The sequence below is a fragment of the Wolbachia endosymbiont (group B) of Rhopobota naevana genome, from assembly GCF_947250615.1.
GTDB lineage: Bacteria > Pseudomonadota > Alphaproteobacteria > Rickettsiales > Anaplasmataceae > Wolbachia.
In genome coordinates this window covers 345024-1267769 of record NZ_OX366333.1, presented here as the reverse complement: position 1 = coordinate 1267769, position 922746 = coordinate 345024, and the positions used below count along the sequence as shown (strand labels likewise).

778 protein-coding genes, 8 tRNA genes, 1 other RNA gene, 69 pseudogenes and 1 riboswitch (1 of these 857 cut by a window edge) are annotated in these 922746 nt (G+C 34.4%); of the genes and pseudogenes, 373 read left to right on the top strand and 483 right to left on the bottom strand.

Annotated elements, in window-relative coordinates; genetic code table 11:
• Nucleotides 1-238, bottom strand: partial view of a class I SAM-dependent methyltransferase gene (locus tag OOL01_RS06065; RefSeq protein WP_264686580.1) — the start only. Its footprint begins 791 nt before the window's first position; 238 of the gene's 1029 nt are visible here — the first part of the coding sequence; the start codon lies at nt 236-238; its stop codon lies beyond the left edge, outside the window.
• Nucleotides 239-333: 95 nt separating this feature from the next.
• On the opposite strand from OOL01_RS06065, the gene OOL01_RS06060 reads away from it, so the two are divergent.
• Entirely contained in the window at nt 334-705 is a 372-nt protein-coding gene (locus OOL01_RS06060; protein ID WP_264336858.1) for a hypothetical protein, read from the top strand.
• Nucleotides 706-987 carry a DUF2610 domain-containing protein gene (locus OOL01_RS06055; protein ID WP_264686579.1) on the top strand — a complete coding sequence of 94 codons (282 nt, stop codon included), beginning with the start codon at nt 706-708 and terminating at the stop codon, nt 985-987.
• On the opposite strand, the gene dapD is transcribed toward OOL01_RS06055, so the two are convergent.
• Nucleotides 988-1830 (bottom strand): 2,3,4,5-tetrahydropyridine-2,6-dicarboxylate N-succinyltransferase, encoded by an 843-nt coding sequence (dapD, locus tag OOL01_RS06050; protein WP_010406915.1) that lies wholly within the window; start codon nt 1828-1830, stop codon nt 988-990. It lies immediately after the preceding gene.
• 38 nt (nt 1831-1868) lie between these two features.
• On the opposite strand from dapD, the gene OOL01_RS06045 reads away from it, so the two are divergent.
• Both OOL01_RS06045 and sdhA read left to right on the top strand, forming a co-directional pair.
• Entirely contained in the window at nt 1869-2279 is a 411-nt protein-coding gene (locus OOL01_RS06045) for a zinc-ribbon domain-containing protein (protein WP_010406912.1), read from the top strand.
• A gap of 208 nt (nt 2280-2487) precedes the next feature.
• Entirely contained in the window at nt 2488-4287 is a 1800-nt protein-coding gene (gene sdhA, locus OOL01_RS06040; protein ID WP_264683083.1) for a succinate dehydrogenase flavoprotein subunit, read from the top strand.
• On the opposite strand, the gene OOL01_RS06035 is transcribed toward sdhA, so the two are convergent.
• From OOL01_RS06035 to rpmE, 9 genes are all read right to left on the bottom strand, one after another.
• Entirely contained in the window at nt 4259-6595 is a 2337-nt protein-coding gene (locus OOL01_RS06035) for an ankyrin repeat domain-containing protein (protein ID WP_264686578.1), read from the bottom strand. The genes sdhA and OOL01_RS06035 overlap by 29 nt on opposite strands.
• A 243-nt stretch (nt 6596-6838) precedes the next feature.
• A complete protein-coding gene (gene gmk, locus OOL01_RS06030) occupies nt 6839-7447 on the bottom strand; it encodes a guanylate kinase (protein WP_010406904.1) in 609 nt (202 codons plus the stop codon).
• Between the two features lie 35 nt (nt 7448-7482).
• Entirely contained in the window at nt 7483-9249 is a 1767-nt protein-coding gene (locus tag OOL01_RS06025; RefSeq protein WP_264687261.1) for a pentapeptide repeat-containing protein, read from the bottom strand.
• Nucleotides 9233-10207 (bottom strand): ankyrin repeat domain-containing protein, encoded by a 975-nt coding sequence (locus OOL01_RS06020; protein WP_264686577.1) that lies wholly within the window; start codon nt 10205-10207, stop codon nt 9233-9235. Before OOL01_RS06020 ends, OOL01_RS06025 begins: the two co-directional genes overlap by 17 nt.
• A gap of 661 nt (nt 10208-10868) precedes the next feature.
• Nucleotides 10869-11756: an aspartate carbamoyltransferase catalytic subunit gene (locus OOL01_RS06015; protein WP_264686576.1), complete on the bottom strand. Its 888-nt coding sequence runs from the start codon at nt 11754-11756 to the stop codon at nt 10869-10871.
• Nucleotides 11757-11836: 80 nt separating this feature from the next.
• Entirely contained in the window at nt 11837-12853 is a 1017-nt protein-coding gene (locus OOL01_RS06010) for a Fe(3+) ABC transporter substrate-binding protein (protein WP_007302093.1), read from the bottom strand.
• A 123-nt stretch (nt 12854-12976) separates the two neighbouring features.
• Entirely contained in the window at nt 12977-14128 is a 1152-nt protein-coding gene (locus tag OOL01_RS06005) for a hypothetical protein (RefSeq protein WP_264686575.1), read from the bottom strand.
• An 83-nt stretch (nt 14129-14211) separates the two neighbouring features.
• Entirely contained in the window at nt 14212-14997 is a 786-nt protein-coding gene (locus OOL01_RS06000) for an NAD kinase (protein WP_064085640.1), read from the bottom strand.
• A gap of 21 nt (nt 14998-15018) precedes the next feature.
• Entirely contained in the window at nt 15019-15231 is a 213-nt protein-coding gene (gene rpmE / locus OOL01_RS05995) for a 50S ribosomal protein L31 (protein ID WP_264686574.1), read from the bottom strand.
• Between the two features lie 125 nt (nt 15232-15356).
• On the opposite strand from rpmE, the gene fabD reads away from it, so the two are divergent.
• Together fabD and OOL01_RS05985 are read left to right on the top strand one after the other, a co-directional pair.
• Nucleotides 15357-16325 (top strand): ACP S-malonyltransferase, encoded by a 969-nt coding sequence (gene fabD, locus OOL01_RS05990; RefSeq protein WP_264687260.1) that lies wholly within the window; start codon nt 15357-15359, stop codon nt 16323-16325.
• Between the two features lie 51 nt (nt 16326-16376).
• Nucleotides 16377-17123, top strand: coding sequence for a hypothetical protein (locus OOL01_RS05985; protein ID WP_007302088.1), 747 nt, complete (start codon nt 16377-16379; stop codon nt 17121-17123).
• Here the strand turns inward: OOL01_RS05985 and gpmI are convergent.
• On the bottom strand, nt 17118-18626 hold the full coding sequence (gene gpmI / locus OOL01_RS05980) for a 2,3-bisphosphoglycerate-independent phosphoglycerate mutase (RefSeq protein ID WP_264686573.1): 1509 nt from the start codon (nt 18624-18626) through the stop codon (nt 17118-17120). The genes OOL01_RS05985 and gpmI overlap by 6 nt on opposite strands.
• 195 nt (nt 18627-18821) lie before the next feature.
• Here gpmI and OOL01_RS05975 point away from each other — a divergent pair, with 195 nt between their 5' ends.
• Nucleotides 18822-19556 carry a leucine-rich repeat domain-containing protein gene (locus OOL01_RS05975; RefSeq protein WP_264686572.1) on the top strand — a complete coding sequence of 245 codons (735 nt, stop codon included), beginning with the start codon at nt 18822-18824 and terminating at the stop codon, nt 19554-19556.
• A gap of 87 nt (nt 19557-19643) precedes the next feature.
• On the opposite strand, the gene OOL01_RS05970 is transcribed toward OOL01_RS05975, so the two are convergent.
• A tRNA-Asn gene (locus tag OOL01_RS05970) sits at nt 19644-19715 on the bottom strand.
• A gap of 476 nt (nt 19716-20191) precedes the next feature.
• Nucleotides 20192-21712, bottom strand: a complete 1521-nt coding sequence (purH, locus tag OOL01_RS05965) for a bifunctional phosphoribosylaminoimidazolecarboxamide formyltransferase/IMP cyclohydrolase (protein WP_006013536.1) — start codon at nt 21710-21712, stop codon at nt 20192-20194.
• A gap of 152 nt (nt 21713-21864) precedes the next feature.
• On the opposite strand from purH, the pseudogene OOL01_RS08555 reads away from it, so the two are divergent.
• Nucleotides 21865-22020 (top strand): annotated as a pseudogene (locus tag OOL01_RS08555) (WPE palindromic element domain-containing protein); the annotation flags it as partial.
• Between the two features lie 87 nt (nt 22021-22107).
• Here OOL01_RS08555 and fmt read toward each other — a convergent pair.
• The 7 genes from fmt to OOL01_RS05925 all read right to left on the bottom strand — a co-directional run bounded on the left by fmt (nt 22108) and on the right by OOL01_RS05925 (nt 26365).
• Nucleotides 22108-23007, bottom strand: coding sequence for a methionyl-tRNA formyltransferase (gene fmt / locus OOL01_RS05955; protein ID WP_064085375.1), 900 nt, complete (start codon nt 23005-23007; stop codon nt 22108-22110).
• Between the two features lie 12 nt (nt 23008-23019).
• Nucleotides 23020-23376: a 50S ribosomal protein L20 gene (rplT, locus tag OOL01_RS05950; RefSeq protein ID WP_063630562.1), complete on the bottom strand. Its 357-nt coding sequence runs from the start codon at nt 23374-23376 to the stop codon at nt 23020-23022.
• A gap of 21 nt (nt 23377-23397) precedes the next feature.
• Nucleotides 23398-23604, bottom strand: coding sequence for a 50S ribosomal protein L35 (gene rpmI / locus OOL01_RS05945; RefSeq protein WP_010402777.1), 207 nt, complete (start codon nt 23602-23604; stop codon nt 23398-23400).
• Between the two features lie 98 nt (nt 23605-23702).
• Nucleotides 23703-24146 (bottom strand): PAS domain-containing protein, encoded by a 444-nt coding sequence (locus tag OOL01_RS05940; RefSeq protein ID WP_063630563.1) that lies wholly within the window; start codon nt 24144-24146, stop codon nt 23703-23705.
• 211 nt (nt 24147-24357) lie between these two features.
• On the bottom strand, nt 24358-25119 hold the full coding sequence (locus OOL01_RS05935; RefSeq protein ID WP_264686571.1) for a hypothetical protein: 762 nt from the start codon (nt 25117-25119) through the stop codon (nt 24358-24360).
• Nucleotides 25120-25408: 289 nt separating this feature from the next.
• Complete coding sequence (locus OOL01_RS05930) at nt 25409-26164, bottom strand: hypothetical protein (RefSeq protein ID WP_264686570.1); 756 nt, start codon at nt 26162-26164, stop codon at nt 25409-25411.
• Nucleotides 26165-26209: 45 nt separating this feature from the next.
• Nucleotides 26210-26365 carry a hypothetical protein gene (locus tag OOL01_RS05925; RefSeq protein ID WP_264686569.1) on the bottom strand — a complete coding sequence of 52 codons (156 nt, stop codon included), beginning with the start codon at nt 26363-26365 and terminating at the stop codon, nt 26210-26212.
• Between the two features lie 218 nt (nt 26366-26583).
• On the opposite strand from OOL01_RS05925, the gene alaS reads away from it, so the two are divergent.
• Nucleotides 26584-29157: an alanine--tRNA ligase gene (alaS, locus tag OOL01_RS05920; protein WP_264686568.1), complete on the top strand. Its 2574-nt coding sequence runs from the start codon at nt 26584-26586 to the stop codon at nt 29155-29157.
• Between the two features lie 297 nt (nt 29158-29454).
• Here the strand turns inward: alaS and nth are convergent, their stop codons facing one another.
• The 3 genes and pseudogenes from nth to OOL01_RS05905 all read right to left on the bottom strand — a co-directional run.
• Nucleotides 29455-30093: an endonuclease III gene (gene nth, locus OOL01_RS05915; RefSeq protein WP_108784611.1), complete on the bottom strand. Its 639-nt coding sequence runs from the start codon at nt 30091-30093 to the stop codon at nt 29455-29457.
• A 21-nt stretch (nt 30094-30114) separates the two neighbouring features.
• Nucleotides 30115-30486, bottom strand: a pseudogene (locus tag OOL01_RS05910) (molecular chaperone DnaJ); the annotation flags it as partial.
• Nucleotides 30487-30528: 42 nt separating this feature from the next.
• A pseudogene (locus OOL01_RS05905) lies at nt 30529-31271 on the bottom strand (IS5 family transposase); the annotation flags it as partial.
• A gap of 189 nt (nt 31272-31460) precedes the next feature.
• Between OOL01_RS05905 and OOL01_RS05900 the strand changes: the two are divergent.
• The 5 genes from OOL01_RS05900 to trpS all read left to right on the top strand — a co-directional run bounded on the left by OOL01_RS05900 (nt 31461) and on the right by trpS (nt 36343).
• Nucleotides 31461-33260, top strand: coding sequence for a peptidylprolyl isomerase (locus OOL01_RS05900; protein WP_264686566.1), 1800 nt, complete (start codon nt 31461-31463; stop codon nt 33258-33260).
• Nucleotides 33261-33394: 134 nt separating this feature from the next.
• Nucleotides 33395-33709, top strand: a complete 315-nt coding sequence (rpsP, locus tag OOL01_RS05895; RefSeq protein ID WP_006015540.1) for a 30S ribosomal protein S16 — start codon at nt 33395-33397, stop codon at nt 33707-33709.
• A gap of 10 nt (nt 33710-33719) precedes the next feature.
• A complete protein-coding gene (locus OOL01_RS05890) occupies nt 33720-34706 on the top strand; it encodes a polyprenyl synthetase family protein (protein ID WP_264375699.1) in 987 nt (328 codons plus the stop codon).
• A 62-nt stretch (nt 34707-34768) separates the two neighbouring features.
• Entirely contained in the window at nt 34769-35329 is a 561-nt protein-coding gene (locus OOL01_RS05885; protein ID WP_010402249.1) for a nucleotide exchange factor GrpE, read from the top strand.
• A gap of 15 nt (nt 35330-35344) precedes the next feature.
• Entirely contained in the window at nt 35345-36343 is a 999-nt protein-coding gene (gene trpS / locus OOL01_RS05880; RefSeq protein WP_264686565.1) for a tryptophan--tRNA ligase, read from the top strand.
• Nucleotides 36344-36350: 7 nt separating this feature from the next.
• Here trpS and OOL01_RS05875 read toward each other — a convergent pair whose 3' ends face one another.
• A complete protein-coding gene (locus OOL01_RS05875; protein ID WP_264686564.1) occupies nt 36351-36773 on the bottom strand; it encodes a hypothetical protein in 423 nt (140 codons plus the stop codon).
• A 301-nt stretch (nt 36774-37074) separates the two neighbouring features.
• Complete coding sequence (locus tag OOL01_RS05870; protein WP_264686563.1) at nt 37075-37719, bottom strand: hypothetical protein; 645 nt, start codon at nt 37717-37719, stop codon at nt 37075-37077.
• A gap of 392 nt (nt 37720-38111) precedes the next feature.
• Between OOL01_RS05870 and OOL01_RS05865 the strand changes: the two genes are divergently transcribed.
• Nucleotides 38112-40787 (top strand): 2-oxoglutarate dehydrogenase E1 component, encoded by a 2676-nt coding sequence (locus OOL01_RS05865; RefSeq protein ID WP_264375695.1) that lies wholly within the window; start codon nt 38112-38114, stop codon nt 40785-40787.
• Nucleotides 40788-40939: 152 nt separating this feature from the next.
• Complete coding sequence (locus tag OOL01_RS05860; protein WP_264375694.1) at nt 40940-41233, top strand: hypothetical protein; 294 nt, start codon at nt 40940-40942, stop codon at nt 41231-41233.
• Between the two features lie 222 nt (nt 41234-41455).
• On the opposite strand, the gene OOL01_RS05855 is transcribed toward OOL01_RS05860, so the two are convergent.
• From OOL01_RS05855 to OOL01_RS05845, 3 genes are all read right to left on the bottom strand, one after another.
• Nucleotides 41456-42049: a TIGR02217 family protein gene (locus OOL01_RS05855; protein WP_010405410.1), complete on the bottom strand. Its 594-nt coding sequence runs from the start codon at nt 42047-42049 to the stop codon at nt 41456-41458.
• A 53-nt stretch (nt 42050-42102) separates the two neighbouring features.
• Nucleotides 42103-43623, bottom strand: a complete 1521-nt coding sequence (locus OOL01_RS05850) for an OTU family ubiquitin thioesterase (protein WP_264686562.1) — start codon at nt 43621-43623, stop codon at nt 42103-42105.
• Nucleotides 43624-43814: 191 nt separating this feature from the next.
• Nucleotides 43815-44555, bottom strand: a complete 741-nt coding sequence (locus OOL01_RS05845) for a DsbA family protein (protein WP_264375692.1) — start codon at nt 44553-44555, stop codon at nt 43815-43817.
• Between the two features lie 394 nt (nt 44556-44949).
• Here OOL01_RS05845 and OOL01_RS05840 point away from each other — a divergent pair, with 394 nt between their 5' ends.
• The 3 genes and pseudogenes from OOL01_RS05840 to OOL01_RS05830 form a co-directional block, all read left to right on the top strand.
• Entirely contained in the window at nt 44950-46833 is a 1884-nt protein-coding gene (locus tag OOL01_RS05840) for a DUF3857 domain-containing protein (RefSeq protein WP_264686561.1), read from the top strand.
• A 47-nt stretch (nt 46834-46880) separates the two neighbouring features.
• The gene (locus OOL01_RS05835; RefSeq protein ID WP_264686560.1) at nt 46881-48368 is read left to right on the top strand and encodes a UbiD family decarboxylase; all 1488 of its coding nucleotides are present in this window, start codon (nt 46881-46883) and stop codon (nt 48366-48368) included.
• Nucleotides 48369-48408: 40 nt separating this feature from the next.
• Nucleotides 48409-48786 (top strand): annotated as a pseudogene (locus OOL01_RS05830) (phospholipase D-like domain-containing protein); the annotation flags it as partial.
• 80 nt (nt 48787-48866) lie between these two features.
• Here the strand turns inward: OOL01_RS05830 and ltrA (OOL01_RS05825) are convergent.
• Nucleotides 48867-50111: a group II intron reverse transcriptase/maturase gene (ltrA, locus tag OOL01_RS05825; RefSeq protein ID WP_007302363.1), complete on the bottom strand. Its 1245-nt coding sequence runs from the start codon at nt 50109-50111 to the stop codon at nt 48867-48869.
• A 52-nt stretch (nt 50112-50163) separates the two neighbouring features.
• Complete coding sequence (locus OOL01_RS05820; protein WP_019078704.1) at nt 50164-50304, bottom strand: hypothetical protein; 141 nt, start codon at nt 50302-50304, stop codon at nt 50164-50166.
• Nucleotides 50305-50634: 330 nt separating this feature from the next.
• Here OOL01_RS05820 and OOL01_RS05815 point away from each other — a divergent pair.
• Nucleotides 50635-50784: pseudogene (locus OOL01_RS05815) on the top strand (phospholipase D family protein); the annotation flags it as partial.
• Nucleotides 50785-50868: 84 nt separating this feature from the next.
• Entirely contained in the window at nt 50869-51411 is a 543-nt protein-coding gene (locus OOL01_RS05810; RefSeq protein ID WP_064085547.1) for a hypothetical protein, read from the top strand.
• A gap of 214 nt (nt 51412-51625) precedes the next feature.
• On the opposite strand, the gene lgt is transcribed toward OOL01_RS05810, so the two are convergent.
• From lgt to OOL01_RS05785, 5 genes are all read right to left on the bottom strand, one after another.
• Nucleotides 51626-52417, bottom strand: a complete 792-nt coding sequence (lgt, locus tag OOL01_RS05805; RefSeq protein WP_010402205.1) for a prolipoprotein diacylglyceryl transferase — start codon at nt 52415-52417, stop codon at nt 51626-51628.
• Between the two features lie 6 nt (nt 52418-52423).
• Complete coding sequence (smpB, locus tag OOL01_RS05800) at nt 52424-52873, bottom strand: SsrA-binding protein SmpB (RefSeq protein ID WP_007301946.1); 450 nt, start codon at nt 52871-52873, stop codon at nt 52424-52426.
• Nucleotides 52874-52961: 88 nt separating this feature from the next.
• Complete coding sequence (locus OOL01_RS05795) at nt 52962-53321, bottom strand: ankyrin repeat domain-containing protein (protein ID WP_264686559.1); 360 nt, start codon at nt 53319-53321, stop codon at nt 52962-52964.
• Nucleotides 53302-53496, bottom strand: coding sequence for an ankyrin repeat domain-containing protein (locus OOL01_RS05790; RefSeq protein WP_264686558.1), 195 nt, complete (start codon nt 53494-53496; stop codon nt 53302-53304). Before OOL01_RS05790 ends, OOL01_RS05795 begins: the two co-directional genes overlap by 20 nt.
• 18 nt (nt 53497-53514) lie before the next feature.
• On the bottom strand, nt 53515-53877 hold the full coding sequence (locus OOL01_RS05785) for an ankyrin repeat domain-containing protein (protein ID WP_264686557.1): 363 nt from the start codon (nt 53875-53877) through the stop codon (nt 53515-53517).
• A 103-nt stretch (nt 53878-53980) separates the two neighbouring features.
• Here OOL01_RS05785 and OOL01_RS05780 point away from each other — a divergent pair, with 103 nt between their 5' ends.
• Nucleotides 53981-54502, top strand: a complete 522-nt coding sequence (locus tag OOL01_RS05780) for a Na+/H+ antiporter subunit E (protein WP_006015458.1) — start codon at nt 53981-53983, stop codon at nt 54500-54502.
• Here the strand turns inward: OOL01_RS05780 and OOL01_RS05775 are convergent.
• Nucleotides 54495-54911, bottom strand: a complete 417-nt coding sequence (locus OOL01_RS05775; protein ID WP_007301944.1) for a hypothetical protein — start codon at nt 54909-54911, stop codon at nt 54495-54497. The two genes, OOL01_RS05780 and OOL01_RS05775, sit on opposite strands and share 8 nt — an antisense overlap.
• Nucleotides 54912-55177: 266 nt before the next feature.
• Here OOL01_RS05775 and purN point away from each other — a divergent pair, with 266 nt between their 5' ends.
• Nucleotides 55178-55744 carry a phosphoribosylglycinamide formyltransferase gene (purN, locus tag OOL01_RS05770; protein WP_264686556.1) on the top strand — a complete coding sequence of 189 codons (567 nt, stop codon included), beginning with the start codon at nt 55178-55180 and terminating at the stop codon, nt 55742-55744.
• On the opposite strand, the gene OOL01_RS05765 is transcribed toward purN, so the two are convergent.
• The 4 genes from OOL01_RS05765 to ribF are packed head-to-tail and all read right to left on the bottom strand — an operon-like array spanning nt 55738 to nt 59785.
• Entirely contained in the window at nt 55738-57060 is a 1323-nt protein-coding gene (locus tag OOL01_RS05765; protein WP_139686396.1) for a M16 family metallopeptidase, read from the bottom strand. The genes purN and OOL01_RS05765 overlap by 7 nt on opposite strands.
• Entirely contained in the window at nt 57047-58375 is a 1329-nt protein-coding gene (locus tag OOL01_RS05760; RefSeq protein ID WP_264687259.1) for a M16 family metallopeptidase, read from the bottom strand. The genes OOL01_RS05765 and OOL01_RS05760 overlap by 14 nt, the downstream gene beginning before the upstream one ends.
• 4 nt (nt 58376-58379) lie before the next feature.
• Complete coding sequence (gene lspA, locus OOL01_RS05755; protein ID WP_007301940.1) at nt 58380-58856, bottom strand: signal peptidase II; 477 nt, start codon at nt 58854-58856, stop codon at nt 58380-58382.
• Entirely contained in the window at nt 58853-59785 is a 933-nt protein-coding gene (ribF, locus tag OOL01_RS05750; RefSeq protein ID WP_064085258.1) for a riboflavin biosynthesis protein RibF, read from the bottom strand. The genes lspA and ribF overlap by 4 nt, the downstream gene beginning before the upstream one ends.
• A gap of 68 nt (nt 59786-59853) precedes the next feature.
• Here ribF and OOL01_RS05745 point away from each other — a divergent pair, with 68 nt between their 5' ends.
• From OOL01_RS05745 to OOL01_RS05735, 3 genes are all read left to right on the top strand, one after another.
• On the top strand, nt 59854-60225 hold the full coding sequence (locus tag OOL01_RS05745) for a glutaredoxin (protein ID WP_006015443.1): 372 nt from the start codon (nt 59854-59856) through the stop codon (nt 60223-60225).
• A gap of 95 nt (nt 60226-60320) precedes the next feature.
• Nucleotides 60321-61193 (top strand): hypothetical protein, encoded by an 873-nt coding sequence (locus tag OOL01_RS05740; RefSeq protein ID WP_007301937.1) that lies wholly within the window; start codon nt 60321-60323, stop codon nt 61191-61193.
• 201 nt (nt 61194-61394) lie between these two features.
• A complete protein-coding gene (locus OOL01_RS05735; RefSeq protein ID WP_264686555.1) occupies nt 61395-62633 on the top strand; it encodes an IS256 family transposase in 1239 nt (412 codons plus the stop codon).
• A 142-nt stretch (nt 62634-62775) separates the two neighbouring features.
• Here the strand turns inward: OOL01_RS05735 and secA are convergent, their stop codons facing one another.
• Entirely contained in the window at nt 62776-65427 is a 2652-nt protein-coding gene (gene secA / locus OOL01_RS05730; protein WP_010405317.1) for a preprotein translocase subunit SecA, read from the bottom strand.
• A 225-nt stretch (nt 65428-65652) separates the two neighbouring features.
• Here secA and OOL01_RS05725 point away from each other — a divergent pair, with 225 nt between their 5' ends.
• The 4 genes from OOL01_RS05725 to OOL01_RS05710 all read left to right on the top strand — a co-directional run bounded on the left by OOL01_RS05725 (nt 65653) and on the right by OOL01_RS05710 (nt 70517).
• Nucleotides 65653-66675: a hypothetical protein gene (locus OOL01_RS05725; RefSeq protein WP_264686554.1), complete on the top strand. Its 1023-nt coding sequence runs from the start codon at nt 65653-65655 to the stop codon at nt 66673-66675.
• Between the two features lie 172 nt (nt 66676-66847).
• Nucleotides 66848-67492 (top strand): hypothetical protein, encoded by a 645-nt coding sequence (locus tag OOL01_RS05720; protein WP_264686553.1) that lies wholly within the window; start codon nt 66848-66850, stop codon nt 67490-67492.
• Nucleotides 67493-67752: 260 nt separating this feature from the next.
• Nucleotides 67753-68913, top strand: coding sequence for a porin (locus OOL01_RS05715; protein WP_264375900.1), 1161 nt, complete (start codon nt 67753-67755; stop codon nt 68911-68913).
• Nucleotides 68914-69176: 263 nt separating this feature from the next.
• Nucleotides 69177-70517, top strand: coding sequence for a DNA recombination protein RmuC (locus tag OOL01_RS05710; RefSeq protein ID WP_064085792.1), 1341 nt, complete (start codon nt 69177-69179; stop codon nt 70515-70517).
• A 32-nt stretch (nt 70518-70549) separates the two neighbouring features.
• On the opposite strand, the gene OOL01_RS05705 is transcribed toward OOL01_RS05710, so the two are convergent.
• On the bottom strand, nt 70550-71656 hold the full coding sequence (locus OOL01_RS05705; protein WP_010405178.1) for a D-alanyl-D-alanine carboxypeptidase family protein: 1107 nt from the start codon (nt 71654-71656) through the stop codon (nt 70550-70552).
• A gap of 649 nt (nt 71657-72305) precedes the next feature.
• Here OOL01_RS05705 and radC point away from each other — a divergent pair.
• Nucleotides 72306-72986 (top strand): RadC family protein, encoded by a 681-nt coding sequence (radC, locus tag OOL01_RS05700; protein WP_264375899.1) that lies wholly within the window; start codon nt 72306-72308, stop codon nt 72984-72986.
• 337 nt (nt 72987-73323) lie between these two features.
• On the opposite strand, the gene OOL01_RS05695 is transcribed toward radC, so the two are convergent.
• Entirely contained in the window at nt 73324-74556 is a 1233-nt protein-coding gene (locus OOL01_RS05695) for a hypothetical protein (protein ID WP_264686552.1), read from the bottom strand.
• A 155-nt stretch (nt 74557-74711) separates the two neighbouring features.
• Between OOL01_RS05695 and OOL01_RS05690 the strand changes: the two genes are divergently transcribed.
• Nucleotides 74712-76784 carry a heme lyase CcmF/NrfE family subunit gene (locus OOL01_RS05690; protein WP_458694684.1) on the top strand — a complete coding sequence of 691 codons (2073 nt, stop codon included), beginning with the start codon at nt 74712-74714 and terminating at the stop codon, nt 76782-76784.
• A gap of 41 nt (nt 76785-76825) precedes the next feature.
• Here the strand turns inward: OOL01_RS05690 and OOL01_RS05685 are convergent, their stop codons facing one another.
• Nucleotides 76826-79366 carry an ankyrin repeat domain-containing protein gene (locus tag OOL01_RS05685; protein WP_264686550.1) on the bottom strand — a complete coding sequence of 847 codons (2541 nt, stop codon included), beginning with the start codon at nt 79364-79366 and terminating at the stop codon, nt 76826-76828.
• Between the two features lie 113 nt (nt 79367-79479).
• Here OOL01_RS05685 and mutS point away from each other — a divergent pair, with 113 nt between their 5' ends.
• Entirely contained in the window at nt 79480-81990 is a 2511-nt protein-coding gene (gene mutS, locus OOL01_RS05680) for a DNA mismatch repair protein MutS (protein WP_264686549.1), read from the top strand.
• Nucleotides 81991-82051: 61 nt separating this feature from the next.
• On the opposite strand, the gene OOL01_RS05675 is transcribed toward mutS, so the two are convergent.
• On the bottom strand, nt 82052-82465 hold the full coding sequence (locus OOL01_RS05675) for a hypothetical protein (RefSeq protein ID WP_264686548.1): 414 nt from the start codon (nt 82463-82465) through the stop codon (nt 82052-82054).
• Nucleotides 82466-82637: 172 nt separating this feature from the next.
• Here OOL01_RS05675 and OOL01_RS05670 point away from each other — a divergent pair, with 172 nt between their 5' ends.
• Together OOL01_RS05670 and ltrA (OOL01_RS05665) are read left to right on the top strand one after the other, a co-directional pair.
• Nucleotides 82638-82778, top strand: a complete 141-nt coding sequence (locus OOL01_RS05670; protein ID WP_019078704.1) for a hypothetical protein — start codon at nt 82638-82640, stop codon at nt 82776-82778.
• Nucleotides 82779-82830: 52 nt separating this feature from the next.
• Nucleotides 82831-83937 (top strand): annotated as a pseudogene (gene ltrA / locus OOL01_RS05665) (group II intron reverse transcriptase/maturase); the annotation flags it as partial.
• A 13-nt stretch (nt 83938-83950) separates the two neighbouring features.
• On the opposite strand, the gene OOL01_RS08550 reads toward ltrA (OOL01_RS05665), so the two are convergent.
• Nucleotides 83951-85276 (bottom strand): ankyrin repeat domain-containing protein, encoded by a 1326-nt coding sequence (locus OOL01_RS08550; RefSeq protein ID WP_264686547.1) that lies wholly within the window; start codon nt 85274-85276, stop codon nt 83951-83953.
• A gap of 133 nt (nt 85277-85409) precedes the next feature.
• Between OOL01_RS08550 and aspS the strand changes: the two genes are divergently transcribed.
• Nucleotides 85410-87212, top strand: a complete 1803-nt coding sequence (gene aspS, locus OOL01_RS05655) for an aspartate--tRNA ligase (protein ID WP_264686546.1) — start codon at nt 85410-85412, stop codon at nt 87210-87212.
• Nucleotides 87213-87247: 35 nt separating this feature from the next.
• A complete protein-coding gene (locus tag OOL01_RS05650) occupies nt 87248-88510 on the top strand; it encodes an MFS transporter (RefSeq protein WP_064085500.1) in 1263 nt (420 codons plus the stop codon).
• Between the two features lie 7 nt (nt 88511-88517).
• Here OOL01_RS05650 and OOL01_RS05645 read toward each other — a convergent pair whose 3' ends face one another.
• Complete coding sequence (locus OOL01_RS05645; RefSeq protein WP_264687258.1) at nt 88518-89441, bottom strand: RluA family pseudouridine synthase; 924 nt, start codon at nt 89439-89441, stop codon at nt 88518-88520.
• A gap of 108 nt (nt 89442-89549) precedes the next feature.
• The gene (locus tag OOL01_RS05640) at nt 89550-91907 is read right to left on the bottom strand and encodes an ankyrin repeat domain-containing protein (RefSeq protein WP_264686545.1); all 2358 of its coding nucleotides are present in this window, start codon (nt 91905-91907) and stop codon (nt 89550-89552) included.
• 173 nt (nt 91908-92080) lie between these two features.
• Between OOL01_RS05640 and OOL01_RS05635 the strand changes: the two genes are divergently transcribed.
• Complete coding sequence (locus tag OOL01_RS05635; RefSeq protein ID WP_264686544.1) at nt 92081-93367, top strand: Na+/H+ antiporter NhaC family protein; 1287 nt, start codon at nt 92081-92083, stop codon at nt 93365-93367.
• A 174-nt stretch (nt 93368-93541) separates the two neighbouring features.
• On the opposite strand, the gene prfB is transcribed toward OOL01_RS05635, so the two are convergent.
• Nucleotides 93542-94643 (bottom strand): peptide chain release factor 2 gene (gene prfB, locus OOL01_RS05630; protein WP_250119949.1). Its coding sequence is split into 2 segments (ribosomal slippage): nt 93542-94576 and nt 94578-94643, totalling 1101 coding nucleotides; the frame shifts between segments, so codons are not numbered across the junction.
• Nucleotides 94644-94798: 155 nt separating this feature from the next.
• On the opposite strand from prfB, the gene mgtE reads away from it, so the two are divergent.
• From mgtE to OOL01_RS05600, 6 genes are all read left to right on the top strand, one after another.
• A complete protein-coding gene (gene mgtE, locus OOL01_RS05625; protein ID WP_064085731.1) occupies nt 94799-96169 on the top strand; it encodes a magnesium transporter in 1371 nt (456 codons plus the stop codon).
• Nucleotides 96170-96658: 489 nt separating this feature from the next.
• Nucleotides 96659-99910 carry an ankyrin repeat domain-containing protein gene (locus OOL01_RS05620; RefSeq protein ID WP_264686543.1) on the top strand — a complete coding sequence of 1084 codons (3252 nt, stop codon included), beginning with the start codon at nt 96659-96661 and terminating at the stop codon, nt 99908-99910.
• A 406-nt stretch (nt 99911-100316) separates the two neighbouring features.
• Nucleotides 100317-102044, top strand: coding sequence for an ankyrin repeat domain-containing protein (locus OOL01_RS05615; RefSeq protein ID WP_264686542.1), 1728 nt, complete (start codon nt 100317-100319; stop codon nt 102042-102044).
• Nucleotides 102045-102425: 381 nt separating this feature from the next.
• A complete protein-coding gene (locus OOL01_RS05610) occupies nt 102426-103664 on the top strand; it encodes a hypothetical protein (RefSeq protein WP_264686541.1) in 1239 nt (412 codons plus the stop codon).
• Nucleotides 103665-103767: 103 nt separating this feature from the next.
• Nucleotides 103768-104007: a hypothetical protein gene (locus OOL01_RS05605; RefSeq protein WP_264686540.1), complete on the top strand. Its 240-nt coding sequence runs from the start codon at nt 103768-103770 to the stop codon at nt 104005-104007.
• 11 nt (nt 104008-104018) lie between these two features.
• Nucleotides 104019-117128, top strand: a complete 13110-nt coding sequence (locus OOL01_RS05600) for an ankyrin repeat domain-containing protein (protein WP_264686539.1) — start codon at nt 104019-104021, stop codon at nt 117126-117128.
• Here the strand turns inward: OOL01_RS05600 and OOL01_RS05595 are convergent.
• Entirely contained in the window at nt 117112-118008 is an 897-nt protein-coding gene (locus tag OOL01_RS05595) for an Rpn family recombination-promoting nuclease/putative transposase (RefSeq protein WP_264376226.1), read from the bottom strand. The two genes, OOL01_RS05600 and OOL01_RS05595, sit on opposite strands and share 17 nt — an antisense overlap.
• Before the next feature lie 364 nt (nt 118009-118372).
• Between OOL01_RS05595 and wmk (OOL01_RS05590) the strand changes: the two genes are divergently transcribed.
• From wmk (OOL01_RS05590) to wmk (OOL01_RS05560), 7 genes are all read left to right on the top strand, one after another.
• Nucleotides 118373-119302, top strand: coding sequence for a WO male-killing family protein Wmk (wmk, locus tag OOL01_RS05590; RefSeq protein ID WP_264376225.1), 930 nt, complete (start codon nt 118373-118375; stop codon nt 119300-119302).
• Between the two features lie 171 nt (nt 119303-119473).
• Entirely contained in the window at nt 119474-120139 is a 666-nt protein-coding gene (locus tag OOL01_RS05585) for a JAB domain-containing protein (RefSeq protein ID WP_264376224.1), read from the top strand.
• A gap of 170 nt (nt 120140-120309) precedes the next feature.
• On the top strand, nt 120310-121497 hold the full coding sequence (locus OOL01_RS05580) for a hypothetical protein (protein ID WP_264376223.1): 1188 nt from the start codon (nt 120310-120312) through the stop codon (nt 121495-121497).
• A gap of 379 nt (nt 121498-121876) precedes the next feature.
• Nucleotides 121877-122026, top strand: a complete 150-nt coding sequence (locus OOL01_RS05575) for a hypothetical protein (protein ID WP_264686538.1) — start codon at nt 121877-121879, stop codon at nt 122024-122026.
• 43 nt (nt 122027-122069) lie between these two features.
• Nucleotides 122070-123341 carry a group II intron reverse transcriptase/maturase gene (gene ltrA, locus OOL01_RS05570; RefSeq protein WP_264686537.1) on the top strand — a complete coding sequence of 424 codons (1272 nt, stop codon included), beginning with the start codon at nt 122070-122072 and terminating at the stop codon, nt 123339-123341.
• A 117-nt stretch (nt 123342-123458) separates the two neighbouring features.
• Nucleotides 123459-124367: a WO male-killing family protein Wmk gene (gene wmk / locus OOL01_RS05565; protein ID WP_264374906.1), complete on the top strand. Its 909-nt coding sequence runs from the start codon at nt 123459-123461 to the stop codon at nt 124365-124367.
• 89 nt (nt 124368-124456) lie between these two features.
• Entirely contained in the window at nt 124457-125392 is a 936-nt protein-coding gene (wmk, locus tag OOL01_RS05560; protein WP_264686536.1) for a WO male-killing family protein Wmk, read from the top strand.
• A gap of 95 nt (nt 125393-125487) precedes the next feature.
• Here the strand turns inward: wmk (OOL01_RS05560) and OOL01_RS05555 are convergent, their stop codons facing one another.
• The 3 genes from OOL01_RS05555 to OOL01_RS05545 form a co-directional block, all read right to left on the bottom strand.
• The gene (locus OOL01_RS05555; RefSeq protein WP_264376222.1) at nt 125488-126402 is read right to left on the bottom strand and encodes a patatin-like phospholipase family protein; all 915 of its coding nucleotides are present in this window, start codon (nt 126400-126402) and stop codon (nt 125488-125490) included.
• A 14-nt stretch (nt 126403-126416) separates the two neighbouring features.
• On the bottom strand, nt 126417-126638 hold the full coding sequence (locus tag OOL01_RS05550; RefSeq protein ID WP_214303297.1) for a hypothetical protein: 222 nt from the start codon (nt 126636-126638) through the stop codon (nt 126417-126419).
• Nucleotides 126639-126705: 67 nt separating this feature from the next.
• Nucleotides 126706-127251 (bottom strand): ankyrin repeat domain-containing protein, encoded by a 546-nt coding sequence (locus tag OOL01_RS05545; protein WP_214303457.1) that lies wholly within the window; start codon nt 127249-127251, stop codon nt 126706-126708.
• Between the two features lie 327 nt (nt 127252-127578).
• On the opposite strand from OOL01_RS05545, the gene OOL01_RS05540 reads away from it, so the two are divergent.
• Complete coding sequence (locus OOL01_RS05540) at nt 127579-128601, top strand: IS110 family RNA-guided transposase (protein WP_070357039.1); 1023 nt, start codon at nt 127579-127581, stop codon at nt 128599-128601.
• 150 nt (nt 128602-128751) lie between these two features.
• Here the strand turns inward: OOL01_RS05540 and OOL01_RS05535 are convergent, their stop codons facing one another.
• The 10 genes and pseudogenes from OOL01_RS05535 to OOL01_RS05485 form a co-directional block, all read right to left on the bottom strand.
• A complete protein-coding gene (locus OOL01_RS05535) occupies nt 128752-129762 on the bottom strand; it encodes a phage late control D family protein (RefSeq protein WP_264686535.1) in 1011 nt (336 codons plus the stop codon).
• Nucleotides 129759-129968, bottom strand: coding sequence for a tail protein X (locus OOL01_RS05530; RefSeq protein ID WP_343327296.1), 210 nt, complete (start codon nt 129966-129968; stop codon nt 129759-129761). The genes OOL01_RS05535 and OOL01_RS05530 overlap by 4 nt, the downstream gene beginning before the upstream one ends.
• Nucleotides 129965-130312, bottom strand: coding sequence for a phage tail protein (locus OOL01_RS05525; RefSeq protein WP_264686534.1), 348 nt, complete (start codon nt 130310-130312; stop codon nt 129965-129967). The genes OOL01_RS05530 and OOL01_RS05525 overlap by 4 nt, the downstream gene beginning before the upstream one ends.
• Nucleotides 130312-132602: pseudogene (locus tag OOL01_RS05515) on the bottom strand (phage tail tape measure protein). Before OOL01_RS05515 ends, OOL01_RS05525 begins: the two are co-directional and overlap by 1 nt.
• A gap of 109 nt (nt 132603-132711) precedes the next feature.
• The gene (locus OOL01_RS05510; RefSeq protein WP_010405430.1) at nt 132712-132969 is read right to left on the bottom strand and encodes a phage tail assembly protein; all 258 of its coding nucleotides are present in this window, start codon (nt 132967-132969) and stop codon (nt 132712-132714) included.
• 83 nt (nt 132970-133052) lie between these two features.
• Nucleotides 133053-133334 (bottom strand): type II toxin-antitoxin system RelE family toxin, encoded by a 282-nt coding sequence (locus OOL01_RS05505; RefSeq protein ID WP_264686532.1) that lies wholly within the window; start codon nt 133332-133334, stop codon nt 133053-133055.
• Nucleotides 133318-133518: a hypothetical protein gene (locus OOL01_RS05500; protein ID WP_264686531.1), complete on the bottom strand. Its 201-nt coding sequence runs from the start codon at nt 133516-133518 to the stop codon at nt 133318-133320. The genes OOL01_RS05505 and OOL01_RS05500 overlap by 17 nt, the downstream gene beginning before the upstream one ends.
• Nucleotides 133519-133579: 61 nt before the next feature.
• The gene (locus OOL01_RS05495) at nt 133580-134086 is read right to left on the bottom strand and encodes a phage major tail tube protein (RefSeq protein ID WP_264686530.1); all 507 of its coding nucleotides are present in this window, start codon (nt 134084-134086) and stop codon (nt 133580-133582) included.
• Nucleotides 134087-134101: 15 nt separating this feature from the next.
• A pseudogene (locus OOL01_RS05490) lies at nt 134102-134968 on the bottom strand (phage tail sheath family protein); the annotation flags it as partial.
• Nucleotides 134967-136292 (bottom strand): IS4 family transposase, encoded by a 1326-nt coding sequence (locus OOL01_RS05485; RefSeq protein WP_264686529.1) that lies wholly within the window; start codon nt 136290-136292, stop codon nt 134967-134969. The pseudogene OOL01_RS05490 and the gene OOL01_RS05485, both read right to left, overlap by 2 nt.
• Before the next feature lie 100 nt (nt 136293-136392).
• Here OOL01_RS05485 and OOL01_RS05480 point away from each other — a divergent pair.
• The 7 genes and pseudogenes from OOL01_RS05480 to OOL01_RS05450 form a co-directional block, all read left to right on the top strand.
• Nucleotides 136393-136737 (top strand): annotated as a pseudogene (locus OOL01_RS05480) (baseplate assembly protein); the annotation flags it as partial.
• A gap of 256 nt (nt 136738-136993) precedes the next feature.
• Entirely contained in the window at nt 136994-138160 is a 1167-nt protein-coding gene (locus OOL01_RS05475; protein ID WP_264686528.1) for a phage tail protein, read from the top strand.
• Nucleotides 138161-138328: 168 nt separating this feature from the next.
• Complete coding sequence (locus OOL01_RS05470) at nt 138329-139024, top strand: ankyrin repeat domain-containing protein (protein WP_250120146.1); 696 nt, start codon at nt 138329-138331, stop codon at nt 139022-139024.
• Nucleotides 139025-139062: 38 nt separating this feature from the next.
• Entirely contained in the window at nt 139063-139527 is a 465-nt protein-coding gene (locus OOL01_RS05465) for an ankyrin repeat domain-containing protein (protein ID WP_264686527.1), read from the top strand.
• A 12-nt stretch (nt 139528-139539) separates the two neighbouring features.
• Nucleotides 139540-139971, top strand: a complete 432-nt coding sequence (locus OOL01_RS05460; RefSeq protein WP_250120144.1) for a DUF2924 domain-containing protein — start codon at nt 139540-139542, stop codon at nt 139969-139971.
• Between the two features lie 2 nt (nt 139972-139973).
• Complete coding sequence (locus OOL01_RS05455) at nt 139974-141464, top strand: recombinase family protein (protein WP_264686526.1); 1491 nt, start codon at nt 139974-139976, stop codon at nt 141462-141464.
• Nucleotides 141465-141530: 66 nt separating this feature from the next.
• Complete coding sequence (locus OOL01_RS05450) at nt 141531-142844, top strand: hypothetical protein (RefSeq protein ID WP_264686525.1); 1314 nt, start codon at nt 141531-141533, stop codon at nt 142842-142844.
• Nucleotides 142845-142957: 113 nt separating this feature from the next.
• Here the strand turns inward: OOL01_RS05450 and OOL01_RS05445 are convergent, their stop codons facing one another.
• The 5 genes from OOL01_RS05445 to OOL01_RS05425 form a co-directional block, all read right to left on the bottom strand.
• Nucleotides 142958-145042: an ankyrin repeat domain-containing protein gene (locus OOL01_RS05445; RefSeq protein ID WP_264686523.1), complete on the bottom strand. Its 2085-nt coding sequence runs from the start codon at nt 145040-145042 to the stop codon at nt 142958-142960.
• 81 nt (nt 145043-145123) lie between these two features.
• The gene (locus OOL01_RS05440) at nt 145124-147784 is read right to left on the bottom strand and encodes an ankyrin repeat domain-containing protein (RefSeq protein WP_264686522.1); all 2661 of its coding nucleotides are present in this window, start codon (nt 147782-147784) and stop codon (nt 145124-145126) included.
• 724 nt (nt 147785-148508) lie between these two features.
• A complete protein-coding gene (locus OOL01_RS05435) occupies nt 148509-151916 on the bottom strand; it encodes a cytoplasmic incompatibility factor CifB (protein ID WP_264686521.1) in 3408 nt (1135 codons plus the stop codon).
• A 13-nt stretch (nt 151917-151929) separates the two neighbouring features.
• Nucleotides 151930-153369, bottom strand: a complete 1440-nt coding sequence (locus OOL01_RS05430; RefSeq protein ID WP_264686520.1) for a cytoplasmic incompatibility factor CifA — start codon at nt 153367-153369, stop codon at nt 151930-151932.
• Nucleotides 153370-153632: 263 nt separating this feature from the next.
• On the bottom strand, nt 153633-154538 hold the full coding sequence (locus tag OOL01_RS05425; protein ID WP_264686519.1) for an Rpn family recombination-promoting nuclease/putative transposase: 906 nt from the start codon (nt 154536-154538) through the stop codon (nt 153633-153635).
• Between the two features lie 199 nt (nt 154539-154737).
• Between OOL01_RS05425 and mutL (OOL01_RS05420) the strand changes: the two genes are divergently transcribed.
• The 6 genes and pseudogenes from mutL (OOL01_RS05420) to wmk (OOL01_RS05390) all read left to right on the top strand — a co-directional run bounded on the left by mutL (OOL01_RS05420) (nt 154738) and on the right by wmk (OOL01_RS05390) (nt 161666).
• Nucleotides 154738-156600, top strand: a complete 1863-nt coding sequence (mutL, locus tag OOL01_RS05420; RefSeq protein ID WP_264686518.1) for a DNA mismatch repair endonuclease MutL — start codon at nt 154738-154740, stop codon at nt 156598-156600.
• A 68-nt stretch (nt 156601-156668) separates the two neighbouring features.
• Complete coding sequence (gene wmk, locus OOL01_RS05415) at nt 156669-157604, top strand: WO male-killing family protein Wmk (RefSeq protein WP_264686517.1); 936 nt, start codon at nt 156669-156671, stop codon at nt 157602-157604.
• A gap of 170 nt (nt 157605-157774) precedes the next feature.
• Nucleotides 157775-158431: pseudogene (locus OOL01_RS05410) on the top strand (JAB domain-containing protein).
• Nucleotides 158432-158532: 101 nt separating this feature from the next.
• Nucleotides 158533-159720 (top strand): hypothetical protein, encoded by a 1188-nt coding sequence (locus OOL01_RS05400; protein WP_264686514.1) that lies wholly within the window; start codon nt 158533-158535, stop codon nt 159718-159720.
• Between the two features lie 85 nt (nt 159721-159805).
• Nucleotides 159806-160723, top strand: coding sequence for a WO male-killing family protein Wmk (gene wmk / locus OOL01_RS05395; RefSeq protein ID WP_141456911.1), 918 nt, complete (start codon nt 159806-159808; stop codon nt 160721-160723).
• 49 nt (nt 160724-160772) lie between these two features.
• Entirely contained in the window at nt 160773-161666 is an 894-nt protein-coding gene (gene wmk, locus OOL01_RS05390) for a WO male-killing family protein Wmk (protein ID WP_141456913.1), read from the top strand.
• A 92-nt stretch (nt 161667-161758) separates the two neighbouring features.
• Here the strand turns inward: wmk (OOL01_RS05390) and OOL01_RS05385 are convergent, their stop codons facing one another.
• Nucleotides 161759-162676 (bottom strand): patatin-like phospholipase family protein, encoded by a 918-nt coding sequence (locus OOL01_RS05385; protein WP_264374795.1) that lies wholly within the window; start codon nt 162674-162676, stop codon nt 161759-161761.
• On the opposite strand from OOL01_RS05385, the gene OOL01_RS05380 reads away from it, so the two are divergent.
• Nucleotides 162675-163196: a phospholipase D family nuclease gene (locus tag OOL01_RS05380; RefSeq protein ID WP_264374794.1), complete on the top strand. Its 522-nt coding sequence runs from the start codon at nt 162675-162677 to the stop codon at nt 163194-163196. The genes OOL01_RS05385 and OOL01_RS05380 overlap by 2 nt on opposite strands.
• Here the strand turns inward: OOL01_RS05380 and OOL01_RS05375 are convergent, their stop codons facing one another.
• The 16 genes from OOL01_RS05375 to OOL01_RS05300 form a co-directional block, all read right to left on the bottom strand.
• A complete protein-coding gene (locus tag OOL01_RS05375) occupies nt 163197-163406 on the bottom strand; it encodes a hypothetical protein (RefSeq protein ID WP_264374793.1) in 210 nt (69 codons plus the stop codon).
• Between the two features lie 67 nt (nt 163407-163473).
• A complete protein-coding gene (locus OOL01_RS05370) occupies nt 163474-164004 on the bottom strand; it encodes an ankyrin repeat domain-containing protein (RefSeq protein WP_230609188.1) in 531 nt (176 codons plus the stop codon).
• 33 nt (nt 164005-164037) lie between these two features.
• Nucleotides 164038-164988, bottom strand: coding sequence for a contractile injection system protein, VgrG/Pvc8 family (locus OOL01_RS05365; protein ID WP_264374792.1), 951 nt, complete (start codon nt 164986-164988; stop codon nt 164038-164040).
• Nucleotides 164989-165198, bottom strand: coding sequence for a tail protein X (locus OOL01_RS05360; protein ID WP_064085527.1), 210 nt, complete (start codon nt 165196-165198; stop codon nt 164989-164991).
• The gene (locus OOL01_RS05355; protein WP_230609191.1) at nt 165195-165542 is read right to left on the bottom strand and encodes a phage tail protein; all 348 of its coding nucleotides are present in this window, start codon (nt 165540-165542) and stop codon (nt 165195-165197) included. Before OOL01_RS05355 ends, OOL01_RS05360 begins: the two co-directional genes overlap by 4 nt.
• A gap of 29 nt (nt 165543-165571) precedes the next feature.
• Nucleotides 165572-167869 (bottom strand): phage tail tape measure protein, encoded by a 2298-nt coding sequence (locus tag OOL01_RS05350; protein WP_264377281.1) that lies wholly within the window; start codon nt 167867-167869, stop codon nt 165572-165574.
• A gap of 109 nt (nt 167870-167978) precedes the next feature.
• Nucleotides 167979-168236 carry a phage tail assembly protein gene (locus OOL01_RS05345; protein ID WP_264374790.1) on the bottom strand — a complete coding sequence of 86 codons (258 nt, stop codon included), beginning with the start codon at nt 168234-168236 and terminating at the stop codon, nt 167979-167981.
• 121 nt (nt 168237-168357) lie between these two features.
• A complete protein-coding gene (locus OOL01_RS05340; RefSeq protein WP_264686513.1) occupies nt 168358-169221 on the bottom strand; it encodes an Rpn family recombination-promoting nuclease/putative transposase in 864 nt (287 codons plus the stop codon).
• Nucleotides 169222-169308: 87 nt separating this feature from the next.
• Complete coding sequence (locus OOL01_RS05335) at nt 169309-169815, bottom strand: phage major tail tube protein (RefSeq protein ID WP_264686512.1); 507 nt, start codon at nt 169813-169815, stop codon at nt 169309-169311.
• Nucleotides 169816-169826: 11 nt separating this feature from the next.
• Complete coding sequence (locus tag OOL01_RS05330) at nt 169827-170978, bottom strand: phage tail sheath subtilisin-like domain-containing protein (protein WP_264686511.1); 1152 nt, start codon at nt 170976-170978, stop codon at nt 169827-169829.
• A gap of 15 nt (nt 170979-170993) precedes the next feature.
• Nucleotides 170994-171551: a hypothetical protein gene (locus OOL01_RS05325; RefSeq protein WP_264330657.1), complete on the bottom strand. Its 558-nt coding sequence runs from the start codon at nt 171549-171551 to the stop codon at nt 170994-170996.
• Between the two features lie 6 nt (nt 171552-171557).
• The gene (locus tag OOL01_RS05320; protein WP_264686510.1) at nt 171558-172991 is read right to left on the bottom strand and encodes a hypothetical protein; all 1434 of its coding nucleotides are present in this window, start codon (nt 172989-172991) and stop codon (nt 171558-171560) included.
• Nucleotides 172988-173182 carry a hypothetical protein gene (locus tag OOL01_RS05315; protein ID WP_264686509.1) on the bottom strand — a complete coding sequence of 65 codons (195 nt, stop codon included), beginning with the start codon at nt 173180-173182 and terminating at the stop codon, nt 172988-172990. Before OOL01_RS05315 ends, OOL01_RS05320 begins: the two co-directional genes overlap by 4 nt.
• A 4-nt stretch (nt 173183-173186) precedes the next feature.
• Nucleotides 173187-174371 (bottom strand): hypothetical protein, encoded by a 1185-nt coding sequence (locus OOL01_RS05310; RefSeq protein ID WP_264686508.1) that lies wholly within the window; start codon nt 174369-174371, stop codon nt 173187-173189.
• A gap of 14 nt (nt 174372-174385) precedes the next feature.
• Nucleotides 174386-176323: a DUF4815 domain-containing protein gene (locus OOL01_RS05305; protein ID WP_264686507.1), complete on the bottom strand. Its 1938-nt coding sequence runs from the start codon at nt 176321-176323 to the stop codon at nt 174386-174388.
• A gap of 15 nt (nt 176324-176338) precedes the next feature.
• Nucleotides 176339-177022, bottom strand: a complete 684-nt coding sequence (locus OOL01_RS05300) for a hypothetical protein (RefSeq protein ID WP_047759123.1) — start codon at nt 177020-177022, stop codon at nt 176339-176341.
• A 251-nt stretch (nt 177023-177273) separates the two neighbouring features.
• Between OOL01_RS05300 and OOL01_RS05295 the strand changes: the two genes are divergently transcribed.
• From OOL01_RS05295 to OOL01_RS05255, 9 genes are all read left to right on the top strand, one after another.
• Nucleotides 177274-177762, top strand: a complete 489-nt coding sequence (locus tag OOL01_RS05295) for a sigma-70 family RNA polymerase sigma factor (RefSeq protein ID WP_230609203.1) — start codon at nt 177274-177276, stop codon at nt 177760-177762.
• 52 nt (nt 177763-177814) lie between these two features.
• The gene (locus tag OOL01_RS05290) at nt 177815-178627 is read left to right on the top strand and encodes an ATP-binding protein (RefSeq protein ID WP_264686506.1); all 813 of its coding nucleotides are present in this window, start codon (nt 177815-177817) and stop codon (nt 178625-178627) included.
• Nucleotides 178628-178650: 23 nt separating this feature from the next.
• Nucleotides 178651-179457, top strand: coding sequence for an AAA family ATPase (locus OOL01_RS05285; protein WP_017532025.1), 807 nt, complete (start codon nt 178651-178653; stop codon nt 179455-179457).
• Nucleotides 179458-179490: 33 nt separating this feature from the next.
• Nucleotides 179491-179982, top strand: a complete 492-nt coding sequence (locus tag OOL01_RS05280; RefSeq protein ID WP_264686505.1) for a hypothetical protein — start codon at nt 179491-179493, stop codon at nt 179980-179982.
• 162 nt (nt 179983-180144) lie between these two features.
• Nucleotides 180145-181137, top strand: a complete 993-nt coding sequence (locus OOL01_RS05275; protein ID WP_264686504.1) for a helicase RepA family protein — start codon at nt 180145-180147, stop codon at nt 181135-181137.
• 35 nt (nt 181138-181172) lie between these two features.
• Entirely contained in the window at nt 181173-183272 is a 2100-nt protein-coding gene (locus tag OOL01_RS05270; RefSeq protein WP_264686503.1) for an AAA family ATPase, read from the top strand.
• A 1514-nt stretch (nt 183273-184786) separates the two neighbouring features.
• The gene (locus tag OOL01_RS05265) at nt 184787-184909 is read left to right on the top strand and encodes a hypothetical protein (protein ID WP_264686502.1); all 123 of its coding nucleotides are present in this window, start codon (nt 184787-184789) and stop codon (nt 184907-184909) included.
• A 43-nt stretch (nt 184910-184952) separates the two neighbouring features.
• Nucleotides 184953-186314, top strand: a complete 1362-nt coding sequence (gene ltrA, locus OOL01_RS05260; RefSeq protein WP_264686501.1) for a group II intron reverse transcriptase/maturase — start codon at nt 184953-184955, stop codon at nt 186312-186314.
• A gap of 141 nt (nt 186315-186455) precedes the next feature.
• Nucleotides 186456-187307, top strand: a complete 852-nt coding sequence (locus OOL01_RS05255) for a BRO-N domain-containing protein (protein ID WP_264686500.1) — start codon at nt 186456-186458, stop codon at nt 187305-187307.
• Between the two features lie 542 nt (nt 187308-187849).
• Here the strand turns inward: OOL01_RS05255 and OOL01_RS05250 are convergent.
• Both OOL01_RS05250 and OOL01_RS05245 read right to left on the bottom strand, forming a co-directional pair.
• A complete protein-coding gene (locus OOL01_RS05250) occupies nt 187850-188956 on the bottom strand; it encodes a hypothetical protein (RefSeq protein ID WP_264686498.1) in 1107 nt (368 codons plus the stop codon).
• A complete protein-coding gene (locus OOL01_RS05245) occupies nt 188922-190154 on the bottom strand; it encodes a hypothetical protein (RefSeq protein ID WP_230609158.1) in 1233 nt (410 codons plus the stop codon). Before OOL01_RS05245 ends, OOL01_RS05250 begins: the two co-directional genes overlap by 35 nt.
• A 209-nt stretch (nt 190155-190363) precedes the next feature.
• Here OOL01_RS05245 and OOL01_RS05240 point away from each other — a divergent pair, with 209 nt between their 5' ends.
• The 24 genes and pseudogenes from OOL01_RS05240 to OOL01_RS05125 all read left to right on the top strand — a co-directional run bounded on the left by OOL01_RS05240 (nt 190364) and on the right by OOL01_RS05125 (nt 208719).
• The gene (locus OOL01_RS05240) at nt 190364-190828 is read left to right on the top strand and encodes a crossover junction endodeoxyribonuclease RuvC (RefSeq protein WP_264687256.1); all 465 of its coding nucleotides are present in this window, start codon (nt 190364-190366) and stop codon (nt 190826-190828) included.
• Between the two features lie 102 nt (nt 190829-190930).
• Nucleotides 190931-192154 (top strand): DNA modification methylase, encoded by a 1224-nt coding sequence (locus OOL01_RS05235; RefSeq protein ID WP_264686497.1) that lies wholly within the window; start codon nt 190931-190933, stop codon nt 192152-192154.
• 14 nt (nt 192155-192168) lie between these two features.
• Nucleotides 192169-192648, top strand: a complete 480-nt coding sequence (locus OOL01_RS05230; protein ID WP_264686496.1) for a hypothetical protein — start codon at nt 192169-192171, stop codon at nt 192646-192648.
• 3 nt (nt 192649-192651) lie between these two features.
• Nucleotides 192652-194127 (top strand): ankyrin repeat domain-containing protein, encoded by a 1476-nt coding sequence (locus OOL01_RS05225; protein ID WP_264686495.1) that lies wholly within the window; start codon nt 192652-192654, stop codon nt 194125-194127.
• Entirely contained in the window at nt 194124-195959 is a 1836-nt protein-coding gene (locus OOL01_RS05220) for a phage terminase large subunit family protein (protein WP_264686494.1), read from the top strand. Before OOL01_RS05225 ends, OOL01_RS05220 begins: the two co-directional genes overlap by 4 nt.
• Nucleotides 195949-196173 carry a gpW family protein gene (locus OOL01_RS05215; RefSeq protein ID WP_264686493.1) on the top strand — a complete coding sequence of 75 codons (225 nt, stop codon included), beginning with the start codon at nt 195949-195951 and terminating at the stop codon, nt 196171-196173. Before OOL01_RS05220 ends, OOL01_RS05215 begins: the two co-directional genes overlap by 11 nt.
• A pseudogene (locus OOL01_RS05210) lies at nt 196170-196874 on the top strand (glycoside hydrolase family 25 protein). The gene OOL01_RS05215 and the pseudogene OOL01_RS05210 overlap by 4 nt, the downstream one beginning before the upstream one ends.
• Nucleotides 196871-198278, top strand: a pseudogene (locus tag OOL01_RS05205) (phage portal protein). The pseudogenes OOL01_RS05210 and OOL01_RS05205 overlap by 4 nt, the downstream one beginning before the upstream one ends.
• A 23-nt stretch (nt 198279-198301) precedes the next feature.
• A complete protein-coding gene (locus OOL01_RS05200; RefSeq protein ID WP_264686492.1) occupies nt 198302-199336 on the top strand; it encodes a S49 family peptidase in 1035 nt (344 codons plus the stop codon).
• 76 nt (nt 199337-199412) lie between these two features.
• A complete protein-coding gene (locus tag OOL01_RS05195; protein ID WP_264686491.1) occupies nt 199413-199787 on the top strand; it encodes a head decoration protein in 375 nt (124 codons plus the stop codon).
• 32 nt (nt 199788-199819) lie between these two features.
• The gene (locus tag OOL01_RS05190) at nt 199820-200824 is read left to right on the top strand and encodes a major capsid protein (RefSeq protein WP_264686490.1); all 1005 of its coding nucleotides are present in this window, start codon (nt 199820-199822) and stop codon (nt 200822-200824) included.
• An 88-nt stretch (nt 200825-200912) separates the two neighbouring features.
• Nucleotides 200913-201233 (top strand): head-tail joining protein, encoded by a 321-nt coding sequence (locus OOL01_RS05185; protein WP_264686489.1) that lies wholly within the window; start codon nt 200913-200915, stop codon nt 201231-201233.
• A complete protein-coding gene (locus OOL01_RS05180) occupies nt 201226-201738 on the top strand; it encodes a phage tail protein (protein ID WP_264686488.1) in 513 nt (170 codons plus the stop codon). Before OOL01_RS05185 ends, OOL01_RS05180 begins: the two co-directional genes overlap by 8 nt.
• Nucleotides 201735-202208 carry a hypothetical protein gene (locus OOL01_RS05175; RefSeq protein WP_264686487.1) on the top strand — a complete coding sequence of 158 codons (474 nt, stop codon included), beginning with the start codon at nt 201735-201737 and terminating at the stop codon, nt 202206-202208. Before OOL01_RS05180 ends, OOL01_RS05175 begins: the two co-directional genes overlap by 4 nt.
• On the top strand, nt 202195-202659 hold the full coding sequence (locus OOL01_RS05170; RefSeq protein ID WP_264686486.1) for a phage baseplate assembly protein V: 465 nt from the start codon (nt 202195-202197) through the stop codon (nt 202657-202659). Before OOL01_RS05175 ends, OOL01_RS05170 begins: the two co-directional genes overlap by 14 nt.
• A gap of 7 nt (nt 202660-202666) precedes the next feature.
• The gene (locus OOL01_RS05165; RefSeq protein ID WP_253308982.1) at nt 202667-202921 is read left to right on the top strand and encodes a PAAR domain-containing protein; all 255 of its coding nucleotides are present in this window, start codon (nt 202667-202669) and stop codon (nt 202919-202921) included.
• A gap of 5 nt (nt 202922-202926) precedes the next feature.
• Nucleotides 202927-203262: a GPW/gp25 family protein gene (locus OOL01_RS05160; protein ID WP_264686485.1), complete on the top strand. Its 336-nt coding sequence runs from the start codon at nt 202927-202929 to the stop codon at nt 203260-203262.
• 2 nt (nt 203263-203264) lie between these two features.
• A complete protein-coding gene (locus tag OOL01_RS05155) occupies nt 203265-204041 on the top strand; it encodes a baseplate assembly protein (protein ID WP_264686484.1) in 777 nt (258 codons plus the stop codon).
• On the top strand, nt 204041-205201 hold the full coding sequence (locus OOL01_RS05150) for a phage tail protein (protein ID WP_264686482.1): 1161 nt from the start codon (nt 204041-204043) through the stop codon (nt 205199-205201). The genes OOL01_RS05155 and OOL01_RS05150 overlap by 1 nt, the downstream gene beginning before the upstream one ends.
• Before the next feature lie 167 nt (nt 205202-205368).
• The gene (locus OOL01_RS05145; protein WP_264686481.1) at nt 205369-206091 is read left to right on the top strand and encodes an ankyrin repeat domain-containing protein; all 723 of its coding nucleotides are present in this window, start codon (nt 205369-205371) and stop codon (nt 206089-206091) included.
• 41 nt (nt 206092-206132) lie between these two features.
• Nucleotides 206133-206606 carry an ankyrin repeat domain-containing protein gene (locus OOL01_RS05140; protein WP_264686480.1) on the top strand — a complete coding sequence of 158 codons (474 nt, stop codon included), beginning with the start codon at nt 206133-206135 and terminating at the stop codon, nt 206604-206606.
• A 4-nt stretch (nt 206607-206610) separates the two neighbouring features.
• The gene (locus OOL01_RS05135) at nt 206611-207042 is read left to right on the top strand and encodes a DUF2924 domain-containing protein (RefSeq protein ID WP_264686479.1); all 432 of its coding nucleotides are present in this window, start codon (nt 206611-206613) and stop codon (nt 207040-207042) included.
• Nucleotides 207043-207044: 2 nt separating this feature from the next.
• Nucleotides 207045-208529: a recombinase family protein gene (locus OOL01_RS05130; RefSeq protein ID WP_264686478.1), complete on the top strand. Its 1485-nt coding sequence runs from the start codon at nt 207045-207047 to the stop codon at nt 208527-208529.
• 58 nt (nt 208530-208587) lie between these two features.
• Nucleotides 208588-208719, top strand: coding sequence for a hypothetical protein (locus OOL01_RS05125; RefSeq protein WP_264686477.1), 132 nt, complete (start codon nt 208588-208590; stop codon nt 208717-208719).
• An 18-nt stretch (nt 208720-208737) separates the two neighbouring features.
• On the opposite strand, the gene OOL01_RS05120 is transcribed toward OOL01_RS05125, so the two are convergent.
• The gene (locus tag OOL01_RS05120) at nt 208738-210708 is read right to left on the bottom strand and encodes an ankyrin repeat domain-containing protein (protein ID WP_264686476.1); all 1971 of its coding nucleotides are present in this window, start codon (nt 210706-210708) and stop codon (nt 208738-208740) included.
• Between the two features lie 482 nt (nt 210709-211190).
• Between OOL01_RS05120 and OOL01_RS05115 the strand changes: the two genes are divergently transcribed.
• Nucleotides 211191-213305 carry an ankyrin repeat domain-containing protein gene (locus OOL01_RS05115; RefSeq protein ID WP_264686475.1) on the top strand — a complete coding sequence of 705 codons (2115 nt, stop codon included), beginning with the start codon at nt 211191-211193 and terminating at the stop codon, nt 213303-213305.
• A gap of 70 nt (nt 213306-213375) precedes the next feature.
• On the opposite strand, the pseudogene OOL01_RS05110 reads toward OOL01_RS05115, so the two are convergent.
• Nucleotides 213376-214203: pseudogene (locus OOL01_RS05110) on the bottom strand (IS630 family transposase).
• 212 nt (nt 214204-214415) lie between these two features.
• Here OOL01_RS05110 and OOL01_RS05105 point away from each other — a divergent pair.
• The 6 genes and pseudogenes from OOL01_RS05105 to OOL01_RS08620 all read left to right on the top strand — a co-directional run bounded on the left by OOL01_RS05105 (nt 214416) and on the right by OOL01_RS08620 (nt 219890).
• A pseudogene (locus OOL01_RS05105) lies at nt 214416-215253 on the top strand (reverse transcriptase N-terminal domain-containing protein).
• Between the two features lie 318 nt (nt 215254-215571).
• Nucleotides 215572-215712: a hypothetical protein gene (locus OOL01_RS05095; RefSeq protein ID WP_019078704.1), complete on the top strand. Its 141-nt coding sequence runs from the start codon at nt 215572-215574 to the stop codon at nt 215710-215712.
• Between the two features lie 52 nt (nt 215713-215764).
• Complete coding sequence (gene ltrA, locus OOL01_RS05090) at nt 215765-217009, top strand: group II intron reverse transcriptase/maturase (protein WP_007302363.1); 1245 nt, start codon at nt 215765-215767, stop codon at nt 217007-217009.
• Between the two features lie 113 nt (nt 217010-217122).
• Nucleotides 217123-217737 (top strand): group II intron maturase-specific domain-containing protein, encoded by a 615-nt coding sequence (locus tag OOL01_RS05085; RefSeq protein WP_264687255.1) that lies wholly within the window; start codon nt 217123-217125, stop codon nt 217735-217737.
• Between the two features lie 454 nt (nt 217738-218191).
• Nucleotides 218192-218920 carry an ankyrin repeat domain-containing protein gene (locus OOL01_RS05080; protein ID WP_264686472.1) on the top strand — a complete coding sequence of 243 codons (729 nt, stop codon included), beginning with the start codon at nt 218192-218194 and terminating at the stop codon, nt 218918-218920.
• A gap of 74 nt (nt 218921-218994) precedes the next feature.
• Nucleotides 218995-219890: pseudogene (locus OOL01_RS08620) on the top strand (IS5 family transposase).
• On the opposite strand, the gene OOL01_RS05060 reads toward OOL01_RS08620, so the two are convergent.
• The gene (locus tag OOL01_RS05060; RefSeq protein WP_264686470.1) at nt 219887-221125 is read right to left on the bottom strand and encodes an IS256 family transposase; all 1239 of its coding nucleotides are present in this window, start codon (nt 221123-221125) and stop codon (nt 219887-219889) included. The pseudogene OOL01_RS08620 and the gene OOL01_RS05060 overlap by 4 nt on opposite strands.
• Nucleotides 221126-221436: 311 nt before the next feature.
• Here OOL01_RS05060 and OOL01_RS05055 point away from each other — a divergent pair, with 311 nt between their 5' ends.
• Nucleotides 221437-222663: a CCA tRNA nucleotidyltransferase gene (locus OOL01_RS05055; RefSeq protein WP_264686469.1), complete on the top strand. Its 1227-nt coding sequence runs from the start codon at nt 221437-221439 to the stop codon at nt 222661-222663.
• On the opposite strand, the gene OOL01_RS05050 is transcribed toward OOL01_RS05055, so the two are convergent.
• From OOL01_RS05050 to OOL01_RS05020, 7 genes and pseudogenes are all read right to left on the bottom strand, one after another.
• Nucleotides 222647-223639, bottom strand: coding sequence for a hypothetical protein (locus tag OOL01_RS05050; RefSeq protein WP_264686468.1), 993 nt, complete (start codon nt 223637-223639; stop codon nt 222647-222649). The two genes, OOL01_RS05055 and OOL01_RS05050, sit on opposite strands and share 17 nt — an antisense overlap.
• Nucleotides 223640-223822: 183 nt before the next feature.
• Nucleotides 223823-224965, bottom strand: a complete 1143-nt coding sequence (locus tag OOL01_RS05045) for a coiled-coil domain-containing protein (protein ID WP_264686467.1) — start codon at nt 224963-224965, stop codon at nt 223823-223825.
• Nucleotides 224966-225066: 101 nt separating this feature from the next.
• Complete coding sequence (locus tag OOL01_RS05040; RefSeq protein WP_264374754.1) at nt 225067-225600, bottom strand: HK97 family phage prohead protease; 534 nt, start codon at nt 225598-225600, stop codon at nt 225067-225069.
• 175 nt (nt 225601-225775) lie between these two features.
• A complete protein-coding gene (locus tag OOL01_RS05035; protein WP_264375851.1) occupies nt 225776-225994 on the bottom strand; it encodes a hypothetical protein in 219 nt (72 codons plus the stop codon).
• A gap of 394 nt (nt 225995-226388) precedes the next feature.
• Nucleotides 226389-227508, bottom strand: a pseudogene (locus OOL01_RS05030) (IS256 family transposase).
• A 56-nt stretch (nt 227509-227564) separates the two neighbouring features.
• A pseudogene (gene tnpA / locus OOL01_RS08615) lies at nt 227565-227958 on the bottom strand (IS200/IS605 family transposase).
• Nucleotides 227959-228016: 58 nt separating this feature from the next.
• Complete coding sequence (locus OOL01_RS05020) at nt 228017-228934, bottom strand: Rpn family recombination-promoting nuclease/putative transposase (protein ID WP_264687254.1); 918 nt, start codon at nt 228932-228934, stop codon at nt 228017-228019.
• Nucleotides 228935-229390: 456 nt separating this feature from the next.
• Here OOL01_RS05020 and ltrA (OOL01_RS05015) point away from each other — a divergent pair, with 456 nt between their 5' ends.
• The 8 genes and pseudogenes from ltrA (OOL01_RS05015) (at nt 229391) to OOL01_RS04980 (ending at nt 235971) form a co-directional block, all read left to right on the top strand.
• Nucleotides 229391-230734 (top strand): group II intron reverse transcriptase/maturase, encoded by a 1344-nt coding sequence (ltrA, locus tag OOL01_RS05015; RefSeq protein WP_007302360.1) that lies wholly within the window; start codon nt 229391-229393, stop codon nt 230732-230734.
• Nucleotides 230735-230811: 77 nt separating this feature from the next.
• A complete protein-coding gene (locus OOL01_RS05010) occupies nt 230812-230949 on the top strand; it encodes a hypothetical protein (RefSeq protein WP_264686465.1) in 138 nt (45 codons plus the stop codon).
• Between the two features lie 104 nt (nt 230950-231053).
• Entirely contained in the window at nt 231054-231599 is a 546-nt protein-coding gene (locus tag OOL01_RS05005; RefSeq protein WP_264686464.1) for a helix-turn-helix domain-containing protein, read from the top strand.
• 1 nt (nt 231600) lies between these two features.
• Nucleotides 231601-231966, top strand: coding sequence for a transcriptional regulator (locus OOL01_RS05000; RefSeq protein WP_319803547.1), 366 nt, complete (start codon nt 231601-231603; stop codon nt 231964-231966).
• Nucleotides 231967-232266: 300 nt separating this feature from the next.
• Nucleotides 232267-232894, top strand: a pseudogene (locus OOL01_RS04995) (IS6 family transposase).
• Between the two features lie 111 nt (nt 232895-233005).
• Nucleotides 233006-233284: pseudogene (locus OOL01_RS04990) on the top strand (TomO hydrophobic C-terminal domain-containing protein); the annotation flags it as partial.
• A 104-nt stretch (nt 233285-233388) separates the two neighbouring features.
• Nucleotides 233389-234708, top strand: a complete 1320-nt coding sequence (locus tag OOL01_RS04985; protein WP_264686463.1) for a dihydroorotase — start codon at nt 233389-233391, stop codon at nt 234706-234708.
• An 84-nt stretch (nt 234709-234792) separates the two neighbouring features.
• The gene (locus OOL01_RS04980; RefSeq protein ID WP_029237687.1) at nt 234793-235971 is read left to right on the top strand and encodes a ribonuclease D; all 1179 of its coding nucleotides are present in this window, start codon (nt 234793-234795) and stop codon (nt 235969-235971) included.
• A 283-nt stretch (nt 235972-236254) separates the two neighbouring features.
• Here OOL01_RS04980 and coaE read toward each other — a convergent pair whose 3' ends face one another.
• Nucleotides 236255-236833: a dephospho-CoA kinase gene (gene coaE, locus OOL01_RS04975; RefSeq protein WP_264686462.1), complete on the bottom strand. Its 579-nt coding sequence runs from the start codon at nt 236831-236833 to the stop codon at nt 236255-236257.
• Between the two features lie 135 nt (nt 236834-236968).
• Between coaE and OOL01_RS04970 the strand changes: the two genes are divergently transcribed.
• The 4 genes from OOL01_RS04970 (at nt 236969) to metG (ending at nt 241267) form a co-directional block, all read left to right on the top strand.
• The gene (locus tag OOL01_RS04970) at nt 236969-238372 is read left to right on the top strand and encodes an NAD(P)H-dependent flavin oxidoreductase (protein ID WP_264686461.1); all 1404 of its coding nucleotides are present in this window, start codon (nt 236969-236971) and stop codon (nt 238370-238372) included.
• Between the two features lie 81 nt (nt 238373-238453).
• The gene (locus tag OOL01_RS04965) at nt 238454-238600 is read left to right on the top strand and encodes a hypothetical protein (protein ID WP_264686460.1); all 147 of its coding nucleotides are present in this window, start codon (nt 238454-238456) and stop codon (nt 238598-238600) included.
• 303 nt (nt 238601-238903) lie between these two features.
• Entirely contained in the window at nt 238904-239347 is a 444-nt protein-coding gene (locus OOL01_RS04960) for a DUF1129 domain-containing protein (RefSeq protein WP_264686459.1), read from the top strand.
• Between the two features lie 390 nt (nt 239348-239737).
• Nucleotides 239738-241267, top strand: coding sequence for a methionine--tRNA ligase (gene metG, locus OOL01_RS04950; protein WP_264686457.1), 1530 nt, complete (start codon nt 239738-239740; stop codon nt 241265-241267).
• A 143-nt stretch (nt 241268-241410) separates the two neighbouring features.
• Here the strand turns inward: metG and OOL01_RS04945 are convergent.
• Nucleotides 241411-242038: pseudogene (locus OOL01_RS04945) on the bottom strand (IS6 family transposase).
• A 46-nt stretch (nt 242039-242084) separates the two neighbouring features.
• Complete coding sequence (gene ubiH / locus OOL01_RS04940; protein ID WP_264686456.1) at nt 242085-243254, bottom strand: 2-octaprenyl-6-methoxyphenyl hydroxylase; 1170 nt, start codon at nt 243252-243254, stop codon at nt 242085-242087.
• A 161-nt stretch (nt 243255-243415) separates the two neighbouring features.
• Between ubiH (OOL01_RS04940) and OOL01_RS04935 the strand changes: the two genes are divergently transcribed.
• Nucleotides 243416-244051: a hypothetical protein gene (locus OOL01_RS04935; protein WP_264686455.1), complete on the top strand. Its 636-nt coding sequence runs from the start codon at nt 243416-243418 to the stop codon at nt 244049-244051.
• A gap of 41 nt (nt 244052-244092) precedes the next feature.
• Here the strand turns inward: OOL01_RS04935 and OOL01_RS04930 are convergent.
• A pseudogene (locus OOL01_RS04930) lies at nt 244093-245212 on the bottom strand (IS256 family transposase).
• A gap of 79 nt (nt 245213-245291) precedes the next feature.
• Entirely contained in the window at nt 245292-245669 is a 378-nt protein-coding gene (locus OOL01_RS04925) for a TraR/DksA family transcriptional regulator (protein ID WP_007302671.1), read from the bottom strand.
• Nucleotides 245670-245777: 108 nt separating this feature from the next.
• On the opposite strand from OOL01_RS04925, the gene OOL01_RS04920 reads away from it, so the two are divergent.
• Complete coding sequence (locus OOL01_RS04920; protein ID WP_264686454.1) at nt 245778-246425, top strand: heme exporter protein CcmB; 648 nt, start codon at nt 245778-245780, stop codon at nt 246423-246425.
• Between the two features lie 76 nt (nt 246426-246501).
• A pseudogene (locus OOL01_RS04915) lies at nt 246502-247322 on the top strand (IS630 family transposase).
• Between the two features lie 190 nt (nt 247323-247512).
• On the opposite strand, the gene OOL01_RS04910 reads toward OOL01_RS04915, so the two are convergent.
• Nucleotides 247513-248223, bottom strand: a complete 711-nt coding sequence (locus OOL01_RS04910; RefSeq protein WP_139686912.1) for a class II aldolase/adducin family protein — start codon at nt 248221-248223, stop codon at nt 247513-247515.
• Between the two features lie 235 nt (nt 248224-248458).
• On the opposite strand from OOL01_RS04910, the gene OOL01_RS04905 reads away from it, so the two are divergent.
• The gene (locus OOL01_RS04905; protein ID WP_264686453.1) at nt 248459-249043 is read left to right on the top strand and encodes an AAA family ATPase; all 585 of its coding nucleotides are present in this window, start codon (nt 248459-248461) and stop codon (nt 249041-249043) included.
• Here OOL01_RS04905 and tsaB read toward each other — a convergent pair.
• The 3 genes from tsaB to ubiG form a co-directional block, all read right to left on the bottom strand.
• Nucleotides 249013-249618, bottom strand: coding sequence for a tRNA (adenosine(37)-N6)-threonylcarbamoyltransferase complex dimerization subunit type 1 TsaB (gene tsaB, locus OOL01_RS04900; RefSeq protein WP_007302675.1), 606 nt, complete (start codon nt 249616-249618; stop codon nt 249013-249015). The genes OOL01_RS04905 and tsaB overlap by 31 nt on opposite strands.
• The gene (locus OOL01_RS04895; RefSeq protein WP_064085278.1) at nt 249618-250748 is read right to left on the bottom strand and encodes a cation:dicarboxylate symporter family transporter; all 1131 of its coding nucleotides are present in this window, start codon (nt 250746-250748) and stop codon (nt 249618-249620) included. The genes tsaB and OOL01_RS04895 overlap by 1 nt, the downstream gene beginning before the upstream one ends.
• Nucleotides 250749-250855: 107 nt before the next feature.
• Entirely contained in the window at nt 250856-252022 is a 1167-nt protein-coding gene (gene ubiG / locus OOL01_RS04890) for a bifunctional 2-polyprenyl-6-hydroxyphenol methylase/3-demethylubiquinol 3-O-methyltransferase UbiG (RefSeq protein WP_264686452.1), read from the bottom strand.
• Nucleotides 252023-252167: 145 nt separating this feature from the next.
• Between ubiG and dnaG the strand changes: the two genes are divergently transcribed.
• From dnaG to OOL01_RS04850, 8 genes and pseudogenes are all read left to right on the top strand, one after another.
• Complete coding sequence (gene dnaG / locus OOL01_RS04885) at nt 252168-253901, top strand: DNA primase (protein WP_264686451.1); 1734 nt, start codon at nt 252168-252170, stop codon at nt 253899-253901.
• 98 nt (nt 253902-253999) lie between these two features.
• Nucleotides 254000-255298, top strand: a complete 1299-nt coding sequence (locus tag OOL01_RS04880) for a Na+/H+ antiporter NhaC family protein (RefSeq protein WP_264686450.1) — start codon at nt 254000-254002, stop codon at nt 255296-255298.
• A gap of 135 nt (nt 255299-255433) precedes the next feature.
• Nucleotides 255434-255715 (top strand): annotated as a pseudogene (locus tag OOL01_RS04875) (DnaJ domain-containing protein); the annotation flags it as partial.
• 109 nt (nt 255716-255824) lie between these two features.
• Complete coding sequence (locus OOL01_RS04870) at nt 255825-256412, top strand: hypothetical protein (RefSeq protein WP_264686449.1); 588 nt, start codon at nt 255825-255827, stop codon at nt 256410-256412.
• 42 nt (nt 256413-256454) lie between these two features.
• Nucleotides 256455-257210: an ankyrin repeat domain-containing protein gene (locus tag OOL01_RS04865; RefSeq protein WP_264686448.1), complete on the top strand. Its 756-nt coding sequence runs from the start codon at nt 256455-256457 to the stop codon at nt 257208-257210.
• A 237-nt stretch (nt 257211-257447) separates the two neighbouring features.
• Nucleotides 257448-257795 (top strand): ferredoxin family 2Fe-2S iron-sulfur cluster binding protein, encoded by a 348-nt coding sequence (locus OOL01_RS04860; RefSeq protein ID WP_006013713.1) that lies wholly within the window; start codon nt 257448-257450, stop codon nt 257793-257795.
• Nucleotides 257796-257802: 7 nt separating this feature from the next.
• Nucleotides 257803-258816: a hypothetical protein gene (locus tag OOL01_RS04855; RefSeq protein ID WP_064085306.1), complete on the top strand. Its 1014-nt coding sequence runs from the start codon at nt 257803-257805 to the stop codon at nt 258814-258816.
• On the top strand, nt 258800-259201 hold the full coding sequence (locus OOL01_RS04850) for a cytochrome c-type biogenesis protein (RefSeq protein ID WP_010401557.1): 402 nt from the start codon (nt 258800-258802) through the stop codon (nt 259199-259201). Before OOL01_RS04855 ends, OOL01_RS04850 begins: the two co-directional genes overlap by 17 nt.
• Nucleotides 259202-259260: 59 nt before the next feature.
• On the opposite strand, the gene OOL01_RS04845 is transcribed toward OOL01_RS04850, so the two are convergent.
• Nucleotides 259261-262530, bottom strand: coding sequence for a UvrD-helicase domain-containing protein (locus tag OOL01_RS04845; RefSeq protein WP_264686447.1), 3270 nt, complete (start codon nt 262528-262530; stop codon nt 259261-259263).
• 74 nt (nt 262531-262604) lie between these two features.
• Here OOL01_RS04845 and OOL01_RS04840 point away from each other — a divergent pair, with 74 nt between their 5' ends.
• From OOL01_RS04840 to holA, 5 genes are all read left to right on the top strand, one after another.
• Nucleotides 262605-263471, top strand: coding sequence for a 4-(cytidine 5'-diphospho)-2-C-methyl-D-erythritol kinase (locus OOL01_RS04840; protein WP_264686446.1), 867 nt, complete (start codon nt 262605-262607; stop codon nt 263469-263471).
• Between the two features lie 3 nt (nt 263472-263474).
• A complete protein-coding gene (locus OOL01_RS04835; protein ID WP_017532635.1) occupies nt 263475-263822 on the top strand; it encodes an Mth938-like domain-containing protein in 348 nt (115 codons plus the stop codon).
• Nucleotides 263816-264625, top strand: a complete 810-nt coding sequence (locus OOL01_RS04830; RefSeq protein WP_007302687.1) for a metal ABC transporter permease — start codon at nt 263816-263818, stop codon at nt 264623-264625. The genes OOL01_RS04835 and OOL01_RS04830 overlap by 7 nt, the downstream gene beginning before the upstream one ends.
• 114 nt (nt 264626-264739) lie before the next feature.
• Nucleotides 264740-264922 carry a hypothetical protein gene (locus OOL01_RS04825; protein ID WP_015588477.1) on the top strand — a complete coding sequence of 61 codons (183 nt, stop codon included), beginning with the start codon at nt 264740-264742 and terminating at the stop codon, nt 264920-264922.
• Nucleotides 264923-264927: 5 nt separating this feature from the next.
• Complete coding sequence (gene holA / locus OOL01_RS04820; RefSeq protein WP_007302689.1) at nt 264928-265947, top strand: DNA polymerase III subunit delta; 1020 nt, start codon at nt 264928-264930, stop codon at nt 265945-265947.
• Nucleotides 265948-266154: 207 nt separating this feature from the next.
• Here holA and gltX read toward each other — a convergent pair whose 3' ends face one another.
• Complete coding sequence (gene gltX, locus OOL01_RS04815) at nt 266155-267504, bottom strand: glutamate--tRNA ligase (RefSeq protein WP_064085301.1); 1350 nt, start codon at nt 267502-267504, stop codon at nt 266155-266157.
• Nucleotides 267505-267726: 222 nt separating this feature from the next.
• Here gltX and typA point away from each other — a divergent pair, with 222 nt between their 5' ends.
• A complete protein-coding gene (gene typA, locus OOL01_RS04810) occupies nt 267727-269556 on the top strand; it encodes a translational GTPase TypA (RefSeq protein ID WP_007302691.1) in 1830 nt (609 codons plus the stop codon).
• 136 nt (nt 269557-269692) lie between these two features.
• On the opposite strand, the gene OOL01_RS04805 is transcribed toward typA, so the two are convergent.
• Nucleotides 269693-270931 (bottom strand): IS256 family transposase, encoded by a 1239-nt coding sequence (locus OOL01_RS04805; RefSeq protein ID WP_264686429.1) that lies wholly within the window; start codon nt 270929-270931, stop codon nt 269693-269695.
• 223 nt (nt 270932-271154) lie between these two features.
• Nucleotides 271155-272327: a 2-oxoglutarate dehydrogenase complex dihydrolipoyllysine-residue succinyltransferase gene (gene odhB / locus OOL01_RS04800; protein WP_264686445.1), complete on the bottom strand. Its 1173-nt coding sequence runs from the start codon at nt 272325-272327 to the stop codon at nt 271155-271157.
• Between the two features lie 151 nt (nt 272328-272478).
• Here odhB and OOL01_RS04795 point away from each other — a divergent pair, with 151 nt between their 5' ends.
• The 3 genes from OOL01_RS04795 (at nt 272479) to OOL01_RS04785 (ending at nt 275663) form a co-directional block, all read left to right on the top strand.
• Nucleotides 272479-274116, top strand: coding sequence for a hypothetical protein (locus OOL01_RS04795; RefSeq protein ID WP_264686444.1), 1638 nt, complete (start codon nt 272479-272481; stop codon nt 274114-274116).
• Nucleotides 274117-274351: 235 nt separating this feature from the next.
• Nucleotides 274352-275047, top strand: a complete 696-nt coding sequence (gene uppS, locus OOL01_RS04790) for a polyprenyl diphosphate synthase (RefSeq protein ID WP_063630495.1) — start codon at nt 274352-274354, stop codon at nt 275045-275047.
• A complete protein-coding gene (locus OOL01_RS04785) occupies nt 275037-275663 on the top strand; it encodes a phosphatidate cytidylyltransferase (RefSeq protein ID WP_063630497.1) in 627 nt (208 codons plus the stop codon). The genes uppS and OOL01_RS04785 overlap by 11 nt, the downstream gene beginning before the upstream one ends.
• A 14-nt stretch (nt 275664-275677) precedes the next feature.
• Here the strand turns inward: OOL01_RS04785 and OOL01_RS04780 are convergent, their stop codons facing one another.
• Entirely contained in the window at nt 275678-275887 is a 210-nt protein-coding gene (locus OOL01_RS04780) for a zinc-finger domain-containing protein (RefSeq protein WP_006013766.1), read from the bottom strand.
• Nucleotides 275888-275958: 71 nt separating this feature from the next.
• Nucleotides 275959-276465, bottom strand: coding sequence for a pantetheine-phosphate adenylyltransferase (coaD, locus tag OOL01_RS04775; RefSeq protein WP_063630499.1), 507 nt, complete (start codon nt 276463-276465; stop codon nt 275959-275961).
• Between the two features lie 74 nt (nt 276466-276539).
• Between coaD and OOL01_RS04770 the strand changes: the two genes are divergently transcribed.
• Nucleotides 276540-276612: transfer RNA gene (locus OOL01_RS04770), tRNA-Phe, on the top strand.
• A 60-nt stretch (nt 276613-276672) separates the two neighbouring features.
• The gene (locus OOL01_RS04765) at nt 276673-277602 is read left to right on the top strand and encodes a gamma-glutamyl-gamma-aminobutyrate hydrolase family protein (protein ID WP_264686443.1); all 930 of its coding nucleotides are present in this window, start codon (nt 276673-276675) and stop codon (nt 277600-277602) included.
• A gap of 231 nt (nt 277603-277833) precedes the next feature.
• Here the strand turns inward: OOL01_RS04765 and ubiH (OOL01_RS04760) are convergent, their stop codons facing one another.
• Complete coding sequence (gene ubiH / locus OOL01_RS04760) at nt 277834-278991, bottom strand: 2-octaprenyl-6-methoxyphenyl hydroxylase (protein ID WP_264686442.1); 1158 nt, start codon at nt 278989-278991, stop codon at nt 277834-277836.
• A gap of 161 nt (nt 278992-279152) precedes the next feature.
• Here ubiH (OOL01_RS04760) and OOL01_RS04755 point away from each other — a divergent pair, with 161 nt between their 5' ends.
• The 5 genes and pseudogenes from OOL01_RS04755 (at nt 279153) to OOL01_RS04735 (ending at nt 283460) form a co-directional block, all read left to right on the top strand.
• Complete coding sequence (locus tag OOL01_RS04755; protein WP_264686441.1) at nt 279153-279542, top strand: hypothetical protein; 390 nt, start codon at nt 279153-279155, stop codon at nt 279540-279542.
• A 46-nt stretch (nt 279543-279588) separates the two neighbouring features.
• Nucleotides 279589-280216 (top strand): annotated as a pseudogene (locus OOL01_RS04750) (IS6 family transposase).
• 146 nt (nt 280217-280362) lie between these two features.
• Nucleotides 280363-280962 (top strand): peroxiredoxin, encoded by a 600-nt coding sequence (locus OOL01_RS04745; protein WP_264686440.1) that lies wholly within the window; start codon nt 280363-280365, stop codon nt 280960-280962.
• Nucleotides 280949-281896, top strand: coding sequence for a thioredoxin-disulfide reductase (gene trxB / locus OOL01_RS04740; RefSeq protein ID WP_264686439.1), 948 nt, complete (start codon nt 280949-280951; stop codon nt 281894-281896). The genes OOL01_RS04745 and trxB overlap by 14 nt, the downstream gene beginning before the upstream one ends.
• Before the next feature lie 91 nt (nt 281897-281987).
• Entirely contained in the window at nt 281988-283460 is a 1473-nt protein-coding gene (locus tag OOL01_RS04735) for a TomO hydrophobic C-terminal domain-containing protein (RefSeq protein WP_264686438.1), read from the top strand.
• Between the two features lie 142 nt (nt 283461-283602).
• Here the strand turns inward: OOL01_RS04735 and ubiB are convergent, their stop codons facing one another.
• Together ubiB and OOL01_RS04725 are read right to left on the bottom strand one after the other, a co-directional pair.
• Nucleotides 283603-285024: a 2-polyprenylphenol 6-hydroxylase gene (gene ubiB, locus OOL01_RS04730; protein ID WP_264686437.1), complete on the bottom strand. Its 1422-nt coding sequence runs from the start codon at nt 285022-285024 to the stop codon at nt 283603-283605.
• Nucleotides 285021-285752 carry a metal ABC transporter ATP-binding protein gene (locus OOL01_RS04725; protein WP_264686436.1) on the bottom strand — a complete coding sequence of 244 codons (732 nt, stop codon included), beginning with the start codon at nt 285750-285752 and terminating at the stop codon, nt 285021-285023. The genes ubiB and OOL01_RS04725 overlap by 4 nt, the downstream gene beginning before the upstream one ends.
• On the opposite strand from OOL01_RS04725, the gene OOL01_RS04720 reads away from it, so the two are divergent.
• A complete protein-coding gene (locus OOL01_RS04720; protein WP_264686435.1) occupies nt 285744-286619 on the top strand; it encodes a zinc ABC transporter substrate-binding protein in 876 nt (291 codons plus the stop codon). The genes OOL01_RS04725 and OOL01_RS04720 overlap by 9 nt on opposite strands.
• A gap of 549 nt (nt 286620-287168) precedes the next feature.
• Here the strand turns inward: OOL01_RS04720 and rpmG are convergent.
• Nucleotides 287169-287369, bottom strand: coding sequence for a 50S ribosomal protein L33 (rpmG, locus tag OOL01_RS04715; RefSeq protein ID WP_264686434.1), 201 nt, complete (start codon nt 287367-287369; stop codon nt 287169-287171).
• Between the two features lie 149 nt (nt 287370-287518).
• Here rpmG and OOL01_RS04710 point away from each other — a divergent pair, with 149 nt between their 5' ends.
• From OOL01_RS04710 to OOL01_RS04690, 5 genes are all read left to right on the top strand, one after another.
• Complete coding sequence (locus OOL01_RS04710) at nt 287519-289276, top strand: Rne/Rng family ribonuclease (protein ID WP_264686433.1); 1758 nt, start codon at nt 287519-287521, stop codon at nt 289274-289276.
• Nucleotides 289277-289349: 73 nt separating this feature from the next.
• The gene (dnaK, locus tag OOL01_RS04705) at nt 289350-291272 is read left to right on the top strand and encodes a molecular chaperone DnaK (RefSeq protein WP_264686432.1); all 1923 of its coding nucleotides are present in this window, start codon (nt 289350-289352) and stop codon (nt 291270-291272) included.
• A 72-nt stretch (nt 291273-291344) separates the two neighbouring features.
• Nucleotides 291345-291629, top strand: a complete 285-nt coding sequence (locus OOL01_RS04700; protein ID WP_039950480.1) for a BolA family protein — start codon at nt 291345-291347, stop codon at nt 291627-291629.
• 7 nt (nt 291630-291636) lie between these two features.
• Complete coding sequence (gene metC / locus OOL01_RS04695; RefSeq protein WP_264686431.1) at nt 291637-292869, top strand: cystathionine beta-lyase; 1233 nt, start codon at nt 291637-291639, stop codon at nt 292867-292869.
• Nucleotides 292838-294400 carry a Mur ligase family protein gene (locus OOL01_RS04690; protein WP_264687252.1) on the top strand — a complete coding sequence of 521 codons (1563 nt, stop codon included), beginning with the start codon at nt 292838-292840 and terminating at the stop codon, nt 294398-294400. Before metC ends, OOL01_RS04690 begins: the two co-directional genes overlap by 32 nt.
• Nucleotides 294401-294767: 367 nt before the next feature.
• Here OOL01_RS04690 and miaA read toward each other — a convergent pair whose 3' ends face one another.
• Nucleotides 294768-295652: a tRNA (adenosine(37)-N6)-dimethylallyltransferase MiaA gene (gene miaA, locus OOL01_RS04685; protein WP_010407423.1), complete on the bottom strand. Its 885-nt coding sequence runs from the start codon at nt 295650-295652 to the stop codon at nt 294768-294770.
• Nucleotides 295653-295727: 75 nt separating this feature from the next.
• Here miaA and OOL01_RS04680 point away from each other — a divergent pair, with 75 nt between their 5' ends.
• The 4 genes from OOL01_RS04680 to OOL01_RS04665 all read left to right on the top strand — a co-directional run bounded on the left by OOL01_RS04680 (nt 295728) and on the right by OOL01_RS04665 (nt 297827).
• Nucleotides 295728-296198 carry a hypothetical protein gene (locus OOL01_RS04680; protein WP_264686430.1) on the top strand — a complete coding sequence of 157 codons (471 nt, stop codon included), beginning with the start codon at nt 295728-295730 and terminating at the stop codon, nt 296196-296198.
• Between the two features lie 127 nt (nt 296199-296325).
• Nucleotides 296326-296985: a JAB domain-containing protein gene (locus OOL01_RS04675; protein WP_012673223.1), complete on the top strand. Its 660-nt coding sequence runs from the start codon at nt 296326-296328 to the stop codon at nt 296983-296985.
• Between the two features lie 103 nt (nt 296986-297088).
• Nucleotides 297089-297421: a helix-turn-helix domain-containing protein gene (locus OOL01_RS04670; protein ID WP_041582615.1), complete on the top strand. Its 333-nt coding sequence runs from the start codon at nt 297089-297091 to the stop codon at nt 297419-297421.
• 34 nt (nt 297422-297455) lie between these two features.
• Nucleotides 297456-297827, top strand: coding sequence for a helix-turn-helix domain-containing protein (locus OOL01_RS04665; protein WP_041582616.1), 372 nt, complete (start codon nt 297456-297458; stop codon nt 297825-297827).
• Between the two features lie 37 nt (nt 297828-297864).
• On the opposite strand, the gene OOL01_RS04660 is transcribed toward OOL01_RS04665, so the two are convergent.
• Both OOL01_RS04660 and topA read right to left on the bottom strand, forming a co-directional pair.
• Entirely contained in the window at nt 297865-299103 is a 1239-nt protein-coding gene (locus OOL01_RS04660; RefSeq protein ID WP_264686429.1) for an IS256 family transposase, read from the bottom strand.
• Between the two features lie 276 nt (nt 299104-299379).
• Complete coding sequence (gene topA, locus OOL01_RS04655; RefSeq protein WP_010404951.1) at nt 299380-301830, bottom strand: type I DNA topoisomerase; 2451 nt, start codon at nt 301828-301830, stop codon at nt 299380-299382.
• Between the two features lie 735 nt (nt 301831-302565).
• On the opposite strand from topA, the gene OOL01_RS04650 reads away from it, so the two are divergent.
• Both OOL01_RS04650 and radA read left to right on the top strand, forming a co-directional pair.
• Nucleotides 302566-303837: an MFS transporter gene (locus tag OOL01_RS04650; protein WP_264686428.1), complete on the top strand. Its 1272-nt coding sequence runs from the start codon at nt 302566-302568 to the stop codon at nt 303835-303837.
• Nucleotides 303838-303903: 66 nt separating this feature from the next.
• Nucleotides 303904-305247, top strand: a complete 1344-nt coding sequence (radA, locus tag OOL01_RS04645) for a DNA repair protein RadA (RefSeq protein WP_052264751.1) — start codon at nt 303904-303906, stop codon at nt 305245-305247.
• Between the two features lie 784 nt (nt 305248-306031).
• Here the strand turns inward: radA and ftsY are convergent.
• A complete protein-coding gene (gene ftsY / locus OOL01_RS04640) occupies nt 306032-306943 on the bottom strand; it encodes a signal recognition particle-docking protein FtsY (protein ID WP_264375488.1) in 912 nt (303 codons plus the stop codon).
• A 177-nt stretch (nt 306944-307120) separates the two neighbouring features.
• Between ftsY and iscU the strand changes: the two genes are divergently transcribed.
• The 4 genes from iscU to OOL01_RS04620 are packed head-to-tail and all read left to right on the top strand — an operon-like array spanning nt 307121 to nt 310226.
• On the top strand, nt 307121-307504 hold the full coding sequence (iscU, locus tag OOL01_RS04635; protein WP_007302620.1) for a Fe-S cluster assembly scaffold IscU: 384 nt from the start codon (nt 307121-307123) through the stop codon (nt 307502-307504).
• 5 nt (nt 307505-307509) lie between these two features.
• Nucleotides 307510-307896 (top strand): HesB/IscA family protein, encoded by a 387-nt coding sequence (locus OOL01_RS04630; protein WP_006012614.1) that lies wholly within the window; start codon nt 307510-307512, stop codon nt 307894-307896.
• Nucleotides 307889-308347 carry an iron-sulfur cluster co-chaperone HscB C-terminal domain-containing protein gene (locus OOL01_RS04625; RefSeq protein WP_006012616.1) on the top strand — a complete coding sequence of 153 codons (459 nt, stop codon included), beginning with the start codon at nt 307889-307891 and terminating at the stop codon, nt 308345-308347. Before OOL01_RS04630 ends, OOL01_RS04625 begins: the two co-directional genes overlap by 8 nt.
• Entirely contained in the window at nt 308325-310226 is a 1902-nt protein-coding gene (locus OOL01_RS04620; RefSeq protein WP_264686427.1) for an Hsp70 family protein, read from the top strand. Before OOL01_RS04625 ends, OOL01_RS04620 begins: the two co-directional genes overlap by 23 nt.
• A 3-nt stretch (nt 310227-310229) precedes the next feature.
• Here the strand turns inward: OOL01_RS04620 and lepB are convergent, their stop codons facing one another.
• Complete coding sequence (lepB, locus tag OOL01_RS04615) at nt 310230-311015, bottom strand: signal peptidase I (protein ID WP_264686426.1); 786 nt, start codon at nt 311013-311015, stop codon at nt 310230-310232.
• 199 nt (nt 311016-311214) lie between these two features.
• On the opposite strand from lepB, the gene OOL01_RS04610 reads away from it, so the two are divergent.
• Entirely contained in the window at nt 311215-311571 is a 357-nt protein-coding gene (locus OOL01_RS04610) for a TrbC/VirB2 family protein (RefSeq protein WP_007302624.1), read from the top strand.
• Between the two features lie 2 nt (nt 311572-311573).
• Here the strand turns inward: OOL01_RS04610 and OOL01_RS04605 are convergent, their stop codons facing one another.
• Nucleotides 311574-312572, bottom strand: a complete 999-nt coding sequence (locus OOL01_RS04605) for a pyruvate dehydrogenase complex E1 component subunit beta (RefSeq protein ID WP_264375491.1) — start codon at nt 312570-312572, stop codon at nt 311574-311576.
• A gap of 60 nt (nt 312573-312632) precedes the next feature.
• Complete coding sequence (locus OOL01_RS04600) at nt 312633-313964, bottom strand: ankyrin repeat domain-containing protein (protein WP_264682195.1); 1332 nt, start codon at nt 313962-313964, stop codon at nt 312633-312635.
• A gap of 325 nt (nt 313965-314289) precedes the next feature.
• Here OOL01_RS04600 and uvrA point away from each other — a divergent pair, with 325 nt between their 5' ends.
• Nucleotides 314290-317103, top strand: coding sequence for an excinuclease ABC subunit UvrA (gene uvrA / locus OOL01_RS04595; RefSeq protein WP_264686425.1), 2814 nt, complete (start codon nt 314290-314292; stop codon nt 317101-317103).
• A gap of 51 nt (nt 317104-317154) precedes the next feature.
• A complete protein-coding gene (locus OOL01_RS04590) occupies nt 317155-317859 on the top strand; it encodes a ComF family protein (RefSeq protein ID WP_264686424.1) in 705 nt (234 codons plus the stop codon).
• Between the two features lie 115 nt (nt 317860-317974).
• On the opposite strand, the pseudogene OOL01_RS04585 reads toward OOL01_RS04590, so the two are convergent.
• A pseudogene (locus tag OOL01_RS04585) lies at nt 317975-318256 on the bottom strand (transposase); the annotation flags it as partial.
• Between the two features lie 482 nt (nt 318257-318738).
• Here OOL01_RS04585 and OOL01_RS04580 point away from each other — a divergent pair.
• From OOL01_RS04580 to OOL01_RS04560, 5 genes and pseudogenes are all read left to right on the top strand, one after another.
• On the top strand, nt 318739-319698 hold the full coding sequence (locus OOL01_RS04580; RefSeq protein ID WP_264686423.1) for an ankyrin repeat domain-containing protein: 960 nt from the start codon (nt 318739-318741) through the stop codon (nt 319696-319698).
• Between the two features lie 305 nt (nt 319699-320003).
• A complete protein-coding gene (locus OOL01_RS04575; RefSeq protein WP_264686422.1) occupies nt 320004-321320 on the top strand; it encodes an AAA family ATPase in 1317 nt (438 codons plus the stop codon).
• A gap of 511 nt (nt 321321-321831) precedes the next feature.
• Nucleotides 321832-325026, top strand: a complete 3195-nt coding sequence (locus tag OOL01_RS04570) for a glycoside hydrolase/phage tail family protein (RefSeq protein WP_264686421.1) — start codon at nt 321832-321834, stop codon at nt 325024-325026.
• A gap of 88 nt (nt 325027-325114) precedes the next feature.
• Nucleotides 325115-326278: pseudogene (locus OOL01_RS04565) on the top strand (hypothetical protein).
• A 180-nt stretch (nt 326279-326458) separates the two neighbouring features.
• Nucleotides 326459-327064, top strand: a pseudogene (locus OOL01_RS04560) (hypothetical protein); the annotation flags it as partial.
• 81 nt (nt 327065-327145) lie between these two features.
• Here the strand turns inward: OOL01_RS04560 and ltrA (OOL01_RS04555) are convergent.
• Nucleotides 327146-328390 carry a group II intron reverse transcriptase/maturase gene (gene ltrA / locus OOL01_RS04555; RefSeq protein ID WP_007302363.1) on the bottom strand — a complete coding sequence of 415 codons (1245 nt, stop codon included), beginning with the start codon at nt 328388-328390 and terminating at the stop codon, nt 327146-327148.
• Nucleotides 328391-328442: 52 nt separating this feature from the next.
• Nucleotides 328443-328583, bottom strand: a complete 141-nt coding sequence (locus tag OOL01_RS04550; RefSeq protein ID WP_019078704.1) for a hypothetical protein — start codon at nt 328581-328583, stop codon at nt 328443-328445.
• Nucleotides 328584-328978: 395 nt separating this feature from the next.
• Between OOL01_RS04550 and OOL01_RS04545 the strand changes: the two genes are divergently transcribed.
• Nucleotides 328979-329455 carry a hypothetical protein gene (locus OOL01_RS04545; RefSeq protein ID WP_264686418.1) on the top strand — a complete coding sequence of 159 codons (477 nt, stop codon included), beginning with the start codon at nt 328979-328981 and terminating at the stop codon, nt 329453-329455.
• 91 nt (nt 329456-329546) lie between these two features.
• Entirely contained in the window at nt 329547-330374 is an 828-nt protein-coding gene (locus OOL01_RS04540) for a hypothetical protein (protein ID WP_264686417.1), read from the top strand.
• 81 nt (nt 330375-330455) lie between these two features.
• Here OOL01_RS04540 and dnaQ read toward each other — a convergent pair whose 3' ends face one another.
• From dnaQ to rpsD, 7 genes are all read right to left on the bottom strand, one after another.
• Nucleotides 330456-331115: a DNA polymerase III subunit epsilon gene (gene dnaQ, locus OOL01_RS04535; protein WP_372436136.1), complete on the bottom strand. Its 660-nt coding sequence runs from the start codon at nt 331113-331115 to the stop codon at nt 330456-330458.
• 831 nt (nt 331116-331946) lie between these two features.
• Nucleotides 331947-332810, bottom strand: a complete 864-nt coding sequence (lipA, locus tag OOL01_RS04530) for a lipoyl synthase (RefSeq protein WP_264686416.1) — start codon at nt 332808-332810, stop codon at nt 331947-331949.
• On the bottom strand, nt 332803-333117 hold the full coding sequence (gene rpmB / locus OOL01_RS04525; RefSeq protein ID WP_007302640.1) for a 50S ribosomal protein L28: 315 nt from the start codon (nt 333115-333117) through the stop codon (nt 332803-332805). Before rpmB ends, lipA begins: the two co-directional genes overlap by 8 nt.
• A gap of 54 nt (nt 333118-333171) precedes the next feature.
• On the bottom strand, nt 333172-333495 hold the full coding sequence (locus OOL01_RS04520) for a DUF721 domain-containing protein (RefSeq protein WP_006012687.1): 324 nt from the start codon (nt 333493-333495) through the stop codon (nt 333172-333174).
• Nucleotides 333496-333762: 267 nt separating this feature from the next.
• Nucleotides 333763-333957, bottom strand: coding sequence for a Fe-S cluster assembly protein IscX (gene iscX / locus OOL01_RS04515; protein ID WP_007302643.1), 195 nt, complete (start codon nt 333955-333957; stop codon nt 333763-333765).
• Nucleotides 333958-333977: 20 nt separating this feature from the next.
• A tRNA-Leu gene (locus OOL01_RS04510) sits at nt 333978-334064 on the bottom strand.
• Between the two features lie 10 nt (nt 334065-334074).
• Nucleotides 334075-334689 carry a 30S ribosomal protein S4 gene (gene rpsD / locus OOL01_RS04505; RefSeq protein ID WP_006012690.1) on the bottom strand — a complete coding sequence of 205 codons (615 nt, stop codon included), beginning with the start codon at nt 334687-334689 and terminating at the stop codon, nt 334075-334077.
• A gap of 113 nt (nt 334690-334802) precedes the next feature.
• On the opposite strand from rpsD, the gene tkt reads away from it, so the two are divergent.
• Nucleotides 334803-336767, top strand: a complete 1965-nt coding sequence (gene tkt, locus OOL01_RS04500; protein ID WP_264686415.1) for a transketolase — start codon at nt 334803-334805, stop codon at nt 336765-336767.
• Nucleotides 336768-337113: 346 nt separating this feature from the next.
• Here tkt and OOL01_RS04495 read toward each other — a convergent pair whose 3' ends face one another.
• Nucleotides 337114-339039 carry an AAA family ATPase gene (locus OOL01_RS04495; protein WP_264686414.1) on the bottom strand — a complete coding sequence of 642 codons (1926 nt, stop codon included), beginning with the start codon at nt 339037-339039 and terminating at the stop codon, nt 337114-337116.
• Between the two features lie 286 nt (nt 339040-339325).
• On the opposite strand from OOL01_RS04495, the gene OOL01_RS04490 reads away from it, so the two are divergent.
• Together OOL01_RS04490 and gatC are read left to right on the top strand one after the other, a co-directional pair.
• Nucleotides 339326-340246: a ribose-phosphate diphosphokinase gene (locus tag OOL01_RS04490; protein WP_264686413.1), complete on the top strand. Its 921-nt coding sequence runs from the start codon at nt 339326-339328 to the stop codon at nt 340244-340246.
• Nucleotides 340236-340589, top strand: a complete 354-nt coding sequence (gene gatC, locus OOL01_RS04485) for an Asp-tRNA(Asn)/Glu-tRNA(Gln) amidotransferase subunit GatC (protein WP_010401704.1) — start codon at nt 340236-340238, stop codon at nt 340587-340589. The genes OOL01_RS04490 and gatC overlap by 11 nt, the downstream gene beginning before the upstream one ends.
• Before the next feature lie 38 nt (nt 340590-340627).
• Here the strand turns inward: gatC and OOL01_RS04480 are convergent, their stop codons facing one another.
• The 6 genes from OOL01_RS04480 to OOL01_RS04455 form a co-directional block, all read right to left on the bottom strand.
• Nucleotides 340628-341884 carry a Tol-Pal system protein TolB gene (locus tag OOL01_RS04480; RefSeq protein WP_064085826.1) on the bottom strand — a complete coding sequence of 419 codons (1257 nt, stop codon included), beginning with the start codon at nt 341882-341884 and terminating at the stop codon, nt 340628-340630.
• Nucleotides 341885-342330: 446 nt separating this feature from the next.
• On the bottom strand, nt 342331-343965 hold the full coding sequence (locus OOL01_RS04475; protein ID WP_264686412.1) for a ribonuclease J: 1635 nt from the start codon (nt 343963-343965) through the stop codon (nt 342331-342333).
• Nucleotides 343966-344134: 169 nt separating this feature from the next.
• Entirely contained in the window at nt 344135-345253 is a 1119-nt protein-coding gene (gene dnaJ, locus OOL01_RS04470) for a molecular chaperone DnaJ (protein ID WP_264686411.1), read from the bottom strand.
• 82 nt (nt 345254-345335) lie between these two features.
• Nucleotides 345336-345413 (bottom strand) — tRNA-Arg (locus OOL01_RS04465).
• A 262-nt stretch (nt 345414-345675) separates the two neighbouring features.
• Nucleotides 345676-345984 (bottom strand): hypothetical protein, encoded by a 309-nt coding sequence (locus OOL01_RS04460; RefSeq protein WP_264686410.1) that lies wholly within the window; start codon nt 345982-345984, stop codon nt 345676-345678.
• A 281-nt stretch (nt 345985-346265) separates the two neighbouring features.
• Nucleotides 346266-349352 (bottom strand): phosphoribosylformylglycinamidine synthase subunit PurL, encoded by a 3087-nt coding sequence (locus tag OOL01_RS04455; RefSeq protein ID WP_264686409.1) that lies wholly within the window; start codon nt 349350-349352, stop codon nt 346266-346268.
• A 108-nt stretch (nt 349353-349460) separates the two neighbouring features.
• Between OOL01_RS04455 and OOL01_RS04450 the strand changes: the two genes are divergently transcribed.
• The 4 genes and pseudogenes from OOL01_RS04450 to OOL01_RS04435 form a co-directional block, all read left to right on the top strand.
• Nucleotides 349461-352379, top strand: a complete 2919-nt coding sequence (locus tag OOL01_RS04450; protein WP_264686408.1) for a PD-(D/E)XK nuclease family protein — start codon at nt 349461-349463, stop codon at nt 352377-352379.
• Between the two features lie 215 nt (nt 352380-352594).
• Complete coding sequence (locus tag OOL01_RS04445; RefSeq protein WP_264686407.1) at nt 352595-354001, top strand: ankyrin repeat domain-containing protein; 1407 nt, start codon at nt 352595-352597, stop codon at nt 353999-354001.
• 191 nt (nt 354002-354192) lie between these two features.
• On the top strand, nt 354193-355581 hold the full coding sequence (gene fumC, locus OOL01_RS04440) for a class II fumarate hydratase (protein ID WP_010401666.1): 1389 nt from the start codon (nt 354193-354195) through the stop codon (nt 355579-355581).
• Nucleotides 355582-355663: 82 nt separating this feature from the next.
• Nucleotides 355664-356184, top strand: a pseudogene (locus tag OOL01_RS04435) (IS6 family transposase); the annotation flags it as partial.
• A gap of 16 nt (nt 356185-356200) precedes the next feature.
• On the opposite strand, the gene OOL01_RS04430 reads toward OOL01_RS04435, so the two are convergent.
• The 3 genes and pseudogenes from OOL01_RS04430 to OOL01_RS04420 all read right to left on the bottom strand — a co-directional run.
• A complete protein-coding gene (locus tag OOL01_RS04430; RefSeq protein ID WP_264686406.1) occupies nt 356201-356455 on the bottom strand; it encodes a transposase family protein in 255 nt (84 codons plus the stop codon).
• Nucleotides 356456-356674: 219 nt separating this feature from the next.
• A pseudogene (locus tag OOL01_RS04425) lies at nt 356675-357984 on the bottom strand (IS110 family RNA-guided transposase).
• A gap of 237 nt (nt 357985-358221) precedes the next feature.
• Nucleotides 358222-358632 (bottom strand): annotated as a pseudogene (locus OOL01_RS04420) (helix-turn-helix domain-containing protein); the annotation flags it as partial.
• 171 nt (nt 358633-358803) lie between these two features.
• Here OOL01_RS04420 and OOL01_RS04415 point away from each other — a divergent pair.
• The 3 genes and pseudogenes from OOL01_RS04415 (at nt 358804) to OOL01_RS04405 (ending at nt 360283) form a co-directional block, all read left to right on the top strand.
• The gene (locus OOL01_RS04415; RefSeq protein ID WP_264686405.1) at nt 358804-358965 is read left to right on the top strand and encodes a hypothetical protein; all 162 of its coding nucleotides are present in this window, start codon (nt 358804-358806) and stop codon (nt 358963-358965) included.
• A gap of 122 nt (nt 358966-359087) precedes the next feature.
• Nucleotides 359088-359401, top strand: a pseudogene (locus tag OOL01_RS04410) (transposase); the annotation flags it as partial.
• 61 nt (nt 359402-359462) lie between these two features.
• A pseudogene (locus OOL01_RS04405) lies at nt 359463-360283 on the top strand (IS630 family transposase).
• Between the two features lie 29 nt (nt 360284-360312).
• Here the strand turns inward: OOL01_RS04405 and OOL01_RS04400 are convergent.
• The 3 genes and pseudogenes from OOL01_RS04400 to OOL01_RS04390 form a co-directional block, all read right to left on the bottom strand.
• Nucleotides 360313-360496 (bottom strand): annotated as a pseudogene (locus tag OOL01_RS04400) (IS630-like element ISWpi11 family transposase); the annotation flags it as partial.
• A gap of 319 nt (nt 360497-360815) precedes the next feature.
• On the bottom strand, nt 360816-361484 hold the full coding sequence (locus OOL01_RS04395; RefSeq protein ID WP_012481726.1) for a septal ring lytic transglycosylase RlpA family protein: 669 nt from the start codon (nt 361482-361484) through the stop codon (nt 360816-360818).
• Between the two features lie 163 nt (nt 361485-361647).
• A pseudogene (locus tag OOL01_RS04390) lies at nt 361648-362275 on the bottom strand (IS6 family transposase).
• A gap of 52 nt (nt 362276-362327) precedes the next feature.
• Here OOL01_RS04390 and OOL01_RS04385 point away from each other — a divergent pair.
• Nucleotides 362328-363116, top strand: a pseudogene (locus OOL01_RS04385) (Mur ligase domain-containing protein); the annotation flags it as partial.
• Between the two features lie 424 nt (nt 363117-363540).
• Here OOL01_RS04385 and OOL01_RS04380 read toward each other — a convergent pair.
• A complete protein-coding gene (locus OOL01_RS04380) occupies nt 363541-364497 on the bottom strand; it encodes an MFS transporter (protein ID WP_406718286.1) in 957 nt (318 codons plus the stop codon).
• A gap of 221 nt (nt 364498-364718) precedes the next feature.
• On the opposite strand from OOL01_RS04380, the gene OOL01_RS04375 reads away from it, so the two are divergent.
• Nucleotides 364719-365276, top strand: a complete 558-nt coding sequence (locus OOL01_RS04375) for an acetyltransferase (RefSeq protein ID WP_264686402.1) — start codon at nt 364719-364721, stop codon at nt 365274-365276.
• A 254-nt stretch (nt 365277-365530) separates the two neighbouring features.
• The gene (locus OOL01_RS04370) at nt 365531-366460 is read left to right on the top strand and encodes an AEC family transporter (RefSeq protein WP_064125222.1); all 930 of its coding nucleotides are present in this window, start codon (nt 365531-365533) and stop codon (nt 366458-366460) included.
• A 362-nt stretch (nt 366461-366822) separates the two neighbouring features.
• Here the strand turns inward: OOL01_RS04370 and OOL01_RS04365 are convergent, their stop codons facing one another.
• The 3 genes from OOL01_RS04365 to prfA form a co-directional block, all read right to left on the bottom strand.
• The gene (locus OOL01_RS04365; RefSeq protein WP_264686401.1) at nt 366823-367008 is read right to left on the bottom strand and encodes a hypothetical protein; all 186 of its coding nucleotides are present in this window, start codon (nt 367006-367008) and stop codon (nt 366823-366825) included.
• Nucleotides 367002-367265 (bottom strand): hypothetical protein, encoded by a 264-nt coding sequence (locus tag OOL01_RS04360; RefSeq protein ID WP_264375588.1) that lies wholly within the window; start codon nt 367263-367265, stop codon nt 367002-367004. The genes OOL01_RS04365 and OOL01_RS04360 overlap by 7 nt, the downstream gene beginning before the upstream one ends.
• A 118-nt stretch (nt 367266-367383) precedes the next feature.
• The gene (prfA, locus tag OOL01_RS04355) at nt 367384-368475 is read right to left on the bottom strand and encodes a peptide chain release factor 1 (protein WP_010401258.1); all 1092 of its coding nucleotides are present in this window, start codon (nt 368473-368475) and stop codon (nt 367384-367386) included.
• A 110-nt stretch (nt 368476-368585) separates the two neighbouring features.
• Between prfA and yihA the strand changes: the two genes are divergently transcribed.
• Both yihA and argB read left to right on the top strand, forming a co-directional pair.
• Complete coding sequence (gene yihA / locus OOL01_RS04350) at nt 368586-369182, top strand: ribosome biogenesis GTP-binding protein YihA/YsxC (RefSeq protein ID WP_369800778.1); 597 nt, start codon at nt 368586-368588, stop codon at nt 369180-369182.
• 4 nt (nt 369183-369186) lie between these two features.
• A complete protein-coding gene (argB, locus tag OOL01_RS04345; protein ID WP_040754531.1) occupies nt 369187-370095 on the top strand; it encodes an acetylglutamate kinase in 909 nt (302 codons plus the stop codon).
• 326 nt (nt 370096-370421) lie between these two features.
• On the opposite strand, the gene OOL01_RS04340 is transcribed toward argB, so the two are convergent.
• On the bottom strand, nt 370422-371954 hold the full coding sequence (locus OOL01_RS04340; protein WP_264686400.1) for a hypothetical protein: 1533 nt from the start codon (nt 371952-371954) through the stop codon (nt 370422-370424).
• 179 nt (nt 371955-372133) lie between these two features.
• On the opposite strand from OOL01_RS04340, the gene OOL01_RS04335 reads away from it, so the two are divergent.
• From OOL01_RS04335 to OOL01_RS04320, 4 genes are all read left to right on the top strand, one after another.
• A complete protein-coding gene (locus OOL01_RS04335; protein ID WP_264686399.1) occupies nt 372134-373411 on the top strand; it encodes an adenylosuccinate synthase in 1278 nt (425 codons plus the stop codon).
• A 158-nt stretch (nt 373412-373569) separates the two neighbouring features.
• Nucleotides 373570-375495: a hypothetical protein gene (locus tag OOL01_RS04330; RefSeq protein WP_264686398.1), complete on the top strand. Its 1926-nt coding sequence runs from the start codon at nt 373570-373572 to the stop codon at nt 375493-375495.
• Between the two features lie 275 nt (nt 375496-375770).
• Nucleotides 375771-376034, top strand: a complete 264-nt coding sequence (gene infA, locus OOL01_RS04325) for a translation initiation factor IF-1 (RefSeq protein ID WP_052264695.1) — start codon at nt 375771-375773, stop codon at nt 376032-376034.
• Nucleotides 376012-376602, top strand: a complete 591-nt coding sequence (locus tag OOL01_RS04320; RefSeq protein ID WP_264686397.1) for a Maf family nucleotide pyrophosphatase — start codon at nt 376012-376014, stop codon at nt 376600-376602. Before infA ends, OOL01_RS04320 begins: the two co-directional genes overlap by 23 nt.
• On the opposite strand, the gene OOL01_RS04315 is transcribed toward OOL01_RS04320, so the two are convergent.
• Both OOL01_RS04315 and OOL01_RS04310 read right to left on the bottom strand, forming a co-directional pair.
• On the bottom strand, nt 376589-378856 hold the full coding sequence (locus OOL01_RS04315) for a hypothetical protein (RefSeq protein ID WP_264686396.1): 2268 nt from the start codon (nt 378854-378856) through the stop codon (nt 376589-376591). The two genes, OOL01_RS04320 and OOL01_RS04315, sit on opposite strands and share 14 nt — an antisense overlap.
• 380 nt (nt 378857-379236) lie before the next feature.
• A complete protein-coding gene (locus OOL01_RS04310; RefSeq protein ID WP_264687251.1) occupies nt 379237-380574 on the bottom strand; it encodes an alanine:cation symporter family protein in 1338 nt (445 codons plus the stop codon).
• Between the two features lie 387 nt (nt 380575-380961).
• Here OOL01_RS04310 and OOL01_RS04305 point away from each other — a divergent pair, with 387 nt between their 5' ends.
• Both OOL01_RS04305 and OOL01_RS04300 read left to right on the top strand, forming a co-directional pair.
• Nucleotides 380962-381189 (top strand): hypothetical protein, encoded by a 228-nt coding sequence (locus OOL01_RS04305; RefSeq protein WP_064085506.1) that lies wholly within the window; start codon nt 380962-380964, stop codon nt 381187-381189.
• A gap of 75 nt (nt 381190-381264) precedes the next feature.
• Nucleotides 381265-382155: a hypothetical protein gene (locus OOL01_RS04300; protein WP_264687238.1), complete on the top strand. Its 891-nt coding sequence runs from the start codon at nt 381265-381267 to the stop codon at nt 382153-382155.
• 144 nt (nt 382156-382299) lie between these two features.
• On the opposite strand, the gene OOL01_RS04295 is transcribed toward OOL01_RS04300, so the two are convergent.
• The 3 genes from OOL01_RS04295 to OOL01_RS04285 all read right to left on the bottom strand — a co-directional run bounded on the left by OOL01_RS04295 (nt 382300) and on the right by OOL01_RS04285 (nt 385129).
• Nucleotides 382300-382803: a protein-disulfide reductase DsbD domain-containing protein gene (locus OOL01_RS04295; protein ID WP_264376423.1), complete on the bottom strand. Its 504-nt coding sequence runs from the start codon at nt 382801-382803 to the stop codon at nt 382300-382302.
• A 287-nt stretch (nt 382804-383090) separates the two neighbouring features.
• Complete coding sequence (gene groL, locus OOL01_RS04290; RefSeq protein ID WP_264687237.1) at nt 383091-384749, bottom strand: chaperonin GroEL; 1659 nt, start codon at nt 384747-384749, stop codon at nt 383091-383093.
• Nucleotides 384750-384838: 89 nt separating this feature from the next.
• Nucleotides 384839-385129 carry a co-chaperone GroES gene (locus OOL01_RS04285; RefSeq protein WP_264687236.1) on the bottom strand — a complete coding sequence of 97 codons (291 nt, stop codon included), beginning with the start codon at nt 385127-385129 and terminating at the stop codon, nt 384839-384841.
• Between the two features lie 112 nt (nt 385130-385241).
• On the opposite strand from OOL01_RS04285, the gene ygfZ reads away from it, so the two are divergent.
• The 3 genes and pseudogenes from ygfZ (at nt 385242) to tnpA (OOL01_RS08610) (ending at nt 387733) form a co-directional block, all read left to right on the top strand.
• Nucleotides 385242-386096, top strand: coding sequence for a CAF17-like 4Fe-4S cluster assembly/insertion protein YgfZ (ygfZ, locus tag OOL01_RS04280; protein WP_264687235.1), 855 nt, complete (start codon nt 385242-385244; stop codon nt 386094-386096).
• A 129-nt stretch (nt 386097-386225) separates the two neighbouring features.
• Complete coding sequence (locus OOL01_RS04275) at nt 386226-386933, top strand: hypothetical protein (protein ID WP_264687234.1); 708 nt, start codon at nt 386226-386228, stop codon at nt 386931-386933.
• Nucleotides 386934-387313: 380 nt separating this feature from the next.
• Nucleotides 387314-387733 (top strand): annotated as a pseudogene (gene tnpA, locus OOL01_RS08610) (IS200/IS605 family transposase).
• Between the two features lie 649 nt (nt 387734-388382).
• Here the strand turns inward: tnpA (OOL01_RS08610) and OOL01_RS04265 are convergent.
• Together OOL01_RS04265 and OOL01_RS04260 are read right to left on the bottom strand one after the other, a co-directional pair.
• Entirely contained in the window at nt 388383-388595 is a 213-nt protein-coding gene (locus tag OOL01_RS04265) for an ankyrin repeat domain-containing protein (protein ID WP_264687233.1), read from the bottom strand.
• Between the two features lie 131 nt (nt 388596-388726).
• Complete coding sequence (locus OOL01_RS04260; protein ID WP_264687232.1) at nt 388727-389716, bottom strand: ribonucleotide-diphosphate reductase subunit beta; 990 nt, start codon at nt 389714-389716, stop codon at nt 388727-388729.
• A 129-nt stretch (nt 389717-389845) separates the two neighbouring features.
• On the opposite strand from OOL01_RS04260, the gene OOL01_RS04255 reads away from it, so the two are divergent.
• Nucleotides 389846-390184, top strand: coding sequence for an outer membrane protein assembly factor BamE (locus OOL01_RS04255; protein ID WP_139686562.1), 339 nt, complete (start codon nt 389846-389848; stop codon nt 390182-390184).
• A 52-nt stretch (nt 390185-390236) separates the two neighbouring features.
• Here OOL01_RS04255 and OOL01_RS04250 read toward each other — a convergent pair whose 3' ends face one another.
• The gene (locus tag OOL01_RS04250) at nt 390237-390764 is read right to left on the bottom strand and encodes a hypothetical protein (RefSeq protein WP_010401890.1); all 528 of its coding nucleotides are present in this window, start codon (nt 390762-390764) and stop codon (nt 390237-390239) included.
• Nucleotides 390765-390960: 196 nt separating this feature from the next.
• Between OOL01_RS04250 and recO the strand changes: the two genes are divergently transcribed.
• Complete coding sequence (recO, locus tag OOL01_RS04245; protein WP_264687231.1) at nt 390961-391689, top strand: DNA repair protein RecO; 729 nt, start codon at nt 390961-390963, stop codon at nt 391687-391689.
• A 22-nt stretch (nt 391690-391711) separates the two neighbouring features.
• Here the strand turns inward: recO and OOL01_RS04240 are convergent, their stop codons facing one another.
• Genes OOL01_RS04240 through clpB form a run of 4 tightly spaced genes read right to left on the bottom strand, consistent with a single transcriptional unit; the run spans nt 391712 to nt 400615 of the window.
• A complete protein-coding gene (locus OOL01_RS04240; protein ID WP_010401888.1) occupies nt 391712-393088 on the bottom strand; it encodes a PleD family two-component system response regulator in 1377 nt (458 codons plus the stop codon).
• Nucleotides 393060-393350 carry a Sec-independent protein translocase subunit TatB gene (gene tatB / locus OOL01_RS04235; RefSeq protein WP_264687230.1) on the bottom strand — a complete coding sequence of 97 codons (291 nt, stop codon included), beginning with the start codon at nt 393348-393350 and terminating at the stop codon, nt 393060-393062. The genes OOL01_RS04240 and tatB overlap by 29 nt, the downstream gene beginning before the upstream one ends.
• Before the next feature lie 5 nt (nt 393351-393355).
• Complete coding sequence (locus OOL01_RS04230) at nt 393356-398026, bottom strand: NAD-glutamate dehydrogenase (RefSeq protein WP_264687229.1); 4671 nt, start codon at nt 398024-398026, stop codon at nt 393356-393358.
• 27 nt (nt 398027-398053) lie between these two features.
• A complete protein-coding gene (gene clpB, locus OOL01_RS04225; protein WP_264687228.1) occupies nt 398054-400615 on the bottom strand; it encodes an ATP-dependent chaperone ClpB in 2562 nt (853 codons plus the stop codon).
• 527 nt (nt 400616-401142) lie between these two features.
• Between clpB and OOL01_RS04220 the strand changes: the two genes are divergently transcribed.
• Nucleotides 401143-402381 carry an IS256 family transposase gene (locus OOL01_RS04220; protein ID WP_264686429.1) on the top strand — a complete coding sequence of 413 codons (1239 nt, stop codon included), beginning with the start codon at nt 401143-401145 and terminating at the stop codon, nt 402379-402381.
• Here OOL01_RS04220 and OOL01_RS04215 read toward each other — a convergent pair.
• The 7 genes and pseudogenes from OOL01_RS04215 to gap form a co-directional block, all read right to left on the bottom strand.
• Nucleotides 402326-402993 (bottom strand): annotated as a pseudogene (locus OOL01_RS04215) (IS6 family transposase). The gene OOL01_RS04220 and the pseudogene OOL01_RS04215 overlap by 56 nt on opposite strands.
• Nucleotides 402994-403135: 142 nt before the next feature.
• Nucleotides 403136-404320 (bottom strand): hypothetical protein, encoded by a 1185-nt coding sequence (locus OOL01_RS04210; RefSeq protein WP_264687227.1) that lies wholly within the window; start codon nt 404318-404320, stop codon nt 403136-403138.
• A 273-nt stretch (nt 404321-404593) separates the two neighbouring features.
• On the bottom strand, nt 404594-404923 hold the full coding sequence (locus OOL01_RS04205; RefSeq protein ID WP_264687226.1) for a hypothetical protein: 330 nt from the start codon (nt 404921-404923) through the stop codon (nt 404594-404596).
• Between the two features lie 57 nt (nt 404924-404980).
• Nucleotides 404981-405133: pseudogene (locus OOL01_RS08540) on the bottom strand (IS630-like element ISWpi11 family transposase); the annotation flags it as partial.
• A 188-nt stretch (nt 405134-405321) separates the two neighbouring features.
• Nucleotides 405322-406758 (bottom strand): WD_0033/WD_0034 family tandem repeat-containing protein, encoded by a 1437-nt coding sequence (locus tag OOL01_RS04200; RefSeq protein WP_264687225.1) that lies wholly within the window; start codon nt 406756-406758, stop codon nt 405322-405324.
• Nucleotides 406759-406913: 155 nt separating this feature from the next.
• Nucleotides 406914-407672 (bottom strand): twin-arginine translocase subunit TatC, encoded by a 759-nt coding sequence (gene tatC, locus OOL01_RS04195; protein ID WP_010401503.1) that lies wholly within the window; start codon nt 407670-407672, stop codon nt 406914-406916.
• Nucleotides 407673-407675: 3 nt separating this feature from the next.
• The gene (gene gap, locus OOL01_RS04190) at nt 407676-408647 is read right to left on the bottom strand and encodes a type I glyceraldehyde-3-phosphate dehydrogenase (protein WP_019236363.1); all 972 of its coding nucleotides are present in this window, start codon (nt 408645-408647) and stop codon (nt 407676-407678) included.
• Nucleotides 408648-408798: 151 nt separating this feature from the next.
• Here gap and OOL01_RS04185 point away from each other — a divergent pair, with 151 nt between their 5' ends.
• Entirely contained in the window at nt 408799-409128 is a 330-nt protein-coding gene (locus OOL01_RS04185) for a hypothetical protein (protein ID WP_064085722.1), read from the top strand.
• Nucleotides 409129-409351: 223 nt separating this feature from the next.
• Here OOL01_RS04185 and OOL01_RS04180 read toward each other — a convergent pair.
• From OOL01_RS04180 to OOL01_RS04135, 10 genes and pseudogenes are all read right to left on the bottom strand, one after another.
• Nucleotides 409352-409841: pseudogene (locus OOL01_RS04180) on the bottom strand (transposase).
• A 27-nt stretch (nt 409842-409868) separates the two neighbouring features.
• Nucleotides 409869-411023: an ankyrin repeat domain-containing protein gene (locus OOL01_RS04175; protein ID WP_264687224.1), complete on the bottom strand. Its 1155-nt coding sequence runs from the start codon at nt 411021-411023 to the stop codon at nt 409869-409871.
• A gap of 177 nt (nt 411024-411200) precedes the next feature.
• Nucleotides 411201-412481, bottom strand: a complete 1281-nt coding sequence (gene ispG / locus OOL01_RS04170; RefSeq protein ID WP_264687223.1) for a flavodoxin-dependent (E)-4-hydroxy-3-methylbut-2-enyl-diphosphate synthase — start codon at nt 412479-412481, stop codon at nt 411201-411203.
• A 16-nt stretch (nt 412482-412497) separates the two neighbouring features.
• Nucleotides 412498-413124 (bottom strand): TRP75-related protein, encoded by a 627-nt coding sequence (locus OOL01_RS04165; RefSeq protein WP_264687222.1) that lies wholly within the window; start codon nt 413122-413124, stop codon nt 412498-412500.
• A gap of 176 nt (nt 413125-413300) precedes the next feature.
• The gene (locus OOL01_RS04160; RefSeq protein ID WP_264687221.1) at nt 413301-413846 is read right to left on the bottom strand and encodes a hypothetical protein; all 546 of its coding nucleotides are present in this window, start codon (nt 413844-413846) and stop codon (nt 413301-413303) included.
• Between the two features lie 127 nt (nt 413847-413973).
• A complete protein-coding gene (locus OOL01_RS04155) occupies nt 413974-416082 on the bottom strand; it encodes an FtsK/SpoIIIE family DNA translocase (protein ID WP_264687220.1) in 2109 nt (702 codons plus the stop codon).
• A complete protein-coding gene (locus OOL01_RS04150; protein ID WP_010401649.1) occupies nt 416083-416361 on the bottom strand; it encodes a YggT family protein in 279 nt (92 codons plus the stop codon).
• A 183-nt stretch (nt 416362-416544) separates the two neighbouring features.
• Nucleotides 416545-417172: pseudogene (locus tag OOL01_RS04145) on the bottom strand (IS6 family transposase).
• Nucleotides 417173-417238: 66 nt separating this feature from the next.
• Entirely contained in the window at nt 417239-417856 is a 618-nt protein-coding gene (locus OOL01_RS04140) for an RDD family protein (protein ID WP_264687219.1), read from the bottom strand.
• A gap of 22 nt (nt 417857-417878) precedes the next feature.
• Nucleotides 417879-417961: transfer RNA gene (locus OOL01_RS04135), tRNA-Leu, on the bottom strand.
• Between the two features lie 102 nt (nt 417962-418063).
• Here OOL01_RS04135 and OOL01_RS04130 point away from each other — a divergent pair.
• Complete coding sequence (locus OOL01_RS04130; protein WP_139686507.1) at nt 418064-419506, top strand: replicative DNA helicase; 1443 nt, start codon at nt 418064-418066, stop codon at nt 419504-419506.
• A gap of 347 nt (nt 419507-419853) precedes the next feature.
• The gene (locus OOL01_RS04125) at nt 419854-421350 is read left to right on the top strand and encodes a proton-conducting transporter transmembrane domain-containing protein (RefSeq protein WP_264687250.1); all 1497 of its coding nucleotides are present in this window, start codon (nt 419854-419856) and stop codon (nt 421348-421350) included.
• 6 nt (nt 421351-421356) lie between these two features.
• Here the strand turns inward: OOL01_RS04125 and OOL01_RS04120 are convergent, their stop codons facing one another.
• The 7 genes from OOL01_RS04120 to OOL01_RS04090 all read right to left on the bottom strand — a co-directional run bounded on the left by OOL01_RS04120 (nt 421357) and on the right by OOL01_RS04090 (nt 428078).
• The gene (locus tag OOL01_RS04120; protein WP_139686506.1) at nt 421357-422016 is read right to left on the bottom strand and encodes a VirB8/TrbF family protein; all 660 of its coding nucleotides are present in this window, start codon (nt 422014-422016) and stop codon (nt 421357-421359) included.
• Nucleotides 422017-422060: 44 nt separating this feature from the next.
• Nucleotides 422061-422855 carry a hypothetical protein gene (locus OOL01_RS04115; protein ID WP_264337251.1) on the bottom strand — a complete coding sequence of 265 codons (795 nt, stop codon included), beginning with the start codon at nt 422853-422855 and terminating at the stop codon, nt 422061-422063.
• 36 nt (nt 422856-422891) lie between these two features.
• The gene (locus OOL01_RS04110) at nt 422892-423743 is read right to left on the bottom strand and encodes a DNA polymerase III subunit delta' (protein WP_211908312.1); all 852 of its coding nucleotides are present in this window, start codon (nt 423741-423743) and stop codon (nt 422892-422894) included.
• A gap of 17 nt (nt 423744-423760) precedes the next feature.
• A complete protein-coding gene (locus OOL01_RS04105) occupies nt 423761-424348 on the bottom strand; it encodes an L-threonylcarbamoyladenylate synthase (protein WP_006013379.1) in 588 nt (195 codons plus the stop codon).
• Nucleotides 424349-424396: 48 nt separating this feature from the next.
• A complete protein-coding gene (locus OOL01_RS04100; protein ID WP_264687218.1) occupies nt 424397-425305 on the bottom strand; it encodes a recombinase zinc ribbon domain-containing protein in 909 nt (302 codons plus the stop codon).
• A 77-nt stretch (nt 425306-425382) separates the two neighbouring features.
• A complete protein-coding gene (gene ltrA, locus OOL01_RS04095; RefSeq protein WP_007302360.1) occupies nt 425383-426726 on the bottom strand; it encodes a group II intron reverse transcriptase/maturase in 1344 nt (447 codons plus the stop codon).
• A gap of 437 nt (nt 426727-427163) precedes the next feature.
• Nucleotides 427164-428078: a recombinase family protein gene (locus OOL01_RS04090; protein WP_264687217.1), complete on the bottom strand. Its 915-nt coding sequence runs from the start codon at nt 428076-428078 to the stop codon at nt 427164-427166.
• A 342-nt stretch (nt 428079-428420) separates the two neighbouring features.
• On the opposite strand from OOL01_RS04090, the gene OOL01_RS04085 reads away from it, so the two are divergent.
• From OOL01_RS04085 to OOL01_RS04075, 3 genes are all read left to right on the top strand, one after another.
• Entirely contained in the window at nt 428421-429617 is a 1197-nt protein-coding gene (locus tag OOL01_RS04085) for a hypothetical protein (RefSeq protein WP_264686690.1), read from the top strand.
• A complete protein-coding gene (locus tag OOL01_RS04080) occupies nt 429583-430692 on the top strand; it encodes a hypothetical protein (RefSeq protein WP_141457035.1) in 1110 nt (369 codons plus the stop codon). The genes OOL01_RS04085 and OOL01_RS04080 overlap by 35 nt, the downstream gene beginning before the upstream one ends.
• Before the next feature lie 102 nt (nt 430693-430794).
• On the top strand, nt 430795-432033 hold the full coding sequence (locus OOL01_RS04075) for an IS256 family transposase (RefSeq protein ID WP_264686429.1): 1239 nt from the start codon (nt 430795-430797) through the stop codon (nt 432031-432033).
• On the opposite strand, the gene OOL01_RS04070 is transcribed toward OOL01_RS04075, so the two are convergent.
• The 8 genes from OOL01_RS04070 to OOL01_RS04035 form a co-directional block, all read right to left on the bottom strand.
• Nucleotides 432030-432941: a P44/Msp2 family outer membrane protein gene (locus OOL01_RS04070; RefSeq protein ID WP_264687216.1), complete on the bottom strand. Its 912-nt coding sequence runs from the start codon at nt 432939-432941 to the stop codon at nt 432030-432032. The two genes, OOL01_RS04075 and OOL01_RS04070, sit on opposite strands and share 4 nt — an antisense overlap.
• Before the next feature lie 100 nt (nt 432942-433041).
• A complete protein-coding gene (locus OOL01_RS04065; RefSeq protein WP_264687215.1) occupies nt 433042-435060 on the bottom strand; it encodes a type IV secretory system conjugative DNA transfer family protein in 2019 nt (672 codons plus the stop codon).
• Nucleotides 435061-435090: 30 nt separating this feature from the next.
• The gene (gene virB11, locus OOL01_RS04060; protein ID WP_149168821.1) at nt 435091-436083 is read right to left on the bottom strand and encodes a P-type DNA transfer ATPase VirB11; all 993 of its coding nucleotides are present in this window, start codon (nt 436081-436083) and stop codon (nt 435091-435093) included.
• Between the two features lies 1 nt (nt 436084).
• Nucleotides 436085-437596: a TrbI/VirB10 family protein gene (locus OOL01_RS04055; protein WP_264687214.1), complete on the bottom strand. Its 1512-nt coding sequence runs from the start codon at nt 437594-437596 to the stop codon at nt 436085-436087.
• A gap of 16 nt (nt 437597-437612) precedes the next feature.
• Nucleotides 437613-438404: a P-type conjugative transfer protein VirB9 gene (gene virB9, locus OOL01_RS04050; protein ID WP_264687249.1), complete on the bottom strand. Its 792-nt coding sequence runs from the start codon at nt 438402-438404 to the stop codon at nt 437613-437615.
• Nucleotides 438391-439071 (bottom strand): VirB8 family type IV secretion system protein, encoded by a 681-nt coding sequence (locus OOL01_RS04045; RefSeq protein ID WP_264687213.1) that lies wholly within the window; start codon nt 439069-439071, stop codon nt 438391-438393. Before OOL01_RS04045 ends, virB9 begins: the two co-directional genes overlap by 14 nt.
• A 72-nt stretch (nt 439072-439143) precedes the next feature.
• A complete protein-coding gene (locus OOL01_RS04040; protein ID WP_264687212.1) occupies nt 439144-440229 on the bottom strand; it encodes a GTP cyclohydrolase II in 1086 nt (361 codons plus the stop codon).
• Nucleotides 440230-440249: 20 nt separating this feature from the next.
• Nucleotides 440250-440337: transfer RNA gene (locus OOL01_RS04035), tRNA-Leu, on the bottom strand.
• A 190-nt stretch (nt 440338-440527) separates the two neighbouring features.
• On the opposite strand from OOL01_RS04035, the gene OOL01_RS04030 reads away from it, so the two are divergent.
• Nucleotides 440528-441763, top strand: a complete 1236-nt coding sequence (locus tag OOL01_RS04030; protein WP_264687211.1) for a metallophosphoesterase family protein — start codon at nt 440528-440530, stop codon at nt 441761-441763.
• A 15-nt stretch (nt 441764-441778) separates the two neighbouring features.
• Nucleotides 441779-442119, top strand: a pseudogene (locus OOL01_RS04025) (transposase); the annotation flags it as partial.
• A gap of 155 nt (nt 442120-442274) precedes the next feature.
• Here the strand turns inward: OOL01_RS04025 and dcd are convergent.
• Nucleotides 442275-442832: a dCTP deaminase gene (dcd, locus tag OOL01_RS04020; protein ID WP_006012513.1), complete on the bottom strand. Its 558-nt coding sequence runs from the start codon at nt 442830-442832 to the stop codon at nt 442275-442277.
• Nucleotides 442833-442903: 71 nt separating this feature from the next.
• Nucleotides 442904-444361 (bottom strand): TrkH family potassium uptake protein, encoded by a 1458-nt coding sequence (locus tag OOL01_RS04015; protein ID WP_264687210.1) that lies wholly within the window; start codon nt 444359-444361, stop codon nt 442904-442906.
• 124 nt (nt 444362-444485) lie between these two features.
• On the opposite strand from OOL01_RS04015, the gene OOL01_RS04010 reads away from it, so the two are divergent.
• Nucleotides 444486-445781 carry a hypothetical protein gene (locus OOL01_RS04010; RefSeq protein WP_264687209.1) on the top strand — a complete coding sequence of 432 codons (1296 nt, stop codon included), beginning with the start codon at nt 444486-444488 and terminating at the stop codon, nt 445779-445781.
• A 123-nt stretch (nt 445782-445904) separates the two neighbouring features.
• Here OOL01_RS04010 and OOL01_RS08535 read toward each other — a convergent pair.
• The 6 genes and pseudogenes from OOL01_RS08535 to OOL01_RS04000 form a co-directional block, all read right to left on the bottom strand.
• Nucleotides 445905-446361, bottom strand: a pseudogene (locus OOL01_RS08535) (transposase).
• Nucleotides 446362-446380: 19 nt separating this feature from the next.
• Complete coding sequence (locus tag OOL01_RS08530; RefSeq protein ID WP_010401598.1) at nt 446381-446518, bottom strand: hypothetical protein; 138 nt, start codon at nt 446516-446518, stop codon at nt 446381-446383.
• A 54-nt stretch (nt 446519-446572) separates the two neighbouring features.
• A complete protein-coding gene (locus OOL01_RS08525; RefSeq protein WP_264375244.1) occupies nt 446573-446647 on the bottom strand; it encodes a hypothetical protein in 75 nt (24 codons plus the stop codon).
• Nucleotides 446635-446820: a transposase gene (locus OOL01_RS08520; protein ID WP_406718747.1), complete on the bottom strand. Its 186-nt coding sequence runs from the start codon at nt 446818-446820 to the stop codon at nt 446635-446637. Before OOL01_RS08520 ends, OOL01_RS08525 begins: the two co-directional genes overlap by 13 nt.
• 56 nt (nt 446821-446876) lie before the next feature.
• The gene (locus OOL01_RS08515) at nt 446877-447047 is read right to left on the bottom strand and encodes a hypothetical protein (protein WP_010401597.1); all 171 of its coding nucleotides are present in this window, start codon (nt 447045-447047) and stop codon (nt 446877-446879) included.
• 435 nt (nt 447048-447482) lie between these two features.
• Complete coding sequence (locus OOL01_RS04000; protein WP_264687208.1) at nt 447483-449258, bottom strand: hypothetical protein; 1776 nt, start codon at nt 449256-449258, stop codon at nt 447483-447485.
• 436 nt (nt 449259-449694) lie between these two features.
• On the opposite strand from OOL01_RS04000, the gene OOL01_RS03995 reads away from it, so the two are divergent.
• Nucleotides 449695-450126 carry a hypothetical protein gene (locus OOL01_RS03995; protein ID WP_064085636.1) on the top strand — a complete coding sequence of 144 codons (432 nt, stop codon included), beginning with the start codon at nt 449695-449697 and terminating at the stop codon, nt 450124-450126.
• 347 nt (nt 450127-450473) lie between these two features.
• Nucleotides 450474-451097: a heme ABC exporter ATP-binding protein CcmA gene (ccmA, locus tag OOL01_RS03990; protein ID WP_064085635.1), complete on the top strand. Its 624-nt coding sequence runs from the start codon at nt 450474-450476 to the stop codon at nt 451095-451097.
• Nucleotides 451098-451159: 62 nt separating this feature from the next.
• Here ccmA and argS read toward each other — a convergent pair whose 3' ends face one another.
• The 5 genes from argS to ubiE form a co-directional block, all read right to left on the bottom strand.
• Nucleotides 451160-452866, bottom strand: a complete 1707-nt coding sequence (argS, locus tag OOL01_RS03985) for an arginine--tRNA ligase (RefSeq protein WP_264687207.1) — start codon at nt 452864-452866, stop codon at nt 451160-451162.
• Nucleotides 452867-453007: 141 nt separating this feature from the next.
• Nucleotides 453008-454303: a hypothetical protein gene (locus OOL01_RS03980; protein ID WP_264687206.1), complete on the bottom strand. Its 1296-nt coding sequence runs from the start codon at nt 454301-454303 to the stop codon at nt 453008-453010.
• 87 nt (nt 454304-454390) lie between these two features.
• A complete protein-coding gene (locus OOL01_RS03975) occupies nt 454391-454963 on the bottom strand; it encodes a hypothetical protein (RefSeq protein WP_264687205.1) in 573 nt (190 codons plus the stop codon).
• Between the two features lie 651 nt (nt 454964-455614).
• Complete coding sequence (locus tag OOL01_RS03970) at nt 455615-457312, bottom strand: ABC transporter ATP-binding protein (protein ID WP_264687204.1); 1698 nt, start codon at nt 457310-457312, stop codon at nt 455615-455617.
• 182 nt (nt 457313-457494) lie between these two features.
• A complete protein-coding gene (gene ubiE, locus OOL01_RS03965; RefSeq protein WP_264687203.1) occupies nt 457495-458193 on the bottom strand; it encodes a bifunctional demethylmenaquinone methyltransferase/2-methoxy-6-polyprenyl-1,4-benzoquinol methylase UbiE in 699 nt (232 codons plus the stop codon).
• Between the two features lie 149 nt (nt 458194-458342).
• Here ubiE and OOL01_RS03960 point away from each other — a divergent pair, with 149 nt between their 5' ends.
• The 4 genes from OOL01_RS03960 to OOL01_RS03945 all read left to right on the top strand — a co-directional run bounded on the left by OOL01_RS03960 (nt 458343) and on the right by OOL01_RS03945 (nt 461739).
• Nucleotides 458343-459497 (top strand): Bcr/CflA family efflux MFS transporter, encoded by a 1155-nt coding sequence (locus OOL01_RS03960; protein WP_264687202.1) that lies wholly within the window; start codon nt 458343-458345, stop codon nt 459495-459497.
• 78 nt (nt 459498-459575) lie between these two features.
• Nucleotides 459576-460658, top strand: a complete 1083-nt coding sequence (locus OOL01_RS03955; protein ID WP_264687201.1) for an ankyrin repeat domain-containing protein — start codon at nt 459576-459578, stop codon at nt 460656-460658.
• Nucleotides 460659-460669: 11 nt separating this feature from the next.
• Nucleotides 460670-461548: an ankyrin repeat domain-containing protein gene (locus OOL01_RS03950; protein WP_264687200.1), complete on the top strand. Its 879-nt coding sequence runs from the start codon at nt 460670-460672 to the stop codon at nt 461546-461548.
• 29 nt (nt 461549-461577) lie between these two features.
• Nucleotides 461578-461739, top strand: a complete 162-nt coding sequence (locus OOL01_RS03945) for a hypothetical protein (RefSeq protein ID WP_264687199.1) — start codon at nt 461578-461580, stop codon at nt 461737-461739.
• Between the two features lie 429 nt (nt 461740-462168).
• On the opposite strand, the gene OOL01_RS03940 is transcribed toward OOL01_RS03945, so the two are convergent.
• The 8 genes from OOL01_RS03940 to pgsA all read right to left on the bottom strand — a co-directional run bounded on the left by OOL01_RS03940 (nt 462169) and on the right by pgsA (nt 468281).
• Entirely contained in the window at nt 462169-462849 is a 681-nt protein-coding gene (locus tag OOL01_RS03940; RefSeq protein WP_319803546.1) for a thiamine diphosphokinase, read from the bottom strand.
• Nucleotides 462821-463105 carry a SemiSWEET family sugar transporter gene (locus OOL01_RS03935; protein ID WP_017532519.1) on the bottom strand — a complete coding sequence of 95 codons (285 nt, stop codon included), beginning with the start codon at nt 463103-463105 and terminating at the stop codon, nt 462821-462823. The genes OOL01_RS03940 and OOL01_RS03935 overlap by 29 nt, the downstream gene beginning before the upstream one ends.
• A riboswitch (TPP riboswitch) is annotated at nt 463094-463196 on the bottom strand. Its footprint overlaps the gene before it by 12 nt.
• 76 nt (nt 463197-463272) lie before the next feature.
• Nucleotides 463273-464142 (bottom strand): SPFH domain-containing protein, encoded by an 870-nt coding sequence (locus OOL01_RS03930; protein WP_264687197.1) that lies wholly within the window; start codon nt 464140-464142, stop codon nt 463273-463275.
• Nucleotides 464126-465184: a M23 family metallopeptidase gene (locus tag OOL01_RS03925; protein WP_264375469.1), complete on the bottom strand. Its 1059-nt coding sequence runs from the start codon at nt 465182-465184 to the stop codon at nt 464126-464128. The genes OOL01_RS03930 and OOL01_RS03925 overlap by 17 nt, the downstream gene beginning before the upstream one ends.
• Nucleotides 465181-465921 carry a YebC/PmpR family DNA-binding transcriptional regulator gene (locus OOL01_RS03920; protein ID WP_264687196.1) on the bottom strand — a complete coding sequence of 247 codons (741 nt, stop codon included), beginning with the start codon at nt 465919-465921 and terminating at the stop codon, nt 465181-465183. The genes OOL01_RS03925 and OOL01_RS03920 overlap by 4 nt, the downstream gene beginning before the upstream one ends.
• Before the next feature lie 7 nt (nt 465922-465928).
• On the bottom strand, nt 465929-466615 hold the full coding sequence (gene bamD / locus OOL01_RS03915; RefSeq protein ID WP_010404795.1) for an outer membrane protein assembly factor BamD: 687 nt from the start codon (nt 466613-466615) through the stop codon (nt 465929-465931).
• Nucleotides 466616-466682: 67 nt separating this feature from the next.
• Complete coding sequence (locus OOL01_RS03910; RefSeq protein WP_007302576.1) at nt 466683-467639, bottom strand: hypothetical protein; 957 nt, start codon at nt 467637-467639, stop codon at nt 466683-466685.
• A 99-nt stretch (nt 467640-467738) separates the two neighbouring features.
• Nucleotides 467739-468281, bottom strand: coding sequence for a CDP-diacylglycerol--glycerol-3-phosphate 3-phosphatidyltransferase (gene pgsA / locus OOL01_RS03905; RefSeq protein ID WP_006012406.1), 543 nt, complete (start codon nt 468279-468281; stop codon nt 467739-467741).
• 121 nt (nt 468282-468402) lie between these two features.
• On the opposite strand from pgsA, the gene OOL01_RS03900 reads away from it, so the two are divergent.
• Genes OOL01_RS03900 through grxD form a run of 3 tightly spaced genes read left to right on the top strand, consistent with a single transcriptional unit; the run spans nt 468403 to nt 470334 of the window.
• Nucleotides 468403-469722: a malic enzyme-like NAD(P)-binding protein gene (locus OOL01_RS03900; RefSeq protein WP_264687195.1), complete on the top strand. Its 1320-nt coding sequence runs from the start codon at nt 468403-468405 to the stop codon at nt 469720-469722.
• A 38-nt stretch (nt 469723-469760) separates the two neighbouring features.
• Complete coding sequence (locus OOL01_RS03895; RefSeq protein WP_006012412.1) at nt 469761-469979, top strand: BolA/IbaG family iron-sulfur metabolism protein; 219 nt, start codon at nt 469761-469763, stop codon at nt 469977-469979.
• Between the two features lie 16 nt (nt 469980-469995).
• Nucleotides 469996-470334 carry a Grx4 family monothiol glutaredoxin gene (gene grxD / locus OOL01_RS03890; RefSeq protein ID WP_264687194.1) on the top strand — a complete coding sequence of 113 codons (339 nt, stop codon included), beginning with the start codon at nt 469996-469998 and terminating at the stop codon, nt 470332-470334.
• 57 nt (nt 470335-470391) lie between these two features.
• Here grxD and OOL01_RS03885 read toward each other — a convergent pair whose 3' ends face one another.
• Nucleotides 470392-471363 carry an ankyrin repeat domain-containing protein gene (locus OOL01_RS03885; RefSeq protein WP_264687193.1) on the bottom strand — a complete coding sequence of 324 codons (972 nt, stop codon included), beginning with the start codon at nt 471361-471363 and terminating at the stop codon, nt 470392-470394.
• On the opposite strand from OOL01_RS03885, the pseudogene OOL01_RS03880 reads away from it, so the two are divergent.
• A pseudogene (locus OOL01_RS03880) lies at nt 471344-471963 on the top strand (IS256 family transposase); the annotation flags it as partial. The gene OOL01_RS03885 and the pseudogene OOL01_RS03880 overlap by 20 nt on opposite strands.
• Before the next feature lie 77 nt (nt 471964-472040).
• Here the strand turns inward: OOL01_RS03880 and ligA are convergent.
• Complete coding sequence (gene ligA / locus OOL01_RS03875) at nt 472041-473996, bottom strand: NAD-dependent DNA ligase LigA (RefSeq protein ID WP_264687192.1); 1956 nt, start codon at nt 473994-473996, stop codon at nt 472041-472043.
• Nucleotides 473997-474150: 154 nt separating this feature from the next.
• Here ligA and OOL01_RS03870 point away from each other — a divergent pair, with 154 nt between their 5' ends.
• Together OOL01_RS03870 and OOL01_RS03865 are read left to right on the top strand one after the other, a co-directional pair.
• Nucleotides 474151-474879 carry a hypothetical protein gene (locus OOL01_RS03870; protein ID WP_264687191.1) on the top strand — a complete coding sequence of 243 codons (729 nt, stop codon included), beginning with the start codon at nt 474151-474153 and terminating at the stop codon, nt 474877-474879.
• A gap of 260 nt (nt 474880-475139) precedes the next feature.
• A pseudogene (locus OOL01_RS03865) lies at nt 475140-476259 on the top strand (IS256 family transposase).
• A gap of 158 nt (nt 476260-476417) precedes the next feature.
• Here the strand turns inward: OOL01_RS03865 and OOL01_RS03860 are convergent.
• Genes OOL01_RS03860 through secG form a run of 4 tightly spaced genes read right to left on the bottom strand, consistent with a single transcriptional unit; the run spans nt 476418 to nt 479103 of the window.
• Entirely contained in the window at nt 476418-476825 is a 408-nt protein-coding gene (locus OOL01_RS03860) for a nucleoside deaminase (RefSeq protein ID WP_264687190.1), read from the bottom strand.
• 17 nt (nt 476826-476842) lie between these two features.
• Entirely contained in the window at nt 476843-477136 is a 294-nt protein-coding gene (locus OOL01_RS03855; RefSeq protein ID WP_007302591.1) for a hypothetical protein, read from the bottom strand.
• Nucleotides 477137-477175: 39 nt separating this feature from the next.
• Nucleotides 477176-478783, bottom strand: coding sequence for a CTP synthase (locus tag OOL01_RS03850; RefSeq protein WP_127464150.1), 1608 nt, complete (start codon nt 478781-478783; stop codon nt 477176-477178).
• Nucleotides 478783-479103 carry a preprotein translocase subunit SecG gene (gene secG / locus OOL01_RS03845; RefSeq protein WP_214303352.1) on the bottom strand — a complete coding sequence of 107 codons (321 nt, stop codon included), beginning with the start codon at nt 479101-479103 and terminating at the stop codon, nt 478783-478785. The genes OOL01_RS03850 and secG overlap by 1 nt, the downstream gene beginning before the upstream one ends.
• A 116-nt stretch (nt 479104-479219) precedes the next feature.
• Between secG and OOL01_RS03840 the strand changes: the two genes are divergently transcribed.
• Nucleotides 479220-479744, top strand: a complete 525-nt coding sequence (locus OOL01_RS03840) for a gamma carbonic anhydrase family protein (RefSeq protein ID WP_010404888.1) — start codon at nt 479220-479222, stop codon at nt 479742-479744.
• On the opposite strand, the gene OOL01_RS03835 is transcribed toward OOL01_RS03840, so the two are convergent.
• Nucleotides 479734-480759, bottom strand: a complete 1026-nt coding sequence (locus OOL01_RS03835; RefSeq protein ID WP_264687189.1) for a hypothetical protein — start codon at nt 480757-480759, stop codon at nt 479734-479736. The two genes, OOL01_RS03840 and OOL01_RS03835, sit on opposite strands and share 11 nt — an antisense overlap.
• 226 nt (nt 480760-480985) lie before the next feature.
• Complete coding sequence (locus OOL01_RS03830) at nt 480986-481735, bottom strand: hypothetical protein (RefSeq protein ID WP_010407202.1); 750 nt, start codon at nt 481733-481735, stop codon at nt 480986-480988.
• Between the two features lie 213 nt (nt 481736-481948).
• Here OOL01_RS03830 and OOL01_RS08510 point away from each other — a divergent pair.
• A pseudogene (locus OOL01_RS08510) lies at nt 481949-482125 on the top strand (IS481 family transposase); the annotation flags it as partial.
• 232 nt (nt 482126-482357) lie between these two features.
• Here the strand turns inward: OOL01_RS08510 and glmS are convergent.
• The 3 genes from glmS to OOL01_RS03815 all read right to left on the bottom strand — a co-directional run bounded on the left by glmS (nt 482358) and on the right by OOL01_RS03815 (nt 484798).
• Complete coding sequence (glmS, locus tag OOL01_RS03825; protein WP_264687188.1) at nt 482358-484169, bottom strand: glutamine--fructose-6-phosphate transaminase (isomerizing); 1812 nt, start codon at nt 484167-484169, stop codon at nt 482358-482360.
• 8 nt (nt 484170-484177) lie between these two features.
• Nucleotides 484178-484591: a preprotein translocase subunit YajC gene (gene yajC / locus OOL01_RS03820; RefSeq protein WP_006012489.1), complete on the bottom strand. Its 414-nt coding sequence runs from the start codon at nt 484589-484591 to the stop codon at nt 484178-484180.
• Between the two features lie 130 nt (nt 484592-484721).
• Nucleotides 484722-484798, bottom strand: a tRNA-Asp gene (locus tag OOL01_RS03815).
• A 181-nt stretch (nt 484799-484979) separates the two neighbouring features.
• Between OOL01_RS03815 and rpsB the strand changes: the two genes are divergently transcribed.
• The 5 genes from rpsB to OOL01_RS03790 all read left to right on the top strand — a co-directional run bounded on the left by rpsB (nt 484980) and on the right by OOL01_RS03790 (nt 489139).
• Nucleotides 484980-485795 (top strand): 30S ribosomal protein S2, encoded by an 816-nt coding sequence (rpsB, locus tag OOL01_RS03810; protein WP_139686382.1) that lies wholly within the window; start codon nt 484980-484982, stop codon nt 485793-485795.
• On the top strand, nt 485792-486637 hold the full coding sequence (gene tsf / locus OOL01_RS03805; RefSeq protein WP_010407216.1) for a translation elongation factor Ts: 846 nt from the start codon (nt 485792-485794) through the stop codon (nt 486635-486637). Before rpsB ends, tsf begins: the two co-directional genes overlap by 4 nt.
• Nucleotides 486621-487364: a UMP kinase gene (pyrH, locus tag OOL01_RS03800; RefSeq protein ID WP_010407219.1), complete on the top strand. Its 744-nt coding sequence runs from the start codon at nt 486621-486623 to the stop codon at nt 487362-487364. Before tsf ends, pyrH begins: the two co-directional genes overlap by 17 nt.
• A 7-nt stretch (nt 487365-487371) precedes the next feature.
• Nucleotides 487372-487929 carry a ribosome recycling factor gene (gene frr / locus OOL01_RS03795; RefSeq protein WP_017532537.1) on the top strand — a complete coding sequence of 186 codons (558 nt, stop codon included), beginning with the start codon at nt 487372-487374 and terminating at the stop codon, nt 487927-487929.
• Nucleotides 487930-488122: 193 nt separating this feature from the next.
• Nucleotides 488123-489139, top strand: a complete 1017-nt coding sequence (locus tag OOL01_RS03790; RefSeq protein WP_010407224.1) for a substrate-binding domain-containing protein — start codon at nt 488123-488125, stop codon at nt 489137-489139.
• 632 nt (nt 489140-489771) lie between these two features.
• Here the strand turns inward: OOL01_RS03790 and pyrE are convergent.
• Both pyrE and OOL01_RS03780 read right to left on the bottom strand, forming a co-directional pair.
• Nucleotides 489772-490362 carry an orotate phosphoribosyltransferase gene (pyrE, locus tag OOL01_RS03785; protein ID WP_010402118.1) on the bottom strand — a complete coding sequence of 197 codons (591 nt, stop codon included), beginning with the start codon at nt 490360-490362 and terminating at the stop codon, nt 489772-489774.
• Nucleotides 490359-491543 carry a dicarboxylate/amino acid:cation symporter gene (locus OOL01_RS03780; RefSeq protein WP_010402120.1) on the bottom strand — a complete coding sequence of 395 codons (1185 nt, stop codon included), beginning with the start codon at nt 491541-491543 and terminating at the stop codon, nt 490359-490361. The genes pyrE and OOL01_RS03780 overlap by 4 nt, the downstream gene beginning before the upstream one ends.
• 188 nt (nt 491544-491731) lie before the next feature.
• Here OOL01_RS03780 and OOL01_RS03775 point away from each other — a divergent pair, with 188 nt between their 5' ends.
• Nucleotides 491732-492136, top strand: coding sequence for a hypothetical protein (locus tag OOL01_RS03775; protein ID WP_264687187.1), 405 nt, complete (start codon nt 491732-491734; stop codon nt 492134-492136).
• A gap of 82 nt (nt 492137-492218) precedes the next feature.
• On the opposite strand, the gene murB is transcribed toward OOL01_RS03775, so the two are convergent.
• The gene (gene murB / locus OOL01_RS03770) at nt 492219-493103 is read right to left on the bottom strand and encodes a UDP-N-acetylmuramate dehydrogenase (protein ID WP_012481841.1); all 885 of its coding nucleotides are present in this window, start codon (nt 493101-493103) and stop codon (nt 492219-492221) included.
• Nucleotides 493094-493972: a hydroxymethylbilane synthase gene (gene hemC, locus OOL01_RS03765; protein WP_064085264.1), complete on the bottom strand. Its 879-nt coding sequence runs from the start codon at nt 493970-493972 to the stop codon at nt 493094-493096. The genes murB and hemC overlap by 10 nt, the downstream gene beginning before the upstream one ends.
• Nucleotides 493973-494091: 119 nt before the next feature.
• On the opposite strand from hemC, the gene OOL01_RS03760 reads away from it, so the two are divergent.
• Both OOL01_RS03760 and secD read left to right on the top strand, forming a co-directional pair.
• Nucleotides 494092-494466 carry a hypothetical protein gene (locus OOL01_RS03760; protein WP_264374926.1) on the top strand — a complete coding sequence of 125 codons (375 nt, stop codon included), beginning with the start codon at nt 494092-494094 and terminating at the stop codon, nt 494464-494466.
• A gap of 72 nt (nt 494467-494538) precedes the next feature.
• Nucleotides 494539-496053, top strand: a complete 1515-nt coding sequence (gene secD, locus OOL01_RS03755; protein WP_010405309.1) for a protein translocase subunit SecD — start codon at nt 494539-494541, stop codon at nt 496051-496053.
• A 279-nt stretch (nt 496054-496332) separates the two neighbouring features.
• Here the strand turns inward: secD and OOL01_RS03750 are convergent, their stop codons facing one another.
• The 3 genes from OOL01_RS03750 to OOL01_RS03740 all read right to left on the bottom strand — a co-directional run bounded on the left by OOL01_RS03750 (nt 496333) and on the right by OOL01_RS03740 (nt 499307).
• The gene (locus OOL01_RS03750) at nt 496333-497247 is read right to left on the bottom strand and encodes an outer membrane protein (RefSeq protein WP_010402131.1); all 915 of its coding nucleotides are present in this window, start codon (nt 497245-497247) and stop codon (nt 496333-496335) included.
• Nucleotides 497248-497306: 59 nt separating this feature from the next.
• Nucleotides 497307-498533 (bottom strand): tRNA (N(6)-L-threonylcarbamoyladenosine(37)-C(2))-methylthiotransferase MtaB, encoded by a 1227-nt coding sequence (gene mtaB, locus OOL01_RS03745; RefSeq protein WP_010402133.1) that lies wholly within the window; start codon nt 498531-498533, stop codon nt 497307-497309.
• 219 nt (nt 498534-498752) lie between these two features.
• Nucleotides 498753-499307: a hypothetical protein gene (locus tag OOL01_RS03740; protein ID WP_264687186.1), complete on the bottom strand. Its 555-nt coding sequence runs from the start codon at nt 499305-499307 to the stop codon at nt 498753-498755.
• 363 nt (nt 499308-499670) lie between these two features.
• Between OOL01_RS03740 and OOL01_RS03735 the strand changes: the two genes are divergently transcribed.
• Complete coding sequence (locus tag OOL01_RS03735) at nt 499671-499919, top strand: hypothetical protein (RefSeq protein ID WP_007301923.1); 249 nt, start codon at nt 499671-499673, stop codon at nt 499917-499919.
• A 372-nt stretch (nt 499920-500291) separates the two neighbouring features.
• Here OOL01_RS03735 and OOL01_RS03730 read toward each other — a convergent pair whose 3' ends face one another.
• A complete protein-coding gene (locus OOL01_RS03730; RefSeq protein ID WP_264687185.1) occupies nt 500292-501236 on the bottom strand; it encodes a hypothetical protein in 945 nt (314 codons plus the stop codon).
• Between the two features lie 144 nt (nt 501237-501380).
• Between OOL01_RS03730 and recG the strand changes: the two genes are divergently transcribed.
• Nucleotides 501381-503420: an ATP-dependent DNA helicase RecG gene (gene recG, locus OOL01_RS03725; protein WP_264687184.1), complete on the top strand. Its 2040-nt coding sequence runs from the start codon at nt 501381-501383 to the stop codon at nt 503418-503420.
• Nucleotides 503421-503749: 329 nt separating this feature from the next.
• The gene (locus OOL01_RS03720; protein WP_010402151.1) at nt 503750-503944 is read left to right on the top strand and encodes a hypothetical protein; all 195 of its coding nucleotides are present in this window, start codon (nt 503750-503752) and stop codon (nt 503942-503944) included.
• Nucleotides 503945-504156: 212 nt separating this feature from the next.
• Here the strand turns inward: OOL01_RS03720 and ykgO are convergent, their stop codons facing one another.
• Together ykgO and OOL01_RS03710 are read right to left on the bottom strand one after the other, a co-directional pair.
• Nucleotides 504157-504285, bottom strand: coding sequence for a type B 50S ribosomal protein L36 (gene ykgO, locus OOL01_RS03715; protein ID WP_006015378.1), 129 nt, complete (start codon nt 504283-504285; stop codon nt 504157-504159).
• Between the two features lie 69 nt (nt 504286-504354).
• Nucleotides 504355-505173: a pyruvate, water dikinase regulatory protein gene (locus tag OOL01_RS03710; protein ID WP_010402159.1), complete on the bottom strand. Its 819-nt coding sequence runs from the start codon at nt 505171-505173 to the stop codon at nt 504355-504357.
• A 142-nt stretch (nt 505174-505315) separates the two neighbouring features.
• Here OOL01_RS03710 and ccmC point away from each other — a divergent pair, with 142 nt between their 5' ends.
• The 5 genes from ccmC to OOL01_RS03685 all read left to right on the top strand — a co-directional run bounded on the left by ccmC (nt 505316) and on the right by OOL01_RS03685 (nt 511868).
• Complete coding sequence (gene ccmC / locus OOL01_RS03705; protein WP_264687183.1) at nt 505316-506026, top strand: heme ABC transporter permease CcmC; 711 nt, start codon at nt 505316-505318, stop codon at nt 506024-506026.
• Nucleotides 506027-506365: 339 nt separating this feature from the next.
• Entirely contained in the window at nt 506366-506962 is a 597-nt protein-coding gene (locus OOL01_RS03700) for a hypothetical protein (protein ID WP_241653902.1), read from the top strand.
• Nucleotides 506963-507526: 564 nt separating this feature from the next.
• Nucleotides 507527-509002: a type II secretion system protein GspD gene (locus tag OOL01_RS03695; RefSeq protein WP_264687182.1), complete on the top strand. Its 1476-nt coding sequence runs from the start codon at nt 507527-507529 to the stop codon at nt 509000-509002.
• A 227-nt stretch (nt 509003-509229) separates the two neighbouring features.
• Nucleotides 509230-510792 (top strand): glutamine-hydrolyzing GMP synthase, encoded by a 1563-nt coding sequence (gene guaA / locus OOL01_RS03690; RefSeq protein ID WP_264687181.1) that lies wholly within the window; start codon nt 509230-509232, stop codon nt 510790-510792.
• A 272-nt stretch (nt 510793-511064) separates the two neighbouring features.
• Nucleotides 511065-511868 (top strand): ankyrin repeat domain-containing protein, encoded by an 804-nt coding sequence (locus tag OOL01_RS03685; RefSeq protein ID WP_264687180.1) that lies wholly within the window; start codon nt 511065-511067, stop codon nt 511866-511868.
• A gap of 232 nt (nt 511869-512100) precedes the next feature.
• Here the strand turns inward: OOL01_RS03685 and OOL01_RS03680 are convergent, their stop codons facing one another.
• Complete coding sequence (locus OOL01_RS03680; RefSeq protein WP_029237607.1) at nt 512101-512793, bottom strand: TerC family protein; 693 nt, start codon at nt 512791-512793, stop codon at nt 512101-512103.
• Nucleotides 512794-513075: 282 nt separating this feature from the next.
• On the opposite strand from OOL01_RS03680, the gene OOL01_RS03675 reads away from it, so the two are divergent.
• The 3 genes from OOL01_RS03675 to lepA all read left to right on the top strand — a co-directional run bounded on the left by OOL01_RS03675 (nt 513076) and on the right by lepA (nt 517426).
• A complete protein-coding gene (locus OOL01_RS03675) occupies nt 513076-514452 on the top strand; it encodes a malonyl-CoA decarboxylase (RefSeq protein ID WP_264687179.1) in 1377 nt (458 codons plus the stop codon).
• A 277-nt stretch (nt 514453-514729) separates the two neighbouring features.
• Nucleotides 514730-515548, top strand: a complete 819-nt coding sequence (locus tag OOL01_RS03670; RefSeq protein WP_264687178.1) for a hypothetical protein — start codon at nt 514730-514732, stop codon at nt 515546-515548.
• 81 nt (nt 515549-515629) lie between these two features.
• Nucleotides 515630-517426: a translation elongation factor 4 gene (lepA, locus tag OOL01_RS03665; RefSeq protein ID WP_264687177.1), complete on the top strand. Its 1797-nt coding sequence runs from the start codon at nt 515630-515632 to the stop codon at nt 517424-517426.
• A 152-nt stretch (nt 517427-517578) separates the two neighbouring features.
• Here lepA and OOL01_RS03660 read toward each other — a convergent pair whose 3' ends face one another.
• Entirely contained in the window at nt 517579-518817 is a 1239-nt protein-coding gene (locus OOL01_RS03660) for an IS256 family transposase (RefSeq protein WP_264686429.1), read from the bottom strand.
• A 375-nt stretch (nt 518818-519192) separates the two neighbouring features.
• On the opposite strand from OOL01_RS03660, the pseudogene OOL01_RS03655 reads away from it, so the two are divergent.
• Nucleotides 519193-519529, top strand: a pseudogene (locus OOL01_RS03655) (integrase core domain-containing protein); the annotation flags it as partial.
• A 77-nt stretch (nt 519530-519606) separates the two neighbouring features.
• On the opposite strand, the gene OOL01_RS03650 reads toward OOL01_RS03655, so the two are convergent.
• From OOL01_RS03650 to ltrA (OOL01_RS03605), 10 genes are all read right to left on the bottom strand, one after another.
• Nucleotides 519607-523449: a hypothetical protein gene (locus OOL01_RS03650; RefSeq protein WP_264687176.1), complete on the bottom strand. Its 3843-nt coding sequence runs from the start codon at nt 523447-523449 to the stop codon at nt 519607-519609.
• Nucleotides 523421-523579 carry a hypothetical protein gene (locus OOL01_RS03645; protein ID WP_264687276.1) on the bottom strand — a complete coding sequence of 53 codons (159 nt, stop codon included), beginning with the start codon at nt 523577-523579 and terminating at the stop codon, nt 523421-523423. The genes OOL01_RS03650 and OOL01_RS03645 overlap by 29 nt, the downstream gene beginning before the upstream one ends.
• Nucleotides 523576-524310, bottom strand: coding sequence for a group II intron maturase-specific domain-containing protein (locus OOL01_RS03640; protein ID WP_264686754.1), 735 nt, complete (start codon nt 524308-524310; stop codon nt 523576-523578). Before OOL01_RS03640 ends, OOL01_RS03645 begins: the two co-directional genes overlap by 4 nt.
• 53 nt (nt 524311-524363) lie before the next feature.
• Nucleotides 524364-525611 carry a group II intron reverse transcriptase/maturase gene (gene ltrA / locus OOL01_RS03635; RefSeq protein ID WP_264687175.1) on the bottom strand — a complete coding sequence of 416 codons (1248 nt, stop codon included), beginning with the start codon at nt 525609-525611 and terminating at the stop codon, nt 524364-524366.
• Nucleotides 525612-525654: 43 nt separating this feature from the next.
• A complete protein-coding gene (locus OOL01_RS03630; RefSeq protein WP_264686538.1) occupies nt 525655-525804 on the bottom strand; it encodes a hypothetical protein in 150 nt (49 codons plus the stop codon).
• 379 nt (nt 525805-526183) lie between these two features.
• Entirely contained in the window at nt 526184-527371 is a 1188-nt protein-coding gene (locus tag OOL01_RS03625; protein ID WP_264687174.1) for a hypothetical protein, read from the bottom strand.
• A 170-nt stretch (nt 527372-527541) separates the two neighbouring features.
• A complete protein-coding gene (locus tag OOL01_RS03620; RefSeq protein ID WP_262986252.1) occupies nt 527542-528207 on the bottom strand; it encodes a JAB domain-containing protein in 666 nt (221 codons plus the stop codon).
• A 171-nt stretch (nt 528208-528378) separates the two neighbouring features.
• A complete protein-coding gene (gene wmk / locus OOL01_RS03615; RefSeq protein ID WP_264687173.1) occupies nt 528379-529338 on the bottom strand; it encodes a WO male-killing family protein Wmk in 960 nt (319 codons plus the stop codon).
• A gap of 284 nt (nt 529339-529622) precedes the next feature.
• Entirely contained in the window at nt 529623-529760 is a 138-nt protein-coding gene (locus OOL01_RS03610; protein ID WP_264687172.1) for a hypothetical protein, read from the bottom strand.
• Between the two features lie 77 nt (nt 529761-529837).
• Nucleotides 529838-531181: a group II intron reverse transcriptase/maturase gene (gene ltrA / locus OOL01_RS03605; protein ID WP_007302360.1), complete on the bottom strand. Its 1344-nt coding sequence runs from the start codon at nt 531179-531181 to the stop codon at nt 529838-529840.
• A gap of 456 nt (nt 531182-531637) precedes the next feature.
• On the opposite strand from ltrA (OOL01_RS03605), the gene OOL01_RS03600 reads away from it, so the two are divergent.
• The 4 genes from OOL01_RS03600 to OOL01_RS03585 all read left to right on the top strand — a co-directional run bounded on the left by OOL01_RS03600 (nt 531638) and on the right by OOL01_RS03585 (nt 537768).
• Complete coding sequence (locus OOL01_RS03600; protein ID WP_264687248.1) at nt 531638-532531, top strand: Rpn family recombination-promoting nuclease/putative transposase; 894 nt, start codon at nt 531638-531640, stop codon at nt 532529-532531.
• A 12-nt stretch (nt 532532-532543) separates the two neighbouring features.
• Nucleotides 532544-533131: a pyrimidine dimer DNA glycosylase/endonuclease V gene (locus OOL01_RS03595; RefSeq protein WP_264687171.1), complete on the top strand. Its 588-nt coding sequence runs from the start codon at nt 532544-532546 to the stop codon at nt 533129-533131.
• Between the two features lie 194 nt (nt 533132-533325).
• The gene (locus tag OOL01_RS03590; RefSeq protein WP_264687170.1) at nt 533326-534771 is read left to right on the top strand and encodes a cytoplasmic incompatibility factor CifA; all 1446 of its coding nucleotides are present in this window, start codon (nt 533326-533328) and stop codon (nt 534769-534771) included.
• Between the two features lie 54 nt (nt 534772-534825).
• Nucleotides 534826-537768: a cytoplasmic incompatibility factor CifB gene (locus OOL01_RS03585; RefSeq protein ID WP_319803545.1), complete on the top strand. Its 2943-nt coding sequence runs from the start codon at nt 534826-534828 to the stop codon at nt 537766-537768.
• Here the strand turns inward: OOL01_RS03585 and OOL01_RS03580 are convergent.
• Together OOL01_RS03580 and OOL01_RS03575 are read right to left on the bottom strand one after the other, a co-directional pair.
• Nucleotides 537691-540324: a hypothetical protein gene (locus OOL01_RS03580; protein ID WP_264687169.1), complete on the bottom strand. Its 2634-nt coding sequence runs from the start codon at nt 540322-540324 to the stop codon at nt 537691-537693. The two genes, OOL01_RS03585 and OOL01_RS03580, sit on opposite strands and share 78 nt — an antisense overlap.
• A 101-nt stretch (nt 540325-540425) precedes the next feature.
• A complete protein-coding gene (locus tag OOL01_RS03575) occupies nt 540426-541664 on the bottom strand; it encodes a hypothetical protein (protein WP_264687168.1) in 1239 nt (412 codons plus the stop codon).
• 915 nt (nt 541665-542579) lie between these two features.
• Here OOL01_RS03575 and OOL01_RS03570 point away from each other — a divergent pair.
• Nucleotides 542580-544520: an ankyrin repeat domain-containing protein gene (locus tag OOL01_RS03570; protein WP_264687167.1), complete on the top strand. Its 1941-nt coding sequence runs from the start codon at nt 542580-542582 to the stop codon at nt 544518-544520.
• A 91-nt stretch (nt 544521-544611) separates the two neighbouring features.
• The gene (locus tag OOL01_RS03565) at nt 544612-545850 is read left to right on the top strand and encodes an IS256 family transposase (protein WP_264686555.1); all 1239 of its coding nucleotides are present in this window, start codon (nt 544612-544614) and stop codon (nt 545848-545850) included.
• Nucleotides 545851-545997: 147 nt separating this feature from the next.
• On the opposite strand, the pseudogene OOL01_RS03560 reads toward OOL01_RS03565, so the two are convergent.
• A pseudogene (locus OOL01_RS03560) lies at nt 545998-546624 on the bottom strand (recombinase zinc ribbon domain-containing protein); the annotation flags it as partial.
• Nucleotides 546625-546691: 67 nt separating this feature from the next.
• Between OOL01_RS03560 and OOL01_RS03555 the strand changes: the two are divergent.
• Nucleotides 546692-547319 (top strand): annotated as a pseudogene (locus OOL01_RS03555) (IS6 family transposase).
• A gap of 212 nt (nt 547320-547531) precedes the next feature.
• Here the strand turns inward: OOL01_RS03555 and OOL01_RS03550 are convergent.
• The 11 genes and pseudogenes from OOL01_RS03550 to OOL01_RS03500 form a co-directional block, all read right to left on the bottom strand.
• A complete protein-coding gene (locus tag OOL01_RS03550) occupies nt 547532-547960 on the bottom strand; it encodes a ClpXP protease specificity-enhancing factor SspB (RefSeq protein ID WP_007302665.1) in 429 nt (142 codons plus the stop codon).
• A 16-nt stretch (nt 547961-547976) separates the two neighbouring features.
• Nucleotides 547977-548312: a transfer-messenger RNA gene (ssrA, locus tag OOL01_RS03545) on the bottom strand.
• 448 nt (nt 548313-548760) lie between these two features.
• Nucleotides 548761-549774 carry an Obg family GTPase CgtA gene (cgtA, locus tag OOL01_RS03540; protein ID WP_264687166.1) on the bottom strand — a complete coding sequence of 338 codons (1014 nt, stop codon included), beginning with the start codon at nt 549772-549774 and terminating at the stop codon, nt 548761-548763.
• Nucleotides 549762-551036, bottom strand: a complete 1275-nt coding sequence (gene eno, locus OOL01_RS03535; RefSeq protein ID WP_264337087.1) for a phosphopyruvate hydratase — start codon at nt 551034-551036, stop codon at nt 549762-549764. The genes cgtA and eno overlap by 13 nt, the downstream gene beginning before the upstream one ends.
• Nucleotides 551033-551335, bottom strand: a complete 303-nt coding sequence (locus OOL01_RS03530) for a WPE palindromic element domain-containing protein (protein ID WP_264687165.1) — start codon at nt 551333-551335, stop codon at nt 551033-551035. Before OOL01_RS03530 ends, eno begins: the two co-directional genes overlap by 4 nt.
• 21 nt (nt 551336-551356) lie before the next feature.
• Nucleotides 551357-552355 carry a recombinase zinc beta ribbon domain-containing protein gene (locus OOL01_RS03525; RefSeq protein ID WP_264687164.1) on the bottom strand — a complete coding sequence of 333 codons (999 nt, stop codon included), beginning with the start codon at nt 552353-552355 and terminating at the stop codon, nt 551357-551359.
• A 9-nt stretch (nt 552356-552364) separates the two neighbouring features.
• Nucleotides 552365-552976 carry an SURF1 family protein gene (locus OOL01_RS03520; RefSeq protein WP_052264983.1) on the bottom strand — a complete coding sequence of 204 codons (612 nt, stop codon included), beginning with the start codon at nt 552974-552976 and terminating at the stop codon, nt 552365-552367.
• 1 nt (nt 552977) lies between these two features.
• Complete coding sequence (bfr, locus tag OOL01_RS03515; RefSeq protein ID WP_007302660.1) at nt 552978-553454, bottom strand: bacterioferritin; 477 nt, start codon at nt 553452-553454, stop codon at nt 552978-552980.
• A gap of 53 nt (nt 553455-553507) precedes the next feature.
• Nucleotides 553508-553981, bottom strand: coding sequence for an RDD family protein (locus OOL01_RS03510; protein ID WP_064085312.1), 474 nt, complete (start codon nt 553979-553981; stop codon nt 553508-553510).
• A complete protein-coding gene (locus tag OOL01_RS03505) occupies nt 553981-554622 on the bottom strand; it encodes an HAD family hydrolase (RefSeq protein ID WP_264687163.1) in 642 nt (213 codons plus the stop codon). The genes OOL01_RS03510 and OOL01_RS03505 overlap by 1 nt, the downstream gene beginning before the upstream one ends.
• A 167-nt stretch (nt 554623-554789) precedes the next feature.
• Nucleotides 554790-555417 (bottom strand): annotated as a pseudogene (locus OOL01_RS03500) (IS6 family transposase).
• A 291-nt stretch (nt 555418-555708) separates the two neighbouring features.
• Between OOL01_RS03500 and OOL01_RS03495 the strand changes: the two are divergent.
• On the top strand, nt 555709-556485 hold the full coding sequence (locus OOL01_RS03495) for an enoyl-ACP reductase FabI (protein ID WP_010406361.1): 777 nt from the start codon (nt 555709-555711) through the stop codon (nt 556483-556485).
• Nucleotides 556486-556880: 395 nt separating this feature from the next.
• Here the strand turns inward: OOL01_RS03495 and OOL01_RS03490 are convergent, their stop codons facing one another.
• Nucleotides 556881-558062 carry a hypothetical protein gene (locus tag OOL01_RS03490; RefSeq protein ID WP_264687162.1) on the bottom strand — a complete coding sequence of 394 codons (1182 nt, stop codon included), beginning with the start codon at nt 558060-558062 and terminating at the stop codon, nt 556881-556883.
• Between the two features lie 118 nt (nt 558063-558180).
• Between OOL01_RS03490 and ychF the strand changes: the two genes are divergently transcribed.
• A complete protein-coding gene (gene ychF, locus OOL01_RS03485; RefSeq protein ID WP_006013808.1) occupies nt 558181-559275 on the top strand; it encodes a redox-regulated ATPase YchF in 1095 nt (364 codons plus the stop codon).
• A gap of 7 nt (nt 559276-559282) precedes the next feature.
• Here the strand turns inward: ychF and OOL01_RS03480 are convergent, their stop codons facing one another.
• The 3 genes from OOL01_RS03480 to glpX form a co-directional block, all read right to left on the bottom strand.
• Nucleotides 559283-559648, bottom strand: coding sequence for a hypothetical protein (locus OOL01_RS03480; RefSeq protein ID WP_264687161.1), 366 nt, complete (start codon nt 559646-559648; stop codon nt 559283-559285).
• Nucleotides 559645-560712: a hypothetical protein gene (locus OOL01_RS03475; RefSeq protein WP_264687160.1), complete on the bottom strand. Its 1068-nt coding sequence runs from the start codon at nt 560710-560712 to the stop codon at nt 559645-559647. Before OOL01_RS03475 ends, OOL01_RS03480 begins: the two co-directional genes overlap by 4 nt.
• A gap of 143 nt (nt 560713-560855) precedes the next feature.
• Nucleotides 560856-561779 (bottom strand): class II fructose-bisphosphatase, encoded by a 924-nt coding sequence (glpX, locus tag OOL01_RS03470; RefSeq protein WP_264376888.1) that lies wholly within the window; start codon nt 561777-561779, stop codon nt 560856-560858.
• A gap of 119 nt (nt 561780-561898) precedes the next feature.
• Between glpX and OOL01_RS03465 the strand changes: the two genes are divergently transcribed.
• Nucleotides 561899-563740, top strand: coding sequence for an ankyrin repeat domain-containing protein (locus OOL01_RS03465; protein WP_264687159.1), 1842 nt, complete (start codon nt 561899-561901; stop codon nt 563738-563740).
• Nucleotides 563741-563806: 66 nt separating this feature from the next.
• On the opposite strand, the gene OOL01_RS03460 is transcribed toward OOL01_RS03465, so the two are convergent.
• Nucleotides 563807-563880: transfer RNA gene (locus tag OOL01_RS03460), tRNA-Arg, on the bottom strand.
• A 151-nt stretch (nt 563881-564031) separates the two neighbouring features.
• Between OOL01_RS03460 and OOL01_RS03455 the strand changes: the two genes are divergently transcribed.
• The 6 genes from OOL01_RS03455 (at nt 564032) to OOL01_RS08505 (ending at nt 568397) form a co-directional block, all read left to right on the top strand.
• Nucleotides 564032-564769, top strand: coding sequence for an ABC transporter ATP-binding protein (locus tag OOL01_RS03455; protein WP_007302769.1), 738 nt, complete (start codon nt 564032-564034; stop codon nt 564767-564769).
• A gap of 140 nt (nt 564770-564909) precedes the next feature.
• Entirely contained in the window at nt 564910-565077 is a 168-nt protein-coding gene (tatA, locus tag OOL01_RS03450; protein ID WP_006013840.1) for a twin-arginine translocase TatA, read from the top strand.
• 126 nt (nt 565078-565203) lie between these two features.
• On the top strand, nt 565204-565857 hold the full coding sequence (locus tag OOL01_RS03445; protein ID WP_007302768.1) for an exopolysaccharide biosynthesis protein: 654 nt from the start codon (nt 565204-565206) through the stop codon (nt 565855-565857).
• A gap of 114 nt (nt 565858-565971) precedes the next feature.
• Nucleotides 565972-566628 carry an exopolysaccharide biosynthesis protein gene (locus OOL01_RS03440; protein WP_264687158.1) on the top strand — a complete coding sequence of 219 codons (657 nt, stop codon included), beginning with the start codon at nt 565972-565974 and terminating at the stop codon, nt 566626-566628.
• Nucleotides 566621-568015, top strand: coding sequence for a cysteine--tRNA ligase (gene cysS, locus OOL01_RS03435; RefSeq protein WP_264687157.1), 1395 nt, complete (start codon nt 566621-566623; stop codon nt 568013-568015). Before OOL01_RS03440 ends, cysS begins: the two co-directional genes overlap by 8 nt.
• Nucleotides 567984-568397 (top strand): YqaA family protein, encoded by a 414-nt coding sequence (locus OOL01_RS08505; RefSeq protein WP_012481730.1) that lies wholly within the window; start codon nt 567984-567986, stop codon nt 568395-568397. The genes cysS and OOL01_RS08505 overlap by 32 nt, the downstream gene beginning before the upstream one ends.
• 30 nt (nt 568398-568427) lie before the next feature.
• Here the strand turns inward: OOL01_RS08505 and OOL01_RS03430 are convergent, their stop codons facing one another.
• The 7 genes from OOL01_RS03430 to hemJ form a co-directional block, all read right to left on the bottom strand.
• Nucleotides 568428-571364: a DUF3971 domain-containing protein gene (locus tag OOL01_RS03430; RefSeq protein WP_264687156.1), complete on the bottom strand. Its 2937-nt coding sequence runs from the start codon at nt 571362-571364 to the stop codon at nt 568428-568430.
• Complete coding sequence (rnhA, locus tag OOL01_RS03425; protein ID WP_264687155.1) at nt 571357-571794, bottom strand: ribonuclease HI; 438 nt, start codon at nt 571792-571794, stop codon at nt 571357-571359. The genes OOL01_RS03430 and rnhA (OOL01_RS03425) overlap by 8 nt, the downstream gene beginning before the upstream one ends.
• Nucleotides 571795-571969: 175 nt before the next feature.
• Nucleotides 571970-572857, bottom strand: a complete 888-nt coding sequence (locus tag OOL01_RS03420; RefSeq protein ID WP_264687154.1) for a heme o synthase — start codon at nt 572855-572857, stop codon at nt 571970-571972.
• 1 nt (nt 572858) lies between these two features.
• Nucleotides 572859-574409, bottom strand: coding sequence for a cytochrome c oxidase subunit I (gene ctaD, locus OOL01_RS03415; RefSeq protein WP_264687153.1), 1551 nt, complete (start codon nt 574407-574409; stop codon nt 572859-572861).
• 15 nt (nt 574410-574424) lie between these two features.
• The gene (gene coxB, locus OOL01_RS03410) at nt 574425-575189 is read right to left on the bottom strand and encodes a cytochrome c oxidase subunit II (protein ID WP_264687152.1); all 765 of its coding nucleotides are present in this window, start codon (nt 575187-575189) and stop codon (nt 574425-574427) included.
• Nucleotides 575190-575745: 556 nt separating this feature from the next.
• Complete coding sequence (locus OOL01_RS03405; RefSeq protein WP_264687151.1) at nt 575746-577257, bottom strand: HlyD family type I secretion periplasmic adaptor subunit; 1512 nt, start codon at nt 577255-577257, stop codon at nt 575746-575748.
• Between the two features lie 154 nt (nt 577258-577411).
• Entirely contained in the window at nt 577412-577840 is a 429-nt protein-coding gene (gene hemJ / locus OOL01_RS03400) for a protoporphyrinogen oxidase HemJ (RefSeq protein ID WP_264687150.1), read from the bottom strand.
• A gap of 65 nt (nt 577841-577905) precedes the next feature.
• Here hemJ and pdhA point away from each other — a divergent pair, with 65 nt between their 5' ends.
• Nucleotides 577906-578886, top strand: coding sequence for a pyruvate dehydrogenase (acetyl-transferring) E1 component subunit alpha (gene pdhA, locus OOL01_RS03395; RefSeq protein WP_264687149.1), 981 nt, complete (start codon nt 577906-577908; stop codon nt 578884-578886).
• Between the two features lie 205 nt (nt 578887-579091).
• A complete protein-coding gene (gene gatB / locus OOL01_RS03390) occupies nt 579092-580522 on the top strand; it encodes an Asp-tRNA(Asn)/Glu-tRNA(Gln) amidotransferase subunit GatB (RefSeq protein ID WP_264687148.1) in 1431 nt (476 codons plus the stop codon).
• Nucleotides 580523-580735: 213 nt separating this feature from the next.
• Here the strand turns inward: gatB and OOL01_RS03385 are convergent, their stop codons facing one another.
• The 4 genes from OOL01_RS03385 to OOL01_RS03370 form a co-directional block, all read right to left on the bottom strand.
• Nucleotides 580736-581656: a tyrosine-type recombinase/integrase gene (locus OOL01_RS03385; protein ID WP_264687147.1), complete on the bottom strand. Its 921-nt coding sequence runs from the start codon at nt 581654-581656 to the stop codon at nt 580736-580738.
• Nucleotides 581657-581658: 2 nt separating this feature from the next.
• On the bottom strand, nt 581659-583038 hold the full coding sequence (gene lpdA / locus OOL01_RS03380) for a dihydrolipoyl dehydrogenase (RefSeq protein WP_264687146.1): 1380 nt from the start codon (nt 583036-583038) through the stop codon (nt 581659-581661).
• A complete protein-coding gene (locus OOL01_RS03375) occupies nt 583031-584140 on the bottom strand; it encodes an outer membrane protein assembly factor BamB family protein (protein WP_264687145.1) in 1110 nt (369 codons plus the stop codon). The genes lpdA and OOL01_RS03375 overlap by 8 nt, the downstream gene beginning before the upstream one ends.
• Before the next feature lie 84 nt (nt 584141-584224).
• The gene (locus OOL01_RS03370; protein ID WP_160141980.1) at nt 584225-584401 is read right to left on the bottom strand and encodes a hypothetical protein; all 177 of its coding nucleotides are present in this window, start codon (nt 584399-584401) and stop codon (nt 584225-584227) included.
• Between the two features lie 62 nt (nt 584402-584463).
• Here OOL01_RS03370 and OOL01_RS03360 point away from each other — a divergent pair, with 62 nt between their 5' ends.
• Nucleotides 584464-585756 carry a cbb3-type cytochrome c oxidase subunit I gene (locus OOL01_RS03360; protein WP_458694740.1) on the top strand — a complete coding sequence of 431 codons (1293 nt, stop codon included), beginning with the start codon at nt 584464-584466 and terminating at the stop codon, nt 585754-585756.
• Nucleotides 585757-585868: 112 nt separating this feature from the next.
• On the opposite strand, the gene OOL01_RS03355 is transcribed toward OOL01_RS03360, so the two are convergent.
• Nucleotides 585869-586528, bottom strand: coding sequence for a hypothetical protein (locus OOL01_RS03355; protein WP_264687144.1), 660 nt, complete (start codon nt 586526-586528; stop codon nt 585869-585871).
• Between the two features lie 157 nt (nt 586529-586685).
• Here OOL01_RS03355 and OOL01_RS03350 point away from each other — a divergent pair, with 157 nt between their 5' ends.
• The 13 genes from OOL01_RS03350 (at nt 586686) to OOL01_RS03290 (ending at nt 601675) form a co-directional block, all read left to right on the top strand.
• Nucleotides 586686-589250, top strand: a complete 2565-nt coding sequence (locus OOL01_RS03350) for a valine--tRNA ligase (protein WP_264687143.1) — start codon at nt 586686-586688, stop codon at nt 589248-589250.
• Between the two features lie 41 nt (nt 589251-589291).
• Nucleotides 589292-591388, top strand: a complete 2097-nt coding sequence (locus tag OOL01_RS03345) for a coiled-coil domain-containing protein (protein ID WP_264687142.1) — start codon at nt 589292-589294, stop codon at nt 591386-591388.
• 137 nt (nt 591389-591525) lie between these two features.
• Nucleotides 591526-592692, top strand: coding sequence for a hypothetical protein (locus tag OOL01_RS03340; RefSeq protein ID WP_406718701.1), 1167 nt, complete (start codon nt 591526-591528; stop codon nt 592690-592692).
• Nucleotides 592693-592735: 43 nt separating this feature from the next.
• Nucleotides 592736-593416 carry an orotidine-5'-phosphate decarboxylase gene (gene pyrF, locus OOL01_RS03335; RefSeq protein ID WP_017532286.1) on the top strand — a complete coding sequence of 227 codons (681 nt, stop codon included), beginning with the start codon at nt 592736-592738 and terminating at the stop codon, nt 593414-593416.
• 891 nt (nt 593417-594307) lie between these two features.
• Entirely contained in the window at nt 594308-595471 is a 1164-nt protein-coding gene (locus OOL01_RS03330; protein WP_264687140.1) for a phage major capsid protein, read from the top strand.
• Nucleotides 595472-595545: 74 nt separating this feature from the next.
• Nucleotides 595546-596133, top strand: a complete 588-nt coding sequence (locus tag OOL01_RS03325; RefSeq protein ID WP_264687139.1) for a hypothetical protein — start codon at nt 595546-595548, stop codon at nt 596131-596133.
• 131 nt (nt 596134-596264) lie between these two features.
• The gene (locus OOL01_RS03320; RefSeq protein WP_264687138.1) at nt 596265-597005 is read left to right on the top strand and encodes a hypothetical protein; all 741 of its coding nucleotides are present in this window, start codon (nt 596265-596267) and stop codon (nt 597003-597005) included.
• Between the two features lie 28 nt (nt 597006-597033).
• A complete protein-coding gene (locus OOL01_RS03315; RefSeq protein WP_264687137.1) occupies nt 597034-597498 on the top strand; it encodes a hypothetical protein in 465 nt (154 codons plus the stop codon).
• 141 nt (nt 597499-597639) lie between these two features.
• On the top strand, nt 597640-597837 hold the full coding sequence (locus OOL01_RS03310) for a hypothetical protein (protein ID WP_149168885.1): 198 nt from the start codon (nt 597640-597642) through the stop codon (nt 597835-597837).
• 322 nt (nt 597838-598159) lie between these two features.
• Nucleotides 598160-598987 (top strand): hypothetical protein, encoded by an 828-nt coding sequence (locus tag OOL01_RS03305; RefSeq protein ID WP_264687136.1) that lies wholly within the window; start codon nt 598160-598162, stop codon nt 598985-598987.
• A 215-nt stretch (nt 598988-599202) separates the two neighbouring features.
• Nucleotides 599203-599997, top strand: coding sequence for a 4-hydroxy-tetrahydrodipicolinate reductase (gene dapB, locus OOL01_RS03300; protein WP_264374698.1), 795 nt, complete (start codon nt 599203-599205; stop codon nt 599995-599997).
• Nucleotides 599994-600752, top strand: coding sequence for a phosphate ABC transporter ATP-binding protein PstB (pstB, locus tag OOL01_RS03295; protein WP_010401422.1), 759 nt, complete (start codon nt 599994-599996; stop codon nt 600750-600752). Before dapB ends, pstB begins: the two co-directional genes overlap by 4 nt.
• Before the next feature lie 68 nt (nt 600753-600820).
• Complete coding sequence (locus OOL01_RS03290) at nt 600821-601675, top strand: ankyrin repeat domain-containing protein (protein WP_264687135.1); 855 nt, start codon at nt 600821-600823, stop codon at nt 601673-601675.
• Nucleotides 601676-601973: 298 nt separating this feature from the next.
• On the opposite strand, the gene dxr is transcribed toward OOL01_RS03290, so the two are convergent.
• Together dxr and OOL01_RS03280 are read right to left on the bottom strand one after the other, a co-directional pair.
• A complete protein-coding gene (gene dxr, locus OOL01_RS03285; RefSeq protein WP_264687134.1) occupies nt 601974-603149 on the bottom strand; it encodes a 1-deoxy-D-xylulose-5-phosphate reductoisomerase in 1176 nt (391 codons plus the stop codon).
• A 27-nt stretch (nt 603150-603176) separates the two neighbouring features.
• A complete protein-coding gene (locus OOL01_RS03280; RefSeq protein ID WP_010406678.1) occupies nt 603177-603671 on the bottom strand; it encodes a hypothetical protein in 495 nt (164 codons plus the stop codon).
• A gap of 319 nt (nt 603672-603990) precedes the next feature.
• On the opposite strand from OOL01_RS03280, the gene OOL01_RS03275 reads away from it, so the two are divergent.
• From OOL01_RS03275 to OOL01_RS03265, 3 genes are all read left to right on the top strand, one after another.
• A complete protein-coding gene (locus OOL01_RS03275; protein WP_264687133.1) occupies nt 603991-605568 on the top strand; it encodes a WH2 domain-containing protein in 1578 nt (525 codons plus the stop codon).
• A 74-nt stretch (nt 605569-605642) separates the two neighbouring features.
• Entirely contained in the window at nt 605643-606902 is a 1260-nt protein-coding gene (proS, locus tag OOL01_RS03270) for a proline--tRNA ligase (protein WP_010401164.1), read from the top strand.
• A complete protein-coding gene (locus OOL01_RS03265) occupies nt 606899-607270 on the top strand; it encodes a holo-[acyl-carrier-protein] synthase (protein WP_264687132.1) in 372 nt (123 codons plus the stop codon). Before proS ends, OOL01_RS03265 begins: the two co-directional genes overlap by 4 nt.
• A gap of 52 nt (nt 607271-607322) precedes the next feature.
• Here OOL01_RS03265 and OOL01_RS03260 read toward each other — a convergent pair whose 3' ends face one another.
• From OOL01_RS03260 to OOL01_RS03240, 5 genes are all read right to left on the bottom strand, one after another.
• Nucleotides 607323-608057, bottom strand: a complete 735-nt coding sequence (locus OOL01_RS03260; protein ID WP_264687131.1) for a hypothetical protein — start codon at nt 608055-608057, stop codon at nt 607323-607325.
• Nucleotides 608058-608115: 58 nt separating this feature from the next.
• Nucleotides 608116-608505 carry a phage tail tube protein gene (locus OOL01_RS03255; protein WP_007302803.1) on the bottom strand — a complete coding sequence of 130 codons (390 nt, stop codon included), beginning with the start codon at nt 608503-608505 and terminating at the stop codon, nt 608116-608118.
• Complete coding sequence (locus tag OOL01_RS03250; protein WP_264687246.1) at nt 608480-608881, bottom strand: DUF3168 domain-containing protein; 402 nt, start codon at nt 608879-608881, stop codon at nt 608480-608482. Before OOL01_RS03250 ends, OOL01_RS03255 begins: the two co-directional genes overlap by 26 nt.
• A 510-nt stretch (nt 608882-609391) precedes the next feature.
• Nucleotides 609392-609913, bottom strand: a complete 522-nt coding sequence (locus OOL01_RS03245; RefSeq protein ID WP_264687130.1) for a head-tail connector protein — start codon at nt 609911-609913, stop codon at nt 609392-609394.
• Nucleotides 609914-610015: 102 nt separating this feature from the next.
• On the bottom strand, nt 610016-610309 hold the full coding sequence (locus tag OOL01_RS03240) for a hypothetical protein (RefSeq protein WP_139686435.1): 294 nt from the start codon (nt 610307-610309) through the stop codon (nt 610016-610018).
• A gap of 632 nt (nt 610310-610941) precedes the next feature.
• On the opposite strand from OOL01_RS03240, the gene dut reads away from it, so the two are divergent.
• Nucleotides 610942-611403: a dUTP diphosphatase gene (dut, locus tag OOL01_RS03235; RefSeq protein WP_264687129.1), complete on the top strand. Its 462-nt coding sequence runs from the start codon at nt 610942-610944 to the stop codon at nt 611401-611403.
• Between the two features lie 102 nt (nt 611404-611505).
• On the opposite strand, the gene OOL01_RS03230 is transcribed toward dut, so the two are convergent.
• Nucleotides 611506-611700, bottom strand: coding sequence for a hypothetical protein (locus OOL01_RS03230; protein ID WP_039833188.1), 195 nt, complete (start codon nt 611698-611700; stop codon nt 611506-611508).
• On the opposite strand from OOL01_RS03230, the gene OOL01_RS03225 reads away from it, so the two are divergent.
• Nucleotides 611699-612109 carry a hypothetical protein gene (locus OOL01_RS03225; RefSeq protein ID WP_264687128.1) on the top strand — a complete coding sequence of 137 codons (411 nt, stop codon included), beginning with the start codon at nt 611699-611701 and terminating at the stop codon, nt 612107-612109. The genes OOL01_RS03230 and OOL01_RS03225 overlap by 2 nt on opposite strands.
• Before the next feature lie 371 nt (nt 612110-612480).
• Here OOL01_RS03225 and nusB read toward each other — a convergent pair whose 3' ends face one another.
• Genes nusB through yidC form a run of 3 tightly spaced genes read right to left on the bottom strand, consistent with a single transcriptional unit; the run spans nt 612481 to nt 615078 of the window.
• The gene (gene nusB / locus OOL01_RS03220) at nt 612481-612963 is read right to left on the bottom strand and encodes a transcription antitermination factor NusB (protein ID WP_064085381.1); all 483 of its coding nucleotides are present in this window, start codon (nt 612961-612963) and stop codon (nt 612481-612483) included.
• Entirely contained in the window at nt 612963-613391 is a 429-nt protein-coding gene (locus tag OOL01_RS03215; protein ID WP_007302797.1) for a 6,7-dimethyl-8-ribityllumazine synthase, read from the bottom strand. Before OOL01_RS03215 ends, nusB begins: the two co-directional genes overlap by 1 nt.
• Nucleotides 613369-615078, bottom strand: coding sequence for a membrane protein insertase YidC (gene yidC / locus OOL01_RS03210; protein ID WP_007302796.1), 1710 nt, complete (start codon nt 615076-615078; stop codon nt 613369-613371). Before yidC ends, OOL01_RS03215 begins: the two co-directional genes overlap by 23 nt.
• Nucleotides 615079-615191: 113 nt before the next feature.
• Here yidC and OOL01_RS03205 point away from each other — a divergent pair, with 113 nt between their 5' ends.
• Complete coding sequence (locus tag OOL01_RS03205; protein ID WP_010401102.1) at nt 615192-615716, top strand: TIGR02281 family clan AA aspartic protease; 525 nt, start codon at nt 615192-615194, stop codon at nt 615714-615716.
• Nucleotides 615717-615721: 5 nt separating this feature from the next.
• On the opposite strand, the gene secF is transcribed toward OOL01_RS03205, so the two are convergent.
• Nucleotides 615722-616597: a protein translocase subunit SecF gene (gene secF / locus OOL01_RS03200; RefSeq protein ID WP_010401100.1), complete on the bottom strand. Its 876-nt coding sequence runs from the start codon at nt 616595-616597 to the stop codon at nt 615722-615724.
• 157 nt (nt 616598-616754) lie between these two features.
• Nucleotides 616755-618137: a chromosomal replication initiator protein DnaA gene (gene dnaA / locus OOL01_RS03195; protein WP_012481713.1), complete on the bottom strand. Its 1383-nt coding sequence runs from the start codon at nt 618135-618137 to the stop codon at nt 616755-616757.
• Nucleotides 618138-618463: 326 nt separating this feature from the next.
• On the opposite strand from dnaA, the gene OOL01_RS03190 reads away from it, so the two are divergent.
• On the top strand, nt 618464-619201 hold the full coding sequence (locus OOL01_RS03190) for a type I glutamate--ammonia ligase (RefSeq protein WP_264687127.1): 738 nt from the start codon (nt 618464-618466) through the stop codon (nt 619199-619201).
• A 3-nt stretch (nt 619202-619204) separates the two neighbouring features.
• On the opposite strand, the gene OOL01_RS03185 is transcribed toward OOL01_RS03190, so the two are convergent.
• Nucleotides 619205-619855 carry a hypothetical protein gene (locus OOL01_RS03185; protein WP_063631240.1) on the bottom strand — a complete coding sequence of 217 codons (651 nt, stop codon included), beginning with the start codon at nt 619853-619855 and terminating at the stop codon, nt 619205-619207.
• Between the two features lie 161 nt (nt 619856-620016).
• Here OOL01_RS03185 and OOL01_RS03180 point away from each other — a divergent pair, with 161 nt between their 5' ends.
• The 5 genes from OOL01_RS03180 (at nt 620017) to ubiA (ending at nt 628306) form a co-directional block, all read left to right on the top strand.
• Nucleotides 620017-623091, top strand: coding sequence for an efflux RND transporter permease subunit (locus OOL01_RS03180; protein WP_264687126.1), 3075 nt, complete (start codon nt 620017-620019; stop codon nt 623089-623091).
• Between the two features lie 87 nt (nt 623092-623178).
• A complete protein-coding gene (gene nusA / locus OOL01_RS03175) occupies nt 623179-624732 on the top strand; it encodes a transcription termination factor NusA (RefSeq protein ID WP_264687125.1) in 1554 nt (517 codons plus the stop codon).
• 7 nt (nt 624733-624739) lie between these two features.
• Nucleotides 624740-627061 (top strand): translation initiation factor IF-2, encoded by a 2322-nt coding sequence (gene infB, locus OOL01_RS03170; RefSeq protein WP_264687124.1) that lies wholly within the window; start codon nt 624740-624742, stop codon nt 627059-627061.
• 9 nt (nt 627062-627070) lie between these two features.
• Nucleotides 627071-627421: a ribosome-binding factor A gene (locus OOL01_RS03165; RefSeq protein WP_017532600.1), complete on the top strand. Its 351-nt coding sequence runs from the start codon at nt 627071-627073 to the stop codon at nt 627419-627421.
• 3 nt (nt 627422-627424) lie between these two features.
• Nucleotides 627425-628306, top strand: coding sequence for a 4-hydroxybenzoate octaprenyltransferase (gene ubiA / locus OOL01_RS03160; RefSeq protein WP_264687123.1), 882 nt, complete (start codon nt 627425-627427; stop codon nt 628304-628306).
• On the opposite strand, the gene OOL01_RS03155 is transcribed toward ubiA, so the two are convergent.
• On the bottom strand, nt 628299-629324 hold the full coding sequence (locus tag OOL01_RS03155) for an ankyrin repeat domain-containing protein (RefSeq protein ID WP_264687122.1): 1026 nt from the start codon (nt 629322-629324) through the stop codon (nt 628299-628301). The two genes, ubiA and OOL01_RS03155, sit on opposite strands and share 8 nt — an antisense overlap.
• Before the next feature lie 813 nt (nt 629325-630137).
• Between OOL01_RS03155 and OOL01_RS03150 the strand changes: the two genes are divergently transcribed.
• Nucleotides 630138-632069, top strand: a complete 1932-nt coding sequence (locus tag OOL01_RS03150) for an ankyrin repeat domain-containing protein (RefSeq protein ID WP_264687121.1) — start codon at nt 630138-630140, stop codon at nt 632067-632069.
• 165 nt (nt 632070-632234) lie between these two features.
• Here OOL01_RS03150 and OOL01_RS03145 read toward each other — a convergent pair whose 3' ends face one another.
• From OOL01_RS03145 to OOL01_RS03025, 25 genes are all read right to left on the bottom strand, one after another.
• Nucleotides 632235-632360, bottom strand: a complete 126-nt coding sequence (locus OOL01_RS03145; protein WP_010405125.1) for a hypothetical protein — start codon at nt 632358-632360, stop codon at nt 632235-632237.
• A 131-nt stretch (nt 632361-632491) separates the two neighbouring features.
• Nucleotides 632492-633979, bottom strand: coding sequence for a recombinase family protein (locus OOL01_RS03140; RefSeq protein ID WP_264687120.1), 1488 nt, complete (start codon nt 633977-633979; stop codon nt 632492-632494).
• 2 nt (nt 633980-633981) lie between these two features.
• Nucleotides 633982-634404, bottom strand: coding sequence for a DUF2924 domain-containing protein (locus OOL01_RS03135; protein ID WP_264687119.1), 423 nt, complete (start codon nt 634402-634404; stop codon nt 633982-633984).
• Between the two features lie 17 nt (nt 634405-634421).
• Nucleotides 634422-634991 (bottom strand): ankyrin repeat domain-containing protein, encoded by a 570-nt coding sequence (locus tag OOL01_RS03130; protein ID WP_264687118.1) that lies wholly within the window; start codon nt 634989-634991, stop codon nt 634422-634424.
• Complete coding sequence (locus OOL01_RS03125; protein WP_264687117.1) at nt 634992-635699, bottom strand: ankyrin repeat domain-containing protein; 708 nt, start codon at nt 635697-635699, stop codon at nt 634992-634994. It lies immediately after the preceding gene.
• Nucleotides 635700-635867: 168 nt separating this feature from the next.
• Nucleotides 635868-637028: a phage tail protein gene (locus OOL01_RS03120; protein ID WP_019236411.1), complete on the bottom strand. Its 1161-nt coding sequence runs from the start codon at nt 637026-637028 to the stop codon at nt 635868-635870.
• Entirely contained in the window at nt 637028-637813 is a 786-nt protein-coding gene (locus tag OOL01_RS03115) for a baseplate assembly protein (RefSeq protein ID WP_019236412.1), read from the bottom strand. Before OOL01_RS03115 ends, OOL01_RS03120 begins: the two co-directional genes overlap by 1 nt.
• Nucleotides 637814-637815: 2 nt before the next feature.
• Nucleotides 637816-638151, bottom strand: coding sequence for a GPW/gp25 family protein (locus OOL01_RS03110; RefSeq protein ID WP_264687116.1), 336 nt, complete (start codon nt 638149-638151; stop codon nt 637816-637818).
• Between the two features lie 7 nt (nt 638152-638158).
• Complete coding sequence (locus OOL01_RS03105) at nt 638159-639190, bottom strand: PDDEXK nuclease domain-containing protein (protein WP_264376895.1); 1032 nt, start codon at nt 639188-639190, stop codon at nt 638159-638161.
• A 35-nt stretch (nt 639191-639225) separates the two neighbouring features.
• Nucleotides 639226-639480, bottom strand: coding sequence for a PAAR domain-containing protein (locus OOL01_RS03100; RefSeq protein WP_019236415.1), 255 nt, complete (start codon nt 639478-639480; stop codon nt 639226-639228).
• On the bottom strand, nt 639481-639945 hold the full coding sequence (locus tag OOL01_RS03095) for a phage baseplate assembly protein V (protein ID WP_019236416.1): 465 nt from the start codon (nt 639943-639945) through the stop codon (nt 639481-639483).
• Nucleotides 639932-640414, bottom strand: a complete 483-nt coding sequence (locus OOL01_RS03090; RefSeq protein WP_019236417.1) for a hypothetical protein — start codon at nt 640412-640414, stop codon at nt 639932-639934. The genes OOL01_RS03095 and OOL01_RS03090 overlap by 14 nt, the downstream gene beginning before the upstream one ends.
• 9 nt (nt 640415-640423) lie before the next feature.
• A complete protein-coding gene (locus OOL01_RS03085; protein ID WP_019236418.1) occupies nt 640424-640915 on the bottom strand; it encodes a phage tail protein in 492 nt (163 codons plus the stop codon).
• 1 nt (nt 640916) lies between these two features.
• The gene (locus OOL01_RS03080) at nt 640917-641222 is read right to left on the bottom strand and encodes a head-tail joining protein (protein ID WP_019236419.1); all 306 of its coding nucleotides are present in this window, start codon (nt 641220-641222) and stop codon (nt 640917-640919) included.
• Nucleotides 641223-641307: 85 nt separating this feature from the next.
• Nucleotides 641308-642312, bottom strand: a complete 1005-nt coding sequence (locus OOL01_RS03075; protein ID WP_026097201.1) for a major capsid protein — start codon at nt 642310-642312, stop codon at nt 641308-641310.
• A gap of 36 nt (nt 642313-642348) precedes the next feature.
• Nucleotides 642349-642720: a head decoration protein gene (locus tag OOL01_RS03070; protein ID WP_262986461.1), complete on the bottom strand. Its 372-nt coding sequence runs from the start codon at nt 642718-642720 to the stop codon at nt 642349-642351.
• Between the two features lie 46 nt (nt 642721-642766).
• Entirely contained in the window at nt 642767-643846 is a 1080-nt protein-coding gene (locus OOL01_RS03065; RefSeq protein ID WP_264687030.1) for a S49 family peptidase, read from the bottom strand.
• A 14-nt stretch (nt 643847-643860) separates the two neighbouring features.
• Nucleotides 643861-645270: a phage portal protein gene (locus OOL01_RS03060; protein ID WP_264687115.1), complete on the bottom strand. Its 1410-nt coding sequence runs from the start codon at nt 645268-645270 to the stop codon at nt 643861-643863.
• Nucleotides 645264-645977, bottom strand: a complete 714-nt coding sequence (locus OOL01_RS03055) for a glycoside hydrolase family 25 protein (RefSeq protein ID WP_264687114.1) — start codon at nt 645975-645977, stop codon at nt 645264-645266. Before OOL01_RS03055 ends, OOL01_RS03060 begins: the two co-directional genes overlap by 7 nt.
• Entirely contained in the window at nt 645974-646198 is a 225-nt protein-coding gene (locus OOL01_RS03050; RefSeq protein WP_264376977.1) for a gpW family protein, read from the bottom strand. The genes OOL01_RS03055 and OOL01_RS03050 overlap by 4 nt, the downstream gene beginning before the upstream one ends.
• Nucleotides 646191-648023, bottom strand: a complete 1833-nt coding sequence (locus OOL01_RS03045) for a phage terminase large subunit family protein (protein ID WP_264687113.1) — start codon at nt 648021-648023, stop codon at nt 646191-646193. Before OOL01_RS03045 ends, OOL01_RS03050 begins: the two co-directional genes overlap by 8 nt.
• Nucleotides 648020-649498 carry an ankyrin repeat domain-containing protein gene (locus OOL01_RS03040; RefSeq protein WP_264687112.1) on the bottom strand — a complete coding sequence of 493 codons (1479 nt, stop codon included), beginning with the start codon at nt 649496-649498 and terminating at the stop codon, nt 648020-648022. Before OOL01_RS03040 ends, OOL01_RS03045 begins: the two co-directional genes overlap by 4 nt.
• An 18-nt stretch (nt 649499-649516) precedes the next feature.
• Nucleotides 649517-649999 (bottom strand): hypothetical protein, encoded by a 483-nt coding sequence (locus tag OOL01_RS03035; protein ID WP_264687111.1) that lies wholly within the window; start codon nt 649997-649999, stop codon nt 649517-649519.
• Nucleotides 650000-650014: 15 nt separating this feature from the next.
• Entirely contained in the window at nt 650015-651229 is a 1215-nt protein-coding gene (locus tag OOL01_RS03030; RefSeq protein ID WP_264687110.1) for a DNA modification methylase, read from the bottom strand.
• Nucleotides 651230-651331: 102 nt separating this feature from the next.
• Complete coding sequence (locus tag OOL01_RS03025) at nt 651332-651796, bottom strand: crossover junction endodeoxyribonuclease RuvC (RefSeq protein ID WP_264687109.1); 465 nt, start codon at nt 651794-651796, stop codon at nt 651332-651334.
• A gap of 133 nt (nt 651797-651929) precedes the next feature.
• Here OOL01_RS03025 and OOL01_RS03020 point away from each other — a divergent pair, with 133 nt between their 5' ends.
• Nucleotides 651930-652379, top strand: coding sequence for a hypothetical protein (locus OOL01_RS03020; protein WP_264374875.1), 450 nt, complete (start codon nt 651930-651932; stop codon nt 652377-652379).
• A gap of 966 nt (nt 652380-653345) precedes the next feature.
• On the opposite strand, the gene OOL01_RS03015 is transcribed toward OOL01_RS03020, so the two are convergent.
• The 7 genes from OOL01_RS03015 to OOL01_RS02985 form a co-directional block, all read right to left on the bottom strand.
• Nucleotides 653346-655016 carry a hypothetical protein gene (locus tag OOL01_RS03015; RefSeq protein WP_264687108.1) on the bottom strand — a complete coding sequence of 557 codons (1671 nt, stop codon included), beginning with the start codon at nt 655014-655016 and terminating at the stop codon, nt 653346-653348.
• 148 nt (nt 655017-655164) lie between these two features.
• Nucleotides 655165-657255 carry an AAA family ATPase gene (locus OOL01_RS03010; RefSeq protein WP_264687107.1) on the bottom strand — a complete coding sequence of 697 codons (2091 nt, stop codon included), beginning with the start codon at nt 657253-657255 and terminating at the stop codon, nt 655165-655167.
• A 35-nt stretch (nt 657256-657290) separates the two neighbouring features.
• A complete protein-coding gene (locus tag OOL01_RS03005; protein WP_264687106.1) occupies nt 657291-658475 on the bottom strand; it encodes a helicase RepA family protein in 1185 nt (394 codons plus the stop codon).
• Nucleotides 658472-658963, bottom strand: coding sequence for a hypothetical protein (locus OOL01_RS03000; RefSeq protein ID WP_264374871.1), 492 nt, complete (start codon nt 658961-658963; stop codon nt 658472-658474). The genes OOL01_RS03005 and OOL01_RS03000 overlap by 4 nt, the downstream gene beginning before the upstream one ends.
• A 31-nt stretch (nt 658964-658994) precedes the next feature.
• The gene (locus OOL01_RS02995) at nt 658995-659801 is read right to left on the bottom strand and encodes an AAA family ATPase (protein WP_264687105.1); all 807 of its coding nucleotides are present in this window, start codon (nt 659799-659801) and stop codon (nt 658995-658997) included.
• 23 nt (nt 659802-659824) lie between these two features.
• The gene (locus OOL01_RS02990) at nt 659825-660631 is read right to left on the bottom strand and encodes an ATP-binding protein (RefSeq protein ID WP_264687104.1); all 807 of its coding nucleotides are present in this window, start codon (nt 660629-660631) and stop codon (nt 659825-659827) included.
• A 76-nt stretch (nt 660632-660707) separates the two neighbouring features.
• Nucleotides 660708-661199 carry a sigma-70 RNA polymerase sigma factor region 4 domain-containing protein gene (locus tag OOL01_RS02985; RefSeq protein ID WP_264374869.1) on the bottom strand — a complete coding sequence of 164 codons (492 nt, stop codon included), beginning with the start codon at nt 661197-661199 and terminating at the stop codon, nt 660708-660710.
• A gap of 441 nt (nt 661200-661640) precedes the next feature.
• Between OOL01_RS02985 and OOL01_RS02980 the strand changes: the two genes are divergently transcribed.
• From OOL01_RS02980 to OOL01_RS02910, 15 genes are all read left to right on the top strand, one after another.
• The gene (locus OOL01_RS02980) at nt 661641-662324 is read left to right on the top strand and encodes a hypothetical protein (protein WP_264374868.1); all 684 of its coding nucleotides are present in this window, start codon (nt 661641-661643) and stop codon (nt 662322-662324) included.
• A 16-nt stretch (nt 662325-662340) separates the two neighbouring features.
• Nucleotides 662341-664275, top strand: coding sequence for a DUF4815 domain-containing protein (locus OOL01_RS02975; RefSeq protein WP_264687103.1), 1935 nt, complete (start codon nt 662341-662343; stop codon nt 664273-664275).
• An 11-nt stretch (nt 664276-664286) separates the two neighbouring features.
• The gene (locus OOL01_RS02970; RefSeq protein WP_264687102.1) at nt 664287-665474 is read left to right on the top strand and encodes a hypothetical protein; all 1188 of its coding nucleotides are present in this window, start codon (nt 664287-664289) and stop codon (nt 665472-665474) included.
• Between the two features lie 7 nt (nt 665475-665481).
• A complete protein-coding gene (locus tag OOL01_RS02965; protein WP_264687101.1) occupies nt 665482-665685 on the top strand; it encodes a hypothetical protein in 204 nt (67 codons plus the stop codon).
• On the top strand, nt 665672-667066 hold the full coding sequence (locus tag OOL01_RS02960) for a hypothetical protein (RefSeq protein ID WP_264687100.1): 1395 nt from the start codon (nt 665672-665674) through the stop codon (nt 667064-667066). Before OOL01_RS02965 ends, OOL01_RS02960 begins: the two co-directional genes overlap by 14 nt.
• 15 nt (nt 667067-667081) lie before the next feature.
• Complete coding sequence (locus OOL01_RS02955; protein ID WP_264687099.1) at nt 667082-667636, top strand: hypothetical protein; 555 nt, start codon at nt 667082-667084, stop codon at nt 667634-667636.
• 33 nt (nt 667637-667669) lie between these two features.
• Nucleotides 667670-668854, top strand: coding sequence for a phage tail sheath subtilisin-like domain-containing protein (locus OOL01_RS02950; RefSeq protein ID WP_264687098.1), 1185 nt, complete (start codon nt 667670-667672; stop codon nt 668852-668854).
• 28 nt (nt 668855-668882) lie between these two features.
• Nucleotides 668883-669389 carry a phage major tail tube protein gene (locus tag OOL01_RS02945; protein ID WP_264687097.1) on the top strand — a complete coding sequence of 169 codons (507 nt, stop codon included), beginning with the start codon at nt 668883-668885 and terminating at the stop codon, nt 669387-669389.
• 46 nt (nt 669390-669435) lie between these two features.
• Nucleotides 669436-669693 carry a phage tail assembly protein gene (locus OOL01_RS02940; protein WP_264686007.1) on the top strand — a complete coding sequence of 86 codons (258 nt, stop codon included), beginning with the start codon at nt 669436-669438 and terminating at the stop codon, nt 669691-669693.
• Between the two features lie 109 nt (nt 669694-669802).
• Nucleotides 669803-672118: a phage tail tape measure protein gene (locus tag OOL01_RS02935; protein ID WP_264687096.1), complete on the top strand. Its 2316-nt coding sequence runs from the start codon at nt 669803-669805 to the stop codon at nt 672116-672118.
• A gap of 1 nt (nt 672119) precedes the next feature.
• A complete protein-coding gene (locus OOL01_RS02930; RefSeq protein ID WP_208571688.1) occupies nt 672120-672467 on the top strand; it encodes a phage tail protein in 348 nt (115 codons plus the stop codon).
• Nucleotides 672464-672673 carry a tail protein X gene (locus OOL01_RS02925; RefSeq protein WP_208571687.1) on the top strand — a complete coding sequence of 70 codons (210 nt, stop codon included), beginning with the start codon at nt 672464-672466 and terminating at the stop codon, nt 672671-672673. Before OOL01_RS02930 ends, OOL01_RS02925 begins: the two co-directional genes overlap by 4 nt.
• Nucleotides 672674-673624 (top strand): contractile injection system protein, VgrG/Pvc8 family, encoded by a 951-nt coding sequence (locus tag OOL01_RS02920; protein ID WP_264686006.1) that lies wholly within the window; start codon nt 672674-672676, stop codon nt 673622-673624.
• Nucleotides 673625-673636: 12 nt separating this feature from the next.
• On the top strand, nt 673637-674173 hold the full coding sequence (locus OOL01_RS02915) for an ankyrin repeat domain-containing protein (protein WP_143688911.1): 537 nt from the start codon (nt 673637-673639) through the stop codon (nt 674171-674173).
• A 214-nt stretch (nt 674174-674387) separates the two neighbouring features.
• Nucleotides 674388-674609 (top strand): hypothetical protein, encoded by a 222-nt coding sequence (locus OOL01_RS02910; RefSeq protein ID WP_143688910.1) that lies wholly within the window; start codon nt 674388-674390, stop codon nt 674607-674609.
• Here the strand turns inward: OOL01_RS02910 and OOL01_RS02905 are convergent, their stop codons facing one another.
• Nucleotides 674610-675131: a phospholipase D family nuclease gene (locus OOL01_RS02905; protein WP_406718671.1), complete on the bottom strand. Its 522-nt coding sequence runs from the start codon at nt 675129-675131 to the stop codon at nt 674610-674612.
• Here OOL01_RS02905 and OOL01_RS02900 point away from each other — a divergent pair.
• The gene (locus OOL01_RS02900; RefSeq protein WP_264686004.1) at nt 675130-676047 is read left to right on the top strand and encodes a patatin-like phospholipase family protein; all 918 of its coding nucleotides are present in this window, start codon (nt 675130-675132) and stop codon (nt 676045-676047) included. The two genes, OOL01_RS02905 and OOL01_RS02900, sit on opposite strands and share 2 nt — an antisense overlap.
• Nucleotides 676048-676142: 95 nt before the next feature.
• Here the strand turns inward: OOL01_RS02900 and wmk (OOL01_RS02895) are convergent, their stop codons facing one another.
• The 15 genes from wmk (OOL01_RS02895) to ltrA (OOL01_RS02825) all read right to left on the bottom strand — a co-directional run bounded on the left by wmk (OOL01_RS02895) (nt 676143) and on the right by ltrA (OOL01_RS02825) (nt 690538).
• Nucleotides 676143-677078 carry a WO male-killing family protein Wmk gene (gene wmk / locus OOL01_RS02895; protein WP_264687095.1) on the bottom strand — a complete coding sequence of 312 codons (936 nt, stop codon included), beginning with the start codon at nt 677076-677078 and terminating at the stop codon, nt 676143-676145.
• 89 nt (nt 677079-677167) lie between these two features.
• Entirely contained in the window at nt 677168-678076 is a 909-nt protein-coding gene (gene wmk, locus OOL01_RS02890; RefSeq protein ID WP_264686003.1) for a WO male-killing family protein Wmk, read from the bottom strand.
• A 117-nt stretch (nt 678077-678193) separates the two neighbouring features.
• The gene (gene ltrA / locus OOL01_RS02885; protein WP_264686537.1) at nt 678194-679465 is read right to left on the bottom strand and encodes a group II intron reverse transcriptase/maturase; all 1272 of its coding nucleotides are present in this window, start codon (nt 679463-679465) and stop codon (nt 678194-678196) included.
• A gap of 43 nt (nt 679466-679508) precedes the next feature.
• Nucleotides 679509-679658, bottom strand: coding sequence for a hypothetical protein (locus tag OOL01_RS02880; protein WP_264686538.1), 150 nt, complete (start codon nt 679656-679658; stop codon nt 679509-679511).
• A gap of 379 nt (nt 679659-680037) precedes the next feature.
• The gene (locus OOL01_RS02875) at nt 680038-681228 is read right to left on the bottom strand and encodes a hypothetical protein (RefSeq protein WP_264687094.1); all 1191 of its coding nucleotides are present in this window, start codon (nt 681226-681228) and stop codon (nt 680038-680040) included.
• 87 nt (nt 681229-681315) lie between these two features.
• Nucleotides 681316-681909 carry a reverse transcriptase domain-containing protein gene (locus OOL01_RS02870; RefSeq protein ID WP_264687093.1) on the bottom strand — a complete coding sequence of 198 codons (594 nt, stop codon included), beginning with the start codon at nt 681907-681909 and terminating at the stop codon, nt 681316-681318.
• 53 nt (nt 681910-681962) lie between these two features.
• Complete coding sequence (ltrA, locus tag OOL01_RS02865; RefSeq protein ID WP_007302363.1) at nt 681963-683207, bottom strand: group II intron reverse transcriptase/maturase; 1245 nt, start codon at nt 683205-683207, stop codon at nt 681963-681965.
• A 52-nt stretch (nt 683208-683259) separates the two neighbouring features.
• Nucleotides 683260-683400, bottom strand: coding sequence for a hypothetical protein (locus tag OOL01_RS02860; protein ID WP_019078704.1), 141 nt, complete (start codon nt 683398-683400; stop codon nt 683260-683262).
• Between the two features lie 318 nt (nt 683401-683718).
• Complete coding sequence (locus OOL01_RS02855) at nt 683719-684486, bottom strand: reverse transcriptase domain-containing protein (RefSeq protein WP_264687092.1); 768 nt, start codon at nt 684484-684486, stop codon at nt 683719-683721.
• Complete coding sequence (locus OOL01_RS02850; RefSeq protein ID WP_264687091.1) at nt 684471-684986, bottom strand: hypothetical protein; 516 nt, start codon at nt 684984-684986, stop codon at nt 684471-684473. The genes OOL01_RS02855 and OOL01_RS02850 overlap by 16 nt, the downstream gene beginning before the upstream one ends.
• A 170-nt stretch (nt 684987-685156) precedes the next feature.
• On the bottom strand, nt 685157-685831 hold the full coding sequence (locus OOL01_RS02845; protein WP_264687090.1) for a JAB domain-containing protein: 675 nt from the start codon (nt 685829-685831) through the stop codon (nt 685157-685159).
• A gap of 170 nt (nt 685832-686001) precedes the next feature.
• Nucleotides 686002-686940, bottom strand: a complete 939-nt coding sequence (gene wmk / locus OOL01_RS02840; RefSeq protein WP_264686001.1) for a WO male-killing family protein Wmk — start codon at nt 686938-686940, stop codon at nt 686002-686004.
• 68 nt (nt 686941-687008) lie between these two features.
• Nucleotides 687009-688799, bottom strand: a complete 1791-nt coding sequence (gene mutL / locus OOL01_RS02835) for a DNA mismatch repair endonuclease MutL (RefSeq protein ID WP_264686000.1) — start codon at nt 688797-688799, stop codon at nt 687009-687011.
• Between the two features lie 195 nt (nt 688800-688994).
• On the bottom strand, nt 688995-689117 hold the full coding sequence (locus OOL01_RS02830) for a hypothetical protein (protein WP_264687089.1): 123 nt from the start codon (nt 689115-689117) through the stop codon (nt 688995-688997).
• A gap of 77 nt (nt 689118-689194) precedes the next feature.
• Nucleotides 689195-690538 (bottom strand): group II intron reverse transcriptase/maturase, encoded by a 1344-nt coding sequence (ltrA, locus tag OOL01_RS02825; protein ID WP_007302360.1) that lies wholly within the window; start codon nt 690536-690538, stop codon nt 689195-689197.
• Nucleotides 690539-690994: 456 nt separating this feature from the next.
• Between ltrA (OOL01_RS02825) and OOL01_RS02820 the strand changes: the two genes are divergently transcribed.
• From OOL01_RS02820 to OOL01_RS02795, 6 genes are all read left to right on the top strand, one after another.
• Complete coding sequence (locus OOL01_RS02820; RefSeq protein ID WP_264687245.1) at nt 690995-691909, top strand: Rpn family recombination-promoting nuclease/putative transposase; 915 nt, start codon at nt 690995-690997, stop codon at nt 691907-691909.
• Between the two features lie 272 nt (nt 691910-692181).
• On the top strand, nt 692182-693549 hold the full coding sequence (locus OOL01_RS02815; protein ID WP_264686016.1) for a hypothetical protein: 1368 nt from the start codon (nt 692182-692184) through the stop codon (nt 693547-693549).
• A gap of 9 nt (nt 693550-693558) precedes the next feature.
• Complete coding sequence (locus OOL01_RS02810) at nt 693559-695778, top strand: hypothetical protein (RefSeq protein WP_264687088.1); 2220 nt, start codon at nt 693559-693561, stop codon at nt 695776-695778.
• Nucleotides 695779-696354: 576 nt separating this feature from the next.
• Entirely contained in the window at nt 696355-697692 is a 1338-nt protein-coding gene (locus tag OOL01_RS02805; protein ID WP_096097233.1) for a hypothetical protein, read from the top strand.
• Between the two features lie 7 nt (nt 697693-697699).
• Entirely contained in the window at nt 697700-699898 is a 2199-nt protein-coding gene (locus OOL01_RS02800) for a hypothetical protein (RefSeq protein WP_264687087.1), read from the top strand.
• 649 nt (nt 699899-700547) lie between these two features.
• The gene (locus OOL01_RS02795; RefSeq protein WP_264687086.1) at nt 700548-702494 is read left to right on the top strand and encodes an ankyrin repeat domain-containing protein; all 1947 of its coding nucleotides are present in this window, start codon (nt 700548-700550) and stop codon (nt 702492-702494) included.
• Between the two features lie 466 nt (nt 702495-702960).
• Here OOL01_RS02795 and OOL01_RS02790 read toward each other — a convergent pair whose 3' ends face one another.
• The 23 genes from OOL01_RS02790 to OOL01_RS02680 form a co-directional block, all read right to left on the bottom strand.
• Nucleotides 702961-704442: a recombinase family protein gene (locus tag OOL01_RS02790; RefSeq protein WP_264687085.1), complete on the bottom strand. Its 1482-nt coding sequence runs from the start codon at nt 704440-704442 to the stop codon at nt 702961-702963.
• Between the two features lie 9 nt (nt 704443-704451).
• Nucleotides 704452-704883 carry a DUF2924 domain-containing protein gene (locus OOL01_RS02785; RefSeq protein WP_264687084.1) on the bottom strand — a complete coding sequence of 144 codons (432 nt, stop codon included), beginning with the start codon at nt 704881-704883 and terminating at the stop codon, nt 704452-704454.
• Nucleotides 704884-704887: 4 nt separating this feature from the next.
• Nucleotides 704888-705337 (bottom strand): ankyrin repeat domain-containing protein, encoded by a 450-nt coding sequence (locus OOL01_RS02780; protein WP_007302882.1) that lies wholly within the window; start codon nt 705335-705337, stop codon nt 704888-704890.
• 25 nt (nt 705338-705362) lie between these two features.
• Nucleotides 705363-706067: an ankyrin repeat domain-containing protein gene (locus tag OOL01_RS02775; protein WP_264687083.1), complete on the bottom strand. Its 705-nt coding sequence runs from the start codon at nt 706065-706067 to the stop codon at nt 705363-705365.
• Nucleotides 706068-706234: 167 nt separating this feature from the next.
• On the bottom strand, nt 706235-707401 hold the full coding sequence (locus OOL01_RS02770; protein ID WP_264687082.1) for a phage tail protein: 1167 nt from the start codon (nt 707399-707401) through the stop codon (nt 706235-706237).
• A gap of 263 nt (nt 707402-707664) precedes the next feature.
• Nucleotides 707665-708456 carry a baseplate assembly protein gene (locus tag OOL01_RS02765; RefSeq protein ID WP_264336600.1) on the bottom strand — a complete coding sequence of 264 codons (792 nt, stop codon included), beginning with the start codon at nt 708454-708456 and terminating at the stop codon, nt 707665-707667.
• A 2-nt stretch (nt 708457-708458) separates the two neighbouring features.
• Nucleotides 708459-708794 carry a GPW/gp25 family protein gene (locus tag OOL01_RS02760; RefSeq protein ID WP_012481796.1) on the bottom strand — a complete coding sequence of 112 codons (336 nt, stop codon included), beginning with the start codon at nt 708792-708794 and terminating at the stop codon, nt 708459-708461.
• A 2-nt stretch (nt 708795-708796) separates the two neighbouring features.
• Nucleotides 708797-709051, bottom strand: a complete 255-nt coding sequence (locus OOL01_RS02755; protein ID WP_012481797.1) for a PAAR domain-containing protein — start codon at nt 709049-709051, stop codon at nt 708797-708799.
• The gene (locus OOL01_RS02750) at nt 709048-709512 is read right to left on the bottom strand and encodes a phage baseplate assembly protein V (protein ID WP_019078830.1); all 465 of its coding nucleotides are present in this window, start codon (nt 709510-709512) and stop codon (nt 709048-709050) included. Before OOL01_RS02750 ends, OOL01_RS02755 begins: the two co-directional genes overlap by 4 nt.
• Complete coding sequence (locus OOL01_RS02745; RefSeq protein WP_264687081.1) at nt 709499-709972, bottom strand: hypothetical protein; 474 nt, start codon at nt 709970-709972, stop codon at nt 709499-709501. The genes OOL01_RS02750 and OOL01_RS02745 overlap by 14 nt, the downstream gene beginning before the upstream one ends.
• The gene (locus tag OOL01_RS02740) at nt 709969-710466 is read right to left on the bottom strand and encodes a phage tail protein (RefSeq protein WP_007302931.1); all 498 of its coding nucleotides are present in this window, start codon (nt 710464-710466) and stop codon (nt 709969-709971) included. The genes OOL01_RS02745 and OOL01_RS02740 overlap by 4 nt, the downstream gene beginning before the upstream one ends.
• A complete protein-coding gene (locus OOL01_RS02735) occupies nt 710456-710818 on the bottom strand; it encodes a head-tail joining protein (RefSeq protein WP_264687080.1) in 363 nt (120 codons plus the stop codon). The genes OOL01_RS02740 and OOL01_RS02735 overlap by 11 nt, the downstream gene beginning before the upstream one ends.
• Nucleotides 710776-711780 (bottom strand): major capsid protein, encoded by a 1005-nt coding sequence (locus tag OOL01_RS02730; RefSeq protein WP_264336794.1) that lies wholly within the window; start codon nt 711778-711780, stop codon nt 710776-710778. Before OOL01_RS02730 ends, OOL01_RS02735 begins: the two co-directional genes overlap by 43 nt.
• A 43-nt stretch (nt 711781-711823) precedes the next feature.
• A complete protein-coding gene (locus OOL01_RS02725) occupies nt 711824-712192 on the bottom strand; it encodes a head decoration protein (protein WP_019078841.1) in 369 nt (122 codons plus the stop codon).
• 141 nt (nt 712193-712333) lie between these two features.
• Nucleotides 712334-713380, bottom strand: a complete 1047-nt coding sequence (locus OOL01_RS02720) for a S49 family peptidase (protein ID WP_012481770.1) — start codon at nt 713378-713380, stop codon at nt 712334-712336.
• The gene (locus OOL01_RS02715; protein WP_264687079.1) at nt 713380-714798 is read right to left on the bottom strand and encodes a phage portal protein; all 1419 of its coding nucleotides are present in this window, start codon (nt 714796-714798) and stop codon (nt 713380-713382) included. The genes OOL01_RS02720 and OOL01_RS02715 overlap by 1 nt, the downstream gene beginning before the upstream one ends.
• Nucleotides 714795-715499, bottom strand: coding sequence for a glycoside hydrolase family 25 protein (locus OOL01_RS02710; protein ID WP_264687078.1), 705 nt, complete (start codon nt 715497-715499; stop codon nt 714795-714797). Before OOL01_RS02710 ends, OOL01_RS02715 begins: the two co-directional genes overlap by 4 nt.
• Complete coding sequence (locus OOL01_RS02705; protein WP_264687077.1) at nt 715496-715720, bottom strand: gpW family protein; 225 nt, start codon at nt 715718-715720, stop codon at nt 715496-715498. Before OOL01_RS02705 ends, OOL01_RS02710 begins: the two co-directional genes overlap by 4 nt.
• Entirely contained in the window at nt 715713-717539 is a 1827-nt protein-coding gene (locus OOL01_RS02700) for a phage terminase large subunit family protein (RefSeq protein WP_264687076.1), read from the bottom strand. The genes OOL01_RS02705 and OOL01_RS02700 overlap by 8 nt, the downstream gene beginning before the upstream one ends.
• Entirely contained in the window at nt 717536-719014 is a 1479-nt protein-coding gene (locus tag OOL01_RS02695) for an ankyrin repeat domain-containing protein (RefSeq protein ID WP_264687075.1), read from the bottom strand. Before OOL01_RS02695 ends, OOL01_RS02700 begins: the two co-directional genes overlap by 4 nt.
• A gap of 7 nt (nt 719015-719021) precedes the next feature.
• Nucleotides 719022-719498, bottom strand: coding sequence for a hypothetical protein (locus OOL01_RS02690; RefSeq protein ID WP_264687074.1), 477 nt, complete (start codon nt 719496-719498; stop codon nt 719022-719024).
• A gap of 7 nt (nt 719499-719505) precedes the next feature.
• Entirely contained in the window at nt 719506-720717 is a 1212-nt protein-coding gene (locus OOL01_RS02685) for a DNA modification methylase (protein WP_264687073.1), read from the bottom strand.
• Nucleotides 720718-720820: 103 nt separating this feature from the next.
• Complete coding sequence (locus OOL01_RS02680; RefSeq protein WP_264687072.1) at nt 720821-721276, bottom strand: crossover junction endodeoxyribonuclease RuvC; 456 nt, start codon at nt 721274-721276, stop codon at nt 720821-720823.
• A gap of 133 nt (nt 721277-721409) precedes the next feature.
• Here OOL01_RS02680 and OOL01_RS02675 point away from each other — a divergent pair, with 133 nt between their 5' ends.
• A complete protein-coding gene (locus OOL01_RS02675) occupies nt 721410-721859 on the top strand; it encodes a hypothetical protein (RefSeq protein ID WP_264687071.1) in 450 nt (149 codons plus the stop codon).
• A 962-nt stretch (nt 721860-722821) separates the two neighbouring features.
• Here OOL01_RS02675 and OOL01_RS02670 read toward each other — a convergent pair.
• The 7 genes from OOL01_RS02670 to OOL01_RS02640 all read right to left on the bottom strand — a co-directional run bounded on the left by OOL01_RS02670 (nt 722822) and on the right by OOL01_RS02640 (nt 730712).
• Nucleotides 722822-724492: a hypothetical protein gene (locus tag OOL01_RS02670; RefSeq protein WP_264687070.1), complete on the bottom strand. Its 1671-nt coding sequence runs from the start codon at nt 724490-724492 to the stop codon at nt 722822-722824.
• Nucleotides 724493-724641: 149 nt separating this feature from the next.
• Nucleotides 724642-726735, bottom strand: coding sequence for an AAA family ATPase (locus OOL01_RS02665; RefSeq protein WP_264687069.1), 2094 nt, complete (start codon nt 726733-726735; stop codon nt 724642-724644).
• A 42-nt stretch (nt 726736-726777) separates the two neighbouring features.
• Complete coding sequence (locus OOL01_RS02660; protein ID WP_264687068.1) at nt 726778-727965, bottom strand: helicase RepA family protein; 1188 nt, start codon at nt 727963-727965, stop codon at nt 726778-726780.
• A complete protein-coding gene (locus tag OOL01_RS02655) occupies nt 727962-728465 on the bottom strand; it encodes a hypothetical protein (RefSeq protein WP_264687067.1) in 504 nt (167 codons plus the stop codon). Before OOL01_RS02655 ends, OOL01_RS02660 begins: the two co-directional genes overlap by 4 nt.
• Before the next feature lie 31 nt (nt 728466-728496).
• Nucleotides 728497-729303: a helicase RepA family protein gene (locus OOL01_RS02650; RefSeq protein WP_264687066.1), complete on the bottom strand. Its 807-nt coding sequence runs from the start codon at nt 729301-729303 to the stop codon at nt 728497-728499.
• A gap of 23 nt (nt 729304-729326) precedes the next feature.
• A complete protein-coding gene (locus tag OOL01_RS02645; RefSeq protein WP_264687065.1) occupies nt 729327-730136 on the bottom strand; it encodes an ATP-binding protein in 810 nt (269 codons plus the stop codon).
• 84 nt (nt 730137-730220) lie between these two features.
• Nucleotides 730221-730712, bottom strand: coding sequence for a sigma-70 RNA polymerase sigma factor region 4 domain-containing protein (locus OOL01_RS02640; RefSeq protein ID WP_264687064.1), 492 nt, complete (start codon nt 730710-730712; stop codon nt 730221-730223).
• A gap of 441 nt (nt 730713-731153) precedes the next feature.
• Between OOL01_RS02640 and OOL01_RS02635 the strand changes: the two genes are divergently transcribed.
• The 16 genes from OOL01_RS02635 to OOL01_RS02560 all read left to right on the top strand — a co-directional run bounded on the left by OOL01_RS02635 (nt 731154) and on the right by OOL01_RS02560 (nt 744893).
• Nucleotides 731154-731837 (top strand): hypothetical protein, encoded by a 684-nt coding sequence (locus tag OOL01_RS02635; protein WP_264687063.1) that lies wholly within the window; start codon nt 731154-731156, stop codon nt 731835-731837.
• A gap of 16 nt (nt 731838-731853) precedes the next feature.
• Nucleotides 731854-733782 carry a DUF4815 domain-containing protein gene (locus OOL01_RS02630; RefSeq protein WP_264687062.1) on the top strand — a complete coding sequence of 643 codons (1929 nt, stop codon included), beginning with the start codon at nt 731854-731856 and terminating at the stop codon, nt 733780-733782.
• A 5-nt stretch (nt 733783-733787) separates the two neighbouring features.
• Nucleotides 733788-734984, top strand: a complete 1197-nt coding sequence (locus OOL01_RS02625; protein ID WP_006015576.1) for a hypothetical protein — start codon at nt 733788-733790, stop codon at nt 734982-734984.
• Between the two features lie 4 nt (nt 734985-734988).
• The gene (locus tag OOL01_RS02620; RefSeq protein WP_006015580.1) at nt 734989-735183 is read left to right on the top strand and encodes a hypothetical protein; all 195 of its coding nucleotides are present in this window, start codon (nt 734989-734991) and stop codon (nt 735181-735183) included.
• Nucleotides 735180-736613, top strand: coding sequence for a hypothetical protein (locus OOL01_RS02615; protein ID WP_264687061.1), 1434 nt, complete (start codon nt 735180-735182; stop codon nt 736611-736613). The genes OOL01_RS02620 and OOL01_RS02615 overlap by 4 nt, the downstream gene beginning before the upstream one ends.
• Nucleotides 736614-736619: 6 nt before the next feature.
• On the top strand, nt 736620-737171 hold the full coding sequence (locus OOL01_RS02610) for a hypothetical protein (protein ID WP_019236444.1): 552 nt from the start codon (nt 736620-736622) through the stop codon (nt 737169-737171).
• Nucleotides 737164-738342 (top strand): phage tail sheath subtilisin-like domain-containing protein, encoded by a 1179-nt coding sequence (locus tag OOL01_RS02605; RefSeq protein WP_264687060.1) that lies wholly within the window; start codon nt 737164-737166, stop codon nt 738340-738342. The genes OOL01_RS02610 and OOL01_RS02605 overlap by 8 nt, the downstream gene beginning before the upstream one ends.
• A 14-nt stretch (nt 738343-738356) precedes the next feature.
• Nucleotides 738357-738863 (top strand): phage major tail tube protein, encoded by a 507-nt coding sequence (locus OOL01_RS02600; protein WP_019236446.1) that lies wholly within the window; start codon nt 738357-738359, stop codon nt 738861-738863.
• An 88-nt stretch (nt 738864-738951) separates the two neighbouring features.
• On the top strand, nt 738952-739206 hold the full coding sequence (locus OOL01_RS02595) for a phage tail assembly protein (protein ID WP_019236447.1): 255 nt from the start codon (nt 738952-738954) through the stop codon (nt 739204-739206).
• Nucleotides 739207-739321: 115 nt separating this feature from the next.
• Nucleotides 739322-741586, top strand: coding sequence for a phage tail tape measure protein (locus OOL01_RS02590; protein WP_019236448.1), 2265 nt, complete (start codon nt 739322-739324; stop codon nt 741584-741586).
• The gene (locus tag OOL01_RS02585) at nt 741586-741942 is read left to right on the top strand and encodes a phage tail protein (protein ID WP_019236449.1); all 357 of its coding nucleotides are present in this window, start codon (nt 741586-741588) and stop codon (nt 741940-741942) included. The genes OOL01_RS02590 and OOL01_RS02585 overlap by 1 nt, the downstream gene beginning before the upstream one ends.
• Entirely contained in the window at nt 741939-742148 is a 210-nt protein-coding gene (locus tag OOL01_RS02580; protein ID WP_019236450.1) for a tail protein X, read from the top strand. Before OOL01_RS02585 ends, OOL01_RS02580 begins: the two co-directional genes overlap by 4 nt.
• Nucleotides 742149-743084: a phage late control D family protein gene (locus OOL01_RS02575; RefSeq protein ID WP_019236451.1), complete on the top strand. Its 936-nt coding sequence runs from the start codon at nt 742149-742151 to the stop codon at nt 743082-743084. It begins immediately after the preceding gene.
• 52 nt (nt 743085-743136) lie between these two features.
• Nucleotides 743137-743649 carry an ankyrin repeat domain-containing protein gene (locus OOL01_RS02570; RefSeq protein ID WP_019236452.1) on the top strand — a complete coding sequence of 171 codons (513 nt, stop codon included), beginning with the start codon at nt 743137-743139 and terminating at the stop codon, nt 743647-743649.
• An 84-nt stretch (nt 743650-743733) separates the two neighbouring features.
• On the top strand, nt 743734-743955 hold the full coding sequence (locus OOL01_RS02565; RefSeq protein WP_019236453.1) for a hypothetical protein: 222 nt from the start codon (nt 743734-743736) through the stop codon (nt 743953-743955).
• 8 nt (nt 743956-743963) lie between these two features.
• Nucleotides 743964-744893, top strand: a complete 930-nt coding sequence (locus tag OOL01_RS02560; protein ID WP_264687059.1) for a patatin-like phospholipase family protein — start codon at nt 743964-743966, stop codon at nt 744891-744893.
• 95 nt (nt 744894-744988) lie between these two features.
• Here OOL01_RS02560 and wmk (OOL01_RS02555) read toward each other — a convergent pair whose 3' ends face one another.
• The 7 genes and pseudogenes from wmk (OOL01_RS02555) to rnhA (OOL01_RS02525) form a co-directional block, all read right to left on the bottom strand.
• Entirely contained in the window at nt 744989-745903 is a 915-nt protein-coding gene (wmk, locus tag OOL01_RS02555) for a WO male-killing family protein Wmk (protein WP_405197082.1), read from the bottom strand.
• A gap of 38 nt (nt 745904-745941) precedes the next feature.
• Nucleotides 745942-746862, bottom strand: coding sequence for a WO male-killing family protein Wmk (gene wmk / locus OOL01_RS02550; RefSeq protein WP_019236456.1), 921 nt, complete (start codon nt 746860-746862; stop codon nt 745942-745944).
• Nucleotides 746863-746958: 96 nt separating this feature from the next.
• A complete protein-coding gene (locus OOL01_RS02545; RefSeq protein WP_264336147.1) occupies nt 746959-748161 on the bottom strand; it encodes a hypothetical protein in 1203 nt (400 codons plus the stop codon).
• Between the two features lie 98 nt (nt 748162-748259).
• The gene (locus OOL01_RS02540) at nt 748260-748916 is read right to left on the bottom strand and encodes a JAB domain-containing protein (protein WP_264336146.1); all 657 of its coding nucleotides are present in this window, start codon (nt 748914-748916) and stop codon (nt 748260-748262) included.
• A 170-nt stretch (nt 748917-749086) separates the two neighbouring features.
• Complete coding sequence (gene wmk / locus OOL01_RS02535; protein ID WP_264685428.1) at nt 749087-750025, bottom strand: WO male-killing family protein Wmk; 939 nt, start codon at nt 750023-750025, stop codon at nt 749087-749089.
• Between the two features lie 68 nt (nt 750026-750093).
• Nucleotides 750094-751965, bottom strand: coding sequence for a DNA mismatch repair endonuclease MutL (gene mutL, locus OOL01_RS02530; protein ID WP_264685427.1), 1872 nt, complete (start codon nt 751963-751965; stop codon nt 750094-750096).
• A gap of 80 nt (nt 751966-752045) precedes the next feature.
• Nucleotides 752046-752492, bottom strand: a pseudogene (rnhA, locus tag OOL01_RS02525) (ribonuclease HI); the annotation flags it as partial.
• 409 nt (nt 752493-752901) lie between these two features.
• Here rnhA (OOL01_RS02525) and OOL01_RS02520 point away from each other — a divergent pair.
• From OOL01_RS02520 to OOL01_RS02510, 3 genes are all read left to right on the top strand, one after another.
• A complete protein-coding gene (locus OOL01_RS02520; RefSeq protein ID WP_019236486.1) occupies nt 752902-753825 on the top strand; it encodes an Rpn family recombination-promoting nuclease/putative transposase in 924 nt (307 codons plus the stop codon).
• A gap of 583 nt (nt 753826-754408) precedes the next feature.
• Nucleotides 754409-757684, top strand: a complete 3276-nt coding sequence (locus OOL01_RS02515) for an OTU domain-containing protein (protein ID WP_264685426.1) — start codon at nt 754409-754411, stop codon at nt 757682-757684.
• A 911-nt stretch (nt 757685-758595) separates the two neighbouring features.
• Nucleotides 758596-759414, top strand: coding sequence for a hypothetical protein (locus OOL01_RS02510; RefSeq protein WP_019236487.1), 819 nt, complete (start codon nt 758596-758598; stop codon nt 759412-759414).
• 244 nt (nt 759415-759658) lie between these two features.
• Here the strand turns inward: OOL01_RS02510 and OOL01_RS02505 are convergent, their stop codons facing one another.
• Nucleotides 759659-760165 carry a DUF1543 domain-containing protein gene (locus OOL01_RS02505; RefSeq protein WP_019236488.1) on the bottom strand — a complete coding sequence of 169 codons (507 nt, stop codon included), beginning with the start codon at nt 760163-760165 and terminating at the stop codon, nt 759659-759661.
• Nucleotides 760166-760776: 611 nt separating this feature from the next.
• Between OOL01_RS02505 and OOL01_RS02500 the strand changes: the two genes are divergently transcribed.
• Both OOL01_RS02500 and OOL01_RS02495 read left to right on the top strand, forming a co-directional pair.
• Complete coding sequence (locus OOL01_RS02500) at nt 760777-760953, top strand: hypothetical protein (protein ID WP_264687058.1); 177 nt, start codon at nt 760777-760779, stop codon at nt 760951-760953.
• Nucleotides 760954-760962: 9 nt separating this feature from the next.
• On the top strand, nt 760963-762141 hold the full coding sequence (locus OOL01_RS02495) for a hypothetical protein (protein ID WP_264687057.1): 1179 nt from the start codon (nt 760963-760965) through the stop codon (nt 762139-762141).
• 64 nt (nt 762142-762205) lie between these two features.
• On the opposite strand, the pseudogene OOL01_RS02490 reads toward OOL01_RS02495, so the two are convergent.
• The 24 genes and pseudogenes from OOL01_RS02490 to OOL01_RS02375 all read right to left on the bottom strand — a co-directional run bounded on the left by OOL01_RS02490 (nt 762206) and on the right by OOL01_RS02375 (nt 782334).
• A pseudogene (locus OOL01_RS02490) lies at nt 762206-763365 on the bottom strand (IS256 family transposase).
• 473 nt (nt 763366-763838) lie between these two features.
• A complete protein-coding gene (locus OOL01_RS02485; RefSeq protein WP_264377332.1) occupies nt 763839-765302 on the bottom strand; it encodes a recombinase family protein in 1464 nt (487 codons plus the stop codon).
• Nucleotides 765296-765730 carry a DUF2924 domain-containing protein gene (locus OOL01_RS02480; protein ID WP_264685592.1) on the bottom strand — a complete coding sequence of 145 codons (435 nt, stop codon included), beginning with the start codon at nt 765728-765730 and terminating at the stop codon, nt 765296-765298. The genes OOL01_RS02485 and OOL01_RS02480 overlap by 7 nt, the downstream gene beginning before the upstream one ends.
• Nucleotides 765731-765734: 4 nt before the next feature.
• Nucleotides 765735-766208, bottom strand: coding sequence for an ankyrin repeat domain-containing protein (locus OOL01_RS02475; protein ID WP_019236494.1), 474 nt, complete (start codon nt 766206-766208; stop codon nt 765735-765737).
• Nucleotides 766209-766239: 31 nt separating this feature from the next.
• Nucleotides 766240-766944 (bottom strand): ankyrin repeat domain-containing protein, encoded by a 705-nt coding sequence (locus tag OOL01_RS02470; RefSeq protein ID WP_019236495.1) that lies wholly within the window; start codon nt 766942-766944, stop codon nt 766240-766242.
• A gap of 167 nt (nt 766945-767111) precedes the next feature.
• Nucleotides 767112-768272, bottom strand: a complete 1161-nt coding sequence (locus tag OOL01_RS02465) for a phage tail protein (RefSeq protein ID WP_019236496.1) — start codon at nt 768270-768272, stop codon at nt 767112-767114.
• Nucleotides 768272-769072, bottom strand: coding sequence for a baseplate assembly protein (locus OOL01_RS02460; protein WP_019236497.1), 801 nt, complete (start codon nt 769070-769072; stop codon nt 768272-768274). The genes OOL01_RS02465 and OOL01_RS02460 overlap by 1 nt, the downstream gene beginning before the upstream one ends.
• A gap of 2 nt (nt 769073-769074) precedes the next feature.
• On the bottom strand, nt 769075-769410 hold the full coding sequence (locus OOL01_RS02455) for a GPW/gp25 family protein (RefSeq protein WP_264377328.1): 336 nt from the start codon (nt 769408-769410) through the stop codon (nt 769075-769077).
• Nucleotides 769407-769661, bottom strand: coding sequence for a PAAR domain-containing protein (locus OOL01_RS02450; RefSeq protein WP_015587734.1), 255 nt, complete (start codon nt 769659-769661; stop codon nt 769407-769409). Before OOL01_RS02450 ends, OOL01_RS02455 begins: the two co-directional genes overlap by 4 nt.
• 3 nt (nt 769662-769664) lie before the next feature.
• Nucleotides 769665-770129, bottom strand: a complete 465-nt coding sequence (locus OOL01_RS02445; protein ID WP_264377327.1) for a phage baseplate assembly protein V — start codon at nt 770127-770129, stop codon at nt 769665-769667.
• Complete coding sequence (locus OOL01_RS02440; protein WP_264377326.1) at nt 770116-770598, bottom strand: hypothetical protein; 483 nt, start codon at nt 770596-770598, stop codon at nt 770116-770118. The genes OOL01_RS02445 and OOL01_RS02440 overlap by 14 nt, the downstream gene beginning before the upstream one ends.
• A 9-nt stretch (nt 770599-770607) precedes the next feature.
• Nucleotides 770608-771099 carry a phage tail protein gene (locus tag OOL01_RS02435; RefSeq protein ID WP_264377325.1) on the bottom strand — a complete coding sequence of 164 codons (492 nt, stop codon included), beginning with the start codon at nt 771097-771099 and terminating at the stop codon, nt 770608-770610.
• A 1-nt stretch (nt 771100) separates the two neighbouring features.
• Nucleotides 771101-771406 carry a head-tail joining protein gene (locus OOL01_RS02430; protein WP_019237012.1) on the bottom strand — a complete coding sequence of 102 codons (306 nt, stop codon included), beginning with the start codon at nt 771404-771406 and terminating at the stop codon, nt 771101-771103.
• A gap of 96 nt (nt 771407-771502) precedes the next feature.
• Nucleotides 771503-772507 (bottom strand): major capsid protein, encoded by a 1005-nt coding sequence (locus tag OOL01_RS02425; RefSeq protein WP_264687056.1) that lies wholly within the window; start codon nt 772505-772507, stop codon nt 771503-771505.
• 24 nt (nt 772508-772531) lie between these two features.
• Nucleotides 772532-772922: pseudogene (locus OOL01_RS02420) on the bottom strand (head decoration protein).
• 75 nt (nt 772923-772997) lie between these two features.
• Nucleotides 772998-774059 carry a S49 family peptidase gene (locus OOL01_RS02415; RefSeq protein ID WP_264685423.1) on the bottom strand — a complete coding sequence of 354 codons (1062 nt, stop codon included), beginning with the start codon at nt 774057-774059 and terminating at the stop codon, nt 772998-773000.
• 14 nt (nt 774060-774073) lie between these two features.
• Entirely contained in the window at nt 774074-775480 is a 1407-nt protein-coding gene (locus OOL01_RS02410; protein WP_264687055.1) for a phage portal protein, read from the bottom strand.
• Nucleotides 775480-776511, bottom strand: coding sequence for a PDDEXK nuclease domain-containing protein (locus OOL01_RS02405; protein WP_096097252.1), 1032 nt, complete (start codon nt 776509-776511; stop codon nt 775480-775482). The genes OOL01_RS02410 and OOL01_RS02405 overlap by 1 nt, the downstream gene beginning before the upstream one ends.
• Nucleotides 776512-776537: 26 nt before the next feature.
• Nucleotides 776538-776762 carry a gpW family head-tail joining protein gene (locus OOL01_RS02400; RefSeq protein WP_007302777.1) on the bottom strand — a complete coding sequence of 75 codons (225 nt, stop codon included), beginning with the start codon at nt 776760-776762 and terminating at the stop codon, nt 776538-776540.
• Nucleotides 776755-778581: a phage terminase large subunit family protein gene (locus OOL01_RS02395; protein ID WP_264687054.1), complete on the bottom strand. Its 1827-nt coding sequence runs from the start codon at nt 778579-778581 to the stop codon at nt 776755-776757. Before OOL01_RS02395 ends, OOL01_RS02400 begins: the two co-directional genes overlap by 8 nt.
• Nucleotides 778578-780051, bottom strand: a pseudogene (locus tag OOL01_RS02390) (ankyrin repeat domain-containing protein). Before OOL01_RS02390 ends, OOL01_RS02395 begins: the two are co-directional and overlap by 4 nt.
• Nucleotides 780052-780054: 3 nt before the next feature.
• Nucleotides 780055-780534, bottom strand: coding sequence for a hypothetical protein (locus OOL01_RS02385; RefSeq protein WP_019236285.1), 480 nt, complete (start codon nt 780532-780534; stop codon nt 780055-780057).
• A gap of 15 nt (nt 780535-780549) precedes the next feature.
• Nucleotides 780550-781770: a DNA modification methylase gene (locus OOL01_RS02380; protein ID WP_264377320.1), complete on the bottom strand. Its 1221-nt coding sequence runs from the start codon at nt 781768-781770 to the stop codon at nt 780550-780552.
• 114 nt (nt 781771-781884) lie between these two features.
• Nucleotides 781885-782334 (bottom strand): crossover junction endodeoxyribonuclease RuvC, encoded by a 450-nt coding sequence (locus OOL01_RS02375; protein WP_026097221.1) that lies wholly within the window; start codon nt 782332-782334, stop codon nt 781885-781887.
• Nucleotides 782335-782575: 241 nt separating this feature from the next.
• On the opposite strand from OOL01_RS02375, the gene OOL01_RS08605 reads away from it, so the two are divergent.
• From OOL01_RS08605 to OOL01_RS02300, 14 genes and pseudogenes are all read left to right on the top strand, one after another.
• Nucleotides 782576-782857 (top strand): hypothetical protein, encoded by a 282-nt coding sequence (locus OOL01_RS08605; RefSeq protein ID WP_264376396.1) that lies wholly within the window; start codon nt 782576-782578, stop codon nt 782855-782857.
• A pseudogene (rhuM, locus tag OOL01_RS08600) lies at nt 782799-783168 on the top strand (RhuM family protein). The gene OOL01_RS08605 and the pseudogene rhuM overlap by 59 nt, the downstream one beginning before the upstream one ends.
• A gap of 16 nt (nt 783169-783184) precedes the next feature.
• Nucleotides 783185-783430, top strand: coding sequence for a virulence RhuM family protein (locus OOL01_RS08595; protein WP_264376393.1), 246 nt, complete (start codon nt 783185-783187; stop codon nt 783428-783430).
• Nucleotides 783417-783569 (top strand): hypothetical protein, encoded by a 153-nt coding sequence (locus tag OOL01_RS08590; protein ID WP_264376392.1) that lies wholly within the window; start codon nt 783417-783419, stop codon nt 783567-783569. Before OOL01_RS08595 ends, OOL01_RS08590 begins: the two co-directional genes overlap by 14 nt.
• A gap of 2258 nt (nt 783570-785827) precedes the next feature.
• Nucleotides 785828-787942, top strand: coding sequence for an AAA family ATPase (locus OOL01_RS02345; protein ID WP_019236567.1), 2115 nt, complete (start codon nt 785828-785830; stop codon nt 787940-787942).
• Nucleotides 787943-788484: 542 nt separating this feature from the next.
• The gene (locus OOL01_RS02340) at nt 788485-789234 is read left to right on the top strand and encodes an NTP transferase domain-containing protein (protein ID WP_026097219.1); all 750 of its coding nucleotides are present in this window, start codon (nt 788485-788487) and stop codon (nt 789232-789234) included.
• A 125-nt stretch (nt 789235-789359) separates the two neighbouring features.
• Nucleotides 789360-790313: an NAD-dependent epimerase/dehydratase family protein gene (locus OOL01_RS02335; RefSeq protein WP_264376250.1), complete on the top strand. Its 954-nt coding sequence runs from the start codon at nt 789360-789362 to the stop codon at nt 790311-790313.
• Entirely contained in the window at nt 790270-792597 is a 2328-nt protein-coding gene (locus OOL01_RS02330; RefSeq protein ID WP_264687053.1) for a glycosyltransferase, read from the top strand. The genes OOL01_RS02335 and OOL01_RS02330 overlap by 44 nt, the downstream gene beginning before the upstream one ends.
• Entirely contained in the window at nt 792558-794234 is a 1677-nt protein-coding gene (locus tag OOL01_RS02325; RefSeq protein WP_026097218.1) for a WG repeat-containing protein, read from the top strand. Before OOL01_RS02330 ends, OOL01_RS02325 begins: the two co-directional genes overlap by 40 nt.
• A gap of 4 nt (nt 794235-794238) precedes the next feature.
• A complete protein-coding gene (locus tag OOL01_RS02320; protein WP_026097217.1) occupies nt 794239-795228 on the top strand; it encodes a phytanoyl-CoA dioxygenase family protein in 990 nt (329 codons plus the stop codon).
• Complete coding sequence (locus tag OOL01_RS02315; protein WP_264687052.1) at nt 795229-797004, top strand: ABC transporter ATP-binding protein; 1776 nt, start codon at nt 795229-795231, stop codon at nt 797002-797004.
• A gap of 1 nt (nt 797005) precedes the next feature.
• Nucleotides 797006-798055, top strand: a complete 1050-nt coding sequence (locus tag OOL01_RS02310) for a threonine aldolase family protein (protein ID WP_026097216.1) — start codon at nt 797006-797008, stop codon at nt 798053-798055.
• The gene (locus OOL01_RS02305) at nt 798052-799104 is read left to right on the top strand and encodes a threonine aldolase family protein (RefSeq protein ID WP_264687051.1); all 1053 of its coding nucleotides are present in this window, start codon (nt 798052-798054) and stop codon (nt 799102-799104) included. The genes OOL01_RS02310 and OOL01_RS02305 overlap by 4 nt, the downstream gene beginning before the upstream one ends.
• Before the next feature lie 127 nt (nt 799105-799231).
• Entirely contained in the window at nt 799232-800377 is a 1146-nt protein-coding gene (locus tag OOL01_RS02300; RefSeq protein WP_264686281.1) for an MFS transporter, read from the top strand.
• A 17-nt stretch (nt 800378-800394) separates the two neighbouring features.
• Here OOL01_RS02300 and OOL01_RS02295 read toward each other — a convergent pair whose 3' ends face one another.
• From OOL01_RS02295 to ltrA (OOL01_RS02255), 9 genes are all read right to left on the bottom strand, one after another.
• Entirely contained in the window at nt 800395-801702 is a 1308-nt protein-coding gene (locus OOL01_RS02295) for a UDP-glucose dehydrogenase family protein (RefSeq protein ID WP_250120253.1), read from the bottom strand.
• A gap of 47 nt (nt 801703-801749) precedes the next feature.
• Nucleotides 801750-802649, bottom strand: coding sequence for a DMT family transporter (locus OOL01_RS02290; protein ID WP_019236555.1), 900 nt, complete (start codon nt 802647-802649; stop codon nt 801750-801752).
• 456 nt (nt 802650-803105) lie between these two features.
• Nucleotides 803106-803999 carry a WO male-killing family protein Wmk gene (wmk, locus tag OOL01_RS02285; protein ID WP_264687050.1) on the bottom strand — a complete coding sequence of 298 codons (894 nt, stop codon included), beginning with the start codon at nt 803997-803999 and terminating at the stop codon, nt 803106-803108.
• A gap of 49 nt (nt 804000-804048) precedes the next feature.
• Entirely contained in the window at nt 804049-804954 is a 906-nt protein-coding gene (gene wmk / locus OOL01_RS02280) for a WO male-killing family protein Wmk (protein ID WP_019236554.1), read from the bottom strand.
• 79 nt (nt 804955-805033) lie between these two features.
• Nucleotides 805034-806197 carry a hypothetical protein gene (locus OOL01_RS02275; RefSeq protein WP_264687049.1) on the bottom strand — a complete coding sequence of 388 codons (1164 nt, stop codon included), beginning with the start codon at nt 806195-806197 and terminating at the stop codon, nt 805034-805036.
• Nucleotides 806198-806296: 99 nt separating this feature from the next.
• A complete protein-coding gene (locus tag OOL01_RS02270) occupies nt 806297-806953 on the bottom strand; it encodes a JAB domain-containing protein (protein WP_264687048.1) in 657 nt (218 codons plus the stop codon).
• Between the two features lie 169 nt (nt 806954-807122).
• Nucleotides 807123-808034: a WO male-killing family protein Wmk gene (wmk, locus tag OOL01_RS02265; RefSeq protein ID WP_038537028.1), complete on the bottom strand. Its 912-nt coding sequence runs from the start codon at nt 808032-808034 to the stop codon at nt 807123-807125.
• Between the two features lie 87 nt (nt 808035-808121).
• On the bottom strand, nt 808122-808244 hold the full coding sequence (locus tag OOL01_RS02260) for a hypothetical protein (RefSeq protein ID WP_264687047.1): 123 nt from the start codon (nt 808242-808244) through the stop codon (nt 808122-808124).
• A gap of 77 nt (nt 808245-808321) precedes the next feature.
• Entirely contained in the window at nt 808322-809665 is a 1344-nt protein-coding gene (gene ltrA / locus OOL01_RS02255) for a group II intron reverse transcriptase/maturase (protein WP_007302360.1), read from the bottom strand.
• Between the two features lie 456 nt (nt 809666-810121).
• On the opposite strand from ltrA (OOL01_RS02255), the gene OOL01_RS02250 reads away from it, so the two are divergent.
• The 4 genes from OOL01_RS02250 to OOL01_RS02235 all read left to right on the top strand — a co-directional run bounded on the left by OOL01_RS02250 (nt 810122) and on the right by OOL01_RS02235 (nt 820747).
• Nucleotides 810122-811027 (top strand): Rpn family recombination-promoting nuclease/putative transposase, encoded by a 906-nt coding sequence (locus tag OOL01_RS02250; RefSeq protein WP_264687244.1) that lies wholly within the window; start codon nt 810122-810124, stop codon nt 811025-811027.
• Nucleotides 811028-811134: 107 nt separating this feature from the next.
• Entirely contained in the window at nt 811135-812607 is a 1473-nt protein-coding gene (locus OOL01_RS02245) for a cytoplasmic incompatibility factor CifA (protein WP_264687046.1), read from the top strand.
• Between the two features lie 53 nt (nt 812608-812660).
• On the top strand, nt 812661-816095 hold the full coding sequence (locus OOL01_RS02240; protein WP_319803544.1) for a cytoplasmic incompatibility factor CifB: 3435 nt from the start codon (nt 812661-812663) through the stop codon (nt 816093-816095).
• 617 nt (nt 816096-816712) lie between these two features.
• Nucleotides 816713-820747, top strand: a complete 4035-nt coding sequence (locus OOL01_RS02235) for an ankyrin repeat domain-containing protein (protein WP_406718761.1) — start codon at nt 816713-816715, stop codon at nt 820745-820747.
• 255 nt (nt 820748-821002) lie between these two features.
• On the opposite strand, the gene OOL01_RS02230 is transcribed toward OOL01_RS02235, so the two are convergent.
• The 25 genes and pseudogenes from OOL01_RS02230 to OOL01_RS02110 all read right to left on the bottom strand — a co-directional run.
• A complete protein-coding gene (locus OOL01_RS02230; protein ID WP_264687044.1) occupies nt 821003-821551 on the bottom strand; it encodes a hypothetical protein in 549 nt (182 codons plus the stop codon).
• A gap of 24 nt (nt 821552-821575) precedes the next feature.
• Complete coding sequence (locus tag OOL01_RS02225) at nt 821576-822589, bottom strand: IS110 family RNA-guided transposase (RefSeq protein ID WP_226079700.1); 1014 nt, start codon at nt 822587-822589, stop codon at nt 821576-821578.
• 303 nt (nt 822590-822892) lie between these two features.
• Complete coding sequence (locus tag OOL01_RS02220) at nt 822893-824371, bottom strand: recombinase family protein (protein WP_264687043.1); 1479 nt, start codon at nt 824369-824371, stop codon at nt 822893-822895.
• On the bottom strand, nt 824365-824799 hold the full coding sequence (locus OOL01_RS02215) for a DUF2924 domain-containing protein (protein WP_264687042.1): 435 nt from the start codon (nt 824797-824799) through the stop codon (nt 824365-824367). Before OOL01_RS02215 ends, OOL01_RS02220 begins: the two co-directional genes overlap by 7 nt.
• 4 nt (nt 824800-824803) lie before the next feature.
• On the bottom strand, nt 824804-825268 hold the full coding sequence (locus OOL01_RS02210) for an ankyrin repeat domain-containing protein (protein ID WP_264687041.1): 465 nt from the start codon (nt 825266-825268) through the stop codon (nt 824804-824806).
• A gap of 38 nt (nt 825269-825306) precedes the next feature.
• Entirely contained in the window at nt 825307-826020 is a 714-nt protein-coding gene (locus tag OOL01_RS02205; protein WP_264687040.1) for an ankyrin repeat domain-containing protein, read from the bottom strand.
• Nucleotides 826021-826187: 167 nt separating this feature from the next.
• A complete protein-coding gene (locus tag OOL01_RS02200; RefSeq protein ID WP_264687039.1) occupies nt 826188-827348 on the bottom strand; it encodes a phage tail protein in 1161 nt (386 codons plus the stop codon).
• A complete protein-coding gene (locus tag OOL01_RS02195; RefSeq protein WP_264687038.1) occupies nt 827348-828148 on the bottom strand; it encodes a baseplate assembly protein in 801 nt (266 codons plus the stop codon). The genes OOL01_RS02200 and OOL01_RS02195 overlap by 1 nt, the downstream gene beginning before the upstream one ends.
• A gap of 2 nt (nt 828149-828150) precedes the next feature.
• The gene (locus tag OOL01_RS02190) at nt 828151-828486 is read right to left on the bottom strand and encodes a GPW/gp25 family protein (protein ID WP_264687037.1); all 336 of its coding nucleotides are present in this window, start codon (nt 828484-828486) and stop codon (nt 828151-828153) included.
• 2 nt (nt 828487-828488) lie between these two features.
• A complete protein-coding gene (locus tag OOL01_RS02185; protein ID WP_264375431.1) occupies nt 828489-828743 on the bottom strand; it encodes a PAAR domain-containing protein in 255 nt (84 codons plus the stop codon).
• Nucleotides 828740-829204, bottom strand: a complete 465-nt coding sequence (locus OOL01_RS02180) for a phage baseplate assembly protein V (RefSeq protein WP_264687036.1) — start codon at nt 829202-829204, stop codon at nt 828740-828742. The genes OOL01_RS02185 and OOL01_RS02180 overlap by 4 nt, the downstream gene beginning before the upstream one ends.
• Nucleotides 829191-829667, bottom strand: a complete 477-nt coding sequence (locus OOL01_RS02175) for a hypothetical protein (protein WP_264687035.1) — start codon at nt 829665-829667, stop codon at nt 829191-829193. Before OOL01_RS02175 ends, OOL01_RS02180 begins: the two co-directional genes overlap by 14 nt.
• Complete coding sequence (locus OOL01_RS02170; protein WP_264687034.1) at nt 829664-830164, bottom strand: phage tail protein; 501 nt, start codon at nt 830162-830164, stop codon at nt 829664-829666. The genes OOL01_RS02175 and OOL01_RS02170 overlap by 4 nt, the downstream gene beginning before the upstream one ends.
• 1 nt (nt 830165) lies before the next feature.
• Complete coding sequence (locus tag OOL01_RS02165; RefSeq protein WP_264687033.1) at nt 830166-830468, bottom strand: head-tail joining protein; 303 nt, start codon at nt 830466-830468, stop codon at nt 830166-830168.
• Nucleotides 830469-830474: 6 nt separating this feature from the next.
• A complete protein-coding gene (locus tag OOL01_RS02160) occupies nt 830475-830870 on the bottom strand; it encodes a VOC family protein (RefSeq protein WP_264687032.1) in 396 nt (131 codons plus the stop codon).
• 52 nt (nt 830871-830922) lie between these two features.
• Nucleotides 830923-831924, bottom strand: a complete 1002-nt coding sequence (locus OOL01_RS02155) for a major capsid protein (protein ID WP_264687031.1) — start codon at nt 831922-831924, stop codon at nt 830923-830925.
• Between the two features lie 36 nt (nt 831925-831960).
• Entirely contained in the window at nt 831961-832332 is a 372-nt protein-coding gene (locus OOL01_RS02150; protein WP_262986461.1) for a head decoration protein, read from the bottom strand.
• A gap of 46 nt (nt 832333-832378) precedes the next feature.
• A complete protein-coding gene (locus OOL01_RS02145) occupies nt 832379-833458 on the bottom strand; it encodes a S49 family peptidase (RefSeq protein ID WP_264687030.1) in 1080 nt (359 codons plus the stop codon).
• Between the two features lie 14 nt (nt 833459-833472).
• Nucleotides 833473-834878: pseudogene (locus OOL01_RS02140) on the bottom strand (phage portal protein).
• Entirely contained in the window at nt 834879-835103 is a 225-nt protein-coding gene (locus tag OOL01_RS02135) for a gpW family protein (RefSeq protein ID WP_264687029.1), read from the bottom strand.
• The gene (locus OOL01_RS02130; RefSeq protein WP_264687028.1) at nt 835093-836937 is read right to left on the bottom strand and encodes a phage terminase large subunit family protein; all 1845 of its coding nucleotides are present in this window, start codon (nt 836935-836937) and stop codon (nt 835093-835095) included. The genes OOL01_RS02135 and OOL01_RS02130 overlap by 11 nt, the downstream gene beginning before the upstream one ends.
• Nucleotides 836934-838403 (bottom strand): ankyrin repeat domain-containing protein, encoded by a 1470-nt coding sequence (locus tag OOL01_RS02125; protein ID WP_264687027.1) that lies wholly within the window; start codon nt 838401-838403, stop codon nt 836934-836936. Before OOL01_RS02125 ends, OOL01_RS02130 begins: the two co-directional genes overlap by 4 nt.
• Before the next feature lie 19 nt (nt 838404-838422).
• Nucleotides 838423-838899: a hypothetical protein gene (locus OOL01_RS02120; RefSeq protein ID WP_264687026.1), complete on the bottom strand. Its 477-nt coding sequence runs from the start codon at nt 838897-838899 to the stop codon at nt 838423-838425.
• 168 nt (nt 838900-839067) lie between these two features.
• Nucleotides 839068-840879: a hypothetical protein gene (locus tag OOL01_RS02115; RefSeq protein WP_264687025.1), complete on the bottom strand. Its 1812-nt coding sequence runs from the start codon at nt 840877-840879 to the stop codon at nt 839068-839070.
• Nucleotides 840880-841180: 301 nt separating this feature from the next.
• Nucleotides 841181-841396, bottom strand: a pseudogene (locus OOL01_RS02110) (IS110 family transposase); the annotation flags it as partial.
• A 221-nt stretch (nt 841397-841617) separates the two neighbouring features.
• Between OOL01_RS02110 and OOL01_RS02105 the strand changes: the two are divergent.
• On the top strand, nt 841618-842640 hold the full coding sequence (locus OOL01_RS02105) for an IS110 family RNA-guided transposase (protein ID WP_070357039.1): 1023 nt from the start codon (nt 841618-841620) through the stop codon (nt 842638-842640).
• 240 nt (nt 842641-842880) lie between these two features.
• Here OOL01_RS02105 and OOL01_RS02100 read toward each other — a convergent pair.
• From OOL01_RS02100 to OOL01_RS02065, 8 genes and pseudogenes are all read right to left on the bottom strand, one after another.
• Nucleotides 842881-843639, bottom strand: a pseudogene (locus tag OOL01_RS02100) (IS110 family RNA-guided transposase); the annotation flags it as partial.
• A 230-nt stretch (nt 843640-843869) separates the two neighbouring features.
• Nucleotides 843870-845090 carry a DNA modification methylase gene (locus OOL01_RS02095; protein WP_264687024.1) on the bottom strand — a complete coding sequence of 407 codons (1221 nt, stop codon included), beginning with the start codon at nt 845088-845090 and terminating at the stop codon, nt 843870-843872.
• 103 nt (nt 845091-845193) lie between these two features.
• The gene (locus tag OOL01_RS02090) at nt 845194-845670 is read right to left on the bottom strand and encodes a RuvC family protein (RefSeq protein ID WP_262986406.1); all 477 of its coding nucleotides are present in this window, start codon (nt 845668-845670) and stop codon (nt 845194-845196) included.
• 724 nt (nt 845671-846394) lie between these two features.
• A complete protein-coding gene (locus tag OOL01_RS02085) occupies nt 846395-846607 on the bottom strand; it encodes a BRO-N domain-containing protein (protein ID WP_264376217.1) in 213 nt (70 codons plus the stop codon).
• Between the two features lie 68 nt (nt 846608-846675).
• Nucleotides 846676-848094: an AAA family ATPase gene (locus OOL01_RS02080; protein ID WP_264687023.1), complete on the bottom strand. Its 1419-nt coding sequence runs from the start codon at nt 848092-848094 to the stop codon at nt 846676-846678.
• 493 nt (nt 848095-848587) lie between these two features.
• Nucleotides 848588-849401, bottom strand: a pseudogene (tnpC, locus tag OOL01_RS02075) (IS66 family transposase); the annotation flags it as partial.
• A 29-nt stretch (nt 849402-849430) separates the two neighbouring features.
• A pseudogene (locus OOL01_RS02070) lies at nt 849431-850267 on the bottom strand (IS630 family transposase).
• Between the two features lie 62 nt (nt 850268-850329).
• A pseudogene (locus OOL01_RS02065) lies at nt 850330-851133 on the bottom strand (IS4 family transposase); the annotation flags it as partial.
• An 80-nt stretch (nt 851134-851213) separates the two neighbouring features.
• On the opposite strand from OOL01_RS02065, the pseudogene OOL01_RS02060 reads away from it, so the two are divergent.
• Nucleotides 851214-852072: pseudogene (locus tag OOL01_RS02060) on the top strand (IS256 family transposase); the annotation flags it as partial.
• Between the two features lie 192 nt (nt 852073-852264).
• On the opposite strand, the gene OOL01_RS02055 reads toward OOL01_RS02060, so the two are convergent.
• Nucleotides 852265-854499 (bottom strand): coiled-coil domain-containing protein, encoded by a 2235-nt coding sequence (locus OOL01_RS02055; RefSeq protein ID WP_264687022.1) that lies wholly within the window; start codon nt 854497-854499, stop codon nt 852265-852267.
• Between the two features lie 785 nt (nt 854500-855284).
• On the opposite strand from OOL01_RS02055, the gene OOL01_RS02050 reads away from it, so the two are divergent.
• The 3 genes from OOL01_RS02050 to OOL01_RS02040 all read left to right on the top strand — a co-directional run bounded on the left by OOL01_RS02050 (nt 855285) and on the right by OOL01_RS02040 (nt 867148).
• Nucleotides 855285-856568, top strand: coding sequence for a hypothetical protein (locus tag OOL01_RS02050; protein ID WP_264687021.1), 1284 nt, complete (start codon nt 855285-855287; stop codon nt 856566-856568).
• Between the two features lie 22 nt (nt 856569-856590).
• A complete protein-coding gene (locus OOL01_RS02045; RefSeq protein WP_264687020.1) occupies nt 856591-856860 on the top strand; it encodes a hypothetical protein in 270 nt (89 codons plus the stop codon).
• 157 nt (nt 856861-857017) lie between these two features.
• Nucleotides 857018-867148: an ankyrin repeat domain-containing protein gene (locus tag OOL01_RS02040; protein ID WP_264687019.1), complete on the top strand. Its 10131-nt coding sequence runs from the start codon at nt 857018-857020 to the stop codon at nt 867146-867148.
• Between the two features lie 337 nt (nt 867149-867485).
• On the opposite strand, the gene OOL01_RS02035 is transcribed toward OOL01_RS02040, so the two are convergent.
• The gene (locus OOL01_RS02035; protein WP_264687018.1) at nt 867486-868412 is read right to left on the bottom strand and encodes an Rpn family recombination-promoting nuclease/putative transposase; all 927 of its coding nucleotides are present in this window, start codon (nt 868410-868412) and stop codon (nt 867486-867488) included.
• 213 nt (nt 868413-868625) lie between these two features.
• Entirely contained in the window at nt 868626-869306 is a 681-nt protein-coding gene (locus tag OOL01_RS02030) for an IS6 family transposase (protein ID WP_264376282.1), read from the bottom strand.
• Between the two features lie 704 nt (nt 869307-870010).
• On the opposite strand from OOL01_RS02030, the gene OOL01_RS02025 reads away from it, so the two are divergent.
• The 3 genes from OOL01_RS02025 (at nt 870011) to OOL01_RS02015 (ending at nt 872253) form a co-directional block, all read left to right on the top strand.
• Complete coding sequence (locus tag OOL01_RS02025; RefSeq protein ID WP_264687017.1) at nt 870011-870373, top strand: hypothetical protein; 363 nt, start codon at nt 870011-870013, stop codon at nt 870371-870373.
• Nucleotides 870374-870441: 68 nt separating this feature from the next.
• On the top strand, nt 870442-871122 hold the full coding sequence (locus tag OOL01_RS02020) for an IS6 family transposase (protein ID WP_264376282.1): 681 nt from the start codon (nt 870442-870444) through the stop codon (nt 871120-871122).
• Nucleotides 871123-871335: 213 nt separating this feature from the next.
• On the top strand, nt 871336-872253 hold the full coding sequence (locus OOL01_RS02015; protein ID WP_264376284.1) for an Rpn family recombination-promoting nuclease/putative transposase: 918 nt from the start codon (nt 871336-871338) through the stop codon (nt 872251-872253).
• A gap of 337 nt (nt 872254-872590) precedes the next feature.
• Here OOL01_RS02015 and OOL01_RS02010 read toward each other — a convergent pair whose 3' ends face one another.
• Both OOL01_RS02010 and mutL (OOL01_RS02005) read right to left on the bottom strand, forming a co-directional pair.
• Nucleotides 872591-876427, bottom strand: coding sequence for an ankyrin repeat domain-containing protein (locus tag OOL01_RS02010; RefSeq protein ID WP_264687016.1), 3837 nt, complete (start codon nt 876425-876427; stop codon nt 872591-872593).
• Nucleotides 876402-877019 (bottom strand): annotated as a pseudogene (mutL, locus tag OOL01_RS02005) (DNA mismatch repair endonuclease MutL); the annotation flags it as partial. The pseudogene mutL (OOL01_RS02005) and the gene OOL01_RS02010, both read right to left, overlap by 26 nt.
• A gap of 199 nt (nt 877020-877218) precedes the next feature.
• On the opposite strand from mutL (OOL01_RS02005), the gene OOL01_RS02000 reads away from it, so the two are divergent.
• The 3 genes from OOL01_RS02000 (at nt 877219) to OOL01_RS01990 (ending at nt 884926) form a co-directional block, all read left to right on the top strand.
• Nucleotides 877219-878094 (top strand): Rpn family recombination-promoting nuclease/putative transposase, encoded by an 876-nt coding sequence (locus OOL01_RS02000; protein WP_264687015.1) that lies wholly within the window; start codon nt 877219-877221, stop codon nt 878092-878094.
• A gap of 580 nt (nt 878095-878674) precedes the next feature.
• Entirely contained in the window at nt 878675-881896 is a 3222-nt protein-coding gene (locus OOL01_RS01995) for an OTU domain-containing protein (RefSeq protein WP_264687014.1), read from the top strand.
• A gap of 1089 nt (nt 881897-882985) precedes the next feature.
• Complete coding sequence (locus tag OOL01_RS01990) at nt 882986-884926, top strand: ankyrin repeat domain-containing protein (protein WP_264687013.1); 1941 nt, start codon at nt 882986-882988, stop codon at nt 884924-884926.
• Nucleotides 884927-885090: 164 nt separating this feature from the next.
• On the opposite strand, the gene OOL01_RS01985 is transcribed toward OOL01_RS01990, so the two are convergent.
• The 6 genes and pseudogenes from OOL01_RS01985 to OOL01_RS01960 all read right to left on the bottom strand — a co-directional run.
• Nucleotides 885091-885216, bottom strand: coding sequence for a hypothetical protein (locus OOL01_RS01985; protein ID WP_264687012.1), 126 nt, complete (start codon nt 885214-885216; stop codon nt 885091-885093).
• Nucleotides 885217-885350: 134 nt separating this feature from the next.
• Entirely contained in the window at nt 885351-886838 is a 1488-nt protein-coding gene (locus OOL01_RS01980) for a recombinase family protein (RefSeq protein ID WP_264687011.1), read from the bottom strand.
• Between the two features lie 10 nt (nt 886839-886848).
• Nucleotides 886849-887279: pseudogene (locus OOL01_RS01975) on the bottom strand (DUF2924 domain-containing protein).
• A gap of 4 nt (nt 887280-887283) precedes the next feature.
• The gene (locus OOL01_RS01970) at nt 887284-887754 is read right to left on the bottom strand and encodes an ankyrin repeat domain-containing protein (RefSeq protein WP_264687010.1); all 471 of its coding nucleotides are present in this window, start codon (nt 887752-887754) and stop codon (nt 887284-887286) included.
• A 33-nt stretch (nt 887755-887787) separates the two neighbouring features.
• Nucleotides 887788-888045 (bottom strand): annotated as a pseudogene (locus OOL01_RS01965) (ankyrin repeat domain-containing protein); the annotation flags it as partial.
• A gap of 20 nt (nt 888046-888065) precedes the next feature.
• A pseudogene (locus OOL01_RS01960) lies at nt 888066-888279 on the bottom strand (transposase); the annotation flags it as partial.
• A gap of 121 nt (nt 888280-888400) precedes the next feature.
• On the opposite strand from OOL01_RS01960, the pseudogene OOL01_RS01955 reads away from it, so the two are divergent.
• A pseudogene (locus tag OOL01_RS01955) lies at nt 888401-888954 on the top strand (IS256 family transposase); the annotation flags it as partial.
• Nucleotides 888955-889043: 89 nt separating this feature from the next.
• Here the strand turns inward: OOL01_RS01955 and OOL01_RS01950 are convergent.
• From OOL01_RS01950 to OOL01_RS08480, 11 genes and pseudogenes are all read right to left on the bottom strand, one after another.
• Nucleotides 889044-891776 (bottom strand): TomO hydrophobic C-terminal domain-containing protein, encoded by a 2733-nt coding sequence (locus tag OOL01_RS01950; protein WP_264687009.1) that lies wholly within the window; start codon nt 891774-891776, stop codon nt 889044-889046.
• A 484-nt stretch (nt 891777-892260) separates the two neighbouring features.
• The gene (locus tag OOL01_RS01945; protein WP_264687008.1) at nt 892261-894444 is read right to left on the bottom strand and encodes a hypothetical protein; all 2184 of its coding nucleotides are present in this window, start codon (nt 894442-894444) and stop codon (nt 892261-892263) included.
• A 9-nt stretch (nt 894445-894453) separates the two neighbouring features.
• Complete coding sequence (locus OOL01_RS01940; protein WP_264687007.1) at nt 894454-895836, bottom strand: hypothetical protein; 1383 nt, start codon at nt 895834-895836, stop codon at nt 894454-894456.
• Between the two features lie 109 nt (nt 895837-895945).
• Nucleotides 895946-896104, bottom strand: a pseudogene (locus OOL01_RS01935) (Rpn family recombination-promoting nuclease/putative transposase); the annotation flags it as partial.
• A gap of 23 nt (nt 896105-896127) precedes the next feature.
• Entirely contained in the window at nt 896128-896637 is a 510-nt protein-coding gene (locus OOL01_RS01930; protein ID WP_264687006.1) for a pyrimidine dimer DNA glycosylase/endonuclease V, read from the bottom strand.
• A pseudogene (locus OOL01_RS01925) lies at nt 896638-896988 on the bottom strand (nuclease/transposase family protein); the annotation flags it as partial.
• Nucleotides 896989-897083: 95 nt separating this feature from the next.
• The gene (locus tag OOL01_RS01920; RefSeq protein WP_264687004.1) at nt 897084-897938 is read right to left on the bottom strand and encodes a group II intron maturase-specific domain-containing protein; all 855 of its coding nucleotides are present in this window, start codon (nt 897936-897938) and stop codon (nt 897084-897086) included.
• 53 nt (nt 897939-897991) lie between these two features.
• Nucleotides 897992-899236: a group II intron reverse transcriptase/maturase gene (gene ltrA / locus OOL01_RS01915; protein WP_007302363.1), complete on the bottom strand. Its 1245-nt coding sequence runs from the start codon at nt 899234-899236 to the stop codon at nt 897992-897994.
• A gap of 52 nt (nt 899237-899288) precedes the next feature.
• Nucleotides 899289-899429, bottom strand: a complete 141-nt coding sequence (locus OOL01_RS01910) for a hypothetical protein (RefSeq protein ID WP_019078704.1) — start codon at nt 899427-899429, stop codon at nt 899289-899291.
• A gap of 318 nt (nt 899430-899747) precedes the next feature.
• Nucleotides 899748-900599, bottom strand: a complete 852-nt coding sequence (locus OOL01_RS01905) for a reverse transcriptase domain-containing protein (RefSeq protein ID WP_264686753.1) — start codon at nt 900597-900599, stop codon at nt 899748-899750.
• Between the two features lie 633 nt (nt 900600-901232).
• Nucleotides 901233-901475 (bottom strand): annotated as a pseudogene (locus OOL01_RS08480) (PD-(D/E)XK nuclease family transposase); the annotation flags it as partial.
• Between the two features lie 456 nt (nt 901476-901931).
• On the opposite strand from OOL01_RS08480, the gene ltrA (OOL01_RS01895) reads away from it, so the two are divergent.
• The 9 genes from ltrA (OOL01_RS01895) to wmk (OOL01_RS01855) all read left to right on the top strand — a co-directional run bounded on the left by ltrA (OOL01_RS01895) (nt 901932) and on the right by wmk (OOL01_RS01855) (nt 912512).
• Complete coding sequence (ltrA, locus tag OOL01_RS01895) at nt 901932-903275, top strand: group II intron reverse transcriptase/maturase (RefSeq protein ID WP_007302360.1); 1344 nt, start codon at nt 901932-901934, stop codon at nt 903273-903275.
• A gap of 429 nt (nt 903276-903704) precedes the next feature.
• Entirely contained in the window at nt 903705-905555 is a 1851-nt protein-coding gene (gene mutL, locus OOL01_RS01890) for a DNA mismatch repair endonuclease MutL (protein ID WP_264687002.1), read from the top strand.
• A 68-nt stretch (nt 905556-905623) separates the two neighbouring features.
• Nucleotides 905624-906562 carry a WO male-killing family protein Wmk gene (gene wmk / locus OOL01_RS01885; RefSeq protein WP_264687001.1) on the top strand — a complete coding sequence of 313 codons (939 nt, stop codon included), beginning with the start codon at nt 905624-905626 and terminating at the stop codon, nt 906560-906562.
• Nucleotides 906563-906733: 171 nt separating this feature from the next.
• The gene (locus OOL01_RS01880; RefSeq protein ID WP_019236578.1) at nt 906734-907393 is read left to right on the top strand and encodes a JAB domain-containing protein; all 660 of its coding nucleotides are present in this window, start codon (nt 906734-906736) and stop codon (nt 907391-907393) included.
• A gap of 102 nt (nt 907394-907495) precedes the next feature.
• The gene (locus OOL01_RS01875; protein WP_264687000.1) at nt 907496-908653 is read left to right on the top strand and encodes a hypothetical protein; all 1158 of its coding nucleotides are present in this window, start codon (nt 907496-907498) and stop codon (nt 908651-908653) included.
• A gap of 372 nt (nt 908654-909025) precedes the next feature.
• Nucleotides 909026-909175: a hypothetical protein gene (locus tag OOL01_RS01870; RefSeq protein ID WP_264686538.1), complete on the top strand. Its 150-nt coding sequence runs from the start codon at nt 909026-909028 to the stop codon at nt 909173-909175.
• A gap of 43 nt (nt 909176-909218) precedes the next feature.
• On the top strand, nt 909219-910490 hold the full coding sequence (gene ltrA, locus OOL01_RS01865; protein WP_264686537.1) for a group II intron reverse transcriptase/maturase: 1272 nt from the start codon (nt 909219-909221) through the stop codon (nt 910488-910490).
• Between the two features lie 103 nt (nt 910491-910593).
• The gene (gene wmk, locus OOL01_RS01860) at nt 910594-911520 is read left to right on the top strand and encodes a WO male-killing family protein Wmk (RefSeq protein WP_264685706.1); all 927 of its coding nucleotides are present in this window, start codon (nt 910594-910596) and stop codon (nt 911518-911520) included.
• A gap of 5 nt (nt 911521-911525) precedes the next feature.
• Entirely contained in the window at nt 911526-912512 is a 987-nt protein-coding gene (gene wmk, locus OOL01_RS01855) for a WO male-killing family protein Wmk (RefSeq protein ID WP_264685705.1), read from the top strand.
• A gap of 54 nt (nt 912513-912566) precedes the next feature.
• On the opposite strand, the gene OOL01_RS01850 is transcribed toward wmk (OOL01_RS01855), so the two are convergent.
• The gene (locus OOL01_RS01850) at nt 912567-913487 is read right to left on the bottom strand and encodes a patatin-like phospholipase family protein (protein WP_264686999.1); all 921 of its coding nucleotides are present in this window, start codon (nt 913485-913487) and stop codon (nt 912567-912569) included.
• Here OOL01_RS01850 and OOL01_RS01845 point away from each other — a divergent pair.
• A complete protein-coding gene (locus OOL01_RS01845) occupies nt 913486-914007 on the top strand; it encodes a phospholipase D family nuclease (protein ID WP_264686998.1) in 522 nt (173 codons plus the stop codon). The two genes, OOL01_RS01850 and OOL01_RS01845, sit on opposite strands and share 2 nt — an antisense overlap.
• Here the strand turns inward: OOL01_RS01845 and OOL01_RS01840 are convergent, their stop codons facing one another.
• The 12 genes from OOL01_RS01840 to OOL01_RS01785 form a co-directional block, all read right to left on the bottom strand.
• Nucleotides 914008-914226 carry a hypothetical protein gene (locus OOL01_RS01840; protein WP_264686997.1) on the bottom strand — a complete coding sequence of 73 codons (219 nt, stop codon included), beginning with the start codon at nt 914224-914226 and terminating at the stop codon, nt 914008-914010.
• Nucleotides 914227-914293: 67 nt separating this feature from the next.
• Nucleotides 914294-914827, bottom strand: a complete 534-nt coding sequence (locus OOL01_RS01835) for an ankyrin repeat domain-containing protein (protein WP_264686996.1) — start codon at nt 914825-914827, stop codon at nt 914294-914296.
• Between the two features lie 52 nt (nt 914828-914879).
• Nucleotides 914880-915824, bottom strand: coding sequence for a contractile injection system protein, VgrG/Pvc8 family (locus OOL01_RS01830; RefSeq protein WP_264686995.1), 945 nt, complete (start codon nt 915822-915824; stop codon nt 914880-914882).
• Nucleotides 915825-916034, bottom strand: coding sequence for a tail protein X (locus tag OOL01_RS01825; RefSeq protein ID WP_010081876.1), 210 nt, complete (start codon nt 916032-916034; stop codon nt 915825-915827). It abuts the gene before it with no gap.
• Nucleotides 916031-916378 carry a phage tail protein gene (locus tag OOL01_RS01820; RefSeq protein ID WP_264686994.1) on the bottom strand — a complete coding sequence of 116 codons (348 nt, stop codon included), beginning with the start codon at nt 916376-916378 and terminating at the stop codon, nt 916031-916033. Before OOL01_RS01820 ends, OOL01_RS01825 begins: the two co-directional genes overlap by 4 nt.
• The gene (locus tag OOL01_RS01815) at nt 916378-918651 is read right to left on the bottom strand and encodes a phage tail tape measure protein (protein WP_264686993.1); all 2274 of its coding nucleotides are present in this window, start codon (nt 918649-918651) and stop codon (nt 916378-916380) included. The genes OOL01_RS01820 and OOL01_RS01815 overlap by 1 nt, the downstream gene beginning before the upstream one ends.
• Before the next feature lie 109 nt (nt 918652-918760).
• Complete coding sequence (locus OOL01_RS01810; protein ID WP_264686992.1) at nt 918761-919018, bottom strand: phage tail assembly protein; 258 nt, start codon at nt 919016-919018, stop codon at nt 918761-918763.
• 88 nt (nt 919019-919106) lie between these two features.
• The gene (locus tag OOL01_RS01805; protein WP_264686991.1) at nt 919107-919613 is read right to left on the bottom strand and encodes a phage major tail tube protein; all 507 of its coding nucleotides are present in this window, start codon (nt 919611-919613) and stop codon (nt 919107-919109) included.
• A gap of 15 nt (nt 919614-919628) precedes the next feature.
• Nucleotides 919629-920813 (bottom strand): phage tail sheath subtilisin-like domain-containing protein, encoded by a 1185-nt coding sequence (locus tag OOL01_RS01800; protein WP_264686990.1) that lies wholly within the window; start codon nt 920811-920813, stop codon nt 919629-919631.
• Nucleotides 920806-921357, bottom strand: coding sequence for a hypothetical protein (locus OOL01_RS01795; protein ID WP_264686989.1), 552 nt, complete (start codon nt 921355-921357; stop codon nt 920806-920808). Before OOL01_RS01795 ends, OOL01_RS01800 begins: the two co-directional genes overlap by 8 nt.
• Nucleotides 921358-921363: 6 nt before the next feature.
• Nucleotides 921364-922545: a hypothetical protein gene (locus OOL01_RS01790; protein ID WP_264686988.1), complete on the bottom strand. Its 1182-nt coding sequence runs from the start codon at nt 922543-922545 to the stop codon at nt 921364-921366.
• On the bottom strand, nt 922542-922742 hold the full coding sequence (locus OOL01_RS01785) for a hypothetical protein (protein ID WP_264686987.1): 201 nt from the start codon (nt 922740-922742) through the stop codon (nt 922542-922544). Before OOL01_RS01785 ends, OOL01_RS01790 begins: the two co-directional genes overlap by 4 nt.
• Nucleotides 922743-922746: the final 4 nt, after the last annotated feature.

The window sequence follows — 922746 nt, the reverse complement described above, 5'->3', positions numbered from 1 at the left end:
CTAGAGAAAATTTTGATGGCTTTCCTAATTTTTCCCATGTATTCATTATCCACACTGCAATTGTTTCACCAAATAGCTGACTAATTTCAGGTGCAGTAATGAAGTCACCATCTTTGCCAAGTGGTAATTTATTCATGTAATAGCCGTACTCTTTATGATATAGAGCAGCATTCATAAAATTACTGATGGATATTGATCCTTGGCTTTTATCAATTAATTCGTGTATATAAGTAAGCATATTATTAATAAATGTTTAACTATAGCGTGCCATACTATAAAATAGTGGAGTATTTATATATATAATATAAGTTTAAAGGCGATAGTGCTTTGGTTATGAATAGTCAAGATACGGATTATGTTACCCTTATACCTCAAGATGATGGTGTTGAATATAAATTTGAAGAAGTTGTCAATTTTGTAGAAAATAAGGTTGTAGGTGCTGATGGATTAACTTTAGCGGAGGTATTTCAAGCATTAGTTAAAATGCTGAATGGTGACCTAGAGTTAGTAAAAAAAGTGTTAGCATATGCTAATATTATGGTAAAGCATGGAATGAGGTTAGCAAAAGAGTCACAGCTAAGCAGAGCCGATGTTCGTCGAGCTTTAGAAGGCAAAGAAAGTGTGTTTAATAGGCAAGATTTTATCAAAAAACCACCTCTTGTATCTTCTATAAAATCGGTTAAAAAGAAAAGTAGAGGTCTTTAAATGGCTGAGTCTATAAAAAAATTTACTGTACAGTGTGATTTCAAAGGACAGAATGCACCTTTTGCAGTATATATAGGAAATCCAAAGGGTGATACTCATCCAATTCACCATCAAGATTCATGGCTTGCAAAGGAGCGTGGAGGAAACATTCCTAATAAAGTTAAAGAAAGTTTGCAAAAATTATACAAGCTGTCTCAAGAAAACGGGATCTCTTTTCCAGAATTATGCGCATATGCTATTACTGTAGTTAGTAATAATGATAAAAAAAATGACTGCAAGTAGTTAGGTTCTCAATATTTCATTTATAGAAGTTTTTGATCTCGTCTTCTCGTCCACTTTTTTTACTATAACTGCACAATAGGTTGAAATGTTATTTTTAGGTGGAGTAGATCCTGGTACAACTACAGAGTAAGGTGGTACTTCACCATAAAATACCTTGCTTGTTTCTCTGTCAATAATTTTTGTTGATGCTCCAATAAACACACCCATGCCAAGGACTGATCCTTCTCTTATTATAACACCTTCGGCTACCTCACTACGCGCTCCAATGAAGCAATTATCTTCTATAATGACTGGAGAAGCTTGAATGGGCTCAAGAACTCCGCCTATTCCCACTCCACCGGAAATATGGCAGTTTTTCCCTATTTGTGCACAACTACCAACTGTTGACCAAGTGTCTATCATTGTGCCAGAATCAATGTATGCACCAACGTTGATAAAGCTTGGCATTAGAACAACATTTTTACCTATGTAAGCAGATTGGCGGACAAAACACCCAGGAACTGCTCTAATTTTTGAATGGTAAAATTTTTCTTCATTCCATTCACTAAACTTACTACCGATTTTGTCAAACCAGCAATTGGTGTTGTCTATTATTTTGCTTTCCTCAGTGAGGAAATGTAATAATATTGACTGCTTTATCCACTTATGTACTATCCATTCTCCACTTGATAGCTTTTCTGCTACTCTAATTTTACCACTGTCAAGTAACTCAATTACCTCTTTGATTATTAATCTTGCTTCGTGTTTTAGATTATAGTCATTAAGTTTTTCTTTATCTTTCCAAATATTTTCTATCTCATCTTGTAATTTTTTAGTTGCAAATTTTTCATTTATTATATACATATTGATATCAAATTTATATTATTTTATACGTAAGCACTATGAAAATACAATGTCATAATTGTACTAAAACTTACTTAGTATCTCGTGGGCAAATAGGTGAATCTGGAAGAAAAGTGAAATGTACAAACTGCAATCACATGTGGCATGAGTATCTAAAAGAAATGTCAAGTGAATTGTGCCCTGCTGGTATACAAGAAAAAAAAGCTAACTGGAGGCAAAGTTTAACTCTAGCTTTTGCAACAGTTGCAGGGTTATGCGTTATAATTGTTGGTGGTATCTTTCCAGGAGAGGTAAGTAAGATATATAAAGCAGTTAGTGCATATAAAGATTCAATAAGCCATAAATTAGGATACAAAAAAGTGCAAACGGAAAATTCAAGTGCGAGAGAACTTGTTGTAAATGAGTTTTATCAAGATTACCTTTTTCTATCTAATTTTAGATCTAATTAAATAGGCATAAGTCATCAATGTTATGCAAATAACTACACTTATTCCTTTATGATAGTGTCATTCCAATTTCAGCTACTTTCATGACGCCCTATGATTGTTATTACATCGTTTACTATAGATTTGTTTCAGAAGCTTACATCCAGAAAACTTGTATAGATTTTTTCTACTTCTGTGATATTATAAGCCTGTGATGATAAAATAAGTGGATATGGATAAGTCAGCGTATGAAATCATAGAGCATGAGTATGATGTGGTGATAGTAGGTGCAGGTGGAGCAGGGCTTAGAGCAACACTTGGAATGGCTGCAACTAATTTTTCAGTTGCCTGCATTTCTAAAATTTTCCCTACACGAAGTCATACAGTTGCAGCGCAAGGAGGAATTAGTGCAGCTTTGAGTAATATTGCTGAAGATGACTGGCGCTGGCATGCATATGATACAATAAAAGGTTCAGACTGGCTTGGCGATCAAGATGCAATAGAGTATATGTGTAAAAATGCTGCCAAAGCTGTGATTGAACTTGAAAATTTTGGTGTACCCTTTTCTCGTACGGAAGATGGAAAAATATATCAGCGTGCCTTTGGTGGAATGACAACTCACTTTGGTAAAGGAAAATCGGCTCAGCGTACTTGTGCAGCAGCAGATAAAACTGGGCATGCAATTCTTCATACTCTATATCAGCAATGTCTTAAATTTAACGCTGAATTTTTTGTCGAATATTTTGTAATCGATTTGATTATGGACAAAGGGACATGCTGTGGGGTGATAGCTTGGTCGCTGTGTGATGGTACGTTGCATAGATTTCGTGCACATTCTGTGGTAATAGCAACAGGTGGTTATGGACGTGTTTATTTTTCTGCAACAAGTGCACACACCTGCACAGGTGATGGTAATGGCATGGTGGTAAGAGCTGGGTTGCCACTTGAAGATATGGAGTTTGTGCAATTTCATCCAACAGGAATATATGGCTCAGGGTGCTTGATGACGGAAGGATGCCGCGGTGAAGGTGGGTACCTCGTTAATTCTCAGGGTGAGAAGTTTATGGAACGTTATGCGCCAAAGGCAAAAGATTTGGCTTCTCGTGATGTAGTAAGTCGAGCAATGACAATTGAAATTAGAGAGGGAAGGGGAGTTGGGCCAAAGAAAGATCACATGTACTTGAATATAGCTCATCTTGATCCGGAAGTAATAAAGCTCAGATTGCCAGGTATTAGTGAAACAGCAAAGACCTTTGCAGGAGTTGATGTTACTAAAGATCCGATACCTGTTATTCCAACTGTTCACTACAACATGGGCGGTATTCCAACCAACTATCATGGAGAAGTGATAACACTGAAGGAAGGTAAGGAAGAAGTAGTGGATGGATTGTTTGCAATTGGAGAAGCGGCATGTGTTTCTGTACATGGTGCAAATCGACTTGGCTCTAACTCGCTTCTTGATCTTGTGGTTTTTGGTAGAGCTGCCGCGCTTAGGGCAAAAGAAAAATTGAAACCTGATACACCACATAAAAAATTGCATTCAGACTGCACAGACTTGATAGTAGATAGATTTAATAAAATGCGATTTGCTTCTGGAGAGTTCAAAGTAGCAAAAATACGAAGTGAAATGCAGCACACTATGCAGAAATATGCATCGGTATTCCGTGTTGCTGAAGTTTTAGAGGAAGGTAAAAAAGCTATAAAAGAAGTAGCAAAAATGATGCCTAACATTGCAGTTGAAGATCGCAGTATGATATGGAATAGTGATTTGGTTGAAGCGCTGGAGCTTGCCAATATGATTCCACAAGCAGTTATTACCATGGAATGCGCAGCTAATCGCGAGGAAAGCAGGGGTGCTCATGCTCGTGAAGATTTTCCCGAGCGTGATGATAAAAATTGGATGAAACATACTATGGCATGGCTTAAAGAAGAGAAAAGCCAAGTCAGTGTAGAAATTGACTATAAAAAAGTTGCTGAAAAAACTCTGAGCGATGAGATTGATTTCATCGCCCCGGAAAAGAGAATTTATTAGTTAACCCATCTGGTTTATTTATAAATTGACGTAGTATTGATACATAGTTCATTTGAGTAGCTGGGCTTTCTTTATGCTCCGATTGATTTGACGATCTTTGTACTTCTTGCTCTGCTGAGTTGTTAGCTAAATTTTGTTGTTCAGTAATATTTTCAGGTTGTTTTGCAGCTAGGTGATCATCTTTACGGCTTTGCTTATCGTTGGTTAATTCCTTAACAGACTTCCTAATGCCGCTAAGTTCCAAAGTGAATATCAGACACACCACTCCTGTTATAGCTATGATGGGTAACGCTGCTCCAATTGCAATTTGTCCTTGGAAGCAAGAAAGTGTTACCATTGTAATAATAGTAGTTGCTACTGTGATTGCTAACAATACACTAGCTCTCCTGCCCGGATCAATGCATTTCCATGCAGCTTTTAGGCCATCTCCTGTTTTGTGTAGAATATGCTGACATTTTTTTGAAAAAGTTCTAACGTTATATTTTTTTTCAAGTTTTTTCCTTAGTTCTTTAGCTTTTACCTTTCCTTCTTGTGGAGTTTTTGAGTAATTTTCTAAATTACGTAAAGTGCAATAATATTTTTCAGTATGAAATTCTCGATCTTTTAGTTTCAGAGAACGGGAATCAGCACCTATTTCTAGCAGCTTTGCACAAAACTTTGTTGTATTGTCGTACTTTTTCCCTAGATCAAAAATTGTTTTCATTTGCGAAAGGTGGTTGCCTTTTTCTGCTTTTTTTGTTAGTGATACTTGTAGCGGTGTTTGTCCTTCTTCGTTAATGGCCTTTATGGCCTTACCCAACTGATCTTCAGATATTTCTTTTTCTTTTACTAAACTGGAAATCAACTCCAAACATGCAACCTTTTGTTCTCCTTTTAGCGAAGCAATGTGATGCAGAATATTATTACCCTCTTTATCTTGAGCAGTGATATCAGCGCCATTTTGGAGAAATAACTCTAAGGCTTTATATCTATTTGTTTTTTCAAATTTTTTATCTGTACATGATCGATTCTCATTTTTTTCTTTTATATGCTGGAATAACTGATGTAGAGGTGTTTGTTTTGCTGTATTTTCAGCATTTATAGCTTTTTTAAACTGTGCTTTAAGATACTCTTTTTCTTCCTCCTTACTTACATTTAATATTATATTTGAAAATTCAAACTTTCGTTTTTGCTTTAATTCTAAAACTATTAGATGTAAAGCATTATTACCATCTGTATCTTTCAGGCTAATATCTGCCCCTTTTTGCAATAACTCTTCAAAACGTTCTTTATCATTATCTTTAATTGCTAAATGTAGTTGATAATTATCATTACTATCTGGAGTATTTATGGTATGGGCTATAACTTCTTCAACTTTTGTTTTTATTTCTGGTTTTCGCTCAGCCAATTTTTCTAAAAATTTAAGATAGTATTCATTTTGCTTTTTAGATAATTTTTCTAAATCCTCTGTAGGTAAGCTTAGCTTGGCTCTATACTTTAACAATTTTACAAGAAACTTAAGTGTGTTATCGTTATCTTGGATTGTGTGAGAATCATGTTTCCCTTTTTTTATCTTGTTAATTAGTGCTACCTGAAAAGGAGTCTTTCCTTCTTGATTTTCACTATCAACAAGTTGTACTAAATTTTTCTCGTTAGCTATTTTTATCAAGGTATCTAGAAACTTAAGCTTTTGTTTCTTTTTGAGCGATGCAATAAGGTGTAAAATATTATTTCCTTTTTCATCTGTTATGTCACTGACATTTGTGCAATCTTTTAGGTATTTTCTAAATTTCCTGTTGTTTCCATTTTGGATTGCATTTAGTAATTGAACGTCATTATCAGAATCCGATATTCCGTTTATTCCATCTTCAAAATCGCTATCAGAATCTGATATTCCGTTTATTTCATCTTCAAAATCGCTACCGTAGCCACTGTCTTGTTCGCTGTGCCTACTAAAACAACTTTTAGTGACTTCAGAAATTACTTGTTTTTTTGTTTCATTTGATATTCTTTTCGATCGTTCTATTACTTCACCTAGCACTGGAAGGAAACATTGGACATAATATCTGTGATATTTTTCCTGTTCTCTAAGCGATTCTTCTAATTTAGTTAATACTTCAGGACTAGCGCCTTCCTTAAATAACCTTTTACATTCCTTGAGTGTTCCATCTCGACTTCCTGGTTTTTCATGCTGATTTTTTTCTTTTTTTACCTTTCTCTCTATAATATTATACAATTGCTTGTCTTTTTTATCTTGTTTTTCATTTTTGTTTATATGTTTATCTAGTTTGTTTGCATTAGTAACTGATACACTTAGATCTATACTCATATTAAAACCTCAATATTAAAAGCTATTTGGCGTTAACGAATTGTATTAAACTTTTAAATTGAGCTAGATGTTATCGAAATATAGGTGAAAAGGCAGAAAACTAGTTTCTATTAGAAAATCTATTGTCATAGTCAAATCCCCACTTTAGCACTTGTCTACTATTTTAACTATTTTATCTTAAAAAATAATAAATGTGGCTAAACTGTGAAGCATGAGTGCTCTGAAAGAGACAAACCAATGTTTTTATAGATCTTTCAAACTTGATTTTTCTTCTAATTTTTTAAGCATTCCTTTACTTAGTATTGATTTTATCTCTTCTACGCTTTTATCAAGATCATCATTAATTATTACGTAATCATATTTATTACTTTTACTTATCTCTTTTTGCGCTTCGGCTAATCTACGCTCTATTTCAATTTCATCATCACTATTACGCCTTTGTAGACGCAGTCTAAGCTCTTCCATTGAGGGAGGTAGTATAAAAACACTTACAACTTTTTCTCTTAAGATTTCAAACAAATGAAATGCTCCTTGCCAATCTATATTCAGTAAAACACTTATTCCACTGCTCAGGTTTTGTTCTATAAAATCTTTTGGTATACCGTAAAAATTCTCAAAAACTTTGGCATATTCAAGCATTTGACCAGCCTTACATAGTTCGTGAAACTTTTCTTCAGTAACGAAAAAATAGTCTTTTCCGTTTACTTCACCGGGACGAGGTTTGCGTGTAGTCATAGAAACAGACATAACTAAATCAGTTGATTGCTCAAGTAATTTTTCTGATATAGTAGTTTTTCCAGCTCCAGAAGGAGAGGATAGAATCAGTAGTATGCCCTCATTTTTTACGGTCATTTTTCTTTATTTAACAAGTACATTATAGAGCTTTTTTAAGACTTTGTATTTTTTGAATCAAAGTTTAAAAGACTAGAGCCCTCTAAATTAGAATTTGATAAATTGGCATCAATAAGAGAGGAATTATCAAAGACAGTATAACGTAAATCGGCTTTTTCAAGATTTGCCTTATTCAAATTAACGTTTACAAACTTTGCTCTACTTAATATTGAATTAGAAAAATTAGCATTTTTTAAATTCATATCCTTAAACTCAAAGTAAGAATAATTTACATCAAATTTTTTGCCCTGCGATATTTTCTCTTGCAGATCTTTAATTGAAGTTATGGCATTCTCTAGATTTGTAATTTTTGTCTGTCCTTGATTGTCAATCAAAATTGAATTATCAAATTTGCAATCTGTTAAATGAATATCAGCAATTGAACTTTTATATATGCTTGAAGAGAGGAAAGAGACATCACTCACTGTTGAATTACTCAAATTGCTAAGAAAAAAACTAGTCTTTCTAAAGGCATTATCATAAAACACGGAGGATTTGAAATCACTTTCAATAAAGTTTGAATTAGTGACTTTTGACTTAGACCAGCTCGAATTATCAGCTAATAATTTGAAGAATATTGAATTTTCTATCTCACTCGAATCCATATTATGGTGGGAAAGAGTACTATTATAAATTTGAGAGTCTTTAATTTTTGTCTTATACATTGAAGTTGTGGAAAGATCTGAATCTTCTATTTTTGCAGAGGTAAACAATGAATGGTCAAAGAACGAACCATTCATGTCAGAATTCACAACTTTAGTATTATGAAACTTTCCGTGACAAATGTTAGCATCATAGGCGTTAACTTTATACAATTCACTAAAACTAAAATCAATATTAGATAAGTCAGCATCCTGAAGGTCTGCTTCGAAAACATATGCATGTTTTATCTTGGAACCATTTAGTATAGATTTAATGAAGTTTGAATTATCCCCTTTCACATAGGAAATTTGTGAATTTCTTAAATTGGCTTTTTCGAAATTACTGTTGACTATAATGGAAGAATTAAAATAGGCGTTTGAAAGATTGCTACCTGTAAAATCCGATTTTTTTATTTCTGCACCATATATGTTAGCATTTTTTAATGAAGAAAATTGTACCTTGAGCTTATGTGCATCCACTCCAAAGAAACTTGCGTTGTCGAAATTATTTTTCTGCATAACAGTGTCGTTTATTTCACTATCACTAAAATTGATGTAGCTGGCACTTGAGTTTGATAAATTGGAGAAATTCATTTTTACATTCAAAAACTTGGTATGCAAACCAATTATATTACGCATACTTACTTTGTTGAGATTAGAATTGATAAAATCAGCATAACTGATATTAGACTGATCAAATATGATATCTGTTAAATTTGTAGAAGCAAATTTTGAAAAACTTAAATTTGTGCCTTTTATTTTAACGCCATGTAAATTAGCATTGGAAAAATTGGCACCACGTAAATCAACATCGATAAAAGACACATCTGATAAATCGGTGTTAGAAAAATCGGCACCAATTAAACTTACTCCATCAAAAATAGATTTGCTTAAATACAATTGACTAAAATTAGCACCATTTAAATTAGGACCAAAACCTTTCTTAAAATCTTGTGGTATGCTGGCTTTATTACACTGTACTAAAAATTTAGCAAAATCTTTTGTATTGTAAGATACGTATTTTACATCATGCAGAGCGCTTAAAAAATCATTGATTGCATCATCTCCATAGCATAAATGACCAACTAAAATTAATATCAAAAGTCTAATTATCTTTTGCATCACACGTGTTTTCTTTTGTTTTTATAGCAAAGTTATACATCTCTGAGTTTTCTTGATTGTTTATTTCTTTATCCTCTAAAAGGTATGGCATCATTTCGGCAATTGCGTTTATTATGTTGATCTGATTCCTTTCGATTGCTATTTCAATAGGGGACTTAAAATTATTATCAACTACTCTAGGATCAGCACCTTGTAATAAGAGAAAGCGAACTGTGTCTATTTGACCTTGTTTCACTGCATAAATTAGAGGAGTATCACCCAATTTATTTCTAAATCTTAGTATTTCTTGAATTGTTAATCCAATTTTTTCTAGCTTATTTATTACTCCTCTTAGACAAATTAAGTTGCCCTTCTTGATGCAGTAAAAAAATTGCTTACTGTAATCATCAGTAAATATAGTTTTAGGAAGGTGCTCATTTAGGCTATCATATTGTCTTTTATATATAGACTTGCTTTTATGTTTTTTTATTTCTTTGTTTAGCTTTGTCCATTTTTCGCTTTCTTCATTTTCTTTGTTCACAGGTGTTATATTGTCAGGCTGTTCTTCTTTCTTTTTCTCTGTTAATTGGCTTGTTGAAAGTTCGGTGTCTTTTTTGCTAATCTCCTCTTCAGGCTGTAGGTTTGTTTGATTATTGTGACTGATTTTCTTCTCTTCAGGTTCTTCTTTTTTTTCTTCTGATAAAGGACTTGTTAGAGCTTTGGTATCTTTTATATTAGTCTCCTCTTCAGACTGTAGGTTTGTTTGATTACTTGAAGGTACTTCTTTATTGATTACATTTGTTGGGTCTGTGATTTCTTTGAGTTCGCTCAGAAGCGGAGAAGTTTTTTCAGCATCAGTGTTGCTTTTCGATACGTCTTCTTGATTTATACTGCTTTCATTTTTATTTTCTTCAGGCTGTTCTGCAGCAAGCAGGTTAGATATAACAATTAATAGTATGAAGAATGCTTTATATTTCATAAACATTGCAAATATAGGCTTAATTAAAATGATACTATAATCAAATGATTAATCTACAGTAAAAAGTGCTTTAGTTATTGTACAAGTATGATTATGTAAAAATTTATTTTTCTCTTTTATCTAGGTTTTATCTGAAATTGTCATTCGAGTAGCTGACATACAACTGTACGGACATTAAAGAAATCAGTATACAGCTGTATGAACATTGTGGTAATTTGCGTACTAAACAATGTCATCCCAGTGCTCCGACACTGGGATCCATTTTCCATCATCATTAGAAACGTTATATTTTAGCATAACTTTTAACTCACAAATTTAACTGGATGCCAGTACTGGCTACTTTTATGACATCTATCATTTTATGTTTATAGTATTTTTTGCAAATAAACGTTCGTAGTTGTAAATTAAATGCAAAAAAATACTTGACACATTTGGTAAGTTGATTATTTTCAGTAAAAATGAGGGTATTTTAGAGCTCGAAATCCACCTTATTCAAGTCTGCAGACTTTTCAATTAATTTCTCAATAAAAAATATAGCACAGTCTACTTCAGTGCGTACACGTACGCTTAATTTCTGTCATAAGGTGTGTTATATTTTTCTAAATCTTTTCTTTATAGGAGGGTCATTATGTCTAAAATTCCTTAAACATTAATTTTTAACTTAAACATTTATTAAATAGTGCAGTACTGCCTTACGCGTTGCTAATCCAAACTTTACTTGCTGTAAAATAACACAATCTGCTATATCATTGCTAATTTCGATACCTCTATTTGTTGGTCCTGGGTGCATAACAATTGCATCTGGTTTTGCGTGCGATAGTTTTTGTGCATCAAGTCCATACAAGTGAAAATATTCTTTTTCTGAATAATTATTATTCATGCGCTCTTTTTGCAACCTTAAAAGCATAATTACGTCAGCATCCTTTATACCTTCAGTTAGTGAGTAGTGAAGTGAATCTACTTCAGAAAAATGTTTACACATCAAAGCTGGTGGTGCAACTAAGCTTATTTTTGCTCCAAACATTTTTAGCAATCTTATATTTGATCTTGCAACTCTACTGTGCAAAATATCTCCACATATCACAATTTTGAGGTTTTTTATTTGCTTTTTATGACTGATAATTACGAGATAATCTGCAAGAGCTTGAGTTGGGTGTTCACTGCTTCCATCGCCTGCGTTGATTAGCGAGCAGTTGACATGCTTTGCCAATGTATTAATAATACCACTACTTTTATGCCTGATTATCATATAGTCAGGATTCATTGCATTTAGTGTTTTTATCATATCTTTTAGATCTTCCCCTTTGTTAATAGAAGAAGATTTTATTGGTAAAGTTATAACATTTGCTCCAAGGCTTTTTGCTGCTATTTCAAAAGATGCGAGCGTACGTGTTGAATCTTCAAAGAATAGGTTTATGACTATTTTATTTTTCAGAACATGACTATTTTCAACTTTTTCTTCAAGGTATTGGTTGGCTAATTTAGTTATATTTTCTACATCACCGATTGTGAGGTCTGAGATATTTAATAAATTCCTTCTCTTGTCCATAGCTCCTTTTTTGAGCTTATTCTACTTTCTTAATTTCAATTACACAACTGTAAAGTAAAGTAGAAGGAAGCTATAAAATTTTATTTCCACTTACATTCATCTGCTATCATAACAGCCTCAAAGAGATGCTTCTCAAGCTCACTTATAGGCAGAGTACTTTGTAGGTAATTTCCCCAAGATTTTAACACATCAGAAGTTTCAATACCTTCAACAATAGGATATTCTTGATTTTTTTTAGCATATAGCTCTTGAGCCTGTTTGCTTACAAAAAACTCCAATAAAGCTATGGCATTTTCTCTGTGTTTTGCGTTTTTTGTTACTGCTGCACCACTAATATTCACCATTACACCATCACTCGGAAAGAAAGCTCCTAACTTTTCTGTGATATTCTTTTTATTTTCTGATGAAAGGATTCTTGCAAAGTAGTAGCTATTTACTATTGCAACATTGCCTTCACCAGCGGCTACAGCATAAATTTGATCTGTGTCACCACCGCTTGGTTTTCTTGCCATGTTGCTTACAATTCCACTCACCCATTCTTTTGTTTTTTCAAAACCATTTTTTGCAATCATAAAAGCGATCAATGATCGGTTATATGGACTTGTGGAAGAGCGTACTAATATTTTCCCTTTCCATTTTTCATTCGCTAAATCTTCATAGGTACTTAATTCCTTAGGATCTACTGATTCTTTATTGTAAACCAATATTCTAGCTCTTTTTGTGAGACCAAACCAATAATCTTCATTATCTCTAAATTTTGCAGGTATGGCATTTTTTAGAGTCTCTGAATCCACTTGAGATAAGAGCCCTCTTTTTTTGGCTAAAATCAAATTCACTGCATCTGCAGTTAAAAACAAATCAGCTTCACCACCATTTTCCATGCGTGAAAGCAATTGGGAATAATCGTCAATGATATAACGTACCTTGATGCCAGTGGTTTTTGTAAAATCATCAAACAAACTATGTACTAATTCTTCTTTACGTGATGAATAAACGTTTACTACTTGTGAATCATCAATTCCGCTATTTTTATATAAAAAATTAACGACTATCAATAAAGCCGCTACTAAAGATATAAATATTAAACCTTTTTTCATAAACAAACCCCTTCCTTGTCATCATCTCAAGCTATCAAAATAGCAAGGTCTTAGCAAGTGTAAATCTTCAAAACGTTGTAGTTACAGTACTGGAATAGCGATAAAAAGAAGTACGAGCCAGATTTAATTAATAATATAAGTAATATCTGGATGGCCACATCGTTCAGCAACTACTTGTAACAATTTTGAACTAATCTTTTCTTGACTGCTTTTTACAGTTTTAATAGCTGTTTCATTAGGATTTTCACTATTAGCATCTTTTGTATCTAATAACAAGTAATCTTTAAAATCAGTTTTGCTCCAATGATGAATTGTGCAAGCTAAAGTGAAAAGCAGTAGAGTGCCTGAAATTGCAACGATTGGCCAGTAAATAGTAGGATTTGTGTATGAACTTACTATGTTGCTCAAACCACCTGTTGAATAAAGTGCTAAAGGGAAGGTTATGTTTCCAGTAATAAGAACTGTTCCTAAGATAGGAAGCCATATTCTATCATTGATTAATGAATTTACTTTACTCTTGTAATAGATTGGCTGGCCTGTAAGTTCTACGATGTTCGGATTACTTTTTGCTTTTTCTGGAAGAGAGTGAAACGTAAAGTAAACACGATTACCGTTGCTATATTTTAATACCAAAGATTTGATGCATTCCTCGTCTTTTGAAAGTGTATTTGATATCTCATCTAAAACTTCTTGAGTATCTCTTTTTGTGATCTTGTGCTCCTTAGTACGTACTGCTTGCATAAATTCCCACATAATTCCCAAGGCTAAACAAGACGCTAATACTCCGCCAAATATAGTAACAGGATTTATGCTGCCGATGAATCCAATGAATTCTCTTTGCTTCACAGCTAAAACGATTGACGTAATACAACATGCCGTAATAAGACCTACGAAAGGCATTGTAACTTTCTTCTTTTGCATCGTATATTTTACTTTCTGTAAAAATCTGTTTGTTTTTTTATTATCTCCAAGCAAAGAATTTTCAGAGCCGTCTGTTTGATATGATGGTAGAGGAGAAGATGATCTGCTAGCTGATACACTATCTGAACTCTTTTTTGAAGATTTTGTATTTGGCTCTATGGATGCATAAATAGTTTCTGTATTTGCAACATTCGATTCTTTTTGCCTTTCTTCATCAGAACTTGATTCGCTAGCCGAATTTGTTTGTAACGCTGTGTTTCTAGGTGCTGGTGTTGGTGAAGTTGCTGCACTATTTTCACTCACCGTTGTATGAGAAACCAGTGTGACGTTATCTTTATTTCCTGATCCAGGCATATTCGCTCCAAAATTAATTACAATGTTATGTTGATTACGCTATAGTTATTAAGATATAGTGAATACTAATTTAAGAATAAATATTAGTATAAGAACTGCTGATCAAAGATCCTTTCATTCAAAGGGCAATCTTTGTCAAAAAGTAGAGTGACTGTATTTTCGTGATCTTTCTGTATTTTTACCTGCGATATGTCGTGAAATTCCTTGTAATCTGATACTACAAGTGCTGGACGATTTTCCACGTCGTTGATATCAATTTGCACTATTGTATCATTTGAGATTAACGCTCCATTCCAACGCCTTGGGTAGTAGCTATTGATGGAAGTCAGTGCAAGTAAATTTGAATTAAGTGGTAAGATTGGCCCACCGGCAGAGAAGTTATATGCAGTGCTACCTGTTGGGGTAGACAATATAATTCCATCTCCTCTGAATTTTTCTACTTTTAGCTTATCATTAATGGTAATATTCATCTCCACTATTTGATTTGCATTTCTAAAGACATACACTTCATTTACTGCGATGTAATGGTGTTTTTTGCCACTTATGTCTGTGGCTTCCATTTTTAGTAAAGTTAGCTGAGTAGGAACTGCATGTTCTATATGATCAATTAGATCTTCAAAGCATTTATTCATCAAAAATCCGACGTTACCGGTATTTATTCCATACACATGTATATCTTTATTTCCTATGACGTAGTTGTGTAGGGTGCGTAGCATAAAACCATCGCCACCAACAACTATCAGCAGATCAACTTCATGCTTACCTGCTTCTGCTATATTGATAAAATTGAGTTTCTGTAGTAGTTTAGATACTTCCTGAGGCTTGGGTAGCGAAGAAGCAATATAGCCTACATTTTTATATTTATACATGTTAAATAAAGAGGGGAGGAACTAAAAAAGACTCCCGTATTTATCATTAAACTTAGCTATTTTACTATTCTTCTCCCCTGAACCGCTTGTCAAACTTCCAGTCCATGCAGGATGAGTAAGAGGATCTCTATCAAGCTTTATTCTTTGACCTTCTTTTCCATAAGTGGAATAAGTTTCAAACTCTTGACCATCTGTCATAACTATAGTAACTTTGTGATAATCGATTTCTGCCATTGTTCTTACAAATTTCTTACCAGCTAAGATTTTAGTGAATCTGGTTCATTTGGTCAATCATTATTGTGAAATATTGACAAAAAATAAATAAAGTAGTATTCTCAATGAAGAATGAAAAATTTTTTATGATTTTTGCTTTTCCTGGTCAGGGCTCCCAATTTGTAGGAATGGGAAAGAGTTTATATGATGAATTTTCAGTTGCAAGGAACGTATTTGATGAAGTAGATGACATATTGGGTAGAAGGCTGTCTCATTTGATTTTCAATGGCCCTATTGAGAAATTAACCATCACGGAAAACGCTCAGCCAGCTATAATGGCGGTGTCAATTGCAACGCTACGTGTTATGAAGCACGTATTTGGTGAATCTCTTTACAGCGTTCAGTATGTTTGTGGGCATTCAGTTGGCGAGTATACAGCGCTGTGTGCTGCAGGGGCATTGACGCTTGAGTCTGCGGTCAAATTGCTAAAAGTTCGTAGCGAAGCAATGCATGAAGCTTCACTAAAATGCAAAGGTGGAATGTTTGCTCTACTTGGAGCAGAAATAAGTGAAGTAGAAGGTATATTAAAATCAGCTCAAATTGATTGTGAAATTGCAAACGATAATGGTGGTGGGCAGGTAGTGGTGAGTGGTACTGCAGAGGCTCTTGAGGTCTTACCTGATTTATTCAAAAACTCAAGTGTCAAGAAAATGATAAAATTACAAGTTAGTGGGCCTTTTCACTCATCTTTTATGAAACCTGCTGATGAAAAACTTCTGGAATTTTTAAAAAGCATCAACATAACTCGCCCTTCGATTCCTTTTGTATCAAACGTTACAGCTAAGGAAGAAAGTGATCCAGAGATCATAAGAGCTTTGCTCGCTAAGCAAGTTGTAAGTAGAGTAAGATGGAGAGAGATGGTTTTATATATGATAAGCCATGGCACTAATAAGTTTGTTGAAGTTGGCCCTAACAAAGTTTTATCTAATCTAGTTAAAAGAATTGACCAATCTATCAGTGTGAAAAATATAGATAGTATTGGTGATATTAATAGCTTCTTTGATGAATCATTAATGTTGACAGCAAAAAATTTAAAAATAAAAGCTTATAACTAACATAAAGTAAAATTTGTACTATTTTTTGCTTTGATTATTGATAGCAGCGGAATGTCAAACATCGACACTAAAGAATATGATCTAGCGTTGGGTGATACCACGGTTAAGCTTTTTATTAAAAGTAGCGATACAAGTGGGATCAATTTTATTAATGTGCATCAAAATGAAGTAACTTCAAAAGGGGCTGGTGAGCATATACTCCAGCAGTTTGGTGGAAGAATGCTATACATTACTCATGGTGATGGTACTCCGCGTAATGTAGAATTTTACTTAAATGGTGAGCGGTATGAATTCGATCCCAATCGCATGTTTGATGATGTAGGTGCAGAAGCTAGCTTAAGAGAGTTTGGCAGTGTTTCAGAAGATGCTTTGAGAGCTGTTAGAAACTTTGCAGAAAGAATTTTAGATTTTTTACTTCCTGGTCAAGATCACGTTATCGCTCTGCACAATAACTACAATTCTCCCAGCTACTCATTCAAGAGCTATTTTTCTCCACCACTTTCTCATGATGTGCTAAAGATTTCTCCAGAAGTGTGTCCGGAAAGTGGAACGGGTGAGTTTTTCTATACGACAGTTGAAGATTGGTTCGATGCTTTAAAACAGAAAGAAATTTTTAATATAGTATTGCAAAATAACAAAGCAGTTGAAGATGATGGTTCTTTATCTGTATATGTAGGGAAGAATAATATTCGGTACTCTAATGTGGAAGCTGAGCATGATCATTTAGAGCAGCAAATAGATATGCTATCTTCTATACACAGTGTTTTATTTCCTCAACCCTTAACAATAGAGTTATAGCAACATGGAACGCACTAACGAACTACCTGTCATCTCGTTTGGCTTTTTGAGCCCAAGTAGCTGTAAAATAGTAGGAGCAATATCAGATAATTTTCCATCTCTTAGTTTTAAATTGTCACAAGATATAATAAATGGCACTTTATTTAAAGTGTGAGGTGTGTGAGGTGTATTATTTTCTTCATCGAACATACATTCCACATTACCATGGTCTGCTGTAACAATGAGTGCAGTATTACCCACTTCTTTGACAACGCTGAGTACTTTTGCAAGGCAATCATCTACAGCGAGCACAGCTTGCTCGGCTGCTTTTATATTACCTGTGTGTCCCACCATATCAGGGTTAGCGTAGTTTACAACTATCAGCGCAAATTCTTGAGAATGAATTTTTTTTACAAGCTCTTCTGTGAGCTCAAAGGCTGACATTTCAGGCTGCAGGTCATAAGTTTTAACTTTTGGTGAAGGAATGAGTATTCTTTCTTCACCAGAAAAAGGTTCTTCTCTTCCACAATTAAAAAAGAAAGTCACATGCGCATATTTCTCAGTTTCTGCAATGCGCAGTTGCCGTAATTTATTGTCTTCTATTATCTGTCCCAAAGTGTTGGCAAAAGATTCAGGAGGAAAGAGATAAGGGATTTTTAAGTTCGCTTTATATTGCATCATACTTAAAATTGAAGAGAATTTTGCCACTTCAGTATAGCCTGCTTTACCAAGACAAATACTTGCCAATTGTATCATTCGATCAGCACGAAAGTTAGCCAATAGCAATCCATCTTCTGGTTTTATACCTTGATAATCTCCTATTATTGCGGGCCTGATAAATTCATCGGTTATATTATTTTGGTAATTTTCATCAATAAGCGATACTGCATCATCATAACGAGGCGCCTTTGCAAATGCGATGGCTTCATAAGCTTCAATTGTTCTTTCCCACCTATTATCACGGTCCATAGCATAATAACGCCCAGAGACAGTGGCGATTCTTATATCATTTTCCTTTATGCTTTCTGTAAATTCTTGAATGCATCTTTTCCCTGAATTTAGCAGTGTGTCTCTGCCATCTAAAAATGCGTGTATTACAACTTTAATTCCGCGCTGTGATATCTTGTTTGCTAAAGCTGAAATGTGCTTTTGATGCGAATGAACACCGCCATCTGATATCAATCCCATTATATGGCATATGCCATTCTTACTTTTTAGATCATTAATAAAATTCTGTAGATTTGCATTATTTTCTATCGTTTCGATTGCTTGATTAATACGCTGAAGGCTTTGCATTACCACTCTACCGCTACCAATATTCATGTGACCAACTTCTGAATTGCCTATTTGGCCTTCTGGTAATCCAACATCAGTTCCACAGGCAGATAAACTGCACTTTGGATAATTAGAGCTAATATGTTGCCAACAAGGTGGATTTGAATTGCTAATAGCATTGTATTTACTATTTTCTATTCCATTACCCCAGCCATCTAGTATACATAAAACGACTGATTTAAAGTTCATATAAAAGTTAACATCGAAACCCTCAATGGTACCAAAAACAAACTCTTCTCACAACTTTTGTGTTAAAATAAGAGATAGAAAAAGCTGCTTGGAGGCAATGGTATATGAAGTTTTTCATAAAATATTTTATCAAAGTGATTGACAGTTGCTGAAGTGTTTACTAAAACACTTGCATAGCTTTAATAGTGAGGTCAAATGAGTTATAGTCAATATGTAAAGGATAATACTTTAGCAACATCAGGTGCTATAATTAATGTTGATAGATTAGTAAACTTTTTAAAAAACAATACAAACATTACAAGACTTATTTTACGATGTTCAAAAATTAATTATGAGGTTATAAAAGAATTAGCTCAGCTTTCTCATCTTACTTCACTTGATCTAAGTTGCAGTTATGTTGGTACAGAAGGTGCAAAGATTTTAGCAAGCGGGAATCTTATAAATCTTACTTCGCTTGATTTAGGAGGAAACGAAATTGGTGATGAAGGTGTAGAGGCTTTAGCCAGTGGAAATCTTACAAGTCTTACTGAGCTTAAATTATATGATAATAAAATTAGCGATAGGGGGGCAAAAGCTTTAGCAAGTGGAAACCTTCAAAAGCTTACTTTACTGAGTTTAGGATGGAATGAAATCAGTAATGAAGGTGCAGAGGCTTTAGCAAGTGGAAATCTTAAAAATCTTATTACACTTAAAGTATATGATAACAGCATTAATTACAGAGATGTACAGACTTTGGCGAGTGGAAATTTGGTGCGTCTTACTTCGCTCATTTACAATTATTGCAGTATTGATGAAACATTGCCAAAAAATGTCCTTCCTCAATTAAAAAGGAAATGTAATAAAAGAAAAATAGGAGAGGAGCCAGATAGCAAGCTAAGTGAAGCGCAGACATCTTTGCATTTTGACAGTAAAGGCCTTAAAACTATATAACTTCACACGTTTTGTCTGTTTAAGAGACAAAAAAAAGGTAGTGAATTTTGTGCTAAAAGTGAAATGTACAGATTGTATAAAATAGTGCTCCCCGGGCCGGATTCGAACCAGCGACCAATTGGTTAACAGCCAACTGCTCTACCACTGAGCTACCGAGGAATAAACTGCTTTCAACTTATCACATTGAACGCCGATTGTAAACGATTTTTATGTAGACTTTAGACCTAGATATCATTCCAGTGCATGGAGCTGTAATCCAGTTTTTCTTACCAACAAAAACTTAGAATAACTTTTGTTCTTAAAAAATTTCTAGATTCCAGACTCATGTTTCAATGTTAAACAAGGTACAATAGAATTGAGTAGGGTAATTTCTAGGGAATTATTATATTCTAGAAAAAGTAAAATGTCATCCAGATAGACTAATGTACAAGGTAAGCTGAATGTCTATAAGGAAAAACAGCAAGGCATTTTAAGATTTGCTATAAATCGCATCAGGAGCTCAAGAGTACAGCTTACAATTACAGATAGGTATAGTTGAGTTTAAAGTAACTACATAAATTTACTACAATTTTCATACCTATAAGCTGCTATGCAACAAAGCCCTGTGTGGGTATAATTTTGACAGGATACAAAGCTTAATGGAGAAAGTTACGAACATCAGTGAAAAACATGGCAATTTTATTCTCATTTGCAGCTGCTATCACGTCTTGATCTTTCAATGAGCCACCTGGCTGAATTATAGCTGTAATTCCATGCTTTGCACTTTCTACTATACTATCTGGAAATGGAAAAAATGCATCTGAAGCAAGCGCTGCGCCTTTACATTTTTCACCTGCTTTTTTTACTGCAATATTCACACTATCTATTCTGCTTGTTTGTCCTGCACCGATGCCAATAGCACAACCGTCTTTTGCTATTACTATTGCATTGGATTTTACATGTTTACATATTTTCCAAGCAAAAATAAGATCTTCCTTCTCTTTTTTTGTTGTAGTGCATTCTGTCACTCGGTTTATTTCTTCTACTTTTACTGTATGGTTATTATTTTCTTGCACTAAGAACCCGCCAACAACATTTTTGATTTGATATTTTGCATTTTGCTGAAGAGATTGATGAATAATCACTCTTAAATTTTTCTTTTTTTGTAAAATTTTTAGTGCCTCATTGTTTACCGATGGTGCTATCACCACTTCCAAAAATATCTCGTTTAATTTCTCTGCTAGCTTTAAATCTATCTCCCGATTGAAAGCAACTATTCCACCAAAACTGCTTATTTCATCACATGATAGAGCTTTTTCATATGCTTTTAAAGCACTATCACTAACAGCAGCGCCACATGGATTATTGTGCTTTATTATCACTGCTGCAGGTTCTTGAAACTCAGAAATTATGTTAAGTGCAGACTCTATGTCGACTATATTATTATAGCTCAACTCTTTTCCATGTATTTTCTCCAGTGGATACTTGCTAAATTGATTGCTATAAAATGCAGCTTTTTGATGAGGATTTTCACCATATCTGAGTCCTTGTGCTTTACATCCATATAAAGTAAAAAACTCTGGTAACTCATTGCTTTTACCCTGTGATAAAAACCAATTGTAAATATTAGAATCATACTGTGCAGTCAGAGCAAATGCTTTAGTTGCTAGATGTTTTCTATATTCTAATGTTGTCTGATTGTTATTTTTGATCATCTCAGCTTTCAGTGTTTCGTAATCTTGAATGCTAGAAATCACTGAAGTGAAATGAAAGTTTTTTGCTGTAGCTCTAATTAATGCTACTCCACCTATATCTATTTGTTCTATGATTTGCTTCTCACTTGAGTTGCTATTAACCGTTTTCCAAAATGGATATAAGTTAGTTATAAGCAGATCTATCGGCTTAATTTCTAGATTCTGCATTTCCTTTTCGTGCCTTTTTCGATCACAGAGTATTCCTCCATGAATTTTAGGATGTAAAGTTTTCACTCTGCCATCTAGTATTTCTGGAAATTGTGTGTAATCTGAAACTTCTTGCGTTTTTATTCCCGCACCTGATAGCACTTTATAAGTATTCCCTGTTGAGAGAATTTCTATTTGTTGCTGCATCAAAAACGATGCAAGTTCAATTATATTTGTCTTATCGTATACTGATATTAAAGCTCTTTTAATTTTCATATGGAAGGTTTCTTAAGATTATATCTAAGAAAAGAAAATTTGTCTATATATAGCTACTACGTCATACCACTGCGGTATCTCGTTGTAGATTCCGCTAACAAGCACATAGCTGTACGAACATTGTGATACAAGAGACCAAGAAAGATGTCATCCCAGTCCCCAGACACTGGGATCCAGAAAACTTCACTTTAAATGAGCACACCAGGTGGCTGTACAATAGAAACTGGATTCCAGTGTCAAGCACTGGAATGACACCATCTACTACTCAAATTACCTGCAAATTGCAATGTTCGTACACCAAAACGCGGTATCTTGTTGTAGATTCCGCTAACAAGCAGCGGAATACCAAATTGTAGAAGTTGCTTTAGCTCTCCTCACCCTCCTTTCAAAGTAGTCTATTCTATAAATTTTTTTGTTAAACTTGATTTTAAGCCACGAACAAAGTCTTTAATATCGCAAGGATTTCTTCCTTCCATTTGTACAACTTTAGGAATTAAAGTACCACCTTTTAAACTTATATGCATATTATCATTAATGATCTCACCTTGTCCTGAAGTGAAGGCTTCAAATTCAGCATCAAGTATCTTGATACGTTTATTCTCTACCTTAATGAATGCTTTTGGATAAAATGCTTTAACCTTTCTATAAGCAATTTCACAGGCGTCACTTGCGTAAATTTTATAGTCTTTTACTTTGTCAGCATAGCACGCATCGTTATCGCTCTGTTTTAAGGGAACTTGCTTTTCAATTTCGTTTAGTACTTTCAGCAGTAAATCACTACCTAATTCAGACAATTTATCATACAACGTCTTATAATTATCGCTTTTTTCAATAAGAAATTTTTTCTGTTTTAAAATAGGGCCAGAATCTAATCCTTCATCTAGCTGCATAATGCTAACTCCGGTTTCTTGATCTCCGGCTAAAATTGTGTGCTGTATCGGAGCTGCACCGCGCCACCTAGGCAGCAATGATGGATGAATATTAATACAACCATATTTGGGAATATTTAAAATTTCTTTTGGAAGTATCAATCCATACGCAGCAACAACTGCAACGTCTGGCTTAAAATTTCCAAACTTTTCTTGCTCTATCGAAGATTTTAAAGAGGCAGGAGTACATACCTCTATGTCACTTTTTTCAGCAACGATGTGTACTGGGGATTTTGTTAACCTCTGCCCACGTCCAGAAGGTTTTGGAGCTTTGGTATATACTGCTACTATTTCACTCTGTAATTTCAATAGTAAGTTTAACGCACCAACAGCAAACTCCGGTGACCCCATGAAAATAATTCTCATGGTGTTTTTGCTTTAAGCTAACTTACTATTTACAATTTCTATTAATTTAGCAAAATCATCCTTATGATTAACAGCCATCTCAGCAAGAATTTTCCTATTTAAATCAATTTCAGCAAGTTTAAGACCATGCATAAATCTACCGTAAGTAAGTCCATGTTCTCTTACTGCTGCATTAATACGTATTATCCACAAACCACGAAAATCACGTTTACAGGTTCTTCTGTCTCTGTAAGCATATTGGAGTGCTTTTTCAACTCTTTGTAATGCAATTCTATAACAATTTTTTGCCCGTCCTCTATAACCCTTTGCTAGTTTCAATATTTTTTTATGACGAGCATGAGTAGTGACTCCACGTTTTACTCGAGCCATTTTTATTTTACCTCCATTTTGTTAAATACCATAAGGCATATAAAGCTTAACTATACGCGAGTCAGATTTACTAAGAATCGTCGTACCACGCTGATTACGAATATTAGATTTACTTCTCTTTACCATACCATGTCTTTTACCTGACTGAGTAGAGATGACTTTACCCTTAGCTGTAAGGTGAAAGCGCTTTTTGACAGAAGATTTGGTTTTTAATTTTATTTTCGTCATATTCTAAACAAATTTACAAACACCACTATTTAGTTCTTTATTAGTAATTAAGTATGAGTATAGATAACTTTATTAAAAAATCAAATTAAAATTGTATTTTAAAGCAGCTTGAATGTAATCACACCCAGTATATGTGTTATACCTTCTTTATCTCCAATTGGCAACAATACTTGCCTCATTTTAACACTTTCACTTTCTTCCTCTTCGTTAATTGAGCATTTACTCTCTATTACAGTCTCAAGTTTATCAATAACTGCATCTATTTTATATAGCCGCAAAAATGGTGCATCAATTGCATATTTATTATCGATGTACATCTTTTTTTCAAAACCATAAAATTCAATAGCTTTTTCTCCTGCATTTTCACAAATATAACCTCGATCTTTAACTTCAATGATAAAACAATGCTGCCATGACTCCATGATTTCTGCAGTGTCTATTTCATGTCTTTCTGGCCATTCTCTCTCTGATCCTTTTATATCACTCCAATGTTGAGTAACTATATTCACTATTCTTCTTTCTTTGCCTGCATAATTTTCCATTCGAAATTCCACATATAAAACACAGATATGAGGTAAATTTATCGTGAATGTATTGATTTTTTCTTACTAAAGGATGTAGATTATTGAAAATTCTCATCCTGTTTACACAACAGGTAATGATAAATTAAGTATAATAATTAGAGCATAAAAATTATTAAATGAGGAAACTGTAAAAAAATAATAAAAAAATTCTATTTTTGCAATATTTTGGCTAACGAATAGAATTAGTTCCACTTTCTAAAGTTATTGCACTTAATAAATAACTAGATGGAGTTTCTTCCTTAGCACTACTATGGCTTTTATTTTTTCTATTATAAAACCAACATTTAAATGGTACAGCTGCTGCGATAGCTGCTACCAAAGCTACTGCTACTGCTAACATACCTACTGTGAACACTATATTATTTTTCTCGTTTGAAGGTGTTTCCAATAATTTAAACCCTCTCAAGTTTGTATCATGAATCATAGGATTACCCAAAATATTCGTCGTATTTTGAACACTTTCTATATTTTGCATTGTAATTCCATTGCTAGCGTTTGATTTTTTCATTTCTTCCATTACTTGTTTTAAGTTTGGTAGTTCTGTTGTTGTATTTTCAATATCACCAGCTTCCAGCTTTTGCAAGTTCTCATTACTCAAAAACTCTTTGAGATACTTTTCATAAAACTCTTTGGCATTATATCTTTTATAACTTCGTATTTTCCCACTCTTGAGATCAGAAACAATATCATCAATCATCACTTTTGGATTTTCTGCATGCACTATTTCTCCTTCAGCAACAAGAATACGATAAGATGTATCGTCAAGCATACATACATACTTAAGTTTTAAATCACCTCCTCCCAATAGAAAATATATTGTTCTGTTTTGTTCTACATCTCGCAATTCTGATTCAATACTAATCCATCTATTCCTTTTTTCTTTATTGATTGATCTTTTTTTTCCTACAGTATTTTTAAATCTTCTTGACATATATGACCCCCAAGCTGACCAATATTTCCTTATGTATAAAAGATAAATTATTTAAGTCCACATCTTTTCACTAAGATTTTTATATTTTTATTATACTAAATAATACATATATTAATATCTGAATTTCTCATTGCAATTTATTATACCTTAGTAAAAACGATATAAAATTAGAGAAAGAGTTATAAAATTTTTTGTAAGACAGGAAAATTTCTTCTCCTTTGGTTTCAGAGCATATAAGTGCTGTAAGAGCTAAGTTGATGGCACTGTTGTGCCATCAAACTCTGGAATCTTACTCGACACTAATCTGAGAAGATAGATGTGCTACCGATGTAGCATTGCTGAGCAAAGATTCTATTTCTGATGTAGATCCGGAATGCTCAAGTTGAGCTTGTTCAGGAAGGTTTTTCATCGCTTTTTCAACATCGTAGCTACCTTCCCTATTTTTTCTATGCCATACAAAGTATCCTAATCCTGCAAAAGCTACTGCTAGCACTCCACCCAATATACCACCAGCAATCCCTGCTATTCCTATATACTGTCCTCCATTTATTTCGGGTAATTTAGGCCCTTCCACATCTGTGCTATTAAATATAGAATGATCTAACACTTCTTGTGAATTACTATCAAAACGGGAAACACTACTTATATCTTCAGGAGTAATTCCATAACTAGCATTTGATTCTTCTATTTCATTTATTACGTCATTAATCTCTTTAGTAGTTACTTTGCTTGATGCAAAATCGAATTCTTGTTTTGTTAAAGAAGCTGATTCGATAGTTACATCTTCCTGCATCTGATAATCAATTTCTTCAGTAGTAGATTCTCTCAATTGGCTATTTTCATCAGTTCTTTCTTTTAGCTTTTTTGAACTATCCTTACCCAATTCATCTACAAGGTTTTTTAGATATATTTTCTTAAATTCTCTATAATTATATTCTTTACCTTTTTCTATTTCTCCACTCTTAAGACCTAAAATAATTCCATCTATTGTCGATTCACGAATTGCTTGAGGAATGTCTATTGAATTTACTATTCCTGTAACCAAGCCTATCTCAGCTGCTCTAGAAGATATAGAGAGGTCTTTTACTGTTCAATTCTCTCCTTTAATTAAAAATTCTACTCTTCTGTTTTGTTTTATACTTTCCAAGTCAGATACAATTCTAATTGTTGGACCATCCATCTCCTGCTTATTTGTTGTTTCTCTCTTTCGCATGCTATTCTTAGTGTTTTGGAATTTTTTTGGCATTTCACACTCCTTAAATGAATTAATAAAAGTATTATTTGAATTAACAAATACTTCTCTATGTTAGTGGATAAAATATTTAAACCTATATCTTTTTATTAAAATTTTTATGTAAAAGTTACCTTTATTATACTAAGTAATGTATATATTAATATTTAGATTGATAAATTGATTTTACTTCTGTTACAACTTATTATGCATAGATAACCTCAGTAAAAACGATGAAGCTAAACGAAATTAGAGAAAGATTTATAAAATTTTTTGTAAATAATAATCATGAGCAAGTTCCTTCTTCTCCTTTGATTCCAGAGCATGATCCAACACTCATGTTTACAAATGCTGGTATGGTACAGTTCAAAAACATCTTTACCGGCACGCAAAAAACTGAAATGAAACGTGCCGTCTCAAGTCAAAAGTGTCTCAGAGCAGGTGGTAAACACAATGATCTTGAAAATGTTGGCTATACATCTCGGCATCACACATTTTTTGAAATGCTCGGAAATTTTAGCTTTGGTGATTACTTTAAAGAAACTGCGATAGAATTTGCGTGGAAATTTATTACTGAAGAATTGTCTCTTGATAAAAACAGACTATCCATAACTGTTTACCACACTGATGATGAAGCATATGAAATTTGGCGTAAGATAAGTGGCTTTTCAGATGATAAAATCATAAGAATTACAACAGATGATAACTTTTGGAGCATGGGCAATACTGGTCCATGTGGCCCATGTTCTGAAATCTTTTACGATCATGGAAATTCCGCTTTACATGAAGACGACAGAATTGTTGAAATTTGGAACCTGGTGTTCATGGAATTTAATAAAGATGAAGAAGGTAATTTACAAAAATTACCAAAAAAATGCATCGATACCGGAATGGGCCTTGAAAGAATAGCAGCTGTTATGCAGAACGTTCATGATAACTATGATATTGACCTATTTTCTGCTCTGGTAAGTAAATCGCAAGAGTACTGTGGAAATACGGAAAATAAAGTAGCTCATAAGATTATCGCAGATCACCTTCGTGCAGCTGCACTTCTCATCGCAGAAGGAGTGCTTCCTGGAAATGAAGGAAGAAATTATGTACTACGCAGATTGATCAGGAGAGCAGTACGTTATATCCACCTACTTGGATATAATGATTCTCTATTGAACCTTGTTTTTCCTGCACTCATAGATGGCACAAGTTTGGCTTATATGGGAGATGCTTATCCAGAGCTAATCAGAGCTAAAAGCTTAATAGAAACAACGTTAAAATCAGAGGAAGAAAACTTTAAAGACACTTTAATGAAAGGCATTAATCTCTTGGACAAATTCACTGCAGATTTAAAATCAGGTGACACTCTATCTGGAGAATCAGCATTCAAACTATATGACACTTATGGATTTCCTTTGGATATCACACTTGATATTTTGAAAGAAAGGAAAATAAATTTTGACCAAAAAGGTTTTGATAATGCAATGAAAGAGCAAAAAGAAAGAGCACGTGCTAATTGGACTGGATCTGGTGAAAAATCTGTTGAACAAGTATGGTTTAATTTAATCGATCAGTTTGGCAAAACGGAATTTGTTGGTTATGAACGTGATGAAGTAAAGGATGCAACAGTACTCGCAATAATTTCCTCTAAAAATGAAGTAATTGATTCTGCAAAAGAAGGAGAAAAGATAACTATTATACTTGATAAAACACCTTTTTATGGAGAGTCAGGTGGACAAGTGGGAGATATTGGAAATCTTATACAGTCTGATGGAAGTATGGTAACAGTCGAAAATACCAACAAGATTAATGACTTGTATTTGCACAGGTGCGTCGGCTCAATTTGTAAAGGTAACACAGTTACAGCTAGTATTAATAAAAAAAGAAGACAAGACTTAAGAAGAAATCATTCAGCTACACATCTTCTACACTTTGCACTCAGAAAAATCTTAGGTGATCACGTTACTCAAAAAGGTTCTCTAGTCGCACCAAATAGACTAAGATTTGACTTTAGTCACAATAAGCCAGTCACTCAGGATCAGCTGTCTTCAGTAGAAGATATAGTAAACTCTCTAATCAGAGAAAATCTTTCTACGTCCACAAAAGTTCAAGGTATGGATGAGGCAATAGACGAAGGAGCGATGGCCTTATTTGGTGAAAAATATGGTGATAATGTTAGGGTTGTAAAAATTGGAGATTCAAAAGAATTATGTGGTGGTACACACGTGGAGCGTACCGGAGAAATTGGTTTGTTTAAGATAGCAGCAGAATGTTCCGTTGCATCTCGAGTAAGAAGAATTGAAGCTTTAACCGGTCAAGAAGCAATTAATTATGTACGCAATAACGAAATTAGCTTAAAAAAAGTTGCAGAATGCGTAAAAGCACCAGTAAATGAAATAATAAGTCGACTCAGTATTTTAAGCCAGGAGCGCAAAGAATTTGAAGTCAAAATAAAAAATCTTTATAAAAAGCTTATCAGTGTAGAAACTGTAAAAAGTACCGAAATAAATGGAATAAATTTCGTAAGCCACACTTTCAATAACGTTCCAGGAAGTATAATAAGGGAATTTGCTCTACAGCAACAAAAACCGAAAACTGTAATAGCCTTCATGGTAACAGAAAAGGATAAAACAGTTTTGATTGTCAAAGTAAGTAAAGATTTAACTAATAAGATCAATGCAAAAGAGCTAGTATCTACTGTAACCAGAAGGGATTGCGGTGGAAATGCCGAACTTGCCCAAACAGGCTGTGATAACAATAAAATAGATGATGCCATTACAGCAATCCATAGCAAAATAACAGCTTGCAAAAACTAATACACCCTACTACCTCGGTATCTTTTAACCGTGAACGGAATCGTCAAGGTATTATGCAAATAGGGGTAGAGAAGACTTAACTGTCAAATGAGCATATCAGGTAATAAGAACTGGATTACAGCTCCATGCTCTGGAATGACATCATTTTATTCATCAAAGTAGCAGCTTTATAACGGCAGTGCACAGAGGCGTCATCAAGTAGCCCTTCATTGTCATCCCAGTGTCAGCTACTCGGATGACACCATCATAGAGATCAGCTACTTGGATGATAAAAGTAAGAAATATCGAAGTGTTGTGCTAGACTTTATACCTCTTACATTCAAACTCACATAAATCATGAATTATGCATGTTTCACACGAAGGTTTTTGCGCTTTGCAAACATATCTACCATGCAAAACTAGCCAATGATGAGCATAAAGTAGGTATTTTTTTGGCACTACATTCAAAAGAGACTGCTCTGTTTTAAGTACATCTTTTTCTTTCACAAGCCCAACTCTATTGCTCACTCTAAAAACGTGAGTATCAACTGCCAATGTTGGAATACCAAGCCCTGAATTTAAGAACACATTAGCGCTCTTTCTCCCAACCCCTGGTAAAGATACCAAATCATCGAAATTAGTAGGCACTTTGCTATTGTACCTCTCAATCAATATTTTACTGAGCCCGATTATATTTTTTGCTTTGGAATTATATAAACCAATACTGCTTATGCATTTTCTCAGCTCACTTTGCCCAAGATTCAACATTTTTTCTGGCGTATCAGCGATACTAAATAGCTCCTTTGTAATTTTATTAACACTTATATCGGTCGTCCGCGCTGACAGAACTATTGCAACTAATAATGTAAAATGATTGGTATAATTTAGCTCTATTTTTGGCGCAGGATTTGACTGTTGAAATTTTTCAAATATTAATTCTACTTTTTTTGAGTCCATGCATAGAGCTAAAAGCTTATACTATACTGTTTGCTGTGCAAATTCAATTGCTTGAGGATTAGATAGTCCTTCAATATTAACATCAGACATATCAGTTTTTACCTCATCAAAATTCCTCTCAGCAAATTCGCTTGCCACTTTTTCAAAATACTTTCTAACAAGAGGCATAATTATCGGCATTAATAGCCTTCGTGGATCATACCGTCCTAACAGATCAGTCTCCTTTTGCACTCTATCTCTTGGATCTTCCTCAAGTAAATCTTTCATGTGTTTTTCAGTGTATATTTCACAACCTTTTGAAAATGTAGGACTAAATATCTCAGTAGCTAGCAGTGCTAACAATGACAAAGTACCAAATATTGTCACATCAACATAAAGACTATTAGAAATAAACCCTCTATCATCAAAGAACCTGTTCATAATCTTTTGAGGAGGAAAGAAGTAAAAGCAAATTTGTAGGCTAGTATTAAGTTTACGCTCGCAATTTTTCCAAAGTCGCCTACATTTTTCCAACCAGGCAAAAGAAGATCTCTCAACAACCCATCTTTTTGGCAATACAGCAAAGGTGCTTCACCTCAACAGTTGCACCAATAGTTACTTTCATCTGTGTTGCAAAATTTTCTCCAGTGTAGCCTGCATCAACCAGTATGTTTTTAACTTCAGAGAGACTTTCTTTAGCATTTTTAACCATTGTCAAAGCACTGCTACGATCAGTTATTTCTGCCGTTGTTATATGAATTGCGTGTGTCAAACCTTGTGTATCAACTGCGATATGACGCTTTATTACTGAAATTTTCTTGCCAGCATCATAACCTTTTTCTTCAGCAGTATCGGTATTTTTTACACTTTGGGCATCAATGATGCAGAAGCTTGTTTTGGTATTCCGACCACTGTTCTCTCCAACCAATTTTTTTTAAGACAATTTCTAGAACATTTTCTCTATCTTCATTCGTTTTTTTACTCCATTTCTTGAAGTAATCGTAAAAATTTCGCCATCTTGGAAACTCTTTTGGAAGCATTCGCCATTGACAGCCACTTTTTAGTACATAAAGCACACCACAAAATAACTCATATAAACCTAATCTTCTTGGCTTTGTTTTCTTTCGCACGCTTTCTAAAATTAGTCTAATCTTTTCGAATTTTTCACAACTTATGTCACTTGGATATGTATTCCTCATACTTTGCCTCATGTCAACTATACCTCATCTTACCATATTCAGAGATCACTTACAGGCTCTTAGGTTAATATAAGCTTCCACTCAATTTAATACACTACAATATTACATATATTAGCTAATTTGTTAATAGATTTACAAATATTAAATTATTGCTATTCTAAATTTAAGTGTTAGTTAACTGAGTTTACAATGAGTATTAGAAATTTTTTTACCAAGGCAATCGTTCTCCTTTTAGTTTGCTTATTAATCTTTATGGGGATTGGCAATCTTTTATCAAATGATGATGAAAGGAAAGAATTAGCTAAAGTAGGAAAGGAAGTTATAACATCAGATGAATATAAATTACTATATCAAAATTATGAAAAGCAAATTTCTGGATCTGATGTAAGTAAAGAACAAGTAAAAAAGCTGAAATATGATTTACTTAACGCACTTATAGAGCAAAAACTATTGTTTAACCTAATTAGCGAACTTGGATTAAAAGTTGGAGAAGAATCTATCAAAAGCCATATAAAAAATACCAAGTACTTTCAGGACGATAAAGGAGAATTTGACCATAATAAATTCCATCAAACTCTAAATAGCCTGCATATAACAGAAAAGGAATATATAGAAAAACTAGAGAAAATCCTGCCTGCAATGATGTTCATGACTTCGTTATTTAAAGATAATTATCCGGTAACTTTTGGTGAGGGTGTTGATGAGCAGATATACAAAAATCGCTACCAAACTAGAGTAGTTGATATTGTTAAAATAACTGAGGATGCAATTACAGACGTTCCTGAACCAGATGATCAAGCCTTACTTGATTTGTATGAAAGAAATAAGTCCAATTTTTATTACCCTGAGTATCGAACTGCGCAATACATTTCTCTGGATCAAAAATATTTTGAAGATCAAATCAGAATTTCAGATGAAGAGGTTGATAGTATAATAGAACATCAGGAACTTAAAAATCAAAGAGACATATTCAATGTGATATTTCCTACCAAAGAAAAAGCTGAAATAGCAAGAAGAGCACTTGAAGAAAGTAAAGCAAGCTTTGAACAAATAATAGAAGAGTTTAATAAAGTGAAACTCGATGAAACCAGAGTAAATAATATAACTAAGGATTTCTTACCTGAAAATATGAGAGAAAAGGTATTTGCTCTTAAAACAGGTGAAGTAAGTGAAGTTTTAACAAGCAATTTTGGATGGCACGTAATAAAGGTAGAAAGCATACATCAAATCTCTGATGAAGACTTGGTTGATTTAAAAAAAGACATAAGGTCAGTTTTAACCAATCAAAAGTCTTTTGAAAAAGTCAATGATTTCATAAATCAAGTGAATTATAAGATATACAATGGTGCAACGATTGAAGAAATCTCCAATAATTACAATTTACCTATACAAACCATTGGTCCAGTAGATGCTAGTGGAAAAGACCAAAGTGGTAATGAAGTAGGAAATTCCAGTGATTTCATTTCTTTCATTTTTTCACGCGAGAAAGATCAGAAGAGTTATTTTAAGGGTGTTGGAGATACTGTTGTTGGTGTGAAAATCAGTGATATCGTTCCTCCTAAATTACAAAATTTTGAAGAAAGTAGGGAATCAGCCATAAAGCTTTGGCGTAGTGAATTTATAAAAGAAAGAATGTTTAAAATGGGACAAGAAGTAGCAGTTCAATTAAGAGAAAAGACAGATTTGGAAGAAATGCAAGGTATAAAATTGGTTAAAGGCCAGCAAATACAACGCAATGAACAAAACTACCCTTTTTCTTTCATAGAAGAGATTTTCAATATGAAAACAACTAATTCGGTAACAGATCCTATTCAATACAATAATGAAATTATAATAGGAGTTCTAAAAGAAATGCATTCATCAAATGGTAAATTAAACATGCTTGACACCGGAAAACGTGTGATGATATCGCTAAAGGAACAGTTAATTAGCTATCTAAAATCAAAGTATAGAGTAGAAGTTAATCATGCTATGATTGATGATATATAAAAAAGTTTATTATCTTCCTTTTATGAGTGATTGGAGGGGGCTATATTGTATTTTTAGGTAAAAGAGGTACAATTAGTTTGACTTGAGCTGTTTATTGTATTTAAATTGTAATTAATATATGAATAAAGGTTGACATGGCAGTTAAAATAAGGTTAGCAAGGTTTGGGGCAAAGAAACGTCCTTTTTATAGGATAGTTGTAGCCGATTCACGAGCACCAAGAGATGGGCGCTTTATTGAGAGAATAGGACAATATGATCCAATGTTGCCAAAAGACAATAAAAATCGTGTTGTGGTAAAAGCTGATAGATTAAAACATTGGCTAAGTGTAGGAGCGCAAGCAACTGAAAGGGTAATGTGGTTCATTAAAAAAGGCATAGTAGATTTAGAAACAGAATCGAAAAAAATAGAAAAGAAAAAAGTTGAGAAAGTACAAGGGCAAGAAGCATAAGTCCTATTAAATGCTAAACACTGATTTAACAAAAAGTAGTAAATTAGATGATATTGTATCTTCTGATTTATTGGCTATGAATGACTTTATCTTCAAAAATGTCAATGATGAAGGTACTAAGCTTGCTACCGATATTACATCTCATCTTATTAATTCAGGAGGAAAAAAGATAAGGCCTAAGCTCATTTTTATTATGTGTAAAATGCTGAATTACTCTGGAGAGAGTAGGGTCAACATTGCTGCATCGGTAGAATTTATACACAACGCTACTTTACTTCATGATGATGTGCTTGATGAAAGTAAGGCACGCCATGGAGTTGCAACAGCAAATAAAATTTGGGGGAATAAATCAAGCATTTTAGTTGGTGATCTATTATTGACCTTAGCATTTAGATGGCTTATAGAATGTGGGAATTTAAGTGTTCTCTCTATTTTATCTAAGGCATCTAATTTGCTTGTCAAGGGTGAGATAAAGCAGATGACAACGCGTTTTGACCCTAACACAATTAGGAAAAATTATTTTAATATCATTGGAGAAAAAACAGCATCTTTATTTTCTGCATGCTGCGAGGCTGCATCAGTAGTATCTGGAGCCACAAGTGACGAAACAGAGAGGCTAAGGAATTTCGGGTTTAATTTTGGTATGGCATTCCAAATAATTGATGACGTGCTAGATTATACTGCTAATCAAGGCACTTTAGGAAAGCAACTTGGAAAAGATTTCTTTGAAGGTAAAGTTACTTTACCTTCTATTATAGCATATGAAAAAGGCAGCCCATCAGAACAAAAATTCTGGGAGAAATCTTTTTCTTCAGCTAGACACAATTTTGACCAAGCATTACAATATATTAATCATCATAATGCCATTCATGTTTCTATGGAAGAAGCTAAACACTATATTAATATGGCGCAAAGTAATATTGATACTTTTTCTGATTCTCTTTATAAAACTGCTTTGATTGACTTTTTAAATGCAAGCATAGAAAGACAAGGATAGCTAACGCTTGATATTTTTAGATTGATTGTTATATATTTATTAAGTTTGTAAGGGTGAATGATATGTCAGATAGTAATAAAGAGAAAAAAAAGAAATTTGCCGATATGGTCAGTAAACGAAAAGGGGATGATCAAGAAGATCAGCAAACAGGTGATTTAAGTGAAGAGCTTAATATATTAAAAGAACGCGCAGTTCAGCTTGAAGATCATTTACGTCGCGCTGTTGCGGATAATGAAAACGTTAAACGTATAATGCAAAAGCAAATTAGCGATGCAAGTGATTATGCAGTCACAAAATTTGCACGTGATATGATCGACTCTTGTGACAATTTAAAAAAAGCAATGGAAAACTTGAAAGATGATGATCCTATTCATGAAGGAATAAAAGTGGCGCACCAAAAGATTGTGAGTGATCTAAAAAAACATGGAATAGAAGAAATAGATCCAATAGGTAACTCTTTTGACAGCAATTTACATCAAGCTGTTGTGGAAAGAGAAGATAATGAAAAAGAGCCTGGCACTATTGTAGAAGTACTACAAACTGGTTATACAATTAAAAATAGGTTGCTTCGTCCTGCAATGGTTATTCTTTCTAAAAAATCTGCTGATTGCGAAAGTAACTAATAACACACTCAAGGTATGGAAGAAGTTGTCTTCTCAGGTATTCAGCCAAGTGGAGTATTACACTTGGGCAATTATCTTGGTGCAATTAAGCAGTGGATAGGCTTGCAGGATAAATATAAATCTCTTTTTTGTGTTGTTGATCTGCATGCAATCACAGCAAATAAGCTTCCCGCAAATGAATTAAAAAATAATATTTTTAAAGCAGCAGCAACTTATATTGCATGTGGAATAGATCCGGAAAAGTCGATTATTTTCAATCAATCCGCAGTTAGTGGTCATGCAGAATTGGGCTGGCTGCTAGGGTGCTATACACCAATTGGTTGGCTTAATCGTATGACTCAATTTAAAGATAAGGCTGGAAGCGATAGACAAAAAGCTTCTCTTGGGTTATATAGCTACCCAGTACTTATGGCTGCGGATATATTGCTGTATCAAACTAAATATGTTCCTGTTGGCGATGATCAAAAACAGCATTTAGAACTTGCACGTGATATTGCATCAGCTTTTAACAATCATTATAAATGTAGTCATTTCATCATACCTGAAATCTTAACTTTGGATTGCACATCAAGAATAATGAGCTTAAGAGATGGAGCAAGCAAGATGAGCAAATCTGATTCTTCAGAATACTCATGCATTAACCTTGACGATACAGATGACTTGATTGTCAAGAAAATAGAAAAAGCAAAAACAGATTCAATTCTAGGCTTTGATTTTGCTACTTTAAAGTGCCGTCCAGAAGTAAACAATTTGGTAAACATTTATTCAGTGCTTAGTGATTTAAATGTGGAAAAAGTGTGTGAAGAAGTGAATAAACATGATATGAAACACTTTAAAAAAGAGTTAGCTGGCTTAATCATCAGTGTTATATCACCCATACGTGAGAAGTTGAACGGTCTTTTGAAGGATCAGCTCCATTTACATAAAATATTAAAAGAAGGTACAGAAAAAGCAGCAGAGATTGCAAATAACAATATAAAAAAGATCAAGGATATTATAGGGTTTGTTCAATAGGTTACAACTATTTCTTCCCATGGCTTTCAAATCGTGCAGCTATTTTCTTTACACTAACATGAGTGAGAAGAGGTTTTTTACTAACCGGAAGTTTAGAATCGGACTTTGCTGTTATGGGGTTCATTTTAGATCTTTTATTTCCTACCGGAAATGAGTGAGATTGGGAGGCAGTTTTTTGCGATGGTGCAGGATCTTTCTTCATACCGATATCTGCTTGTGTTGCAGGGGTGGCTTTGCTCTTAGCAACTTGATTTTGCTCAAATTTTCCTACTATTGACTTTACTCTACCGTCCTTCTTGCTATTTACTTTTTCTTTTATAATAACCGCTTTTACTTCTGATGCTGCTTTATCAGCAGATTTTTTCAGGATTGGTTTACTTTCAGCTGATTTTTGCGAAGTCACTTCTACTATTATTGGTTTCGTGCTCACTTGTTGATCAACAATATCTAGCCTTTTAGGATTTGACAGTATTTCAGATTTATCTTCTTTAGTTTCTTGCCTAATTTCTTGATTGGTAGCGTTTAGCGCTGGTGGCTCTGGAGCCTGTCTCTTTTTATATCCTCTTCTTGTTCCTGCATTTTTCTTAGGTTTCGTTTTGTGAGTTGGCTCCTTTTTAGCTAACTTTGAGTCTTCCGAATCTTTTGTTGAAGATTTACTGCTTTTCTCTTGATAATTTGATATTTCCTCATGTCCAGACTCTTCACTTAATGAACTTTCATAGCCTGAATCTTCAGGAGATACATTCTTCTATTTCTGGTTTAAAGTGTACCTTTTTTGAGGCAGTAGGAGGTGGCGGAGGTGCTGTTGTTGGCCGTTTTATTCTCTTCATAACTAATTTTCCTACCGGCTGTTTTCCTTCTTGCAGCTTAGGAGTATCTTCCTTCTGCTTTGATGTCGTTTTATTTTCCGTGCTTACTTCGTATGATTTATGTTCTTTATTGCCTTTTCCACTCTGTTTCGAATCTAAAATTTCTTTAAGTCCTTTCTTGAATAGATTAATTGTACTTAAAATATTTGTGTATTCGGCTGCTTTTTCTATAGTGAAACCTGATAATTCATCACCAACAAAATTTTTTATGTCATTATCATTAGTTGGAATATCTTTTCCCAAGATTCTATCTAATATCCCTTTTAATGTTCCAATAAAACCGAGTGGCTTTGTGCTCAAAGGTTCTACATAATTATTCAAGTCGCTATATATAACAAATTTGGCTACATCTTTTGCGTTGTTTGTAAAATTCTTCAGAGCTTGAGATAAATCTTTCAGTGTTTCATCATATTGTTCATTAATTTTTTTTGTATCCTTCAGCTTTATGACTCTTATCAAAGAATTGAGATTTTTATCATAATTGTCACTTTTAAATAGATCACTCATACCAATTACTGTTTATCGTTTACTTAAATATAAATTCAAAGTATTAAGACCGAGTAAATGTTATATGACTTATCCTCTGACTCATAAACGCTTGCGTTCCTTAATGTGCAAAAAATTTCAATAATCTTCAATCAGCAATAGTATAGAAATCCAAAAAACAAGTAGCTAACACTGGAATCTAGGAATTATGATTGGGCACAAGTTGATGAGTATAGTTGTTTTATGTTGAAATACAGCATTTATGGAAAGATTAGATGTCAGTCTAGAATGACACCCTTTCTGGAAAACTCGGATTACAGTGTTTGTATAACTTAATAATTAGAAACTAAAGGAGTTCTTTTTTAAAAAACTTAAGTTATACTTATAAGTATTTGATATCTTTTGTAGTGATTATGCTAAGTCTAAGCTGCCTTTATGGTGATAATGCAGAATTTGTAGAAGAAATGTATAGCCGTTATCTGCAGGGCGATAAATCAATCGGGGAGGATTGGAATAGGATTTTTTCAAGCAATTTAGAAATGAATAAAACGGAAGCCTGCAATGCACAGCACGCAGTCAAGTCGGATGATTCAATTTCTAGCTTAGCAAATTTCTTCAGATCTTACGGTCATTTTTTTGCGGACTTAAATCCATTATCACCGCATGTAAATAAAGAAATAGATTATCAGAAATATTTGAATATCTCTCCAGCGTATGATGCTGAAATATATAGAGATATTTACTGCAAGAACATCGGGTTTGAATTTATGCATATTTCCTCTTATGAGGAAAGAGTGTGGCTGCAGGAGAAAATTGAAAATCAGGTCTATACGCTAAGCCCTCAGGATAAAAAAGAAATACTAAGGCACTTGATTGAATCTGAGATGTTCGAGCAATTTCTCCATATGAAATTTCCTGGATATAAGCGTTTTTCTATCGAAGGTGGGGAGTCAGCCATTGTTGCAATTGAAAGAGTTATTAGTGATTCTGCAGCTTTTGGTATTGAAGAAATAGTTCTTGGTATGGCCCACCGAGGACGGCTTAATGTTCTAACCAAAGTTATGGGGAAAGAATATGCGGCAATGCTGTCTGAATTTCAAGGCAATCTTGCATACCCAAGTGGTCTTGAGGTATCTGGTGATGTCAAATATCACCTTGGTTACTCTTCTGATCGAGCACTTGCTGGTGGTAAAAAAATACACTTAAGTTTATGTCCTAACCCATCTCACCTTGAGGCGGTAAATCCAGTTCTAGCTGGAAGAGTAAGAGCGAAGCAAAATATAAGATCTGTGCTTGGAGTGTCAATTCATGGTGATGCAGCTTTCATCGGGCAGGGAGTGGTTGCTGAAACCCTGACTTTGAGCAACATTGAAGGTTATACAGTAGGTGGTATCGTGCATATTGTTATTAATAACCAAGTTGGTTTTACCGCCAACCCATCCTGCGCACGCTCATCTTTTTATTGCACTGATGTAGCAAAATCAATAGAAGCTCCAATATTTCATGTTAATGGAGATAATCCAGAAGCTGTGAGTTTTGTTGCGAATTTGGCAATGGAGTATGTGCAGAAATTTAAAAAGGATGTGGTGATTGACATAATATGCTACCGCAAATATGGCCATAATGAAGGCGATGAGCCAAATTTTACTCAGCCACTTATGTATAAAGCAATATCAAAGCATAAAACTCCAGGCACGCTGTACGAAGAGAAGCTGACTGCAGAGAAAGTGCTAGGTAGCGATGAAGTAAGTAAATTACGCAGCGAATTTAGAACAAGATTAGATAAAAGCCTTACTGAGTCAACGACTTATACTCCGAAGAAAGCTGACTGGTTTGATGGAGTGTGGTTAAAACTCAGGAGAGCAAAGTTGAACGATTTGAGTGAATATTATACGGACTCTGGTGTTTCACCAGATGAGCTAAAAAAATTAGGTGTACACATAAATAGCAATATTCCAAGTAGTTTTAATCTCAATAATAAAGTCAGAAGAATACTTGATGGCAGAATAGACAGTATAAATTCCGGTAGCAACATAGACTGGGCAACTGCTGAAAGTCTTGCATTCGCGTCATTGCTTAAAGAAGGAATAGGAGTGCGCTTGTCAGGACAAGATTCTGGTCGCGGTACCTTCTCGCACCGTCATTCAAGACTTGTTGATCAAGTAACAGAAGAAACGTTTATTCCACTGAACAACATAAGTGAGAAGCAAGCTCGCTTTGAAGTTATAGATAGCGCACTATCTGAGTATGCTGTGATGGGTTTTGAATATGGATATAGCCTTGATTCTCCTTATTCACTTGTGCTCTGGGAAGGGCAGTTCGGTGATTTTGCAAATGGCGCGCAAATTATGATCGACCAATTTATCTCATCTGCAGAAACAAAGTGGTTGCGGTCAAGTGGTCTAGTTTTACTTTTGCCTCATGGTTATGAAGGGCAGGGGCCTGAGCATAGTTCTGCTCGTATAGAGAGGTTTTTGCAGCTCTGTGCAGAGGATAATATGCAGGTGGTTAATTGCTCTACTCCTGCGAATTATTTTCATGCTTTACGCCGACAAATTAATCGAGATTTTCGTAAGCCTTTAGTGGTGTTTACACCTAAATCACTATTGCGTCATAAAAGCGCAGTTTCTAACCTTTCTGACTTTGAAGGAAAATTTCTTACGGTAATTCCAGAGTGTAGAAAAGGTTTAGTTGCAAGTGATAAAATACGTAAAGTTGTAATATGTAGTGGTAAAGTTTATTACGACATAATTGAAATGCTTGAAGCACAAAAAATAAACGATATAGCAGTAGTGCGTTTAGAACAATTTTATCCATTCCCGGCCGATAAACTAGGCAGTGAACTTGAAAAATATAAGAACGCTGAAATTACATGGTGTCAAGAGGAACCAAAAAATATGGGAGGATGGTTCTTTGTCAACCCATTGATAGAAGAGGTATTGTCTGGCCTCAATGCTCAAGCAAAAAGACCTAAGTGCATTGCAAGACCTGCTGCTGCATCTCCTGCATGTGGTTATGCTAATGTCCATGCTCAACAACAAGCAGAAATTTTGAAGCAAGTTGTGCATGTACAATTGTGCAAACACTAAATGGCAATTGGTCAGGCTCATTAATTGTACCTAGATAACTTATAGCAATAAAAAAATTTCCATATCACAAAGAAGATTTTGGCAAGCAAAACTAGTTTACAGATTCTTAAACTTTATATTCTATAACTAGAATAAATTTTAAGGAGTATTTTATGAGTAATAATAACACTTTTCCATTACAATCCCATGCTATTACAAAAAAAGAAGAGAGACCAAATTCTCGAATAGAACTTAAGGTTGAAAATGACGAGCTTATTGATGTCAAAACAGGTGAATCTACTGGCAAAAATTATGAAGAATGCTTTAAAGTTATGCTAAAGAATAAAGATAATATTACACTTAACCAATACGATAGGCTTGAAGGAGAGTGCAATGATAGTGAATGCCAAGCTTGTATGGATGCATTTAATGCTGCTATAATAACAGTTACCTGGATTGAAACTTAAGACGTAAAGGTAGAGAGGCATTTTTAAGAATAAAATAAATGGAGTCAGAAAAATCAGCGAATATATTTTCGAATATTGTGCTTAATCTGAAATCAATAGTGCTCAATAGAATTTAGACATAGGCTCGTTGAGCCTATGTACACCCAGATAACTTACAGCAACCCTCGATAAATATATGGTTGATTACTGAGGCTTAGCATTGCTTATGGTAGCCCACTTAATTTATTTCACTTCCACTAAGGGAATATTATTCCAGCTGTTGCTGCCATAGTTATCAATAGAAGCGTTTAGGTAATCTGTATCAAATCGTACTGGTACATCAAATTCGAAGCTTGCGGTGATTATTGTACCTTTTGCTGGTGGTTTCATAAATGCTATTTCTCCAGTTGAATAATTCACTGAATATTTTTCTGTCTTTTCACCATCTAGGTAAATTTTTATTGTATCATGCACTGGCTTTTTAATAGTTCGTGTATGCTTGTCTTTTCCACTTATGTAAGTTTTCATCAGTTGAAAGATCGTTTTTTTATCGTCTCCTATGCCAATTTCTTGATTGATAACTGTAAAGTCTGACCAATCCTTAAAACGAAACCCTATTGCTTTACCTTTTCGTGCCTGAAAAAATGTTATGAGTTCTGTTAGCTGCTCGTTTGACCTAACTCCATAAGCTATGTTATACCTGGCACGTGCACGAGACCAATTAATATTGCGCTGCTCACAACCATTATGAGTTGTTACAACGTCAGTCGAAAATTCAGGTCCTCCAGTAGAGCCATAAGATATATTTTCTGGAAATCTAATTTCTGTAAATGACATATGCCCTCCTGTAAAAATAAAATTGAGTTGATATAGATGAAGTAGGAAAGATCTTAAATTTTTGAAGCTGCTTTATCAATCAGGCTATAAATTTTAAATCCCGTTTCTTCTAAAAAAGTAAAGGTGTTGTTTTCTCCTACCTTACCTTTCAGTTCGTTAATGTCTTGATGACTCTGCGTTAACTGATATACACAAACACATGCAATGGCTAAAGCAACTCCAGCAAGACATGCTAAAGGAATTGGTTGAGTAAAAACAGCAGCTATAGCAGATGCTGTGAATGCTATAGCTGTTATTACAGTAGTTATGCTATAAATAGCTTCGCCTCTGTAACTATTGATTAATTTCTTTTGTATTTCCTCTTGTTGTGTTTTTTGCTCGTGCGGATGAGAAATAGTAATTACTGTATCCGTATGAATTGGCTCACTAGCGCTGGTATTAATTCTCTCTTTTTGTGTTTTTTGTTCTTTATGATCTTGCGCAATTGCTGCTTTGCTAGTTCTGATATTATATTGTTCTTCTTGCTTTGGTTGCTCAGAAGCAGGAACTCTGTTACCTACTTCAAGAATTTCTTTACTGGAATTTTTTTTCATATCCTTAGAAGTTTCACTCAAGATCTTTGCTGTATTTTCACAAGTTTTACTGTGTGTTTTTTCTAACATTGCTTCATGATTTTGTGAATTTCTTTCACCAATACTTCTGTTAGCGGCTCTTTCTTTTAGTGGTTTCTGCTCTGATTGATTAGAAATAGGAGTGCTTTTATTCGAAAAAATCGGCTCACTAGTGCTGCTTTTTTGTCGTACTGGTTGCTCAGAAGCAGAAGCTTCTGTAACCTCACCAAAGATTTCTTCATTAGAAACTGATTGATTTTCTGTTATATCAGAAGGGATTTTGCTAAGAAGTGGCACAAAATGCCTCATGTAATTCACTACTCCTACAGTTTTTTTGCTACTATCTATCTCTAGTTGATTGAGATCTATATCTTGTATAAAAACTGCTGGATCATCATCATGTGCTGTAATTTTAGTTCCCGTAACTTTTTGACTACCTTCCTCTATTGAATAAATATAAAGTTCCACTTTGTACTTGTCGCATATCATTCTCCCTTCAATCTCTGGACGACCCCATATAGGTGAAGAATCATTTCTTGTAGCCATATTCTTAATGTTTTTTAAGTACTGACGAAAAGTCTTCTCTTCATCTATTATATTCATTTTAGTTTTTGGATCCTGTATAGGACCATGTGGACCTTCTAGCGCAGCAAAGTAGCCACCAATAGCAGCGTCTTTTATTACTGCTTTATAGGTCCAACTATCTTGTTCACCATGTTGCTCAACATAATCTGCGCAGTCTTTTCTTAATGATTTTGCAGTAAAATAATGACCAGGTTTTATATTTAGCTCATTCAACCCTTGAGCCACAGAGTCAAAAAAGCAATCCCCTGTCTTTATAGCAGCCCCGATTTTTAGTTCTCTAGGATAAGTACTCTTTAAATTATCCAATAAATTACTTGGTTTTTTCTTTTCTTCGATTTGTTGAAAAAGAGCAATTGGTTCTCTGTTGAAATTTTTCATGTTATAACTCCAAAATAATAATTGTATTTTAATAGATTAATCAGCCTAGGAAGGCTAATTACTTAAGGTCGTGCTATGTTGCAAGCAAACATCACCTATTCTTCTTGAACTAATATATAGCATATACATATTGTTACTTAGTATATCTTAACTATACTTAAACTCTCTTATGCTGTCAAGCAGGAAATTTATTAATCTTTTAACCCATTCACTTTTTTGCGTAATATATTCAAATCAGTTTTTCCTACAAAAAGACTATCTCCTATTATCAAAAAAGGTGTACCGCCTACTCCCAACTCCCTTACTAAAAGTTTACTATTGTTTATCATGTGCTCAATTTTGTCTGCATTATTTTTCATAGAGTTATTAAAATCTTCCTCGTTAATCCCTATACTTTTTACTATATCCAATATAGTTTCGTCTGAAAATTCTCCTCTGTGATCTAGTGCAGCATAGTGAAAATCTAAGTACTTTTCTTTATCGATAAAATAAGTTGCTAAAGCACCTTTTGCTGCCTTTAAGGAGTTGTTACCAAGTATTGGAGCATCCCTAAAGATATATTTAATTTTGCCATCATTGATCAACTGTTTTATGTCATTCTTTATTGCCTTACAATAGCCACAAGAATAGTCAAAGAACCCTACAGCTATGACATTGCTATTTTCATTTCCTGAGTAAGGATAAGTGGAGTCGAATATTTCATTTTTATGCTGAGAAATTTTATTTTTGGTTGCATTAGCATAACTATTTTTAGCTGACTCTTCCTGGAGAGCTTTTAGAACTCTATCAAAATTTTTACTGATGTAATTATCCAATCTCTCACCTATATAATCATCATTTAAGTTCTGACTGCGGTGTGAAAGCCAATTGTTTATTACTGGTAAACTTGCTACTGCAAGTATAAAAATCAATAAAAATGGTATCTTAGACATATACTTACTTAAAGAATACAAATATTAAAGAAATGCTCAATGTTAAAACATTTTTATCAAGAAATGCAAACTTTATATATGTTATATCAGAGAATCTGGTGATATTAAGTAACGAAAACTTGTGTAGAATAAGGCATTTGAGAAATTTAAGCAATCCTTACCGCCGCGTATAACAATTGTAACCGCGGCGGTAAAAAAGTTGATTATTTTATAACCGCCGCATATAATGCTGACAAACACGGCGGTGAATTATATGAGCGAACCAATAATTGGTAGAGAGAAAGAAATAGCCATTCTAGAAAATAAGCTTCTTCCCTAATCAGTTGGCTGTTTGTATTGTAGGTGGAATTGTACAAGTCTAGTAAAATAATTTTTCAGTAAATGTGGTGACGTAATGAAATTTCTAAAAACTATCTTTAACTTAGCATTACTAGTATTTTTCATGTCTACTATAGCTGAAGCAAGGTGGAGCAAGTACGAAGATGCTTCTGTTGAGGTTAAGTTTTCTAATGTTAACATTAATGTTAATAGAGATGGTACCTACGAAACGGAAGTAGAACTACAAGCAAAAATACTCAAGGAATCCGGACGTGATAGGTTCTCTCTATACAGTCTTGTTTACAATGATGATAGTGCAGATTTTACTGTTTTAGAGGCTAAAACAACTTACAACGGAGAAGAATATATAGTAACTGAAGACATGATGGAGGATAAACCGCTGGCTAGCCCTAGCAAAGGTTTCGATCAGTTAAGGCAAGTAACCATCTCATTCCCTAAAATAGAAATTGGTACGGAAGTATATTTAAGATATAAGCAAGTTAACAAAAAGGTTCCCGTTGATAATTTTTATGGCTTGAGCTTTTCGTATTATGGGGATTATTTACAAGCAGAAAATACTAAAATCAATTCTGAATTGCCTCTAGAGATTAAAGTTAATGATCCAAGAAGCGTATTAGAGATTGCTGAGGAAAAAAAGGATGGTGTACATTATATAAACATTACCTTAAAGAAAGCAGTTTATGAAAACACAATAAATGAGCCACATAATGGAATATTGAATACAAAACACAACACTTGGGTATCATTGTCGAGCCTATCTAAATGGGATGATTTAGCTAAAAAATTAGCTCCTGGATATCATAGCGTCATTAATCAGCCACTTCCTGCAACTTTTATAGCTATAGCAGAATCTGCTGCCAATAAAAATACTGATGAGGAGAAAATTAATGCAGTCACTTCTTTATTGAATGAAAAAGTTCAATATATGGGAGATTGGCGCACAGTCTCAGGAAAATATTTTCCACGAGATTTAGAGAAAATTGCTGATTCTCAAGTCGGGGATTGCAAAGACTTTTCTGCTAGCACGGCTGCTATTCTGCAAAAACTTGGTTATAAAGTTCAACCTATTTTAGTTATGAGAGGAACTACTAGCACTTCTAATCCTGAAGCATTACCTAATATGGGTAATTTTAATCATGTGATGCTCAAAGTAACAAATAGAGGTGGGAAAATATATTGGATCGATCCAACTAATACCGTCAGTATGGCACAGGGTATTTTTCCAGACATTGCTGATAGGAGTGCTCTAGTACTGGATTCTGAGGAAGCAGATTACATAAAGATTCCTGCTGTACAAGGTGAAAATTCAAAAGTGATATCCCATAGTGAATTAACTATAGAAGATAATGTTGTAAATGAATATGGCCAGCTTACCGTGCAAGGGGAAGCAGCCTTAGGCTTAACAGGTGTTGGATTATATTATTCAGATGAGCAATTAAGAGATTCTGTTTTTCGTATGATTAGTGGAGTATATCTTGATGAAGAAGAAAAGAAGTTCTTAGAATTGCCTGACCTTACCTTGCGTAATGTAGAGGATCTGACAATTAAATATGAGTTCCAGCAAAAAAATAAGATTTTCAAGACAAATCTAGGGCCGGCTTTGAATTTAGGAGATAATTGGCTTAATGATGTTGTCAATACAGCTTCTGACCAAGTGTCAGACCTTTTTATTGGTGTTCCTAAAACTAAGGAAAGCCATATGATAATAAAAGATATCAAAATTAAAAATTGTGAAAATTTGAATTTTGAAATAAATTCTCCTTGGTTATATGTAAATAGGTCGTGTAAATATCAAAATGATGGAACCGAATTTAGCAATTTAATAACCATAAAGAAAAGTTTTATTACCAATGAAGAGTTAAAGACTGCTGAATATAAAAACTTAAAAAGCGAATTGGAGAATAATTTTTCTAGAGCCTCTATAATAATAAGTGAATGAGTTGTGCTGGGAAAAGCACTTCTTAAAAGGCTTAAAATTTTTAAAATATGTACAATAACTTACGCGACTTCATCAGAGCATTAGAAGAAAAAAAAGATCTAATTAGAATTAAAAAAGAAGTTTCAACTATTCTTGAAATGACAGAAATTCATCGTAGGGTTTTGTCAAACAAGGGACCAGCTATCATCTTTGAAAATGTTGTCACAGAAAATGGCAAAAATTCAATTCCCGTTTTAGTGAATTTATTTGGTACTATTGAGAGAATTGCATTCGGACTTGGTATAAATTCTGATGAATTAAGGGATCTGGGTAAACTTCTAGCATTTTTGCGATCACCTGAGCCGCCAAAAACCTTAAAAGATGCTGTGAAAATGTTTCCTCTACTAAAAGTTGTATTGTCGATGCGGAGCAAAGTTGTGAGCAAAGCCCCATGTCAAGAGCTGGTGCTAACTGGGGATAAGGTGGATCTTAGTTTGCTACCTATTCAGACATGCTGGCCAAACGAGCCTGCACCGCTTATCACTTGGCCACTTGTGGTAACAAAAGGACCAACAGCAGACAAGCAAGATAATTTCAATCTTGGAATATATCGTATGCAGGTTGTGAATAAAAAAACGACTCTCATGCGCTGGCTTGCACATCGTGGTGGTGCAGGTCACCATAAACGGTGGAAGGAGAGGGGGCAAAATATGAAGTTTCCTGCGGCTGCTGTGATTGGTAGCGATCCTGCAACGATTATTGCTGCAGTAACTCCGGTGCCGGAGACTTTATCAGAATACCAATTTGCCGGGCTGCTGCGAAAAAAACCACTTGAGCTTGTAAATTGTAAAACTATTCCTCTTCAGGTTCCAGCTCATGCTGAGATCGTTCTGGAAGGATATGTAAGTTTAGATAAGTATAGAGATGAAGGGCCATACGGAGACCATACCGGTTACTATAATGCTGTTGAACAGTTTCCTGAGTTTAACATTACTGCAATTACAATGCGCAAAGATCCAATTTATCTCAGCACTTTCACTGGCAAGCCACCAGATGAACCATCAATTCTTGGTGAAGCACTCAACGAAATTTTTGTGCCGATTCTCACCAATCAGTTTCCGGAGATAGTAGATTTTTATCTGCCTCCAGAAGGTTGTTCATATAGAATAGCGGTAGTGTCGATAAAAAAGGCTTATCCAGGGCATGCAAAAAGAATTATTATGGGCATACTCGCTTTTCTCAAACAGTTCTTATACACCAAATTTATTATAGTTGTTGATTATGATATAAATATACGTGATTGGAAAGAGGTAATGTGGGCAATGTCAACAAGAATGGACCCTGTGCGTGATACAATTACGATAGAGAATGCCCCAATTGATTATTTAGATTTTGCTTCCCCTGAAAGCGGTCTCGGAGGTAAAATAGGGTTTGATGCAACAAACAAACTTCCACCTGAAACCAAACGAGAATGGGGAAGAAAAATTGAAATGAGCGAGGAAATAATAAAGAAAGTTACAGAGAAGTGGGAGGAATATGGGTTGACAGATGATTGAGATATGATGTAGACTACCGCCGTGTATTTAGGTGTGGTTTGTGAGGCTTTTATATCTTTTATTTTTGTCGGCATGTTTTTCTCTGTATTACTATGTGGGTCCTACATTCTCGCCTTGCCCAAAAGCAACAGTTTGCTTCTCACCTGAAGAAGACTGTGCTGTACCGATAATCAGCGAGATAGACCAATCTAAAGAATCTATCTTAGTTCAAGAATATACATTTACTCTTGGAACAGTTGCAAAATCTTTGATTAACGCCAAAGAGCGTGGTGTTGATGTTAAAGTCGTCTTAGATAAATCACAACTCCATTCAAAATATAGTGTCATAAGCGAATTGTTTTCAAATGGAATACCGATTTGGATCGATAATAAGCTAAAAATTGCTCATAATAAGGTAATAATTGTTGATAATCAAAAGGAGAGTAGACCGGCGGAGCTTCCCCACCAGTCTCTCGCAGAACTGCACGGAAACCTCTCGGCTTATACAGCTCCCATTATTTAGCCTTTTGATCCTAACCCAAGTGTCCAATGATAGAAAATACTTGGAGACCTCTTTCTCACTTTTCCTAGAAATTGCTTTGCTAGTCTTCCGTGATCACGAAGTTTCTTATATTTTGTCCTGACCCATCTTATGAGGTATCTCTCTATATTTCTAAGAGATGGATACATCTCTGATTTATAAAACCTGCCATAGTACTGAAACCAGCCTCTGACTATTGGATCTATCTTCTTCGATATTTCCTCTAGTGTGGTCCATGTAATCCGATGTATTCTCCATGACTTTATGGTTTTCTTGATCTTCTTCTTGGCTTTGTTACTAATTGCAGGTAGAAATGAGATGAAATAATTCCTCATCTTATTCTTTGCTACTCTAGGTCTAAAAGTATAACCTAGAAAATCAAAGCTTTGTTTAGGAAATTGTTCTTTTCTATCATCATCCTTACTGTACACAATCTGTGTCTTTTCAGGATGTAACTTCAATTTACACTTAGCCAATCTTTCTTCAATCATTACTTTCATAAATCCTGCCTGTCTTTTAGTTCTGCAGTGCACTATCGCATCATCTACATATCTTTCAAATGGTACTGTTGGATAATTTTGTTTCATCCACATATCAAACGCATGGTGCATAAATATGCTTGAAATGATTGGGCTTATAGAACCTCCTTGCGGAACTCCTTTATCCCTTGTTACCCTACTGCCATCTGCTTGCTGAATGGGGGCTTTCATCCACCTCTCAACATACAGTATGACCCATTTGCAGTCTGTGTGTTTCTTGATAGCCTGCAGTGCTAAATCGTGGTCCAGATTGTCGAAAAATCCAGATATATCAAGATCTACCGTCCAATCATTTTTCCAACATCTCTTCCGTGCTGTGTATACCGCATCCAGCGCAGACTTATTTGGTCTATAACCATATGAATCTTCGTGAAATTTCGGTTCTACTAACGGCTCAAGATACATTGTAGCTGCTGTTTGCGCTATTCTGTCGAATACTGAAGGCACACATAAAATTCTTTGCCCTCCTGTATCTTTTGGTATCGCAACAGCTTTTACCGGCTCTGGAAAATAACTTCCGGATGACATCCGATTCCATAATTTGTATAGATTATCCTTTAGATTTTCTTCAAACTTTGTTATCGAGACCTCATCTACACCTGCTGCACCTTTATTTTTCGATACTTGTTTATAAGCTCTCCAAATAAGTTGCTTCGGTATATCAAAAGACTTTGTTTTATTCATTGACTCCTCCCTTTCGGTTGATAAATAATTAAAACTAAATAACTTAGCCCCTTCACTCCATTTCCATTACAGAAACTTCTTCGCTACTACGAGCTAATCCGCCCCTGTTTTTCGCATCGGTACTCTCATCCTCAGAGATCAGCTCTTTGGACTTCTCCCTTTTCATCGAAACGACAGGTTCCCGTAGTTCCATGCAATAGCCTAAAATAGATTCACGCCACTTTTATGCCGGACGCCACCTACCCAGTAAACAAGCTCCCAGTAGATTCATCCCAGGTTAACGACTACCCCCTGGTTTTGACGTCGTCTCTACGCTTTCGACACTTCATCAGTGGTTCACTTGCGTTCGTCTCTCTATTTCATACATGACACATAATTGTGCCTTTTCCATAACGCTCACTACCTTAGCTCTTTACCAAAGCAGCTTATGGCTGTTTGAAGCCTGCTCTTGCAAACCGGCTCCGAGGGGCCCTCCCTCATCTACTGCACAGCTTCAACACTTTCCGTGTTTCTACGGCGCACAGTCATCACAGGATCGTTTAACCTCAGTAAGACAGCTGAAAAGGGAAACGCTGAAAATTTATTAATTATTGAAAATTATCCTGAATTAGTCCAGCAGTATGTGAAGAACTGGGAAATACGAATGTCACAATCCTATCAATATGCTCCCTAGATACTTGATATCAAAAAAAGTCTTTTTATTGATAGATTTAATTTCTTGTGATATAATAAATTAAAAGGTTTTAAGGGGTAGGTAATGGATTACATAAATGATGCTGCTGATAGTTACGCTGCCATTCATGATTTTTTTCAAAATAATGGTGTTGGAGATTACAAAGTTCAATGCAATTATGGTGGTGTACCGTATGCTACTGACGAATATGTACATTCTGGAGACAAATTTTGGAGCAATAATTTTATAGACTCACATTTTGGAAGGGAAATAAAAATGTATCCTCAAAGTGAGCTTTTAGCTAAAGAGTATGCTGGTAATACACTACCGGTTTCAATATCACTAGACAAGGATCTAATAAAAATAAAAGAATGTCAGAAAAAAACTAAATTTGTAGAACTAGAAGGGGAATCAGGTGATATAGTATATGATAAGCAAAAGCATATAAAGTGCTACACGACAAAGTTATCATATGACGATGTTTCTGTTCATAATAAAAACGAAGTTTCAATACTGAATATTAGATATGATATGCCAAATGATCTGAGATACAGTTTAAACATAGCCTTTACAAAGGTTAATGATAATCAACCAGGTTTTTGGCAAAAATTTAAAAATATGTTTTAATAAAGTAGCTTCTCAATCAGGAACATTCTGGTGGAAAATGAATATCTACTTAGTAATGAATTTGGTCAGTAGCTACTAAGTTTTTCTTATAGCTATACAACGAAGGTTTGCTGGTCTTACATTTATTCTCTGCAAGACAAAAAATTCACATAATTGTACATAGTATGGAATAAATAAACTTCCACTATATTTTTCGATTAAACTTACCTTTTCTCTATTGAACAGATTTCGTATTAAATCTTAAGCTCAACGCACCTAAATATATAAGCATTCCCAGCAAAATCATAGGTATAGAAAGAAATTGTCCCATAGTTAAATTGAACCATAAATAGCCAATTTGATAGTCTGGCTCGCGGAAAAATTCAACCACAAAACGTGCTATTCCATACCACATAACTGCAATACCAGTTGTTGCACCGTAATACAGTTTCACTCTAGTCAAGAAAAACAGTGAATTTGCAACTACAAAAAGTAGCGCTCCTTCAAAAAATGCCTCATAAAGTTGGCTTGGATGGCGCAATAAATTATCACCATTTTCTGGAAATACCATACCCCACGGCATATTTGTAACCCTGCCAAATAACTCTCCATTTATAAAATTACCTATGCGGCCTAGAAGTAAACCTATCGGAACTCCACAAGAAATTAGATCCAGTGTGTAAAATATAGGAATGTTATGTCTTCTACAGGAGATTATTACTGCAAGCAAAACTCCTATAGCACCTCCATGAAATGACATACCTCCTTCCCAGGTCTTTAGTATTTCGATAGGATTGCTTATATAGAGAACTGGATCATATATCAATACGTACCCAAGCCTACCTCCAAGGATAATGCCTATAATAACGGCTGTTAATAACGAATCGTAAAAATTCTTAGTAAATATTTTTTGATTGTCTAGCTTATGTAAATACCAATATGCAAAAACTATACCCAAAACATATGCTAAAGAGTACCAATATATAGAAACAGGACCGATGCTAAAAATAACTGGACTTAAAGACATATTTTACTACAAATTATTCTTAGACAATCTACTTTTCTCACGTTCCCACTCTCTCTGCTTTATGGTTGCTCTCTTATCATAGAGTTTTTTTCCTTTCACAATGGCAATTTTAGTTTTTGCCAACCCTTTATCATTAAAATAGATAGAAAGTGGCACAACAGTTATTCCAGAGGTTTTGATTTGACCAATTAGCTTATTTATCTCTTTTTTATGCAAAAGCAATTTTCGTTCTCTTTTTGGCTTGTGATTCTTTTGGTTTGCAGCTTTATACTCTGCGATATGCATATTGTTTAGCCATATTTCACCTTTTTTTTCAGTAACGTAAGCATCAGAAATGTTTGCTTTTCTTTCCCTTAGTGATTTCACTTCACTACTTAAGAGGATCATACCTGCTTCAAATTCTTCTAAGATAAAGTATTCAAACCTTGCTTTTCTATTTTCTGCAATAACTTCCATATCTAAAGATATCTTTAAGCTTCAATATATTACAGAACTTTTGGTTTAATTCATAACAAAACAATTATCTCAGTAAATGCAAGTTTGGTTAAAAAAGCTCCAATCTTCCTGCAAGTGTAATTTGTTCCACTCTTCCTACTGCCATTTCAGCCCTAGGACTAGCATTACCTGACAAAGAACTTATCACATCTTTGCAGCCCCATTCAATAGCAAAGTGTAAAGGAGCATATCTATTATTGTTCTGTTTACTAACATATGCCCCACTTTCAATTAAAATATCTCTTATACTTTCATGATCGCTAGCAAAATGCAAAGGAGTGCGTCCACAACTATCCCACACATTAACACATGCTCCATGTTCAATCAGAGTTCTTACTATGTTTTCATTATCACTTTCAGCAGCAAAATGCAAGGGAGTGCTTCTATAATTATCCCACGCATCGAACATATGCTCCGTGTTCAATTAGAGCTATTACTATGTTCTCATAGCCACTCTTAGTAGCAAAATGTAGAGGAGTGTGTCCATCATTGTTCTGCGCGTTAACATCTGCTCCACATGCAATTAGAGCTCTTACTACACTTTCATTCCCACCTTCGGCAGCAAGATGTAAAGGTGTATACATACATCATTGTCCCACGCATTAAACATTTGCTCCACTTTCAATTAAAATATCTAATATGCCTTTGTGGTTCCATTCAGCAGCAAAATGTAAAGGAGTGCATCCATCGCTGTCCCATGCATCAACATATGCTCCATATTCAATTAGAGCTATTACTATGTTCTCATAGCCACTCTTAGCAGCAAAATGCAACAATGTAGTTTCTACAGGATCTAGATCACTATGTGTAGTGAATATATGATTGATATTAAATCCACTATCTTCCCACCTCCGTAAATCAATTCTTTCTAATTTTATTTTTATTCGTTCAACTATGTTGTTCTTGCTTAAACCTGAAGTATCATTTATTTCTTCAAGCATTTTTAGAAAATCATCAAGCGTCATAATCTCCACTACTTATTAAAATAACTTGGTTATTATGTTCTTTGACACAAAAATCAAGAACTTTTTATTTTCCTAAAAAATCATTTAAGTTATACTCCAAATCATGAAAGTCAGGCAAAATATTAAGTTTTTTTCTCTATCATTTGTGATTTTGTCTTCTCTATGGATTACATTGTCTGGTTATTTTGAGCCTTTTTTTATTCTCTGTGGAGTATTTTCTTCTGTGTTCACATTGATTATCTTTAAAAGGTTAATTGATGCTGAAAGTGCCCTTAGTCAAATTCTAAATGATAGTGGTAGGCTGTCACTTTATCAGCTTATAAGTTATATACCTTGGCTAATTTACCAAATTATTTTTTCAAGTATTTATGTAACAAAAAAGGTGCTACGATTCAAATCTACAGTTGAGCCAATTGTTATTGTAAGAGAATGCATAGGACATAATGATAAGACCATTGCATTATTTGCTAACTCGGTTACGATTACTCCTGGAACTTTAACTATCAATGTTGAAAAGAAGCAGAAAACATATTTATCTACCATATGTTTGATAGATAAAGATCTTGAAAGTGGCATTTCTGAAATAGAAGGTAAAGTCTTAAAAATGCTACACCTAGTTAAGTAATTGCTTTAAATAAGTTAACAGCGTCTCTGTATTCTCTTCTTAGGCTTTCAAGCATTTCTTTTGGAAGGCTATCAATAACAGTAGAACATAAATAATTGTACAAATCTTCTAGCCTTGATATGTTATTTTTCTTCTTGCTGTTGAATTTGTACGGAAAAATGCCCTCCATAATTTCAATATCAACAACCTTATTTAAAAATGCATTTTCACTTGTTATGCTTATTCTTGTAAGTATAGTATTAATTTCAGGTTCATTACTCGTATAAATATCTGATAATTCTGCCATTTTAATGACGTATAAAGTTACTACTTTTGATAAACAATTATCAGAATATTCACAATTTTTTATTACCTCCCACTGAGTAACCTGAGACTTGCTTGTTTTTGCATTGCTTGGTAATTTATTCATTGAATTTTCTCCATTTAATTCAGTGTAGTAAATTATACTAATACTTTGTTAAATAAATAATAACGCAGCCATAAAAATATGCATTTATTTACCATAAATTATATAATATTCCTAAAATTAAATGTTAAAGTTACTTCAAACTGAATGATTTCTTTAATTCCATGTTATCCAGCAGTGTAAAATATTGCTACACAATAGTATTTATTCTAAAATAAACTTTCCTTTTGAGCTATTTTATTAATATCCATTCTTACGGCTGCACTAAAATGAAAAAGATAAAACTCGGAATACTAATTTCAGGTAGAGGATCAAACATGCAGGCTTTAATAGAAGCATGTCAAGATCAGAATTTCCCTGCTGAAACTGTGTGTGTTATCACAAATAATAGTGAAGCTGGAGGCCTTAAAATAGCAAAGCAAGAAGGAGTTTCAGCGTTTGTTGTTGAAGATAAGCCACTTGATACTGATAAAATTCATGAAATACTTGTTCAACATAAGGTTGATTTAATTTGCCTTGCAGGGTTTATGAGAATTATAAAGGCCAATTTCCTGAATAAATGGCATAACAAAGTTATAAATATTCATCCCTCTTTACTTCCGTCATTTAAGGGCCTAAATGCTCAGGAGCAAGCTCTGAAAGCGGGTGTAAAAATTACAGGATGTACTGTGCATTATGTTACTCCTGAAATTGATGCTGGAGCCATAATCGCTCAAGCTACTGTTCCAGTGTTACCAAATGATGATGTTCACAGTCTCTCAGAGCGCATTCTAGCTGAAGAGCATAAGTGTTATGTAAAAGCAGTAAGATCAATAGTAGAAGGTATTAACTATTGACCTTGAGCGTTTCTTCCAACTTCAACAAAAAATAAATTTTCAGGATTCAGTAAAGAACTTGCCAGCTTGTTTACTTTTTCCAATTGAACATCATTAATGATATTTGCATAATTATTTATATGGTTAATATCACGATCATCTATCTGCATACTATCCAGTAACGTTGCTGTATTCGCATTATTGGATAGAAAAGAGAAGATAAGGTTATTTACTAAACTGGTTTTTGCATCCTTGAATAATTGTTCGTCAATTCCTTCCTCTTTTATTCTGCTAAATGTATCTTTTACTGCTGATATAGCTTTGCTAGCAGTGGAACTATCAGTACTCATAAATCCAGATATAATATTTCCATGCTTATTAGGAACATTACGTGCACTAACACCATAAGTAATACCTAGATTTTGTCTCAACTCTTTCATCAGTATTGAGTTTAGACTCATACCACCAAGCGCATTAATCAAAACACTAGCATTATAGTAATTAGGGTCTTCATATGCTATGCCTTTTTGAGCAAAAAGTATTACACTCTGTGGTATATCCATAAAAACGCTCTTACTTTCTGCAGGCCCAAATTCATTTTTTACAGATACCTTCCTAACTTTCGATCTTTTTGATGGTAACTTAGATAAATATTTATCGAGCAGCGTACTAACTTCTTCTTTTGTTGCACAACCAACAATACTAATAACGATATTATCCTTAGTAAAACTACGCTTTATGTATGTTAAAACATCGTCTCTAGTAATGTTCATTATAGTGTCTAGAGTTCCATATGGATCTCTTGAGTAAGGATGTTTTTTGAACAACAATGTATCTAACTCTTTTGCAGCAATAAAATAAGGGTCTTTTTCAAAATTATTAAAGTTTACTTTGACTTTTTCGAATACTCTATTTAACCCCTCAGGATCAACTTTAGGGCGCATTATAGCATCACTCAGTAGTGAAATTGCATCCTCTAGATTCTCAGATAAAGTGTTTAATGAAACCCTAAATGCTTCTAAACCAGCAGTAAAATTTAAACTAATTCCTTTATCCTCAAGCTTTTTCGCAAAATCTTTGGCATCATTTTTTCCTGCTCCTTCTTGAATTACAAGAGAAGTAAACCAAGCAAGCCCCTGCTTTTCTGCACTTTCATACACACAACCTGCATCTTTGAATGATATATTAAGTGAAACTTTTGGTAGATCATGGTTTTCAACAAATAAAAACTTAAATCCTTTATTAGTAGTAACCTCCTCTATATTTAAGTGACTGCTTGCTTGCAAATTAAAGCCTAGACAGAAAAAAAATAGAAATACATATTTACTTATCTTCATTATTACCTCCTTTTGGTAGCAAACGACCAACTAATTTATTAGTAGAAAAGATAGTGTGAACTTTATTATTTACATCCTCTAGATTGACATCATTAATTTTGCTATATGAAATGTCTATTTCATCAAGTGGAATACCTAGTGCTAGACGTGGTATATAAAACATTGCTATATTAGTTAAATCAGATAGATTATCAAGCTGTGCTGCTTTGTATTTAGACTTTGTACTTTGCAACTCTTCACTTGTTATTCCTTCAGAGTTAAAGTGATTAATAGAATTTTCTAACTCTCTTGCAACAGCATCCAAATTCACCCCGCTTTTTGGAGTTACCCGAATCTCAATGTAACCATTACTAAAAGCTAAGCTATTATAATAAGCAAACACTTCTACTGCTACATTCTTATCTAGAACTAAATCTTTATATAGCTTACTAGACTTGCCATTCCCCAAAACATCAACTGCCAAATCAACAGGAAAAGTTTCACTTATTTGCTCAAATAAAGGAACACTATAGCGAAAGTATAAAACTGGCTCTTTTACTTCAGTGCTTTCTAAAATTACCGATATATCTGCATTATGTATTGAATCTTGGTTCGGATAATGCTTAACTACAGGCTCAGCTTTAATTGCACCATATTTTTCCTTTGCTAATCCCGCTACTTCTTCAAATTCTACATCACCAACAACGAGCAGTATAGCATTACCTGGATGATAATAGTTATCATGAAACCTTGTTATGTCATCTTGATTGTAAGTTTTAATATCGCTCTCCCAACCAATAACAGACCTACCATAGCCATTACGATAAAATGCACTGTTCATTTCCTCCCATAGTAAAGCTTCAGGATTATTATCAAATCTCATCTTTCTTTCTTCTAATACGATATTTTTTTCTCTATCTATTTTGTCTTGAGTAACATCAAAATTGCCCATTCTATCTGCTTCAATTTCCATTGCTAGTGGTAAATCTTTTTTGAGAACTAATTCGTAGTAGCAGGTGTATTCTTTAGTGGTAAAAGCATTAAATTGGGCCCCAATGCTGCCCAAAGTGGATTCTATGTCTTTAAATTTTCCTGTAGTTTCAAACATTAAGTGTTCAAAGTAGTGAGCCAAGCCTGCTTTGCCAATTGGGTCATCCATTCCCCCAACTTTATATATTATTGCATGAAAAACAGCTGGAATTCGGTGATTAGGTACTACATAAACATCCAATCCGTTACTGAGCTTAGCATGCTTTATGATTTCAGCTTCCAAAGAAATCGGACAAATGAAAAAAAACACAGATAGTATAAAAAAACTAAAGAATTTGCGAAGCATTATTTCATTCCTCATTTTGCTTAGAGATAGACCTATCATATATATACCACTTATATAACAATGTACACATTCCACAAACTATAGATAGATCTGCTAAATTAAAGGCTGGCCAATACCAATCATTGATATGAAAATATATGAAGTCATATACAGCTCCCCAATAGATTCTATCAATTACATTTCCGATCGCTCCACCAATCATCAGAGAAAAACTAAGGTAAATTGACTTATCATTAGATTTATATATCAAGTATGCAAGTATACCAATTATTAATATTGAACATGCTGAAAAAAAGAAGCTGCCATGCGGCAGAGTACTACACATTCCAAAGCTAATTCCTGAATTCCAAACTTCAACTAATTTCATAAAACTAGTAATCTCGATTGACTCCCCCTCATCAATCAAAGAGTTTATATACAATTTACTTGTTTGATCGAATGATACTATAATCAATATAATAACTAAACATATCCTTTTCATAAATTTATCTTTAACTGGTAAGCCTTCATTATATCACGATCTATCTGTTTTGTTAACTCGTTAATACTATGGAATTTTTTTTCTGCCCTAATAAATTTTAAAAGTTGTATATCAACCTTAAAATTGTATACATTTTCGTTGAAGTCAAATATATGCATTTCTACTATAGGTTTTTTTAAGTCCTTAAATGTAGGTCTCATACCAATGTTGACTACTCCATATAGCCAACTTGAACTATTTTCAGAAAATGCAACTTTGGCGTAATATGTACCAAACTTAGGTTTTATCATGTAATCTTCTATCGGAATGTTTATGGTTGGAAACCCTATTTCTCTACCTCTACATGCACCTTTTGTTACAATACCAGAAACTTGATAAGACCTACCAAGCAATTTATTAGCAATTTCTATTTCTCCTTTTTGTAAACACTCCCTGATTGAGGAAGAAGAGCAAATTTTTCTATCGATTATCAATGGCTCTAATTTAGTTAAAGAATATTCATACATCTGAGAATATTTTTCTAGAGTTAATATGTTACCCAATCGTTTGTGACCAAAAGTACAACTTTCTCCAACAGTTATATGTTTAGCACCATACTTCTTTACCAAAATCTTACCAATAAAGTCATCGCAGCTAACCTCAGAAAAACCTCTACTAAAATTAATAATATACAAGTAATCTATACCATAGCTGCTGATTAGTTCCTTTTTTTGTTCTTGATCTATTAACCTAAAATTGTTCCTACTAAATAAAACAGTTGATGGGTGAGGCTCAAAAGTTAAAACTGCAGAGGGTAATCCTCTTTCTTGTGCTACATTCTTTAGATTGGAAATTGCAAACTTATGTCCTAAATGAACGCCATCGAAATTTCCGAAAGTTAGTGCCACATTATCTTTTATCCCTTGCTCACAGTTGTAAATAATTTTCATACAATTTGATATTTTATATATATTTTTTATATATAATAGTTGTATTTTATAAACTATGGAGATAAATCGTGAAAAACACTAAAGGAAAAGTTGTAATATATGTGAAGAAGTACTGCCCATTCTGCAAGAAAGCAAAAGAGTTATTGGATGAAAAAGGTGTGAAATACGAAGAAATTGATGTACTTAGAAACTCGGATTTGTTTGACGGTATAAAATCAAAATATAACGTCAGGACAGTTCCACAAATTTTTATTACTGATGAAAATGGTGATTATGTACATCATATTGCTGGATGTGACAAATTGATGGATCTTGAAAAAGAAGGAAAGTTGGATAATATGTTAAATAACAATGAAGATAGCATTAATGCAACAGCTTACACAAGCGGCAGTGATGAACACGAGGGATGTAATATAATACATAATGAAGATTTTATGTGATTTTTTTGTCTTACTGTTGCTGGCATACCCACTTTAAACAATTTTTAATGAATTAAAAATACAATTCATCTAGTGAGTTTTTTTAGTGGGAAAAAATGATAAAAAATATTATAATTGTTAGCAAAAACTTAATTAGTATTGAATTAATTAACAAACAAGATTTAGAGAGTTTCATCAAGATTTTCACAGTGCTTGATAAGCATATAGCAGCTAAAACTCTTTTTACAGAAGAAGTGACAATAGAGTATAAACAACACAATTGCATAGAAGTTGTTGAATTGATAAAAGATACAGGTTTTACATATCATGATGTTGAGAATGTGTTAAATCACCTAAGTAATCATGGAATGAAAGTACCAAGTAGCGTTATAGCAAGCACCCTTTCTTCTTCATACAATCACGCACTTGAGTCTAAGGATGTAGCATTTGCCTGTTCTAAAGGGTTGCCACAATTTTACATCAGGGTAAATAAGAATACCTTTATAATGACTCCTATAAGTGAAGAGAATCTGGAATTGAATTCGCAAAATAGCAAAATGCTTATAGAGTCATTAAAGAGCGAAAAAAGCACTTATGATTGCATAGTGGAAGAAAATATCATCAAAGTTATAGTGCATTCTGAAATACATCAGGCTATAAACTCGATTATAAAATCACTGATAAAGTCTTGCCTTTTAGCAAGAGATGAAGAAGAAAAATTCAAAGAGAAATTGAGACAACTTGCTTTTAAAGATCAAGCTTTCGTTGAGTATTCTAGCATCAAAACCATTCATAGATATCCGAATAACCATCCTCTGAGAAAGCATGAAAGTGTTATTAAAGATATAGAAAATATTTTATGTGATTTCATAATAAATGAGAACAGCGGGTTTGCTATAGAGCGGTTAAATAGACTGGGCTCAGAAGTCTCTCCAAATACTCCAAGAATCATCACTAAAACTATAGATAAGCTTGTTAAGTTTCACTAAAATGTTGTTGGAATGGTTTTAGCCAATGTCTACATATATCTGATTTTTACTGATTGAGTGGAGCAATTGAGCTGCTCTCTGTCATCCCAGCGTTTAACACTGGGATGATTTCGTTGTATGGTATCTTATGGGAATGTTCAAAAAAGTGTGTCAAACCGAGAAATAAAAATAAAATAGAAACAAAAAATAGAGGTTTGATATATGAGTTACAAAATAGAAAATGGAACGACTGGCCTGGTAGATTACAAAGAGCTGGAAGCAAATATACTGTCATCAATAAGGGAAGGTAAACCATTGATGGGGAGAGATGGAGCATTAACACCATTTGTAAAAAGGCTGCTGGAAGCAAGTCTAGAAGGTGAAATAGAGCATCATTTATCCAATGAAAGAGAAGAAAAGAATCGAAGAAACGGAAAGAATGGCAAAACTTTGAAGACGAGTGCAGGTTCATTTGAACTATTGACACCAAGAGATAGAGAGGGAAGTTTCGAACCACAGATAGTGAAAAAAAGGCAAACAAGCTTACATCCAGAACTTGAAACAAAGGTCTTGAACATGTTTGCAAGCGGTGTGGGATACAGGGATATAGCATCCTATGTGGAAGAAATCTATGACCATAAAATATCTGCAGCAGAGATATCTGGAATTACAGATAAATTACTGCCTATAATCAATGAATGGAGGAGTTGTCCCCTACAATCAGTATACCCGATAGTATTTATGGATGGGATGTTTTTTAAGGTCAAAGAGAATGGACATTGCATAAGTAAATGCATGTACAATATATTAGGAATAGACCAAAATGGCAGAAAAGAAGTACTGGGTTTTTACTTAGCAGAAAGTGAGGGAGCTAACTTCTGGCTAGGCGTATTAAATGACTTAAAAGAGAGAGGAGTAGAAGACATTTTGATAGCTTGTGTTGACGGTCTGAAAAGCTTCCCTACAGATATAAATAGCATATTTCCCAATGCTGAGGTACAGTTATGCATTGTGCACCAAATAAGAAATTCACTAAAATACGTATCCAGCAAAGATATAAAAGTTTTTATGAATGATTTGAAAAAAATATACCGTGCTACAAGTAGAGAAATCGCCGAAAATTATTTACTTGAACTGGAGGAAAAATGGGGTGAAAAATATCCTTTAGTCATAAAATCGTGGCAAAACAATTGGGAAAATTTGTCTAGTTATTTTAAGTATTCTGGCCCTGTTAGAAGGCTAATTTATACCACCAATCCAATTGAGGGGTTGCACAGACAAATCAGAAAATTTACTAAAACCAAAGGTTCATTTACCAGTACAAATGCCTTGTACAAATTGGTATATTGTGCTATAAAAAAGATAGAGCAAAAATGGGCTATGGCTTTGCCTAATTGGGCTCTAACTATATCTCAACTTGATATCTTTTTTCCTGATAGGTTAAAAATTGAGTTGAACTAAAAATTCGCTTTGACACACTTTTTTGAACATTCCCTCTACAAACCTTTTGGCCCAATATTAATTCGGCTATTGATTTTGTTTTTTAGTGCTCGGGCAAATCTTACTTCGGTTAGCTATAGCAGCTATAATGTGCTTGCAACAACTAATTCACTACGGCAACTGCACCGTGACAGTGTTTGTATTTTTTTCCAGAGTTACAAGGGCACTTGTCATTTCTTGAAACTTTTGGAAGTCTGCTATTTTTAGTAGAGCGTGACCTATTGCCTATTTCTTGATTGTCTAGCAACTTAAAGTGCGCTAGGCGGTGAATGGTAAGCTCCCCCCACTTTTCAAGCATCGACTCAAACATTAAGAAAGCTTCGCGTTTAAATTCATTCAGTGGGTCTTTTTGCCCCATGGCACGCAAATTTATGCTTTGTCTTAGGCTCTCTAAGACCGAAAGGTGCTCCCTCCATAAATGATCAAGTGTCATGATCATCACTTGTTTCACTATCGTATTCCACAAATCTGTAGTTTGTTGACTATTGAAATATTTTTCTTTCTCAGTAAAAAATTCTTGTATCTTGTCATTTATATAATCCAAGGCTTCTTGTTTATTCAAAAACTCTTCTAGATTAAGCGTTATCCCGTATCTTATGTGGAATTCTTTTGCAATATCTTCAACATAATCTTCGTAATAACCACTTTGTACTATACCTTCTATTATATCCTCATTTACTTCACTATATACTTCAACTAAATCATTGATTTCATTGTTTAAAATATGATTTCTCTGCTTAAAAATAACTTTACGTTGATTGTTGATTACATCATCAAACTTTAGCAAAGACTTCCGCACATCATAATTTCTAACTTCAACTTTCTTCTGTGCTTTTTCAAGTGCTTTATTAATCCATGGATGATGAATAGCCTCGTTGTTCTTTAGTCCCACTTTTTGCAAAAAATTCCTCATTCTATCAGAACCAAATATCCTCATTAAATCATCTTCAAGTGATAGAAAGAACTTAGAAAGTCCAGGGTCACCTTGGCGGCCAGAACGTCCACGTAATTGATCATCTATTCTCCTGCTTTCATGCCTTTCGGTTCCAATAACACATAAGCCACCAGCTTTTATAGCAATTTCCTTATCTTTTTTTACTCTTTTGACTATTTCTTGATATTTTTTTTCTCTTTCATCAGCATTTTTTATTTTCTCGAGCTCTATTTTTGCAATCATTTCAACATTTCCACCAAGCTGAATATCAGTTCCACGTCCTGCCATGTTTGTTGCTATAGTAATGCTGCCTGGTATTCCAGCTTGCGCTATTATATACGCTTCTTGTTCATGATAACGAGCATTCAATACTGAATGCTTAAGAGAATGGCTTTTCAAAAGATCGGAAAGTTTTTCAGAATTTTCAATACTCACAGTGCCAACAAGCACTGGTTGAAGGCGTTTGTGACATTCCGCTATAAACTTCAATACAGCACTAAATTTTTCTTTTTCTGTGCCATAAATTTCATCATCAACATCTATTCTTTTAACAGGCACATTAGTTGGAATTTTTACTACATTTAATCTATATATATCACGAAATTCTTCTGCCTCTGTTGCTGCTGTTCCTGTCATACCAGAAAGTTTGTTGTACATACGAAAGTAGTTCTGAAATGTGACTGATGCTAAAGTTTGACTTTCATGCTGAATTTCAAGATTCTCCTTTGCCTCCAGTGCCTGGTGAAGACCATCAGAATATCTCCTACCTTCCATCATGCGCCCAGTAAACTCATCAATAATTACCACCTTACCGTTTTTCACTATATAATCTTTATCAGCAGTAAACAGCTTATGTGCACGAAGTGCTTGATCTATATAATGAGTCAGTATAATATTGCTAGTATCATAGAGCGAGGAATTTTCAGGAATGAGGTTATACGATTTTAGTAATTCCTCCACTCGTGAAATGCCATTTTCAGTGAGGAACACTGCTCTACTCTTTTCATCGACTTCATAGTCAGAATCAACTAATTTGATTACTATTTTATTGATATGCTTATATATCTGATTATTTTCCTCAAGTGGGCCAGAAATAATGAGCGGAGTACGCGCTTCATCAATCAGTATGGAGTCTACTTCGTCTACTATTGCATAATTGAAGCCTCTCTGAACCATATCTTCTTGAGAAAATTTCATATTATCTCGTAGATAATCAAAGGCAAGTTCATTATTTGTTGAGTATACGATATCTGCGCTATAAGCCTTTTTTCTCTCGTCGTCTGTCAAATTATTTGTAATAAATGCAACAGAAACTCCAAGAGAATTATATAATTTACTCATCCACTCTGTATCTCGTTTTGCAAGATAGTCGTTAACAGTTACGACGTGCACACCTTTTCCTTCTAAAGAATTTAGATATGCGGCTAAAGTTGCGACGAGTGTCTTTCCTTCTCCTGTTTTCATTTCTGATATCATGCCATTATGGAGAACCATGCCACCAATTAGCTGAACGTCGAAATGCCTCATGTTAAGGAATCTTCGTGATGCTTCTCGTACAACCGCAAATGCAGGTACGAGAAGGTCATTTAGTGTTTTTCCATTTTTCAGTTCTTGTTTTAATTCCGCAGTTTTACTAGCAAGATCCTCATCAGATAAGCTCTGCATTTCTTGCTCTAGCGCATTAATCTGCTGAGCAATTTTTCTGAAGGATTTTATTATCTTCTTGTTCGTTGATCCAAATATCCTTTTTATAAAAAAAAGTGACAACGTAAAGATGAAGAATATAAGAATAGTTGTTAAAACTAACGTAGAGTCTGGCATAAACTTAGGTAAAGTTTTATTTAATATGAGATTATATTACTAAACGTAACCTGCGGCAATTAGATTCAGAAAATCTTTATTTACAAACTAAGCAAAAGATTCTTGCAGATGAAATGTAAAAGAGTCTATTTATTTTATTAAATATTATAATTAATAATTAAACTTTCTTAATAAATTATTAAAATAGTGTTAAGCTACATGTATAAAACGGTTAGTGGAGTTACAATGTTAAGCAATATTATAAAAGTAAAATTAGAGGAAAATAGTTGTCCTTTTGAAGAATTAGAAGAATTTTTTGCTTCATTAAAATTTGGTACAAAAGGGTTTAAAGATTCTTCAATAAAATTAGTTTGCCAAGTATTGGAAGATTTCACCTTAATTCTACCAAGAGAGGCAGTACCTAATTCTTTCGCTTTGAAGCTTTTATCTTTGCTTAGTAAGGGAAATGAGCTAGCTTTACCTATTATATTAAAATACCTTTCTTGCAGAACTGTATTTAAAGATTTTGGTCAAAAACTACAGGATAAAGTGGATCAAGATATAAAAGGACAAAACGATTCTAAAATTTCTCAGGAGATTGAGTTATGCAAAAAAGACATTTTAAATCTTCTCAATGGTGGTAAATCAGTATTAGACGTTCAATTGAAGCAGCGGTATAAAAAATACTATTCGTTAATAGATAATGAGATTGAAGAGTTAAAGACTCAAATTTTAAAAGAACTAGAAGATTATATTAGCAATACTAACGTTAATAAAATGTATCGAAGCCTTAATAATAAAAAGAAAAACGAAGAATCATTAAAAGAAGTAGCGTTAGGATCTTGTTCATTGGGTGGAATTTGCGTGTTAATATTTTTTTCACTTGGTTTTTTTATTTTTTTGGCAACAACCATTGACCCACCTGCTCATATGAGTATGTATAAAGTAAAGGTTTTTAGGTGTATAGGAGCTTCACCTTTAGTTTTTGTAGCATTAGCACTAACAGTAGCAGGTGTAGCTTACTTAACAAGTTGTTATCTAAATCATAGTTTTACAAAAGAAATACAAGACTATATAGAGCAACCAATAAAATGTATGGATAAGGCAACTAATAATAAAGAATTAGACAATTTTCCTTCTGACAATTATGAAAAAGTACAACCTTCAGCACCGCTTGAGGAACTACTACCTTCATACGAAGAATCGTGTTACAGTATTTTAGGTTATATTCAACCATCTAATCCAATACAGCAAAATAAGTTGTTGTAGTGAAGGTATAAAGAGAATAAGCAAAATTATATTTGTAATTTTGATTCCTTTATCATGACTTAGAACATGCAGCAACATGACGATTTTTCTATACTTTATCAAGTATATTAATGGGTAAATGAATTTTAATACAATCTTATTATACTTATAAATACGTTATATGTGAGAAGATATGGAAGATTTTATAACTGAAAGAAGGAAAGATGATGCTGTGATATCTGTTTGTCAGGATAATGAGAAAAAGAACGTATTAATCTTGGGACTCAATCAAGCTGCAAGGAATTTATTAAAATGTGAGGGAGAGAATTTACTTAATAAGCCGTTAATCAATATTTTAAGTAAAAGAGCAGCTGAAGATATGAAAAGCTATTTGGAGTATACTGAAGATGGACGCGATTTGCCCGATATATTGCCAAAAGTGATAGGCTTTTCTTTAATCGACGCTAAAGGAGAAGATATAAAAACAAAGGTAAAAGTTTTTCGCACAACTCAATTTACTAATAGCAAGATTAATTATGAGCTATTGATACGTGACATTAGCCTGTTTCATAAGCTAGCAATGTTTAGGGATAAATATCTGATGGGTAAGAAATATAAAAAACACAACTTGTTTGATATACCAGACAATAATTCAACGATTTTGGAGTTATATGTCATATTGAATTTTGCCTTTGAATATCAAATTAATGCAGTTATAGGAATAATAGGCTTCAATAATAAATTTAATGAGATAAACGATGCATTGAGTATGATCACAGAGCATTTTTATAAAAATTGCCGTAGTGATGATTTTCTAGGATTTATTGATGAGAACTAAGGTGCTTTTTATTTTGATTAACTGTGATGCAAAGAACACATCTAAAATAATTAGTCGTATATATTCTACCATTAATAAGCAGTTACTAAAGCGAAAGTTACCAAGTATATCAATTATTTATGGAAATATAATTCAAAAACATAGTGTGAAGAATGCTTAAACGCTTTTGTCATTAATTGGTTTGTAGTATCTAAGTTCTACACAATATAAGAATTGTTTTTTATTTCTATTAAGCTTATATTAAAAATTTAAGCTTAACTATGAGGTTACTGATCAAACTATTTTCATTATTATTCGTGGTAGGGAGTGTCAATGCTAGGGTAATTCTAGATAAGGAGATATTTTATGCAGAACTAGATGGAAAAATAGATTTAAGATTTGGCTACGCTTTCAACAGAGATTCTTTTAGCTCTACAAAAGACAAGACCTCAAGCTATTCAGACCTGCGCTTGCTTTATTTACAGCAAGTTTATCCAAATACTAAAATGGGTTTTGATGTTAAGGCAGGAGTTTCTGGTATTGCAAACTTAAAGGCACTAGACATAGAAAAGTTAGAAATGGAGAAGTGGTATTTTATCATAAAGAATCAGGAGTTTGGATCATTTGAATATGGTAAAGGAAGTTTAGTTAGTCAGAGTATGTTAATTAACACTTCAAAAATTTATACAGCTGCTGGGGGAATAAATGGTCATTGGACAAACTATGCAAATCTGCGCGGTAATGGAAAAAAAGATGATGACCCTGGGTATGATAAGGACAAGGTATTTTGGGTAAAACCCAATGTTTACAGCGACTATAATGGACTAGAGCTGAAGTTAAAACAACCAATGATAAACTATATTTCTCCTGAAATTCATAACTTTCAACTTGGATTCAGTTATGTTCCAGGTAAAAATAATTTACAATATAATAATTTAATAGCCGCTGGTCTTTCCTATAAAAATGCCCTATCAGATGAAATAAATTTTACTACTGCTTTGACTGGTGAATTTGCAAGGGAAAATTTAACTGATTGTACAAACAAAAATTCTAGCGATCTTCAGTGTCATAATCAATTACTACACTGGAATTTTGGTGTGAAACTAAAGCTTTTTGAACTTGATTGCATTTTGTCGTACGGGAATGGTGGTAAATCTGGTGAGAAGCGTAGTCATGAAACAAATAATATGCATTATGTAAATGCAGGTATTGCTTATCATTCTGATTCTCGTAAAGTGAGCTTAACATATTTTAATAGTGTTAGGGATATTGCAGACAAAGGTACAAACGAATTAACATCACAGGCTTTCAGTCTTGAATATCCATTAGCTGTTGGTACTTCATATTACTTTGATATTGTAAGATTTAGTACTAAGGAGCTTGCAGTGGAAGATAATAACTCCGGATATGTGCTTTTGGCCGGATTGAAGCTAAGTTTTTAGTGAAGTAACTGGTATGTAAGTATTGTAATAATGAGAGTAAAATTGAGTTGTTAATATATGTGCTATTTGATATTATAAAAATAACTATTACATAAGATTTTCAATAAAAAGACATTCTGTTACTAATCCAAGTGTAGAAGAAAACGGTTATTAATTAGCAAACCAAGCCCTTCAGTAAGCGCATCTCTTCAGGTGCTCTTTTTTTCTTTTTTATATATAAAAAAATTAGATAGTATTGTGAGTGCGGTTTTTTCTGTGTTCTGATGCTTTTCAATTCTATAGCTTTTGTATTGAATTTCCTTTTTTTACTACTATTTCTCTATATTGTTGTAAGAAAGAACAGAAAATTTAGTGAGAATCTTGAGAAGAATTTACTTAAAGTAGAACATGAACTTCAAGAGGCAAAACAGTCTTTAGTAGATAAAAATAAGGAAATAGTTGATTTGAAAGTGAGGAACGCAGAACTTGAAGTAATTCTTCAAAAAGAGCGTGAAGAAAAGAAAAAGGAAATAGAATTACTAACAAAAGCAGAGGAGAGGCTTACGAACACTTTTAAAGCACTTTCTCTTGATGCTCTTCAGGTAAACAATAATAATTTTCTGAACTTAGCAAAAGAAGTGATCGATAATAAGCTAAAAGAAACAGAAAGTGACTTCAAAAAAAGGCAAGCAACGATCAACGAAGTTATCACTCCAATAAAAGAAAAATTAGAAAAATTCGACAGTGAAATACGTGAGCTAGAGAAAGAGAGGGTAGGGGCCTATGAAGGTTTAAGGGAGCAAATTGGAGCATTAATGAGTCAAACCTCTAACCTTGCTAACGCCCTGAGGAAACCTCACATTAGGGGTAAGTGGGGTGAAATGCAGCTCAAAAGAGTGGTAGAAATGGCGGGAATGGTTGAATATTGCGATTTTTTTACTCAAGCTTCAGTGGTTGATAAAAATGAGGATAATTTGTTACGTCCTGATTTAATAATAAAAATGCCATCAGGAAAGCAAATAATAATAGATGCTAAAGTGCCACTTGATTCTTATATGGATGCTATGTCACAAAATGATTTGCAGATACAAAGGGAAAAGTTGAAGAATCATTCTCTGGCGATAAAAAAACATATAAACGATCTAGGCAGAAAGGAATATTGGAACCAATTTGAAAATACGCCAGAGTTTGTGGTGCTTTTTTTAACAGGAGAAGGGGTTTTCAGCGCAGCACTAGAATGTGAACCAGCTTTGATAGAAATTGGAATAGAAAAAAAAGTAATTATTGCAACACCAATCACTTTAATCGCGCTACTTAGGGCAGTAGCCTATGGATGGAAGCAAGAGATGATAGCTGAAAATGCAAAGAAAATAAGTGAACTAGGCCATATTTTATATGAGCGAATCTGCACAATGGGCGAAAATTTTGATAATTTACGCAGAAGCTTAAAAAGTGCTGTTGATCATTACAATAAAACTGCTGGTTCGCTTGAGGCAAGAGTGTTTCCTGCTGCCCGAGAATTCAATAAGCTTGGTATACATGCAAAAAATAAAGAACTCACTGCTGCAAAAGAGTTGGAATCTTTACCACGCAGTTTACATGCTGAGAGGTTGAAAGTAGATTAGTATTTCAGGTCTCCTTAACTTACATTTGCTGATTAAAACAACTTTCTAAAAATTTTTTTTATATAGCTCAATTTCTGCACATCATTTGCTGCATAAACAGGTATAGTTTGTTGCTCAGTACCAGGTATTTCTACAAAAATTTTGCCCACTTCTTGACCTTTTTTAATTGGTGCGGGTACCATATCTTTATACTCAATACGCACTTTAATTTTATCATGTAATCTGCGGTTATAAGTTATGGTAACATCGTTTGCAACTGTAACGGGCACTTTTTTATCTTTTCCATAAACAATATTTATTTCTTCAACTACGCTATCCTTAGCAAATATTTTCTTGGTGTTAAAATGATTTAAGGAATATTGTATTAGTCTTTTTGCTTCCTCTATTCGCTCTTTCTCGGTGTCCAAACCATTCACGACAGCAAAAATTCTTCTATCGTTCCGTTTTGCAGATGCTATAATGCCATAACCACCAGCACTTGTATGACCTGTCTTTAGACCATCAACTCCAATATCATGGAAAAGTAAAAGATTTTTATTTTTTTGTACAATATCGTTATATGTCAAATATTGTTCAGAGAATAGATCATAGTATTCAGGAAAATCAGTAAAAATCCTTTTTGCCAGTGTTACCAAGTCTTTTGCGCTCATAAAATGGTTTTCATCTGGCCACCCGCTTGAGTTAACAAAATGACTATCATTAAGATTTAAATCTTGTGCAACTTCATTCATTTCAGCAACAAAATTCTCCTCTGATCCTGCAATACCCTCGGCTAGCGCTATGCATGCATCATTACCTGAGGCAATTGTAACTCCTTCAAGTAGTTCTTTTACCGTAACAAATTGACCTTCTTTCAAAAACATAGAAGAGCCTTTCCTTTCCCATGCTTTTCTACTTACTCGAAATTTATCTTCCATTTTTATTATTCCAGCTTTTAGATAATCAAAAGCTACATATAAAGTCATCAATTTGCTCATTGAAGATGGGGCCATTTTTTCCCTGGAATTGTGTTCAAAAATGAACGAGTCTGAAGCTAAATCTAAGACAATTGCTTGCTTTGCTTTGGTTCTAAACTGATATGAGTATGAGTAAAAAGGAAATATAAAAATTAATAGCAAAGTTACTAATTTGCTTAACATATTTATAATTTTAAATTTATAGTGTACTAATTAATAGTATGATTTTGCACGAGCATTTCAATAGATCTCTCGCATAAAACTTCCTTGACAAACTGCGCCAGCCCCCTTATTATGACAATAAGAGTATTTATCCTTGTTTTCGATCCGCGCGGGTTCAACAACAAAAATTCAGTAAAAAACTCAGATATTTATTGGCAAATTACATAGAAATTATAGCGGCTGCATGTCTTTTTTATTTTTTCTACATTCAGCCAAAACGCGCTTATTTTAAGCGTTAGCACATTATTACAGCGCCAATTTACATTATTATAGGGTCAAAACTCGTTACACGGGGATTTTTTTGCCTTTTTTTTCGCTTGGTAAATTTCTTAACATTTACAGCTAAAGCTTCAGGCCAGCACTTGATGCTGGAAATTTTTTGAGCACAAAAGTTATGCTAGGTTTTTGTTGGTAAGAAACCAGTGTCAAGCACTGGGATGACATAGAAGGAGCACTGGGATGACATAGAAGGAGGGAGCAGGAGATGACAAGAGAGGGGCTACTTTCATTTGCTGTCTTCAAAAATTTACAATTATGCTTCATATATTTTATTAAATATTTTACTTAAAAATTCAATTTCTTATTATAAGAGATAAGCAATTCATGAATAATGAAAGATTACAAAAAAGGTCATAGAAAGCGCCTAAGAGAGAGAATTATTTCAGATAACGGACAATCATTACTTGATTATGAGATTTTAGAACACATTTTATATTCAGCATATAGTAGAATTGATGTAAAGCCAGTAGCAAAGAGTTTGATAGAAAATTTTGGTAGTTTAAATAAGGTTTTTAATGCCGATTTAGAAGCACTGCAGAATATCGAAGGAGTTAGTAATGCAGCTATATCTGCTATCTTTTGTGTTAAACAGGCTTTTGTTCGTTCTGCACGAGAAGAAGTAAAGGACCTACCTATAATCAATAATTGGGAAAAATTGCTTGATTATTTAAAAGCAAGTATAGGAAGCCTTAATAAAGAAAATTTTCGCGTTATCTATATGAATAAAAGATATCGTCTAATAGCAGAAGATCTACAAAACTTTGGTACAATAGATCAAACTCCTCTTTATGTTAGAGAGATCATAAAACGCGCTCTTTTGATTGGCTCAACATCGATTGTAATATCCCACAATCACCCAAGTGGAGATATACAGCCTTCAAGTAGCGATATGTTTCTCACCAGACAGCTTGCAGAAGCTTGCAAAAGCATAGGAATAGAATTAATAGATCATATTATTATCACATTTAGTAGCTATTTTAGTTTCAAGGAAAATAGGCTTTTATTAGAGTAGATCTAAAATTGCTTTTGCCATTTTTCTTATTATGGAAGTATAGCTCTTCTTATAATAGTCCGAACGGAGGTAAAAACGTCTTTATAGCTATTATAAGCCAAGAGGCCAGCAGTATGTTATTATGACCTGTTCGGATTATTGTGAGAAGAGCTATAAAGCTATACATGAGGTGGTTGCCAGTGGAACAAAAATTTTCCTTCTGGAAGACAATGTGTGATTTAGATGGCGTAATAGTGGCAAATTGAAAGAAATACATGGTATTTGCCACTATTAGAAATCTCCTGTTTTGATAAGACTTATGAGGTCTTTATTGGTTTTTTGAATTTTGTTGAAGCACTCACATGCTTACTCTAATATTTTGTTCACAGAGCCTAGTTAGCTCAATTTCAACGTTAATTTGTGAAGCTCTGAGTTCTGTTAGGGGATTTTCTGGTTGAATATCTAGCTTATTCTGTATGTTCGGTAAACAAATTAAAGCCGAATCAAAAATTTCATCATACTGCTCTGCTTTATGCACGCAATTGATTATTTCCTTCACATCTTGCGGCGTATCTTTTAATATTGCTCTTATTTGGTTTAGGTTTTGACGAATTTTTTCCTGATATCCAGCAATTCTCTCTTGATATATATCAATCATTTTTTGACATGAGGTGCCTCTAAATGGGTGTTCTGCTTTTTCCTTTATGTAGGAGCTCTGAAAATTTTTGCAATTAAGGACTGCTTCTCTACATTTTTTTATGTCACTAATTATACTGGTTATTGACTTACTTGCTTTCTCATGCTCTTCTTTTTTGATTATACATTCATTCTTTGTTTGGCTCATTTTATCATACAGATTTCTGCATTCTTTATATGATACCAGCGGTTGTAGTATTCCTTCCTCTACACCTTTATTATAAAAATTCTTCAACTCATCGCTTGATAGTATTCGTATAGCATCTTCTCTTTTACCTTGTGATTTAGGATACTTTTTGTTCAGTGAACTAATATAATTTAATAGGAAACTCTTAGTTAAATCTTCCTTTTTAACTTCTGATAATTTTTCTAGTGTTTCTATATATTTCAAAGTTTCCGCAAAAAGCTGCGCACCAGATATAGCAAATCCTGGCAGTGGTTTGCTCTGCGCCTTATAAAAATCGGTTTGTAAAAAATCTTCTGCTTGTTTTTTTATTACTGAAAGTTCATTGAAGGCTTTTTCTGGATTGATTTTTTTTAAAATACTAGTAGCTTTTTTAATCGCTCTTTCTCTCTTTTTATTATCTTGTTTTTCGTTTAAGATTAAGCTTTCAGCTTCAGTAAAAGCATTGCCTTGGGCACTTTTGGCAATATTACAAACAACGTTTTTTACAACTTTTTCAGTTGCTGCATAATCTATTTCCTTTGTAAAGCAATCAATAAATAGCTGCCAAATTTTTTTGTTAACGGACTTACTTGTCTTATGTTCTAAATCTTCTACATCTTTGAATCCTAAAATAGTATAGAGATTTTTTTCAATTATTGGTTCAGCATGTTGTTTTGCCACTTTACCTTTTATATTGAATAGAAATTCACTAATCTTAGTTGTGCCCATAATATTACCTCACAATATTAATGCTATATAATATAAAGTATAAAAGCTTAATGCTTAATTTTTACTTACTATTAATATAATTGAAGATTAACTTTGTTCCTATATTAAAACTTTAACTCCCAATTTATTATTAGTAATATCATTATATGAATCTTATGCCTGAATTTGGGAATATATTGTTATTGGTAGCCTGTTTGTTATCTTTAACGTATTTGTTTCTACCGTTTAGTTCTTACCGATTCGTCTCCTCTGCCATATTTTTTTGTGTGTCAGCATCAATGGCTATTTTGATCTACTGCCACATTAAAAATGATTTCTCACTTGAAAACGTATATTACCACTCACACACAACAAAACCTTTGATCTATAAGATTTGTGGTGTTTGGGGAAATAAAGAAGGGTCTATGTTGCTTTGGACCTTAGTGCTTGTCATGTATTTATTACTAATGGATATTTATATACCTTCTGTCATCCCAGTCTGGGATCCAGAAAGTTTGATTACAAATGAACACACTAGAAAGTTATATAATAAGAACTGGATTCCAGTGTCAAGCACTGGAATGACACCAGAACGAACTAATGGTAGTAAATTAAAAAAAATATCTCTTATCACCCAAGGCTTGATTTGCTTTTGTTTTTTACTGTTCACTTTACTTGAATCCAGCCCCTTCACTAAAATGCCAGGCATTGAAACAGATGGACTGGGTTTTAATCCGATATTGCAGGATATAGGCCTTGCTATTCATCCACCGGTATTATATTTGGGGTACCTTGGATTTAGCGTTCCTTTTTCGCTCTCTATAGCTGGATTAATTTTAAATACTGAAGGAAATGTTTGGGCTAAAATTGTCAGGCCTTGGGTACTTATTTCTTGGTCGCTGCTCACTTTGGGCATCAGCTTGGGTAGCTGGTGGGCATATCGTGAACTCGGTTGGGGTGGATTTTGGTTTTGGGATCCAGTGGAAAACGTTTCTTTGATGCCGTGGCTAATTGCAGTGGCGCTGACACATTTGTTGCTCGTTGTACGAAATTTCAATACTTTAAGGAATTTTACTATTTTACTTACGCTCACAACTTTTATATTGAGTGTGACTGGAACATTTCTAGTCCGCTCAGGAATACTTACCTCAGTGCACACGTTTGCAGATGACCCAAGATATGGACTGTATATATTAGCTCTACTTGGTGTAATTACAGTCAGTAGCTTAGTAATATTTGTAGTGTTTACGAGAAAGAATCACACATCTTTCCAGTATTCGATATTGGAATCTGAAAAGAAATCTGCTACTCAAGTGACAGAGGGTAGAAGATTCTTTTCACGCCTTACGATGATGCTGATGAACAATTTATTATTCATCACTGCCTTTTTCATCGTGTTTGTTGGCACTTTATACCCTACAGTGCTTGAGTATTTAACCGGTGAATTAATTTCAGTTGGAGCACCATATTACAATTCTTTATTTAACTCTATTGCACTAGCTATTCTAGTGCTCACCATGATAGGGCAATACTGCAGTTGGCAGGGAAATAGTCTATTGCCAATATTCCGTGAATATAGATTTTCATTTTGTAGTGCTGCAGCTATTTTGCCGTTTATCTTTCACATGGAGCTAATGATTGTGCTATCAATTACCATCTCCATAGCATTATTAATCTTTGTTTTAGAAGCATATAGTAAAAGAATTTGTTTATTTAAGGTAGCATTTGGTGAATCAATTTTATTAGCAAGAAGAGTTTCTAAGTCCTACTATGCAATGATGCTTGCTCATGCTGGAGTGGCAATTCTAGTGCTTGGTATATCTTATTCAGTTGGTTGGCAGGAGAAAAAAGAAAACTACTTGGGAATAGGAGACAGCATAACAGTCAATAAATTTAAAGTTACTTTACGAAATATTGAGCTAATAAAAGAAAAAAATTTCCATGCAGTGAGGGGTACAATGGATATCAGGAATTTGCTGAATAATAAGATATTAGGTGAAGTAACTCCTGAATATAGATTTTACCTTGCGGAAGGTCAGAAAAATGTTGAAAGCAGTATCTACCACAATTTATTTTCTGATATTTATGTTGTAATTGGAGAGATTGATAAGAGTAAGAGCAAAATTGCAGCTAAAGTGCACTATAAACCTGGAATGTCTATAATCTGGCTTGGATCCTTTCTTATCGCTTTTGGTTCGCTCCTTGCTGCTTTGCCTTCTAGCAAAAAAGTAGTTCCTTCAGTATCATAAAGTTTGCATTTTTTTGCAATTTAAACTTAAGCTAAGCAACACTAACCTTGCTGGCGAATTTTCTCTATGTTCTGTTGTACAATAGGAAATAAAGATATATTTTCTAATGAAGAACTTACATGATATATGGAATCTACTTCCTCAGGCCTTTTAAAATATCCCTGCTTAATAGCGTCGTAGACAGAAGAACTACCAAGCAAGCAGTTCTCACCTAACTCTTCTTTATAATTTTTAAACTTTTCCAATATTTCCTCCTTGTTACTCACTTCTACTATAATTTTTCCTTCATCTTGGACATCAGAATACAATCTAGCATCTACTTTTCCCAAATCAGTATGAAAAGTCAGTACTATATTACCTATAAGGTCAGTATAATTTCTTACCCCACCTTCTGTTAAAATTTCTGTCTCGCTTTCACCGATTGCTATCACGTCTCTTCGAAATTCTGTGCTTTCATCTGTTCCATTTACGATTTTTGCAACCTCGACTATACTATTCTTTGAGTATTTCAAGTAGAAAGTGAAGTTGTCCATTTTTGCCTCTTTTACCTTACCAGTAGTTGCGTTTTTTGCAGCTTCCAAAAACCTTAGAGAGTAATGTATATAGCTTTTACGTGCTTCTTTAAGATTAGCTTTGTGGTCTTTAAACTTCTCTAGTTTATCAATTACAATTATACTACTTAGAGTTTCAAATACTGCACCTCTTTTTACCAAATTACATACTATGCGACTAGCAACTTCTATGTCCCTTTCACCTTGAAAAATCTTTAATTCACTAATTCTTCTTATTACATAATCTGTAAAATTATACCTACTCTCATAAGTATTTTCATATATATTTCCCTCACGAGTAAGATTGAACCTTACCCTAGATTTTATAGCTTCATTTACAACCTGTTCTAGCTGATTTATGTCTTGAACTTCATCTAATTTACAAAAATATTTACCTGGATCTTGCTCATCTAGTAGAAAATCCTCCCCCCATAGATTTACACTTTTGCACAAATACTTTTTTCCATTATAGTCAACTTGTGTTTTTTTACGAAAAGTTCCATAAATAACATCATCAGTTAAAAAGTACTCTTTAATATTAAGGTTGGGATTATTAACTGCAAATTCTATTGGGGTTTTACCTTTTTTATCCTTTATATCAAGATTAGCTCCTTTCCTTAGAAGCAATTTGATAATTGTATCACAATGACCAGAACGAGTAGCATAATGTAAAGGTGTTCTTCCTGTGTCGTCCTTTTCATTAGGATCAGCACCTGAATTCAACAGTAAATCTATGAATTCTCCCGCATTGCTACATTCCATACTTGATAGAATATGCAGTATTGTCAGTTTAGATTCTCCTCTTTTAAGGTTGAGGATGGTTTTTAGATCTTGATTACTTTTATGATCCAGTAAAAATTTTTTAATTTTTTCAACATCGTTCTTATAATCCTTATAAGTAACATGTGGAAAGTCTTTAAAAGTACTTAAGAATTTTTTATTCAACTCCTTCTGACTCTCTGTTAAGTTGGACATGTCAACAAGCCACGTAGATATCAACTTACCAAATGCACCTCTTTCAGCAATATCAGTTAAAGAACAGTCATTGCGAAGTACCAGTGAGTATTTAATCAATTCATATTCATCATCCTCTTGTTGCTGTGTTTCTTCTGCTTTCTTAGAGTGCTTAAAATCATTTTTTATTAATTCAATCAAGAGCTTTAATGTGTTAAAACTTTTATGTCCCAATAAAGGATCTGCTTTGTTTTCAAGTAGAATTCTTGCTATTTCTGAATAGCCATTTCTAATAGCCCAGCATAACGGAGTACGCCCGTATTTATCCGCTATGTCAACAGCAGCTTCCTTTTCTATGATAGCTTTTACTATTTCCACTTGGCAATTTTCAGCAGAAACAGCATGATGTAATGCAGTACTCTCAGCCTGACTTACTGCATCAACATTAGCTCCCGTGTCTAATAGGAGTTCTACTATCTCTTTATTTTCATTGTGAGCAGCACAATGCAAAGGAGTACACCCATTTTGATCTGCTGTATTAACATTAGCCCCGTTTGCTATGAGAACTTTTATTATCTCTGTATAACCAAAGCGAACAGCAGCGTGTAAAGGAGTTATCTTAACTTTACCTACTGCATCAACATTAGCCCCCGTGTCTAATAGGAGTTCTACTATCTCTTTATGTCCATTGTGAGCAGCACAATGCAAAGGAGTACACCCATCTTGATCTGCTGCATTAACATTAGCCCCGTTTGCTATGAGAATCTCTACCACTCCTATACTACCACTTGCAGCAGCAAAGTGTAAAGGATTCCATCCATCTTGATCTGCTGTATTAACATTACCCCCTTTTTTTATTAAAAGCTCTGCTATCTTTACAAGATCATTTCTAGCAGCTATATGTAACAATGTACTTTGATCATCGAATGTATAATTTATGTTAAATCCATTATCTTGCCACTTTTTATACGTGTCTGGATCTTCTTTTTCCAATTCCTCTTTTACCCTTTCGATTATATTGTTCTCATTTAAGTCACTTATTGTCCTTAATATTTTTAACAACCGTTCATATTCCATAATTCTACCTCAAACTATTTGTTTTTGTACTATAGCTAAAAAAAATTATTGATCCATAATAAAATAACCAACACCAGAGTAAGTGGTTTGCTGCTAACATATTTAAAAATGTTATGAACTTAATAAGAGAAAAAAATACCCCTGTAATGGAGCAATATTTAAATTTGAAAGCTCAATACACGGATCATCTATTGTTTTATAGACTGGGCGATTTTTATGAATTGTTTTTCGATGATGCTATTAAAGCTGCGAAATTGCTGAATATAGTGCTAACCAAGAGGGGCAATTCAAATGGGCAAGAAATACCAATGTGTGGAGTGCCAGCACACAGTAGTGAGTCTTACCTGCACAAGCTAATAGATTTAGGATTCAAAGTAGCAATCTGTGACCAATTAGAAACTGCTGATGAAGCAAAAAAGAGGGGCTATAAATCCATAGTAAAACGTGATGTAGTGCGAGTTGTAACTCCAGGTACAATTATAGAAGATTCACTACTGGAGGATAAAAGCAATAATTATCTCGCATCCATAGTTGAACAAAATGACGAATATGCTATTAGTTGGCTTGAATTATCGACGGGAAAATTTTTTCACATTTTAACGAGTTTGAAAGCTCTAGATAGTGATTTATTGCGTATATCACCAAGAGAATTATTAATTTCTGAAAAATTCACTGAGGACGAAAAAATTAGATCGATTTTAAAAAATTATAAAATATCAATTACGCAACACGCACAGAGCTTTTTTGAGTATAGTAAATCTCACAGAACGTTATGCGAGTTTTATAAAATCAGGGAACTTGGGAGTATAGGAAATTTCAGCAAAGTAGAAATCATGGCGTGTGGTGCACTGCTTGAATATGTCAGAGTAACACAAAGGGGCTCCATTCCAAGACTTGAATTCCCAAAAACCTATAAGCAACAAAATTTCATGCTTATTGATGCTTCAGCAAGGAGAAACCTTGAGTTGTTTTCAACTCAATTTGGTGAAAAGAAAGGTTCACTAATTTCAGTTATTGATCACACAGTAACAGCCTCTGGTGGACGCCTGCTCAAACAAATGCTCGCTTCACCCCTTGCTTGCTCTAAGGCAATTAATTTGAGGCTCAGCACCGCTCAATTTTTTGTAAATAATCATGAGCTACGCAGAAAAATACGAGAGATATTATCTAACATTCCAGATATTGAGAGGTCTTTATCGCGCTTAATACTAGGGCGTGGTTCACCAAAGGATATGAACCTATTAAAAATAGGCCTAGGAAAAACTTTAGAGTTGTCTGAGTTTCTGTCTAACTTGCATAATTATTGTTTAAGTGAAAAATCAGAAATTAACTCTCAGATGTCATTCCAGTGCTTGACCAGAGAAAAGGAACCAGTGTCTACTACTCAGGTGATAAGTAGTGACGAAAGTGAACTAAGCACAATACATAAAAGCCTTGGCAATCATAAAGACCTATTTGAACTGTTAAATAGTGCTATACTTGATAATAACCTCAGTTCCGTGAAAGAAGGAGGATTTATTCACTCAAAATATAACTCAGAATTATCTGAGTTATCCTACATATTAAATAATAGTAATAAACTAATAACCAAACTCCGTGAATCTTATCGCGACCTAACTGGTATTGCCGCACTTAAAATATTACATAACAACATACTCGGTTATTACGTTGAAGTGTCGGCAAATCACAAAATAACTTCGGATATATTTATTCATAGACAAAGCTTAGCAAATAGCATGCGCTACACTACTAATGAGTTGAAAGAACTAGAAAATAAAATTCTTACGGCACGTGATGCTGCAATCGGCTTAGAAATGAAAATTTTTAGTGAACTGTGTAGTGAAGTCGCTCAAGAATCTGAAAAAATTGCTCTTGCTGCAAATGCTTTGGCAAAACTTGATATTAGAACCGCGTTTGCAGAGCTTGCAGTGCAAAATAATTACGTAAAACCCATCATTGATGACAGCAAAGAGTTCAATATCTGTAGCGGAAGACATCCAGTGGTTGAAGTTAACGATAAATTCATTGCAAATAGCATCAATTTAGCTGGTATACATCTAATTACTGGTCCTAATATGGCTGGAAAAAGCACTTTCTTGAGGCAAAACGCTCTCATTGCAGTTTTAGCTCATATGGGGTCATTTGTGCCAGCAGAGAGTGCGCATATTGGAGTGATTGACAAGATATTCAGCAGGGTTGGCGCAACGGATAATATAACAGCTGGTTATTCTACCTTCATGGTAGAGATGATCGAAACAGCAACGATAGTAAATCAGGCAACGGACCGTTCCTTGGTGATACTTGATGAAATTGGTAGGGGCACAGGGGTGTATGATGGATTATCTATTGCACAGGCGGTGATTGAACATATTCACAATGTAAATAAGTGCCGCGCCATTTTTGCAACTCATTATCATGAATTAACTAAAGTAGGTGAATACTTAGAAAATGTGAAATGTTTTTGTATGAAAATAAAAGAATGGAACGGAGAGGTTATCTTTCTACATGAAGTAATTGAAGGCATTGCAGATGAGTCATATGGAATACATGTAGCAAAACTTGCTGGTTTTCCTGACTCTGTTTTAAATAGAGCAAGTGAAGTGTTTGAGGAGCTAAAGGCTTGAGGAAAGTAACATTATATTACTCCACAATTATGGAGTTTTAGCAATCTATGGCGCTTTAATTTTAGTCAGCTTTCTGAGTAGCTGAATTAACGTAGCATTGATCTATTGCCACATTGGTCAAGATTCCAATTCCACCACCTACAACTGCACCTACAGCTCCTAATGCTAGTTGAGTACCAATTCCAGCAGAAGACCCAATGATTAATGGAGCAAGAAAATATAATGCTAAAGCGCAAGTTATTGCAGCTACACTTATAACAGCCAGCTTTCTCGGACAAAAATTTTCTGGTGCCTCAGCACTAGATATGAATGATGATTGTGCGCCGTAGAAACACGGAAAGTGTTGAAGCTGTGCAGTAGATGAGGGAGGGCCCCTCGGAGCCGGTTTGCAAGAGCAGGCTTCAAACAGCCATAAGCTGCTTTGGTAAAGAGCTAAGGTAGTGAGCGTTATGGAAAAGGCACAATTATGTGTCATGTATGAAATAGAGAGACGAACGCAAGTGAACCACTGATGAAGTGTCGAAAGCGTAGAGACGACGTCAAAACCAGGGGGTAGTCGTTAACCTGGGATGAATCTACTGGGAGCTTGTTTACTGGGTAGGTGGCGTCCGGCATAAAAGTGGCGTGAATCTATTTTAGGCTATTGCATGGAACTACGGGAACCTGTCGTTTCGATGAAAAGGGAGAAGTCCAAAGAGCTGATCTCTGAGGATGAGAGTACCGATGCGAAAAACAGGGGCGGATTAGCTCGTAGTAGCGAAGAAGTTTCTGTAATGGAAATGGAGTGAAGGGGCTAAGTTATTTAGTTTTAATTATTTATCAACCGAAAGGGAGGAGTCAATGAATAAAACAAAGTCTTTTGATATACCGAAGCAACTTATTTGGAGAGCTTATAAACAAGTATCGAAAAATAAAGGTGCAGCAGGTGTAGATGAGGTCTCGATAACAAAGTTTGAAGAAAATCTAAAGGATAATCTATACAAATTATGGAATCGGATGTCATCCGGAAGTTATTTTCCAGAGCCGGTAAAAGCTGTTGCGATACCAAAAGATACAGGAGGGCAAAGAATTTTATGTGTGCCTTCAGTATTCGACAGAATAGCGCAAACAGCAGCTACAATGTATCTTGAGCCGTTAGTAGAACCGAAATTTCACGAAGATTCATATGGTTATAGACCAAATAAGTCTGCGCTGGATGCGGTATACACAGCACGGAAGAGATGTTGGAAAAATGATTGGACGGTAGATCTTGATATATCTGGATTTTTCGACAATCTGGACCACGATTTAGCACTGCAGGCTATCAAGAAACACACAGACTGCAAATGGGTCATACTGTATGTTGAGAGGTGGATGAAAGCCCCCATTCAGCAAGCAGATGGCAGTAGGGTAACAAGGGATAAAGGAGTTCCGCAAGGAGGTTCTATAAGCCCAATCATTTCAAGCATATTTATGCACCATGCGTTTGATATGTGGATGAAACAAAATTATCCAACAGTACCATTTGAAAGATATGTAGATGATGCGATAGTGCACTGCAGAACTAAAAGACAGGCAGGATTTATGAAAGTAATGATTGAAGAAAGATTGGCTAAGTGTAAATTGAAGTTACATCCTGAAAAGACACAGATTGTGTACAGTAAGGATGATGATAGAAAAGAACAATTTCCTAAACAAAGCTTTGATTTTCTAGGTTATACTTTTAGACCTAGAGTAGCAAAGAATAAGATGAGGAATTATTTCATCTCATTTCTACCTGCAATTAGTAACAAAGCCAAGAAGAAGATCAAGAAAACCATAAAGTCATGGAGAATACATCGGATTACATGGACCACACTAGAGGAAATATCGAAGAAGATAGATCCAATAGTCAGAGGCTGGTTTCAGTACTATGGCAGGTTTTATAAATCAGAGATGTATCCATCTCTTAGAAATATAGAGAGATACCTCATAAGATGGGTCAGGACAAAATATAAGAAACTTCGTGATCACGGAAGACTAGCAAAGCAATTTCTAGGAAAAGTGAGAAAGAGGTCTCCAAGTATTTTCTATCATTGGACACTTGGGTTAGGATCAAAAGGCTAAATAATGGGAGCTGTATAAGCCGAGAGGTTTCCGTGCAGTTCTGCGAGAGACTGGTGGGGAAGCTCCGCCGGTCTACTCTCCTTACTAGATTTTTTCTACTTTCATGATCTAAAAAGCCACTCACTGTTCTCATTATAGGACGGGTAGAGCCGTCACCAGTCAAGTCAATTCTATCTTCCACTATATCATGAAGTTCTTTAACTTGAGCTTTATATTCGTCCCAGTAGACTGATAACTCTTGTTGGTCATTGAGAAGATCTGGTTTATTTGAAGTTGTTAACCAGTGTGAGTCATGTTCCAAAATATATCGAATTGTAGCTTTCCCTATATCTATATGCCCTTCAGTAATTGCATACTTTAAGACACCTTCTGCTTTTTCCCTTCCAACATTAAGATCAGCACCAGCTTTTATCAATAATTCTACTATCTTTGGAGAATTATGAAATATAGCAATATCTAAAGGGACCATCTCATTACAATCTTTAATATTTAAGTTTGCTTTTTGTTCTATTAAATAACTTATAAATTTTAAGGTTTCATCAGATTTTTGATCGTCTATGTCTTTATATTTGTAATATATTCTAATTGCAAAATTCAACGCAGTTTCACCCTTTAAAGCACTACCACCAATAATTAAGTTCTGATAGCTTTTTACCTCTTGATTTATTAAGTTAACATCCGCGCCGTTTTCTATTAAAGCCTTAGCTCCTTTGAAATTGCTTTTTGCAATTTGCAGATGAAGTAAGTAACGACCAAGATGATCAGTTGCATTAGGATTTGCACCTTGTTCAATCAAATACCTTGCAATTTTATCATTAAATTTGTGATCATAAGTTGCAGATTGTAGTGGCTCAGGATTTTGCTGTAACTCATGTTTAGCTATTGATTTATTTATCTCACAGATTGATTTTACTAACCCTAAATTTCTTTTCATAATCGCCTTTTTGACTGCAGCGCTGAAACTTACACCTTGCTCTATTAAATACTTAGCTATTTCTTCATCAACAGCATCACCTAATAAATTTGTACCGCTTTGGGAATTAACGTCAGTAACAACATCTCGAATAATGGAACTATTTTTCTCAAAAATTGACTTTACTTTTTCTGAATCATTTTTGGTAACAGTATCAACAAGATCTTTTATTACAGCATCCACCCTCTTTTTTTTAGCCAACATTTCCTCTAATTCTTCAGAATTCATAAGTATACCTCAACACACACAATCAAAAAAATTATATCCAAATCAGAATTGTTTGTAAAGGATTTTTAGATATTAGCTTGCCCAAAGGTTAATTTATTTTATAATCTTTCTGTATTCTAGAAATTTCAATTAAATGAACTGCTATAAAACTCACGCGTGTAATGAATTAAGGAAGAATGATGTAGAAAAGGAAGTTACTCTCTCTGGGTGGCTGTACCGTAAACGTGACCATGGTAACCTAATCTTTGTTGATTTAAGAGATTTTTATGGAATTACTCAACTGGTATTCAATAATGACAAAGACTTTTTTGATGAAATTTCAAATTTAAAATCAGAAAGTGTGATTACTGTCACAGGAATAGTCAAAGCTAGAACTGAAGACACGGTAAATAGCTCTATTTCCACAGGAGAAATTGAAGTTATAGTTAGTAATTTACAAGTTGAATCGGAAGTTGAGTTCCACTGTGATGAAGAAATAGCAAAAGAAGAAAGGAGTATATTAGCAAGTATCGCCGGTGAGCAAGAATACCCAGAAAACATGAGATTTAAATATCGTTTTCTTGACTTAAGACGTGAAAAAGCCCGTAACAACATTATTCTGCGTTCACAGATCATTTCAGAGCTCAGGAGGCTCATGATAGAGCAAGGATTTTTGGAAATTCAAACTCCAATACTTACTGCCTCTTCTCCTGAAGGTGCACGTGACTACTTAGTGCCAAGCAGACTAAATCCTGGTAAATTCTATGCATTACCACAAGCTCCACAGATTTTTAAGCAGTTGCTTATGGTTTCAGGGTTTGATAAATATTTTCAAATTGCACCTTGTTTTCGTGATGAGGACGCAAGGGCTGACCGTTCTCCTGGGGAGTTTTATCAGCTCGACCTTGAAATGTCTTTTGTGACTCAAGAAGATATATTTCAGGTTATTGAGTCTAGCTTATACAAAGTATTTGCCAAATTTTCTCGCAAGTCTGTCGATAAAGATTTTCCACGCATTACATACAAAGATGCAATGCTCAAATATGGCTCTGATAAGCCAGATTTGCGTAATCCGTTATTAATCAGCGATGTTACGGAAATTTTCTGTGATTCAGAGTTCAATATTTTCAAAAACAATATCGAGCGTGGTATGGTAGTGAGAGCCATTCCTGCTCCTAAAACAGCAGAGGAACCACGCAGCTTCTTTGATAAAAAGATAGAACATGCGCAAAGAGAATTCGGTGCTAAGGGCCTTGGATATATAACGTTTGATAAAGATGGTACTGCGAAAGGCCCGATTGCTAAATTCCTCGATGACAATAGGCTAAACTACATAAGAGAAGTAACGAATGTAGGGCCTGGAGATAGTGTGTTTTTTGCTTCTGACAAAGAGAATGAGGCAGCAATAATTGCAGGGAAAGTGCGTATTCTTTTGGGATCAGAACTAGGTCTTATAGATGACAATATCTTCAAATTCTGTTGGGTGATTGATTTTCCTTACTTTGCGTATGACGATAAAAGTAAAAAAATTGATTTCTTTCATAATCCATTTTCTATGCCACATGGTGGCTTGAAAGATTTAGAAGAAAAGAATCCACTGGATATCCTTGCTTACCAATATGATCTTGTTTGCAATGGAATAGAGCTGTCAAGTGGAGCAATTCGTAATAACAAACTAGATATTATGTACAGAGCTTTTGCCATTGCAGGCTACAGTAAAGAGGAAGTTGATACAAAATTCGGTGCGCTCGTGCGTGCATTTAGGTTTGGAGTGCCACCTCATGGTGGAATAGCACCAGGGGTTGATAGAATGGTTATGCTGCTTGCTGATGAGCCGAACATTCGTGAAGTAATCTGTTTTCCTATGAATCAGCAAGGTGAAGATGTTCTAATGGGTGCTCCTTCTAAAGTAGAGGATAAGCATTTACGTGAGTTGTCTTTAAAGGTTGTTGAATAAAAATTTTTATAGCGGAGTGTGGTAAACTGGAAGTTATGAACAATATTCAAAAAGCAATACTATCAAGCATAATCTGCAATATGATTATATGGTATGAAGTAACTCTGTTTGGAGTTTTAAAGCATATAATAAGCAACGTTTTTTTTCCTTCAGAAAGTGATTATTTAAGCACAATCAAATTTCTTGGCAGTTTTGCAATTGGATTTGGATTTAGACCACTTGGTGCATTTATTTTTGGTTACATTGGAGATAAATACGGCAGAAGGAAAATTTTGCTGACTTCCGTAATATTAGCTTCGATATCATCTACTGCAATTGCGATTATACCAAGCTTTAAAGAAATAGGAATATTTTCTCCTATGCTGCTTCTGCTTTGTAGAATAACACAAGGAATGGCAGCAGGTGGAGAAACAAGTATCAATTCAGCTTTTTTAATAGAGCATTCAAGCGATAAAAAAAATCTAGGCTTTTTAGGTAGCATGAAAGCTTTTAGTGGTGCTCTTGGTTCTATTACATGCTTTGTAATGATAGCTGTTTGCAAAAAGTTTACAGGTGAAAATTATGAAATTTGGGGCTGGAGGTTGCTCTTCTATTTCTGCTCTGTTATGGGTGTAATAGGCTTTTTAATAAGGTACATAATGGAAGAGAGTCTAGCATATAAAACTCATGACCAAAATAAAAGCTTATCTAATTCTCCCTTTTTAGAATTAATCAAGAATTATAAAAGAGCATTTGTGATAGCAATTGGACTTGGCATTGCTCAAAACGCAATTGTTTATTCAGTAATCATGTTTTACAACATATCTGTAAAAGAGCTTATTCTTTCAGATATTGATATTAAAAATGTAGTAAGGATTATGGTTGAAATTACATTTGGGACGTCTGCAGTGCTGTTTGCAATACTGTCTGATAAAGTTGGAAGAAAAAACGTGATCATTCCTACGTTATTAGCTTTAGCTTGTGTCAGTTTGCCGGTACTTTCGCTATTATCAAATGATAACCACTATATTGTAACGCTCACTTTTCTATTAATAAGTGTGCCGATAGGCGCATCTTTTGGAATATATAATTCTCTCGCCTGCGAGTTATTTCCAACAAAAGTTAGATGCACTGGCTTTAGCCTCGCACATAACATATCTGCAGGTATTTTTGGCGGCCTTTCTCCATCGATATGCATGTGGCTTATAGAAAAAACTGAAACAAAACTTGCAGCAGGCATTTATCTTACTATCTGTGCATTAATTAGCCTAATATCTGTACTTCAAATTAAAGCCAAAGATAGAAAAGTTGATTGGTGAAATCGTTTCAGTTGAAAGATAGCACTTCAATAGATTTTTCGATGTGCCTAGGGATAGGAGCAGTAATAGTGATTACTTTATTATTTGGCAATTTTAAAGATAAAGAATGCGAATGAAGGTGGATCTGATTTACTACCCCATCGATAAAAGCTTTTTTGCCACCATATTTACCGTCACCAAGAATAGGGCAATTTATATGAGCTAAATGTGCACGCAACTGATGTGTCCTGCCGGTAATTGGTTGTAATTTTAAATAAGCAACATTATGTTTTAATCTTGATATAATTGAAAAATGCGTAGTGGCATTTTGAGGTGAGTCTTCATCAATAACTACTTTTTCTTGCCCTGAAATATATTTTTTCACCAACGGGTAGTCTATTATTCCATTATCTTTGCTCGGTATACCAGAAGTTAATGCTAGGTAAGTTTTTTTTATCCTCCGTCCTTTAAATTCTTCCATAAGGTATCTTGCAACACTGGCATTGCACGCGAATATTATTACTCCGCTTGTATCTCTATCAAGTCTATGGACAATTTTAAATACTTCCCCTTCTCTTATTTGGTCAAGCAAGTCACTAATGCTAATTTTTACCTTTATACCGCCTTGAACGATTATTCCTGCTGACTTGTTTATAGCTAATATATACTCGTCTTCATATAGTATGTTGTCTCTCAGTAAATTTACTAATTTTTCATTATATTTACGATCAGAATTAGTGTTTTCAATATAATCTAAGTATCTTATCGTTATAGTTTGCCCAGAATTCACTCTATCGCTGGATTTTGCCGTGCAATTATCAACCTTGATTAATCCTTTCCTTAAAGACTTCTCAATTGCAGATTGTTTCAAATTGGGAAAAATTCTTCTAATGTACCTATCGAGCCTAACGTTATTGTCTTCTACTAATATGGTTTTGATACCTTCTGACATCTTACTTATAAAAATTTTATTGTGTAAACTAAAATCTAACATACCTAATGTACTCCTCAGTTTCAGCTACTTGCATCGAGTGCTGCGTGCTGGAATTTAGAGGATTATTTAACTCTTTATAACAGCTTCATATTTTCCTACAGCTGAGTAAAGTGGTAACAATGATAGTTTCTCGATCATAGAGAGGTGAGTATTAGGCTCTTTAGTACTAGGGCCTGGACACGCTTCAGTGTTAGGCCCTGACTTCATACACTCAATGCCGTTAGCTAAAGATGTTACTCTTCCTACATTAACATTTTTAGTGCGATATGACCACCTGTAAGGACTATGTAATATTTGTTCTTTTACTCCATCCATTTCATCTGGACACGCTTTAGTGTTAGTCCCTAACTGCACACATTTAATGCGGTCAGTTATAAGTGCTACTCCTTTTCCATTAAGTTTAGCGTTATACTGTAATTGTTCAATTTGATTAGCTTGATCTCTTATCATACGTTCAAAGCTGATAGATAGATTATGTGATTCTATTTCTCTCAACATATGTGATTCTATGTGTTGCACTGTCATTAATTTTTTGTTTCTGAGTATACTTGATTCTAAGTCAAGCTGTGTAAGTATAGCTATTGCTCTTTGTTCTGCTTCCACTAGAAGATTACTTATACCTTGACGTTCAGCTAAATCTCTTACAGTTTCACCACAGTGATCAGGCAATGAAGTATTTGCGCGATAACATAGTAAGGTCATTACTACTATCCAGTGTCTACGTTCGACAGCATAAGCTAAAGGAGATTGCCCAGAGCTATCCTGTGCATTAACATCTACTCCATATAAAATTAAGATCCTTACTACTTCCGGATGGTTATACTTGGCAGCTTTATGTAAAGCAGTTGATCCTAAATCATCATCTGCATTAGCATTTACTCCAGCTTCTAATAGAGCATGTACCATTAGTGTATCACCATGTCTGGCAGCACAACGTAAAAACTCAGCTCCCATCAATTTCATTACATCCTTCCATATTCCAAGTTGTATCATAGTAGTTACTGCTTCTAGATAATTATATGGACAAATAGAAAGTAATATTTTCTGTGAATCATTCGTCTCAATACTTGCTCCATGGGCTATTAGATAATACATTACTTTTCTATTGCCTTTTGTAGCAGCACAATTAAAAGGAGTCCATCCCCATGCATCCTTATGGTTAACATTTGCTCCATATTTTATTAAGAGCTCTACTGCTTCCACATTACCATTCGTAGCAGCAATATGTAAGGGAGATCGTCCAATTAAATTATCCTCTAGATTAACATCTGCTCCATGTTCTGATATGCACTTTAATAGGTCTTCTAATATTGAAATATCGTTCTTTGTAACAGCCCAATATAGAGGAGTCCATCCAAATACATCTACTATCTCAATATTTTTGTCGATATTCTTGTCGTTTTTTATTATACAATCCACCATTGCTCTATCAACATTTGCAACAGCAATATGTAAAGGAGTAAGTTTAAGCGCCCCATTCTTCTTAACATCTGCTCCATTATTCATTAATAACCTTACTACTTCTTTATGGCCATTCCTGGCAGCTTCATATAAAGCAGTCAAGTTCATCAGATCTTCCACATTAGGATTTACCTTCTTCGTTACTAAGATTTTTATTATTTCTATATCGCCATTTACAGCTGGCTGATATAAAGTAGTCCGTTGAGATGAATCCAACAGATTAACATCTGCCCCTTTTTCTATTAGCTTGCGTGCTACTTCTATGTTCCTATCTTCAACAGCCCAATGTAAAGCAGTCCATTTGAACAACGGACTTGTTGCATTAATATCGACTCCTTCTACTTTAAGCATAGCATTGATTAAATTGTTCAGCTCAAAATCAATAGCTAAATATAATAACGTGTATGAAAAGCGTTCATGCAAACGATCTATTTCAAACCAATAATTTACATTAAACTTATTTTCTTCCCACTCTTTATACACATTTCCACTTTCTTTCTTTAGTCTATTTAGTGTTTCTAGTATCTTTTGTGTATCTAGCATCACTGGTACCTTTTCTGAGATCTTTCGTGCATTTAGCACATCCTCTAGCGCCACTGCTTTTGATTCTTCTGATGTCTCTTGTACACCTAACCTTTTTAGCATTCTTTTTACCATCTGTTGCGCATTTGATACCCTTGACTCCTTTAGTATCTTTTTTACTTCTTCTTTTGTCTGCGGTACATTTACCACCTTTAGTCTCTTTTTTAATGGCTCTTGTGTCTCTTGTACTCTTGTACTCTCGCCTGATACTTCTAATCCATGCGATATCTCTTCTAACATTCTTGATGTTTCTGCTTGCCCTAGTATCTTTACTTCCTTTAATAGCTCTTTTATTCTTTCAATTACATTGTCTTTACTTAAATTTACCTCTTGATCAATTACACCTAATATTAGGTTACACTGTTCATATGTCATTACCATAGCTTTACCTCATACTATAGAGTATTTTTTGATGCTATATATTATGGTAGAATAGTCAACGCATTTTCCATAGCGTAACTTGAGAGTCTAAAAGGACTGTTATTAACTTACAGAAAACCAAGCTTGCCTGAAACCACTTAATTGATTATAATCATAGGTTTTAAGGCAGTAAAATGACAGCTTTTTTTCCTTTGGTTATTTTTTTAATCTTATACCTTGGAAGTGGTGTCTATTTTTCCTTTATTGGAATTGATAATCCGCTTCGCCAAGTTTCACCGGTAATTTGCCTACTACCGGCGCTATTTTTTGCTGTTGCATGCAGTGCAGGTAAAATTCAACGTAACATCGATACTGTCATCGAGGGTATGGGCGATAAAAACACCCTTACTATGTGTTTAACTTTTCTATTTTCTGGAGCATTTTCTGTGGTGACTCAATCAATTGGTAGTGCAGATACTGTTGCTGATTTAATTCTCAATTTCCTTCCAGCAAGATTACTACTGCCTGGAGTATTTTTGGCTTCCGCTTTTATATCAACTGCAATTGGTACGTCTATGGGAGTTGTTGTATTAATGGTACCAATAGCTGTTAACTTAGCAAAAAGTGGGGCTTTTGGTCTTGAAATAGGAACTGCAACTGTAGTTGGAGGTGCCGTATTTGGTGATAATCTTTCAATGATATCTGACACTACTATTGCATCTGTTTCTTCACAGGGGGCCACGATAAAGGATAAACTTAAAGTGAATTCTAAAGTAGCATTTGTTGCCAGCATTATAACGCTTGTCTATCTGGCAATTATGGCAGATAGTACAAAAATTATTCCTACATCAAATTTAGATTATTTATCAGTAATAAAGATTATTCCTTATATTTCTTTAATAATCATGGGGTTATTTGAAGTTACTACTTTAGTAACAATAACTATAAATATAATTGTTGCTAGTGTATTAGGGATGACTTTTTTTGACTATACTATCATTCAACTCTCTCATGACATATATGACGGTTTCAAAAAAGTAAACGAGATAGTGATATTTGCTCTATTTATTGGCGGATTGAGTCATATAATGTACAAGCAGGGTCAAAAGGCATTACACAAACTTATCGATGAAAGCAATATCACAAAAACTAAAGCTGAATTTGTAATAGCGGGCATAGCATCTATGTTTACTGTTTTAGTTGCTAATAATACCATTGCTATTTTATTAAGTGGCGATATTGCAAAAAGGCTCGCGCAAAAGCATAATATTCCGTCATACCGTAGTGCATACTTGTTAGACATTTTTGCTTGCGTTACAAAAGGCATTTTGCCTTATGGTTCCCAGCTGATGCTAGCAGGTAGCATTGCTTCTGTCTCACCTATTTCTTTGTTAACACAAGTTTATTACTGCTTTATTTTAGCAGCAGTTACAGTAGGTGAAATAATCATCAATGGCAGACGTTGCGCGGCTACAACTTAATGTACGAAGATTTCTCTTCATATTACATTTTTGTGCCCATAAGAAATGAGTTGCCATTTTCATCAGCTACTTGGATAATAGATATATTCACAAAATTGTTCCATTTTTCTCAATAGATTTTGATTTTCTTTTCCCCTTATTAGCAGAGCATAAAACTTAGCTTTTTAATAAATCTCATTTTAACTCCAATACACTAACTATGAAACAATCTATATTGCCATCAAAAACGGAATTTATATTGCCAACTTCATGTCCAGTCCTTAAATCCTTTACCATTTGATATGGATGCATAACATACGATCTGATCTGACTGCCCCAACCTATATCGCATTTCTTGCCATATTCTTCGGCCATTTTCTGTTCTTTTTTTTCCAATTCAATTTGATATAAACGTCCTTTAAGTAGTTTAAGTGCTTCATCTTTATTTTTATGTTGAGAACGACCATTTTGGCATTGAGCTACAACGCCTGTTGGAATATGCGTAATACGTACCGCGCTTTCAGTCTTATTTACATGCTGACCACCTGCTCCAGAAGCACGGTAAGTGTCGATCTTTAAATCCTTTTCATCCACAACAATATCTATTGAATCTTCAATCACTGGAGTTACTCCTACACTTGCAAAACTGGTATGACGTTTACCATTTGCATCAAATGGTGATATTCTAACCAATCTATGAACTCCACTTTCGCTTTTTGCCCACCCGTAAGCTTTTTCTCCGATGATCTTTATTGTTGTAGATTTTATACCAACTGCATCACCATCTAATTTTTCTACAACTTCAACTTTAAAATTGTGATAAATTTCTGCCCATCTTGTATACATGCGCATGAGCATCTCAGTCCAATCATTGCTCTCTGTTCCACCAGCTCCTGAGTGGATTTCTAAAAAGCAGTTATTGTTATCTGCTTCACCAGTAAATAAGGATTCTGTCTCTTTAAGTTTGATTAATTTCTCTAGCTTTACTAACTCACCTTTAACTTCAGAAAAAAATTCTTCATCATTCTCATCAATAGCAGATTTCATCAAGCTGATAGCATCGTTGTAATCGCTTTCTAGCTTTGAAAACGATTCTATGTCATGCTTAATTTTAGAGCGTTCTTTTAAAATTTCTTGTGCTTTTTGATTGTCTTGCCACAGATTATCATTCAACGCTTGAGAATCCAGCTCTTCAAGACGCAACTTCAATTTTTCTATGTCAAAGACACCTCCTGATAAGAGAAATACTTTTATTTAAGCCTTGAAAGTATTCAAGGATTTCTGGATGGGTTTTCATTATACTTTAGACTTTAATATATTTATTATCACTAACAATAACAGCAAACAAAATAGAAATTTAACCATATAATAGTTAATTCAAAATAATTTTATTATACTTGAATGTTCAATAAAATCAAGTGTGTATATTTATTAAAAAAATAAGGTAAAGTAATGAATATTAAAACAAGTTCTCATTATGGTTTAGACAAAAAGGCTATTGATGATTTAATAGAGTCTCTCGATAATCAAGAATTAGAGAATGTTCGTAATATTGTAAAAACGATAGATAGCGTTCAGTTAGCTTATTTTTTATCTACTTCGATCAGTGATCACAGGGAGAAATTAGTTAATATCCTCGATCAACATTTGTTAAGTGATGCCTTAGTACATGTAGTACCAGATTTACAAGTAGAGATCATAGAAATATTGGGAATAGAAAATACAGCAAAGTTACTAATGCTTCTTGATATAGAAGACATAGTAGCTATAGTGAAAGATTTAGATAGAAAGTCTATAGAAAATATACTTAACTACTTACCCAATGCAACTCAAAAATTAGTAGAGGAATTGTTATCATACCCAGAAGAAAGTGCAGGAAGGTTGATACATAAAAATATGGTTATAGCTCCATATTATTGGACGATAAATCAGCTAATGGAATTCTTGCGCAACTATAAAAAAATACCAGAAACATTTTATCAAATTTTCATCATTAACTCAAAATTAGAACCCATAGGCATTTTCAACTTAAATAAGGTAATATCTCACTCAGGAGAAACAATAATAAAAGAGATAATGAGTCAAGATATAAAAATAATTAAAACTGGAATGGACCAAGAAGAAGTAGCAAGAATATTTAAAGATTACGCTCTATTATCAGCTCCAGTAGTAAATAAGAATGGTAAAATTATAGGTGTAATCCTTATTGAAGATGTAATCAAAATTGTTCAACAAGAAGCAGAAGAGGATGTGCTTAAAATAAGCGGTGTATCTTCTAAATCTGATATAAATGCCCCTATACATAAAACTATAATTAAAAGACTACCTTGGTTACTGTTTAACCTCTTAGCTGCAACAATATGTTCTATAGTAGTTGGCTTTTTCGATAACGTAATACAAAGTTTTATAGTACTGCCAATAATTATGCCAATCATTGCATCGATGAGCGGAAATGCAGGATCCCAAACAGTAACACTAACTATCCGGGCAATCGCAACAAAATATCTAACTGAGCAAAATGCAAAAAGAATACTGATGAAAGAATTTTTAATAGGTCTTATAAACGGGGTGATCTTATCTACTATTTCATTAGTAGTGTTAGCAATAAGGTTTCACAATGTCAAAGTGGAGATGATTTTTGTGGTCTCCATGATTATGATGTCAATTATTGCAACGTTCATCGGAACTTTCATTCCTATAATGCTTCATCGTTTAAGATCCGATCCTGCTGTTTCGTCTTCAATCTTAACATCAGCAACAACTGATATTCTCTCAGCTCTTATATTTTTTGGTCTAGCCACGATCTTTTTATTAAATAGCTGAATCTTGCTATATAAAAAAATTGCTTTACAAGCTTTACCGTCCACGTTATCATTACTCGTAGATGCATTGAAGAAGAAAAATAACAGTCGATAAAGAAATAAAAGTACATGAAACTGAGCTGCTTTAGTTTTAAAATAAAAACTAAAATAAGATGCTAAAGTATGCAAAAAAATTCTTGCTTTGCTAGATCTTTTTAGCTACAATGCAGTCTAACGTAATGAAAACATGGGGTGTGAGCTAGATGCATTGTATTATGTATATCACTCAGAAAGCAATTCTCGATTTTTTAAGAATATATCTATTTTAGTCAGAAGTCAAAAGAAAAGCACACTGTTACTCAGCAATTAAAGTTACTTAGGATTACCGTAAGGTTTCTACAGCAAATTGGTTTGGTACAGCTGCATAAGAATCAAATGTTGAAATCAATCTTCAGAAAAGAGGTTTACGACAAAACAATCAAAATATGAATATTAAAATATAGGCGGCTTTATGTTAGGTAAAGAAAATATAGGAGAACAAGTAGCAGATAATCAAATGGATTATGTAGATGCTGGATCAGCAATAGTTGATTATGAAAATATATTATCTAGTGAAGAACTTCAGTGTGGACGAAGTCAGGAGAGCCCTAGAGTAACAAGATCTTCATCTATAGGCAGCAGTAGTACATCGACTGATGATGAAGAAATGTTTAGCTGTATAAGCATTACAAGTGATGAAATAGTGAAAAAAGCAACTTTTTTTGTTAAGACTTTTGTTAAAGAATTCGAGGAAAAACTATCTGAATGTTCTAAAGAAGCAAAACCAGGTTCAAAAGTACGTAAAACAGGTAAAGTAGTAGCTAAGGTTGTATCAACTGTGGGTAATTATATTCCACCAAGTGTGGAGAAAGTAGGTACTTCTCAAGTTATGGAGTGTGTGAGTTTTGTTTCTACAAACCAACATAGGAAAAAAGCAAAAATATTTTCTACAATAGTTGCGCCTTCAGAAGGTAACTTAAGAAAGATTTTAATAGAAGCTGGCTTGGAAATTTTTCAAAGTTTTGAGAAGCAATTCACTAAAATTGTGGATACTAATCAGTTGTCTTGTAATAGGGGGATTGAGAAGTTAGCAATGGATACTGTATCCAGAGTAATAAATTACACTACATCTTGCAACGAGAAAGGAGAGCTTCCCGTTTCTCGCATAATTAAAGGTGTTGTTTTAGGTAAATCAAAAAGTGACACACTTGCTAAGCAATATTTATGTAAACCAGCGAAATCTTTAGATTCAGAAGTATTTCAACCTGGGTTTCGAGTACAAGATAAGCAAAGTGGTGAAATTTTGCTAACTTCAGCATTATATGAAAATGTAGGAATAAAAAAAATAGAAGGTAATGCTACTAAGTATTATCAATTGAATGAGCATGAAAAATACGGCTATCGGCTTTCCTTTACGTGGGAATTAGAAGAATGGTGGAAGGTAAGCAAAAAATATATGCCCGCTGACCCACCTAAAGAAGAATATGTGTATATCTTAGATGAGGAAAAAAAGAAAAAGTTAGTTAGTAATATATTGAAAGAGATTAATGGAAACGATCCAGTGAGAAAAAAAGATATAGAAAAACTGAATGAAAGGATCGAGAAATTGCACGTATATAGTGAAAACAAAGATAAAAATATATTTTCCTTTAATTTTGGCCACTTACCAGAATTCTTTATAAAAAGAGAAGTGATGTTAGATGAATTAAAAAAGAAGTTAGACAGTAAAAATCAAGAAGTGGAAATGTTACGAGTGGTCTTAATTAATGGGAAACATGGAACAGGAAAAAGTGAATTGGCTAAGAACTGCGTATATAGTAAGAAGAATGACTGGAAGAAAATTGCATGGATAGATGCTACAACATATAGTACTCTTTCACAATCATTTCGTAATTTAGCTAAAGAATTAGAAATTCCTACAGAAAATGATAATGATATGGATTTTAATGTTGTTCGAGATAGAGAAATAGAATCTATTGTCCAGGATGTATACCAGTATTTTCGAGACGTAAAAAGTCTTTTCATCTTTGATAACACCAGTAAGTATAAGGAGATCGAAAAATTTTTACCATCCTATTTTCCTAATTTGTTTTTTCATGGAGAAAAGCCTTACGTTTTAATTACTTCTCGTAGCAAGAATTGGGAAAAAGAAATAGAAAAGACACAGTTGAATGATGGATTTTCTCTAGGAGAAGCTATAACATTTATTGAAAGGGCCTTAGGGATAAAAGATAAATTAGAGAATCGCTATCTAGTAGAGTTAGCAGAAGCGTTGAATTATCTACCATTAGCTTTGGTGCAAGGAGCAGCATATATAAAACAAGAAAAGATTAGTATTAGCGAATATCTAAAACGCTATAATGAAGCAATACAAAAATCAAATCCTGGTCTTTTGGAAGCATTAGGTATCACCAAAGAATTATTTACAACTTTGAAGCTTAACCTTAATAAAATAAGAAGAGAAAAAAATGTTGGGCAGCAATCGCATGATATTGTATCATATATGGCTTACTTGGATCCCAATCAAATTGATATAGAAGAAATTTTCCTCCAGAAGAAATCAGAAAAAGGTAAGCAACAAGTTTTGGATGCTCTTAATCTACTCAATAAGTTTTCAGTGATTGAGCTAGAGGAGTCAATAGCAAGAGTTCATAAAGGGATACAAAAAACAGTAAGAGTAGAGAAAGAACGAACAGGAATAGAAGAAGAAACTTTAAGAGAAATTATGACATCATTTTGCCTTACGAATCCAAATCACGTTAAGTCTGTTTGGAGTCATGCAAGTAAATATAGTAGATTAGTTAATGAATTTATTGATTCTATTTATGATGGAGGTACTATCTTACATTTGCTAGCCAAAGATGGTAATGAAAAGGTTATTAAGCTGATATTAGAGAAAATATATCCTGATAAATTAAGTAAAGTTATTAATGCTATTGATGAAAAGAATTTTACTTCTTTAGATTATGCTATCATACATGGTCACTTAGGTACTGTTCAGCATCTTGTAAGGAAAGGGGGTGATGTAAATCTAAATAACACAAAAGGTATGAATCCTTTGCACTTTGCTGCCGTATATGGTCACTTAGATATTGCTAAATACCTTGTAGCGCAAGGGGCTATAATAAAATCATTAAACAAAGATAGTATGTGTCCTTTGCACTTTGCTGCTATATATGGTCACTTAGATATTATTAAATACCTTGTAGAGGAAGGAGCTAGTATAAATATAAAGGATAAAAATAACATGCGTCCTTTGCACTTTGCTGTTATATATGGTAGATTGGATATTGTGAAATATCTTGTAGAGAAAAGAGCTAATATAAATCTACGTAGCAAAGAAGGTGAGAGTACTTTGCACTTTGCTGTTATGCATGGTCAGTTAGATATTGTTGAATACCTTATAGAGAAAGGAGCTATTATAGATAGACAAAATGAAAAAAATATGAGTCCTTTGGACTATGTTATTGTATATTCTAACTCAGAAGAAATTATTTATTATCTTGAAGATATGCACTTAGCTCCAGACTTAAAAACACAATCACATAAAAGAAACCTAGAGACATTTGATGAACATACACTACCTAAAAAAAGAAAATTAAAAAATATAAGTGAAGCATTGCAATTTGAAGATAAAAGCACAGTTAACTTAACTCATAGGTCACCTATATCTTCATTTAACAGCGTCTCTGTACAACCTGCAAACAAGGACTTAAGACTATAATTTTACAGTAAGCTATTTAATTTTATGAGGGGAATTTCAAAAAAACAGAGAAATAAAGTAATAAATTGATATAAATTCGCGTAGAACAAGTGGTAGACCAAGATCCCAAAACAAATTCTTCTCTCACTAGCTAATGTTGTTTGCTGGAAATGGTTATATTGTTTAAATTTTTAGCAATATGTAATACTAATTCATTAAAAAATGGAAAAGAAGAATTATGGTAAGAAAAGTTTATGCTTATCTTATAATAAAAGTGCAATAGAAATTTTCCTAAAGAAAGCAAAAATCGCAGAAGTATACAAAAAAAAATATAAGCATTTATAGTACTCAAAAATGTAAGTACAGTAATGTTAAGAACTATTAAGTATTTATGCTGCATAATGTATCTATAGGTTAGAGGTAATTTATGAACAGAAACACACAATCACAGAAAAATATTCAATATAAAATGTTAATAGCGGCTGCTAATTATAAAGCATTTAGGGAAGCTGCTACTGAAGGTAATATTGAAACGTTGAAATTTCTATTGGACAGAGCGAAACTACTAGATTTACAGTGTAAAATGTTGGCAGTTAATGATTATGAAGTATTTAGAGAAGCTGCCGGTAATGATAATGCTGAAGTATTAGAGCTGCTGCTGAATAGAGTAGAATTACCAGAAGAACTACATACAATGTTAGCAGTGAAGAATTATGAAGCATTTAGAGAAGCTGCTGTTGAAAGTAATATTAAAGTATTGGAGCTTCTATTGGACAAAGCAAAATTACTAGATGTAAAGTATAAAATGTTGGCAGCTAATAATTATGAAGCATTTAGAGTAGCTGCTTATGCAGGGCACACTGAAGTACTGAAACTCTTATTGAATAGAACAGAATCATCAAATGTACAGCGTGAAATGTTGGCGGCTAATAATTATGAAGCGTTTAGAGTAGCTGCAGATGATGATGGTGATATTGAAACGTTGGGGTTTCTATTGGACAGAGCGAAACTACTAGATTTACAGTGTGAAATGTTGGCGGCTAATAATTACGAAGCGTTTTGGGAAGCTATCAGTGAAGGTAATATTAAAGTGTCGAAGTTGCTCCTGGATAGAGCAGGATCACTAGAAGAACAACATGCAATGTTAGCAGTGGAGAATTATGAAGCATTTAGGGCAGCTGCTGACAGTGGTAATATTAAAACGTTGGAGTTTCTATTGGATAAAGCGAAATTACTAGATGTACAGAGTAAAATATTGGCAGCTAATAATTATGAAGTATTTAGAGTAGCTGCTACCGGTAATGGTAATATTGAAGTGTTGAAACTACTGCTGGATAGAGTAGAATTGCCAGAAGAACGACATAAAATGTTGGTGGCTAATAATTATGAAGCATTTAGAGAAGCTGCTGCTGAAAGTAATATTAAAGCATTGGAGTTTTTATTGGATAGAGCAGGATTGCCAGAAGAACAATATGCAATGTTGGTGGCTAATGCTTGTCAAGCACTCAGAATAGCTGCCAGTGAAGGTAATATTGAAGTGTTGGAGCTACTATTGGATAAAGCAGGATCTCCAGAAAAACGACATGCAATGTTGGCGGCTAATAATTATGAAGCGTTTAGGGTAAATACTGTTCATGTTGACATTAAAGTATTAGAATTTCTATTAGATAAAGTAGGATCACCAGAAAAACGACATGCAATGTTGGCGGCCAATAATTATGAAGCATTTAGAGAAGCTGCTGCTGAAGTTGATATTGAAGTGTTAGAATTTCTATTAGATAAAGCAGGATCACCAAAAGAACAATATGCAATGTTAGCAGCTTATAATCATAAAATGCTTTCTTCCCATATAATTGAGAGCCATGAATATTCTTCTGAGGAGTTCAAAAGGATGTGTCTTGAAGCTGTGATAAACTATAATAGTAAGGAAATGCTTGATACAGTGCAGTCAAACCTTTTCCCTTCCAGTACCCGTCAAGAAGTAGATGAATCTTATCAAGAGAGAAAGAGAAAATTTGAGGCAATAGAAGATTTATCAAAATCACAGCCAGGACCTTCTGGGTATAAACCACTATCAAGGCATCCTCAAAGAAAAATGTCATGTGTAAATATTGAGCCAGGAAATGGAGAAAGAGAGAAGGTAATGAAATGTTGAGAAAACATTCAAAAAAGTGTGTCAAATCAAAAAATAAATTAATATAAAGAAAAGTTTTTATGTATTGAGTGGTAGACCATGCCATCTCAAGAAAAACACTTCTCACCGACTTTGATTTTGAACGCTGGAAGTGGTTATTTTACTTGAGATCTTAATAATATATTTTGCTAAATTAATACTAGTTTATTTTAGAATAATCACTAAGGTAGACTTATAAAAAACAGAATTAAAAAATGAACAAAAGATCGTATATTAAGACTATTAAGAGCCTTTTACTGAAAACCACTTTAGGTTAGAAAATTTTTCTAAAATAGTAATTGACAGAGTTTTAAAGGTAGAGCAATATTCCTAAAATATATTAAATTTTGTTAGGGGGTAAGTATGGATTACGAAGATGTACAAAAGATATTACTAACGTCTATTAAAGAAGATGATCCTCATAAAGGGCTTAAAGAGTTAGAGATTAAAAGATGGTGTATTGCATATCAGACATTGCTGAATAAATGGGGTAGAACAATAATACCACCCCTTTTTAAGAAAGTTTTAGAAGATGAAACTTGTTGGAAGATAGAAGATGCTTCAGGACAAATTAGACTCAATAGGTATACTTTCGGGGAAAAATTGTTAGCCTTGAAAACTTTGGATGGGCAAAGAAGTCTTATTAGACCCTTTGATCGCTACAAAATAGCCTGCTGGTGTTGTTTTGAGGACGAGATAAGAGCTATTTTTGAAGAATTTAAATTAACATTAGGTGGTAAACCAGTAGAGAGTTTAGTTAAGGGATGTGATAAAGGGGCTTTAATGATCTATTGGTCACATGCTATGAATAACCAAGAACATCAGTTAGAATTAAATAATGAGCATCCATACGTTTACGCTTTTAAATGTGCAATGCTGGAAAAGCATGTTGAAGCTTTGGAATTCTTCTGGAATAAGTTACAGTCAATTGGTTCTGTATCCCCAAAAAGGAAAGAAGATTTATTAATGGAGGTAGCATATAATAAAGGGCGTTTTTCCACTGACGATGTTGGTATGGTTGATTTCTGTCTACGTTACCTTCATGAAGATAAGTATCATGAGTTATTGAAAAGGGATTTTAAACAACATGGGTGTTATTATACTTTAAGTATATTAAGAAGAAACCATTCTTTCGAAAATGCTAGAAAGCTATTTGAACATTTAAAGCCAGAAGATTTATCTCCTGAAGCTTATAGTACATCAATGTTTTCGGCATTAAACTCGCTTGTTTCTGCACCAGATGATAATTTTATCAAATCTGGTAGTGATATGCTTACCTCTATGTGGAATAGTCCTGGCTTTGAGTCTCATAAACAACACTATTTAAATAAGCTAAGCGAACAACTCTCATCAACCAGAGATTTGGTTGCTTCTCTTATTAAGGGAAATAAAGCTGTTAAAATATTATCTGAAATTGTTAACTCCCTTAGCCAAGAGCAAATGTACTCTATTATGGAAGAAGATAAATCAGAATATGAGCTGTTTATGAGAGTTAGAAACACGCAATTGCATCGTGGGGCAGGTGATACTCAGTTACCAAGTTCATCATTAGATGTAGAAACTATACAGCAGAAGGTAAGTGGTGTTAGAGGCGAAGTGTAGAGTTTCTCTTTTGGAAAATTCAGTTACTTGGACTTATAATGAAAGCATGCAAAGAGTTTAAATAAGAGTAAAAATTGTAAAAGGTTAAAATCAGGAGGAGGTTATGGTTGATAACAATCAACAGCAAGAAAAACCACAAGGTTTCGAGTTAATTGAGTTGCTTTTGGGGAAAGTAGATTCTTCAACTTCTAATGCAGTAGATCAATCTTTTGAAGCAAGATATCAGTCGTTGGTTGATCAAATACAATCTTATTTACATTCTAGTGAAAAGCCTGGCTTTTTTCCTCATCGATTTTTAGGTTCTTTTTCCAGTGTATTAGATACTAACTTAATGACAAGTTAGGCATAAAGAAATTGCACTTTCGTTTTGAGGGGGCGAGAACTTTAAAAGTTGTAGCAGAAACAGAATCCAAAATACATGTTTTTATTTTCACTGAAGATATAGAAGCTCAACATTCTAAACAAACAAATACTAAGAATTTCGAATTCACCACAGGTGAGTGGAAGAATGTGATGGGTAGAGATTATACTAAATCAGATGCGCATAAGCTTCAAATTGATGTAATAAAAATTTTAAAAGATAAGTATGAGTTAGTAAAAAGCAAGCCTAAATCAGACAAAGATGTTAAATCAAAGAAGTTATACTTATATCTGAAAAGGGATGGTGTGCTAGAGTATAAAGCTAAGAATGTATATGGTAATGTTAAAACAATCGAGGTTAGTCGTGACCAATTGAAAGGCAAGGTTTTCGATGAAGTCAAGCAGTTTCTAGGTAAGCAAGGTAAAGATCTTAGTGATGATGCCAGGAAGGAGTTATCAAGAATCACGTCAGCAAAAGGATATACCTTAAAGAGTGATGGAGAAGATGAAAAAATAAACATTAAGGTAGAAAGTAAAAAGAAGATTGTAGATCAACCCATCGAGCCTATAGTGAAGTTTCAGGAAGTGACAAAAAGGTTGGGTAAGTCTGTTTATTTAGAAAGTTATATTGAAAAGCTTGCTAACCCAGATGCAGAAATAGATCAAGTTCAGGAAAATCTTAAAGCCATTCTAAATTATATTAAAAAAATTCATACCAATTTAGACTTACAAGCTAATGTTTATGGCATTAAGGCTCGTGAAGCTGATCAACATGGTTTTGTAGCAGGAATATTCGATAATTTTCGATATCGTGATAATACCAAACTCTATTTGGAACAATTTGCTGGAGGGGGTTACGCTGATATTGTTTTGCTTGTTCGTGGGCCTAATCGTGCTGTTGATTCAGTTCCAATTCTTATTGAACTCAAGGCTGGAACTGAAGGACAAATTGATCCAAGTGATGCACTTGAGCAAGCTAAAGATTATATAAAAGGTTTTAGACCAAATAAGATGAGGATTTTAACCAATGCAGATAATGCCATTGCTGTTGGGTTAAATTTAGATGACGCGGAACCGTTTAAAACCGAAGTACAACCTATTAAACAACCACCAGCTCCTTTGATGGAGGAATTTATCGAACTAGTTGGCGAGTGGGATAATCAACAAATTTCTGAGGAAGATTTTAAGCAAGAAATAACGGATTTGTTATCAAGTGAATACCATACTTTTCCAGCAAATAAAGAAACAAAAGATCATTACTATTTCAGTCGAGACATATTAGGTCAATCAATTTTAATCAACAAGATTGGTCAAGATCAAAGTAACATTAAAAAATATATATACTCATATGGTGAGTACCCTCTGGATTGGTCTGGAGGAACGGAGTACACTTTGTCCAAAAGCCCGGTTATGACATTAATATTTGTTCAAGGTAATGAAGGGCAAGAAAACACAGCATTCATTTTTCATATACGAGAGTCCAATACAAAGGAATTCTATGCTGATAAAAAAATTCCAGTGCTGAACATACCTGAAATAGGAGGAGTAGGAAATGTCATAGAAATTAAAATGAGTCTCAAAAAATATGAAATAGGGTTATCTTTTGAAGACCTTTTTGAAATAGAACAGATAAGTAAATATAAACCAAGTGGTGCAGATCAGCCATTTACAGGTAATTTTCTCAAGATACCTAATTCTGATGAATTAAAGGCAAAACTTGATCAAGCAATCACTTCTCAACATGCTTCTGATGGTGAGGGTTCATTGCAAGCGTATAAAGTGTTGCTTACTGAAGTAGCAGATAAGATTTACCCTATTAAAGATTTGATTACTAATGAAGCAAGATTACAAGCTGTTCTTAATGGTTTGCTTAGTAGCTATAGTGATTTAAAGCTACAGGAGACTTCTGCGAAGACTGTAATTATACCTGAATTTCAAGTAGGAGCAGGTGGTCGTGTAGATATGGTAATTCAAGGTATTGGTCCTTCGTCTCAGGGTACTAAAGAATACACTCCTATAGCGCTGGAATTTAAGCTTATAAATAAAAACTTAGATGAAGAAGGAATGAAAAAAGAAGTTGATAAATTAACAAAAGAACAAAATATTAGATATGCTAAAGGGGCGGTACTGAAAGCAATCACAGATAGTGACAAAATGCTTTTCATGGGAGTAGTTGTTAATGTGAAAGCTAAAGATAAAAATTCTTTAATATTAACAAGTGATAAGTTTGTTCCTGCTCTAGTAGTTCATAGTTCTATTGACATAGCTAAGAGAAAACATTTAGAAGGAATACAAGAAGTAACCCAGAGACTCAAAGATATGGGTATACAAGAAGAGAACCTAAGTACATTAGAGTCTGCAACAGCAGAAAAGGATTATCATTACTGGCTTCAACAACACGATATAGCTGATATTGCAAGAATAGAATATGGCTATGGTACTGATGGGGCTAACACATTGTTTGAAGTAGTGGGATCACCGAAGCATATAGCTAATCAATTACAACAGTTTCAGAATAGCGTAGCAACAAGAGGTGAAAAACGGCCATTAACTTTAATTGTTAATTTAGATAATAATCACTGGGTTACGTTAGTCATTTCCCATCAAAATGGGCAATATAATGGATACTATGTAGACTCGTTGGGTAATGATATTCCAGGTAATATTCGTCAAGTTCTAGAACGTGCTCGAATTACCGTTAATGACGTTTCTATTGCTCAACAAACAGATGGTCACAATTGCGGCTTATGGGCATTAGAAAATGCTCACTCCCTAAACCAAATGATAGCAAATGGCTATGATTCCGATTGGGTTAGAGATCTGTTACTATTTAATCGAAATGAAGCATATTTTCAAGAACAAAGAGAAAATATTTCAGATAGATTAAGTATAGATCCACAACGTATAGCTAACTTAGATGAAGCTATACTTGCTGAAACACAAGCAAATAGGAAGAAATTCAACCTAAACAGTTGTGTAAGGTCTGGTGGTAGAAGCAAAAGAAGTGTCAATCCTTGTTTATTTTCAAAGAGTGATGTAGAAAAGTTTAGTAAAGGAAAGGTAGATGAAAATAATGTAGACAAAACTATAATTGATAGTGAAAAGTTCCTAACTTATGTTAAAAATAGTCAAGATGAAGCAAAAAACGCTCAACTAGTAGAGTTTGTTGGAGATAAAAGTATTGAAGGTGATCGTAAGTATTTACTTGATAAGGTTGTTGGAGATCAAGGGTATGAACGCTATGTTCAGAATGAACGTGTTAAGAATTTGCATGGAGATATCTCACAGCAAGCTAGCAGTGCAACAAAAGGCTCAAAATTAAAAGGCAGGTTAATGAATGCTGCTGGTGGGATACAATTAATAAGAGGGATCCATGGTGCTATCGTATCTTGCAAGGAAGGGACAGCTACAGATTGTGGATTAAATCTAGGCGGAATAGGATGGTCTTTTGCATCTCAACCGATTGAAAATGTAATGGTTAAAATTACTCCAAAAGTTGTAGCATCAGCTGAAAAGGTTGTGGGAAAAATTATACCAGGTACTTTAGGTAAACAGACAAAATTTGCTATTCGAGTTGTGGGAGTAAAATTTGGAAGTACAATAGCAAGAGGTACAGCAGGAGCTGTAACTGATGTCTTTGATATTGTTGATATAGGCATGTCAGTAAACAATCTTGTTGATTGTAAAAAAAGAGAGAATAGTGATAATCCATGTGGAGAGAAAGAAATAAGAGATAATATAGCAACTATATCTTTTTCCACTATATCGTTTGTGTCTGGTGTTGCTCTTACAGCACTTGGTATGCCTGGAATCGGCATTGCAGTTGGAGTTGCATTGATGGTAGCTTCCGGAGTTTATAGTGGTGTTAGCAATATCGTGGAGTACGAGAAAAAGTATGATACAACCCATGATGAAAATTGGCGTATTTTTTGGCATACATTTGCTTTTCAACCTGTACCACAAGATGTACAACATCTTGCAGCAAGAAAGGAAATGGTTAATAGTCTAGCTAAAGGAGTTTGGAAAGCTTTAAATAATGACCCTAGTAATGTTGTTGCTTATAGTATTGGTCTTGGAAAAATAAACGGTAATACTCTTCGTCCAGATTATGCAACGATTATGATGAATAGAACAAATGCCAATACAAAAAATCTTTCACGTGTTGTACCTGATTATATCAAAGGTGCTGACAGGATTTGTTTACCACAGATTACTAATCAAGATTATGAAAAAGGTATTAAAAGCTCAGTTAAGTCGGCTGTATACTACTGTGAAAATGCAATGATTATTGACCACGGTGGTAGAGTAAAGATGAAACAGAAAGACAAGACGATTGTTTACGATTTACAAAATGTGGACAGAGGTACCATTGCTGGAAGTAATGTGTGGAACAATAATTTTCTAATTTACTCAGGTACAGAAGGAATAACTGGTGGCAATAATGTAGCAAACAGATTTGTTCTTGTAAATAACCCTAGCTTTTCAGGTAAAATTATTGGTGGAAGCAACTCTACTAATATACTTGATTTAAGCCAGTTAACAAAAGAGAAAGTTATAGGAGTAAATGTTGACTATCGTTTTAAGCCTAGTGCATATGGAAGATTAAAGGTAAAAATAAATAGTCGTTTGTTGATTGATGATTATGTTAGTAATAACCTCTTTAATTACCATTATGTTGGAAGGAAGGACAAGGTAGATAAGATCTTGTGCATGGGTTATTCTGAACACTTTACAGGAACCGATGATCGTGACGTTATCATAGATAGTGGTGGTGGCTCTAACAACAATGAGAAAGATGTAGTTGAAAGTTGCAAAAAAGTAATTATTTCGCCGTATACTAGAGTCAAAGGTAGAAAAAGCAATTATACTTTTTGTGTAAAAACTGCAGACTATAAGGGTAGGGGGTTATATTCAGAAATTGACGTAGATGGAACAGGAACTGTAAGTTTTCCTGAATTTGATTTATTAAGTGATTGTGATCAAATAACTTACTCTAAAAACAGTAATACTTTATCTTTGAAAATAAATTTTGGTCAAAATAATCAATTTACTCTCGATATAAAAAATTACGTTGAGCGAAGCAGTAATAAGCCTTACTTTGTACTAATAGATAAAAATGGTAGTAATATTGTTCCTAAGATTGAAAGATCAGATTCATCAACTATAAAAATCACCTCATTTGAATTACATTCAGAACATTCTCTAAAGGGTTTTAGAGCTGTAGAAAATCATTACAAGAAAATTCTAAATAATCATAAGGGTTATAAAGTCTTGAGCGTTGTTAGAGGTAAAACACAAAGTCAAAATAATAGTGTAGTTTCACACATGGTTTTTGGTTCTTCAGGAGATGATATAATTAACTTCGATCAAGGAACTATGTTTGCTAGGGGAGGAGGAAGTGATGTGTATTTTATTAGCAATGATATAAATAGTAGAGAAGTAAAAATTGATAATAACTCAAGTGATAAAAAACTAGATACACTATTTATGTCGGCAGTTGAGAAAGATTTTTCAATCCAGCAATGTGATCTGTATTTAAAATACAATAATAGTAACATTCGAGTGAAAAACTACTTTCAAGATCCTAATTATAGGCATCTTATAATTATGAACAAAAAAGGAGAAACTTTTATCCCCAATATACAATCAATGTCTTGTTCTCCCTTTTCTTCGGGAAAGGATAAATTAGTTCCTTTTTTACAGGCTACACAAACTCAGAATATGTTTTTATTGCCTAAAGATTTTGAAGATGATCATGTAGTGATAGATTCCCGTCTTGAAGATATTGAGAAATATAAAGATAAGGATGATCTCTTATTAATAAGAGAAAGTGAAAATCCTTTTATCATTAGAATAGAAGGATTCTATACTGATCGAAGTAAATGGGAAAATATTTCTTATTCTTTATGGAATAATAATGACCTTTTCCTATCTTCTGGCTTATTAGAAAATGTTGATAATGTAGTGGAGTATAAGGATAAACTTAGAGGTGATTATGAAAGAATTGTAAAAGAATATATTGAAGACTTTAGTGATTCTACTAGTATCATTCAGCACAATCAAAAATTAGAAAAAAATATCTCTACTTCTGTAGGACAAGATGAGGAACGAATAGGAGTAATGGTACTAAAAAATATTACTCCGGATCAGGTTGAAGTTTCTAGTAGTGGTACAGATCTGATATTTCGTGATAAGAAGTCTAATCATACGATCAACATAAACAATTGGAATAATTCTGAATCTTATAGAATTTCCACATTGGAATTCGATCTGGGTTTAGAACCAATAACAATCCGTAAGTTAGATAGGTTTAGTTTGCCTGAGGTAAGAAAAATACAAGCTTTAATTGATAAAGCTTCAGAAAATTATCAAAATAGAAGTAAATATACCCCTAAAGTAGAAAATGACTTTAAATGTTTAATATCAGTTGACGATTTTGAAAGAGAAAATAGAGATCCAGTACATCAATGTCTTGGTTTTCCTTCACTGCAAGACCGGGTTAGCTTTACAGAAAGTTCCTGTAGTTTAGAACAAATTGAGGAATTAAAAAATAAAACGCCAAGTAGTAATCAGATTTTAACATTGCTTGAAAAGTTAGAAAACAACCTTTTGCTGAATGGCTATGATTCAAACATAATAGATCAGTGCAATAAGTGGATGATCACTTCAGGATTGGGAGTATTGAAACCTTTGGTAAGCACAGCAATTTATGAAGGTAAATGGGATGAAGTTAAAACTCTTCTTGATAAAACTGCTAGAAAAAGTAAAGCTGATGTTGAGTATAAAAACCAGTGTTCAAAGAACTGGACGACTTTGAATCATGCTGTTTATAACGGTAATGTGAAATTAAGCGAAAGTATATTTAAATCATTTTTAGAGAAGAAAGGTGACATTAATGCCTTAACTAGTTGTAACAATGATAATTGGGCGCTTTTACACTATGCTGTTCATTACGGCAATCTTGATATGGTTAGCTTTCTCGTAGATAAGGGTGCTAACGTTGAAATTAGAAGTAAGGAGGGTAAGACACCTCTGTATTTGGCTGTTGAAGAAGCCAAGCAAAACATAATTAATCTTCTTCTTGATAGAGGTGCTGATATTGAGGCTAAAAACAACGATGGTAAAACACCTCTGTACTTAGCCGCTTACAATAATGACTCAGATATAATCGAGCTTCTTTGTAACAGGATCAAGACTAAAAGTAATGATGCATTTAAAATGATAAAACAGGTTGAATTTTTAAAGAAGGAAGTTGTTAACCAAGCAAATATTCCATCTAACGCAAAAAGATTGGTAGAGTTTTGTATAAGTAGTTTAAGAGGTTTGATAAAAAGTACAGCAAAAAAGGTGCTAAAGGATGGTATGCTGCATAATCGTAGTGCTTCGACTATTGAACTTTTGGATGAGGTTTATAATTTTGATGAAAAGTTGTTTGATGGAGCAATTAAGGAAGCTGTAAATGACACATATTCAAGTGTAGGTATAGAAGGAATATTAAAGTTTATAGGCAGTCACAATTATATTGGTCAGTTTATTTCAGGTTACATAGCTGTGTTTGACAAAATACCAGAGAATGATGGTGCAATGTTTAAATTAGCTTACTCTATTAGAGAGACCATGAAAATGCCTAGGGTCAATTCAGAAGAGAAATCTGATCTTGAAAGGCTAAAAAATAAATTACCAGAATCAGTGAGAAATGCAGTATTTTCATCAGAAGTATGTATTAAAAATGTTGAGTATGGAAGGTACTTGTACTCACCTAATAATGATTGTATGTACCACTTAAACAATTGTGACAGGGATAGGCGGTATGTGTTCACTTGGCCTTCAAATGGAAATGGTGATCAATTTAAGTGGAAGGTTGAGCTCAATGGCGATAATGTGTATCTAAAGAATGTTGAGTATGGAAGGTACTTGTATTCACCTAATGATGATTGTATGTACCACTTAAACAATTGTGACAGGGATAGGCGGTATGTATTTACCTGGCCTTCAAAGCTAGGAAACAATGGCAAGTGGAAAGTTGAGCTTGATGGTGGTAATGTGTATCTAAAAAATGTTGAGTATGGAAGGTACTTGTACTCACCTAATAATGATTGTATGTACCACTTAAACAATTGTGACAGGGATAGGCGGTATGTGTTCACTTGGCCTTCAAATAGAAATAATGATCAATTTAAGTGGAAAATTGAAGATTGTGGATCTACTCGCAAGAGACGTAGCATACAAGAATTAAATGGTTATAATCAAACTGTAGTAGACTATCAGTCAATATTGACTGAAGAAAATAGTCAGCAAATAGCAAGTAGAATATCTGCTATAGTTGAAGATGTTGAAAGGCACACCTTTTTAAATCAGTCAAAAAATAAGTTAGATTTAGATATTTATTTAAATAATAGAGGGAGAAGCAATGCTGCGGATTCTATGAGGAGAGATGTATGTAGTGAACTCAATGCAAGTGGGAGAAGAAATATTGTTCTAAGCGGAAACGATGTATGTGCAATTACTTCAGGTTATGAAACACTTGATATTGAAAACTTCCCTATTCAAGAAGTAGTGATTAATGATGATGTCAATGGAAAGAAAAGTTTAAGAAGTACATTAGATTTACATCAGTTGGTGCAACAAGTAGATAGGGATTTGAGTATAAAACCGATACCAACAGTTATTAAAGACAAAAGTGATTTATTAATTAAGTTATCTATATCAGCTACCGGCTTGCAGCAAGATGTAGTAACAGTTAGGCTAAAAGATGCCCTTGTAAATAAGTGGTATAAAAAATTACAAATTATTCTTGATAATGCACCGATGGAAATAGATGATAGTTTAGGTTTAAAGTCTTCGTTCTTTATTTCTGATGAAAAAATTATTGTAGTAACACCTCAAGACATAGAAGAAAAGAATAAATTAGTAATATCTAAAAAAGCAGGGCAGTATACCTATCTTCATGATAAGTACGACTTGATAGTTACCAATGCCTTTAATGCTGATATAGAGGCAAGTGAGTTATGTATTATACGGTTTAAGGATTTCTATAAAGAATCTAAAATGAAAACATTAACTATAAAATTTACTGACAAAGAGATATTATTAAGTAACGAAATGGATAAAATAAATAATTCAGACAGTATTGATAAATTAAATAATGTGAGTTCTATTGTTAATTCACAAGAGAGTTCTATACATTCAGAGGTTCCAAACAGTGGAGACATAAATGCTCAAGGTAAACTTGACAGAACACTGTTGCATCTTGCTTCCGAGGCGGGTGAATTTGATAAGGTGAAACTTCTTCTTGATAGAGGTGCTAATATTGAAGTTCAAGATAAATTTGGGTACACACCAATATTTCTCGCTACTCAGTCAGGTAGGTGGAGTGTAGTAGAACTTCTTCTTAATAGAGGAGCTAATGTTGATGTTCAAGATAAGGAAGGTAAAACACTTTTACACTTTGCTACTCAAAAGGATAATTTGGACATGGTTGAGTTCCTTATTGATAGAAGTGCTAATATTGAAATTAAAGATAATATTGCTTGGACACCGATACTTTATGCTGCTCAGTTAGGTAAATGGGGTGCAGTAAAGCTTCTTATTGGTAACGGTGCTAAATTTAATAATGAAATAACGATTCAAGGAACGCCTTTACATTTTGCTGTGCAAGAGGGTAATTTAGATATGGTCAGATTTCTTCTTGATGAAGGTGTTGATACCGAATCTCAAGACAAAGATAATAAAAAGCCTTTGCATCTTGCTGTTGATGCGAACAGGTTGAGTGTAGTCAAACTCCTTCTTGATAGAGGTGCTAGTGTCAACGTTACGGACATGAATAGCCAAACGCCTTTAGGTTTAGCTACTAAAGGAAATATGATAGAAATTTTGAAGAAGGCGGAGTTGGATCAAGGGTTATTAATTAATGCAAGGGGTGGTAATCTTGATAAAGTAAAAGATCTTATCGCTCAAGGTGCAAATTTAGAGACTAAAGATAATACTCCTCTACATAATGCTTGTAATAATGATCGCTTAAAAGTAGTAGAATATCTTATAGAAAAAGGAGCTAGTTTAAAGGCTAAAAATAAAGATGGTAAAATACCTTTAGAGTTGGCTGAGCAAAAGGGTTACACAGATATAGTAGAAATTTTAAAACAAACACAATTAAATCTGGATAGAGAGTTATTGATTGCTGTAGAAAAAGAAGATCTTGGCAAAGTTAAAGACAATATCAGACGAGGTGCTAATGTTAATGCTCAAAGTAGGCTGGGTTGGGCCTCTGTGTTCTGGGCAATTCAAAAGAATAATTTAAATATAGTTAAACTTCTCGTAAATAACGGTGCTGATATTAATGCCAAAGATAATGAAAGTTGGATGCCTCTTCATTGGGCTGTTCAATTGGGTTCATTAGATGTAGTTAAGTATCTTGTTGAGAGAGGCGCTAATATTAATGCTTTAACTGCTGACGGTAGAACATCTTTAGAATTAGCCGTTCAAAAGAATTGCGTAGATACAATAGAATTTTTGAAAAAAGCACAGTTGGATTTAGACAAAGGATTATTGACTGCAGTGCAAGATGGAGATCTCAATAAAGTTGAAGGCCTTGCAAATCGAGGTGCTAGCTTGGATACTAAAGATAATAATGATTGGATACTCTTACACTTTGCTGCTTCTAGCAACAAGTTCGACATAGTTAAGTTTCTTCTTGATAAGAACGCTAATATCAAAGCTAAAGATGTGTATGGCAATACACCTTTACATGTGGCTGCTCAGTATGATAGTAAGCTTGAAATAGTTGAATTTCTTTTAGATAAAAATGCTAGTGGCATTAATGATGTAAATAATAACGGTTCAACACCTTTACATTTAGCTATACAAGGAAATAAACCAAGTACAGTCAAACTTCTTCTCAATAAAGGTGCTAATATTAACGCTAAAGACAAGGATGGTAAAACACCTTTGGATTTGGCTGTGCAAGAAGGTTATACAGATATAGTACAAATAATAGAACAAGTACAGTCAGATTTAGATAAAGAATTGCTGACTGCAGTACAAAATGGCGATCTCAATAAAGTGAAGAGTCTTATTAGTCGAAATGCTAATGTTAATACTAGAGATAAGTACAGTTGGACACCACTACATTGGGCTGCATACAAAGGTCATTTAGAAGTTGCAGAGTTTTTGGTAAAGAAAGCCGCTGATATTAATGCTGCAGATAAAGGCCCTTATGGTAAAAAGTCTATACATGTTGCTGCTGAGAATAATAGTAAAGATATCATAGAGTTTTTTCTTAGCAAGGGAGTAAGTATTAATGATACTGATAAACAAGGTTACACACCACTGCACTATGCTGCATGGAGAGGACGTTTAGAGGTTGCAAAGTTTTTGATAAAAGAATACGCTGATTCAATATTTAAATACAATAATGGTAGCACTCTTCCATGTAATGCTTCTTTAGGTAATCATTTAGATATAATTAAATGTTCTATAGGTGAGAAAAATATTTTAGAAATCAGAGATAATAGTGGCAGAGTTCCCCTGCACTGTGCTGCTTCCAACGGTAAATTAGATATAGTAAAATATTTTATAGATGAAGAGAAAGTCGATGTTAATATAATAGATAATGGTTACTGGACACCACTACATTGGGCTTCTTGGGGTGGGTATCTAAATATAACAAAGTATCTTGTAGATAAAAGGGCTAATATTAATGCCAAAGACAAGGGTAGTAAAACACCGTTAAATGTTGCTATCGATCAAAAACATAATAATGTTGTAAAATATCTAGAACAAGCACAATTAGATTTGAATAAAGAATTGTTAATCGCAGCAAAAGGTGGTAATCTTAATAAAGTTATAGATCTGATAAGCAAGGGAGCTAATGTTAATGTTAAAGATAACAATGATGATACTCCTCTGCACCTTGCTGTTGGTTATTTAGATGTAGTAAAATACCTTATAAGTAAGGGAGCCAACATTAATGCTAAGTGCAAGGCTGGTAAAACACCGCTAGATATTGCTGCCTATCAAAAACTTAGTGATGTTGTAGAATATTTGAAGCAAACGCAATTAGACTTAGATAAAAAATTGTTGATCGCAGCAAAAGGTGGTGATCTTAATAAGGCTATAGATCTGATAAGCAAGGGAGCTAACGTTAATGATACTGATACACAAGGTCATACACCACTGCACTGGGCTTCTTGGAGTGGTCATTTGGATGTAGTAGAGTACCTTATAGTTAAGGGGGCCAACATTAATGCTAAATGTAATGCTGATGGAACACCGCTAGATATTGCTAGAAGCGAAGGACACAATGATATTGTGGAATATTTAAAAGAAAAACTCAAGGAAGAAAGAGAAAAACCTGTGCAACGCAGACGTCGTCATCACCATGGAGATCATGCTCGTCATCATATTTCAAGAAAACCACTTGCTATAAATCAACCTGAGATAGCAGCAAGTAGTGGCACAAGACCATCTTCATGGATAAATGTATTTGGTTGGATAAGAAGCTCTGTGAGTGGGTTATTAGGTTCTAGAGCTGCTTTACCTGAGAAAACATTCACTCAAAGTTCAATCTCACAAATTAGTCCACCAATCGATGTAAATGGTACAATAATGTTACTTGATTTATTAATTAGAAAAGTTACAGGTCAAAAGTATATTTCTACAGTAGGTCAGTCTATATCCCCACTAGAAGCACAGGGCTATGCATTAAATATTACAAAGGAATTTGAGAAAGTAGTAGAGCAAGCTGGATTAAAAAGTGGTGTATCAATGCATCGATTGAATATTGATTTTGTGGGAATGCACAAAGAGATTACTGGAAAAATCATGGGTGGTAAATTCAATGAAATTTCAGGGATTTTAAAATCGTATGTAGAGAAAGCATGTCCTGATGAAGAAGCTGGTAAATTAAATCCGAAGAAATTTGACAAGTTTATAGCTCAATTTAATAAGGGTCTGCTAAATCAATCAATAGAGCAGATATTACACAACAGAGATGGTAGATTAGAAGTTGATGATGCAAAGCAAATGAGTTTAGAGCCTCAAAGTTATTTAAGTAATGCTTCAGTTCAAGGCCATTTGACTAGGAATAAGGTTAAATTAATTTCTTAATCTCATCTAAAGAAAGGCCCGTAGTTTGTGATACAACGTCAATAGAGATGCCAGCTTTAAGTAAATTTTTTGCAACTTCAATTTTACCTTCAATTTTACCTTTTTGATGGCCGATTTGGATACCTTCTTGTCTACCTTCATGTTTAGCATCATCGAGTTTTTGTTCCAAGATAGCAGCTTCTTTCTGTAAATCCATGACCCTTTCTTCATAAGCTACGAGATCTTTCTCATTCCAATGAAACTTGTCTAATTCATCATATGCTAGCTTTATTATCGGTGACTTTTCTGCTATTTTCCTTAAATCTTCATCAGTTGTTTCTTCTGCATATTTGAAGAAAAATAGCCAACGATCTACTACATTTTCTAGCTGTTCTTCTCTACTCTTAGGAAACTTTGGTAACTCAATGAAAATAAATTGAAAATCTTTTAAGTCATGCTCGTTAGTTTTTTCATCTCTTATGGTATGGCTAGATATATAATCAGGCTTATCAGGAAATAAATTACAATTGGAAATAGCAATAAAGAAAACCTTCTTTAAATCAATGTACTTACCACCTTTATCAGCCTGCCTTGAGTAAGCCTTAGCAGCATATAATTGAGCACGTTTTTCAAAGCCTTTATCACGAGCGAGTTGCATCTCAATCACGTATCTGGCCCCAGTGGAATCTCTGCACAGAACATCAACAATACTCTGCTTATCAGAGGCAATTTCAGGGTCCATAATGGTGCTGAGGAACTCAACATCTTGAATAGCATTGACTCCAGTAAAGCCTAAGATATCATTCAAAAAGTGAATAAGGATATTCTTATTTTTTTCAGTACCGAATATTTTTTTAAATGTTAAGTCTAATTTTGGATCGAGAAACTTCGAAAGAGCCATAGCGCGAGTACCTAAAAAGCATTAATAATTATACACAATTGTGAAGAAATATTCAACGTTTTTATGCCAAAGTCTATTAAAGTTAGCTAAATTTCAAGAGTTGGTAAAAAACTACCTTCATAGATGACCCTAGTACGCACCTTGGACGTCCTTTTATAGATCTTTTTATCAACTCTTCTATAAGGTACATTAAAAGGCCAACAAATGGATTCGTGATTTAGCAGCCTCAAAGATACCTATTTAAAGTGTGAACTTCTTAGCTTGTCACAGCATAGAAGTTTAATATACTACTCTTCAATAAAGATAACAATATGCTAGCAAAACTTCTATATAAAATTTCTAAAATGGCAGGTTACGAAAAAGAATGACCGCTAGCGACCTTGAATCTTTAGATTACAAACTAGGACAGAAAGTAAGAAGTTGTAGGTTAGCAAAAGGATATACTCAAAAAGATTTAGCGGGAAAAATCGGAACAACATATCAGGTAATACTGCAATATGAAAAAGGAACACGCAGAATTTCAATTAAGAAGTTATATGAATTAGCAGAAGCATTATCAACAACTGCTAGAGATCTAGCTTGCGGACAAGAAGTATCAAATAAGCAAAGGTATGAGGGAGAAGAGATAGTAAATCTAGTAAGAAGACATAAAGAGATTAAGGATCAAGAATTACGCGAAACGTTTTATTTATTAACTAAATTCATCCGTATTAGTGAGGAAGAGAGTGGAAAGGCAGTAAAAGTAGAGGTGGCAAAGGGTTTAGTTAAGGAAGGAGTTTCTGCTCATGTTATCTCTCAAACGACCAGTTTATCTATTGATGAATATGATAATGATGAGAAAAAAATTTCCATTCCGTATAAAGTAGGTCAAAGAATAAAAGAATGGAGGTTGAGAAGAGGATACACTCAGGAAGATTTAGCAAGTAAAGTGGGTATAATAAATCAAAGAATATATGAATATGAACAAGGACGAGCTGCTGTTTCACTTGAAATGTTAGATGAAATAGCAAAGGTACTACTAATTAATATTACAGATCTGCTTCCAGAAACAACAGAAAATGAGAATAGTGAAGCAGAGCTATCAAGGTTAATAGAAGAATACAAAAAGATTAAAAGCCAAGAACTACGTTATGTACTAATAAAGTCTCTGCTTGAAATCATACAAGTTTGCAAAGAGAAAGTAAAGAAAATAGAAAAGATAAAAATTGCAAAGAACTTAGTTAAGGAAGGAATTTCTATCAATATTATTTTAAAAACAGTGGGCATCTCTTTAGACGAAATTCAACAAATTTAAAATAAAAAAATCAGTATCTATTAATATCTTTACTTTTTGATGAAAAAATAAGTAAAAAAGATTGAAAAATTGATTTGACTTCACTCGAAAGCTATGGCTCTATGCCAATGCTGACAAAAAAACAGCAGTAAATATATAAAAACATTTTGTTATTAGTGAAGGGTAATTTTTATGAATAATAAGAAAGATCGTAGAGAAGAAATAGAATTCAGAGCATTAGAAAGCAACGGTAAAGCACTACTTGATCGTGAAGTAATAGAAACGTTTCTAAGTGCAGTGCATGACAGGGAAGAAGCTCGAATTATTGCTAGAAAGCTAATAGATAGTTTTGGAATAGGAGGAGTTTTAGGCCAGGAAATAGATGACTTGAAAACTATAGAAGGGATAACTGACTCTACAGTAGCAGTAATTTTATGCCTAAAGGAAGCTTCAAAGAGAGTACCAAGAGAAGAGTTAAAGAAAGGACCTGTAATGGATAACTTGGAAACCATAGTAAAATATTTAAGGGTGAGTATTGGCTATTCAGAGGAGGAAAAGATGAAAATAATATATTTTGATCAAAAGTGCCGTTTAAAGGGGGAAGAAGTGTTTACTGGTACAGTAGATAAGGTACCTTTTTACATAAGAGAAGTAACAAGAAAGGCATTAATAAGAAAAGCGACGTCAATAATAATATCGCATAACCACCCAGAAGGAAGGTTAAAGCCATCTGATGAGGATGAAGCTGTAACTAAAGACTTGGCTAAAGCTTGTCAGACTATAGGGATTAGGTTACTGGATCATATTATCATCACAAGTGTTGGGTATTTTAGCTTTAAAGAGCAAGGACTGTTATAAAGGAGATGTTTGAAGATTTTCATGAGCTGTTTAACTACTTGAATGAAGAAAGTATTTGCAAATGCATTAATTATTGCTTATAATTAATGAAAAAGTATATATTAAGTTAATAATAAAGTAATAAAGTCGGTTGTAGACTTAGTAAAGTATATTTAATAGCGGAGGCTAATATGGTTAATAAAATAATTGTACCTTTTGATGATCAAGAAGGAGGTGTTTACGAATTAAATGTTGATCTTGATAGATTATCAAAGGGTGAAATATCAAATGCGATTATAGGAATTGGTCGTACTAAGGAGCAATCCACCTTTGTAGGCAAAATTAATAAGGCTAAAAAACCTGGAGAAGTGCCCTCCTCTAATAGAGACGTTCAAATCAACTATGGAAAAGGGCTTGATTATATATATGGTACAAAACCTTTAAACGATCAAGCAGAATATTTAAATCCATTTACTTCAGCTTTGAAAAAAATAAAGCCAAGTGCAAGCGAAAGTGAAAAGTTAAGCTGGTTTAAGAGTTCTGTAGTAGAGGCAAAAAGCGTAAATGAATTGCATAAAGCCATAGACCAAGTATTAGCATCTGGAGAAAGGCTAAATGCATGTAATGATGGGGAATGGAGCTTTGCTGAGTATGTAATATTGGGTACACATTTTCATAAATTTGATAAGGCTGATCGTAAAAAGCTAATACGTAAACTAATGCTAAACGGTGCAGAGTTTCATGATACTTTATTGGAGAATAAATTGATAGGTGAAATCTATAATGAGCTACAACCAGAAGTTCAGCCACAGATAGATGAGAGACTAGAAGAACTAGAGAAAGCTGGAGAAAGTGCTGTGCAAGAAGGAGAATTAATAGATGTTGAAATAGATAATACAACATCGTATATAGAATTTTCTGGGGATAGCAAGGTAGAGGTAGCCAAAATACTGAGAGAGTTAGGAAGTAATATTTTAAAAATTGGCAATGATGCAGTTGAGGTTAAAAGTGAGAAGGGAGGTATAAGAAACTATATCGATATGTCAGATGGAAGCTCTATTATATTAGAATTTCCTACAAGCATTGGTAAGCTAGATATTATATTGTACCACGATGTAAAAAAATATGATCAAGTACAAGTCAGAGTAGAAAATAAGGAAATGTGGTCTAAATTACAAGAAAGAGGCGAAGAAATAGGAAAAAATTGTCTTTTTGCTGGAGTAAAACTTAAAGAAGCAGTAGAAAAGGGAAGTTTTATGAGATGTGGCATATGGAATAGCAAGCAGCTTATGAAGGAGGTTGATAGCCCAAGTGAAAAATTGTCTTCATGGGTAGATAAAGTACGTGAAAATAGTAAAGAAACTTTTAGGGGGCTTTAATTCATTTATTTTAAGGTTCCAGAGTCTAGTGTGCCGTAGAGACACAAGGAATGTTCAAGTAAGAGCAAACTAAGTGCAAAAGCTACTCAATAGATGGGGGTGGGCCCCTCGGAGCCGGCTTACAAGAGCAGGCTTCAAACAACCATAAGCTGCTTTGGTAAAAAGCTAAGGTAGTGAGCGTTATGGAAAAGGCGCAAATATGCGTCATGTGTAAAATAGAGAGATGAATGAAAATGAACCACTGATAAAGTGTCGAAAGGAATTGGATGATGTCAAAACCAGGGGTTAGACTTAACCTGGGATAAATCTATCGGGAGCTTGTTTACTGGATAGATGGCGTCCGGCATAGAGGTGGCATGAATCTATTTTGGGCTATTGCGTGGAACTGCGGGAACCTGTCGTTTCGATGATAAGGGAGAAATCCAAGGAGCTGATCTCTGAGGATGAGAGTACCGATGCGGAAAACAGGGGCGGATCAGCTCGTAGTAGTGAAGAAGTTTCTGTAATGGAAATGGAGCGAAGGGGCTGAGTTATTTAGTTTTAATTATTTATCAACCGAAAGGGAGGAGTTAATGAATAAAACAAAGTCTTTTGATATACCGAAGCAACTTATTTGGAGAGCTTATAAACAAGTATCGAGAAATAAGGGTGCTGCTGGTGTAGATGAGGTTTCGATAACAAAGTTTGAGGAAAATCTAAAAGATAATCTATACAAACTATGGAATCGTATGTCATCCGGAAGTTATTTTCCAGAGCCTGTAAAAGCTGTAGCAATACCGAAAGATATGGGAGGAGGACAAAGAATTTTATGTGTTCCTTCTGTATCAGATAGGATAGCGCAAACAGCAGCAACAATGTATCTCGAACCGTTAGTGGAGCCAAAATTCCATGAGGATTCATATGGTTATAGATCGAATAAATCAGCATTGGATGCGGTAGATACAGCGCGTAAGAGATGCTGGAAGTACGATTGGGTGGTAGACCTTGATATATCAGGGTTCTTCGACAATCTGGATCACGACTTAGCACTTCAGGCTATCAAGAAACACACAGACTGCAAATGGGTCATACTATATGTTGAAAGGTGGATGAAATCCCCTATACAACTTGCAGATGGCAGTAAAGTAGTTAGGGATAAAGGAGTTCCGCAAGGAGGTTCAGTTAGCCCAATCATCTCTAATATATTCATGCATCATGTGTTTGATATATGGATGAAAAAGAACTATCCGACGGTACCATTTGAGAGATATGTGGACGATGCGATAGTGCACTGCAGAACAGAGAAACAGACAGGATTTGTGAAAGTAATGATCGAAGAGAGATTGGCTGAGTATAGGTTGAAATTACATCCTAAAAAGACACAGATAGTGTACTGTAAGGATGACAATAGGAGAGATGAATTTCCTAAACAAAGTTTTGATTTTCTGGGTTACACATTCAGACCCAGGTTAGCAAGAAATAAAATAGGGAAGCATTTTGTTTCATTTCTCCCAGCAATTAGCAACAAGGCCAAGAAAAAGATTACTACAACCATAAGATCATGGAAAATGCTACGAAATACGCATATAACATTAGAGGAGATATCAGGAAAAGTAAATCCAATAGTCAGAGGCTGGTATCAGTACTATGGCAAATTTTACAGAACTGAGGTCTACAAATCTCTAAAGAATGTAGAGCGGCATCTAGAAAAGTGGGTCAAAAGGAAATATAAGAGACTCAGGAGTCACGGAAGACTAGCAAGACAATTTCTAGGAAAGGTGAGAGATAGGTCTCCAAATATTTTCTATCATTGGACACTAGGTTTAGGGTCAAAAAGGCTAAATAATGGGAGCTGTATAAGCTGAGAGGTTTATGTACAGTTCTGCGAGAGACTGGTAGGGGAAGTTCCACTGGTCTACTCTCCCCATTATATCTGGAGCCTTTGAGCTATAGTAGAAAATATTATATGTATGGTTCTTTGTATGGAAAAAAGTCTAGACTGTGAGGTAGGGCAAAAAGTAAAAAATTGGAGGTTAGAGAGAGGGTATACTCAGAAGGATTTAGCGGAGAAGGTTGGTGTAAAGTACTGGGCAATACTGCAATATGAAAAAGGGAGTCGTAAAATTCCAATTAAGAAATTATATGCTATAGCAGAAGCATTATCAGTAAATGTTAAAGGTCTAGTTTGTGGAGAGACGCTACCAAATGAAAAAAGATATTTTGAAGATGAAGAAATATTAAATTTAGTAAAGGGTTATAAAGATAAAGAATTAAGCGAGGTATTTTATTTATTAACCAAATTTATTCGTTTGAGTGAGGAAAGAAGCAGAAAAGCGGTAAAAATAGAAGTAGCAAGGGGTTTGATGAAAGTAGGAGTTTCTGCTCATGTTATCTCTCGAACAACTAACTTATCTATTGGTGAGTGTGAGGAGAACAAAATTCCCATTCCATACAAAGTAGGGCAAAGGATAAAAGAGTGGAGATTGATACGAGGATATACACAAAAAGATTTAGCGAATAAAGTTGGCATAACAAATCAAGGAATATACGAGTATGAACAAGGGAGAGCTGCTGTCTCACTTGAAATGTTAGATGAAATAGCAAAGGTATTATCAATCAGTATCATAGATCTACTTCCCGAATCAGATGAGGATAGTGAAGCGGAAGAAAAGCTATCAAAGTTGATAGAAGAATACAAAAAGATTGAGAGTCGGGAATTACGCGATATGCTAATCAAGTCTTTATTTGAAGGTATACATGTTTGTAGAGAAAAGGTCAGAGAGGAAAAGAAGATTGAAGTTGCAAGGAATTTAGTGAAAGAAGGAATTTCTGTTGATATTATCTTGCAAACGACAGGCTTATCAAATTATATGATTGAGGAATTTTTGTGATTTCATAAAAACTTAGCCAATAGTGGATTTTTTTGTGATAGAATATATGTTTGCTTCTGTAGGAAAAACAGCTTTTAGAGGATTTATCTATGATAATTCAGAGCATATTGAGCTACGAGCTGGGGAAAAAAATAGAAGGTTGTAGGATAGTACAAGGGTATACTCAGGCAAAATTAGCAAGCAAAATTGGTTTAACATATAAGGAAATACATAACTTTGAACTAGGGTGCAAGGCTATTACAATCAAAGAATCGTATATAATAGCAGGAGCATTATCAGTTAATGTTATAGATCTACTTCCAGGACCAACAGTACTAAGAGAAAACAGTTGGTATGAAGATGAGGATAAAGAAATAGTCTATCTAACAAAAATACATAGAGAAATTAAGGATCAGGAATTACGCAAGAAGCTGTATCCATTAGTAAGGTTTGTATATATTAGCGAGAAAATTAGCCAAGAAGAAGCGAAAATAGAAGTAGCAAAGAATCTAGTGAAAGAAGGAGTTTCAGTTGATATTATTTCCCAAGTGACTCGCTTATCTACTTATGAATATGATGATATAGAGAAAGAAATTTGTACTGATTCTATACTCTACAAAGTGGGGAAAAGGATAAAAGAGCAGAGATTAATACGGGAATACACTCAGGAGGACTTGGCAAATAAAATCGGTTCAACACCTAAAGAAATACACGACTATGAACGAGGATATACAGACATTCCAATTGAAATATTATATAAGATAGCAAAGACATTATCAGTTAACATTAAAGCTCTTGGACTAACAGAATATGAAAATGAGCCAGTTTTGCGGTTTATAGGTAAATGCGAAAAAATTGAGGATCAAGAATTACTGGATACGGTAGCCAGATCTTTATCTGAAGGAATGCAAACTGGTAAAGAAAAGGTTAAAAAAGCAGAGAAAATCAAGATTGCAAAAGATCTAGTTAAGGAAGGTGTTGCTATTGATATTATTGTGCGAGCAAGTGGCCTAACTGCTGATGAGTTGGGTGAGTGTGAAAATTGAATGTGTTTAAGATATAAGTAAAGTTAGTTAATGATTTAACCAGTAGAATTTGCTAACCAACTTTTTTGGCTCAGTTGAATTTTGCTTGGTATAAATTAAGATATGAAATCGCAAAGTTTATCTATTAATTTCTGGTTGTCCTTTATCATTGCATTTGCCTCTTGCTGAAGAGATTTGATATTTTTGAGTGTAATATTGTCCATCTCAGTCGATGCTACTTTCAATTGCGATTGTATTCTTATGTATTTATCATCTATTACTTGTTCTAGTTGATAATCAACGCAATCCAATCCAGAAGCAAACATCACATTCAGTAGTGGCTTGATCCACCCTATTTTGCCAAATCTCCTTGAGTTAGCATACTTTATACTTCTATTTGTTCCACCAGTACCTATTGATAGCAGTATAATCTCATCATTTGGAAATAACCTTTTACCACTTGCATATGCACAAGCCGCTGGATTATTGGCAAACACTCCGCCATCTATCAACACTCTCTCTGTTTGGCTAATTTTCAGACGTTTTGGTGTGAAGTACGTTGGAGCAGCTGTTGTAGCTCTGAGTGCATCTTTTAACTTAATGTTTTCTTCTTTCCAACTTTTGAAGAAAAATTCACAACTATTGTGAATGTCATAACTGGTGAGTAGTAGATTACTCGCAACATCGGCCATAGTACTTTCACCAAAGTATTTGTTGAGAATAAATTCCATATTTCTATATGAGTACTGAGAACCACTCAGCCAAGAAGCAATTGATTTTCTCCAAAATGATGATTGAAAGATATATGCTCCATACTCTTGGTAAAGTTCAACCAAATCATTGGCAGAGTATTGAAGTTTATTGCTTTTACAAAGTCCAGCAACAATAATCCCACCGGTTGAGGTTCCTGCCATTAAATCAAAAATCTGGGAAATTGGCTTTTTTGTCCTAGATTCAATTTCTGCTAGAATAATGGCAGGTATTATCCCTCTAATGCCACCTCCATCTACAGATAAAATGTACTTTGTCACTGAAAATTTAGTTCTTATTTGTGTTTGTGAATAGCTTCAAGTTCATTGACTTCTTCAGTGAGGTTTTTCACTCTCTCTTCAAGTCGATAAACTGTTTCCATTAGTTCGTGATTTCGTTCTATAAATTGATCATGAATTTGTACTTTTAAATCAAGCTTAGCGAGCCACCAAATTGTTGCTATGGTCTGTATTACCATCGTTACTATTACTGTGATTGGGATTTTTTGCTTTTTCATGTGAAAATATTAACTTGTTATAGATAGTTTTAGAAGTTTATATACAGATTATAGAAAACTTGCAGCTTTAGTGATTTCTTTCTATTGATTTGTATCGATCCTCTGCTTCTGCAAGTAGCTTTATTATTTCTCTGTAAGGTTTATCTTTGTTGTGCCTTGATGCCATTACAGCTATTCTTCTAGGGCTTTTTCCATTGCTATCCTTTATGTTAGGATTCGCTCCTTTTTCTAATAGAAACTCAACGATTTCTAAATAGCCTTGATCTGCAGCAGAATGTAGCGCTGTCCATTTAAATTTATTAGTAGCATTAATATCAATACCATCTTCTACTAAAAACCTTACGATTTCTAAACATCCTTCTCCTGCAACATAACGTAATGATTTTTCACCAATACTTATATTATCTTTTATCAAGGATTTCACAGTTTCCAAGTCACAGTTCTTAGCTGCGATTTCTAATGTGGCGCTGTAACTCTCATCTCCTTTTTTAAACAAGGAAAAATATATAACCACAATACACACCGTTAGCACTATAAGAAAAATTAATCCATCAAATTCTCCTTGACGTATAATTGAATTTTTATGAAAAAGCCTTCTTACATTTCTGCTCATGTAGTACTGCAATAATTATACCCATCTAGAATTAAATAATCATTTGCTTAAGTTTCACTTAAACAGCTTTGCTCACTGTTGCCTCTACTATAGTTTGATATCCCCTTGTATCTTGTCAAAAGCATCTGATGTTTTAAGCTTAAGCATTAGGTGGAGAAGGGAAGAACTTTGAATATCTCCTTAGATATAAAATCTGTGTGGTAGACAAGAGTTCCCTTCTCAAAAGTATAGGCTGAACGGTATCGTAGAAAGACCTAAATGGTTATAATTCTGTATCCACAAGGTTAGCCTTACTTTTCATTTTAATAGTAACGTATGGAGTTATATATGATCAACAACTTTTTGGGTATAGACATATCAAAAGATCGCTTTGATGTTTCTCTTTCATTCATAAGCAACAAAGGAAAACGTGAAACCAGGAAAAGGAGTTTCAAGAATAATGATCATGGGTTTCAAGGTTTACTGAGCTTTCTACAAAAGCATAATGTAGAACAAGTAAAAGCCTGCATGGAAGCTACTGGTTGTTATAGTGAAGCCTTAGCTGAATTTCTACACAATACTGGACATTTTGTGAGTGTTGTTAATCCAGCTTGTATAAGATTTTATGCAAAAAGTAAGCTTATACGACAAAAGAATGATCAGACTGATGCAGAGATAATTGCCGATTATTGCCAAAGACAGGAACCTATTCGTTGGGCACCACCTTCTCCTGAGTTAAAGAAATTAAAGCATCTTTATCGTTGCTCGGCTGCGTTAAAAGATGAATTGACATTAGTAAATAACCACTTAGAAAAAAAAGAGAGACTGCCTAAAGAAGTTGCAAATGCTTGGGAAGACCTTGCAATGAACATAAAACAAAAAATAGAAAGAATAAAAAACTCCTTACGTGAACTATTAAATAAACACAAAGAATTGTTGGAAAATTTTCAACTTCTATTGACCATTCCAGGAATAGGAGAAGAATCAGCAGTAGCTATTTTGGCTGAAGTTCCTAACATAAAAGCTTTCAAGGATGCCAGGCAATTGGCAGCATATGCTGGAGCTATACCACGAAATATAACGTCAGGTACGTCTGTACATGCCAAGCCCAGATTAAGTAAATCCGGTTCACGAACATTATGTAAGGCAATGTACTTTCCTGCCATAGTAGCTAAGAATCATAATCCTACTATTATGACTTTTTGCAAAAGGTTAAAAGAGAAAGGCAAGCATAACATGGCCATTGTGGGAGCTGCAATGCGTAAGTTACTCCATATTGTTTTTGGTGTTTTAAGGTCAAAGAAGGCTTTTGATCCAGATCATATCAAAAACTACAGAGCTAGGAGTTTGGCTGAAAGTTTAGTGCTTTAAAATCAAAAAACGCTCCAATTATGTAAAATAGTATCTTACACAAATTTTGTAACTGGTTAGTGAATATGTTGATAAGTAAATTAATTTTATACGTACAAAAAAGCGGAAATTTACTTATCAACATATTCACTAACTATAATCTGTGTACCGTTACACAAAATGTGAATTGGAAGTATTTTTTAATTTTATGATACAGCTTGAACAATTTTTGTAATTTTTTTGTTGACTTGCAAGACGGTATCTATTATTGAGAATATGTTCTGCCTTGCTAATTATCCATTCACCTTCAATTTCCTGACAAAATCCTGAAAGGCTGATCTTAGCTTCTGCAAATAATTCTGGATTACCAGGAACAGTTACATTTAAGTTTGATGTACTACGTTTTAGTTGTCTTAACTTAGCTGCTGCTGCACTAATTGCTGATTCTGCGGTAGAGTAAAGCGTTTGCAGGGTATAACTTGGACCCTCATTTCCCACTTTCTCTTCTATAGTTTCTCCCTTTTCATAACTGTGCCATTTTGCAATAACAGATCCATATTTGTTACGCACATTAAAATTTACCTCCCAATTTATAACATCTTTAGGTGTAAGTACTGTTGTGCCTAACATCTTTCCAGTTGCTGATCTTGCTTCTCCCTTTGGAATAAAAATTATATATCCTCCTGCTGGTTTTACTAGTGCATCATATTTTTTCCCTAACCCTTCCAAAAAACTCATGTCGCTTTCATCTGCTTGAATGATATGTGGTATAAATATATTTTCAAATCTTTCAGCGACTTTACCTTCATACCCATGCTTTTGTGCTATTTCTTTAATTAAATCTCCTAAGGTAATGTCCTTCCATTCCTTTGATTTTCTTTCCTTTAATGATCCTCTTAAACTTGCAGCATCACATTTTATTCTTAAAGTTTGCGGTGGACTTTGTATTGTAATTTGATTTGCCTTATATACTCCCATAGGCAATAAACCTGTTTCTTTGTATCCGAGAAAAATTTGTAAATTACCCTTAAGTTCTAAAGCGCTAGAGTTATAACTAATATATATCTCAGCTTCGTCACTTGTAGTACCGGATCCATCAGTAACACGTAATAATATTAAACTCTTTTTTAAAACCTCTGTTACTGGGTTATTTTTTGCTACTATATCAAAGTCTGGCGTCATTCATCTAAAATATTTATGACAGATTCTTTCGATATTTTCTGAATTTTAGGAAGCTTAATTCTTAATCCAGCGGGCAAAAAGCTTGCGTATTCTGCAAGGCCTGGATTTTCAAGCAATACTTCCTCCACTGCTCCACTACTGTATCCATAATGTTTCCAGCAAATGTAATCCAACATTTCGTTTTCTTTCGTGTAATAATAAATCACTTACTGTAACTTTTTAACTTCAAAATAAACTCAACTTTTCTCGGTTTTCCATCAGGAAAAAATAATATCTGCTTTTCTTCTACATTAGTAATGACAAAATTTCCAAATATACTTCCTGAATTATCAACTAGAACGTGTGGTTCTTGAGTGTTACGTATATTTTTTAGCTGTTCTAAGCCATTACTCTGATAACGTGAATAAATCACTCCTGTTAAATCAATACATTCAATTCCTGAACCAATGTTTTGTAGCGACGTTTTTTCAATACATTCAATTGTATACCACCTTTCTTCTTTACTGTATCTTAGGCTTGTTGGTTCAAGCTTACATTTTCCAAACAACATTAATGCAACTCTTCAACTATATCAAAAAGTGCTCCACGTGCTTGTTCTCTAAATCTTTCTATTACTGCATCAGCAACGCTGAGCACATCTTCAGACTTAATATTGATATTAAACGTTTGATAGAATGCTTGGTTATATACTTTCGATTCCCTATTTTCACATCTACTTTTCTTGAATGCTTTCTCAACTTCTTCTTGCTCCATAGCTCTTTTTTCTTCTATAACACTTTTAACTTTAAAACTTTCAAAATTGCTTTTGCTATTTTCTGAAAATTGTTTAATAGCACTATTATTTGTCAATGGGTTTCCATTACTGAAAATACTATTTTTAGAAAGCTTATTAACAGAATTTCTATTATTTTCAAATTTTCTAATCGGGCTATTCTCAGCAAATATGCTACTAACTGTATTTCCATCCATGAAAAGGTTTCTCCTATAGGTTTAATGAGTGATTTCCAAAAGCTAGAGAAAAAGTCTTTCACTTTTTGCCAGTTAGTGATAACAAGAGCTGCACCAGTGACAAGACTTGCTACTAAAAGTCCAATCGGGTTACTCATTACAGCAAACGTTATTGCTCTTAGTCCTGTTACTACTGCAGGAAAAACTGTAGCTGATAAAAATGAAAATACTCCAAGTAGGTTTGCTTTCAGACCAAAAATCGTACTTCCTAGCAATGTAAATCCGTATCCTAGTCCTACTGCTGCAATTTTTAAACTTATCAAAGCTGCTAAAGTACTCATGATTGCCGTAGTTAAAGTTGGATGTTTTTCTGCAAAAGAAGCTATACGCTCTGTTATTGTTTTCAAACTTCCAGCTACATAATTTAAAGTAGGTAACATTACTGACCCTAGATTCATTCCAGCTTCAAATACTGCATTTTTAAGTAATTGTAATTTATTAGCTGTAGTATTTGCCCGATTGTTAAATTCGTCCTTCATTGAAGCGTTATATTTTTCTTTATCAGCTAAATGTTCAATAGCTTTCTTGTAAATGTCTAAGCTTCCTACTAAAAGAGCAATGTCATCTTGAAACCCAGCACCAAATAGATTCATAAGAATACCGGCACGCTCTTGATCATCTATTTCTTTTAAAGTTTCAAGAAATTGTAATATTGCCTCTTGAGGATTTTTTTTAATGGTTTATTCAAGCTCTTCTATACTTGTTCCCATCTCATCTAATGCATCATGAAATTCAGGACTTTGCTCTCTTGCAGTCTGTAGTTTACTAAGAAAGTTATTTATAGCAGTTGCTGCTTTTTCAGGTTGTTTACCTAAGCTTATGAACGCACTTGCTAAGCTACTTGCTTGATCAATTTCTAAACCAAACTGTTTAGCATTACCACCAATTCTATTCAGTGTAAGAACCATTTCCTTAGCTTTGGCAGCAGTATTATCTGAAAGATGGTTTATTATGTTACCTACATTTTCCATACCATCAACTTTAATTCCATAGACATTGGATATTTTCGCAATAGCATTACCAGCTTCTTCTGAAGACATGTCAAACGCTGTGGTCATTTTAGCAACTACTGTTGTAAACTTCATAAGATCATCTTTGTCAATACCAAGTTGACCACCACTTGCAGCTATTTGTGCTAATTCTGCAGCTGACAAGGGTATTTCACGAGATAATTTCTTTAATTCTTTAGCAAACTTTGATGCTTCATCTTTAGTGTCATTTTGCACAAATTTTACTACTTTTTTTACATCAGCCATAGCACTTTCAAAATCAATCGCAACCTTGATCGGAGCTGCAAGCGAAAGACCTAGTCCAATAGTCTCTATAATTTGTGACTTAAAATGTGCCTTACTTGCTAAAAAACTTTGGTGACTACGTATTGCAGACCCAAGCTTACCATACTTGCCTTTCAGCGCTTCAATGGACGAGCCAAGTTTATATTGGTCACTTACTAATGACTTAATATTTCTTCCACTTTTTCTTACTTCTTCATTAAATGAATGTAAAGCATCTCTCTTTTTCAAATATGCTTCTTTTGCTTTTGTTGCAGAGGTTTTGGCCTTGTCAAACTCTGCTTTTAAAGTTTTGCTTGGTTTCTCCACCGCTTTCATTTGTTTAGCTAAAGATTTTACTTGATCTTCAAAGCCCTTCCACGACCTCCTGCTGGTCAAAACATCATGACCTAACTGTTTAAACTTTGATACTGACTTTAAAGATGAATCAAGCTTTCTTATATTCTCACCAAGATTAGAGAGTTGACTACTACTTCCCTTTATTACAGTATTAAAACTGCCATCTAAAACTGCTCCGATTTTTATAGATAATGTTGACATTGTACCTTCCTCGCTGCTTTATGCCATAAGATAAATTCATTAATCTCCATATCAAGTATTTGTTCAACCCCGCCTCCTACAACAGAGCTGAACATTAATACTTCTAATCTCAAGTTTTTTGGATAATCGGTGAAAAAAAATCCTTTAATACCTCTTGAATTTTCACATAATCAGCAATATCTAACTCTTCAATTGCTTCTTTTGCAACTGATGTCAAATTAGCAGTCAAAGTTACTTCTTTACTAAGGTCACTACCATTTAAGCGTTCAATTGCAAGATAGTCTCTAACTTTTGGACGTCTAACAGTAAGTTCTGAGACAGAAATTCCATCAACTGTTATTGGGTTATTAAGTGTTATAGCTTGCATGTTCCTCCTTAAAAAGTTAATTAAATAAAAGTCTATATCGGCTTTTACATAACTAATTTCTTTGTATGGTGCTATAAATAGGATTAGCTTTGATAAGAATCTTTTCTGTGTTCAATTGAAGTAATAACTACTGTATGTTCTGGTACATCTATATAATAAAGTATACGATAGGTACTCACCCGTAGACTACGTTGCCCACTTAAGTTGTGCTTTAATGGCTTTCCAAGTCCAATTGGATCAACTGTTAGACGCTCCATTATTGCCTTCTTAATCATTAACTTTACTTTTGCTGGAAGAGCCGGAATGTCTTTCTTTATAACAGATTCTGAATAGCCTATATTGTAAGGCTTAATCCCAGAAGGCATCTTGATGTTTAACCTTCTTTTCTTTATAGCGTTCGTCAGCAATCTTAGATAATTCCATATCTTCGATTTCTTCTTCCATTAATTCAGTTAATAACTTTAAAACGGACTTGTCTTGAGATTGTGCTACACTAACAAGTAAACCAGTTAGCTGCTCTATGGAATTTGTATGAGCTTTAGAATCCATATTAACTATATACCTACAACTTCTTATATTTTAACATTTTTATGTAATTTTGTCAACCATATTAGATCCCTAGAATCGTTTGTAGCAAAGCCATCTGATCAACACCATTTATCTTTCTAATCATATTTTCAGCATCGATTTCTATTAACTCATTACCACCTATAGTAAGTTTATAGTAATGAGCAGCTACAGTACACTTCAGCGTTGCTTTTTCAGCAGGTTTCCAGTTACCAAAATCAAACTCTTTAAAAATGCCTCTTAAATTGATTATTACTGCTTCAATATCATTACTACCACTCCCTTGCATTCCACCTCTGAGTGTCAAAGAAACTGAATTCCCATTTATTAGACCAAATAGCCTAAAGAGTTCTGTATCGTATTCAGAAAAAGTGAAATCTGCTTCAAGCTTTTCCATACCCATATCGATATTTATTGGAATATCCATACCACCAGCTCTGTACTCTTCAGTTTTTATGGTAAGCTTCGGCAAGGTTATTTCATCTATTTTTCCTGCATAACCACGGCCATCAACAAATATGTTAAAATTCTTTAAAATCTTTGGTAGCATTTCTCTTTCTCCTTTTTACAATATTGCGCCACTCACAAGGTGTGACCTAAAAGTAATCTGTTCTGCCGGATACGGTGGTGTAAATTCAAAGTCAAAATATACTTTTCCACTTGCAATGTTTGCCGGTGTATTGAGTTCTGGTGTTGCATAACATTTTCCGCTAATAATCGCTCCTTGGGCTTTTAAATTGGCCAAATAAGAATTCACCCCCTCAATCACATCATCTATGTAAGTTTTGGTAATATTGCGATCAACTGCCCATAGATGAGCTCTAAGTAGACTGTCATTAATAAGGTCTGCAGTCCTTCTCACTGATAAAAAAGCCCATTTTGAGTCATTTGAACATGTTCTATTTCCCCAAAGCCTATAGCCATTTTGATGAATTATCGTTGTTACTTCATTTTCATTCAAGTGGTTTGCTCTACAATTTGTATAACCTAAGCTAAAATCAATAGGCCTGCTTGTTCCAACAATACCATTTATCTCTTTATTTGAAGGTGAGTGCCAAAATCCTTGTTCGCTATCTACTTTCGCTATTAAACCAGCTACAAATGGACTCGATGGCAAGATTTCTTCTTCAATAAATACCTTAACCCATGGATCAACTACGTAAATTCTTGAGCTGCCTACACTTTTTCTCCATTTTATTGCTTCTTCATCATTAGTATTTGGTCCATCTGCAACAATAATTGCTCTTAATTTTTCTGCTATGGAAATTAAAGCACTCACTACTGGATTTACTCCATCTATTTCAGGTAACTGATGAGTAAACTGAGGTGCAATTAATATTCTTGGAGCAATATGAACTATGCTTTCACTACTGAGGAATGCCTCTATCCCTTGATACTCTCCAGTCTCTTTATCAACCATACGCGTCAAGTTAAGAGATTGTGAGCAAATTTAGAGAGGTTAAAGTGGATACTCTAGCCCTTCTACGTTTGTCTTTTAATGAAAATAGCGACCAAGTTATAGTGAGTTTTTTAAGAAATGCTTTTAAACTATTAATTTTGGTTAATACTAAAAATAACTCTCTAACCCGCCTTTTTAGCTCAATAAATGCCTTTGTTAAGCTAAGTTCTGTATTCTTTTTCACTTCTGTGCAACCAACTATGCCGTGAAATATAAGAATTGCGCACAATTTAGCATATAGTTCACATAATACTCTGCATGGCTTTCCTTTTAGCTTATCAAGCCTGATATGGCTTTTATACAATTTAAATAATAACTCAATTTGACACCTTACTCTGTAAATCGTTAATACTTGCTCAGCACTAATTTTATTTTCTGGAACATTAGTTATAAATATTGACCAGTTCAACAATTTTTGATTTCTTTTAGAGGATGTATATCCCTGCGATCTTGCTAATCTATTAGCTTTCCTTCTTCTGGCCATAGACTGTTCTTCAGTTAGTTTCTGACATATAATTCTTACTCTAATTTTTGCTTCTTTTCCTAACAATACCTCGTTTTCTAAAAATAACTTATCCTCTAAACATTCTAATAACTCCATTTTTTGATTTGTTTCTACATCATATATGTTGGTATCGGATTTATAACGACTTATGAAATAAGCTCCTATTTCATTGATTTGTTTAAAAGAACTTGGCACAAAATAACCGAGATCAGATATTAGCAAATCATTGCTTAATATATTACTTAAATGTTTCCTATATCCCTGGTCTGATCTTACCCCCTCCGTTAAATTAAGTTGGTCTATTATCTGATTCATGTAGTCGAAAACTAATTGTAACTTTATTCCAGACTTAGTATTGCTTTCATAGCCACTGTAGCTAGTACCATAACCTTTATACATCTCTTCCATACTGTTAGGTAGAGTAATATAGCTACTGTCCAATAATTTAACACTATTAAATTGCTGTAAGATTTTGCAATCAACTTGCAAGATATTTTTAAAGAGAATCACAGATTCATTATACATCCTTTTCATAAATTCCACTGCTTCTTCAGTAAATCTAAAATCCAAACCTTGTTTTGTTATATCTATCGAGTCCTCGTTTAGTAATTGACACATTGTTTCTACGCTACAATTATCAACTCCTATATTACCCAAGACCATGGCTTTTACGAATGATGAACCTTTTAGCTTTCTCTTTCTTTTTATAAACCTTGTTGTAATTGAGATTTTTTCTGCTTTTTCATTAAAAAATTCTTTGAGCTTTTTTGATAAGCAAGTTATTTTATTCATTGGTTCTCTCACTAAAAGTATATCTGGGAGAACTTATACCTTATTATTCTATCTCTTTCATACCTTTATTTCCTTAACTTGACGCGTATGGTTATCCACAGTGCCAGAAGACCTACTTGAAATTGTAAAAAAGCAGGTTACCAGAGATGATATAAGGGTTTTAACAGATACGATAACAGTAATTGGTTGCAATATTACGGAAATAGATATTCACAGCAGAATGAGTATAAGTCCTATAATATCAAAGGAGGAAATCAAGAAGCAGTTTATTAAGAAGTTTGAAGCAAATAGAAGGCTGGGATGGAATGTTACAAGATCTTGGATAATAGCAAATTTGTTTGTAGAGGGTGTAGAAAACGTAGAATTAATCGAGCCAAGAGAGGATGTTGTGGTTCTGGGGAATGAGTGTGCAGTGCTTGGCTACGTCAAGTTAGATAGGATTTAAAACGTATTTTTTTTGTTTTGTGCCAGTGAGGGGATTGCGTGCAATAAGTGGTTTACTGGATCCAATGTTAGGGAGAGGAAAGTATTGATTTTCTTCCAGAAGTTGTAATTTGTTTTTTAAAGTATGGATAATATGGTCAAATATTAAGGAAAGTGTTTTTGATATTAAGAACATCTTTATTTTTCTGGAATGACCTCTTGCTTACTCATAAGCTACCTAAATAAAGGGAATTAAAGCAACTTGAAAGAAAAGACAAATGAAAAGTTTATTACCGCCAAACGCAACAAAGCAAGAGCAAGCACTGGTTGATGCAACAGATTATAAGGTTGATCCGAGCTGTATCAGAGGATTTAAGTTTAGTCTTAAAGAAGAAACATTGCCTTGGATAATAGAAGAATATGGTTTAGAAGAAATACTGCGCTGGGTAAAAGATAGAAGAAAAGCCGTAATAGAAGGAGTAAAATTTCAAAGACTGAGAGGAACTCCAGCATCACTAAAAATAGCACTAAAATGGGCAAATATAGAAGATATTACAATCATCGAAGAACCACCTGGTAAACACTTCTTTGAATTACAAATAGGAATAAAAGATGTTCCAAATGACTTTTTTGTAGATGCAGTAGTAGAACTTGCAAAACTATCATTACCAGCAAGATCAAGGCTAATGAGGATTTTTAATGACTACTATAACGTTGATAGGTTTATATTAGATGAAAGTATATTCGGCAGCTTATTATCAGACTATTCAGGTAGAAAAGTTGAAAAAAATGGGCCAGTGTTATCGTTTGGAAGAATAAATTTTTTCAGTTCTAGAGGTCCGTTAGTAGAGATTGTAGACAACTATTTAAGAGAGCATTATGAACAAGCATTTAGTAATGACATATATCGATTAGATGTAGCAGTACTTGGAGAAACAGAGGCTCATACAAAGGATTACAAAGGCATCTATGAAAGAGATCATTTGTGGTACAACTTAAAAGCGCTATATCCGCTACCACAGAGCTTATTACCGGCAATTAAGTTTGCGAAAGCGCAAGTTATATTATCGGACAGTTGGAACTTAGGAGAAACAAATGCGTGCTTTCCGGTTGGTAGCATAGAAGAAGAAGGAAATAAATTTGTATTGGGAAACGATAAACTTTCAGGGCAACGTTGGAATTTAAAACACAAGCCAATTTTAGAAAGGTTTAGCGTTACTCACCACTACAAAATAGAAAACTATACAGATCAGAAGATTACAAAATATGGTTTAGCAGAACACAACGTTTACTATAAAAATGATTTGGATTCAGAGCAAAAAGACTCAATACACGAATTAGAAAAGCACATTTTAGTATTTTATCCAGGAGTACTGAAGTGGCACGAACATCGACATTTGCACAGAAGTTGGAAAAATAGTCAAGCAATATGTATAATAAGTTAAATACTTATATTTAGATCCTCATATATTATATTAATAATAGGTAAAAGTGTATGAAATAAAAAGAAAAAGACTTGCTTTCTCATGCTAAAAAGGACATGACTTGAATAGCAGCAGGTAAATATAAGAAATTTGTCTGGCGCTAGAAAAGCTAATTTTGTGAGGTATGAAATGAGTTTTAGCAAGAGTAAGTTTTTTAAAGAAGTATCAAGTAAAGATATTAATAGAAAAAATGAAGAAGGAGAGACGATATTGCACCAAGCAGCGGAAATCTCCGATTACAAAACAGTGAGATTATTAATAAAAAAGGGGGCAGAGGTAAATGCAAGAGATAAAAAGGGTTATACACCACTACACTGTGCAGTATTTGCGAAAAGCTTAGAAAATGTAAAAGTGCTGCTAAGGTCGGGAGCAGAAGTAAATGCCACTCAATATGTCAGTGGATGTACGCCACTCCACTCTGCGTGCAAAGGAGCAGGAGTTGAAATAATAAAAGAGCTAGTAAAGGCCGGAGCTGAGGTTAATCAACTGAATAAATATGGTGCAACACCAATGTATTACATTTGGGAAAGTGAAAAGTATTGTTCATGGAATAGAGAAGAGAATGAAAAGGCGAGTAAATTTCTGAGAGAACAAGGAGGAATAACAAGAAGTAGAGAACTGACATGCTATGGAATAGAGAGGCTAGTGGGAGAAATAGCAGACATGTTGAATGGGAGCTACATGCCGGAGCTAAAAATAATAGAGATAGGAGAAATAAGGAAGAGAGACAAATCGCTAATAAAGGAAGAATGTAAAAATTTAGCAAGCAAGATAATGAGCCAAGTGAACGAAATGATAGATGAGGTAGCGAAAAGGAAGGTTTAAAAGAGGGATTTAAATTTAAAGAAAAGGTGAGGTGGATTATGTTAAAGCTTGGCAAATTTAATAAATCAGCAAAAGAATTATTAGAGAACTCATATAAAAATATTTATGCAAGAGACAGAATAGCTCTGCATTACGCGGTAGACGCAAAAACAGTGAAGTTATTAGTTGAAAAAGGAGCGAATGTGAATGTAGCAGATGCGGAAGGATATACAGCACTGCACCTAGCAGTAACGGAGAAACGTCTAGAAATCGTGAGAGAATTGATAAAATCAGGAGCAGAAGTAAATGCTGAGGAATATGGAAATAAATGCATACCTCTACACCTTGCGTGCATGGTAGGTGAAAAAGAAATAGTGGAGGAGCTAGTAAAAGCAGGAGCAGAAATAGAGCAAGCAGATAAATTTGGAATGACAGGGATGGATTATGCGAAAAACAGCAAAGAGATAACTGAAATATTGAAGAAAGAAACAGACAGAATTGAAAAGTTATTTGAGAAATTATAAAAGGCTAAAAATATGGAGGAAGAAATAGCAAGAAAGGTAAAAGGTTTGGAGAAAAAAACATTGGAAGAGCTGAGGAAAATATGGAAGAAGGTATATGGAGAAGAAGCGCCTAGATACTCAAAGAAATATCTGATACCAAGATTAGCTTATAGAATGCAGGAAAAAGTATATGGAGAAATGTCAAGAAAAGGATTAAAAAGACTAGAGTATCTGGCAGATCGGCTAGAGAAGGGAAAAAGAATAAGTAGCGATAAATTACCAGTAGAAGGGACAGAATTAATACTAGAGAGAGGTGAAGAGACGCATGCGGTAATGGTAACAGATAAGGGTTTAATCTACAGAGAAGAGTTTTATACATCATTGTCAGCAGTAGCTGGAAAAATAATGGGAATGAGTTACAATGGGCCGCTCCTATTTGGTTTGCGTGATCAAAAGGGAAGTTGAAAATGCTGAAAGAGGTGAGATGCGCAATATATACAAGAAAATCAAATGAGGATGGACTAGAACAAAAGTTTAACAGTTTAGATGCGCAACGAGTAGCATGTGAGAAGTACATAAAGAGCAGAGAAGGCTGGGTAGCATCGGCCAAAAGGTATGATGATGGCGGATATTCAGGAAAGAATTTAGAAAGACCAGCGATAAAGGAATTATTTGAAGATGTAAAAAAAGGAGAAGTAGATTGTGTAGTAGTATATACGCTAGATAGATTATCAAGGGAAACAAAAGACAGCATCGAAGTAACATCATTTTTTAGAAGACATAGAGTAAATTTTGTAGCAGTAACGCAGATATTTGACAATAATACGCCAATGGGAAAGTTCGTACAAACAGTGTTATCAGGAGCAGCACAACTAGAAAGAGAAATGATTGTAGAAAGAGTAAAAAATAAAATAGCAACATCAAAAGAGCAAGGGTTATGGATGGGTGGAACTTTGCCATTTGGGTATGATGTGAAAGATAAAGAATTAATAATAAATGAGAAAGAAGCAAAGACAGTGAAGCATATGTTTGAAAGATATTTGGAGCTGAAGTCAATGGCAGAACTGGCAAGGGAGCTAAATAGTCAAGGTTACAGAACGAAAGCAGATACCTTTAAAAAGGCGACGGTGAGAAGAATAATAACAAATCCAATATATGTAGGAAAGATAAGACATTATGAAAACCATTATGAGGGAAAGCATGAAGCAATAATAGAAGAGGAAAAATGGCAAAAAGCACAAGAATTGATAAAGAATCAACCATATAGAAAAGCAAAATATGAGGAAGCACTGCTAAAGGGAATAATCAAGTGCAAGAGCTGCGGTGTAAATATGACACTGACATATACAAAAAAGGAGAATAAGAGATATCGATATTACGTATGCAACAATCATTTAAGGGGAAAAGGTTGTGAATCAGAAAACCGAAATGTAATAGCAGGAGAAGTAGAAAAAGAAGTAATGAGAAAGACAGAGCAGCTATATGAAAAATGGGAAGAAAAAGCAGAAGAGTGGAAAAATTTAAGTTTTGGAAAGCAGAAAGAAGTAGTGAAAAAGTTAATAAAGGGAGTAATGGTAAAAGAAGATGGAATAGAGGTGCATTCTGAGTCAGAGAAGACATTTATAGCAATGAATTTAAAGAAGAAAGGAAATAAATGCACGGTAATGGAACCAGAAGGAAAAACAAATAATGCACTACTGAGAGCAGTGGTAAGAGCTCACCTATGGAAACGGCAGCTAGAGGAAGGAAAATATAGAAGTGTTAAGGAACTCAGTGCCAAAATTAACATAGGTACAAGACGTATACAACAAATTTTAAGATTAAATTATTTAGCTCCGAAGATTAAAGAAGACATAGTAAATGGGAGGCAACCAAGTAATTTGAGGCTAGCTGATTTAAGGGAAATACCGATGCTGTGGAGTGAGCAATTTGAAAGATTTTACAAATTAGCGCCTTAAAAATTGCACAATTAATACTTTCCTAACATAACTCATTTATAAAGACAACAGTAGGAGTATAATAGTATGAGAATAATAAAAAACGCTAATAGAGCAGATATAACTTATGAGTTGACAAGTAATGATGGCAAGTTAACAAATCAAGATAAAGAAAAGCTTTTTAAGCTATTAAAAAAGATAGAAGAGGGTAAAAGTATTAGTGAAAAATTGAAGAAATCTGATTACAACACAAGAAAGATTCTGCTGACAAGAGTAGTTTACAAACATGAAGGTAGAAAAGACGTATTTACACTACTACATTATGCTAAATTTTGTAAGAACAACCAAGCTGTAAAGAATCTTTTAGAAGAAGCCAAAAAACATGGTCTTTTTGAGGAAGTTAATGATAAGAAAATAATCTCAGAATATTTAGGGAGTAATGGAGAACCAATACGTACCCATAGTGCTGTTGAAGATGGTGTAGTAAGAGTAAAAGATCTTTATGATAAAAATAATAAGAAAGTGCTGAATCAAAATATAACAATTCAAGTTGGTGCTAATGCAGAGATATCAACCGACACCAGATCATGTGGAAGTAACGAAGAAGGCAAAAATGCTTCAACAGACAATACTATGGAAGAATCGATGGCTTGTAGTGTATCAAGGAAGGTTAAAGAAGTGATGGATAAGTGTTTTGATATAGAAGGGCAAGAGGAGATAATAAATTTTTATAAAGCTAAAGAAACTGACACTGAGTCATATAAGGATATTAATAAAGATAAAGAAGATTTTCAACTGACATTTGAAAATAATGAGAGAGCTGAAACCGAGGTTCCTCTTCCTAAAGAAAAAATGGTGTCAACACAAAGACTAATACCATTAGATCTGGTATTATTAGACGACGAACGTATAGGTAATTTTAATCCAACAACGATAGAGCGTGCTAAAGAAAAAGCGATGTCAGCAAAAAGGTTGATACCATTAGATCCAGTATTATTAGACAATGAAGATAACGAAAATTTTCACCTGACATTTGAAAACAGCAAAAAAGTCCAAAACTTCTCAATAGAAAATGCTGTGCAAGAGCGCAATATTTCTGATAGCTTTCCTTTTCGAAAATGTTTTAATAGTGATGCTGCAGGCAAAGAAGAAAATCCATCAACAAAAACAATACAGCAAAAACGAGTAATCCTGTCTAGTAGTGCTGGGATAGTGTTATTGGTGGGTAGTGTTGTATTCTATATTATGAAAATACATGTAATAGCCGTAATTGGAGGGATTGTTGGATTAGCGTGTATAGGTTTTGCACTGTATAATTCGTTCAAGCCAAATACCAAACTGGAGAAAGTGGAAGATCCAGCACAGCCTGTCATTGTTCATTCTTATTTGAATACAACATAAAAATGTTATGCTTAAAAACAAATAAGCATCAGGTAAACCTTTAAATAAGATAATTTATTGAGAAAATTACTCAAAATGTTAACTTAATATTACCATGGCTTTCCATTGTAAAATTATGTAACTGACCATCTTACCTTTTGTATACTTTCTTGTATAGGAGAAGATAAAGATACATCACCTAATGAGGAGTTGACGCTAAGTGTTTCAGAAGGTTGACTAAGCTTTCCAGATCTGAAAAAATATCTTTGTTCTATTGCCTTATTGACTGATAACCCTCCTAGCAAGCAATTCCTTCCTAGTTCTTCTTTACAGTTCTTTAAACTTTCCAGCAGACCTTGATCTTTTATTTCTACCCTTATTTGTTCTTTATTTTGCTCGTCAGGGTATAACCTAACTTCTAACTCCCCTTGGCTAGTGTAGAAAGTTAATACTATATCACTATTATCTGCAAAGTCTGTGTAATTCCTTGTGCCATTTCTTGTTATAATTTCTACCTCACTTTTACCGATTTTTATCAAGTCTCTTCCATATTCTATGCTTCCCTGAGTTAGCCCTAAACTCCTTGCTCCATCTGTGATCTTTGCAACATCTATCGTGCTATCCTCTGAATATTCTAAATAAAAAGTAGAGTTATCCATTCTTGCATTTTTTACCCTACCACTAGCTGCACTTTTAACAATTTCCATAAACTCTAGAGTGCGATTGACATATTCTGCATAGGCTTCTTTCATATTGGTTTTATGGTCTTGAAATTCTGATTCCAGTGCCTCAATTACTTTTATGCTACCATTGTTACACAATACTGCTCCTCTTGATACCAATTTACATACTATCTTACTGGCAACTTTAGGATTCTTTTCTAATTCACTAATTCTTTCCATTACACGATCTGTAAAATTATACGTACTTTCATACATATCTTCACCTTGAGAAAATCGTTTAGGAAAATTAAACCTTACTCCAGAGTATATAGCTTTGCTTACAACTTTTTCTAGTAGATCCATATTTTGAGCTTTAGATACTTCACTAGAAAATTCGTTCAGCATTATCTTCTGCCTTGGTATTAAATTACTCCATAAGGTCCTAAACAAACACTCTTTCCTGTCATAATCTAACTCTTTTTGGTCAGCTACTCCTGCTTTCAAAAGTAAGTTTTCTACTTCGGTACCAATTCCAGAATCAAAAAGAATACTTCTTGCACGTCGAAGCACTTTTGACTTTCCTTCTTTACCCCGAATATTTAAAACCACTTTTAGATCTTGATTATTCTTGTGTTTCTCCAAAAAGTCTTTTAGATTTTTAGTAAAGTTACCAATGTAATCCAAATAATTTACAGACGATCTTTCACGTTGATATAATACTTCGTGAATTATATCATGTAATTCTTTGTATAATATCTTCTGACTGTCAGTGAAAAAGCACTTTTCAATATGGTAGTGATGATTATCAATTGCAACTTCTAGTGGGGTCTTCCCTTGTCCATCACGTAAATCGGGTTTAGCGTTGTTCTCTAGAAGCAAATCTACACTTTTACTATCACCAATGTCAGCAGCATAATGCAAAGGTGTTTTCCCTTCATTGTCCCTTATATTAGTATCAACTCCTGCTCTTAGGAGATGAGTTATACTACAAGATCCTGTAGCATAATGTAAAGGTGTCTTACCTCCATCACTCTTTCTATTAGGATCAGCTCCTGCTTTTAAGAGTAAACCCATGGCACAACCATATATGCTACTTACCCAATCCACACTCGATAGTAAATGTAATATTGTCAATCCAGATTCTCCTATTTTTAGGTTAAGAACATATTTTAGATCTGGATGTTTCTCATTTTTTTTTAAAAACTCCGTAAGTCTTGGAATATAACCATTTTTTTCATCAAAAGAAGGTGGATAGACGGTAAGAATGCTTAATAATCCCTTATTTAACTCCTCTTGACTTTCTGTTAAATCAGATGTTTCAACAAACCGTTCATACATTAAATTATCAAGTGAATACTTAAATTCAACAGCACCCACTAAAGAGCGATCATGAAAGAATAAAGGACGATTATAAGCTGAATTTAAATATTCTTTAACCAACTCATACTCATGATCGAATTGCTCTTTCTCTAGCATTTTTGGTAGCCCCTCCAATGTTTCGTTTATCTCTGGATTTGTTTTTCTGTTAAGATTTTGCTCATTGTCTTTAGCTACCATATCCACTCCAATCTATAAACACATGCTATAGTATATAGTACAAACAAATCTAATCAAGCATAATTTTTTTACTAAGATACTCTAAACACTATTTTGAGAAACTACACGTTCAGGATCCTTTAAGACTTGATCGGTTTCAACATTACTAAGTGCCGTATTTGCCTTATATGAACAGTAACACCCTACTGCAAGAAAAGTTAATGCGGCTACAGAAAGTATAATACACACTGCTGAATGAAACATTGTTAAACTTGCACCAACAGCAAATGCTCCAGATAATACAAAAGAAATAGAAGCATAGGTTATTTGCTTTCTACCCTGAGCGCTTGCTGCTGAGAGTTTTTTGCTTCCATTATCTGGATTTGGACCTTTCAAGCTTTGTTGCATTCCATTTAAATTCTCTTCTAATTGCTTTGCATCATCGAGCTTTTTCTGCAAGTCTACAAGCTGAGCTTTTGTTGCGTTAAGTTCATCTCTAAGTTGACTTTTTTCATTAATAAATTGAGTTACCTGATCATTTAATTTACTAACTTCTCCTTCCTTCTCTTTAAGCTGAGCCTTTGTTCTATTGGATTCTTCTCTAAGTTCATTTACTTCACTATTTAGCTTCTCCTTTAATTGACTATTTTCTTCCACCTGGCTAGCTTTTTCTTTTAGTTCAGCGTTTGCTTGCTTAAGCTTTTCTACTTGACTAGTTAGACCATTTTTTTCCTTAAGAAGCACAGCTACTTCCTTAGTTTTACCTTCTAGCTCTTTCTCTTTATTTGCAAACTCTTGCTTCTTTACTTTGAGTTCAATCTGTATCTGCTCCAGCGCTTCATTATTCCTTGCAAGTTTAGCTTCTGTTTCCTTAAGTTTCTCTACTTGTACTTGGCTAATTAGATCACCATTTCCTTGTTTAAGTTGAGCTTTTGTTTCATCAAATTCCTTTTTAAGTTTCTCTGCCAAAAGATTAAATATGTCCTTTGCTCTGTTGTTTGATACTTTCAACTTTTTGATTGCCAAGCTCAAGTATGAAAAATCAAAATAATCTTCATGATTAAGTAAAAGATTAATGGCTTCCAATTTGCTCTTTTCAATAGCAAGGGCTAAAGGCGTACAATTTTCAGAATCTTGAGCGTTAATAAAGCGTTCTTGTTCGAGAAGAAGCTTAAGTGTTTTAGAATTATCACTTAAAATAGCGTAATGTAAAGGTGTACGCCTCTTTCCTATTTCTACCTCTTCCTCAAAGAATTTTATCACTTCTTCTTTGTTTTCTGATTCTGATGATCTTGCCAAATCTAAAACAGTTTTACCCTTACATTCAAGATCAAAGTCAGCGCCTTCCTTCACAAGAAACTTTATCATCTCCAAATTGCCATTACAAACTGCAAAGTGTAAAGGTGTCATACCACCACTATCTTTGGCATCAATGTTAGCACCTTTACCAAGAAGAAACTCTATACCTTCTCGAAAGGGTGCCGTATCATCGTTGCCTGCGCTACTACTAGAAAAATTCAACCAGTTAGGCAACACAGAAAACCACCCATTATTAGTATCTTTTTGAGCTACTTGACCTACATTGCGAGCTATAAAGTGTAAAGGTGTCATATCATTAATATCTTTAACATTAACACTAATTCCATTATTCAAAAAGTCTTGAGCTGTTTCTCTACTATAGCAAGCAGCAAGATACAAAAGACTAGCACCACTAAGTCCAGCTTTTCTGGATGAAACTAGTATTGCTTTGATACACTCTTTATTTTGAACAGACGTCGCTGCATCAAGTATATTACGTATCGTATCAACAATATTGTTATCTTTTAATGTTTTCAAGTATTGAGTAATATGGCTAGTAAAAAGCTGGTTAAATTCCTTTCTTAATGCTATAGTTGAAAAGAATTTATGGCTTACAACTTTTATTCGGTTATCTTTCTCTTTCTCTTTCTCTTTCAATTTATCGGATAAAATGTCAATGTATTTTTGCCCGCCTACAAGCAGTAATAGAGATTTTAGTTCTAAATCTTCTTGATTAAGCAATACATCCTGATACTTTTCTGCGAGCTTGTTATTGGCTGCAATTGCTAGAAGTATTAATTCTCTTTCTAAAAAATTGCAATCACCACCTTCTGTGCCAAGATTATACTTTGACAATATGTTGTCATATATATACTTACGATCAGTCCTTTCGTGCAAATCCAAATTAAGGTATTCTGAACAAAAGGCTTTAAAATTATCACTATTCAGACTAGTTATAAACACATAATATCGATTATCCCTTATAACTTCATTTAATTTTTGATAATCATCACCATTGACTGCTTTGCTTAAAGTGTTTCTCAACTCATTAAGGGTTGTCGTGTAAGAAATATCGAATTCTTCATCAAATTCTTCTGAAGCTTCATCATTATTTTCATCTCTCGCCCTTGGTGTTTGACTATACCCATCACGGGTACAAGATTCTCTCTTTCTGTCATAGCGCTCTCTTTTTTTTGAGTCGGATAATGTACCATATGCAAAAGAAATTTTCTTAAAGGGCAAGAGTTTTTTTTCAAGCTGAACTAGCTGCTCTTCTTCTAACGATGAGAGTGATTCCCCATCTTTTTTTCTTTCCGATAGTTTTCTGTGTTTATCCCGTTCACCAGGTGAAAGAAATCTATCCGGATGATACTCCTTAGACAACCTGTGGTATTCCTGTCTTATCTTATGTTGAGTGGCATCGGGTTTCACTCCTAATACCTCATAGTGGTCACTATCCATCATTCCCCCTAACAACACTGGCCTTCTACTTTTTAAAGTATCTATAATATTACCGTATTAATGGTACGAATTAACCTAGCTTTTGTCAACATGCATAATAAACCTCTAAATTAGAAACATTAATTTATTTTAGAATTATTCAACAAGGAAACATATCAAAAGCTCTGTCAACTTACATTAAAAGTCCGTTCTAATGCAACAAAATATTACACTCTCTAGCATCAACGAAAATTTATTTGTTTACTTTATTCCAAAAATAGAAAAATAGTACGTACCTTCGCGAGAACAATTTAAATAAAAGCTGCGTTGTGAAAATAGAAGCTTAAAATTCTTGCACCGAAGCTAGGTAAGTTAGTTCATATGTGAATTTAGCTGAAGTAGTCTAATATAGCGGATTTTGTGGTATAGTAAAATTATTATAAAGAAAAGTTCGTATGGTACATATGGAAGACCAATACATCCCAAAACGAACAATTCTCACCGCCCTTGGTTTTGACCACTGAAAATGGTCACATCGTTTAAATTTATTAATGCTATATACTACCAAATTAATAGTTGCTCATTTAAGAACCTCCTTCAACTTTACCCAACTCGACACATATACTTTTTGAAACATTGCTGCAAGTAGAAAAAAACAGGTTACCCACCTTAACTTCTTTAAATTTGCTCACAATCTCTACTTGATGCATAAGGTTTTTGTTACACTCCTTTCATCTACCGATTACCTCTACCTACCGCCTTTACCTTTGCTAAGGTCAGAAACACGACTAGCTTCAGGACCTTCTAAACTCGACTGTGGCAGGCCACCAAAATTACTGGAATCACTAACACTAAGCGATATAGGTGCTTCTACTGGTCCACACCCTCCTCCCACTCTGTGATATCCTAATTCTAGATAAGTACGTAGTAATGGATCAATTTGTTCTCTATTTTGAATGTATGCTTGCAATTGCACATCTTGAAATCCCGAATCATTCCTGAATAATTGTGAAATGCTCACTCTGTTCTGAAAGTAATTTCTATCTCTGTTTGGGTGGCCTCTTCCAAGAAAATCACGCATAATATTTACAACATTCTGAACTTGTTCTCCAGGATTTTCATTTAGGACTCTATTAATATCTGTAGCATTTTCTAATGCCCATAAACCACAATTCCAACCATCTGTTTGCTGACGAACAGAAACATTATTAATCCTAATATTATTGCCTAAGTTATTTTGAATGATATCGATAATACCACCTGGAACAGCAGTAGCAGTTGAATCAGCATAGTACCCAACATAGTTCCCATTTTGACGTTCAATCACTAGTGTAACCCAATGAGTATTATTTAAAGTAATGATTAAAGTTAAACGCTGTTGTTCTTCATTTTCCCTAAATTGATTTAATACTCTAACAATGTGCTCGTTACCGTCATTCCTTGCCAAATTAGCTACTTCAAAAGTGTGATTACCTTCAGTACGAAGCTGATATCGCAATCTTCCAGCGTGAGCTATATCAATTTGTTGAAGCCAGTAATCATAATGTCCATTTCTCGTCGCAAATTCTAGTGTAAGTAGATCATTTACTTCTATCCCTTGATTTCTAAGAATATCTCTTATTTGTCTTCTTATCTCTTGTGCTGTAGGAATGGAATTATCACCTCCCCTTATTCTTGACCTTAGTATTTCTAGGAGTTGTTGTATACTACCTTCGAAGGTAATAATAGTAACACATCGATTATCACCTAGATCAAACGGTAAAATCCGATTCCGTCCGGGATTTTCTCGAATATAATTTATTAAATTTTCACGAGTCTGATCTGATAATAGACCCTCTGGTGGATTTTCATCAATAACACTATTAGGCCCTAATAGCCCTCTAGTTCGTCCTGAAGCATGACTGCGGTCAAACCTATGTATATATAGTTCTTGTGGAACAGATATAAGATCTTCTACTCTCTGTGCACCTGCATTAAATACAGCATAAGATAAAACCACCTCATTTCCAGGAGTAATGGGCAAATATCCTCTTTGCTTGTCCATAAGTCTTGTTATTTGCTGTTCTGCATTACGTCGCTCTTGTGCTAATGCTTGTTGAGTATTAGCAAACCCTAATACATATCCAATTGGATGAGTATCTTCTGGATGATTTATTGTAGATCTCAATAATAGAAGACCTAATCTCTGTTCTGTAACTCTTGTACTTACTTCTCCTGCCATTCTTATATCAGGACTATACGTTTGACCTACCTTGTATGCAGTAACCACTTTATCAGGATTGTCACAAACATAAAATATACTGTGCAGTATAGAACGAAATTTGTCATTGTTACTTACATCTATTATTGCATTACCATTCATATTATCTGGCATTAACACTCTAGAAATAGCTCTCAATAATTCTCTATGCTGAGGTATACTTTGCCACCCATCATTCATAACTTGATTCAAAGTATTATGTACATTTTCAGCATTAGGCACTTCTATAAGATTACCATCAAAAGAAGCATACCTAGTTATACGTAGGTAATGATCAGGCGAATTAAATCTATCTAATAGAACATTTAGTCCATATTGATCATTAAGTATGTATGTAACTCTATTCACAGCACCATTATAACCTGGTGGTAGAGCGATGGCTTTTACTGATCGTATATCATGGGGATTTCTAATATCAAGTATAACTATAGGAAAGCCTTGAGCATGGAAGACCATAGTTAAAGCATGTTTTCTTAAATTCTCATTATCATATCTAAATATGTATTTTATTACTCGCAGTCTATTGTTTTGTATTAATACCTGCTCGTGATCAAAAGCACTGTTCCCAAAAGCAAAACCAGTTATACAATCAAGTATTCTGTCACGATTTTCTGCATTTCTTGGTATTTCGATAGGAAAATGTTGAAGCAAGAAATCTATAACATTTTCTCTAATGCTTCCATCTTCTACACACTCAAATAATCTTTGTACTAAAGGAAATCTATTCTGTTGAAGCTCTGCTATGCCAACACTAAAAGGGGCTAGATGTGAATTAAAATTTAATCCAACACAAACAGCATATCCTGATTCAGTATGCACAGGTATAAATGAAGAAGCATGTAATCTTTGAGCGTCACCTCTAGCGCGTTCTAATGTAAACGATGTTCTCCATCCAATATTAATAACGATAGGAATGTTTTCTCTCTCTGCTTGATGGTGTACAAGAAAAGCAACGTACGAATTTACAAGAGATAAGTTAAGGTCAATATCTATTGTGCAAAGATGACTAAAATTCGCTAAAAAACCTAATAAAAACCCATGACTCTCAAACTTTTGATTGCGATTTTGAATATCATTTTCTAATGTGCCTGCGTAATTACGATAGATTCGAGTTATATATCTAAAAATTACTGTGCTATTGTCTTGTAAAGTTCGTACAACTCCACTTCTTAACATTTCCGCAAAGTTATCAATTCTTTGTTGACCTAGTGCAATTTGCACAAAATCGACCAACTTATCAAGCTGTCCATGCTGATTTTGATCGAGGTCCATCCCTTCTATTTCCTTAATTGTTAATTCGTGATCTTCTAAGAGCACTCTAATAAGATTGATTTCAGATGCTGAATATTTGGCAAATCTATCTCCACCTCGAGAATCTTTTTCGCGAATTTCTTCAAATACTACTGCTCCTTTCTCTCCCTGGCTCTTGCCTTTCCCATGCGTACACACTTTGTATTGCTCAAAACTTAGGCCTTCTTCCCTTAAATCCCGATTTTCCCGTCCAATCTCTTGCACTAGAGAATTTTTCTCCCTTTCACTAAATCTTAACCCATCACTATTAGGGACATCAGAGATGCTGTAACACCTGACAACTCGCTTTTTACCAAGGGATTTATTAGTTAAAACTGCAACCTTCAGGTTTCCTGTACTTCTATTCCTACCATCTGTATCAATACCATGATTATCAAAACGAATATAGACTCTCTCATCTGGAGCTAAAATACCTGCGTCATGTGCAGTAGCAAACATACTGAAAAAGAATACAGGAAGGAAACGACCTGTACCCACGTGATACAAGAAAGATGGACATTGATCTAAAAAGGATTCAAACTCTCGTCTAAAACCTTCAAGATTTTTATTGACCAAACTTCTGATAAATCCATCACCATTATTCATATAATATACCTTTCTACTTGCTACGGCGAGAAAAATCACTTACACCAGGGGTTCCAAGAATGGATTTTGGAGCATCACCAGAACCATCATGTCTAATAGAAAGACTAGAATCTTCAGCTTCCACTATGGATATGGACCGTCTTCGATAATCACCGGAACCATCATCTCTAGGAGGTAAAGTTGCTTTTTCTAACTCAGAAAACAATTCTTTTGCGAAATTACCGTAGTCTATATCTTCTTTCATTCCTTCTCTACCACATAATCTAAGGTCTTCTATCATAACTTCTTTGAAGGACTCAAACTTTTCAGGAAAGCAATCCTTGGCAAATAATATTATCTCTAATATTTCTTTTTTTTCATCAGACTTACGACCAGATCGTTCCCAATTAACCACTAACCCTGCAAGTGCATTTTCTATAGGAACTTGGAAGTTAGAAGTATCGACAGCAGCCTCCTTGTGTTTATAAAAGCGATCACATCTCCACATTTCCATAATAAGAGATCTAGCTTGAGCATTAAACTCAGGATTTTCCAACATAACATTTGAAAGTGAGGAAAGAAGAAGTTTATATTCTTCATATGAGAATATTTTCTCTGAATGATCTCCGCCTCCACGTTCTGAAACTCCTTTATAACACCAGCACTGTACTAAATCATGCACTGTATCAAAAAAATACGAATCTATTAATTCAGCAAAAAGGGAATATACTCCTTTATCTTTCTGCGATAATTTCTGCAAAAGAGTATCTTTGTCAGCTACCTTATTTACACAAAAATCTAAAATAGGAGCATCTTTCTCAACAGATTGAACGCGAGACAGAACAAGAATAGTGTCTGTAAGCTTCTTCTCTTTATCTTCTTCTTTTAAATGATTATAAAAATACTCTACTCCTTCACTCCACTTAAGTCTTACAGCACTGTCAAAACCTTCTGCTGCATTACCAGGTTGCCTTAATTCCCCAGATTCCTTATCTATCCAGAAACTTAGTACAGGATCTTCCCTTTTCATCCCATACAAAAGTGAATTTAGTATATATTTATTATCATCTTTTACAGGACGACCATTACCATCAACTGCATTAGATGAAAAACTTCTTTTATAGGAATCAAATTGCTCTTCAAAGAGAGAAGGAATTTTATCTACTACACAGTATCTACAAGCCATATCATATCTGCGAAGCGGATTATCAATTTCTCCTATTTTCTCTTCAGTTAATCTTTGACCTAAAACAGCATTATCTAACCTTGCACCTGACCAACAATTTTCATTTTGGAATATATTGTACAAAAACTGCAGCTTATCACCCTCAAAAGATTTAATATTCTCTATATAGGTCTCCGCCCACCTTTTAATAGCTAACTTCCTCCCAGCAGCAATTTCAGGATCTGTATGTTTTATAATATCTTGTAGATTTTTAAGTAGCGCAGCTTGACGCTTTGTTTCTATTGGCATTTCACCCCCTATAAAAAATATTTACTGCATTATGCAAAAGTTAGAATCAAATATCAACACTAAATTTATCAAGAATAAGAAAAATTTTATGAAAAACATTTTCTATATTTAGATATTATGCGTTTAACTGATACGTAGAATTGGTGAGAAAATCAAACAGGCCATAGCGAGAATAGCGAAAGAGTTAGATATAGGCTCTAGACTAGTGGATAAAGAAATATAATAAGTTAAAAATGGACAGAGCTTTAAGGGAGTTGCAATACTTAGGCTTTTTCTTTAAGTTGTTCAGTTTCATCTATCGAAAGGCCGGTAGACTCAGCTATTAAGTTAACAGATACGCCAGCTTTCAGTAAGTTTTTTGCAACTTCAATTTCCCTTTCTTTTCTGCCTTTTTCGTGACCGATTTGGATGCCTTCTTGTCTACCTTCATGTTTAGCATCATCGAGTTTTTGAGCGAGGACAGCCTGTTCATCACGAATACGCTTGATCTCTTGTTCATATGCAATAAATTCTTTTTCTGACCAATTAAATCTATTCAGCTCTTCATAGGCCTTTTTAATTATTAAATCACTACCTATTATTTTTTCCAGGTCTTCTTCACTTGTTTCATCAGCATACTTAAAAAAATATACCCACTTCTCAACTATATTTGAAAGCTGATCTTCTTTGGTTTTTGGAAATTTAGGTAACTCAATAAATATAAAGTAAAAATCTTTTAGATCATGTTCATTAGTATCTTCATCGCGAATAGTGTGCTTTGATTTGTACTCAGACTTATCAGGAAATAAAATACAGTCTGCTATAGCAATAAAGATAATTTCCTTAAGGTCATGGTATTGATCACCCTTACTAGCTTGTCTTGAGTAAGCTTTAGCAGCGTAGTATTGGGCACGCTTCTCAAAGCCCTTAGTTTTAGCGACCTGCATTTCGACTATCACTTGCAGCCCATTTTCATCTCTACAAAGAACATCAACAATGCTTTGTTTTTTAGAAGCAATATCAGGGTCTTGAATAGTACTTAAAAACTCTATATCCTGTATTGCATTTTTTCCAGCAAAGCCGAGAATATCATTAAGAAAGTGAATAAGGATATCTTTATTTTTTTCAGTGCCAAAGATGCGCTTGAACGATATATCGTTTTTGGGATCGAGAAACTTGGAAAGAGCCATGAGAAAGTAAGATAAAAAGCATTAATAATTATACACAATTGTGAAGAAATATTCAACTAAAATTCAAACCACAGGAGATAACATTTCGGGCTGGGTTTTTACAACTATTTCTGTTTTTAAATTAGTTGAGACATCTAATAGAGAACTTGATTTGCATTGATATTCAAGCTATATCCTGATAAGACTGAGAGTTGGAAATATGGCAATAATTCTTTTAGATACAAAAACAATAAACCGTATAGCAGCGGGTGAAGTAATCGAAAGGCCAGCAAGTGTAGTAAAGGAATTAGTAGAAAATGCAATAGATGCTGGAAGTTCAGAGATAGAGATCAAAATAGAAAGTGGTGGGCGTAATCTTATAACTGTAACAGACGATGGAAGTGGAATAGAAAAGGAAGATTTGGAACTTGCGTTTATGCGCCACGCTACTTCAAAATTAAGCGATAGTGAGTTAATAGAAATCAAGCACCTTGGGTTTAGGGGAGAAGCTTTACCTTCAATTGCAGCAGTAAGCAGAATGAAATTATCGTCTAAGGCAAGTGGAGCAAAGGAAGCATGGTCTATAAGGTATGAGGGAGGAGAAAAAGTAAGAGAGATTACCCCTTGTTCTTTGTTGCAAGGTACATATATTGAAGTTCGTGACTTATTTTTTGCTACACCAAATAGACTAAAGTTTCTAAAAACCGAAAGGGCAGAAACACAAAGTATTGTTGATATTGTGAATAACTTAGCGATGATTAATTATAGTATTGGGTTTACTCTCACTTCTGGTAATAAAAAGCTCTTAAAATATGTTAAGCAAACTTCGCTGTTCAACAGATTATGTGAAATAGAAAAAGAATTTCAAAGCAATTCACTGGAAGTTAAAGAGGAAGAAGAAGGCATCAAACTTAAGGGACACATCTGTAAACCTAATGTCAATCGTGGCAACTCAACTCAGATTTATACGTTTGTTAATGGAAGGCCAATGAAAGACAATCTACTTGTTGGTGCAATTAGGTATGCGTATCACGATTTTATTCCAAACAATAGGTATCCTTTTGCAGTGTTGCATTTAGAAGTACCATATGACCAAGTAGATGTAAATGTGCATCCAAATAAATCGGAAGTAAGATTTCAAAATAAGAGGTTAATATATGAAATAGTGAGAAGAGGGCTAATAAAAGCGTTGTCAATGAGAATAGGTACCTCTTCAGTGAGTGATATTGATGGATCTAGGTGTCAAGGTATTGGAGAAGAACTGGGTGGTTCGCCTTTTGATGTTAGTGAAAGTCAAAGGAATAGTGAGCGTGTTAATAATGGAAAAAGCAGAGAAGTAAAGGGTCAAAAAGAATTTTACGAAAGGAAGCCAAGTCTTTTAGAAAATCGTCTAATGAAAGAATTCAATGCACCAGATGAAAGAAAGCGAAGCTTATCAGGAAGTTTTAAGTATGAAGGTATAGAGAAATCTACACCACAGAAAGGAGTTATGGTTCTAGAAAGAGAGCAAATTGATTTAATAGCGGATCATCCTCTAGGGTATGCACGCTGTCAGGTCTACAATACTTATATTATTGCTGAGGCTAAAGGCAAATTGATTATAGTAGATCAGCACGCAGCTCATGAGAGATTGATATACGAGTGCTTAAAGCAAAAATCAAGCATAAAAAGACAAAAACTTCTTCTTCCTGAAATAGTTGAGATTAAAAACCAAGCTGGAATGGAGATGGTTAAAACTTATAAAGATAAGCTTTTTGAAATGGGTTTTGGTATTGAAATAGAATCAGAAGATAAAGTAAGGGTAAAAGAAATACCTGCAATCTTGGGAACAATAGATATAAAAGAGATGCTAGTTGATATAGTAGATAAGTTAATGGAAATAGAAGATACGCTACCAATAGAGGATAAGGTGAACAAAATATCATCCATAATCGCTTGCCACGGAGCAGGAAGAAAAATGAAATTGGAAGAGATGAATGAGATACTAAGACAAATTGAGAAAACTCCATATTCTGATCACGGAAGACCAACGTATATAGAAATGAAACTAAGTGATATAGAAAAATTGTTTGAAAGGAGATGAGTTCAGTTTGTCAAAAAGGTTGCCAATTAAGTATACGTAACAGCTCTTCTGATTATGGAGTATAAAATTTGAAAAGAGAGAATAAATGCTCTAATTTTTTAGATTACAAAGTAATAGGACAGGAAGTAAGAAATCGTAGATTAACAAAGGGGTATACTCAAAAAGATTTAGCAAAAAAAATCGGAACAACATATCAGGTAATACTGCAATATGAAAAAGGAACACGTAAAATTTCGATTGAAAAATTGTACGCTATAGCAAAGGTGTTATCGGTTGATATTATAGACCTAATTCCTGTATCAAATGAAAAAATCTGTTTTGAAGATGAGGGAGAGAAAATATTAAATCTAGTAAGAGAATATAAAAAGATTAATGATCAGGAATTACGTAGAATGTTTTGTTTACTAACCAAATTTGTTCAAGTTAGTGAGAAAAATAGTAAAAAAACGGAGAGAATAAAAATTGCAAAAGGTCTGGTTAAAGGAGGAGTTTCTGTTGATATTGTTGCAAAAACAATTGGTCTCTCTGCTGATGAATGTGTTGAAGAAAAAACGGGTTCTATATACTGCAAAATAGGGAAAAAGATAAAGGAATGGAGGGCAGTACGGGAATATACTCAGAAGGATTTAGCAGAGAAAATGAGTACAACACGTGACGAAATAAGCAATTATGAGCAAGGAAGAGTTGCTGTTCCACTTGATAAATTATATGCAATAGCAGAAACATTATCGATTAGTATTACAGATCTCCTAATAGAGGAAGATGAAGGTAGTAGAGTGGAAAATGAGCTACCTGATTTGATTAAAGAATACAAAGAAATTGAGAGCCAAGAATTGCGTAATGCATTAATAAAATCTTTGTTTGAAAACCTACAAATTTGTGAGAAGAAAATTAGAGAAGAAGAAAGAATTAAAATTGCAAAGAACTTAGTTAAAAAAGGAATTTCTACCGATATTATTTTGCAAATAACAGGCCTCTCTTTAGGCGAAATTCAACAAGTTTAAAATAAAAAAATCACCATATATTAATATCTTTACCTTTTAATGAAAAAATAAGCAAAAAAGATTTAAAAATTGATTTGACTTCACTCGAAAGCTATGGCTCTATGCCAATGCTGATAAAAAACAGCAGTAAATATCTAAAAAAAGTTTGTTGTTAGTGAAAGGTAAATTATATGAATAAAGGTAAAGAAGAAATCGAATTCAGAATATTAGAAAGCAAAGGCAAAGCACTACTTGATCGTGAAATAATGGAAACATTTCTAAGTGCAGTACATGAAAGGCCACAAGCTCAAGAAATTGCTAAAAATCTGGTGAATAGCTATACAGGAGTAGAAAGGATTTTAGGTCGAGAAATGGATGACCTGAAAGTTATAGAAGGAGTAACTGATTCTGCAGTAGCAATGATTATGTGTGTTAAGGAAACGCTAGAAAGGGTACTGAGAGAAAAGCTCAAGGGAGAACCAATCATGGACTTACAAGGGCTAGTAGAATACTTGAACGTAAGTATAGGTCATGCAGAGAGGGAATGTGTAAAAATACTGTACTTGAATAAAAGGTGCCAATTAATCGGAGAAGAATCCTATATTGGTGAAATGGAAAAAGCACCAGTATAAATAAAGGAAATTACAAGAAAAGCATTAATAAAAAATGCAACATCAATAATAATGTCACATAACCATCCTGGAGGAAGCTTAGAACCTTCAGAAGAAGATCAAGCAGTAACAAAGAGCTTGGCAGCAGCATGTAGTACTGTAAGCGTAAAATTGTTTGACCATATTATCATCACAAGTGGAGGCTATTTCAGCTTTCGAGAAAACGGATTGTTATAGCAGAAAATATTTGCAAATCTACTCACTATAATTTATAATGAGTAATGAGATGTATAAAGTTTATTGTACGCTTAAAAAGTATTTTTAATAGTGAGGATAATATGGGTAATAAAATAATTGTACCTTTTGATGATAAGAAAGGAGGTACTTACGAATTAAACGTTGACCTTGATAAGTTATCAAAAGGTGAGATGTTAAATGCTATTATAGGAATTGGTCATGTTAACCAGCAGTCCACCTTTGTAAGCAAAACCAATAAGGCTAAAAAACCTGGAGAAGTGCCCTTCCCTAATAGAGACGTTCAAATCAACTACGGAAAAGGGCTTGATTACATATATGGCACAAAACCTATAAGTGATCAAGAAGATAAAAATCCATTTACCTCTGCCTTGCAAAAAATAAAGCCAAGTATAAGCGAAAGCGAAAAATTGAGCTGGTTTAAAAGTGCTGTAGTAGAGGCAAAAAACGTAAATGAATTGCACAAAGTTATAGACAAAGTAATAACTTCTGGAGTAAGGCTAAATGCATGTAATGATGGGGAATGGAGTTTTGCAGAATATCTAGTATTAGGTACACATTTTCACAGATTAGAAAAAAGTGATCGAAAAAAGCTAATACGTAAATTAATGCTAAGCGGTGCAGAGTTTCATGATGCTTTACTGCAGAATAAACTGATAGGTGAAATCTATAATGAGCTACAGCCAGAAGTTCAGCCACAGATAGATAAGCAACTAGAAGAGCTAGAGGAAGCTGGCGAAAATGCTGTGCAAGAAGGAGAATTAATAGATGTTGAGATAGATAATACAACATCGTATATAGAATTTTCTGGGAATAGTAAGGTAGAGGTAGCCAAAATACTGGAAGCAAACAGAAAGTTAGGAAGTAATATCTTAAAAATTGGTAATGATGCAGTTGAAGTTAAAAGTGAGAAGGGAGGTATAAGAAACTATACCGATATTTCAGATGGCAGCTCTGTCATGTTAGAATTTCCTACGAGCATTGGTAAGCTAAATATTGTGTTGTACCAAGAGGCAGATCAGGTGCAAGTGAGAGTAGAAAATAAGGAAATGTGGGCTGAGTTACAAAAAAGAGACGAAGAAATAGGAAAAAACTGCCTTTTTGGGGGAGTAAAACTTCAAGAAGCAGTAGAGAAAGGTAATTTCACTAGATGTGGCATATGGAGTGAAAAGTATGCTATAAAAGAGATTAGCAATGATGAAGTATTGTCTCCGTCTTCATGGGTAAATAGGGTATGTGGAGGTAGTAAAGAAACCTTTCGGGAACTTTAATGCGTCTACAGGCAACTTTAAGGTTCCAGAGGTTTTTTTTACCATTATATCTGGAGCCTTTGAGCTATAGTAGAAAATATTATATATGGTTCTTTGCGTGGAAAGAAGTCTAGATTATAAAGTGGGAGAAAAATTAAAAAGTTGGAGGTTAGAGCGAGGGTACACTCAGAAAGATTTAGCAGAGAAAATTGGTGTAAAATACTGGGTGATATTGCAATATGAGAAAGGGAATCGTAGAGTTCCAATTGAAAGGTTGTATGCTATAACTGAGGCACTATCAATCAGTATTACGGATCTTATTCCTGTATCAAAAAGCTGTCTTGAAGATGAAGAAGAAATATTAAATCTAGTAAGAGAATATAAAAAGATTAACGATCAGGAGTTACGTAAGATGTTTTGTTTGCTAACCAAATTTGTCCAAGTTAGTGAGAAAAGTAGTAGAAAATCGGAAAAAATAAAAATTGCAAAGAGTCTGGTTAAAGCAGGAGTTTCTGTTGATATTGTTGCAAAAACAATTGGTCTGTCTGCTGATGAATGTGTTGAAGAAAAAGTTGGTTCTATCTACTACCAAATAGGCAAAAAGATAAAGGAATGGAGACTAGTGAGAGAGTATACTCAAAAGGATTTAGCGGAGAAAATGAGTACAACACGTGACGAAATAAGCAACTATGAACAAGGACGCGTAGCTACTCCACTGGGAAAATTATATGAGATAGCAGAAACATTATCGATTAGTATTACAGATCTACTAACAGAGGAAGATGAAGGTAGTAAAGTGGAAAATGAGCTACCGAATTTGATTAAAGAATACAAAGAAATTGAGAGCCAAGAACTACGTCATGCACTAATAAAATCTTTGTTTGAAGGGATACGTATTTGTGAGGGGAAAGTGAGAGAGATAGAAAGGATTAAAGTTGCAAAGGATCTAGTAAAAGGTGGAATTTCTATTGATACTATTTTGCAAGCGGTAGGTTTATCTATTGATATGGTTTTAGATGGATAGCTCGTAAAAAAATTATAGCAATAAAGTTTTTTTCTTAAATGGAGGATAAATGTTTGTTTCTGCAAGCAATGTTAGTTACGGAATAGGGCAAAGAATAGAAAATTGTAGGTTAATGCGAGGGCATACTCAAATAGGATTAGCAAGTCAAATAGGTTTAACATACCAAGAAGTAAACAGCTATGAAGATGGGTATATTCCTATTCCAATTGAAGTACTATATATAATAGCAAGAGTATTATCAGTTGACGTTGTAGATTTATTACCTGAACCAGTAATAGTAAGGGAAGACAGTTATGAAGACGAGGAAATACTCTATCTAACGAAAATATACGAGAATCAAAAGTTAGGCAAAATAGTACCTTCATTAATCAGGTTTGTTCATATTAGCGAGAAAATCAATCAAGAGGAGGCAAGATTAGAAGTAGCAAAAAATCTAGTTAAAGAAGGAGTTTCAGTTGACATAATTTCCCAAGCAACCGGCTTATCTATTTACGAGTATGATAATACAGAGAGAGAAATCTGCACTGATTCTATATATTACAGAGTAGGGCAAAGAATAAGAGAATGGAGATTGATAAGAAGGTATACTCAAAAAGATTTGGCGGATAAAGTTGGTGTAACACTCAAGGAAATACACGAATATGAAAAAGGATATACTGAAATATCATTTGATAAATTATATGAAATAGCAGGGGAATTATCAGTGAATATTAAAGTTCTGCTGCCTAAAACAAGAGAAAGCAAAAAGCTATTGAGTTTAATGGATGAGTACGGAGAACAAGAATCATTAGTCAAATCTCTATCTGAAGATATGAAAAGTGGCAAGGAAAAAGTTAAAAAAACAGAAAGGATCAAGGTTGCAAAAAATCTAGCAAAGGAAGGTGTTGCTATTGATATTATTGTGCGAGCAAGTGGCCTAACTGCCGATGAGTGTGAAAATTGAATTGTGTTTAAGATATAAGTAAAAATGGTTAATATATTATCTATTCTAAACCCTTATTTAGCTCTGCAGAATTTTTTTGGCATTTCTACGTATCAAGATAAAACATCACAGAATTTATCGACTACTTTTTGATTTTCCTCTATCATTGCATTTGCTTCTTGCTGAAGAGATTTGATATTTTTTGATGTAATATTATCCATGTCAGGTGATGCTATTTTTAGTTGCGATTGTATACGTATATATTTATCAGCTATAACTTGATCAAGTTGGTAATTTACTGCATCTAAACTTGAGGCAAACATTACGTTCAACAGAGGTTTTATCCAACCTATCTTTCCAAATCTCCTTGAATTAGCTATGCTTCTATCTCTTCTTCCAGTACCTATTGATAACAGTAGAATATCATCATTTGGAAATAACCTCTTACCACTTGCATATGCACAAGCCGCTGGATTATTGGCAAACACCCCACCATCCACTAATACTCTTTTTATCTGGTTAATTTTGAGATGTTTTGGCATGAAATAAGTAGGTGCAGCCGTTGCAGCTCTGAGTGCATCTTTCAGCTTAATATTACCTTCTTTCCAGCTTTTAAAGAAAAATGGACGATTATTGTGAATATCATAACTTGTTATCAGTACCTTACTTAATGTGTTTTTTAGAATATCCTCTCCAAAATATTTATCCAGTACAGATTCAATATTTTTATGTGGGTATTGTGCGCAGTTAAACCAAGATAATATTGATCTCCTAAAAAATGAAGACTTAAAAATATATGCTCCGTACTCTTGGTAAAGCTCAACTAAATCATTGGCTGAATATTGGGGATTTCCTCGTTCATCTTTTCTACATAATCCCGCTACAACAATTCCACCGGTTGAAGTACCTGCTATAAGATCAAAGATTTCAGCTATAGTTCTTCTTGTTCTTTTTTCTATTTCTGCTAGTATAATGGCTGGTATGATGCCCCTTATGCCTCCACCGTCAACTGAAAGAATATATTTGGCCATGTTTAGATATTTATTGATTTTTTTGACTTGTTTGCTTTTATCAGGTTGTGTTTCTTGTCCAAGTACTACTGTATGTTTCACTCCTAGAGAAAATTGCACCAACCTAATAATTGATTCCGTGGATCATGCTAAAAAATCCGTGTTGGTTCAGGCATACCAATTTACCTCAAAGCCTATTGCTGAATCCTTAGTTCAAGCTAAAAAGCGTGGAGTTGATGTCATGGTTATTCTCGACGAATCGCAAGTTAGCTCAAAGTATAGTGTTATTAATGAACTGTTTCATCAAAAAATCCCAATATACATAGACTATAAACCTGCAATTTCACACAGTAAAATTATGATTATTGATGAGCAAAAAATCATAACTGGATCTTTCAATTTCTCTGACGCCGCGCAGAAAAAAAACGCTGAGAATCTACTGATTATAACAGGAGACCCTACATTAGTTGAGCAATACATCGAAAACTGGAAGGATCGTCAATCTCAATCTGATCCTTATACACCAAAAGTAGAAGAATAATTACTTTAAATCAGCTTTAAGCTCATCCAATTCCTCAGAAAGATTTTTTACCCTTTCCTCAAGTACTAATACTTTTTCCATTAAACCATATTCAATAAGTTTATCGTGAAATTGTACCCTTGAGTCTAGCTTGGATAACCACCATATGATTGCTACGGTTTGGATTAATATGGTAATAATTACCGTAATTGGGATTTTTTGCTTTTTCATGTGAAAATATTAACTTGTTATGGATAGTTTTAGAAGTTTATATACAGATTATAGAAAACTTACAGCTTTAGTGATTACTTTTTGTTGATTCGTATTGATCCTCTGCTTTAGCAAGTAGCTTTATGATTTTATCGTAATGTTTGTTATTTTTATTGTGTCGCGATTCCACTACAGCCATATTTCTAGGTCTTCTTCCGTCTTGGGCTGTAGCTGTAGGATTTGCTCCTTTGCTTAGTAAAAACTCAACGATTTCCAAATGTCCCTTATCTGCTGCATGGTGCAAAGCTGTCCATCCCATATACCCACCTGTAGCATTTATATTTGCTTTTTCTTTCACTAAAAACTCAACAATTCTTAGACACCCAGAATCAGATGCATGATGTAATGCTGTTAACTTATTAATCTGTACGCTAGTATCTAACAAATTTTCTACTGAGAATTTAACAATCTCTAAGTTACAATTTTCAGATGCAATTTGTAATATTGTTTTATAATTATCTGTAGCTTTTGCTTTCATATAGCAATAAGTAATAATAACACATACTACTGTTACTATAAACCACCAAAAATGTAGCTTATTTCTTGAGTCTCTATTCATATTCAATACCTTTTTCAATATTAAACATTTGTTTTACTGATTTTTTCTTAACGTTGATGCTGATAACATAGTGCGATAACCTGAACCATCTAACATGTGTTCTGCTCTGTCAATTATCCATTCACCGTCTATATCTTGATGAAACCCTAACAAGCTAAGTTTTGCCTCTGCAAATAGTTCTGGATTACCAGGGATAGTGATATCCAATACTGCATTATTTCGCTTTAGTTGTTTTAACTTAGCATTTGCTGCACTTAGTGCTGATTCTACATTAGAGTAAAGCGTTTGTATAGTATAACTTGGACTACCAGAACCAGCTATTTCTGATATAGTTTCACCTTTTTCATAGCTATGCCATTTTGCAATTACTGAGTTGTACCTACTCACGGTAAAGTGAACCTTCCAATTTATTGTGTCTTGAGGTCTAATAGCTATTGTTCCTAAAGCTTTTCCAGTTGCCGACTTTGCTTTGCCTTTTGGAATAAAAAGTATGTATCCGCCAGCTAACTTTGCCATTGCCTCGCGTTCTATTGCTATTTTTGTTAGTAAACTTATATCACTTTCTTCTGTTTGGTTAATATATGGAATCAACACATTTTCAAATTCTTCTGCAACTCTGCACCCATATCCGTGCTTTTCTGCTATTTCCTTAACCAAGCTACCTAGAGTAATTTGATGCCATTCTTTAGATGCTTTCTCCTTTAATGATAGTCTTAAATTTGTTGCATGAGCTTTGATTAGTAGAGTCTTAGGTGGACTTTGTATTGTAACTTCGTTGACTGTATATATGCCCATTGGTAAGACTCCAGTTTCTCTGTAACCTAGAGCGATATTTAATTCATTCGGAACATCTGTGTTTTCATCCCTATAATCAACATGTACTTCAACTACATCATCTATAGTTCCAGATTCATCTGTAAGGCGCAATGATATAACTCTATCTCTAATTGATTCACATTTATCTATTATAAAATCTGGCTGCATTTATTCCCATACTTTTAATTTTGACTTTTGTAGAGGTTTTTCTGTTACAGGCAATTTAATTTTTAGTCCTACCGGTAAAAAACTTCCATGTTCTGCAAGGCCTGGATTTTTAAGCAATACTTCCTCCACTATTCCATCGGTAAATCCATAATGTTTCCAGCAAATCAGATCTAGCATTTCTCCTTCTTTAGTTAAGTAATATATAGTCATCTATAGCTCTTCAAACTCAAACTAAATTCAACTTTTCTTGGTAGTCCATTAGGTAAAAAATACATCTGCTTTTCTTCTAACCTAGTAATTACGAATTGTCCTAAAATATTACCTAGACTATCTACTAAAACATGCGGTTTTTCAGCTTCTTTCATATTCTTTAATTGATTTACTCTGTTGAGAATATTAAGGTAAATAACTCCTTCTATATCTACATTTTCCACTCCTCGACCAATATTTTGTAGTGACGGCATTTTATCGATACATTCAATTACACTCCAACGATTTTCTTTACTATACTTCAAACTTATCGGAGTAAATTTATATGGACCAAGAGATAACACAAATAAAAAATTTTTAAAAACATAGTTGATCAATAAAACGTCTCTACTGTATCAAATAAAACATCACGTGATTTTTCTCTTATCCTTTTTATTACTTCATCTGCAAGACTACGAACATCTTGATTTGGCTCTGCTTTAATGCTGATAGTGTAATTATTAGTGATGTTCTGAGTTTTATTTTGTTCTTTATTTTCAAATTTACTCCTTCCAAAATCTGCAAATATCTTATCATTATCGCTCTCTGTAAACTTTTTCTCCTCAATAAGGCTTTTGATTCTGAAATTATTCTGATTTCTCTTGGAAAATTCTTTAATTATACTGTTACTTAGCAAAGGATTTCCACTGTTGAGAATATTACTCTTTAGGGGACTATGTACTGCTTTTACTTCAGTTTTTCTTTTTTCAAACTCTTTCAGTGGGCTATTCCCTAATACTTTTCCAAATACACTTTCCCCTATCCATGAAAAAGCTTCTTCTATGGGTTTTATTATCGATTTCCAAAAGCTAGAGAAAAAGTCTTTCACCTTTTGCCAGTTAGTGATAACAAGAGCTGCGCCAGTAACAAGTCCAGCAATTAAAAGCCCTATAGGATTACTCATTACAGCAAGCGTTATTGCTCTTAGTCCTGTTACTACTGCAGGAAAAACTGTAGCTGATAAAAATGAAAATACTCCAAGTAGGTTTGCTTTCAGACCAAAAATCGTACTTCCTAGCAATGTAAATCCGTATCCTAGTCCTACTGCTGCAATTTTTAAACTTATCAAAGCTGCTACAGTACCCATGATCGTCGTGGTTAAAGTTGGATATTTTTCTGCAAAAGAAGCTATATGCTCTGTTATTGTTTTCAAACTTCCAGCTACATAATTCAAGGTAGGTAACATTACTGACCCTAGATTCATGCCAGCTTCAACTATTGCATTTTTAAGTAATTGTAATTTATTAGCTGTAGTGTCTGCACGATTTTTGAATTCTTCTTGCAGAGAGCTTCCGTACTTTTCTGTATTAGCCAGTAACTTTATTGCATCCTCATACTTATTAAAACTTCCAGCTAATAATGCAATATCATCTTGATATTCCTGACCGAAAAGTTTCATCAGGATTGTAGAACGCTCCTGATTATCCATTTTCTTTAGAGTTTGAAAAAAGTGAAGTAGTGCTTCTTCTCCGCTTTCACTGATCCTTTGTACCATTTCTTCCGCGGTTATGCCCATTTCTTCTAGTGCTGCTTTGAATTCTTTTCCTTGACCTTCAGCAGTTTGAAGTTTGCTAAGCAGTGCATTTATAGCAGTTGCAGCTTTTGCTGGTTGTTTACCTAAACTAATAAAAGCATTTACTAAGCTGCTTGTTTGTTCAAACTTTAATCCAAACTGCTTTGCAGTACCACCAACTGTTGCTAGAGCTTCAACCATATCTTTTGCTTTAGCAGCAGTGTTATCTGATAAGTGGTTGATTACATTACCAACATGCTCCATTTCACTAACATCAATTCCATAAACGTTAGAAAGTTTAGCTATGGAATCACCTGCTTGCTCTGCAGACATATCAAATGCTGTAGACATTTTTGCTACTGTTTCTGTAAACTTAAAAAGATCTTCTTTCTTGATACCAAGCTGTCCACCGCTTGCAGCTATTTGTGCTAATTCTGCGGCTGATAATGGTATTGTTCTTGACATTTCCTTTAACCCTTCAGCAAATTTAGTTACTTCATCTTTTTTATTATCAAACTTTACTACCTTCTTAACATCAGCCATAGCCGATTCAAAATCAATCGCAACTTTAACTGGAGCTGCAAGCGAAAGACCTAGCCCAATAGTCTCTATAATTTGTGACTTAAAATGTGCTTTACTTGCTAAAAAACTTTGGTGACTACGTATTGCAGACCCAAGCTTACCATACTTACCTTTTAGCACTTCAATAGAAGAACCAAGTTTATATTGATCACTTACTAATGACTTAATATTTCTTCCACTTTTTCTTACTTCTTCATTAAATGAATGTAAAGCATCTCTCTTTTTCAAATATGCTTCTTTTGCTTTTGTTGCAGAAAACTTAGCTTTATCAAACTCAGCTTTTAAAGTTTTGCTTGGTTTCTCTATCGCTTTCATTTGTTTAGCTAAAGATTTTACTTGATCCTCAAAACCTTTCCATGACCTCTTACTAGTCAAAACATCATGACCCAACTGCTTAAACTTTGATACTGATTTTAAAGATGAGTCAAGCTTTCTTATATTCTCACCAAGATGAGTAAGTTGACTACTACTTCCTTTTATTACAGTATTAAAACTGCCATCTAAGACTGCTCCGATTTTTATAGATAACGTTGACATTGTACCTTCCTCGCTGCTTCATGCCATAAGATAAATTCGTTAATTTCCATATCAAGCAAAGGCTCAATTCCACTACCAATAATAGAACTGAGCTCGGTTACTTCTGACCTCAAGTTTTTTGGATAATTGGTGAAAAAAAATCTTTTAATACCTCTTGCACTTTTACATAATCAGCAATATCTAACTCTTCAATCGCTTCTTTTGCAACTGATGTCAAATTGGCAGTCAAAGTTACTTCCTTATTTAGGTCACTACCATTAAGGCGTTCTATTACCAAATAGTCTCTAACTTTTGGACGTCTAACAGTAAGTTCTGAGACAGAAATACCATCAACTGTTATTGGGTTATTAAGTGTTATAGCTTGCATGTTCCTCCTTAAAAAGTTAATTAAATAAAAGTCTATACCGGCTTTTACATAACTAATTTTTTTTATTACAGTTTTTATGTTTGATTGAAGAGATAACCTAATATAAAAGTTGTAGTAGGGATTATTTCCTTTCCACTTGGATTAATTCTTGAACTTCATCGACAGAAAGACCTGTACACTTGACAATAGTGCTAATATCAACATTATTAGTCAACATCGCTTTTGCAACTTCAATCTTTCCTTCTTTTTTGGCATCATCAAGTTTTTGAGCAAGGACAGCCTGTTCATCACGAATACGCTTGGTCTCCTGTTCATATGCTATAAACTCTTTTTCTGACCAGTTAAACCTATTTAGCTCTTCATACGCTTTTTTGATTATTACGTCACTTCCTGTTATCCTTTCCAATTCTTCTTCACTTGTTTCATCAGCGTACTTAAAAAAATACACCCACTTCTCAACTATATTTGAAAGTTGATCTTCTTTGGTTTTGGGAAATTTAGGCAATTCAATAAATACAAAATAAAAATCTTTTAGATCATGTTCATTAGTATCTTCATCGCGAATAGTGTGCTTTGATTTATACTCGGACTTATCAGGAAATAAAATACAATCTGCTATAGCAATAAAGATAATTTCCTTAAGGTTATGGTATTGATCACCTTTATCTGCTTGTCTTGAATAGGCTTTAGCAGCGTAATATTGGGCACGTTTTTCAAAGCCTTTGGTTTTAGCAACCTGCATCTCAATTATCCATTGTACTCCTGTAGAATCTCTACATAGCACATCAACAATACTTTGCTTTTTAGATGCGATATCAGGGTCTTGAATAGTACTTAAAAACTCTATATCCTGTATTGCATTTTTGCCAGTAAAGCTCAAGATATCATTGAGGAAGTGAATGAGAATGTCTTTATTCTTTTCAGTACCAAAGATACGGCGAAATGCTATATCATTTTTAGGGTCAAGAAATTTAGATAAAGCCATAGCAAAAATGTCTAAAAAACATTAACAATTATACAGTATTATCAGTAATTTTTCAATAAAGAAGTGAAAAGGCATCTGTCTATTCCATTAAATCCCTAGAATCGTTTGTAACAAGGCCATCTGATCAACACCATTTATCTTTCTAATCATATTTTCAGCATCGATTTCTATCAGCTCATTACCGCCTATAGTAAGTTTATAGTAATGGGCAGCTACAGTACATTTCAGCGTTGCTTTTTCAGCAGGTTTCCAGCTACCAAAGTCAAATTCTTTGAATATGCCCCTAAGGTTGATTATTACTCCTTCAACATCATTACTTCCACTTCCCTGCATTCCACCACGAAGAGTTAAAGATACAGAGTTTCCATCTATTAAACCAAAGAGTCTAAAGAGCTCAGAGTCATACTCAGCGAAAGTAAAGTCTGCTTCAAGCTTTTCCATGCCCATATCAATATTTATTGGAATATCCATACCACCAGCACGGTACTCTTCTGTTTTTATGGTAAGTTTTGGTAGGGTAATTTCATCTATTTTTCCTGCATAACCACGACCATCAACGAATACGTTAAAATTTCTCAGTATTTTCGGTAACACTTTGCTTTCTCCTAACTTATATTTACAAGATGTGATCTGAATATTATTTGCTCAGCCGGATATGGTGGTGTAAACTCAAAGTCAAAATATACTTTTCCGCTTGCGATGTTTGCTGGTGTGTTTAATTCTGAAGTTGCGTAACATTTTCCGCTGATAATTGCTCCCTTAGCTTTCAAATTTGCAAGATAAGAATTCACCCCCTCAATTACATCATCTATATAAGTTTTGGTAATATTGCGATCAACTGCCCATAGATGAGCTCGAAGTAAACTATCGTTAATTAAATCTGCGGTGCGCCTTACTGATAGAAAAGCCCATTTCGAATCGTTTGAACATGTTCTATTTCCCCAAATCCTATACCCATTTTGGTGAATTATCGTTGTTACCTCATTTTCATTTAAATAATTTGCTCGAGAGCTTCTATCGCCAAGAGTAAAATCAATAGGCCTGCTTGTTCCAACAATACCATTTATCTCTTTATTTGAAGGCGAATGCCAAAATCCTTGCTCACTATCTACTTTCGCTATTAAACCAGCTACAAATGGGCTTGCTGGCAAAATTTCTTCTTTTCCTTCAATAAGTACCTTAACCCACGGATCAACAACATAAACTCTTGAGCTGCCTACACTTTTTCTCCATTTTATTGCTTCTTCATCATTGGTATTTGGTCCATCTGCTACTATTATTGCTCTTAGCTTTTCTGCTATAGGAATTAAAGCGCTAACCACTGGATTTCCAGCATCTCCAGATAATTGATGAGTAAACTGAGGTGCAATTAGTATTCTAGGTAGCACATGAACTATGCTTTCACTGCTTAAGAACGCTTGAGTTCCCTGATATTCTCCAGTTTCTTTGTTAACTCCACCAATGACATTGCTGAGCGTCTCTTCTACTTTCTCCTCAACTCGAATAACTACTACTGTTGCACCAATTTGGGAAAAAATTGCATTAATAGCTGAAGGCAAAGTCCCAGATTGACCAAGTTTTGCTGCTTCTTTTAAGCTTCCTGCTATTAATATTGGTTTATTTAGTGGAAACTTTTGCCCGTCAGCATCAGGTGCAGTACCAATTACTCCAATTACCGATGATTTAGCTGTTCGTACTGTCCTCGCTCCTGAGGTAACCTCGATAACATTTACTCCATGTAGAAACTGTTCTGTCATTTCTTTTTCCCCTTTTCAACTTTCTTGCATTTTTTGTTTACAATCATCTAGCAAAGTTTGCAGCTCTTCCTTACTTTTAGCTTCACCGATTTCCCTTTCAGCTATATCCACCAATTCTTCGCACTTGATTATTGCTTTTTTCGCTCTTTTTGCTTTTTCCTGAATTATTCTTGCCATTTCTACTACTGAAATTCCTCGGACTTTTGCTAATGGCTCTATAATTTCTGCATCTTTTTTGTCTATAGATTCTGGTGCTGCTAAAATGTTCTCTGCGGCTTTTGCTTGTATTTCGTACGACTTAGACTTCTGATGAGAATATCCTGCGTATTGGTGAGTATAGTTATCATAATAAGCATGAAGATTAGAAAGTGCAGAAAACTTCGCATTTTGTAGTAACTCCAATTCAATATCTTCTTGATTCCGCTGAGCAATTTTGCCTCCTTCTGTTAAACAATAGCTTTTTTGCCAATCAAAATCTTCTGGTGCTTCATACCAATCATTTTCAGTTGGCTTGCTTTCAAGTGTTGTTGTTTCTACTTGTTTATCATTTTCAAATCTAATGTAGATAGACATTGTTTGTTACCTCCAAATCTCATACGTGTTAGATAATCCTGGACATTGCCAAGCTTTTAGCGTTCTCTCCACATCTACTTCAAGTCCTGTAGTTAGAACATTGCTACGTATGTTATAAATCCCCCACTGAATAAATTGACCATAGTTGTGTACATAATTTGATGCAAGCATACCTTGACTAACTTGTGTTCTGGAATACAGATAAGATGATGTGTAAAGTAATATTGCAACTGTTTTTCCTGCTGGAATCTCCACATTACCAGATCCGGCTAACTTGCTATCAGAACTCGTGTATTGGTAAACATTTTTCCATACTATTTTTGAAATACTTGATTTATTAGAATTAGTGTTATCAGGAGTTCCCACAAATAATCCTGCTCCCCCATACTCCGTACTCGAATACGATGATCCAACAAATTCCATTGTCTTATTTATGTTCACATTGGTTGTATTTTTTACAAATACTACTCCAAGTGCAGCATACGGATAATAGTATATCTCATCATAACTACCAGAAAAACTTTTTGTGCATAACTCTCCGTAAATAAATGTTCCTTTACTTCCCTCTATAAAACTTAGTTGTCTTGGCCGATAAAAACTAACGTAATCTGTATTGTACGTATGGCTACCTGCTAGTAGTTGTAACATATAGTCAGTTTTTGTTATATCACTACTCCACTTTCCAAGCTCTGTCGTAAAAGTTCCGTGGCCAAAATAATTATTTTTTCTGCCAAGTACACCAAATAAGAAAGGTAATGACCCTGGTTCAACCATATTGCGCTTTCTTATTTCATTTATAAGAGACACTTTTAACTGTTCATCCCGAGTTTTTACCTCATTTATCAGGGATGTTTTTAATTGGTTATCACGAGTTTCTATTTCCCCAATAATTGATGAGCCAGATGGTACATTATTAACAGCACGAAAATCTTCTACTAAACCTTTAAGACCATCTTTATGACTATTACTAATGCTATTTATTGCTGCAATATTGGCATTCTTTCTCGTATCAAGTAGCGATAAATTTGTTGTTCCTTTTTCATCAATTCTCTTTAATAACTGCTTCTCTGATTCAGAGATCACTGCTAAAGAACTAGCTTTTTTATTATCCAGATCAGTTAAGTGTTTTTTTGCACTATCAAGAAGTTCTTTTAGCTTACCATCAGTCATCTGTACAATTTCAGAAACTGCACTTTTGTCGACTATTGATTCCAATGCTTTAGCAAGATATGCTAATTGATCTGGTGTACTGTTTGCTGCTAAATCCTTAAGCCTCTTTTGTAGTGCATCAATTATCTCTTTTACCTCAGTCATCTGCACAATGTCAGCAATAGCTTTTTTATCTGCTATCAATTCCAGCGATTTTGCAAGATATGCCAGTTGATCAGGTGTGCTGTTTGCTGCTAAATCCTTTATCCTTTGGTATATTGCTTCTTTCATTCCCAAAAATTCAAAAAAGTTTCAAATCTAAATCGTTTAAAATTATTTTTTAGTTGATTATGCTCATCTTCTCTTTCGGTAATATCTTCATCTATTTTTTCTATAGCTCTGCGAATACGTACTACATCTTCTACCGCAATATTCTCTGGGTGTGGCAAAGGATATCCGCGCCTCGTTTCATCATTTGGCATTTTCTTACGTTATAACAACCCGCAAGTTTTTTACCTTTGGACGATAGACAACCGTTCCACTTAAAACCAATTTTATCCTTGTCTCATTGGAGTTAAAATTTGATAGTACATGAGTTCTCTCCACCCAATTTTCTCCAATTGGTTTTCCTGATGTTAAATTCACTAACTGCCAATCCACGTTTTTTTGCACATACGCTTTAACATCTGCAGTGCCAGGTATTAGTGCATCATATGTTATGGTAATTTTAGTGTTAGCTCCTGCTGTAATGCTTCTTGTAACATAATCTCCTTTTTCCTCTATATTACCCATAACTAGCTGTAACCCAGGATATAGCACTGGACTTTTCTCTCGCCCTCCTTTTAGGCTTGCTTTTACCGTTAATTCCCCATTTATTCTTTCACGCAGTGCGAGCGGCAAATTATCAGACAAAAAATTTTCTTTTCCTTCTTCATCTGTTAAAATAAATTCCACATTGGTATCAAATGCTACTTTTTCGACGTTCGTCAAAACAATTAAATCTGATACGTTATTTGCAGTAACCTTGCCAAGATCAATAATGTGAGAAACTTCGCTAAATTTTGCAGCCAAAAGCCGAAACGTTAAATCTAAGTTCTGATGTGGAGTCCAGGTGCTTGCATTGCTTGATGACAGTAATACTCCTACTTGATATGGCTGACTTGTTACCCAGCGGCTATTTACTGCATCATATTTGCCAAGTTCTGCTATTTTTACTGCAGTACCTGCATCATCGGTAAGTAAAACTATTGCATATTCTCTGCCAGCTTCACACCAGACAGGAGACCAAGTAATACGTGTTGCTGTGCCATCTATCTTTATATCTTTTGGCTCAATATAACTTTCAGCAATGACAGTCTGCGAGGGCATTCCCAATGTTGTTTCTCTAATCTGCACAACAACACGTTTTTTGCCTTTATTTACAAACCATAGTTCCACGCCTCCTATGTGCCTACTTTTATTTAGAGTAAATGTTTGCGCTAAAGGATCAACTCGTCTTGCTGCGATAACTCTTCTTCTTTCCTCTATGGTAATTGTTTTTTTACCAGTATACGTTGCTTCTCCATAACTTCCTTTATCACCGTAAAACTGTACTAACTTAGTACCTGCTGGAATATTTGCTGGTACTTTCACCTTTCCCTTTAATTTTCCCTGATTGTTAGCTGTTAACATTTGGTTTTCCAGTTTTAAGTTATAGGTTGAATGTTTATTCCGTCAAATTTTATCTCTTTAAGCTTCTCACTTGGCTCAAAACCTTCAATTTCAAAATTCTGTACTGCTTCTCTCATAAATTCAGCTTCGTATGAAGTACTTGACAGCAGCTCTGTTGTTTCTTTAACACTAAATACTCTAGTTACTGGACTTTTCCAATTCGTGGTAACCTCCGTCCAGTGGTCTATATTTTTATTTAGAGTAATTTGTGCCGGAACTGGATCAAAAGCTTGATACGGATTAATTTTTTCTCCTTTAGTCTGTAAACGCTGCTCCAGTACCGGTTCAAGTTCATACGGCAACAAATAAGGTTTTTTGCCTCTTTCAACATCAATAATTTCCACATCTATCGGTAATATCAGTTCCTTATTTACTATTGCTGCAGTTTGAGTAATACCTTGATCACGCATATCATCATCGAAGAACGGATCTACAAATACTCCTTTTTTGGTAGTAGGTTCTCTTGAATTTGCATCACTGCGTAGACGTTCCTCTGCAACCAGCGCATAAAGATCATTTATTCCTTTTTTCATTGCTTCAAGCTCATTCATCGGTACAGCATGAATAGCATTATTCACTATTTTTACCCCTTCTTTTTCTCCGTTTTTCCATGTCTGATGAATGTAGCAGAGCAAAAGTTGTCCGCTAGGTGCTTTAGGCATTGATGGTCGCCAAGGGTGAGCTATACCTTTTATTCTCCTTACTGCTCCTTTGCTATCGATAGTAATTAAATCATAGCGTGGCATTTTCCAGGTGTAATCAATCAGAACCAAGCTGTTATCAACTGCTCCTTTTACTTTACATCCCTCTTCGCTTATATCTTCAGGGCTTATATGAGTGCGGCAGCGATAGGTTATCAGGTAACTACTCCCAGGAGCTGGTTCTTTTCCTGGGAATGACCAATCAACGTTTCCTGCGGTTAGTTTATAATCTACACTATTTTCATAAATAACATTACCTTGTTTAATTTGAATAATTTCAAGTACCGCAGAGTCAGGTATTGGATCAACAGCTCCTGAGTATGAACCATGAGTAACGGTAATGGTTTTCTGAACAGTTATATCTACTTTTTTAATTTCACTTATTGGAAAATCATTAACTTTAAGTTCCATTACTCTTTGGCTATTTGGCTGAAAAGTATGTGGTTCTGATTCAACTGATTTTATATCTGGATCGTCATCAAAAGAAACACGCATACTGTGAGGAAGTTCAATCTCATAGCCATCAACATGAGCTTTACCCTCATTAATCACAAATATTTTTTTTCCTCCTTCTCCCTCTTCCTTTTGCAGGAACATTACTTCAAGACCATTTACGACGTAGGAACCATTTGCCTCTTTGTCATAACGAGCAAGAGCAGTAGTTACTATATTTGCTTGTGGTGGCGGTGAATGTTCTATCAATACTCCATTTTCAATGTTATAAATTGGATAAAATTCTCCATTTACAGAAAAAGGGGAAGAAACACCTTCAGATTGATAACCCCAAATGGTAGAAACTTTAAGTCTTGCTGCTCCTACTTCTTGATAATTACGTGTACCAACAGCAGGATCACGAAGATTTTCGTCCTCAAGTTCTGTAATCGTAGATTCTAGATAATAAACACCGATACGCACTGTGGTACTCAGTGGAATAACAAACTCTTTTGCTTCTACTTTTCTAACTGCTCCACGAAGATAGATTTTTCCTGACTCAAGTGTAACTTTACCAGTTTCCCCATCTATAATACAATTGCTTCCTGTTATAACATCGCCATCACGAAATATTGCATCGCCTATGCCTTTAAGCTTAGAGAGAGCATACTCCTGAGTCTCGTTTAATTCTGCAGACTGTAGACCTCTTCCTGCAAGAAACAAGCTTTTTTCGTATTCTTTGTCAGGATTAAAGCGGTTATAATAGCTATTTAAGGTCATCTTTTTTCTCTTTTTCTAAAATGTCACTACAAACGAAAAAGTTTCCCGGGTTGCTGAAGTCCTAATGAGCGGTACTGTATGCTCTAAAACTAATAAGATCCCTGGGTCTTCTATATCTTGTGGTTCAAAATATCTCTGTCCAGGAGGCAACTTTTCTTTTACCTTTGTACCAACCATAACTCCTAATTCCCGTATAACTTGATTTGCTGCGTCCGTGAAATCGAAAGTAAATTTAAGGTATAAATTATTGGTTGGTACATTTGAGGACCTAAACCTCCCTGTTGGAGTCAAAAGCTCTCCATTCTCATCACCTGTGCAAAAGAGAACTTCATCTGCAGTACGTCTACCAAGCTCATTGAGCAGTTTTTCAGAAGTTATCAGCTCTGGTGGTGTGCTTTCAGTATACTCTATAGTAACTGCACTATTTGCCGTGATAGAGCTATTTTCCGTACGTTTTATTACACCACTACTGCTATCAACTATATAGTCAATACTGGATTTATACACTGTTTGTCCTGTAAAAACCCTTACATCTTTAATAGTGTGGTGATCTAGAGCTATTTCACCCTCAACAAAAACTTTTTCGACCTGATGGCTACTTCCAGAGCTTGAATCACCACTTCCCCAAGCAAGATGTAGAGATTGCTCTTTTATGCTGGCTGCTATTGCTGCTCTTCCTGATTGTGTAAGAATTGACACCTGTGATGAGTTTGAAAGGCTTATATAATATATATTCAGGATTTGAAAAATTTTTGTCCAAAAAAAATGAATTTTTGCCTAATTTTTTGTTGCAGTATTATTTAAAAATCGAACTGTATTATTCTCGAAAAAAAACAATAGAATATCAATAGGTTAAAAATTGCATCTGTATTATTTATTTTTGCTCCTGTCCTACAAAGTGCACCTATAGTTTCTCATCCTTAAAGCATTAATTGTTTTAGGGAAAAGTTATGAAACTAAAAACTGCCATAGTTGTTCAAAATATACGGTATCAAGCTAAGAGATTAAAACTTTTTGAATGCTTTGCTCATGAAACTCATGAAGATCTTGAGCAAGAACTTTTCTGTGAAATTTGGACTTATCTTGATAGATATGATGAAAGTAAAGGTAGCTTTAACACTTTTGTAGCAAGATTAACTGAACGTCGTGCCAATAACTTATTGGAGAAACAACTATGTATGAAGCGCAATATTAATAACTATGTCAATATTGAGAAAACAGAAGCTTTTGAAGATGAAGTAGCGAAACGTACTGATGTAGATTACATGATTTCAACACTACCAAGAAAGATGCAAAAGATATGCGAGCAACTCAAGTACTTTAACTTATATGAAGTTGCTAAGATGAATAACATATCAAGAACTACTTTAAATACTATGGTAAGAAAAATACGTATAAAACTCTCTTCCATCTACTACAAGGGCAAAAAGAAAAATTGAACATAAATTCTACCTTTCCTGAATATATAACATATACCATTGAGGTGAATAAATGACTTTTAAAATTTTAAACAATAATGAAAGATTGAAAACAACTACAGGCATAAAAGTAGTAATTTTTGGTCCTTACGGTATTGGTAAAACCAGCCTCTTAAAGACTATAAGTGAACCAACACTATGTCTTGACTTTGAAGCAGGTCTGCTTGCTGTTCAAGATTGGCAGGGAGATTCAATTAGTGTTCGTACTTGGAGTCAAGCTCGTGATATTGCTTGCCTAATTGGTGGTCCGAACCCTGCACTAAAATCTGATCAGGCGTATAGTCAGAAACACTATGAGCATGTCTGTAGCAAGCACAAAGATCTTCTTTCTGAAGTTTCTAAATACCGATGCATCTTTGTGGATAGTATAACCGTTGCTTCACGTTTATGTCTATTATGGGCAAGGATGCAACCTGAAGCTTTTTCCGATAGATCAGGAAAAGAAGATAAAAGAGCTGCTTATGGGTTGCTTGCTCAAGAGATGATGGCATGGCTCAATCAGTTTCAACACATCAGAGATAAAGACATCATCATAGTTGGCACACTAGGTCAATATCTCGATGACTGTAATCGTTCAACATGGCTGCCTCAATGTGAAGGAGCTAAAACTGCTAGTGAAATTCCTGGGATAGTTGATGAAGTAATTAGCATGGTTGGAATCAAGAAAGATGATGGAACAGAGAAACGTTCATTTGTCTGTCAGACTATTAATAGTTGGGGATATCCAGCTAAAGATCGCAGTGGCTGCTTGAATATGGTTGAAGAACCACATTTGGGTAAATTACTTGCAAAAATTAAAGCCAAAACTTTGGCACCTATTGCTTAATTAAAAATTGGAGAATAATTATTATGGAACAAAGCTTTTTCAATATCGGTCAAAAAATTCCCTTTTTCAGTGTGAAAGAATACTTGAATGATCAATCACCAATACCAGAAGATATAATCTCGCCAAGGATTCTGACAAAAAGAGGTCTATTAGTACTGGGTGGCCCACCTAAGATTGGCAAAAGCGACTTTTTGATCTCTTGGCTTGTTTACATGGCTGCTGGAGTTTCATTTTTGGGTATGACTCCAAGCAAACCTATGAAAATTTTCTATCTGCAAACTGAAATTGAATATGAATATATGAAAGAACGTTTGCAACAACTTCAACTGGATAACGAACTTTTGAATATAGCTGCCAATAACTTAATCATTACACCAAGAGTACAATTATCTTTCAGCAGTGAAGAAATAGATGAAATTAAAAATGTTATTAAAGAGCGTTTTAAACCTGATATTATTGCAATCGATCCTCTTCGCAACATCTTCAACTCAAGTGAATATGGCAATGAAAATGACAATAGCGCTATGCTATTCTTTTTGCAAAAAACGCTTGAAAGACTGAGAAATGTTATCAATCCAGATTCGGGCATAATACTCACTCACCACACAAAAAAATTATCGAAAAAGATGCTGGAAGAAGATCCATTTCAAGGCCTAAGCGGTGCTGGATCTTTACGTGGATTTTATAGCACTGGCATGGTGATGTTTGCTCATGATGAGGAAAGCACTGTCCGTCAAATAGTATTTGAGCTTCGTAATGGTGAACGTGTAGCAAGTAAGCTTGTTGATAAGATAGATGGTCGTTGGAAGCTTGCAGACCAATGGAGTTGATTCCTTTTTTTCACTTAATTTATAGGAGACAATATGTTATCAGATTTTTTAACTGATTTTAATACTGCAAAATTACAAAGTAATTTAATACCAAAAGGTACAATAGTCAAGGTAAAAATGGCAATTAAACCAGGAGGTTATGAAAATTGGTTCACTAAAAGCTACACTACTGGCAGCATCTATTTAAACGTTGAATTTACTGTCACTGAAGGTCCATATGCAAAACGCAAGATTTTTCAAGTAATTGGTATTAAAAGTGGCAAAGCAAGAGTTGAAGGAGAAGATACTTGGGGAGAATCTGGACGTTCTATGCTTAGAAGCATTTTGGAGTCAGCACGAAATATTCATGCACATGAAACTTCAGAGAAAGCGGTTACTGCTAGAAAAATCAACTCTATAGCTGATTTTAACGGGTTAGAGTTTACTGCAAAAGTTGGTATTGAAGCTGATCGGTATGGAGAAAAGAACAAGATTGCTACGGTTATTACTCCAGAACAATCTGAAGTTGATTGGTTGCCATTTTGAAGTACGACGAAGAGAAGCTCTGGATTGCTGTAATTGAGAGAGCTATCAAAGATGCAGCAGTAGAGCTAAAGAAAGAAGCAATTAAATGCAGAGTCTTTTGAAACTGTTTGTGAGCTAGCTAATCTCAGCTCTAAGCGTATGAAAAGTATGTATGGGGGTTTTATGCATAGAAAAGAAATAAAAGGATTATTGATTGATAATATTAAGAAGTGTGTACCTTACCTAATTCCAAACGGTAATTTTTATCGAGAGAGGACTTATGTTGGCAATTTTGATGGGAATACGATTACAGTTAAAATAGTAGGTAAAGAAACTGGAAACTGGCGTAATTTTACTAAAGGAATTAGTGGTGATATTATCGATCTTTGGACTTTAGTTAAAGGTGATATAAATTCCGCTAAGAAGTGGTTAAATACTAAAGAAAACACAACAGAACATAAAATTACATCGTTTTCAGCAAAGCATTACTTAAATGATAAATCACCAATGCCAAAAGATATAATAGGCCCAAGAATTCTAACTCCAAGTGGTCTTTTGGTCATAGGTGGAGCTCCTAAAATAGGAAAGAGTAATTTTCTACTTTCCATGTTGGTACATTTAGCTGCTGGAGTATCATTTCTTGATATGAAGCCTGCAAGGCCACTTAAGATATTCTATCTACAGAATGAAATGGAATATAGAGAGCGCTTACAGAAGCTAAGAATCAGCAAGAAAACCCTTGATGCAGGAACAGAAAACTTAGTTATTACTAAAAAAGTACAGTTAACTTTGAATGTGGAAAAAATAAAGGAAATTATGTCGGAAAATCTCGATGTAAAAACAGTTGATCTTATAGTAATAGACTCTGTTTTTGATTATAGGAGTATGATCTCTTTTCTGCAAAATAGTATTGATGAACTACGCTCTATAACTAATCCTGCTGCTGGAGTAATAGTTACACATTACACCAAAAAAGTGTCAACAACCACGTTAAAAAAGAATCCATTTCAAGCATTGAGTGGTGCTAATGTTTTAAGAAGTTTATATACATCTGGAGTAATGATATTTAGGCCAGAAAGGAATACTCTGCAATTGATGTACGAACTTAAAAACGGCAAACCAATACCAAAAAAATTCATAAACATGGTTAACGGACGCTGGATAGCCACAGCTTAACCAAATTTCTAAACTTTAAATATATTGGAGATTTTATGGATATCTATTGCAATTTTAATACTGCAGCTTCACGAAAAAATGCATCGTTAGTAGAAAAAGAACAGCTTAAAGCTCAGCTTTTGTTAAATATCAGATCATGCCTTTCATATCTATTACCAAGAGGAACTTTTCGTGGTGATAAGTTTTATGTAGGCAATATACAAGGTGATAAAGGCAAGAGTCTAGTAGTAGAATTAAGTGGCAGTGAAGCTGGCCTATGGCATGATTTTGCAACAGGAGAAGGTGGTGATATCATTGATCTTTGGGCAGGAGTACATAGAAAAAGTACGAGAATAGAGTTTCCTGAAGTAATGACTTCTATAGCTCAGTGGCTTGGTCATTTCAAAACTTCAAGTAGTCCAACTGCATATTGGGATTATTACGATGAAAACGGCCAAGCTATTGTTAGAGTATATCGTTATGATGATGATAGTGGAAAGAGATATCTTCCTTTTGATATCAAAAAATCCACCTTTAGTGTACCAGAGATAAGGCCACTATATAATATTCCAGGTATTTTAAAGTCCGATAAAGTTGTTCTGGTTGAGGGAGAAAAATGTGCAGAAGCGCTGATAGAGAAAGGAATAACTGCAACAACAGCAATGTCAGGAGCAAATGCACCTATTGAGAAGACAGATTGGACTCCACTTAAAGGTAAACATGTTATTATTTGGCCAGATAATGATGAACCAGGTAAGAAATACGCTGAAAAATCTGCTATGAAACTTACTTGTCTTGGAGTTGAAGAACTTTGCATTTTGGAAATACCTAAAGATAAACCAAAGGGTTGGGACGCTGCTGATTGCGTGAAAGAAGGTGTAAATGTTGAAGAGTTCATCCTTAGTACAAAAAAGGCTCCTTCAAAAAAATCGTTGAGAATAGATACCAGAGCTTGGGCTAATATTGCTCCAGAAAGAGAATGGATTGTTAAAGATTGGCTTCCTATTGGAAGTGTTACGGCTCTCTACGGTGATGGTGGTATGGGAAAGTCTCTACTTGCTCAACAACTAATGACAGCAGCGAGCACAGGTAAATCTTGGTTGGGAATGGAAATTGAGCAGATGAAGACATATGGTGTATTTTGTGAAGATGATACAGAAGAGCTGTGGCGAAGACAGTGTGCTATAAATAGATTATATCAGTTAGATATGGAATCCTGTGACTTTCATGATAATATTGGCTTTTTATCGAGAGTATGGAAAGATAATCTACTCATGGTATTTGATAACAAAGATATAGGTAAATTAACTCATTGCTTTGAAGAATTACTTGAAGATATTAAATTGTTTCAACCAAAGCTAGTAGTTTTAGATACAGCAGCAGACTTATTTGGTGGCAATGAAAACAATCGCTCTCATGTGAGACAATTTATTCAAAGTTGTTGTGGAAAAATAGTGAAAGTAATAAAAGGAGCTGTATTATTATGTGCTCATCCTTCTGATTCAGGAATAATACGTAAAACAGGTACAGGTGGTTCAACTGCGTGGAATAATACAGTAAGATCTCGTTGGTACTTGTCAAAGCCAGATAAAGCTGATGCTTCTGGTAATGAACGAGTACTTTGCCGTAAGAAGTCAAATTATTCTGCATCTAACGAAGAAAAGATTTCATTTTATTGGCATAACGGTGCGTTTGTACAATCTGATGATACATTAAATTCAGAAAGAATAGTAAGGTCTAGCTATAATACTAAATTGGATTTAGAACGTCTAAGAAGATGTGATATAATTTTAGAGTTAATTGCTAATGAAGCATATAAAGGCGAAACTTACACCGCGGCACACTTTGCTAGGTATTTTGAGGGAAAGCTAGGCCTTGGAAGTGAACGTAGCATCCGTGAAAGGATTAGCCATCTTGCAGCTCTTGGCCACATAAAGTTCTTTAAGGAAGCTCTTGGATATAAAGTATCAAGCACTAAATCAAAGTACGGCTATTTATGTGTTAAAGACATGGAGTTAAAAATTTCTGAAAATCAACATGTGCTGGTAAAGCCAGATTATTATCTTTCACCAAATAACGGAGTAACCTTACCAGTTGAAAATCCAGACGTTTGGGTGATACATAATTCTACAAAACAAGATGGTAAAATAGTATAGTAAGTTGGCAAGTTGGCAAACTGAAGAATCTGCCATTCTACCAACTTAAAATTGATAAAAATATAAGAAAATCAATAGTTTAAAGAAATAGTAAGATGGCAAGATGGCAAAAAGTTGCCAACTAGATAGCATGGGTAAAGTCCTCTTCTATAGCGGGTTTAGGGAAGTTGGCAAGATGGCAAAAATCTATATATATAAATATATACTATGCTATAGTACATAGTATATATCAGTTAAGAGAAGAACTTAACGTTTTTTGATGTCCTTTCATAATTTTGCTTTTTCTATGGAGTTGCAACCTACAATAAAAATATAAAGTAAAGGCAGTGAAAAACAAATGATCCATAATAGCGTTTTAAAAAGATTCTATGACTTCAGGGTACAATTATACCACCAAGACCTAAGTTACTCATGTAGGGTAGCTTAAAACTCGATTACGAGGCATCTTAATACCCCAAACTTTTATTTATTAAAAGAAAACCTACAATTAGTTTATCATGCTTTTTGTTGATTGCAAAGAAAATTTTTTGAACCTAAAGAACAAATGGTTAGTAGACTTTTTGAAACATTATTTTTGCAATAGCTTTACTTCTACCATAAGTTTAACAGAGGCTCTAACCCTCATCTTTTTTTTAACAAACGCATAACGCTGGTCTACTGAGTTTAATAGCTGAACTAAGAATTCAGATCTCCGGATTTTCCGGAATACTCAATAACTTTCAAGTGAGCTGGGTCTAGTTGCTTTAATAAGGCTTTTATGCAAGCGCGATGAAGACTTGAGGTAGAAAAGATTGAAGAAAGCAAAATAAACAGCTTTATATTCTTAATTTTTTTAGATGAGGCAAAAGCTGCATTTTAAAGCTATCTGTAACTTTAGGGTATAACTTTACTAGCCACACTAAAGAACGCTTATAATGCCCTCTAAAACGCATCTTTAGTAAACTTACTAGTAAGTTTAACACATTTTTTACACTTTGCAAAGAAAATTTTTCAAAAAAGATTGAACAACTTATGGTGAGTATAAGGGGTTATGGAGACTATTATGGGAATACAACAATTTTTATCGCAAACCTCTGAGAAATTGATTGCAAAACTCTCAGTAATGAAATCAGCAAATTGTAGATGAAGCTCAAGGAAAAAAGTCTCTAGCTACAGGTGCGCCGTAGAGACATGGAAAGTGTTGAAGCTGCATGATAGATGAGGGTGGGCCCCTCGGAGCCGGTTTACAAGAGCAGGCTTTAAACAACCATAAGCTGCTTTGGTAAAGAGCCAAGGTGGTGAGCGTTATGGAAAAGGTGCAACTATGCATCATGTGTGAAGTAGAGAGATGAACGAAAGTGAACCACTGATGAAGTGTCGAAAATGACAATTAGGAGGCGTCAAAACCAGGGGTTCTGTAGTAACCTGGGATAAGTCTATCAGGAGCTTGTTTACTGGGTAGATGGCGTCCGGCATAGAGGTGGCATGAATCTATTTTAGGCTATTGTGCGGAACTACGGGAACCTGTCGTTTCGATGATAAGGAAGAAATCCAAGGAGCTAAACTCTAAGGATGAGAGTACCGATGCGAAAAACAGGGGCGGATCAGCTCGTAGTAGTGAAGAAGTTTCTGTAATGGGAATGGAGCGAAGGGGCTGAGTTATTTAGTTTTAGTTATTTATCAACCGCAAGGGAGGAGTTAATGAATAAAACAAAGTCTTTTGATATACCAAAGCAACTTATTTGGAGAGCTTATAAACAAGTATCGAGAAATAAGGGTGCTGCTGGTGTAGATGAGGTTTCGATAACAAAATTTGAGGAAAATCTAAAAGATAATCTGTACAAACTATGGAATCGGATGTCATCTGGAAGTTATTTTCCAGAAGCTGTAAAAGCTGTTGCAATACCGAAAGGTACAGGAAGAGGACAAAGAATTTTAGGTGTTCCTTCAGTAATCGACAGGATAGGGCAAACAGTAGCTTCTATGTATCTTGAGCCGCTAGTAGAGCCAAAATTCCACGAAGATTCATATGGTTATAGACCAAATAGATCTGCATTGGATGCGGTAGACACAGCGCGTAAAAGATGCTGGAGGTACGATTGGGTGATAGATCTTGATATATCAGGATTTTTCGACAATTTAGACCACAAGTTGGCATTGCAAGCTATCAAGAAGCACACAGACTGCAAATGGGTCATACTGTATGTTGAAAGATGGATGAAAGCTCCAATTCAGCAAACAGATGGCAGTAAGGTAATCAGGGATAAAGGAGTTCCACAGGGAGGTTCAATAAGCCCGATAATCTCAAACATATTTATGCATCATGTATTTGATGAGTGGATGAGACAAAAGTGCCCAACAATACCATTTGAGAGGTATGTAGATGATGCGATAGTGCACTGTAAGACTCAGAAGCAGGCGGAATTTATGAAGATAGCAATTGAAGAAAGATTGGCTGAGCATAAGCTAAAATTACATCCTGAAAAGACACAAATTGTGTACTGCAAGGATGACAATAGAAAAAGTGAATTTCCTACGCAAAGTTTTGATTTTCTGGGCTACACATATAGACCAAGGTTAGCAAAAAGTAAAATAGGAAAGCATTTTGTTTCATTTCTTCCTGCAATTAGCAACAAAGCCAAGAAAAATATTACTACAACCATAAGGTCATGGAAAATACTACGAAATACACACAAAACATTAGAGGAAATATCAAAGATAGTAAATCCAATAGTCAGAGGCTGGTATCAGTACTATGGCAGGTTTTACAGGAAAGAGATATACAAACCTCTGAGAAACATAGAGCGGCACCTAGAAAAGTGGGTCAGAAGAAAGTACAAGAAACTTCGAACTCATGGAAGACTAGCAAGGCAACTTCTAGGAAAAATGAGAAAGGAAGGGCCAGAAACTTTCTACCACTGGATATTAGGTTTAGGTCAAAAGATGAATAATGGAAGCTGTGTGAGTCGAGAGGTTCATGCACAGTTTTGCGAGGGGCTCGTGGGGAAGTTCCACCGGTCTACTCTCCCCATAGAAGAAGAAACAGAAGCTCGTAAAACTTGATTGCCGCTTAAAATGGAGACAAAGATCAAAATTTACGCCCCCAATTTTATCATACATAAGGGAGACAAAACTTCCACTATTTATTAGTAATAAAAAGCAACTTAGTTTATATTTGCTTTTTAGAATAAACTTATTTTCAATATGATTGACACTTTAACTTTAAAAGAAGGGGATATTGAGACTACTGCATTTGATAATAACAATGTAACTAGAGTATTACACAATGGAGAGTGGTGGTATGTAATAACAGAGGTAATAGCTTTTCTCACAGGTAGTAAGAACCCATCTGATTACCTAAAAAAGATGAAAAGCAGAGATATAGGGCTTTCTGAAGGATGGGGACAATTTGTCACCCCCCTTGAAATTAAAACAAAAGGTGGTAAACAGAATGCTAATTGTACAAATGTTGAGGGGTTATTGCGTATCTTACAGTCTGTTCCTTCCAAAAAGGTTGAGCAGTTTAAACGTTGGCTTGCAAAGGTCGGGTATGAAAGATTACAAGAATATGAAAATCCAGAGCTGGCATTTAAACGAGCCTATGCTGATTATGTTGCAAAAGGATACTCTAAAGAGTGGATACAGAGGAGAATGCAATCCATATCTGTAAGAAATCAACTCACAAAAGAATGGGATAACAGAAAAATATCCGACCATAATAATAAGCATCTTGAAGGCAAGGAATATGCAATATTGACAGATGTGATCTCTCAGGCAACTTTTGGTATCAGGACTAAAGAACATAAAGATCTAAAGGGTCTAAAGAAGCAACCATTAAGGGACCATATGACACCAATTGAGCTAATTTTCAACATGCTTGGCGAACAAGCAACTATTGATGAAGTAAAAATCAAAGATGCACAGGGTTATTATGAGAATTTAGAGGCGGCAAAAGATGGTGGTAAAAATGCTAGTGTAGCAAGAGAGGCATTTGAAAAAGCGCGAGGTGTAAAAGTTGTTTCTTCGGATAATTTTCTCAAGAAGATTAAAGATTGAGGTTTTCACTGTGAGAAGAAAGGAATCAAAACATTCTCTGCTAATTTTAGCCGATTCTACTACAACACTGTTCTTTAAAGCGTTTTAGAGGGTTGTTATAGCGTTATTAGTGATTTGCATAGGGGGGAAGATAGCATCTTTATCAAAAACTCATGTAACCTCTTTAAAATCCAGTAAACAGTTCTTTCCAAAATGGAAACAACTCAGGTGTCTAGAAGTTCCGTTTAGCGGGTTCTTAAAGCTCTTTAATTTCTGAGCTACATTCAAATTATTTTAACTTTTTTTCAGAAAATCCCGGAAAAAGTAGTGAGAAATCCGGTATATATATTATAGAAGGGCATTGAGTGTAGATGTGCTTCAAACACAAAAGCCGGCAAACGAACAGAGTAGAAAAGATTGAAGAAAGCAAAAGAAACGAGATAGGTTTTTGGTGAGTTACGTAATTGAGAATTTATATTTTTTTAAATAAGACAAAAACTGTATTTTAAAGCTAGATGTGACTTTAGGGTAAAATATACTACTTTTACTTCTCGTCAACACAGTTAACGAACTACCACAGTAAAAGGGTTAATACGGTAACCATAATGTTTACGCGATGATCCAGGCCAACCAACTGTTTGAATCACATCATTACGTTCGATGTTTAGTCCTAATTTTTTAGCTAAGGTGGTTTTTATTGTTCTTTGGATTGTGTTTAGTGGTTTTCTGATGTGATGTTCTGGATCTGCTTCTGGATCAAGATTTAGGCGCTTTTCTATTTCAGTTATGCGAAGCAACATGTGTTTTTCAGGAGGTAATTCTTTTTTACAATCATTCAAAAATTGTTCAAATAATACGCGCAAAACTTTCATACATGCTACAGCTTTCTTATTTAGAATCTCTATATTGTTTACGTAAAGTGAGCCCTCTATCAATTGCAACTTTAGTAATTCCTTCTCTTTAGGAGGTTCAATTAGATTAAGTGCAGTATGTAAGATTTGCATTGAAGTATTTGGTATGAACTCTAGTACTCCTCTTTGTGCTGCTTCTTGGAATACTTCAATTAAAGTCTTATGCTGAAAGAAAAGGTCAACCATTTTTACTGTGGGCAAATCAAGAGGTATGTTTGATGGATTTTTTCTTAGTATTATTAATACAGTTGGATTAGCTTTAAGCTTATCTATCGTTAAGAATGTTGGATTGGTGCAAAAATCAAGTATGATTAAACTTACAATCTTACCTTGTCCACCAACATGATAAACTCCACTTTCCACTTTTTGCCACATAAAATTTGTATCACTTAGCTGACCTTCAAACCAATTCATAAATTTCTCTGGGTTTAAATATGCAGATAAGCGGTGAAATCTTTGCTTCTTGTAGGTATTAGGTAAAATATCACGGTTGCAGTTTTCACAAATTATATTATCGCATGCTTCGTTAAAGTCCTCATCAATGAAAATCTCATTGTTACAGTATGGATCAACTATATTTGGCCAATCTAATTTATCTTGTCTACGAGAGCAGATAATGTAAGACCTCTCTTGCATCTTAATTAATTCAAGATCTGACAAATACCTTGCTGCTTTGATGTAATTTTGATTTGGATTAACCCAAGAGCTGCCAGAATTAAGAAGATCAGAGATTTGCTCTTGGCAAGATTGTAAGACCATAAAATTGTTTTATGTATGCTTTAAAATCCTCTCTTTCCCTTTTATTCAGAGGATGTTCAGAGTAGTAAATTGCTATATACTCATCACTTCGCTTGAAAAATAAGCCTATCTTTTTGCCTTGAAATATTACTTTAATCGACTCTATCAATGGCACTATGTCTCCTACAAATGGCTTTAAAACATGCAATTCCGGTGCAATAGGATCATATGGAGCAACAGTCAAAGTGATATTAGTATAGCTGTAATTGAAACGATTTGACTGAAACTTTAACTCAAAAACACGAATATTTGAATCAGATTCATTAATACAAGTTTCTATAAATTTATGCACCTGTTCCGCAAAGTTTTTATCCTGCACATCTACAAAAATACATTCGCAGCCAAAGTAACAACTTGCAATGCTATTTGCTATTTCTATAGCTTGATCGATATTTCTAGCACCAAGATCTACCTGAGTGCCATTTAGTAGAAAATCCAAAATCATCCACTCTGCCTTATGGCCATGAATAACTTTGTTTGAATTTAACAACAAATCTATATCGCTAGCTTTTCGTATTAACACATATAAACGATTCTGATGATAGAAGAAACCTTGTAGTTGATTCTCGAAACTGTCATTTCTCTTAATGTTATCTTCTTTCAGTATTTGTTGTATGATTTCCTCTGAGATAAAGTCCTTAAATGGAGTACTTGGTCGTCTTGGTATTTTTTGTAAGGCAAAAGACATGAAACTCTTTCTTTGTATTTTTTCAAAGTGATAGACAGACTTTAAAAGATTGTAATCTGCATGAAACAGTAGAAACAGCAAAGACTTCTTATCATATTTATTATTATTTTTTACAAGGTAGGATTTCATGAGTTCCGTAGTTAATGCAGATCTTGCAATTTCACTGACAGTAACTTCTAGTTTTGCACGGTCAAAACAGGTAATCAAGTAGTAAGTAACGAGAGAATCGGAATAATTAGCAATCACTTTACGTTTGTATTGTACAGATGTATTATCGTAACTTTCGTCATCAAAGAGTTGAGCATTTAATTTATCTTTAAAGGAGTTTTGAAAAATAATATTTAATTGCTTACCAGAAAGTGAATCTATCCAAGACTGACGTATTTTTGTATTGTGAAAACGATCAAGCAAATGGTTAACAGGGACTTCTAAATCATCTTCCCAAAATTTACGATTTGGATAAATGTTCATAAGAAACTAACCACAGCATAATAGACTATTTAAATAGTTAAGATAGAAATCTGAAAGCCTTGACCAATAATTATGCAAGGGCTGTTTACTGATTTTTAACCAAGTTTTTTCTAAAAAGTTTGCTTAAGAAGAAGATTTTTTGGACAAAAATTTTTCAAATCCTGAATATATATTATATAGCACTCTAGCAAAACAAATTCTGAATATAAATCTCAATCTTAACACTCGACCTCGGCAAGCAAACCGGCTGGGCAATTCTTACAGATGGAGTAATTGAAAGTGGAAGCAAAAGTTTTCATGGTAGCCGTTTTAGCGGAGGTGGAATGTGCTTTTTAAACTTTCGTAATTGGCTCAATTCTTTGAAAGACATTTCTGCAGTGTATTTTGAGGAAGTAAGAAGACATTTAGGAACTGATGCAGCCCATTGCTACGGTGGTTTTCTTGCAGTGCTGTCTGCTTGGTGTGAAGAACATCACGTACCATACCAAGGTGTTAATGTTAAAACTATAAAACGCTTCATAGCAGGTAAAGGCAATGCAAGTAAAAGTGAAGTTATTGAAGCGATACGTGAAAAAAGTTTTTCACCTCAAGATGATAATCAAGCAGATGCTTTAGCTTTGATGTTCTATGTTATGGATTTTAGTAAAGATATTAACATATTAAAAATACCGTAAAAGTGGGTCCTTTCGGCCATACTGGCTGGTTTGGTGGGTTCAATCCCAGACCTTCTTTAGCGTCAGAGATATTTTGAATATTAACTTTTTAATTATTAAGATATGAATTTAGCAATCCACTATTATCCTACTCAAAATCTGGTCGAATATGAGCGTAATCCGCGTAAAAATGACGATGTAGTCAACAGAATGTGTGCTTCAATCAGGGAATTCGGCTTTCGTATACCAATAGTTGCAAAAAGCGATGGAACTGTGGTTGATGGTCATTTAAGACTGAAAGCAGCAAGAAAACTTGGTATAGAAAGTATTCCTGTGGTTTTAAGTGATAATTTAAATGAACCACAAACTAAAGCTTTTCGATTACTGGCAAATCAATCAGCTAATTGGGCAAAGTGGGATGATGAGCTTTTGAAAGTAGAAATTCAAGAGTTAGAAGATTTACAGTTTGATCTTAAAATGACTGGATTTGAATTAGAAAAAGTTCAACATTTCCTTGATGATTTAGATAGTGAAAAAGAAGATTTTTCTGACTTGGTTGGTGATGACAAAAAGGTAGAAATAACAAAACCAGGTGATCTATGGATTTTAGGTGATCATCGAATCTATTGTGGTGATAGCTCTGTAGTTGAATCATATAAAGCGCTGTTAGATGATAAAATGGCAGACATTACTGTTTGTGATCCTCCATATAACGTTGATTATGGTAGCAGTCAAGAAAGAGAGGATAAAAAGATACTAAACGATAATCAAGGTGAAAAGTATGAGCTTTTTCTCTATGATATTTGTACTCATATTTTAGCATATACTAAAGGTGCAATTTACATCTGTGCATCATCATCAGAGTTTTCAACGTTGCAAAAAGCATTTGAGGAAGCGGGAGGAAAATGGTCAAATTTTATCATTTGGGCGAAGAATCACTTTACGCTAGGAAGATCAGATTATCAAAGACAATACGAAGCAATGCTTTATGGATGGAAAAGCGGCAATAAACGTGAGTGGCATGGCGGTAGAAATCAAAGTGATCTATGGTTTTATGATAAGCCAACGCACAATACACTACATCCAACAATGAAGCCAGTAGAGCTAATGGAGAGAGCAATAGTAAACAGCAGCAGATCAGGAGACATAGTACTTGATCCATTTAGCGGCTCTGGAAGTACACTGATTGCATGTGAGAGAACAGGAAGAATCTGTAGAACAATAGAGCTAGATTCAAAATTTGTAGATGTAACCATAAAACGTTGGCAAATATACACAGGTAGGGAGGCAATTCTTTCTGGTACTGGCAAAACTTTTGCACAAATCCAAGAAGAAAAACAGCAATAAAGGGGCAAAAAAAAGTGGAAAAGATCACACAAACGGAATGGGCAAGAGAGATAGGAGTGTCAAAGCAATATGTCTGTTATTTAGTAAAAAAAGGAATAGTTGAGCTGGAGGATGGTTTGATCAATAGAGAACAGGCAAATGAAGCGGTAGCAGCAATAAGAGATCCAAGTCAGCCACTTAGGAGGAAAAATCCAGAAAACGAAAATACAAGTAACCTTTCCACGATGTTGCTAAAAACTAGAATAAAAAATGAAATGGAACGAGGTAAACTGCTTGAGGCGAAAGCTAAGGCTGAGATAGGAGAACTTGTAGCAGTAGAGGAAGTAAAGCGCGATGCATTTAACGTAGCAAGAGTTGTCCGTAATAATTTGCTTAATATTCCAAATAGAGTTTCAGCACTACTTGCATCACTGAGTGACACTGAAAAGATTCATATGGCGCTAACTGAAGAGATTACAAACTCATTACAAGAATTATCTAATATTAAGTTTTAAATAATGTCTGCTAACTTAAGTTTAGAATTAATAAAGTGTCTCATTAATCAGCAAGGAGTGGATGTAAATGTTAGAGGATTAAATGGAAAGACACCGCTACATTATGCAGTAGAAATTAACGAGCTTAGTATGGTTGCGCTCTTACTAAATAGGAAAAATATTAATCCACTGATCACTGATGATGATGGTAAAAGTGCGCTCTCTTGTGCAAGAGAAGAGATATTACAAGCACTAATCAATCACAAATATGGATTGGAGAAAGATAGCTTACTTCATTTAGCTGCGATGTTGAATGAAGCAAATGCTGTAAGGTTTTTACTCAACAAAGGAGTTAATGTTAATGAGCAGAATGCTTTACTACATACACCGTTACATTTAGCGGCAGGAGCTGGGCATGAAGGGATAGTAGAAATTTTAATTAGAGAAGGAAATGCGGATAAAGATGTTCTTGACGTGAGAAATCATGCAGCAATGCATTATGCAGTAAACAACAAGAAGCTAGAAGTAGTAAAATTACTTTCAAATCTTGGTGCGAGTGTCAATATAGCTGGTAGCGGCAGAAATGCAATGAAATTATCTCCTTTGCACGTAGCTATAAGTAGCAGTAATTACGACGAAAGAGACTTATGTTTAGATATTGTAAGATGCTTAATAAATGTTCCTAATGCTGGAGTTAATTTACAAGACTATGAAAATAAAACACCACTACATTACGCTGAAAGACTTAAAACATTAGAAGTATTACTAACCCGAGAGGATATAGATCCTTTGATTAAAGATGATAATGGCAAGACACCATTTTGTTATGCGAAAGAAGAGAACAAATCTGAAATAGTAAAAGCTTTAATAAGTAATAGGTATGGAGTAGAGAAGAACAATTTACTTCACTTAGCAGCAAAAAAAGGATATGGGGAGATTCTAGGGGCGATTTTAAAAGAAGGAGTTGAAGTAGATGTTTTAAACGATCAAGGAGAATCAGCGATATATCTTGCAGCAATAAATAGACATTTTAATATAGTAAAATTACTGCTAAAGAAAAGAGCAGATGCTACAGATGTTTTTCAGTACGCAATAACAACAAATAACGTAAGACTGATAAAGTTATTAAGCAAAGAAAAAGATATAGTTTTATTTGGAAAAAATGACAACTTTCCAACGTTTCATTTATTGAGCAATAAATATTTTGAAGAAAGGAAAATAGCAGACAAAAAAATAAAGAAATATATCAATATCATCTGTGTTTCTATAACAGTATGTGCAATAGCGATAGTGGGAATTTACCCTAACATTATAGCTGCAGTAATGGTGGGAATAGTTGCACTCATAGCTGCAATAGTAATGAGTAATTTAATTCAGAAGTATATAGAAGAAGCGCTTGAAAAGAAAATGTTTATTGAACTTGAAAGTGAGAAAACAAGTAGTCCTAATTTAAGTGATGTTGAAGTATCATCTAATGATGGTGAAGAGCTAGCAATATGATATACGCCACATCTTTTTCTGAAGGTTTAAAACCAGATCCAGAGCTTAAAGTATCAGAGTGGGCGAATGAGTATCGAGTTTTAGCAGCAACTGCAGCATCAGAACCAGGTAAATGGAGAACGGAAAGAACTCCTTATTTAAAAGAAATCATGGATTCACTTTCTCCGTCCTCACCAGCAGAAAAAGTAGTATTCATGAAAGGAGCGCAGATTGGGGGAACAGAAGCAGGAAATAATTGGATTGGCTATATCATCGATCAAACGCCAGGGCCAATGCTAGTTGTGCAGCCAACAGTTGAAATGGGAAAGCGTTGGTCAAAGGGAAGATTTGCGCCGTTAATAGAGAGTACGCCATGTTTAAAGAGTAAAGTAAAAGACCCAAGATCAAGAGATTCAGGGAATACTGTGCAAAGTAAGGAATTTCCAGGTGGAATAGTAGTAATAACCGGAGCAAATAGCAGTGTAGGACTTAGATCTATGCCAGTAAAGTATCTCTTTCTTGATGAGATTGATGCATATCCAGGAGATTCAGGAGGAGAAGGAGATCCAGTACTGCTTAGTATTGCTCGAACTAATACATTTGCACGGAGAAAGATTTTTTTAGTATCAACACCAACGATTCATGGAATAAGCAGAATTGAGAAAGAATTTGAAGCAACAGATAAGAGATATTTTTTTGTACCATGTCCATATTGTAATTACTATCAAGTTCTGAAATGGTCACAAATTAAATGGGAAGATAATGACTCAAGAACAGCACATTATGTCTGCACTGAATGTAGTGGCAAAATAGAAAATCATCAAAAGACAGAGATGCTAGATCGTGGAGAATGGAGACCTACTAATAGAGTAAAAGGTGAGAAAAAAGGATTTCATCTTTCAAGTCTTTATAGTCCAGTTGGGTGGTATAGTTGGCAACAAGCAGTAGAAGATTTTCTCCATGCAAAAGAAAGTGAACAATTACTGAAAGTTTGGATAAATACCACGCTTGGAGAAACTTGGGTAGATAAAGGAGAAGTACCAGATTGGAAGCAATTATTTAACAGGAGAGAATTTTTTCATATTGGCACAGTACCAAAAGGCGAAGTAGTTCTCACAGCAGGAGTAGATGTCCAAAAAGATCGGTTAGAAGTAGAAGTTGTAGCCTGGGGAAAAAGCCGTGAAAGTTGGTCAATAGACTACCGAGTATTTGAAGGAGATACTGGAAGTGGAGAAGTATGGGGAAAACTTTCGGAGCTTCTGAGTCATCATTTTATCGGTGAAAATGGGCTCGAGTATATGATAAGTATGATGGCAGTTGATGCAGGGTATGCAACGCAGGAAGTTTACAACTGGGTGAGAAGTCATCAAGGGTCTGGAAGAGTAATGGCAGTGAAAGGTGTAAATAAAGCTCTAGTGCCACTGAGCAGCCCAAGTAGAGTAGATATAACAGTTGGCGGGCAAAAGCTGAAAAGAGGAATAAAGCTTTGGCCAGTGGGAGTATCGATATTAAAGTCAGAGCTTTTTCAATTACTTAATATTTTAAAAGATGGTGAAGAAACACCGCCAGGATATTGTCATTTTCCGGAGTATGCACCTGAATATTTTAAGCAGCTAACGGCAGAGCAATTAGTCAGCAAAGTGGTAAAAGGATACACCAAACAAGAATGGCAAAAGGTAAGAGAAAGAAATGAAGTACTGGATTGCCGAATTTATGCGAGAGCAGCATCTATTGCGCTTGGAATTGATCGTTGGCCAGAGAGTAAATGGAATAGTTTGAGTGGAAAAATGGAAAGCAAAAAGCCTAAAAAAGTAAGACAGAGTAAGTGGCTTGGTAATCAAAATGTACAGTGAAGGATATTTAACTCAAGTTGAGAAAGCAATTCAAAAACTGCAAAGCGGAGAAAGAGTTGTCTCAATTGCATATGGTGACCATGTGGTGAGATATGCTGAAGTTCAGATAAATGATTTGCTCAGCCTCAGACAACGCATCAAAGGTGAACTAAAGATTACTGGAATGAAGCCTAAACGAAAGATTATTTTTGCAACAAATAAAGGAGTTATATGAGGGAAAATTTTCTGAGAAAAGTTGTAAAAGAGGAATATTCTGAATTTTTAGAGCAATTAAAAATTTTTATAAAACTATGGGAGAATAGAGAGAGTTCAGTAAATGGAATAATAGATTTGTCACATTGGCAAGAAAATGTGGATTTTGAGTTAGCTAAAGAGAGTGGTATAATTGGAGTAATTCATAAGGCAACACAAGGACTAAAATATGTGGATTCAAAGTATGCGAAGAGAAGAAAGAAAGCTGAAGAAGAAGGATTACTCTGGGGAGCATATCATTTTGGCACAGAAGGAAACGGCAAAAATCAAGCTGATCATTTTCTAAAAACGGTAGGCGAAAGCAAAAATACCATACTTGCGCTGGATATTGAATAAAACAAAAGTGGCAAAAATATTACAGTTAAGCAAGCTGAGGAATTTGTAAAGAGAGTTGAAGAAGTAACAGGAAGATTACCCCTAATTTATGGCAGTAGCTATTTTCTTAAGGATTTTGCCACGCCAACTTTGACAAAATGTCCATTATGGATAGCAAGCTGGAGAAAAGAGCTCACATTACCAAAAGGCTGGAATGATTGGATTTTATGGCAATATACTGACGGTAAAACAAGTCCAGAGCCACATGAAGTAGAAGGAATCGGAAAATGTGACAGAAATAAATTTAACGGAACTTTGAAAGAATTAAGAGAATTTTGGTTAGTATGATGCTGAGAAATTTCAAACAACTATTTAGTAAGCCAAAAATCAAAAGTTCAGCCTGGGATGCGTCAGGCTCAGGAAGAAGGGTAATATATTGGCAAGGAGAAGCGGGAAGCATAAATAATTTACTTTCTCAGAGCCTTGGGCACTTACGTAGCCGCTCTCGGGATATGGTAAGAAAAAATCCTTACGCTGCAAATATAATTGATACGATAGTAAGTAACTCTATTGGAACAGGAATAAAACCGCAATCAAAAGCAAGAGATGGAGAATTTCGAAAGAAGGTGCAAGAATTATGGCTAAAATGGACAGATGAAGCAGATAGTAACGGAGTAAGTGATTTTTATGGATTACAAGCTCTAGTATGCAGAAGTATGATAGAGGGAGGAGAATGTTTTGTACGTTTAAGAACGAGAAAGCTGGAAGATGGATTTTCTGTGCCATTACAACTGCAAGTACTAGAATCAGAGCATTTGGACAATAAGAGCAATAAAACACTAGCCAATGGTAATGTAATAAGAAACGGCATTGAGTTTAACAGGCTTGGGCAAAGAGAGGCATATTACTTATTTAGAGAACATCCAGGAGAAGGCTCATTTGGAGAATCAGTGAGAGTGCCAGCAAATGATGTTTTACATATTTATAGACCATTAAGACCTGGGCAAATCAGAGGGGAGCCTTGGCTTTCTAATATACTGCTGAAACTTTATGAGCTTGATCAATACGATGATGCAGAGCTGGTGAGAAAGAATAACTGCAGCAATGTTTGCTGGATTTATTACGAGACTCGATCCAGAAGCAAATATCATGGGAGAAGGTGAAAGTAATGAGCAAGGAGTAGCACTATCAGGTTTAGAGCCAGGAACAATGCAGCTTTTAGACCCAGGAGAGGACATAAAATTTTCAGAGCCATCTGATGTAGGAGGAAGTTATGAAGCATTCATGAGACAGCAACTGAGGGCAATAGCGATTGGTACAGGGATAACATATGAACAGCTAACAGGAGATTTAACAGGTGTTAATTACTCATCAATCAGAGCAGGATTAATAGAGTTTCGTCGTCGATGCGCTATGCTGCAACATAACATTATGGTATTTCAGTTTTGCAGACCAGTATGGAGTAGATGGCTAGAATTAGCAGTGCTTTGTGGAGAACTGAGTATAGATGAAAAAGTAGTAAAAGCAGCGAAAGAAGAAGTAAAATGGATACCACAGGGATTTGATTGGGTGGATCCGCTAAAAGATCAGCAAGCACAGCAGATGGCGGTAAGAAATGGCTTCAAAAGTCGATCAGAAGTAGTATCAGAAATGGGTTACGATGTAGAAGAAATTGATCAAGAAATAGCAGAAGATCAAAAGCGAGCTAATTCTTTTGGACTTTGTTTCGATTGTGACGTTAATGTGCCATAAAATACAATAAGGGGAGGAAAGTGATGTGGATAAATAAACCAATAATGGTAGAGAGAAGAAGTTTTGAACTACTATCATTATATAACAGCAAACAACCTATCTTTAAGAACTTAAAGCATTTTCATATAAACCCAAAAGGAATAGCAATAATACGTATTTATGGAGTTTTGACAAAAAAAACAGAAGCTTTTGATCATATTTTAGATATGACTTCGTATGAAAATATTCATGAAGAGATAGAGAGTGCTTTAGAAGATAAAAGCGTAGAGACGATTCTACTTGACATAGACAGTCCAGGAGGAGAAGTAAACGGTGTCTTTGACCTAGCTGATTTTATTTATGAATCAAGAGTAAAAAAGAGAATTATTGCAATAGCAAATGATGATGCATATTCTGCTGCGTACGCTATAGCCTCTAGCGCTGAAAAGGTATTTGTGAGTAGAACTTCAGGAGTAGGAAGTGTTGGAGTAATAGCAAGTCATATAGATCAAAGTGGATTTGACAAAAAACAGGGAATAAAATACACCACAATTTTTGCTGGTAGTCGGAAGAATGATTTAAATCCGCATGAGCCAATGACGTCTGAAAGTTTAGAAAGCTTACAAAAAGAAATAGACCGACTATATGAAATGTTTGTGCAGCTAATAGCAAGGAACAGAGGTCTTTCAATTGAAAAGATTCGATCAACAGAAGCAGGTCTATATTTTGGCGAGAAAGCAGTAGAAATAGGTCTTGCAGATGGAGTTACAACATTTTTTGAATTTATCAACAATCATAGGAGTGTTAGTATGACAACTAATGAGTTAACTGAGGAAGGCTACGAGAACTGTCGTAGAGAAATTTTAGAGATAATAAGATTATGTAATGTATCAAAGATGCCAGAAAAGATAGGAGAATTTATTGAACAGGGCGTAAGTATTGAGCAAGCCAGGGAAGTTTTAATGGAGTTACTTGCAGAGCAAACGAAGAAGACAGAAATACTAAGTGCAATACCACAGAATTCAGGAGAAGAGTTGATGATGCAGGTAGCGAAAAGTCGTGCGCAATCAAACATTTAAAGTATTTGTATAACCGCCGCGTACAACAACTACAAACATGGCGGTAAACTAAAGGAAAAAAAGGAGAAAAGAAAATATGACATGTATAACTGAACAAAATAATCTGGGTGACTTATTAAAGTATGAGGCATCAAGTCTATATTCAAGAGACCAAATAACTGTAGCGAAAGGTCAAAATATTAAACTTGGTACAGTAGTTGCCAAGAAGACAGATGATGGTTTTATTAGAGTGCTGAACCCCACTGGAACAGACGGCACACAAACAGCAGTAGGAGTAATTACAACCGATATACATAGCAAAGATTCTGATATTAAAGGAGTAATTATTACTCGCAGTGCAATGCTAGCAGATCATGCAGTTGTATGGCCAACAAATATTACTGAAGAGCAGAAAGCTGCAGCAATAAAGCAACTTGAAGCACGAGGGATCATCATTCGCAAGGGAGTTTAACTAAAATTAATAGGAAAAAAGGGAGAGAAAAAATGCAAAATCCATTTACAAATACAGCATTTAGCATGACGGCACTAACAAATGCGATGAATATATTGCCGATAAATTATGGACGAGTTGAAAATTTAAATTTATTTCCAAGTAGGTCAGTAAGATTTAGACATATTACCATAGAAGAGCGAAACGGAGTATTAAGTTTACTACCAACGCAAGTTCCAGGAGCACCAGCAACAGTAGGAAAAAGAGGAAAAAGAAAGGTAAGAACGTTTACGATTCCACATATTCCACATGATGATGTAGTGTTACCAGAGGAAGTACAGGGAATAAGGGCATTTGGATCAGAAAGTGAACTGAAAACGCTGGCAGATGTAATAACTGACCATTTGCAGCTAATGAGAAATAAACATGCAATAACGTTGGAGCATTTGCGTATGGGAGCGCTGAAAGGAATAATTTTAGATGCTGATGGGTCAGAATTATTAAATCTGTACAACGAATTTGAAATCACGCCAAAAGTAGTAAATTTTGCACTAGGAACAGCAACAACAGATGTAAAGCGTAAGTGTATGGAAGTACTCCGGCATATAGAAGATAATCTAAGTGGTGAATATATGACCGGAGTTCATACCTTGGTAAGCCCTGAGTTTTTTGATACACTAACTTCTCATGCTAAAGTAAAAGAAGCATATGAGAGATGGCAAGAAGGAGCAGCACTTCGAAATGATATGAGATCAGGATTTACGTTCTGTGGCATAACGTTTGAGGAATATAGAGGACAAGCAACTGACCCTGAAGGGACGGTAAGAAGATTTATTGAGAAAGATACAGGGCACTGTTTTCCACTAGGAACAGCAAGCACATTTACAACATATTTTGCACCAGCAGATTTTAATGAAACAGTAAATACTCTTGGACAGCCACTATATGCAAAACAAGAGCCAAGGAGGTTTGATAGAGGGACCGATTTACATACACAGTCAAATCCTTTGCCAATGTGCCATAGACCTGGAGTGTTAGTCAAAGTTGCTGCAACATAACAATACCGGTAGAATGAATGTAGTGAGGTATTCTACCAGTATGTTCCTTCTTAGCATACTTATAAACCTTAATACATAAAATGGAGAAATGCAAAAAAATATTAAGAGACTACTAAAAGATTGTTTTGCCCATTTAGGAAAAGTGGCTTTGTATGAATCAAATGATAAGTCATATGTGGTACAAGTACTAAAACAACAGCCAGATAAATTATACGAGATTGGTGAAGGACAATTTGTGGGAGAGATGCTTTTTCTTGAGGTAAACGTTTTTGATGTACTGAAGCCAATGGTGGGAGATATTTTTGTTATTGATGGTCGTAAATATAAAGTGTATTCTCCACCGCTGCGAGATAATTCAGGAATAGTATGGAATATAAAATGTACAGTACTTGGAGAGAAGGATGTTTAACATTGAGGTTAATGAAAATATTGAGAGGATTATTCACAACATTGATGCTAACAAAGCCAAAATAGAATTGGCAGCGGTAAGAGCACTAAACAAAACGGCACTATGGTTAAAAGCGCAAGCAGCTAGGGAAATCAGTGAGGAAAAGAAGATAAAATTAAGTTTGATAAGAAAGAGATTAAGAATTTTTAAGGCGAAAACTAGCAGATTAGAAGTGTTAATTAGAGCAAATCTCTATGACATTAGAGCATCGACAATTGGCAAGATACAAAAAACAAGAAGAGGATCGAAAGTAGGAAAGCATGAGTTTATAGGAGGATTTGCAGCAGTTATGCCAAAAGGAAATAGCGGTATGTTTAAACGTGAAGGAAGGGCAGCATTGCCAATAAAGGAAGTTAAGTTGCCACTAGAACCTGATGCTTCAAGGATAATAGGGAATCTTGTTAATTATGAAGTTGAAGAAGTCTTTACAAAGTTTTTTGAACGTGAATTGAGCTATAAAGGATGAATTTGAAAGATTTACATGATAAAATTTGTACCACGCTGAAGAGAGAAATACCAGCAATTCAAACTTGTGAAATTTATCCATCGATAAGAAAAGAATTAGTAGCGCCAGCGTTATTTGTAGAGCTTGTGAGTTTAGAATCGGGAAAAGATCCTGGAACAGAGGAATTAGCCCTAAAAGCAAGATTTGAAGCGAGAATTGTAGTTGATGGAACAGTCGAGGATTCCTCGTTAGTTGTAAGGTCATTAGCAGCAGAAGTAGCAAGAGTAGTAAATAAAAATACTTGGAATGTGGAAAATGTTTCACCTGCTGAATTTATCTCTGCGGAAGTTGACGGATTTAGGCCAGAGCTAGATGCTTATCTTGTGTGGCTAGTTGAATGGGTTCATGAGGTACACTCGGGTAAATCAGTATGGTCAACTGGCATAATGCCACATGTTATTGAGATAGGTGAAGTGCATGTTAGACCATAGTTTTGCAATTTCAGAGCTGAATAGGAAGCTAGCAAACGTTATTCGTATAGGAATTGTAAAAGAAATAGATTATGAAAAAGTAAAAGTAAGAGTTAAAATAGGAGAAATTTTAACAGATTGGGTGCCATGGATAACGAGCAAAGCAGGAAAAGATAGAGATTGGTGTCCGCCAGATATTGATGAGCAAGTAGTTATACTTTCCCCGCTGGGAGAATTATCTTTAGGAGTAGTACTTCTTGGAATATATCAACAAAAGTACTCTGCACTAGAAAATAAAAAAGAGGTGAGTAGCTTAACATTTCAAGATGGAACAAAGTTGTCATACGATAAAGATAAACATCATTTAGAGATTGAAGTAGTAGACAAAATAACACTGAAGGCTGGAGAATCGAGTATAGAAATGACAAAAAGTGGAATAAAACTGAAAGGAAGTAGAATAGACCTAAATTAAAAAATACATGGGAAAAGCAGTAGTTTGTATAGGAGATTATTGTAGTGGGATACCAGCTCATGTTTGTATGAGTGGAAGCAGCAATGTTTTTGAAAAGGGAAGATCTGTGTGTCGAAAAGGTGATATTGTAACTCTGGGAGAGACGATAGTACAAGGTTCAAACAGAGTACTTGTGAATGGTATTGGTGTAGCGAGAACAGGAGATTTAGTATCGTGTGGTTTTTATGTGATGGGTAATAGCAAAAATGTATTTGTAGGGTAAAAAAGATGCGTGGTATGAGTGCTACTAGTGGAAAGGAATTGGAAGGTTTAGACCATCTTAAACAATCGATAATTGATATATTAACCACTCCAGTAAACAGTAGAATAATGAGGAGAAGTTATGGTTCAAGGCTACTTGAATTAGTTGATAAACCGATAAATAGAGATTTAACACTTGAGATATATGCAGCAACAGCAGAAGCTTTGGAAAAATGGGAAAAAAGGTTTAAATTAGAAAAAGTAAAAGTTGAAGGAGTAAAAGAAGGGAGAGTAACATTGAATTTAGAAGGTGTCTATCTTTCAGAAGGTAAGTTCATAAATATTAATGGAGTAGTTGTTTAAAAATGCAGCAGCTTGAACCACTGAACTTTGAAGAGATTTTTTCTCGGATGAAGGAAGAGTTAGTAAAGCGAGATGCAAGTTTTACAGGATTGGTGGAAAGTGATCCAGCAATGAAGGTATTAGAAGTAGCAGCATGGCGAGAACTTTTGCTTAGAGAAAGAATAAATGAAGCAGTAAAGAGTAACTTACTTAAATTTGCGACAGGAGAAGATCTTGATAATTTGGCTGAGTTTTATGGAGTGGAAAGACAAAAAGAAGAAGAGGACGAACGATTTAGAAAAAGAATTAAAGCAAAGATAGTAGGCTCAAGCACGTGTGGAAGCAAGGAGTATTATAGGTATCATGCACTGTCGGCAGATAGTAGAGTAAAAGATGCATTAGTAGAATCAACTATACCAGGGAAAGTACAAATTTCAATCTTATCAACACAAACTGGCATAGCGTTAGAAGAGCTACTAGAAATTGTAAAAAAGCAGGTTACTAGAGATGATATAAGGGTTTTAACAGATACAGTAACAGTAATTGGTTGCAATATTACGGAAATAGATATTCACAGCAGAATGAGCATAAGTCCTGTAATATCGAAGGAGGAAATCAAGAAACAGTTCATTAAGAAGTTTGAAGCAAATAGAAGGCTGGGATGGAACGTTACAAGATCATGGATAATAGCGAATTTGTTTGTGGAAGGAGTGGAAAACGTAGAATTAATCGAGCCAAAAGAGGATATTGTGATACTAGGGAACGAGTGTGCAAATTTGCGAAAATTAAAGATTGAGTAATGCTATTACCACCAAATGCAACAAAACAGGAAAAAGCGCTAGTAGATGCAACAGATTATAAGGTTGATCCAAGCTGTATTAGAGGATTTAAATTTAGATTGGAAGAAGAAACATTGTCGTGGATAATAGAAGAATATGGTTTAGAAGAGATATTACGCTGGGTAAAAGATAAAAGAAAAGCCATAGTAGAAGGAGTAAAATTTCAAAGACTGCGAGGAACACCTGAATCACTTAAAATAGCACTAAAATGGGCAAATATAGAAGATATTACAATTATCGAAGAACCACCTGGAAAACATTTTTTTGAGCTGCAAATAGGAATAAAAGATGTTCCAAATGACTTTTTTGTAGATGCAGTAGTAGAACTGGCAAAACTATCATTACCTGCAAGATCCAGATTGATGAGAATTTTTAACGATTATTATAATGCGCAGAGATTTATATTGGATGAGAGTTTATTTGGAGATCTTCTTTCTGACTATTCAGGGGTAAAAATAGAAAAAGATGGATCGGTGTTATCGTTTGGAAGAGTAAATTTCTTCAGGTTTAGTGTTACGTCAATTAAGGTTATAGAGAGTTATCTACGCAACCATTATGAACAAACATTTAGTAATGACATATATCGATTAGATGTAGCAGTACTTGGAGAAACAGAAACTCATACAAAAGATTACAAAGGCATCTATGAAAGGAGTCATCAGTGGTACAATTTAAAAGCACTATATCCATTACCACAGAGTTTATTACCAGAAATTAAGTTTGCTAAGGCACAAATAGTATTATCGGACAGTTGGAGGTTAGGAGAAATAAATGCGTGCTTTCCAGTTAGTAGCGTAGAAGAAAGAGGAAATAAATTTGTATTGGGAAGCGATAAACTTTCAGGGCAATATTGGAATTTAAAACACAAGCCAATTTTAGAAAGATTTAGCGTTACTCACAACTATAAAGTAGAAAATTATACAGATCAGAAGGTCAGAAAATATGTTTTAGCAGAACACAACGTTTACTATAAAAATGATTTGGATTCAGAGCAAAAAGACTCAATACACGAATTAGAAAAGCACATTTTAGTATTTTACCTGGGAGTACTGAAATGGCACGAACATCGACATTTGCACAGAAGTTGGAAAAATAGTCAAGTAATATGTCTAATAAGTTAAGTACTTATATTTAGATACTCATATATTATATTAATAATAGGTAAAAGTGTATGAAATAAAAAGAAAAGGACTTGCTTTCTTATGCTAAAAAGGACATGACTTGAATAGCAGCAGGTAAATATAAGAAATTTGTCTGGCGCTAGAAAAGCTAATTTTGTGAGGTAAGTATGAAGTTTAGCAAAGAATCTTTTAGTAAGTTTTTTAAAGAAGTATCAAGTAACGGGTTTAAAAACATTAATAAAAGAAATGAAGAAGGAGAGACGATCTTGCATCAAGCAGTAGAAATCTCCGATTACAAAACAGTGAGATTATTAATAAAAAAAGGGGCAGAGGTTAATGCAAGAGATAAAAATGGTTATACGCCACTACACTGTGCAGTATTTGCGAAAAGCTTAGAAAATGTAAAAGTGCTGCTAAGGTCGGGAGCAGAAGTAAATGCCACTCAATATGTCAGTGGATGTACGCCACTCCACTCTGCATGCAAAATAGGAGGAGTTGAAATAATAAAAGAGCTAGTAAAAGCAGGAGCTGAGGTTAATCAACTGAATAAATATGGTGCAACACCAATGTATTACATTTGGGAAAGTGAAAAGTATCGTCTGTGTGATAGCAAAGAGAGTGAAAGGGCAAGTAAATTTCTGAGAGAAAAAGGAGGAATAACAAAAAGTAGAGAACTGACGTGCTATGGAATAGAGAGGATAGTGGGAGAAATAGCAGACATGTTGAATGGGAGCTATATGCCGGAGCTAAAAATAATAGAGATAGAAGAAATAAGGAAGAGAGACAAGTCGCTAATAAAGAAAGAATGTAAAAATTTAGCAAGCAAGATAATGGGCCAAGTGAACGAAATGATAGATGAGATAGAAAATGTAGTGAGAGGGAAGGCTTAAAAAAGGGATTTAAATTTTTTAAAGAAAAGATGGGGTGGATTATGTTAAAGCTTGGCAAGAAAGAGAAGTCAGCAAAAGAATTATTAGAGAACTCATATAAAAATATTTATGTAAGAGACGAAAAAGGAAGAACAGTTTTGCATTATGTGATAAACGCAAAAACAGTGAAGTTATTAGTCGAAAAAGGAGCGAATGTGAATGCAGCAGATGCAAGAGGATATACAGCACTGCATCTAGCGGTAACCGAGAAACGCCTAGAAACCGTGAGAGAATTAATAAAATCAGGAGGGAATGTAAATGCGGAAGAATATGGAAGTAAATGCACACCGCTGCACCTTGCATGTATGGTAGGTGAAAAAGAAATAGTGGAGGAGCTAGTAAAAGCAGGGGCTGAAATAGAGCAAGCAGATAAATTTGGAATGACAGGGATGGATTATGCGAAAAACAGCAAAGAGATAACTGAAATATTGAAGAAAGAAACAGAAAGAATTGAAAAGTTATTTATGAAAGGCTAAAAATATGGAAGAAGAAATAGAAAAGAAAGTAATGAATTTAGAGAGAAAACCTTTGGGTGAGCTGAGAAAAACGTGGAAGAAGGTATTTGGGGAAGAGGCGCCTAGATACTCAAAGAAATATCTGATACCAAGATTAGCTTATAGAATGCAGGAGGAAGCGTATGGAGAAATGTCAAGAAAAGGATTAAAAAGACTAGAGTATCTGGCAGATCGGCTAGAGAAGGGAAAAAGAATAAGTAGTGACAAACTTCCAGTAGAAGGGACAGAATTAATACTAGAGAGAGGGGAAGAAACGCATGCGGTAATGGTAACAGACAAGGGTTTAATCTACAAAGAAGAGTTTTATACATCATTGTCAGCAGTGGCAGGAAAAATAATGGGAATGAGTTACAACGGCCCTTTATTATTTGGAATGCGTGAAAAAAATGGAAGTTGAAAATGCTAAAAGAAGTAAGATGTGCAATATATACGAGAAAGTCAAATGAGGATGGACTAGAACAAAAGTTTAACAGTCTTGATGCGCAACGAGTAGCATGTGAAAAGTATATAAAGAGCAAAGAAGGCTGGGTAGCATTGGCAAAAAAGTACGATGATGGAGGATATTCAGGAAAAAATTTAGAAAGACCAGCGATAAAGGAATTATTTGAAGATGTCAGAGGAGGAGAGATAGACTGTGTAGTAGTATATACACTAGATAGGTTATCAAGAGAAACAAAAGACAGCATAGAAGTAACGTCATTTTTTAGAAGGCACCGAGTAAATTTTGTAGCAGTAACACAGATATTTGACAATAATACGCCAATGGGAAAGTTTGTACAAACGGTATTGTCAGGAGCAGCACAGCTAGAAAGAGAAATGATCGTAGAAAGGGTAAAAAATAAAATAGCAACATCAAAGGAGCAGGGATTGTGGATGGGGGGAACTTTGCCGCTTGGATATGATGTAAAAGATAAAGAATTAATAATAAATGAAAAAGAAGCAAGGACAGTGAAGCATATATTTGAAAGATATTTGGAGCTAAAATCAATGGCAGAATTGGCAAGGGAGTTAAATAGAGAAGGTTATAGAACAAAATCAGATATCTTTAAAAAAGCAACGGTGAGAAGAATAATAACAAATCCGATATATATGGGAAAGATAAGACATTATGAGAAAGAGTATGAGGGAAAGCATGAAGCAATAATAAAAGAGGAAAAATGGCAAAAAGCGCAGGAATTGATAAAGAATCAACCATATAGAAAGGCGAAATACGAGGAAGCATTGCTAAAGGGAATAATTAAGTGCAAGAGCTGTAATGCAAATATGACGCTGACGTACGCAAAAAAAGAGAATAAAAGGTATAGATATTACGTATGCAATAATCATTTAAGGGGAAAAAGTTGTGAATCAGAAAACCGAAATGTAATAGCAGGAGAAGTAGAAAAAGAAGTAATGAAGAGAGCTGAGCGCCTGTATGAAAATTGGGAAGAAAAAGTGGAAGAGTGGAAAAATTTAAGCTTTGGAAAACAGAAAGAAGCAGTGAAAAAGTTAATAAAAGCAGTATTGGTGAGAGAGGATGGAATAGAGGTGTATTCTGAATCGGAGGAAAAATTTATATCAATAAAGAAGAAAGGAAATAAATGCACAGTAGTAGAGCCAGAGGGGAAAACAAACAATGCATTACTGAAAGCAGTGGTAAGAGCCCATCTGTGGAAACGGCAACTAGAAGAGAGAAAATACGAAAGTGTGAAAGAGCTGAGTGCCAAAATTAATATAGGTACAAGACGTATACAGCAAATTTTGAGATTGAACTATTTAGCACCAAAGATTAAAGAAGACATAGTAAATGGGAGGCAGCCAAGGAGTTTGAAGTTAGCTAACTTGAGGGAAATACCGATGCTGTGGAGTGAGCAATTGGAGAAATTCTACGGTCTTGATTTATAAAAGCAACAGAAAAGGGCCATGCCAAAAGATGTTGAGATTGATATAGAAAAGTAAATCAATGTTACAGAATCAATTATATGAAAATATCAATATAAACAATGAAGATTCTAGCATACTGGATGCAACAGTGGTAGAAAATGATCCAAAATCTATAAATTATAGAAGTTTATATTTAAATAATAATCTTTAACTTTTTTGGCAAATTAATCTACCTAGAAACTTCTCTCCTAGGATCAGAAGTCCTTCTTAACTCTTCACGTTCTGTCCATTTGTTGTTAGACTCGCTTATTACTTCAGGACGAATTAATCCACCAGATCTAGCAAAAACACCTCGGTCTATGGCTTCAATAACTGATAAACCTCCCAATAAGCAATTTTGCCCTATTTTTTCATAATTTTCTATTCCTTCATTGCAATCTTCTATTTCATCGAGTAGAAGTAGGCCTTCTTCACTCACCTCTACTTTTATCCAATTTTCATTTTTCTCATCAGGATATAACCTAACTTCTAATTCTCCTAAACTAGTATAGAAAGTTAATACTATACTGCTACCTTCTGTAAGATCTGTGTAATTCCTTATGCCATCTTCAATTTTAATTTCTACTTCACTTTTACCGATTTTTACTATATTTCTTCCACACTTTACATCTCCATCGGTTAGACCTAAATCCCTTACCCCATCTGTTATCTTTATAATGTCTATTTTACTATCTTTAGAATATTCTAAGTAAAAAACGGAGTTGTCTACTCTTGCATCTTTTAGCTCGCTATTGGTTGCACTTTTTGCGATTTCAATAAATTTATGAGAATTGCTAATATAATCTCTATAAGCTTTTTTTAGGTTAGTTTTATGCTCTTTAAATTCTGATGTCAGTGTGTTAGCATCAACTGTATTACCAAACACTGCCCCTTTTGATACTAATTGACATATTATACTACTAGCAACTTTAGGATTTTTTTCCAACTCACTGATTTTTTTCATCACATAATCGGTAAAAGTGTACTCATTACCTGAAAAGAAATCTTGTGAAAGAGAATAGTTTAATCGTACACCAGACTTTATAGCATCGTTTACAATCTTTTCAAGTTCAACCATGTTTTGAGCATAAAATACCTTATCAAAAAAAGACTTATGCAGCTCTTCCTTCTGCTGTAAAGTTAATTTAACAAGTAGAGTGCTGATCTGTTCTTTCTTTTTGCTAGGATAATCAATATTTACACGATAATCTAATGCTCCCATCTTTAGCAAGATCTTTTTTGCTTCTTTCATACCATCTTCATTGTCCCAACAACCATCAAGATGTGAAAACAATTCTGATTCACCTCTTGCGTTACGAATGTTCAGTACCACTTTTAAATCTAAGTCTCCTTCATGCTTACTTAAAAACTTCTTTAAATTTTTAGTGTAGTCTAAATCAAATCTATCTAAGTTATACAATTCTCTCATCAACTCTTTCTGTTTATCAGTTAAAAAGAACACTTCAATGTCGTAGCGATGATTATTAACTGCTATTTGTTGCGGAGTTCTTCCTTTTCTATCTACTATACTAGGGTTAGCACCTTTAGAGAGAAGAGAGTCTATGCTATATCCATACCCTATAGCAACAGCAAGGTGTAATGGTGTCTTTCCTGCATTATTCTTTATATTAGGATCTGAACCTGCATCTAAAAGTAGATCTATAGCACGATTTCCTAGGGGACAGACCTCATCAATCTTTGCTCCTGCAATCGCATGTAGTACTGTTGACTCAGATGTTCCTCTTTTGAGATTAAGAATTACTTTTAAATCTTTATTATTTTTATTATCATGTAAAAACTTCTTAAGAGATTCAGTATTATCAAATGAGCTATAGTAAGAAGTTAAACATTCTAGGGTTTTGAATAACTCTTCATTTAATTTCTTTTGATTTGGAGTGAGATCATACTCAAGAGCAGACCAAATACAAACCTGTTCTCTTAGTGCAAGTTTGCTATCTATTAAAGATGATGGTTCATTATAGTTTCTAACTGATGGTAAATCTCCTGAGTACCACATATCATTCATCAGTTCATTTAATAAATGCTCTTTAGATGATAAATGTTCTATAATGGATTCATATTCAAAATCAGATGGTTCTGGTTTGGATTTTGGTTTTAGTAGATTGATGATAGATTTTACTATCCCGTTAGATTCACCCATACTTACCCCTTAAGCTAAGATACATAATATATTGTATGCAATATGTAACATTAAATCAACAACCATAATCTTTTTACTACTTATGTTGTTAAGCTTTTGTTAAGTTTTTATGGTGAGTAACAATGGAGTATGTAGATAGGTTAAAAGTTGCTTATGACTCCAAATTTGAGCTAATTTTACTATAAATTAACATGGTTAAGACCTATATTTGATATCACTACTATAAGAGCATGATGGATTATGCTTTAAAGGAGTGCAAAAACTGCTGAAGCTTATACAGTAACCTGCGGAGCCACTTCAGCAGAATAAACAAACACATGCCAGTATTAGTAGAGAATTATTTATAAGTCAACTAACTTTTTCAAAAATATTTTAGCAAGAACATCAGTGTTGTGAAAAAAAGTTCAAAACCTTCCAGCCTTGGTAACTATTTACACAATACATACTTTTAGCTCTTAGCTATCTAAGGAATTCACTGGAGATTGATTACTATAAATGTAATTAAAGCTTTCCATGAAATATGGAAGATAGCATGTACGGATAAAAGTGACGGGGAGATAGATAATACTATTAATAGAATTCGTGATTCATACAATGAAAAGGAAGTTAACACTTCAAGAAATAAGGATAAGAAAGATAAGTCTTTGGAGAAATATAAATTTTATATGAACGCTCTGTATGTTGGAGTTACTCGTGCTGCTAGTAATGTCTACATTATAGATGATAAAAGTAATTTATTGAAAATAATAGAACCAGAGGAAGAAGATAATGTAAATATTGAGCAAGAAAAATCGAGTCCTGAGGAATGGAGAAAGAAGGCACTAGAGTTAATAGAGAAAGGAAACATAGAGCAAGCTGAACGTATAGCAACAAAATTGCAAAAGGAAGGAAAAAGAGAATATGCTGAAGAGGTTACGAATGCGTTGAAAGCTAATAGAGATCATGAAAAGGATCAGGCCTTAGATAAAAACAAGCGTGCAAATTCAGTGTTAGAGAGTGATATAAGTTCTAGGTCTTCACAAAGCTCAGAACATGAAGGAGATGATATTAGCAAACCTCAGAGTAAAGAAAGTAGACATAATAAAAACAAAAAGAAGAAAGCTAAAAAATTTCATCAAGTTCAAGAAGCGAAACCACAGCTTTCTTTAGATGAAAAAGATAGTACTAGTAAGAGTACAAAGACTCAGAATGGAAGGCATAAGCAGGATCTAAATGATAAAAAGGAATCAAAAAGATTAGAAAAGAATACAAAGGAATTATTTTTAGCTTTAAAAAATAAAAATTTGAAAAAGGTTAAAAGATTAATTGAACAAGGAGTTAATGTTTATGCTAGAGATGAAGTAAATTGTACTTCTTTACATTGGGCAGTAGAAAATGGTTATTATGAAGTAGTTAAATCTCTTCTGAGTAATGGAGCTGACGTTCATGCTGTAGCTGGTGTAAATCAGGAAAATTTGACTTCTTTACATACAGCAGCAGGAAATGGTTACGTAGATATAGTTAAACTTCTTCTGGATTATAGAGCTGATGTTAATGCTAAAGATGCTTCAGGTAAGATTCCATTACATAAAGCTGCTGAGAATGGTCATTTAGAGATAGTTAAATACCTAATCGAAGAAAAAAATGTTAATGTTAATGCTAACGATCGGAATGGGCTGACTCCTTTACATCTTGCAGCAGGAAAGGATTATAAGTATGTAGTTGAATTCTTTCTGAAGCATGGGGCAAATGTTGATTATAAAGCTACTGGAAACTATCAAGATTTTACTCCTTTGCATTTTGCAGCACACAGGGGTGCTAGGAATGTAGTTACACTTCTTCTGAATAACAAGGCTGACGTTTATGCTAAGACCGCTGGAAAGTACAAAGAATATACTGCTCTACATTTAGCAACAATATCTGGTTCTGTTGAAACAGTTAAACTTCTTCTGAATTATGGAGTTGATGTTAATGCTAAGTGGATACAAAATGCTACTCCTTTACATATAGCAGCAAAAAAAGGTCACGTTGATGTAGTTAAACTTCTTCTGGATTATAGAGCTGATGTTAATGCTAAGACTGATGAAGGTAACACTCCTTTGTCGTTAGCACTAGAAAATAGCTATTCCAAGATTATTGACCTTCTGCTTGCTGATCCAAATATTAATGTTGGTTGTATAGATCTCAAATCCGTTAAAAATGAAGGAGATAAAAGAAAATGTGTTATAAAAAGAGTTCAAGATGGTGAGCTGTTTAATAAGGTAAAAGAAGCGGCAAATGAAAAGGATACGCGTAAGCTAGATAAATTACTCAAAGAGATAAAAGAGTTACTAGAATCAAAGAAGAAACATGGTTTCAAACCAAGCTTAAACTACTCTCCAGATGGTAATGATGAAAATACGACTATTGAAATTGCCATTAACGCTGGTGGAAAGTTACTGCATCTTTTATATGATTATGCTGAGAAGAATATAGATAAAAACACTAAAATATTTAAAAAACTAAAACGTGCTAAAGAAAATTCTCAATCTAAGGGAGATCTTTGTGATGTTTCTGTTTTAAAACATTCTACTCCAGATCAAGGCTTTGTATTTAGTAATGGTTATGGAGTAATTTGAGGGTATGATAAAATATGAAGAAATTCCATCAAAGGAGAAGTATAGCTCTTTTCATAATAGTCCGAAAAGCTTATAGAAAAGCGGAATCAACAGCATGACGAAAAGATGTGAATAGAGGGATGTTTTTCCTAGCTCTGTTTTTTATAGCAAACCAATAATGCTCAATTTTGTTAAAATCGGGAGAATAAGGCGGTAGATATAAAATTTCTGCGCCAACTCCTTTAGCAAATCTTATTAGACTTATGAAAAGTAGCATTATCAAGGATAACAGTTTGTCCAGGTTTCAAAATCGGTGTCAGAAACTGCTCAAACCATTTATTAAAGATATCCATATTACAGTGGCCTTCAAATGTTAACGGAACAACTATTTTTCTGCCGTTTAAGGCTGCAATCATACTGATTCGTTGAATTTTTTTACCAGATTTTAGAGCATAAAACCTCTGTCCCTTCTGGCAATATCCATAACTCGGTGTTATCAATGCCAGATTCATCTATATAAACTAAGTTTTGAGGTTCTTTTGTTGCTATAATTTTCAAAAATTCAGCGCGTTTTTCTTCGTTTCTTTCTTTGTATCCATATGTCTTTTTTTGCGTGTGAGTCCAATTTTTTTAAGAGCTCGATGGATCGTTGGGATACTAACATTGCTCCAAAGCTTAGCCATTTCCGATACCACCATATTTTTTAGCAAATTCAGTAAATTTATTCCAGTCAGTAATTTTGTGATTATAACCTCCATTTCCAAGTTTTTTTGACTGAAAATCTCCTGTTTCTTTTCTTCTTTGCTGCCACTCCCATAACGTAGTTCTTCCAATTTTAAATCTTGCTGCCACCGTTTCCCTGCTTTCTCCTTCTTCTAGTGCTTCCATTGCTTTTTTTATAACTATATGCTGCTGGCATCCTTACCTTCACTACTATAAAACCTTATTTTACCTCGTTTGGACTATTATGAAAAGAGCTATAACTAAGAAGGTAGCCCACTAAATGCTTCTATGTGGAGGGATTGTTTAAGAAGCTAATGCCTAAAGTAATATTTGGGATATGCAGACGTAAACACTGTAATTTGGAAGGTAAAGTTGTGAATAGTAGTGAATATGTTATGAGCCAACAAAATGTTAAGTATGAATGGAATTTGGCGCAAGCTTGAGAAATCTTCATTTAAGCTACAAAAACGAATTTACCGAGCTTCACAATGTAATGATATCAAGAAGATGCATAATCTTCAGAGGTTATTACTAAAGTCAACAAGTGCAAGAATGCTCGCTGTTAGAAGGGTAACTCAGGATAACAAAGGGAAAAAGACTTCAGGCATTGATGGAAAGTCTAATCTTAATAAAAAGGAAAGATTGCTATTAGCAAATTCCTTAAATATAAGAGAGAAGGCAAAGCCATCAAGACGGGTATGGATCCCAAAATCTGATAGGCCATCGGAGTATCGCCCGCTCGGTATTCCTACAATAGCAGATAGAGCAAAGCAAACACTTGTTAAAATGGCACTAGAACCGGAATGGGAAGCAAAGTTTGAGCCTAACACTTACGGTTTTAGATCTGGTAGATCGTGTCATGATGCAATAGCAGCTATATTTATCGCACTTGGTCAGAAAACAGCATTTATACTAGATGCTGATATTTCCGGATGCTTTGAAACATTCTGTACTGCTTGAAAAACTTAATACCACACCAACTTTAAAGAGAATTATAAAAGGATGGTTGAAAGCAGGCATTATGGAAGATAGAAAGTTCATTCCTACCAAACGTGGCACAATTCAAGGTGGAGCAATTTCTCCATTACTTGCATGTGTAGCACTATATGGACTAGAACAGAATATCAAAGAAGAACTTAAGGAAGAACTTTTCCAATATGCGAAAAAGAAATATAGCAGGGTGTCTCGCAAGCAGGCGCAAAATTCAGTTAGTGTAATTACGTACGCTGATGATTGTGCGCCGTAGAAACACGGAAAGTGTTGAAGCTGTGCAGTAGATGAGGGAGGGCCCCTCGGAGCCGGTTTGCAAGAGCAGGCTTCAAACAGCCATAAGCTGCTTTGGTAAAGAGCTAAGGTAGTGAGCGTTATGGAAAAGGCACAATTATGTGTCATGTATGAAATAGAGAGACGAACGCAAGTGAACCACTGATGAAGTGTCGAAAGCGTAGAGACGACGTCAAAACCAGGGGGTAGTCGTTAACCTGGGATGAATCTACTGGGAGCTTGTTTACTGGGTAGGTGGCGTCCGGCATAAAAGTGGCGTGAATCTATTTTAGGCTATTGCATGGAACTACGGGAACCTGTCGTTTCGATGAAAAGGGAGAAGTCCAAAGAGCTGATCTCTGAGGATGAGAGTACCGATGCGAAAAACAGGGGCGGATTAGCTCGTAGTAGCGAAGAAGTTTCTGTAATGGAAATGGAGTGAAGGGGCTAAGTTATTTAGTTTTAATTATTTATCAACCGAAAGGGAGGAGTCAATGAATAAAACAAAGTCTTTTGATATACCGAAGCAACTTATTTGGAGAGCTTATAAACAAGTATCGAAAAATAAAGGTGCAGCAGGTGTAGATGAGGTCTCGATAACAAAGTTTGAAGAAAATCTAAAGGATAATCTATACAAATTATGGAATCGGATGTCATCCGGAAGTTATTTTCCAGAGCCGGTAAAAGCTGTTGCGATACCAAAAGATACAGGAGGGCAAAGAATTTTATGTGTGCCTTCAGTATTCGACAGAATAGCGCAAACAGCAGCTACAATGTATCTTGAGCCGTTAGTAGAACCGAAATTTCACGAAGATTCATATGGTTATAGACCAAATAAGTCTGCGCTGGATGCGGTATACACAGCACGGAAGAGATGTTGGAAAAATGATTGGACGGTAGATCTTGATATATCTGGATTTTTCGACAATCTGGACCACGATTTAGCACTGCAGGCTATCAAGAAACACACAGACTGCAAATGGGTCATACTGTATGTTGAGAGGTGGATGAAAGCCCCCATTCAGCAAGCAGATGGCAGTAGGGTAACAAGGGATAAAGGAGTTCCGCAAGGAGGTTCTATAAGCCCAATCATTTCAAGCATATTTATGCACCATGCGTTTGATATGTGGATGAAACAAAATTATCCAACAGTACCATTTGAAAGATATGTAGATGATGCGATAGTGCACTGCAGAACTAAAAGACAGGCAGGATTTATGAAAGTAATGATTGAAGAAAGATTGGCTAAGTGTAAATTGAAGTTACATCCTGAAAAGACACAGATTGTGTACAGTAAGGATGATGATAGAAAAGAACAATTTCCTAAACAAAGCTTTGATTTTCTAGGTTATACTTTTAGACCTAGAGTAGCAAAGAATAAGATGAGGAATTATTTCATCTCATTTCTACCTGCAATTAGTAACAAAGCCAAGAAGAAGATCAAGAAAACCATAAAGTCATGGAGAATACATCGGATTACATGGACCACACTAGAGGAAATATCGAAGAAGATAGATCCAATAGTCAGAGGCTGGTTTCAGTACTATGGCAGGTTTTATAAATCAGAGATGTATCCATCTCTTAGAAATATAGAGAGATACCTCATAAGATGGGTCAGGACAAAATATAAGAAACTTCGTGATCACGGAAGACTAGCAAAGCAATTTCTAGGAAAAGTGAGAAAGAGGTCTCCAAGTATTTTCTATCATTGGACACTTGGGTTAGGATCAAAAGGCTAAATAATGGGAGCTGTATAAGCCGAGAGGTTTCCGTGCAGTTCTGCGAGAGACTGGTGGGGAAGCTCCGCCGGTCTACTCTCCTTGTGGTATTACACGAGAGCGAGGAACTTGTGATGAAGGCAAAGGTTCTAACTGAAAAATGGCTAAAACCCGTTGGACTAGAATTAAAGTCATCAAAGACAAGAATTGCACATACACTGAAATCCCTAAATGGGGAAAAGCCAGGATTTGATTTTCTTGGATTTTCAATAAGGCATTATCAAACACGTCAAAATAAGAGAGGTTACAAGTTATTGATTAAACCAAGTCGTAAATCTATAAGTCAACACTTGTTATCTATAAAACATAAGCTTAAAGAGTTGCGAGCAGCGCCACAAGAAACTGTAATAAAAGAACTTAATCCAATAATAAGGGGTTGGAGCCAATATTACATCTCGGTAGTCTCAAGCAAAGTCTTTAATTTATTAGACTACTCTATGCATAACAAACTTTGGAAATGGGCTGTCTATAGACACCATGACAAAAGAAGGTGTTGGGTTAAAAGAAAATACTTTAAAAAGTATGGTAACGACAATTGGAGATATATGGTAAATAACAAATTATATCTTATTAGACATAGGGATCATGCTATTAAACGACATATCAAAGTAAATGGAAATAGATCTCCGTATGATGGAGATTGGCCATATTGGGGAAATCGTTTAAGTAAATTACCAGATCACGAGTAATAAAATTACTGAAGTTACAGCAAGGTAAATGTAATTATTGTTATCTTTGGTTTAGGTTTAACACATGTACATCATCAAGATTGCAATAATAACATGAAAAATCTATCCTTGCTTCATAAGCACTGCCACGATCAATTACATGGAAGTATGTATACCAAATTAGAGAGAAGCCGGATGATGGGAAGTCCGGTTTTGAAGTCAAGTGGGGAGAGGTGACTTTCTCCACTTAGATAACTCACTAGCTGGTTTTGAGTTCTGGAAATGGTTATTTATCTAAATTTTTAGTAGAATGTATTGCTAGGCCAAAGAGATATATAACTCTTTAGTCAAAAACTTAAATAAAATAGCCTGAAGATAAAATATTAAAAGACACATAAAAACTACTTGCATTGCCAATTGTATTGATTAGCATATAATAAAATTTAGGTTTTTATGTGAAATAGAGAGGGATTTTATGCAAGATATAAAGACTAACCCACAAGCAACTAGTTCAGATAGGGAAGAAAAATCTTTTCAGTTTAAAAATAGAATAAGACGTCAATATAACCCTGATGATACTAATATTGCCAAGTTGTTTCTTATGATACGTGAACACAAAACGGGCAATCCTGAGCTAGACAAGACTAATGCAATTAAAGAATTACTTACTCAAGTAGAAAATATTAATGATATAGATCTCAATGATGGTGGTAATACACCACTACATGTTGCTGTAAGCAAAGAACATCAAGACATTGTCGAACTTCTTTTGAATGTGTCTGGTATAGACCAAAACATTAAAAATAATCAAGGTAAAACTCCACTCGATATTGCTAAGCAATCCAATAAGGAAAAGATTATTGAAACTTTAGAAGAACATTTAACAGAATCTTCTAATCAAGCAGAAAGACTTTCTGCGCAAGAAAAGGAAGTGCATGAAAAGCTCAGAAAGTTTGTTGAAGATTTTGTTTTTATTTATGAACGCTCTTTATCAGAGTACTATGAGAGACTAGAAAATCAAATAGGAAAGCCAGGTAAATGGGCTGAGTTTGCTAATAAAATAATGGATATAGGAAAAAGTGGAACAGAAGACATAAAAATAAAGGCCTTTTCTCTTATTGGAATTAAAGTTCTTCAAGAAGCAATATTCAGCATTGGTAGTAGTTATAATAGAGCAGAGCTGGCTTTGTTGCATAGCGAGTAGAGATGGGAGAAAAAAAGGGAGAAAATCTAAAGAAAGTGGTTACTCTATTAAGAAATGAACATTTTGTAGAGTATATGCCACAGAAGATGAAAGTCAGTAATCATAAAGAGTATAATCAATTTTTAGAAAAAAGAGGAAATGTCTTTCATTTTATCGATGAAGCTATAGAAAACTGGTACGAAAGTTCAGAAAAAATTCCTGGAGATTTATAGCGATAAGGTTGTTATTGCAGTACATATAGTTGTTAATCTATTTAGAATAGGCTTAAGGCAAGCAGTTGGATTTATAAAAGGATATTTACAAAGTATAGTGAAGAATCTCCAAGTATTCACAAGCTTCTCGTCAAACTTAATTTGAAATTATGTGACCACAGAACAGATAAAAATGACATAGAGAATATTGAAATTGCTATAGATAGTACTGTAATCCATATTTATAGTAACAGTACTCAACATAACAAAGACAACGCCAAGATAAGGAAGTATAATGGTACAGATCAAATAAGAAAGCTACATGTTGCTTTGGACGAAAACAGCAAAAAGGCAATGGCAATTCGATATACTAATTTTCTTTCACATGATAGCATCTAAAATACTAAAGGAAATGGGTGATATCTATAAGATTAAGTCTCTGCGTGCAGATGGAGCTTATGATACAGATAATTTATATAAGTTGTGCAATCAATACAATTTGAAACCCATCATAAAGCCAAGAAAAAATCTGCAGCAATATAGATTATCTATCAGAAAGAAACAACAACATTAGTATAAGGAAAACTTACAATTTAACCCACTGGAAAAAGAAGACAAGGTATGAAATACGTTCACGTATCGAGAGTTTTTTCCTGAGGCTCAAAAAAACATTTGGATTTAGTTTTAAGAATAAATCTGAGGTAAATCGCTCTCAAGAGGTGCTTTTAAAATGCTATTTGAGGGAATGTTCAAAAAAGTGTGTCAAAGCGAATTTTTAGTTCAACTCAATTTTTAACCTATCAGGAAAAAAGATATCAAGTTGAGATATAGTTAGAGCCCAATTAGGCAAAGCCATAGCCCATTTTTGCTCTATCTTTTTTATAGCACAATATACCAATTTGTACAAGGCATTTGTACTGGTAAATGAACCTTTGGTTTTAGTAAATTTTCTGATTTGTCTGTGCAACCCCTCAATTGGATTGGTGGTATAAATTAGCCTTCTAACAGGGCCAGAATACTTAAAATAACTAGACAAATTTTCCCAATTGTTTTGCCACGATTTTATGACTAAAGGATATTTTTCACCCCATTTTTCCTCCAGTTCAAGTAAATAATTTTCGGCGATTTCTCTACTTGTAGCACGGTATATTTTTTTCAAATCATTCATAAAAACTTTTATATCTTTGCTGGATACGTATTTTAGTGAATTTCTTATTTGGTGCACAATGCATAACTGTACCTCAGCATTGGGAAATACGCTATTTATATCTGTAGGGAAGCTTTTCAGACCGTCAACACAAGCTATCAAAATGTCTTCTACTCCTCTCTCTTTTAAGTCATTTAATACGCCTAGCCAGAAGTTAGCTCCCTCACTTTCTGCTAAGTAAAAACCCAGTACTTCTTTTCTGCCATTTTGGTCTATTCCTAATATATTGTACATGCATTTACTTATGCAATGTCCATTCTCTTTGACCTTAAAAAACATCCCATCCATAAATACTATCGGGTATACTGATTGTAGGGGACAACTCCTCCATTCATTGATTATAGGCAGTAATTTATCTGTAATTCCAGATATCTCTGCTGCAGATATTTTATGGTCATAGATTTCTTCCACATAGGATGCTATATCCCTGTATCCCACACCGCTTGCAAACATGTTCAAGACCTTTGTTTCAAGTTCTGGATGTAAGCTTGTTTGCCTTTTTTTCACTATCTGTGGTTCGAAACTTCCCTCTCTATCTCTTGGTGTCAATAGTTCAAATGAACCTGCACTCGTCTTCAAAGTTTTGCCATTCTTTCCGTTTCTTCGATTCTTTTCTTCTCTTTCATTGGATAAATGATGCTCTATTTCACCTTCTAGACTTGCTTCCAGCAGCCTTTTTACAAATGGTGTTAATGCTCCATCTCTCCCCATCAATGGTTTACCTTCCCTTATTGATGACAGTATATTTGCTTCCAGCTCTTTGTAATCTACCAGGCCAGTCGTTCCATTTTCTATTTTGTAACTCATATATCAAACCTCTATTTTTTGTTTCTATTTTATTTTTATTTCTCGGTTTGACACACTTTTTTGAACATTCCCAGAGAAGGCTACAAAGGTGTCATGCAAGTAGCTCATCCAGCTTTTTTATAATCATCGAAAACATTGTATTTTAACATTACTTTTATACTTATAAGTTTCTAGGCACTGGATTTGTTGTAGACTTACTCTATCACTTTACCCTCTTATTTTACCACTCTCCTGCCTATATATTTTTATATGAGGATTTTTGCAAAAGTTTCGCATTTTTTGTAACATGATTTTCAGTATGTGTAACCTAAATGCAAATTGATCACGAAACTAGTGTAATTATTGAGGCCATAGAGAAATTTGGTGGTGAGGCAAGGCTTGTTGGTGGATGTGTTAGAGATTCAATTTTACAGCGTGACATTCACGACATCGATCTTGCTACTAATCTGCTGCCTAATCAAGCAGTTAAAGCGTTAAAACTCCGTAATATAAAAACTATTCCAACTGGCTTAAAACATGGAACTATTACTGCGATTTTAAATAAAAGATCCTTTGAGATTACAACGCTAAGGCATGATGTAAAGTGTGACGGTAGACATGCGAAGGTAGAATTTACTAATGATTGGCAAGCTGATGCTTCAAGGCGCGACTTTACGTTTAATGCTCTTTATGCAGACAAATATGGCCATATATACGACTACTTTGGTGGCATTCAGGACTTAAAAGCACGAAAGTTAAACTTTATAGGTAACGCTGAAGATAGGATTAAGGAAGACTATCTACGTATTTTAAGAGCGTTTCGTTTTCACGCTAAAATATGCATAGGAGATTTAAGTGATGAAATATTGGATGTGTGCAAAAAGCATTCACACATGATTCAAAACCTCTCTGGAGAGAGAATAAGAGAAGAAATATTTAAACTCTTGGAATGCAATGATCCTGCTCCAACACTTAAGAGCATGCAAAAATCTGATGTTTTACAAAAAATTATTCCAAAAGAAGTAAAATGCGAAATTTTATCTTCACCACTTCTTATCAACACTAAACCTCCTACAAAACCCTCAGCGTATGTCCATACGCCTTTCCTAGATCCCACAATCGATGCACTAACAAAATTAGCGCTGCTTCTTAGGACTGCTGAAGATAGGCTTAATCTTGGAGAATATGTAAGCAAACTTCTACGTCTTTCAAATAAGCAAAAGAAAAAAATATTATTTTTATTATCAAACAATATCAAAACAGAGCTTTCAGAAAAAGAGCAAAAGAAATACATATCTTTATTTGGTAAGGAATTATATTGTGACTTAATGAAGATTTGTGGTATTGAGTCTGGAATAAATGTTGATGAGTATATTTCATTTGCTAAGATGTTTAACATTCCAAAATTTCCTTTATCTGGTGATGATTTAATAACTATAGGTCATCAACCAGGGAAAAGTTTAGGTAGAAACTTGGAATTGCTACGACAACATTGGGAAGACAGCTCCTACACTTTAACAAAGGAGGAGCTGATACTTTATGCTAAGAGCCTACTCTAGTTACTCTCTGAATGTTTGATGAAGTAGTGTGACGCATGGAAGAGTTAGGTGTTAATTCGTATTCTTTTTTAGCTTTATCTGTTAATTCATATTCATTGTTTTCTTTTGAAGTTTGAACGCACATTTTCTGATCTGGAGATAAAAATTTATCTCGTATGCTTGATGCTAGTTGTAATCCTTGAATCTTATCTGAAAAACATTTCATTTCAGCTTCCGTTAACTTCTGCACAACAAATTTTTTGACTGAATCATTATTGCTATTATTTTTGTGAGCTAAAAATTCCATTAAGGAACTTATTATTGCTTGACTATCTTCTTCATTTAAATATAACCCTTTTGCACACTCTTGAACAAAAATTACCTGTTCGATAGAATGCTTTTTACCAACTTTTTCAACAACTGTGTTAACCTTAATTTCTATAATCGCTCTTCCAGATTTCATCAAATTACTTTTCAATAACTCAAGTAATTTATCACTTTCAAATTTACCATCACCTTGATTTGATAAAGATTTTATAGTTTCATCAAGCACGTTATGGCAAAAGTGTTTTCCTTCAAATTCAGGAAAACTTTTTTTCAACTTTGTATTTTGATCAGATAAAAATTTATCGAGACTGTCATTCCCGCGAAGCTTAGATAAAGTATTTGAAAATTTTGACTTCACAGAACCAGAAGTAGAAAAAATACTCTTTGTATCTGCTTTAGTTTTTTTATTAATATCTTCTGGCTTTTTACTAGCGTCTTTTTGCTTGTTTTGTAACTTTTGTTGTTCTTGATTATTTGACAATTGCTGTTGCTCCAACTGCTTTGGCGTGCTTGATAAGCTTCTCTTTAATTGATCTATTTCAGCTAACAGACCTTTATTTTCTTCCTGTAGTTTTGTAATATCAATTTTCGATCGATTTTCTGCTTGCTTATGTTCCTCTTGTAACTGCTTAATCTGCTTCTCTTGCTTTGCAAGTTCTTCTTTTAACATTTCTGTCAGATTCGAATGAGTTTCCTTTAAGCTATCATCTATTCCCGCTGATTCCCACTCTTTACTTTTTTCTAATGCCTGTACTTGTTCTTGTAGACTAGTAATCTTACTTTCTAATTCTTTTTTCTCTGTTTCAGTAGCATTTAGTTTACTAATTGAATCACTTTTGTCTTTCTCTAATTGTTATTTAAGATTCTCTACTTCAGCATCTTTTCCCTTAGCTTGTTCTTTCAATTCATTAATTTCACTTTCTAAATCTTGTTTCTTTTTTTCAATGGTATTTAGATTAGTCTTTTCTTGCTCTAATTGTTGCTGAGCACTTTCCAATTTTTTTCTAAATTCAGCATCTTTTTTCTTAGCTTGCTCTAATTCTGCTTTTTTTTGTTCATTTAATTGCTTTATTTTAGTATCAAATTCGTTTTTTAACTTACTAACTTCATTCTCAAGTTCTGTTTTTTGCACTCGTAGGTTTTCATTCTCTTTCTTCACAGTTTCATTTATATCTTTATTTTCATGAAATGACTTTATTAAATCCTCTTGCTCTTTTATTCTTTTCTCTAGATCAGATATAACTTGCTTTTGTTCGTTATTTTTAGTCTCCATTTCCTTTTTCTCTTGTTCTAATACTTCATTTAATTGCGTTAATCTACCTATTTCCCCATCTTTTTCTTCTACCCTTACTGAGAGCATTTCTATTTTATTTGCAAATTCTTTACTGCGCTCAGTTAATTCTTTCTGCAAACGTAATATCTCTTCAGACTTTTTCTTCAACTGTACTAAAAATTCTTCTCCTCTTTTTCGTGCAACTTTTGCTAATTCTTTATAACTCTCTTTAAGTTTTTTAATTAAGGAGTTTAATTGTTCTTTTTCCTCTTTTAAAAAATCACTCTCTAATTGTAAATTTTCAATATACTCTGCTTGATTATTACAGAGCTCAATGAACACCTCTAGTGCCTGACTTACACCTTCCAGTTGCTCCTTTAATTTTTCATTCTTATCCTCTGTCTCAACAAATTCAGTCTGAATTTCTGTATCTTTAAATGTAGTTTTACCTTCACTAATTATTTTACTTTGGACCTCTTGTGCTACAACTTCAGAAATTTGAACACTTTGATCTACTACTTCGGGAGCATCAGTTTGAACTCCATTATTCACAATAACTTTATTGTGGTGTAGGATATTCTCTGCCCATTTATTCCATCTCCCTGGCAATATTCGTCCGATTGTTTTTAGATATAGCCAAGCAAGCACAGTGGATAAGCTGTATTTTTTTTCCTTTTGTTTAATACTAGGTTCGTAATTAACCTTATTGTTAGCATTTAGCATAAAATTACCTAATTTTTAAAGTATTGAAGTTATATATATTAATATAATTATTAAATAAATAATAATATAAATGTTAAATTGTGTGAAAATTTTTATAGATTTTAAGTAGAAATACACATGTTCGTAAGCACAGAATTTGCTTTTTCTATTGCTCTTGCTAACATTTCTTGTTCATTGTAATGATTCTTCACATTGATTACCTGAGCTGACAAATTTGCAGGGAAAGTGACTAAACTAACTTCCCATAGCTCCACTTGTTTTAACACTCGAGCTCCGCTTTCATGATCAACATCATACTCTATTGGTATATAGCCAATCGAAAGCCCGTTAATAGTTCCAGTTTTGAGCATTAAATATGCTTCCTCTGCTTTTTGAATACCAAAAAGCAAATGTGCAGTTATATATAGGCCAACATCATTTTCGCAAATATCCGTAATATTACCTATAGGCTCGCTCGGATTGTGCTGCCAAAGAAGTTTTATCTGACTTTTATTTAAGTTATTCTTAAATGCTCCTGGTAATATCAGATCATTTTGCTTATCAACTATATTAAAAACGCTCGCATAGCCAGAAAATACTCCGTTTTCTTCTATGCTTTTTATTGACAATGGTGAATAGAGAAATTTCTTATTCATAAGTCCTCCTTGTAAATTATGGTATTGGGTTTGCCAGCGCTCTGAGCCAGCTTAAAATGTTGTATAGATTGTTTTCCTATATCTCAGGATGAGTATAAGGCACTGCAATATAATTCTATTGTATGCAGTGCTTTGAAAATGGGGAAGTACTTTTTTAGTTATAAAATTTGTCATTTTATATATATAAGGGTAGGGTTTGTTGCACATTGGGTTGTTCAACAGCAGCGTTTTCTAGATTTGTAGAAACAGCTTCGTTTGTAGGAGTAATTATTTTTCCTAGAAGGAAGCCAAATCCCAAAGAAACAGCTGCTATAAAACCATTCATTAATGACTCTGTCCATGTTTCTCCCTCGTATTCTTGATAGATTTTAGAATATATCATTATTGGCTTCATTCGGGTTTAAATTTCTTTCCAACTCTTCTGATGTTTTCTCCTCAGCATCTTGGGATTTTGTTGATGAACTTTTCTAATTCTTGTGTGTCCATCAACACCTCACTATTAAAGCTTAAGTACAAATCATACAGCACTATAATTGTTTAGTCAAGGTAAATACTAGTATATTAAGTAAATATTTACTATATTAATATGATTGCTTAAATTCACAACTAATTGTTTGGGGGAATAAAAAGATTGTGTTTTGTAGGTGATTTGCGTAGCGGAAGGTGTTACCCCAGTTTTACAACACTGGGATAACGGTAAAAGTAGCTATATGCTCTGTCCTTGAATATTTTGTTGTTCAGTGGTAGCATTTTCGGGAGTGTTAAATAAACTGTGTCAAATCGCATTTTTAGTTCAACTCGATTTTTAACCTACCAGGAAAAAAGATATCAAGTTGAGAGATAGTTAAAGCCCAATCATGTATAGGCATAGTCCATTTCTCTCCTGCCTTCTTTATAGCACAATATACCTGTTTATGCAAGGCATTTGTGCTGGTAAATGAGCCCTTAGTTTTAGTAAATTTTCTGATCTGTCTATGTAACCCTTCAATAGGATTTGTGGTATAAATTAACTTTCTTACAGGGCCGGAATATTTAAAATAACTAGACAGATTTTCCCAATTATTCTCCCAAAACTAAAGTATATTTTTCTCCCCATTTTTCCTCTAGCTCAAGTAAATAATTCTCGGCTATTTCTCTACTTGATATGTTTTTTTCAAATCATTCATGAAAACTTTTGCTCGATACATATTTCAGTGAATTTCTTATCTTATGTACTATACATTTCTGCATTAGGAAAGACGCTATTTATAGCTGTAGGAAAGCTTTTTAACACAAGCTATCAGAATATCATCTACTCCTCTCTCCTTTAGGTCATTTAGTACTCCCAACCAGAACTTCACTTTCAGCCAAATAAAAACCCAAAACTTCTTTTCTGCCATTTTGCTAATATGTTATACATACATTTGCTTACACAATGCCCGTCCTCCTTGACCTTAAAAAACCATGAACACTATTGGATATACAGATTGCAGCGGACGACTGCGCCATTCGTTGATTACTGGTAGCAATTTGTCAGTAATACTTGATATCTCTGCTGCAGATATTTTATATTTCTTCTACATGCGATGCTATATCCCATGCCACTGGCATATGTACTTAAAACCTTTGCTTCAAGTTCGGTTGTTTGCCTTTTTCTGACTACTTGTGGCTCGAAACTTCCTTCTCTATCTCTTGGTGTCAATAGTTCAAATACTTGTCCGTAAAGTCTTTGAATTTCTTCGGTTGTTTTCTTCGCTTTCAGCCGACAAATGGTTTTCTATCTCGCCTTCCCTCTAGCAGTTTTTTGATAAATGGTGTTAATGCTCCATCTCTTCCTGTCAATGGTCTTCCTTCTCGTATAGATGATAAGATATTTGTTTCTAATTCTTTATAGTCTACCAAACCGGTAGTTGTGTTTGCTTGACTCATTGTCAAACCTCCATTTTTTTATCAATTTATTACTTTACTTCTCGGTTTGACACAGTTTATTTAACACTCCCGCCTTCCTGGATAGATATGTACTCTTGTATAACCTCGTCTGTCAGAACTTACGGCTCAATATCCACGTGCCCAAAGGTGCCTGCCCCAAAATTGCTTACTTAGACTTGCAAAATCTTGCATCAGCAACCTTGAACTTGTTCCTTTCAAAAATTGTACAATTTTACTAACACTTTGCTGTGGTTTATATGATATAAACATATGAATATGATCTACTGCAACTTTGCCTGAGATAATTTGGATCTCATTTTCCATAGTAACCTGCCTTAACAGCTCCCTAACTCTAACAGCAATTTGGCCTATTAGCACCCTTTTGCGATATCATACCAAGTGTACTTTCATATCGTACTTAGAGTGTGCATTATACCCATAACGTCGCATACGCGACTATTGTAACTTGCCCTTCGCCTCAAGGCGGGACAATCCCCGAAGGGGGACACTAAAAAATTTCTTCCTTAAGTTGTGTAATGTCAGCTTGAGGAAGACCAGTAGATTCAGCTATTAAGTCAATAGATACACCAGCTTCAAGTAAATTTTTTGCCACTGCTATTTTAGCCTGTTTTTCGCCCTCTTCCCTACCTTCCGCTTTACCTTTTTTATGGCCGATTTGGATGCCTTTTTGAGTAGCATCATCGAGTTTTTGTTCTAAGATAGCAGCTTCTTTCTGTAAATCCATTACCTTTTCTTCATAAGCTATAAGATCCTTCTCATTCCAATGAAACTTATCTAACTCATCATATGCTAGCTTTATTATTGGTGATTTTTCTGCTATTTTTCTTAAATCTTCATCGGTCGTTTCTTCTGCATATTTGAAGAAAAATAGCCAACGATCTACTACATTTTCTAGCTGCTCTTCTCTACTCTTAGGAAACTTTGGTAACTCAATGAAAATAAATTGAAAATCTTTTAAGTCATGCTCGTTAGTTTTTTCATCTCTTATGGTATGGCTAGATATATAATCAAGCTTATCAGGAAATAAATTACAGTTAGAAATAGCAATAAAGAAAACCTTCTTTAAATCAATGTACTTACCACCTTTATCAGCCTGCCTTGAGTAAGCCTTAGCATCATATAATTGAGCCCGTTTTTCGAAGCCTTTATCACGAGCGAGTTGCATCTCAATCACGTATCTGGCCCCAGTAGAATCTCTGCACAGAACATCGACAATACTCTGCTTATCAGAGGCAATTTCAGGGTCCATAATGGTGCTAAGGAATTCAACTTCTTGTATAGTATTTATTTCAGTAAACCCCAAAATATCATTCAAAAAGTGGATAAGGATATTCTTATTTTTTTCAGTACCAAGTGCGTCCAGAGAAGGCGAGTATTGTTCAGTAGGAAATAGACCTACCAGGATAAAAGTCGGAATCCTGTAGCTTGGGTAGCAGCATAAAGGGAAACCAAAATGTTGAAGCCTACCGACAACATTATCGTAGGATAATGGCGAATTACCAGGCCGTAGCGAAAGCGAATGCACAGATTGCCTCGAAAGGAATATTCTGAAGGTCGAGCCATCTTGGTACTGGCGAAGACAGAATAGACCAGACGAAAAACGAATGAAACGATTGGTCTACTTCAGCGGGGTGTTAGTAACAGCATGGCAATGAGGACATACAAAGCAACTGGAGAAGCCCTCCTCATCCCAAGGAGAAACACCTTGGAGAGGTAGGTTCTATAACTGGAAAACAGGAAGTGAACTGAAGATGAGAGGGTGACGGATGGGTGCGTAGTAGTGAAGAAGTGAGGTAACGCTCATGGAGCAAAGGCACCCTACTAGCAGGGATCTTTTAACAAAAGGAAGGTAAAGGTAAAAATGACAAAAATGCCGATAAAATTACAAGACCTGAGAAGAAAGATATACACCAAAGCGAAGGCAGAACCGGAATGGCGATTCTGGGGAATCCATGTTCATGTCTGTAAAATGGAGACACTGGAGGAAGCTTACAAACTAACGAAGAGGAGTAATGGGGCACCAGGGATTGATGGGGTGACATTCGAATCGATAGAGACAGAGGGCTCAAGAAAGTATCTTCAACGAATAAGACACGAATTAATAACCAAGACCTATAGCCCAAATAGGAACCGGAGAAAGGAAATACCAAAATCTGGAGAAAAATTCAGAACGTTGAACATACCCTGCATCCGGGATAGAATAGTGCAAACAGCACTGAAGCTAATACTTGAACCGATATTCGAATCAGACTTCCAAAAAGGATCATACGGGTATAGACCTAAGCGTAATGCGCATGAAGCAGTACAAAAAGTAACGGAAGCAGCAATCAAAGGCAATACAAAAGTAATTGACGTAGATCTAAAATCCTACTTTGACAGTGTGCGACATCATATTCTGATGGAAAAGATTGCCAAAAGAATAAATGACAAAGAAATCATGCGCATGATTAAGCTAATCCTCAAAATAGGAGGAAAACGAGGAATGGCACAAGGATCACCACTTTCACCACTACTAAGCAATATATACCTAAATGAGGTAGATAAAATGTTGGAGAAAGCAAAAGAGGTGACCAAAGAAGGAAAGTACCAACGTATGGAATATGCCAGATGGGCAGATGATTTGGTGATACTGATCAGAGAATACCCGAAACGGGAATGGCTAGAAAGAGCAGTATACAGAAGGTTGGAAGAAGAATTAGCAAAACTAGAAGTGAGAGTAAATGAAGAAAAGACAAAAGTCATTAACCTAAAGAAAGGAGAAACATTTAGCTTCCTAGGGTTTGATTTTCAAGAGAATATCACAAAACAAGGAAAGTGGAATGTCAGGAAAACACCGCAGATGAAAGCACGAACAAACCTGCTACGCAAGTTGAAGGAAATATTTCGGCGCCATAAATCGCAACCGATAAAAAGAGTGATAAATGACATCAATCCGATATTGAGAGGGTGGGTAAACTACTTTAGGATAGGAAACTCTAGTCGAAAGTTCAGTTACGTAAAACACTGGGTGGAAAAGAAGGTAAGACGCAATTTAATGCGAGCCAGGAAAGCAAAGAAAGGGTTTGGTTGGAAGAAATGGAGTAGCGAATGGATATACAAAACGCTGGGTCTATATTCAGACTACAGAATAAGGTATTACAGACCGAAAGCATCACCAACACAATATGTGATAAACTTTGGTAAAGAACTTGCTAGGAAAGCGTAGTGCGGGAAAACCGCATGCTGCGTTTGACGAGGCGGGAGCTGGAAACGTTAACATGGGAATTTGGATTGAGGCCCAGGATGAAAATAATGGATCAGCCACCAAACCCTAAAGAGGCGCGCCAGTTCTCGACCCTACAAATTTTCTTAAATGTTAAATCAAGCTTAGGATCTAAAAATCTTGAGAGAGCCATAGAAAATCCACTTAAAAAGCATTAATAATTATACACAATTGTGAAGAAATATTCAACTAAAATTCAAACATAGAAAGAAGCATCCCTTTTGTATATCTTTATTTGGTAGTATTAACCTGTATAATATTTATGATAAACATCTCGATAAGGTACCAGATAGCACAAAAAGTAAGGAGCTGGGGGTTAAAACAAAAATATACCCTGAAAAACTTAGCAGAAAAGGCAGGCATAAACTATCATACACTGCTAAGATATGAGCAAGGAACATGTGGCATTCCAACTGAAAAGCTAAAAGTTATAGCAGAGGTGTTATCAATTCCTATTAGAAATCTCTTTCCAAGACAAAAAGTACTAAAAGAAAACAGTTGTTTTGATAAAGCTAAGATCCAGGAAATGTATAATTTCATAGAAAAATACAAAAGAATAGAAGGACGCAAAGCAATTTATGCATTAACCAAATCTATCCGAACTGAGGAAGAAAGTAATATAAAAGCAGCAAGAATAAAAATTGCAAAGGATCTAGTTAAGGTAGGGCTTGATACTGAGATTATCTATCAAGCAACAGGCTTATCAACCGAAGAATATGCTGATAAAGAGAGATACGAGCCAAACAGAGGACAAGAGATAAAAAAGTGGAAGAGGCTATACGCAAGAAGAATTAGCAAAAAAGCTTAATATAGGACCCTCACAGATACATCACTACGAGCAAGGGAGTGTTACGATTTTAAGTGAAAGGTTATGGAAAATAGCAAGAGAATTATCAGTGGATGTTGAAGATTTGATAAAGGAATATAAAGAAAATGATTGCAAAGATGGTGAAGCAGAAAATGAATTATTAAGTTGGGCAAGAGAATATAGAAAAATTGATAATCAAGAATCACTAGATGAACTGAATATATGGGTAGAATTTTTATTGCAAAGAAAGCAAATTTACAAAGAGAAGATTGATAAAGTAGAGGAAATGAAAGTTGCAAATAATTTACTCAAGTTAGGTTTTTCTACTGATGTTATTTCTAAAATAGTAACAACTTCTTTTACATAAAGAATTAATTTTCAATTAGATAAAATAAGCATCTATTAATATCTTAATTTCTTGATGAAAAAATAAGTAAAAAAGATTGAAAAATTGATTTGACTTCACTCGAAAGCTATGGCCTTATGCCAATGCTGATAAAAAACAGCAGTAAATAATTAAAAACAATTTGTTATTAACGAGGAGTATATTTTATGAATAATGGTAAAAAACTTACAGAAGAAATTGAGAGAGTACTACAAAGGGTTCTGTCGCATTTGTAGGGAAGTAGAAAGAAGAATGATATAATTGTCTAAAAAAAAAGCAAAGATGTTTCGTATCAATCAAAAATTGTTGCCATATTTCAAAGGATTTAGCTTTTCAGCGGATGTTATCTGTATACATGAAATGTCGATTCTCTTTGAGCTATCGAGATTTGGAAGAAATGATGAGTATAAGGGGAGCAAAATGCTACGTTACAAAGGTGGGTTATCACCACTGATAGATGAGGCAGTAAGGAAAAGAAAGAAGCAGGTTGGTAGTAGTTGGAGAGACTTACATTAAATTAAACGGTAAATGGGTTTATTTATATACTGTAGACTTCCTCTTGTGTGTTAGTAGAGACAAGTCTGCAGCACTTGCATTCTTTCGTAAAGCCTTCAGGAGTAACTATCTTCCTGAGAAAATTGTAATTGATAAAAGCGGCAGTAATACTGCTGCTCTTGATGATTTGAATGCAGAAATTTCTGAAGATTACAGTTCTTCAAATAAAATATCTAAATAATATTGTTGATAGATTTATCAAAAAACTAATAAAGCCAATGCTTGGGTTTAAAAGCTTCCATTCCGCCAAGATTACCATCACAGGCATAGAAAATATTCGTATGATTCAAAAAAGACGAATTATTAAAATAATGTTTCTACTTTTGAGAATTTTGCTATGTTAATGGCTTCATAACTCCTATAATCCCACCTTTAATGATCTTCTTTCCTATGGTTTATAGATTCGACAGAACCGGAAGGGCAGCTGAATGATACAAGGCAAGGTCTAACTGATGAAGTAACTCAACAGAAACAATCTGAAAGCAAGGATGAAGAGCTAAATGAAAAATTCTTGAAAGCAAAAATTTATAGTAAAAGGCAAGGTAATTATGCTTCTGTTTCTTTTGTATTATCTGGAGCATTTGCTGTTGGTACAAGTCTAACAATGGTTCATTTAGCAATGTGTGTTTCGCTTGCTGTAGCTGCATTAACTTTTCTTGCAGTAGGATGTTACTGTTCTTATAACGCAAATACCGCACTTAATAACGTTGAAATCGAAAATGGTAGTTATAGAATAGCTGCTTGAGTATTAATTTAAATATTCTTTATTGCTAGTTTTATATCATCACTTTAATTTGGTTGTATTTTACTAAAAAAACTTTAGATTTATTTTATAATCGATACTCAAATATGATTTGGAATTTATTGCAGACAGGGCAAAAGGAAGGCTATAAAATTGCGTATACCAATGCTCGTATTATTGACCCGGAAACTAAACTTGATATAAAAGGTTCATTATTGACTGAAGGGGGTAAAATTGTTGATTTTGGCGAATCATTATTTTCAACAAGTGGAGTTGATGAAATAATAGACTGTAAAGGGCTTGTTCTAATGCCAGGCCTTATTGACATTCACGTACATTTTCGTGAACCAGGTCAAGAGCATAAAGAAACTATACATACAGGCAGCAAATCTGCAGCTGCAGGGGGCGTTACAACTGTAGTTTGCCAGCCAAACACTGTTCCAGCGATTGATAGTGTTGTCTTCGCTAAGTATTTGAAATATAGAGCATTTGAAACTTCGCATGTGAATGTTCAATTTTACGCTAAAATCACCACTTCGGAAGAAAAATTAACTGAAATGGCACTCTTAAAGGAAGCAGGTGCAGTTGGGTTCACCGATGATGGTATGCCAGTTATGAATCCAATGATTATGAGACAGGCACTGCTTTATTCAAGTATGCTTGGTGTTCCTATTGCTCAACACGCAGAGGATTTGAATCTATCTGCTGGTGGCGTAATTAACGAGGGTAAGATTTCTGAAGAATTGGGAGTAAAGGGAATCTTGAGTGCATCGGAATCGGTTATGGTAACTCGTGATATACTGCTAATGAAGAACATAGAAAATGTACACTACCATATTTTACATGTCTCTTCAAAAGATTCACTTGATGCTATTAAACGTGCAAAAGATTTGGGATTAAATGTTACGTGTGAAGTAACTCCTCATCACTTTACTTTAACTGAAGATATAGTAAAACAACACGGAGCAATCGCAAAAATGAACCCGCCGCTTCGCACTGAAGAGGATCGTTTAGCTATGATTGAAGGTTTAAAGACAGGTGTGATTGATTGCATTGCAACCGATCATGCTCCGCATGATCTTAGTTCTAAAGATCTGCCACTTGAAAATGCTGCATTTGGTATTATTGGCCTTGAAACAATGCTGCCCCTTTCACTTGAACTATATCATAGTGGACAAATGGGTCTACTTGATGTGCTTGCAAAATTGACATATAAGCCTGCAGATATCATACATATGCCACGTGGCCGCATACAGAAAAACCTTGTAGCGGACTTAATTTTAGTTGATTTGGATCATGAATGGGAAATTAAAGTTGACAACTTTGCTAGTAAATCAAAGAATTCGCCTTTCGGTGGACGCAAAGTGAAAGGGCACGTAGTACGTACCGTTGTGTCTGGCAAAACTGTATATTTACAGAAGAGTTAGTTATTATACAATTGTGCTCTCAATTTCAATCAATTGTAAAGATTTAATATAAGTGGTAAAATATAGCCACTGAATAAAAAATATATGCTAATTAGTACGACATCGGAACTGGAAAATGCATGTAAAGAATTGATGGAAAAAGATCCAAAATTTATAGCAATTGACACGGAGTTCATTAGAAATAATTTAACCTACTACCCAAAATTATCGTTAATTCAAATTTCTTACGGAGAGAAGAGTTTTATTGTAGATGCATTAGTGCCAGAAATTGATTTATCATTCATTAAGAAAATGATGCTAAATCAGGGAATAATCAAAGTGTTTCATAGCTGCCGGCAGGATATAGAATCCTTACTCACTGTGTTTAAATGTGTTCCCACTCCTATTTTTGATACCCAAGTTGCTGCTATGTTTTGCCATTATTATCATGACTTTATTGGTTATTCAAAAGTAGTAGAGCAATATCAAGGAATAGCACTGGATAAAATTAAAGCTAAAAATTCAGACTGGTTAAGGCGTCCATTGTCTGAGGATCAACTAGACTATGCAATAAACGACGTGGTATATCTATATGATCTATACCAAATATTGTGCAATAAACTTGAAGAAAGTAATAGGATGAGTTGGTTTCAAGAAGAGATGGAATTATTGGTTGATATAAATAAGTATTTGCATAGTCCAAAAGATGCATGGAGGAGGATTAAATTTAACTATGAAGCAAATCCGAGGCTAATGTTAGTTGTTAAAGCAGTGAGTGAGTGGCAAGAGACTTTAGCACAACGCTATAACATCAATCGTAATAAAGTAATTAATAATGCTGTAATAATTGGTCTTATTGAAAAAAATGTGGAGCGTATTGACGAGGTTTTAGATGATCTTGAGAGGAACACAAAAAATATAAAAGAGGAAGATTTATTAGAATTTATGAATATTTTCAATGAGAATGAGAAGGAGTTTGTGCAGCAAAATTATACTCTGTCAGATAATTATGATAAATCTGTATTTGATATACTCTCGATTATTTTAGAGAGCAAATGTAAGGAAAATAACATATCAAGAAAGTTAGTTTCATCAAAAGATGAGTTAGCTGGTTCAATATCTGGGCAGATAGATAAACTATTCAAGGGGTGGAGATATGATTTTTTCGGTAAGTCAGTTGAATCATTTTTGAACGCAGGCTCAAGGTTTGAGATTTTAATGGTAAAATCTGCTGATAGTACAGCTAAAATTCGGAGTAATCTGGTGGAGAATAACTGTTGCTAAAGTAACTTAGATTTATCGACAATCGTCATCCCGCTACGTGTTAGTGGCTAAGAGATACCGCGGCGGTATGACGGTTAAGTAGGGTGTCATCCCAAGTGCCCAGACACTGGGATCCAGGAAAATTGATTGTAAACGAGCAAACATTTTCGATAAAATTACCAAAAAGCTAGATCCCAGTGTCAAGCACTGGGATGACAGGAGAGGGAGGCTACTGGGATGACAGCTACCCTGACAACCGTCATCCCGCTGCTTGTTAGCGGCCAAGTGACGGTATGACGTAAAGCTACGTGTTTAGGTTTAATGAATCCACTATTTTTTTTACTTGAGAAAAAACATTTGCGCTGGTATCGATGATGAAATCACTCATTTGCCTTTTTTCTTCAATAGGTAGCTGAATACTGGACATTAGATTCAGCTTTTCTTTATCCATATTACGCTCACTGAGCCTTTGAGCTTGTACAGCGCTATCTGCATGGATAAAAACAATAAAATCGCAATATAAACGGAATCTTGTTTCCAGCAAGAGTGGAATGTCTAGAACTAGAGATTTTCTATCATTTTTTTTCTCCTGAGCAATAAAAATTGCTAATTCACTCTGCACAGCAGAATGCACTAAAGATTGAAATTGCTTCCAATTTTCATCGTAGGCCAAAAAATATTTAGACAATACTGCTCTGTCTATTTCACCATTTACTATCACCCCAGGAAATTTTTCTTCTGCATAACTTATTATGTTTTTGTCCACTTTATAAAGCTGGTGCACGACAGAGTCAGCATCAAACAAAGCGGCACCAAATTCTTTAAAGCAATTGGCTACAAAGCTCTTTCCAACTGCAATCCCACCTGTTAAACCTATGATCATATAGCAAAATTCCTTGTAAAACTATATTTATAGTAGCTGCTATGTCTATTTAAAACTGAATTCATGCGTATCAAAAGAAAAGCTATTATTTTTTTAGCAATTAAGTAAAATAGAGTGAAAAATTAAGAGGAGATTTTGAAAAATAAGATAAAAAAGATATTGATTTCAGGAAAAGAAGTGTGGCCAATCATCGAGGGCGGTAAAGGTATTGCAATTAGTGATGGAAGGTCAAGTGGGGCATTTGCTGCAGCGGATGCTGTTGGTACGTTTTCTGGTGCAAATGCTAAACTTATCGATGACAATGGCGAGCTGGTACCACTAATTTATAAAGGCAAAACAAGAAATGAAAAGCACGAAGAGCTAATTAAATATAGCATTGAGGCTGGAGTTAGTCAAGCAAGAATAGCAAATGAAATATCAAAAGGCCATGGGAGAGTACATATGAATGTACTTTGGGAAATGGGGGCAGCAGAACAAGTGCTTCATGGCATATTAGAAAAAGCAAAAGGCTTAGTTCATGGCATCACTTGCGGTGCTGGTATGCCTTACAGACTCGGAGAAATTGCAGCTAAATATCAAGTTTATTATTACCCTATTATCTCATCAGCACGCGCTTTTAAAGCGTTATGGAAACGTGCTTACCAAAAAATATCTTCTTTTTTACTTGGTGGAGTAGTATACGAGGATCCGTGGCTTGCTGGTGGTCACAATGGACTAAGTAATAGTGAAGATCCGGAATTACTACAGGCTCCATTTGAAAGAGTTGCAGAGCTTAGATCTTTCATGAACGAAGTTGGTCTTGCTGAAACGCCAATTGTTATGGCAGGGGGAGTGTGGCATTTGAAGGATTGGGAACATTGGTTTGACAATTTACAAATCGGACCAATAGCTTTTCAGCTTGGTACTCGTCCACTTTTAACAAAAGAAAGCCCGATTTCTACAGAGTGGAAAAAGAAGTTACTTACTTTAGAAGAAGGTGATGTATTTTTAAACAAATTTAGTCCAACAGGGTTTTACTCATCTGCAGTAAGAAATAACTTCATACGTGAGCTACAGGAGAGGAATTCACGTCAAATAAAATTTTCGGAAAGTGCAAGCGGAGAGTTTAACAATGAATTTGCAATGGGCAGCAGAGGTAGAAAGATTTACCTTACTGCACAAGACAAAGAACTGGCAGATAAGTGGACTCAGGAAGGTTATACAGAGGCAATGAAAACTCCAGATACAACTGTTATTTTTGTGACACCAAGCAAATTTGCGGAGATAAGACAAGATCAAATTAATTGCATGGGATGTTTGAGCCATTGTCTGTTTAGCAATTGGAAAGATCATGGTGACCATTCAACAGGGCGAAAGCCAGATCCACGGAGTTTCTGTATACAAAAGACACTGCAAAACATTGTACATGACGGCAATGTTGAAAATGAACTCATGTTTTCTGGACACAATGTTTACAGATTTAAGCAAGACCCATTTTATGAGAATGGCTACGTACCGACAGTAAAAGAATTGGTGGAAAGGATATTAACTGGGTATTAGGGTATGGTTGAATTGACAAGAAAACGTTACTCTGTTATAATAATTCTTTATTAATTTAATCTTAATTCTGGGGGAATTTTTATGCGTAGTAGTGTTTTAAAAAGGTATGCACTTGCCTATATAAAAGAAAATGGCAGTGACAATGGTGTTCAAGAATTTTTACGTTCTCGTGGTATGCAAAATATTGAGAACTGGAGTGATAAAATTTTTGAAGATGCGTATAAGTAATTTAAGCTCAGTAATCTAACTAATGAGCAGAACAGTACAGAATATGATAGAAGCAATAGGCAACAAACTACAGGCCCTCAAGTCACGCACGTACATATAAACGATAATAGAGGTTTAGATTTTTGGGATTATTTACTACTTAGCAACCTGTTTGGTGGTCGTACTACAGTTATAAATAACCCTGGTTTTGATACTGTTGGCTACCAAAGCAGAGAAGATAAGAAAAAAGACTCAGAAGACAGCAGGAAATTATTAGCTTTAGGGATAGTAGCTGTAGTTGCGTGTGTTGCTTTCCATGCTTTAATGTGTGTTTGGTACAACAGCAGCGAAAAAACGGCTAGAAAGTCAGAAAAAATAGATTATCTAGATAGTCAACTTAAAATGTTCAGAAATATAGAATTTGCAGTTGGTGCAATTTCTTTAGCAGCTTTGATAGGTTGCGCTATTAACCCAGTCTTACCAGTTTGGGGTTTAGTCATTCTTGGCATTAATTCTCTTGTGTGTCTTGCTGGTGGTGTGGCTTTTCATATGAAACATAAGAAAGAGTCAGAAAATATTAAGAAGGCTGAAGAAGCGGTAGATAGCTATCCTGGACAAGGGCGTAGTTGTGGAGGTTATGATTCACCACCACCTCCTTACCCTAATACTGTTTCAAGTGCTCCTTCTTATGATAACACCAGACCTGGTGGGTTGTTTTCTCATTCTAATGCGGAAAAACATTCTGGAAATCATGGATGTAATGTATGAACATTGATTTTAGAAGGTAAATTGTACAGCAAATAGTGTCATTCCAGTGCTTGACACTGGAATCCAGCTTTTTTGTAATTTTATTGAACATGTTGTATAGTCGTTTGTTTACAATTAATTCTTCTGGATCCCAGTGTCTGGGCACTGGGATGACATTTTTGTGTTTGAGGCAAAATCTGCTATAATATTTAACACACTGCTTTCACAGACGAATGTTTGTACAGTTGTGAAGTTATGGACAACAATATCATAGCAACTCAAACGTAAGTTACTCACATTATACCGCTGCAAAACGCAGCGGTATAATGGCTTTTCAGATTGCTTGTACGATAGGATATATATTGATTTTTATTACTAGTGCAGATACGATAAAGCTTTAAACAGTACAAAATGGAGCAATTTGAGAGCTTTTACATCACTACGCCAATATATTACGTAAACGACAAGCCACATATCGGCCACGCATATACTTCCCTTATCTGTGATGTTACAGCTAGATTTATGAAATTAGCTGGAAAGAACGTCAAATTTACCACTGGTACAGATGAACATGGACAGAAAATTGAAAAAGCGGCTAAGGTAAAGGGAATAGAGCCAAAAGAATTTACAGATGAAATAAGTGTTACGTTCAGAAAATTGGCTGAGCTAATGAACTTTGATTATGATGATTTTATTCGCACCACAGAAGAACGTCATGAAAAAGCAGTTATAGCTTTATGGAATAGGCTTGAAGAGAGAGGGCAAATATATCTGGATTCTTACTCAGGTTGGTATTCAGTTCGTGATGAAGCGTTTTATCAGGAATCAGAGTTGATAGATGGCAGAGCACCAACAGGTGCTGAAGTTCAGTGGATAAAAGAAGAGAGCTACTTTTTTCGTTTGTCAAGTTGGCAAAATAAATTACTAGAGTTATACGAAAATCAGCCGAATTTCATCTTTCCTGAGAGCAGAAAAAACGAGGTGGTATCGTTTGTAAAATCAGGACTTACTGACCTTTCGATTTCTCGTACTAGTTTTAATTGGGGAATAAAAGTACCAGGGAATGACAAGCACGTAATTTATGTTTGGATAGATGCGCTCACTAACTATCTCACATCAATAGGCTTTCCTAATATAGAAGATGAGGAATATAAGAAATTTTGGACAAACTTCTTCAACGTTCATGTGATCGGTAAAGACATATTGCGTTTTCACGCTGTATACTGGCCAGCGATCCTCCTTGCAGCAGATTTATCACTGCCAAAGCAAATTGCAGTTCATGGTTGGTGGCTGAACGAGGGGGAAAAAATATCCAAATCCCTTGGTAACGTTATAGATCCAATTGGTCTGGCAGAAGAGTTTGGTGTTGATCAACTACGCTATTTTCTCCTTCGGGAAGCAAGTTTCGGTCAAGATGGTAATTTCAGTAAGAAGAACATGATCAGCCGCATAAACTCAGAGCTGGCAAACAATATAGGCAATTTAGTGCAAAGAACAATTTCATTTCTGCACAAGCAATGCTTTGGAGTTGTACCAGTGGTCGATCGCAATTTGCTTAAAGATGATGAGAGTTTACCAAATTGCAAAGCCATAATTGATCAAGTAATGGATCATCTATCAAAGTATGAATTTAACCAGATTATACTCCTGATTATCAATATCTCTTCCAAGGCCAATGCTTACATAGATAAAAGTGCACCCTGGACACTCAGTAAAACCGATAGAGAGCGCATGGATTTAGTAATCTACAAATTACTTGAATACATTAGAATGATTGGCATTTTGCTGCAGCCAATTGCTCCAAAGTCAGCAAAAATGATACTCGATCAGTTGCAAATTCCAAAAGAACAACGTGATTTAAAATCTCTGTGCAACGCATGTGTAAGCTTAGGCATTACACTGCCTAAACCTACGCCGATTTTTTTGAGGATCGATATTTAAAGAATCCTTAGTAAGCCGTTACAAGACTAGACTGAGTTGGCCGTTCTGTAGTTAGCCTTTTTAATTCAACAGAGTCAAAAAAAAGGTTCTGTCGAATCTATAAACCATAGGAAAGAAGATCATTAAAGGTGGGATTATAGGAGTTATGAAGCCATTAACATAGCAAAATTCTCAAAAGTAGAAACATTATTTTAATAATTCGTCTTTTTTGAATCATACGAATATTTTCTATGCCTGTGATGGTAATCTTGGCGGAATGGAAGCTTTTAAACCCAAGCATTGGCTTTATTAGTTTTTTGATAAATCTATCAACAATATTATTTAGATATTTTATTTGAAGAACTGTAATCTTCAGAAATTTCTGCATTCAAATCATCAAGAGCAGCAGTATTACTGCCGCTTTTATCAATTACAATTTTCTCAGGAAGATAGTTACTCCTGAAGGCTTTACGAAAGAATGCAAGTGCTGCAGACTTGTCTCTACTAACACACAAGAGGAAGTCTACAGTATATAAATAAACCCATTTACCGTTTAATTTAATGTAAGTCTCTCCAACTACTACCAACCTGCTTCTTTCTTTTCCTTACTGCCTCATCTATCAGTGGTGATAACCCACCTTTGTAACGTAGCATTTTGCTCCCCTTATACTCATCATTTCTTCCAAATCTCGATAGCTCAAAGAGAATCGACATTTCATGTATACAGATAACATCCGCTGAAAAGCTAAATCCTTTGAAATATGGCAACAATTTTTGATTGATACGAAACATCTTTGCTTTTTTTTTAGACAATTATATCATTCTTCTTTCTACTTCCCTACAAATGCGACAGAACCAACCCCATAGCGTGACGAATGAAGCGTTTTTTAAGAAAATCTGAATTTTCAACTACCATTAAACCAAGATTGCTCAGAACTTTAACGCAAAGTATTCTGTTGGAAAATATTCTATTTAGTCCATCAGTTGCAAGTGCCATAGTAAAATTATCAAAGTATCTATCACGTGAAATTTTCTTCAATAGATAATTACTGCCAACATCAATGCCAGAGGATTTTGCAGCAGTTATTTGTCTAATAACACTCTCTACATCTCTCATTCCAAGGTTAAGTCCTTGACCTGCAACTGGATGGATTGAATGTGCTGCATCGCCAATAAGCAAAATTCTGCTTTTATGAAGCTTTCTCGCAAAAGTAAAACTCAAAGGGTAAGATTTTCTTTCACCCTCTAATTCAATTTCTCCCAAATAAGAACCAAATCTTTTTTTGAGTTCTATGATAAACTCCTCTTCAGATAAGCTCATCAGCATTTTTGAAATTTCGCATTTTTCTGTCCAAACTATTGAAGAAGTATAGCCACCTTTCATTGGCAAAATTGCAAATGGACCACCAGGAAAAAACCTCTCTACAGCTAAGTTTTGGTGATGTAGTTCATGTTTTACATTAAATACCATGCTATTTTGTTTATAATCAAATTTTATTATTGTTATAGAAAACAACTCTGGCAGCTTAGAGTTTTTACCTTCAGCGCAGATAAATAGCGATGATATCAATTTTTGATCATTATCAAGAGTAACTTCCACGTATCCTTCGTCACAAGCGATTGTTTTATAGAAACGTGGAGAATATATATTGAGTTTATGCAAAAAATTATTATTAATTGCATTCCATATAATAGCGCTCTTGATTACATAACCCATTGGCTCTTCACCAACCATTTTATGGTCATAATGAACAGTAAATGGGCTATCTCCATCTAATATGCATATATCAAGTATTGGTTCAGCTTCATCTTCTAAGAACTGCCAAATTCCTAATTTTTCTAGTATTTTTTTTGACCCTTGAGAAATAGCAAATGCTCGATTATCATCAACTGCACGTGGTAAACTATTTTTCTCAATTACGGCTACAGATACAGAGTCATTACTCAGGCCAATAGCAGTAATAAGACCAATTAGCCCACCACCTGAAATGATTACATCGTAATTCATTTTATTTACCTAAAATTACATTTTATTCGTTTTGAAAATAGTTTAAACAAACTTTGTAGATGCTGGACTTCTTATCACTACCTTAGTATACCTCAGATTAGTAATAAAGTATTAATTATTTCATGCTAAAATAGGTTTTATTTTATTAAAGGAAACAGCTTATGACTACAGATTGCAAAAAAGAATTACTAAATTGCATTAGCAAGTACAGAGAAGAACTTGCAGAAAATAAAGCAGCAATTAGACAAACTTTAACTAGCGATAAAATTAATATAAGCGATTACTTTTATCAGGGTGATAAAATCTGTAACAAAGAGTTGTTTAACATAGGAAGTGAGTGTCAAGATACAAAATATGGTAGTCGACAAGAATATACGTATGATGAGTGGAAGGAAAAAATTGAAAAATCTCACGCTAAAGATTTTCTAGGGATGTTACAAAACGAAGTAAAAAATAAAATATCAAAGAGTCTTGAGGATTATAAACAGTATCATGAAAATGCTACTGAAGCTATAAAAAAAGAATTAGACATAGATTCGAAATTAAAGGCAATACTCAAAGAAAAGCAACAACCAGAAACTGATGAAACTCGAGCATATTATGACGTTATACGAGGTTTATATGAAAATGGAGACATGCACTCTCAACTAAAATGCAATGATCTTGATTGTTTCAATAGAACAATAGAAGATAATCTATCTCAAAAACAATCCGAGCTAGCTGCTATAAAGGATGACTTTTTGGATAATACGCAAAATATTTTTCAACATATTCAAGTTGAAGATAGTATTTTTTAGAGAAATAGGGAGTGTTAAATAAACTGTGTCAAATCGCATTTTTAGTTCAACTCGATTTTTAACCTACCAGGAAAAAAGATATCAAGTTGAGAGATAGTTAAAGCCCAATCATGTATAGGCATAGTCCATTTCTCTCCTGCCTTCTTTATAGCACAATATACCTGTTTATGCAAGGCATTTGTGCTGGTAAATGAGCCCTTAGTTTTAGTAAATTTTCTGATCTGTCTATGTAACCCTTCAATAGGATTTGTGGTATAAATTAACTTTCTTACAGGGCCGGAATATTTAAAATAACTAGACAGATTTTCCCAATTATTCTCCCAAAACTAAAGTATATTTTTCTCCCCATTTTTCCTCTAGCTCAAGTAAATAATTCTCGGCTATTTCTCTACTTGATATGTTTTTTTCAAATCATTCATGAAAACTTTTGCTCGATACATATTTCAGTGAATTTCTTATCTTATGTACTATACATTTCTGCATTAGGAAAGACGCTATTTATAGCTGTAGGAAAGCTTTTTAACACAAGCTATCAGAATATCATCTACTCCTCTCTCCTTTAGGTCATTTAGTACTCCCAACCAGAACTTCACTTTCAGCCAAATAAAAACCCAAAACTTCTTTTCTGCCATTTTGCTAATATGTTATACATACATTTGCTTACACAATGCCCGTCCTCCTTGACCTTAAAAAACCATGAACACTATTGGATATACAGATTGCAGCGGACGACTGCGCCATTCGTTGATTACTGGTAGCAATTTGTCAGTAATACTTGATATCTCTGCTGCAGATATTTTATATTTCTTCTACATGCGATGCTATATCCCATGCCACTGGCATATGTACTTAAAACCTTTGCTTCAAGTTCGGTTGTTTGCCTTTTTCTGACTACTTGTGGCTCGAAACTTCCTTCTCTATCTCTTGGTGTCAATAGTTCAAATACTTGTCCGTAAAGTCTTTGAATTTCTTCGGTTGTTTTCTTCGCTTTCAGCCGACAAATGGTTTTCTATCTCGCCTTCCCTCTAGCAGTTTTTTGATAAATGGTGTTAATGCTCCATCTCTTCCTGTCAATGGTCTTCCTTCTCGTATAGATGATAAGATATTTGTTTCTAATTCTTTATAGTCTACCAAACCGGTAGTTGTGTTTGCTTGACTCATTGTCAAACCTCCATTTTTTTATCAATTTATTACTTTACTTCTCGGTTTGACACAGTTTATTTAACACTCCCGACAAGTTCTAATCATTAATGTTATACACGTTCTTTTCTTTTTCTATTCTCTCTTGTTCTTCAATACAATACATAGCAAGCGGATTAGCTTTAAGTCTTTCGACTCCTATTTCTTCTCCCGTTCCATCGCAGTAACCATAAATGCCTAATTTTATTTTTTCCAACGCCTCCTTAATTTTTTCTTTTCTATCTTTTCGGCGCTTAATTAATTCTCCATTTTCACTATCAGAATAAATACTACTATCTTCTAGATCTTGTTTCTCCAGTTCAGAGAGTATTGATTGTAACTTTAAGCTAAAGTATTCCAGTTGTTTTACGTTCATATATTCTTCATTTTCTGAAGGAACGTAATCTTCCGGTAACTTTATTTTTATTAATTTTTCCATAGCATTATCAATAAAATATATTAAAACTTATATAACTTATAAACACAAAAAATTATACTACCCTCAAAGTAAACACTATAATTTATAATAAACATTTAAAATCCTGGTATGATTAGTTTGGTAAAAAAATTAGTAATAAATGATAATAATCTTGCTTATATAGTATGTATTTTTATTATAATGTTAAGTTTATCTTCATATACACTTGAAAACAACAGTAAACAAGAAGTCATATTAACATTAACATGGATATGTGCTACATTTGTTTTGCAGATCTCTACAAATAATTTATTTACATCTGATTATCATGATGGAATATTAGAGCAAATCTTTTTACAGCCACTCTCTTCTAGGCTGATAGTTGCTTATAAAATCTTCGCTCACTGGTTGTTATTTGGGTTACCGATTTCAGTGATTTCTTTCATGTTCAGCTTTGCAATTCTAGGCAATAATATTGAACATTCAATAGCAGTTGGAGTGTCTTTATTATTTAATACGCTGATAATCATTAATATTTCAGCTACTGGAAATGCATTGATGATTGGTCGAAATAACTTAGCATCAGGAGTGTCGCAAATTCTTGTTTTGCCAATGATAATGCCAACTTTTGTATATTTCAAATTGCTAACTCAATTTGAAAATTTATCCTTGAATATTTATACACTACTAATCACCATCTTAGTTTTTGTCATTTTAATTGTTAACAGCACTATAACTACTCACATAGCATTAAAATTTGCTGTGGAGCAGGATTGAAAAAACTTACTAGTTATAGCCCTTCTCATAATAGTCCAAAAAGAGTAAGATGGATTGATAGTAGTGGAAGGTAAGGATGCCAGTAGCAAATAGTTATGACTTAAGAAAAAAGGTAATGGAAGCATTGGATGAAGGAGAGAGTGGAGAAACTGTTGCCAAGAGATTTAAGATCGGAAAAACAACTTTATATGAGTGGAAGAAAAGACGTGAGAAAACGGGAGATTTTCAATCAAAAAAGCTTGGAAGCGTGGCATAAAATTACCGACTGGAATGCATTTGCCGAATTTGCAAATGAGCAAGGTGGCAAAACTCAGTCAGAGATGCTGGGGCAATATTAGTAGACAAACAATTCATCGAGCACTTAAAAATATAGGATTCACAAGAAAAAAAAGACCTACAGATATAAAGAAAGAAATGAAGAAAAGCGAGCTCAATTTTCAAAGGTTATAGCAACAAAAGAACCTAAAGAATTAGTGTATATAGATGAGTCTGGACACTGAACCTATGGTTATTGCCAGAAAGGACAGCGGTTTTATGCCCTAAAATCTGGGAAGAAAACTCAACGAATTAGCATGGTTGCAGCCTTAAGTGGAAGAAAAATAATTGCTCCGTTAACCTTTGAAGGCCACTGCAATATGGATATCTTTAATAAATGGTTTGAGCAGTTTCTGACACCGATTTTGGAACCTGGACAAACTGTTATCCTTGATAATGCTACTTTTCATAAGTCTAATAAGATTTGCTAAAGGAGTTGGTGCAGAAATTTTATATCTTCCTCCATATTCTCCAGATTTTAACAAAATTGAACATTATTGGTTTGCTATAAAAAACAGAACCAGGAAAAACATTCCTTTATTCAAATCTTTTCGTCATGCTGTCGATTCTTCTTTCTTATGACCTTTTTGGACTATTATGGGAAGGGCTATATTTACTTGTATCTGCTTAGTTAAGGGTGTTAACTTAAGTAGAGATGGAGACATTAGACTTCTTACATGAATTGAAGAGTTACAGCGTGTGAAACCATTATTGGATTTCAGACTGGCTGGTTATGCAAGAAATCTAATATCTATCGAAGAGTCAGAAACTTTTATAACTTACCTTTAATCAACCTAACCCATGCGTGCCAATCTCTCTCACCAAGATTGCTTTCGAAAGACAGAAGATCCTTTACGGCTTTTGAGCAAATTTCTTCACTTGGAATTGACAACTCCCTATTCATTGCTAGCGTCAGGCATTGAGTTTTACAAGCTTGTTCTAAGTGATACGTATAAAACATTGCTTCTTGTATAGTCTGACCACATGTTATAGATCCATGATTGCGCATTAACATCACAAAATTTTCTTTCAAATCAGCTATTAATCTTTTTCCTTCTGTATCATCAAGTGCCAGGGAATTATAATCATGGTAAGATACCTTATTATAAAAGTGCAGCGCCCACTGACTTATTGGGAGTAATCCATCCTTGAGAGAAGAAACTGCTACAATAGAAGGTGTATGTAGATGAAAAATTGCTTGAATATCTTTCCTTGCTTGATAAATGAAGCCATGGATTACATAGCCAGTTTTATTATATTGATATTCTTTGCCTTCAATTATATTCCCATCAAACGATACTTTCATCAATGAACTTTCATCTACTTCATAAAAACGTATACCAAACGGATAAACATAAAATGACTTTTTATCTTCAGAACGTACAGAGAGATGAGTATACGTATGATCATCTAATTTAAGATAAGATAAAATTTGATAGGCGTTAACTAGGTCTCTTTTCAACTCACTATTTGTTAATAACATAGCTCTTGACTAAAATTTTCTAAAGATTTATACGTAAAAAAAAGTTTATTACAAACTAAAAGGTGAACCTACGTTAAAATACTAAGCACTTTTACTTGCCTTAGGTGATTAGAGTTTACATTTCTAGATTACATAGTATTTTAACTATAAAAGCGACTTTTTATGTAATATTTCATATGTTTTAAAGCCTTGTTTTTATGTTATTATAATTGTAGGTTTTAATATTAAAAATAATATGATAAACGTTGACATAAAAAAACAGCTAACAAAATTTTTCATATATATCACTGTTCTTCCAGGAAGTGGTAAACTTTCTACAGCAATAGTATTATCTAGTATGATAAATGCAGTAATTGTAAGTGGACTTGAATATAATCAAACTTCCAAAGAAGCTCGAGATAGAATATATAACGCTACACATGTTATGTTTCAGGCAATAGAAGCCTATCCTATTGACTCAAAAAATTATATATTTGTTGATGAATTAATTAAAAATAATGATTACAACATAAGAATATATAACTCAGTAGTAGAACTTAGTAAAAAAATGAGCACAAAAATCCTCCCTATAGTACTTAGGTGCAATCCATTGATATTACAAGAGCGTACTATATCAAAAAAGCAAAGAAAAAATAGGAAGGTTACTAATATAAATAGTATTAAATTTAGGGAGGAAGATTTATTTGTACCACAAAATGCTATAGAGGTAGAAAATTCAAATATGAGTATAAAAGAAGTAGCAGAAGAAATAGTAAGTCAGATGTACAAACTTGGCCAAATTAATAGTGTTTACGCAATAGGCAACGATTTCATATACTGAGGCTCATTTAAATATAGAGCCTCAACTCCATTTAATTTTTGTTTATTTTTTAGTCTATAACGGACTAATAGCCCTGCATGGCTAGCATCCAACTTTGGTAAACTGCAATCCATATATGTAATGCAGTGCGTTTCAGGCTGGAGTTCACTTACTACAGCAGGATTTGATAGCGGTAACAAATTGAAATCAAATAACTGCGTATAAAACTTTTGATCATCTTCGATTATAGCTTTAATATTTTTTTTGCTATTTGTACAAAGTAGCGATATTGCATATGCTTGAGCTTCCAGGGCACTAACCCCATATAACGGCTTATTTGTAGCAAGATTTATACCTTGTGCAGTTGATATACCAACTCTGATTCCAGTAAAACTTCCTGGTCCAACTATCACTGCTAAATGGTCTATTTTATCGTAGCTGTAATTATGCTTATCAAACAAAGTATTCAGTATTTGAAAAAATGATTCTGCATGGCTATTGTTTGCAGAATTGCGTTCTACAAAACAATTACCATCGTAATCAATTACTGCTATTGAACTACCAGCACCTACAGTATTAATTGCTAGAATGGACATCACTTAAGCTTATCATAGAGCTTTGTAAACATCATAGTGAACGCACCGTTACCCATAACATTTGCTGAAGTTATTATTGGGTCAAACACTATATACAATGCTGTAATTAATGAAAGCATCTCTGGAGAGAATTTAAGATACTTCTCAAGAACAGGCAACATTACCATAATTCCTCCCGCTGGAACTGCAACAATAGCAAATTTAAATAACAGAAAGTAGAGAAGGAAAGTCACATAGTCTGTTGCAGACAATGCACCACCAAAAGTCATTATCATTGATAGTATTATAATAAAAAAGCAATCACCTACTAAATGAAAGCTAGCAGTTATTGGCACAACAGACGATGCTATATCATGCTGCTTTACATTTTTTTTGCTTCCTTCAAGAGTAAGCGGCATAGCTGCATTACTAGACATTGTGCTCATTGCAGTAATAAATGCTGGTATCATATTACCTATACTAGCTATCCAGCTTGTGATCTTGAACGAATTTGCTGCTCCATATAAGAGAAAAACATAAAGGTAAGTTGAAGATGATATAATAATAAAAATTATTGAGTAATCCTTAAATATTATGGGTAAAACCTGATCATGTTCCATTTTTAAAGCAAGACCAAGTACAAACATTGGAATAATTGGCGTCAAAAATGTCTTCAAAATAAAGAGAGTTAAATCTAACATTTTGTTCGAGAGCTCTTTGCTTTTTTTTGGTAATATTGTGGACACTAATATGCTTAATACAAATCCACAAGCAAGGGCATAAAAATTAGAAAGCAATGCAGGTATCCTAAATGACCATAAAGGAACAATTGTTTCTTCATATGTTATATCTTGTATTGAATAAGTGTTTTGTGTGATGAAATGCCCAACAGAATAAGCTATTAAACTTGAAGCTAGATTCGACAAGAAAATCGTTATAATAAGTAACAATATAAACTTTATAGCCGACTGCTTAAGATTGTTAACACTACTAAAGATTAATGCAAAAACAATAAAAGGCATTATAAATAGTAAGATCTCTTTTATACTAAGGCTTATTGAATACAAGAAGGTTTTCACTTCCATTGGAACTAGATGACCAAAAAATACAACCGAAGTGATAACAGCAAGTAAGGTTAGTAATTGTAACATATTCTAATATAGCGATATCCTATGGAAATACATATGATAAATTAGCTGCTAAGTAAAGTAAAACTGCCTAAAATATTTGCATTACCTTCTAGTACTTGAATGAGATTTCAAATTACAACGTTTCCACAAAGTATATAATTAACATCCACACCTTTGGTCAAGTTCCATTCACGCTTTATTACATTATATTCCATACCAGTCATATCTTGTAGTGTTACATTGTTTTCCCTTAGATGATTTGCAATTTCTGATGGCTTGAGAAATTTATTCCAATTATGTGTGCCTTTTGGCAGCCAGTTTAATATGTACTCTGCGCCGACTATTGCAAGACAGAAGGATTTAATAGTTCTATTTATCGTCGATATAAAAATTAGCCCTTCTGGCTTCAACAGCTCTATTGCTTTTTTCATGAAAAACTCTAAATTATCGACATGTTCAACCACTTCCATCAACAAAACCACGTCATACTTCTTGTCATTGCTTAGCTCTTCAATGCTAGTGTGTGTGTATTCTATATTTAACCCTACTTTCTTCGCATGCGACTGTGCCACTTTTATGTTTTCCTCACATACATCTATTCCCGCAACGCTAATACCAATACGCGCCATTGACTCTGACAAAATGCCACCACCACAACCAACATCGAGCAATGATAGTTCTTTTAAATCGCATTTTTTTAATTCTTTTATTTTCTCAACGATGTATGATACTCTCACAGGATTCATCATGTGCAATGGCTTGAACTTGCCATTCTCATCCCACCATTCACCTGCTATTTTAGCGAATTTTGATATTTCATCTTCATTATAAGTTTTTGTGGTTTTTTTCTTGCTAATATTGCTAAGTTTATCAAGGCGTTCTTTATGTCTACTTTCTTTTGAAAATTCTGTTTCGAGGAATTGTTTGACTATGTCTTTTGCTAATCCACTCGCAGTAAACCCTGCACCAAGACACAGTATATTCGCGTTGCCATGCTCGCGAGCTAATTTTGCGATCTCAACACTATTACATAAAGCAGCGTAGATTCCTTCAAAACGATTTGCCACAGTACTCATGCCCAAACCTGTACCGCAAATTAATATTCCATAATTTGCTTTTTTGTTTGTTATATCTTCCACAATTTTGACAGCATAGTCTGGGTAATCTACACTTTTTTGCTTAGCAGTGCAGCCACGATCTATCACTGCATAACCCAGGGTTTCCAGGTAAGGTTTTATCTCCGATTTCAATTCATAACCGGCATGGTCTGAAGCAATTGATATCATATCTGACATATAAGAAATTGCAACTTAAGGATATTTATATGGGTAATTTATTTTGAGCTTTTTGTCAAGCTCTCCTGATCTTTCTGAATAAATTTCGAGTCAGATATGCATAAATTCTATATAATTTTTATCCTACCACTACTCATTCGGTAAAATGGATCATATAGATATTATAAAATCGAAATTATTGTTATCTGACATAGTAGGTAAGAAAGTTAGGTTAATAAAAAGAGGAAATAATTTCGTGGGACTTTGCCCATTTCATAACGAAAAAACTCCATCTTTTTTTGTGAGCGACACTGAAGGATTTTACTACTGTTTTGGTTGCTCAGCTCATGGTGATGTGTTTGAGTTTATTTCACAAACTGAAGGGCTGAACTTTCAAGAAGCATTGGAGAGATTAGCGTCAGTTACAGGTGTTGAGTTACCTGAAAACTCTGATGCTACCGAGGAAAACGACACACTGTTTTCAACGCTAGACTTAGCTGCAAGTTGGTTCGTGCAGAAAAATCGAGGTGTTATGGCTTATTTAAGGCAGCGCAAGATCTCACCTGAAATCATAGATAAATTTAGAATAGGTTATGCGCCAAGCTCTGGTTTAAAAGAATATTTGAACTCCTCTGGTATTAAAGACGAGATTTTGATTGATGTTGGCTTAATAAATAAGAATTCTCGTGATTATTTCTATGATCGGCTGATATTTCCTATACACAACATCACGGGCAAAGTTATTGGTTTTGGCGGACGTGCGCTGAACTCTGAGCAACAGCCGAAGTATTTAAACAGCCCAGAAAGTCAGCTCTTTAAGAAAAGAGAAAATTTATATGGATTAAACTTTGCTTTGAGTGAAATACGCAAAAAACAGCATCTATTTGTTGTTGAAGGATATATGGATGTAATAGCACTACATCAGGCGGGAATTAGCAATACAGTTGCCCCGCTTGGCACTGCGATTTCTGCAGAGCAGATAAAAAATCTATGGAGATTTGCTAAAGAAATCTCCATCTGTATGGATGGCGATAGTGCCGGACGTCGTGCCGCCACCCGAGTTGCGGAATTTGCTCTTCCGATACTCAAGCCTGGGTATACATTGAAGTTTGTAACTTTGCCAAGCAACAAGGACCCATACGATATATGCAATGAACTAGAATATAAGACGGAAGATGTACTATCCGCTTTTAACCGCTCAACAGAACTGCACTCTGAATATTTATGGCATCACATAATTGGTAGCAATTTGCAAAATTATGAAAAATTTGCTCCGGAAAAATATTCAATTCTTGAGCACAAGTTCATGAAATATGTCAATGCTATCGGTAACAGCAGTATTAGAAGGTATTATAGAGATTATTTTTACAATAAGGTCAGTGAATTAAGAAGAAACTTTAAAAAGCTGATTTTTAATAGCAAAGCAACAAAAGGTGAGTATCTTTACAATAAATCTCCAGAGCTAATTGAAGCAGAGCAAAATCAGGCCATAATTTTGCGTATAGCCGTAGAATTTCCTGAAATCTTGAACCGTCCTATATTTTTTGAGCAATTTTCTCATTTCGAATTTACTAATGAGATGAAAAAATTACAACAGTGCGTAATTAATATGGTAACTAATGAGAGCAACTTTAATAAAGAAATTCTGCTACAGGAGTCTAGTGTTATAAAGTTTATATTTGAAAAAACTAGCGTATTAAATAGTCAATTAAGTGAGAAGAGATCGGCAGAAACTGTCTGGAATAACATAGTATTACGGAAAGAATTAAATGTATTACAAGAAGAAAAAATTAAAGCAAGGCTGGGCGGTAATTTTGACTTAGAGGAAAGGCTAATAGAACAAATAAAGCAAATAGAGGATAGTATACAAGAAATGCAAATGGAATTTATTCAAAAGTAGATGGCTTAAGATGTTCAAAATTGGTAGAAAAACAATATATTGATGATTGCTTAAAATAGCTTGTTCTAGTATACTTCCGATTTGTTCAACTACGATAAGTGTTTGCATTTCTTCCTCTCATTATCTTTCTAGCTTTATACCTTGGAAGTGGTATTTATTTTTCTTTTATCGGACTTGGCAATCCTCTTCATCAAATTTCACCGTTAGTTTGCTTATTACCAGCATTATTTTTTGCTGTTCTATTCAATAAAAACAAAATTCAGCATAGTATTGATACACTTATAAAAGGTATGGGTAATAAAACTACTCTTACCGTGTGTTTGATTTTTCTATTTGCTGGAGCATTTTCTACTATTACTGAATCGCTTGGTAGTATAAATGTTATTACTAACTTAACTATTCGCTTTCTTCCAGCACGATTATTACTTCCTGGAATGTTTTTACTTTCTACTTTTATTTCAAGTGCAATCGGCACATCAATCGGAGTTATTGCACTTATAACACCAATAGCTGTTAATTTAGCACAAAATGGAGCTTTTGATTGTGCAGTGGGTGTTGGAGCTGTGATAGGTGGAGCTATGTTTGGCAGCAACCTTTCAATGATATCTGACACTACTATTGCTGCTACTTCTTCACAAGGAGCTTCAGTAAAGGATAAAATAAAACTCACTTTCAAGACAGGATCTGTTACAGGTCTTATAATACTTATTTATCTAGTAATAATTTCAAATAGTACAGAAGTTGTTTCTATCTCAAGTCTGAATTATTTATCCATAGTCAAAATTATCCCTTATATATCTTTAATAATTATGGGTTTATTTGAAATAAACACTCTGGTAACATTAGCTATTAATATGGTTATTGCTGGGATATTAGGAATAGCTTTTTTTGATTATTCTCTTATTGAATATTCTCGTGACATATATAGGGGTTTTTATAAGATGAATGAAGTAATGATATTTATTCTCTTCAGTAGTGGATTAAGCCACTTAATGTACGAATACAGTCAGAAAAAGATAGATAAATTCACCGATGAGGTGAATCTCACAAGAAGTCAAGCTGAACTTATGATTGCGGGAATATCATCTCTGTTTACTATTTTAGTTTCCAGCAATGTTGTTGCTATTTTATTAACTAGTAATATTGCTAAAAGGCTTGCGCAAAGATATAACATTGCACCACACCGTAGTGCGTACTTATTAGAGATATTTACTTCTATCACAAAAAGTATCTTACCTTATGGTTCTCACGTATTACTAGCAAGCAGCATTGCCTCTCTGTCACCTATCATCGTACTAACAAAAGTATATTATTGTTTTGTTTTTGCAGCAGTTGCGATAGGTGAAATAGTTATTAACGGCAGACGTCGTGCGGTTGTAGCTCCTCAATTACCATAAATAACTCTTTAAATTTTCACTCAATTTGTTGATAAATATTATAATATTTGCTAAAATACTTATATAGTACCAATTCTTTTAAAGACATAGTATTACTAATGTTATAAAAAATGTATCAAAATAGTGGAGAAACAAATGCCTGATTATTATGAAATATTAGGAGTAAAAAGAGATGCTACTCACGATGAGATAAAAAAAGCATATCGCAAATTAGCATTGAAGCTTCATCCAGATAAATTGCTTGACGAAGTGAAAGAGCTAGATAGGCTAGAAGGAAAGAAGAAGGACGGAAAGCTACTATCACAGTCGGAAGAAGATCAACGGACTCAACTTGAAGAGAAATTGACAAAGTTCAAGGAAATATCAGTAGCACACGAAGTGTTATCTAACCCAACAACAAGAAGCCAGTACGATAGAGGAAAGTATGAGGATGGGGATTGTAGTGATGAACTGGAGTTGTTGCGGGCAAAACTGATGGAACTGATAAGTAAACTTAAACAAGAAAATAAAAGAATGAAAATTTTTTATGAAATATGAAATATGTAATATGTATTTGTTGAAAAGTCAAAAATTAATCAAAGAGGAATCAGAAAGGGTAATCAAGCGTTTTAAACAAATAGGCAAGATGGGCAAAGCTAAAGAGACTGAAAAATTAACCGAACTCGAATATGTAGACACTATTCCGAAATTGTTGTTAAATATCCAGTCAAATGAGTATGAAGAGTTTTGTGATATAATAAAGAAAGTTACAATTGCTGCTGGTGACATTACATTTCTAGTGCAAATTGCTATTACGTACGATCGTGTGGAATTTTTCGAGCTCTTTGAAGGAAGGATAGAAATATCACTAAATGAAATCTTAAGATATGCTTATGAATACCAATCTGAAAAGTTTTTGGATTATTTTTTTAATGAGTGCTTAGATAAATTAAATATCAACTATAAAGATGAAAAAGGAAATACATCTTTACATCATACATTAAAATGGTTGGATTTGGATAAATCAAAATACCAAGGTTTTGTCAAGTCACTTCTTAGTAAAGGTGCAAGGCTTGATGTTAAAAATAGCAAAGATGAAACTCCATTTGATCTCTTGGTCAATTATGCTACATAATGCTCTCGTAAGAAAAAAATAGAAAGATTAAATAATCTTTCGGTGGTGCTTAGTTGTTGTAAAACTGATGAGCTAAAGAAGCTAGAAGGTACACCTGCATTAAATAAACTAGTAGATATTATTGTTAAATGTAACCATAAAGAAGCTTTAGATCTCCTAGTCGAAAATAACATAAAAATTTCAAGTATTACTTTAGAAAATATCGTGACAAGCGATTGCAATGAAGAGATTTTTGGTTGCTTTTTACATAAAAATAAAATTGACTATCAAGATGAAAGTGGGGATACAGCTCTACATCATGCTTTAAGAAACTTGCACTTCGATAAGTCAATGCTTTGCAAAGTTGAATCACTTGTGAGTGCAGGTGCGAGATTTGATGTTAAAAATGACCAAGGTGAAACTCCGTTTGATCTCTTGGTTGAATATGTTGAGAAGGGGTTTTATGGTCAAGCGTCAAGGTTAAGTTATGCTTGGAAGTTGCTTAACAAATGTGAAAATAAAGATGTACTAAGAGAGCTAAAATATAAAGATGGTACTACTGCATTAGATAAACTAAATGAGCTTCGTATTAAGTGTCGTAATACTTCTATCATAGTTGCTTCTACGTTAGCAGTAGTAGGAGTTGCTTTAGAAGTAGCTATTGCAGTTTACTCAGGAATGTTAGCGTTAGGGATAGGAATTGGAGTTTGTTGTCTTGTTGTTGCTGCAATCATATACCATTGTAATAGTCCTGGAAATTTATTGAAAGATAGCAATGCTGAAGTTGCAATTAATCAAATGGCATTAGTAAAATTATAACTTAAGATCAGAAGAAATGGCAGATCAAGTTTAATAGTGTTAATTCAGTAATATATTTAGTAAAATCTAAAACTAAGAAAATTCTATACTTGCAACTCTGTGAGATGCTGGTGGTATCTATCTTACTTTCTTGATAGGAATATAGATGACAAGAGATAGGCAATGGAATTACAAAGAGTTTGCAAATATTAGTTATTATTTGTAGAATATAGAGAAATTAGTAGAGATTTTAATAGTATGCCATCCGTTACTTTTATTTTACCTGATGGAAGTAAGAAAAGTTATGAAGCTGCAGAGGGAGAAACTCTTCTTAATTTAGCCCATAGAAGTGATCCAGATCTGCTTGAAGGTGCATGTGAAGGTTCTCTTGCTTGCTCTACATGCCATGTGATTGTTGATCCAAAATTTTATGATGTTGTAGAAACACATAATCCTATATCTGATGAGGAAAATGACATGCTGGATCTAGCTTTCGGTTTAACAGAGACATCGAGGCTTGGATGCCAAATAAAAATCACAAAAGATATTGACGGTTTGTGCGTAACCGTGCCCAGAGGTACAAGAAATATATCATTAGATAAATAAGAGGATAATGCGTAAAATTTTTATCTATATTCTCATCTCCTTACCTTTGTTTATTCCTCTAGCGTATAGTGGTTTTTGGTATTTTTCTGCATTTAAGGTAAAAAGTCTTTTAACTGATTACATTAATGACGAAAAAGTTGATATTTCACATGATTTTAAGGGATTTCCTTTTAACCTAGTTTTTCGTGTAACGAATCCAAAATTTTCTAATGAGCAATTAACTGTTTCATCTGAAGCTTTAGTGATAAAAAACAGATTATTTGATAAGTCAGTATATATCTATATACCAAGCAACAAAGTAAACATTGCTGTCCGTAGTGATGAGAAAAAGAATATAAAGTGTCACACACACGTGAGTAGCCACTTTGTTGTTAAACTAAATGATTTACTATCTTCATTAAAATTCAACAGAAATAGCACTGTAATAGACTATATAGATACATTTCGTTACGAAGATTATGGATTAAAATGTGATGTTTTAGAAAATCAGCAAAGTGTTATAACTGAAGTGAATGATAAAAGTAATTACATTCAATTTCACTTTGATAAAGAACTGAATGAAAATACTAAACTAGAATTTGATTTTTATACTTACCGTTATAAACATACTGCAAGTCCTGAAAATTACCTTAGTGTCGACGCTAAATTAGATTATGAATTTGTAAACCATATTTCAGCTTCTAAGATTAATTTCAACATAGAAAAATTTTTGATTGAGAGTAATAACTTTTCTATTGCTGCGAATGGTGGAGTAAGTAATTACAATTTAGTTACATCTTCATTTGAAGATAAAATCAATGTAGCCATATCAAATTATAAAGAATTAATTTCGTTTATGACTAATGATTCAAAGACTGCAGATAAATTGGAAAAATCAATATCTTCCTTATCAGAAAAAATCACTGATAACGACATTCAATTTTCAATAAAGTACGACAATAATGTAGGTTCAGGCTTTATTGGAAAATTATCCACTACTGATTTTATCACTCAATTCACCAAGAATGAGAATAGTAATTAGCTTACTTTTTACATTGATATTCCATTTAAGCATAAATGCTTTTACTTTGGATGATAAACTAAGAGACGAAAGCATGGAAGAGCGAGCAAGTAGCTTATTTGCAGTAATAAAGTGTCCAGTATGCTCTGGTGAATTATTATCCGAATCTGAGTCTCAAGTTGCATATGGTATGCGTAAGACAATTCGCAAGAAGATCAGTGATGGATATACTAACGAGCAAATAGTTTCAGAGTTAAAAAATTCTTATGGAGATTCAATTATCATTGTACCACCTGTAAAATCTAGTACCTACATTTTATGGTTTATTCCTTTTATAATTCTTCTTATTGGATGTTTTCTAATACGAAAATCAGTTCAGAAAATAGATAAAGTAGTAAAAAGATAACTATAGAGTAAAAGTGAGTTTACAACAAATGCAAGTAGCTACTATACGAACATTTGAGTTTAGATCAAAGATTGTAAGGTTAAATCTTCCATCCAAATAACCACGCACTCTACCTGCTTATCTGGGTAGACTTCTTGCACTAAGGTTTTATAGATCAACATTTGCTTTTTTATTTCATTTGATGAGGAAATAGAAACGTTATGGTGTGATTTATAGTCAATTATGATTGCTTTGTCTTCTGTTATACACAGTCTGTCTAGCCGCACTAATACTGGTTTTCCGTCAATTGTTCCACTAAGTGAAATTTCTGATTTGCCCTCCAAGTCGAACAGGTAATCATATTTTTCATTAAAGGTTAATATTTTGCTGTAAATTTCATCCTTATCTTCACTAGTGTTTATGCTATCAATATATTTCCTAACCCAATTTTTTCTCCTGTCTTTCTCTATCTTGGGCATATATTGCAATATACTGTGAATTATTAAGCCTCTTGCATAGCTGTCTGTCGTCCCAATGCTCCTTTTTGTCATTCCAGCATTCTCATCTGTCATCCCAGTGCTTGACACTGGCTTTTTTTCTCCAGGTTCCAGCGTTACGTGCTGCAATGACATTGATAGGTTTGATGGAGGTGAAATCACTGGAACATCAAAATAATCACGTTTTTTATAAATAGAAGGGTAGTTTGCATTCATGCATAGCACTTCAACTTTTTCTTTAAATATCGGCTGTAAGTATAGTTTTTTCCTCTCATATAATGCTCCATATTGAATAACTAGATCATACCAAGAGCCCTTTTGCACTGGCTCTTTGCCTAAAATGTATAACTCATCTTCAGCACGCGTAAGTGCCACGTACAGCAAACGCAAATATTCGTTATAATCCTCTAGTTTTTTCTCTCTTTTTACTTGATTACAATAAGCATTACTATTTTTGCCACACCAAAATGGTGCTTCCGTTGCATCAAACAAAATATTTTCGCTGTTTCTTGGTACTGTATTTGTGTCAACTAAAAACACTATTGGAGCTTGTAGACCTTTTGATTTATGAATTGTCATTATTCGTACAGCATTGAGTTCTGATTGCATATCGTTTTTAATCTCAGGATTATTTTCTTTGATCCACTGAACAAATGCTTGAAGAGATGGGTGCTCAAATTGCAATACGAGGTTCATAAATTCGTCTAGAATCTCGAAGCACTCAAGACCTAGCCTTGCAGCAAATTTCTTTTTACCTGTGCGTAATATATGCGTGAATAATGTAAGAGGGGATTTTGTCTGAGATAAGTTAATCAGATAGTTTAATTCGCTATAAATAACCTCATGATAATCATGAATTTTTTCCCACAATGACTGCTCTTTACGATTATATGCAATATTGAATAAATCGTCCTCAGTAAAGTTAAATAGCGGTGATTTTAAAACATTTGCAAGAGCAAGATCATTTGCCTGGAGGAGCAAAAATTCAGCTAAAGCTATTAAGTCCTGCACAGCTATGTAATCCATAATTCTAAAATAATCTCGGCCTATAACTGGTACATTTACTTTTTTTAGTTCACTTATTATGTAATCAACTAACACATTTCGCTGCCGTACCAAAATCATAATATCCCTTGGTTCTATATGACGATCTTTGGCGACTAAAATCCGCCCTTCGTTTAACCAATTGTGAATTCTTTGGGCTATTGCCTGAGCAAGTAATCGATCTGTTACTACATAATCTTTCCTCTGTATTAAATGAATTTGTAAGGCTTGCTGCTCTTCCTCTTTATACCTTGGCAGTAACGGCCAGATTTCAATGTACCCTTGATCGTTTTCTCTATATGGAATATGTTTTATCTTGTTCTCATTGAAAGATATTTCTTCACGAAAATTGTTAAATATTCTGTCTACAAGCATCAAAACTTCTGGAGTTGAGCGAAATGACTTTTCAAGTTGACATGATAACCAATCTCTGCCACCGGTTTTCGTGTGAAAATATTGCTGCATGTAATTAAATAGATGGGGATTTGCTCCTTGAAATCTGTAAATTGATTGTTTTACATCTCCAACAACGAATAAAGTTCTCTTTTCGTCACCACCGGTAAAAAATTCATTGCAGAGATTTGTTATAATTTTCCATTGACTGATACTATTGTCTTGTGCCTCGTCAACAAGAATGTGGTCTATTTTTTGATCTAGATTAAACAATATCCAATCTTTATAGCCTGGATTGCTAAGGAGATTTGTTGCTAAATTGATGATATCATCATAATCAAGCAGTGCATTCTTTGATTTTTCACTATTATATAGATCAACATATACTTTAAATATACTAAGTAAACTACTGGTTCTTGCGAATATTTGATAAGAATTTATATCCTTTACATGGGTAAACAATGCATTTTGAATGCTTTCTATCATTTGCTCTACGTCTTCAAATTTTTCCAAAGCACCCTTTGTTATAATGGATGATATGCTCTTTTTTTCGTACGATTCTGATTTGAGAAATACTTTAGCTAAGTTCTCTATCTTGTTGTCATCCCAGTGCTTGACACTGGGATCCATATTTCTTTTTTTTTGGATCCCAGTGTCAAGCACTGGGATGACAACATTTGGTACGGACGATTTTGTGCTATTACACCAATCATAAAGTATCGCACTGTAACTCTGATCTCTTTTGCTGCCCTCACTTAATATTTTAGCTAATCTTTTTATCTGCTCAATCGTTTCACTCTGTAAATCGTGAATCTTATCTGGGGCACTTAGTTTATCTTTGATATACCCTAAATTATTTTCTAGAGCTGATCTCTTTATACATAAGGTATAGAGTAAATCACTCAGCTTGTTTTCATCAATTTCAGCTGCAATGATATTTATATCGTCCTGCACAGTTTCATTATGAAGCGTTTTTTCAAATACGATGGAATGCAATTCTTTACATTCGCTCAACGTACGATTTGGAGCGATACCAGCTTCTGTAGGAAAGCTGGAGATTAATTTGTAACAAAAGGCGTGTATAGTTTGAATATTAAGACCAATATTTTCCAGTTCAGAAAAAAGCCTTCTTGCTCTTGTTAAATAATCTTTATTTTCTCTGGTCACACACTGGGCTAATTGTTCTAAATCTGTGACCAATATACCCTCTGGACATATTGCCCACTTACTAAGTGTACTGTAAATGCGATCCTCCATTTCATTTGCTGCAGCATTGGTAAATGTTAAGCAGAGAATATTTCTCTTATTCTCTAATAGAAGTCTTAATACTCTGTCTATTAAGATCTTTGTTTTACCTGTACCAGCTGATGCACTTACCCATACAGAGAAGTTAGGATTTATGGTATTTGATCTCATTAGGAGTGTATAAAGTTTGACTGAAGTGGCATTTCAAGTATAGTAAATAAGATAGTGTTAGTGAAGATATACAGATGGAAAGTTTTTGTGTAAAGGCTCCTGCAAAGATCAATCTTTTTTTACATATTATAAATAGAGAAGAAAGAGGGTATCATTTAATTGAAAGTTTGGTTGTCTTTGCTAAACTTTCTAATTTTTTAGAGATAAAAGTAGGAGAAAAAAACTTTAGATATGATAACTCTACAGTTCAATTTGTAAACTCTGAGTTTAAAATAAATTATCGATATAATACTATAACGAAAGCATTGAGTCTACTGCTTAGGCATGCTCCTGTACGCACTAAAGTCACTGTGAAGGTTGTAAAAAATGTACCAATTGCTGCGGGATTTGGTAGTGGTTCCTCAGATGCTGGAGCTGTGATACGCATGCTGGGAGAGCTTTGGAACATTGATAGGCAAATTTTAAATGATATAGCTTTAAGAGTTGGTGCTGATGTGCCTGCAAGTATAGATAGTAAGCCAGTTTTTGTCAGAGGTGTTGGTGAGGAATTATGCCCCATTAAACAATGCTCTTTACCCACAAGTCTGGTACTTGTGAAACCGAAAAAAAAGTTTTTGAATACATCAGAAGTATTTTCCAAGTATAAAGAGGATTTCTCTCAGCCAATTAAGTGGAGTGATAACACTGAGGAGAATTTGTTAGAGCTTCTTAAAGAGACAAAAAATGACCTGCAAGAAGCAGCAATAAGTCTTGTACCTGAAATTCAGAATGTAATATCAACACTAGAGTCACAAGAAGGCTCTATACTTTCTCGTATGTCAGGTAGTGGTGTAGCGTGTTTTGGAATGTTTGATAGTGAAGAAAATGCAAAAGCTGCAGCGGCAAATATCAAAAAGGAATATCCAGAATGGTGGGTGTGCGACACGGAATTAATAGTTTGATTTATGCCCTTAATTTCCAAGAAGAAAAATCTTATAGATGGTTACAGGGAAGAAAGATTTTGGGTAAATAATCAAGAATATCATGGCTCAATTATAATTTTTCCTGAAAAGGTGATTAAATTGAAAGAAAGTGATATAAATAACAAGGAGTATTTTAAATCTTTTTTAACAGAGGAAATAGAGATTTTGATAATAGGTACTGGTAAGATACGCGATTGTTCAATGAAGTCTTATCTTATGGAGCAAAAGAATTTAAATTTTGAATTTATGACGACGGGTTCTGCATGCAGAACCCATAACGTTTTAATATCTGAAGATAGATTTGTTGTCAGTTATCTGATAGCATGTTAGAGATATTTACACAGAGTTTTTTTATAAACAGTCTAATTGCGGTAATTATGATTAGCCTAGTCACAGGAGCTCTAGGGTCATTTATGATATGGCAAAGGTTATCGTATTTAGGTGATAGTTTGTCCCATTCTTCATTGCTTGGTATTGCACTTGCTTTGATCTTTAATATCAGCCCATCGGTAAGTATAATGCTCATTGCAATTATGTTTGCTATACTACTTTCTCTTAATTTTAATAAATTATACTCTGCTGATACGATATTGAACATAGTTACCAATGTAGTTTTATCATCGAGTTTAATACTTATGTCTTTTCTTCCATCAGGTAATAATAGTATTATTAGCTCACTTTTTGGTGACATATTAATGATTGACCAAAGTAATATAATATCAATTTTTCTAACCTCCGTAATAGTTACTTTGATATTAATATTTAGATGGCGCTATTGGCTGATGATTTCGATTAATCAAGATTTGGCAACAGTTGAGAAAGTACATGTTAATTTTGTTAGGCTAGAATTTTTGATTATACTCGCTATCTTTATTGCAATTTCTGCTCAATTAATAGGAATATTACTCATTGCTGCATTTTTGTTAATACCTGCTGCATCAGCAAGACTCATTTCAAAAACTCCAATGCAAATGATTATTGTTGCAACAGTTTTTTCTGTGATTTCTGGAGTATCAGGTTTGATATTATCTGCAAGTTTTGACTTATTAACTGGACCTGCAATTATACTTATCGCAGCTGTGTATTTAATCATTGCTTATTTTATAAGATTGGTGTTAAGTAGATCGACTTAATTTTGGTCTCGGAAGTTCATAATTCATTAACAAATGAGTGTAACTATCTGAGCGTAAAGTAGTTTTTGCTACGTTGTTTTTATGTGCTAATTGTTAATTTGTGGAGTGAAAGATATGGCCGAAGGATTTTTTTCTAGATATATAGGACAGCCTATAAAAAATTTTTATAATTATGTTACGGGGAAGAAAGAAGTGTCTGATGATATGCAGAATACAGCAAATCAAGAAAGCTCAGAATTGTTGGAAACTGATGTGCAATCAAATGATGTACCACCAAGTAGTGATAATATAATATAGATGGCATGAGAATCACGCCATCTAAAGTTAAAAAATTCCTTGAGAAACCCGATACTTTAAGTGGTGTATTAATTCATGGGAGTGACAATAGTAAGGTCGATATTTTTGTACAGGAAATAATTGCCAACTTGAATGAGTATTCAGTTCAGGTGATGGATTTTGCAGTAGTGAATAAGTCGCCTGGCTTGTTATTTTCCGAGTTGGCAAACATTTCGATGTTTACTAAAAAAAGGTTAGTTAAGCTGATAAATGTCAGTGGAAGTATATCTAAAGAGTTAAGAAACATATTGGATCATAATATAGGCGATCATTATATAGTAATGATAGCAAATGATCTTCCATATAGTTCTACAACTAAAAGTTATATGGAAAGCTCAAAAATTTTCGGTGTCATTACCTGCTATAAGGACAGCGGTAGTAATCTTTGTGATATTATATCAAGTTACTTGAAACAAAATGATATAGAGTGCACAAGTGAGATAATCTACCACTTGCAGTCTTATTTTAATCATAGCAAACTGCCTATATATTCAGAGCTTGAAAAATTAGTTTTATATCTAGGAAAAAGAAAAGATCTTAAACTTGCTGATATAGATCTATGCTTTTCAACCTCCGGCAATGATTATGTTACACTTGATAATCTGTGCTCTGCAATAGTGAGTAAAGACATGGGACAATTCATCAAAATTTCCGATGTATTGATATTACAAGAGAATTTTTCACCGATAGCATTAATCCGTATTATATCAAATTATTTTCTACGGCTAGAAAGCGTTTTGCTGTTAATACAAAATGGAATGAATGAACAAGCTGCAATTGACCAGCTGAGTCCTCCATTGTTCTTCAAACAATTGCAGAGTTTTAAATCTCATTTGAAAAGTTTGCAACTTTCAGAACTTAAGAAGATCTTAGAAAATTTGATGAGCTTGGAAGTGACTTGTAAAAGAACTGACTTGGACCATAAAATGATCTTTCAGCATGAGATTAACTATTGGTGTTATTCGTTCAGCAGAGTAGTAAAATAAGGTAGACGAGAAAAAACAACTAAATGTTGTCATGAAAGTAGCTGACACTGGGATCCAGAAATATGGGATATGTGTAGAAGTTATTTTAAAATACAACGTTTTGGCAAGATTATGGATTCCAGTGTCAAGCACTGGAATGACAGGAGCAGAAACTGGAATGACAAGAAATCTAATATTTTCACATTTCCTGAACAATGCTTATTGGTGTCATTCAAATACATTCGGTGCATTTAAACCTTTTGTATGATTTTCTTCTAACCTTGCAACAATGCTCTCTCTACCGATAAAAATTAATAATTTAGCGAGTTCTGGACCTGTTTCTGTTCCTGTTAAAGCGAGGCGCAACTGCATAAATAGATCTTTTGCCTTTATATCAACTGTCTGTCGAATATTTTTAACCCACTCTGATAATGTGTTTTCATTACAATCACCTTTAGGCAATGAACTTAGCGCTATTTTTATAAACTCTTTATTAAGAACCACAGGCTCTATACCAAATTTGCATGTTTTCCACCATTTGGCCACCTCAGAAAACTTTTCTATATTACTCCTTATAAAATACCAAAACTCTGAGCCAATTTGACTTAAACGATCTTGCACCATTTCAAATGGCATTTGTTGCAGCACTTTGCTATTTAGCTTATACATTTCACTCAAGCTGAATTGTGCAGATGCTGAGCTAAATTTTTTAATATCAAATGAGTTAATTAAAGACTGCATATCAACATGAGCTTCTATCGGATCAGATGTGCCAAGTTTTGCTAAATAGCTAGTTAGCGCCATTGGCTCAATCTCATCTTCTCTTATGGACTTAATATCCAACCCACCTTTCCGTTTCGATATCTTGCTATCATCAAAATGTAGTAGGGGAAGGTGAGCAAATATAGGAATTTTCGCTTTTAATGCTTTAATAATTTGGATCTGAACTGCGGTATTAGTTACATGATCTTCCCCGCGTACAACATGGGTTACATTAAAGTCAACATCATCAACAACAGAAGGTAACATGTATGTATAAATTCCATCTTCTCTTTTTACCACAGGATCGCTAATGTGAATTGTTGCAATATTTATTTCACCTTTAACTTCATCATTCCATTTTACAATTTCGTTTCTATTCAATTTAAATCTGAAATGTGGTTTTCGTCCTTCTTGCTCATAACGAATTTTCTCTTGCTCAGTTAGAAGCAACGCACCTCTATCGTAAACAGGGGGAAGACCTTGTTTTAATTGCAATTTTCGTTTAGTGTCTAATTCTTCTCTTGTTTCATAACATGCATAAATATGACCTTCTTTCATTAACTGTAAGAACACCTCGTTATAGCTCTCAAAACGCTCTGATTGCTTAAAACTTGAATTCCAATTTATGCCAATCCATTTTAGGTCTTCTATGATATTATCTACATATTTGATATCTGAACGCTCAAGATCAGTATCATCAAAACGTAGTAAAAATTTTCCATTTTGATTACGTGTGTACATCCAACAAATGAGTGCAGTGCGTATGTTTCCTACATGTAGGTAGCCAGTTGGGCTTGGAGCGAATCTTGTTAGCATTTAAATGATTACTTTAGTTTATTTTAATTTTATATAAATGTACTGCTAAAGCAAGATTCTTCTTTGTCTTGGTGTTAGTTGCTACAAAGTACAGCGAACATGAAACCTTTTTGTTAGAGTTCCATGATCTGCCTAAAATACTCTGAAAGCACGGCTTTAGTTATTTACTCTAAATATATTATACGTATACTTGTTATTAAATTAAATTTGAAATGATAAGAAATGAGTGAATTTAAATCAATCCGCAATATTGCAATAATTGCACACGTTGACCACGGAAAAACTACTTTACTTGATAACATGTTAAAACAAAGTGGCACGTTTCGTGAGAATCAAGAAGTTCAAGAACGAGTGATGGATAGTGGTGATCAAGAACGTGAACGTGGGATTACAATACTTGCAAAATGTACGTCAATAATGTGGGGTGATGAGAAAATCAATATCATTGATACACCAGGACATGCGGATTTTGGTGGAGAAGTGGAAAGGGTGCTCTGCATGGCAGATGGTGTATTACTACTGGTTGATGCTGCAGAAGGTCCAATGCCACAGACTAAGTTTGTGTTGTCAAAAGCACTAAAGGCAAATTTAAAACCGATTGTGATAATCAATAAGGTTGATCGACCAGACAGCAGAATTGATGAAGTACTAAATGAAATATATGAGTTATTTTTTAACCTTGATGCAACCAACGAGCAACTAGATTTTCCAGTACTCTATGCTTCAGGTAGAAATGGTTGGTGTGCTAAGGAGCTATCTGATGAGAGAAAAGATTTAAGCCCATTATTTTCAACGGTGATAGATTACATAAAACCTTCCGTTTATGATCAAAATGCACCTTTTGCTATGCTAGTTACTTTACTTGAATCTGATAAATTTCTTGGCAGAATATTGACAGGAAAGATTTACCAAGGAATCGCGCAAGTTAACTCAGATCTTAAGGTAATTGATCTTGATGGTCAAGTGGTTGAGCGAGGGAGATTAACTAAGTTACTCTCATTTTCTGGCTTAAAACGCGTTCCAGTAGAGCAAGCTGTAGCTGGTGATATCATTGCCATTGCAGGACTTGAGAAAGCTTCAGTTTCAGACACTATAGCAGCACCAGAAGTTACAACTGCGATCAGCTCAACTCCAGTTGACCCGCCAACAATGGCGATTACTATAAGCGTTAATGACTCACCTTTTGCTGGGCAAGAGGGAACAAAACTTACCTCAACTGTTATAAAAGATCGTTTATATGCAGAAGCAGAAACAAACGTTGCAATTACTGTAACTTTGGCTCCAAGTGGTGAAGCATTTGAAGTAGGTGGACGTGGTGAGTTGCAGCTTGGGGTACTGATTGAAAATATGAGAAGGGAAGGTTTTGAACTTTCAGTTTCACGGCCTCGAGTACTGTTTAAAGAAGAAGATGGCAAAAAACTTGAACCTATAGAGGAAGTAGTAATTGATGTAGATGATGAGTATAGTGGAATCATCATGGAAAAACTTAGCTTTCGAAAAGGTGAAGTAACTGATATGAGACCTTCTGGTAGTGGCAGAACTAGGTTGACATTTTTAGTGCCATCAAGGGGATTAATTGGCTATCAAGGAGAATTTTTAACTGATTCTCGCGGCACTGGTATAATCAACCGTTTATTTCACAGTTATGCTCCACATAAAGGTTCAATTTCCGGAAGGCGTAATGGGGTTTTAATTTCAACAGACAAAGGCGAAGCAGTAGCGTATGCAATTTTCAATCTGCAAGATAGGGGAATTATGTTTGTTAAGCCACAAGATAAGGTATATTGTGGTATGATTGTCGGTCAGCATAGTCGTGACAATGATTTAGAAATAAATGTACTTAAAGGTAAGCAATTAACAAACGTAAGAGCTTCAGGTAGCGATGAAGCTATAAAGCTTACTCCACCAAAAATAATGACACTGGAGGATATGATAGCATATATAGACGATGATGAATTGGTAGAAGTAACTCCAAAATCTATACGTTTGCGTAAGAAGTTCCTCGATCCAAATGAACGTAAACGTGCAGGAAGGGCGAAGAATAAAGAGTAATCAACGTTCCTGATAAAAAGCTGGATGAGCTACTCGGATAACACCATCATAAAGGGAACCAGTGTCAGTTACTTGAGCAGGTACTGGGATGACAAGAGAAGGGGGAATGTTCAAAAAAGTGTGTCAAAGCGAATTTTTAGTTCAACTCAATTTTTAACCTATCAGGAAAAAAGATATCAAGTTGAGATATAGTTAGAGCCCAATTAGGCAAAGCCATAGCCCATTTTTGCTCTATCTTTTTTATAGCACAATATACCAATTTGTACAAGGCATTTGTACTGGTAAATGAACCTTTGGTTTTAGTAAATTTTCTGATTTGTCTGTGCAACCCCTCAATTGGATTGGTGGTATAAATTAGCCTTCTAACAGGGCCAGAATACTTAAAATAACTAGACAAATTTTCCCAATTGTTTTGCCACGATTTTATGACTAAAGGATATTTTTCACCCCATTTTTCCTCCAGTTCAAGTAAATAATTTTCGGCGATTTCTCTACTTGTAGCACGGTATATTTTTTTCAAATCATTCATAAAAACTTTTATATCTTTGCTGGATACGTATTTTAGTGAATTTCTTATTTGGTGCACAATGCATAACTGTACCTCAGCATTGGGAAATACGCTATTTATATCTGTAGGGAAGCTTTTCAGACCGTCAACACAAGCTATCAAAATGTCTTCTACTCCTCTCTCTTTTAAGTCATTTAATACGCCTAGCCAGAAGTTAGCTCCCTCACTTTCTGCTAAGTAAAAACCCAGTACTTCTTTTCTGCCATTTTGGTCTATTCCTAATATATTGTACATGCATTTACTTATGCAATGTCCATTCTCTTTGACCTTAAAAAACATCCCATCCATAAATACTATCGGGTATACTGATTGTAGGGGACGACTCCTCCATTCATTGATTATAGGCAGTAATTTATCTGTAATTCCAGATATCTCTGCTGCAGATATTTTATGGTCATAGATTTCTTCCACATAGGATGCTATATCCCTGTATCCCACACCGCTTGCAAACATGTTCAAGACCTTTGTTTCAAGTTCTGGATGTAAGCTTGTTTGCCTTTTTTTCACTATCTGTGGTTCGAAACTTCCCTCTCTATCTCTTGGTGTCAATAGTTCAAATGAACCTGCACTCGTCTTCAAAGTTTTGCCATTCTTTCCGTTTCTTCGATTCTTTTCTTCTCTTTCATTGGATAAATGATGCTCTATTTCACCTTCTAGACTTGCTTCCAGCAGCCTTTTTACAAATGGTGTTAATGCTCCATCTCTCCCCATCAATGGTTTACCTTCCCTTATTGATGACAGTATATTTGCTTCCAGCTCTTTGTAATCTACCAGGCCAGTCGTTCCATTTTCTATTTTGTAACTCATATATCAAACCTCTATTTTTTGTTTCTATTTTATTTTTATTTCTCGGTTTGACACACTTTTTTGAACATTCCCCTATTTGATTAATAACTTTACTGATATAGGTATGCCTATTTTCAAATTTGCCTCGTAAATTCCTTTCATTACTCCTCCTCATTCCTTGCCATTCAACAAAGCCACCCATCTTGAAAACTTCAGAAAAACTTACTTGTCGCTTTTAACCTGCTTAAATTTCCAAAACCAATCTATTTGGATCTTCTATGTAATTTTTGATTTTCACAAGGAAAGTAACTGCTCCTTTGCCATCAACTATTCTGTGATCGTAAGAGAGGGCAATGTACATCATAGGTCTGATTTCAATTGAGTTACTCACAGCAACTGGTCTATTTTGTATTGAGTGCATGCCAAGTATTCCAGATTGCGGAGGGTTTATTATCGGAGTAGAAAGAAGTGAACCATACACACCACCGTTTGAGATAGTAAATGTTGCACCTTCCATTTCCGATACTTGCAGCTTACCTTCTCGTGCTTTTTTGCCAAGAGCAACTAAAGTTAGTTCAATTTCAGCAAATGACATTTGATCAGCATCACGAATAACTGGTACAACAAGACCTTTGTAAGTGCTAACAGCAACACCTATGTCATAGTAATTTTTATATACAATTTCATCACCTGAAATCTCAGCGTTAATCTCACGAATTTCTTTTAGTGCTTGCACTGCTGCCTTTATAAAAAACGACATGAAACCCAGTTTTATTCCATATTTCTTTTCAAAAGTTTCTTTATACTTTGCCCTCAGATCCATGACGTTTTTCATGTCAATTTCATTGAACGTGGTCAGTATTGCAGCAGTATTTTGCGATGCTTTCAAACGAGCAGCTATTACTTGCCTTATTTTGCTCATTTTCACTCGCTCTTCTCTTCTCTCTCCACTTACTACACTTTTTGGCGATTCATATTGTTTTACCGGAGGTTGTTCAGCTTTACTCATATGGTCTATCACATCCGCTTTAGTTATTCTGCCTCCCATGCCAGTTCCTTTTACATTTTCTGCACTAATTGCATTTTCTTCCATAATTTTACGAGCTGAAGGGGCATCTTTTTTATCAGCGCTTTCGCCTTTATCTTCTTTTTTCACTTCTTCTTTTACTTCTCCTACAGCAAGTTTTGCCAGTAATTGATCAGGGCTAATTACATCATCTTCTTTCACAAAAAATTCAGTTATTTGTCCTGAAGCTTCTGCAGTTAGTTCTAGCGCCGTTTTATCAGTTTCAATTTCAAAGATCAAGTCATCTACTTTTACTGCTTCGCCGATATTTTTCTTTATTTTTACTATACCTTCCGTAACTGATTCACCACCAAGAGTTTTTGGCGTTCTGATTTCTATAATTTTGCTCATAAAATAACTTCTACATAAAACTTTCTATAAATTTATACATGAAAAGAAACATAAATAAACTAATAAATTCATTAGGCCTTTTATCATAATGCTTGATTATTTCCTCCTAATACATGCAAAATTAAAATACTAAGTAAATTGAAATAAGATTATGGATTTTGATAAGGCAGGCAATGCAGAAGACTTATATAACGAAAAACTTCAACTGATATGTAAGACTTATAACAGAGAATTACTATCAAATCAAAGAGTTGTTGATGGCATCAATTCAATGAATTACAGTAAACTTAAAATCTTATGCAAGTATAATAATAAGTTTAGTTACAAAGGTATTGAAGAATTACTATCAGATGAGAGCATTGTTAATCACATCAACGATTACGATGATGAAATGTTTAGGTCCATGCTAAATGATGCACCTGCGGAGCACAATATTCTAGAAATACTAAAAGGTGGGAAGGTTTGCAATATCAACAATGAATTCGAAAGTAGTGATAGTGAGGAGAATGAAGAAGATTATGGATATTATGATTACGAGGAAGATGAAAAAAATGATCCGAATAGCTTCGCTAAAGAAGCACTAGGAAATAAAGGAATTAATGAAAAACATGTTGATGATGTTCAGTTTTGCAACGATGCAGATGTGGGAATACCACTAGAAAATCAAAATGCTATTAGGAATATCCGTTTTATTCAATGGATGATAGTTGAGAGTGATGGTAAGCTTAGTGAGCAAAATGTTACAGAATTACTAAAAGATTCGAGTTCTATTGATCGAATTAACTCTCTTGATGATAAAAAGCTTCAACTTATACTCAAGAGTGATAAGTTTAGTGGTGAAAATATTATAGAGTTATTAGGAAATCAAAGAGTTGTTGAATACCTCTATTTTATTGATTATGAAAAATTTGAACTCATTCATAATAGTGATAAGTTTAATAGTAGCAAGTATGCTAGTAGCAGTCACAAGGTTATAAGGTTGCTAGAAAATCAAGAGCTTGTTAAGCACATCAATTTTATTGATTATGAAAAACTTCAATTCATACTTTGTAATGATAAGTTTCTTCTTAGCGATATTATAATACTACTAAAAAATCAGGAGGTTGTTGAGAATATCATTTCTTTTAACATTGAAAAATTTCGACTCATATTTTATAGTGATAAGCTTAACTGTGTAGATACAATAGAATTACTAGAAAATCAGAAAATTGTTGATTGCATCGATTCGATTGCTCTTAAGAAATTAGAACTCATATTTAATAATGGGAATTTTAGTTTTGAAAATATTATAAAAACACTAAAAGATCAAAAAATTGTTGATTGCATCAATTCAATTGCTCCTGAGAAATTAGAACTCATATTTAATAAGTTTAGTTCTCAAGATATTATAAAAGTACTAGAAGATCAAGATGTTGTTAAGGGCATCAATTCTGTTACCACTAAAGAGCTAAAAGCAATAACAGATAATGTTACTGGTAAGGTATTTGTCAATATATTTAAAAATTTTAAACCTAGCGTAAAGTCGACTTTGAGGCTTGCTATACTCCTGCGTAAAGCTGGTAAAATTACAGATATTAATATCGATTACTTGAACAACAAGGAACGTATTTACGAAGATATAATTAAATATGTTCCCCAAGAGCTGGACATAAATATAGAGTCACTTATACCACTCCCTACATTTAAAAGATATACTGAATGCGAAGAACCTGTGTCAAAATTATATAATTTATCTTTAGAGCAGGTTATTGAGAATATAAATCCAAATAAAAGAGCCAGGTATTCCTAACACCACTAAATTCATTTGTTTATAATAATTTCACTATATCGTAAAACCATCTATATCAGACTATTTTTACTATATTTTCTTGGTAAAATCACTGGCAGCTGACACCGAGGTTGAGAAAATTTTTGTAATATAGACTATCAATGATTTTTCAGTAATAATATAGTTTTAGGTGGATATAGTGAACGTTTCATACAGAGATATAGACATTAAGCTAATTAGAACAGGTTGAATTCAAATGTTGAATCTAGAATCTCTGCCAAAACATCTAGCAATTATTATGGATGGTAATGGTAGGTGGGCAAACAATCAAGGAAGGGTAAAAATTGATGGCTATAGAAAAGGCAGTGAGGTTGCATTTGATATTGCTAAGCATTGCACAGTCCTGGCCATACCTTACTTAACTTTGTATGCATTTTCCATGGAAAATTGGCTCAGATCTGAAAACGAAACAGACTACCTATTTAATTTATTTTACTCCACTTTAACTAATGAAGATAAAATGAAATTCATTTACAATTGTAACATTAAGTTAAATTTTATTGGCAATTTAAGTCTATTGCCCAGTAAAATATTCGATCAAATCAAAAAAGCAGAAGAAGTGACACATAAGAACGATGGTCTATTACTCACTGTTGCAGTTAGTTATGGAGCAAAGCAGGAAATTATACATGCTATCAACAACGTCATAAAAGGAAATATTGATTGCGTATTGGAAGAGGAATTTGAAAAATTTCTGTATACTAAAGATTTGCCAAAATTGGATTTATTAATTCGCACTGGTGGCGAAAAAAGGTTAAGCAATTTTTTATTATGGCAAGCAGCTTATGCTGAATTGTATTTTTGTGATACTTTGTGGCCCGATTTTTCTTGTCAAGATTTGACCAAAGCACTAGAAGATTATACAAAAAGAGAAAAAAAATATGGTAGATAATAACTTTATGGTTAGAATATTGTCCTCAATAGTAATATTACTCATATTTTCTTTTGCTACATATTTCAGTGATTTATCATTTTATCTACTAATTTTTTCAATTGCAGTTTTATCTTCTTTTGAATGGTATAATCTAACTCAGGGCAATAGAATCTTATACATTTTCGCATTACTATTAATCGCACTACCAAATGCCTCGCTAATATGCCTATATAATCTACCACAGGGAAAATATGCATTAGTATGGCTTATCTTAACTATTTGGAGCATCGATATTGCTGCCTATTTTTTCGGCAAAAATTTTGGTAAAACTAGAATTTGTCCAATCATTAGCCCTGGGAAAACTTGGTTAGGACTTTTTGGTGCAGTCTTAGCTGGAATAGTGTGTGCAATTTTTGGCTCAATATTTTTGAGTTTATTTCCAATTTTTTATTCTCCAATAATTGGTTTGATAGTTGCTATTCTAGCCCAACTTGGAGATTTCACTGAGTCACTCATCAAAAGAGTTTACAATGTTAAAGATAGTGGAGGTATTATACCAGGCCATGGAGGAGTACTTGACCGTATGGACAGTTTCATCTTTACTGCCCCCTTTATTGCTATTTACATAAGCTAAAGAATGAAGTGCTATTAACCTTTGGTCCTTTCCTTTTTATTCACTGCTTTCACCTCAACAAATTGAAATTCTTCGGAGTTTACTATTTCACTCATGGGCTTACTGCAATAAGGACAATACATTTCTCCTTCTTTATGTAAATATACTACTGGATGACCAGAACCATCATCATTCTCATCACCACGGCAGCAAACTATTAGATTATTATCCCTCACTTCTGACATACTGCTCCTTTATTTTATAGTATTTTGTACATCGAGCATAACCGCTTTGAAGTGGAGAAAACAACAAATATTTATTCTCCATTTTTTACCCTATTTAGATTAATCAATTCGCTTTGGACACTTTTTGATACAAAATTGCTAACATCTCCTCCTAATCTCGCTATTTCTTTCACAAAAACTGATGAGATAAATTGAGTATCTTCAGATGCAGGAAGAAATATAGTTTCGATTTCAGGAAGGAGTTTATAGTTTACCCAGCTCATTTGAAATTCATAATCAAAATCTGATACTGCTCTGAGCCCCCTGATAATAACAGAAGCATTTTGCTCTTTGGCAAAATTCATTAATAATCCATTGAAAGATATGACATCTGCGTCAATTCCTAGTCCTTTCACTTCATTTTCAGCCATGCTTGTGCGTAGATTTATGTTGAAACTAGTATGTTTGTTAACATTTTCTGCAACACCAATTACTAACTTATCGACTAGCTTACATGCTCTTTTTATTATGTCAAGGTGCCCCAAAGTTATAGGATCAAATGTACCAGGATAAATTCCTATTTTGTTATTAATGTTCATTCTTTGTTTCTATACTTCAAAAACTTTTGATGGACATGATAACGTTTTTTGTCTAAAAATGAAAGTACGTAGTTGGCCTGATAGCTCAGTTGGTAGAGCAAAGGACTGAAAATCCTTGTGTCGCTGGTTCGATTCCTGCTCAGGCCACATTCTTTTTCTTAATGTTCTATAGTATATTATAGTATTAATATAATTATTTAGGAAATAATGTATAAATGTTACAATAGAATATTTAATATACTATTAATTACATTTCTACTATTAAGTAATATCGCTTATAGTGAAAAAGCAAACAAAGAACCATCTGCTTTGACAGCAGAGAATGCAGTAAATTATAATATAATTGTTGGTTTATTGAAAACAGATGAATCTCAAAATATCTATGAGATATTCAATAATTTTGGGGTTAAAACTATATTCATTGACTACGACAAAATAATTAATCTAAAAGAAATCCAAGAAGAGTTTGCAAAACAAGATGAAATATTGGCAAAAAAGCTGATACTAGATCGAATAAAAGTTGAAGTTGCAAAATTTATCAAAAAGCAAAAGATAAACAGAATATTTATTTCAGATAACTTTCATTCAGCTCTTAACCCTTACCGCCAGCTTGTGAATGAAGCAATTGTAAAAATAGTAGATGACAATCCTACAATTCATTTGCTTGCCATATGCGGTGGTTTACAAGACATTATGTATGCAAAAGAAATTGAAGTAACAAATGTTGTTAATGATGAGAAGAATCATTTAAAATCAGCACAAAAAGAGAATATACCTCTTCAGCAGATAAAAATTGTTCCAGGTAGTCGTTTGGAAAAAGTGGTAGCTAGATTTTTACTACCTAATCAAAATGGCTGGTTTTCAACTTATTTTCCGAATGCTCATTCAGGTACAGTAAGTAATACTACAGAGAATAGAAGAAGGCTAGAGCTACTTGGATATAAAATTGCAGCATTTGCAAATGACGGGGTAATAGAAGCTATCGAAGATAAGCATGGTAATATTTACTTTCAAAGTCATCTAGAAGCCCTTGTTGTCAAATCAGATAAAAACTCTCGTTTGTCAAGCCAAAAGGTACGTCAGGTTTCAACACTAGTTGCTATAGCGATTATAAATGATTTTCTTCACCGCGTTTAATGCTAAAATAAGGAAAATCATTTAATGTCATGCCAGTACCCTTTTTCTTGTCATTCCAGTGCGTGACGCTGGAATTCAGTTTTTCATTTCATCAAATTTAGCATAAGCTCAAGTTTGCTTATAAATTTTTCTGGATGCCAGTGTCTGGGCACTGGCATGACATTATGGAATTTGGGCTCCAGTGTCAACTACTCTAATGACACCTGATTATGATGAAAGAAATCTAATGATTTATATAAACCCCATAGCGTGACGAATGAAGCGTTTTTTAAGAAAATCTGAATTTTCAACTACCATTAAACCAAGATTGCTCAGAACTTTAACGCAAAGTATTCTGTTGGAAAATATTCTATTTAGTCCATCAGTTGCAAGTGCCATAGTAAAATTATCAAAGTATCTATCACGTGAAATTTTCTTCAATAGATAATTACTGCCAACATCAATGCCAGAGGATTTTGCAGCAGTTATTTGTCTAATAACACTCTCTACATCTCTCATTCCAAGGTTAAGTCCTTGACCTGCAACTGGATGGATTGAATGTGCTGCATCGCCAATAAGCAAAATTCTGCTTTTATGAAGCTTTCTCGCAAAAGTAAAACTCAAAGGGTAAGATTTTCTTTCACCCTCTAATTCAATTTCTCCCAAATAAGAACCAAATCTTTTTTTGAGTTCTATGATAAACTCCTCTTCAGATAAGCTCATCAGCATTTTTGAAATTTCGCATTTTTCTGTCCAAACTATTGAAGAAGTATAGCCACCTTTCATTGGCAAAATTGCAAATGGACCACCAGGAAAAAACCTCTCTACAGCTAAGTTTTGGTGATGTAGTTCATGTTTTACATTAAATACCATGCTATTTTGTTTATAATCAAATTTTATTATTGTTATAGAAAACAACTCTGGCAGCTTAGAGTTTTTACCTTCAGCGCAGATAAATAGCGATGATATCAATTTTTGATCATTATCAAGAGTAACTTCCACGTATCCTTCGTCACAAGCGATTGTTTTATAGAAACGTGGAGAATATATATTGAGTTTATGCAAAAAATTATTATTAATTGCATTCCATATAATAGCGCTCTTGATTACATAACCCATTGGCTCTTCACCAACCATTTTATGGTCATAATGAACAGTAAATGGGCTATCTCCATCTAATATGCATATATCAAGTATTGGTTCAGCTTCATCTTCTAAGAACTGCCAAATTCCTAATTTTTCTAGTATTTTTTTTGACCCTTGAGAAATAGCAAATGCTCGATTATCATCAACTGCACGTGGTAAACTATTTTTCTCAATTACGGCTACAGATACAGAGTCATTACTCAGGCCAATAGCAGTAATAAGACCAATTAGCCCACCACCTGAAATGATTACATCGTAATTCATTTTATTTACCTAAAATTACATTTTATTCGTTTTGAAAATAGTTTAAACAAACTTTGTAGATGCTGGACTTCTTATCACTACCTTAGTATACCTCAGATTAGTAATAAAGTATTAATTATTTCATGCTAAAATAGGTTTTATTTTATTAAAGGAAACAGCTTATGACTACAGATTGCAAAAAAGAATTACTAAATTGCATTAGCAAGTACAGAGAAGAACTTGCAGAAAATAAAGCAGCAATTAGACAAACTTTAACTAGCGATAAAATTAATATAAGCGATTACTTTTATCAGGGTGATAAAATCTGTAACAAAGAGTTGTTTAACATAGGAAGTGAGTGTCAAGATACAAAATATGGTAGTCGACAAGAATATACGTATGATGAATGGAAGCAAAAAATTGAAAAATCTAAAGCTAACGAGTTGTTAAAAGACAAAAATTTGCAAGAAACGTTAAAAAGCAAAGATTCGCAAGAAGAGTTAAAAGGCAAAATATCAAAGAGTCTTGAGGATTATAAACAGTATCATGAAAAGGTTCTGTCGCATTTGTAGGGAAGTAGAAAGAAGAATGATATAATTGTCTAAAAAAAAAGCAAAGATGTTTCGTATCAATCAAAAATTGTTGCCATATTTCAAAGGATTTAGCTTTTCAGCGGATGTTATCTGTATACATGAAATGTCGATTCTCTTTGAGCTATTGAGATTTGGAAGAAATGATGAGTATAAGGGGAGCAAAATGCTACGTTACAAAGGTGGGTTATCACCACTGATAGATGAGGCAGTAAGGAAAAGAAAGAAGCAGGTTGGTAGTAGTTGGAGAGACTTACATTAAATTAAACGGTAAATGGGTTTATTTATATACTGTAGACTTCCTCTTGTGTGTTAGTAGAGACAAGTCTGCAGCACTTGCATTCTTTCGTAAAGCCTTCAGGAGTAACTATCTTCCTGAGAAAATTGTAATTGATAAAAGCGGCAGTAATACTGCTGCTCTTGATGATTTGAATGCAGAAATTTCTGAAGATTACAGTTCTTCAAATAAAATATCTAAATAATATTGTTGATAGATTTATCAAAAAACTAATAAAGCCAATGCTTGGGTTTAAAAGCTTCCATTCCGCCAAGATTACCATCACAGGCATAGAAAATATTCGTATGATTCAAAAAAGACAAATTATTAAAATAATGTTTCTACTTTTGAGAATTTTGCTATGTTAATGGCTTCATAACTCCTATAATCCCACCTTTAATGATCTTCTTTCCTATGGTTTATAGATTCGACAGAACCGTTTTTATAGGATTGGGGCTAAAGAAAACTTGCATGTAAATGTATCAAGGTATAAAATTATAAATATTAAGAATGAATAGGTTAGTTATGAATCTTGTAACAAAATCCGCTATCGATTTTACTGCTTCGGCTGTTCTTGCTAGTGGAAAAATAGTTGATGATTTTTGTTTAAGTAAACATATAAAGGATAAGTATGCTGTCCTTTTTTTCTATCCACTTGATTTTACTTTTGTCTGTCCAACTGAGTTGATATCATTTAGCAGCAAAATAGAAGATTTTTCAAAACGTAATGTTGAAGTGATAGGAATAAGTATAGATTCAAAATTTTCACACTATAAATGGCGAAACACTCCAGTTAATGATGGTGGTATTGGAGAGGTTAGCTACAATTTAGTGTCTGATATCAAAAAGTCTATATCAAGAGACTATGGGGTCTTATATGATGACTCAATTGCACTAAGAGCAACTTTTGTTATTGATGATAAGTTTGTTGTACGTCATCAATCGATAAATGATTTTCCTTTAGGGCGTAATATCGATGAGTTTATTAGAATTATTGATGCAATAAAACATAATGAAGAGCATGGTGAAGTATGTCCAGCAGGGTGGAAAAAAGGTAAGCCAGCAATGCAGGCAAGCGATGAAGGAGTGGCTGATTATCTAAACTCACACAGTGCAGAATTATAAATTGAGTACAAAAGTTCTTATTATTGGATCTGGAGCAGCGGGTTATGCTGCTGCTATATATGCAGCACGTGCAAATTTAGAGCCAATTGTAGTAACAGGAATGCAACCTGGTGGTCAGCTTACAATTACTACGGATGTTGAAAACTATCCAGGTTTTATTTCTATACAAGGTCCAGAACTCATGGAACAAAAGAGGTTGCATGCAGAGAAGGCGGGAGCAAGAATAATAGACGATGAGATAAAAAGTGTAGAACAACTTGAAGGTTCTGGTGAATATGGATTTAGATCTTGTGGTAATGCTAGTGACTACTATTCGAATGCAATTATAATCGCAGCTGGTGCGCAAGCGAAGTGGCTTGGCCTGGAGAGTGAAAAGAAATTTCAAGGTTACGGAGTTTCGGCATGCGCAACTTGTGATGGTGCATTTTTTAGAAATAAAGTTGTAGCTGTGGTTGGTGGTGGAAATACTGCTGTTGAAGAAGCAATATTTTTAACTCGATTTGCTAAGGAAGTTATACTGATACACAGGCGTGATAAGTTAAGAGCAGAGAAAGTAATGCAAGACAGGCTCTTTAAAAATGATAAGATAAAGGTAATATGGAATCATACCGTAGAGCAGATTCTTGGAGAAGAAAATCCTAAAAAAGTTACTGGCATTACAATTAAATCGACAGACATCAATAAAACCCAGGAATTGAAAGTAGATGGAGTGTTCATTGCAATTGGGCATGCACCAAATACAGGTATTTTTAAGGGCTTTGTTGAAATGGATCAGCAAGGTTATATAATTACGAAACCTGGAACAACTCTAACCAGTAGGGCAGGGGTGTTTGCTGCTGGTGATGTTCAAGATAAGGTATATCGCCAGGCAGTAGTTGCAGCAGGTACAGGGTGCATGGCTGCACTTGATGCAGAAAAATTTTTGGAATCATAATTAGTTCTAAAATTTTTAACTAAATTACTTGCAATTTTCTTTGTTTTTTTTATAATTATGTTAATAAATTATAGATTGAGGAGAATTTAGTATGCTTTCGAGAAGTAATGTAGGTTTTAGAAGAAGTGTTGTTAATGATACAGGATTACGAGCTCAAAATCAAACAACTTCAGGACAATCAACAAAAAAATTATTTAAAGCTATTCAATTTCAAGGCACTGATGATGAAAGAGTAACACCTGAAGAAGCTTTGAATCATTTTCAACAAGCATTGCAAGAAGGTGCGGATGTTAATGCGTTTAATGAAGAAGGCATGACACCTTTGATATCTATAATTTATGATTTATCTGCAGGCTCTGAAACAGAAGAAGAAAAAGAATATCAGAGTATGATTAGGTTACTTCTACTTCACCGAAGCATAGATGTTAATATTCAAAAAAAAGGTGATGGCAATACAGCTTTGCATCTAGCAATGTCCTTTCAACAAAGGAAAGTGTTACAACTCTTACTAAGTCATCCGAGAATAATGATGTATCTACTAAATAAAAGACTTCAAGATCCTGAGGAATGTGCTAAAAAAGATCGTGCTGAGCATTTGATCATAGAAATACAAAAAGCAGAAACAGGAAAACAATTATTGAATGCTCTTTCTAACAGAAATATTGACCGAGCAAAAGAACTATTAAATCAAGAACTCAACCCTAATTGTTGGAAAAGAAATTCAAATGGAGAAATAGAAACACCACTTAGCCTGATTATCAAATCATGTTTACAAGGAATAACAGAAAGTAACGAAGAAGTATTGAGAAAACTTTTAAAACATAAGGAGCTAGATTTTAGTCAAATAAAGCCAATATCAGCTATAGAGCAAAATCTATGGGTGAAGCAAATAATTGAGCAAGTTATGAAAGAGCGATTAACTAATGCTATTAATAGAAAAGATTTGGATGATATAAAAAAATTAGTAGAAGATAATTGCTTTATGAATGATCAAATTGTTATTGAGTTGCTTAAAAGTTTTAATCCTATCAGAGAATATCTAAATGGAAAATTCCCTGCAACTGTGGAACAGTCTTCAGCAAATGTACATAATGTTGCCCCGGAAATAAACGACGATTTGATTGCTCAAGAATTGCAGCAGCTCGAAAACCTTAGAAATGAGCTTGAAAGAACAAAAATTCGACTTACAGAAAAAGAGAAAGAGCTGAATAGGGTTGTAAGTGAAAGAGACACTAACAAAATTTCACAGTTAGAAAGGAATTTTAGGCAAGAGAGATCAGAACTTCAAGCTCAAAATCAAGACTTAAAGAACAAAAACAGAAAACTTTCAGAAGCAAACATTTATAATAGAAGGCAAAGTAACTATGCCTATGCTTCTTTTATGTTATCTGGAGCGTTTGCTGTTGGTGCATGTTTAACAATATCGAATTTAGAAATATGTATTTCACTTGCTGTAGCTGCACTTGTTTTCATTGCAATTGGGTGCTACTGTTCATATAAAGCAAGTACAGTACTGAGTGATGTGACAAGCACTGAGCTTGGTAATGTTATCAGTTTAGGATGAAGTTAAGGTTTTTACTTCTTCTCTAAACTCTACTGAAAGTTTTATACATCCTGAAAATACCTTGATAATTCGAGTGAATGTGAACCTGAGTGGTTTCAAGACTTAAATAGTTGTTGTAAACTTGCTTTTATTATCTTTTAGTTCAAGAAATTAAAAATTTAACGATGAGAATTATAATTACAGACCAAAGTAAAAAGTAGGCTTTTCCATTTGATCTATTTTTCACTTGTAATTTTTTGTCAGCTATTAGGTTTAATTTTTCTATAAGGCTAAATATTCCTTGAATTGTTTTGATGGGATAAGAGCTTTTAATTTTTTCCCTATACCCTATTTTACTTTCATGTTGACTGTTTATCCATGTTTCAACTACTTTCCACATATTGATTTCTGGATAGACTTTCCTACATGTTCCTTCTAATAAAATCATAGTTTTCTGCAGCAATAACAATTGTGTTTGAACTTTCATATCAAAATCACCAGTTATTTTTAGTAGCTGAGTAAGTAATCGAGCAAATGAAATCTTCTGTATAGGCTGTCCAACAATGGGCTCACCTATTGCTCTGCAAGCTGTAACAAAATTTCTATGCTGTGATGGAACATAACCGGCTCTAAAGTGCATTTTTGCAACGTGATCATAATCCCTATTTAAAAAGCCTTTGAGTATCTCTATAACATAATAGCATGTCTCACGATCTATTCTACCCATGATTCCACAATCCAGGGCAATAATATTGTTATTACTATCGATCATTAGATTTCCTGGATGCATATCAGCATGAAAAAAACAATCCCTATACACTTGATTACAAAATGATTCTATAAGATTGATAGCTATTTGCTTGCGGTTATTCAGCTTTTCAACTTCGTATATTGGTATAGCTTCCATCCATTCTAATGTTAAAACCTTTTTTGAAGTTCTACTCCAATCTATTTCAGGTACGTAGAAACCTCTGTCATGTTTAGTATTTTCCTTCAGTTCCGAAGAGTGGGCAGCCTCAAAGCGTAGATCTAACTCTAATCGGCAAATTTCAGCAAAAGTTTTGACTAATTCAACTGGCTTCAGCCTTTTTGATTGTTCACTAAATTTTTCTGCAATTTCTGCAAGCCAAGAAAGCATTTTTATATCCCTTGAGAATGTTTTCTCAATATTTGGCCTCAAAACCTTTACAGCAACTTCCTTACCCTCAATTGTAACTGCTCTATGCACCTGAGAAATTGATGCTGCTGCAATTGGCTTTTCAGAAAAACTTGAAAAAATGTCGCTTAATTTACAATTAAACTCACTTTCTATAGTTTTAACTGCGATTTTATACGAAAATGATGGCAATCTATCACATATCAATAGCAAGTTATTTGTTATGTCCTCATTTAAAATATCAGTGCGTGATGAAATGGATTGCCCAAATTTAATGAACACCGGACCTAATTTTTCAAGAGCACGCTTTAGTTTATGACCTTGTATTTTATTTATTGATTTTTTTGATGGTGGAAGTAAATAAGGTAACACATTGTAGCGTGTTAGCACTGTAGTTATTTGCAGAAGACGTAGAATATTTTGAATCATTTCGCTGCGTAACTGCCAAATATTTCATTTATCTCCATAATTTCATCAGGTTTACCTTGATAATAGATAGTATTATTTATGCAAATTATGTAATCTGAGGATGGTAGAGCAGAGTTAAGGTCATGAGAAGTCATGAGAATCGACACTGATCGTTCTTTTGCGATTTTATTTATAATATCATAAAATTTAGCTCGTGCGTTAATATCCATTGCACTGACTGGTTCATCTAAAATGATCAAATCAGATTCTGAAATTAAACAACGTGCAAGTAGCAGTAGTTGTGTTTGTCCTGCAGAAATTTCTAATACTTGATTCTTTAAAATGTTACCGATGCCAACCAATTCTATCGCTTCTGTAACGATAGATTGATTTTTTTTGAATCTCTTCGAGGAGCTATTGAAAAGGAAAGACTCAACTGTTATTGGCATCAAATTACCAATACTAAAATTTTGTGGCATATAGCTAATTTTTACATTATCGGCAAATAAAATACTGCCAATATAGCCTTTATTTATACCAGCAACTGCTTTCACTAAAGAGGTTTTACCTCCGCCATTTGGACCAAGTATTGTAACTATATCTCCTCTTTCTACTGATATATTGATATTATCAAGAACTTTTTTACTACCATGTGCAAGAGTAAGGTTTTCTATTTTTAGAATGCAGTTATTGACATTACTTAATTTTTTGTCAAAAATTGACTTCTTCTCAATATTTATATGAGACATTTACTGATTTTTTTTCTATTACTTTCACTTACACTATACTACAATAGTGCCTTTTCATCCAATTTAAAAATTGTAGCTACAATCAAACCTATACACTCACTTGTAGCTTCTGTTACAGATGGAATTTCAAAGCCAGAGTTACTAATGTACGAAATAGTGTCTGAACATAACTACATGCTCAGGCCTTCAGATGCAAGTAAATTAGAATCTAGTAATATTATATTTTATATCGATGATTCTTTGGAAACATTTGTTAAAACTTTCGCTAAAGAAAATAAGAAGTTAATACCGCTATCAAGTGCAATCGATCTACTTCCTGCTCGACCACATTCATTTTCTAGTCACATTCAAGATGAAAAAGATTTGCATATTTGGCTGAGTCCTAAAAATGCAAAAAGTATGATACTTTCTATCAGTGCAACATTATCTAATATAGATAAAGAAAATACCTATCGATACAATACTAACGCAGAGGAGGCTATAAGAAAGATAGACCAAGAAGTAGAAAAAATTACGAAAGAATTGGATGAGTTAAAAAATCAAAAATACATAGTTACTCACGATGCTTATCAATATTTCGAAAAATATTTTGATTTAAGTTACCCAAGCGCCATTCTTTCTATAGAAGAGGATTCTTACATAGGTATGAAGAGTTTAATGAAATTAAAAAAGGTAATGAAAGAGGAAAACGTTAAATGTATTGTTTCTCATTCACGAGAGGATAGCATAAAGCCTAATGTCTTTTCTAGTGACGTAAAAATGGTGATTCTTGATCCTATTGGATCAGATGTAGAGCCTGGAAAGGATGCATATCTAGATATAATCAGCAGCATTGCACAAAATTTCAAGTCTTGTTTCACTGAGTAATGAGTTCTTTTATCTATTCAGATAGCATTGCAAACTTAGTGCTTTCTATTCCAATCACAACTATACCGACATTATCTACCAGAAGTATATCATCCCAGTATCAAGTACTGGGATGACACCTTCTACTACGCAAATTACCACAATGTCCGCACGGCTATACACGTGATGCTGGAATTCTTAGCACACCTTTTGATTTATGAAAAATCAGTGTCTGCATTTACTTCTATTTTTTTATCTATTTTATTTTGTCATTTTACTGCTTACTCTGTATTCAAATTACATGAACCTTTTTATATTAGGCAAGCTCAGGTTATTTTTACGTTTATATATTGATCCGATCTAGTCCAATAAACCCTCTAAGGAAAACCCTTAGATTTTTGACCTACTAACGTGTGACACTTTAGGTTTTAGAGCGTTTTCTGTGTTTTATACTTTATGTTTATTAATTGTGTAATGATCAACACTATGAGTTTCACCTTCCCTTCCATTATATCTCTTAGCTCTATTATTAGAGTATAACTTGATTATAAACTATATATAACAATAAACTTACTTTAATTTTTCTTCTTTAAATAATACGTGTCTTCTGACCACTGGGTCATACTTCCTAAACTCGAGCTTTTTGGGAAGGTTCTTAGGATTACGTTTTTTTACACAAAAATAGCCTGTTAGTTTCTCTTCTCCAGTTTTTGTTATTTTAGTTGCAGTGCTAACTAGCTTGACAAGCAAAGAAGCATTTTTTTTCGCCATAATTGTTAGTGATATAATAAACTCTATGCAAGTTTAGAACGCAAAACACTGAAAGTCAACCCAATAATGCAGGTCGCAAAATTCTTGACAATCAATAATATATTAAGTAGTATAAAAAGATTTCAGAATGAAAAGCAGACGGTAAATAAGTGGCGAGTGATGGCAAAAGGTTATTATTGATAGAAAGTACTACCTGTTCTAACGAGGTAAGGGTTGCCCTACTAGTTAATGGTAGGGTTGTAGAGTTTGAACAAGAATTCAAGGAAAAAAGACAATTAAGAGGTAATATATACGTTGCTTATGTAAAGCGTATAGAGCCTGCTTTGCAGGCCGTGTTCATTGAGTATGGAAAAAATAAGCAAGGTTTTTTGTCTTTTTCTGAGATATCTCTAAATTACTTTAATATTCCAGAAAAAGAGAAGGAAATTTTCCCTGACGAAGGCTATTCGAGCGGTGTGGACTGTTCAAATGATAATTGCACAGAAGAAGGCCTGGATTCTACAGCTAGTAATGAATCCAGCAGTGGTTTTGTGAGGGAGGTACCTTTACATAGAAAATATAAGTTACAAGATGTGATTTCAGTAAATCAAAAGTTATTGGTTCAATTAACTAAAGAAGAACGAGGAAATAAAGGAGCTTCATTTACAACATACGTAACTTTGGTCGGTAGATACTGTGTTTTCATGCCCAATTCAATAAGTAGGGGTGGAGTATCTCGCAGAATTGAAGATACCAACGTTAGAAAACAGTTAAAGGATATATTAAATTCAATAAATTTACCAAAAGGCTCAGGTTTAATAGTAAGAACTGTTGGTGCAGGAAAAAGTAAGAAAGAAATTGAGCAAGATTACGATAATTTGACCTTATTATGGCAAAATATCCAGCAAAACTTCTCTTCTTTAAATGTTCCATCATTAATTTACAACGAAGCAGATGTAGTTATGAGATCTGTACGTGACTTTTGTAGTAATGATACAGAAATTATAGTATCTGATAGAGAAGTTTGTGAAGCGGTAAGAAAATACACTAAAAATGTGTTACAAGGAAAATTACGTCCTAGATTATATAAAGGTTCTGTTCCAATCTTTACTTACTATCGAGTCGAAGATCAAATTTCTGAATTATATAGCAATAGAGTAGAATTACCATCTGGTGGGTCTTTGGTGATAACCTTAACTGAGGCATTTGTTTCAATAGACGTAAATTCAGGGAAAATGACAGGAGAAGATAACATAGAAGAAACAGCTTATAGAACTAATATGGAGGCATTATCTGAAATATCAAGGCAAGCGAATCTCAGGGGCTTATCAGGGTTAATAGTTGTTGATTTTATTGACATGTTGAAACTTGAGTATTGCAAAAATGTTGAATTTGCTATCAAGCAGGCGTTTAAAGATGATAGAGCTAAAGTTCAATTTAGCTTTATCAATGACTTTGGTTTAATGGTCTTTTCAAGACAAAGAATTAAACCAAATATACAGGAAATTAATACTACAGAGTGCTTACGCTGTAAAGGTATTGGAAGAGTGAAATCAAACGAAGTGGTTGTTGCATCGATACTAAGGGATTTGCAACATATTGCTAATAAAAATCAAAATAAGTCCTTTGATTTAATAGCACGCAGTGCAGTTATAGCGCACATTTTTAATAATAAGCGTGATATGGTTTCTACAATCGAAAAAGAGTTCAATATTACATTAAATGTTAGTATTGATAATAGTTTAGATGCAGATACATTTATTTTAAAGCAAGGAGACCATATTAATTTTAATGATTATAAGCCATTGCAGAATTCTGGATGTCAAATTGTGAATAGCAGGGATAAAGAGGCTGGTAGTTCAGATAAACTACCGGGCAACTTTTGGTTAACTAAATGGCTTTCGCGCCTTTTGGGCTCTAACAACTAAACGGGACTTGTAATTAACGAGTTTTATACTTATATATTTTACATCAGATAATATTTAAAAGGGAGTATTCATTATGGGAAGAGCGATAGGTATAGATCTTGGAACAACAAATTCTTGTGTTGCAATAATGCAAGGCAAGGATACAAAAGTAATTGAGAATAAAGAAGGAGCAAGAACTACTCCATCTATAGTTGCATTTACTTCATCTGGAGAAAGGTTGATTGGTGCTCCAGCAAAAAGGCAAGCAACTACCAATGCAAGTAATACTTTTTTTGCAACTAAGAGATTGATAGGTCGCCAATATAGCGATCCTGAAATGAAGAATCTAGGTGTACCGTATAAGGTATTTGCAGCAAAAAATGGTGATGCATGGGTTAAAACAACTGATAGTAAAGAATACTCTCCTAGTCAAATTGGTGCATTTATACTACAAAACCTGAAAGAAGCAGCTGAGGCTTATCTTGGGGAAGAAGTAAAGGATGCTGTGATAACAGTGCCGGCGTACTTCAATGATTCTCAACGTCAAGCAACAAAAGATGCAGGAAAAATTGCTGGATTAAATGTCCTCAGAATAATTAACGAACCAACTGCTGCAGCACTTGCTTATGGTCTTGATAAAAAGCACGGACACACAATAGTAGTGTATGATCTTGGTGGTGGTACATTTGATGTTTCAGTTCTTGAAATAGGTGACGGAGTTTTTGAAGTAAAGGCTACAAATGGTGATACTCACCTTGGAGGGGAAGACTTCGATAATGCAGTAGTAAATTATTTACTGGGTGAATTCAAGAAAAGTAATGGCATTGATTTGAAAAACGATCCAATGGCTATGCAAAGAATCAAAGAAGCTGCAGAAAAAGCAAAGGTAGAATTGTCAAGTGCAATGGAAACAGAAATAAATCTACCGTTTGTTACAGCTGATGCAAGTGGCCCAAAACACTTAAATATGAAGCTAACAAGAGCAAAGCTTGAAAGTTTAGTGAATGATTTAATTGAAAGGACTATAATTCCTTGCAAAAAAGCTCTTGAAGATGCTGGTTTGTCTGCTAGTCAAATTGGTGAAGTAGTTCTTGTTGGTGGCATGACTCGTATGCCAAAAGTCATAGAGAAAGTTAAAGAATTCTTTGGCAAAGATCCACATAGAGGAGTTAACCCTGATGAAGTTGTAGCAATTGGGGCTGCAATACAAGCAGGAATTATTCAAGGTGATGTAAGAGATGTGTTACTACTTGACGTAACTCCACTTTCTCTTGGTATTGAAACTCTAGGGGGAGTGTTCACTCCACTTATTGAACGTAATACTACTATTCCCACAAAAAAATCTCAGGTGTTTTCAACTGCAGAAGATAACCAAACAGCCGTTACAATTAAGGTACATCAAGGTGAAAGAAAATTGGCGGTTGATAATAAACTGCTTGGTCAGTTTAGTTTAGAAGGAATACCACCTGCTCCTCGCGGGGTTCCTCAAATTGAGGTGACATTTGATATAGATGCAAATGGAATAGCGCATGTTTCTGCAAAGGATAAAGCTACTGGAAAAGAGCAAAAAATACGTATTCAGTCTTCAGGTGGTTTATCGGAGGATGAAATAAATCGGATGGTGAGAGAAGCTGAGGAAAAAGCACAAGAAGATGAAAAGCGTAAGAAATTTATTGAAGTGAAGAATCAAGCGGATAGTTTAGTTCATTCTATAGAAAAATCTTTGACAGAATATGGTGATAAAATTTCTCCAGAAGATAAATCTGCTATTGAGAATGCAGTTAATGAATTAAAGGAAGTTAGTAAGTCTGATAATATTGATGATGCTGATTCAATACAACAGAAGGTTACTAATCTTTCTCAACTTTCTATGAAGCTTGGAGAAGCTATGTATCAAGCATCTCAGCAAAACAGTGCTGAAAATGGCTTTTCATCAGAAGGAAATCCAAATGATAAGGAAGAAAAAGTAGTAGATTCTGATTATCAAGACATAGATAATAAAGAAGAGAATAAGTAATTCGATTGTCATCCCAGTGCCCAGATACTGTGGGATGACAAGAGGAGCGTATTGTTGCTTAAAGGAACTATTGTGGATATTATTAAGACAATAGAAGAAAAATTACGCGATTCAATAGGTGTAATTGATATTAATATTATCGATGAATCAGCAAAGCATGCAGATCATTATTTTGCTTCTTCTTCGACACTACCTTCACATATCAAATTAGTATTAATATCTAACGACTTTTCTGGAATGAGCTCTTTAAAGAGGCATAAATTGATCTATGAATTATTAAAGAGTGAAATAGAGCGATTACATGCGATTTCTCTTCACTTGTATACGCAAAGCGAATACAATCTAAAAAATAAATAATAAAAATGTGAACGAAGAGTCTTTATTAGTTAAAGCAGGAAGAAAATTTAATGATTATAAAGGGTCGATGAACCCACCAGTTTATCATTCTTCTACTATATTATTTCCTACTTACAAGGACTACTTAAATGCAGCAAATGGAGAAAGTATATACGATGTAATCAATGATGGTGTTGCAAGGGATTACAGTTACAGTAATGTTGGTACGCCTACTGTTCATTATTTTTCAAATGCACTGGCTGAAATTGAGGGTAGGGGACAAGCACTCATCTACCCTTCTGGATTATTTGCACTTACTTTTGCTATTTTGACTTTCACTAAAGCAGGTTCACATGTCCTGATACAAGATAATAGTTATTATAGGCTAAAGAGATTTGCCGAAAATGAGCTACCAAAAAGAGGAGTAGAAGTAACTTTTTATAATCCGACACAGGATATAACTGATTTAGTTCAGAGTAATACTTCACTCATCATGATTGAGACTCCTGGTTCTATAACGTTTGAGATTTCAAATATAGAGCATATAGTAAAAGTTGCTAAAGCACGTGGAATCGTAACCGTTTGTGACAATTCATGGGCCACTCCTTTGTTTTTTAAGCCGCTTGATTATGGAATTGATGTTGCACTATACGCGGTGACAAAGTATCTAGCCGGTCACTCAGATCTAGTGATGGGAGCTATGGTTGCTGAAAGTAAAATTTTTAAATTGCTTTATGAGAGCTATAAAAATTATGGAGTCACCATTCAATCGCATGACTGTTACCTTGCACACAGGGGACTTAGAACACTGCAAACACGCATGAGGAAGCATCAAAGTACAGCAATGCAAGTGGCAAAGTGGCTGGAAAAACATCCAAAAATCAAAAAAGTCTTATACCCCGCACTCTTTTCCTATTCTCAGCATGATTTATGGAAAAGTTATTTCAAAGGGGCAAGTAGCGTATTTAGTATAGTACTCGATAGAGAATATTCATGTGAAGAACTAGGCTGCATGGTTGATCACATGAAAGTTTTCGGCATTGGTGCTTCTTGGGGAGGATGTGACAGTTTGATATTACCAGTAGACCATAGATCTATGTCAAGATCTGTAATGAATTCAGATTATGGTGGAAGTTTTGTGCGAATATTTTGCGGACTAGAAGATCCTGAAGATTTGATTTTTGACTTGAATACTGCATTAATAAGACTGCCATGTTCAAGTGTTAAAGATGATTGTGAGACTGAAAGAGCTACTGCATAACATTGTAAATGCTGACTTTGATATTGAAATCAAAGGCGTCACATGTAATCCTAAGAGAGTTAAAGAAGGTTACCTTTTTGTTTGTGTGTCAGAAAGGAGTAAAGAACACGTAACATGTCTTCCTAATGGATGTGTACACAACTGTGTAGACGTTGTAATACAAGGGGCCAAGAAAGATGTCATCCCAGTGCTCAGACACTGGGATCCAGAAAATTTAATTGTAAACAAGCATACTAGACAATTGTATAATGAAAACTGGATTCCAGTGTCCGCTACTCGAATGACAAGTACTCCAAGTTTTGCAGTGCTTTACCACTCGGACCCTCAAGGAATATACAGTGAAATAGTCAGCAGGTTTTATCAATTCAAACAACCTAAATATGTTGCTGCTGTAACTGGTACGAATGGTAAAACTTCAGTGGTGGAATTTTGTCGCCAGATTTGGCAAGATAATGTAGCGTCTATAGGAACACTGGGAACATGTGTCAATAATAATAGAAAAGATAATAGCCTTACAACGCCAAGTGCAGATGATCTTTATTCCACATTGCGTGACATAAATAATAAGAACGTAGAACACTTAGCATTAGAAGCTTCAAGCCATGGAATCGATCAATACAGAATCCATGGACTCAGGCTCAATGCTGCAGCTTTTACTAATTTTTCTCAAGATCATTTGGACTATCACAAAAGTATCGATGAGTATTTTGAGGCCAAGAAAAGGTTGTTTGATGAGGTATTGCCAAAAGAAAAAACAGCGATTTTAAATGCAGATATAGGCGAATATGGAGAGTTGCTCAACATAGCTGAAAAGCGTGGCAACAAAGTTATAACCTATGGAAAAAAAAACTCTGACATTACTTTATTAAAGCAGATACCCACTGCCAATGGTCAATACCTAACAATTCAAATCGGTGATGAAATTTATAACGCATTTTTTCCGATTTTTGGGCAATTTCAAGCATATAATTTGTTGTGTGCAATCGGTATAGTTATTTCATCTGGTATGGACTATCAAAGAATGTGTATAGATAAACTCGCTTCTCCACCTGGAAGAATGGAAAAAGTGAACACTTTTGCATTTGTCGATTACGCTCATACTCCAAGTGCACTCAAACAAGCTCTGTTGTCTTTAAAATGGCACTTCAATAAAAAGATAGTTCTGGTGTTCGGTTGTGGCGGGAATCGTGATCAAACAAAACGTGCAGAGATGGGTAAAATAGCACAAATGCTTGCAGGTAAAGTTATAGTCACAGATGACAATCCGCGTGATGAAGATCCGGGGAAAATTCGTCACGATATTTTGTTACATTGCCCTGATGCACTGGAGATAGGAGATAGAAAAAAAGCTATAGAGAAAGGTATAAATATAGCACATGATGAAAATATGATTCTGCTAGTTGCAGGAAAAGGACATGAAAGATTCCAAATAATAGAAGGCCAATCCCTTGAATTTAGTGATGTTGAAGTTATTAGAGAGGGCCAAAAATTTGCTACTGCTGTTTTGCTCTCTCCTTCATCCAACGCCTGAATGGCTTTTTTCCTTAAGTCATAACTTTACGCTGCTGGCATTTTTACCTTCTTGTTACACTAAATCACTATCTTATCTTGTTCCTACTATTATGAGAAGAGCTATACAAGGATATGAAAGTGGAGATTGTGGTTACAAGATTAGTGAGAGAATATAGAAAAATTGAGGATGAAATATTGCGTGATATAGTTCATTTAGTGATAAAGGCTCTTACAGGTATAGTAGCGCTTCATAAGTAAGAATATTTTTACAAAGAATTTAATAATCACAATTTAGGCAATGATGAAAGTTCTTTAAGAAAAAAGTTTAATACTATCAAGAAAAGTTTGCATAGGCATAGCAATATAATACATAATAATCAAAATATCTAAAATTCTGTCAATTTATTTGCACAGTCAATCACTTGAGAATTCGGAAATTGATTTTTAAACCAAGTGTACTGGCGTTTTGCATAATGCCTTGTGTTTGTTTGAGCAATCTGTATTGCTTCGTCTAAAGTAATCTCCCCTTTTAAGTATCTTATAATTTCTGGTACTCCATGTGCTTTCATAGCTGGCAAATGTGGAGATGGGTTCATGCTAAGTAGGTTTTTTACTTCATCAATTGCTCCATTTTCAACCATTTCAATAAAACGAGAATTTATTTTTCGGTATATATCCTCACGTTTAGGTAGAATTGTATATACCTTAAAATTATTGAACAAAGGAGGCTGTCTATTTTCTTGCCATACAAAGATTGTCTTGCCAGTTTCAGTGATAACTTCAAGTGCTCTTGAGAGGCGATGTGAGTCATTAATAAATATTTTACCTTGAATCCTTGGATCTTTGCTTAGCACTAATTTGTAGAATTCCTCTTTACTTAAATTTTTCCTAAGTTCATTTACGTTTTCTCTCACTTCCTGGCTTATTTGTGGAATCGATGATAATCCCTTGATTAAGCTGCTAATGTAAAGCCCACTTCCTCCAGTGATGATGGGTATTCGTGAATTTTTCAGCGCGTTGTTAACTTCCCTCTTTAAATCCTCTAGCCATAAACCTACGGAATAATTTTCTCTTGCTGAAACATAACCGTATAGCCTATAAAATTCTTTCTGCTTTGGTGGTTGAGCAGTAATTACGGGAATCTCTTTGTATACCTGCTTTGAGTCACAGTTTATTATGCTAATGTTTTTATACTTTTTTATCAAGTTATCGCATAATTCTGATTTACCTGAGGCTGTAATTCCTGTAATAATTACTATATTATCCTTCATTTATATTAATTTAACTAACCTATGATAGGGTGTAGTAAAAATTTGGATTCTACAATCTAAAATTTGGAGACTTTTATGGCAGAAAATGATAACGATAACTCGTTTACTAAGCGTTTTACAAATAGGACCTCTAATGAGACAAGAGGAGGTTTTTCCAGTAAGTATTCATCTCAAAATACCAAAGAACATGCACTAGGAGCAAAAGGAAAAATTTCTGAATTGGCAAACAAAAAAGCTGAAGCCAAGGAAGCTTTTTCTGAAAGTGGCGGCATAAAGAGTAAAAGCAGAACTATCAACGAAAGATCCTTTGCTGATGCAACAAGAAGAAGTAGATCAGATCTCATATATCTAGTTCGTGGTAAAGATCGAGGAAGATCAGCTTGGCACTATGTATTAGTTGATAAAGATAAAAGAGAAATGTTTCTGGCAAAAAGTAGAACTGGCTCTATAGATGTTGCAGATTATGGAGAGATTTTATATTCAGGATGGGGAGATGATCCACCACAGGAGATAGTCGATAAAATCAATGAGGAGTTCGGATTGTAGTAAATCTGTTGTAAAAGCAACAAGGACAACATTGCAAATTTAGAGTTCAAAAGGGTTATTCCTCGAGAACTACTGCGTCAGAAAGCTGGCGTTGAATTTGTATATAATGTTGACCTTGGAGGTTTTTATGAATAATAGTGAGAGAAAAGAAAAATTGGAAACTCGCATTTTATCAAGTAGAGGCAGGTCTTTACTTGACCATGAGCTACTGGAACGTACTCTATCTGAATGTGAAGAAGGAAGAGAAGTGGCCAAAAAGCTAATAGAGCTCTTTAGTAGTTTAGGAAGGGTAATTAACGCTGACTTTCATGAGCTAAAAAATGTTACAGGAATGAATGATGGAGCAATAGCAAGTATCTTTTGTCTGAAAGAGATTTTCGATAGGATACTGAAAGGTAAGTTAAAAAAGCTGTCGATTCTTGATAACAGAGAAGAGCTACTAAAATACTTTAAAACAGCAATAGGGCAGTCACGAAAGGAAAGCTTGCGAGTAATATACTTAGATCGAAGTGGTCATTTGATATACGAGTATATTCAAGACTGTGGAACTATAGACAGAGTACCTCTATATGTGAGAGAAATAATCAAACAGGGATTACTGATCGATGCATCATCTATTGCAATTTCACATAATCATCCAAGTGGAGATACAGAACCATCAAAGGAGGATGAGGATAACACACTTACATTAGCTGCAACCTGCGAAAATGTAGGAATGAAATTAATAGATCACATAATCGTAACACAGAAGAGCCACTTTAGTTTTTATGATAGTGGTTTATTGTAATCTGTAGACCGGAAGGAAAGTTCTCCAACTTTCCTTCTTTTTTTCTACTTCATAAATTAAAAAATTCAATATAAGCTTGAGCAGCTAAAATTAGTAATGAAAGGTGGAATTAGGCAAAAAAATAAAAGAACTTAGATTATACTGTGGTTTAACACAAACTGAGTTGGGAAAGAAAATAGGCGTTTCGTATAGACAAATACAAAGGTACGAAAATAGTTCAAACCAAATTTTGGCCAGTAGGCTATACGACTTAGCAAAAGCACTATCGATTAATGTGGCTGATTTTTTTACTGATGTGCATGTCGACTCACATGAAACTTATGATGAAGAAATACTAAAATTAGTCAAAGGATATAATGAAATTAAAAGCAAAAGGTTACGTAGCGTAGTTTATATATTGGTAAAATCTTTTTCTCAAAGTTACAATGAGAGTTAGTATTGCTTCAATACCTCAGTTAATATATTAATAAATGATTGTACAAGATGAACAACATCCTATTGATAAACAAATAGGTGAAAGAATAAGGAAGAGAAGGTTAATATGCGGTTTTAGCCAAAGAGACTTAGGAAAAAAGCTCGGAATTTCATTTCAGCATATACAAGGATATGAAACTGGAGAGGTAAGGCTTGTAATTGATAGATTGTATAATTTGGCAGAAGCTTTGTCCGTTGATATGTCATATTTTTTTACCAAAGCTTCTGAAGACTTACACGATAAGGCCTTTTGTAGCGATGTGGGTAGTGAAGAAATATCAAGGCTAGTGAGGGAATACAGGAAAATTAAGGATGAAACGTTGCGTGATATTGTGCATTCAGTGATAAAAGCGCTTGCCAATAAATAATATGGGAATGTTCAAAAAAGTGTGTCAAAGCGAATTTTTAGTTCAACTCAATTTTTAACCTATCAGGAAAAAAGATATCAAGTTGAGATATAGTTAGAGCCCAATTAGGCAAAGCCATAGCCCATTTTTGCTCTATCTTTTTTATAGCACAATATACCAATTTGTACAAGGCATTTGTACTGGTAAATGAACCTTTGGTTTTAGTAAATTTTCTGATTTGTCTGTGCAACCCCTCAATTGGATTGGTGGTATAAATTAGCCTTCTAACAGGGCCAGAATACTTAAAATAACTAGACAAATTTTCCCAATTGTTTTGCCACGATTTTATGACTAAAGGATATTTTTCACCCCATTTTTCCTCCAGTTCAAGTAAATAATTTTCGGCGATTTCTCTACTTGTAGCACGGTATATTTTTTTCAAATCATTCATAAAAACTTTTATATCTTTGCTGGATACGTATTTTAGTGAATTTCTTATTTGGTGCACAATGCATAACTGTACCTCAGCATTGGGAAATACGCTATTTATATCTGTAGGGAAGCTTTTCAGACCGTCAACACAAGCTATCAAAATGTCTTCTACTCCTCTCTCTTTTAAGTCATTTAATACGCCTAGCCAGAAGTTAGCTCCCTCACTTTCTGCTAAGTAAAAACCCAGTACTTCTTTTCTGCCATTTTGGTCTATTCCTAATATATTGTACATGCATTTACTTATGCAATGTCCATTCTCTTTGACCTTAAAAAACATCCCATCCATAAATACTATCGGGTATACTGATTGTAGGGGACGACTCCTCCATTCATTGATTATAGGCAGTAATTTATCTGTAATTCCAGATATCTCTGCTGCAGATATTTTATGGTCATAGATTTCTTCCACATAGGATGCTATATCCCTGTATCCCACACCGCTTGCAAACATGTTCAAGACCTTTGTTTCAAGTTCTGGATGTAAGCTTGTTTGCCTTTTTTTCACTATCTGTGGTTCGAAACTTCCCTCTCTATCTCTTGGTGTCAATAGTTCAAATGAACCTGCACTCGTCTTCAAAGTTTTGCCATTCTTTCCGTTTCTTCGATTCTTTTCTTCTCTTTCATTGGATAAATGATGCTCTATTTCACCTTCTAGACTTGCTTCCAGCAGCCTTTTTACAAATGGTGTTAATGCTCCATCTCTCCCCATCAATGGTTTACCTTCCCTTATTGATGACAGTATATTTGCTTCCAGCTCTTTGTAATCTACCAGGCCAGTCGTTCCATTTTCTATTTTGTAACTCATATATCAAACCTCTATTTTTTGTTTCTATTTTATTTTTATTTCTCGGTTTGACACACTTTTTTGAACATTCCCTTTTGCCAGCAAAGCTTAACTCTGATAGAGACTATTTTCCTGTTAGCACGTCTGCGTCACACGACTGTAGCTGCTAACCAGATGACAACTTTCTCGTTATCTGAATATTTTCTTTCTTGTAATTCAGGCTCTTTTTTTCTCAGTTCCAGCGTGTAGCGCTGGAACAACAATAAAGAACATATAAAGAATGGTTATGCAAGAAGTCTACTTTTTATTCTTAATTAACTCTAAAGCCTTCTTCAGATCTATACTTTCAATATCTGCATTCTTGCCCAAAGCAACGTTTGTTTTACCGCATTTTATATAGAATCCGTACCTACCGTTGCAGATAAAAACTTCTTTTCCCTTTTCATTAAAACCAAGAGATTTTAGCTCTTTGCGTGGGCTGCTCTCAATAATTTGTATAGCTTCGTTTAATTGTGTGTCTAATACCTCCTTAGAGCTTTTTTTAAGAGAAAAGTATCGACCATCATAGAGAATATAGTACCCAAATCGTCCAAGACCTATTTTTACTTCCTTTCCAGTTTCTGGGTGTTCTCCGATTATTTTCGGCAGGGAAAGTAATCGAGTGGCGGTATTTAGATCAATATCATTAACATTTATATCTTTTGGTACAGAAATCTTTTTTTTCTTTTCTGACTCACTATTAAACTCCAGATAAAGTCCAAAAGGACCTTTTTTGATCATTACCTCTTGGCCTGTCACATCATCTATACCCAAACTTTTTGGATATTCTGAATTGTCATTACTGCCCGTAATTTCTTTTGTATGATTGCATGCAGGATAGTTAGAACATCCAAGAAACACACCGGCTTTTCCAAAATTTAATTTCAATATACCACCAGAGCAATTAGGACATTTTTTACCTATTTCTTCCTTTCCTTCCTCTGAGCAAAACCAATTGACTACCAAATCATGAATACCACTAAAAATCTCATCATGTGTCATTTGCTTAACAGAATTTACATGATTAAAAAATGGCACCCAAAAATAGCCTAGTTCTTTTTTCCAATCTGCATGTCCATTTGAGATTGAATCAAGCCTTTCTTCCATTTGTGCTGTAAAGTCATACTCTACACAACGCTGAAAAAAAGTTTCCAAAAATATAGTCACGATCTTACCGCGGCTGCTTGGAATAAATCTTTTGTTATCCAATGAAACATATTCACGATCTTGTAATACCGAAATAATTGTTGCATAAGTTGATGGGCGACCTATACCGACTTCTTCCATTTTTTTTACTATACTCGCTTCACTATAACGAGGTGGCGGTTGAGTAAAATGCTGTTTCGGATCAACAGAAATCAACTTGCACGCTTCCTCTTCCTTCATGGCAGGTAGCAGGCCTTCATTTTCGGCTTCTATGTTATCTTGATAGACTTTATAAAAACCATCAAAGAATATACTTGATCCACTTGCTCGCAGAATCACTTTCTGGTCAATAGAACTAATTTCAACTACCACTTGATCAAGAATCGCCGATTCCATTTGACTTGCAATGGTTCTTTTCCAGATTAAATCGTACAATTTAAATTGCTCTGGCGTTAAGTAATCCTTAATACTACCCGGTGTTCTATTAATATCAGTTGGCCGGATTGCTTCATGTGCTTCTTGAGCATTTTTGACCTTTTTTACATATTTACGAGGAGAATGCGGTAAATATTTATCACCATATAATGACTTAATTGATCCCCTGATTGAGTTTATAGCCTCATCTGCAATATGAAACCCATCTGTACGCATGTAAGTTATCAACCCTACGGTTTCACCACCAATATTGATACCTTCATATAAATTTTGCGCTACTCGCATAACATTTTTCACATTAAAATACAGTTTATTCACTGCATCTTGCTGAAGACTTGAGGTGATAAATGGAGGAAGCGGGTTTCTCTTAACTTGCTTGCGTTCTACTGTGCTTACAGCATACTGCCTTGACTCGATCTCCCTGACTAAGTTCTTTGCCTCTTCTTCATTCTTAATATCAAATTTTTCTAGCTTTTTATTGTCATAGTGGCTTAGCATAGCAAAAAAAGCCTCATCTTTGCTATTTTGCATTTCTGCCTTTATGCTCCAATACTCCTGTGTTATAAACTTACTGATTTCATCCTCTCGTTCGCATATAAGCTTTAATGCAACAGACTGCACTCGCCCTGCAGATTTGCTTCCCGACAATTTTGTCCACAGCAGCGGTGACAAGCTAAATCCAACTAGATAATCCAAAGCTCTGCGTGCTTGCTGTGCACGCACTAAGTCCATATTAATTTCACGTGGATTTTTTATAGCTTCTTGCACTGCTCTTTTTGTTATTTCGTTAAAGACTACTCTATGAATGTTGCTTTCATCATTGATTGCTTTTCTTTCCTTTAGTGCCTCTATCACATTCCAAGCTATTGCTTCCCCTTCTCTGTCTGGATCTGTTGCAAGGTATATATCTGATGTTTTACTAGCTTCCTTGACTAACTCTTTTACATACTTTTCTGCTTTTTCAATAATCTCATACTTCATGGCAAAGTCATTATCAGGATCAACAGAACCATTCTTCGCTGGCAGATCTCTGACGTGGCCAAAGGATGCAGCCACTTTAAATTCTTTACTCAAATATTTACCTATCGTCTTTGCCTTTGCCGGCGACTCAACTATCAATAATGCCATAATTATTAGTACTTAAAGGTAATATGTTGAAATATATAGAATAAAAAGTAAAAAAATATTTTAATGGTCTTCTCAGTTTTTTAAGTGAATTGTTTTAATGTTAGCAAAAAACCTAATGAAAGAGCCTACTTTACAAATTTTCCCAACTCCCTTACCATAAGGATAACGCTATACTATTTATCTTCGTCTGTGGAGATTAAACGACAAAAGCATAACGCAGTTGTCGTCTTATTTTTAATTTTTTGCACTATGTGCATCTTATTTCTTTACAAAACTTCCAGTTTTTTAACCATATAAGCTGAAACGGTCTGTTTAAGACAGGCCAATTTTCAGGATTAGAGCTAGCTAATAGGGGGTTTCTTTTGTCTTTTTTCTACTTGGTAAATTTCTTGATATTTGTAGCTAAAGTAATTTAAGAGAGGTGTCATCCCAGTGCTCCGACACTGGGATCCAGTTAAATTTACGAGTATAAAAGTAATCAACGTTTCTGATGATGGAAAAATGGATCCCAGTGTCGGAGCACTGGGATGACAAGAAAAGGAGTACTGGAATGACAAGAAGGACATTCCACCATGTCATTCCAGCGGATGACCAGATTTTTTTATTTGATCCCAGACTGGCTGGTTATGCAAGTTCCAATTTTAATAATATTTACATATAAGCCATACGCTTGAGTTGCAAAGTTCTAAAAAGCAGCCAAAATAAAAATAAGTAGACATTTACAAATTAAACTAAGTGTACAATCAACAAACAAGAGTATTGATTGCAACAATACTCTGTAGAATCGCAATATGGTATGACCATATGCTCTTTATTGATCTGGTTAATATAATTAGTAGAGAATTTTGTTATGCAAAAGATATCTACTACAGCATATTGCAATTGTTTGGAATTGCAGGACTGGGCGCTATGGTAAGACCACTTGGTGCATTCGTATTTGGTCACATTGGTGATAGGTATGGAAGGAGAATGGCGTTAACGATTGCTATCTTGCTAATATCGATTCCTTCTAGTCTCGTTGCGTTTATTCCAAGTTATAGTAAAATAGGAATAACCTCTACTATGTTGCTTCTTACAATCCATCTGATACAAGGGGTTGCACTTGGCGCTGAGCAAGGAGGTAGCTCTGTTTATCTCATAGAGCATTTACCTAATAAGAAAAAACTAGGAATGTTTTTTGGAATAATAAGTTTTGGTCGCTCTATTGGCATATTGCTCTCTGTGGTTGCAGTGATCATTTGTAAAAAAACCACTGATTTTAACGCTTGGGGTTGGAGGCTGCCGTTTATTTTTTCAGCCATTTTAGGATTAATAAGCGCATATAGTATATATACACTAGGAGAAACTCCAGCGTATGAAAAAAATCGAGAACAAAGAAATTTACCTAATGTACCAATAATAGAGCTTACAAAACGCTATAAAAGAGCCCTGATACTTGCCATTTTAATATCTGTACCTGTTAATGTTGCTGTTGGATTTACCATATTTCTTAGAACAATTGCAAAAGAAATAGTGTCTGTTGAAACTTATGTAACAACGTATGTCAACGAAGTTGTACTCATTATAACCAGTATATTAATGCCGATATCTTCAATAGTGCTTGGAATTTTAGCTGATAAAACAGGAAGAGAACGCACTGCAATCTTATTTATAGTGATAACAATGGTAATATGTTGTCCTATGTTATCTATTGCATATTACTATAAAAGCTACCTAATAATTATGTTGAGTGTGATGGCTCTTTCTATAATCGAGAGGGGTATTAATCCTATAGGGATAGTTACTGCTGAGCTTTTTCCTACTAATGTTAGATTTAGTGGTGTGAGTTTATCACGTAACATTTCTTATGCCCTGCATGGTGGATTTACTCCTATGATATGCACTTGGTTTACTATAATGTTTCCTAAAATAGACTTTGCTGCTGGGCTTTATGTAATTTTTTGCTTATTAGTCAGCTTAGTAGCAATATTGCAAATAAAACCACAAGATAAAAAGTGTGATTGGTAATTTTCTCTATTTAAATTTATTTCACTTATTTAGCTAATTTTTATTACAATTATAATTTTGGCTTTTATGAAAACTGCATACGTATGTCAATTCTGCGGTCATAGCACTGGAAGGTGGGTAGGAAGGTGTATTGCATGTGACAGTTGGGATACGGTTGTCGAAGAAATAGTACTAAAAACAGAAACGAGAAGTACATCTGCACCAATTTCAATAAAAGCGTTATCAGATAGTGAAATTATTACCCCCGATCGTTTTTTAACAGGAATAGAAGAGTTAGATAGAGTTTTTGGTGGAGGTATCGTTCAAGGTGCTAGCATTTTAATTGGTGGTGAACCTGGAATTGGAAAATCTACTCTTTTGCTTAGGATTGCAGCTAATGTTGTACAACTTTCCTCTTTTGAATGTCTTTATGTATCTGGCGAGGAATCTTTAGAGCAAGTGAGCCTCAGAGCAAAGCGTCTTAAGATAAATGAACCTAAAATTAAGCTTTTATCTACAGTATCTTTAACTGATGTAGTAGCAACAATAAGGAAAAATAAAAGTATTAAGTTCTTGATAATTGATTCTATACAAACTATGTATGATAGCAAAGTCACATCAGCACCAGGAACTGTAACTCAAGTCCGTACCTGCGCTCATGAATTGACTGTTCTTGCAAAGCAATATGGTGTTTCTCTCTTAATAGTTGGCCATATAACGAAAGATGGACAAATAGCGGGACCTAAAACCCTGGAGCATATGGTAGATACAGTACTATATTTTGAGGGTGAAAATAGTAATCAATATCGCATTTTACGTACTATTAAAAATAGATTTGGCCCTGCAAATGAAATTGGTGTTTTTGAGATGTCTAAAGCAGGACTCATGCCTGTTGATAATCCATCATCATTATTCTTGACCGTACATGATAGAGAAGTAGTTGGCAGCGCCGTATTTGCAGGAGTTGAAGGCTCAAGACCAATCTTAATGGAAGTGCAAGCATTAATAGCAAGGACTAATATGGCAACTCCAAGAAGAGCAGTAGTTGGTTGGGATATTAATAGATTAGCTATGATAATCGCGGTTCTAAGTGCTCGTTGTAAAATGTTTTTGCATGATAAAGAAGTATACCTAAACATTGCAGGAGGACTCAAAATACAGGAACCATCAGCTGATCTTGCTGTTGCTGCTTCTCTTATTTCAAGTTTAGTAAATTTACCGCTACCAACTTCTTCAATAATCTGCGGTGAGGTTGCACTTTCAGGAGAAATTAGAAATGTTTCGCATGCTGATCTCAGACTAAGGGAAGCACAAAAGTTAGGATTTAAAAAAGCGATTATGCCTAAAAATGGCAATTATTCTTCTCATGATATTGAGATAATTAAGCTTGGTCATATAAAAGAGTTAAAAGAGATCTTCAATCACAGTTAAATATTATCTGCATGAACATTTTGCTTGTGGGAAGGATGTTATCCCAGCTTCCATAATGTCATCTGAGTAGGTGACACTGGCTTCTTTTTTTACTGTTTTTACTGTAATTAAAAATTCATTGGATCTTGATTATATATTTCCTCTGCTATAAGCAATAATTTTTCGCTCTCATCAAAGAGACTTTTTGCTCTAGCTGCTAATTTCTCACTAATTTGTGGTAGACATTGTCATAATATACTCCTTAAATTTTTAAAATATATTTATGTTAGTATACAAGTATCAATATTACATTAATATAATAACTTTTTAAGCATGAGTGACAAGCTGAAGTGGTTTTTAATTACTCAAAAAACAGAAACGTTTCTATTTCCTACACTTTCTAAAACCATAGGTACCAGTTGGTTTTTAGCTAAAGTAAAGGTCAAGTATCTGGAATTCTGGACATAAAATCCTCCTGTATAAAAAAGAGTTAGAAAAAAATGCAGTGCACATACGACAGATATACACTGAAGAATACATTTTTTAATAAGTTTGATTAAAAAGTCTGCAGACTAAAGATAGATTTTGAGCTCTTAAAATATCTCTATTTGTAATTATAATGAGATTGAAAATATGCGGAAGTAATTTTTATACGTTAACGGCTCACCCAACCCACTTGCAATCTGGATCCCAGACTGGGATGACAAGAAAAGGCTACTCAAATAGGAAGTACTGGAATGATACCATCTAAAAACGGCTTCTCATGATAATTAAGCTTGGTCATATGAGAAAATTAAAGAGATCTTCAATCAGATTTAAACAGCGCTTCAGCAAACTCTTTGCCAGTAAATTCCCTCAGGTCTTCTATACTTTCACCAATTCCTATAGCGTGTAATTTCACCTTATAAGCTTCTGCAAGCCCAATCACTACTCCACCTTTGGCAGTACCATCTAGCTTTGTTACAATTAACCCGGTAACACCAACCATTTTACTAAAGGCCTCTAATTGGCTATAAGCATTTTGGCCAGTAGTTGCATCAAGAACTAAAATAACATCATGAGGAGCAGTATCATCCAATTTCTTTATCGTTCTATGTATTTTTGACAGCTCTTGCATGAGATTTACATTGTTTTGTAGCCTTCCCGCTGTATCAATCAAAACAACATCAACGCTATCTTTTATCGCTTGATTTACAGCTCTATATGCCACACTTGCAGAATCGCTACCGTGCTCTCCAGTAACAATAGAGCAATCAGAACGTTCTGCCCAAATATTTAATTGCTCACTCGCAGCAGCTCTGAATGTGTCGCACGCAACAAGCATAACGGATTTTCCTTTTTCCTTATATTTATAGGCAAGTTTACCTATAGTTGTAGTTTTTCCATTACCATTCACTCCGCATACCATTATTATGTGTGGTTTTTTATTCAAAATGAGCGGCTGCACAACAGGGTTTAATATTGTTTCTATTTCGCTCATTAACTGCTGTGTGATAATGTTATGTTCAACTTCTGATTCAAATTTGATACTTGCGAGCTTATCAATAAGCAATCTAGAAGTTTTATGACCTATGTCCATGCTGATCAGCAGCTCTTCCAGATCATCTAAAAGCGACTGATCTAATTTTTTTTTGCCAGAAAAAATATTTTTTACTCCATCACTAAAACGGGAGGAGGTTTTTAATAGTCCTTGATAAAGATTACTTAATAAACTCAAGAAATACTCCTTCTAAAATTACCATATAAAGAATGACATGCACTATATGTATTTGTAAAGTAAATACACTAGTAACCTATATATTTTGTGAGTAAAATGTACCGCTTGCTAGTGTATTTTACTTTAGTTTTTAACCTAAATATGTTATAATGTAAGTAATGGTTTACGGGTAGTTCTATGAGTTATAATGAGAAAATTTTAGATCATTACGAAAATCCAAGGAATGTTGGTTCTCTGGATAAAAATGATCCAAATGTTGGTACTGGTTTAGTTGGTGCACCATCATGCGGAGATGTAATGAAACTGCAAATAAAGGTCAACGATAAAGGTGTTATTGAAGACGCAAAATTTAAAACTTTTGGTTGTGGTTCTGCTATAGCTTCAAGTTCTTTGCTTACAGAAATGATCAAAGGAAAAACTATTGAGAATGTAACAAAGATAAAGAATACTCAAATAGTGGAAGAATTGTCTTTGCCGCCAGTAAAGATACACTGTTCAGTACTTGCTGAGGATGCTATAAAAGCTGCTATTCATGATTATCAAAATAAACAAAAACATTGAGGAATATGAGTGAATTTCAAGGAGTAAATTCTGTTAAAAAACCTATCACTCTAACTGCAAATGCAGTAGAGAGGGTAAGGTTTTTATTGGACAAAAAGAAGCATGCTAACCTTGAAGAAGCAATAGGAATAAGAGTTCTAATTAAGCAAAAAGGATGCTCTGGTTTAAAATATGATATTGAATATGCATATGATGTTCGTCCTTTGGAGTCGGTAATTGAAGAAAGCTGCAGTGATGATCAAAAAGTCAAGGTGCTGATCGATCCAAAATCTATCATGTTTATCCTTGGCTCTGAAATGGATTATGTAGAGGAAAAATTCTCATCAGGTTTTATTTTCAAAAATCCTAATGAGAAAGGAAAATGTGGTTGTGGAGAGAGTTTTCATGTCTAGCAACCATTTCACATTATTTGGAATTGAACCGGCTTTTAACATCAGCTTTGATGAGCTGGAGAAAAAATATATTGAGCTAAGCAAAACTGATATAAATGAAAGAGAGTCCAAAAATATGGAAAATATCAACAAAGCTTATCAGGTACTGAAGTCACCGCTAAAGCGTGCCGAACATTTGTTGGATCTTTTTGACGTACAAAGCAAAAAAGAGCATCTTGATCCTGAAATATTAAATGAATCAATGGAAATAAGAGAATACTTTCTAGACTGCGATGATTTACAATTTGCAAGTAGGATGATTGATGAAAAGGTAAAAGATTGTACTAAAAACCTAATTAATGCTTTTGCTACAAAAAATTTTGATGAAGCTGCTACGCAAGTTTTTAGATTGAGATATTTATATAAGTCATTTGAGGAGATAAAGGAAAATGCGGCCAGTTCAAATTTCTGAACCAAGTTCAAATGAGGTAGTTTTTGGTATAGATCTTGGAACTACTAACTCTTTAATTGCCATGGTAAATAAAGCTGGCAATGTAGAAATATTTAAAGATGAGCAAGGTCGTGAACTATTACCTTCTGTCATTTCATATGAAAAGGATGTACTAAAAGTAGGCTACGATGTTGGCGAAAACGCTATCTGCTCTATAAAACGCTTAATGGGTAAAAGTGTTAAAGACTTGCATAAAGAAGGTATCAATTGTGAAATAGATAACGAAAGTGAAAAAGTTATTAGGGTAAAATGCTCAGAAGAAAAGTATCTCACTCCTATTGAGATCTCTGCTGAGATACTAAAAACTCTATGCAAGAGGGTAAAAAAATTCACAGGGATGAAAGTTAACAAAGCAGTGATTACTGTACCAGCTTATTTTGATGATTCAGCACGTAACGCAACCAAATATGCAGCAAAATTAGCTGGCATAGATGTTCTTCGCCTCATTAATGAACCAACCGCTGCAGCACTTTCTTACTCCATTGGAAAGAACAATAACAGTGGCATATATGCAGTTTATGACCTCGGTGGTGGAACATTTGACATTTCAATATTAAAATTACATCAAGGAGTGTTTCAAGTTCTTGCAGTTGGTGGTGATACTAAACTTGGTGGTGATGATTTTGATCATCTACTTAGTTTAATCGTGCTTGAAAAGTATAGAGAACAGGTAGGTTTAAATAAAAAATGCTCTAGTGTCATCCCAGTGCTCCGACACTGGGATCCAGAAAGTTTGATTGCAAGTGAACACACCAGAAAGTTATATAATAAGAACTGGATTCCAGTGTCAAGCACTGGAATGACACCATCTGATACAACTACCTACAAATTACAACATTCATACACTAAAACTGGTATCTGCAATATACGTGCTATAAAAGAGTACCTAAGTGAAGATACCTCTGGCACTTTTGAATTCAGCATCAATGGTGAATTATTTAAGTGCAAAATTACCAAAGAAGAATTCGAGCAAGCAATCAGTCCTTTGGTTAATAAGACTATAAATATAGTTACTCGTACTATAAGCAACATAGATCTTAAAATCGATGATATAAAAGGGGTAATTTTAGTTGGTGGCGCAACTAGAGTGCCATTAGTGCAAAATTCACTAATCAAACTCTTTGGCAATAAAGTGCTGAATGATGTGGATCCGGACAAAGCAGTTGCCAATGGGGCAGCTTTGCAGGCTCATTATTTAACTTCAAACTCAAAAGATAGGAATATTCTCCTTGATGTGCTGCCTTTATCACTTGGCATAGAAACTATGGGGGGAATAGTTGAAAAAATTATACCAAGAAATACACCACTACCAGTTTCAGAAATAAAAGAGTTTACAACTTACGCTAACGGGCAAACAGCAATGAAAATTCACGTTTGTCAAGGAGAACGTGAAATGATAAAAGATAATAAATCTCTAGCACGATTTGAACTCAAAGGTATACCACAATTGCCTGCAGGTTCTGCAAAAGTTGAAATAGGATTTACAGTTAGCATTGATGGAATATTGACTGTCACTGCAAGAGAAAAAACTACTGGAGTCGAACAGACAGTTGAAATAAATTCAAGCTCTGGCTTAAGTGAAGAAGATATTCAAGATATGGTCAATCAGTCAGTAAGTAACTTTGATGAAGACATGAAGGCTCGTTCCCTTGCAGAGGCTAAAATTAACGGTAACAAGCTCATACATCTAGTTGAAAATGTTTCCACTGAGCAAAAGTTAAAAATTTTACTACAGAACGCAAAAGACGCTTTACAGGAAAATGACTTAGACAACATTAATAATGCTATCTCTGAGTTAGAAAACTCTGCTTTAGAATTATGCGAATCAGCAGACAGATAGAGTTCATAAAACTTTGTGAAGTACCCTGTCAAATCTCAGAGCAATAGGTAACCTAAAATCAAACGGCAACCAATCAACTTTGCCTAATTTAAACGATAAACCAACCATGCTTACGCGCCCAACTATATTTTCAGTTGGTATTAACCCAATTTCAGAAAACCTGCTATCAAAAGAATTATTTCTATTGTCTCCCATAACAAAAAATTGATCATCAGGCACATAATAAACTGGAGTATTGTATGATAACTTATTAGAAAGATTATCTATTAGAATTTCATGCTCCTTGCCGCTCGGGAGTGTTTCGATGTATCTTGCTATATTACGCTTTGACTCATAATCAAAAAAATTTTCAATTTGTCTTCGCTTTACTTTCTGATCATTTAAATATAACTCCCCCTCTATCATTTGCACTTTATCGCCCGGTATTCCTATTACCCGCTTAACAAATCTAATGCTGTCATTTCTTGTAGGCTTGAAAACTATTATATCACCACGCTCCGGAGGGGTATAAAAGATTCTACCGCTAAAGATGTTTGGAGAAAATGGAAAAGAGTGTTTACTATAACCATATGAATATTTACTAGTAAAAATATAATCTCCCTCAAGTAGAGTGCTTTTCATTGAACCAGAAGGAATATGAAATGGCTCAAATAAAAAACTACGTATTGATAGCGCAATTAGTAGCAAAAAAAACAGTGAAGATAAAAACTTTCTCGTTCTTGCTATCCGGTTCTCTCTCAATTCTTTCAATTTTATTTTCTTTGTAAATTTAAGCTTATCATAACACATAAAAGTGGTAATGTGAAATTTTACTCATGGGTGTTATTGCTCTTTTTCGAAAGTCGAAATAAGCTCTCAAGTAATTGACAGTGATTGATAACCAATAGACATCATTTGCTATGCAATATTGTATAAATCACAATGCTAGTTTTACTGAAAATTATACTATTTTAGATATAATTATAATATTTAAACTTAAGGTATAGGGATGAACCCTACAATTAGAAAGGTTTTTTGTATTCTACTTATAGTATTATTTATTTCTTTTTCTCATGTTGGAAGTGCTGCTAACTCTAATGACGATACAACTGCTCAAGTAATATGTAATATTATTGGCTACGTTTGGGGAATAGGTGGACCGCTTATGACCGTAGTGATAATAGGAGCAGCTTTACTTGCAATATTTGGTAGAATGCCGTGGCCTGCTCTTTTCGCCCTCGGTGTATTTTGCGCTGTGTTTTTTGGCGCTAAAACTATTGTCATAAAAGTAATGGGTGGTATAAACTCTACAAATGCCTCTTTTATGGAAGAATGTGGAACGGGAGATAAAAAAAAGAGTCAATAGGACTATTTCTTTCTAAAGCAGACTTGGTGCACAGCTTCAACTATATCTTCCACTTGTGGTAATGCTTTCTTTTCTAGGTTTGCAGCATAAGGTAAGGGGACATCCTTGCCGGTTACCCGTACAACCGGAGCGTCAAGGTAGTCAAATCCTTGTTCCATAACCATGGCTGAGAGTTCTGCTCCTATTCCTGCAAATGGCCAACCCTCTTCTATGCTTACTAATCTATTGGTCTTCTTAATAGAGTTAATAACTGTTTCAGTGTCAAGTGGTCTTAAGGTTCTGAGGTCGATAACTTCAGCTTCTATTCCTTCACTAGAGAGTAAATCTGCTGCATTTAACGCATCCATTAGTTTCAATGAAAAAGCAGTGATAGTTACATCCTTTCCTTCCCGTATAACAGCAGCTTTGCCTATCTCAAGTAGATAATCTTTGTTTGATAGCTCAGAGTCAGGAACTTCATGCTCATGTCCATAAGCGATCTCGTTTTCTAGAAATATTACCGGATTAGGGTCACGAATTGCAGCTTTAAGCAGACCTCTGCAATCGGAGGCAAAGTAAGGTGCTATTACTTTCAACCCTGGAACATGCGAATACCAAGATGCAAAGCACTGAGAATGTTGTGCTGCAACTCTTGCTGCAGCACCATTTGGTCCACGAAATACTATAGGGCATCCAAGTTGTCCACCCGACATATAATTTGTTTTTGCTGCGGAATTCACAATTTGGTCGATAGCCTGCATAGAAAAATTAAAAGTCATAAACTCGACTATTGGCCTCAGTCCAGCAAATGCTGCTCCAACAGCAAGACCAGCAAATCCATGTTCAGTAATGGGTGTATCAACTACCCTATTTTCTCCAAACTCTTTCAGTAATCCTTTCGTTACTTTATAAGCACCATCATACTCTGCAACTTCTTCACCCATGATAAATATATCAGGGTCATTTTGCATTTCTTCTCTGATCGCTGTGCATAAAGCTTCTCTTACACTTAAGATTGCCATTTGTAAACCTGTAGATTTCAACTGAAATAACTATATCAAAATTACCAGGAAGCGCACAAGTTAAGTTTTACAAGCATCATGTTGCATTGAGCATTGAATACTTACTTCTTTTAATTCAGTAGGTTGCGGTGATAGTGCGTATGTAACTCCACCGACTATCAATGAAGACATCACAGAAGTTGCAATCATCAATAGAATTGGTAATTGGAAGGCTATACTAAAGGCAACACCTACTGTCAACATGATTGCAAAGTTTACAGAAGCAATTTTTAAGAAAGACAGTTGTCTTTTTTCTGTTTTTTCTAGTAATACTTTATTTGCTTTGGTTTTGCTTAATTCACTATTAAGTGTTGTATTCTCGTTTTCCAGATCTTTTATTTTTTGCTTTAGTGATTGATTCTCTTTACTGAGCTTATCAACTATTTCTAACCGAGTCTCATGTCCAGCTACGTCACTCTTTGATTTTTCTAGTTCTTTCTCAACATGTTTTAATTCTTTACCTGGCTTTTCTAACTTCCGAATTTGGCTATCTTTCAACTGAACTTGAGTTTGCAGGCTTTCTAAAGTTTGGTTATCAACTTCATTAGCTGCCCCGTCGTAATTTATTTCGGAGTAGGAAGAAGTATCAAACGTAGTTTCAAGTGCTAAACCGTTGTCGTCACTACTAACGCTTTCACCAATAGGAGTCTGTTTACCACTATATGTAACACTTCCTCTTTGTGGTGACTCAAATTTTTCTACCATATTCTTAACACCAGCATGTAAGTATTGCTCACTTACTATACTGTCACTACTTTCGCACGTAACAGGAGCCTGTGCACCACTACGTATGGTATTGTATTGTTTCACAGAATTTATAACATCTGCTGATACATCAGTTTTTTTCTCATGCTTTGTATAAAAATTTTGTTCTGCTTTCTTTAACATTTCCTCTATAGCTTCTTTATTCTCTGTATTACCAACTATCTCTCTTGGAGTCTTATTTTTGCTTTTTAATGAAGGATTGACTCGATTGTCATTTAGTAACCGTTTTACCATGTCTTTATGTCCACAAGAAGCAGCAATATGCAAAGCAGTTAGCCCATCATTTTTAGAGCCATCTTTTACTCGAGCGCTAACACTTGCTTTCTTTTTTAGTAAAAGTTCCACTATTAACATATTGTTGCATGCTGTAGCAAGATGTAACAACGTCCAATCTTCTGCAGCTTCTTCTAAAATTTTTATACTAAATTGATGTTCTTTACTAAAATTTTTACTAAACTTGTTGTACTCTCCTGCATCTTTTCCTTTTAACTCATTCTTTATTCTTTCAAGTAAATTATCTTCATCCAAACCTCCACTTTTACTTACCTCATTTATTATTTCAAAAAACTTCTCCTTCTCTATTGCCACAACCTTTCCCTCTCAATTTATTTTTATCACTGCATAATCTCACAAAAAAGTTAAATTTATCAAAATTCTATATTTTATATAAAATAAAATTTCCTGTTTCCAAAAATTGATAAGCATGTTTTTGATGAGATTGTAGAAAACATACTTTTATGACACCATTTGTTGTACGAACTAACTTGGCGAAAACAGATGTTCATATAGTTGTGTGGCAAAATGTTTTGCACTAGTTATGCTACTTTGTTTTCCATAACAGTTAAAAAAATTAGTAGCAAGTTGTTGTGAGTTTATGTATTTTGAGGCTGTAATGGTCAAAGGTACATGAAGTATGATCAGAGTTAAAGGTGCAAGAGAGCATAATTTGCAGGGTATTGATGTCAATATACCAAAAAATAAGTTAGTTGTTATAACTGGACTAAGTGGTTCTGGTAAGTCTAGCCTTGCATTCGATACGATTTATGCAGAAGGCCAACGCCGATACGTCGAAAGTCTATCGGCTTATGCACGTCAATTTCTTAATATTCAAGATAAACCAGATGTTGAGTCAATCACAGGCCTCTCTCCTGCAATATCAATTAATCAAAAGTCGATCTCAAAAAATCCAAGATCAACTGTTGGAACCGTTACTGAAATTTACGATTATGTACGTTTGATATATGCACGAGTGGGAATACCTTATTCGCCTGTAACTGGGTTGCCAATAACGAAACAGGCTGTATCTCAAATTGTAGATACTATTATAGCATTACCTTTAGAAACTAAAATATATATACTTGCTCCTATTGTGCGTGGCAGAAAAGGAGAGCACTTCAAAGAGATATTGGAAATTAAAAAGCAGGGTTACGTGAGACTAAAAATAGATGGTGAAACATACAATATAGATGACTTGCCTAAACTCGACAAAAACAAGAAACATGATATTTTTGTTATTGCAGATAGAATCTCCATGTCAGATGATATAGGAAATCGACTACCAGGCAGTATAGAATCAGCATTGAGGCTGGGCCATGGCTTAATGTATGCAGAAATAGTGAACTTACCTGATAACCACAATTCCGAGTATAAAAATGGTCAAACTTTAACTTTCTCAGAGAATTTTGCATGTCCTGAGTCTGGCTTTACTCTTGAAGAAATAGAGCCAAGATTGTTTTCTTTTAACAGCCCCTACGGTGCATGCAGTTCATGCAGTGGGCTCGGTAAAAAACTAAGTGTTGATGCAAAGCTAATAGTGCCAGACGAAACGCTCTCGATATCTGAAGGTGCTTTAAAGCCAATTGGATCAATGTTCCGTCAAGTGCATACAAACTATGGATTGCTAAAAAATGCAATTCTATCACTGGCTGAAAATTGCAAATTTAGCCTTGATGTTCCGTGGAAGAATATAGACCAAAAAGTGAAGGATTTAATACTTTTTGGCTCTAGAGAAATGAAATTTCAAGGTTTGGTCAGTATCCTAGAACGCCAGATGGATTACGATGCATCACTTATTGATAGGTATTGTTCTGTTACTGACTGCAAAGAATGTGCTGGCTATAGATTGAGAAAAGAAGCACTTACAGTGAAAATTGACGAAAAACATATAGGTGAAATATCAAGGCTCAGCATCGATGAATCCCTTAAGTGGTTTGGAAATTTATCAGACAAACTTACAGAACAACAAAGGCAAATTTCAAATAAAATATTAAACGAAATAATCAAAAGGCTGACATTTTTAAAGAATGTAGGGCTAAATTACCTTACACTTGACCGTGAATCTAGCACTCTCTCTGGTGGTGAAAGCCAGAGGATCAGGCTTGCTTCGCAAATTGGCTCTGGTTTAACAGGAGTGCTATACGTGCTTGATGAGCCCTCAATTGGCCTTCATCAATGTGATAATGATCGATTAATTACCACACTTAAAAATCTGAGAGACATGGGTAATACTGTGATTGTTGTTGAACATGATGAAGACACAATAATGGCTGCTGATTATGTGATTGATATTGGTCCTGGAGCTGGCGTGAATGGAGGAAAAATCGTTGCAGAAGGAACACCAGATCAGGTACAAAAAAATTCAGAAAGCATAACAGGACAGTATTTAAGTGGAAAGAAGGAAATTTCAATTTCAAAAAGAAGAAAGCAAACAACTCAGTTCATAAAGGTAGTTAATGCTTGTGAGAACAACTTAAAAAATATAAATGTTGAATTTCCTATAGGGAATTTTATTTGTGTTACTGGAATATCAGGAGGAGGGAAATCAAGTTTAGTGATAGAAACATTATATAAATACTCAGCACACAAGATAAATCATTCATCTGCAAGGCATGGTCAATGCGACAAAATAGAAGGCCTTGAGTATATAGATAAAATTATAGAAGTTGATCAATCGCCAATTGGTAGGACCCCAGCATCAAATCCAGCAACATATGTTGGTATGTTTACTAACATCAGAAATTGGTTTGCAGGTCTCCCAGAGTCGAAGGCACGAGGTTACAATATAGGCCGATTTTCATTTAATACCAAGGGAGGAAGATGTGAAGCTTGTAAAGGTGATGGGCATTTAAAGATCGAGATGCATTTCCTACCGGACGTTTATGTGAAATGTGAGCAATGTAGAGGACAGAGGTATAACCGAGAAACATTGGAAGTTACTTACAAGGGAAAATCAATTTCTGATGTGCTTGATATGACAATAGATCAAGCATGTGACTTTTTTGAAAATCTTCCAATGATAAAGGAAAAGTTGATTTCTTTACAGGAAGTAGGGCTTGGCTATATAACGCTTGGACAGTCGTCAACAACGTTGTCCGGGGGTGAAGCACAACGAATAAAGCTGTCTAAGGAACTATCAAAGCGATTTACCGGGAAAACATTGTATATTCTCGATGAGCCAACAACTGGGTTACATTTTGAAGATGTAAATAATTTACTGAAAATACTCCATAGGCTAGTTGATTTAGGAAATACTGTTATAGTTATTGAGCACAATTTACATGTTATAAAAACTGCTGATTACATAATAGATATTGGTCCAGAGGGTGGAGTAAAAGGTGGCGAAGTGGTTGCTGTAGGAACTCCAGAAAAAGTTGCACAGACTCCAAAAAGCGTTACAGGCAAGTATCTTAAAACATATTTATTGGATCAAGTATCGACTATTTCTTAATAATTAGGTTATGAGGAGCATTTTAAAAGGTATACCTAACATATTTAATTCATGAATCTTCTCTTATTAAAAAAAGCTACAGATCTCATATTTCCAAACGTATGCGTAAGTTGTGAACGTATAATTGATAAAAGTTATGATTTATGTAGTGAATGCAATAAAAAAATCAATTTTTTAACTAAGCATTACTGTAATGTTTGTGGTGTAGTAATTCCAGATAACATTGATACATGTGGTAAATGCATCAGTAACCCTTCACCATTTAAAGTATTAAGATCAGTTTTTGCTTATGATGAACATAGCAAAAATATGATTATAAATTTTAAATTTTTTGATAATTTAAATTATGTGAAAGTCTATGCAAAGTGGATGTACAAAGCTAACAAAGACATGTTTCAAAATGCAGAGGTCATAGTTCCCATACCGCTACATAAAATACGCTTATTTAAACGTAAATATAATCAAGCATCATTGCTCGCGAAGGAATTAAGTAAGTTATCTAATTTATCTTATACACCATTTGCAATAAAACGTATTTGTCACACCAAACCTCAAGCTGGTCTTTCACTTAAACAGCGTGAAAAAAATTTGAAAAATACTTTTAAAGTAAGTAACAGCGAAATTATCAAAAACAAAATCGTGATATTGGTTGATGATGTAGTAACAACTGGCGCAACCGCAAGGTCTTGCTCTCAGGAAATTTTAAACTCTGGTATAAGAGAAGTGAGAGTGCTATCGCTTGCAAGAACTGTATGAAAATCAGCTTTAAGGTATAATTTTCATTTTTGAAAACTGTTTAGTGTCTTAGTACTAACTTCTGTATCATTCCTCTTAAAAAAAAGTCTAGTTATAGTGTATACGGAGTCTATAATTATAGCTCTTTTTCTAATAGTTCGAATAGCTGAATATTCTTTCTGGCTAAATTTTTTATAACAAACCAATGGTTTGATTAAAATCAGGAGAATATGGAGGCAGATATATAACTTCAGCACCGACACTTTTAACAAAGTCACTTATTTTCTATGAAAAGTTGCATTATCCAAAATCACCCAGCAAAAAGCTTGAACTAGCTATTAAAAACGTCTGTATCGCAATAGCCTTCAAAAATCATAGGCGCCATAATTTTTCCCTTATTCAAAGCTGCAATCATATTTTTGAATACTCACTGCATTCAGAAAAAAATAGGTACATGCTAGTGTAATAGCACTGGATGTAATAATTGGAACAAGTAAAAAAGCCTCTATTAGTTTTCTTATAGAGCTGGCTGGTTTAATGCTGTTATTATTCAATGATGCAAAATAATTTTCACTAAGGTTGGCCATCCATTTTGCGCCAGATAAGACCCTCTCACTATTTTTTTAGATAAGTTAACTTGTATTTGCTTTCCCATGTTTATAATTATGCTAATAATAAATATGATAAGATCAATATAAATTTTTTACTTCCGTGTTTTTTCTATTGTTGTTTATAATGACTATAGTTACATCACATATTTCTTTCAATTAAATGGATCAGTTATTTATTACAAATCACTGACTTTTTTAATGGATTCTTTTTCTAAATAATTTCCAAAAATGTGTTTACTTTTGTTTGTAATTGTGTAGTAACTGCAACGTAAAGTTATAGGAGGTAAAGATGGATTTTGAAAATCTGAAAAAGATATTAAGTGCAATTGATAAAGATGCAAGTGTAAATAAAGATAATGTAATTAATAAAATAAAAGAGGTATTGCGAAGGGAAGATACAATAGCGTATCAAGAGTGGGAAAATAAAAATTTTAGTATAAATCATACATTCATCCAAAGTGATCCTGATGCCGAATTTACATTATTAATTGCAGCTGCAGCAGCTGGCTGTAAGGATTTAGTGAATGTTTTATTAGATAGGCATGCGGATGTTCATGTAGAAGGTGAAAATAGAGAGACTGCTTTGCATCATGCCGTTTATAGTCGATGTGTAGGTGTAGTAAATGCTCTACTAAAAAAAGGTGCTGATGTTAATGTAAAAGACAGAAGTGGTAGTACTCCTTTGCATTATTCTACTTTAAGTAACCATATAGAGGTAGTAGATGCTCTGTTAGCTGAAGGCGCAAGTGTTCATGTAAAAGATAGAAATGGTAGTACTCCTTTGCATTATGCTGCTAAAAATGGCTATTTAGAGATAGTAGATGCTCTACTAGACAGAGGTGCAGATGTTTATGAAAAAGATAGTTTGCAGAAAACTCCTTTGTATTATGCCATTATAAATCACCAAGAAGATATGGTAGAGAGTATAAAAGGGTTTTTAAAAAATAAAGTAGTTCAAGGTAGTGTAGTTGTTGGTGGCTTAGTTGCCATGTTAGGGAATTTTGTAACATCGACGCTTTTTATAACCGAGACAATGGAAATTACATTAACATCTGTTACGGCAGCAATAGCTGTATCTGCATCAACAGCATTAACATCTGGTTATGCTAAATATCTAATGTCAAAATTCGATAACGAAATAAAAGAAATAAAAGAGCGACAAAACGTAATGGAAGGGAGGCAAAGCTTAACAGAAGGGTGGCAAAGTGTAGATCTACAAAGCATATGTATACATAATGCTCTTTCGTAAATTTTTACTTCCGCACTTCTTTAGTGTTGCTTATAATAACTATAGATTTAGATCTTAATTAGAGGCTTTAATTACCTACTTTAAGTTATTGAATTTCTTATCATAGCATCTATCATTCCAGTACCCTGGAATGAAAGAAAAAGAACACTGAATTAAAAATACAACATACCATCTTATATCTTAATACTGCATAATACCTCGATCATAGATTGATTAAGGATGCCTTAAGTTAGTCTTGCTTTACTATGAAAAGCTTGTACTCTTTAAATGTATTATTTATAAATTAACTGTTTATAAGCTAAAATATGTCTAATAGAGCTAATATAACTTTTTTTATAGCTGGTGCTATTGCTTCCCTTACATTAATTACATCTGGAGTTTTTGCTGTAGCTCCTTACGTTGCAGCTTTAAATATAGCTCCCCCTGTTATTTTTATTTTATTTGCGCTTTCTGCAGTAGTAATTGTGTTTTCATATAAAATGATTAAACAAAATAAAAAATCTCAAGAAAACTCGAAAGCTGAAGTCGAAGAGCCGAATAAAGGGTTAAGGAAAGAAGAAAATAAGCTAACTCCAATTAAAGAAGAATTAGAAGATGGAAAGGATAAAGAAAATAAATACGGGTTTAGTGATCTAGAAGAAAAAGTTCATAGAATTTCAGAGAATTTTGTAACGAAAGATGAAGTGAATGGGTTAAAAAAAGAGGTTAGTGATCTTTCTGCAAGGTTAATTAATAGTCCTGCAACAAAAAATGAAGTAGAAGCAAAGCTGAATATGGAATTTTACGCAAAAGATGAAGAAAGAGGGTGGAATACAACATTTAGTGATATTATATTACCAAATGACATAAAAGAAAAGTTGAGAGGAATTTGTGAGTCAAAAAGCGGAGGATATCTCTTGTACGGTCCACCAGGAACTGGTAAGACTAGTATTAGTAAGGCAATTGCAAATCAAACTAAATCTCTGTTTGCGTTTATGTCTGTTTCTGCGTCTTGCTTGTCTAGTCAAAGGAATATAGATCAAGTTTTTGAGAAAGCAGAGACAAACAGTCCTTGTATGATTTTTATAGATGAGATTGACGGAGTTGGTAAAAAGCGAACTGTTAATGAGGATGCAGGGCCTTTAACTTATTTACTCACTAAATTGGATAAAGAGTTTTTATCCTCAAAAAATATAACGGTGATTGCTGCAACTAATCATAAGGATCATTTAGATACTGCGTTTACTAGGGGTGGTCGTTTGGAGTGTATTGAGGTTCCTGGGCTGGATAAAGAAAGTACACGTAGGGGAATACTAAAAGAATATCTCAAAGAATTAAGCCCTCTAAATATTGAAACTATTGTAAAGAGTACTAATGGTTTTTCACCAGCAAATCTGATTGGTTTAGCCAAGTATATACGAGAGGAGAAAAGTAAAGGCAAAAGCACTCCTATTTTCACTTTATGTGAAAGATTTAAGAAGGAACATAACATTGAAGATAAGAAGAATGAGAAACATAGTAACGGAAAAACTAAAAACAAGGATACAAGGCTATCATCTGGAAGCTTATCTAGAAGTTCATCAGTAAGCTCTTCATTGAGTGATGTATCTTCTCGAGAAAGTAAGTGGCAAATCGAGGAATAAAGAGAATTACTACACAGTCTGGGATGACGCCATGCAAGTCGAATCATGTCATTCCAGTGCTTGACAATAGTTTTTATCCAGAAGGGTCATTGAACTTCTAAAAGGGTGTCATTCCAGTACTGGAATCTAGGAATTTTTTGAGCACGCAAGTTATGCCAAGTTTTTTGTTGGTAAGAAAGGCTGGATCCCAGTACTGGGATGACAGGAAGAGGGCTACTCGGGTGAGATCGAAGGGGCTACTTGCATGACAACAAAGGGGCTTGCTTGCATAACTCAAATTCAAAGAAAAATCATTTAATGTCATTCCAGCGCGTGACGCTGGAATTCAGAAATAAAGAACAATGGATCCCAGTGTCAGCTACTCGGATGACAGGAAAAGGGCTACTCGGATTACATCCTTTTTTTCCTGGATACCAGTCGCATGACACTACTATATAGTAGGTCCCAATTTTATCCCAGTCTGGGATCTTCTTTCAAAAATTCAAAACAATCTATTAAAAAGGAGAATATTATGTCTACAATAATTTTATCATCAATTTTAAGTAAAGCGGGCAGTATTTTTGGGCCAATTGGCCAGATTGCTGGATCAGAACTCGGTGCTCTGCTTGGTGCACAGCTTGATAATGTAATATTTGGTCTTGATGCCGAGCAAAAGATAACGCATGGGGCGAGGCTGAAAAATCTGCAAGTTCAAACCTCAACTTATGGCAAAGCAATTCCAATTATCTATGGCACTGCTCGCATTGCTGGAAACATTATTTGGTCACAGCCAATAAAAGAGGAGGCGATAACCACTCAAAATAAAACAGGAAGAGGTATAAATATTACATATAACTACTATGCAACACTCGCAATTGCAATTTGCAAGGGGAAAGTAGAAAAATTAAATAGAATCTGGGCGGATATAAAATCGCTTAGTTTTGATGAAATAGATTATACTTTTTACCACGGCAGAGAAGACCAAAACCCTGATCCGTTTATGTTATCAATCGAAGGTGAGAAGAATGTACCAGCTTATAGAGGAATATCTTACATAGTCATCAAAAATTTCCCTTTGGCAGACTATAGTAATCGTGTTCCGGTGTTTACATTTGAAGTGCAAACTGCACTGAAGCTCAGTGGATTCTCAGTAGCAGAAAACATTAAAAATATCAATATCATACCAGGTTCAGGGGAGTTTGTGTATGATACGAAAATACAGAAGAAAATTGCACGAGAAAAAATAAGCAGTAGTCAATATATTCCCTATGGACCGGTACAAAGAGTAAATCACAATAATCACACAAAAAAGAGCGATGCTATGCTTTCTTTGGACCAATTGAAGGAAAGTTTACCAAATGTTGAATGGGCATCGGTAGTGGTTAATTGGTTTGCAAGCAGTTTGAATATCAAAGATTGTAAAATATATCCTGCAGTTGAATTTCAAGACGATTCTGCTATAGTGCCTGATGATTGGCAAGTGGGAAATATAACCAGGGATAATGCCCAGCTCATTTCAAAAGATAATCATGGAAATCCAAGATATGGTGGTACAGTTAGCGATGCAGCACTAATAAGATATATAGAAGAGCTGCATAGCAGAGGTTATAAGGTGATGCTCTATCTAATGCTCTTGCTTGACACAAAAAACAAAGAGTGGCGAGGAAAATTGAGCGGTACTCCTCAGGATATAAGTGATTTTTTTGAGAATCAGTATAGCAAATTCATAGAGCATTACACGAGCATTGCCAAACAAACTAAAGTGGAAGGGTTTATTATTGGTTCTGAGTTTGCTCAGCTTACCAGAGTAAAAGATGTAGAGGGTAACTATCCTGCAGTAGCAGAGCTAGTTAAAGTTGCAAAGCAAGTAAAGCTTCAGCTTGGAAAAGAAGTAAACGTAACTTACGCTGCCGATTGGAGTGAGTATCATTCATATGATGGTTGGTATAATATGGATGAACTATGGTCTTCACAGTTCATCGATGTTATTGGCATAGATGCTTACTTTCCACTCACCGATGGCCCAGAACCTCCTTTTGGCTATTCCGCGAAAGATGTAACGGGTGGTTGGAGCAGTGGGGTAGGGTATGATTATTTTTACGATTACTCAAAAAGTGATCCTGAGAAAATAAAGTATAATGACAGCGAATATGCGTGGAAAAATATCGAGAAATGGTGGAGTGAAGTTCATGTAAATCCAGGTGGTAGTAAAACAAAATGGCAACCAAAAATGAAGAAAATATGGTTTACCGAATATGGATTTCCCAGTATGAACGGCTGCACTAATGAGCCCAATGTGTTTGTTGATAAAGGTAGTATAGAGAGTAAATATCCACGATACTCAAACGGAGAGGTGAGCTTTCTTTCGCAGAAAACTGCAATCGAAGGAACATTAAAAAAGTGGCAAAGCTCAGAAATGGTGGAGAAAATGTTCCTCTGGGCGTGGGATGCAAGGCCATTTCCTTATTTCCCCAATTTATGTGACATGTGGGCTGACTGCCATAACTGGCAGACCGGGCACTGGATTCAGGGAAAAATTTCACAACTTAATGTTTCCGATGTTTTGTCTGATCTGTTGCAAAAGGTAGGTCTCAAAGGCGATCAGTTTGATACAAGTGATGTTAAAGGATTACTATCTGGGTATGTAATAAATGATCAGCAACCCGTACGCTCAATTATTAAAATGCTGCGAAGGTGCTATTTTTTTGATGTGGTTGAACAGAACTCAAAACTGAAATTTATTCAAAAGGGCAGGGGAGTGAAAACTGAAATACCAATTGGCGAGATGGTTACCAATAACGTTGCAAAACTTGTTAATATTAGTCAGCTAGATTTAAATAGTAAAGTCAATGTTGTCTATTTTAACCGCAATTTTGGCTATCCAATTGATGTGAAATATGCTGAACTGCCAAAGCAGGGCAATGCTGCAACAGTTGAAATACCTCTCATTATGGAGGAAGGGGAGGCGCAAAATATAGCTGAAGTTTTACTTTATTCTTCGTGGCAAGAGAGAAATGTATACAACTTTAAGCTCCCGATAAAATATGCATGGCTTTTACCAAGTGATGTCATAGCAATTTCAGATGGCGAGAAAAGACATACGATGAGAATTATAAAAACAAAGTTTGAAAGCATGTCCATTCAAGTAATGGGAGTTGGTTATGATCCCTCTATATACAAGCTCTCCTTTCCTTCAACAAGATCACTTATGCTTAAAGAATACCCTCCTTCTCGCGTCAGTAAATCTATCGTGGAAATGATAGATTTACCGCATATTAAAGGTAATATCGCAAGCTTTACTTTAATTGGTGAAGAAGAGAATTGGAAAGGAGCAACGCTCTTTATTTCGTATGATGATAAAGATTATAAGCCTATCGCAAGTGCAAACACACAATCTACTTACGGATATGTTATGGAATCTAGCAATGAGGAAATTGTAGTAGTATTACGCTTTGGCAAGCTGGATGCAACTGCATCAGCACTCGTTGGCAAAGAGATAATAAAATTCCAAAATGCTGAGCTTATAGGTAAAAACAAATATAAGCTTAGTGACCTAATTAGAGAACAAGAGGGTACTAAGAAATATGAACACACCTCAGGTGAAAAATTTATTCTACTTGATGATTCAATAATTTCTTTTGAAGTGCAAAAAGGGAGAAAGTTTTATCTTAAGGCAGTCACTTACGGTGATTCATTAGATAATACGGAAACAAAAATTGTAAACTGAGAGAGCGTAAGTGAAATCTTAATGTCTACTTGCATTTTATTAAAAAATCTACTATATTATAAACATAGCAATATAGTAAGGTAAAATAATGATCGGTAATATAAAAAAATTATCAAATGAAGCGCCAATAATACTAACATGGGTGCCAAGAGTACATGGTGCATCTTTACCAGATGGTAAAAATAGTACCCTGAATTATTTAGAAATAATTAAAAATCATAAATTAAAAAACAAAGAGGAGAGAGACATATATCTGGTTATAAATGGTCCTGGATTTGAAGAAAATCAAATAGATAATTTAAAGCGTGAACTGAAAGAAATTAAAGGAGTGCATGTTGTAGACTTACACCAATATGACTGGAGTGAGATAGATGAAGGATGGAAAATAGATGGTAAAGATATTAGCATAAAGGACTTCTTCAAAAATATGTATAATATGTCGGAGGAGCAAAGGATGTATTTTGCTATTGAAATAGATACTTTTAGATTAATTGCTCTTGCTCTTTCAGAAAAAATGACAGGAGAGAGAGGTGCAATATATATAGACTTTGATTCTTTAAAAGCCATTGACACTCATATAGGGAAGGATATAACAATCCCTGAGGGAATATTGTTAGGGGCTGTATTGGTAATGCCTGACCAGAATAGTGGAAGAATTATTCAAATAGCCTTAAATAATGATCTAGTTGCAATAAATGATTCAAGCGTAGCAGCTGATATTTTATCTGAGTATAAGGATAAAATATTAAGCCAAAAAGAAATGTGCAGTGATATAAAACAACGTTTACCATTGTTAATGGATGAACTATTGGATAAAGATCTTGCGAAGCTGAGAGAAAAGAAAAAAATTACAGAGGAACAAATAGAAATAATTGAGGGAAAGGTAAAAAAAACAACCAAAGAGGTAAACAGATACGTAGATGATCTTGAAAAGAGAGGAATAGTAGCGTTGTATGATACGCAATCACAAAATTTTCAATATCTTAATTCATCATATCTTGGTTGTTCTTCAACAGGTTTTAACTTAGGTCACGTACACATTCAAAAGGTAGTTACTAAAGGACTGATTGGTGAAGAAGTTAGCAGATGTAAGTTATTTACTTTTGGAGGGAACAATGGTAATTATGTTTTTAAGTAAGAGAGCGACCTATCCTGGATGAAGGGAAAAGATCTATACCATGAACGAGTAGATAACAAGCTGGAAGAAGCAAAAATAGACCAGATGGCAATGGAAAAGCTATCGCTTGCATAACAGTTATTAAAGGACTTTCTATATTAAAAATAGAAAGTTCTTTGAAGCAGAGACTGTAAACTAAAACTTATGGTAGGTAGTAAGGAAGCGAGAATTTTTGGAGAATACTTAAATTTTACTTATGCTTTGCTAGAATTTCATTATAATAATATAAGTATATCAATGTGTTGAGGTAAAATAATGATCAGTAATGTAAAAAAATTATCAAATGAAGCGCCAATAATACTAACTTGGGTGCCAAGAGTACATGGTGCATCTTTACCAGATGGTAAAAACAGTGACCTTAATTACTTAGATATAATAAAAAATCATAAATTAATAAATAAAGAAGAGAGGGATATATATTTGATTATCAACGGTCCTGGATTCAAAGAAAATCAAATAGATGATTTAAAATGTGAACTGAAAGGAATTGAAGGAGTACATGTTATAGACTTGCATCAGTATGACTGGAGCGAAATAGATCAAGGATGGAAGATAGATGGTAAAGATACTAGTATCAAAGATTTCTTTAGAGATATGTATAACATGACAGATGAACAAAGAACATACTTTGCTGTTGAAATAGATACTTTTAGATTAGTTGCTCTGGCACTCTTAAAGCAGTTTACAGGACACGAAGGTGGGATATATATAGATTTTGATTCTTTAAAAGCCATTGACTCTCATATAGGGAAGGATATAACAATTCCTGAGGGAATTTTATTAGGGCAAATTACTGCACATGTTAATCAAGAGACCGGCAAAATTATTAAAACGGATTTAAATAATGATCTGATTGCAGTAGGAGAGTAGACCGGCGGAGCTTCCCCACCAGTCTCTCGCAGAACTGCACGGAAACCTCTCGGCTTATACAGCTCCCATTATTTAGCCTTTTGATCCTAACCCAAGTGTCCAATGATAGAAAATACTTGGAGACCTCTTTCTCACTTTTCCTAGAAATTGCTTTGCTAGTCTTCCGTGATCACGAAGTTTCTTATATTTTGTCCTGACCCATCTTATGAGGTATCTCTCTATATTTCTAAGAGATGGATACATCTCTGATTTATAAAACCTGCCATAGTACTGAAACCAGCCTCTGACTATTGGATCTATCTTCTTCGATATTTCCTCTAGTGTGGTCCATGTAATCCGATGTATTCTCCATGACTTTATGGTTTTCTTGATCTTCTTCTTGGCTTTGTTACTAATTGCAGGTAGAAATGAGATGAAATAATTCCTCATCTTATTCTTTGCTACTCTAGGTCTAAAAGTATAACCTAGAAAATCAAAGCTTTGTTTAGGAAATTGTTCTTTTCTATCATCATCCTTACTGTACACAATCTGTGTCTTTTCAGGATGTAACTTCAATTTACACTTAGCCAATCTTTCTTCAATCATTACTTTCATAAATCCTGCCTGTCTTTTAGTTCTGCAGTGCACTATCGCATCATCTACATATCTTTCAAATGGTACTGTTGGATAATTTTGTTTCATCCACATATCAAACGCATGGTGCATAAATATGCTTGAAATGATTGGGCTTATAGAACCTCCTTGCGGAACTCCTTTATCCCTTGTTACCCTACTGCCATCTGCTTGCTGAATGGGGGCTTTCATCCACCTCTCAACATACAGTATGACCCATTTGCAGTCTGTGTGTTTCTTGATAGCCTGCAGTGCTAAATCGTGGTCCAGATTGTCGAAAAATCCAGATATATCAAGATCTACCGTCCAATCATTTTTCCAACATCTCTTCCGTGCTGTGTATACCGCATCCAGCGCAGACTTATTTGGTCTATAACCATATGAATCTTCGTGAAATTTCGGTTCTACTAACGGCTCAAGATACATTGTAGCTGCTGTTTGCGCTATTCTGTCGAATACTGAAGGCACACATAAAATTCTTTGCCCTCCTGTATCTTTTGGTATCGCAACAGCTTTTACCGGCTCTGGAAAATAACTTCCGGATGACATCCGATTCCATAATTTGTATAGATTATCCTTTAGATTTTCTTCAAACTTTGTTATCGAGACCTCATCTACACCTGCTGCACCTTTATTTTTCGATACTTGTTTATAAGCTCTCCAAATAAGTTGCTTCGGTATATCAAAAGACTTTGTTTTATTCATTGACTCCTCCCTTTCGGTTGATAAATAATTAAAACTAAATAACTTAGCCCCTTCACTCCATTTCCATTACAGAAACTTCTTCGCTACTACGAGCTAATCCGCCCCTGTTTTTCGCATCGGTACTCTCATCCTCAGAGATCAGCTCTTTGGACTTCTCCCTTTTCATCGAAACGACAGGTTCCCGTAGTTCCATGCAATAGCCTAAAATAGATTCACGCCACTTTTATGCCGGACGCCACCTACCCAGTAAACAAGCTCCCAGTAGATTCATCCCAGGTTAACGACTACCCCCTGGTTTTGACGTCGTCTCTACGCTTTCGACACTTCATCAGTGGTTCACTTGCGTTCGTCTCTCTATTTCATACATGACACATAATTGTGCCTTTTCCATAACGCTCACTACCTTAGCTCTTTACCAAAGCAGCTTATGGCTGTTTGAAGCCTGCTCTTGCAAACCGGCTCCGAGGGGCCCTCCCTCATCTACTGCACAGCTTCAACACTTTCCGTGTTTCTACGGCGCACAGTTGTCCACATATAGCGATTAATATTTTATCTCAATATAAAAGCGCAATACTGAGTCAAGAAAAAATGTGCTATGAGTTAGCAGAGCGTTTATCTAATTTTGTGAAAAAAGAAAAACTACGGTTTTTTGCTATTTATAAAGGGTTGGGAGAGAAACAGCTGTTAGATGATGAAGCGAAGAAAAAAGGGAAGAGTGTTATAGAGGAATTAGATAAGATAGAGCGCAAAATAGTTGATCTAAGAAATGGTAAGATAAGAGAACTATATGATCCGCTAGTCTGTCATTATTCTAGGTATCGTGAAATAGGTTTAAATTTAGGTCAATTTTATACCGTGGAAGTAGTCCGTAATGGATTGATCGGTCAAGACAAAAGCAAACTAGGGCTATTTTTTTTCGAAAAGAACAATGGCAATTACGTTTGTACAATAAATGGTGACCTATCCTGGACGAAGGGAAAAGATCTATACCATGAACGAGTAGATAACAAGCTGGAAGGAGCAGAAGTAGACAGGGTAGCAATGCGCTTGCATAACAGTTGTTAAAGATAGAAAGTCCTTTAAAGCAAAGGTTCTAAATAATTGACAGTCAATAAAATATAATACTAGTATTAATCTATGTGATAGAGGGAATAATATGGCAAAAAAAATAGTTAATGCATTAAAATCTGAAGTGGAAAAGCTCAAGTATGCTGATTTAAAATCTGTGCCAATAAAATCAGATTGTTGGAACTCTGGTTACAACACATATATTGACCTTGGTAGATCACACAACCTTACTATTAATGAGAAAGAAGTGCCTAATGAGCTTATTGAGAAGCTATATTCAAAACATAAAGATCTCATTTTAGAAGATGAGAATGGAAGAAAGAACTATAGTCCATTTCTTAAGCAAATTTTCATAAAAATATTTGAATATGCTGGTGCAGAAGTTCCGAGTGACTCTATCATGGAAGAATTGATAACTAACTATCATCAAGAAGGGTATAATCATTTTCTGTTTCTTCATATATTAAAGGCTCTTTCTCCATTTGGCTTGCTTGTGTTAGATTCTAGCATAACAATAACTTATAGTATGGATTGCCGTGACTCCAATTGTCTAAAATTTAATTTTAGCATGGATTGTATAAAGGTGTGCAGCAGTGATCTTGTTAATGATATTAAAACACCAGGTTTTTGCAGTTCAGTAGAATTTAAACTAAAATGTAAGGGTCGAAATGTAACATATGAGGATGGTAAAGTGCTTATTAATATTCCGAAAGAGCTGAAAAATTATAAAGCAAGTGGTAGAAGTTTGTGTGACATTACTATTGAGTATTTTCAAGAATTTTTTGGAAATTTGGGATTTAAATTTGAGACAAAAGTGGAACATATTCTAGGTGAACCACTTAAAGTGTTAAAAGATGTAAATACATACCATGATAAGAACTTAAACTTGAACCAACAGTTAAGTAATTCAAGATAAGATATTGAGATTCGCATTTTTAAAGCTAGAAAACACATTCATTGAGAGAATAATTTCGCTACTGAAAGCAAAAAGGCGTTTTTACAATCTTCTATCTACTACTCCCTCATGAACAGATACGTTAATCTCATCTAACTGCTCACTAACTTCTTCATTACTTGGCAAGTGTCCTCTAAGAGATAAGTTACGTACTGCATGCTGACATCGATCCAAAGGAGTTTGTAATCGCTCAACATATACTTTTGCTAGCAACTCAGCGTCAATTAGCGCTCCATGTAACTCCCTACTCTCTAGCGATATACCAAAACGCTCACACAATGCACTTAAAGAAGCCGGTGGTCCAAATTTCTTTCTTGCAAGCGGTAATGTATCTAACACTCTGTCTGAAGAGATTAATTTGGCATTCAGTTTACCAAGTTCCATGTTCAAAAATTTAATGTCAAATCCAGCATTGTGAATTACCAAAGTATCGCTAGATATAAAATTAAGAAATTCAGATGCAATCTCTGAAAATAATGGCTTATCCTTTAGAAATTCTTCGCTGATACCGTGAACTTTAAATGCACCTTTGTCTATGCTCCTTTCTGGGTTGATGTATCGATGGAATACTTTGCCTGTTGGAATATGATTAATTAGTTCTACACACCCTATTTCGATAATTCGATGGCTATTGACATCAAGACCTGTAGTTTCAGTGTCAAGTACTATTTCACGCAGCCCATCTTGTTTGGAAAGTTCTATACTTAACCTACTACTAGGATCTGACTGACTATTGGTAGCTTGTATCGTTTTTTTTCTTTTAGCTACTAATTTTTTTGTAGCACCTTCACCATCTTTTACTCTAGAGTGTCCAGGCGCTTCGGTTATTGAGCTTTTTTTTATACTATCAAGGATAACTTCTTTATCATTTAAGAATTTTTTACCGTTACCTTCTACATAAAGTGAGGTGAGATTTTTGAGTGCTATATCTCCTCCATAGTGGTGGCGCCACACTCCAACAATGTTGTTGTTTTCTACATTTAATAAAGTAAGATTTGGGAGACGTTTGCTGCCAATCAAAAATGCAAAACCTATGTCTCCAATATTGTTATTACTTATTTCAAGTAAAGTAAGGTTTTTTAGATTGCTTTTACCTATATATCCTGCACCTTCAAAACCAAGTTTATTGTTCCTTAGAGTAAGCGAAGTAAGATGTGTAAGTTTACCTAACTCTTTTACATCTTTACTATCAATCTCTACATTTATTAAATTAAGCTCGTTAATATCTTTTTTATTCTTTAGAAAGTTTACTAGATCTCTTACATCAATCTTAGCACTTATATCTGATATTGTTAAAATTTTGTCATGTACATAGTCACTAAAGTTCACCTTACCCTATGTTAATATACTATGTAAATATTTTAGCTGGCATCTCAGTAGCTGTCAATTGCTTATATAAGATCTTAAACAGCTGGTTTAGGTGCTGTAAAATTCATACTTTTTGTGATCAGCTAAGTAAAAAGTTAAGCCCAGGGCAACACACTAAGCTTTCCTGACTTATTGTCCCAAATTTGGGACAATAAAATCGAGATGTCAATTACAGGACTTGAGCCTGTTAAAATCTTCTTCAGCGTGATATGATGAACGGGTTAATGGACTTGATGCAACTACCAAGAAGCCTTTAGAATAAGCAATATATTTATAATGCTCAAACTCTTCTGGAGTAACATATCTATCAATTTTTGCATGCTTTGGAGTTGGTTGCAGATATTGACCAATTGTAATGAAATCAACTTCGGCGCTACGTAAATCATCCATAACCTGAAAGATTTCTTCTTTTGTTTCTCCAAGACCAACCATAAGCCCTGACTTCGTGAAAAGTTTAGGATTAATCTGTTTCACCATCTTTAGCAAATATAGTGAATGAAAATAACGAGCTCTTGGTCTTATTTTTGCATACAGCCTTGGTACTGTTTCGATGTTGTGGTTATAAACATCAGGTGATGCAATAGCTATTGCTTCAAATGCTCCTTTCTTATTTAAAAAATCAGGAGTGAGAATCTCTATTGTTGTTTCCGAAGTTATCTTTCTAATTTCTTCTATACACCTTATAAACTGATTTGCACCACCATCTGGTAAATCGTCACGGTCAACAGAGGTAATGACAACGTGCTTTAAATTTAACTTTTTTATTGCTTTTGCTAAATTTTCTGGTTCATGAGGATCGAGCTTATCAGGAATGCCAGTTGCAACGTTGCAAAACGCACAAGCACGAGTACAAACAGAACCGAGAATCATCACAGTAGCATGACGTTTATTCCAACATTCACCAATATTTGGACACGCAGCTTCTTCGCATACTGTATGTAAGTTATGTAGCTTAACAGTGTTTAAGGTTTCATTGAATACTTTACCAGCTGGAGCTTTTGCTCTGAGCCATGTAGGCTTACTATGCATCTGAAACAGCTAGCTCTACCTCTTGTTTTGCTAAAACTTTCTTTAATCTTCTTTTTATCTTTTGCGCTTCTTTACTTAGTTTAATTGTTTTTGTGTTGAGCAAGAAAGCATCAAGATCACCTTTGTAATCTATAGTTCTTAAAGTTCTTGTCGCTATACGAAAGCTAAACTTTTTTTCTAATATATTACTCGTTAATGTAACCTTATGTAAATTTAAGAGAAAGGTACGCTTTGTTTTACGATTTGAGTGCGATACCTTATTACCAAAAGACTTTTTTCTATTTGTTAATTCACAAATTCTACTCACTTCAATATACCAATTTATCCTATGTAACTAGGTTAACCTTATATAGTTAAATAGTCAACTCCCTTGCTTGATTTTTATACCGTATACTGCTTTATAGCCAAAAAACACTGTAATTTTTTCTATTACAAGAGAAACCATATGCTGCATTTCTAATGCTTTACTGCCATTTGTTACTAACAGATGCAGAACACCAGAATTTACGTTTTGTGCGTATGAGATCTTTTGTGGTTTTGTACATTCTGCTAATTCCTCTCCAACTATACTTTTCCAGTTTAAAATAAGACGTATTTCATTTTTGCTGATCTTATTTTTCATGCATTTTAATGCATAGTTTTCTATTATAGATTTTAATTTCTTTGGCCCGCTATATTTAAACATCTTTCCAGTGCTTAAAATTAAATTATATTACAACTTTCTTATACAAAAAACTAACTTATTGTTTTCATAATCCTCGGCCTCACACATAAAAAGCAGTATTTGTATATCTAGCATTTGCCAGAATTTTGTGTTTCCTACCTTGTAATCATTTTTAATTTTAATTTGTTAAATTATTATGAAGCTAATTAAAATTCGAGTAAAGTATAGTATTTCCAAGAAGATTATCTTTTTACTGTATGCAGTAATTTTCTTATAGCTATCTGTTTTTTAAGATCTTTCTGCAATCCAAGCTGCTTGAATGGCCTCTAATATTTTTTCATTACAATACTTTTCATCATCATCAAACTCTTCTAAATCCAAGACTTTTCTTTTAAGTTCAGTGAATCTAATACTAATTATATCTTCATTTGGAAATTTCTCTTCTAGAGCTTCTGCAATATCTTCTATATCAAGCCATTTCATACTTTTTTAATAAATTAAACTGGTGCCCATGGGGAGACTTGAACTCCCAAGGTCGCAAAACCCACGGATTTTAAGTCCGCTGCGTCTACCGATTCCGCCACACGGGCCTTATGTTGTTTATCTAGAGTAAAATTCTACTACTAAATTGACTTCCATGTCTGCTGAATAGGGGACTTCGGAATATTGAGGCGCTCTCAAATACTTCACTGAAAGTGCTTTGCTGTCTGCCTCTAAATAATCTGGAGCCTTACGTTCTTGTTTTTGTTCAGCCTCTATTAATATAGGAATTTTTGCTGCTCTTTCCCTTATTTTTACTATATCACCAGGCTTCACTCTATAACTTGATATGTTAACCACCTTATCATTAACTGTAACATGTTTATGAGATATAAGCTGTTTTGCCGAGTAAATTGTTGGCACAAAACCAGAGTGATATAAAACAGAACTTAACCTTGATTCTAAGGCACCAATAAAATTATCAGCCGTATAACCCTTTCTTTTGTAGGCATCTAAAAATGTACGTCTAAGCTGCTTACTTGAAATTGCATAGTAGAACTTAAATTTTTTATGTGCAGCAAACTGCTTACCAAAATCAGATAACTTCTTAAATCCAAGAATACCATGCTGACCTGGAGGGTATTTTCTTTTATTGACCGAATCTTTTGCTCTACCCCATAAGTTTACACCAAGCCTGCGACTGATTCTATACTTTCTATTGATAACAGTTGTCATACAAAAATTCTCACAATCTAACTATAAATTATTAATGATTTTAACATTAAGTGTCAACTTGTTTTTGCCACTATGATATAGTATACTTCACTTTTAAGTTTTCCTATTAATACATGAATCATCTACTACTAAAATCCATGGCAAATGCTGTCCGCTTTTTATCAATTGATGCAGTACAAAAAGCAAATTCTGGACATCCAGGTATGCCACTTGGCATGGCAGATGTTGCCACTGTATTATTTGCTAAATATCTAAACCATAACCCTGATGATTCTCAATGGATCAGTAGAGATCGTTTCGTCCTATCAAATGGTCACGGTTCAATGTTGCAATACTCTATATTATATCTGACAGGCTACATTAGTATAGATGAACTAAAAAACTTCAGGCAACTTACATCAAAAACTCCAGGTCACCCAGAATTTGGCTTAACTTCTGGTATAGAAGCAACAACAGGCCCGCTTGGTCAGGGATTTGCCACTGCTGTTGGCATGGCACTTGCTGAATCGATTCTTGAAAAGCAGTTTGAAATCAGTCACTACACTTATGTAATGCTAGGAGATGGTTGTCTTATGGAAGGTATAAGCCATGAAGCAGCGTCCCTTGCTGGGCATCTTAAATTAAATAAGCTGATAGCACTTTTTGACGACAATGACATCTCTATAGACGGCTCTACTAGCCTCTCTTGCTCTGATGATGTAGAAAAGCGTTTTTCAGCGTATGGATGGAATGTTGACAAAATCGATGGGCATGACTTTGATGCTATATCCCTTGCAATAGAGCAGGCGCAAAAGTCTGATAAACCTACACTAATCTGTTGCAAAACTATTATCGGAAAATTTTCGAGCCGTGCTGGCACATCTTCTGCTCATAGTGGTGCCTTTACAGAGGAAGATGTAAAACAGATGAGAGAAAAATTAAATTGGGACTATGAACCATTTCATGTACCAGAAGATGTGAGAAACGCTTGGATAGAAACAGTTAAGAGGGCAAAGCAAAACTATACATCCTTGATCAATAAAGAACTACAAAGAAGACTTGAGAAACGTTTGCCGAATAATATCGAGAGTGATTTGGCTGATCTGAAGAAACAAATATGTAAGCTAATGCCAAACGAAGCTACTCGATCTTCTTTCGGCAGAGTAATGGAACTATTAACTAAGTCTATGCCAGAACTAATTGGTGGCTCTGCTGATCTTACCGGTTCAAATTGTACTAAATATAAGCACATGCAGGCAATAGATAGTAATAATTATAGTGGCTCTTATGTACACTATGGAGTGAGAGAGCACGCTATGGCAGCTTGTATGAATGGTATGGCTCTTCATGGTGGGATTATTCCTTATGGTGGAACTTTTTTAGTGTTTTCCGACTACTGCCGCCCTGCTATACGTCTTTCAGCCTTGATGAAACAGCAGGTTATATATGTAATGACTCATGACTCAATTGGAGTAGGAGAAGATGGTCCAACTCACCAGCCAATAGAGCATTTAGCTTCTCTGAGAGCTATACCAAATCTGTATGTTTTTAGGCCAGCAGATGCAATTGAAACTTTGGAGTGCATTAGCATTGCACTTGAAAAAAAAGAGTCACCTGCACTATTTGCGCTTTCAAGGCAAAATATTAATTACATGCACTCTTATACTGACCAATTGGCCAACCTATCAAAATTTGGTGCATATATACTATGCGAATATTCAGGGAAGCTAGAAGTGACGATATTTGCTACCGGATCTGAAGTTGAAATTGCAGTTGAGGCAAGAGAAAAATTACAGGAAAAAGGTGTAGGTACAAGGGTCATTTCTATGCCGTCTTGGAGGCTTTTTGACGAGCAAAGTGATGAATATAAAGGGGTAATATTAAATAATGATAGTATTAAAGTTGCAATTGAAGCTGGAAGTGAAGTGGGTTGGCATAAATATATAGGTTCAAACGGTATATTTATTGGCATGAAAAATTTTGGAGAATCAGCACCTTATGAAGCTCTTTATAAGCATTTTAATATTAGCGCTGATTATGTAGTAAAATGTGTTTGTGAAAACGCTTTTTATCATTCCACTGCCCATAAAATTACTTAATGAACTCAGCCAGTGCCGTTATTATGATATATATAACAATTTTACAAAAATAATATCATAGAATTCAAGAATTGCTACGTGCTAAAAAAAGCAAAATGCTGTTTATAAGAATAAATGGCAAACACTCAACCAATTTCTATTTGTAAATCAGGTGAAGTCAAACCTATAAAAAATTTGGGAGTGTTCATACGCGTCAAGAAAGGTGGTTTTTTTAAAAATATCTTAAATTTTTGATCAAAAACTACCTCACTCTACACTTCCGCCATTTTCTTCAATTTAAGCTACAGCACCAGCAAGGACTTTTTAACTTGCCAAACAGGTACAGATTTAAAAGCCTAAAAACTATCTAAACAACTACAAGATTAGTAGTTTGATCAATTTCAACATTACTAAGTGTTGTATTTGCCTTATACAAACAGTAACATCCTGCTGCAAGAAAAATTAATGCGGCTACAGCGAGTGAAAGACACATTGCTAAATGAAACATTGTCAAACTTGCACCAACAGCAGATGCTCCAGATAATACAAAAGAAATAGAGGCGTAACTACCTTGCCTTTTACTATTGTTGCTTGCTCCTAAGAATTTTTCATATTTACTATTTAGCTCTTTATTTTTACCTTCAAATTGTTTTTGTAGATCTTTAACTCGATTCTCTAATGTGCTTTCATGTTTCTTGAGTTCGGTTGTTACCATACTCTCTAATTCACTCTTTAGTTGAGTATATTTTTCAGTGATAGTCTTTAGATTATTATTCTTTAATTGAGTGTGTTCTTCAGCACATTGAGTTACTTTAATTAAGTCTTTCCTTACAGAATCTAGGCCCTGTTCTAAGTTACTGCTCATAGAGTCAAGTTCTTCAAATATTTCCTCACGTTCTTCCTGTAGCGCATTAATTTTAATTTGTATATCATTAAGTAATTTAGTCACTTTAGCCAACTGTTGAGTATCTACAACATTTGGACCACTATTTGCAGAGCTATGACTTTCTACATTATTTTCATTATCAACAGGACTATTGAGTGACTCTAGATCATTATTAACTTGCTCACTTTCAGGCCCTTGAGATTTCTTCTTCTTAATTGCCTTAATGAAGTGATTCTTGTTAATAGCGACTTTTCCTTCAGTTGTAGCATTATATATAATATCCCATGCTGTTTTATTTATTAAATATTCTAACTCAGCTCCCGAGAAACCATCAGTTTTATCTGCAAGTTTTCCAGTATCTACTGTAACTTCCAACCCTTCGGTATCTTTGAATTTTTTTATATATAAGTCCAATATATCCTTACGCTGGGTCTTATCTGGTAAAGGAATTTCAATATGATTATAGAGACGGCCTGGCCTAGTAAACGCTGTGTCTAAAACATCTCTACGATTAGTTGCAGCAATTACTGTTACACCTTCTAGTGGGTTGAAACCATCGAGCTCGGTTAAAAACTGATTCACAAGGCTGTCGCATGATTGAGCATGACTAGAACTACCACCGCTACCACGTTTTGTAGCAATACAATCAATTTCATCTATAAAAATTATACAAGGAGCATTTGCTCTTGCCTTTTTAAAAATTTCTCTTACGTACTTTTCACCTTCACCAATATACGATTTCAGAAATTCAGATGCAGAAACACTAATAAACTTTGCATTAGCTTGACATGCAATTGCACGAGCAATTTTGGTTTTACCATTTCCGGGTGGACCATAAAAAAGATAGCCTTTTTCTGGTTTGTAACCTGTCTTTTTAAGTAATTCTTTATTTCTTTCTGGAATAGTACCAAGAATCTTGTTTAGCTCCTTTTTAACGCTTTCTGGAATTATAATATCATCAAGTGTTGTTTTATTTTCCGATTTAGCTGGATCAAAAATTTCTATTGAAGAGTTACTTTGTGTGAATTTATTTATCAAACTATCCATTGTTCTAAAATTTTCTATACCTTTAACATTAACTTTTTTAAGACCAGCTAAAGCTTTTTCTCCTTTATCACCAATGTTGTTCAAAGCTACATCAAGTGAAGTAAGGTTTGTAAGATTACCATTAGCTAAAGCTTCTGCTCCTTCATCACCAATACTGTTCGAACTTAAATTAAGTTGAGTAAGGTTTGCAAGATTACCATTAGCTAAAGCTTCTGCTCCTTCATCATCAATATAACAGTGTTTTAAACTAAGCTTTGTAATATTAGGATTGCTCTGTAAAAATCTTACTAATTCACTTATGTTTATTGTTTTCGAGTGCAAATCAAGAAAGTCGTCTCGAACAAATTGACTAAAATCCATTTCGTTTCTCCATTAAATATATAGATATTTTAGCCTATATTTTAATAATTGTCAAATTTTTAATAAATCTAATGAAAAATTATAGAAAATGCTTAGCATCACAAAAAATTTACTTTATTTTTAAGTAGAAAAATAGTACGTACCTTTGTGAAAACGAGTTGCATGATAAGAAAGCTGGTGAAATGTTTCGAGTAACTTTTTCGTTTCTATGATCCACTTGGCGGCAAGAATAAAGTTTTAATCGTTCCATGGTTTCTGTATAATTTTCAAAACTTAATTGGTATATATGAAGGTAATAATAGGTAGCGCTAGTAAACGATTAGGAGATTCAATAGCAAGTGGGCTAAATGCTCAGCTATTCCCCAATCAGGTGTCAAGATTTGCCGATGGTGAGGTAAATGTAGAAGTAGCAAATGATCTACGTAATCAAGAGGTATATATAGTACAATCTCTTTCTTCCCCTGTAAATGATAACCTTATGGAGCTTCTGCTTACAATTGATGCAGCAAAGAGATCTGGAGCCAAGAGAATAACAGCTATTATTCCTTATTACGGATACAGTAGGCAGGATAGGGTTATTAAAAACAATAATATGCAATCTGCTTTAAGTGCTAAATTAACTGCAAATCTTATTCAAACAGCTGGTGCAAACAGTGTTGCTGCTATTGATTTGCATTCAAGTCAAATTGAAGGTTTTTTTGATATACCAGTTACTAATCTAAGCTGTTTTGAAGTATTTGTTAACTCTATATACAAGGAAAACTTGGCAATAGTTGCGCCTGATGTTGGAGCAATTGGCAGAGCTCGTACTTTTGCAAAGATTTTAGAGGAAAAACACAAGTTGGATAATGATATTGTTGTAGTAGATAAATATAGAGAAAAAGCAGGTACATCTGAGGTAATGAATGTAATCGGAGAAGTTGCAAACAAAAATTGCGTCATTGTTGATGATATAGTTGACTCTGGCGGAACATTATGTAATGCAGCTCTTGCTTTAAAAAACCGAGGAGCAAAGTCTGTAGTTTCGTGCATTACACATGGAATACTTTCAGGAAATGCAGTTGAGAAAATCTCTTCCTCTTCTCTGGATAAATTAGTAATTACGGACACCGTATTTCACAAATTTGAAAAAAATGATAAGATAGAGGTTGTTTCAATTGTAAATATTTTAATTTGCTTTATGCAAGGAGGTAAAAGTGCCAGCTAGATCAACAGAAGATGTTATCACTTCGTTAATAGAATTTGCAAATAAGAGAAAAATAACAATTACTAAGGAAGAAATGCTTAAAACTGCACAGCTTGTGAGGATTAAGTTATCCGATGATGAGATTCAATACTACTCAAAAGAACTGACAATGCTGGATTGGATACATGATACTTTGTTGAAAGTTAATACTGAAGGTGTTTCTCCTATGCGTTATGGAACTATAGATAAGGATGTCCATGTACGCGATGATATTATAAATTCTCAAAACATTAAAGAAGAAATATTATCCAATACAAAATCGGAGCATGGGTATTTCGTAGTACCGAAGGTTATAAACGATTAAGATAAAGCAAGATTTATACCGATTTTATAGATCTACTTTCAAAAATAAGACCAATCTGGTAAAGAAGCATTCGTTGGAGTAAAAACCATTTTTTGATTTTTCTTTACTAAATCTACTAAATATAATTTAGAGTTGCTTGGTGATTCTGCGTTAGTAAAGATAATTTCTCTGCCATTTGGTAGCCATGCCGGAGATTCAATTTTATGTCCCTCTGAAAGCAAGCGCTCTTCTTTGCCATCTGGCTTCATAACTCCTATGTAAAATTTTCCTGACTGAATTTTTGTAAAAGCTATCAGATCTCCTTTTGGCGACCAAACAGGTGTAGCATATCTTCCATTTCCAAAACTAATTCTCTTGGGTTTTTTGCTTTTTTTAGTGAAATCTATGATATATAGTTGCTGACTTCCACTTATATCAGAACTAAAAACCATGTACTTTTGATCTGGAGACAAAGAGGGAGAAGTACTTATAGCTGAACCTTTAGTAATTTTTTTTGTTCGTTTACTACTTAAGTCTAGAGATAATATATTTGTTTCACCACTCAATGAGTGGGAAATAAAAAGAGATTTACCATCAGGAGAAAATCTTGGTGCAGAAATAACTCCTTCAAATGCGCTGATTATTGATTCAGTGTTATCTTTTAAATTTTTTAATATTATATAACTTTTACCATTTGTGTATGAGATATAAACAATACCCTTTCCATTTGGTGAAAATCTTGGTGTTGACACAAATTTCTCACCATTTGTTAAGTACTTTATATTACTTCCATCTTGATTCATCACAGCAATTTTACGGACGGATTTGTAATTGCTATCTTTTTCTTCAGCGATATATGTAATTTTTGTATTGAAATGCCCTTTCTCACCAATCAATCTATCATGTATCACATCTGAAACAAGATGACTAATTTTCCTCCAGTCTTTTGCTAGAAAAACAACCGACTGAGTAAGTAATTCTCTGTTTGTAAAGCTGTCAGATAAACGAAAAGATAGCTCTAAATTTCTGTTTGATACTTCACTTAAACTTACTGTGACTACAGTATCGCTTTTCCAAGACTCAACTTTCGTGTTACGTTTCACATTAAATAAGCCACAATTAGATAGATTTGTTTCAATTACTTTTGTGATGCTTTCACTTAGCTCACTTTCCACTTCTGTCTTGCATGCACATTTAGATACAACAAGATCAATATTACCAATATTGCTTTTTTTTATATCAACATATAAAACAGCTTTTGTGGAATAAGGAATAAATAACGAAATAAATAACACCAGTTGAACGAATAGCTTCATTAGATTTCTTGCATTACCTCCTGTCATCTCAGCAAATAGCTTACTTTTGAAGTTAAACTGCATGACAGTAGAGTAAATCAATTTCTGCAGTACTTGACACTGGAATCCAGAAATTTGACTGCAAGTAAGTGCACTGAGGTGGCAAGCATAAAAGTAGCTGTTTTATTCTAAAATAAACGTCTTTGACAAGGTTGCATGAAAAACTGGATTCCAGTGTCAGAGCACTGGGATGACACTCTACTGGTGGAGATTGCTCTAAAACTACAATGTTTGCCTGGGCGTTGAGATGGCACCCTTCTGGTAGATTCAAATCACAATGTTTGTATAGTTGTGTGATCTGACACTGATTTTTTTTTACGGATTCCAGTATTGCATGCTGAAATAACATCAAAGAATACATTGTTAACTTCTTACTCAAATAATGGTTAATAAAAAGAGGTATATTTCTATACCTGTTCTATTTGGACTTCAATTATAGGTCTTTTTAGTAAATATTCCTTTAAGATACTAAATATTGAACTTTCAATCTTATTTCTTATTTTTTTTATCGGTTGTGGACTAAATGCTGACTCAACCTTCTCTATGATCTTTTGCATAATGGCTGCATCTTCTTGCGCTTCGAAAACACCAGGTGCAAATACTTTTGGCTTAGCGAGCAATTTGTTTTTCTTATTCACAATTGCTGTTACTACAATAACCCCAGCATCTCTCATTCTCTCACGCATCTTTATAACGCTGCATTCTGGATGGCGTAGCAACGTACCATCAATACCAAAGTAGTCAACATCAATTGAACTAACTTTTTCTCCATTCTCCAAATTAACAATATCACCTGGTGCAATCATTATTGCTTTTTTCACACCGCACTCTTTAGCGAACTTTACATGTGCATCCGTATGAATATACTCACCATGAACTGGAATAGCTATCTTAGGTTTTATCAAAGAATACATTTCCCTTAGCTCTGCTTTTACTGGATGTCCGGAAGCATGAACATTCTCTGTTTTTTCAGTAATAACTTCCACTCCCATCTCAATAAAGGCATTGAGCATGTTATGTGCACGAGTTTCATTGCCAGGAATGATTTTTGATGAAAAGATCATGGTATCACCTTGCTGCATTTTAAATGCTTGATGACTCTTATTAGCAAGCCTTGAGGTTGCTGCCAGTGGCTCACCTTGACAACCTGTGCAAAGTAGCACCAGCTTTTCCCTTGGAAAATTTACTGCCTCCTTTGCTTCTAGAAACTCAGGAGAATCAGTTAAATAACCACTATCCTGAGCAACTTTCACTATTCTCCATAAAGATCTGCCAAGTAAAATCACTTTTCTATTTAGTGCTTGTGCAGCTTTAGCGATAGTCTCAATTCGCGCCACATTTGAGGCAAATAGCGATACAGCAATCAATTTTTTAGACCGCTTTATTATATTGTAAATATTATCATAAATTTCACTTTCTGATTCAGGGTCGTGTTTGCTCAGTATGTTTGTTGAATCACAAATTGCTGCAAGTAGATCACCTTTATCGCCAATTTCTTTTAAACGCTCTATATTAGAAATTAATCCAACAACAGGTTTTGGATCAAATTTCCAGTCCCCAGTATGAAGTGCACTACCTGCTTCAGTGCTAATTAATATTGAATTTGCTTCAGGAATTGAATGAGTTACATTTATAAACTCAACGGTAAAAGGACCCAAATTTATGCTGCCATTTATGTCCACCTCTTTCAAAGGTACTATACCTTCCAATCGAAATTCTTTCAATTTTTCTTTGAGAAAGTTAACCGTAAACTTTGTTGTATATATGGGACATTCTAACTCTTCCCACAGATGAGGCACTGCACCACAGTGATCTTCATGTGCATGTGTAATTATTATTCCAAGCAAATCTTTTTTTCTTTGAGCAATAAAATCTACATCAGCGATGAGCAGCTCAACACCTGGCATAGTTTCATCTGCAAAACCGATACCAAGGTCGATCATAATCCACTTGCCTTGATAATGATATAGGCTAACGTTCATCCCAATTCTTCCTACTCCTCCAAGAGGAAGAAATAAAAACTCATTTTTGTTTATGTTCATTAATTTTAAATTATTAAAATGCGAGGATAGCAAAACTTCGACCTTAAATAAAGGAATTTATCACTTTTGCATAACTTAAAAAAATCTTTTCACTAAAAGAGAAGGCTTTCAAATTGGTAAAAAGAATTAAGTGTATACAGCTACCTCTTTATATCATTTAGCAAATTTCTCATTTTTTTTTTACTTTTCCAAAGAATCCTTCAGATTTCTGCTCTACACTTTCATGTTCCTCTTCCTCAAGCGCTTTTAATAGCTCAATCTGCTTTTGGGTTAAATTCTTTGGATTTAAAGTCTCAACTATTACCTGTACGTATAAATCACCACGAGCATGTGAGTTCATATATGGCATACCCTTTTCCCTACAACGTAGTTTGGTACCAGTTTGAGTGCCTTCAGGGACCTTTACTTTTATTTTAGCTCCATCAATTGATTGAATATCGATTTCACCACCAAGTACTGCTAGTGTCATTCTTATAGGCACTTTACAGTGTAAATCTGCTCTATTGCGAGTGAAGATCTGATGAGTAGCTATTTTCACACATACGTATAAATCTCCGCTTTTTCCACCTCTTGCTCCAGCTTCTCCTTTACCACTGACCCTTACTTTAGCTCCTTCTTCTATGCCTTTTGGAATTGAAACGGAGATATTTACTTCATCTCTTTTACGTCCACTTCCACCGCATTTCTTACATTTATTTTGTATTATTTCTCCTTCCCCATAGCATGTAGTACACGTTCTTTCAATGGTAAAAAAGCCCTGTTGAGTTCTAATTTTACCGCTTCCCTGGCATGTGTTGCACTGAACTGGTTTGATTGCTCCTTCGCTACCTGTGCCTTGGCATGTATTACATTTTATATTTGTCACATAATGTATAGGTGCTTGTATTCCTTTAAATGCATCTTCCAAGGTAATTTTAAGGTCGTAGCGCAGATCTGCTCCAGATACTCCTGTTGTACTTCTTTTTGTTCTTGACCTACTTGTACTGCCGCCGAATCCTCCACCAAAAAAATCGTTAAATATATCGCTAAAATCCCCTCCAGCTTGGCTGAAATCAAATCCACCGGAAGCACCATCGTGACCATAACGATCATAACCTGCTCTTTTTTCAGAGTCAGATAGAACTTCATATGCAGCTGTTACTTCTTTAAATTTTTCCTCTGCTTCCTTATTACCAGGGTTTCTGTCAGGATGATATTTTAATGCTAGTTTTTTATATGCTTTTTTTATCTCATCAGTACTAGCATTTCTGCTCACTTCTAGCAGATCATAGTAGTCTTTTTTGTTCATATATAATAGCTCAGTATTTTACCTTTAAAGATAGGTATTACATATATGAATTTCAAGTATGACCTCTATTTCCTATAAAATATGGTGCACCCTGAGCGACTTGAACGCCCGACCTTTTGATCCGTAGTCAAATGCTCTAATCCAACTGAGCTAAGGGTGCTTGCACAAAGCTGACTTTAACAGATTTTATAGCTTATTTCAATTGGTTTAGCTAAAAATAAAACTCTTATCATGTATGAAACCTGTAAGAAATTGTACTAGCTCTCTTAAAGGATAACTTAAGTTAACAGTTTCCAATTACTGTGATTTTAGAACCGCTATCCGAATAAGAGCTTTTCACATTATACTTCCAAGCTGCTAACAAATAGCGGAATGACGGTTATAGTTAAATCTAAACTATTTTGGCTATATCAGAAGACGGGTTATGCAGAAACCTTAAAATACTTCTTGCTTGCCAAGGAGAATAAATACATTCCTACAAACAAGCAGATACTCAATATCGATGCATAGGAAAACTTGAAAATTAAATCTTTAATATATATTGATAAGTATTTACCTGCAGAAATTTTGTATAGTAGTCCAACACAAATAATCGTACTATCAATGACCGATGCTATAATTAAAGTGATGAAATTTGCCATATGAAAATTCAATTTCGACTTTAATTCTTCAAAAACAACTATGCTTGAGAGAAGAGAGATTAAAATTGCAGTATATAGAACCAGTATCATAAAACTAAAATTTTGCAATTTAAAAAGACAGCATATCACTGTACACACTATTAAGCTGTAAGTAGCTTTGCTTCTACCATAAAACTCAACCATTGAGTTTACAACTAAAGTAGCTCCCACAAATAAGGCAGCACATATCATTAATTTATTTGAAGTGTTAAGTAAAGAAAGACTGATAAGCAAGAGTATTGATAAAATGGACATAATCACCTACCCAAATTTAATAATATGCATTTATTTTAATCAGACATTACACATAATGAAAAATTTGTCTAGCGTAATCAAAAGTTATTTAAACTAGTACCTAAGTCTTTCAAATCTATTCTTATAATATCCTTTATATTGAGAGCTTTCTCCTCTGTCACTTTTCCAATACATGAAAAAACTATACCTTTAAACAATTCTTCAAACTTCCGCTGATTTTGCGGGGCAATGGTTACTAATATTCTACTTTGCGATTCAGAAAACATTATTATCTTGTTTATTATGTCTGTATTTTGTGTTTTTCCTATTGGTACTAGTGAAAGATCAATTTCAGCACCAAGGTCTCCTGCAATTAGCGATTTTGCCAAAGCAATAATTAAGCCGCCTAAGTTTGGTGCAATTGCAGAGACAATTATGCCATCTTTTATTGCCTGGTTGTAACGTTCATACAACTTCCTAGCGCTCTTTGCATTAACTTTTGGCACGTTGTTATTATCTATTCCACTATATAACTGATATTCAGATCTACCAAGCTCATCGTAGGTTGTACCAAGCACATATATCAAGTCCCCTGGCATTTTCACATCAAGCGATACCGCATTTTCAATATTGTCTATAACTCCAATTGCTGAAATGAGTAGTGAAGGTGGTGCAGATATCATCACTTTCTCGCCATTTTCGTCATATCCCTTGAAGTCATTGAACATACTGTCTTTTCCGGATATGAATGGCGTTTTAAATGCAGTTGCAAAGTTGTAACAAGCCTCTGCAGATCTCTTTAGTTGCCACAATCTTTCTGGATTATAAGCATCGCACCAGCAAAAATTGTCGAGCAACGCTAGATGATTTATATTTCCTCCTGCAGCTACGTAGTTGCGTATTGCAGTGTCAATCGCACATGCTGCCATGTGATAAGTGTCAATTTCTCCATAACTTGAGCCAAATCCCTGCGATTTTACAACACCTTTGTTTGAAGAAAGGACTGGCCTCGAGACAACAGCTTCACTGCACACTCTTCCCTTGCCTTGCAGTGGTTTCAGTATTGACGATCCTTGAACCTCATGGTCATATTGCACCACTATAAACTCTTTGCTGCGTATGTTTGGTCTGCTTAGCATTTCTTTTAGTGCAAAGGTGTCATTCCAGTGCTTGACACTGGAATCTATCTCAAGCTCAACTCTGCCATCGCACGTATTTTTACATAAAGTTTTAGATTTATTTGCAGACAAAGCCTGCTGGATTCCAGTGTCAAGAACTGGGATAACAGGAGAGAATTCTGGAATGACAGCGTATGGGTTAGATTTTCCAGACCATGGCTTTGTCTGTAAATGCATTTTAGGATTACCATCATGCAGAAATTCAGTTTCGATGTCCATTATTACTGCCCCTGGGGGACATTTAACAACGGCTTTGCCAATTTTGTTGAATTCTCCAATTACACAGACCTCCACATCATGTGTTTTCATGATTTGCTTAAACGCAGGAAGATTTTCTTCTGGCACTGCTAAGGTCATTCTCTCTTGTGATTCTGATATCCATATTTCCCACGGAGCCATACCATCGTTTTTAAGGAGAACCTTGCTCAAATCAACTTCAAATCCGTCTTTTCCCATTTCACCAATGGACGATGATAGACCGCCTGCTCCATTATCCGTTATTGCATTATAAAGACCAAGATCTCTTGCTTTTACGACGGCGTTGGATAATTTTTTTTGTGTTATAGGATCACCAATTTGCACAATTGTTGAAGGGCTGTTTCCCGACAATGCCTCTGAAGAAAAAGTTGCACCGTGAATTCCGTCCCTTCCAACTCTTCCACCAATAATTACGATTTTATCACCGTTTTTGGGTTCTTTTATGTGTGAAGGTGCATTATTTATATTCCGTGGAATAATTCCGATGCTTCCAACAAAAACTAATGGCTTTCCACAGAATCTATCGTCAAAGTATACCGATCCAAGTTGCGTTGGAATACCGGAGCAATTACCAGCAACATTAACACCGTGAATCACTTCTTTCATTATATATTTTGGTGGTAAGATTTTATCAGTACGCTCTTTATCTCTATAAAGTTTGCCTTTTGATTCTTTGGCAAAGCAAAAGTAATAAGTATTCATGATAGGTTCTGCACCTTTGCCAAAACCGACTATATCTCGATTAACTCCAAGCACTCCAGTCATTGCTCCACCGAACGGATCGAGAGCTGAAGGACTATTGTGAGTTTCAACTTTATCTACAATCAAGTAATCGTCATCAAAAATTATTCCTCCTGCGTTGTCGGAGAAAACTGACACGCATATGTTAGAATTTATCTCACGCGTTGCACGCTTAATATAATGAGCATATAGACCATCTTTTATTTCATCAATAGGGGAGCAAAAAATATTGTGTTTACAATGTTCAGACCAAGTCTGTGCCAGAGACTCAAGTTCAATATCATATGGATTTCTACCGAGTTTTTTAAAGTAATCCTTTATAGCTTTCATTGCTGCCAGCGAGAGCCCTAAAGTGCCATTACCATCGATTCCATCTCTGCTGATTTTTTCAAGCTCTTGGTCACTTACATTGAGTTTGACAGATTTTGCTCCATTATTACCTGGTGTCATCCCAGTGCTTGACACTGGAATCCATTCTTTTTTTTCCTGGTCACGCGCTGTAATGACACCAGGTGGGGTATTTGGTTTACTGTAATACTTCCAATGGCAATTGCCGTTTTCTTTATAGACAAGTGTGCAATATTCAGTAATAGGATTGAATTCCTGTTTTATGTCATCTTCGGTTGGAAAACCTCCTTGACTTAGAATCAATTTTGAACTTCTTGCCTTGATAGAAACACTTTCATCAATGTGGCCTTTGCTCATTAGATATTCTCTAACAATTTGTTTTGCCGTGTTTCCTACGTTATCGGTCATGCCAGGTAAAAAGCTTATCTCCAAGCCCCACTTTGCTTGTGATTCTATGAAGTTATATTGAACTTTTTCAAGGTTTTCATTGTAGGAATAATAACGGCAGTCTTGTATGACTTTATTATAAAATAGCCCACAAATTTCTTCATGTAATTTTGATGGTAATTCTTTGCTTATGTAAATCAAGTAAACATTAACTACCCTTCTGCGGCCAACTTGTTCACATTTATTAAAAACTTCTATTCTGATGTTTGCCATGTAATATTGTGAAAGACTTTAATATATCATAGCATAAGAAACTGCGAGCACATTTATATTTTAAATAATTTCTATACAATAAAAGTGTTGTATTAATTGTTACTGTTAGTGGGAAGAGTTTTTACTGTTAATGTGAATGAGTCCCTTTTTGATGTGCTGGTTCAGCACATATTTTCTGAATATGAAAGAGAAAAAATTCCCAAGATAAAGATCATACTTCCCTGCAAGAGGGATGTGATAGCATTGCTGAGTGCATTCAAGAATTACAGAACTATAATTTTGCCAGAGATAGTTTCACTAGAAAACATTGATGAAGAAGATTTAATATTAAATCTTGATAGAGTTAAAGTTATTAACCCGACAAAGAGAACGCTGCTACTCATTCAATTTATATTGGAGTGGAATAAAAAACACAATGATAGTTTTCCAATCGATCTAGTTTACAGTTTGCCGTCATTACTTCAATATACCCAAATAGCGGATTGTTATCAGCTTGATGAGCATTCGAAGAAAATGGAGAATTTCATAAACTTACTTATCAAAACTTGGAGTAACACTTTAAAAAATTTAGGAGTAGTAGATATACTAAAGCATAAGAGTGACTACATAAACAATATGATAGCCTCCCTGAAGAAAGATCAGCATATGATCTTTATTGGAATTGGAAAGGAGGAGATTTATAAGTTGTTGATTAAAGCTGTATACGACCTGCCATTTGGAAAGATAATTTTACCTAATCTGAATTTGAAAATTAAAGAGAAAGATTGGCAATCACTTGATAAAAAACATTATCAATATTGCCTGAAAGATCTGCTCGATTATTTAAGTATAGGCAGAGAGGATGTAAGTTTTCTGCCAGAAGCGTGTTCTGATGTCATTCCAGTGTCCAGACACTCGGATCCAGAAAACTTAACTTTAAATGAGTGCACCAGGTTGCTGTACAATAGAAACTGGATTCCAGTGTCAAGCACTGGAATGACATCATCTACTACTCAAATTACCTGCAAATTACAATGTTCGTACACTAAAAATCAGAGGGCTGTGATGACAGGCAGTCCTGAACTAGATTATGTCTTTGATACAACTGCCGATCTAAGTAAAGTTAGTAATGGATATATTGGCAATATTGAAGTCATCACTTGTGATTCCAGAGAGGAAGAAGCACAGGTGACGTCACTAATTATGGAGAATGAAGGTTATGAAAACGTTTCTTTGTTTGTTTTTGATAAATTACTTGCAGTTCGTATGGTGTGCCCCATATCGAAAAACTATTCTTATGTGACGCTTCTGCTTTATAGTATTGAGATTTTGAACTCAAAATGGAACGGTGTGGCATTGCTTTCTCTTCTTAAACATAGGCTAGTGACTTTTGGTTACGCTCAAGAAGAGTACACTCGTATTTTATCTGAGTTTGAGATAGAAGTATTGCGTAGCTTTGATATAAATGGTCTTAAGGATATTATCAACGCTATTAGTACTTGTAAAAAGCTAAGATATAAAGAAGATATATTAATTATTATCAGTAGATTAGAAACTATATTTAATCTTTTACTTAATCTTATAAATTATCCTATTTCTGATATAGCAGCAGCTCATTTACAGTGTGTTAATGTGCTTTCTAATGTGAATTTTCTAGAGCTAAATGGTGAAATAGGTAATTTTACTCGTGATTTCTTAAATGCATGTGACGGTATAGCAATTGAGTGTTCCTTAGAGTTATATAGTCAAATCCTGATATTATTTTTAAAAAGGAAGTTTTTTTCTCCAGAAAATAACTTTGATAAATTTAGCTTATATCAAAATAAAGTTGTAATACTTGCTGGATTTAATGATATACCAAATTTTCAGAATCCGTTTTTGAGTGCACTGAATAGAGAAAAATTTAACCTTCATTCTGTGCAAGAAGAGCAAGGGTACTTTTTGTATACTTTGCGCAATTTATTTGGTGCCGGCAAGGTTTATATTACGAGGCTAGTGAGTGATAGAAAATCAATTCTATTGCGCCGTTTGGAAGTTCTGTTACAAGAACCAAAATATCCTTATCGCAATTGGCTAAGAATATTAAATACACCTGAGTGCATTGTTCCATGTACTCAGCCTATGCCAAAACCTCAAGCCAAAGTCAGAGAAGAAAAAATGCAAGTGATGTCTTGCAGTGCGGTAGAAAAACTGATTCGTAACCCTTATTCATTTTATGTTGAATACATACTAAACCTTAGACAGTTGAAAGACTTAAATTTTAAGCCATCGATATTGGAGTTTGGCACTATGGTACACAATATTCTTGCAAGATATTTACGCAACGAAAAGTCGCTGATGAGTATTGCACGAGAAATATTCTCGTCTAATCGATTCCACTTTTCAAATATGTGGTGGGTAAGGTTGCAGAGGATAATTCAATCTTTTGTTGAGTTTGATAGGACTGGAAACAATCAAGTTGAGTTGGAGAAGAGCTTTTCCTATCCGATATTTCATATTCCAGCGCGTGACACACAACTGCGCGGATGCTGTACAACTTCCACTAAGAATAAGGGTGTCATCCCAGTGCTTGACTACTTGGATCCAGAAAATTTGATTGCAAATGAACACACCAGACAATTGTGTAATAAGAGCTGGTCAGATACTCGAATGACAGAAGAAATTTTATTGACAGCAAGATGTGATAGAGTTGAGTATCTACCAGGTGGGCAAGTAGCAATTATAGACTATAAACTTGGTTCACCACCTTCCAATGAGGAAGTTATGTCAGGATTTTTCCCGCAATTAATTTTACAAGCTTTAGCAGTGGAATACACAACAAAAAAAGAAGTCTCGGAGCTTGCTTATTGGAAACTTGATTATGATAAAATAAAGGTTATTGCTTTGAAAGATTATAGACAAAAAATGCATGAATTTCAGAATATTCTACCAGATTTCTTATCTAATTATTTAAGAGATACTACTCCCTTCATTGCCTCTCCTTATTTTGATAAATTCCTGAGATTTAACATCTACAAACAACTAGAAAGGATAGGGGAGTGGTTATAAATTATATCTCCTCTCATCCAGATCAAAATAGCTGGTTGTACAGCTGGTTTACTAAGTGCAGTAGGAGAATTACTAGATTGTGATATAGACTCATCTTTGCTAGACTCAAACAACCATAAAAAAACACTAAAAAGTGATTCAATCAATTTTAGCCATTAAAACTTGAATAGTGGCTAAAATAGCTTTAAATTGTATATTTATTTTAGGAGGGGTATATGCCATCACAAAAACAGCTAAATGCGCAGCTAATTGATGCTGCTAAAAAAGGACAGCTAGATTTTGTTCAGCAAGCTATACAGGGTGGAGCAATTATTAATACAATAGATGATGATTATGGGAGAACTGCTTTAATATGGGCTGCTGACAATGGTCAACTAGAGATATTACAATACTTGATAGAAGAGGGAGCAAATGTTAATGCAGAATCTCCGGAAAACATAACTGCTCTAATTCATGCTGCTACCAATGGTCATCTTGAGGTCATACAACTTCTAATAGCAAATGGAGCTAATTTAAATGTGAAACATAAAGGTCAATTCCCTGCTCTAACATTTGCTATTATAAATGGCCATACGGAGGTAGCAAAGCTTCTAACTAGATATCATTTAATAGCTAATCTTGATATGTCAATACCTCGCTTGCCTCTTCCTACTTGCATACCAGAGTTATCATCTTATTGGTATGACTGTAAGGATGAGCTCAATAAAATGAAGGAAGAAGATAGTGAATTATATAATTTTCTTGTAAGTAAGAGAATTAATGAACAGGTAAGAATTTGGACAGAGAGTGAGACAATACGAAATATTTCACAAGATAGATTAAATATAGAATACTCAATCTATGCTAAAGATTTAACAGGTAAAATAGAATTAGTGATATTTTTTCTTAACAACAGGGAAATAATCAATTCTTTATCGCGGTATTATAAGGTAAGAATTCAAACAATTGATCAGGTAAAAAGGCTACTTGATCGTTTCACAAGAGAACATGTAGAGCTTGAAGTAGAAATTGTTCCAGCACAATTAAACTTTAATACTCAAGAGTTACAACCCCCTAAACTAAAAACATTATCATTTGCACAAATGATTAACAATCATGCAGGATTATTTTCAGCTGCCAAAAATGGTCAATTAGAAACAGTAAGATACCTGATAGAAAAACAGAAAGAAGATATTAATTCAACAGATCACTATGGAAGAACTGCTCTAATGTGGGCTGCTGGAAATGGCTATTTAGAGGTAGTACAGTACCTGATAGAAACAGCAAAAGCAAATGTTAATGTGAAAGATGGCTATGAAAACACTGCTCTGAATTATGCTACTAGAAACGGGCATTTAGATGTAAAAGAATATCTGAAAGGTTACATACAAAAAGAACTGCGGAAGAAATACGTCTGCATTGGCGTGAGTGGTGCAATAGGTTATGTTGCAGGTATGACAATATCATGTTCTGCGGGAGCAGCGATTGCAGTTTGTGCAGCATCAGCTACCATTAGTCTAGCGTTAGGTGCAATTTTTGGTTATACAGTTGTAGAAGTAAAAAAAGAGAAAGCAAACACAGGTATAGCTTCTGCGCTTAAAGATGTTTTCACTATTCAAGCTCTAAGTAGAATAGCCTTATAGAGAGTGAAAGTAGGTTTATTGCTGAAGGTTGCATGATTGCCTTAATAACAATAAAAAAATAATAGAAGCAAAAGATATGGCTTGAAAGTTTTCTAAGGTCTTAACTAAAAATGTCTCAACTTGATACTGAAATACAATTTGATTTAACTAATCATATATGTAGGTAATGTCAAACACTAGAATGAGGAAATATGGATAAAAAAGTTAGAATAGAATCAGATAGCTTAGGAGAAGTAAAAGTACCAAGTGAACATTACTGGGGAGCGCAGACTCAGCGTTCTTTGGAAAATTTCAAAATTGGTACAGAGAAAATGCCAGAGCCCCTGATTAAAGCGCTAGCAATAGTAAAACTTGCAGCAGCACGTGTTAACATGAAGCAGGGTAGCATAGATAATAGAGTAGGGGATGCAATCTGCTCAGCTGCAAAGGAAATAATAGACGGTAAATTTAATAATCAATTTCCACTTGTTGTTTGGCAAACCGGGTCTGGGACGCAGACCAATATGAATGTGAATGAAGTGATCAGCAATCGTGCAATAGAAATTTTGGGCGGTGATTTAGGTAGTAAATCTCCAGTGCATCCAAATGATCATGTAAACTGTGGTCAGTCATCAAATGACACTTTTCCAACAGCAATGCATATAGCAGTAGCAGAACAAATAGACCGCTTGCTTATTCCCAATCTTGAAGAATTATATAAAGCGCTAAATAATAAGGTTCATGAATTTAAAGATATAATAAAAGTAGGGCGTACTCATCTGCAAGATGCAACTCCTCTAACACTTGGGCAGGAATTTTCTGGCTATGCAGTTCAGATTAAAAAGGGAATAGAGAGAGTAAAGTCAACTCTAAGCAATGTATATGAACTTGCACAAGGTGGCACTGCAGTTGGCACGGGAATCAATACTAAAAAGGGTTTTGCTGAGGATTTTGCTAAAGAAGTGGCAAAAATCACTAATTTTCCATTTATTTCAGCAAAAAATAAGTTTGAAGCACTAGCAGCAAATGATGCTTTAGTTGAGCTCAGTGGAGCACTCAATACAGTAGCAGTAAGCTTGATGAAAATTGCAAATGATATAAGGTTACTTGGTTCTGGTCCAAGATGTGGAATTGGAGAAATAATGTTACCAGAAAATGAGCCTGGCTCTTCAATCATGCCGGGTAAGGTGAATCCAACTCAATGCGAAGCAGTGACTATGGTATGTGCTCAAGTTATGGGAAATCATGTTGCAGTGACAATTGGTGGCTCAAATGGTCACTTTGAATTGAACGTGTTTAAGCCGGTGATAATTTACAATGTTTTGCAGTCTATAAGACTTTTAGCTGATACAAGTTTAAATTTTGCAGAGAAATGCGTAGTTGATATTAAAGCAAACGAAGAAAGAATAAAGGATTTACTAAATCAGTCGTTAATGCTAGTTACTATATTAAATACGCATATAGGATATGACAATGCAGCAAAAATAGCGAAGCTTGCTTATAAAGAAAATATCACTCTAAAAGAAGCAGCAGCAAAACTTCAACTGCTCACTGAGGAGGAGTTTGAAAGGATAGTGAAACCAGAGGAGATGGTAGGTTAAACTACCACCTTTTTTAGGGTTCTGTCGCATTTGTAGGGAAGTAGAAAGAAGAATGATATAATTGTCTAAAAAAAAAGCAAAGATGTTTCGTATCAATCAAAAATTGTTGCCATATTTCAAAGGATTTAGCTTTTCAGCGGATGTTATCTGTATACATGAAATGTCGATTCTCTTTGAGCTATCGAGATTTGGAAGAAATGATGAGTATAAGGGGAGCAAAATGCTACGTTACAAAGGTGGGTTATCACCACTGATAGATGAGGCAGTAAGGAAAAGAAAGAAGCAGGTTGGTAGTAGTTGGAGAGACTTACATTAAATTAAACGGTAAATGGGTTTATTTATATACTGTAGACTTCCTCTTGTGTGTTAGTAGAGACAAGTCTGCAGCACTTGCATTCTTTCGTAAAGCCTTCAGGAGTAACTATCTTCCTGAGAAAATTGTAATTGATAAAAGCGGCAGTAATACTGCTGCTCTTGATGATTTGAATGCAGAAATTTCTGAAGATTACAGTTCTTCAAATAAAATATCTAAATAATATTGTTGATAGATTTATCAAAAAACTAATAAAGCCAATGCTTGGGTTTAAAAGCTTCCATTCCGCAAAAGACCTGCTGCGAATCAAGCGATAAAAAGAAGGAAAGGAGGGTGACTAAAATGAAGGTTAACTAAAAGGCGTGCTACAATACCAGCAATAATCTCAGGTTGTATTTTTTCTGAAAATTGCGGTAAACATGGGACATAATCTTTTACCTCACGGATCTTATTTTCTACTCTCATTCTAAATGATGCTAATCTTCTATTATGCTCTTTCTGCTCTGGAGTTAATGGCTTTTTACGATACTTTTTATATGGAATTATAACATTGCTTTGCAATTTTTGCCAACCTTGATATCCAGAATCGGCATGTTTTATGCTATCAAGTGGTTTCTTGTTTCCTTATGCGAAAATCACTACACGATATGGCTTTGACACTGATAACATTCTTCCTACTTCTTCGATTCAGTTTTCATGGTGTTGGTTCTTTTTTTCCTGAATATACTTTTTTTACTATCTTCTGGTCTCTGTATTTGCTTCTAAGAAACTTCCCATTAGTTATTCCTGTTGAACTAAGATATAACCGAATTCCTGTGCCTTTTTGATTAAATTTTTTACAACTTTCTCTTTGTAACGTGTTTCATAATAATCTATTCCTCTTTCTACATATTCTTGTCCATACTTCAACATACTATAAAAGATACATGCTAATTTCCTTGCCGTAGCAGTAATCGCTTTTGGTGCACCTAGTCGTTTTTTTAACCTTCTACAATATGCACCTATTCCGCTATTGCTTCTTGATACACAGTGAGCAGCCATTCGAAATGCATTCGCGGCACGATTAATGACTTTACGTGTTCTTGTGCTAAACACTTTTTCCCCTGTAATTTTATTAGCAGGGCTTAGCCCCAACCACGAAGTAAAATGCTTTTCTGATCGCCATTTATTATAGTTAATACCAACTTCCGAAATGATAGTTTGTACAGTTAGTATATCCAATCCAGGAATTTTGGTAAAATCTATACCAGTTACTCGATATAATTCTTCATGCAAAGCAAAGTTTGGTTTACTTTTTCTGTGCTTATTTTTCTCTTCACCTAACTTTTTACTCTCATCAGACTTTATCTCAAATGTTTTATAATATTCTTAAATGCTCCTGTCACATTCTGCTACTTTTTCCTGATAAATATTATATAGCTCAAATTCTTGCTTTAATGTAAATAGGTGTTCTTTTCTATAGTTTCCTGCTAATGCTTTTGCAATAACAGATTTATCACTTTTTATTCGTCCATCTCTTAGTTCAGCCAATTTTTCAGGATTATTCTCACCATCTATTATTGCTTTAATAATTTGCATTCCAGTTACACCAGTTGTATCGCTTATAACTTTATGTAGTTGAATATTCATTTGTGTTAGCGCTTTTTGCATACGCAAAGTATGTGTAGAAGCATTTTCAATTAAATTTTTACGTTGCCGAACATAACTACGCAATACACACATTTGATCATCTGGCCTAAATGACCCTTGGAGTAACCCGTAACTGTGTAGTTGTTGAATCCATTTGCACATCTGATTTTCTCCCAGGTACATTTTTAACATGTTTTGCGTTTACCAGTTTTACTTCAAATCCGTGTGATTCAAGTACTTGAAACAAAGGAATCCAGTACACTCCTGTTGACTCCATGGCTACTGTATTAACTTTACATTTTTTCAACCATTTTGCTATGTTGTAGAGATCTTCCGTAAAGCAGCTAAATTTTTGTATACGTTGTTCATCGCTTCCTTCGGGTACACATACATAATGTACAGCCGAGCCAACATCGATTCCTGCTGCATTAGATCTCTAATTTACTTTTGAACTTTGCCATTTTTAATCTCCATTATATAATAATCCATAATTGAGAAGTGCTTAAGCTTGGGACGGTTGAGTTATACATTCTTCTAATCGAGGTAGCCCAAAAGGCTCAATCAGTGGTTCGACCGTTCCTCCAAAGCCACGCTGTCCTACGGACACTTAAGGCACCATTGCACAGTTCGGCTATAACTGCAAAAAGCTCTTCTCTACAAAATTATACATAAAATTTGCCATACACTCAGCTAGGAAGTTTCTTTTTGGTTTGACAGGTTTTATCTGTCCGGCGCTGTTCTGTAACATCAGCCAAAATCTTCAGTATTTTTTCTGGCGTCATACTTCTATCTTTTGTTATAGTCACTTTTTTGGCGAGTAATGGCTCTATTCTCTTAAGTAACCTACATACATTTGCGTTGTGTACATTGAATAGGCATCCTAAAAATCTATGCGTTATGTAAGTGCGATAGTACAAAATTACGCAAAACAACTTATCTTCCAGAGTTGGTAGTTTTGATCTTCTACCATGACACTTTTTCTGTTTTTCAAGTTTTTCCCATCCAGACCTCACTTTTTCCACCACCTTTTCGAACTCCTCTATAGTTAAACCTGTTATATTACGAAAGTTTCTTGGGTGTTTTTTCATATTATAGTAACTAAAGCTCATTTTTTTCCTTACTTGATCTGCTTATTCTTCTTCTACCTCTCTCACATCATTTTTTCAATCACCTTTTGCAGCAGGTCTTTAGAAGAAACAGATGTACAAGCTTATGCTGCTTCTACTCCAGAATCTACAGAGACAGAAAGTTCTTTTTTTAGTAACTTGTTTAGTATACTTATGAAGCCTTTTTCTTTAATAGGGTCATTTTTTGGTAATTTCTTTTCATGGTTGTTTGGATCTGATGAACCATCAACTGAATCTGATCAAATAATTGCACCAAGTAACTCAGGAGGAGAGGAGCTAACAAACTATCAAGAGGGTGATAATAATATTATATAATAGATTTCTTGCATAACTGGAATGCAAAGAAAAATCAGTTTCAAGTGGCCCGGGAGTGTTAAATAAACTGTGTCAAACCGAGAAGTAAAGTAATAAATTGATAAAAAAATGGAGGTTTGACAATGAGTCAAGCAAACACAACTACCGGTTTGGTAGACTATAAAGAATTAGAAACAAATATCTTATCATCTATACGAGAAGGAAGACCATTGACAGGAAGAGATGGAGCATTAACACCATTTATCAAAAAACTGCTAGAGGGAAGGCGAGATAGAAAACCATTTGTCAGCTGAAAGCGAAGAAAACAACCGAAGAAATTCAAAGACTTTACGGACAAGTATTTGAACTATTGACACCAAGAGATAGAGAAGGAAGTTTCGAGCCACAAGTAGTCAGAAAAAGGCAAACAACCGAACTTGAAGCAAAGGTTTTAAGTATAGCCCTTCTCATAATAGTCCAAAAAGAGTAAGATGGATTGATAGTAGTGGAAGGTAAGGATGCCAGTAGCAAATAGTTATGACTTAAGAAAAAAGGTAATGGAAGCATTGGATGAAGGAGAGAGTGGAGAAACTGTTGCCAAGAGATTTAAGATCGGAAAAACAACTTTATATGAGTGGAAGAAAAGACGTGAGAAAACGGGAGATTTTCAATCAAAAAAGCTTGGAAGCGTGGCATAAAATTACCGACTGGAATGCATTTGCCGAATTTGCAAATGAGCAAGGTGGCAAAACTCAGTCAGAGATGCTGGGGCAATATTAGTAGACAAACAATTCATCGAGCACTTAAAAATATAGGATTCACAAGAAAAAAAAGACCTACAGATATAAAGAAAGAAATGAAGAAAAGCGAGCTCAATTTTCAAAGGTTATAGCAACAAAAGAACCTAAAGAATTAGTGTATATAGATGAGTCTGGACACTGAACCTATGGTTATTGCCAGAAAGGACAGCGGTTTTATGCCCTAAAATCTGGGAAGAAAACTCAACGAATTAGCATGGTTGCAGCCTTAAGTGGAAGAAAAATAATTGCTCCGTTAACCTTTGAAGGCCACTGCAATATGGATATCTTTAATAAATGGTTTGAGCAGTTTCTGACACCGATTTTGGAACCTGGACAAACTGTTATCCTTGATAATGCTACTTTTCATAAGTCTAATAAGATTTGCTAAAGGAGTTGGTGCAGAAATTTTATATCTTCCTCCATATTCTCCAGATTTTAACAAAATTGAACATTATTGGTTTGCTATAAAAAACAGAACCAGGAAAAACATTCCTTTATTCAAATCTTTTCGTCATGCTGTCGATTCTTCTTTCTTATGACCTTTTTGGACTATTATGGGAAGGGCTATAATTTTGTGATTATAACCTCCATTTCCAAGTTTTTTTGACTGAAAATCTCCTGTTTCTTTTCTTCTTTGCTGCCACTCCCATAACGTAGTTCTTCCAATTTTAAATCTTGCTGCCACCGTTTCCCTGCTTTCTCCTTCTTCTAGTGCTTCCATTGCTTTTTTTATAACTATATGCTGCTGGCATCCTTACCTTCACTACTATAAAACCTTATTTTACCTCGTTTGGACTATTATGAAAAGAGCTATACTTCTCGGTTTGACACAGTTTATTTAACACTCCCGAGAAAGATTATGCTATTTTTTTAATGAAATTTCTTGAGTGGTAGATTATTTTTTACAGCTCTAGCTGAGGTAGCTGTCACTACCTGAAATGTAACAAATAAAATACCAATCTTAAATATTGCTATATTTCACGATAGTTTCTCAACTTGACGCACATGCTTTTGGAACATTCTCATTTGTCAAATAGTTTCTGGCATGCTACACAATCTGTAATGCAGGTTTTAACTTACTTTTACGCAATATTGATCATTCTTGAAAAGCAATCTAACATTTTCTATTCCTTGATTACGAAGCTTTGATGCAGCTGATTTAGCTACTTGAGCGTTTACAAAAAATGCTACATATCCCTTACTTTCTGCATTGTTTTGTTTTGGGTGACGTTTCTGCATTTCTTTTTCATATTGCCTTTTGTAATGAGGAGTATTTTGTATCAATTGTTCTGACCTCTTTCTTAAGTACTCGACTTTTACCTTCGCAAGCCCAGACTTATGAAGTCCTAAAACTTGTGCTGCTTTTTCTGACAAGTCTATTATTCTACCTTCAACAAATGGCCCTCTATCATTAACTCTTATAACAAGCTTTCTTCCATTTTCTAAATTAGTAACACGAACAAAGCAGGGTAGGGGCAAGGTCTTATGTGCTGCAGAAATCAAGTGACGATTAAACACTTCACCGTTGGCTGTAATTGTGCCATGATCTTCTATTCCATACCACGATGCTATTCCTACTTCTTCGTAACAGCTACAGTATTTTGGGTGGTAGGTGATACCATTTATTGTATAGCTATTGCCAATTTTATAATGACCTGCAGTGTGATTACACCTATTGCTAAAACTACAACTACTCATCAAAACGAATATTAGACATAGAAAGGCTAGTTTTTTTATCATTGTACTTAGTGAAATGGTTCGATACCATGAGGATTTTAAATTATACTATAATAAATTTAGTAATAAGTAAACGTCTACTGCCAAATATGCACAGCACTAAAAAAGGTTCTGTCGAATCTATAAACCATAGGAAAGAAGATCATTAAAGGTGGGATTATAGGAGTTATGAAGCCATTAACATAGCAAAATTCTCAAAAGTAGAAACATTATTTTAATAATTTGTCTTTTTTGAATCATACGAATATTTTCTATGCCTGTGATGGTAATCTTGGCGGAATGGAAGCTTTTAAACCCAAGCATTGGCTTTATTAGTTTTTTGATAAATCTATCAACAATATTATTTAGATATTTTATTTGAAGAACTGTAATCTTCAGAAATTTCTGCATTCAAATCATCAAGAGCAGCAGTATTACTGCCGCTTTTATCAATTACAATTTTCTCAGGAAGATAGTTACTCCTGAAGGCTTTACGAAAGAATGCAAGTGCTGCAGACTTGTCTCTACTAACACACAAGAGGAAGTCTACAGTATATAAATAAACCCATTTACCGTTTAATTTAATGTAAGTCTTTCCAACTACTACCAACCTGCTTCTTTCTTTTCCTTACTGCCTCATCTATCAGTGGTGATAACCCACCTTTGTAACGTAGCATTTTGCTCCCCTTATACTCATCATTTCTTCCAAATCTCGATAGCTCAAAGAGAATCGACATTTCATGTATACAGATAACATCCGCTGAAAAGCTAAATCCTTTGAAATATGGCAACAATTTTTGATTGATACGAAACATCTTTGCTTTTTTTTTAGACAATTATATCATTCTTCTTTCTACTTCCCTACAAATGCGACAGAACCCTAAAAAAGAAGTAATACATATAATCGGTATAGGTGGAATTGGAATGAGCGCAATTGCTGAAATTCTTCATAATTCCAGTTATAAAATTCAAGGCAGTGATACGCGATCAAACGACAATATAGATAGGTTACAAAAATTAGGTATAGAGGTCTATATTGGTCACGATGCAAGTAGTATTAGACAAGCTCAAATAGTTGTACATTCTTCCGCAATAAAACCTGATAATGTGGAGCTAGTTGCAGCAAGAAATAACAATAAAACAGTTTTGCATAGGTCAGACATGCTGGCTAAAATTATGAAAGGTAAATATGTGATAGCGGTTTCTGGTTCAAGTGGCAAGACAACAACAACAGCTATGATTGCTTCCATTTTTGATCATTCTGGTACTGATGCTACTGTAATTGTGGGAGGAGTATTAAACTCCTATCAGAGTAATTCAAAACTTGGCAAGAGTGACATTTTTTTAATCGAGGCTGATGAGTCTGATGGAACTATGTTAAAAATTCCTGCAAATATTGCTGTTGTAACAAGTATTAATGACGACCATATAGACCATTACGGTACATTTAACGAAATCAAAAATGCATTTTCTCGATTTGTAAACAACGCGGATTTTGCGGTTTTACCTGATTCTGCAAGCGTCAATTATGATGAGAATAATTCTATAACGTTTGGGTTTGGGAATGATAAGATTAGAGCCAGCAACGTCAAACAACACAATAATAGCATAGAATTTGATGTATTGATTAGTATAAACGAAAATAACTGGATTCCATTGTCAACTACTCAAATAGTTGATAGGGATGGGATAAAAGCAGCTCTTGATTCGTCACTTCAATGCTTGAAACGGGACTCTCGTTTCAATGTTGAACAAAATACTATAGAACTCAAGAAGACAATCCCTAGAAAATCTCTACATCCCAAAAAAAGTAAATCGTACTAATGCTATTTGAACGAACTAGCGCAAAAGTAAGCTAAATTTTTTAAGGTACAAAAATAGCAAGAAACAGTTGTTTGAAAAAATTTGGAATTTGATTGGATTGCTGAAATTTGGCTCTCAAACTTTAGACGCATGAGCAAGATAATACTCTTTAACTAATATAGATTAGGTGATTTGGAAGAGATACATCTAGAGCAGCTGGCAAAGTTACAATACATATTACCGCAATAACTAGAAATGAGAAGGATCTATATGGTGATTATAGATTTTTCCAGATCTTGAAAACAATAAATAGACAGTAAATTAGAACTACTGCAAAAAAAACAAGAATAGCTACACTGGTTGCTTGACCATCGTAAACGTAGCTTGTTAAGCCGATAAAAATAGCCATGATAGAAGCTCTAATAAATGAAATTGCAGAAGAAGTTGTGCCTTTCATTTCAGGGAAAATATTTAATGATGCATTGAAAATGACTGCTTGACAAATTCCACAGCCAATACAAAAAATAGCCATAGACAGCGTTACTAAGTAGTAAGCACTGGGCATGATTATACTGAATATTAAAAGTGATAGGGATCCAATAGCAATTACGCCTGTACCGGAAATTACACACCAAATTGCTCCAAGTTTCTTTAAGATCTTACTGGAAAACAGGCTAATAAGTGAGAAGGACCCAACTATTGCACCTTGATGTAGCGCATAAATAGTGCTAGATAAACCAAAAGTCTTCATATACAGAAAAGGTCCACAAGTGATGAATGACATATAAGCCGCAGAAAAAAGGCTCTGTGCCAAAGACAACACCATAAATTTTGAACTTGATAATAATTTTTTATAGTCTTTCATCATTTTTTTTAGACTAAAAATATCACGGTCCTTTTTTGTTTCTGGTAACAGAAAAAGCAGCAAAACCCAAGAGATGAAACAAAGTATTGCAACAGTTGCATAGTTGCCACGCCACCCAACAATTTTGTTGATGAAACTGCCTAATACTGGTGCAATTGCTATGAGAACTGTGAGAATAGAATTCATGATTCCAATAAATTTTACTGCTTCGTTGCCTTTATAGCTGTCTGCAATAATTGCAAACACAACTACAGATGTGCTAACACCAATGCCTTGAATAAAGCGAGAGATTAAAAGCCAAGAAACTGACAGCGCAAAAACACAGCCAACAGCACCGATGAGTAGCAAAGTGTTGCCTATGATCATCATCCTTCTTCTGCCATAGCATTCAGACAATGGACCAAAAAATAACCCTCCTAGTGCAAACGCCTAAAAAATTATAAGCAATAGTTAATTGAATTGTGCCTTCCGGTACGTTAAAATAGCGTACTATATCAGGAAAACTAGGTACAGAAATATCAATTTCAATGAACTTAGCAATTAGAGATAGAATTAATAAAAACGGTAGTAACACTTAAAATCTTTAATTAATGAATAAAAATATCACATTTAAAGCGTTGAAAGAAGAACATTTTTCACTATTATTAAAATGGGTAGAAACACACCATATAAAGAAGTGGTGGGATGCGGATATAAATTGGACACCAGAGTTAATTGAGAAAAAATATAGCAACTACGTTAAAGGATTCAAACGTTTGAAATCTAAGACACAAATTATTGAAAAACCAATGCACGCATTCATTATTAATTGTGATGGAGTTGATATTGGTTATATTCAATATTACAACAAACATGATTTCCCACCTGAACAGGTCTATAACACTTTAGAACTTCCAGAAAGTTGTGCTGCTATAGACTGGTATATCGGAGAGCTGAATTATGTAGGTAAAGGAGTTGGTTCACAAGCTTTGAATATATTTTTAAACAAATTTGTCTTTAAAGTTTATGAGAATGCCTTTGTCGACCCAGGTATAGCAAATGTTTGTGCAATCCGTGTTTACGAAAAAGTTGGCTTTAAAAAAATTATGGAAAGTAATAGTGCGATTTTAATGATTAAGGCAAGAATTCCTGAGAACCATTCAAGATGAGTGTTTTTTCAACAATCTACCTAAATTACTACAAGTGGTTTATAAAAATATACAAGGAGCTTTATACAAACTTAACATAATTTAATCATAAAAATATCATTATTAAGTCCTATATAAGAACAAATTTTGGCACTCAGTGAATCTTTTTTTAACTAACTATGAACTTGATTAATTGGAAAATAAATTTTACTTACTTTTACAATACCTTAAAATCTAATATCACTTTATCAGCAAAGATATCACAATAGGCTAGTATGTTCTTTACTCTTTTCCTCAAAATATTACCTATTTACATTACAATACTTATTGGTTACTTAGCAGGAAGATATCTTAAAATTGATAGAAATACTATATCTCAAATACTCTTTTATATAGCTAATCCAATAGTGATTTTATACGGAGTATCTCATACAGAAGTTAATTTAAAAGTAATTTCTCTGCCGATTTTGATATGGTTTATAGGTAGTACTATGTCCTTATCAGTGTATTATCTTTCTTCTTTTTTATTTAAGGACAACACGAGAAACATATTAGCGTTTAGCTCGGGCAGCACAAGTATGGGTTATTTTGGTCTACCGATTGCCATGGCTTTATTTGATGAAGATTCAGTGTCTGTGTATGTTGTCTGTTACATAGGAATGGCACTATTTGAAAATAGTTTGGGATTTTATATAGCTGCAAATGGTATCTATACTGCAAAAGAATGCGTATTAAAGTTACTCAAACTTCCCTCATTATATGCAATGATTCTAGGTTTCTTTTTAAGTATATATGATATACAAATACCCACTTTTTTGACAGATGTTATGATAAATATCAGAAGTACATTTATCACATTAGGAATGGTGCTGCTTGGAGTAAGTATTGCACAAATTACAAATTTTAAAGTAGATTGGAAGCTTGCCTTGACCACTATTGTAGCAAAGTACATATTCTGGCCGTCATTTGTTTTGGGAATTGTCTTGCTAGACAAGCATGTTACAGGTATATACGATGAAAGCATCTATAAAGCACTGATGTTACTGGCTATTATTCCGATTTCTGGATCCAGTATAATACTTGCTAATATTTTAAATTACCAACCAGATAAAGCTACTTTATTGCTCCTAATTAGTACTGCAGTGGGACTATTTTATGTTCCACTTATAATATCATTATTTTTTACTAAACTTGTCCCTTTTTGATCAAAAATTTAAGCGCTAGCCTATTCACAAAACTTGAATTTAGACTAGACTTCTTGGATAATCATAAAAGAAACTAATCCTTTTTTCCTCTCCTTTCTTATTTTTTTACACAGAATAGGAAGTTATCAATTGATGGAATTTTCGCAATAATGTCAATAGCAGTAAGATTTCCTACACCTTTTAGCAGGTCTATAGTTGAATTTGGATGTTCTATGAGCAGCAACAAATAAATGTAACTAGCCTTTTTCTATATGATGCTATTAACCGAATAGGTATTCGCTTGACATTTCCATATCTTTGTTATCATTAGTAATACTAAAGGGAAAACTAAACTTAATAAGATTTGGAAGCATATTGTTGTTCTATGATTCACGTAATGCTGCTATGCCTTCGTTGCAGACGTTGTCATAAAGTAAATTAAATTCTTTAATATTTGAAAAACTACCACCCCTTAGCGCACTCATTAATATTATTCCACTTTCAACATCAATATCATTAGAAATTAAATCAAGTTTAATAAGATTTGGAAAGTTACCATTCTTTAACATTTAGTGATTGCTATTGAGCCTTCTGCGCCAATAATGCTAGAAGTTAATTTACACTCAGTAATATTTGGAAGATTAATATTCTCTAATGCTTCATTTAAAACTTCTCCGCACTGAGCATCAATATAACAATTAGATAAAGTCAAGCTTGTAATATTTTGCTTTTTCTGTAAAAAGTTTACTAGCTTTTCCATATATACATATAGATTATTTAACTCTAAGGTGTTACTATTAACATATTGATTAAAGTCAACTTCCATGGTTTCTGTAAGTTATAGAGCTGCTAATTATAGCATAAATTTAAATAATTGTCAACCTTATGAACAACTAACTTTACTTCTTTTTAACCTGATACCTATGCTTTGTTTCAAATTTCCATCAAAAAGTAACATTACCCCCTCCAGTCAACCTTTCTGCTTCATTTCGTGAAATCAATGCCTCAATAAATTCATCTAGTTCACCTTCTTTTATAATCTGTTCTAGTCGATGTGAAGTGAGATTAATTCTATGATCTGTTATTCTTGATTGTGGAAAGTTATAAGTTCTTATACGTTCAGAGCGATCTCCAGAACCAATTTGGCTTTTCCTCATTGTTGACCTTTCCATTTCTTTTTTTTGTCTTTCAATTTCGTATAGCCTTGCTCTCAACACTTTGAGCGCTTTAGCCTTATTTTTGTGCTGCGATTTTTCATCTTGCTGTATTACAACTATCCCTGTTGGCAAGTGGGTGACCCTTACTGCGCTGTCAGTTGTATTCACTGATTGCCCTCCAGGACCACTGGATCTATAAACATCTATGCGTAAATCTTTTTCTTCTATTTCAAAGTCAACCTCTTCTACTTCAGGTAATATTGCAACAGTAGCTGCGGAAGTGTGCAATCTTCCTGAGGATTCAGTTTCTGGCACTCTTTGTACTCTGTGCACCCCTGACTCAAATTTCAGTCTTGCAAAAACTTCTGTTCCATTAATGAGTGCAGAAGCTTCCTTATAGCCACCTATACCTGTATTAGAAATACTTATTGGCTCAAACTTCCAATTTCTTCTTTCTGCATATTTTTGATACATACGAAATAACATCGCTGCAAATAATGCTGCTTCTTCTCCGCCTGTGCCTGCTCTAATTTCTAATATTGCATTTCTTGAGTCATCTTCATCTTTGGGTAATAATGCCAACTTTAGTTTTGCTTTTACTTTCGGTAATAGTATCTTTTGCTTCTCAAGAAGTTCTTCTTTTGCTAACTCTTTTATATCACCATCGCTGTTCTCATCTTTCATGATTTCTTCTAAATCTGAAATTTCCTCTTTTAATATATTATATTCATCGATTATCTCGATAATTGGTCTGAGTTCAGAGTATTCCTTTGAAAAACTAACGAATTCTTTTTGACTCAAATTGGTAGGGTTTTCCAGATTTCTCTCTACATCAGAAAACTTTTTTTTTAAGTCTTGTAAATTATTCTCTATATCCATATAGTACAGGTCTAGTTTTCAGCTGTTTAAGTAAGTAATATATACTGAAATAAAAAATTTCTTATATCAAGCAATAACACTATAATTGTCTCGAATATTTCTACCTAAGTATAATGGCAAAACAGATAACATCAATCTGCAGCTTCATATTTGGAGCTTCAGACAAAAAATCATTACCAGATGAGTCGGCTCCAGAGATTGCATTTGCTGGTAGATCAAACGTAGGAAAATCAAGTTTAATCAACTTGCTGATAAACAGCAAAAAAGCTGCAAGAGTTTCTTCTAAACCTGGATGCACTAGACAAATAAATTTTTACTCTATGTACAATGATAAGTTTAGGATTGTCGACCTACCGGGTTATGGCTATTCTTGTGCAAGCAAGGAAGAAGCAGTACAATACTTAAACCTAATTGAGTACTATCTAATTCACAGGAGAAATCTAAAAAGAGTGTTTGTGCTTATAGATAGCAAGGTAGGATTAAAAGAAATAGACAAAGACTTTGTTTATTGGTTAATATGTAATAATATTAACTTTAATATTGTGCTAACAAAAATAGATAAAGTGAATCAGGAAAGTCTAGATGCTATTCTAGAAAATACTCAAAAGTGGGTTAATAATGAACATGTATCAATTCATCAAATAAGCATTCGTGTTAAGCATAAAATCACCAAGGTAAGAGATGAGTTTTTCAAATTTACAAGATAAAAAAATGAAAAGTGATGAATCTTTAAATGGTAAGATGCCATTGAAGGAAAAAACAGAAATATTATTTGAAGTTCTGTCTAACATACCTAAATTTGTAGGCGAAACTTTTATCATCAAATGCAGCAGTGTAATAATCTCAGATGAAACGCTGCTTAGTGCTTTTGCGCATAATGTTGTTCTGTTGAAACAGCTTGGTATAAATCCGGTGGTAGTTCATGACGGAGAATATGAAATTAACTTAGTGTTAAAAATGCTAGGTATGAATGATAAGTTTATAAATGGTGTCAGACTTACAGACAAAAGCACTATGAAAATTATTGAAATGGCACTGTGTGGTTCAATTAATAAAAAAATTGTTCAGCATATAAATTCTGCTGGTGGTTCAGCTATTGGACTATGTGGAAAAGATGGCAACCTCATAAAAGCTGAAAAGATAAGCACTACGCTTAGGGAAAATAGATTAAATAATATTGAAAAAATACTAGACATGGGATTTATCGGTAGACCAACTGAAATCAATCCTGATATATTATTCTTTATTGAAGAATCAGATTCTATACCAGTTATTGCACCTATCGGTTATGGAAAAAATGGAGAAACATATCATATTGATACTGATAGCACTGCAAGTGCAATTGCACTTGCAGTTTACGCATCTAAAATGATAATCTTGAGTGATACAGATGAAGAAATAAACAAAGTTGGCAATGGAAGAGTCTTGATTAAAAATTTAAAAGAATCGATTGATTGTGGAAAAATTAAAGGAGAAAAATTTGTTGAAAGGCTTATGTCATATACTAAAATGGTAGAAGAATGTGCAGGGGTTGTTCACATAGTTGATGGTAGAGTACCTAACATTATACTTGATTTATTTACTGAGAATAATTCAGGTATATCAATAATGGACGATTAATAGCTGTACTGCTTATAACCATATGAACATTGAAAATTTGGGAATAGCTTATGTCAAATTCCTATTCTCTTTTCCAGTTTTTTAGGTTTTTTTTTCTTGCAAGCATAATAGTTTCGTATACATAATGAAAGCAAATGGTATTTTTAGCTTGATAACAGAGGAAAATAAAGAGGGCTTGGGTGTAAACACTCAAATAATGATTTACCTTATGGATACCGCTAGAAAAGTTGACTAAGGTATACAATTCTCTCTGCGTCAAGTTACTCAAGATATCGAATCTACAAACGCTTTGGATTGAGCATACTACGCCTCTGTACACAGTATCTTTAATGCAAATGCCCATGTGATTCCATAGATAATCTCTGTTTTTTTATTTTATCTGTCCATTTATCATTCTCTATATCTTGTTTGTTGGTTGCTCTTTTTTCTTGCTCAACAATTGCCTTATCTATCTTCTGATGAATTGCATCAATTGCATTAATTGCATTTTTTTCTTTGTATACTTCGCTTTTTCCTTCAACAATTAAATTGGTAAAAATATTTACAACAAACTGCACTTGATTATGATTAACCTGACCTTTTATCGAAGAAGGTAAAGAGTTTAATTCCATCAATACTTCTGATGCTGTTTTATCTTGAGTGGAAAGCCCTAAATTATCTGCTACTTCACTTATTAATAACTCTCTGTTTTCTTTATTATCTTCCAATTTAGTATAATCACGCAGTAGATCCATAACTGCAGATACTCTGACTTCAATAATATCATCAACATCTTCACCTCCTAGAGCAACTCCTGATTCCAATAACTTCTCTCTGAGGTTTTTGCTTAAAAGATTAATAAATTCTTCATTTGCATCTGATCCTATGGTTGATATCGTACCATCTAAATAGTTATTTACTTTGATTTGAGTACCTAAGTCATGCTCTATTTGTATTTTTGTCTCATATTTAAATCCTAGTTCTGCACAGAATTTCTGAAAATATTCTTTAATAATGTCAAACAAGCTCTTGCCATTATCTTTATAGTTTTTTAGCTCTTCAGGAATAGTAAGTGATAACTTACCTTCTTTATATATTATACCATTTTTGCTATCTTGAGATTCAAGTGTGAATTCTAATGAGCTGGATAGGTCACATATTTTCTCTTTCGGATTGTTAAGCGTGGTTATAGGCATTGCCATATCAGACTTCACTTTTATGTGGTTGTGATCAGTGCAGTAAATGTTTAGCGCTTTTTTAGGACTATGTGGAATCAAGCTACAACTACTGAGTGCTGCATGAGATTCATTAAATATACCAGCTTCATACCCTGCTTGATTACAATTGGTGACTAGCTCTTCTAAAATAGCATTACTTGGAACTTCTGCCCCAGCGTACCTGAACATTTCCTTGAAAATTTCCTTTGCTAATGCACGGTAATCTTTTTTGGAGAATAGATGATAAGAGTTTCTCCCTGCGTTATAAAATCTCTCAAATTCCTTTCTATATTCATCAATTTTTTTTTCATCAGCAACTGTAGGGCTATTACAATGATTTTCCCAAACTTCAGATAGTCTATCTTGATCAAGCTCCTTAAGTACTGGTTCCATAAAAGCTTTACCTTCTTCAGAGAGGTTATCAAAATTATCACGGTTAAAAATCTCATTTTTATAATCTTTAGCTCCTTCCTTAAATGCAATAATAAAATTTTTATCTATTTCTTTTTCATTAATAATAAAATTCATTCTTTGAAAATCTAAGAACATTGTTTCACCGGAATTCGCTAATTTATTATCTTGATCTGCTCTTAATTTACTAAAATTGAATTCTTTAGCTGTGGCCTTTAATCTAACTACCGGACTCTTCTTTGCCTCTTTCATAATTAACACCTTACTATAAATATGCTGTAAGTTGTACCATATAATGATGAATAATTTTATAATATATAAAAAAGTCGATAGTCTATTTCTTTATTTTAGGGATATAGGAAAGGCGTAGATTTCTCTTTTCATTTGTAGCATGCTGCATTAATATTTACGTATTAATCTAGAAAATAGTGATGAATAATATTGTAATTGTTGGTCTGCAATGGGGTGACGAAGGCAAGGGTAAAATAGTAGATTATCTTTCTGAGAATGCAGATGTAGTTGTGAGATTTCAGGGAGGAAATAATGCAGGGCACACTATAGTAATAGATGATGAGGTTTATAAATTAAATTTACTGCCCTCTGCTGTTTTGAGAGCGGACAAAATATCTATTATAGGAAACGGTGTTGCTCTTGATTCACATGCTCTAGTCTCAGAAATAGAGTCATTGAAAGTTAAAGGAGTGGACGTAAACTATAACAACTTGATGGTATCCGAGAGCTGTCCATTAATACTTAGCGTACATAAGGACAAGGAAAAGCTATTTGAAGATTTAAACGGAAATCACAAAATTGGTACAACAAACAAAGGGATAGGGCCATGTTATGAAGATAAAGTTGGCAGGAGAGCTATACGCCTTTGTGACTTAGAAAACACAGATGAGCTCAATCAAAGAGTGGATGCTCTCCTGAGTTACCATAATGTTATCAGAAAAGGACTTAACTACCAGGTAGTTAAAAAAGAAGAAATATTAAAGGAAATTCAAGAGATTTCAGAAAAAATTCTTTTATATAAAAAACCTGTGTGGAAGATACTAAATGATTTTATGAAAGAAGGTAAGAAAATAATATTTGAAGGCGCTCAAGGCGCATTTTTAGATATCGACCACGGAACTTACCCTTTTGTTACTTCAAGTAATACCGTAGCATCGCAAGCGATAACAGGCTCAGGATTATCCTACAATGCTCACATTATTGGTGTAGCAAAAGCGTATACAACAAGAGTGGGTAATGGTCCATTTCCTACTGAACAAAATAACGAGATTGGAGACAGCTTATTTTCTATAGGTAAGGAACTTGGAACAGTAAGCAATAGAAGAAGGCGCTGCGGATGGTTTGACGCAGTTTTAGTGCGCCAGGCCGTACAACTCTCTGGAGTTTCAAGCATTGTATTAACCAAATTAGATATTCTTGATTCTTTTGATACTATTAAAATAGGCACTGGTTATAAGTATGGCGGAAAAATGTATGATTATTTACCCGCATCACATTCAATACAAAAAGAATTAGAGCCAATATATGAAGAATTTCCTGGTTGGAAAGAGAAAACTCAAGGCAAAAGGTCAGTTAAGGAATTACCTGCAAATTTGATGAAATATGTGAGAAAAATAGAAGAATTAATAGGTGTACCAATTCATCTAATTTCAACTAGTCCCAATAGAGAGGATGTTATTAAGCTTAAAAATCTATGAAAACGTCTTGTTAACTTTTATCTAATAAAAAACGATACTTGTGTGACTTCAAGCAATCTATTATGCAAAGTAGCAGCGTAAACATACAGTGAGCAGTGTGATTTTTCTTAAATACATGTTGATTGTTATAATATAAACATAGTTAAAGGAGGCGTATTATGATTGCAGGTTTGACTAAGGGAGACAAAGCAGTAAGAGCGGAAAAAACAAGTGATCAGCCGAGAGAATTGTCAGTTGCAGAATATGTAGTTAAGTCAATACATGACTTGCAAAAATTGCATAATAGATTATGTTCATCACAGGGCAACAATTGTGTTAATGATAGAGAGAAGTTTGTCCAAGATAGTGATGGGCTTGGTATATTTCAATTTCTCAAAAGCTATATTAATGATGCAGAAAAAAATGAGCCTTCCATTAAGAACCTTACTATAATGAAATTTCTTCGCTCAATTATAGAAGATAGGGAACTGTATAAAAAGTTATGCAGTTTCGATGATTTTCTCGATTGTGAGTTAGAAAATTTGAGAGATAAGATAAGCTTATTAGCGCTTTTGAGAGAAAAGATGGACTTTACTGATATACAAAAAGCTTATGGTAATTGGCGTTTTAGTAATCTAATAGGTGATAATGATTTTAAGCGAATGTATGTGGATGAAGCAGTAAAAGAAAGAGAAAAGCCTGTTAATGAGGACTTTGAGAAAAATATAGGTAAATACATAGAGTTAGTAAAGGAAGGAAAAGAAGTTGCAAGTAGGTATTTTGGAAAATGGAAAGAGGACTTTCAAGTTTACTGTGAAGAAATTGACAATAATAATAAAGTTTTGAATATTAACCTTACTCATTACGACAATAGTGAGCCAACAAAGATTAGTGACGTTTTACAGCAAGAGAAAGATATTAAAGAACTGAATATCTATTGCAATAAAAAACATGAAATACACGCTCATAAAAAAGATAAGAAAAGATATTATGAATTTAAAGAAGGTGCATATTATGAAATGAAAAGCACTTGGGCTGCAAAAGATGGATCAGGAATGTGTACCATGATTATGAATGTGAGTAGCGATGGCATAACTGAAATACTAAAATTTAATGGTGAAGATTTTGTTTCATCGAAGGAGATTCTAGAATTAATAAAGCAAAACGATGAATTATATATTCAAGGTCTCTCCTTATATGATGCTGTAATGGAATCACTAGAAGAGAATAGGGCTACTCCTATTAATCTTTACAATGAATCTATGGTGGCTTATCAAGGTAAGGAACCAGAGGGGAAGTTAGATCATAAAGTTGATGCTGATAATAGCCTTCCTTCTTCTCCTTCTATTAATAGCAATGCATTGGAAGCCAATTTACAGCACACTGAAACTCAACCAGAAATTGCTTCACAACAAATAACTGATTTACAAAACAGTTTTGGAAAAGAAGAGCGAAAAAACACGGAATTGCAAACTGAACTGGCACAAAAAGATGAAAAGTTAGCAAGTGTGTTAGCAGAGTTACAAGAGAAAGCACAAGAACTTAAAAATGTATGTGAAGCAAAAGGAAAGCTAGAGGGTAAGCTAAAAGGTGTTAATACAGAAAAGAAGGAGTTAGAAGACAAATTAAAAGAAGCAGCACACATAATGAAGGAAAAGGAGAAGTATATAAGCAATTTAAAACTTCAAGTGCAAGAGTTGAAAGATGAGCATAAAGCACAACTGGAATCTTATGAACAAGAGATATGCAAACTAGCATGGGAAGTTGAAGAGTTAAGAAGCAAGCTAGAGTGTGAGAATGAATGGGATGATAAAGTTGTAGAAATAGCTGATGGACTGGGAGAAAAAATTCATGCTGATGAACAAAGAAGCCTCAATAATCAATTTTATACTCCAACAAGAAATATTTTTAATGAGACTAATAATGAGTCTTGTGTTCCACTGGAAGAAAAGATGACGTTACTCAGATCTTCAAGCTCTGATGGCGGATATGGTAGTGATAATGGTTTATCTTCTAACATGAGTTCTATTGAACAAAGAAGCTTCAATCATCAATTTTATACTCTAGCAGGAAACGTTTTTAGTGAGCCTGATAGTGCCTCATAAAAGAAGACAGAGTTATCCAGATCTTCAAGTTTTGATAGTGGACTTGATAGCGATGAGGAAAATTGTGATAATGATTTATCTTCTAACATAACTTCTATTGAGAAGGTAGTAGAGAGTAGAAGCGTAGGTAGCTCGCTTTCCTCTTGCATTGTTAAGGAGATGATTGGAGTTAAGTTGCAAGAGCAATACTCAAGTAGAGTATAAAAATCTCCTGTATTGATAATAATTTAAAATCTATAGTAGACTGAAAAAGATTATTAAATTATAATACGACAATGATAAAAGAAGACAAATCAAAAACAATTTTTGAAGTGGAAGGGGCAGTAACTGCTTTACTACCTGCAGCAGAATTTAGAGTGAAGCTGGACAATGAACATGAGATTATCTGTCATGTATCAGGGAAAGTGAGAAGAAGTAAAATACGCATAATTATAGGCGATAGGGTGTTGGTTGAGATGAGTGTTTATGATAGGAATGCAAAAAAGGGTAGGATAATTAGAAGGCTTAAAGGTACAAGTGACAGGACGATCTCTAAATAATCTTATTCTTGCTTCATCATCGAAAAGGCGTATAGCTTTACTAAAACAAATAAATATTGAGCCAGGTTTAATTTTGCCAGCAGACATAGATGAAGTTCCTTTAAAAAAGGAACTTCCAAGAGATTACTCAATCCGTATGGCAAAAAGTAAAGCTGAGAAAACACAAAGTTCAAATCCAAATTACTTTGTGCTTGGTGTTGATACAGTTGTTGCTTGTGGTAGAAGGATACTGCTCAAAGCTGAAAACGTTGAGCAAGCAGAAAAATGCGTTCGCTTGTTATCAGGAAGAAGGCATAGAGTATACACCAGTGTGTGTTTATTAACTCCTGATCAATCTAAACAGCATATTAGGACTGTAGTTACAATAGTGAAATTTAAGCGTCTCAGCGAACAAGAAATTAAATATTATTTAGCATCAGAAGAGTGGAAAAACAGGGCAGGGGGGTGCAACATACAAGGTCTTGCAGGAATGTTTGTATTATTTTTACGTGGCTCATACTCTTCTGTAATAGGGTTACCATTACATGAAACCCATTGCTTGCTAAGTAATTACTTTAACCTATACTAATACCACTGTCCTTTTTTTGTTTTTCTTCAGCAATAAGTTTAGCCCAGATTCTATTTCTATTTGCTAATGCAATTCTATTGCGATCAGGACTATCATTGCGTTCTGTTAAAGTATCTTTTCTTTCCTCTTCTACTATTCCAGCTTTCAGTTGTGCTGCATCTTTTTCTAGCAATTTATATAGTTCGCTATTTTTGTCTATAGTCAGATTAGTATTATCATTTTCTTGTTCTGCTTCTTGTTCTGCCACTTTTCTTTCTAATAACTTACGTACAGGGTCATATTTTTTACCTTCTTTTATTTCTTTCAACATACTTTCTGAGAATAAATCTTTAGTAGCCTGGTGTGAAGGTTCTCTCAATCCTTTATTCAATTTTTCCAATGTATCTTTTGGTTCAATGGTTTCTAATTTCTTCTCTAATTGCTCAGAATTGACCTGAAAATTATAGTTACTAGTGTAAGTTGGAGATGAGTAACCTGAGTCGTTTATTTCTTTCTCCTCTGCATTGTCTTTTAGCAATCCAGCTGCTAATAAATGTTCTTTGATTTGTTCGCTCATTTCTTTCTGATCCACCGGTTTTAGTGGGAACTTCTGAGTTTCTTTATCCAACTTACTGGTAAATTCCGTAAGTAGGGTATCATCTCTTTGTTCAACATTCATTAGGCTCGCTTTTAACTGTCCAGAATTTACTCGAGATTTTTCATGATTAGAGTGAGTTGGAGATGAATAGCCCGAATCGTTTGTTTTTATGTCTGTTGAGCTGTATTCTAGAGATTCATTTTCTTGTAATTTATCTTCGGTTTCTTTTTGTTTATTGTTTCCTCTTTCTTCGTTTTCCTTAGTGCTAAGATAATCTTTTTCTTGTTTATAATCTGATTGAGGATTTGAAAGCGTTATATACTCATCTTCGTTATCGCTCCAACCATCTTCGAAGTCAGAAAATTCTTCATCATACTCACTTTCACTACGTAATAACTCATTTTTTGCTTTCCATGCAAGAATCGAAGCTACATCATTTAGTGGTTGCTTATTTCCAGTATTGCGTGATTCTTTAGCGTTTTCATACTTAAATGCATCTTTAACTTTTTTGAATGCAACGTCTTGTACTGGTGCAGCGCTTTCAGTAGTTGTAGGATCAAAAATTGCACCTTTTTGCCGATTATTAGATATTTGCTCACTTTCATCTGATTTTCGGCTTCCAGGTACAGCATGTCCAAATGTAGCAAATGTAGGATTGTCATACCGTTCATCCTCTTGTGTATTATCTTGATTGTAGATTACAGACTTGGTGAAAATAGTACTGCTTGAAGAAGCATCAGAATATGGAGAATTGTAGTTATTTCTACTATTAATCCGTATTGGCTGATACTCATCTTTTTTCTGATTATTAGGTAATGAACTAGCTCTAGGTGGAAGTGACGGTGGAATCTTTTTAGCAGATGCGTTATTAGAATTTGTAGTGCTAGTCGTTACATGCTTAAACCCAACTTCTTGATCTTGAGTAGCTTGAACGCCAATACCTTTACTAATATCACTTTCTATGAAAGTTTCAGATGATTGTTGTTTCTCTTGTTCTTGTCCTTTCTCCTTGAATTGTATTTGATATAGGAATAAGCCACCTATTTTTACATCTGTGTTTGCTTTTAATTGTTCCTCAGTAACACCATTACGTTCAGTTAGATCTACACCATCTTTATCAATCTTGATTTTGATAGTACATTTTTTTCCATTTTTGTCATGCCAATTCAAAGTCATTTCATATGAACCATCGGTTACAACATAATGCCTTATTCTTTTCTCTCCTTCTTCGGCAACAAAACCGTGCATTCCGCTCTTTCCATCACTATGCAGCGTTGAAAATCCCGAAATTCCTTTCTTCTGACAAAAGTCACTATTTAAAAACTCGCTGATTTTAAACTCTTTTTTGTCATCTCCCAGTGTAATACTTGCGTGATCGCCATATATTGAAACTCCTGCGATATCATCAACATACTCTTTTAACCTTGCTTTAACTTCACTTTCAAGCTTTTGTTCGGCTTTCTTTATCTTGTTCTGCTCTGGAAGAATAACTTCATAAGCTTTATTTTTGTCTTCATCTATCTCCAAATTCCAGATGGGGTGCTTTATTAGAAACTTTACTGCATTAAAACCAACTCTGGAATTATAAATTGGGTCGTCTTCCTTTTTTATTTCATCGAATAAAGTAAAAAATCCTCGAATGAATTCATGATATTGTTGTGTGCTTTGAGTATTCATATTTTCCCTCACTAATAACCCTCTGCCTTTTAGCCTTAGCTAGTACAATTATTACGGGAATTGATTTAGTTTTTATTAAAGAAGTTGTATTGCTAACGTGATGACATGAGCTATTTTATGTTCACATCAAGCAATTTAAGTTGTCATTCCAGTCTGGAATCTAGATTTTTCTAGACTTGATCCTATAGTCAAATTCATAACTACAAACGTTATAATATAAGAGTAATTTTCACCAAAAAGTATGTCATTCTAGTAGCTGACACTGGGATCCAGTCGCACTCAGTTAGTGAGCATAAAATTATTATGTTAAAACATAACATTTTTGATGAAGTTCATGAAAGGCTGGATTCCAGACTGGGATGACAACTTAAAATATTGCTTTAGCTCTGTTTTTGCAACTTCAAGTATTTGCTACTCATAGTAAATACTTCTGGATCTTGAGAAGTGAGCTTGAGTATAGCAAGTATGTTAATAAAAAGCAAAGCAGCAATCGAGATATCAGCTATATCCCAGAGTAACTTAACTCCACCAATTGCACCAAATGGAATGATTAAGGTAAAAACTACAGTCCAGATTTTGGTGTATTTATTATCCATAGATACATAGCGTATTGTTTGTTTTGAACAAAAAAACCAAGTAAAAATAGTAGTAAATGCAAAGCAAAACATTATGGTCATAATAAAATAGTCAATATAGGGCCAATTCATAGCTTTTCTAAAAGCAAATATGCACATGTTAGTGCTCTCTAAATCAGTAATCCAAGAATCTGTGACAAGCAGTACCATTGTTGTAATGAATACTATGAGTGCAACTATAAAAGGAGATATTATTGTGATTAGACTCTGTTCAATGATAAATTTATTGTTATTTTTTTTAGGAGTAATCGAGGAGTGTACAATTCCTTCGAGGCCAAGTCCTATATCTGTTGCAAAAATACCTCGCAAAGTTCCAACTTGAATAATAGTCAACATTTCTAAAATTAAACCTAAAGATAAACCAGAGTTAAAGCTACTAGTTGTAAAAAAACTGCTTGTTATTAATTTTAGAGAAGGAAGGATATTTTCACTAAACTTAAATAATATTATACCGCAAAGTGTAAGGTAACTCACCGTCATTATCGGTATCATAGCCGATATAAAAATTTTAATTTTTTTTAAGCTGAGAGCTGCAACAACAAAAAATATTATGGCCATTACAATGCCGCCAATAACTACAGGTACGTCTACCATGCTGAGTGGTATTGATAGAGAATTTACCTGAACAAGATTACCAACTGTTATTGAAACTATTACCATAACAATTAGAAACACAATTGTAGCTTTGCTAGAGTTAAATGAGTCATTCATGTAGGCTACAGGTCCACCTATAAACCGTCCATTTTTTTCTTTTCTGGTTTTTATACTTAGGTAACAAGTAACATATTTTATCACAGAAGTAACAACAATAATGATTGCCATCCATAAAATGGATCCCGGTCCTCCGGTTTTTAGAGCAACAGCAGTTCCTGAAATATTTCCTACTCCTAAATTTCCCCCTAAGATTGTAAACAGAGCAGCTATAGAAGAAAATTTATTTTCTCCTCTTTTAGCTCCAATAAGTGAAAGGGCATACGGTAGTCTAAATATCTGTAACCATTTTAGTTTAACCGATAGGTAAACACCAGCAACTAGTATGAGTAGTATTGTTGGCAGTAATAAAATAAACTTTACTGTATCCATCTGTAAAAGAGAGATTTTTACTTGAGTATATAGCAAAAGTTGAAAAATACCTAACCTATTTTCTATGTATGACTTCGGTTCCATTATTCTAGCACCTCTTATCTTGTCATACCAATCACAACTGTATGAACATTGTAATATGGTACAATGTTAAAACAATGTCATTCCAGACTGGAATCCAGAAAATGAACAATGGATCATAGTTTTAGCTACTCGGATGATAAGAAAAGGATACTTGAATGACAAGAAAGGGGACACTAGAAAGAAATGGGTGTCATTCCAGTGCTTGACACTGGGATGGCTTTGTTGCATCACTCAAGAGAAAAGAACTGGCAGTTACTGACAAAATTCATTATAGAATAGCCATTTAACCATTGAAGAAAAAATATGCCACAGCAAATGAAAGTCAGTAACTGCAATGAATATAACAAATTTCTCCAAGAAAGAGGAAATATTTTTCATTTAGGCAAGGTGTTGATAAGAAGTTTAAGCTACAAGAGCATTAAATACACTGATGAAGTACGAGAATATCTAAATCACATATTGAAGCAACATTCAACAAGTGTAGATGGAGCACAAGCACAATCTTTAGCAGGTGAAAAGAAACAACTATAGTTTTTGTTATTGTTTAGTGTTGACCTAGAAGGTCAACACTGATATACCTCTATATAATTTAATGTGTGGAGGTATATGTTAGATAATCCTAAAGGTCTAATTAAAACTGACCTGAATCAAAATACAAATGAAAATTTTTATTTACGTGCAAAGGATAAGTTCTTTAAAAATGTAAGCCCAGGTAGCAAAATATCTGTAGATTCTGGAGATAAGAACGAAGAAGTTAGTATTGATGATGATGAAGTGTGGTTTAAACACTTTTCTACTGTGGTTCCTAGTGAAGAAGGACAGGAAAAGTATAGATATGAAGTTAATGGAAGATATGAATACAAATATGCTAATAAGTACGATAGCAAAAATATTGTAGGCAAAATTGCTAAAAAAATTGCACAAGATGTAATTGAAAGTATAAAAGACAATACTTTAGAATATATAGGAATTAAAGAAAGTAGAAAGAAAGGTAAGATTAAGCCTGCACTCAGAATTATGCTTGGCGATTCTACAAAATCAATAAATGTGGTTGATGTTTTAAATAGTGATCTATGCAGAAAATATGGTGTAGATGGAATTACATTATTACTGCCTAGTAAAAGCAAGTGTGAAACAAGGGGAATACGCTGCAGAGTTGATGAGAATGGAGTAAGAATTTATGAAGTAGCTAATGGCTCATATTATATGAATTTAAATTGGTATGTTGAGGGGAAAGAGTGTAAAATGAAAATTAGCATTAGCGATAATGGTTCTGTAGAGTTTATTGAAAGCAATGGTGTTACTTGGGATCAATTAGCTGCACATAAAGAAGTAAAAGTAGGAAGACAATATGAAGCGAAGACTTTATATGAAGCATTGTCATATTTAAAGCGAGAAGGCTCTGAAGTAATAAAAGGATTTTATCCTCCAACAAGTGTGGAAAGCATACAAATTACTACAGGAGTTAATAAGCAAGCAGCTCTTTCAAAGTCATAATTTTCGTTATTGATTGAAATGAAGCCTTTTGGGGACCAAAAGGCTTCATGATCGAAATTTTTGGAAAGATCTTTATTGGAAAATTCAGGGACAGGAATAACATTTTTAAGCTATCGTATAACTATCACTTGCTCGCTGGGAGCTCTATTTTTCATACCACTCATTTATGAGTTTATTGATATCAGAATCTATAAAATCCTTTAGTGGTTGACTGGTTTTTATCTCGGCATTTTTAGGGATACACCTATCTTTACATATTGCGTACTTTATATGAAAGTTAATATCAGCGTATTCCTGATTTGGAATGATATTGTTTTTAAAGGGAAATAACACCATATCTTCATATATGTTACTAACAAATGTAACTTCCCCAACTTTATCTTCATGTTCCTTGGGAGTAGGCCAATGAATATCTATATTTGATATGTTACCCTGACAGTCAAAGGAAGTAGGAAGGCCGAAATCTCCAGGGTCTTTGTAATATATATGCCAACCTGGTTTTATTGTAACCTTTATTGCGCCTTCAATGGTAAGGTTTGCTTTATTTACCTTACCAATGAGCAGATCAAATTTTGCAACTTCTTCTTCAGCGCACAATTGAGTGCAAGAAAAAAGTAAAAGTAGGATTGAGTATATACGTATTTTCATAAATACTCTATTTATGAAGAAAATAATTTAAGTTCTATCTATTATAATAAAAATATTATATAAATCATTTGTTAATATAATATTATTCTAATACAGATATAGTAGCAATTATAACTTTCATATATTATTTTTTTATTTTTAAGCAGTTATAATATTAAAGAGACGTAACAAATATAAATAGTAGTGGCTTTGCATAGAAAGTCACAAATTTATTTCCTTTATAAATGTAAGACTTTTTAGAACTAGAAAGATACCTTGGAGCAAGTTGCTCCAAGGCTCTTGTTTACTTAGAATCCACCCATTCCGCCCATTGCTCCTGCACCCATAGGTGATGAAGCATTTTCTTCTTTGTTTGGTAGATCAACTATCATAGATTCAGTAGTAATAAGTGCGCTTGCTACAGACACTGCCGTTTCAAAAGCAATACGAACTACTTTTGCCGGATCAATTACACCAGCTGTTGATGCATTAGCGTAGTTCATAGCCTCAACGTTGTATATAAGCTCTTTATCATTCTGATTAATCAAATAGTCAATTATAACAGCAGATTCAAGACCAGCATTTTTAACCAATCTTTTGATTGGAGCACTGAGAACTTTTTTGACAATGTTGATACCTATTTGCTCTTCATCGCTTGAAGCTTTTAGCTTATCAAGAGCAGATGCAGCGTAAAGAAGTGCAACTCCACCACCGGGAACTATACCTTCTTCAATTGCAGCTCTTGTTGCGTGAAGTGCATCTTCAACTCTATCTCTGCGTTCTTTTACTTCTACTTCGGTTGCTCCACCAACTTTGAGCACAGCAACACCGCCTGATAATTTCGCTAAACGCTCTCTCAGCTTTTCTTTATCATAATCAGAGGTTGAAGTTTCAATCTGAGATTTAATCTGGTTAACTCTAGCATCTACTCTGTTTTTTTTATCAGAGTCGCTGTCTTCACTAACAATTGTGGTATTGTCTTTAGTGATTTTAACATTTTTAGCAGTACCAAGATCTTCAAGAGTCAAATCTTCCATCTTGATTCCAAGCTCATCTTTTATGACATACTTAGCACCTGTTAAAGCTGCTATATCTTCGAGCATCTCCTTTCTCCTATCACCAAAACCTGGAGCTTTTACTGCAGCAACTTTTAGACCACGTAATTTGTTGATCACTAAAGTGCTTAATGCTTCACCTTCAACATCTTCTGCAATGATAAACAAAGGTTTACCAGACTTAAAAATAGCCTCAAGAATAGGAAGTAAAGGTTGAATAATATTAAGTTTTTTTTCTGTAATCAGCAAATATGGATCATCAAGTTCCACGCTCATCTTTTCATTATTTGTAACAAAGTATGGAGAGAGATAACCACGGTCAAACTGCATACCAGTTGTATGTTCAACTTCTAATTCTTTTGAACCCTTACTCTCTTCAACAGTGATGACGCCTTCTTTTCCAACCTTTTTAACAGCATCAGCAATGCTATCACCAATATCTTTATCACCATTTGCAGAAATTATTGCAACTTGTGCAACTTCATCCATTTTCTCTAAAGAAATTGTGCGAGACATTGATGTAATCTCCTTTAATATCACATCTTTTGCCTTCTGTATTCCATTTTTGATACAAATACGATCATTTCCAGCTGCAATTGACTTTGAAGCTTCCATTATCATATTGCTAGTCAGTATTGAGCATGTTGTGGTACCATCACCAACTTTGTCATTACACTGAGAAGCACTTTGAGCAATGGTGCTTACTATCGCAGAGTGTAATGGTTTTTCAGGCTTTATACCTTTCATTACCTTATAGCCATCCTTTGTGACCTCTGGTCCACCATATGGCTTACTAATTCCTACTGTATTTCCCCTAGGCCCTGCAGTTGCTCCCACCGTTGAGTCAACCATTGCTGCAACTTCACGAAAGGCTTCTTGCAACTGTTCGCCTGATACTACTATGTTAGCCATTTTTATCACTCCTTAAATTAATAAAAAATTTAGAATATTAAAATACATAATGCACTATATAGCGCATTAGTTTAGTAAAATAGGAATACCTACTTGATAACAGCAAGTAGGTCTGACTCCTTCATCACGACATACTTTTCATTATCATGCTCTACTTCTGTCCCAGCCCACTGCCTGTAGAAAACCTTATCACCAGTTTTTACAGTTAAAGCTATACGCTCTCCGCTTGAGTTGCGTGAACCACTACCAATTGCTATAACTTGACCTTTAGTAGGCTTCTTTTCAGCACTTGATGGTAGTACAATTCCACCTTGTTTTTCTTCAGTAATAGGCTTTATTAGCACGTTATCATCTAATACATTCAAATTTACACTTGACATTTATGTTTCCTCATTAATAGATTAACCTACAATTCTATGTAGTCATCTAAAGGTTACATTTCAAGGGTTGGAGTTAGTAAAAGTGTATAATTAAGGTTTGAACAGAAGTTTTATGGGTTACATACCGCTAGCAAACCGTAGTCTAATATCTTTATACGGACCAGATACGAGAGATTTTCTTCAGGGTGTTATAACAAATGATATTAATAAACTAAGTAGCCAGCAGGCAATTTACTCTTTATTACTCAACCCTCAGGGAAAATATCTGTACGATTTTTTCCTCATTGAGCATGATAAATATATTTATTTGGAGTGTGAAAATGCCCATCTACAGCAAATAATTGAAAAATTAGACTTGCTCAAAACTTACCTTAGAGTGAGGATTAAAGACATTAGTTCACTATATAAGGTTGGAGTTTTGTTTAATACTGAGTCTCCCTCTGTCATCCAAGTGGCGGACACTGGAGCATTACACACTGGAATAACACTAGATCTACTGAATTCCAGCGTCATGCACATCGCTTTTCAAGATCCAAGGCATAAATCTTTGGGAATTAGAATCATACACAAAGATGAAATAAAGGAATCAGTTGGGGATTTTGCCCAATATGAAAAAGTAAGAATTAAAAACCTTGTCCCAGATGGAGCAAAAGATATGGTGCAAAATTCATCATTTCCGCTGCAATATTTAATCGATAAGATAAATGGTATAAGCTTTAATAAAGGGTGCTATATAGGTCAGGAAGTTGTAAATCGAATGAGCAGACAAGAAAAATTCAGAAGGAAACTTTACCTTGTTGAGGGAAAAAATGCACTTCCAAATATTGGCACTAAAGTAATCAGTGAACATAATGAAGAAGTAGGAGAACTACGCTCTAGTGTCGACAATATTGGACTTGCATTGCTTAATACTGGAAAAAGCCACGCAAATTTATATGTCGGTGGAGTTAGCATTAAGACGTTATAAAATATCTATTCGGGTAAAAGCACCTTTTTCTTGTTTAAGTGTTTGTGATACTTAGTTAAATTGTTGACTTTCTTACTTAAATGTATGATAATTAAAATACTTTTTAATTACGGTTTGATATTTTGAGATATGAAGATTTCACAAACGAACAATATGTATGATTTATACACTGAGTTAATATCTGCAATAGAAAAGAGAAAGGATATTACTGCTCTTCTTAAAAAAGTTGAAAAAAAGGATTTGCTTACTGTTCTTCATTTCCCTCGATTACACTCTGAAATTTTTGTCTATGCTATAATGAAAGAGCATTATAGAAGCGTTCAATCTATTATAGATGTAGCTAAAGAGAATGGTATATTAAAAGAAGTTCTTATTGGAAAGATATCACAATATGAATTAATTACACCGCTTCAAAGTGCTATTATGTTAAAATATTATTCATGCATTAGACTTATTATAAATCTAGCTAAGGAGAATGGTGTATTAAAAGAAGTTCTTGATGTTAAAGGAGTTCTTAATCAAAAAGATTTTCTTAAGATTTTCTTAAAAGAAAACAAAGACCAGGATACACTAAACGAGATTTATAAAATTGAAAAAAGCATAGCAACTAATAGAGCAATTAGAGTTTGTAGTGTTGTAACTGCATTAGCAGTTGGTGGTGGGTGTTTTGCTGCTGATGCTGCATTACCAATACTGGTTTTAGTTGGTATAGTTGTAGCTGCTGCTGTACTCACTGGACTTATTGCTGGTGGTATTACATATGCAGTATCTACTAAGATAGAAAATCCTGACACATCAAGGTCGGCAACAGAACAATGTTTGCCTCAGCCAAATTAAGTAAAAGGAAGAAAAGACTTCTTCCTTTTCTCCAAGTTTTTTACTTCGTTAGGTACCCTTAATCCTATTCAGGGTACCTAGATCTGATAATAGGTGTAACCATTGCTCGAACAGAAACAATGTTTTTAGCGTCGTTTTTTAAAGAATGACACTATTTCCATTTGATTAGAAGCCCCTTTTTCTTGTTTTAGTTATTCACAGAATTGTTAATAACTAAGTTGATAACCCAGAGAAATACATATTTTACACATTATGAGTACTTCGGAGATTCATAATAAAGTGGACAACTCTAAAAAATTATATCAATTTTAATCTTTTTTAGTGTCCCCCTTCGGGGATTGTCCCGCCTTGAGGCGAAGGGCAAGTTACAATAGTCGCGTATGCGACGTTATGGGTATAATGCACACTCTAAGTACGATATATGAAAGTACACTTGGTATGATATCGCAAAAGGGTGCTAATAGGCCAAATTGCTGTTAGAGTTAGGGAGCTGCTAAGGCAGGTTACTATGGAAAATGAGATTCAAATTATCTCAGGCAAAGTTGCAGTAGATCATATTCATATGTTTATATCATATAAACCACAGCAAAGTGTTAGTAAAATTGTATAACTTTTGAAAGGAACAAGTTCAAGGTTGCTGATGCAAGATTTTGCAAGTCTAAGTAAGCAATTTTGGGGCAGGCACCTTTGGGCACGTGGATATTGAGCCGTAAGTTCTGACAGACGAGGTTATACAAGAGTACATATCTATCCAGGAAGGCGAGCCACTTCATGACAATGATCAATTTCAAATTGATTAAAATTTAACCCTTCACCTTGTAGGTGATGGTTGTTGAGTTGTGATTTTGATATTTTTCTAATAAGAGCCAATAAGGGAGTAAGGAATGGTCTTTAAGTTAAGATTTTAAATACTCTTAAAGTAATACTTGAGTGTTTTTGGATGCTAATCTGGGAGTTCAACAGGCACTTTTTTATGCTGTTTGAGAAGAGCAAAAATTGAATTTTCTCTTGCTGAAAGCTTGTGTTTCTTATATTTTCCATAATATACATTATGTAATTTTCAATACTAATAAAACTATTTCCCAATCTTTTAAACAACAACCTATCGAACCTCCGGATTAGTACTTAAAAGGAACTATTAAAGTACCTCTTTAAGTATTAAGAAGCACTTAAAATTTCAACCTTTAGCTCCAATACGACCCTCTATTTGTCTTTTCTTAAAAAGCGTTAAGATATTTATCAATTGAGTAAGTTTTTCTGTAAATATTTCAATCTAATCATACTCTTTTTGATGTCTTTTTTGATCTTTTTCAGAGTTATCCACAGTTTTTTTATTCTCAATTATATATAAAAAATTTGGAGAAAAGAGGAAGAAGTCTCTTCTTCCTTTTTTTACTTAACTACACTACAATACTTGCCGCTGTACTAGCTTTTTGTTCTGCATCAACGCTATCTTGCAGTCATTCCATAATGATCCTTTATAAAAAGATTAGCACCTGCATCTAGTAAAATTTGTGTTACCTCTTTGTCATGACTATTGTGCAAAGGAGTTTTTCCAAAAGAATCTCGTGCATTAACATTAGCACCTTTGTCTAATAGATATCGTATTAACTTCTCCTCCTCCTCCTCTAAGCAATCAAAATCTCCAACTATTACATGCAATAATGTAACTTTATATCTATACTCTCTTTTCTCTAAGCTAAATAGATGATTTATATCAAATTCTTCCTCCTTCCACCTTTGATATGTATCGCAAGCTTCCGTTGAAACGATAAAAAAGGGTGAAGTTACTGCTATTCACTTTTTGTATAGTTTTTAGCAAAAGCTTCCTCCCAAGTGCCTTGAGTTGCTGCACGGCTATACTCTGTTACTCTATTTTCAAAGAAATTTGTATGTTCCACGCCATTTAGTATTTCATCAAGCCACGGAATAGGGTTATCTTTAACATTATATATAGATTTAAGACCTAATTGCGTTAACCTTCTGTTTGCTATGTAACGTATATAATTGCGCACTTCCTCTGCAGATAGCCCTTCAACATCTCCTAAATCAAAAGCAAGACTTATAAATTCATCTTCAAGTTCAACAATAGTGCGACATGCAGAATATAATTCTTCTTTGAACTCGTCATTCCAAATTTCATTATTCTCTTTAATAAACGTATTGAACAAATTGATAATTGAATTGGTATGCAAGGTTTCGTCACGTGCTGACCAAGCAATTATTTGCCCCATACCTTTCATTTTTCCAAACCGTTGAAAATTGAGCAAAATTGCAAATGATGCAAATAACTGCAATCCTTCAGTGAAGGCACCAAATACTGCTAAAGTTTTAGCAACATGTTTTTTATCGTGCTTTTTACCTTCCTCAAATTCTAACATGTATTCATACTTCTTTCTCATAGCATCATATTTTAAGAATGCTTGATATTCACTTTCTGGCATGCCAATCGTATCTAGAAGGTATGAATAGGCTGCAATGTGTATAGTCTCCATATTGGAAAAGCTTGCAAGCATCATACATATTTCTGTTGGCTTAAATATATTTGAATAATGCCTCATATAGCAATTATTTACTTCAATATCTGCTTGAGTAAAAAACCTAAAAATCTGGGTCAATAAATTTTTCTCTACATTAGAAAGTTTAGTTTTCCAATCTTTCACATCATCAGCAAGCGGAACTTCTTCAGGTATCCAGTGTATCCTTTGTTGCTGCAACCATGCATCATATGCCCAAGGATAATTAAAAGGCTTGTATATTGGATCTGCTTCTAGCAATGACATAAGGTACCTAATTATTTTGAAGTAAATATTATATTAAATGATATTGAGAATCAGTCAATTTAACTTTTTTGAAATTTGACGACAGATAGTTTATCAGTGTATTATGATTTCAAATAACTAATTGACAAAATGCGAGTATTAATATTTGCTGTTTTGCTGTTTTCAGTAGGCTGCATGCACACTATCTATAATCACGGAGTTCCTGGCATTAATGTTGAACTGTGGAGCAAAATAAAAGTAGGTGATGATAGAGAAAAAGTTGTTCATACTTTAGGATTGCCAACATTAGTATCAAAGTTCGACGAAAATGTTTGGTACTATGTCTCATATAAAATTAAACAAGCTAACTTCTTGGGAAAAAGGAAGTACAGTAGTAAGTCTCTGCAAATTTCGTTTAATCAGAATGACGAAGTTACAGATATAAGAGAAATCAACGTTGCAGAAAGGTCTTTAGCTGTTGTTGATTGAAAATTTGCTGATCTATTTTTCATCACAAGTAACTAATTCAGGTAACGTAAATTCACCTATTTAGAATAAAATCTAACGTGACTTCGCGCCAAATGTGATGATGCTCAGCAGGTAAGCCAATTAACGGGCTACATTTATACACTGCACGCATTGCATTATCTGCTGCTGATCTAAAAAGAGGATTATTTTGATAAGAACTACTATCTGCTACGTTGGCTACAACGATCTCGCCTTTACTGGATAATAATAAGTTAATTTTTATACTAAAATTTTCTTTATAAACTATGCCCTCAGGAATGCTCCAACACTCTGTCAGTTTATCCCTTATAGAATTAATAATTTCTGTTACAGCCAATTCATCATCTTTGTTCTCAATATTTTTCTTATCTCTTATTTCATTTTTCACCTCTTTGATGTCTTCTCTTAGTTTTCTTTCTACACCCTTTTTTCTTTTGGGAATTGGAATACCCTCATCAATTTCCTGTATTTCAATAATTTGCCTCGGTTGTACTAACTCAACTAATTCTTTTTTTCTTTGTGGTATAGGAATAACTGATGAATCATTCGTTTGGGCTTTCATTGAAAAAAGCAAAAAACAACATAGAGACAAAAGAAGAATATAATTAAAATAGAGAGGGCGCATATGTTAAGCAGCTTGTTTTACTGGTTTAAAGCTAATATTGCACATAAAGTCAATATATTTCAGTTGACTTAAACTCAAATTTGCTACACTAATTTTATTATCTCTATAATATCATATGGTCAATATACTCTAAATGAGATGGAAAGATGAAGGTGTTATTATAGCTGTTAAAAAATACGGTGATAAAAATTTAATTCTTTCTCTATTTACAAAAAATCATGGAAAGTGCAGAGGATTAACTAGGTTAACAAACAATAGCAATTATAAGTTTCAAATAAGTAATCTATTACATGCAGAATGGAGTGCTAAGCTACCTGAAAATCTAGGTTCTTTAAAGTGCGAATTGATTGAATCTCCATTTCATCATTTCTTTCAAGATAGGTTAAAAAGCATTGCTATTGTTTCTTTCTCGTCTATATTAGAAAAAGTGCTTCCAGAAAGTGAATCCTGCATCAAGTTGTATGATAATTTTAGACACTTCATCGATGTAATAAAACATAATAGCCAGTTTTGGCAAAGTCATTACCTTAACTTAGAGCTTCTGCTTCTTACGCAACTTGGATTTAAGTTAGACCTATCAAAATGTGCTGTAACAGGTGTGAAAGAAAATCTACAATTTATTTCTCCAAAAACTGGTAGAGCAGTGTCAAAAAAAGTAGGTGACTGTTATGCAGATAAATTACTACCTTTTCCACAGATGTTGCATGATGTATACAATAACAACCTACAAAATAGCTACTCATATCAAGAATTCAGACTAGGGTTAAAAATTACAGGGTATTTTTTAAATAAATATCTATTTCTGCAGTTAAATGCGAAATTTCCGGAGTTGAGAAATTTTATGCTATCATTTGAATCTTAGTTACTACTTATTTAAAAGAACTTCAACCAGTAACCACTCTATTTCTACCACTGTTTTTTGCTTTATATAAATATTTGTCAGCACGTACTATAAATTTTTTAACATCATCAAGGTCAGATCTTTGCATTGCTGAAATTCCAATGCTCACAGTTAAATTATGGGTTGTATTTTTATCCACAAGTATAAAAGGTTCTTTGGCAATAATTTTCCTTATTCTCTCTGCAATAGTATACGCATCTGATACATTGGTATCTGGCATTACAACAACAAATTCCTCACCACCAAACCTAGCTAATAAATCTGTCACTCTGATATTTTCAGAAATTCTTTTCTGTATTTCCTTTAAAAGTTCATCTCCAGCATTATGCCCAAAGTTATCATTCACCATCTTAAAATAATCTATATCAAGTATCATAAGAGATAAACTTCTATCTTTTTCCACAGAATCCTTAACAATATTTCTTAAGTGTGCATCAAAATATCTTCTATTATAACAGTTAGTTAATGGATCCTTTATAGACATTTCCACATTATTAAATAAATTCATTCTCAAGGCATCTTGATACCTTTTGCGTTTCACTTGCAAATTAACCCTAGCTATTAATTCACTCTCATCTAAAGGTACTGTTAAATAATCATTAGCACCTACATCAAGTGCCTTTACTAAATTGCTTTTATCATAATCTTCAGAAAGGATCAGAATTGGTGTATAACGTGTTTCTACTTTACTACGAAACTTAGAACACAACCGTAGGCCGTCAGTTTTTGAAAACTGCATGTCAGAAATAATCAGGTCGTAATTATCCTTAATACCAACCTTTAATGCTTCTTTTGGATCGTGCAGTATTTTAATTGATCTGAAGCGTTGCTTTAGAACATTGTGTATCTGCTCTGCTTGAAAGGTGTCCTCATCTACAACAAGTATGTTAGCATCAAAAATCTGATTAGAATAATCCATAATACTGCTTTCTGCTACTCCACCAATCTCAGCATTAGTTTCTCCTCTCAAGCACAACTCATCTATTATCATCTTTAAGCGCACAAGAGACTTAATTCTTGCAGATAAAGCAGTTTCATCTATCGGCTTAGTTAGAAAGTCATCCGCACCAGCATTAATTCCTTCCACTCTATCATGAGTGTCATGCAGCGCAGTTACCATAATTATTGGAATATAAGTCGTTAAGGGATCATTCTTTAGCTTCTTACAAACCTCAAAACCACTCATTTTTGGCATCATGACATCAAGTAAGATAATATCTGGCTGCTGTTCCGCTACTAAATCTATCGCCTCCTCGCCATCATAAGCTACAATAACTGTATAGTACTCTGCTTTTAGCTGAGCCTCCAAAAGCTTAACATTAGATGGTATATCATCTACTACTAGGATTTTTGCTGTCATTTTTTGTACTATCTACATTGTAAGTAGGATAAAGCTTGCCATCTTCACCAATTATGTAATTGACTTTTTCAACGTTATGCTCTTCATATAATTCTTTAATTCCGGTATCCTTCAACAATTTCCTAACTCTTGATTTTACAACCCAGAAATACCTATATATATTTTTAATAAGATTAAGAAATACAGGTACTTTACTTTTATCAAGAACCATTATACTCACTAAAGCTACAACTAAAACTTCTGACAGACCTATATTAAACATTTTTCCTATGAAGCAAGTATTTTAACTCTTCTGATTATGAGTATTAATTTACTTAAATCAAGTTTATAAGCGACCATCTCATCTAAAAAGCTATTGTAGCGCTCTATATAATCCTTATCATTAATAGCCCAAGTTTGAACCTTGTCTACATGATTATCAGTAGCTTTTATAACTTTAACAGCTAGCTTATGTTGATAATTGCTTAAATCATCTAATAAATCATTAATTAAGCTGCGATCCCAATAGGAAGAATGGCTTTTCATCTTGCCAGCAACTGTTCTAATCATATCAAATCTTAGCAGCGACTTTAATTCAAAGTATATTCTACCAGCCTCAAGGATGGACAAAGATGTCTGCTCAGCAACAGATATAACGTCCAGCGCATAAATAAGAATACGTAGATCAGCAACCCTTTTTGCTAGATCTTTATTTATGTTAAGCTCTAACAAAGAAGCTAATCCATGATTATAGACCTCTAATAGGTGCTCATCTAAAATATCATGGCCTAAAGTTTCAATTGCACCCCTAAATTTTGTAACACCATCTAGTTCTACAAGATTAAGCTTACCAAGATTTTTTACTAACCAAAATGATACCCTACCAATAAATTTTTGCACACTTCTCACTACTTGCAAATATGAATCAACATCAATTTTTCCATCCAATTCATCAATTTTCTGCCAAAGGCTACTTAAATTATATAGGTGATTAACAACGATATATATGTTAACTGCTTCATGTACTTTAATTCCAGTACTCTCAACCAAATTATTAATAAATATACAGCCCATCCTATTTACTACATCGTTTGTAATGCAAGTAGAAATAATTTCCCTACAAAGTTGGTGTTTCAATATGGAATCCTTGAACTCTGTTACCATCCTTTGTGGAAAGTAATTTAGTAAGTAATCACGGCACAAAAAATCTTTTTCAGGTAGCTCAGAGTGTATAACTTCATTTTTTATTGCTGTTCTTGCATAAGACATCAGAACAGAAAGCTGAGGAGAACAGAAACCTTCTCCATCAGTTAACATTCTTGCTACCTCTTCTTCAGCTGGAAGAAATTCTACATCTCGGTTTAGCAGCCCAAATTTCTCTAAACTGAGTAATAATTTATGGTGCTGCTCCAACTTTTCTTTAGCTTGCAAACACTCAAGAAGCAATGCTTTTGTTTCAATCCTGTTATGGTTTTCAAGTACCTTAGATGCAACTTCATCTATCATGCTAGCCAGTATTTCATTCCTTTTTTCCAAGGAAATTCCCCCTTCTTTCATAATTGCAACAAAAGCAATCTTGATGTTAACTTCAAGATCAGAACATATTACTCCTGCTGAATTATCAATAAAATCTGCATTGATATACCCACCTATTTTAGCGTATTCTACCCTTCCAAGCTGCGTGCAACCAAGGTTGCCACCCTCTATAAACATAGAAGCTCTAATATCATGACCGTTTACTCTTAATTCATCATTTGCTTTATCGCCAACCATGCCATGGCTTTCACTTTTTGCCTTAACAAAGGTGCCAATTCCTCCATTCCATATGAAATCCACTTTTGCCTTGAGCAAATATCGAATCAAATCATTTGGAGATAATGTATCTTCCGTTATATCAAAGCACTTTTTCATTTCTTGAGAAATTTCTACTTGTTTGCTACTACGTTCAAATACCCCGCCACCATGAGAAATCAAATCTCTATTGTAATCCATCCAAGTGGAAAACGGTAATTCAAAGAGCCGTTTACGCTCCACGAAACTCTTTTCCGCATCAGGATTTGGATCAACAAAAATATGCATATGATTAAATGCTCCAATTAAACTCATATTTCTTGAAAGCAGCATGCCGTTCCCAAATAGATCGCCAGCCATATCTCCAATTCCAATAACAGTTGTATCCTGGTAAATATCCTTATTCATTCTCCAAAAATGGCGTTGTGCTGCAATCCATGCACCTCTTGCTGTAATACCCATCTTTTTGTGGTCATAACCTGCTGATCCACCAGATGCAAATGCATCTTCGAGCCAAAAGTTACATTCAGAGGATATTTCGTTTGCATAATCAGAAAATGAAGCAGTGCCTTTATCTGCTGCAACTACCAAATATGGATCATCTTCGTCATACCTAATCACATTTTCTGGTGGAGTTATTTTGCCATCAACTACATTATCAGTAATATCAAGCATTCCTCTGATGAAATTCTTATAGCATTCAACACCTTTCTCCCTTAAAATGTTTTTGTCTTTATAAACTTGCTTTATTACAAACCCACCCTTTGCGCCAACAGGTACAATGACCGCATTTTTTGTCATCTGGGCTTTCATGAGTCCCAAAACTTCAGTGCGAAAATCTTCCGTTCTATCCGACCATCTCAAACCACCACGAGCCAACTTCCCTCCTCTTAGATGTATTCCCTCAAAAAGGTTCGAATAGACATATAATTCACGATACGGGCGAGGATCAGGTAACCCATTTATTTTACTTGAATCAAATTTGATAGATAAGTATGGCTTATCATCTTGATAATAACTGGTTCTCAAAATTGCCATTATCAAGTTAAATATCGAACGCAAAACGTAATCATGTGAAACGTTGCTGATCTCTTTTAGTAGTTCTTCAATTTTTTCTATCAAAATGCTAGTAGTTTCTGCCCTATCAATATCTATTTTAGTATCAAATCTTGAATGAAATAATTCTACTAAATACCTTACTACTTTTGGATACTCTGATACTACTTTCTGGATATATTCTGGGTTATAGCTAAATGATGTCTGCTTTAGGTAGGCGCTTAGCGCTCTAATCAGAAGCACTTCCTTCCACTCGAGCCCAGCAATAATGATCAAGCTGTTAAAATAGTCATTTTTTATTTCCTTGCTGAACACTTTTACAAGTGTTACCTCAAACTGCTCTTTTAAAGTAATGTTGTCTATTAATTCATCAACTCTTGACAACACAAAATGATGTATCCATATTCCACCGTTGATTTCTATATAAGAACCATTATGAGATAGAATCTTAGCCCCTAAATTCTTAGTAACCTTTAATATCTTTGACAATTCAAGGCCTCCGTTGCTTGGAGTGTAAACCTTCAATTGATAGTTGAGATTGTCACGAGTAAGCCTCAAATCAACTTCACTGACTTTTTTCTTTCTCACTATCTCCAATTTTTTCATATCATAATATGCATCATGAGGTTCAAAATTCTCTTGATAACTTATCGGAAATGCCTTGCAATAGCGGATAAATATATCCTCAACAGTGCTAAAAGTATTATATAAATTGTCTATAAAACGATCTTCCCACTTTTCTGTAATGTTTCTTAACTTGTTTTCGATACGCAAAACTTCATCATCAAAAACGCTAGCGCTTTTGGTTCTTAGCACCACGTGTAATTTCATCAAATCATATTCATTGATAATGTGATTGTTATAAATATCTGAACTTTCTGCATTCGTTTCATCTTTCAATATATCGCGTATCTTAAACATTAGTCTTGCACTAGCATAACGCATCGGTATCAATACTATGCAACTAATAAAGTTCCCTACCTTTCTCAAAAATAATTTGACTCTTGGTCTAATCGCAAGAGACATGATCGAGGTGCAAATTTCAAATAACTCGTCTTCATTTGATTGGAATAATTCGTCACAAGAAAATGCCTGTAAAATGGAAATTAAAGCTTTATTGTTATGGCCACCAGGAACAAATCCTGCCTTTTTTTCTATTGTTGTAACCTTATCCTTTATTACCGGAATAGTTCGAATATCTTGAACTTCTGCTATAGAAGTAAATAGCCCAAAAAAATGCTGTTCCCTTATTACATCACCCTGATCATTAAATTCTTTCACTCCTATACAATTCATATAGGTACGCCGATGAACTATTGAGATTAGGTCTGATCTTAGTATGTATAAAGAATTCAAGCTTTCAGAAAAAATTGATGAATTTTGGTACTCTTCACTTGCTCTCATTAACCCGAGGCTCTCCTTACCACTTAGAGCAAGCTTTCCTTCTTTATTAGTAATGTATTCTTGATAACCTAAAAATACAAAATTGTTATTTTTCAACCAAGCTAGAAAATCTCTGCCTCCAGCATCCAATGCCGGATGCTCAAGAAGCTTCTTGAGCATCCATTGCCAGTCCTTTACAACGCAGTTAACTGCTTTTAGCGTCTTTCGTAGAGATTCTTCTAGTGTATCAACAAAGCTATCACTTATGCCTTTAATAATTACATATATTACTGACTCTTTGATTCCATTACTTTCTTCCAAAAGATGAATTTTATCTATTAGGCTATTTTTTCTTTGAACATTAATTATGCTGTTACTATAATAGCATATAGTTAAACCGTGTGACTTAATAGTGGAAATGACAGAATCCACTAAAAAGGGCATGTCATAATTTGTGATTTTAATTATAGTGAAATTGCCTTCTATTCCTGAAATATCATTTACATTACTTACTGCCAATTTACTTTCTTCTTTTTCTTTTTTAAGAATGAAGTTGTATGCATCTTCTGCAATGTATAAAAGAAATTTATCGTTGACTTTTAGGTCACTATTATAAACAAAATTATAAAAGTACTGTATAAACTCTTTAATTTTTGCTTTCTCTTTTTTATTCCCTTGATCAACTAGCTTAAATAAAGACTCAACATTAACATTATGATTTATACACATTTTTCAAAACAAAAATACACAGCGAATCTAGATCTTTTTAACTAAGATTTCGTTACCAGAAGTATACACTATTAGCTCATCTCCTTCTACTATTTCCCCCGATAAAACTAACTTAGCTAGATTATTTTGAATGCATTCTTGTATTACCCTTTTCAGAGGCCGCGCTCCATATTCAGGGTCATATCCAGTTTGTGCTATTAGTTCTTTAGCTTCTTGCGATAAACTAATACTCAGTTTACGCTTAGCAAGCATCTTTTGTAAATAAGAGAATTGAACATCTATAATTTTATCAATGTCATCTTTGGTTAAGCTGTGGAATATAATAATTTCATCCAGTCTATTTAAAAATTCTGGACGAAACGCTGACTTAACTATTTTCATCACCTCATCTTTCACAGATTCGGTAGCTCCTCTTAGCATCACCTCAGCACCAAGGTTAGAAGTTAGAATCAGTATGGTATTGCGAAAATCAATCAATTTACCGTGGCTATCGGTGAGCCTGCCTTCATCCAAGATCTGCAGCAATATATTAAATATATCTGGATTTGCCTTTTCTATCTCATCAAACAAAATTACCTGATATGGTCTTCTCCTTACTGCCTCAGTTAACCTGCCACCTTGTTCATAGCCAACATATCCTGGAGGCGCACCAATTAACTTTGAAACGGAGTGTTTTTCCATATATTCTGACATATCAAAGCGTAGAAGTGCTGATTGATCATCAAACAAAAATTCGGCAAGGGATTTTGCCAACTCTGTTTTTCCAACTCCGGTTGGACCTAAGAATAAAAATGAACCAAAAGGTCGATTAGTATCCTGAACACCAGAGCGGGAGCGCCTTACTGCATTACTTATCGCTTCAATTGCATCTCTCTGCCCTATTACTCTTTTTCCTATTTCATTTTCCATGTTAAGGAGCTTTTCCTTTTCACTATGTATCATGTTATCAACTGGAATGCCTGTCCATTTTGAAACAATATTTGCAATATCACTCTCAGTAACTTCTTTCTTTAGGAAACTATCAGTAACTTTTTCCTGATTTTTTAACTCATTTTCAAGTTGAGGAATCACACCATACATCAATTCCCCTGCCCTTCCTAAATTTCCATTACGCTGAGCCAGTTCCAACTCTTTTCTCGAGTTATCCAATTTTTCAGCTGTTTCTTGTATTTTAGCTATCTTATTCTTTTCCATCTGCCATTTACTGCTTAAGTCAGCAAATTTACTGTTTAGACTCTCAATTTCCTCATTTATCTTTTTTAAACGTTGCTTAGAGTTTTCATCACTTTCTTTTTTCAAAGCCTCTGATTCAATTTTTAGTTGTATAATCTTTCTCTCAAGTTCGTCAATAACCTCAGGTTTGCTATCCATCTCAATTCTTACTCTGCTTGCTGCCTCATCAATTAAATCAATCGCTTTATCAGGTAAAAATCTATCTGTTATATATCTATTAGAAAGCGTTGCAGAAGAAATTATTGCACCATCTGTGATTCTAATACCATGATGCACCTCATATCTCTCCTTCAAACCTCTCAGTATTGAAATAGTATCAGTTTCAGTTGGTTGAGAAATAAACACAGGCTGAAAACGCCTTGCAAGCGCAGGATCTTTCTCTATATGTTGACGATAATCATCTAAAGTTGTAGCTCCTATACAGCGAATTTCTCCACGCGCAAGAGCAGGCTTTAGCAAATTTGAAGCGTCCATTGCACCACTTGTTGCTCCTGCTCCAACTAAAGTATGAAGCTCATCTATAAATAAGATAACTTTCCCCTCTGCTTTTGAAATATCATTGATTACTGCTTTTAATCTTTCTTCGAATTCTCCTCTGAATTTTGTTCCAGCAATTAACGCACCTAGATCCAAAGCTAAAACTTTTGCATCACGCAAACCAAGTGGTACATCATTTGCAACAATTCTGTTTGCTAAACCTTCAACTATTGCAGTTTTTCCAACACCAGGTTCACCTATCAGTACTGGATTATTTTTTGTTCGCCTCAACGATACCTGCATAGTTCTTCTGATTTCCTCATCACGACCAATTACAGGATCAAGCTTACCTTGCATAGCAAGCTCTGTAATATCTTTTGTATACCTCTTTGCCGCATTTAATTTTTCCTCGCTATTTGGAGAGTCTGCACTGCCACCTTTTCTCATTTCTGCAATAACTGAATTTAATTTTTGCGGTGTTACACCACCTTCTGCTAAAATTTTACCTACAATTTCATCTTTTTGTGCAGCAAGGCCCTGCAGTAACCGCTCAACAGTAACAAATGTGTCTTTATTTCTCCTCGCAATACCAATTGAATCATCAAAAACTTTTGCTACCTCTCTTGAAAGCTGAAGTCCACCACTACCTGGTCCTCCAACCACTGGAAACTTTTTAATTGCACTACTCACAGCATCAGAAATATTCTGAACATTTCCACCACAAGCGCCTATCAAATCCTGAACTAAACCTGACTCATCTTCAAGCATTACTTTAAGTAAATGTTCAGGCATAAAAATCTGATGCCCAGCTCCCAATGCTTTCATTTGAGCGCTCTGGATTAGGCTTTTTGCTTTTTCGGTAAATTTATTCAAGTCCATAATACAAATTTAACTCATACTTGCTGGTATATATAACAACTACTTTCTCAATTTTAAACTTAAAGTCATTCATCAATAAAAATTTTCTAAGTTCATACAAAACAAGAAAAAGCAGATTCTCTACAAAAGAGAAAACTTATATTAAAATATTAATTTGTTTTAAAACTAAACTAATGTTAAGATATAAAGCATATAGCTTAATTTTTTTATAAAAGAGCAATGAATATCAATGATTTTAACATAAAGAACTTAACAACAATTTCTATAGTACAAGAAATAAAGAATGGCGTTAGGCTTGTTCCAGACATAATCAAACCTGGAATACAGGGTATATTATAGGTTCTGTCGAATCTATAAACCATAGGAAAGAAGATCATTAAAGGTGGGATTATAGGAGTTATGAAGCCATTAACATAGCAAAATTCTCAAAAGTAGAAACATTATTTTAATAATTTGGGAATGTTCAAAAAAGTGTGTCAAACCGAGAAATAAAAATAAAATAGAAACAAAAAATAGAGGTTTGATATATGAGTTACAAAATAGAAAATGGAACGACTGGCCTGGTAGATTACAAAGAGCTGGAAGCAAATATACTGTCATCAATAAGGGAAGGTAAACCATTGATGGGGAGAGATGGAGCATTAACACCATTTGTAAAAAGGCTGCTGGAAGCAAGTCTAGAAGGTGAAATAGAGCATCATTTATCCAATGAAAGAGAAGAAAAGAATCGAAGAAACGGAAAGAATGGCAAAACTTTGAAGACGAGTGCAGGTTCATTTGAACTATTGACACCAAGAGATAGAGAGGGAAGTTTCGAACCACAGATAGTGAAAAAAAGGCAAACAAGCTTACATCCAGAACTTGAAACAAAGGTCTTGAACATGTTTGCAAGCGGTGTGGGATACAGGGATATAGCATCCTATGTGGAAGAAATCTATGACCATAAAATATCTGCAGCAGAGATATCTGGAATTACAGATAAATTACTGCCTATAATCAATGAATGGAGGAGTCGTCCCCTACAATCAGTATACCCGATAGTATTTATGGATGGGATGTTTTTTAAGGTCAAAGAGAATGGACATTGCATAAGTAAATGCATGTACAATATATTAGGAATAGACCAAAATGGCAGAAAAGAAGTACTGGGTTTTTACTTAGCAGAAAGTGAGGGAGCTAACTTCTGGCTAGGCGTATTAAATGACTTAAAAGAGAGAGGAGTAGAAGACATTTTGATAGCTTGTGTTGACGGTCTGAAAAGCTTCCCTACAGATATAAATAGCGTATTTCCCAATGCTGAGGTACAGTTATGCATTGTGCACCAAATAAGAAATTCACTAAAATACGTATCCAGCAAAGATATAAAAGTTTTTATGAATGATTTGAAAAAAATATACCGTGCTACAAGTAGAGAAATCGCCGAAAATTATTTACTTGAACTGGAGGAAAAATGGGGTGAAAAATATCCTTTAGTCATAAAATCGTGGCAAAACAATTGGGAAAATTTGTCTAGTTATTTTAAGTATTCTGGCCCTGTTAGAAGGCTAATTTATACCACCAATCCAATTGAGGGGTTGCACAGACAAATCAGAAAATTTACTAAAACCAAAGGTTCATTTACCAGTACAAATGCCTTGTACAAATTGGTATATTGTGCTATAAAAAAGATAGAGCAAAAATGGGCTATGGCTTTGCCTAATTGGGCTCTAACTATATCTCAACTTGATATCTTTTTTCCTGATAGGTTAAAAATTGAGTTGAACTAAAAATTCGCTTTGACACACTTTTTTGAACATTCCCAATAATTTGTCTTTTTTGAATCATACGAATATTTTCTATGCCTGTGATGGTAATCTTGGCGGAATGGAAGCTTTTAAACCCAAGCATTGGCTTTATTAGTTTTTTGATAAATCTATCAACAATATTATTTAGATATTTTATTTGAAGAACTGTAATCTTCAGAAATTTCTGCATTCAAATCATCAAGAGCAGCAGTATTACTGCCGCTTTTATCAATTACAATTTTCTCAGGAAGATAGTTACTCCTGAAGGCTTTACGAAAGAATGCAAGTGCTGCAGACTTGTCTCTACTAACACACAAGAGGAAGTCTACAGTATATAAATAAACCCATTTACCGTTTAATTTAATGTAAGTCTCTCCAACTACTACCAACCTGCTTCTTTCTTTTCCTTACTGCCTCATCTATCAGTGGTGATAACCCACCTTTGTAACGTAGCATTTTGCTCCCCTTATACTCATCATTTCTTCCAAATCTCGATAGCTCAAAGAGAATCGACATTTCATGTATACAGATAACATCCGCTGAAAAGCTAAATCCTTTGAAATATGGCAACAATTTTTGATTGATACGAAACATCTTTGCTTTTTTTTTAGACAATTATATCATTCTTCTTTCTACTTCCCTACAAATGCGATAGAACCGAAAAACTTCCTCTTATGGCTGTAAAAATGTTATGATAAGAGCTAATTTTCATGAGTAGGGAAATACCCAAATATTACTATCTTTCACCTTTTCTCCCTTCAAATTTTTTAACCATTTCTTTTACACTTACATTCGTGGAAGGTAAATTTTTGCTGGCAAGATGGTTGATCGAAGATTTTTTATTCCCTACTGGAAATGAACGAGATTGTTTTCTCTTCACACTGATATCCGTTTGTGTTACTGAAGCAGTTTTGTTTTCAGCAGGCAACACGTTCTTTACTTGATTTCGCTCAAATCTTTCTTTTAATGCCTTTACTTTACTACTCTCGCGAGTCACTTCTTTTTTCATAGCAACTACTAGTACTTTTGGTCCATCAGCTTTTTTTGCTGATTCTTTACCATCTTGATTTTCAGATTTTAGTGGTAGTGTAGGTTTACTCTCAGCTGATTTTTCCACTACTATTTTTTGCTCTGTGCTTACTTTTTCGCCTAAATCTTTAGGCTTTGGTGGTACTGCAGGTTTATCTTTTTTCGGTTCTTGTCTAATTTTTTGATTGGCAGTAAACATTTTCTCTGGTACTGGTGGTACTCTTGGTGGTTTTGGTGGTGCAAGAGATTGAAGTTGTTGTTTCTTCCTATGTTCTCTTTTTGCTTCTATATATTCTTTAGAGATTGTTGCATAAATCGGCTCCTCTTTAATTGATTGTAGATTACGCAAATCTTTTGTTAAAGATTTACTTTTTTCCTCTTGATAATTTGATATTTCTTCATACTCAGGATCTTCGTTTAATGAACCTCCATAACCTGAATCTTCTCGCTCATATAAGAGATTTTTCTTTTGCTGTCTATTTTCTAAATTTATTCCATATGACCTATATTTATCTTGACTTCTTTCTATTCGCTCTAAATCTGAAATTTTTTGAATAACATCTGTATATTCGATTGCTGTTCTAGCAGTTGAAGGAGGCAATTTATCTTTTATAAAATTACTTATATTCCTAATCGAAACATCTCTTCCTAATATTCTATTGAATATCCTAAGAATTAATGGCTTTTTATTTGCCTTCTTTACACAATTATTCAAGTCATCACGTATAACAAGCTTAGCTACATCTTCTGCCTTATCTGTAAAACCCTCTAAAGCATGAGACAGATCTGTTACTGTTTTATAACATTGTTTCTCTGGATTTCCTAGATTTATAGCTTTGATCAGAGAATCAAGATTTTTTTTATAATCCTCACTTTTAAATGGATCATGCATACTCATTGCAGCTTTTCATTAAAATATAAGGTATAAGTATTAAGATCTAGTAAATATTAGCTTTTTAGTTCATATACAGCGATAACACTTAGCAGAATAACGATTTCGTCATTCTAGTGTCTGCTGTTACCCCTTATCTAGGTGTGTAAAAGTGAAATCTAGTTTCGCTATATAACCACAGTCTCATACAAGTATAGCCTTTCTTATAATAGTTCGAACGTGATAAGATATGTATTTATGTCGATAGTAGGCCAGTAGCGTATTACGATACGTTCAGATTATTGTGAAAAAGCTATAGCTTCTCGATTGAGAGTTGTCTTCTGCATTGAGCTCAACATTATTTACTACTTTTTCAGTAATAATTTCGGCAAACTCAGGAGAAAGTTCTTTTGCAGAAAATGCAGCATGTACATCATTTTTAACAAAGAAACACGTAGCAAGTGCAAATACTGCTGTTGGTACACAGCACCAAGGAGAAGCTATACTAAAAAAAGTTGTAGAAGCTACTAAAGTAAATATTGCTTGAAGCATAATATACTGTTTATCAATGCCAACATATTCAGCCATCAATTTTCTAATTTTGTTATTGCTGCCGTATGGCAAAAAAATATCTTAATAAAAGCTGTTACACTATTACTAGCAAGATATCAATCACGCTCTATTGGATCTACATTTTGATTTAAAATCGCCTATTTTCTTGCACCTTTTTGCCATTCATAGAATGTTAACTTTAAACTTCTTGGCTACAAATGCTCTACTTTCCCCTACATCCAATGCTTTTTTCCTTAAATCATAACTATATGCTGCTGGCATTTATATCTCCTCGCTACTTTACCTATTCCATCATGTTCACACTATTAGGAAAAGAGCTATAATTTTCAACACTAACAAAACTACTTCCTAATCTTTTACGCAGCAACCTATAGAACTTAATGCTGTGAATATATGATCAACAAAAAAACTTTGAGAAAAGGAAGAATAGACTTCTTCCTTTTACTTAACTACGCTGTTAACCCTATACTAACTCTTTGCTCTACATTAGCTCTATCTAGATTCTCACTAGGCTTTGAAATTACATATGTAATACCACCAGCAATAAGTCCAACTACTACAGCAGCAGCTATAGCTATACCAATTAAAGCCAATATCGGTAATGCAACAACACCAGCAGCAAAACATCCACCACCAGTTGCCAATGCAGCTATAGCACCATAAACACAGCCAATTATTATTGGTTTATTAGTAGTTTTTACTTTGTCTTTTTGTTTACTATTCTCTATTTCAGATGTACTACTTTCATCAGTTATATTTCCTTCAGTTTTAGGAACGATGCTTTCAGCCATTGAAGACTGTTCATTACTTTCACAATCGGGCATAATACTTATTTCAGATGTACTACTTTCATCAGTTATATTTCCTTCAGTTTTAGGAACGCTGCTTTCAGCTACTGAAGATTGTTCCTGAATTTCGCAACCAGACATGATCTTTTTAAGTACTGTTAGCCTATCAGCAATTTGCTGTGGATCTTTTGATGATGGGTCTAAAATCTCCTTAAGTACATCACAAATATCTTTATTTTTGTGATTAGGCACGATCCTTTCAAGGGTTACTTTCCAATCCTCTTGCTCTTGCTTTTTAAATATCTCTTGAACTCTATCGTGCATTGTAATTTTGTTAAGATCATCTTTACTTTCACAACTAGATATGCTCTTTGCAAGTACTTCTAGCCAACCATCAATTTTAGTTTTTTCCTTTTCATCTTGTTCTTGATTTTTTAATATTTCTAAAATCTTCTTGGTTTTGTTAAGATAATCTTTTCTTACACTAGCGAAAACTTTTTCTAACATATTATCATTTTTAGCTGCATCTAGAATAGCTTCAATGCTTTTATGACTAGCTTCCTGATTAGTAAGATTTATAGCATAGGTAAGGGGTGTTAGAGTATATTCGTGATTACCTGAAGGCCTGATCTTTATATTCGCAGCAGTAAGAACTTTTTCTAATAACTCTTTATCTTTTTTGGCTATATTTAGAATAGTGTCAATGCCTATCTGATTATTAAGAATTATAGCATAGGCAAGTGGTGTTAAAGTAATTTCTTGACCATTTGAAAACTTGATCTTTATATTCGCAGTAGTAAGAATTTTTTCTAATATACTATTTCTTTTAGCTACATCTAGAATACCTTGAATGCTTTCCTGTTGTTTTTGATTTATAACAAAGCCAAGCAGTGTTAGAGTATGCTCTTGATCATCGCAATTAACACATTTCACATGAGTAAGAACTTGCTCCCAATCCTCTTTTGCTGGAATGTCTTCATAAATAGCACAACTAATATCTTCGTAAAGATCATTAATATTATCTTGATTTCGTATTGTAGTCTTTAACTTATCATATAATCCTTGTTGTGTTTTGTTTAACTCTTCATAACTTAGCATATCAAATTCTCCTATTCAAAATAATAATATACTTTAATTATTATATATTTAAGCAAACAAGTCAATAAATCAATAAAATGCTGTGGTGCCAAAAACACTCAAACAAGAAAAAGTGCTCCGGTGCTCATTCTTTGTTTATAAATAATATTCTTAATTCAATCCTTTGCTTTCTTCTCAATATATCTACATATTAGGATAGACAGCTCATATAATACCAACATTGGAATTGCAAGCCCTACTTGGCTTAGTACATCAGGCGGAGTTAAGATTGCAGCAATAATGAAAATTACCACTATCGCAATTCTGCGTTTATTTGACAAACTTTGTGCAGTGATTAGCCCTACTCTCACCATTAAGGTTAGTATGACTGGAATTTGAAATGCAGTACCAAACGCAAACATGAATTGAAGAACAAGGTCTAAATATTCACTAACTGATGGCATAAACTCTATTGGTATACCGAAAGATTTACCGCTATGTTCAAAAGCAATAAAAAATTTCCAGGCTAGGGGAAATATGTAGTAGTAAACTACAGCGGCTCCCGTTACAAACAAAACCGGTGTTGCAATTAAGTATGGCAATAACACTGCCCTTTCTCTTTTATATAAGCCAGGTGCTAGAAACATATAGAATTGCCATGCAAACACAGGAAAAGAAAACAACAGTGCACTCATTATTGCAACCCTGAGATATACAAAAAACGCTTCTGTTAAGTCTGTATAGATTAGAGAAAAATCATTGCTATCTTTTGTAACTTCTATTAAAGGTGCAAGTAAAAAGCGGTATATATTTTCTTTAAAGTAGTAACAAAACCCGAAGGTAACACAAAAAAATAGAAAGCAAAAAATAACCCTTTTTCTAAGTTCCGCAAAGTGCTCATAAAATGAAGCATATTTTTGTGAGTTTTCGTTCATACTTTACAATAAAGCTATATCTAACATTCTCAGTGAAAAAGCCCATTCATTATCGTACCACGCTGCAACTCTACAGATATCACCTGTGACATATGTACCAGCTAAATCCACAATTGCACTATAAGGGTTATGGACAAAGTCTATTGAAACTAAAGGCTCGTTACATACGGAAAGCACATGATTTGCTGAATTCTTAAACATTTCATTTATTTCTCCAGCTGTTACCTTCTTATCAGTCGTAAATTTAAAATCAACCATAGAAACGTTGCTAACCGGAACTCTAATAGCAGTACCATCTAGCTTACCCTTTAACTGAGGAATGACAGAACCAATTGTTTTTGCTGCTCCAGTTGTAGTTGGCACCATAGAAAGGCCACAAGCTCTTGCCCTACGTAAGTCTCTATGGTTGCCATCAAGAATATTTTGATCATTCGTATAGGCATGTATAGTGGTCATAAAACCGCTTTTTATACCTAAATTGGAGTGTAAAACGTGTACAATCGGAGCCAGACAGTTTGTAGTACAAGAACCTGCTGAGATCACTTTATGCTCCTTTTTTAGCATATCGTTATTTACGCCGTAAACTACAGTTACATCAGCATCTGAAACTGGAGCAGAGACAATTACTCTCTCTGCATTATGCTTTGCTGCTTCCGCACGCTTGTTGAATGCACCAGTGCATTCAAGCACTACATCAACATTCCAAGGAATATTTTCAGGGCTACGTTCTCTATATAAAGAAAATTTCCTGCCATTTATAGATAGCCAATTTTCAGACTCGTTAAAATCAATATCGCCGTTAAATTTGCCATGAACAGAGTCATATTTAATCAAATGTGCATGCTGCTCAGCACTGAGCGACCCATTTACCGCCACAACTTCTATTTGCTCGCTATAGTTTTCTACTTCAAAAATAGCACGCAATACACTTCTGCCTATTCTACCAAGACCATTAATTCCTACACGAATTGTCATTTTTCCATCTTAAAAGTTTAATTATAGAGGATATTGCCTGATATTTCATTCTATTCTTTTAGCTGTTAATCCTAATGTTATAATATATTGATTGACTAAAGAAACTGTATCACTTAATTAATAATATCTAAATTTTAACTTGGAGTAGGTTATGCATGGATTACCAATGACAAATTCAGATAATCAGTATCAGCAAAGAAAAATAGAAGCATTGCAAAAAGAAAATAAAGGACTGTCAGAAAAAGTGAAAACACTACAGAAAATGTCAGTGCTGCACAATGAAATGCTAGTAATGCTACAGTGGAAATCAATACCAGAGAAACTGCGCACAGAAATATTAAAAAAACTGCTAGAAACACCTCAAGAAGCAGCAGCATTTCAATTAGAAGAAAGAGATGAAGATCAGCAAGTAATAGAAGACATACTGGATATGCAAGAAGAATTTGAATCTTCACAAAATTTGGAAATGCGGGAGTGTTAAATAAACCATACGCGTCAAGTTAAGGAAAAGTGGTATAAGGAAGAAAGGAAACGAAAAAAACTATTTTATATATTAAGTAATAAAGTTATTAATTTATAGATTCTTCTGAAAAAATCATCTTCTTCTAGATAAGAACTCCCTAAAAAAATAAATGTAACAAATAAAATGCCCATCTCAAATGTTGCTATATTTCACGATATTTCCTTAACTTGACGCGTATGGTTTATTTAACACTCCCAACTTGTCCGGGAATTGATAAACTCAAGCATATTTCTCTCCTTAACATAACTCTACTCATAGCCAGATATATGAAATTTTCAGTGAGTAAATCTTATTCTTTCGATAGTCTTCTATTCCTAAAGCAAAAGTCCTTTCTACAACCCACCTTCTTGGCTGTACTTTAAACCCCTCATTGGTAGTAGCTAAGGCGGTGTGTCTTTGTTGACTTAGAACCTACATGAAGGCCTTTTGACAATCTCAATATCCATACCATATTCTTCCTTTATATGATTTTTTAAATTTTCTCCTTGGTATCCCATCACATAGTAAATACCGCCATTTACACCTGTACACAATACATAGAAAATTGCTTCTAATATTTCTCTTTTGCTATACTTTGACGACCTTCCTCCTTTCCTGTATGATACTCTGGAGTAGCTTTCTATTCTTGTCCATTCCCTTTGACTTAGGTCTGCTGGATGCTTTTTTCTCATCTTTACCCAGCACTAAAACTTTAGATATTATAGCCTTTTACTAATCTCTGGACAAGCTCTAGCTTCGGTAAACTCAGTAGAAGGTTCTTTTGCAAAAAATGCAGCATGTACAGCATTTTTAATAAAAAAACATGCAGCAAGTGCAAATATTGCTGTCGGTACATAGCGCAAAGGAGAAGCTATACTAAAAAAAGTAGCAGAAGCGACGATTAAGCAACAACAAGTCAGTATCGTTTGATCACGTAGATAACGTCTATCAACTCCACCGTACTCAGCCATCAACCTTTTAACTTTATCATTGTTACCGTATGGCAAAGTAAGCGTTTTAATCCAATTCATTATACCATTATTAATGAAATATGGAGCATACTCTATAACTCTGGAGCCATTAACCTTCTGATTAGGATCTGCACCATACTTTAGAAGCAACTCTACATATTTTTCGCGTTTATCGTTGTCAAAATTGATTGCTTGATATAATGGACCTCGATCATTTTTATCTAACATATTAGGATTAGCACCATATTTCAAAAGTATTTCCATAGTATGATCATCATAACACAAAAACGCTTCAAACAACGGATTTTTACCATTTCTATCTACCATATTAGGATCAGCACCATATTGTAACAATAACTCTACAATTCTGCTGTCATCGAGAACCATATAATAGTGTAACGAAGCTTCATTATGTAATAGCTTTATATTAGGATCAGCACCATTTTCTAAAAGAAGTTTCAGAATACTATAATTTCTTGAATCTAAAGCAATAGATAATGGAAAGTAAATATAAATTTCTTCATTGATGTAATCACCAAATCTTTCATCTTTACCATTTTTGAATTTGGAAAAAAGCTTTTTAAGAAACGCTATATCCTGATTGCGGATAGCCCAATATAAGTAAAACCTCAAATCTTCAGGCGAATTAATTCCATTTAAATTTTCGTCAGTTAGATTTGTAACCTCTTCTATATTTTTCTTAGTGAGAAATTCATATGCAGAACCTAGCTGCTTAAATTTCTCTTCATTTTGTTTCTTCACAACCTCATTTTTACCTGAATGTTTATCAGGATGATATTTCAAAGCTAATTTTCTATAAGCTGATTTAATTTCTTGTTTACTAGGCTCATCACTTGATTCAAAACCTAATATTTTTAAAGCTTCGTCTCTTTGTATGGTCATAATGTTTCTTTAATAAATTTATATATATAGTTTATTATATAATATCTATGATATAAAATCAAGTAATTCCCGATAATCTAGAAAAGCAAATTTTTCCATTAGCTGGTTTTTAGAAAAATTTAATCCCCTCTCATAAAATTCATTTTTCACATCAGATTTACAGTAATCATGAACCTGTCACGTGTAATGCTTCTCCACATAATCACTAATAATTGCCTTAAATTCTTCAAAAATATTATCACCTTGTAAAGTTTTGAAATATTTGCCGTCTTTGTAGACTGCTGAAACAGGTTTTTCTCCATACCCAGGCAGGCTGATCCCCAGATTTGCATGTTTGCTCTCTCCAGGACCATTTACTATGCATCCCATAACAGCAACTTTCATATACTCTACACCAGGATTATTTTTCTTCCATACCGGCATATGAGTTTTTATGTAGCCATTTACTTCCTCAGTTAATATACGAAAACGATCGCTACTTGTGCGTCCACAACCAGGACATGAACTCACCTGAGGGTTAAAGTGACGTAAACCTATAGACTGCAGTATTTCCTGACATACTACCACCTCATTAGTGCGTGATTCACCAGGGCGCTGAGTTAAAGAAGCCCGGATAGTGTCTCCAATACCATTTTGCAATAAATAAGTAAGCCCTGCTGTGGTATTTACTACGCCTTTGTTACCCATACCAGCTTCGGTTAAACCCAAATGCAGCGCATAATTGGAAGATTTTGCAAGTGCCGTATAAACTAAAATTAAATCCTGCACTCTACTGACTTTACATGAAATGATTATTTTCTCTGCATTAAGGCCAATCTTTTCAGCTTTTTTTGCACTACCAAGAGCAGACATTACAAGCGTCTTACGTAATATAACATCAGAAGTTTTTGGATTACTAGACAAGGAGTTTTCATCCATTAATTTTTGTGAAAGGTACTTATCAAGACTACCCCAATTTACTCCAATTCTGACAGGAAGATCATGCGTTATTGCATACTCTATAATTTTTTCGAATTTTTCATCACGTTTATCACCAAAGCCTATATTACCTGGATTTATCCTAATTTTACCCAGAATTTTAATGTTGTCTGGATAATCCTGAATCAGCCTGTAGAGCTCATATTGTCCACAGCCTACTAATATCTTACCATCAAAGCCTTCTTTATTTATTTCCTCTACTATATAAGGTATTGCTTTTGCTACTTCCTCTGAGTTCAAAGCAATTCGCACCAACTCTGAACCTGCATGCGCTAGTTCTATTACTTCTTTTGCATATTTCTGAGCACTGCTTTTTATGTTGTCAGAATCTATATGTGCACCAAGTGACATGGATTGAACAACTATAGGATTATTTCCACCTATCTTCACTTGTCCAACTTTTACAGTATGAGTTTTATGCCTGGAAACCGGCGATGACTCATATGCATCATCACTCAGTGTCAGGTCTCTATCTAGCATATTATTAATCGTGACACTATTTTACTGTGTCAACTACACTGCCAAATGAACTTGAACCATTTAAACTATGCTGTGGTGTTCTATTTAGATCAGTAATAGAATCATGAGAGCACGTTCTTCTTGATGGACTTTCTTTTATAGTAACATTTATAGGGGAAACTTTTTTTTCTCGTGTTGAAGTAACTTTTTTCCCTTTTTGTTGTTCACTTTTATGCTGCTTACTTTCATACTGAGAAACTGGCTCTTGATCTATAAATACAGCACCCTTTAAACGTGCAAGATTAATACCATGCTGATTGATCATAGCATCCTCCCCATCTTCAACTATGCAAGCTCCCACGTTGTTTGGCTTGTTATCAAGGCTAGCAATTTTTTTTTCTTTTAATTTTTTGATTAGATCTTCTTTATTTATAGCTAGATCTTGTAACTTTTTTTTCTTGAGGAGCTCCCTACGCTTCTCATACAGTTTATATGACTCAGCAAAATCCTCGTCTGCATGAAAGTTTGCACCACCAGGGTTACCAGGAGGTATGTACCTCTTACTGAACTTTACCTTAGACTTCGCTTCAACATTATGTACAGTAAAGAAACTAGAAACCAAAAGTATTAATATAAATAAAACTTTAGAAAAGATCTTAAGCATACTATAGTGAATATTGTGCTTTAAAAGATACCAATTAACAAACTTCAAGTAAATCAGAATCTCTACCAACTTTATAATACAAACATCTTTCTAAAAAATTTACTACCAAAACCTACATAATCTAAAGGAAATTTAAGGTGTTACAAATTTTACGTAACACCTTTTCAAGAAGAGCATTACGCTCTTACTTGTTGTAAATTATTATTCAGTTTTTCGGTATCACCTACATTACTAAACTTCCCATTTGGTTTATCTTGAGACAAGTCATTTTTCTTCTCTTTATCAAGCTTAACTCCCTGATAGATACAGAATGCAACAAAGCTAGTTACCGCTATTACAGCAACAGCACTGACTATGGCACATAGTATTGCTTGTTCTTGTCCCCCTACCATGTCTGCAAATGTCTCTACTTTTTCTTCTAAACCTGTAAATTTTTCTTGCAGGCCGTTTAAGTGCTCTTGCATACCTTGAAACTGCTCAATACCAATCTTTTCTTCTAATGCGCCAAAAACTTTTTCAAACTGCTCAACATCTATCTTTTGAGCTTCTTGCCATTCTTTTAATGCACTAAATACCTCTTCAAACTGCTTAGCATCAATATTTTGAGCTTCTTGCCATTTTTTTAATTCACCAAAAACTTTTTCAAACTTCTCAGCATCTATCTTTTGACTTTCTTGCAATTCTGTTACACCTAACCAATTGCGCAAAATTCCTTTTACCATTTTAACCCCCTAGCTAATTAATATATTATAATTTTACATTCCCAATGTTTAAATTATTATTAAATTAACTATCATTATACATTGATCTTAAAATAACTTTCCCCGACCTGAAAGTTTAAGCTAGCGATCATTCTACCAATATCTCTCTCTTTCCTGAGTAACTCGGAGCACTGACAATACCTTCTTTCTCCATTCTTTCAACAATATTTGCAGCTCTGTTATAGCCTATTCTAAGTTGCCTTTGAATGTAACTAGTTGAAACCTTTTGATCTCTCTGAATGATGGCCACTGCTTGCTTGTATAGATCGTTCTCTTCATCTTCTGTTTCACCTTCTAATTCCGCGAAAGAATTTTCATCTTCTTGAGTGATTTCCTCCATGTAGTTTGGCTCACCTTGCGTTTTTAGATGATCAACTATATTTTGCACCTCATCATCACTTACAAATGGACCGTGAACTCGAATAATCTTACCACCAGAAGCCATATAGAGCATATCACCCATACCGAGCAATTGTTCAGCCCCTTGTTCACCAAGTATTGTACGGCTATCTATCTTAGAAGTAACAGCAAAACTAATTCTCGTTGGAAAGTTTGCTTTTATCACACCTGTTATCACATCTACAGACGGACGTTGCGTTGCCATTATGATGTGTATTCCTGCAGCACGAGCCATCTGAGCTAAACGTTGAATAGAGCATTCTATATCTTTGCCAGCAACAAGCATTAAATCTGCCATTTCATCTACAATCACCACAATATACGGAAATGTCTCCATTTTAATCGGTATTTTTTCAAACAAAGGTTTACCAGTTGTTGAGTTAAAGCCAATCTGTACAACACGTTCCAATTCTATTCCGCTATTCATCGCTTCTGTAATTTTTTGATTATAGTTTATTACATTCCGCACATTTAAATATGACATCATACGATAGCGATTTTCCATCTCTTTCACGATCCACTTAAGAGCAATAACAGCTTTTTTTGGCTCTGTTACCACTGGTGTTATTAGATGCGGTATTGCATCATATATTGAAAGCTCAAGCATCTTTGGGTCGATCATTATCATCTTGCATTCATCAGGACTTAATCGATAAACAAGCGACAGAATCATCGTGTTAATCGCAACTGATTTACCTGATCCTGTAGTTCCGGCAACAAGCAAGTGGGGCATTTTAGTCAGATCTGCAATAATTGGTTTTCCGCTTATTTCCTTGCCTAGTGCAATCGGAAGATTTAAGTTTGCATTTTGGTATTCTGGCGATTCCAGTAAATCACGCAGCATAACAATTTCTCGTTCTTTATTTGGCAATTCTATTCCCATTGCATTTTGTCCACGAATTATTGAAATACGTGCAGAAAGTGCACTCATTGAACGTGCAATATCATCTGCAAGACCAATCACTCTTGCAGATTTTGTGCCTGCTTGTGGTTCAAGTTTGTATAAAGTCACAACCGGTCCATAACATACACTTATAATTTTTCCTTGCACGCCAAAATCACTTAGAACCTGCTCGAGCAGAGATAAATTCTTATTGCTCTCTAATGCATTCAACTGTTTTCTCTGCACAGATTCTTCTACTTTAGAAAGTAAGTGAATGCTTGGAAACTCAAACTCGCTAGAAGGTGGTTTAAAAATCTCTTCGGTAGCTTTTTTCTGTCTTTCTTTTGGTTGTTGTCTAGTGGTTCTATATTTTTCTTCTACTACTAACGGTGCTATTGAATAATCAGTAGTTTTACGTAACCTGAAAAACAGAACCTTTGTAAAAAGGGAAAATATTTTTTTACATAGGAAAAGTAAAGAATAAACCGTTCTCTTCCAACCAATTAACCCTACAAAACCTATTGATGCTGCTACTGCAAAGATGTAAAATGGGTAGTTACTAATTAGTGCATTTCCTATCATTCCGCCATGCACATACCTTGCAGTGATACCGAGCGAAAGTTGCGCTAATGTAGCGCATATTCCTAAATTGATTAATATTAAATAGAGAATTTTCAGCAGCCTTTTTGATATCAAAAAGTAAACTACGGTTGTAGCTATTGTAATACTAGCGAGTCCAAGAAATTGAACCAATATATCAGCTAAATATGAACCTACCACTCCGCCCAAATTTGTTACTTCCTGATTTGTAGCTGTATTTAAGGATGGATCTTGATAATTATAGCTAAAAACCGATATATATATATACATTAAGAGTAACAGGTATATCGCTGATTTTAGCTGTTTTTTTAACATCTACTTAAAGTAATAAGTAATTGTATATTTTACAAAGTGAATTGCTATTATCAATATCATCACGGATAAATCTAATCCATTGAACGGTTGTATATACCTTCTGATAACCTTTAGTGGAGGATGGGTAAGTCGGTTTAAAGTTTGCATTATGTTGCTTACAACTTCATTATACATGTTCACTACATTCAATTTAATCAACAAATCGAGAACAACTGAGCATATTAGAATGAAGCTGTAAAGATCAAGTAGCAGGTTAAGTAAGTATATGATTGGATGCATATTACTAATTTATACTAAAGTCTATTATGTGTAGTGATATATATAAAATCAAGCCTCACAATAATTTTCATGCTGAAATAGATATAAACAATAACTGATTAGTCTGTTTATCAACTGATATGTCGGTTCTGTCGAATCTATAAACCATAGGAAAGAAGATCATTAAAGGTGGGATTATAGGAGTTATGAAGCCATTAACATAGCAAAATTCTCAAAAGTAGAAACATTATTTTAATAATTTGTCTTTTTTGAATCATACGAATATTTTCTATGCCTGTGATGGTAATCTTGGCGGAATGGAAGCTTTTAAACCCAAGCATTGGCTTTATTAGTTTTTTGATAAATCTATCAACAATATTATTTAGATATTTTATTTGAAGAACTGTAATCTTCAGAAATTTCTGCATTCAAATCATCAAGAGCAGCAGTATTACTGCCGCTTTTATCAATTACAATTTTCTCAGGAAGATAGTTACTCCTGAAGGCTTTACGAAAGAATGCAAGTGCTGCAGACTTGTCTCTACTAACACACAAGAGGAAGTCTACAGTATATAAATAAACCCATTTACCGTTTAATTTAATGTAAGTCTCTCCAACTACTACCAACCTGCTTCTTTCTTTTCCTTACTGCCTCATCTATCAGTGGTGATAACCCACCTTTGTAACGTAGCATTTTGCTCCCCTTATACTCATCATTTCTTCCAAATCTCGATAGCTCAAAGAGAATCGACATTTCATGTATACAGATAACATCCGCTGAAAAGCTAAATCCTTTGAAATATGGCAACAATTTTTGATTGATACGAAACATCTTTGCTTTTTTTTTAGACAATTATATCATTCTTCTTTCTACTTCCCTACAAATGCGACAGAACCCTTAATCCACTCTATTATGTTCTGAGAACATACATCTAAGACTTTTACTTGTTACAACTACTGTGCCTGCAATCTTATCGTGCCAAGTTTGGCAACGTTTGTCGAAGCTTGCCCATATGAAACCTAAGAATAGTGGTGAAGTTGACAATATAAAGGAAAAAAACCTCTTTATTGCTTGTTTTAGAGTCAATTTTTTAAAAGTTTGTGCATTTACAACTCTGAGTCCAAGTAATAACTTTCCAGGTGTAGCGCCAAATCTTATCCACATATATGCTACATAACTAAAAAGCATAATAAATTGAACTATCTGATTTAGAACTAGTAACTTGATTAGTTTACTCTGCATTGCTTTTTCCTCTGCAGATAATGGTGTTTGCATCTGATATTTCGCAGCAATTTGGCCTAATATTTTACTGCTCTCTGAGTTCATGAAGAGTTGGCTTAAGGCTTGGCCGCAAAGCTGCAAGAACAAAACGATGATAATTAAATCAAGCAGCACTGACAAATAGCGTCTAAGTCCTGTTACGTAACATATTCCATTTTCATCTTTCTTTACCCTTTGAATAGCATTTATCGAAGAAAGAATGGAAAATAAACGATTAAAAAACTTGTGTAACATAAAGCATTTTCCAATATTTGAGTGCCCCTGGCCGGACTTGAACCAGCATGCTTTTGCAAGCAACAGATTTTGAGTCTGCCGTGTCTACCATTCCACCACAGGGGCCTACTTTAATGCTATAAGCAACACAGGATTAGTCAAATTTTTTCTCTTTCAAGTAAGGACTGAATATTCTACAATAATCAATCATTACTCTGAAAAATTAAAATGAATGAATTAGCCAATCTTATTGATTCAAGAGAAGAAATATGTAAATTGCCACACAATTTAGAAGCAGAGCAAATGCTCATTGGTGCAATGGTTCGTGATAATAGAATTTGTGATGCAGTCGAAGATATAATTGCAGCAGATAATTTCTATGATCCACTACATCAAAGCATTTTTACCCAGATATCTAAAACCAGAAAACACGGTATAGTTGCTAATGAACTGAGCCTCAAGATGTTTTTCGAGAATGATAAAGCATTTGCCGAATGTGGTGGAGTTGAGTACCTAGCAAAACTTGCAGCAAAGGCAAGCATTGCGCTTGACATCTATAGCTTGACCAGAATAATCCGTGATACTTATTTAAGGAGATGCTTAATCAAGCTCGGACAGGAGATAGTTGACGATAGTTACAACTACGACATTGAAAATCCTGCACAGGTACAAATTGAGCAGGCAATGACAAAGTTGTTCAACTTAGCAGTAAAAAAGCAAGGTGATAAGACATATATAAAGCTTGCAAGTTCAATTAAAGATGTGGTTGAGAAGATCAGCAAGCTGAAGAATAACCCAGAGGCTCTAGGTATTACAACCGGACTTCAAGACCTAAACCAGCTTCTTGGTGGTTTGCAGAAATCTGATCTGTTAATTATAGCTGCAAGGCCCTCAATGGGAAAGACAGCATTGGCGCTGAACATCGCACTTAATGCTTGTAAGATTTTGCAAAAAAGAACAGATAAACAACATTATGTAGCATTCTTTTCACTTGAAATGTCAGCAGAGCAATTGACCGCAAGATTGATTACTATAGATTCAGGCATTGGTTATTATAAGGCACTGACTGGGAGAATTAGTGATTTTGAATTACACGAATTCATTAATGCTAGTACAGATCTATCCGAATTACCTTTCATCATAGATGACACTCCTGCGTTATCAATTAGTGCTCTTCGTACCAGAATACGTCTTCTCTATCAACTATATAATGTAGAGTTGGTCTTTATCGATTATCTGCAGTTAATTCGAGGAACAACAAAAAGGAGTAGTGAAAATAGAGTGCAAGAAATCTCAGAAGTGACGCAGGGTTTAAAAGCAATTGCAAAGGAACTAAATATTCCCATTGTTGCACTATCACAGCTCTCTCGTTCTGTTGAGCAAAGGGATGATAAAAAACCACAACTTTCTGATTTACGTGATTCAGGAAGCATAGAGCAGGATGCGGATATAGTAATGTTCCTTTATAGAGAAGAATATTATGAATTAAGAAAGCAACCAAATGAAGGAAGTAATAAACATCGAGAGTGGCAAGAGAAAATGGAGAAAATTAGAAATATTGCAGAACTGATCATTGCAAAACAAAGAAACGGGCCAATTGGTAGTGTGAAACTACATTTTGACTCCAATAGAGGTGCATTTAAAGATTATACAGAAAGATATAGTCTGTAGCGGTTTTGAGTAATTCTGGAAGTGTTTAACAAACCATACGTGCCAAATTAAGTAGCTATCGTGAAATATAGCAATATTTAAGATTGGCATTTTATTTGTTACATTTATTTTTTTAGGAAATTCTTATCTAGGATAAGATATTTTTTTAGAAAAATCTATAAATTACTAACTTTATTACTTAATATATAAAATAGTTTTTTCTTATTTCCTTTCTTCCTTACGCCACTTTTTCTTAACTTGATGCGTATGGTTTATTTAACACTTCCGATATACAACTAAAAAATAGCAAATTCTCTATAACTTGAATATAATTTTAGCTTTACCTAAACAGAAAGATGAATTACTTAATGGATTTTGTTTTAATATCTCTTTCCTTGCCACTTTTTATTACTGAGAATTATTTGTTAATTACTGCGTTGATCCCACTTTTAAGTGCATTAGCTATTTCTTTTACTAGTAAATGGCCAAGAGTAAGCAGTGGCGTTACTGTTGCTTCTTCTATGCTTCTATTTGCGTATACATCTCTATGCACTTTATATTTGGTATATGGTGATCATTCTCAATTTATTCTCATGGATTTTGGTAATAATTTGCATATTAGTTTAAAGCTAGAGTCTAGTGGAGCAATATTCAGTTTATTAATATCATTTTTGTGGGTACTAACCAGTATATATGCAATATGTTATATGAGAAATAACTATGCTGATAGCAATCACTCAAGTTTTCTATGCTTTTTTTCAACATCAATCAGTTGTGCAATGTTTATTGCTTTTTCTGGAGATTTGCTCACTACATTTGTCTTTTATGAGCTTCTAACTATTAGTACATACCCTCTGATTACTTACAACTCAACAAATGAATCAGTAATTGCAGGACGCTATTACTTTGGTTTACTATTTTTCTCTTCTTTAGTATTATTTTTTCCTGCAATAGGCCTATTATATAATGAATTCCATACTTTAGATTTTGTAAGTGGTGGAATATTCAAGTTTGATACTTCACTCATCACTTTTATTGCAGTGTGTTTTGCTATGCTGATTTATGGAATAGGAAAAGCTGCATTAATGCCAATGCATTTTTGGTTACCAAAAGCAATGGTTGCACCAACTCCTGTGAGTGCACTATTACATGCTGTTGCTGTTGTGAAATCCGGAGTTTTCATCATCATCAAAGTTATATTATACACTTTTGGCGTCGATAATATGCAACGTTTTGTGCAGCAAAATTGGTTTGCTGGAGGGTGGCTTCCGTACGCTGCTGGATTTACTATCATTACTGCATCGTTGATTGCATTAAAGCAAAAGGAATTAAAGAAATTGCTTGCTTACTCTACCATCTCCCAATTGTCGTATATTATATTGTTCGCTTCAATTTTTAGTGAATTCAGCATGAAGATTGCAATCTTTCAATTAGTTTGCCATGCATTTGCAAAAATTACTTTATTTTTTTTTGCAGGTATCATAATAACGAAAACGGGTGAAAAATATATAGATAGAATTCACGGTATAGGACGTAGTATGCCAATTAGCATGATAGCATTCACTATAGGTGCATTGTCCATGATAGGAGTACCTCCTGCTCCGACTTTTTGGAGCAAATTTCTCATCTTTCAAGCTGTTTTCAACTCTAGTAATGTAACACTTTCTGTGTTTGTAACTCTAGTGTTAATTGTTAGTACTATACTCAATGCTCTATACTTTTTACCAATAATTTACAACGCCTTTTTCTCAAAACCTTCTAGAAATTATTTTATTAAAAAGACACCAATGCTTCTAGTTTTACCCCCAGTTATTACTGCTATATGCACTTTAGTTATTTTTTTTAGCTACCAAATAATGTTATAAATATAATCATCTATATTTATAGCTATTAACAATAAATTTAAATGGCACTATTCCAGCTAGAGTTGCTTTTATATTTGACAAAGTGAAGCTGACCTCCACAGCATAATCTTTCATCTTCTTATTTTGCTCAGCTGTAAAAACTACAGTAGCGTTTCCAGCAAATGTAACTAAGTTCTTGGTCAACCGGTCAATAGATAATGTTGTTACGTTTATGTTGGTAATTTTTCTTGTGGATGAAACAGCTTCATTGTTCACTTTTTCCTGAAAGTTTTGGTAGATTTTGTATACAGAATTGTTTTTTATAAAATTTTCTTGATACTTTGGCTCAACAGTCCGAGAGGACTCATATGTTTCAATATATTTACTTATTAAATACCTTGCTATGGAAATGTACTCATCTTCTTTTTTACTAAAACTAAGTTTATGTATTGCAGAGAACTCATCTTCTGTGTGGTTCATATACTTCACAAAATTTAAATCTTTTTTAACAGGAAGTAATAGGTATATGTTTAGTAGTGATAAAAATAAACATACTAAGAGAAGTAACGCTATTAACGCCATCCAAGATCTTTCTACAACGCAGAACAGGTATCTGTGGCAATACCATTCAACTGCTTTCCTGAAGTAACTTTTGTTTTTTACTGATTCAAGTAATTTATCTTCCATAATACAAACCCAATTATATAATATACTGGATACTCTAAAAAACTTTAAAATATGTCTAAATTTTCCAAAATGGGATGAATTATTATATCACCTTGTTCTGCAATAAGGTGAAATTTATCAATTTTGCTCACATCTAAATTTATCATTTTTACACTGAAGCTTTCAGGATCATAAGTATTACTTTCTGCACTTTTGTGATAATTATAGTAGTGTAATTTATTTTGATCATCAAAATAACCAAATTCATCAGCAAGAGTTCCCACTTTTTTGCCTTTACCGTCTCTGACTAGCTCAAATAGATCAATTACATGGTTTTCAGATCCAGGCTCAATAGATCCTTCTACAGCAAAAAATTTAGGTGCATGACCAACATACTCCTTAAGTTTTAGATTATTAGTCTTTTTTATACTACCAAAATCCATGAGTTTATATTCATCTGAAAGACCAGAATATTGTGGATCATACTTTTTATATTCAAAAAACTCATTACCTAAAAAATTACAAAACGTTAATTTACAATCATCGTGATTGGATTTAACAACTTTAAAGTAATGAAAATCTCTAGGGATCTTTACTTCCTCTTTCGTAATATGATTACGTACAACAAGTTCATCATTAATCATATAATAGCCAATTCTTGGCAAAGTAGCTATATTGATTGCCTTGTTTAGCTTAAAATTTGCCTCATAGATGCCACTTGATAGCTCCTTCCCTTTTTCTAAAGTGACGTCTTGATCTAAAGATGTATTCTTGATTAAACTCAATTCTTTCTGCATGTTCAGTATAGTGTTTGTTAAAACTTCTATTGATTGCCATACAGTTAATTTATTATCATTCAAGTTATATACTTTCAGTATTAAATTAGCAGAATTTTATCATAAATTTATGTTAAAAGTATTACATTTTTGTGTCATGATGTTAACTACATTAGCTAAAACATGCTTTTTATCTAAGCGAAATTGCTTTGCAGCAACGAAAAGTTCATCTATTTCTTTCCATTGACTTAGTAGAATTTCAACATTATTTACTTCTTTCTTTATACTTTCTAAAATGGAGGTTTGAATTATATGTGATGCTAGTTCTAGCTCAATCTCACTATTAATTATTTTATTAACTATATCAGAATTATTTAGATTACGGAAAAATGTATAAAAATGCTTATGTGACTCATAAGCACCACTGTTTATTGCATTTATTATTACTCCCGGAGTTCCAGGAAACAAAGTAATGATCTCACTAAATATTTTATCGTCGAATTTACACTGAGATGAAACAACCTGCTTTGTTTCATCGTAAGTTAATGGAAGTAAATTCAGCTGAAAACACCTACACCGGATGGTGGTTTGTACATCATATGGCTTATGGCTAATTACAAATATTTTAGAATTTTGTGGCGGCTCCTCTAATATTTTTAATATTGCATTTTTAGCATTATTAGTCATTGACTCTAAGCTATCTATTATAGCTATTTTATATTCTGATTGAATGGGGCTTAAGTGCAAAAAGTTTTTCATTTCTCTCACCTTTTCCACTCCTATTGTATCACCTTCAACAATGTGTAAGTCTAATGCTACTTCATCGTAATTTTTTATAAGAAACCAATTAGAAAAGGATTTTGCGAATGTTGCTTTTCCTATACCTTTTTTACCACAGATCAGCCAAGATTGAACAGACAAGTTGTTCATTATCTTTTTTTTTGCTTGGTTATGGCCTATCACCTTTTTCATTCTTTCTCCTATAGATCTTAGTTTGAAAATTCGTTATTTATTGTTTGTAATGAAATTTTACCTTTTCTTAAAACCTTAATCTTGTCTCCAGTTAAGTCAATAATAGTAGATTCTATACCAGAAACTAATTCATCATCTTCAATTACTGCAGATAAGTGTTGCTTAATAGACTGAGGTATATCTCTTGCTTTGCATATACTTTTTTCTCCTGAAATGTTAATACTAGTTGCAACTACTGGAGTTTTCAGTTCATTTAATATTGAAATCGCAATAGGATGATCAGGAATTCTTATGCCTATACTATCTTTAAAGAACTCATTTGGTAATATACTGTTATCTTGAAGTGGTAAAATATAGGTCATTGGTCCAGGAGAAAAATAGTTTATTAAATCGATATACTCTTCCTTTACCTTTGCTATATTTATCAAACTATCAATATTACTAACAAATACAGAGAGCGGCTTGTTTTGAGAACGCTTTTTTATTCGATATATTTTTTCTATAGATTCGTTACCTAGCGCATTACAAGAAAGAGCATATACTGTCTCTGTTGGAAAGCATGCTAACAAATTATTTTTTATTGCATTTATTACTTCAAATACCATATAGCTAAAACTTATGTCTACAATAGCTCTGGGTTTACAGTTATCTCGCTATATGGTAGCAATTAAGATACCGAAATGGCTAGCACGCATCTGTTGTATACTTACAGTAAATTTTATTAGCAACTGCTCGTTTTGACTGCTAGTACAACATTGCATAATTCTATTATGGCTATTTTGATCAAAATTTGCAAGACTTTTTATGCGAAATACTATATATAGGTGATTGTGGTTGATTTCAATTTGATGAATTAACATTCTAATAATATTTTGCTTAGTCTGCCAATCCACTTGATCAAGCTTTGATTCAACACTTGAGGAAAAGTTTTTCAAGCTATCTGTAACAAGGCTCAATTCTTGTTGTAGTTTTTTTTGATCAAGCGTTCTTTCTTTCTCTTCTTCAATTTCTTTCAAATGTTGTTTCATTGTTGTGATTCTTGGTTCAAATTCTTCTTGGCTTATAAACCCTTTGGCATAGCTATCAATAAATTTTTTGATACTTAATCTTAGCTTACTTTCTTGCTTTTCACGTGTTTGATTATGTAAAGGTTTTTTGTTCTCTGACAATCTACGTTGATATTCATTTGCAATCCTATCTGGCTCTTTCAAGATACTCTTGACTTCTTCCCATATAACTCCATCTAATATATCAGTGCGTATTGATTTATTATCGCAGATTTTATTGCCATTGAATTTGCTAGAGTTTGTACCAGAGCAACGATAGTAATAATATGTCGACTTTTTATGAACGTGGTTTGTACCACAATAAGTATATTGACAACGTTGACATACCATTAAACCTTGCAATAAATATGTTTCTCTTCTTTGTCGTACTCTTGCTCTTTGCCTATTTTCAGTTAGTTGTGCCTGCACTGAATCAAATAAATGCTCATTGATTATTTGTAGGGTCGAGAACTGGCGCGCCTCTTTAGGGTTTGGTGGCTGATCCATTATTTTCATCCTGGGCCTCAATCCAAATTCCCATGTTAACGTTTCCAGCTCCCGCCTCGTCAAACGCAGCATGCGGTTTTCCCGCACTACGCTTTCCTAGCAAGTTCTTTACCAAAGTTTATCACATATTGTGTTGGTGATGCTTTCGGTCTGTAATACCTTATTCTGTAGTCTGAATATAGACCCAGCGTTTTGTATATCCATTCGCTACTCCATTTCTTCCAACCAAACCCTTTCTTTGCTTTCCTGGCTCGCATTAAATTGCGTCTTACCTTCTTTTCCACCCAGTGTTTTACGTAACTGAACTTTCGACTAGAGTTTCCTATCCTAAAGTAGTTTACCCACCCTCTCAATATCGGATTGATGTCATTTATCACTCTTTTTATCGGTTGCGATTTATGGCGCCGAAATATTTCCTTCAACTTGCGTAGCAGGTTTGTTCGTGCTTTCATCTGCGGTGTTTTCCTGACATTCCACTTTCCTTGTTTTGTGATATTCTCTTGAAAATCAAACCCTAGGAAGCTAAATGTTTCTCCTTTCTTTAGGTTAATGACTTTTGTCTTTTCTTCATTTACTCTCACTTCTAGTTTTGCTAATTCTTCTTCCAACCTTCTGTATACTGCTCTTTCTAGCCATTCCCGTTTCGGGTATTCTCTGATCAGTATCACCAAATCATCTGCCCATCTGGCATATTCCATACGTTGGTACTTTCCTTCTTTGGTCACCTCTTTTGCTTTCTCCAACATTTTATCTACCTCATTTAGGTATATATTGCTTAGTAGTGGTGAAAGTGGTGATCCTTGTGCCATTCCTCGTTTTCCTCCTATTTTGAGGATTAGCTTAATCATGCGCATGATTTCTTTGTCATTTATTCTTTTGGCAATCTTTTCCATCAGAATATGATGTCGCACACTGTCAAAGTAGGATTTTAGATCTACGTCAATTACTTTTGTATTGCCTTTGATTGCTGCTTCCGTTACTTTTTGTACTGCTTCATGCGCATTACGCTTAGGTCTATACCCGTATGATCCTTTTTGGAAGTCTGATTCGAATATCGGTTCAAGTATTAGCTTCAGTGCTGTTTGCACTATTCTATCCCGGATGCAGGGTATGTTCAACGTTCTGAATTTTTCTCCAGATTTTGGTATTTCCTTTCTCCGGTTCCTATTTGGGCTATAGGTCTTGGTTATTAATTCGTGTCTTATTCGTTGAAGATACTTTCTTGAGCCCTCTGTCTCTATCGATTCGAATGTCACCCCATCAATCCCTGGTGCCCCATTACTCCTCTTCGTTAGTTTGTAAGCTTCCTCCAGTGTCTCCATTTTACAGACATGAACATGGATTCCCCAGAATCGCCATTCCGGTTCTGCCTTCGCTTTGGTGTATATCTTTCTTCTCAGGTCTTGTAATTTTATCGGCATTTTTGTCATTTTTACCTTTACCTTCCTTTTGTTAAAAGATCCCTGCTAGTAGGGTGCCTTTGCTCCATGAGCGTTACCTCACTTCTTCACTACTACGCACCCATCCGTCACCCTCTCATCTTCAGTTCACTTCCTGTTTTCCAGTTATAGAACCTACCTCTCCAAGGTGTTTCTCCTTGGGATGAGGAGGGCTTCTCCAGTTGCTTTGTATGTCCTCATTGCCATGCTGTTACTAACACCCCGCTGAAGTAGACCAATCGTTTCATTCGTTTTTCGTCTGGTCTATTCTGTCTTCGCCAGTACCAAGATGGCTCGACCTTCAGAATATTCCTTTCGAGGCAATCTGTGCATTCGCTTTCGCTACGGCCTGGTAATTCGCCATTATCCTACGATAATGTTGTCGGTAGGCTTCAACATTTTGGTTTCCCTTTATGCTGCTACCCAAGCTACAGGATTCCGACTTTTATCCTGGTAGGTCTATTTCCTACTGAACAATACTCGCCTTCTCTGGACGCACTTGGTACTGGAATATAAGTCCAATTCTCTTTATCACTATTAAAGCGACCACTTTTAAGTTTACCACAAGTTCCTTTTTTTGATTTTTTTACTTGTGGTTTTGAGCATGTCCTAGTTTTACCATAAGCTGCTTGTCCTATATAAGCAGGATTTTTTAACATGTTCCAAATAGTGCTCCTTTTCCAATACCTTTTTCCTGTTCGTGTTATTACCGGTATCTTATTCAGTTCATGTACAACTTCTCCTATACTTGCTCTTTCTTGGCCAACCCGACTAAATATTTTACGCACTATATTTGCCTCTTCTTCATCAACCTCAAATTGAGCACTTCCTTCACCTACGTGTTTTGCTATGTAGCGATAACCGTAAGGCGCCCTACCCATCACACTTATACACCCAGCTTTAGCTGCATGAAGTTTTCCTCTGCGATTTCGTTCCATAATCTTTGCACGTTCATACTCTGCTATTGCTCCTTGAATCTGTAGAAATAAATGGGAATCAGGATTATCATCAAACTTATGATTTAAAAATACTATTTCAGATCCAGCCTTTTTAAACTCTTCGAGTAAGATCATTTGATATGAAAATTTCCGTGATAGCCGATCAGGTGAATGAATATATATCTTATCAATCTTACCTTCTGCTACTCTATCACGTAAACTCTCTAAGCCAGGACGTTCTAAGTTTGATCCACTGTAGCCATTATCGATGAACCTATGCTCATCTAATAACTCATGTCCATCGCTACTAATGCGACGCTCCAATTCTACAATCTGACTCTCTATCGTATTCTCTTGTGCCTGTTGTCTTGATGAAACTCTTGCATACAAGCTTACGGTTGTCATTTTCTTCTACCTCCTTTATTTTATATTTCAATAATTGTTCATAAGCATCTGCCAAATATGTACCTGCCAACCGACTGGGCTCATAACGGCAATAAATAGTTAAATCCCCTTTTTGCATGTTTTTCTTCCTGTGAATTTTCTTATAGGTTAGGAGACTTCTATTGCCATAGCTAAAAGAAAACGTTTACCATTTTAAACTAAACACCTTAATTTAAAAAAGCTGTCTAGTTCGCGCAAACAAGAAATTCTCCCTAATAAATATACAAGATTTGAAAAAATTATGTCCAAAAAATCTTTACTTGAATTATCATATTATGTATGATATGGCTTATTTAAAGTATCATGAATGTTCATCCAAGTTATGAATTCTGGGAGAGTGATTTAGAGGTTCCCGTTAATCTCTTGCTAGATCGCTTTCAAGATTTAGAATTACGTAAACTATGGCTTGATTCTCTTTCTGGTAGACAATTGAGTATCATTTTTCAGCATTGCTTTAAAAATCATTTAAATGGGCAACTTTTTCAGGACGGAGATTATGACGATAGATCGACTCAACAAAAACGTAAGATACTTACCAGTTACTCTGACTCTCTTTTTGACTATTATCTCATTAGCCACTTTGATCGCACGAAACTTGAGGCTACAGTTAGTGAAGTAGCAAGATTTGCCCTCACTCAAGAGTTAATGAGATCGTACCTGATCAAAAATAATACTAAGTACGATAAAAGATCCTTGTTATTTTTACTGTTTCACATAAGTTGCGAACTTCTAAAATCTGTCTATCACTTTGATAAAGTACAAAAGAAAGGCTTCGTATCATTTGCTCTACAGAAACCACCAAGACAAATAAATACTTCATTTAAGGAATTTATGTCACAAGAATCCGTAGAGCAGATACTTAAGGATGATGACCAGTTGCAGGGTTTTTTCCATCATCAAGATCGAATATATATGTTTGTACGTCGAGGAAGTGACATGGATTTACTGCTTAACTCAAACAAAGTTGTTCATGGCCATAAACCTGAGTGGATGATTTTAAATTTTTCGATTGATGGTACAAAGGTTAATCTCTGTGCTAAAAATACCAATAAAGCTGTGGAAATAGCAAATAGTATTGTAAGTGGTTATTTTAACTGCGAATGTACTTTTGTAAATATACAGGATAAGAACTTTCTACTACAAGTGCATAAATTCCTTCAAGCATGTATAGAGGGTTCTGACCCTAATATTTGTATATTTGAGTTAAATTTTAAGTCAGATTATTTTAAAAATAGTAATACATATCTTACTTTAAGTGTAAAGCCGTATGATCCTATTGCACCAGAGTTACATATTTTAAAGCCAGCTATTGGCAACATACTACAATCTATTCAATCAGCTAAAGTAATGTTCCAAAACAAAAAGGTAACATTTTCTTTCAAATCAAGTGGGGAAATTTATTATTCAGAGCATCCGCTCAATAAAAAAGAAAGAGAGGACCTGAAGAAACATATGGAACAATCTTATGGTCTTAAAATCCTTTCACGAGCAAATTGCTGATCTTTTAAGTTCAAATAGTTCTTGGGTTAATCCAAGTCAAAATCACATTAAAGCAGCAAGATACTTATTTGATCTTGGATTGATAAAAATGCAAGAAAGGTACTATATTGTTTGCTCTCGTGAAGAAGATCATCTTGATTGGCCAAATGTAATTGATCCAAGTTGTAGCAATGAGATTTTTATCGATCCAGACTTTGATGAAGCATGTGATGACGCTATTTGTGAAAACTGTTCTCGTCATATTTTGCCTAATACTTATAAAAAACAGAGATTTCATCTCTTATCCATATACTTAAATATAGAGAAAATCATAGACTGGTTTGAAACAAAGTTGAATGATTCAAGACTTATGTGGGGAAAAATGGAAAAAGGAGTTTATTATACTTGTGATCAAGGTCATATTGTAAATCTAATAATCCTTGATTTTTGTACTGATGCGATATTTTTAACCATAGATAAACTGAGAGTCCATCCGACAGTTCTCATTACTCTAAAAAAAGATATACCTAATCTATTATTGAGCCTATATGTAGTGCGAATGGTAGAACTGTTTTGCCAGTATAAGACTGTAACTGAGATATTCCAAGAGGCAGCTAAAAAAGGAGTACCAGAGGTAGTAGAAAATACTTCTTTGCAAGTTTTACCAGCTTCATATATTTCGCTTAAACGTGTTGAACCAATTGTGCCAATAAAGCTTTTGGAGTTACAGGTAGTTAAAGGTATGGTATATGTTAATAGCGTTGAAGTTATAAATAAAAAAGCTGCATCATGCCTTAATATTTTTCGAATATTGTTCAAGCAATTTTTACATGACTGTGAGAAAGAGTTACCACCTGAAAAACATACACTTCTCAATATTAATCAGTTAGAAAAACTCTTGGGACTTAGTTTAGAAGCAGATTTAGAACATCAAATCAGAAAACCATTAAACAAGATGCAAAAAACGATCAAAGCTACATTGGCTGAGAAATTAGGATTAAGTATTGAACGTGATGATGTAATACAAACCCTTGGTTGGCAAAGATCATCACATGGTTATCGTATTAACCCTTTTACTTTGACTATAAAAAAATAGAGTTTTTTGTTATCAAAAATAGTTTTTTTCGGGAATGTTCAAAAAAGTGTGTCAAACCGAGAAATAAAAATAAAATAGAAACAAAAAATAGAGGTTTGATATATGAGTTACAAAATAGAAAATGGAACGACTGGCCTGGTAGATTACAAAGAGCTGGAAGCAAATATACTGTCATCAATAAGGGAAGGTAAACCATTGATGGGGAGAGATGGAGCATTAACACCATTTGTAAAAAGGCTGCTGGAAGCAAGTCTAGAAGGTGAAATAGAGCATCATTTATCCAATGAAAGAGAAGAAAAGAATCGAAGAAACGGAAAGAATGGCAAAACTTTGAAGACGAGTGCAGGTTCATTTGAACTATTGACACCAAGAGATAGAGAGGGAAGTTTCGAACCACAGATAGTGAAAAAAAGGCAAACAAGCTTACATCCAGAACTTGAAACAAAGGTCTTGAACATGTTTGCAAGCGGTGTGGGATACAGGGATATAGCATCCTATGTGGAAGAAATCTATGACCATAAAATATCTGCAGCAGAGATATCTGGAATTACAGATAAATTACTGCCTATAATCAATGAATGGAGGAGTCGTCCCCTACAATCAGTATACCCGATAGTATTTATGGATGGGATGTTTTTTAAGGTCAAAGAGAATGGACATTGCATAAGTAAATGCATGTACAATATATTAGGAATAGACCAAAATGGCAGAAAAGAAGTACTGGGTTTTTACTTAGCAGAAAGTGAGGGAGCTAACTTCTGGCTAGGCGTATTAAATGACTTAAAAGAGAGAGGAGTAGAAGACATTTTGATAGCTTGTGTTGACGGTCTGAAAAGCTTCCCTACAGATATAAATAGCGTATTTCCCAATGCTGAGGTACAGTTATGCATTGTGCACCAAATAAGAAATTCACTAAAATACGTATCCAGCAAAGATATAAAAGTTTTTATGAATGATTTGAAAAAAATATACCGTGCTACAAGTAGAGAAATCGCCGAAAATTATTTACTTGAACTGGAGGAAAAATGGGGTGAAAAATATCCTTTAGTCATAAAATCGTGGCAAAACAATTGGGAAAATTTGTCTAGTTATTTTAAGTATTCTGGCCCTGTTAGAAGGCTAATTTATACCACCAATCCAATTGAGGGGTTGCACAGACAAATCAGAAAATTTACTAAAACCAAAGGTTCATTTACCAGTACAAATGCCTTGTACAAATTGGTATATTGTGCTATAAAAAAGATAGAGCAAAAATGGGCTATGGCTTTGCCTAATTGGGCTCTAACTATATCTCAACTTGATATCTTTTTTCCTGATAGGTTAAAAATTGAGTTGAACTAAAAATTCGCTTTGACACACTTTTTTGAACATTCCCTGGCAAAATGAAAAGTAAGACCAGCTTCTATACCGTGTGTGTGAAACACTTGATTGCCTATACTGATACTTTCTTTGTGTAACTTCTGGTCCGATGGTTTTTGATTTTTATTCAATTCTAATATCTTTTTTCCATCTGAGTTTACCTGTTGCTTTGCTTTCATTTCTCCTAACACCTCTGCTTCAAAATCAACATTACTACCAAGAACACCAAAACCTCTATATCCGATGTGCATATTTACATCTTCGTTTATACGATAATCAAAGCCAGCTTTCAATTGACCTGCAGGTCTTATTGACGATTTTTCAAACATCGTCATTCTTGTTCCACCAACTCCAATACCAACGTAAGGAGAAAAAGAAAAACTATCACTTTTCCAATAATGATAAACATTTGCCATTACAGATGCGTTTTCTACTTGGTCATGATTAATTACAGTTTTATACATATAAGTTTTTTTATTAGTACTCTCACCAACGTCTTTTAGATACGAAACAGTTACTTGATTACTTGATAAACCAATATTATCTACTTTTACAGAAGAGTACATCCCTTCCAATTCAGCTCTATAGCTATTATTGCCTAGTTCTCCTGTGTAACCAAACGTTACATTTGCAGCAAAAGGTGGGTTATAATCTCCTTTATACTTACTTATTAACTGACCTTCTGTTCTCTGAGCGTCTATGTCATTTATAGATACACGGTTATCATCTGCAGCATCTTTGCCTCCAATTTTTGCTTTCAACTTACCCAAGTTCAAATATTGACCGTAATATCCACCACCAAAGTAAAATCCTTCCGTTTCACTTGCAAAAGATTGTTGTGACAACAATAAAGCAAGTGCTGTAACTGCTAATGTTTTTTTACTCATCATGACTATTCCTCTAGTTAAAATAGCTAATCTAGTACTAATTAATTAAAAATGATTTAATATGAAAAAACTAATTATTTTCTAAGCTAAAAAATAGGTAAAATTAACCTCTATCCTCGATTTTATTGCCGTCTAGTTTGTCCTCATCTTCAAATTCATCATCATCGTCAAATTCATCCTTACTGTCTTCATCATCAAACTCATCATCGTCTTCCTCATCATCAAACCCATCACCACCTTCAAACTTATCATCAATATCCTCGTCTTCAAATCCATCTTCAATCTCTGGCTCATCGTATATTGCATCTTCAGTTTTAGCTTCAACAGGATAATCAGCAGCTTCAATAGCATTACTCTCTTCTTCATTACTAATCTTATCTTTGTTAGCAGCAGAAAAGACCTTGTTTGGATTATATGGCTCTTGTGTAGGCACACGTGTTGGTTTAATCAGCCTTCTTGTGAATGTGCTATCACTATAGTACAAAATTTTCTTTGACTTAATTGGATAAGTCGATTCTATCAAAATTATCTGATCATCACGTGGCAGCATAATAATTTCTTGAGGTAAGAGCAATGCTCTCTGTGTTTCAGAGATATGCAATGATCTTGATGCAGGATTCAAGTCTAAAAATTTAGGTTTGTTTAATGATTCTTGTTGTACAGTTTTGTTTCCTATAAGCTGAGATATCAAATTAGCCGTTTCAATATTATTGGCTGCAAAAGTTATTCTATAGGTTGAGTTTGATAAAAAGGAGTTCATTCCTGCTTCTTCATATATTCCTTTAAGCTGTTCAGTATCTTGAACAATTAAAAATAACCTTACTCGATAGCCACGAAAGTATGCGATGCCCGTTTGAAATTGCTCCATTTTTCCAAGTGTTGGAAACTCATCCATTAAAAATAATACGCCGTAAGGCTCGTCATCCGATGGCAATTTTCTACATAAAAACTCAGTTGCCTGTTGGTAAAACACCTGCATTAAAGGCCTGAGCCTAGTTAAGTTATCAGGAGTTAAACCAACATAAACTGTAGTTTTCTTCTTTTTAAAATCCAAAATATTAAAATCACTTGATGCAGTTGCAGTATCGATCAATGGGTTTGCCCACAATTCAAGCGACGAGTTCATAGTTGACACAACACCTGATCTTTCTTTGTCAGCCTTTTGCAAAAAAGCTGCAATGTTCATATACGCTACCGGATGTATTATTTTACCCATTGTGTCCAAAACTACAGCAAGATTGTAAACTACGTCATCGCTACGCATCGTACGCACAACCTCACCAAAAGATTTAACTTTCTCTGGTGCAGCAAGTAAATATAGTACCACCCCAACAAATAAGCTTCTTGCTTCGTTTTGCCAAAAATCTTGTTCAGGCATGATTAGGTTAGCTATTTTTTGCACATCGTCAACCATCTGTCCAGGTTTTTCACTAATCCATTCCAGTGGATTATAACAATGGCTTACCCCATCTGGCTGCGCTGGGTTCCATACATATACTTTTTGTCCTTGTCGCTCTCGCCAACCACTTGTTATTTCATAGTTTTCTAATTTTATATCATGCACAATTACCGAATCATTCCAAAATAACAAATTAGGAATTACAAAACCAACACCTTTACCAGAGCCTGTAGGTGCAAAGAGCAATGCATGCTGAAACCCATCAGCAATAAAATATTCTCTCTTATCTTTACCAAGCAATAGACCTTTTTTGCTTCTTAATCCCGCTTTTCGTATGTCTTTCTCTGATGCCCACTGTGAATCTCCATGAAGTGATTCTTTCTTTTTAAATGGCCGCCACTCAATTAGTCTTTCTCTCACATTCCACAAAATAATCATCAAAACAATTTGAGGCAGTAGAGAAGATACAACTAATTTAATTTTGAGCTCAAAGCTATATAGCCCTGGATGATGCCAACAATATTGTATATGATCAAAAATTGTCGGCCAGAGAGCTTGAGGAAAAGGTGTCAAGCTAGGATTAATTGCTCTAAAATCTACACCATCTGGACCGTCAACAAACAGGTAGAATAATATACCAGACAAATAGAAGCAAAATTCAAATATGCTAAAAGATACTACACCTCCTATGAGAATATTGCGTAGGTGATTTCCATTACTCATAAACTACTTTTTCTTAACTTACGTATAAATTTAAGTATTTTCATTTGAAGATCTAGTAAATAATATCTCAGAAATGCTTCTTTTGCCTCCACTGGTTCTTTTTAGCTGAATAACAATATCAATTACATTTCTAATGTATGGTATGATCTGATCTGGGGGAATTCCAAGATTTGCTTGCATAACCATAAGTTTTATTTGCTCAAGAGCCATTGCCGGACTATCCGCATGAAGAGTTGATATTGACCCTGGGTGGCCAGTGTTTATTGCTCTAAGAAAACTAAAAGCTTCTGCTCCACGCAGCTCACCAACTATTATTCTATCTGGTCTTAAACGTAAACATGCCTCTATCAAATCTTGAGTGGTCACTTTTGCCCTGCCTTGCCCTCCTTTAGAAGCAATTAAATGGACTTTATTGGGATGATCATTCAAAACTATCTCTCTTGCATCTTCAACAGTAATAATTCTTTCTTCAGATGGAATAGCACGCAAAGTAGCATTAGTAAAAGTGGTTTTACCAGTGGAAGTTCCACCACTAATTATGATATTTTTCTTACTTATTACAGCATATTCTAAAAACTCTTTTATTTTTTTTTGTTTCAGTAGCAAATCTAGGTGACGATCTACTGGATTATCGGTCACTCCTATAACAGTGTTAGAAAAAGCCCCCATTTTTTCATAATCATCCAATGCCAATTGCATAGAAGAAGGTTTACGAATTGAAATGACTACTTTATCAGGCTCACATGCTGGAGGAAACACTATCTGTATACGATAACCATTTGGTAATGTAGCTGAAAGCAGCGGTGTCTCTTCGCTCAGTTTTTGTTCTGTAGCTTGAGCAATCAACCTGCTAAGAGATTTTAAATGATTAAGATCAAATATTTCTAACTTTTCGCATCTTATTTCACCGCGATTTTCAATCCATACTTCCTTCGGTTTATTTATTGATATTTCATTTACACCTTCCTCTTGAAATATCCCTTGTAATGGCTCCAAGTATGTATCAAGTGCAGCATAGTTCATTTCAGTTATTTAATATTGACTGTGGAGGAAATACTATATCTTGGTTAACAAATACTTTCAATGCAGTTCCTTGATTAACATAAATAGTTGGTTTTTTATCTACACTCCTATCAACTATATCTCGCATGTCTTTGGAAAAATCATTGATTGACTTCCCAATTGCTTCATCATAAACAGATTTGCTTCTTTTCTGAGTTTGCCTCAACAGTTGACGTACATCGTCTAAAGTTATACCGATATTGTCACTAGTAATTGTATCAACTCCACTAGCTCCAGAACTTTTTATCACACTTACTATTTCTTCCTTTATTATTCTCAGCAAATCCTGATCACTTTTAGCATTTCGAATTTTTTCAATAGCCCTAATACCCAATTTCCATTTTTCGTCTCCTACCTTCCCAACTTCAGTTTTTATAGAATTCTCCAATCTCTCAACAATAGCCCCTTTGAGAGAAGAAATATCTATTTCAGTTGCAGTAATAGACTTCACTGCATCCATGGCAGTTAGCGCATCGATAAGATTAGAGGCTTTTTGTCCTACAACAGCTGAACCAATCGAAACACCAGCAAGTGCCACTGAAGAGAATAATGCACTTGCTATTTTATTATCAACTATTCCAGCTATCCCTGCCCTTCCAAGCTCATCGGTACAAGATGATGCAATAGCAACATCTATACCATGAGGAAGAATGATCCTATTCCAATTTATGTTTACGCGGGCTTTTGCAACGTTTGAGTCAAATGAATAACCACCTATTAACCTTGAACCTTTTGGTATTAAAATTGTATCACCAGTTTCTGCATAAACGTCTCTACTAACAACAGCACGGAGCATTCCTTGTAAGTCAGAACTTATTGCAGTTTCAAGAATAGCGTCAATAACTTTACCTTGAATAATCATTAAACCAAGCTTTCCAGCTTTGGTAGCTTTGCTCGATTGTGCTGAGGTATTGGATAAAACAGCATCTGTAGCTTTACCTTCCCCACTACTACCTGAAATTGCTAACATTTGTGCACTACGTCTGTCTCTAGGATAACCGCCACCCCCTATTGTAGGAAATGAAGTAGGCAAATTGCTAATAACATTACCAGAAGGAAAATTTTGCTTTGGTAAAACAGGTATATTTGACAAGGGAATTTCTTTTAGTTGCTCTTCTTTTTTTGTCACTTCCTCTTTTTTGATTTGTTTTACTTCTGGTATGACTTGTGGAATAGGAAGAGGAGGTAAGGGTGGCAAGAGATCAGTTGCTATCCTCTCGGAAACTACTACATTATCTGGAACTTGTTCTAACTTTCCTTTCAATTCTTGAATGTTTTGCTTTGTTTCCTCTTTTTTAACAATCTCTGGACCCTCTTTATTAGAAGGACTAAAATAAAGATAGTACACTCCACCAACTAAGAGCGCTACCATAACTATCATCAATGCCTTATAACCTTGATTAGAGCCAACTGTTACTACCTTGCTTTCTATCTCTGATTCATCTTCTACACTATTATGCCTTTCTTTACTCATATTATATGTACCACAACTAAAGTGACCTATTTATAACTTCAACTTCACTACCTTCATAACGCATTAATAGCTTTTTATGTACTCCTTTTATTACAACATAATCATCAAATAACAGCCTTTTACAGGATTCGCCTTCTATAAAAATCTGAGGAATTTTATTACTATTTCTAAACTTTAAATAGGTTAAATAACCATCATCGAATAACTCAATTGGAACTATATCTACGTTACCACCTTCATCAATATATGTATAGTTGTACCTCGTATTATTTTCTTGTATTATTTTTTCTGGCTTTTCTGTAATGTATTGCATTTGAGTAGGTAAAGAAACCTCATCTAAATCAACATCAAATTCATCTTCTTCTTGAGGATAATAAAAACGTATTACGTAAGATATATCCTTTTCAACGGAATAATCATGATCCACTTTTTTAGCATTAGTATCTGGGTATTTATCGTAATTTGGTCTTGAAATTAGATCAAAAATGTAATTTCTCTTTTTAGTTGTCGTAATAATCATGTTAGTGCGACTACTGACTTCAAATGGCATGACAAGCAGTTTATTATCATAAGGATTAATTTTCCAACTTGATGCATCACCAACAGCAATATTTTTGACTTTTTCCCCTTCTGCAAACTCAATATAAGAATAGTAACCTTGACTAAAAATTACTGTAAACACCTCATTAGGGCTATATACAAAAGTCTTTATTCTACTATCTACAGAAATAGGTTTATTATTAATAGATGCATTTAAGTTGCCACTTATTAGTAAAGCTAAAACTAACAATATCCTACACATATTCATCATCTACTCTATATGAAATAACTTGAAACCCTAACGGGTTAATATATCTTTGCTGATCATTCATTTCAAGCGATGCATATTTATACGACATCACAACTATCTTATTTTTCCTTGAGGAATTTCCATCTTTTCGTGTAAATTCTATAGAAAATCTCACTTGAAGAGCATCATTACCTAATTTTTGAATTGAACGAATTTTCAACTCACCTTTAGCATCTGAATATAAATTAAAAAGGTCATTCATATTCTGCGATTTTATATAATTGCTAAATTCACTATATACACTAGGCGAAGAAAACAACCTTACTTTTGTATAATAATTATAATTATAATTATATGGGTCAAAAACCTCCCTTGCTTTTATATACTCTGAAATAAAATAATCGTTCAGCGTTTCATTTGCAGAATATTGTTTTACTGTAACAGGATCAACCAATTGCACTATGCCTGACTTTTTATCAATTTCTATAACGAATAGCTCAATAGTGCTACTTGTGCTAATTTTAAATATAGCTAATATGCTTATAGAAATTGCAACTAGTAATATTAATGTAAATAAAAGTAAATTATTTCTCTGAGCAACAACTGTGCTATAGCGACTTGAATTCCAATTTATATCCTTATCCAATGACTCATTACTTTTTTCTTGTTTTAAAAATTTCAGCATCTCAATATTCTTAAAAATCTTAACTTATATTAATTAACATAGCAAGCTAACAAAGTAGTTATAACAAAAAAGCTAATAAACCCTTAATCCATGGCCTAACTTGCCAAATTTTGTTTCCATATATGAATCATTATATTCATTGCGTTCCATAATAAGTGGTACACACTTTGTAACTTCTATACCGTTATTTTTCAACTCTGATAACTTTCTACCATTGTTTGTAAGTAATTGTATTTTGTTAATGTTCAATTTCTTAAGTATTTTAGCTGCAACAGCAAAGCTCCTTTCATCATCTTCAAAACCCAATACTCTATTTGCATCAACAGTATCAAGATTATATTTTCTTTGCATACTGTATGCTCTTAACTTATTAGTTAAACCAATGCCTCTCCCATCTTGCATCAAGTATAATATAATGCCATTCCCAAAGTCGGTCATTATTTGAATCGCTTGATGTAACTGGCTTCTGCAATCACATGATAAGCTGTCTAATAAGTCTCCTGTATAGCATGCAGAATGAATTCTCACTAATGGCTCATTATCTTTATCTGGATTGCCAATGATAATTGCATAATGTTCTCTTCCGCCACTTTTGGTTCTATAAGATATGATATCTACTTCTTGAGTCTGTTTTAAAAATAATGATGTTTTGCACACTTCATACACACTATGATTTTGTTGAAAATCATTCACAAGTAACGTATTTAGTACAATAATGTCATTTTCTTCACACCAATTTCGCATTTCATGTTTATTCTCAAAAGTCATATCAGCCACTAACGCGTATGGCAATAATTCTGAGAACTTAAGCAAGGCAACAGCATACGCATCTATTGTCTTTGAGCATTGCAACTCTTTTATGCTACCTTCCTTTGAACAGTTTATTAAATGGAGCAGTTCATCAAAATTGCTTATCAACAGACGTTTGCTACTATGTTCTTTACTCTGACATATGTATTTTACCTTACTTGCAGTCAAAGTAACATACACATTACCTGATATAAGCTTATATTGACTAAATAAATTTTTTTCTAAAGTTTCAGCAGCAGCAAGCAATAGATAGTTATTTTCATCATCATATATTAAAATTGGAAGACCACGCCTGATTTCGCTGATAGCTCTTTCTACCTTATTGCTACTTTGATTTCCTATAAACATTTCACCTACACCAAACAACTTGGTGCGGTCGAGAAGACTTGAACTTCCAAGGCTTTGTGAGCCACAGCGACCTCAACGCTGCGTGTCTACCAATTCCACCACGACCGCACTTTATTCTAGTTTCTATATAATTACTTTAAATTACTTAATCATTTTAGGATTTTTCATCTAAAGTGTCAATCTGGTACTAGGATAATTTAGGAAATACCTGTATAATTTAACTATGAACTTTATGGTTACAAACTTTAATCATTTAAGATAATCTTACTACTAATTATTAATTTAGGTTTTTATACAAATGAAAATAGCTAATATCTTCATTTTTTTAATTCTATCTCTTACAATTAGCTTTCACTCCACTCATGCACAAATATTGTACACATGGTCTCAAATCATTCCAGAAAATAAATTAAGCATACGTGCGATTATAGACAATAACATGTGTCCCATTGCTTACGTCGATAATAAGGAAGTAGAAATGCTAAGTCGCAGCTCAATTAACAATACCGAAACAGTTTGTGAACTGATAGTAGAAACAAATGCTCAAAACATTAGTATTGACAATATAAAAGTTCCCGTATTAGCAGAAAAGATCAGCAAAATTGCCTTCATTGGCGATACAGGATGTAGAATAAATATGTTATTTCAGCAAGAATGTAATTCTGTAGATAGCTGGCCTTTGAAAAAAAATTTAGATTCAATCGCTTTTCATAAACCAGATTTAATTATCCATGTTGGTGATTATCATTATAGACAAACAAAATGTAGAAACACAAAAAAGTGCGGCGATATTTATGGATATAGCAAAGAAGCTTGGTACGCTGATTGGTTTGAGCCTGCAAAAGATATTTTAACACAATCTCCTTTTCTTTTTGTTCGTGGAAATCATGAGAGTTGTAATAGAGCTTATGAAGGATGGTTCAGATATTTAGATTCATACCCCTTTTTCTCTCAAAAATGTGAAGATCTTATTTCCAGTTGGTTCTTAGATGCTGGGCCGATGAAGTTTTTTATCTTCGACTCTTCATCCGGTGAGGAAATTTTTACAACCCAAAGCACAGTTGATGCTTTTGAGAGGCAGTTTGATAAATTGATACAAGATAAGCCCACGTGGTTTTTGACTCATAAACCACTTTGGAGATCTCCAAAAAAAGAATTTTTGACATTAAAAAGCCATGGTAATCTTACACAAATTGAAGCTTTTGGAGATAAATTTCCAAGCAATGTTACTACCATAGTTTCTGGCCACATTCATATAGCCCAGATTTTATTAATGGATAATGTTCCAGATCAGATTATAGTTGGAAACGGCGGTGCATTATTACACGCTCAAGATCAAGAACCTGTTTATCAAAACGTAGAATTTAACTATCCAAATAGTAGAAATTACTTAGCACACGAAGTTAGAAACTTTTTCGGCTTTGGCTTTGCAATATTAGGTTTAGACGATCACAAATTTACTTTCTATAACCAAGATAATAAGGAAATGTATTCTGCAAACCTAACGAAAGACTTTAAACTTAAAACAAATTAAAATTAGGACTATTTAAGGACGCAGAAAAAACGTGCTGAGCTTAAAAAACTCATAGCAACAAAAAACACTGAAATTCTTGTATATATCGACTAATCTGGAATTGATAACACAAAAGTCAGCGTATTAGTATGATTGCAGCTTTGAATAAGGGAAAAATTATGGCGCCTATGATTTTTGAAGGCTACTGCGATACAGACGTTTTTAATAGCTAGTTCAAACTTTTTGCTGGGTGATTTTGGATAATGCAACTTTTCATAGAAAATAAGTGAATTTGTTAAAAGTGTCAGTGCTGAAGTTATATATCTGCCTCCATATTCTCCTGATTTTAATCAAACCATTGGTTTGTTATAAAAAATTGAGCCAGAAAGAATATCCAGCTATTCGAACTATTAGAAAAAGAGCTATATATGAGCATGTTTTAGCACAGACATTATTTTTGTAACTAGGCAAATGCAATCAGTGTTAGCGGCTTGAAAGGATATCAATTAATAAAGAAATGCATCTAAAGTAATCACTTAACTAACGGCAAAGTGATACCATGTTGGTTCATATATTTTCCTTTCATATCATCATATGATTTCTCGCATTCACTTTCGCCGCTTAAAAACACAAATTGGCATGCGCCTTCATTAGCGTAAATTTTTGCAGGAAGTGGAGTGGTGTTCGAGAATTCAAGTGTGACGTGACCTTCCCATCCAGGTTCTAAGGGAGTAACGTTTACTATAATACCACACCTTGCATAAGTTGACTTACCAACACAAATTACCAGTACATTCCTTGGTATACGAAAATACTCCACTGTGCTGGCAAGTACAAAACTATTTGGTGGAATTATACATACATCTGTTTCCTTATCTATGAAACTATTCTCAGAAAAATTCTTGGGGTCTACAATAGCTGAATTAACATTAGTAAAAATCTTAAACTTATTACTAACTCTTGCATCATAGCCATAAGATGATAATCCGAAAGATACAACACCCTTACTGCTTTTATGATTCACAAAAGGCTCTATCATTCTAGAGTTTTCAGCCTTTTCCCTTATCCATTTATCTGGCATAACTGCCATAATTGTCCTTTAAAGTTTTGTAATACTTATAATAATATGTAATAGAATTTAAATGTAAACCTGAATTAGCGTTACACTCTGGAATGGCAAAGTTTCCAGTATAAACTACCTATACAAAAATAAATTGGCAATATTTCAAGCCTGCCAAGCAGCATCAAAAACGATAGAAATAGCTTTACTCCACCACTAAAGGAGGAATAATTACCTGAAGGACCTATTAGGTTACTAAATCCTGGGCCAGAATTTGTAAGCATTGCAGAAACAGAGCTGATGCTAGTTATAAAGTCCGCATTGCTCAAGTAAGACATCACTATTGATGATATAGCGAACGTTAACATGTAAATCGCAAAAAACGTAAAGACAGATTGAACTTCATCATTCTCCAGTATTTTACCATTGAGTTTTACTCTATCGCTTTCACTTGGATTTAATAAAGAGCTAAAGTAATTCCTTATAGATTTTAGAAAAATGACTAAACGGAAGATTTTGATTCCACCACTAGCAGAACCACCACATCCACCAATAAAGGCTAAAAAGAAAGCTAAGACTGAAATAAAGCTCCAATTCAAGTAGTTGCACATTATATAGCCAGTTGATGTGATAAAGGAGGTAATGGTGAATGTGCTGTACCTAAATGATAAAAATACTCCTAAGTCAAAATTTTTATATAACCAAAAACAAGCAAGCAAAGATGAAATAACAACTATCTTAATAAAGTAAGAGACCTGTTCATCATAACAAACGTCTAATCGTCTTACAATTTTTAAATAGCTCAGAAAAGGTAAAGAGCCTAAAATCATAAAGATAATTGTTATGACCTCCAATATAGGGTTATTGTAGTAGCCTATAGAATCGTTATAGTTAGCAAATCCACCAGTTGATACAGCGGACATTCCGTGACATACTGCGTCAAATAATGGCATGCCAGCTAGATAATAGGAAAATATGCACAATAAAATTAGGCAGTAATATATTTCTGCAATATGTATTACTACGCTTCGCGTATGTGGTAACTTTCTTTTAAGAGCATCTGAGTACTCAGAATAGAGTAAATTATTTAAGCTCAAAACCTTAAATATGGGAAAAATTGCAATTCCTACTGTAATTACTCCAAAACCACCTATACCGTGTAGCATTGCTCTCCACAGTAGTATCCCCGGAGATTGTTGCTCGATGTAACTTAGAACAGTTGCTCCTGTGGTTGTAATCCCAGATACTGCTTCAAACAGTGCATCAATGTAGCTTAAACTATCAAGATAAAATGGAATAGCTGCAAACAGAGATAATGCAATCCAGGTACAACTGGTAATCGCAAAAATTGCCGGCATTCCATGTACCCTATTTAGTTTACCCAGTAGAATAAAAGTCGCACTAAATGTGCAGGTAACTATAAATCCAACCAGAAAATTTTTCCATTCGTAACCTAGATAATTATTAGTAATAGCAGGAATAAGCATTGCTACGCCAAACAACAATAGGAAAATTCCCACAATAAATACAATTGAACGTAAAATTTGCAAATTTTCCATAGATAGTACAGTGAAAGCTATATGTTATTAAAAATTCAACTACTTTGCTAATTTTTTCTCTTGACTTGATTATAAATACGTATAATTATAGCGCTAAATTTGCCATAAGAGATAGAGGTAGGGTATGGTATTAGATTGTGGCCTTATTAAAACTCAAAAATCATTATATTTTGCAATTTTGAATAACAATCTTCAAGAGGTCCAGAATATATTCAATATTAATTCTTACAGTAATATACAAAAGGTTTTCAGAAGCCAATTCCCGAGTGGTCGTACAATCTTTGATGTTGCTAAATCCATAGGAAATGAAGAAATCATTCAGACACTTCAGCAGAAAGCTAATGAATACACTAATGCTTTATGGAATAAGCGTAAAGAAACTCAAAATTCATTACGTCTTGCAATTGTGAATAGCAATCTTCGAGAGGTCCTGAGCATACTCGAAAAAATTAATTCTGAGGAGGGTATAGATTATACACAAGAGGTTTTAAGGAGTAAGTTCGATGGTAATTATACTATCTTAGATTTTGCTATTTTACAACGAGAAAAAGATATCGTTAAGGCACTTTGGCAGGAAGCTAATGAAGACACTCGTGTCTTCTTGAGTAATAGCGCAATCAAATTAGCTAATAAGAGTTCAGATTATGATGTTAAAAAATTTATTCCAGAAGTTAAGGATTATAATAGAAAGTACACTGAAAAAGCCACTAAACAAACTTATGAAGAATCTAATCAGAAAAATGGTATTTGTGGTAGAGCTATACAAAAAGTGGAAAATTTAGAGAGAACAAGTGATCTTCACCATAAATTACGTCAAGCAATAGATTATTTAGATGTTAAAAAAGTTAAAGCAGTATTAGAAGATTGTGATACAAATCTAGCAATGATTTTAAATAGACCTATACATTCACAGAGCAAAACTACCTTTTTACTTTATCCTCTGCAAGTTGGTCTTAATAAACGATATATAGGTGATGGTAAAAGATTGAAACAAGAAGATCTGAGAAATATAAAAGAAATTACTAAACTTCTTTGGGATAAAGCTTCTCCTGATATTCGCAATTTCTGGTTTAAATTCCATCAAGATCAACAAGAAGAAAGTACAAAAGACACAAAAGCAACCTTTGAAGCTCATTTGAAAAAAGCTCCTCCTGATATTCGTGACTTGTGGCTTAAATATCAAAGAGTGCCTGAAAATCAAGGTGCAGCTGTAATAAAACTTCTTAAAGGTGAGCAACAACGACATGCCAAGATAGGTAGTGAGAAGTGGCTTGAAGATTTCATTCAAGAAGTTAAAGATTACAGAGAACAAAAAACCATAGAAGAAAACCTTGAAATAGCTACAGAGAAACCTACAACAAAATCTGTTCTACAAGACGCACAACTTTCTCAAATAAATAGAACTTGTTGTATTTTGTAGTAAATAAGTTCTTAGGAAATCTAAGTATGATAACAATAAAAACAAGAAATTTAAACGTTCTATTTTTAACCTAGTATCCAGAATAAAAAGGGAGTGTTAAATAAACTGTGTCAAACCTAATTTTTAGCTCAACTCAATTTTCAATCTACCAGGAAAGAAAATGTCGAGCTGGGATATGGTTAATGCCCAATCATGTACAGGCATAGTCCATTTCTCTTCCACCTTTTTTATAGCACAATATACCTGTTTATACAAGGCACTTATGCTGGTAAATGAGCCTTTGGTCTTGGTGAACTTTCTAATTTGCCTATGCAGCCCCTCTATGGGATTGGTAGTGTAAATTACCCTTCTGACTGGGCCTGAATACTTAAAATAACCAGATAAATTCTCCCAATTGTTCTGCCAAAACCATAGGATACTTTGCACCCCATTTTTCATCCAATTCCAATAAATAATTCTCAGCAACTTCCTTGCTTGAAGCTTGATATACCTTCTTCAAATCACTTAAAAAGCTCTTTACATCTTTGCTAGCCACGTACTTCAATGAGTTGCGTATTTGGTGCACTATACACAGCTGCACTTCTGCATTAGGAAAGACGCTATTTATAGCTGTAGGAAAGCTTTTTAACACAAGCTATCAGAATATCATCTACTCCTCTCTCCTTTAGGTCATTTAGTACTCCCAACCAGAACTTCACTTTCAGCCAAATAAAAACCCAAAACTTCTTTTCTGCCATTTTGCTAATATGTTATACATACATTTGCTTACACAATGCCCGTCCTCCTTGACCTTAAAAAACCATGAACACTATTGGATATACAGATTGCAGCGGACGACTGCGCCATTCGTTGATTACTGGTAGCAATTTGTCAGTAATACTTGATATCTCTGCTGCAGATATTTTATATTTCTTCTACATGCGATGCTATATCCCGTGCCACTGGCATATGTACTTAAAACCTTTGCTTCAAGTTCGGTTGTTTGCCTTTTTCTGACTACTTGTGGCTCGAAACTTCCTTCTCTATCTCTTGGTGTCAATAGTTCAAATACTTGTCCGTAAAGTCTTTGAATTTCTTCGGTTGTTTTCTTCGCTTTCAGCCGACAAATGGTTTTCTATCTCGCCTTCCCTCTAGCAGTTTTTTGATAAATGGTGTTAATGCTCCATCTCTTCCTGTCAATGGTCTTCCTTCTCGTATAGATGATAAGATATTTGTTTCTAATTCTTTATAGTCTACCAAACCGGTAGTTGTGTTTGCTTGACTCATTGTCAAACCTCCATTTTTTTATCAATTTATTACTTTACTTCTCGGTTTGACACAGTTTATTTAACACTCCCCCGTTGCAGAAAAGTTTACTCAAAAGGGAGCTTCTTATTGATACTTCTCAACGTTCTGTTCAACAAACTAGAACTTCCATATTTAAACACGTAGAAATTAGATTTCTTGCACTACTGGAATTTAAAGAGTTCCAGCGCGTAACGCTGGAATCTAGATTTTCTTGCTAAATCCCAGCTGGGATGACGCTTAGTTATGCAAGAAATCTATTTTTTATCATAAATAACTTAAATATTATATTATAAACTCTGCTAAATTTATTCTCACAACAAAAACTTCTTCTCTACTTTTTTTTGAGTAAGGTCACCAATTCTATTTTTCTAAAAAAGTGTTTTCTGAGCTGAAAAGCCCAGAAAACATTTAGTCTTATATAAAATTAGTATCATCAGAAACAGGATTATCTTCATAGTAAGGACTCGCTCTTTGCATATCATCAAAAACAGTTTTTAACAGTACTTCCTTATCAGTATCCCATGCAACTTTCTTCATGATTGGAATATAATCCTTACACTTTTGGTCATTTCCACAGTCCTTGATTTTACCATTAGCCTTTAGATAAGGCTTTAATAAATTATAGTGTATTTGAGTGTTATTGCCCTCTTTATCTATCATTTGTCCTGAGTTATTAACAAGTATCAATGGTGCAACTTGTTTTGCTTTCATAACATTTATTTCACCGAACTCTTTAACGAGATCAGGACATGATTCTCTAGAAAAAAAATTCTTGTTGCATTCTTTAGTAGCATAGTAGTCGTTAGAGTAGCAGAAACTCTTAATCCCTTCTTCTTGACACGCTAACTCTTGTGGACTATTAATGCATTTATCACATTTTATATCACTAAAGTAGCCTATTGAACTAAGAGTATCAGTAAAGGCAAATTTAAAATTTACTGCACCATAACCACCCTCTGCTCCCTTTTCTATATATGGTGCAATTTTAGGATTACCGTACATCTCAGAATACAAATTCTTTAATAAATCAGATGTATTAAAACCTTGATAACCTATCTTTCCATTTTCTCCATAAAAACGAGCATAAGATCCACAAATTTCTTCCTTGCTACAATCTGGGGTTATTTTTTGAGACGTAATTTCTCTATTTTCATCCCTTCCTCCATTAGTAACAGGTTTGACTACATTAGTTTCATCTCCTCCTCCATTAGTAACAGGTTTGACTACATTAGTTTCATCTCCTCCTCCATTAGTAACAGGTTTGACTACATTAGTTCCACCTCCTCCATTGGGACAAGGTTTATCTGTACCACTTCCTTTCTCTTTTTTACATTCTTCAGCTGCTTTTTTATAACACTTATTCTCTGCTTTTGCCATGTCAATTTTATACTGCATAAGTTCTTCTTTTACCTTGTCAATTTTACACCGCATAACTTCTTCTCTCTCTTGTCCAATTTCGCACCTCAAAGCTTCTATTCTTGCTTGCTCAGCTTCCAATTTTGCTTGCTTAGCTTCTAATTTTGCTTGTTTAGCTTCTGCTTGAGCATCATCATACTTTGCCTGATTAATTGCCTGTTCAGAGCCTTCTTTCATCTTCTCAGCATCTTTTTTACACTGTATTAACTCATCTTTTGCTTCCTTAGCTTCATTCTTAGTTTGTTCTACCTTCTCCCTTTCTTTTTGAACCTGTAATTTTAACTCATCAACTTCTGCTTTTGCTGCCTCAGTTTCATTCTTAGTTTGTTCTACCTTCCCTTTCTCTTCTTGAACCTGTAATTTTAACTCATCAACTTTTGCCTCAGCTTCATTCTTAGTTTGTTCTACCTTCTCTCTTTCTTCTTGAACCTGTAATTTTAACTTATCAACTTTTGCCTCAGCTTCATTCTTAGTTTGTTCTACCTTCTCTCTTTCTTCTTGAACCTGTGACTTTAATTCACTAGCTTCTGCTTCTAATTTTGTAATTTCTCTTTGTGATTCCACAGCATCTTTTTTACACTGTATTAACTTATCTTTTGCCTTCTTAGTTTCATCTCTACAGTCACGAAGTAAATCCTCTTCTAATTTATCATCCTCTTTTCCCGCAACCTGATCTCCTAGATTTTCGACTTGCTCACCCTCTTCATCATAAAAAAGTTTGTTGGCATATAAATTACTATTATCAACTTGATCGCTATAGATATTGTTTGACATTGTGACCTCCTATATAGTCAAAACTGGAATTAAATTAGAGTATAAAAGCTAGGAATTCAACATGGGTAAAAGAAACCACAGCTCAGGAAATCTAAGGTTAACTCAGAAATTATTATAAGCCAAAATGATTAAAAATTTTACAACTTATATTGTAGATCTAGCATGATAACCAACAATTAGATTTTCTTCAATTTCCACCTTACTCACCAGCTTGACACAGTCCACCTTTATTCATTAGAGAGCCGTGATTCCTCTACTCTCCAATGATTAATCACTTGTCAGTTTTGAGTGTAGTAGTTGATAGCCTGTACGTAAATACGTTGCTTTTGTTCTTTAGAAATTTTTAGTCTACTATCTTTATCCAGAAAAAAATTGTAAAATTTCTATAGTTATGGTATAATTGTAAATACCGCTTGCCAATAAGCTGAGTATAAAAATGCCGTTCGGACAAATCATTACATATAGCACGATATTACTTACTATAATTGCAGTATTTCTCTTTTTGAGAAAAATATACAAAAATCATATTAGAAAAATTATATTTCCTCTAAAAGTTCTCAAAGAAGAGTGGGAAGAAAATAGAAGATTTAACGAATTATATCAAAAAAATAAGCAAAAAGAGTTGATGAAACAACAGGAAATGCTAAGGGAGAAACAAAAGAATATGCAAGTTTACAAAGAAGATCTAGAAATAGTTGATATAGCAAAACCGTTAGGTAAATGGACAAAGATGGTTATGATGGGTAATAGTTTAATGAAACATTTTGCACAATTGATACACAGAGAAGGTGATAAGAAAGGATTTTGGGAGCTATTTATAAAAGCTCAGTCTTCAACTAAGGGTAAATATAAAGGAAAAGGCAGATGACGTATCCGTTGTATAACCTGCTTTCTGGCATTAAACTTCTTAAGTGTTATAGTCAGTCAAGTATAAGGGTGTCATCCCAGTGCTTGACACTGGGATCCAGCTCTTCATGTAATCTAGTTAAAAATATTAATTTTAACATAAAGCAACTACTTTTATGCCAACCAGCTCAGCGTGCTTACTTAAAATTCCTGGATCCCAGTGTCAAGCACTGGGATGACACCATCTGCTACCTACAAACCCAATGTTCGTACAGTTGTATGTCAAACACTGACTGTTTGTTGTGCAAGCTATCCAATGTTCATACACTGAAGTGTTTAGGCTCCAAGTTCTCTTTAAAGGTCCAATAGATGCTTGAATGTAAAAATCTATCCTGTGCTCGTAATAACAAAGTATTATTTAAAAACCTCAATTTTAAAGCTGAGCCAAAATCAAAAATCTTAATCACTGGTCCAAATGGTAGCGGCAAAACCAGCTTAATCAGAAGTTTATCTGGACTCTTACCGCCAGTATCAGGCAATATAAGATACTGCGGAAAAGACATATATGATGATCCAAAATCCTTTATATCTTCCATGGTTTACGTAGGACATAAAAACGCCTGTAAAGATAGTTTAACAATTGGTGAAAACATAGAATTCTGGGCAAGAATACGGAACACTAGAGAATCAGTTATGGCAGCTGCTTATTGTTTAGAGTTGCAGCCTGTATTTAACATTAGATATGGTGAACTTTCTGCAGGCTGGAAAAGAAGAGTTGCGCTTGCTCGCCTTTTAATTTCTAATGCAAACATTTGGCTGATAGATGAACCATTCTGTAATCTTGATAGCACAACATGTGAATTAGTATTGAACCTAATCTCAATACGCTCTGAGCAGAACGGTACAGTAATTATTACAGGACATAGCTCTACAGAACAATTGTGTGACTTCAAGACAATCGACATACGTGATTTTAACAGACCTCTTGTATAATTTTTGGCCTTATTGTACTTACATCAATAATTTATTATCACATTTAATATTACGCATTAAAATTAACTCATCTCTTTCAAAGGCTCTATATTAAAAATCGAAAGTCCAGAAGCAATGACGTGTGCTAAGGCTTGGACGAGAAACATTCTTGCAGCGGTGAAATTTAAGTTATTCTCCAGTATAAAACGCATATTTAAATCACTTTTGCCATATCCCCATAAAACGTGAAACGCTTCTGCAACTTCAAGTAAGTAGAAAGTGATTCTGTGTGGCTCACAAAGCCTTGCAGATATTTCTACCACATCTGGCCACTTTGCTAAGGTTTTTATGAGGAATAGCTCCCCATCTGTCTTTAAAAGTGAAGGGTCTGCTGTTGGGAGCTCTTTTGGAGCATTACGCATTAACGAATGAGCACGGGCGTGCGCATATTGCACATAAAAAATAGGGTTGTCTTTTGACTGTTCTTTAACTTTAGCAAAATCAAAGTCCAAGACCATATCATTCTTGCGTGTTAACATTATAAAACGAGTTATATCCCTGCCAACCTCTTCCACTACATCCCTAGCTGTAAGAAAATTTCCTGATCTTTTCGACATCTTAACAGGTTTGCCATTTTCGAAGAAATTCACAATATTATGCAGTTTTACCTCTATCTTTGCTTGATCATCACTGAGCGCAGAGACAACTGCTCTAAGCCTTTTAATATAACCGCCATGGTCACTGCCGAGCTCTACGATCATATTGTTAAAACCACGTGATATCTTATCAAAATGGTAAGCAATATCCGATGCAAAATAAGTCCAGCTACCATCCTCTTTTTTTAGTGCGCGGTCAACATCATCACCAAATTTTGTAGAGCAAAATAACATTTCTTTTCTGGAAATCCAATTTTCATTCTCTTTACCTTTTGGTTTCTCCAGGTACCCTTCATACACTAGACCCTTATCAGATAATATCTTTATACTCTCTTCGATTTTGCCACTTTTTTGTAGCTCATACTCTGAAGTAAAGACATCATGACTTACTCCAAGTAAGTTCATGTCTTCCTTTATTATCTCTAAAATGGAACTTAAAGTATACTCTCTAATTATTTGATTATCATCCTCTTCTCTAAGCTCCTTGCCATATTTTTTAGCTAGCCCCTCCCCTATTGGTTTTAAATATTCACCTGGGTATAAACCTTTTTCGATGCTAATTTTCTCTCCCAGAGCTTCCTTATACCGCAAATATACTGACCGAATTAGCGTATCTATCTGCGCTCCAGCATCATTGATATAGTACTCCTTAGTAACTTTATAACCAACTTTCTTTAGCAAATTTGCTAAAACATCACCAAACACTGCCCCTCTTGCATGACCAATATGTAGTGGCCCAGTTGGATTTGCAGATACAAACTCAACATTGATGGCCTGATTGTTTCCAATGTTGAGAGTGCCAAACTCCGTTTTTAGCTCATTTATTTGCTTTAAAATTCCATGCCATACTTCTATTTTTAAGTGCATATTGATGAACCCAGGACCTGCTATTTCCACTTTTGCAACTTCATCAAAAGATTTAAATTCTTCTGCTAAGATCCCTGCAATCTCAACTGGATTCTTTTTTTCATGCTTTGCAAGCACCATAGCAACATTTGTGTAAATATCTCCATGCGCTCTATTGCTCGGAGGCTCTACAATAAAGTTTGTTGCATTCGTACTTATAACACCCCTTTGCTTCAACTCATTTAATTTACTAAAGATTAGAGAGGCAACCTGTTTAAAAATGTTCATTAACTAGAAAAACTATGAAAACCTCCAACAATATAGCAAATAAGTGGGGCTAGTTGAAGGTTTATCTTATGATTTTCTCTCTATTCTCTGTTTGGTGTAAGGCGACCTTTTCTGGGTCGAAAGAACCAGAAAAGTTATGGTTTATATTAAGTCGTTATTGCTAGTATAATAAGAAGCGTTATTGTTCTCATTTTCATATATACTTGTTGCACTTGTTGCCATATCGGACTTGAGCATCTGGTCATTAAACGCAGGAATTTTTAATATAATCGTTTTATCTCCAGCATCCCAAATGGATTCGTTCAGTGTTTTAATGCACTTCTTGCAGGCTTCACCATTACCACAATCCTCTATCGATTTAGGTCTACCATCATCTTTAAGGTAATGCTGACATACAGCATAATGCTGATCAGTTTCTTCACCATCTTTATTTATTATCTTTCCTGTTTTGTAATTAACAAGCAACAGAGGCATACCCTGCTTCGTAATTATATTTTGTTCTTCCGATCCCATTTGAATAGGTTTACTAACAAGGTTAGGACATTCTTCATTAAAGAAGTTTTTGCTATATTCTTTAGTGTCGTAACTGCTCTTTGCAGAATAACAAAGACTTTTATTCTCTTTGTCACTCTTGCAAACGTAGTCATTGGGAAGTTCTGTACACTTTTGACACCACATGTTGCTAGGGCTACCCCACGCATAGTTAATATCATCTGAAAAAGCAAGCTTAAAATTATGTGCTGAATATGGAGCATTTGCACCTGATTTTATGTGTTCCATAATTTTAGGGTTATCAAACATCTCAGGATACAGTTTCTTTAGTATATCTGATGTATTAAAAGCATAATGACCTACCTGATTCTCAGGAGAGTATTTATAATAGCCAGAGTAAGCTCCGCATTTGTTAATCATAGCGTGTTCTGGAGTGATTACTTTAGGCGTAACAATAATACCATCTTCAGGAGGACGTTCTTTATTAATATTATCTTTGACTTCGTCAATTACAGGATCTTTAATAAGTTCTTTCTTAACCTCATCCTTTATTAACTTGTCTTTTATTTTATCCTCTATCTCCTTCTGTATTGCATCCTTATCACATTTACAATCTATCTCATCCTTTACTTCGTCTTTTATTTTATTTTTCAATTTCTCCTTAGTCTTATCATCAAATTCACACTTAAGATCTTTCTCTAGTTCATTTTTAATCTTTTCTTTCAGTTCATCCTTAGTCTTATTACCAATCTCAAACTTAAGATCTTTCTCTAGTTCATTTTTAATCTTTTCTTTCAGTTCATTCTTAGTTTTATCATCAATCTTGGATTTAGGGTCTTTACCATCATCTAGCCTTGTATGTAAATTAATTTTCAATATATGTGGCAGTTGACATATATGACTTACATGCCTATTATTTGAATAAGGGGAAGTGTTCTTTAACATAAAATTGCTCCATTAATAAATAAAGGTTACTAAAAAGTTAACATAAGATAGAAGTGTATACTAACAATGTATACACCTTCATTACTTTCATATAATATAAACAATACCTTCTGGTACTGACATTTGTTCAGGAGAAAATGCTGATTCTGTGCGCGTATCTATTATAGAAGCATTTATCGCATCCACACAAGCTTTGCATTCAGGATTACTATCACATCCTCCTTTGAGACGATTGTCTGGACCAATTTCAAGATTGTTGTCACTTTTATCAATAATTTCTTTACATTTTGCAAACATTAAACCACTAGATTTCTTAGTAATGGCATCTTTAATCTCTCCAGAAACTGCATCAACTACTATTGAAAGCTTTGAAAAGTCAATTGGTTTTTTAGGTTCTGGACAAGCAGGACACTCAGGACAAGGAGGTATTTTTACCTCAGGACATTTTACATCAGGACAAGGAGGTATTTTTATATCAGGAAGCTGTATATTTAATTCGAGTCTATCACAACACGGATCAAAGTGGTCATGGCAATGTGGGTTAAAGTATTTATGACAATGTGGACCAAAATTATTATGGTACCGTGGGTCAGTTGTGCAAGCTGTGCGCGTAGGAATACATGAACCAACACGTGGAGATGAGGAAAAATTATAATTCATAAGAATCCTTTAAAAAATAACTATTAGATTATTATAGGATAAAAAAGTTAATGATTTAATAATTTTGAGGCTAAAATTAGAATATACAAACTTACAGTACATTTCAAAATACGACTTTAATATAGAAGATATTCGCATTGAAAAGCTTTGCCACAGCAAAATGCTGCTAAGATTTCAAGAAAAAGCTGTCAGTAGTCAAATTTATTGTATTTTAAAGCAAAATGTGAAGCACATGGTTTCCCATGTGCTATTGGAAGTACGTATAGCAAGAGTGAAAGAACGTACGTTTGTGAGTGATTTAAATCTAATCTCTTAGCAGAAAAAATCAAACGTATCACAAGGATTATAACATGTATCATAATAGTTATGATATGAGTTAAAATGATTGTGGCAGGAATTAGTAGCACAAGGTACAAATGGAGGTGTACAAGCTTGTGCACAATTCAATACTGGTCCTTGTAAGGCTGGTACTGGCAAATTATAACCCGTAAATGGTAGTTTTGGTAAATTACTGTAATTATAAACCATAATGATCCTTAAAAAAATACTATGATATTATTATAAGTTAAAATGATTAAAGATTTAATAATTTTCATTATCAATCTAGCATAACAACCAACAAGTATGACTCAAATTTTCCTTCAGTTTTTACTATATCTTCGCCAATTTTGCATACAGCCCATCTTTACTCATTAGAGAATCATGAGTTCCCACTTCTTCTACTTTCCCGCAATTAATCACTATAATCTTGTCAGTTTTGAGTGCGGTTGATAGCCTGTGCGTAATTATGATTGTTGTTCTATTTTGCATTAATTTGCTAAGTGCTTTTTGCACTAGGTTCTCACTTTTATAATCAAGAGCAGAAGTTGCTTCATCAAGTATTAAAACCTGAGGATTTTTTAGTATTGCTCTTGCTATTATGATGCGTTGTTTTTGTCCTTCAGAAAGTTTTAATCCTCTTTTTCCTACAAATGTATCAAATTTATCCGGCAGTTTATCAATAAATTCCATCGCATAAGCGCTGATAGCAGCTCGCCTGACTTCCTCATATTCAGCACCCGGTTTGCCGTATAGTATATTTTCCATTATTGAGCAAGAAAATATCATGTGATCTTGTGGTACTAAGCCAAACAGCGATCTTAGATCATTTAGCGCAATTGTCTTAATATTCTGTCCATCGATAGTAATACTGCCTTCACTTGGATCGTGAAAACGGAGCAGAAGCTTTAAAATGGTGCTCTTGCCACTGCCAGATGGTCCAACAATTGATACTGATTGGCCTGCCTCTATAGAAAATGATACGTTATTTAATGCTGGCTTATCAGCATAAAAAAATGTTACATCGTTAAACGCAATTTCTTTTTGAATACTATTAATTCTTATAGGATTTTCGCCATTTACTATAGAGCTTTTCATGTTCGTAAACTCAAACAAACGCTCTACTATTCCAAGACCTCGTTGTAAATCACTGATATTATCGCTCAAATTATTTATAGCTCCTGCCGCAAGCGCTGAATAAAACACAAATGAGGAGAGTTCTCCAATGGTCATATTATTACTTAAGACTTCTTTTATTCCAAAAAAAAGCAAAATAACTAGCGAACCTATCACACACGTGATAACTAGAGTTACTAAAATAGCACGCAAGAGTACTAATTTTACGTATGATTTTGATACTGAGTTTAGATGTTTCTGAAAACGAATTTTTTCATTTTCTTCTAGTACAAATGATTTAATGGTTACTATAGATCTAAAATTTTCCTCACTAAATGATGCAAGCTCACTTAATTTATCCTGAGCAAAGCGTGCATAATTGCGAACTTTTTTTCCAAGTGAAGTCATGATAATGAGCAGTATGGGTATTATTGCAGCTGCATATGCGGTTAAATGTAGATTTGTGTATAACAGCATTGCAACACTACCAGTCAGTACCACTGCATTCCTCAATATTGTCAGTAAGCTGCTGTTTATTATCGATTGCAATGCAGAGGTATCAGTAATGAGTGCTGAGATAACATCTTGTACGCCTGTGTTCTCAAAGAAACTTGGTTGCAAGTCAGTGATACTGCTATATAAGTCGTATCTGATTCTTGCGATAACTTTCTCGCTGCCAATGCCAATGAAATATAACCGAATAAATGCAGTGAAAGAAATGCCTAAAACTATCAGTATTGAAACTACGAGCTTGGTAGTAAAGTTATGCTCTGCGCCAGAATCAATTATGTTGCTTAAGCCCTTACCAAAAAGAAGAATCGTTAAAGCTGAAAATAGAACTGCAATAAAAGCTACGGTAAAATAATGTAGATTAGGTTTTATATAATAAAATAACTGCTTAATGTTAGATCGCATTTTATTTTTAAGTTAATTATATAGATTTTAGCTTCAGGAAAAAGTTACAATATTAGTTTACAGTGTACTTCGTTAGAGCAATACGTTCAAGAAACTTTAGCTTGATTTCTACTGAAGGAAAAACGCTGCGAAATTACAGAAAGTTAGCAAAAAAAACTACTGAATAGACCAGAGTTTAATATTCATTTTGTTCCAATATGTAATGCTACTATTCCATAGCTCATATTATAGAACTCAACATTCTTAAAGCCTATCTCTTCAATTTCCATTTTAAAATTAGTTTGAGTTGGAAATTCTCTGATGCTTTTCACTAAATATTCATAAGAACCCTTATCTTTAGCAACTATGCTACCAATTTTAGGAATTACTTTAAATGAGTATAAGTCATAAAATTTGGTGAATATCTCATTTTGATAATACATAGGGGCAAATTCCAAGCAGACAAATTGTCCATTTTGCTTCAATACCCTATATGCTTCACTTAAAGCCTTCTTACGGTCGGAAAAGTTTCGAATACCAAAAGCTACTGTATAATAATCAAATTCGGAATCTTCAAATGGTAAGCTCTCTGCATTTGCACATACCCAATTGAAATTTAGCTGATTTGAATTTATTGCTTTATCACGCCCTTTGTCCAGCATGTTTTGATTTATATCACATACTGTAACTTGAGTACTTGGTTCACCTCTTGCTATTCTTATAGCTATATCTCCGGTTCCTCCAGCAATATCCAAAACCTTGGAGTTCTTTTTAAAATGCACACTACTTACCATCTTCTCTTTCCATAGCCTGTGCATTCCAAGACTCATTATATCATTCATGATGTCGTAGCAATTTGCTACAGAATCGAAAACCTCTTTAACTAGTTGTGATTTATCCATATTTTATATAGAGATTGCTTACATAATTATTTTAAACTTTAGCAGTTAAATTAATATACTAATGAGAAAAATATACTACAATTAAACATATTTAATCCAGTAAATCATTAGTGTCGACAGCTTTTTCACAAAATATCATCTCTCTTATTATGATATTATCTGTAGCAGTTGTTGATATGGCAACAGACTTATACTCAGTTGCATTGCCAAGTATTGCCAACTATTTTAAGGTGAAAGGTAATATAGCGCAGCTTACGATCAGTTTAAATTTAGTAGGAATTGCAATATCTGGATTAATTTATGGCCCACTGTCAGACTATTATGGTAGGCGCCTAATAATGCTGATTGGTATGACAATTTTTACTTTGGCAAGTATTGTATGTTACATAGCTGATAATATTATACTTTTAATATTAATCCGGTTTATACAAGGAGCTGGAGCTGGTGTTGCAGGCGTTGTCGGATATGCAGCAATCAGAGATATGTACTCAGGTAGTGAATACTCAAGAGTAATCTCAAAGTTAAATATGGTAGTAGCGCTTTCACCTGGAATAGCTCCAGTAATAGGCAGTTATATGATTTCACATGGATATAGTTGGAAATTTTTGTTTTTTATCATATCATTTGCAGCAATTGTTATGCTCATTTTTATTTACTTGAAGCTGCAAGAAACGCTCACTGTAAATAAAAATCAAACCAACATAGCAATCAATATCTTCAAGCAATATATATCAATATTCAGGAATTATCGTTTCCTTGGGTTTTCAGCCATTCATGGATTAACTTTCATGTGGCTTTGGGCATACATTGCTAACTATCCGTTCATATTTGAATCAATGGGTATTGAAGTACAATATTTTGGCTATCTCATATCAATCATAGTCATATTTTACGTAATCGGCACTTTAATTAACAGAAGGTACGTACCAAAAATAGGAGTGAGCAAGATGCTAATCATAGGTTTGGTATTACCAATAATATCTGATGGTTTATTGGTATATTTTTATTTCATGAACAAATTGAACGTACTTATTCTTCAAGTTCTTTGGATTCCAAGCAATATAGGACTTGCACTCGTAATCAGCAATAACGTAACTTCTGCTTTAGAAACGGTCAAAAGTATAGGGCTTGGTAGTGCAGTTCTCTCATTTTGCAATATGATGTTTGGGGCTATTGGAATATACATAGTAGGAGAATTCTTTTCTTATGGCATTTTACCAAATTTACTATTAACAGTTGTATGTTCTATAATTGCAATTCTTATATATAGTTTACTTAAATATACTGAAAAACATGAAGGATAATCATTATTTCTACAACCCAGATTTCATGAATTATTAATTACCTTACTATAGTAATGCAATTTTATAGAGAAGTGTTAAATGGATTATTTAATCAGAGATATAGATGCTGCTTTACTTGATGCTGCTAAAAGAGGTGATCTTAATGAAGCAAAGCGCCTAATAATTGAAGAAGCTGATGTTAATGCATATGATGGATCTCAAGGTAATTCTCTATATTGGGCTGTTAAAAATAATCATTCTGATATAGCAAAAGTTCTATTAGATAATGGAGCAGATTTTATTGCTTATGACTCTTCTCGAGAACGCCACGTGTTAAATAAATACGAAGAAGTAAAAGCTGAGCATTGTAAGGTTTCTCTACATCTGGCTGCCAGACTTGGCGACTTGAAAGCAGTAGAAGACCTATTAAAGAAAGAAGCAAATGTTAATACAAAAAATGATAAAGGACAGACTCCTTTAGATTTAGCTAAGACAGAAGAAATAAAAAATCTATTACAAAGCATAAAAGATGCCAATGACAAATTGCTTGAAGCTGCTAAAAGCGGTAATATTGATGATGTAGAAAATCTGTTAAATAGAGAAGAAAAAGTACAGGTTAACGCAGAAAATGAATTTGAAGAGACCCCTCTACACTTATCTGCTCAAAATGGACATAAAGACGTAGTGGAATTTCTACTCAGCAAAGGAGCAAAAATTGATGCAAAAAATGAATTTGAAGAGACTCCTCTACATTTGGCTGCTCAAAATGGACATAAAGGTGTAGTAGAATTTCTATTCAGTAAAGGAGCAAAGGTTGATGCACAAAGTGATGATCTAAGCACCCCTTTACATTTTGCTGCTAAATATGGACATAAAGACGTAGTAGAATTTCTACTCAGCAAAGGAGCAAAGGTTGATGTAAAAAATGAATTTGAAGAGACTCCTCTGCATTTTGCTGCTAAAAGTAGATATAAAGATACAGAAAGGATAGTAGAATTTCTACTTGATAAAGGAGCAGACGTTAATGCACAAAATAATGCAGGAGAAACCCCTTTACATTTAATTCTTCAAAAAATAGACCTAGATATAGATACAGATAAATTCTACACTCTACTGAACAAAAAAGGCATCAATGTTAATCTAACAGATAAAAATAAAGAGACTCCTTTGCATTTTTTTTAAAAAAGAAAGCGATGGAGATACCTGAATTGGACGATCTACTGAAAGTAGAAAGTATCAATGTTAATTTACAAAATATAGATGGAAAGACTCCTTTACACCTGGTAATTGAAAAAAACAACTGGAATACATTACCTAATGTATCGTGGAGCCGTGAAAAGATGGTCGATATTCTAATAGAAATGAAGGCAAATGTTAATGCAGTAGATAAGGATGAGAGGACTCCTTTACATTGGGCTGCAGGATATGGTAGAAAAGAGATAGTAAAAGCTCTAATAAACGCAGAAGTAAATGTTAACGCAGTAGATAAGGATAAGAGGACTCCTTTACATTGGGCTGCAAACTATGATAGAAAAGAGATAGTAGAAGCTCTAATAAACGCAGAAGCAAATGTTAATGCACAAGATAAATATGGAAAGACTCCTTTAGATTTAGCTAGCACAGAAGAAATAAAAACTCTATTACTAAAACCCCCCAAAAAAATTGATGACAGTATAGCATCAAAAGATAATGAAGTAGGTCAAGAGGAAGATGCTGGACAAGAAGGTAATGTCCAACCAAGTTTACAAGAACAAAAGGAGATCAGTGCAAAAAAAGAAAGTGATGTAAAAATTGAAGCTGCTGATAATGGACATTCTATTGACATAACACTTACACACAATGATGTTAGTCCACGAAGTGAATCATCAACAAATGAAGAACACCCCAGCTCTTTTTTTGATAATTTGCTTAATATAATTATGAAGCCCTTTTCTTTAATTGCATCATTTTTTGGTGGGTTTTTTTCATGGTTGTTTGGGTCTGACACTGACGAATCTACATCACAAACCGATGCTAGATGCGAAGGAGAGAGTAGTAGTTGCGATTACGATGCAACGAGAATAGATGAGTAGGATAACGCAAGAGATCTCTACAAGGAAGGGTGTCATCCCAGTGTCTGGGCACTGGGATGACACCTCTGGGCACTGCCGTCATAAAGGAACCAGTGTCAGCTATTCGGATGACACCATCTTGGATGGAAATAACGTCACGCACTGGAATGACAGCAGCAGATACTGGGGACAGGAAAAGGCCACTTAAATGACAAGAAAAGGCTACTCGGATAACAAGAAGGGGAACACCGGTTTCAATACTTGCACATTAAAGTTTCTAGGTTTGAGTAGTGGAATCCGATTCAGTGTGAAAATTAGCAAACTCCTTTTTGAGCTGTAGAATAAAATTTTTTATTTTAATGAAAAAATTGCTTCCGCATACTCAAGATGCCATTATAATGATGGTAGAGATATTTAGAGAGCTCAAAATCTATCTTAGTCTGCAGACCTTTTAACCAATTTTTCAATAAAAATTCAGCCACATCTGTTGTGTGTACATTCTGAATCTTTTTTATACAGGAGGATTTTATGTCCAGAATTCCAGATATTTGACCTTTACTTTAGCTAATAACAGGCGCCTGTAGTTTTTATAATTAGTGTTAACACGGTTTTTCTACTTTTTTTTTTCTTAATGTTTTAACTCAATACACACCATCATCATTTACTGCTTCTAAATATATCATTGCTAAACACACGCCGCTGTGTATTTCTATAGATAACTCATTGCCTAAACTTCGATTAAAGCAAGAATTCTTTCCTGGAAAAGCAAGGTGACTAAGGTACAGTTCCCATTGTAATCCTTTAGTTGATATTTGAGCTTTCGGTATACCAAGTAAGGATATTTTAGTATTTTTTAGCAAAGAGGAAAAATAGCTAATACCTTTTTGTAAGGCGTACCCCACCATGGGAGGCGAAGGCATATAAAAGATACTATCTGTACTTAAAAAAAAGTTAATATTTTGTAGTATATGATCAATTGCTCCTCCAGTAATACCCGTTACTATTGATGGCAATAACTTTACTGTTTTTAAGTGAGCCATTGCTTTAGAAAAGTCGCAATAATCTTGATCAGGTAGATATACTGTATTTAAATTAGCACGTAAATTCGGATTTATACTATCCAAATCTCCTATTACAAGATCAGGTTTTACGCCAATTGATAGAAGCTTATTTGCTCCTCCATCTACAGCAATAACAGGTATATCTTGTTTAAAAAACGATGAATCAGGTATTTCTCCATTTAGTACTACAATAGAACGATATTCTTGCTCCACGCTACAATGTAGCATATGGTTATAAAACGCTTCGTGCAGTTTTTGCATCGTAGTAACATTTTTGAACAATTGATATTATACTGATCACTAATCCAGCAATATTACTGAGTATCACAAAAGTTAAACCCTGACAAATACCGTAAATAAGCCAAGATGATGAACAAATAAGATAATTCACCAACATTAGCATCGATACGTCACGAGTAAGTTTTGTGATATATGCTCTATATACTTGAGGCAATAACCCAATGAGAGATGTAATGAACGCGATGAAGCCAAAGCATTCTTCAATATTTATATACATACATTTTCCTACGTTTGTTTTAACAAGATCAGGTTCAAAGGGTTGTACTTTATGTACTCTCAGCTTTTTTAGAGCACCCCTAATGCGTGTAATTTATAACATCATTTAGTCTATTAATCAAGAAATTAACAGTGACTTGCATTCATGAAACCCAATCGGCTTCTATGCTAATTATTATCCAAACTAATAGTCGGCTGTGCATCCTGCTCAGAGATCAGAGCAACTAGCAAATTGTTTATCAATTGAACCTTTTGTTTTCCATCCAATTGTAAGCTTTTATTTTTTTCAAAATGGGCTATTACTTCTTCGATAATTCCTATTGCATTTTGCACTATATGCCTTCTTGCAGAGGTGATGGCATGTGCTTGTTGACGTCTCAGCATTGCTTGTGCAATCTCAGATGAATACGCCAAATGCGATATTCTCGCTTCTGTAATTTCAATTCCAGCAATATTCAATCTTTGTTGTAGCATTGATCTCAATTCATTTGAAATTTTATCAGAATTTTTACGCAAAGATTCCTCATCGTTTTCGCTATCATACGGATAATTACTTGCCAGTTCTCTAATTACCGAGTCACTTTGCACAAAAACAAAATCATGATAATTATTAACATTATAATATGCCTTCGCAGGACTGCTCACTCTCCAAACAATTACTACTGAAATCTCTATCGGACTTCCATTAGCATCATTAACTTTAATTTTTTCTGTATTGATATTCTGAAATTTCAAAGAAACTCTATATTTACTCGAAAATGGAAGCGTTACGCATATTCCAGACTTAAAATAAGTTCCAATATAATGACCAAAAAACTCTATCACTCTTGCTTCATTAGGATCATTAACGAAAAATCCTTGAGAAAAAGTCAATATTGAAACAGCAGCAACTCCAAGTGCAATTGTGCTGTCATACACAAAAAGTACCAATAAAATTAACCCTAGCGCTATTAGTACAGGAAAAGCCCGAATTTTACTTAGATTTCTATCATTTATTGTATTTTTATCTGTACTGTCTTCATCAGATTGCTTTTTCACTTGCACCCTCTCTGCTGATTATTTCATCTACCTTACTTACAAATAATTTAAACTCTCTTAATTCACGATCAGGCAACTTTATCTCATTGCCATGAGCTATCGTAAGCGGATCAATATGTTTACCATTATATATAACTTCATAATGTAAATGAGGTCCTGTTGCAACACCAGTGCTGCCAACATAAGCAATGATTTGTCCCTGCTTTACTTTAGAGCCTAACTTTACATCGCTACTAAATTTGCTTATATGTGCGTAACAAGTTGAATATTTATTGTTGTGCTTTATTTTGATGTAATTCCCATAGCCACCATTCTTTCCTATATATTCTATTACACCTTCTGCAGTGGCGTGTATAGGAGTGCCAAGTTTAGCTGCATAATCTACTCCTTTATGAAAAGCAATTTTACCATGAATGGGATGCTTTCTATTACCAAAATTCGAGGATATACGAAAATCTCCGTTTAAAGGATTTACAAAAATTTCGCTACTCTTCAAGCTTACCCCCTCTTTATTAAAATACACTTCTTTTGCTTCTTGTGACTCATAATGATACAAGCTAATGACCTTTTTATCTGTTGTCAGTGAAGTATATAAAATTTTTTCTTCAGCCTTCTGATTACTGAGTGATTTTTCACACAGCACCTCCAATTTGCTTTTGGGCACAATGTCTTTTTTAAAATCTACACCATAACCTTTATATATGTCGATTAATCTCATTACTGTATTTGGCGCCAAACCTTCTGCGTCAAAAAAAGAGGATTTTATGTCACTGGATATGAATAACAACTTTCTATCACTTTCTGTCACCAAAGCAGCTTTTTTTTTCCTGATCCCGTGCTGAAGTAACGCTGGAAAGTGGTTTAGGTTGCTTTCTGTTATTCCAGTGCTTGAACAGTTTTTTAATCGAAAATGTTGTATAGCGTGCTGTTTACAATCAATTTCCAGTGTCTGGGCACTGGAATGACAATAGTATTTCTGCGCAAATGTTTCAGTTGCATATGCTGGTAAAATACAAAGCAGTGGAAGTATTACCAGCCTCATAGTTTATCAGCAAAAATAAAATTACCTTCAACATACTGCACATCATCATTATCTTCTAGCTCTTCAACTAATGTAGATAATTTATCAATTAATTCTTTGTCGCTCACTTCAATCAGGTCCTTTGGTTGCCATGAAAGACGAGCAAGTTCTGGTTCTCCAAATTTTGTATAGAAAGCATCACGCACTCTACCAAAATCTTTCACTTCACAAGTTATAACATATAATTCTTCCTTGTTATTTTCCTCAACATTCAATACTTCTAATTCAATTCCATAGTTAAATAAATCTTCAAAATTTATACCCTCTGCTTTATAGACAATTAAGCCTACATGATCGAAAAGGTAACTCACACATCCTGTTTCTCCCAAATTACCGCCTTTGCGAGAAAAGATATAACGTATCTCAGAAGCAGTTCGGTTGCGATTATTTGTCAGAGCATGGACAATAAGTGCAGCACCAGAAGGTCCGCAGCCTTCATATTGTATTTCTTCATAACTTTCTCCAGCAACGTTACCAGCTGCATTTTTTATTGCTGTTTCTATTTTATCTTTTGGTAGATTTTCCTTTCGCGCAGAAAAGATAGCAGAGCGAAGACGTGGATTAAGCTCGGGATCAGGTAGCCCTTGTTTTGCAGCAACTGTTATTTCCCTAATGAGCTTCGTAAATTTTTGCGAGCGCTTTGCATCCTGAGCACCTTTTCGATGTTTTATATTTGAAAACTGTGAATGACCAGCCATAAGAAAACTAATTCACCCCTTCTACTAACATATTTTCATACTGCTCAGCTTCTAAGTCAAGGCCAAGAGCTAAGTGAGCTGTTATTAAATAACTAATAACTCTAGAAGAATATTTAGAATCTTTATCGCTTATCATATCTTGAAAACGCTTAATTGCTGCTAAATATTCACCACGCTTTAGGTAAAATTCACCAATAGAATACTCTTTTTTTGATATATGTTCTGTGATTAATTTTTCTTTTTCTTTGATCTCTTCTATATATTCGCTATTCGGAAAAAGATTAATATATTCAGTAGCTAGCTCTAAAGTTTTATATGCAATTTGTTGCCCAAGCTGCACTTTGTTAATTTGCATGTAATAAGATAATACTCTTAAGTAATATACATATGGCAAATCTTCACCATTTGGATAAACGTATATATAATCATCCATATCACTTGCAGCACCGCTGTATTTACCCATATTATAGTGAGAAACCCCAGACAATAATTTGGCTTTCATTGCCCAATAAGATAAAGGATACAAATCCTCTATCTTTTGAAATGCTCTAATAGCTTGCTTATATTTTTTCTGATCATAAAGCTTAACTGCCTCCTCATATAGTTCAGTTTCAGTGTGTTCAAGATCATTCGCATACGACTGCGTGAAGGGGCAAGTCAGAAGAAAAAAGCATATGATTAAAGTCTTATACATAAGATTTTTTTTGATCAAAATAAAGTATAGACTAAATATTACCTAAATAAACAAATTTTTGGCATTATCATCGAACGAAAAGCGTCTCTTGGCCACCATTACCTATATTGCTCGCACCACCACCTATTGCAACACCCTTTCCACTCACTTCTACGTTCTCTAGCTTTCTACTATAAGAATGTGTGATCAATCCACTTCCTACCATCAAAAGAGCAATACCTACCAGACCTAAAGCAGGCCCAACAGCAGATGATGCTAATGCTACTCCAGAAATCAATATTATTTTCCTGATTAGTAATAAAGAAGAACCAGCGAGCATTAACTTAGCTGAAGACATATTGCTTGTCTTTTTTTCAAACTTCTCATCAAAGTCTTGCTCTTTTTCTACTTCATATTTTTTACTTTTCTTGTACTCGCGATAGCAGAAAGTAGCACTCGCTACAAAGTAAAATAGACTAGAAATTGAAAAAGCTACGTCTCCTATTATTCCTTGCTCCAATGCTTCACCTACTATGCTAGCCACAATAACTAATGTAACTAAAGCAGCATCAGCATAGTTAAAGTAATCATCAACGGTACAAGGAAGGTCTCTCTTTTCTTTTTCTACTGTTTTCCCACTTTCAATATTCTCCAATTCTCGTTCTTTTTGTGCTATTTTTCTATTATTATAAATTAAATATAGCGTGCAAATAAGGGATAAGACTGTGAAAGGTAATATAGTATGGCCTAATGAGCTGCTTATAAGGCCAAGTAATACCTGATCGCTACATGTTTTTTCGAGCTCAATTGCCATCAATAATGCAAATGGAACCATTGTTACCAATGATACACATTTCCTATGTAGCTCTCTTTTTTTTAGTGTTAATAGTTCTTGTTCGAGCTTTTTGCTTTTTTCTTCCTCTCTTTCTTTTCTGACTTCTTCATCAACTGTTGGCCAAAAATCCCAGAAAAAATCTTCCATTTTAGCACCTTTTTTACCTTTGGATCTTTTTAAAAAAAACTTAGTGCCTGTAATACTAGTCATATGAACAGACCAACTTATGAACTAATACATTATATAGGATTTTAATTACTAAGTCAATGTTATGAAATTATTAACCTTCTTTGTATACTCTTAAGCAATTTAGTCAATCTGTTTGATGCCAGCTAGAACGTAATTATAGCCTGACCACATAGTCATAACAGCCGCAGCCCATAAGCAAACCACACCTATATATTTAGTTGCTTCATAATCACTCATTATTAACGCTACTATAGCAACCATCTGCAAAAATGTTTTAATTTTCCCAGCCTTACTCACAGGTAAACTAACGTTTGTAGCTATCAAGAACTCCCGCAAGCCTGAAACTAATATCTCCCTACAAACAATTATAACTGACGGTATAATTGTAATATCATCTATCTTATGCTTATAAACTAGCATGATTATTGTTGAAGCTACTACTAACTTGTCGGCAATTGGATCAAATAACTTGCCAAAATTCGATTGGACTTTCCATGCACGCGCTAAATAACCATCAAAAAAATCTGTAATGCACGCAAACATAAAGATCAATATTGTTATTAGACTTGCATACTTACTCTCTATATAAAAGCTTGATATTATTGCCGGTATTGCGAGCGCACGAGAAATTGTTAGCAAATTAGGCACGTTTTTCTTAAGCATGTCACATCACCCTACGTAGTAGATAAATTTATACAGAAGTACAATAGAGTTCACAAGCTAATAGTTGAACATTCATAAAAACCCCATATACTTAGGAAATTACTAACAATAAGCTCAAAGCATGAATAATGATTTAGATAACACCACAAAACAAGAAGCACTTAAGTACCATAATAAAAGTGGTAAACCTGGTAAGGTATCAGTTATACCAACAAAACCCTTATCCACACAGCATGACCTATCACTTGCTTATTCCCCTGGTGTTGCAGCCCCATGCCTTGCAATAGCTAAAAATCCTAAAGCTGTTTATGATTACACGGCAAAAAGCAATTATGTGGCTGTCATTTCAAATGGCACCGCAGTGCTGGGACTTGGCAATATCGGTCCTCTTGCTTCAAAACCCGTCATGGAAGGCAAAGCTGTTTTATTTAAGCGTTTTGCTGACATTGATGCAATTGATATAGAAGTTGACACAGAAAACATAGAAGATTTCATCAATGCAGTAAGGTATCTTGGTCCAAGTTGGGGGGGAATAAATCTAGAAGATATAAGATCTCCTGATTGTTTTATAATAGAGAAACGTCTAAATGAGTTGATGGATATTCCGGTGTTCCACGATGATCAACATGGCACTGCAGTAGTTGTTGCAGCTGGTATAGAAAATGCCCTCGATATTGCTGAAAAGAAATTAGAGAATGTCAAGATCATCATGAATGGTGCTGGAGCAGCTGGTATTGCGTGTTTGGAAATACTAAAGTCCATGGGCGCTAAGAACATAGTGCTATGTGACAAACAAGGAGTAATACACAAAGACAGAAAAGAGGACATGAATAAGTGGAAGGAAAAATATGCAATTGACACTAAAGAACGTTCTCTACTTGATGCCATAAAAGGCGCTGATGTATTCATCGGACTCTCTGCAAAGGATGTGCTCAGCGAAGAGATGTTAAAAAGCATGGGTAAAGACCCGATCATTTTTGCTCTTGCTAATCCTGATCCAGAAATAAGGCCTGAATTTGCAAAGTCTGTAAGGCCAGATGCAATAATTGCAACTGGTAGGTCAGACTATAACAACCAAGTCAATAACGTAATGGGGTTTCCTTATATATTCAGAGGAGCACTTGATGTACATGCAACGACAATAAATGAAGAAATGAAAATTGCAGCTGCAGATGCAATAGCGAAGCTTGCCCGCGAATCAGTGCCAAATGAGATATCTGCAGCCTATGGCGGTCGTAAAATGAGCTATGGACGTGAATATATAATACCTACTCCATTTGATCCAAGATTAATTTCTATGGTATCTCCTGCTGTTGCAAAAGCTGCCGTTACCTCAGGTGTGGCAAGAAAGGAAATAGAGGACTGGAATGAGTATGCAAGTCAATTAAAATCTCGTCTTGCTAGTGCTCTCAGCACGCTGAATCTATTGTCTTCACAATAATCAATTGCATATTTTAGACTTATAATTAAAATAAACCAATGACTATTACAATTCACGAGTTAGAGAAAATTATCAAACAATCATTTCCTGATGCTGATATAAAGATTAAGGACCTTGCTGGAGATGATGATCATTATCATTTAAAAATAACTTCCAAGTGTTTTTCTGGAAAGACAAAAATAGAACAACACAGAATGGTATATAAGGCTCTTGAAGGTCAGTCTATACATGCATTGCAACTAGAAACTGGAGCTTAAAATTAAGGTGATATTTATGAACAACTTTCAACAAATAAAAAAAGACATAGCAGAAAACGATGTAGTGCTGTATATGAAAGGCACCTCTGACTTTCCTCAATGTGGATTCTCTGGACTCGTCGTGTCAATTCTCAAAAAATTGAATGTAAAGTTTAAATGCATCAACGTACTTGAGAATGATGAAATACGTCAGTCCATAAAAAGTTTCTCTGATTGGCCAACAATTCCACAATTATATATAAAGGGAGAGTTTGTTGGTGGCTGTGACATAACCCGCGAGATGTATGAAAAAGGTGAGTTACAAAATTTGCTAAAAGAAAAAAAGGTTACACAAATACATCAAGAGATGGGCTAATGTACCCCCGTCTCGGTTGTACATGCCCACTTATCTCCTTTACATCACATTTTCAACTTATTGTCTTTGTGCTTTTCTTGATTTAGCATAAGATTCTACTTTTGCCTCTTTTACAGTCGTACCTGGAGCAGTATCTCCGTCACTTTCTAAGCTATCATTAGAAGAAGCTCTCCTGTCACTTTTTAAATTGTCATTGGAAATATCCATATCTTTAGCTTCTATGTTAGCACTTTGCTCAATAAGATTTTTAACTTTTTGGATAGTTTCTTCCGCAACTGCAGTCATCTTTTGGCCTAATTGTGGTTGCATTAGAGAACTTACTATTTCCATGTGATTTCTTTCGCGGGCTAGATCTAAAGGTGTTTTATTATTCTTATTTTTAGCTTCTATGTTAGCATGTTGACCCAGGAGAAATTCACAAAGCTCTAAGTGGTTATAAGCAGCAGCATAGTGTAAAGATGTCCATTTATCATTATCAGCATCATCAACCCCTATTCCCTTACTAAGAAAAAATTCCACTATTTCTTTATAACCTTTTTTAGCAGCAGCATGTATAGGCTTTTTACCATCACTATTAATTCTAGCATTAATATTAGCTTTTTTTTCATTCACAAGAAATTTAACAATCTCTTTATGGCCTCTCTCAGCAGCACGGTGCAATGGCGTCCATCCATTATTGTCTTTAGCTTCTATGTTAGCATGTTGACCCAGGAGAAATTTAGAAAGCTCTAAGTGATTATAACGAGCAGCATAGTGTAAAGGTGTCCATTTATCATTATCAGCATCATCAACCCCTATTCCTTTACTAAGAAAAAATTCTACTATTTCTTTATGACCTGCTTTAGCAGCAGCATGTATAGGCTTTTTACTATCACCATTAGCTTTAGCATTAATATTAGCTTCTTCTTCATCCACAAGAAATTCAACAATTTCTTTACGGCCTTTCCATGCAGCATAGTGTAAAAGTGTCCATCCATCATCGTCTTTAGCTTCTATGTTAGCACGTTGATCAAAATGTATGTATAACATATTAGCAAAATGGCAGAAAAGAAGTTTTGGGTTTTTATTTGGCTGAAAGTGAAGTTCTGGTTGGGAGTACTAAATGACCTAAAGGAGAGAGGAGTAGATGATATTCTGATAGCTTGTGTTAAAAAGCTTTCCTACAGCTATAAATAGCGTATTTCCTAAAGCAGAAATGTATAGTACATCAGATAAGAAATTCACTGAAATATGTATCGAGCAAAAGTTTTCATGAATGATTTGAAAAAAACATATCAAGTAGAGAAATAGCCGAAAATTATTTGCTTGAGCTAGAGGAAAAATGGGGAGAAAAATATACTTTAGTTTTGGGAGAATAATTGGGAAAATCTGTCTAGTTATTTTAAATATTCCGGCCCTGTAAGAAAATTAATTTATACCACAAATCCTATTGAAGGGTTACATAGACAGATCAGAAAATTTACTAAAACTAAGGGCTCATTTACTAGCACAAATGCCTTGTATAAACAGGTATATTGTGCTATAAAGAAGGCAGGAGAGAAATGGACTATGCCTGTACATGATTGGGCATTAACCATATCCCAGCTCGACATTTTCTTTCCTGGTAGATTGAAAATTGAGTTGAGCTAAAAATGCGATTTGACACAGTTTATTTAACACTCCCATTCTTCTATCAGTTAATTCATTCCCGTCAGATTAAGTTGTGTTTAGCACAATTTGTTCCACTGTTCTTCATCTAAAATTTCCACACCCAATTCCATTGCTTTTTTATATTTTGAACCTGGATCTTCTCCTGCAATTAAATAGTCAGTTTTAGTAGAAAGGCTTGAACTGATCTTTGCCCCTAAAACTTTAGCTCTTACTTTTGCCTCCCCTCTGCTCATAGCACGTAGCTTACCAGTAAACACTATAATTTTGTTATTCAAAAAAGAATCGCTAGAGTTGGAGCTCACGGGAAGAATTTGCAGATATGCAGTAAGATCATTTAACATTTTAATGTTACGTTCCTGAGAAAAAAACGATTTTAAAGATTCAGCTACTTTTTCTCCTATACCATCTATACCTACCAACTCAACATCATTTGATGACATCGAATTATACCAGTTATCATAAGATACATAATAATTTGCGAGCAATTCTGCTGCAACTTGGCCGATAAATCTGATACCCAAAGAAAATATGAACCTATCTAGAGAGATTACTCTTCTGCTTTGTATAGCACTTAATAGATTAGCTATTGACTTCTCGCCCCAACCATGATGCTCTTTTAAGGAAAACTCTTTTAATCTTTCCTCTAAAATAAAAATGTCTGGAATTTGTCTTATTAGTTCCAGATCATAAAAAAACTTTATTTGTTTTTCACCAAGGCCAATAATGTCAAATGCATCTTTTGACACAAAATGTTTTAGTTTTTCTACTATTTGAGCCTTGCAATTAAATTCTTCAGGACATCTTACTGCAACTCCTTCAATCTGCACTTTACTACCACATTCAGGACATATGTCAGGAAACACAAATTCAGGCATATTTGCATGACGAGAACCTTCATCTACTTTGACAATTTGAGGAATTACATCTCCAGCTCTTTTAATTATTACAACATCTCCTTCTCTTATGTCTTTACGTTTTATCTCATCTTGGTTATGTAGACTTGCTCTGCTAACTAGCACTCCGCCAATATTGACTGGTACCAAATCTGCAACTGGAGTTAAAACCCCCGTTCTACCCACCTGTATAAATATTTTATTTAACTTTGTCTTTGCATAAATCGCAGAAAATTTATATGCAAGCGCTGAGCGTGGCGCTTTGTGTGTACTTCCCAGACGACTTTGTAGCACCAAATCATTCACTTTATAGACTATCCCATCGATATCATAATCCAAGTTATAACGATAATCATAGATCTCGTTATAGAACTTTAGCATTCCATTCAAACTACTTGTTAAGGAACGATGCTCATTTACGCAAAAACCAAGTTTCTCAAGTTTTTCTAGTACTTCACTTTGACTTTTCTCTATTCCACCAATTAAAGAATAAGCAAAATATCTAAGAGGCCTTTTTGCTGTAATGTTCGCATTCAATTGCTTTAAAGAACCAGCAGCTGCATTTCGAGGATTAGCGAATTCATTATTTTCATTTAACTTTAAAAAGTCGCTGTTACTGATATATATTTCACCCCTTACTTCTAGTCTTCCTTGAACATCTTGTAAAAACTTAGGAAAGCCTTTTATTGTTGCAACATTGTGAGTTACATTCTCTCCTACAAAACCGTCACCTCGAGTTGCAGCTTTAACAAATTTCCCATCTTCATAAATTGCAGAAAATGACAATCCATCAATTTTTGGCTCACATAATATCTCTATTTCATCTGCAATTAAAAATCTCTTTATTTTAGACAAAAATTTTTCTACACCTTGTTCATCATAAGCATTCTCAAGAGAAAGCATAGGTTCTTGATGTTCCACCTTAGAAAATCTCTCATCAGGCGGAGCACCAACACTATCTTGTGTTGCATAAGCTTCTGGCTCTATTGCAGCTAACTTTTTTTTCAGTTCATCATATTCAGCATCACTTATCTCTGGCTTACTTTTTTGATAATATAAGATATTATGATAATTAATTTGATTTTGCAGTTTTTCTCTCATCTTTTCCAAGTCAGTCATGATACCAATATAATGCTCTTTGCCGTCAAGTCATGAATTTTTTCAAAAGGTACTATAAATTTATACTACTGCCCTGAAAAGCAATACTAATATTAATATAATTTTTGTACTTGTATATTAATGTTAGTATAGTTTTTAAATTAAGGAGTACATTATGAAAGAATACAATTACAAAAATTTGGCTGACGAATCAAACTTCGGCTCTCAAGTGTATCGTGCAGGAATGTTTGATAAAATTCTTGATATAAGCAAAACAGCAAAAGAAGCTGCGAATCAAGTAATATCTAAAATGGGTAACGATTTAAAACTAGAAGCTAGAAAAGCAGCTCAAGATGAAGTAAAAAAAATAGAAGGAAAAATGCTAACTTTAGCTGAAGAGAAAGCTAACAAAATAGCTAGCGAAAAAGCTAATCAAATAGAAAAAAAAATATCGACTTCAATTGATAAGACAGTAAAGTCAGTAGAAGCAAATGCTGAAAAAGCAGCAAAAAATGCAGCTGAAAAAGCAGTGAAAAAAGTAGGACCAGAAGTTGCAGATTTGCTAAAGCCAGAAATAAAAACTCAGGTAGAAGAAGCAGTAAAAAAATATACTGAAGAAAAAATTGAAAGCCTTATAAAACCTGAAATTACAAGCAAAATAAATGATCTTGTCACTACACAAAGTAAAGAAGTAAGTACACTTTTAGAAGATGAAATGAATAAATTAGTCGAAGATGCACATAAAAATTTGAATGGGAAAATAGATCAGATTAAATGTGAACTTACAAAAGTAAAATCTGATCTCTTAGAAGCTAGTGCAAACAGTTTCCTTGAGAGCACAAAATTATTGTCGCTTATGGCAGAAAATGAAACATGTGAAAACCAAGATTTAGTGTATTTTTAATCACAACAGGGGTTTTATATAAGGTTTTTATGGGTTTTTTAACCCATAAAAACCTTAGGATAAATGAAGAGAAAAGTATCTGTTAAGTTGCATGGCTACTGTGCAAAATATTGAAGCAAAAAGGTTTCATCCCAGTACTTCCTACCTTGTCATCCCAGTGCTCAGACACTGGGATCCATTGTTCCTTTCGGGAGTGTTAAATAAACTGTGTCAAACCGAGAAGTAAAGTAATAAATTGATAAAAAAATGGAGGTTTGACAATGAGTCAAGCAAACACAACTACCGGTTTGGTAGACTATAAAGAATTAGAAACAAATATCTTATCATCTATACGAGAAGGAAGACCATTGACAGGAAGAGATGGAGCATTAACACCATTTATCAAAAAACTGCTAGAGGGAAGGCGAGATAGAAAACCATTTGTCGGCTGAAAGCGAAGAAAACAACCGAAGAAATTCAAAGACTTTACGGACAAGTATTTGAACTATTGACACCAAGAGATAGAGAAGGAAGTTTCGAGCCACAAGTAGTCAGAAAAAGGCAAACAACCGAACTTGAAGCAAAGGTTTTAAGTACATATGCCAGTGGCATGGGATATAGCATCGCATGTAGAAGAAATATAAAATATCTGCAGCAGAGATATCAAGTATTACTGACAAATTGCTACCAGTAATCAACGAATGGCGCAGTCGTCCGCTGCAATCTGTATATCCAATAGTGTTCATGGTTTTTTAAGGTCAAGGAGGACGGGCATTGTGTAAGCAAATGTATGTATAACATATTAGCAAAATGGCAGAAAAGAAGTTTTGGGTTTTTATTTGGCTGAAAGTGAAGTTCTGGTTGGGAGTACTAAATGACCTAAAGGAGAGAGGAGTAGATGATATTCTGATAGCTTGTGTTAAAAAGCTTTCCTACAGCTATAAATAGCGTCTTTCCTAATGCAGAAATGTATAGTACATAAGATAAGAAATTCACTGAAATATGTATCGAGCAAAAGTTTTCATGAATGATTTGAAAAAAACATATCAAGTAGAGAAATAGCCGAGAATTATTTACTTGAGCTAGAGGAAAAATGGGGAGAAAAATATACTTTAGTTTTGGGAGAATAATTGGGAAAATCTGTCTAGTTATTTTAAATATTCCGGCCCTGTAAGAAAGTTAATTTATACCACAAATCCTATTGAAGGGTTACATAGACAGATCAGAAAATTTACTAAAACTAAGGGCTCATTTACCAGCACAAATGCCTTGCATAAACAGGTATATTGTGCTATAAAGAAGGCAGGAGAGAAATGGACTATGCCTATACATGATTGGGCTTTAACTATCTCTCAACTTGATATCTTTTTTCCTGGTAGGTTAAAAATCGAGTTGAACTAAAAATGCGATTTGACACAGTTTATTTAACACTCCCTGCAACGGAGTTATCGTAATAACACCCCTTATGTACGTTGCATGAGCAAATTGGTCAAATATACGAAAGAGTTATAATACAGATTTTACTCAAAAAATATTGAAACAATCTCACACATCTTAAACTAAGTTCTCAATTTCTCAAAGAAATCTTTTAACAAAAGAGAACATTTTGTTTCTAATATTCCACCATAAACTTCAGGTGTGTGGTTACAGAATTGAAATATTCTAGTGCCGTTTTCAACTCCTCCACCTTTGGGATTGTAAGCCCCGAAGTACAGACGTTTAATTTTTGCAAAAGAGATAGCTTGAGCGCACATCGGGCACGGCTCTAACGTTACGTACATTTCAGCTTCATAAAGCGTGGAAGTTGAAAATGCTTGTCTAATTGTTAACATTTCTGCATGTGCAGTTGGATCATTAGATATATTGTGTGCAGAGGAGATGATATTGTTTCCATTAACTATTACAGCACCTATTGGCACTTCGCCATCTTTCTGAGCAAGTTTTGCTTGCTCTATGGCAAGTTCCATGTATTGGTACTTAAACATTAGGTGCTTGGGTAAATATAATTTTCTTTTCTTGGCTTTTCTATTTTTTCTAGGTTATAGAATTCACTAAGGACTATTGTCCTTTTTACAAGGCTATCTATTTCTCGCTTTAAATATTTTTTTATTTCTTCTACCGATTTTAGTTCGTTTATAGCTACAACTACTTCTTCCATTATATCCTCTATAATTTGATCCTCCTCTAATTTATATATTATTTGTTCTACATGCCTATTCAATTCCTCGAAGGTCGCAGATCCATATGTAATGCTATCTTTACTATTTCTTAGTAACATTTTTTACCTCTCTATTAGAATAGAGTTTATTCAGTTCTATTAAACTCTATTGTCAATAGCTGCCTTAATAAATGATGTAAAGAGAGGATGAGGAGAAAATGGTCTTGATTGAAATTCTGGATGAAATTGCACACCAATAAACCATGAGTGATTTTTTAGCTCCACTGCCTCTATGCATGTTTTATCTTCTGATATACCACTGCATATCATTCCATTCTCTTCTAAGTTATTTTTATAATCTAAATTAACTATATATCTGTGTCTGTGTCTTTCTGAAATAGTGACACTACTATACACATTTGCCATTTTTGAATTTGGATTTACATTACACTTGTATGTTCCAAGTCTCATGGTTCCACCAAGATCAACGTTCTTACCATCAGCGAGCTTGATGATTGGGTGTTTGCAAGTATAAAATTCTTCAGAGTGTACATCTTCAAGCTTAATAACGTTACGAGCAAATTCAATCACTGCAAGCTGCATACCAAGACATATTCCTAAAAAAGGAATGTTATTTACACGGGCATAGTTTATTGCTAATATTTTACCTTCTATTCCGTTATCACCAAATCCTCCTGGAACAAGGACTGAATTAGAGCTTTGTAATTTTTCTCTGATAAACTTTGCATCTATAGATTTTCCATTCTCTTCTCTTGAGTTGACCCAATTTATCTTCACTCTAGCTTTATTACTAATTGCACCATGGTTTAATGCTTCAATCAGTGATTTATATGCGTCAGGAAATTCAGTATATTTTCCTACTATGGAAACGATAACTTCTTGTGTTGGATGTCTCATAGAGTGTACTATTTGGTCCCATTCAGGTAAGCTTGGTTTTGGCTTACTTAAGTGAAAGTGATCCAAAATTTGTGTCCCGAGCCCACATTGATTATACAAGGACGGTAACTCGTATATATGGTTTACATCAGGAGCAGGTATTACGTTAGATAAAGAAACATTGCAAAGATTGGCTATCTTTTCTTTTTGATTATCGGAAATTTCTTTTTCACTGCGACATAATATAATATCTGGTTGTAACCCCGCAGAGTTTAACTCTCGAACTGAATGCTGTGTCGGTTTTGTCTTTAATTCTTGTGCTGCAGTGAGATATGGTATTAAAGTTAAGTGAATAAGGATAACTTTTTGCTTTCCTAGTTTATAATTAACTTGGCGTATAGCTTCCAAAAACGGTTGGCTTTCAATATCACCTACGGTTCCGCCTATTTCGCATATTACAAAATCTAAATCTTCTGTACCATTAAAAATGAAAGATTTGATTAAATCTGTCACATGAGGAATGATTTGCACAGTTTTGCCTAGATAATCACCACACCTTTCCTTCTTTAATAATTTATTATATACTTTACCAGTTGTTATATTGTCGTCCTTGGTTGCTTTAATTTTAGTAAAACGCTCGTAATGTCCAAGGTCTAAATCAGTTTCAGCACCATCCTCAGTAACAAATACTTCCCCGTGCTGAGCTGGGCTCATTGTTCCAGGATCAATGTTGAGATATGGGTCAAGCTTTCTGATGCGAACATTGAATCCATGAGCTTGAAGAAGTGCTCCCACACTTGAAGCAACTAAACCCTTACCAAGTGATGAAACAACTCCACCTGTAACAAAGATAAACTTGGTTTCTTTCATTAATTTTCAAATGGAACAGAAGTTGATTGGCCTTCTTGCTTCTTTTCTGATATAATCTTCTCTGCAATTGATTTTTTATGTACATCTTTTGAACATAATCCTGATAGTAACAGTGTATTTATAATGAACAGCCCAGCAACTATAGAAGTTATTCTACTGAGTGGATTTTCAGAAGACTTTATCGGAATTATTGAATTCATTCCCTGTTGTGAATTACTAAAGCCACTTAATGAACTACTTCCAGGTGGCTGCAGGAGCACTAAAATTACCAATACAACAACTAATATTATTTGAAGTACACTAAGTACTGTTACTGACATTATAAATAGAGCTAAAAATAAAGATTTTAGGAGCATAAGGATCATAAGTCAAGAATATCTTTACCCGAGTAACTTGACTACTGGAACCCAAGTATGTATTAAACCTTATTTAAATTATGAGCTATCACATTTTAAAATACAAAGATTATGAACCAAAAATGGATGAAAGTTCTTTTATCGCAGATGGTGTGCGTATTATAGGTAACGTTGAAATAGGAAGGAATGCGAGTATCTGGTTTAATTGTGTGATCAGAGGAGATGTTGGATCAATCGAAATAGGTGATGAAACGAATATTCAAGATGGCACCGTAATTCATGTAGATAGAAATCCAGGCGGTGACACGATTATTGGTAGTATGGTGACGGTTGGACATTTTTGTGTGTTACATGCATGCACGATACATGATAAAGCATTTATTGGTATGGGCTCTGTTATAATGGATCATGCGATTGTCGAGTCTGAAGCTATGGTAGCTGCTGGTTCACTGGTGACACATGGAAAAGTGATAAAAAGTGGTGAAGTATGGGCTGGCAGGCCAGCACAATTCTTCAAAAAAATGTCAAATGAAGAAATAAAACATATTACACAATCTGCACAAAATTATATCATGCTGATGAAAGAATATAAGGCTATATGCTAGGTTGAGAAATCTTCAGCTCTGATGCACATTCTACGTTAACTACTTCAAAAGTTTCTTCAACTATATAATGCTTATCAATATAAGCTTCTTCAACTCTAGGAATATGCTGATTAATAAAACTACCTCTGACTAGAATATCCTTTATTGGCCAGTTTGTTTCTGTTGGAGTACCTGATAGCATAGCTGCATATTGTGCTTTTGCTGATTTTAGAGAAAAAGACATAATATTGTTTAAGTTAAGAAAGAAATTTACACGACTCCTGCAGTATTCAAGCGATTTGCCCACTGGATAATATGGTATTTCACCTACAACCTTTCTTATTAACCAATTGCACTCTTTGGTCAGTATGCTTGCTTCTTTTGGAACTTGTAGCGGTATTATAATATCATTGCTAATTCTATTTTCTTCTTGAGAAAAAAGTTCGGTGTAAGCTCCTTTTTTTCTGTGTTTCTCAAAATACTTAGGAAAATAAATATTGAGATATTCAGAGTGTAATTCTATTCGATTTTTCTGATCATTTTCTAAGATAAACGTATATTTATCACCATTTTGCTTAAGTTCGCATAACTTAAATTTACTAAGGTCAGAGTCTGGAAATGGCTTTTCAATTTCAAAAGCAAGTGTAAGAGTGTGCGTTGTGTGATCAAATTCATTTTTTTCTTGTAGACCATCTTGTAGACTATAGTACTTATTTTTTTCATACTCTTTTCCTTCTATGTTAGCACTCACTTCCTCTTCATCCAAATTTTCAATAGCATCAAAAAATTCTTCTTCATCCAGATCTCTTTCTTTTTCACCTGGCTCTTGTTCTTTCAGAGAATCATACCATACATCCTCTTCATTAACTTTCGCCTCTATTGTATTTTCTACACTTATTTTTCTTGTATGATCATTTCCATTGCTAGCAGTTGTTTGATAATGTGTATCGTTAGTTTGAAAAAAGCTCTTTACTTTTGATATTAAGCTAATCCATGAAAGTCTGACTTGATTAAGTAGCCATTTAAAACTCTTCATTGTTTTACCCAACCTAATTACTAAAAATTGTAACAGAATAAATTAAATATGTCAATAAGATACACAAATTGTACTAACTGGGAATTAGTGGCAGCACTTAACATCTGTGTAAATTTTGACATAGGCGTTTTCTGCATTTTAACCAAATCAGTAAGGAGAACACCATTGATATTCTCCTTTTAGAAGCAACTTGAATAAAACTGATAAAGTTTGAATTAAAGTGTGATTAGGAAAGTGAGTGATGAGAACTCTTTATTTGGACTTCTTTTGATTCATCTATTTTAGTATTAGGTCTTAGTGCTGCATATGTAGCACCACCAGCTACGAGTGCAGATGATGTAGCTATGCCAATTATTGCTAACATACTTAGTCTAGTTGTATGTTCAAGTATAGTACTTGCTACCAGCCCAACAGCAAGACCAACACCAATAACAGCAGTGTACAACATTCTAGGATTATTTGAATTAGGCATATAGCTCACTAACTCTCTGCAACACTTTTCTGATTCTTTCTTTATGTCCTCGAGCTTATTTAGATCTTCTTCTTCTATTTTAGCATTTAATTCTAGTTTCTTACATAATTCTTGCATTTCTTTTACTTGTTTTTCTAATTTTTTTAAAAAATTTATTATTTTTGTTCCTTGTAATTTTATTATTGTTTCCTTAAGTAGTAACGTTGATATTGGCATTGCTATTTCTTCTATCTCTTTTTCTGTTTTCCTTTCCAATTCCACTACTTTTTCTATTCCTTCGTCTGATATTTCAGTGTCTTTTTTTAGTTCTATTTCAAACTTTCTTTTTTTTAACTCTGATTTTGCTTCTTGTAACGATTCTAATGCATTCCATAGCTTTTCACCAGAATTCCGACTCCGTTTTGGTGACATTTGTTGACTACTTTTGGACTTTTTTGGTGACATAAGCTGAAATTTAATTTCTTTGAGCTTTCTTGCGCTTTCACCTGCATTTACTTTAGCCATAATAAACCTCGCATATTAAATAATGCTATTACATAATATCTTTAAAGCTCAAGGTCAAATAGTATCTTTACATAATATAAATCATAAACAGAAAATTTTAGTGTAAATTGCCATATTTACTTTGTGCTACGGTTTGAGATAGAATAACAACTTGCTTCAAATATGGAAAGGCAGTACAACTCTATAATCAAGTTACTGAACTCTCATTTACTCCTCTTTTTTTGTAAAACAATCTACAATTCATTAGAAGATCTTCAGATAGACGTTGATCATTGGTTGTGTTTTTACAATGAGACAAGACCTCATTCTAGTAAATATTGTTATGGCGATGTAGACTTTCCTGAATAGAAAACATATTGCTTTTAGAAAAATATTAGTAGCATTACATAAGAGACTGATATTAGTTTTCAATTTTTCTGTTAGTTAATTCTTGCTTGCTAGGTTAAGTTGTGTCTAGTAACCATAATGGCAAATCTTGTTAATTTGAGGCGTGGATTTTAGCCTCTCTCATCCTTACATTAGTTACATATTCTTTCGCAGAGGGCTAATGAATTTATTAGTAAAATTCAGTAATTTATAACTGATAATTAGAGCTGTTAATTAGCAACTCACTTTAAATAAGTTACTCAACTGTGACAGATTTAGCTAAATTTCTCGGACAATCTACATCTAACCCTTTTTTTTCTGCAATAGAATAAGCAAGAAATTGCATAGCAACACTGTAGATAATTGGAGAAACAAAATTGTCAACTTCTGGAAGTTGCACCACATCTATGCAAATTCCCTTTAAGAGCGGTACTCCTTGCTTATCACTAAAGGCAATTACTTTACCTTTTCTTGCAATAATCTCTTGTATATTGGATAGCGTTTTAAAGAATAAATTATCGTAAGGAATAATTGCGATAACAAGTACAGTAGAGTCTATCAAAGCGATAGAACCGTGCTTCATTTCTCCCGCTGCAATACCAATTGTGTTGATATATGAAAGCTCTTTTATCTTCAATGCACCTTCCATTGCAACTCCATATGAGCTTCCTCTCCCAATTATAATTATATTATTGTGCTCTAATATACTGCCTGATATATGTTGTATTTCCATCACATTCAAAACATGCTCTACATGTTCGGGAATGGAATTAATAGCACCGCTTAGTTCCTTTATCCTCTCTCTACCCAGTATACCTTTTATTTTTCCAAGCTCTACAGCAAAGCATGCTAAAATTGCAAGCTGCGTAGAAAAGGTTTTTGTCGAAGCAACACCAATCTCAGGTCCAGCAAGAGTATGCAATACAATATCTGAGGCTTTTTCTATGCTGCTATTAAATGTATTAATTATGCTAATGATCATTTGTTTCTGCAATCTCGCATAACGTAGTGCTTCCATAGTATCTGCAGTTTCACCAGATTGAGAAATGAATAAGCCAATACTACCTTCTTCGAGCTTGACGCTGCTATACCTAAATTCTGACGAGATTTCTAGATATACCCGAATTTGAGCAATACTTTCCAGCCAACACTTTGCTATTAGTCCAGCAAAATAGGATGAACCGCATCCAACTATAGTAATGTAACCTAGTTCAGAAAATAATTCTTTGTTGATTTCTTTATATTGTTTATAAAATTGATTTATTGTTTTGTTTAATGCATACGGTTGCTCAAAAATTTCTTTTAGCATAAAGCTAGGGTAACCATTTTTACTAATTAGAAAATTTCTTGGACTGCTATTTTCTGTTCTGCGTTTAACTTGTATACCATTATTATATATACTGAATTCGTTAGATTTTATTACTGCAATATCATTATCTTCTAAATGCAATATTTTTTCTACAAATGAATTCAAAGTATTAGTATCAGAAGCAGCAAACACTTTATTACAGTTATATCCTATTGCTAAAGGCAAATTTCTTTTTGCAACAAATAAAGTATCTGGATATTCTGCAAATAATAAAGCCAAAGCAAGTGAACCTTGTAAATTGTTTAGACACTGTAATATAGAATCAACTGGTGATAACCCTTCATCAAGATATGAAGTTAATATGTTTGGTATCACTTCTGTATCAGTATCGGTGTGGAAAGATACTCCCTTTTCCTCCAGATCCTTTTTTAATATATTGTAATTTTCAATTATGCCATTATGAGCAATAACAACATTATTTATATAAATGGGATGAGCATTTTTAAGATTTGGAGCTCCATGTGTAGCCCAACGAGTATGTGCTATACCAACTTTGCTACTAGATATCTTGCTCTCATGAACAACTTCACACAATCTTTCAACTTTACCTTCTGATTTTTTTACTTCTATCTTACCTCTATTATTTATAATTGCTATACCTGAAGAGTCATAACCTCTGTATTCCAATTTTTGCAACGCGGTTAGTAAAGTTGGTATTACTGAATCACCGCTACTTACTATACCTAATATTCCACACACTTCTTAAATTATGAAGCATTTTTGTCTTTTTTACTTTCCTCTAGTTTATTTTTCTTGCCATTCTTTTCAACTTTGCTTTTTTCAATAGATTTAGCTACTGGCTTTTGAATTTCTTTATTTAAGATTTCAGATATAGCAGACTTTAGGATTTTTATTTCAATTTTTGGTGCTATTTCTAGTATTAGTTGTGCATTTACTTCGTCAACTTTGTTTACTTCACCTATTATTCCACTAGAAGTAATAACCGTATCACCACGTTTTATTTGATCTATCATCCTTCTATGTTCTTTTAGTTTTTTGTGATTGGGGCGAATAATGAGAAAATAAAATACTACAAATATTAAAATGAGTGGAATAAAGCTAGCAACAGATGCTGATACATTGTTAGTCGCATCTGCCGCAAAAACCTCAGAAATGAACATATTTAATCCCAATTATTAATGATAAAATTAAATAGATTAAGCAGCAATTACAATATCATGTCAAGTCTCTGAAAGAAATTAATTCAAATTAATAAGAAAGTTAAAGAATTTTAAGATGTTTCTGCTGTAATGGCGGGAGTGATGAGACTTGAACTCACGACCTCATGCGTGACAGGCATGCGCTCTAACCAACTGAGCTACACCCCCCATTGCTTTTTAACGTTTGCAACCTTAAAGCTAATCAACGTGTTGCCACTTGTCAATATTTTTTGTTTGCGCTTTTTTGTCTTTTTTATTACTATGTAAATAACTTAATTTCACACATGGCTTATGCAAGTAGTCCCGTTAGGGTTATGCCATGGAGGATAAACTATTTGGAGGAGTAAATATGACAAATTTGCCTAAAGTCACTATACGTGATTTAGCTGAATCTGGTGTGCATTTTGGCCATAAAGTTAGTCGCTGGAATGCGAAAATGGCCCCATATATATATGGTATACATCAAGAGAATCGTATACACATAATAGACTTACGAAAAACATTACCATTGTTAGAGGCGGCGATGAAAGCTTTATACGATGTTGCATCTCAAGATGGTCGCATTTTATTTGTTGGTACAAAATTTCAAGCTTTAGATATTGTTGCAAGTGAAGCAGTTCGTTGTGGTCAGTATTATGTAAATGATCGATGGCTTGGTGGTATGCTTACTAATTGGAACACTGTTTCTTCTTCGATAAAAACTTTGATACAATATGAGAAAATATCCAATGATGAAGATAGCATCTTAACAAAAAAAGAATTAGGAAACATTGAAAAGAAAAGAAAAAAGCTTGATAAAGAATTGGGTGGAATTAGAGAAATGGGAGCAGTTCCTGATATTTTATTTATTATTGATACTAACAAAGAGCATATAGCGGTTAAAGAGGCCAAAAAACTGGGTATTCCTGTAGTTGGAGTACTTGATACCAATTCTGACCCAGATGGTATTGCCTATCCTATACCAGGAAATGATGATTCAAGAAAATCAATAGAGCTCTATTGTAAATTAGTTGCTGATTCTATATTAGCTGGAATAGAGTCTAGTTTGACAAGGTCTAGAGTTAAGGATGATGAGCTTATTCAAGAAAAAGAAGAGGATATTGTGCAAACTAAAAAGAAGCGTATTAAGGTTGAAACAGAAAAGGAGGTAATAGTAAGTAAATGAAGATGGATTCAAGTAGTATAAGGGAATTACGCGATAGAACAGGGCTTGGCTTAAGCGATTGTAAGAAAGCGTTAGAAGAGTGTGATGGTGATATTAAGAAAGCCGTTGATAGGTTGCGTACAATAGGATTTGCTAAAGCTGACAAAAAGTCTGATAGAGTAGCTTCGGACGGGCTTATTGCTATGTGCTTGGCTAAAAATTATGGTGTATTGGTTAAAGTCAATTGTGAAACTGATTTTGTTGCTAGAAATGAGAAGTTCATAGCATTAGTTTCAAATTTAGCATCAATTGCTTGTCAAGAACGTTGTACTAGTCTTGATGAGTTAAAAAATGCAAAATATGAAGATGTTGGTACAGTGCAGGAAGCTATTATGAGTGATACATCGGTTCTTGGTGAGAAGTTAGAGTTAAGCAATCTTTGCTACCTAGAGACTAAAGATGGGATTATTTCTGGATACGTACATGGTGATATGCCTGGCTTAGGTAAGATTGGTGCTTTAGTAGCATTGCAGTCATCTGGTGATAAAAAAGAGATTGGAAAGCAAATAGCTATGCATGTAGTTGCTATGAAACCTGAAGCTTTATCTATAAATGATTTAGATCAAGAAAAATTAAAAAATGAGCGTTCTATAATCGAGGAGCAAGTAAAGAGCTTAAATAAACCTGAAGAGGTAGCGAAAAAAATAGTAGATGGACGAATGGCTAAATACTATGAAGAAGTTGTTCTGCTAGAGCAGAAGTTTATAAAAGATGATAAAATGAAGATTGCTGATTTTATAGAATCAAGTGCTGTTAAATTAGCTAATTATAAGTTACTTACTTTGGATGGTGCAAATAAGTAACAAAACTTCAGAAGTAAAGTACCCCAGAGTGTTATTCAAAATCTCTGGGGAGGCTTTGATGGGATCAAAGCTATTTGGCCATGATATGGAAGTTATAGATAAACTATCCAAAGACATAGTTGAAGTTTGTAATCTCGGAGTTCAAGTTTGTATTGTTGTTGGTGGTGGGAATATTTTTCGTGGTGCATCAGCATCTTTAAGTGGCTGTGAAAGAGCAAGCAGTGATTATATTGGAATGCTTGGTACTGTCATTAATGCTTTAATTTTGCAAAATTTTTTAGAAAAAAGCTCTATAGTCTCTAGGGTGTTGTCTGCTATACCCATGACTACTATATGTGAGCCTTATATAAGAAGGAAGGCTATTCATCATTTAGAGAAAGGTAGAGTGGTCATTTTTGCAGCAGGCACAGGTAACCCATTTTTTACTACAGATACAGCTGCAGCTTTACGTGCTGTTGAAATGAATTGTGATGTTATTTTAAAAGGTACTCAAGTAAGTGGTGTATATTCTGCCGATCCAAAAAAAAATGAGAATGCTGTGATGTATGATAGGCTTTCTTATACAGATCTGCTAACTCGTGATTTAAAAGTTATGGATGCATCAGCAATTTCACTTGCTCGTGAGAATTCTATCCCAATTGTAGTTTTTTCTTTAAAAAGAGAAAAAATGGTTGATATTATTAAGGGTCAAGGCACTTATACTATAGTTTCAGATTGTAAACATTAGGTAATTTATGTTAAACGAAATAAAAGCTAAAACAAAAGAAAGAATGCTAAAAACTATTCAGTCTTTTCACGATGATATGAAAGGTGTACGTACTGGTAGAGCTAACGCATCATTACTTGATGGTATAGTTGTAAATATCTATGGTGGACATCAAAAACTGAACCAAGTTGCAGGCGTTTCAGCTATAGATAACAAAACTCTATCAGTTAAAGTTTGGGATGCTACTGTTATCGGTGAAGTAAAAAATGCGATAATCAATGCTAACCTGAATTTAAATCCTGTTGTTGAAGGAAATACTATACGTATAGTTCTTCCAGACTTAACACAAGAAACTCGTGAAAAATTAGTGAAATTATTGCATCAATTTTCTGAAAATGCACGAGTTGCAATTAGAAATATACGCAGAGATGTTATGGAAGAAATAGAGGAAATGAAGAAAAATAAGGAAATCTCAGAAGATGATTTTCATGTTGCCAAAAAGGAAATACAAAACATTACTGATGATAATGTAAAAAAAGTCGATGATGACTTATCTATTAAAGAAAAGGATATATTGCATCATTAAGTTAATATGAAAGAATTTTTCAGTATTGAAAAACATAAGAGGATTCGATATAGATACAGTTGTATGAATGCTGTGATTCAGATCTCATCATTACACACACATTTGATCGTTATACCTTTTGAAATCTAGAAAAAAAGCTTTTCAGTTTGATTTTTTATTACGATAATTAAGTTTACACTCTTGAGCGAAAACGATGCTGAAACGCCTTTTCCTTATTTTTGCATTTGTATTACTCATCCCACTGTCAAATGTTGATGCCAGAAGATATATCAGAATTGTTGGATCTTCAACTGTTTTTCCTTTTATCTCATTTATATCTGAAGAATTCAGCCGTATATTTTCCTTTAAAACTCCAGTTGTAGAATCGATAGGAAGTGGATCAGGGTTCAAAATGTTTTGTTCAGGAATAGGGGAAGGCACACCAGATATCACTACTTCATCTCGCCCTATGAAGGAAGTAGAGAGAGAATTATGTAAAAGAAATAAAGTGAATGAAGTAATAGAGATCATAATTGGCTATGATGGAATTGTTATTGCAAATTCAAATCAAAGCCATAGATTTGATTTTACAAAAAATGACCTGTTTGAAACTTTATCTTCATATTCTGAAGACAATGATAGATTAGTAAAGAATAACAAGAAATTTTGGTCTGATGTAAATCAAGCTCTACCAAAAACAGAAATTAAAATCTATGGCCCACATCAAAATACAGGTACACATGAAACTTTGATTAATTTTATTATGCTTGATCAATATTCATGTATGAACTCAAGGATTTTCAAAGAGAATTATCAAGACCAAGAAAAAAGAAAGAAAGCATGTAGTAATATCAGAGATGATGGAAGATATATAGAAGTTGGAATTAATGAAAACATAATAATACAAAAATTGAAGAGCAATAAAAATGCTTTAGGAATATTTAGCTTCAGCTTTTTAGCGAAAAACCAAGATGAGATTCAAGGAAGCACAATCGCAGGAATTGAGCCAACTTATAAAAATATATCATCGGGGGAGTATATGTTAGCAAGGCCTTTATATCTTTATATAAAGAAAGAACACTTAGATACTGTTGATGGATTAAGGGAATTCATTAGAGAAGTTATAGACTCTATTAGTACTGAAGGTGGATATTTATCTAGGCTTGGCTTAATTCCACTTTCAAGCGAAAATATGAAAAAAGTCTTGGAAAAGGTTCGTGATATAATATGATGACTTTGATATTTTTTTATTGGAAGTGTTAAATAAACCATACGCGTCAAGTTAAGGAAATATCGTGAAATATAGCAACATTTGAGATGGGCATTTTATTTGTTACATTTATTTTTTTAGGGAGTTCTTATCTAGAAGAAGATGATTTTTTCAGAAGAACCTATAAATTAATAACTTTATTACTTAATATATAAAATAGTTTTTTTTCGTTTCCTTTCTTCCTTATACCACTTTTCCTTAACTTGACGCGTATGGTTTATTTAACACTCCCTTCCTTTCTGGATTACAGCGTCACGAGCTGGAATGACACCTATTTGTTTTAGTAGTTCCTTTCCTGTCATTCAAGTAGCCTTTTCTTGTCATTCCAGTGCCCAGACACTGGTGCTCACAAGCAAACTAATCATAGGAGGTATTATAATAAAAACAACGTTTTCAATGAAACTACATAAAGCAAGTGTCACGAACCGGAATGACACCTATTATTGTTTTTACTTTATATCTTTATTTGTCTATCTTATTTTGCCATTCTGTTGAACGAATACAGGAAAATAAACTGTAATATCTAACTTTGATGCAAAAAGATTAACATATAACACGTAAAAGTTACTGAATCACTTTAGCCATATATAGAATTATTTTGTTAAATATTCTCTACTCCCAGGTTTCATTATAGGTAATTGTTTTAATTCACTTGGCAGTTCTTCCTCGCTATAGTTTTTGATATTTAGTTCAATCAAAGATATTACAGGAAAGGGCAGTTTTGTTTCACTATTTCTCTTGATCAAAGAAGCTCCAGCAACAACTTTACCTCCCTTCTCTTCTGCACATTTTACTGCTTCAAGTGAAGATTTACCTGTGGTAATCACATCTTCAATTAGTAAGATTTTCTCACCTTGTTTAATCTCAAATCCACGGCGTAATTCAAATTTACCATTAACACGTTCGCAAAATATTGTTCGGATTCCAAGCTGTCTACCAATCTCATAACCCACGATTATTCCACCAATCGCAGGAGATAGTATTAAATCTATGGGTTCAATAAGCTCTTTTCTTATTTTATTCGCCAATAGCTCACAAACGTTCATTGCTCTGCTTGGATTTTCAAAAATTTTAGCGCATTGTATGTAAGTGTTGCTGTGCAGCCCTGACGAGAGTACAAAATGTCCGTGCAAAATCGCACCAGCCTCTTCAAATTCTTTTATTATTGTATTATCTAATATCATTCTTGAGTTTGAAATTCTTTATTAATTATCTGCGTTATACAGATATCAGACCACACATTTATTGCAGTTTCAAACATATCAATGATTGTATAAATAGGCAAAATCAATCCCATAATGTACAAAGGAACATTCATTGATACCAAATAACTAGTTGCCATAAAATAGCACCCCATCGGCACTCCAGCGTTACCAATTGCAGCTCCTGTAGCTAAAAAAATCCATATGAACATCTCACTTAAGGAAAATGTGTGCCCATTCATCTCTGCAACAAACATCACTGTGATTAAAATAAATGCAGCACACGCATTCATATTGACTGTTGTGCATATTGGTAGAATAAAAGATGACAATTTCTTTGGTACCTTTAGCTGATTTTGCACACATTCTATAGTTGTAGGCAGCGTTGCACTAGATGATTTAGAAAAAAACGCAAGTGTAAGTGCTGGCATAACACCTTTCATCGTTTGAATTGGTGATATACCTTTATACCACATGAGTAGTGGCAAAATCACAAATGCTTGCACGAAATTTGCAGACATTATGCAAGCAAAATACCAAAAAAGACTATGGAATTCGCTGCCACCTTTTAACTCGTATAAAAAACATGTGATAAAAGACCATACAGCAAGAGGAATAAACTTTAATAACCCTTGAGCAATTCTAAGAAGTGTATCAAATAGTGCAGAAAATATTTGGTGTAATATATCTTGTTTTTCTTTTGAGAGCGAAATAATAGCTCCACCCATCAAAAAAGCAATCAATATGCTACCAATAACATTATTTTCAAGAAAAACTTGCACAAAATTCGAAGGAATGAGTGATTTTAAGTATGAAAAGTAATTGTGGTTGCTGTCACTCACACTTTCTATTGTGTTACTTATGAAATTTTTTCTTACTGGATCTATGAATAAATAGAAAGATAGCGCAACAAATGCAGCTATAATGGTTGTAAGCAGCGTATAAAACAGCGTCTTCTTAAGTAATACTTTAATTTCAATTGAGTCTTTAAGCCCTGAAATTGTGGACACTATAGATAGAAAAACTAAAGGTAAGCTAATCAATTTCAACAGACTGATGAATATATCGCTAAATAGCTTTGCTATTTCAAATATTACTTCATTGTTTAAATAGTAAGCAATTACCGCAAACAGTATAGAAAAGAGTATTGCAAGTTTGCGCATTGAAAATAAAACCTCAAAATGATATTATACAATAATTTTTGAAATTAGGTTAAGATAACTTTACAGGTTAAGTAAAGATGAGTAACATTTTATTATTAATTAAGTGTTAAGGAGGGGTATGGATAAAAAAACTAAAGAAGAGTTAATCCTTGTTGGAATATTAATGGGAATGAATATTTCAATTAGGAGTGCTTGTAGGTCTTGGTCCAAGTTTCGCAATTTTATCACCTTCCATTATAGGTGGAATTATTGCTGCTGTTTCTACAATATTATCTATCGCATACCTTACATATTGTGATTATAAGGAAGATAAAGTAAATCGAGAATGCATTTTCCCTATATTTTGTATGGGCGTTACTAGCACTGCAATCGGGATTGGTCTTGGTGCAGCTATAGGTGCTATTTTTCCTGGTGTAATGTTAAATACAGGATCAGCAGTTTTGATGGGTGCGACAATAGGAATTATTGCCCCAATTACAGGCCTTATTGTTGGAAATATGATTGTAGAACCTATGATTAAGAAAATAAATCACTACATTATAGAGCCGGTAATTGAAAAAATAAAAGAATGCTTTTCTTCAAAGGAAGCATAAATTATCCTCGCAAAATAGTGTACCTTGGACTTAAATTGAAGTGTACTCAATTGAAATAGGTCATATTAGAGAAGGTTAGAAGTTACCTACCCAAAACCCTTATCTCCCACTCAAGTTCAATGTTAAATTTATCTTTTACTGCATCTTTTACTCTGTTGCCAAGGTTTTCTAAGTCAAGTGCAGTTGCATTATTGTAATTGAGTAGAAAATTACAATGTTTCTTAGAAATTTTAGCTACACCATTATCTAATCCTCGGCAGCCAGATTCATCAATCAGTTTCCATGCCTTGCAGCCTATTGGATTTTTGAATATACAACCAGCAGTTTTTCCTCTTACTGGTTGACTTTTATTTTTTTTATCAATAACTTCTTTCAATCTTTGCAATATAAGCTCATACTCTGAACTTACTCCTTTAAATTCAGCTTCAATAAAAATCCACCTGCCTTTTAGACTATGTCCACGATAAAAATATCCCATTTCTTCGCTGGAGAATTCATATAAATTTCCATCTTCTAGATTCACTGCCCTTATAAATTTTACAACACTCGCAATATCACTACCATATGCACCTGCATTCATTTCTATTCCACCGCCAACTGTTCCTGGAATTCCAGCAAGAAACTCAAGCCCACTAATTTGCTGTTCCCCTGCAAAGTAGGCAAGGTTACTAAGCAGTGCAGCACCACCTGCAACTATGGAGCTATTATCTTTACATTTAATATACGCAAATTCCTTACCTAATTTCACCGTTATTCCTCGAATGCCACTATCTCGAATTATTATGTTGGATGTTGCACCGATAACGCTAATTGGTAACTCCGCATCTTTTATCAAGCACATTAGATCTTCAATGTCACGTGGCTTAAATAGTACATCAGCTTGGCCACCAACATTTAACCAAGTCATTTTAGACATTGAAACATTATAACGGTAGATTCCACATACTTTAGGTAAGCTTATAAGCATTTTGATTTTAACTCTAATCCTGCATCCATACCCATTTTTTCTGCATCTTCTACAAACGAAGTGCGTTCAGTAAAGTATATAACTCTCTCGCCCGCTAACATACAATAAAGATGTAGCATGTTTTCACTCACATATTCTGCTAAAGCTGCAAGCGGTGTAAAGCATGAACCATTTACTGTCTTCATGAAACTGCGCTCTGATTTTGCCCTTATAAAAGACATATTATTATTAATTTTCTCTAAAAGATCGATAACTTTTATATCATTCTTTCGGCATTGAATGCAAATTGCCCCCTGCCCTACTGCGCTTAACATGACTTTTGGTGGCAATACCTCTGTAATTAAGTGATATTTTTTTAATCTTATCAGCCCTGCTTCAGCTAAAATCATTCCATCAAAATTCTGATTTTGCAGTCTAGTTGTCACATTTCCACGCAGTGTCACTACATTTAAGTCTGGCCTGAGATTTAACAGCTGAACTTTTCTTCTTATTGAAGAAGTTGCAATTGTAGCCTGCTGTGGCAAAGTTTTTAGGCTCTTATATTTATGAGAAATAAATACATCACATGGACTTATCCTCTCTAAAACACAAGGAATTGTTAAGTCCTTCGAGAAAAACGCAGGTACATCTTTTAGCGAATGAACCGCCATATCTATATTATTTTTGAGTAATTCAGCCTCAATCTCCCTGAGGAACAGTCCTTTACCTCCTATTTCAGCAAGGGTTACATTAGCATATTTATCACCAGAAGTTTTGATTTTAATGATCTCAACGGATAGATTAGGAAAAGACTCTAATAATCTTTGTTTTGCTTCCAAAGCTTGGATGATCGCAAGGTCGCTTCCTCTCGTACCTATTTTAACTAGCATATATCCTTCATATTATATGTCTATATTCTATGTCCATTTTTTATTATCTCCAGTTTAGTTATTGAATACTTTATAATTAGTGCATAGTATCACGAACATTTAGTAATCGATGAGTATGTATGTTTGATATTTTAAAAGATTCTAATGGCAGATTTAATAAAAAGAATATTTTACCTCTTGTAGGTGCCACTGTCGCTATTATTCTAACAGCATTAAGTTCAGTAGTAGCAATTCCCAGATTTTCCTCTCATCCTTCTCTATCTAGTCCTCTCGGTTGGAAAGATCCAAGTTATAGTGAATTTCTTGCTATTCACATACCAGCTACCATAGTTACTTTCTCAATACTTGGTTTATGCATTTACCTTCCGATTGATAGCATTAGAAAAAATAAACAAATAGAGAATCTTAAAGCTACCTCTGAACCTCATTCATGGATTTATAATGATATTTTAGAAAAACAAACGCAGACCATCAATTATAGATCAGGGCTTTAGGCGGTCCTAATCTTTTAGGTGCTTGTGATTAGCAACTATTCGGTCTACAATGCACTAATATAGTTTAAATTTATGCCAAACAAGATAATAGTTAAATCTCTTTCAGTGTTACTAATTTTTTTGCTGTCCTTATATATAATACTGCCAAATTTTATTGATAATAAGTTCTTTACCTCAAAAAAGAGAATAAATTTAGGGCTTGACCTGAAAGGTGGATCATCTCTGCTTCTAAATGTAGACTTAGATTTTTACTTCAAAGAGAAACTAAGCATGCTAACCGATGAAATAAAAGAAGGTCTGTTAACACAAAAGATTGAATTTAGCGCAAAAAACGATAAACAAGTGGTTGTAACTTTAAATAATATTGATGATTACAAAAAAGTTTCAACGTTAATACATAAAATAAACCCAAATTTAGAATTGAGTAGAAAAAATACTGCAATTTTCATTTCATATAAACCGCATTATAAGAATTCATTAATCAATGAAGTAGTTTCAGAGTCAATAGTTAATGTTCAAAGACGCTTAGATAAGCTTGGTACTAAGGAAGTAAGTGTGCAAAAACAAGGACAAAATAAGATATTAGTCCAAGTTCCTGGAGTAGAAGACACTCAGCAGATAAAATCTCTGCTTGGCAAAACAGCCAAGCTGGCCTTCCATTTGGCAAACACCAATGTAGCTAAAATGCAAGATATCGATCATGACACTACGATTATGCTCAAGGATTCTTTGGGTAATTCCTACCCGATATTCCGCAAAACTGAAATAGGCGGTGATTCATTAGTTAACGCATCAGTTAGATTTGGCAATTTAGGTAAACCAACAGTACATTTCAAATTCGACAGCATAGCAAGTAAAAAATTTGCAAAAATTACTAAAGAAAATGTAGGAAAGCCTTTTGCAATTGTTTTAGATAACACAGTCTTAACTGTACCAACAATACGTGAACCTATTCTAAATGGAGAGGGAGAAATTAGCGGTAATTTCACTGAAAAACAAGCGAGTGAACTTGCAATACTTTTAAAATCAGGTGCACTACCTGCACCACTTAAAATAATTGAAGAAAAAAACATTGGTCCAAGCCTTGGAGAAGAGTCAATAAAAGCAGGAGAAATTGCAGCAATAATCTCTATCATAGCCGTTGGTTTATCTATAATCATTACTTACGGCAAATTAGGCTTATTAGCGTCTGTTGCACTCGTTTTTAATGTAATCTCTATACTACTCATTCTTACCTTACTTGAAGCAACTCTTACTCTCCCTGGAATTGCTGGAATTGCGCTAACTGTTGGCATGTCAGTGGATGCAAATGTTTTAATATTTGAACGCATCCGCGAAGAAATAAGAGCAGGAAAAAGAACAGCTCGTGCCATTGAAGAAGGATTTAAAAACGCAATAAAAACAATTCTTGACTCAAACCTCACTACACTGATTGCTGCAGGAATAATGTTCATTATTGGTAGCGGAGCAATTAGAGGGTTTTCTGTCACTTTATCGATAGGAATCCTGTGCTCGATGTTTTCTGCAATTATAGTCACAAAACTTCTGATAGAATTGTGCATCAACCCACAAAAGCTAGTACTTTAGTATCTGTTCAGCAGAGTGACAAAATAAGATAGACGAGAAAAGACAACTAAATGGTTGTCATGAAAGTAGCTATCCAGTCTTTTCGTCGTCAAAAACGTTGTAACATGCTCACCAATTTAGTGAGCATAAAACCAATATATTTGTGGAGGAAAAGGAAAAAAGAAACAGAAACCATCTTCAGGCTATCACAAAGGATATGGCCATAAGATTAAAGATATGGATAGATTTATCAAATTTCTGAATGGAAATCAGGATATTAGAATTGAAAAGATATTATTACTAAAAATTAAACATCAAACCAACTTCAATATTATGAGTGGATATATCGTCTGCAATAGGTGTTGGAATATTAAAGTAACGATAGCCGAGAAAGGTTTTAACTTCTGGAATTACTGAGTAATCAACACCAAGCTTTATTTGATAAACAAGCCAAGGAACATTCAGTGGCATTAAATTTTTAGATGATTTATCAATCCTTTTTAATCTAAAAACTGTTGATCCTATACCAAGACCAATATACGGAGCAAATTGAGTATTTTGAACATTAGGGTTATAGTAAAAATTTAATAAGAATGCAGATACACTTGCTGATTTATCAAATACCGGAGGAGAGTTACTATCTTCAATATTGACTTTAGAATACATGGTCTCAAAATCAACTCGGCCATTTTCTCCAGCATAGTAACCTACAGATATGCTGCTAAGCCACTGAAAATCAATTTTACCGTTAAATTTTTTTATGTTTTTAATTTCATCTCCTAAGAATAGGTCTAAAAGAAAACCACCATAACGGCCCTCAGCTAAAGCAAGAATTCTTTTTCCTATTGCACGTATACCCTCCACAAATACTTCTGAGCTATCAGAATATATCTTACCACCATTAGCACTAACATAGAAATCAAGTTTTTTTGATTTTTCCTTTGTAGGTTCAGCTTGATCTGCAATACTTGGCCACATATTTTTCTGATTAGCTACTTGGAAAACAGAAGGTGAACTACTTTCAAGTTCTTGACATTTTATTGGCACTTCTTTTTCAGTAACTTCTTCAGAATGTATCACACTTTCATTATTGTCCGTTTCTAATTTTAAGGGCTGCACTTGCTCAATGTGTGTATTGTTACTGATATAAGTAATAAAAAAATAGACACACGGAATGAAGATGAAAAATAAAGCAATAGATATTCTAATTATCATAAATGAATTATCACTTATAGTATAACTACTATATCATATATTCCTTTAATGTACAAAAATTAAGAAATAATATTTCCAATTAAACAATTATTTTCTATTCCTTTAACATGAGCTTTCACAATACTTTTAGCTTGAACTCTTGATGTAAGTTTTATTAATGCAAAATTTTCTGTTCTACCAATATTATTCTGCTCAACCAAAACGCTTTGCTCAGTGCCGAGCAAAGATTGATAAAAACTGCTCATCATTTCTTTATTTATTTCTCTTAGATGCTTTACTCGTTCTTTACGTACATTCTCTGGTATTTGTGGCATCCGTGCAGCAGGTGTGTTTTTCCGCTCTGAATATGGAAAAGCATGTAGATAAACTACATTTATTTTTTTCAGTAAATCAACTGTATCCTGAAACATTTCATCAGTTTCTGTTGGAAATCCAGCAATAATATCAGCGCCAAATGCTATATTAGGTCTTAAGCTCTTCATTTTATGATAAAATTCTATCACTTGTTCTCTATTGTGACGACGTTTCATTCTCTTTAGTATTAAATTATTACCAGACTGTAGACTCAAGTGTAAGTGAGGCATAAGTCTTGACTCATTAGCTATTAAATCCATTAGTTCATCATCAACTTCAGCAACATCAATAGAGGAAAGTCTTAGTCTCTTTAACTGTGGTATATCCTTTAAAACTCTTCTAATCATTGAACTGAGTGATTGCTTACCAAACAAATCTGTACCAAAGTCAGTAATATCAACACCTGTAAACACCACTTCTTGATACCCATTTTCTATAAAAATCTTAATTTGCTCTATAATATTGTTTACTGGCACAGATCGATTATTTCCTCTTGCCTCAGTAATTGAGCAAAATGTACAACTATGATTACAACCATTTTGAATTTCAATAAATGCCCTTGATTTATCTTCAAATCCATTAATGAGAATAGGTTCTACTTGGTTATCACTGACTAAGATTTCATCATTATTTAGTAGATAATTTTCAGCTCTTAGCTTGTCTTGATTACCTAGCACTTTACTTACACCAGGAATATCACTATATGATTTAGGATCTAATTGAACGGCACAGCCAACTACGATAATTTCTTTACTTGGGTCGTTTTTATAGATCTTACGTATTTTTTGCTTCACTTGGCGTTCTGCTTCGTTTGTCACTGCACAGCTATGCACTACAACAACATTTTCTCTCTTTGCTTTTTTTAATGCTTCTTTGATTAACTCACTCTCGTAGAAATTTAGACGACAACCAAATGTTATTACTTCATTCATGCTTTTGCTTTAATAGATCTAAATTATATCAAATATCCAAGCAAAATGACTATTTTTTTGGTAGATATTATAATTTAAACATAACCTCTAGAGTTGAAAATCACAGGAAGAATTTGTAGATATACAGTAAGATCATTTAGCATTAAAAAAAGCTTAATGCCAATGATGTTAACCTCAAGCGAATATAAACCAAAAAACATTTTGCTAAACCTTGAAGCTCTACCATGCAAATTCATCTATATCATTTGGTACATAAGTGTCAGAATAAGCTTCATCCAAACTTTCTGCTTTCCATGGAAGCCATGAAGAAGGTTTTATCTTCTCTAAAACTTTACCTGGTATTGATGTTATCTCTTGCTTTACGTCTTCTTTTAATTTTTCTATTTGTAACCGAGCAAAATCTTCCACGCGAACCATGAGTTTATCTGTTAGCTCTTTTATCATGTCTTGATTTTGTTCTGCAACTTTCTTTGTAATAGGTACGACAATTTTACTTATAATCTCTGTTCCTAATGGAACAACGATTTGCTTTGCAACCTGATCACTAACAGGTTTAATAAGGTAATCTGCTATACTCTTTGCTGTATCTCCAGTCAGATTTGTTATTTTTTTTAAACTATCACCAATAATACCATAGTTTTTTTGGTACATCATATCTTCATCAGCAACTTCATATCTTCCTAAATCATCATACATTCCCATTTCTTGGTGAAACAATCCATTTGCATCAGATACATATCCGTATTTATTAAGTGAATTGGAATTAGACCGCATAACATTCTCCTAATTATTTATATATGCCTATTTCAGTATAAAACAACTAACAAAACATTAACTTTGAAGAACTCTTCTCAATTAATACATCAATAAAGGTAAGACCATATAATTTTCTCCTTTCTTGATACTATTCTCCTCCGAACTTAGTTCACACAGTTATTCAGACACTTCTGAATTTACCACCCCCAATTCCACTGCTTTTTTATATTTTGACTAGGTCTTCTCCTACAATTAGATAATCAGTACTCTTATCTGAAATGTACCATATAACTACACCAAGCTACAAATATGACACAAGAGTTTAGATTATTTTAGTTATTCTCTTGTATAAGATACTCTTTATATCAAAAAGAGGACCATATGAGTGAAGCAACTTTTTCTGAAAAAAATCAGCTTTCTAGAGAAGACATAGCAGAGTTAACAGAACTTATGTGTCTTGAACGAAGTGAAGTAAGTGAAAGTGGAACAGGGCTATTAGAACTTATAGCTGAACAGGAGCAAATACTTGAGGATTTAGGAATAGAATCAAAAGAGCTTTTATGTTCTCAGCATACAGGAATGTATGAGAACCTTAGTCAGCCCTATTCTACGGATCTCGAGGTTTTATAGCAGATATATAGATTATCATTATTATTGATACCTACTCAAGAGTTGCTATGGCAAACAGAGAAAACTGCAATTACTGCCGCTAATCTTTTTAATATATCTTTCTTTGATGGTGCTATTATCGCGCATTTTGACTGATATGGGCTATGATAAACCAGAAAATCACAGCTATATTTAGGAATTGAGACAAGGCCTCATTTAGGTAAATATTGCTATGCAGACTTTTCTTGATAGCAAGCATATTGCTTTTTAGAAAAATATTAGTAGCATCAAACATAGAGATTGATATTAGTTTTTCTGTCAGATTAAGTTGCGTCTAGTACAACTGACTATGCAAATAAGCTAACAGCGCTTGAAATATTTTAACTATTAGTTTTAGGGTGTATTTTCGTGTTCATTGCTATGAATGGGCAGAGCTACCTCTTCGAGGTAGCTCATCGGATCACCTAAATCATGCTCTATTTCTACTTCAAACTTGAACCCTAACTTCTCGCAGAATTTGTAGAAATATTCTTTAATAATATCAAATAAACTTCTGCCATCAATTTTGTAATCTCTCAATTTTCGGGGCACAGTAAGTGACAATTTGCCATCTTTATATATCACATCATCTTTCCCATCTTGAGATTCAAGTGTAAATTCCAGTGAGCTGGATAGATCACATACCTTGTCACCGAATTGACCATCACTCTCTTGGAAGAGTATCGGTAGTTTCATATCAGACCTAATACTCACATTATTTTGGTTAACATAATCGATATTTATAACTTTTTCAGGGGAACGTACTACAAGTGAATATTGTTCAAGCGCAATTTGAGATTCTATAAATACAATAGCTTCATACCCTGCTTGGTTGCAATTAACAATTAACTCCTCGAGGATAGAATCGCTTGGAACTTGAACTTCAGCACATTCAAATATTTCCTTAAAAACTTCTTTTACAAATGGTCGATAATTTCCGTTCTCTTCCTTTGGTAATAGGTGAGCATAATCTGTACCGAGATTGTAAAATTTTTCAAATTTCTTTTTGTATTGGTCAGTTTTTTTATTATCAGGAGTTTTTTCGTTTTTGTAATGTTCTGCCCAAACCTTGTCAAATTCTTTTTTGTCTTTATTTATCAGTGCTTTAATTAAGATTTTATCTACACTTTGACCATTAATAGTAAAATCCATTCTGTCAATGTCTTGATACGCCTGATAACCAGATTTCGCTTCAACACTATCTTCACGCGCTTTTAGCATACTAAAATTAAACTTTTCTGCCTGAGCTTTGAGTGTAACTACTGGATTTCCCTTTTTTTCCTGTATAGAGTTGTTCATTGTTAATACTTTGATATGAATTGCTGATAGTATAATAATACATAAAAATAGTTAATATGTCAATAATATACTTAACATAGACAGTCATAATAGGGTGACAGGATTTTAGTAAGGCTCTATTATGAATAAACGGTTTTACACAGTATGAATGTTGATGAGCAGTCAAGTGTGCTGACTTTTCTAAATAGTAAAATTGAGAATATACCAAGGTTTCATTCCGCAATATTGCCTAAACTTTGCGGTGGAGACAGAGTAATGGACTTGCTGTTTTATAGGCCGCTCAGTTATGTGGATAGAAGTAAATCACTACCTGATGCTCAAGTGGGAGAATTTACAACTTTTGTGGCAAAAGTGTATGAGCACCAGCGCCCCACTGTTAGAGGTAGACCATATAAAATAATCGTTGAAAGTGAAAGTCAGTATTTATTTATAGTTTTTTTTAATTACTCAGTTAAATATTTGTATAAATTATTTCCAGTTGGAACAGATATAGTAATCAGTGGTAAACTTGAAAAGTTTGCCGAACATTGGCAAATTACTCACCCAGATTACATGTTGTCTGATATCAATCTATTTAAAGAAATAGCCTGCATAGAGCCAGTTTACCAATTATGTCGCGGTATTACTAACAAGAGCATTAGAAACATAATAAGTTCTAATCTAAAAGATTTGCCTGATTTATCAGAGTGGATAGATGAAACATTAATCAAGCAAAAGAAATGGCTGAATTGGAAAGAAAGCATCATAAGATTGCACAGACCGAGCTCACTCGTAGAAGCAGAAGTTTGCAGAGAAAGACTTGCTTATGATGAGCTATGTGCCTATCAGCTGGCGCTAAAACTTGCGAGGGAAAATCATGTAAAAAAAGGAGGAAGGGAATTTGTAATATTGAATAAATACAAAGAGCAGGTCTTAAATGAATTACCGTTCCAATTAACAAATGATCAAATTCGAGCGATAGGTGAAATTTCAGAGAGACAAAAATCTAAATACCGCATGGTAAGTCTGCTGCAAGGTGACGTTGGGAGTGGCAAAACTGTAGTTGCACTCTTTGCGATGCTGAATGTGGTAGAAAATAACATGCAAGTAGCTCTAATGGCACCAACTACTATCTTGGCTGAGCAACATTATAATTGGATCGAAGAAGCTCTATCTTGTACTGATATAAAAGTTGCTTTGCTTACCGGTAAAACTGCGCGCAAGGAAAGAAAGATTATTATGAACGAACTTGCAAGTGGTATTTTAAATATAGTAATTGGTACTCATGCATTATTTCAAGCCAACGTTACATTTAAAAATTTAGGACTCGCAGTCATAGACGAACAACAGCGATTTGGAGTGATACAGAGGAATCGGTTGGTAGGAAAAGGAGAAAATACCGATATACTTTTTGTTACTGCAACTCCCATTCCAAGAACCTTGCAGCAAGCTATGTATGGTGATGTTGAATGTTCTATTTTAAGGGAAAAACCAAAATCTAGATTGCCAATAAAAACCGTTATTATGAACGTTAAAAAAGTATCAGATATTATTCAAAAACTGAAAGATGCTATAAATAGAGGCGAAAAAGCATATTGGATTTGTCCATATATAGAAGAAAACGAAGAACTCAATATTGCCGCAGCAGAAATGCGCTTTCAGGAACTACAAAAGACATTTTTTGATAGAGTTGGAATAATACACGGAAAACTAACTCAAGAGCAGAAAGATCAAGTGATGTTTTCCTTCAAGAGAAATGAATTTTCTCTGCTTGTTGCAACTACTGTGATAGAAGTTGGCATAGATGTACCAGATGCAACTATTATGATTATAGAGAATGCAGAGCAGTTCGGGTTATCGCAATTACATCAGTTAAGAGGTAGAGTAGGACGAGGAAATAAACCGTCTTTTTGTGTACTGTTATATGACAATCTCAGTAAAAGTTCGTATTCAAAGTTAAAGATTATGTGTGAGTCACAAGATGGATTTTATATTGCTGAAAAGGATATGATGCTGAGGGGTAGCGGAGATATTCTAGGCACAAAACAATCAGGGTGCATGGAGTTTAAATTTGCTGATTTATATGAGGACAGAGAATTGCTCAACCTTGCATATAATAGTGCAAAAGGTACAATAGCTAATTTTGAATTACTGCTTGATATATTTGAATATAGAAGTAGACTACATTTTTCAAAATTTCAGTAATCTTCCAAGCCATAACCTTCATGAGTAGAAATTCCTTGACAGACGGGAGTATTTAAAAAACCATACGCGTCAAGTTAAGGAAAAATAAGAGTGAAGAAGAAGTTTTTACCATAAGAATAAATTGTGCAGAGTTAATAGCAGGCCCTGTAAACAAAATGTTAGCAGGTCAAATTAATCAAGGGCAGGAAGTATAAAAATGGAAAAAAAGCGGTAACTTAGCCTAATGACAATAAATATATATATAGAAGGTACCGTTTTAAAGAGCACAAAAGGAATACACAGTAAAAGCGAGAAGAAGTTGAGAATATGTATGGAAGCAGTGTGGAGGAGTGGCTGCCAATGATCAAAAATTTACCACAATTACAGAAGTATACACAAGAGGTTTAAAAGGTGATGCAAAAAGGGAATTTTGGCAAAATGACTTAAGTATGCACAACAAGATCCAGATTTGCATAATTGATGATCAGATGTCATTCATGCTCAGCCTATATATAGAAAAAATTCTCAAGCTCAAGAGGGCTTAGGGTGGAACTAAAATTCATGGACTTGTTGACGCACGTAATTAATTTCTTTTTTTTAAGTTAATTAATGTTAACAAGCCACGTCTGCCTGTAATCATGTTAATACCAAAATATAATGTAAGAGAAGAAATGGGCAGTGCTATGCAACAATTTTTGTTTCTTTCTAACCATGCTTCCATATGAAAAACATATGACATAAAAAGGAAAACAAAAAGCTAAGAACCTTGACGCGCTTTACATCTTGGCTTTACCTTATTTATAATATAAACCTTACCACCCCTTTTCACAACTTTACAATTTTTATCTCTGTTACGATGAGATTTTAGTGACCCTTTAACTTTCATATCTACAGTAAGAATAGAATTACCTTACATTATGATCACTGACAGAGAGTTAGTCAATTGATAAATTTTTCACATTTTATTAAAATACTGTATAATTGTTGCTGATACTTCTTCGATTGACCTTTGCGTGACATCAATAATTGGCCAGTTATTTTGCTTAAAGAACTCCTCTGCTTCTTTAATTTCCTTTTCTACTTTTCTAGGGTCAGCATATATATTATTACCTTCATTATTAATTGAAGTCAGTCTATTTTTGCGTATTTCTATTAGCCTTCTTACGTCTATTGTTACTCCTATAGTCAGTTTATTTTTTAATTTTGCTAAGTCGACGTAAAAGGGTATCTCGCTAACAAAAGGAACATTTGCAACTTTATAGCCTCGGTAAGCTAAATACATACTGGTGGGAGATTTTGATGTGCGTGAAACTCCAACCAAAATTATATCGGCTTTATCAATATCTTGAATATTTTGTCCATCATCATGATTAATGGTATAGTTTATTGCCTCAATGCGCTGAAAATATTCGTTATTTATCTCAGCATGTAAGTCAAGTTTTTCGTCTTTTTCAATTTCAAGATAGGATGAGATTTCCCTAATAATGTGTGATAATATCGCTCTGTAGGGAATTTTTAGCTTTATACAATTATTTTTTAGATATTTTCTTAGCTCATCATTAGTAATAGTGCATATAACAAAATTATGCTCATCACTTTTTCTATTAATTTCCTCTAAAATTTTGTCAATCTGCTCTTCTCCTTTTACGAAAGACCAAACATATTCGATCGTTTCTACAGAACGAAAGTGTTTCAGAGCTGATTTTGCAACTGATATAACAGTTTCACCACTTGAATCTGACACTAAGTGTAGGTTAAGCTTTTTAAGGATCATCAACGTTATACTAAAAATAATAGCAAGCAATCTGCTACTGAAATTGTGCTAATTTATTATACTACGTAAATATAGAAAAACTATCTTGTTGATAAAACTCAAACTAATTGATAAATTCTTAACACAATTATTCTCAAAACGAATGTTTTTATTAAAGCCTACAAATTTCACTTCTTTTGCTAAAAAAGCTCTACCTTGGCTTGGGGTTATTTGTTTCTCATGTTTTTTAATTGGAATGTTCTTGGCATTATTCTTCTCCCCAGGAGATTATAAACAAGGAGAAATTGTACGAATTATGTATCTTCATGTGCCTTCTGCATGGCTTGCTCTTGGAATATACGGACTCATTGCATCACTCAGTTTCATTTCGTTGGTATGGAACAATAGTGTTGCTAGTGTTTTGGCACATGCTGCTGCTCCTGCAGGGACAGTCTTTTCGGCAATATGCTTAATCACAGGTAGCGTCTGGGGAAAAGGAACATGGGGTACTTGGTGGGTATGGGATGCAAGGCTTACTTCAATGCTGATTTTGTTTTTTCTGTATGTTGGTTATCTTTCATTGTGGAGCGCTTTTGATAATCAAGCAAGAGCAGAGAAATCATCAGCAGTATTTGCCATTTTTAGTGCTATAAATATTCCCATAGTAAAATTTTCTGTGAATTTATGGTCTACTCTTCATCAGCCAGCAAGTATTTTTAGAAAAGGTGGAGTAGCAATAGAAGGTTCTTTACTGCTGCCACTCATTGCAATGTTTATATTTTGTACCACACTTTTTTTAGTAGTGTGGATACTTAATGCCCTTCATTTAATTAATTTGCAGAAGATAAAGAGAGAAATCAGCATGCGATATTAGGTATGCAGTTCCAGAGTGTAATGTTGTGAACAGCTACGGAAATTAAAATGTAGAGCAATCATCAGCAGAGACTAAGTGGTATAAAAAATAGCTGAAGAATGTAAAAAAGGAAGTGGTATAGATAAACCTGTTACCGATAGAGAAGGTGAAATTGACACGGGCGAACCTGTTACTGATGAAGGAGAGAATGAAAATGGAGAAATTACATCTCGAAAAGTAACCTCAGATTGTTCCAAGTATGAAAATTGTAGGCCATATTCTCATTTTTATAAAGTTGATAATAAGATAGGTTGTCAAGGTTTTAGTGCATCTGATTTACTAAAGGAATTATATCCTGAGATGTACAGTAATCCTAAGATTGCAAAATATATAGAAGAGGGAGCAAATGGTAATTATGGTGCAGTAAATTTTAAATTTGCCTTTACAGAGGATCTTAATTCAATATCCTGGCTTGGTAATATAGAATGTGAAAAATGTGTCGATGATCAAATAGAGTTAGCGTGTCAAGAAGAAGAGATTAAGAGTTTCTGTTACCCGAACGTTTACCGTAGTAATCCAGAATTCAACAAGAGCTTTTTTTCCAGAGGAGCATGTCCTAATCTCTTTAGAGAGTCCAGTGAAACAAGTGTTGTAAAAGCAAAACAAGTTGCACCATTGATACTTGTTAATACCTTAGGACAAATGATAGATAAAGAGGGTAATAACACTAAAGTATACTATGATGCATTGAAGCGTTATCTAAATGATGATAGTAAAATCAAGGATTGTGGAGATAATCAAAAGTGTAAGGATTATATTCCAATTATGGAGAAAGTTGCATGGAATAGTGATAAGGAAGTACTATTAAAAACTGCTGTTAATAATACGCAAGAAGCAAATCCTTACTATTATGGAAATGAGGATAATTCTACTTCCGTTGAATTTGGTTCTATATAAGGCTGAATTTGTCTAATTTTTTCTACACTAGACACAATTTAGTCGTATCTGAACAAATACATAATCTATATAAAGAGGACGTAGGTACCATCTGTCCTTTTAAGGCATTTATGTCAATGATATGCGTAATCCATGATTTTAAACATGATGATCCTCCTAAGTAATACAAAAAAACTCAGAAAAATGTACATAGCTATGATAGAAGTTATCTATACATAAGTACAATATACTTTAATTAGAGATTATAAATTAATTAAGTTGAAAAGTCTGCAGACGAAGATAGATTTCGAGCTCTAGAATATCTTCACTATCAAAATAACAAAGCTGTCAAAATTTGTCAAGTAATTTTTATCGCAACTGTACAAACATTGCACAGGACAAATTTAAAATGCTGTAAAATGGTGTCTGTTCAGACGCATGTGAAACCAGTGCTTCTTTTCATCCCACTTCCATACGGCTAAACCCTTTTCATAATCTCCTATCTATCATTTCTTAAACCACTCCCCTGAACGGATACAATTAAATACATTTTTAACATTTTTATAGAAAACTATTAGTATAGATTTGTATGCTGCCCTCATGGCTATTTTAAAATGTTTAATACTCCTTTTCATTATTTCTTGTACACATCTACCTAACAAGCAACATTCTGTTAATATAGACAATTATAAGCACGATTATTCGTTGCAACAATATAATACTCCTTTGAAGAATAACGAACCAGCAATACCAGAAATGATACCTTTACCGGTAGAGTTTCCCGATCTTACAACCAGTAATCAGTTTCTTTCGATTAATGTTGATGAAAAAGTACCAGTAAAGGATTTACTGATTGAGATAGGAAAACTTTCTGACGTTAACTTAGACATAGATCCCAAAATATCAGGTAATATTATTTTAAAGCTAAAAGATAAGAACATAAACGAAGTAATTCAGAATATAGCCAACAGCGCCAAATTGCGTTACTCAATGAATAATGGTGTAATTAGAATTGAACAAGATTTGCCATATGCACAAAATTATTACATAGACTTCATCAATATTCAACACTCTGCGCAAAGGAGTTTTATCATTGGTAACAATATTACCGACAGTGATGGTGATAGAAACTATATGAAATCTCAATATAGTAGTGATTTATGGAATTCATTAGAAAAAGGCTTAAATGCAATAATGGATGTTAACGGAGTAGATGATGGTGAGTTTCTTTCATCCAACAGAGAAGCTGGTGTCATTATTCTAAATGCTAGAAAAGATATTCACAAAGCTGTTGAAGAATATATTAATAAAGTTAAGAAATTGGCGTCTTCTCAAGTAATGATCGAGGCCAAAATAGTTGAAGTTTTATTAGACGATAAATACCTTTCTGGTATCAACTTAAATGATTTGCATAATGAAACCAAATCTATAACAAATCAAGGTAACTCTATTATTGACCTAGCAATTAACTCTAGTGTGAGTGATTTAGGAGATTTAGTAAAAATTTTAAATAAATTTGGCACTTCAACCGTAATTTCAAGCCCTAGAGTACATGCTATAAATAATCAGCAAGCAATGATTTCATTTACTAAAAACCATATCTATTTTACTTCCGATATACAGAAAGATACCGGAAACTCCAATCATGCCTTAATTACCAAGATGAATAGCACTCCAATAGGTGTGGTGTTAATAATCCACCCAAGCATTAACATTGATACTAATGAAATATTCATGGATATACATCTAACCTTATCAAGAATTAACGATTACACTAAAGACCCAAATATAGAATATGTCGCACAGCAGAATAAAATGAAATTAAATAGTGACATTCCAATTATTGAAACCAGAGAAATGCACTCTACGTTAAAAATTAAGAGCGGCGAAGTTATGGTAATTGGTGGGCTTATAGAGCATAGAAAAGATAACCAAAACTTATTGCATCAAAAGTCAAAAAAACTGGCTAAGACAGTAGAAACCGTCATCTTCCTGAAAGCAACAATCGTACCAACACTTGGTTTATTAGATATAAAAGATAGGAATTTATATATATATTAAACGTATCCGTTCAGGCAATGGCATCAACTTAAGGAAAGATGTTGGGGTTGCTATTATGATAAGAAGAGAGTATCAGAATGATAATTAAGACAGCTTAATCACAAATCTGTTGCGGTAAATTTAAGTTACTTTAGTCATATATTAAAGTTTTTAAACAGGTCTTAGTTTACTTACTTTATTGTTTTCTTTATTATCAAATATTGCTTTAAATAATATGGAGGAGCACATTGTCAGCAATTGCCGTTATTGATTTTGGTTCACAGTTTACACAGCTTATTGCAAGACAAATCAGGGAAATGGGCGTTTACTGTGAAATATTTCCAAGCAATATCGATTTCGAAACAGTATCAAAATTCAATGGATTTATTTTTTCTGGAGGACCGCAATCTGTAAATGACAATTGCTCTGAAGTAAGTGAAGTAGCACATAAAATTATAAAACTTAACGAAACAATAAACACTCCTATACTTGGAATATGTTATGGACAGCAACTCATTTGTCATTATTTCGGGGCAAAGGTAAGAAAAGAATTCAATCAGGAATTTGGCAAAACTAAAATCAAGATACTAAAAGAATCCCCAATTATAAAGGATACTTGGAACGTTAATTCCGAAGTCGATGTGCTAATGAACCATGCAGACAGTGTCGAAACTATACCGCAAGGATTTACTGCTATTGCCTCAGGTATAATAAATCAAACAATCGCAATAATTGCCAACGAACAGCGGAAGATTTACTGTACTCAGTTCCATCCTGAAGTTAAGCCTACGACAAATGGTAGTAAACTTCTCTCTAATTTCTTAGATATTGCAAATTGTGAAAGAGATTGGACAATGAAGTCATTCGTTGAAAAACAGAAGGAAAAAATTCAAAACTTAGTAGGGGAGAAAAAAGTAATTGCTGCAGTAAGTGGGGGGGTTGATTCAAGTGTTGCAGCAGTTCTTACACACAAAGCTATAGGAAAACAATTAAACTGTATTTTTATCGATACTGGGTTATTGCGTAAGAGCCAGACCACTACTATGTTAAAAGAAATTCCAATAAATTACGTTGATAAATCAAACTTGTTTTTAAGTAGGTTAAAGGGAATAACTGATCCGGAAGAAAAGCGAAAAATTATCGGCAATACTTTTATCGAAGTATTTGAAGAAGAGGCAAAAAAAATAGGTGATGTGGATTTTTTAATGCAAGGCACCATTTACTCTGATGTAGTTGAATCAGGGCACGCTTCAGGAAACACTAGTACAATTAAATCTCATCACAATGTTGGTGGGTTGCCAGAAAAAATGAATCTGAAACTAGTAGAACCTTTACGCTATCTCTTTAAAGATGAAGTAAGGCTGCTTGGCAAAGAAATTGGGCTTTCAGATGAGATAATATTTCAACATCCATTTCCTGGGCCTGGACTTGCAGTGAGGATCATAGGTGAGGTTGATGAAGAAAAGGTACGAATATTGCAAGAAGTAGATGAAATATATATCAACACAATGAAAAATTATGATCTGTATGATAAAATATGGCAGGCTTTTGCTGTACTGTTACCAGTAAAAACTGTGGGAGTTATGGGAGATAATCGTACATACGGATATGTTTGCGCTTTAAGGGCTGTGACTTCATCTGATGGCATGACAGCTGATGCATTTCCATTTGAAAATAAAGATCAACATTCGTTAGTATTTTGGAGGTTTTTGCAAGACGTCAGTAGTATAATTGTTAACAAAGTTTCCGGAATAAATCGAGTTGTGTATGATTTAACTTCCAAGCCACCAGCAACTATTGAGTGGGAGTAGCAATAATTTCATTCCAGTTTCAGCTACTCGAATCACACCAAAGAGGCTGCTTGCATAACTCAAATTTTAAGGAAAACTATTTAATGTCATTCCAGCGCGTGACGCTGGTTCCTGGATCCCAGTACTGGGATGACAACGAAGTTGAATGACACCACAGAGGCTACTTGAATCTAATTTACTATTCACAATCCCAGTTATTAGCTTGTTTTAATTGACTTTTTATCATAATCATGTAATAATTAAACATATAGTTTGATATTGAAGGTAAAATCATGACAGGAGAATGTGAATCACTGGAAACAGTACTGAGGACGATTGAGGCTAAGAAAGATTTAAATAAATATAATATAATTGAGAAAATACAAGAAGAACTAAAGGAACAGAATCAAGATCTATATCAAGAGTGGGAGAAAGGTAATTTTGATGTAAATCATGTATTTGATATTTACCCATACGAAAAGTGGACGTTATTAATTATAGCTGCTGAGAATGGTTACAAAAAGACAGTAGGGTTTTTAATCGGAGCAAAAGCAGATGTTAATGTGATAGATAAAAATGGGTGCACTGCTTTGTACTATCCTGCTTTGTATGGTTTCAAAGAGGTAGTAGAGGTTTTAATCGGAGCAGGAGCAGATGTTAATGTGAGAGATAAAAGTGGGTACACTGCTTTGCACTTTGCTGCTTACACAGAGATAGTAGAGGTTTTACTCAAAGAAGGAGCAAAAGTTAATGCAGTAGATAAAGATGGAAAGACTCCTTTAGATCATGCTAAGAGTCAAGACGTAGTAAAAGCTCTATTAGACGCAGGAGGAGGCTCTTTTGTAAAAGCGCGTAATAAAGCAAAGATTGCCGGTGGAGTAACTGGATTATTAGGCACTGCTATAGCAGTGGCACTTTTTACAACTGGAACAATTACAGCTCAGTTGACACCTATCGTTATAGCAGTGGTTGCAGTTACAGCAGCAGCACTGGTAGTTGGTTGTGCTACATATGCATTACTAAAGCCTAGTACTAAAGTTGATGGAGCAGAGAAACCATCTGCCGCCTTAATAAATGGACAGCAAGCACCTACTTGACAGTAGAGCGTGTGACGCACAGCTGTATGAACATTATCTGTAGGATGCCAGTGTCTGGGCACTGGCATCCAGTTAAGTTGGTAAGCATAAAAGTAATGTAAAAATACAATGTTTTTGATGATGGAAAAATGGATCCCAGTGTCAAGCATTGGGATGACACCTTCCTGCTAGAAAATGTTCGCACAGTTGTACGTCACGCACTGATTGGATTTTTGCTTCGTGTAAAATAGTTTCAAGGCTGTATTTTCTTTATTTTGCTTATAGCTTCCACAAGCAATGCAAACATAAATGAAGAATACAAACATGCTTTTGGTAGTTCTATGTGAAGCCCTTCAAGTGTTAGATATACACCGACGAGTAAAATAAATAGAATGGCAATTACTTTTAAGCTTGGGTTGGATTTTATTACCTGAGCGGTATAACTTGATGAAAATAGCATCGCTAGTATGGAAAATGTAAATGCTATGGCAATGATTATCATATTGTGAGTTAATGCTATGGCAGTTAATATCGAATCAACCGAAAAAACTAAATCTATTAATATAATTTGTAGCACAACTAAAAAAAATTGTGATTTAACATTTGCCTTTGTTTTATTCTCCTTATGTACAAAAATGTCGCTCCATAACTCCATAGAGCTTTTAACAATAAGGAATAACCCTCCTGCAATCATAAGTAAATCCTTTACTGAGATATCCAGAGATACAGTGTGAAATATAGGCTTTTGCATTGATAATATATATGATGTAAAAAATAGTATTACAAAACGCATCAATAGCGCCAAGCCAAAACCTATAAGGCGGGCTCTTTCTCTCAGCAGATTTGGCACCTTATCTATTGCTAGAGAAATAAAGATTAAATTGTCTATACCAAGTATAGTTTCAAGTAGCGTAAGTATCAATAAAGTCCAAGCATCAGCTAGCATTTTCATTCCAAAGTCAGATTTTGTACTTTACAATAGATGTGTAAAAATTAAGTAACTTCGCCTAGGTAATTAAAAAATCAGCCTTACCCGAAAAAGGAAGAGAAAAAAGGTCATTTTTATAATAAAAGTACTTTTATAAGAAGAATAATAAAATTAAAAATCTAACTCTCTTTACGAAAATTTTAAATAGATTATAAAATAGTTGTACCATGAAAGTATATGCCTTCTTTGTAGACTAAGATTTTTCTTTAAATTAAGATAGATACATAGTAAAAGGAATTTATGACAAAAGAATCATTAGCAAAAACTGATATAGTGAAAGTTGAAGATCAGAAAGCACCAAAGAGCTTTTTTAAGATACTAGGTGAAGTAGCAAACGCTGTAAGATCATGGGTTGGCAATATTAACCCTGATTTAAGTAGTAGTCGCGATGTCGATAGTTTAGTCTTGAAGATGAACGAATGCTTAAACCCAAAGGGGGGTGAAGTCTCAGCACGTAAGAACACCGTATCTCTTGGTAATTTGTACTTGAGTTTATCAGAGGTAGGTCAAATAAAATTTTTACAAACCCTGTCAGAAAAGTTCAATCCGGATAAAACGAAAATAGATGAAGAAATAAAAGTATATAAGAAAAATCAAGATTCTGAGTCGAGCTATAAGTTTGAACAAGACTTAATAAAAGTCCTTGAATCACCACGCTCTAAAATATTGAAGCAGTTTATCTCCTTACCAGAAGGTCTTAAGTTTATTGTTGATATGCGCTCTGATGTGCTTAAGCTAAAGAACCAATATGAAAATCTAAACCCACTAGAAAATGAATTAAAAAATATACTCTGTACTTTGGTTGATGTTGATCTACTTGATCTTCATCAAATCACCTGGGATTCACCTGCATCATTGTTGGAAAAACTTATAAAATATGAAGCTGTACATAAAATTTCTTCTTGGGGTGACCTAAAAAATAGGCTAGATTCTGATCGTCTCTGTTTTGCTTTCTTTCATTACAAAATACCAAACGAACCTCTAATTTTTGTAGAGGTTGCATTGATGAATGAGATTTCAGATAGTATTCAACACCTTTTGGATGAGTCAGTGCCCTCAAGTGACCCAAGCAGTGCAAGTACTGCTATATTCTATTCAATATCAAACACTCAAACTGGTTTATCTGGAATTAGCCTCGGTAACTTTTTAATAAAGAGAGTCGTAGAAAAACTATCGCAAGAATTTAAAAGCGTAAAAGTGTATGCAACTCTTTCTCCAGTTCCTGGATTTACAAAATGGCTAAAAAATCAAGACGTAGCTTTATTAGGTAAGCTTAATATAAAACAATCAGGTACAGAAATTTTAGAAAGCATAAAAACTAACATTGAATGCGAAAAACAGTCCCTACTGAAACTTTGTGCACATTATTTGCTAAAGGTTAAAAGCAGTGGTGGGGGTGCTTATGATCCAGTAGCACACTTTCATTTAAGCAATGGTGCATCAATCAAACAAATCAACTGGATGGCTGATACTTCTGAAAAAGGCATTAGTCAGTCAGCCGGGATAATGGTGAATTATTTGTATGAATTGCCTAAAATAGGTAACAATCATGAGAATTATATGATTAATAAAGTGATTTCTCATTCAAAAAAAGTGTCAGCTATGTTAAAGGAATAATAGGAAGTGCGCAAGCATATAGAAAGTGCTAACATTCCCTAATGTTTATGTATATAATATTGAATAGTTTTATGAGGTAAAATGTATTAGTAGTGAGATATTAAAAAAAATAAAACAAAAAATACAAGATAGAGTAACACGTAAAGAACTGTACAGTGTCTTTACATATTCTGAAGAAATAAAGTCATTTAATGATTATGTTAGTAGTATTAAACGTGATGGAATAAACTCAGAGAAATCAAGTCTATTGAAAGATATTTATGAAGGCCTTAATTCTATGTTTACTAACATTGCTATCGACTGGGATAGCAATCGAGGTAGCCTAAGTAGTGAAAAAATTAATATACATTATCAAAACTTAGGGTCTATCTTAGAGATGGTAATCATAATTGAAGGATTGAAGACAGGATTGGGCCAAGCATACGTGATACTCGGCATTGATGAATCCACGTTAATTTGTGATATCGAATCACTTCAGAAAAAAATGGAAGAAAAGCTAAAAGGAATGCAACAACAAAATGAAGCAAGGCAAGAAGAATTAGAAAAGAAAATTGAAGAAAAGTTTAGAAAGTATATAGAAAACGGCACTATTGATGCAGTATCAATTGAAAAATATGATAATTGTAGTTTGTGTGATGCAGTAATCAATCTAAAAGACAACAGTAAAAGCATAAATATTGAGATAAGCGAGTTTTTAAATAATGATTTTCGTAAAAAAAACAATATTCATGAAATTCGTATTTTAAATGGCGATCAAGAAGAAGTTGTCTGTGGCTTTGTAGATAAAAATGGAGTGAGGTGTTATAATTTAGGTACTGCAGCTCAATATGGAATAAAGTTTAATTGGTATATAGATGAAAGGGAATTTATCATTATATTAAGTGCTAATAGCGATGGCACTATTAAAATAGCAAGTGATAAGCCAGATGATAAAGATTTAGAAGAAAATAAAGATGTAAGAATTAAAGTTGGTAATGATTACCTAAGCCTTGCTGATGCAGTAAAAACATGCAAGCAGGAAAAGAATGAGGAAAGTAGCAAACTGAGTCAACCATCAACTACTGAATACTTCCGACCAGTACAGACGCCAGCTTAATGTTTTCAGCAAAAAGGAAGATAAGTAATTGCTCTTGTAATACTTAAAATGTAAAATAGATCTACTTAAATAAGTAGATCTATGAACAATATAAGAAATTTTGCAATAATAGCACATATAGATCATGGTAAGTCAACTCTTGCTGATCGTTTGATAGAAGAATGTAACGGTCTTGAGACAAGGGAAATGACCAATCAGGTACTTGACTCAATGGATATAGAGCGTGAACGCGGAATCACAATCAAAGCACAAACGGTAAGACTCAATTACACTGCAAATAATGGTAATAAATATTGCCTCAACCTCATGGACACACCAGGTCATGTTGACTTTTCATATGAAGTCAGCCGAAGCTTAGCCGCATGTGAAGGCTCACTTTTGGTAGTAGATAGCAGCCAAGGAGTTGAAGCTCAGACTCTGGCAAATGTCTACAAGGCAATTGACAATAATCATGAGATAATAGTTGTGCTTAATAAAGTCGATCTTCCTGCTGCAGATCCAGAAAGGATAAAGCTTCAGATTGAAGAGGTAATCGGAATTGATGCAACTGAGTCAATTTTGATATCGGCAAAAACTGGTCTTGGGATAAAGGATGTACTTGAAGCTATAGTGACAAAACTTCCCGCTCCTCAAGGTGATACAAATGCTCCACTGCAAGCAATTTTAGTTGATAGTTGGTATGATCCTTACCTAGGAGTAGTAATTTTAGTGCGAGTTAAAAATGGAGTACTAAAAAAAGGCATGAGAATCGTTATGATGTCTAATAATGCTACATATCAGGTCGATAATATCGGTATTTTCACTCCTAAAAAAGTTATGACTGGTGAACTTTCAGCAGGTGAAGTTGGTTTTATAACTGCTTCAATGAAAGAAGTAGCTGACTGCAAAGTAGGAGACACTATTACTGAAGAGAAAAGGCCGTGCAGCAAGGCATTACCTGGCTTTAAAGAAGTACATCCTGTAGTATTTTGCAGTATTTTTCCCAATAACACAGATGATTTTAAATATTTAAGGGAAGCACTAGAAAAATTACATTTAAATGATGCTAGTTTTACATTTGATGCTGAAACGTCAAATGCCCTAGGTTATGGATTTCGTTGCGGTTTCTTAGGAATGCTACATCTTGAAGTCATTCAAGAAAGACTCGAAAGAGAATTTGATTTAGATCTAACAGCAACTGCACCGAGTGTTATATATAAAGTTGCAACACAAAATGGTAAAGTTTTAAATATCCATAACCCAAGCGATATGCCAGACCCTACAAAAATTGAAATAGTGGAAGAACCGTGGATCACTGCAACTATAATGGTACCTGATCAATATTTAGGAGAGATTCTATCTCTGTGTGAAGAGAGGAGAGGAGAACAGCAGGATTTATCTTATGTTGGTAATACGACAACAGCACTACTGAAGTATAAATTACCGCTGTCTGAGGTTGTTTTTGATTTTTACGATAGACTAAAATCAATTTCCAAGGGATATGCAAGTTTAGATTGGGAAATATCCGATTATCAGGAAAGTCAGATAGATAAATTAAGTTTTTTAGTTAATGGAGAACCTGTGGATGCGTTAGCCTGCATTGTTCATAAAAGCAGGGCAGAAAAAAGAGGCCGTGAAATATGTGCACGTTTGAAAGACTTGATACCACGCCAGCAATATAAAATCGCGATTCAAGCGGCAGTAGGCGGAAAAATTATTGCTAGAGAAACGATTAACCCGTATAGAAAAGATGTAACAGCCAAGCTCTATGGTGGAGACGTCACACGAAGGATGAAGCTGCTTGAAAAGCAGAAGAAAGGTAAGAAAAGATTGCATTCTGTAGGAAACATAAACATCCCACAAAATGCTTTTATTGAGGCTTTGAAAATAAATGATTAATATATATCCAAAAACATAAATTTAAAGAACTAAGTGATATTTTCTCAATAAATTTACTGACATTGATATGGGTAAATTTGAAATAGCTATGTGAATTTGTAAAACACTATATAAGATAGGGAATGTTCAAAAAAGTGTGTCAAAGCGAATTTTTAGTTCAACTCAATTTTTAACCTATCAGGAAAAAAGATATCAAGTTGAGATATAGTTAGAGCCCAATTAGGCAAAGCCATAGCCCATTTTTGCTCTATCTTTTTTATAGCACAATATACCAATTTGTACAAGGCATTTGTACTGGTAAATGAACCTTTGGTTTTAGTAAATTTTCTGATTTGTCTGTGCAACCCCTCAATTGGATTGGTGGTATAAATTAGCCTTCTAACAGGGCCAGAATACTTAAAATAACTAGACAAATTTTCCCAATTGTTTTGCCACGATTTTATGACTAAAGGATATTTTTCACCCCATTTTTCCTCCAGTTCAAGTAAATAATTTTCGGCGATTTCTCTACTTGTAGCACGGTATATTTTTTTCAAATCATTCATAAAAACTTTTATATCTTTGCTGGATACGTATTTTAGTGAATTTCTTATTTGGTGCACAATGCATAACTGTACCTCAGCATTGGGAAATACGCTATTTATATCTGTAGGGAAGCTTTTCAGACCGTCAACACAAGCTATCAAAATGTCTTCTACTCCTCTCTCTTTTAAGTCATTTAATACGCCTAGCCAGAAGTTAGCTCCCTCACTTTCTGCTAAGTAAAAACCCAGTACTTCTTTTCTGCCATTTTGGTCTATTCCTAATATATTGTACATGCATTTACTTATGCAATGTCCATTCTCTTTGACCTTAAAAAACATCCCATCCATAAATACTATCGGGTATACTGATTGTAGGGGACGACTCCTCCATTCATTGATTATAGGCAGTAATTTATCTGTAATTCCAGATATCTCTGCTGCAGATATTTTATGGTCATAGATTTCTTCCACATAGGATGCTATATCCCTGTATCCCACACCGCTTGCAAACATGTTCAAGACCTTTGTTTCAAGTTCTGGATGTAAGCTTGTTTGCCTTTTTTTCACTATCTGTGGTTCGAAACTTCCCTCTCTATCTCTTGGTGTCAATAGTTCAAATGAACCTGCACTCGTCTTCAAAGTTTTGCCATTCTTTCCGTTTCTTCGATTCTTTTCTTCTCTTTCATTGGATAAATGATGCTCTATTTCACCTTCTAGACTTGCTTCCAGCAGCCTTTTTACAAATGGTGTTAATGCTCCATCTCTCCCCATCAATGGTTTACCTTCCCTTATTGATGACAGTATATTTGCTTCCAGCTCTTTGTAATCTACCAGGCCAGTCGTTCCATTTTCTATTTTGTAACTCATATATCAAACCTCTATTTTTTGTTTCTATTTTATTTTTATTTCTCGGTTTGACACACTTTTTTGAACATTCCCTTTTTTAGGGAGTTCTTATCTAGAAGAAGATGATTTTTTCAGAAGAATCTATAAATTAATAACTTTATTACTTAATATATAAAATAGTTTTTTTCGTTTCCTTTCTTCCTTATACCACTTTTCCTTAACTTGACGCGTATGGTTTATTTAACACTCCCTCTCAAAGAGGTGCTTTTAAAATGCTATTTGATTAATAACTTTACTGATATAGGTATGCCTATTTTCAAATTTGCCTCGTAAATTCCTTTCATTACTCCTCCTCATTCCTTGCCATTCAACAAAGCCTCCCAGAAGCACCATAAATACGCTTTTCAACACATATTTAATAGAGTTTGTGAAGAAAATGACACTGAACACCATTTGACAAAAGTCTTGGACAAATGGGCAAGTTGAACGTATGAATAAAACTTTTAAAAATGCTACAGTTAAAAAATATTACCACCGCTCACATCAGCAGCTCAAAAAGCATCTTTACAATTTTATGATGGCTTACAATTATGCTAGAAGAATTAAAACTCTTAATGGTCTTACACCTTTCGAATTTATATGTTTACAGTGCTCCTCATTTATTTACACTACCATCACACTCTGGAACCATGTATCTAAACTTCTGCTGAAACCTTACTGTAATTGTCCTTAGATTATCATTAAATAATATTAAAAATTTAAGCATCTAGACCCATCTGTTGTAAGAAGATAATGTTTTGCCAGTCAATATTATAAATTGACTATAGCATCTTGCTGACGGCTAAGATTTACGTTGACATCGTTAAGATAACTCTTAATGGCTGGCTGGTTATCTATTTTTCTCCTTTTAGTTTTTGTACTCTCTGTGTCTAGAAACCTTTTGTTTCCTAGCAGTAACTCTTCACTTGATACTGAAGAAGAACTTTCGCTATTTTTTTCTACATAAAGCTCTTTTAAGATTGAGACACCCTTAGCATTCAAATCAGATTTTTCAAATTGTAAGAGCGATTCTCTTTTTTCTACCTCATTTTTTAAATATGTTGATTTATCTTCATCTCTAGTAAACAACTTTTGTATAGCATATACAGTATCTAAAGTATCAAGATGATTTATCCCTATAACCTTCTCTTGTAATTCTTGCAATCGTTGAAGTTCTTGTAATGCTTTTTCTTTATCCTCTAAGCAACTATGTAAAACAGCTATATAAAACTTCACAGATAGTACGTTAGGATGATTATCTAAAAATCCATAATTTTTTTGTAGCTTCAGCACTTTCTCAAAATATTGCAATGCTTTCTCTCTTAATTCTCTTTGAATTACTTTTCCTACCTCTATTGCAACAAAATAAGGAGCCGGTTGTAAGTACTGACTACTCTCTTGATTTATCAGAATATCTTGTAGCTGCCTAAATAAAGCTTGTATACTCAATTCACGAGGTAAATCTTCTTTATGTGGTAACGCTTCTTCATTTATAGTTACTTTTTTTCTTTCTTGACTCATAAAGAAATATGCTAAGGCATAGATATATTTTGTATCTAAATTATAAAATTCATACACCTCGGAAGGATCAAGATAAGGATCATCATCGGAGTTAAAATCACTTATTTTAAGGAAAATTTCATTTCTCAGTTGTCTTACATAGTACAAAGTTGTAAATGCATCAGTATATCTTTTTTGCATTACAAATACTTCAGCTATAATAACTGCCATATCTAGATGTTCTTCTATAAGTTCCATGATTTCTTCGTTAAATGAACTAGTAAATATAAAGTTATTGTATTTACTGTACGACAATGCTTTTTTATAATTTTTTTGTTTGAGATAAATAGAAAGTATTTTTTTATCCAAAGCAAGAGAAGGAAATACATCATTTACCTTCTCTAATTTTTTCAAATCTAGAAAGACTTTTAATGCTTTATCATACCATCCCAAACCAGCTCGCGCGCAGGCAAACTCATATTTGATCAACCTTGAATATCCATCATCTACAGCAAGTAATTGATATAATTGCGACGTAAGATTGATAACTTTTTGATACTCATATAACTCATTTAAGCCACTTAAAATTAAACAAGGAAGATTCTTATTTTCTTCTATTAGATAGTCATATTTTTGACCATGATCAAACAAAGATAAGAGGTGAACTACATCTAAAAACCCTCCTTCAGTTTCAGATACCAGTTCTATGACACAACTTAATATGTGTTTTTCCTCATCTATGGTAAACTGTGAACGTATTACTTTTTTTATTAATTCATGCATAGTATAGACCTTGTATTTACCTTCCTTTTTTGGATAAATTATCGAATATTGTTCTAGCAATTTAAAAATGGAGTATAGCCTATCCTCATATCTAATCCAGGGAAGAAATAAATTGGGATCAATTGTACCATGACCAAAATAAGCCATAGCATTTAAAATTTTTAGAACTTTCTCTCCAGAACTCATCTTTTCTATTGTTTCCATCGAGATTAGTAATGTTATTTGCAGTATTCTATCGTATTCATTTTGTCTAGTGTTTCGTGGAAATTTCTGATTAAACCTTTCGTATTGTATTAAATATTCAAAAATTCCAAATGCTTCGCTCAAAGAGCTTGATCCTTTGTTTTTAATACATGCTACTGCTAGATTTATAGCTAATGGAAAACCTTCGAGTTTTCTTATTAGTGCTTTTATTTTTTCATCTTGCGACTTATCTGCTATCTCTAAAATTCTTTTTACAAGTTGTATAGCTTCTTTTTCTCCAAGACTATCTAAAGACACTTCTGCTATATCTTGATAACCTTGATCAGAAGAAGTAAATAAGCAGTCAAAACCACCTCTTTTACCTCTGATCTTTAAAATTCTCTCTAGATCTTCTTTTTTAACTCCCTGAAAAAGGAATAGGCATTTTTCCTCTACTTTATTTCTTTCTCTTTCCATACACATGCTTAGCCTATCTCGGACAAGGGAATCAAAAGAACTTTCTATGGACAATATATCTTGAGTATTTACCTCATAGATATGAAGATAAACTCCTTTGTTTTCTTCAACAAATTTTCTAGCTAGTTGAGTTTTGCCAATTCCAGATGGACCTACTATTATTACTTCTCCCCCATGTAATTTTGTATATATCTCCTCTATTTGTTTCTTTCTTCCAGTGAATTCTTCTACTGGAGCACATACATCCTTAAAATTCATTTTCCCAAGTAGAGATGATAATCTTTTTATATCTGATACTTTTATACTAGGCCAAAAACTCCTAGATCTTGCTGTATTACCATGCTCTGATTCAAGTAGGTTGCTATAGTTTTGAGAGACTGTTTCAGCATGATTTACAAATGCTTCTTTTACTTTTAGATAATAAAACGAATTTGGAATTGTTTTTAAATTTTTTTCCATCAAAGATACAACATCACTATTTTTTTCAGTTCTTCCTATTAACTCTTTGCCTCCTATTATATGTTGTTCTTTTTTTCCTTCTTCTTTAACTAAGTATTTCAAATTCATATCTAAATTTTGTTTGCGCTCTTGACAACAAAATAAGATATGCTCGTTTAAAAAGCTTACCTCTTGTTCAATATGGGATTTAATTTTTACTATAAGATCCTCAATTATCTTTTTGCTTGGCATTTGGATTTCTTTATTGACAATATAAAATACCTTCTCCACTTTAGCCTTAAATTCTTGTATATTTAAGGCATCTAAAGTATACACATAGTTTTCAAGTTCTACGTTTGTAGCTTCTACTCTAATATATCTTGTATCATATGTTCTTTTCGACTTTTCACCCATAAGGGAACGGCGATAACCATACTGACTAGATTTATCCTCACTTTTCTTTCTATAATAGACGAAAGAGCCTTCACTGCCTTCTGCAATTCCGATATTTTCATATAGGTCTCTAAGATTATAACTTATTTCTCCATACTGCGCAGACATACCTTGAAAGTATGTATTTAGAACAAGGGTTTCAGCTATTCTTATATTGCTCAAATCTCCCTTGTATTCTTTCTGAATGTAATATTCAATTATCTTATCTACGATATCATCTGCTATCTTTGAAACATGATCAAAACCTATTTTCTCAAACTGCATTTCAAAACTTTGAAAAATATTGCATCCAGCATCCATTAATATTTTTCTAAAGCCCAGTTTATATTCATTAAACGTTCCTATTAAGTCTGATAGATTAATAAAACTTTTTGTCGCTTTTGTTACATTACCTTCTCTCAAAGATGCTTTCATACCAAACATCTCCCAATCATCATGTGTTGAACATCCAAAAATACTTTGCACAAACCTGTTAATGCTCACCCCATCCGAAAATATTCTGTTCCCCTCTCTCAGTGTACTTGCAAGTATATCATATATAATAAGCCTCGTTTCAAATGATTGAATGAAACTCAGAACAAACTTCATCAAATTTGAATACTCTACTTGATAAAATTGATAATGATTATTTTCTTTATAAGACAAGCGTATTTTGTTACAGTATTTTTTCTTTTTATTGTATATAAGATCTTTTGAATCTTTCTCAGACACTATTATCGCTGTATTTAGTAGATCAGACATTGCATTTATTTCATGCTTTCCACCCCAAGTTTGAGTCATTTCCATGGTCAGGTAAGGAAGCAGTATTACTACTACCCCCTCCCTTAGAAACGCAGCATGCAGGTTTCCCAACACTACGCTTGAGCCCCTTATCTAAGTTCTTCTTTTCTAGAACCGGCTTGTCCTTCATGATTCCTCAGGAAACATCATTCTTAATGGTGACACCAACAGTAGAGAACCTTCTCTTGAGAAAGAGCTTGCTAACATTCTTGTTCGTTTCACTCTCTCATCAAAATACTTTTTCCATTTTAAGTCAAGGGGATTTGCATCCGCTCTGATTTTAACATGTCGTCTGATAGGTATATCAATCAGCTTAAGCAGTCTTAAATACCGTATCTCTTTTGGTTTGTTCTTGCATAGGGGTGCAGCAAAAACCCATTGGCGTTGACCCATTACTTTGAAGTAACGATTCTTTATCCAACGTAATCCTTTACGAGGATGTCTTTTCTTTGCCCATTTCCATAAACTATGCCAAATTTCATTGTCGATCTTTCTAAACGCTTTTTTAGCACACACATGGTGATAGTAATTTCCCCATCCTCTCAGTAGAGAGTTGAGTGACTTAATTACTATAGCCTGAGTGTTCGCTATATTTGCTTTTATCAATGTACGTGCTTTATTCAGAAGTCTTTTAATACTTTCTTTCGAAGGTTTAATAATTAACTTCTTATTATATCTACGTACATTACAACCAAGAAAGTCAAACCCTGTTGTGATAGATGTAATCTTTGTCTTCTCTTCTGACAGAATTAAACCTCGCTCATGAAGAAAAGATGATACTAAAGGCTTAACTTCCTTTTCCAGTACTTCATGTGTGAAACCTGAAATAATAAGGAGAGTAGACCGGCGGAGCTTCCCCACCAGTCTCTCGCAGAACTGCACGGAAACCTCTCGGCTTATACAGCTCCCATTATTTAGCCTTTTGATCCTAACCCAAGTGTCCAATGATAGAAAATACTTGGAGACCTCTTTCTCACTTTTCCTAGAAATTGCTTTGCTAGTCTTCCGTGATCACGAAGTTTCTTATATTTTGTCCTGACCCATCTTATGAGGTATCTCTCTATATTTCTAAGAGATGGATACATCTCTGATTTATAAAACCTGCCATAGTACTGAAACCAGCCTCTGACTATTGGATCTATCTTCTTCGATATTTCCTCTAGTGTGGTCCATGTAATCCGATGTATTCTCCATGACTTTATGGTTTTCTTGATCTTCTTCTTGGCTTTGTTACTAATTGCAGGTAGAAATGAGATGAAATAATTCCTCATCTTATTCTTTGCTACTCTAGGTCTAAAAGTATAACCTAGAAAATCAAAGCTTTGTTTAGGAAATTGTTCTTTTCTATCATCATCCTTACTGTACACAATCTGTGTCTTTTCAGGATGTAACTTCAATTTACACTTAGCCAATCTTTCTTCAATCATTACTTTCATAAATCCTGCCTGTCTTTTAGTTCTGCAGTGCACTATCGCATCATCTACATATCTTTCAAATGGTACTGTTGGATAATTTTGTTTCATCCACATATCAAACGCATGGTGCATAAATATGCTTGAAATGATTGGGCTTATAGAACCTCCTTGCGGAACTCCTTTATCCCTAACTACTTTACTGCCATCTGCAAGTTGTATAGGGGATTTCATCCACCTTTCAACATATAGTATGACCCATTTGCAGTCTGTGTGTTTCTTGATAGCCTGAAGTGCTAAGTCGTGATCCAGATTGTCGAAGAACCCTGATATATCAAGGTCTACCACCCAATCGTACTTCCAGCATCTCTTACGCGCTGTATCTACCGCATCCAATGCTGATTTATTCGATCTATAACCATATGAATCCTCATGGAATTTTGGCTCCACTAACGGTTCGAGATACATTGTTGCTGCTGTTTGCGCTATCCTATCTGATACAGAAGGAACACATAAAATTCTTTGTCCTCCTCCCATATCTTTCGGTATTGCTACAGCTTTTACAGGCTCTGGAAAATAACTTCCGGATGACATACGATTCCATAGTTTGTATAGATTATCTTTTAGATTTTCCTCAAACTTTGTTATCGAAACCTCATCTACACCAGCAGCACCCTTATTTCTCGATACTTGTTTATAAGCTCTCCAAATAAGTTGCTTCGGTATATCAAAAGACTTTGTTTTATTCATTAACTCCTCCCTTTCGGTTGATAAATAATTAAAACTAAATAACTCAGCCCCTTCGCTCCATTTCCATTACAGAAACTTCTTCACTACTACGAGCTGATCCGCCCCTGTTTTCCGCATCGGTACTCTCATCCTCAGAGATCAGCTCCTTGGATTTCTCCCTTATCATCGAAACGACAGGTTCCCGCAGTTCCACGCAATAGCCCAAAATAGATTCATGCCACCTCTATGCCGGACGCCATCTATCCAGTAAACAAGCTCCCGATAGATTTATCCCAGGTTAAGTCTAACCCCTGGTTTTGACATCATCCAATTCCTTTCGACACTTTATCAGTGGTTCATTTTCATTCATCTCTCTATTTTACACATGACGCATATTTGCGCCTTTTCCATAACGCTCACTACCTTAGCTTTTTACCAAAGCAGCTTATGGTTGTTTGAAGCCTGCTCTTGTAAGCCGGCTCCGAGGGGCCCACCCCCATCTATTGAGTAGCTTTTGCACTTAGTTTGCTCTTACTTGAACATTCCTTGTGTCTCTACGGCACACTAGACTCTGGAACCTTAAAATAAATGAATTAAAGCCCCCTAAAAGTTTCTTTACTATTTTCACGTACTTTATCTACCCATGAAGACAATTTTTCACTTGGGCTATCAACCTCCTTCATAAGCTGCTTGCTATTCCATATGCCACATCTCATAAAACTTCCCTTTTCTACTGCTTCTTTAAGTTTTACTCCAGCAAAAAGACAATTTTTTCCTATTTCTTCGCCTCTTTCTTGTAATTTAGACCACATTTCCTTATTTTCTACTCTGACTTGTACTTGATCATATTTTTTTACATCGTGGTACAATATAATATCTAGCTTACCAATGCTTGTAGGAAATTCTAATATAATAGAGCTTCCATCTGACATATCGATATAGTTTCTTATACCTCCCTTCTCACTTTTAACCTCAACTGCATCATTGCCAATTTTTAAAATATTACTTCCTAACTCTCTCAGTATTTTGGCAACTTCTACTTTACTGTCCTCAGAAAATTCTATATATGATGTTGTATTGTCTATCTCGAGATCTATTAATTCTCCTTCTTGCACAGCACTTTCGCCAGCTTTCTCTAGTTCTTCTAGTCTCTCATCTATATGTGGCTGAACTTCTGGTTGTAGCTCATTATAGATTTCACCTATCAGTTTATTCTGTAGTAGAGTATCATGAAACTCTGCACCGTTTAGCATTAATTTACGTATTAGCTTTTTACGATCAGCCTTATCAAATTTATGAAAATGTGTGCCCAGTATCACATATTCCGCGAAACTCCATTCCCCATCATTACATGCATTTAGCCTTTCTCCAGATGCTAATACTTGGTCTATGGCTTTATGCAATTCATTTACGCTTTTTGCCTCTACTACAGAACTCTTAAACCAGCTTAACTTTTCACTTTCGCTTGCATTTGGCTTTATTTTTTTCAAAGCTGAAGTAAATGGATTTAAATATTCTGCTTGATCGTTTAAAGGTTTTGTACCATATATATAATCAAGCCCTTTTCCATAGTTGATTTGAACGTCTCTATTAGAGGAGGGCACTTCTCCAGGTTTTTTAGCCTTATTAATTTTGCCTACAAAGGTGGATTGCTCCTTAGTACGACCAATTCCTATAATCGCATTTGATATTTCACCCTTTGATAATCTATCAAGATCAACATTTAATTCGTAAACACCTCCTTCTTGATCATCAAAAGGTACAATTATTTTATTAACCATATTAGCCTCCGCTATTAAATATACTTTACTAAGTCTACAACCTACTTTATTACTTTATTATTAATTCAATATATACTTTCTCATTAATTATAAGCAATGATTAATGTGATTGCAAATACTTTCTTCATTCAAGTAGTTAAACAACTCATGAAAATCTTCAAACATCTCCTTTATAATAGTCCTTGCTCTTTAAAGCTAAAATACCCAACACTTGTGATGATAATGTGATCCAGTAACCTAATCCCTATAGTCTGACAAGCTTTAGCCAAGTCTTTAGTTACAGCTTCATCCTCATCAGATGGCTTTAACCTTCCTTCTGGGTGGTTATGCGATATTATTATTGACGTCGCTTTTCTTATTAATGCCTTTCTTGTTACTTCTCTTATGTAAAAAGGTACCTTATCCACTGTACCAGTGAACACTTCTTCCCCCTTTAAACGGCACTTTTGATCAAAATATATTATTTTCATCTTTTCCTCCTCTGAATAACCAATACTCACCCTCAAATATTTTACTATGGTTTCCAAGTTATCCATTACAGGTCCTTTCTTTAACTCTTCTCTTGGTACTCTCTTTGCAGCTTCCTTTAGGCATAAAATTACTGCTACTGTAGAGTCAGTTATCCCTTCTATAGTTTTCAAGTCATCTATTTCCTGGCCTAAAACTCCTCCTATTCCAAAACTATCTATTAGCTTTCTAGCAATAATTCGAGCTTCTTCTCTGTCATGCACTGCACTTAGAAACGTTTCTATTACTTCACGATCAAGTAGTGCTTTACCGTTGCTTTCTAATGCTCTGAATTCTATTTCTTCTCTACGATCTTTCTTATTATTCATAAAAATTACCCTTCACTAATAACAAAATGTTTTTATATATTTACTGCTGTTTTTTTGTCAGCATTGGCATAGAGCCATAGCTTTCGAGTGAAGTCAAATCAATTTTTCAATCTTTTTTACTTATTTTTTCATCAAAAAGTAAAGATATTAATAGATACTGATTTTTTTATTTTAAATTTGTTGAATTTCGTCTAAAGAGATGCCCACTGTTTTTAAAATAATATTGATAGAAATTCCTTCCTTAACTAAGTTCTTTGCAATTTTTATCTTTTCTATTTTCTTTACTTTCTCTTTGCAAACTTGTATGATTTCAAGCAGAGACTTTATTAGTACATAACGTAGTTCTTGGCTTTTAATCTTTTTGTATTCTTCTATTAACCTTGATAGCTCTGCTTCACTATTCTCATTTTCTGTTGTTTCTGGAAGCAGATCTGTAATATTAATTAGTAGTACCTTTGCTATTTCATCTAACATTTCAAGTGAAACAGCAGCTCGTCCTTGTTCATATTCATATATTCTTTGATTTATTATACCCACTTTACTTGCTAAATCTTCCTGAGTGTATCCTCTTCTCAACCTCCATTCTTTTATTCTTTGACCTACTTTATACGGAATGGAAATTTTTTTCTCATCATTATCATATTCATCAATAGATAAACTGGTCGTTTGAGAGATAACATGAGCAGAAACTCCTTCCTTAACTAAACCCTTTGCCACCTCTACTTTTACTGCCTTTCCACTCTCTTCCTCACTAATACGGATGAATTTAGTTAATAAATAAAACGTTTCGCGTAATTCTTGATCCTTAATCTCTTTATGTCTTCTTACTAGATTTACTATCTCTTCTCCCTCATACCTTTGCTTATTTGATACTTCTTGTCCGCAAGCTAGATCTCTAGCAGTTGTTGATAATGCTTCTGCTAATTCATATAACTTCTTAATTGAAATTCTGCGTGTTCCTTTTTCATATTGTAGTATTACCTGATATTTTGTACCAATTTTACTTGCTAAATCCTTTTGAGTATATCTCTTCGCTAGCCTACAACTTCTTACTTTCTGTCCTACTTTGTAGTCTAAAAAATTAGAGCAGTAACTTGAAATATTGACATTAAGTTTCAAGATCTTTATCATGAAAAAGTGTGGGCTCACGATGTTAGGTAATTGAGTTTTTACGCTCGTGTTTTTATTAGGAAATTGGTCTCTCACGCCCAAAATAGGTATTGTTGAAGTTTTTTATAGCTGCTAAATTCATGAATTCATTTCCTGGGCTTTAAAGCCACTTTATGATGGAGTTATAAAAAGATGTACAAAAGGACGTCTAAAGTAGAGAATGCTATTCTAATCTGACAGCCGTTTAACGCATTCAAAACTAAAAATAAAGAAGTTGAATATTTCCTCAGAATTGTGTATGATTGTTAATGCTTTTTAGGTACTCCTGCTATGGCTCTTTCGAAGTTTCTCGATCCAAAAAATGATGTCGCCTTTCGCCGTATCTGTAGGGTCGAGAACTGGCGCGCCTCTTTAGGGTTTGGTGGCTGATCCATTATTTTCATCCTGGGCCTCAATCCAAATTCCCATGTTAACGTTTCCAGCTCCCGCCTCGTCAAACGCAGCATGCGGTTTTCCCGCACTACGCTTTCCTAGCAAGTTCTTTACCAAAGTTTATCACATATTGTGTTGGTGATGCTTTCGGTCTGTAATACCTTATTCTGTAGTCTGAATATAGACCCAGCGTTTTGTATATCCATTCGCTACTCCATTTCTTCCAACCAAACCCTTTCTTTGCTTTCCTGGCTCGCATTAAATTGCGTCTTACCTTCTTTTCCACCCAGTGTTTTACGTAACTGAACTTTCGACTAGAGTTTCCTATCCTAAAGTAGTTTACCCACCCTCTCAATATCGGATTGATGTCATTTATCACTCTTTTTATCGGTTGCGATTTATGGCGCCGAAATATTTCCTTCAACTTGCGTAGCAGGTTTGTTCGTGCTTTCATCTGCGGTGTTTTCCTGACATTCCACTTTCCTTGTTTTGTGATATTCTCTTGAAAATCAAACCCTAGGAAGCTAAATGTTTCTCCTTTCTTTAGGTTAATGACTTTTGTCTTTTCTTCATTTACTCTCACTTCTAGTTTTGCTAATTCTTCTTCCAACCTTCTGTATACTGCTCTTTCTAGCCATTCCCGTTTCGGGTATTCTCTGATCAGTATCACCAAATCATCTGCCCATCTGGCATATTCCATACGTTGGTACTTTCCTTCTTTGGTCACCTCTTTTGCTTTCTCCAACATTTTATCTACCTCATTTAGGTATATATTGCTTAGTAGTGGTGAAAGTGGTGATCCTTGTGCCATTCCTCGTTTTCCTCCTATTTTGAGGATTAGCTTAATCATGCGCATGATTTCTTTGTCATTTATTCTTTTGGCAATCTTTTCCATCAGAATATGATGTCGCACACTGTCAAAGTAGGATTTTAGATCTACGTCAATTACTTTTGTATTGCCTTTGATTGCTGCTTCCGTTACTTTTTGTACTGCTTCATGCGCATTACGCTTAGGTCTATACCCGTATGATCCTTTTTGGAAGTCTGATTCGAATATCGGTTCAAGTATTAGCTTCAGTGCTGTTTGCACTATTCTATCCCGGATGCAGGGTATGTTCAACGTTCTGAATTTTTCTCCAGATTTTGGTATTTCCTTTCTCCGGTTCCTATTTGGGCTATAGGTCTTGGTTATTAATTCGTGTCTTATTCGTTGAAGATACTTTCTTGAGCCCTCTGTCTCTATCGATTCGAATGTCACCCCATCAATCCCTGGTGCCCCATTACTCCTCTTCGTTAGTTTGTAAGCTTCCTCCAGTGTCTCCATTTTACAGACATGAACATGGATTCCCCAGAATCGCCATTCCGGTTCTGCCTTCGCTTTGGTGTATATCTTTCTTCTCAGGTCTTGTAATTTTATCGGCATTTTTGTCATTTTTACCTTTACCTTCCTTTTGTTAAAAGATCCCTGCTAGTAGGGTGCCTTTGCTCCATGAGCGTTACCTCACTTCTTCACTACTACGCACCCATCCGTCACCCTCTCATCTTCAGTTCACTTCCTGTTTTCCAGTTATAGAACCTACCTCTCCAAGGTGTTTCTCCTTGGGATGAGGAGGGCTTCTCCAGTTGCTTTGTATGTCCTCATTGCCATGCTGTTACTAACACCCCGCTGAAGTAGACCAATCGTTTCATTCGTTTTTCGTCTGGTCTATTCTGTCTTCGCCAGTACCAAGATGGCTCGACCTTCAGAATATTCCTTTCGAGGCAATCTGTGCATTCGCTTTCGCTACGGCCTGGTAATTCGCCATTATCCTACGATAATGTTGTCGGTAGGCTTCAACATTTTGGTTTCCCTTTATGCTGCTACCCAAGCTACAGGATTCCGACTTTTATCCTGGTAGGTCTATTTCCTACTGAACAATACTCGCCTTCTCTGGACGCACTTGGTACTGAAAAGAATAAAGATATCCTCATTCACTTTCTCAATGATATTCTGGTTTTTGCTGGCAAAAATGCAATACAGGATATAGAGTTTCTAAGTACTATTCAAGACCCTGATATTGCCTCTAAAAAGCAAAGCATTGTTGATGTATTATGTAGAGATTCCACGGAGGTGCAGTGGATTATTGAAATGCAGTTCGCTAAAACCAAAGGCTTCGAAAAACGTGCCCAATACTATGCAGCTAAAGCGTATTCAAGACAAGCTGATAAAGGTGATCAATATCAAGACCTTAAAGAAATTATCTTTATTGCTATAGCAGATTGTATCCTATTTCCTGATAAGTCTGAGTATAAATCAAAGCATACTATTCGGGATGAGGATACTAATGAGTACGATCTAAAAGATTTTTACTTTATATTTATTGAGTTGCCTAAATTTTCAAAAACCAAAGAGGATCAGCTTTCAAGTATAGTCGAGAAATGGATCTACTTCTTTAAATATGCAGATGAGACTAGTGAAGAAGAGCTGGAAAAAATAATAGGTAGTGATCTAATAATTAAAAAGGCCTATGAAGAGCTAAATAGATTCAACTGGTCAGAAAAAGAATTTATTGCCTATGAACAGGAAATAAAACGTATTCTTGATGAACAGGCTGTACTCGCTCAAAAACTCGATGATGCTACTCAAAAAGGTAGACAAGAAGGCATCCTAATCGGGCATGAAAAAGGCAGAAAAGAAAGGGAAGTTGAAGTCGCAAAGAACCTACTTAAAGGAGGGGTTTCTATCGATGTCATAGTTCAAACTACTGGTCTTACAGATGATGAAATCAAAAACTTAAGCTAATTAAATATCTGAATGAATATCTTTGTATTAGATGAAGACCCAGAAATTGCAGCAAAAATGTTATGTGATAAGCATATAGTAAAAATGCCATTAGAAACTGCTCAGTTATTAAGTAATGTTTTTTCAATAGCATTAAAAGCGCCAAATCCTTTTGTGAGTATCACAAACCAAAATATAGAAGTTCCATATAAACTTACTCACAAAAACCATCCTTGCTCTTTATGGGCTAGACAATCAGAAGGAACCTTTCATTGGTTGATAAAGTATGGGAAAGAGTTGTGTGCAGAGTATACCTGGCGATACAAAAGAAAGCATAAATCAGAGGAAGTAATAAATTGGTGTAATAGTAATAAGGATTTACTCATTTTTGAATCAACAAGTATGCAAGCTTTTATACAAGCACTGCCCGATCGGTATAAATGTACTAATCCTGTAAAAGCTTATAGAGAATATTATCTACATGAAAAGATGAGATTTGCTAAGTGGGAAAAGGGCAGAAAAGCACCGGGTTGGATAATCTACCCACAACTGATACAGCTCATAAATAGAGAAGACATACTAATCGGGGAAGAAAAAGCTAAAATAGCAATGGCTACTTAAGACCGGTGTCTCTATAGATGTGATAGCTAAAATGATCGGCCTTTTTATTGATCACATTAATAAGATTCAAGAAAAGGAGTTTTAGCCATAACATTTTTTTACTAAATCCTCTATTCTAGTAATCTTAATATTGCAATCCATTCTAGTGTCTGTACAATGCCTTTATTTACACAAATACTTAATAGGAGGGGTTAATGCCAACACAGAAAGAGCTTCGGGCTACGATGTCCAAAAAATTACAGGAAGCTATTAAACATCCAGATCCAACAGTTGCTGCCGGGAGGAAGTCAGCTATCAAGAGATGGGTGGGAGTCCTTCAAGATAACTTTATGGAGCACATAAAATGCTTTAAAGATGATAAGCTGAAGTTTTTGCACAATGTATTCCAAGATGAAGGTTGCTGGTCAGGTGTAAGGTTGGATAATGCTGCTTTAGGTCAAAGGTTTACTGAAGAAAAAATAGGGGAAATCGATAATCCACTTCGCAGATATGATATGGCTTGTAGATACTGTGTAGTGGATAAAATTCCTTCTCTCTTTAAGGAGCAATTTGATACCTATAAAAGAAGCTTTTCATCTAATGCAGTTGATGGTAATGGTCGTCCTGTAAAAGATGATAATAAATACATACTAAACTCACTATTGTATGGGATGAAAAGGGAAGATCCTGTATTAAGTTTCTGGATCGATAAAGAGTCTGGGGAATTAAAGCAACCTAGTAATGCAGTAGAGGGTTTTGACAGTGCTGTAAAACTTAAGTGGAGCGAAGGGGTAGAGTATTTTTATAATCAGTTAGAGGAAAAAGATAAGGAGAAGAAGCTTACAGAAGCTATTATTGCTCTTTCTCGTCCTCAATCTGTTGAGAAAGATGCTCCTATTTTAGATTTTTGTGTAAGGAATATAGCTGACAAAGATACTCTTTTACAGAAATTGCTGCAGAAAGATAAGGGAGTATATTCCCTTCTTGCTGAATTAATAGAGTCATGTTTTTTTGATACGGTTCATGATTTGGTACGGGGCTGGTGTTATGAGGGACTTCTAGAACGGGAAGACCATTCAGATAAGATGTTCTCACAGCAAGACTATGAACTTTTTCTTTATTCACTTTCAAATGTGATGTTGAAAAATCCTGAGTTAAGTGTTCAAGCTAGATCCCTTATTATGGAGATTTGGAAATGTGAACGCTTTGCTGAATACAGAGAGACCTCTGTTAATACTTCTAATTATACAGTTCCTATAAAGAGTGTACTTGGGGGATTAATCATTAATTGGAAACGAGAAGATGTTTGTAAGCCCGATAGGGAAATAGAGAAAGAAGAAATATTAGATATGATTTCATTTGCCAAAGGTTGCTTTCCTGAAAAGTTTGACCTTTTTAAAGAAGTCATGATAGAAAATCTTAGAATATGTGGTAGGGAAGGAAAGAGGAAAGGTGTAGATTACGGCAAGTTTGCAGAAGAGTTATTTCTTCAGTTAGAGAAAGTAACTTTACCTTCTGTAGGTGATGGTCCTTGGAATAATTTGCGGTCTCAATCTAAGGTATCTTTGCCACTTGATGGTTCTGGTGATGGCCCACAGTCTGAGTTTGAAGCTCCTAGTGTGAGTGGTATTTCTGGTTCTCATAAGAAAAGAAGAATCTAGTCTACTCATTAATGTGAGTGGTTTTTCTGGTCTTAGCAAATAGAGAGGTGCTTTGTGTCTTTAATAAGAAGTTTAGTGGATGGAGATCTTGATGGTTTTAGACAAGAGTTTGAATCCTTTTTAGATCAATGTCCATTTTTCTTGTATCATGTAAGTACAGGACGTTTCCTTCCTGTATTCTTTTTCAGTATGTTTGCTACTGCTCATGATGCTAATATCTTAAAAGCAAATGAGAGAGTGTATTTTCGTTTTGATAATCATGGTATTGATACAGGTGGTAGAAATAGAAATACAGGGAACCTAAAAGTCGCTGTTTATCGTGACGGACAGCAAGTTGTCAGATGCTACAGTATTTCTGATCGTCCTAATAGTGATGGGTTAAGGTTCAGTACAAGGGAAAGAAATGCTCTAGTGCGAGAGATTAGACGACAAAATCCGAATTTAAGGGCAGAAGACCTAAATTTTGAGCAATACAAAGTATGCATGCATGGAAAGGGTAAGAGTCAGGGAGAAGCAGTTGCAACAGTATTCGAGGTGATTCGTGAAAAAGATTCTCAAGGTAGAGATAGATTTGCTAAATATTCAGCATCTGAGATTAGCCTTCTTAGGCATATAGAACGCAATAGGCTTAATGGGATTAATGCGCCTGAGCCACGCAGTTTGTTGACAGTTAAGGAAATAGGAAGTATACGACTCAATCAAGATCAGAGAGTACAGCTTGGTCATTTGGTCAATTTTGTGCAAGTTGCACCGGGTCAGCAAGGGATTTTCAGTTTTATGGAAGTGCTAGCAAGTAACCAAAGAATAAATATAGAACGTGGAATAAATGAAGGAATTTTGCCATACATAACTCGAATCTATCGTAATTACCTAGGCAGCATACAAAATGACATTCAAAATCGCGATCAAAAGTTTGAGAGTCACGGATTTTTCTTAGGTTTGTTAGCAAATTTTAGTCATCTCTACAAAATAGATATTGACCTTGACTTGTCTCCTGGAAATTCATATATTGCCTTTCTTGTACGTCATCAGGCAGAGAGAGAAAACATTCCTATCGTTATTAATGTTACTAGATGGAGGACATCGTCTGATATTGCATTAGACCGCGCTAGAGGTGATGCTAAAAGATTACATGCTTCTTCATTTATATCTATTCATACTGAATCAAGAAATGCTGTTTGTATTGGATTAAATTTTAATCTAAATATAGATCCTTTTAGTGTTGATACAGTAGGGCTTCAACAGGGTAGGTTTCCTTTAGTACAAAGATTATTTGATTGTTTGGAGAATGAAGGAATTAGAGAAAATATTAAAGATTTCTTGCTTCGACATCTCCCTAATGAAATATCAAGAAATGCAGATAATTATAACAGAATACTTGATTATATAACTGGGTTCGCTTTTGGAAGTAGTGCTTTTGATCACGAGCAGGTGTTAATACAAAACAATAGACTGCAAGTAGCAAAATACATATTTAGATATGATGATGAGAATCATGCTTTAACCATGGTCTTCCATGCTCAAGGTTCTGATATAGTTATACTTGATATTAGAGCTCACGGTGCGCAACAACAAGGAGACATCGATTTACAAACTCTTAATGTTAATGGGGATAATGTTCATGTGTGGGAAGTTTCATGCACACTTAATGACCAATTTGAGCTATATATTGATCAACCAAATGACCTTGGTTTATATCATGATTACCAAAATAATAATGCAAATAATTTTCTTGATGGTGTTCTTGTACAAGTGCCTAATGCTGAAAATGTACATAATGCTTTGAATCAAGTTATGAACGATGGTTGGCAAAATAGAGATCAGCATAGAGTATTACTGATGGCTATTTCTAGAGTATTAATGCCAGAGAATATGAACGGTGATGCAATAATAGATGTAGACAGCAATGAAAAGTTTAGGTCTATGTTACATGGTGTATTTTATGCTAGTGGCGATCCTGGTAAAGTGCTTACTGGGTACACAGTAGGCCAGGCATACAGTTCCGATGTAAGAATGGAAGAAGGAAGAGTGGAAGAAGTACGCACAAGAGTTACAAAACAGACGTTAGACCTTTTATTATTAAGGGAACCTATAGAGAATGATTCGGATACTCACCCAATTGGATATGTATTAGGATTTGCTAATGATCAAAGGGTGGTAGCACAACAGCAAAGTAATGCAAAAAGGCAAATAGGTAAACTTATGGGAAAGGAAAGAGGGTATTTGCCTGTTACTTCTGGAAATAAGGTAGTTTTATCTTATGCTGTGTTTAATAGAGGTGCACAGAGAGCAGAAGACCTTATATCTACTCGACAACCGTATGTACATAAGCTTGATCGTCGTGGTCGTGACCTAAGACCAATAGAACATGAAGGTATTATTGATGAAAGTCCGCCAGCGAATTTATTATCAGATGTAACTATTCAAAATTTAAGGAATTACCGCCAGAATGCTAGGCAAGAAGATCAAAGAAAGGAAAAAATTTTATTTTTTCAGCAAGGTGATAATTATAACCAATGTATTGAAGTGCGTTTGCATGAATGCAGTAAAGAAAATGCCATAAGAAAACGGATAAGGTCAATTGCATATGGAACTATACCTACTACTCAAACTGTGCAAGACGTATTAACACAAATAAGAGGGATTCTTAATAACCAACAGATAGAAGTAAGTGATCTGCTTACACTGGAATTTGCAACAAGTACTGGCTATTATGATTACTGGCTTCAACAAATTGATATAGCTCGTGCTGCAAGATTGCGATATCAGCTTCGTACAGAAGGCAATCGTGCTTTTGAAGTAGTCAATTTAGCAAGGGATAACCAACAAATGGTTCAAGCATTAAATCAATTCAGGGAAAATGCAGAACGGCAACGTTTAACTCTGATCATTACTTTGAATAATACTCATTGGATCACATTAGTTATTGAACGTCAAAATGAAAATAATGCTTCTCTTGCTTCTACTAATTTGTCCCACACAGTCATTGAGGTTTAAATTACCTAAGGATTGTGCTACTGTATCAGGATGTATCATATGAATAGAACTATGAACTACTGTAGCAGGAACAAACTTATCACTCGTTAATATTAAAGAATTTTTATCCTTAGCCTTCACATTAACAACTACACCCATGAAAAACATTTTATCACTATCTGTAATTGCTTTCAGTGCCGCACCTTTAGCATATCTAATGTTTTGTTCTTTTGTTAATTTATCAACTTCCTGTTTTAGCTGATCTTGATTTAAGTTTTTACCTATAAGCTTAAATTCCAGCGCTATAGGAGTGTATTCTTTAGCACCCTGAGGTGAAGGACCAATACCTTGAATTACCATATCGACACGACCACCTGCTCCTACTTGAAATTCAGGTATAATTACAGTCTTCGCAGAAGTCTCCTGTAGCTTTAAATCACTGTAACTACTAAATAAACCATTAAGAATGGCTTGTAATCTTGCTTCATTAGTAATCAAATCTTTGATAGGGTAAATCGTATCTGCTACTTCAGTAAGCAACACTTTATAGGCTTGCAATGAAACCTCACCGTCGGAAGCATGTTGAGAAGTGATTGCTTGATCAAATTTTGCCTTTAATTCATCAGAACTAGGTATCTCAATAAACTTGCCATCTGTAAATTGTTGATCATTACCACTTGATTCATATTTACTTATCTGTTCTATTTCAAAAAGGTCTTCAAAAGATAATCCTGTTTCATATTTTTTTAGACTCATTTTAATTTCTATGACATTTCCTACTCCTCCTATTTCAGGTATGTTCAGCACTGGAATTTTTTTATCAGCATAGAATTCCTTTGTATTAGACTCTCGTATATGAAAAATGAATGCTGTGTTTTCTTGCCCTTCATTACCTTGAACAAATATTAATGTCATAACCGGGCTTTTGGACAAAGTGTACTCCGTTCCTCCAGACCAATCCAGAGGGTACTCACCATATGAGTATATATATTTTTTAATGTTACTTTGATCTTGACCAATTTTGTTGATTAAAATTGATTGACCTAATATATCTCGACTGAAATAGTAATGATCTTTTGTTTCTTTATTTGCTGGAAAAGTATGGTATTCGCTTGACAATAAATCTTTTACCTCTCTCTTAAAAACTTCCTCATAGGCTAACTGATTATCCCACTTGCCAATTAGTTCGATAAATTCCTCCATCAAAGGAGCTGGTGGTCGTTTAATAGGTTTTACTTCAGTTTTAAACGGTTCCGCGTCATCTAAATTTAACCCAACAGCAATGGCATTATCTGCATTGGTTAAAATCCTCATCTTATTTGGTCTAAAACCTTTTATATAATCTTTAGCTTGCTCAAGTGCATCACTTGGATCAATTTGTCCTTCAGTTCCAGCCTTGAGTTCAATAAGAATTGGAACTGAATCAACAGCACGATTAGGCCCACGAACAAGCAAAACAATATCAGCGTAACCCCCTCCAGCAAATTGTTCCAAATAGAGTTTGGTATTATCACGATATCGAAAATTATCGAATATTCCTGCTACAAAACCATGTTGATCAGCTTCACGAGCCTTAATGCCATAAACATTATCTTGTAAATTTAAATTAGTATGGACTTTGCTAATGTAATTTAGAATGGCTTTGAGATTGTCCTGAACTTGCTTTTTATCTGGACTAGCAAACTTTTCAATATAATTTTCTAGATAGACAGATTTACCTAACTTTTTTGTCACTTCCTGAAACTTTATTGTAGGCTCAATGGGTTGATCTACAATCTTCTTTTTACTTTCTACCTTAATATTTATTTTTGCATCTTCTCCATCACTCTTTAAGGTATATCCCTTTTCTGAAGTCATTCTAGATAACTCCTTCCTGGCATCATCACTAAGATCTTTACCTTGCCTACCTAGAAATTGCTTGACTTCATCGAAAACCTTGCCTTTTAATTGATCACGACTAATCTCGATTGTTTTAACGTTACCATATACATTCTTAGCTTTATACTCTAACATATCATCCCTTTTCAGATATAAGTATAACTTCTTTGATTTAACATCTTTGTCTGACCTCGATCTGCTTTTTACTAACTCATACTTATCTTTCAAAATTTTTATCACATCAATTTGAAGCTTACGCGCATCTGATTTAGTATAATCTCTACCCATCACATTCTTCCACTCACCTGTGGTGAATTCGAAATTCTTAGTATTTGTTTGTTTAGAATGTTGAGCTTCTATATCTTCAGTGAAAATAAAAACATGTATTTTGGACTCTGTTTCTGCTACAACCTTTAAAGTTCTTGCCCCCTCAAAACGAAAGTGTAACTTTTTTATACCTAGCTTATCATTAAGTTTAGTATCTAATACACTGGAAAAAGAACCTAAAAATCGATAAGGAAAAAAGCCAGGCTTTTCACTAGAATGTAAATAAGATTGTATTTGATCAACCAACGACTGATATCTTGCTTCAAAAGATTGATCTACTGCATTAGAAGTTGAAGAATCTACTTTCCCCAAAAGCAACTCAATTAACTCGAAACCTTGTGGTTTTTCTTGCTGTTGATTGTTATTAACCATAACTAGCCCCCGATTTTAACCCTTTACAAATTTTATCCTCACTAAGCTCTTTGCATGCTTTCGTTTAAGTCTAAGTAACTGAATTTCCTAAAACAGAAACACTATACTTCGCCTCTAACACCACTTACCTTCTGCTGTATAGTTTCTACATCTAATGATGAACTTGGTAACTGAGTATCACCTGCCCCACGATGCAATTGCGTGTTTCTAACTCTCATAAACAGCTCATATTCTGATTTATCTTCTTCCATAATAGAGTACATTTGCTCTTGGCTAAGGGAGTTAACAATTTCAGATAATATTTTAACAGCTTTATTCCCCTTAATAAGAGAAGCAACCAAATCTCTTGTTGATGAGAGTTGTTCACTTAACTTATGTAAATAGTGTTGTCTATGAGCATCAAAGCCAGAACGATTCCACATGGAGGTGAGCATGTCACTACCAGATTTAATAAAACTATCATCTGGTACAGAAACAAGTGAGTCCAATGCTCCAAACATTGATGTACTATAACCTTCAGGAGATAAATCTTTTGGCTTTAAATGTTCAAATAGCCTTTTAGCACTTTCAAAGGAGTAACTTCCTGTGAGCGTACTTAACGTATGATGATACTTATTTTGTTTGAAATCTCTTTTTAATAATTCATGATATCTGTCAGGATCAAGATGGCGTAGGCAAAAATCAACCATACCAACATCATCAGTAGAAAAACGCCCTTTATTATATGCTACTTCCATTAATAAATCTTCTTTCCTTTTTGGAGATACAGAATCAATTGACTGTAACTTATCCCAGAAGAATTCCAAAGCTTCAACATGCTTTTCTAGCATTGCACATTTAAAAGCGTAAACGTACGGATGCTCATTATTTAATTCCAACTGATGTTCCTGGTTATTCATAGCATGTGACCAGTAAATCATTAAAGCCCCTTTATCACATCCCTTAACTAAACTCTCTACTGGTTTATTACCTAATGTTAATTTAAATTCTTCAAAAATAGCTCTTATCTCGTCCTCAAAACAACACCAGCATGCTATTTTGTAGCGATCAAAGGAATCAAGAAGAGATTTTTGTCCATCTTTAGTTTTTAAGGTTAATAATTTTTTCCCTAGTGAATACCTATTAAGCTTAGCATGATCTGAGGTATCACCAGATTCCCAACAGTCTCCACCTTCTAGAATTTTCTTTAAAAAAGGCGGTAGTATTATGCTATTCCATCTATTAAATAGTACCTGATATGCAATACAATATCTCTTAATTTCTAATTCCTTGAATCCTTTATGAGGATCATCTTCTTTGATAGATGTTAGTAATACCCTTTGTACATTCTCGTAATCCATACTTACCCTCCCTAACAAGGTTTAATATATTTTAGGCATGTTGCTCTACCTTTAAAGCTTTGTCAATTACTATTTTAGAAAAATTTTCTAACCTAAAGTAGTCTTCAGTAAAAGGCTCTTAATAGGCTTAATATACAGTCTTTTGTTCATTTTTTAATTCTGTTTTTTATAAGTCTACCTTAGTGATTATTCTAAAATAAACTAATATTAATTTAGTAACGTACTTTATTAAAAATTAAATAATATAACCAATTTCCAGCGTTCAAAACCAGGGGCGGTGAGAGCTTTTTGTTTTGGGATGAGTTGGTCTTCCATATTTACCATACGAACTTTTCTTTATAATAATTTTACTATACGCTAAAACTAGTTACATTAGCCCATTTCATCCATATCTACATACGAACTGTTTTGCCTAAGCTTATTGAAATAATTTAAATCTTCTATTTTTATAACCTTATTTTTACGCGGCTTGTTCTCACAAATATACGACCTTTTTTGCAATCTTAGGAAGAGTCAATAATTCAATTCTTTATAACACTAGCTAGCATGGTATCTTCACTAAAATATTTTTTAAAAAGTTAGTTGACTTATAAATAATTCTCTACTAATACTGGCATGTGTTTGTTTATTCTGCTGAAGTGGCTCCGCAGGTTACTGTATAAGCTTCAGCAGTTTTTGCACTCCTTTAAAGCATCATATTCCTATATATTAAATATCGCTAGTGCTTCTCAAATTTGTTGATCTATAGTAAAACTGGCTAAAACTTGGAGTCATAAACAACTTTTAACCTAGTAGTAGTACTCACCATAAAAACTTAACAAAAATATGAGCAGTAAAAATATTACGTTGAAATTAGCTTGACCAATATTATATATTATATATAATACATCCTATATTTAGAATTAGGGGGTAGCTATGGTTGAGACTAAAGAATTTGTAGAACATATTATAAAACTTACCAATCGGCAAAGTGATCAAACAAATGAGCAGGAACCGAAATGGAAACCAAGCACTGGGCAAAGATGGCCAAGCACAGATGAGCAGGAATTAGAAATAACTCAATTACCAACAAGTAGTAAAGATGACTACTACGAACTCATTAAACAAAGTTTATTTTGGATTAATATGAACTTAATGGATAATACAAGTAATTGGAGCTTATTAGAAAAAGAATGGGTTATTAAAGCGCATAGATCAGAATTAACAAAGAATCAGGAGAAGTTAATTCAAAAGTTATTTCATATTATCAATAGTCGTGATACTTCAACACTCCAACAATTTTTACAGAAAACTAAGAGTAATCCAGATCTAAAAACTGTTCTCGATCTTAAAGTAGGGGCGTCAGAGTTAACATTGTTACATATACTTCCAACAATCCTAAATTCATTTGATAGTTGTACTTTAGTGGATTGTCTCTTAAAAGCAGGAGCTGAACCAAATATACAAGATTATAAGGGAAAAACACCTCTACATTACTATGCTGCTACTTATCCTGTTGAAAAGAAATATGTGGATTCTCTTGTAAGCTATGGAGCTGATTTGAATATAAAGGACAATAATGGAAAAACTCCTCTACAAATTGCAATTGATAAAGGTACTTTGGATGTTGCAGAGTGCTTCTTTAATTTAGAGCAAAAGAAATTGTATGAAGAATTAAACAAGCTAATTGAAGGTACATCTAAACTTGAGAATGGTTCTTCCAAATATAACGTTCAAGGTGTTGAGGACCTGAAAAAGTTCTTAGATAAAAATAAAAACAATGAAGATTTAAAGATGATTTTGAGTATTAGGGATGAAGAAAATAATTTAGAAATACTTAAAGATTATATGTATACTGAAGTGATAAATTTACTCTCGGCAACTCAATCACAATTAATGGTAACTGAGCAAGAGACAGAGGAAACTTATGTACCACATCAATGTTTATTGGACATTTGTTTAACAGATCAACTACGGCAACTAAATCAGTTTGTAAGTGAAATACCAAAAGCTGCAAACATAGCTGAATTACAGAAAGTTGTCGATAAGGCTATCATGTCTGGAGTGGGATTGAATCTTACTAAAGATGGAGGTCAGTGTTTCACAGATTACATACTAGAAAGAATTGACCAACTAGAAAAAAACCATGAAGTTGCTAGCAATATAGTATGTACATTAATATCAAAAGGAGCAAGGTTAAGTAACTGGAATAGTTTAAACGTTATTGATGAAATAGAACTGGAGTTTAAAGAGCACAAAGCTAATATGATAAAAGCTCATGAACAGTGTGTTGATCGTACTCATAAATTTCTGAAAATCGCAAAAAATGCGACCAACGGCAAGTTAAATTGTGCAAAAATGGATAACGCTACTTTTTACTTAGAATATTCAGAAGACAGTATAATAGATGTTGTGCAGATTACAGATGGAACAAGGGATTTAGGTCTAACAGATGGAGATGTAAAGTGTGGAAGAAATATAGTAAAGATCGGTAAAAGTGAAGTAGAAATAAAAACTGAAGATGGCATAAGGAATTACACAGATCTTACAGAAGGTAGCAGTATAGTATTAACTTTCTATACTAGTTTGGGAAATGTAGACGTTAGGCTGTATCCTGACATACAGAATAAAAGCAAAATTATAGTAGAAGTGAGTAATAGAGAAGAAATATTAGAAAAATTCAAAGGTCGCGAAGAAGAGTTAGGTAATGATTGCGAGCTTGGTAACTACTGGGTCTACGATGCTATTGAACAGGGATATTTTGAAAGATCTGGTGGATTAATGCGTCCTGAAGTAATAAGCGAGTCTAACAAGAACAAAGATTCATGGGTAGGACGTGAAGAGTTAAGAAGAACTTCTGATTCTAGGGCTAGGTAGATTAATTTTCCATAAAAGTGGGAATGTTCAAAAAAGTGTGTCAAACCGAGAAATAAAAATAAAATAGAAACAAAAAATAGAGGTTTGATATATGAGTTACAAAATAGAAAATGGAACGACTGGCCTGGTAGATTACAAAGAGCTGGAAGCAAATATACTGTCATCAATAAGGGAAGGTAAACCATTGATGGGGAGAGATGGAGCATTAACACCATTTGTAAAAAGGCTGCTGGAAGCAAGTCTAGAAGGTGAAATAGAGCATCATTTATCCAATGAAAGAGAAGAAAAGAATCGAAGAAACGGAAAGAATGGCAAAACTTTGAAGACGAGTGCAGGTTCATTTGAACTATTGACACCAAGAGATAGAGAGGGAAGTTTCGAACCACAGATAGTGAAAAAAAGGCAAACAAGCTTACATCCAGAACTTGAAACAAAGGTCTTGAACATGTTTGCAAGCGGTGTGGGATACAGGGATATAGCATCCTATGTGGAAGAAATCTATGACCATAAAATATCTGCAGCAGAGATATCTGGAATTACAGATAAATTACTGCCTATAATCAATGAATGGAGGAGTTGTCCCCTACAATCAGTATACCCGATAGTATTTATGGATGGGATGTTTTTTAAGGTCAAAGAGAATGGACATTGCATAAGTAAATGCATGTACAATATATTAGGAATAGACCAAAATGGCAGAAAAGAAGTACTGGGTTTTTACTTAGCAGAAAGTGAGGGAGCTAACTTCTGGCTAGGCGTATTAAATGACTTAAAAGAGAGAGGAGTAGAAGACATTTTGATAGCTTGTGTTGACGGTCTGAAAAGCTTCCCTACAGATATAAATAGCATATTTCCCAATGCTGAGGTACAGTTATGCATTGTGCACCAAATAAGAAATTCACTAAAATACGTATCCAGCAAAGATATAAAAGTTTTTATGAATGATTTGAAAAAAATATACCGTGCTACAAGTAGAGAAATCGCCGAAAATTATTTACTTGAACTGGAGGAAAAATGGGGTGAAAAATATCCTTTAGTCATAAAATCGTGGCAAAACAATTGGGAAAATTTGTCTAGTTATTTTAAGTATTCTGGCCCTGTTAGAAGGCTAATTTATACCACCAATCCAATTGAGGGGTTGCACAGACAAATCAGAAAATTTACTAAAACCAAAGGTTCATTTACCAGTACAAATGCCTTGTACAAATTGGTATATTGTGCTATAAAAAAGATAGAGCAAAAATGGGCTATGGCTTTGCCTAATTGGGCTCTAACTATATCTCAACTTGATATCTTTTTTCCTGATAGGTTAAAAATTGAGTTGAACTAAAAATTCGCTTTGACACACTTTTTTGAACATTCCCATAAAAAAATAAATGTAACAAATAAAATGCCCATCTCAAATGTTGCTATATTTCACGATATTTCCTTAACTTGACGCGTATGGTTTATTTAACACTCCCATTTATCTTATTTTTTATTGGCAGACAGCTTGCTTAAACCCATAAAATCTCTTCATCTGCTCACTCCACAGCATCGGTATTTCTCTCAAGTCAACCAACTTCAAATCTCTTGGCTGCCTTCCATTTACTATATCTTCTTTAATTTTTGGTGCTAAATAATTTAATCTTAAAATTTGGTGTATACGTCTTGTACCTATATTAATTTTGGCACTCAGCTCTTTCACACTTCTGTATTTTCCTTCTTCTAGTTGCCGTTTCCACAGATGGGCTCTTACCACTGCTTTGAGTAACGCATTATTTGTTTTTCCTTCTGGCTCGATTACTGTGCATTTGTTTCCTTTCTTCTTCATTGGTATAAATTTTTCCTCTGATTCAGAACTCACCTCTATTCCATCCTCTCTCACCAATACTGTTCTTATTAACTTTTTCACTACTTCTTTCTGTTTTCCAAAACTTAAATTTTTCCACTCTTCTGCTTTTTCTCTCCATTTTTCATATAGCTGCTCCGCTTTCTTCATTATTTCTTTTTCCACTTCTCCTGCTACTATTGTTCGGTTTATTGATTCACAATTCTTTCCCCTTAAGTGATTGTTGCATACGTAATATCGGTACCTTTTATTCTCTTTTTTTGAGTACGTCAAAGGGTTCTGTCGCATTTGTAGGGAAGTAGAAAGAAGAATGATATAATTGTCTAAAAAAAAAGCAAAGATGTTTCGTATCAATCAAAAATTGTTGCTATATTTCAAAGGATTTAGCTTTTCAGCGGATGTTATCTGTATACATGAAATGTCGATTCTCTTTGAGCTATCGAGATTTGGAAGAAATGATGAGTATAAGGGGAGCAAAATGCTACGTTACAAAGGTGGGTTATCACCACTGATAGATGAGGCAGTAAGGAAAAGAAAGAAGCAGGTTGGTAGTAGTTGGAGAGACTTACATTAAATTAAACGGTAAATGGGTTTATTTATATACTGTAGACTTCCTCTTGTGTGTTAGTAGAGACAAGTCTGCAGCACTTGCATTCTTTCGTAAAGCCTTCAGGAGTAACTATCTTCCTGAGAAAATTGTAATTGATAAAAGCGGCAGTAATACTGCTGCTCTTGATGATTTGAATGCAGAAATTTCTGAAGATTACAGTTCTTCAAATAAAATATCTAAATAATATTGTTGATAGATTTATCAAAAAACTAATAAAGCCAATGCTTGGGTTTAAAAGCTTCCATTCCGCCAAGATTACCATCACAGGCATAGAAAATATTCGTATGATTCAAAAAAGACAAATTATTAAAATAATGTTTCTACTTTTGAGAATTTTGCTATGTTAATGGCTTCATAACTCCTATAATCCCACCTTTAATGATCTTCTTTCCTGTGGTTTATAGATGCGACAGAAACGTTGGTAAACATGAAAGCGCTTTACAACGTTTTTTATGTGAAAGCCAATGTCAGCTACTCAAATGATACCATTTGTTATAAACTCACTTTTACTCTATGGTCTTGTCGATATCCTGAACAGATACAATATTTTTTATTTATAAAATGAAGTAACTACTTATCGTAAAGTTGATCTATAGATATAATACTACCATTTGATGACTTTTCAGCACATTTCTCACTTTCATATTCTTTATCAGAATCAACGCTAAATACTAAAGTATCTCCTGAAATTTTATCATGAAACTCACTAATAGCAAAAAACGGTACAGTGACTTGTTCTTGTTTTCCACGAAAGCTCAAACTAACGCTAAACTTATCTTCAAGAACTTTTAGACCAAAAAATTGATGCTGTAATATAATAAGCATTTGAGTAGGGTATGATTCTTTCAAGTAGTCTGGCATGACAACACCATTAAAGCGCGTAAAAAATACTATTTCTAAGTGAGGAGTAAAAACATTATCTAATATAGTATTCAAAGCCTTTTTGATAACTTGAAATTTAGCATAACTAAGCGACTTCTGATAATCTGTTTTATCCATATAACCCTTACATGTTTGGGGGAACTTCTGTTACCCGGCGTTCCCTAAACCGTGCTTATAGCAATGAAGTTATAGTGCCTAAATTAAGCAGCTAATGCAACATTGTCTTCAGCAGCAAAGTTATCGTTTGCATCTAAATTGTGAACTCTTAGCGGTGGTATCTAACCGAGCAAAGCTACCATCTTTACTATGCATGTCGATCCTTACTCGCCCCCGTATCAATCAAAAAATATGGTGGAGGCGCCGAGTACTGCCCTCGGGTCCAATACACCTATTACAAGGTAATTTTATTGCCATAGTACAAAAAATGCACATCTTTATTATACAGTAGTATTGAATAAATGTCAAGTTGTTGAACGTAAAATCGGTTGTAAGCTAAAAAATTAATATAAAAATTACTTCGCCTATTTATCTAATCTTAGTATAATCAAAGTAGAGATATTTTTAGAGCTCAAAATCTATCTTCGTCTGCAGACTTTTTTATCAAATAATCAAACTCAGTAAAGAATGTAGAGTATCTTCTTCAGCGCAAATGGGTGCACACATATGCTTAATCTCTGTCGTATGTGCGTTACATTTTTTCTGTTCTTTATTAATAAATATGGGGGATTCTATGCCTAATTCTTAACAAAAAACTACTCAAATGCTTTTGTAGCTATTGAATTTCTGAGTTCAAGAAAGCAAGAGACAGTATGAGAAATGGCACAAGCCGAAAAAAAGATAAGTTGTGGAACAAAAAATGCAGACAACTGTGGAAAATTACCCACTGGAATCCAGACTTTGATTGTCAAATAAAAAATTCACATCTTAAAAGGATCATATACATTAATTTCCTTAATTTTCACTTTTTCATTTAATAATCTTAAGATGGGCTGTAAATCATCGTCGATTGATAAGCACAGTACTTCTCTATCAAGAGAATTGGCTAAATGATTCTTCTTCTCAAGAATTTCTGTTTCTTCCAATAAGTCACATTTATTTAACACTACAATTTCCTCTTTTTCAACAAGATCGCTATTGTAAAGCTTCAGTTCATTATGCGTACAATTATAAGCTGAAATAATGTCATCGCGCGTTACATCAATTAAATGCAGTAAAATTTTGCACCTTTCTATGTGCTTTAAAAATTTGTGTCCGAGCCCAACTCCAAGATGAGCATCAGCGATTATTCCAGGAATATCTGCTATTACAATTTCGCTATAATCCACTTTTGCTACACCTAAATGTGGTCTTATAGTAGTAAATTCATAATCGCCTACTTTCGTATCAGAATTCGAGCAGCGGGTTAAAAATTTAGATTTACCTACATTTGGCATACCAATAATGCCAACATCAGATAAAACTTTTAGCTTCAATATTATATTTCTTTCTTCGCCAGGCTGACCATGGGTAAAATGTCTTGGTGCCCTATTGGTAGCAGATTTAAAGTTAGTATTTCCAAGCCCACCTTTTCCACCTTGCACTACTTGAAATTCGATGTCGGGTTTATCAAGATCTACTATCACTTCCTCACTTTCTTCATCGATTATTTGTGTACCAACTGGAACTTTAAGTATAATATCTTTTCCTGCTGTGCCAGATCTATCTCTACTCGTACCACTTTTTCCATTACTCGCTTTAATGTGTCTTCGACAACGAAAATTAAGCAAAGTGTTGAGATTTGCATCACTGATGAAAATTATGTCTCCTCCCCTGCCCCCATTACCACCGTTTGGGCCACCAAATTCAACGAATTTTTCTCGACGAAAACTAGCGCAGCCATCGCCACCATCACCTGCTTTTAAATATAATTTAACTTCATCTATGAAATCCATGCCAACCCACGATAATATTTAGCATTTTCTCCTAATGAACTTTCTATTCTCATCAATTCATTATACTTTGCAAGCCTATCAGAACGCGACAGCGAGCCAGTCTTTATTTGCCCACAATTCGACGCAACTGATATGTGGGATATCGTTGTGTCTTCTGTTTCACCTGAGCGATGTGAAATAATAGCCCTGTAGCCATTTAATTTTGCCATTTCAATAGCAGCAAAAGTTTCCGTAAGTGTTCCTATCTGGTTTGGCTTGATTAGTACAGCATTTGCCATTTTCTCCTCTATTCCTTTACTTATTAGTTTACAATTTGTAACAAATAAATCATCTCCAACCAATTGAACTTTATTCCCAAGTTTTACAGTAAGTAATTTCCAACCTTCATAGTCGTCTTCATTCATTGCATCTTCTATAGAAATTATTGGATATTTGCCTACAAGGTCAAAATAATACTGAACCAATTCCTCTGAAGTGAGTTCTCTGTTTTCAAATTTATAAACTCCATCTTCATAAAAAGTAGATGCAGCAACATCAAGACCCAGTGCAAAGTGATTTTTCATCGAATAACCGGCAGATTCAACAGCCTGAATTATCAAATTAAGAGCTTCTTCAGTGCTTCCAATGTTTGGTGCAAAACCACCTTCATCTCCTACGTTTGTACTATAACCTTTTTTCTTAAGAATGCTGCGCAAGTTATGAAATACCTCTGCAGATATTCTTATTGCTTCACTGAAAGTTTCAGCACCAACAGGAAGAATCATAAATTCTTGAAAATCGAGTTTATTATCCGCATGTACTCCACCATTAATGACGTTAATTAGCGGAACTGGCATCTGCTTCTCCCCTACGCCCAAATATTTATATAACGGTGTTTTGAAACTGTTTGCTGCTGCTTTTGCAACAGCAAGAGACACACCCAAAGTTGCATTTGCTCCAAGTTTAGATTTATTTTTTGTTCCATCTAGTTCAATTAAAACTTTATCAATTGCACTCTGGTTTGCTGCATCCATGCCAATGATTTTATTTGCTATCACTTCACTCACAGATTGAACAGCTTTCAGCACTCCTTTACCACAATACCTTTTTTCATCTTGATCTCTCAGCTCCAATGCTTCTAGTTTACCGGTCGAAGCCCCAGAAGGGACAGCGGCTCTACCTGTTGCTCCATCACATAGTTCTATTTCTACCTCAATTGTTGGGTAACCCCTGCTATCTAAAATTTCTCTTGCAAATACACTGCTAATTGTCTTTTTCATCATGCTAAACCTCTACTAGATTCACAATTGTGTGCACGTTCGGGAAATGTCACCCCAGCGCTGTAACATTCCAGTGTACGAACATTGCAATATACAGGTAATTTGAGTAGCGGATGGTCAGTGCTTGACACTGGAATCCAGTTTTTATTATACAGCCACTTATTTAAAGTTAAGTCTTCTGGATCCCAGTGTCTGGGCACTGGGATGACACCATTCTTAATGGAAGCTATCCCCATATCGCAATGTCTGTACAGTTGTTTGCCTAGACACTGGGATCCAGTTTTACTACACAATTTTATCATATAAATCACCAATGCTTAAGTTTATTTTACTAGCAGCAGCTTTGCAGTTTCTTTCGCTAGTTTAGCTATATTACTACCAGCACCAATAAATAATACTACATCTCCTGAACTTGTCGAATTACTAATAAAATGTGAAATGAGTAAAGCATCATTCATAATCTTCACATCATTAAACCCATTACTGATCAAGGCTTTTTGTATATCATCAATTCCACAGCCAGGAATAGGCTTATCTTCTGGAGGATGGACAGGAGTGAGAATTACATAATCAAACATCATGAAAATTCGTACGAACTCATCAAAAAAATTACGAACACGAGCAAAACGAAGCGGCTCGATAATTCCTGTTACCTTTCCTTTAGTGGTCAAACGTGCTGCTGCCAGGGTTGCTTGTATTTCATTTGGATGATGAGCATAGTCCTCAATTAACTTAACACCTTTAATATCGGCAATTAAAGAAAATCTCCTTGCTACTCCTTTAAATTCCAAAAGACCTTTTTTAATCTCTTCATCACTAATTCCAAGTTTCACTGCAACTGATATTGCAGCCAGGGCATTGCTAACTTTATGCATTCCTATTGCATTTGATAGCACTACATTCTTTATAATTCTGGTACAAGGTTGAATATCTTCTTTTTGTCTTTCGAGAGCGAGTTCTTTTAATTGAAACACTATATGTACATTATCATCATCAATTTCAATGCGTTGAACTAATTTTCTAATTATATTAAGTTTAGTCTCCCAATCTGCCTCTGATAAATCACACTTTTCCTTCGTTATGTGCTCTCTTACCATCTTAACTTCTTCCCATACTACCTCTTCTAGTATATCCGCGCGTATTGATTTGCTGTTACATTCACCAAAACGTTTTCCAGGACAACGATAGTAACTTCTTCCTCCCTTAGCATTACTCATTCCATAATAAACGGATTTGCAACACTGACATATCACTAACCCTTGTAATAAGTATTTTCTTCCACTTTGTTGCATTTTTTCTATTTGTAGCTTTTCTTTTTCCACACTGTATCTCTACGACTTATATATATTTTGCCTATAGTAAAATACGCACATAATGAGCCAAATCAAGGAAAGTGCAAACCAAGTAATTGCGTATTCAAGATGCTTTATTGGCTGTATAGTCAATTTGCCACCAAAATTATCTTGCCACAATATACATTTCTCTAGCTTAATACCTAGATCATTGGAGATTTCTTCTGTACTTAAGGTAAACCATGTATTTGAAGCAATATCATTTTTGATAAACCAATTTTTGCTACCATCACAATACAAAACGCCATCAGCAGCTACTTTTTCAATTTTTGCTTTTTCTTCTTTTTTTTCTCTGACTATTCCTTTATTTATTAACATGTAATGTCCATTGATAAGCAACATAGGAGACAGCACATGATAGCCACGTTGACCTGCGAAAACATATAGTTCTATATCACTTAAAATTCCGTCGATTTTAACGTTTCTGTAGTTAAACTTTGAAAGATTATCACTAGGCAGTAGATGAATAACTGGAAGATCCATATTTTTGATAATATTATTCTTCCAGCTCAATCTAAATAACTGCCATAACCCGAGTGAAAAAAGAAGTAAAAAAGGTATAATGAAAATAAATACTGTTTTTCTTAACACTCTATATTTGTGTTCTCAAGTAATTTTCAATACCCATAAGCTCAATAAGGTCAATCTGTTCTTTGATCCAATGTAAGTGCTCTTCCTCATTTTTCAGTAGTCCTTCTAATAACATTACACTCACGAAATCCTTTTCTTTTTCAGCAACGGAAATTGCCTCTTTGATGCCCTTAATACCTTCTTCTTCTAAGTTAGAATTATCTTCTAAGATTTTCTGCATTGTATCTTTTGTGAACTTTCCTTCATACTTTGAGATTTTATTTGTATCTTGAAAATTTGGCATGCCCTTAAGCAGTAAAATTCTTTCTGCTAGCCTATTTGCATGCTCAAGTTCTTCATTAAGCTCGTTTTTCATCTTTTCTGCAAGTTTATTAATTCCGCTATCTTTAAGAATCGCAAAATGCAAAAGATACTGGCGTACAGAAGTCAGCTCATTTGTAAGTAATTTATTTAAATGTTCTACTATTTCTTTATTCATAACCTTTCTTTAGCTAATATACCAATGTAATCTACATAACAATCAAGGCAACATCAATTCATTTTTCTCACAACAATCGTATCAAATAGCACATCATGAAATGCCTGTTTCCTCTGAGAGAAGCAAGCAACTAAATACCAACTGAAGGTAAGCATCACTATAATCACTTCTAGTGTACTTAAAGCATTTACTGATGTTTGAAAAAGTTTGATAAAGGTGATAATTGAATTATTTAGCATAGGAAGAAAAAACTGAGAGATAGTGCGATCAAATGCTAAGCTCAAACCTATTTTAGAACTATCTAAAGTGATAGTATATATATTCATTAACTGTTGACCAGGAGTTGCTTGAGCTGTTGAAGATATAAAATATGTAAAGTAGCCACAATTTATACACATGTATGACAGGTGTAAAATTAATGGAAAATCCCCTAATGACAACACAATTAGTAAGGTTGGAATTAATAAAATTGCTACATCTATTAAATATGCGCAAAAGCGCCTGTGTACACTAGCGATCTCTGTCATTACCACCTATCTTTCAAATACTTTACTATGAATTCTGTAAGTTTATTAAAATGTTGAAAATATAACAAATCTTCATAACCTCTTATTGATTGTCCGTATACAATAGGTAAGCAATTTGCATTTTGTGCACATAGAATGTCTGTGATGCTGTCACCAACAAAAAACACATTTTCTCTATTTACAGGTAGCGTACTCTCCTCTAGTGCAAATAGCAGTGGAGTTGCAGATGGCTTATCTTCTGCAGTATCACATGATCCAACTATTCTTTCAAAGTAAGAATCTAGTTTAAAGTAGGCAACTTCTTGACGTAAATTAGTATTTTTCTTATTGCTAACTATCGCTAGGTAAATATTGTGGCTTTTCAGTGTCTGCAGCATTTTCTCTACTCCTTCATTCAGAGTAATATTTTGTAACAATACATTATCTAGGTATTTTTGATATATCTGATTCGCTTTTTTCCACTGATCACCAAACAAATTGACCATGTAGCTCTTTCTTGATTCATGAGAATTTCTATCAACAACTTTACTGCCAGATCCCATCAAATCTAAAGTATGCTTAATGGCATTAGAAATATTATCTTGAGTATCAACTAAGGTATTATCCCAATCGAATACTACCGCTAATCGGCTATTTTTCATTTTTATATTGTGACGTATTTTAAACTAATAAGTAAATAATATTTTGATGATAAAGCTTCTATGTTAATCATTTTTACATAGTAACCTAATACACTGGTTATATTATATGGTTCTGTCGCATCTATAAACCACAGGAAAGAAGATCATTAAAGGTGGGATTATAGGAGTTATGAAGCCATTAACATAGCAAAATTCTCAAAAGTAGAAACATTATTTTAATAATTCGTCTTTTTTGAATCATACGAATATTTTCTATGCCTGTGATGGTAATCTTGGCGGAATGGAAGCTTTTAAACCCAAGCATTGGCTTTATTAGTTTTTTGATAAATCTATCAACAATATTATTTAGATATTTTATTTGAAGAACTGTAATCTTCAGAAATTTCTGCATTCAAATCATCAAGAGCAGCAGTATTACTGCCGCTTTTATCAATTACAATTTTCTCAGGAAGATAGTTACTCCTGAAGGCTTTACGAAAGAATGCAAGTGCTGCAGACTTGTCTCTACTAACACACAAGAGGAAGTCTACAGTATATAAATAAACCCATTTACCGTTTAATTTAATGTAAGTCTCTCCAACTACTACCAACCTGCTTCTTTCTTTTCCTTACTGCCTCATCTATCAGTGGTGATAACCCACCTTTGTAACGTAGCATTTTGCTCCCCTTATACTCATCATTTCTTCCAAATCTCGATAGCTCAAAGAGAATCGACATTTCATGTATACAGATAACATCCGCTGAAAAGCTAAATCCTTTGAAATATGGCAACAATTTTTGATTGATACGAAACATCTTTGCTTTTTTTTTAGACAATTATATCATTCTTCTTTCTACTTCCCTACAAATGCGACAGAACCGAAAATATTCGTATGATTCAAAAAAGACAAATTATTAAATAATGTTTCTACTTTTGAGAATTTTGCTATGTTAATGGCTTCATAACTCCTATAATCCCACCTTTAATGATCTTCTTTCCTATGGTTTATAGATGCGACAGAACCTTTTTTATACGTTAGCTACAGTTAAAACATAATTGACTTTGCCTAGTTAATATTTCAAATTATAAAAAAGGCAAATAATTCTATGATATTGCAGGGCAAAAAAGGGTTAATAACCGGAATAATAAATAAAAGGTCAATAGCATATGGTATAGCACAGACCCTCTCAGAACATGGAGCTGAGCTTGCAATCACTTATCAAAATGAAACAATAAAAGAGAAATTATTACCAATAGCAAGTGAATTAAATGTAGAGTTAATATTGCACTGTAATGTTTCAAATGAGGAAACTATAGATAATGCTTTTAAGGAAATAAAGGAGAAGTGGGGTGCTATTGATTTTTTGGTACATGCAATAGCATTCTCCGATAAAAATGAGCTAAATGGTAAATATGTCAATACTTCACTAAACAACTTTATTAATGCAATGCATATATCGTGCTATTCTTTTACTGCTTTAGCGCAAAGAGCGGAAAAAATGATGTTAAATGGCGGTAGTTTACTTACTTTATCCTACTATGGTGCTGAAAAAGTTATGCCAAATTATAATGTGATGGGTTTATGTAAAGCAGCACTTGAAGCAAGTGTAAAATATATAGCATGTGATCTCGGACCACAGAACATCAGAGTAAATGCAATTTCTGCTGGTCCAATCAGAACTTTGGCATCTTCTGGAATAAGTGACTTTCACTCCATATCGGAATGGAATAGAAGTAATTCTCCACTTAGACGCAATGTTACAATAGAAGATGTTGGCAAGGCAGCACTATACTTATTAAGCGACCTGAGTAGTGGTACAACTGGAGAAATTTTACATGTTGATTCAGGGTATAATGTTGTGGGAATGAAGATAGTAGACTAATACAGTACTGCAGATGCATGTGAAGCCTGTGTTTTTTTGTTATCCGAGTAATTGACATTGGAGCCCAGTGTCAGCTACTCGAATGACAACATTTTTTAATTAAATCTCGCACATTAACCATAGAGTTATTATTTTATAAGTATTTGTTGCTGCTGATCTTCTATTTTTACTTCCTCCATTTGGGTTAAGGGATTGTGCGTGAGGGTTGCTCTTGAAGTTGCCTTGCAAGGAAAAAGTCTTTTTCCTCCCGATCTTGGAGTTGCTTTGCAAGCAAGAAATCCTATTGTTCTTGTGTTTGTTTTGCTAAGACTTTATTCTTATTAAGCAGTGGTTAAAAATGAGCATGGCTTTTATTATAGAATGCCCCCCTATAGAAGTATATAGACTATGAAGACTTATCTTACAGGTTGTGGTACTTGTTGTTGATAAAATGTTTTTTCTACACGTGCTTCTTCCACACTGCACCTTCTTGATAAGACTGGCTCCTCAAGGCATTTTATACGTTGCTGTACATCATTAATGCACTGCCCTATAACATCACCAATTTTTCCATCAGCATTTTTTGCCAATAACTCATCAAACTCCCTCTCAATCTCTACTCTCTCAGAGATATCCTTTGAAAGATCACAATATTCCAAAATTTCATCTATCTGAAGTTGTTTTGCTAATAGAAAGTCTTCTTGCTCCTGCTGCTGTTTTATTAACTCTTGAGTTACAATTTTAGCCCTAGAGTAATGATTTCCTTCAAGATATATTGTTTCTCTCTCTTTACTACCCCATAACTCGTCATTTAATTTATAACTCGCACGATTAAACATCTGATTTAGTTGATCATTGTTTATCATTTCAGGATTTGGTTCAAACTTTTGTTGTTTCTCTCTGCCGCTAACTTTACAATGGACATTAATTTCAATGTTAGCTAAAGAAGCTAATAATTGAATTTCTTCAATAAAAGGAAAATAACTTTTACTTTCTATTGCTTCTAGATAGGATTGATAGAGTTCAGGTTTGTCAAGAAATGAGCGTGTAATAAAATCATTGTTATATTCGGCATTATAGTCACTCTCACCAATGCCATCAAGAGCCTCTGCATATTCACTTAGATTAAGCACAGCTTGATTATGCGATATATTAAATTTGCTAACAGCTCTACTTACTAACCTCTTCACATTACCTTCAGCATTTTCAATTTTCCTATTTGTTTGCTTAACCAGACCCTTTATTTTATCAGACTTGCCAGTTAAATCCCCTGGCTTATTAAAAAACATATTAAAAACCTTTTCTAGCTGATCCTTTAAAGGAGCTGGCATACTTGGATCATCTAAAGACGTAAATCGACTTAAAAATTTGTGCCATTCCATTCTCATATCTTGCGCTCTTTCAGCTTTATATGTACCAGAACTGTTATCACCAAACACTGCATGAAAAAAGCAATTGCCATCACCTGCAGTATCATATTTAACTACTTGGTTATTAGAAGGTTCTTTTTCTACATTACTCTCTGAAGTCTTGCGTCCTTTAGCATTTTCAATACTGTCAAAACCATTTGGTAATTTCCGTTTTCTAAGCCCAACCATAATTTCTACCTTAATTCAAGCTATATGTTATTATATTAACTAACTTATTAATAAGTAACTAATTAGGTATAGCAAAAATTTTTTAATTATGCAATAATTAAGGCTTTAAATAGCAAATATGAGCTTTAACTGTGGTATAGTTGGGTTACCAAATATAGGAAAATCAACTTTATTTAATGCACTTACAGAGTCAAGTGCAGCTGAAGCTGCAAATTATCCTTTTTGCACAATCGAGCCAAATGTTGGCAAAGTGCCAATACGAGATCAGCGTTTGAAACAAATTGCCTCGATTGCTCACTCGGGGAAAATAATCTACAATCAACTGGAAGTTGTCGATATTGCCGGCTTGGTTAAGGGTGCGAGCAAGGGTGAAGGACTAGGAAATAAATTTTTGAGTCATATCAGAGAAGTTGATGCCATTGTTCATCTGCTCAGGTGCTTTACGGATGACGATATCAGCCATGTAAACAGTAAAATAGATCCAATATCAGATGCTGAAATAGTGGAAATGGAGTTAATTCTAGCTGATATTGATAGCATAGAAAAAAGGCTTCCTCAATTGGAAAAGAAAGCAAAGCAAGGTGATAAAGAGCTAAAGAGACAACTTGAATTAATGCAAGAGGTATTAGCTACTTTAAAATTAGGTAAACCGGCAAGAAGCTTGGAGAATATCGATGAAGATGAAATGAAGTTGCTTCAATTGCTAACAACAAAGCCGGTTATGTACGTCTGCAATGTTGAAGATACACATATCATAACTGGCAATGAACTATCTAAAAGAGTGGAAAAAATGGCGAAGGAAAATAAAAGCAAATTTTATTGTATTTCAGCGAAACTTGAAGCAGATATTGCAAATCTTGATAGTGAAGAGGAAAAACAGAATTTTTTATCAGAATTTGGCTTACAAGAATCAGGACTTGATGGAGTAGCACGTATTATGTATGAAGTGCTAAGTATGATAACTTTTTTTACTGTGGGCCCCAAAGAAGCACGTGCATGGCCAATAAAGATAGGATCAACAGCTGACAAAGCAGCAGGTGTAATTCACACTGATTTTGAAAAGGGCTTTATAAAAGCAGAAACCATAAGCTTTGAAGACTATATAAAATATGGAAGCGAATTAGCTTGCAAAGATGCAGGGAAAATTCGCTTCGAAGGCAGAGACTATATAGTGCAAGATGGTGATATAATGCACTTTAGGTTTAATGTGTAGTATACATCTAACTACCAAAGTACCAGGGAGTCCAGCCTTTCTTTATGGCTTCCTCTTCGCTGATCTCATCTAGTTCCACGTCATGGAGAATGGAGCTAGGTGTTGTAACAACTTCTTTCCCCTGTGGTTGTATATTCTTCTCTTCCTCACATAGTACGTACTCCAGACGTTCTTCTAAAAATTCATGTAAAGCTTTACCTTCTATAAGCACATCTTCGTTTTGCTCATCTAATTTCAAAATTTCGTCTAGTTCAACATCTTTACCATTAATAGTTGCCTTACCAATCTCAATTTCACTAGGATTTGCATTTAAACTAATAAAGCAGTCAACAGAATTACCTTTCTCATCTTCTGCACTCCACCTAATTTTCATGTTGCATCTTTTGCAAAGCGGTAATTTCTTTTTCCATTATCATTCTTCTCAACCGTTGCTATTCTTTTATCGTTACTGTATATTTCTACTATCTTTACCTCATTTTTATTTCTTTCCATCCCTTCAATTTTGTCAGTGAAAAGACGGCTGATTTCTAAGCTACACCCAGGCTTAGAAATATTAATACTAAGATGATCATAATGATTAAGAGAACGTTTTGCATATGCGCATGGCACATAACATCCATCAAAAAAGGCAACTGCACTATCAGTTTTGAGAAATTCCTGTCCGTTACTCATCCCTTCTTCGACTCGAAGAAGATATCTACCCAACCTCTTTTTAAAATTCTTTCGCTTGTCTTCAGGAATAGACTTTTCATTCAATATACTTATTATTTCTTTTTGCTTACTTAATACTACATAATTAAAAAGGAAAATGTTCTTATTCCATCGATAATAATTCGCTATTTTGTCAAATGGATCTGCAGGCCAGCCTTTATTATAATTTACGTTATCCTTATCATCTTTACACAAATTATCCTTAAGGCCAAAATTCAATTTTCTAAAATCTGATAATACTTCTTCTACCCTATCTTCAAAAAATTGAAGTTTATTTTGAAATTCTTTCCCATAATTCATTTTCTCATTTATTTTAAGAAGATATTCACTAAATTTCTTCCTAAAATTTTCTTGATCTTTGTGGGCAAGCCTCTGATCTAATATATCTGTTATGTATTTTCGCTTATTCAATATTACGTAGTTAAAAAGGTCACTTTTTTTCCTCCTTTCATAATCTTCTGCTATTTCGTTAAAACACTCATTACTGTTCTTAAAATCCAATTTTTCGAAGTCTTGGAGCACGTTTTTTACATCATCCTCACTAAATTGAAGATTTGTTTGAGGAGACACGTCAGTTCTACTTTGATCATCAAGTTGAGGATTTTTTTTAGTAGATTGGACTAATAAACTTTCTGTGCTGTTAGAGAAAGAATGATTATTTTCTTCAGATTGAGAACTTTTCTTTTTAGACGTATTAGTAAAAAAATTAGTTAGTGAACTAAACATTAAGCACCTCTTAGTATTACTATTTAACTATAACTTAATGCCAAATGTTGTAAAGCTAAAATTAATATGTAAATTCATTTTTTTAAGACAATTATAAGTATCTTCCTTCTATAAAAATTTTATAATCAGCATATAACAAATGTTTAAGATATTGATTTTGTTTGTATTTTTATTACTTTACCAGGCAATATTATTAATGAATTAGTCAGACAAATATCTTGGCCAAACTTTACTCCATCCACAAACTCTCCATTTGTTACTCCAGTTGCAATGAACACTGATTCACTTCTTGCCATGTCTTTCACGGTGTAGATTTTTTCTGGGTCAGTGATATTCAAATTTTTTGCTCTTTCTTTTAATTGATCCGTGTCAAATATTAATCTTCCTTCTATCTGCCCACCGATTGAGCTTAGCGCTGCTGCTGCAAGCACTCCTTCTGGAGCTCCTCCTGTGCCGATATACATATCGTGATTGCCATTTATTAGCGAAACTATGGCTGCAACATCACCATCATCTATTAATTTCACTTTTGCTCCTAGCTTCCTAATTTTTGCTATTAATTCATCATGTCTTTCACGTTTAAGTACAGTTACTATAAGATCACTTGCTTTACATCCTTTTGCCTTGGCTAAATTGTCCAGATTCTTCTCAATCCTATTTTTTAGTGAGACTACACCCTCTGGGAGATTTTTTCCCACTGCTATCTTTTCCATATAAACATCAGGTGCATGTAAAAAATTACCTTTTTTTGTTGCAGCAAGAACAGACATTGCCCCTTGTTTATAATGAGCGCAAATCGTAGTGCCTTCAAGTGGATCAACAGCAATGTCAATCTCAGGGCCACTTCCTGTGCCAACTTTTTCTCCGATATATAGCATCGGTGCTTCGTCCCTCTCCCCTTCCCCAATCACAATTGTACCATTTATTTCAATTGAGTTTAGCACCGTACGCATTGCATCAACTGCAACCTGATCGGCCTTTTTTTCATTACCAAGGCCTGCCAATTTATATGCAGCAAGTGCTGCAGCTTCGGTTACTTTCACTAACTTATAGGCTAAATCTTCTATCATTTGCTCGAGAATCATAAATCAATATATATCATGCCATTTGATACTGCAAGATTACTTGACGGAATAATGAAAAAGTTGATATAATAAGCGTATAGCAATAATAGTAAGATTTGAATATGATCGGTAATTTAACTTATGAAGATGTAAAGAAATTTGTAACTGATAATCCTAATATAGCTGCTCAGGAATTTGGTGAGAAGCTAAAACAAAGTGGGCCAACAGATGCAAAGATTTGTGATTTGTTTATGGATATTCTCCGCTCAGGGACAAGCAGTATTTTAAATGATTATGATACATTTCTAAAAATTGTTGAATTGCTCGCAAAGTCAAATATTAAAATTGATATTGGAGATACTACTTCTAAAACTGTATTAGATTACGCTGTGTCAGGTGAAAAACCTAACGTTATAAAGATATTTTTGGATAGCGATAAATTTGATCAAGAAAGAAAATCGAATGCTTTGTTGACCGCCGTTAATGAAGGTAAAGTTCAAGAGTTTGAGATATTTTTAGATTACATAGATCATACGAAAATACTAGAGGTTCTTAACACAGCTACTTGCAATGAGGACACTGACATTATGAAGGTACTCTTGGATAACAAAAGATTTACTGGAGAAGAAAAAGTTCAGGCTCTGAGTCATGCCTCTATAGGTGGTGAACTAACAAAAGTTAGGTTACTTTTAAAGTATATGAAAGGCGTACCAGAAGATGGCATAAGAAATCTTTTAGGAATAATTGAAGAGAAAAAATTATCACTTAGAAAAGAACTTAAAATAGATTCTGAATTTAAAGTCGATTTCAGCAATTCTGATCACAATAAATATCTCTCAAGCTGTGTAATAATTGCACTGCTTAGATCAGCAATAAACAAGAAGCAAAACACACCTGATGGAGCGGAGTCCAATGTCAGTAATACAAGCACTGGTCTCACGCTAAATAATGATGACATTAGGAATCTGTGTCTTGATATAGATAGGGTTACAAAACAGGATAGCACAGTTACTAGTTTTGAAGATTTGCAAAAAAGGTTAAAAAGGAAGGGAATTAATCTTCAGAGCAAATGTGAAAAAAATGCTGTACTAGAATATGCAATTAAAGATCAAAATTTGAACGTTATAAAATTTCTCTTACAAAATGGAATGACCATCATCAATGCAATCGGTCAAGAAGGAAGGTATTACGTTAGCAAAATTGAAGGAGAAAAATCTATATTATGCTTTGTTGTCTCTTACACTGATGATGACAATGCTGAGATTCTGAGCACGTTACTGCAAAGTGTTAATGCAGAGCAATCAAAACTAGATCCTGAAAGTGAATTGTACAGATTATATCAACAGTTAAAGGATGATGCATTCTGCACTGCTATTGCAGAAAATAATTCTGTAGCAGCGACAGTGCTAATACAGAACGATCAAGAAACACGCGCATCAGCAGTAAACAAGGATGAAACACCTGTAGTAACAGGGACTGACCAGGTTGTTACTACGCCAAGCGTAGAAGAAAATAGAACAGAACCTAACAAAAATATTAGTAATAAACCTACGGCAACAGCGCCTCCAGTTAGTACTAATGGTAATAATAACAAAAATGAAGCACCTGTATCAACAAGGACTGGCCCAACTGTCACACCAAATAATGATAAGAAAGCTAACGGCTTTGTAGAGGCTCAATTTTCTCCACCACATGAAAAAGAAACTAAATACAAAAAAAGTAAGGAGAGTTTTTACGCCTCATTAAGGAGTGATGTTGTTGGAGTTGTTATTGCAGGATTGTTTGTTGCTGCTGCTGTGACGGTTCCATCTTTAGCTGGTGCATTAGTTTGCAGTGTCCTAGCTATTTTAGTTGTAATGGTAACTGGATTACATGTAAAAAATTTTACACTTCCAAGTTACAGCGAAATGAGAGAAAATAAGGTTGAACCTGTAAATTCAAGTTTGAGAAACCATGCAATCTAGCTCCTAGAATCACTTTTCAAACCAATTATAATTTCTTGATTGTTAAACCACTTTATCAAAATTAAGTGGGACTAGTGCGATTCGAACGCACGGCCTTCGGATTAGGAATCCAACGCTCTATCCTACTGAGCTATAGTCCCATGTCTTCTGCTATTTATGCAAAATTATAGCAAAAAGTCTCGCATTTTTCTAGGCACCCTGTACAATTAATTCACAATAATAAAAAATATTTCTGTATTTCTTGAATGTAATACTGTTATATTTAATAATACGATTCCAATTGAAAGATTAATGCTAGTTAACAATATTAGTTACTTTTATAGTAATCAAGATGGCTTTGCTTTAAGCAACATCAACATTCAAGTGAAGAAAGGAAGTGTTGCCTGTTTACTAGGTCATTCTGGCTGTGGCAAGTCAACAATTCTAAAATTAATCGCAGGAATAGAAAATCCAAAATCTGGAACCATTGTTATAAATGATAAATTAGTTGCAAGTAACAAAGTGTCAATTGCTATAGAGCGTAGAAATATCGGATTGATTTTTCAGCATTCTGCATTATTTCCTCATAAAACAGTAATAGAAAATATAACTTTTGCTATTTGCAGTACTTCTAAGAAAGAAAAATACCTTACTGCATTGGAAATCTTAAAGCTATTTAATATAGAAAAATATGAAAACATGTACCCTCATGCTTTATCAGGAGGACAGCAACAATTAGTTGCAATAGCAAGAGTAATGGCGCAAAATCCTGATGTTGTTTTGCTCGATGAACCATTTTCTAATTTAGATATACTGCTCAAATATCGAATAAGGCACCATATATTGTCACTTTTTAGAAGCAAAAATATTCCTGTACTCATGGTAACTCATGATCCGCAAGAAGCGTTGAAAGTTGCAGATTTTATTTACGTGATGAAAAATGGTAAAATTATTCAATCAGGAGTTCCTAGCTACATATACCACAGACCTAAAGATGATACGTTAGCAAAATTTTTTAGTGAGCTTCCTTTTACTCTACAGCTAAACTAAACTTAATGTTAGGCTAAAACTATTATAAGATAATTAAAAACTCTTGATTTATAATTCAATAAAAGTGATATAATTTATGTATCACTTGGCTTCAGTCAAGTTTTAATACCTAAAAGTTAATATTTTCAACGGAGGTACAAATGAGTTTAGGTCCATGGCAGCTGTTTCTAGTCTTAATAATAATCTTAGTTCTGTTTGGTGCAGGTAGGTTACCACAAGTTATGGGTGATTTAGGCAAAGGCATTAAAAACCTTAAACAAGAACTTAAGGATTCAGAGAAACTATCATCTAATGAACCAGATCGTTAGCTTCCTTATGTTTCGTGACACGCACTAAAGTGCGTGTCATTTGTTTAAACAAGGCTAAAGAATTGAAGAGGTATGATTGAAGTACAGTAATAATTATGTTAGTTAGAATGTTATTAAAGGTTAATCGTGGAAGAAAGTGAGAAATTGACTGAAGATAAAAAATTGGCCTCTGATATTCTAAAAGAGGTTGCAGATACCAATAACAACGATAGTGATAAAGTAACATTGTTCGACATCAAAACAGCTTTACATGAGCGCGGTTTTGGTATTTTAATAATCATCTTCTCTTTACCGCTATCAGTACCTATACCTGTTCCACCTGGCTATACAACCATTCTTTCTATACCTTTAATCTTATTTTCACTGCAGCTTCTATTTGGGTTTGATTCTCCTTGGATGCCTAATTGGCTAGAAAGGAAATCTTTTCAACGTTCAACACTAGCTCTCGTGGTAGAGAAAACTTCACCTATATTAAAAAAAATAGAAAAGTTCATGAAACCAAGAATGTCTTTTATTTTTCTTGGTCCAGGTGAAAAGATTCTAGCTTTTATGATGTTGCTTTGTGCAATAATAATAGCTCTTCCATTACCTTTTACTCACTTCCTTCCTGCAATTGGTATAACTCTTATTTCACTCGGCATTATGGGTAAAGATGGATTTTTATCTACGTTAGGAGTGTTAGTTTCATTCTGTGCGTTATTGGTTACCCTTATTGTAATAGTTAAAGGACCAAAACTTATAGCCGGAACACTTTCTCTTCTTAAAAGCCTTATAACTTAAAAGCTTTACAACACTTTAATAAAAGAATGAAGTACAGCATGAAATGAATAATCGATATTGAAATATAGCAATAACTATGTTAGTTAGAAGTTATATTGTTATTAAAGGGTAACTGTGGAAAAAAGTGTGAAATTGACTGAAGATAAAAAATTGGCCTCTGATATTCTAAAAGAGGTTGCAGATACTAATAATAACGATAATGATAAAGTAACATTATTTGATATTAAAACAGCTTTACATGAGCGTGGTTTTGGTATTTTAATAATCATCTTCTCTTTACCGCTATCAGTACCTATACCTGTTCCACCTGGCTATACAACCATTCTTTCTATACCTTTAATCTTATTTTCACTGCAGCTTCTATTTGAGTTTGATTCTCCTTGGATGCCTAATTGGCTAGAAAGGAAATCTTTTCAACGTTCAACACTAGCTCTCGTGGTAGAGAAAACTTCACCTACATTAAAAAAAATAGAAAAGTTCATGAAACCAAGAATGTCTTTCATTTTTCGTGGTCCTGGTGAAAATATTTTAGCATTTATAATGCTGCTTTGTGCATTATCGATAGCAATCCCACTTCCTTTAACTAACTTCATTCCTGCAATTGGTACAACTCTCATTTCACTGGGTATCATGAGCAAAGATGGATTTCTCTCTATAATGGGAGTATTAGTATCATTGTGTGGGTTATTACTTACTCTTGTCGTAATAGTTAAAGGACCACAGCTTATATTTGGAGCATTTTCTTTTCTAAAAAGCTTTGTATATGGTTAAGCTTTACAACACTTTAACAAAAAAAAAAGAGCCCTTTACACCGATCGATAAAGATCATATAAAAATGTACGTTTGTGGGCCAACAGTATATGATACAGCACATATAGGTAATGCACGTTCTATTGTTGTTTACGATGTATTATTTCGACTGCTTAAATTTTGTTATGGAAAAGTTACTTATGTGCGTAATATAACCGACATCGATGACAAGATAATCAATGCAGCAAATGAGAAAAATAGTAATATAGAAAGCATTAGCAAATATTACACTAAAACTTTTCATGAAGACATGGAAAGCATAAATTGTGCAGAACCAACATATGAACCAAAAGCAACGGAAAACATAGATAACATTATCAAGTTAATTGAGTCTTTGCTGCAAGCTGGTCATGCTTATGAATCCAATAAACATGTATATTTTAGTGTAGAATCTTACCCTGAATACGGCATTTTATCAGGAAAAAAAATTGATGAATTAAACTACGGTAGTAGAGTTGAAGTTGGTGAAAATAAAAAACACCCAGGAGACTTCGTACTTTGGAAACCTGCAAACGAAACTGACTATAAACTTTCAAGTCACTGGAATAGTCCATGGGGAGAGGGAAGACCAGGGTGGCATATAGAATGTTCAGCAATGTCATATGCTTACCTTGGCAAAGATTTTGACATTCACGGTGGGGGTATAGACTTGCAATTTCCTCATCATGAGAATGAAATTGCACAGAGTAAATCTGCATTTGCTGAGTCAACGTTTGCAAAATATTGGGTACACAACGGGTTTCTTACGGTAAATGAAGAGAAAATGAGCAAATCCTTATTTAATATAGTCAAAGTAAGGGATTTGTTAGATAGTGGAATAAAGGGTGAAGTAATACGTTATGCGCTGCTTAAAACTCACTACAGAAAACCACTTGATTGGACAGAAAATGTTATCTCTGAGTCGCAAGAAACTTTAAACAAGTTTTATCGGTTATTACGTAGTACATGTATTGAGGAAAGTGATGCAGAAGTCTCTAAAGATTTTATAGAGGCTTTGAAAAACGATTTAAACATTCCTGAAGCTGTAGCCATATTGCATGAAATGGCTACAGAAATCAATAAGACAAGTAATGAATGTGAGAGGCTCAAATTAACTAAGAAGTTTGTTAAAAGCGCAAGGTTCATTGGTATTCTTGAGTCAAGTTATCAAGAGTGGTTTGCAAGTGGTGTGAGTCATCAAGAAATAGAAAGGTTGATAGACTTAAGAAAAGTAGCAAAACAAAATAAAGATTATGATACTGCAGACAAAATAAGAGAGCAATTGAAACAAATGGGGGTTACAATTTCTGACAACGAAGATGGTACAACAACTTGGTATGGAAAATTATCTCCTATTGTTTATAGATAGCCTAGTATCATCGCTTATCTTACCCATACATCAAGGTTTTGTACTTTACACTATGTTATGCTTTAGGTCAAACTACGATCAACTACTTATATTACTTTTTGGAGTATTAGGATCCAGTCTTGGTGGAATAGCTAACTGGTATTTAGGTAGAATAACAATTTTTATCAGAAGATCACATCACAAATTAGAGAATGAAGACAAAACACCAAAAATTGTAAGGCACCTACTGATTTGTGCAGTTGCATTGCTTTCGTGGGTACCAGCACTTGGAAGTGTGACTCAGATTTTATCCGGTTACTTCAAGTTAAACCTTTATATTCTTGTTCCCTTAATTATTTTATCTAACTTCCTCTGTTTGTTATATCTAACGTTTACCATCTAACTAAACATCAATAAACAACTTTTCTTCTGGTCATATTGAGCTAAATTTCTTCTTCAAACTACCTTTTAAAATGCTTTTATTAGTTTTTGTCATAATACGATCAAATACTCCTAATAACCTCTTAAGTAAGCTTGGGGTTAGCGAAGAGATAGGATTAACAGATACGTTGTTGTTTTTATCATCACCATTTGCTTTGTAGTCTATTGAAATAATCCCCCTACTCTTCCCACCAGTCAGAAGTTTTCCGATTATAGGGATTTTCAACAAAGATTTGTTAATTGAGTATGCCGGTATTACTTGTCCTTCAACCTGGAATTTATAACCCTTAATATCGAGCGTACCACTAGTGCTAATGCCTAGTTCCGCTCCTTCAAGCCAAGATTCTTCAATTTCAACAGTGCCATCTTTATATGAAAAAGGTGCATTACACTTATAAAAATGTACACCTTCGTTCTTTATAGCATTTACAATACCAGGCAGTGAAGACATTGATAATAAAGTGGTAAGCAGTGGAGCATCTTTGATATAGAAATTGCTGATAGATAACATACCATAATGTTCTCCATTTTCTCTCTTAGAAGATAGATAAAGAGATAATTTGCCATTTTTAACTGATTTACCAATACCTAAAGAACGCAAAAGCATACCTGAATTATCCGAATATATTTCAAGCCCTATTTCACTATGTTCTACTAGTATATTACTGTTATCTTCTAAAAACTGTCCTGTGAATTGACTTCCACTACAATCACCTTTAGCACAAGTTACATTTAGCTTAGCATCTTTTATGATAATTCCTTCTTTCATAATTATATTATCAACATTCATAGTAACTTCTATTTTGTTATTTAATCGATTACTATCTTTGCCAAGTAAACCTAACACATCACTTAAGTTGATTTTCTCACCGTGAATAGTTATGGCATTTTTCTCCTTACCTGATTCAATTTCTATACTAAAATTATTATCAGGTAATTTAAAGTTGCTAGAATTTAAATATAGATTTCCATTTTCTACTCTTCCGCTAAATTTTATGTCTAGATCATTTCCTACAACGTCTAGTTTGTCTATTAGCAACTTACCTGCTCCTTTTAGCCTTGTAGAAAATAAAACTTCATTGTGATCTTCAAAATGGTTTTTCCACCCTAAGTAGCTTGAACGCAACTCGAGCTCTGATAAATCTATATTACCATTAACGTACCCTGTTTTGTCTTGATACATTACTGACTCTATATTTGCATTGATATAACCATCACCGAAATTAAGTATTTGAGCAGGTAAATCTCCAGTCAAACTCCAGACAAAATTTTCATTTTTATTGCTACTTTTGAGGTCAAATAGAAGCTGTGTATTATTTACCATACCACTGCCATTTAAATCTATAAAGTCACTCCCAAAATCGAGCTTAATATCATACTTACCAAAACTTCCATTATACACCACCAAATTATCAATTTCAGAATGAAATTTGGCCGAAAAATCTACTTTTTTATCACTAGAGTTTAGATTAAAAATGCGAAAATTGAATACAGACTTTGCTATTCCACCTACTTTATCTCTTTCAAGTTTTACCACATCATCCAGCTTAAATCTTATAGGCTCATATAACCCATAAGCATCACTTACAGCCTGACCATTAATGGTAAGAACAGAATCTTCTTTATTGAGAGAGTTCATTTCAATATGACCACTATTGATAGTAAAATTCTGAAACTTAGCTCTATTTACAATAATTTTGAGATTGTTATCCTTGAGAGTTAACTCACCGTTCAACTTCTCCACTCGTTCAAAATCCTCATCAAATTGAACGCTGCCATTTTCTATATCAGCAACAATTACAATACCTGACAGATCATCATTTATTAAACTATCGATTTTACCGTTAAAACTTATAATTGTATTTATAATATTTCCATCAATATTATTACAATACCACTTTCTAAATTCATTGTTCACTAGACCATCTGGTACATAAGTACATAAATCTTTTGCAACAAGTTTACTAATATTAACTCTAAGCAAAGCATGATTTGTGCCAAAGTTCATTTTGCCAATCAAAGATTGGTAAGTATCATTTAACTTAAAATGAAAGTTTTTTACGCTAATGATTTCATTACTATATGTCAAATTTACATTTACATTAGTCAAGGCTAAGTTTTTACCTGAGTGACTCTCTGTATTTAACACGTATATGTTTCCATCCATAACTTCATCCTTTCCATTAATTCTCATTGAGAAGTTCCCTTTGAACCCTATTTCTTTGTCCAAATTGTAACTTTTAACTAGTGTGGAAAACTCGTTAAATAGCCCCAACTTTAGGTTATAAAATGTTCCATACAAATTTAACAAATTATTGCGATTTTTTATCATAATAGATAAATCATCTAGAATCCCCTTTTTATCTTTTGTATGAACACGAATATCCAAAACATTAAAATTTTCCTCCTTTCCTACATATACTTTATCAATGAAGAATTCACCTTCCGTGCTTTTATTGACAGCAATGTTAGTAATTTCAATCCTTGAGTCTGCATTTAAGTAGAAAAAAATTTTTCTTATTGTCTTCAGCAGATTTTTTGTACTACTCATCTTATCTGTCATTACAGATGTTGTTATTCCTCTGGTCTCTTCCTTCTTGATATATATGTGTACATTACCAGCTAAAACCTGAGAGAACTTTTTGGAACTTAACTTAAAGTGTACGAAAAGCTCAGGAACTTCTATGGTAAAGTCAGGATTTGTTATTTTTAAATCTGTAATGACTAGCTTGCCATCTTTCTGCCAAATAACCGAGGTACTCTCCATGCTGACATCCGAATTGGTAAATATCTTTAATATTTTTTTCTTTATATAAAAATTAATATAACTAATATTGATTTCTAAAGGACCTTCCCCTTTAAAAGGGATAAAGAAGCAGAATATAAATAATAAAATTATAGAAAATGATAGAGCTATTTTTTTAAGCATCGATTATTGCTTTTCTTGCTAAGCTGTCGGCTTCTTCATTGTATTTATCACCATTATGCGCTTTAACCCACTTCCAGTTAATCTCATGTTGCAAAGCAACATCGTCTAATTCTTTCCATAATTCTATATTTTTTACTGACTTCTTATTACTTGTCTTCCAGCCGTTCATTTTCCACTTCTTTATCCATTCTGTTATACCGTATTTAATATAGAGGCTATCCGTATACAAACTGATATTACAAGGAAATTTTAATACCTTCAGTCCATTGATCACTGCTGTTAACTCCATTTTATTATTTGTAGTATTTTCTTCTCTACCACAGATGTTCTTTCTATGATTTTGAAATAATATGATTGCTGCCCACCCTCCTGTCCCTGGGTTACCAGAGCATGCTCCATCTATGTATATTGTCACTTCCTTTTTCTTCATCTTTAACTGTAGTGAATTAATAAAGTATATCGTTGCTTCTATAAAATCACAATTTTTATAGATATAGAGGCAATTTAAGCCGCACCTTTAAATTTTATTATGGAAATAAAAAAAAGTGCTACAACGAGCATTATTAGAAGAGAAAGTAAAAGATAGTTTTTATGTTCTTTCATGGTTAAAACAAATCAATAGAGCAGTAAATAACGCTGGCAAACAGAGAAAATAGATAAGAAATCGAATAAGAAAACATTTTTTTCTGCGAGCTATGACTCTTAAGCCTTATAACGGATGCAGCAAACCAAATAAAAACACACCCTTCAATAATTGCCATACTGAGGTAAAATAGAGCCTTTTTCAAAAATAGTGCTGGAAGTAAGCTAGTTAATACGAGTAACACGCTATAGATTAATATATATTTCCTCGTTTTTTCTGGACCATAAACGATATTGAACATTGGAATCGATGCTTTTGTATAATCTTCAGATCTATTTAAGGATAGAGCCCAAAAATGTGGTGGAGTCCACATAAAAATTATTAAAAATAGAATACAACTTTCCCAGCTTACAGAGTCAGTTACAACCACCCAGCCAATCATTGGAGGAAAAGCACCTGCTGCACCACCAATAACAATATTCTGCGGAGTACGCCTTTTGAGCCAAATTGTATACACAAAAACATAAAATAATATGCTAATTGCAAGCAAAGCAGCAGAAACATAGTTCACTGCTATTGCCATGATAAATACTGACAATATTCCAAGAGTTATGCCAAATTCAAGCGCGCTTTCTGCAGAAACTCTACCTGAAGGTATAGGGCGGTTTTTTGTTCTCTCCATAAGCAAGTCTATATCTCTGTCATACCACATATTTATTGCACCTGCAGATCCTGAACCAAGAGCAATGCACATAAGAGATATTAGTGCAAGGAAAGGATGAATGCTACCTGGTGCAGCAACCATTCCAGCAATTGCAGTAAACACTACAAGGTACATTATCCTTGGCTTCAGCAAATGCCAAAAATCCAGTATTGTTGATTCAACATTTAGCAAAACACTTGTGTACATTCTATTTTATCACTGGTGGTTTTTCAAAAGTATGAAAAGGTGGTGGTGAAGATACCGTCCATTCTAAAGTGTCACCTTCCCAAGGATTATCTCCAGTTTTTTTGCCCCACTTAAAGAGATGTATAACTATAAATACAAAAAACATAACTGAAAGAAAGGACATATATGAGCCAATTGAGGATATATAATTCCAAGGGATAAACGCGTCGGGATAATCAGGTATACGCCTTGGCATACCTGCTAATCCCAGGAAATGCTGGGGTAAGAAAGTGACATTGGTGCTAATAAAAGTGAGCCAAAAGTGTATCTTTCCTAAACACTCGTTATATTGCTTACCTGACATTTTGCCTATCCAATAATAAAAACCGGCGAAAGCTCCAAATAATGCAGCAAGCGACATGACATAGTGAAAGTGAGCAACGACATAATAGGTATCGTGCAAAAGCTTATCTATTCCACCGTGAGAAAGAATTATTCCGGTTATACCACCTCCAACAAGCATGAAAATAAAACCTAATGCAAACAGCATTGGTGTCTTCAATTCAATCGCTCCACCCCACATAGTTGCAATCCAACTAAAGACTTTTACACCAGTTATAACACCAATGAAAATTGTGCTAGTGCTAAAAAATATAGCAGCATCCTCGCTAAGCCCAACAGTAAACATATGGTGAGCCCAAACCATGAAGCCAAACGTTGCTATTCCTATCATGGCATAAACCATTCCCATATAACCAAATACTGGCCTATGAGAAAAAGTTGACACAATCTGACTGATGATACCAAATGCAGGAAAAATAATTATGTAAACTTCTGGATGACCAAAAAACCAAAACAGATGTTGAAATAACACAGGATCACCACCACCAGCAGGATCAAAAAAGGAGGTACCTATATTACGATCAGTGAGCAGCATAGTTATAGCACCAGCAAGTACCGGTAAGGCAACAATTAACATAAATGACGTGAGTAAAATAGACCAAACAAATAGTGGTATCTTAGTTAGTGACATACCTTTTGCACGCATATTGAATATGGTAACTATAAAGTTGATCGCCCCAACAATTGATGACATACCAGCAATATGAAGTGCAAGTATAGCAAGATCAACTCCTGCACTTGGGTGGGACATAATTTGCGACAAAGGTGGGTATAAAGTCCATCCTGTTCCAGGACCTTCGCCAGCAAATACCGAGAGGATAAGCAAAATAAAAGATGAAACTAACAACCAAAAACTTAAATTATTCATACGAGGAAATGCCATATCTGGTGCACCAATCATGAGAGGTACGAACCAATTACCAAATCCTCCCATTAAGGCTGGCATTATCATAAAAAACACCATTATTACCGCATGCCCTGTAATCATTACGTTATATAGCTGGTAATTATTGTTAAGTATATTAATGTGCATTAGCTGAGTACGAATAATTACCGATAATAATCCACCAATAATTCCAGCTAATATGGAAAAAATAATGTATAGTGTCCCTATATCTTTGTGATTAGTAGAAAACAGCCAACGTCTTATACCTTTTGGTACATCACTCATATCTATACTCCAAACTTAACTTACTAATTTTTTATCTTCAATCCACTTATTAAAATCTTCTTTACTCACTGCTTCAACAACAATTGGCATAAATCCATGACCTTGACCACATAGTTCATAACATTGCCCATAATAAATACCGGGCTTTGTAACGTTAAACCATGCTTCATTCAGCCTACCTGGTATTGCATCAATTTTTATACCAAAAGCCGGTATTCCCCAGCTATGTATTACATCTCCTGCTGTCACTTGTAAACGAATATTAGTATTGATAGGTAAAATAACGTTATTATCAACAGAGAATAGTTTTAAATCTCTTTCGGTAAAGTCTTCTTTTCCTTTTATATAGCTGTCAAATGAAATACCTTGATATTCTGGGTACTGGTAACTCCAATACCATTGATGACCAATAACTTTTAGTGTTATGTCAGCTTTTGGCACTTTCTCCTGTAGTTTAATTAATTCAGCATTTTTAAAAGCCAATACCCCAACAATAATCGTTGGTATAACAAACCAGATAATTTCTACAAAGATATTATGAGTTATTTTACTGACATTTTTCACTTTGCCCTTACGAAAGCGAAATACTACATAAGCAAGCAGGGCCCATACAAAAAGCATAATTGCAATCATTACACTCATCACAAACGAATGTAACTTAACTACAGCCTCCATCATCTCAGTTGCAGGCGCAGGAAATCCAAATTGCCAAGAAGTAGGAGCAGAAGCAATTGATATGTTTGAGTAAAACATTATCAATAATGCAAATAACTTCACCATATTTTTTGTTGTAAAACTAACTGTATAATAATATATATACACTTACTATGCAAACAGAGATTATAGAATGTACACAAGTGTTTTGCTAAATATTGAATCAAAAGTAAATGATGATTAATGTTTTTTTAGCATTTAATAAATATACTAATACGATACTAACTTGAGGAAAAAGCATCTACATGAATCTATTTTAAGTTAAAATATTACAATATTTTAAGTTAAGTATTTACTTTAAGGAAGTTCTATAATAAGTTTAATAGTGTCTGTTATTGCTAATAACCCTCTAGCCTCACACCTAAAAGCAGTAACAGACACTATTAAACTTTAGGTAAGTTTGCCTATTTATAATTCATTGAGGTAAAAATCTTACTAATTCCTTTAATTCTATTATACAGCTGAGTTTACTAATTAACCTTTAATGTTTACGTTAGCATTTGCATCTTAAATCAAAGATTTACATATTATAGAAAATAATTATAAAATAATACACTACTTGTGTGTAAATTTTTTTGCATATCAAACTCTGTAAACAAATTTTTTAGAAAAGCAAAATAAATTATCTCTCTATGAAAGATCTATCGAATGTTGCAATTATAGGTGTAAACAAGAACGATAAAAGAGTGCGGGATTGAGTAACTATATATACTTCTGCTGGCATACCAGGATATAGGTATACGTTTTTAAATTGAGCAAGTTCTGATTTTGGTATCACCACTCGCACTGAATAATAACGCCCCATCCTTGGATCATCAAGAGCATCAGGGGAAATATGGTTTACTATACCGTTAATTAAACTTAAGCGACGTGCACTATAAGCGCTCAGCCTTACTTTAACTTTTAGCCCTTCTAGTCCGTCGACAGAGACTATATTGCTATCTTTCTTTTTTGCTGACAGTATCTCTTCTATGTTTCTGGTTAGAACTTTAGCATCTATTATTAGATCATCATCTGATGGTACTATACTCATGATTGGAACTCCAGATTGTATAACACCACCTTCAGTGTGGTATCTTATATCTGTAACTATACCATCTTGAGGTGATTTAATTATTGTACGTGCTAACGAATCTTCAGCAACCATCAGCCTCTCTTTTAAGTCTGCAATAGATGTATTGACTTCCTTAAGCTCAGCATTTGCTCTTTCTTGAGCATCATTCTTCACATTTATAATCTCTAACTCATTTTCTCCAATCTTTTGCTGTACTTGAGATATTGCAGAACGGTAATGTCCAACTCTACCCTCAATTTCAGCAAACTGTTTTTCTAAAGCTAAAATGTGTGGTTTGCTTATATGGCCACTATCAAGTAATTGTCTTTTTGTTTCTAACTCCTCAGTTATCAAGTCATATTGCTTATGGGCTGCATTTAGTTGAAAATTTAGCCCTGCTAATTCAGCATTTAACTGCTTTATACGTTGTTGCAGTATGTCAGTTTTTCCTAATATACTCTTTCTCTGAGAGTTGAACAACTTTACCTGATTCTTTATCGCTTTATTTACAAGTTCATCGTTAGATAATCTTTTAACCTCATCAGAAAATTCTAGCGTATCTAAGTCTCCCCTAATTGCAATAAGTCTTGCTTCAGTTGCCAAAAGTGATAAGAGTTTTTCTTTAATTATACTCAAATTTGCCTTTTCGTTAACATCACTTAATAAAACTAAAGGCTCATCTTTTTTAACTGTTTGACCTTCTTTTACTAAAATTTTGCTTATTATTCCCCCACCCAAGTGTTGCACTATTTTTCTATTTGAAGAGACAATAACTTCTCCACTTGCATGCACTGCTCCGTCAATTGGAGCTATAGCCGACCAAATACCACCTATTCCAAAAAAGATGAATATCACGACTAAACCAAAAAATAGTGGTCCCCATGTGACTTTTAGGACTTCATTTGCGTTATTACTCTCACGTTTAAAAATAAAATTTATCATCGCATCAATCCATGCGAACGTCTTATCCAAAAATTGATATTTCTTCTTTCTATTTCCTGCCCTTTGCATATCTATATCATCACTACCAATCAGGCCTGTCAAAGAAAGTCCAGCACTAAGCTTTTTTAACTTACTCATTATAATACTACTGCGAATTCTTGTTAATCAGGATAACACACAAAAACAAAGAATCTATATCTTAAGTACTCTACTTAGACTATGGAACATCAGAATAAACTATTTAGTAACAATTCTTATACTCTATTGAATGGTTCAGCATTAGGCTAGAAAATCAAAAAGGTTTTACAATAACCATAATAACTATAATTATTATTAACACTGTTACTGCTTCGTTTAAAACACGAAAATAAACGTGAGTTTTCTTATTCAAGCCCACTACAAAATTTTTCCTATGCTTTGCAAGTAGGAAATGAATAGCAAACATTAAGAATAATGCTAGCGCTTTTACATGAAACCACCCTTCGTAATATGGTTCCCTAATAATCATTAGCATAATTCCAAAACTAAGGGAGAAAAGCATTGCAGGGTTTATGATATATCTAAGGAGTCTCTTCTCCATTATTTGAAGTAAGCTGTCATTTTCTGACCCTGGTTTTACAGATGCATGGTAAACATAAAGCCTTGGCAAATAGAGCATACCTGCCACCCACATAATTACAGAGATAACGTGAAAAGCTTCAAACCAGTGATAGTAGTCCATATAGATAGTATTATAAAATGTTAAAAATTTCTGGTATGATCTCAATTTAATAAAAGAAAGTCAATATGAAAGCAGAAAATTTCACTAAAGAACAGGTGATTGGATTCTACAGAAAAATGCTTCTCATACGCAGATTTGAGGAAAAAGCAGGACAATTATACGGAATGGGATTAATAGGCGGATTCTGTCACTTATCAATAGGGCAAGAAGCAGTTGCAGTTGGGACTCAAGCTGCATCAAAATCTGGTGATGCTTTTATCACAAGCTATAGAGACCATGGCTTAATGCTTGCATGTAATTCTGATCCGAATGTTGTGATGGCAGAACTAACCGGCAAAGAAACAGGGTGTTCAAAAGGCAAAGGTGGCTCCATGCACATATTTGATGTTGAAAAAAATTTCTTTGGTGGACATGGAATAGTAGGTGCACAAGTCCCAATTGGCACAGGAATAGCATTTGCTAATAAATACAAGAAAAAAGATAACGTTGTATTCACATATTTTGGTGACGGTGCTGCAAATCAAGGACAAGTATATGAATCATTTAATATAGCATCTTTGTGGAAGTTACCTGTGGTTTATATCATAGAAAATAACGAATACGCAATGGGAACTTCTGTACAAAGATCAACTTTAGTAACTGAACTATATAAAAGAGGAGAGAGTTTTGGTATTCCTGGAAAACAAGTTGATGGAATGGATTTTTTCTCTGTCTATGAGTTAACAAGTGAAATAGCTGAGCACGTACGTGGGGGAAAAGGACCTATCTTGCTTGAAATGAAGACATATCGATATCGTGGACATTCAATGTCAGATCCTGCTACTTATCGCTCAAAAGAAGAAGTTGAAGATATGAAGCAAAATCATGATCCTATAAGCACCCTAAAGCAGTATATAACAGACAATAAAATCGCTTCTGATGAAGAATGCAAAGCTATTGATAAGGAAATACGAGATTTAGTAAAAAAGTCAGAAGATTTTGCTAAAAATAGTAAAGAGCCAGGCATTGATGAACTATATACTGATGTTTATAAATTTGTTAGCTAATCAGTTGCCATCAAAATTATGTTTTGGCCTACTATAGATATTTTTTGGCAGCACTTAACTTTATTATATAACAGCCTAGTCAATAGAAACTGTAGTAACTCTTATATTATTGATATACACCGCTCTTGGATCATAGGTTAAATGAGTTTTATTTGACTTTTTGTGCTAGTTTGCAGAATATAAAGTTATTAATTGAATAAAATACATGACAAAAGAAAACTGGGAGACAGTAATTGGACTTGAGGTACACGCTCAGGTTTCTTCTAAGACAAAGCTATTTTCTAGTTCACTAACGGAATTTGGCACTGAGCACAATACTCAAGTTTCTCTAGTTGATGCAGCAATGCCAGGCACACTACCAGTATTAAATTATAGCTGCATAGAGCAAGCAATATGCACCGGACTTGCAATTTCTGCAGAAATTAATAAATGCTCTTACTTTGACCGGAAAAATTATTTTTATCCCGATTTACCACAAGGTTATCAAATAACCCAGTTCTTTGAGCCAATAGTTAAAAATGGCAAAGTTTTTATCAATAATAATGAAAAAGAAATAAGAATCGCAAGAATTCACTTAGAGCAAGATGCAGGAAAGAGTATTCATGAAGAAAGCAAAACTTACATAGATTTAAATCGTGCAGGTGTTGCTTTAATGGAAATTGTTTCAGAGCCAGATCTTCGTTCATCTGCAGAAGCTGCAGAATTCATGAAAAAATTGAGGCAGATTTTGCGTTACATCGGTTCATGTGATGGTGATATGGAAAAGGGGTCACTTCGCTGTGATGCAAATGTTTCTGTTCGCCCAAAGGGCAGTAGCACATTTGGCACTCGTTGTGAAATAAAAAACTTAAATTCAATACGTTATATTGTACAAGCTATAGATTATGAAGCACAAAGGCAGATCAAAATTTTGGAAAGCGGAGGAGAAATAAGTCAAGATACCTTATTGTTTGATGTCACTTTAGGAAAAACAAAAGTGATGAGAAGCAAAGAAGATTCAAGTGACTATAGATATTTCCCTGAACCTGATTTGCTACCTGTTGAAATAAGCCAAGACAAAATTGATTCTATTAAATCATCTTTACCCGAGTTGCCAGATCAAAAAAAACTTCGATACATAGCGGAATTAGGTATCAATGAATATGATGCAGACGTTATCACTTCTGATAAAGAAATTGCCGATTATTTTGAAAAATTAGCAAAAAAGCATGATTCAAAGATTGCAGTTACCTGGTTAACCGTCGAGCTTTTCGGTCGTTTAAATAAAACAAATATTGATATTGTTAGCTCTCCAATTAAAGCAGATGCTTTATCCGAGCTCCTCGACTTTATCGTCGATGGAACGATCTCTGCTAAACTTGGTAAACAAGTTTTTGATATTATGTTTGAAACTGGAAAGCCTGCATCCCTTATTATAGAAGAGCAGAATCTCAAGCAAATAACTGACACATGTCAAATCTCAGAGGTAATAGATAAAATCATCAATGACAACCAAGATAAAGTTCAAGAATATAAGGGTGGTAAAACAAGATTGTATGGGTTCTTTGTTGGTGAAGTCATGAAATCCACCAAAGGAAAAGCCAGCCCTGATGTCGTAAACTTGGTTTTGAGTGAAAAATTAAAATTGAGTGCCTAGGTGTACGGTCCCAGATCTTTTGCTATTTGCTTGACTTGTTTCTTTACATAGCTTCTAATTTAAATTCTGCTGTCTATTCTCTTTCATTCATAACCTTTTGCAAAACGTTTTTGCTTTCTTCTCTGCTGGTCACTATTGCTTATATAAAGCAAGTACAGTACTGAATGATGTTGCAAGCACTCAGTTCGGCAATACTATCGATTTAAGACGAAGTTAAGATTTCGATTTTTTATTCAAACTTTTCTGAAAGTTTTTATACATATTGAAGACATCTTGATAATTTAGGTGAGTGTAAACTTGAGTAGTTTCAAGGCTTGAGTGGCCAAGCAGCTGTTGTATTGATCTTATGTCAATATTTTCCTGAAGCAAATGAGTAGCAAAACTATGGCGAAATGCATGTGGAGATAAAATTTCTGGTAAGTTTAAAAATCTTCTTATTTTTTGCAAACGATTAGCAACATAAGTTCTTCCCAATTTTTTTCCTCTTACCCCCACAAAAAGATGTCCCGCTTCGTCAAAGTGGGGACAAGCTTTTATATATTTTTGTATACACTTTTTTACTACTGGAAGAATAAATACCTGCCTTTGTTTATCTCCCTTACCTGTTACTATTAAACTTTCATTGCTAATATCACTAACCTTAAGATTCAGTGCTTCAGTGATTCTTAAGCCCGTACCATATAGCAGAACGACAATTGCAATTTCTCTTTTTACCACCCAAGGCTCGCCTAGATCAGGCAATTTCATTTCTTTCAATAGAGTTTCTATGTTAGATATTGAAAGTGCTTTAGGTAGAGTTCTTCTCTGAATTGGCCTTGATAAAAAAAATACCGCTTCATTATTTATTTCATAATTGTTTTTTATATATTTGAAAAAATTTCTGATTACTGACAATGCGCGAGTGTTAGATCTCGCATTTACACCTCTTGCATAACGAGAGGTAAACCAACTTCTCAGTTCAGGTATGCTTAATTTTTCTAAAGAGCCAACATTTACTTCTTCACCAATGTGAGTATTTAGGAAATTTATAAGATCTTTGAGGTCCCTCATGTATGACTCCAAAGTGTTTGGTGAGTAAGACCTGTTGTACTTTAGCCAATCATACCATTTTTCAATGATTGAACCGAGGTCCACAGTTACTTTTTAAAGAAAGCATCGATGCACGCATCCCTAAAGGCTTCATTTATATCAGGATGAGAGTGACAAATTCTGTATATATCCTCTGCTGCTGCACCATATGCCATTGCAACCGCTGCTTCATTGATTAGCGTATCAGCGTATGCTCCTATGATATGTACACCGAGTATTGTATCTGCTTGGCTACAAGTCAGAACTTTCACGAATCCCTCAGCATCGTCAGTGACTTTTGCTCTACCGTTTGCAGCAAATTGACATTTACCAACTTTATACTTTCGACCAGCACTTTTTAGTTCTTCTTCAGTTTTACCGATTGAAGAAACTGCAGGGTGGGTGTAAATGACTGACGGTATGATTTCATAATCAACGTGAGGCAATTGCCTTGCTAGTATCTCTGCAACTGCCACCCCTTCTTCCTCAGCTTTGTGAGCAAGCATTGCTCCGCCAATCACATCACCAATAGCAAATATTCCTTTTACGTTGGTTTCATAACTATTGTTGACTTTAATAAAGCCACGACTGTCTTTTTCTATTTTTTCAAGACCCTCAGAGCATGGTTTGCGTCCTGCTGCCACCAATACCTTATCCGCCTCTATAGTATTTGTTTGATTATCTTTTACAGAGCAAACTTTCACACTCAAAGAGTTACTACTTTGTTTTATTCCCTCAACTTTAGTGCTAAGTAAAAATTTTATTCCTTGTTTTTGTAGACTAGAAAGTAGAGACTTACTTAATTCTCCATCCATTGCTGCAGCGATTCTGTCAAAAAATTCTACTACAGTGACTTCAGACCCTAGCCTCCTCCATACAGAAGACATTTCAAGCCCTATTGCCCCGGCTCCGATTACGACAAGTTTTTTTGGTACTTCAGTTAAAGACAATGCACCAGTTGATGAAATAATACTTTTCTCATCGATATTAATTCCTGGCAAAGAAATAACGTCAGAACCGGTTGCAATTACTATATTTTTTGTCTTCAGCACCTTACCTTCAACTGAAACTTCAAGGTTGCCTTGATCAAAAGAAGTAATTTTTCCAAGTCCATTGATCTTAGTAATTTTGTAAAGGTTAAACAGATATTCTATGCCTTTTCCAAGTTCCTGAACTCTAGCGTCTTTATAGCCTATCATTTCTCTCAAATCGAGACTTACATCCTTAACTTTTATGCCAAGTTTTGATAGATTATTTTTCGCGCTAGCATACTGATAAGAGGAATGGAGTAATGCTTTTGATGGTATACACCCAACTCGCAAACACGTGCCACCAAAAATGCTATTTTTGTCTATACAAGCAACTTTGAGTCCAAGTTTTGCAGCAGCAATAGCGCATTTGTAACCACCTGGACCACCACCTATAATAATCAAATCATAATCAGTCATAAAAAACAAACCTATTTTCTAAAGAATAAACACCATTTCCTTCAGTCGTTATATACATCTTACCATGGGTAAATACTGGAGCATGAAACACATTACCGGGTATTTTAATTACCCTTCCTGTACTTTCAGATCCAGGAAAAGCAAATATTGAACCTTTATTACTTGTTACCCAAAGCGTATGGGCATACATAATTGGAACAAACAATTGCACATTCTCTATAAAATCAGATGTCCAAACTGTTTTTCCACTTTGTATGTCGATGCCAATTACCTTATTATCTTTAGTCACCATGAAAATTCTTCCGCCTTCTTTTTGTTTCTCTGCAGGAATAAGAGGGCTATAATATGACTCAATGTTTGATATACTTTTTACTTGTAGTGGCCTTGACCATAAAATATTTCCTGAGTTTACGTCAATGCTATAAATATAAGAGTTGCTCGTAGCTATTAAGATATTATCGTGTACTCTAGGTGTAGTAGTTACATCTGTAAGCTGTGTGTCTAAAAGATTTGTAGCTAATTTTTGGCTCCATAGTTTTTTACCTTCTTCATTAAAAGCTATTAACTCGCCATTTGAAAATGGTGCCATTATTTTATCATTAGAGACTGCTGGTGAGATGGAATATAAACCTCGAACCTCATTTATACCATTTTGATAAGCCCAAATGGGGCTGCCATCTTTTATATCAAATACATGTAGATAGTTATCAATAGTCAATACTACCAACTTATTGTTTATTACTATTGCTTTCCCTCTTGCCGGAGCTCTTAATTCTTTTTCCCATTGAATCTCCCCTGTTTTCGCATCTATTGTGTGTAGAATGTTATCCACTACAAAGAAAACATTTTCTTTGTAGCTCGATAAACTCATATTACCAATTTTTTTCCTACTTGAGAGGTATAATTTCCAATTTATAACTCTTGGGTTATCGATATCAAAGGAATATAAGGTACCGTGCTTGTCTGGTAAAATAACGCTATTTTCTGTAAGTATTGGAGCTACATATCCTTGAGATAATTTTTTATCTACTAAACTTATTCGTTCGCTTGCCATTGTATAGTTACTATACAATAACATTATCATGACAATTATTATTTTCATTATTTAGTGAAAACAAGATTTATTAATATACATACTAGAAACGTAAATCACAACGAAAATGTTCTTAATTGTGGATCAAAAGCATTAACGTAATGTCATGCCATTATGTAAAGATTCTCTTACTGTAATAATTTTTATCAAGTATTGATTAAAACACATTTCGATAGCCCAGACTAACGCTGTCAGTAATATTACCATAATATGAAATGGAAATGGACGCAGCATTTTCACGATGAAAGATATTGTTGTAATGTCATTCATTTAAACTATGCATATCAATTTGAAAAATGTACATTGTCTTATGCTATAGTACCTAAAAGTAAATGCTCAACATACAAAATAACGCTTCACTTTGCAGGCAATGGATATTCTTGGCAGTACTTGCTCTTGCTTGTTCTGGACTGCTGTCAATAATTGTTATTTTTCTACGATTGCCTTTTATTTCTTCTCTCATTCCTTCTGCACAATATATCTTTGATAATGCACTGGTGATACACGTAAATTTGTCAATTTTGGTATGGATGTGCTCTATAATATCTCTGCTCTTCATCATAAACTTAAAAAACACCAATCATTGGTTTAACTTCTCATGGATTCTCTCAATCCTTTCCATACTGCTAATGTTTATATCTGCATTTGTTCCAAATACTGAAGTTATCAAAAGTAACTATATACCTGTATTACAAAACAAATTATTTTTACTTGGACTCAGTCTTTTCATTACCAGCATATTGATAAATACAGCTCTAGCCTACATATCAAATAAACAAGACTCATATCTTTCAATCGGACAAATTGGCCTGGTCATTATACTTGTGTCATCATTTCTTTGTGTTGTTTTAGCACATAAAAATACGCCTCCAGGTCTATATCACTCAGACAAGAATTTATTTTATGAATATCTCTTTTGGGGAGGCGGACATTTACTGCAGTTTGCCTTTGCTCAAGCAATGTTTTTAGTTTATTTGATCATACTGAATGCTCGCTATATTAGTCTAAATAAAATTACCATTTTACCACTATTTATAAACACAGTTTTGACCGTAGGTGCGCCGTTTATATACTTTATTTATTCGGCGGATAGTGCTGAATTGATACAGTTTTTTACCTGGCATATGAGAATTGCTGGAGCAGTTCTGCCGTGCTTTTTAACAATATTAGTATATTGCAACATAAAAACTCTGCTCAATGATAAGGGCAATTATCTTCTCCACTCGTTTGTATTGTTCATTTATGGAGGTGTGCTTGGAGTGCTAACTATTGAAGGAAATGTCACTATCCCTGCGCATTATCACGGTTCTGTGGTTGGTATTACTATAGCTTTTATGAATTTTGTCTACTGGCTGTTACCAAAATTGGGCTGTAAAGAAATAAAAAGCTCCATAGTAAGATTACAGATTTATGCATATAGCTTGGGACATTTTCTCCACATTACTGGACTTGTTTGGCTTGGTGGATATGGTGCATTAAGAAAAGTTGCAGATCTGCCAAGTATTTCATCAATGTTGGCACGTGCTTGTTTTATTACGGGTGGAGCTATATCAGTTATTGGTGGAATGTTATTCGTAATAATTGTGATTTTACATCTTCTTAAAGGCAAGGCTCGTACCAACTAACCCACAGAAACAAAACTAAAAATTTCAGTGTAAAATTACTATATTTACTTTGTACTATGGCTCAAACAACCTGCTTCAAATTTGGAAAGGCAGTGAAATGAAAAAAACTATATCAAGCTACTGAATTCTTATTTGCTACTCCTTGTGGTTCTTGCGTTTCACTTACTTGAGAACTAGGTTTAAGTGCTAAGTATGTCAGACTAGTAGCTATGAGTGCAGGTACTACTGCTATACTAACCATTAACCATATATCTAATTTAGTTGTATGTTCAAGTGCAGTATATACTACTAACCCAACAGCAAGACCAGTACTAGCAGTAGCGATGTATGTTGCTTTTTCTTTTAGTTGTTTATTTGCTTCATTTTTGGTTTCTAATATTTTCTTTTCTTGCTGTAACTGCTGGATTTGAGTATTTAGTTTATTTTTTTCAGCTTTTAATTCTATATTTTTGTTCTGAGCTATCTCCCTTTTATGTTCTAAGGCTATGTTTAACCGTTCAGCCTGATCCTTTTTAGTTTTTAATTCTATATTTTCATTCTCTAGCTGCTCAAATTTATTTATCTTTTGTTTCATTTCACTTTTTATTTCATTTTTTAATTCATTTCTTATTTTATCTTTCAATGTAGCTATTGCATCTTCTGAGCTTTTTTTACCTTCTAATTCCAGCACGTCTTCAAGCAATTCTACTAAGTCTACTTTTGCTGGGTGAGGCACATAGTATGGATTACTTAGAATATCTATAAGCTCTTTTAAGTTATGAAAGTTAAGCATAATAAACCTCAATACTAAAAATTTATTATGTAATACATTAAAAATTATAAGGTCAAGAAGTATTTGTATCATAACAAGGCTAAATTAAATGATAGACATTAAAATTGCTGTATTTGCTCAATTGTGCTAACTTAAAGCTTAAAACTGAAAAATATTTATGTTAGAAGAAAAATACAGCTTTAGAGAAATTGAAAACAAATACAACATATTATGGGAAGGGAGTAAAGTTTATAAATGGAATGGTGAAAAGGATAATACTTTCACTATAGATACGCCTCCACCAACGATATCGGGAAAGTTACACATCGGTCACATATTTAGCTATTGCCATACGGATTTTATTGCAAGGTTTCAACGTATGCTGGGGAAAGATGTATTTTATCCAATTGGGTTTGATGATAATGGGCTTCCCACTGAAAGGTTAGTTGAGCAAACCTATAGAACCCGCGCAAAAGAAGTTGGCAGAGAAAAATTTATAGAGATGTGCCATGAGGTTATTGAGAAGTCAAAGCAAGAATTCAAGGAGTTATTTAAATCGGTCGGCATTAGTTATGATTGGAGTTTGGAATATCACACGATCAGCAAGGAAGCTGTGGCACTTTCTCAAATGTCATTTGTTGATTTATATAATAAGGGATATGCATACAGGAAAATGCAACCTATTCTTTGGGACCCAGTTGATAAAACCGCAATTGCACAAGCGGAAATAGAAGATAAAATTTTTGAGTCATCTTTAAATACAATAGTTTTTTCCACTGAAGAAAATGAGCAGATTCACATCGCAACTACACGACCTGAGTTGCTTCCAGCATGCGTTGCGGTTTTTTGTCACCCAGAGGATGAACGCTATACTCAGCTGATTGGTAAGATAGCCATAGTGCCAATGACAGGGGCAAAAGTTCCAATAATAGCTGATGATAAGGTTAAAATAGATAAAGGCACTGGGCTTGTTATGTGCTGTACATTCGGTGATGAGCTCGACATATACTGGCAGCAAAAGCATAATCTGCCGGTGACAATTATAATTGATCAGGATGGAAGGATAAACCTGCATGCAGTGTGTGATCAAAAATGGATCCCAGTGTCACGCACTGGGATGACAGGGGAGAAAGATGCCCAGTATCAAGCTACTCAGGTGACAGAGGAGACACATGCCGGTGTCATCCGAGTAGCTGACACTGGGATCCATGGACTAAAAGTTAAAGAAGCAAGAAAGAGGATCATTGAAATCCTCAGTGGAAAAGGACTTTTAATAGAAAGCACTAGCATTTCTCATTCTGTTAAATGTGCTGAAAGATCTGGTGCGCCGCTTGAAATATTACCTACTTATCAATGGTTTGTCAAGACTTTAGAGCAAAAAACTCAAGTATTAGATAAAGTGAGTAAATGTAATTGGCATCCAGAATCTATGCGTAAACGTATGGAGGTGTGGATAGAAGGGCTAAGTTGGGATTGGTGCATCTCAAGACAGCGTTACTTTGGTGTACCATTTCCAGTTTGGTATTCAAAACGTAAGGGAGAAGAAGGCAAAATCATTCTAGCTGAAGTAAAGGATTTACCTGTAGATCCACTCAAAGATTTGCCGAAAGGGTATATTAAAGAAGAAGTTACTCCAGATCAAGATGTGATGGATACTTGGGCAACAAGTGCGATCACTCCTCAATTAAGTGCACTGGCAGTAAACAGTGAGCTCGGTTTACCAAGCCATCGGTATGATAAGATATTTCCTGCAGATCTGCGCAGCCAAAGCCATGAGATAATAAGAACTTGGGCTTTTTATACGATTTTGAAGGCACATTATCATGCAGATTCACTGCCGTGGAAAAATATCATGATTAGTGGTTGGTGTTTGGCTGATGATAAAAAAAAGATGAGTAAATCAAAAGGTAATATCATCACTCCTCATGTAATGCTTGAAACCTATGGAGCTGACGTAGTACGCTATTGGGCAGCAAACTCAAGACTTGGAGTTGACACAGTCTACTCTGAAAATATCTTCAAAATTGGCAAACGACTTGTTACGAAACTTTGGAATGCTAGCAAATTTGTTTCCATGTTTATGGAAAAACATCAAGCATTGAGCATAAATTCCATCAGTGAGACGATGGATAAGTGGATATTGTCCAAATTATATAAAGTGATAGAAAAAACGACGAACAACCTATTACAGTTTGAATACTGCGAAGCTTTGAGCGCAATAGAAGAATTTTTTTGGAAAGATTTTTGTGATAATTACTTAGAGTTAGTTAAAAAACGTGCATATGGAGATGCATTGGACAGCGAGGCAAACATGAGTGCGAAACAGAGTTTGGCATATGTACTCAATATTATTTTGCGGTTATTTGCACCATTTTTGCCATACATTACAGAGGAAATATATCATCAGTTGTATAGTTATAACTCCGTTCACAATAAAAGTAATTGGCCTAACAAGGAAGAACTTACCTATGATAAGTATTCTGAGGAAATGGGAGATAATTTCGTGCAGATATTAAACCTTGTGAGAAAAATAAAAGCAGATAATAACGTATCAGTTAAGCATCTTATACAAAAGTTGATGATAAAAGCGAGTGTAAAAGAGGATGAGTTAAATTATTCTGCTCAGCATGATTTGCAGTCAGTTTGCAATGCTGAAGTGATAGAATGGGTTGAGAGTACAGAAGCAGAGCTTATAACTGAGAATGGAAAATTTACTGTAAGTTTATTGATTGATGTAACTTAGCACTCGTATTACTATACTAATTATTTAGTTGTGAGGTAATAATGATTGGTAATTCATATAATAATAAAATTGAAGAGCAAAAAGATGATTATCATGACTTCATTCAAAGGTTTTTGTTTTTGCTCGGTAAGATAAAAGAAAAGAATAAATCAATTCACACTGCTGTAGCTAGTTTTCACATATTATCTTTTTTAATAAAATACAATGCCAATTTTAATGAAGATGAAGTGTATAAAGCCGTTATCCAAGATTTCAATAATGTAAAGGAGGAGAGACTAGAGCTTCAAGATAAGGCTAAAAAAGTATTGAATGGGTATATTGAAAGTGGTGTTGAAACAGTGTCAATATATGGTAGTTGTGCAGAAGTTAAATTGGGAGCTAATAAAAACAAATTCAAAGTCAGTGAGTTTTTGAATAGTAATTTCTGTCAAGATAATGGAATTTCAGGATTTTCAACTCTGCATAGCAATGGAAAAAATGGAATGCACGGTTTTGTTTCTGAAGAAGGAATAAGGCACTATGTTGTAACTGATGGTGCATACGAAATGACTCTGAATTGGTGTGATGAGGACGGAAAAAAGTGCACTATTATAATTAATATTGATGCTAATGGTATAGAACTTATCGAGCGTAATCGTGTTACTGATGATCAATTGAAAGCAAATAAAGATGTAAAAATAGGTAACTTATTCTTGTATCAAATAAAATTTAGAAATAAGGAGAAAGGCAATCATAAATCATCTGAGATTGTGATAGAAAATAGTAATAGAAATATTAACATTCAAACAACTCAAGAAATTGAGCGTGGCAGAAAAGAAGCTCAAATAGGCAGTACTAAAATGCAAGACAAAATTGCACAAGTTGTAGATGACAGCTTAAACGAAAGAATTAATAAATTGGAAAAAGAAAATACAAGATTAACTGGAAATAATCAAACTATATTAGAACAATTACAGCAAAAAATGAGAGAGGTGGAGGAATTAAATGGAAAGGTAAGGGAAAAAGATGAAGTTTTGGCTGAAGTAACACAAAAACTCAAGCAGCTAAGTGATTCGGTAGAGAGTGAATTTGAAAGGAGAAAAGTAGAGAAGGAAAAGTTAGAGGAGAAGTTAAGGAAAGCGCAAAAAGAGATACAAAAGTTAAGTAAAGAAAAAGCTGAATTAGTGCAAGAAAAGCAAGGCTTGGAAGAATATGCTAAAATTCTAGTTGTCAAAATACAAAAACTAGTTAATCAAATAGGGCGATCAGAGCTTAAACTGGATGAATCAATAAATGAAAATAAAAGGTTAGAACAAGAATTGAATGATACTAAAAAAGATTTAGGTGATAAATATAGTGAAATCCAGAGATTAGAAAGTCAATCACATGAATTAGAATCTAAAAAAGTAACAGAATTGATGACATGTTTAGAAAAGAAAGAGAAAAAAATAGCAGAGTTAGAAGCGCAGTTGCAAAAAGAAAGTTCTGAAACTTATGATTTAATACTTAAATCATCGGATTTAGAAGAAGAAAAAAGACGATTACAAGAAAAGTTAAATGAAAAAACTCAAGAAGTGATTAAACTAACTGTAGATTTAGAAGAACTAAGTAAGCAATCGGAAGAGAAAGAAACTAAATATTTCAGTAAGATTAAAGAGTTAGAAAAAATTCTTAATAAAGAAAGAAAAAACAGTGAAGAGTTGGAAAATTATAGCATCAATCTGGAGGAAGAAAGTCAAATTCAACATGAAAAGTACAAAGAGTTACTATTTGAGAAGCATTCTATAAAAGAAGAAATTTCAGATTTGAATGATCAATCTTCATTAGTTCATCAGAATCGTGTGAGCTTAGCACAAGATTTGGCAAAAAACATGATATATTTGTTCAAAGAGAATGTAAGAGAAGGAGATAAAGTGATTATATCGCAGGAAACTGTATTAGAGATTTTGAATAGATTGGAGGAATTAATCAAGAATGTTGGAGTCAGTGATCAAGAAATAAAAGGAGTAATTGAAGAAATATCTGTACAAACTAATGATAGCCCTGCTTCTTCAAATATGAGTAATGGGGATTTATCAGCACTACCAAATAAAGAGCTGGATGAAACTTCATATTCAGAAGATTTTGGATATTCTAGTAGATGTTCTACTCCTGTCTGATGCCACCTTGCATTTTGAGTTTAGTTAGAATATCAACTAAAGTTTATCACTGGTAAAATTGTGATAAGTGTTCTCCTCTACAGGTAAGACAATTTTAATCAATATATACAAGACTGCTGAAGTTTTGTATATGGGTGATGAGCAATTTACTTAATAAGTATAATACATTTTATTTTATAGCTAGTTCTCTGGCTACTCTCACGTTACTTACATCTTTAGCGCTTATTAATGTACCTAGTTCTTTAATTCTCGCTTTAGCTGTATTATCTGTTTTGGCTTTTATGATTTTGTATAAAATAATTATTGACACTAGTAAAGTGGAGAAGAAATTTGCTCACAAAGAGCGTGAGTTGACTCAAGAAAAGCACAATTTATACGAGGAAGAAAGAAAATTTGGTCAAAAAATAGAAGCTGAGAGGAAATCTTTTCTTAAAGAAAAAAAATCTTTGGAGGAGAAATTAGAAGCAAAAATGATCCATATAATTGGAATAACAGACGAATTAGAAAAAGTAACGAAGGAGAAAGATGAGCTTGCTGCACAAGAAAAAGAACTACTCCATAAAATCTCATATTTGTGTAAACAGTTACAGGAAAAAGAAGCTGATCTAACTGAGAGGAAAAAACTTATAATCGAATTGAAAAGAAAAATAGACAATGATAAATATGAGGAATTATATAAGGAAGTAGAGAAATTATCTAAAGAAAAAGAGGAGTTATCTAAGGAAATAGACAAATTACGTAAAGAGAAACATATACTATATATGAAAAAAGAAGAATTACATAAAAGAAAAGAAGAACTTTGTGTGAAATTAGATGAATTACAATGTAAATTTAAAGAAATTGATCAGAAAAATAAAAACTTATCTCAAGAGTTAAAAAGGAAATTTGAAGAGCTAGATAAAGCAGACGGTTTAATTAAAAATCAATCTTTTGAGTTAGACAGAATAAGACAAGATTGTAATAACGAAGTGAAAAATTTAAGAAATTCACTTTTAGAGCGAGACAGTCAAATAAAACAACTTCAATATGTGATAGATAAGATAGAAGAATCGATAAGAGAAAATGAAACAATTAAAGATTATAGCAAAAAAATAATATTAGGGGAGACTCAGAAAATAAAATTTATATTAGGGCAGCTTGTGCAATTCAAGCCAATGAAAGGTTCCAAAACATCGGAGGAAACGTCTGATTCTTTACAGGAAGATCTTGGATATGCCAGTCGTTCACCCACTCCGACCAGATTATCGTGTTCAGTGTCTGTACAAAGCATTGCAAGTGGACCAATCCCTGAATATGGATTGTAAAATGCAACAATTACTCTTATTATAAAAAAAATTATACAAGATAATGAACCCAATAATATGCGCACTGGATACACAAGATTTGAATGAAGCCATATCTTGGGCTAATGGTCTGCGTGATAAGGTTGGCATGGTAAAACTTGGGTTAGAATTTTTTGCTGCACATGGTCCTTCTGGAGTGAGAGAAGTTGCAAAATGCAATGTACCAATTTTTTTAGATCTAAAATTGTATGATATTCCAAACACTGTAGCTAGAACAGTTGAAGCAATAAAAGCTCTAGATGTTGAAATGCTAACATTGCATATCAGTGGTGGAACAAAAATGCTTAAAGAAGCACTAAGTATAGTGCAAGGAAAGAAAATAAAGCTAATTGGAGTAACAGTACTAACTAGTATGGGCAATGAAGATCTGAGTGAACTCGGAGTAGCAAGGGAAGCAAAATCACAGGTAATTTTGCTAGCAAAGCTTGCAAAAAAGATTGGACTACATGGAGTAGTTTGCTCTGCACTAGAAGCTCAAGAAGTGCGCCAAGAATGTGGTAAAGACTTTAAAATTATTACTCCAGGAATCCGTATGAATCGAGGTCATGATGATCAAAAAAGGACAGCAACACCAAAAGAAGCAATAAATTCAGGAGCTGATTATATCGTAATTGGCAGACCAATTACAAAAAGCGGCAATCCCGCAAGTAGTGCAGAATTAATATTGAAATCCCTTACTGATTGAAGCAGGAGAGCGGCAAGGTAGATAAGGTACCATAGAATAAAAGCAACAAACGGTATGTATCCGTTCAGCAGGGTGGCAAAACAAGGTAGACGAGAAAAGATAACTAAATGGGTGTCATCCTAGTGCTTGACACTGGGATCCAGATATAAAAAGTATTTGCAAATTATGCAGTAAACAATAGTCCTTAAGGACATATGTCAAAAACAATGTCCAAAAACTAGATCCCAGTGTCAAGCACTGGGATGACATCATAGACACGCAAAGCTACTTGTTTCAAAAACAGTATGTTAAACTAATTTTGCCTCGAACACAAAGGCAGTGCTTGACACTGTTTACTATGCAAATTGCCACAATGTTCGTACAGCTGTGACTGAAATGATAAAAAGAGGATAATTAAAGGATACCATTTATTGTTTTGGCAAATTTGTACAGCTACGTACTTTATTTGCACATTCTTCTGAACAGATACGCAGCGAAAAAAAATGCTTGACACAAAAAAATGGATGCTGTATAGTGCTAACAATTAAGTATAATATTTACCGTGGTGTAATACTACACTGCTTTTTTTACTTCAACAAGTAATCAGTATAATTTTTCTCTCGTTACCAAGCGCCTTACGTTTATTTGTATCTACCATGAAGCCAATGCTGGAATCCAGAAAAAAGACCGGTGAATGGCAGTATACATATACAGTTGTATGAACGTTGTTTACCATGAGGGCGCCTCCCAGCACTGGGATCCATATTGTAAACAAGCGTTTGAGTTATACTAAGCTGCCATTCACCGGTCTTTTTTCTGAATGCAGTTTGCATAACAACGAAAAGGTACTGAGATTAAAGATTACCTTCAAATTACAATACTATTCTAATTTTATTTTTAAAGGAGGCTATTATGTCACTTACTGATATCGCTCACCGTGTTAATGAACTCGCTTCATCATGGGAGCAATTTAAATTAATAAATGATCGCAAACTAAAAGAAATCGAAAGCAAAGGACCTGAGCAGCTATGCAAGATAAATAGTAATATTGATAATTGCAAAGAGCGCTTAGATTTTATTGAAACTTCAGCTCAACGTCCAGAAATTAGCACAGATTTTAACATGGGTGATAAATATTTTTCTGATTATATCCGCAAAGGAATGGAAAGTAGGTTATCACATAAAACCCTAAGTGGAGATGACAATGATATTGGAGGGTATTTAGTTACTCCTCACATTGTAAAACGGATAAACAAGCGTATAGCTGATTCATCTCCAATGCGGCAAATATGTTCTAGTCAAAGAATCTCTACTGAAACATTGGATTATATTATAGAAGATTGTGACCGTGCTGGTGCAGGTTGGAGTGGTGAAGTCGTAGAGGACGAAGATGGTGGCTATAAATCCAAGTATGATTTTGCACAAGACACAAGTACACCTAAAATTCAAAAGATTTCCATCACAACTTATGAGCTCTATGCTCAGCCGCAAATATCACAAAAATTGCTCGATGATGCATTTGTCAATGTTGAAAATTGGCTTGTAGAAAAGGTTGCCGAAACTTTCAGTAAGAAGGAGAATGAAGCCTTTATTAAAGGTGATGGCACTTTTCAACCTAAAGGAATTTTAACTTACGAAAATGGAAATGGTCATAATAAGATAGAGCAAATTAAAGCTGATAAGCTAGACAGCGATGCCATAATGATATTGTACTACTCTCTAAATGAACATTACTCTAAAAATGCATCATTTTTGATGAACAGGAGTACGTTAAAGGACGTTAGGCTACTAAAATCTGAAACAGGTCAGTATCTTTGGCAGCCGAGTTTATCGCTTGAAACTCCAGATACTTTAATGGGAATACCAGTATATCAATCTGCTGATATGCCACCTACAATGATTGCAGTAGCGGATTTCAAACAAGCTTATAAGATCGTAGATAACAGAGGAATGAGAATACTTAGAGAACCTTATACAAACAAACCTTATGTTAGATTTTTTGTTACTAAGCGTGTTGGCGGGGAAGTTGTCAACACCAGCGCTATTAAATTGTTGAAAATTGCGAGCAAGTACTAAAATTTTTATGAAATAATTGACATATTATACTTTTTATGTAATAATTAAATTATTATTAATTTAAGGAGTAAAATATGTTAGGAAAAATAAAAAACTTTTTTCAGTCGATTGCAGGAGGTATTGCATCAATCTGGAACAGCATTAAAAACTTGTGGTCTAGTAAACCGCAAAAAAATAGTGTAATTGAACTAGTGAAGGGTGAATCCAATCATTGGGGTGTTATTAAAGAAAATGGTAATAAGCAGTTAGTACTGCATACAAACAAAAAGAATGTACCAGAAATTATGGATTGGAGAAATATTGATTGTAAAAGTCCATCAAAATATCATGTAAATATCAAATCTGGCAAAGCTATATTCAAAATTGCTTACAGCGAACTTGTTGCCACGAACGATAATTCGGTATCCTTTATAGTGGACTCGGTAGATGATGGTAAAACTTTGTCTTGTGAGTTAGAAGGAATGAAAAAGATGTTGGGTTTAAATAGTAAGCGTACAGTTGGTACTATAGATAAAATATCTCAGAAACCTGAAGTTGTAAGTTCTACATCTAAAGTGCCTGCAAGTGATAGCAAGGTACTAAGCTCAGAAGCTGGTAAACCTAGTAAGGTGCTAGATAAGCCAGCTATAAATTCATCAATACCTATTATGCCATTTTCATAAAGAGTATCTTTTCTTCACAAAAGAGCACCTCCTTTGGTGCTCTTTTTTCTTTATAAGTTTTCTCCATAGGAGAAAATTGACAAATTAAACTTTATATATAATAATTAAATTATTAATTTAAGGAGTAAAGTATGTGGGAAAGTATAAAAAACTTTTTTAAGTGGATTGCTGATCGTAGAGGAATTTCATGGATTGCAAGAAAAATTTCATCAGGTTGGAATTGGTTATTTAGCAGTAAAGCAAATACTGCTCAAGAAAATATATCACCAAAGAGACCTTCAGATGAGAATGTAAATAAAAGTCCAACTGTTAGCACCCCTATGCAAAATGAGACTGAAGAACCTGTATCTAAAACAGGTACAAACGTCGAGCCAGCAGAAAATTTTCCAGAAAAATCAGAACAACCAAGAAGGCACGTAAATCCTAATAAACCTAATGTTATTCAACAAAGCACAAAGCCAGAGAGTTATTTTGAATTTATCGATAACAAATTACTATTTGTTATAACAAACGAGAATTATAAACGTCTTGAAGAAAAATGTAAAAATGAAGACAAAAATGGTAAAGTTATACCTGGAGAATTTCGTATATTTGTAGAGTGTGAAAGTAACAAGTTTTGTATTACTGGCCCTTATAGTTCATGTCAAGATGTAGATGATGGAAAGAAATCTGTATCCATAACTTCAGTGAAGAAACAGCATGACAAGGGAACTATTTCAAAAGACCCATTAGAAATGATGTATAAAGTAGGCTTGGATGAGAACAAAAAGCTTGTTAAAATAACTAAAATGTCCAAAAAGCCATTTGAAATTACAACAACTAATCTTCCAGAACTTGTTGCTAATGAACCTAAAACCGGTAGGTTATATTGAACTTGACGAGAATTACTTATGGTTAAATTTGGAAGAGAGTATAAAAGTTCAGGATTATCAAGGTAGTCAAAACGAGGTAGAACCCCTTTTTAATCTTCTTATATATCTAAGATGTGATAAAGAAGAATATCGCATTACTGGTGTTGATAATTGTATCAATGATTGTTTTGGTATATCTGTAAAATCAATAATAAAGAAGAATAGAGATGGTAATTATATCGATGACGATAAAATATTAGTTCAAGACAATATTGAGCATGTGAAAGAAATGTTAGGATTGAAAGATGATGTAACAGAGATTAAAGTAGATAGTATATCTAATGAACCATTTGGAGTGAAAATACCTACTACTACGTCACAACAAATGGTTAACAATAAGGAAGTGACTACTGAATCAGAGAAGCCTTATGATACAATAGATACACAACCAAGTCTAACAATTGGAGTACCATCAACAGAGAGACATTATGTCACTAATCCAAGTGTAGATTGAAACGGTTATTGTTAAAACAAACCCTTCACAAAAGAGCACCTCCTTTGGTGCTCTTTTTTTCTTTATACGTTCTCTATAGAAAAAGTTGACATACTATGCTTTTTATATAATAATATAAATTATTAATTTAAGGAGTAAAATATGTTTAAAAAAATAAAAAACTTTTTTAAGTGGATTGCTGATCACATAGGAATTTCATGGATTGCAAGAAAAATTTCATCAGGCTGTAAGCGGCTGTTTGGTGGTAAAAAAAGTGAAACAAGTGTTGCGAAACAAAGCATATCACAGCAAGGACAATCTTCAGGTAAAACTACTATTGAAGAAAAAAACAAGAGTTAATAAATGCTTTTACTGCATCTCTTTCTAAGTTTAGAGAAGATTTATCTGATCTTACTCTGAGGAAGTGACTACTGAATCAGAGGAGTTTTATGATGCAGAAGTTACATAACCAAGTTCAACAACTCGAGCACTAGCAACAGAAAGACATTGTGTCTCTAATCCGAGCAAAGTAGGAAGCGGTTATTATTAATTAGTAAACAAATCCTTCACAAAAGAGCACCTCCTTTGGTGCTCTTTTTTTCTTTATACGTTTTCCATAGGAGAAAATTGACAAATTAAACTTTATATATAATAATTAAATTATTAATTTAAGGAGTAAAGTATGTGGGAAAGTATAAAAAACTTTTTTAAGTGGATTGCTGATCGTAGAGGAATTTCATGGATTGCAAGAAAAATTTCATCAGGTTGGAATTGGTTATTTAGCAGTAAAGCAAATACTGCTCAAGAAAATATATCACCAAAGAGACCTTCAGATGAGAATGTAAATAAAAGTCCAACTGTTAGCACCCCTATGCAAAATGAGACTGAAGAATCTGTATCTAAAACAGATATAAACGTAGAGCCAGCAGAAAATTTTCCAGAAAAATCAAATGATGAGCCTAAAGGAGTAGGTTATATTAAACTTGAAAAGAATCACTTATATTTACGTTTGGAAAAGGGTATAAAAATTAAGGATTATAAATATAGTTTAACCCAGGACAAATTTTCTCCTCAGCTTCTTGTATATCTAAGGTGTGATAAAGGAGAATATCGCATTACTGGTAGTGGTAATAATTACTATGGCGTTTCTGAATATGTAATTGTAAAATCAGTACTAAAGAAGAAAGAAGATGGTAATTATATCGATGACGATAAAATATTAGTGCAAGACAATATTGAGCATGTGAAAGAAATGTTAGGATTGAAAGATGATGTAACAGAGATTAAAGTAGATAATATATCTAATCAGCCGTTTGAAGGTACAGCGTTGGAGCAGCATAATCTCAATCCTACTACGGCACAACAAATGGTTAACAATAAGGAAGTGACTACTGAATCAGAGAAGCTTTATGATACAATAGATACACAACCAAGTCTAACAATTGGAGTATCATCAACAGAGAGACATTATGTCACTAATCCCAGTGTAAATGGAAACGGTTATTATTAAAACAAACCCTTCACAAAAGAGCACCAAAGTTGGTGCTCTTTTTTTCTTTATAAGTTTTCTCCATAGGAGAAAATTGACTAATTACAATTTTTCGTATCAATTTTCAATAGATTCATCGATGTATAGCTATAGTTTTATCAGTGTAAGGCTAAATATGCTAAGCTTATAAAGATGACAAAGCTTCAAAAAAAGCCTAACATAGTGGAAAAAGCTTTATGAAAATCAAAGTTGGAGTAATAGGCTGCTTAGGCAGAATGGGTAAGAAAATACTCAATGAATTAATTACGAATACCAAAGTGGAAATAGCAGGTGCTGTTGCTCGCTTGGGCAGTGAGTATATAGGCTTAGATATTGGGCCTATTGTAGGCAATAATTGCAATTTGGGAATCAAAGTTACAAGTTCCATTAATGAGGTATTTGAATCGTCCGATGTTGTAATAGATTTTACAACTAAAGAATGTATGCTAGAATGCCTTAAGGCGGCCGTGAAATTTAAAAAACCGCTAGTTAGTGGCACAACTGGAATAGAAGGTCTAAATTTAAAAGAATATGCTGCTAAAGTTCCAATATTATGGTCAGCAAATATGAGTGTTGGAGTTAATGTGTTGCTGAAATTGGTAAAAGAAGCTGCCAAGCTTTTAGGTAATGAGTATGACGTTGAAATTTGGGAAATGCATCACAATTTAAAAAAGGATTCACCATCTGGAACAGCTATAGAGTTTGGTAAAGCAGTTGCTAACGCTGCAAAAGTGGATTTTGAGCTCAATCAATATTCACATAATAATTCAAATATAAGAGGGAAAGGAGGAATAGGCTTTGCAGTATCTCGTGGAGGTGGAGTAATAGGAGATCACAGTGTCATGTTTGTCAATTCCGATGAACGAGTAGAATTAAATCACAAGGCAATTGACCGCACAACGTTTGCTAGAGGGGCGGTTCAAGCAGCAATATGGTTGTGCGAGAATAAACAGGAAATACCAGGACTTTATTCAATGCAGGATTTAGTATGAGCGATAAATACGCTTTCGTTAAAAATTTAAATCTTTGGTATGGCTCTAAACAAGTTTTATTCGATATAAATTTGAATATTTGCAAAAAGAAAGTCACAACTTTTATCGGACCTTCTGGGTGCGGTAAATCGACATTTTTGCGTTGTTTCAATCGTATGAATGATTACGTACCTGGATGTAGAGCGACTGGTGAACTGGTAATCGATGGGCTGGGTAATATATATTCACGTGATATGGATGTTGTATTGCTCAGAGCAAAAGTTGGTATGGTATTTCAAAAACCCAATCCTTTTCCAAAGTCAATATATGATAATGTTGCTTATGGGCCTAAATTGCATGGCATGGTGAAAAATAAGCAAAAATTAGATGAAATAGTAGAAAGTAGTTTAACTAAGGTTGGTTTATGGGAAGAGTTGAAAGATAGATTGCAAGATAGTGCACTAAATTTATCTGGTGGCCAGCAACAAAGATTATGCATTGCTCGTGCAATTGCAGTAAAGCCAACTATTTTATTAATGGATGAACCATGCTCTGCTCTTGATCCAATGGCAACCAATGCAATCGAAAATCTTATACAAGAATTGAAATTGAGGTTCACCATAATTATGGTAACTCATTCGATGAAGCAAGCTAAAAAATTATCTGACAGCATAGTTTTCTTTTGCAATGGCAAGATTGTTGAATTCGGAAGTACTCAAGAAATCTTTGAAAATGCTCAGTCTCCTTTAACGAAGGAGTATATTCTGGATCATTAGCTTAATAGTTGATATTTTAATTTTTTCTATGTATAATTTTATCAAGTTTGTTGTGATAGGTGGTTAAAATGTTTAGTACAAGTGAAGCAACAAAAAAGTTGTTTAAAGCTATTGAATTTCAAAATGCTAGTGGTGAAAGAATAACACCTGAGGAAGCTTGGAATCATTTTCAACAAGCATTGAAAGAAGGAGCGAATGTTAACGCTTTTGAGGATGGGATGACACCTTTGATGTGCATTATTTCAGCTTTTGTTACTAGTAATAACGATGAACATCAATATTTAGAGCTTATGGCTAAGTTGCTTGTAGAACATAAAAAAATCGATTTAAATATTAAAAGCAAGCAAGCTGTTATTGAGAGAAAACCAAAGAAACATGATGGTTATCCAGTGTACGAATTTGAGGGGAGAGAAGTAGTAGATCAGGGTAGAGGGGGTTGTGTATACCTTAACAATTCACAACCTGTTAATGAAGGATTTATACCTCAAAATTATGCTCGTGCAGAGGAGGAAATTAAGACCGGCAAGAAGGAAAAAAATACAGCTCTACACATTGCTTGCAAGTTGGGAAATGTAGACATGATAAAAATATTACTTACACATCCAAATATCAAACCTAATATTCAAAACTATGAAAACAAAAGTCCAAGAGATTGTATTGCAGGACATGTCAAGAAAGCAATAGAACCAGAATTCCTAAAGATAGAAGCAGTCGCTCAAAAAAGGAAACAAACTAATTATGCTTGTGCTTTTTTGTTATCTGGAGTACTTGCTGTTGGTCTATGTTTCACAGTTTATAACCCAGTTCCGTTTGCTGCAGCTGCATTGCTGTTCTTTGCAATAGGGTGTGGTTGTCTGTATAGAGCAAATACAGTTCTTAACGATGTAAATTTCTCTCAGGTTGATTTCGAACATGCTAAGTGATTTATCTGTTCAGGTAAGGTATCATTCCAGCACTTGATGCTGGAATCAAGCTAATTTGGTAAATACCTTACAATGTTTGATGACTAAAAGACTGGATGCCAGACTGGCATGACACCCATTTCTTTCTAGTCTTGTCATTCGAGTAGCTGAAACTAGCTGCTTTTCTGTATTCCAGTGTCAGCTACTGGAATGACATTATGGAATACAGCTTTTTGATCGAAAATGTTGTCTTATCTGCAATGAATTTTGCTGGATAGCTACACCCATTTAGTTGTCTTTTCTCGTCTACCTTATTTTATCACTCTGCTGAACAGATACCTTTACTTTTTATGATTTCATTGGCAAGAATACGGCTTTCAAAATCGATACTTGTTATGTCGGATAGTGAGTTAATATCAGAGTACTTGTCAAAGTTTTCTATTGTTGATTTTACTACCTCTACTACTTCTAAAAAGCCGATTCGTGACTTCAAAAATTCGTTAACAGCTATCTCATTTGCAGCGTTCAAAACAATACTATTTGTATGTGGAGAAGAAGAATTTAACACTTCCATGCTTAGCTTTAGTGAAGAAAAACATTTGTGGTCTGGTTCTTGAAAGGTCAATTTTCCTTGCTTTGTTAAATCTAATTTATGATTTAAAGTTGATCTTTCTGGCCAAGACAAAGCATATGCAATGGGAATTTCCATATCAGTTTCTGCAAGCACAGCAAAGCTGAATCCATCGTGATAAACGACAATTCCATGTACTATCGATTCAGGGTGCACTACTGCTTCAATTCTATTTGGACTAATATTAAACAAATGATGTGCTTCTATTATTTCTAGTGCTTTATTCATCATTGTTGCACTATCAACTGAGATTTTCTTTCCCATTTTCCAAGTAGGGTGATTTAGTGCCTGATCTACTGTAATATCTTTTAATTGTTCAAGGCTATAATTTAAAAATGGTCCACCAGAGGCAGTGAGTATAATCTTTTCTACACATTTATCATCATTTTGCAAAACTTGAAAAATTGCGTTGTGTTCAGAGTCAATAGGGATTATTTGTACGTTTCTTTCTTTAGCTTTTTCAAGCAGTAACTTGCCACCACAAACAATGCTTTCTTTATTTGCCAGGGCAATAACTTTAGTACCGCTTTCTATAACCTTTATAACTGGCTCAAGTCCTGCGATGCCAACTATTGCAATAACTGAGAGATCAACGGGTAGAGAAGCAACATTTGCTAGACCTGGAGCACCAACTTCTACTTTGACGTTTGTACCAAGTAGATCTTCTTTTAAATCTTTGTAGAACCTTTCATCAGAAATGGCAGCATATTTTGCATTAAGTAGATTTGCCTGTTGTGCTAGCAGAGCAAAGTTAGAATTGGCACTTAGTGCTTCCACCTGATATTCTTCCTTTCTCTTTAAGAGCAAATCTACAGTCTTTTTTCCAATGCTTCCTGTTGATCCTAAAACTGAAACTTTTTTCACTAATTACAATAAAATCTTCTTAGTTATTTAGTAACCAAGCTCATGATCATCACCAACAGATGGTGAAGGACCAGGTGAAAAAGATTGGCCATGATGATCACCTGCATCATGCATATCATGCAAACCATCGGCACTTTGAGCTATTTCATTGTTAGAGTGGGGATAATCATCCGGATGATGCCCCTCATCACCGTAGTCCATACCCATTCCTTCTGATGGCATATCTTCTCCACCACCACCTGAAAAATATTCAGCAAGACTTTCAAGAAATTTTATGCCAAACATATTACCTGATTTCCCAAATAACGTTACTAGACTGCTACCACTGACCAAACCTTCAAACACATTATTATAAGCAGCAATTGCTCCTTCATGAAAGTTGAACATCCACTTCATTCCATCCACAATTGTTGCAACAGAGTCACTATGACCAAGACCGAAACCACTTTTCTCACTAGCGGCTTCCTGGTGTTGCTGCTGTGCCTGCCATTCTGCAATATTTGGACCTTGTGCTTCACTCATAAACTTTTATTCTAAGCCTTAAGCTATTATTTTACCAAAAACACTGTAAAATATCAATTGTTTAAGAGAGGTTATCATAAAAATAGCTAACACTAAGCTATTTTTATGATTCTGATTACTCTATACCAAAACATCGATGATGTGCTGTGGTAACAAAGTGATGACTTGAGGTTTAAGATAGCTTCTATTTCTTCTTAGAAGACTGCTCCTCTCTCTTTCCTTTTTATTTTATTATCTTAATACTAACTTACTCATAAATTATTGACAAGTACTAATAATTTAATTATTATTAATATTATATTAATAATAAGGAAGAGGAATGCTTACTAATAATAATAACACACCATCATCAGCTCCGCCACCACCTCCACCACCTGCAGATTGGAGAAAAAATTGGAAGCCAGCGAAAAATAACGATAAAAATGAAAACACTCTTGGTAGTACTCCATCAAAAACAAGCAATAGCACTCAATTAAAAAAAGTTCAATCTAAGAGTCCTGTTCAACAATCACCTTTCAATTTTGAAGAGAGTTTAGTATTTAAGAAAATACAAGAAAAAAATAATGTGGATAGCGAAACTGCAGATGAAGGAAGCAATATTAGACAGAGTGAGCCAAATAGAGGATTAACTCCCAAGCCTGTATCACCTAGAGTTTTGAGTCCTCAACAAGATAATTGTAATAGTAACAAACCTTCAGGAACTAACAATAGTACTCAATCAGAAAAAGGGCTATCTGAGAATCCTATTCAACTTGCAACAGAACAAAAAATCGATACTCCCATTTTGATTAATACTTTAGTTGGAATAAGTAAGACAGCTGCCTTAAAATATTCAATTGCTACTTTGTTGCTATGTATATCTAGTGTTACAGCTGGTATATATACATATCTTTCGATTTCAGTAACACTAAGTGATCCAGTACTTTTCACAGTTATTGCTTTTGTTTCTGCATCGGTTATGTTGAGCTTAGCTGCATATCTTATCAATTCACACCTTTCTGCAATAAACAGCGAGAAAAAAGTTGATCCTGGTAGAAAACAATCACAAGATTTACAGAAAGCAAAAGGACTTGAACACAGCAATACTCATACATCATCACCTCCAGTAGCGCTTAGAACATCCAGTGTACCGACACCACCACCTCCTCCATTGCCACAAAATGCTGCACCACTACCATCTCCGCCGCCTCCTCCTACAGCTTCCAAGTATACGGAGAAACCTAAGAATGGTGCACCGAAAAAGGCTAATGAATCTAAGCATGATCGTTCTGATCTGCTTGAACAGATAAGAAAAGGTACGAAGTTAAAACCTATTAATGATGGTGCACCGGAGAAGGCTATTGATTCTGAACAAAACAAGTCATTACCTGCGGGTGCCAAACAAGAAACAAAAGAAGAGTATTTTGCAAGAATTGAGAAGTTGCGAGAAGAGAATAAGCAACGTACAATGAGGAATGCTCAATGTCATGATTCTGGGATAGCTAATATCCTGAAGAGGAGACCAGCAATAGAATTTTCTAGTAGTGAAAGTGAAGTTTCTGACCACAGTGACAGTGATGATTGGAGCAATGATAAATCGAAAAAACCGAAAGAGAAAAAGCTGACAAAATCCAGGAAAAAACCTACGCCTTCAAACTCCCAACCAGAAGATGAAAGAGGAAGCAAGAGTCCTGACAGTGGTCATGAATCTGATGATAATGTAAAACCTAAATCCACAACTCCACCACGTTCTACACTAAAGGCAGAGAAGCCACCGATATCGCCTAAGCCTGTTAATTCAAAAACGAAATCTGAAGCTTCTCCTGCAGCACAAGCAAATAATGTTGACTCAGTGAATAGTGAGGTGCAAAAACCATTTCAAGTTCAAAGTGTTGTAGATCGAGGTAAGAGAAAGTAGTACACTCTTCTTAAAATAAGTTTACCTACAGGCCTGATTGTATTAAGATTACTTAGTACAATCAGATTTATCAAATGCGTTTATCTCAATATTACCTGCCAACTTTAAAAGAAACCCCGGCTGGTGCTGAAATTATTTCTCATCAATATTTGTTACGTGCGGGCTTAATCAAGCAGACAGCATCTGGAATTTATTCTTGGCTGCCGCTTGGTCTTTTGGTACTTAAAAATATTGAAAATATTATCAGAGATGAAATTGGTGCAATTGAAGTGTTGATGCCTTGTGTGCAGCCAGCAAGTCTTTGGCGAGAGTCAGGACGTTACGATGATTACGGCAAAGAAATGCTACGTATTAAAGATAGGCATGAAAGCGATATGCTTTTTGGTCCAACACATGAGGAGGTGGTAACTGATTTGATTAGAAATACGGTAAAAAGTTACAAAGATTTACCACTTTGTTTATATCAAATTCAGTGGAAGTTTCGTGACGAAGTAAGACCTCGTTATGGCGTTATGAGAGGCAGGGAATTTCTGATGAAGGATGCATACAGTTTTGATGTAGATTACGAAGGTGCACTGAATTCATATAATTTGATGTATAAAACTTACATAAAAATCTTCAAACGCATGGGACTTACTCCAATTGGAGTGAGGGCAGATACAGGACCAATTGGAGGAAATTTAAGTCATGAATTTCATATATTGGCAAACACCGGTGAGAGCACTCTATATTATGACAATAAACTTTTTGAATTACTAGAAAGCGAAGATATTGAAAGCCTGAAGAGCATATATGCAGTTGCAGACGATATGCATGATCCTAAAATTTGTCCTATACCGCAAGAACAGTTAAATGTTAGCAAGGGTATTGAAATAGGGCATATTTTTTATTTTGGTGATAAATATTCGAAACCTATGAAGGCAAGTGTTACTTCTCAAGATGGAAAAAATGTTAACATGCATATGGGTTCGTATGGTATTGGAGTTTCAAGGCTTGTTGGCGCAATAATAGAAGCTTTCCATGATGATAAAGGAATTATCTGGCCAGAGGCAGTAGCTCCTTTTAAAGTTGGTTTGATCAATTTACAAACAAAAGTAACGGAGGCTGCAGATAAAATATACAAAGCTTTGAAAAGCGATGAAGTGCTTTATGATGATACGGACGAAAGTGTAGGAGTGAAATTTGCCAGAATGGATCTGATAGGCTTGCCGTGGCAAATAATTATTGGAAAGAAAGCAGTAACTTCAAATATAGTTGAAGTAAAAAATAGGGCAACTGGAGAGGTAGAGGAAATACAAGTTGAAGAAGCAATAAATCGTTTTAGTGCAAAATGATATACGGTATTGGCACTGACATAGTATATATACCCAGAATATTGAGAATATCACAAAAATACGGGGAAAAATTTCTCAATAAAGTCTATACTAAGAAGGAGATAGAGATAAGCAAAAAATATAATAGCCAAGAAGTAAGAGCAAAATATTTTGCTAAACGCTTTGCTGCAAAGGAAGCTTTTGTTAAAGCGCTAGGCACTGGATTCAGCCAAGGAATTATAATGAAAGATATAGAAATATACAGTAATATCAGAGGAAAACCACATCTTGCTATCACAAAGGATTTCATCTCGAAATACAAGATACACCTTTCTCTAAGTGATGATCAAGATTATGCTACTGCGTTTGTTGTAATTTGCGTTGAGTAGATATTGTTTAGTACATACGATTTCAAAAATTTTTTTGAAATTATACTTTGACCTACACAGATCGACCTTTCTGTGAATCCTGGTTTCTGCTTTCTTCAACTTGTTTTGCAAAAGACGTCTCTTGTGTATTCATATGTTGAAGTGGTTTAGCAATTTCGCGCACAACAGCAGCAACTGCAGTTAAAAACGCCTTGAATAATCCACCTAAAACTCCACCAACTGCTTCTCTACCGTACATACGAGCTTGCTTTTCATTGTCATCAGCAGTTTCCCCTGCCCTCCTTCGTGGATCCATTCTATGAGCAATAACTGAAAACAACACTCCCTTAATTGAAGACTTCACTCGTGCTTTTGCCTTCTGAATATCTTCATCACTTACTACTTCATGTTTTTCCCTACTATTCATTAGCTCCTTTTGTTGTTGAGCACTTAAGATCTCTTCCATCAATTGTTTCTTTCTCTTTTCCAGAACTCTTTTCTTGGACTCTGATTTATCGCGAGTGTGTTTTGTGGTTTCAAGTTCTACATCAATATCCTCAGATGCTGCTTGGCTATATAAGGTTTCTATGAGCCTATCTATACTTCGCTTTACTTGCATAGTCCTTTCGTAACTATCTAAATTATCAACTCCTTCATCAATTTGACTTAAAATATCCTCAAAAGGTTTTAAATACTCTTTAAATTGCTCTTCGAGCTGATTTTCATTCTTCAAATTCCTTTCTCTTCTGTCATCGCTATTCTCTTCAACATTATCATCGCCTTCTTCGAAAAGATCCTCATCGTTCATAATTTTTTTTAATTTATTCCCACTTATTATTATTGTATATGAAAAAATTAAATTAACACTAATGAAAAGTGTTCACAACTTCAGCACTGGCTAAAACTACAGTGAAGCTGTCAAAAGTGGCAGGATCATAATATCTCTCATACAATTCAACCGAACACCTGAGTTTTATCTTCTCCTTAGCATTAAAACTAATCTCATAATCATTATTAGAGTTTAACATTGCAGAATTACGCAATAATTCATCAGCCAATACTGAATTTAAAATGCCATTAATTTTTATTGTAATCTTTCTACTTCCAGCACAATCAAGCACTTTTCTCCAGCCAAAAGAGGAAATATCTTTCATCTCCTCTTTGTTATTACGCAAAGTAAACCTTAAGTTTCGTATATTATTCAGCACAACAAAATTATTGTCATGACCTTTAATTTTCAGCTGTAATTTGCTCATCGCTACCTCCTTGTATTAAAATATCAAAATTAATTGTTGAATGTAAAACTTCATCATGCTGATTTATAGCACAATTACTTTCCAAAATGGTCTCACTACTAATGCTCTTTACCACCAAGCCAACATGCTTTATAGCAGCAAGCATGCTGCTTATATGATAAGTATATATGTCGCATGAAAATCTTACTTTTGTAGCAAAATTAGATAGCATATGCAGGTTAACATAATTTACTATGCGCAATCTCAGATAAGGAATAGTAACCTGCTTAGGCAGGTAATCATAGATGTTAGTAACATATTTCTTTAAATCAGAGTTTGCTTTTAATGTTGCATAAATACTATTATACAACTCATTTATAATTTGAATTTTTTCCATCTCACAGATACGGTTACGAAGATTGCAATTTGCAGGTACAACAGATGGTATCATCCTAGTGCTTACTGTACGAACATTATCTGTCAAGAAGATGTCATCCCATCCCCAGACACTGGTTCACTTTATAATGATGTCGTTCCAGTAGCTCTTTCTTGTCATCCCAGTACTGGGATCCAGCTTTACCTAACTATTTTTCTTGTTGGTCATTTTATTGAAAATGTTTGCTCATTTAGAATTAATTTTCCTGGATCCCAGTACTGGGATGACACCTTCCTTTATGGAATTAAGTTACAATGTTTTTACAGTAAGCGCTGGAATGACACCTTCCCTTATGGAATTAAGTTACAATTTTTGTACAGTAAGCACTGGAATCCAGTTTTCTTAACCAAAAACACTTCATTCTATAATGCAAAACCCATACTCACAAAACCCAATTCATTACTCGCAATCTTGATCCAAGTACTGGTATGACACCATCTGTTGTATCTGCTATTGAATGACAAACAGGAACTACAAAACAACCTTTGGTTCGCGAAATGGAGAATACACCTTCTTTACCTCAGATAAATGGCTACTTACTTCTGATTCACGATTTTTATAGAGAGCAGAAACATGCTGTATAATACCTAGCTTTATTTGCTCAGGAACACTATCATAACCAGCTTCATATACAACATCAGCCCTTATTATGTTCAAATAATTGAAAAATTCAATATAGCTTCCTATATCACTAAAATAATAACTAAGTTTTCTATTCTTATCAGTAGCCAATATTATTTTATTCACAGGACCATAGCTTAAATAGATTCTACGAGGTATATAACCTTCATATGAAACTTGCCACGTTTGCTTTACTAGAGACTTTTCCATATGCCACTGAGCATAATCAGTTGCCATAAAAATAAAACTTGAAATCAACTTATCATCTTCAATTCGTAAAAAAGATTTAACCTCTCCTAAAGTTACTGGAAAAGATTTAGGCTTAGACTTACGTTGTATATTTATAATTGGATACTTTAGTCTTGTTGACATAACAACCCTCCTTTTCTATATATAGCTAAAATAAGTAAGACTTATCCATAAAAAATCTTACTTATTTTAGTTATCACTTAATATTAAATTGCAGCAGCAACTCTATCGTACAAGTATATTGAGAAGAGAACGTATTAACGCTGTTTCTCCTTTTTTATTGATCAAGTTTACTAAGCCAGATTTTAGTAGATTGACATTCTGAGAATGAATGTTATTGAAAGTGGAGTTTATTTCTTTAGCAAGTAGACTGCGAAATTTCTGCACACTTTCATATGCGATATTTTCAAGTTCATGTGCAAACTTATCTTGAGCTACAGCTGATATGTCTTCAACTTTCTCATTGAACTCTTCTAGCTTTCTTTCCTTACCTTTAAAATTTTTTGCAAAAGTTTTCATATTAATTGGCCTCAACTATTCTTGTAATTATAATGACAATAAAAAGACTACCGAAGTAAAAAATTAGCACTACAATACTGCAAACAACAGCAGCACACCAAACCGGTTCACTTTATAGCGTAAATTCAAGTATGTCATTCAAGTAGCCCTTTTTTGTCATCCCAGTGCCCAGACACTGGGATCTAAGTTGCTCACAAGCAAACTAGCATAGAAAGGTGGTACAACGTTTTCGATGAGATTGCAGAAAGGCTGGATTCCAGCATCAAGTGCTGGAATGACACCCTCTATATAAACGTTAAGAAATTTACTAATAAAAAAAGGCAAAAGCGTTAGCTAGTTGTTACTCTCTCATCCTAAAAATTGGCGTTCTATACTGTATTTAAACATTTTATAAGCCCGCTTCAGCTTATATTAGGTAGAAATTATTGTGAAGACATAAAGTGCACATAGCGGAAAGATTTATAAGACGCCAACTGTATAATACTTTTGTCGTTTAATCTGAACAGATTGAAGGTAATAAAACACTTTGAATTTTATAGTAAGGAAGCTGAAAGATTTGTCAAGTAGTTTTCTTATCTTTTACAGGCATAATTTACATGCTACAATCAAATTTTCATAACTGGTGAATAAAAATGCAAAGAGATAAAATTAAAGTAGAAATAAAAAAGTTATCACATGGCAAAAGCTTGCCTCTTCCCTGTTATGCAACTATGCAGAGTGCTGGCATGGATCTTTATGCTGCATTGGACGACTCTGTTATTTTAAATCCACTTGAAAGGTTACTTATTCCAACTGGCATTGTAATTGCAATACCAAACGGTTTTGAAGGACAAGTTCGCCCACGTTCTGGGCTTGCTGCAAAACATGGAATCACTGTCTTAAATTCTCCGGGCACTATAGACTCCGATTATCGAGGTGAAGTTAAAGTTTGCCTAATCAATCTAAGTAATCAACCATATGAAATAAAAAGAGGAGATAGAATCGCACAAATCCTCATCACTCCTGTATCTCAAGTAATTTGGGATGACAGAGAAGAATTCTACACAGAAGAAACCGTCCGCAATGAAGGGGGCTTTGGCTCAAGTGGTAGGTAGTTTTTTATATGTAAGTTGACTGTATTGATTTTTTTATATATAATATTAATATATTATTAACTTATTTTAAGAGGAAATTATATCAATTTTTAAAAACCACCGTCACAAAACAAACATTGCACTTGTAGCGCTTACTTCTCTGTATGTTATAGGCACAGCAGTAGCACTTTCAACACCGTATTGGGTGTCTTCAACTTCGATTTTAGCGCCAATTGCAGTTTTTGCAGCTACACCACTTGGAATAAGTGTTTTAGCATTTGCTGCTGTTGCACTGGCTAGTTTAGCAATATATTCCATGACTAAAACTCCGGTAGTTTCTATTATCAAAAAGACAGGAGATCTATTTGTGAAAGTAAAAGATGAAGATTTTGAGTATATCAAAAAACACAACCGAAATAAGAATCCAGATGGCAGTATTATCACCGATGAGTATCTTATATATTTTAGCTTAGAAAGTAAAAGTTACTACATTACTGCTACAAGTAAGGAAATGAATAACAATGATGGATTATTAAAGATAAATTCATTAGGAAGAAAAAATGATAAATGTGAGTATGAATTAATACATGAAGAAAAGTCAAAAACGTTAGGTTTAGACTCTGAAGAAAATGATGATAAAGAACTAATCATTAGACTTGTGCCAAGCTCAATTGTTAAATCACCAGAAGCTGAACAACAAAAGAAAGGAAGATCATCACCCAACTAAGTATAAAAGGGGTAGACTAAATAAGTCTGCCCTTCATTTTTTAGTGTTAGTTATTTAAGCTTATTATAGAAGCTGTCTCAAAGTATCCGTTCAGATGCATGACTAATGTGTAAATATCGAAGCAAAAGTGGTGTCATCCCAGTGCTTGACACTGGGATCCAGTTTTCTTTACCAAAAGTGTTTCATTCTATAACGCAAAATCCATACTTACCAAACCGAATGCATTACTTGCAATCTCGATCCCAGTGTCAAGCACTGGGATGACAGAAAAAGGAGCACTGCCATCATATTGGATAACACCATTTATTTCTATAGCTGTCTTTTCTATCTTATTTTGCCACCCTACTGAACGAATACCTTACGAGAAGTTACTAAGGGTTTTTATTTAGTCTGACTGCATCCTTTACCTTATCTAACAACCCATTAATAAAGCCAATTTTGTTTGGAGCATCAAGTAAATCAGATGCAATGTTAGTATATTCATTAATAACAATTGGTGCTGGTGTATCAAAATCAATTAACTCACATACTGCAACACGCAAAATAGATAAGCTTATAAGATTTAATCGTGAAAGTGACCAGCTTGGGTGTAAATAAGACTCTATTATTTTATCATATTCTTCACTGCTTTTTATAACCTTACATAACAAGTTTTCTAAGAACTGATGTTCAAATTCTTCACATTCAAATATATCTTTCAACGTACTTATGTAGTCCTTAAGTTCACAATTTTCCAATTTAAAAGTGCTTTTGTTGTAACCTACGAAAATATTTGAGTAAGCAACTTGTACAACAAAAAATCTTGCCGTACTTCTTTTTATGCGCCACTTTTTATCTACTGGTTTTTCCTCCATTATTTTAATTTATTGTGTAGATCTATCATATGCAAAACAGTTGAGGCTGCATGGCCACCAACGTTCTTTTTATTTTTGTCAGCTCTAATTAGTGCTTTATCTTTACTATCTGCTGTGATTATTCCCATACCAAGAGGTATTGCATGATGCATAACAATTGCATTTAAGCCTTCGATTACTCCTTTACAAACGTATTTATAATGATCAGTTTCACCACGAATTACACATCCAAGAGCTAAATAACCATCATAATTAGTATTCTTGCCTTTGACCGCAAAAAGAATTGCAGCTGGTATCTCAAACGTACCAGGCGCTTTAATTATCTCGTAACCAATATTATTTCCTTTGAATTTATCAGTTGCACCCTCAAGCAAAAGGTTTGCTATTTCAGTATAATAAACTGAATTAACTATTAGTATTTTCGACATTCATTCCTACTTTTCTTGTTAAAAGCAACTTTATTAATGATTGTTGAACCAGAGTTATAATATTACTAAATATCCAATATATTACCAGGCCGGCAGGAAAAGAAGAAAAAATAAAGACAGAAATGTAAGGTAAAAACTTCATAACATTTACTTGAATATCATCTTTACTGGTTTGATCTTTCTCACTTAGCTTCTGCTGAATTATCATGGTAGCGCCGAAAATTATAGGTAAAATGCCTATAGAAATAGGAAAGTTATAATTAAACAACCCAAATAATGTAAAAATGTTTGTTGGATCAGAAGCTGAAAGATCCTTAATCCATAAATAAAAAGGGGCGTGTCTCATCTCTATAGTAACAAATAATACTTTATACAGAGCAAAAAATACTGGTATTTGTATGAGCATAGGGAAAATGCTCGACATTGGATTTACATTGTTTCTCTTGAACAACGCAATTGTCTCTTTGTGCTGCTTTAAGCTGTCATTTTTGTACAACTCTTTTATACGAGTTAATTCAGGCTGCAGGCTTTTCACCTTGAACATCGAAATATATGATCTATTAGATAAGGGAAGCATCAAAAGTTTGATTACTAAAGTTAGCAATAATATTGCTAAGCCAAAATTTTTCAAAACAAAGTTAAAATATTCAAGCAGTAAAAACACTGGCTTGGTTATAAAATAAAGTACACCAAAATCTACAGCCTTATCAAATAAAGGTATATTAAGAGTGTCTTTATAAGAATCAAGTAAATTCAACTTCTTTGCCCCAGCAAAAAAGTAGTTCAGAGTAGAAACACTTGCACCAGGGAGTATGTGTTTGTAAGGTTTAACAAAATCTACTTGAAACTTATCAATGTTATTAACATTCGTATGCTTAATACTTACATTTATTTGATCAGATTTTTCAGGTATGATAGCTGTAAACCAATATTTATCAGCAAAACCAAACCAACTTTTTTCACTTGTGCTGGCCTTTATTAAACGTTTCTTGGAAATATCCTTATATGTCCACTCCTCTAGTTTATTGTTAAATGCACCTAGTACTCCTTCATGTGATATCCAATAGGATTCGTTAATATTATCACGTTTACGATTGATTTTACCATAGGGAACCAAAACTACATTATCTTTTGTATTGTTTTCAATAATTTGCTCAACTTTAAACATGTAGTTATCGTCAAGGCTAATTTTCATTCTAAATAAAATGCCATTTTCATTATCCCAAAATAAATTGACCTCTTTTTGATTGAGTTTATCTGCTTGCCATACTGTTTTAGAATCTGGAACTTTAATCTTTTCATTCGGATCGAGCCACCCAAATTCTGCGAAATATACATCTTTTGATTCTGCAGGTGACAGTAACACCACTTGTGGAGAAGAAGAACTCGGTTCTAAGTGGTAGTTAGTTAAGATTAAGTCATCAAACCTTGCACCTTTCAGAGAAATTGATCCTTCAAGCATGTTATTGGTTAAATTAACTCTCTGTTCTCTAGTAGAATTAATAATTTCAGAACGATTTTGGTATATCATAGGAGCAAGGTCGTTAGAAGATTCGATATGTTCAATATTTTCAATCGATGGTTGGCTTTGGCTCGTGTTAAGAAAATTATCATAAATAATATGCCATAATACTATAATCAATATAGAAAGAATTGTTGCTAAAATTAAATTTTTTGCTTCTGACATGAAATTAAATCGAACATACCTCCTTAAAGTATATATTAAATATTGTACTAAAACAATAAAATTTACTTATTTTTAATAATAGCTTTTAACGCTAATCTTAAAAATTTACTCTTATGGCTTCAAATTTTAATAATATGAATGCAGCAAAAAATCTAGTTATTTGGCTACTGATAATAGTCATTACTGCAATGTTTATTGATTCACAAGGGGATAAACTAAGCAATAGGTTTCTGAGCACTTTTCTACCGTACAAAGGAAGGGTTCAAAATGGCGGAAGTATTGAATTTACAAAGTCATACGATGGACACTTTTATATTCAAGCTCAAGTCAATGATCGTAATATAACGTTTTTGCTTGATACCGGAGCAACTGATATTGTTCTATCGCAAAAAGATGCGTTACATGCTGGTATTAACTTACAAAACATTCAAGACTTTAAAATATATGAAACTGCAAAAGGTCAAATAAAAGCTGGAGTGGTTCAAATACCTCAAGTTAAAATAGGAAATTTTTTAATTAATGATGTGCACGCTAGTGTTAATACTCACTCTATGTCCCATTCATTACTTGGTATGAGCTTTTTGAGATATTTTCATTTCACTATTAGGGATAACAAGCTAATATTATATCGTAGTTAAACGTTCTATACTCTACTTATCAACGCTCTGCAGGTCAATATAGGAGCAGAGATAAATATTGCGGAACAGGTGCCGATTGCAATGCCAAAAGAAATGATTAAGCAGAAGTCTCTGACCACACCTGTACAAATCAGCACTAAAGGAAGAGCGGCAAGAAGAGTAGTACCTGAAGTTAACATAGTGCGAAATAGCGTCGAATTAATGCTGGCATCAACTACTTCACCTATTTTTGCATTTTTTCCACTTTTTTGATACTCTCGAATCCGATCATATATAACCACTGAGTTATTGATTGAGTAGCCAATTACGGTAAGGAGAGCTGCAACTGATGAAATATTAAACTCAATACTCGTTAAACTGATAAAGCCAAGAGTTAAAATCACATCATGGATCAGTGCCATTATTCCACCAAGTCCACACTGCCAGTTAAATCTAAGCCAAACATAAAAAAATATTCCAATAATTGCAATTAACATAGCTGATATCCCTTCAAATATCTGCGTTGAGCCTATTTGTGGACCAACATAATCTATTTTGCGATAAGTTACTAAATTACCTAATTTGCTCTCTAATATACTTTTAACCTTTTTAATTTTATCTTCATCTCCCTCATCTTTAAACCGCACAACTAAGTTATCACCAGCTTTTGAACTCTGTATCGTAAATCCACTCTCTTTTAATATACCGAGAATAGCATCATCCTTGCTTGAAGATTTTATCTCTATCAAAATTCCACCTGTAAAGTCTATACCCAAATTCATTCCTCGCAGCATAAAAGTAAGCATTGAAAAAATGATAAGAATAACGCTAACAAGTGCTGTCAAATTTCTATATTTACTAAATTTTATATCAAGATTATCTGGAATAAGTCTAATTGCCATATTTCCTACTTAAATTGTGATTTTATATACTTTTTAAGCAATCGACTAGCTATTTTCTCTTAGCTTATACTAATAATGATCTTTGATTTACTTAATCTACTTGAAAAAGATATTTGATCAAAAAAATGAAAACAGCCTGGTTGTCATTAATAAAGTGCTACTTAAACATCTTTTTTAATCGATTGATTTCATCAGCAAATTTTGGGTCAGTTCTTATGAAATTTTCCACTTGTTTGACTGCGTGTATAACAGTAGCATGATCTCTACCACCAAAATTTCTTCCAATATCTGGTAAACTTTTTTGCGTAAACTTCTTTGCGAAATACATAGCTATTTGTCTCGGCCTCGCAAGACTGCGGAGCCTTCTATTAGATTGCATATCTGCAATCTTTATATTGAAAAATTCAGCTATTTTTTTCTGTATTTCTTCTATTGTGATTGACCTATGATTTGACCTAAGAAGATCAATTAGGGTCTCACTAGCTGATTCTACTGTCATGCTTCTTCCAATTAAAGAGGTATGAGCAACCTTATTTAATGCTCCTTCTAGTTCTCTTATATTGGATTTTATATTCCTTGCCAAAAATTCTAGGACATCCTTGGGAACATACATATTCATTCGTTCCACTTTCGCCTGCAATATACCAAGTCTTAATTCAAAAGTTGTTTCATTAATATCTGCAACTAATCCCCAACCAAGTCGTGATTTTATTCTTTCTTCTACTCCATCAAGATCACTAGGAGACCTATCAGCTGATATAACCAATTGTTTATTTTGGTCTATCAATGCATTGAAAGTGTGAAAAAATTCTTCTTGTGTACTATCTTTACCACTGATAAATTGCACATCATCTACCATCAATACATCTACTGATCTAAATTGCTCTTTAAATAACATAATATCTTTGCTCCGCAGCGCCGTAATATATTGATACATAAATTTCTCTGCTGATAAATATACCACTTTTCTTTTTGCTGACGGAGAATTGACTATGTCCCAAGCTATAGCATGCATTAAATGTGTTTTACCAAGTCCCACTCCACCATATAGAAATAAAGGGTTGCTTCCTGATATTGGATCTATAGATTCCGCTACACGCTTTGCCGCTGTAAATGCTAACTCATTTGACTTTCCTACCACAAAATTATCAAAAGTGAATCTGGTATCTAGTGGTGAACCAAGATTATGATTATTTTCCTCTCTATTTTTTAGTATCGTATTAGAATTTGAATTTCTTTCTTCAATTAATTGAATATCAATAGAACATACACTTTGATCTTCGCTTTGCCATAATGACAATATTTTTTCCATGTAGTGAACTGTAATCCACTCCTTTATAAATCTTGTTGGTACAGACAACAAAACTTCTCCATTTCTGTTGCTGATAAATCTTAGTGAACTCAGCCAGCTGTTATATGTTGCTTCTCCATAGAGATTATGGAGATAATTTTGGATTTTTTCCCAAGTAACATTGTGGTCCGTTACTGTAATAATCTGATCAAAAAACATAGTAGAAACCTTAGGGTTAGTTAAGTTCATATACCACACCAAGAAAGAACAATAATCAGAAAGATGCAAGATAATCAATAGCTTACTGTAAGATAAAAAGCTAACACTACTTAATACATATCTAAAATTATGAGGATTTTTTGACGAGTTGTAAAGAGTATAAAAGCACTAAAATTGATCATTTTTTTGAAATAAAAACAATCAATTTGTAAATGTCGCTTGTACCGAGGATTAGAAGTATGTTATTAAAAAATAGTAATATATTATGTATAAATAAGATATTAAATTTACTGATAAATAAGTAAAGTACTTGTATAAATATAGCTGATTTAGTATAAATTTATTGAAGTAAATTTGTGATTATATTAAGTAATTTGAGTCATAATACTGTATTCGGTATTGAACTGGAGTTTTACACTGAGGGAATAAAAAAAGAATATTTATTTCTGAATAGCATCAAAAATAAAATAGCTTCTCTTGGATTTTTTTGTGAGAAAGAGAGTTCTTTAAACCAATACGAGATAAAAAGTGATTGTTATACGAGTCCTGATAATTTAATTATGCATTTTGAGTTAGTAAAAAAATTACTGATTGGAACAGCACAAGAGTTCGATGGTAATGTTTCTTTTAAAGCAAAACCTTATTTGGATAGAGCAGGCAGCGCACTAAATGTACATGTTAGCCTCATGGATTCAAATAATAATAACTTATTTTATGGCAATAAGCAAAAATATAGTGAACACCTGATTCACAGCATAGGTGGATTATGTGCAATGATGAAAAAACATATGCTATTTTTTGCTCCAAATGATGATTCATATTTAAGATTTCAGTACCCAGATATTCATACTCCAACTACGATTAGTTGGGGAGTGAATAACAGAACTGCTGCGATAAGAATTCCCTATTTTGGCAACGATTCCAAAAGATGCCGCCTAGAGCACCGTGTTCCTGGAGCAGATTGTAACCTTGAAAAAGTACTCACAGCAATAATTGAAGGTATAGTTTTTGGTATAGAGAACAAAATTGCTCCGCCAAATAGAGTGTATGGCATTGCATCTGATCCTCAATATAAGATGGAGAGTTTGATATAGCAACTACCTGTTAAACCCTAACCCATTAAACTCCTTTGAGGTAATTGGCCATTCTAGCACTTTCCTCACATCATTATTTACATTCCCATACTGTAATAGCAAGTCTGCAGCAGATAGTTTCTGCGTACTTTTAGATGATCCAAGCCCTATATTGGTAAGGTTGCTCGGTGGCTGCTCAGGAAGTGGATTACCAAGTGCATCCATGTGTTTAGGTAAAGGTTCCATAACAATATTTGTAGCACTAGAAACGAAATGACTATCTGTAGTATCAGCACTTTTAGAAAGTGAATTACCTTTGAAATCCATATGTTTAGGTAGTCCATTTTTCATTTCTTCTTCTGCTCTTTTATTTTTTAATTCTTCTTCTAGCTCAGTTTCAGTTCTTTTTGGTTCTTTTACGGTATCTTTTTCTTCACCTTCATCAACACTGCTATACCCTTCATCTTCTGACATATCATCAGTTTTAACAGACTTAGCTCCTGCTTTATTAAGCAATGAAAGTAATGCGTAAGTAACTGCAGCAGCAGTAACTATAATGGCTATCTTTGCAGCAATGTGAATCACTGTTAAAAATACTAAAGTTGATGAAACACCAACCAACCCAGATACGATCACTTTATTCTTGCCTTCTGTCACACTTAAAACTGCTACCATAATAATCCCTCAAATACCATACTAAAGTCATATTATATAGAAATTTTCTTACGCTTGCAAAATTGTAAAAATTTTAATCATTTACATAAAGCTATATGAGGATTAATTAATATATAATTTATCTTAGCTATAATATGATATAAATACGTATAATGTTTGGCATGAAAAGCTTACTTGTAGAGAGGAATAGAACAGTAATATTATTGCTTATCGTGATTTTTACCTTCGGCTCATACACTTATATAAAGATGCCAAGAGAAAGCAATCCTGATATACAGATTCCTATAATTAGTGTATTTGTCGGGTTTCCTGGTATTTCTGTCGAGGATAGTGAAAAGCTATTAGTGCTTCCTATAGAAAATGAACTAAGATCCATCGAAGGTGTAAAAGAATTGAGAGCTTTTGCAACTAATGATGGTGCTCACATGATAATCGAATTTAGAACAGAGTATAATAATAAAGAAGTGCTCGATAATGTCCGTTCAAAGCTTTTAAACATAAAATCAAAATTACCTATTGAAGCAGAATCTCCGATAATCAATGAAATAGACTTGAGCTTATTTCCGATACTAAACGTTGGCTTGATTGGTAATTTGCCGGAAAGAACTTTAACTGAAATAGCACGCAAACTAAAGAAAGAAATAGAATCTCTGCCAAATGTTCTTAAAGTTGAAGTAGCAGGTATGCGTAAAGAAACAGTGGAAGTTATAATTGAGCCCACAGTTCTAACAAAATATAACATTCAATCAAATGAGATATTTCAAGCTATATCAAACAACAACAGATTGGTAGGAGCCGGATCACTAGAAAATGATACCGGTAAATATTCGATTAAAATATCAGGGTTATTAAAAGACATAGAAGATATTATGAATATTCCTATTAGATCTCAAAGTGATGCAGTTTTGAGAATCAAAGATATAGCAAAAGTATACCTTGGGTTTGAGGATCACCAAGGATTTGCTCGTATTAATGGACTACCTAGCATTGTACTAGAAATTTCAAAACGTAATGGAAAAAACATAATAGACACGGTAAATCAAGTAAAATACTTAATGGACAAAGCAAAAGATCAATTACCTGAAAATTTAAAAGTAGTTTATTTGAATGACCAGTCAAAAAATGTACGTGATGTGCTTGACGACTTGGAAAATGGTATAATATTTGCCGTATTACTAATATTAACCATAATAATGCTCTTTATGGGAACAAGGGCTGCTATTCTTGTTGCACTATCAATACCTGGCTCCTTTCTAATAGGAATAATGGCTCTTTACCTCATGGGTATTACTCTAAATATAGTTGTGCTCTTCAGTTTAATTATGGCAGTTGGCATGCTGGTTGATGATGCAATTGTAATCAGCGAATATGCTGATAGAAAGATGATTTGTGGCATGGATAAAGTAGAAGCCTTTTGCACCTCAGTTCATGATATGTTCTATCCAGTTTTATCATCAACATTGACTAAATTAGCAGTGTTTTTCCCTCTGTTACTCTGGCCCGATACAGTCGGTAAATTTATGCAGTACATACCAATTACAATAATTCTAACTTTAACTGGATCGCTAATTATGGCTTTGGTTTTTATACCAACACTTGGTGCAATATTTGGTAAACCTTCCATAACTTCAAAAAAAGAAATAATAAGAATGAGTGCTATAGAAAGTGGTGAGATAAAAAATACTGGGCTTATAATAAGAACTTATGTACGTATGTTAGAGAAAGTCTTAGATCACCCCAAAAAATTTGTATGTGTTGTTGTGTTTGTTTTATTTTTGTCTAGTATATTATATTTTACTTTTGGTCCTGGATTAAAGTTCTTTCCGAATGTAGATTCAGATAACATTTTAATCAGCGTTAAAGTAAAAGAAAGCTTATCAGCCAAAGAACGAGATTTGATACTTAAGAAAGTAGAAGAACGTATTTTGGGTGTTGAAAAGGAAATTTATGTTTTTTATGCTCGATCAGGAAAATTTTCAGACAACGTTATTGCCAAAATTCAATTGGAACTTGTAGATTGGCGCTGCAGGCGCAAAGCTACGCAAATACTAAATGATATAAGGAGTAGTGTACAAAACATAAAAGGAGTAATAATTGATGTACAGGAACAAAAGTCAGGACCATCAGCTGACAAGCCAATACAAATTAACTTAAGCGGAAGTGCATCCAACTTGAATTCAGTAGCAGAGAAAATCCTAAAAATTATGGACCAACCTTCATCTGGATTTATAAATATTCAAGATAGTAGATCAGCACCTGAAATAGAGTGGAATATGAGTATTGATAAGAGTAAGGCTACAAGCTCTGGAGTAAGTGTTGCAACCATCGGTGATTTTATAAAAATGGTTACAAATGGAGTATTAATTGGAAAATATAGACCAAATAACGCAGATGAAGAAATTGATATTGTACTACGCTTTCCCAGAAAGAATCGCAACATGAAAACTATAGATAACCTTTTTATTAATACAGCAAATGGACCATATTCTATGAGTAGCATAGTGAAATACGTTCCCGAAAAAAAGGCAAATAAACTAAGTAGGATTGATGGATCACGCACAGTAACAATCTCTGCTGACGTTGATACTGGCTATCTTGTTGATGAAAGAGTTAAGTTCATTCAAAATTCGATTACTCAAGACTGTAGTAAAGGAGTAAAGATTGATTTCAAAGGTGATAAGGAAGATCAACAAAAATCAGGAGCATTTTTATTAAAGGCTTTTATATTAGCAATTACATTGATGATATTGGTGCTAGTGGCACAGTTTAACAACATATACTATACATTTATCGTAATGACAGCAGTGTTTTTATCAACAACATGTGTATTTTTCATTTTCTTTCTTATTCAGAAAGTTTTTGTAGTTGTCATGTGTGGAGTGGGGATAATTGCTTTAGCAGGAATTATAGTGAATAATAATATACTATTGCTTGATGCCTTTCATCAGCAAATTAAGGTGCGCAAAAATAACATTAAGCAATGTATAATAAACGCTTCAATTTCTCGCATCAGGCCAATACTACTTACCGTTGCAACTACAGTTCTTGGTTTAATACCTATGATTACTAGGTTAAATATCAGTTTTTTTACGCTACAAATCACATATGATGCTCCATCAAGCCAGTGGTGGGTTGATATTTCAGCAACCATAGCAAGTGGAATATTGGCTGCAACGGTCTTAACTTTACTCTTTACTCCGGCGTTGCTTGTCATACAAAGACATGAAAAAACTTGACTTAAATTAGCAATCATTTAACATTTAAGATAGCGTTCTTTACCTGTTGAAGCTATAATTATAACTAATTAAATTGGATTTATTTATATGATTGCTAATCGTAAAAGCAGTGTTAAGCAGAAAAGCAACAAGAATAACATAGTTGGGAGCCTTGATGTAATAAAAACAGCGGGAGAGCTCTCACTTCAAAAAGGTTTGGATTTTAATATTATAATAAATGCACTTAAAAGTGCTATCGAAGCAGTAGCTCAACAAAAGTATGGTAGCAAAAGTAAAATTGTAGTTAATATAGATAGAAACACAGGCAAAGTTACCTCATATAGACAACTAAAAGTCATTAATGATGAATCAAATGAAAATGAGTGTGACTTAATTAAGTTGACACAAGCTAAGTTAATAAAAGAAGATGCAAAAGTTGGAGATACTATTAGTGAGTTGATTTCTCTTAACACTGATCTTGTTTCAGCAAGAATTGCCCAGCAAAAGATTTCTGAAATAATCAAAAATGAAGAGTTAAAAAAGCAATATGAGGAATTTAAAGATAAGGTAGGAGAAATGAGGTATGGCATCGTTAAACAAGTAGAATATTCAGATCTTATTATAGACATAAACGGAATTGGAGCATACCTCCCTTTACGAAACTTAATTGGTGGTGAGTCATTTCGTGAAGGCGATAAGGTTAAAGCTTACATACAGGCTGTTAAGCGCTCTGACGATGGACGTCAAATCATTCTTTCTAGGACTCATGAAGGCTTTTTAGAGGCATTGTTGAATCAAGAAGTACCAGAAGTTGCTGACGGATTGATAACAATTAAAGGTATAGCTAGAGACGCTGGTTCAAGATCTAAAGTTGCTGTTTTTTCATCTGATAAGAATATCGATCCAGTAGGTGCTTGCGTTGGAGTTAAAGGAGATAGAATAAAAACTATTATACACGAATTAAACGGTGAAAAAATCGACGTCATACATTACTCATCAGATTTGGGTCAATTTGTTATTAAAGCCATTACTCCTGCAGAAGTATCAAAGGTCATTATTGACGAAAATGAAAATTGTATAGAGTTAATAGTTGCTGAAGATCAATTGAGTTTAGCTATAGGAAAAAAGGGTCAGAATGTAAGATTAGCTTCAGAGCTTGTTGGATGGAAAATTGAGATATTAAGCACTCAGCAAGAATCAGAAAGAAGAAACAAAGAATTTAGTCAATGTTCAGTTTTATTTGCTGAAGCTTTAAACTTAGAAGAGATTATGGGCCAATTATTGGTAACAGAAGGTTTTTCAAGTGTAGAAGATATATCTAACACTTCAATTAAGGAACTTGCTTCAATAGAGGGCTTCAATGAAGATATTGCAAATGAACTTCATAATAGAGCAAATAATTACCTGAAAGCAGAGAATGATAGAAAAATAGAAGAGCTAAAAAATTTAGGTATGGAAGACGATGTAATCAACTTAGCCTTATCAATAGATAATAAAATTGCTCTTAGTAAACATAATATTAAAACTTTAGAGGACATAGCAGATTTATCAAATTATGAGTTTTATAGCATACTCTCTTCCTCAACTAATAATAAAGACAATCTAAAAGATACAGCAGATTTAATAATCATAGAAGCACGTAAAAAGCTTGGATTAATATAAAAACAATATGAATAATGAAGATATCAGTAATAAAAAATTAACCCTACAAGGCTTAAGCAAGCTTAAATTAGACATTAATTTAAACTCTTTAGATAGTCAAAGTACTGGTACTACAATAGTAAAAAAAAGAAGAAAAATTCATTCTGCAGAAGAATATAGTTTATTTGACGAGAGTAAATTAGGCTCTTTAACTGAAAAAGAACAAATTTCCCGCATTAATGCTGTACAGAATGCTACTTTGCTGAAAGAAAGGAATCAGAGAGAACAAGAAGAGAAAATAAAAAAAGAAGAAAGCAATCAAGAAGCTGAAGATAAAAATGAATCACACTCTGTACCTAAAGAAATAAATAAGGAAGTTTTAAGTAATACTAACTCAGTTGAACAAAAAGAAGATAGTATTGAATATGAGAACAATGATAAAAAGTCTTTTAAAGCTAGCAAAGATATATACTCTAAGCATTCTAAGCTAGTAATTACACAGGCAATAGATGAAAGAAATGAACACCTCCCTGTATTTAAGAAAAAATTTGGTATAAGAAGTAAACAATCAAAGTTTACTAAGGGTAAAAATATAGCAAGAGAAGTTATTATACCAGACAAAATAACTATCAGGGAGTTATCTATTCGTATGGCAGAAGATAGCAAGAGTGTGCTAAAAATGCTCAAAGAAGAAGTTGGGGAGAGCTATAGAGTAGATGATCTAGTAGATCCAGATATAGCATGCGAAATAGCAAAAAAATTTAATCATACGGCTAAACGAGTAAGTGATGCTGATAAAGAAAAGAATTTACTCTTCATAAGCAACAGAGAAAACTTACCTAAAAGACCAAAACCACCTATCGTTACTTTTATGGGACATGTGGATCATGGTAAAACATCATTGCTTGATGCATTTCGTGAATCCAATGTTGCAGAAAGAGAGTCAGGTGGCATCACTCAACATATAGGTGCTTATCAATTAACGACAAAAAATAAGCAAAAAATTACTTTCATTGATACACCAGGGCATGAGGCGTTTACTGCAATGCGTGCACGTGGTGCCAATATTACTAATATAGTTGTGATAGTAGTTGCAGCTGATGATGGAATCATGAAACAAACAGTTGAAGCAATAAACCATGCAAAAGCAGCAAATGTCTCTATTATAGTTGCCATTAATAAAATTGATAAATCACAACCTGGCGATGTAGAAAGAATAATTAATAGTTTGCCTCAGTATGACCTCATCCCCGAAGAACTTGGTGGTGATGTTATAATTGTGCCAGTATCAGCAAAAAAGAAAATCAACTTAGATAAACTAGAAGAGGCAATTTTATTAATTGCTGAATTAATGACGCTAGAAGGAATAGAGGATTGTCGAGCACTTGGATGGGTAATAGAGTCCAAAATAGATAAAGCTAAAGGAATATCAGCTACATTAATAGTTGAAGAAGGGACATTAAAGATTGGTGACATATTGGTAGTTGGTACAACATACAGCAAAGTACGCAGTATGGTTAATCACCTTGGTCAAAGAGAAAAAGCGGCACTACCTTCTACTCCAGTTGAAGTTACTGGTTTAAATGGTGTACCAAATGCTGGAGATAAATTTGTTGTTGTAAACTCTGAAAGGCAGGCTCGTGAAATTGTTGAATACAGGTTAGAATTAATCAAGAAAAAGCAAGAAGATTTAGACGACAGTAATTTAGATACATTCAGTCGTAATGATAGTGAAACAGAAGAACTATCTGTAGTTTTAAAGTGCGATGTCACTGGTTCTATTGAAGCAATATCAAGCTCAATTGATAAGCTTGGTAAAGAGCAAGTGAAATTAAATATTCTACACAAAGCAGTAGGAGGAGTAACAGATTCAGATGTGCTGCTTGCAGAAGCATCAAGCGCAGTAATTTTAGCTTTTAATGTAAAAGTGGATTCAAAAATAAGAGAATTAGCAAAACAAAAAGGTATAGAAATACATACTTACAATATAATATATGAGCTTATTGAAGACATGAGGATGTATCTAACTAAAATGTTAAAGCCTGTTACACGAGAGGTTCGTGTTGGTTCTGCATCTGTAAGGCAAATATTTAATGCATCCAAAGCCGGTAATATAATCGGATGTTATGTCACTGATGGAGTTATAAAAAAAGATTCTTTAATTAAGGTAGTACGTGGCAGCAAATTGGTGCATGAAGGAAAGTTAAAAGCACTACGTAGATTTAAAGATGATGTTAAAGAAGTGGGTGTAAATTTTGAATGCGGAATATCGCTAGAGGGTAATATCGATATTAAAGTTGGAGACATTTTGGAAGCTTATCAATTAGTGCAAGAAGAAAGGACGTTATAGTAGTTGAATATGAAAAAGGAAATTAGAAACCTAAAAGTAGCATCGGTATTACACAGGGCAATATCAAAAGTCTTAATGGAAGGTAATGTTCTTAATGAAAAAGTAGTAGTATCTGATGTAAAGCTAAGCAAAGATTTGAAGAAAGCAGATGTATATATTGTGTTATCTTCATTAAACACCCAAAATGATAATGATGATATCAGCACTGTTGTTAATGAAATGAACCAATCTGCATGGTCAATACGTAAATCTATATTGTGTTATGTTGATTTGCGATTTATACCTGAGTTAGTTTTTAAGCCTGATTTAGCATTCGATAATTTTGTCAATGTAAGCAAAATATTACATAATCACACTTAATTAATGTATTTCAACCATTATTTCTCATTAATGAGAATACACAGTTTAACAGGTTTATGGCTTGTGCTATTTTCTAGCTTAAGCGGCATTCTTTTAGCCTCAACTTCTCTATCGTATCAGGCTCTTTTTCTCCTTGTTTTGTTTACTATAGGTGCATTTTTAATGAGACCCGCAGGGTGCATAATCAATGATATCTTCGATAGAGAAATAGATGCGCACGTTGAACGAACAAAATATAGGCCACTTGCAAGTGGTGCATTAAACATAAAGCAGGCTTTGGCTTTACTTTCACTGTTACTGTCTATTGCCCTGGTAATCTTATTATTAACCAATAAAACTACTCTTATACTTGGAATAATTTCAATGTGCATGATAGTTATCTACCCCTTGCTAAAGCGTTACGTTTGGTGGCCACAATTGTTTTTAGGGTTTACTTTCAACATGGGATCACTCATGGGTTCAGCAGCAATAACAAACCAGATTAGCATAGAATCCTTGCTATTTTATATAGGATGCGTCTTTTGGACGCTTAGTTATGATACTATATACGCTCATCAAGATAAAAAAGATGATGAGAAATTAGGAATGAAATCTACTGCATTATATTTTGGCAATACAACAAAATCTTGGTTGAAAAGATTTTATTTAATATCCTTAATGGCATGGTTGTACGCTGGTATACTATCATCATTAAATAACATCTTTTATATTGCTTTACTTGCCATAGGATTCATATTTCACCACCAACACAAAAATTTCAATCCAGACGATTCTAATCAATGCATGTCCATATTTAAAAATAATTCCCAGATAGGACTCCTGCTCTTTTTCGGTATCCTTTTAGATAGAATTCTAAATTCTACTTTTGTATCCCTCTTTAATTAAGAGACTGACTAGCTCCTTGAGTTTGTTCAGTGCTTGAAAACTCAATATTACTATTTATACCTTTGTTTTGAATCATTTCTGCAAATACCCTTACTTTAAGCTTAGGCACATGCCTTTCTTTCACATCTTCAAAATCTAAACAATTAATCAAAGTTACTCCCGTTTCTTGTTGAATATAACTATAATCATTATTATGAAACATAAGAGAGTTTTTTATGCCAGCAAATGACATTTTTTGAAAATCTCCTTTATAATTTTCTGATAAAACATCAATCAATGGTCTATGGTTATGAAGGAAAATTTCTTTTTTCAATTCATCAGCCTTATTAATTAAAATATGTGCATATTCTGGATATAGCTTTTTTAAATTCTCTTCATTATCAAATTCATTACGTACGTTTTCATTTTGCTCCCATATGCCAGCCATTTTATTAACGTCATTTTCCCTCAAAAAGTCATATAGTGACTTATTTCTTTCTTTAATCTTTTTAACTTCTTCTTCACAATTTTTAAGATGCTGTAAATAATTGTTATACCTCTCGGTTGAAGTGGTTATAAATTCATTTTTCTTTTGTAAATTTTCCTCACTTACATATAAGCCAGCAACTTCTAGTCTTGCTATGTGATTTAGTATAACCTCACAAATATCTGTAAAGCCCATTTCAGTAGCCCAATGCAAAGGAGTTTTTTTACTCTTATCTTTTGCATTAATATCTGCTCCTAAGTCTATTAGAACTTTTATTATATCTGTAAATTCTCCATAGAAACACATAATAGAAGTAATCAAAGGAGTCCATCCACATCTGTCTACTGAATTCACATCAGCTCCAGCTTCTATTAGAACTTTTACTTCCTCTGTAGATAATCTTTGAGCAGCATGATGCAAAGGAGTTCGTTCATCCTTATCTTTTGCATTAATATCTGCTCCAGCTTTTATCAATCTCACAAATTCCTTCATATCTCGTTTTCTAACAGCATCCAAAAGTTCTGTTGATTTCGTTTCTTCTAGTTGTGGCATAAATTACCTCTAAAATGATTAATATTTAGTATTAATATATTAATAATAAATGTCAATAAGTTTGCTTGACTTTTCTTTACTATTCCTAAATAAATTATTATTAATTTAATATATCTTCTTGTTAAGAATTTAAACGATATATCTACTTTCAGCAACAAAAACCAGCAAATGTGAGAAGTGTTTGTTTTTGGATCTTATGGTCTACCACGTGATCCATACGAACTTTTTAATATGGTGATTTCATTATACGCTAAAACTAGCCATATTAGCCCATTTCATCCATATCTACATACGAACTGTTTTGCCTAAGCTTATTGAAATAATTTAAATCTTCTATTTTTATAACCTTATTTTTACGCTGCTTGTTCTCACAAATATACGATGTTTTTTATGTTTTTGGAGAAAGTCAATAATTCAATTCTTTATAACACTAGCTAGCATGGTATCCTCACTAAAATATTTTTAAAAAAGCTAGTTGACTTATAAATAATTCTCTACTAATACTGGCATGTGTTTGTTTATTCTGCTGAAGTTGCTCTGCACAAGTTTGTTGTAAAAAAACTTCAGCAGTTTCCGTACTCCTTTAAAGCATCATATTCCTATATATTAAATATAGCTGGTGTTCTCAATTTTTTTGATCTATAGTAAAACTGGCTAAAACTTCCAGTAATAAACAACTTTTAACCTAGTAGTAGTACTCACCATAAAAACTTAACAAAAATATGAGTAGTAAAAATATTATGTTGAAATTAGCTTGACCAATATTATATATTATACATAATATATCCTATATTTAGAATTAGGGGGGTAGCTGTGGTTGAGACTAAAGAATTTGTAGAACATATTATAAAACTTACCAATCGGCAAAGTGATCAAACAAATGAGCAGGAACCGAAATGGAAATCAAGCACTGGGCAAAGATGGCCAAGCACAGATGACCAGGAATTAGAAATAACTCAATTACCAACAAGTAGTAAAGATGACTACTACGAACTCATTAAACAAAGTTTATTTTGGATTAATATGAACTTAATGGATAATACAAGTAATTGGAGCTTATTAGAAAAAGAATGGGTTATTAAAGCGCATAGATCAGAATTAACAAAGAATCAGGAGAAGTTAATTCAAAAGTTATTTCATATTATTAATAGTCGTGATACTTCAACACTCCAACAATTTTTACAGAAAACTAAGAGTAATCCAGATCTAAAAACTGTTCTCGATCTTAAAGTAGGGGCGTCAGAGTTAACACTGTTACATATACTTCCAACAATCCTAAATTCATTTGATAGTTGTACTTTAGTGGATTGTCTCTTAAAAGCAGGAGCTGAACCAAATATACAAGATTATAAGGGAAAAACACCTCTACATTACTATGCTGCTACTTATCCTGTTGAAAAGAAATATGTGGATTCTCTTGTAAGCTATGGAGCTGATTTGAATATAAAGGACAATAATGGAAAAACTCCTCTACAAATTGCAATTGATAAAGGTACTTTGGATGTTGCAGAGTGCTTCTTTAATTTAGAGCAAAAGAAATTGTATGAAGAATTAAACAAGCTAATTGAAGGTACATCTAAACTTGAGAATGGTTCTTCCAAATATAACGTTCAAGGTGTTGAGGACCTGAAAAAGTTCTTAGATAAAAATAAAAACAATGAAGATTTAAAGATGATTTTGAGTATTAGGGATGAAGAAAATAATTTAGAAATACTTAAAGATTATATGTATACTGAAGTGATAAATTTACTCTCGGCAACTCAATCACAATTAATGGTAACTGAGCAAGAGACAGAGGAAACTTATGTACCACATCAATGTTTATTGGACATTTGTTTAACAGATCAACTAAGGCAACTAAATCAGTTTGTAAGTGAAATACCAAAAGCTGCAAACATAGCTGAATTACAGAAAGTTGTCGATAAGGCTATCATGTCTGGAGTGGGATTGAATCTTACTAAAGATGGAGGTCAGTGTTTCACAGATTACATACTAGAAAGAATTGGCCAACTAGAAAAAAACCATGAAGTTGCTAGCAATATAGTATGTACATTAATATCAAAAGGAGCAAGGTTAAGTGACTGGAATAGTTTAAACGTTATTGATGAAATAGAACTGGAGTTTAAAGAGCACAAAGCTAATATGATAAAAGCTCATGAACAGTGTGTTGATCATACTCATAAATTTCTGAAAATCGCAAAAAATGCGACCAACGGCAAGTTAAATTGTGCAAAAATGGATAACGCTACTTTTTACTTAGAATATTCAGAAGACAGTATAATAGATGTTGCGCAGATTACAGATGGAACAAGGGATTTAGGACTAACCCATGGAGATGTAAAGTGTGGAAGAAATATAGTAAAGATCGGCAATAGTGAAGTAGAAATTAAAACTGAAGATGGCATAAGGAATTACACAGATCTTACGGAAGGCAGCAGTATAGTATTAACTTTCTATACTAGTTTGGGAGAATTAGAAGTTAGATTATATCCTGATGAGAACAATAAAAAATTGATAAGAGTAGAAGTGAGCGATGAAGATCTATTTGAAGAAATAGCAAGTAATGAAGAAATAGGGCAAAATTGCTTATTGGGAGGTTTATCGGTTATTGAAGCTATAGACCGAGGTGTTTTTGCTAGATCCGGTGGATTAATGCATCCTGAAGTAATAAGCGAGTCTAACAACAAATGGACAGAACGTGAAGAGTTAAGAAGGACTTCTGATTCTAGGGGGAGAAGTTTCTAGGTAGATTAATTTGCTAAAAAGTTGAAGATTATTATTTAAATATAAACTACTGTAATTTATAGATTAAGGAGTTCGTACCAATGTCTTCTAAGAATACTCTTTTATATTGTTTTTAAGCTGGCTACAAAATGAGGATATGGAACATACAATTGGCTGAGATGCCTTTTACACTCCAGGTCTACTATTAAAATATGCAGCTAAAATTGGATCATTTTCTACCATTGTTGCACCTAATATGCTAAAATCTTCATCACTTGTATTGATATTTTTACATAGTTGATTTTGTAACATTTATTTGCTCTTCTATATCAATTTCAACATCTTTTTGTGTGGCCCTTTGTAGTAGCTCCTTTTGCAATAACCTTTTTTAATTTTCTGGCACATACTTTTTTCGATGTTTTTTCATGTTGTTTTTATAAACGTTACGACGCTGAGCCGTAAAACTTCTCTAATTGTTCACTCCATAACATTGGTATTTCTCTTAAATCAGCTAACTTCAAACCTCTTGGTTGTCTTCCCTTTACTATGTCTTCCTTTATTTTTGGAGCTAGGTAATTTAACCTTAAAATTTGTTGTACCCTTCTTGTACCTATATTAATTTTAACGCTCAGTTCCTTCACACTTGCATATTTTCCTGCCTCCAGTTGACGTTTCCACAGATGAGCCCTTACCACTGCTTTCAGTAGTGCATTGTTTGTTTTGCCTTCTGGCTCAATTACTGTGCATTTCTTTCCTTTCTTTTTTATTGGTATAAATTCCACCTTATCCTCTAAACTCACCTCTATTCCATCTTCCTTAACCATTACTCCCTTTATTAACTTTTTCACTACTTCTTTCTGCTTTCCAAAACTTAAATTTTCCCATTTTTCTTCGGTCTTTTCTCTCCAATTTTCATATATCTGCTCCGCTTTCCTCATCACTTCTTTTTCTACTTCTCCTGCTATTACATTTCGGTTTTCTGATTCACAACCTTTTCCCCTTAAATGATTGTTGCATACGTAATATCGATATCTCTTATTCTCCTTTTTTGCATATGTCAGTGTCATATTCACATCACAGCTCTTGCACTTAATTATTCCCCTAAGCAGTGCTTCCTCATATTTTGCTTTTCTATATGGTTGATTCCTTATCAATTCCTGCGCTTTTTGCCACTTTTCTTCTTCTATTATTGCTTCATGCTTTCCCTCATACTCTTTTTCATAATGTTTGATTTTTCCCATATATATTGGATTTGTTATTATTCTCCTTACCGTCGCTTTTTTAAAGATATCTGATTTTGTCCGGTATCCTTGACTATTTAACTCCCTTGCCAATTCTGCCATTGATTTTAGCTCCAAATATCTTTCAAATATGTGCCCTACTATTTTCGCTTCTTTTTCATTTATTATTAATTCTTTATCTTTTACATCATACCCAAGCGGTAAAGTTCCACCCATCCATAACCCCTGCTCTTTTGATGTTGCTATTTTATTTTTTACTCTCTCTACTATCATCTCTCTTTCTAGCTGTGCTGCTCCTGATAATACCGTTTGTACAAACTTTCCCATTGGCGTATTATTGTCAAATATCTGCGTTACTGCTACAAAATTTACTCTATGTCTTCTAAAAAATGATGTAACTTCTATGCTGTCTTTTGTTTCTCTTGATAATCTATCTAGCGTATATACTACTACACAATCTACTTCTCCTGCCTTTACATCTTCAAATAATTCCTTTATTGCTGGTCTTTCTAAATTCTTTCCTGAGAAACCTCCATCACCGTACCTTTTTGCCAATACTACCCAACCCTCTCTGCTCTTTATATACTTTTCACATGCTACTCGTTGCGCGTCCAAGCTGTTGAACTTCTGCTCTAGACCGTCTTCATTTGATTTTCTTGTATATATCGCACATCTTACTTCTTTTAGCATTTTCAATTTTCATTTTTATCACGCATACCGAATAATAAAGGTCCGTTGTAGCTCATTCCCATTATTTTCCCGGCTACTGCTGATAATGATGTGAAAAATTCTTCTCGGTAGATTAAACCCTTGTCTGTTACCATTACCGCATGTGTCTCTTCACCTCTCTCTAATATTAGCTCTGTTCCTGCTACTGGAAGTTTGTCACTACTTATTCTTTTTCCCTTCTCTAGTCGATCTGCTAGATACTCTAGTCTTTTTGCTCCTTTTCTTGACATTTTTCCATACGCTTCCTCCTGCATTCTATACGCTAATCTCGGTATCAGATATTTCTTTGAGTGTTTAGGTGCCTCTTCCCCAAATACCTTCTTCCACGTTTTTCTCAGTTCTGATAACGATTTTCTCTCTAATAACAACACTTCCTTTTCTACCATTTTCTTCCTTTTCTCAATCAACTTCCATAACCTTCTACTAATTCTCTCATGATCTCTTCGCTATTTCCCATATATGCCAAATCTATCGGTGTATATCCTTTATCATCTTTCTCATTTACATCTCCCCTGGCTTCTAATATTGCTCTTACGTTCTTTATCTCCCTCATAAATACTGCTCCGTGTAGTGGCGTCCTTCCTATATAATTTCTAGTATTTACATCTGATCCTGCTTTTATTAGCTCCCTTACCGTTTTTTCACAGCTCATCATGCTTGCACAATGTAATGCCGTATATCCTCCATCATTTTTAGCATTTACTTCTCCTCCTCCTTTTATCAGTGCCTTAATATTTTCTACCTTTCCCAGAAATGCTGCTAGGTGTAACGGTGTATCTCCGCTATTATTTTCTATATTTATTTCTGCTCCCCTTTCTATCAGTAACTTGACTACTTTTTCATCAGAGAATTGTGCTGCTAGATGCAATACTGTATCACCACCTTCGTCTTTTTCATTTATTCCATAAAATGAATTCTTCTTTAATTTTTCCAATCTCTTATTTAAATTGAACATCTTAGTTACCCCACCCATTTACCACCTTAAGTCTGTCTCATTAATCATTTCATTCACTTGGCTTATTATCTTGCTTGCTAAATTTTGACATTCCTCCTTTATTAGTGATTTGTCTCTTTTCCTTATTTCTCCTATCTCTATTATTTTTAACTCCGGCATATAGCTCCCATTCAACATGTCTGCTATTTCTCCCACTAGCCTCTCTATTCCATAGCAGGTCAGTTCTCTACTTTTTGTTATTCCTCCTTGTTCTCTCAGAAATTTACTCGCCTCTTCACTCTCTTTGCTATCACATAGACGATACTTTTCACTTTCCCAGATGTAATACATTGGTGTTGCACCATATTTATTCAGTTGATTAACCTCAGCTCCTGCTTTTACTAGCTCCTTTATTATTTCAACTCCTGCTCCTCCCATCTTGCATGCAGAGTGGAGTGGCGTACATCCAGTGACATATTGAGTGGCATTTACTTCTGCTCCCGACCTTAGCAGCACTTTTACATTTTCTAAACTTTTTGCAAATACTGCACAGTGTAGTGGTGTATAACCCTTTTTATCTCTTGCATTTACCTCTGCCCCTTTTTTTATTAATAACTTCACTGTTTTGTAATTGGAGATTTCTACTGCTTGATGCAAGATCGTCTCTCCTTCTTCATTTCTTTTATTAATGTTTTTAAACCCGTTACTTGATACTTCTTTAAAAAACTTACTCTTGCTAAAACTCATTTCATACCTCACAAAATTAGCTTTTCTAGCGCCAGACAAATTTCTTATATTTACCTGCTGCTATTCAAGTCATGTCCTTTTTAGCATGAGAAAGCAAGTCCTTTTCTTTTTATTTCATACATTTTAACCTATTATTAATATAATATATGAGGATCTAAATATAAGTACTTAACTTATTATAGATACAACTTGACTACTTTTCCAACTTCTGTGCAAATGTCGATGTTCGTGCCATTTCAGTACTCCTGGGTAAAATACTAAAATGTAATTTTCTAATTCGTGTATTGAATCTTCTTGTCCTGAACTTCTATCATTTTCGTAAGCTACGTGATATTCTGTTAAATTAGCTTTCGCAACCTTTTGATCAGTAAAATTCTTTGCTTCATATTCATAGCTGATATTAAATCTTTCCAAAATTGGTTTGCATTCCAAGTTCCATAGCTGTCCAGAAAGTTTATCATTATTAAGTAAAAGTGTGCCTCCTATTTCTTCTTGATAGCAAGGAGGAAAACAGTGATTTATTTCTCCTAATTTCCAGCTATCTGACAATACAATCTGTGCTTTGGCAAACTTTATTGGTGGTAGTAAACTCTGCGAAATAGAGTACAGTGCTTTGAAATTGTACCACATGTGATTTCGTTCATATATTCCACTGTAGTTTTTGGTATGTGGCTCTGTTTCTCCAAGTATTGCAACATCTAGGCGATATAAATCATTGCTAAAACTTCTCTCATAATGATTTCGAAATGTACTAAAATTGAAAGTTGCATTTGCTATTTTTAGTTTAAATGAATTTTTTCTTCCAAATGATAGTATTGGCCCTTCTTTTTTGATCTTGATTCCAGAATAATCAGATAGCAAATTCCCAAAAAAGCTTTCATCTAAAATAAACCTATCAATGTTATAGTGGCCATTGAAAATCCTCATTAGCCTTGATCTTGCTGGTAATGATAGTTTTGCAAGCTCTATAGCGGCATCAACGAAAAAGTCATTTGGCACATCCTTTATTCCAATTTGCAGCTCAAAGAAGTGCTTGCCAGGTGGTTCTTCGATAATTGTAATGTCTTCTATATTCGCCCATTTCAGTGCTATTTTAAGTGATGCAGGCGTTCCACGTAGTCTTTGAAATTTCACTCCTTCTACTACAGCTTTTCTTTTGTCTTTTACCCAGCGTAGTATTTCTTCTAAACCATATTCTTCTATTATCCACGGCAATGTTTCTTCTTCCAATCTAAATTTAAATCCTCTAATACAGCTTGGATCAACCTTATAATCTATCGCATCTACTAGCGCTTTTTCCTGGTTTGTTGCATTTGGTGGCAATAACATTACTCAACCTTTAACTTTCTTAATGCAGCGCACTCATTTCCTAGTACTACAACGTCCTCTTTTGGCTCGATTAATTCCACATTTTCTACACCATCTACAAATAGATTCGCTATTATCCATGATTTTGTAACATTCCATCCCAACCTTCTACTTGCTTCAAACTTCTCAATAAACTGCTTCTTGATTTCCTCCTTCGATATCACAGGACTTATGCTCATTCTGCTGTGAATATCTATTTCCGTAATATTGCAACCAATTACTGTTACTGTATCAGTTAAAACCCTTATATCATCTCTAGTAACCTGCTTTTTTACAATTTCAAGTAGCTCTTCTGACACTATGCCAGTTGTTGTTGATAAGATTGAAATTTGTACTTTCCCTGGTATAGGCGATTCTACTAATGCATCTTTTACTCTACTATCTGCCGACAGTGCATGATACCTATAATACTCCTTGCTCCCACATGTGCTCCAGCCTACTATTTTTGCTTTCACCCTCTTTCTAAATCGTACATCGTCTTCTTCTTTCTGCCTCTCTACTCCATAAAACTCAGCCAAATTATCAAGATCTTCTCCTGTCGCAAATTTCAGTAAATTACTCTTTACTGCTTCATTTATCCTTTGTCTGAGTAACAACTCTCTCCATGCTGCTACTTCTAATACCTTCATTGCTGGATCACTTTCCACCAATCCTGTAAAACTTGTGTCTCGATTTACTAACTCTTCTTTCATTCTGGAAAAGATCTCCTCAAAGTTCAGTGGTTCGATAATATTTGGCTGCTGCATTTTTAAACAACTACTCCATTAATATTTATGAACTTACCTTCTGAAAGATAGACACCTTCTAAATTCAATGTTACTCTCCCTTCTTTTACTTCTGTAATTTTTACTTTTTCTAACTTAAATCTCTTCTCAAATTTCCCCAGTGCTTCTGCTGTTGCTGCATATATCTCAAGTGTTAAATCTCTATTTATTGGCTTATCTACTAATTCAAATAATCTTGACCCATAATCTCTCCTCATTATTCTACTGTTAATAGGAGTGGTCAGTATATCAATTATCGATTGCTTTAAGTGCTCTATTCCCTCTAATTCTTTCCCTGTTTTAGCATCCATTCCTTTCATATATTTTTCATGGATTTGACTTAATACTTGCATGTTTTTCACGTGCTATAGAAATAGCCTTTCTCAACTTCTTTTCAAGAATTTCTTTAGAAGGAAGCTGTGTTAAATACTGTGCAACATGAATATTAGAGCCTTCGAGTTCAAGATATTCTATATCCTCTTGATCCTTATCAGCACATAAAATAATCCCTAACGGTTTTTCTTCACCTGCTTTTCGTTCATTTTTATCTAACCAATTTAAATACCATTCCATCTGTCCTTTATAAGCTGGTTCAAAGCGACCTATTTTTAGTTCTATTGCTATAAGGCGTTTTAATCCTCTGTGAAAAAATAGCAGGTCCAAATACCTGTCAGTTGTTTTAGTACTCATCCTTTTTTGACGTGTTACAAAACAAAAATCATTTCCAAACTCTTGTAAAAATTTTGTCAATTCATCCAAGATTGTATTTTCTAGATCAGTCTCACTATAACTTGATGGCAATTCCATGAAGCTAAGGAAGTATGGGTCATGAAAAATGAATTCTGGTGCTAACATATTTTCTTCACGTAAATTTTTTATACTCCTTCTTATAAACTCTTCAGGTTTTTTTGCTAGCGCTGTACGTTCATACAACATAGTATCGATTTTACTACGTAGTGCCCTAACACTCCACCTTTCAATACGACACATTTCTATATAATAATTACGCTTCAGCTCATCAGAAATTGCAATAATTTCTACAAAATGTGACCAACTCAATTGTTGTGACAGTGTCGCGACAATTTCTTGATCAGAAAAGAATTTAGAAAATTGCACCATACGAAATAATGACGCTCTATCAAAACCACGTCCATATTTAATCTGAAGTTCTTTTGCAAGTTGGGAGATGATTTGCTTCCCATAATCTGCACGTTTGTGCTTTAGAATATCTTGATCAATTCTAGAGCCAATTTCCCAGTTTAACAATACTAGAGTAGAATTGAATTGAACAGAAAGATGATTTTTTGCTCTATCTATTAAATTACTAATGTCTCCTAATAGGCTAGTAGTTATATCCATATTCATAACTTTATTTTTGATAAGTATAGCATATTTTATCCTGAAAAAATGTTACTGCTACCACTGATCACCTTGGAACCACAAGAAACCATATCACCAACTCTTCCCACTCCAAACCCATTTGCAAACACTGTTTTTGATCCTTCAGTTAATACTCTACCTTCTGTAAAATTATCTCCTTTTCGGCAAACTGGCTTACCATTTACAAAAACATTGTTACTGCCACTAACGCAAAAATGTAGTGTTGCTTCTGCACAATGATCTCCTACTCGCACAACCGATTTATTCATTTAATTAAGGTTTATTTTATCTGCCTTCAATTTTATTCCACTTTTTGTCATTTCTATTCTCGATCCCCCAGCTTTCAGTGTTATTTTATCTACTACTTCAATCTCTAAATGATGTTTATCTTTATCGTATGACAACTTTGTTCCATCTTGAAATTTTATACTATTTATTTCTTTTTTATTCTCTGGTGCATGGTATTTTTCCTGATATATTCCTGCTAACACCACTCCTAATGATAGTTCACCAAGAGGAGAAAATACCATAACCTGTCCATCAATATCTGGCGGAGACCAATCTCTATCTTTTCCTGCTTTACTTGTTATCCATGGCAGATAATCTGTTACAATATCTCCTATTTTAACTCTTACTTTTGCTTTTTCATAATCTATTTCTTTTACAACTCCTATACGAACAATGTTGGCCAGTTTCCTCTGTAGTTCCGAAATTGCAAAATTATTTTCTAACATTTATTTCACCGATTTCTATTTTGTGTGGCATAAATTTTCCTTCTTTCCAAATAGATCGCCCTACGTGTATTGTATGCACCCATTCAACCATCCACACTAAATATGCATCGAGCTCTGGTCTAAAGTCATCTCCTCCTCCTGATATAAATTCTCCTGGTGAAACATTTTTCACGTTCCAAGTATTTTTATTTACTACTCTCGCAACCTCAGCAGCTAATGTTCTGACCATAATAGATGCATTTTCTATTGTGCTATCAATCACAATTCGTGCTTCAAATCTTGCTTTCAACGCTAATTCTTCTGTTCCTGGATCATGTCCTTTTTCAAGACTGCTAAGTTCCACAAAAACCGCTGGTGCTAACAGTTCTTTCCTTATTGCTGGATAAATTTCACATGTCTGTATAGCCGGTATTTCTTCCTTCAGTGTGCTGCAAATTGCTTGATGTAAATCTTTCCAGAACTTTGTCATGCATATAATTTAACTCATGTAATGTATAAAATATTTTTCAAATACCTTTTCAACTTCATAATTAACAAGATTCCCTATTATCCTTGAAGCCTCAGGTTCGAGTGACAATTTAACTTCCTTTATTGGCAATGCTGCTCTTCCTTCACGTTTAAACATACCGCTATTTCCTTTTGGCATAACTGCTGCAAATCCTCCTATAAACTCATGCTTTCCTACTTTCGATCCTCTTCTTGTTTTTTGTATCTTGCCAATTGTCGATGCTCTAATGTCATAGAGATTTGATCTAATTAACACGTCTAATCTGCTAGTTTTTGCCTTAAAAATTCTTAATCTCTTTCTTATCAAACTTAACTTTATCTTCTTTTCCTTACTGATTTCCTTAGCTGCTTGCGCTTTTAACCATAGTGCCGTTTTGTTTAATGCTCTCACTATTGCTAATTCTATTTTTTTTCTTTTAGCATTTACACTTTCTATTACCTCAACTTCTATATGCACAGACATTTTACACCCCAGACGCTTCGATTCGCCAGACCATTCCAGATTTATCTCTAAGTGGTAGTGTATGTATTTTGTATTTGCAATCACCTATAACAAAAATATCTCCTACAATTGGCCTCAGTATATCAAAAATGCTTACCTCAAGAAAAAGCATCTCTCCCACAAATTGTCCTTCACCAATCTCGTATAATTTATCTGGCTGTTGCTTTAATACCTGTACCATATATGACTTATCCTTTGATTTATACAAAGCCACTTCTCCTAAATGGGCAAAACAATCTTTAAATAATCTCTTAATATTCCCTTGCATTCTTCTATTTTATTCATTAAGTTTTCATCAGTACGCTATATGCTGATAGAATACTAACTGCCTTTTTGTTGCTCTATCAGTACTTTTATGTTGCAACGACCTTGACCAAAACTGCCGGGCGGTGGCACATTGGTAGAGGGTTCGACTGTGTATGCAAATCAGTCCCTCTATCAAATCTTCTTGGCTCTTGTTTTGCATATAGTGGCTGTCCTAGTGTATTTACTGTTTCATTAAAATCTGCTGGTGCAAAATATGTTGTAAATGTGCTCGCTGTTCCTACTGGAAAACAGTGTCCTGTATCTCTTTCTATAAACCTTCTTACGGTTCCTTCAGGATCAGTTGCTTGCCCTCTATATTCCTCAAACGTGATTCCACAAAACGTAAATCCTGATCTCATATCATTCCTTAGCGCTGCTCCTTCTTGCCATCTCTCGTATGCTTCTTTCACTTTACTATGCGAAGTTAGTGCATCAAAAAACTCAGGGCTTACCAAGGCATGAACTCCTGTCATATATTCACCACTTAGATTATCTTCTATATGCCGGAGTACTTCCAGACACTTACGTTTTACATCAGTTGTTGCAGTTCCTAGTGCAAAATTTACTACTTTTGGTGTGATTTCAAATTCGTTGTACAGATTTAATAATTCTGACCCATCAGCATCTAAAATTATTCCTTTTAGCGCTCCCATTCGCAAATGCTCTAATGTTATTGCATGTTTGTTTCTCATCAATTGCAAATGATCGGTTATTACATCTGCCAGCGCTTTAAGTTCACTCTCTGATCCAAATGCCCTTATTCCCTGTACTTCCTCTGGTAACACTACATCATCATGTGGAATATGTGGAATCGTAAATGTTCTTACCTTTCTTTTTCCTCTTTTTCCTACTGTTGCTGGCGCTCCGGGTAACTGAGTTGGTAGTAAACTTAAAACTCCATTATGTTCTTCTATGGTAATATGTCTAAATCTTACTGACCTATTTGGAAACAAATTTAAATTTTCAACACGTCCATAATTTATCGGCAATATATTCATCGCATTTGTTAGTGCCGTCATGCTAAATGCTGTATTTGTAAATGGATTTTGCATTTTTTATTTTCCCCTTTTGTGTTTTTAATAGTTTTTTTAAGCTCCCTTGCGGATAATGATCCCTCGTGCTTCAAGTTGCTTTATTGCTTCAGCTTTCTGTTCTTCAGTGATATTTGCTGGCCACACAACTGCATGATCTGCTAGTATTGCACCACGAGTAATAATTACTGCTTTGGCATTTTCTGTCGCATTTACATCACTTACTATTGCACCTATTGCTGTTTGTGTGCCGTCTGTTCCAGTGGGATTAAGGACTCTAATAAAACCATCTTCCGTCTTTTTGGCAACTACTGCACCAAGCTTAAGATTTTGACCTTTAGCTACTGTTATTTGGTCTCTTGAATATAGATTTGAAACTTCGTATTTCAGAAGATCCCCAAGGTTATTTTGTTCTGTTATAGTACTCATTCTGCTTTTCCCCTTTATTTTTTACTTTTGTTATACTATGAATATTCTAAATGCCAGATTGTGCACGACTTCTTGCTACCTGCATCATTAAATCTTCTGACGAATTCTGTGGTAATGTGCTTAAAATTTCAGTCTTCATTGTTCGTTCTGCAAGTATCGACATTAATATTTCTTGTGCTTGTTTGCTGCTAACATTCTGCTCTATAAATTCTCCTATTTTCTCTGGCATTCGTGATAAGTTGCATAAACGTATTAATTCAAGAACTTCAGCATGATAACTGTCATTTTTGATTTTATTAGTTAAATTATCAGTTTCTAGGTCAGTTGTAGTTTGTTCATTCATAGTAATACTCCTGTTTTTATTAATAGATGAAAGAATTGTCATTCCGTCTGCAAGGCCTATTTCTACTGCTTTCTCCCCAAAATATAGCCCTGCTTCCGTTGATTTGATTGCTTCTATAGAAAGATTTCGATTCCGTGCTATTAGCTGGACGAACATCTCATATAAACGATCTATTTCCTCTCTCAAACTTTTTAAACCTTCAGAGTTAATAGGCTCATGTGGATTTAAATCATTCTTTCTCTTGCCTGTAAAAATAGTTGTGTATTTTATTCCACATTTTTCATCAAACCCACTTTGATCTATATGACTTGCTATTACTCCTATACTGCCAACACCAGAAGTTCTGCTCACAAATACCTTCTCAGCGCTAGAGGCTATAGCATATGCAGCAGAGTATGCATCATCATTTGCTATCGCTATTATCCTCTTTTTTGCTCTTGATTCATAAATAAAGTCAGCTAGGTCAAATATACCGTTTACCTCTCCTCCGGAGCTATCTATATCAAGCAGAATAGTTTCTATATCTTTGTTTGATAATGCTTCTTCTATTTCTTCTTGAATTTTCTCATATGATGTCATTCCCAGAAAATCGTCAAAAGCCCCTGGTTTTTTGGTCAAAATTCCATGTATTGCTATTACTGCTGTTTTTTCTATATTCTGATTTACTGCATGTTTTATATTTTTCAAGATAGGTTGTTTTCCGTTATATAGTGACAACAGGTCAAAGCTTTTTTGCTCTATCATCATCGGCCTACATAGCCAGTTGGTTTGTAAAATTTCCATAAAGTAAACGAGACTTATTTTGTTTGTGTCCTGACATCAGAATCAAAGAAAAGGTTGAGAGAATCAGCACGCTTTTGATCTTCTGCTATTTCTTGGTCAATTTCTTCTACATCGTAACCCATTTCTGATACTACCTCCGATCGACTTTTGAAGCCATTTCTTACTGCCATTTGCTGTGCTTGCTGGTCTTTCAGTGGATCCACCCAATCAAATCCCTGTGGTATCCATTTTACTTCTTCTTTCGCTGCTTTTACTACTTTTTCATCTATACAGAGTTCTCCACAAAGTACTGCTAACTCTAGCCATCTATTCCATACTGGTCTGCAAAATTGGAATACCATAATGTTATGTTGCAGCATAGCGCATCGACGACGAAACTCTATTAATCCAGCTCTGATTGATGAGTAATTAACACCGGTTAAATCTCCTGTTAGCTGCTCATATGTTATTCCTGTACCTATTGCTATTGCCCTCAGTTGCTGTCTCATGAATGCTTCATAACTTCCTCCAACATCAGACGGCTCTGAAAATTTTATATCTTCTCCTGGGTCTAAAAGCTGCATTGTTCCTGGCTCTAAACCTGATAATGCTACTCCTTGCTCATTACTTTCGCCTTCTCCTAAAATATTTGCCTCAGGATCAAGTCTTGTAATAAACCCTGCAAACATTGCTGCTGTCTTTTTTCTCACTAATTCTGCATCATCGTATTGATCAAGTTCATAGAGCTTTAACAGTATATTAGAAAGCCAAGGCTCCCCTCTGATTTGCCCAGGTCTTAAAGGTCTATAAATATGTAAAACATCATTTGCTGGTACTCTCACTGATTCTCCAAATGAGCCTTCTCCTGGATGTTCTCTAAATAAGTAATATGCCTCTCTTTGCCCAAGTCTATTGAACTCAATCCCGTTTCTTATTACATTACCATTTCCTAAAGTTTGATTTGTTTTATTATCTAAATGTTCAGACTCAAGTACTTGCAGTTGTAGTGGTACAGAAAATCTATCTTCCAGCTTTCTCGTTCTTAAACGTACAAAACATTCTCCTCCCTCTATCATACTTCTGCATACTAGAGCTTGTAATCCATAAAAATCACTTATTCCACAGCTATCTGCTTCATCTGTCCATTTTAGCCATAATTCTTGCACTTTCTTTCGAAATTCTCCATCTCTTGCTTTTGATTGCGGTTTTATTCCTGTTCCAATAGAGTTACTTACTATTGTATCAATGATATTGGCTGCATATGGATTTTTTCTTACCATATCCCGAGAGCGGCTACGTAAGTGCCCAAGGCTCTGAGAAAGTAAATTATTTATGCTTCCTGTTTCTCCTTGCCAATACATCACTCTTCTTCCTGAGCCTGACGCATCCCATGCAGAACTTTTGATTTTTGGCTTACTAAATAGTTGTTTTAAGGTCTTTAACATCCTGATAACCAAAAATTCTTTAATTCTTCTATTGTTCCATTAAATTTACTTCTATCACATGGTCCTATTCCTCTTACTGAATGCGGTTTAGGTCCCATTTGACCATTAGTGTATTGCCACAAAACCCACTTATTCCATCCTTTTGGTAGTTTAGACCATCTTATTTTCCACAGTGGACACTTAGTTAAAATTGGTGTAGCAAAATCTTTTAGAAAATAAGCTCCTCCGCAAATCAATGGTAAGCGATTAGTTCTTTCTTGAACTCTAGTTACAAAATCTTCCGCCTGTTTTGGTGTTATGTTTTCTCCATTTTTGTTTTCTTCTATATCTAGAGCAAGTAGAACTTTAGAACTATCTCCTACTGTCTCTAAAAAATGCTCAGCTTGGTCTTTTCCGTTTTCTCCTACTCCAAAATGGTATGCACCATACAGAAGTCCTTCTTCTTCAGCAACTTTTCTTCTCTCTGCGTACTTTAGATCTACAAATTTTAATCCTTGAGTTGCCTTATGTACTACACCCAATATTCCATCTTCTTTGACTAGCTTAAAATTTACATCTGCATTCCAATGTGATAGGTCTACTACTGCATTCGCATATACTTTATTTGATAAATCAGCTATTTTCTTACATTTCTCTTCTTTTTCTAATACACCACTATTGACTATTACATACTTTAATTGTTTCAGAAAATTTTGATATTCTCTCATATAATTCCCTTATTAGTAGCAAAAACAATTTTCCTCTTTGGCTCCACTCCAGCAATCTTTAGCTCAGCTTTAATACGTTGTCTTAAGCTTAGCAGGTCATTTATCTGAACTTCAGCATATCTCACAACATGATCACCATATGCAATTGATACTACTCGCTCTCCATTTTGCAGCTTCTTTATTGCTTGTTCAACTTGAATTAAATACTCTTCGTTATACATTTTTCAACCACTTACTCTGTCTTACTTTTTTAGGTTTTTTACTTTCTATTTTTCCACTCAAACTATTCCATTTACTCTCTGGCCAACGATCAATTCCAAGTGCAATAGATGCTGCTCTCGCATAAATTCGGCAATCTAGTACTTCATTTCTTTCTCTTACCTTCTGCCACTCTTGTTTGGTGTATCCTTTTACTACCTTGCTGACTAATTGCTCTGCCGTTAGCTGCTTAAAATATTCAGGTGCATACTCCGGAAAATGACAATATCCTGCTGGCACTTTTTCTTTTTCCCCGTTTTTTAAAACATTAAGTAGCTGAAAAAGCTCTGATTTTAATATCGATACTCCAACTGGCCAGAGCTTTATTCCTCTCTTTAGCTTTTGACCACCAACTGTTATATCTACTCTACTTGGGCTGCTAAGTGGTACTAGCGCTTTGTTTACACCTTTGACTGCCATTACTCTTCCAGATCCTTGATGACCTCTTACCCAATTGTATACTTCTTGTGTCGCATACCCAGCATCAACCGCCATCATACTTATCATATATTCAAGCCCATTTTCACCGATAAAATGATGACTCAGAAGCTCCGAAAGTTTTCCCCATACTTCTCCTCTTCCAGTATCACCTTCAAATACTCGGTAGTCTATTGACCAATTTTCACGGCTTTTTCCCCATGCTACAACTTCCACCTCTAGACGATCTTTTTGGACATCTACTCCTGCTGTCAAAACCACTTCACCCTTTGGTACTGTGCCTACGGGAAAAAATTCTCTCCTGTTAAATAATTGCTTCCAGTCTGGTACTTCTCCCTTATCTACCCAGGTTTCTCCAAGCGTAGTATTTATCCAAACTTTCAGTAATTGTTCACTTTCTTTTGCATGGAGAAAATCTTCTACTGCTTGAGTCCAGCTATACCAGCCAACTGGACTATAAAGACTTGAAAGATGAAATCCTTTTTTCTCACCTTTTACTCTATCAGTAGGCCTCCATTCTCCACGCTCAAGCATCTCTGTCTTTTGATGATTTTCTATCTTTTTACCACATTCTATACATATATAGTGTGCTGTATTTGGATTTTTATCTTCCCATTTTATTTGTGACCATTTTAAAATTTGGTAATAATTACAATGCGGACAGGGAACAAAAAAATATCTCTTATCTGTTGCTTCAAATTCTTTCTCAATTCTGCTTATTCCATGAATCGTTGGTGTTGATACTAAAAAAATCTTTCGCCGTGCAAATGTATTAGTTCGAGCAATACTAAGCAGTACTGGATCTCCTTCTCCTCCTGAATCTCCTGGATATGCATCTATTTCATCAAGAAAGAGATACTTTACTGGCATGGATCTAAGTCCTACACTGCTATTTGCTCCGGTTATTACTACTATTCCACCTGGAAATTCCTTACTCTGTACAGTATTGCCCGAATCTCTTGACCTTGGGTCTTTTACTTTACTTTTTAAACATGGTGTACTTTCAATCAGTGGCGCAAATCTTCCTTTTGACCAACGCTTTCCCATTTCAACTGTTGGCTGTACTACTAGCATTGGTCCTGGTGTTTGATCGATGATATAGCCAATCCAATTGTTGCCAGCTTCTGTTCCTCCAATCTGCGCTCCTTTCATGAATACTACTTTTTCTGCAGATGAAGACGGAGATAATGAATCCATTATTTCTTTTAAATAAGGAGTTCTCTCTGTTCTCCATTTTCCTGGCTCTGATGCTGCAGTTGGCGCTAAAACTCGATACTCATTCGCCCACTCTGATACTTTAAGCTCTGGATCTGGTTTTAAACCTTCAGAAAAAGCTCTAGCGTATATCATTGTCTGCATCTACTCATAATTGGTTCTATCTCAATATTGTTAACAGTAGAGTTTATTCCTCCACACTCCTCCAATTCCATAAACATCTTTTTCTGAAATTCATTTTCTATATATCTTTTGCTCATCTCACTTATCATTATTGCTATAATAAGCGCAAGTATTCCTGTCATTGTTGCAAAAATGATTGCATTGCTTATTGTTGTTGCTGTTAAACCTATATATGCTGCCATTGCTACTGCACTTACTGAGGTAAAAACACAGATCACACTATTGTATTTTCTTACTTTTGCATCTCTATGCTCTATACACCTATAATAAATTGGTACAGATCTGCCTATCTCATCTGGTAATTTGATGCTCTTTTCTTTAAATAAAGTTTTTAGCAATTCTAAATTATTTGACTTGATTGCTAAGTGCAGAACAGGTGTATAATTTGCTCCTTTTTTCAGCAATAACTTTACTACATGTAAATGCCCTTTTTCCGCAGCAAGGTAAATCGGTGATAAACCTTTATTATTTACAATATCAATATCGATTTCTTCTTTTAAAATTGTATCTACAAGCTCAATTTCTCCCATTTGTGAAGCTAAATGGAGTAGACTATTCTTCTCAGAACCATACTTATTGCTCATCAAAGTCTTCTTTATCTCAGGTTTAGCGTAATCAAATGGTGTCTTGCCGCTATCGTCTTTTACCAATGGATCTATATCTTCTCGCGTTAGTAAAACTTCTATTGTTTTAAGTCTTTCAGCGTAATGTAGTGGTGTTTTATTTTCATAGTCTTGCAAATTGACTTGAGCATTAGGCTCCTTTATTAAGCATCTGAGGATATCAAGACATAAGTCTCTTTCATCGTAATTAGTATTACTTACAGCTATATGAATAGGTGATAATTTCATCGAGTTTTGTCCTACACGTGCGCTATTTACATCTGCTCCTAGCTCCAGTAATAACTTTACTATCTCCAATTTTTTGTTGTTAACTGCATAGTGCATCGGTGTCTGATTTCGTGCATCAAAAACCTCGATTTCAGCATTTCCTTCTCTTATCAAAATCTTTACAACTTCTGTATGTCCTATTCCTGCTGCTAGATGTAATGGCGTATGATGCAAAGCATTTCGTACATTAACGTCAATACCTTTTCCTATCAAATATCTAACTGCATTAACTTCACCTATCATTGCAGCTAAATGAAGTAAGCTATCTTGTTCTGACCCGTACTTGTTATTAATTAGCGCTTGTAATATTTCTGCTTTTTTCCCTTCTTTGGCGTAATCAAGAGATGTTTTACCTTCATTATCTTCCACAAAAGGATTAATATTCTTCTTCGTGAGTAACAAATCCACCATGCTTAATTCATCAAATTCTATAGCGCAATGTAGTGGGGTTTTTCCGTTTAACCCTCTGACATTAACATCTAATCCAGGTTGATTGATTAAACACTTTATTAACTCTAAACTTAAGTTATCAGCCATTTTGTATTCAAAATCTTTTTATATTTTAAATTTAGCGTTAGATAATTCTTCAAGTGAGTTTGTAATCTCTTCAGTTAGCGTCTCGTGAATTTTTTCAGTGTCACTCAGTGATGCAAGCAGTGCTGAAACTCTATTTGGAATATTAAGCAAATTATTACGTACAACTCTTGCTACATTAAATGCATCGCGCTTTACTTCCTCTACTGCTATAAGTTCACCAATCTCAGCCTTAGCTTTCGCCTCAAGAAGTTTACCTCGCTCCATTTCATTTTTTATTCTAGTTTTTAGCAACATCGTGGAAAGTTTTTCTCCGCTTTCTGAATAGTTTTTTCTTCTCAGTGGTTGACTTGGATCTCTTATTGTTTCTATAGCCCTGTTTGCTTGTTCTCGGTCAATGAGTCCATCCTCCAACTCAACTATTCCTTTTTTTACTAAATAACAGACATATTGCTTTGATACTCCTATCTCTCTTGCCCATTCTGTTTGTGTGATTTTTTCCACTCTTTTTGCTCCTTTTTACGAATTTTCTTCTTGAATTTCTGCAAAAGTTTTACCAGTACTGGCTAAAATGGCATCTCTTCCGGTATATACTTGCCAACGTTTTATGGTTACATCTACAAATTTTGAATCTAGCTCTATTGTTCTGCAAATTCTTCCTGTTCTCTCACATGCAATCATCGTGCTGCCAGAACCGCTAAATGGATCAAGTACTATGTCTCCTGATCTGCTGCTGTTTACTATTGCTCTCTCCATTAGCTCTACTGGCTTCATTGTTGGGTGCAGTGAGTTATGTATTGGCTTATCATAAAACCACAGATCACTTTGATTTCTACCTCCATGCCACTCACGTTTATTGCCGCTTTTCCATCCATAGAGCATTGCTTCGTATTGTCTTTGATAATCTGATCTTCCTAGCGTAAAGTGATTCTTTGCCCAAATGATAAATGTTGACCATTTTCCTCCTGCCTCCTCAAATGCTTTTTGCAACGTTGAAAACTCTGATGATGATATGCAGATGTAAATTGCACCTTTCGTATATGCTAAAATGTGGGAACAGATGTCGTAGAGAAAAAGCTCATACTTTTCACCTTGATTATCATTTAATATTTTTTTATCTTCTCTTTCCTGACTGCTACCGTAATCAACGTTATATGGAGGATCACATACGGTAATATCTGCCATTTTATCGTCTAATACCGCTTTATATGATTCAACTACAGAGCTATCACCACAATAGATTCTATGATCACCTAAAATCCAAAGATCACCTGGTTTTGTTACCTTTTTGTCATCAATAGCTAAGTCAGAAAAATCTTCTTTTTCACTATCTAAATCATCAAGGAAATGTTGAACTTTTTCTAATTCAAATCCTGTCATTTTAAGGTCAAACTGCAAATCTTCTAGCTCTTGAATTTCCACTTTTAAAAGATCATCATCCCACTTTGCCCAATTAGCTGATTGATTGGCAAGTAATCGAAAAGCTTTGGTTTGTGGTTCGTTTAAATTATCACTTAAGACCACTGGAATACTCTCCATACCGAGTTTTCTTGCTGCTTTAAGTCTTAAATGACCATCAACCACAGTACCATCGCTTTTTGCAACTATTGGAATACGAAAGCCGAATTCTCGAATAGAAGCACACATTCTGTTGACTACATCGTCATTTTTACGTGGATTACGCTCATATTCGACCAGATTTCGAGTAGGATAGTAGTGGATTGCTAAATTCATATCTTAATAATTAAAAAGTTAATATTCAAAATATATCTGACGCTAGAGAAGGCCTGGGGTTGAACCCACCAAACCCGCCATTATGGCCGAAAGGACCCACTTTTACGGTATTTTTAATGTGTTAAAATCTTTACTAAGATTCATAACGTAGAACATTAATGCCAAAGCATCTGCTTGATTATCATCTCTAGGTGAAAAACCTTTTTCACGTATCGCTTCAATAACTTCACTCTTACTTGCATTACCTTTGCCTGCTATAAAGCGTTTTATAGTTTTAACATTAACACCTTGGTAGGGAATATTGTTCTCTTCACACCAAGCAGATAGAACGGCAAGAAAACCGCCATAGCAATGCGCTGCATCAGTTCCTAGATGTCTTCTCACTTCCTCAAAATACACTGCAGAAATGTCTTTCAAAGAATTGAGCCAATTACGAAAATTCAAGAAGCACATGCCACCTCCGCTAAAACGGCTACCATGAAAACTTTTGCTTCCACTTTCAATTACTCCATCTGTTAGAATTGCCCAGCCCGTTTGTTTGCCGAGGTCGAGTGTTAAGATTGACATTACTAGAAATTAGAGGTACGTTGTAGTGTGTACATAATATATATACACGGTAACTTCAAAATTCGTCCAAAAAATTCTATTTTTTTATTGAAAATATACTATAATAAGTTTATTAAACATAATAAGTTAATAAATGTTGCTCGTTCCATCCACTGAGCTATCTCAGCCTAAGATACTACATTTGCATATTATAAATAACTCAATCTACATAAATAACATTCAAATTATCAGTAAGCATTCAGTAGCACGCCTTGGTATTATGCACGTTTTGTTAGCTCAGTTTTGGCAGGATTTCAAAAGCGGATTGCCAGCAGAAAAATATAAGTTCCTTAATATCAATCAACTAGGAGAGCTCTTGGGTTTTAATTCAGAAATTCACAATTTAGAGTACAAGATTAGAAGGCCACTAAATAGAATGATTAAAGCAATAAAAGAAATTTTATCCAAAGAGCTTGGTGCAAATTGTAACGACGTTATTGAAAACATTGGCTGGCCAGGATATTCTTGCAAAGACCATGGTTATCGTCTCAATCCTTTTATACTTTCTTTAGGTGCTGCTAAGTCTACAGGACGTTTTTTGTAGCAATTTACTTGAGTTAATCTCAAAACTCTAACTTATTCATCTCTTATAATGGATTACATTCATATAGAGTTTGTATGCCTTTTATTCGCGTTTTTAGCGGTATTATAGAGGCTCTTTAGTATAAGATAGAAACACAACACAAACCTAAACTCATAAAATGCTTTAAAATACTGTATTTGCTTCTTTTTATTTTTGTATCTTTAATCAGTAGTTTATAGTAAGGTAGAAAAGGAAAACAAGGCCTTCAACACAAAGCATTCCGTCTCGCAGTCGCTTCTGTTCTTTGCCGTTCATCTGGTTTATTATTTTGAAAAAATATTTTACAACGAATAAAAAACGTGATAAGCTAGGCAAGGGTTTCTTCTACAAAGATAAAAGTTTAAAGCAAAAGAAATGCCTCGTAATTGAGTTTTAAGCTATCCTACACGAGCAACTTAGGTCTCAGTGATCAATTGTTACCATGAAGTCGTAAAATCCCTTTAAAACCGCACTAATTGCAATTATCTCTAAATTGTATCTTTTTCATAAAATCTAAGTAATGTTTTGCAGTGGTCTTTTTGATCTTCCTTCTTTTTGATAATTTTTATTTGTAGTTTATATATTTATTTTATTTATTATTTATTACTATTGTTATTATATATATATAATATATAAGGGTTTTAGGAATGGTAAAATCAGCCATATTAGCTCACTTTAAGTATGTAGTTACTAGGAATGCTTTTAGGAATGTAGGTCAAAAAGTCTAGGTTTTATGCAGGTTTTAGCTTCCTTGATTTCTAACTGTTTAGTGAATAACCCAGGAATCAGGAATGTAATTCAACCATTTGATGTCTTATCCCTTTTTAATTGAAATCATAGCTTATAATAGGTTGTAGTTTCTGGCTCCAAAGTTAATATTTTTGATTAAGTAGATTGAATAAAAAAATAGATTAAACTCTAAGATATTTAAAGAGCATACCAGTGTTTTTAATGTAAATGTTCATGTGGTTCCATAGATAATCTCTGTTTTTTGATTCTATCTGTCCATTTATCATTTTCTATATCTTGTTTATTGGTTGCTTGTTTTTCTTGTTCAATAATTGCCTTATCTACCTTCTTATGAATTGCATCAATTGCATTAATCGCACCTTTTTTTTCGCATATTTCTCTTTTCCCTTCAATAATTAAATTGGTAAAAATATTTACAACACACTGGACTTGATTATGATCAACCTCACCTTTTATCAAAGAAGGTAAAGATTCTAATTCCATTACATGTTGATCTATATTACTTTCTATACCTTCGCTATTCATCAACTTTATTATTTTATCATCAAACTCTTTCAATACTTCTGGTGCTATTTTACCTTGAAAGAAAAGCCCTAAATTATCTGCTACTTCACTTATTAATAACTCTCTATTTTCTTTATTATCTTCCAATTTAGCATAATCACTTAATAGATCCATAACTGCAGATACTCTGACTTCAATAATATCATCAACATCTTCACCCCCTAGAGTAACTCCTGGTCCCAATAACCTCCCTCTGAGATTTTTCCTTAAAAGATTGATGAACTCTTCATTTGCATCTGATCCTGTGGTTGATATCGTACCATCTAAATGGTTACTTACTTTAATTTGAGTACCTAAGACATGCTCTATTTGTATTTTTGTCTCATATTTAAACCCTAATTCTGCACAGAATTTCTGAAAATATTCTTTAATAATGTCAAACAAGGTCTTGCCATTATCTTTATAGTTTTCCAACTCTTTAGGAATAGTAAGTGATAATTTACCATCTCTGTATGTTACAAAGTCTTTATCATCACAAGATTCAATTATAAATTCCAATGAACTGGACAGATTACATATTTTATCTCCATGCATATGATCTTTGACAGAAAGTATTGGTAGCTTCATATTAGATCTAATTCTTACATTATTTTGGTTAGCACAATCAATGTTTATTACTTTTTTAGGATTTTCTACTATGAACGACTGTCCAAGTGCAAGTTGGGTTTGTATAAATGGAGCAGCCTCATACCCGGCTTGATTACAATTGGTGACTAGCTCTTCTAAAATAGCATCTCTTGGAACTTCTGCCCCAGCGTATCTAAACATTTTTTTGAAAACTTTTTTTGCAAAGGAACGGTAATCCTTGTTTTCATCTCTCTCTATAGGTAGTAGATCGGTATACTCTTGACCAGCATTGTAAAATTCTTTAAATTCTTTCTTATATGAATCAGTTTTTTGATTATCAGCAGTTTCAGGATTTTCGCAATGATCCTTCCACAACTCGCCAAATGCATCTTGTACAATCTCTTTCTCAATATCTTTAAGTACTGAAGCAACAAATGCTTTGCCATGATCCGTATCTATTTCTCTTGTTCCTTTTTTGTTAAATATTTCGTCATTATATATATCATCACTATTAAAAAGTTCGCTTCTGCGGTACTTAGCTCCTTCCTTAAATGCAATAATAAAATTTTTATCTATTTCTTTTCCGTTAATAATAAAATTCATCCTTTGAAAATCTAAGAACATTGTTTCACCGGAATTCGCCAATTTATTAGCTTGATCTACTCTTAATTTACTAAAATTGAATTCTTTAGCTGTAGCCTTTAATCTAACTACTGGATTCTCCTTTGCCTCTTTCATAATTAACACCTTACTATAAATATGCTGTAAGTTGTATCATATAATGATAAATAATTTGATAAGATATTAAGAAAACTGATAGTATATTTTCGAATCCCATTTATAGTACTTTAAACCTGTATGAGGGATTTATAAATAAAGTAGAGATTTATAAGTTTTCTCTACAGCTAAAATCCTCAGCTCCAGGAGTGAATTTTCCTACACCACAAGCAAATGGTCCTGTTGTAACGTCAAGCCACTTATCCTCTCTTGAACCTTTAGACATTCCTTTTACTAACTGCTTCGCCTGTAAAAGTTCCTGTACCATACGTTCTAGTTTGTCTCTTCCCATATTGTAAAAAATTTCAGGTAGCCTATGCCGTTGTTTATATACTCCTGTGCTTCCTGTATGAGTAAATGGATGTCCTGCAATAGCAGATCGTTTAATTGCATTGATAAGGTATATCTTAAGACTTTTATCACTAACATCTTTAACTTTTAATTGCGCTGTTATATCTTCTAGTAGTCCTGTTTCTTGATTTCTTAGGTAAGTACGTACAGTGCGATCAGCTAACCCATTTGCCTTAACAACTGCCCCGTTAAATAAAGCATTTTGTCTTGGAGTTTCCCCCATTGACCTAAAGATTTCTTGCTTAGCTGTATCTTCTATTGGCCAAAAAGCATATGAACATCTAACACCATTAACAAGGGCAGAGGTACCTCTAATTGCATCTCTTGCTTGCTCAACAGTTAGTATAGGTTTTTCTCCTTTTGGTTTTCTCATGTGGTGAGCAGTAATAATTGAAGCTCCAGTACTACACGCTAGATCAGATAGCAAACACATCAGATAATCTCCTACAGCAGGATCAGCATTTATATCTGCATGAATAAATGAAGCAAGTGGATCAAATACTATCAGTTTTAGATCTTTTATTTCCTCGAGCTGCTTCATGATTGATTCAAATTCAGGAGAAATTTCAACGATTTTACCACGAACATTTCTGAGTATTGTAAGTGATCCTCTGACATTTGGCAGTGGTACAATAAATAATTTATCTTTATGTTTTAACCTTTCGCACTTAGGGTCAAGTCGTTCTAAGCGGCGGTGTATCTCACTTGCATCATCTTCTGCTGAAAAAATTACCACTGATCCATGCTCAGTAACAAATGAACCAAAACTACATATCTGATCTTTATCACTTATAACTTTAAGTGCTAGATCAAGAAGAAGCATGCCTTTACCTGTATCTCCCATAGCAGCCACTATTGAAGTAACTCCTAAAGGAAATACTCCCTCAACAAGAAACTTTTGCTCTGGTACCGGACCTACAAAGCGTTCTGCACTCCAGTCTAAAATCTTTAGTGGCGGTTTAATCATTACTTTTTTTGCGTTGTTCTTGATAAAATCAGAGACGTTTATGCTTTCTTGTAAATAGTCAGCAGCATCCCAGCCTTTCGGTTTATTCTCTGGAATTTTAGTCATAGAAAGTGATGTAATACCTAAACTAATAAGTTTTGTAGTAGCATTTTCAGCATACTTTTTACCTGGTTCATCATTATCTGGCCAAATAATAACATGTTTACCTTTGAGTGGTGTCCAATCTGTTTTATTTGGGTCTGCATTTGCTCCAGACATTGCAGTTGTGGCAGTAATACCTTGCTCTATGAGAGCATTTGCACACTTTTCCCCTTCTACAAGAAGAATTTTATCGGACTTTAAAATACCTGGAATATTATATAGTGGCCTTATCTCTGGTACACTAAAGGTGGATTTTTTGATATCAAAAGGAAGATATCTCTTTCCACTATCATCATCATAACGATATACTCTAACAAGAGCTTGGCCTTTTTCATCGTAATAATCCCAATATGCAGTTGGATTACCTGCAGTTTTGTCAGTTTTGATCTTTTTAAAATGACCAAGCCATTCAGCTATAGAGTCCATTACTTCAGTAAACTCTGTTCTAGTACTTTTTCTATGCACTTCTGCCCAAAGGTCGATAATGTCACCACCTTCTCCTGTTGCAAAATCATGCCATAGGCCAGCTTCACTGCCACTTAATTCTACTACTAGACTCTTTCCTTTATCACCTTGTACATTGCCTACATAAAACTTATCACCACGAAAAATCCCTCTTGGCAATAGATAAGAAAGGCATGATCTGATATTTAACAGAAGCTGAGCTTTAAGCTGTTCTTTTTCTACTAATGATGCATTTTTTCGTGGAGCTGCAGTATTAAAATCACAATAGATACCCATAAAATCTCCAATATATTTAAAGTTTAGAAATTTGGTTAAGCTGTGGCTATCCAGCGTCCGTTAACCATGTTTATGAATTTTGTTGGTATTGGTTTGCCGTTTTTAAGTTCGTACATCAATTGCAGAGTATTCCTTTCTGGCCTAAATATCATTACTCCAGATGTATATAAACTTCTTAAAACATTAGCACCACTCAATGCTTGAAATGGATTCTTTTTTAACGTGGTTGTTGACATTTTTTTTGTGTAATGTGTAACTATTACTCCAGCAGCAGGATTAGTTATAGAGCGTAGTTCATCAATACTATTTTGCAGAAAAGAGATCATACTCCTATAATCAAAAAGAGAGTCTATCACTATAAGATCAACTGTTTTTACATCGAGATTTTCCGACATAATTTCCTTTATTTTTTCCACATTCAAAGTTAACTGTACTTTTTTAGTAATAACTAAGTTTTCTGTTCCTGCATCAAGGGTTTTCTTGCTGATTCTTAGCTTCTGTAAGCGCTCTCTTATGTAATCATATTCCATTTCATTCTGTAGATAGAATATCTTAAGTGGCTTTGCAGGCTTCATACCAAGAAATGATACTCCAGCAGCTAAATGTACTAACATGGAAAGTAGAAAATTACTTTTTCCTATTTTGGGAGTTCCGCCTATAACCAAAAGACCGCCTGGAGTTAAAATTCTTGGGCCTATTATATCTTTTGGCATTGGTGATTTATCATTTAAGTAATGCCTTGCTGAAAACGATGTAATTTTATATTCTGTTGTGTTTTCTTTAGTATTTAACCACTTCTTAGCGGAATTTATATCACCTTTAACTAAAGTCCAAAGATCAATAATGTCACCACTAGTCCCTTTAGTAAAATTACGCCAATTTCCAGCTTCTTTACCCACTATTTTAACTGTAATCATATCCCCGTCACAGTTACCAACATAAGTCCTCTCTCGATCAAAATTACCGTTTGGAATTAGGTAAGGTACACACTTCTTAATATTATCAATCAATAATCCTTTTATTTCTTTTCTATGCATAAAACCCCCATACATACTTTTCATACGCTTAGAGCTGAGATTAGCTAGCTCACAAACAGTTTCAAAAGACTCTGAATCAAACCATTTAATTGCTTCTTTCTTTAGCTCTGGATTTTTTCCTGCTGCATCTTTGATAGCTCTCTCAATTACAGCAATCCAGAGCTTCTCTTCGTCGTACTTCAAAATGGCAACCAATCAACTTCAGATTGTTCTGGAGTAATAACCGTAGCAATCTTGTTCTTTTCTCCATACCGATCAGCTTCAATACCAACTTTTGCAGTAAACTCTACCCCGTTAAAGTCAGCTATAGAGTTGACTTTTCTAGCAATAGCTGCTTTTTCTGAAGTGTCATTTGAATGAATGTTCCGTGCTGACTCTAAAATACTTCTAAGCATAGAACGTCCAGCTTCTGCCCAAACATCTTCTCCTTCAACTCTTGCTTTGCCACTTTTAATACCAATTACTTGAAAAATCTTGCGTTTTGCATATGGACCTTCAGTGACAGTAAATTCAGCGTTTAAATAGATGCTGCCGGTAGCATAGCTTTTAGTGAACCAATTTTCATAACCTCCTGGTTTAATTGCCATTTTTACCTTGACTATTGTACCTTTTGGTATTAAATTACTTTGTAATTTTGCAGTATTAAAATCAGTTAAAAAATCTGTTAGCATATTGTTCCCTATAAATTAAGTAAAAAAAGAATCAACTCCATTGGTCTACAAGCTGCCAATGACCATTTATCTTATTGACAAGCTTGCTTGCTACACGCTCACCATTACGAAGCTCAAATACTATTTGACGGACAGTGTTTTCCTCATCATGAGCAAACATCACCATGCCAGTGCTATAAAATCCACGTAAAGATCCAGCACCGCTTAGGCCTTGAAATGGATCTTCTTCCAGCATCTTTTTGGACAGTTTTTTTGTGTGGTGAGTGAGTATTATGCCCGAATCTGTATTGATAACATTTCTCAGTCTTTCAAGTGTTTTTTGCAAGAAGAATAGCATAGCGCTGTTGTCATTTTCGTTGCCATATTCACTTGAGTTAAAGATATTACGAAGAGGATCAATCGCAATAATATCAGGTTTAAAACGCTCTTTAACAGTATTTTTGATTTCATCTATTTCTTCACTGCTGAAAGATAATTGCACTTTTGGCGTGATAATTAAGTTATTGGCAGCTATATCCAAAAGTTCCTTATCAAGTTGAAGCTGTTGCAAACGTTCCTTCATATAGTCATACTCAATTTCAGTTTGCATGTAGAAGATCTTCAAAGGTCTATTTGGCATCATACCAAGAAATGATCTACCAGCAGCCATGTAGACAAGCCAAGAGATCAAAAAGTCGCTTTTGCCGATTTTAGGTGGGCCACCCAGTACCAATAAGCCTCTTTTTGTTAAAATTCTTGGTGAGATTATATCTTCTGGTATTGGTGATTGATCATTCAAGTATTCTTTCACACTGAAAAAGGGAATTTTTTGACCGATATTGAAAAAGCTTTGTTCCATAATAATTATTCTCCAATTTTTAATTAAGCAATAGGTGCCAAAGTTTTGGCTTTAATTTTTGCAAGTAATTTACCCAAATGTGGTTCTTCAACCATATTCAAGCAGCCACTGCGATCTTTAGCTGGATATCCCCAAGAATTAATAGTCTGACAGACAAATGAACGTTTCTCTGTTCCATCATCTTTCTTGATTCCAACCATGCTGATTACCTCATCAACTATCCCTGGAATCTCACTAGCAGTTTTAGCCCCTTCACATTGAGGTAGCCATGTTGAACGATTACAGTCATCAAGATATTGACCTAGTGTGCCAACTATGATGATGTCTTTATCTCTGATGTGTTGAAACTGATTGAGCCATGCCATCATCTCTTGAGCAAGTAACCCATAAGCAGCTCTTTTATCTTCTTTTCCCGATCTATCAGAAAAACACTCAGGTTGCATCCTTGCCCATAAAAGACATAAACGTGAAGCAACGGTTATACTATCCACAAAGATGCATCGGTATTTAGAAACTTCAGAAAGAAGATCTTTGTGCTTGCTACAGACATGCTCATAGTGTTTTTGACTATACGCCTGATCAGATTTTAGTGCAGGGTTCGGACCACCAATTAGGCAGGCAATATCCCGAGCTTGATTCCAAGTACGAACACTAATTGAATCTCCCTGCCAATCTTGAACAGCAAGCAGACCTGCTTCAAAATCAAGACATAGTGTTGGTTCACTTATAGTCTTTAAGAGGCTGGTTTTACCAATACCGTAAGGACCAAAGATCACAATTTTTGCTCCTGTTTGTGTCTTCATTCGTTCATCTCTATCAATTATTTTCATTTTTCTCCTGGTTTAATCACTCAGATATATATACACGGTGACCTAGGTAATTCGTCCAAAACTTATCGAGCAAATCTCATTTTAAAGATGAAAATTTATCGCGTATTTGCCTTAAAATGTTGTAGACAGTTGTTTTTGGTATACCTGTTATTTTTGCAGCTTCAGTAATAGTAGAAACCTTAAGCAGCTCACATAGTTTTCTATGAGATTTCGGTAATTTTGAGATTATATTTTTTACGTCAATGTATACCATTATATCATCTTCAAGATATTTAGAATCTGGTATGTTATCATCAATACCAAAGTTAATCTGACGTTTAGTGCATAGTTGGTTACGCAAGAGGTTACGAGCACGACGTCTAGTTAAATTAGCAACAAAAGTATTAAAGCTACTTCTTGTTTTATCATACAAACTAAGGCAAGGCCAAACCTCACAAAAAAGTTCTAGCTCTATATCTTCAAGACTCCTATCAATAAAACAGTTAGTATGATTAAGACAGCTAGCATAGTACTTTATATATTTAACAATTATTGGATCAACGCCTGAAAAAGAATTTTTAGATTTCATAAAAACCTCGAATAATCAAAGATTTATTACTAATTCTTCTTTCGAGACCCTGCAGAATTTAAATAAGAGTAATTTGTCTATTATGAAAAATAGAATAAGACAATAGTTATTTTATTAATAGATCAAATAAGACTTCTCTAAAATTAAATAAGACAGATGAAAATCGGATGAGAGAGAGTTTGATTTTCAGTGAATTGCTGAAATTTAAAATATATTCACCTTGGTCTTCCCAATAACGAAATTTGATATAAGCTAGTTAGAAAGACTGGCTAATTTCCAAAAATCTTATTTAAACAGTGGAATATTGTATTGGTGCACTACTTTTCTATGATTTAGTTGATTTTCAAAAGCTGCCTTAAAATTATTTAAACTTTTTTTATATTGTTTGGACGAATTGTTGAGCAACCGTGTATATATATAATACAGGAGCCAAACTTTCAAATGTCAATACTCACACAATCAGGTCGAGCAGCAATAGCAGCAAGTATAAAAGAGCAATCTCTACATCTTGCCTGGGGCAGTGGTGATGCAAGCTCTGGAAGTAGCCATAAAGTAGAAAAAACTTTCGTTAAGGGTGAAATAAAACTTGATCATCAACCTGTTAAAGATGTGAAGGTTTTTACAGGACAAACAACTTATCAGCCAAGTATAGATTATATAGTTGATAGCAGTACTGGTGTAATAAAACGTACGGAAAATAGCTCTATCACGGCAAATAGTGCAGTTACTGTAGAATATACTCAAAGCACACCACCTGAATCTATAAATTCTATAAAGCTCTTGAATGAACTTGGCAGACGTACTGCAGATGAAGTGCTATTCTGTACAGGTGATGAGAATGGAGAGCTTTTGACTCCAACAGGGAGGTTTAACCCTTCTAATGTACCAACTAATAACTTATATCTTAAATTTAACTTCGATTTCAACGATGCTGCAAATCAAGTTATACGGGAATTAGGGGTTATGGTTGGTACTAAAATAAAAGAAGGATTACCTGAAGGACAGAGATATTTTGAACCAAAAGACGTGGAAAATCCTGGAATTTTGTTAGTTTTAGAACACACCGTACCACTTATCAGAACTGCAGCAACCAGGGAAACTTTTTCATTTGTTGTAACTTTTTGAATTTTTCTAGCATTAAATGACTTTAAACGCCTATTATAACCGCTTTAATCCTGACAAAGAATATGAGAAAAGCTTATTTCTTGCTGGAAGAGGTCTACAGTCTGCAGAATTAAATGAGACTCAGGAGTATGCTCTTTCTAAGCTTAAAGGCATAGGAGATGCAATATTTCGTGATGGTGATGTGATAACGGGAAGCAATTGTATTATAGATAGAGAAACTGGTAAAGTTACGCTTGAATCAGGAAAAATCTATCTGCGCGGTGCAGTTAGAAAAGTTGAAAAAGAAGAATTTGTTATTCCACTGAGTACCACAGTTCGCATAGGTGTTTATTATGTAGAATCTACGATTACAGAACTTGAGGATGAAAACCTTCGTGATCCTGCTATTGGTACAAGAAACTATCAGGAAGTAGGAGCTGCAAGGCTTAGAGCTACTATCACTTGGGGTTATCAAGCAGAAGGTCTTTCTCCACGTTTTTCTGAAGGAGAGTTTTATCCAATCTATAACATTGAAAATGGAGTATTAATAGAACATTCACCACCTCCACAAGCAAACATAGTAACTACTGCTCTTGCTCGTTATGACAAAGAGGCAAATGGTTCCTACGTCGTAAATGGTCTTGAAGTAATGTTCCTGCAAAAGGAAGAGGGAGAAGGAGGAAAAAAAATATTTGTGATTAATGAGGGCAAAGCTCATGTTGATGGCTATGAGATTGAACTTCCTCACAGTATTCGTGTTTCTTTTGATGAAGATCCGGATATAAAATCAGTTGAATCAGAACCACATACTTTTCAGCCAAATAGCCAAAGAGTAATGGAACTGAAGGTTAATGATTTTCCAATAAGTGAAATCAAAAAAGTAGATATAACCGTTCAAAAAACCATTACCATTACTCACGGTTCATACTCAGGAGCTGTTGATCCAATACCTGACTCTGCGGTACTTGAGATTATTCAAATTAAACAAGGCAATGTTATTTATGAAAATAGTATAGACTATAAGTTAAATGCAGGAAACGTTGATTGGTCATTACCAGGTAAAGAGCCAGCTCCTGGAAGTAGTTATCAAATAACTTACCGCTGTCGTACTCATGTAAGCCCTGAAGATATAAGTGAAGAGGGATGCAAAGTAAAAGGAGCAGTTGATAACAGCTTGGTTCTGATTGATTACACCTGGAAAATGCCCCGCTTTGATTTAATTACTATCGATAGCAAAGGAGTGGTGAGAAGAATCAAGGGAATTGCCCATCCCTGGAGACCATCAATGCCTAAAGCACCTAGCGGACAACTTTTGCTCTGCTACATTCATCAGACATGGAAAAACGGAGAAAAAGAAGGGGTAAAAATAGTGAATAATGCTATTCATGCTGTACCGATGAATGAGCTTGAAGCAATGAAAAAAGGAATAAATGATCTTTATGCGCTGGTTGCACAGGAACGTTTACGCAGTGATGCAAATTCAAGAGAACCTACCACCAAAAAAGGAGTATTTGTTGACCCATTCTTTGATGATGATATGCGTGATCAAGGAATTTCGCAGTTTGCAGCAATAGTAAATAGAGAGCTAGTTCTGCCAATAGATGTAGAAGTTGCAGATATTGAAAAAGGTGGGGAAAGATATCTTTTGCCATATGAACTTGAACCGGTACTGGAGCAGCTTTTACAGACTAAAGGAGAAAAGATCAATCCATATCAAGCTTTTGATCCAGTCCCGGCACAAATTACTCTAAATAAAAACATTGATCACTGGACGGAGGTAAAAACAAATTGGAAAAGTCCAGTAACCAGAGTATTTAATGCTAAAGAAACGACAGAGCTGCTGTCAAGTACTTCATACGAAACTGAATTTATGAGAGAAGCAGTACAGAATTTTGAAATTGAAGGTTTTGAGCCAGATGAAAAGCTTAAGGAAATAAAATTTGATGGCATTTCTATTATACCTATGGCATAGAGGAAAAAAAAGTGGAAAAAAGAGCTAACAACCAGGGAAAATTAAAGGGAAAGGTGAAAGTACCAGCAAACATTCCAGCAGGTACTAAATTAGTACAATTTTATGGGGATAAAGGAAGCTATGGAGAGACAACTTATACTGGTAAAAAAACTATTACCATAGAAGAGAGAAGAAGAGTTATCGCAGCAAGAAGAATTGACCCTTTAGCCCAAACATTTACTTTAAATGAGAGCAGACACATAGGAGGCCTAAACTTATGGTTCACAAATAGCGGCAAAAAACGTGTTGTTGTGCAGATTAGAGAAACAGCAGTGGGAATGCCCTCGCAGACTGTCATTGCTGAAAGCTATATTGAGCCAAAAGATATAAAGATAGATGGCACAGCAACACGTATAGAGTGGTCACCAGTGTTTTGCCATGCAGGAGAGGAGTATGCAATAGTACTGCTTACTGATGATCCTGGTACTGCAGTAAAGATAGCAGAACTTGGCAAATATGATGCAGTAAATAGCCGTTGGGTAACAAGTCAGCCATATCAAGTAGGAGTATTACTGTCATCAAGTAATGCAAGCACCTGGACACCACATCAAAATTTAGATTTAACGTTTCGGCTTTTGGCTGCAAAATTTAGCGAAAATTCTCACGTTATTGATCTGGGAAAAGTTACAGCAACCAATACTTCAGATTTAATTGTTTTGACAAACGTCGAAAAAGTAGCATTTGATACCAATGTAGAGTTTATCTTAACAGATGAAGAGGGAAAAGAGAACTTTTTGTCTGATAGTTTGCCACTTGCACTGCGTGAAAGACTATCTGGAGAGCTAACAGTAAAGGCAAATTTAAAAGGGTCAAAAGAAAAAAGTCCAGTGCTATATCCTGGGTTACAGCTAGTTCTGGGTAATCTTTCAGAGTTCGGAGATTATGTTACAAGGAGCATTACAGCAGGAGCTAACACTAAAATTACCATAACATATGATGCGCTAATACCTGGCACTGCAGATGTAAAAGCATATGTGCAAAAAAATGTGGATTGGCAGTTAGTGAATTTAACATCAGGAAAACCTATTGGAGAAAATTGGGTGGAGAGAACTCATGTACTATCAAATTTTAATGCTAATGAGACAAGGATAAAACTGGTTTTAAGTGGAACGGTTGTCTATCGTCCTAAAGTCAAAAATCTCAGAGTAATAGTAACATAAAATTTAAATGACTTTTGATCAAACCAAACGAGGATATCCATTGCCACATCCAGAGAATATTGCAGTGGAAGATGTTGTTCGTATCCGTACCACAATTAAGAAAATAGATGAAGATATCGCTAAAAGAGAAAATGAGCACAATCAGCTTAAAAAAGCATTTGAACGACTGAATTTTGAGACTTTTTTGAATTTTTGGAATGACCATTGCTAACGAAGCCATAGATGCATTGCATCAAAGAATTAAAGATTTAGCAGCAAATAGCACACCTGATCAATTAGCGTACCTTGCTAAATCATTGGAATCGATGATAGGTAAAAAAGCTATTTCTGATATTGTGCAAATGACTAAAGTAAAAGAAATAATTGATGCACTACAAGAAAGGCTTAGGGATTTAGCAGTAAACAGTACACCAGATCAATTAGCATATCTTGCTAAAGCACTGGAATCAATAATCGACAAAAGTGCGGTTTCTGAAATTGTACAGATGACTGATGGTAAGCTAAAAGAACTTCTTGATAGTGCAAAAAAACACTTAACTGATCTGGATAATAAAAAAGCTAGTTCTTTAGCAGTGATCTCTGAATCAGAGAAGCAGTTATTAAAGAGAATTGATGAAAAAGGAACAACAAATTTATCGCTACTTGATACAAGAAAGAATGCCAATATTGCAGCAATAAACAGTGTTGGCGATGATCATAAAGATGGTCTTAAAGGTTTAGTGAATAACTTCCGTACTGTTAATGATGTACCAAGTGGCTCATCAATCATGAAAGAAGTAAGAAATCGTCATATGATTGAACCTGGAGCATTACCTTTTTTATTTGGTGTACTAAGTAGAAAAAATAATTACTTTGGCCACGGAACTTTTACAACTGAGCTTGGTCAGTGGAGTAGTGATGTAACAAAAACAGACTATATGCTACAACTACTAGCAGGTACTCACACATATGATACAAGCTATGTTAGTTTTTATCGGCCAAGACAACTCAGTTTTTTAGAGGGAAGTAAAGGTACATTTATCTATGGAGAATCATACCCAAGATTTATGTATGATGGATTTTCTGAGCAATTCAATATGCTGAAATACCCTTATGCTGCATTGGGAGTAATATTCGTAAAAAACACAAGTAATGTAGATATAAGTAAAACTCTAAACTTTGTTGGATCTGCAATGTGGTATAAAGATGAAGTTAATTATGGAGGAGCAGGATTATTTATAGGTACACCTGATAAAACTAATACAAGGAAGTCAGAGATTTCGAGAATTACTTGGGCACGTATTTACCAGCATGAAATTAACAGTCCTGAATTTATTGCATCAGGTAACATAATCATTCCAGCAGGAAAAACTGTTACAGTGTTACTTTATACGTCATCCAATCTTCACTCAGGAGGTGAAAGAGTTGGTGAGACACCTGAGTTCTTTGAAAGTGAGCATACGTATAGCACAATCTATGGTCAATTTATTCAGTGGGGAATATATAACTTTCGCAGCAATTTTCTAACCACAGGACTTGAGGTGGACGTAGAGAGAACGCTAAGAGCTTGGCAATGCCCAGGATTAGATGCCACTCATAAAATTTGGAATTAAAAACGGAGAAAACCAATGCCAATTTATATTAGATTTGAACATAACAAACAAGTAGAAACAACAACGCTTGAAAGTAAGCCAATTGGAAATGATTGGTATGAAGCGCCAAAGAATTTTGACTGGCAAAAGAGTTATCAGTTAACAGAAGGAGGAGAAATTGCTCAGCGGAGTCAAGAAGATATTGCATTGGAGTTACTACAAAATGCGAAGTTTTCTGCACTTTCTAATCTTCGTGCTTATTATGATAATCATACTCACCAATACGCAGGGCATTCTTACCAAAAAGCTAAATCGTATCAAATACAAGAAAAAGCAGCAAAAAGCATTCTAGCAGACCAAGATGAAAAGGATAAAGAAATTATAGAACCTTTAGCAAAAGTCCGTGGTATTACGGTTATTGAAATGGCAAGAATAATCGAGGAAAAAGTGAAAAAAGCAGTAAAAGCAATAGTGAAATGCGAGGAGTTGGAAGACATGGCCAAGAGGAAAATTGAAGAAGCTAAAAGTGAAGAAGAACTGCAAACTTTGCTAGATGATTGTAAACAAAAAATGCAAAACCTAGAAACTTAAATTCTTTTCAAAAATCAGCGTGCAAGGAAAAAAATGACAGAACAATTTTTACACGGAGTAAATGTTATTGAGGTAACCTCAGGGACAAGATCAGTACGTACAGCTAAATCATCAGTGATAGGTGTAATTGGTACTGCACCTGAAGCAGATGAGCAAAAATTTCCGCTAAATAAACCAGTGTTAGTTGCAGGAAGCTTAAAAGAAGCAGCAAGACTTGGAAAGAGTGGCAGTTTACCTTCTGCAACAAACGGAATATTTTCCCAAATCGGTGCAACAGTAGTAGTTATTCGAGTTGAAGAAAGTGAAAACAGCGATCCAAAATTAAAAGAAGAAGAGACGCTGAAGAATATAATTGGTGGAGTTAACGAAGAAACTGGAGAATATCAGGGAATAGAGGCGTTCCTCAGCAGTGAAAGTATAGTCCATGTTGCTCCAAGAATATTAATTGCACCTCAGTTTACTCATCAGTTACCTGAAATAGATGGAGTAAATCCAGTAGTGAGTGCTTTAATTTCCACAGCAGAAAAATTAAGAGCAATTATTGTTGCAGACGGACCAAATACTAATGATGAAGAAGCAATAAAATGGAGAAAAAGTGTAGGCAGCTCAAGAGTTTACGTAGTTGACCCATGGATTAAGTTATTTATTGAAGGAAAAGAAGGAACCTTGCCATCGAGTCCATTTGTAGCTGGTTTAATAGCTAAAATAGACAGCGAACAAGGCTTCTGGCACTCACCTTCAAATAAAGAAATAAACGGTATTATTGGAACAAGTAGGCCTATTGATTTTACGCTCGGTAATACAAATTGTAGAGCAAACCACTTAAATGAAAATGAAGTAACAACGATAATTCATCAAAACGGCTATAGGCTTTGGGGAAATAGAACATGTTCAAATGACTCAAAATGGGCTTTTTTGTCAGTGAGAAGGACTGCAGATTTAATCAATGATAGTTTACTTCGAGCTCATTTATGGGCAGTTGATCGCAATATCACCAAAACTTATATAGATGATATGATTGAGGGGGTGAATTCTTATTTGGCCAATTTAAAAGCGCAAGGAGCGATTATCAGTGGAAAATGTTATGCAACACCAGAGCTCAATACACCAACAAATATTGCAAGTGGAAAAGTATATTTTGACTTTGAGTTTACACCACCATATCCAGCAGAACAGATTACTTTTCGTTCACGGCTGGTGAATAGTGAAATATCGTAAATTTTATTAAGGGAAAAAAGGAAGAAAGATGCTACCAAAGATTTTAAAGAATTTTAACATATTTGTTGATGGTCGTGGTTACGCAGGAAAAATAGATGAAGTAACCTTACCAAAGCTTACCATAAAAACAGAGGAGTACCGTGCTGGTGGTATGGATATACCAATAAATATTGACATGGGCATGGAAAAGCTTGAAGCAGACTTTACTTTCGCTGAGTATGATTCAGAACTATTTAGACTTTTTGGCTTGATAGATGGAAACTCAGTATCTTTGACGCTCCGTGGAGGAATGCAAGGAAGTGGTAGCAATGATATTGAAGGAGTTATTATCAACCTTAGGGGAATATTCAAAGAATTTGATTTTGGTAGCTGGAAACCTGCTGAAAAAGCAACGCTGAAGTGTACTGTAGCTGCTCATTATTATAAACTTACGATAGGTAGCAATGAGCTGATAGAGATCGATGCTGAAAATATGATAAGAAAGATAAATGGTGTTGATCAAATGGCCTTGCTGCAAACGATTTTAGGTATTTAGGTTTAGTTTTAAAAAGATTTTAGAATTTTATTTTTTAGGAGAAAGTATGACAACAGTAAAACTTGATAATCCAATAACAGTTGATGGTATTTCTGTCTCAGAACTTACTATTAGACGTCCAAAAGTTAGAGACTATTTGGCAATAGAACGCATTAATGGTAGTGACCTAAATAAGGAAGTGACTTTGACTGCCAATTTGACATCAGTTGCAAAAGAAGCGATTGAAGAGTTAGATATTGCTGATTATGTGAAAATTCAAGAGGTATTAAAAGATTTTTTTTCACCGATTATCCAAAAAACTTGAGATTAGAAATACTAGTGCTTGGCTCTATCATAGGTGGTGGAGTTGAGCACATTCTTGATATGGAGATTAGTGAGTTTATTTTATGGAGCAAATTAGCAAAGGAGCTTAAATGTCAACGTTATCTATAAAAATAGGAGCTGTTTTAGATGGCAGCTTTAATACTGTAATAAAAGGAAGTAGTAGTCAACTTACTCGTCTTGGTGAGAATATAAGAAAGCTTGACTCATCTTTAAAATCAGTATCAAAGTTTAAGCAGTTAGGTCATGATGTTTTGACTAGCAAGAGGTCGTGGAAGGGCTTTGAAGATCAAGTAAAATCTTTAGCTAAACAAATGAAAGCGATAGAGAAACCAAGCAAAACTTTAAAAGCAGAGTTTGATAAAGCTAAGTTTTCTGCAACAAAAGCAAAAGAAGCATATTTGAAAAAGAGAGATGCTTTGCATTCATTTAATGAAGAAGTAAGGAAAAGTGGAAGAAATATTAAGTCATTAGTAAGCGATCAATATAAACTTGGTTCTTCTATTGAAGTGCTAAAAGGTAAGTATGGTAAGCTTGGGTCTGCAATACGTAGTCACCAAAGTTTTTTAGCAAGTAAGACACATTTTAAGTCACAAATTATAGAGACTATTGGACTAGGGCTTTCACTTGCAGCACCAATTAAAGTTGCTATTGACTTTGAAAGTGCTATGGCTGATGTTACAAAAGTAGTTGATTTTGATGAAAAGACAAAGGAAGCTGATAAATTTGCAAAAAAGTTAAAAGAGATGTCACGTACTGTACCATTATCAGCCGCAGAACTGGCACAAATAGCTGCAAGTGGTGGTCAACTTGGTATCAAGAAAGAAGATCTTTTTATGTTTACAGAAACAGTGGCAAAAATGTCTACAGCATTTGATATGTCTGCAGAGCAAGCAGGTGATTCCATAGCTAAACTCTCTAACGTTTATGGAATTGATGTTAGTGAAATGGAGCACGTTGGTAATGTAATCAACCACTTATCAGATAACACTGCTGCTAAAGCAAAAGATATGGTTGAAGCTCTAGCAATAGTTGGTGGTACTGCAAAGCAGTTTGGATTAAAGTTTGAACAAACAAGCAGTTTAGTAAATGCTTTCATTAGTTTAGGCAAACAACCAGCAAAAGCTGCAACTGCTATAAATGCTTTACTTTCTAAGCTTCAAACTGCTGAAGGACAAGGAAAAGAATTTAAGGCAGCGCTAGAAGAAATGGGTATAGCCACAGAAGAAATGGTGCAAAGAATAAGTGAAAATGGGGAAGAAGCATTACTCTACTTTTTTCAAACTCTAAAGAAAATGGATAATCAGGAACGTTCTACAATCCTGATGAAACTTTTCGGTCAGGAATATCAAGATGATATTGCATTATTAGCTGGAAGTTTTAATAAGTATGAGGATGCAATAAAGTTATTGGCTAACACAGAAAAGTACGGAAGCTCTCTGCAAAAAGAATTCAAAAATCGTGCAGACACTACAGCCAATAAATTAAGACTCCTTCGAAATGCAATAGCTGAAGTTGGTATGAACCTGGGCTCGGTGATGCTGCCTACTTTAAAATTTATAGCTGAATTTTTACAAGAAAAAACTAGGAGCATAGCCTTATTTGCAGAAAAATATCCAACCTTAACTACAGCAATCATGGGAACTATAGCAGCTTTAATAAGTTTGAAAATCTTAGTAGTAGGCTTAGGTTATGGGTTTACTTTTTTAGCAAGTACAGTTCTCGGTTTAAGGGCAAAAATACTTGCAACATTTTCATTTTTATCAGCTACAGTTTTTCCTGCAGTAATAACAGGGCTAAGAGCAATAACGCTTGCTGTAATGAGTAATCCTATAGGGCTTTTAATTGCTGGACTTGTCACTGGTGCAGCACTTGTTATCACTCACTGGCAAAAAGTGAAGGAATTCTTTGCTAGTTTTTGGAAATCAATCATAAAACCGATAGGAGAGGCTTTTTCATGGATGGGAGATACAGTTAGTAGCGTATTTTGGAAAGTATCAGAAAATAGTCCAATAAAAGAATTTGAGAAGAGAAAAACTGTTATTTCGTTAGTTGATGGAGAAGCTAGCAATGTACTTTCTAAAAATAGTGTTTTTAATAATGGGAATCCTTTATCAAATAATAGTGTGATGAAAGGAATTTCTAAAAATAGCTGGAATAATGTTAAAATTAAACATGCTATCGCAGAAAAGAAATCTATAGCAGATGAGAAAGATCTCAATCTAAAAGAGTACGTAAAAAGCAAATATGAAAATAAAACTTTTAACCAAACTCAACATAATTATTTCAACATAAGTGTACAAGCAGCACCAAATCAAGATGTTCGTAGCCTTGCTAATGAAGTAATAAAAAGGATAAGAGAAAAATCACGTGATGTTCTGTTTGATACCATAGACCCTGTTTATTAAAATGTTGTCTCTTGGCCCGTATAAATTTGTTCCAAGAAGTTTAAAGTATAATAGAGAAAATCGTTGGAGCACAATTGAGTGTATTGAAAATATGCCACTATTACAAAATATCGGTCAAGGTATAGAAGATATAGATTTAGAAGGAACGATTTATCTACATAATCTCAATGGGCTAAATCAATTAAAGAATATGAAAGAAGCTGAAAAACCACATATTTTAGTAGATAGTTTAGGTAATATTTTAGGACAGTTCGTAATTACCAGGTTAGAAGAAAAGCAGATGTATTTTTTACCTAGTGGACTACCAAGAAAAGTTGAATTTAGTTTGAGTTTGAAGAGCTATAGATGATTATATATTACTTAGCCAAAGAAGGAGAAATGCTAGATCTGATTTGCTGGAAACATTACGGATTTACGGATGGAGTAGTGGAATTAGTACTAGCAGAGAACTTAGGTTTGGCAGAATACGGAAGCTTTTTGCCTGCAGGATTAAAGATAAAGCTTCCTACTATTCAGAAACCAGTACAAAAGTCAAAATTAAAGGTCTGGGAATAAATGCAGCCAGATTTTATAATAGATAAATGTGAATCAGTTAAAGATAGAGTCATATCATTGCGCCTTACCGATGAATCTGGGACAATAGACGATGTAGTTGAAGTACATGTTGATTATAGGGACAAAGACATAGATATTCCTAATGAATTGAATATTTCTTTAGGGTACAGGGAAATCGGAGTAATGCCAATGGGTGTATATACAGTTAATGAAATTACGGTGCAGAGTCCACCTAAAACCTTACTAATAAAAGCCCATGCAACAAATTTAAGACTGTCATTAAAAGAGAAAGTATCTAAGGAATGGCATCAAATTACTTTAGGTAACTTGGTTAAGGGAATAGCAGAAAAGCACGGATATGGGTACGGAGTTGCAGAAGAGTTTGAAAATGTGTTGATTCCACATATTAACCAAATAGAAGAAAGTGATATAAGTTTATTAACAAAAATAGCAATAGAATACGGAGCAATGGCAAAGCTAGCTGGCGGATACATACTCTTTATTCCCAAAGGCAAAGCAAAGTCGGCAACTGGAAAAGCTTTAGGAACAACAGCTATTAGACCTCAAGACACAATCAATTGGAAAGTGCATTTTACCGTGAGTAGGTACAACTCAGTGGTTGCAAAATGGCATAGCTATGAAAAGGGTGAAACTATATCAGAAACAGTTGGCTCTGGTAGTCCAAGTTATACCATACAAACGCTTTACTCTAATGTAGAATCAGCACTAAGTGCAGCAAATGCTAAGTTAAAACAACTAAAGCGAAATAATGCAGTATTGGATATCACTATGCCTGGTAATCCAGAACTATTTGCAGAGGCGAAACTTAGCTTGTTAGGGTTTCATCAAGATATAGACGGTGAATGGATAATTGACAGAGCAGAACATGTGTTAGATAGTTCAGGTTATCGCACTGTGTTATCAGCATCAACGTTAAGAAAAAATCAGTAAACCAAATGTTTAATGTTGAAAAAAGTATTGAATATGAACAGAGACTCAAGAAATAAGCTACATTTTTGGTGGTTTATAGTAACAGTAGTATGTGTTATTATTACCTATTGCTATACGAAAGCAAAAGCTACAGATAATTATAAAACAATATTGCGGATTGCATCTGAAAATTGTAACTTAGAAATTGCGAAGTTTTCAGTAAAAAATTTATTAGATATAGATACGCAAATTTTTAAACTTACTACACTACATTATGCTGCAGGAGAAGGATGCTTAGAAGTTGTCAAATTTCTGATAGACGAAGGAATTAATGTAAATATTATCAACGGGTATGGAAGTACAGCACTTCACAATGCTGCGTATCGAGGGGATTTAGAAATCATAAGGTTTTTATTGGAGAAAGGTGCAAATCCTACAATCAGAAATAAAGATGGAAAAAACCCAAGAGATGTAGCTGTGCTAAGATCACGGCACAATAAAGATAAACCATACGATGAAATTATACACTTGCTCTATAATGCTGAAAAGGAACACAAATCTGAGCAGTAATATTTCGTAACTGGGAAACAATAGGAAATATTTATACATGTCAAGTTTAAGATAATTTTTTTAGATTGATCCATAAATTACTAACCTTATTACTCAATTTCTAAAATAGTTTTTTCCATTTTCCTTCTTATGCCGCTTGCACTTAACTTGACGCTTATGAACACTACCAAACAAGAAATAATTGAAAGTCTTTTATTATACAATCAGGAAAAGCATGCAAAAACAAAAAATCCCAATCACAGTAATAATAACGATGGTAATACAGACCATAGCAACAATTTGGTGGCTCGCCAAGCTAGACTTACGGGTACACATGCATGATAAATTTATAGAGCAGAACAATGGATTGGCCGTTACGGTATATCGTCTGGAAGAACGGGTAAAGAATCTTTCTGAGGAATTAGATGAATTCAAAGCTAATTTGAAGTACAAGTAATTATTCTTCTACTTTTGGTGTGTAAGCATCAGATTGAGATTGACGATCCTTCCAGTTTTTGATGTATTGCTCGACTAATGGAGGATCTCCTGTTATAATTAGTAGATTCTCAGCGTTTTTTTTCTGTGCGGCGTCAGAGAAATTGAAAGACCCAGTTATGATTTTTTGGTTATCAATAATCATGACTTTATTGTGAGCGATTGCTGGTTTGAAATCAATATAAATCTTAATACCTTGCTCGAATAACTCATTGATGACACTATATTTTGAATGAATTTGCGACTTATCAAGAATTATCTTAACTTCTACACCTCGTTTTTTGGCTTGAATCAAGGACTCAGCAATAGGCTTTGAGGTAAATTGGTATGCTTGAACTAACACAGACCCTTTAGCATGCTCTACGGAATCAATTATTAGATTGGTGCAATTTTCCCCAGGAGTGAAACATACAGTAGTACTAGGACAAGAAACACAACCTGATAAAAGTGAGCAAGTTAACAGAATTAATAAATATCTAATCATGAAAAAATACATCCTTTCAGTTGACGGCGGAGGCATAAGGGGCATAATACCAGCCATCATTCTAGCAGAAATAGAAAAAAGAACAAGAAAGAGGATAGCTGAAATCTTTCACTTAATGGCAGGAACCTCAACCGGTGGAATTGTTATAGCAGGATTATGTAAAAAAGATAAACAAGGAAATCCCCAATACTCCGCAAGTGATTTGGTTGAATTTTACCAAGAGTACGGAGCATATATTTTTAAGTCTTCATTTTTTAGGCGATCAATATTATCTTGGTTTAACTGTGCACAATACCCACATAAAAATATTGAATTTGTATTGGACAAATATTTTGGTGATGATACTCTACAAAACACTTTAAATAATGTACTGCTTACCAGTTACGACATTCAGAATAATTGCCCATTTTTCTTCAAAAGCTGGAAAGAAGGTAATATTAAGCTGAAAGATGCACTCAGAGCTGCAACGGCTGCACCTACTTATTTCATACCAAAACATCTCAAAATTAACCAGATAAACAGAGTATTAGTGGATGGAGGGGTTTTTGCCAATAATCCAGCGGCTTGTGCTTATGCTAGTGGTAAAAGGTTATTTCCAAATGATGATATTCTACTGTTATCGGTAGGTACTGGCAGAACAGACAGAAGCATAGCCAATTCAAAGAGATTTGGAAAAATAGGCTGGATAAAACCACTAATACATGTGATGTTTTCTTCAAGTTTAGATGCAGTAAACTATCAACTTAATCAAGTTATAGCTGATAAATATATACGTATACAATCGCAATTAAAAATAGCATCACCTGACATGGATAATATTACATCAAAAAATATCAAATCTCTTCAACAAGAGGCAAAGGCAATGATAGAGGACAATCAGAAATTAATAGATAAACTTTGCGATTTCATATCTTAATTTATACCAAGCAAAATTCAACTGAGCCAAAAAAGTTGGTTAGCAAATTCTGCTGGTTAAATCATTAACTAATTTTACTTATATCTTAAACACATTTAATTTTCACACTCACCCAACTCATCAGCAGTTAGGCCACTTGCTCGCACAATAATATCAATAGCAACACCTTCCTTAACTAGATCTTTTGCAATTTTGATTTTCTCTGCTTTTTTAACCTTTTCTTTACCAGTTTGCATTCCTTCAGATAAAGATCTAGCTACCGTATCCAGTAATTCTTGATCCTCAATTTTTTCGCATTTACCTACAAATCTCAAAACTGGCTCATTTTCATATTCTGTTAGTCCAAGAGCTTTAATGTTAACTGATAATGTCTTTGCTATCTTATATAATATTTCAATTGGAATGTCTTTATATCCTCGTTCATAGTCGTGTATTTCTTTAGGTGTTGAACCGATTTTATTTGCCAAGTCCTCCTGAGTGTATTCCCGTATTAATCTCTGCTCTTTTATCCTTTTCCCCACTTTGTAGAGTATAGAATCAGTACAAATTTCTTTCTCTATATCATCATATTCATAAGTAGATAAGCGAGTCACTTGGGAAATAATATCAACTGAAACTCCTTCTTTCACTAGATTCTTTGCTACTTCTATTTTCGCTTCTTCTTGGCTAATTTTCTCGCTAATATATACAAACCTTACTAATGGATACAGCTTCTTGCGTAATTCCTGATCCTTAATTTCTCTATGTATTTTTGTTAGATAGACTATTTCTTTATCCTCATCTTCATACCAACTGTTTTCTCTTAGTACTGTTGGTCCTGGAAGTAGATCTATAACATTAACTGACAATGCTCCTGCTATTATATACGATTCTTTGATTGTAATAGCCTTGCACCCTAGTTCAAAGTTATGTATTTCTTTATGTGTTAAACCAATTTTGCTTGCTAATTTTGCCTGAGTATACCCTTGTACTATCCTACAACCTTCTATTTTTTTCCCCAGCTCGTAGCTCAATATGCTCTGAATTATCATAGATAAATCCTCTAAAAGCTGTTTTTCCTACAGAAGCAAACATATATTCTATCACAAAAAAATCCACTATTGGCTAAGTTTTTATGAAATCACAAAAATTTCTCAATCATATAATTTGATAAGCCTGTCGTTTGCAAGATAATATCAACAGAAATTCCTTCTTTCACTAAATTCCTTGCAACTTCAATCTTCTTTTCCTCTCTGACCTTTTCTCTATAAACATGTATACCTTCAAATAAAGACTTGATTAGCATATCGCGTAATTCCCGACTCTCAATCTTTTTGTATTCTTCTATCAACTTTGATAGCTTTTCTTCCGCTTCACTATCCTCATCTGATTCGGGAAGTAGATCTATGATACTGATTGATAATACCTTTGCTATTTCATCTAACATTTCAAGTGAGACAGCAGCTCTCCCTTGTTCATACTCGTATATTCCTTGATTTGTTATGCCAACTTTATTCGCTAAATCTTTTTGTGTATATCCTCGTATCAATCTCCACTCTTTTATCCTTTGCCCTACTTTGTATGGAACAGGAATTTTGTTCTCCTCATACTCACCAATAGATAGGTTAGTTGTTCGAGAGATAACATGAGCAGAAACTCCTACTTTCATCAAACCCCTTGCTACTTCTATTTTTACCGCTTTTCTGCTTCTTTCCTCATTCAAACGAATAAATTTGGTTAATAAATAAAATACCTCGCTTAATTCTTTATCCTTATGCCCCTTTACTAAATTTAATATTTCTTCATCTTCAAAATATCTTTTTTTATTTGGTAGTGTCTCTCCACAAACTAGACCTTTAACATTTACTGATAATGCTTCTGCTATGGCATATAACTTCTTAATTGGAATTTTACGATTCCCTTTCTCATATTGCAGTATTACCCAGTACTTTACACCAATTTTCTCAGCTAAATCCTTCTGAGTATAACCTCGCTCTAACCTCCAATTTTTTACTTTTTGCCCTACCTCACAGTCTAGACTTTTTTCCATACAAAGAACCATACATATAATATTTTCTACTATAGCTCAAAGGCTCCAGATATAATGGGGAGAGTAGACCAGTGGAACTTCCCCTACCAGTCTCTCGCAGAACTGTACATAAACCTCTCAGCTTATACAGCTCCCATTATTTAGCCTTTTTGACCCTAAACCTAGTGTCCAATGATAGAAAATATTTGGAGACCTATCTCTCACCTTTCCTAGAAATTGTCTTGCTAGTCTTCCGTGACTCCTGAGTCTCTTATATTTCCTTTTGACCCACTTTTCTAGATGCCGCTCTACATTCTTTAGAGATTTGTAGACCTCAGTTCTGTAAAATTTGCCATAGTACTGATACCAGCCTCTGACTATTGGATTTACTTTTCCTGATATCTCCTCTAATGTTATATGCGTATTTCGTAGCATTTTCCATGATCTTATGGTTGTAGTAATCTTTTTCTTGGCCTTGTTGCTAATTGCTGGGAGAAATGAAACAAAATGCTTCCCTATTTTATTTCTTGCTAACCTGGGTCTGAATGTGTAACCCAGAAAATCAAAACTTTGTTTAGGAAATTCATCTCTCCTATTGTCATCCTTACAGTACACTATCTGTGTCTTTTTAGGATGTAATTTCAACCTATACTCAGCCAATCTCTCTTCGATCATTACTTTCACAAATCCTGTCTGTTTCTCTGTTCTGCAGTGCACTATCGCATCGTCCACATATCTCTCAAATGGTACCGTCGGATAGTTCTTTTTCATCCATATATCAAACACATGATGCATGAATATATTAGAGATGATTGGGCTAACTGAACCTCCTTGCGGAACTCCTTTATCCCTAACTACTTTACTGCCATCTGCAAGTTGTATAGGGGATTTCATCCACCTTTCAACATATAGTATGACCCATTTGCAGTCTGTGTGTTTCTTGATAGCCTGAAGTGCTAAGTCGTGATCCAGATTGTCGAAGAACCCTGATATATCAAGGTCTACCACCCAATCGTACTTCCAGCATCTCTTACGCGCTGTATCTACCGCATCCAATGCTGATTTATTCGATCTATAACCATATGAATCCTCATGGAATTTTGGCTCCACTAACGGTTCGAGATACATTGTTGCTGCTGTTTGCGCTATCCTATCTGATACAGAAGGAACACATAAAATTCTTTGTCCTCCTCCCATATCTTTCGGTATTGCTACAGCTTTTACAGGCTCTGGAAAATAACTTCCGGATGACATACGATTCCATAGTTTGTATAGATTATCTTTTAGATTTTCCTCAAACTTTGTTATCGAAACCTCATCTACACCAGCAGCACCCTTATTTCTCGATACTTGTTTATAAGCTCTCCAAATAAGTTGCTTCGGTATATCAAAAGACTTTGTTTTATTCATTAACTCCTCCCTTTCGGTTGATAAATAATTAAAACTAAATAACTCAGCCCCTTCGCTCCATTTCCATTACAGAAACTTCTTCACTACTACGAGCTGATCCGCCCCTGTTTTCCGCATCGGTACTCTCATCCTCAGAGATCAGCTCCTTGGATTTCTCCCTTATCATCGAAACGACAGGTTCCCGCAGTTCCACGCAATAGCCCAAAATAGATTCATGCCACCTCTATGCCGGACGCCATCTATCCAGTAAACAAGCTCCCGATAGATTTATCCCAGGTTAAGTCTAACCCCTGGTTTTGACATCATCCAATTCCTTTCGACACTTTATCAGTGGTTCATTTTCATTCATCTCTCTATTTTACACATGACGCATATTTGCGCCTTTTCCATAACGCTCACTACCTTAGCTTTTTACCAAAGCAGCTTATGGTTGTTTGAAGCCTGCTCTTGTAAGCCGGCTCCGAGGGGCCCACCCCCATCTATTGAGTAGCTTTTGCACTTAGTTTGCTCTTACTTGAACATTCCTTGTGTCTCTACGGCACACTAGACTCTGGAACCTTAAAATAAATGAATTAAAGCCCCCTAAAAGTTTCTTTACTATTTTCACGTACTTTATCTACCCATGAAGACAATTTTTCACTTGGGCTATCAACCTCCTTCATAAGCTGCTTGCTATTCCATATGCCACATCTCATAAAACTTCCCTTTTCTACTGCTTCTTTAAGTTTTACTCCAGCAAAAAGACAATTTTTTCCAATTTCTTCACCTCTTTGTTGTAGCTCAGCCCACATTTCCTTGTTTTCTACTCTGACTTGTACTTGATCATATTTTTTTACATCATGGTACAATATAATATTTAGTTTACCAGCGCTTGTAGGAATTTCTAACACAACAGAGCTACCATCTGATACATCAACGTAATTTCTTACACCTCCTTCCTCCCTTCTGATCTCAACTGCATTATTACCCATTTTTAAAATATTACTCCCTAACTCTCTCAGTATTTTTGCTACCTCTACCTTGCTATCTTCAGAGAATTCCATAAAAAGCATTTTATTATCTATCTCGATATCTATTAATTCTCCTTCCTGAACAGCACTTTCGCCAGCTTTCTCTAGTTCTTCTAGTTGCTTATCTATCTGTGGCTGAACTTCTGGTTGTAGCTCATTATAGATTTCACCTATCAATTTATTCTCCAATAAAGTATCATGAAACTCTGCACCGCTTAGCATTAATTTACGCATTATCTTTTTTCGATCACTTTTTTCTAATTTATGAAAATGTGTACCCAATACTACATATTCAGCAAAGCTCCACTCTCCATCATTACATGCATTTAGCCTTCCTCCAGAAGCTAGTACTTTGTCTATAACTTTGTGCAATTCATTTACATTCTTTGCCTCTACCACTTCACTTTTAAACCAGCTCAAAGTTTCACTTTCACCTGCACTTGGCTTTATTTTTTTCAAAGCTGAAGTAAATGGATTTAAATATTCTGCTTGATCGTTTAAAGGTTTTGTACAATATATATAATCAAGCCCTTTTCCGTAGTTGATTTGAACGTCTCTATTAGGGAAGGGCACTTCTCCAAACTTTTTAGCCTTATTAATTTTGCTTACAAAGGTGTTAGTACGGCCAATCCCCACAATAGCATTTAACACCTCACCTTTTGATAATCTATCAAGATCAATGTTTAACTCGTAAGTACCTCCTTCTTGATCATCAAAAGGTACAATTATTTTATTACGTTCGGTAGAAGTCATAGTCCTATCCCCCTTGATTGAGTTTTGCTTCTATAACTCCCCCACAAGAACCGTGCATGCAGCTTTCCCGCACACGGCTCCACAATATTAGCGTTCACGACATACCTCCTGTGTATATAAGGAAAAACATATTTTTGGTTTTGGTGGTGGATTAACTTGTGTATAATGCATAAATTGTTCCCAATTCATGCTCTTTTTCTGGCTACGTCGGTTTATCCACTTAAACGTTAGTTTCTTTACTGCCCAATTAAACTTATTGAGCCATCGATAATTTCCGCTAATCCCGAAGTAGTTATAGTGTCCTCTTAGTTTGGCTTTGAGTATTTGCCACCAGTCTTTGAGACGAATAAGATTCCGAACCGCTTTCAACCACTCTTTGATTTCTTTAATCTTTCTGGCTAGGCTTATTTTTGAAGTCTTCTGCTTCATCATAAGTCTGCCATTTCGACTTTTCCCACAATAATGTGTAAATCCCAGAAAATTAAAGCTTTCCGTCTTTCGTTTCTCTCTTTCTGCTTGATACCATTCTTTCTTACCAAACTTTACTATTTTTGTTTTATTTTCAGATATTTCCAAACCAAACTTGGCTAATCTTTGTTTCAATGATTCTAGAAATTCTTTAGCGCCTTCCTCACTTTCACAGCACACCAGAAGGAGAGTAGACCGGCGGAGCTTCCCCACCAGTCTCTCGCAGAACTGCACGGAAACCTCTCGGCTTATACAGCTCCCATTATTTAGCCTTTTGATCCTAACCCAAGTGTCCAATGATAGAAAATACTTGGAGACCTCTTTCTCACTTTTCCTAGAAATTGCTTTGCTAGTCTTCCGTGATCACGAAGTTTCTTATATTTTGTCCTGACCCATCTTATGAGGTATCTCTCTATATTTCTAAGAGATGGATACATCTCTGATTTATAAAACCTGCCATAGTACTGAAACCAGCCTCTGACTATTGGATCTATCTTCTTCGATATTTCCTCTAGTGTGGTCCATGTAATCCGATGTATTCTCCATGACTTTATGGTTTTCTTGATCTTCTTCTTGGCTTTGTTACTAATTGCAGGTAGAAATGAGATGAAATAATTCCTCATCTTATTCTTTGCTACTCTAGGTCTAAAAGTATAACCTAGAAAATCAAAGCTTTGTTTAGGAAATTGTTCTTTTCTATCATCATCCTTACTGTACACAATCTGTGTCTTTTCAGGATGTAACTTCAATTTACACTTAGCCAATCTTTCTTCAATCATTACTTTCATAAATCCTGCCTGTCTTTTAGTTCTGCAGTGCACTATCGCATCATCTACATATCTTTCAAATGGTACTGTTGGATAATTTTGTTTCATCCACATATCAAACGCATGGTGCATAAATATGCTTGAAATGATTGGGCTTATAGAACCTCCTTGCGGAACTCCTTTATCCCTTGTTACCCTACTGCCATCTGCTTGCTGAATGGGGGCTTTCATCCACCTCTCAACATACAGTATGACCCATTTGCAGTCTGTGTGTTTCTTGATAGCCTGCAGTGCTAAATCGTGGTCCAGATTGTCGAAAAATCCAGATATATCAAGATCTACCGTCCAATCATTTTTCCAACATCTCTTCCGTGCTGTGTATACCGCATCCAGCGCAGACTTATTTGGTCTATAACCATATGAATCTTCGTGAAATTTCGGTTCTACTAACGGCTCAAGATACATTGTAGCTGCTGTTTGCGCTATTCTGTCGAATACTGAAGGCACACATAAAATTCTTTGCCCTCCTGTATCTTTTGGTATCGCAACAGCTTTTACCGGCTCTGGAAAATAACTTCCGGATGACATCCGATTCCATAATTTGTATAGATTATCCTTTAGATTTTCTTCAAACTTTGTTATCGAGACCTCATCTACACCTGCTGCACCTTTATTTTTCGATACTTGTTTATAAGCTCTCCAAATAAGTTGCTTCGGTATATCAAAAGACTTTGTTTTATTCATTGACTCCTCCCTTTCGGTTGATAAATAATTAAAACTAAATAACTTAGCCCCTTCACTCCATTTCCATTACAGAAACTTCTTCGCTACTACGAGCTAATCCGCCCCTGTTTTTCGCATCGGTACTCTCATCCTCAGAGATCAGCTCTTTGGACTTCTCCCTTTTCATCGAAACGACAGGTTCCCGTAGTTCCATGCAATAGCCTAAAATAGATTCACGCCACTTTTATGCCGGACGCCACCTACCCAGTAAACAAGCTCCCAGTAGATTCATCCCAGGTTAACGACTACCCCCTGGTTTTGACGTCGTCTCTACGCTTTCGACACTTCATCAGTGGTTCACTTGCGTTCGTCTCTCTATTTCATACATGACACATAATTGTGCCTTTTCCATAACGCTCACTACCTTAGCTCTTTACCAAAGCAGCTTATGGCTGTTTGAAGCCTGCTCTTGCAAACCGGCTCCGAGGGGCCCTCCCTCATCTACTGCACAGCTTCAACACTTTCCGTGTTTCTACGGCGCACGATCATCTGCGTACCTGACTAGCTCCATATACCCCTTAGATTCTTGTTTTACTTTCTTTTCAAACCATAGATCTAGTACATAGTGTAAATATATATTAGCCAATACAGGGCTTACTATTCCTCCCTGAGGTGCTCCTTGTGTGGTTGCTTCATAATGTCCAGCTTCGATGACTCCAGCCTTAAGAATTTGTTGCACTAACCACAATAAATTTGGGTCAGATATTCGTTCCCTTAAGCATCTCATCAGCCATTTATGTTGGATATTATCATAGAACTTCTTGATATCCACTTCTACAACGTAGTTAGTTGGTTTGTGCATCACTGCTTTATCTAGTGCTTTGACCGCTTGATGACAACTTCTACCAGGGCGAAAACCATACGAATTGTCCAGAAAGTTTGCTTCATAAATATTTTCCAATATCTTCTTTAACATTATCTGTACCAACTTTTCTTCTGTTGATGGTATTCCGAGACCGCGCTTTTCCTTGCTTCCAGTTTTGGGTATGTATACCCTTTTCACTGGTTGCGGTCGGTATTGCTTTCTCTTCATACTATCCACTAGCGTTTTAAGTTTCTCCTCTAGGTTTTCTCCATACGCCTCCACTGTCACTTGGTCTGCACCACACGCTTTGTTACGTTTTAGTTCCTTATAACACTCTGCAAGATTCTCCTCATTGATAAGGTGTATCAGCGATGTAAATTTTACCCGCTTATCTTGCTTCGCTCTTACCGCTATCTGGTTTAGTTTTCCTTGCATATTCCTCCAATCTCTGTTGTATCGGTATTGCAATCCTTATTCCCGTTGCTATATTGCTGACCGCTTCCCCTTGTATGTGGCTTTCCCACACTCTGAGTACTATCAATCAGTCCGACTTCCTTTGCATCTTCCGTTAGTCCTCGCCTTTGTTGACTTGTTCCAGCGTACCTTAGTAGGAATACAAAGGATCTCCCAAGTTCATTTAGACTCCATCTTAATACATGATACGGCCTCGGATCCCGATAGAGTGAGTGATAACTTGCCTTATCGTTACCCCTCATGCTGTCTTCCACCACATGAAAAGTGTCGACCTCTATAATGTTGGCAATTTCGGAACTCAATACCTTCACTTTCGTTGCACCCTGTATTATCCATTCCATTAGCTTTACTACGCTCGTTACCTTACGTAGCATAATGGTCTGTTCTAAGCTGTTGGCTAGACTTTGCCTAGGTTGGTTTTCCACCAACTGTACTCTAAACGCTTCCCTTGGCGCACTCATATTAGCCTCCGCTATTAAATATATTTAACTAAGTCTATAACCAACTTTATTACTTTATTATTAATTTAATATATACTTTCTCATTAATTATAAGCAATAATTAATGCACTTGCAAATACTTTCTTCATTCAAGTAGTTAAACAACTCATGAAAATCTTCAAATATCTGCTTTATAACAGTCCTTGCTCTTTAAAGCTAAAATACCCAACACTTGTGATGATAATGTGATCCAGTAACCTAATCCCTATAGTCTGACAAGCTTTAGCCAAGTCTTTAGTTACAGCTTCATCCTCATCAGATGGCTTTAACCTTCCTTCTGGGTGGTTATGCGATATTATTATTGACATCGCTTTTCTTATTAATGCCTTTCTTGTTACCTCTCTTATGTAAAAAGGTACCTTATCCACTGTACCAGTGAACACTTCTTCCCCCTTTAAACGGCACTTTTGATCAAAATATATTATTTTCATCTTTTCCTCCTCTGAATAACCAATACTCACCCTTAAATATTTTACGATGGTTTCCAAGTTATCCATTACAGGTCCTTTCTTTAACTCTTCTCTTGGTACTCTCTTTGCAGCTTCCTTTAGGCATAAAATTACTGCTGCTGTAGAGTCGGTTATCCCTTCTATAGTTTTCAAGTCATCTATTTCCTGGCCTAAAACTCCTCCTATTCCAAAATTATCTATTAGCTTTCTAGCAATAATTCGAGCTTCTTCCCTGTCATGCACTGCACTTAGAAACGTTTCTATTACTTCACGATCAAGTAGTGCTTTACCGTTGCTTTCTAATGCTCTGAATTCTATTTCTTCTCTACGATCCTTACTGTTTTCCTTATTATTCATAAAAATTACCCTTCACTAATAACAAAATGTTTTTATATATTTACTGCTGTTTTTTGTCAGCATTGGCATAAGGCCATAGCTTTTGAGTGAAGTCAAATCAATTTTTAAATCTTTTTTACTTATTTTTTCATCAAAAAGTAAAGATATTAATAGATACTGATTTTTTTATTTTAAATTTGTTGAATTTCGTCTAAAGAGATGCCTACTGTTTTTAAAATAATATTGATAGAAATTCCTTCCTTAACTAAATTCTTTGCAATTTTCATCTTTTCTACTCTCTCCACTTTCTCTTTGCAAACTTGTATACTTTCAAACAGAGATTTTATTAGTACATTACGTAGTTCTTGGCTTTTAATCTTTTTGTATTCTTCTATTAACTTTGATAGCTCTGCTTCACTATTCTCATTTTCTCTTGTTTCTGGAAGCAGATCTGTAATATTAATTAATAGTACCTTTGCTATTTCATCTAACATTTCAAGTGAAACACCAGCTCGTCCTTGTTCATATTCATATATTCTTTGATTTATTATACCCACTTTACTTGCTAAATCTTCCTGAGTGTATCCTCTTCTCAACCTCCATTCTTTTATTCTTTGACCTACTTTATACGGAATAGAAATTTTTTTCTCATCATTATCATATTCATCAATAGATAAACTGGTCGTTTGAGAGATAACATGAGCAGAAACTCCTTCCTTAACTAAACCCTTTGCCACCTCTACTTTTACTGCCTTTCCACTTTCTTCCTCACTAATACGGATGAATTTAGTTAATAAATAAAACGTTTCACGTAATTCTTGGTCCTTAATCTCTTTATGTCTTCTTACTAGATTTAATATCTCTTCTTCCTCATACCTTTCCTCATTTGATACTTCTTGTCCGCAAGCTAGATCTCTAGCAGTTGTTGATAATGCTTCTGCTAATTCATATAACTTCTTAATTGAAATTCTGCGTGTTCCTTTTTCATATTGCAGTATTACCTGATATGTTGTTCCGATTTTTTTTGCTAAATCTTTTTGAGTATATCCCTTTGCTAATCTAAGATTTCTTACTTCCTGTCCTATCACTTTGTAATCTAAAAAATTAGAGCATTTGTTCTCTTTTTTCACATTTTATACTCCATAACCAGAAGAGCTGTTACGTATACTTAATTGGCAACCTTTTTGACAAACTGAACTCATCTCCTTTCAAACAATTTTTCTATATCACTTAGTTTCATTTCTATATACGTTGGTCTTCCGTGATCAGAATATGGAGTTTTCTCAATTTGTCTTAGTATCTCATTCATCTCTTCCAATTTCATTTTTCTTCCTGCTCCGTGGCAAGCGATTATGGATAATATTTTGTTCACCTTATCCTCTATTGGTAGCGTATCTTCTATTTCCATTAACTTATCTACTATATCAACTAGCATCTCTTTTATATCTATTGTTCCCAAGATTGCAGGTATTTCTTTTACCCTTACTTTATCTTCTGATTCTATTTCAATACCAAAACCCATTTCAAAAAGCTTATCTTTATAAGTTTTAACCATCTCCATTCCAGCTTGGTTTTTAATTTCAACTATTTCAGGAATGAGAAGTTTTTGTCTTTTTATGCTTGTTAAGCACTCGTATATCAATCTCTCATAGGCTGCATGTTGATCTACTATAATCAGCCTATCTCCAGCCTCAGCAATAATGTAAGTATTGTAGACCTGACAGCGTGCATATCCTAGAGGGTGATCCTCTATCAAATCAATTTGCTTCCTTTCTAAAACTATCGTTCCCTTTTGGGCTGGGGATTCTCCATACTTAAAAGTTTCTGGTAAGCTTTGCCTTTTTTCATCTGGTGCATTGAATTCTTTCATTAAACGATTTTCTAAAAGACTTGGCCTCTTTTCATAAAACTCTTTTTGATCTTTTTTCTCTTGACTATCAACCTGCTCTTGGCTTTTACTATCATTAAAAATTAGCTCCTCTTCAATACCTTGATCACCCGCTGCAAATCTCGTTGATAGTGTTTTTATTATCCCTCTTCTCACTATTTCATATATTAGCCTTTTATTCTGAAATCTTACTTCCGATTTATTTGGATGCACATTTACATCTACTTGGTCATATGGTACTTCTAAATGCAACACTGCAAAAGGATACCTATTGTTTGGAATAAAATCGTGATACGCATATCTAATTGCACCAACAAGTAGATTGTCTTTTATTGGCCTTCCATTAACAAACGTATAAATCTGAGTTGAGTTGCCACGATTGACATTAGGTTTACAGATGTGTCCCTTAAGTTTGATGCCTTCTTCTTCCTCTTTAACTTCCAGTGAATTGCTTTGAAATTCTTCTTCTATTTCACATAATCTGTTGAACAGCGAAGTTTGCTTAACATATTTTAAGAGCTTTTTATTACCAGAAGTGAGAGTAAACCCAATACTATAATTAATCATCGCTAAGTTATTCACAATATCAACAATACTTTGTGTTTCTGCCCTTTCGGTTTTTAGAAACTTTAGTCTATTTGGTGTAGCAAAAAATAAGTCACGAACTTCAATATATGTACCTTGCAACAAAGAACAAGGGGTAATCTCTCTTATTTTTTCTCCTCCCTCATACCTTATAGACCATGCTTCCTTTGCTCCACTTGCCTTGGATGATAATTTCATTCTGCTTACTGCTGCAATTGAAGGCAGAGCCTCTCCTCTAAAGCCAAGATGTCTGATCTCTATTAATTCACCATCGCTTAATTTTGAAGTAGCGTGGCGCATAAACGCAAGTTCCAAATCTTCCTTTTCTATTCCATTTCCATTATCTGTCACAGTGATAAGGTTACGCCCACCACTTTCTATTTTGATCTCTATTTCTGAACTTCCAGCATCTATTGCATTTTCTACTAATTCCTTTACTACACTTGCTGGCCTTTCGATTACTTCACCTGCTGCTATACGATTTATTGTTTTTGTATCTAAAAGAATTATTGCCATATTTCCAACTCTCAGTCTGATGAAGATATAGCTTTAATGTTAATAAAAATCAATCTCTATTAGGCATCTTCACTAATTTCAAAACAGAAATAATTGTAAAAAACCCAGGCCAAAATTTTATGGCAAGCTCTCCTATAGTTTAATTTTAGTTGAATATTTCTTCACAATTGTGTATAATTATTAATGCTTTTTATCTTACTTTCTCATGGCTCTTTCGAAGTTTCTCGATCCAAAAAATGATGTTGCGTTTCGGCGTATCTGTAGGGTCGAGAACTGGCGCGCCTCTTTAGGGTTTGGTGGCTGATCCATTATTTTCATCCTGGGCCTCAATCCAAATTCCCATGTTAACGTTTCCAGCTCCCGCCTCGTCAAACGCAGCATGCGGTTTTCCCGCACTACGCTTTCCTAGCAAGTTCTTTACCAAAGTTTATCACATATTGTGTTGGTGATGCTTTCGGTCTGTAATACCTTATTCTGTAGTCTGAATATAGACCCAGCGTTTTGTATATCCATTCGCTACTCCATTTCTTCCAACCAAACCCTTTCTTTGCTTTCCTGGCTCGCATTAAATTGCGTCTTACCTTCTTTTCCACCCAGTGTTTTACGTAACTGAACTTTCGACTAGAGTTTCCTATCCTAAAGTAGTTTACCCACCCTCTCAATATCGGATTGATGTCATTTATCACTCTTTTTATCGGTTGCGATTTATGGCGCCGAAATATTTCCTTCAACTTGCGTAGCAGGTTTGTTCGTGCTTTCATCTGCGGTGTTTTCCTGACATTCCACTTTCCTTGTTTTGTGATATTCTCTTGAAAATCAAACCCTAGGAAGCTAAATGTTTCTCCTTTCTTTAGGTTAATGACTTTTGTCTTTTCTTCATTTACTCTCACTTCTAGTTTTGCTAATTCTTCTTCCAACCTTCTGTATACTGCTCTTTCTAGCCATTCCCGTTTCGGGTATTCTCTGATCAGTATCACCAAATCATCTGCCCATCTGGCATATTCCATACGTTGGTACTTTCCTTCTTTGGTCACCTCTTTTGCTTTCTCCAACATTTTATCTACCTCATTTAGGTATATATTGCTTAGTAGTGGTGAAAGTGGTGATCCTTGTGCCATTCCTCGTTTTCCTCCTATTTTGAGGATTAGCTTAATCATGCGCATGATTTCTTTGTCATTTATTCTTTTGGCAATCTTTTCCATCAGAATATGATGTCGCACACTGTCAAAGTAGGATTTTAGATCTACGTCAATTACTTTTGTATTGCCTTTGATTGCTGCTTCCGTTACTTTTTGTACTGCTTCATGCGCATTACGCTTAGGTCTATACCCGTATGATCCTTTTTGGAAGTCTGATTCGAATATCGGTTCAAGTATTAGCTTCAGTGCTGTTTGCACTATTCTATCCCGGATGCAGGGTATGTTCAACGTTCTGAATTTTTCTCCAGATTTTGGTATTTCCTTTCTCCGGTTCCTATTTGGGCTATAGGTCTTGGTTATTAATTCGTGTCTTATTCGTTGAAGATACTTTCTTGAGCCCTCTGTCTCTATCGATTCGAATGTCACCCCATCAATCCCTGGTGCCCCATTACTCCTCTTCGTTAGTTTGTAAGCTTCCTCCAGTGTCTCCATTTTACAGACATGAACATGGATTCCCCAGAATCGCCATTCCGGTTCTGCCTTCGCTTTGGTGTATATCTTTCTTCTCAGGTCTTGTAATTTTATCGGCATTTTTGTCATTTTTACCTTTACCTTCCTTTTGTTAAAAGATCCCTGCTAGTAGGGTGCCTTTGCTCCATGAGCGTTACCTCACTTCTTCACTACTACGCACCCATCCGTCACCCTCTCATCTTCAGTTCACTTCCTGTTTTCCAGTTATAGAACCTACCTCTCCAAGGTGTTTCTCCTTGGGATGAGGAGGGCTTCTCCAGTTGCTTTGTATGTCCTCATTGCCATGCTGTTACTAACACCCCGCTGAAGTAGACCAATCGTTTCATTCGTTTTTCGTCTGGTCTATTCTGTCTTCGCCAGTACCAAGATGGCTCGACCTTCAGAATATTCCTTTCGAGGCAATCTGTGCATTCGCTTTCGCTACGGCCTGGTAATTCGCCATTATCCTACGATAATGTTGTCGGTAGGCTTCAACATTTTGGTTTCCCTTTATGCTGCTACCCAAGCTACAGGATTCCGACTTTTATCCTGGTAGGTCTATTTCCTACTGAACAATACTCGCCTTCTCTGGACGCACTTGGTACTGAAAAGAATAAAGATATCCTCATTCACTTCCTCAATGATATTCTGAGCTTTACTGGCAAAAACGCAATACAGGATATAGAGTTTTTAAGTACTATTCAAGATCCTGATATTGCCTCTAAAAAACAAAGTATTGTTGATGTCCTCTGTAGAGATTCTTCAGGTGTTCAGTACGTTTGCGAGATGCAGGTCGCTAAAACTAAGGGCTTTGAAAAACGTGCCCAATACTACGCTGCTAAAGCTTATTCGAGACAAGCTGATAAAGGTGATCAATACCATGACCTTAAGGAAATTATCTTTATTGCTATAGCAGATTGTATTTTATTTCCTGATAAGTCTGAGTACAAATCAAAGCATACTATTCGCGATGAAGATACTAATGAACATGATCTAAAAGATTTTTACTTTATATTTATTGAGTTGCCTAAATTTCCAAAAACCAAAGAAGATCAGCTTTCAAATATAGTTGAAAAATGGGTATACTTTTTCAGATATGCAGACGAAACTAGTGAAGAAGAGCTAGAGAGAATAATAGGAAGTGATCTAATAATTAAAAGAGCATATGAAGAACTCAATAGGTTCAACTGGTCAGAAAAAGAATTTATTGCCTATGAACAAGAGATCAAGCGTATTCGTGATGAACAGGCTGTCCTTGCTCAAAAACTCGATGATGCTAAACATGAAGGTAGACAAGAAGGCATCCTAATCGGCCATCAAAAAGGTAGGGAAGAGGGCGAAAAACAAGCTAAAATTGCTGTGGCTAAAAACCTACTTAAAGCTGGCGTCTCTACTGACATTATATCACAAACTACAGGTTTTTCTCATTCTGAAATTTCACAACTCAAGGAAAAAGCTTAAGTACTGTAGCTCCCTTAGAGGGCTTTTCAATTTATTATACTTCTTTATCCATTAGTCTAATATATTAAAGCCTACATCTAACTCTTCCGCTATTCTCGCTATGGCCTATTTGATTTTTTCACCAATTCTACGCATCAGTTAAGTGCAAAATAGATGATATTTAAATATAAAAAATGTTTTTCATAAAATTTTCTTATCCTTGATAATTTTAGTGTTGCTGTTTGATTCTAATTTTTGCATAATGCAGTAAATATTTTTATATAGGGGGTAAAATGCCAAGGAAGACAGATCGTCATGCTGCAGTACTTACTAAGTTAAAGAGTGTTATTCAACATGCAGATTCTAAGGTTGCTGCTGAAAGGCATTTAGCAATTGAAAGATGGGTGAAAACCTACATTAAACAAATAGAATATTTGGAAGATAATGAGTTGCAGTTTTTATACAGTATATTTCGCGATGAGAGTTGCTGGTCAGATACAAAATTAAACAATTACATCCTAGGACAGAAGCTAACTGAGGAAAAAATAGATAAAATAGAGAATCCGTTTTGCAGGTATAACATGGCTTGCAGGTATTGTGTGGTAGATAAAATTTATCCGCTCTTTCAAGAGCAATTTGAGTCTTACAAAGGTAGAGTCTCTCCTGGTGCAGTAGACATAGACGGTAATCCTGTAGATGACAAGTATATAAGAAACGATTTGCTAGACTCTATGGGAAGTTACGATCCTGCATTCAGCTTTTGGATTGATAGAGAATCAGGAGCATTAAAAGAATATAGTAACGTAGATGGTTTCCGGGAAGTTGTAGATCTTAAATGGAGCGAGGGAGTGGAGTATTTCTATAACCGTTTAAACCTGCAAGAAAGAGAAAGAGAAATTATAAATGCGGTTACTACTTTGTCCACTATTCAATGTAACTACAATCGTGCTACCGTTTTAGATTTTTGCCTGTATAAAATGGATGATCCAGCGAAACTTGAACTGTTGCTTAAGTTGTCAGAAAAAAATCAAGGAGTATATTCACTTCTTAATGGTTTGATACGTTGGAGTTTTCTTGATACAGTTCAAGATATAGTGAGGCGTTGGTGTTACGAAGAAGTTTCAGTACCAGCGGATAAAATACTTTCACATCATGATTATGCACTCCTTCTTTCCTCGCTTTCAAATGTAATATTGGAAAATCCTGGGTTAGGTATTCAAGCTAAGGCAACTATGATGGATTTTTGGAGGTGTGACCGTTTTAATGAGCACAAAAAGGTTGCTGTTGATTTTTCTAAGAGTATAGACCCTATAACAGATGTACTAGCAGAATTAATTGTTGATTGGAGATACTATGATGATAAGGACAGCTTAGCTGTAAAAAAGGGTGAGATGTTAGAAATATTGCAATTTGCCAAAGAAGTTTGTTCAGATAAAGATTTTGAAGACTTTAAAAGAGATATTATTGGTAATTTAAAAGTGGTTAGAAAGTCTAGTATGAAGAAGAATATTAATTACAGCAGGCTAGCAGAAGAATTGTTTTCTGAGTTAGATAAGGTACCTATTCCTCATAGAGGTAGCGGTGATTTTGGTAGCTCTGGTGACCCACAGTCCATGTTAGGAGCTCCTGGTGTTAGTGGTTTGTCTGGTCGTAGTAAGTAGGAGTATTTTATGCATAACAATGGTGAGAATATTGGGTTCATTAGAAGTTTATTAAATGGAGATTGCCGGGGGTTTGTAGAAAGGTTTGAGTCCTTCTTGGATCAATGTCCATCTTTCTTGCACTCGGTTGGTAAGGATCGCTTTTTCCCTGCATTCTTTCTCGGTATGTTTGCTACTGCGTTTGATTCTGATATTGCAAATGATGAAAAGATTTATTTTCGTTTTGATAACGATCCAGATAACCCTAGAAAAGGAAATTTAAAGGTTGCTGTGTTAACTAACGACAGAAGTAAAAGAGGTTACAGAATTGTAAGGTGTTTCACTATTGCTGATAGACAGAATAGTTTTGGTTCAAGATTTAGTCAGCAAGAAAGGTTGTGGGTAGAGGATGAGTTACAACAACAGAATATTGTATCGCGTGCAGGACGATTTGCATGGGAAGAGTATAAAACATTTGTATGGGCATGGAATCAAGGAGAAGATGAAGAGGAGGAAGCGATAAGATGCATGAAGTTTGATGAGAGAGAAGCATTTGCCGGAAGTTCAGCATCTCCATGTAATGGATTTGAGGAAATTGTTAGAACCAAACGACAAGACTACTTGCAAAATAAAATAGGACAGTTAGCAAGTAATGATAGAATGAACGTGAGGAGATCTACTACAGGAATTTTGCAGTACATAATTGGTATCTACAATAGATATAATCATGCACTAGATTTCAATGGCAAGGAGTCAGACTATCATGGCTTTCTGTCAGGATTTTTGATGAATTTTAGGTATCGTCACACAGCCGGTATTTACCTTGAGTTGTTTGTGGGGGGTGGATATACAGATATTACTTTTCTTGTACGTGGTGTACAACGGTTAATAGATTCTGTTCCTATTATAATTGAACTCAAGGCAGGGCAAGCAATAGACAGACATGCTGATCGAGCGTTGGCACAGGCTGAAAATTACGTTACAAGATGTCCCGTTTCTTCCATATCCATACACACCTCGTCGGAGGATGCTGTTTGTGTAGGGTTAAATTTTGATTTAGACAACAACGAACGTTTGCAGCTTAGCACTCAAAACTTTTTGGAAAGAGAATCTTCTTTAATGGAAAGGCTATTTAATGGGTCTGTGGCCAGAATTCAAGAGAGCGTTAGAGACTATTTACTATATCCAGCCTTCGGTGTACCTGCTGTACCTGGTGTTAGAAATAGGGGTGGTGTTAGTGCTAGAGATAGGAGAATATTCCTCTACACAACTGGGTTTACCTTTGGAAATACCGCATTTGCAAAAAAAAGGATTATGTTAACAAGAGGAAATTGGGTAGATGTAACCAAACACTTATTCCACTATCATGATGACGATGAAATGCTAGATCCGCAAGGAGGGATCACACAGGTAAATGTCGGAGATCGTGCCTTAACTATGGTTTTATATGCATCATTAGGAAGAGAGAAAAGAGTTATTGTACTTAATGTACGTCATATGTTAGCAACTCACCAGTTTCCAGAGCAAGGTCTAGATCTATCACATTGGCCAGACACTAGAGTGTATGAAGTAGTATGTGAATTGGATCCGGCAAGAAGAGCTGAGGATGATCTTGGTTTAACTGTTGGTGTAACACCATTTCACTCACCTGCCCTCTATTTACAAAGTAAAGTAGGTGGATCTTTTCTAGGTGAATTTTCACAGATAGGTGGTGTCAGTAACGTGCACAGCATTGCAGATATAATGATGAATACTGGTTGGCAAGTACAAAATCGTCATGCACAAATGTTTCAAGCAATTTCTAATGTGCTATTTCCGTTAAGGTGGATAGTAAATAGGGATAACGCTAGAGAGGCTGGATTTCATTCCATACTGCATGGATTATTTTACGCTTGTGATAATCCAGCTAGGGTAATTATTGAATTTCAACTGGGAGGAGGAGAGAGATTAGATCTGGTATTATTACGGTCTCCAGACAGTAGAGATGGTGTTCACCCAATAGGAATAGAGTTGAAGTTTGCTGGTGCTGGTGAATTACAGCGTAAAAAGCGGGAAGCAAATAACCAACTAGATGATTATATGCATTGTAGAGGTTATAAGCGTATTACCGATGGAGACACAGTAGTTTTATCGTATGCCATATGGAATGATCGTGCACAGAGGCCAGATACTCTTATATCAGTTAAGGATGTTCTTCGTATAAAGGACAACTTAGGACACAGTTCTGCAGATGATCTTCCTGGTAGATGAGGATTACTGAGAGTTTATATGTCAAAAATGAACTACTATTAATTCAGCAACATACACCATTAAAAACTTAAGCAATACAACCATTTCTAGCAACCGAAACCAGCTAGCTTGAGAAGAGTTTGTTTTGGGATGCGTTGGTCTACCAAATGATACATACGAACTTTTCTAGATAATAATTTCATTATACGCTGAAATCAGCTATATTGGCTCACTTTTACTAAACCTACGTACGAACTGTTTTGCCTAAGCTTATGAAAATAATTTAAATCTTCTATTTTTATAACCTTATTTTTACGCGGCTTGTTCTCACAAATATACGACCCTTTTTGCAATCTTAGGAAGAGTCAATAATTCAAATTTTTGTGGCACTAAAATAGGAATTTCTTTAGTTACAGCAAGGTCTATTTTTTCGTAAGTAAAAGTGTTTTACAATTAATTATTAGAATGAAAATATCATACTTGGCTCTCAAGAAATTTCCTGTTGTGCAGTGGTAAGGTTTGGAGAAAAAGATTGGCTTGGCAACGATAATTTACTAGACTAAAGTTTATATTAAAATACAAAATGGGGTTGCGGGTATGGAATCTGGTTTGGATCACAATTACAATAAAATACTTGATATATTAAAAGGTGCTATTAAAGGCGACGATAATCAAGTTAAAGCAAGAAAACACCTTAGAGTAGAAAGATGGTTGAGGGCTTATATTCAATTAATTGAAGATTTTGATGAGGAAAAACTAATTTTTTTTTCTGATATATTCTCTGATAATTCTTGTTGGGATGGAATAAAATTAAAGAATAAAGCTGTTGGTGAAAGGCTAACTGAAGAAAAAAATAAAAATGGAAAAGAAAATCCGCTTGATCTTGCAGATAGATATTACTTGGCATGTAAATATTGTCTAGAAGATAAGATTCCTGGATTATTTGAACAAGTATTTATGAGATTTAAGAGAAGTGCCTTTGAAGAAGATGGATCTGATGATGATCTGAGAAGAGAATTATTGGAAAATATCGAAGAAACTAGCCCTATAGAAGCTTTCTGGTCTTTTCTTATTGATAAGCAGATTGGAAAACTAAACGAATATAAATCAGTTGAAGGTTTGCAAAAATCCATACAGATAAATTCTAATAAAAACTGGGAAGAAGGTATAGAGTTCTTCTATAATAAATTACACAATGATTCCAGTATTTCTAGTCAAGATAAAGATGATCTGTTAATTGAAGCAGCTTTATCTGCAGTAAAGGGTTACAAAGAAGTAGACACCATAGAGTTTTGCCTGTCTAAAATGGATGATGAGCAAAAGAAAAAATTACTAGATAGAGATTATAAGGAAAATACTTATTATGCAGTGTTGAATGTGCTAGTAGGTCAGTATTACTTTGATTCTTTTATGGAATTAATCCGATTGTGTAGTCAGATTGAATGTGAACGTTACACAACTTTTTTATCTTCATTATCAGATCAAGTACTGAAGAATCCAGATCTGTCTGAAGAAACAAAAAAATGTATGATGAATGTTTGGGAACGTATAATAAAATTAAAAACTCAAGACCGCGGGGAGCAATCTATTTCCTCTATTTTTGTAGACTATTCAGTTACATATACAATAGCAAATTTAATTGTGGATCCAAGTAGACAAGGGGTAAGTAAAGAAGAAATATTAGGGAAGATATTAAAGCACGTAAAAGAAATGAGTGGTGAAGAGATGATAAAGGTTAAAGATTCTGTATTAAGTAAAATTCAGTTATTTCATGGGGGTAAAAAATTGCAGTTAGGAGAACAAGTATTTTCTAAATTAGCTCAAGAAGCTTCTAAAGAATCAATTTTGCGTGAAGCTGGTGATACTTTGCCACAGTCAAGTCTCAGTACGACTGATACCCCATATAATATAAAATCTTTAAGCCATAGCAAATAGGAGTAATATGCCAAGTAATGTCAAGCCGCTTGAGTTGGTACAGCTTCTGTTAATGAGAAATAAATCAAAAGACGAGTTCCTAGATTTTCAAAAAAGGTTCCAATCGTTTATCAATCAATCTCCTTCTTTTTTGCATTCAGTTGGAAAGCCAGGCTTTTTCCCTAGTTTCTTTTTTGGTATGTTTGCTACTGTATTAGACACAGAACTTGCTACTAAAATTGGTATTAAAAAACTTCATTTTCGTTTTGATGATAATAGAACTTTAAAAATAGCTATATTAACTAATGAGGGACTTAAGTGTATAACGATGTCTGATCAAGTTGATGGTAACATGCATCTAAAGTTCTCTCAAGGAGAGTTAGAAAAAATAGCACAGAAATGGAAAATGGGAGCAGAGTTTGATAAACTAGAAAAAGAAGAGCATGAAATAACAATTACAGGAAAAGAAGTAAAGCACGGAAAGGTTGATCCAGCTTTTAGTAAAAAGACTGATTATTCACAAAAAGGTTTTACAGAAATAGAAAAAGATCGTGACCAACAAGACCTAGAGAGCTTAATTTCAAAATTGAGTAATCAAGATTTCGAAGAAGTAAAAAAGAACGCTAGAAGAATGTTTAATTATATTACAAATGTCTATAAGAAATATGAAAAAGAAACTCTATTTAGCGGTAAAGAATCAAGTCATCATGGGTTTTTAGCTGGGTTTTTGATAAATTTTAAGTATCGTTTTCACCTAAAACTTTATCTCGAATTATTTGCTGGAAAAGGTTACGCAGACATTATTTTGCTTGTGCGCGGTTCTGATAAGTCGCTAAGCTCTATTCCTATTATTATTGAGCTTAAAGCAGGTACTGGTGAGATAAGTACAGTGATAAAAGCATTGAAGCAAGCACAAGATTATGTTAAGGGCTCTTTTTCTAACTCTATAAGAATGATTACTATAGCTAATGAAGCTATTTGTGTAGGATTAAATTTTGACATGGTTCATCACGAAAATGTTAAAATTGATGTAGAAAATTTTCTTAGTCGAGAAGGTAATTCTGTAATAGAAAAGTTACTTGGCACTGAAGCAACGAATGCTGAGGTGATAAGAACACAGCTAGAGTATCTTTACTATGGAATTGTTTGGAGCAATGGTGGAAGTGATAATATTAATTATGTCAGCAGAATGATCTTAGGTCAGCTAGTACTTATTTCTAATATTATTAAGCGTGAAAAGTTAGGTAAACATATTTTTATTTATGATCAAAATGATAAAATGGTTACTGGATCACAGAAACGCCCAGAAGCAGCAAAAGAAAGTATTGAGGATTGTGTTACAACTATAGTGCTAACTTTAGGTAAGAAGGTGCTTATACTCAACATAAATGAAAAAAATGAATTTGCATTGAGAGTGCCAGATAATAAAGGAATTCCTATTGGGAATATTAGGAGAATTCAAAACGTCAATGACATAAAGATACAAGAAATAACCTGTAACTTATACAGTACGCCTAGTAATAAGAATCCATTTGATCAGTACTGTAATAAGAATAAGGGAATTACAGTAAATACGTATGACTCATTGGACAAATACAAAAGAGGTAAAGAAATTTTACAAGGTAATTTTACTCGAATTGTGGAAAATAAAAAATTTAAAGCAGCTTTGAGCAAAGCTATAGAATCTGGTAAATATGATGATTACAAAAAACTATTTGAAGAAATTTCTCATATACTACATCCTTTCAAATCATTAATAAGCAATGAGGCTACATTTCAAGCTGTATTGCATGGTTTATTTAGTAGCTACGGAGAAGATAATATAAAAGTTATTACTGAATTTCAAATAGGTGGTGGAGAGAAGTTGGATGTTATTTTGGTTATAAATGCTACTGATCAAAAAAAAGAATACCCCCCAGTTGGAATAGAGCTAAAATTTGCTAAGAAAGGAGAATTGGATAAAAAAGAAAAAGATGCTAAGGACCAGTTGAAAAGATATAAAGAAGGTGAAGCGTATAAGGTAATTACTGATGCTGGCAAAGTGAAACTGATATATGCTGTTTTTAATAAAGGTGCAACAGATGAAGGTTCCCTTATAAAAATTGGTAATGAGTTTGTAGAGGTAGATGTAAGACATAGCTCTGTGGTTGCTTTTGGTCAACAGCCAGGTAGTCTCCAACAACCTTATGTTAAACAAGCAGGTCTATCTCGAGCAGTTAATCAGTGATCTAGTCTTAAGAAATAGTCATCTTAAGTAGGTTATGCTGTCGGGAAGTTTTGTGACAAAGTTATAGAAGGAAAACAAAATGATCCTGATACGAGTACATCGAGTGCTGTTAAAAGTTCGTTTTCCGATACATTTATTACTAAGCATAATATGAATTACATTTATAGTAATCAATCTCCAGTGAATTCCTTAGATAGCTAAGAGCTAAAAGTATGTATTGTGTAAATAGTTACCAAGGCTGGAAGGTTTTGAACTTTTTTTCACAACACTGATGTTCTTGCTAAAATATTTTTGAAAAAGTTAGTTGACTTATAAATAATTCTCTACTAATACTGGCATGTGTTTGTTTATTCTGCTGAAGTGGCTCCGCAGGTTACTGTATAAGCTTCAGCAGTTTCCGTGCTCCTTTAAAGCATCATGCTCTTATAGTAGTGATATCAAGTATAGATCTTAACCATGTTGATTTATAGTAAAATTAGCTCAAATTTGGAGTCATAAGCAACTTTTAACCTCTCTATATACTCCATTGTTACTCACCATAAAAACTTAACAAAAGCTTAACGACGTGAGCAGTAAAAAGATTATGGTTATTGACTTAATGTTACATATCGCATACAATATATCATATATCTTAGCTTAAGGGGTAAGTATGAGTGAGTCTACTGGGATGGTAAAATCTATCATCAATCTACTAAAGCCAAAATCCAAATCAGAACTATATGATTTCGAATATGAGTCCATTATAGAACATCTATCATCTAAAGAGCATTTATTAAATGAGCTGATGAATGATATGTGGTACTCAGGAGACTTACCATCAGTTAGAAATCATAATGAACTACCTTCTTTAATTGATAGCAAACTTGGACTAAGCGAGCAAATTTGTGTTTGGTTTGCTCTGGACCATGATCTTACGCCAAGTCAAAAAATTTTAAACAAAAAGTTACTTAGTGCTCTAAAATGTTTAGCTTCTAACTGTGGTTCATTTGATAATACTGAGCCCCTTGAAGAATTTTTATATGATAATAAAAACAATAAAGATTTAAAAGTGATTCTTAACCTAAGAAGAGGAGAATCTCAATCAACAGTATTGCATGCGATTGCAGGAGCAAATATTGGTGGATTTCGTCGCACAGGAAATCAGGCTGTAGATTTACTCTTAGAAGCAGGCGCAGATCCTAACATACAGGATAGTAAAGGAAAAACACCATTATACATTGCTGCTGCCAAAGGTCATTACAATAATGCAAACTCTCTTTTCTTAAAAGGAGCTAACCCTAATATAACAAGTAGAAAGGGCAAAACTCCACAACAAATAGCAACTAATAAACTCTGCTATAATATAGCAGAATTATTTCTAACTGATAAACAGAAAAAGTTAAATGCAGAATTGTATGACTTACTTGTACTCGATTCAGACTGCACTAAAAATTTAAAGGAGTTTTTAAGTAAGCATAAAAGAGATTCAGACCTAAAAGTAGTGCTAAATATTCGGCAAGGAATGGGTGAATCAAAAGTGTTTTCGTATGTTGATCGTTTTGCTTGGGACAATGAAGGTCTTGCTCAAGAGTTAAGAAAGATATTTTTAGAAGCAGGAGCATTAGATTATGATATAAATATTTATCGTCAGCAAAAGAAAGGACAGGCCAGTAAATTACTCGTTAATTTAACTTCAAATCAAAAGGAGAAGTTAAATAATTTTTCTGATAAGGTATTTCGAGCTCAAAACATGGCTGAACTTGAAGAGATTGTAAATGATGCTATAAAGTCTGGTGTACGTTTAAATTATTCTTCTTCACAAGATTTTTTTTTAGGTAATGAGTACACTTTTACCGATTATGTGATGAAAAAAATCAGTGAGTTGGAAAAAAATCCTAAAGTTGCTAGTAGTATAATATGTCAATTAGTATCAAAAGGAGCAGTGTTTGGTAATACAGTTGATGCTAACACACTGACATCAGAATTTAAAGAGCATAAAACTAACCTAAAAAAAGCTTATAGAGATTATATTAGCAATTCTCATAAATTTATTGAAATCGCAAAAAGTGCAACCAATAGCGAGCTAAAAGATGCAAGAGTAGACAACTCCGTTTTTTACTTAGAATATTCTAAAGATAGTAAAATAGACATTATAAAGATAACAGATGGGACAAGGGATTTAGGTCTAACCGATGGGGATGTAAAGTGTGGAAGAAATATAGTAAAGATCGGTAAAAGTGAAGTAGAAATTAAAACTGAAGATGGCATAAGGAATTACACAGATCTTACAGAAGGCAGCGATATAGTATTAACCTTCTATACTAGTTTGGGAAATGTAGACGTTAGGCTGTATCCTGACGTACAGAATAAAAGCAAAATTATAGTAGAAGTGAGTAATAGAGAAGAAATATTAGAAAAATTCAAAGGTCGCGAAGAAGAGTTAGGCAATGATTGCGAGCTTGGTAACTACTGGGTCTACGATGCTATTGAACAGGGATATTTTGAAAGATCTGGTGGATTAATGCGTCCTGAAGTAATAAGCGAGTCTAACAACAAATGGACAAAACGTGAAGAGTTAAGAAGGACTTCTGATCCTAGGAGAGAAGTTTCTAGGTAGATTGATTTGCTAAAAAAGTTGAAGATTATTATTTAAATATAAACTACTATAATTTATAGGTTAAGGAGTTCGTACCAATGTCTTCTAAGAATACTCTTTTATGTTGTTTTTAAGCTGGCTACAAAATGAGGATATGGAACATACAATGGCTGGGCTGCCTTTTACACTCCAGATCTACTATTAAAATATGCAGCTAAAATTGGATACATTTTCTACCATTGTCGTATCTAGTCTGTTAAAATCTTCAATATTTATATTGATATCTTCGCATAATTAGGTGTCAACTTTTGTAACATTGATTTACTTTTCTATATCAATCTCAACATCTTTTGGTATGGTCCTTGATTCCTCTATATCAACTGCAGTAGCGGCAATTTGGCTATTTTTCCTATTTCTCAGCAATACCTTTCAATAGTTTTTGGTGTTTTCAGTTTCTCTCCTTTTGTTCTTTTTATAAATGGTGTAATTACGCCCCTAATCCATAAAATTTCTCTAATTGCTCACCCCACAGCATCGGTATTTCTCTTAAATCCACTAACCTCAAACCCCTTGGCTGCCTCCCATTTACTATATCTTCTTTAATTTTTGGTGCTAAATAATTTAATCTTAAAATTTGTTGTATACGTCTTGTACCTATATTAACTTTAGCACTCAGCTCTTTTATATTTGCGTATTTTCCTTCCTCTAGCTGACGTTTCCATAGGTGAGCCCTCACCACTGCTTTCAGTAATGCATTGTTTGTTTTCCCCTCTGGCTCTACTACTGTGCATTTGTTTCCTTTCTTTTTTATTGGTATAAATTCCACCTTATCCTCTGAGCTCACCTCTATTCCATCTTCTTTTACCATTACTCCCTTTATTAACTTTTTCACTACTTCTTTCTGTTTTCCAAAACTTAAATTTTTCCATTCTTCTCCACATTTTTCATATAAATCTTCTGCTCTTTTCATCACTTCTTTTTCCACTTTTCCTGCTACTACTGTTCGATTTACCGATTCACAACTTTTTCCTCTTAAATGGTTATTACATATATAATATCGGTACCTTTTATTCTCTTTTTTTGAGTACGTCAAAGTCATATTTACATCACAGCTTTTGCACTTAATTATTCCCTTTAGCAATGCTTCCTCATATTTTACTTTTCTATATGGTTGATTCTTTATCAATTCCTGCGCTTTTTGCCACTTTTCCTCTTCTATTATTGCTTCATGTTTTCCTTCATACTCTTTCTCATAATGCCGTATTTTTCCCATATATATTGGATTTGTTATTATTCTCCTCACCGTTGCTTTTTTAAAGATATCAAACCTTGCTTTCGTTCTGTAACCTTGACTATTTAACTCCCTTGCCAATTCTGCCATTGATTTTAGCTCCATATACCTCTCAAATATATGTTTTACCGTCTTTGCTTCTTTTCCATTTATTATTAATTCCTTATCTTTCACATCATACCCAAGCGGTAAAGTTCCACCCATCCATAATCCTTGTTCTTTTGATGTTGCTATTTTATTTTTTACTCTTTCCACTATCATTTCTCTTTCTAGTTGTGCTGCTCCTGATAACACCGTTTGTACGAACTTTCCCATTGGCGTATTATTGTCAAATATCTGCGTTACTGCTACAAAATTTACTCTATGTCTTCTAAAAAATGACGTTACTTCGATGCTGTCTTTTGTTTCCCTTGATAACCTGTCTAGCGTATATACTACTACACAATCTACTTCTCCTCCTTTAACATCTTCAAATAACTCCTTTATTGCTGGTCTTTCTAAGTTTTTTCCTGAATATCCGCCATCATCGTACCTTTTTGCCAATGCTACCCATCCTTCTCGGCTTTTTATATATTTTTCACATGCTACACGTTGCGCATCAAGACTATTAAACTTTTGTTCTAGACCATCTTCATTTGATTTTCTCGTATATATTGCACATCTTACTTCTTTTAGCATTCTCTCTCCTCAATTTCCACTTTTGTCACGCATCCCGAATAATAAAGGTCCGTTGTAGCTCATTCCCATTATTTTCCCGGCTACTGCTGACAATGACGTAAAAAATTCTTCTCTGTAGATTAAACCCTTATCTGTTACCATTACCGCATGCGTCTCTTCCCCTCTCTCTAATATTAATTCTGTCCCTTCTACTGGTAATTTATCGCTACTTATTCTTTTTCCTTTCTCTAGCCGATCTGCCAGATACTCTAGTCTTTTTGTCCCCTTTCTTGACATTTCTCCATACGCTTTTTCCTGCATTCTATAAGCTAATCTTGGTATCAGATATTTCTTTGAGTATCTAGGCGCCTCTTCCCCATATACCTTCTTCCATATTTTTCTCATTTCACCCAAAGGTTTTTTCTCTAAATTCATTACTTTCTTTTCTATTTCTTTCTCCATATTTTTAGCCCTTCATAAATAGCTTTTCAATTCTGTCTATTTCTTTCTTCAATATTTCAGTGATCTCTTTACTGTTTTTCGCATAATCCATTGCTGTCATTCCAAATTTATCCGCTTGTTCTATTTCTCCTCCAGCCTTCACTAATTCTTTCACTATCTCTTTTTCGCCTATCATGCATGCAAGGTGCAGCGGTGTGCATTTATTTCCATATTCTTCCGCATTTACATTCCCTCCTGATTTTATCAATTCCCTCACGATTTCTAGACGTTTCTCCGTTACCGCTAGGTGCAGTGCTGTGTATCCTTCTACATCTTTAGCATTCACATTCGCTCCTTTTTCGACTAATAATCTCACTGTTTTTGCGTCTACTGCATAATGTAGTTCCCTTTTCGTCTCTTTCTTTTTAAATGAGCTCTCTAATAGAGATTTCTCTTTCTTACCAAGCTTTATCATAATCTACCCCTACCTTTCTTTAAACCTAAGCCTTCCTTTTCACCACCTCATCTATCATCTCATTTACTTGGCTGATTATCTTGCTTGCTAAATTTTGACATTCTTTCTTTATTAACGATTTGTCTCTCTTCCTTATTTCTTCTATCTCTATTATTTTTAACTCTGGTAAATAACTCCCATTCAACATGTCTGCTATTTCTCCCACTAGCCCCTCTATTCCATAGCACGTCAGTTCTCTACTTTTTGTTATTCCTCCTTTTTCTCTCAAAAATTTACTTGCCTTTTCACTCTCTTTGCTATCACATAGGCAATACTTTTCACTTTCCCAGATGTAATACATTGGTGTTGCACCATACTTATTCAGTTGATTAACTTCAGCTCCTGCCTTTACTAGCTCTTTTATTATTTCAACTCCTCCTATTTTGCACGCAGAGTGCAGTGGCGTACATCCAGTAACATATTGAGTGGCATTTACTTCTGCTCCTTCTCTTAGCAGCACTTTTACATTTTCTAAGCTTTTCGCAAATACTGCACAGTGCAGAGGTGTATAACCATTTTTATCTCTTGCATTTACCTCTGCTCCTTTCTTTATTAAGAACCTCACTGTTTTGTAATTGGAGATTTCTACTGCTTGGTGTAATATCGTCTCTCCTTCTTCATTTCTTTTATTAATATCCTTACTTGATACTTCTTTACAAAACTTACTAAAAGATTCTTTGCTAAACTTCATACTTACCTCACAAAATTAGCTTTTCTAGCGCCAGACAAATTTCTTATATTTACCTGCCGCTATTCAAGTCATGTCCTTTTTAGCATGAGAAAGCAAGTCCTTTTCTTTTTATTTCATACATTTTAACCTATTATTAATATAATATATGAGGATCTAAATATAAGTATTTAACTTATTATAGATATTACTTGACTATTTTTCCAACTTCTGTGCAAATGTCGATGTTCGTGCCACTTCAGTACTCCTGGATAAAATACTAAAATGTGCTTTTCTAATTCGTGTATTGAGTCTTTTTGCTCTGAATATAAGTCGTTTTTATAGTAAATGTTGTGTTCTGCTAAAACATATTTTCTGACCTTCTGATCTGTATAATTTTCTACTTTGTAACGATGGATAATACTGAATCTTTCTAAAATTGGCTTGTGTTTTAAATTCCAACGTTGCCCTGAAAGTTTATCGTTTCCCAATACAAATTTATTTCCTTTTTCTTCTACGCTACTTACTGGAAAGCACCCATTTATTTCTCCTAATTTCCAGCTATCTGACAGTACAATCTGTGCTTTGGCAAACTTTATTTCTGGAAATAAGCTCTGTGATAGAGGATATAGTGCTTTTAAGTTGTACCACTGATGACTTCTTTCATAAATGCCTTTGTAATCCTTTGTATGAGCCTCTGTTTCTCCAAGTACTGCTACATCTAATCGATATATGTCATTACTAAATGTTTGTTCATAATGCTCTCTTAAATAGTTGTCTACAATCTCTACTAACGGACCACTAGACCTGAAAAAATTTACTCTTCCAAATGATAACACTGGTCCATCTTTTTCTATTTTTACCCCTGAATAATCAGAAAGAAGATCTCCAAATAAACTCTCATCCAATATAAATCTCTGCACATTATAATAATCGTTAAAAATCCTCATCAATCTGGATCTTACAGGCAGTGATAGTTTTGCAAGTTCTACTACTGCATCTACGAAGAAGTCATTTGGTACCTCTTTTATCCCTACTTGCAACTCAAAAAAATGTTTACCAGGTGGTTCTTCAATAATTTTAATATCTTCTATATTTGCCCATTTTAGTGCTATTTTTAGTGATGCTGGAGTTCCTCGCAGTCTTTGAAATTTTACTCCTTCTATTACGGCTTTTCTTCTATCTTTTACCCAACGCAGTATCTCTTCTAAACCATATTCCTCAATCAACCACGGCAATATTTTTTCCCCTAGGCTAAATTTAAATCCTCTTATCCTGCTTGGATCAACTTTATAATCGATTGCATTAACCAGTGCTTGCTCTTGCTTTGTTGCGTTTGGCGGTAATAAACTTTTCATTTGTCTTTTCTTTCAAGTTGCTTTAATTTCCTTTATTTAGGTAGCTTATGAGTAACCAAGAGATCATTGCAGAAAAATAAAGATGTTCTTAATATCGAAAACACTCTCCATAATATTTGACCATATTATCCATACTTTAAAAAACAAGTTACAACTTCTGGAAGAAAATCAATACTTTCGTCTCCCTAACATTGGATCCAGTAAACCTTAAACCACTTATTGCACGCAATCCCCTCACTGGCACAAAACAAAAAAAATACGTTTTAAATCCTATCTAACTTGACGTGGCCAAGCACTGCACACTCATTCCCCAATACCACAACATCCTCTTTTGGTTCTATTAATTCTACGTTTTCTACACCCTCTACAAATAGATTCGCTATTATCCACGATCTTGTTACACTCCATCCCAGCCTTCTACTTTCTTCAAACTTCTTAATAAATTGCTTCTTGATTTCCTCCTTTGATATTATAGGACTTATGCTCATTCTACTGTGGATATCTATTTCCATAATATTGCAACCGATTACTGTTACTGTATCAGTTAAAACCCTTATATCATCTCTAGTAACTTGCTTTCTTACAATTTCAAGTAGCTCTTCTAACACTATGCCAGTTTGTGTTGATAAAATTGAAATTTGTACTTTTCCTGGTATAGGTGATTCTACTAGTGCATCTTTTACTCTACTATCTGCTGACAGTGCATGATATTTATAATATTCCTTACTTCCTCCTGTTGACCAACCTGCTATTTTTGCTTTTACCCTCTTTCTAAATCTTTCATCCTCTTCTTCTTTTTGTCTTTCCACTCCATAAAACTCAGCCAAATTATCAAGATCTTCTCCTGTCGCAAATTTAAGTAAGTTACTCTTTACTGCTTCATTTATTCTTTCTCTAAGCAAAAGTTCTCGCCATGCTGCTACTTCTAATACCTTCATTGCTGGATCACTTTCTACCAATCCTGTAAAACTTGCATCTCGCTTTACTAACTCTTCCTTCATTCTCGAAAAGATTTCTTCATAACTCAGCTTTTCTACAATATTTAGCTGCTTCATCTTTAAACTACAATTTCATCAAAATGAATGTTTTTCCCGCTTGGTAAGTATAATCCTTCTAGATCAAGCGTTACTTTTCCTTCTTTCACCTCTGTCATTTTTACTTTTTCTAGCTTAAATCTTTCCTCCCACCTTTGTAGAGCTTCTGCTACTGCTGAATAGATTTCCAAAGTTAGATCTCTATTTATTGACTTATCTACTAATTCAAATAATCGAGAACCATAATCTCTCCTCATTATTCTACTGTTAATAGGAGTGGTCAGTATATCAATTATCGACTGCTTTAAGTGCTCTATTCCTTCTAACGTTTTTCCTGTTTTAGCATCCATACCCTTCATTTCTATTTTGCAAAAACGCTTTCACTGCCTTTTATTACTTTAAACCCACATGAAACTATATCTCCTACTCTTCCTACACTAAGACCATTTGCAAACACTGTTTTTGATCCTTGAATCATTACTTTTCCTTCACTAAAACTTTCTCCTTGTCTACATATTGACTTACCGTTTACAAAAACATTGTTACTCCCACTAATGCAGAAATGTGGTATAGCTTCTCCACAGTAGTCTCCTAACCTCACTATTCCTTTGTTCAATTTAAGTCGATCCTTTCTGCTTTCAGTTTTATTCCACTTTTTGTCATTTCTATACTCGATCCCCCAGCCTTCAGTGTTATTTTGTCCACTACTTCAATCTCTAAATGATGCTTCTCTTTATCATATAACAGTCTTGTTCCATCCTGAAACTTCACACTATTTATTTCTTTTTTATTCTCGAGTGTAGGGTACTTTTCCTGGTATATTCCTGCTAACACTACTCCTAACGATAATTCGCCAAGAGGAGAAAATATCATAACCTGTTCACCGATATCTGGTGGAGACCAATCTCTATCTTTTCCTGCTTTGCTCGTTATCCATGGTAAATAATCTGTTAAAAATTCTCCTATTTTTACTCTTACTTTTGCTTTTTCATAATCTACTTCTTTCACCAATCCAATACGGATAATATTCGCTAATTTTCTATTTAGCTCTGAAATTGCAAAACTATGTTCTAACATGCACTTCACCTATCTCAATAACATGTGGCATTATGCCAGTTGACCATACTGATTTACCCACATGCACTTCATGAGTCCACTCCACTAACCACACTAAATATGCATCGAGCTCTGGCCTAAAATCATCTCCTCCTCCTGATATAAATTCTCCTGGTGAAACATTTTTCACGTTCCAAGTATTTTTATTTACTACTTTTGCAACTTCGCTAGCTAATGATCTAACAATAATAGGTGCATTTTCTATTGTGCTATCAATCACTATTCGTGCCTCAAATCTTGCTTTCAGCGCTAATTCCTCTGTTCCAGGATCTTTTCCCGATTCTAAACTCACAAGCTCTACAAATAACGCTGGCGCTAATAATTCTTTTCTTATCGATGGATAAATTTCACAAGTTTGAATTGCTGGTATTTCTCTCTTCAGCGTGGTACAAATTTTACCATGTAAATCTTTCAAATTCATCCTTTATAGCTCAATTCACGTTCAAAAAATTTTGTAAACACTTTCTCAACCTCATAATTAACAAGATTTCCTATTATCCTTGAAGCCTCAGGTTCGAGTGGCAATTTAACTTCCTTTATTGGCAATGCTGCTCTTCCTTCACGTTTAAAAGCTCCTTTATAACCTCTTGGCATTGTTGCAGTAAATGCTCCTATAAACTCATGATTTCCTGTTTTCGTACCTCTTTTTGTTTCTCTCATACTGCCAATAGATGAAGCCCTTACATCATACAAGTTTGCTCTTATTAAAACCTCTAACCTACCTGCTTTCGCTTTAAAGATTCGCAACCTTTTTCTCATTACCGTTAATTTTATCTTCTTTTCCTCACTGATTTCCTTAGCTGCTTGTCCCTTTAACCATATTGCTGTTTTATTCAGTGCTTTTGCTACTACTAATTTGATTTGAGCTTCTTTTCCTCTGATATCACTTATTACCTGGTTTACATTATGAAACACTTCCTTCTCCTACAGCTTGAATTTTCCATATTTTACTTGAAGAATCTTTCAATGGTGGTTCAAAAATCTTGTAGAACCTTTTTTCAATCTTGATATAATCACCTATGCTAAAGGAAGTAACGTCCTGATCACGTATTTCTATAGAAGCAATTTGCTGAGTTAATGCTCCATCTGTACCTAAAGAGTACGTAGTCTCAGGACGTTTCATTAGCACTTTTATTTTATGAATACCCTCCTTATTTTTATTACAATATGTGGCTTCCACTCCTAGATGCTCAAAACAATCCTCCAACAACCTCTCTATACTCATTAACTTGCAGTAATTTTGATTAATACCCCAGGTCTGTGACACATTGGCAGAGGGTTTGACTGCGTATGTAAATCAGTCCCTCTATCAAACCTCCTTGGTTCTTGCTTTGCATATAGTGGCTGTCCAAGAGTATTTACTGTCTCATTAAAATCTGCTGGTGCAAAATATGTCGTAAATGTGCTTGCTGTTCCTACTGGAAAACAGTGCCCTGTATCTTTCTCAATAAATCTTCTCACGGTTCCTTCAGGGTCAGTTGCTTGCCCTCTATATTCCTCAAATGTTATACCACAAAACGTAAATCCTGATCTCATATCATTCCGAAGAGCTGCTCCTTCTTGCCATCTCTCGTATGCTTCTTTCACTTTACTATGCGAAGTTAGTGCATCAAAAAACTCAGGGCTTACCAAGGCATGAACTCCTGTCATATATTCACCACTTAGATTATCTTCTATATGCCGGAGTACTTCCAGACACTTACGTTTTACATCAGTTGTTGCAGTTCCTAGTGCAAAATTTACTACTTTTGGTGTGATTTCAAATTCGTTGTACAGATTTAATAATTCTGACCCATCAGCATCTAAAATTATTCCTTTTAGCGCTCCCATTCGTAAATGCTCTAATGTTATTGCATGTTTGTTTCTCATCAATTGCAAATGATCGGTTATTACATCTGCCAGCGCTTTAAGTTCACTTTCTGATCCAAATGCTCTTATTCCCTGTACTTCCTCTGGTAACACTACATCATCATGTGGAATATGTGGAATCGTAAATGTTCTTACCTTTCTTTTTCCTCTTTTTCCTACTGTTGCTGGCGCTCCGGGTAACTGAGTTGGTAGTAGACTTAAAACTCCATTATGTTCTTCTATGGTAATATGTCTAAATCTTACTGACCTACTTGGAAACAAATTTAGATTTTCAACTCGTCCATAATTTATCGGCAATATATTCATCGCATTTGTTAGTGCCGTCATGCTAAATGCTGTATTTGTAAATGGATTTTGCATTTTTTCTTTTCCCCCTTTGTTTTTTTTATTGTTTAATATAGCCTTAGACTGCTTTACGGATAATGATCCCTCGTCCTTCAAGTTGCTTTATTGCTGCAGTTTTCTGCTCTTCAGTGATATTTGCTGGCCATACAACTGCATGATCTGCTAGCATTGCTATACGTGTAATGATTACTGCTTTGGCATTTTCTGTCGCATTTATATCACTTGTTATTACACCTATTGCTGTTTGTGTGCCATCTGTGGCAATTGGATTTATTATCCTAATCATGTTGTCTTTATCACGACCAACAACTGTCCCTAGCTTCAGATTTTGACCCTTTGCTACCGTTATTTGGTCTCTTGAATATAGGTTGGACACTTCATATTTTAAAAGATCGCCTAAATTATTTCCTTCAGTTATACTTATCATGTCTTTTTCTCTCCTTTTTTTATTTTTTTACCGCCGTGTTTATAACTGCTATACACCGCGGTTATTACCTTATAATTAGCCATTATGGCACATTTTGGACACTTATTTACCGCAGAGCACTATATATGGCGGTTATAAAATTTAAATGCACCGACTTTTCGCTACCTGTGTCATCAAATCTTCCTGCGAATTCTGTGGTATTGCACTCAGTATCTCTGTCTTTTTCGTTCTCTCTGCAAGTAATTCCATTAAAACTTCCCTCGCTTGCTCAATACTTACACCCTGCTCAATAAATTCTCCTATTTTCTCTGGCATTCGTGATAAGTTACATAAACGTATTAATTCAACAATTTCAGTACGATACTTAGTTAAATTATCAGTTTCTAGGTCATCAATTTCTAGGTCAGTTGTAGTTTGTTTATTCATAGTATTTTCTCCTTTGTTAATAAATTCAAAAAATGTTGTAACTCCATCTGCAAGACCTATTTCTACTGCTTTCTCGCCAAAATATAGACCTGCTTCTGTTGATCGAATCTTTTCAATTGAAAGACCTCTGTTTCTTGCTATTAGCTGCACAAACATTTCATATAGTCGGTCTACTTCTTTTTGTAAGCTTTCCAGACTTTCAGACGTCATTGGCTCATGTGGATTTAAATCATTCTTTCTCTTGCCTGCAAAAATAGTTGTGTATTTTATTCCTTGCTTTTCATCAAAACCGCTTTGGTCAATGTGACTTGCAATAACACCTATACTTCCAACACCAGAGGTTCTACACACAAAAACCTTTTCAGCGCTTGAAGCTATAGCATATGCAGCAGAGTACGCATCATCATTTGCTATCGCTATTATCCTCTTTTTTCCTCTTACACCGTAGATAAAATCAGCTAGATCAAACACTCCATTTACTTCTCCACCTGGACTATCTATGTCAAGTAGAATCGTCTCTATGCTTTTATCTTCTAAAGCACTCTCTATCTCTTCATGAATATTTTCATACGAAGTCATATCTAAAATATGATCAAAAGCTTCTGTTTTTTTTGTCAAAACTCCATAAATACGTATTATTGCTATTCCTTTTGGGTTTATATGAAAATGCTTTAAGTTCTTAAAGATAGGTTGTTTGCTATTATATAATGATAATAGTTCAAAGCTTCTTCTCTCTACCATTACTGGTTTATTTATCCACATCACCTTCCTTCCCTTTTATGATTAATGTCAGAATCGAAACAAAGTCCAAAAGAATCAGCTCGCTTTTGATCTTCGGCAATCTCTTGATCAATTTCTTCAACATCGTAACCCAATTCTGAAACAACTTCTGAGCGACTCTTGAAGCCATTTCTTACTGCCATCTGTTGTGCTTGTTGATCTTTCAGTGGATCCACCCAATCAAATCCCTGTGGTATCCATTTTACTTCTTCTTTCGCTGCTTTTGCCACTTTTTCATCTATACGGAGTTCTCCACAAAGTACTGCTAACTCTAGCCATCTACTCCATACTGGTCTACAAAATTGGAATACCATAATGTTATGTTGCAGCATAGCGCATCGACGACGAAACTCTATCAGTCCTGCTCTGATTGATGAATAATTAACACCGGTTAAATCTCCTGTTAGTTGTTCGTATGTTATCCCTGTGCCTATTGCTATTGCCCTCAGTTGCTGTCTCATAAATGCTTCATAGCTTCCTCCTACATCAGATGGCTCTGAAAACTTTATATCCTCACCTGGATCAAGTAGTTGCATAGTACCAGGTTCTAGGCCAGATAGTGCTACTCCTTGCTCATTACTTTCACCTTCTCCCATGATATTTGCCTCAGGATCAAGTCTTGTAATAAACCCTGCAAACATCGCCGCTGTCTTTTTTCTTACTAATTCTGCATCATCATATTGATCAAGCTCATAAAGTTTCAGAAGTATACTCGAAAGCCATGGCTCTCCTCTAATTTGCCCAGGTCTTAGTGGTCTATAAATATGTAAAACATCATTTGCTGGCACTCTCACTGATTCTCCAAATGAGCCTTCTCCTGGATGTTCTCTAAATAAGTAATATGCTTCTCTTTGCCCAAGTCTATTGAACTCAATCCCGTTTCTTATTACATTACCATTTCCTAAAGTTTGATTTGTTTTATTATCTAGATGTTCAGACTCAAGTACTTGCAGTTGTAATGGTACAGAAAATCTATCTTCCAGCTTTCTCGTTCTTAAACGTACAAAACACTCTCCTCCCTCTATCATACTTCTGCATACTAGAGCTTGTAATCCATAAAAATCACTTATTCCACAGCTATCTGCTTCATCTGTCCATTTTAGCCATAATTCTTGTACTTTCTTTCGAAATTCTCCATCTCTTGCTTTTGATTGCGGCTTTATTCCTGTTCCAATAGAATTACTCACTATGGTATCAATGATATTTGCTGCATATGGGTTTTTTCTCACCATATCACGTGATCTACTACGTAAAGTTTCAAGGTTTTGAGACAGCAAATTGTTTATACTTCCTAACTCTGGTTGAAAGTGAAAAAATCTTCTTCCTGAACCTGCTGCATCCCACGCTGAGCTTTTGATTTTTGGCTTGCTAAATAGTTGTTTGAAATTTTTCAGCATCATACTAACCAAAATTCTCTTAATTCTTTTAATGTGCCGTTAAATTTATTTCTGTCACATTTTCCGATTCCTTCTACTTCATGTGGCTCTCGACCATTTTTACCTTCGGTGTATTGCCATAAAATCCACTTATTCCAGCCTTGCGGTAAAACAGGTTGATCTCCATATCTTGCTATCCATAATGGACATTTCGTCAAAATTGGTGTGGCAAAATCTTTCAAAAAATTAGCACCTCCATACACTAAAGGTAAACGCCCTGTTTCTTCTTGAACTTTTTTTATAAAATCTTCTGCTTGTCTTGGTTCTATATTTTTTCCACTTTCGTTCTCTTCAATATCAAGAGCAACAATTGTATTTTTAGTTTTACCCACTGTATTCAAAAAGTGATTTGCTTGATCCTTTCCATCTTCCCCTACACCGAAATGATATGAACCCCATAATAGACCCAAGTCTTCAGCTTCTTTTCTTCTTTCTTTGTATTTTGTATCTATGTACCCTGTTCCTTGCGTTGCCTTATGAATTACTCCAACTATACCATTCTCTTTAGCTAACTCAAAATCCACATTTTCTTGCCAATGTGACAAATCTATTATTCCATTTACTGAACTCTCTCTATTCTCCCATAGTTTTATGAAAGTTTTTAATTGCTCTAAAAATTCAGAATATTCCTCTTTTACAACTTTTCTCAGAAAATTTTCCCTCATATAACTCCTTTATTTGTTGCAAAAACAATTTTCCTCTTTGGCTTCATGTCTGCAATCTTGAGTTCAGCTTTAATTCGTTGTCTTAAGCTTAGTAAATCATTTATCTGAACTTCAGCATATCTCACAACATGGTCACCATATGCAATTGATACTACTCGCTCTCCGCTTTGCAGCTTCTTTATTGCTTGTTCAACTTGAAACAAATACTCTTCGTTATACATTTTTCAACCACTTACTCTGTCTTACTTTTTTAGGTTTTTTACTTTCTGGTTTTTCACTCAAACTATTCCATTTACTCTCTGGCCAACGATCAATTCCAAGTGCAATAGATGCAGCTCTCGCATAAATTCGGCAATCTAGTACTTCATTTCTTTCTCTTACCTTTTGCCACTCTTGTTTGGTGTATCCTTTCACCACTTTGCTGACTAATTGCTCTGCCGTTAGCTGCTTAAAATACTCAGGTGCATACTCGGGAAAATGACAATATCCTGGCGGTGTTTCTTCACCATCTTTTAAAATATTAAGTAATTGAAAAAGCTCTGACTTTAATATCGATACTCCTACTGGCCAGAGCTTTATTCCTCTCTTTAGCTTTTGGCCACCAACTGTTATATCTACTCTACTTGGGCTGCTAAGTGGTACTAGCGCTTTGTTTACACCTTTGACTGCCATTACTCTTCCAGATCCTTGATGACCTCTTACCCAATTGTATACTTCTTGTGTCGCATACCCAGCATCAACCGCCATCATACTTATCATGTATTCAAGACCATTTTCACCGATAAAATGATGATTGAGGAGCTCCGAAAGTTTTCCCCATACTTCTCCTCCTCCAGTATCACCTTCAAATACTCGGTAGTCTATTGACCAACTTTCGCGGCTTTTTCCCCAGGCTACAACTTCTACCTCTAGACGATCTTTTTGTACATCAACACCTGCTGTGAGAACCACTTCACCTTTTGGTACTGTGCCAATCTGAAAAAATTCTCTCCTGTTAAATAATTGCTTCCAGTCAGGTACTTCTCCCTTATCTACCCAAGTTTCTCCTAAAGTGGTATTTATCCAAACTTTTAGTAATTGTTCACTTTCTTTTGCATGAAGAAAATCTTCTACTGCTTGAGTCCAGCTATACCAGCCAACTGGACTATAAAGACTTGAAAGATGAAATCCTTTTTTCTCCCCTTCTTTTGCCTCTGTAGCTCTCCATTCTCCACGTTCTAGCATCTCTGTCTTTTGATGATTTTCTATTTTGCCGCTACATTCAGTGCAGACATAATGTGCTGTTCTTGAGTCGTTATTTTCCCATTTTATTTGTGACCATTTTAGAACTTGATAGTAATTACAATGCGGACATGGTACAAAAAAATATCTCTTATCTGTTGCTTCAAACTCCTTCTCAATTCTGCTTATTCCATGAATCGTTGGTGTTGATACTAAAAAAATCTTTCGACGTGCAAATGTATTAGTTCGAGCAATACTGAGCAGTACTGGATCACCTTCTCCTCCTGAATCTCCTGGATAGGCATCTATTTCATCAAGAAAGAGATATTTTACTGGCATGGATCTAAGTCCTACACTGCTATTCGCTCCAGTTATTACTACTATTCCACCTGGAAACTCCTTACTTTGTACAGTATTGCCTGAGTCTCTTGATCTTGGGTCTTTTACTTTACTTTTTAAACATGGTGTACTTTCAATCAGTGGCGCAAATCTTCCTTTTGACCAACGCTTTCCCATTTCAACTGTCGGCTGTACTACTAGCATTGGCCCTGGCGTTTGATCGATGATATAGCCAATCCAATTATTTCCTGCTTCTGTTCCTCCAATCTGTGCTCCTTTCATGAATACTACTTTTTCTGCTGGTGAGGACGGAGATAGTGAATCCATGATTTCTTTTAAATAAGGAGTTCTCTCTGTTCTCCATTTACCTGGCTCTGATGCTGCAGTTGGAGCTAAAACTCGATACTCATTCGCCCACTCTGATACTTTAAGCTGGGGATCTGGTCTTAAACCTTCAGAAAAAGCTCTAGCGTATATCATTGTCTGCATCTACTCATAATTGGTTCTATCTCAATATTGTTAACAGTAGAGTTTATTCCTCCACACTCCTCCAATTCCATAAACATCTTTTTCTGAAATTCGTTTTCTATATATCTTTTGCTCATCTCACTTATGATTAGTGCTATAATAAGCGCAAATATCCCTGTTATTGTTGCAAAAATGATTGCACTACTTATTGTTGTTGCTGTTAACCCTATATATACCGATATTGCTACTGCACTTACTGAGGTAAAAATACAGATCACATTATTGTATTTTCTTACTTTTGCATCTCTATATTCTATACATCTATAATAAACTGGTACAGACTTGCCTATCTCATCTGGTAATTTGATACTCTTTTCTTTAAATAAAGTTTTTAGCAATTCTAAATTATTTGACTTGATTGCTGAGTGCAGAACAGGTGTATAGTTTGCTCCTTTTTTCAGTAGTAATTTTACTACATGTAAATGTCCTTTTTCTGCAGCAAGGTAAATCGGTGATAGACCTTTATTGTTTGAAATATCAATATCAATTTCTTCTTTTAAAATAGACTCTACAAGCTCAATTTCTCCTCTTTGTGCAGCTAAATGTAGTAGACTATTCTTTTCAGAACCGTATTTATTACTCATCAAAGCCTTTTTTATCTCAGGTTTAGCGTAGTCAAATGGTGTCTTACCGTTATCGTCTTTTACCAACGGATCTATATCTTCTCGCGTTAGTAAGACCTCTATTGTTTTAAGTCTTTCAGCGTAATGTAGTGGTGTTCTATTTTCGTAGTCTTGCAAATTTACTTGAGCATTAGGTTCCTTTATTAAGCATTTGAGGATATCAAGACATAAGTCTCTTTCATCGTAATTAGTATTACTTACAGCTATATGCACAGGCGACAATTTCATTGAGTTTTGCCCTATACGTGCGCTATTTACATCTGCTCCTAGCTCCAGTAATAACTTTACTATCTCCAATTTTTTGTTGTTAACTGCATAGTGCATTGGTGTCTGATTTCGTGCATCAAAGACATCTATTTCAGCGTTTCCTTCTTTTACTAAAATTTTGACAACATTTTCATGTCCTATGCCCGCTGCTAGATGTAATGGTGTATGATGCAAAGCATTTCGTATATTAACGTCAATACCTTTTCCTATTAAATATCTAACTGCATTAACTTCACCTATCATTGCAGCTAAATGAAGTAAGCTGTCTTGTTCTGATCCGTATTTGTTATTAATTAGCGCTTGTAATATTTCTTCTTTTTTCCCTTCTTTTGCATAATCAAGAGATGTTCTGCCATCATTATCTTCTACAAAAGGATTAATGTTCTTCTTTGTAAGCAGCAGATCTACCATACTTAATTCGTCAAATTCTATAGCGCAATGTAGTGGAGTCTTTCCATTTAATCCCCTAACATTAACATCTAATCCTGGTTGATTAATGATGCACTTTATTAATTCTAAACTTAAGTGAGCAGACATTTTATATTTAAAATTTAGTGTTAGATAATTCTTCAAGTGAGTTTGTAATCTCTTCAGTTAGCGCCATATGAATCTTTTCAGTATCACTCAATGATGCAAGTAGCGCTGAAACTCTGTTTGGAATATTAAGCAGATTATTACGTACAACTCTTGCTACATTAAATGCTTCGCGCTTTACTTCCTCTACTGCTACAAGTTCACCAATCTCAGCCTTAGCTTTCGCCTCAAGAAGTTTACCACGTTCCATTTCGTTTTTTATTCTAGTTTTTAGCAACATCGTGGAAAGGTTACTTGTATTTTCGTTTTCTGGATTTTTTCTCCTCAGTGGCTGACTTGGATCTCTTATTGCTGCCACCGCTTCATTTGCCTGTTCTCTATTGATCAAACCATCCTCCAACTCAACTATTCCTTTTTTTACTAAATAACAGACATATTGCTTTGATACTCCTATCTCTCTTGCCCATTCTGTTTGTGTGATTTTCACTTTTTTCCTACTGTTTTTCTTCTTGAATTTCTGCAAAAGTTTTACCAGTACCGGCTAAAATTGCATCTCTTCCCGTGTATACTTGCCAACGTTTTATGGTTACATCTACAAATTTTGAATCTAGCTCTATTGTTCTGCAAATTCTTCCTGTTCTCTCACATGCAATCAGTGTACTGCCAGAACCGCTAAATGGATCAAGTACTATGTCTCCTGATCTGCTGCTGTTTACTATTGCTCTCTCCATTAGCTCTACTGGCTTCATCGTTGGATGTAGTGTATTATGTGTTGGCTTATCATAAAACCACAGGTCACTTTGATTTCTACCTCCATGCCACTCACGTTTATTGCCGCTTTTCCATCCATAGAGCATTGCTTCGTATTGTCTTTGATAATCTGATCTGCCTAGCGTAAAATGATTCTTTGCCCAAATGATAAATGTTGACCATTTTCCTCCTGCCTCCTCAAATACTTTTTGCAACGTTGAAAACTCTGATGATGATATGCAGATGTAAATTGCACCTTTCGTATATGCTAAAATGTGGGAACAGATATCGTAGAGAAAAAGTTCGTACTTTTCACCTTGATTATCGTTTAATATTTTTTTATCTTGGCTACCACCATAATCAACGTTATATGGAGGATCACAAACAGTAATGTCTGCCATTTTATCATCTAACAGCGCTTTATATGATTCAACTACAGAGCTATCACCACAATAGATTCGATGATCACCTAAAATCCAAAGATCACCTGGTTTTGTTATTTCTACCCTTTTTTCATCACCAACCAAGTCAGAAAAATCTTCTTTTTCACTATCTAAATCATCAAGGAAATGTTGAACTTTTTCTAATTCAAATCCAGTCATTTTAAGATCAAACTGTAAATCTTCTAACTCTTGAATTTCTACTTTCAAAAGCTCATCATCCCACTTTGCCCAATTAGCTGATTGATTTGCCAGTAATCGAAAAGCTTTAGTTTGTGGTTCATTTAGATTATCACTTAAGACCACTGGAATACTTTCCATACCAAGTTTTCTTGCTGCTTTAAGTCTTAAATGACCATCAACCACAGTTCCATCGCTTTTTGCAACTATTGGTATACGAAAGCCGAATTCCCTGATTGAAGCACACATTCTATTTACTACGTCATCATTTTTACGAGGATTACGCTTATATTCGACGAGGTTTTCAACAGGATAGTAGTGGATTGCTAAATTCATATCTTAATAATTAAAAAGTTAATATTCAAAATATCTCTGACGCTAAAGAAGGCCTGGGGTCGAACCCACCAAACCCGCCAGTATGGCCGAAAGGACCCACTTTTTATGGATTTTTCGTCTTATTAATATCTTTACTAATATAGAACATTAATGCCAAAGCATCTGCCTCATTATCATCTCTAGGTAAAAAACTTTTTTCACGTATCGCTTCAATAACTTCACTCTTACTTGCATTACCTTTGCCTGCTATAAAGCGTTTTATAGTTTTAACATTAACACCTTTGTATGGCACATGATGTTCTTCACACCAAGCAGACAACACTGCAAGAAAACCGCCATAGCAATGGGCTGCATCAGTTCCTAGATGTCTTCTTACTTCCTCAAAATACACTGCAGAAATGTCTTTCAAAGAATTAAGCCAATTACGAAAGTTTAAGAAACACATTCCACCTCCACTGAAACGGCTACCATGAAAACTTTTGCTCCCACTTTCAATTATTCCATCTGTTAGAATTGCCCAGCCCGTTTGTTTGCCGAGGTCGAGTGTTAAGATTGACATTACTAGAAATTAGAGGTACGTTGTAGTGTGTACATAATATATATACACGGTAACTTCAAAATTCGTCCAAAAAATTCTACTTTTTTATTGAAAATATACTATAATAAGTTTATTAAACATAATAAGTTAATAAATGTTGCTCGTTCCATCCACTGAGCTATCTCAGCCTAAGATACTACATTTGCATATTATAAATAACTCAATCTACATAAATAACATTCAAATTATCAGTAAGCATTCAGTAGCACGCCTTGGTATTATGCACGTTTTGTTAGCTCAGTTTTGGCAAGATTTCAAAAGCGGATTGCCAGCAGAAAAATATAAGTTCCTTAATATCAATCAACTAGGAGAACGTTTAGGTTTTAATTCAGAAATTCACAATTTAGAGTACAAGATTAGAAGGCCACTAAATAGAATGATTAAAGCAATAAAAGAAATTTTATCCAAAGAGCTTGGTGCAAATTGTAACGACGTTATTGAAAACATTGGCTGGCCAGGATATTCTTGCAAAGACCATGGTTATCGTCTCAATCCTTTTATACTTTCTTTAGGTGCTGCTAAGTCTACAGGACGTTTTTTGTAGCAATTTACTTGAGTTAATCTCAAAACTCTAACTTATTCATCTCTTATAATGGATTACATTCATATAGAGTTTGTATGCCTTTTATTCGCGTTTTTAGCGGTATTATAGAGGCTCTTTAGTATAAGATAGAAACAACTAAACCTAAACTCATAAAATGCTTTAAAATACTGTATTTGCTTCTTTTTATTTTTGTATCTTTAATCAGTAGTTTATAGTAAGGTAGAAAAGGAAAACAAGGCCTTCAACACAAAGCATTCCGTCTCGCAGTCGCTTCTGTTCTTTGCCGTTCATCTGGTTTATTATTTTGAAAAAATATTTTACAACGAATAAAAAACGTGATAAGCTAGGCAAGGGTTTCTTTTACAAAGATAAAAGTTTAAAGCAAAAGAAATGCCTCGTAATTGAGTTTTAAGCTATCCTACACGAGCAACTTAGGTCTCAGTGATCAATTGTACCATGAAGTCGTAAAATCCCTTTAAAACCGCACTAATTGCAATTATCTCTAAATTGTATCTTTTTCATAAAATCTAAGTAATGTTTTGCAGTGGTCTTTTTGATCTTCCTTCTTTTTGATAATTTTTATTTGTAGTTTATATATTTATTTTATTTATTATTTATTACTATTGTTATTATATATATATAATATATAAGGGTTTTAGGAATGGTAAAATCAGCCATATTAGCTCACTTTAAGTATGTAGTTACTAGGAATGCTTTTAGGAATGTAGGTCAAAAAGTCTAGGTTTTATGCAGGTTTTAGCTTCCTTGATTTCTAACTGTTTAGTGAATAACCCAGGAATCAGGAATGTAATTCAACCATTTGATGTCTTATCCCTTTTTAATTGAAATCATAGCTTATAATAGGTTGTAGTTTCTGGCTCCAAAGTTAATATTTTTGATTAAGTAGATTGAATAAAAAAATAGATTAAACTCTAAGATATTTAAAGAGCATACCAGTGTTTTTAATGTAAATGTTCATGTGGTTCCATAGATAATCTCTGTTTTTTGATTCTATCTGTCCATTTATCATTTTCTATATCTTGTTTATTGGTTGCTTGTTTTTCTTGTTCAATAATTGCCTTATCTACCTTCTTATGAATTGCATCAATTGCATTAATCGCACCTTTTTTTTCGCATATTTCTCTTTTCCCTTCAATAATTAAATTGGTAAAAATATTTACAACACACTGGACTTGATTATGATCAACCTCACCTTTTATCAAAGAAGGTAAAGATTCTAATTCCATTACATGTTGATCTATATTACTTTCTATACCTTTGCTATTCATCAACTTTATTATTTTATCATCAAACTCTTTCAATACTTCTGGTGCTATTTTACCTTGAAAGAAAAGCCCTAAATTATCTGCTACTTCACTTATTAATAACTCTCTATTTTCTTTATTATCTTCCAATTTAGCATAATCACTTAATAGATCCATAACTGCAGATACTCTGACTTCAATAATATCATCAACATCTTCACCCCCTAGAGTAACTCCTGATCCCAATAACCTCCCTCTGAGATTTTTCCTTAAAAGATTGATGAACTCTTCATTTGCATCTGATCCTGTGGTTGATATCGTACCATCTAAATGGTTACTTACTTTAATTTGAGTACCTAAGACATGCTCTATTTGTATTTTTGTCTCATATTTAAACCCTAATTCTGCACAGAATTTCTGAAAATATTCTTTAATAATGTCAAACAAGGTCTTGCCATTATCTTTATAGTTTTCCAACTCTTTAGGAATAGTAAGTGATAATTTACCATCTCTGTATGTTACAAAGTCTTCACCATCACAAGATTCAATTATAAATTCCAATGAACTGGACAGATTACATATTTTATCTCCATGCATATGATCTTTGACAGAAAGTATTGGTAGCTTCATGTTAGATCTAATTCTTACATTATTTTGGTTAGCACAATCAATGTTTATTACTTTTTTAGGATTTTCTACTATGAACGACTGTCCAAGTGCAAGTTGGGTTTGTATAAATGGAGCAGCCTCATACCCGGCTTGATTACAATTGGTGACTAGCTCTTCTAAAATAGCATCACTTGGAACTTCTGCCCCAGCGTATCTAAACATTTTTTTGAAAACTTTTTTTGCAAAGGAACGGTAATCCTTGTTTTCATCTCTCTCTATAGGTAGTAGATCGGTATACTCTTGACCAGCATTGTAAAATTCTTCAAATTCTTTCTTATATGAATCATTTTTTTGATTATCAGCAGTTTCAGGATCTTCGCAATGATCCTTCCACAACTCGCCAAATGCATCTTGTACAAGCTCTTTCTCAATATCTTTAAGTACTGAAGCAACAAATGCTTTGCCATGATCCGTATCTATTTCTCTTGTTCCTTTTTTGTTAAATATTTCGTCATTATATATATCATCACTATTAAAAAGTTCGCTTCTGCGGTACTTAGCTCCTTCCTTAAATGCAATAATAAAATTTTTATCTATTTCTTTTCCGTTAATAATAAAATTCATCCTTTGAAAATCTAAGAACATTGTTTCACCGGAATTCGCTAATTTATTATCTTGATTTGTTCTTAATTTACTAAAATTGAATTCTTTAGCTGTGGCCTTTAATCTAACTACCGGACTCTTATTTGCCTCTTTCATAATCAACACCTTACTATAAATATGCTGTAAGTTGTATCATATAATGATAAATAATTTGATAAGATATTAAGAAAACTGATAGTATATTTTCGAATCCCATTTATAGTACTTTAAACCTGTATGAGGGATTTATAAATAAAGATAGAGATTTATAAGTTTTCTCTACAGCTAAAATCTTCAGCTCCAGGAGTGAATTTTCCTATACCACAAGCAAATGGTCCTGTTATAACGTCAAGCCACTTATCTTCTCTTGAACCTTTAGACATTCCTTTTACTAATTGTTTTGCCTGTAAAAGCTCCTGCACCACACGTTCTAATCTATCTCTTCCCATACTGTGAAAGATTTCAGGTAGCCTATGCCGTTGTTTATATACTCCTGTGCTTCCTGTATGAGTAAATGGATGTCCTGCAATAGCAGATCGTTTAATTGCATTGATAAGGTATATCTTAAGACTTTTATCACTAATGTCTTTAACTTTTAATTGTGCCGTTATATCTTCTAGTAGTCCTGTTTCTTGATTTCTTAGGTAAGTACGTACAGTGCGATCAGCTAACCCATTTGCTTTAACAACTGCCCCGGAAAATAAAGCATTTTGTCTTGGAGTCTCACCCATTGACCTAAAGATTTCTTGCTTAGCTGTATCTTCTATTGGCCAAAAAGCATATGAACATCTAACACCATTAACAAGGGCAGAGGTACCTCTAATTGCATCTCTTGCTTGCTCAACAGTTAGTATAGGTTTTTCTCCTTTTGGTTTTCTCATGTGGTGAGCAGTAATAATTGAAGCTCCAGTACTACACGCTAGATCAGATAGCAAACACATCAGATAATCTCCTACAGCAGGATCAGCATTTATATCTGCATGAATAAATGAAGCAAGTGGATCAAATACTATCAGTTTTAGATCTTTTATTTCCTCGAGCTGCTTCATGATTGATTCAAATTCAGGAGAAATTTCAACGATTTTACCACGAACATTTCTGAGTATTGTAAGTGATCCTCTGACATTTGGCAGTGGTACAATAAATAATTTATCTTTATGTTTTAACCTTTCGCACTTAGGGTCGAGTCGTTCTAAGCGGCGGTGTATCTCACTTGCATCATCTTCTGCTGAAAAAATTACCACTGATCCATGCTCAGTAACAAATGAACCAAAACTACATATCTGATCTTTATCACTTATAACTTTAAGTGCTAGATCAAGAAGAAGCATGCCTTTACCTGTATCTCCCATAGCAGCCACTATTGAAGTAACTCCTAAAGGAAACACTCCCTCAACAAGAAACTTTTGCTCTGGTACCGGACCTACAAAGCGTTCTGCACTCCAGTCTAAAATCTTTAGTGGCGGTTTAATCATTACTTTTTTTGCGTTGTTCTTGATAAAATCAGAGACGTTTGTGCTTTCTTGTAAATAGTCAGCAGCATCCCAGCCTTTCGGTTTATTCTCTGGAATTTTAATCATAGAAAGTGATGCAATACCTAAACTAATAAGTTTTGTAGTAGCATTTTCAGCATATCGTTTGCCTGCTTCATCATTATCTGGCCAAATAATAATATTTTTACCTTTAAGTGGAGTCCAATCTGTTTTCTCAATAAGTGCATTTGCTCCAGACATTGCTGTTGTTGCTGTAATACCTTGTTTTATCAGCGCTTCTGCACATTTTTCTCCTTCAACCAGAATAACTTTATCAGACTTTAAGATTTCTGGAATATTATATAGAGGCCTTACTTCTGGTGCAGTAAAAATAGATTTTTTCACATCAAAAGGACGATATTCTTTTCCTCCGGGAAGATCATAACGGTTGACTATGACAATAACTTGATTGTTTTCATCGTAGTAGTTCCAACTGCATGTTAAAAATTGTTCTAGATTTTTATATTTCCTAGTATGTTTTTTTCCAAACCATTCAGCTATAGAGTCCATTACTTCAGGAAACTCTATTCTTGTACTTTTTCTATTTACTCCCGCCCAAAGGTCGATAATATCACCACCTTCTCCTGTTGCAAAATCATGCCATAAGCCAGCTTCATTGCCACTTAATTCTACTACTAGACTCTTGCCTTTATCACCTTGTATATTGCCTACATAAAACTTGTCACCATGAAATATCCCTCTTGGTAATAGGTATGAAAGACAAGACCTGATATTTAGTAAAAGTTGATCTTTTAGCTGTTCTTTTTCTAATAACGGTTTGTAATGTCCATGTGGTGCTGCTGTATTAAAATCACAATAGATATCCATAAAATTCCCCAATATATTTAAAATTTAACTTATGAAATTCAACTAAGCTGTTTTCCAGTGTCCGTTAACTTCACTGATGAATTTTGTTGGTATGGGTTTTCCATTTTTAAGTTCATACATTACTTGCAGAACATTTCTATGCTGACTAGGTTTAAATATTACTACTCCAGATGTATATAAACTTCTTAAAACATTAGCACCACTCAATGCTTGAAATGGATTCTTTTTTAACGTGGTTGTTGACACTTTTTTGGTATAATGCGTAACTATTACTCCAGCCGTAGGATTAGTGATAGAGCGTAGTTCATCAATACCATTTTGCAGAAAAGAGATCATACTCCTATAATCAAAAAGAGAGTCTATCACTATAAGATCAACTGTTTTTACATCGAGATTTTCCGACATAATTTCTTTTATTTTTTCCACATTCAAAGTTAACTGTACTTTTTTAGTAATAACTAAGTTTTCTGTTCCTTCATCAAGGATTTTCTTGCTGACTCTTAACTTCTGTAAGCGCTCTCTTATGTAATCATATTCCATTTCATTCTGTAGATAAAATATCTTGAGTGGCTTTGCAGGCTTCATACCAAGAAATGATACTCCAGCAGCTAAATGTACTAACATGGAAAGTAGAAAATTACTTTTTCCTATTTTTGGAGTTCCACCTATAACTAAAAGACCGCCTGGAGTTAAAATTCTTGGACCTATTATATCTTTTGGCATTGGTGATTTATCATTCAAGTAATGCCTTGCTGAAAACGATGTAATTTTATGTTCTGTTGTGTTTTCTTTAGTATTTAACCACTTCTTAGCGGAATTTATATCACCTTTAACTAAAGTCCAAAGATCGATAATATCACCACTGATTCCTTTAGTAAAATTACGCCAGTTTCCAGTTTCTTTACCTACTATTTTAACTGTAATCATATCCCCGTCACAGTTGCCAACATAAGTCCTCTCTCGATAAAAATTACCGTTTGGAATTAGGTAAGGTACACACTTCTTAATATTATCAATCAATAATCCTTTTATTTCCTTTCTCTGCATAAAACCCCCATACATACTTTTCATACGTTTAGAGCTGAGATTAGCTAGCTCACAAACAGTTTCAAAAGACTCTGAATCAAACCATTTAATTGCTTCTTTCTTTAGCTCTAGATTTTTTCCTGCTGCATCTTTGATAGCTCTCTCAATTACAGCAATCCAGAGCTTCTCCTCGTCGTACTTCAAAACGGGACCCAATCAGATTCAATGCTATTGTTTTGTTCTGGAGTAACAACTGTAGCAATTCTGTTTCTATCTCCGTATCTACTGTCGGCTTCAATACCAACTTTTGCAGTAAACTCTAGCCCGTTAAAATCAGCTATAGAGTTGATTTTTCTAGCAGTAACCGCTTTCTCTGAAGTGTCATGTGCATGAATATTTCGTGCTGACTCCAAAATGCTTCTAAGCATAGAACGACCAGATTCTCCCCAAGTATCTTCTCCTTCAACGCTTGCTTTGCCACTTTTTATACCAATTACTTGAAAAATCTTGCGTTTTGCATATGGACCTTCAGTGACAGTAAATTCAACGTTTAAATAGATACTGCCAGTAGCATAGCTTTTAGTGAACCAATTTTCATAACCTCCAGGCTTTATTGCCATTTTTACCTTGACTATTGTACCTTTCGGTATTAAACTGCTCTGCAGTTTCACGTTATTAAAATCAGTTAAAAAATCTGTTAGCATATTGTTCCCTATAAATTAAGTAAAAAAAGAATCAACTCCATTGGTCTACAAGTTTCCAACGACCATTTATCTTATCGACAAGCTTGCTTGCCACACGTTCACCATTTCGCAGCTCAAACACTATTTGACGGGTAGTGCTTTCTTCATCATGAGCAAACATCACCATGCCAGTGCTATAAAATCCACGTAAAGATCCAGCACCGCTTAAACCTTGAAATGGATCCTCTTCTAGCATCTTTTTGGATAGTTTTTTTGTATGGTGAGTAAGTATTATGCCCGAATCTGGATTGATAACATTTCTCAGTCTTTCAAGCGTTTTTTGCAAAAAGAATAGCATAGCGCTATTGTCATTTTCATTGCCATATTCACTTGAGTTAAAAATGTTACGAAGAGGATCGATTGCAATAATATCAGGTTTAAAACGCTCTTTAATAACATTTTTAATTTCATCTATTTCTTCACTGGTGAAAGATAATTGTACTCTTGGTGTAATGATTAAGTTATTGGCAGCTATATTCAAAAGTTCGTTATCCAGTTGAAGTTGTTGCAAACGTTCTTTCATATATTCATATTCAATTTCAGTTTGCATGTAGAAAATTTTCATAGGACGACTAGGAGTCATACTGAGAAATGAAACTCCAGCAGCCATGTGAATCAACCAGGAAATAAGAAAATCACTCTTGCCAATCTTAGGTGGGCCACCCAGTACCAATAGACCTCTTTTAGTTAGAATCCTTGGTGCGATTATATCTTCTGGTATTGGCGATTGATCATCCAAGTATTCTTTTACACTGAAAAAGGGAATTTTTTGACCGATATTGAAAAAGCTTTGTTCCATAATAATTATTCTCCAATTTTTAATTAAACAATAGGAGCCAAAGTTTTGGCTTTAATTTTCGCAAGTAATTTACCCAGATGCGGCTCTTCAACCATATTAAGGCAACCACTTCGATCTTTAGCAGGGTATCCCCAAGAATTAATGGTATGACAGACAAATGAACGTACTTCTGTGCCATTATCTTTCTTAATTCCAACCATGCTGATCACCTCATCAACAATGCCTGGAATCTCACTAGCGGTTTTAGCTCCTTCACATTGAGGTAGCCAAATTGGACGATTGCAGTCATCGAGATATTGACCTAATGTTCCAACTATTATGATGTCTTTATCTCTGATATGTTGAAACTGATTGAGCCAAGCCATCATCTCTTGAGCAAGTAATCCATAGGCAGCTCTCATATCCTGTTTTCCTGATCTATCTGAAAAAGCTTCAGGTTGCATTTTTGCCCATAATAGACATAAACGTGAAGCAACGGTTATACTGTCCACAAAGATGCATCGGTATTTAGAAACTTCAGAAAGAAGATTTTTATACTTACCAGATACATGTTCATGGTGTCTTTGGCTGTATGCTTGATCAGACCTCAGCGCAGGATTAGGCCCACCAATAAGACAAGCAATGTCTCTAGCTTCATTCCAAGTGCGAATATTGATTGAATCTCCTTTCCAATCCTGAACAGCAAGAAGTCCTGCTTCAAAATCAAGGCAAAGTGTTGTTGCTTCATCAAGAGTTTTAAGTAAACTAGTTTTGCCAATTCCATAAGGACCAAAGATCACAATTTTCGTTCCTGTTTGCATCTTCAGTCGTTCATTTCTACTAATTATTTTCATTTTTCTCCTGGTTTAACTACCTAGATATATACACGGTGACCTATGTAATTCGTCCGAAACTTATAAAAAAAGTTCGAGAAAATCTCATTTTAGAGATGAAAATTTATCCCGTATTTGCTTTAAAATGTTGTAGACAGTTGTTTTTGGTATACCTGTTGTTTTTGCAGCTTCAGTAATAGTAGAAACCTTAAGCAGCTCACATATTTTTCTATGAGATTTCGGTAATTTTGAGATTATATTTTTTACGTCAATGTATACCATTATATCATCTTCAAGATATTTAGAATCTGGTATGTTATCATCAATACCAAAGTTAATCTGACGTTTAGTGCATAGTTGGTTACGCAAGAGGTTACGAGCACGACGTCTAGTTAAATTAGCAACAAAAGTATTAAAGCTACTTCTTGTTTTATCATACAGACTAAGGCAAGGCCAAACCTCACAAAAAAGTTCCAGCTCTATATCTTCAAGACTCTTATCAATAAAGCAGTTAGTATGATTAAGACAGCTAGCATAGTACTTTATATATTTAACAATTATTGGATCAACGCCTGAAAAAGAATTTTTAGATTTCATAAAAACCTCGAATAATCAAAGATTTATTACTAATTCTTCTTTCGAGACTCTGCAGAATTTAAATAAGAATAGTTTATCTATTATGAAAAATAGAATAAGACAATAATTATTTTATTAATAGATCAAATAAGACTTCTCTAAAATTAAATAAGACAGATGAAAATCGGATGAGAGAGAGTTTGATTTTCAGTGAATTGCTGAAATTTAAAATATATTCACCTTGGTCTTCCCAATAACGAAATTTGATATAAGCTAGTTAGAAAGACTGGCTAATTTCCAAAAATCTTATTTAAACAGTGGAATATTGTATTGGTGCACTACTTTTCTATGATTTAGTTGATTTTCAAAAGCTGCCTTAAAATTATTTAAACTTTTTTTATATTGTTTGGACGAATTGTTGAGCAACCGTGTATATATATAATACAGGGGTCAAACTTTCAAATGTCAATTCTTACACAATCAGGTCGAGCAGCAATAGCAGCAAGTATAAAAGAGCAATCTCTACATCTTGCCTGGGGCAGTGGTGATTCAAGCTCTGGAAGTAGCCATAAAGTAGAAAAAACTTTCGTTAAGGGTGAAATAAAACTTGATCATCAACCTGTTAAAGATGTGAAGGTTGTTACAGGACAAACAATGCATCAGCCAAGTGTTGACTATACAGTTGATAGCAGTAGTGGTGTAATAAAACGTACGGAAAATAGCTCTATCACGGCAAATAGTGCAGTTACTATAGAGTATACTGAAAGCACACCACCAGAGCTGATAACTTCTGAAAAACTGCTCAATGAGCTTGGTAGACGTACTGCAGATGAAGTTCTTTTTTGCACAGGTGATGAGAATGGAGAGCTTTTGACTCCAACAGGGAGGTTTAGGTCCTCAAATGTACCAACCAATAATTTATACCTTAAATTTACTTTCGATTTCACGGACGCAGCAAATCAAGTTATACGGGAATTAGGGGTTATGGTTGGTACTAAAATAAAAGAAGGATTACCTGAAGGACAGAGATATTTTGAACCACAAGATATAGAAGATCCTGGAATTTTATTGGTCCTTGAGCATACAGTGCCGCTTATCAGAACTGCTGCCACCCGGGAAACTTTTTCATTTGTTGTAACTTTTTGAATTTTTCTAGCATAAAATGACTTTAAACGCCTATTACAATCGCTTTAATCCTGACAAAGAATACGAAAAAAGTTTGTTCCTGGCAGGAAGAGGTCTACAGTCAGCAGAATTAAACGAGACTCAGGAGTATGCTCTTTCTAAGCTTAAAGGCATAGGTGATGCAATATTTCGTGATGGTGATGTTATAACAGGAAGCAATTGTATTATAGATAGAGAAACTGGTAAAGTTACGCTTGAATCAGGAAAAATCTATCTTCGTGGAGCAGTTAGAAAAGTCGAAAAAGAAGAATTTATTATTCCACTGAGTACCACAGTGCGTATAGGTGTTTATTACGTAGAATCTACCATTACAGAACTTGAGGACGAAAATCTTCGTGATCCTGCTGTTGGTACAAGAAACTATCAGGAAGTAGGAGCTGCAAGGCTTAAAGTTTCCACCATTTGGGGATACCAAGTAGAAAGTGTTACTGTTAACTCTACAAATGGCGAATTTTACCCAATTTACAATATTGAAAATGGAGTATTAATAGAACATTCACCACCTCCACAAGCAAACATAGTAACTACTGCTCTTGCTCGTTATGACAAAGAAGCAAATGGTTCCTACGTTGTAAATGGTCTTGAAGTAATGTTCCTGCAAAAGGAAGAGGGAGAAGGAGGAAAAAAAATATTTGTGATTAATGAGGGCAAAGCTCATGTTGATGGCTATGAGATTGAGTTACCTCACAGTATTCGCATTTCTTTTGATGAAGATCCAGATATAAAATCAGTTGAATCAGAACCACATACTTTTCAGCCAAATAGCCAAAGGGTAATGGAGCTTAAAGTTAATGATTTCCCAATAAGTGAAATTAAAAAAGTAGATATCACTATTCAAAAAACTATTACCATTACTCATGGTTCATATTCAGGAGCCATTGATCCAATACCTGACTCTGCAGTACTTGAGATTATTCAAGCTAAACAAGGCAATGTAATTTATGAAAATAGTGTAGATTATAAATTAAACGCAGGAAATGTTGATTGGTCATTACCAGGCAAAGAACCAGCTCCTGGAAGTAGTTATCAAATAACCTATCGTTGCCGTACCCACGTAAGCCCTGAAGATATAAGTGAAGAGGGGTGTAAAGTAAAAGGTGCAGTTGATAACAGCTTGGTTCTGATTGATTACACTTGGAAAATGCCCCGTTTTGATTTAATTACTATCGATAGCAAAGGGGTGGTAAGGAGAATAAAAGGTATAGCTCACCCTTGGCGACCATCAATGCCTAGAGCGCCTAGTGGACAACTTCTGCTCTGCTACATTCACCAAACATGGAAAAACGGAGAAGGGGTAAAAATAGTGAATAATGCTATTCATGCTGTACCGATGAATGAGCTTGAAGCAATGAAAAAAGGAATAAATGATCTTTATGCGCTGGTTGCAGAGGAACGTCTACGCAGTGATGCAAATTCAAGAGAACCTACCACCAAAAAAGGAGTATTTGTTGATTCGTTCTTCGATGATGATATGCGTGATCAAGGAATTTCGCAGTCTGCAGCGATAGTAAACAAGGAATTAATTTTACCAATAGATGTAACGATTGCTGATATTGATGGAGGAGAAAAAACTTATTTGTTGCCGTATGAACTTGAACCGGTACTGGAGCAGCTTTTACAGACCAAAGGAGAAAAGATCAATCCATATCAAGCTTTTGATCCAGTCCCGGCACAAATTACTCTAAATAAAAATATAGATCACTGGACAGAGGTTACCACGAATTGGAAAAGTCCAGTAACGAGAGTATTTAATGTTAAAGAAACAACAGAGCTGCTGTCAAGTACTTCGTATGAAGCTGAATTTATGAGAGAAGCGGTACAAGATTTTGAAATTGAAGGTTTTGAGCCAAATGAGAGGCTTAAGGAGATAAAATTTGACGGTATGAGCATTCAACCTACAGCATAAAAAAGATGTTAACAGCTAACAACCAAGGAAAATTAAAGGGAAAGATAAAAATCCCAGCAAACATTCCAGCAGGTACTAAATTAGTACAGTTTTATGGGGATAAAGGAAGCTATGGAGAGACAACTTATACTGGTAAAAAAACTATTACCATAGAAGAAAGAAGAAGAGTTATCGCAGCAAGACGAGTTGATCCATTAGCGCAAACATTTACGCTAAATGAAAGTAGGCACATAGGAGGTGTGGAGCTATGGTTTATAAATAAAGGCAAAAAACGTGTTGTTGTTCAGACTAGAGAAACAGCAGTGGGAATGCCCTCACAAACTGTTATCGCTGAAAGCTATATTGAGCCAAAAGATATAAAGGTAGATGGTACAGCAACACGTATTACTTGGTCACCAGTGTTTTGCCATGCAGGACAAGAGTATGCAATAGTGCTACTCACTGATGATGCAGATACTGCAGTAAAAATAGCAGAACTTGGCAAATATGATGCAGTAAATAGTAGGTGGGTAACAAGTCAACCATATCAAGTAGGAGTATTACTCTCATCAAGCAATGCAAGTACGTGGACACCACATCAAAATTTAGATTTAACGTTTCGATTACTAGCTGCAAAATTTAGCGAACTTTTTCACCTTTTTAATCTTGGCAAAGTCAATGCGAATAACGTATCAGATTTAATAGTTTTAACAAATGTTGAAAAAGTAGCATTTGATACCAATGTAGAATTTATTTTAACAGACGAAGAGGGAAGAGAAAACTTTCTGTCTGATAATTTGCCACTTGCATTGCGTGAAAGATTATCTGGAGAGCTAACGGTAAAAGCAAGCCTAAAAGGAGGGCAAGAAAAAAGTCCAGTTCTTTATCCTGGGTTACAGTTAGTTATGGGTAATCTTTCAGAGTCTGGGGATTATGTAACTAGGAGCATTACCGCAGGATCCAATACTAAGGTTACCATAACGTATGATGCATTAATACCTGGCACTGCAGATGTAAAATCATATGTGGAACAAAGCGCTAAAGGGGGAGAAAAATGGCAATTAGTAAATTTAACATCAGGAAAACCAATTGGAGAAAATTGGGTGGAGAGAACTCATGTGCTATCAAACTTTAATGGCAATGAGACAAGGATAAAATTGGTTTTAAGTGGAACGGTTATTTATCGTCCTAAAGTCAAAAATTTGCGAGTGATTATTACTTGAATCAATGCCAAATAACCAAAGCAAACGAGGATATACACTACCACATCCAGAAAACATTGCAGTGGAAGATGTAGTACGTATTCGAAGAGCTATAGAAAAAATAGATGAAGATATTACCGAAAGAGAAGATAAACATAATCAACTAAAAAATAATTTTAAACGATTTAGATTTGAAACTTTTTTGAATTTTTGGGAATGAAAGAAGCAATATACCAAAGGATAAAGGATTTAGCAGCAACCAGCACACCTGATCAACTTGCATATCTTGCTAAATCATTGGAATTGATAGCAGATAAAAAAGCTATTTCCAACGTTGTGCAGATGACTGAAGTAAAAGGAATAATTGATGCACTACAAAAGAGGCTTAAGGATTTAGCAGCAAACAGTACACCAGATCAATTAGCATATCTTGCTAAAGCATTGGAATCAATAGTCGACAAAAGTGCAGTTTCTGAAATTGTACAGATGACTGATGGTAAGCTAAAAGAGCTTCTTGATAGTGCAAAAAAACACTTAACTGATCTGGATAATAAAAAAGCTAGTTCTTTAGCAGTGATCTCTGAATCAGAGAAGCAGTTATTAAAGAGAATTGATGAAAAAGGAACAACAAATTTATCGCTACTTGATACGAGAAAGAATGCCAATATTGCAGCAATAAATAGCATTAGTAATAGTCATAAAGATGGTCTTAAAGGTTTAGTAGAAGATTTTCGTGCTGTTAATAATGTACCATCTGGCTCATCAATTATTGGGGAAATAGAAACTCGTGATAACCAATTAAAAACATCCCTGATAAATGAGGTAAAAACTCGGGATGAACAGTTAAAAGTGTCTCTTATAAATGAAATAAGAAAGCGCAACATGGTTGAACCAGGGTCATTACCTTTCTTATTTGGTGTACTTGGCAGAAAAAATAATTATTTTGGCCACGGAACTTTTACGACAGAGCTTGGAAAGTGGAGTAGTGATATAACAAAAACTGACTATATGTTACAACTACTAGCAGGTAGCCATACGTACAATACAGATTACGTTAGTTTTTATCGGCCAAGACAACTCAGTTTTATAGAGGGAAGTAAAGGAACATTTATTTACGGAGAGTTATGCACAAAAAGTTTTTCTGGTAGTTATGATGAGATATACTATTATCCGTATGCTGCACTTGGAGTAGTATTTGTAAAAAATACAACCAATGTGAACATAAATAAGACAATAGAATTTGTTGGATCATCGTATTCTAGTACGGAGTATGGGAGAGCAGGATTATTTGTGGGAACTCCTGATAACACTAATTCTAATAAATCAAGTATTTCAAAAATAGTATGGAAAAATGTTTACCAATACACGAGTTCTGATAGCAAGTTAGCCGGATCTGGTAATGTGGAGATTCCAGCAGGAAAAACAGTTGCAATATTACTTTACACATCATCTTATCTGTATTCCAGAACACAAGTCAGTCAAGGTATGCTTGCATCAAATTATGTACACAACTATGGTCAATTTATTCAGTGGGGAATATATAACATACGTAGCAATTTTCTAACCACAGGGCTTGAGGTAGATGTAGAGAGAACGCTAAAAGCTTGGCAATGTCCTGGGTTATCTGAAACTTATGAACTTTGGAGGTAACAAAGAATGCCAATTTATATTAGATTTGAAAATAACAAACAGATAGAGGTAACAGTACTTGAAAATAAGCCAACTGGAAATGATTGGTACGAAGCGCCAAAGAATTTTGATTGGCAAAAAAGTTATTGTTTAACAGAAGGAGGAGAAATTGCTCAGCGGAATCAAGAAGATATACAAAAGGAGTTACTGGATAATGCTAAGCTTTGTGCATTTGACAATATTCGTACTCATTTTAATAACTTTACTAGTAGATTCTCAGGGCACTCTCATCAAAAGGCTAAGTCGTATGAGATTCAAGCAAAAGCCGCGAAAAGCATTCTAGCAGACCAGGATGAAAAAGATGCAGCAATTATAGAACCTTTAGCAAAAGTCCGTGGTATTACAGTTATTGAAATGGCAAGAATAATTGAGGAAAAAGTGAAAAAAGCAGTAAAAGCAATAATTAAATGTGAAGAGTTGGAAGACATTACCAAGAAGAAAATTGAAGAAGCCAAAAGTGAAAATGAGCTACAGACTTTGCTAGATGATTTCAGGAAAAAAATACAAAGAAATGGCTGAAGAATTTTTACATGGAGTAAATGTTATTGAGGTAACCTCAGGAGCAAAGACAGTACGTACAGCTAAATCATCAGTGATAGGTGTAATTGGTACTGCACCTGAAGCAGATGAGCAAAAATTTCCGCTAAATAAACCAGTGTTAGTTGCAGGAAGCTTAAAGGAAGCAGCAAAGCTCGGAAAGAGTGGTAGTTTACCTTCTGCAATAAATGGAATATTTTCCCAGATTGGTGCAACAGTAGTAGTTATTCGAGTTAAAGAAAGTGAAAACAGCGATCCAAAATTAAAAGAAGAAGAGACGCTAAAGAATATAATTGGAGGAGTTGACGAAGAAACTGGAGAATATCAGGGAATAGAGGCATTCCTCAGCAGTGAAAGTATAATTCATGTTGCCCCAAGAATATTAATTGCGCCTCAGTTTACTCATCAATTGCCTGAATCTAAAAACCCAGTAGTAGCAGCTTTGATAGGAGTAGCAGAAAAGCTAAGAAGCATAATAGTAGCAGATGGTCCAAATACCAATGATGAAGAAGCAATAAAATGGAGAAAAAGTGTAGGCAGCTCAAGAGTTTACGTAGTTGACCCATGGATTAAGTTATTTATTGAAGGAAAAGAAAAAATCTTGCCATCGAGTCCATTTGTAGCTGGTTTAATAGCAAAAGTAGATAGCGAGCAAGGATTTTGGCATTCACCTTCAAATAAAGAGATAAATGGTATTGTTGGAACAAGCAGGCCTATTGATTTTACGCTCGGTAATACAAATTGTAGAGCAAACCATTTAAATGAAAATGAAGTAACAACGATAATTCATCAAAATGGCTACAGGCTTTGGGGAAATAGAACATGTTCAAATGACTCAAAATGGGCTTTTTTATCAGTGAGAAGGACTGCAGATTTAATCAATGATAGTTTACTTCGAGCTCATTTATGGGCAGTTGATCGCAATATTACCAAAACTTATATAGATGATGTAATTGAGGGGGTGAATTCCTATCTGGCAAACTTAAAAGCACAAGGAGCAATTTTAAGTGGAAAGTGCTATGCAACTCCGGAACTTAATACTCCAGCAAATATTGCAAGTGGAAAAGTATTCTTTGACTTTGAATTTACACCACCATATCCAGCGGAGCAGATAACATTTCGCTCTCGTCTTGTAAATAATGAAATTTTATAAATGAAAAAAAGAAAATGCTGCCAAAAATATTGAGAAACTTTAATGTCTTTGTAGATGGAAGGGGCTATGCAGGAAAAATAGAGGAAATTACTCTACCAAAGCTTACCATAAAAACGGAAGAGTATAGAGCTGGTGGTATGGATATTCCAGTAAGCATTGACATGGGAATGGAGAAACTTGAAGCAGACTTTACTTTCGCTGAGTATGATTCAGAACTATTTAGACTTTTTGGCTTGATAGATGGAAACTCAGTATCTTTAACGCTCCGTGGAGGAATGCAAGGTAGTGGTAGCAATGAGGTTGAAGGAGTAATTATCAACCTTAGAGGCATATTCAAAGAATTTGATTTTGGTAGCTGGAAACCTGCTGAAAAAGCCACTCTAAAATGCACTGTAGCTGCTCATTATTATAAACTTACGATAGGTGGCAATGAGCTGATAGAGATCGATGCTGAAAATATGATAAGAAAGATAAATGGTGTTGATCAAATGGCCTTGCTGCAAACGGTTTTAGGAATATGAAAACTTATTTGAAATTTTATTTTTTAAGGAGAAGCATATTAAAATAACTTTAAAAGTGTAAAAATATTTTATTTTTTAGGAGAATTTTATGAAAACTATAACACTAAACAACCCAATTACAGTTGATGGAATTTCTGTCTCAGAGTTATCGATGCGCGAACCTAAAGTAAGAGATTTACTTGCTATAGAACGTATAGAAGGAGAAGCCTTGAAAGAAGTAGCTTTAATTGCTAATCTAACATCCGTGCCAAAAGAAGCAGTTGAGGATTTATGTATTAAAGATTATGTAGAAATACAAAAGGTGCTAAAAGATTTTTTGTCACCGCTGGAACAGAGAACTTAAAGTATAATGTATTACTACTCAGTTCTATTTCAGGAAGTGGAATTGAGCAGATTACTAATATGGATGTAAATGAATTTTTATCATGGGTAGAAATAAGTAAAGGAGTAGCAAAAAAATGTCAATGCTTTCAATAAAAATAGGTGCGACGTTAGATGGAAGTTTTAATAATGCAATGACAGGTAGTGCAGCAAAGCTTTCTAAGCTGGGTGATAGTATAAGGCAGCTTGATTCGTCAATGAAATCTGTTTCCAAATTTAAGCAACTAAATTATGATGCCCTTGAAGCAATGAAGAATTGGAAGGAAGCGGAGAAGAAAGCAAAAGAATCAGCTGCAGCAATTGCTAAAGAGAAGAAGGAAAAAAAAGAGCCAAGCAAAGCACTGAGAAATGAATTCGAAAAATTGAAAGCATCAGCATCAAAAGCAAAAGAGGCTTATATCAAAAAGAGAGATGCACTTCACACATTAAATGAAGAAATCAGGAAAAGTGGAAAGGATGTCAAATCTTTAGTGAGAGATCAAACTAAACTTGGTTCATCTATTGAAGTACTAAAAGGAAAATACAGTAAATTAGGATCTGTAATACAAAAACAGCGAAATGCTTTGGCAAAAAAAGCGCATTATAGATCACAAGTAATGGAAACTATAGGACTAGGTCTTTCACTTGCAGCACCAATTAAAGTTGCGATTGACTTTGAAAGTGCTATGGCTGATGTTAAAAAGGTAGTAAATTTCAAGGATGGAACAAATGAAGCCGAAGAATTTGCTCAAAAATTGAAGAAATTATCCCGTGAAATACCATTATCAGCTTCAGAGTTAGCACAAATAGCTGCAAGTGGTGGACAGCTTGGTATCAACAAAGGTAAGCTACTTGAATTTACCACAACAGTAGCTAAAATGGCCACAGCATTTGATATGTCTGCTGAACAGGCTGGTGATTCCATAGCTAAACTCGCTAACATTTATGGAATTGCAGTAGAGAAGATGGAAGGAGTTGGTGATGTTATAAATTACCTATCAGATAATACTGCAGCTAAGGCAAACGATATGATTGAAGCACTTGCTAGAGTGGGTGGTAATGCAAAACAATTTGGTTTAGATATTAATCAGACAAGTAGTTTAGTAAATGCCTTCGTTAGTTTAGGTAAACAACCTGAAAAAGCAGCAACTGCTATCAATGCTCTGCTTTCTAAACTTCAAACTGCTGAAGGGCAAGGAAAAGAGTTCAAAGCAGCATTGGAATCGATAGGTATCGCTGCAGAGGAAATGTCACAAAAGGTTGCTGAAAACGGGCAAAACGCTCTACTTTATTTTTTTGAAACTCTAGAAAAAGTAGATAGACAGGAACGTTCACAAATCCTTCTCAATCTCTTTGGTCAAGAATATCAAGATGATATTGCATTAATAGTTGGAAGTTTGGAAGAATATAAAAAAGCAATAGATTTTGTGGCTGATAAAGAAAAGTATAACAAATCTATGCAAAAGGAATTTAATAACCGTGCAAGTACTACAGCAAATAATTTGCAGCTACTTAAAAATACAATAGCAGAGCTAGGAATGAACTTAGGGTCAGTTATGCTACCTCCTTTAAATTGGATAAGTAAGATTTTGAGGTCAATATCTACAGGTATAGCTTGGTTCGCAGAGAAGTGTCCAATTTTAACTACAGGAGTTATGAGCATAATTTCAGCTCTTATTATTGGCAAGATTGCAGTGGTAGGTTTTGGTTATGCATTTGCATTGGCTGGAGGTGGAATACTAACTTTTAAGGCTATTTTGCAGGGAACACTTTTGCCAGTATTAACTTCGTTATCAGCGCGAGTAATTCCAGCAGTAATCATGGGACTGAAAGCTTTAACGCTAACCAATCCTATAGGAGCTGCTATTGCTGGACTATCAGTTGGTGCAGCGCTTGTAATTGCTAATTGGCAAAAGGTAAAGGACTTTTTTTCAAGTCTCTGGAAATCAATTACAAAATCTATAGAAAATTGGATTGGTATAGGAAAATTTTTTAATGATAGTCCAATAAAAGCATTAGAGAAACCAGTAGAAGCAAAAATAGGCAGTGCAACTAGTGAAAATAATGTTTTTAGTAAAGGAAATCCTTTATTGAATAATAATGCTTTTAGTAGAATTTCGAATAGTAGAACGAATATTGAAAGTGTGATTACAGAAAAAAGTTCTGTAGCAGATAATTCAGAGAAAGTTTTAAAAGACTGTGAAAAGTGTGAACAAAAAATTTTCAATCAAACTTTTACATTTAATATAAGTATAAAAGCAGAACCTAACCAAGATGTACGTAGTCTTGCTGATGCAGTAATAAAAAGAATAAGGGAAAAATCTCGTGATGTTTTATTTGATTCAATAGAGCAAATTTACTAATGCTATCACTTGGTCAACATAAGCTTTCTCCAACAAGTGTAAGGTATAGTAAAGAAAATCGTTGGAGTACAATTGAGTCTATTGGTAAAATACCTTCATTACAAAATATTGGCCAAGGTACAGAAAATATAGACTTAGAAGGAATAATTTATTTCCATAATCTGAATGATTTAAATCAATTAAAAAGTATGAAAGAAACTGAGAAAAATCATGAACCAAGTATCTTAGTAGACAATTTAGGGAATGTTTTGGGAAGATTTGTTATTGTGCGGTTAGAAGAAAAGCAAACGTCGTATTTTCCCTGTGGATTACCAAAAAAGGTTGAATTTAGCTTAAGTTTAAGGCGTTATGCATGACAGTATATTATGTAGTCCGAGAAAATGAAATGTTAGATTACATATGTTTTAAACACTATGGATATAGCTCTGGAGCAGTAGAAATAGTATTGGAGGAAAACCCTGGACTTGCAGATTATGGAAGTTTTTTGCCTGCAGGATTAAAGATCAGGTTACCTACAATACAAGAGCAATTAAAAAAGTCGAAGTTAAAAGTGTGGGAATAAATGAAACCTGAATTTAGCATTGAAGGAATAAAAGATCATGTAATATCGGTGCATCTTACCGACGAATCTGGTACTATAGATGATGTTGCAGAGGTATGTATTGATCATGGCAATGAAAATGTAGAAATTCCAAATGAATTGAACATAGCACTAGGTTATAAGGAAACGGGAATCTTTCCAATGGGTGTATATACAGTCAACGAAGTTACGATACAAGGCCCACCTAAGACTCTACTAATCAAAGCTCATGCAACAAATTTAAGAATATCTTTGAAGGCAAAAGTATCAAAAGAATGGCGCCAAATTACCATAGAAAACTTAGTAAAAGAAATAGCCCAAAAACATGGATATGGATACAAAGTCGCTGAGGAATTTAAGAATGTATTAATACCCCATATTAATCAGGTAGATGAAAGTGATATAAGTCTGTTAACAAAGATCGCAACAGAGCGTGAAGCAATGGCAAAATTAGCTGGTGGGTACATATTATTTATTTCAAAAAACATGGCAAAATCAGCCACAGGAAAAGCTTTAGGAACAACGACTATTAGACCTCAAGACACAATTAATTGGAAAGTGCATTTTACTGTACGTGATAAGTATAATTCAGTAGTAGCAAAATGGCATAGCTATGAAAAGGGTGAGACTATTAAAGAAACAGTTGGTAGTGGCGAGCCAAGTTATATTATGCTAGAAATCTATCCAAATGCAGAGTCAGCATTAAGTGCAGCAAATGCCAAGTTGAAACAATTGAAGCGTAACAATGAAGCTTTAGATATAACTATGCCTGGTAATCCAGAGTTATTTGCAGAAGCTAAACTTAATCTTATAGGTTTTAATCAAGCGGTAGATGGTAAATGGATAGTTAATAGAGCGGAGCATACTTTAAATAGCTCAGGTTACCTTACTATGTTGTCAGCATCTTTGAGTAAGTAATGTTAATAAAAAATGAGTAAATGATCTATTTAATATTAAAAAGATGTTGAATATGGATAAATTGGGTCAAGATACAAAAAACAAGCTGCATTTTTGGTGGCTTATAACAGTAATAGTATGTATTATTGCTACCTATTCCTACATGAAGGCAAAAGCTGAAGGTAATTATAAAACGATACTACGCATTGCTTCTCAAAATTGTAACTTAGATGTAGTAAAGTTTTCAGTAGAAAATTTATTAAGTGTTAACACACGAGTTCCTAAATTAACAGCATTACATCATGCATCTGATTCAGGATGCTTGAAAGTTACTAAATTTTTAGTATACCAAGGAGCTGACATTAGTGCATTAGGTGAAAATGAAAGATGGACAGCATTACATTTTGCTGCATTAGAAGGGCACTTAGAAGTAGTGAGTTTTTTACTGGAAAGAGGTGCAAATCCTAATGTTAGAGATAGAAGTGGAAAAAACCCTCGAGATGTAGCTGTAATAGAATCAAGGCAAAACAAAGACAAGCCCTACGATCAAATAATAAAGCTACTTGCAGAAGCAGAGAACCGATAACATAAAGAAATCACTAAAGCTGTAAGTTTTTTATGATCTCTATATAAACTCCCAAAACCATCCATAATAGATTAATACTTTCACATGAAAAAGCAAAAAATCCCAATAGCGGTAATAATAACAATAGTTCTACAGACTGTAGGATTCATATGGTGGTTGGCAAAACTTGACTTACGTGTACACATCCATGATAAATTTATAGAAAAAAACCAAGAACTAATCGAAATAGTCTATCGACTTGAAGAGAGAGTGAAAAACCTCACTGAAGAAGTCAACGAACTTGAAGCTATTCACAAACACAAATAAATTTTACAGTGACAAAGTACATTTTATCTGTAGATGGAGGTGGCATTAGAGGGATAATACCTGCCATTATTCTAGCAGAAATAGAGCAAAGGACAAGAAAAACGATTGCTGAAATCTTTCACTTAATGGCAGGAACCTCAACCGGTGGAATTGTTATAGCAGGATTATGTAAAAAAGATAAACAAGGAAATCCTCAATATTCAGCCAATGATTTAGTCGAGCTTTACCAAAAATACGGGTCATATATTTTCAAGTCTTCATTCTTCAGGCGATCAATATTATCTTGGTTTAACTGTACACAATACCCACATAAAAATATTGAATTTGTACTGGATAAATATTTTGGTGATGATACTCTGCAAAACACTTTAAGTCATTTGCTAATTACAAGTTATGATATTCATAACAACTGTCCTTTCTTTTTTAAGAGCTGGAAAGAAGATAAAGATTTTGTCAAATTAAAAGATGCACTCAGAGCTACAACAGCTGCTCCAACGTACTTCACACCAAAACGTCTGAAAATTAGCCAAACAGAGAGAGTATTGATAGATGGTGGAGTGTTTGCAAATAATCCAGCGGCTTGTGCATATGCAAGTGGTAAGAGGTTATTTCCAAATGATGAGATTATACTGCTATCAATAGGCACTGGTGGAACAGATAGAAGTATAAAGTATGCTAACTCAAGGAAATTTGGCAAAATAGGGTGGATCAAGCCACTACTGAATGTGATGTTTGCCTCTGGATTGGATTGCGTTGATTATCAACTAGAACAAGTAATAGACGATAAATATATAAGAATACAATCGCAATTGAAAGTAGCATCGACTGAGATGGACAATATTACACTCAAAAATATCAAATCTCTTCAGCAAGAGGCAAATGCAATGATAGAGGACAACCAGAAATTAATAGATAAACTTTGCGATTTCATATCTTAATTTATACCAAGCAAAATTCAACTGAGCCAAAAAAGTTGGTTAGCAAATTCTACTGGTTAAATCATTAACTAACTTTACTTATATCTTAAAGACATTCAATTTTCACACTCACCCAACTCATCAGCAGTTAGGCCACTTGCTCGCAAAATAACATCATTAGAAACACCTGCCTTCACTAGATTTTTCGCAACCTTGATCTTTTCTGTTTTTTTAACTTTCTCTTTGCTATTCTTCATATCCCTAGATAAAAATTTCTTCACTAATTCTTGCTCTTCAGTTTTTCTTAGTAAATTAAGTAGTTCACTATCTTCATTTGTTTTAGGTAGCAGAACTTTAATATTCACTGATAATCCTTCTGCTATTTGATATAATTTATCAAATGATATGGCAGTGTATCCTATTTCATACTCGTGTATTTCCTTGAGTGTTAAACCAACTTTGTTTGCTAAATCTTTTTGAGTATACCTTTTTATCAATCTCCATTCTCTTATTCTTTGCCCTACTCTGTAGTATATAGAATCAGTGCAGACTTCTTTCTCTGTATTATCATACTCGTAAATAGATAGGCCGGTTGCTTGGGAAATTATGTCAACTGAAACTCCTTCTTTTACTAGATTTTTTGCTACCTCTAATCTTGCTTCTTCTTGATTAATTTTTTCACTAATATGAACAAACCTGACTAATGAAGGTACTATTTTGCCTAACTTTTGATTCTCGTATATTTTTGTTAGATAGAGTATTTCCTCGTCTTCATAGCTGTCTTCCCTTACTATTACTGATTCAGGTAATAAATCTACAACATCAACTGATAATACTCTTGCTATTACATATAGTACTTCAATTGGAATAGGGCTATATCCATTTTCATAACTGTTTACTTCTTGGTATGTTAAACCTATTTGACCTGCTAATCCTATTTGAGTATGACCTCGCATTAACCTACAATTTTCTATTCTTTGCCCTATTCCATAGCTAACATTGCTTGCAGAAACAAACACATATACCCCCATTTAAGAAAAAAACTTTATTGCTATAATTTTTTCATGAGCTACCCATCTAAAACTACATCAACAGGTAAACCTACCGCTTGCAAAATAATATCAATAGAAATTCCACCTTTTACTAGATCCTTTGCAACTTTAATCCTTTCTATCTCTCTCACTTTCTCCTCACAAATCCTTATGCCTTCAAATAAAGATCTTATTAGTGCATTGCGTAGTTCTTGGCTCTCAATTTCTTTGTATTCTTTAATCAAATCAGGTAGCTCATTTTCTATCTCATCTCCTGTGAGTTCAAGTAGGTCCATAATGTTAATTGATAACACCTTTGCTATTCCATATAATTTATCAAGTGGAACAGCAGTCCTTCCTTGTTCATAGTTGCTTATTTCGTGACGGGTTGTATTCATTTTCTCTGCTAAATCTTTTTGAGTATACTCTCTCACTAGCCTCCATTCTTTTATCTTCTTTCCTATTTGGTAGTAGATAGAACCAACCTTTTCTTCAATACATTCATCAGCAGAGAGACCAATTGTTTTCGCAACAATATCAACAGAAACCCCTGCTTTAATCAAGCCCTTTGCAATTTTTACTTTCTCTGCTTTCCTACTACTTTTTTCACTAACTTGGACAAATTTGGTTAGTAAACAAAACATTTTACGTAGCTCTTTATCGTTAATCTTTTTATATTTTCTTACCAGATTGAGTATCTCTTCTTCTTCATTTTCAAGGCAAATTTTCTCACTTGATACAGGAATTAGATCCACAATACTTACTGACAATGCTTCCGCTATAGCGTACAACCTTTCAATTGAAATTCTACGATTCCCTTTTTCATATTGTAGTATCACCCAGTACTTTACACCAATTTTCCTCGCTAAATCCTTCTGAGTATGACCTCTCTCTAACCTCCAATTTTTCACTTTTTCCCCTACTTCACAATCTAGACTTTTTTCCACGAAAACAACCATGCGTATAATATTTTCTACTATAGCTCAATTTTGTTAAGGCTCCAGATATAATGGTAAGAAAAAACCTCTGGAACCTTAAAGTTGACTGTAGACACATTAAAGTTTTCTAAAAGTTTCTTTACTACCTTCACGTATCCTATTTACCCACGGAGACAATACTTCATCATTACTAATCTCTTTTATAGCATACTTTTCACTCCATATGCCACATCTAGTGAAACTACCTCTCTCTATTGCTTCTTTAAGTTTTACTCCCCCGAAAAGGCAATTTTTTCCAATTTCTTCTCCTCTTTCTTGTAATTTAGACCATATTTCCTTATTTTCTACTCTTACTTGTACTTGATCATATTTTTTTACATCGTGGTACAATATAATATTTAGCTTACCAATGCTTGTAGGAAATTCTAACATGACAGAGCTGCCATCTGAAATATCGGTATAGTTTCTTATACCTCCCTTCTCACTTTTAACCTCAACTGCATCATTACCAATTTTTAAAATATTACTTCCTAACTCTCTCAGTATTTTAGCTACCTCTACCTTACTATTCCCAGAAAATTCTATATACGATGTTGTATTATCTATCTCAACATCTATTAATTCTCCTTCTTGCATAGCATTTTCGCCAGCTTTCTCTAGTTCTTCTAGTCTCTCATCTATCTGTGGCTGAACTTCTGGTTGTAGCTCATTATAGATTTCACCTATCAGTTTATTCTGTAGTAGAGTATCATGAAACTCTGCACCGCTTAGCATTAATTTACGCATTATCTTTTTTCGATCACTTTTTTCTAATTTATGAAAATGTGTACCTAATACTACATGTTCTGCAAAACTCCATTCCCCATCATTATATGCATTTAGCCTTGCTCCAGCAGCTAGTACTTGACTTATAACCTTGTTCAATTCATTTATGTTCTTTGCCTCTACCACAGCACTCTTAAACCAGCTCAACTTTTCACTTTCGCTTGCACTTGGTTTTATTTTTTGCAAATTTGAAGCAAATGGGTTTAACACTTCTGGATAATCTGCTTGATCGCTTACAGGTTTTGTGCCATATATATAATCAAGTCCTTTTCCGTAGTTGATTTTGTTTTCGCGAACGTTTTTGCTAGGAAAAGGCACCTCTCCAAGCTTTTTAGCCTTATTAATTTTACTTACAAAAGTAGACTGCTCTTTAGTACGACCAATTCCTACAATAGCATTTAACATCTCACCTTTTGATAATCTATCAAGATCAATGTTTAACTCGTAAGTACCTCCTTCTTGATCATCAAAAGGTACAATTATCTTATTACCCATATTATCCTCACTATTAAAAATACTTTTCAAAAACTTTGTTATTATACATTCTATTACTCATTATAAATTATAGTGAGTAGATTTGCAAATACTTTCTACTATAACAATCCGTTTTCTCGAAAGCTGAAATAGCCTCCACTTGTGATGATAATATGGTCAAACAATTTTACGCTTACAGTACTACATGCTGCTGCTAAGCTCTTCGTTACTGCTTGATCTTCTTCTGACGGCTCTAAGCTCCCTCCAGGGTGGTTGTGTGACATTATTATTGATGTTGCATTTTTTATTAATGCTTTTTTTATAATCTCCTTTATATACACCGGTGCTTTTTCCATTTCACCAATATAAGATTCTTCTCCGATTAATTGGCGCCTCTTATTCAAATACAGTATTTTTACACATTCCCTTTCTGAGTGGCCTATACTTACGTTTAAGTACTCTACTAGCCCTTGTAAGTCCATTATTGGCTCACTCTTGAGTTTTTCTCTCAGTACCCTTTCTAGTGTTTCCTTAACACACATAATCATTGCTACTGCAGAATCAGTCACTCCTTCTATAACTTTCAGGTCATCCATTTCTCTACCTAAAATCCTTCCTACTCCCGTATAAGTATTCACCAGATTTTTAGCAATTTCCTGAGCCTGCGGCCTTTCATGTACTGCACTTAGAAACGTTTCCATTATTTCACGATCAAGTAGTGCTTTGCCTTTGCTTTCTAATATTCTGAATTCGATTTCTTCTTTACTTTTATTCATATAATTTACCCTTCACTAACAACAAACTTTTTTTAAATATTTACTGCTGTTTTTTATCAGCATTGGCATAGAGCCATAGCTTTCGAGTGAAGTCAAATCAATTTCTCAATCTTTTTTACTTATTTTTTCATTAAAAAGTAAAGATATTAATAGATGCTGATTTTTTTATTTTAAATTTGTTGAATTTCGTCTAAAGAGATGCCTACTGTTTTTAAAATAATATTGATAGAAATTCCTTTTTTTACTAAGTCTTTTGCAATTTTGATCTTTTCTGCTCTTTTCACTTTTTCTTCGCAAATTTGTATGCTTTCAAACAGAGATTTTATTAGTACATTACGTAGTTCTTGGCTTTTAATCTTTTTATATTCTTCTATTAACCTTGATAGTTCCACTTCACTATTTTCATTTTCTGCTGTTTCTGGAAGCAGATCTGTAATATTAATTAATAGTACCTTTGCTATTTCATCTAACATTTCAAGTGAAACACCAGCTCGTCCTTGTTCATATTCATATATTCTTTGATTTATTATGCCCACTTTACTTGCTAAATCTTCTTGTGTGTATCCTCTTCTCAACCTCCATTCTTTTATTCTTCGACCTACTTTATACGGAATAGAAATTTTTTTTTCATCATTATCATATTCACCAATAGATAAATTAGTTGTTCGAGAGATAACATGAGTAGAAACTCCTTCCTTAACTAAACCCTTTGCTACTTCTATTTTTACCGCCTTTCCACTTTCTTCCTCACTAATACGGATGAATTTAGTTAATAAATAAAACGTTTCGCGTAATTCTTGATCCTTAATCTCTCTATGTCTTCTTACTAGATTTAATACCTCTTCTCCCTCGTACTTTTCCTCATTTGATACTTCTTGTCCGCAAGCTAGATCTCTAGCAGTTGTTGATAATGCTTCTGCTAATTCATATAACTTCTTAATTGAAATTCTGCGTGTTCCTTTTTCATATTGCAGTATTACCTGATATGTTGTATCGATTTTTTTTGCTAAATCTTTTTGAGTATATCCCTTTGCTAACCTACGATTTCTTACTTCCTGTCCTATTACTTTGTAATCTAAAAAATTAGAGCATTTATTCTCTTTTTTCACATTTTATACTCCATAACCAGAAGAGCTGTTACGTATACTTAATTGGGAACCTTTTTGACAAACTGAACTCATCTCCTTTCAAACAATTTTTCTATATCACTTAGTTTCATTTCTATATACGTTGGTCTTCCGTGATTGCATTGCCCAGCATAAGGTGTTTCCTCCATTTGTCTCATCAACTCATTCATCTCCTCCAACTTCATTGCCCTCCCAGCTCTAATTGACCCATGGCACGCAATGGTAGCTAGTATCTTGTTCACTTTTTCTTCTATAGGTAGCGTATCTCCTATCTCCATTAATCTATCAACTATATTCATCACTATCTCTTTCACATTTATTGTTCCTAAAATTGCAGGTATTTCTTTCACCCTTACTTTATCTTCTGATTCTATTTCAATACCAAAACCCATTTCGAAAAGCTTATCTTTATACATTTCAACCATCTCCATTCCTGCTTGGTTTTTAATCTCGACTATTTCAGGAAGAAGAAGCTTTTGCCTTTTTATGCTTGATTTTTGTTTTAAGCACTCATAGATCAACCTCTCATGAGCTGCGTGCTGGTCTACTATAATTAATTCGCCTTTAGCCTCAGCAATAATGTAAGTATTGTAGACCTGACAGCGTGCATATCCTAGAGGATGATCCGCTATTAAATCAATTTGCTTCCTTTCTAAAACCATCGTTCCCTTTTGGGGTGGAGATTCTCCACATTTAAACGTTTCTGGTAAGCTTTGCCTTCTTTCATCTGGTGCATTGAATTCTTTCATTAGACGATTTTCTAAAAGATTTGGCCTCCTTTCGTAAAATTCTTTTTGACCCTTTACTTCTCTGCTTTTTCCATTATTAACACGCTCATTATTCCTTTGACTTTCACTAACATCAAAAGGCGAACCACCCAGTTCTTCTCCAATACCTTGACACCTAGATCCATCAATATCACTCACTGAAGAGGTATCTATTCTCATTGACAACGCTTTTATTAGCCCTCTTCTCACTATTTCATATATTAACCTCTTATTTTGAAATCTTACTTCCGATTTATTTGGATGCACATTTACATCTACTTGGTCATATGGTACTTCTAAATGCAACACTGCAAAAGGATACCTATTGTTTGGAATAAAATCGTGATACGCATATCTAATTGCACCAACAAGTAAATTGTCTTTTATTGGCCTTCCATTAACAAACGTATAAATCTGAGTTGAGTTGCCACGATTGACATTAGGTTTACAGATGTGTCCCTTAAGTTTGATGCCTTCTTCTTCCTCTTTAACTTCCAGTGAATTGCTTTGAAATTCTTCTTCTATTTCACATAATCTGTTGAACAGCGAAGTTTGCTTAACATATTTTAAGAGCTTCTTATTACCAGAAGTGAGAGTAAACCCAATACTATAATTAATCATCGCTAAGTTATTCACAATATCAACAATACTTTGTGTTTCTGCTCTTTCGGTTTTTAGAAATTTTAGTCTATTTGGAGTCGCAAAAAATAAGTCACGAATTTCAATATATGTACCTTGCAACAAAGAACAAGGGGTAATCTCTCTTATTTTTTCTCCTCCCTCATATCTTATAGACCATGCTTCCTTTGCTCCACTTGCCTTGGATGATAATTTCATTCTGCTTACTGCTGCAATTGAAGGCAGAGCCTCCCCTCTAAAGCCAAGATGTCTGATCTCTATTAACTCACTATCACTTAATTTTGAAGTGGCATGCCTCATAAGTGCTAGTTCCAGATCGTTCTTTTCTATTCCATTTCCATCATCTATCACAGTTATAAGGTTACGTCCACCACTTTCTATTTTAATCTCTATTTCTGAACTTCCAGCATCTATTGCATTTTCTACTAATTCCTTTACTACACTCGCTGGCCTTTCTATTACCTCTCCTGCTGCTATACGGTTTATAGTTTTTGTGTCTAAAAGAATTATTGCCATAACACTCCCTCCAATCTATGAAACTTAGAGCTCCCTCTATTTTTTTGTGATTTCTTGATCTCACAATCTCTATATTTTAGCTTTTTAGATTCCTTTCTAGCAAGTCTATCTGCCTCTTCATTATAGGTATTACCACTGTGAGCTCTAACCCACTTCCAATTAACATCATGCTGTAAAGCAACTTCATCTAGCTCCTGCCATAATTCCCTGTTCTTTACTGGCTTTTTATCAGCTGTCTTCCAACCATTTGTTTTCCACTTGTTGATCCATCCTGTTATACCTTGTTTAATATACTGACTATCAGTGTGTACAATAACTCTGCAGGAAATTTTTAACATCTTTAGCCCATTAATTACAGCCTTTAGCTCCATCTTGTTATTTGTTGTGTTCTCTTCACCTCCAGAGATACGTTTTTTGATAAAGACACTTTTATTTTCATACATTACCACGGCTGCCCATCCACCAGGCCCTGGATTTCCAGAACATGCTCCATCTGTATATATTATAACCTTCTTTTTTTCGCCCATACTTACAGGATATAGATTCAACGTAAATTTGCTACCAAAATATGTTGATATTATTTTTTGAATATTTTAAAATATAAGGTGTGAGAGATTGACAAACCTGTCCTCACGATGTTAGGTAAATCGTAATTGAGCTTTTAGGCTCTTATTTTTATTAGGAGGTTAGTCTCTCACACTGAAAATAAATATTTTTAAGCTCTTAATAGCTCATCAATTCATTTGCTGGGGTTTTAAGGCCTTTTATAAGGCAACTATAAAAAGATGATATCCCCTCTTTCATCTAAAGCCTTAAATGCAATTCTCAGATGATCTCTGACAGACGTTTTTTCATCAACACATTTAAAACAATAAAAAGATTGAACATTTCCTCACAATTGTGTATAATAATTAATGCTTTTTATCTTACTTTCTCATGGCTCTTTCGAAGTTTCTTGATGCACGCAATGATTATGCCTTTAAAAGAATATTTGGCACCGAGAAGAATAAAGATATTCTCATTCATTTCTTGAACGATATTTTAGGCTTTACTGGCTTAGCTGCTATTCACGATGTTGAATTCTTAGCTACCATTTTGGATCCTGAGATTGCCGCTAAAAAGCAGAGTATTGTCGATGTTCTTTGTAAAGACTCTCAAGGTTCAAGATACATTATAGAGATGCAGTTCACTAAAACTAAAGGTTTTGAGAAGCGTGCTCAATATTACGCTGCTAAAGCCTACTCAAGTCAAGCTGATCAAGGTGATGATTATCATAACCTTAAAGAAATTATCTTTATTGCTGTTGCTGATTGTATTATTTTTCCAGATAAGACTGAGTACAAATCTAATCATGTCATTTTAGATCAAAATAGCTTTGAACATGACTTAAAGGATTTTTACTTTGTATTCATAGAACTACCAAAATTTACAAAGACAAAAGAAGACCAACTAGAAAATATAGTAGAAAAATGGTGTTACTTTTTTCGCTATGCAGGAGAAACAAGGGAAGAGGATCTAGATAAAATAGTTGGTAGTGACGTAATAATAAAACGAGCTTATGAAGAGATGAATAAGTTTAATTGGTCAGAAGAAGAGTTACTAGCATATGAACAAATGAAAAAACGCATAATGGATGAGGTAGCTGCTTTAGCCCAAAAATTTGATGAGGGTCTTAAAGTAGGTCAAGAAAAAGGTAGACAAGAAGGTAGACAAGAAGGCATCCAAATCGGCCATCAAAAAGGTAAAATTGAAGGTAAAATTGAAGTTGCAAAAAACTCACTCAAGGCCGGTGTCTCTATTGATGTTATCGCTGAAATCACTGGCCTCTCTTTAGATGAGATCCGAAAATTAAAGGATTAATACGGAAATATTTAAAAAAGCATATATATCAAGTTAAGGGAAAGTAGCATAAAGAAAAAATGGGATGGAAAAACTACTTTAGATAGTAATTAATAAGGTTAGTGGTTATATAGATTACTCTAGGTAAAAATGCTCTAAAAAATAAATGTAACAAATAAAACACCTATTTTAAATTTTGCTATATTAGACAATCTTTCCTTAACTTAATGCAGTTGCTTGAATTGATACCTTTTGATTGAATAAGATAATACGATGCTTTAGTAAATAAAAGGTTGTATTAGAGCTGAATTTTACATCAAAAAATATTTTTCATGATACAAAAAAAATATTATTGATTTTCATGCAATTAGAGAACTTATCCACAGTTACACTTTTATAAAAGATATAAACCTAAATAAAATTTTTATCCTTGTTTGAGTCAAATAATTTTTGACAATAAAAGCATAGTTGATATCATGCCTTTATAAGTAAGTGGCTTACAGTATTAGAAGCAATTAATTAATCGTGGTGTTGACTGTATGATAGTGGTTTCGCTGTTGTATTGGTTGAAGTAAGTTTTGTATGTTTATTTGTGAGGGTGTTTATGCAAGAAAATGAGTCAAGTTTGCCTTCAGGCTTTCGTGCAGGAAAAGCAGCTGCTGGAGGAGATTGTTTCTTTGATTCATTCAGGCAAGGACTAGAAGAAACAAAGAGTATAGATGTAACTGTCAAAGCATTGCGTGGAGTGTGTAAAGATTTTGCATCAAAAGCATTAGGTAATCCATCAGATGAAAGTTACAATTGGTTTCGCAATGCTATTAAGGGAAAACTTGTAGAGCATAATAATCCTGATAAAGGAAATTTTGAAAATATAGATCAATATGTAAGAGAGATTTGTGAGAGTAAAGTATGGGGTGATTCTGACATTGAAGGTAGGATACTTTGTGGGCATTATGGTGTAAAATTGTATGTCGCAGAAATGCAGAAAGGTGCAGACAAATATAATTATGTTTTAGTAGATAGTGAAGGAGTCCATGATCGTGGTTTGGATCCTTATGATTACGATGCTAGTGATACTATACGTTTAGTCAATCAAGGCACTGGTCACTTTGAGCCAGTATTGAGAAAACAAAACGACAGAGGAAGTAATAAGTCTCTTAATGATCTTGAAAAAAAGATTGAAGGTTACCTTGGCGAATCTTTCCATTTTGCTAATATTTTTGCAGGCAGCAGAGAAATTTATTTAGGTAACAATCAAAATGACATCGAAGAAAGAAATTTAAAGTTTGCTGTTCTAACTAATAGAAAAGATTCACGTGATCAACGAATTGTAAGATGCTACACTGTTTCTCATATGGTCAACAGTCGTGGCTCAAGATTCAGTGAAAGAGAGAGGGCGTTGGTAGAAAAAGAACTACCTAGTAACAGTACTGAAGAGGTTAAGCAATCATTTGCATTTAAAGAGTACAAAATGTTTATGGGGGAGAAGAAAGGAAATGAGAGAGAATTAGTCTGTAGGTCGTTTTCTAAAAAACAAGAATTTACTAGAAAGATGAAAAATCCATATGTATGTAATAGATTTGTAACATTAAGTGGAAGCTTAGGTTCACATGGTCTTTTTTCTCCTCCACATACCTCTACACCAATTGCCCGAAGAAATATACCTAGAGGACATGATAAGGCTTACGCGTATAAGTTTTTAGAAGATCTGCTTAAAATAGAGATGAGCCCTGATGTGCTAGTAGATATTATAGTTGATAGTAAAGATGATACTAAAATCGCTGTAGTAGGACGTCCAAAGGTATTGGGAAGTTCTACAAAGCAAATGCGTCATGTTATACCATATTCTTCGATAAAGAGTGCTATTGAAAGTGCGGTGAAAGTAAAAGAAAAAGGTGGCTACATATTACATGTGAAAAACATGGTAGAACAAGTTATGACTCCACTAATAATAAGCAGAGAAGGTTTGTGTTTGACAGAAGGACAGTATGATCAACTTCGACAAAATAATATTATTTCTTCTGATGAACATAATAAATTTAAACTCACGACTAAAACTAAAAAAGGACAACGCAATAGATATCACTTAATATACGATAAAGAGATTATCGAAACCATTAACAAAGAAAAAATTTTTACAGAAGAAGAAATAAAAAAAGCTCGCACTGGTTTTAATGCAAGACTTAGAAAATACATAAGTCATGGAATTGATTATCTAACTGATGGATTAGCTGCAGAAGATATAAACACTGTTACAATAATGTGTGAGGGAGTTGCCAGAATAATATTAACTATGTTTAATCAAGACATACATGCTGCTTTTCCTGAAGAAGGTAATACTCTATCAGAAGAAATTCGTTTATATGAGAGCCAAAACGATGCAAAAGAACCTAAAGCAAAGGTGTTTAGTGTATTGCTACATGACGAAATCACTCAAGAGATAGTCGGAGATTATAATCTTCGTATTAGAATTGTGAATAATGAAGGATATATAGTAAAGAGAACAGCATGTGTGTTGAGTGTTTTAAATTCTTTACTAAAAACTACTTCATATAATATCAATGAAAAAGAAAGTAAGAAATATTTGGATGATTATAATGAAAAGTGTAATTCTACTATTAGAACACATAGTCAAGATTTAGGTAATTATAATGGGAAGATTAATAAAAATAATCTAAATGATGTTCTTTATAATCATGTAGCAAAACATTTGTATGAAGTATTTGATTTTAAACCGTTGGAAAAAAGAGTATTAGCGCCAAGAAGAGAGGCAGGGGATGCTATCAAAGTATATCCTTCTGCTGGTGGTATAAGAGAAGCAGAATATTTAGTACAAGAAGGAGATGAATATAGAAGGTTAAAAATAAATGAAGCAAAAGGTTATAATGATAAAGCAATATTTCGTTCAGGAATGGCTAATAAATTAATAGGAAAAATACTATCTAGTAAAATTGTTTCTCATGTTATTATTCATCTAGTGCCATACAGGTACTTGAAGGATGGTTTTATGGAAAGTGCAGTGGAAGAAGGATTAGGAAATGGAATGCAAGAGGTACTAAATTCTTTTATAAATTTAGTACAGCAAGACTATATTAATGCGCCATTTCACGAAAGAATTGGAGAAGTACTAAATGATGATTGGGTAAATCGAACACTTGAAAAATATCAAGAACAAAATCAGTCTTTTTCTGAAGCAAGCAGTATCATTGTAGATGAAAGTCACACTAAAAAACTGCCAGGGGAAGGTGGTATCGATGGAAGTGATATTACAGCACTACCAAAAGAAGGAGTTGTCACTAATATTGAGCAACTCTTAAAAGGAGAAGGCGTTAAGGAACATATACATATAGGAGGTTATATGAAAAAACGTAAAAGTAATTTACAGATGGCATTTGAAGAAGCACACTCAGATTTCTTATGTGATGCAGTGAATAATAATAACCCTGACTTGATTACACAATGGGTGGAAAATAACCTAATGAAAGGTGACGACCAAATAAGAGGTGGTAAAACATCAAGAACTGCTTTTTATGAGGCAGAAAAATCATTAATGAGAGAGTATATTCTTGAAGGTAAATTTGATAATATTGTCACTCTTCTTGATGCAATTCATAATGAAAAGTTCAAAAGTAGGGATAGCTATAAAGAATTAAAAATAAAAGAATGTGAAGTACTGACAGGTGCAATAGTAATGGCAAGAGGGTCTTTGGAAAGAGATGACACTATGCACAAGAATCTGAATGATTTGTTAAAAGATAAACAAGAGAAATTAAAAAAAATGGAAGATATAGATCTTGAAAAAGATGGAGTATCTACTAAAATAACAGAAGCCCTTAATATAGTTCAGGTTAATTCTGCAGGTAGTTCTAAGGGTAAGTAGTAAAATTCAATGTTTTGTTAAGGCCTTATAAGTGTGTGGTAGGGAGTACTATACTAATTTCGTTTTCCTACCATATCACTAGTAATGGGTTTGTAAATTCTATATAGTTTTGCAGCGGTTTTATGTTGAGTGGTCATATAGTACCATAGTTGATGTTGCTCCAACAAATAACGATCCCTTGACTATAAAAAATCTCAAATTGCTTGCTCTATGACAGATGTATCTTCTTTAAGTCGGCTAGTTTAAGATGGCATGATTGTGTTCCATTCAAAATGTCTTTCTTAACTTTTGGGGTGTCAGATAATTTAAACGTAAGATGCGCTGTATATGTCCAATATTTACTGTAGAACGTAGTTACCTTAGCCAGAAAAAGTTATAGGGAAGTTTGGAATATTTCTATACAAGTGTTAATAAAAAGAATTGCATTCTATACATTTGCAAGTGGAGTAATGTTGATTTATTAATGTTTTTTACTAAGAACTTAAATAAAATAACCATTTCCAGCAACCAAAACCAAGGGCCGTGAGAAGTGTTTTCTTTGGAATGCATTGGTCTACCAAGTGTGCCATACGAACTTTTATTTATAGTAATTTTACTACATTGCAAAGTCAGCTATATTAGCTTGTTTCAGCCATATTTACATACGAACTAATTTGCTTAGCTTTGTTGCAAAGATTTCAAACTTTTATTTTCATAACACCGCTTTTACGTAAAAAGTTCTCAAAAATATACGATCTTTTTTATGTTTTTTAAAAAGTAAACATTCAAGATTTTTATGGCGCTAATTTTTAGTATGTTTCTATACTAATCAATCTAAAGTGGCTATTAATAATCTTATATAAAATCTTGACTTTTTTATTAAAATATTTGATAATTAAAGTATATTATTATTTTTAATAGAAGAGCTTGATATGCCACAGTATAAAGATTTAACAGGAAAGCAAAAAGAATTATATGATAAGTTAAAGACTGCAATAGAAAAACAAGAGGATATTTTTTCTATTCTTAAAGACGTTTCAAAGCAGGATTTACAGCAAGTTCTTACTAATGCAAGTATAACTCAAAAGTTATCAAATGGTATAGAGTATAATCTAACACCCCTTGCCTATGCTATGAATTTCAATGATTTTGAGGAAATAATCAAAGTTATTTTAGATGTAGCTCAAGATAATAGTGTGTTAGAAGAAGTTTTTGTTGGTATAGAAGAATATGATCATACAAAACTTAAGAAGATTTTAGAAACATTAAAAAATCAAGAGCAGAATGAAGAGCAAAAAACTAAAATTGATGGTTGGCTAGAAATACTTACAAAGAACGTATCTAGTAGTCACAAAAGTGATAAACAGCCTTTAGCGCCCGAAAGTAGCATACCTAAAGCTGAAGAAAATATAGCTAATAATGAAGGTATGAAAGATACTTTTAAAATTGAAAGTAATATATCCAAAAGAGAGAATAGTGACAAATATCCTCAGAAAGACACAGTAAAAACTATTAATAGATCAATAATGATTGGTAGTGTTTATGGTTTTATAGCTGCATTAGTAGTTAGTGGTGGATGTTTTGCTGCCGGTGTTGAATTATCAATATTGGCTATAGCTGCAGTAGCTACGTTTTTAATAATAGAAACTATTGCTAGTGGTATTATATATTTAGTATTTAATCCTAGTGATAAGCTAGATAACCCTGACTCAGAAATAGCTAAACAGCAAGTGGTTCCAGAAGTTTGTTAACAAAAGCTTTACAGTCAAGCAGAAGGGAGGGTCATCTTTTACCTTCCTTTCGTGTTTTTTTGTATGGAATGCCTTGTTAAGTTAATAACTTAAGATAATTTCTAAAAAAGTTATTCCGATGCTTATGATTTTTGGAGTATGATGAATTTTTCTTCTGTAGTATTACACTGTTTAATCAATCAAGCTAGGAAACAATTGAAATAGATTTTTTATGGACAGAATTCTTTACGCTATTATAGCAATACTAATTAGATAATGGTGTATATTTACAGGTAAATTCAAATTCTTTAGGTTTATCTGTCTTTTCTAAGTGAATATAAAGTTCTTTATTCTCTGTAACGTTGTTCACACAGCAACAATTTTCAACTTCATACAGGTAATCCTTATGATGTGATTCCCAATTAAGTATTTGGCGTAGTGCTTTCACTTTAGCTTTCGATTCATTCTTTGCAATAACAAATACATTTTTATGCAACTCCGTAAATTTTTTACTATCGTAACCACCAAGGTTGACAAAATAAAGCTTTTCTTCAACGTGGGTAGGTTGTCTCGTTAAGGTAATATTATAATCTTCAGCACTTTCTAATATACCCCAAGCATCAATATGGAAACCTTTTTTTACACCCCACCATTTTGCTTTTACTTCTTCATAAGTATCTTCGATCTTTTCTGCTACTACAAAAAATATATCATGTAGCTCGATTAAAGAGGTTTCAGTTTTACCTCCAACATATATGACAAATATTTTCATGATACATGCCTCCTATCTTTTATTCTCTTTATCATACTAAGTCTGTTCATTAAAAAATCAACAAAAATTAAGAATTTTTAGATGATGAAGTAAAACAGGCATAGATTAGACTTCTTGCATAACTGAGGAAATAATACCAAAAGTAATATTAGTGAAGGTATGAAATTTGAACAAATAAGTAACCTAGATGAAGAGGAGTTTCGAAGATTAACAGAAGTAAAAAGAAAAACATTCGAAAAAATAACAGAAATTTTAATGGAGTAAGAAAAAGGCAAGAGGAGGAAAACCAAATAAACAATGCATGTTTGTTAATGGCGCTAGAATATTTGCGTGACATATTTCATATTGGTATGGAATAAGCTAAAGTGCCTGTTATCGGTTGGATTGAGGATACGTTAATAAAACATTTACACTTCTGGAAGAAAAAGAGCTATTAGATTCGAATGTAGAGTATCAGGTTATGGATAGTAGATGGAACAGAAATATCAATAGAGAGGCAAAAAAAAATTGGAATTATCCATATGAGTTATGAAAGAGGTCTAATATAAATTTATTGATTTATATATGTATTATAATACACTTTAATAGGTAGGTAAGTAATACACATATATATGAGTGAGGTTAAATTAAATAGTAAAGAGAATTCTAACGACTTAGTACATCAAAATCAAGGGCCATTAGTAATTAACTATTGGCAAGACAGAAGTGATGACAAAAAAATCCTTGAAGGTAAAGCGGAAAATACAGATGAATATGATATAAAAAATAAAAAGCTTGCTCAAGAATGAGCTGAATTTGTGTTGCAAGATCTAAACAATCATAATTTTAGTAACACGCACTCACAGTTAGAAGATGATCCATACCAAACAAAAGATGATAGTCAGCAAACCTTTTTCTTTGAAGAAAGTTCACTCTTAATTGAGCAAGAAGTAACTTTAATTGAAAATGAAAGGAAGCTGATTAGTGAGTTTTATAAAGAAATGCAAGATGCTAAAAGCAAAGCTAATACAAAAAGTGCTTTAGAATATATTAAATCCATAACGGATAAATATTTAGAGAGAGGGATAAGAATAAACTCATACTGTGATAATGATGGTGAGGTTATAGTAAATTTAATATTTAAAGAAATCGCAGGTGTTCTCGATAATATTGTATTTATAAATTCCCGCACTGTAGCTCCTGAAATGAAGCCCTATGATTCTTCTGACGATGATGAAGAAGATTACTACAACTTGGATATCATAAGAGAGATTGCTCATGGTTTATTACAAAAAGGAGGAAAAGTAAAAGAGAGCCTCTTTTATCATGATAGGATAAGATATTCGACCACTGCTTTTATAGATAACAATTCTTATAAACAATTTGATGAATATCTCATTGAACAGTATAAAGAAATGAAAAAAAAGTTAAAGGGTATAGCATATGAGTGTGTTGTAAACAAGAGCGAGCAAACTCAAGACAAATTAGAAGTAGAGATTGATAATATCTACTTTTATATAAGATATCCACAAACTAGTATAATTGAACCCATAAAAATCATAGCCAATCAAGAAATAATAGATCGAGGACTCAGAGTTCACATATTAAAAATAGGAAAAAGTACAGTAAAAATTGATAATAGAGGAGAAAAAAGAAATTATGTAGATCTTACAGAAGGTAGTGATGTGGTATTAACTTTCTATACTAGTTTGGGAGAATTAGAAGTTAGATTATATCCTCATGAAACAAATAAAAACTTGATAAGAGTAGAAGTGAGTGATGAAGATCTACTGGAGGACATAGAAAGTTATAATGAAGAAATAGGACAAAATTGCTTATTGGGAGGTTTATCAGTTATTGAAGCTATAAACCGAGGTTTTTTTGTTAGATCTGGTGGATTAATGCGTCCTGAAGTAATAAGCGAGTCTAACAACAAATGGACAGAACGTGAAGAGTTAAGAAGGACTTCTGATCCTAGGAGAGAAGTTTCTAGGTAGATTAATTTGCTAAAAAAGTTGAAGATTATTAGGGAGTGTTAAATAAACTGTGTCAAACCACATTTTAATTCAACTCAATTTTCAATCTATCAGGAAAGAAAATGTCGAGCTGGGACATAGTTAATACGTACAGCACTTTTCTTCCACCTTTTTTATAGCACAATATACCAGCTTGTACAAAGCATTTATACTGGTAAATGAGCCCTTGGTCTTGCCTAATTTGTCTATGCAACCCCTCAATTGGATTAGTGGTGTAAATTACTCTCCTCATTGGATCAGAATACTTGAAATAACTAGACAAATTTTCCCAGTTACTCTGCCACGATTTTATAACCGTAGGGCCCATTTTTCATCCAGTTCTAGTAGATAATTCTCAGCAATTTCCTTGCTTGGTGCTTGATATACCCTCTTCAAATCACTTAAAAAGCTCTTTGTATCTTTGCTAGCCACATACTTCAATGAATTGCGTATCTGATGCACTATACATTTCTGTATTAGGAAAGACGCTGTTTATAGCTGTAGGAAAACTTTTTAACACAGGCTATTAGAATATCTTCTACACCTCTTTCCTTGAGGTCGTTTAGCACACCTAACCAGAACTTCGCTTTCAGCCAAATAGAAGCCTAATACCTCTTTTCTGCCATTCTGATCTATGCCCAATATATTATACATGCACTTGCTTACACATCGTCCGTCCTCTTTTACTTTAAAGAACCATAAAAACTATCGGATAAACTGCCTGTAAAGGACGACTGCGCCATTCGTTAATCACTGGCAATAATTTATCAGTAATACTGGATATTTCAGCAACCGATACCTTATTGTCATAAATTTCTTCGACGTGTGACATTATGTCTCTATATCCCATACCGCTGGCAAACATGCTCAAGATCTTTGTTTCAAGTTCAGAATGCAGGCTTGTTTGTCTTTTTTTGACTATTTGTGGCTCAAAACTTCCTTCTCTATCTCTTGGTGTTAGCAGCTCGAATACTTGTTCGTAAAGTCTTTGAGTTTTTGCCGTTTCTGCGATTGTTTTCTTCGTTCCTATTATTTGATAGATGGCTCTCCATTTCACCTTCTAAACTTGCCTCTAGCAGCTTCTTTATCAATGGTACCATCTCTTCCGGTAAGTGGCCTACCTTCTCGTATAGATGACAGGATATTTGACTCTAACTCTTGATAATTTACTAACCCAACATAGTTATTTGCTATTTTTTCACTCATGTGTAAAACCTCCGTTTTTATATTAACTAAAATACATCATTTCTTGGTTTGACACAGTTTGTTTAACACTCCCGATTATTATTTAAATACAAACTACTATAATTTATAGATTAAGGAAATTGTACCAATGTCTTCTAAGAATACTCTTTTATATTGTTTTTAAGCTGGCTACAAAATGAGGATATGGAACATACAATTGGCTGAGCTGCCTTTTATACTCCAGGTTTACTATTAAAATATGCAGCTAAAATTGGATACATTTTCTATCACTGTTGTGTCCGATATGCTAAAATCTTCATCACTTATATTGATATTTTTACATAATTGATTTTGTAACATTTATTTGCTCTTCTATATCAATTTCAACATCTTTTTGTGTGGCCCTTTGTAGTAGCTCCTTTTGCAATAACCTTTTTTAATTTTCTGGTACATACTTTTTTCGATGTTTTTTCATATTGTTGTTTTTATAAACGTTACGACGCTGAGCCGTAAAATTTCTCCAATTGCTCACTCCACAGCATCGGTATTTCTCTCAAATCAACTAATTTCAAATCTCTTGGCTGTCTCCCATTTACTATGTCTTCTTTAATCTTTGGTGCTAAATAGTTCAACCTCAAAATTTGCTGTATACGTCTTGTACCTATATTAATTTTGGCACTCAGCTCCTTCACACTTTCGTATTTTCCCTCTTCTAGTTGCCGTTTCCACAAATGAGCTCTTACCACTGCTTTCAGTAGTACATTATTTGTTTTTCCTTCTGGCTCTACTACTGTACATTTGTTTCCTTTCTTTTTTATTGGTATAAATTCCACCTTATCCTCTGAACTCACTTCTATTCCATCTTCTTTTACCATTACTCCCTTTATTAATTTTTTCATTGCTTCTTTCTGTTCTCTGAAGCTTAAATTTTCTCCATCCCCATATAAGCATTCGGCTCTTTTCATCACTTCTTTTTCCACCTCTCCCGCTACTATAGTTCTGTTTATTGATTCACAACCTTTTCCCCTTAAATGGTTATTGCACACGTAATATCGGTACCTTTTATTTTCTTTTTTTGCATACGTTAGTGTCATATTTACACCACAGCTCTTGCACTTAATTATTCCCTTTAGCAACGCTTCCTCGTATTTCGCCTTTCTATATGGTTGATTCTTTATCAATTCTTGTGCTTTTTGCCATTTTTCCTCTTCTATTATCGCATCGTGCTTTCCCTCATACTCTTTCTCATAATGTCTGATTTTTCCCACATATATTGGATTTGTTACTATTCTCCTTACTGTCGCTTTTTTAAAGATATCTGATTTTGTTCTATAACCTTCTCTGTTTAACTCCCTTGCCAATTCTGCCATTGATCTCAGCTCCATATACCTCTCAAATATATGTTTCACCGTCTTTGCTTCTTTCTCATTTATTATTAATTCTTTATCTTTTACATCATATCCAAGCGGCAAAGTTCCTCCCATCCATAAACCTTGTTCCTTTGATGTTGCTATTTTATTTTTTACCCTTTCTACTATCATTTCTCTTTCTAGTTGTGCTGCTCCTGATAACACCGTTTGTACGAACTTTCCCATTGGCGTATTATTGTCAAATATCTGCGTTACTGCTATAAAATTTACTCTATGCCTTCTAAAAAATGATGTCACTTCTATACTATCTTTTGTTTCTCTTGAGAGCCTATCGAGCGTATATACCACTACACAGTCTATCTCTCCTCCTTTGACATCTTCAAATAATTCCTTTATCGCTGGTCTTTCTAAGTTCTTTCCTGAGAAACCTCCATCATCGTACCTTTTGGCCAATGCTACCCAGCCTTCTCTGCTCTTTATGTACTTTTCACATGCTACTCGCTGCGCATCTAAACTATTAAACTTTTGTTCTAGACCATCTTCATTTGATTTTCTTGTATATATCGCGCATCTTACCTCTTTCAGCATTCTTTCTCCTTATCTCTCATTCCAAATAGAAGCGGCCCGTTGTAGCTCATTCCCATTATTTTCCCTGCTACTGCTGACAATGACGTAAAAAATTCTTCTCTGTAGATTAAACCCTTATCTGTTACCATTACCGCATGCGTTTCTTCCCCTCTCTCTAATATTAGCTCTGTCCCTTCTACTGGTAATTTATCGCTACTTATTCTTTTTCCCTTCTCTAGCCGATCTGCCAGATACTCTAGTCTTTTTGTCCCCTTTCTTGACATTTCTCCATACGCTTCCTCCTGCATTCTATATGCTAGTCTCAGTATCAGATATTTCTTTGAATGTTTAGGTGCCTCTTCCCCAAATACCTTCTTCCACATTTTTCTCAGCTCACCCAAAGGTTTTCTCTCTAAATTCATTACTTTCTTTTCTATTTCTTTCTCCATATTTTTAGCCCTTCATAAATAGCTTTTCAATTCTGTCTATTTCTTTCTTCAATATTTCAGTGATCTCTTTACTGTTTTTCGCATAATCCATTGCTGTCATTCCAAATTTATCCGCTTGTTCTATTTCTCCTCCAGCCTTCACTAATTCTTTCACTATCTCTTTTTCGCCTATCATGCATGCAAGGTGCAGCGGTGTGCATTTATTTCCATATTCTTCCGCATTTACATTCCCTCCTGATTTTATCAATTCTCTCACGATTTCTAGACGTTTCTCCGTTACCGCTAGGTGCAGTGCTGTGTATCCTTTCACATCTGCTGCATTCACATTCACTCCTTTTTCAACTAACAACTTCACTGTTTTTGCGTCTACTGCATAATGCAGAGCTGTTCTTTCCTTCTTGTCTCTTTCATAAATATTTTCATATGAGTTCTCTAATAATTCTTTTGCTGACTTATTAAATTTGCCAAACTTTAACATAATTTACCTCACCTTTTCTTTGACCTTTTTTTTAAGCTTTCCTTCTCACCACCTCATCTATCATTTCGTTTACTTGGCTCATTATCTCGCTTGCTAAATTTTTACATTCTTCCTTTATTAGTGACTTATCTTTCTTCCTTATTTCTCCTATCTCTATTATTTTTAGCTCTGGTAAATAACTCCCATTCAACATGTCTGCTATTTCTCCCACTAGCCTCTCTATTCCATAGCATGTCAGTTCTCTACTTTTTGTTACTCCACCTTTTTCTCTCAGAAATTTGCTCGCCTTTTCACTCTCTTTGCTATCACATAGACGATACTTTTCACTTTCCCAAATGTAATACATTGGTGTTGCACCATATTTATTCAGTTGATTAACCTCAGCTCCTGCTTTTACTAGCTCTTTTATTATTTCAACTCCTCCTATTTTGCATGCAGAGTGGAGTGGCGTACATCCAGTGACATATTGAGTGGCATTTACTTCTGCTCCTTCCCTTAGTAGCACTTTTACATTTTCTAAACTTTTTGCGAATACTGCACAGTGCAGAGGTGTATAACCATTTTTGTCTCTTGCATTAACCTCTGCTCCTTTTTTTATTAATAATCTCACTGTTTTGTAATCGGAGATTTCTACTGCTTGGTGCAAGATCGTCTCTCCTTCTTCATTTTTTTTATTAATGTTTTTAAACCCGTTATTTGATACTTCTTTAAAAAACTTACTCTTGCTAAACTTCATACTTACCTCACAAAATTAGCTTTTCCAGCGCCAGATAAATTTCTTATGTTTACCTGCTGCTATTCAAGTCATGTCCGTTTTAGCATGAGAAAGCAAGTCCTTTTCTTTTTATTTCATACACTTTTACCTATTATTAATATAATATATGAGGATCTAAATATAAGTACTTAACTTATTAGACATATTACTTGACTATTTTTCCAACTTCTGTGCAAATGTCTATGTTCGTGCCACTTCAGTACTCCTGGGTAAAATACTAAAATGTAATTTTCTAATTCGTGTATTGAGTCTTTTTGCTCTGAATCCAAATCATTTTTATAGTAAACGTTGTGTTCTGCCAAACCATATTTTGTAATCTTCTGATCTGTATAGTTTTCTATTTTGTAGTGGTGAGTAACGCTAAACCTTTCTAAAATTGGCTTGTGTTTTAAATTCCAACGTTGCCCTGAAAGTTTATCGTTTCCCAATACAAATTTATTTCCTTCTTCTTCTATTCTACCAACTGGAAAACAGCTATTTATTTCTCCTAATTTCCAGCTATCTGACAGTACAATCTGCGCTTTTGCAAATTTAATCGATGGTAATAAGCTTTGAGTTAGAGGATACAGGGCTTTTAAGTTATACCACTGATGACTTCTTTCATAAATGCCTTTGTAATCCTTTGTGTGAGGCTCTGTTTCCCCAAGCACTGCTACATTCAACCGATATATGTCATTACTAAATGCTTGTTCATAATGCTCTCTTAAATAGTTGTCTACAATCTCTACTAACGGACCTCTAGAACTGAAAAAATTTATTCTTCCAAACGATAACACTGGCCCATTTTTTTCAACTTTTATACCAGAGTAGTCTGATAACAAACTTCCAAATAAACTTTCATCTAAAATAAACCTATCAACGTTATAGTGATCATTGAAAATCCTCATTAGCCGCGATCTTGCTGGTAACGATAGTTTTGCAAGTTCTACTACTGCATCCACAAAAAAGTTATTTGGAACATCCCTTATCCCTATCTGCAGTTCAAAAAAATGTTTTCCAGGTGGCTCCTCAATGATTGTAATATCTTCTATATTTGCCCACTTTAGTGCTATTTTGAGTGATTCTGGGGTTCCTCTTAAACGCCGAAATTCTACCCCTTCTTTTATCGCTCTTCTTTTGTCTTTTGCCCAGCGTAGAATTTCTTCTAGGCCATATTCTTCGATTAACCAAGGTAATATTCTTTCTTCTAATCTAAATTTAAACCCTCTTATCCTGATTGGATCAACCCTATAATCTGTTGCATCTACTAGCGCTTTTTCTTGTTTTGTTGCATTTGGTGGCAGTAACATTAATTCAACTCAATCTTTAAATTTCTTAAGGCAGCACACTCATTCCCCAATACTACAACATCCTCTTTTGGCTCGATTAATTCTACGTTTTCTACACCATCTACAAATAAATTGGCTATTATCCATGATCTTGTAACATTCCATCCCAGCCTTCTATTTGCTTCAAACTTCTCAATAAACTGCTTCTTGATTTCCTCCTTCGATATTACAGGACTTATGCTCATTCTGCTGTGAATATCTATTTCCGTAATATTGCAACCAATTACTGTTATCGTATCTGTTAAAACCCTTATATCATCTCTAGTAACCTGCTTTTTTACAATTTCTAGTAGCTCTTCTGACACTATGCCAGTTGTGGATAATTGTGTTGATAAGATTGAAATTTGTACTTTCCCTGGTATAGTTGATTCCACTAGTGCATCTTTTACTCTACTATCTGCTGACAGTGCATGATATCGATAGTGTTCTTTGCTTCCACACGTGCTTGAGCCCACTATTTTTGCTTTTACCCTCTTTCTAAATCTTTCGTCCTCTTCTTCTTTTTGTCTTTCCACTCCATAAAACTCAGCCAAATTATCAAGATCTTCTCCCGTTGCAAATTTCAGTAAATTACCCTTTACAGCTTCGTTTATCCTTTGTCTGAGTAAAAGTTCTCGCCATGCTGCTACCTCCAGAATCTTTATCGCTGGATCACTTTCAACTAATGCTGTAAAACTTGCGTCACGCTTCACCAATTCTTCCCTCATCCGAGACAGAATTTCTTCGAAGTTCAGTGGCTCAATAATGTTAGGCTGCTCCATCTTTATACCACAACTCCATCAAAGCGAATATTTTTTCCACTTGGTAAGTACAATCCTTCTAGGTCAAACGTTACTTTTCCTTCTTTCACTTCTGTTATTTTTACTTTTTCTAACTTAAATCTTTTTTCCCATTTTTCCAGTGCTTCTGCTGTTGCTGCATAGATTTCCAAAGTTAAATCTCTATTTATTGGCTTATCTACTAATTCAAATAATCTTGACCCATAATCTCTCCTCATTACTCTGCTATTAATAGGGGTAGTTAAAATATCTACGACAGATTGCTTTAAGTGCTCTATTCCTTCCAATTCCTTTCCCGTGCTAGCATTCATGCCTCTCATTCTGCAAATACATTTTTGCTAACACCTATCACTTTAAAACTACACGATACCAAGTCTCCTGTTCTTGTTACTCCCATACCGTTCACAAATACGCTGTTTGACCCTTGCGTTAGTGTCTCCCCTATAGTCAAGATATCACCCCTACGACACACAGATCTACTATTTACAAATACGTCTTCACTTCCACTCATACAAACATGAACCGGTATTCCTGTACAATTATCCCCTACACAAACGATTGCTTTACCCATATGCTAGTTTAGATCTATTCTCCTTCCCTTAAGTTTTATTCTTTCTTTTGTCATTTCTATACTCGATTCTCCAGCTTTCAGTGTTATTTTATCTACTACTTCAATCTCTAAATGATGTTTATCTTTATCGTATGACAACTTTGTTCCATCTTGAAATGTTAAGCTACTCACCTCTTTTTTATTCTCTGATGCAGGGTATTTTTCCTGGTATATCCCTCCTAACACCACTCCTAACGATAATTCGCCAAGAGGAGAAAATATCATAACCTGTTCACCGATATCTGGTGGAGACCAATCTCTATCTTTTCCTGCTTTATTTGTTATCCACGGTAAATAATCTGTTAAAAATTCGCCTATTTTCACTCTTACTTTTGCTTTTTCATAATCTATTTCTTTTACAATTCCTATACGAACAACGTTTGCTAGCTTCCTATTTAGCTCTGAAATCGCAAAACTATGATCCAACATTTATATTTCCTACGTTTATTGTATGTGGCTTAAATTTTCCTTCTTCCCAAATAGATCGACCTACGTGTATTGTATGCACCCACTCAATCAACCACACTAAATACGCATCTAACTCTGGCCTAAATCCGTCAACTTCTGCAGAGATAAATTCTCCTGGTGAAACATTTTTCACATTCCAAGTATTTTTATTTACTACTCTTGCTACTTCTGTTGCTAATGACCTGACAACTAACGAGGAATCCTCGACTGTTCCATCAACTACAATCCTTGCTTCAAACCTGGCTTTCAAGGCTAATTCTTCTGTTCCAGGATCATGTCCTTTTTCAAAGCTGCTAAGTTCCACAAATACTGCCGGTGCTACTAATTCTTTTCTTATTGCTGGATAAATTTCACATGTCTGTATTGCTGATATTTCTTCCTTTAACTTAGTGCAAATTTCTTGATGTAAATCTTTCCAGAACTTTGTCATGCATATAATTTAACTCATGTAATGTATAAAATATTTTTCAAATACCTTTTCAACTTCATAATTAACAAGATTCCCTATTATCCTTGAAGCCTCAGGTTCTAGTGGCAACTTAACTTCCTTTATTGGCAATGCTGCCCTTCCTTCACGTTTAAACATACCGCTATTTCCTTTTGGCATAACTGCTGCAAATCCTCCTATAAACTCATGCTTTCCTACTTTCGATCCTCTTCTTGTTTTTTGTATTTTGCCAATTGTCGATGCTCTAATGTCATAGAGATTTGCTCTAATTGACACTTCTAATCTGCTAGTTTTCGCCTTAAAAATTCTTAATCTCTTTCTTATCAAACTTAATTTTATCTGCTTTTCCTCACTGATTTCCTTAGCTGCTTGCGCTTTTAACCATAGTGCCGTTTTGTTTAATGCCTTTACCGTTGCTAATTCTACTTTTCTTCTTTTAGCATTTACATTTTCTATTACCTCAACTTCTATATGAACAGACATTTTACACCCCAGACGCTTTTATTTTCCACGTTATTCCAGACTTGTCTCTAAGTGGCGGTGAGTGTACTTTATATCTTCGATCACCTATAACAAAAACATCTCCTACTATTGGCCTTAACACATCAAACGCACTTACTTCTAACGCTAAAGTTTCTTCCACAAATTGTCCTTCACCAATCTCGTATAATTTATCTGGCTGTTGCTTTAATACTTGTACCATGTATGACTTATCCTTTGATTTATACAAAGCCACTTCTCCTAAATGGGCAAAACAATCTTCTAATAATCGCTTAATATTCTCTTGCATATTTCTTTTTGATATACTAACCTTTACATGCTAAGAAAGCGCATACCGGTAGAGTCGTTCTGTGCCTCACCAACTTGTAATTACTCTACCAGTATGTTATGCTATAGCGACTTTTACTAATACCCCTGGTCTATGGCACATTGGCAGAGGATTTGACTGCGTATGTAAATCAGTCCCTCTATCAAACCTCCTTGGTTCTTGCTTTGCATATAGTGGCTGTCCAAGAGTATTTACTGTTTCATTAAAATCTGCTGGTGCAAAATATGTCGTAAATGTGCTTGCTGTTCCTACTGGAAAACAGTGCCCTGTATCTTTCTCAATAAATCTTCTCACGGTTCCTTCAGGGTCAGTTGCTTGCCCTCTATACTCCTCAAATGTTATGCCACAGAACGTAAATCCTGATCTCATATCGTTTCTTAGCGCTGCTCCTTCTTGCCATCTTTCATATGCTTCTTTCACTTTACTATGCGAAGTTAATGCATCAAAAAATTCAGGGCTTACCAAGGCATGTACTCCTGTCATATATTCACCACTTAGATTATCTTCTATATGCCGGAGTACTTCCATACACTTACGCTTTACATCAGTTGTTGCAGTTCCTAGTGCAAAATTTACTACTTTTGGTGTTATTTCAAATTCGTTGTACAAATTTAATAATTCTGACCCGTCAGCATCAAGAATAATTCCCTTCAGCGCTCCCATTCGCAAATGCTCTAATGTTATTGCATGTTTGTTTCTCATTGATTGCAAATGATCAGTTATTACATCTGCAAGCGCTTTAAGTTCACTCTCTGATCCAAATGCCCTTATTCCTTGTACTTCTTCTGGCAGCACTACATCATCATGCGGAATGTGCGGAATCGTAAACGTTCTTACCTTTCTTTTTCCTCTTTTTCCTACTGTTGCTGGTGCTCCTGGTATTTGTGTTGGTAATAAACTTAATACTCCGTTGTGTTCTTCTATGGTAATATGTCTAAATCTTACTGACCTACTTGGAAACAAATTTAAATTTTCAACTCGTCCATAATTTATCGGCAATATATTCATCGCATTTGTTAGTGCCGTCATGCTAAATGCTGTATTTGTAAATGGATTTTGCATTCTTTTTCTCCTTATTAATTTTAGTTAAACTCCCTTGCGGATAATGATCCCTCGTGCTTCAAGTTGCTTTATTGCTTCAGCTTTCTGTTCTTCAGTGATATTTGCTGGCCACACAACTGCATGATCTGCTAGTATTGCACCACGAGTAATAATTACTGCTTTGGCATTTTCTGTCGCATTTACATCACTTAATATTGCACCTATTGCTGTTTGTGTGCCGTCTGTTCCAGTGGGATTAAGGACTCTAATAAAACCATCTTCCGTCTTTTTGGCAACTACTGTACCAAGCTTAAGATTTTGACCTTTAGCTACTGTTATTTGATCTCTTGAATATAGACTTGATGCCTCATACTTTAATAAGTCACCATGAGCCAATGACGTCTGATAGATTATTTTGTTCAGTTATACATGTCATATTTTCTTTTCTCCTTTTTTCCCTTTAGTTTACCGCCATGTTTGTAGTTGTTGTACCAGGCGGTTATAAAAAAACTTAAATACTTGATTGTGCTCTAGCTTTAGCTACTTGCATCATCAACTCCTCTCCTGAATTCTGTGGTATTGCACTCAGTATCTCTGTCTTTTTCGTTCTCTCTGCAAGTAACTCCATTAAAACCTCCCTTGCCTGCTCAACACTTACGCTTTGCTCAATAAATTCTCCTATTTTCTCTGGCATTCGTGATAAGTTACATAAACGTATTAATTCAAGAACTTCATTACGATACTTAGTTAAATTATCAGTTTCTAGGTCAGTTGTAGTTCGTTCATTCATAGTAATACTCCTGTTTTTATTAATAGATGAAAGAATTGTAATTCCGTCTGCAAGACCTATCTCTACTGCTTTCTCCCCAAAATATAGCCCTGCTTCCGTTGATCGAATCTTTTCAATTGAAAGACCTCTGTTCCTCGCTATTAGCTGCACAAACATTTCATATAGTCGGTCTACTTCTTTTTGTAAGCTTTCCAGACTTTCAGACGTCATTGGCTCATGTGGATTTAAATCATTTTTTCTACTTCCTGCAAATACTGTGGTATATTTTATTCCCTGTTTTTCATCAAACCCACTTTGATCTATATGACTTGCTATTACTCCTATACTGCCAATACCAGAAGTTCTGCTCACAAATACCTTCTCAGCGCTAGAGGCTATAGCATATGCAGCAGAGTATGCATCATCATTTGCTATCGCTATTATCCTCTTTTTTGCTCTTGATTCATAAATAAAGTCAGCTAGGTCAAATATACCGTTTACCTCTCCTCCGGGGCTATCTATATCAAGCAGAATAGTTTCTATATCTTTGTTTGATAATGCTTCTTCTATTTCTTCTTGAATTTTCTCATATGATGTCATTCCCAGAAAATCGTCAAAAGCCCCTGGTTTTTTGGTCAAAATTCCATGTATTGCTATTACTGCTGTTTTTTCTATATTCTGATTTACTGCATGTTTTATATTTTTAAAGATAGGTTGTTTTCCGTTATATAGTGACAACAGGTCAAAGCTTTTTTGCTCTATCATCATCGGCCTACATAGCCAGTTGGTTTGTAAAATTTTCATAATGTAAATGAGATTTATTTTGTTTGTGTCCTGACATCAGAATCAAAGAGAAGGTTGAAAGAATCAGCACGCTTTTGATCTTCTGCTATTTCTTGGTCTATTTCTTCTACATCGTAACCCATTTCTGATACTACCTCTGCTCGACTTTTGAAGCCATTCCTTACTGCCATTTGCTGTGCTTGCTGATCTTTTAGCGGATCCACCCAATCAAATCCCTGTGGTATCCATTTTACTTCTTCTTTCGCTGCTTTTGCCACTTTTTCATCTATACAGAGTTCTCCACACAGTACTGCTAATTCTAGCCATCTATTCCATACTGGTCTACAAAATTGGAATACCATAATGTTATGTTGCAGCATAGCGCATCTACGACGAAACTCTATCAGTCCTGCTCTGATTGATGAATAATTAACACCCGTTAAATCTCCTGTTAGTTGTTCGTATGTTATCCCTGTGCCTATTGCAATAGCTCTCAGTTGCTGTCTCATGAATGCTTCATAACTTCCTCCTACATCTGATGGCTCTGAAAATTTTATGTCCTCTCCTGGGTCTAAAAGTTGCATTGTTCCAGGTTCTAGGCCAGATAGTGCTACTCCTTGCTCATTACTTTCACCTTCTCCTAAAATATTTGCTTCAGGATCGAGCCTTGTAATAAACCCTGCAAACATCGCTGCTGTCTTTTTTCTCACTAATTCTGCATCATCATATTGATCAAGTTCATAGAGCTTTAGCAGTATACTCGAAAGCCATGGCTCTCCTCTAATTTGCCCAGGTCTCAGTGGTTTATAGATATGTAAAACATCGTTTGCTGGTACTCTAACTGATTCGCCAAATGAGCCTTCGCCTGGATGTTCTCTAAATAAGTAATATGCCTCTCTTTGCCCAAGTCTATTGAACTCAATGCCGTTTCTTATTACATTACCATTGGCTAGTTTTTGATTACTTTTACTATCTAAATGCTCTGATTCCAGTACTTGCAGTTGTAATGGTACATATCCCTCCAGCTTTCTCGTTCTTAAACGTACAAAACATTCTCCTCCCTCTATCATACTTCTGCATACTAGAGCTTGTAATCCGTAAAAATCACTTATCCCATTACTGTCTGCTTCATCTGTCCATTTCAGCCATAATTCTTGTACTTTCTTTCGAAATTCTCCATCTCTTGCTTTTGATTGCGGTTTTATTCCTGTTCCAATAGAGTTACTTACTATTGTATCAATGATATTTGCTGCATATGGATTTTTTCTCACCATATCACGTGATCTACTACGCAGGTGCTCAAGGCTTTGAGAAAGCAAATTATTTATGCTTCCCGCTTCTCCTTGCCAATACATTACCCTTCTTCCTGAGCCCGCTGCATCCCATGCTAAACTTTTTATCTTTGGTTTGCTAAATAATTGCTTGAACGATTTTAACAGCATTACTTTTCCTTATCTGAAACTTTGGATAACTCAGCCTCTAGCTCTTCTATTGTTGGCAAGGCTGTCTTTACATTCTCTGGTAGATTTTCAGTAATTTTATATTCTGCCAACCCTATCGGTTTATTTATGTCTTTCAGTGTATACTTAGCTAGCACGTTATCCTTTGACTTGCATAAAATTAATCCTATAGATGGTTGATCTGTCTCGTGCTTTAGTAAATCATCAACGGCTGAAAGATAAAAATTCATTTTACCTGCATATTCTGGCTTGAAATCTTTGTCTTTTAGCTCAATTACTACAAAGCAACGTAACTTTAAATGGTAAAACAATAAATCAATATAGAAGTCTTTATTTCCAACATCTAAGTGAAATTGCCTACCTACAAATGCAAATCCTTCCCCTAGCTCAAGCAAAAACTTCTCTACATGGCCTACAAGACCTTTTTCTACTTCTCTTTCATGAGCGTCATCTCCTATACTCAAAAAATCAAAAATATATGGATCTTTTAATGTATAATGTGCTAAATCTGACTGGGGAGAAGGTAACTTATCTTTGAAGTTAGTAACAGCTTTTCCTTGACGTTTGTGCAATTCACGTTCGATTTGCATCACCATTATACTACGTGACCAACCGTGCTCTATAGCTTTTTGAAAATAAAATAGTCTTTCTTTTGGATCTTTTACTTTATCTAAAATAACTACAATATGAAACCAAGGCAATTGTGCAGCAACCTGCTGCGTAAATTCAGTATCTTGATATTCTGCAGCAAATTGACGCATATAAGTAAGATTCCTAGCACTAAATCCCTTCATTTCTGGAAATGCGCTTCTCAAATCCTTACTTAGCTGATCTATGATTTTAGCACCCCAACCATGTTCTTTTTGGCGCCTTAAGATCTCTGTACCAATATAGTGATAAAGCACAATGAGTTTGCTATTTACTGCTAGTGCTGCTTTATAACGACTAGTAGCAATCTGTTCTTTGAGCTGCTCTAAAAATTCTGTATATTCTTTTGCTATAATTTTTGTCATACGGTTCCTTTTAACGATTTTTATCATTATATGATCCCTTTACTCGTTGAAAAAACAATCTTTCTCTTCGGTTTCATTCCAACAATCTTTAGCTCAGCTTTAATACGTTGTCTTAAGTTTAGTAAATCATTTATCTGAACTTCAGCATATCTCACTACATGGTCACCATATGCAATTGATACTACTCGCTCTCCGTTTTGCAGCTTCTTTATCGCTTCTTCGACTTGAACTAAATACTCTTCGTTATACATTTTCCAGCCACTTACTCTGTCTTACTTTCTTAGGTTTTTTACTTTCTATTTTTCCACTCAAACTATTCCATTTACTCTCTGGCCAACGATCGATTCCAAGCGCAATAGATGCTGCTCTCGCATAAATTCGGCAATCTAGTACTTCATTTCTTTCTCTTACTTTTTGCCACTCTTGTTTGGTGTATCCTTTTACTACCTTGCTGACTAATTGCTCTGCCGTTAGCTGCTTAAAATACTCAGGTGCATACTCGGGAAAATGACAATATCCTGCTGGCACTTTCTCTTCTTCTTTTAAAATATTAAGTAGCTGAAAAAGCTCTGACTTTAATATCGATACTCCTACTGGCCAGAGCTTTATTCCTCTTTTTAGCTTTTGACCACCAACTGTTATATCAACTCTACTTGGGCTGCTAAGTGGCACTAGGGCTTTATTTACACCTTTAACTGCCATTACTCTTCCAGAGCCTTGATGACCTCTTACCCAATTGTATACTTCTTGTGTTGCATACCCTGCATCAACCGCCATCATGCTTATCATGTATTCAAGCCCATTTTCACCGATAAAATGATGATTGAGTAACTCTGAAAGCTTTCCCCATACTTCTCCTCTTCCAGTATCACCTTCAAATACTCGGTAGTCTATTGACCAACTTTCGCGGCTTTTTCCCCATGCTACAACTTCTACTTCTAAACGATCTTTTTGGACATCTACTCCTGCTGTGAGAACCACTTCACCTTTTGGTACTGTGCCTACGGGAAAAAATTCTCTTCTGTTGAATAATTGCTTCCAGTCTGGTACTTCTCCCTTATCTACCCAGGTTTCTCCAAGCGTTGTGTTGATCCAAACTTTCAGTAATTGTTCACTTTCCTTTGCATGCAGAAAATCCTCTACTGCTTGTTGCCAACTATACCACCCAACTGGACTATAAAGACTTGAAAGATGAAATCCTTTTTTCTCCCCTTCTTTTGCCTCTGTAGCTCTCCATTCTCCACGTTCTAGCATCTCTGTCTTTTGATGATTTTCTATTTTGCCGCTACATTCAGTGCAGACATAATGTGCTGTTCTTGAGTCGTTGTTTTCCCATTTTATTTGTGACCATTTCAGAACTTGATAGTAATTACAATGTGGACATGGTACAAAAAAGTATCTCTTATCTGTTGCTTCAAATTCCTTCTCAATTCTGCTTATTCCATGAATCGTTGGTGTTGATACTAAAAAAATCTTTCTCCGTGCAAATGTATTAGTTCGGGCTATGCTGAGTAAAACTGGATCTCCTTCTCCTCCTGAATCTCCTGGGTAGGCATCTATTTCATCAAGAAAGAGATATTTTACTGGCATAGATCTCAGTGCTACACTGCTATTTGCTCCGGTTATTACTACTATTCCACCTGGAAACTCCTTACTTTGTACAGTATTGCCTGAATCTCTTGATCTTTGGTCTTTTACTTTACTTTTTAAACATGGTGTACTTTCAATCAGTGGCGCAAATCTTCCTTTTGACCAACGCTTTCCCATTTCAACTGTTGGCTGTACTACTAGCATTGGTCCTGGTGTTTGATCGATGATATAGCCAATCCAATTGTTGCCAGCTTCTGTTCCTCCAATCTGCGCTCCTTTCATGAATACTACTTTTTCTGCTGGTGAGGACGGAGAAAGTGAATCCATGATTTCTTTTAAATAAGGAGTTCTTTCCGTTCTCCATTTTCCTGGCTCTGATGCTGCAGTTGGTGCTAAAACTCGATACTCATTTGCCCACTCTGATACTTTAAGCTGGGGATCTGGTCTTAAACCTTCAGAAAAAGATGTGGCGTATATCATATTGCTAGCTCTTCACCATCATTAGATGATACTTCAACATCACTTAAAATAGAACTGCACTCACTTGTTTTCTCACTTTCGAGTTCAATAAACATTTTCTTTTCAAGTGCTTCTTCTATATACTTCTGAATTAAATTACTCATTATTATTGCAGCTATGAGCGCAACTATTCCCACCATTACCGCAGCTATAATGTTAGGGTAAATTCCTACTATCGCTATTGCGCATATTGTTATAGTGACACAGATGATATTGGTATATTTCTTTATTTTTTTGTCTGCTATTTTCCTTTCTTCAAAATATTTATTGCTCAATAAATGAAATGTTGGAAAGTTCTTCTGTCTTCCAAATAACACTATTTCTTTCTCTTGACTCAGTAGTTCTATTAATTTTGCATTGTTCGTTATTATTGCATACTGAAAAACATCCGTGGCATCTGCTCCTCTCTTTAGCAACAACTTTACTACGTTAAAGTGACCATGCTTTGCAGCAACATAAATTCCCGTTTTTCCACTCTCATCTACAGCATCTATTTCAACTCCTTCACCAAGAATACCGTCTATTAGGTCTTCATATCCTTTTCTGGCAGCTAAATGAAGCAAACTGTTTTTATCAGCTCCGTATCTATTACTTGCTAAAATCTTTACTATATCTAATCTATTTGCTTCTTTTGCATAACAAAATGGTGTCTTGCCATTATCATCCTTAATTAAAGGATCTATATCTTCTCGCGTTAGTAAAACTTCTATTGTTTTCAGCCTTTCAGCATAATGTAGTGGCGTTTTATTTTCATAATCTTGTAAATTGACCTTGGAATTCGGAGCATTTATTAAACACCTTACAATATCCAAACATAAATCTCTCTCATCATAATTACTACTACTTACAGCTACGTGCAAAGAAGATAATTTCATTGCATTTCTGCCGCTACCAGCTATATTGACATTCGCACCAAGATTTGAAAGTAATTTTACTACTTCTAGCTTCTTGTTGTTTACTGCATAATGCATTGCTGCATGATTTCTCACGTCAAGAACATCCTTATCCGCGTTTCCTTCTCTAATTAAAATTTCTACTATTTCTTCATGTCCAGCTCCTGCCGCTAAGTGTAATGGTGTATGTAGTAGAGCATTCTGCTCATTAACATTAACTCCTTTGTTGAGTAAAAACCTTACAGCATTTGCTTCATTCAACATCGCAGCTAAGTGAAGTAAGCTATCTCCCTCTGATCCATATTTATGATTGATTAGTGCTTGTAATATTTCTTCTCTTGCACAAGAAAGCGCACTTTTACCATCATCATCAGTGATCAGTGGATTAATATTTTTCCTGTTCAGTAAGAGTGCAACCATACCAAACTCGTTAATTTCTACTGCATAATGTAGCGGTGTCTTTCCATTTAATCCTCTGACATTAACATCTAATCCAGGTTAGACACTTTATTAATTCTAAACTTAAGTTAGCAGACATTATTTAAAACTTAATATTAGATAATTCTTGTAATGAGTTTGTAATCTCTTCAGTTAGCGCCATATGAATCTTTTCAGTGTCACTCAGTGATGCAAGTAGTGCTGAAACTCTATTTGGAATATTAAGCAAATTATTACGGACAACTCTTGCTACGTTAAATGCATCGCGCTTTACTTCCTCTACTGCTACAAGTTCTCCTATCTCAGCCTTAGCTTTCGCCTCAAGTAGTTTACCTCGTTCCATTTCATTTTTTATTCGAGTTTTAAGCAACATTGTGGAAAGGTTACTTGTATTTTCGTTTTCTGGATTTTTTCTCCTCAGTGGCTGACTTGGATCTCTTATTGTTTCTATAGCCCTGTTTGCTTGTTCTCGGTCAATGAGTCCATCCTCCAGCTCAACTATTCCTTTTTTTACTAAATAACAGACATATTGCTTTGATACTCCTATCTCCCTTGCCCACTCTGTTTGTGTTATTTTTTCCACTTTTTTTGCCCCTTTTTACGAATTTCCTTCTTGAATTTCTGCAAAAGTTTTACCAGTATCGGCTAAAATGGCATCTCTTCCCGTGTATACTTGCCAACGTTTTATGGTTACATCTACAAATTTTGAATCTAGCTCTATTGTTCTACAAATTCTTCCTGTTCTCTCACATGCAATCAGTGTGCTGCCAGAACCGCTAAATGGATCAAGTACTATGTCTCCAGATCTACTGCTGTTTACTATTGCTCTCTCCATTAGCTCTACTGGCTTCATCGTTGGATGTAGTGAGTTATGTATTGGCTTATCATAAAACCACAGATCACTTTGATTTCTTCCTCCATGCCACTCACGTTTATTGCCGCTTTTCCATCCATAGAGCATTGCTTCGTATTGTCTTTGATAATCTGATCTTCCTAGCGTAAAGTGATTCTTTGCCCAAATGATAAATGTTGACCAACGACCACCTGCTTCTTCAAATGCTTTTTGCAACGTCGAAAACTCTGATGATGATATGCAGATGTAAATTGCTCCTTTCGTATATGCTAAAATATTGGAACAGATGTAGTAGAGAAAAAGTTCGTACTTTTCACCTTGATTATCGTTTAGTATTTTTTTATCTTCTCTTTCCTGACTGCTACCGTAATCAACGTTATATGGAGGATCACATACGGTAATATCTGCCATTTTATTGTCTAATACCGCTTTATATGATTCAACTAAAGAGCTATCACCACAATAGATTCGATGATCACCTAAAATCCATAAATCCCCTGGTTTTGTTATTTCTACTTTTTTGTCATCAACAACTAAGTCAGAAAGATCTTCTTTTTCACTGTCTAAATCATCAAGAAAGTTTTGAACTTTTTCTAATTCAAATCCAGTCATTTTAAGATCAAACTGTAAATCTTCTAACTCTTGAATTTCCACTTTTAAAAGCTCATCATCCCACTTTGCCCAGTTAGCTGATTGATTTGCCAGTAATCGAAAAGCTTTAGTTTGTGGTTCATTTAAATTATCACTTAAAACCACAGGAATACTCTCCATACCAAGTTTTCTTGCTGCTTTAAGTCTTAAATGACCATCAACCACAGTGCCATCGCTTTTTGCAACTATTGGTATACGAAAGCCGAATTCCCTGATTGAAGCACACATTCTGTTTACTACGTCATCATTTTTACGAGGATTACGCTTATATTCGACGAGGTTTTCAACAGGATAGTAGTGGATTGCTAAATTCATATCTTAATAATTAAAAAGTTAATATTCAAAATATCTCTGACACTAGAAAAGGCCTGGGGTCAGCACCACCAAACCCGCCATTATGGCCGAAAGGACCCACTTTTTATGAGCTTATTAATATCTTTCCATAACATAGAACATCAAAGCTAAAGCATCTGCTTGATTATCATCTCTAGGTGAAAAACCTTTTTCACGTATCGCTTCAATAACTTCACTCTTACTTGCATTGCCTTTGCCTGTTATAAAGCGTTTTATAGTCTTAACAGGAACACTCTGATAGGGAATATGATTCTCTTCACACCAAGCAGAGAGAACTGCAAGAAAACCACCATAACAATGCGCTGCATCAGTTCCAAGGTGTCTTCTTACTTCCTCAAAATAAACTGTTTCAATACTTGGAAATTTTTCTTTCATTTCATTCAACCACTTACGAAAATTTAGAAATACCATGCCACCTCCACTGAAACGACTACCATGAAAACTTTTGCTTCCACTTTCAATTACTCCATCTGTTAGAATTGCCCAGCCCGTTTGCTTGCCAAGGTCGAGTGTTAGGATTGACATTTTCTTTGTGTTTGAAGCGTATAGAGGTAAACTAACCTCGTTGAAACAATGCCCTTCTATTATATATATACCGGATTTCTTACTACTTTTTCCGGGATTTTCTAAAAAAAAAGTTAAAATAATTTCAAAACTGCTCACCAGCTAAAGAATAAAGTAGATAGTTCTCTATTTTTAGAGTTTTACAGTTGCTTGTCTTTTTTACAAATAACCTATATGCTACTTGAAGTAAGGTAGAGTAGATATGATAATAAATGAAAACGAAATTTTATTATATACAACTCCAGATGGAGACGTGAGAATTGATGTTTTGTATCGAGATGAAAACATTTGGCTTACACAAAAAAGAATGGCGGAGTTGTTTGATGTTAATATTAGAACAATTAGTGAGCATTTACAGAACATATTTGCTAGTCAAGAGTTAGATAAAGATTCAGTTATCCGGATTTCCCGGAATACTGCTGAAGATGGTAAACAGTACCCTACACAATTTTATAATTTGGATAGCTATTGGTTATCGAGTTAATTCTAAAAAGGCTACATCTTTCAGAGTATGGGCTACAAAAATTTTGAGAGATTTCATCATCAAAGGATTTGCATTAGATAGCGAACGGCTAAAAAACGGCCTAAAGTTTGGCAAAGACTACTTCAATGAATTACTTGAAAAAATCAGGAGCATCCGAACGTAGGTTTTACCAGAAGATTACCGACATTTATGCTGAATGCTCTGCAGACTATGATCCAAATTCAGAAATAACAAAACAATTTTATGCAAAAGTACAGAATAAATTATATTGGGCGATTTACGGCTTGACTGCAGCAGAGCTATCGAGTTGATCATAAAAAACCACATATGGGACTAACTACTTGGAAAGATGGTCTAGGTAATAAAATTCATAAGAGTGATGTAAGTGTTGCAAAAAACTACTTGACTGAAAAAGAATTAAGTGAACTAAATCACATTGTCTCAATGTATCTAGATTATGCAGAACTTCAAGCAAGAAAGCATCGGCTAATGAAAATGCAGAATTGGGTTGAAAAGTTGGATGCATTTCTATTGTTCAATGATTATGAAGTACTTAAAGATGCTGAGTGCTGAAGTTGCAAAAGCTCTAGCTGAAGGAGAATACGAAAAGTATAGAGTTATACAAGATAAATTACATGAATCTGACTTTGATGAATTAATTAAAGCAAGTAAAGAAAGTGAGAAAATAACTACAACAAAAACCAGCTTGTAGTTGAGCTATCTGTGTTTGACATCTTGCTTTTGTTTTAATTTCAAGGGGGGTGAACCACCCTTTAGAAAGCCCTATCTGCCAATAAATAGTGAAAACATAAATCTTTGTCTCCATTATACGAGATAAAATTAGAGACGTAAATAAATAAATTTTGATCTTTGTCTCCATTTTAAGCGGTACATAAGTTTTAGATGCAGAAAAAGCTCAATAGAAAAAAATGATTCATTTCTGTAATTTTAGACACCTATGCCTAAAGAACAAACAAATCATATCCTCTTTTTCCGGAATACTCAATAAATTGGCTGAAATCTTGAACGGAATACATATTGTAATTTAATTGTTAGGACATTTATATTATAAGCAAAGCAGAAATTTAATAACTAAAGGAGAAAACCTATGTTTTAAAGCTAGCCACAACTTTTAAGCAAAAAAATACTCCCCTGATTAAAGATCGCTTATAAAACAACTCTAAACTCAACTAAAAGGTATTTTAATTAATCTTACTATCACGAAAGAAACTTACATATAAGTTTAACACGGTTTTCATGCCTTGTAAAGAAAATTTTTTAAAAAGAATTTAACGTTTCCTGTCTCAAATCCTTTTTTTTTAGAGAGCTATCTATAAGAGTTAAAAAATTAAAGAATAAATAAGAATGAAAAATATAAAATATAAATAGGGTATTATTATATACCTTATTTTTATTATTTATAATAATAGGGTTTTTCTCTAAACTAAGAAACACTCAAAATCAGCCAAGGAACAGCCTTTTATGATATTATAGTAGTTTGCTTGACTTGTAACCTTAAATTATGTTAAACTCCCCTACAGTAGCCCACTTCTCAGCTTAATGAGATTTCATTTTCCAATCTAAAATGGCTTAAACTGCCAAAAGTCTATATAATCTCGAATCTAAAGTACTTAATTCACAAATAATTATTATTAATAGTTTTACTAATATAGCATTTTTACGGCTACCTCTTATAGACGGAAAATCTCTCACCTGGGTATATTGTAAACACGTTAAGCTCTATTAAAGTTTAATAGAAAAATCGTAATAAAAAAAATTTTAGAGCAATTCATATTTCAAACCACATTTACAGTATATATCTGTTATGGAGGAGAAGAAAAGTAGTAGATAGCTTATTTGATTATGTAAGTGTCTCATAAGGAAAGTATAGTATATTTTGCAACATAATGCAGATGCAACTTATAGGTGGCCTTTTTGTTTAAAGTTAAAATGAAATTAAATTTTGTAATTTTTTTGAGGAGTGTAAGTTGAGAGCAGAGCTAAATTTTCAATACCACCATTGTCCTTTACAGAATTTGCGTTACCTGTTCATTTTTGTAATTTCAATGAAAAATTTTTAGAGCAAATCATATTTCGGACTGCATTTTTAGTCGTTAGAAAAGTAGGTCATTTAGTGGAGTATGAAAGCGGAGTTGTGCAAAATTTTTTAAAAAAGTGAACAGTTTTTAGAATTTTTGTGAACATATATAGTAAGGAAATAGTGTAAGTTTAAAGTCAGATGTTTTTATAATAAGGAGTAAACGTGTTTTGGAAAAATTTCCCTCACTTCCGGAAAGATCGATAAGGGATCCGGTATACTATAGTCAATGGTACAGAAATATAAGCATCTCTTGAGTTATGTTAATAAGTGAACTTAGTTTATGCAGTAAGCAACTGTTATAAATTTTCTAGCATATAGGTATATTTACTTATTAAAGTAAGCTTCAAAATGCAAATCATTTGGCAAACCTACCAAATAACCAGATGAACTTACAAAGAGAAATACAAGAAAATCAATACCTTAAGAGAATTTCAAATGGCAAATAAAATTTCATTTGGCAAAATTGCCAATCGGCTCCAAAGCTGCGTATATGTGGAGGTTTAACCAAAATGTTAAATGGCAAATTTCCTTATATATAATATATATTACATACTATAAATATGTAATATATCAATGTGACAAAATAGAAGCATTATGATTATTTAATAGGAAGTTGACATAGTGAGGAAAATATTGTAGAATTATATTAGAGTATTTTGTCTTAAAAGAAAGAAAACTCTAAGAGCCTTCAATCTTACCTTTACTGTAAACCTGAACTGACTTCCTTCACTTATTAATATATTTTTCAAGCTTTGCCAAGAGAACCACCTACTACATTTTTTACTTCATGATAAGAGAACAAGACCGCAACCAATACAGCCTTGCTCAAAAACCTTTCAAACACTTAACTTTAAAAGGAGCTTCAACCTATGGTACAAGATTTTTTAACTGATGTCAAAGAAAAAAATACTTTAAATTATGATTTTAACGACGCTGTCTCACATTTAGAACCATTAGAACAATTTGATGTAGAAGAAATAAAAAGACAACTATTATTAAACATCAGATCATGCCTTTCTTATTTATTTCCAAGAGGAACTTTTCATGGTGACAAATTTCAGATAGGTGATGTACAAGGTAATAAAGGCAAAAGCCTCAAAGTTGAATTAGCGTATGGCAAGGTCGGATTATGGATTGATTTTGCAACTGGGGACGGTGGTGACATTATTGATCTTTGGGCAGCTGCACATGGGAAAAACGCTAAAATAGAATTTGTTGAAGTAATTTCTTCGATAAGTGAATGGATAGGATGTAACAAGCGACCTACTAAAGAGCAAAAGAGAATAACTCAATGGGACTATCTCGATCAGGATAATCAGTTGATTGCCAGCAAATATCGTTATGATACTGCTTCAGGAAAAAGTTATCAACCATTTGATGCTAAAAAATCTACCTTTACTGCACCTGAGATCAGGCCTCTGTATAACATTCCAGGCATCACTAAATCTGATAGAGTGATATTGGTAGAAGGGGAAAAATGTGCTGAGCTACTCATAGAACAAGGGATCACTGCAACAACAGCAATGTTTGGAGCAAAAGCACCTATTGAGAAAACTGATTGGACTCCACTTAAAGGTAAACACATTATTATATGGCCAGATAACGATGATCCTGGAAAAGATTATGCTCAAGAAGCCGCAAAAAAGCTTTCTGGTTTTGGAGTTGCATCACTTTCTATTCTCAAGATTCCTCAAGATAAGCCAAAATCTTGGGATGCTGCAGATAGTGTGCTAGAAGGAATGAACGTTGAAGAATTTATCCTTAACAACAAAAGCCCTTATTCTTCAAGAAAGTCAAAAAGAATTGATACTACAGTTTGGACCAATATCCCTCCAGAAAGAAAGTGGGTTATTAAGGATTGGCTCCCTGTAGGAAGTGTTACAGCTCTTTATGGTGATGGTGGTGTTGGAAAATCTCTCCTTGCTCAACAATTAATGACAGCCGCTGCTTTTGGTAAACCTTGGCTTGGAATAGATCTGGAAAAAATAAAGACATATGGTGTGTTCTGTGAAGATGATGAAGAAGAACTTTGGCGTCGGCAATGCGCAATAAATGAATTTTATCAATCAGGTATGGAATCTTCTGATTTTCAGGATAATGTTGGCTTATGGTCACGAGCAGGGCACAATAATCAACTTATGGTTTTTAATAACAAAGATACTGGTCAATTAACTACGTACTTTCAAGAGTTACTTGAGGATATTGAATCGTTTCAGCCGAAGCTTGTGATATTAGATACAGCAGCAGACCTATTTGGAGGAAATGAAAACGACCGTTCTCATGTGAGACAATTTATTCAAGGTTGTTGTGGTCGAATAGCTCAAGCAATAAAAGGAGCTGTTTTATTACTTGCCCACCCTTCTGATGCGGGAATAATACGTAAAACTGGCACAGGCGGTTCAACAGCATGGAATAATACAGTAAGGTCTCGTTGGTATTTGACTAGACCAGATAAAGCTAATGCTTCTCCTGATGAGAGAATTTTATCGCGCAAAAAATCTAACTATTCGCAGTGCAATAACGGGCAAATGACACTTTACTGGAAAAATGGGGCATTTGTACATGACAATTCAGTTTTAAATTCAGAACCAATAATCAGAGATCAATATAGTAAAAAGTTGGATTTAGAACGGATGAGAAAACATGAGGTTATCTTGAATTTAATTCGCAGTAGCGCATATCAAGGTAATATTTATACTGCTGGACAATTTGCAAAGCGTTTTGAAGGAGAAGAGGGGCTTGGCAGTGAGCGCAATATTAGAGAAAGAATAAATAATCTTGCAACTCTTGGACAGATTAAATTCTTTCGTAATGCTGCAGGATATGGGACCAATTCTAAATATGGATTTCTTTGTGTGCAGGATATGGAATTTAAAGTTTCAGTAGGAGATAAAGTAGAGCACAAGTTAATAAAGCCAACACATTACTATCTACAAGCAAATGGTGCGGTCTTGCCTATTAAAGATTTAGATGTTTTGTGGTAATTTTTCAAAAAGTTTCTGAAAATAGCAATTACTTTTATTCAAATTTTCAGGATGTTGAGAGCATTTAAGAGGGGCAAGTGAGTTTTCTAAAAAACCTTCATACAAAATTTTCTTTACAATGAATAAAAATGACGATAAAATCATGTGCAAGTTTATTTTATACTAATAGAATTAGTATAAGTACATTTTATTCAAATTTTAAAGGGCATTACAGACGCTAAAGAGATACAATCGATTGGGTTGGACACACTCGCTTTAGAACTTAATTACAGGCTTTTTGGTGAATTAAGCAGTAGTTACCTTATTTCAAACAGAGTGGTCTAAGAGGTTTCATCAATAAAAACCATACTTGAAAGTAGCACACACTCAATTATAACTATGGGGCGTCTCTTTCTAAAATTTTACTTAAGAATTACTACAGATGCTAATTTAACGAATTTTGTCTGTTCGATGGTAGTTATTTTCCTCTAGAAAATCAAAGTGGACTTTACATCTTACTAATTATAAATTAACTTACTACCTAATCAATTCCTGAATTATGTATGAGTAAAATTTTGATAATATTAGCAGCAGGAAAGAGCAGTAGAATGAATTCTGAATATTCAAAAGCATTACACCAAGTGGGAAATCTTACTCTTTTAGAACATATAATTTCTAATGCAAAATCGCTGAGTCTAAAAAGCTTATCAATTGTTGTTAACAACTCCCTTCTAAAAGATTTAGAAAACTTTGATACTCTAAAAAGTATAATCGATCAATACAATATAAAACTAATAATTCAAGAAGATATTACAGGCACTGGCACTGCAGTTAAAATTGCTCTAGAAAATCTGGAGGAGTTATCTGATCAAGACATAGTTTTAATACAGTATGGAGACACTCCTTTTATATCTAGCGATACAGTTATGAAAATGACTGATTGTTTAAAGTATAATAATTTAGTTCTTCTTGGATTCAATAGTCAAGATGAACAATATGGAAGATTAGTAATTGATAATTACGGCAATGTTCAAAAAATCCTAAAAAATGGAGATAAAATGCTTCTTGCAAACTCTGGAATAATAGCTTCATATGCTAAAGATCTCTTTACCTTAGTAAAAGAAATAAAATTTAATAATTCGACCAATGAATATTGTCTTAATGATATAGTACCCATTGCAGCAAACAATAACTTGAGTGTAGGTTATGTAGTTTCTGATGAAAGAGAAGCAATGGGAGTAAATAATAAAGAGGATTTGATTAAAGCCGAACACTATTTTCAAAAAAAAAGGCAGCCAACTTTTCTTTCATAACTACATTTTTTTATTCATTAATTTAAGTTGACATTTATTTTATACTTGTTTTATAATACCTTTTAATTCTTACTTGTAAGATAATTGGTACGACAAATTTTCCTATTTGTAGTGAGAGGGTATACATGGGGATATTAATAACAGGTGCTGCAGGTTTGATAGGGTCAACCTTGGTGAAAAAGTTAGAAAACCAGGGCCATGAAGTAATAAGCTGTGATATTAGGTTTCGCAACAATCCACTCAGTTTTTTTTCAGAAGATATAGTACCACTACTTGCTAAGTGTACAGGAATTATTCATCTGGCTGCAATTTCTCGAGTTATACATGGTGAACTTTATCCTGAACTGTGTAAAAAAATTAATGTTGATGGTACAATGCAGTTTTTAGGGTTATGTAAGTCACTTCCAAATAAACCATGGTTTATATATGCAAGTAGTAGGGAAGTCTATGGAGAGCAGAAGGAACTGCCGGTTACAGAATCTGCTAGTATCGATCCAATAAATAATTATGCCAAAGGTAAAGCATTTATTGAGAAGCAAATAACAAGTTTAAAAGATTTTAATGTAGCAATATTACGCTTTTCAAATGTATACGGTGGTTTACTAGATCATAACAGTAGAGTAATTCCCGCACTCTGTATTAATGCATTAAGAGGTGATCCAATTAAAATAGAAGGTAAAGAATGTGTTTTTGATTTTACCTACTTGGATGATGTTATAGAGGGTATATGCTTAACTGTTAAATATTTACAAAGTGAAAAATCTTCTCTTCCTGCTATTCATCTTACTACTAATAGCCCATGTACTTTAGAAAACTTAGCAAAAACAATATTAAAAGTCACGAAAAGTGATTCTAGAATTGATTTTTATCCTCCAAGAAATTTTGACGTAACTAAGTTCCATGGTGATTTTACTAGAGCTAAAGAGCTACTTGGTTGGTCTCCAAAGCATTCATTAGAAGTAGGATTAAGCAATTTTATAAAAAGTCTACAAAACAATATACAAGAGTATCCTAACAATATAGATATGGTAATATATGAAAATATTAAAAGTTATTCATGGTTACCCTCCTTATTATAGCGCTGGTTCAGAGGTTTACAGCCAAACTCTTGCTCATGAACTAGCAAATAACAATGAGGTACAAGTATTTACTAGGTATGAAAATAGCTTTTTACCTGATTTTTATTACACTACAGTCCTAGATCGTAGTGATTCTCGAATCTTACTGCATTTAATTAATATACCCATAGCTAAATATCGTTATAAATTTATTAATGAAGAAGTAGATATAAAATTTAAAAGAGTAATAGATAACTTTCAGCCAGATCTTATACATTTTGGTCATCTTAATCATCTATCAATTACTTTACCAGAAATTGCTTTTAAAGAAAATATACCTACAATTTTTACGCTACATGACTTTTGGTTAATGTGTCCAAGAGGAAGGTTTATTCAACGCAATTCTGAAGATTTATTACAGCTTTGTGATGGACAAAAGGATCAAAAATGTGCAACCCAATGTTACAAGGGATATTTTACAGGAGATGAAGAATTCCTGAATTCAGACATAAATTATTGGGAACAATGGGTTGCAACTAGAATGAAGCACACAAGGAAAATAATAGACTATATAGATTACTTTATTTCCCCATCGAAATTCTTGATGGACAAATTTACTCAGGATTTTAATGTTCCGATAAACAAAATTTCTTATCTTGATTATGGTTTTGATCTCAATCGTCTTAAGAAGAGAAATAGAGTACAAGAAAAAGAGTTTATTTTCGGTTATATTGGTACTCATACTCCCGAAAAAGGTGTTGATCTATTATTGAAAGCTTTTTCTCACTTATCATCTAAAGCAAAACTTAGAATTTGGGGAGCAGCAAGAGAAGAAACTAAAGCTTTAAAAGCGATTGCCGATCAGTTTTCACCTGTTGTTAAAGAAAGAATAGAATGGATGGGAAGTTATGATAATAAGAATATAGTTACTGACGTATTTAATAAAGTCGATGCAATAGTCGTTCCTTCAATTTGGGGTGAAAATTCACCGTTAGTAATACATGAAGCACAGCAACTTAGAATACCAGTTATAACAGCCGATTATGGTGGCATGGCAGAATATGTAAGAGATGGACTATTATTTAAGCACAGAGATGCAAGTAGTTTGTCAGAAAAAATGCAAGTCCTATCTACAGATCAGGAGTTATATAATAAACTTACCCAAAAAGGCTATCCTTATACTGAAAATGGAAATATACCTTCTATAGGTGAGCATACTGAGAAACTTAACAAGATTTACCGTAATGCTATTGAAAAGAAAGGCAAATCAGTAGCTGTGAAACCTGGTCCTTGGAGAATTACTTTTGATACTAATCCAGATTACTGCAATTTTGCTTGTATAATGTGCGAATGTTTTTCACCATACAGCAAAGTTAAAGAAGAGAAGAAAGCTAAAGGAATAAAACCTAAGATACTGTCGATAGAAACTATCAGAAAAGTAATTAAGGAAGCAGCTGGCACACCTTTAAGGGAAATCATTCCTTCTACTATGGGTGAGCCTTTAATGTATAAAAGCTTTGATGAAATAATCAATTTGTGCCATGAGTTCGGCCTTAAGCTTAACCTCACAACCAATGGTTCTTTTCCCATTAAAGGAGCTAGAAAATGGGCTGAACTATTGGTACCAATTTTATCTGATGTTAAGATTTCCTGGAATGGGGCAACTAAAGAAACTCATGAAAGAATCATGAAAGGTTCAAAATGGGAAGTAGTGACAGAAAATTTAAAAACTTTCCTTGAAGTTAGAGATAAATACTTTAGCGATACAGGTGAAAGGTGTACCGTTACTTTACAATTAACATTTTTGGAAAGTAATTTACATGAACTCTATGACATAGTTAAGATGGCCATAAAAAATGGCATAGATAGAGTTAAAGGACATCATCTTTGGGCACATTTTGAGGAAATTAAGGATCTATCTATGAGAAGAGATGAGTTAGCAATTAGTAGATGGAATACAGAGGTGAGAAGGTTATATGAGCTTAGAGATAATATGCTATTACCAAATGGTAAAAAGATAAAATTAGAAAATTTTACAATTCTTTCTCAAGAAGGTATTAAGGATTTGGCTCCAGGTGGTCAATGCCCATTTTTAGGTAAAGAAGCATGGATAAACAATGAAGGAAAGTTTAGTCCTTGCTGTGCTCCAGATGAACTCCGTAAGACATTAGGAAATTTTGGTAATGTTAATGAGGTTAAACTCGAGGAAATATGGCAGAGTAGTGAGTACCTAAGCTTACAAAAGAATTATTTAAATTACAAATTATGCAAAACATGCAACATGAGAAAACCTTTGATCAATTAATCAAAGATAATCTTAGATCTATTAAAATTTCACCGTGTGAGAGCTTTCACGAATTACTAGGAAATCCTTTGTATGAAAATAGGTTTATAAAGGTTGGTAAATTTCATGAGCCCGGTCTTGCACCGGTTTATGATCAGACAGGTGCTTATCATATCAATGTAAGAGGAGAAGCAGTTTATCATAATAGATTTCTAAAAACTTTTGGATTCTACTTTAATAGAGCAGCCGTAGAAGATGATACAGGGTGTTACCATATTGATTCATTTGGATGTAGAGTATACAAACAGTCTTATCAATGGATTGGAAATTATCAGGAAGATGCTTGTGTAGTTAGAAGACATGATAAATGTTTTCATATTAATTTAAATGGCAACAGGATTTATCAGGAGGAATATGATTATGTTGGAGATTTTAAGGATGGTATCGCTGTAGTCTATAAGGATGGTAAAGCTACACATATTAATCATCATGGAAAGTTAGTACATAATAAATGGTATAAAAAACTTAATGTTTTTCATAAAGGTTATTCTATTGCAGAAGATCAACATGGTTGGTTTCATATAGATATTAATGGTGATCCTGTTTACCAGCAGAGATTTAAAATGGTAGAAGCATTCTATAATGGGATGGCAAAAGTTGAAACTTTTGAAGGTGTGTTAGGACAAATCGATATTACCGGAAATGTAAAGTTTAGTATTTTTGATTTAGGTAAAGAATCTCAAGTGCATAGGATTTCTGCAGAACTTTCAGCCTTTTGGAAAACTTACCTAACAAGCGTTGCTATTGAACTTGATTTGTTAAATATTTTACCTGCAACTGTGCCGTTTTTATCTAAAAAGTTAAACATTATCGTACCAAATCTAGAAAGGCTGTTAAGGGCGTTGTGGGAAATAGGGTTTATTGATTATGATAAGGACGAGGACTTATGGAAACTATCATCAAAAGGTAAGTGTTTTAAGGAAATACCATTTTTGCCAAAAGCAGCAACAATGTGGGCAAGAGTTGCCGCTGAAAAGAATTGGTTAAATATTGCCGATATACTAAAACAGAAGTCAATCTCTTCATTTGAATCTTTTAAGGAAAGAGAATCATCAGAAGATAAGAAAATAGCGTTTTACCAAGCATTGCTAGGATATTCTAGGTTTGATACTAAAGAGTTTAATTCTAGGATTAATATAGATGGTGCTAAGAATATATTGCTATTTGGTGTACACTCTTTATTTCTTGCTTATTCTGATATACACAATAAAGGTTCCATAGGCCTATATAACGAACATAAAGTGCCAAGACAGTTAGTAGAAAATTTAAAAGTCAAACTTATAACTCAGGAAGAACTATCAGCTACAAATTATGAATTAGGTGTCTTTTGCCGCTTTCTACAGCATTATGATGATGATAAAGTATTATCTTATTTAAAATTGGTCAAAGGAATATCTCGTATTTTATTGATAGAAACTATTTTAGATTACCGCTCTCCAGATGGAGGCTCTGTAGATATTAATGTAATGGTTGAAACAGGAGGTAAACTAAGAACATTAAGCAATTGGGAAAAAATACTCAAACAAGTAAAAGGATTCAAAATTTTTGCTGTTATACCTTTAACAGATTACTTATCAGTTATTGATGTCAGGTGTTAATCATATGGAAACATTACAAAAAAATGGTTTTTTTATTATCAAAAATCTGGTTCCTTTAGAGCTAATAACTCAGTCTTTAAGTGATATAACAAATAAGATATCAAAGCTATCCCAAGAACTAAGTGTTTCAACTTCTGACTACTTAAACTGTACCGGCAGATGGGGCACGTCATCTCAAGTAACTAGAATTATCTCTCAAGCATTAGATGAAATTATTAAAAATTACCTTGAAAAGTCACTTCAGTGTCAGATACTGCAGAAAAAATCAAATGTTATATGTAAAACTGCTGATTTAATAGATGCAGTTCCCTTCCATCAAGACATCTCCTATAGTTTCAATGATCCTTACCACTTTTCTGTTTGGTTAGCTTTGAATAATGTAAGTGAAACTTCAGGTGCACTGCAAATTATAGAAAACAGTCATAAATGGGAAATACAGCCTTTAGTTGATTTTTGGTACCCATATTTTTTTGATCAGTACTCAAGTAATCGGGAAAATTACAAAATTAAGTCACTACCTATTTCAGCAGGAGATGCGATAGTTTTTGATTCACGGTTATGGCATGGTAGTGATAAGAATACAGATGCTAAAGATAGATTTGCTTATGTAACAAGGTGGATTGTAAAAGATCAAGATCTTCCCTATGTGCCAAAACCTCAGCCTTCAGTTTTTGGTATACTCAATTGTGGTGGGTTAACAGAATCTATACTGAGAGAATGCTTGTCATTATTTTGCTACCAGGAAAGTATAAAAGTAAAAAACATGGAAGAACTTATCAAGAGCTGGTTAGCCTTTATTACAGACACAACTACAAATATTTCTGAGATCGACACTACTGAGGCTAAGCGAGATTTATATAAGCTACTTATTCTGAATCGAGCATCAGCACTACATGATGCTGGAGACATCTCAGGAAAAATATACAAAAATTTATGGTTTTCACTACTTGTATTTCTCAATAAAAAAGTCAACGTAGTGGAGCTAGCATTATAAATGAACAGAAGTAGAGTTGATAGCTTCAAATGTGTATTGATGTTCATCTTGAATATAGCATCTAAATTCAAGCTTAATGTACTTATAATGTCTTTAGTTGCTCTGGTGGTAGCTGTTGATTTGTCTTTTAGAAAGTATTTAGTAAAAAATATTCTAGATACAGCTGTAAAATATCAGGAAGGTAATGTAATTGAAAATCTTTTATTACCTGTAAGCGCTTATCTTGGTATGGCATTACTTATCACTACTGCTTTTAGATTCTATGGCTATTTTGTTGACATTCGAATGTTTACCTTAATGCGTCAAAAAATAGCTGATATGTCTTTTTGTAGGCTACTCCAACAAGACCATTCCTATTATCAGAACAATTTATCCGGAAGTTTAGTACATAAGGCCAGTAACTTAATGGATAGTGTGATAGAGTTAATAAGATTGCTTATAGATTGTTTTTTCGGTTACAGCATAGCATTAGTCTTAGCTATTTATACCTTATCATTAGTAAACATAAAATTTGCAATCGCCACATTCACTTGGGTAAGCATTTTTATTTTAGTATCGATTTTCAGCTTTCGTGTACTTACTGAACTAGCTGATAATTACTCTAAACAAAATTCACAAGTAATAGCTAGTATAGCAGATAGTATTTTAAATGTTATATCAGTAAGGCTATTTTCTCAGCAAGCACATGAGAGACACAAATTTTTTCAAATATGCAAGAAAAGAACTATTGCAGAGAGAAAATTACAATGGGCATACTTTTGTCTTTGGTTTATATATGGCTATTCATTTGATATACTCCAAGCAGTAAACTTGTACTTTTTAATTTATGACTATCAATTGAACAAAATTGCAATAGGAGATATTGCTCTTGTACTTGGAATTAATATATCGATTATAGAGTTTCTTAACCATCTAACTAGGAATCTTACCCAATTTTCTACTCATTTCGGCAAAGTTTCAGATGCATTGCCAATCTTGACTACTGTACCAGAAATTCAAGATAAGGAAAATGCTAAAGAATTAAATTTATTAAGTGGAAGAATAACGTTTAACAATGTTTCTTTTTCTTATGAAGGTCAGGAGCCATTATTTCAAGATTTCTCAGTTACCATTAATCCTTGCGAAAAGGTAGGTCTAGTTGGTTATTCTGGAGGTGGTAAATCTACTTTTATAAACTTAATTCTAAGGCTATTTGATGTTAAAAAAGGTAATATACAGATTGATAATCAAATAGTATCAGAAGTTACACAGAGTTCTTTGAGGCAACAAATATCTGTAATACCTCAAGACCCATTGTTATTTCATGATACTATTTTAGCAAACATCATATATGGTAAACTTCAATCTACTATCGAAGAAATAATGAGAGCTGCAAAGCTGGCTGGTATTCACGATTTCATTATGACTCTACCAGATCAATATGGAACTACAGTTGGAGAAAAAGGCATCAAGCTATCTGGAGGAGAAAGACAAAGAATAATAATAGCAAGGGCATTTTTAAAAAACGCTCCAATATTATTTCTCGATGAACCAACTAGTCAGTTAGATTCTATAACAGAAAAAACAATTCAAATGAGTTTATTCAAATTGATGAAAAATAAAACTACGATTACTATAGCACACCGTATTTCTACACTTTTACACATGGACCGAATTATAGTATTTAACAAAGGAAAAATTGTCCAAGATGGTAAACACGCTGAATTAGTTTCTAAGCAAGGTCTTTACAAGGAACTTTGGAATGCTCAAATTGGTTGTTTGAATGGCAAGAAATAAGATGGAAAAAATTATTGATCTGAGAAGTGACACTACAACTCTGCAGAGCTCCAACGTTATACATGCAATAAGTAATGCAACTGTTGGAGATTTTGCTTATGGTGAAGACAAAAGCTGTAATGACTTATCAGAATATTGCAAACAATTATTCAAAGTAGAAGAAGCATTATTTGTAACCAGCGGTATGCTTGCAAATAGATTAGCCATTGCCATTCAAACAAGTCCTGGTGATGAACTAATAACTAATTATAATTATCACATTAATTTTTTCGATAGTGCAGGCAATGCAAAAGTAAATAATATCGTATTTAATTGTATTAGAAATAATAGCGGAATCTTAGATGTTGATGAAGTAGAATATGCTATTAATTCTAAGCCGAGGTATAAAATTTTTGCTCAGGTGAGTCTTGTTTCTATAGAAAATAGTATAAATGGGTTTAATGGTAAAATTTATCCTTTTGAAAAACAAGTCGAGTTATATCACTTTTTAAAAGCTCACAATGTAAATCTTCATTTAGACGGTGCAAGAATATTTAATGCTCATATCGAAACAAATATTGCTTTAGCAGATTATGCTAAATATGTGGATACAATGAGCTTTTCTTTTACTAAAGGACTTGGCGCTCCTTTTGGTTCAATGCTTATGGGTAAAAGAGAGATAATTGAAAGGGCTAAAAAGCTACAGGTTTGGCTAGGTAGTGGTTATCATCAGATAGGGTATTGTGCTAATGCAGCAAAATACGTACTACAGAATAATATCTCTAGGCTTAAAGAAGATAATAAGCTCGCTAAATTGTTTGCAGATAAGATTAAAGAAATTCCACACATAAAACTGGTACTACCTTATCCAGAAACTAATATAGTAAGCTTTAGTATAAAAGCACTAAATGTAACTAATGAGGTTTTCTTGAGTAAGTGCCAAGCTTATGGTTTATTGCTTTTTCCTTGGCTCGAGTCTCATATAAGAGCAGTTACCCATCTTGGCACAAAGGAAACAGACATCATGAAAGCTGCTGAAATTATAAAGGAAGTTGTGTTAAATTTAATATGAGAATAAAAATAGATTTCTTTAGCGATTCAAACACTGACCCTTCAGCTAAAATGAGGGAAGCGATGGCTAAAGCAAAAGTTGGAAACGAAGCTGCATGTGAAGATCCAACTGTGAACGAATTAGTGGCAACCGCATGTAAAATATTAGGTAAACCTGCAGGAATCTTTTTGATTTCAGGAACGATGTCCAATGTCATTGCTTATAAAGTACACATTCAAAGACCTGGTGATTACTTGCTGCTTGATGAAACTTCACATCCGCTCATAGTACAATCTGGCTTGATCGCAGCCCAGGCACATGCCACTCCTTTGCCCATCAAAGGTACGAGAGGAATATTTACTGGAGAACAAATTGTTGAGTTTATTACTCGTCCTAGTTTAAGAAATATTCCGAGAGTTGGGCTTGTTTCTATCGAACAAACGACAAATTTTGGTGGTGGAGCTGTGTGGCCTTTAGAATATATTCAAGAGATCTCAAGTCTCTGCAAAGAGAATGACGTATTCACTCATTTAGATGGAGCAAGACTGTTCAACGCTTGTGCTCATACTAAAATATCTCCAAAAGAGTATGCAAGTTATTTTGATTCGGTATTCATTGATTTTAGTAAAGGATTAGGTGCTCCAATGGGCGCAATATTGCTTGGAAGTGAAGAGTTTATTGAAAAAGCTTGGTACTATAAGTTTCAAATTGGCGGAGGTATGCACCAAGCTGGCATTATTTCAGCTGCATGTTTATATGCTCTACGTAATAATGTAAATTCTTTAGAAGAAGATCATAAAAAAATGCAGCACCTTATAGAAGGCCTAGACTCCATAGATCAAGTTATAATTGATATTGACCTATACAAAACTAATATAGCGTATTTCTCATTACGTAATAATTGTATATCTACTCAAGAATTAATAAACGTACTAATGACAAATTATGGAATTAGAATGGCTAACATCAAAGGTAAAATCAGAGCTATAACACATAGAGATATAAGCTATGAAGATATTAATACTACTGTATCTGCTATAAGAAAGATACTAAGTAATTTTCTGCACTAATTGTTTGCAAACTTCTTGTCAAACAATATTATACCAATATAGTATTATGCTAGCATCTGCATAGAGCTATTTGGGAATAGGTGTGAACTTTGTCTTCTTTCAATATTTACTATTCTTCTGTGGATATATGCTGCTTTATTTATCAAGACAAAGTATACCAATTGCTCTACCACTGTTAATAGATACTGACCATGTAAAATTAAGCTATTTTTTTGCCTGCTTTTCTTTTTTTTATGGAGTATCAAAATTTGTTAATGGAATAATCATGGACTCCAAAAATAATCCATTATTTATGTTTGGGCTATGCAATATTGCAACTGGATTATTAACCATTGGTATAACTTTATCATATAATAATCTAACTTTATTACTGTTAACATTAATATTATTAGCTTGGACACAAGGGTTAGGTTGGCCAGCTATTACCAAGTTTATGGTTACAAACTCTAGCATCTCTTCAATTGCATCATCATGGGGAGTTATGAGCGCATCTCAGCAACTTGGTTCTTGTATTACTTTAATTGTATTACCAAGTATAATTAAAATATATGATGCAAAAAGTGCATTTTTGTACTCTGGTCTCTTATGCTTACTTTTTGGAATTTATATAATATTAAAAGCATATTACAAAGAAAGTGCCAACTTTACTACCTATTATAAGGTGCAGAAATCTCAAATAGGTATCAAGGTAACAAGTTCCATATGGTTTCTATGTTGTGCTACTTTTTGTGCTTATATTATAAAAATGGGAATCTTCTTTTGGTTTCCTATAATTTTAAAGAATAAATTACAAATTTCTCTTGTACAATCCTCACTAATAACAGGCGTATATGATTTAGGTGGAATCCTTGGAACTTTAATAACAGGAAGAATTAGTGATATGTACTTCTTTCAAAATAGAAGCTTGCTGGCATCACTTTATATGTTGGGTATAGCACTCACTTTTATTGCAATGAACTTTGGTCAAAACATAATTCTTATGAACCTTGGTGCAATCTTATCAGGATTCTTTATATTTGGAGTGCAAGTACTGACAGGTGTTATAGCTGTAGAAATTGCTCCACAAAATAATGTATGTGCAATTGTAAGCTTAACAGGATTATTTGGGTATATTGCAAGTTCAATATTTTCATGCGTGCTCTTAGGAGTACTTGTTAAGCACTGTGGTAACAGTATTATGTTTTCATTTTTTTCCATTTGCTCTGTTGTTGCACTCGTTTGCTTTTCCATACTATCAAGCAAAGATCTAAAAAAACTAAGTAAAGCGGTGTAAAAAAAATTTCTCAACAGTTAAACTTTGTAGATAGATTTTTTACCCAAGGAATAAACATGGTAACCATATCTTAGTAATAGCTCGCTATCTAATAAATTACGGAAATCAAAAACATTAGGTGCAGCCATAATACTCTTTAAACTTGCAAAATCTTGATTTTTAAATTCTTTCCACTCCGTTAACAATAACAAGGCTTCCGCGTCCCTTGCAGCCCCTATAGCATTGTCCGCGTATTCTATATCCTTTAGAACTTGCCTAGCATTATCCATCCCCATTGGGTCATATGCAGTAATTTTAGCCTTGTTATTCACTAACAATTGTGCAATATCTATAGCTGGGCTATTTCTTACATCATCAGTACCAGACTTAAAAGTTAGCCCCCATATTGCTATTTTTTTATTTTGGACTCCATTTAATACATATTCTACCTTTTTAGCAATGTTTGTTATATGATTATAGTTAGATTCTTTAACTGAATTTAAAATTTGTAGCTTAACATTGTGGTCTTCAGCAAGCCTTATTAAAGCTGACAAATCTTTAGGAAAACATGATCCTCCAAATCCTGGACCAGCTTTGAGAAATTCCTTACCTATTCTATGGTCCATTCCCATACTGTTAGCTAAAAGGTCAATGTCTGCTCCTAATAGCTCACATAAACCTGCCATCTCATTGATAAAAGCAACCTTTGTTGCTAGAAAGGCATTAGAAGCATATTTAATCATTTCAGCAGTAACTGTATCAGTGACTATTAACGGAATATTCTTATCTATAAATGATCTATATATAACTTCTAGTTTTGCCCTAGCTAGCTTAGTTTTTACTCCTATTATTATCCTATCTGGGTATAAAAAATCTGATACTGCAGAGCCTTGCTTGAGAAACTCTGGATTAACTCCTAAATCAAAGTTATAGCCCTTATTAGATAAATAATTATGTATATTTTCTGCAGTACCAGGAGGAACAGTTGACTTTATCACTATTAAGCAATCTTGATTAACTCTCTCAGAAACTTCACTTACTGCATTATATACATTCTTTAAATTTGCATTTCCTAGGGAGTCTGATGGAGTATCTACAGTTACAAATACTACTTCTGTATTGGGATTTATTTGAGAATACGAATCAAAAAATCTTATCCTTTGTGACTTTATATTATTCTCTAAATAATCTGCTAATCCAGGTTCATATAAGGGAATTTTCCCTGATTTCAAAAGTTCAATCTTCTCAGTATTTATGTCAATGCAATCAACTTTATGGCCCTGCTCCGATAACATTGTACCAGATACTAAGCCTACATACCCTACTCCTATAATAGTTATGTGCATTTTATTATCACCTTAAAAATATAGCTTAGCATCTAAAATAAATACCATTAACAATTATAAACTTTTGTTGTTACATTATTTTTCTTAATTGCCTTACCTTCCGAATAAGCTATAAATAAGGTTGATGGTATTAATATCAAAGTACCATATAAAGCACTTTTATCAGGTAATTCATTAAATATAACGTATGCTACTATTGCAGAAATTATTAGCTCTATGTATCTATAAGGTGCAAGTGCAGTAGCATCAGTAAGAGCAAAAGCTTTTAACATGAAGAACAGAATTAGGTTTGAACTTATTCCTAAAATCAGCAGTAATACTAACTCCAACAAGGAAGGCATATGCCAATAAAATAACAAAGATGGAGTGGAAAAAATTGTTGTTGTTAGAGCTGAGTAAAATAATATACTTATTATTGTCTCCTTCATTACAAGCTTCTTATTAAGTACATCTAGTATAGCGAAGATTAATGCGGATACAATAAAAATAAGAATTTTAGGATTAAAATCCTCACTATAAGCTTTAGTAGTAATAGCAATACCAATAAAACCAATGACAGCTACTACCCATCTTTGCCAAATTATATTTTCTTCCAGAAAAGGAATTGCAAGAAGCATAACAAATAATGGTATTGAGAAACCTATAATTGTTGCAGTTACTATTGGGCAAATAGTCAACCCATAGGTCCATAAGGTCATTCCACAAAACAACAATGCACCTCTAGTTATTTGAATAGATATTCGACTTGTTTTACAAACTCCTATTCCATAGTAAAATATAAAAGGTATAAGAGTAATAGTGCTAAATAAAAAACGGAAAAAGATTATCTTAAAACTTTGAAGGTGTAAACCGAGACACTTTGATATAGTATCATTAACTACACTACTAAGTAAACTGAGTATAAACCAGGTAACTCCAAGCAAATAAGCTCTTAGTCTGTGATCCATAAAACTCCAAATTTAATATTTTATGAGATAACTTTACTGTACAAAAGATCAATAATAGAAAAGGTTTCTTCTATCTACTGTTTAACCATATTCATAAATATTTAGTAGAAATAATTTGAGAAGTGTTATATAAAATGCAGCTTTATTGCATAATTTTAATAAACAGAAATGCTAACTGATTTTTTTGTAATATATGATAATACTTGCGAATACTATCACATTATCAGGAAAAGTAATCGGGAGTACTGACGGCTGTGGCGATTTTACCAACTAGCTCCTCTGCTAGCATTAGCAATATGTGTTTTCAGCATCAATTTTAAAAGCATTAAATTTGAAGTTTATCAAACAACACGAATTAGCAGCAAAACTTTATGAAAATGCTTCAGTTGAGTTAGCTAAACAAGGATTTAGAATGGTTAATATATTGACTATTTTTACTTGTATCTTAAACACAATTCAATTTTCATACTCATCAGCAGTTAGGCCACTTGCTCGCAAAATAACATCAGTAGAAACACCCGCCTTCACTAGATTTTTCGCAACCTTGATCTTTTCTGTTTTTTTAACTTTCTCTTTGCTATTCTTCATATCCCTAGATAAAAATTTCTTCACTAATTCTTGCTCTTCAGTTTTTCTTAGTAAATTAAGTAGTTCACTATCTTCATTTGTTTTAGGCAGCAGAACTTTAATATTCACTGATAATCCTTCTGCTATTTGATATAATTTGTCAAATGATATGGCAGTGTATCCTATTTCATACTCGTGTATTTCCTTGAGTGTTAAACCAACTTTGTTTGCTAAATCTTTCTGAGTATACCTTTTTATCAATCTCCATTCTCTTATTCTTTGCCCTATTCTGTAGTATATAGAATCAGTGCAGACTTCTTTCTCTGTATTATCATACTCGTAAATAGATAAGCCGGTTGCTTGGGAAATTATGTCAACTGAAACCCCTTCTTTCACTAGATTTTTTGCTATTTCCAACCTTGCCTCTTCTTGATTAATTTTTTCGCTAATATGAACAAACCTGACTAATGAAGGTACTATTTTGCCTAACTTTTGATTCTCGTATATTTTCGTTAGATAGAGTATTTCCTCGTCTTCATAGCTGTCTTCCCTTACTATTACTGGTTCAGGTAATAAATCTACAACGTCAACTGATAATACTCTTGCTATTATATATAGTACTTCAATTGGAATAGGAATATACCCATCTTCATAGCTGTTTACTTCTTGGTATGTTAAACCTATTTGACTTGCTAATCCTATTTGAGTATGCCCTCGCATTAACCTACAATTTTCTATTCTTTGCCCTATTCCGTAACTAACATTGCTTGCAGAAACAAACATTTATCCTCCATTTAAGAAAAAAACTTTATTGCTATAATTTTTTTACGAGCTATCCATCTAAAACCATATCAATAGATAAACCTACCGCTTGCAAAATAGTATCAATAGAAATTCCCCCTTTTACTAGATCCTTTGCAACTTTAATCCTTTCTATCTCTCTCACTTTCTCCTCACAAATACGTATCCCTTCAAACAAAGATTTTATTAGTGCATGACGTAGTTCTTGGCTCTCAATTTCTTTGTATTCTTTAATCAAATTCGGTAGCTCATTTTCCACTTTACTACCTTCATCTTCCTCTGTTAGTAGATCTGTAATACTAATCGATAATGTTTCTGCTATCTCATATAATTTTCCCAGTGGAGTAGCTACGCGTCCTTGTTCATAGTTGCTTATTTCGTCACGTGTTGTACTCATTTTCTCCGCTAAATCCTTTTGAGTATACTCTCTCACTAGTCTCCATTCCTTTATCTTTTTGCCTATTTGGTAGTAGATAGAACCAACTTTTTCTTCAACACATTCATCAGCAGACAGACCAATTGTTTTTGCAACAATATCAACAGAAACTCCTGCTTTAACCAGACTCTTTGCAATTTTTATTTTTTCCGATTTTCTACTACTTTTCTCACTAACTTGGACAAATTTGGTTAGCAAACAAAACATCTTACGTAACTCCTGATCGTTAATCTTTTTATATTCTCTTACTAGATTTAATATTTCTTCTTCATCTTCAAGACAGCTTTTTGATACAGGAATAAGATCCGTAATACTGATTGATAGTGCCTCAGTTATAGCATACAACCTTTCAATTGGAACTCTACGATTCCCTTTCTCATATTGCAATATCACCCAGTATTTTACACCAATTTTCTCTGCTAAATCTTTCTGAGTGTACCCTCGCTCTAACCTCCAGCTTTTTAATTTTTCTCCCACTTTATAATCTAGACTTTTTTCCACAAAAAGAACCTTGCATATAATATTTTCTATTATAGCTCAAAGGCTCCAGATATAATAGCCAGACTCTGGAACCTTTAAATTAAAGTGCCCTACAAGTTTCTTTACTATTTTCACGTACTTTGTCTGCCCATGAAAACAATTTTTCACTTACTTCCTTCTGCTTTTCACTCCATATGCCACATCTAGTGAAACTACCTCTTTCTACCGCTTCTTTAAGTTTCACTCCTCCAAAGAGACAGTTTTTTCCTATTTCTTCGCCTCTTTTTTGTAACTCAGCCCACATTTCCTTATTTTCTACTCTCACTTGCACCTGATCTGCCTCTTGGTACAATATAATATTTAGCTTACCAATGCTTGTAGGAAATTCTAACATGATAGAGCTGCCATCTGAAATATCGGTATAGTTTCTTATACCTCCCTTCTCACTTTTAACTTCAACTGCATCATTACCAATTTTTAAGATATTACTTCCTAACTTTCTGTTTGCTTCCAGTATTTTGGCTACCTCTACCTTACTATTCCCAGAAAATTCTATATACGATGTTGTATTATCTATCTCAACATCTATTAATTCTCCTTCTTGCACAGCATTTTCGCCAGCTTCCTCTAGCTCTTCTAGTTGCTTATCTATCTGTGGCTGAACTTCTGGCTGTAGCTCATTATAGATTTCACCTATCAGTTTATTCTGCAGTAGAGTATCATGAAACTCTGCACCACTTAGCATTAATTTACGTATTAGCTTTTTACGATCAGCCTTATCAAATTTATGAAAATGTGTGCCCAGTATCACATATTCCGCGAGGCTCCACTCTCCATCATTACATGCATTTAGCCTTGCTCCAGCAGCTAGTGCTTCGTCTACAACCTTGTGCAGTTCATTTGGACTTTTTGCTCTTACCACAGCACTCTTAAACCAGCTCAACTTTTCTGCACTTGGCTTTATTTTTTTCAAAGCTGAAGCAAATGGATTTTTATCTTCTTGATCACTTACAGGTTTTGTGCCATAAACATAGTCAAATCCTTTCCCATAGTTGATTTTGTTTTCGCGAACTTCTCTACCAGGGAAAGGTGCTATTTCTTCAGGCTTTTTAGCCTTATTAATTTTGCTTACAAAGGTGTTAGTACGACCAATTCCTACAATAGCATTTAACACCTCACCTTTTGATAATCTATCAAGATCAATGTTTAACTCGTAAGTACCTCCTTCTTGATCATCAAAAGGTACAATTATTTTATTAACCATATTAGCCTCCGCTATTAAAAATACTTTCTAAGTGTATAGTTGTTATACACTCTACTACTTATTATAAATTATAGTGAGTAGATTTGCAAATACTTTCTGCTATAACAATCCGTTTTCTCGAAAGCTAAAATAGCCCGTACTTGTGATGATAATGTGATCAAATAATCTAACGCTTACAGTACTACATGCTGCCGCTAAGCTCTTCGTTACTTCTTGATCTTCTTCTGATGGTTCTAAACTCCCTCCAGGATGGTTATGTGACATTATTACTAATGTTGCATTTTTTATTAATGCTTTTCTTGTAATTTCCTTTATGTATACTGGTGCTTTTTCCATTTCACCAATATACGATTCTTCTCCGATTAATTGGCGCCTTTTATTCAAATACAATATTTTTACACATTCCCTCTCTGCATGACCTATACTTACGTTCAAATATTCTACTAGCCCTTGTAAGTCCATTATTGGCTCACTCTTAAGCTTTTCTTTCAGTACCCTTTCTAGTGTTTCCTTAACACACATAATCATTGCTACTGCAGAATCAGTCACTCCTTCTATAACTTTCAGGTCATCCATTTCTCTACCTAAAATCCTTCCTACTCCCGTATAAGTGTTCACCAGATTTTTAGCAATTTCTTGAGCTTGTGGTCTTTCATGTACTGCACTTAAAAACGTTTCCATTATTTCACGATCAAGTAGTGCTTTGCCTTTGCTTTCTAATATTCTGAACTCTATTTCCTCTTTACTTTTATTCATATAATTTACCCTTCACTAACAACAAACTTTTTTTAAATATTTACTGCTGTTTTTTATCAGCATTGGCATAAAGCCATAGCTTTCGAGTGAAGTCAAATCAATTTTTCAATCTTTTTTACTTATTTTTTCATAAATAGGTAAAGATATTAATATATACTGATTTTTTATTTTAAATTTGTTGAATTTCGCCTAAAGAGAGACCTGTTATTTGCAAAATAATATCGGTAGAAATTCCTTCTTTTACTAAATCTTTTGCAATTTTGATTCTTTCTTCTTCTCTAATTTTCTCCTCACAAATCCGTGTGCCTTCAAACAAAGATTTTATTAGTGCATGACGTAGTTCTTGGCTTTCAATCTTTTTGTATTCTTCAATTAAATTCGGTAGTTCATTTTCTACTTTACTACCTTCCTCTATTAGCAGATCTGTAATACTAATCGATAATGTTTCTGCTATCTCATATAATTTTCCCAGTGGAGTAGCTACGCGTCCTTGTTCATAGTTGCTTATTTCGTCACGTGTTGTACTCATTTTCTCTGCTAAATCCTTTTGAGTATATTCCCGCACTAGTCTCCATTCTTTTATCTTCTTTCCTATTTGGCAGTATATAGAACCAACCTTTTCTTCAACACACTCATCAGCAGAGAGACCTATTGTTTTCGAGACAATATCGATAGAAATTCCTTCTTTAACTAGACCCTTTGCAATTTTTATTCTCTCTGTTTTTTTACTATTTTCTTCACCAACTCGGGCAAATTTGGTTAATAAGCAAAATACCTTACGTAACTCCTGACCGCTAATCTTTTTATATTCTCTTATTAAATTTAGTATCTCTTCTTCTTTATTTTCAAGATAGATTTTCTCATTTGATACAGGAATGAGATCCGCAATACTTACTGACAATGCTTCCGCTATAGCATACAACTTTTCAATTGAAATTTTACGTGTTCCTTTTTCATATTGTAGTACTATTTGATACGTTACGCCGATTTTTCCCGCTAAATCTTTTTGAGTATAACCTCGCTTTAACCTCCAGCTCCTTACTTTTTGTGCTATCTGGTACCTTATCGAGATATTTGCCATAAATATTATACAGGTTAACATAAATCAACTACGTTTAATTGTTGAATATTTTTTCACAATTGTGTATAATTATTAACGCTTTTTTACTTACTTTCTCATGGCTCTTTCAAAATTTTTAGATCCTAAGCTTGATTTAACATTTAAGAAAATCTGTAGGGTCGAGAACTGGCGCGCCTCTTTAGGGTTTGGTGGCTGATCCATTATTTTCATCCTGGGCCTCAATCCAAATTCCCATGTTAACGTTTCCAGCTCCCGCCTCGTCAAACGCAGCATGCGGTTTTCCCGCACTACGCTTTCCTAGCAAGTTCTTTACCAAAGTTTATCACATATTGTGTTGGTGATGCTTTCGGTCTGTAATACCTTATTCTGTAGTCTGAATATAGACCCAGCGTTTTGTATATCCATTCGCTACTCCATTTCTTCCAACCAAACCCTTTCTTTGCTTTCCTGGCTCGCATTAAATTGCGTCTTACCTTCTTTTCCACCCAGTGTTTTACGTAACTGAACTTTCGACTAGAGTTTCCTATCCTAAAGTAGTTTACCCACCCTCTCAATATCGGATTGATGTCATTTATCACTCTTTTTATCGGTTGCGATTTATGGCGCCGAAATATTTCCTTCAACTTGCGTAGCAGGTTTGTTCGTGCTTTCATCTGCGGTGTTTTCCTGACATTCCACTTTCCTTGTTTTGTGATATTCTCTTGAAAATCAAACCCTAGGAAGCTAAATGTTTCTCCTTTCTTTAGGTTAATGACTTTTGTCTTTTCTTCATTTACTCTCACTTCTAGTTTTGCTAATTCTTCTTCCAACCTTCTGTATACTGCTCTTTCTAGCCATTCCCGTTTCGGGTATTCTCTGATCAGTATCACCAAATCATCTGCCCATCTGGCATATTCCATACGTTGGTACTTTCCTTCTTTGGTCACCTCTTTTGCTTTCTCCAACATTTTATCTACCTCATTTAGGTATATATTGCTTAGTAGTGGTGAAAGTGGTGATCCTTGTGCCATTCCTCGTTTTCCTCCTATTTTGAGGATTAGCTTAATCATGCGCATGATTTCTTTGTCATTTATTCTTTTGGCAATCTTTTCCATCAGAATATGATGTCGCACACTGTCAAAGTAGGATTTTAGATCTACGTCAATTACTTTTGTATTGCCTTTGATTGCTGCTTCCGTTACTTTTTGTACTGCTTCATGCGCATTACGCTTAGGTCTATACCCGTATGATCCTTTTTGGAAGTCTGATTCGAATATCGGTTCAAGTATTAGCTTCAGTGCTGTTTGCACTATTCTATCCCGGATGCAGGGTATGTTCAACGTTCTGAATTTTTCTCCAGATTTTGGTATTTCCTTTCTCCGGTTCCTATTTGGGCTATAGGTCTTGGTTATTAATTCGTGTCTTATTCGTTGAAGATACTTTCTTGAGCCCTCTGTCTCTATCGATTCGAATGTCACCCCATCAATCCCTGGTGCCCCATTACTCCTCTTCGTTAGTTTGTAAGCTTCCTCCAGTGTCTCCATTTTACAGACATGAACATGGATTCCCCAGAATCGCCATTCCGGTTCTGCCTTCGCTTTGGTGTATATCTTTCTTCTCAGGTCTTGTAATTTTATCGGCATTTTTGTCATTTTTACCTTTACCTTCCTTTTGTTAAAAGATCCCTGCTAGTAGGGTGCCTTTGCTCCATGAGCGTTACCTCACTTCTTCACTACTACGCACCCATCCGTCACCCTCTCATCTTCAGTTCACTTCCTGTTTTCCAGTTATAGAACCTACCTCTCCAAGGTGTTTCTCCTTGGGATGAGGAGGGCTTCTCCAGTTGCTTTGTATGTCCTCATTGCCATGCTGTTACTAACACCCCGCTGAAGTAGACCAATCGTTTCATTCGTTTTTCGTCTGGTCTATTCTGTCTTCGCCAGTACCAAGATGGCTCGACCTTCAGAATATTCCTTTCGAGGCAATCTGTGCATTCGCTTTCGCTACGGCCTGGTAATTCGCCATTATCCTACGATAATGTTGTCGGTAGGCTTCAACATTTTGGTTTCCCTTTATGCTGCTACCCAAGCTACAGGATTCCGACTTTTATCCTGGTAGGTCTATTTCCTACTGAACAATACTCGCCTTCTCTGGACGCACTTGGTACTGAAAAAAATAAAGATATTCTTATTCACTTTCTTAATGATATTCTTGGCTTCACTGGTAAAAGTGCAATAAAGGATATAAAGTTTTTAAGTACTATTCAAGACCCTGAGATTGCCTCCAAAAAACAAAGCATTGTCGATGTTCTTTGTAGAGATGAAAATGGGCTACAAGTGATAGTCGAAATGCAGGTCGCTAAAACCAAAGGCTTTGAAAAACGTGCACAATACTATGCTGCTAAAGCTTACTCAAGGCAGGCTGATAAAGGTGATCAATACCATGACCTTAAGGAAATTATCTTTATTGCTATAGCAGATTGTATACTGTTTCCTGATAAGTCTGAGTATAAGTCAAAGCATACCATTCGCGATGAAGATACTAATGAACATGATCTAAAAGATTTTTACTTTATATTTATTGAGTTGCCTAAATTTCCAAAAACAAAAGAAGATCAGCTTTCAAGTATAGTTGAAAAATGGGTCTACTTCTTTAGATATGCAGATGAAACTAGTGAAGAAGAGCTAGAGAGAATAATAGGAAGTGATCTAATAATTAAAAGAGCATATGAAGAACTAAATAGATTCAACTGGTCAGAAAAAGAATTTATTGCCTATGAACAGGAGATCAAGCGTATTCGTGATGAACAGGCTGTCCTTGCTCAAAAACTCGATGATGCTAAACATGAAGGTAGACAAGAAGGTATCCTAATCGGCGAAGAAAAGGGCAGAAAAGCAGAGAAAATTGAGGTTGCAAAGAATCTACTTAAAGCAGGAGTTTCTATTGACATTATAACTCAAACTACTGGTCTTTCTGTTGATTATATTGAGAAAATTCAAGAAAAGAAGTTTTAGCCATAACGTTTTTTTATTAAACTCTCTACTCTAGTAATTTTAATATTGCAATCCATTCTAATTTCTGTATAATGCCTTTTTTACATAAATACTTAATAGGCGGGATAATGCCAACACAGAAAGAGCTTCGGGCTACGATGTCCAAAAAATTACAGGAAGCTATTAAACATCCAGATCCAGCAGTTGTTGCCGGGAGGAAGTCAGCTATCAAGAGATGGGTGGGAGTCCTTCAAGATAACTTTATGGAGCACATAAAATACTTTAAGGGTGATAAGTTGAAGTTTTTGCACAATGTATTTCAAGATGAAGGTTGCTGGTCAGGTGTAAGGTTGGATAATGCTGCTTTAGGTCAAAGGTTTACTGAAGAAAAAATAGGTGGAATAGATAATCCACTTCGCAAATATGAGATGGCTTGTAGTTACTGTGTAGTGGATAAAATTCATCCTCTCTTTCAAAAAAGATTTGAATCTTATAGGAACAAGTTTCCTCCTGGTGCATTTGATGGTAAAACTGAAACTGAATTTGGCAAATACGTACGAAACTCGTTACTAGATAGCATAAAGAGGAAAGGTCCTGTATTTGATTTCTGGATTGATAGAGAATCTGGGGAATTAAAGAAGTATGATGCAGTAGAAGGTTTTGACAGTGCTGTAAAACTTAAGTGGAGTGAAGGGGTAGAGTATTTTTATAATCATTTAAAAGAAGAAGATAAGGAAAAGAAGCTTACAGAAGCTATTCTTGCTCTTTCTCGTCCTCAATCTGTTGAGAAAGATGCTCCTATTTTAGATTTTTGTGTAAGGAATATAGCTGACAAAGATACTCTTTTACAGAAATTATCACAGAAAGATAAAGGAGTATATTCCCTTTTTGCTGAATTAATAGAGTCATGTTTTTTTGATACGGTTCATGATTTGGTACAGTGCTGGTGTTATAAAGAAGTTTCAGCAGGAGGAGACCATTCAGAGAAAATATTCTCACAGCGAGACTATGAGCTTTTTCTTTCCTCTCTTTCAGACACAATGTTGAAAAATCCTGAGTTAAGCGTTCAAGCTAGATCCCTTATTATGGAGATTTGGCAGTGTGGCAGTTTTAGTGAATACAAAAAGGCTGCTATTATTAATACTTCGAATGGTAGAATTCCTATAAAGGGTGTACTTGCAGAATTGATAGTTAACTGGAAACGAGAAGACATTTATAAGCCTGACGAGGAAAAAGAAATAGAGAAAAAAGAAATACTAGATATGATGTTATTCGCTAAAAATAGCTTTCCTGAAAGATTTGAATTCTTTAAGGAAAAGATAATAAAAAACCTTAGATTATGCGGTAGGGAAGGCAAGAAAGTGAATGTAGATTATGGTCTATTTGCAGAAGAGTTGTTCTCTGAGTTAGAGAAAACAACTTTGCCTCCTGTAGGTGATGGTCCTTGTAGTAATTTGCGGTCACGATCTAAAGCTCACGGCAGTAAGAAAACAACTTTCCCAGTGGATGATAGTCCGCAGTCTGAGCTTGGAACTCCTAGTGTAAGTGGTGTTTCTTCTTATAAGAAAAAAAGCGTCTTTACGCTTAGTGGTAATAAGTAATCCACTTATGAACTCTTGGTGTTTCTGGTCGTAGTAAATAAGGGGTATTTTGTATGAGTAATGGTGATGGGTTTGTCAGAAGTTTAGTGGATGGAGATCTTGAAGGGTTCAGACAAAGATTTGAATCTTTTTTAGATAAATGTCCATCTTTCTTGCATTATGTGAATGCAGGTCGTTTTCTTCCTATATGCTTTTTTAGTATGTTTGCTACTGCACATGATGCTAATATCTTAAATGCAAATGAGAGAGTCTATTTTCGTTTTGATAACCATGGTGTTAATCCACGTAATGGTGAAAATCGAAATACAGGAAACCTAAAAATTGCTGTTTATCGTGACGGACAGCAAGTTGTCAGATGCTACAGTATTTCTGATCGTCCTAATAGTGATGGGTTAAGATTTAGTGAAAGGGAGAGAGATTTTCTAGTACAAGAAATTATACGGCAAAATCAAGGTTTAATGGAAGAAGACCTAAATTTTGAGCAATACAAAGTATGCATGCATGGAAAGGGCAAGAGTCAGGGAGAGGCAATTGCAACAGTATTCGAGGTGATTCGTGAAAAGGATTTTAGGGGTAGAGATAAATTTGCCAAATATTCAGCATCTGAGGTTCATTTCTTGAGGCAACTCTTTAGAAATCACAGATTAACAATTAAGGAAATAGGAGGAAGACAACTTAATCAAAATCAGCTCAGACAACTTGGTAGGTCAGTCAATTTTACACGAGTAGAACCAGGTCAGCAGAGGATTGACAACTTTATGGAAATGCTAGCAAGTAACCAAAGACAAGATGTAAGGGATTCTCTCCGAGGAGATATTTTAGAATATGTAACTGATACCTATAACAATTATAGGGCACAGATAGAAAATAATATTGAAGGTCGCAGTCAAAAGTTTGAGAGTCATGGGTTTTTATTAGGTTTTTTAGCGAATTTTAGTCATCTTTGCACAATAGATATTGACCTTGACTTATCTCCTAGAAACTCACATGTTGCATTTCTTGTACGCCATCAAGCAGAAAGAGAAAATATTCCTATTGTTATTAATCTTGCTATATTTGACACACCGTCAGATGTTGCATTAAACTGTGCCATAGGCTACGCTGGAAGGTTACACACTTCTTCATTTATACCTATTCATACCACATCAGAACATACTGTTTGTGTTGGATTAAATTTTAATTTAAATATAGATCCTTTTAGTGTTGATATAGTAGGGCTTCAACAGGATAGATTTCCTTTAGTACAAAGATTATTTGAGTGTTTGGAGAATGAAGGAATTAGAGAAAATATTAGAGATTTCTTGCTTCACCATCTTCCTGCTGAAATACCAAGAAATGCAGAGAATTATGATAGAATATTTGATTGCATAACTGGTTTTGCTTTTGGGAATAGTGCTTTTGATAGGCACCCTTTAGAACTAGAAGAGGAAGACGAAGCACCTATAACAAAGTACATATTTAGACATGGTGATGAGGGTTTAAGATGTTTAACTATGGTCTTTCATGCTGAAGGTTCTGATATAGTTATACTTCATATTAGAGCTCACGATGCGCAACAACAAGGAGCCATCAATTTACAGACTCTTAATGTTAATGGAAATGATGTTCATGTGTGGGAAGTTTCATGCACACTTAATAATCAACTTGAACTAGATATTGATCTACCAAATGACCTTGGTTTATATCACGATTACCAAAATAATAATGCAAATAATTTTCTTGCTGGTGATCTTGTACAAGTGCCCAATACTGAAAATGTACATAATACTTTAAATCAAGTTGTGAATGATGGCTGGAAAAATATAGCTCAGCATAGAGGATTATTTCAAGAGATCTCTGGAGCATTGATGCCGCTTGTGGATACAATAAATGTTAATAGTGAGGATAAGTTCCGTTCTATACTACATGGTACATTTTATGCTAGTGATAATCCTTATAAAGTGCTTGCTATGTATAAAGTTGGTCAAACATATAGTTTAAAAAGGGGGCAGGAAGAAGAAGGAGAAAGGGTAATACTCACAAGAATTACAGAACAGAGATTAGATCTTTTATTATTAAGACAACCTAGAGAGAATGACCTAGATACTCACCCAATTGGATATGTGTTAAGGCTTGCTAATAATTCAGAAGAAGTAGGACAACAGCAAAATGATGCGAGACAAGAAATCGGAAGACTTAAGAAACAACACAGAGGATTTATACCTATTACTTCTGGAAATGAGGTGGTTTTGTTTCCTATTGTGTTTAATAGAGATGCACACGAAGCAGGTAATCTTATACTTTTCCCAGAAGGGATAGGAAGAGAAGAGCATGTACACAGGCTTGATCGTCATGTTCGCAGCTCAAGACCAGGAGGATTAGTGGGACCTGAAAGTGTTATTGATGAAAATCCACCAGAGGGTCTATTATCAGATCAGACTCGTGAAAATTTAATAAATTATGTTCGAGAAAATCCCGGACGGAGCCGGATTTTACCGTTTGATCTAGGTGATAATCGATGTGTTAGTATCATTACCTTCGAAGGTAGTATACAACAACTCCTAGAAATACTAAGGTCAAGAATAAGAGAAGGTGGTAATGCCATTCCTACAGCACAAGGAATAAGAAGACAAATAAGAGATATTCTTGGAAATCAAGGGATAGAAGTAAATGATCTACTTACACTAGAATTTGCAACGAGAAATGGACATTATGATTACTGGCTTCAACAAATTGATATAGCTCACGCTGGAAGATTGCAATATCAGCTTCGTACTGAAGGTAATCACACTTTTGAAGTAGCTAACTTGGCAAGGAATGACGGTAACGAGCACATTGTTAGAGTGTTAAATCAATTTAGGGAAAATGAAGAACAACAGCGTTTAACTTTAATCATTACTTTAAATAATACTCATTGGGTTACACTAGTGATTGAACATCAAAATGGGAACTATGTTGGGTACTATGCTGATTCAACTGCTACTGCTGTCCCAGGTGGTATTACTGATATCATTCAAAATAACTTAGATAATAATATCAGGATTAATAATGTTTCTGTTAGTCAGCAAACAGATGGTTGGAATTGTGGTTTATGGGCATTAGAAAATGCTAGTGATATTAATCGAGTTCTAAACGAAAATCCTGTTGGGCAAGTGCAGAATATCATAAATATAATACGCGATTTTCTTGGAAGAGACCACCCCAACAGAGATAGAAATTACTTTCAGAACATGAGAGTGGGCATTTCACAATTATTCAGGAATGATCCGGGATTTCAAGGTGTGCAATTGCGAGCATACATTCAAAATAGAGGACAAATTGATCCATTGCTACGTACTTATCTAGAATTAGGATATCACAGAGTAGGAGGAGGGTGTGGACCAGTAGAAGCACCTATATCGCTTAGTGTTAGTGATTACAGTAATTTTGGTGGCCTGCCACAGTCGAGTTTAGAAGGTCCTGAAGCTAGTCGCGTTTCTGACCTTAGCAGAGGTAAAGGCGGTAGGTAGAGGTAATCGGTAGATGAAAGGAGTGTAACAAAAACCTTATGCATCAAGTAGAGATTGTGAGCAAATTTAAAGAAGTTAAGGTGGGTAACCTGTTTTTTTCTACTTGCAGCAATTTTTCAAAAAGTATATGTGTCGAGTTGGGTAAAGTTGAAGGAGGTTCTTAAATGAGCAACTATTAATTTGGTAGTATATAGCATTAATAAATTTAAACAATGTGACCATTTTCAGTGGTTAAAACCAAGGGCGCTGAGAATTGTTCGTTTTGGGATGGCATGGTCTACCATGTGATATATGCGAACTTTTTATTATAGTGATTTTGCTATTCGCTGAAACTAGCTATATTAGCTGCTTTTTGCTAAATTTATATATGAACTAGTTTGCCTAACTTTGTTGCAACAATTTTGCGTTTTTATTTTTGAAACACCACTTTTACGTAAAAAGCTCTCACAAATATACGTACTACTTTTATGCTTTTAAAAAAGTAAACAAATAAATTTTCGTTGATGCTAGAAAGCATAGTGCTTTGTTCAATTAGAATAGGCTTTATGTTGACAAGAACTTGAGTGAGTGACATCATTAGTAATGAAGGAAGTATTATAGCACTACTAAAGGAATTTATGCCTGGTTTCAACGTTAACGGTCTCTCTGAGATTGATCACTATAAGATATTAGGGGTGTCAAGAAATGCTACTCTTACAGAGATAAAGGAAGCACGTAATAGATTAGTGCTTATACTTCACCCAGATAAAATTATTTTCCCTGAGGAAAAACCCATATACAATAAATTATTATGCAAAGCCAATAATAGACAGGCATTTTCACAATCAGAAGAAAAAGATTGGGCTAAGTTTCAAGAAAAGTTCAATTCTGCAAAAAAAATCAATATTGCATATGAAGTACTAAGTGATGAAAAGAAAAGGAATGATTACGATAGAAAACTCCAGGTCGATAATAGTGGTCTGAATAATTTCAAGCGATCTTCTAAAAATACACAATCGACTGATAGAGAAACAGAAAAAAACAAAAAAGATATTAAAGTTCGTTTATTTCATGCATTTCATAATGGAGATTTACAGGAGGCAAAAAATCTAGTAAGGAAAGTGGATGACCTTGATATAACTCTACCAGAATACCCTACCGGTTCCGCATTGTATTTTTTTGTTCTACGCGCTTGCATGAGTGAGGATTGGTTCAAATTTTATCAAGATGTTTTATCGAAGCAAGGCAGTAACGTTGACCTTAACATTGAAGTTCATCCAAAGTTAGGAACAGCTTTAAGTGCTGCATGCAGCAAAGAAAGACCAAACTCAAAAAAGAGAGATGTTGTAAAATTACTATTGAGCTATGGAGTTGATGTTAATAAAGTTAGTCAATCGCGAAAGAGAGCACCAATCCTTTACGCTCTAAAAAACAATGACCACGACTTAGCATCCTTACTTTTTAAACATGGAGCAAAGATTGATGTTACTCCTGAATTGGAAAGTTCAATTATTCTTTATAGCAATCTGAGAGGCTGCAGTAAATATACAAAAGAAACAATGGAAGTTTTGTTGCAACATACTTCTCCTAAGCAAAACACTGAGATGCTAAAGCGTTTTGCAAATAATGGAACCTTAGAAAATCAAGATATTGAAATTGTAAAGTTACTTTTAAGTAAAGGGGCTAACCCTTCAATCATTCAGGGCAATTCTGAGCTTGTGTCTCTACTTAGACAATACTTATTTTCAGCGTTTAAAGATAGAGATCTTAAAAGGGCAAGAGAGCTAGTGAAGGAAGTGAAAGATCTAGATATAAAGGAATCTGGAAAGCCATTATTACATTGTTTTGTTGAAAATGCTTGTCAAGATGGCAATTGGTTTGAGTTTCTTAAAGAAGTTCTTTCTAAACAAAGAGTTAAGATGGACATTAATATTTGTGATGATGAGCATAATGAAACAGCCTTAAACTATGCATGCAGATGCAATAAAAAAGATGTTATAGAATTCCTATTGGGCAGTGGCGCTGATGTTAATAAAGTTAATGGCATATACGCCCACAGAACACCAATCCTTATTGCTCTGAAGTATAATTATTATGATTCAGTACGTTTACTTTTTGAATATGGAGCAAAAATTGATATATCTTCTGGAATCGAACAAGAAATTATTAATAATAGCCGTGAATACAAGAGGGAGACAATGGAAATTCTGTTAGAACATACTTCTCCTCAGCAAAACACTAAAGTCCTAGAATGTTTTGTAAATAATGAAACCTCAAGGAGTGGAGATATTGAAATTGTAAAGCTACTTTTAAATGCAGGAGCAGATCTTTCGATCATTCCTAGAGGTCGATTTACGGAATGTTCATTTTCAACATTTAATAATAAAGATTTAGAAACGGCGAAATTGTTAATAGATCACGTAGACCTTAATAAGGTTTTCAAAGTATTACGTGGTAATAAGGAAGTAGAGATATCATTATCCTATTTGTTTCTTATGAATGCCTGTCTAGGTACTGATTGGTTTGAGTTTTATGAAGATGTTTTAAAAGATAGGAAGGTTGATATTAATGCTGTCTTTTCTCATGGTTATACAGCTTTAGGTTATGCATGTAAAAAAGGAAAAGAAGATGTTATAAAACTACTTTTAAGTAAAGGAGCTGAAATTAATAAAGGTAAGAAGACACCAATTTATTTTGCTTTAAAGAATAATGATGACAGGTTAGCATCTTTGCTTTTTGAACATGGAGCGGGCATTAATGCAACTCCTGAATTAGGACAAGAAATTATTGCTAACAGCTATAATAAACGAAGTAAGTACACAAAAGAAACAATAAAGATTCTGCTACAACATACTTCTAAAGAACAAAATACTGAAATACTAAGGCGTTTTGCAAATAATGGAACCTTGGAAAATAAAGATATTGAAATTGTGAAATTGCTTTTAAGCAAAGGAGCTGACCCTTGTTTTGGAAACCCAAATGCAGTAGCACTTGCAACTGAGCAAGGTAATACTCAGCTCAAAGATCTATTTAGTCAATCACAATTAGACAGTGAAAGTCAAGAAGCACAAGTTACTCTACTTGGTAGTGAACAAGGCTTTGAAGGGAGTGATAATGAGTTCTATTCTGCAGAAGAGGATATAGTAAAGGGTACTAGTGAAGATAAGTATGAAGGCAATACACCACAAACAACGGCTGAGGAAGATTGTAACGGTCAATCAGGCGATCAAAAAAGTTCAGAACCTGAAAGTGCTGGTAGCCAACAGACGGAAAAAAATGTTCTTTCATCAACAAAAAAAAGTAATGCAATAAATAATGCAGGGGCTTCAATGGAGGAAACTGTAAGCAATGATCATAAGAAGGGTAAAATGCATGCAAACACACAGCAGGGCACAAGCTCATTAGAGCAAAATAAAAAAGTTAGTGAAGCGGCTAAGCTTGCTGGAGGAAATAGTCAACTAAAGGAAAGTCTAAATAGTACACAGCACCAGCTAATCGAAGAGCTACAAGAACAGCTTGCAAGTAAAGATAAAGGGATAGATGCTGCAAATCAAGCTTTGAATGCAAAAACTAAAGAATTCGAGAGTGCAAAAGCTCAGTTAGAACGGGAGCTGGGTAGTGTACAGCAAGAATTGGATAAAACAACTGAGGAACTTAGGAGGAAAAAGGCTGATCTTGAAAACAGCAAGAAAGAGCTGGGTAATGTAAATGAAAAGGTTTTAAAGTTAGAGCACGAGACATTAAATCAACAAGCAAGTATTAATGATCTTACTAAAGAAAGAGATCAACTAGCTAGTAGGACAAATACACTTACTGAAAAACTTAAAAATGAAAGTAAAAAGCTAAATGATGCAAATCAAGCTCTGGATACAAAAATTAGTGAAGTAACTCAACTGACTAAGCAAAATAGTCAACTAGAAGAGCAGCTTAGAAAAGAGCTGAATAATGTAGCAGAAAAGTTAACACAAGAACAACAGAAGGCTTTTGAATTAGGTAATCAAGTAACTACACTTACTAAAGAGCTTAAGGAAAAAAAAGCTGAACTAGAACGAGAGAATAGTAGTTTGGTTAGTCAAGTAGGAGAGCTTAAAGGGGAATTTGAGGGAGTAAAAACTAAGCTTGCAGGGAAAGAGGAAGAGCTAAGAAGCAAAATTAAAGAAGTAGCCGAGCTTAGTGTCACTGTAGGGAAGCTTGAAAGGCAGACGGAAGAGTTGATGGCTACTCAAGCTGAATTTGAGACAGAGAAGGCGAAATTGAAAAGTGAACTCACAAAGCAAGATGAAGTTCTGGAGAGTACTCAAGCTCAACTCAAACAAGAGGTTAGCAGTCTAAAAGGTCAAGTCACTAAAATGGCTAAAGAAAAAGATCAATTAGCAAAGCAGCTAAATGACACTCAGCAGAACCCTAATCCAGATAATGAAAACAAGAAACTCCTGGCAGTAAGCGCTCAAAGTAGAAAGCAAATAACCTACGCCTCTGTTTCTTTTGTGTTATCTGGCGCATTTGCTGTTGGTGCAAGTTTAACAATGTTTCATTTAACAATATGTATTTCACTCGCTGTAGCTGCATTAACTTTTCTTGCAGTAGGATGTTACTGTTCGTATAAGGCAAATACAGCGCTTAGTAATGTTGAAATTGATAATTGTGTTAATCCTGCAGTTGTGGAAGTTTGAAATAGCCCAATTTGAGAAGGAATGGAGGTTAAGTTTTAGAGGTTTTTCTAAACTTATGGTTTTTAAAATAGCTTTTTAAGATCCTGAAGTTGAGTGAAGAGAGGCAATTTTCTCCACTTAGATAACGTTGTTGCCCCTAGTTATTTGAGGTTTATGCTTTTGGGTCATTTTTTACAACTATTGCTATAAACCCCATAAAAACCGCAGCAAATGAATCTATGGATTTAACCGCATAAAAGACCACAAAAATGCCAATTATGCTGGATTCAAACAAGGCTGAGCGATAAGTTGCTCCAAATCTTCTACTTTTTCAAATTTGGTATTGGGCTTTATAGCATTATACAGGGAAAAACCCATACAAACCAACCCAACAATCCCTCCAATTACCGCTATAACGTGTGCTTTGGAATATTCAATCAGTAGATAAGATGCAACACAACTTACCAATAATTTTGATGATTTTTCGTCTACAGAATTTCCTTCACTATCGAAATATGCAGTAGAAGAGGAGCTGTCAGGGGCGTTTGGCTCTGCAGTGGTTTCTACTGAATCATTTTGCATTTCTTCTCTGCTTTCAAATATTGGTTGTTCTATCTCATTATTTTCAGTATATAATTGAGTGTCGGTCTCTGTAGCTTTATCAACATTGGTTTGCTCTTTCACCTCAACTTTCACTTCTTCAACATCTTCTGGCATATTAAAAGTCCTTAATTCCTCTATAGCAGCTCCTTTTGCAGTGGTGGCTATCGGGCCTCCCTTCCTATTTTTAAATTTTCTAGCAATAGCTTTCCCTATCTTTTTCATAATGTTTTTCTCCTATGATTGTTGTCAACTATAAATTTCATATTTTGTAAAATCTTTGAAAACCCAGTTGTTTTTAAGAGTATAGAAAATGGTTGTTAGAAACTTCCTAGCAGTTGCAGTAATAGCCTTAGCAGCACCACGCTTTTTTTTCACATGTTCATAAAAGCTTCTCAAATAAGGGCTATAACGTATAGCAATCCAAGTACACTGTACTAAAGAAGTACGACCTATTTTCGGTCCACGTTTGGTAATCTTTCCAATTGTACATTGTTGATTAGATTGAGAAACTCGTGGTACAATTCCAAAATAAGCTGTCAGTTTTTCTGGATTACTAAAATTATTAATATCACCAATTGTTGCAACAAAGACAGCTGCAGAAATTGCACCAATGCCTTTAATACTGATGAGATTATTAAATCCAGGGAGCTGTTTGGCAAAAGCTATCATTTCCTTTTCAAGTTTTTTGAGACTTTCTCGAATAACTTCCAGGTTACTGCTAATTACTTCAATCTCAACCTTTTCCAAGTAACTCCAATCACGTTTACCTAGAGAGCGTTCAAATCCCGTTTTGGTTGTCAGTACTTCCTTTTTAATCTTTATTCCGTGGTAATTGAAAAGTCCATGCATTTTATTGATTAAAGATACCCGTGATTTTACTAACTGATCTCTTGTTTTAAGAAGAGAAGCTAACTGTTGGCATTGTTTGCTCTTGCATTTTGCTTCAGGCAACATATCTTTGCTGAGAAAAAAAGCAATAGCTCTTGCATCATGTTTATCTGTTTTATTTACAGAACGACGAATAACTTCAAATTGCAAGGGAGCAACCACAACAACACGCTTAACGCAGGGTGACACTTCATCATAAAAGAAACAGCTATTCCCTGTTGCTTCAAAAGCTACTTCATCTGTTTCTCGAAGATCTTTAATAAATTTATCTAAATCCTGTAAGCGAAATGTTTTAATATGCTCTGGTTTTTCCTGTTCTAAATAACAAACAGTAAAACTATTAGTATGTAAATCAACACCTATATAACGCATAAATTTTCCCTCTTATTGAATACTCCAATATATCAGAGTAGAATATTACCGGTTGGTCCATTCTCCTATACGCGGTCACTAAATTTTATAGGCCGCATGATGGTTTTCGGTGGCAGGGGCGATTAATCTCCCTCACGAGGTCTTTTTCCTGTATACTGCAAAAAGCAGAAAGGGCCTCACAAAAACTTTCAACCTGCCACCTATCCACTCTGAGAAGTTATTATACCTTCTCATGCTTCCAACCAAGCAATAACAATTCATATCATCTCTCTATTAAAATTTGTTGTATTTAATGTGCGTAATTTAACCGTAGAACTTCTTCACCTGCTTACTCCACAGCATCGGTATTTCTCTTAAATCAGCTAATCTCAAACTTCTCGGTTGTCTCCCATTTACTATGTCTTCTTTAATCTTTGGTGCTAAATAGTTCAACCTCAAAATTTGCTGTATACGTCTTGTACCTATATTAATTTTCTTACTTAGCTCTTTTATATTTGCGTATTTTCCTTCCTCTAGTTGACGTTTCCACAGATAAGCTCTTACCACTGCTTTCAGTAGCGCATTGTTTGTTTTACCTTCTGGTTCTACTACCGTGCATTTATTTCCTTTCTTTTTTATTGGTATAAATTTTTCCTCTGATTGAGAACTCACCTCCATTCCATCCTCTCTCACCATTACTCCTTTTATTAACTTTTTCACTACTTCTTTCTGCTTTCCAAAACTTAAATTTTTCCATTTTTCTTCGGTCTTTTCTTTCCCATTTTCATATAGCTGCTCCACTCCCTTCATCACTTCTTTTTCTACTTCTCCTGCTACTATAGTCCTGTTTATTGATTCACAACCTTTTCCCCTTAAATGATTGTTGCATACGTAATATCTATACCTTTTATTCTCTTTTTTTGCGTACGTCAGCGTCATATTTACATCACAGCTCTTGCACTTAATTATTCCCTTTAGCAGCGCTTCCTCATATTTTGCTTTTCTATATGGTTGATTCATTATCAATTCTTGTGCTTTTTGCCATTTTTCTTCCTCTATTATTGCCTCATGCTTTCCCTCATACTCTTTTTCATAATGTTTGATTTTTCCCATATATATTGGATTTGTTATTATTCTTCTCACCGTCGCTTTTTTAAAGATATCTGATTTTGTTCTGTAACCTCGACTATTTAGTTCCCTTGCCAACTCTGCCATTGACTTCAACTCCAAATATCTTTCAAATATGTGCCCTACTATTTTCGCTTCTTTCTCATTTATTATTAATTCTTTATCTTTTACATCATACCCAAACGGCAAAGTTCCACCCATCCATAACCCTTGTTCTTTTGATGTTGCTATTTTATTTTTTACCCTTTCTACTATCATTTCTCTTTCTAGCTGTGCTGCTCCTGATAACACTGTTTGTACAAACTTTCCCATTGGCGTATTATTATCAAATATCTGCGTTACTGCTATAAAATTTACTCTATGCCTTCTAAAAAATGATGTCACTTCTATACTATCTTTTGTTTCCCTTGATAGCCTATCCAGAGTATATACCACTACACAATCTACTTCTCCTGCCTTTACATCTTCAAATAATTCCTTTATCGCTGGTCTTTCTAAATTTTTCCCTGAATATCCTCCATCATCGTACCTTTTTACCAATGCTACCCATCCTTCTCGGCTTTTTATATATTTTTCACATGCTACACGTTGCGCATCAAGACTATTAAATTTTTGTTCTAGACCATCTTCATTTGACTTCCTAGTATATATCGCACATCTTACCTCTTTCAGCATTCTTTCTCCTTATCTCTCATTCCAAATAGAAGCGGCCCATTGTAACTCATTCCCATTATTTTTCCGGCTACTGCTGACAATGACGTAAAAAATTCTTCTCTGTAGATTAAACCCTTATCTGTTACCATTACTGCATGCGTCTCTTCCCCTCTCTCTAGTATTAATTCTGTCCCTTCTACTGGTAATTTATCGCTACTTATTCTTTTTCCCTTCTCTAGCCGATCTGCCAGATACTCTAGTCTTTTTAATCCTTTTCTTGACATTTCTCCATATACTTTTTCCTGCATTCTATAAGCTAATCTAGGTATCAGATATTTCTTTGAATGTTTAGGTGCCTCTTCCCCAAATACCTTCTTCCACGTTTTTCTCAGCTCACTCAAAGGTTTTCTCTCTAAATTCATTACTTTCTTTTCTACTTCTTCCTCCATATTTTTAGCCCTTCATAAATAGCTTTTCAATTCTGTCTGTCTCTTTCTTTAATACCTCGGTTATCTCTTTGCTATTTTTCGCATAATCCATCGCTGTCATTCCAAATTTATCTGCTTGCTCTATTTCTCCTCCAGCTTTCACTAGTTCCTCCACTATTTCTTTTTCACTTAACATACATGCAAGGTGTAGCGGTATGCATTTATTTCCATATTCCTCAGCATTTACTTCTGCTCCTGATTTTATCAATTCTCTCACGATTTCTAGACGTTTCTCCGTTACTGCTAGGTGCAGTGCTGTATATCCTTCCGCATCTGCTACATTCACATTCGCTCCTTTTTCAACTAATAACTTCACTGTTTTTGCGTCTACCGCGTAATGCAGAGCTATTCTGTCTCTTGCATAAATATTTTTATATGAGTTCTCTGATAATTCTTTTGCTGATTTATTAAATTTGCCAAGCTTTAACATAATCCACCTCACCTTTTCTTTAAAATCAAGTCCCCTTTTTAAGCCTTTCTTCCTACTACATTTTCTACCTCATCTATCATTTCATTCACTTGGCTGATTATCTTGCTTGCTAAATTTTGACATTCTTTCTTTATTAGCGATTTGTCTCTCTTCCTTATTTCTCCTATCTCTATTATTTTTAGCTCCGGCATGTAGCTTCCATTCAACATGTCTGCTATTTCTCCTACTAGCCTCTCTATTCCATAGCAGGTCAGTTCTCTACTTTTTGTTATTCCTCCTTTTTCTCTCAAAAATTTACTTGCCTTTTCACTCTCTTTGCTATCACATAGACAATGCTTTTCACTTTCCCAGATGTAATACATTGGTGTTGCACCATATTTATTCAGTTGATTAACCTCAGCTCCTGCTTTTACTAGCTCTTTTATTATTTCAACTCCTCCTATTTTGCATGCAGAGTGGAGTGGCGTACATCCAGTGACATATTGAGTGGCATTTACTTCTGCTCCCGACCTTAGCAGTACTTTTACATTTTCTAAACTTTTTGCGAATACTGCACAGTGTAGTGGCGTATAACCATTTTTATCTCTTGCATTTACCTCTGCCCCTTTTTTTATTAATAATCTCACTGTTTTGTAATCGGAGATTTCCGCTGCTTGGTGTAATATTGTCTCTTCTTCTTTATTTCTTTTATTAATGTTTTTAAACCCGTTACTTGATACTTCTTTAAAAAACTTACTCTTGCTAAACTTCATACTTACCTCACAAAATTAGCTTTTCTAGCGCCAGATAAATTTCTTATGTTTACCTGCTGCTATTTGAGTCATGTCCTTTTTAGCATAAGAAAGCAAGTCCTTTTCTTTTTATTTCATACACTTTTACCTATTATTAATATAATATATGAGGATCTAAATATAAGTATTTAACTTATTAGACATATCACTTGACTATTTTTCCAATTTCTGTGCAAATGTCGATGTTCGTGCCATTTCAGTACTCCCGGGTAAAACACTAAAATGTGCTTTTCTAATTCGTGTATTGAGTCTTTTTGCTCTGAATCCAAATCATTTTTATAGTAAACGTTGTGTTCTGCTAAAACATATTTTCTGACCTTCTGATCTGTATAATTTTCTACTTTATAGTTGTGAGTAACGCTAAATCTTTCTAAAATTGGCTTGTGTTTTAGATTCCAATATTGCCCTGAAAGTTTATCGCTTCCCAATAGAAATTTATTTCCTTCTTCTTCTATGCTACTTACTGGAAAGCACCCATTTATTTCTCCTAATTTCCAGCTATCTGACAGTACAATCTGTGCTTTGGCAAACTTTATTTCTGGTAATAAGCTCTGTGATAGAGGATATAGTGCTTTTAAGTTGTACCACTGATGACTTCTTTCATAAATGCCTTTGTAATCCTTTGTATGAGCCTCTGTTTCTCCAAGTACTGCTACATCTAATCGATATATGTCATTACTAAATGTTTGTTCATAATGCTCTCTTAAATAGTTGTCTACAATCTCTACTAACGGACCTCTAGAACTGAAAAAATTTATTCTTCCAAACGATAACACTGGCCCATTTTTTTCAACTTTTATACCAGAGTAGTCTGATAACAAACTTCCAAATAAACTTTCATCTAAAATAAACCTATCAACGTTATAGTGATCATTGAAAATCCTCATTAGCCGCGATCTTGCTGGTAACGATAGTTTTGCAAGTTCTACTACTGCATCTACGAAGAAGTCATTTGGTACCTCTTTTATCCCTACTTGCAACTCAAAAAAGTGTTTACCGGGTGGCTCTTCAATAATTGTAATATCTTCTATATTTGCCCACTTTAGTGCTATTTTGAGTGATGCTGGGGTTCCACGTAGTCTTTGAAATTTCACTCCTTCTACTACAGCTTTTCTTTTGTCTTTTACCCAGCGTAGTATTTCCCCCAATTCATATTCCTCAATCAACCACGGCAATGTTTCTTCTTTAAGATTAAACTTAAATCCTTTGATACAGCTTGGATCAACTTTGTAATCAATTGCATCAACCAGTGCTTGCTCTTGTTTTGTTGCATTTGGTGGCAATAACATTAATTCAACTCAACTTTTAATTTTCGCAAATTTGCACACTCATTACCTAGCACCACAACATCCTCTCTTGGCTCGATTAATTCTATGTTTTCTACACCCTCTACAAACAAATTTGCTATTATCCAAGATCTTGTTACATTCCATCCCAGCCTTCTATTTGCTTCAAACTTCTTAATGAACTGCTTCTTGATTTCTTCCTCTGATATTACAGGACTTACGCTCACTCTGCTGTGAATATCTATTTCCGTAATATTGCAACCTATCACTGTTACTGTATCGGTTAAAACCCTTATATCATCTCTAGTAACCTGCTTTTTTACAATTTCTAGTAACTCTTCTAACGCTATGCCAGTTGTGGATAATTGTGTTGATAAGATTGAAATTTGTACTTTTCCTGGTATAGGTGATTCCACTAGTGCGTCTTTTACTCTACTATCTGCTGACAGTGCATGATATTTATAATATTCCTTACTTCCTCCTGTTGACCAACCTGCTATTTTTGCTTTTACCCTCTTTCTAAATCGTTCGTCATCTTCTTCTTTCTGCCTCTCTACTCCATAAAATTCAGCTAAATTACCAAGATCTTCTCCTGTTGCAAATTTTAGTAAATTACTTTTTACAGCTTCATTTATTCTTTCTCTGAGTAACAACTCTCTCCATGCTGCTACTTCTAATACCTTTATCGCTGGGTCACTTTCAATTAGTGCTGTAAAACTTTTATCTCGACTTATTAATTCTTCTTTCATCCGAGCAAAAATCTCTTCAAAGTTCAGTGGTTCGATAATATTTGGCTGCTGCATTTTTAAACAACTACTCCATTAATATTTATGAACTTACCTTCTGAAAGATAGACACCTTCTAAATTCAATTTTACTCTCCCTTCTTTTACTCCTTCAACTTTTACTTTTTCTAACTTAAATCTCTTTTCCCATTTTTCCAAAGCTTCTGCTGTTGCTGCATAGATTTCCATAGTTAAATCTCTACTGATTGGTTTATCCACTAATTCAAATAGCCTAGACCCATAATCTCTCCTCATGATTCTACTGTTTACTGGAGTGGTCAGTATATCAATTATCGACTGCTTTAAGTGCTCTATTCCTTCTAACGTCTTTCCTGTTTTAGCATCCATACCCTTCATTTCTATTTTGCAAAGACGCTTTCACTGCCTTTTATTACTTTAAACCCACATGAAACTATATCTCCTACTCTTCCTACACTAAGACCATTTGCAAACACTATTTTTGATCCTTGAATCATTACTTTTCCTTCACTAAAACTGTCTCCTTGCCTACATATTGACTTGCCGTTTACAAAAACATTATTACTTCCGCTAATGCAGAAATGTGGTATAGCTTTTCCACAATAGTCTCCTAACCTTACTATTCCTTTGTTCAATTTAAGTCGATCCTTTCTGCTTTCAGTTTTATTCCACTTTTTGTCATTTCTATGCTCGATTCCCCAGCTTTCAGTGTTATTTTGTCTACTACTTCAATCTCTAAATGATGTTTATCTTTATCGTATGACAACTTTGTTCCATCTTGAAATGTTAAGCTACTCACCTCTTTTTTATTTTCTGGTGCAGAGTACTTTTGTTGATATATTCCAGGAAGTACTACTCCTAAAGATAATTCTCCCAGCGGGGAAAGTATAACTACTTGCTCATCAATATCTGGCGGAGACCAATTTCTATCTTTTCCTGCTTTGCTTGTTATCCATGGCAACCAATCTGTTAAAAATTCGCCTATTTTAATTCTTACTTTTGCTTTTTCATAATCTATTTCTTTTACAACTCCTATACGAACAATGTTGGCCAGTTTTCTCTGTAATTCCGAAATTGCAAAATTACTTTCTAACATTTATTTCACCGATTTCTATTTTGTGTGGGATAAATTTTCCTTCTTTCCAAATAGATCGCCCTACGTGTATTCTATGCACCCAATCCACCATCCACACTAAATACGCATCTAACTCCGGCCTAAATCCGTCAATTTCCGCAGAGATAAATTCTCCTGGCGAAACATTCTTCACGTTCCAAGTATTTTTATTTACTACTTTCGCAACCTCAGCAGCTAATGTTCTGACAATAAGAGGAGCATTTTCTATTGTGCTATCAATCACAATTCGTGCTTCAAATCTTGCTTTCAGAGCTAATTCTTCAGTACCTGGATCTTTACCTGGTTCTAAACTTGCTAGTTCCACAAACACCGCTGGCGCTACTAATTCTTTTCTTATTGCTGGATAAATTTCACATGTCTGTATAGCCGGTATTTCTTCCTTCAGTGTGCTGCAAATTGCTTGATGTAAATCTTTCAAATTCATCCTTTATAGCTCAATTCACGTTCAAAAAATTTTGTAAATACTTCCTCAACCTCATAATTAACAAGATTTCCTATTATCCTTGAAGCCTCAGGTTCTAGTGGCAACTTAACTTCCTTTATTGGCAATGCTGCCCTTCCTTCACGTTTAAAAATACCGCTATTTCCTTTTGGCATAACTGCTGCAAATCCTCCTATAAACTCATTCTTTCCTACTTTCGATCCTCTTCTTGTTTTTTGTATCTTGCCAATTGTCGATGCTCTAATGTCATAGAGATTTGCTCTAATTAACACGTCTAATCTGCTAGTTTTTGCCTTAAAAATTCTTAATCTCTTTCTTATCAAACTTAATTTTATCTGCTTTTCCTCACTGATTTCCTTAGCTGCTTGCGCTTTTAACCATAGTGCCGTTTTGTTTAATGCCTTTACCGTTGCTAATTCTACTTTTCTTCTTTTAGCATTTACATTTTCTATTACCTCAACTTCTATATGAACAGACATTTTACACCCCAGACGCTTTTATTTTCCACGTTATTCCAGACTTGTCTCTAAGTGGCGGTGAGTGTACTTTATATCTTCGATCACCTATAACAAAAACATCTCCTACTATTGGCCTTAACACATCAAACGCACTTACTTCTAACGCTAAAGTTTCTTCCACAAATTGTCCTTCACCAATCTCGTATAATTTATCTGGCTGTTGCTTTAATATCTGTACCTTGTATGACTTATCCTTTGATTCATACAACGCTTGCTGCCCCAGATGTTCAAAGCAATCTTTAAATAATTTTGATATGTTTTTCACCTTCTGCTACTTTTTCAATGGACTCGAGAAACACCACTGAATACCGTATTCATCCTTTACTACACCAAATCTGTAACCCCAATGCATATTCTCTAACGGCTTTTCTACTTGCATTCCTTTACTTACTGCCTTATTAAACAACTCGTCAGCATTTTCGACGTAGACACATAGCTTAGCAGCTTGTAAAACATTCCCGCCAGCGATAGAATTACTTTCTACATCATCAATATATACTAATGAATCACCTATCTGTATTGCTGCATGCATTACTATATTCTTATTGTTTTCATCAAAGTGAATTTCCAATATTTTTGCATTCAAGGCTTGTTTATATAATTCAATAGCAGACATGGCATCTTTTATAATTAATATTGGAATTATTTTTCCTAATAGTTCTGTCATATTTTACCTATAAATAAAAATATACTACTAAGGCTACAATACTTTCACAAATTTACACAGTAATTTTTACCAAAACGGCCGGGCGGTGGCACATTGGCAATGGATTCGACTGCGTATGTAAATCAGTCCCTCTATCAAACCTCCTTGGTTCTTGCTTTGCATATAGTGGCTGTCCAAGAGTATTTACTGTTTCATTAAAGTCTGCTGGTGCAAAATATGTCGTAAATGTGCTTGCTGTTCCTACTGGAAAACAGTTTCCACTTTCTCTTTCTATAAACCTTCTCACGGTTCCTTCAGGATCAGTTGCTTGCCCTCTATATTCCTCAAACGTGATTCCACAAAACGTAAATCCTGATCTCATATCATTCCTTAGCGCTGCTCCTTCTTGCCATCTCTCGTATGCTTCTTTCACTTTACTATGCGAAGTTAGTGCATCAAAAAACTCAGGGCTTACCAAGGCATGAACTCCTGTCATATATTCACCACTTAGATTATCTTCTATATGCCGGAGTACTTCCAGACACTTACGTTTTACATCTGTTGTTGCTGTTCCAAGGGCAAAATTTACTACTTTTGGCGTGATTTCAAATTCGTTGTACAGATTTAATAATTCTGACCCATCAGCATCTAAAATTATTCCTTTTAGCGCTCCCATTCGCAAATGCTCTAATGTTATTGCGTGTTTGTTTCTCATTAGCTGTAAATGGTCAGTTATTACGTCTGCCAGCGCTTTCAGTTCACTTTCTGATCCAAATGCCCTTATTCCCTGTACTTCCTCTGGTAACACTACATCATCATGTGGAATATGCGGAATCGTAAACGTTCTTACCTTTCTTTTTCCTCTTTTTCCTACTGTTGCTGGTGCTCCTGGAATTTGCGTTGGCAATAGGCTTAAAACTCCGTTGTGTTCTTCTATGGTAATATGTCTAAATCTTACTGACTTACTTGGAAATAAATTTAAATTTTCAACTCGTCCATAATTTATCGGCAATATATTCATCGCATTTGTTAGTGCCGTCATGCTAAATGCTGTATTTGTAAATGGATTTTGCATTTTTTATTTTCCCCTTTTGTGTTTTTAATAGTTTTTTTAAGCTCCCTTGCGGATAATGATCCCTCGTGCTTCAAGTTGCTTTATTGCTTCAGCTTTCTGTTCTTCAGTGATATTTGCTGGCCACACAACTGCATGATCTGCTAGTATTGCACCACGAGTAATAATTACTGCTTTGGCATTTTCTGTCGCATTTACATCACTTACTATTGCACCTATTGCTGTTTGTGTGCCGTCTGTTCCAGTGGGATTAAGGACTCTAATAAAACCATCTTCCGTCTTTTTGGCAACTACTGCACCAAGCTTAAGATTTTGACCTTTAGCTACTGTTATTTGGTCTCTTGAATATAGATTTGAAACTTCGTATTTCAGAAGATCCCCAAGGTTATTTTGTTCTGTTATAGTACTCATTCTGCTTTTCCCCTTTATTTTTTACTTTTGTTATACTATGAATATTCTAAATGCCAGATTGTGCACGACTTCTTGCTACCTGCATCATTAAATCTTCTGACGAATTCTGTGGTAATGTGCTTAAAATTTCAGTCTTCATTGTTCGTTCTGCAAGTATCGACATTAATATTTCTTGTGCTTGTTTGCTGCTAACATTCTGCTCTATAAATTCTCCTATTTTCTCTGGCATTCGTGATAAGTTGCATAAACGTATTAATTCAAGAACTTCAGCATGATAACTGTCATTTTTGATTTTATTAGTTAAATTATCAGTTTCTAGGTCAGTTGTAGTTTGTTCATTCATAGTAATACTCCTGTTTTTATTAATAGATGAAAGAATTGTCATTCCGTCTGCAAGGCCTATTTCTACTGCTTTCTCCCCAAAATATAGCCCTGCTTCCGTTGATTTGATTGCTTCTATAGAAAGATTTCGATTCCGTGCTATTAGCTGGACGAACATCTCATATAAACGATCTATTTCCTCTCTCAAACTTTTTAAACCTTCAGAGTTAATAGGCTCATGTGGATTTAAATCATTCTTTCTCTTGCCTGTAAAAATAGTTGTGTATTTTATTCCACATTTTTCATCAAACCCACTTTGATCTATATGACTTGCTATTACTCCTATACTGCCAACACCAGAAGTTCTGCTCACAAATACCTTCTCAGCGCTAGAGGCTATAGCATATGCAGCAGAGTATGCATCATCATTTGCTATCGCTATTATCCTCTTTTTTGCTCTTGATTCATAAATAAAGTCAGCTAGGTCAAATATACCGTTTACCTCTCCTCCGGAGCTATCTATATCAAGCAGAATAGTTTCTATATCTTTGTTTGATAATGCTTCTTCTATTTCTTCTTGAATTTTCTCATATGATGTCATTCCCAGAAAATCGTCAAAAGCCCCTGGTTTTTTGGTCAAAATTCCATGTATTGCTATTACTGCTGTTTTTTCTATATTCTGATTTACTGCATGTTTTATATTTTTCAAGATAGGTTGTTTTCCGTTATATAGTGACAACAGGTCAAAGCTTTTTTGCTCTATCATCATCGGCCTACATAGCCAGTTGGTTTGTAAAATTTCCATAAAGTAAACGAGATTTATTTTGTTTGTGTCCTGACATCAGAATCAAAGAAAAGGTTGAGAGAATCAGCACGCTTTTGATCTTCTGCTATTTCTTGATCTATTTCTTCAACATCGTAACCCATTTCTGATACTACTTCCGATCGACTCTTATAAATCCATTCCTTACTGCCATTTGCTGTGCTTGCTGGTCTTTCAGTGGATCTACCCAATCAAATCCCTGTGGTATCCATTTTACATCTTTAAATACTTGATTATCTGTTGTAGAAAGCTCTCCAGATAAAGTGGCAAGTTCTAGCCATCTACTCCATACTGGTCTGCAAAATTGAAATACCATAATGTTGTGTTGCAGCATAGCGCATCGACGACGAAACTCTATTAATCCAGCTCTGATTGATGAGTAATTAACACCGGTTAAATCTCCTGTTAGCTGCTCATATGTTATTCCTGTACCTATTGCTATTGCCCTCAGTTGCTGTCTCATGAATGCTTCATAACTTCCTCCAACATCTGATGGCTCTGAAAATTTTATGTCTTCTCCTGGGTCTAAAAGCTGCATTGTTCCAGGTTCCAGGCCAGATAGTGCTACTCCTTGCTCACTTGCTTCACCTTCTCCCATGATATTTGCTTCTGGATCGAGTCTCGTAATAAATCCAGCAAACATTGCTGCTGTCTTTTTTCTCACTAATTCTGCATCATCATATTGATCAAGCTCATAAAGCTTCAGCAGTATATTAGAAAGCCAAGGCTCCCCTCTGATTTGCCCAGGTCTTAATGGTCTATAAATATGTAAAACATCATTTGCTGGTACTCTCACTGATTCTCCAAATGAGCCTTCTCCTGGATGTTCTCTAAATAAGTAATATGCCTCTCTTTGACCAAGCCTGTTAAACTCAATCCCGTTTCTTATTACATTACCATTTCCTAAAGTTTGATTTGTTTTATTATCTAAATGTTCAGACTCAAGTACTTGCAGTTGTAATGGCACAGAAAATCTATCTTCCAGCTTTCTCGTTCTTAAACGTACAAAACATTCTCCTCCCTCTATCATACTTCTGCATACTAGAGCTTGTAATCCATAAAAATCACTTATTCCACAGCTATCTGCTTCATCTGTCCATCTTAGCCATAATTCTTGCACCTTTTTCCGAAATTCTCCATCTCTTGCTTTTGATTGCGGTTTTATTCCTATTCCAATAGAGTTACTTACTATTGTATCAATTATATTTGCTGCATATGGATTTTTTCTTACCATATCCCGAGAGCGGCTACGTAAGTGCCCAAGGCTCTGAGAAAGTAAATTATTTATGCTTCCTAACTCTGGTTGAAAGTGAAAAAATCTTCTTCCTGAGCCTGCTGCATCCCAGGCTGAGCTTTTTATCTTTGGTTTGTTAAATAATTGCTTGAAGGTTTTGAGCAGCATTTATAAAATTCCTTTACTCGTTGAAAAAACAATTTTCCTCTTTGGCCTCATGCCTGCAACTTTTAACCCCGCTTTTATTCGTTGCCTGAGATCCAATAAATCCTTTATTTGAACTTCCCCGTACCGCACAACATGGTCACCATATGCAATTGAGACAACTCTTTCTCCGCTTTGCAGTTTTTGAATTGCTTTCTCAACTTGAGTTAAATATTTTTCACTGTACATTTTGATTACCAAGCCACTTACTCTGTCTTACTTTTTTAGGTTTTTTACTTTCTGGTTTTTCACTTAAACTATTCCATTTACTCTCTGGCCATCTGTCTATTCCCAGTGCTATCGATGCTGCTCTCGCATAAATTCGGCAATCTAGTACTTCATTTCTTTCTCTTACCTTTTGCCACTCTTGTTTGGTATATCCTTTTACTACCTTGCTGACTAATTGCTCTGCCGTTAGCTGCTTAAAATACTCAGGTGCATACTCGGGAAAATGACAATACCCTGCTGGCACTTCTTCTTTTTCCCCGTTTTTTAAAACATTAAGTAGCTGAAAAAGCTCTGATTTTAATATCGATACTCCCACTGGCCAGAGCTTTATTCCTCTTTTCAGCTTTTGACCACCAACTGTTATATCTACTCTGCTTGGACTGCTAAGTGGTACTAGAGCTTTATTTACACCTTTGACTGCCATTACTCTTCCACAGCCTTGATGACCTCTTATCCAATTGTATACTTCTTGCGTTGCATATCCAGCATCAACTGCCATCATACTTATCATATATTCAAGCCCATTTTCACCAATAAAATGATGATTTAAGAGCTCAGAGAGTTTTCCCCATACTTCCCCACCTCCTGTATCACCTTCAAATACTCGATAGTCTATTGACCAACTTTCACGGCTTTTTCCCCATGCTACAACTTCTACTTCTAACCGATCTTTTTGGACATCTACTCCTGCAGTAAGCACCACTTCTCTCCTAGGTACTGTGCCTACGGGAAAAAATTCTCTCCTGTTAAATAATTGCTTCCAATCAGGTACTTCTCCTTTATCTACCCAAGTTTCTCCAAGCGTAGTATTTATCCAAACTTTCAGTAATTGTTCACTTTCTTTTGCATGGAGAAAATCCTCTACTGCTTGCTGCCAACTATACCACCCAACTGGACTATAAAGACTTGAAAGGTGAAATCCTATTACTTTGCTATTGTGTACTTGATTTGTAGCTCTCCATTCTCCACGTTCAAGCATCTCTGTCTTTTGATGATTTTCTATCTTTTCACCACATTCTATACATATATAGTGTGCTGTACTTGGATTTTTATCTTCCCATTTTATTTGTGACCATTTTAGAACTTGATAGTAATTACAATACGGACATGGTACAAAAAAATATCTCTTATCTGTTGCTTCAAATTCTTTCTCAATTCTGCTTATTCCATGAATCGTTGGTGTTGATACTAAAAAGATCTTTCGCCGTGCAAATGTATTAGTTCGAGCAATACTAAGCAGTACTGGATCTCCTTCTCCTCCTGAATCTCCTGGGTAGGCATCTATTTCATCAAGAAAGAGATACTTTACTGGCATAGATCTCAGTGCTACACTGCTATTTGCTCCGGTTATTACTACTATTCCACCTGGAAATTCCTTACTTTGTACAGTATTCCCTGAATCTCTTGATCTTGGGTCTTTTACTTTACTTTTTAAACATGGTGTACTTTCTATTAACGGTGCAAATCTTCCCTTTGACCAACGCTTTCCCATTTCAACTGTTGGCTGTACTACCAGCATTGGACCTGGTGTTTGATCGATAATATAGCCAATCCAATTGTTACCAGCTTCTGTTCCCCCAATCTGTGCTCCTTTCATGAATACTACTTTTTCTGTTGGTGAGGACGGAGAAAGTGAATCCATGATTTCTTTTAAATAAGGAGTTCTTTCCGTTCTCCACTTTCCTGGCTCTGATGCTGCAGTTGGTGCTAGAACTCGATACTCATTCGCCCACTCTGATACTTTAAGTAGTGGATCTGGTCTTAAACCTTCAGAAAAAGATGTAGCATAGATCATACCTTAACCCTACTTATTGCTGGTTCTATCTCAACATCATTAACAGTAGAACTACATTCCTCCAATTCCATAAACATCTTTTTCTGAAATTCATTTTCTATATACCTTTTGCTCATCTCACTTATCATTATTGCTATAATAAGCGCAAGTATTCCTGTTATTGTTGCAAAAATGATTGCATTGCTTATTGTTGTTGCTGTTAAACCTATATATGCTGCCATTGCTACTGCACTTACTGAGGTAAAAACACAGATCACACTATTGTATTTTCTTACTTTTGCATCTCTATGCTCCATACACCTATAATAAATTGGTACAGATCTGCCTATCTTATCTGGTAATTTGATACTCTTTTCTTTAAATAAAGTTTTTAGCAATTCTAAATTATTTGACTTGATTGCTAAATGCAGAACAGGTGTATAGTTTGCTCCTTTTTTCAGTAGTAATTTTACTACATGTAAATGTCCTTTTTCTGCAGCAAGGTAAATCGGTGATAGACCTTTATTGTTTGAAATATCAATATCAATTTCTTCCTTTAAAATAGATTCTACAATCTCAATTTCTCCTCTTTGTGCAGCTAAATGGAGTAGACTATTCTTTTCAGAACCGTATTTATTACTCATCAAAGCCTTCTTTATCTCAGGTTTAGCGTAATCAAATGGTGTCTTGCCATTATCATCCCTGATTAAAGGATCTATATCCTCTCGCGTTAGTAAAACCTCTATTGTTTTAAGTCTTTCAGCGTAATGTAGTGGCGTTTTATTTTCGTAGTCTTGCAAATTTACTTGAGCATTAGGCTCCTTTATTAAGCATTTGAGAATATCAAGACACAAATCTCTTTCATCGTAATTAATATTACTTACAGCTATATGAACAGGCGACAATTTCATTGAGTTTTGTCCCATGCGTGCGCTATTTACATCTGCTCCAAGCTTTAGCAGTAACTTTACTATTTCCAACTTTTTGTTATTAACTGCATAGTGCATTGGTGTCTGATTTCGTGCATCAAAGACATCTATTTCAGCTTTTCCTTCTTCTACTAAAATTTTGACAATATTTCCATGTCCTATGCCTGCTGCTAGATGTAATGGAGTATGATGCAGAGCATTTCGTACATTAACGTCAACACCTTTTCTTATCAAATATCTAACTGCATTAACTTCACCTATCATCGCAGCTAAGTGCAGTAAGCTATCTTCCTCTGATCCGTATTTGTTATTAATTAGCGCTTGTAATATTTCTGCTTTTTTCCCTTCTTTGGCATAATCTAAGGAGGTTTTGCCTTCATTGTCCTCAACAAAAGGATTAATGTTCTTCTTCGTGAGTAATAAATCCACCATGCTTAACTCGTCAAACTCTATAGCGCAATGTAGTGGTGTCTTTCCATTTAATCCTCTAACATTAACATCTAATCCAGGTTGATTGATGAGACACTTTATTAACTCTAAACTTAAGTTATCAGCCATTTTATATTCAAAATCTTTTTTATATTTGAAATTTAGTATTAGATAATTCTTGTAATGAGTTTGTAATTTCCTCAGTCAATGTTCCATGGATCTTTTCAGTGTCACTCAGTGATGCAAGTAGTGCTGAAACTCTATTTGGAATATTAAGTAAATTATTACGGACAACTCTTGCTACATTAAATGCTTCGCGCTTTACTTCCTCCACTGCTACAAGTTCACCAATCTCAGCTTTTGCCTTTGCCTCAAGCAGTTTACCTCGTTCCATTTCATTTTTTATTCTAGTTTTTAGCAACATCGTGGAAAGGTTACTTGTATTTTCTGGATTTTTCCTCCTCAGTGGCTGACTTGGATCTCTTATTGCTGCCACCGCTTCATTTGCTTGTTCTCTATTGATCAAACCATCCTCCAACTTAACTATTCCTTTTTTTACTAAATAACAGACGTATTGCTTTGATACTCCTATCTCTCTTGCCCATTCTGTTTGCGTGATTTTCACTTTTTTTTGCCTATTTTTTACGAGTTTTCTTCTTGAGTCTCTGAAAAGGTTTTGCCAGTATCAGCAATTCCCTACCTGTTTATACTTGCCAATATTTTAGAGATATTTTACTAACACAAAGCGAAGTACTCCGGTGCTTTCTTTTTACATAGTGAAATTTGGCTATTTTCAACTAATACTATAAATTACATCTTTGTAGTTATGAGATTCAACCACTACTTGCTCTAGCGTTAAACTGCTGCATTTAGCATCTTTACTATGGTTTTCTTCAAGCACTTTTGTCCTTGCTTCCTTTATTTCCTCAATGAACTTTCCATTAACTTTTTCTGGTTCAATTCTTTCCTCACAATATACAAGATTTGTGCAATTTGTTTTTCTGTAGTAATGCACTCCAAGGCATATCATTGATAGTGCAAGTATACTCGAGCCTACAAGTACTGATAGCCCTACGTTATTAATCAAAGCGTTCTGGTAAAACTTCTGTACACTACTAATACCACCTTCCACATACAGTAATAAAGGCAATACTATATTTGCAGCAACCAAACTGCTTAATAATGCTGTAAATAATGGCCTATCTTTGATTACTGATTCTACTTTATTTCTTCTACTAATGACTTTGTCGTCAATATTAATGAAGTTGTTCTTACCCTTCCAAGCGTTAAGTGTAAAATGTGAATGAGTACCATTGCCGTATTCCAGTTTGACTGATTTTATTACTTTATCTTTTGGTTGATACTTTAGCACCTGATTCAAAGTTTCATTCGCATTCTTTCCCCCTATTTGACACTCTTCAGTATCTCTAAATTGCTTTATTCCACAAAATATCGGACTAATTGCAAGCAATGAAGTAATTGCTATCATTGGCATAGTAATATAGAGAGGGCTGTTTGCAAGAAATACAATAAATTGTGCTTTATCCTGTAAATATACCAAAGCTGCAGAAACGCTAAGTGCAACAGCAGCTATACCGAAAATTATAAATTCCTTCTGCTGCACTGCATATTTTACTCTTGGCAAAATTCTATTTGTTTTAACTAACGGAGTTTCTGAATCCACACCTCCACTATTTGTTTGATCACTTTCATGTAGCAAAATATTTGAAGATATATCACTAAGTGTGTCAATAGATGACCTTTCTGATGCTTCCTTTCTATCAAATATTGAGTTGTCTTTCATTTTCTGTAGATCTGAACTTTGTACTCCAAAGCTATGACCACTTATTCCACTATCACTCTCTTCTAAACTCTTTTTTGGAGATTTTGTATCTTGGTTTATTTCTGAATAAATAGGCTCGCCATTAGCTAGTCCTTCCATATTTTTCTCGTTATATGATTTTACTTCTAATGATGATTTTGATGGTGCAATAGACTGTATAATATTTGACACATGATTTGCTGCTGTTCTAGGCGAAGGTGGAGCTGCATTTCTAATATTGCCCTTCTCCAACATTCCATTTCTAGGTAACGGCTTTGGTTTATCTCCTAATTCTTTATCCTCTTCCTCTTTTTGCATTTCTTTTGTGTTGTCTATTTGGGAGTTGGAAGATGTGTTGGATGCTGCCTCAAACTGATCAAGAGAATACCCACCGTTATATCCTATTCCATTTGCCTCACAAACTGCATTAAATTCATCCTCTGTATCTTCACCCTTATCCAACACTGAAAGTGCATCAAATTGATCAGCACCTGCTTCATCCATTCCTAGTGTAATACTGCCATCACTACCATTACTAATCACATTTGAAAAAGCTGCTTTGTATTCAGTGTTGCACTGCTTCAGGTCGTGACTACCACAAGTTTGCTTCATATGTTTCTCCTTAATAATAGGTGTTTGCTTCGTACCTTTTTCAAACAATTCAATTCTCTCCTTAACAGATAGTGTAGAATCTGAAACATTATTTTCTACTTCTTCAGAAAACGATGTTTCATTACTTGTTTGCGACGTTACTACTCCAGCTGACGTCTTTGCTTGATTCATTGAGTACATAACATTTAATCCAAAGTTATTTACTACGCTAAACTCATTAAAATACGGTATATACCAGTAAATTAATATTACAACTACTCAGGCTTACTAAATTTCTGTTTGCGTTATCTCTTCCATCAACTATGTTTTTTAAAAAATTTTTTATTTGTGTAATTCTGTAACTTTGTTCAATCATGTGGACAATAAAAACCCGTGTGTCATAGAAATAAAATTTTATATCAAACAGCTGCCATAATAATTTCTGTTTAGCTAATGAATATGTGCTTTAAGTCTGTGTAGACGCACATATTCATTAGCCAATTTCAGTCACCGTTGTGAGAGTATGCAAATTAATTGCTTCTTTAAGTCTTGCATTAGCAATTACTATGATTTTCCGCATTAGAGCTGTTATAGCTACCATTTTCTTCTTACCACTTTCAACAAGCTTAGAATAAAAGGCACCAAGTACAGATTTGGACCTTGCAGCAGACATGGCAGCTGTAAAAAGCTTTTTACGGACATTACTTCTTGTATCTTGTCAAAAGCATCTGATGTTTTAAGCTTAAGCATTAGGTGGAGAAGGGAAGAACTTTGAATATCTCCTTAGATATAAAATCTGTGTGGTAGACAAGAGTTCCCTTCTCAAAAGTATAGGCTGAACGGTATCGTAGAAAGACCTAAATGGTTATAATTCTGTATCCACAAGGTTAGCCTTACTTTTCATTTTAATAGTAACGTATGGAGTTATATATGATCAACAACTTTTTGGGTATAGACATATCAAAAGATCGCTTTGATGTTTCTCTTTCATTCATAAGCAACAAAGGAAAACGTGAAACCAGGAAAAGGAGTTTCAAGAATAATGATCATGGGTTTCAAGGTTTACTGAGCTTTCTACAAAAGCATAATGTAGAACAAGTAAAAGCCTGCATGGAAGCTACTGGTTGTTATAGTGAAGCCTTAGCTGAATTTCTACACAATACTGGACATTTTGTGAGTGTTGTTAATCCAGCTTGTATAAGATTTTATGCAAAAAGTAAGCTTATACGACAAAAGAATGATCAGACTGATGCAGAGATAATTGCCGATTATTGCCAAAGACAGGAACCTATTCGTTGGGCACCACCTTCTCCTGAGTTAAAGAAATTAAAGCATCTTTATCGTTGCTCGGCTGCGTTAAAAGATGAATTGACATTAGTAAATAACCACTTAGAAAAAAAAGAGAGACTGCCTAAAGAAGTTGCAAATGCTTGGGAAGACCTTGCAATGAACATAAAACAAAAAATAGAAAGAATAAAAAACTCCTTACGTGAACTATTAAATAAACACAAAGAATTGTTGGAAAATTTTCAACTTCTATTGACCATTCCAGGAATAGGAGAAGAATCAGCAGTAGCTATTTTGGCTGAAGTTCCTAACATAAAAGCTTTCAAGGATGCCAGGCAATTGGCAGCATATGCTGGAGCTATACCACGAAATATAACGTCAGGTACGTCTGTACATGCCAAGCCCAGATTAAGTAAATCCGGTTCACGAACATTATGTAAGGCAATGTACTTTCCTGCCATAGTAGCTAAGAATCATAATCCTACTATTATGACTTTTTGCAAAAGGTTAAAAGAGAAAGGCAAGCATAACATGGCCATTGTGGGAGCTGCAATGCGTAAGTTACTCCATATTGTTTTTGGTGTTTTAAGGTCAAAGAAGGCTTTTGATCCAGATCATATCAAAAACTACAGAGCTAGGAGTTTGGCTGAAAGTTTAGTGCTTTAAAATCAAAAAACGCTCCAATTATGTAAAATAGTATCTTACACAAATTTTGTAACTGGTTAGTGAATATGTTGATAAGTAAATTAATTTTATACGTACAAAAAAGCGGAAATTTACTTATCAACATATTCACTAACTATAATCTGTGTACCGTTACACAAAATGTGAATTGGAAGTATTTTTTAATTTTATGATACAGCTTGAACAATTTTTGTAATTTTTTTGTTGACTTGCAAGACGGTATCTACCACCTATAATCCTTCGATAACCAACAGCTTTACCACTTTCCCTAGGATGAGGTGCAACTCCAGCAAGACTTGCTACTTCCCTTCTGTTTAAGTAACCAAGCTCCGGTATTAAACACAGAAAATCTTGTGATAACTTTTTACCTATTCCAGGAACTGTTTTAAGGATTTTTTGATGTTCTTGTAACTCATGACTTTCATCAATGATTCTTTGTATAGTATTATTTAGTTCATCTATTTGGCCATTAAAAAATTCAATAGTTTTTTGACAACTTTCTCTTATATGGTCGTTTTCAGGTGCTTCCAGTCTACATTTTTCCTGAGTTCTCATTTGCGTGATGTCATCACGACGTTGACAAAGTGCAACCAAGGTTGATTGTTTTTCAGAAGTAGGTACAAATAGAGAGAGAGTTCTATGGCGTTCAAATCCATATTGAGCAAGAGCTCTTGCATCTGATTTATCGGATTTTGCTAAAGTTCCGTGAGATAAAATAAAACTTTTTACTTTACGGGTATTAGCTCGATGTACGGTGATATTCTTGTCAATAAGAAAATGTGACAAACCAAGCTCATATTTTCCTGTATTTTCTAAAGTCACTAAAGAATTAGGTAAGATATCTGAGAACTTTTGACACAATTGTTGCCAACCAGAAGTATTATTGTCAAATTCAACAGCATTCTTCTGCTTGTGAACTGCAACAACATTCTTGAATTTTCCGATGTCAATACCAATAAAATTTTGATAAGATCTAACCATTATAACCTCGATAGTTTTATTAATTTAAGATTGTAAACGGGTGCATATATATGTCCCACACAACTATTCAAACGTATCGAGAGATGGGCTAGTGTACCTTGATGGAAACGGTTGTAATACCAACTTTTTTTCGGTCGCACACGCCCGTGATAGCTCTATTCCTATAGTGAGTAGGGCTATCTTTCCCTCTTATCTCTTTTATATCACATTTTTAACTTACAACTTTTTTCTTACTGTTTTTCTTCTTGAATTTCTGCAAAAGTTTTACCAGTACCAGAAAGAATTGCCTCCCTACCTGTGTACACTTGCCAACGTTTTATGGTTACATCTACAAATTTTGAATCTAGCTCTATTGTTCTGCAAATTCTTCCTGTTCTCTCACATGCAATCAGTGTACTTCCAGAACCGCTAAATGGATCAAGTACTATGTCTCCTGATCTGCTGCTGTTTACTATTGCTCTCTCCATTAGCTCTACTGGCTTCATCGTTGGATGTAGTGAGTTGTGTGTTGGCTTATCATAAAACCAGAGGTCACTTTGATTTCTACCTCCATACCACTCACGTTTATTGCCACTTTTCCATCCATAAAGCATTGCTTCGTATTGTCTTTGATAATCAGATCTGCCTAGTGTAAAGTGATTCTTCGCCCAAATGATAAATGTTGACCAACGTCCACCTGCTTCTTCAAATGCTTTTTGCAACGTCGAAAACTCTGATGATGATATGCAGATGTAAATTGCTCCTTTCGTATATGCTAAAATATTGGAACAAATGTAGTAGAGAAAAAGTTCGTACTTTTCACCTTGATTATCGTTTAGTATTTTTTTATCTTCTCTTTCCTGACTGCTACCGTAATCAACGTTATATGGAGGATCACACACGGTAATATCTGCCATTTTATTGTCTAATACCGCTTTATATGATTCAACTAAAGAGCTATCACCACAATAGATTCGATGATCACCTAAAATCCAAAGATCACCTGGTTTTGTTATTTCTACCTTTTTGTCATCAACAACTAAGTCAGAAAGATTTTCTTTTTCACCGTCAAAATCATCGAGAAACCGTTGAACTTTTTCTAATTCAAATCCTGTCATTTTTAAGTCAAACTGCAAATCTTCTAGCTCTTGAATTTCCACTCTCAAAAGATCATCATCCCACTTTGCCCAATTAGCTGATTGATTTGCCAGTAACCGAAAAGCTTTAGTTTGTGGTTCATTTAAATTATCACTTAAGACCACTGGAATACTCTCCATACCAAGTTTTCTTGCTGCTTTGAGTCTTAAATGACCATCAACCACAGTACCATCGCTTTTTGCAACTATTGGAATACGAAAGCCAAATTCCCTGATTGAAGCACACATTCTGTTTACTACGTCATCATTTTTACGAGGATTACGCTTATATTCGACGAGGTTTTCAACAGGATAGTAGTGGATTGCTAAATTCATATCTTAATAATTAAAAAGTTAATATTCAAAATATCTCTGACGCTAAAGAAGGCCTGGGGTCGAACCCACCAAACCCGCCAGTATGGCCGAAAGGACCCACTTTCTATGGGCTTTTTGATATGTTAAAATCTTTACTAATATTCATAACGTAAAACATTAATGCCAAAGCATCTGCTTGATTATCATCTCTAGGTGAAAAACTTTTTTCACGTATCGCTTCAATAACTTCACTCTTACTTGCATTGCCTTTGCCTGTGATAAAGCGTTTTATAGTCTTAACAGGAACGCTCTGATAGGGAATATGATTCTCTTCACACCAAGCAGACAAATGTGCCAAGAAACCTCCGTAGCAATGAGCAGCATCAGTTCCTAAGTGTCTTCTAACTTCCTCAAAATAAACTGTTTCAATACTTGGAAATTTTTCCTTCATTTCATTTAGCCAGCTACGAAAATTTAAGAAGTGCATTCCACCACCACTAAACCGACTAGTATGAAAACTCTCACTTCCACTTTGAATTACTCCGTTGTGAAGAATAGACCATCCTGTTTGTTTGCCTAGATCTAGTGTTAGGGTTGACATTTGCTATTATTAAAATTACAAGTAGCACTTACTCCAAAATATCGTCTGGTTTCTGCAAAATACACTAGAAATTCATAGGTTTTTGTAGGCCAACAACGAGAATTATGTGCTACTGCAGAAAGTTGTTTTCTTGTTATATATATTCACCAAAATTACGAAAACTGTTCACTTTTTTTTTGCAAAGGATAAAAACCTTGTTAAACTTGTCTGCAGGTTTGTTTTATAACAGTAGAATTACTAAGGATAGCTTTTATTTGAGTTTAAAGGCTATTATAGACGTTCTTTGGTGAGCAGTGATAGTTTTTTCCCTAAAGTCACATCTAGCTTTAAAACACAGTTTTTGCCTTATTAAAAAAATATAAATTCTCAATTACGTAAAAGCCTAGATTTCTTTTGCTTTCTGTTTTCCAACTTTTCTGTTTGAAGCACATCTACACTCAATGCCCCTATACTAATATATACCGGATTTCTTACTACTTTTTCCGGGATTTTTTGAAAAAAAGTTAAAATAATTTTAAGACAGCTAAGGAATTAAAGAGCTTTGAAGACCAGCTATATCTTTTACAGCAGCTTCTTTGCTATTTGAGTTGAGAGGAGATTACACGAGCTTTTGATTTACAACCCCTATCTAGATAACGCTATAATAGCCCTCTAAAACGTTTTTAAGAATGGTGCTACAATGGAGACAATTGAAATGGGCTATGTAAAACTTTATTTTTTAATTTCAAGGGGGGTGTCCCCATCCTTCAGAAAGCCCTATATCTCTGCTTTTTATCTTTTTTAGATAGTCAGATGGGTTCTTACTACCTGTCAGAAAAGCTATTACTTCTGTTATTACGTACCACCATTCTCCATCGTGTAATACTCTAGTAAAATTGCTATTATCAAAAGCAGTAGTTTCAATATCTCCCTCTTTTAAAGTTAAAGTATCAGTCATAGGCAACCTCTATAAGTTAAGAATAAACATAAAAACTAAAAGACACTATTTTTAAGTCAGAAAAACCATTACTTACAATTTAATAATTTTCCAAAATCAATTATGTGTGAAAAGTAACCACTATCTATAACATCATCACTTACATCATTAACGTGGATAAGGACTGGACGACATGAAAAGCCTTTTGGACGATTTAGTGTATCTATTTTCTTTTGTACCTCTTGTATTATTGAATGACCAATTTTATCTTTTGAAAATTTGATTTCGCAAATGTAGAGAGTGTTAAACTTCGTTTGAATCATATAATCAATTTGACAACCTGCACTATTACGCGTTCTCTTCTGAAAAAATGGATTCTCGCTTATTATTCCATCAATTCCTAAGATATTATGTATACTCTTTCTATTGTTCAGCACCAAATTTTCAAATTGAAGCCCAATAATTGTATACCACTCTGGTAAGAACCCTATAGAATAGGTGTCACGATTAATTTTCCCTAGATCTTTTTCAATATATTTTAAATAAAACCTTAAATAATTATCTTGAAGTCTGTATCTCCTGAGTCGTGAATCAGTACCAGTTTTTATACTCCAAGTATGATCTTTTGCAATAAAACCAGCAAGCTCAAGCTCATGTAGATACTCAGAAATGCGTCCATGTCTTACGATATTTAAAGTAGCACAAATTTCTTCTTGTTCTTTAGCTCCAGTAGAAAGAGCTCTGACTATTTGCTTATAAAAAGCCGTTTTTCGCATGAATAAATCTGAGAATATTTGATTAAATTCTTCAACTAAAAACCCACCTTTTGTAAAACAAAGCCTTTTAATATTTTCTTCAGCGCTATGTTTAAAATTTACCTCCTCTAAATACTTTGGAATTCCGCCAGTTACTGCAAGCACCTTGAACTTTTCATATGCTGAAATATTTTTTGGCCAAAATTCGTTGCAATCAGAAAGTGATAATTCTCCGAGTGTTAAAGTTAACGATATTCTTCCTACGAAGCCAGTACTACTAAGTATATTTTTCTCGATCCATGATGAAGCTGATCCACAAACAACGAAAATTAGCTTGTTATTATTTTTTAGCTGCGTATCCCAAAAATTTTTTATTTTGCCTAAAAAGGTTGGATCTTTTGAGCCCATCCAAGAAATTTCATCAAACAGCAATAATGTTTTTCCTGATAGTAGACGTTCACCAACTGCCCATAGTAAATCGCTCCAGTCATCATACCTAGCAAAAGATGTATTAAATTGTCTAGCAACTTGTCTAGAAAATTCATTAAGTTGGTAGGACATTGTAGTATGCTTTTCTGGTGGCAAACCTATAAAGGAGTAATATTGCTCGAAGTATTTACCAAACTCTTGAATTAAACGACTTTTTCCTATACGACGCCTTCCTTTGACTACTACAAAAGATGCAGTATTTTTTTCTGTAAGCTCCAGTAATTGCTTTAACTCAGTTTTTCTACCAATAAACAATGGAGACATAAAATACGAAATATAAATCTTTGTCTCCATTATACGCGATAAAATTGGAGACGTAAATAAATAAATTTAGATCTTTGTCTCCATCTTGAATTATTGAGAGGGTTTTGTAGCTTATGTTTATGGCAAAACTTTTTTCCTTTAGCTTCATCTACAAATTATTTATACAGATTACCTAAAAACTCAACTTAAGAATTTTAGATAAAAGTCGTTATATTTCAATAAGACCTCCAAAACCAGCTCTTGTTTCACCGAAATTACAAAAACTGTTCACTTTTTTGAAAAAATATTTTACAAGGAATAAAAAACATAATAAAATTGAACAGGGCTCTTTCTAGTAAGTGAAAGTTTAAGGTAAAAGATAATTTAGAAGTACCTCATAATCGAGTTTTAAGCTACCCTATGTGAGTAACTTGGGTCTTGGTGGTATAGTTGTACCCTGAGGTTGTAGAATCGCTTTAAAACCCAATTACGGGTATCCGTTCAGAGGTGCGGCTTAAGAGACAATAGATAAAAGGTTTTGAAATGGATTTAACTTTTTTTTGTCTCCAAGTGAGATACAGAGAAATTATCCGCTCAAGGAATCTATTCCCTCGCTCTGACTGTGCAAAATATGAATTCTTACGATAGACAACATAACGCCGTATTTGTCGTTCAACATGATTATTCGTTAATGGAATATTCTTTGGTTCATCCAAAAATGTCCACATCATTGGCTCGGATTTTATAATACCCTTTACCGTTCGTGAAGCTCCTTTTGCTTCAAGTATATAAGATATTTTTATCATGCAGTACTGCATAAATCTTCGCAACTCTTTAGATTGCTTAGTGAACTTTGAAATACTAATTTCATTTTCTGACAAAGCATTTTTTAATGCAAATAATCCATTAGCTGCATCTTTTAAACAATTGCCAAGTCTCATTACTTCACTATTCCAGCTATGAGATAACCTCTCGAAATTTCTCAACAAGTGAGCCCAACAAATTTGTCGTTTTTCATCACTGAAGTAGTTGTAAACTGCATATCTGTCGGTAATTACACGATTTTTGTAATCACAAAATGCACTATTCTTTAAAAACCTCATTCCTCTTGTATCTGCTAACTTCATAAGACTTGAGTTATTGTTGGCAAACATCCAGCACCATCCCAACTTGCCTTTGTTGTAGTGACTGATTTCATCAATATGCAAAATTTCGCTTGCTTTCATTTCTTCCTCTATTTGTTCATAGACTTCTTTACATTTTGATGAGACCCTTGCTTCGCTGTTGGACACACTACCAACACTTATACTCATGTTAATGCTGGGGTTATAACATTTCTCATAATAGTCCGAACAGGTCATAGGAAGGCAGAATCAACAGCACGACGAAAGGATTCGAATAGAGGAATGTTTTTCCTGGCTCTGTTTTTTATAGCAAACCAATAATGCTCAATTTTGTTGAAATCTGGAGAATATGGAGGAAGATATAAAATTTCTGCACCAACTCCTTTAGCAAATCTTATTAGACTTATGAAAAGTAGCATTATCAAGGATAACAGTTTGTCCAGGTTCCAAAATCGGTGTCAGAAACTGCTCAAACCATTTATTAAAGATATCCATATTGCAGTGGCCTTTAAAGGTTAACGGAGCAATTATTTTTCTTCCACTTAAGGCTGCAACCATGCTAATTCGTTGAGTTTTCTTTCCAGATTTTAGGGCATAAAACCGCTGTCCTTTCTGGCAATACCCATAGGTTCAGTGTTATCAATGCCAGACTTATCTATATACACTAATTCTTTAAGTTCTTTTGTCGCTATAACATTTGCAAATTGAGCTCGCTTTTCCTCATTTCTTTCTTTGTATCCGTAGGTCTTTTTTTTCTTGTGAATCCTATATTTTTAAGTGCTCGATGAATCGTTTGTCTACTAATATTGCCCCAAAGCTTAGCCATCTCTGACTGAGTTTTACCACCTTGCTCATTTGCAAATTCGGTAAATGCATTCCAGTCGGTAATTTTATGCCACGCTTCCAGGCTTTTTTGATTGAAAATCTCCCGTTTTCTCACGTCTTTTCTTCCACTCATATAAAGTTGTTTTTCCGATCTTAAATCTCTTGGCAACAGTTTCTCCACTCTCTCCTTCATCCAATGCTTCCATTACCTTTTTCCTTAAGTCATAACTATATGCTGCTGGCATGCTTACCATCACTACTATAAATCCATATCTTACCTTTTTTGGACTATTATGAGAAGTGCTATAACTTCTAAAGATGCTATCCTTTTTGGCTTGTTATCTCTAGCCGGAATTTCAACTTCTACTTTTCCAGTACAAGGAACCCTTTCTATAAATTGCCATAATTTTTCTTCTCGAGAATACCTAGATGTTTTATTTACGTTTCGGTTTCTACAAGCTCTTATCAAAACCGCTGAATTAAGACGGTAAGCAAGCTCAAAAAAATCATAAATATCTGCTTCTCTATCACATACCGTTATAGTTTCTGTTTGAGTTGAATCTATAATTTCATTTGTTTTCTTTAAACTTTCTAGCCACTTTATGCTTTCTTTATCTTCAATACTAACGTTTCTACAACGTCTTCTTTTTTCTAGCTCTTGGTCTTCTTTAGATATAGATGGTCTCGAGTAAAGCTTTTGGTCTAGTATTCCTAATGTCAAGCCTTCTGTACTAATCGCAAAAGCTGTGTGCATCATAATACCTTTACTTTGTTTTTTTGAAACAACTGCCAATCCTCTTATTTTTTCATGTCCCATATATGAAATGCAACTTGTATCCTGAATCACAAGAATCCTTTTATGAGTTTTTGTTCTTTCAACAGTTTTTGCAATATGCGATGTTAAGATATCACTTCCTTTTACATTCTCATTTTGAAAAAAACGATAAGCTGCTTTTGCTTCTGACCAACTTCCACATGCTTGATTGATTGAACTTTCAGGTAAACTTATTAAACTATCAGCAATATTTACTAATCGATCTGTCAGTCTTTTATCTCCAAGTGCAGCATCCCCCAATTCATTTCTAGCCCATTCATTACCCTTGTTTGCCATTTTTATACCCTCAATATTCACAAACTTTAATATTCTAATCCTTTATTTATAAGTCCATTTACATTTGTGGGTAATAGTAAGGGTATAGGGACATAGCATCGCATGTAGAGGAGATGTATGACCACAAAATATCGGCAGCAGAGATATCAAGTATTACCGACAAATTACTGCCGTTAATCAATGAATGGCGCAGTCGTCCACTGCAATCTGTATATCCAATAGTATTCATGGATGGCATGTTTTTCAAAGTCAAGGAGGACGGGCATTGCGTAAGTAAATGCATGTATAATATATTAGGCATAGATCAAAATGGCAGAAAAGAAGTACTAGGCTTTTATTTAGCCGAAAGTGAAGTTCTGGTTAGGAGTGTTAAATGACCTAAAAGAGAGAGGGGTAGAGGATATTCTGATTGCATGTGTTGATGGTCTAAAAAGTTTTCCTGCGGCTATAAATAGTGTATTTCCCAAAGCAGAAGTACAAATATGTATAGTGCATCAGATAAGAAATTCATTGAAATATGTATCCAGCAAAGATGTGAAAATTTTCATGAATGATTTGAAAAAAATATATCGTGCTTCAAGTAAAGAAATCGCTGAAAATTATTTGCTTGAGCTGGAAGAAAAATGGGGTGAAAAATATCCTTTGGTCATAAAATCGTGGCAAAACAATTGGGAAAATTTGTCTGGTTATTTTAAGTATTCTGGCCCTGTTAGAAGGCTAATTTATACCACCAATCCAATTGAGGGGTTGCATAGACGAATCAGGAAATTCATTAAAACCAAGGGCTCATTTACCAGTACAAATGCCTTGTATAAGTTGGTATATTGTGCTATAAAAAAAGTGGAGCAAAAGTGGATTATGGCTCTCCCTAATTGGGCTTTAACTATGTCTCAACTTGACATCTTCTTTCCCAACAGATTGAAAATTGAGTTGAACTAAAAATGCGGCTTGACACACTTTTTTGAACATTCCCGATTAAGTCTAAACTATTACAGATAAATTAATCTTTTCTTCATCATTTATTTTAACAGTTACAAGCTTATTTTTACCATCACAAAAAGCACCTCCCGGCTCTAAATTAAAACGCATCTTCATCCCCCTTATTTTTATATCTACAATGTACAGCAACTATCATAATCCCCGACCATAAGCTCTTGCATTTACTCTGAGTAATTGATTTTTATTCACCCCCTCTAGAAAGCTAGATGGATTTTCCATTGTACACTCTGACTGTTTAATAGTCTTACCTGACTCTTTAAAAACACTACTATTTCTTTCGAAATATCCATTTTCTATAGCTGTCAAAACACTTTTTCCCCCTAACAGACAACTCTGCCCTAAACTTGATTTATTCTCTAACTTGTTAAATCTTACTTCATCGACAAGCCTCACCTCTATTTTATTACTATCTTTCTCATTAGGACATAGATGAATACTGATCTCTCCTACTTCAGTGGTAAAAGACATTTCAATGATATCTCCTGAGATGTCTGTATAATTTCTCCTTCCTTCTATGTTTTCAACTCTAATTATACTTTTTCCAACTTGAACTATACCAATATTTAGATTTAAATCTTTAGCTTTTTGATTATTGAATATCTTTGCAACTTCAATAGTACTATTTTGTGGGTAATCTATACAAAAATATCCATTATCTATTTCTAGTTCAAAGTCATGTTTATCAATTTGCTCACTTTTACTTATAATACTTTCAAGTGCTAACTCCTTCAGCTTTGAAAGGTTTGCTTTTCGCTGACCTAAGGTATCTTTATCTGAACAAATTACGTTTACTACATCTCCATGCTCTTCATCGCTAAATCTGTTTAAAGATGCACCTTCTGATATTATCTGAAATATTTTTTTCTTGTGTAAAAACTCATAAATTCGAGTAGTGTCAGCAGATAAATATAGCTTTGGGAATGTGTCAGCTATACGATCTATCAAGGACATATCAGATTTATATGGAAAAGTGAACATTATTCCTTGTTTCAGTGCTTCGTTTATAACTTTATCAAGTTCTTTTTCGCACTCCTCATAATCTTCTTCGCTACCAGAGTAACCTAAAATGTCCAGATAATCATGGATCTTATTTATTTTTTGCCAAATACTTTCATACTTTTCTTCTTCTCTTGTATTCGGTTTTACTTTCGCTAAAGAAAAAGAATCTTTTTGACGAATTAAAACAAAAGTATCTTTTTCTTTATGAATTATGGCTTCATCATAGAATAGTTGACTGTAACGCCTACCAAAACTTTCATCATAATCAGGGCAAGGGCTAACATTGTCACTTTCACTATCCGTTTCGTTCCATACTTCAATTGGGAAATCATTATTTTCAAGGTTTTCATCTTCACTTGTTCGGCAATTTTCTGTTTTTCCATATAGCCAGGTTGATTTCTGGTCATCGCTACTTTCATCGTCAGCTTCATTCCATACTCCAATCTCGAAATCAGTATTTTCAAGGTTTTTATCTTCACTTGTTCGATAATTTTCTGCTTCTCTATCTGGTAAGGTTGATTCTTGGTCATTATTATCAATAATATGTTTAATTTTCACTTCAGGTACAAACTGAAGCTTTGCTATTTCTTCTCTTACGTTTTCTTTGTTTATTTCATCTGCAAGAGACACTTCATTACTAATATAGAAATTTTTCTGTTTTAAACTTTCGTTTTCCTTCTGCAGTCTATTGAATTCTGCAAATAGTTCTTTATACTCTGATAAATAAATACAAAATTGATCTCTTACATCATTAAGCTCCTTCTCTTTTTCTAATATCTGATTTTCATAATCACCTTTCAAATCCTCTATACTGTTTATCAGCACTGTACTTTCTTTTCTTACTCTATTTAACTCATCTTCAGTCAAAACCAGTTTTTGCTGTAATTCTTCATTTATTTTGTCTGTTAACTGAATTTCATTCTTTGCCTCTTTTAATTGATTATTTAATTTCTTAATTATATCACTTTTGTTCTGAGTTTCTAATAATAATATTTCTACTTTCTGTTTTAGCTGTTCGATGTCTTGATCATTTTCAGTTAAATTTCTCGTCCTTCTTTGTAATTCAACTTCAAGCCTTTTAATTTTCCCTTCTAGGGTTTGCATTTCTCTGGTAAGTTCACTTACTTCTTCGTAATACTCTTCTACTCTTTTCTTATAGTGTTTTTGTAACTCTACATTTTTTTTAAGATCAAAATTTTCTTGTTGTAGATTTTCTATTTTACTTTTCAAACTATCTATTGCTTGATTTTCTTCATTGCTAATCTCAAATACCTCTTCAGGAAAATCTTCAAATTCACAAGATGAATTGCCTTCAAGGTCGTTACTACCAAATAAATTATATTGTACTACCTGCTTTAAACTAAACATACCTATACCCCCCACTAAAATAAACAAGTAATATATTGTATGCGCTATATATCATAAATACAATCAATTTGAATATAATCTATTTACTAATTCGTATTGTGAATTTTTATAGAGTAGGTTTAGGTGTAAAATATTATAATACCATTAAAGCAGGTGAATAAAGCATAGTCTTTTTGAAAGGATAAATTTAATGAAAAGACCATACTAATTAGTGTTATAAAGAATTGAATTATTGACTCTTCCTAAGATTGCAAAAAAGGTCGTATATTTGTGAGAACAAGCCGCGTAAAAATAAGGTTATAAAAATAGAAGATTTAAATTATTTCAATAAGCTTAGGCAAAACAGTTCGTATGTAGATATGGATGAAATGGGCTAATGTAGCTAGTTTTAGCGTATAGTTAAATTGTTATATTAAAAAGTTCGTATGGTACATATGGAAGACCATGCCATCCCAAAACGAACAATTCTCACCGCCCTTGGTTTTGAACGCTGGAAATGGTTAATTTGCTTGAGATCCTAATAATATGTTTTGCTAAATTAATAGCATTTTACTTGTGAAAGAATTAACAAGTGTATGATAAAAATAGAATATAAAAACAAATTGATCCTGTTAAGAGTCTTTCATCGAAAGTTACTTTGGGTTGGAAAAATTTCTAAAATCATGATTGACAGGTTTTAAAGACAGAGTAATATACCTAGAGTATAATAGAGGCTAGTTCATTATGGTACGTGAGAGGGTTAAGAATCAAAGTATTTTTTCATTCATTTGTAAAGAGGGGTAATTATGGACCGTGGAGATATTCCGGAAGTTTTGTTTTCATCTGTTAAGGAGGATGATCCTTACAAGGCATCTAAGCTCCTCCAAATTGAACGCTGGTGCTATACACATTCAAAAATAATTGAAAGAAGTGGTCAAAAAGGACACAATCTTATTGCACAAGTGTTATCTGACAAGCAGTCTTGGGAGGAGGTAGGAGGATTGCATGGAGTCAAGCTTAATAGACGGGAGGTAGGTAAAAGGCTTACTACACTACCAGATTCGGATAATGCTTTTGGCAGGGCAAGTAGATACAAAATTGCATGTGAGTGTTGTTTAGAGGATGAAATACGAGCTATATTTGAGGAAAGAAAAGAGGAATTGTCTGCTCAAGGTAGAAGTAGCTTGCTAGAGTATAACCACTTAGTTAAGTGCTTTGGAGAAGGTCCTATAGCACAGTTTTGGTCACATTTCATTAGTGGGTATCTTGATAAATTGGATTTGAGGGGTCGTCATCTATATGAGTGTGGGCTTGACTGTGCAGTAGGTTGGCACAGAGTAGAAGCAGTGGAATTCTTTTGTAATAAGATAAAATCCTTGCCTGACAATAAAATGAGTGCACAGAAAAAGGATGAGATCTTCATGAAAAATGCAGTGTATTCGGCAGGACCTAATTTTCGCGTTTACCCTGATATATTTGAGTTTTTCCTTGATCAGATAAATCCTGATAGATATCCAGAGCTTTTAAAAAGAGATTTGGAGAAAAATGGTTATTACGGTTCTTTGAATAAAATGAAGGACGTGCTTAGCTTTAATAAATTTCAGGAATTGTTCGATTGTTTAAAGCCAAGTGATATTACAGAAGATGATTATCGTCTCTGGTCAAAATTCATGATAAAGGACTGTCCAGAGTATTATTTAGGTGAGGGTGTGAGAGTTTTTATGCATATGTGGATGAAGGAAGGATTTGATAGTCATCGTGCTTTCACATTAGACGGGGAAATGATGGAAGATTCTTCTTTTCAAGGAAAATTTTCAGTACATTTGATTGAAAAAGGTTTTATGAAGCCAGTGTGGGCAATGTTAGATAATGCTAATTTTAGACAAATCAAGGAGTTCATGTCTTCTGAAAAAGCAAATTACATACGTTCTATATTAGAGCAAGGAGATCATGTTTCATTAAATAAGTTTTTAGCGTATGGCAAGTCTGCTGATAAAGAACTCGATCAAAAAAACATACCTGGCCCAAGCGGTGATTTAGCTGAGGTAGAGATTAGTAAACAATCTTATATGGGGTTAGGTGATCATTAAAAAGATCTAAAAGGAGGGTTATATGCCGAACGAAGAAAGACCACAAGATTTTGAGTTAATAGAACTATTAATTAGAGAGGTGAGTTCAGATGTAGCAAGTACTTCAACTCAACAGGGAAGTGATTTTAAATCTTTCAAAGCAAGATTTCAGTCATATATTGATCAGATTCCATCATATTTACATTCGGTAGGTAAAGAAGGATTTTTTCCTCATTTCTTTCTAGGAAGCTTTTCTACCTTGATAAATACAGAAATTGCGAAAAAGCTGAAGATTAAAAAAAATATATTTTAGATTTGATACTTCGGGTACATTAAAAGTAGCTGTTATTAGTAATGATAAAATACAATCTTATGAGGACGTTAAGAATCATGTAAAATTAATTTCTATCTCAGAGCATAACTCTGATAATAAAAACTGTAAGTTTACTTCAGGTGATCTGGTAGAGATATTGAAGAAGTGTCTTACTTCACCTAAAGGTAAAAGTATACAAGCTGAAGCTCAAGATATAAAAGATGCATTTAAAGGTCCGATAGATTCTGTATTAGAAATGGACTTTAGGTTAATACATATTTCCAGAAATAATATTAACAAAGAGGGTATTAATGTTGAAGTAATAGATACGAGAGTACTTAATTCCGCTGTTAGCAAAGGTTTTCATGAGGTAAAAGGAGGGTTGTGGAGTAATCCAGAAAGTGATATAGCGAAGCTGACTAATCCTGATGTGGAAAAAGTGAAAGAGCCTATTGAGAATATTCTAAAAAAAGTTAGTAAAATTCACTCTGAATATAAGGATTCACTTATGTACGGTGAAAAAAAGCGTACGCTATCCAATGGCAAAAAGGTTACCGTTCAATTCCGGGAAACAGCACATCATGGGTTTATAGCAGGCGCCCTAGTGAATTTTCGCTATAGACATAATCTTAGGGTTTATCTAGAGCAATTTGCAGGGAGAGGTTACGCTGATATTGTTTTAGTGCCTCGTGGTAAGGATAGGTCATTGAATGCTATTCCTATTATTATAGAAATGAAGGCTGCTACTAAAGCAGAGTTAGAAGAAGGTAAAATAGGAGAAAAGAGTGGAACTGCACCAACTACTGCTTTAAAGCAAGCTGAGGATTATACAAAAGGTTTTCAACCGAATGTAATGAGAATTTTAACTACTGCAAATGACATGCTATGCGTTGGTGTAAACCTTGATCATCCATCTCCTGTTTCGAATATCGTTGCTAAATCACGTGATCAAGAAATCACCCCTCTTTTTAATGATATAATGGAATCTATTGATGGACGAAATAATGGTAGAATTAATGAAGAAGGGCTGAAGGAGAAAGTTCAAAATAACATAGAGCGTATCTACCATACATTTCCTGGTACAGGAGAGAAGGGAGATAATCATTATTTTAGTAGGTTTTTGTTAGGGCAGTCTCTGTTATTAAATGAAGTTCAAGTTTTAGAAAGCAGTTTTAAAAAGCACGTTTTTATTTATGGAGAAAATATACCCACAGAAGCTCAACCTGAACCTAAATCTCAACGTCTTAAAGATCAGAAAAGTAAAGGGCAAGGTGCCAGTCAACCATCTAACTTGGATCAAAGCCATGGAGTTGTGACAATGGTATTTATTCCAATCAATGTTCAAAAATCAGTTTGTGTGATGAATATTGTTGAAACAGATGGAAGAGATAATGCGATGAACAAGGGAATTCCTCTTGATCAACTTCAGCAAGAAATAGGAAACAGGAAAATAGTTGAACTAAACCTTAGTTTTAACATTAAGAAAAAATCAAAATTTGAAGAGTATTTTAGCGTGGAGGTGGGAGAATCCGTTTCCCTAGAGCAGTATAATAGAAGAGAAACTAATAAATTTGAAGGTAATTTTAAAGATATTCCTTATCCTAAGGATTTTAAGAAAACATTTGATGAAGTACTAGTATCTCAGCTTGCTTCTTTACAAGATCAATCTTCATCAATAGGTAAGTACAAGAAGTTATTTGGCAAAGTAGGCGAGGCAATATTACCTCTTAAAGGTTTAATAGAAAAAGAAGCACATACTCAGGCAGTATTGCATGGAGCATTTGACCATTATAGTGATATCAAGCTAGGAGAACCACAACAAGAAGATAGAGCGTTAATATTAACAGAGTTTCAAACAGGTAGGGGAAAACGCATTGATATGCTAGTTCATGGTATTAAGTTTGCAAACCAAGCCAGCAGTGCTAAAGAGTATGATCCGGTAGGATTGGAGGTTAAAGGACCAAGGGAAGGTAAGACAGCTGATGCATTAATAACAGAAGCAAATAATCAAATAACTAAAGAGTATACAAAAGGTGTTACTTATAAAACGCTTACAGATGGCAACAAAGTTGCTTTTATGGGTGTTATTTTTGACAAAGGGGCGAGTAATACAAATTCTCTTATTTTAGTAAGTAAAGATGAATTTACTCCTGTTAAGGTAGTTCATAGCTCCATTTTTAGTTTTAGCCAATGTGCAACAAGAAAAAGACGTGATATAGGTATACCATGCATAGATTCACGTGATGAAGAAAAGGTTACAAAGGAAGAAAAAAAGCAACGTGTTAAAGAGCTATTTGATATTGATAATGCTAAGGATTTAACTAATGAAATTGTAGATATAGGTCGTGAGCAAGTGTTTGATATGATAGGCAATGCTGATAGGACTGATGTATATGTAAAAGTAAAAGATAACAATGGTAATGATAAAAAATTGATAATAGGTGATATTATAGAAATGAAGAATGCAGAAAGATATTTTGTAGATGATTATAGTGATGGTATTGAGATCTTAGTAAAAGTAGGCAGAGATAAGGATCGCGTTATAAAAGAAAAAATAAAAGGACAAAATATTGAGTATTATTTAAGCATCGATGGCTATGAAGTAAAATTCGATGATATAATTAAAAATTTTACTACAGATGCAGAAAGAGAGAAAATTCATAATAAATTACATCAACTATCAAATGATAAGCAGTTGTTAGAGAATAAAAAATACATTGAAGATATAGGTGATGTTCAAACTAATCAAGATTACTCTAATATTGTAGAGGAAATTAAACAGAACTTGCTAGCAAAAGGTGTTAGGGAAGATACTTTTGATACGTTTAAAAATCATTTTGATGATCTTGGTGAAAAAGTTTTTGCAGATTATATTAGTAATGTAGAAAGCAGCCTTCAAGAAAAAGGAATTGCATTTGATCGTGATAAATTTGATTCAGCGAAAATAAAAGGAGCAAAAGGTGGAAAGTTTTTTTCCATGATGGCTATATATGACTTGCTTGATAGTATAGGTGATACAGCAACACTTGGACGACATGATAATAATGCTTTAAAGCAAGTATTTGGTATCAATGGTATACTAGATGCTATGGATGATGTTAGGACGAGTGTAAGTATTTCTTCTAATAGTAAAGTAGGAAAATTGATTAGTAAAGTACCACAACCTGTACGTCAAACGTTTGTTAAGATTATCAGTAACCCCATAGTTCAAAGTATTACATTTGCAACTATTGCTTATCAATTTGGGTATAGTATAAATGAAATAGCTCAAGGTAATCATCATCCATTAAATTATTATTGGACAGCTAGTAGTGGTGTAAAACTAGCAAGTATGAGCATAAGGCCTATAAGTGCAAGTGTTAGCTTTACAGTAAAAAGTGTAAGTGCTACTACTAAGATTTTAAGAGGGTTATCTGCTGCAGGTAAAGTTTTAGGTAGGGTAGCAGTAGTTACTATGGTTGCTGATGTATTAATAACAATTGGTGTAGAAATTCATGAGAGAATAGAGTATACAAAAGCAATAGCAGAACAAGTACCTCTATTACCTGGTGGTGAACAAGCGGAAGTATTTTTTGCAGGAGTAATCAAGTTTTTTACAGGAAAAAATGTAGAAAAGGAATATGAAGACAAAATTAGAATAAAGGGTTATTTAAATTCTGTAAAAGAAGTAGCTATAAAACTGTTAAATGATAATTATGACATAGCTGCGGTTGTACAATACGTAATCTCCATTGAAGAGAAATATAGTGAGGTGATTAAAGATAAGGAAGTAAAGCCCATGTGTGTTATGTATCCCCCGTATAATCCTAATATAGGAGAGGATCTCGGTTGTGTAGAGCGGATGGTGTGGATATGTGGGTTGGAAAAAAGATACAATAGTATTTCTTTTAGTAAGGTTAATACAGCTTCTAATGTAAAGAATGATTTATATTCTCTTGATATCTCTAAAATACTAGGTATGGCACCTTATACTTTGGTTATGAATGAAGGTTGGGAAAGGTTTATCTGTGATATAAAAAATAACCATCAATGTCATCAGGAGATAGATGAAAAAAAAGTTTATGTTGTTAATACGGATGCAAAGCATATTCCTCATCTGACCAAGTATGAATATGAAAACCTTGGCTTAAGAATTGTAAAGGTACCGTTAAAATACTCAGGACCAAAATCGCAATGCGGTAAAGTAATCACTACACAACATAAGAATGGCAATTTGTACTACCCATGTAACAGCAACAAAGTCTACAGAGAGTGTCAAAATACTTTTGTTCTTTCAGAAGAACCTTTTATTTTCACTAATCCAACAAGAAAAGATCCTAGTAATACAAAAAAGCAAACATTTCCTAAAGGATCAGTGTTATATATTTCAGGGCCAAAAACATTAATAGCAGCTGCAAATTATCCAGCAGTAATGCATATTCCAGAAGGTAGTAATATACGTTATATTGGCTCAAAAAATAATGAAACTATCTTTGTTGTTGACAGCTTTACATCTGGTACTCTTGAAGGTGGAGCAGGAAAAGAAAATACTGTGGTAATGAATGTTAAAGCTAATAATATCGTTGCTGATTTGCACAATGGAATGTTAAATTACGGTAATAGCAACAACATAAGATTGGTCAACACACATAACTACGTATCTAGTTCTGACAGCAAGCAAAATATTACTACTCACTGTAAAACAAGATTTATTAATGTAAAAAATGCAGAAGTCTGGCAGAATTCACTTAACTGCACAGACAAAGATTATGAAGTTAGAGTAGTTAACAAAGAAAATGTGCATCACAGGGGATTAAAGCAAACAATATTTGTTGTTAATGAAGATAGTGATAATGTGAGGATAGTAAATGATTTAGGAGATACAGGAAAAATAAAAGGAAATATTGACGTAATAAGGATTCAAGTTAGTAATATCATACAGTGGGGAATAAGTGAGGATATAGAAAAAGGTAGTTATAGCTTAGATCTTTTAGCTAATAATGGACAGACTATTGTTTCAAGTACTAAAGTCAATGATTTTAAAAGTCTAGTAATTCAAGTAAATTGCCAAGGGATAACAGAGTCTGTTACAATACAAGATAAGTCTTTGTCTGATACAATAGAAGATATTAGATGTCAAAAGTTGAGAAATTCAGGAAATGATGTTAATAGAGAAGTCATACAAAATAGTGGAAAAAAGTTAAAAGCATTTATACAAGCAAGTATACTAGACCAAGAATTACTTGATACTTACCAAATTGCAAAAGATATTGCCAATAACAATAATTTTGACATACCAGTATCTCAAGTAGAAGTTATTAAAAATCACATGGGAGTACCTAATGAAAAAGTGATAATTGCTGGAATGTACTCAGATCAGGTAATTGTTGATTTTAGTTACAATAATTTTGATGTTACAAGTAGTTATCAGAAATACCTTAATAATGGACAGGGCTATGGTTATGATGACTACGTGATGCTATGTAATTACTATCAGGATATTACAATAGAAGGAGAGAAAGGGCAACACCAGTATATTATCAAACTGCCAGATACATTAAATAGTAAAATTTCGTCGTCGCCAATAAGGCTCAATTTAAAAATAAAAAACAAAGTGGTGTCTTATCAAAACATACCTTATAGTATCATTGATTTTGCTGAGTTAAATGTAACAGATGTTGATAGTATAAGAATAGAAGAAGGTAAAAGGAGTTATATAAATGCATGCTATAGCAAATCAATCTCTGACCTTACAGAGGATAGCTTAGAGATAAAAGATATTACTATACTTGATAGCAAAGGTAATAAATGGTCTTTGTCTATTGGTTTAGTTGATTATTTTAAAAATCCAGAGAATCAACAAATTGTATTACGAATAAACAATGAGATTTATAAAATAGATAGTACAAACTTAAAGCTTGAGCATGTAGAAATGAACCCGGACTCTTTCAGATACTATCAACCAGAGGAACAAGGGTTACAAATTTATCATAATCAACCTATCGATAAGAATGATATTGGTTTGGTTGATTTTAGAGATAAGTCTATATTGGATTTTGATGCCGAGATTACTGATGATAGTTTAGTGTTATCACATAAGAATAATACCTTAGCGAAAGTAGAAAATTGGAATAGTTATCAACTAGCAAGAGAAATGATGTTTGCTTTTAATGATACGATGGTTTCTAATTTGAAATGCATAGTCTCTGCTTGTAATTCAGAAGATATTATAGAGGACTTTAATAAGGAGAAAGTAACTTTATTAAAGGAGAAAATGTTTGATGCTATAGTGCGAAACAATATTAATGAAGCTAAAGGTTTAATTAGAAAAATTGAAAGTGTGAATACTGAAAGTAAGCATGAATTAACACCTTTATATATGGCTATTCAAGGAGGTAGGTTAGATGTAGTAAAAGTTCTTTTTGATAGAAAGGATTTTAGTGTTGAAAATAAGGACACCTACCCTCTGTACTTAGCTGCTCAAGAAGGTAAATTGAATATAGCTAAGTTTCTTGTTGATAAAGGTGCTGATATTAGGGCTAAAGATAAAGATGGTAGAACACCTCTACGTATGGCCGCTTACAACGGTGATTTAGAGATGGTTAAGTTCTTTCTTGATAAGAATGCAAGTATCGAGAATAATGACCCATATAAGATGATGAAGATGGTTGATGTTCTAAAAAAAGAAATTATTAACCAAGCAGATACTGCGGCTAATGTAAAAAAATGGGCAGAGTTTTTTGTAGAGAAGTTAAGATATTCAATAAAAAATGTAGTACAAAAGAAGCTAAAGGATGGCATGTTGCATAATGGATATAGTTCAGTTAATAAACTTGCTGATGAAATTTATAGATCAGATGGAAAGTTGTTTGATGATATAATTAAAGGAGTTATAAATGATGTGTATGGAAAAGTAGATACAAAAAAAATATTAAGTTTTGTACGAAGTCATGGTTATATTGATCAGCTTATTTTAAGTTACGTAGCTGTGTTTGATGCAATGCAAGAGAATGATGATTTAAATAATGGTGCAGTATTTAAGTTAGCTTACTATATAAAAGAAACAATGAATTTTGATAACTATGCTAATGCCCGGTTAGAAAAAAGATCTAACCTTGAGGAGCTAAAAAGCAGATTGCCAGAGTCAGTAAAGAATATAGTATTTGCGTCAGAAGTATGTATTAAAAATACTTATCAAAATGAATATTTATATGCTGCTGATAGTTGTTTTAATTATGACAGCAATAGAAGAAAGGTATTTACTTGGACTCCAAAGAATGAAAAAAATGATAAGTTTAGGTGGATGATTAAACCTGATGGTGATAACTTTAATATAGTGAATGCTGGATTTAATGAAAATCTGTATGCTGCTAGTGATTATTTCAATTATGACAACGACAGGAGAATGGTATTTACTTGGGTTTCAGGGGGAGGAGTTGCACGAGATGTGTGGATGATTAAACCTGATGGTAACGACTGCTCTATAATGAATGTTAAGCTTAAAGAATATGTGTATGCTGCTGATTATGCTAAACATGACAAAGATAGAAGAAGCGTATTCACTTGGATTCCAGGGGGAGAGGTTACACAAGGTGTATGGAAGATTGAAGATTGTGGATCTACTATAAGAAAAGGTAGAAGCCAGAGTACAGGTACTGGCTCTAGAGACAATAATGGCGGAGCTTTTAGTTTTAATCAAAGCCTAATAGAGCCTCCTGTTTGCAATGTTTCTGTGAATAGTCATTTTGGAGAAAATGTTGATGTTCATTCTAAAGATGAAAATGGTTGGACGCCGCCACACTTAGCTGCATGGAAAGGTCAATTAAATGATACTAGATCATTAGTCGAGAAGGGAGCCGATATTAATGCTGAGAATATTTTTGGTAGGAAACCTATACATGTTGCTGCTGAAAATAATAATACAAACATTATAGAATTTTTTCTCAGCAAGGGAATGAGCATCGATGATGTTGATAGATATGGTCGAACACCACTATACTGTGCTTCTTGGAATGGTCACTTAGGTGTAGTGAAGTACCTTGTAGAAAAGGGAGCTGACATTAATGCTCAGGACAAAGGTGGTGAGACATCGCTGGATGCTGCTACTGATCAAAAACATGAAGATGTTGTAGGGTATTTAAAACAAGTGCAGCTAAATCAAGAATTACTTATTGCAGCACAATATGGTAATTTTGATGAAGTTAGAGATCTTGTAAGTCAAGGGGCTAGCTTGAATGCTAAGTATAGTAATGGGATGACTGTTATGCATTCTGCTGCTTATGGTGGTAATCTGGATATAGTAAAATATTTTGTAGCAGATGCAAAAAATAGCTTAGAAATTAAAGATAATGGCGGTAGAGTTCCCCTGCACTATGCTGCTTACAATGGTAAGCTAGATGTGGTAAAGTATTTTGTAGATGAAGGGGAAGTTGATGTTAATCTAAAAGATAGTGATGGGCAGACAGCATTGCACATGGCTTCTGGTGGCAGCCATCTGGATGTAATGGGGTATCTTGCAAGTAAGGGAGCAGATATCAAAGCTAAAGATAAGGATGGTAAGACACCGCTAGATATCGCCATCGACCGAAAGCATGATAGCATCGTAAAATACTTAAAACAAGCTCAATTAAATGAGCAATTACTGGCTGCAGTGCAAGGTGGTAATTTTAAAAAAGTTAAAGATCTTGTAAATCGAGGTGCTAGTTTGGACGATGCTAACATTGATGCTCAAGATAAGGAAGGAAAAACACCTTTGCATTTTGCCGCTCAAGAAGGAGATTTGGGCATGGTCCAATTTTTCCTTGATAGGGGTGCTAAGATTGAAGCCAAAGACAAATATGGATGGACACCTTTACACTTTGCTGCTTCTAGTGACAAGTTTGACATAGTTAAGTTTCTGTTCAATAAGAACGCTAATATTAAAGCTAGAGATATCTACGGCGATACACCTTTGCATCTGGCTGCTCAGTATAGTAGTAAGCTTGAAATAGTTGAATTTCTTTTAGATAAGGATGCTAGTGATATTAATGATGTAACTAATGACCACTCTACACTTTTACATGTAGCTGTAGAGGGAAACAAATTAGATACAGTCAAATTCCTTCTTGATAGAGGTGCTGATATTGAAGTCAAGGACATTCATAACCAAACACCTTTGGGATTGGCTATTCAAAAGGGTTACACAGATATAGTTAAAGCTTTGGAACGGGAACGATTAGGTAAAGAGTTATTTACTGCTGTGAGAGAATTTAATCTTCCTAGAGTTGAAGAGCTTATAAGTCGAGGAGCTAATGTTGATACTAAAAACAAGAATGGTAAAACACCGCTAGAGTTTGCTATTAATACAAAGAACGTTCTTGAAGAGAATCAGGAATCTCTCAATAGTTCATTATTGTTCACCCAACAAGGTCATATAGTGAGAGTTTTAGAACAGGAGCAATTACGCAGGAAGTTGTTTACTGCTGTAAGAGAAGAAAATCTCCTTAAAGTTAGAGAGCTTATTAGTCAAGGGGCTGATGTTGATGCTAAAAAGGATGGTAAAACGCCACTAGATATTGCTAAAGAGAAACTAAGAGAACGTGGTAAAAACAAAGAATGTAGTGATATTGTGCAGTGCTTAGAAAAACTCAAGCAGAAAAGAGGAGAAGCTGTACAACGTAAACGCCGTCATTTACTGAGTGAGTTGCTAGGTTCGAGTAATCAACCTGAGATAGCAGCAAGTAGTGGTACAAGACCATCTTCATGGATAAATAATTGTATTTCTTGGGCGAAAAAATTAGCAGCTAGCACTTTCTCTATAATTCCTGCATTACCCTCTCAATACAACATTGCAGACAAGAATAATGTAAAAAGTGATAATAAAAAAATACCACAAAGTACATCATCTGTTGGTTGGAATAAATTCCTAAATAATGAAAATATTGCTCTTGCGAGTTGTGTTGCCGATGCATTAGATAATACTCCAAGTAGGCGCTATCAAGGTTTAATGAGTAAAGGAGTAGAAGTTGTGCCAAGCAGCAGAGTTGCAGTTGAATTTGCTCTTAAAAAATTTAATTCATTTGTAGAAGATAAAATAAGAAACCTAGAATCAAAAGAACAAGCTAGAATACGTGTTGAACTTAAAGATGCGTATCCAGAAATAATAGCAAGCTTGGAAAGAGGAGTTGAATTTAGTAGTAATGTTGGGTTAGATAATGTTTTAGAAAAGTCCAAGAAGCGCTTTTGTACAAATGTCCTACAAAAAGATAAAGTATCAACTTATCTTTCTGAGATAGGAGTAACCAAGCTTGGAGGTAATCTCAATAGGTAGTTTATAATATAAGAGGTGGAGCTATAATGTGCCAAGTAGTGGAAAATTTAAAGTGAGGGTAGCCAAAATAATTAGAGATACCAGACCAAGTTTGATGGTCCTAATACTAACATGGATGAAGTAGACATTAAATGCTAAGTGGTTAATGTGTTTTCCATATTGAACTTACAGCACGTAGCTTTGATATAGAAGTTTGGGTAATGTTATGATAGTAATTTATATAATTCTATGTACAATCTTCATAGCTGTTTTAGACAGTTCACTAGATTCTTAATGAGGGGATATGTCTAACTTAGAGAAGGTTTTCATAAATGTTGAAGTGAATAAGTTGTAGTATTTATGTTTTTTCCCTGAGTTGTAAAATTTCAGAATGAGAGAGACCGGTAATTTGAGCAATAACATCAATAGATACACCGGCCTTGAGTGAGTTTTTGGCAACTTCAATTTTACCTTCAATTTTACCTTCAATTTTACCTTCAATTTTACCTTTTTCATGGCCGATTTGGATGCCTTCTTGTCTACCTTCATGTTTAGCATCATCGAGTTTTTGAGCAAGGACAGCCTGTTCATCACGAATACGCTTGATCTCCTGTTCATAGGCAATAAATTCTTTTTCTGACCAGTTGAACCTATTTAGTTCTTCATATGCTCTTTTAATTATTAGATCACTTCCTATTATTCTCTCTAGCTCTTCTTCACTAGTTTCGTCTGCATATCTGAAAAAGTAGACCCATTTTTCAACTATACTTGAAAGCTGATCTTCTTTGGTTTTTGGAAATTTAGGCAACTCAATAAATATAAAGTAAAAATCTTTTAGATCATGTTCATTAGTATCTTCATCGCGAATAGTATGCTTTGATTTGTACTCAGACTTATCAGGGAATAAAATACAATCTGCTATAGCAATAAAGATAATTTCCTTAAGGTCATGGTATTGATCACCTTTATCAGCTTGTCTTGAGTAAGCTTTAGCTGCGTAATATTGAGCACGTTTTTCAAAGCCTTTGGTTTTAGCGACCTGCATTTCGACTATGACTTGCAGCCCATTTTCATCTCTACAAAGAACATCAACGCTTTGTTTTTTAGAGGCAATATCAGGGTCTTGAATAGTACTTAAAAACTCTATATCCTTTATTGCACTTTTGCCGGTGAAGCCAAGAATATCATTAAGAAAGTGAATAAGGATATCTTTATTTTTTTCAGTGCCAAAGATGCGCTTGAACGATATATCATTTTTTGGATCGAGAAACTTCGAAAGAGCCATGACGGGTTAACCTAGAAAACATTAATAATTATACACAATTGTGAAGAAATGTTCAACAATTTTGATTTATGTTAACCTGTATAATATTTATTTCTGTATGGCAAAGTATACTACTGTTTCCATAAGGGGTTCTGTCGCATCTATAAATTGTGGTACAAGAAGATCGTTAAACTGGGATTATGGGAGTTATAGAGCAATTAGCATAGCAAAATTCTAAAAAGTAGAAACATTATCATTAGCCCCGATAATTTGTCTTTTTTGAATCATACGAATATTTTCTATGCCGGTAATGGTAATCTTTGCGGAGTGGAAGCTCTTAAAACCAAGCATTGGCTTTATTCGTTTTTTGATAAATCTATGATCTTGTTCGACAATATTATTTAGATATTTTATTTGAAAAACCATGATTCTACAATCTTCAGAAATTTCTGTATTCAAATCATCAAGAGCAGCAGTATTACTGCCGCTTTTATCAATTACTACTTTCTCAGGAAGGTTATTCTCTCTAAAGGCTTTACGAAAGAACGCAAGTGCCGCAGACTTGTCTCTACGAGCACACAACAGAAAGTCTACAGTATTACCAAGACTATCTAGTGCTCTGTATAGATAAACCCATTTGCCGTTTAATTTAACGTAGGTCTCGTCCATTCTCCAGCTACTGCCAACCTGCTTCTTCCTTTTCCTTACCGCTTCATCTATCAGTGGCACAAATCTGATAACCCACCTTTGTAACGTAGCATGATCAATTTTTGCTCCCCTTATACTCAGCATTTCTTCCAAATCTCGATAGCTCAAAGAGAATCTACATTTCATATATACAGATAACATTATTATCTCTGCTGAAAAGCTAAATCCTTTGAAATATGGCAATAATTTTGAACTAATACGAAACATCTTTGCTTTTTTTTTAGATGATCATATCACTTCTTTTCTACTTTCCTACAAATGTTACATACCAGGATTTATAGATGCGACAGAACCGAAAAAAGGATGGCTTATTTGGTTATTCTCATAAGCAAAGTATAGTATATTTTGCAACATAATGCAGATGCAACTTATAGGCGGCCTTTTTGTTTAAAGTTAAAATGAAATTAAATTTTGTAATTTTTTTGAGGAGTGTAAGTTGAGAGCAGAGTTAAATTTTCAATACCACCATTTACCTCTACAGAAGAGAACTTTTTTAGTGTTGCCTATATATTTTTGTAGTTTTTCGGACGAATTTGAAATTGAACGTGTATATATACTACAGGGGAATATGAAAGATAAGAGAACGGAGTTGTGCAAAATTTTCTAAAAAGTGAACAGTTTTTGTAATTTTGTTGAACTTACTATAGTAAGACCTAGCAGACCTGGTCTTCTGAATTGTAAATATTTGGGGTAAATATGGACAGTGTCAACTTACGCTTGAAAAAAATTTCTCCACTCTTCCGGAAAAACCTATGAGAAATCCGGTATTACTATAGTAAAAGGTACAGAGACATCTCTCTACCCATTTATGACTGTATTTTAAATTACCAGCCTTTAAAAACATCATCATGAGCTATGTAGCAGAGACATTTTGTCAACAAACATAGCTTATTTTAACAGGAGAAAACAATATGCATGACAAGCAAGCTTTATTTGAAAGAGCAGCAGAAGTAAAAGCAGAACTACTCTCAAGAATAGAATCATCTTTATCCTACTTATTACCAAATGGTACTTTCCACGGTGGTAAGTTCTATGTTGGTAATATTAGAGGAGATAAAGGGAAAAGTTTAGTAGTAGAAACAAGAGGAGAAAGAGCCGGATTATGGCACGATTTTGCTACTGGTGAAGGCGGAGATATACTTAATCTCTGGTGGGATGTTACTAGTCAGACTAAGTTTCTTGATACCATAGAAGATATAGAAAAATGGCTTGGTCACTCAACAAACCATAAAGAAGAATTTTCAGAACATTTAATGGTTCTGTCGCATCTATAAATCCTGGTATGTAACATTTGTAGGAAAGTAGAAAAGAAGTGATATGATCATCTAAAAAAAAAGCAAAGATGTTTCGTATTAGTTCAAAATTATTGCCATATTTCAAAGGATTTAGCTTTTCAGCAGAGATAATAATGTTATCTGTATATATGAAATGTAGATTCTCTTTGAGCTATCGAGATTTGGAAGAAATGCTGAGTATAAGGGGAGCAAAAATTGATCATGCTACGTTACAAAGGTGGGTTATCAGATTTGTGCCACTGATAGATGAAGCGGTAAGGAAAAGGAAGAAGCAGGTTGGCAGTAGCTGGAGAATGGACGAGACCTACGTTAAATTAAACGGCAAATGGGTTTATCTATACAGAGCACTAGATAGTCTTGGTAATACTGTAGACTTTCTGTTGTGTGCTCGTAGAGACAAGTCTGCGGCACTTGCGTTCTTTCGTAAAGCCTTTAGAGAGAATAACCTTCCTGAGAAAGTAGTAATTGATAAAAGCGGCAGTAATACTGCTGCTCTTGATGATTTGAATACAGAAATTTCTGAAGATTGTAGAATCATGGTTTTTCAAATAAAATATCTAAATAATATTGTCGAACAAGATCATAGATTTATCAAAAAACGAATAAAGCCAATGCTTGGTTTTAAGAGCTTCCACTCCGCAAAGATTACCATTACCGGCATAGAAAATATTCGTATGATTCAAAAAAGACAAATTATCGGGGCTAATGATAATGTTTCTACTTTTTAGAATTTTGCTATGCTAATTGCTCTATAACTCCCATAATCCCAGTTTAACGATCTTCTTGTACCACAATTTATAGATGCGACAGAACCCCTTATGGAAACAGTAGTATACTTTGCCATACAGAAATAAATATTATACAGGTTAACATAAATCAAAATTGTTGAACATTTCTTCACAATTGTGTATAATTATTAATGTTTTCTAGGTTAACCCGTCATGGCTCTTTCGAAGTTTCTCGATCCAAAAAATGATATATCGTTCAAGCGCATCTTTGGCACTGAAAAAAATAAAGATATCCTTATTCACTTTCTTAATGATATTCTTGGCTTCACCGGCAAAAGTGCAATAAAGGATATAGAGTTTTTAAGTACTATTCAAGACCCTGATATTGCCTCTAAAAAACAAAGCATTGTCGATGTTCTTTGTAGAGATGAAAATGGGCTGCAAGTCATAGTCGAAATGCAGGTCGCTAAAACCAAAGGCTTTGAAAAACGTGCTCAATATTACGCAGCTAAAGCTTACTCAAGACAAGCTGATAAAGGTGATCAATACCATGACCTTAAGGAAATTATCTTTATTGCTATAGCAGATTGTATTTTATTCCCTGATAAGTCTGAGTACAAATCAAAGCATACTATTCGCGATGAAGATACTAATGAACATGATCTAAAAGATTTTTACTTTATATTTATTGAGTTGCCTAAATTTCCAAAAACCAAAGAAGATCAGCTTTCAAGTATAGTTGAAAAATGGGTCTACTTTTTCAGATATGCAGACGAAACTAGTGAAGAAGAGCTAGAGAGAATAATAGGAAGTGATCTAATAATTAAAAGAGCATATGAAGAACTAAATAGGTTCAACTGGTCAGAAAAAGAATTTATTGCCTATGAACAGGAGATCAAGCGTATTCGTGATGAACAGGCTGTCCTTGCTCAAAAACTCGATGATGCTAAACATGAAGGTAGACAAGAAGGCATCCAAATCGGCCATGAAAAAGGTAAAATTGAAGGTAAAATTGAAGGTAAAATTGAAGTTGCCAAAAACTCACTCAAGGCCGGTGTATCTATTGATGTTATTGCTCAAATTACCGGTCTCTCTCATTCTGAAATTTTACAACTCAGGGAAAAAACATAAATACTACAACTTATTCACTTCAACATTTATGAAAACCTTCTCTAAGTTAGACATATCCCCTCATTAAGAATCTAGTGAACTGTCTAAAACAGCTATGAAGATTGTACATAGAATTATATAAATTACTATCATAACATTACCCAAACTTCTATATCAAAGCTACGTGCTGTAAGTTCAATATGGAAAACACATTAACCACTTAGCATTTAATGTCTACTTCATCCATGTTAGTATTAGGACCATCAAACTTGGTCTGGTATCTCTAATTATTTTGGCTACCCTCACTTTAAATTTTCCACTACTTGGCACATTATAGCTCCACCTCTTATATTATAAACTACCTATTGAGATTACCTCCAAGCTTGGTTACTCCTATCTCAGAAAGATAAGTTGATACTTTATCTTTTTGTAGGACATTTGTACAAAAGCGCTTCTTGGACTTTTCTAAAACATTATCTAACCCAACATTACTACTAAATTCAACTCCTCTTTCCAAGCTTGCTATTATTTCTGGATACGCATCTTTAAGTTCAACACGTATTCTAGCTTGTTCTTTTGATTCTAGGTTTCTTATTTTATCTTCTACAAATGAATTAAATTTTTTAAGAGCAAATTCAACTGCAACTCTGCTGCTTGGCACAACTTCTACTCCTTTACTCATTAAACCTTGATAGCGCCTACTTGGAGTATTATCTAATGCATCGGCAACACAACTCGCAAGAGCAATATTTTCATTATTTAGGAATTTATTCCAACCAACAGATGATGTACTTTGTGGTATTTTTTTATTATCACTTTTTACATTATTCTTGTCTGCAATGTTGTATTGAGAGGGTAATGCAGGAATTATAGAGAAAGTGCTAGCTGCTAATTTTTTCGCCCAAGAAATACAATTATTTATCCATGAAGATGGTCTTGTACCACTACTTGCTGCTATCTCAGGTTGATTACTCGAACCTAGCAACTCACTCAGTAAATGACGGCGTTTACGTTGTACAGCTTCTCCTCTTTTCTGCTTGAGTTTTTCTAAGCACTGCACAATATCACTACATTCTTTGTTTTTACCACGTTCTCTTAGTTTCTCTTTAGCAATATCTAGTGGCGTTTTACCATCCTTTTTAGCATCAACATCAGCCCCTTGACTAATAAGCTCTCTAACTTTAAGGAGATTTTCTTCTCTTACAGCAGTAAACAACTTCCTGCGTAATTGCTCCTGTTCTAAAACTCTCACTATATGACCTTGTTGGGTGAACAATAATGAACTATTGAGAGATTCCTGATTCTCTTCAAGAACGTTCTTTGTATTAATAGCAAACTCTAGCGGTGTTTTACCATTCTTGTTTTTAGTATCAACATTAGCTCCTCGACTTATAAGCTCTTCAACTCTAGGAAGATTAAATTCTCTCACAGCAGTAAATAACTCTTTACCTAATCGTTCCCGTTCCAAAGCTTTAACTATATCTGTGTAACCCTTTTGAATAGCCAATCCCAAAGGTGTTTGGTTATGAATGTCCTTGACTTCAATATCAGCACCTCTATCAAGAAGGAATTTGACTGTATCTAATTTGTTTCCCTCTACAGCTACATGTAAAAGTGTAGAGTGGTCATTAGTTACATCATTAATATCACTAGCATCCTTATCTAAAAGAAATTCAACTATTTCAAGCTTACTACTATACTGAGCAGCCAGATGCAAAGGTGTATCGCCGTAGATATCTCTAGCTTTAATATTAGCGTTCTTATTGAACAGAAACTTAACTATGTCAAACTTGTCACTAGAAGCAGCAAAGTGTAAAGGTGTCCATCCATATTTGTCTTTGGCTTCAATCTTAGCACCCCTATCAAGGAAAAATTGGACCATGCCCAAATCTCCTTCTTGAGCGGCAAAATGCAAAGGTGTTTTTCCTTCCTTATCTTGAGCATCAATGTTAGCATCGTCCAAACTAGCACCTCGATTTACAAGATCTTTAACTTTTTTAAAATTACCACCTTGCACTGCAGCCAGTAATTGCTCATTTAATTGAGCTTGTTTTAAGTATTTTACGATGCTATCATGCTTTCGGTCGATGGCGATATCTAGCGGTGTCTTACCATCCTTATCTTTAGCTTTGATATCTGCTCCCTTACTTGCAAGATACCCCATTACATCCAGATGGCTGCCACCAGAAGCCATGTGCAATGCTGTCTGCCCATCACTATCTTTTAGATTAACATCAACTTCCCCTTCATCTACAAAATACTTTACCACATCTAGCTTACCATTGTAAGCAGCATAGTGCAGGGGAACTCTACCGCCATTATCTTTAATTTCTAAGCTATTTTTTGCATCTGCTACAAAATATTTTACTATATCCAGATTACCACCATAAGCAGCAGAATGCATAACAGTCATCCCATTACTATACTTAGCATTCAAGCTAGCCCCTTGACTTACAAGATCTCTAACTTCATCAAAATTACCATATTGTGCTGCAATAAGTAATTCTTGATTTAGCTGCACTTGTTTTAAATACCCTACAACATCTTCATGTTTTTGATCAGTAGCAGCATCCAGCGATGTCTCACCACCTTTGTCCTGAGCATTAATGTCAGCTCCCTTTTCTACAAGGTACTTCACTACACCTAAGTGACCATTCCAAGAAGCACAGTATAGTGGTGTTCGACCATATCTATCAACATCATCGATGCTCATTCCCTTGCTGAGAAAAAATTCTATAATGTTTGTATTATTATTTTCAGCAGCAACATGTATAGGTTTCCTACCAAAAATATTCTCAGCATTAATATCGGCTCCCTTCTCGACTAATGATCTAGTATCATTTAATTGACCTTTCCATGCAGCTAAGTGTGGCGGCGTCCAACCATTTTCATCTTTAGAATGAACATCAACATTTTCTCCAAAATGACTATTCACAGAAACATTGCAAACAGGAGGCTCTATTAGGCTTTGATTAAAACTAAAAGCTCCGCCATTATTGTCTCTAGAGCCAGTACCTGTACTCTGGCTTCTACCTTTTCTTATAGTAGATCCACAATCTTCAATCTTCCATACACCTTGTGTAACCTCTCCCCCTGGAATCCAAGTGAATACGCTTCTTCTATCTTTGTCATGTTTAGCATAATCAGCAGCATACACATATTCTTTAAGCTTAACATTCATTATAGAGCAGTCGTTACCATCAGGTTTAATCATCCACACATCTCGTGCAACTCCTCCCCCTGAAACCCAAGTAAATACCATTCTCCTGTCGTTGTCATAATTGAAATAATCACTAGCAGCATACAGATTTTCATTAAATCCAGCATTCACTATATTAAAGTTATCACCATCAGGTTTAATCATCCACCTAAACTTATCATTTTTTTCATTCTTTGGAGTCCAAGTAAATACCTTTCTTCTATTGCTGTCATAATTAAAACAACTATCAGCAGCATATAAATATTCATTTTGATAAGTATTTTTAATACATACTTCTGACGCAAATACTATATTCTTTACTGACTCTGGCAATCTGCTTTTTAGCTCCTCAAGGTTAGATCTTTTTTCTAACCGGGCATTAGCATAGTTATCAAAATTCATTGTTTCTTTTATATAGTAAGCTAACTTAAATACTGCACCATTATTTAAATCATCATTCTCTTGCATTGCATCAAACACAGCTACGTAACTTAAAATAAGCTGATCAATATAACCATGACTTCGTACAAAACTTAATATTTTTTTTGTATCTACTTTTCCATACACATCATTTATAACTCCTTTAATTATATCATCAAACAACTTTCCATCTGATCTATAAATTTCATCAGCAAGTTTATTAACTGAACTATATCCATTATGCAACATGCCATCCTTTAGCTTCTTTTGTACTACATTTTTTATTGAATATCTTAACTTCTCTACAAAAAACTCTGCCCATTTTTTTACATTAGCCGCAGTATCTGCTTGGTTAATAATTTCTTTTTTTAGAACATCAACCATCTTCATCATCTTATATGGGTCATTATTCTCGATACTTGCATTCTTATCAAGAAAGAACTTAACCATCTCTAAATCACCGTTGTAAGCGGCCATACGTAGAGGTGTTCTACCATCTTTATCTTTAGCCCTAATATCAGCACCTTTATCAACAAGAAACTTAGCTATTGTTGAACAGCGAAGTTTGCTTAACATATTTTAAGAGCTTTTTATTACCAGAAGTGAAAGTAAACCCAATACTATAATTAATCATCGCTAAGTTATTCACAATATCAACAATACTTTGTGTTTCTGCCCTTTCGGTTTTTAGAAACTTTAGTCTATTTGGTGTAGCAAAAAATAAGTCACGAACTTCAATATATGTACCTTGCAACAAAGAACAAGGGGTAATCTCTCTTATTTTTTCTCCTCCCTCATACCTTATAGACCATGCTTCCTTTGCTCCACTTGCCTTAGACGATAATTTCATTCTGCTTACTGCTGCAATTGAAGGTAAAGCTTCTCCCCTAAACCCAAGGTGCTTGATTTCTATTAACTCACTATCGCTTAATTTTGAAGTGGCATGCCTCATAAATGCTAGTTCTAAGTCGTCCTTTTCTATTCCATTTCCATCATCTGTCACAGTTATAAGGTTACGTCCACCACTTTCTATTTTGATCTCTATCTCTGAACTTCCAGCATCTATTGCATTTTCTACTAATTCCTTTACTACACTCGCTGGCCTTTCTATTACCTCCCCAGCTGCTATACGATTTATAGTTTTTGTGTCTAAAAGAATTATTGCCATATTTTCAACTCTCAGTCTTATCAGGATATAGCTTGAATATCAATGCAAATCAAGTTCTCTATTAGGTATCTTAACTAATTTAAAAACAGAAATAATTGCAAAATCCCAGCCCGAAATGTTATCTCCTGTGGTTTGAATTTTAGTTGAATATTTCTACAGAATTGTGTATAATTATTAATGCTTTTTAGGTTAATTTATCATGGCTTTTTCTAAATTTCTTGATGCACGCAATGATTATGCCTTTAAAAGGATATTTGGCACCGAGAAGAATAAAGATATTCTCATTCATTTCCTGAACGATATTTTAGGCTTTACTGGCTTAGCTGCTATTCACGATGTTGAATTCTTAGCTACCATTTTGGACCCTGAAATTGCCGCTAAAAAGCAGAGTATTGTCGATGTTCTTTGTAAAGACTCTCAAGGTTCAAGATATATTATAGAAATGCAATTCACTAAGACTAAGGGCTTCGAAAAACGTGCTCAATATTATGCTGCTAAAGCCTACTCAAGTCAAGCTGATCAAGGTGATAATTATCATAATCTCAAGGAAATTATCTTCATAGCTGTTGCTGATTGTATTATTTTTCCAGATAAGACTAAGTACAAATCTAATCATGTCATTTTAGATCAAAATAGCTTTGAACATGACTTAAAGGATTTTTACTTCGTATTCATAGAACTACCTAAATTTACAAAGACAAAAGAAGACCAACTAGAAAATATAGTAGAAAAATGGTGTTATTTTTTCCGATATGCAGCAGAAACAAGGGAAGAGGATCTAGATAAGATAGTTGGTAGTGACGTAATAATAAAACGAGCTTATGAAGAGATGAATAAGTTTAATTGGTCAGAAGAAGAGTTACTAGCATATGAACAAATGAAGAAACGCATAATGGATGAGATTGCTGCTTTTGCTCAAAAATTTGATGAGGGTCTTAAAGTTGGTCAAGAAAAAGGTAGACAAGAAGAAAAAATCGAAGTTGCAAAAAACTCACTCAAGGCCGGTGTCTCTATTGATGTTATCGCTGAAATCACTGGCCTCTCTTTAGATGAGATCCGAAAATTAAAGGATTAATACGAAAATGTTCAAAAAAGCATATACATCAAGTTAAGGGAAAGTGGCATAAAGAAAAAAAGGGGATGGAAAAAACCACTTTAGATAGTAATTAATAAGGTTAGTGGTTTATACGATTACTCTAGATAAAAATGCTCTAAAAAATAAATGTAACAAATAAAACACCTACTTTAAATTTTGCTATATTAGACAATCTTTCCTTAACTTAACGCCATTGCTTGAACGGATACCTTTTGATTGAATAAGATAATACGATAGTAAATAAAAGGTTGTATTAGAGCTGAATTTTACATCAAAAAATATTTTTCATGATATAAAAAATTATTATTGACTTTTATGCAATTAGAGAACTTATATACAATTACACTTTTATAGAAGATATAAACCTAAATAAAGTTTTTATCCTTATTTTAGTCAAATAATTTTTGGCAATAAAAGCATAGTTGATATCATAGTCTTATAAGTAAGTGGCTTGCAGTACTGTAGGCAATTAATTAATCGCGGTGTTGATTGTATGATAGTGGTTTCGTTGTTGTATTGGTTGAAGTAAGTTTTTGTATGTTTATTTGTGAGGGTGTTTATGCAAGAAAATGAGCCAATTTTGCCTCCGGGCTTTCGTGTAGGAAAGGCAACTACAGATGGAAACTGTTTTTTTGATTCATTTAAGCAAGGACTAGGACAATTAGGAATAAGTGCTGCTGTTGAGGAACTGCGAGAATATTGTAAAGAGTTTGCACAAAATAACCCACCAGAATGGTTCATAAATGCTGTTGCTAACAGTTATGACAATAATGGTGCAGTGCGTAGGGAAACTCCAGATTCTTATGCAAAAAATATTCTAAATAACAATAGATGGGGCGATTCCGAAGTTGAAGGTAGAATACTTTGTGGAAAGTATAGTGTAAAACTGCATGTTATGGAAAGACATGTTGTGGATGGAAAAGAGGTATGGACAAATCAGATCATAAATAGTGAAGAAGGTTCTAAGAATGTGGACGACATAGATTATAATGAGGAAAATACTATACCCATAATAAATAGAGGCCATGGTCATTTTATTCCAATATTGAGAAAACAAAACGACAGAGGAAGAGGTGAGCCTCTTAATGATCTTGAAAAAAAGATTGAAGGTTACCTTGGCGAATCTTCGCATTTTGTTGATATATTTGGGAACGTTGAAGTAATTTATTTAGGTCGTTACAATAATCAAGACTGCGTTGAAGAAAGAAATTTGAAGTTTGCTGTTTTAACTAATAAAAGAGACTCAGAAGGTCAACAAATTGTAAGGTGCTATACTATTTCTTATAGAATAAACAGTCCTGACTCAAGATTCAGTAAAGAAGAGATGGAATTGGTAAGAAACAAACTACCTAATAGCGATACTGAAGGGAAAAAACGAGCATTTGTGTTTCGAGAGTATAAAATGTTCACAGGAAAAGAAAGGAAGGGGAATGATAGAGAATTAGTCTGTAAATCATTTTCTGAAAAGCAAGAATTTACTAGAGAGTTGAAATTTCCATATAATGAATTTGTAGCATTAATCGGGGGCTTTGGTTCACGTAGTCTTTTTTCTCCTGTACGTGCTTCTACACCAATTACCCGAAGAAATATACCTAGAGGACGTGGTAAGGCTTATGCGTATAAGTTTTTAGAAGATCTGCTTAAAGTAGAGATGAGTCCTGATGTGCTAGTAGATATTATAGTTGATAGCAAAGACAATACTAAAATCGCTGTAGTAGGGCGTGCAAAGGTATTGGGAAGTTCTAGAAAACAAATGCGTCACGTTATATCATATTCTTCGGTGAAGAGTGCTATTGAGAGTGTAATAAAATTAGGAAGTGACTACGAGTCGTATTTGGAAGACATGGTGGAACAGGTTATGATTCCACTAATGATAAGCAGAGGAGGTTTGTGTTTGACAGGAAAACAGTATAATAATCTCAAAGAGAAAGAGGTTATTCCTTCTGGTAAATATGATGAGTTTAAACTCACGACTGAAACTAGAGAAAGACAACACAATAAATATCACTTAATATACGATAAAGAGATTATCGAAACCATTAACAAAGAAAAAATTTTTACAGAAGAAGAAATAAAAAAAGCTCGCACTGATTTTAATGCAAGACTTAGAAAATACATAAGCCATGGAATTGATTATCTAACTGATGGATTAGCTGCAGAAGATATGAACACTGTTACGATAATGTGTGAGGGAGTTGTCAGAATAATACTAACTATGTTTAACCAAGACATACATGCTGCTTTTCCTGATGAAGGTAATTCTTTATTGGAGGAAATCCGGTTATATAAAAGTAAAGATATTGAAAAAAAAGCTAGAACAATAGAGTTACAAAGACAAATAAAAGAAGTGTTATTTGAGGTACAACTACATGATGAAATTACTCAAGAGATAAATGATCAGAATATTAAGGATTATGATTCGCGTATTAGAATTGTGAATAATGAAGGAAATATAGTAAAGAGAACAACATGTGCATTGAGTGTTTTAGACTCTTTACTGGAAGTAACTAATATTAATGCAAAAAAAAGTGAAAAATATTTGGATGATTATAATGAGAAGTGTAATTTTACTATTAGAGCACATAGTCAAGATTTAGGTAATTATAATGAGAAGATTAATAAAAATAATCTAAATGATGTTCTATATAATCATGTAGCAAAACATTTGTATGCAGTATTTGATTTTAAACCGTTAGAAGAAAGAGTATTAGCAAAAAAAGACAAAGAGAAAGAAAAGACTATAGAAGTATATCCTTCTTCTTCTGGACCAGAAATAGAAATGTATTCAATACAAAAAGGAAATGAATATAGAGCGCCACAGGTTCGTTATGCAAAAGGTTATAATAATAGGGCAATATTTCGTTCACAAATGACTGAACAACAGATAAGAGATGTATTATCTAGTAAGATTATTCCGCATGTTATTGTTCATCTAGTGCCGTACAGGGGATTGAAGGAAGGTTTTATAGAGAATGTGGGGGAAGGATTAGGAAGTGGAATGAAAGAGATACTAAATTCTTTTATAAATCTAGTAAGGCAAGACTATATTGGTGCGCAATTTCACGAAGGGATTAGAGAAGTACTAAATGATAATTGGGTAAAGCAAATGCTTGAAAAATACCAAGAACAAAATAAATCTTTCCTTAATGCAAGTAGCCTGGTTGCAGATGAAGAAGAACAACCAGAAAAAAAGATGGAGGTAGGAGGCAGTGTTACTGAGGAATCATTAAAAGATATATACATATACAAAGGAGGTTATATGAAAAAACGTAAAAGTAATTTACAAATGGCACTTGGAAGAGCACACTCAAATTTCTTGTGTGATGCAATGAGTAATAATGAGCCTTACTCGATTACAGAATGGGTGGAAGACAACCTAATGAAAGGTGACGACCAAATAAAAGGTGGTAAAGTATCAAAAATTGCTTTTTATGAGGCAGAAAAATCACTAATTAGGAAGTATATTCGTGAGGGTAAGTTTGGTAGTATTGTCACTCTTCTTGATGCGATTCATAATGAGAAGTTCAAAGGTGAGGATGGCTATAAAGAATTAAAAATAAAAGAATGTGAAGTACTGACAGATGCAATAGTAATGGCAAGAGGGTCTTTAGAAAGAGATGATACTATGCACAAGAATCTGCATGATTTGTTAAAAGATAAACAAGAGAAATTAAAAAAAATGGAAGATATAGATCTTGAAAAAGATGGAGTATCTACTAAAATAACAGAAGCCCTTAACGTAGTTAAGGTTAATTCTGCAGGTAGTTCTAAGGGTAAGTAATAAATTTCAATGTTTTATTAAGGCTTCATAAGTGTGCGGTAGGGGATACTATATTAATTTCGTTTTCCTACCGTATCACTAGTAATAGGTTTGTAAATTCTATATGGTTTTTTGCAGCGGTTTTATGTTGAGTGGTCATATAGTACCATAGGCTGATGTTGCTCCAACAAATAACGATCCCTTGACTATAAAAAATCTCAAATTGCTTGCTCTATAACGTATATGTCAAATATTTATTGTAGAATATGTGGCCTTAGCCAGAAAAAGTTGTAGAGAAGTTAAGAATATTTTTCACAAAAAGGACGATACCAATAAAAAGGATTTCATTCTATTGGGGATAAAAACTGTTATGAATTTTCCTGTTATTTCCGAGTTCAATAATATTAATTTAGCAATATTTTATTAAGATCTTAAGCAAAACAATCATTTACAGCATTCAAAACCAATGGCGGTGAGAAATGTTTGTCTTAGAATCGTATGGTCTTCCATATGTACCATACGAACTTTTCTTTATAATAATTTTACTATACGCTAAAACTAGCTACATTAGCCCATTTCATCCATATCTACATACGAACTGTTTTGCCTAAGCTTATTGAAATAATTTAAATCTTCTATTTTTATAACCTTATTTTTACGCGGCTTGTTCTCACAAATATACGACCTTTTTTGCAATCTTAGGAAGAGTCAATAATTCAATTCTTTATAACACTAGCTAGCATGGTATCTTCACTAAAATATTTTTTAAAAAGTTAGTTGACTTATAAATAATTCTCTACTAATACTGGCATGTGTTTGTTTATTCTGCTGAAGTGGCTCCGCAGGTTACTGTATAAGCTTCAGCAGTTTTTGCACTCCTTTAAAGCATCATATTCCTATATATTAAATATCGCTAGTGCTTCTCAAATTTGTTGATCTATAGTAAAACTGGCTAAAACTTGGAGTCATAAACAACTTTTAACCTAGTAGTAGTACTCACCATAAAAACTTAACAAAAATATGAGCAGTAAAAATATTACGTTGAAATTAGCTTGACCAATATTATATATTATATATAATACATCCTATATTTAGAATTAGGGGGTAGCTATGGTTGAGACTAAAGAATTTGTAGAACATATTATAAAACTTACCAATCGGCAAAGTGATCAAACAAATGAGCAGGAACCGAAATGGAAACCAAGCACTGGGCAAAGATGGCCAAGCACAGATGAGCAGGAATTAGAAATAACTCAATTACCAACAAGTAGTAAAGATGACTACTACGAACTCATTAAACAAAGTTTATTTTGGATTAATATGAACTTAATGGATAATACAAGTAATTGGAGCTTATTAGAAAAAGAATGGGTTATTAAAGCGCATAGATCAGAATTAACAAAGAATCAGGAGAAGTTAATTCAAAAGTTATTTCATATTATCAATAGTCGTGATACTTCAACACTCCAACAATTTTTACAGAAAACTAAGAGTAATCCAGATCTAAAAACTGTTCTCGATCTTAAAGTAGGGGCGTCAGAGTTAACATTGTTACATATACTTCCAACAATCCTAAATTCATTTGATAGTTGTACTTTAGTGGATTGTCTCTTAAAAGCAGGAGCTGAACCAAATATACAAGATTATAAGGGAAAAACACCTCTACATTACTATGCTGCTACTTATCCTGTTGAAAAGAAATATGTGGATTCTCTTGTAAGCTATGGAGCTGATTTGAATATAAAGGACAATAATGGAAAAACTCCTCTACAAATTGCAATTGATAAAGGTACTTTGGATGTTGCAGAGTGCTTCTTTAATTTAGAGCAAAAGAAATTGTATGAAGAATTAAACAAGCTAATTGAAAGTACATCTAAACTTGAGAATGGTTCTTCCAAATATAACGTTCAAGGTGTTGAGGACCTGAAAAAGTTCTTAGATAAAAATAAAAACAATGAAGATTTAAAGATGATTTTGAGTATTAGGGATGAAGAAAATAATTTAGAAATACTTAAAGATTATATGTATACTGAAGTGATAAATTTACTCTCGGCAACTCAATCACAATTAATGGTAACTGAGCAAGAGACAGAGGAAACTTATGTACCACATCAATGTTTATTGGACATTTGTTTAACAGATCAACTACGGCAACTAAATCAGTTTGTAAGTGAAATACCAAAAGCTGCAAACATAGCTGAATTACAGAAAGTTGTCGATAAGGCTATCATGTCTGGAGTGGGATTGAATCTTACTAAAGATGGAGGTCAGTGTTTCACAGATTACATACTAGAAAGAATTGACCAACTAGAAAAAAACCATGAAGTTGCTAGCAATATAGTATGTACATTAATATCAAAAGGAGCAAGGTTAAGTAACTGGAATAGTTTAAACGTTATTGATGAAATAGAACTGGAGTTTAAAGAGCACAAAGCTAATATGATAAAAGCTCATGAACAGTGTGTTGATCGTACTCATAAATTTCTGAAAATCGCAAAAAATGCGACCAACGGCAAGTTAAATTGTGCAAAAATGGATAACGCTACTTTTTACTTAGAATATTCAGAAGACAGTATAATAGATGTTGCGCAGATTACAGATGGAACAAGGGATTTAGGTCTAACAGATGGAGATGTAAAGTGTGGAAGAAATATAGTAAAGATCGGTAAAAGTGAAGTAGAAATAAAAACTGAAGATGGCATAAGGAATTACACAGATCTTACAGAAGGTAGCAGTATAGTATTAACTTTCTATACTAGTTTGGGAAATGTAGACGTTAGGCTGTATCCTGACATACAGAATAAAAGCAAAATTATAGTAGAAGTGAGTAATAGAGAAGAAATATTAGAAAAATTCAAAGGTCGCGAAGAAGAGTTAGGTAATGATTGCGAGCTTGGTAACTACTGGGTCTACGATGCTATTGAACAGGGATATTTTGAAAGATCTGGTGGATTAATGCGTCCTGAAGTAATAAGCGAGTCTAACAAGAACAAAGATTCATGGGTAGGACGTGAAGAGTTAAGAAGAACTTCTGATTCTAGGGCTAGGTAGATTAATTTTTCATAAAAGTTAAAGATTATTATTTAAATATAAACTACTATAATTTATAGATTAAGGAAGTTGTACCAATGTCTTCTAAGAATACTCTTTTATATTGTTTTTAAGCTGGTTACAAAATGAGGATATGGAACATACAATTGGCTCTGAGCTGCCTTTTACACTCCAGGTCTACTATTAAAATATGCAGCTAAAATTGGATCATTTTCTACCATTGTTGCACCTAATATGCTAAAATCTTCATCACCTGTATTGATATTTTTACATAATTGATCTTGTAACATTTATTTGCTCTTCTATATCAATTTCAACATCTTTTTGTGTGGCCCTTTGTAGTAGCTCCTTTTGCAATAACCTTTTTTAATTTTCTGGCACATACTTTTTTCGATGTTTTTTCATATTGTTGTTTTTATAAACGTTACGACGCTGAGCCGTAAAATTTCTCCCTTTGCTCACTCCACAGCATCGGTATTTCTCTCAAATCAACTAATTTCAAATCTCTTGGCTGTCTCCCATTTACTATGTCTTCTTTAATCTTTGGTGCTAAATAGTTCAACCTCAAAATTTGCTGTATACGTCTTGTACCTATATTAATTTTGGCACTCAGCTCTTTCACACTTTCGTATTTTCCTTCCTCCAGTTGCCGTTTCCATAGGTGGGCTCTTACCACTGCTTTTAGTAACGCATTATTTGTTTTCCCTTCTGGCTCTATTACCACGCATTTCTTTCCTTTCTTCTTTATTGCTATAAATTCGACCTTATCCTCCGAACCCACCTCTATTCCATCTCCTTTTACCATTACTCCTTTTATTAACTTTTTCACTACTTCTTTCTGCTTTCCAAAACTTAAATTTTTCCACTCTTCTTCGGTCTTTTCTTTCCAATTTTCATATAGCTGCTCTGTCTTCCTCATTACTTCTTTTTCCACTTCTCCAGCTACTATTGTTCGATTCACTGATTCACAACCTTTTCCTCTTAAGTGATTGTTGCATACGTAATATCGATATCTTTTATTCTCTTTTTTTGCATACGTCAGTGTCATATTTACATCACAGCTCTTGCACTTAATTATTCCCCTAAGCAGTGCTTCCTCATATTTTGCTTTCCTATATGGTTGATTCCTTATCAATTCCTGCGCTTTTTGCCACTTTTCCTCTTCTATTATTGCTTCATGCTTTCCCTCATACTCTTTCTCATAATGCCTAATTTTTCCCATATATATTGGATTTGTTATTATTCTTCTCACCGTGGCCTTTTTAAAGATATCTGATTTTGTTCTGTAACCTTGGCTATTTAACTCTCTTGCCAACTCTGCCATTGACTTCAGCTCTACATACCTTTCAAATATATGCTTTACTGCTTTTGCTTCTTTCTCATTTATTATTAATTCTTTATCTTTTATATCGTATCCCAGCGGTAAAGTTCCTCCCATCCATAATCCCTGCTCCTTTGATGTTGCTATTTTATTTTTTACTCTCTCCACTATCATTTCTCTTTCTAGTTGTGCTGCTCCTGATAACACTGTTTGTACAAACTTTCCCATTGGCGTATTATTGTCAAATATCTGCGTTACTGCTACAAAATTTACTCTATGCCTTCTAAAAAATGACGTTACTTCGATGCTGTCTTTTGTTTCTCTTGAGAGCCTATCCAGCGTATATACTACTACACAATCTACTTCTCCTCCTTTAACATCTTCAAATAATTCCTTTATTGCTGGTCTTTCTAAATTTTTCCCTGAATATCCACCATCATCGTACTTTTTGGCCAATGCTACCCAGCCTTCTCTGCTCTTTATGTATTTTTCACATGCTACTCGCTGCGCATCAAGACTGTTAAACTTTTGTTCTAGTCCATCCTCATTTGATTTTCTCGTATATATCACACACCTTACTTCTTTTAGCATTTTATTCTCTTCAATTTTCATTTTTATCACGCATACCGAATAATAAAGGTCCGTTGTAGCTCATTCCCATTATTTTCCCGGCTACTGCTGATAATGATGTGAAAAATTCTTCTCTGTAGATTAACCCTTATCTGTTACCATCACCGCATGCGTTTCCTCCCCTCTCTCTAGTATTAATTCTGTCCCTTCTACTGGTAATTTATCACTACTTATTCTTTTTCCCTTCTCTAGTCGGTCTGCCAGATACTCTAGTCTTTTTGTCCCCTTTCTTGACATTTCTCCATATGCTTTTTCCTGCATTCTATAAGCCAATCTCGGTATCAGATATTTCTTTGAGTATCTGGGCGCTTCTTCTCCATGTACCTTCTTCCATATTCTTCTCAACTCTACCAACGCTTTTTTCTCCAAATTCATTACTTTCTTTTCTATTTCTTCCTCCATATTTTTAGCCTTTCATAAATAACTTTTCAATTCTGTCTGTTTCTTTCTTCAATACTTCAGTTACTTCTTTACTGTTTTTCGCATAATCCATCGCTATCATTCCAAATTTATCTGCTTGCTCTATTTCTGCTCCTGCTTCCACTAACTCTTTTACTATTTCCACTTTCCCCACCATACATGCAAGGTGCAATGGAGTGCATTTACCTCCATATTCCTCAGCATTTACATTTGCTCCTGACTTTATCAATTCTCTAACTGTTTCTAGACGTTTCTCCGTTACTGCTAGGTACAGTGCTGTATATCCTTCTATATCTTTAGCATTCACATTCACTCCTTTTTCAACTAATAACCTCACTGTTTTTGCGTCTACTGCATAATGTAGAGCTGTTCTTCCTTTTTCGTCTCTTTCATAAATATTTTTACATGAGTTCTCTAATAATTCTTTTGCTGACTTCTCTTTCTCTTTTTTACTCATAATTTACCTCACCTTTTCTTTAAATTTAAACCCCTAAGCCTTCCTTCTCACCACCTCATCTATCATTTCATTCACTTGGCTCATTATCTTGCTTGCTAAATTTTTACATTCTTCCTTTATTAGCGATTTGTCTCTCTTCCTTATTTCTCCTATCTCTATTATTTTTAGTTCCGGCATATAGCTTCCATTCAACATGTCTGCTATTTCTCCCACTAGCCCCTCTATTCCATAGCACGTCAGTTCTCTACTTTTTGTTATTCCTCCTTTTTCTCTCAAAAATTTATAGCCCTTCCCATAATAGTCCAAAAAGGTCATAAGAAAGAAGAATCGACAGCATGACGAAAAGATTTGAATAAAGGAATGTTTTTCCTGGTTCTGTTTTTTATAGCAAACCAATAATGTTCAATTTTGTTAAAATCTGGAGAATATGGAGGAAGATATAAAATTTCTGCACCAACTCCTTTAGCAAATCTTATTAGACTTATGAAAAGTAGCATTATCAAGGATAACAGTTTCTCCACTCTCTCCTTCATCCAATGCTTCCATTACCTTTTTTCTTAAGTCATAACTATATGCTACTGGCATCCTTACCTTCCACTACTATCAATCCATATCTTACTCTTTTTGGACTATTATGAGAAGGGCTATAAATGACCTAAAGGAGAGAGGAGTAGATGATATTCTGATAGCTTGTGTTAAAAAGCTTTCCTACAGCTATAAATAGCGTATTTCCTAAAGCAGAAGTACAGTTATGTATAGTACATCAGATAAGAAATTCTCTGAAATATGTATCGAGTGAAAGTTTTCATGAATGATCTGAAAAAAATATATCGTGCTTCAAGTAAAGAAATTGCTGAGAATTATCTTCTTGAGCTGGAAGAAAAATGGGGAGAAAAGTATCCTTTAGTTATAAAATCCTGGCAGAACAATTGGGAAAACTTATCCAGTTATTTTAAGTATTATGGGCCAGTTAGGAAGCTGATTTACACCACTAATCCAATTGAGGGGTTGCATAGACAAATCAGGAAATTTACTAAAACTAAGGGTTCATTTACTAGTACAAATGCCTTGTACAAACAGGTATATTGTGCTATAAAAAAGGTAGAGCAAAAGTGGATTATGGCTCTACCTAATTGGGCTTTAACTATGTCTCAACTTGATATTTTCTTTCCAGATAGATTGAAAATTGAGTTGAACTAAAAATGCGGCTTGACACACTTTTTTGAACATTCCCTTTTATAGATAGCAAACTCAACCCTCCTGCTATTTCTCCTTACCTTGAGTTATAATCATTCCACTGTTATTTGATTCACTATAACTTCAGCATTGCTATTCTCAAGTAACTTTGAAGGCTTATTACAATAGTATATGATTTCAGCAGCAATTAGACAAAAAACTCCAACTGCTATTCCTACCGCTAACATTCCTGAGTAAACTGCAATAGCTATTCCTGAAACAATTCCAGCTATTGCTAATGTGAAAGCACATACAGTAGGCAGTTTATTTTTTTCTTTACTTCGTGGAGCATCATTATTTAAATTACTCGGCTGTTGATTATTATTTTGAATACCATTTGTTTGATCTGTTGCTACAACTGAAGTTTCTGAGTATAACCTTTCTGGAACTAACGGTTCTTCATCTGTGTTGCTCTCTCTAATAGTTGCATAATTATTACTATTATCTTCTGCATTAGACTGCTCTTGAACTGCTATTGCAAAGTTTTGCATTACCGCCACTTTTAATAGTCCATCGATGATGATGCGATATTCATCCCTATTTGGTATATTTCTATTGTAATTAGGTAAAACGTTTTTAATACTTACGCTAAAGTACTTATTTATCTCTGCTAAAATTTTTTGCCGTTCAAAGGTAATTTCTTCAGGATTATCAATATTTACATTGCACACAGCAAAATCTTCAAGAGCTTCTTTCAATTCTGGATGAGATTCCGCATGTTGAACTAGATTCTTAGCCAAATCTTCCATAAATGGCTCAATGTTCTCTTCTGTAATAACATCTTTTTGTGCTTCTAGCTTTTGTTCTTCTTCTAAATAATGATCATATTGTTCCAAGATCTCAGAGCTAATTTCGTCTATACTATTAATAATGTGGGTCCATGTACCTTGAATGCAGGCACTGCTACCTTCACCATATGTTGTTGACGCTATATATATTTGTTTTAGAAGAATGAACTCTTTTTGCTCTCTCCAGATCTTTTCTATATCTAGATCACTGATTTCTTTAAATAACACATCTACTTTTTTATTGTCGTCTATATCATTTAACAATGTATGTAGTTTCGTTTTATCAAGTTGTTCTGTATCGAAATCTCCAAGTTCTCTCTTTACTGCAGAGAGTTTGCTCATTACTAAATATTGGTTTTGTGCCATGAGAGTAACTAGCAATTCTTTTTTTTCTTTCAATGGAATGGAAAAATTATCAATAAGTAGTTTTATACGGCCTATAGATTCAGGTATAGTAATTTTTGCATCATCTTTTGTATAATCATATTGTAATCCTTGTGTAGGATATCCTTTGCCATATTCATCGTGGGAGTTCTTTTTTAAATACTTCTTTTTTAGTGCTTCCTTAACTTTATCAATAATATCCCCAATAAAATCTTTATCATTAGGCACAGGATTATCACCTAATGTTTTCTCCATCACATCTCTTTTTTCTTTGTCATTTACACTAAGAAGATTTAGTCTTATTGGATCATTCTGATATTGTTTAAGTAGTTCTATACTTTCTACGTAAGAAGTCGCTGCTTGCTTTAACTGTTCTTCATCTGCTTTCGTCGATTCAACAAGTTTTTTAGCAAGAAAGTTTGTTTTTTTAACTGCTGGACTTGCATGGACAGATTGGCTATCTCGTGCAATGCGCAAGTCATCTCTTTTTTGTTCAGGTCTTTGTTTAGGTATCATACCACGTTCAAAGAAAAACCTTTGCATTCCAGGGTCGTGATTATAGAAATGAGATAGTGTGTGTCCTTGCTCATTTCTTGAATTAATTAGAAAAGGATATTTATCATAGTCATCCAGCAAAACCTCTATTCCCCCTGTATAACCGTGTTGTGCAAGATCAAAAAACAAACTTCTTATAGTGCTTTCATCTAGCTTGCGAACATTACTCTTAGATTTTGCTCTTGCTTGAGACCATGATTTTTTCAGACGTTTACAAAAACCCATAGGTTCGTTATTACCTTTTATATGAGTAATTTTATCTATGAATTCGCAGTATTTCTCAGATTCGGCTAAAGCTTTTGCTCCTTTTGCATCAATATTATTGTCATTTAAATAAAGTCGAGTAAGCTTTGTAAGATTACCATTAGCTAAAGCTTCTACTCCTTCTGCACCAATATTATTGTAACTTAAATCAAGTTGAGTAAGCTTTGTAAGATTACCATTAGCTAAAGCTTCTGCTCCTTCGTTAGCAATATTGTTTTTAGTTAAATAAAGTCGAGTAAGCTTTGTAAGATTACCATCAGCTAAAGCTTTTGCTCCTTCGTTACCAATATTATTATCCGCCAAATTAAGTTGAGTAAGGTTTGTAAGATTAGCTAAAGCTTCTGCTCCTTCGTTACCAATACTATTATTCTTCAAATTAAGTTGAGTAAGGTTTGTAAGATTAGCTAAAGCTTCTGCTCCTTCTTTACCAATCATATTGAGACTTAAATCAAGTTGAGTAAGGTTTGTAAGATTACCATCAGCTAAAGCTTCTGCTCCTTCTTTACCAATCTGATTGTAATTTAAATTAAGTCGAGTAAGGTTTGTAAGGTTACTATCAGCTAAAGCTTTTGCTCCTTCTTTATCAATATTATTGTAACTTAAATCAAGTTGAGTAAGGTTTGTAAGATTACCATCAGCTAAAGCTTTTGCTCCTTCGTTACCAATCTTACACGAACTGAGAGAAAGTTCTTTAATATTTTTGTTCTCTTGCAAATAGCTTATCAAATTATTGATATCTACTTTTTTATCATACAAATGTAATCTGTTGCCTTCAACATACTGACTGAAAATCATTTTTACTTACTAATGTTATTTAATTAACAATTATAACAAATTGTTTTACAATTATCAACTTTACTAATATATTAACTGAACTATATTATAGTTTGCAGAAAATACTAGATTCTATAGCGTTACAACAAATTTGATCATTTACTCTTTTAAAAATCGCAAAAAAGTACATACATTTGTGAGAGCAGCTCAAATAAAAGCAGGATTGTGAAAATAAAGATGTAAAATTTTGCAACAAAATCAGGCAAATTAGTTCGTATGTAGATTTAGCGAAAGTGAGCCAATATGGTTAATTTTAGCGTATAGTAAAATTATTATAAACAAAAATTTGAACGTATCACTTGGTAGACCAACGCATCCCAAAACAAAAAGCTCTCACGCTGGCTGGTTTTGGGCGCTGGAAATGGCTGCATTGTTTAAGTTTTTAACGTTATATGCTGCTGAATTAATAGCAGTTCATTTTTGACATATAAACTCTCAGTAACCCTCATCTACCAGGAAGATCATCTGCAGAACTGTGTCCTAAGTTGTCCTTTATACGAAGAACATCCTTAACTGATATAAGAGTATTTGGCCCCTGTGCACGATCATTCCATATGGCATACGATAAAACTACTGTGTCTCCATCGGTAATACGCTTATAACCTCTACAATGCATATAATCATCTAGTTGGTTATTTGCCTCCCGCTTTTTACTCTGTAATTCACCAGTACCAGCAAACTTCAACTCTATTCCTATCGGGTGAACACCATCTCTACTATCTGGAGACCGTAATAACACCAGATCTAATCTCTCTCCTCCTCCAAGTTGAAATTCAATAATTACCCTAGCTGGATTATCACAGGCGTAAAATAACCCATGCAGTATGGAATGAAATCCAGCCTCTCTAGCGTTATCCCTATTTACTATCCACCTTAACGGAAATAGCACATTAGAAATTGCTTGAAACATTTGTGCATGACGATTTTGTACTTGCCAACCAGTATTCATCATTATACCTGCAGCGCTGTGTACATTACTGACACCACTTATCTGTGAAAGCTCACCTTGAAAATGTTGATTACCTCTATCTCGTAAGTAGTCAGCAGGTGAGTCGAACGTTTCTATAGCAACAGTCAAACCAAGATCATCCTCAGCTCTTCTCACTGGGTCTAATTCACATAATACCTCACGCACTCTAGCATTTGGCCAACGTGATAGATCTAGGCCTCGTTCTGGAAATTGGTGCGTTGCTAGTACATGACGTACATTAAGTATAATAACTCTTTCCTCTCTCCCTAATAATGCATGTAAAATCATGGTAAAGGCACGATTTCCAACATTTACCTGCGTAACCCCTCCTTGCAGATCTAGCATTTTATCGTCATCGTGGTATCTGAGCAAGTACTTATTTACATATACTTCACTTCCATCTTCCAACTCAATTCTTCTTTTTGCAAAAGTAGCATTCCCAAAGGTAAACCCAGTTGTATAGAGAAATATTCTCCTATCCCTAGCACTGACACCATCCCTATTTCTAATGCCAGGTACAGCAGGTACACCAAACGCTGGGTATAGTAAATAATCTCTAACGTTTTCCTCAATTCCTTCTTCTGCCACAGGCTCAAATAGTCTTTCCACTAAGGACAGTTCTTTCTCTAAAAAATCCTCTATACTAGTCCTAAAACGCCCAAGCTCAAAATTCAGCCCGACACAAACGGCATTCTCTGATGAAGTGTGAATAGATATAGATGAAACGGGACATCTTCTAACGTAATTTTCAGCCTGTACTAATGCTCGATCAACTTGTCTGTCTCTTGCTTGTCCTGCTTTGAGTTCAATAATAATGGGAACAGAATCTCTCAACCGCTGTACACCACGCACAAGAAAAGTAATATCTGTATATCCACCTCCCACAAACAACTCAAGGTGAATGCCAGCTATATGGCGATACCTAAAATTCATTAAAAACCCTGACAGAAAACCATGATAATCTGACTCCTTACCATTAAAATCTAGCACATGATCATATCTATTGTAGATGCCAATTATATACTGCAAAATTCTCCTGGTGTCATCCCTTATACTACCTGCATCATTACTTGCTAGCCCTTCTATAAGGTCTGATAAGTAGTCTTGCTGTCTAGTTCTAACAATCTCCCGAAAGCCATCATTGAAAGGCCTAGTATGAGCAAAGGCTTCTCTTTCATTAAACTGTACACATCTTATTGCCTCTTCTTCATCTTCACCTTGATTATCTGCCCATGCAGATACTTTGTACTCTTCACAAAAAACGCGTTCTGGATATAGTGTATTCTCTACCCATTCCCTCTCTTCCGTGCTAAACCTTGAATGTGGACTATTTATTCTGTCAGAAATGGTATAACATCTTACAATTTTCCTCCTCCTAGCCATATCATTAGTCAAAACAGCAACCTTTAGGTTTCCTTTTCTATTCTGCTCTCCATAATTTTCAAAACGGAAAAAAATTCTTCCATCATCTGCAACATCAGAATCAAATGCAGTAGCAAACATCCCAAAAAAGAATGCAGGAAAAAAGCGATCTTTGCCAACAGAATGCAAAAAAGACGGACACTGATCTAAAAAAGATTCAAATCTTTCAACAAACCCACGGCTATTTCCATTCAATAAACTTCTTATTAGTCCAATATTCTCACCATTGTTGTGCATGAAGAACTCCTACTTACTAAGACCAGAAAAACCACTGATTCCAGCACCCTTTAGCATGGACTGTGGATTACCAGAGCAATCGAGATTACTACTTCCTGGAAGCAAAGATATTTTTTCCAGCTCAGAAAACAACTCTTCTACTGATTCAATATAATCTACACCATCTTTCATGCCAACCCTATCAACCATTTTTAGATTATCAGCCACATCCTTTTTGAAATTCCTAAAATCTTGAGCTGAACAAATTTTTTGAGTGAATTGCAATATCTCTAATATTTGGCTTTTTTTTACAATTGACCTATTCTTATCATCGTCGTTATCGTTTCTCCAATCTATAACTAGATTTGCTAGTACATGTGTTACTGAATTTATGCCCTTAGAAAAATCAACTGCAATTTTTTTATGCTCATCGAAGAGATTACGTTGCCAGAGATCCATCATAACTGCTTTAACTTGAATGCTTGACCCAGGATTTTCAAGTATCATATCTGAAAGCATAGAAAGAAGGCGCGAATAATCCTTATGCGAAAGTATTTTGTCTGCAGGTAATGAAACTTCCTCATAGCACCAGCGTTTCACTATATCTTGAACTGCATCAAGAAAACCCCAACGTATTAACCTATTAAGAAGTGAATATACCCCTTGATCTTTCTCTGATAACTTAAGCAACAGATCGCGTTTTGTTGGATCATCCATTTTATACAGACAAAAATCCAAAACAATAGCACGATCGTAGTTACATTGAATAGTAGACAAAGCAATAACTGCATTAGTGACTTCCTCTTTTCTCTCTTGCTCACTTAAACGATTATAGAAATATTCCGCTCCCTCATTCCATTTAAGATCTACAGCTTCTCGGAAACCATCTACATTGCTGTATTCTTTTAATTTTAATTCTTCAGACTCTCTATCAATCCAAAAACTGGATACAGGATCATAACTTTTCATAGAGTCTAACAGATCACTTCTTATATACTTGTTATTGCCAGCTGCGGGTCTATCATCATTATCTACTGCATCAGGAGAAAACCTGCTCTTGTGAAGATCGAACTTTTCCTGAAAGAGATCCTTAATTTTTTCTTTCACACAATACCTGCATGCCATTTTATATCTAGAAAGAGGATTCTCTATTCCACCCATTTTTTCTTCAACTAGTTTCTGACCTAACATTGCATTGTTCAACTTTGTACCTGACCAACAACTTTCATCTTGGAATACATTGTATAAAAATTGTAACCCGTTATCTTTGAGATACTCTATTTGCCTCATATAGGTTTTCACCCATCTTTCAATAGCTAAACGCCTTCCAGCAGCAATATTACAATCCGAATGTTCAACAACATTTTGTAACTTATTAAGTACCGCAGCATGACGATCTGTCTTCCTTGGCATTTTACCCTCCTATTGAATGTTTTATGTACAAGGAGTATTATACAAACACCAAAATGGACTGCAACATAAAAATTACTAGAACAGAGGATTTAGTAAAAAAACGTTATGGCTAAAACTTCTTTTCTTGAATTTTCTCAATATAATCAACAGAAAGGCCTGTTATTTCAGCAATAACACCTATAGAGACACCCACCTTAAGTGAATTCTTTGCCACCTCAATTTTCTCTTCTTCTCTGCCTTTTTCATGACCGATGAGGATGGCTTTTTTATTTATGAGCTGTGGGTAAGATTTCATATTATCCAACATGGTGCTCCTCTGCCTTTTTCCCACTTAGCAAATCTCATCTTTTCCTTTAGGTAATACTCTCTATAGGCTTGTATAGGGCTACTGCATTTATATCGATCCGGCAGGGCTTGTATAAAAGTTTGTGTATCATTTGATTGGAAAATGAGCAAATCCTTATTACTACTACACCAATCTATTACTTCTTCCGATTTATGCTTTCTTTTGTATCGCCAAGCATACTCTTTACATAACTCTTTTCCGTACTCTATCAACCAATAAAAGTTCCCCTTCGACTGCCTAGCCCACAAAGAACAAGGATGATTTTTGTGAGTAAGTTTATATGGAACTGTTATATCTTGGTTTGCAATATTGACGAAAGGATTTAGCACTTTTAATGCTATTGAAAAAACATTACTCAATAGTTGAGCAGTCTCTAATGGCATTTTTACTATATGCTTATCACATAACATTTGTGCTGCAATTGCTGGGTTTTTATCTAATATAAAGATATTCATCTAAAAGCTTAAGTTTTTGACTTCATCAGATGTAAGACCAGTAGTTTGAGTTATAATATCAACAGAAACCCCTGCTTTAAGTAGATTTTTTGCAACTTCAAACTCTCTTTCTTTTCTGCCTTTTTCATGGCCGATTTGGATGCCTTCTAGTCTACCTTTTTGAGTAGCATCATCGAGTTTTTGTTCCAAGATAGCAGCTTCTTTTTGTAAATCCATTACCCTTTCTTCATAAGCCACTAGATCCTTCTCATTCCAATGAAACTTATCTAACTCATCATATGCTAGCTTTATTATTGGTGACTTTTCTGCTATTTTCCTTAAATCTTCATCAGTTGTTTCTTCTGCATATTGTTGTCTAAGTGAAGAAGGTCGCCCTTCCTCACTCGACTGCAAAACCGTACGTGAGACTTTGCGCCTCATACGGCTTCTCTCTAATTTGGTGCTTTTCATGCACACCTCCTGTGTAATTCATCGTGACAATGTCCATGTAACAAAGATAAGTTTGTGATCATATTGTTTCGTCTATTCCGGTCTTTGTGATGTATTTCTATTGTATCATCACTTTTAAACCATAGTCTACAATTGTCGCATTTACTTTGTTGCAACCTCAATAATTTTATTACTCCTAGTGGCTTATCTGGTATTTTTCTCAGACGTTTACCCCAATATACCCAATCACCATCATATGGGGATCTGGTTTTTTGCACTTTGATATGTCGTTTAATAACATGATCGCTGTGTATAGTAAGACGTACCTTGTTACTTGTCATAAAGCGCCAGTTTTCGTTATTATACTTCTTAAAGTACTTTCTTTTTATCCAGCATCTCCCTTTGTTTGGGTGCCTAAAAACTGCCCACTTCCAGAGTTTTCTATGCATAATATTATCCAATGAGCTAAAGATTTTACATGAAACTACCGAGGAGTAATATTGACTCCATCCTCTGTTTATCGGATTGAGATCCTTTATCACCCGTTCTTGTGGTGCTCCACGCATTTCTCTGAGTTTATGTTTAATAGCTAGTGTATGCTGTTTTATAGAATTACGACTTGGTTTGATTAATAACTTGTAACCTTTCTTACTTTCTTTTATTGGATATTGTCTTATTGAAAATCCAAGAAAATCAAATCCTGGTTTTGTTTCGTCAATGGTTCTTAATGTATGAGAAACTCTTGTTTTAGAGGGCTTTAATTTTAGTCCAATGGTTTCTAACCATTCTTCAACTAAAACTTTTGCTTTAAGAATAATCTCTTCGTTTTCATGTATGATGACAAGGAGAGTAGACCGGCGGAGCTTCCCCACCAGTCTCTCGCAGAACTGCACGGAAACCTCTCGGCTTATACAGCTCCCATTATTTAGCCTTTTGATCCTAACCCAAGTGTCCAATGATAGAAAATACTTGGAGACCTCTTTCTCACTTTTCCTAGAAATTGCTTTGCTAGTCTTCCGTGATCACGAAGTTTCTTATATTTTGTCCTGACCCATCTTATGAGGTATCTCTCTATATTTCTAAGAGATGGATACATCTCTGATTTATAAAACCTGCCATAGTACTGAAACCAGCCTCTGACTATTGGATCTATCTTCTTCGATATTTCCTCTAGTGTGGTCCATGTAATCCGATGTATTCTCCATGACTTTATGGTTTTCTTGATCTTCTTCTTGGCTTTGTTACTAATTGCAGGTAGAAATGAGATGAAATAATTCCTCATCTTATTCTTTGCTACTCTAGGTCTAAAAGTATAACCTAGAAAATCAAAGCTTTGTTTAGGAAATTGTTCTTTTCTATCATCATCCTTACTGTACACAATCTGTGTCTTTTCAGGATGTAACTTCAATTTACACTTAGCCAATCTTTCTTCAATCATTACTTTCATAAATCCTGCCTGTCTTTTAGTTCTGCAGTGCACTATCGCATCATCTACATATCTTTCAAATGGTACTGTTGGATAATTTTGTTTCATCCACATATCAAACGCATGGTGCATAAATATGCTTGAAATGATTGGGCTTATAGAACCTCCTTGCGGAACTCCTTTATCCCTTGTTACCCTACTGCCATCTGCTTGCTGAATGGGGGCTTTCATCCACCTCTCAACATACAGTATGACCCATTTGCAGTCTGTGTGTTTCTTGATAGCCTGCAGTGCTAAATCGTGGTCCAGATTGTCGAAAAATCCAGATATATCAAGATCTACCGTCCAATCATTTTTCCAACATCTCTTCCGTGCTGTGTATACCGCATCCAGCGCAGACTTATTTGGTCTATAACCATATGAATCTTCGTGAAATTTCGGTTCTACTAACGGCTCAAGATACATTGTAGCTGCTGTTTGCGCTATTCTGTCGAATACTGAAGGCACACATAAAATTCTTTGCCCTCCTGTATCTTTTGGTATCGCAACAGCTTTTACCGGCTCTGGAAAATAACTTCCGGATGACATCCGATTCCATAATTTGTATAGATTATCCTTTAGATTTTCTTCAAACTTTGTTATCGAGACCTCATCTACACCTGCTGCACCTTTATTTTTCGATACTTGTTTATAAGCTCTCCAAATAAGTTGCTTCGGTATATCAAAAGACTTTGTTTTATTCATTGACTCCTCCCTTTCGGTTGATAAATAATTAAAACTAAATAACTTAGCCCCTTCACTCCATTTCCATTACAGAAACTTCTTCGCTACTACGAGCTAATCCGCCCCTGTTTTTCGCATCGGTACTCTCATCCTCAGAGATCAGCTCTTTGGACTTCTCCCTTTTCATCGAAACGACAGGTTCCCGTAGTTCCATGCAATAGCCTAAAATAGATTCACGCCACTTTTATGCCGGACGCCACCTACCCAGTAAACAAGCTCCCAGTAGATTCATCCCAGGTTAACGACTACCCCCTGGTTTTGACGTCGTCTCTACGCTTTCGACACTTCATCAGTGGTTCACTTGCGTTCGTCTCTCTATTTCATACATGACACATAATTGTGCCTTTTCCATAACGCTCACTACCTTAGCTCTTTACCAAAGCAGCTTATGGCTGTTTGAAGCCTGCTCTTGCAAACCGGCTCCGAGGGGCCCTCCCTCATCTACTGCACAGCTTCAACACTTTCCGTGTTTCTACGGCGCACAGTCGTCTGCGTATCTGATTACATTCACTCCACTTCTGATTTTGTTTCTTTTTCTACTGCCGAGTTTACCAAATCGACTTTCCAATAACTTTTCAAGTCCGTTTAAGGCTAAATTGGCTAGTATTGGAGAAATTATACCACCTTGCGGGGTACCTGCAGTTGTGGGATACAGAGTTTTTGATTCTAGGAAGCCAGCTTTTAACCAACTATGCAGAATTTTTTTCTCCATAGGAATATGCTTCATAAGCCATTCATGATTAATGTTGTCAAAGCATCCTTTGATATCACCTTCAAGTATCCATTGTAGTTGATTACGACTTGCCAGTAACAAATGACAAGCTACTGTAGCATCTGCACAGGATCTTTTAGGTCTAAAGCCATAGGAGTGACGATCACTGATCGTTTCAGCTATCGGTTCCAGAGCAAACAGATATAATGCTTGCATGGCTCTATCTTTTATCGTGGGTATTCCAAGAGGTCTTCTTTTGCCATTAGATTTACTGATATAAATCCGTTTTAGCGGAGAAGGTTTATATCCTCTTTGCTTTAACTGCTTTATTCCTTGAAATTTAGCATTGCAAGTTGACCATAGTTGACGATCTACACCCGCTGTGTTTTTTCCTTGGTTTTCAGTTACTCTCTTAACAGCCAAAGCTTTTCCGCTAAAAGAGCGTGTGAGAAGATGTTGTAAAGTTTTTACCTTACCCCATCTTCCTTCTTGGACAGCCTTAACAATACGTCTTTGTAGCCTCACAATAACTTTCTGGCATTTCTTCCATGGCAACTGCTTCCATGCTTCAAAGCTTTTGGTAGATGCACTTACAGGTTTACTTGTAATCATCTGCTTTCCTCCCTTAAGTGGTTAACAAAGTTTCTTGTCACGAGGGACCAAACGGAAGTCTGCTCGTTTTCACGCGAATTAATGTTACAAATTCTATCCATTTCGTTACAAAATGGCATTCGCTTTCTCCATTCTCCTTTACCTGCACTTCCATCAGCATTCCTTGCGGTTTGCTTGCCATGTAGGCGAAAATACAGGCTTACCCTGTTTCTCCAGTCATACAATAGTGGGTTAGGTGGCTTCTCTATACCGGTGGAGTTATTATTTGCGTACATCTAGAAATGAAAAATGTAACTTATCCACATTACCTTTTGGTCAGAGCTTATCAGCATCTTTAGCTCTTTCATCGTATCGGTACTTATAAAGCTTCACTTACGTTCACCATACCACTAGCCTAGCCCTCCAACCACATGATGCTTGCAGTTTATGCCCCTCTCACGATTGAGCATCTTCTTTTTCAAGAGGAGGTTCATTGTCCGCATCGCTTGGCACCAACCGGTTGCCCGATTCGCACTGATGCGTAGACTCAGACGGCAAAACATCTGGTTTAATAAGTTTTAGAATCCTTTCAGTTTCTTTCTGAATGAATTCCTCTCCTTTTAAACAATATGACCGAAGACTTTCAGGTCGCACCATTTCTATAATATATCTGGAACCTTGAGAGTCTTTACAAAGAACATCGACAATACTTTGCTTTTTAGCGGCAACTTCAGGGTCTAAAATGGTAGCTAAGAATTCAACATCGTGAATAGCCGCTAAGCCAGTAAAGCCTAAAATATCGTTCAAGAAATGAATGAGGATATCTTTATTCTTTTCAGTGCCAAGTGCGTCCAGAGAAGGCGAGTATTGTTCAGTAGGAAATAGACCTACCAGGATAAAAGTCGGAATCCTGTAGCTTGGGTAGCAGCATAAAGGGAAACCAAAATGTTGAAGCCTACCGACAACATTATCGTAGGATAATGGCGAATTACCAGGCCGTAGCGAAAGCGAATGCACAGATTGCCTCGAAAGGAATATTCTGAAGGTCGAGCCATCTTGGTACTGGCGAAGACAGAATAGACCAGACGAAAAACGAATGAAACGATTGGTCTACTTCAGCGGGGTGTTAGTAACAGCATGGCAATGAGGACATACAAAGCAACTGGAGAAGCCCTCCTCATCCCAAGGAGAAACACCTTGGAGAGGTAGGTTCTATAACTGGAAAACAGGAAGTGAACTGAAGATGAGAGGGTGACGGATGGGTGCGTAGTAGTGAAGAAGTGAGGTAACGCTCATGGAGCAAAGGCACCCTACTAGCAGGGATCTTTTAACAAAAGGAAGGTAAAGGTAAAAATGACAAAAATGCCGATAAAATTACAAGACCTGAGAAGAAAGATATACACCAAAGCGAAGGCAGAACCGGAATGGCGATTCTGGGGAATCCATGTTCATGTCTGTAAAATGGAGACACTGGAGGAAGCTTACAAACTAACGAAGAGGAGTAATGGGGCACCAGGGATTGATGGGGTGACATTCGAATCGATAGAGACAGAGGGCTCAAGAAAGTATCTTCAACGAATAAGACACGAATTAATAACCAAGACCTATAGCCCAAATAGGAACCGGAGAAAGGAAATACCAAAATCTGGAGAAAAATTCAGAACGTTGAACATACCCTGCATCCGGGATAGAATAGTGCAAACAGCACTGAAGCTAATACTTGAACCGATATTCGAATCAGACTTCCAAAAAGGATCATACGGGTATAGACCTAAGCGTAATGCGCATGAAGCAGTACAAAAAGTAACGGAAGCAGCAATCAAAGGCAATACAAAAGTAATTGACGTAGATCTAAAATCCTACTTTGACAGTGTGCGACATCATATTCTGATGGAAAAGATTGCCAAAAGAATAAATGACAAAGAAATCATGCGCATGATTAAGCTAATCCTCAAAATAGGAGGAAAACGAGGAATGGCACAAGGATCACCACTTTCACCACTACTAAGCAATATATACCTAAATGAGGTAGATAAAATGTTGGAGAAAGCAAAAGAGGTGACCAAAGAAGGAAAGTACCAACGTATGGAATATGCCAGATGGGCAGATGATTTGGTGATACTGATCAGAGAATACCCGAAACGGGAATGGCTAGAAAGAGCAGTATACAGAAGGTTGGAAGAAGAATTAGCAAAACTAGAAGTGAGAGTAAATGAAGAAAAGACAAAAGTCATTAACCTAAAGAAAGGAGAAACATTTAGCTTCCTAGGGTTTGATTTTCAAGAGAATATCACAAAACAAGGAAAGTGGAATGTCAGGAAAACACCGCAGATGAAAGCACGAACAAACCTGCTACGCAAGTTGAAGGAAATATTTCGGCGCCATAAATCGCAACCGATAAAAAGAGTGATAAATGACATCAATCCGATATTGAGAGGGTGGGTAAACTACTTTAGGATAGGAAACTCTAGTCGAAAGTTCAGTTACGTAAAACACTGGGTGGAAAAGAAGGTAAGACGCAATTTAATGCGAGCCAGGAAAGCAAAGAAAGGGTTTGGTTGGAAGAAATGGAGTAGCGAATGGATATACAAAACGCTGGGTCTATATTCAGACTACAGAATAAGGTATTACAGACCGAAAGCATCACCAACACAATATGTGATAAACTTTGGTAAAGAACTTGCTAGGAAAGCGTAGTGCGGGAAAACCGCATGCTGCGTTTGACGAGGCGGGAGCTGGAAACGTTAACATGGGAATTTGGATTGAGGCCCAGGATGAAAATAATGGATCAGCCACCAAACCCTAAAGAGGCGCGCCAGTTCTCGACCCTACATATTCTTTTAAAAGCATAATCATTGCGTGCATCAAGAAATTTCGAAAGAGCCATGAGAAAAAAAACTAAAAAGCATTAATAATTATACACAATTATGAAGAAATATTCAACTAAAATTCAAACATGTTAGTCAGAAAATGATTTACTCAGAAGGACTAGCATTTTAGGCTTTATAGGGTTTCTATACATCTTTATTACAATTATTTCTGTTTTGAAATTAGTGAAGATGCCTAATAGAGATTGATTTTTATTAACATTAAAGCTATATCTTCATCAGACTGAGAGTTGGAAATATGGCAATAATTCTTTTAGATACAAAAACTATAAACCGTATAGCAGCGGGAGAAGTAATAGAGAGGCCAGCAAGTGTAGTAAAGGAATTAGTAGAAAATGCAATAGATGCTGGAAGTACAGAAATAGAGATCAAAATAGAAAGTGGTGGGCGTAACCTTATAACTGTGACAGATAATGGAAATGGAATAGAAAAGGACGACTTAGAACTAGCATTTATGAGGCATGCCACTTCAAAATTAAGCGATAGTGAGTTAATAGAAATCAAGCACCTTGGGTTTAGGGGAGAAGCTTTACCTTCAATTGCAGCAGTAAGCAGAATGAAATTATCGTCTAAGGCAAGTGGAGCAGATGAAGCATGGTCTATAAGTTATGAAGGAGGAGAAAAAATAGGGGAAATTACACCTTGTTCTTTGCTACAGGGTACATATATTGAAATTCGTGACTTATTTTTTGCGACACCAAATAGACTAAAATTTCTAAAAACCGAAAGAGCAGAAACACAAGCTATAGTTGATATTGTAAATAACTTAGCAATGATTAACTATAGTATTGGGTTTACTCTCACTTCCGGCAATAAAAAGTTCTTAAAATATGTTAAGCAAACTTCATTATTTAACAGATTATGTGAAACAGAAGAAGAATTTCAGAGCAATTCGTTGGAAGTTAAAGAGGAAGAAGAAGGCATCAAACTTAAGGGACACATCTGTAAACCTAATGTCAATCGTGGCAACTCAACTCAGATTTATACGTTTGTTAATGGAAGGCCAATAAAAGACAATCTACTTGTTGGTGCAATTAGATATGCGTATCACGATTTTATTCCAAACAATAGGTATCCTTTTGCAGTGTTGCATTTAGAAGTACCATATGACCAAGTAGATGTAAATGTGCATCCAAATAAATCGGAAGTAAGATTTCAAAATAAGAGGTTAATATATGAAATAGTGAGAAGAGGGCTAATAAAAGCGTTGTCAATGAGAATAGGTATCTCTTCAGTAAGTGATATTGATGGATCTAGGTGTCAGGGTATTGGAGAAGAACTGGGTGGTTCGTCTTTTGATGTTAGTGAAAGTCAAAGGAATAATGAGCGTGTTAATAATGGAAAAAGCAGAGAAGTAAAGGGGCGAAAAGAATTTTACGAAAGAAGGCCAAGTCCTTTTGATAATCAGCTAATGAAAGAATTCAATGCACCAGATGAAAGAAGGCAAAGCTTACCAGAAACGTTTAAATATGGAGAATCTCCACCCCAAAAGGGAACGATGGTTCTAGAAAAGAAGCAAATTAATTTGATAGAGGATCACCCTCTAGGATATGCACGCTGTCAGGTCTACAATACTTACATTATTGCTGAGGCTGGAGATAGGCTGATTATAGTAGATCAACATGCAGCCTATGAGAGGTTGATATACGAGTGCTTAAAGCAAAAATCAAGCATAAAAAGACAAAAACTTCTTCCTGAAACAGTTGAAATTAAAAACCAAGCTGGAGTGGGGATGGTTAAAACTTATAAAGATGAGCTTTTTGGAATGGGTTTTGATATTGAAATACAATCAGAAGATAAAGTAACGATAAAAGAAATACCTGCAATCTTGGGAACAATAGATATAAAAGAGATGCTAGTTGATATAGTAGATAAGTTAATGGAAATGGAAGATACGTTGCCAATAGAGGATAAGGTGAATAAAATATCAGCCACAATCGCTTGCCATGGAGCAGGAAGAAAAATGAAATTGGAAGAGATGAATGAGATACTAAGACAAATTGAGAAAACTCCATATTCTGGTCATGAAAGACCAACTTATATAGAAATGAAACTAAGTGATATAGAAAAATTGTTTGAAAGGAGATGAGTTCAGTTTGTCAAAAAGGTTCCCAATTAAGTATACGTAACAGCTCTTCTGGTTATGGAGTATAAAATGTGAAAAAAGAGAATAAATGCTCTAATTTTTTAGATTACAAAGTAATAGGACAGGAAGTAAGAAATCGTAGGTTAGCAAAGGGATATACTCAAAAAGATTTAGCAAAAAAAATCGATACAACATATCAGGTAATACTGCAATATGAAAAAGGAACACGCAGAATTTCAATTAAGAAGTTATATGAATTAGCAGAAGCATTATCAACAACTGCTAGAGATCTAGCTTGCGGACAAGAAGTATCAAATGAGGAAAGGTATGAGGAAGAAGAGATATTAGATCTAGTAAGAAGACATAAAGAGATTAAGGACCAAGAATTACGTGAAACGTTTTATTTATTAACTAAATTCATCCGTATTAGTGAGGAAGAAAGTGGAAAGGCAGTAAAAGTAGAAGTGGCAAAGGGTTTAGTTAAGGAAGGAGTTTCTGCTCATGTTATCTCTCAAACGACCAGTTTATCTATTGATGAATATGATAATGATGAGAAAAAAATTTCTATTCCGTATAAAGTAGGTCAAAGAATAAAAGAATGGAGATTGATACGAGGATACACTCAAGAAGATTTAGCAAGCAAAGTGGGCGTAATAAATCAAAGAATATATGAATATGAACAAGGACGAGCTGCTGTTTCACTTGAAATGTTAGATGAAATAGCAAAGATGCTATTAATTAATACTACAGATCTGCTTCCAGAAACAAGAGAAAATGAGAATAGTGAAGTGGAACTATCAAGGTTAATAGAAGAATACAAAAAGATTAAAAGCCAAGAATTACGTCATGTACTAATAAAATCTCTGTTTGAAAGCATACAAGTTTGCAAAGAGAAAGTGAAGAGAGTAGAAAAGATGAAAATTGCAAAGAATTTAGTTAAGGAAGGAATTTCTATCAATATTATTTTAAAAACAGTAGGCATCTCTTTAGACGAAATTCAACAAATTTAAAATAAAAAAATCAGTATCTATTAATATCTTTACTTTTTGATGAAAAAATAAGTAAAAAAGATTGAAAAATTGATTTGACTTCACTCGGAAGCTATGGCTCTATGCCAATGCTGATAAAAAAACAGCAGTAAATATTTAAAAAAAGTTTGTTGTTAGTGAAGGGTAAATTATATGAATAAAAGTAAAGAGGAAATAGAGTTCAGAATATTAGAAAGCAAAGGCAAAGCACTACTTGATCGTGAAATAATGGAAACATTTTTAAGTGCAGTACATGAAAGGCCACAAGCTCAAGAAATTGCTAAAAATCTGGTGAATACTTATACGGGAGTAGGAAGGATTTTAGGTAGAGAAATGGATGACCTGAAAGTTATAGAAGGAGTAACTGATTCTGCAGTAGCAATGATTATGTGTGTTAAGGAAACGCTAGAAAGAGTACTGAGAGAAAAGCTCAAGAGTGAGCCAATAATGGATAACTTACAAGTGGTAGTAGAATACTTAAATGTAAGTATAGGCCACTCAGAAAGGGAATGTGTAAAAGTACTGTACTTGAATAAAAGGCGCCAATTAGTTGGAGAAGAACTCTATATTGGTGAAATGGAAAAAGCACCAGTGTACATAAAGGAGATTACAAGAAAAGCATTAATAAAAAATGCAACATCGATAATAATGTCACACAACCATCCTGGAGGAAGTTTAGAACCATCAGAAGAAGATCAGGCAGTAACGAAGAGCTTAGCAGCAGCATGTAGTACTGTAAGCGTTAGATTATTTGATCACATTATTATCACAAGTGCAGGCTATTTTAGTTTTAGAGAAAATGGGTTAATATAGCAGAAAGTATTTGCAAATCTACTCACTATAATTTATAATAAGTAATATAATGTATAAACTAAGGTTTGTATATTTAAAAAGTATTTTTAGTATGAGGGTTATATGACTAGTAAAGATCGGAATAAAAGGACTAATATTAATCGCAAGTTGTTGGACAAAATATTCAGTGCTCTTGAAGGCGTTAATATAAAGCAGTCTAAGTTTGTGAGCAAAAATCAGAAGGAGATAAAACCTGAAGATACAATGCCTTTCCCTAGCAGAAACGTTCAAATCAACTACGGAAAAGGGCTTGATTACATATATGGCACAAAACCTTTGAGTAATCAAGCAGACTATCCAGAAGGGTTGAATCCATTTGCTTCAGCTTTGCAAAAAATAAAGCCAAGTGCAGAAAAGTTGAGCTGTTTTAAAAGTGCTGTAGTAAGAGCAAAAAGTCCAAATGAACTGCACAAGGCTGTAGACGAAGTACTAGCTTCTGGAGCAAGAATAAATGCATGTAATGATGGGGAATGGAGTTTTGCAGAATATGTAGTATTAGGTACACATTTTCATAAATTTGATAAGGCTGATCGTAAAAAGCTAATACGTAAATTAATGCTAAGTGGCGCAGAGTTTCATGATACTCTATTGCAGAATAAACTGGTAAGTGAAATCTATAATGAGCTACAACCAGAAGTTCAGCTACAGAGAGATAAGCAACTAGGAGAACTTAGAAAGGCTGGAGAAAGTGCTATTCAAGAAGGATCGTTAATAGATCTAGAAATGGACAATACAACGTCGTATATAGAATTTTCTGGGAATAGCGAGGTAGAAGTAGCCAAAATACTGGAGAGTACAGGTCTAAATAAAGTGTTAGGAAGTAGCGTTTTAAAAATAGGCAATAGTGCAGTTGAGGTTAAAAGTGAGAAAGGAGGTATAAGAGACTATACTGATATGTCAGATGGCAGCTCTGTCATGTTAGAATTTCCTACGAGCATTGGTAAGCTAAATATTGTGTTGTACCAAGAGGCAGATCAGGTGCAAGTGAGAGTAGAAAATAAGGAAATGTGGGCTGAGTTAAAAAAAAGAGGCGAAGAAATAGGAAAAAACTGCCTTTTTGGGGGAGTGAAGCTTAAGGAAGTGGTAGAAAGAGGTAATTTCACTAGATGTGGCATATGGAGTGAAAAGTATGCTATAAAAGAGGTTAGCAATAATGAAGTATTGTCTTCGTGGGTAAATAGGATACGTGAAGGTAGTAAAGAAACTTGTAGGAAACTTTAATTAATCTACAGGCAACTTTAAGGTTCCAGAGTCTGGTGTGCCGTAGAGACACAAGGAATGTTCAAGTAAGAGCAAACTAAGTGCAAAAGCTACTCAATAGATGGGGGTGGGCCCCTCGGAGCAGGCTTCAAACAACCATAAGCTGCTTTGGTAAAAAGCTAAGGTAGTGAGCGTTATGGAAAAGGCGCAAATATGCGTCATGTGTAAAATAGAGAGATGAATGAAAATGAACCACTGATAAAGTGTCGAAAGGAATTGGATGATGTCAAAACCAGGGGTTAGACTTAACCTGGGATAAATCTATCGGGAGCTTGTTTACTGGATAGATGGCGTCCGGCATAGAGGTGGCATGAATCTATTTTGGGCTATTGCGTGGAACTGCGGGAACCTGTCGTTTCGATGATAAGGGAGAAATCCAAGGAGCTGATCTCTGAGGATGAGAGTACCGATGCGGAAAACAGGGGCGGATCAGCTCGTAGTAGTGAAGAAGTTTCTGTAATGGAAATGGAGCGAAGGGGCTGAGTTATTTAGTTTTAATTATTTATCAACCGAAAGGGAGGAGTTAATGAATAAAACAAAGTCTTTTGATATACCGAAGCAACTTATTTGGAGAGCTTATAAACAAGTATCGAGAAATAAGGGTGCTGCTGGTGTAGATGAGGTTTCGATAACAAAGTTTGAGGAAAATCTAAAAGATAATCTATACAAACTATGGAATCGTATGTCATCCGGAAGTTATTTTCCAGAGCCTGTAAAAGCTGTAGCAATACCGAAAGATATGGGAGGAGGACAAAGAATTTTATGTGTTCCTTCTGTATCAGATAGGATAGCGCAAACAGCAGCAACAATGTATCTCGAACCGTTAGTGGAGCCAAAATTCCATGAGGATTCATATGGTTATAGATCGAATAAATCAGCATTGGATGCGGTAGATACAGCGCGTAAGAGATGCTGGAAGTACGATTGGGTGGTAGACCTTGATATATCAGGGTTCTTCGACAATCTGGATCACGACTTAGCACTTCAGGCTATCAAGAAACACACAGACTGCAAATGGGTCATACTATATGTTGAAAGGTGGATGAAATCCCCTATACAACTTGCAGATGGCAGTAAAGTAGTTAGGGATAAAGGAGTTCCGCAAGGAGGTTCAGTTAGCCCAATCATCTCTAATATATTCATGCATCATGTGTTTGATATATGGATGAAAAAGAACTATCCGACGGTACCATTTGAGAGATATGTGGACGATGCGATAGTGCACTGCAGAACAGAGAAACAGACAGGATTTGTGAAAGTAATGATCGAAGAGAGATTGGCTGAGTATAGGTTGAAATTACATCCTAAAAAGACACAGATAGTGTACTGTAAGGATGACAATAGGAGAGATGAATTTCCTAAACAAAGTTTTGATTTTCTGGGTTACACATTCAGACCCAGGTTAGCAAGAAATAAAATAGGGAAGCATTTTGTTTCATTTCTCCCAGCAATTAGCAACAAGGCCAAGAAAAAGATTACTACAACCATAAGATCATGGAAAATGCTACGAAATACGCATATAACATTAGAGGAGATATCAGGAAAAGTAAATCCAATAGTCAGAGGCTGGTATCAGTACTATGGCAAATTTTACAGAACTGAGGTCTACAAATCTCTAAAGAATGTAGAGCGGCATCTAGAAAAGTGGGTCAAAAGGAAATATAAGAGACTCAGGAGTCACGGAAGACTAGCAAGACAATTTCTAGGAAAGGTGAGAGATAGGTCTCCAAATATTTTCTATCATTGGACACTAGGTTTAGGGTCAAAAAGGCTAAATAATGGGAGCTGTATAAGCTGAGAGGTTTATGTACAGTTCTGCGAGAGACTGGTAGGGGAAGTTCCACTGGTCTACTCTCCCTATTATATCTGGAGCCTTTGAGCTATAGTAGAAAATATTATATATGGTTCTTTGCGTGGAAAAAAGTTTAGACTATGAAGTAGGGCAAAAAGTGAAAAGTTGGAGGTTAGAGCGAGGGTATACTCAGAAGGATTTAGCAGAAAAAATTGGTGTAAAGTACTGGGTAATACTGCAATATGAGAAAGGGAATCGTAGAATTTCAATTGAAAGGTTGTATGCTATAGCAGAGGCATTGTCAGTAAGTATTACGGTTCTCATTCCTGTATCAAAAAGCTGTCTTGAAGATGAGGGAGAAGAAATATTAAATCTAGTAAGAGAATATAAAAAAATTAATGACCAGGAGTTACGTAGGATGTTTTGTTTATTAACCAAATTTGTTCAAGTGAGTGAAAAAAGTAGTAAAAAAGCAGAGAAAGTAAAGATAGCAAAAGGTTTGGTTAAAGCAGGAGTTTGTGTTGATATTGTTGCAAAAACAATAGGTCTGTCTGCTGATGAATTTGTTGAAGAAAAAGTTGGCTCTATCCACTACCAAATAGGAAAGAAGATAAAAGAGTGGAGGCTAGTGAGAGAGTATACTCAAAAAGATTTAGGAGAGAAAATGAATACAACACGTGACGAAATAAGCAACTATGAACAAGGAAGGACAGCTGTTCCACTTGATAAAGTATATGAAATGGCAGAAGTATTATCGATTAATATTGCAGATCTACTCATAGAGGAAGATGAGGGTAGTAGAGTGGAAAATGAGCTACCTGATTTGATTAAAGAATACAAAGGGATTGAGAGCCAAGAACTACGTAATGCATTAATAAAATCTTTGTTTGAAGGGATACGGATTTGTGAGGAGAAGGTGAAAGAAGTAGAAAGGATCAAAGTTGCAAAGGATTTAGTAAAAGGGGGAATTCCTATTGATATTATTTTGCAAATAGTTGGTTTATCTGCTGATCAAAAAGATTGTTTTTTTTATTGAGATATATGTTTGTTTCTGTAAGTGATGTTAGTTCTATAAGCTACAAAATAGGGCAAAAAATAGAAGATTGTAGATTAATGCAAAGATGTACTCAAGCGGAGTTGGCAAGTAAAATCAGATTAGCATATCAAGAAGTAAACAATTATGAAAATGGCTATAGCGCTATTCCAGTTAAAGTATTATATACGATTGCAAGAGTATTATCAGCTGATGTTAAAGATCTACTACCTGAATCAGTAGTAGTAAGAGAGCATGAAGATGAAGACGAAGAAATACTCTATCTAGCAAAAATGTACGAGAATCAAAAGTTAGGCAAAATAGTACCTTCATTAGTCAGGTTTGTGCATATTAGTGAGAAAATCAATCAAGAGGAGGCAAGATTAGAGGTAGCAAAAAATCTAGTTAAAGAAGGAGTTTCAGTTGACATAATTTCCCAAGCAACCGGCTTATCTATTTACGAGTATGATAATACAGAGAGAGAAATCTGCACTGACTCTATATATTACAGAGTAGGACAAAGAATAAGAGAATGGAGATTAATAAGAAGATACACTCAAAAAGATTTGGCGAATAAAGTTGGTGTAACACTCAAGGAAATACACGAATATGAAAGAGGGTATACTGCTATAACATTTGATAAATTATATGAAATAGCGGATGCATTATCAGTAAATATTAAAGTTTTGCTACCTGAAACGAGAGAAAGTAAAAAGATATTGAGTTTGATAAAAGCTCTGTTGCCTAAAATAACAAAATGTGAAAATGAGGATAGCAAAAAGTTATTGAGTTTAATGGATGAGTACAGAGAAGATGAGAATCAAGAATCATTAGATGCGTTAGTCAAATCTCTATCTGAAGATATGAAAAGCGGCAAGGAAAAAGTTAAAAAAGCAGAGAAAATAAAGATTGCAAAAGATCTAGTTAAGGCAGGTATTGCTATTGATATTATTGTGCGAGCAAGTGGCCTAACTGCTGATGAGTGTGAAAATTGAATTGTGTTAAAGACGGTACTGAGAAATATTATATTAAGATATAAGTAAAGATAGTTATATATTTAATACTTCTATACAGAATTTTTCTATCACTTTCTGATTGTCCTCTACCATTGCCTTTGCCTCTTGCTGAAGAGATTTGATATTTTTTGATGTAATATTATCCATGTCAGGTGATGCTATTTTTAATTGCGATTGTATACGTATATATTTATCAGCTATAACTTGATCAAGTTGGTAGTTGACTGCATCTAAACTTGAAGAAAACATCACATGTATTAGTGGTTTTATCCAGCCTATTTTTCCAAATCTCTTTGAATTGGCATACTCTATGCTTCTATCTGTTCTTCCAGTACCTATCGATAACAGTAGAATATCATCATTTGGAAATAACCTTTTACCACTAGCATAAGCACAAGCCGCTGGATTATTTGCAAAAACCCCTCCATCCACTAATACCATTTCCTTTTGGTTGATTTTAAGATATTTAGGTACAAAGTAAGTAGGTGCAGCCGTTGCAGCTCTGAGTGCATCTTTCAGCTTAATATTACCTTCTTTCCAGCTTTTAAAGAAAAATGGGCAGTTATTCTGAATATCGTAACTCGTAATCAACACATTGCTTAAAGTGTTTTTTAGAATATCCTCTCCAAAATATTTATCCAGTATAAATTCAATATTTTTATGTGGGTATTGTGCACAATTAATCCAAGATAATATTGATCGCCTAAAAAATGAAGACTTGAAAATATATGCCCCATACTCTTGGTAAAGCTCAACTAAATCATTTGCAGAGTATTGAGGTTTATCTTTCTTGCATAACCCAGCCACAATAATCCCACCAGTTGAAGTGCCTGCCATTAGATCGAAAATCTGAGAAATAGGCTTCCTTGCTCTCTTTTCTATTTCTGCTAATATTATGGCTGGTATTATGCCCCTTATGCCTCCGCCGTCAACTGAAAGGATGTATTTTTTCATGATTAGATATTTATTAGTTCTATTAACTTGCTCACTTTTATCAGGGTGTGTTTCTTGTCCAAGTACTACTGTATGTTTCACTCCTAGAGAAAATTGCACCAATCTAATAATTGATTCCGTAGAACATGCTAAAAGGTCTGCGTTGGTTCAAGCATATTCATTTACTTCTAAATCTATTGCAAAGTCGCTAATCGAAGCTAAGGAACGTGGTGTTGATATTAAGGTTATCCTAGATGAATCACAAACTAGTTCAAAACATAGTGTAATTAACGAATTATTTGAGCACAAAATCCCGATATGGATTGACTTTAAACCTGCTATTGCTCATAGCAAGGTAATTATTATTGATAATCAAAAAGTCATAACTGGATCATTTAACTTTTCAGATGCCGCTCAGCAAAGAAATGCTGAAAACCTACTGATCATAACAGGAGATCCTCCACTAGTTGAGCAATACGTTGAAAATTGGAAAGATCGTCAATTGCAATCTAGGCCTTATACGCCATTAATAGAAAATTGATTACTCACATTTTAAGTTGCTAGCTTTAAAATCATCCAACTCTTCAGAAAGATTTTTCACCCTTTCCTCAAGTACTAACACTTTTTCCATTAAACCATATTCAATAAGTTTATCGTGAAATTGTACCCTTGAGTCTAGCTTGGATAGCCACCATATGAATCCTACAGTCTGTACAACTATTGTTAGTATTACCGCTATTGGGATTTTTTGCTTTTTCATGTGAAAATATTAACTTATTATGGATAGTTTTGGAAATTTATATGCAGATTATAGAAAACTTACAGCTTTAGTGATTACTTTTTGTTGATTCGTATTGATCTTCTGCTTTAGCAAGTAGCTTTATGATTTCCTTGTAAGGTTTATCTTTATTGTGCCTTGACCTTAATACAGCTACATCTCTTGGATTTTTTCCATCTGTGTCTCTAATGGTAGGGTCTGAACCTTTGTCTAATAAAAATCTAATTATCTCCAATTTGCCTTCATATGTAGCTGCATGTAAAGGTGTCCATCTTTCATATTTCGTAGCATTTATATCAACTCCTTTTTCTACTAGGAATTTTACAACCTCTGCACATCCCTCTTCTGCAGCATAATGTAGTGCTGTTAATTTAGGGATCTGCACATTAATATCTAATAGATTTTCTACTAAGAATTTTACAGTCTCTAAGTTACAATTTTGAGAAGCAATGCGTAACATCGTTTTATAATTATCTGCAGCTCTTGCCTTCATGTAGGAATAGGTAGCAATAATACATACTATTACTGTTATAAGCCACCAAAAATGCAGCTTGTTTTTTGTATCTTGACCCAATTTATCCATATTCAACATCTTTTTAATATTAAATAGATCATTTACTCATTTTTTATTAACATTACTTACTCAAAGATGCTGACAACATAGTAAGGTAACCTGAGCTATTTAAAGTATGCTCCGCTCTGTTAACTATCCATTCACCATCTACCGCTTGATTAAAAGCTATAAGATTAAGTTTAGCTTCTGCAAATAACTCTGGATTACCAGGTATAGTGATATCCAATACTGCATTATTTCGCTTTAGTTGTTTTAACTTAGCATTTGCTGCACTTAGTGCTGATTCTGCATTTGAGTACATTTCTAACATAATATAACTTGGCTCGCCGCCACCAACTGTTTCTTTAATAGTTTCACCCTTTTCATAGCTATGCCATTTTGCCACTACTGAATTATACTTATCACGTACGGTAAAATGCACTTTCCAGTTAATTGTATCTTGAGGTCTAATAGTCGTTGTTCCTAAAGCTTTTCCTGTGGCTGATCTTGCCATATTCTTTGAAATAAACAATATATACCCACCAGCTAATTTTGCCATTGCTTCACGCTCTGTTGCGATCTTTGTTAACAGACTTATATCACTTTCATCTGCCTGATTAATATGGGGTATCAATACATTCTTAAATTCCTCAGCGACTTTGTATCCATATCCATGTTTTTGGGCTATTTCTTTTACTAAGTTTTCTATGGTAATTTGGCGCCATTCTTTTGATACTTTTGCCTTCAAAGATATTCTTAAATTTGTTGCATGAGCTTTGATTAGTAGAGTCTTAGGTGGACCCTGTATAGTCACTTCGTTGACTGTATATATACCCATTGGAAAGATTCCAATTTCCTTATAACCTAGTGCTATGTTCAATTCATTCGGAATATCTATGTCTTCATCCCTGTAATCAACACACACTTCAACTACATCATCTATTATTCCTGATTCATCTGTAAGGTGCAATGATATAACTCTATCTTTAATTGATTCACATTTATCTATTATAAAATCTGGCTGCATTTATTCCCAGACCTTTAATTTTGACTTTTGTACTATTTTCTTAATAGTAGGAAGCTTTATCTTTAATCCTGCGGGCAAAAAGCTTCCGTATTCTGCCAAACCCAAGTTCTCTGCTAGTACTAATTCCACTACTCCATCAGTAAATCCGTAATGTTTCCAGCAAATCAGATCTAACATCTCATTTTCTTTACTCACATAGTATATAGTCATCTATAGCTTTTTAAACTCAAACTAAATTCAATTTTTCTCGGTAGTCCATTAGGTAAAAAATACATCTGCTTTTCTTCTAACCTAGTAATTACGAATTGTCCTAAAATATTACCTAAACTATCTACTAAAATATGTGGTTTTTCAGTTTCTTTCACACTCTTTAATTGATTTAGCAAGTTGAGATTATGCAGATAAATCATTCCTTCTAAATCTATATTTTCTACACCTTGACCGATATTTTGTAATAGTGGCATATTTTCAATACACTCAATCGTGCTCCAACGATTTTCTCTGCTATACTTTAAACTTGTGGGAGCAAACTTATACGGACCAAGAGATAGCATCAATAAAATGTCTCTACCGTATCAAATAAAACATCACGTGACTTTTCTCTTATCCTTTTTATTACTTCATCTGCAAGACTACGAACATCTTGGTTAGGTTCTGCTTTAATGCTGATAGTGTAATTATTAGTGATGTTCTGAGTTTTATTTTGTTCTTTATTTTCAAACTTACTCCTTGCAAATATCTTATCGCTCTCTGTCTCCTCAATAAGGCTTTTGACTCTGAAGCTATTTTTATTTCTCTTTGAAAATTCTTTAATTATACTGTTACCTAGCACAGGATTTCCACTGTTGAGAATATTACTTTTTAGGGGAGTGTGCACTGCTTTTACTTCAGTTTTTCTTTTTTCAAACTCTTTCAGTGGGCTATTTCCCAATACTTTTCCAAATATACTTTCACCTATCCATGAAAAAGCTTCTTCTATGGGTTTTATTATCGATTTCCAAAAGCTAGAGAAAAAGTCTTTTACCTTTTGCCAGTTAGTTATAACAAGTGCTGCGCCAGTGACAAGTCCAGTAATTAAAAGTCCTATAGGGTTACTCATTATAGCGAGTGTTACTGCTCTTAGTCCTGTTACTACTGCAGGAAAAACTGTAGCTGATAAAAATGAAAATACTCCAAGTAGGTTTGCTTTCAGACTAAAAATCGTACTTCCTAGCAATGTAAATCCGTATCCTAGTCCCACTGCTACAACTTTTAAACTTATCAAGGCTGCTACAGTACCCATGATTGCTTTGGTTAAAGTTGGATATTTTTCTGCAAATAACGCTATGCTTCTAGTTTTTTCTTGTAAAAATTCAGCTATAGATTTTAAAGTAGGCAGCATCACTGAACCCAGGTTCATACCAACTTCAGCTATTGCGTTGCGAAGAAGTCGTAATTTACTGGCTGTGGTGTCTACACGGTTTTGAAATTCTTTCTGCAACGAGCTCTTGTACTCTTCTGTGTCAGATAGTAACCTTATAGCATCTTCGTATTTGTTAAAACTTCCAGCTAATAATGCAATATCATCTTGATATTCCTGACCGAAAAGTTTCATCAGGATTGTAGAACGTTCCTGGTTATCCATTTTCTTTAGAGCTTGAAAAAAGTAGAGTAATGCTTCTTCGCCGTTTTCGCTTATTCTTTGTACTATTTCTTCTGCAGTTATGCCCATTTGCTCCAATGCTGCTTTAAAATCCCCTCCTTGTTCTTCAGCAGTCTGAAGTTTACTAAGTAGAGCATTTATAGCAGTTGCAGCTTTTGCTGGTTGTTTACCTAAACTAACGAAGGCATTTACTAAACTACTTGTTTCCTTGATGTCAAGACCAAATTGTTTTGCAGTACCACCAACTATTGCTAGAGCTTCAACCATATCTTTTGCTTTGGCAGCAGTGTTATCTGATAAGTGATTGATTACATTACCAACGTATTCCATTTTACTAACATCAATTCCATAAACGTTAGAGAGTTTAGCTATAGAATCACCTGCTTGCTCTGCAGACATATCAAATGCTGTAGACATTTTTGCCACTGTTTCTGTAAACATAAAAAGATCTTCTTTCTTGATACCAAGTTGACCACCACTTGCAGCTATTTGTGCCAGTTCTGCGGCTGATAATGGTATAGTACGTGACATCTCTTTTAACTTCTTTGCAAATTTAGTTGCTTCATCCGTTCCTTTTTTAAAATCTACCACTTTTGTAACATCAGCCATAGCACTTTCAAAGTCAATTGCAACTTTAACTGGAGCTGCAAGCGTTAGCCCTAGCCCAATAGTCTCTATAATTTGTGACTTAAAATGTGCTTTGCTTGCTAAAAAACTTTGGTGACTACGTATTGCAGATCCAAGCTTACCATACTTACCTTTTAATACTTCAATAGAAGAGACAAGTTTATGTTGGTCACTTACTAAGTACTTAATATTTCTTCCACTTTTTCTTACTTCTTCATTAAATGAATGCAAAGCATCTCTCTTTTTCAAATATGCTTCTTTTGCTTTTATTGCAGAGGTTTTGGCCTTGTCAAATTCTGCTTTTAAAGTTTTGCTCGGTTTCTCTATTGCCTTCATTTGTTTAGCTAAAGATTTTACTTGATCTTCAAAGCCTTTCCATGACCTCTTGCTAGTCAAAACATCATGACCTAACTGCTTAAACTTTGATACTGATTTTAAAGATGAGTCAAGCTTTCTTATATTCTCACCAAGATGAGTAAGTTGACTGCTACTTCCTTTTATTACAGTACTGAAACTGCCATCAAGTACTGCACCTATTTTTATCGATAATACTGACATTTGAACTCCCTAGCTAATTTGCTCCATAAAATAAATTCACTAATCTCCATATCAAGTATTTGTTCAACTCCGCCTCCTACAACAGAGCTGAACATTAATACTTCTGACCTCAAGTTCTTTGAATGACTGGTGAAAAAAAATCCTTGAGCACCTCTTGTACTTTAACATAATCAGCAATATCCAACTCTTCAATTGCTTCTTTTGCAACTGATGTCAGGTTGGCAGTCAAAGTTACTTCCTTATTTAGTTCACTACCATTAATGCGTTCTATTGCCAAATAGTCTCTAACTTTTGGACGTCTAATGGTAAGTTCTGAAACAGAAATTCCATCAACTGTTATTGGGTTGTTTAGTGTTATAGTTTTCATAAAATTCTCCTAAAAAATAAAATATTTTTACACTTTTAAAGTTATTTTAATATGCTTCTCCTTAAAAAATAAAATTTCAAATAAGTTTTCATATTCCTAAAACCGTTTGCAGCAAGGCCATTTGATCAACGCCATTTATCTTTCTAATCATATTTTCAGCATCGATTTCTATTAATTCATTACCACCTATCGTAAGTTTATAGTAATGAGCAGCGACAGTGCATTTGAGAGTGGCTTTTTCAGCAGGTTTCCAGCTACCAAAATCAAATTCTCTGAATATTCCCCTAAGGTTGATAATTACTCCTTCAATATCATTACTACCACTCCCTTGCATTCCACCACGGAGCGTCAAAGCTACTGAATTTCCATTTATCAACCCAAATAGCCGAAAGAGCTCTGTATCGTATTCAGCAAAAGTGAAATCTGCTTCAAGCTTTTCCATGCCCATGTCAATATTTATTGGAATATCCATACCACCAGCACGATACTCCTCTGTTTTTATGGTAAGTTTTGGTAGCGTAATTTCATCTATTTTTCCTGCATAACCACGACCATCAACAAATACATTAAAATTCTTTAAAATCTTTGGTAGCATTTCTCTTTCTCCTTTTTACAATATTGCGCCACTCACAAGATGTGACCTGAAAGTAATCTGTTCTGCTGGATATGGTAGCGTGAACTCAAAATAAAAAGACACTTTCCCGCTTGCAATATTTGCCGGTGTATTGAGTTCGGGAGTTGCATAACATTTTCCGCTGATAATAGCTCCCTGAGCTTTCAAACTTGCAAGATAAGAATTCACCCCCTCAATCACATCATCTATGTAAGTTTTGGTGATATTGCGATCAACTGCCCATAAATGAGCTCGAAGTAGACTATCGTTGATTAAATCTGCAGTCCTTCTCACTGACAAAAAAGCCCATTTCGAATCGTTTGAACATGTTCTATTTCCCCAAAGTCTGTAGCCATTTTGATGAATTATCGTTGTTACTTCATTTTCATTTAAGTGGTTTGCTCTACAATTTGCATAACCTAAGCTAAAATCAATAGGCCTGCTTGTTCCAACAATACCGTTTATTTCTTTATTTGAAGGTGAGTGCCAGAAGCCTTGCTCGCTGTCTATCTTAGCTATTAAACCAGCTACAAATGGACTCGATGGCAAGATTTCTTCTTTTCCTTCAATAAATAACTTAATCCATGGGTCAACCACGTAAACTCTTGAGCTGCCTACACTTTTTCTCCATTTTATTGCTTCTTCATCATTAGTATTTGGTCCATCTGCAACAATAATTGCTCTTAATTTTTCTGCTATGGAAATTAAAGCACTCACTACTGGATTTACTCCATCTATTTCAGGTAACTGATGAGTAAACTGAGGTGCAATTAATATTCTTGGAGCAATATGAACTATGCTTTCACTACTGAGGAATGCCTCTATCCCTTGATACTCTCCAGTCTCTTTATCAACACCGCCAATTATATTTTTCAGCGTCTCTTCTTCTTTTAACTTTAGATCAATATTTTTACTTTCCTCAACTCTAATTACTATAACTGTTGCACCAATTTGGGAAAATATTCCATTTACTGCAGAAGGTAAACTGCCACTCTTTCCGAGCTTTGCTGCTTCCTTTAAGCTTCCTGCAATTAACACTGGTTTATTCAGTGGAAACTTTTGCTCGTCAGCTTCAGGTGCAGTACCGATTACTCCTATTACTGATGATTTAGCCGTACGTACTGATCTTGCTCCTGAGATTACCTCAATAACATTTACGCCATGTAAAAATTCTTCAGCCATTTCTTTGTATTTTTTTCCTGAAATCATCTAGCAAAGTCTGTAGCTCATTTTCACTCTTGGCTTCTTCAATCTTTCTCTTGGCTAAATCTTCAAGCTCTTCACATTTCATTATTTCTTTTACTGCTTTTTTCACTTTTTCCTCAATTATTCTTGCCATTTCGATAACTGTAATACCACGGACTTTTGCTAAAGGTTCTATAATTTCTTTATCCTTTTCATCCTGGTCCGCTAGAATGCTTTTTGCGGCTTTCGCTTGTATCGCATACGATTTAGACTTCTGGTGAGAATGCCCTGCATATTGGTTAATATGGCTATCATAATAAAAACGCATACTATCAAATGCACAAAGCTTCGCATTATCCAGTAACTCCTTTTGTATATCTTCTTGATTCCGCTGAGCAATTTTGCCTCCTTCTGTTAAACAATAACTTTTTTGCCAATCAAAATTCTTTGGCGCTTCATACCAGTTTTTACCTTTTGGCTTGCTTTCAAGTATTGTTGTTTCTACTTGTTTATCATTTTCAAATCTAATGTAGATAGACATTGTTTGTTACCTCCAAATCTCATGCGTGTTAGATAATCCTGGACATTGCCAAGCCCTTAGCGTTCTCTCTACATCTATCTCAAGCCCTGTAGTTAAAAAATTGCTCCGAAAGTTATAAATACTCCACCTCATAAACCAACTGTAATGGTGATAATCAGATGTGTAAAAATATGGCGATGCGTAAAATAAAATTGCTACTGTCTTATTTGCTGGCACAGTAATATTATTTGAACTACTAAATACTGCAGAATTAGTTGAGTAGTTGTAAATATTTGTCCAAGTTATTCCTGAGATTGCCGATTTATTAGTATTAACGTGACTAGGTGTTCCTACGAATAACCCTGCTCCTTCATATCCTGAACTCCAACGTGATGAACCACTAAAATGAAGCGTTCGTGTTTTATCGCTGTTTGTAGTGTTTTTTACAAATATTACTCCAAGTAGTGCATATGGGTAACTGTATTGATCTGAGCTGTGACTACGACGTAAAAATGCTTTTCTGTACAGAAATTTACCGTTACTTCCTTGTAAGAAGTACAACTGTGGTGGATGATAAAAACTAGAATACGTACAATCGTAAGTATTACTACCTGCAAGGAGCTGCAGCATATAGTCGGTTTTTGCTGTATCTTTATACCACTGCCCTAATTCTGTTTTGAAATAGCCATTATCATCAGACCAACCATAGTCATTATATCGATTAAGAATGCCAAACAGAAAAGGTAATGATTCAGATTCAACCATATTGCGCTTTCTTATCTCTTTTATAATTGATGACCCATTTGGTATATCGCTTATGGCTTTAAGGCTATTTAATGTGTTTCTTATGCTATTTAGATCTCCGGCATTATTGATGGTGGCAACATGTGAATCTTTTCTGCTATCAAGTAGTGATAAATTTGTAGTTCCTTTTTCATCAATTCTCTTTAACAATTGCTTCTCTGATTCCGAAATTGCTGCTAAAGAACTAGCTTTTCTAGTATCCAGATCACTTAAGTGTTTTGTTGCTGCATTGAGGAGTTCTTTGAGTTTTTCATCAGTTATCTGTATAATATCAAGTACTGTACTTTGCCCAGCAATAGACTCTAGAGATTTTGCGAGATATGCGAGTTGATCAGGGGTAGCATTTACAGATAGATCTTTCAGTCTCTGATGCAATGCATAAACTACTTCTTTGGCAATCGTCATTCATTACCCCACAAATTTAAAAAAGATTCAAAGCTAAATCGTTCAAAATTACTTTTAAGTTGATTATGTTTATCTTCTCTTTCGGTAATATCTTCATCTATTTCTTCTATAGCTCCTCGAATACGTACTACATCTTCCACTGCAATATTCTCTGGATGTGGCAAAGGATATCCGCGCCTCGTTTCATTATTTGGCATTTTT

Bases quoted from the DNA above. Each gene is read 5' to 3' on its own strand.
- OOL01_RS06060 (WP_264336858.1), top strand. From the start codon at position 334: ATGAATAGTCAAGATACGGATTATGTTACCCTTATACCTCAAGATGAT.
- OOL01_RS06055 (WP_264686579.1), top strand. From the start codon at position 706: ATGGCTGAGTCTATAAAAAAATTTACTGTACAGTGTGATTTCAAAGGA.
- dapD (WP_010406915.1), bottom strand. From the start codon at position 1,830: ATGTATATAATAAATGAAAAATTTGCAACTAAAAAATTACAAGATGAG.
- OOL01_RS06045 (WP_010406912.1), top strand. From the start codon at position 1,869: ATGAAAATACAATGTCATAATTGTACTAAAACTTACTTAGTATCTCGT.
- sdhA (WP_264683083.1), top strand. From the start codon at position 2,488: ATGGATAAGTCAGCGTATGAAATCATAGAGCATGAGTATGATGTGGTG.
- OOL01_RS06035 (WP_264686578.1), bottom strand. From the start codon at position 6,595: ATGAGTATAGATCTAAGTGTATCAGTTACTAATGCAAACAAACTAGAT.
- gmk (WP_010406904.1), bottom strand. From the start codon at position 7,447: ATGACCGTAAAAAATGAGGGCATACTACTGATTCTATCCTCTCCTTCT.
- OOL01_RS06025 (WP_264687261.1), bottom strand. From the start codon at position 9,249: ATGCAAAAGATAATTAGACTTTTGATATTAATTTTAGTTGGTCATTTA.
- OOL01_RS06020 (WP_264686577.1), bottom strand. From the start codon at position 10,207: ATGAAATATAAAGCATTCTTCATACTATTAATTGTTATATCTAACCTG.
- OOL01_RS06015 (WP_264686576.1), bottom strand. From the start codon at position 11,756: ATGGACAAGAGAAGGAATTTATTAAATATCTCAGACCTCACAATCGGT.
- OOL01_RS06010 (WP_007302093.1), bottom strand. From the start codon at position 12,853: ATGAAAAAAGGTTTAATATTTATATCTTTAGTAGCGGCTTTATTGATA.
- OOL01_RS06005 (WP_264686575.1), bottom strand. From the start codon at position 14,128: ATGCCTGGATCAGGAAATAAAGATAACGTCACACTGGTTTCTCATACA.
- OOL01_RS06000 (WP_064085640.1), bottom strand. From the start codon at position 14,997: ATGTATAAATATAAAAATGTAGGCTATATTGCTTCTTCGCTACCCAAG.
- rpmE (WP_264686574.1), bottom strand. From the start codon at position 15,231: ATGGCAGAAATCGATTATCACAAAGTTACTATAGTTATGACAGATGGT.
- fabD (WP_264687260.1), top strand. From the start codon at position 15,357: ATGATTTTTGCTTTTCCTGGTCAGGGCTCCCAATTTGTAGGAATGGGA.
- OOL01_RS05985 (WP_007302088.1), top strand. From the start codon at position 16,377: ATGTCAAACATCGACACTAAAGAATATGATCTAGCGTTGGGTGATACC.
- gpmI (WP_264686573.1), bottom strand. From the start codon at position 18,626: ATGAACTTTAAATCAGTCGTTTTATGTATACTAGATGGCTGGGGTAAT.
- OOL01_RS05975 (WP_264686572.1), top strand. From the start codon at position 18,822: ATGAGTTATAGTCAATATGTAAAGGATAATACTTTAGCAACATCAGGT.
- purH (WP_006013536.1), bottom strand. From the start codon at position 21,712: ATGAAAATTAAAAGAGCTTTAATATCAGTATACGATAAGACAAATATA.
- fmt (WP_064085375.1), bottom strand. From the start codon at position 23,007: ATGAGAATTATTTTCATGGGGTCACCGGAGTTTGCTGTTGGTGCGTTA.
- rplT (WP_063630562.1), bottom strand. From the start codon at position 23,376: ATGGCTCGAGTAAAACGTGGAGTCACTACTCATGCTCGTCATAAAAAA.
- rpmI (WP_010402777.1), bottom strand. From the start codon at position 23,604: ATGACGAAAATAAAATTAAAAACCAAATCTTCTGTCAAAAAGCGCTTT.
- OOL01_RS05940 (WP_063630563.1), bottom strand. From the start codon at position 24,146: ATGGAAAATTATGCAGGCAAAGAAAGAAGAATAGTGAATATAGTTACT.
- OOL01_RS05935 (WP_264686571.1), bottom strand. From the start codon at position 25,119: ATGTCAAGAAGATTTAAAAATACTGTAGGAAAAAAAAGATCAATCAAT.
- OOL01_RS05925 (WP_264686569.1), bottom strand. From the start codon at position 26,365: ATGCCAAAAAAATTCCAAAACACTAAGAATAGCATGCGAAAGAGAGAA.
- alaS (WP_264686568.1), top strand. From the start codon at position 26,584: ATGAAGCTAAACGAAATTAGAGAAAGATTTATAAAATTTTTTGTAAAT.
- nth (WP_108784611.1), bottom strand. From the start codon at position 30,093: ATGGACTCAAAAAAAGTAGAATTAATATTTGAAAAATTTCAACAGTCA.
- OOL01_RS05900 (WP_264686566.1), top strand. From the start codon at position 31,461: ATGAGTATTAGAAATTTTTTTACCAAGGCAATCGTTCTCCTTTTAGTT.
- rpsP (WP_006015540.1), top strand. From the start codon at position 33,395: ATGGCAGTTAAAATAAGGTTAGCAAGGTTTGGGGCAAAGAAACGTCCT.
- OOL01_RS05890 (WP_264375699.1), top strand. From the start codon at position 33,720: ATGCTAAACACTGATTTAACAAAAAGTAGTAAATTAGATGATATTGTA.
- OOL01_RS05885 (WP_010402249.1), top strand. From the start codon at position 34,769: ATGTCAGATAGTAATAAAGAGAAAAAAAAGAAATTTGCCGATATGGTC.
- trpS (WP_264686565.1), top strand. From the start codon at position 35,345: ATGGAAGAAGTTGTCTTCTCAGGTATTCAGCCAAGTGGAGTATTACAC.
- OOL01_RS05870 (WP_264686563.1), bottom strand. From the start codon at position 37,719: ATGAGTGATCTATTTAAAAGTGACAATTATGATAAAAATCTCAATTCT.
- OOL01_RS05865 (WP_264375695.1), top strand. From the start codon at position 38,112: ATGCTAAGTCTAAGCTGCCTTTATGGTGATAATGCAGAATTTGTAGAA.
- OOL01_RS05860 (WP_264375694.1), top strand. From the start codon at position 40,940: ATGAGTAATAATAACACTTTTCCATTACAATCCCATGCTATTACAAAA.
- OOL01_RS05855 (WP_010405410.1), bottom strand. From the start codon at position 42,049: ATGTCATTTACAGAAATTAGATTTCCAGAAAATATATCTTATGGCTCT.
- OOL01_RS05850 (WP_264686562.1), bottom strand. From the start codon at position 43,623: ATGAAAAATTTCAACAGAGAACCAATTGCTCTTTTTCAACAAATCGAA.
- OOL01_RS05845 (WP_264375692.1), bottom strand. From the start codon at position 44,555: ATGTCTAAGATACCATTTTTATTGATTTTTATACTTGCAGTAGCAAGT.
- OOL01_RS05840 (WP_264686561.1), top strand. From the start codon at position 44,950: ATGAAATTTCTAAAAACTATCTTTAACTTAGCATTACTAGTATTTTTC.
- OOL01_RS05835 (WP_264686560.1), top strand. From the start codon at position 46,881: ATGTACAATAACTTACGCGACTTCATCAGAGCATTAGAAGAAAAAAAA.
- ltrA (WP_007302363.1), bottom strand. From the start codon at position 50,111: ATGAATAAAACAAAGTCTTTTGATATACCGAAGCAACTTATTTGGAGA.
- OOL01_RS05820 (WP_019078704.1), bottom strand. From the start codon at position 50,304: ATGGAACTACGGGAACCTGTCGTTTCGATGAAAAGGGAGAAGTCCAAA.
- OOL01_RS05810 (WP_064085547.1), top strand. From the start codon at position 50,869: ATGGATTACATAAATGATGCTGCTGATAGTTACGCTGCCATTCATGAT.
- lgt (WP_010402205.1), bottom strand. From the start codon at position 52,417: ATGTCTTTAAGTCCAGTTATTTTTAGCATCGGTCCTGTTTCTATATAT.
- smpB (WP_007301946.1), bottom strand. From the start codon at position 52,873: ATGGAAGTTATTGCAGAAAATAGAAAAGCAAGGTTTGAATACTTTATC.
- OOL01_RS05795 (WP_264686559.1), bottom strand. From the start codon at position 53,321: ATGTTCGATGCGTGGGATAATTATAGAAGCACTCCCTTGCATTTTGCT.
- OOL01_RS05790 (WP_264686558.1), bottom strand. From the start codon at position 53,496: ATGTATACACCTTTACATCTTGCTGCCGAAGGTGGGAATGAAAGTGTA.
- OOL01_RS05785 (WP_264686557.1), bottom strand. From the start codon at position 53,877: ATGACGCTTGATGATTTTCTAAAAATGCTTGAAGAAATAAATGATACT.
- OOL01_RS05780 (WP_006015458.1), top strand. From the start codon at position 53,981: ATGAAAGTCAGGCAAAATATTAAGTTTTTTTCTCTATCATTTGTGATT.
- OOL01_RS05775 (WP_007301944.1), bottom strand. From the start codon at position 54,911: ATGAATAAATTACCAAGCAATGCAAAAACAAGCAAGTCTCAGGTTACT.
- purN (WP_264686556.1), top strand. From the start codon at position 55,178: ATGAAAAAGATAAAACTCGGAATACTAATTTCAGGTAGAGGATCAAAC.
- OOL01_RS05765 (WP_139686396.1), bottom strand. From the start codon at position 57,060: ATGAAGATAAGTAAATATGTATTTCTATTTTTTTTCTGTCTAGGCTTT.
- OOL01_RS05760 (WP_264687259.1), bottom strand. From the start codon at position 58,375: ATGCTTCGCAAATTCTTTAGTTTTTTTATACTATCTGTGTTTTTTTTC.
- lspA (WP_007301940.1), bottom strand. From the start codon at position 58,856: ATGAAAAGGATATGTTTAGTTATTATATTGATTATAGTATCATTCGAT.
- ribF (WP_064085258.1), bottom strand. From the start codon at position 59,785: ATGAAAATTATTTACAACTGTGAGCAAGGGATAAAAGATAATGTGGCA.
- OOL01_RS05740 (WP_007301937.1), top strand. From the start codon at position 60,321: ATGATAAAAAATATTATAATTGTTAGCAAAAACTTAATTAGTATTGAA.
- OOL01_RS05735 (WP_264686555.1), top strand. From the start codon at position 61,395: ATGAGTTACAAAATAGAAAATGGAACGACTGGCCTGGTAGATTACAAA.
- secA (WP_010405317.1), bottom strand. From the start codon at position 65,427: ATGCCAGACTCTACGTTAGTTTTAACAACTATTCTTATATTCTTCATC.
- OOL01_RS05725 (WP_264686554.1), top strand. From the start codon at position 65,653: ATGTTAAGCAATATTATAAAAGTAAAATTAGAGGAAAATAGTTGTCCT.
- OOL01_RS05720 (WP_264686553.1), top strand. From the start codon at position 66,848: ATGGAAGATTTTATAACTGAAAGAAGGAAAGATGATGCTGTGATATCT.
- OOL01_RS05715 (WP_264375900.1), top strand. From the start codon at position 67,753: ATGAGGTTACTGATCAAACTATTTTCATTATTATTCGTGGTAGGGAGT.
- OOL01_RS05710 (WP_064085792.1), top strand. From the start codon at position 69,177: ATGCTTTTCAATTCTATAGCTTTTGTATTGAATTTCCTTTTTTTACTA.
- OOL01_RS05705 (WP_010405178.1), bottom strand. From the start codon at position 71,656: ATGTTAAGCAAATTAGTAACTTTGCTATTAATTTTTATATTTCCTTTT.
- radC (WP_264375899.1), top strand. From the start codon at position 72,306: ATGAAAGATTACAAAAAAGGTCATAGAAAGCGCCTAAGAGAGAGAATT.
- OOL01_RS05695 (WP_264686552.1), bottom strand. From the start codon at position 74,556: ATGGGCACAACTAAGATTAGTGAATTTCTATTCAATATAAAAGGTAAA.
- OOL01_RS05690 (WP_458694684.1), top strand. From the start codon at position 74,712: ATGCCTGAATTTGGGAATATATTGTTATTGGTAGCCTGTTTGTTATCT.
- OOL01_RS05685 (WP_264686550.1), bottom strand. From the start codon at position 79,366: ATGGAATATGAACGGTTGTTAAAAATATTAAGGACAATAAGTGACTTA.
- mutS (WP_264686549.1), top strand. From the start codon at position 79,480: ATGAACTTAATAAGAGAAAAAAATACCCCTGTAATGGAGCAATATTTA.
- OOL01_RS05675 (WP_264686548.1), bottom strand. From the start codon at position 82,465: ATGACACATAATTGTGCCTTTTCCATAACGCTCACTACCTTAGCTCTT.
- OOL01_RS05670 (WP_019078704.1), top strand. From the start codon at position 82,638: ATGGAACTACGGGAACCTGTCGTTTCGATGAAAAGGGAGAAGTCCAAA.
- OOL01_RS08550 (WP_264686547.1), bottom strand. From the start codon at position 85,276: ATGAATTCTGAAGAATTAGAGGAAATGTTGGCTAAAAAAAAGAGGGTG.
- aspS (WP_264686546.1), top strand. From the start codon at position 85,410: ATGAACTGCTATAAAACTCACGCGTGTAATGAATTAAGGAAGAATGAT.
- OOL01_RS05650 (WP_064085500.1), top strand. From the start codon at position 87,248: ATGAACAATATTCAAAAAGCAATACTATCAAGCATAATCTGCAATATG.
- OOL01_RS05645 (WP_264687258.1), bottom strand. From the start codon at position 89,441: ATGTCAGAAGGTATCAAAACCATATTAGTAGAAGACAATAACGTTAGG.
- OOL01_RS05640 (WP_264686545.1), bottom strand. From the start codon at position 91,907: ATGGTAATGACATATGAACAGTGTAACCTAATATTAGGTGTAATTGAT.
- OOL01_RS05635 (WP_264686544.1), top strand. From the start codon at position 92,081: ATGACAGCTTTTTTTCCTTTGGTTATTTTTTTAATCTTATACCTTGGA.
- mgtE (WP_064085731.1), top strand. From the start codon at position 94,799: ATGAATATTAAAACAAGTTCTCATTATGGTTTAGACAAAAAGGCTATT.
- OOL01_RS05620 (WP_264686543.1), top strand. From the start codon at position 96,659: ATGTTAGGTAAAGAAAATATAGGAGAACAAGTAGCAGATAATCAAATG.
- OOL01_RS05615 (WP_264686542.1), top strand. From the start codon at position 100,317: ATGAACAGAAACACACAATCACAGAAAAATATTCAATATAAAATGTTA.
- OOL01_RS05610 (WP_264686541.1), top strand. From the start codon at position 102,426: ATGGATTACGAAGATGTACAAAAGATATTACTAACGTCTATTAAAGAA.
- OOL01_RS05605 (WP_264686540.1), top strand. From the start codon at position 103,768: ATGGTTGATAACAATCAACAGCAAGAAAAACCACAAGGTTTCGAGTTA.
- OOL01_RS05595 (WP_264376226.1), bottom strand. From the start codon at position 118,008: ATGGCTCTTTCGAAGTTTCTCGATCCAAAATTAGACTTAACATTTAAA.
- wmk (WP_264376225.1), top strand. From the start codon at position 118,373: ATGACCGCTAGCGACCTTGAATCTTTAGATTACAAACTAGGACAGAAA.
- OOL01_RS05585 (WP_264376224.1), top strand. From the start codon at position 119,474: ATGAATAATAAGAAAGATCGTAGAGAAGAAATAGAATTCAGAGCATTA.
- OOL01_RS05580 (WP_264376223.1), top strand. From the start codon at position 120,310: ATGGTTAATAAAATAATTGTACCTTTTGATGATCAAGAAGGAGGTGTT.
- ltrA (WP_264686537.1), top strand. From the start codon at position 122,070: ATGAATAAAACAAAGTCTTTTGATATACCGAAGCAACTTATTTGGAGA.
- wmk (WP_264374906.1), top strand. From the start codon at position 123,459: ATGGAAAAAAGTCTAGACTGTGAGGTAGGGCAAAAAGTAAAAAATTGG.
- wmk (WP_264686536.1), top strand. From the start codon at position 124,457: ATGATAATTCAGAGCATATTGAGCTACGAGCTGGGGAAAAAAATAGAA.
- OOL01_RS05550 (WP_214303297.1), bottom strand. From the start codon at position 126,638: ATGAAAAAGCAAAAAATCCCAATCACAGTAATAGTAACGATGGTAATA.
- OOL01_RS05545 (WP_214303457.1), bottom strand. From the start codon at position 127,251: ATGAGCAGAAATGTAAGAAGGCTTTTTCATAAAAATTCAATTATACGT.
- OOL01_RS05540 (WP_070357039.1), top strand. From the start codon at position 127,579: ATGATCAACAACTTTTTGGGTATAGACATATCAAAAGATCGCTTTGAT.
- OOL01_RS05535 (WP_264686535.1), bottom strand. From the start codon at position 129,762: ATGACGCCAGACTTTGATATAGTAGCAAAAAATAACCCAGTAACAGAG.
- OOL01_RS05525 (WP_264686534.1), bottom strand. From the start codon at position 130,312: ATGTTGTTTGGAAAATGTAAGCTTGAACCAACAAGCCTAAGATACAGT.
- OOL01_RS05510 (WP_010405430.1), bottom strand. From the start codon at position 132,969: ATGCAAGCTATAACACTTAATAACCCAATAACAGTTGATGGAATTTCT.
- OOL01_RS05505 (WP_264686532.1), bottom strand. From the start codon at position 133,334: ATGCCTTCTGGGATTAAGCCTTACAATATAGGCTATTCAGAATCTGTT.
- OOL01_RS05500 (WP_264686531.1), bottom strand. From the start codon at position 133,518: ATGGATTCTAAAGCTCATACAAATTCCATAGAGCAGCTAACTGGTTTA.
- OOL01_RS05495 (WP_264686530.1), bottom strand. From the start codon at position 134,086: ATGCTACCAAAGATTTTAAAGAATTTTAACATATTTGTTGATGGCCGT.
- OOL01_RS05485 (WP_264686529.1), bottom strand. From the start codon at position 136,292: ATGAATAAAATAACTTGCTTATCAAAAAAGCTCAAAGAATTTTTTAAT.
- OOL01_RS05475 (WP_264686528.1), top strand. From the start codon at position 136,994: ATGAAAAGTTTATTACCGCCAAACGCAACAAAGCAAGAGCAAGCACTG.
- OOL01_RS05470 (WP_250120146.1), top strand. From the start codon at position 138,329: ATGAGTTTTAGCAAGAGTAAGTTTTTTAAAGAAGTATCAAGTAAAGAT.
- OOL01_RS05465 (WP_264686527.1), top strand. From the start codon at position 139,063: ATGTTAAAGCTTGGCAAATTTAATAAATCAGCAAAAGAATTATTAGAG.
- OOL01_RS05460 (WP_250120144.1), top strand. From the start codon at position 139,540: ATGGAGGAAGAAATAGCAAGAAAGGTAAAAGGTTTGGAGAAAAAAACA.
- OOL01_RS05455 (WP_264686526.1), top strand. From the start codon at position 139,974: ATGCTGAAAGAGGTGAGATGCGCAATATATACAAGAAAATCAAATGAG.
- OOL01_RS05450 (WP_264686525.1), top strand. From the start codon at position 141,531: ATGAGAATAATAAAAAACGCTAATAGAGCAGATATAACTTATGAGTTG.
- OOL01_RS05445 (WP_264686523.1), bottom strand. From the start codon at position 145,042: ATGGTAGCTAAAGACAATGAGCAAAATCTTAACAGAAAAACAAATCCA.
- OOL01_RS05440 (WP_264686522.1), bottom strand. From the start codon at position 147,784: ATGATGGATAGTGACCACTATGAGGTATTAGGAGTGAAACCCGATGCC.
- OOL01_RS05435 (WP_264686521.1), bottom strand. From the start codon at position 151,916: ATGAATAATGGTGATGGATTTATCAGAAGTTTGGTCAATAAAAATCTT.
- OOL01_RS05430 (WP_264686520.1), bottom strand. From the start codon at position 153,369: ATGCCAATAGAAACAAAGCGTCAAGCTGCGCTACTTAAAAATCTACAA.
- OOL01_RS05425 (WP_264686519.1), bottom strand. From the start codon at position 154,538: ATGGCTCTTTCCAAGTTTCTCGATCCCAAAAACGATATATCGTTCAAG.
- mutL (WP_264686518.1), top strand. From the start codon at position 154,738: ATGGCAATAATTCTTTTAGATACAAAAACAATAAACCGTATAGCAGCG.
- OOL01_RS05400 (WP_264686514.1), top strand. From the start codon at position 158,533: ATGGGTAATAAAATAATTGTACCTTTTGATGATAAGAAAGGAGGTACT.
- wmk (WP_141456911.1), top strand. From the start codon at position 159,806: ATGGTTCTTTGCGTGGAAAGAAGTCTAGATTATAAAGTGGGAGAAAAA.
- wmk (WP_141456913.1), top strand. From the start codon at position 160,773: ATGTTTGTTTCTGCAAGCAATGTTAGTTACGGAATAGGGCAAAGAATA.
- OOL01_RS05380 (WP_264374794.1), top strand. From the start codon at position 162,675: ATGTTTAGATATTTATTGATTTTTTTGACTTGTTTGCTTTTATCAGGT.
- OOL01_RS05385 (WP_264374795.1), bottom strand. From the start codon at position 162,676: ATGGCCAAATATATTCTTTCAGTTGACGGTGGAGGCATAAGGGGCATC.
- OOL01_RS05375 (WP_264374793.1), bottom strand. From the start codon at position 163,406: ATGAAAAAGCAAAAAATCCCAATTACGGTAATTATTACCATATTAATC.
- OOL01_RS05370 (WP_230609188.1), bottom strand. From the start codon at position 164,004: ATGAATAGAGACTCAAGAAATAAGCTACATTTTTGGTGGTTTATAGTA.
- OOL01_RS05365 (WP_264374792.1), bottom strand. From the start codon at position 164,988: ATGCAGCCAGATTTTATAATAGATAAATGTGAATCAATTAGAGATAGA.
- OOL01_RS05360 (WP_064085527.1), bottom strand. From the start codon at position 165,198: ATGACTATATATTACTTAACTAAAGAAGGAGAAATGCTAGATCTGATT.
- OOL01_RS05350 (WP_264377281.1), bottom strand. From the start codon at position 167,869: ATGTCAACGTTATCTATAAAAATCGGAGCAGTCTTAGATGGCAGTTTT.
- OOL01_RS05345 (WP_264374790.1), bottom strand. From the start codon at position 168,236: ATGCAAGCTATAACACTTAATAACCCAATAACAGTTGATGGTATTTCT.
- OOL01_RS05340 (WP_264686513.1), bottom strand. From the start codon at position 169,221: ATGGCTTTATCTAAATTTCTTGACCCTAAAAATGATATAGCATTTCGC.
- OOL01_RS05330 (WP_264686511.1), bottom strand. From the start codon at position 170,978: ATGACAGAACAGTTTCTACATGGAGTAAATGTTATCGAGGTTACCTCA.
- OOL01_RS05325 (WP_264330657.1), bottom strand. From the start codon at position 171,551: ATGTCTATCTACATTAGATTTGAAAATGATAAACAAGTAGAAACAACA.
- OOL01_RS05320 (WP_264686510.1), bottom strand. From the start codon at position 172,991: ATGAAAGAAGCAATATACCAAAGGATAAAGGATTTAGCAGCAAACAGC.
- OOL01_RS05315 (WP_264686509.1), bottom strand. From the start codon at position 173,182: ATGCCAAATGATGAAACGAGGCGCGGATATCCTTTGCCACACCCAGAG.
- OOL01_RS05310 (WP_264686508.1), bottom strand. From the start codon at position 174,371: ATGTTAACAGCTAACAATCAGGGAAAATTAAAGGGAAAGGTGAAAGTA.
- OOL01_RS05305 (WP_264686507.1), bottom strand. From the start codon at position 176,323: ATGACCTTAAATAGCTATTATAACCGCTTTAATCCTGACAAAGAATAC.
- OOL01_RS05295 (WP_230609203.1), top strand. From the start codon at position 177,274: ATGAAACTAAAAACTGCCATAGTTGTTCAAAATATACGGTATCAAGCT.
- OOL01_RS05290 (WP_264686506.1), top strand. From the start codon at position 177,815: ATGACTTTTAAAATTTTAAACAATAATGAAAGATTGAAAACAACTACA.
- OOL01_RS05285 (WP_017532025.1), top strand. From the start codon at position 178,651: ATGGAACAAAGCTTTTTCAATATCGGTCAAAAAATTCCCTTTTTCAGT.
- OOL01_RS05280 (WP_264686505.1), top strand. From the start codon at position 179,491: ATGTTATCAGATTTTTTAACTGATTTTAATACTGCAAAATTACAAAGT.
- OOL01_RS05275 (WP_264686504.1), top strand. From the start codon at position 180,145: ATGCATAGAAAAGAAATAAAAGGATTATTGATTGATAATATTAAGAAG.
- OOL01_RS05270 (WP_264686503.1), top strand. From the start codon at position 181,173: ATGGATATCTATTGCAATTTTAATACTGCAGCTTCACGAAAAAATGCA.
- OOL01_RS05265 (WP_264686502.1), top strand. From the start codon at position 184,787: ATGATAAGGAAGAAATCCAAGGAGCTAAACTCTAAGGATGAGAGTACC.
- ltrA (WP_264686501.1), top strand. From the start codon at position 184,953: ATGAATAAAACAAAGTCTTTTGATATACCAAAGCAACTTATTTGGAGA.
- OOL01_RS05255 (WP_264686500.1), top strand. From the start codon at position 186,456: ATGATTGACACTTTAACTTTAAAAGAAGGGGATATTGAGACTACTGCA.
- OOL01_RS05250 (WP_264686498.1), bottom strand. From the start codon at position 188,956: ATGGTCTTACAATCTTGCCAAGAGCAAATCTCTGATCTTCTTAATTCT.
- OOL01_RS05245 (WP_230609158.1), bottom strand. From the start codon at position 190,154: ATGAACATTTATCCAAATCGTAAATTTTGGGAAGATGATTTAGAAGTC.
- OOL01_RS05235 (WP_264686497.1), top strand. From the start codon at position 190,931: ATGAATTTAGCAATCCACTATTATCCTACTCAAAATCTGGTCGAATAT.
- OOL01_RS05225 (WP_264686495.1), top strand. From the start codon at position 192,652: ATGTCTGCTAACTTAAGTTTAGAATTAATAAAGTGTCTCATTAATCAG.
- OOL01_RS05220 (WP_264686494.1), top strand. From the start codon at position 194,124: ATGATATACGCCACATCTTTTTCTGAAGGTTTAAAACCAGATCCAGAG.
- OOL01_RS05215 (WP_264686493.1), top strand. From the start codon at position 195,949: ATGTACAGTGAAGGATATTTAACTCAAGTTGAGAAAGCAATTCAAAAA.
- OOL01_RS05200 (WP_264686492.1), top strand. From the start codon at position 198,302: ATGTGGATAAATAAACCAATAATGGTAGAGAGAAGAAGTTTTGAACTA.
- OOL01_RS05195 (WP_264686491.1), top strand. From the start codon at position 199,413: ATGACATGTATAACTGAACAAAATAATCTGGGTGACTTATTAAAGTAT.
- OOL01_RS05190 (WP_264686490.1), top strand. From the start codon at position 199,820: ATGCAAAATCCATTTACAAATACAGCATTTAGCATGACGGCACTAACA.
- OOL01_RS05185 (WP_264686489.1), top strand. From the start codon at position 200,913: ATGCAAAAAAATATTAAGAGACTACTAAAAGATTGTTTTGCCCATTTA.
- OOL01_RS05180 (WP_264686488.1), top strand. From the start codon at position 201,226: ATGTTTAACATTGAGGTTAATGAAAATATTGAGAGGATTATTCACAAC.
- OOL01_RS05175 (WP_264686487.1), top strand. From the start codon at position 201,735: ATGAATTTGAAAGATTTACATGATAAAATTTGTACCACGCTGAAGAGA.
- OOL01_RS05170 (WP_264686486.1), top strand. From the start codon at position 202,195: ATGTTAGACCATAGTTTTGCAATTTCAGAGCTGAATAGGAAGCTAGCA.
- OOL01_RS05165 (WP_253308982.1), top strand. From the start codon at position 202,667: ATGGGAAAAGCAGTAGTTTGTATAGGAGATTATTGTAGTGGGATACCA.
- OOL01_RS05160 (WP_264686485.1), top strand. From the start codon at position 202,927: ATGCGTGGTATGAGTGCTACTAGTGGAAAGGAATTGGAAGGTTTAGAC.
- OOL01_RS05155 (WP_264686484.1), top strand. From the start codon at position 203,265: ATGCAGCAGCTTGAACCACTGAACTTTGAAGAGATTTTTTCTCGGATG.
- OOL01_RS05150 (WP_264686482.1), top strand. From the start codon at position 204,041: ATGCTATTACCACCAAATGCAACAAAACAGGAAAAAGCGCTAGTAGAT.
- OOL01_RS05145 (WP_264686481.1), top strand. From the start codon at position 205,369: ATGAAGTTTAGCAAAGAATCTTTTAGTAAGTTTTTTAAAGAAGTATCA.
- OOL01_RS05140 (WP_264686480.1), top strand. From the start codon at position 206,133: ATGTTAAAGCTTGGCAAGAAAGAGAAGTCAGCAAAAGAATTATTAGAG.
- OOL01_RS05135 (WP_264686479.1), top strand. From the start codon at position 206,611: ATGGAAGAAGAAATAGAAAAGAAAGTAATGAATTTAGAGAGAAAACCT.
- OOL01_RS05130 (WP_264686478.1), top strand. From the start codon at position 207,045: ATGCTAAAAGAAGTAAGATGTGCAATATATACGAGAAAGTCAAATGAG.
- OOL01_RS05125 (WP_264686477.1), top strand. From the start codon at position 208,588: ATGTTACAGAATCAATTATATGAAAATATCAATATAAACAATGAAGAT.
- OOL01_RS05120 (WP_264686476.1), bottom strand. From the start codon at position 210,708: ATGGGTGAATCTAACGGGATAGTAAAATCTATCATCAATCTACTAAAA.
- OOL01_RS05095 (WP_019078704.1), top strand. From the start codon at position 215,572: ATGGAACTACGGGAACCTGTCGTTTCGATGAAAAGGGAGAAGTCCAAA.
- ltrA (WP_007302363.1), top strand. From the start codon at position 215,765: ATGAATAAAACAAAGTCTTTTGATATACCGAAGCAACTTATTTGGAGA.
- OOL01_RS05085 (WP_264687255.1), top strand. From the start codon at position 217,123: ATGAAGGCAAAGGTTCTAACTGAAAAATGGCTAAAACCCGTTGGACTA.
- OOL01_RS05080 (WP_264686472.1), top strand. From the start codon at position 218,192: ATGCAAGATATAAAGACTAACCCACAAGCAACTAGTTCAGATAGGGAA.
- OOL01_RS05060 (WP_264686470.1), bottom strand. From the start codon at position 221,125: ATGAGTTACAAAATAGAAAATGGAACGACTGGCCTGGTAGATTACAAA.
- OOL01_RS05055 (WP_264686469.1), top strand. From the start codon at position 221,437: ATGCAAATTGATCACGAAACTAGTGTAATTATTGAGGCCATAGAGAAA.
- OOL01_RS05050 (WP_264686468.1), bottom strand. From the start codon at position 223,639: ATGTTAAAAGAAGAACTTGCAAAGCAAGAGAAGCAGATTAAGCAGTTA.
- OOL01_RS05045 (WP_264686467.1), bottom strand. From the start codon at position 224,965: ATGCTAAATGCTAACAATAAGGTTAATTACGAACCTAGTATTAAACAA.
- OOL01_RS05040 (WP_264374754.1), bottom strand. From the start codon at position 225,600: ATGAATAAGAAATTTCTCTATTCACCATTGTCAATAAAAAGCATAGAA.
- OOL01_RS05035 (WP_264375851.1), bottom strand. From the start codon at position 225,994: ATGAAGCCAATAATGATATATTCTAAAATCTATCAAGAATACGAGGGA.
- ltrA (WP_007302360.1), top strand. From the start codon at position 229,391: ATGACAAAAATGCCGATAAAATTACAAGACCTGAGAAGAAAGATATAC.
- OOL01_RS05010 (WP_264686465.1), top strand. From the start codon at position 230,812: ATGAAAATAATGGATCAGCCACCAAACCCTAAAGAGGCGCGCCAGTTC.
- OOL01_RS05005 (WP_264686464.1), top strand. From the start codon at position 231,054: ATGATAAACATCTCGATAAGGTACCAGATAGCACAAAAAGTAAGGAGC.
- OOL01_RS04985 (WP_264686463.1), top strand. From the start codon at position 233,389: ATGATTTGGAATTTATTGCAGACAGGGCAAAAGGAAGGCTATAAAATT.
- OOL01_RS04980 (WP_029237687.1), top strand. From the start codon at position 234,793: ATGCTAATTAGTACGACATCGGAACTGGAAAATGCATGTAAAGAATTG.
- coaE (WP_264686462.1), bottom strand. From the start codon at position 236,833: ATGATCATAGGTTTAACAGGTGGGATTGCAGTTGGAAAGAGCTTTGTA.
- OOL01_RS04965 (WP_264686460.1), top strand. From the start codon at position 238,454: ATGCGTAGTAGTGTTTTAAAAAGGTATGCACTTGCCTATATAAAAGAA.
- OOL01_RS04960 (WP_264686459.1), top strand. From the start codon at position 238,904: ATGTGTGTTTGGTACAACAGCAGCGAAAAAACGGCTAGAAAGTCAGAA.
- metG (WP_264686457.1), top strand. From the start codon at position 239,738: ATGGAGCAATTTGAGAGCTTTTACATCACTACGCCAATATATTACGTA.
- ubiH (WP_264686456.1), bottom strand. From the start codon at position 243,254: ATGAATTACGATGTAATCATTTCAGGTGGTGGGCTAATTGGTCTTATT.
- OOL01_RS04935 (WP_264686455.1), top strand. From the start codon at position 243,416: ATGACTACAGATTGCAAAAAAGAATTACTAAATTGCATTAGCAAGTAC.
- OOL01_RS04925 (WP_007302671.1), bottom strand. From the start codon at position 245,669: ATGGAAAAATTAATAAAAATAAAGTTACCGGAAGATTACGTTCCTTCA.
- OOL01_RS04920 (WP_264686454.1), top strand. From the start codon at position 245,778: ATGATTAGTTTGGTAAAAAAATTAGTAATAAATGATAATAATCTTGCT.
- OOL01_RS04910 (WP_139686912.1), bottom strand. From the start codon at position 248,223: ATGTTATTAACAAATAGTGAGTTGAAAAGAGACCTAGTTAACGCCTAT.
- OOL01_RS04905 (WP_264686453.1), top strand. From the start codon at position 248,459: ATGATAAACGTTGACATAAAAAAACAGCTAACAAAATTTTTCATATAT.
- tsaB (WP_007302675.1), bottom strand. From the start codon at position 249,618: ATGTCCATTCTAGCAATTAATACTGTAGGTGCTGGTAGTTCAATAGCA.
- OOL01_RS04895 (WP_064085278.1), bottom strand. From the start codon at position 250,748: ATGTTACAATTACTAACCTTACTTGCTGTTATCACTTCGGTTGTATTT.
- ubiG (WP_264686452.1), bottom strand. From the start codon at position 252,022: ATGTCAGATATGATATCAATTGCTTCAGACCATGCCGGTTATGAATTG.
- dnaG (WP_264686451.1), top strand. From the start codon at position 252,168: ATGGATCATATAGATATTATAAAATCGAAATTATTGTTATCTGACATA.
- OOL01_RS04870 (WP_264686449.1), top strand. From the start codon at position 255,825: ATGAAATATGAAATATGTAATATGTATTTGTTGAAAAGTCAAAAATTA.
- OOL01_RS04860 (WP_006013713.1), top strand. From the start codon at position 257,448: ATGCCATCCGTTACTTTTATTTTACCTGATGGAAGTAAGAAAAGTTAT.
- OOL01_RS04855 (WP_064085306.1), top strand. From the start codon at position 257,803: ATGCGTAAAATTTTTATCTATATTCTCATCTCCTTACCTTTGTTTATT.
- OOL01_RS04850 (WP_010401557.1), top strand. From the start codon at position 258,800: ATGAGAATAGTAATTAGCTTACTTTTTACATTGATATTCCATTTAAGC.
- OOL01_RS04845 (WP_264686447.1), bottom strand. From the start codon at position 262,530: ATGAGATCAAATACCATAAATCCTAACTTCTCTGTATGGGTAAGTGCA.
- OOL01_RS04840 (WP_264686446.1), top strand. From the start codon at position 262,605: ATGGAAAGTTTTTGTGTAAAGGCTCCTGCAAAGATCAATCTTTTTTTA.
- OOL01_RS04835 (WP_017532635.1), top strand. From the start codon at position 263,475: ATGCCCTTAATTTCCAAGAAGAAAAATCTTATAGATGGTTACAGGGAA.
- OOL01_RS04830 (WP_007302687.1), top strand. From the start codon at position 263,816: ATGTTAGAGATATTTACACAGAGTTTTTTTATAAACAGTCTAATTGCG.
- OOL01_RS04825 (WP_015588477.1), top strand. From the start codon at position 264,740: ATGGCCGAAGGATTTTTTTCTAGATATATAGGACAGCCTATAAAAAAT.
- holA (WP_007302689.1), top strand. From the start codon at position 264,928: ATGAGAATCACGCCATCTAAAGTTAAAAAATTCCTTGAGAAACCCGAT.
- gltX (WP_064085301.1), bottom strand. From the start codon at position 267,504: ATGCTAACAAGATTCGCTCCAAGCCCAACTGGCTACCTACATGTAGGA.
- typA (WP_007302691.1), top strand. From the start codon at position 267,727: ATGAGTGAATTTAAATCAATCCGCAATATTGCAATAATTGCACACGTT.
- OOL01_RS04805 (WP_264686429.1), bottom strand. From the start codon at position 270,931: ATGAGTTACAAAATAGAAAATGGAACGACTGGCCTGGTAGATTACAAA.
- odhB (WP_264686445.1), bottom strand. From the start codon at position 272,327: ATGAGCAAAATTATAGAAATCAGAACGCCAAAAACTCTTGGTGGTGAA.
- OOL01_RS04795 (WP_264686444.1), top strand. From the start codon at position 272,479: ATGGATTTTGATAAGGCAGGCAATGCAGAAGACTTATATAACGAAAAA.
- uppS (WP_063630495.1), top strand. From the start codon at position 274,352: ATGTTGAATCTAGAATCTCTGCCAAAACATCTAGCAATTATTATGGAT.
- OOL01_RS04785 (WP_063630497.1), top strand. From the start codon at position 275,037: ATGGTAGATAATAACTTTATGGTTAGAATATTGTCCTCAATAGTAATA.
- OOL01_RS04780 (WP_006013766.1), bottom strand. From the start codon at position 275,887: ATGTCAGAAGTGAGGGATAATAATCTAATAGTTTGCTGCCGTGGTGAT.
- coaD (WP_063630499.1), bottom strand. From the start codon at position 276,465: ATGAACATTAATAACAAAATAGGAATTTATCCTGGTACATTTGATCCT.
- OOL01_RS04765 (WP_264686443.1), top strand. From the start codon at position 276,673: ATGTATAAATGTTACAATAGAATATTTAATATACTATTAATTACATTT.
- ubiH (WP_264686442.1), bottom strand. From the start codon at position 278,991: ATGAATTACGATGTAATCATTTCAGGTGGTGGGCTAATTGGTCTTATT.
- OOL01_RS04755 (WP_264686441.1), top strand. From the start codon at position 279,153: ATGACTACAGATTGCAAAAAAGAATTACTAAATTGCATTAGCAAGTAC.
- OOL01_RS04745 (WP_264686440.1), top strand. From the start codon at position 280,363: ATGAATCTTGTAACAAAATCCGCTATCGATTTTACTGCTTCGGCTGTT.
- OOL01_RS04735 (WP_264686438.1), top strand. From the start codon at position 281,988: ATGCTTTCGAGAAGTAATGTAGGTTTTAGAAGAAGTGTTGTTAATGAT.
- ubiB (WP_264686437.1), bottom strand. From the start codon at position 285,024: ATGATTCAAAATATTCTACGTCTTCTGCAAATAACTACAGTGCTAACA.
- OOL01_RS04720 (WP_264686435.1), top strand. From the start codon at position 285,744: ATGAGACATTTACTGATTTTTTTTCTATTACTTTCACTTACACTATAC.
- OOL01_RS04725 (WP_264686436.1), bottom strand. From the start codon at position 285,752: ATGTCTCATATAAATATTGAGAAGAAGTCAATTTTTGACAAAAAATTA.
- rpmG (WP_264686434.1), bottom strand. From the start codon at position 287,369: ATGGCGAAAAAAAATGCTTCTTTGCTTGTCAAGCTAGTTAGCACTGCA.
- dnaK (WP_264686432.1), top strand. From the start codon at position 289,350: ATGGGAAGAGCGATAGGTATAGATCTTGGAACAACAAATTCTTGTGTT.
- OOL01_RS04690 (WP_264687252.1), top strand. From the start codon at position 292,838: ATGATTGTGAGACTGAAAGAGCTACTGCATAACATTGTAAATGCTGAC.
- miaA (WP_010407423.1), bottom strand. From the start codon at position 295,652: ATGAAGGATAATATAGTAATTATTACAGGAATTACAGCCTCAGGTAAA.
- OOL01_RS04680 (WP_264686430.1), top strand. From the start codon at position 295,728: ATGGCAGAAAATGATAACGATAACTCGTTTACTAAGCGTTTTACAAAT.
- OOL01_RS04675 (WP_012673223.1), top strand. From the start codon at position 296,326: ATGAATAATAGTGAGAGAAAAGAAAAATTGGAAACTCGCATTTTATCA.
- OOL01_RS04665 (WP_041582616.1), top strand. From the start codon at position 297,456: ATGATTGTACAAGATGAACAACATCCTATTGATAAACAAATAGGTGAA.
- OOL01_RS04660 (WP_264686429.1), bottom strand. From the start codon at position 299,103: ATGAGTTACAAAATAGAAAATGGAACGACTGGCCTGGTAGATTACAAA.
- topA (WP_010404951.1), bottom strand. From the start codon at position 301,830: ATGGCATTATTGATAGTTGAGTCGCCGGCAAAGGCAAAGACGATAGGT.
- radA (WP_052264751.1), top strand. From the start codon at position 303,904: ATGAAAACTGCATACGTATGTCAATTCTGCGGTCATAGCACTGGAAGG.
- iscU (WP_007302620.1), top strand. From the start codon at position 307,121: ATGAGTTATAATGAGAAAATTTTAGATCATTACGAAAATCCAAGGAAT.
- OOL01_RS04630 (WP_006012614.1), top strand. From the start codon at position 307,510: ATGAGTGAATTTCAAGGAGTAAATTCTGTTAAAAAACCTATCACTCTA.
- OOL01_RS04625 (WP_006012616.1), top strand. From the start codon at position 307,889: ATGTCTAGCAACCATTTCACATTATTTGGAATTGAACCGGCTTTTAAC.
- OOL01_RS04620 (WP_264686427.1), top strand. From the start codon at position 308,325: ATGCGGCCAGTTCAAATTTCTGAACCAAGTTCAAATGAGGTAGTTTTT.
- lepB (WP_264686426.1), bottom strand. From the start codon at position 311,015: ATGTGTTATGATAAGCTTAAATTTACAAAGAAAATAAAATTGAAAGAA.
- OOL01_RS04610 (WP_007302624.1), top strand. From the start codon at position 311,215: ATGAACCCTACAATTAGAAAGGTTTTTTGTATTCTACTTATAGTATTA.
- OOL01_RS04605 (WP_264375491.1), bottom strand. From the start codon at position 312,572: ATGGCAATCTTAAGTGTAAGAGAAGCTTTATGCACAGCGATCAGAGAA.
- uvrA (WP_264686425.1), top strand. From the start codon at position 314,290: ATGATCAGAGTTAAAGGTGCAAGAGAGCATAATTTGCAGGGTATTGAT.
- OOL01_RS04590 (WP_264686424.1), top strand. From the start codon at position 317,155: ATGAATCTTCTCTTATTAAAAAAAGCTACAGATCTCATATTTCCAAAC.
- OOL01_RS04580 (WP_264686423.1), top strand. From the start codon at position 318,739: ATGGATTTTGAAAATCTGAAAAAGATATTAAGTGCAATTGATAAAGAT.
- OOL01_RS04575 (WP_264686422.1), top strand. From the start codon at position 320,004: ATGTCTAATAGAGCTAATATAACTTTTTTTATAGCTGGTGCTATTGCT.
- OOL01_RS04570 (WP_264686421.1), top strand. From the start codon at position 321,832: ATGTCTACAATAATTTTATCATCAATTTTAAGTAAAGCGGGCAGTATT.
- ltrA (WP_007302363.1), bottom strand. From the start codon at position 328,390: ATGAATAAAACAAAGTCTTTTGATATACCGAAGCAACTTATTTGGAGA.
- OOL01_RS04550 (WP_019078704.1), bottom strand. From the start codon at position 328,583: ATGGAACTACGGGAACCTGTCGTTTCGATGAAAAGGGAGAAGTCCAAA.
- OOL01_RS04545 (WP_264686418.1), top strand. From the start codon at position 328,979: ATGTGCTATGAGTTAGCAGAGCGTTTATCTAATTTTGTGAAAAAAGAA.
- OOL01_RS04540 (WP_264686417.1), top strand. From the start codon at position 329,547: ATGGCAAAAAAAATAGTTAATGCATTAAAATCTGAAGTGGAAAAGCTC.
- lipA (WP_264686416.1), bottom strand. From the start codon at position 332,810: ATGCATAGTAAGCCTACATGGCTCAGAGCAAAAGCTCCAGCTGGTAAA.
- OOL01_RS04520 (WP_006012687.1), bottom strand. From the start codon at position 333,495: ATGTTTAAATATAGCGGGCCAAAGAAATTAAAATCTATAATAGAAAAC.
- iscX (WP_007302643.1), bottom strand. From the start codon at position 333,957: ATGAAATGGCTTGATATAGAAGATATTGCAGAAGCTCTAGAAGAGAAA.
- rpsD (WP_006012690.1), bottom strand. From the start codon at position 334,689: ATGACAACTGTTATCAATAGAAAGTATAGAATCAGTCGCAGGCTTGGT.
- tkt (WP_264686415.1), top strand. From the start codon at position 334,803: ATGAATCATCTACTACTAAAATCCATGGCAAATGCTGTCCGCTTTTTA.
- OOL01_RS04495 (WP_264686414.1), bottom strand. From the start codon at position 339,039: ATGGATTTTAGTCAATTTGTTCGAGACGACTTTCTTGATTTGCACTCG.
- OOL01_RS04490 (WP_264686413.1), top strand. From the start codon at position 339,326: ATGAAGGTAATAATAGGTAGCGCTAGTAAACGATTAGGAGATTCAATA.
- OOL01_RS04480 (WP_064085826.1), bottom strand. From the start codon at position 341,884: ATGAAGCTATTCGTTCAACTGGTGTTATTTATTTCGTTATTTATTCCT.
- OOL01_RS04475 (WP_264686412.1), bottom strand. From the start codon at position 343,965: ATGAACATAAACAAAAATGAGTTTTTATTTCTTCCTCTTGGAGGAGTA.
- dnaJ (WP_264686411.1), bottom strand. From the start codon at position 345,253: ATGAACAAAAAAGACTACTATGATCTGCTAGAAGTGAGCAGAAATGCT.
- OOL01_RS04460 (WP_264686410.1), bottom strand. From the start codon at position 345,984: ATGATACTGGTTCTATATACTGCAATTTTAATCTCTCTTCTCTCAAGC.
- OOL01_RS04455 (WP_264686409.1), bottom strand. From the start codon at position 349,352: ATGGCAAACATCAGAATAGAAGTTTTTAATAAATGTGAACAAGTTGGC.
- OOL01_RS04445 (WP_264686407.1), top strand. From the start codon at position 352,595: ATGCCATCACAAAAACAGCTAAATGCGCAGCTAATTGATGCTGCTAAA.
- fumC (WP_010401666.1), top strand. From the start codon at position 354,193: ATGGATAAAAAAGTTAGAATAGAATCAGATAGCTTAGGAGAAGTAAAA.
- OOL01_RS04415 (WP_264686405.1), top strand. From the start codon at position 358,804: ATGAAGCCTTTTTCTTTAATAGGGTCATTTTTTGGTAATTTCTTTTCA.
- OOL01_RS04395 (WP_012481726.1), bottom strand. From the start codon at position 361,484: ATGATAAAAAAACTAGCCTTTCTATGTCTAATATTCGTTTTGATGAGT.
- OOL01_RS04380 (WP_406718286.1), bottom strand. From the start codon at position 364,497: ATGATGATCATAGGCAACACTTTGCTACTCATCGGTGCTGTTGGCTGT.
- OOL01_RS04375 (WP_264686402.1), top strand. From the start codon at position 364,719: ATGAATAAAAATATCACATTTAAAGCGTTGAAAGAAGAACATTTTTCA.
- OOL01_RS04370 (WP_064125222.1), top strand. From the start codon at position 365,531: ATGTTCTTTACTCTTTTCCTCAAAATATTACCTATTTACATTACAATA.
- OOL01_RS04365 (WP_264686401.1), bottom strand. From the start codon at position 367,008: ATGTTAAAGAATGGTAACTTTCCAAATCTTATTAAACTTGATTTAATT.
- OOL01_RS04360 (WP_264375588.1), bottom strand. From the start codon at position 367,265: ATGGAAGTTGACTTTAATCAATATGTTAATAGTAACACCTTAGAGTTA.
- prfA (WP_010401258.1), bottom strand. From the start codon at position 368,475: ATGGATATAGAGAATAATTTACAAGACTTAAAAAAAAAGTTTTCTGAT.
- argB (WP_040754531.1), top strand. From the start codon at position 369,187: ATGAAAAGTGATGAATCTTTAAATGGTAAGATGCCATTGAAGGAAAAA.
- OOL01_RS04340 (WP_264686400.1), bottom strand. From the start codon at position 371,954: ATGAAAGAGGCAAAGAAGAGTCCGGTAGTTAGATTAAAGGCCACAGCT.
- OOL01_RS04335 (WP_264686399.1), top strand. From the start codon at position 372,134: ATGAATAATATTGTAATTGTTGGTCTGCAATGGGGTGACGAAGGCAAG.
- OOL01_RS04330 (WP_264686398.1), top strand. From the start codon at position 373,570: ATGATTGCAGGTTTGACTAAGGGAGACAAAGCAGTAAGAGCGGAAAAA.
- infA (WP_052264695.1), top strand. From the start codon at position 375,771: ATGATAAAAGAAGACAAATCAAAAACAATTTTTGAAGTGGAAGGGGCA.
- OOL01_RS04315 (WP_264686396.1), bottom strand. From the start codon at position 378,856: ATGAATACTCAAAGCACACAACAATATCATGAATTCATTCGAGGATTT.
- OOL01_RS04310 (WP_264687251.1), bottom strand. From the start codon at position 380,574: ATGGATACAGTAAAGTTTATTTTATTACTGCCAACAATACTACTCATA.
- OOL01_RS04305 (WP_064085506.1), top strand. From the start codon at position 380,962: ATGCCACAGCAAATGAAAGTCAGTAACTGCAATGAATATAACAAATTT.
- OOL01_RS04300 (WP_264687238.1), top strand. From the start codon at position 381,265: ATGTTAGATAATCCTAAAGGTCTAATTAAAACTGACCTGAATCAAAAT.
- OOL01_RS04295 (WP_264376423.1), bottom strand. From the start codon at position 382,803: ATGAAAATACGTATATACTCAATCCTACTTTTACTTTTTTCTTGCACT.
- groL (WP_264687237.1), bottom strand. From the start codon at position 384,749: ATGGCTAACATAGTAGTATCAGGCGAACAGTTGCAAGAAGCCTTTCGT.
- OOL01_RS04285 (WP_264687236.1), bottom strand. From the start codon at position 385,129: ATGTCAAGTGTAAATTTGAATGTATTAGATGATAACGTGCTAATAAAG.
- ygfZ (WP_264687235.1), top strand. From the start codon at position 385,242: ATGGGTTACATACCGCTAGCAAACCGTAGTCTAATATCTTTATACGGA.
- OOL01_RS04275 (WP_264687234.1), top strand. From the start codon at position 386,226: ATGAAGATTTCACAAACGAACAATATGTATGATTTATACACTGAGTTA.
- OOL01_RS04260 (WP_264687232.1), bottom strand. From the start codon at position 389,716: ATGTCATTGCTAGAAGCAGATCCAATATACAAGCCTTTTAATTATCCT.
- OOL01_RS04255 (WP_139686562.1), top strand. From the start codon at position 389,846: ATGCGAGTATTAATATTTGCTGTTTTGCTGTTTTCAGTAGGCTGCATG.
- OOL01_RS04250 (WP_010401890.1), bottom strand. From the start codon at position 390,764: ATGAAAGCCCAAACGAATGATTCATCAGTTATTCCTATACCACAAAGA.
- recO (WP_264687231.1), top strand. From the start codon at position 390,961: ATGAGATGGAAAGATGAAGGTGTTATTATAGCTGTTAAAAAATACGGT.
- OOL01_RS04240 (WP_010401888.1), bottom strand. From the start codon at position 393,088: ATGACAGCAAAAATCCTAGTAGTAGATGATATACCATCTAATGTTAAG.
- tatB (WP_264687230.1), bottom strand. From the start codon at position 393,350: ATGTTTAATATAGGTCTGTCAGAAGTTTTAGTTGTAGCTTTAGTGAGT.
- OOL01_RS04230 (WP_264687229.1), bottom strand. From the start codon at position 398,026: ATGTGTATAAATCATAATGTTAATGTTGAGTCTTTATTTAAGCTAGTT.
- clpB (WP_264687228.1), bottom strand. From the start codon at position 400,615: ATGGACTTGAATAAATTTACCGAAAAAGCAAAAAGCCTAATCCAGAGC.
- OOL01_RS04220 (WP_264686429.1), top strand. From the start codon at position 401,143: ATGAGTTACAAAATAGAAAATGGAACGACTGGCCTGGTAGATTACAAA.
- OOL01_RS04210 (WP_264687227.1), bottom strand. From the start codon at position 404,320: ATGCATGATCCATTTAAAAGTGAGGATTATAAAAAAAATCTTGATTCT.
- OOL01_RS04200 (WP_264687225.1), bottom strand. From the start codon at position 406,758: ATGCTAAGTTATGAAGAGTTAAACAAAACACAACAAGGATTATATGAT.
- tatC (WP_010401503.1), bottom strand. From the start codon at position 407,672: ATGAACGAAAACTCACAAAAATATGCTTCATTTTATGAGCACTTTGCG.
- gap (WP_019236363.1), bottom strand. From the start codon at position 408,647: ATGACAATTCGTGTAGGAATTAATGGTCTTGGTAGAATAGGCAGAAGT.
- OOL01_RS04185 (WP_064085722.1), top strand. From the start codon at position 408,799: ATGCATGGATTACCAATGACAAATTCAGATAATCAGTATCAGCAAAGA.
- OOL01_RS04175 (WP_264687224.1), bottom strand. From the start codon at position 411,023: ATGACCATACAAAGAGACGAAGCTTTAAAAATATTAGGTTTTGAATCA.
- ispG (WP_264687223.1), bottom strand. From the start codon at position 412,481: ATGCTAGATAGAGACCTGACACTGAGTGATGATGCATATGAGTCATCG.
- OOL01_RS04165 (WP_264687222.1), bottom strand. From the start codon at position 413,124: ATGCTTAAGATCTTTTCTAAAGTTTTATTTATATTAATACTTTTGGTT.
- OOL01_RS04160 (WP_264687221.1), bottom strand. From the start codon at position 413,846: ATGGTAAAAGGAATTTTGCGCAATTGGTTAGGTGTAACAGAATTGCAA.
- OOL01_RS04155 (WP_264687220.1), bottom strand. From the start codon at position 416,082: ATGTTAAAAAAACAGCTAAAATCAGCGATATACCTGTTACTCTTAATG.
- OOL01_RS04150 (WP_010401649.1), bottom strand. From the start codon at position 416,361: ATGCATCCAATCATATACTTACTTAACCTGCTACTTGATCTTTACAGC.
- OOL01_RS04140 (WP_264687219.1), bottom strand. From the start codon at position 417,856: ATGTTACACAAGTTTTTTAATCGTTTATTTTCCATTCTTTCTTCGATA.
- OOL01_RS04130 (WP_139686507.1), top strand. From the start codon at position 418,064: ATGAATGAATTAGCCAATCTTATTGATTCAAGAGAAGAAATATGTAAA.
- OOL01_RS04125 (WP_264687250.1), top strand. From the start codon at position 419,854: ATGGATTTTGTTTTAATATCTCTTTCCTTGCCACTTTTTATTACTGAG.
- OOL01_RS04120 (WP_139686506.1), bottom strand. From the start codon at position 422,016: ATGGAAGATAAATTACTTGAATCAGTAAAAAACAAAAGTTACTTCAGG.
- OOL01_RS04110 (WP_211908312.1), bottom strand. From the start codon at position 423,743: ATGAAAAAGGTGATAGGCCATAACCAAGCAAAAAAAAAGATAATGAAC.
- OOL01_RS04105 (WP_006013379.1), bottom strand. From the start codon at position 424,348: ATGGTATTTGAAGTAATAAATGCAATAAAAAATAATTTGTTAGCATGC.
- OOL01_RS04100 (WP_264687218.1), bottom strand. From the start codon at position 425,305: ATGAAAATAATGGATCAGCCACCAAACCCTAAAGAGGCGCGCCAGTTC.
- ltrA (WP_007302360.1), bottom strand. From the start codon at position 426,726: ATGACAAAAATGCCGATAAAATTACAAGACCTGAGAAGAAAGATATAC.
- OOL01_RS04090 (WP_264687217.1), bottom strand. From the start codon at position 428,078: ATGACAACCGTAAGCTTGTATGCAAGAGTTTCATCAAGACAACAGGCA.
- OOL01_RS04085 (WP_264686690.1), top strand. From the start codon at position 428,421: ATGAATGTTCATCCAAGTTATGAATTCTGGGAGAGTGATTTAGAGGTT.
- OOL01_RS04080 (WP_141457035.1), top strand. From the start codon at position 429,583: ATGGTCTTAAAATCCTTTCACGAGCAAATTGCTGATCTTTTAAGTTCA.
- OOL01_RS04075 (WP_264686429.1), top strand. From the start codon at position 430,795: ATGAGTTACAAAATAGAAAATGGAACGACTGGCCTGGTAGATTACAAA.
- OOL01_RS04070 (WP_264687216.1), bottom strand. From the start codon at position 432,941: ATGATGAGTAAAAAAACATTAGCAGTTACAGCACTTGCTTTATTGTTG.
- OOL01_RS04065 (WP_264687215.1), bottom strand. From the start codon at position 435,060: ATGAGTAATGGAAATCACCTACGCAATATTCTCATAGGAGGTGTAGTA.
- virB11 (WP_149168821.1), bottom strand. From the start codon at position 436,083: ATGAACTATGCTGCACTTGATACATACTTGGAGCCATTACAAGGGATA.
- OOL01_RS04055 (WP_264687214.1), bottom strand. From the start codon at position 437,596: ATGAGTAAAGAAAGGCATAATAGTGTAGAAGATGAATCAGAGATAGAA.
- virB9 (WP_264687249.1), bottom strand. From the start codon at position 438,404: ATGAATATGTGTAGGATATTGTTAGTTTTAGCTTTACTAATAAGTGGC.
- OOL01_RS04045 (WP_264687213.1), bottom strand. From the start codon at position 439,071: ATGCTGAAATTTTTAAAACAAGAAAAAAGTAATGAGTCATTGGATAAG.
- OOL01_RS04040 (WP_264687212.1), bottom strand. From the start codon at position 440,229: ATGTTTATAGGAAATCAAAGTAGCAATAAGGTAGAAAGAGCTATCAGC.
- OOL01_RS04030 (WP_264687211.1), top strand. From the start codon at position 440,528: ATGAAAATAGCTAATATCTTCATTTTTTTAATTCTATCTCTTACAATT.
- dcd (WP_006012513.1), bottom strand. From the start codon at position 442,832: ATGGCAGTTATGCCAGATAAATGGATAAGGGAAAAGGCTGAAAACTCT.
- OOL01_RS04015 (WP_264687210.1), bottom strand. From the start codon at position 444,361: ATGGAAAATTTGCAAATTTTACGTTCAATTGTATTTATTGTGGGAATT.
- OOL01_RS04010 (WP_264687209.1), top strand. From the start codon at position 444,486: ATGGTATTAGATTGTGGCCTTATTAAAACTCAAAAATCATTATATTTT.
- OOL01_RS08530 (WP_010401598.1), bottom strand. From the start codon at position 446,518: ATGGCAGAAAAGAAGTTTTGGGTTTTTATTTGGCTGAAAGTGAAGTTC.
- OOL01_RS08515 (WP_010401597.1), bottom strand. From the start codon at position 447,047: ATGAGTCAAGCAAACACAACTACCGGTTTGGTAGACTATAAAGAATTA.
- OOL01_RS04000 (WP_264687208.1), bottom strand. From the start codon at position 449,258: ATGTCAAACAATATCTATAGCGATCAAGTTGATAATAGTAATTTATAT.
- OOL01_RS03995 (WP_064085636.1), top strand. From the start codon at position 449,695: ATGCCGTTCGGACAAATCATTACATATAGCACGATATTACTTACTATA.
- ccmA (WP_064085635.1), top strand. From the start codon at position 450,474: ATGCTTGAATGTAAAAATCTATCCTGTGCTCGTAATAACAAAGTATTA.
- argS (WP_264687207.1), bottom strand. From the start codon at position 452,866: ATGAACATTTTTAAACAGGTTGCCTCTCTAATCTTTAGTAAATTAAAT.
- OOL01_RS03980 (WP_264687206.1), bottom strand. From the start codon at position 454,303: ATGTTAAAGAACACTTCCCCTTATTCAAATAATAGGCATGTAAGTCAT.
- OOL01_RS03975 (WP_264687205.1), bottom strand. From the start codon at position 454,963: ATGAATTATAATTTTTCCTCATCTCCACGTGTTGGTTCATGTATTCCT.
- OOL01_RS03970 (WP_264687204.1), bottom strand. From the start codon at position 457,312: ATGCGATCTAACATTAAGCAGTTATTTTATTATATAAAACCTAATCTA.
- ubiE (WP_264687203.1), bottom strand. From the start codon at position 458,193: ATGGATAAATCACAACTAGTTAAAGAGGTTTTCGATTCTGTAGCAAAT.
- OOL01_RS03960 (WP_264687202.1), top strand. From the start codon at position 458,343: ATGATATTATCTGTAGCAGTTGTTGATATGGCAACAGACTTATACTCA.
- OOL01_RS03955 (WP_264687201.1), top strand. From the start codon at position 459,576: ATGGATTATTTAATCAGAGATATAGATGCTGCTTTACTTGATGCTGCT.
- OOL01_RS03950 (WP_264687200.1), top strand. From the start codon at position 460,670: ATGGAGATACCTGAATTGGACGATCTACTGAAAGTAGAAAGTATCAAT.
- OOL01_RS03940 (WP_319803546.1), bottom strand. From the start codon at position 462,849: ATGCAAAAACTGCACGAAGCGTTTTATAACCATATGCTACATTGTAGC.
- OOL01_RS03935 (WP_017532519.1), bottom strand. From the start codon at position 463,105: ATGTATATAAATATTGAAGAATGCTTTGGCTTCATCGCGTTCATTACA.
- OOL01_RS03925 (WP_264375469.1), bottom strand. From the start codon at position 465,184: ATGAGGCTGGTAATACTTCCACTGCTTTGTATTTTACCAGCATATGCA.
- OOL01_RS03920 (WP_264687196.1), bottom strand. From the start codon at position 465,921: ATGGCTGGTCATTCACAGTTTTCAAATATAAAACATCGAAAAGGTGCT.
- bamD (WP_010404795.1), bottom strand. From the start codon at position 466,615: ATGTATAAGACTTTAATCATATGCTTTTTTCTTCTGACTTGCCCCTTC.
- OOL01_RS03910 (WP_007302576.1), bottom strand. From the start codon at position 467,639: ATGACTAGTATTACAGGCACTAAGTTTTTTTTAAAAAGATCCAAAGGT.
- pgsA (WP_006012406.1), bottom strand. From the start codon at position 468,281: ATGCTTAAGAAAAACGTGCCTAATTTGCTAACAATTTCTCGTGCGCTC.
- OOL01_RS03900 (WP_264687195.1), top strand. From the start codon at position 468,403: ATGAATAATGATTTAGATAACACCACAAAACAAGAAGCACTTAAGTAC.
- OOL01_RS03895 (WP_006012412.1), top strand. From the start codon at position 469,761: ATGACTATTACAATTCACGAGTTAGAGAAAATTATCAAACAATCATTT.
- grxD (WP_264687194.1), top strand. From the start codon at position 469,996: ATGAACAACTTTCAACAAATAAAAAAAGACATAGCAGAAAACGATGTA.
- OOL01_RS03885 (WP_264687193.1), bottom strand. From the start codon at position 471,363: ATGTTATACATACATTTTGATCAACGTGCTAACATAGAAGCTAAAGAC.
- ligA (WP_264687192.1), bottom strand. From the start codon at position 473,996: ATGACTGACTTGGAAAAGATGAGAGAAAAACTGCAAAATCAAATTAAT.
- OOL01_RS03870 (WP_264687191.1), top strand. From the start codon at position 474,151: ATGAAAGAATACAATTACAAAAATTTGGCTGACGAATCAAACTTCGGC.
- OOL01_RS03860 (WP_264687190.1), bottom strand. From the start codon at position 476,825: ATGGAACTTGCCATAGAGCAAGCAAAACTTGCTCAGAAAGATGGCGAA.
- OOL01_RS03855 (WP_007302591.1), bottom strand. From the start codon at position 477,136: ATGTTACTAAGAAATAGTAAAGATAGCATTACATATGGATCTGCGACC.
- OOL01_RS03850 (WP_127464150.1), bottom strand. From the start codon at position 478,783: ATGAAAGAAACCAAGTTTATCTTTGTTACAGGTGGAGTTGTTTCATCA.
- secG (WP_214303352.1), bottom strand. From the start codon at position 479,103: ATGTCAGTAACAGTACTTAGTGTACTTCAAATAATATTAGTTGTTGTA.
- OOL01_RS03840 (WP_010404888.1), top strand. From the start codon at position 479,220: ATGAGCTATCACATTTTAAAATACAAAGATTATGAACCAAAAATGGAT.
- OOL01_RS03835 (WP_264687189.1), bottom strand. From the start codon at position 480,759: ATGAAGAGTTTTAAATGGCTACTTAATCAAGTCAGACTTTCATGGATT.
- OOL01_RS03830 (WP_010407202.1), bottom strand. From the start codon at position 481,735: ATGGCTAAAGTAAATGCAGGTGAAAGCGCAAGAAAGCTCAAAGAAATT.
- yajC (WP_006012489.1), bottom strand. From the start codon at position 484,591: ATGTTCATTTCTGAGGTTTTTGCGGCAGATGCGACTAACAATGTATCA.
- rpsB (WP_139686382.1), top strand. From the start codon at position 484,980: ATGACAAATTTGCCTAAAGTCACTATACGTGATTTAGCTGAATCTGGT.
- tsf (WP_010407216.1), top strand. From the start codon at position 485,792: ATGAAGATGGATTCAAGTAGTATAAGGGAATTACGCGATAGAACAGGG.
- pyrH (WP_010407219.1), top strand. From the start codon at position 486,621: ATGGTGCAAATAAGTAACAAAACTTCAGAAGTAAAGTACCCCAGAGTG.
- frr (WP_017532537.1), top strand. From the start codon at position 487,372: ATGTTAAACGAAATAAAAGCTAAAACAAAAGAAAGAATGCTAAAAACT.
- OOL01_RS03790 (WP_010407224.1), top strand. From the start codon at position 488,123: ATGCTGAAACGCCTTTTCCTTATTTTTGCATTTGTATTACTCATCCCA.
- pyrE (WP_010402118.1), bottom strand. From the start codon at position 490,362: ATGATATTAGATAATACAATAATAAAAGAATTTGAAGAGGCTGGTGCG.
- OOL01_RS03780 (WP_010402120.1), bottom strand. From the start codon at position 491,543: ATGCGCAAACTTGCAATACTCTTTTCTATACTGTTTGCGGTAATTGCT.
- murB (WP_012481841.1), bottom strand. From the start codon at position 493,103: ATGCTTATAAGCTTACCTAAAGTATGTGGAATCTACCGTTATAATGTT.
- hemC (WP_064085264.1), bottom strand. From the start codon at position 493,972: ATGCTAGTTAAAATAGGTACGAGAGGAAGCGACCTTGCGATCATCCAA.
- OOL01_RS03760 (WP_264374926.1), top strand. From the start codon at position 494,092: ATGTTTGATATTTTAAAAGATTCTAATGGCAGATTTAATAAAAAGAAT.
- secD (WP_010405309.1), top strand. From the start codon at position 494,539: ATGCCAAACAAGATAATAGTTAAATCTCTTTCAGTGTTACTAATTTTT.
- OOL01_RS03750 (WP_010402131.1), bottom strand. From the start codon at position 497,247: ATGATAATTAGAATATCTATTGCTTTATTTTTCATCTTCATTCCGTGT.
- mtaB (WP_010402133.1), bottom strand. From the start codon at position 498,533: ATGAATGAAGTAATAACATTTGGTTGTCGTCTAAATTTCTACGAGAGT.
- OOL01_RS03740 (WP_264687186.1), bottom strand. From the start codon at position 499,307: ATGCGGTCTAATTCCAATTCACTTAATAAATACGGATATGTATCTGAT.
- OOL01_RS03735 (WP_007301923.1), top strand. From the start codon at position 499,671: ATGAGTGAAGCAACTTTTTCTGAAAAAAATCAGCTTTCTAGAGAAGAC.
- OOL01_RS03730 (WP_264687185.1), bottom strand. From the start codon at position 501,236: ATGAACAACTCTATACAGGAAAAAAAGGGAAATCCAGTAGTTACACTC.
- recG (WP_264687184.1), top strand. From the start codon at position 501,381: ATGAATGTTGATGAGCAGTCAAGTGTGCTGACTTTTCTAAATAGTAAA.
- ykgO (WP_006015378.1), bottom strand. From the start codon at position 504,285: ATGAAAGTTAAAGGGTCACTAAAATCTCATCGTAACAGAGATAAAAAT.
- OOL01_RS03710 (WP_010402159.1), bottom strand. From the start codon at position 505,173: ATGATCCTTAAAAAGCTTAACCTACACTTAGTGTCAGATTCAAGTGGT.
- ccmC (WP_264687183.1), top strand. From the start codon at position 505,316: ATGTTTTTATTAAAGCCTACAAATTTCACTTCTTTTGCTAAAAAAGCT.
- OOL01_RS03700 (WP_241653902.1), top strand. From the start codon at position 506,366: ATGTACAGTAATCCTAAGATTGCAAAATATATAGAAGAGGGAGCAAAT.
- OOL01_RS03685 (WP_264687180.1), top strand. From the start codon at position 511,065: ATGACAGGAGAATGTGAATCACTGGAAACAGTACTGAGGACGATTGAG.
- OOL01_RS03680 (WP_029237607.1), bottom strand. From the start codon at position 512,793: ATGCTAGCTGATGCTTGGACTTTATTGATACTTACGCTACTTGAAACT.
- OOL01_RS03675 (WP_264687179.1), top strand. From the start codon at position 513,076: ATGACAAAAGAATCATTAGCAAAAACTGATATAGTGAAAGTTGAAGAT.
- OOL01_RS03670 (WP_264687178.1), top strand. From the start codon at position 514,730: ATGTTTACTAACATTGCTATCGACTGGGATAGCAATCGAGGTAGCCTA.
- lepA (WP_264687177.1), top strand. From the start codon at position 515,630: ATGAACAATATAAGAAATTTTGCAATAATAGCACATATAGATCATGGT.
- OOL01_RS03660 (WP_264686429.1), bottom strand. From the start codon at position 518,817: ATGAGTTACAAAATAGAAAATGGAACGACTGGCCTGGTAGATTACAAA.
- OOL01_RS03650 (WP_264687176.1), bottom strand. From the start codon at position 523,449: ATGACTCAAACTTGGGGTGGAAAGCATGAAATAAATGCAATGTCTGAT.
- OOL01_RS03645 (WP_264687276.1), bottom strand. From the start codon at position 523,579: ATGAAGGACAAGCCGGTTCTAGAAAAGAAGAACTTAGATAAGGGGCTC.
- ltrA (WP_264687175.1), bottom strand. From the start codon at position 525,611: ATGAATAAAACAAAGTCTTTTGATATACCGAAGCAACTTATTTGGAGA.
- OOL01_RS03625 (WP_264687174.1), bottom strand. From the start codon at position 527,371: ATGGTTAATAAAATAATTGTACCTTTTGATGATCAAGAAGGAGGTGTT.
- OOL01_RS03620 (WP_262986252.1), bottom strand. From the start codon at position 528,207: ATGAATAATAAGAAAGATCGTAGAGAAGAAATAGAATTCAGAGCATTA.
- wmk (WP_264687173.1), bottom strand. From the start codon at position 529,338: ATGATAAAGATCTTGAAACTTAATGTCAATATTTCAAGTTACTGCTCT.
- OOL01_RS03610 (WP_264687172.1), bottom strand. From the start codon at position 529,760: ATGAAAATAATGGATCAGCCACCAAACCCTAAAGAGGCGCGCCAGTTC.
- ltrA (WP_007302360.1), bottom strand. From the start codon at position 531,181: ATGACAAAAATGCCGATAAAATTACAAGACCTGAGAAGAAAGATATAC.
- OOL01_RS03595 (WP_264687171.1), top strand. From the start codon at position 532,544: ATGAATATCTTTGTATTAGATGAAGACCCAGAAATTGCAGCAAAAATG.
- OOL01_RS03590 (WP_264687170.1), top strand. From the start codon at position 533,326: ATGCCAACACAGAAAGAGCTTCGGGCTACGATGTCCAAAAAATTACAG.
- OOL01_RS03580 (WP_264687169.1), bottom strand. From the start codon at position 540,324: ATGGTTAATAACAATCAACAGCAAGAAAAACCACAAGGTTTCGAGTTA.
- OOL01_RS03575 (WP_264687168.1), bottom strand. From the start codon at position 541,664: ATGGATTACGAGAATGTACAAAGGGTATTACTAACATCTATCAAAGAA.
- OOL01_RS03570 (WP_264687167.1), top strand. From the start codon at position 542,580: ATGGTTGAGACTAAAGAATTTGTAGAACATATTATAAAACTTACCAAT.
- OOL01_RS03565 (WP_264686555.1), top strand. From the start codon at position 544,612: ATGAGTTACAAAATAGAAAATGGAACGACTGGCCTGGTAGATTACAAA.
- OOL01_RS03550 (WP_007302665.1), bottom strand. From the start codon at position 547,960: ATGGATAAAACAGATTATCAGAAGTCGCTTAGTTATGCTAAATTTCAA.
- cgtA (WP_264687166.1), bottom strand. From the start codon at position 549,774: ATGGATTTCATAGATGAAGTTAAATTATATTTAAAAGCAGGTGATGGT.
- eno (WP_264337087.1), bottom strand. From the start codon at position 551,036: ATGATGAAAAAGACAATTAGCAGTGTATTTGCAAGAGAAATTTTAGAT.
- OOL01_RS03530 (WP_264687165.1), bottom strand. From the start codon at position 551,335: ATGATAAAATTGTGTAGTAAAACTGGATCCCAGTGTCTAGGCAAACAA.
- bfr (WP_007302660.1), bottom strand. From the start codon at position 553,454: ATGAATAAAGAAATAGTAGAACATTTAAATAAATTACTTACAAATGAG.
- OOL01_RS03510 (WP_064085312.1), bottom strand. From the start codon at position 553,981: ATGACAGAGATCGCTAGTGTACACAGGCGCTTTTGCGCATATTTAATA.
- OOL01_RS03505 (WP_264687163.1), bottom strand. From the start codon at position 554,622: ATGAAAAATAGCCGATTAGCGGTAGTATTCGATTGGGATAATACCTTA.
- OOL01_RS03495 (WP_010406361.1), top strand. From the start codon at position 555,709: ATGATATTGCAGGGCAAAAAAGGGTTAATAACCGGAATAATAAATAAA.
- OOL01_RS03490 (WP_264687162.1), bottom strand. From the start codon at position 558,062: ATGGTTGGGCTTAGAAAACGGAAATTACCAAATGGTTTTGACAGTATT.
- ychF (WP_006013808.1), top strand. From the start codon at position 558,181: ATGAGCTTTAACTGTGGTATAGTTGGGTTACCAAATATAGGAAAATCA.
- OOL01_RS03480 (WP_264687161.1), bottom strand. From the start codon at position 559,648: ATGAAAATTAGGTGGAGTGCAGAAGATGAGAAAGGTAATTCTGTTGAC.
- OOL01_RS03475 (WP_264687160.1), bottom strand. From the start codon at position 560,712: ATGTTTAGTTCACTAACTAATTTTTTTACTAATACGTCTAAAAAGAAA.
- OOL01_RS03465 (WP_264687159.1), top strand. From the start codon at position 561,899: ATGATCGGTAATTTAACTTATGAAGATGTAAAGAAATTTGTAACTGAT.
- OOL01_RS03455 (WP_007302769.1), top strand. From the start codon at position 564,032: ATGCTAGTTAACAATATTAGTTACTTTTATAGTAATCAAGATGGCTTT.
- tatA (WP_006013840.1), top strand. From the start codon at position 564,910: ATGAGTTTAGGTCCATGGCAGCTGTTTCTAGTCTTAATAATAATCTTA.
- cysS (WP_264687157.1), top strand. From the start codon at position 566,621: ATGGTTAAGCTTTACAACACTTTAACAAAAAAAAAAGAGCCCTTTACA.
- OOL01_RS08505 (WP_012481730.1), top strand. From the start codon at position 567,984: ATGGAAAATTATCTCCTATTGTTTATAGATAGCCTAGTATCATCGCTT.
- OOL01_RS03430 (WP_264687156.1), bottom strand. From the start codon at position 571,364: ATGCTTAAAAAAATAGCTCTATCATTTTCTATAATTTTATTATTTATA.
- rnhA (WP_264687155.1), bottom strand. From the start codon at position 571,794: ATGAAGAAAAAGGAAGTGACAATATACATAGATGGAGCATGCTCTGGT.
- OOL01_RS03420 (WP_264687154.1), bottom strand. From the start codon at position 572,857: ATGTACACAAGTGTTTTGCTAAATGTTGAATCAACAATACTGGATTTT.
- ctaD (WP_264687153.1), bottom strand. From the start codon at position 574,409: ATGAGTGATGTACCAAAAGGTATAAGACGTTGGCTGTTTTCTACTAAT.
- coxB (WP_264687152.1), bottom strand. From the start codon at position 575,189: ATGGTGAAGTTATTTGCATTATTGATAATGTTTTACTCAAACATATCA.
- OOL01_RS03405 (WP_264687151.1), bottom strand. From the start codon at position 577,257: ATGAGTAAGTTAAAAAAGCTTAGTGCTGGACTTTCTTTGACAGGCCTG.
- hemJ (WP_264687150.1), bottom strand. From the start codon at position 577,840: ATGGACTACTATCACTGGTTTGAAGCTTTTCACGTTATCTCTGTAATT.
- pdhA (WP_264687149.1), top strand. From the start codon at position 577,906: ATGAAAGCAGAAAATTTCACTAAAGAACAGGTGATTGGATTCTACAGA.
- gatB (WP_264687148.1), top strand. From the start codon at position 579,092: ATGACAAAAGAAAACTGGGAGACAGTAATTGGACTTGAGGTACACGCT.
- lpdA (WP_264687146.1), bottom strand. From the start codon at position 583,038: ATGACTGATTATGATTTGATTATTATAGGTGGTGGTCCAGGTGGTTAC.
- OOL01_RS03375 (WP_264687145.1), bottom strand. From the start codon at position 584,140: ATGAAAATAATAATTGTCATGATAATGTTATTGTATAGTAACTATACA.
- OOL01_RS03370 (WP_160141980.1), bottom strand. From the start codon at position 584,401: ATGAATGACATTACAACAATATCTTTCATCGTGAAAATGCTGCGTCCA.
- OOL01_RS03360 (WP_458694740.1), top strand. From the start codon at position 584,464: ATGCTCAACATACAAAATAACGCTTCACTTTGCAGGCAATGGATATTC.
- OOL01_RS03355 (WP_264687144.1), bottom strand. From the start codon at position 586,528: ATGCTTAACTTTCATAACTTAAAAGAGCTTATAGATATTCTAAGTAAT.
- OOL01_RS03350 (WP_264687143.1), top strand. From the start codon at position 586,686: ATGTTAGAAGAAAAATACAGCTTTAGAGAAATTGAAAACAAATACAAC.
- OOL01_RS03345 (WP_264687142.1), top strand. From the start codon at position 589,292: ATGATTGGTAATTCATATAATAATAAAATTGAAGAGCAAAAAGATGAT.
- OOL01_RS03340 (WP_406718701.1), top strand. From the start codon at position 591,526: ATGAGCAATTTACTTAATAAGTATAATACATTTTATTTTATAGCTAGT.
- pyrF (WP_017532286.1), top strand. From the start codon at position 592,736: ATGAACCCAATAATATGCGCACTGGATACACAAGATTTGAATGAAGCC.
- OOL01_RS03330 (WP_264687140.1), top strand. From the start codon at position 594,308: ATGTCACTTACTGATATCGCTCACCGTGTTAATGAACTCGCTTCATCA.
- OOL01_RS03325 (WP_264687139.1), top strand. From the start codon at position 595,546: ATGTTAGGAAAAATAAAAAACTTTTTTCAGTCGATTGCAGGAGGTATT.
- OOL01_RS03320 (WP_264687138.1), top strand. From the start codon at position 596,265: ATGTGGGAAAGTATAAAAAACTTTTTTAAGTGGATTGCTGATCGTAGA.
- OOL01_RS03310 (WP_149168885.1), top strand. From the start codon at position 597,640: ATGTTTAAAAAAATAAAAAACTTTTTTAAGTGGATTGCTGATCACATA.
- OOL01_RS03305 (WP_264687136.1), top strand. From the start codon at position 598,160: ATGTGGGAAAGTATAAAAAACTTTTTTAAGTGGATTGCTGATCGTAGA.
- dapB (WP_264374698.1), top strand. From the start codon at position 599,203: ATGAAAATCAAAGTTGGAGTAATAGGCTGCTTAGGCAGAATGGGTAAG.
- pstB (WP_010401422.1), top strand. From the start codon at position 599,994: ATGAGCGATAAATACGCTTTCGTTAAAAATTTAAATCTTTGGTATGGC.
- OOL01_RS03290 (WP_264687135.1), top strand. From the start codon at position 600,821: ATGTTTAGTACAAGTGAAGCAACAAAAAAGTTGTTTAAAGCTATTGAA.
- OOL01_RS03280 (WP_010406678.1), bottom strand. From the start codon at position 603,671: ATGAGTGAAGCACAAGGTCCAAATATTGCAGAATGGCAGGCACAGCAG.
- OOL01_RS03275 (WP_264687133.1), top strand. From the start codon at position 603,991: ATGCTTACTAATAATAATAACACACCATCATCAGCTCCGCCACCACCT.
- proS (WP_010401164.1), top strand. From the start codon at position 605,643: ATGCGTTTATCTCAATATTACCTGCCAACTTTAAAAGAAACCCCGGCT.
- OOL01_RS03265 (WP_264687132.1), top strand. From the start codon at position 606,899: ATGATATACGGTATTGGCACTGACATAGTATATATACCCAGAATATTG.
- OOL01_RS03260 (WP_264687131.1), bottom strand. From the start codon at position 608,057: ATGAACGATGAGGATCTTTTCGAAGAAGGCGATGATAATGTTGAAGAG.
- OOL01_RS03255 (WP_007302803.1), bottom strand. From the start codon at position 608,505: ATGAGCAAATTACAGCTGAAAATTAAAGGTCATGACAATAATTTTGTT.
- OOL01_RS03250 (WP_264687246.1), bottom strand. From the start codon at position 608,881: ATGGAAAAAATTCAAATTATAAATGAGTTGTATAATAGTATTTATGCA.
- OOL01_RS03245 (WP_264687130.1), bottom strand. From the start codon at position 609,913: ATGTCAACAAGACTAAAGTATCCAATTATAAATATACAACGTAAGTCT.
- OOL01_RS03240 (WP_139686435.1), bottom strand. From the start codon at position 610,309: ATGAAAACTTTTGCAAAAAATTTTAAAGGTAAGGAAAGAAAGCTAGAA.
- dut (WP_264687129.1), top strand. From the start codon at position 610,942: ATGCAAAGAGATAAAATTAAAGTAGAAATAAAAAAGTTATCACATGGC.
- OOL01_RS03225 (WP_264687128.1), top strand. From the start codon at position 611,699: ATGACTAAAACTCCGGTAGTTTCTATTATCAAAAAGACAGGAGATCTA.
- OOL01_RS03230 (WP_039833188.1), bottom strand. From the start codon at position 611,700: ATGGAATATATTGCTAAACTAGCCAGTGCAACAGCAGCAAATGCTAAA.
- nusB (WP_064085381.1), bottom strand. From the start codon at position 612,963: ATGGAGGAAAAACCAGTAGATAAAAAGTGGCGCATAAAAAGAAGTACG.
- OOL01_RS03215 (WP_007302797.1), bottom strand. From the start codon at position 613,391: ATGTCGAAAATACTAATAGTTAATTCAGTTTATTATACTGAAATAGCA.
- yidC (WP_007302796.1), bottom strand. From the start codon at position 615,078: ATGTCAGAAGCAAAAAATTTAATTTTAGCAACAATTCTTTCTATATTG.
- OOL01_RS03205 (WP_010401102.1), top strand. From the start codon at position 615,192: ATGGCTTCAAATTTTAATAATATGAATGCAGCAAAAAATCTAGTTATT.
- secF (WP_010401100.1), bottom strand. From the start codon at position 616,597: ATGGCAATTAGACTTATTCCAGATAATCTTGATATAAAATTTAGTAAA.
- dnaA (WP_012481713.1), bottom strand. From the start codon at position 618,137: ATGAACTTAACTAACCCTAAGGTTTCTACTATGTTTTTTGATCAGATT.
- OOL01_RS03185 (WP_063631240.1), bottom strand. From the start codon at position 619,855: ATGGTAGCAGTTTTAAGTGTGACAGAAGGCAAGAATAAAGTGATCGTA.
- OOL01_RS03180 (WP_264687126.1), top strand. From the start codon at position 620,017: ATGAAAAGCTTACTTGTAGAGAGGAATAGAACAGTAATATTATTGCTT.
- nusA (WP_264687125.1), top strand. From the start codon at position 623,179: ATGATTGCTAATCGTAAAAGCAGTGTTAAGCAGAAAAGCAACAAGAAT.
- infB (WP_264687124.1), top strand. From the start codon at position 624,740: ATGAATAATGAAGATATCAGTAATAAAAAATTAACCCTACAAGGCTTA.
- OOL01_RS03165 (WP_017532600.1), top strand. From the start codon at position 627,071: ATGAAAAAGGAAATTAGAAACCTAAAAGTAGCATCGGTATTACACAGG.
- ubiA (WP_264687123.1), top strand. From the start codon at position 627,425: ATGTATTTCAACCATTATTTCTCATTAATGAGAATACACAGTTTAACA.
- OOL01_RS03155 (WP_264687122.1), bottom strand. From the start codon at position 629,324: ATGCCACAACTAGAAGAAACGAAATCAACAGAACTTTTGGATGCTGTT.
- OOL01_RS03145 (WP_010405125.1), bottom strand. From the start codon at position 632,360: ATGTTACAAAATCAACTATGTAAAAATATCAATACAAGTGATGAAGAT.
- OOL01_RS03140 (WP_264687120.1), bottom strand. From the start codon at position 633,979: ATGCTAAAAGAAGTAAGATGTGCGATATATACAAGAAAATCAAATGAA.
- OOL01_RS03135 (WP_264687119.1), bottom strand. From the start codon at position 634,404: ATGGTAGAAAAGGAAGTGTTGTTATTAGAGAGAAAATCGTTATCAGAA.
- OOL01_RS03130 (WP_264687118.1), bottom strand. From the start codon at position 634,991: ATGGGTGGGGTAACTAAGATGTTCAATTTAAATAAGAGATTGGAAAAA.
- OOL01_RS03125 (WP_264687117.1), bottom strand. From the start codon at position 635,699: ATGAGTTTTAGCAAGAGTAAGTTTTTTAAAGAAGTATCAAGTAACGGG.
- OOL01_RS03120 (WP_019236411.1), bottom strand. From the start codon at position 637,028: ATGTTATTGCCACCAAATGCAACAAACCAGGAAAAAGCGCTAGTAGAT.
- OOL01_RS03115 (WP_019236412.1), bottom strand. From the start codon at position 637,813: ATGCAGCAGCCAAATATTATCGAACCACTGAACTTTGAGGAGATCTTT.
- OOL01_RS03110 (WP_264687116.1), bottom strand. From the start codon at position 638,151: ATGAAAGGAATGGATGCTAAAACAGGGAAAGAATTAGAGGGAATAGAG.
- OOL01_RS03105 (WP_264376895.1), bottom strand. From the start codon at position 639,190: ATGGATATAACTACTAGCCTATTAGGAGACATTAGTAATTTAATAGAT.
- OOL01_RS03100 (WP_019236415.1), bottom strand. From the start codon at position 639,480: ATGAATAAATCGGTTGTGCGAGTAGGAGATCATTGTGCAGAAGCAACA.
- OOL01_RS03095 (WP_019236416.1), bottom strand. From the start codon at position 639,945: ATGTTAGAAAATAATTTTGCAATTTCGGAACTACAGAGGAAACTGGCC.
- OOL01_RS03090 (WP_019236417.1), bottom strand. From the start codon at position 640,414: ATGACAAAGTTCTGGAAAGATTTACATCAAGCAATTTGCAGCACACTG.
- OOL01_RS03085 (WP_019236418.1), bottom strand. From the start codon at position 640,915: ATGTCTGTGCATATAGAAGTTGAGGTAATAGAAAGTGTAAATGCTAAA.
- OOL01_RS03080 (WP_019236419.1), bottom strand. From the start codon at position 641,222: ATGCAAGGGAATATTAAGAGATTATTTAAAGATTGTTTTGCCCATTTA.
- OOL01_RS03075 (WP_026097201.1), bottom strand. From the start codon at position 642,312: ATGCAAAATCCATTTACAAATACAGCATTTAGCATGACGGCACTAACA.
- OOL01_RS03070 (WP_262986461.1), bottom strand. From the start codon at position 642,720: ATGAGTACTATAACAGAACAAAATAACCTTGGGGATCTTCTGAAATAC.
- OOL01_RS03065 (WP_264687030.1), bottom strand. From the start codon at position 643,846: ATGGAAATTTTACAAACCAACTGGCTATGTAGGCCGATGATGATAGAG.
- OOL01_RS03060 (WP_264687115.1), bottom strand. From the start codon at position 645,270: ATGTTAAAGACCTTAAAACAACTATTTAGTAAGCCAAAAATCAAAAGT.
- OOL01_RS03055 (WP_264687114.1), bottom strand. From the start codon at position 645,977: ATGAGAGAATATCAAAATTTTCTGAAACAATTAAAGTATGTAATAGTC.
- OOL01_RS03050 (WP_264376977.1), bottom strand. From the start codon at position 646,198: ATGTATAACGAAGAGTATTTAATTCAAGTTGAACAAGCAATAAAGAAG.
- OOL01_RS03045 (WP_264687113.1), bottom strand. From the start codon at position 648,023: ATGATATACGCTAGAGCTTTTTCTGAAGGTTTAAAACCAGATCCAGAG.
- OOL01_RS03040 (WP_264687112.1), bottom strand. From the start codon at position 649,498: ATGGCTGATAACTTAAGTTTAGAGTTAATAAAGTGTTTAATCAATCAA.
- OOL01_RS03030 (WP_264687110.1), bottom strand. From the start codon at position 651,229: ATGAATTTAGCAATCCACTACTATCCTACTCGAAATCTGGTCGAATAT.
- OOL01_RS03025 (WP_264687109.1), bottom strand. From the start codon at position 651,796: ATGTCAATCTTAACACTCGACCTCGGCAAACAAACGGGCTGGGCAATT.
- OOL01_RS03020 (WP_264374875.1), top strand. From the start codon at position 651,930: ATGTTGCTCGTTCCATCCACTGAGCTATCTCAGCCTAAGATACTACAT.
- OOL01_RS03015 (WP_264687108.1), bottom strand. From the start codon at position 655,016: ATGAAAGAGGCAAAGGAGAATCCAGTAGTTAGATTAAAGGCTACAGCT.
- OOL01_RS03010 (WP_264687107.1), bottom strand. From the start codon at position 657,255: ATGGGTATCTATTGTGATTTTAATACTGCAGCTCCACGAAAAAATGCA.
- OOL01_RS03000 (WP_264374871.1), bottom strand. From the start codon at position 658,963: ATGCTAACAGATTTTTTAACTGATTTTAATACTGCAAAATTACAAAGT.
- OOL01_RS02995 (WP_264687105.1), bottom strand. From the start codon at position 659,801: ATGGAACAAAGCTTTTTCAATATCGGTCAAAAAATTCCCTTTTTCAGT.
- OOL01_RS02990 (WP_264687104.1), bottom strand. From the start codon at position 660,631: ATGAAAATAATTGATAGAGATGAACGAATGAAGACACAAACAGGAGCA.
- OOL01_RS02985 (WP_264374869.1), bottom strand. From the start codon at position 661,199: ATGAAATCTAAAAATTCTTTTTCAGGCGTTGATCCAATAATTGTTAAA.
- OOL01_RS02980 (WP_264374868.1), top strand. From the start codon at position 661,641: ATGTCAATACTCACACAATCAGGTCGAGCAGCAATAGCAGCAAGTATA.
- OOL01_RS02975 (WP_264687103.1), top strand. From the start codon at position 662,341: ATGACTTTAAACGCCTATTATAACCGCTTTAATCCTGACAAAGAATAT.
- OOL01_RS02965 (WP_264687101.1), top strand. From the start codon at position 665,482: ATGACTTTTGATCAAACCAAACGAGGATATCCATTGCCACATCCAGAG.
- OOL01_RS02960 (WP_264687100.1), top strand. From the start codon at position 665,672: ATGACCATTGCTAACGAAGCCATAGATGCATTGCATCAAAGAATTAAA.
- OOL01_RS02955 (WP_264687099.1), top strand. From the start codon at position 667,082: ATGCCAATTTATATTAGATTTGAACATAACAAACAAGTAGAAACAACA.
- OOL01_RS02950 (WP_264687098.1), top strand. From the start codon at position 667,670: ATGACAGAACAATTTTTACACGGAGTAAATGTTATTGAGGTAACCTCA.
- OOL01_RS02945 (WP_264687097.1), top strand. From the start codon at position 668,883: ATGCTACCAAAGATTTTAAAGAATTTTAACATATTTGTTGATGGTCGT.
- OOL01_RS02940 (WP_264686007.1), top strand. From the start codon at position 669,436: ATGACAACAGTAAAACTTGATAATCCAATAACAGTTGATGGTATTTCT.
- OOL01_RS02935 (WP_264687096.1), top strand. From the start codon at position 669,803: ATGTCAACGTTATCTATAAAAATAGGAGCTGTTTTAGATGGCAGCTTT.
- OOL01_RS02930 (WP_208571688.1), top strand. From the start codon at position 672,120: ATGTTGTCTCTTGGCCCGTATAAATTTGTTCCAAGAAGTTTAAAGTAT.
- OOL01_RS02925 (WP_208571687.1), top strand. From the start codon at position 672,464: ATGATTATATATTACTTAGCCAAAGAAGGAGAAATGCTAGATCTGATT.
- OOL01_RS02920 (WP_264686006.1), top strand. From the start codon at position 672,674: ATGCAGCCAGATTTTATAATAGATAAATGTGAATCAGTTAAAGATAGA.
- OOL01_RS02915 (WP_143688911.1), top strand. From the start codon at position 673,637: ATGTTGAAAAAAGTATTGAATATGAACAGAGACTCAAGAAATAAGCTA.
- OOL01_RS02910 (WP_143688910.1), top strand. From the start codon at position 674,388: ATGCAAAAACAAAAAATCCCAATCACAGTAATAATAACGATGGTAATA.
- OOL01_RS02900 (WP_264686004.1), top strand. From the start codon at position 675,130: ATGAAAAAATACATCCTTTCAGTTGACGGCGGAGGCATAAGGGGCATA.
- OOL01_RS02905 (WP_406718671.1), bottom strand. From the start codon at position 675,131: ATGATTAGATATTTATTAATTCTGTTAACTTGCTCACTTTTATCAGGT.
- wmk (WP_264687095.1), bottom strand. From the start codon at position 677,078: ATGATAATTCAGAGCATATTGAGCTACGAGCTGGGGAAAAAAATAGAA.
- wmk (WP_264686003.1), bottom strand. From the start codon at position 678,076: ATGGAAAAAAGTCTAGACTGTGAGGTAGGGCAAAAAGTAAAAAATTGG.
- ltrA (WP_264686537.1), bottom strand. From the start codon at position 679,465: ATGAATAAAACAAAGTCTTTTGATATACCGAAGCAACTTATTTGGAGA.
- OOL01_RS02875 (WP_264687094.1), bottom strand. From the start codon at position 681,228: ATGACTTCTACCGAACGTAATAAAATAATTGTACCTTTTGATGATCAA.
- ltrA (WP_007302363.1), bottom strand. From the start codon at position 683,207: ATGAATAAAACAAAGTCTTTTGATATACCGAAGCAACTTATTTGGAGA.
- OOL01_RS02860 (WP_019078704.1), bottom strand. From the start codon at position 683,400: ATGGAACTACGGGAACCTGTCGTTTCGATGAAAAGGGAGAAGTCCAAA.
- OOL01_RS02855 (WP_264687092.1), bottom strand. From the start codon at position 684,486: ATGCAAGGAAAACTAAACCAGATAGCGGTAAGAGCGAAGCAAGATAAG.
- OOL01_RS02850 (WP_264687091.1), bottom strand. From the start codon at position 684,986: ATGAGTGCGCCAAGGGAAGCGTTTAGAGTACAGTTGGTGGAAAACCAA.
- OOL01_RS02845 (WP_264687090.1), bottom strand. From the start codon at position 685,831: ATGAATAATAAGGAAAACAGTAAGGATCGTAGAGAAGAAATAGAATTC.
- mutL (WP_264686000.1), bottom strand. From the start codon at position 688,799: ATGGCAATAATTCTTTTAGATACAAAAACAATAAATCGTATAGCAGCA.
- OOL01_RS02830 (WP_264687089.1), bottom strand. From the start codon at position 689,117: ATGAAAATAATGGATCAGCCACCAAACCCTAAAGAGGCGCGCCAGTTC.
- ltrA (WP_007302360.1), bottom strand. From the start codon at position 690,538: ATGACAAAAATGCCGATAAAATTACAAGACCTGAGAAGAAAGATATAC.
- OOL01_RS02815 (WP_264686016.1), top strand. From the start codon at position 692,182: ATGCCAAGGAAGACAGATCGTCATGCTGCAGTACTTACTAAGTTAAAG.
- OOL01_RS02810 (WP_264687088.1), top strand. From the start codon at position 693,559: ATGCATAACAATGGTGAGAATATTGGGTTCATTAGAAGTTTATTAAAT.
- OOL01_RS02805 (WP_096097233.1), top strand. From the start codon at position 696,355: ATGGAATCTGGTTTGGATCACAATTACAATAAAATACTTGATATATTA.
- OOL01_RS02800 (WP_264687087.1), top strand. From the start codon at position 697,700: ATGCCAAGTAATGTCAAGCCGCTTGAGTTGGTACAGCTTCTGTTAATG.
- OOL01_RS02795 (WP_264687086.1), top strand. From the start codon at position 700,548: ATGAGTGAGTCTACTGGGATGGTAAAATCTATCATCAATCTACTAAAG.
- OOL01_RS02790 (WP_264687085.1), bottom strand. From the start codon at position 704,442: ATGCTAAAAGAAGTAAGATGTGCAATATATACGAGAAAATCAAATGAA.
- OOL01_RS02785 (WP_264687084.1), bottom strand. From the start codon at position 704,883: ATGGAGAAAGAAATAGAAAAGAAAGTAATGAATTTAGAGAAAAAACCT.
- OOL01_RS02780 (WP_007302882.1), bottom strand. From the start codon at position 705,337: ATGATAAAGCTTGGTAAGAAAGAGAAATCTCTATTAGAGAGCTCATTT.
- OOL01_RS02775 (WP_264687083.1), bottom strand. From the start codon at position 706,067: ATGAAGTTTAGCAAAGAATCTTTTAGTAAGTTTTGTAAAGAAGTATCA.
- OOL01_RS02770 (WP_264687082.1), bottom strand. From the start codon at position 707,401: ATGAAAAGTTTATTACCGCCAAACGCAACAAAGCAAGAGCAAGCACTG.
- OOL01_RS02765 (WP_264336600.1), bottom strand. From the start codon at position 708,456: ATGAAGCAGCTAAATATTGTAGAAAAGCTGAGTTATGAAGAAATCTTT.
- OOL01_RS02760 (WP_012481796.1), bottom strand. From the start codon at position 708,794: ATGAAGGGTATGGATGCTAAAACAGGAAAAACGTTAGAAGGAATAGAG.
- OOL01_RS02750 (WP_019078830.1), bottom strand. From the start codon at position 709,512: ATGTTAGAACATAGTTTTGCAATTTCAGAGCTAAATAGAAAATTAGCG.
- OOL01_RS02745 (WP_264687081.1), bottom strand. From the start codon at position 709,972: ATGAATTTGAAAGATTTACATGGTAAAATTTGTACCACGCTGAAGAGA.
- OOL01_RS02730 (WP_264336794.1), bottom strand. From the start codon at position 711,780: ATGCAAAATCCATTTACAAATACAGCATTTAGCATGACGGCACTAACA.
- OOL01_RS02725 (WP_019078841.1), bottom strand. From the start codon at position 712,192: ATGATAAGTATAACTGAAGGAAATAATTTAGGCGATCTTTTAAAATAT.
- OOL01_RS02720 (WP_012481770.1), bottom strand. From the start codon at position 713,380: ATGTGGATAAATAAACCAGTAATGGTAGAGAGAAGAAGCTTTGAACTA.
- OOL01_RS02715 (WP_264687079.1), bottom strand. From the start codon at position 714,798: ATGATGCTGAAAAATTTCAAACAACTATTTAGCAAGCCAAAAATCAAA.
- OOL01_RS02710 (WP_264687078.1), bottom strand. From the start codon at position 715,499: ATGAGGGAAAATTTTCTGAGAAAAGTTGTAAAAGAGGAATATTCTGAA.
- OOL01_RS02705 (WP_264687077.1), bottom strand. From the start codon at position 715,720: ATGTATAACGAAGAGTATTTGTTTCAAGTTGAACAAGCAATAAAGAAG.
- OOL01_RS02700 (WP_264687076.1), bottom strand. From the start codon at position 717,539: ATGATATACGCTAGAGCTTTTTCTGAAGGTTTAAGACCAGATCCCCAG.
- OOL01_RS02695 (WP_264687075.1), bottom strand. From the start codon at position 719,014: ATGTCTGCTCACTTAAGTTTAGAATTAATAAAGTGCATCATTAATCAA.
- OOL01_RS02685 (WP_264687073.1), bottom strand. From the start codon at position 720,717: ATGAATTTAGCAATCCACTACTATCCTGTTGAAAACCTCGTCGAATAT.
- OOL01_RS02680 (WP_264687072.1), bottom strand. From the start codon at position 721,276: ATGTCAATCTTAACACTCGACCTCGGCAAACAAACGGGCTGGGCAATT.
- OOL01_RS02675 (WP_264687071.1), top strand. From the start codon at position 721,410: ATGTTGCTCGTTCCATCCACTGAGCTATCTCAGCCTAAGATACTACAT.
- OOL01_RS02670 (WP_264687070.1), bottom strand. From the start codon at position 724,492: ATGAAAGAGGCAAATAAGAGTCCGGTAGTTAGATTAAAGGCCACAGCT.
- OOL01_RS02665 (WP_264687069.1), bottom strand. From the start codon at position 726,735: ATGGATATCTATTGTGATTTTAATACAGCAGCACCACATGGACATTAC.
- OOL01_RS02655 (WP_264687067.1), bottom strand. From the start codon at position 728,465: ATGCTAACAGATTTTTTAACTGATTTTAATAACGTGAAACTGCAGAGC.
- OOL01_RS02650 (WP_264687066.1), bottom strand. From the start codon at position 729,303: ATGGAACAAAGCTTTTTCAATATCGGTCAAAAAATTCCCTTTTTCAGT.
- OOL01_RS02645 (WP_264687065.1), bottom strand. From the start codon at position 730,136: ATGAAAATAATTAGTAGAAATGAACGACTGAAGATGCAAACAGGAACG.
- OOL01_RS02640 (WP_264687064.1), bottom strand. From the start codon at position 730,712: ATGAAATCTAAAAATTCTTTTTCAGGCGTTGATCCAATAATTGTTAAA.
- OOL01_RS02635 (WP_264687063.1), top strand. From the start codon at position 731,154: ATGTCAATTCTTACACAATCAGGTCGAGCAGCAATAGCAGCAAGTATA.
- OOL01_RS02630 (WP_264687062.1), top strand. From the start codon at position 731,854: ATGACTTTAAACGCCTATTACAATCGCTTTAATCCTGACAAAGAATAC.
- OOL01_RS02625 (WP_006015576.1), top strand. From the start codon at position 733,788: ATGTTAACAGCTAACAACCAAGGAAAATTAAAGGGAAAGATAAAAATC.
- OOL01_RS02620 (WP_006015580.1), top strand. From the start codon at position 734,989: ATGCCAAATAACCAAAGCAAACGAGGATATACACTACCACATCCAGAA.
- OOL01_RS02615 (WP_264687061.1), top strand. From the start codon at position 735,180: ATGAAAGAAGCAATATACCAAAGGATAAAGGATTTAGCAGCAACCAGC.
- OOL01_RS02610 (WP_019236444.1), top strand. From the start codon at position 736,620: ATGCCAATTTATATTAGATTTGAAAATAACAAACAGATAGAGGTAACA.
- OOL01_RS02605 (WP_264687060.1), top strand. From the start codon at position 737,164: ATGGCTGAAGAATTTTTACATGGAGTAAATGTTATTGAGGTAACCTCA.
- OOL01_RS02600 (WP_019236446.1), top strand. From the start codon at position 738,357: ATGCTGCCAAAAATATTGAGAAACTTTAATGTCTTTGTAGATGGAAGG.
- OOL01_RS02595 (WP_019236447.1), top strand. From the start codon at position 738,952: ATGAAAACTATAACACTAAACAACCCAATTACAGTTGATGGAATTTCT.
- OOL01_RS02590 (WP_019236448.1), top strand. From the start codon at position 739,322: ATGTCAATGCTTTCAATAAAAATAGGTGCGACGTTAGATGGAAGTTTT.
- OOL01_RS02585 (WP_019236449.1), top strand. From the start codon at position 741,586: ATGCTATCACTTGGTCAACATAAGCTTTCTCCAACAAGTGTAAGGTAT.
- OOL01_RS02580 (WP_019236450.1), top strand. From the start codon at position 741,939: ATGACAGTATATTATGTAGTCCGAGAAAATGAAATGTTAGATTACATA.
- OOL01_RS02575 (WP_019236451.1), top strand. From the start codon at position 742,149: ATGAAACCTGAATTTAGCATTGAAGGAATAAAAGATCATGTAATATCG.
- OOL01_RS02570 (WP_019236452.1), top strand. From the start codon at position 743,137: ATGGATAAATTGGGTCAAGATACAAAAAACAAGCTGCATTTTTGGTGG.
- OOL01_RS02565 (WP_019236453.1), top strand. From the start codon at position 743,734: ATGAAAAAGCAAAAAATCCCAATAGCGGTAATAATAACAATAGTTCTA.
- wmk (WP_405197082.1), bottom strand. From the start codon at position 745,903: ATGGGGGTATATGTGTTTGTTTCTGCAAGCAATGTTAGCTATGGAATA.
- wmk (WP_019236456.1), bottom strand. From the start codon at position 746,862: ATGGTTGTTTTCGTGGAAAAAAGTCTAGATTGTGAAGTAGGGGAAAAA.
- OOL01_RS02545 (WP_264336147.1), bottom strand. From the start codon at position 748,161: ATGGGTAATAAGATAATTGTACCTTTTGATGATCAAGAAGGAGGTACT.
- OOL01_RS02540 (WP_264336146.1), bottom strand. From the start codon at position 748,916: ATGAATAAAAGTAAAGAAGAAATCGAATTCAGAATATTAGAAAGCAAA.
- mutL (WP_264685427.1), bottom strand. From the start codon at position 751,965: ATGGCAATAATTCTTTTAGACACAAAAACTATAAACCGTATAGCAGCA.
- OOL01_RS02520 (WP_019236486.1), top strand. From the start codon at position 752,902: ATGGCTCTTTCGAAGTTTCTTGATGCACGCAATGATTATGCCTTTAAA.
- OOL01_RS02515 (WP_264685426.1), top strand. From the start codon at position 754,409: ATGCAAGAAAATGAGTCAAGTTTGCCTTCAGGCTTTCGTGCAGGAAAA.
- OOL01_RS02510 (WP_019236487.1), top strand. From the start codon at position 758,596: ATGCCACAGTATAAAGATTTAACAGGAAAGCAAAAAGAATTATATGAT.
- OOL01_RS02505 (WP_019236488.1), bottom strand. From the start codon at position 760,165: ATGAAAATATTTGTCATATATGTTGGAGGTAAAACTGAAACCTCTTTA.
- OOL01_RS02500 (WP_264687058.1), top strand. From the start codon at position 760,777: ATGAGTGAGGTTAAATTAAATAGTAAAGAGAATTCTAACGACTTAGTA.
- OOL01_RS02485 (WP_264377332.1), bottom strand. From the start codon at position 765,302: ATGCTGAAAGAGGTAAGATGCGCGATATATACAAGAAAATCAAATGAA.
- OOL01_RS02480 (WP_264685592.1), bottom strand. From the start codon at position 765,730: ATGGAGAAAGAAATAGAAAAGAAAGTAATGAATTTAGAGAGAAAACCT.
- OOL01_RS02475 (WP_019236494.1), bottom strand. From the start codon at position 766,208: ATGTTAAAGTTTGGCAAATTTAATAAGTCAGCAAAAGAATTATTAGAG.
- OOL01_RS02470 (WP_019236495.1), bottom strand. From the start codon at position 766,944: ATGAAGTTTAGCAAGAGTAAGTTTTTTAAAGAAGTATCAAATAACGGG.
- OOL01_RS02465 (WP_019236496.1), bottom strand. From the start codon at position 768,272: ATGTTACTGCCACCAAATGCAACAAAACAAGAAAAAGCGCTAGTAGAT.
- OOL01_RS02460 (WP_019236497.1), bottom strand. From the start codon at position 769,072: ATGGAGCAGCCTAACATTATTGAGCCACTGAACTTCGAAGAAATTCTG.
- OOL01_RS02455 (WP_264377328.1), bottom strand. From the start codon at position 769,410: ATGAGAGGCATGAATGCTAGCACGGGAAAGGAATTGGAAGGAATAGAG.
- OOL01_RS02450 (WP_015587734.1), bottom strand. From the start codon at position 769,661: ATGGGTAAAGCAATCGTTTGTGTAGGGGATAATTGTACAGGAATACCG.
- OOL01_RS02445 (WP_264377327.1), bottom strand. From the start codon at position 770,129: ATGTTGGATCATAGTTTTGCGATTTCAGAGCTAAATAGGAAGCTAGCA.
- OOL01_RS02440 (WP_264377326.1), bottom strand. From the start codon at position 770,598: ATGACAAAGTTCTGGAAAGATTTACATCAAGAAATTTGCACTAAGTTA.
- OOL01_RS02435 (WP_264377325.1), bottom strand. From the start codon at position 771,099: ATGTCTGTTCATATAGAAGTTGAGGTAATAGAAAATGTAAATGCTAAA.
- OOL01_RS02430 (WP_019237012.1), bottom strand. From the start codon at position 771,406: ATGCAAGAGAATATTAAGCGATTATTAGAAGATTGTTTTGCCCATTTA.
- OOL01_RS02425 (WP_264687056.1), bottom strand. From the start codon at position 772,507: ATGCAAAATCCATTTACAAATACAGCATTTAGCATGACGGCACTAACA.
- OOL01_RS02415 (WP_264685423.1), bottom strand. From the start codon at position 774,059: ATGAAAATTTTACAAACCAACTGGCTATGTAGGCCGATGATGATAGAG.
- OOL01_RS02410 (WP_264687055.1), bottom strand. From the start codon at position 775,480: ATGCTGTTAAAATCGTTCAAGCAATTATTTAGCAAACCAAAGATAAAA.
- OOL01_RS02405 (WP_096097252.1), bottom strand. From the start codon at position 776,511: ATGACAAAAATTATAGCAAAAGAATATACAGAATTTTTAGAGCAGCTC.
- OOL01_RS02400 (WP_007302777.1), bottom strand. From the start codon at position 776,762: ATGTATAACGAAGAGTATTTAGTTCAAGTCGAAGAAGCGATAAAGAAG.
- OOL01_RS02395 (WP_264687054.1), bottom strand. From the start codon at position 778,581: ATGATATACGCCACATCTTTTTCTGAAGGTTTAAGACCAGATCCCCAG.
- OOL01_RS02380 (WP_264377320.1), bottom strand. From the start codon at position 781,770: ATGAATTTAGCAATCCACTACTATCCTGTTGAAAACCTCGTCGAATAT.
- OOL01_RS02375 (WP_026097221.1), bottom strand. From the start codon at position 782,334: ATGTCAATCCTAACACTCGACCTTGGCAAGCAAACGGGCTGGGCAATT.
- OOL01_RS08605 (WP_264376396.1), top strand. From the start codon at position 782,576: ATGATAATAAATGAAAACGAAATTTTATTATATACAACTCCAGATGGA.
- OOL01_RS08595 (WP_264376393.1), top strand. From the start codon at position 783,185: ATGGGACTAACTACTTGGAAAGATGGTCTAGGTAATAAAATTCATAAG.
- OOL01_RS08590 (WP_264376392.1), top strand. From the start codon at position 783,417: ATGCTGAGTGCTGAAGTTGCAAAAGCTCTAGCTGAAGGAGAATACGAA.
- OOL01_RS02345 (WP_019236567.1), top strand. From the start codon at position 785,828: ATGGTACAAGATTTTTTAACTGATGTCAAAGAAAAAAATACTTTAAAT.
- OOL01_RS02340 (WP_026097219.1), top strand. From the start codon at position 788,485: ATGAGTAAAATTTTGATAATATTAGCAGCAGGAAAGAGCAGTAGAATG.
- OOL01_RS02335 (WP_264376250.1), top strand. From the start codon at position 789,360: ATGGGGATATTAATAACAGGTGCTGCAGGTTTGATAGGGTCAACCTTG.
- OOL01_RS02330 (WP_264687053.1), top strand. From the start codon at position 790,270: ATGAAAATATTAAAAGTTATTCATGGTTACCCTCCTTATTATAGCGCT.
- OOL01_RS02325 (WP_026097218.1), top strand. From the start codon at position 792,558: ATGCAAAACATGCAACATGAGAAAACCTTTGATCAATTAATCAAAGAT.
- OOL01_RS02320 (WP_026097217.1), top strand. From the start codon at position 794,239: ATGGAAACATTACAAAAAAATGGTTTTTTTATTATCAAAAATCTGGTT.
- OOL01_RS02315 (WP_264687052.1), top strand. From the start codon at position 795,229: ATGAACAGAAGTAGAGTTGATAGCTTCAAATGTGTATTGATGTTCATC.
- OOL01_RS02310 (WP_026097216.1), top strand. From the start codon at position 797,006: ATGGAAAAAATTATTGATCTGAGAAGTGACACTACAACTCTGCAGAGC.
- OOL01_RS02305 (WP_264687051.1), top strand. From the start codon at position 798,052: ATGAGAATAAAAATAGATTTCTTTAGCGATTCAAACACTGACCCTTCA.
- OOL01_RS02300 (WP_264686281.1), top strand. From the start codon at position 799,232: ATGCTGCTTTATTTATCAAGACAAAGTATACCAATTGCTCTACCACTG.
- OOL01_RS02295 (WP_250120253.1), bottom strand. From the start codon at position 801,702: ATGCACATAACTATTATAGGAGTAGGGTATGTAGGCTTAGTATCTGGT.
- OOL01_RS02290 (WP_019236555.1), bottom strand. From the start codon at position 802,649: ATGGATCACAGACTAAGAGCTTATTTGCTTGGAGTTACCTGGTTTATA.
- wmk (WP_264687050.1), bottom strand. From the start codon at position 803,999: ATGTTTGTTTCTGCAAGCAATGTTAGTTACGGAATAGGGCAAAGAATA.
- OOL01_RS02275 (WP_264687049.1), bottom strand. From the start codon at position 806,197: ATGGTTAATAAAATAATTGTACCTTTTGATGATCAAGAAGGAGGTACT.
- OOL01_RS02270 (WP_264687048.1), bottom strand. From the start codon at position 806,953: ATGAATAAAAGTAAAGAGGAAATAGAGTTCAGAATATTAGAAAGCAAA.
- wmk (WP_038537028.1), bottom strand. From the start codon at position 808,034: ATGGCAAATATCTCGATAAGGTACCAGATAGCACAAAAAGTAAGGAGC.
- OOL01_RS02260 (WP_264687047.1), bottom strand. From the start codon at position 808,244: ATGAAAATAATGGATCAGCCACCAAACCCTAAAGAGGCGCGCCAGTTC.
- ltrA (WP_007302360.1), bottom strand. From the start codon at position 809,665: ATGACAAAAATGCCGATAAAATTACAAGACCTGAGAAGAAAGATATAC.
- OOL01_RS02245 (WP_264687046.1), top strand. From the start codon at position 811,135: ATGCCAACACAGAAAGAGCTTCGGGCTACGATGTCCAAAAAATTACAG.
- OOL01_RS02240 (WP_319803544.1), top strand. From the start codon at position 812,661: ATGAGTAATGGTGATGGGTTTGTCAGAAGTTTAGTGGATGGAGATCTT.
- OOL01_RS02235 (WP_406718761.1), top strand. From the start codon at position 816,713: ATGCCTGGTTTCAACGTTAACGGTCTCTCTGAGATTGATCACTATAAG.
- OOL01_RS02230 (WP_264687044.1), bottom strand. From the start codon at position 821,551: ATGAAAAAGATAGGGAAAGCTATTGCTAGAAAATTTAAAAATAGGAAG.
- OOL01_RS02225 (WP_226079700.1), bottom strand. From the start codon at position 822,589: ATGCGTTATATAGGTGTTGATTTACATACTAATAGTTTTACTGTTTGT.
- OOL01_RS02220 (WP_264687043.1), bottom strand. From the start codon at position 824,371: ATGCTGAAAGAGGTAAGATGTGCGATATATACTAGGAAGTCAAATGAA.
- OOL01_RS02215 (WP_264687042.1), bottom strand. From the start codon at position 824,799: ATGGAGGAAGAAGTAGAAAAGAAAGTAATGAATTTAGAGAGAAAACCT.
- OOL01_RS02210 (WP_264687041.1), bottom strand. From the start codon at position 825,268: ATGTTAAAGCTTGGCAAATTTAATAAATCAGCAAAAGAATTATCAGAG.
- OOL01_RS02205 (WP_264687040.1), bottom strand. From the start codon at position 826,020: ATGAAGTTTAGCAAGAGTAAGTTTTTTAAAGAAGTATCAAGTAACGGG.
- OOL01_RS02200 (WP_264687039.1), bottom strand. From the start codon at position 827,348: ATGTTATTGCCACCAAATGCAACAAAACAAGAGCAAGCACTGGTTGAT.
- OOL01_RS02195 (WP_264687038.1), bottom strand. From the start codon at position 828,148: ATGCAGCAGCCAAATATTATCGAACCACTGAACTTTGAAGAGATTTTT.
- OOL01_RS02190 (WP_264687037.1), bottom strand. From the start codon at position 828,486: ATGAAGGGTATGGATGCTAAAACAGGAAAGACGTTAGAAGGAATAGAG.
- OOL01_RS02180 (WP_264687036.1), bottom strand. From the start codon at position 829,204: ATGTTAGAAAGTAATTTTGCAATTTCGGAATTACAGAGAAAACTGGCC.
- OOL01_RS02175 (WP_264687035.1), bottom strand. From the start codon at position 829,667: ATGAATTTGAAAGATTTACATCAAGCAATTTGCAGCACACTGAAGGAA.
- OOL01_RS02170 (WP_264687034.1), bottom strand. From the start codon at position 830,164: ATGTCTGTTCATATAGAAGTTGAGGTAATAGAAAATGTAAATGCTAAA.
- OOL01_RS02160 (WP_264687032.1), bottom strand. From the start codon at position 830,870: ATGACAGAACTATTAGGAAAAATAATTCCAATATTAATTATAAAAGAT.
- OOL01_RS02155 (WP_264687031.1), bottom strand. From the start codon at position 831,924: ATGCAAAATCCATTTACAAATACAGCATTTAGCATGACGGCACTAACA.
- OOL01_RS02150 (WP_262986461.1), bottom strand. From the start codon at position 832,332: ATGAGTACTATAACAGAACAAAATAACCTTGGGGATCTTCTGAAATAC.
- OOL01_RS02145 (WP_264687030.1), bottom strand. From the start codon at position 833,458: ATGGAAATTTTACAAACCAACTGGCTATGTAGGCCGATGATGATAGAG.
- OOL01_RS02135 (WP_264687029.1), bottom strand. From the start codon at position 835,103: ATGTACAGTGAAAAATATTTAACTCAAGTTGAGAAAGCAATTCAAAAA.
- OOL01_RS02130 (WP_264687028.1), bottom strand. From the start codon at position 836,937: ATGATCTATGCTACATCTTTTTCTGAAGGTTTAAGACCAGATCCACTA.
- OOL01_RS02125 (WP_264687027.1), bottom strand. From the start codon at position 838,403: ATGGCTGATAACTTAAGTTTAGAGTTAATAAAGTGTCTCATCAATCAA.
- OOL01_RS02115 (WP_264687025.1), bottom strand. From the start codon at position 840,879: ATGAATCAAGCAAAGACGTCAGCTGGAGTAGTAACGTCGCAAACAAGT.
- OOL01_RS02105 (WP_070357039.1), top strand. From the start codon at position 841,618: ATGATCAACAACTTTTTGGGTATAGACATATCAAAAGATCGCTTTGAT.
- OOL01_RS02095 (WP_264687024.1), bottom strand. From the start codon at position 845,090: ATGAATTTAGCAATCCACTACTATCCTGTTGAAAACCTCGTCGAATAT.
- OOL01_RS02090 (WP_262986406.1), bottom strand. From the start codon at position 845,670: ATGTCAACCCTAACACTAGATCTAGGCAAACAAACAGGATGGTCTATT.
- OOL01_RS02085 (WP_264376217.1), bottom strand. From the start codon at position 846,607: ATGACTGATACTTTAACTTTAAAAGAGGGAGATATTGAAACTACTGCT.
- OOL01_RS02080 (WP_264687023.1), bottom strand. From the start codon at position 848,094: ATGTCTCCATTGTTTATTGGTAGAAAAACTGAGTTAAAGCAATTACTG.
- OOL01_RS02055 (WP_264687022.1), bottom strand. From the start codon at position 854,499: ATGTTTAGTTTAAAGCAGGTAGTACAATATAATTTATTTGGTAGTAAC.
- OOL01_RS02050 (WP_264687021.1), top strand. From the start codon at position 855,285: ATGGACCGTGGAGATATTCCGGAAGTTTTGTTTTCATCTGTTAAGGAG.
- OOL01_RS02045 (WP_264687020.1), top strand. From the start codon at position 856,591: ATGCCGAACGAAGAAAGACCACAAGATTTTGAGTTAATAGAACTATTA.
- OOL01_RS02035 (WP_264687018.1), bottom strand. From the start codon at position 868,412: ATGGCTCTTTCGAAGTTTCTCGATCCAAAAAATGATATATCGTTCAAG.
- OOL01_RS02030 (WP_264376282.1), bottom strand. From the start codon at position 869,306: ATGTTTCGTATTAGTTCAAAATTATTGCCATATTTCAAAGGATTTAGC.
- OOL01_RS02025 (WP_264687017.1), top strand. From the start codon at position 870,011: ATGCATGACAAGCAAGCTTTATTTGAAAGAGCAGCAGAAGTAAAAGCA.
- OOL01_RS02020 (WP_264376282.1), top strand. From the start codon at position 870,442: ATGTTTCGTATTAGTTCAAAATTATTGCCATATTTCAAAGGATTTAGC.
- OOL01_RS02015 (WP_264376284.1), top strand. From the start codon at position 871,336: ATGGCTCTTTCGAAGTTTCTCGATCCAAAAAATGATATATCGTTCAAG.
- OOL01_RS02010 (WP_264687016.1), bottom strand. From the start codon at position 876,427: ATGTTAAGCAAACTTCGCTGTTCAACAATAGCTAAGTTTCTTGTTGAT.
- OOL01_RS02000 (WP_264687015.1), top strand. From the start codon at position 877,219: ATGGCTTTTTCTAAATTTCTTGATGCACGCAATGATTATGCCTTTAAA.
- OOL01_RS01995 (WP_264687014.1), top strand. From the start codon at position 878,675: ATGCAAGAAAATGAGCCAATTTTGCCTCCGGGCTTTCGTGTAGGAAAG.
- OOL01_RS01990 (WP_264687013.1), top strand. From the start codon at position 882,986: ATGGTTGAGACTAAAGAATTTGTAGAACATATTATAAAACTTACCAAT.
- OOL01_RS01985 (WP_264687012.1), bottom strand. From the start codon at position 885,216: ATGTTACAAGATCAATTATGTAAAAATATCAATACAGGTGATGAAGAT.
- OOL01_RS01980 (WP_264687011.1), bottom strand. From the start codon at position 886,838: ATGCTAAAAGAAGTAAGGTGTGTGATATATACGAGAAAATCAAATGAG.
- OOL01_RS01970 (WP_264687010.1), bottom strand. From the start codon at position 887,754: ATGAGTAAAAAAGAGAAAGAGAAGTCAGCAAAAGAATTATTAGAGAAC.
- OOL01_RS01950 (WP_264687009.1), bottom strand. From the start codon at position 891,776: ATGATTTTCAGTCAGTATGTTGAAGGCAACAGATTACATTTGTATGAT.
- OOL01_RS01945 (WP_264687008.1), bottom strand. From the start codon at position 894,444: ATGCACAACAATGGTGAGAATATTGGACTAATAAGAAGTTTATTGAAT.
- OOL01_RS01940 (WP_264687007.1), bottom strand. From the start codon at position 895,836: ATGCCAAGGAAGACAGATCGTCATGCTGCGGTACTTAATAAGTTACAA.
- OOL01_RS01930 (WP_264687006.1), bottom strand. From the start codon at position 896,637: ATGAATATCTTTATATTAGATAAAAACCCAGCAATTGCAGCACAAATG.
- ltrA (WP_007302363.1), bottom strand. From the start codon at position 899,236: ATGAATAAAACAAAGTCTTTTGATATACCGAAGCAACTTATTTGGAGA.
- OOL01_RS01910 (WP_019078704.1), bottom strand. From the start codon at position 899,429: ATGGAACTACGGGAACCTGTCGTTTCGATGAAAAGGGAGAAGTCCAAA.
- OOL01_RS01905 (WP_264686753.1), bottom strand. From the start codon at position 900,599: ATGATTACAAGTAAACCTGTAAGTGCATCTACCAAAAGCTTTGAAGCA.
- ltrA (WP_007302360.1), top strand. From the start codon at position 901,932: ATGACAAAAATGCCGATAAAATTACAAGACCTGAGAAGAAAGATATAC.
- mutL (WP_264687002.1), top strand. From the start codon at position 903,705: ATGGCAATAATTCTTTTAGATACAAAAACTATAAACCGTATAGCAGCG.
- OOL01_RS01880 (WP_019236578.1), top strand. From the start codon at position 906,734: ATGAATAAAAGTAAAGAGGAAATAGAGTTCAGAATATTAGAAAGCAAA.
- OOL01_RS01875 (WP_264687000.1), top strand. From the start codon at position 907,496: ATGACTAGTAAAGATCGGAATAAAAGGACTAATATTAATCGCAAGTTG.
- ltrA (WP_264686537.1), top strand. From the start codon at position 909,219: ATGAATAAAACAAAGTCTTTTGATATACCGAAGCAACTTATTTGGAGA.
- wmk (WP_264685706.1), top strand. From the start codon at position 910,594: ATGGTTCTTTGCGTGGAAAAAAGTTTAGACTATGAAGTAGGGCAAAAA.
- wmk (WP_264685705.1), top strand. From the start codon at position 911,526: ATGTTTGTTTCTGTAAGTGATGTTAGTTCTATAAGCTACAAAATAGGG.
- OOL01_RS01845 (WP_264686998.1), top strand. From the start codon at position 913,486: ATGATTAGATATTTATTAGTTCTATTAACTTGCTCACTTTTATCAGGG.
- OOL01_RS01850 (WP_264686999.1), bottom strand. From the start codon at position 913,487: ATGAAAAAATACATCCTTTCAGTTGACGGCGGAGGCATAAGGGGCATA.
- OOL01_RS01840 (WP_264686997.1), bottom strand. From the start codon at position 914,226: ATGAAAAAGCAAAAAATCCCAATAGCGGTAATACTAACAATAGTTGTA.
- OOL01_RS01835 (WP_264686996.1), bottom strand. From the start codon at position 914,827: ATGGATAAATTGGGTCAAGATACAAAAAACAAGCTGCATTTTTGGTGG.
- OOL01_RS01830 (WP_264686995.1), bottom strand. From the start codon at position 915,824: ATGCAGCCAGATTTTATAATAGATAAATGTGAATCAATTAAAGATAGA.
- OOL01_RS01825 (WP_010081876.1), bottom strand. From the start codon at position 916,034: ATGACTATATACTATGTGAGTAAAGAAAATGAGATGTTAGATCTGATT.
- OOL01_RS01820 (WP_264686994.1), bottom strand. From the start codon at position 916,378: ATGCTATCTCTTGGTCCGTATAAGTTTGCTCCCACAAGTTTAAAGTAT.
- OOL01_RS01815 (WP_264686993.1), bottom strand. From the start codon at position 918,651: ATGTCAGTATTATCGATAAAAATAGGTGCAGTACTTGATGGCAGTTTC.
- OOL01_RS01810 (WP_264686992.1), bottom strand. From the start codon at position 919,018: ATGAAAACTATAACACTAAACAACCCAATAACAGTTGATGGAATTTCT.
- OOL01_RS01805 (WP_264686991.1), bottom strand. From the start codon at position 919,613: ATGCTACCAAAGATTTTAAAGAATTTTAATGTATTTGTTGATGGTCGT.
- OOL01_RS01800 (WP_264686990.1), bottom strand. From the start codon at position 920,813: ATGGCTGAAGAATTTTTACATGGCGTAAATGTTATTGAGGTAATCTCA.
- OOL01_RS01795 (WP_264686989.1), bottom strand. From the start codon at position 921,357: ATGTCTATCTACATTAGATTTGAAAATGATAAACAAGTAGAAACAACA.
- OOL01_RS01790 (WP_264686988.1), bottom strand. From the start codon at position 922,545: ATGACGATTGCCAAAGAAGTAGTTTATGCATTGCATCAGAGACTGAAA.
- OOL01_RS01785 (WP_264686987.1), bottom strand. From the start codon at position 922,742: ATGCCAAATAATGAAACGAGGCGCGGATATCCTTTGCCACATCCAGAG.